Origin of the sequence: Sulfitobacter faviae (assembly GCF_029870955.1) — a bacterium.
GTDB classification, from domain to species: Bacteria; Pseudomonadota; Alphaproteobacteria; order Rhodobacterales; family Rhodobacteraceae; genus Sulfitobacter; species Sulfitobacter faviae.
Map to the genome: position 1 here is coordinate 1,867,128 of NZ_PGFQ01000001.1, position 912,234 is coordinate 2,779,361.

General features: G+C 63.0%; 800 protein-coding genes, 12 tRNA genes, 3 rRNA genes, 1 other RNA gene, 140 pseudogenes and 1 riboswitch (2 of these 957 running past the window's edge). Of the genes and pseudogenes, 571 read left to right on the forward strand and 385 right to left on the reverse strand.

The annotated features are described in order from the left end of the window. From CUR85_RS09660 to CUR85_RS09690, 7 genes are all read right to left on the reverse strand, one after another. Positions 1-721, reverse strand: partial view of a hypothetical protein gene (locus tag CUR85_RS09660; RefSeq protein ID WP_280322615.1) — the 5' portion only. Its footprint begins 74 nt before the window's first position; only the first 721 of its 795 coding nucleotides appear in the window; its start codon is at positions 719-721; its stop codon lies off the left edge, out of view. 12 nt (positions 722-733) lie between these two features. Then, positions 734-1,261, reverse strand: a complete 528-nt coding sequence (rimM, locus tag CUR85_RS09665; protein WP_067262243.1) for a ribosome maturation factor RimM — start codon at positions 1,259-1,261, stop codon at positions 734-736. Between the two features lie 81 nt (positions 1,262-1,342). Beyond that, entirely contained in the window at positions 1,343-2,035 is a 693-nt protein-coding gene (gene bluB / locus CUR85_RS09670) for a 5,6-dimethylbenzimidazole synthase (protein ID WP_280322616.1), read from the reverse strand. Between the two features lie 16 nt (positions 2,036-2,051). Further along, positions 2,052-2,438, reverse strand: coding sequence for a 30S ribosomal protein S16 (gene rpsP, locus CUR85_RS09675; protein WP_067262240.1), 387 nt, complete (start codon positions 2,436-2,438; stop codon positions 2,052-2,054). Between the two features lie 43 nt (positions 2,439-2,481). Then, positions 2,482-2,790, reverse strand: a complete 309-nt coding sequence (locus CUR85_RS09680; RefSeq protein ID WP_067262239.1) for a chorismate mutase — start codon at positions 2,788-2,790, stop codon at positions 2,482-2,484. Next, positions 2,787-4,307: a signal recognition particle protein gene (gene ffh, locus CUR85_RS09685; protein WP_067262238.1), complete on the reverse strand. Its 1,521-nt coding sequence runs from the start codon at positions 4,305-4,307 to the stop codon at positions 2,787-2,789. Before ffh ends, CUR85_RS09680 begins: the two co-directional genes overlap by 4 nt. Before the next feature lie 270 nt (positions 4,308-4,577). Further along, the gene (locus CUR85_RS09690) at positions 4,578-5,162 is read right to left on the reverse strand and encodes an FMN-dependent NADH-azoreductase (protein WP_067262237.1); all 585 of its coding nucleotides are present in this window, start codon (positions 5,160-5,162) and stop codon (positions 4,578-4,580) included. Positions 5,163-5,288: 126 nt separating this feature from the next. Between CUR85_RS09690 and CUR85_RS09695 the strand changes: the two are divergent. Then, a pseudogene (locus CUR85_RS09695) lies at positions 5,289-6,175 on the forward strand (LysR family transcriptional regulator). Then, positions 6,163-7,064: pseudogene (locus tag CUR85_RS09700) on the forward strand (DMT family transporter). The pseudogenes CUR85_RS09695 and CUR85_RS09700 overlap by 13 nt, the downstream one beginning before the upstream one ends. Before the next feature lie 233 nt (positions 7,065-7,297). Here the strand turns inward: CUR85_RS09700 and CUR85_RS09705 are convergent. Beyond that, positions 7,298-7,654, reverse strand: coding sequence for an ArsR/SmtB family transcription factor (locus CUR85_RS09705; protein ID WP_067260654.1), 357 nt, complete (start codon positions 7,652-7,654; stop codon positions 7,298-7,300). A 240-nt stretch (positions 7,655-7,894) separates the two neighbouring features. Here CUR85_RS09705 and CUR85_RS09710 point away from each other — a divergent pair, with 240 nt between their 5' ends. From CUR85_RS09710 to smc, 7 genes are all read left to right on the forward strand, one after another. Continuing rightward, positions 7,895-8,245: an AtpZ/AtpI family protein gene (locus tag CUR85_RS09710; RefSeq protein WP_067260640.1), complete on the forward strand. Its 351-nt coding sequence runs from the start codon at positions 7,895-7,897 to the stop codon at positions 8,243-8,245. A 1-nt stretch (position 8,246) separates the two neighbouring features. Then, on the forward strand, positions 8,247-9,008 hold the full coding sequence (locus CUR85_RS09715) for a F0F1 ATP synthase subunit A (RefSeq protein ID WP_067260637.1): 762 nt from the start codon (positions 8,247-8,249) through the stop codon (positions 9,006-9,008). 64 nt (positions 9,009-9,072) lie between these two features. Next, positions 9,073-9,297, forward strand: a complete 225-nt coding sequence (locus CUR85_RS09720) for a F0F1 ATP synthase subunit C (protein WP_007118046.1) — start codon at positions 9,073-9,075, stop codon at positions 9,295-9,297. 90 nt (positions 9,298-9,387) lie between these two features. Beyond that, positions 9,388-9,945: a F0F1 ATP synthase subunit B' gene (locus CUR85_RS09725; RefSeq protein WP_136720208.1), complete on the forward strand. Its 558-nt coding sequence runs from the start codon at positions 9,388-9,390 to the stop codon at positions 9,943-9,945. Between the two features lie 15 nt (positions 9,946-9,960). Further along, complete coding sequence (locus CUR85_RS09730) at positions 9,961-10,521, forward strand: F0F1 ATP synthase subunit B (RefSeq protein ID WP_067260649.1); 561 nt, start codon at positions 9,961-9,963, stop codon at positions 10,519-10,521. 95 nt (positions 10,522-10,616) lie between these two features. Next, positions 10,617-10,907, forward strand: coding sequence for a hypothetical protein (locus tag CUR85_RS09735; protein ID WP_067260634.1), 291 nt, complete (start codon positions 10,617-10,619; stop codon positions 10,905-10,907). Between the two features lie 228 nt (positions 10,908-11,135). Next, a complete protein-coding gene (smc, locus tag CUR85_RS09740; protein WP_067260631.1) occupies positions 11,136-14,591 on the forward strand; it encodes a chromosome segregation protein SMC in 3,456 nt (1,151 codons plus the stop codon). Positions 14,592-14,727: 136 nt separating this feature from the next. On the opposite strand, the gene CUR85_RS09745 is transcribed toward smc, so the two are convergent. Then, positions 14,728-15,084: a helix-turn-helix domain-containing protein gene (locus CUR85_RS09745; RefSeq protein ID WP_067260629.1), complete on the reverse strand. Its 357-nt coding sequence runs from the start codon at positions 15,082-15,084 to the stop codon at positions 14,728-14,730. 164 nt (positions 15,085-15,248) lie between these two features. On the opposite strand from CUR85_RS09745, the gene CUR85_RS09750 reads away from it, so the two are divergent. Both CUR85_RS09750 and CUR85_RS09755 read left to right on the forward strand, forming a co-directional pair. After that, a complete protein-coding gene (locus CUR85_RS09750; RefSeq protein WP_280322617.1) occupies positions 15,249-15,644 on the forward strand; it encodes a LysR family transcriptional regulator in 396 nt (131 codons plus the stop codon). Further along, positions 15,611-16,156, forward strand: coding sequence for a hypothetical protein (locus CUR85_RS09755; protein WP_280322618.1), 546 nt, complete (start codon positions 15,611-15,613; stop codon positions 16,154-16,156). Before CUR85_RS09750 ends, CUR85_RS09755 begins: the two co-directional genes overlap by 34 nt. A gap of 75 nt (positions 16,157-16,231) precedes the next feature. Here the strand turns inward: CUR85_RS09755 and CUR85_RS09760 are convergent, their stop codons facing one another. Then, entirely contained in the window at positions 16,232-17,830 is a 1,599-nt protein-coding gene (locus CUR85_RS09760) for a phosphoenolpyruvate carboxykinase (RefSeq protein ID WP_067260623.1), read from the reverse strand. A gap of 379 nt (positions 17,831-18,209) precedes the next feature. Here CUR85_RS09760 and CUR85_RS09765 point away from each other — a divergent pair, with 379 nt between their 5' ends. From CUR85_RS09765 to CUR85_RS09795, 7 genes and pseudogenes are all read left to right on the forward strand, one after another. Continuing rightward, positions 18,210-18,911 carry a response regulator transcription factor gene (locus tag CUR85_RS09765; protein WP_067260621.1) on the forward strand — a complete coding sequence of 234 codons (702 nt, stop codon included), beginning with the start codon at positions 18,210-18,212 and terminating at the stop codon, positions 18,909-18,911. 42 nt (positions 18,912-18,953) lie between these two features. Continuing rightward, entirely contained in the window at positions 18,954-20,642 is a 1,689-nt protein-coding gene (locus tag CUR85_RS09770; RefSeq protein ID WP_067260611.1) for a sensor histidine kinase, read from the forward strand. A gap of 21 nt (positions 20,643-20,663) precedes the next feature. After that, on the forward strand, positions 20,664-21,092 hold the full coding sequence (locus CUR85_RS09775; protein ID WP_067260609.1) for an HPr kinase/phosphorylase: 429 nt from the start codon (positions 20,664-20,666) through the stop codon (positions 21,090-21,092). 37 nt (positions 21,093-21,129) lie between these two features. After that, positions 21,130-21,993, forward strand: coding sequence for an RNase adapter RapZ (gene rapZ / locus CUR85_RS09780; protein WP_280322619.1), 864 nt, complete (start codon positions 21,130-21,132; stop codon positions 21,991-21,993). Next, positions 21,990-22,381, forward strand: a pseudogene (locus tag CUR85_RS09785) (PTS sugar transporter subunit IIA). Before rapZ ends, CUR85_RS09785 begins: the two are co-directional and overlap by 4 nt. 16 nt (positions 22,382-22,397) lie before the next feature. Next, positions 22,398-22,667 carry an HPr family phosphocarrier protein gene (locus tag CUR85_RS09790; protein WP_067260603.1) on the forward strand — a complete coding sequence of 90 codons (270 nt, stop codon included), beginning with the start codon at positions 22,398-22,400 and terminating at the stop codon, positions 22,665-22,667. A 34-nt stretch (positions 22,668-22,701) separates the two neighbouring features. Further along, a pseudogene (locus CUR85_RS09795) lies at positions 22,702-23,584 on the forward strand (lysophospholipid acyltransferase family protein). 79 nt (positions 23,585-23,663) lie between these two features. Here the strand turns inward: CUR85_RS09795 and CUR85_RS09800 are convergent. Next, positions 23,664-24,539: a 3-hydroxybutyryl-CoA dehydrogenase gene (locus tag CUR85_RS09800; protein WP_067260598.1), complete on the reverse strand. Its 876-nt coding sequence runs from the start codon at positions 24,537-24,539 to the stop codon at positions 23,664-23,666. A gap of 156 nt (positions 24,540-24,695) precedes the next feature. Here CUR85_RS09800 and CUR85_RS09805 point away from each other — a divergent pair, with 156 nt between their 5' ends. Then, a complete protein-coding gene (locus CUR85_RS09805) occupies positions 24,696-25,529 on the forward strand; it encodes a DUF6473 family protein (protein WP_067260596.1) in 834 nt (277 codons plus the stop codon). 73 nt (positions 25,530-25,602) lie between these two features. Here the strand turns inward: CUR85_RS09805 and CUR85_RS09810 are convergent, their stop codons facing one another. The 7 genes from CUR85_RS09810 to CUR85_RS09840 all read right to left on the reverse strand — a co-directional run bounded on the left by CUR85_RS09810 (position 25,603) and on the right by CUR85_RS09840 (position 30,095). Next, entirely contained in the window at positions 25,603-26,529 is a 927-nt protein-coding gene (locus CUR85_RS09810) for an electron transfer flavoprotein subunit alpha/FixB family protein (protein ID WP_067260593.1), read from the reverse strand. Further along, positions 26,529-27,287: an electron transfer flavoprotein subunit beta/FixA family protein gene (locus CUR85_RS09815; protein ID WP_067260591.1), complete on the reverse strand. Its 759-nt coding sequence runs from the start codon at positions 27,285-27,287 to the stop codon at positions 26,529-26,531. The genes CUR85_RS09810 and CUR85_RS09815 overlap by 1 nt, the downstream gene beginning before the upstream one ends. Positions 27,288-27,448: 161 nt before the next feature. Continuing rightward, a complete protein-coding gene (locus tag CUR85_RS09820) occupies positions 27,449-28,024 on the reverse strand; it encodes a cob(I)yrinic acid a,c-diamide adenosyltransferase (protein WP_067260588.1) in 576 nt (191 codons plus the stop codon). Further along, complete coding sequence (locus tag CUR85_RS09825) at positions 28,024-28,230, reverse strand: twin transmembrane helix small protein (protein ID WP_067260586.1); 207 nt, start codon at positions 28,228-28,230, stop codon at positions 28,024-28,026. The genes CUR85_RS09820 and CUR85_RS09825 overlap by 1 nt, the downstream gene beginning before the upstream one ends. Before the next feature lie 57 nt (positions 28,231-28,287). Beyond that, positions 28,288-29,121, reverse strand: a complete 834-nt coding sequence (locus tag CUR85_RS09830) for an SDR family NAD(P)-dependent oxidoreductase (protein WP_067260583.1) — start codon at positions 29,119-29,121, stop codon at positions 28,288-28,290. Positions 29,122-29,178: 57 nt separating this feature from the next. Continuing rightward, positions 29,179-29,871, reverse strand: a complete 693-nt coding sequence (locus CUR85_RS09835) for an SH3 domain-containing protein (protein ID WP_067260581.1) — start codon at positions 29,869-29,871, stop codon at positions 29,179-29,181. After that, positions 29,868-30,095: a hypothetical protein gene (locus CUR85_RS09840; RefSeq protein WP_136720206.1), complete on the reverse strand. Its 228-nt coding sequence runs from the start codon at positions 30,093-30,095 to the stop codon at positions 29,868-29,870. Before CUR85_RS09840 ends, CUR85_RS09835 begins: the two co-directional genes overlap by 4 nt. Positions 30,096-30,149: 54 nt before the next feature. On the opposite strand from CUR85_RS09840, the gene CUR85_RS09845 reads away from it, so the two are divergent. After that, positions 30,150-32,525: a DNA topoisomerase IV subunit A gene (locus tag CUR85_RS09845; RefSeq protein WP_425520129.1), complete on the forward strand. Its 2,376-nt coding sequence runs from the start codon at positions 30,150-30,152 to the stop codon at positions 32,523-32,525. Between the two features lie 25 nt (positions 32,526-32,550). Here CUR85_RS09845 and CUR85_RS09850 read toward each other — a convergent pair. Further along, a pseudogene (locus CUR85_RS09850) lies at positions 32,551-33,908 on the reverse strand (cytochrome P450). Positions 33,909-34,035: 127 nt separating this feature from the next. Between CUR85_RS09850 and CUR85_RS09855 the strand changes: the two are divergent. Together CUR85_RS09855 and tuf (CUR85_RS09860) are read left to right on the forward strand one after the other, a co-directional pair. Beyond that, positions 34,036-34,614, forward strand: a complete 579-nt coding sequence (locus CUR85_RS09855) for a hypothetical protein (RefSeq protein WP_067260571.1) — start codon at positions 34,036-34,038, stop codon at positions 34,612-34,614. Positions 34,615-34,776: 162 nt separating this feature from the next. Then, entirely contained in the window at positions 34,777-35,952 is a 1,176-nt protein-coding gene (gene tuf / locus CUR85_RS09860; protein WP_067260569.1) for an elongation factor Tu, read from the forward strand. A gap of 155 nt (positions 35,953-36,107) precedes the next feature. Here the strand turns inward: tuf (CUR85_RS09860) and CUR85_RS09865 are convergent, their stop codons facing one another. Continuing rightward, positions 36,108-36,605 (reverse strand): DUF892 family protein, encoded by a 498-nt coding sequence (locus tag CUR85_RS09865; protein WP_067260565.1) that lies wholly within the window; start codon positions 36,603-36,605, stop codon positions 36,108-36,110. A 143-nt stretch (positions 36,606-36,748) separates the two neighbouring features. Between CUR85_RS09865 and CUR85_RS09870 the strand changes: the two genes are divergently transcribed. From CUR85_RS09870 to CUR85_RS09950, 17 genes are all read left to right on the forward strand, one after another. Next, positions 36,749-36,824, forward strand: a tRNA-Trp gene (locus tag CUR85_RS09870). Positions 36,825-37,622: 798 nt separating this feature from the next. After that, a 16S ribosomal RNA gene (locus CUR85_RS09875) occupies positions 37,623-39,084 on the forward strand. A gap of 149 nt (positions 39,085-39,233) precedes the next feature. Next, positions 39,234-39,309: transfer RNA gene (locus tag CUR85_RS09880), tRNA-Ala, on the forward strand. Positions 39,310-39,474: 165 nt separating this feature from the next. After that, positions 39,475-39,551 (forward strand) — tRNA-Ile (locus CUR85_RS09885). Between the two features lie 457 nt (positions 39,552-40,008). Next, a 23S ribosomal RNA gene (locus tag CUR85_RS09890) occupies positions 40,009-42,911 on the forward strand. A gap of 179 nt (positions 42,912-43,090) precedes the next feature. Continuing rightward, positions 43,091-43,205 (forward strand): 5S ribosomal RNA (gene rrf, locus CUR85_RS09895). The 16S, 23S and 5S rRNA genes sit together here with 2 tRNA genes alongside, the layout of an rRNA operon. A gap of 503 nt (positions 43,206-43,708) precedes the next feature. Next, positions 43,709-44,011, forward strand: coding sequence for a hypothetical protein (locus tag CUR85_RS09900; protein ID WP_136720682.1), 303 nt, complete (start codon positions 43,709-43,711; stop codon positions 44,009-44,011). 76 nt (positions 44,012-44,087) lie between these two features. Then, positions 44,088-44,285: a preprotein translocase subunit SecE gene (gene secE / locus CUR85_RS09905; RefSeq protein WP_007118815.1), complete on the forward strand. Its 198-nt coding sequence runs from the start codon at positions 44,088-44,090 to the stop codon at positions 44,283-44,285. 207 nt (positions 44,286-44,492) lie between these two features. After that, positions 44,493-45,026: a transcription termination/antitermination protein NusG gene (nusG, locus tag CUR85_RS09910; protein WP_067264099.1), complete on the forward strand. Its 534-nt coding sequence runs from the start codon at positions 44,493-44,495 to the stop codon at positions 45,024-45,026. Between the two features lie 144 nt (positions 45,027-45,170). Further along, positions 45,171-45,596 carry a 50S ribosomal protein L11 gene (rplK, locus tag CUR85_RS09915; RefSeq protein WP_067267940.1) on the forward strand — a complete coding sequence of 142 codons (426 nt, stop codon included), beginning with the start codon at positions 45,171-45,173 and terminating at the stop codon, positions 45,594-45,596. 1 nt (position 45,597) lies between these two features. After that, entirely contained in the window at positions 45,598-46,296 is a 699-nt protein-coding gene (gene rplA / locus CUR85_RS09920) for a 50S ribosomal protein L1 (RefSeq protein WP_067267941.1), read from the forward strand. A 272-nt stretch (positions 46,297-46,568) separates the two neighbouring features. Continuing rightward, positions 46,569-47,084: a 50S ribosomal protein L10 gene (gene rplJ, locus CUR85_RS09925; RefSeq protein ID WP_067267943.1), complete on the forward strand. Its 516-nt coding sequence runs from the start codon at positions 46,569-46,571 to the stop codon at positions 47,082-47,084. 74 nt (positions 47,085-47,158) lie between these two features. Then, positions 47,159-47,530, forward strand: coding sequence for a 50S ribosomal protein L7/L12 (gene rplL / locus CUR85_RS09930; protein ID WP_067267945.1), 372 nt, complete (start codon positions 47,159-47,161; stop codon positions 47,528-47,530). Between the two features lie 243 nt (positions 47,531-47,773). Continuing rightward, positions 47,774-51,910, forward strand: a complete 4,137-nt coding sequence (gene rpoB / locus CUR85_RS09935) for a DNA-directed RNA polymerase subunit beta (RefSeq protein ID WP_067267947.1) — start codon at positions 47,774-47,776, stop codon at positions 51,908-51,910. Between the two features lie 95 nt (positions 51,911-52,005). Continuing rightward, positions 52,006-56,256: a DNA-directed RNA polymerase subunit beta' gene (gene rpoC / locus CUR85_RS09940; RefSeq protein WP_067267948.1), complete on the forward strand. Its 4,251-nt coding sequence runs from the start codon at positions 52,006-52,008 to the stop codon at positions 56,254-56,256. A 186-nt stretch (positions 56,257-56,442) separates the two neighbouring features. Beyond that, a complete protein-coding gene (locus CUR85_RS09945; protein WP_067267950.1) occupies positions 56,443-56,847 on the forward strand; it encodes a response regulator in 405 nt (134 codons plus the stop codon). Between the two features lie 113 nt (positions 56,848-56,960). Beyond that, entirely contained in the window at positions 56,961-57,848 is an 888-nt protein-coding gene (locus tag CUR85_RS09950) for a DMT family transporter (RefSeq protein WP_067267952.1), read from the forward strand. Here CUR85_RS09950 and CUR85_RS09955 read toward each other — a convergent pair. Beyond that, positions 57,821-58,624, reverse strand: a complete 804-nt coding sequence (locus CUR85_RS09955) for a putative rhamnosyl transferase (RefSeq protein ID WP_067267954.1) — start codon at positions 58,622-58,624, stop codon at positions 57,821-57,823. The genes CUR85_RS09950 and CUR85_RS09955 overlap by 28 nt on opposite strands. Before the next feature lie 401 nt (positions 58,625-59,025). Here CUR85_RS09955 and rpsL point away from each other — a divergent pair, with 401 nt between their 5' ends. The 15 genes and pseudogenes from rpsL to rplP all read left to right on the forward strand — a co-directional run bounded on the left by rpsL (position 59,026) and on the right by rplP (position 71,730). Beyond that, positions 59,026-59,397 (forward strand): 30S ribosomal protein S12, encoded by a 372-nt coding sequence (gene rpsL, locus CUR85_RS09960; RefSeq protein ID WP_007118826.1) that lies wholly within the window; start codon positions 59,026-59,028, stop codon positions 59,395-59,397. 87 nt (positions 59,398-59,484) lie between these two features. Next, positions 59,485-59,954: pseudogene (gene rpsG / locus CUR85_RS09965) on the forward strand (30S ribosomal protein S7). Positions 59,955-60,019: 65 nt separating this feature from the next. Beyond that, positions 60,020-62,146, forward strand: coding sequence for an elongation factor G (gene fusA, locus CUR85_RS09970; protein WP_067267958.1), 2,127 nt, complete (start codon positions 60,020-60,022; stop codon positions 62,144-62,146). Between the two features lie 93 nt (positions 62,147-62,239). Further along, positions 62,240-63,415 carry an elongation factor Tu gene (gene tuf / locus CUR85_RS09975; RefSeq protein WP_067260569.1) on the forward strand — a complete coding sequence of 392 codons (1,176 nt, stop codon included), beginning with the start codon at positions 62,240-62,242 and terminating at the stop codon, positions 63,413-63,415. A 425-nt stretch (positions 63,416-63,840) separates the two neighbouring features. Continuing rightward, a pseudogene (gene rpsJ, locus CUR85_RS09980) lies at positions 63,841-64,160 on the forward strand (30S ribosomal protein S10). An 18-nt stretch (positions 64,161-64,178) separates the two neighbouring features. Beyond that, positions 64,179-65,057, forward strand: a complete 879-nt coding sequence (gene rplC, locus CUR85_RS09985) for a 50S ribosomal protein L3 (RefSeq protein ID WP_082852159.1) — start codon at positions 64,179-64,181, stop codon at positions 65,055-65,057. Then, a complete protein-coding gene (rplD, locus tag CUR85_RS09990; RefSeq protein ID WP_067267960.1) occupies positions 65,054-65,671 on the forward strand; it encodes a 50S ribosomal protein L4 in 618 nt (205 codons plus the stop codon). Before rplC ends, rplD begins: the two co-directional genes overlap by 4 nt. After that, positions 65,668-65,964: a 50S ribosomal protein L23 gene (locus tag CUR85_RS09995; protein WP_067267962.1), complete on the forward strand. Its 297-nt coding sequence runs from the start codon at positions 65,668-65,670 to the stop codon at positions 65,962-65,964. Before rplD ends, CUR85_RS09995 begins: the two co-directional genes overlap by 4 nt. A 397-nt stretch (positions 65,965-66,361) precedes the next feature. Next, a pseudogene (locus tag CUR85_RS10000) lies at positions 66,362-67,392 on the forward strand (fatty acid desaturase). A gap of 242 nt (positions 67,393-67,634) precedes the next feature. Continuing rightward, the gene (locus CUR85_RS10005; RefSeq protein ID WP_067267999.1) at positions 67,635-68,777 is read left to right on the forward strand and encodes a PRC-barrel domain-containing protein; all 1,143 of its coding nucleotides are present in this window, start codon (positions 67,635-67,637) and stop codon (positions 68,775-68,777) included. Between the two features lie 311 nt (positions 68,778-69,088). Further along, positions 69,089-69,931, forward strand: a complete 843-nt coding sequence (rplB, locus tag CUR85_RS10010) for a 50S ribosomal protein L2 (protein WP_067267965.1) — start codon at positions 69,089-69,091, stop codon at positions 69,929-69,931. A 3-nt stretch (positions 69,932-69,934) separates the two neighbouring features. Then, entirely contained in the window at positions 69,935-70,213 is a 279-nt protein-coding gene (gene rpsS / locus CUR85_RS10015) for a 30S ribosomal protein S19 (protein WP_067267967.1), read from the forward strand. 3 nt (positions 70,214-70,216) lie between these two features. Further along, positions 70,217-70,597 (forward strand): 50S ribosomal protein L22, encoded by a 381-nt coding sequence (rplV, locus tag CUR85_RS10020; RefSeq protein WP_067267968.1) that lies wholly within the window; start codon positions 70,217-70,219, stop codon positions 70,595-70,597. Continuing rightward, positions 70,597-71,304: a 30S ribosomal protein S3 gene (gene rpsC / locus CUR85_RS10025; protein ID WP_067267970.1), complete on the forward strand. Its 708-nt coding sequence runs from the start codon at positions 70,597-70,599 to the stop codon at positions 71,302-71,304. The genes rplV and rpsC overlap by 1 nt, the downstream gene beginning before the upstream one ends. 12 nt (positions 71,305-71,316) lie before the next feature. Further along, positions 71,317-71,730: a 50S ribosomal protein L16 gene (gene rplP, locus CUR85_RS10030; protein ID WP_007118841.1), complete on the forward strand. Its 414-nt coding sequence runs from the start codon at positions 71,317-71,319 to the stop codon at positions 71,728-71,730. A 354-nt stretch (positions 71,731-72,084) separates the two neighbouring features. Here rplP and CUR85_RS10035 read toward each other — a convergent pair. Next, positions 72,085-72,704: pseudogene (locus CUR85_RS10035) on the reverse strand (TIGR02466 family protein). 181 nt (positions 72,705-72,885) lie between these two features. Here CUR85_RS10035 and rpmC point away from each other — a divergent pair. From rpmC to CUR85_RS10175, 28 genes and pseudogenes are all read left to right on the forward strand, one after another. Beyond that, the gene (gene rpmC / locus CUR85_RS10040; RefSeq protein WP_067267973.1) at positions 72,886-73,089 is read left to right on the forward strand and encodes a 50S ribosomal protein L29; all 204 of its coding nucleotides are present in this window, start codon (positions 72,886-72,888) and stop codon (positions 73,087-73,089) included. Positions 73,090-73,103: 14 nt separating this feature from the next. After that, a complete protein-coding gene (gene rpsQ / locus CUR85_RS10045) occupies positions 73,104-73,349 on the forward strand; it encodes a 30S ribosomal protein S17 (RefSeq protein ID WP_067267977.1) in 246 nt (81 codons plus the stop codon). Positions 73,350-73,411: 62 nt separating this feature from the next. Continuing rightward, a complete protein-coding gene (gene rplN, locus CUR85_RS10050) occupies positions 73,412-73,780 on the forward strand; it encodes a 50S ribosomal protein L14 (protein WP_005621870.1) in 369 nt (122 codons plus the stop codon). A gap of 2 nt (positions 73,781-73,782) precedes the next feature. Then, entirely contained in the window at positions 73,783-74,094 is a 312-nt protein-coding gene (gene rplX / locus CUR85_RS10055) for a 50S ribosomal protein L24 (RefSeq protein ID WP_067267981.1), read from the forward strand. Further along, positions 74,087-74,650, forward strand: coding sequence for a 50S ribosomal protein L5 (rplE, locus tag CUR85_RS10060; protein WP_067267983.1), 564 nt, complete (start codon positions 74,087-74,089; stop codon positions 74,648-74,650). The genes rplX and rplE overlap by 8 nt, the downstream gene beginning before the upstream one ends. 18 nt (positions 74,651-74,668) lie before the next feature. Next, a complete protein-coding gene (rpsN, locus tag CUR85_RS10065) occupies positions 74,669-74,974 on the forward strand; it encodes a 30S ribosomal protein S14 (RefSeq protein WP_136720403.1) in 306 nt (101 codons plus the stop codon). A gap of 12 nt (positions 74,975-74,986) precedes the next feature. Next, positions 74,987-75,379, forward strand: a complete 393-nt coding sequence (gene rpsH, locus CUR85_RS10070) for a 30S ribosomal protein S8 (protein WP_067267987.1) — start codon at positions 74,987-74,989, stop codon at positions 75,377-75,379. A gap of 10 nt (positions 75,380-75,389) precedes the next feature. Continuing rightward, a complete protein-coding gene (gene rplF / locus CUR85_RS10075) occupies positions 75,390-75,923 on the forward strand; it encodes a 50S ribosomal protein L6 (RefSeq protein WP_067267988.1) in 534 nt (177 codons plus the stop codon). An 11-nt stretch (positions 75,924-75,934) separates the two neighbouring features. Continuing rightward, a complete protein-coding gene (rplR, locus tag CUR85_RS10080; RefSeq protein WP_067267990.1) occupies positions 75,935-76,294 on the forward strand; it encodes a 50S ribosomal protein L18 in 360 nt (119 codons plus the stop codon). 170 nt (positions 76,295-76,464) lie between these two features. Next, positions 76,465-77,046, forward strand: a complete 582-nt coding sequence (gene rpsE / locus CUR85_RS10085) for a 30S ribosomal protein S5 (protein ID WP_067267992.1) — start codon at positions 76,465-76,467, stop codon at positions 77,044-77,046. 2 nt (positions 77,047-77,048) lie between these two features. Continuing rightward, entirely contained in the window at positions 77,049-77,237 is a 189-nt protein-coding gene (gene rpmD / locus CUR85_RS10090) for a 50S ribosomal protein L30 (protein ID WP_067267994.1), read from the forward strand. 625 nt (positions 77,238-77,862) lie between these two features. Continuing rightward, entirely contained in the window at positions 77,863-78,345 is a 483-nt protein-coding gene (gene rplO / locus CUR85_RS10095) for a 50S ribosomal protein L15 (protein ID WP_067263142.1), read from the forward strand. A 119-nt stretch (positions 78,346-78,464) separates the two neighbouring features. After that, a complete protein-coding gene (gene secY, locus CUR85_RS10100) occupies positions 78,465-79,847 on the forward strand; it encodes a preprotein translocase subunit SecY (RefSeq protein WP_067263144.1) in 1,383 nt (460 codons plus the stop codon). Then, a pseudogene (locus CUR85_RS10105) lies at positions 79,844-80,490 on the forward strand (adenylate kinase). The gene secY and the pseudogene CUR85_RS10105 overlap by 4 nt, the downstream one beginning before the upstream one ends. Positions 80,491-80,751: 261 nt before the next feature. Further along, a complete protein-coding gene (gene rpsM / locus CUR85_RS10110; protein ID WP_067263150.1) occupies positions 80,752-81,120 on the forward strand; it encodes a 30S ribosomal protein S13 in 369 nt (122 codons plus the stop codon). A gap of 15 nt (positions 81,121-81,135) precedes the next feature. Beyond that, complete coding sequence (gene rpsK / locus CUR85_RS10115) at positions 81,136-81,525, forward strand: 30S ribosomal protein S11 (protein WP_067263152.1); 390 nt, start codon at positions 81,136-81,138, stop codon at positions 81,523-81,525. A 114-nt stretch (positions 81,526-81,639) separates the two neighbouring features. Further along, a complete protein-coding gene (locus CUR85_RS10120) occupies positions 81,640-82,656 on the forward strand; it encodes a DNA-directed RNA polymerase subunit alpha (protein ID WP_007118862.1) in 1,017 nt (338 codons plus the stop codon). 163 nt (positions 82,657-82,819) lie between these two features. Continuing rightward, a complete protein-coding gene (gene rplQ, locus CUR85_RS10125) occupies positions 82,820-83,236 on the forward strand; it encodes a 50S ribosomal protein L17 (protein ID WP_067263154.1) in 417 nt (138 codons plus the stop codon). Positions 83,237-83,350: 114 nt separating this feature from the next. After that, positions 83,351-84,723, forward strand: a pseudogene (locus tag CUR85_RS10130) (trypsin-like peptidase domain-containing protein). A gap of 1 nt (position 84,724) precedes the next feature. Next, a complete protein-coding gene (locus CUR85_RS10135; RefSeq protein ID WP_067267240.1) occupies positions 84,725-86,032 on the forward strand; it encodes a replication-associated recombination protein A in 1,308 nt (435 codons plus the stop codon). A 31-nt stretch (positions 86,033-86,063) separates the two neighbouring features. After that, positions 86,064-86,417, forward strand: coding sequence for a fluoride efflux transporter FluC (locus tag CUR85_RS10140; protein WP_067267241.1), 354 nt, complete (start codon positions 86,064-86,066; stop codon positions 86,415-86,417). Next, a complete protein-coding gene (locus tag CUR85_RS10145; RefSeq protein ID WP_067267243.1) occupies positions 86,414-87,460 on the forward strand; it encodes an RluA family pseudouridine synthase in 1,047 nt (348 codons plus the stop codon). Before CUR85_RS10140 ends, CUR85_RS10145 begins: the two co-directional genes overlap by 4 nt. Beyond that, on the forward strand, positions 87,457-88,140 hold the full coding sequence (locus CUR85_RS10150; protein WP_067267245.1) for an HAD-IA family hydrolase: 684 nt from the start codon (positions 87,457-87,459) through the stop codon (positions 88,138-88,140). The genes CUR85_RS10145 and CUR85_RS10150 overlap by 4 nt, the downstream gene beginning before the upstream one ends. Then, positions 88,137-88,849: pseudogene (locus tag CUR85_RS10155) on the forward strand (ATP12 family chaperone protein). Before CUR85_RS10150 ends, CUR85_RS10155 begins: the two are co-directional and overlap by 4 nt. Positions 88,850-89,042: 193 nt before the next feature. Beyond that, on the forward strand, positions 89,043-90,059 hold the full coding sequence (locus tag CUR85_RS10160; protein ID WP_067263102.1) for an amino acid ABC transporter substrate-binding protein: 1,017 nt from the start codon (positions 89,043-89,045) through the stop codon (positions 90,057-90,059). A 242-nt stretch (positions 90,060-90,301) separates the two neighbouring features. Further along, the gene (locus CUR85_RS10165) at positions 90,302-91,516 is read left to right on the forward strand and encodes an amino acid ABC transporter permease (protein WP_067263100.1); all 1,215 of its coding nucleotides are present in this window, start codon (positions 90,302-90,304) and stop codon (positions 91,514-91,516) included. A gap of 3 nt (positions 91,517-91,519) precedes the next feature. Beyond that, positions 91,520-92,818 (forward strand): amino acid ABC transporter permease, encoded by a 1,299-nt coding sequence (locus tag CUR85_RS10170; protein WP_067263098.1) that lies wholly within the window; start codon positions 91,520-91,522, stop codon positions 92,816-92,818. 14 nt (positions 92,819-92,832) lie between these two features. Beyond that, positions 92,833-93,600 carry an amino acid ABC transporter ATP-binding protein gene (locus CUR85_RS10175; RefSeq protein WP_067263096.1) on the forward strand — a complete coding sequence of 256 codons (768 nt, stop codon included), beginning with the start codon at positions 92,833-92,835 and terminating at the stop codon, positions 93,598-93,600. Between the two features lie 62 nt (positions 93,601-93,662). Here the strand turns inward: CUR85_RS10175 and CUR85_RS10180 are convergent, their stop codons facing one another. The 10 genes and pseudogenes from CUR85_RS10180 to rpmH all read right to left on the reverse strand — a co-directional run bounded on the left by CUR85_RS10180 (position 93,663) and on the right by rpmH (position 102,070). Further along, positions 93,663-94,157, reverse strand: a complete 495-nt coding sequence (locus CUR85_RS10180; RefSeq protein WP_067263093.1) for a SixA phosphatase family protein — start codon at positions 94,155-94,157, stop codon at positions 93,663-93,665. Between the two features lie 66 nt (positions 94,158-94,223). Continuing rightward, on the reverse strand, positions 94,224-95,087 hold the full coding sequence (argB, locus tag CUR85_RS10185; RefSeq protein ID WP_197470845.1) for an acetylglutamate kinase: 864 nt from the start codon (positions 95,085-95,087) through the stop codon (positions 94,224-94,226). 37 nt (positions 95,088-95,124) lie between these two features. Continuing rightward, positions 95,125-95,775 (reverse strand): ribosome biogenesis GTP-binding protein YihA/YsxC, encoded by a 651-nt coding sequence (gene yihA, locus CUR85_RS10190; RefSeq protein ID WP_067263087.1) that lies wholly within the window; start codon positions 95,773-95,775, stop codon positions 95,125-95,127. Beyond that, positions 95,775-96,512 (reverse strand): MOSC domain-containing protein, encoded by a 738-nt coding sequence (locus CUR85_RS10195; RefSeq protein ID WP_067263085.1) that lies wholly within the window; start codon positions 96,510-96,512, stop codon positions 95,775-95,777. Before CUR85_RS10195 ends, yihA begins: the two co-directional genes overlap by 1 nt. Continuing rightward, a complete protein-coding gene (gene yidC / locus CUR85_RS10200) occupies positions 96,512-98,383 on the reverse strand; it encodes a membrane protein insertase YidC (RefSeq protein WP_067263082.1) in 1,872 nt (623 codons plus the stop codon). The genes CUR85_RS10195 and yidC overlap by 1 nt, the downstream gene beginning before the upstream one ends. 302 nt (positions 98,384-98,685) lie before the next feature. After that, positions 98,686-100,226, reverse strand: a pseudogene (locus CUR85_RS10205) (putative bifunctional diguanylate cyclase/phosphodiesterase). A 107-nt stretch (positions 100,227-100,333) separates the two neighbouring features. Next, positions 100,334-101,202: pseudogene (ttcA, locus tag CUR85_RS10210) on the reverse strand (tRNA 2-thiocytidine(32) synthetase TtcA). Between the two features lie 66 nt (positions 101,203-101,268). Beyond that, positions 101,269-101,490, reverse strand: coding sequence for a membrane protein insertion efficiency factor YidD (gene yidD, locus CUR85_RS10215; protein ID WP_067267460.1), 222 nt, complete (start codon positions 101,488-101,490; stop codon positions 101,269-101,271). Then, positions 101,487-101,909 carry a ribonuclease P protein component gene (gene rnpA / locus CUR85_RS10220; protein WP_067267461.1) on the reverse strand — a complete coding sequence of 141 codons (423 nt, stop codon included), beginning with the start codon at positions 101,907-101,909 and terminating at the stop codon, positions 101,487-101,489. Before rnpA ends, yidD begins: the two co-directional genes overlap by 4 nt. A gap of 26 nt (positions 101,910-101,935) precedes the next feature. After that, a complete protein-coding gene (gene rpmH, locus CUR85_RS10225) occupies positions 101,936-102,070 on the reverse strand; it encodes a 50S ribosomal protein L34 (protein ID WP_007118882.1) in 135 nt (44 codons plus the stop codon). A gap of 316 nt (positions 102,071-102,386) precedes the next feature. Between rpmH and CUR85_RS10230 the strand changes: the two genes are divergently transcribed. From CUR85_RS10230 to CUR85_RS10245, 4 genes are all read left to right on the forward strand, one after another. Further along, a complete protein-coding gene (locus tag CUR85_RS10230) occupies positions 102,387-103,121 on the forward strand; it encodes a TVP38/TMEM64 family protein (RefSeq protein WP_067267463.1) in 735 nt (244 codons plus the stop codon). Further along, positions 103,118-104,539: a dihydrolipoyl dehydrogenase family protein gene (locus CUR85_RS10235; RefSeq protein ID WP_067267465.1), complete on the forward strand. Its 1,422-nt coding sequence runs from the start codon at positions 103,118-103,120 to the stop codon at positions 104,537-104,539. Before CUR85_RS10230 ends, CUR85_RS10235 begins: the two co-directional genes overlap by 4 nt. An 8-nt stretch (positions 104,540-104,547) precedes the next feature. Next, positions 104,548-105,933, forward strand: a complete 1,386-nt coding sequence (locus CUR85_RS10240) for a sensor histidine kinase (protein WP_067267467.1) — start codon at positions 104,548-104,550, stop codon at positions 105,931-105,933. Positions 105,934-106,009: 76 nt separating this feature from the next. Next, a tRNA-Arg gene (locus tag CUR85_RS10245) sits at positions 106,010-106,086 on the forward strand. A gap of 38 nt (positions 106,087-106,124) precedes the next feature. Here the strand turns inward: CUR85_RS10245 and CUR85_RS10250 are convergent. The 8 genes from CUR85_RS10250 to CUR85_RS10285 form a co-directional block, all read right to left on the reverse strand. Continuing rightward, positions 106,125-106,766 (reverse strand): 2-hydroxychromene-2-carboxylate isomerase, encoded by a 642-nt coding sequence (locus CUR85_RS10250; protein WP_067267471.1) that lies wholly within the window; start codon positions 106,764-106,766, stop codon positions 106,125-106,127. Between the two features lie 430 nt (positions 106,767-107,196). After that, positions 107,197-107,322: a hypothetical protein gene (locus CUR85_RS10255; protein WP_280322621.1), complete on the reverse strand. Its 126-nt coding sequence runs from the start codon at positions 107,320-107,322 to the stop codon at positions 107,197-107,199. A gap of 67 nt (positions 107,323-107,389) precedes the next feature. Next, on the reverse strand, positions 107,390-108,118 hold the full coding sequence (locus CUR85_RS10260; RefSeq protein WP_067267472.1) for a hypothetical protein: 729 nt from the start codon (positions 108,116-108,118) through the stop codon (positions 107,390-107,392). Between the two features lie 1,613 nt (positions 108,119-109,731). Continuing rightward, positions 109,732-113,313, reverse strand: a complete 3,582-nt coding sequence (locus CUR85_RS10265) for a hypothetical protein (protein ID WP_280322622.1) — start codon at positions 113,311-113,313, stop codon at positions 109,732-109,734. Further along, positions 113,289-113,915 (reverse strand): hypothetical protein, encoded by a 627-nt coding sequence (locus CUR85_RS10270; protein WP_280322623.1) that lies wholly within the window; start codon positions 113,913-113,915, stop codon positions 113,289-113,291. The genes CUR85_RS10265 and CUR85_RS10270 overlap by 25 nt, the downstream gene beginning before the upstream one ends. 285 nt (positions 113,916-114,200) lie before the next feature. Beyond that, positions 114,201-116,834, reverse strand: coding sequence for a beta strand repeat-containing protein (locus tag CUR85_RS10275; RefSeq protein WP_067263981.1), 2,634 nt, complete (start codon positions 116,832-116,834; stop codon positions 114,201-114,203). A 60-nt stretch (positions 116,835-116,894) separates the two neighbouring features. Continuing rightward, on the reverse strand, positions 116,895-117,407 hold the full coding sequence (locus CUR85_RS10280; RefSeq protein ID WP_067263978.1) for a hypothetical protein: 513 nt from the start codon (positions 117,405-117,407) through the stop codon (positions 116,895-116,897). A gap of 417 nt (positions 117,408-117,824) precedes the next feature. Then, positions 117,825-118,445 carry a response regulator transcription factor gene (locus tag CUR85_RS10285; protein ID WP_067267389.1) on the reverse strand — a complete coding sequence of 207 codons (621 nt, stop codon included), beginning with the start codon at positions 118,443-118,445 and terminating at the stop codon, positions 117,825-117,827. A 248-nt stretch (positions 118,446-118,693) separates the two neighbouring features. On the opposite strand from CUR85_RS10285, the gene CUR85_RS10290 reads away from it, so the two are divergent. The 12 genes and pseudogenes from CUR85_RS10290 to CUR85_RS10350 all read left to right on the forward strand — a co-directional run bounded on the left by CUR85_RS10290 (position 118,694) and on the right by CUR85_RS10350 (position 134,676). Next, positions 118,694-119,176, forward strand: a complete 483-nt coding sequence (locus CUR85_RS10290) for a putative pterin-binding protein (RefSeq protein ID WP_067267391.1) — start codon at positions 118,694-118,696, stop codon at positions 119,174-119,176. A gap of 555 nt (positions 119,177-119,731) precedes the next feature. Further along, positions 119,732-120,688 (forward strand): annotated as a pseudogene (locus tag CUR85_RS10295) (sensor histidine kinase); the annotation flags it as partial. A gap of 83 nt (positions 120,689-120,771) precedes the next feature. After that, the gene (locus tag CUR85_RS20170; RefSeq protein ID WP_343245474.1) at positions 120,772-121,788 is read left to right on the forward strand and encodes an ATP-binding response regulator; all 1,017 of its coding nucleotides are present in this window, start codon (positions 120,772-120,774) and stop codon (positions 121,786-121,788) included. Positions 121,789-122,317: 529 nt separating this feature from the next. After that, positions 122,318-123,115: a hypothetical protein gene (locus CUR85_RS10310; protein WP_280322624.1), complete on the forward strand. Its 798-nt coding sequence runs from the start codon at positions 122,318-122,320 to the stop codon at positions 123,113-123,115. After that, positions 123,112-126,717, forward strand: a complete 3,606-nt coding sequence (locus CUR85_RS20175) for a GEVED domain-containing protein (RefSeq protein ID WP_280322625.1) — start codon at positions 123,112-123,114, stop codon at positions 126,715-126,717. The genes CUR85_RS10310 and CUR85_RS20175 overlap by 4 nt, the downstream gene beginning before the upstream one ends. 346 nt (positions 126,718-127,063) lie before the next feature. After that, entirely contained in the window at positions 127,064-127,426 is a 363-nt protein-coding gene (locus tag CUR85_RS10320) for a hypothetical protein (RefSeq protein WP_280322626.1), read from the forward strand. A 188-nt stretch (positions 127,427-127,614) separates the two neighbouring features. Further along, positions 127,615-128,531 (forward strand): annotated as a pseudogene (locus CUR85_RS10325) (iron-siderophore ABC transporter substrate-binding protein). Between the two features lie 62 nt (positions 128,532-128,593). Further along, positions 128,594-129,531 (forward strand): annotated as a pseudogene (locus tag CUR85_RS10330) (FecCD family ABC transporter permease). A gap of 189 nt (positions 129,532-129,720) precedes the next feature. Beyond that, positions 129,721-130,575, forward strand: coding sequence for a FecCD family ABC transporter permease (locus CUR85_RS10335; RefSeq protein ID WP_425520130.1), 855 nt, complete (start codon positions 129,721-129,723; stop codon positions 130,573-130,575). Continuing rightward, the gene (locus tag CUR85_RS10340; RefSeq protein WP_067265489.1) at positions 130,553-131,377 is read left to right on the forward strand and encodes an ABC transporter ATP-binding protein; all 825 of its coding nucleotides are present in this window, start codon (positions 130,553-130,555) and stop codon (positions 131,375-131,377) included. Before CUR85_RS10335 ends, CUR85_RS10340 begins: the two co-directional genes overlap by 23 nt. Before the next feature lie 98 nt (positions 131,378-131,475). After that, complete coding sequence (locus CUR85_RS10345; protein ID WP_067265492.1) at positions 131,476-133,572, forward strand: TonB-dependent siderophore receptor; 2,097 nt, start codon at positions 131,476-131,478, stop codon at positions 133,570-133,572. Positions 133,573-133,632: 60 nt separating this feature from the next. After that, complete coding sequence (locus CUR85_RS10350; RefSeq protein ID WP_067265494.1) at positions 133,633-134,676, forward strand: siderophore-interacting protein; 1,044 nt, start codon at positions 133,633-133,635, stop codon at positions 134,674-134,676. Between the two features lie 7 nt (positions 134,677-134,683). On the opposite strand, the pseudogene htpX reads toward CUR85_RS10350, so the two are convergent. Both htpX and CUR85_RS10360 read right to left on the reverse strand, forming a co-directional pair. Then, a pseudogene (gene htpX / locus CUR85_RS10355) lies at positions 134,684-135,621 on the reverse strand (zinc metalloprotease HtpX). 96 nt (positions 135,622-135,717) lie between these two features. After that, positions 135,718-136,374 carry a GntR family transcriptional regulator gene (locus CUR85_RS10360; RefSeq protein ID WP_067265499.1) on the reverse strand — a complete coding sequence of 219 codons (657 nt, stop codon included), beginning with the start codon at positions 136,372-136,374 and terminating at the stop codon, positions 135,718-135,720. Between the two features lie 172 nt (positions 136,375-136,546). Here CUR85_RS10360 and CUR85_RS10365 point away from each other — a divergent pair, with 172 nt between their 5' ends. The 4 genes from CUR85_RS10365 to CUR85_RS10380 all read left to right on the forward strand — a co-directional run bounded on the left by CUR85_RS10365 (position 136,547) and on the right by CUR85_RS10380 (position 139,320). Then, entirely contained in the window at positions 136,547-137,356 is an 810-nt protein-coding gene (locus CUR85_RS10365; protein WP_067265501.1) for an ABC transporter substrate-binding protein, read from the forward strand. A gap of 80 nt (positions 137,357-137,436) precedes the next feature. After that, the gene (locus CUR85_RS10370; RefSeq protein WP_280322627.1) at positions 137,437-137,859 is read left to right on the forward strand and encodes an ABC transporter permease subunit; all 423 of its coding nucleotides are present in this window, start codon (positions 137,437-137,439) and stop codon (positions 137,857-137,859) included. After that, complete coding sequence (locus CUR85_RS10375) at positions 137,790-138,107, forward strand: ABC transporter permease subunit (RefSeq protein ID WP_280322628.1); 318 nt, start codon at positions 137,790-137,792, stop codon at positions 138,105-138,107. The genes CUR85_RS10370 and CUR85_RS10375 overlap by 70 nt, the downstream gene beginning before the upstream one ends. Before the next feature lie 73 nt (positions 138,108-138,180). Next, entirely contained in the window at positions 138,181-139,320 is a 1,140-nt protein-coding gene (locus CUR85_RS10380) for an aminotransferase class V-fold PLP-dependent enzyme (RefSeq protein ID WP_067265505.1), read from the forward strand. Positions 139,321-139,345: 25 nt separating this feature from the next. Here the strand turns inward: CUR85_RS10380 and CUR85_RS10385 are convergent, their stop codons facing one another. After that, positions 139,346-140,935, reverse strand: coding sequence for an ATP-binding protein (locus CUR85_RS10385; protein WP_280322629.1), 1,590 nt, complete (start codon positions 140,933-140,935; stop codon positions 139,346-139,348). Positions 140,936-141,183: 248 nt separating this feature from the next. On the opposite strand from CUR85_RS10385, the gene CUR85_RS10390 reads away from it, so the two are divergent. Further along, positions 141,184-142,038: a fumarylacetoacetate hydrolase family protein gene (locus CUR85_RS10390; RefSeq protein ID WP_067265616.1), complete on the forward strand. Its 855-nt coding sequence runs from the start codon at positions 141,184-141,186 to the stop codon at positions 142,036-142,038. A gap of 31 nt (positions 142,039-142,069) precedes the next feature. Here CUR85_RS10390 and CUR85_RS10395 read toward each other — a convergent pair whose 3' ends face one another. Both CUR85_RS10395 and CUR85_RS10400 read right to left on the reverse strand, forming a co-directional pair. After that, the gene (locus CUR85_RS10395) at positions 142,070-144,142 is read right to left on the reverse strand and encodes a sensor histidine kinase (protein ID WP_136720398.1); all 2,073 of its coding nucleotides are present in this window, start codon (positions 144,140-144,142) and stop codon (positions 142,070-142,072) included. A 162-nt stretch (positions 144,143-144,304) separates the two neighbouring features. After that, a complete protein-coding gene (locus CUR85_RS10400) occupies positions 144,305-145,168 on the reverse strand; it encodes an alpha/beta fold hydrolase (protein ID WP_067265513.1) in 864 nt (287 codons plus the stop codon). A 232-nt stretch (positions 145,169-145,400) separates the two neighbouring features. Here CUR85_RS10400 and CUR85_RS10405 point away from each other — a divergent pair, with 232 nt between their 5' ends. Next, entirely contained in the window at positions 145,401-146,006 is a 606-nt protein-coding gene (locus CUR85_RS10405) for a helix-turn-helix domain-containing protein (protein WP_067265514.1), read from the forward strand. A gap of 13 nt (positions 146,007-146,019) precedes the next feature. On the opposite strand, the gene CUR85_RS10410 is transcribed toward CUR85_RS10405, so the two are convergent. After that, positions 146,020-146,244, reverse strand: a complete 225-nt coding sequence (locus CUR85_RS10410) for a hypothetical protein (protein ID WP_136720397.1) — start codon at positions 146,242-146,244, stop codon at positions 146,020-146,022. A gap of 286 nt (positions 146,245-146,530) precedes the next feature. On the opposite strand from CUR85_RS10410, the gene CUR85_RS10415 reads away from it, so the two are divergent. Together CUR85_RS10415 and CUR85_RS10420 are read left to right on the forward strand one after the other, a co-directional pair. Then, a complete protein-coding gene (locus CUR85_RS10415; RefSeq protein ID WP_067265516.1) occupies positions 146,531-149,056 on the forward strand; it encodes a PAS domain-containing sensor histidine kinase in 2,526 nt (841 codons plus the stop codon). 1 nt (position 149,057) lies between these two features. Then, entirely contained in the window at positions 149,058-149,696 is a 639-nt protein-coding gene (locus CUR85_RS10420) for a response regulator transcription factor (protein WP_067265519.1), read from the forward strand. Between the two features lie 104 nt (positions 149,697-149,800). Here the strand turns inward: CUR85_RS10420 and CUR85_RS10425 are convergent, their stop codons facing one another. Then, complete coding sequence (locus CUR85_RS10425; RefSeq protein WP_067265521.1) at positions 149,801-150,922, reverse strand: Do family serine endopeptidase; 1,122 nt, start codon at positions 150,920-150,922, stop codon at positions 149,801-149,803. 162 nt (positions 150,923-151,084) lie between these two features. Here CUR85_RS10425 and CUR85_RS10430 point away from each other — a divergent pair, with 162 nt between their 5' ends. The 6 genes from CUR85_RS10430 to CUR85_RS10455 all read left to right on the forward strand — a co-directional run bounded on the left by CUR85_RS10430 (position 151,085) and on the right by CUR85_RS10455 (position 156,838). After that, positions 151,085-151,756, forward strand: coding sequence for a response regulator (locus tag CUR85_RS10430; RefSeq protein ID WP_067265524.1), 672 nt, complete (start codon positions 151,085-151,087; stop codon positions 151,754-151,756). Beyond that, the gene (locus CUR85_RS10435; RefSeq protein ID WP_067265527.1) at positions 151,753-153,102 is read left to right on the forward strand and encodes a sensor histidine kinase; all 1,350 of its coding nucleotides are present in this window, start codon (positions 151,753-151,755) and stop codon (positions 153,100-153,102) included. Before CUR85_RS10430 ends, CUR85_RS10435 begins: the two co-directional genes overlap by 4 nt. Before the next feature lie 90 nt (positions 153,103-153,192). Continuing rightward, entirely contained in the window at positions 153,193-154,671 is a 1,479-nt protein-coding gene (locus tag CUR85_RS10440; protein WP_067265529.1) for a cytochrome ubiquinol oxidase subunit I, read from the forward strand. Between the two features lies 1 nt (position 154,672). Further along, positions 154,673-155,680, forward strand: coding sequence for a cytochrome d ubiquinol oxidase subunit II (cydB, locus tag CUR85_RS10445; protein ID WP_067265532.1), 1,008 nt, complete (start codon positions 154,673-154,675; stop codon positions 155,678-155,680). Then, positions 155,680-155,790, forward strand: a complete 111-nt coding sequence (locus CUR85_RS10450) for a DUF2474 family protein (protein ID WP_136720396.1) — start codon at positions 155,680-155,682, stop codon at positions 155,788-155,790. The genes cydB and CUR85_RS10450 overlap by 1 nt, the downstream gene beginning before the upstream one ends. Positions 155,791-155,872: 82 nt before the next feature. Beyond that, complete coding sequence (locus tag CUR85_RS10455) at positions 155,873-156,838, forward strand: NADPH:quinone oxidoreductase family protein (protein WP_067265534.1); 966 nt, start codon at positions 155,873-155,875, stop codon at positions 156,836-156,838. On the opposite strand, the gene CUR85_RS10460 is transcribed toward CUR85_RS10455, so the two are convergent. Further along, positions 156,835-157,815: a DMT family transporter gene (locus tag CUR85_RS10460; RefSeq protein WP_067265537.1), complete on the reverse strand. Its 981-nt coding sequence runs from the start codon at positions 157,813-157,815 to the stop codon at positions 156,835-156,837. The genes CUR85_RS10455 and CUR85_RS10460 overlap by 4 nt on opposite strands. Positions 157,816-157,918: 103 nt before the next feature. On the opposite strand from CUR85_RS10460, the gene CUR85_RS10465 reads away from it, so the two are divergent. From CUR85_RS10465 to CUR85_RS10510, 10 genes and pseudogenes are all read left to right on the forward strand, one after another. Beyond that, positions 157,919-158,440, forward strand: coding sequence for an SRPBCC family protein (locus CUR85_RS10465; RefSeq protein ID WP_067265539.1), 522 nt, complete (start codon positions 157,919-157,921; stop codon positions 158,438-158,440). 63 nt (positions 158,441-158,503) lie between these two features. Continuing rightward, positions 158,504-159,433: an ABC transporter ATP-binding protein gene (locus CUR85_RS10470; RefSeq protein ID WP_067265541.1), complete on the forward strand. Its 930-nt coding sequence runs from the start codon at positions 158,504-158,506 to the stop codon at positions 159,431-159,433. Then, positions 159,430-160,191, forward strand: a complete 762-nt coding sequence (locus tag CUR85_RS10475) for an ABC transporter permease (RefSeq protein ID WP_067265544.1) — start codon at positions 159,430-159,432, stop codon at positions 160,189-160,191. Before CUR85_RS10470 ends, CUR85_RS10475 begins: the two co-directional genes overlap by 4 nt. Positions 160,192-160,250: 59 nt before the next feature. Then, a pseudogene (locus CUR85_RS10480) lies at positions 160,251-161,047 on the forward strand (S49 family peptidase). 167 nt (positions 161,048-161,214) lie between these two features. Then, positions 161,215-162,173 (forward strand): annotated as a pseudogene (locus CUR85_RS10485) (calcium/sodium antiporter). A gap of 12 nt (positions 162,174-162,185) precedes the next feature. Then, positions 162,186-162,964, forward strand: a pseudogene (locus CUR85_RS10490) (SDR family oxidoreductase). 285 nt (positions 162,965-163,249) lie between these two features. Beyond that, positions 163,250-165,118, forward strand: a complete 1,869-nt coding sequence (gene uvrC, locus CUR85_RS10495; protein WP_067265551.1) for an excinuclease ABC subunit UvrC — start codon at positions 163,250-163,252, stop codon at positions 165,116-165,118. Positions 165,119-165,203: 85 nt separating this feature from the next. After that, on the forward strand, positions 165,204-165,869 hold the full coding sequence (gene pgsA, locus CUR85_RS10500; RefSeq protein ID WP_067265553.1) for a CDP-diacylglycerol--glycerol-3-phosphate 3-phosphatidyltransferase: 666 nt from the start codon (positions 165,204-165,206) through the stop codon (positions 165,867-165,869). Continuing rightward, entirely contained in the window at positions 165,869-166,114 is a 246-nt protein-coding gene (gene moaD, locus CUR85_RS10505; protein ID WP_067265555.1) for a molybdopterin converting factor subunit 1, read from the forward strand. Before pgsA ends, moaD begins: the two co-directional genes overlap by 1 nt. 3 nt (positions 166,115-166,117) lie before the next feature. After that, the gene (locus tag CUR85_RS10510; protein ID WP_067265558.1) at positions 166,118-166,561 is read left to right on the forward strand and encodes a molybdenum cofactor biosynthesis protein MoaE; all 444 of its coding nucleotides are present in this window, start codon (positions 166,118-166,120) and stop codon (positions 166,559-166,561) included. 9 nt (positions 166,562-166,570) lie between these two features. Here CUR85_RS10510 and CUR85_RS10515 read toward each other — a convergent pair whose 3' ends face one another. The 4 genes and pseudogenes from CUR85_RS10515 to ubiA all read right to left on the reverse strand — a co-directional run bounded on the left by CUR85_RS10515 (position 166,571) and on the right by ubiA (position 170,258). Continuing rightward, on the reverse strand, positions 166,571-166,966 hold the full coding sequence (locus CUR85_RS10515; protein WP_067265561.1) for a VOC family protein: 396 nt from the start codon (positions 166,964-166,966) through the stop codon (positions 166,571-166,573). Between the two features lie 23 nt (positions 166,967-166,989). After that, on the reverse strand, positions 166,990-167,313 hold the full coding sequence (locus CUR85_RS10520; RefSeq protein ID WP_007118939.1) for a hypothetical protein: 324 nt from the start codon (positions 167,311-167,313) through the stop codon (positions 166,990-166,992). Continuing rightward, a pseudogene (locus CUR85_RS10525) lies at positions 167,300-169,224 on the reverse strand (OmpA family protein). The gene CUR85_RS10520 and the pseudogene CUR85_RS10525 overlap by 14 nt, the downstream one beginning before the upstream one ends. 59 nt (positions 169,225-169,283) lie before the next feature. Beyond that, on the reverse strand, positions 169,284-170,258 hold the full coding sequence (gene ubiA, locus CUR85_RS10530; RefSeq protein ID WP_067265566.1) for a 4-hydroxybenzoate octaprenyltransferase: 975 nt from the start codon (positions 170,256-170,258) through the stop codon (positions 169,284-169,286). Between the two features lie 12 nt (positions 170,259-170,270). Here ubiA and CUR85_RS10535 point away from each other — a divergent pair, with 12 nt between their 5' ends. From CUR85_RS10535 to CUR85_RS10545, 3 genes are all read left to right on the forward strand, one after another. Beyond that, positions 170,271-170,990, forward strand: coding sequence for a 16S rRNA (uracil(1498)-N(3))-methyltransferase (locus CUR85_RS10535; protein ID WP_067265568.1), 720 nt, complete (start codon positions 170,271-170,273; stop codon positions 170,988-170,990). A 16-nt stretch (positions 170,991-171,006) separates the two neighbouring features. Continuing rightward, positions 171,007-171,537, forward strand: a complete 531-nt coding sequence (locus tag CUR85_RS10540) for a hypothetical protein (protein ID WP_067265571.1) — start codon at positions 171,007-171,009, stop codon at positions 171,535-171,537. Between the two features lie 96 nt (positions 171,538-171,633). Continuing rightward, positions 171,634-173,004 (forward strand): glutamate--cysteine ligase, encoded by a 1,371-nt coding sequence (locus tag CUR85_RS10545; RefSeq protein ID WP_067265573.1) that lies wholly within the window; start codon positions 171,634-171,636, stop codon positions 173,002-173,004. Positions 173,005-173,038: 34 nt separating this feature from the next. Here the strand turns inward: CUR85_RS10545 and plsY are convergent, their stop codons facing one another. The 4 genes from plsY to CUR85_RS10565 form a co-directional block, all read right to left on the reverse strand. Further along, entirely contained in the window at positions 173,039-173,647 is a 609-nt protein-coding gene (gene plsY / locus CUR85_RS10550) for a glycerol-3-phosphate 1-O-acyltransferase PlsY (RefSeq protein WP_067265575.1), read from the reverse strand. Beyond that, a complete protein-coding gene (gene pyrC, locus CUR85_RS10555; protein WP_067265578.1) occupies positions 173,647-174,927 on the reverse strand; it encodes a dihydroorotase in 1,281 nt (426 codons plus the stop codon). The genes plsY and pyrC overlap by 1 nt, the downstream gene beginning before the upstream one ends. A gap of 252 nt (positions 174,928-175,179) precedes the next feature. Beyond that, positions 175,180-175,713, reverse strand: coding sequence for a hypothetical protein (locus tag CUR85_RS10560; RefSeq protein WP_067265581.1), 534 nt, complete (start codon positions 175,711-175,713; stop codon positions 175,180-175,182). A 56-nt stretch (positions 175,714-175,769) separates the two neighbouring features. Next, positions 175,770-176,717 (reverse strand): aspartate carbamoyltransferase catalytic subunit, encoded by a 948-nt coding sequence (locus tag CUR85_RS10565; protein ID WP_067265620.1) that lies wholly within the window; start codon positions 176,715-176,717, stop codon positions 175,770-175,772. A 108-nt stretch (positions 176,718-176,825) separates the two neighbouring features. On the opposite strand from CUR85_RS10565, the gene CUR85_RS10570 reads away from it, so the two are divergent. The 3 genes and pseudogenes from CUR85_RS10570 (at position 176,826) to moaB (ending at position 178,735) form a co-directional block, all read left to right on the forward strand. After that, positions 176,826-177,590: a uracil-DNA glycosylase gene (locus tag CUR85_RS10570; RefSeq protein WP_067265582.1), complete on the forward strand. Its 765-nt coding sequence runs from the start codon at positions 176,826-176,828 to the stop codon at positions 177,588-177,590. Then, positions 177,583-178,197 carry a LysE family translocator gene (locus tag CUR85_RS10575; protein WP_067265585.1) on the forward strand — a complete coding sequence of 205 codons (615 nt, stop codon included), beginning with the start codon at positions 177,583-177,585 and terminating at the stop codon, positions 178,195-178,197. Before CUR85_RS10570 ends, CUR85_RS10575 begins: the two co-directional genes overlap by 8 nt. Next, positions 178,194-178,735 (forward strand): annotated as a pseudogene (gene moaB, locus CUR85_RS10580) (molybdenum cofactor biosynthesis protein B). Before CUR85_RS10575 ends, moaB begins: the two are co-directional and overlap by 4 nt. A 9-nt stretch (positions 178,736-178,744) precedes the next feature. Here the strand turns inward: moaB and CUR85_RS10585 are convergent. After that, the gene (locus tag CUR85_RS10585) at positions 178,745-179,557 is read right to left on the reverse strand and encodes a protein-disulfide reductase DsbD domain-containing protein (RefSeq protein ID WP_067265592.1); all 813 of its coding nucleotides are present in this window, start codon (positions 179,555-179,557) and stop codon (positions 178,745-178,747) included. A 164-nt stretch (positions 179,558-179,721) separates the two neighbouring features. On the opposite strand from CUR85_RS10585, the gene CUR85_RS10590 reads away from it, so the two are divergent. Continuing rightward, complete coding sequence (locus CUR85_RS10590) at positions 179,722-180,276, forward strand: YqgE/AlgH family protein (protein WP_067265595.1); 555 nt, start codon at positions 179,722-179,724, stop codon at positions 180,274-180,276. Here the strand turns inward: CUR85_RS10590 and CUR85_RS10595 are convergent. Then, positions 180,273-181,214 carry an L-threonylcarbamoyladenylate synthase gene (locus CUR85_RS10595; protein WP_067265597.1) on the reverse strand — a complete coding sequence of 314 codons (942 nt, stop codon included), beginning with the start codon at positions 181,212-181,214 and terminating at the stop codon, positions 180,273-180,275. The genes CUR85_RS10590 and CUR85_RS10595 overlap by 4 nt on opposite strands. Positions 181,215-181,372: 158 nt before the next feature. Between CUR85_RS10595 and CUR85_RS10600 the strand changes: the two are divergent. The 5 genes and pseudogenes from CUR85_RS10600 (at position 181,373) to CUR85_RS10620 (ending at position 185,569) form a co-directional block, all read left to right on the forward strand. Then, positions 181,373-183,098: pseudogene (locus CUR85_RS10600) on the forward strand (acyl-CoA dehydrogenase). After that, positions 183,098-184,174 carry an MBL fold metallo-hydrolase gene (locus tag CUR85_RS10605; RefSeq protein WP_067265603.1) on the forward strand — a complete coding sequence of 359 codons (1,077 nt, stop codon included), beginning with the start codon at positions 183,098-183,100 and terminating at the stop codon, positions 184,172-184,174. Before CUR85_RS10600 ends, CUR85_RS10605 begins: the two are co-directional and overlap by 1 nt. A 3-nt stretch (positions 184,175-184,177) precedes the next feature. Next, positions 184,178-184,642, forward strand: coding sequence for a DUF6173 family protein (locus CUR85_RS10610; RefSeq protein ID WP_280322630.1), 465 nt, complete (start codon positions 184,178-184,180; stop codon positions 184,640-184,642). A gap of 150 nt (positions 184,643-184,792) precedes the next feature. Beyond that, on the forward strand, positions 184,793-184,927 hold the full coding sequence (locus CUR85_RS10615; protein WP_067265607.1) for an aa3-type cytochrome c oxidase subunit IV: 135 nt from the start codon (positions 184,793-184,795) through the stop codon (positions 184,925-184,927). Positions 184,928-184,960: 33 nt separating this feature from the next. Then, the gene (locus tag CUR85_RS10620; protein WP_067265609.1) at positions 184,961-185,569 is read left to right on the forward strand and encodes a hypothetical protein; all 609 of its coding nucleotides are present in this window, start codon (positions 184,961-184,963) and stop codon (positions 185,567-185,569) included. Positions 185,570-185,578: 9 nt separating this feature from the next. On the opposite strand, the gene CUR85_RS10625 is transcribed toward CUR85_RS10620, so the two are convergent. Both CUR85_RS10625 and CUR85_RS10630 read right to left on the reverse strand, forming a co-directional pair. Beyond that, a complete protein-coding gene (locus CUR85_RS10625; RefSeq protein ID WP_067265610.1) occupies positions 185,579-185,905 on the reverse strand; it encodes an AzlD domain-containing protein in 327 nt (108 codons plus the stop codon). Further along, positions 185,902-186,627, reverse strand: coding sequence for an AzlC family ABC transporter permease (locus tag CUR85_RS10630; RefSeq protein WP_067265612.1), 726 nt, complete (start codon positions 186,625-186,627; stop codon positions 185,902-185,904). The genes CUR85_RS10625 and CUR85_RS10630 overlap by 4 nt, the downstream gene beginning before the upstream one ends. A 48-nt stretch (positions 186,628-186,675) precedes the next feature. Here CUR85_RS10630 and CUR85_RS10635 point away from each other — a divergent pair, with 48 nt between their 5' ends. From CUR85_RS10635 to CUR85_RS10645, 3 genes are read left to right on the forward strand one after another with little or no spacing between them, the layout of a single operon-like run. Then, positions 186,676-187,566, forward strand: a complete 891-nt coding sequence (locus CUR85_RS10635) for a formate dehydrogenase accessory sulfurtransferase FdhD (protein ID WP_067265613.1) — start codon at positions 186,676-186,678, stop codon at positions 187,564-187,566. Positions 187,567-187,570: 4 nt separating this feature from the next. Further along, complete coding sequence (gene mobA / locus CUR85_RS10640) at positions 187,571-188,173, forward strand: molybdenum cofactor guanylyltransferase MobA (protein ID WP_067265615.1); 603 nt, start codon at positions 187,571-187,573, stop codon at positions 188,171-188,173. Further along, the gene (locus CUR85_RS10645) at positions 188,170-189,933 is read left to right on the forward strand and encodes a bifunctional molybdopterin-guanine dinucleotide biosynthesis adaptor protein MobB/molybdopterin molybdotransferase MoeA (protein ID WP_136720394.1); all 1,764 of its coding nucleotides are present in this window, start codon (positions 188,170-188,172) and stop codon (positions 189,931-189,933) included. Before mobA ends, CUR85_RS10645 begins: the two co-directional genes overlap by 4 nt. 9 nt (positions 189,934-189,942) lie before the next feature. Here CUR85_RS10645 and CUR85_RS10650 read toward each other — a convergent pair whose 3' ends face one another. After that, positions 189,943-191,010, reverse strand: coding sequence for a hypothetical protein (locus tag CUR85_RS10650; protein WP_082852181.1), 1,068 nt, complete (start codon positions 191,008-191,010; stop codon positions 189,943-189,945). Positions 191,011-191,024: 14 nt separating this feature from the next. Further along, positions 191,025-191,494: pseudogene (greA, locus tag CUR85_RS10655) on the reverse strand (transcription elongation factor GreA). A gap of 365 nt (positions 191,495-191,859) precedes the next feature. Between greA and CUR85_RS10660 the strand changes: the two are divergent. The 3 genes and pseudogenes from CUR85_RS10660 to CUR85_RS10670 all read left to right on the forward strand — a co-directional run bounded on the left by CUR85_RS10660 (position 191,860) and on the right by CUR85_RS10670 (position 196,253). Further along, positions 191,860-193,512, forward strand: coding sequence for an electron transfer flavoprotein-ubiquinone oxidoreductase (locus CUR85_RS10660; RefSeq protein ID WP_067268539.1), 1,653 nt, complete (start codon positions 191,860-191,862; stop codon positions 193,510-193,512). 163 nt (positions 193,513-193,675) lie between these two features. Further along, positions 193,676-195,384: pseudogene (locus CUR85_RS10665) on the forward strand (tetratricopeptide repeat protein). Between the two features lie 50 nt (positions 195,385-195,434). Continuing rightward, a complete protein-coding gene (locus CUR85_RS10670; protein ID WP_169306073.1) occupies positions 195,435-196,253 on the forward strand; it encodes a 4-(cytidine 5'-diphospho)-2-C-methyl-D-erythritol kinase in 819 nt (272 codons plus the stop codon). Here the strand turns inward: CUR85_RS10670 and CUR85_RS10675 are convergent. Next, positions 196,250-197,248 carry a polyprenyl synthetase family protein gene (locus CUR85_RS10675; protein WP_067268550.1) on the reverse strand — a complete coding sequence of 333 codons (999 nt, stop codon included), beginning with the start codon at positions 197,246-197,248 and terminating at the stop codon, positions 196,250-196,252. The two genes, CUR85_RS10670 and CUR85_RS10675, sit on opposite strands and share 4 nt — an antisense overlap. 55 nt (positions 197,249-197,303) lie before the next feature. Here CUR85_RS10675 and CUR85_RS10680 point away from each other — a divergent pair, with 55 nt between their 5' ends. From CUR85_RS10680 to CUR85_RS10690, 3 genes and pseudogenes are all read left to right on the forward strand, one after another. After that, the gene (locus CUR85_RS10680; protein ID WP_040700850.1) at positions 197,304-197,519 is read left to right on the forward strand and encodes a putative signal transducing protein; all 216 of its coding nucleotides are present in this window, start codon (positions 197,304-197,306) and stop codon (positions 197,517-197,519) included. After that, positions 197,516-198,282: pseudogene (locus CUR85_RS10685) on the forward strand (tRNA1(Val) (adenine(37)-N6)-methyltransferase). Before CUR85_RS10680 ends, CUR85_RS10685 begins: the two are co-directional and overlap by 4 nt. A gap of 100 nt (positions 198,283-198,382) precedes the next feature. Then, complete coding sequence (locus CUR85_RS10690) at positions 198,383-198,547, forward strand: YdcH family protein (protein WP_082852182.1); 165 nt, start codon at positions 198,383-198,385, stop codon at positions 198,545-198,547. Between the two features lie 162 nt (positions 198,548-198,709). Here the strand turns inward: CUR85_RS10690 and phbB are convergent. From phbB to CUR85_RS10705, 3 genes and pseudogenes are all read right to left on the reverse strand, one after another. Next, positions 198,710-199,431: pseudogene (gene phbB, locus CUR85_RS10695) on the reverse strand (acetoacetyl-CoA reductase). A 75-nt stretch (positions 199,432-199,506) separates the two neighbouring features. Then, positions 199,507-200,682: an acetyl-CoA C-acetyltransferase gene (locus tag CUR85_RS10700; protein ID WP_067268551.1), complete on the reverse strand. Its 1,176-nt coding sequence runs from the start codon at positions 200,680-200,682 to the stop codon at positions 199,507-199,509. Positions 200,683-200,845: 163 nt separating this feature from the next. Continuing rightward, positions 200,846-201,616: an EAL domain-containing protein gene (locus tag CUR85_RS10705; RefSeq protein ID WP_231886461.1), complete on the reverse strand. Its 771-nt coding sequence runs from the start codon at positions 201,614-201,616 to the stop codon at positions 200,846-200,848. A 175-nt stretch (positions 201,617-201,791) separates the two neighbouring features. Here CUR85_RS10705 and CUR85_RS10710 point away from each other — a divergent pair, with 175 nt between their 5' ends. The 5 genes from CUR85_RS10710 to CUR85_RS10730 all read left to right on the forward strand — a co-directional run bounded on the left by CUR85_RS10710 (position 201,792) and on the right by CUR85_RS10730 (position 206,127). After that, a complete protein-coding gene (locus CUR85_RS10710; protein ID WP_067268548.1) occupies positions 201,792-202,361 on the forward strand; it encodes a DNA-3-methyladenine glycosylase I in 570 nt (189 codons plus the stop codon). A gap of 169 nt (positions 202,362-202,530) precedes the next feature. Next, positions 202,531-203,151, forward strand: a complete 621-nt coding sequence (gene rpsD / locus CUR85_RS10715; RefSeq protein WP_067262232.1) for a 30S ribosomal protein S4 — start codon at positions 202,531-202,533, stop codon at positions 203,149-203,151. 182 nt (positions 203,152-203,333) lie between these two features. Next, positions 203,334-204,416 (forward strand): histidinol-phosphate transaminase, encoded by a 1,083-nt coding sequence (hisC, locus tag CUR85_RS10720; protein WP_067262230.1) that lies wholly within the window; start codon positions 203,334-203,336, stop codon positions 204,414-204,416. Beyond that, positions 204,416-205,336, forward strand: coding sequence for a prephenate/arogenate dehydrogenase family protein (locus tag CUR85_RS10725; RefSeq protein WP_067262228.1), 921 nt, complete (start codon positions 204,416-204,418; stop codon positions 205,334-205,336). Before hisC ends, CUR85_RS10725 begins: the two co-directional genes overlap by 1 nt. Beyond that, complete coding sequence (locus tag CUR85_RS10730) at positions 205,333-206,127, forward strand: extensin-like domain-containing protein (RefSeq protein WP_280322632.1); 795 nt, start codon at positions 205,333-205,335, stop codon at positions 206,125-206,127. The genes CUR85_RS10725 and CUR85_RS10730 overlap by 4 nt, the downstream gene beginning before the upstream one ends. A 7-nt stretch (positions 206,128-206,134) precedes the next feature. Here CUR85_RS10730 and CUR85_RS10735 read toward each other — a convergent pair whose 3' ends face one another. Continuing rightward, entirely contained in the window at positions 206,135-207,142 is a 1,008-nt protein-coding gene (locus tag CUR85_RS10735) for a DUF2125 domain-containing protein (RefSeq protein ID WP_067262226.1), read from the reverse strand. A 66-nt stretch (positions 207,143-207,208) separates the two neighbouring features. On the opposite strand from CUR85_RS10735, the gene CUR85_RS10740 reads away from it, so the two are divergent. The 3 genes from CUR85_RS10740 to CUR85_RS10750 all read left to right on the forward strand — a co-directional run bounded on the left by CUR85_RS10740 (position 207,209) and on the right by CUR85_RS10750 (position 210,947). Further along, positions 207,209-207,739: a gamma-glutamylcyclotransferase gene (locus CUR85_RS10740; RefSeq protein ID WP_067262222.1), complete on the forward strand. Its 531-nt coding sequence runs from the start codon at positions 207,209-207,211 to the stop codon at positions 207,737-207,739. 71 nt (positions 207,740-207,810) lie between these two features. Further along, on the forward strand, positions 207,811-209,010 hold the full coding sequence (locus CUR85_RS10745; RefSeq protein ID WP_067262221.1) for a biopolymer transporter ExbB: 1,200 nt from the start codon (positions 207,811-207,813) through the stop codon (positions 209,008-209,010). Next, complete coding sequence (locus CUR85_RS10750; protein WP_067262220.1) at positions 209,010-210,947, forward strand: peptidoglycan -binding protein; 1,938 nt, start codon at positions 209,010-209,012, stop codon at positions 210,945-210,947. The genes CUR85_RS10745 and CUR85_RS10750 overlap by 1 nt, the downstream gene beginning before the upstream one ends. Positions 210,948-210,962: 15 nt before the next feature. On the opposite strand, the gene CUR85_RS10755 is transcribed toward CUR85_RS10750, so the two are convergent. From CUR85_RS10755 to gloB, 3 genes are all read right to left on the reverse strand, one after another. Then, entirely contained in the window at positions 210,963-211,916 is a 954-nt protein-coding gene (locus CUR85_RS10755; RefSeq protein ID WP_067262219.1) for a M23 family metallopeptidase, read from the reverse strand. Further along, on the reverse strand, positions 211,913-214,234 hold the full coding sequence (gene clpA, locus CUR85_RS10760) for an ATP-dependent Clp protease ATP-binding subunit ClpA (protein WP_067262217.1): 2,322 nt from the start codon (positions 214,232-214,234) through the stop codon (positions 211,913-211,915). Before clpA ends, CUR85_RS10755 begins: the two co-directional genes overlap by 4 nt. Before the next feature lie 175 nt (positions 214,235-214,409). Next, positions 214,410-215,177: a hydroxyacylglutathione hydrolase gene (gene gloB / locus CUR85_RS10765; RefSeq protein WP_067262216.1), complete on the reverse strand. Its 768-nt coding sequence runs from the start codon at positions 215,175-215,177 to the stop codon at positions 214,410-214,412. A gap of 63 nt (positions 215,178-215,240) precedes the next feature. On the opposite strand from gloB, the pseudogene CUR85_RS10770 reads away from it, so the two are divergent. The 7 genes and pseudogenes from CUR85_RS10770 (at position 215,241) to CUR85_RS10800 (ending at position 221,634) form a co-directional block, all read left to right on the forward strand. After that, positions 215,241-215,986, forward strand: a pseudogene (locus tag CUR85_RS10770) (methyltransferase domain-containing protein). Positions 215,987-216,280: 294 nt separating this feature from the next. Beyond that, positions 216,281-216,841, forward strand: a complete 561-nt coding sequence (locus CUR85_RS10775) for a F0F1 ATP synthase subunit delta (RefSeq protein ID WP_067262214.1) — start codon at positions 216,281-216,283, stop codon at positions 216,839-216,841. Beyond that, positions 216,842-218,380, forward strand: a complete 1,539-nt coding sequence (gene atpA / locus CUR85_RS10780) for a F0F1 ATP synthase subunit alpha (protein WP_067262213.1) — start codon at positions 216,842-216,844, stop codon at positions 218,378-218,380. Positions 218,381-218,395: 15 nt separating this feature from the next. After that, on the forward strand, positions 218,396-219,277 hold the full coding sequence (locus tag CUR85_RS10785) for a F0F1 ATP synthase subunit gamma (protein ID WP_136720392.1): 882 nt from the start codon (positions 218,396-218,398) through the stop codon (positions 219,275-219,277). Positions 219,278-219,295: 18 nt separating this feature from the next. After that, the gene (atpD, locus tag CUR85_RS10790; protein ID WP_067262730.1) at positions 219,296-220,720 is read left to right on the forward strand and encodes a F0F1 ATP synthase subunit beta; all 1,425 of its coding nucleotides are present in this window, start codon (positions 219,296-219,298) and stop codon (positions 220,718-220,720) included. Between the two features lie 12 nt (positions 220,721-220,732). Continuing rightward, positions 220,733-221,173 carry a F0F1 ATP synthase subunit epsilon gene (locus tag CUR85_RS10795; protein WP_067262733.1) on the forward strand — a complete coding sequence of 147 codons (441 nt, stop codon included), beginning with the start codon at positions 220,733-220,735 and terminating at the stop codon, positions 221,171-221,173. Between the two features lie 110 nt (positions 221,174-221,283). Beyond that, positions 221,284-221,634, forward strand: coding sequence for an H-type lectin domain-containing protein (locus CUR85_RS10800; RefSeq protein WP_067262736.1), 351 nt, complete (start codon positions 221,284-221,286; stop codon positions 221,632-221,634). A 76-nt stretch (positions 221,635-221,710) separates the two neighbouring features. Here the strand turns inward: CUR85_RS10800 and CUR85_RS10805 are convergent, their stop codons facing one another. Beyond that, positions 221,711-222,730, reverse strand: a complete 1,020-nt coding sequence (locus CUR85_RS10805; RefSeq protein ID WP_067262737.1) for a ribose-phosphate pyrophosphokinase — start codon at positions 222,728-222,730, stop codon at positions 221,711-221,713. A gap of 102 nt (positions 222,731-222,832) precedes the next feature. Here CUR85_RS10805 and CUR85_RS10810 point away from each other — a divergent pair. Continuing rightward, a pseudogene (locus CUR85_RS10810) lies at positions 222,833-223,427 on the forward strand (DsbA family protein). 65 nt (positions 223,428-223,492) lie between these two features. Continuing rightward, positions 223,493-224,221 (forward strand): annotated as a pseudogene (locus tag CUR85_RS10815) (alpha/beta fold hydrolase); the annotation flags it as partial. Positions 224,222-224,225: 4 nt separating this feature from the next. Here the strand turns inward: CUR85_RS10815 and CUR85_RS10820 are convergent. From CUR85_RS10820 to CUR85_RS10845, 6 genes and pseudogenes are all read right to left on the reverse strand, one after another. Beyond that, complete coding sequence (locus tag CUR85_RS10820) at positions 224,226-225,260, reverse strand: threonine aldolase family protein (protein WP_067262744.1); 1,035 nt, start codon at positions 225,258-225,260, stop codon at positions 224,226-224,228. Continuing rightward, positions 225,260-225,730, reverse strand: coding sequence for a YcgN family cysteine cluster protein (locus CUR85_RS10825; RefSeq protein ID WP_067262747.1), 471 nt, complete (start codon positions 225,728-225,730; stop codon positions 225,260-225,262). Before CUR85_RS10825 ends, CUR85_RS10820 begins: the two co-directional genes overlap by 1 nt. After that, on the reverse strand, positions 225,727-226,659 hold the full coding sequence (locus CUR85_RS10830) for a bifunctional riboflavin kinase/FAD synthetase (protein ID WP_136720391.1): 933 nt from the start codon (positions 226,657-226,659) through the stop codon (positions 225,727-225,729). The genes CUR85_RS10825 and CUR85_RS10830 overlap by 4 nt, the downstream gene beginning before the upstream one ends. A 62-nt stretch (positions 226,660-226,721) precedes the next feature. After that, positions 226,722-227,165 (reverse strand): MaoC family dehydratase, encoded by a 444-nt coding sequence (locus CUR85_RS10835; RefSeq protein ID WP_067267345.1) that lies wholly within the window; start codon positions 227,163-227,165, stop codon positions 226,722-226,724. A gap of 89 nt (positions 227,166-227,254) precedes the next feature. After that, positions 227,255-228,124 (reverse strand): annotated as a pseudogene (locus tag CUR85_RS10840) (TIGR01459 family HAD-type hydrolase). 50 nt (positions 228,125-228,174) lie between these two features. Beyond that, positions 228,175-229,095 carry a manganese-dependent inorganic pyrophosphatase gene (locus tag CUR85_RS10845; RefSeq protein ID WP_067267341.1) on the reverse strand — a complete coding sequence of 307 codons (921 nt, stop codon included), beginning with the start codon at positions 229,093-229,095 and terminating at the stop codon, positions 228,175-228,177. A 151-nt stretch (positions 229,096-229,246) separates the two neighbouring features. Between CUR85_RS10845 and CUR85_RS10850 the strand changes: the two genes are divergently transcribed. The 3 genes from CUR85_RS10850 to groL all read left to right on the forward strand — a co-directional run bounded on the left by CUR85_RS10850 (position 229,247) and on the right by groL (position 232,089). Then, on the forward strand, positions 229,247-229,927 hold the full coding sequence (locus CUR85_RS10850; RefSeq protein WP_067267340.1) for a DUF2161 domain-containing phosphodiesterase: 681 nt from the start codon (positions 229,247-229,249) through the stop codon (positions 229,925-229,927). A 166-nt stretch (positions 229,928-230,093) separates the two neighbouring features. Then, a complete protein-coding gene (groES, locus tag CUR85_RS10855) occupies positions 230,094-230,381 on the forward strand; it encodes a co-chaperone GroES (protein ID WP_067267338.1) in 288 nt (95 codons plus the stop codon). A 64-nt stretch (positions 230,382-230,445) separates the two neighbouring features. After that, complete coding sequence (gene groL, locus CUR85_RS10860; protein WP_067267336.1) at positions 230,446-232,089, forward strand: chaperonin GroEL; 1,644 nt, start codon at positions 230,446-230,448, stop codon at positions 232,087-232,089. Positions 232,090-232,190: 101 nt separating this feature from the next. Here groL and CUR85_RS10865 read toward each other — a convergent pair whose 3' ends face one another. Genes CUR85_RS10865 through CUR85_RS10875 form a run of 3 tightly spaced genes read right to left on the reverse strand, consistent with a single transcriptional unit; the run spans position 232,191 to position 234,234 of the window. Beyond that, entirely contained in the window at positions 232,191-232,619 is a 429-nt protein-coding gene (locus tag CUR85_RS10865) for a response regulator (protein WP_067267334.1), read from the reverse strand. Positions 232,620-232,642: 23 nt separating this feature from the next. Further along, positions 232,643-233,404 (reverse strand): sensor histidine kinase, encoded by a 762-nt coding sequence (locus CUR85_RS10870; protein ID WP_280322633.1) that lies wholly within the window; start codon positions 233,402-233,404, stop codon positions 232,643-232,645. 23 nt (positions 233,405-233,427) lie between these two features. Continuing rightward, positions 233,428-234,234, reverse strand: coding sequence for a hypothetical protein (locus CUR85_RS10875; RefSeq protein WP_280322634.1), 807 nt, complete (start codon positions 234,232-234,234; stop codon positions 233,428-233,430). 538 nt (positions 234,235-234,772) lie between these two features. On the opposite strand from CUR85_RS10875, the pseudogene CUR85_RS20185 reads away from it, so the two are divergent. From CUR85_RS20185 to CUR85_RS10895, 4 genes and pseudogenes are all read left to right on the forward strand, one after another. After that, positions 234,773-235,336 (forward strand): annotated as a pseudogene (locus CUR85_RS20185) (extracellular solute-binding protein); the annotation flags it as partial. A 335-nt stretch (positions 235,337-235,671) separates the two neighbouring features. After that, the gene (locus CUR85_RS20190) at positions 235,672-236,157 is read left to right on the forward strand and encodes a type 2 periplasmic-binding domain-containing protein (protein WP_280322899.1); all 486 of its coding nucleotides are present in this window, start codon (positions 235,672-235,674) and stop codon (positions 236,155-236,157) included. Positions 236,158-236,227: 70 nt separating this feature from the next. Beyond that, complete coding sequence (locus CUR85_RS10890) at positions 236,228-236,977, forward strand: sensor histidine kinase (protein ID WP_082852124.1); 750 nt, start codon at positions 236,228-236,230, stop codon at positions 236,975-236,977. Between the two features lie 185 nt (positions 236,978-237,162). Next, a complete protein-coding gene (locus CUR85_RS10895) occupies positions 237,163-238,011 on the forward strand; it encodes a DMT family transporter (RefSeq protein WP_067267353.1) in 849 nt (282 codons plus the stop codon). Here the strand turns inward: CUR85_RS10895 and CUR85_RS10900 are convergent. After that, positions 237,977-238,441 carry an NUDIX domain-containing protein gene (locus tag CUR85_RS10900; RefSeq protein WP_067267329.1) on the reverse strand — a complete coding sequence of 155 codons (465 nt, stop codon included), beginning with the start codon at positions 238,439-238,441 and terminating at the stop codon, positions 237,977-237,979. The two genes, CUR85_RS10895 and CUR85_RS10900, sit on opposite strands and share 35 nt — an antisense overlap. A 66-nt stretch (positions 238,442-238,507) precedes the next feature. Here CUR85_RS10900 and CUR85_RS10905 point away from each other — a divergent pair, with 66 nt between their 5' ends. Together CUR85_RS10905 and CUR85_RS10910 are read left to right on the forward strand one after the other, a co-directional pair. Further along, positions 238,508-239,305: an alpha/beta fold hydrolase gene (locus CUR85_RS10905; RefSeq protein WP_394376110.1), complete on the forward strand. Its 798-nt coding sequence runs from the start codon at positions 238,508-238,510 to the stop codon at positions 239,303-239,305. After that, positions 239,292-240,433: pseudogene (locus tag CUR85_RS10910) on the forward strand (alpha-D-ribose 1-methylphosphonate 5-triphosphate diphosphatase). Before CUR85_RS10905 ends, CUR85_RS10910 begins: the two are co-directional and overlap by 14 nt. A 2-nt stretch (positions 240,434-240,435) precedes the next feature. Here CUR85_RS10910 and CUR85_RS10915 read toward each other — a convergent pair. From CUR85_RS10915 to CUR85_RS10925, 3 genes are all read right to left on the reverse strand, one after another. Then, entirely contained in the window at positions 240,436-241,506 is a 1,071-nt protein-coding gene (locus CUR85_RS10915; protein WP_067267326.1) for a 5-(carboxyamino)imidazole ribonucleotide synthase, read from the reverse strand. Next, the gene (purE, locus tag CUR85_RS10920) at positions 241,499-241,984 is read right to left on the reverse strand and encodes a 5-(carboxyamino)imidazole ribonucleotide mutase (RefSeq protein WP_197470991.1); all 486 of its coding nucleotides are present in this window, start codon (positions 241,982-241,984) and stop codon (positions 241,499-241,501) included. Before purE ends, CUR85_RS10915 begins: the two co-directional genes overlap by 8 nt. A gap of 95 nt (positions 241,985-242,079) precedes the next feature. Then, a complete protein-coding gene (locus CUR85_RS10925) occupies positions 242,080-242,304 on the reverse strand; it encodes a YdcH family protein (protein ID WP_067267347.1) in 225 nt (74 codons plus the stop codon). Positions 242,305-242,466: 162 nt separating this feature from the next. On the opposite strand from CUR85_RS10925, the gene CUR85_RS10930 reads away from it, so the two are divergent. The 3 genes from CUR85_RS10930 to CUR85_RS10940 all read left to right on the forward strand — a co-directional run bounded on the left by CUR85_RS10930 (position 242,467) and on the right by CUR85_RS10940 (position 244,060). After that, entirely contained in the window at positions 242,467-242,880 is a 414-nt protein-coding gene (locus tag CUR85_RS10930; protein WP_067267324.1) for an Hsp20 family protein, read from the forward strand. Between the two features lie 4 nt (positions 242,881-242,884). Further along, on the forward strand, positions 242,885-243,103 hold the full coding sequence (locus tag CUR85_RS10935) for a DUF1150 family protein (RefSeq protein ID WP_007119022.1): 219 nt from the start codon (positions 242,885-242,887) through the stop codon (positions 243,101-243,103). Positions 243,104-243,181: 78 nt separating this feature from the next. Beyond that, on the forward strand, positions 243,182-244,060 hold the full coding sequence (locus CUR85_RS10940) for a PhzF family phenazine biosynthesis protein (protein ID WP_067267322.1): 879 nt from the start codon (positions 243,182-243,184) through the stop codon (positions 244,058-244,060). A gap of 59 nt (positions 244,061-244,119) precedes the next feature. Here CUR85_RS10940 and CUR85_RS10945 read toward each other — a convergent pair whose 3' ends face one another. Together CUR85_RS10945 and trxB are read right to left on the reverse strand one after the other, a co-directional pair. Next, the gene (locus CUR85_RS10945; protein ID WP_067267320.1) at positions 244,120-245,832 is read right to left on the reverse strand and encodes a bifunctional sulfate adenylyltransferase/adenylylsulfate kinase; all 1,713 of its coding nucleotides are present in this window, start codon (positions 245,830-245,832) and stop codon (positions 244,120-244,122) included. Between the two features lie 193 nt (positions 245,833-246,025). Next, a complete protein-coding gene (trxB, locus tag CUR85_RS10950) occupies positions 246,026-247,030 on the reverse strand; it encodes a thioredoxin-disulfide reductase (protein ID WP_067267319.1) in 1,005 nt (334 codons plus the stop codon). A 215-nt stretch (positions 247,031-247,245) separates the two neighbouring features. Here trxB and CUR85_RS10955 point away from each other — a divergent pair, with 215 nt between their 5' ends. After that, entirely contained in the window at positions 247,246-247,746 is a 501-nt protein-coding gene (locus CUR85_RS10955; RefSeq protein WP_067267317.1) for an Lrp/AsnC family transcriptional regulator, read from the forward strand. Between the two features lie 2 nt (positions 247,747-247,748). Here CUR85_RS10955 and CUR85_RS10960 read toward each other — a convergent pair whose 3' ends face one another. The 5 genes and pseudogenes from CUR85_RS10960 to lgt all read right to left on the reverse strand — a co-directional run bounded on the left by CUR85_RS10960 (position 247,749) and on the right by lgt (position 251,838). Continuing rightward, on the reverse strand, positions 247,749-248,462 hold the full coding sequence (locus CUR85_RS10960) for a Hint domain-containing protein (RefSeq protein ID WP_067267315.1): 714 nt from the start codon (positions 248,460-248,462) through the stop codon (positions 247,749-247,751). Positions 248,463-248,733: 271 nt separating this feature from the next. Next, on the reverse strand, positions 248,734-248,877 hold the full coding sequence (locus tag CUR85_RS10965) for a hypothetical protein (protein ID WP_169306083.1): 144 nt from the start codon (positions 248,875-248,877) through the stop codon (positions 248,734-248,736). Positions 248,878-249,148: 271 nt separating this feature from the next. Further along, positions 249,149-249,904, reverse strand: coding sequence for a peptidoglycan editing factor PgeF (gene pgeF, locus CUR85_RS10970; RefSeq protein WP_067267313.1), 756 nt, complete (start codon positions 249,902-249,904; stop codon positions 249,149-249,151). Further along, positions 249,901-250,957: pseudogene (locus CUR85_RS10975) on the reverse strand (class I SAM-dependent methyltransferase). The gene pgeF and the pseudogene CUR85_RS10975 overlap by 4 nt, the downstream one beginning before the upstream one ends. Next, a complete protein-coding gene (gene lgt / locus CUR85_RS10980) occupies positions 250,954-251,838 on the reverse strand; it encodes a prolipoprotein diacylglyceryl transferase (RefSeq protein WP_067267310.1) in 885 nt (294 codons plus the stop codon). The pseudogene CUR85_RS10975 and the gene lgt overlap by 4 nt, the downstream one beginning before the upstream one ends. Positions 251,839-251,931: 93 nt before the next feature. Here lgt and CUR85_RS10985 point away from each other — a divergent pair, with 93 nt between their 5' ends. The 5 genes and pseudogenes from CUR85_RS10985 to CUR85_RS11005 all read left to right on the forward strand — a co-directional run bounded on the left by CUR85_RS10985 (position 251,932) and on the right by CUR85_RS11005 (position 255,099). Continuing rightward, positions 251,932-252,174: an accessory factor UbiK family protein gene (locus CUR85_RS10985; protein WP_067267308.1), complete on the forward strand. Its 243-nt coding sequence runs from the start codon at positions 251,932-251,934 to the stop codon at positions 252,172-252,174. A gap of 301 nt (positions 252,175-252,475) precedes the next feature. Continuing rightward, positions 252,476-252,976: a type III secretion system chaperone family protein gene (locus CUR85_RS10990; RefSeq protein ID WP_067267306.1), complete on the forward strand. Its 501-nt coding sequence runs from the start codon at positions 252,476-252,478 to the stop codon at positions 252,974-252,976. A 30-nt stretch (positions 252,977-253,006) separates the two neighbouring features. Continuing rightward, entirely contained in the window at positions 253,007-253,822 is an 816-nt protein-coding gene (gene proC, locus CUR85_RS10995; RefSeq protein ID WP_067267305.1) for a pyrroline-5-carboxylate reductase, read from the forward strand. Next, positions 253,815-254,153 carry a tRNA-binding protein gene (locus tag CUR85_RS11000; RefSeq protein WP_067267303.1) on the forward strand — a complete coding sequence of 113 codons (339 nt, stop codon included), beginning with the start codon at positions 253,815-253,817 and terminating at the stop codon, positions 254,151-254,153. Before proC ends, CUR85_RS11000 begins: the two co-directional genes overlap by 8 nt. Then, positions 254,150-255,099: pseudogene (locus CUR85_RS11005) on the forward strand (2-hydroxyacid dehydrogenase). The gene CUR85_RS11000 and the pseudogene CUR85_RS11005 overlap by 4 nt, the downstream one beginning before the upstream one ends. Here the strand turns inward: CUR85_RS11005 and CUR85_RS11010 are convergent. After that, positions 255,096-255,677: a thymidine kinase gene (locus tag CUR85_RS11010; RefSeq protein ID WP_067267300.1), complete on the reverse strand. Its 582-nt coding sequence runs from the start codon at positions 255,675-255,677 to the stop codon at positions 255,096-255,098. The pseudogene CUR85_RS11005 and the gene CUR85_RS11010 sit on opposite strands and share 4 nt — an antisense overlap. A gap of 77 nt (positions 255,678-255,754) precedes the next feature. Then, positions 255,755-256,879, reverse strand: coding sequence for a beta-ketoacyl-ACP synthase III (locus CUR85_RS11015; RefSeq protein WP_067267298.1), 1,125 nt, complete (start codon positions 256,877-256,879; stop codon positions 255,755-255,757). 488 nt (positions 256,880-257,367) lie between these two features. On the opposite strand from CUR85_RS11015, the gene CUR85_RS11020 reads away from it, so the two are divergent. From CUR85_RS11020 to CUR85_RS11030, 3 genes are read left to right on the forward strand one after another with little or no spacing between them, the layout of a single operon-like run. Further along, on the forward strand, positions 257,368-258,999 hold the full coding sequence (locus CUR85_RS11020; RefSeq protein ID WP_169306082.1) for a pilus assembly protein TadG-related protein: 1,632 nt from the start codon (positions 257,368-257,370) through the stop codon (positions 258,997-258,999). Beyond that, positions 258,996-259,526 carry a TadE/TadG family type IV pilus assembly protein gene (locus CUR85_RS11025; protein ID WP_067267295.1) on the forward strand — a complete coding sequence of 177 codons (531 nt, stop codon included), beginning with the start codon at positions 258,996-258,998 and terminating at the stop codon, positions 259,524-259,526. The genes CUR85_RS11020 and CUR85_RS11025 overlap by 4 nt, the downstream gene beginning before the upstream one ends. Further along, the gene (locus CUR85_RS11030; RefSeq protein ID WP_067267294.1) at positions 259,523-260,086 is read left to right on the forward strand and encodes a TadE/TadG family type IV pilus assembly protein; all 564 of its coding nucleotides are present in this window, start codon (positions 259,523-259,525) and stop codon (positions 260,084-260,086) included. The genes CUR85_RS11025 and CUR85_RS11030 overlap by 4 nt, the downstream gene beginning before the upstream one ends. Before the next feature lie 55 nt (positions 260,087-260,141). Here the strand turns inward: CUR85_RS11030 and carB are convergent. Both carB and CUR85_RS11040 read right to left on the reverse strand, forming a co-directional pair. Next, positions 260,142-263,500: pseudogene (gene carB / locus CUR85_RS11035) on the reverse strand (carbamoyl-phosphate synthase large subunit). Between the two features lie 156 nt (positions 263,501-263,656). Then, complete coding sequence (locus CUR85_RS11040) at positions 263,657-264,442, reverse strand: alpha/beta fold hydrolase (protein ID WP_067267290.1); 786 nt, start codon at positions 264,440-264,442, stop codon at positions 263,657-263,659. 54 nt (positions 264,443-264,496) lie between these two features. On the opposite strand from CUR85_RS11040, the gene CUR85_RS11045 reads away from it, so the two are divergent. Beyond that, the gene (locus CUR85_RS11045; RefSeq protein ID WP_067267288.1) at positions 264,497-264,871 is read left to right on the forward strand and encodes a hypothetical protein; all 375 of its coding nucleotides are present in this window, start codon (positions 264,497-264,499) and stop codon (positions 264,869-264,871) included. 18 nt (positions 264,872-264,889) lie between these two features. Here the strand turns inward: CUR85_RS11045 and CUR85_RS11050 are convergent, their stop codons facing one another. After that, a complete protein-coding gene (locus CUR85_RS11050) occupies positions 264,890-265,288 on the reverse strand; it encodes a (R)-mandelonitrile lyase (RefSeq protein WP_067267287.1) in 399 nt (132 codons plus the stop codon). A gap of 214 nt (positions 265,289-265,502) precedes the next feature. After that, a pseudogene (gene glyA / locus CUR85_RS11055) lies at positions 265,503-266,779 on the reverse strand (serine hydroxymethyltransferase). Between the two features lie 181 nt (positions 266,780-266,960). On the opposite strand from glyA, the gene CUR85_RS11060 reads away from it, so the two are divergent. Both CUR85_RS11060 and CUR85_RS11065 read left to right on the forward strand, forming a co-directional pair. Continuing rightward, a complete protein-coding gene (locus CUR85_RS11060; RefSeq protein WP_067267283.1) occupies positions 266,961-267,722 on the forward strand; it encodes an NAD kinase in 762 nt (253 codons plus the stop codon). Between the two features lie 123 nt (positions 267,723-267,845). Next, entirely contained in the window at positions 267,846-268,043 is a 198-nt protein-coding gene (locus CUR85_RS11065; protein WP_067267282.1) for a CsbD family protein, read from the forward strand. 64 nt (positions 268,044-268,107) lie between these two features. Here the strand turns inward: CUR85_RS11065 and CUR85_RS11070 are convergent, their stop codons facing one another. The 3 genes and pseudogenes from CUR85_RS11070 to CUR85_RS11080 all read right to left on the reverse strand — a co-directional run bounded on the left by CUR85_RS11070 (position 268,108) and on the right by CUR85_RS11080 (position 272,579). Then, a complete protein-coding gene (locus CUR85_RS11070) occupies positions 268,108-269,349 on the reverse strand; it encodes a saccharopine dehydrogenase family protein (RefSeq protein ID WP_067267280.1) in 1,242 nt (413 codons plus the stop codon). A 20-nt stretch (positions 269,350-269,369) separates the two neighbouring features. Beyond that, on the reverse strand, positions 269,370-270,464 hold the full coding sequence (locus tag CUR85_RS11075; protein ID WP_067267279.1) for a carboxynorspermidine decarboxylase: 1,095 nt from the start codon (positions 270,462-270,464) through the stop codon (positions 269,370-269,372). Positions 270,465-270,688: 224 nt separating this feature from the next. Continuing rightward, a pseudogene (locus tag CUR85_RS11080) lies at positions 270,689-272,579 on the reverse strand (propionyl-CoA synthetase). A 208-nt stretch (positions 272,580-272,787) separates the two neighbouring features. On the opposite strand from CUR85_RS11080, the gene CUR85_RS11085 reads away from it, so the two are divergent. Next, the gene (locus tag CUR85_RS11085; protein ID WP_280322638.1) at positions 272,788-273,531 is read left to right on the forward strand and encodes a MipA/OmpV family protein; all 744 of its coding nucleotides are present in this window, start codon (positions 272,788-272,790) and stop codon (positions 273,529-273,531) included. A 141-nt stretch (positions 273,532-273,672) separates the two neighbouring features. Then, the gene (locus CUR85_RS11090; protein WP_067267274.1) at positions 273,673-273,783 is read left to right on the forward strand and encodes a malic enzyme; all 111 of its coding nucleotides are present in this window, start codon (positions 273,673-273,675) and stop codon (positions 273,781-273,783) included. A 57-nt stretch (positions 273,784-273,840) separates the two neighbouring features. Here the strand turns inward: CUR85_RS11090 and CUR85_RS11095 are convergent. Continuing rightward, positions 273,841-276,113: pseudogene (locus tag CUR85_RS11095) on the reverse strand (NADP-dependent malic enzyme). Positions 276,114-276,333: 220 nt separating this feature from the next. Between CUR85_RS11095 and CUR85_RS11100 the strand changes: the two are divergent. The 5 genes and pseudogenes from CUR85_RS11100 to CUR85_RS11120 all read left to right on the forward strand — a co-directional run bounded on the left by CUR85_RS11100 (position 276,334) and on the right by CUR85_RS11120 (position 281,457). Then, the gene (locus CUR85_RS11100) at positions 276,334-276,726 is read left to right on the forward strand and encodes a cytidine deaminase (RefSeq protein WP_067267269.1); all 393 of its coding nucleotides are present in this window, start codon (positions 276,334-276,336) and stop codon (positions 276,724-276,726) included. Positions 276,727-276,730: 4 nt separating this feature from the next. Beyond that, positions 276,731-278,035 carry a thymidine phosphorylase gene (locus CUR85_RS11105; protein ID WP_067267267.1) on the forward strand — a complete coding sequence of 435 codons (1,305 nt, stop codon included), beginning with the start codon at positions 276,731-276,733 and terminating at the stop codon, positions 278,033-278,035. Further along, positions 278,035-279,224 (forward strand): annotated as a pseudogene (locus CUR85_RS11110) (phosphopentomutase). Before CUR85_RS11105 ends, CUR85_RS11110 begins: the two are co-directional and overlap by 1 nt. A 70-nt stretch (positions 279,225-279,294) precedes the next feature. Further along, positions 279,295-279,936, forward strand: coding sequence for a uracil phosphoribosyltransferase (gene upp / locus CUR85_RS11115; RefSeq protein WP_067263778.1), 642 nt, complete (start codon positions 279,295-279,297; stop codon positions 279,934-279,936). A gap of 87 nt (positions 279,937-280,023) precedes the next feature. Next, on the forward strand, positions 280,024-281,457 hold the full coding sequence (locus CUR85_RS11120; protein WP_136720452.1) for an SPOR domain-containing protein: 1,434 nt from the start codon (positions 280,024-280,026) through the stop codon (positions 281,455-281,457). 69 nt (positions 281,458-281,526) lie between these two features. Here the strand turns inward: CUR85_RS11120 and CUR85_RS11125 are convergent, their stop codons facing one another. The 3 genes and pseudogenes from CUR85_RS11125 to CUR85_RS20550 all read right to left on the reverse strand — a co-directional run. After that, positions 281,527-282,540 (reverse strand): hypothetical protein, encoded by a 1,014-nt coding sequence (locus CUR85_RS11125; RefSeq protein ID WP_067261212.1) that lies wholly within the window; start codon positions 282,538-282,540, stop codon positions 281,527-281,529. A gap of 83 nt (positions 282,541-282,623) precedes the next feature. Beyond that, positions 282,624-283,115, reverse strand: a complete 492-nt coding sequence (locus tag CUR85_RS20545; protein WP_425520159.1) for an AMP-binding enzyme — start codon at positions 283,113-283,115, stop codon at positions 282,624-282,626. Beyond that, positions 283,098-284,437 (reverse strand): annotated as a pseudogene (locus CUR85_RS20550) (AMP-binding protein); the annotation flags it as partial. The gene CUR85_RS20545 and the pseudogene CUR85_RS20550, both read right to left, overlap by 18 nt. On the opposite strand from CUR85_RS20550, the gene CUR85_RS11135 reads away from it, so the two are divergent. Genes CUR85_RS11135 through CUR85_RS11145 form a run of 3 tightly spaced genes read left to right on the forward strand, consistent with a single transcriptional unit; the run spans position 284,343 to position 285,912 of the window. After that, complete coding sequence (locus tag CUR85_RS11135) at positions 284,343-284,753, forward strand: EamA family transporter (RefSeq protein ID WP_280322639.1); 411 nt, start codon at positions 284,343-284,345, stop codon at positions 284,751-284,753. The pseudogene CUR85_RS20550 and the gene CUR85_RS11135 overlap by 95 nt on opposite strands. Beyond that, positions 284,711-285,274: a DMT family transporter gene (locus tag CUR85_RS11140; RefSeq protein ID WP_280322640.1), complete on the forward strand. Its 564-nt coding sequence runs from the start codon at positions 284,711-284,713 to the stop codon at positions 285,272-285,274. The genes CUR85_RS11135 and CUR85_RS11140 overlap by 43 nt, the downstream gene beginning before the upstream one ends. Then, positions 285,271-285,912 (forward strand): sulfotransferase family 2 domain-containing protein, encoded by a 642-nt coding sequence (locus tag CUR85_RS11145; protein ID WP_067261207.1) that lies wholly within the window; start codon positions 285,271-285,273, stop codon positions 285,910-285,912. Before CUR85_RS11140 ends, CUR85_RS11145 begins: the two co-directional genes overlap by 4 nt. 212 nt (positions 285,913-286,124) lie before the next feature. Here CUR85_RS11145 and CUR85_RS11150 read toward each other — a convergent pair. The 7 genes and pseudogenes from CUR85_RS11150 to CUR85_RS11180 all read right to left on the reverse strand — a co-directional run bounded on the left by CUR85_RS11150 (position 286,125) and on the right by CUR85_RS11180 (position 294,017). Next, a pseudogene (locus CUR85_RS11150) lies at positions 286,125-288,325 on the reverse strand (3-hydroxyacyl-CoA dehydrogenase NAD-binding domain-containing protein). Between the two features lie 20 nt (positions 288,326-288,345). After that, on the reverse strand, positions 288,346-289,560 hold the full coding sequence (locus CUR85_RS11155; protein WP_067261203.1) for an acetyl-CoA C-acetyltransferase: 1,215 nt from the start codon (positions 289,558-289,560) through the stop codon (positions 288,346-288,348). 15 nt (positions 289,561-289,575) lie between these two features. Next, positions 289,576-290,212 (reverse strand): annotated as a pseudogene (locus CUR85_RS11160) (glutathione S-transferase family protein). Positions 290,213-290,346: 134 nt separating this feature from the next. Next, a complete protein-coding gene (locus CUR85_RS11165) occupies positions 290,347-291,495 on the reverse strand; it encodes an acyl-CoA dehydrogenase family protein (protein ID WP_067261200.1) in 1,149 nt (382 codons plus the stop codon). 23 nt (positions 291,496-291,518) lie between these two features. Next, the gene (locus CUR85_RS11170) at positions 291,519-291,731 is read right to left on the reverse strand and encodes a hypothetical protein (RefSeq protein ID WP_067261198.1); all 213 of its coding nucleotides are present in this window, start codon (positions 291,729-291,731) and stop codon (positions 291,519-291,521) included. Between the two features lie 50 nt (positions 291,732-291,781). Continuing rightward, positions 291,782-293,563 carry an acyl-CoA dehydrogenase C-terminal domain-containing protein gene (locus tag CUR85_RS11175; RefSeq protein ID WP_067261197.1) on the reverse strand — a complete coding sequence of 594 codons (1,782 nt, stop codon included), beginning with the start codon at positions 293,561-293,563 and terminating at the stop codon, positions 291,782-291,784. A 52-nt stretch (positions 293,564-293,615) separates the two neighbouring features. Further along, entirely contained in the window at positions 293,616-294,017 is a 402-nt protein-coding gene (locus CUR85_RS11180) for a MerR family transcriptional regulator (RefSeq protein WP_067261195.1), read from the reverse strand. 184 nt (positions 294,018-294,201) lie between these two features. Here CUR85_RS11180 and CUR85_RS20555 point away from each other — a divergent pair. The 3 genes and pseudogenes from CUR85_RS20555 to CUR85_RS11190 form a co-directional block, all read left to right on the forward strand. Beyond that, positions 294,202-294,645: pseudogene (locus tag CUR85_RS20555) on the forward strand (autoinducer binding domain-containing protein); the annotation flags it as partial. Between the two features lie 23 nt (positions 294,646-294,668). Next, the gene (locus CUR85_RS11185; RefSeq protein WP_136720450.1) at positions 294,669-294,962 is read left to right on the forward strand and encodes a response regulator transcription factor; all 294 of its coding nucleotides are present in this window, start codon (positions 294,669-294,671) and stop codon (positions 294,960-294,962) included. 147 nt (positions 294,963-295,109) lie between these two features. Further along, the gene (locus tag CUR85_RS11190) at positions 295,110-295,286 is read left to right on the forward strand and encodes a hypothetical protein (protein ID WP_156505595.1); all 177 of its coding nucleotides are present in this window, start codon (positions 295,110-295,112) and stop codon (positions 295,284-295,286) included. A gap of 9 nt (positions 295,287-295,295) precedes the next feature. Here the strand turns inward: CUR85_RS11190 and CUR85_RS11195 are convergent, their stop codons facing one another. After that, on the reverse strand, positions 295,296-295,676 hold the full coding sequence (locus CUR85_RS11195; protein WP_067261191.1) for a MerR family transcriptional regulator: 381 nt from the start codon (positions 295,674-295,676) through the stop codon (positions 295,296-295,298). Between the two features lie 118 nt (positions 295,677-295,794). Here CUR85_RS11195 and CUR85_RS11200 point away from each other — a divergent pair, with 118 nt between their 5' ends. From CUR85_RS11200 to CUR85_RS11210, 3 genes and pseudogenes are all read left to right on the forward strand, one after another. Beyond that, on the forward strand, positions 295,795-296,217 hold the full coding sequence (locus CUR85_RS11200; protein WP_067261213.1) for a PaaI family thioesterase: 423 nt from the start codon (positions 295,795-295,797) through the stop codon (positions 296,215-296,217). Next, positions 296,214-296,726 (forward strand): PaaI family thioesterase, encoded by a 513-nt coding sequence (locus tag CUR85_RS11205; protein ID WP_067261189.1) that lies wholly within the window; start codon positions 296,214-296,216, stop codon positions 296,724-296,726. The genes CUR85_RS11200 and CUR85_RS11205 overlap by 4 nt, the downstream gene beginning before the upstream one ends. A 22-nt stretch (positions 296,727-296,748) precedes the next feature. Continuing rightward, positions 296,749-298,100, forward strand: a pseudogene (locus CUR85_RS11210) (MATE family efflux transporter). Here the strand turns inward: CUR85_RS11210 and arsC are convergent. From arsC to CUR85_RS11225, 3 genes and pseudogenes are all read right to left on the reverse strand, one after another. Next, a complete protein-coding gene (arsC, locus tag CUR85_RS11215; protein WP_067261185.1) occupies positions 298,097-298,438 on the reverse strand; it encodes an arsenate reductase (glutaredoxin) in 342 nt (113 codons plus the stop codon). The pseudogene CUR85_RS11210 and the gene arsC sit on opposite strands and share 4 nt — an antisense overlap. After that, positions 298,435-299,477: pseudogene (locus CUR85_RS11220) on the reverse strand (quinone-dependent dihydroorotate dehydrogenase). The gene arsC and the pseudogene CUR85_RS11220 overlap by 4 nt, the downstream one beginning before the upstream one ends. Next, complete coding sequence (locus CUR85_RS11225; protein WP_067261180.1) at positions 299,474-299,824, reverse strand: DUF952 domain-containing protein; 351 nt, start codon at positions 299,822-299,824, stop codon at positions 299,474-299,476. Before CUR85_RS11225 ends, CUR85_RS11220 begins: the two are co-directional and overlap by 4 nt. A 129-nt stretch (positions 299,825-299,953) precedes the next feature. Between CUR85_RS11225 and CUR85_RS11230 the strand changes: the two genes are divergently transcribed. Together CUR85_RS11230 and CUR85_RS11235 are read left to right on the forward strand one after the other, a co-directional pair. After that, positions 299,954-301,513 (forward strand): bifunctional metallophosphatase/5'-nucleotidase, encoded by a 1,560-nt coding sequence (locus CUR85_RS11230; protein ID WP_067261179.1) that lies wholly within the window; start codon positions 299,954-299,956, stop codon positions 301,511-301,513. A 177-nt stretch (positions 301,514-301,690) separates the two neighbouring features. After that, positions 301,691-302,104: a VOC family protein gene (locus CUR85_RS11235; RefSeq protein WP_067261177.1), complete on the forward strand. Its 414-nt coding sequence runs from the start codon at positions 301,691-301,693 to the stop codon at positions 302,102-302,104. Positions 302,105-302,174: 70 nt separating this feature from the next. On the opposite strand, the gene CUR85_RS11240 is transcribed toward CUR85_RS11235, so the two are convergent. Both CUR85_RS11240 and CUR85_RS11245 read right to left on the reverse strand, forming a co-directional pair. After that, complete coding sequence (locus tag CUR85_RS11240) at positions 302,175-302,507, reverse strand: cupredoxin domain-containing protein (RefSeq protein WP_136720449.1); 333 nt, start codon at positions 302,505-302,507, stop codon at positions 302,175-302,177. A gap of 86 nt (positions 302,508-302,593) precedes the next feature. After that, positions 302,594-303,492: pseudogene (locus CUR85_RS11245) on the reverse strand (LysR substrate-binding domain-containing protein). Between the two features lie 97 nt (positions 303,493-303,589). Between CUR85_RS11245 and CUR85_RS11250 the strand changes: the two are divergent. Beyond that, complete coding sequence (locus CUR85_RS11250; protein ID WP_067263620.1) at positions 303,590-304,813, forward strand: acyl-CoA dehydrogenase; 1,224 nt, start codon at positions 303,590-303,592, stop codon at positions 304,811-304,813. A gap of 125 nt (positions 304,814-304,938) precedes the next feature. Continuing rightward, positions 304,939-307,111, forward strand: a pseudogene (locus CUR85_RS11255) (thiamine pyrophosphate-dependent enzyme). Positions 307,112-307,290: 179 nt separating this feature from the next. Here the strand turns inward: CUR85_RS11255 and CUR85_RS11260 are convergent. The 4 genes from CUR85_RS11260 to CUR85_RS11275 are packed head-to-tail and all read right to left on the reverse strand — an operon-like array spanning position 307,291 to position 311,380. Continuing rightward, positions 307,291-308,523, reverse strand: coding sequence for a mandelate racemase/muconate lactonizing enzyme family protein (locus tag CUR85_RS11260; protein ID WP_067263629.1), 1,233 nt, complete (start codon positions 308,521-308,523; stop codon positions 307,291-307,293). Positions 308,524-308,546: 23 nt separating this feature from the next. Further along, entirely contained in the window at positions 308,547-309,389 is an 843-nt protein-coding gene (locus CUR85_RS11265; RefSeq protein ID WP_067263631.1) for an NAD-dependent epimerase/dehydratase family protein, read from the reverse strand. 12 nt (positions 309,390-309,401) lie between these two features. Next, positions 309,402-310,181: an HpcH/HpaI aldolase family protein gene (locus tag CUR85_RS11270; protein WP_067263632.1), complete on the reverse strand. Its 780-nt coding sequence runs from the start codon at positions 310,179-310,181 to the stop codon at positions 309,402-309,404. Next, positions 310,178-311,380: an NAD(P)/FAD-dependent oxidoreductase gene (locus CUR85_RS11275; protein ID WP_067263635.1), complete on the reverse strand. Its 1,203-nt coding sequence runs from the start codon at positions 311,378-311,380 to the stop codon at positions 310,178-310,180. Before CUR85_RS11275 ends, CUR85_RS11270 begins: the two co-directional genes overlap by 4 nt. 256 nt (positions 311,381-311,636) lie before the next feature. Between CUR85_RS11275 and CUR85_RS11280 the strand changes: the two genes are divergently transcribed. From CUR85_RS11280 to msrB, 4 genes are all read left to right on the forward strand, one after another. Then, positions 311,637-312,137 (forward strand): sigma-70 family RNA polymerase sigma factor, encoded by a 501-nt coding sequence (locus CUR85_RS11280; protein ID WP_067263638.1) that lies wholly within the window; start codon positions 311,637-311,639, stop codon positions 312,135-312,137. Then, positions 312,134-312,826, forward strand: coding sequence for an anti-sigma factor (locus CUR85_RS11285; RefSeq protein WP_067268386.1), 693 nt, complete (start codon positions 312,134-312,136; stop codon positions 312,824-312,826). Before CUR85_RS11280 ends, CUR85_RS11285 begins: the two co-directional genes overlap by 4 nt. A gap of 171 nt (positions 312,827-312,997) precedes the next feature. Next, positions 312,998-313,552 carry a fasciclin domain-containing protein gene (locus tag CUR85_RS11290; RefSeq protein ID WP_067268384.1) on the forward strand — a complete coding sequence of 185 codons (555 nt, stop codon included), beginning with the start codon at positions 312,998-313,000 and terminating at the stop codon, positions 313,550-313,552. Between the two features lie 81 nt (positions 313,553-313,633). Then, a complete protein-coding gene (msrB, locus tag CUR85_RS11295) occupies positions 313,634-314,116 on the forward strand; it encodes a peptide-methionine (R)-S-oxide reductase MsrB (protein ID WP_067268381.1) in 483 nt (160 codons plus the stop codon). Between the two features lie 54 nt (positions 314,117-314,170). Here msrB and hrpB read toward each other — a convergent pair. Further along, a pseudogene (hrpB, locus tag CUR85_RS11300) lies at positions 314,171-316,611 on the reverse strand (ATP-dependent helicase HrpB). Between the two features lie 62 nt (positions 316,612-316,673). On the opposite strand from hrpB, the gene meaB reads away from it, so the two are divergent. Further along, positions 316,674-317,648, forward strand: coding sequence for a methylmalonyl Co-A mutase-associated GTPase MeaB (meaB, locus tag CUR85_RS11305; protein WP_067263520.1), 975 nt, complete (start codon positions 316,674-316,676; stop codon positions 317,646-317,648). Here meaB and CUR85_RS11310 read toward each other — a convergent pair. The 3 genes from CUR85_RS11310 to CUR85_RS11320 form a co-directional block, all read right to left on the reverse strand. After that, on the reverse strand, positions 317,645-318,073 hold the full coding sequence (locus CUR85_RS11310; RefSeq protein WP_067263523.1) for a PACE efflux transporter: 429 nt from the start codon (positions 318,071-318,073) through the stop codon (positions 317,645-317,647). The two genes, meaB and CUR85_RS11310, sit on opposite strands and share 4 nt — an antisense overlap. Before the next feature lie 106 nt (positions 318,074-318,179). Then, positions 318,180-319,124, reverse strand: coding sequence for a tyrosine recombinase XerC (locus CUR85_RS11315; protein WP_197470858.1), 945 nt, complete (start codon positions 319,122-319,124; stop codon positions 318,180-318,182). Next, on the reverse strand, positions 319,121-319,828 hold the full coding sequence (locus CUR85_RS11320) for a DUF484 family protein (RefSeq protein WP_067263525.1): 708 nt from the start codon (positions 319,826-319,828) through the stop codon (positions 319,121-319,123). The genes CUR85_RS11315 and CUR85_RS11320 overlap by 4 nt, the downstream gene beginning before the upstream one ends. Positions 319,829-320,099: 271 nt before the next feature. Between CUR85_RS11320 and CUR85_RS11325 the strand changes: the two genes are divergently transcribed. Continuing rightward, complete coding sequence (locus CUR85_RS11325; protein ID WP_280322642.1) at positions 320,100-320,483, forward strand: carbon-nitrogen hydrolase family protein; 384 nt, start codon at positions 320,100-320,102, stop codon at positions 320,481-320,483. Next, the gene (locus CUR85_RS11330) at positions 320,468-320,995 is read left to right on the forward strand and encodes a carbon-nitrogen hydrolase family protein (protein WP_280322643.1); all 528 of its coding nucleotides are present in this window, start codon (positions 320,468-320,470) and stop codon (positions 320,993-320,995) included. The genes CUR85_RS11325 and CUR85_RS11330 overlap by 16 nt, the downstream gene beginning before the upstream one ends. 84 nt (positions 320,996-321,079) lie before the next feature. On the opposite strand, the gene fsa is transcribed toward CUR85_RS11330, so the two are convergent. Further along, complete coding sequence (fsa, locus tag CUR85_RS11335) at positions 321,080-321,733, reverse strand: fructose-6-phosphate aldolase (protein WP_067263530.1); 654 nt, start codon at positions 321,731-321,733, stop codon at positions 321,080-321,082. 122 nt (positions 321,734-321,855) lie between these two features. Here fsa and CUR85_RS11340 point away from each other — a divergent pair. The 4 genes and pseudogenes from CUR85_RS11340 (at position 321,856) to CUR85_RS11355 (ending at position 327,147) form a co-directional block, all read left to right on the forward strand. Continuing rightward, a pseudogene (locus CUR85_RS11340) lies at positions 321,856-324,042 on the forward strand (primosomal protein N'). A 462-nt stretch (positions 324,043-324,504) separates the two neighbouring features. Next, positions 324,505-325,737 (forward strand): MFS transporter, encoded by a 1,233-nt coding sequence (locus CUR85_RS11345; RefSeq protein ID WP_067263535.1) that lies wholly within the window; start codon positions 324,505-324,507, stop codon positions 325,735-325,737. Between the two features lie 82 nt (positions 325,738-325,819). Then, positions 325,820-326,692, forward strand: coding sequence for a 50S ribosomal protein L11 methyltransferase (locus tag CUR85_RS11350; RefSeq protein ID WP_067263537.1), 873 nt, complete (start codon positions 325,820-325,822; stop codon positions 326,690-326,692). A 110-nt stretch (positions 326,693-326,802) separates the two neighbouring features. Next, on the forward strand, positions 326,803-327,147 hold the full coding sequence (locus CUR85_RS11355; protein WP_067263539.1) for a hypothetical protein: 345 nt from the start codon (positions 326,803-326,805) through the stop codon (positions 327,145-327,147). Positions 327,148-327,236: 89 nt separating this feature from the next. Here CUR85_RS11355 and CUR85_RS11360 read toward each other — a convergent pair whose 3' ends face one another. Further along, entirely contained in the window at positions 327,237-327,455 is a 219-nt protein-coding gene (locus CUR85_RS11360) for a DUF1127 domain-containing protein (protein ID WP_067263540.1), read from the reverse strand. 404 nt (positions 327,456-327,859) lie between these two features. Here CUR85_RS11360 and ruvC point away from each other — a divergent pair. The 17 genes and pseudogenes from ruvC to folD all read left to right on the forward strand — a co-directional run bounded on the left by ruvC (position 327,860) and on the right by folD (position 343,945). Beyond that, a pseudogene (ruvC, locus tag CUR85_RS11365) lies at positions 327,860-328,314 on the forward strand (crossover junction endodeoxyribonuclease RuvC). Next, positions 328,311-328,988, forward strand: coding sequence for a Holliday junction branch migration protein RuvA (gene ruvA, locus CUR85_RS11370; RefSeq protein ID WP_067263546.1), 678 nt, complete (start codon positions 328,311-328,313; stop codon positions 328,986-328,988). Before ruvC ends, ruvA begins: the two are co-directional and overlap by 4 nt. Positions 328,989-329,064: 76 nt before the next feature. Then, positions 329,065-330,084, forward strand: a complete 1,020-nt coding sequence (ruvB, locus tag CUR85_RS11375) for a Holliday junction branch migration DNA helicase RuvB (RefSeq protein WP_067263549.1) — start codon at positions 329,065-329,067, stop codon at positions 330,082-330,084. A 30-nt stretch (positions 330,085-330,114) separates the two neighbouring features. Next, entirely contained in the window at positions 330,115-330,738 is a 624-nt protein-coding gene (locus tag CUR85_RS11380; RefSeq protein ID WP_067263567.1) for a hypothetical protein, read from the forward strand. Next, complete coding sequence (locus tag CUR85_RS11385; RefSeq protein ID WP_067263551.1) at positions 330,735-331,133, forward strand: YbgC/FadM family acyl-CoA thioesterase; 399 nt, start codon at positions 330,735-330,737, stop codon at positions 331,131-331,133. Before CUR85_RS11380 ends, CUR85_RS11385 begins: the two co-directional genes overlap by 4 nt. A gap of 130 nt (positions 331,134-331,263) precedes the next feature. Continuing rightward, a complete protein-coding gene (tolQ, locus tag CUR85_RS11390; RefSeq protein ID WP_067263558.1) occupies positions 331,264-331,959 on the forward strand; it encodes a protein TolQ in 696 nt (231 codons plus the stop codon). Between the two features lie 3 nt (positions 331,960-331,962). Then, a complete protein-coding gene (gene tolR, locus CUR85_RS11395; RefSeq protein ID WP_067263561.1) occupies positions 331,963-332,436 on the forward strand; it encodes a protein TolR in 474 nt (157 codons plus the stop codon). A 3-nt stretch (positions 332,437-332,439) separates the two neighbouring features. Continuing rightward, positions 332,440-333,576 carry an energy transducer TonB gene (locus CUR85_RS11400; RefSeq protein WP_276153362.1) on the forward strand — a complete coding sequence of 379 codons (1,137 nt, stop codon included), beginning with the start codon at positions 332,440-332,442 and terminating at the stop codon, positions 333,574-333,576. A 1-nt stretch (position 333,577) separates the two neighbouring features. Beyond that, positions 333,578-334,921 carry a Tol-Pal system beta propeller repeat protein TolB gene (gene tolB / locus CUR85_RS11405; RefSeq protein ID WP_209273931.1) on the forward strand — a complete coding sequence of 448 codons (1,344 nt, stop codon included), beginning with the start codon at positions 333,578-333,580 and terminating at the stop codon, positions 334,919-334,921. 98 nt (positions 334,922-335,019) lie between these two features. Next, positions 335,020-335,544, forward strand: a complete 525-nt coding sequence (gene pal, locus CUR85_RS11410; protein WP_067262930.1) for a peptidoglycan-associated lipoprotein Pal — start codon at positions 335,020-335,022, stop codon at positions 335,542-335,544. A gap of 73 nt (positions 335,545-335,617) precedes the next feature. Next, positions 335,618-336,478: a tol-pal system protein YbgF gene (ybgF, locus tag CUR85_RS11415; protein WP_067262935.1), complete on the forward strand. Its 861-nt coding sequence runs from the start codon at positions 335,618-335,620 to the stop codon at positions 336,476-336,478. Positions 336,479-336,484: 6 nt separating this feature from the next. Next, the gene (tilS, locus tag CUR85_RS11420; RefSeq protein WP_280322645.1) at positions 336,485-337,840 is read left to right on the forward strand and encodes a tRNA lysidine(34) synthetase TilS; all 1,356 of its coding nucleotides are present in this window, start codon (positions 336,485-336,487) and stop codon (positions 337,838-337,840) included. A gap of 16 nt (positions 337,841-337,856) precedes the next feature. Continuing rightward, positions 337,857-339,772: pseudogene (gene ftsH / locus CUR85_RS11425) on the forward strand (ATP-dependent zinc metalloprotease FtsH). Positions 339,773-340,366: 594 nt separating this feature from the next. After that, positions 340,367-340,570, forward strand: a complete 204-nt coding sequence (locus CUR85_RS11430; RefSeq protein ID WP_280322646.1) for a hypothetical protein — start codon at positions 340,367-340,369, stop codon at positions 340,568-340,570. A 40-nt stretch (positions 340,571-340,610) separates the two neighbouring features. Continuing rightward, complete coding sequence (locus tag CUR85_RS11435; RefSeq protein ID WP_067262903.1) at positions 340,611-341,195, forward strand: MOSC domain-containing protein; 585 nt, start codon at positions 340,611-340,613, stop codon at positions 341,193-341,195. 110 nt (positions 341,196-341,305) lie between these two features. After that, a pseudogene (locus tag CUR85_RS11440) lies at positions 341,306-342,981 on the forward strand (formate--tetrahydrofolate ligase). A 74-nt stretch (positions 342,982-343,055) separates the two neighbouring features. Beyond that, a pseudogene (gene folD, locus CUR85_RS11445) lies at positions 343,056-343,945 on the forward strand (bifunctional methylenetetrahydrofolate dehydrogenase/methenyltetrahydrofolate cyclohydrolase FolD). On the opposite strand, the gene CUR85_RS11450 reads toward folD, so the two are convergent. From CUR85_RS11450 to CUR85_RS11520, 15 genes and pseudogenes are all read right to left on the reverse strand, one after another. Next, the gene (locus CUR85_RS11450) at positions 343,942-344,364 is read right to left on the reverse strand and encodes a PaaI family thioesterase (RefSeq protein WP_067267426.1); all 423 of its coding nucleotides are present in this window, start codon (positions 344,362-344,364) and stop codon (positions 343,942-343,944) included. The pseudogene folD and the gene CUR85_RS11450 sit on opposite strands and share 4 nt — an antisense overlap. Further along, positions 344,364-345,035 carry a ligase-associated DNA damage response endonuclease PdeM gene (gene pdeM / locus CUR85_RS11455; protein WP_067267424.1) on the reverse strand — a complete coding sequence of 224 codons (672 nt, stop codon included), beginning with the start codon at positions 345,033-345,035 and terminating at the stop codon, positions 344,364-344,366. The genes CUR85_RS11450 and pdeM overlap by 1 nt, the downstream gene beginning before the upstream one ends. A gap of 286 nt (positions 345,036-345,321) precedes the next feature. Next, positions 345,322-347,774 (reverse strand): annotated as a pseudogene (locus CUR85_RS11460) (ligase-associated DNA damage response DEXH box helicase). 44 nt (positions 347,775-347,818) lie between these two features. Beyond that, entirely contained in the window at positions 347,819-349,126 is a 1,308-nt protein-coding gene (locus tag CUR85_RS11465) for an ATP-binding protein (protein ID WP_067267421.1), read from the reverse strand. Between the two features lie 122 nt (positions 349,127-349,248). Continuing rightward, positions 349,249-349,743 carry a prepilin peptidase gene (locus tag CUR85_RS11470; RefSeq protein WP_067267419.1) on the reverse strand — a complete coding sequence of 165 codons (495 nt, stop codon included), beginning with the start codon at positions 349,741-349,743 and terminating at the stop codon, positions 349,249-349,251. Between the two features lie 3 nt (positions 349,744-349,746). Then, positions 349,747-350,598 (reverse strand): tetratricopeptide repeat protein, encoded by an 852-nt coding sequence (locus CUR85_RS11475; protein WP_067267417.1) that lies wholly within the window; start codon positions 350,596-350,598, stop codon positions 349,747-349,749. Between the two features lie 27 nt (positions 350,599-350,625). Further along, entirely contained in the window at positions 350,626-351,084 is a 459-nt protein-coding gene (locus tag CUR85_RS11480) for a tetratricopeptide repeat protein (RefSeq protein ID WP_425520132.1), read from the reverse strand. 139 nt (positions 351,085-351,223) lie between these two features. After that, positions 351,224-352,150 (reverse strand): type II secretion system F family protein, encoded by a 927-nt coding sequence (locus tag CUR85_RS11485; RefSeq protein WP_067267430.1) that lies wholly within the window; start codon positions 352,148-352,150, stop codon positions 351,224-351,226. Positions 352,151-352,210: 60 nt separating this feature from the next. Continuing rightward, positions 352,211-353,172 (reverse strand): annotated as a pseudogene (locus tag CUR85_RS11490) (type II secretion system F family protein). Positions 353,173-353,183: 11 nt separating this feature from the next. Further along, positions 353,184-354,650 (reverse strand): annotated as a pseudogene (locus CUR85_RS20560) (TadA family conjugal transfer-associated ATPase). A 24-nt stretch (positions 354,651-354,674) separates the two neighbouring features. Next, positions 354,675-355,918 (reverse strand): annotated as a pseudogene (locus CUR85_RS11500) (CpaE/TadZ family protein). Between the two features lie 287 nt (positions 355,919-356,205). Continuing rightward, complete coding sequence (locus tag CUR85_RS11505; RefSeq protein WP_231886422.1) at positions 356,206-356,880, reverse strand: OmpA family protein; 675 nt, start codon at positions 356,878-356,880, stop codon at positions 356,206-356,208. Positions 356,881-356,884: 4 nt separating this feature from the next. Further along, the gene (locus CUR85_RS11510; protein WP_067267251.1) at positions 356,885-358,312 is read right to left on the reverse strand and encodes a type II and III secretion system protein family protein; all 1,428 of its coding nucleotides are present in this window, start codon (positions 358,310-358,312) and stop codon (positions 356,885-356,887) included. Positions 358,313-358,517: 205 nt separating this feature from the next. Beyond that, on the reverse strand, positions 358,518-359,378 hold the full coding sequence (cpaB, locus tag CUR85_RS11515; protein WP_067267253.1) for a Flp pilus assembly protein CpaB: 861 nt from the start codon (positions 359,376-359,378) through the stop codon (positions 358,518-358,520). 410 nt (positions 359,379-359,788) lie between these two features. Then, entirely contained in the window at positions 359,789-359,983 is a 195-nt protein-coding gene (locus CUR85_RS11520) for a Flp family type IVb pilin (protein ID WP_067267255.1), read from the reverse strand. Positions 359,984-360,343: 360 nt separating this feature from the next. On the opposite strand from CUR85_RS11520, the gene CUR85_RS11525 reads away from it, so the two are divergent. Beyond that, positions 360,344-361,159: a lytic transglycosylase domain-containing protein gene (locus tag CUR85_RS11525; RefSeq protein WP_067267256.1), complete on the forward strand. Its 816-nt coding sequence runs from the start codon at positions 360,344-360,346 to the stop codon at positions 361,157-361,159. Between the two features lie 42 nt (positions 361,160-361,201). Here CUR85_RS11525 and CUR85_RS11530 read toward each other — a convergent pair whose 3' ends face one another. The 6 genes and pseudogenes from CUR85_RS11530 to tldD all read right to left on the reverse strand — a co-directional run bounded on the left by CUR85_RS11530 (position 361,202) and on the right by tldD (position 368,945). Beyond that, on the reverse strand, positions 361,202-361,825 hold the full coding sequence (locus CUR85_RS11530; RefSeq protein WP_067267257.1) for a CoA transferase subunit B: 624 nt from the start codon (positions 361,823-361,825) through the stop codon (positions 361,202-361,204). After that, complete coding sequence (locus CUR85_RS11535) at positions 361,825-362,529, reverse strand: CoA transferase subunit A (protein WP_067267259.1); 705 nt, start codon at positions 362,527-362,529, stop codon at positions 361,825-361,827. The genes CUR85_RS11530 and CUR85_RS11535 overlap by 1 nt, the downstream gene beginning before the upstream one ends. Positions 362,530-362,624: 95 nt before the next feature. Next, positions 362,625-363,212, reverse strand: coding sequence for a L,D-transpeptidase (locus CUR85_RS11540; protein ID WP_067267261.1), 588 nt, complete (start codon positions 363,210-363,212; stop codon positions 362,625-362,627). 150 nt (positions 363,213-363,362) lie between these two features. After that, positions 363,363-366,031: pseudogene (gene topA, locus CUR85_RS11545) on the reverse strand (type I DNA topoisomerase). A gap of 242 nt (positions 366,032-366,273) precedes the next feature. Then, a pseudogene (gene dprA / locus CUR85_RS11550) lies at positions 366,274-367,427 on the reverse strand (DNA-processing protein DprA). 96 nt (positions 367,428-367,523) lie between these two features. Further along, complete coding sequence (gene tldD, locus CUR85_RS11555) at positions 367,524-368,945, reverse strand: metalloprotease TldD (protein ID WP_067267783.1); 1,422 nt, start codon at positions 368,943-368,945, stop codon at positions 367,524-367,526. Positions 368,946-369,123: 178 nt separating this feature from the next. Here tldD and coxB point away from each other — a divergent pair. The 10 genes and pseudogenes from coxB to CUR85_RS11605 all read left to right on the forward strand — a co-directional run bounded on the left by coxB (position 369,124) and on the right by CUR85_RS11605 (position 378,183). Then, positions 369,124-370,040, forward strand: a pseudogene (gene coxB, locus CUR85_RS11560) (cytochrome c oxidase subunit II). Positions 370,041-370,100: 60 nt separating this feature from the next. Further along, positions 370,101-371,036, forward strand: coding sequence for a heme o synthase (gene cyoE, locus CUR85_RS11565; protein WP_067267787.1), 936 nt, complete (start codon positions 370,101-370,103; stop codon positions 371,034-371,036). Continuing rightward, a complete protein-coding gene (locus CUR85_RS11570) occupies positions 371,036-371,194 on the forward strand; it encodes a cytochrome C oxidase assembly protein (protein WP_280322647.1) in 159 nt (52 codons plus the stop codon). Before cyoE ends, CUR85_RS11570 begins: the two co-directional genes overlap by 1 nt. A 7-nt stretch (positions 371,195-371,201) precedes the next feature. Then, complete coding sequence (locus CUR85_RS11575; protein ID WP_067267790.1) at positions 371,202-371,777, forward strand: cytochrome c oxidase assembly protein; 576 nt, start codon at positions 371,202-371,204, stop codon at positions 371,775-371,777. Between the two features lie 35 nt (positions 371,778-371,812). After that, positions 371,813-372,617: pseudogene (locus CUR85_RS11580) on the forward strand (cytochrome c oxidase subunit 3). Positions 372,618-372,712: 95 nt separating this feature from the next. Beyond that, positions 372,713-373,399 carry an SURF1 family protein gene (locus CUR85_RS11585; protein WP_067267794.1) on the forward strand — a complete coding sequence of 229 codons (687 nt, stop codon included), beginning with the start codon at positions 372,713-372,715 and terminating at the stop codon, positions 373,397-373,399. A 4-nt stretch (positions 373,400-373,403) separates the two neighbouring features. Continuing rightward, positions 373,404-374,792, forward strand: a complete 1,389-nt coding sequence (gene thrC, locus CUR85_RS11590; RefSeq protein ID WP_067267796.1) for a threonine synthase — start codon at positions 373,404-373,406, stop codon at positions 374,790-374,792. Further along, complete coding sequence (locus CUR85_RS11595) at positions 374,789-376,051, forward strand: M16 family metallopeptidase (protein ID WP_067267797.1); 1,263 nt, start codon at positions 374,789-374,791, stop codon at positions 376,049-376,051. Before thrC ends, CUR85_RS11595 begins: the two co-directional genes overlap by 4 nt. Further along, positions 376,048-376,632: a GNAT family N-acetyltransferase gene (locus CUR85_RS11600; RefSeq protein WP_067267819.1), complete on the forward strand. Its 585-nt coding sequence runs from the start codon at positions 376,048-376,050 to the stop codon at positions 376,630-376,632. The genes CUR85_RS11595 and CUR85_RS11600 overlap by 4 nt, the downstream gene beginning before the upstream one ends. A 135-nt stretch (positions 376,633-376,767) precedes the next feature. Then, positions 376,768-378,183 carry an FAD-binding oxidoreductase gene (locus tag CUR85_RS11605; protein WP_067267799.1) on the forward strand — a complete coding sequence of 472 codons (1,416 nt, stop codon included), beginning with the start codon at positions 376,768-376,770 and terminating at the stop codon, positions 378,181-378,183. On the opposite strand, the gene CUR85_RS11610 is transcribed toward CUR85_RS11605, so the two are convergent. Next, positions 378,180-378,710 carry an adenine phosphoribosyltransferase gene (locus CUR85_RS11610; RefSeq protein ID WP_067267801.1) on the reverse strand — a complete coding sequence of 177 codons (531 nt, stop codon included), beginning with the start codon at positions 378,708-378,710 and terminating at the stop codon, positions 378,180-378,182. The genes CUR85_RS11605 and CUR85_RS11610 overlap by 4 nt on opposite strands. 167 nt (positions 378,711-378,877) lie before the next feature. Beyond that, positions 378,878-379,750 (reverse strand): S-methyl-5'-thioadenosine phosphorylase, encoded by an 873-nt coding sequence (locus tag CUR85_RS11615; RefSeq protein WP_067267802.1) that lies wholly within the window; start codon positions 379,748-379,750, stop codon positions 378,878-378,880. Between the two features lie 266 nt (positions 379,751-380,016). Here CUR85_RS11615 and CUR85_RS11620 point away from each other — a divergent pair, with 266 nt between their 5' ends. Next, complete coding sequence (locus CUR85_RS11620; protein ID WP_067267804.1) at positions 380,017-381,648, forward strand: SulP family inorganic anion transporter; 1,632 nt, start codon at positions 380,017-380,019, stop codon at positions 381,646-381,648. A 289-nt stretch (positions 381,649-381,937) separates the two neighbouring features. Here CUR85_RS11620 and CUR85_RS11625 read toward each other — a convergent pair whose 3' ends face one another. Beyond that, positions 381,938-382,543, reverse strand: a complete 606-nt coding sequence (locus CUR85_RS11625) for a flavin reductase family protein (protein ID WP_067267806.1) — start codon at positions 382,541-382,543, stop codon at positions 381,938-381,940. 105 nt (positions 382,544-382,648) lie between these two features. Here CUR85_RS11625 and CUR85_RS11630 point away from each other — a divergent pair, with 105 nt between their 5' ends. Then, complete coding sequence (locus CUR85_RS11630; RefSeq protein ID WP_067267820.1) at positions 382,649-383,128, forward strand: GNAT family N-acetyltransferase; 480 nt, start codon at positions 382,649-382,651, stop codon at positions 383,126-383,128. Positions 383,129-383,179: 51 nt separating this feature from the next. Further along, on the forward strand, positions 383,180-383,947 hold the full coding sequence (locus CUR85_RS11635; RefSeq protein WP_067267807.1) for an EcsC family protein: 768 nt from the start codon (positions 383,180-383,182) through the stop codon (positions 383,945-383,947). Here CUR85_RS11635 and modC read toward each other — a convergent pair whose 3' ends face one another. From modC to modA, 3 genes are read right to left on the reverse strand one after another with little or no spacing between them, the layout of a single operon-like run. Then, the gene (modC, locus tag CUR85_RS11640; protein ID WP_394376106.1) at positions 383,948-385,033 is read right to left on the reverse strand and encodes a molybdenum ABC transporter ATP-binding protein; all 1,086 of its coding nucleotides are present in this window, start codon (positions 385,031-385,033) and stop codon (positions 383,948-383,950) included. It abuts the gene before it with no gap. Further along, positions 385,033-385,725 carry a molybdate ABC transporter permease subunit gene (gene modB / locus CUR85_RS11645; protein WP_067267810.1) on the reverse strand — a complete coding sequence of 231 codons (693 nt, stop codon included), beginning with the start codon at positions 385,723-385,725 and terminating at the stop codon, positions 385,033-385,035. The genes modC and modB overlap by 1 nt, the downstream gene beginning before the upstream one ends. Then, positions 385,715-386,452, reverse strand: a complete 738-nt coding sequence (gene modA / locus CUR85_RS11650) for a molybdate ABC transporter substrate-binding protein (protein WP_067267812.1) — start codon at positions 386,450-386,452, stop codon at positions 385,715-385,717. The genes modB and modA overlap by 11 nt, the downstream gene beginning before the upstream one ends. A gap of 110 nt (positions 386,453-386,562) precedes the next feature. Between modA and CUR85_RS11655 the strand changes: the two genes are divergently transcribed. The 5 genes and pseudogenes from CUR85_RS11655 (at position 386,563) to ptsP (ending at position 391,992) form a co-directional block, all read left to right on the forward strand. Then, positions 386,563-387,030, forward strand: coding sequence for an NUDIX hydrolase (locus CUR85_RS11655; RefSeq protein WP_067267814.1), 468 nt, complete (start codon positions 386,563-386,565; stop codon positions 387,028-387,030). 94 nt (positions 387,031-387,124) lie between these two features. Then, complete coding sequence (locus CUR85_RS11660) at positions 387,125-387,592, forward strand: DUF1178 family protein (protein ID WP_067267815.1); 468 nt, start codon at positions 387,125-387,127, stop codon at positions 387,590-387,592. Between the two features lie 26 nt (positions 387,593-387,618). Then, positions 387,619-388,263: an SDR family oxidoreductase gene (locus tag CUR85_RS11665; RefSeq protein WP_067267817.1), complete on the forward strand. Its 645-nt coding sequence runs from the start codon at positions 387,619-387,621 to the stop codon at positions 388,261-388,263. Positions 388,264-388,349: 86 nt separating this feature from the next. Next, entirely contained in the window at positions 388,350-389,588 is a 1,239-nt protein-coding gene (locus CUR85_RS11670) for an aspartate kinase (protein WP_136720516.1), read from the forward strand. A gap of 161 nt (positions 389,589-389,749) precedes the next feature. Further along, positions 389,750-391,992 (forward strand): annotated as a pseudogene (gene ptsP / locus CUR85_RS11675) (phosphoenolpyruvate--protein phosphotransferase). A 9-nt stretch (positions 391,993-392,001) separates the two neighbouring features. Here ptsP and CUR85_RS11680 read toward each other — a convergent pair. Next, positions 392,002-393,024: an NAD-dependent epimerase/dehydratase family protein gene (locus CUR85_RS11680; protein WP_067263816.1), complete on the reverse strand. Its 1,023-nt coding sequence runs from the start codon at positions 393,022-393,024 to the stop codon at positions 392,002-392,004. 197 nt (positions 393,025-393,221) lie between these two features. On the opposite strand from CUR85_RS11680, the gene CUR85_RS11685 reads away from it, so the two are divergent. After that, positions 393,222-394,922 (forward strand): alkaline phosphatase family protein, encoded by a 1,701-nt coding sequence (locus CUR85_RS11685; protein ID WP_280322648.1) that lies wholly within the window; start codon positions 393,222-393,224, stop codon positions 394,920-394,922. On the opposite strand, the gene CUR85_RS11690 is transcribed toward CUR85_RS11685, so the two are convergent. From CUR85_RS11690 to istA, 4 genes are all read right to left on the reverse strand, one after another. After that, positions 394,901-395,299, reverse strand: a complete 399-nt coding sequence (locus CUR85_RS11690; RefSeq protein ID WP_280322649.1) for an amidohydrolase family protein — start codon at positions 395,297-395,299, stop codon at positions 394,901-394,903. The two genes, CUR85_RS11685 and CUR85_RS11690, sit on opposite strands and share 22 nt — an antisense overlap. Next, the gene (locus CUR85_RS11695; RefSeq protein ID WP_280322650.1) at positions 395,197-396,588 is read right to left on the reverse strand and encodes an amidohydrolase; all 1,392 of its coding nucleotides are present in this window, start codon (positions 396,586-396,588) and stop codon (positions 395,197-395,199) included. The genes CUR85_RS11690 and CUR85_RS11695 overlap by 103 nt, the downstream gene beginning before the upstream one ends. 164 nt (positions 396,589-396,752) lie before the next feature. Then, positions 396,753-397,544, reverse strand: a complete 792-nt coding sequence (gene istB, locus CUR85_RS11700) for an IS21-like element helper ATPase IstB (protein WP_067266994.1) — start codon at positions 397,542-397,544, stop codon at positions 396,753-396,755. Then, a complete protein-coding gene (gene istA / locus CUR85_RS11705; RefSeq protein WP_136720741.1) occupies positions 397,534-399,063 on the reverse strand; it encodes an IS21 family transposase in 1,530 nt (509 codons plus the stop codon). Before istA ends, istB begins: the two co-directional genes overlap by 11 nt. Before the next feature lie 113 nt (positions 399,064-399,176). Here istA and CUR85_RS11710 point away from each other — a divergent pair. The 3 genes and pseudogenes from CUR85_RS11710 to CUR85_RS11720 form a co-directional block, all read left to right on the forward strand. Beyond that, a pseudogene (locus tag CUR85_RS11710) lies at positions 399,177-399,554 on the forward strand (IS3 family transposase); the annotation flags it as partial. A gap of 28 nt (positions 399,555-399,582) precedes the next feature. Beyond that, positions 399,583-400,440: pseudogene (locus CUR85_RS11715) on the forward strand (IS3 family transposase); the annotation flags it as partial. After that, positions 400,355-400,936, forward strand: a complete 582-nt coding sequence (locus CUR85_RS11720) for a tyrosine-type recombinase/integrase (RefSeq protein WP_082852151.1) — start codon at positions 400,355-400,357, stop codon at positions 400,934-400,936. The pseudogene CUR85_RS11715 and the gene CUR85_RS11720, both read left to right, overlap by 86 nt. A gap of 150 nt (positions 400,937-401,086) precedes the next feature. Here the strand turns inward: CUR85_RS11720 and CUR85_RS11725 are convergent. After that, a pseudogene (locus CUR85_RS11725) lies at positions 401,087-402,213 on the reverse strand (IS3 family transposase). Positions 402,214-402,401: 188 nt separating this feature from the next. Then, positions 402,402-402,475 (reverse strand) — tRNA-Cys (locus CUR85_RS11730). Between the two features lie 143 nt (positions 402,476-402,618). On the opposite strand from CUR85_RS11730, the gene CUR85_RS11735 reads away from it, so the two are divergent. From CUR85_RS11735 to CUR85_RS11760, 6 genes and pseudogenes are all read left to right on the forward strand, one after another. After that, positions 402,619-403,272 (forward strand): protein-L-isoaspartate O-methyltransferase family protein, encoded by a 654-nt coding sequence (locus CUR85_RS11735; protein ID WP_067267693.1) that lies wholly within the window; start codon positions 402,619-402,621, stop codon positions 403,270-403,272. 121 nt (positions 403,273-403,393) lie between these two features. Continuing rightward, a pseudogene (locus CUR85_RS11740) lies at positions 403,394-404,829 on the forward strand (TolC family outer membrane protein). A gap of 270 nt (positions 404,830-405,099) precedes the next feature. After that, positions 405,100-406,086 carry a hypothetical protein gene (locus CUR85_RS11745; protein WP_280322651.1) on the forward strand — a complete coding sequence of 329 codons (987 nt, stop codon included), beginning with the start codon at positions 405,100-405,102 and terminating at the stop codon, positions 406,084-406,086. A 125-nt stretch (positions 406,087-406,211) separates the two neighbouring features. Then, entirely contained in the window at positions 406,212-406,670 is a 459-nt protein-coding gene (locus tag CUR85_RS11750; protein ID WP_067267698.1) for a (2Fe-2S)-binding protein, read from the forward strand. Between the two features lies 1 nt (position 406,671). Then, entirely contained in the window at positions 406,672-408,912 is a 2,241-nt protein-coding gene (locus tag CUR85_RS11755; protein ID WP_067267699.1) for a xanthine dehydrogenase family protein molybdopterin-binding subunit, read from the forward strand. Then, positions 408,909-409,490: a hypothetical protein gene (locus tag CUR85_RS11760; RefSeq protein ID WP_067267701.1), complete on the forward strand. Its 582-nt coding sequence runs from the start codon at positions 408,909-408,911 to the stop codon at positions 409,488-409,490. The genes CUR85_RS11755 and CUR85_RS11760 overlap by 4 nt, the downstream gene beginning before the upstream one ends. On the opposite strand, the gene CUR85_RS11765 is transcribed toward CUR85_RS11760, so the two are convergent. Together CUR85_RS11765 and CUR85_RS11770 are read right to left on the reverse strand one after the other, a co-directional pair. After that, positions 409,481-410,104: a YihY/virulence factor BrkB family protein gene (locus CUR85_RS11765; RefSeq protein ID WP_280322652.1), complete on the reverse strand. Its 624-nt coding sequence runs from the start codon at positions 410,102-410,104 to the stop codon at positions 409,481-409,483. The two genes, CUR85_RS11760 and CUR85_RS11765, sit on opposite strands and share 10 nt — an antisense overlap. A gap of 11 nt (positions 410,105-410,115) precedes the next feature. Beyond that, on the reverse strand, positions 410,116-410,421 hold the full coding sequence (locus tag CUR85_RS11770) for a hypothetical protein (RefSeq protein ID WP_280322653.1): 306 nt from the start codon (positions 410,419-410,421) through the stop codon (positions 410,116-410,118). A 168-nt stretch (positions 410,422-410,589) separates the two neighbouring features. On the opposite strand from CUR85_RS11770, the gene CUR85_RS11775 reads away from it, so the two are divergent. The 5 genes from CUR85_RS11775 (at position 410,590) to CUR85_RS11795 (ending at position 415,410) form a co-directional block, all read left to right on the forward strand. Next, positions 410,590-410,663, forward strand: a tRNA-Gly gene (locus tag CUR85_RS11775). A gap of 154 nt (positions 410,664-410,817) precedes the next feature. Continuing rightward, positions 410,818-412,629, forward strand: a complete 1,812-nt coding sequence (locus CUR85_RS11780; RefSeq protein ID WP_067267704.1) for an ABC transporter transmembrane domain-containing protein — start codon at positions 410,818-410,820, stop codon at positions 412,627-412,629. A 148-nt stretch (positions 412,630-412,777) separates the two neighbouring features. After that, positions 412,778-414,658, forward strand: a complete 1,881-nt coding sequence (locus tag CUR85_RS11785) for an acyl-CoA synthetase (RefSeq protein WP_067267706.1) — start codon at positions 412,778-412,780, stop codon at positions 414,656-414,658. Between the two features lie 260 nt (positions 414,659-414,918). Then, entirely contained in the window at positions 414,919-415,161 is a 243-nt protein-coding gene (locus CUR85_RS11790; protein WP_067267708.1) for a DUF1127 domain-containing protein, read from the forward strand. Positions 415,162-415,278: 117 nt separating this feature from the next. After that, on the forward strand, positions 415,279-415,410 hold the full coding sequence (locus CUR85_RS11795; RefSeq protein WP_280322655.1) for a hypothetical protein: 132 nt from the start codon (positions 415,279-415,281) through the stop codon (positions 415,408-415,410). 190 nt (positions 415,411-415,600) lie between these two features. On the opposite strand, the gene dtd is transcribed toward CUR85_RS11795, so the two are convergent. The 9 genes from dtd to CUR85_RS11835 all read right to left on the reverse strand — a co-directional run bounded on the left by dtd (position 415,601) and on the right by CUR85_RS11835 (position 423,639). Next, on the reverse strand, positions 415,601-416,047 hold the full coding sequence (gene dtd, locus CUR85_RS11800) for a D-aminoacyl-tRNA deacylase (protein WP_067267711.1): 447 nt from the start codon (positions 416,045-416,047) through the stop codon (positions 415,601-415,603). 1 nt (position 416,048) lies between these two features. Further along, complete coding sequence (locus CUR85_RS11805) at positions 416,049-416,726, reverse strand: nitroreductase (RefSeq protein ID WP_067267713.1); 678 nt, start codon at positions 416,724-416,726, stop codon at positions 416,049-416,051. Further along, positions 416,723-417,835, reverse strand: coding sequence for a TFIIB-type zinc finger domain-containing protein (locus CUR85_RS11810; protein ID WP_067267714.1), 1,113 nt, complete (start codon positions 417,833-417,835; stop codon positions 416,723-416,725). Before CUR85_RS11810 ends, CUR85_RS11805 begins: the two co-directional genes overlap by 4 nt. Before the next feature lie 108 nt (positions 417,836-417,943). Beyond that, positions 417,944-419,065: an SPFH domain-containing protein gene (locus tag CUR85_RS11815; RefSeq protein WP_209219081.1), complete on the reverse strand. Its 1,122-nt coding sequence runs from the start codon at positions 419,063-419,065 to the stop codon at positions 417,944-417,946. Positions 419,066-419,100: 35 nt separating this feature from the next. After that, positions 419,101-419,364 (reverse strand): DUF2927 domain-containing protein, encoded by a 264-nt coding sequence (locus CUR85_RS20215; protein WP_343245433.1) that lies wholly within the window; start codon positions 419,362-419,364, stop codon positions 419,101-419,103. Continuing rightward, on the reverse strand, positions 419,361-420,062 hold the full coding sequence (locus tag CUR85_RS11820) for a DUF2927 domain-containing protein (protein ID WP_343245434.1): 702 nt from the start codon (positions 420,060-420,062) through the stop codon (positions 419,361-419,363). The genes CUR85_RS20215 and CUR85_RS11820 overlap by 4 nt, the downstream gene beginning before the upstream one ends. Positions 420,063-420,084: 22 nt before the next feature. Beyond that, on the reverse strand, positions 420,085-421,281 hold the full coding sequence (locus CUR85_RS11825; protein WP_067264081.1) for a toxic anion resistance protein: 1,197 nt from the start codon (positions 421,279-421,281) through the stop codon (positions 420,085-420,087). Continuing rightward, complete coding sequence (locus CUR85_RS11830) at positions 421,281-422,195, reverse strand: 5-bromo-4-chloroindolyl phosphate hydrolysis family protein (RefSeq protein WP_136720677.1); 915 nt, start codon at positions 422,193-422,195, stop codon at positions 421,281-421,283. The genes CUR85_RS11825 and CUR85_RS11830 overlap by 1 nt, the downstream gene beginning before the upstream one ends. A gap of 346 nt (positions 422,196-422,541) precedes the next feature. Beyond that, positions 422,542-423,639 carry a pseudouridine synthase gene (locus CUR85_RS11835; RefSeq protein WP_425520133.1) on the reverse strand — a complete coding sequence of 366 codons (1,098 nt, stop codon included), beginning with the start codon at positions 423,637-423,639 and terminating at the stop codon, positions 422,542-422,544. Between the two features lie 58 nt (positions 423,640-423,697). On the opposite strand from CUR85_RS11835, the gene CUR85_RS11840 reads away from it, so the two are divergent. After that, a complete protein-coding gene (locus CUR85_RS11840; RefSeq protein ID WP_067267564.1) occupies positions 423,698-424,153 on the forward strand; it encodes a nucleoside deaminase in 456 nt (151 codons plus the stop codon). Positions 424,154-424,323: 170 nt separating this feature from the next. On the opposite strand, the gene rpmG is transcribed toward CUR85_RS11840, so the two are convergent. The 6 genes and pseudogenes from rpmG to gatC all read right to left on the reverse strand — a co-directional run bounded on the left by rpmG (position 424,324) and on the right by gatC (position 428,410). Further along, the gene (gene rpmG / locus CUR85_RS11845; RefSeq protein ID WP_007119221.1) at positions 424,324-424,491 is read right to left on the reverse strand and encodes a 50S ribosomal protein L33; all 168 of its coding nucleotides are present in this window, start codon (positions 424,489-424,491) and stop codon (positions 424,324-424,326) included. A 158-nt stretch (positions 424,492-424,649) separates the two neighbouring features. Continuing rightward, positions 424,650-425,070: RNase P RNA component class A (gene rnpB / locus CUR85_RS11850), an RNA gene on the reverse strand. A 72-nt stretch (positions 425,071-425,142) separates the two neighbouring features. Then, positions 425,143-425,832, reverse strand: coding sequence for an N-acetylmuramoyl-L-alanine amidase (locus CUR85_RS11855; RefSeq protein ID WP_067267566.1), 690 nt, complete (start codon positions 425,830-425,832; stop codon positions 425,143-425,145). Between the two features lie 3 nt (positions 425,833-425,835). Further along, on the reverse strand, positions 425,836-426,600 hold the full coding sequence (locus CUR85_RS11860) for a hypothetical protein (RefSeq protein WP_067267568.1): 765 nt from the start codon (positions 426,598-426,600) through the stop codon (positions 425,836-425,838). Between the two features lie 36 nt (positions 426,601-426,636). Beyond that, positions 426,637-428,123, reverse strand: a pseudogene (gatA, locus tag CUR85_RS11865) (Asp-tRNA(Asn)/Glu-tRNA(Gln) amidotransferase subunit GatA). Continuing rightward, positions 428,123-428,410 carry an Asp-tRNA(Asn)/Glu-tRNA(Gln) amidotransferase subunit GatC gene (gene gatC, locus CUR85_RS11870; RefSeq protein ID WP_067267591.1) on the reverse strand — a complete coding sequence of 96 codons (288 nt, stop codon included), beginning with the start codon at positions 428,408-428,410 and terminating at the stop codon, positions 428,123-428,125. The pseudogene gatA and the gene gatC overlap by 1 nt, the downstream one beginning before the upstream one ends. Before the next feature lie 302 nt (positions 428,411-428,712). Here gatC and CUR85_RS11875 point away from each other — a divergent pair. From CUR85_RS11875 to CUR85_RS11885, 3 genes and pseudogenes are all read left to right on the forward strand, one after another. Then, a pseudogene (locus CUR85_RS11875) lies at positions 428,713-429,404 on the forward strand (metal-dependent hydrolase). Positions 429,405-429,476: 72 nt separating this feature from the next. After that, the gene (locus tag CUR85_RS11880; RefSeq protein ID WP_156505794.1) at positions 429,477-429,635 is read left to right on the forward strand and encodes a hypothetical protein; all 159 of its coding nucleotides are present in this window, start codon (positions 429,477-429,479) and stop codon (positions 429,633-429,635) included. 16 nt (positions 429,636-429,651) lie between these two features. Beyond that, positions 429,652-430,339 (forward strand): annotated as a pseudogene (locus tag CUR85_RS11885) (VIT1/CCC1 transporter family protein). Positions 430,340-430,417: 78 nt separating this feature from the next. On the opposite strand, the gene CUR85_RS11890 reads toward CUR85_RS11885, so the two are convergent. After that, positions 430,418-431,194 (reverse strand): Bax inhibitor-1/YccA family protein, encoded by a 777-nt coding sequence (locus tag CUR85_RS11890; protein WP_067267576.1) that lies wholly within the window; start codon positions 431,192-431,194, stop codon positions 430,418-430,420. A 625-nt stretch (positions 431,195-431,819) separates the two neighbouring features. Between CUR85_RS11890 and CUR85_RS11895 the strand changes: the two genes are divergently transcribed. The 4 genes and pseudogenes from CUR85_RS11895 (at position 431,820) to CUR85_RS11910 (ending at position 434,958) form a co-directional block, all read left to right on the forward strand. Next, positions 431,820-432,194 (forward strand): helix-turn-helix domain-containing protein, encoded by a 375-nt coding sequence (locus tag CUR85_RS11895; protein WP_067267578.1) that lies wholly within the window; start codon positions 431,820-431,822, stop codon positions 432,192-432,194. 80 nt (positions 432,195-432,274) lie between these two features. After that, positions 432,275-433,102 carry a histidinol-phosphatase gene (gene hisN, locus CUR85_RS11900; RefSeq protein ID WP_067267580.1) on the forward strand — a complete coding sequence of 276 codons (828 nt, stop codon included), beginning with the start codon at positions 432,275-432,277 and terminating at the stop codon, positions 433,100-433,102. Between the two features lie 107 nt (positions 433,103-433,209). Then, positions 433,210-434,542 (forward strand): annotated as a pseudogene (locus CUR85_RS11905) (8-oxoguanine deaminase). Continuing rightward, on the forward strand, positions 434,539-434,958 hold the full coding sequence (locus tag CUR85_RS11910) for a CAP domain-containing protein (protein ID WP_067267582.1): 420 nt from the start codon (positions 434,539-434,541) through the stop codon (positions 434,956-434,958). The pseudogene CUR85_RS11905 and the gene CUR85_RS11910 overlap by 4 nt, the downstream one beginning before the upstream one ends. Positions 434,959-434,980: 22 nt before the next feature. On the opposite strand, the pseudogene guaD reads toward CUR85_RS11910, so the two are convergent. Continuing rightward, positions 434,981-436,281 (reverse strand): annotated as a pseudogene (gene guaD, locus CUR85_RS11915) (guanine deaminase). Between the two features lie 122 nt (positions 436,282-436,403). Here guaD and mgtE point away from each other — a divergent pair. From mgtE to CUR85_RS11935, 4 genes and pseudogenes are all read left to right on the forward strand, one after another. Continuing rightward, positions 436,404-437,807 carry a magnesium transporter gene (gene mgtE, locus CUR85_RS11920; RefSeq protein ID WP_067267584.1) on the forward strand — a complete coding sequence of 468 codons (1,404 nt, stop codon included), beginning with the start codon at positions 436,404-436,406 and terminating at the stop codon, positions 437,805-437,807. After that, positions 437,804-438,391 carry a 5-formyltetrahydrofolate cyclo-ligase gene (locus tag CUR85_RS11925; protein WP_067267586.1) on the forward strand — a complete coding sequence of 196 codons (588 nt, stop codon included), beginning with the start codon at positions 437,804-437,806 and terminating at the stop codon, positions 438,389-438,391. Before mgtE ends, CUR85_RS11925 begins: the two co-directional genes overlap by 4 nt. Positions 438,392-438,429: 38 nt before the next feature. Continuing rightward, entirely contained in the window at positions 438,430-439,242 is an 813-nt protein-coding gene (locus CUR85_RS11930; RefSeq protein ID WP_067267593.1) for a TIGR00282 family metallophosphoesterase, read from the forward strand. 94 nt (positions 439,243-439,336) lie between these two features. Beyond that, positions 439,337-441,107, forward strand: a pseudogene (locus tag CUR85_RS11935) (SLC13 family permease). Position 441,108: 1 nt separating this feature from the next. Here CUR85_RS11935 and CUR85_RS11940 read toward each other — a convergent pair. Continuing rightward, entirely contained in the window at positions 441,109-442,143 is a 1,035-nt protein-coding gene (locus CUR85_RS11940; RefSeq protein ID WP_067267590.1) for a hypothetical protein, read from the reverse strand. Positions 442,144-442,462: 319 nt separating this feature from the next. On the opposite strand from CUR85_RS11940, the gene CUR85_RS11945 reads away from it, so the two are divergent. Then, positions 442,463-444,055 (forward strand): hypothetical protein, encoded by a 1,593-nt coding sequence (locus CUR85_RS11945; protein WP_247738177.1) that lies wholly within the window; start codon positions 442,463-442,465, stop codon positions 444,053-444,055. Positions 444,056-444,123: 68 nt separating this feature from the next. Here CUR85_RS11945 and CUR85_RS11950 read toward each other — a convergent pair whose 3' ends face one another. After that, positions 444,124-444,981: a bile acid:sodium symporter family protein gene (locus CUR85_RS11950; RefSeq protein ID WP_067263805.1), complete on the reverse strand. Its 858-nt coding sequence runs from the start codon at positions 444,979-444,981 to the stop codon at positions 444,124-444,126. 74 nt (positions 444,982-445,055) lie between these two features. Next, positions 445,056-446,828, reverse strand: coding sequence for an SLC13 family permease (locus CUR85_RS11955; protein ID WP_067263803.1), 1,773 nt, complete (start codon positions 446,826-446,828; stop codon positions 445,056-445,058). Positions 446,829-446,947: 119 nt separating this feature from the next. Here CUR85_RS11955 and CUR85_RS11960 point away from each other — a divergent pair, with 119 nt between their 5' ends. Next, positions 446,948-447,688, forward strand: a complete 741-nt coding sequence (locus CUR85_RS11960) for a YebC/PmpR family DNA-binding transcriptional regulator (protein WP_067263809.1) — start codon at positions 446,948-446,950, stop codon at positions 447,686-447,688. On the opposite strand, the gene CUR85_RS11965 is transcribed toward CUR85_RS11960, so the two are convergent. Then, a complete protein-coding gene (locus CUR85_RS11965; protein WP_067263800.1) occupies positions 447,685-448,566 on the reverse strand; it encodes a LysR family transcriptional regulator ArgP in 882 nt (293 codons plus the stop codon). The two genes, CUR85_RS11960 and CUR85_RS11965, sit on opposite strands and share 4 nt — an antisense overlap. A 91-nt stretch (positions 448,567-448,657) precedes the next feature. Between CUR85_RS11965 and CUR85_RS11970 the strand changes: the two genes are divergently transcribed. The 6 genes and pseudogenes from CUR85_RS11970 to CUR85_RS11995 all read left to right on the forward strand — a co-directional run bounded on the left by CUR85_RS11970 (position 448,658) and on the right by CUR85_RS11995 (position 454,994). Beyond that, a complete protein-coding gene (locus CUR85_RS11970) occupies positions 448,658-449,257 on the forward strand; it encodes a LysE/ArgO family amino acid transporter (protein ID WP_067263799.1) in 600 nt (199 codons plus the stop codon). Between the two features lie 127 nt (positions 449,258-449,384). Then, positions 449,385-450,240 (forward strand): annotated as a pseudogene (locus CUR85_RS11975) (DMT family transporter). Positions 450,241-450,332: 92 nt separating this feature from the next. Further along, a complete protein-coding gene (betI, locus tag CUR85_RS11980) occupies positions 450,333-450,908 on the forward strand; it encodes a choline-binding transcriptional repressor BetI (protein WP_067263489.1) in 576 nt (191 codons plus the stop codon). A 76-nt stretch (positions 450,909-450,984) separates the two neighbouring features. Continuing rightward, positions 450,985-452,442, forward strand: a complete 1,458-nt coding sequence (gene betB / locus CUR85_RS11985; RefSeq protein ID WP_136720480.1) for a betaine-aldehyde dehydrogenase — start codon at positions 450,985-450,987, stop codon at positions 452,440-452,442. A 157-nt stretch (positions 452,443-452,599) separates the two neighbouring features. Further along, the gene (gene betA, locus CUR85_RS11990; RefSeq protein WP_067261655.1) at positions 452,600-454,258 is read left to right on the forward strand and encodes a choline dehydrogenase; all 1,659 of its coding nucleotides are present in this window, start codon (positions 452,600-452,602) and stop codon (positions 454,256-454,258) included. 109 nt (positions 454,259-454,367) lie between these two features. Beyond that, complete coding sequence (locus tag CUR85_RS11995) at positions 454,368-454,994, forward strand: thermonuclease family protein (RefSeq protein ID WP_443069183.1); 627 nt, start codon at positions 454,368-454,370, stop codon at positions 454,992-454,994. Here CUR85_RS11995 and CUR85_RS12000 read toward each other — a convergent pair whose 3' ends face one another. Together CUR85_RS12000 and CUR85_RS12005 are read right to left on the reverse strand one after the other, a co-directional pair. Beyond that, positions 454,995-456,395, reverse strand: coding sequence for a helix-turn-helix domain-containing protein (locus CUR85_RS12000; RefSeq protein ID WP_067261653.1), 1,401 nt, complete (start codon positions 456,393-456,395; stop codon positions 454,995-454,997). It abuts the gene before it with no gap. A 78-nt stretch (positions 456,396-456,473) separates the two neighbouring features. Beyond that, entirely contained in the window at positions 456,474-457,688 is a 1,215-nt protein-coding gene (locus tag CUR85_RS12005; RefSeq protein WP_067261651.1) for a multidrug effflux MFS transporter, read from the reverse strand. A gap of 169 nt (positions 457,689-457,857) precedes the next feature. Here CUR85_RS12005 and CUR85_RS12010 point away from each other — a divergent pair, with 169 nt between their 5' ends. The 7 genes and pseudogenes from CUR85_RS12010 (at position 457,858) to CUR85_RS12040 (ending at position 463,643) form a co-directional block, all read left to right on the forward strand. Further along, the gene (locus CUR85_RS12010) at positions 457,858-459,390 is read left to right on the forward strand and encodes an acyl-CoA carboxylase subunit beta (protein WP_067261649.1); all 1,533 of its coding nucleotides are present in this window, start codon (positions 457,858-457,860) and stop codon (positions 459,388-459,390) included. A gap of 105 nt (positions 459,391-459,495) precedes the next feature. After that, entirely contained in the window at positions 459,496-459,750 is a 255-nt protein-coding gene (locus tag CUR85_RS12015) for a DUF7218 family protein (protein WP_067261647.1), read from the forward strand. Then, complete coding sequence (locus CUR85_RS12020; RefSeq protein WP_269451578.1) at positions 459,648-460,148, forward strand: DUF6497 family protein; 501 nt, start codon at positions 459,648-459,650, stop codon at positions 460,146-460,148. Before CUR85_RS12015 ends, CUR85_RS12020 begins: the two co-directional genes overlap by 103 nt. 214 nt (positions 460,149-460,362) lie before the next feature. After that, positions 460,363-460,503, forward strand: a complete 141-nt coding sequence (locus CUR85_RS12025; protein ID WP_168613065.1) for a hypothetical protein — start codon at positions 460,363-460,365, stop codon at positions 460,501-460,503. 81 nt (positions 460,504-460,584) lie between these two features. Continuing rightward, complete coding sequence (locus CUR85_RS12030) at positions 460,585-460,932, forward strand: hypothetical protein (RefSeq protein ID WP_067261657.1); 348 nt, start codon at positions 460,585-460,587, stop codon at positions 460,930-460,932. 322 nt (positions 460,933-461,254) lie between these two features. After that, on the forward strand, positions 461,255-461,461 hold the full coding sequence (locus CUR85_RS12035) for a hypothetical protein (RefSeq protein ID WP_067261646.1): 207 nt from the start codon (positions 461,255-461,257) through the stop codon (positions 461,459-461,461). Positions 461,462-461,598: 137 nt separating this feature from the next. Beyond that, positions 461,599-463,643 (forward strand): annotated as a pseudogene (locus tag CUR85_RS12040) (acetyl-CoA carboxylase biotin carboxylase subunit). A 42-nt stretch (positions 463,644-463,685) separates the two neighbouring features. Here CUR85_RS12040 and CUR85_RS12045 read toward each other — a convergent pair. Next, on the reverse strand, positions 463,686-464,141 hold the full coding sequence (locus tag CUR85_RS12045) for a DUF4174 domain-containing protein (RefSeq protein WP_067261639.1): 456 nt from the start codon (positions 464,139-464,141) through the stop codon (positions 463,686-463,688). A 165-nt stretch (positions 464,142-464,306) separates the two neighbouring features. Here CUR85_RS12045 and scpA point away from each other — a divergent pair. The 5 genes and pseudogenes from scpA (at position 464,307) to CUR85_RS12070 (ending at position 469,145) form a co-directional block, all read left to right on the forward strand. Beyond that, positions 464,307-466,447 (forward strand): annotated as a pseudogene (scpA, locus tag CUR85_RS12050) (methylmalonyl-CoA mutase). Beyond that, positions 466,447-466,968: a GNAT family N-acetyltransferase gene (locus tag CUR85_RS12055; RefSeq protein ID WP_067261636.1), complete on the forward strand. Its 522-nt coding sequence runs from the start codon at positions 466,447-466,449 to the stop codon at positions 466,966-466,968. The pseudogene scpA and the gene CUR85_RS12055 overlap by 1 nt, the downstream one beginning before the upstream one ends. A 52-nt stretch (positions 466,969-467,020) precedes the next feature. Further along, a complete protein-coding gene (locus CUR85_RS12060) occupies positions 467,021-467,701 on the forward strand; it encodes a molecular chaperone DjiA (RefSeq protein WP_067261634.1) in 681 nt (226 codons plus the stop codon). Continuing rightward, the gene (locus CUR85_RS12065; protein WP_136720482.1) at positions 467,701-468,702 is read left to right on the forward strand and encodes an endonuclease/exonuclease/phosphatase family protein; all 1,002 of its coding nucleotides are present in this window, start codon (positions 467,701-467,703) and stop codon (positions 468,700-468,702) included. Before CUR85_RS12060 ends, CUR85_RS12065 begins: the two co-directional genes overlap by 1 nt. 77 nt (positions 468,703-468,779) lie before the next feature. Next, positions 468,780-469,145 carry a hypothetical protein gene (locus CUR85_RS12070; RefSeq protein WP_231886373.1) on the forward strand — a complete coding sequence of 122 codons (366 nt, stop codon included), beginning with the start codon at positions 468,780-468,782 and terminating at the stop codon, positions 469,143-469,145. Here CUR85_RS12070 and CUR85_RS12075 read toward each other — a convergent pair. From CUR85_RS12075 to CUR85_RS12090, 4 genes and pseudogenes are all read right to left on the reverse strand, one after another. Next, complete coding sequence (locus CUR85_RS12075) at positions 469,142-470,725, reverse strand: Ppx/GppA family phosphatase (RefSeq protein ID WP_067265464.1); 1,584 nt, start codon at positions 470,723-470,725, stop codon at positions 469,142-469,144. The genes CUR85_RS12070 and CUR85_RS12075 overlap by 4 nt on opposite strands. An 82-nt stretch (positions 470,726-470,807) precedes the next feature. Beyond that, on the reverse strand, positions 470,808-472,982 hold the full coding sequence (locus CUR85_RS12080) for an RNA degradosome polyphosphate kinase (protein WP_067265467.1): 2,175 nt from the start codon (positions 472,980-472,982) through the stop codon (positions 470,808-470,810). 61 nt (positions 472,983-473,043) lie between these two features. Next, complete coding sequence (locus CUR85_RS12085) at positions 473,044-473,724, reverse strand: HdaA/DnaA family protein (RefSeq protein ID WP_067265468.1); 681 nt, start codon at positions 473,722-473,724, stop codon at positions 473,044-473,046. 1 nt (position 473,725) lies between these two features. Beyond that, positions 473,726-474,806: pseudogene (locus tag CUR85_RS12090) on the reverse strand (AI-2E family transporter). Between the two features lie 201 nt (positions 474,807-475,007). Between CUR85_RS12090 and proS the strand changes: the two are divergent. The 4 genes and pseudogenes from proS (at position 475,008) to CUR85_RS12110 (ending at position 478,886) form a co-directional block, all read left to right on the forward strand. Then, positions 475,008-476,347, forward strand: a pseudogene (gene proS, locus CUR85_RS12095) (proline--tRNA ligase). Positions 476,348-476,355: 8 nt separating this feature from the next. Next, entirely contained in the window at positions 476,356-476,862 is a 507-nt protein-coding gene (locus tag CUR85_RS12100; RefSeq protein WP_067265480.1) for a DUF2937 family protein, read from the forward strand. 54 nt (positions 476,863-476,916) lie between these two features. Beyond that, positions 476,917-478,211: pseudogene (locus tag CUR85_RS12105) on the forward strand (lipoprotein-releasing ABC transporter permease subunit). Beyond that, positions 478,204-478,886 (forward strand): annotated as a pseudogene (locus tag CUR85_RS12110) (ABC transporter ATP-binding protein). The pseudogenes CUR85_RS12105 and CUR85_RS12110 overlap by 8 nt, the downstream one beginning before the upstream one ends. Before the next feature lie 18 nt (positions 478,887-478,904). On the opposite strand, the gene CUR85_RS12115 reads toward CUR85_RS12110, so the two are convergent. The 6 genes and pseudogenes from CUR85_RS12115 to CUR85_RS12140 form a co-directional block, all read right to left on the reverse strand. Further along, on the reverse strand, positions 478,905-479,564 hold the full coding sequence (locus tag CUR85_RS12115) for a hypothetical protein (RefSeq protein WP_343245435.1): 660 nt from the start codon (positions 479,562-479,564) through the stop codon (positions 478,905-478,907). 278 nt (positions 479,565-479,842) lie between these two features. Next, positions 479,843-480,601: an HNH endonuclease signature motif containing protein gene (locus CUR85_RS12120; RefSeq protein WP_136720484.1), complete on the reverse strand. Its 759-nt coding sequence runs from the start codon at positions 480,599-480,601 to the stop codon at positions 479,843-479,845. Next, positions 480,598-482,553, reverse strand: a complete 1,956-nt coding sequence (gene parE, locus CUR85_RS12125) for a DNA topoisomerase IV subunit B (RefSeq protein WP_067263654.1) — start codon at positions 482,551-482,553, stop codon at positions 480,598-480,600. Before parE ends, CUR85_RS12120 begins: the two co-directional genes overlap by 4 nt. A 96-nt stretch (positions 482,554-482,649) precedes the next feature. Continuing rightward, positions 482,650-483,027, reverse strand: coding sequence for a type II toxin-antitoxin system death-on-curing family toxin (locus CUR85_RS12130; RefSeq protein WP_067263651.1), 378 nt, complete (start codon positions 483,025-483,027; stop codon positions 482,650-482,652). Continuing rightward, the gene (locus tag CUR85_RS12135) at positions 483,024-483,272 is read right to left on the reverse strand and encodes a hypothetical protein (RefSeq protein WP_067263649.1); all 249 of its coding nucleotides are present in this window, start codon (positions 483,270-483,272) and stop codon (positions 483,024-483,026) included. The genes CUR85_RS12130 and CUR85_RS12135 overlap by 4 nt, the downstream gene beginning before the upstream one ends. A gap of 47 nt (positions 483,273-483,319) precedes the next feature. Then, positions 483,320-484,206 (reverse strand): annotated as a pseudogene (locus tag CUR85_RS12140) (alpha/beta fold hydrolase). 149 nt (positions 484,207-484,355) lie between these two features. On the opposite strand from CUR85_RS12140, the gene CUR85_RS12145 reads away from it, so the two are divergent. Then, complete coding sequence (locus CUR85_RS12145) at positions 484,356-485,711, forward strand: MATE family efflux transporter (protein WP_136720485.1); 1,356 nt, start codon at positions 484,356-484,358, stop codon at positions 485,709-485,711. Positions 485,712-485,714: 3 nt separating this feature from the next. On the opposite strand, the gene CUR85_RS12150 is transcribed toward CUR85_RS12145, so the two are convergent. Continuing rightward, positions 485,715-486,116 (reverse strand): hypothetical protein, encoded by a 402-nt coding sequence (locus CUR85_RS12150; RefSeq protein WP_067262135.1) that lies wholly within the window; start codon positions 486,114-486,116, stop codon positions 485,715-485,717. 11 nt (positions 486,117-486,127) lie between these two features. Then, a pseudogene (locus CUR85_RS12155) lies at positions 486,128-487,497 on the reverse strand (pyridoxal phosphate-dependent aminotransferase). On the opposite strand from CUR85_RS12155, the gene CUR85_RS12160 reads away from it, so the two are divergent. From CUR85_RS12160 to CUR85_RS12170, 3 genes are all read left to right on the forward strand, one after another. Beyond that, positions 487,415-487,816 carry a helix-turn-helix domain-containing protein gene (locus CUR85_RS12160; protein ID WP_067262132.1) on the forward strand — a complete coding sequence of 134 codons (402 nt, stop codon included), beginning with the start codon at positions 487,415-487,417 and terminating at the stop codon, positions 487,814-487,816. The pseudogene CUR85_RS12155 and the gene CUR85_RS12160 overlap by 83 nt on opposite strands. After that, positions 487,809-488,075 carry a succinate dehydrogenase assembly factor 2 gene (locus CUR85_RS12165; protein WP_067262130.1) on the forward strand — a complete coding sequence of 89 codons (267 nt, stop codon included), beginning with the start codon at positions 487,809-487,811 and terminating at the stop codon, positions 488,073-488,075. Before CUR85_RS12160 ends, CUR85_RS12165 begins: the two co-directional genes overlap by 8 nt. A gap of 84 nt (positions 488,076-488,159) precedes the next feature. Then, complete coding sequence (locus CUR85_RS12170) at positions 488,160-488,660, forward strand: MarR family winged helix-turn-helix transcriptional regulator (protein WP_067262129.1); 501 nt, start codon at positions 488,160-488,162, stop codon at positions 488,658-488,660. On the opposite strand, the gene CUR85_RS12175 is transcribed toward CUR85_RS12170, so the two are convergent. Then, a complete protein-coding gene (locus CUR85_RS12175; RefSeq protein WP_067262127.1) occupies positions 488,654-489,397 on the reverse strand; it encodes a DUF1194 domain-containing protein in 744 nt (247 codons plus the stop codon). The genes CUR85_RS12170 and CUR85_RS12175 overlap by 7 nt on opposite strands. A gap of 105 nt (positions 489,398-489,502) precedes the next feature. Beyond that, positions 489,503-489,937 carry a VOC family protein gene (locus CUR85_RS12180; protein WP_067262125.1) on the reverse strand — a complete coding sequence of 145 codons (435 nt, stop codon included), beginning with the start codon at positions 489,935-489,937 and terminating at the stop codon, positions 489,503-489,505. Between the two features lie 233 nt (positions 489,938-490,170). Between CUR85_RS12180 and CUR85_RS12185 the strand changes: the two genes are divergently transcribed. The 4 genes from CUR85_RS12185 to CUR85_RS12200 all read left to right on the forward strand — a co-directional run bounded on the left by CUR85_RS12185 (position 490,171) and on the right by CUR85_RS12200 (position 493,087). Beyond that, positions 490,171-491,004: a thymidylate synthase gene (locus CUR85_RS12185; protein WP_067262123.1), complete on the forward strand. Its 834-nt coding sequence runs from the start codon at positions 490,171-490,173 to the stop codon at positions 491,002-491,004. Beyond that, positions 491,004-491,483 (forward strand): dihydrofolate reductase, encoded by a 480-nt coding sequence (locus CUR85_RS12190; RefSeq protein ID WP_067262121.1) that lies wholly within the window; start codon positions 491,004-491,006, stop codon positions 491,481-491,483. Before CUR85_RS12185 ends, CUR85_RS12190 begins: the two co-directional genes overlap by 1 nt. Before the next feature lie 43 nt (positions 491,484-491,526). Next, entirely contained in the window at positions 491,527-492,726 is a 1,200-nt protein-coding gene (locus CUR85_RS12195) for a cytochrome P450 (RefSeq protein ID WP_067262119.1), read from the forward strand. Positions 492,727-492,793: 67 nt separating this feature from the next. Beyond that, positions 492,794-493,087 (forward strand): hypothetical protein, encoded by a 294-nt coding sequence (locus CUR85_RS12200; RefSeq protein WP_067262113.1) that lies wholly within the window; start codon positions 492,794-492,796, stop codon positions 493,085-493,087. 54 nt (positions 493,088-493,141) lie between these two features. Here CUR85_RS12200 and CUR85_RS12205 read toward each other — a convergent pair. Then, a pseudogene (locus CUR85_RS12205) lies at positions 493,142-493,347 on the reverse strand (cold-shock protein). Positions 493,348-493,515: 168 nt separating this feature from the next. On the opposite strand from CUR85_RS12205, the gene CUR85_RS12210 reads away from it, so the two are divergent. Next, complete coding sequence (locus CUR85_RS12210; protein WP_067262108.1) at positions 493,516-493,836, forward strand: ArsC/Spx/MgsR family protein; 321 nt, start codon at positions 493,516-493,518, stop codon at positions 493,834-493,836. Here CUR85_RS12210 and CUR85_RS12215 read toward each other — a convergent pair. From CUR85_RS12215 to thrS, 6 genes are all read right to left on the reverse strand, one after another. Further along, entirely contained in the window at positions 493,833-494,366 is a 534-nt protein-coding gene (locus CUR85_RS12215; RefSeq protein ID WP_067262107.1) for a DoxX family protein, read from the reverse strand. The genes CUR85_RS12210 and CUR85_RS12215 overlap by 4 nt on opposite strands. After that, on the reverse strand, positions 494,363-494,587 hold the full coding sequence (locus CUR85_RS12220) for a hypothetical protein (protein WP_280322660.1): 225 nt from the start codon (positions 494,585-494,587) through the stop codon (positions 494,363-494,365). Before CUR85_RS12220 ends, CUR85_RS12215 begins: the two co-directional genes overlap by 4 nt. Positions 494,588-494,682: 95 nt before the next feature. Then, entirely contained in the window at positions 494,683-495,120 is a 438-nt protein-coding gene (locus CUR85_RS12225; RefSeq protein WP_280322661.1) for an HvfC/BufC N-terminal domain-containing protein, read from the reverse strand. After that, complete coding sequence (bufB, locus tag CUR85_RS12230) at positions 495,117-495,881, reverse strand: MNIO family bufferin maturase (protein WP_425520134.1); 765 nt, start codon at positions 495,879-495,881, stop codon at positions 495,117-495,119. Before bufB ends, CUR85_RS12225 begins: the two co-directional genes overlap by 4 nt. Before the next feature lie 138 nt (positions 495,882-496,019). Beyond that, a complete protein-coding gene (locus CUR85_RS12235) occupies positions 496,020-496,322 on the reverse strand; it encodes a BufA1 family periplasmic bufferin-type metallophore (RefSeq protein WP_067260973.1) in 303 nt (100 codons plus the stop codon). A gap of 225 nt (positions 496,323-496,547) precedes the next feature. Then, positions 496,548-498,494 carry a threonine--tRNA ligase gene (thrS, locus tag CUR85_RS12240; protein WP_067260975.1) on the reverse strand — a complete coding sequence of 649 codons (1,947 nt, stop codon included), beginning with the start codon at positions 498,492-498,494 and terminating at the stop codon, positions 496,548-496,550. A 172-nt stretch (positions 498,495-498,666) separates the two neighbouring features. Between thrS and CUR85_RS12245 the strand changes: the two genes are divergently transcribed. The 3 genes and pseudogenes from CUR85_RS12245 (at position 498,667) to CUR85_RS12255 (ending at position 501,608) form a co-directional block, all read left to right on the forward strand. Beyond that, positions 498,667-499,953, forward strand: a complete 1,287-nt coding sequence (locus tag CUR85_RS12245) for an MFS transporter (protein ID WP_067260977.1) — start codon at positions 498,667-498,669, stop codon at positions 499,951-499,953. A gap of 51 nt (positions 499,954-500,004) precedes the next feature. Then, on the forward strand, positions 500,005-500,757 hold the full coding sequence (locus tag CUR85_RS12250) for an alpha/beta hydrolase (RefSeq protein ID WP_067260978.1): 753 nt from the start codon (positions 500,005-500,007) through the stop codon (positions 500,755-500,757). A gap of 141 nt (positions 500,758-500,898) precedes the next feature. Continuing rightward, positions 500,899-501,608 (forward strand): annotated as a pseudogene (locus CUR85_RS12255) (alpha/beta fold hydrolase). Between the two features lie 9 nt (positions 501,609-501,617). Here the strand turns inward: CUR85_RS12255 and phaZ are convergent. Further along, a pseudogene (phaZ, locus tag CUR85_RS12260) lies at positions 501,618-502,948 on the reverse strand (polyhydroxyalkanoate depolymerase). Positions 502,949-502,998: 50 nt separating this feature from the next. Between phaZ and CUR85_RS12265 the strand changes: the two are divergent. The 3 genes from CUR85_RS12265 (at position 502,999) to phaR (ending at position 506,090) form a co-directional block, all read left to right on the forward strand. Beyond that, positions 502,999-504,804, forward strand: a complete 1,806-nt coding sequence (locus CUR85_RS12265; RefSeq protein WP_067260983.1) for a PHA/PHB synthase family protein — start codon at positions 502,999-503,001, stop codon at positions 504,802-504,804. 150 nt (positions 504,805-504,954) lie between these two features. After that, complete coding sequence (locus tag CUR85_RS12270; RefSeq protein WP_067260985.1) at positions 504,955-505,398, forward strand: phasin family protein; 444 nt, start codon at positions 504,955-504,957, stop codon at positions 505,396-505,398. 143 nt (positions 505,399-505,541) lie between these two features. Further along, a complete protein-coding gene (phaR, locus tag CUR85_RS12275) occupies positions 505,542-506,090 on the forward strand; it encodes a polyhydroxyalkanoate synthesis repressor PhaR (protein ID WP_067261013.1) in 549 nt (182 codons plus the stop codon). A gap of 31 nt (positions 506,091-506,121) precedes the next feature. Here the strand turns inward: phaR and CUR85_RS12280 are convergent, their stop codons facing one another. The 15 genes and pseudogenes from CUR85_RS12280 to secG form a co-directional block, all read right to left on the reverse strand. After that, the gene (locus CUR85_RS12280) at positions 506,122-507,300 is read right to left on the reverse strand and encodes a DegT/DnrJ/EryC1/StrS family aminotransferase (protein ID WP_067260987.1); all 1,179 of its coding nucleotides are present in this window, start codon (positions 507,298-507,300) and stop codon (positions 506,122-506,124) included. A gap of 204 nt (positions 507,301-507,504) precedes the next feature. Then, positions 507,505-508,808: pseudogene (locus CUR85_RS12285) on the reverse strand (NAD(P)/FAD-dependent oxidoreductase). A 14-nt stretch (positions 508,809-508,822) separates the two neighbouring features. After that, entirely contained in the window at positions 508,823-510,184 is a 1,362-nt protein-coding gene (locus tag CUR85_RS12290) for a glutamine synthetase family protein (RefSeq protein WP_067260991.1), read from the reverse strand. Beyond that, the gene (locus tag CUR85_RS12295) at positions 510,184-510,873 is read right to left on the reverse strand and encodes a type 1 glutamine amidotransferase (RefSeq protein ID WP_067260993.1); all 690 of its coding nucleotides are present in this window, start codon (positions 510,871-510,873) and stop codon (positions 510,184-510,186) included. The genes CUR85_RS12290 and CUR85_RS12295 overlap by 1 nt, the downstream gene beginning before the upstream one ends. A 10-nt stretch (positions 510,874-510,883) precedes the next feature. After that, positions 510,884-512,217: pseudogene (locus tag CUR85_RS12300) on the reverse strand (glutamine synthetase family protein). A 104-nt stretch (positions 512,218-512,321) separates the two neighbouring features. After that, positions 512,322-513,128, reverse strand: coding sequence for an ABC transporter permease (locus tag CUR85_RS12305; RefSeq protein WP_067260997.1), 807 nt, complete (start codon positions 513,126-513,128; stop codon positions 512,322-512,324). Further along, positions 513,125-514,009, reverse strand: coding sequence for an ABC transporter permease (locus CUR85_RS12310; RefSeq protein WP_067260999.1), 885 nt, complete (start codon positions 514,007-514,009; stop codon positions 513,125-513,127). Before CUR85_RS12310 ends, CUR85_RS12305 begins: the two co-directional genes overlap by 4 nt. Positions 514,010-514,088: 79 nt before the next feature. Beyond that, positions 514,089-514,825 (reverse strand): annotated as a pseudogene (locus CUR85_RS12315) (transporter substrate-binding domain-containing protein). Positions 514,826-514,850: 25 nt separating this feature from the next. Next, positions 514,851-515,627, reverse strand: coding sequence for an ABC transporter ATP-binding protein (locus tag CUR85_RS12320; protein WP_067261003.1), 777 nt, complete (start codon positions 515,625-515,627; stop codon positions 514,851-514,853). 111 nt (positions 515,628-515,738) lie between these two features. Beyond that, positions 515,739-516,179, reverse strand: coding sequence for a tellurite resistance TerB family protein (locus CUR85_RS12325; protein WP_067261004.1), 441 nt, complete (start codon positions 516,177-516,179; stop codon positions 515,739-515,741). Positions 516,180-516,215: 36 nt separating this feature from the next. Continuing rightward, complete coding sequence (locus tag CUR85_RS12330; protein ID WP_067261006.1) at positions 516,216-516,653, reverse strand: tellurite resistance TerB family protein; 438 nt, start codon at positions 516,651-516,653, stop codon at positions 516,216-516,218. Between the two features lie 84 nt (positions 516,654-516,737). After that, positions 516,738-517,031, reverse strand: coding sequence for a DUF1330 domain-containing protein (locus tag CUR85_RS12335; protein WP_067261008.1), 294 nt, complete (start codon positions 517,029-517,031; stop codon positions 516,738-516,740). A gap of 3 nt (positions 517,032-517,034) precedes the next feature. Then, positions 517,035-517,824 (reverse strand): annotated as a pseudogene (locus CUR85_RS12340) (23S rRNA (adenine(2030)-N(6))-methyltransferase RlmJ). Positions 517,825-518,137: 313 nt separating this feature from the next. Beyond that, positions 518,138-519,781: a CTP synthase gene (gene pyrG, locus CUR85_RS12345; RefSeq protein ID WP_067262354.1), complete on the reverse strand. Its 1,644-nt coding sequence runs from the start codon at positions 519,779-519,781 to the stop codon at positions 518,138-518,140. A 179-nt stretch (positions 519,782-519,960) separates the two neighbouring features. Continuing rightward, on the reverse strand, positions 519,961-520,326 hold the full coding sequence (gene secG, locus CUR85_RS12350) for a preprotein translocase subunit SecG (RefSeq protein ID WP_067262351.1): 366 nt from the start codon (positions 520,324-520,326) through the stop codon (positions 519,961-519,963). 341 nt (positions 520,327-520,667) lie between these two features. Between secG and nthA the strand changes: the two genes are divergently transcribed. The 5 genes from nthA to CUR85_RS12375 all read left to right on the forward strand — a co-directional run bounded on the left by nthA (position 520,668) and on the right by CUR85_RS12375 (position 523,887). Then, positions 520,668-521,285 (forward strand): nitrile hydratase subunit alpha, encoded by a 618-nt coding sequence (gene nthA, locus CUR85_RS12355; RefSeq protein WP_082851983.1) that lies wholly within the window; start codon positions 520,668-520,670, stop codon positions 521,283-521,285. Beyond that, positions 521,282-521,956: a nitrile hydratase subunit beta gene (nthB, locus tag CUR85_RS12360; protein ID WP_067262336.1), complete on the forward strand. Its 675-nt coding sequence runs from the start codon at positions 521,282-521,284 to the stop codon at positions 521,954-521,956. The genes nthA and nthB overlap by 4 nt, the downstream gene beginning before the upstream one ends. Next, positions 521,953-522,279: a nitrile hydratase accessory protein gene (locus CUR85_RS12365; RefSeq protein WP_067262335.1), complete on the forward strand. Its 327-nt coding sequence runs from the start codon at positions 521,953-521,955 to the stop codon at positions 522,277-522,279. The genes nthB and CUR85_RS12365 overlap by 4 nt, the downstream gene beginning before the upstream one ends. 80 nt (positions 522,280-522,359) lie before the next feature. After that, on the forward strand, positions 522,360-523,655 hold the full coding sequence (locus CUR85_RS12370; protein WP_067262332.1) for an adenylosuccinate synthase: 1,296 nt from the start codon (positions 522,360-522,362) through the stop codon (positions 523,653-523,655). Positions 523,656-523,659: 4 nt separating this feature from the next. Beyond that, positions 523,660-523,887, forward strand: a complete 228-nt coding sequence (locus CUR85_RS12375) for a DUF2842 domain-containing protein (RefSeq protein ID WP_067262328.1) — start codon at positions 523,660-523,662, stop codon at positions 523,885-523,887. A 58-nt stretch (positions 523,888-523,945) separates the two neighbouring features. On the opposite strand, the gene CUR85_RS12380 is transcribed toward CUR85_RS12375, so the two are convergent. Next, a complete protein-coding gene (locus tag CUR85_RS12380; RefSeq protein WP_280322900.1) occupies positions 523,946-525,592 on the reverse strand; it encodes a hypothetical protein in 1,647 nt (548 codons plus the stop codon). A gap of 80 nt (positions 525,593-525,672) precedes the next feature. Here CUR85_RS12380 and CUR85_RS20225 point away from each other — a divergent pair, with 80 nt between their 5' ends. Beyond that, entirely contained in the window at positions 525,673-526,149 is a 477-nt protein-coding gene (locus CUR85_RS20225) for a hypothetical protein (RefSeq protein ID WP_343245438.1), read from the forward strand. Next, a complete protein-coding gene (locus CUR85_RS12390) occupies positions 526,146-526,841 on the forward strand; it encodes a thiamine pyrophosphokinase (protein ID WP_231886281.1) in 696 nt (231 codons plus the stop codon). The genes CUR85_RS20225 and CUR85_RS12390 overlap by 4 nt, the downstream gene beginning before the upstream one ends. Here CUR85_RS12390 and CUR85_RS12395 read toward each other — a convergent pair. Further along, positions 526,777-527,703, reverse strand: a complete 927-nt coding sequence (locus CUR85_RS12395) for a DMT family transporter (RefSeq protein WP_067261627.1) — start codon at positions 527,701-527,703, stop codon at positions 526,777-526,779. The genes CUR85_RS12390 and CUR85_RS12395 overlap by 65 nt on opposite strands. Positions 527,704-527,752: 49 nt before the next feature. Between CUR85_RS12395 and CUR85_RS12400 the strand changes: the two genes are divergently transcribed. Continuing rightward, entirely contained in the window at positions 527,753-527,911 is a 159-nt protein-coding gene (locus tag CUR85_RS12400) for a hypothetical protein (protein ID WP_276154259.1), read from the forward strand. A 54-nt stretch (positions 527,912-527,965) separates the two neighbouring features. Here CUR85_RS12400 and CUR85_RS12410 read toward each other — a convergent pair. Then, a pseudogene (locus tag CUR85_RS12410) lies at positions 527,966-529,359 on the reverse strand (diguanylate cyclase). Between the two features lie 98 nt (positions 529,360-529,457). Between CUR85_RS12410 and CUR85_RS12415 the strand changes: the two are divergent. Continuing rightward, positions 529,458-529,741: pseudogene (locus tag CUR85_RS12415) on the forward strand (DUF3572 domain-containing protein). Continuing rightward, positions 529,732-530,427, forward strand: a complete 696-nt coding sequence (locus tag CUR85_RS12420) for an HAD family hydrolase (RefSeq protein ID WP_067261622.1) — start codon at positions 529,732-529,734, stop codon at positions 530,425-530,427. Before CUR85_RS12415 ends, CUR85_RS12420 begins: the two are co-directional and overlap by 10 nt. Before the next feature lie 7 nt (positions 530,428-530,434). Here CUR85_RS12420 and CUR85_RS12425 read toward each other — a convergent pair whose 3' ends face one another. The 3 genes from CUR85_RS12425 to CUR85_RS12435 are packed head-to-tail and all read right to left on the reverse strand — an operon-like array spanning position 530,435 to position 531,792. After that, positions 530,435-530,956: a DUF421 domain-containing protein gene (locus CUR85_RS12425; RefSeq protein ID WP_067261620.1), complete on the reverse strand. Its 522-nt coding sequence runs from the start codon at positions 530,954-530,956 to the stop codon at positions 530,435-530,437. Next, positions 530,956-531,603 carry a DUF998 domain-containing protein gene (locus CUR85_RS12430; protein ID WP_067261619.1) on the reverse strand — a complete coding sequence of 216 codons (648 nt, stop codon included), beginning with the start codon at positions 531,601-531,603 and terminating at the stop codon, positions 530,956-530,958. The genes CUR85_RS12425 and CUR85_RS12430 overlap by 1 nt, the downstream gene beginning before the upstream one ends. Positions 531,604-531,645: 42 nt before the next feature. Further along, positions 531,646-531,792, reverse strand: coding sequence for a hypothetical protein (locus CUR85_RS12435; RefSeq protein WP_156505607.1), 147 nt, complete (start codon positions 531,790-531,792; stop codon positions 531,646-531,648). A 192-nt stretch (positions 531,793-531,984) separates the two neighbouring features. On the opposite strand from CUR85_RS12435, the gene CUR85_RS12440 reads away from it, so the two are divergent. From CUR85_RS12440 to CUR85_RS12455, 4 genes and pseudogenes are all read left to right on the forward strand, one after another. Then, a complete protein-coding gene (locus CUR85_RS12440) occupies positions 531,985-532,569 on the forward strand; it encodes a heme NO-binding domain-containing protein (RefSeq protein WP_067261617.1) in 585 nt (194 codons plus the stop codon). Then, a pseudogene (locus tag CUR85_RS20565) lies at positions 532,566-533,541 on the forward strand (diguanylate cyclase domain-containing protein); the annotation flags it as partial. The gene CUR85_RS12440 and the pseudogene CUR85_RS20565, both read left to right, overlap by 4 nt. Before the next feature lie 292 nt (positions 533,542-533,833). Continuing rightward, positions 533,834-534,724, forward strand: a pseudogene (locus tag CUR85_RS12450) (glycosyltransferase family 2 protein); the annotation flags it as partial. Next, positions 534,721-535,653 carry a glycosyltransferase family 2 protein gene (locus CUR85_RS12455; protein ID WP_067261614.1) on the forward strand — a complete coding sequence of 311 codons (933 nt, stop codon included), beginning with the start codon at positions 534,721-534,723 and terminating at the stop codon, positions 535,651-535,653. The pseudogene CUR85_RS12450 and the gene CUR85_RS12455, both read left to right, overlap by 4 nt. 3 nt (positions 535,654-535,656) lie before the next feature. Here the strand turns inward: CUR85_RS12455 and CUR85_RS12460 are convergent, their stop codons facing one another. Then, positions 535,657-536,403 (reverse strand): WecB/TagA/CpsF family glycosyltransferase, encoded by a 747-nt coding sequence (locus CUR85_RS12460; protein ID WP_136720197.1) that lies wholly within the window; start codon positions 536,401-536,403, stop codon positions 535,657-535,659. Positions 536,404-536,553: 150 nt separating this feature from the next. Between CUR85_RS12460 and CUR85_RS12465 the strand changes: the two genes are divergently transcribed. The 18 genes and pseudogenes from CUR85_RS12465 (at position 536,554) to CUR85_RS12510 (ending at position 555,291) form a co-directional block, all read left to right on the forward strand. Beyond that, a complete protein-coding gene (locus CUR85_RS12465) occupies positions 536,554-538,023 on the forward strand; it encodes a hypothetical protein (protein ID WP_280322668.1) in 1,470 nt (489 codons plus the stop codon). 192 nt (positions 538,024-538,215) lie between these two features. Next, positions 538,216-540,699: a type I polyketide synthase gene (locus CUR85_RS20240; protein WP_343245441.1), complete on the forward strand. Its 2,484-nt coding sequence runs from the start codon at positions 538,216-538,218 to the stop codon at positions 540,697-540,699. Beyond that, complete coding sequence (locus CUR85_RS20245) at positions 540,699-541,742, forward strand: KR prefix domain-containing protein (protein WP_343245442.1); 1,044 nt, start codon at positions 540,699-540,701, stop codon at positions 541,740-541,742. The genes CUR85_RS20240 and CUR85_RS20245 overlap by 1 nt, the downstream gene beginning before the upstream one ends. Before the next feature lie 23 nt (positions 541,743-541,765). Continuing rightward, positions 541,766-542,626, forward strand: coding sequence for an SDR family NAD(P)-dependent oxidoreductase (locus CUR85_RS20250; protein WP_343245443.1), 861 nt, complete (start codon positions 541,766-541,768; stop codon positions 542,624-542,626). After that, on the forward strand, positions 542,587-543,249 hold the full coding sequence (locus CUR85_RS20255) for a polyketide synthase dehydratase domain-containing protein (RefSeq protein ID WP_343245444.1): 663 nt from the start codon (positions 542,587-542,589) through the stop codon (positions 543,247-543,249). The genes CUR85_RS20250 and CUR85_RS20255 overlap by 40 nt, the downstream gene beginning before the upstream one ends. Then, entirely contained in the window at positions 543,246-544,646 is a 1,401-nt protein-coding gene (locus CUR85_RS20260) for an alpha/beta fold hydrolase (protein ID WP_343245445.1), read from the forward strand. The genes CUR85_RS20255 and CUR85_RS20260 overlap by 4 nt, the downstream gene beginning before the upstream one ends. Further along, positions 544,646-545,653 (forward strand): glycosyltransferase family 2 protein, encoded by a 1,008-nt coding sequence (locus CUR85_RS12475; RefSeq protein ID WP_067261057.1) that lies wholly within the window; start codon positions 544,646-544,648, stop codon positions 545,651-545,653. Before CUR85_RS20260 ends, CUR85_RS12475 begins: the two co-directional genes overlap by 1 nt. Then, entirely contained in the window at positions 545,653-546,036 is a 384-nt protein-coding gene (locus CUR85_RS20265; protein WP_343245446.1) for a formyl transferase, read from the forward strand. Before CUR85_RS12475 ends, CUR85_RS20265 begins: the two co-directional genes overlap by 1 nt. Next, a complete protein-coding gene (locus CUR85_RS20270; protein WP_343245477.1) occupies positions 545,955-547,313 on the forward strand; it encodes a formyltransferase family protein in 1,359 nt (452 codons plus the stop codon). Before CUR85_RS20265 ends, CUR85_RS20270 begins: the two co-directional genes overlap by 82 nt. Continuing rightward, positions 547,262-547,393, forward strand: coding sequence for an AMP-binding protein (locus CUR85_RS20275; protein ID WP_343245447.1), 132 nt, complete (start codon positions 547,262-547,264; stop codon positions 547,391-547,393). The genes CUR85_RS20270 and CUR85_RS20275 overlap by 52 nt, the downstream gene beginning before the upstream one ends. Before the next feature lie 4 nt (positions 547,394-547,397). Further along, positions 547,398-548,402, forward strand: coding sequence for an LLM class flavin-dependent oxidoreductase (locus tag CUR85_RS20280; protein ID WP_343245448.1), 1,005 nt, complete (start codon positions 547,398-547,400; stop codon positions 548,400-548,402). Positions 548,403-548,440: 38 nt separating this feature from the next. Continuing rightward, a pseudogene (locus tag CUR85_RS20285) lies at positions 548,441-548,761 on the forward strand (LLM class flavin-dependent oxidoreductase); the annotation flags it as partial. A gap of 317 nt (positions 548,762-549,078) precedes the next feature. Beyond that, positions 549,079-550,911, forward strand: coding sequence for an AMP-binding protein (locus CUR85_RS20290; protein WP_343245449.1), 1,833 nt, complete (start codon positions 549,079-549,081; stop codon positions 550,909-550,911). A 4-nt stretch (positions 550,912-550,915) separates the two neighbouring features. Beyond that, the gene (locus CUR85_RS12490; RefSeq protein ID WP_280322669.1) at positions 550,916-551,692 is read left to right on the forward strand and encodes a hypothetical protein; all 777 of its coding nucleotides are present in this window, start codon (positions 550,916-550,918) and stop codon (positions 551,690-551,692) included. Continuing rightward, the gene (locus CUR85_RS12495; RefSeq protein ID WP_280322670.1) at positions 551,683-551,859 is read left to right on the forward strand and encodes a hypothetical protein; all 177 of its coding nucleotides are present in this window, start codon (positions 551,683-551,685) and stop codon (positions 551,857-551,859) included. The genes CUR85_RS12490 and CUR85_RS12495 overlap by 10 nt, the downstream gene beginning before the upstream one ends. After that, positions 551,856-552,722, forward strand: a complete 867-nt coding sequence (locus CUR85_RS12500) for a hypothetical protein (RefSeq protein ID WP_280322671.1) — start codon at positions 551,856-551,858, stop codon at positions 552,720-552,722. Before CUR85_RS12495 ends, CUR85_RS12500 begins: the two co-directional genes overlap by 4 nt. Beyond that, entirely contained in the window at positions 552,689-554,446 is a 1,758-nt protein-coding gene (locus CUR85_RS12505; RefSeq protein ID WP_280322672.1) for a hypothetical protein, read from the forward strand. The genes CUR85_RS12500 and CUR85_RS12505 overlap by 34 nt, the downstream gene beginning before the upstream one ends. Beyond that, on the forward strand, positions 554,443-555,291 hold the full coding sequence (locus CUR85_RS12510) for a glycosyltransferase family 2 protein (RefSeq protein WP_067262866.1): 849 nt from the start codon (positions 554,443-554,445) through the stop codon (positions 555,289-555,291). Before CUR85_RS12505 ends, CUR85_RS12510 begins: the two co-directional genes overlap by 4 nt. On the opposite strand, the pseudogene CUR85_RS12515 reads toward CUR85_RS12510, so the two are convergent. After that, positions 555,288-556,492, reverse strand: a pseudogene (locus CUR85_RS12515) (glycosyltransferase). The gene CUR85_RS12510 and the pseudogene CUR85_RS12515 sit on opposite strands and share 4 nt — an antisense overlap. A 159-nt stretch (positions 556,493-556,651) precedes the next feature. Here CUR85_RS12515 and CUR85_RS12520 point away from each other — a divergent pair. After that, positions 556,652-557,962, forward strand: a complete 1,311-nt coding sequence (locus tag CUR85_RS12520) for an oligosaccharide flippase family protein (protein WP_136720189.1) — start codon at positions 556,652-556,654, stop codon at positions 557,960-557,962. 5 nt (positions 557,963-557,967) lie between these two features. Here the strand turns inward: CUR85_RS12520 and CUR85_RS12525 are convergent, their stop codons facing one another. The 8 genes from CUR85_RS12525 to CUR85_RS12560 form a co-directional block, all read right to left on the reverse strand. Beyond that, on the reverse strand, positions 557,968-559,269 hold the full coding sequence (locus CUR85_RS12525) for a GumC family protein (RefSeq protein WP_067266217.1): 1,302 nt from the start codon (positions 559,267-559,269) through the stop codon (positions 557,968-557,970). A 113-nt stretch (positions 559,270-559,382) separates the two neighbouring features. After that, positions 559,383-560,294, reverse strand: coding sequence for a CpsD/CapB family tyrosine-protein kinase (locus tag CUR85_RS12530; RefSeq protein ID WP_136720187.1), 912 nt, complete (start codon positions 560,292-560,294; stop codon positions 559,383-559,385). A gap of 71 nt (positions 560,295-560,365) precedes the next feature. After that, complete coding sequence (locus CUR85_RS12535; RefSeq protein WP_067266231.1) at positions 560,366-561,082, reverse strand: sugar transferase; 717 nt, start codon at positions 561,080-561,082, stop codon at positions 560,366-560,368. Between the two features lie 615 nt (positions 561,083-561,697). Continuing rightward, positions 561,698-561,772, reverse strand: a tRNA-Glu gene (locus tag CUR85_RS12540). A 116-nt stretch (positions 561,773-561,888) separates the two neighbouring features. Further along, positions 561,889-563,628, reverse strand: coding sequence for a single-stranded-DNA-specific exonuclease RecJ (gene recJ / locus CUR85_RS12545; RefSeq protein WP_067266213.1), 1,740 nt, complete (start codon positions 563,626-563,628; stop codon positions 561,889-561,891). Between the two features lie 52 nt (positions 563,629-563,680). Then, a complete protein-coding gene (gene glpX / locus CUR85_RS12550; RefSeq protein ID WP_067266210.1) occupies positions 563,681-564,643 on the reverse strand; it encodes a class II fructose-bisphosphatase in 963 nt (320 codons plus the stop codon). 324 nt (positions 564,644-564,967) lie between these two features. Next, complete coding sequence (locus CUR85_RS12555; protein WP_067266207.1) at positions 564,968-566,254, reverse strand: homoserine dehydrogenase; 1,287 nt, start codon at positions 566,252-566,254, stop codon at positions 564,968-564,970. 116 nt (positions 566,255-566,370) lie between these two features. After that, positions 566,371-566,772, reverse strand: a complete 402-nt coding sequence (locus tag CUR85_RS12560; RefSeq protein ID WP_280322674.1) for a hypothetical protein — start codon at positions 566,770-566,772, stop codon at positions 566,371-566,373. Positions 566,773-566,813: 41 nt separating this feature from the next. Here CUR85_RS12560 and CUR85_RS12565 point away from each other — a divergent pair, with 41 nt between their 5' ends. Next, positions 566,814-567,398 (forward strand): TetR/AcrR family transcriptional regulator, encoded by a 585-nt coding sequence (locus CUR85_RS12565; RefSeq protein ID WP_067266202.1) that lies wholly within the window; start codon positions 566,814-566,816, stop codon positions 567,396-567,398. Positions 567,399-567,417: 19 nt separating this feature from the next. Here the strand turns inward: CUR85_RS12565 and CUR85_RS12570 are convergent, their stop codons facing one another. Continuing rightward, positions 567,418-568,329: a pirin family protein gene (locus tag CUR85_RS12570; protein WP_067266199.1), complete on the reverse strand. Its 912-nt coding sequence runs from the start codon at positions 568,327-568,329 to the stop codon at positions 567,418-567,420. A gap of 94 nt (positions 568,330-568,423) precedes the next feature. Continuing rightward, positions 568,424-569,797 carry an L-serine ammonia-lyase gene (locus tag CUR85_RS12575; protein WP_067266230.1) on the reverse strand — a complete coding sequence of 458 codons (1,374 nt, stop codon included), beginning with the start codon at positions 569,795-569,797 and terminating at the stop codon, positions 568,424-568,426. A 253-nt stretch (positions 569,798-570,050) separates the two neighbouring features. On the opposite strand from CUR85_RS12575, the gene rpiA reads away from it, so the two are divergent. The 6 genes and pseudogenes from rpiA to CUR85_RS12605 all read left to right on the forward strand — a co-directional run bounded on the left by rpiA (position 570,051) and on the right by CUR85_RS12605 (position 576,502). Continuing rightward, entirely contained in the window at positions 570,051-570,839 is a 789-nt protein-coding gene (gene rpiA / locus CUR85_RS12580; protein ID WP_067266197.1) for a ribose-5-phosphate isomerase RpiA, read from the forward strand. A gap of 90 nt (positions 570,840-570,929) precedes the next feature. Continuing rightward, complete coding sequence (gene gorA, locus CUR85_RS12585; RefSeq protein WP_067266195.1) at positions 570,930-572,309, forward strand: glutathione-disulfide reductase; 1,380 nt, start codon at positions 570,930-570,932, stop codon at positions 572,307-572,309. Between the two features lie 68 nt (positions 572,310-572,377). Further along, positions 572,378-573,578, forward strand: a pseudogene (gene hflK, locus CUR85_RS12590) (FtsH protease activity modulator HflK). Continuing rightward, the gene (gene hflC / locus CUR85_RS12595; protein ID WP_067266193.1) at positions 573,578-574,642 is read left to right on the forward strand and encodes a protease modulator HflC; all 1,065 of its coding nucleotides are present in this window, start codon (positions 573,578-573,580) and stop codon (positions 574,640-574,642) included. The pseudogene hflK and the gene hflC overlap by 1 nt, the downstream one beginning before the upstream one ends. Beyond that, positions 574,639-574,833: a DUF2065 domain-containing protein gene (locus tag CUR85_RS12600; RefSeq protein ID WP_067266191.1), complete on the forward strand. Its 195-nt coding sequence runs from the start codon at positions 574,639-574,641 to the stop codon at positions 574,831-574,833. The genes hflC and CUR85_RS12600 overlap by 4 nt, the downstream gene beginning before the upstream one ends. A gap of 235 nt (positions 574,834-575,068) precedes the next feature. Next, positions 575,069-576,502, forward strand: coding sequence for a Do family serine endopeptidase (locus CUR85_RS12605; RefSeq protein WP_394376118.1), 1,434 nt, complete (start codon positions 575,069-575,071; stop codon positions 576,500-576,502). Positions 576,503-576,556: 54 nt separating this feature from the next. Here the strand turns inward: CUR85_RS12605 and CUR85_RS12610 are convergent, their stop codons facing one another. After that, positions 576,557-577,126 (reverse strand): peptidoglycan-binding domain-containing protein, encoded by a 570-nt coding sequence (locus CUR85_RS12610; protein ID WP_280322675.1) that lies wholly within the window; start codon positions 577,124-577,126, stop codon positions 576,557-576,559. 145 nt (positions 577,127-577,271) lie between these two features. Between CUR85_RS12610 and CUR85_RS12615 the strand changes: the two genes are divergently transcribed. Then, complete coding sequence (locus CUR85_RS12615) at positions 577,272-577,595, forward strand: 2Fe-2S iron-sulfur cluster-binding protein (RefSeq protein ID WP_067266186.1); 324 nt, start codon at positions 577,272-577,274, stop codon at positions 577,593-577,595. After that, positions 577,595-578,290, forward strand: coding sequence for an FG-GAP repeat domain-containing protein (locus CUR85_RS12620; RefSeq protein WP_067266183.1), 696 nt, complete (start codon positions 577,595-577,597; stop codon positions 578,288-578,290). Before CUR85_RS12615 ends, CUR85_RS12620 begins: the two co-directional genes overlap by 1 nt. 34 nt (positions 578,291-578,324) lie before the next feature. Here the strand turns inward: CUR85_RS12620 and purD are convergent, their stop codons facing one another. Next, entirely contained in the window at positions 578,325-579,590 is a 1,266-nt protein-coding gene (gene purD / locus CUR85_RS12625; protein WP_067266180.1) for a phosphoribosylamine--glycine ligase, read from the reverse strand. Positions 579,591-579,660: 70 nt separating this feature from the next. Between purD and xseA the strand changes: the two are divergent. Beyond that, positions 579,661-581,221: pseudogene (gene xseA / locus CUR85_RS12630) on the forward strand (exodeoxyribonuclease VII large subunit). Positions 581,222-581,227: 6 nt separating this feature from the next. Here the strand turns inward: xseA and CUR85_RS12635 are convergent. Beyond that, positions 581,228-581,617: a hypothetical protein gene (locus CUR85_RS12635; RefSeq protein ID WP_067266225.1), complete on the reverse strand. Its 390-nt coding sequence runs from the start codon at positions 581,615-581,617 to the stop codon at positions 581,228-581,230. Between the two features lie 76 nt (positions 581,618-581,693). Next, positions 581,694-582,659, reverse strand: coding sequence for an alkane 1-monooxygenase (locus tag CUR85_RS12640; protein WP_343245450.1), 966 nt, complete (start codon positions 582,657-582,659; stop codon positions 581,694-581,696). A gap of 159 nt (positions 582,660-582,818) precedes the next feature. Here CUR85_RS12640 and CUR85_RS12645 point away from each other — a divergent pair, with 159 nt between their 5' ends. Next, positions 582,819-584,531 carry an NAD(P)H-dependent oxidoreductase subunit E gene (locus CUR85_RS12645; RefSeq protein ID WP_067266172.1) on the forward strand — a complete coding sequence of 571 codons (1,713 nt, stop codon included), beginning with the start codon at positions 582,819-582,821 and terminating at the stop codon, positions 584,529-584,531. A 94-nt stretch (positions 584,532-584,625) separates the two neighbouring features. Continuing rightward, positions 584,626-585,980, forward strand: a pseudogene (gene ftsY / locus CUR85_RS12650) (signal recognition particle-docking protein FtsY). A 33-nt stretch (positions 585,981-586,013) separates the two neighbouring features. Here ftsY and CUR85_RS12655 read toward each other — a convergent pair. Next, a complete protein-coding gene (locus CUR85_RS12655; RefSeq protein WP_067266169.1) occupies positions 586,014-586,499 on the reverse strand; it encodes an MgtC/SapB family protein in 486 nt (161 codons plus the stop codon). A gap of 63 nt (positions 586,500-586,562) precedes the next feature. Here CUR85_RS12655 and CUR85_RS12660 point away from each other — a divergent pair, with 63 nt between their 5' ends. The 7 genes from CUR85_RS12660 to CUR85_RS12690 all read left to right on the forward strand — a co-directional run bounded on the left by CUR85_RS12660 (position 586,563) and on the right by CUR85_RS12690 (position 592,637). Then, on the forward strand, positions 586,563-587,465 hold the full coding sequence (locus CUR85_RS12660) for a DMT family transporter (protein WP_067266166.1): 903 nt from the start codon (positions 586,563-586,565) through the stop codon (positions 587,463-587,465). Between the two features lie 10 nt (positions 587,466-587,475). Continuing rightward, entirely contained in the window at positions 587,476-588,081 is a 606-nt protein-coding gene (locus tag CUR85_RS12665) for an inner membrane-spanning protein YciB (RefSeq protein WP_136720184.1), read from the forward strand. A gap of 62 nt (positions 588,082-588,143) precedes the next feature. Beyond that, positions 588,144-588,220, forward strand: a riboswitch (SAM riboswitch). Between the two features lie 63 nt (positions 588,221-588,283). Next, positions 588,284-589,474, forward strand: coding sequence for an O-succinylhomoserine sulfhydrylase (metZ, locus tag CUR85_RS12670; protein ID WP_067262840.1), 1,191 nt, complete (start codon positions 588,284-588,286; stop codon positions 589,472-589,474). Positions 589,475-589,551: 77 nt separating this feature from the next. After that, on the forward strand, positions 589,552-590,643 hold the full coding sequence (gene folE2, locus CUR85_RS12675; protein WP_067262842.1) for a GTP cyclohydrolase FolE2: 1,092 nt from the start codon (positions 589,552-589,554) through the stop codon (positions 590,641-590,643). An 87-nt stretch (positions 590,644-590,730) separates the two neighbouring features. After that, positions 590,731-590,862 (forward strand): hypothetical protein, encoded by a 132-nt coding sequence (locus CUR85_RS12680; RefSeq protein WP_269451586.1) that lies wholly within the window; start codon positions 590,731-590,733, stop codon positions 590,860-590,862. Then, positions 590,859-591,107 (forward strand): hypothetical protein, encoded by a 249-nt coding sequence (locus CUR85_RS12685; protein ID WP_067262845.1) that lies wholly within the window; start codon positions 590,859-590,861, stop codon positions 591,105-591,107. Before CUR85_RS12680 ends, CUR85_RS12685 begins: the two co-directional genes overlap by 4 nt. A gap of 81 nt (positions 591,108-591,188) precedes the next feature. Beyond that, complete coding sequence (locus tag CUR85_RS12690; protein WP_067262848.1) at positions 591,189-592,637, forward strand: TrkH family potassium uptake protein; 1,449 nt, start codon at positions 591,189-591,191, stop codon at positions 592,635-592,637. A 65-nt stretch (positions 592,638-592,702) separates the two neighbouring features. Here CUR85_RS12690 and CUR85_RS12695 read toward each other — a convergent pair whose 3' ends face one another. Further along, positions 592,703-594,553: a serine protease gene (locus CUR85_RS12695; protein ID WP_136720182.1), complete on the reverse strand. Its 1,851-nt coding sequence runs from the start codon at positions 594,551-594,553 to the stop codon at positions 592,703-592,705. Positions 594,554-594,708: 155 nt separating this feature from the next. Between CUR85_RS12695 and CUR85_RS12700 the strand changes: the two genes are divergently transcribed. The 10 genes and pseudogenes from CUR85_RS12700 to glmM all read left to right on the forward strand — a co-directional run bounded on the left by CUR85_RS12700 (position 594,709) and on the right by glmM (position 606,010). Further along, entirely contained in the window at positions 594,709-595,656 is a 948-nt protein-coding gene (locus tag CUR85_RS12700; protein ID WP_067262615.1) for a glycine--tRNA ligase subunit alpha, read from the forward strand. Beyond that, positions 595,653-596,168 (forward strand): DUF6446 family protein, encoded by a 516-nt coding sequence (locus CUR85_RS12705; protein ID WP_067262612.1) that lies wholly within the window; start codon positions 595,653-595,655, stop codon positions 596,166-596,168. The genes CUR85_RS12700 and CUR85_RS12705 overlap by 4 nt, the downstream gene beginning before the upstream one ends. 81 nt (positions 596,169-596,249) lie before the next feature. Next, the gene (locus CUR85_RS12710) at positions 596,250-596,699 is read left to right on the forward strand and encodes a DUF1206 domain-containing protein (RefSeq protein WP_280322676.1); all 450 of its coding nucleotides are present in this window, start codon (positions 596,250-596,252) and stop codon (positions 596,697-596,699) included. A gap of 101 nt (positions 596,700-596,800) precedes the next feature. After that, on the forward strand, positions 596,801-597,064 hold the full coding sequence (locus CUR85_RS12715) for a DUF1206 domain-containing protein (RefSeq protein WP_280322677.1): 264 nt from the start codon (positions 596,801-596,803) through the stop codon (positions 597,062-597,064). A 92-nt stretch (positions 597,065-597,156) separates the two neighbouring features. After that, positions 597,157-599,243, forward strand: a pseudogene (gene glyS / locus CUR85_RS12720) (glycine--tRNA ligase subunit beta). A gap of 74 nt (positions 599,244-599,317) precedes the next feature. Beyond that, a pseudogene (locus CUR85_RS12725) lies at positions 599,318-601,852 on the forward strand (putative PEP-binding protein). A gap of 129 nt (positions 601,853-601,981) precedes the next feature. Next, positions 601,982-602,623: a cell wall hydrolase gene (locus tag CUR85_RS12730; RefSeq protein WP_067262593.1), complete on the forward strand. Its 642-nt coding sequence runs from the start codon at positions 601,982-601,984 to the stop codon at positions 602,621-602,623. 106 nt (positions 602,624-602,729) lie between these two features. Next, positions 602,730-603,654: pseudogene (locus tag CUR85_RS12735) on the forward strand (dihydroneopterin aldolase). Continuing rightward, positions 603,654-604,667 (forward strand): dihydropteroate synthase, encoded by a 1,014-nt coding sequence (folP, locus tag CUR85_RS12740; RefSeq protein ID WP_136720179.1) that lies wholly within the window; start codon positions 603,654-603,656, stop codon positions 604,665-604,667. The pseudogene CUR85_RS12735 and the gene folP overlap by 1 nt, the downstream one beginning before the upstream one ends. Beyond that, positions 604,664-606,010, forward strand: coding sequence for a phosphoglucosamine mutase (gene glmM, locus CUR85_RS12745; protein WP_067262694.1), 1,347 nt, complete (start codon positions 604,664-604,666; stop codon positions 606,008-606,010). The genes folP and glmM overlap by 4 nt, the downstream gene beginning before the upstream one ends. A 6-nt stretch (positions 606,011-606,016) precedes the next feature. On the opposite strand, the pseudogene CUR85_RS12750 reads toward glmM, so the two are convergent. Both CUR85_RS12750 and ilvC read right to left on the reverse strand, forming a co-directional pair. After that, positions 606,017-606,934: pseudogene (locus CUR85_RS12750) on the reverse strand (DMT family transporter). A 76-nt stretch (positions 606,935-607,010) separates the two neighbouring features. Beyond that, positions 607,011-608,033, reverse strand: coding sequence for a ketol-acid reductoisomerase (gene ilvC, locus CUR85_RS12755; RefSeq protein WP_067262689.1), 1,023 nt, complete (start codon positions 608,031-608,033; stop codon positions 607,011-607,013). A 134-nt stretch (positions 608,034-608,167) separates the two neighbouring features. Here ilvC and CUR85_RS12760 point away from each other — a divergent pair, with 134 nt between their 5' ends. From CUR85_RS12760 to CUR85_RS12770, 3 genes and pseudogenes are all read left to right on the forward strand, one after another. Next, on the forward strand, positions 608,168-608,623 hold the full coding sequence (locus tag CUR85_RS12760; RefSeq protein WP_067262686.1) for an Lrp/AsnC family transcriptional regulator: 456 nt from the start codon (positions 608,168-608,170) through the stop codon (positions 608,621-608,623). Next, entirely contained in the window at positions 608,620-609,075 is a 456-nt protein-coding gene (locus CUR85_RS12765; protein ID WP_067262685.1) for an Lrp/AsnC family transcriptional regulator, read from the forward strand. Before CUR85_RS12760 ends, CUR85_RS12765 begins: the two co-directional genes overlap by 4 nt. A gap of 62 nt (positions 609,076-609,137) precedes the next feature. Next, positions 609,138-610,260 (forward strand): annotated as a pseudogene (locus CUR85_RS12770) (aminotransferase class V-fold PLP-dependent enzyme). An 18-nt stretch (positions 610,261-610,278) separates the two neighbouring features. On the opposite strand, the gene CUR85_RS12775 reads toward CUR85_RS12770, so the two are convergent. Both CUR85_RS12775 and CUR85_RS12780 read right to left on the reverse strand, forming a co-directional pair. Then, positions 610,279-611,478: a UbiH/UbiF family hydroxylase gene (locus CUR85_RS12775; RefSeq protein ID WP_067262672.1), complete on the reverse strand. Its 1,200-nt coding sequence runs from the start codon at positions 611,476-611,478 to the stop codon at positions 610,279-610,281. Then, positions 611,478-612,125, reverse strand: a complete 648-nt coding sequence (locus CUR85_RS12780) for a pyrimidine 5'-nucleotidase (protein ID WP_067262695.1) — start codon at positions 612,123-612,125, stop codon at positions 611,478-611,480. The genes CUR85_RS12775 and CUR85_RS12780 overlap by 1 nt, the downstream gene beginning before the upstream one ends. 101 nt (positions 612,126-612,226) lie before the next feature. On the opposite strand from CUR85_RS12780, the gene CUR85_RS12785 reads away from it, so the two are divergent. Continuing rightward, positions 612,227-612,880, forward strand: a complete 654-nt coding sequence (locus tag CUR85_RS12785) for a GntR family transcriptional regulator (protein ID WP_067262669.1) — start codon at positions 612,227-612,229, stop codon at positions 612,878-612,880. On the opposite strand, the gene CUR85_RS12790 is transcribed toward CUR85_RS12785, so the two are convergent. Both CUR85_RS12790 and carA read right to left on the reverse strand, forming a co-directional pair. Beyond that, positions 612,831-614,774 (reverse strand): glycosyltransferase, encoded by a 1,944-nt coding sequence (locus tag CUR85_RS12790; protein WP_067262666.1) that lies wholly within the window; start codon positions 614,772-614,774, stop codon positions 612,831-612,833. The genes CUR85_RS12785 and CUR85_RS12790 overlap by 50 nt on opposite strands. Before the next feature lie 93 nt (positions 614,775-614,867). Continuing rightward, positions 614,868-616,028 (reverse strand): glutamine-hydrolyzing carbamoyl-phosphate synthase small subunit, encoded by a 1,161-nt coding sequence (gene carA / locus CUR85_RS12795; protein WP_067262663.1) that lies wholly within the window; start codon positions 616,026-616,028, stop codon positions 614,868-614,870. A gap of 194 nt (positions 616,029-616,222) precedes the next feature. Between carA and CUR85_RS12800 the strand changes: the two genes are divergently transcribed. Beyond that, positions 616,223-616,681 (forward strand): GatB/YqeY domain-containing protein, encoded by a 459-nt coding sequence (locus tag CUR85_RS12800; RefSeq protein WP_067262660.1) that lies wholly within the window; start codon positions 616,223-616,225, stop codon positions 616,679-616,681. 68 nt (positions 616,682-616,749) lie between these two features. Here the strand turns inward: CUR85_RS12800 and CUR85_RS12805 are convergent, their stop codons facing one another. From CUR85_RS12805 to CUR85_RS12825, 5 genes and pseudogenes are all read right to left on the reverse strand, one after another. After that, positions 616,750-617,232 (reverse strand): DUF2244 domain-containing protein, encoded by a 483-nt coding sequence (locus CUR85_RS12805; protein ID WP_067262658.1) that lies wholly within the window; start codon positions 617,230-617,232, stop codon positions 616,750-616,752. Between the two features lie 79 nt (positions 617,233-617,311). Then, positions 617,312-617,686 carry a VOC family protein gene (locus CUR85_RS12810; RefSeq protein ID WP_067262656.1) on the reverse strand — a complete coding sequence of 125 codons (375 nt, stop codon included), beginning with the start codon at positions 617,684-617,686 and terminating at the stop codon, positions 617,312-617,314. Positions 617,687-617,735: 49 nt separating this feature from the next. After that, on the reverse strand, positions 617,736-621,176 hold the full coding sequence (locus tag CUR85_RS12815) for a pyruvate carboxylase (RefSeq protein WP_067262654.1): 3,441 nt from the start codon (positions 621,174-621,176) through the stop codon (positions 617,736-617,738). Between the two features lie 101 nt (positions 621,177-621,277). Beyond that, positions 621,278-622,425 (reverse strand): annotated as a pseudogene (locus CUR85_RS12820) (alpha-hydroxy acid oxidase). 92 nt (positions 622,426-622,517) lie between these two features. Continuing rightward, on the reverse strand, positions 622,518-623,291 hold the full coding sequence (locus CUR85_RS12825) for a hypothetical protein (protein ID WP_280322679.1): 774 nt from the start codon (positions 623,289-623,291) through the stop codon (positions 622,518-622,520). A gap of 194 nt (positions 623,292-623,485) precedes the next feature. Between CUR85_RS12825 and CUR85_RS12830 the strand changes: the two genes are divergently transcribed. Continuing rightward, a complete protein-coding gene (locus tag CUR85_RS12830; protein ID WP_067262645.1) occupies positions 623,486-625,903 on the forward strand; it encodes an ATP-dependent helicase in 2,418 nt (805 codons plus the stop codon). 238 nt (positions 625,904-626,141) lie between these two features. Here the strand turns inward: CUR85_RS12830 and CUR85_RS12835 are convergent, their stop codons facing one another. Next, a complete protein-coding gene (locus tag CUR85_RS12835) occupies positions 626,142-626,345 on the reverse strand; it encodes a DUF1127 domain-containing protein (RefSeq protein WP_271693367.1) in 204 nt (67 codons plus the stop codon). Between the two features lie 629 nt (positions 626,346-626,974). Between CUR85_RS12835 and CUR85_RS12845 the strand changes: the two are divergent. Further along, positions 626,975-628,038, forward strand: a pseudogene (locus CUR85_RS12845) (Mrp/NBP35 family ATP-binding protein). An 18-nt stretch (positions 628,039-628,056) separates the two neighbouring features. Here the strand turns inward: CUR85_RS12845 and CUR85_RS12850 are convergent. Continuing rightward, a complete protein-coding gene (locus CUR85_RS12850) occupies positions 628,057-628,674 on the reverse strand; it encodes a hypothetical protein (protein ID WP_280322681.1) in 618 nt (205 codons plus the stop codon). 925 nt (positions 628,675-629,599) lie between these two features. On the opposite strand from CUR85_RS12850, the gene mraZ reads away from it, so the two are divergent. From mraZ to mraY, 7 genes and pseudogenes are all read left to right on the forward strand, one after another. After that, positions 629,600-630,091 (forward strand): division/cell wall cluster transcriptional repressor MraZ, encoded by a 492-nt coding sequence (mraZ, locus tag CUR85_RS12855; RefSeq protein WP_082851962.1) that lies wholly within the window; start codon positions 629,600-629,602, stop codon positions 630,089-630,091. A 4-nt stretch (positions 630,092-630,095) separates the two neighbouring features. Continuing rightward, positions 630,096-631,078 (forward strand): annotated as a pseudogene (rsmH, locus tag CUR85_RS12860) (16S rRNA (cytosine(1402)-N(4))-methyltransferase RsmH). 3 nt (positions 631,079-631,081) lie between these two features. Then, positions 631,082-631,456 carry a cell division protein FtsL gene (ftsL, locus tag CUR85_RS12865; protein WP_067261787.1) on the forward strand — a complete coding sequence of 125 codons (375 nt, stop codon included), beginning with the start codon at positions 631,082-631,084 and terminating at the stop codon, positions 631,454-631,456. Continuing rightward, positions 631,453-633,239: pseudogene (locus CUR85_RS12870) on the forward strand (peptidoglycan D,D-transpeptidase FtsI family protein). The gene ftsL and the pseudogene CUR85_RS12870 overlap by 4 nt, the downstream one beginning before the upstream one ends. Before the next feature lie 12 nt (positions 633,240-633,251). After that, on the forward strand, positions 633,252-634,733 hold the full coding sequence (locus CUR85_RS12875) for a UDP-N-acetylmuramoyl-L-alanyl-D-glutamate--2,6-diaminopimelate ligase (protein WP_067261772.1): 1,482 nt from the start codon (positions 633,252-633,254) through the stop codon (positions 634,731-634,733). Further along, positions 634,730-636,163, forward strand: a complete 1,434-nt coding sequence (locus tag CUR85_RS12880; protein ID WP_067261774.1) for a UDP-N-acetylmuramoyl-tripeptide--D-alanyl-D-alanine ligase — start codon at positions 634,730-634,732, stop codon at positions 636,161-636,163. The genes CUR85_RS12875 and CUR85_RS12880 overlap by 4 nt, the downstream gene beginning before the upstream one ends. A gap of 39 nt (positions 636,164-636,202) precedes the next feature. Next, complete coding sequence (mraY, locus tag CUR85_RS12885) at positions 636,203-637,285, forward strand: phospho-N-acetylmuramoyl-pentapeptide-transferase (protein WP_067261776.1); 1,083 nt, start codon at positions 636,203-636,205, stop codon at positions 637,283-637,285. Between the two features lie 4 nt (positions 637,286-637,289). On the opposite strand, the gene CUR85_RS12890 is transcribed toward mraY, so the two are convergent. Continuing rightward, on the reverse strand, positions 637,290-638,216 hold the full coding sequence (locus tag CUR85_RS12890; RefSeq protein WP_067261778.1) for a glutaminase: 927 nt from the start codon (positions 638,214-638,216) through the stop codon (positions 637,290-637,292). Positions 638,217-638,289: 73 nt separating this feature from the next. Between CUR85_RS12890 and murD the strand changes: the two genes are divergently transcribed. Then, entirely contained in the window at positions 638,290-639,690 is a 1,401-nt protein-coding gene (gene murD, locus CUR85_RS12895) for a UDP-N-acetylmuramoyl-L-alanine--D-glutamate ligase (protein ID WP_067261779.1), read from the forward strand. An 8-nt stretch (positions 639,691-639,698) separates the two neighbouring features. Here murD and CUR85_RS12900 read toward each other — a convergent pair whose 3' ends face one another. Further along, the gene (locus tag CUR85_RS12900) at positions 639,699-640,874 is read right to left on the reverse strand and encodes a BaiN/RdsA family NAD(P)/FAD-dependent oxidoreductase (RefSeq protein ID WP_067261781.1); all 1,176 of its coding nucleotides are present in this window, start codon (positions 640,872-640,874) and stop codon (positions 639,699-639,701) included. Between the two features lie 111 nt (positions 640,875-640,985). Between CUR85_RS12900 and CUR85_RS12905 the strand changes: the two genes are divergently transcribed. The 16 genes and pseudogenes from CUR85_RS12905 to CUR85_RS12980 all read left to right on the forward strand — a co-directional run bounded on the left by CUR85_RS12905 (position 640,986) and on the right by CUR85_RS12980 (position 657,899). Continuing rightward, positions 640,986-641,513, forward strand: coding sequence for a peroxiredoxin-like family protein (locus CUR85_RS12905; protein WP_067261783.1), 528 nt, complete (start codon positions 640,986-640,988; stop codon positions 641,511-641,513). Between the two features lie 173 nt (positions 641,514-641,686). Continuing rightward, the gene (ftsW, locus tag CUR85_RS12910) at positions 641,687-642,853 is read left to right on the forward strand and encodes a putative lipid II flippase FtsW (protein WP_067261784.1); all 1,167 of its coding nucleotides are present in this window, start codon (positions 641,687-641,689) and stop codon (positions 642,851-642,853) included. Further along, entirely contained in the window at positions 642,853-643,977 is a 1,125-nt protein-coding gene (locus tag CUR85_RS12915; RefSeq protein ID WP_067261786.1) for a UDP-N-acetylglucosamine--N-acetylmuramyl-(pentapeptide) pyrophosphoryl-undecaprenol N-acetylglucosamine transferase, read from the forward strand. The genes ftsW and CUR85_RS12915 overlap by 1 nt, the downstream gene beginning before the upstream one ends. Then, the gene (gene murC / locus CUR85_RS12920; RefSeq protein ID WP_136720177.1) at positions 643,974-645,392 is read left to right on the forward strand and encodes a UDP-N-acetylmuramate--L-alanine ligase; all 1,419 of its coding nucleotides are present in this window, start codon (positions 643,974-643,976) and stop codon (positions 645,390-645,392) included. The genes CUR85_RS12915 and murC overlap by 4 nt, the downstream gene beginning before the upstream one ends. An 82-nt stretch (positions 645,393-645,474) precedes the next feature. Then, positions 645,475-645,639, forward strand: coding sequence for a DUF2484 family protein (locus tag CUR85_RS12925; protein ID WP_343245451.1), 165 nt, complete (start codon positions 645,475-645,477; stop codon positions 645,637-645,639). Further along, positions 645,636-645,902: a DUF2484 family protein gene (locus CUR85_RS12930; protein ID WP_067263246.1), complete on the forward strand. Its 267-nt coding sequence runs from the start codon at positions 645,636-645,638 to the stop codon at positions 645,900-645,902. The genes CUR85_RS12925 and CUR85_RS12930 overlap by 4 nt, the downstream gene beginning before the upstream one ends. Next, complete coding sequence (locus CUR85_RS12935; RefSeq protein WP_067263249.1) at positions 645,899-646,198, forward strand: hypothetical protein; 300 nt, start codon at positions 645,899-645,901, stop codon at positions 646,196-646,198. Before CUR85_RS12930 ends, CUR85_RS12935 begins: the two co-directional genes overlap by 4 nt. Positions 646,199-646,237: 39 nt before the next feature. Then, positions 646,238-647,185 carry a UDP-N-acetylmuramate dehydrogenase gene (murB, locus tag CUR85_RS12940; RefSeq protein WP_067263251.1) on the forward strand — a complete coding sequence of 316 codons (948 nt, stop codon included), beginning with the start codon at positions 646,238-646,240 and terminating at the stop codon, positions 647,183-647,185. 85 nt (positions 647,186-647,270) lie between these two features. Further along, a complete protein-coding gene (locus tag CUR85_RS12945; RefSeq protein WP_082852017.1) occupies positions 647,271-648,194 on the forward strand; it encodes a D-alanine--D-alanine ligase in 924 nt (307 codons plus the stop codon). After that, complete coding sequence (locus CUR85_RS12950) at positions 648,182-649,063, forward strand: cell division protein FtsQ/DivIB (RefSeq protein ID WP_067263255.1); 882 nt, start codon at positions 648,182-648,184, stop codon at positions 649,061-649,063. The genes CUR85_RS12945 and CUR85_RS12950 overlap by 13 nt, the downstream gene beginning before the upstream one ends. Positions 649,064-649,093: 30 nt before the next feature. Beyond that, complete coding sequence (gene ftsA, locus CUR85_RS12955) at positions 649,094-650,428, forward strand: cell division protein FtsA (protein WP_067263257.1); 1,335 nt, start codon at positions 649,094-649,096, stop codon at positions 650,426-650,428. Between the two features lie 173 nt (positions 650,429-650,601). Continuing rightward, complete coding sequence (gene ftsZ / locus CUR85_RS12960; protein ID WP_067263259.1) at positions 650,602-652,212, forward strand: cell division protein FtsZ; 1,611 nt, start codon at positions 650,602-650,604, stop codon at positions 652,210-652,212. Positions 652,213-652,419: 207 nt separating this feature from the next. Next, positions 652,420-653,343 carry a UDP-3-O-acyl-N-acetylglucosamine deacetylase gene (lpxC, locus tag CUR85_RS12965; protein ID WP_067263262.1) on the forward strand — a complete coding sequence of 308 codons (924 nt, stop codon included), beginning with the start codon at positions 652,420-652,422 and terminating at the stop codon, positions 653,341-653,343. Between the two features lie 240 nt (positions 653,344-653,583). Next, positions 653,584-654,450, forward strand: a complete 867-nt coding sequence (locus CUR85_RS12970; protein WP_067263264.1) for an outer membrane protein assembly factor BamD — start codon at positions 653,584-653,586, stop codon at positions 654,448-654,450. 31 nt (positions 654,451-654,481) lie between these two features. Beyond that, positions 654,482-656,151, forward strand: a pseudogene (gene recN / locus CUR85_RS12975) (DNA repair protein RecN). Positions 656,152-656,213: 62 nt separating this feature from the next. After that, a complete protein-coding gene (locus tag CUR85_RS12980; protein ID WP_067263270.1) occupies positions 656,214-657,899 on the forward strand; it encodes a chloride channel protein in 1,686 nt (561 codons plus the stop codon). Positions 657,900-657,906: 7 nt separating this feature from the next. On the opposite strand, the gene CUR85_RS12985 is transcribed toward CUR85_RS12980, so the two are convergent. The 5 genes and pseudogenes from CUR85_RS12985 to CUR85_RS13005 form a co-directional block, all read right to left on the reverse strand. Then, a complete protein-coding gene (locus CUR85_RS12985; protein ID WP_067263273.1) occupies positions 657,907-658,251 on the reverse strand; it encodes a DUF427 domain-containing protein in 345 nt (114 codons plus the stop codon). Between the two features lie 29 nt (positions 658,252-658,280). Beyond that, positions 658,281-660,068 (reverse strand): annotated as a pseudogene (locus tag CUR85_RS12990) (aminopeptidase P family protein). Positions 660,069-660,110: 42 nt separating this feature from the next. Beyond that, complete coding sequence (cobT, locus tag CUR85_RS12995; protein ID WP_067263278.1) at positions 660,111-661,988, reverse strand: cobaltochelatase subunit CobT; 1,878 nt, start codon at positions 661,986-661,988, stop codon at positions 660,111-660,113. A 105-nt stretch (positions 661,989-662,093) separates the two neighbouring features. Further along, positions 662,094-663,080: a cobaltochelatase subunit CobS gene (cobS, locus tag CUR85_RS13000; protein ID WP_067263280.1), complete on the reverse strand. Its 987-nt coding sequence runs from the start codon at positions 663,078-663,080 to the stop codon at positions 662,094-662,096. Between the two features lie 131 nt (positions 663,081-663,211). Continuing rightward, positions 663,212-663,838 carry a J domain-containing protein gene (locus CUR85_RS13005; RefSeq protein ID WP_067263283.1) on the reverse strand — a complete coding sequence of 209 codons (627 nt, stop codon included), beginning with the start codon at positions 663,836-663,838 and terminating at the stop codon, positions 663,212-663,214. Positions 663,839-663,914: 76 nt separating this feature from the next. Here CUR85_RS13005 and CUR85_RS13010 point away from each other — a divergent pair, with 76 nt between their 5' ends. Further along, entirely contained in the window at positions 663,915-664,172 is a 258-nt protein-coding gene (locus CUR85_RS13010; RefSeq protein ID WP_067263286.1) for a BolA family protein, read from the forward strand. On the opposite strand, the gene CUR85_RS13015 is transcribed toward CUR85_RS13010, so the two are convergent. From CUR85_RS13015 to CUR85_RS13030, 4 genes and pseudogenes are all read right to left on the reverse strand, one after another. Next, positions 664,142-664,669, reverse strand: coding sequence for a DUF4177 domain-containing protein (locus CUR85_RS13015; protein ID WP_280322683.1), 528 nt, complete (start codon positions 664,667-664,669; stop codon positions 664,142-664,144). The two genes, CUR85_RS13010 and CUR85_RS13015, sit on opposite strands and share 31 nt — an antisense overlap. Positions 664,670-664,714: 45 nt before the next feature. Further along, a complete protein-coding gene (locus CUR85_RS13020; protein WP_280322684.1) occupies positions 664,715-665,164 on the reverse strand; it encodes a thioesterase family protein in 450 nt (149 codons plus the stop codon). A 32-nt stretch (positions 665,165-665,196) separates the two neighbouring features. Continuing rightward, positions 665,197-666,710 (reverse strand): annotated as a pseudogene (gene gatB, locus CUR85_RS13025) (Asp-tRNA(Asn)/Glu-tRNA(Gln) amidotransferase subunit GatB). A 71-nt stretch (positions 666,711-666,781) separates the two neighbouring features. After that, a complete protein-coding gene (locus tag CUR85_RS13030) occupies positions 666,782-668,056 on the reverse strand; it encodes a hypothetical protein (protein ID WP_231886320.1) in 1,275 nt (424 codons plus the stop codon). A gap of 239 nt (positions 668,057-668,295) precedes the next feature. Here CUR85_RS13030 and CUR85_RS13035 point away from each other — a divergent pair, with 239 nt between their 5' ends. Beyond that, positions 668,296-669,048 (forward strand): transglycosylase SLT domain-containing protein, encoded by a 753-nt coding sequence (locus CUR85_RS13035; protein WP_276155684.1) that lies wholly within the window; start codon positions 668,296-668,298, stop codon positions 669,046-669,048. 1 nt (position 669,049) lies between these two features. Here the strand turns inward: CUR85_RS13035 and CUR85_RS13040 are convergent, their stop codons facing one another. Continuing rightward, positions 669,050-669,511, reverse strand: a complete 462-nt coding sequence (locus CUR85_RS13040) for a hypothetical protein (protein WP_082852016.1) — start codon at positions 669,509-669,511, stop codon at positions 669,050-669,052. Then, positions 669,504-672,062 carry an aminopeptidase N gene (gene pepN, locus CUR85_RS13045; RefSeq protein WP_067263298.1) on the reverse strand — a complete coding sequence of 853 codons (2,559 nt, stop codon included), beginning with the start codon at positions 672,060-672,062 and terminating at the stop codon, positions 669,504-669,506. Before pepN ends, CUR85_RS13040 begins: the two co-directional genes overlap by 8 nt. A 103-nt stretch (positions 672,063-672,165) precedes the next feature. Between pepN and CUR85_RS13050 the strand changes: the two genes are divergently transcribed. From CUR85_RS13050 to CUR85_RS13060, 3 genes are read left to right on the forward strand one after another with little or no spacing between them, the layout of a single operon-like run. Continuing rightward, positions 672,166-672,483: a hypothetical protein gene (locus tag CUR85_RS13050; RefSeq protein WP_280322685.1), complete on the forward strand. Its 318-nt coding sequence runs from the start codon at positions 672,166-672,168 to the stop codon at positions 672,481-672,483. Then, the gene (locus CUR85_RS13055) at positions 672,480-674,642 is read left to right on the forward strand and encodes a malate synthase G (protein ID WP_067263303.1); all 2,163 of its coding nucleotides are present in this window, start codon (positions 672,480-672,482) and stop codon (positions 674,640-674,642) included. The genes CUR85_RS13050 and CUR85_RS13055 overlap by 4 nt, the downstream gene beginning before the upstream one ends. A gap of 58 nt (positions 674,643-674,700) precedes the next feature. After that, positions 674,701-675,483, forward strand: a complete 783-nt coding sequence (locus CUR85_RS13060) for a gamma-glutamyl-gamma-aminobutyrate hydrolase family protein (RefSeq protein WP_067263306.1) — start codon at positions 674,701-674,703, stop codon at positions 675,481-675,483. 147 nt (positions 675,484-675,630) lie between these two features. On the opposite strand, the gene CUR85_RS13065 is transcribed toward CUR85_RS13060, so the two are convergent. Then, complete coding sequence (locus CUR85_RS13065) at positions 675,631-676,218, reverse strand: REP-associated tyrosine transposase (protein WP_067263309.1); 588 nt, start codon at positions 676,216-676,218, stop codon at positions 675,631-675,633. Between the two features lie 44 nt (positions 676,219-676,262). After that, a complete protein-coding gene (locus CUR85_RS13070) occupies positions 676,263-677,015 on the reverse strand; it encodes an SDR family NAD(P)-dependent oxidoreductase (RefSeq protein WP_067263311.1) in 753 nt (250 codons plus the stop codon). Positions 677,016-677,240: 225 nt separating this feature from the next. Between CUR85_RS13070 and CUR85_RS13075 the strand changes: the two genes are divergently transcribed. The 4 genes and pseudogenes from CUR85_RS13075 (at position 677,241) to CUR85_RS13090 (ending at position 682,703) form a co-directional block, all read left to right on the forward strand. Then, a complete protein-coding gene (locus tag CUR85_RS13075) occupies positions 677,241-677,957 on the forward strand; it encodes a hypothetical protein (protein ID WP_067263313.1) in 717 nt (238 codons plus the stop codon). 244 nt (positions 677,958-678,201) lie between these two features. Then, the gene (locus tag CUR85_RS13080) at positions 678,202-679,776 is read left to right on the forward strand and encodes a Re/Si-specific NAD(P)(+) transhydrogenase subunit alpha (RefSeq protein WP_067263316.1); all 1,575 of its coding nucleotides are present in this window, start codon (positions 678,202-678,204) and stop codon (positions 679,774-679,776) included. 13 nt (positions 679,777-679,789) lie between these two features. Further along, positions 679,790-681,222, forward strand: a pseudogene (locus CUR85_RS13085) (NAD(P)(+) transhydrogenase (Re/Si-specific) subunit beta). A gap of 212 nt (positions 681,223-681,434) precedes the next feature. Beyond that, positions 681,435-682,703 (forward strand): DUF3422 family protein, encoded by a 1,269-nt coding sequence (locus tag CUR85_RS13090; protein WP_067263320.1) that lies wholly within the window; start codon positions 681,435-681,437, stop codon positions 682,701-682,703. On the opposite strand, the gene CUR85_RS13095 is transcribed toward CUR85_RS13090, so the two are convergent. The 4 genes and pseudogenes from CUR85_RS13095 to CUR85_RS13110 form a co-directional block, all read right to left on the reverse strand. After that, positions 682,639-683,712: a YeeE/YedE family protein gene (locus tag CUR85_RS13095; protein ID WP_067263323.1), complete on the reverse strand. Its 1,074-nt coding sequence runs from the start codon at positions 683,710-683,712 to the stop codon at positions 682,639-682,641. The genes CUR85_RS13090 and CUR85_RS13095 overlap by 65 nt on opposite strands. A 207-nt stretch (positions 683,713-683,919) precedes the next feature. Further along, positions 683,920-684,918, reverse strand: coding sequence for an ABC transporter permease (locus tag CUR85_RS13100; RefSeq protein ID WP_067263326.1), 999 nt, complete (start codon positions 684,916-684,918; stop codon positions 683,920-683,922). Then, positions 684,911-685,947, reverse strand: a pseudogene (locus tag CUR85_RS13105) (ABC transporter permease). Before CUR85_RS13105 ends, CUR85_RS13100 begins: the two are co-directional and overlap by 8 nt. 120 nt (positions 685,948-686,067) lie before the next feature. Further along, positions 686,068-687,789: a peptide ABC transporter substrate-binding protein gene (locus CUR85_RS13110; RefSeq protein ID WP_067263331.1), complete on the reverse strand. Its 1,722-nt coding sequence runs from the start codon at positions 687,787-687,789 to the stop codon at positions 686,068-686,070. A gap of 313 nt (positions 687,790-688,102) precedes the next feature. Here CUR85_RS13110 and CUR85_RS13115 point away from each other — a divergent pair, with 313 nt between their 5' ends. The 5 genes from CUR85_RS13115 (at position 688,103) to CUR85_RS13135 (ending at position 694,972) form a co-directional block, all read left to right on the forward strand. Further along, on the forward strand, positions 688,103-689,935 hold the full coding sequence (locus CUR85_RS13115) for an ABC transporter ATP-binding protein (protein ID WP_067263334.1): 1,833 nt from the start codon (positions 688,103-688,105) through the stop codon (positions 689,933-689,935). 10 nt (positions 689,936-689,945) lie between these two features. Beyond that, positions 689,946-691,109 carry an acetylornithine deacetylase gene (argE, locus tag CUR85_RS13120; RefSeq protein WP_067263336.1) on the forward strand — a complete coding sequence of 388 codons (1,164 nt, stop codon included), beginning with the start codon at positions 689,946-689,948 and terminating at the stop codon, positions 691,107-691,109. Positions 691,110-691,204: 95 nt separating this feature from the next. After that, a complete protein-coding gene (locus CUR85_RS13125) occupies positions 691,205-692,551 on the forward strand; it encodes an NAD(P)/FAD-dependent oxidoreductase (protein WP_067263338.1) in 1,347 nt (448 codons plus the stop codon). A 22-nt stretch (positions 692,552-692,573) separates the two neighbouring features. Continuing rightward, positions 692,574-693,740: a M20 aminoacylase family protein gene (locus CUR85_RS13130; RefSeq protein WP_067263341.1), complete on the forward strand. Its 1,167-nt coding sequence runs from the start codon at positions 692,574-692,576 to the stop codon at positions 693,738-693,740. A 68-nt stretch (positions 693,741-693,808) separates the two neighbouring features. Further along, complete coding sequence (locus CUR85_RS13135) at positions 693,809-694,972, forward strand: M20 aminoacylase family protein (protein WP_067263343.1); 1,164 nt, start codon at positions 693,809-693,811, stop codon at positions 694,970-694,972. A 61-nt stretch (positions 694,973-695,033) separates the two neighbouring features. On the opposite strand, the gene CUR85_RS13140 is transcribed toward CUR85_RS13135, so the two are convergent. The 3 genes and pseudogenes from CUR85_RS13140 to moaA form a co-directional block, all read right to left on the reverse strand. Continuing rightward, positions 695,034-696,077 carry a glycosyltransferase family 4 protein gene (locus tag CUR85_RS13140; protein WP_067263346.1) on the reverse strand — a complete coding sequence of 348 codons (1,044 nt, stop codon included), beginning with the start codon at positions 696,075-696,077 and terminating at the stop codon, positions 695,034-695,036. 30 nt (positions 696,078-696,107) lie between these two features. Beyond that, a complete protein-coding gene (locus CUR85_RS13145) occupies positions 696,108-697,355 on the reverse strand; it encodes a 3-deoxy-D-manno-octulosonic acid transferase (protein ID WP_343245452.1) in 1,248 nt (415 codons plus the stop codon). A gap of 10 nt (positions 697,356-697,365) precedes the next feature. After that, a pseudogene (gene moaA / locus CUR85_RS13150) lies at positions 697,366-698,371 on the reverse strand (GTP 3',8-cyclase MoaA). Positions 698,372-698,456: 85 nt separating this feature from the next. On the opposite strand from moaA, the gene CUR85_RS13155 reads away from it, so the two are divergent. After that, positions 698,457-698,972 (forward strand): hypothetical protein, encoded by a 516-nt coding sequence (locus tag CUR85_RS13155; protein WP_067263354.1) that lies wholly within the window; start codon positions 698,457-698,459, stop codon positions 698,970-698,972. 3 nt (positions 698,973-698,975) lie between these two features. On the opposite strand, the gene CUR85_RS13160 is transcribed toward CUR85_RS13155, so the two are convergent. The 3 genes and pseudogenes from CUR85_RS13160 to glmU all read right to left on the reverse strand — a co-directional run bounded on the left by CUR85_RS13160 (position 698,976) and on the right by glmU (position 702,845). Beyond that, a complete protein-coding gene (locus CUR85_RS13160) occupies positions 698,976-699,674 on the reverse strand; it encodes a DNA alkylation repair protein (RefSeq protein WP_067263356.1) in 699 nt (232 codons plus the stop codon). After that, positions 699,671-701,490, reverse strand: a pseudogene (gene glmS, locus CUR85_RS13165) (glutamine--fructose-6-phosphate transaminase (isomerizing)). Before glmS ends, CUR85_RS13160 begins: the two are co-directional and overlap by 4 nt. 2 nt (positions 701,491-701,492) lie before the next feature. Continuing rightward, positions 701,493-702,845 carry a bifunctional UDP-N-acetylglucosamine diphosphorylase/glucosamine-1-phosphate N-acetyltransferase GlmU gene (glmU, locus tag CUR85_RS13170; protein WP_067263360.1) on the reverse strand — a complete coding sequence of 451 codons (1,353 nt, stop codon included), beginning with the start codon at positions 702,843-702,845 and terminating at the stop codon, positions 701,493-701,495. Positions 702,846-702,983: 138 nt separating this feature from the next. Here glmU and CUR85_RS13175 point away from each other — a divergent pair, with 138 nt between their 5' ends. Beyond that, on the forward strand, positions 702,984-703,658 hold the full coding sequence (locus tag CUR85_RS13175; RefSeq protein ID WP_067263363.1) for an HAD-IIIA family hydrolase: 675 nt from the start codon (positions 702,984-702,986) through the stop codon (positions 703,656-703,658). Then, positions 703,658-704,851, forward strand: coding sequence for a DegT/DnrJ/EryC1/StrS family aminotransferase (locus CUR85_RS13180; protein WP_067263366.1), 1,194 nt, complete (start codon positions 703,658-703,660; stop codon positions 704,849-704,851). Before CUR85_RS13175 ends, CUR85_RS13180 begins: the two co-directional genes overlap by 1 nt. Before the next feature lie 2 nt (positions 704,852-704,853). Here CUR85_RS13180 and CUR85_RS13185 read toward each other — a convergent pair whose 3' ends face one another. Beyond that, positions 704,854-705,330, reverse strand: a complete 477-nt coding sequence (locus CUR85_RS13185; RefSeq protein ID WP_067263367.1) for a pyridoxamine 5'-phosphate oxidase family protein — start codon at positions 705,328-705,330, stop codon at positions 704,854-704,856. Positions 705,331-705,473: 143 nt separating this feature from the next. On the opposite strand from CUR85_RS13185, the gene CUR85_RS13190 reads away from it, so the two are divergent. The 34 genes and pseudogenes from CUR85_RS13190 (at position 705,474) to CUR85_RS13355 (ending at position 737,668) form a co-directional block, all read left to right on the forward strand. Further along, entirely contained in the window at positions 705,474-706,634 is a 1,161-nt protein-coding gene (locus CUR85_RS13190; RefSeq protein ID WP_067263370.1) for an isovaleryl-CoA dehydrogenase, read from the forward strand. Then, the gene (locus CUR85_RS13195) at positions 706,634-707,119 is read left to right on the forward strand and encodes a lysozyme inhibitor LprI family protein (protein WP_067263387.1); all 486 of its coding nucleotides are present in this window, start codon (positions 706,634-706,636) and stop codon (positions 707,117-707,119) included. Before CUR85_RS13190 ends, CUR85_RS13195 begins: the two co-directional genes overlap by 1 nt. A 42-nt stretch (positions 707,120-707,161) precedes the next feature. After that, positions 707,162-707,563, forward strand: coding sequence for a DUF1622 domain-containing protein (locus CUR85_RS13200; RefSeq protein WP_067263390.1), 402 nt, complete (start codon positions 707,162-707,164; stop codon positions 707,561-707,563). Then, positions 707,556-708,272, forward strand: a complete 717-nt coding sequence (locus tag CUR85_RS13205; RefSeq protein WP_067263392.1) for a flavodoxin family protein — start codon at positions 707,556-707,558, stop codon at positions 708,270-708,272. The genes CUR85_RS13200 and CUR85_RS13205 overlap by 8 nt, the downstream gene beginning before the upstream one ends. 1 nt (position 708,273) lies before the next feature. After that, positions 708,274-709,779, forward strand: a complete 1,506-nt coding sequence (locus CUR85_RS13210) for an AMP-binding protein (RefSeq protein ID WP_067263395.1) — start codon at positions 708,274-708,276, stop codon at positions 709,777-709,779. Then, entirely contained in the window at positions 709,776-711,380 is a 1,605-nt protein-coding gene (locus CUR85_RS13215) for a carboxyl transferase domain-containing protein (protein ID WP_067263397.1), read from the forward strand. The genes CUR85_RS13210 and CUR85_RS13215 overlap by 4 nt, the downstream gene beginning before the upstream one ends. A 79-nt stretch (positions 711,381-711,459) precedes the next feature. Next, positions 711,460-713,399: pseudogene (locus tag CUR85_RS13220) on the forward strand (acetyl/propionyl/methylcrotonyl-CoA carboxylase subunit alpha). Then, complete coding sequence (locus tag CUR85_RS13225) at positions 713,396-714,064, forward strand: glutathione S-transferase family protein (protein WP_067263402.1); 669 nt, start codon at positions 713,396-713,398, stop codon at positions 714,062-714,064. The pseudogene CUR85_RS13220 and the gene CUR85_RS13225 overlap by 4 nt, the downstream one beginning before the upstream one ends. A gap of 31 nt (positions 714,065-714,095) precedes the next feature. Further along, positions 714,096-714,950 carry a hydroxymethylglutaryl-CoA lyase gene (locus tag CUR85_RS13230; RefSeq protein ID WP_067263404.1) on the forward strand — a complete coding sequence of 285 codons (855 nt, stop codon included), beginning with the start codon at positions 714,096-714,098 and terminating at the stop codon, positions 714,948-714,950. Position 714,951: 1 nt separating this feature from the next. After that, entirely contained in the window at positions 714,952-715,734 is a 783-nt protein-coding gene (locus CUR85_RS13235) for a crotonase/enoyl-CoA hydratase family protein (protein ID WP_067263407.1), read from the forward strand. A gap of 162 nt (positions 715,735-715,896) precedes the next feature. Further along, on the forward strand, positions 715,897-716,262 hold the full coding sequence (locus CUR85_RS13240) for an NADH-quinone oxidoreductase subunit A (RefSeq protein ID WP_067263411.1): 366 nt from the start codon (positions 715,897-715,899) through the stop codon (positions 716,260-716,262). Beyond that, positions 716,253-716,867, forward strand: a complete 615-nt coding sequence (locus CUR85_RS13245; protein ID WP_231886322.1) for a NuoB/complex I 20 kDa subunit family protein — start codon at positions 716,253-716,255, stop codon at positions 716,865-716,867. The genes CUR85_RS13240 and CUR85_RS13245 overlap by 10 nt, the downstream gene beginning before the upstream one ends. A 101-nt stretch (positions 716,868-716,968) precedes the next feature. Beyond that, positions 716,969-717,598 (forward strand): NADH-quinone oxidoreductase subunit C, encoded by a 630-nt coding sequence (locus tag CUR85_RS13250; RefSeq protein ID WP_136720172.1) that lies wholly within the window; start codon positions 716,969-716,971, stop codon positions 717,596-717,598. Further along, positions 717,598-717,771, forward strand: a complete 174-nt coding sequence (locus tag CUR85_RS13255) for a hypothetical protein (RefSeq protein ID WP_169306047.1) — start codon at positions 717,598-717,600, stop codon at positions 717,769-717,771. The genes CUR85_RS13250 and CUR85_RS13255 overlap by 1 nt, the downstream gene beginning before the upstream one ends. Next, on the forward strand, positions 717,771-719,015 hold the full coding sequence (locus CUR85_RS13260) for an NADH-quinone oxidoreductase subunit D (RefSeq protein WP_067263416.1): 1,245 nt from the start codon (positions 717,771-717,773) through the stop codon (positions 719,013-719,015). The genes CUR85_RS13255 and CUR85_RS13260 overlap by 1 nt, the downstream gene beginning before the upstream one ends. Positions 719,016-719,094: 79 nt before the next feature. Then, positions 719,095-720,246 carry an NADH-quinone oxidoreductase subunit E gene (locus tag CUR85_RS13265; protein WP_067263419.1) on the forward strand — a complete coding sequence of 384 codons (1,152 nt, stop codon included), beginning with the start codon at positions 719,095-719,097 and terminating at the stop codon, positions 720,244-720,246. Positions 720,247-720,338: 92 nt separating this feature from the next. Beyond that, on the forward strand, positions 720,339-721,211 hold the full coding sequence (locus CUR85_RS13270; protein ID WP_067263422.1) for an NADH-quinone oxidoreductase subunit E: 873 nt from the start codon (positions 720,339-720,341) through the stop codon (positions 721,209-721,211). Between the two features lie 18 nt (positions 721,212-721,229). Further along, positions 721,230-721,463, forward strand: a complete 234-nt coding sequence (locus CUR85_RS13275) for a DUF5337 domain-containing protein (protein WP_067263425.1) — start codon at positions 721,230-721,232, stop codon at positions 721,461-721,463. Between the two features lie 5 nt (positions 721,464-721,468). Then, positions 721,469-722,763, forward strand: a pseudogene (gene nuoF, locus CUR85_RS13280) (NADH-quinone oxidoreductase subunit NuoF). 138 nt (positions 722,764-722,901) lie between these two features. After that, on the forward strand, positions 722,902-723,228 hold the full coding sequence (locus CUR85_RS13285; protein ID WP_067263430.1) for a hypothetical protein: 327 nt from the start codon (positions 722,902-722,904) through the stop codon (positions 723,226-723,228). 120 nt (positions 723,229-723,348) lie between these two features. Next, on the forward strand, positions 723,349-723,759 hold the full coding sequence (locus CUR85_RS13290) for a DUF5333 domain-containing protein (RefSeq protein WP_067263433.1): 411 nt from the start codon (positions 723,349-723,351) through the stop codon (positions 723,757-723,759). A 4-nt stretch (positions 723,760-723,763) separates the two neighbouring features. Continuing rightward, positions 723,764-725,779 carry an NADH-quinone oxidoreductase subunit NuoG gene (gene nuoG, locus CUR85_RS13295; protein WP_067263436.1) on the forward strand — a complete coding sequence of 672 codons (2,016 nt, stop codon included), beginning with the start codon at positions 723,764-723,766 and terminating at the stop codon, positions 725,777-725,779. A gap of 5 nt (positions 725,780-725,784) precedes the next feature. Continuing rightward, positions 725,785-726,159, forward strand: coding sequence for a hypothetical protein (locus CUR85_RS13300; protein WP_067263450.1), 375 nt, complete (start codon positions 725,785-725,787; stop codon positions 726,157-726,159). A 6-nt stretch (positions 726,160-726,165) separates the two neighbouring features. Further along, a complete protein-coding gene (gene nuoH / locus CUR85_RS13305) occupies positions 726,166-727,206 on the forward strand; it encodes an NADH-quinone oxidoreductase subunit NuoH (RefSeq protein WP_067263452.1) in 1,041 nt (346 codons plus the stop codon). Position 727,207: 1 nt separating this feature from the next. Next, on the forward strand, positions 727,208-727,702 hold the full coding sequence (gene nuoI, locus CUR85_RS13310; RefSeq protein WP_067263454.1) for an NADH-quinone oxidoreductase subunit NuoI: 495 nt from the start codon (positions 727,208-727,210) through the stop codon (positions 727,700-727,702). Next, the gene (locus CUR85_RS13315; RefSeq protein ID WP_093926559.1) at positions 727,699-728,115 is read left to right on the forward strand and encodes a carboxymuconolactone decarboxylase family protein; all 417 of its coding nucleotides are present in this window, start codon (positions 727,699-727,701) and stop codon (positions 728,113-728,115) included. Before nuoI ends, CUR85_RS13315 begins: the two co-directional genes overlap by 4 nt. Then, positions 728,112-728,714 (forward strand): NADH-quinone oxidoreductase subunit J, encoded by a 603-nt coding sequence (locus tag CUR85_RS13320; protein WP_067268146.1) that lies wholly within the window; start codon positions 728,112-728,114, stop codon positions 728,712-728,714. The genes CUR85_RS13315 and CUR85_RS13320 overlap by 4 nt, the downstream gene beginning before the upstream one ends. 260 nt (positions 728,715-728,974) lie before the next feature. Continuing rightward, positions 728,975-729,280: an NADH-quinone oxidoreductase subunit NuoK gene (gene nuoK, locus CUR85_RS13325; RefSeq protein ID WP_007119508.1), complete on the forward strand. Its 306-nt coding sequence runs from the start codon at positions 728,975-728,977 to the stop codon at positions 729,278-729,280. A 4-nt stretch (positions 729,281-729,284) separates the two neighbouring features. Further along, positions 729,285-731,417, forward strand: a complete 2,133-nt coding sequence (gene nuoL, locus CUR85_RS13330) for an NADH-quinone oxidoreductase subunit L (protein WP_067268148.1) — start codon at positions 729,285-729,287, stop codon at positions 731,415-731,417. Beyond that, a complete protein-coding gene (locus CUR85_RS13335) occupies positions 731,417-732,979 on the forward strand; it encodes an NADH-quinone oxidoreductase subunit M (RefSeq protein ID WP_067268150.1) in 1,563 nt (520 codons plus the stop codon). Before nuoL ends, CUR85_RS13335 begins: the two co-directional genes overlap by 1 nt. 14 nt (positions 732,980-732,993) lie before the next feature. Beyond that, positions 732,994-734,439, forward strand: a complete 1,446-nt coding sequence (gene nuoN / locus CUR85_RS13340) for an NADH-quinone oxidoreductase subunit NuoN (protein ID WP_067268151.1) — start codon at positions 732,994-732,996, stop codon at positions 734,437-734,439. A 32-nt stretch (positions 734,440-734,471) separates the two neighbouring features. Continuing rightward, positions 734,472-735,202, forward strand: a pseudogene (locus CUR85_RS13345) (biotin--[acetyl-CoA-carboxylase] ligase). Positions 735,203-735,223: 21 nt separating this feature from the next. Further along, positions 735,224-735,999 (forward strand): annotated as a pseudogene (locus CUR85_RS13350) (type III pantothenate kinase). Position 736,000: 1 nt separating this feature from the next. After that, a complete protein-coding gene (locus CUR85_RS13355; protein WP_067268157.1) occupies positions 736,001-737,668 on the forward strand; it encodes a ribonuclease J in 1,668 nt (555 codons plus the stop codon). Here the strand turns inward: CUR85_RS13355 and CUR85_RS13360 are convergent. From CUR85_RS13360 to CUR85_RS13375, 5 genes are all read right to left on the reverse strand, one after another. Beyond that, positions 737,652-738,314: a hypothetical protein gene (locus CUR85_RS13360; RefSeq protein WP_067268158.1), complete on the reverse strand. Its 663-nt coding sequence runs from the start codon at positions 738,312-738,314 to the stop codon at positions 737,652-737,654. The two genes, CUR85_RS13355 and CUR85_RS13360, sit on opposite strands and share 17 nt — an antisense overlap. Before the next feature lie 100 nt (positions 738,315-738,414). Beyond that, complete coding sequence (locus CUR85_RS13365) at positions 738,415-739,923, reverse strand: DEAD/DEAH box helicase (protein WP_067268160.1); 1,509 nt, start codon at positions 739,921-739,923, stop codon at positions 738,415-738,417. Positions 739,924-740,071: 148 nt separating this feature from the next. Further along, a complete protein-coding gene (locus CUR85_RS20295; RefSeq protein WP_343245453.1) occupies positions 740,072-740,485 on the reverse strand; it encodes a hypothetical protein in 414 nt (137 codons plus the stop codon). 5 nt (positions 740,486-740,490) lie between these two features. Further along, positions 740,491-741,006, reverse strand: coding sequence for a glycosyltransferase family 2 protein (locus CUR85_RS20300; protein WP_343245454.1), 516 nt, complete (start codon positions 741,004-741,006; stop codon positions 740,491-740,493). Positions 741,007-741,083: 77 nt separating this feature from the next. Beyond that, on the reverse strand, positions 741,084-742,703 hold the full coding sequence (locus CUR85_RS13375) for a peptide chain release factor 3 (protein WP_067268179.1): 1,620 nt from the start codon (positions 742,701-742,703) through the stop codon (positions 741,084-741,086). A 103-nt stretch (positions 742,704-742,806) separates the two neighbouring features. On the opposite strand from CUR85_RS13375, the gene CUR85_RS13380 reads away from it, so the two are divergent. Continuing rightward, a complete protein-coding gene (locus tag CUR85_RS13380) occupies positions 742,807-743,190 on the forward strand; it encodes a nuclear transport factor 2 family protein (protein ID WP_067268163.1) in 384 nt (127 codons plus the stop codon). On the opposite strand, the pseudogene CUR85_RS13385 reads toward CUR85_RS13380, so the two are convergent. Then, a pseudogene (locus CUR85_RS13385) lies at positions 743,187-744,199 on the reverse strand (Hint domain-containing protein). The gene CUR85_RS13380 and the pseudogene CUR85_RS13385 overlap by 4 nt on opposite strands. Before the next feature lie 136 nt (positions 744,200-744,335). Between CUR85_RS13385 and CUR85_RS13390 the strand changes: the two are divergent. The 5 genes and pseudogenes from CUR85_RS13390 to CUR85_RS13410 all read left to right on the forward strand — a co-directional run bounded on the left by CUR85_RS13390 (position 744,336) and on the right by CUR85_RS13410 (position 748,442). Next, positions 744,336-745,114, forward strand: a pseudogene (locus CUR85_RS13390) (SDR family oxidoreductase). 143 nt (positions 745,115-745,257) lie between these two features. Further along, positions 745,258-746,616, forward strand: a complete 1,359-nt coding sequence (locus CUR85_RS13395) for an SLC5/6 family protein (protein ID WP_067268169.1) — start codon at positions 745,258-745,260, stop codon at positions 746,614-746,616. Positions 746,617-746,658: 42 nt separating this feature from the next. Then, complete coding sequence (locus CUR85_RS13400; RefSeq protein ID WP_067268171.1) at positions 746,659-747,747, forward strand: ABC transporter ATP-binding protein; 1,089 nt, start codon at positions 746,659-746,661, stop codon at positions 747,745-747,747. Beyond that, the gene (locus CUR85_RS13405) at positions 747,744-748,094 is read left to right on the forward strand and encodes a Lin0512 family protein (protein ID WP_067268173.1); all 351 of its coding nucleotides are present in this window, start codon (positions 747,744-747,746) and stop codon (positions 748,092-748,094) included. Before CUR85_RS13400 ends, CUR85_RS13405 begins: the two co-directional genes overlap by 4 nt. Further along, positions 748,087-748,442, forward strand: a pseudogene (locus CUR85_RS13410) (Lin0512 family protein). The gene CUR85_RS13405 and the pseudogene CUR85_RS13410 overlap by 8 nt, the downstream one beginning before the upstream one ends. Before the next feature lie 18 nt (positions 748,443-748,460). On the opposite strand, the gene CUR85_RS13415 reads toward CUR85_RS13410, so the two are convergent. Next, on the reverse strand, positions 748,461-749,123 hold the full coding sequence (locus CUR85_RS13415; RefSeq protein WP_067268181.1) for a helix-turn-helix transcriptional regulator: 663 nt from the start codon (positions 749,121-749,123) through the stop codon (positions 748,461-748,463). Between the two features lie 183 nt (positions 749,124-749,306). Between CUR85_RS13415 and CUR85_RS13420 the strand changes: the two genes are divergently transcribed. From CUR85_RS13420 to CUR85_RS13435, 4 genes are read left to right on the forward strand one after another with little or no spacing between them, the layout of a single operon-like run. After that, the gene (locus CUR85_RS13420; RefSeq protein WP_067268177.1) at positions 749,307-749,573 is read left to right on the forward strand and encodes a twin-arginine translocase TatA/TatE family subunit; all 267 of its coding nucleotides are present in this window, start codon (positions 749,307-749,309) and stop codon (positions 749,571-749,573) included. A 4-nt stretch (positions 749,574-749,577) separates the two neighbouring features. Beyond that, positions 749,578-750,144, forward strand: coding sequence for a Sec-independent protein translocase protein TatB (gene tatB / locus CUR85_RS13425; RefSeq protein ID WP_067267934.1), 567 nt, complete (start codon positions 749,578-749,580; stop codon positions 750,142-750,144). Positions 750,145-750,149: 5 nt separating this feature from the next. Beyond that, positions 750,150-751,007 carry a twin-arginine translocase subunit TatC gene (gene tatC / locus CUR85_RS13430; RefSeq protein ID WP_067267932.1) on the forward strand — a complete coding sequence of 286 codons (858 nt, stop codon included), beginning with the start codon at positions 750,150-750,152 and terminating at the stop codon, positions 751,005-751,007. After that, a complete protein-coding gene (locus tag CUR85_RS13435) occupies positions 751,004-751,852 on the forward strand; it encodes an ATP-binding protein (RefSeq protein ID WP_136720166.1) in 849 nt (282 codons plus the stop codon). Before tatC ends, CUR85_RS13435 begins: the two co-directional genes overlap by 4 nt. A 57-nt stretch (positions 751,853-751,909) precedes the next feature. Here the strand turns inward: CUR85_RS13435 and CUR85_RS13440 are convergent, their stop codons facing one another. The 11 genes from CUR85_RS13440 to cysG form a co-directional block, all read right to left on the reverse strand. Next, complete coding sequence (locus tag CUR85_RS13440; RefSeq protein WP_067267931.1) at positions 751,910-753,151, reverse strand: M23 family metallopeptidase; 1,242 nt, start codon at positions 753,149-753,151, stop codon at positions 751,910-751,912. Between the two features lie 61 nt (positions 753,152-753,212). Then, on the reverse strand, positions 753,213-753,869 hold the full coding sequence (locus CUR85_RS13445) for a protein-L-isoaspartate(D-aspartate) O-methyltransferase (protein ID WP_067267929.1): 657 nt from the start codon (positions 753,867-753,869) through the stop codon (positions 753,213-753,215). Continuing rightward, entirely contained in the window at positions 753,866-754,651 is a 786-nt protein-coding gene (surE, locus tag CUR85_RS13450; protein WP_067267927.1) for a 5'/3'-nucleotidase SurE, read from the reverse strand. The genes CUR85_RS13445 and surE overlap by 4 nt, the downstream gene beginning before the upstream one ends. Before the next feature lie 72 nt (positions 754,652-754,723). Next, on the reverse strand, positions 754,724-755,377 hold the full coding sequence (locus tag CUR85_RS13455) for an SDR family NAD(P)-dependent oxidoreductase (protein WP_067267938.1): 654 nt from the start codon (positions 755,375-755,377) through the stop codon (positions 754,724-754,726). Positions 755,378-755,441: 64 nt separating this feature from the next. Next, positions 755,442-755,702 (reverse strand): pilus assembly protein PilZ, encoded by a 261-nt coding sequence (locus CUR85_RS13460; RefSeq protein ID WP_067267925.1) that lies wholly within the window; start codon positions 755,700-755,702, stop codon positions 755,442-755,444. 190 nt (positions 755,703-755,892) lie between these two features. Further along, positions 755,893-756,741: a ferredoxin--NADP reductase gene (locus tag CUR85_RS13465; RefSeq protein ID WP_067267937.1), complete on the reverse strand. Its 849-nt coding sequence runs from the start codon at positions 756,739-756,741 to the stop codon at positions 755,893-755,895. Positions 756,742-756,809: 68 nt separating this feature from the next. After that, entirely contained in the window at positions 756,810-757,241 is a 432-nt protein-coding gene (locus CUR85_RS13470) for a DUF934 domain-containing protein (RefSeq protein WP_067267924.1), read from the reverse strand. Beyond that, the gene (locus CUR85_RS13475) at positions 757,238-758,029 is read right to left on the reverse strand and encodes a phosphoadenylyl-sulfate reductase (protein ID WP_067267922.1); all 792 of its coding nucleotides are present in this window, start codon (positions 758,027-758,029) and stop codon (positions 757,238-757,240) included. The genes CUR85_RS13470 and CUR85_RS13475 overlap by 4 nt, the downstream gene beginning before the upstream one ends. Next, positions 758,019-759,695, reverse strand: coding sequence for a nitrite/sulfite reductase (locus tag CUR85_RS13480; RefSeq protein ID WP_067267920.1), 1,677 nt, complete (start codon positions 759,693-759,695; stop codon positions 758,019-758,021). Before CUR85_RS13480 ends, CUR85_RS13475 begins: the two co-directional genes overlap by 11 nt. After that, positions 759,695-759,991, reverse strand: coding sequence for a DUF2849 domain-containing protein (locus CUR85_RS13485; protein WP_136720162.1), 297 nt, complete (start codon positions 759,989-759,991; stop codon positions 759,695-759,697). Before CUR85_RS13485 ends, CUR85_RS13480 begins: the two co-directional genes overlap by 1 nt. 1 nt (position 759,992) lies before the next feature. After that, the gene (gene cysG, locus CUR85_RS13490) at positions 759,993-761,387 is read right to left on the reverse strand and encodes a siroheme synthase CysG (RefSeq protein ID WP_067265009.1); all 1,395 of its coding nucleotides are present in this window, start codon (positions 761,385-761,387) and stop codon (positions 759,993-759,995) included. Positions 761,388-761,531: 144 nt separating this feature from the next. Between cysG and CUR85_RS13495 the strand changes: the two genes are divergently transcribed. Next, positions 761,532-761,993 carry an Lrp/AsnC family transcriptional regulator gene (locus CUR85_RS13495; RefSeq protein WP_067265010.1) on the forward strand — a complete coding sequence of 154 codons (462 nt, stop codon included), beginning with the start codon at positions 761,532-761,534 and terminating at the stop codon, positions 761,991-761,993. 38 nt (positions 761,994-762,031) lie between these two features. Here the strand turns inward: CUR85_RS13495 and tpiA are convergent, their stop codons facing one another. The 8 genes and pseudogenes from tpiA to CUR85_RS20305 all read right to left on the reverse strand — a co-directional run bounded on the left by tpiA (position 762,032) and on the right by CUR85_RS20305 (position 769,797). Beyond that, entirely contained in the window at positions 762,032-762,781 is a 750-nt protein-coding gene (gene tpiA, locus CUR85_RS13500) for a triose-phosphate isomerase (RefSeq protein WP_067265012.1), read from the reverse strand. An 83-nt stretch (positions 762,782-762,864) separates the two neighbouring features. After that, positions 762,865-763,227 carry a HesB/IscA family protein gene (locus CUR85_RS13505; protein ID WP_067265014.1) on the reverse strand — a complete coding sequence of 121 codons (363 nt, stop codon included), beginning with the start codon at positions 763,225-763,227 and terminating at the stop codon, positions 762,865-762,867. A 53-nt stretch (positions 763,228-763,280) separates the two neighbouring features. Beyond that, complete coding sequence (locus tag CUR85_RS13510; protein WP_067265016.1) at positions 763,281-763,994, reverse strand: DUF3307 domain-containing protein; 714 nt, start codon at positions 763,992-763,994, stop codon at positions 763,281-763,283. A 113-nt stretch (positions 763,995-764,107) separates the two neighbouring features. After that, complete coding sequence (locus tag CUR85_RS13515; RefSeq protein ID WP_280322690.1) at positions 764,108-764,359, reverse strand: KEOPS complex subunit Pcc1; 252 nt, start codon at positions 764,357-764,359, stop codon at positions 764,108-764,110. Between the two features lie 481 nt (positions 764,360-764,840). Next, the gene (locus tag CUR85_RS13520; RefSeq protein WP_197470913.1) at positions 764,841-766,052 is read right to left on the reverse strand and encodes a glycerophosphodiester phosphodiesterase family protein; all 1,212 of its coding nucleotides are present in this window, start codon (positions 766,050-766,052) and stop codon (positions 764,841-764,843) included. 186 nt (positions 766,053-766,238) lie between these two features. Next, positions 766,239-766,600 (reverse strand): annotated as a pseudogene (locus CUR85_RS13525) (SUF system Fe-S cluster assembly protein). Positions 766,601-766,693: 93 nt separating this feature from the next. Continuing rightward, on the reverse strand, positions 766,694-768,076 hold the full coding sequence (rimK, locus tag CUR85_RS13530) for a 30S ribosomal protein S6--L-glutamate ligase (protein WP_067265023.1): 1,383 nt from the start codon (positions 768,074-768,076) through the stop codon (positions 766,694-766,696). A gap of 68 nt (positions 768,077-768,144) precedes the next feature. Then, positions 768,145-769,797: a mechanosensitive ion channel family protein gene (locus CUR85_RS20305; protein WP_169306046.1), complete on the reverse strand. Its 1,653-nt coding sequence runs from the start codon at positions 769,795-769,797 to the stop codon at positions 768,145-768,147. Positions 769,798-770,131: 334 nt separating this feature from the next. Between CUR85_RS20305 and tgt the strand changes: the two are divergent. The 9 genes and pseudogenes from tgt to CUR85_RS13580 all read left to right on the forward strand — a co-directional run bounded on the left by tgt (position 770,132) and on the right by CUR85_RS13580 (position 777,422). Then, a pseudogene (tgt, locus tag CUR85_RS13540) lies at positions 770,132-771,258 on the forward strand (tRNA guanosine(34) transglycosylase Tgt). Between the two features lie 105 nt (positions 771,259-771,363). Beyond that, positions 771,364-772,457, forward strand: a pseudogene (locus tag CUR85_RS13545) (alkene reductase). A gap of 232 nt (positions 772,458-772,689) precedes the next feature. Further along, positions 772,690-775,101: an endopeptidase La gene (gene lon / locus CUR85_RS13550; protein WP_067265032.1), complete on the forward strand. Its 2,412-nt coding sequence runs from the start codon at positions 772,690-772,692 to the stop codon at positions 775,099-775,101. A gap of 152 nt (positions 775,102-775,253) precedes the next feature. Then, positions 775,254-775,328: transfer RNA gene (locus CUR85_RS13555), tRNA-Val, on the forward strand. Positions 775,329-775,460: 132 nt separating this feature from the next. Next, positions 775,461-776,042, forward strand: a complete 582-nt coding sequence (locus tag CUR85_RS13560) for a histidine phosphatase family protein (protein ID WP_067265035.1) — start codon at positions 775,461-775,463, stop codon at positions 776,040-776,042. Beyond that, entirely contained in the window at positions 776,039-776,608 is a 570-nt protein-coding gene (locus CUR85_RS13565) for a histidine phosphatase family protein (RefSeq protein ID WP_067265038.1), read from the forward strand. The genes CUR85_RS13560 and CUR85_RS13565 overlap by 4 nt, the downstream gene beginning before the upstream one ends. Before the next feature lie 41 nt (positions 776,609-776,649). Beyond that, positions 776,650-776,725: transfer RNA gene (locus tag CUR85_RS13570), tRNA-Val, on the forward strand. Between the two features lie 392 nt (positions 776,726-777,117). Continuing rightward, a tRNA-Asp gene (locus tag CUR85_RS13575) sits at positions 777,118-777,194 on the forward strand. A gap of 151 nt (positions 777,195-777,345) precedes the next feature. After that, positions 777,346-777,422: transfer RNA gene (locus tag CUR85_RS13580), tRNA-Asp, on the forward strand. A gap of 126 nt (positions 777,423-777,548) precedes the next feature. Here the strand turns inward: CUR85_RS13580 and CUR85_RS13585 are convergent. Beyond that, a complete protein-coding gene (locus CUR85_RS13585) occupies positions 777,549-778,919 on the reverse strand; it encodes a M20/M25/M40 family metallo-hydrolase (protein WP_067265040.1) in 1,371 nt (456 codons plus the stop codon). 203 nt (positions 778,920-779,122) lie between these two features. Continuing rightward, positions 779,123-780,142, reverse strand: a pseudogene (locus CUR85_RS20310) (sensor histidine kinase); the annotation flags it as partial. A gap of 156 nt (positions 780,143-780,298) precedes the next feature. On the opposite strand from CUR85_RS20310, the gene hemA reads away from it, so the two are divergent. The 3 genes from hemA to ispG all read left to right on the forward strand — a co-directional run bounded on the left by hemA (position 780,299) and on the right by ispG (position 784,156). Next, positions 780,299-781,522 (forward strand): 5-aminolevulinate synthase, encoded by a 1,224-nt coding sequence (gene hemA, locus CUR85_RS13595; protein WP_067265045.1) that lies wholly within the window; start codon positions 780,299-780,301, stop codon positions 781,520-781,522. Positions 781,523-781,642: 120 nt separating this feature from the next. Then, positions 781,643-782,944: a helix-turn-helix domain-containing protein gene (locus CUR85_RS13600; protein ID WP_067265048.1), complete on the forward strand. Its 1,302-nt coding sequence runs from the start codon at positions 781,643-781,645 to the stop codon at positions 782,942-782,944. Between the two features lie 87 nt (positions 782,945-783,031). Next, positions 783,032-784,156, forward strand: a complete 1,125-nt coding sequence (gene ispG / locus CUR85_RS13605) for a flavodoxin-dependent (E)-4-hydroxy-3-methylbut-2-enyl-diphosphate synthase (RefSeq protein WP_067265051.1) — start codon at positions 783,032-783,034, stop codon at positions 784,154-784,156. A 157-nt stretch (positions 784,157-784,313) separates the two neighbouring features. Here ispG and CUR85_RS13610 read toward each other — a convergent pair whose 3' ends face one another. Both CUR85_RS13610 and CUR85_RS13615 read right to left on the reverse strand, forming a co-directional pair. Then, positions 784,314-784,778, reverse strand: a complete 465-nt coding sequence (locus tag CUR85_RS13610) for a disulfide bond formation protein DsbA (RefSeq protein WP_280322693.1) — start codon at positions 784,776-784,778, stop codon at positions 784,314-784,316. 2 nt (positions 784,779-784,780) lie between these two features. Continuing rightward, positions 784,781-785,530: a DsbA family protein gene (locus CUR85_RS13615; protein ID WP_067268652.1), complete on the reverse strand. Its 750-nt coding sequence runs from the start codon at positions 785,528-785,530 to the stop codon at positions 784,781-784,783. Positions 785,531-785,626: 96 nt separating this feature from the next. Here CUR85_RS13615 and CUR85_RS13620 point away from each other — a divergent pair. From CUR85_RS13620 to CUR85_RS13640, 5 genes and pseudogenes are all read left to right on the forward strand, one after another. Next, positions 785,627-786,768, forward strand: a pseudogene (locus CUR85_RS13620) (pyridoxal phosphate-dependent aminotransferase). Positions 786,769-786,827: 59 nt separating this feature from the next. Next, positions 786,828-788,047 (forward strand): annotated as a pseudogene (locus CUR85_RS13625) (N-acetylmuramoyl-L-alanine amidase). Between the two features lie 128 nt (positions 788,048-788,175). After that, a complete protein-coding gene (locus tag CUR85_RS13630; RefSeq protein ID WP_067268680.1) occupies positions 788,176-790,731 on the forward strand; it encodes a penicillin-binding protein 1A in 2,556 nt (851 codons plus the stop codon). A 125-nt stretch (positions 790,732-790,856) separates the two neighbouring features. Beyond that, positions 790,857-791,981, forward strand: a complete 1,125-nt coding sequence (gene prfB / locus CUR85_RS13635; protein WP_067268656.1) for a peptide chain release factor 2 — start codon at positions 790,857-790,859, stop codon at positions 791,979-791,981. A 48-nt stretch (positions 791,982-792,029) separates the two neighbouring features. Continuing rightward, a pseudogene (locus CUR85_RS13640) lies at positions 792,030-793,438 on the forward strand (amidase). 6 nt (positions 793,439-793,444) lie between these two features. Here CUR85_RS13640 and CUR85_RS13645 read toward each other — a convergent pair. Further along, positions 793,445-794,203: a helix-turn-helix domain-containing protein gene (locus tag CUR85_RS13645; protein ID WP_067268658.1), complete on the reverse strand. Its 759-nt coding sequence runs from the start codon at positions 794,201-794,203 to the stop codon at positions 793,445-793,447. A 390-nt stretch (positions 794,204-794,593) separates the two neighbouring features. Here CUR85_RS13645 and CUR85_RS13650 point away from each other — a divergent pair, with 390 nt between their 5' ends. Then, positions 794,594-794,818, forward strand: coding sequence for a hypothetical protein (locus CUR85_RS13650; protein WP_280322694.1), 225 nt, complete (start codon positions 794,594-794,596; stop codon positions 794,816-794,818). 12 nt (positions 794,819-794,830) lie between these two features. Here CUR85_RS13650 and ilvN read toward each other — a convergent pair. From ilvN to CUR85_RS13680, 6 genes and pseudogenes are all read right to left on the reverse strand, one after another. Beyond that, positions 794,831-795,390, reverse strand: a pseudogene (gene ilvN, locus CUR85_RS13655) (acetolactate synthase small subunit). Between the two features lie 71 nt (positions 795,391-795,461). Further along, positions 795,462-797,216 carry an acetolactate synthase 3 large subunit gene (locus tag CUR85_RS13660; RefSeq protein ID WP_067268663.1) on the reverse strand — a complete coding sequence of 585 codons (1,755 nt, stop codon included), beginning with the start codon at positions 797,214-797,216 and terminating at the stop codon, positions 795,462-795,464. A 389-nt stretch (positions 797,217-797,605) separates the two neighbouring features. Further along, on the reverse strand, positions 797,606-798,424 hold the full coding sequence (locus tag CUR85_RS13665; protein WP_067268665.1) for an arginyltransferase: 819 nt from the start codon (positions 798,422-798,424) through the stop codon (positions 797,606-797,608). A gap of 71 nt (positions 798,425-798,495) precedes the next feature. Next, complete coding sequence (locus CUR85_RS13670) at positions 798,496-798,933, reverse strand: RDD family protein (RefSeq protein ID WP_067268666.1); 438 nt, start codon at positions 798,931-798,933, stop codon at positions 798,496-798,498. A gap of 59 nt (positions 798,934-798,992) precedes the next feature. After that, positions 798,993-799,400, reverse strand: coding sequence for a DUF2852 domain-containing protein (locus CUR85_RS13675; RefSeq protein WP_067268668.1), 408 nt, complete (start codon positions 799,398-799,400; stop codon positions 798,993-798,995). 133 nt (positions 799,401-799,533) lie between these two features. Continuing rightward, positions 799,534-800,007, reverse strand: coding sequence for a YbaK/EbsC family protein (locus CUR85_RS13680; protein ID WP_067268669.1), 474 nt, complete (start codon positions 800,005-800,007; stop codon positions 799,534-799,536). A 106-nt stretch (positions 800,008-800,113) separates the two neighbouring features. Here CUR85_RS13680 and CUR85_RS13685 point away from each other — a divergent pair, with 106 nt between their 5' ends. The 4 genes from CUR85_RS13685 to CUR85_RS13700 all read left to right on the forward strand — a co-directional run bounded on the left by CUR85_RS13685 (position 800,114) and on the right by CUR85_RS13700 (position 805,003). Next, positions 800,114-802,903 (forward strand): [protein-PII] uridylyltransferase family protein, encoded by a 2,790-nt coding sequence (locus CUR85_RS13685; protein WP_280322886.1) that lies wholly within the window; start codon positions 800,114-800,116, stop codon positions 802,901-802,903. Further along, a complete protein-coding gene (locus CUR85_RS13690; RefSeq protein ID WP_067268671.1) occupies positions 802,900-803,163 on the forward strand; it encodes a hypothetical protein in 264 nt (87 codons plus the stop codon). The genes CUR85_RS13685 and CUR85_RS13690 overlap by 4 nt, the downstream gene beginning before the upstream one ends. Before the next feature lie 62 nt (positions 803,164-803,225). Further along, entirely contained in the window at positions 803,226-804,452 is a 1,227-nt protein-coding gene (locus CUR85_RS13695; RefSeq protein ID WP_067268673.1) for an RSP_2647 family RNA methyltransferase, read from the forward strand. Continuing rightward, positions 804,452-805,003 (forward strand): RSP_2648 family PIN domain-containing protein, encoded by a 552-nt coding sequence (locus CUR85_RS13700; protein WP_067268675.1) that lies wholly within the window; start codon positions 804,452-804,454, stop codon positions 805,001-805,003. Before CUR85_RS13695 ends, CUR85_RS13700 begins: the two co-directional genes overlap by 1 nt. A gap of 1 nt (position 805,004) precedes the next feature. Here CUR85_RS13700 and CUR85_RS13705 read toward each other — a convergent pair whose 3' ends face one another. From CUR85_RS13705 to CUR85_RS13730, 6 genes are all read right to left on the reverse strand, one after another. Next, positions 805,005-805,688: a M48 family metalloprotease gene (locus tag CUR85_RS13705; protein ID WP_067268677.1), complete on the reverse strand. Its 684-nt coding sequence runs from the start codon at positions 805,686-805,688 to the stop codon at positions 805,005-805,007. Positions 805,689-805,760: 72 nt separating this feature from the next. Then, positions 805,761-806,192 carry an OsmC family protein gene (locus CUR85_RS13710; RefSeq protein ID WP_067268678.1) on the reverse strand — a complete coding sequence of 144 codons (432 nt, stop codon included), beginning with the start codon at positions 806,190-806,192 and terminating at the stop codon, positions 805,761-805,763. Between the two features lie 71 nt (positions 806,193-806,263). Further along, on the reverse strand, positions 806,264-807,451 hold the full coding sequence (locus CUR85_RS13715; RefSeq protein WP_136720155.1) for a vWA domain-containing protein: 1,188 nt from the start codon (positions 807,449-807,451) through the stop codon (positions 806,264-806,266). Beyond that, on the reverse strand, positions 807,451-807,621 hold the full coding sequence (locus CUR85_RS13720; RefSeq protein WP_067262001.1) for an apolipoprotein acyltransferase: 171 nt from the start codon (positions 807,619-807,621) through the stop codon (positions 807,451-807,453). Before CUR85_RS13720 ends, CUR85_RS13715 begins: the two co-directional genes overlap by 1 nt. A 27-nt stretch (positions 807,622-807,648) precedes the next feature. Next, the gene (locus tag CUR85_RS13725; protein ID WP_067262019.1) at positions 807,649-809,019 is read right to left on the reverse strand and encodes a DUF2927 domain-containing protein; all 1,371 of its coding nucleotides are present in this window, start codon (positions 809,017-809,019) and stop codon (positions 807,649-807,651) included. 223 nt (positions 809,020-809,242) lie between these two features. Beyond that, complete coding sequence (locus tag CUR85_RS13730) at positions 809,243-810,082, reverse strand: AAA family ATPase (protein ID WP_067262003.1); 840 nt, start codon at positions 810,080-810,082, stop codon at positions 809,243-809,245. 169 nt (positions 810,083-810,251) lie between these two features. Here CUR85_RS13730 and dksA point away from each other — a divergent pair, with 169 nt between their 5' ends. Next, positions 810,252-810,674 (forward strand): RNA polymerase-binding protein DksA, encoded by a 423-nt coding sequence (gene dksA / locus CUR85_RS13735; protein WP_067262021.1) that lies wholly within the window; start codon positions 810,252-810,254, stop codon positions 810,672-810,674. A 59-nt stretch (positions 810,675-810,733) separates the two neighbouring features. Next, entirely contained in the window at positions 810,734-811,900 is a 1,167-nt protein-coding gene (locus tag CUR85_RS13740) for an FAD-dependent monooxygenase (RefSeq protein ID WP_067262005.1), read from the forward strand. 33 nt (positions 811,901-811,933) lie between these two features. On the opposite strand, the gene CUR85_RS13745 is transcribed toward CUR85_RS13740, so the two are convergent. The 4 genes from CUR85_RS13745 to CUR85_RS13760 form a co-directional block, all read right to left on the reverse strand. Continuing rightward, positions 811,934-812,983: an ornithine cyclodeaminase gene (locus CUR85_RS13745; RefSeq protein WP_067262008.1), complete on the reverse strand. Its 1,050-nt coding sequence runs from the start codon at positions 812,981-812,983 to the stop codon at positions 811,934-811,936. 14 nt (positions 812,984-812,997) lie between these two features. Continuing rightward, entirely contained in the window at positions 812,998-813,921 is a 924-nt protein-coding gene (rocF, locus tag CUR85_RS13750; RefSeq protein ID WP_067262009.1) for an arginase, read from the reverse strand. A gap of 132 nt (positions 813,922-814,053) precedes the next feature. Beyond that, complete coding sequence (locus CUR85_RS13755) at positions 814,054-814,521, reverse strand: disulfide bond formation protein B (protein ID WP_067262011.1); 468 nt, start codon at positions 814,519-814,521, stop codon at positions 814,054-814,056. Continuing rightward, a complete protein-coding gene (locus CUR85_RS13760) occupies positions 814,518-815,096 on the reverse strand; it encodes a YqaA family protein (protein WP_067262013.1) in 579 nt (192 codons plus the stop codon). Before CUR85_RS13760 ends, CUR85_RS13755 begins: the two co-directional genes overlap by 4 nt. Before the next feature lie 126 nt (positions 815,097-815,222). On the opposite strand from CUR85_RS13760, the gene CUR85_RS13765 reads away from it, so the two are divergent. Beyond that, positions 815,223-815,306: transfer RNA gene (locus CUR85_RS13765), tRNA-Leu, on the forward strand. Positions 815,307-815,420: 114 nt separating this feature from the next. Here the strand turns inward: CUR85_RS13765 and CUR85_RS13770 are convergent. The 17 genes and pseudogenes from CUR85_RS13770 to CUR85_RS13850 form a co-directional block, all read right to left on the reverse strand. Next, positions 815,421-816,464, reverse strand: coding sequence for a tyrosine-type recombinase/integrase (locus tag CUR85_RS13770; RefSeq protein WP_280322695.1), 1,044 nt, complete (start codon positions 816,462-816,464; stop codon positions 815,421-815,423). Continuing rightward, a complete protein-coding gene (locus tag CUR85_RS13775) occupies positions 816,461-816,643 on the reverse strand; it encodes a helix-turn-helix transcriptional regulator (protein WP_280322696.1) in 183 nt (60 codons plus the stop codon). Before CUR85_RS13775 ends, CUR85_RS13770 begins: the two co-directional genes overlap by 4 nt. Before the next feature lie 28 nt (positions 816,644-816,671). After that, positions 816,672-816,914, reverse strand: a complete 243-nt coding sequence (locus tag CUR85_RS13780) for a hypothetical protein (protein ID WP_280322697.1) — start codon at positions 816,912-816,914, stop codon at positions 816,672-816,674. Further along, positions 816,911-817,258: an NUMOD1 domain-containing DNA-binding protein gene (locus tag CUR85_RS13785; protein WP_280322698.1), complete on the reverse strand. Its 348-nt coding sequence runs from the start codon at positions 817,256-817,258 to the stop codon at positions 816,911-816,913. The genes CUR85_RS13780 and CUR85_RS13785 overlap by 4 nt, the downstream gene beginning before the upstream one ends. Further along, on the reverse strand, positions 817,248-817,601 hold the full coding sequence (locus CUR85_RS13790) for a helix-turn-helix domain-containing protein (RefSeq protein ID WP_280322699.1): 354 nt from the start codon (positions 817,599-817,601) through the stop codon (positions 817,248-817,250). Before CUR85_RS13790 ends, CUR85_RS13785 begins: the two co-directional genes overlap by 11 nt. Then, positions 817,598-817,855, reverse strand: coding sequence for a hypothetical protein (locus tag CUR85_RS13795; protein ID WP_280322700.1), 258 nt, complete (start codon positions 817,853-817,855; stop codon positions 817,598-817,600). Before CUR85_RS13795 ends, CUR85_RS13790 begins: the two co-directional genes overlap by 4 nt. Further along, on the reverse strand, positions 817,852-818,133 hold the full coding sequence (locus CUR85_RS13800) for a hypothetical protein (protein ID WP_280322701.1): 282 nt from the start codon (positions 818,131-818,133) through the stop codon (positions 817,852-817,854). The genes CUR85_RS13795 and CUR85_RS13800 overlap by 4 nt, the downstream gene beginning before the upstream one ends. 189 nt (positions 818,134-818,322) lie before the next feature. Further along, positions 818,323-818,520, reverse strand: a complete 198-nt coding sequence (locus CUR85_RS13805; protein WP_280322901.1) for a hypothetical protein — start codon at positions 818,518-818,520, stop codon at positions 818,323-818,325. Next, positions 818,513-818,680 (reverse strand): hypothetical protein, encoded by a 168-nt coding sequence (locus CUR85_RS13810; RefSeq protein ID WP_280322902.1) that lies wholly within the window; start codon positions 818,678-818,680, stop codon positions 818,513-818,515. The genes CUR85_RS13805 and CUR85_RS13810 overlap by 8 nt, the downstream gene beginning before the upstream one ends. Positions 818,681-818,855: 175 nt before the next feature. Then, a pseudogene (locus tag CUR85_RS20315) lies at positions 818,856-819,326 on the reverse strand (HNH endonuclease); the annotation flags it as partial. Next, a complete protein-coding gene (locus tag CUR85_RS13820; RefSeq protein ID WP_280322702.1) occupies positions 819,326-819,565 on the reverse strand; it encodes a hypothetical protein in 240 nt (79 codons plus the stop codon). The gene CUR85_RS13820 and the pseudogene CUR85_RS20315, both read right to left, overlap by 1 nt. After that, positions 819,513-820,649, reverse strand: coding sequence for an AAA family ATPase (locus tag CUR85_RS13825; protein ID WP_280322704.1), 1,137 nt, complete (start codon positions 820,647-820,649; stop codon positions 819,513-819,515). The genes CUR85_RS13820 and CUR85_RS13825 overlap by 53 nt, the downstream gene beginning before the upstream one ends. Positions 820,650-820,676: 27 nt before the next feature. Next, positions 820,677-821,891, reverse strand: coding sequence for a PD-(D/E)XK nuclease-like domain-containing protein (locus CUR85_RS13830; RefSeq protein WP_280322705.1), 1,215 nt, complete (start codon positions 821,889-821,891; stop codon positions 820,677-820,679). After that, positions 821,888-823,024 (reverse strand): coiled-coil domain-containing protein, encoded by a 1,137-nt coding sequence (locus CUR85_RS13835; RefSeq protein WP_280322706.1) that lies wholly within the window; start codon positions 823,022-823,024, stop codon positions 821,888-821,890. Before CUR85_RS13835 ends, CUR85_RS13830 begins: the two co-directional genes overlap by 4 nt. After that, complete coding sequence (locus CUR85_RS13840) at positions 823,021-823,230, reverse strand: hypothetical protein (RefSeq protein ID WP_280322707.1); 210 nt, start codon at positions 823,228-823,230, stop codon at positions 823,021-823,023. Before CUR85_RS13840 ends, CUR85_RS13835 begins: the two co-directional genes overlap by 4 nt. Next, a complete protein-coding gene (locus CUR85_RS13845) occupies positions 823,227-823,406 on the reverse strand; it encodes a hypothetical protein (protein WP_280322708.1) in 180 nt (59 codons plus the stop codon). The genes CUR85_RS13840 and CUR85_RS13845 overlap by 4 nt, the downstream gene beginning before the upstream one ends. Continuing rightward, complete coding sequence (locus tag CUR85_RS13850; RefSeq protein ID WP_280322709.1) at positions 823,403-823,711, reverse strand: hypothetical protein; 309 nt, start codon at positions 823,709-823,711, stop codon at positions 823,403-823,405. Before CUR85_RS13850 ends, CUR85_RS13845 begins: the two co-directional genes overlap by 4 nt. Before the next feature lie 195 nt (positions 823,712-823,906). Here CUR85_RS13850 and CUR85_RS13855 point away from each other — a divergent pair, with 195 nt between their 5' ends. Then, positions 823,907-824,320 (forward strand): DUF2513 domain-containing protein, encoded by a 414-nt coding sequence (locus tag CUR85_RS13855; RefSeq protein WP_280322710.1) that lies wholly within the window; start codon positions 823,907-823,909, stop codon positions 824,318-824,320. Further along, on the forward strand, positions 824,317-824,859 hold the full coding sequence (locus CUR85_RS13860; RefSeq protein ID WP_280322713.1) for a hypothetical protein: 543 nt from the start codon (positions 824,317-824,319) through the stop codon (positions 824,857-824,859). Before CUR85_RS13855 ends, CUR85_RS13860 begins: the two co-directional genes overlap by 4 nt. Positions 824,860-825,591: 732 nt before the next feature. On the opposite strand, the gene CUR85_RS13865 is transcribed toward CUR85_RS13860, so the two are convergent. Next, on the reverse strand, positions 825,592-826,227 hold the full coding sequence (locus tag CUR85_RS13865; protein ID WP_280322714.1) for an XRE family transcriptional regulator: 636 nt from the start codon (positions 826,225-826,227) through the stop codon (positions 825,592-825,594). A gap of 86 nt (positions 826,228-826,313) precedes the next feature. On the opposite strand from CUR85_RS13865, the gene CUR85_RS13870 reads away from it, so the two are divergent. The 29 genes from CUR85_RS13870 to CUR85_RS14010 all read left to right on the forward strand — a co-directional run bounded on the left by CUR85_RS13870 (position 826,314) and on the right by CUR85_RS14010 (position 842,783). Continuing rightward, positions 826,314-826,529: a hypothetical protein gene (locus tag CUR85_RS13870; RefSeq protein ID WP_280322715.1), complete on the forward strand. Its 216-nt coding sequence runs from the start codon at positions 826,314-826,316 to the stop codon at positions 826,527-826,529. 93 nt (positions 826,530-826,622) lie between these two features. Further along, positions 826,623-827,054 (forward strand): hypothetical protein, encoded by a 432-nt coding sequence (locus tag CUR85_RS13875; RefSeq protein ID WP_280322716.1) that lies wholly within the window; start codon positions 826,623-826,625, stop codon positions 827,052-827,054. Next, positions 827,051-827,263 (forward strand): hypothetical protein, encoded by a 213-nt coding sequence (locus tag CUR85_RS13880; RefSeq protein WP_280322718.1) that lies wholly within the window; start codon positions 827,051-827,053, stop codon positions 827,261-827,263. The genes CUR85_RS13875 and CUR85_RS13880 overlap by 4 nt, the downstream gene beginning before the upstream one ends. Then, complete coding sequence (locus CUR85_RS13885) at positions 827,260-827,457, forward strand: hypothetical protein (RefSeq protein ID WP_280322719.1); 198 nt, start codon at positions 827,260-827,262, stop codon at positions 827,455-827,457. The genes CUR85_RS13880 and CUR85_RS13885 overlap by 4 nt, the downstream gene beginning before the upstream one ends. Before the next feature lie 59 nt (positions 827,458-827,516). Then, complete coding sequence (locus CUR85_RS13890; protein ID WP_280322720.1) at positions 827,517-827,966, forward strand: hypothetical protein; 450 nt, start codon at positions 827,517-827,519, stop codon at positions 827,964-827,966. After that, positions 827,959-828,258, forward strand: a complete 300-nt coding sequence (locus tag CUR85_RS13895) for a DUF2312 domain-containing protein (RefSeq protein ID WP_280322721.1) — start codon at positions 827,959-827,961, stop codon at positions 828,256-828,258. The genes CUR85_RS13890 and CUR85_RS13895 overlap by 8 nt, the downstream gene beginning before the upstream one ends. Next, positions 828,258-828,386 (forward strand): hypothetical protein, encoded by a 129-nt coding sequence (locus CUR85_RS13900; RefSeq protein ID WP_280322722.1) that lies wholly within the window; start codon positions 828,258-828,260, stop codon positions 828,384-828,386. The genes CUR85_RS13895 and CUR85_RS13900 overlap by 1 nt, the downstream gene beginning before the upstream one ends. Before the next feature lie 111 nt (positions 828,387-828,497). Further along, on the forward strand, positions 828,498-828,893 hold the full coding sequence (locus tag CUR85_RS13905) for a DUF1064 domain-containing protein (protein WP_280322723.1): 396 nt from the start codon (positions 828,498-828,500) through the stop codon (positions 828,891-828,893). Continuing rightward, positions 828,890-829,549, forward strand: coding sequence for a hypothetical protein (locus CUR85_RS13910; protein ID WP_280322724.1), 660 nt, complete (start codon positions 828,890-828,892; stop codon positions 829,547-829,549). Before CUR85_RS13905 ends, CUR85_RS13910 begins: the two co-directional genes overlap by 4 nt. Further along, positions 829,549-830,373 (forward strand): DUF1376 domain-containing protein, encoded by an 825-nt coding sequence (locus CUR85_RS13915; protein WP_280322725.1) that lies wholly within the window; start codon positions 829,549-829,551, stop codon positions 830,371-830,373. The genes CUR85_RS13910 and CUR85_RS13915 overlap by 1 nt, the downstream gene beginning before the upstream one ends. Then, positions 830,339-830,740: a hypothetical protein gene (locus CUR85_RS13920; protein ID WP_280322726.1), complete on the forward strand. Its 402-nt coding sequence runs from the start codon at positions 830,339-830,341 to the stop codon at positions 830,738-830,740. The genes CUR85_RS13915 and CUR85_RS13920 overlap by 35 nt, the downstream gene beginning before the upstream one ends. Beyond that, positions 830,737-831,045 (forward strand): helix-turn-helix domain-containing protein, encoded by a 309-nt coding sequence (locus CUR85_RS13925; RefSeq protein WP_280322727.1) that lies wholly within the window; start codon positions 830,737-830,739, stop codon positions 831,043-831,045. The genes CUR85_RS13920 and CUR85_RS13925 overlap by 4 nt, the downstream gene beginning before the upstream one ends. Before the next feature lie 343 nt (positions 831,046-831,388). Continuing rightward, a complete protein-coding gene (locus tag CUR85_RS13930) occupies positions 831,389-831,916 on the forward strand; it encodes a hypothetical protein (RefSeq protein WP_280322728.1) in 528 nt (175 codons plus the stop codon). 142 nt (positions 831,917-832,058) lie between these two features. Continuing rightward, the gene (locus CUR85_RS13935; RefSeq protein ID WP_280322730.1) at positions 832,059-832,544 is read left to right on the forward strand and encodes a terminase small subunit; all 486 of its coding nucleotides are present in this window, start codon (positions 832,059-832,061) and stop codon (positions 832,542-832,544) included. Positions 832,545-832,584: 40 nt separating this feature from the next. Continuing rightward, positions 832,585-833,958 (forward strand): phage terminase large subunit, encoded by a 1,374-nt coding sequence (terL, locus tag CUR85_RS13940; RefSeq protein ID WP_280322732.1) that lies wholly within the window; start codon positions 832,585-832,587, stop codon positions 833,956-833,958. Continuing rightward, positions 833,958-835,247, forward strand: a complete 1,290-nt coding sequence (locus CUR85_RS13945) for an anti-CBASS protein Acb1 family protein (RefSeq protein ID WP_280322733.1) — start codon at positions 833,958-833,960, stop codon at positions 835,245-835,247. Before terL ends, CUR85_RS13945 begins: the two co-directional genes overlap by 1 nt. Next, on the forward strand, positions 835,240-836,340 hold the full coding sequence (locus CUR85_RS13950) for a hypothetical protein (protein ID WP_280322734.1): 1,101 nt from the start codon (positions 835,240-835,242) through the stop codon (positions 836,338-836,340). The genes CUR85_RS13945 and CUR85_RS13950 overlap by 8 nt, the downstream gene beginning before the upstream one ends. Before the next feature lie 3 nt (positions 836,341-836,343). Next, complete coding sequence (locus tag CUR85_RS13955) at positions 836,344-836,799, forward strand: hypothetical protein (protein ID WP_280322735.1); 456 nt, start codon at positions 836,344-836,346, stop codon at positions 836,797-836,799. 12 nt (positions 836,800-836,811) lie between these two features. Then, the gene (locus tag CUR85_RS13960) at positions 836,812-837,852 is read left to right on the forward strand and encodes a major capsid protein (protein WP_280322736.1); all 1,041 of its coding nucleotides are present in this window, start codon (positions 836,812-836,814) and stop codon (positions 837,850-837,852) included. Continuing rightward, positions 837,852-838,190 (forward strand): hypothetical protein, encoded by a 339-nt coding sequence (locus CUR85_RS13965; protein ID WP_280322737.1) that lies wholly within the window; start codon positions 837,852-837,854, stop codon positions 838,188-838,190. The genes CUR85_RS13960 and CUR85_RS13965 overlap by 1 nt, the downstream gene beginning before the upstream one ends. Before the next feature lie 2 nt (positions 838,191-838,192). Then, positions 838,193-838,582: a hypothetical protein gene (locus CUR85_RS13970; RefSeq protein ID WP_280322738.1), complete on the forward strand. Its 390-nt coding sequence runs from the start codon at positions 838,193-838,195 to the stop codon at positions 838,580-838,582. Next, on the forward strand, positions 838,579-838,980 hold the full coding sequence (locus CUR85_RS13975) for a hypothetical protein (protein WP_280322739.1): 402 nt from the start codon (positions 838,579-838,581) through the stop codon (positions 838,978-838,980). The genes CUR85_RS13970 and CUR85_RS13975 overlap by 4 nt, the downstream gene beginning before the upstream one ends. Before the next feature lie 244 nt (positions 838,981-839,224). Further along, a complete protein-coding gene (locus CUR85_RS13980) occupies positions 839,225-840,247 on the forward strand; it encodes a phage minor head protein (RefSeq protein ID WP_280322740.1) in 1,023 nt (340 codons plus the stop codon). Between the two features lie 2 nt (positions 840,248-840,249). Next, positions 840,250-840,657: a hypothetical protein gene (locus CUR85_RS13985; RefSeq protein WP_280322741.1), complete on the forward strand. Its 408-nt coding sequence runs from the start codon at positions 840,250-840,252 to the stop codon at positions 840,655-840,657. After that, a complete protein-coding gene (locus CUR85_RS13990; RefSeq protein ID WP_280322742.1) occupies positions 840,654-841,046 on the forward strand; it encodes a phage tail terminator-like protein in 393 nt (130 codons plus the stop codon). Before CUR85_RS13985 ends, CUR85_RS13990 begins: the two co-directional genes overlap by 4 nt. 12 nt (positions 841,047-841,058) lie before the next feature. Further along, positions 841,059-841,316, forward strand: coding sequence for a hypothetical protein (locus CUR85_RS13995; RefSeq protein WP_280322743.1), 258 nt, complete (start codon positions 841,059-841,061; stop codon positions 841,314-841,316). Positions 841,317-841,388: 72 nt separating this feature from the next. Further along, positions 841,389-841,853, forward strand: a complete 465-nt coding sequence (locus tag CUR85_RS14000; protein WP_280322744.1) for a hypothetical protein — start codon at positions 841,389-841,391, stop codon at positions 841,851-841,853. 79 nt (positions 841,854-841,932) lie between these two features. Next, positions 841,933-842,379, forward strand: coding sequence for a hypothetical protein (locus CUR85_RS14005; protein ID WP_280322745.1), 447 nt, complete (start codon positions 841,933-841,935; stop codon positions 842,377-842,379). Between the two features lie 197 nt (positions 842,380-842,576). Beyond that, positions 842,577-842,783 (forward strand): hypothetical protein, encoded by a 207-nt coding sequence (locus CUR85_RS14010; RefSeq protein WP_280322746.1) that lies wholly within the window; start codon positions 842,577-842,579, stop codon positions 842,781-842,783. A gap of 95 nt (positions 842,784-842,878) precedes the next feature. On the opposite strand, the gene CUR85_RS14015 is transcribed toward CUR85_RS14010, so the two are convergent. The 3 genes from CUR85_RS14015 to CUR85_RS14025 form a co-directional block, all read right to left on the reverse strand. Beyond that, entirely contained in the window at positions 842,879-843,169 is a 291-nt protein-coding gene (locus CUR85_RS14015) for a hypothetical protein (protein WP_280322747.1), read from the reverse strand. A gap of 76 nt (positions 843,170-843,245) precedes the next feature. Next, a complete protein-coding gene (locus tag CUR85_RS14020; protein WP_280322748.1) occupies positions 843,246-843,881 on the reverse strand; it encodes a DUF4145 domain-containing protein in 636 nt (211 codons plus the stop codon). 197 nt (positions 843,882-844,078) lie between these two features. Continuing rightward, a complete protein-coding gene (locus tag CUR85_RS14025) occupies positions 844,079-844,399 on the reverse strand; it encodes a P-loop NTPase family protein (RefSeq protein ID WP_280322749.1) in 321 nt (106 codons plus the stop codon). Between the two features lie 149 nt (positions 844,400-844,548). On the opposite strand from CUR85_RS14025, the gene CUR85_RS14030 reads away from it, so the two are divergent. From CUR85_RS14030 to CUR85_RS14045, 4 genes are all read left to right on the forward strand, one after another. Continuing rightward, complete coding sequence (locus tag CUR85_RS14030) at positions 844,549-844,848, forward strand: hypothetical protein (protein ID WP_280322750.1); 300 nt, start codon at positions 844,549-844,551, stop codon at positions 844,846-844,848. 449 nt (positions 844,849-845,297) lie between these two features. Then, entirely contained in the window at positions 845,298-845,660 is a 363-nt protein-coding gene (locus tag CUR85_RS14035; RefSeq protein WP_280322751.1) for a hypothetical protein, read from the forward strand. Continuing rightward, positions 845,660-846,484, forward strand: coding sequence for a Rha family transcriptional regulator (locus CUR85_RS14040; RefSeq protein ID WP_280322752.1), 825 nt, complete (start codon positions 845,660-845,662; stop codon positions 846,482-846,484). Before CUR85_RS14035 ends, CUR85_RS14040 begins: the two co-directional genes overlap by 1 nt. Further along, entirely contained in the window at positions 846,481-846,753 is a 273-nt protein-coding gene (locus CUR85_RS14045) for a hypothetical protein (protein ID WP_280322753.1), read from the forward strand. Before CUR85_RS14040 ends, CUR85_RS14045 begins: the two co-directional genes overlap by 4 nt. Before the next feature lie 45 nt (positions 846,754-846,798). Here CUR85_RS14045 and CUR85_RS14050 read toward each other — a convergent pair whose 3' ends face one another. Beyond that, the gene (locus tag CUR85_RS14050; RefSeq protein ID WP_280322754.1) at positions 846,799-846,996 is read right to left on the reverse strand and encodes a hypothetical protein; all 198 of its coding nucleotides are present in this window, start codon (positions 846,994-846,996) and stop codon (positions 846,799-846,801) included. A 149-nt stretch (positions 846,997-847,145) separates the two neighbouring features. Here CUR85_RS14050 and CUR85_RS14055 point away from each other — a divergent pair, with 149 nt between their 5' ends. The 11 genes from CUR85_RS14055 to CUR85_RS14105 all read left to right on the forward strand — a co-directional run bounded on the left by CUR85_RS14055 (position 847,146) and on the right by CUR85_RS14105 (position 858,345). Further along, on the forward strand, positions 847,146-852,878 hold the full coding sequence (locus tag CUR85_RS14055) for a hypothetical protein (protein ID WP_280322755.1): 5,733 nt from the start codon (positions 847,146-847,148) through the stop codon (positions 852,876-852,878). Between the two features lie 243 nt (positions 852,879-853,121). Next, positions 853,122-853,781 (forward strand): hypothetical protein, encoded by a 660-nt coding sequence (locus CUR85_RS14060; RefSeq protein WP_280322756.1) that lies wholly within the window; start codon positions 853,122-853,124, stop codon positions 853,779-853,781. Position 853,782: 1 nt separating this feature from the next. Further along, positions 853,783-855,108, forward strand: coding sequence for a pyocin knob domain-containing protein (locus CUR85_RS14065; protein WP_280322757.1), 1,326 nt, complete (start codon positions 853,783-853,785; stop codon positions 855,106-855,108). Between the two features lie 10 nt (positions 855,109-855,118). Next, positions 855,119-855,472, forward strand: coding sequence for a hypothetical protein (locus CUR85_RS14070; protein WP_280322759.1), 354 nt, complete (start codon positions 855,119-855,121; stop codon positions 855,470-855,472). After that, a complete protein-coding gene (locus CUR85_RS14075) occupies positions 855,469-855,876 on the forward strand; it encodes a DUF4376 domain-containing protein (protein ID WP_280322760.1) in 408 nt (135 codons plus the stop codon). Before CUR85_RS14070 ends, CUR85_RS14075 begins: the two co-directional genes overlap by 4 nt. A gap of 275 nt (positions 855,877-856,151) precedes the next feature. Beyond that, positions 856,152-856,421, forward strand: a complete 270-nt coding sequence (locus CUR85_RS14080) for a hypothetical protein (protein ID WP_280322761.1) — start codon at positions 856,152-856,154, stop codon at positions 856,419-856,421. Then, complete coding sequence (locus tag CUR85_RS14085) at positions 856,418-856,852, forward strand: hypothetical protein (RefSeq protein ID WP_280322762.1); 435 nt, start codon at positions 856,418-856,420, stop codon at positions 856,850-856,852. Before CUR85_RS14080 ends, CUR85_RS14085 begins: the two co-directional genes overlap by 4 nt. 65 nt (positions 856,853-856,917) lie before the next feature. Then, complete coding sequence (locus CUR85_RS14090; RefSeq protein WP_280322763.1) at positions 856,918-857,649, forward strand: glycoside hydrolase family protein; 732 nt, start codon at positions 856,918-856,920, stop codon at positions 857,647-857,649. After that, the gene (locus tag CUR85_RS14095) at positions 857,610-857,780 is read left to right on the forward strand and encodes a glycoside hydrolase family protein (RefSeq protein WP_280322764.1); all 171 of its coding nucleotides are present in this window, start codon (positions 857,610-857,612) and stop codon (positions 857,778-857,780) included. The genes CUR85_RS14090 and CUR85_RS14095 overlap by 40 nt, the downstream gene beginning before the upstream one ends. Continuing rightward, on the forward strand, positions 857,777-858,061 hold the full coding sequence (locus CUR85_RS14100; RefSeq protein WP_280322765.1) for a DUF5658 family protein: 285 nt from the start codon (positions 857,777-857,779) through the stop codon (positions 858,059-858,061). The genes CUR85_RS14095 and CUR85_RS14100 overlap by 4 nt, the downstream gene beginning before the upstream one ends. Beyond that, the gene (locus tag CUR85_RS14105; protein WP_280322766.1) at positions 858,058-858,345 is read left to right on the forward strand and encodes a hypothetical protein; all 288 of its coding nucleotides are present in this window, start codon (positions 858,058-858,060) and stop codon (positions 858,343-858,345) included. The genes CUR85_RS14100 and CUR85_RS14105 overlap by 4 nt, the downstream gene beginning before the upstream one ends. 551 nt (positions 858,346-858,896) lie before the next feature. On the opposite strand, the gene CUR85_RS14110 is transcribed toward CUR85_RS14105, so the two are convergent. Then, positions 858,897-860,201: a hypothetical protein gene (locus CUR85_RS14110; RefSeq protein WP_280322767.1), complete on the reverse strand. Its 1,305-nt coding sequence runs from the start codon at positions 860,199-860,201 to the stop codon at positions 858,897-858,899. A gap of 386 nt (positions 860,202-860,587) precedes the next feature. Next, positions 860,588-861,589 (reverse strand): glycoside hydrolase family 113, encoded by a 1,002-nt coding sequence (locus CUR85_RS14115; RefSeq protein WP_082852172.1) that lies wholly within the window; start codon positions 861,587-861,589, stop codon positions 860,588-860,590. A gap of 213 nt (positions 861,590-861,802) precedes the next feature. Here CUR85_RS14115 and CUR85_RS14120 point away from each other — a divergent pair, with 213 nt between their 5' ends. Further along, positions 861,803-862,348 carry a YaeQ family protein gene (locus CUR85_RS14120; RefSeq protein WP_067268339.1) on the forward strand — a complete coding sequence of 182 codons (546 nt, stop codon included), beginning with the start codon at positions 861,803-861,805 and terminating at the stop codon, positions 862,346-862,348. A gap of 60 nt (positions 862,349-862,408) precedes the next feature. Here CUR85_RS14120 and CUR85_RS14125 read toward each other — a convergent pair whose 3' ends face one another. Beyond that, positions 862,409-862,975, reverse strand: coding sequence for a carboxymuconolactone decarboxylase family protein (locus CUR85_RS14125; protein WP_067268341.1), 567 nt, complete (start codon positions 862,973-862,975; stop codon positions 862,409-862,411). A 99-nt stretch (positions 862,976-863,074) separates the two neighbouring features. Here CUR85_RS14125 and CUR85_RS14130 point away from each other — a divergent pair, with 99 nt between their 5' ends. After that, positions 863,075-863,647 carry a TetR/AcrR family transcriptional regulator gene (locus CUR85_RS14130; protein ID WP_067268343.1) on the forward strand — a complete coding sequence of 191 codons (573 nt, stop codon included), beginning with the start codon at positions 863,075-863,077 and terminating at the stop codon, positions 863,645-863,647. Between the two features lie 12 nt (positions 863,648-863,659). Here the strand turns inward: CUR85_RS14130 and CUR85_RS14135 are convergent, their stop codons facing one another. Continuing rightward, the gene (locus CUR85_RS14135) at positions 863,660-864,274 is read right to left on the reverse strand and encodes a hypothetical protein (RefSeq protein ID WP_067268345.1); all 615 of its coding nucleotides are present in this window, start codon (positions 864,272-864,274) and stop codon (positions 863,660-863,662) included. Positions 864,275-864,396: 122 nt separating this feature from the next. On the opposite strand from CUR85_RS14135, the gene CUR85_RS14140 reads away from it, so the two are divergent. The 3 genes and pseudogenes from CUR85_RS14140 to arsH all read left to right on the forward strand — a co-directional run bounded on the left by CUR85_RS14140 (position 864,397) and on the right by arsH (position 866,560). Next, positions 864,397-864,726 (forward strand): ArsR/SmtB family transcription factor, encoded by a 330-nt coding sequence (locus CUR85_RS14140; protein ID WP_067268347.1) that lies wholly within the window; start codon positions 864,397-864,399, stop codon positions 864,724-864,726. A 27-nt stretch (positions 864,727-864,753) separates the two neighbouring features. After that, positions 864,754-865,832 (forward strand): annotated as a pseudogene (gene arsB, locus CUR85_RS14145) (ACR3 family arsenite efflux transporter). Between the two features lie 17 nt (positions 865,833-865,849). Further along, positions 865,850-866,560, forward strand: coding sequence for an arsenical resistance protein ArsH (arsH, locus tag CUR85_RS14150; RefSeq protein WP_067268351.1), 711 nt, complete (start codon positions 865,850-865,852; stop codon positions 866,558-866,560). Between the two features lie 62 nt (positions 866,561-866,622). On the opposite strand, the pseudogene CUR85_RS14155 reads toward arsH, so the two are convergent. The 11 genes and pseudogenes from CUR85_RS14155 to CUR85_RS14205 form a co-directional block, all read right to left on the reverse strand. Further along, positions 866,623-868,061: pseudogene (locus CUR85_RS14155) on the reverse strand (aldehyde dehydrogenase family protein). Between the two features lie 176 nt (positions 868,062-868,237). Further along, positions 868,238-868,504, reverse strand: coding sequence for an ATP-binding protein (locus tag CUR85_RS14160; protein ID WP_280322770.1), 267 nt, complete (start codon positions 868,502-868,504; stop codon positions 868,238-868,240). Next, positions 868,501-869,373 carry a histidine kinase dimerization/phosphoacceptor domain -containing protein gene (locus CUR85_RS14165; RefSeq protein ID WP_280322771.1) on the reverse strand — a complete coding sequence of 291 codons (873 nt, stop codon included), beginning with the start codon at positions 869,371-869,373 and terminating at the stop codon, positions 868,501-868,503. The genes CUR85_RS14160 and CUR85_RS14165 overlap by 4 nt, the downstream gene beginning before the upstream one ends. Continuing rightward, positions 869,373-870,383, reverse strand: coding sequence for a SpoIIE family protein phosphatase (locus CUR85_RS14170; protein ID WP_067268355.1), 1,011 nt, complete (start codon positions 870,381-870,383; stop codon positions 869,373-869,375). The genes CUR85_RS14165 and CUR85_RS14170 overlap by 1 nt, the downstream gene beginning before the upstream one ends. 13 nt (positions 870,384-870,396) lie before the next feature. Beyond that, positions 870,397-870,819 carry an ATP-binding protein gene (locus CUR85_RS14175; protein ID WP_280322773.1) on the reverse strand — a complete coding sequence of 141 codons (423 nt, stop codon included), beginning with the start codon at positions 870,817-870,819 and terminating at the stop codon, positions 870,397-870,399. Beyond that, positions 870,791-871,144 carry an STAS domain-containing protein gene (locus tag CUR85_RS14180; RefSeq protein WP_280322774.1) on the reverse strand — a complete coding sequence of 118 codons (354 nt, stop codon included), beginning with the start codon at positions 871,142-871,144 and terminating at the stop codon, positions 870,791-870,793. The genes CUR85_RS14175 and CUR85_RS14180 overlap by 29 nt, the downstream gene beginning before the upstream one ends. A 1-nt stretch (position 871,145) precedes the next feature. Further along, positions 871,146-872,021: an STAS domain-containing protein gene (locus CUR85_RS14185; protein WP_067268359.1), complete on the reverse strand. Its 876-nt coding sequence runs from the start codon at positions 872,019-872,021 to the stop codon at positions 871,146-871,148. Positions 872,022-872,258: 237 nt separating this feature from the next. Beyond that, on the reverse strand, positions 872,259-873,305 hold the full coding sequence (locus tag CUR85_RS14190; protein ID WP_136720299.1) for a quaternary amine ABC transporter ATP-binding protein: 1,047 nt from the start codon (positions 873,303-873,305) through the stop codon (positions 872,259-872,261). 8 nt (positions 873,306-873,313) lie between these two features. Beyond that, complete coding sequence (locus tag CUR85_RS14195) at positions 873,314-874,339, reverse strand: ABC transporter permease (protein WP_067268363.1); 1,026 nt, start codon at positions 874,337-874,339, stop codon at positions 873,314-873,316. Positions 874,340-874,594: 255 nt separating this feature from the next. Beyond that, positions 874,595-875,563: an ABC transporter substrate-binding protein gene (locus CUR85_RS14200; RefSeq protein WP_067268365.1), complete on the reverse strand. Its 969-nt coding sequence runs from the start codon at positions 875,561-875,563 to the stop codon at positions 874,595-874,597. 298 nt (positions 875,564-875,861) lie between these two features. Next, the gene (locus tag CUR85_RS14205; protein WP_169306066.1) at positions 875,862-876,134 is read right to left on the reverse strand and encodes a DUF1127 domain-containing protein; all 273 of its coding nucleotides are present in this window, start codon (positions 876,132-876,134) and stop codon (positions 875,862-875,864) included. Positions 876,135-877,491: 1,357 nt separating this feature from the next. Between CUR85_RS14205 and CUR85_RS20320 the strand changes: the two genes are divergently transcribed. Genes CUR85_RS20320 through CUR85_RS20330 form a run of 3 tightly spaced genes read left to right on the forward strand, consistent with a single transcriptional unit; the run spans position 877,492 to position 880,423 of the window. Further along, a complete protein-coding gene (locus CUR85_RS20320; RefSeq protein ID WP_485129815.1) occupies positions 877,492-879,003 on the forward strand; it encodes an Ig-like domain-containing protein in 1,512 nt (503 codons plus the stop codon). Then, complete coding sequence (locus CUR85_RS20325; RefSeq protein WP_485129816.1) at positions 878,949-879,812, forward strand: calcium-binding protein; 864 nt, start codon at positions 878,949-878,951, stop codon at positions 879,810-879,812. The genes CUR85_RS20320 and CUR85_RS20325 overlap by 55 nt, the downstream gene beginning before the upstream one ends. After that, complete coding sequence (locus tag CUR85_RS20330; RefSeq protein ID WP_343245456.1) at positions 879,809-880,423, forward strand: Hint domain-containing protein; 615 nt, start codon at positions 879,809-879,811, stop codon at positions 880,421-880,423. The genes CUR85_RS20325 and CUR85_RS20330 overlap by 4 nt, the downstream gene beginning before the upstream one ends. A 70-nt stretch (positions 880,424-880,493) precedes the next feature. Here the strand turns inward: CUR85_RS20330 and CUR85_RS14215 are convergent. Continuing rightward, positions 880,494-881,095: pseudogene (locus CUR85_RS14215) on the reverse strand (nucleotidyltransferase family protein). 142 nt (positions 881,096-881,237) lie between these two features. Between CUR85_RS14215 and CUR85_RS14220 the strand changes: the two are divergent. Beyond that, positions 881,238-882,548: a DUF2254 domain-containing protein gene (locus tag CUR85_RS14220; protein WP_067266980.1), complete on the forward strand. Its 1,311-nt coding sequence runs from the start codon at positions 881,238-881,240 to the stop codon at positions 882,546-882,548. Positions 882,549-882,554: 6 nt separating this feature from the next. Here the strand turns inward: CUR85_RS14220 and CUR85_RS14225 are convergent, their stop codons facing one another. Continuing rightward, entirely contained in the window at positions 882,555-883,862 is a 1,308-nt protein-coding gene (locus CUR85_RS14225; RefSeq protein ID WP_067266982.1) for an HlyC/CorC family transporter, read from the reverse strand. Positions 883,863-883,950: 88 nt separating this feature from the next. Between CUR85_RS14225 and CUR85_RS14230 the strand changes: the two genes are divergently transcribed. Next, positions 883,951-884,781, forward strand: a complete 831-nt coding sequence (locus tag CUR85_RS14230; RefSeq protein ID WP_067266984.1) for a metallophosphoesterase family protein — start codon at positions 883,951-883,953, stop codon at positions 884,779-884,781. On the opposite strand, the gene CUR85_RS14235 is transcribed toward CUR85_RS14230, so the two are convergent. From CUR85_RS14235 to CUR85_RS14250, 4 genes are read right to left on the reverse strand one after another with little or no spacing between them, the layout of a single operon-like run. Continuing rightward, a complete protein-coding gene (locus CUR85_RS14235) occupies positions 884,718-885,701 on the reverse strand; it encodes a site-specific tyrosine recombinase XerD (RefSeq protein WP_136720301.1) in 984 nt (327 codons plus the stop codon). The genes CUR85_RS14230 and CUR85_RS14235 overlap by 64 nt on opposite strands. Then, entirely contained in the window at positions 885,698-885,919 is a 222-nt protein-coding gene (locus tag CUR85_RS14240) for a hypothetical protein (RefSeq protein WP_280322777.1), read from the reverse strand. Before CUR85_RS14240 ends, CUR85_RS14235 begins: the two co-directional genes overlap by 4 nt. Next, positions 885,877-887,343: a hypothetical protein gene (locus CUR85_RS14245; RefSeq protein WP_280322778.1), complete on the reverse strand. Its 1,467-nt coding sequence runs from the start codon at positions 887,341-887,343 to the stop codon at positions 885,877-885,879. The genes CUR85_RS14240 and CUR85_RS14245 overlap by 43 nt, the downstream gene beginning before the upstream one ends. A gap of 5 nt (positions 887,344-887,348) precedes the next feature. Continuing rightward, positions 887,349-887,498, reverse strand: a complete 150-nt coding sequence (locus CUR85_RS14250) for a hypothetical protein (protein ID WP_007120408.1) — start codon at positions 887,496-887,498, stop codon at positions 887,349-887,351. An 80-nt stretch (positions 887,499-887,578) separates the two neighbouring features. Between CUR85_RS14250 and CUR85_RS14255 the strand changes: the two genes are divergently transcribed. Continuing rightward, positions 887,579-888,175 (forward strand): shikimate kinase, encoded by a 597-nt coding sequence (locus CUR85_RS14255; RefSeq protein WP_067266987.1) that lies wholly within the window; start codon positions 887,579-887,581, stop codon positions 888,173-888,175. Beyond that, on the forward strand, positions 888,168-889,274 hold the full coding sequence (aroB, locus tag CUR85_RS14260; protein ID WP_136720302.1) for a 3-dehydroquinate synthase: 1,107 nt from the start codon (positions 888,168-888,170) through the stop codon (positions 889,272-889,274). The genes CUR85_RS14255 and aroB overlap by 8 nt, the downstream gene beginning before the upstream one ends. Before the next feature lie 346 nt (positions 889,275-889,620). Here the strand turns inward: aroB and CUR85_RS14265 are convergent, their stop codons facing one another. Then, a complete protein-coding gene (locus tag CUR85_RS14265) occupies positions 889,621-890,142 on the reverse strand; it encodes a single-stranded DNA-binding protein (RefSeq protein WP_067261546.1) in 522 nt (173 codons plus the stop codon). Positions 890,143-890,420: 278 nt separating this feature from the next. On the opposite strand from CUR85_RS14265, the pseudogene CUR85_RS14270 reads away from it, so the two are divergent. Together CUR85_RS14270 and CUR85_RS14275 are read left to right on the forward strand one after the other, a co-directional pair. After that, positions 890,421-890,965: pseudogene (locus CUR85_RS14270) on the forward strand (lytic transglycosylase domain-containing protein). Positions 890,966-891,145: 180 nt separating this feature from the next. Further along, positions 891,146-891,673 carry a hypothetical protein gene (locus CUR85_RS14275; RefSeq protein ID WP_067261547.1) on the forward strand — a complete coding sequence of 176 codons (528 nt, stop codon included), beginning with the start codon at positions 891,146-891,148 and terminating at the stop codon, positions 891,671-891,673. Between the two features lie 106 nt (positions 891,674-891,779). Here CUR85_RS14275 and CUR85_RS14280 read toward each other — a convergent pair. The 6 genes and pseudogenes from CUR85_RS14280 to miaA all read right to left on the reverse strand — a co-directional run bounded on the left by CUR85_RS14280 (position 891,780) and on the right by miaA (position 898,573). Next, positions 891,780-893,869, reverse strand: a pseudogene (locus CUR85_RS14280) (dipeptide ABC transporter ATP-binding protein). A 62-nt stretch (positions 893,870-893,931) separates the two neighbouring features. Next, entirely contained in the window at positions 893,932-895,398 is a 1,467-nt protein-coding gene (locus CUR85_RS14285) for an ABC transporter permease (protein WP_067261550.1), read from the reverse strand. 12 nt (positions 895,399-895,410) lie between these two features. Further along, entirely contained in the window at positions 895,411-896,499 is a 1,089-nt protein-coding gene (locus tag CUR85_RS14290; RefSeq protein WP_067261552.1) for an ABC transporter permease, read from the reverse strand. 233 nt (positions 896,500-896,732) lie between these two features. Next, entirely contained in the window at positions 896,733-897,053 is a 321-nt protein-coding gene (locus CUR85_RS14295) for a helix-turn-helix domain-containing protein (RefSeq protein ID WP_280322780.1), read from the reverse strand. 50 nt (positions 897,054-897,103) lie between these two features. Next, a complete protein-coding gene (locus tag CUR85_RS14300; RefSeq protein ID WP_280322781.1) occupies positions 897,104-897,583 on the reverse strand; it encodes an AraC family ligand binding domain-containing protein in 480 nt (159 codons plus the stop codon). A gap of 100 nt (positions 897,584-897,683) precedes the next feature. Next, a pseudogene (gene miaA, locus CUR85_RS14305) lies at positions 897,684-898,573 on the reverse strand (tRNA (adenosine(37)-N6)-dimethylallyltransferase MiaA). 132 nt (positions 898,574-898,705) lie between these two features. Between miaA and pyrH the strand changes: the two are divergent. The 13 genes and pseudogenes from pyrH (at position 898,706) to lpxB (ending at position 910,952) form a co-directional block, all read left to right on the forward strand. Continuing rightward, positions 898,706-899,431 (forward strand): UMP kinase, encoded by a 726-nt coding sequence (pyrH, locus tag CUR85_RS14310; RefSeq protein WP_067261559.1) that lies wholly within the window; start codon positions 898,706-898,708, stop codon positions 899,429-899,431. Between the two features lie 174 nt (positions 899,432-899,605). Further along, a complete protein-coding gene (gene frr, locus CUR85_RS14315; protein WP_067261561.1) occupies positions 899,606-900,172 on the forward strand; it encodes a ribosome recycling factor in 567 nt (188 codons plus the stop codon). A 48-nt stretch (positions 900,173-900,220) separates the two neighbouring features. Next, on the forward strand, positions 900,221-900,958 hold the full coding sequence (uppS, locus tag CUR85_RS14320; protein ID WP_067261562.1) for a polyprenyl diphosphate synthase: 738 nt from the start codon (positions 900,221-900,223) through the stop codon (positions 900,956-900,958). 11 nt (positions 900,959-900,969) lie between these two features. Continuing rightward, positions 900,970-901,761, forward strand: a complete 792-nt coding sequence (locus tag CUR85_RS14325; protein WP_067261564.1) for a phosphatidate cytidylyltransferase — start codon at positions 900,970-900,972, stop codon at positions 901,759-901,761. A 6-nt stretch (positions 901,762-901,767) separates the two neighbouring features. Next, a pseudogene (gene dxr, locus CUR85_RS14330) lies at positions 901,768-902,942 on the forward strand (1-deoxy-D-xylulose-5-phosphate reductoisomerase). A 13-nt stretch (positions 902,943-902,955) separates the two neighbouring features. Next, positions 902,956-904,299, forward strand: a complete 1,344-nt coding sequence (gene rseP, locus CUR85_RS14335; protein ID WP_394376093.1) for an RIP metalloprotease RseP — start codon at positions 902,956-902,958, stop codon at positions 904,297-904,299. A 135-nt stretch (positions 904,300-904,434) separates the two neighbouring features. Further along, positions 904,435-904,560, forward strand: a complete 126-nt coding sequence (locus CUR85_RS14340; protein WP_269451576.1) for a hypothetical protein — start codon at positions 904,435-904,437, stop codon at positions 904,558-904,560. A gap of 206 nt (positions 904,561-904,766) precedes the next feature. After that, complete coding sequence (gene bamA, locus CUR85_RS14345; RefSeq protein WP_425520138.1) at positions 904,767-907,088, forward strand: outer membrane protein assembly factor BamA; 2,322 nt, start codon at positions 904,767-904,769, stop codon at positions 907,086-907,088. Between the two features lie 4 nt (positions 907,089-907,092). Continuing rightward, positions 907,093-907,677, forward strand: a complete 585-nt coding sequence (locus CUR85_RS14350) for an OmpH/Skp family outer membrane protein (RefSeq protein ID WP_136720305.1) — start codon at positions 907,093-907,095, stop codon at positions 907,675-907,677. 81 nt (positions 907,678-907,758) lie between these two features. After that, entirely contained in the window at positions 907,759-908,229 is a 471-nt protein-coding gene (fabZ, locus tag CUR85_RS14355) for a 3-hydroxyacyl-ACP dehydratase FabZ (RefSeq protein ID WP_067264885.1), read from the forward strand. Next, positions 908,226-909,008 carry an acyl-ACP--UDP-N-acetylglucosamine O-acyltransferase gene (gene lpxA, locus CUR85_RS14360; RefSeq protein WP_136720306.1) on the forward strand — a complete coding sequence of 261 codons (783 nt, stop codon included), beginning with the start codon at positions 908,226-908,228 and terminating at the stop codon, positions 909,006-909,008. Before fabZ ends, lpxA begins: the two co-directional genes overlap by 4 nt. Further along, the gene (locus CUR85_RS14365; RefSeq protein WP_067266045.1) at positions 909,005-909,805 is read left to right on the forward strand and encodes an LpxI family protein; all 801 of its coding nucleotides are present in this window, start codon (positions 909,005-909,007) and stop codon (positions 909,803-909,805) included. The genes lpxA and CUR85_RS14365 overlap by 4 nt, the downstream gene beginning before the upstream one ends. Beyond that, a pseudogene (gene lpxB / locus CUR85_RS14370) lies at positions 909,802-910,952 on the forward strand (lipid-A-disaccharide synthase). The gene CUR85_RS14365 and the pseudogene lpxB overlap by 4 nt, the downstream one beginning before the upstream one ends. A 6-nt stretch (positions 910,953-910,958) precedes the next feature. Here lpxB and mnmA read toward each other — a convergent pair. Next, complete coding sequence (gene mnmA / locus CUR85_RS14375) at positions 910,959-912,101, reverse strand: tRNA 2-thiouridine(34) synthase MnmA (protein ID WP_067266051.1); 1,143 nt, start codon at positions 912,099-912,101, stop codon at positions 910,959-910,961. A gap of 120 nt (positions 912,102-912,221) precedes the next feature. On the opposite strand from mnmA, the pseudogene sciP reads away from it, so the two are divergent. After that, a pseudogene (sciP, locus tag CUR85_RS14380) lies at positions 912,222-912,234 on the forward strand (CtrA inhibitor SciP); it runs 265 nt beyond the window's last position.

Sequence of the window (912,234 nt, forward strand, 5' to 3'; positions counted from 1 at the left end):
GGTTGGCGTCAAGCAGAGCCTGCAAAAGTTCCGCAGGCAAGCGCTGGTTCTCGGGCGGGGGCACGGTTATCTGCGCCAAGACCTCAGGCGGCAATGCGCAGAGGTCCAAAAGCGGCGTCGCGGGGCCGAGCGGCAGGTCGCGGCAGGCCTCCAGCCGCGCGTGATGCACCGGGCAGGGCAGGCGGCGGGCAATCGTTTCGGCCACCGCATCCAAATCTGCCGCTGGGGCGTAGCGGGCAGTGAAAGTGGCAAGGTCGAGCGTCATGGAGGAGGCTTTGACATGCTCCCAATAGGCCGAAGCGATCCAATCCGCCGGATCGCGGGTCGAGAGGTAGACCATGATCTCCGCCCGGGGGAAACGGCGGCGCAGGCTGCGGGTAAAGGTCTCCAGCAGGTCGGGCGCAGCGCTGTAGTCGGCCAGATCGCCTCGTCCGGGCATGTGACCGGCCAGTTCCTCGGCCGAGAGGACCAGCGTGCGGCGCGGCATCCGGGGCAGGGCATCGAGAAGGGCGTCGAAGCGGTATTCGGCCTTGAGCAGCGTGAGCGGGTCGCGCCATGTGGAATAGCCGCGCGCGGCATGCAGCAGGTCTTTCATCTGCCAGCGCAGGCGCAGGGCAACATGGGGTTTCAGCAGGGCGCGGTTGGCGCGCAGGATGGCTTGAACGGAACTGGTCCCGGTCTTGTGAAAGCCGGGATGCAGGATGATCCGGCGGGGCATCATCCGGCTCCGGTCTCAGCCATCCTTGCCCTCAGGCAGCACGCCCAAAGGCGGGTCGGCGATGATCCGGCCCGAGGCAAGGTCGACCGTCGGCACGGCGGCTTTGGTGAAGGGCAGGAAGGTGGTGGCCGAAGTGCCTGCAAGTTGCAGTTCCAACAGATCGTCCGCCCCGTGGTTCTGCACCGTTTTCACGCGCCCCAGCAGCACGCCGCCGGTGTCATAGACCTCAAGCCCGATGAGATCGGCGTGGTAGAATTCGTCATCCGGCAGGCCCGGCAATTGATCCCGCGCGGCAAAGAGCGAGACACCGCGCAGCTCGTCGGCCTCTTCCTTAGTGGTGATTTCGGCGATGCGCGCGGCAAAGCCGTTTTTGACCGGGTGCAGCAGGGCGAGGGTGAACTGGCGGCTGCCGTCCTCGGTGCTCAGCGGGCGGTAGTTTTCGATGTCTTCGGGCGCGGCGCAGTAGCTTTTCACGCGCACTTCGCCGCGCACGCCATAGGCGCCCGCGATGGCGCCGACGCAGATCAGGTCTTGGTCACTCATTGCAACAACTCCGAATTCACGCAGATCGTCCCGGTCCATTCACCGGCCCCGGCTTTGCATTCATCCTGCATTAACTGCCGATCATAGCGGATGCCAAGGACAAAGCCGAGCACGAGCACGGACAGAAGGAACAGTAGCTTTCTCATTAGCGGGTCTCGACCTTGAGGCGGGGGCGCGGGTCTCCCAACCCTTGGTTTCCAGTTCCGGCGTCAGGCTGTTTTCCTCGGGCCAGCCCATGCAGAGATAGGCCACCAGTGACCAGTCCTCTGGCACCGCAAGGTCACGGTTCAGCCGCGCGGGGTCGAGCACCGAGACCCAGCCCAGCCCGAGACCATGGGCGCGGGCGGTGAGCCATAGGTGGGTGATCGCCCCCACCACCGAATAGCGCCGCATTTCAGGCATGGTGCCCGCGCCGAGGCCGCTGCCCTTTTCGGTGCTCTCATCACAGTAGATCGCCAATTGCTCGGGCGCATCGCTCATCCCCGAGAGTTTGAGCCCGGCATAGAGCGCGGCCTTCTCACCCTCGTATCCGGCGAGGGCGCGGGCATTGGCGGATTGGAAATTCTCAAGCGCGGCTTGGCGCGCGGTGTCGGAGGCAACGCGGATGATCCGCCAGGGTTCCGACAGGCCCACAGAGGGGGCGAGGTTGAAACTGTCGAGGCAGCTTTGCACCAGCGCCTCGTCCAGCGGGTCTGTGCGAAAGCGGCGCACGTCGCGCCGCCATCGCATCAGGTCGTGCAGCCCGGCACGGAAGTCATCAGAGAATGTATCCATGCCGGGCGCTCGAAGCTTATTCTGCGGAAGCTTCTTCGGCAGGGGCGTTGGCAGCTTCGGCAGCGGCAGCGGCCTTGTCGGCTTTCTCCTGCGCGCGCTCTTGGGCTTTCTTGCCCGGTGCGCCCTTCTTGGGGTTGTTACGCTCGGTCTTTTCGCGGATGCCAGCGGCTTCCAGCATGCGAACGACGCGCTCGGTCGGCTGGGCGCCTTTGGCGATCCATTCCTGAACCTTTTCAACGTCCATCTTCACGCGGTCTTCGCTGTCTTTCGGCAGCAGCGGGTTGTAGGTGCCCAGCTTCTCGATGAAGCGGCCATCGCGCGGCATGCGGCTGTCGGCGGCCACGATGCGGTAGAAGGGGCGCTTTTTGGAACCGCCGCGGGCGAGACGAATTTTCATTGCCATGGTGTTTAATCCTTTAGGTTGGTTGGGGGGACGGGAGGCCGCCCTATTCTTGGTGGGTTTTGTGGTGCCGAATGACTTCGGCGATGATGAAGTTCAAGAACTTCTTGGCAAAGACGGGGTCGAGGTCCGCCGCTTCCGCCAAATCTTCGAGCCGCTCGATCTGGGCTGCCTCGCGGGCCGGATCGGAGGGGGGAAGGTCGTGCGTGGCCTTGAGTTTCCCCACGGCCTGCGTGTGTTTGAACCGCTCGCCCAGCGTATAGACGAGGATCGCGTCGAGCCTGTCGATCGAGGCGCGGTGCTCTTTCAGCAGCTCGGCGGCGCGGGCGGCGGTATCTGTGAGGGGCTCGGTCATTTCTTCTTCCCGAAACCGCTGAGGCCCCCGGGCAGGCCCATGCCGCCGCCGAGGCCACCGCCCATGCCGCCCAGACCGCCGGGCAGCTTGCCGCCCATTTGTTTGGCCGCCGCTTCCAGCGCCTTGGGGTCCATCTGGGAGGGGTCCATGCCGCCGGGCATGCCGCCCTTGCCCATCATGCCCTTCATGGCCTGCTTGAGCATGCCGCCTTTGCCCATCTTGCCCATCTTCTTCATCATGTCGGACATCTGGCGGTGCATCTTCATCAGCTTGTTGAGGTCGGAGACCTCCATGCCGGCACCCTTGGCGATACGCTTCTTGCGGCTGGCCTGCAGCAGGGCAGGGTTGGCGCGCTCTTTCTTGGTCATGGACTGGATGAGGGCGATCTGCTGCTTGAGGATCTTGTCATCGAAACCGGCGTCTTCGACCTGTTTCGCCATTTTCCCCATGCCGGGCATCATGCCCATCATGCCCTGCATGCCGCCCATCTTGATCATCTGTTCAAGCTGCATCTTCAGGTCGTTCATGTTGAACTGACCCTTGGCCATGCGCTTCATCATCTTCTCGGCCTGTTCGGCCTCGATGGTTTCCTGCGCCTTCTCGACCAGCGCCACGATGTCGCCCATGCCGAGGATACGGCCCGCGATACGCTCGGGCTCGAAGGTCTCAAGCGCGTCCATCTTTTCGCCCAGACCGACGAACTTGATCGGCTTGCCGGTCACGGCGCGCATCGAGAGCGCAGCACCGCCACGGCCATCGCCGTCCATCCGGGTCAGGACAACGCCGGAGATGCCGATACGCGCGTCAAAATTCTCAGCCGTATGCACGGCGTCTTGGCCGGTCAGGCCGTCGACAACCAGCAATGTTTCACGTGGATTGGCCACGTCGCGCACGGCTTCGACTTGGCTCATCAACTCTTCGTCGATGGACAGGCGGCCCGCGGTGTCCAGCATATAGACGTCATAGCCGCCCAAACCCGCCTGCGTTTTGGCGCGTTTGGCGATCTGTACCGGGCTTTCGCCCTTGACGATCGGCAGCGTGTCGACGCCGATCTGCGTGCCGAGGATTGCCAACTGCTCCATCGCGGCGGGGCGGTTCACGTCGAGCGAGGCCATCAACACGCGCTTGCCATCGCGGTCTTTCATGCGCTTGGCGAGTTTCGCGGTGGTGGTGGTCTTACCGCCGCCCTGTAGGCCGACCATCAGGATCGGTGCGGGCGGGCTGTCGATCTTCAGCGAACCGGGTTCGCCTTCGCCTTTCAGCACGTCGATCAGCGCGTCATGGACAATCTTGACGACCTGCTGGCCCGGTGTCACCGATTTGGTCACCGCTTGGCCCGTGGCCTTTTCCTGCACCGTCTTGACGAATTCACGCGCCACGGGCAACGAAACGTCCGCTTCCAACAGGGCGACGCGCACTTCGCGCAGGGCGGTCTTGACGTCCTCGTCGCTGAGCGCGCCTTGTTTGGTCAGGCGGTCAAAGACACCAGAGAGCCGTTCGCTTAGATTTTCAAACATGGGCACAGGGCCTTTCGGGTCGGTTGCACTTGCCCCTATTTAAGGACGCGCGCGAAAATGCACAAACGCCCCAGTGGGCGCAACGCGCTGACTGGGGGCGATCCCGACGACAGGCCGGGACCGGAAGGCAATGCTTCCGGAGATCGGTTGGCGTTTACGCGCTGCGGGGGTGCGAGTCAAGCCGCGTGGGGTGGCTGGCGAAAGGCCGCCATACAAAAGCCGCGCCCCCGGTGTGGGGACGCGGCTGATTTGGAGGAGAGGGCGGGGCGCTTAGGCCGCGTCGCGCAGCGCGTCGATCTGCGCATGGGCGCGGGCGATGGTGCCTTCGGCATCCACGGCCAGTTGGTCCGCCGCGACAAAGGTCACATCGGTGATGCCCAGAAAGCCCAACACAAAGCGGAGGTAGCCGCTGGCGAAATCGGCGGCGGAATCGATGCCCGTCCCGCCCGAGGCGAAGGCCACGATGACGCGTTTGTCCTCCAGCAGCCCTTGGGGGCCGTCTTCGGTGTAGCGGAAGGTCACCCCGACGCGGGCGATCAGGTCAATCCACGCTTTCAGCGAGGCGGGAATGGTGAAGTTGTAGATGGGCGCGCTGATCACGATCGTATCGGCGGCCTGCACTTCGGCAACCAGCGCGTCGGAGAGGGCGAGGGCTTCTTGATCCAGCTCGGTGCGCTCTTCGGCGGGTTTCACCCGGGCGCTGGCCCATGTCGAATCGATCAGCGGCAGGGGTTCGCTGGCGATGTCACGGGTGACGACGTCGCTGTCGCCCAGGGTTGCGATGATCCGGTCCGTCAGTTGGCGGGTGACGGAGTTTTCGCGGTTCACCGAGGTTTCGATGCGCAATGTGGCCATGGTGTTGATCCTTGTTCCAAGGGTAAATCTGATGGCATGGAATTAGCCATTGTGCTCGCGAACGCAACTGCCAGAATGAGCGTGACCATGTTCGTAAATGCACAAGTCGGGAAGGCGAGGTGAACAATGGACAATTGGGATGAGATCAGAACCGCCTATCAGGTCGCCCAGCTTGGCACCGTCAGCGGCGCGGCAGAGGTGCTGGGCGTGCATCATGCCACCGTGATCCGCCATATCGACGCGCTGGAGGGGCGGCTTGGCGTGAAGCTGTTTCAGCGCCATGCACGCGGCTACACGGCGACTGAGGCGGGGGAGGACCTGCTGCGGGTGGCGCGGGCGACGGACGATCAATTCAGCCAATTGGCCGGGCGGATCAAGGGGCGCGGCAGCGATGTTTCGGGGGAGTTGGTGATCACCTCGCTTGATTTCCTCGCCCCGCAGCTTGCGCCTTTGCTGACCGAGTTCCAGCGCCAGAACCCCGAACTGGTGGTGCGCTATCTGATCGGAGACCGCTTGTTCCGGCTGGAATATGGGGAGGCGCATGTCGCCATCCGTGCCGGGGCCGCGCCGGATCAGCCCGACAATGTGGTGCAGCCCTATGCGCAGCTGGCGGTGGGGGCCTATGCCAGCCGGGACTATGTGGCGCAGTACGGCATCCCGCAGGGGCCGGAGGATTACCACAAGCACCGTTTCATCGCCGCCGACAACCGAGACAGCCGCGCGCCCTATCACAAGTGGCTTTGGGCCACGGTGCCGGAGGAAAGCGTGACATGGCGCAGCACCAGCGGTGCGGCGCTGGAGGCGGCGCTGCGGGCCGGGGCAGGGATCGGCGGCTTGCCCGCTGCCATGGGGCGCAATGATCCGCAATTGGTTGAGATCCACGCCCCCGCCCCGATTGGGGCAGTGCGCTGTGGCTGGTCACCCATGTCGATCTGCACCGCACCAGCAAGGTGCAGGCGGTGCTGCGGTTCCTCAAGGAACATGCCGAGGATGCGGTCGCATGTCCCGAATAAGCGCCGCGGCGCAGGGGCATCTGGCGATGCTTTGCTTCTCGGCTCTGGTGGCCGGGTCATTCTCGCTCGGGGCGCAGGTGGCGAATGAGATCACGCCGACGGCGCTGAACGCCGTGCGTTTCGCCTTGGCGACGGTTTTGGTCGGGGCTTTGGCATGGGGGCGGGGCGATATCAGTCGGGCGGGCTTTGCAGCACCTTGGCGCTATTTCGTGCTGGCGGGGCTGTTCACGCTTTACTTCGTCTTGATGTTCGAAGGGTTGAAGACCGCGCCCCCGGTGGCTGCGGCGGCGGTCTTTACCCTCGTGCCGGTGATGGCGGCGGGGTTCGCCTGGCTGCTGATGCGGCAGGTCATGACGCCGCGCATGGCGCTGGCGCTGGCCATCGGCGGGGCCGGGGCGCTTTGGGTGATCTTTCGCGGCGACCTCGCGGCGCTTTTGGCCTTCGACATCGGGCGGGGGGAGGCGATTTATTTCGTCGGCTGCATCAGCCACGCGCTCTATACCCCATGGTAAGGCGGCTGAACCGCGGAGAAAACGCGGTGATGTTCACCTTTGGCACCCTGTTGGCGGGCGCGGTGCTCTTGGGGCTTTACGGCTGGGAAGACCTCCGCGCGACCGATTGGAGCGCCCTGCGTCCCTTGGTCTGGATCACCATCCTCTATGTCGCGGTCTTCGCCACGGCGGCCACCGTGGTTCTGCTGCAATTCGCGGCGCTGCGGCTGCCTTCGGCCAAGGTCATGGCCTATACCTATCTTACGCCCAGCTGGGTGATCCTGTGGGAGTTGGGCTTTGGCAATGCCCTGCCGGGGGCGCTGGTATGGGGTGGGGTGCTGCTGACGATCCTCGCGCTTTCGCTGCTGCTGCGCGCGGATGGCGAAGAAAAGTCATAAAAATTCAAAAAGTTGCGGAATCGGCGGAACCTAAGCGCGACGCCTGGCGTTGGGGCGTGAATTAACAGTGAAGGACACCACCATGCGTAGTATTATTTACCTGATCGGGTTGATCGTCGTGGTTTTGGCTATCTTGCGTTTCGCATTCGGCGTCATCTGACCGTCGATTGATCCTCCCCTTGTCTTATTTACCTCGTGGCAAGGGGGGATCACTCTATCTATATGAGTTTCACCTACTCTGACCCTGAGCGCATCTCGCCTTCGCTGTCCTCAGGCAGTTCGATTTCCAAGAAACGCTCGAAGGCATCAAGGTTCACCGGCTCGAATTGCCCGAACCCCTGCATCCAGACCGACGCATCGCGCAGCGCATCCGGCTCCAGTTTGCACCATTTCACCCGCCCCCGCTTTTCCTGACTGATCAGCCCCGCCGCTGTCAGCACGCCTAAATGCTTCGAGATCGCGGCAAGCGACATCTCGAAGGGTTCGGCGACATCGGTCACGGCCATATCATCCTCCAACAGCATGGCGAGGATGGCGCGACGTGTGGGGTCGGCGAGAGCGGCGAACACCTGATCGAGGTCTTGGGTCATACGTCTGAATAGCGCGGGGCGCGCGTAGGCGAAAGCGGCCATTGCGGCTAACTTAACCGCTGAGTTGAATAACCCTTCGGCGCGATTTCCTTGGGATTTGCCGGGGCCATTTCAAGTGTGGGTCGCCCCCGCTACCCGTAAGACTTTGTAAACGAATGGAAATCCGCGGCAGCCAAGGTTGTTGACTCTAACCCGCCCTGACAGTAGCACCGCAGCAGATATTCCTAAGGGGATTTTGGTGTGACCAGCCCGGACCAACGGCAGCAGATGGAGCAGCTTGAGGCCAGACTGGCAGCTGCGAAAGAACGCGGCGCACCCAAGCCCCGGGCGGATGAACATTATTCGCAGGCCAATATGGCATGGCGGATGGTGATCGAACTTGTGGCCGGTCTTGGGATCGGTTTCGGCATCGGATACGGGCTGGATGTGCTCTTTGGCACGCTGCCCATCTTCATGGTGCTCTTTGTAATGCTGGGCCTTGCGGCGGGGGTGAAGACAATGCTCCGCACCGCAGAGGAAATCCAGGGTAAACAACAGGCCGAACCGGCCGAACAGGATACGCCCCATTCGGGCAAGGACGAGGGAGCCTGAGATGGCAACAGAGACACACGGCGCTGAAACAGGCGGTCTGGAATTCCACCCGATGGACCAGTTCATCGTATCGCCGCTCTTTGGCGACGATGCTTCCGTTGCTTGGTACACCATAACCAACGCGACCTTCTGGATGGCGCTGGCGGTTCTGGCCACTTTCGCGATGCTCGTTCTGGGCAGCGCGCGCCGCTCGGTCGTTCCGGGCCGCATGCAATCGGTCGCTGAGCTGGCTTACGGCTTCATCCACAAGATGGTCGAAGACATCTGCGGCAAAGAGGGGCTAAAGTTCTTCCCCTATATCATGACCCTGTTCATGTTCATCGTCATGGCCAACTTCCTCGGCCTGATCCCGACAGCCTTCACCCCCACCGCGCATTTCTCGGTGACCGTGGTGCTGGCGCTGGCGGTGTTCATCACGGTGACCGTGGTGGGCTTCGTCAAGAACGGCGCGGCGTTCCTGAGCCTCTTCTGGGTGTCCTCGGCGCCTCTGGCCCTGCGCCCCGTGCTGGCGATCATCGAGCTGATCAGCTACTTCGTGCGCCCGGTCAGCCACTCCATTCGTCTGGCGGGTAACGTCATGGCGGGCCACGCGGTGATCAAGGTTTTCGCCGGTTTCGCCGCCATCGCTGTCATCTCGCCCGTTTCGGTCGTCGCGATCACCGCGATGTACGGTCTCGAAGTGCTGGTGGCCTTTATTCAGGCCTATGTCTTCACCATCCTGACATGCGTGTACCTCAAGGACGCGCTGCACCCCGCACACTAACAACCCCGACAACGGCGGGGTTTCCCGTCAAAGTTTTAACTTCCAATCGTAAGGAGATACCCCAATGGAAGGTCAACTCGCACATATCGGCGCAGGCATCGCAGGTCTCGGCACAGGCATCGCAGCTCTGGGTGTCGGCAACGTTGCCGCCAACTTCCTGTCCGGCGCACTGCGCAACCCCTCGGCAGCCGCAAGCCAGACAGCGACCCTGTTCATCGGCATCGCTTTCGCAGAAGCTCTGGGGATCTTCTCGTTCCTCGTCGCTCTGCTGCTGATGTTCGCTGTCTAAGCTCTCGGAACTGTAATCCTTACGAGCGGGCAGGCGCGCAACGCCGTGTCTGCCCGGCTGTAACGGCAAAGTTTCCAAGGAGAAGCCACGATGGCAACTGTAACAACCAGCGACGGGCTGGCCGACGCGACCGGCATTGCGACCCATGCTGCCGAAACGCCGGGCATGCCGCAGCTGAACTTCGATCACTGGGGCAACCAGATTTTCTGGCTGATCCTCGCGCTGATCGCCACCTACCTGATCCTGTCGCGCGTGGCTCTGCCTCGTATCGGTGCGGTTTTGGCTGAACGCCAAGGGACCATCACCAATGACATCGCGGCTGCCGAAGACCTTAAGGTCAAGGCGCAGGAAGCCGAAGCCGCCTATGACAAGGCCCTGATCGACGCCCGTGCCGAGGCACAGCAGATCGTGGCTCAGGCAAAAGCGGACATGCAGGCTGATCTGGATGCCGAAATGGCCAAGGCCGATGCCGAGATTGCCGCGCAAGTGGCGGAATCGGAAAAAGCCATCGCCGAAATTCGCGCGGGCGCCATGGACAACGTACAAGCCGTTGCCAAGGACACCGCCGAGGCCCTCGTCGCCGCTCTGGGTGGCACGGCCGATACCGCGACTGTCAGCGCTGCCGTCGACGCGCGGATGAAAGGATAAGCCATGACCAAATCCATGCGCCTGACACTTTCGACCCTACTCGCCGGTCTCGTCGCTTCGCCGGCGCTTGCCGCCACGGGGCCTTTCTTTTCGCTGCGCAACACCGATTTCATCGTGTTGCTGGCCTTCCTGCTGTTCCTTGGGATCCTGATTTACTTCAAGGTGCCAACGCTTTTGATCGGCATGCTCGACAAACGCGCCGACGGCATCAAGACCGAGCTGGAAGAAGCCCGCGCCCTGCGTGAAGAAGCGCAAACCCTGCTGGCCTCTTATGAGCGCAAGCAGAAAGAGGTGCAGGACCAAGCGGACCGGATCGTGTCTTCCGCCAAGGAAGATGCACGTCTCGCCGCCGAACAGGCGCGGGCGGATATGGCCAAGTCGCTTGAGCGTCGCATGGCCGCCGCGAAAGACCAGATCAGCTCGGCCGAGGCCGCCGCTGTGAAGGAAGTCCGCGACCAAGCCGTGACCATCGCCGTGGCCGCCGCGCGCGACGTGATCGCCAAGCAGATGACCGCCGCACAGGGCAACAAGCTGATCGACGATGGCATCGCCCAAGTCGAAGCCAAGCTGCACTAGGCCAGCGCCTTATAGATTTTTGAAAGCCCCGGCCCCGCTGGGGCTTTTTCTTTTGCGTTAGGCTTTTGTTAACTCTGCCGGGGCAGGGTTGAACCATGCGGTTGCTCGTTATCATTGCAATGTTGATTGGCCTCGCGGCCTGTACGGCGCCCAGTCGGGAGTTCCGGGGGCTGCCGGCGCAGCGGATCACCGTGGAGGGGTCGGTGTTCGAAGTCCGCGTACGGGGCGAGCGGGCAGAGGCGGTGCGTGTAAACACCCAATACGCGCCGCGCTTTGGTCCCATCCGCGCGCGGGCCGGGCACGCGATGGCGCAGGCTAGTGGCTGTGAGGTGAAAGAGGTTCTAGGCGATCAGGCGCTGGCGCTTGGGGTGCTGGACTGTGACTAGCCCGGACTCTGTATTGCGGCATCGTTTGAGGCGAGGGGCGCGAAATGGGCGAAGCGTGCCATCGACCCGCTCCAACTAAGTGCCCCGTAGGGCAAACGCGCCGATTAAGACAATATCTTGTGGATAACCGCCGACCGCCCCCTCTCCCTTGGGGCTTTTGATTGACTCGGACCCATGCCAAACGGCAAGTTCGCCGCTCAGGCGAGAATCAATCACGGCAGGGCTAACTTGCGCTTTTCCAAACTCAGATTAACCGGCTTCAAAAGCTTTGTGGACCCGACCGACCTTGTCATTTCCGACGGGTTGACCGGGGTCGTGGGGCCGAACGGCTGTGGCAAATCCAACCTGCTCGAAGCGCTGCGATGGGTCATGGGCGAAAACCGCCCGACCGCCATGCGCGGCGGCGGCATGGAAGATGTGATCTTCGCCGGTGCCTCCTCCCGGCCCGCACGCAACTTCGCCGAAGTGGCGCTGCACCTCGACAACAGTGACCGGTTGGCGCCTGCGGGATTTAATGAGCAAGACGCGCTTGAAATCGTCCGCCGGATCACCCGCGACGTGGGCAGCGCCTATAAGGTAAACGGCAAGGATGTACGCGCCCGCGACGTGCAGATGCTTTTCGCCGATGCCTCGACCGGGGCGCATAGCCCCGCCTTGGTCCGGCAGGGGCAGATTGCCGAGTTGATCAACGCCAAGCCAAAAAGCCGTCGTCGCATTTTGGAAGAGGCCGCTGGCATCTCGGGCCTGTATCAGCGCCGTCATGAGGCCGAGTTGAAACTTAACGGGGCGGAGCAAAACCTCGCCCGCGTAGACGATGTGGTCGAACAACTGGCCGCGCAATTGGCCACGCTGGCCCGGCAAGCCCGGCAGGCGGCGCGGTATCGTGAGATTGGCGAAGCACTGCGCCATGCCGAAGGCTTGTTGCTGTATCGCCGCTGGCGCGAAGCCGATGAGGCGCGTGCGAAAGCCGAGGGGGAATTGCGTGCTCGCGTCGCCGCCACGGCAGAGGCCGAAGCGCAAGTGCGCCGCGTGGCCGAAGGGCGGGCAGAGGCCGAAGCCGCCTTGCCGCCCCTGCGCGAGGAAGAGGCGATTGCGACTGCGATTCTGCAACGTCTCACCACGCAGCGCGACACCCTGACCGCGGAAGAGGCGCGGGCGGCGTCGCTGATCGAAACCCTGACAGGCCGCATTGCTCAGCTGACCCGTGATATCGAACGCGAAGGCGGGCTGAATCGCGACGCGGAAGAAACGATCGCGCGCCTCGAAGAGGAAGCGGAAGGCCTCGCCAAGGCGGACAAGGGGCACGACAGCGCGCTTGAGGAGGCGGAGCAGGCCGCGCGCGAGGCAGCCGAAGTCTTGCAAACCCGCGAGGCCGACCTTTCGCAGCAGACCGAAGACGTGGCCCGTTTGGCCGCGCGCCACAGTTCGGCGGAACGCTTGCTTCAAGACAGCCGCAAGACGTTAGAGAAGTCGGAGGCCGAGGCCCGCAAGGCCTGCGATGCGGTGGCCCAAAGCCAAGCGACCCTCGACAAGGCCGGGCTAGATTTCGCGGCGGCTGAGAAGGCCGAAGCCGCAGCCGTCACCGCCTCGGCGGCGGCGGATGCCGCCCTTTTGGCTGCCGAAGAGACCCGCGCCGACACGCAATCGCGCGAGGCCGAGGCCCGCGCGGAGCGCTCTGAGGCGGAGGGCGAGGCCAAGGCCCTGCGCGCCGAGGTTGGCGCGCTGGCTAAATTGGTGGAGCGTGACAGCGCCGAAGGCGGGCAGATCCTCGACCGGTTGCAGGTGGAACAGGGTTTTGAGAAAGCGCTCGGCGCGGCCTTGGCCGATGACCTGCGTGCACCTGAGGTAGAGGCCGATCGCCCCTCAGGCTGGGCGCTTTTGCCGAACTACCCGGCGCGCCAGCCACTGCCCGCCGGGGTGACCCCGCTCACGCAGCATGTCACCGTGCCGCGGGTGTTAGAGCGCCGAATGGCCCAAGTCGGGCTCGTTGATGCCGACGCGGGCGGAGAGTTGCAGGCGCAGTTGCAGCCAGGGCAGCGCTTGGTGTCGAAGGAGGGGGACCTCTGGCGGTGGGACGGTTTCCGCGCCATGGCCGAAGATGCGCCCTCGGCAGCCGCGCTGCGCTTGCAGCAGTTGAACCGGTTGGAAGTCCTGAAACAGACGCTGGAACAGGCCAGCACCCGTGCCGATGCCGCGCGGGCGGCGCATGAGACCCTCCAGCAGCAACTGGCCGAACAGGCCGAGGCCGACAAACGGGCCCGCGAGGCGCGGCGCGATGCCGACAGGCAGGTGGCCGAAGCGGGCCGCGCGTTAAGTCGGGCAGAGGCAGATCGCAACCTTGCCCAGAGCCGGTTGGAATCCCTCGGCCTTGCCGTGAAACGCCATGAGGAAGCCGCGATCACCGCGCGGGCCGAGGTGATGGACGCCGAGCGCACGCTGGCGGGCTTGGATGACCTTTCCGCCGCCCGTGCGACGGTCGAGGATGTCCGCATGACGGTCGAGGCGTCGCGGATCACCATGATGTCGCGCCGCTCGGCCCATGACGAATTGCGCCGCGAAGGCGAGGCGCGCAGACGGCGGCTGCAAGAGGTCGCGAAAGAGGTCAGCGGCTGGCGGAAGCGCTTGGAAACGGCGGGCAAGCGCAGCGCTGAATTGGTCGAGCGCAAGACCGCGTCGGAGGCCGAATTGGCCGAGGCAAGCGCTGTCCCGGCGGAGATCGCGGCGAAGCGGGAAGACCTGTCAGGCGCGATCACCTCTGCCGAGGCCCGCCGCGCCCATGCCACGGAAACGCTGGCCGCCGCGGAAGCCGCCTTGAAAGCCGCGACGGACACCGAGCGTGACGCGGAGCGGCAGGCATCGGACGCGCGGGAGGCCCGTGCCCGGGCCGAGGCCCGCAGCGATGCCGCCCGTGAAACGGTGACCCATGCGGCGGAACGCATTCAGGATGAACGACAGAGCACGCCCGAGGCGCTGCGCGATGCGCTCGATGTCGAGACGGATCAGATTCCGCCGGTGGAAACGCTTGAAGAGGACGTGAACCGGTACAAGCGGCAGCGGGATTCCTTGGGCGCGGTGAACCTGCGCGCTGAGGATGATGCGAAAGAGATACGCGAAGAGCACGAAGCCCTGCTGACCGAGAAGGCCGATCTGGAAGAGGCGATCAAGACCCTGCGCAGCGGCATTGCGGGCCTCAACCGCGAGGGGCGGGAACGGCTGCTGACCGCCTTTGATCAGGTGAACGCGAATTTCTCGATGCTGTTCACCCATCTCTTCGGCGGCGGTGAAGCGAACCTTGTAATGGTCGAAAGCGACGATCCCTTGGAAGCCGGGTTGGAGATCATGTGCCAGCCGCCGGGCAAGAAGCTCAGCACCCTCAGCCTGCTGTCGGGTGGGGAGCAGACGTTGACCGCGATGGCGCTGATCTTTGCCGTCTTCCTCGCCAATCCGGCGCCGATCTGTGTGCTGGATGAGGTCGACGCGCCGCTTGATGACGCAAATGTGACCAGGTTCTGTGATCTGCTGGATGAGATGTGCCGTCAGACCGACACGCGCTTTCTGATCATCACGCACCATGCGGTGACCATGGCCCGGATGGACCGGCTCTTTGGCGTCACCATGGCGGAGCAGGGGGTGAGCCAATTGGTCTCTGTTGATTTGAAAAAGGCGGAAACGCTGGTCGCGTGAAGGTGGGAGACGCCGGTGGTTTGTGCCGGCCCTTAAAGCGGGTGCGCATCAGTTTGCCGCGGGCTTTCGTGGCCGTTGGTCAGGTGGTGTGAGCCGTATGGCCCGGGCGGAGTTTCGCGTGAACGACGGGCTGTGATCAGCCTTTGCGCGCGACGGTGACGCCGGCAACATCCTCAATAAACGTTAGAATACGGGCCTTTACCGCATCATCCTTGATGGAGCCGATGGCGTTTACGATGTCGAGCGAGGGGTCGTTGCTGGCCTCGGGCTTGTCGTTATCCAGCCCTTCGAAGAAATAGCCGGGGGTGACGTTGAGTATCCGGGCCAGCTCATGCAAGCGGCTGGCGGCGATCCGGTTGGAGCCGATTTCATACTTTTGGATCTGCTGAAACGACAGTTTGAGTTCGCGTGCCACATCGGTCTGGGATTGCCGTCGCAGGGTGCGTGCCTGCTTGAGCCGACGACCGACGTGAACGTCTACGGGGTGGGACATGGTTCAATACCTCTGGTTGAGTACCATATATTCACTACCCGCAATGTATTGAGGATCAATTGCCTAGATCTGGCCTCTTTGCGTTAACCAATTCACCCTAGCTGTATGGATTATGTTGCGTTACCGGGTGATTCATGTACCATCCCTTGCCTATGAACCAGCATATGTCCGATATTGAGCCGGTCGCACCCGTGCCCCAGACCTTGCAAAAGGACCCCGCCCCGGCCCTTTTGTTCGAGATGATGCGCTCTTTCGTGACGCTGGCGCATACTTTGAACCTCAGCCATGCGGTGGCCGAATTGGCCAGCACCCGGCAGACGGTCCGGCGGCATATCCAGCAGTTGGAAGAGGCGATGGGCGCGCCGCTCTTCACGATTGAGAACCGCCGCTATTCCCTGACCAAAGCAGGCGCCGAGGCCCTGCCCGAAGCGCGCGATATTATCGATCGGGGCAAGCTGTGGCTGGATGGCAAGACGCGCCATGCCGACGGTATGCTGCGCCTTTCCCATGAAGAGCCGAACGGCTGGTGTTTTCACCAACAACAGCAGCCCTGTCGCTGATCTGGGACGGTGGCTCTGCCATGCTTCAGGCCGTGTTGCAGGCGTGGAGCCTGAGCCGGGGTGAGTTGGAGAGCGAGGCCTTCCGCGCCATGCGCCCCTATGTGCTGGTCTACCGCGACTCGCCCAACGGCTGGATCTGTACCGAGGTCGGCGAGAAATCCTTTTACACGCAATGGTGGGGCTGGACCAATGCGCGCAGCAGCATCGGGCGGCCGATCAAGCTGTTTCCGGGCGGGCCTGAGTTCGAGAATATGTTGAACTACCCCTTTCGGGAGGTCGAGGCGACCTGTGGCGTTCGCCTAGACGAGGTGGTCACCGAAATCCCGCGGGAGGAGGGGGGCGCGCCGGTGCCTCTGGCCTATAAACGTTTGCTGATGGCCGGGCGCTATCCGGACAAGAGCTTTGCTCTGATCGCGGCGGTCGACCGGTCGACCTCGGTCAATATCGTCGGCGTGGATGACAGTTTCCTGCGCGAGATGCCTTTGGATGCGAAGGTGACTTTCGCAGGCTAAAGGTCACGGAGCGTGAGATGCGAAAAGGGCCGCCCAACAGGGGCGGCCCTTTCTGTTTCATCCTTGGCGAAAGGCTTAGCTGATCGCCGCGGCTTTCACATCGTCGTCGATATGGGGCAGGTACTGCTCGAAGTTGTCCGAGAACATCTTGACCAGTTTTGCCGCCTGACGGTCGTAGGCCTCCGGGTCGTCCCAGGTCCGGCGCGGGTCAAGCAGGATGTCGGCGACGCCGTTCACCTCGACAGGGACATCGAAGCCGAAATTCGGGTCTTTGCGGAACTCCGCATCCGCCAGACGCCCTTCGAGGGCGGCACTCAGCAGCGCGCGGGTCGCCTTGATCGGCATCCGCGAGCCGGTGCCGTATGCGCCGCCAGTCCAGCCGGTGTTCACGAGCCAGCAGGTGGCCCCGTGCTGGGCGATCTTTTCGCGCAGCAGGTTGCCGTAAACCTCGGGCCGGCGCGGCATGAAGGGGGCGCCGAAACAGGTGGAGAATGTGGGCTCCGGCTCGGTCACGCCACGCTCGGTCCCCGCCACCTTGGAGGTAAAGCCGGATAGGAAGTGATACATCGCCTGCGCCGGGCTCAGCCGCGCGATCGGGGGCAGCACGCCGAAGGCATCGCAGGTCAGCATGATGATGTTTTTCGGATGGCCGCCGACGGCCTTCTCACTGGCGTTCGAGATGTAGTGCAGCGGGTAGGCGGCACGCATGTTGGCGGTAAGCGAGTCGTCGTCGAAGTCGAGCTCGAAAGTATCGGGATCGAAGACCATATTCTCGATCACCGTGCCGAATTTGGAGGTCGTCGCGTAGATCTCCGGCTCGGCCTCGGGGTTTAGGTTGATGGTCTTGGCATAGCAGCCGCCTTCGAAGTTGAAGGTGCCGTTGTCGGACCAGCCATGCTCGTCATCGCCGATCAGCGTGCGCTCGGGATCGGCGGAGAGGGTGGTCTTGCCGGTGCCCGAGAGGCCAAAGAAAACCGCGGTATCGACCGGGTTGCCGTTGGCGTGGTTGGCCGAGCAGTGCATCGGCATGATGCCTTTTTCCGGCAGCAGGTAGTTCAGCAGGGTGAAAACGGATTTCTTGTTCTCGCCCGCGTATTCGGTGCCGCCGATGAGGATCATCTTGCGGTCGAAGTTCATCGCGATCACGGTCTCGCTGCGGCAGTCATGCTTGGCCGGGTCGGCCTGAAAGCTGGGGCAGTTAATGACGGTGAAATCGGCGGTGAAGTCCTTCAACGCTTCGGCATCGGGGCGGCGCAGCATGGTGCGGATGAAAAGCCCGTGCCATGCCAGTTCGGTCACCATGCGCACGTTGATCGCATGTTTGGGGTCCGCCCCGCCGACGAGGTCTTGGACGAAGTAGTCCTTGCCCTGCATATGTGCGAGCATGTCTTCGTAAAGCGCGTCAAAGCCCTCGGGCGACATCTCGGCGTTGTTTTCCCACCAGATGCTGTCGGCCACACTGTCGGTCTTGACCACATGTTTGTCCTTGGGCGAGCGGCCCGTGAACTTGCTGGTGGTGACGAGGAAGGCCCCGCCTTTGCCAAGGCTGCCTTCGCCCCGTTTCAATGCCGCCTCGACCAGCGCAGGCTCGGTCAGGTTGTAATAGACATCGCCAAGCCCGCTGATCTTTTGATCCTCAAGGCTGAACTGCGGGTTTACCCGTCCAAATGTCATATGATGTCTCCTGTGGTAGCGCGTGAGCAGCGCAGAACGTGTCCGAGCGGGCGCAATTGCCCTGGGCGTCGGGGGCCTTGAGTGCCTCTTAACACGGGCGTTTTCTGGTTGAACAGGCAGCTTTGTCACAGTTAGCGCCATCATCTAAAACTTTGTTCCCGAGCCCATAGATCCCGGCCCGATGCGGCGCGCGGGGCACCGGCTTCCTCTTGGACCGGGCCGGTCAAAGTGCGGCAATTTAGCCATTCCTAACCAAATTATGACGGAATTGGTGCATCTCAGAGGCACGATTCGCACTTAAGGATTGATTCGATCTGTAATATTGGAGATCACTGACTCCAAAAATAAGAACGAATTGAGCAGCATAAGGAAGCAGGCAATGTCAAAGATCGCATTGGTAGACGATGACAGGAACATCCTGACATCCGTTTCGATGACTCTTGAAGCTGAAGGTTTCGAAGTGGAAACCTATAATGATGGCCAAGCGGCGCTGGACGCCTTCAACAAGAAACTGCCCGATATGGCGGTGCTGGACATCAAGATGCCCCGTATGGACGGCATGGATCTGCTCCAACGTCTGCGCCAGAAAACCGCGATGCCGGTGATCTTCCTGACCTCCAAGGACGATGAGATCGACGAGGTGCTGGGCCTGCGCATGGGGGCCGACGATTACGTCAAAAAACCCTTCAGCCAACGCCTGTTGGTCGAACGTATCCGCGCGCTTCTGCGCCGCCAAGACGCGGTTGAGACCAATGAGGTCGGGGATACCGAAGAGACCAAGGTGATGGAACGCGGCGATCTGCGGATGGACCCGCTGCGCCACGCGGTAAGCTGGAAGGGCAAGGATGTGTCGCTGACCGTGACCGAATTCCTGCTGCTGCAAGCCCTCGCGCAGCGCCCCGGTTTCGTGAAATCGCGCGACCAGCTGATGGATGTGGCCTATGATGATCAGGTCTATGTGGATGACCGCACCATCGACAGCCATATCAAGCGCCTGCGCAAAAAGATGCGCAGCGCGGATGATGAATTTTCGGCGATCGAGACGCTTTACGGCATCGGCTATAGATATAACGAAGAGTAAACCCGTCGGTTAACGCGGGTCGAAAGGAAGCTTGTGCGGGACATGGCTGCTGGCAGGGACGGTGATGTTGTATTGGGGGACGATTGGGTCACCCCCGACAGTGCCGCGCCGGATGAAATTCGGGTCAAGCGCGAACGGCGGGGGCTGTTCTCGCTCCGGTCCTCGCCGCTGACGCGCAAGATCATTACCTTCAACTTGATCGCGCTCAGCGTTCTGGTGGCGGGGATCCTCTACCTCAATTCCTCGCGCGACAGTCTGGCGCTGCAACGCGCCGCGGCGCTGGTCTCTGAGACCGAGCTGATCGCCGATGTGATCGAAGCGCAACTGCCCGCAGGCGCGCCGGTGAACCTGACCACCGGCGATGGCGTCGATGTGGCTGCCACGCTCGACGGGCTGGACCTGCGCGGCGGCATCGAAGTCTTTGTCTATGATACGGCGGAAACCTTGGTCGCCCGCACCGCAGGCAGCGTCACCGTGGCCGAGGCCCTCGCCGCCTCCGAGGCGGGTGAGCGGACCTTGCTGAACGACGGGTTGAATTGGCTTTGGGACCGGGTTTCGGCCCCCTTCAGCACCGATGAGGTTACCGCCACCCCGCCGCTCGAAGAGCAATTGCGCGGCATGGTCGGCACCAGCGTGACCAGCGGTACCCGACTGGAAGGCACGCTTGCCATCGAAGGCGGCACGCTTTTCAGCGTGGTGACCCCCATCATGCAGGGCGACACCCCCGTTGGCGTGGTCGCCGTGGCCAGTGCGGCGGGAGAGATCGACCGCCTTGTGCGCAGCGAACGCGAGCGCGTCTTGCAGATTTTCGTCATCGCGACCCTCGTCTCCATCGGCCTCAGCCTCGTTCTGGCCTCGACCATCGCCAATCCGCTGGCCGACCTTTCTGCCGCTGCCGAACTGGGCCGCGACAAGGACGCGCGCAAGATGAACCCCGGCCGCATCCGCATCCCCGATCTGACCGCGCGGCCCGATGAGATTGGCCGCCTGTCAGGCGCGCTGCGCGGCATGGTCTCGGCACTGTACAACCGGATTGACGGCAACGAACAATTCGCCGCCGATGTGGCCCATGAGATCAAGAACCCACTCGCTTCGCTCCGGTCTGCCGTGGGCACGCTGCGCATGGTCAAGCGTGACGACCAGCGCGAGAAACTGCTGGATGTGATCGAACATGACGTGCGCCGCCTCGACCGTTTGGTGAGCGACATTTCCAATGCCTCGCGGCTCGATTCCGAACTGGTCAAGGAAGAGGAAGAGCCCTTCGACCTGCTGCAAATGCTGGGCAATCTGGGCCAGTACCTCGGCGAAGATGCGAAATCCAAAGGCATCGATTTCATCACTGACCTCCCCGCTGCGCCGATCACCGTGCATGGGCTGGAAGCCCGTTTGGCGCAGGTCTTCGTGAACCTGATCACCAACGCAATTTCCTTTTGCGAAGACGGCGACGCGATCCGGGTCTGGGCCCGCAAACGTGCCAATCGCGTGTTGATCGTGGTCGAAGACACCGGCCCCGGCATCCCCGAACAGGCGCTCGGCAAAATCTTCAAACGCTTTTACTCGCAACGCCCGGAAGAGCATTTCGGCAACAACTCCGGCCTCGGCCTCGCGATCTCGAAACAGATCGTCGAAGCCCATGGCGGCGTGATTTGGGCCGAGAACATCCGCCCGACCGAGGCCGACATCACCTCCGAACCGCTCGGCGCGCGTTTTGTCGTGGGGCTGCCCACCTAAATCCCGGGCGCGGGGCCTGATATGACCGTCGAGCGCGAAAACCTCCACGCCAGCTGCGTGGCGATCAATGGGCGCGGGGTGCTGATCCTTGGCCCGTCCGGCGCGGGCAAATCGGCCCTCGCCCTGCAACTGATCGCCCTCGGTGCCAAGCTGGTGGCCGATGATCGCACCGATATCATGCGCGATGGGGATCAGGTGATCGCCAGCGTCCCCGAGCCGATCCGCGGCCTGATCGAGGCGCGCTATGTCGGCATTCTGCGGGCCGAGGATCACGGCCCCGTGCCGCTGGCCCTCGTCGTCGATCTGGCCCGTACCGAAGACCGGCGCCTTCCCGAAGGGCACAGCCATATGCTACGGGGTGTCACGTTGCCCTGTTTTCACAAATGCGATAGCGCTCATTTTGCGGCAGCAATTCATCTGTATATGTCAGGTGTGGAAGAACCGAATTGATCAGTCAGACCTCATCAACAGACCCCGCCCGCGGCGGTTGGTCCTTGTCACCGGCCCTTCGGGCGCCGGGCGGTCCTCTGCGCTCAACGTGCTGGAGGATGCGGGGTTTGAGGCGATCGACAATCTGCCGCTGCGGCTGCTGCCCGCGCTGCTTGACCGCCCCGGCGATGCGCAATCGGTGGCCTTGGGGATCGACGCCCGCAACCGGGACTTTTCCACCGAAGGCGTGCTGGAGCTGATGGGCCGCCTGACGGCTGAACCGGGGTGGCGCGCGGAACTGCTCTATCTCGATTGCGCGCCTGATGTGCTGCTGCAACGCTTTTCCGAGACCCGCCGCCGCCACCCGCTGGCCCCGGCTGACCGCCCCGTCGACGGGATCGCACGCGAGCAGGAATTGCTCCACCCGATCCGCGCCCGTGCCGACGTGCTGATCGACACGACAACGCTGAACGTCCACGAGTTGCGCGCCGAGGTCGAACAATGGTTCGCCCCCGGCGGGCAGCGCCAACTGACGGTATCGGTACAAAGCTTTTCCTACAAACGGGGCCTTCCGCGCGGCGTTGATGTGGTGCACGACTGCCGCTTTCTGAACAATCCCTATTGGGTGCCCGAATTGCGCCGCGGCGACGGGCGCGACCCTTCCGTCGCGGCCCATGTGGCGGGGGACAAACGCTACGCCGATTTCGCCGACAAGGTGCTCGATCTCAGCCTCCTGCTGCTGCCCGCCTACCGCGAAGAGGGCAAATCCCATATCTCCATCGCCTTCGGCTGCACGGGCGGGCAACACCGCTCTGTCGCCATGGCCGAAGATCACGCTTTGCGCCTTGCAGAGCAGGGCTGGCAGGTGTCAATTAGGCATCGAGAGCTGGACCGTCAGCATCGTGAAGGAAGCAAGCCGTGATCGGGATCGTCATCGTCGCACATGGGGGCTGGCGCAAGAATATCTTGCCGCCATCGAACATGTCGTGGGATCCCAATTCGGCGTGCGCGCCATCGCGATCGAAGCCGATCACGACCGCGCCGACAAAGAACGCGAGATTTGCGGCGCCGCCGATGCGGTGGACCAAGGCGCCGGTGTGGTGGTTGTCACCGATCTTTTCGGCGGCTCCCCCTCGAACCTCAGCCTCTTGGCCTGCCGCCCGGAAAACCGCCGGATCATCTACGGCGCGAACCTCCCCATGCTGATCAAACTCGCCAAATCGCGGCATATGGATGTGCCCGATGCCGTGCGTGCCGCGCTCGAAGCTGGTAAGAAGTATATCGACAGCCAGAATGTCAGCGCAGGTTAGAAGGCCCCAAGACGTCATGCCCGAATTTTCTTTAAAGATCGTTAACGAAAAAGGCCTGCACGCGCGCGCCTCCGCCAAATTGGTCGAGGTGGTCGAGGCGTTTGATGCCCGCGCCGAAGTCAGCAAGGATGGCATGTCGGCCTCGGGCGACAGTATCATGGGGCTCTTGATGCTCGGTGCGTCGCGCGGCACCACCATCGATGTCCAAACCTCCGGCCCCGATGCCGAGGCCTTGGCCGAAGCTTTGACCGCCCTCGTGGCGGATAAGTTCGGCGAAGGGTTTTAGGCCCGCCAAGCGGGAAAAAGGATCCGCCGACCCCATGGAAGACGTGCAAAACATCGCGGCCGAGCCGGCCCAGACAGGCGACGGCACGGTGACCTTCACCAAATACGACCGCCGCAGCCTGTCCTATGCCTCGACCTTCGATGACCCATGGAAGGCGCGGGTGATCTCCGCGATGGAGCTTTTCACCGGCAAGCTCAAAATTCTGCGTCTGATCCGTAAGTTCGAACAACGCGGCACCCCCTCAGGCCAAGCCTTTTGGCGCGCGGCGCTCGACACGATGGGCATCGACCTCACCACTCCGCAAACGCAGTTGGACCGCATCCCAAAAGAGGGGCCAGTCGTGGTCGTGGCAAACCACCCCACGGCATGGTCGACGGCATGATCTTCGCCGACCTCATCGGCCGCGTGCGCCCCGATTACCGTATCCTCACCCGGTCGCTGCTCACCTCCATCGACGAGGTGGCGGGCAGCTACATGATCCCGGTGCCCTTCCCACATGACCCGGATGCGCAGCGCAAAGGCGTGGAAATGCGCGCCAAGGCCATGGCCCACCTCAAAGAAGGCGGCGTCGTGGCGCTCTTCCCCTCAGGCGTCGTCGCGGCCTCGGAAAGCTGGTGGGCCCGGCAGTCGAAGCGGAATGGAACGTCTTCACCGCCAAGATGATCCGCCGCTCCGGTGCGCAGGTGGTGCCGATGCGATTCCCGGGCCAGAACAGCCGCGCCTATCAGATCGCCAACAGGCTCAGCCCGATGCTGCGCCAAGGGCTTTTGCTGCATGAAATCGCCCACGCCTGCGACAAACCCCAAGGGCCCATCGTTGGCCACCCGCTCGCCCGCGAAGAGATCGACCGCTGGGCCGACGACCCGCGCGGCTTCATGGCTTGGCTGCGCGCCCATACTCTGGCGCTCACCAACTAAACTTCATCCTTTTAAAAATACCCTCGGGGGAATCGCGCCTCTGGCGCGATGGGGGCAGAGCCCCCAACACCCTCGCAACTCAGCGCGTCGGAACCGGTTTTTCGCCGCGGTAGTCATAGAACCCCCGCTGCGTCTTGCGCCCCAACCACCCGGCTTCGACATATTTGGTCAGCAGCGGGCAGGGGCGATATTTCGTATCCGCCAACCCGTCATGCAGAACGTTCATAATGGCAAGGCAGGTGTCGAGACCGATAAAGTCCGCAAGCTCCAATGGCCCCATCGGATGGTTCGCCCCCAGCTTCATCGAACTGTCGATCGACTCGACGTTGCCGACCCCTTCGTAGAGGGTATAGACTGCCTCGTTGATCATCGGCATCAGGATGCGGTTCACGATGAAGGCGGGGAAATCCTCGGCCGAGGCGGCGGTCTTGCCCAAACGGTCCACGACAGCTTTGCACGCGTCATAAGTCTCGCTGTCCGTGGCGATGCCGCGGATCAATTCGACCAATTGCATCACCGGCACGGGGTTCATGAAGTGAAAGCCCATGAATTTCTCGGGCCGGTCGGTGCGGCTCGCGAGACGGGTGATCGAGATCGACGAGGTGTTCGAGGTCAGGATCGTCGTCGGTTTCAAATGGGGGATCAGGTCTTCGAAGATCGCCTGTTTCACTGTTTCGCGCTCGGTCGCGGCTTCGATCACCAGATCGCTTTGGCCCAGATCGCCTAGCGTCTGCGTCGTGGTGATCCGCGCCATGGCGGCGTCCCGGTCGGCGGCGGTGATCTTCTCGCGGCTGACTTGGCGGTCCATATTGCCGGTCACGGTTTTCATTGCTTTGGCCAGCGCATCGGCGCTGACATCGTTCAGCAGCACGTCGTAGCCTGCCAGCGCCATGACATGGGCGATCCCATTGCCCATTTGCCCCGCTCCCACGATACCGATTGTCTGGATGTCCATGGCCTGTCCTTTGCTTGAGTTCGGCGCACAATAGGGCGCGTGGCGGGGGTGCCGCAAGGGCAGCTGTTTACGAAATCTCACGACAAATTCGCCCGTTAACAGAATCGCAGCCCCTGCTGTGCAATCTGGCTTTGGGTGAACAAAAAGGTGGGTTCGATGACCTATGATGCAGTGGGGCCAGCGCCTCTGGACTATTTGCCATGCCGCTACGGCACGTCAAAGCTGATGTTTCGCGGCCCGCGCCGCAGGTTGGAGGCGCCCTATATCGCCTTTCTCGGCGGGACGGAGACCTATGGCAAATTCATTGAAGAGCCGTTTCCCGCGCGGGTCGAGGCCGAGATCGGCAAGACCTGCGTGAACTTCGGCTTTCCCAACGCGGGGATCGACGCTTTTGCCCATGACCCTTTCGTCGCGCAGGCCGCCTCGCAGGCAGATGTGACGGTTGTGCAGGTCATGGGCGCGCAGAATATGACCAACCGTTTCTATTCCGTGCACCGGCGTCGGAACGACCGTTTTGTCGGGGCCTCCGCGCTGTTGCAGACGATCTACCGCGAGGTCGATTTCTCGCAGTTCCACTTCAACCGGCACATGCTGACGCACCTCATGCAGGTCTCGCCCGAACGGTTCGAAGCGGTGCGCGCGGAGCTTCAGCAGGCGTGGATGGCGCGCATGCGTTTGATGTTGGGACAGATACAGGGGCGCACGCTCCTGCTTTGGCTGGCCGACCGCCCGCCGGTCGCCACAGCAGCGCAGCCGGTGGGAGAGTTGGGCCATGATCCGCTATTCGTGACACGCGAAATGTTGGACGCGGTGGCCCAGCACGCCACGGCCAAGATCGAGGTCGTCTCTCCCAAAGACCCCTCAGGGGGGCCGACCGCTGGCATGGTGGTCAGTGAATTCGAGGCGCCGGCCGCGTCGGAAATGCTGGGCCCGATGGCCCATGCCTCTGCCGCCGCCGCTTTGACCGATGCGCTGCAAAGCATGTCCTGACGCTCCCGGTAGGGACATGCACGAAAAAGGCCCGCCGAGAACGGCGGGCCTTTGGTGTCTCATATGAGAAGCCTTACAGCTTTTCGATTAGTTCCGGCACCGCGTCGAAGAGGTCTGCCACGAGACCATAGTCTGCGACTTGGAAGATCGGCGATTCTTCGTCTTTGTTGATCGCGACGATGATCTTGGAGTCTTTCATCCCGGCAAGGTGCTGAATCGCACCCGAGATGCCAACCGCGACATAGAGGTCGGGGGCGACCACTTTGCCGGTCTGGCCAACCTGCCAGTCGTTCGGCGCATAGCCCGAATCGACCGCCGCGCGGGAGGCGCCAACGGCGGCGCCCAGTTTGTCGGCCAGTTTCTCGATCAGGGCAAAGTCCTCTTCGGAGCCGACACCGCGACCACCGGAAACCACCACGCCCGCGCTTGTCAGCTCGGGGCGGTCCGATTCGGCGACCTTGTCTTCGACCCATGTGGACAGGCCGGGATTCTCGGCTGCCGAAATGGTCTCGACCGAGGCGGACCCGCCGTCACCGGCAGCATCGAAGGTCGATGTGCGGAAGGTGATGACTTTCTTGGCGTCGTTGGACTTCACGGTCTGCACCGCGTTGCCCGCGTAGATCGGGCGCTCAAAGGTGTCGGCATCGACAACGCCGGAAGCATCCGAGATCACCATGACGTCAAGCAGCGCCGCGACGCGGGGCATGATGTTCTTGGCATCCGTGGTGGCGGGCGCGACGATGTGGTCGTAGTCACCGGCGAGGCTGACGATCAGCGCCGCGGTGGCTTCGGCCAGACGGTGGCCCAGCATCTCGTCCTCGGCGACCAGCACCTTGGAAACGCCATCGATCTTGGCCGCCGCTTCGCCTGCCGCCGCGGCAGAGCTGCCCGCCGCCAGAATGGTCACGTCGCCCAGTTGCTTGGCCGCGGTCACCGCCTTGGCGGTTGCGTCCATCGACAGTTCGCCGTCGGAAATCTCTGCAATCAGAAGAACAGCCATTACACAGCCCCCGCTTCTTTGAGTTTCGCCACAAGCTCGTCGACCGAGCCGACCTTGATGCCAGCGGCGCGTTCCGCGGGCTCTTCGGTCTTCACGACTTCCAAGCGGTTGGAGACGTCGACGCCATAGTCCTCGGCGGTCTTTTCATCCAGCGGCTTTTTCTTGGCCTTCATGATGTTGGGCAGCGAGGCATAGCGCGGCTCGTTGAGGCGCAGGTCCACGGTGACCACGGTCGGCATGGTGACTTCGATGGTCTGCAGGCCGCCATCGACTTCGCGGGTGACTTTCGCCTTGTCGCCTTCGATGGCGATGTCGGAAGCAAAGGTCGCTTGCGACCAGCCCATCAGCGCCGAGAGCATCTGCCCGGTGGCGTTCATGTCGTTGTCGATCGCCTGCTTGCCGCAGAGCACGAGGCTCGGCTGCTCTTCATCGACCACGGCTTTGAGGATCTTGGCCACGGCCAGCGGTTCGATGTCCTTGTGCACATCGTCCGAGGCCACCACGAGGATCGCGCGGTCGGCACCCATGGCGAGGGCGGTGCGCAGCGTTTCCTGCGCTTGCTTCACACCGATGGAGACGGCGACGACCTCTTCAGCCTGACCGGCTTCTTTCAGACGAATCGCCTGTTCGACGGCGATTTCGTCGAAGGGGTTCATCGACATTTTCACATTGGCAAGATCAACACCCGATCCGTCCGCTTTGACACGAACTTTCACGTTATAGTCGATCACGCGTTTGACAGGCACCAGTACCTTCATGAGCGGTCTCTCTCCTCAGTTTGCGACGCGGGCTGGTGGCCCGGTCTCCCTAATTCTCCAGACGGGTGTAACGAAGCGGATCGGATCAAAACAGGCCAAAATCGGCAGGTTGGCAGTTTTGAACGCGGCGTTTTCCCGGTTTTTCGTCTGTTAGCGCTATTTTACGCTCGGTTCGCCCCCGGCACCCAAAGCACGTCTTCCTTGCCCGCGTTATTGGCCATCCGCGCGGCGACGAAGAACCAATCGCTGAGCCGGTTCAGATAGGTCACGCAGGCGGGGTTCACCGCCGTTTGCTCAGCCAGCAACACCGCCAGCCGTTCGGCGCGGCGCGCCACGGTGCGGCAGACATGCAGATGCGCGGCCAGCGCGCGCCCGCCGGGCAGGATGAAGCTGCGCAGCGGTTCCAACTCGGAATTCATCACGTCGATCTCACGCTCCAGCCGGTCGACCTGTTCTTGGGTGACCCGCAGGGGCGGGTATTCCGCATCCTTATCGGCTTCCATATCGGGGCGGCAAAGGTCGGCACCCAGATCGAAAAGATCGTTTTGAATGCGCGCCAGCGCTTCATCCGTGGCGCCCTTAGCTTCGAGCCGGGCCACCCCGACGAAGCAGTTCAACTCATCCGAGGTGCCATAGGCTTCGACCCGCGCGTCATGTTTGGCGACACGGTCGCCATTGCCAAGGGCTGTGGTGCCCTTGTCCCCGGTGCGGGTGTAAATCTTGTTCAGTACAACCATCAGATCGTGCCCCCTCGGAAATAGACATAGGCAAGGATCAGCAGCACGGCGATGAACTGCGCGATGATCCGCCACCGCATCAGCTTATTGGCGTTGCGTTTGTTGAATTTGCCCCCGGTGGCAAAGCCGCCCAGCCCCATCAGGAGCACAACGGCGACCGCCACGACAGAGATCAGGACGATCACGAAAAACGGATCATTTGGCATGGGCTGTCCTTTCGTTGGCCTGAGATGTAGCGGCACCGGGCAGCCGCGCAACCAAAATCAGCGGCTGGTGACCCAGTCCAGCGCGCGCGTCGGCAGGATACGCCGTAAAACACCGCCGATATGCGTTGGGGTTGTGACGAAATAGCGCGGGCGGGGTCGGGGGGATTCGACGGCGTGGACCAGCTTCTCGACCACTGCTGCAGGCGGGAGTTCGAAGCGGTCCTTCTTGCCGCTGTCGTCATAAAGCCGGGGGCGCATGGTGCTTTCATACTCCGCCGCGCGGGGGCTGCTTTGCCAGTCAATCCAGCGCTCGAAACGCGGAATGGCCTTGATCCGCAGTTTCGAGGTGACGGGGCCGGGTTCGATCAGGATCACCGCGACCCCGGTGCCGCGCATCTCAAGCCGCAGGGTGTCGGTCAGCCCCTCAAGGGCGAATTTCGTGGAATTATACGCCCCGCGCCACGGCATCGCCACCATGCCAAGAACCGAGGAACATTGCACGATCCGCCCGTGGCCCTGCTTGCGCATCACCGGGATCACCGCGCGGGTCAGGCTGTGCCAGCCAAAGAAATTCGCCTCGAATATCTCGCGCAGGGCATCGGTGGGCAGGTCTTCGACCAATCCGGGCGTGGCGTGGGCACCGTTGTTGAACAGCGCGTCGAGCGTACCGCCGGTTTGGTCCAGCACATGGGCAAGCGCCGCTTGGATGCTGGCCTCATCGGTGTAATCGAGGCGGGGCGCATCGAATCCTTCGGCTTGCAACCGGTCGCAATCCGCTTGTTGGCGGCAGGCCGCGAAAACGCGCCAGCCACGGGCGCGCATGCCGTGGGCGGCGGCATAGCCGATGCCGCTGGAACAGCCGGTGATGAGGATGGAGCGGGTCGCAGACATGCAAAGGGCCCTTCGTGTGAAAGGCCCTTCATCGCGCGATGCTATGGGATTGGCAAGTTAGCCGTTGTTGAGCAGGAAGTCGGCCATCCAGCCGGATTCGCTGCCATCGACGCTGCGGAAACGCACCCAGCCTGCGCCGTTGTCTTCGATCACTTCGACAGCGTCGCCTTTGCCGAGCTTGCCGACCACGCCGAAGTTGGTGCCCGGACCGCCGCGGACATTGACGCGGGTGCCGTTGACTTCGCGGATGTCGGCCTGCGTCGTGCTGACAAAGGTCGCGCCACTGTCAGCGCCGTCAATCAGGCTCGGGATGACAGTCGGCGCATTGGCACTTGTCGTCGTGTAAGCGGCCTTTTCCACCTTGGGCGCAGGGGCGCTGACGGCCTTGGCTTTGACCACTTTCGCCCCGGCGCGGTCCGCAGGGGTTGCCACGGCCTTTTGCACCATCCCGTCATTGGCCTGCGGCAGGTCGCTCAGCGTCGTGAGGTTCAGCGCCACGCGGGTTGCCGTGGCATCACGCGCAGGGGTCCCTTCGGCGAAGGGGGTGATCGGGCTTTCCGCCTTGCGGGCCGCGTTCGCGGCGGTGGCGGTAACAAGGTTGGAAGAGGGGTTGGCGCTGGCGATCAGGGCCGCCTCAGCCGCTTCGGCACTGGCCGTTTGCGAGCCTGCGGGCACGAAGTCGGCCCCGCCGCTCATCTCGTAGAATGCCCAGCCCATGAAACCAAATGTCAAAAAGATGAACCGTTTCATTTTTGCTGTTCCTCGTCCCGTGTCAAACCGTGTTGCTGTTGAGAGACCAACGCGAAACCTCGCGAATGGTTCATTTCCGATTGGCAAGAATTCGCATAGCCGGAAAGTATTGCTTTTTTCTCACTTGAAACCGTGCCAGCGGCCATTTTGCCGAGTCGTTCGCGGGTAATCTGTCGCTTGCCCGCTTTGGCGTGCTTGGCTAAAAGACCCGTCATGTCAGACACAAGCACACCCCAGAACTCGACCCGAATGACCTGTCCGAGCCGCTGCGCCGCGCCTTGGGGGATCGTTACCTGACCTATGCGCTGAGCACGATCATGCACCGGGCGCTGCCCGATGCGCGCGACGGGCTGAAGCCGGTGCACCGCCGCATCCTCTACGCCATGCGCGAGCTGCGGCTGTCGTCCACCGGGGGCTTCCGCAAATCGGCCAAGATCTCGGGCGACGTGATGGGTAACTATCACCCGCATGGCGATGCCGCGATTTACGACGCGATGGCGCGTCTGGCGCAGGATTTCAACGTGCGCTACCCGCTGGTCGACGGGCAGGGCAACTTCGGCAACATCGACGGCGACAACCCGGCGGCCTCGCGCTACACCGAGGCGCGGATGACCGCCGTGGCCGAGGCCATGCTGGAGGGGTTGAACGAGAACGCCGTCGACTTCCGCGAAAACTACGATGGCACGCTGACCGAGCCGGTGGTGCTGCCCGCGCAGTTCCCGAACCTTCTGGCCAATGGCTCCTCGGGCATCGCCGTGGGCATGGCCACGAACATTCCGCCGCATAACATCGCCGAGCTTTGCGACGCCTGTATCCACTTGATCAAGACGCCGGATGCGCGTGACGACACGCTCTTAAATTATGTCCCCGGCCCGGATTTCCCCACCGGTGGCATCATCGTCGAGCCGCCCGAGAACATCGCCAACGCCTATCGCACGGGCCGCGGCTCCTTCCGGCTGCGCTGCCGTTGGGAGGTCGAGGATCTGGGCCGCGGGGCCTGGCAGATTGTTGTCACCGAGATTCCCTATCAGGTCCAGAAGTCCAAGCTGATCGAGAAGATCGCCGAGCTGATCCAGACCAAGAAGATCCCGATTCTCGCCGACATCCGCGACGAATCCGCCGAAGACATCCGCATGATCATCGAGCCGCGGTCCAAGAACGTCGATCCGAACGTGCTCATGGGCATGCTGTTCCGCAACTCGGACCTTGAGGTGCGATTCTCGCTCAACATGAACGTGCTGATCGACGGGCAGACGCCCAAGGTCTGCTCGCTCAAGGAAGTGCTGCGCGCTTTCCTCGACCACCGTCGTGAGGTGCTGCAACGCCGCTCGCGGCACCGGATGGACAAGATCGACCACCGGCTTGAGGTGTTGCAGGGCCTGATCACGGCGTTTCTGAACCTCGACCGGGTGATCGAGATCATCCGCTACGACGAGGACCCCAAGGCCGCGTTGATGTACGAGGACTGGAGCCGTGCGCATCAAGACACGCTGACCCGCGCCATGGACGAGGCCGCCTATGTCTCGCCGCTGGCCGGGGTTGATGTGTCGAAACTGGCGGTCATCGCTGATGCCGAGGCGCAGGCCACCGGCGTGCTGGCCGAGAGTGGTGACACCCGCGCGATCCCGCACAGCTACGCAGGCCGCGAGAACGGGCTGTCGGACGTGCAGGCCGAGGCGATTCTCAACATGCGCCTGCGGTCCTTGCGGCGTCTGGAGGAAGACGCGCTGGTGGCCGAGCGTGATGCGCTGATGACCGAGCGTGCGGGCCTCGAAGACCTGCTGGAAAGCGAGGACCTGCAATGGTCCACCATTGCCGACCAGCTGCGCACGACGAAAAAGCAGTTCGGCAAGGACTGGGTGATCGACGGTGTCAAACGCGGCCAGCGTCTGACCGAGTTCGACACCGCCGGAGAGGTCGAGGACGTGCCGATCGAGGCGATGATCGACCGCGAGCCGATCACCGTGGTCTGCAGCCAGATGGGCTGGATCCGCGCCATGACCGGCCATATCGACCTGAACCGCGAGTTGAAGTTCAAGGACGGCGACGGCCCGCGCTTCATCTTTCATGCCGAGACGACGGACCGGCTGCTAGTCTTCGGCTCGAACGGACGCTTCTACACTGTCTCCGCCGCCAACCTGCCCGGCGGGCGCGGCATGGGCGAGCCGCTGCGCCTGATGGTCGACCTGCCTAATGAGGTGCAGATCGTCTCGCTCTTTATCCACCAGCCGGGGCGCAAGCTTTTGGTGGCCTCCACGGCGGGCGACGGGTTCGTCGTGCCCGAGGATGACGTTGTGGCCCAGACCCGCAGCGGCAAGCAGGTGCTGAACGTGCGCGGCGAGGGGGTCACGGCGCTGGTCTGTCACCCCGTCACCGGCGATAGCGTCGCCACTGTGGGCGAGAACCGCAAGGTGCTGGTCTTCGGCCTTGATGAACTGCCTGAGATGGGCCGGGGCAAGGGCGTGCGGCTGCAGAAGTTCAAGGACGGCGGCCTGTCGGATGCCATCACCTTCACCCGCGAGGCGGGTCTCACTTGGCAGGACCCGGCGGGCCGCACGCGGACCGAGGCTGATCTGGCCGAATGGACCGGCAAGCGCGCAAGTTCGGGCCGCATGGCGCCCCGCGGCTTCCCGCGCGACAATAAATTCACGTGAAACACCCGCGCCCCTCGGGGCGCGGTCAGTCCAGCGGCTCGGCGGTCATCCAAACGCCGCCCTCCGGGCGCAGGGTCAGGATCATCACCGGCTTGGGCTCGCGGCCCGGCACCGGCGTGAACTTGAACCGCCCCAGCAGCGTGGCGAGGATGATCACCGCCTCCTGAAGCGCAAAGCTCGCCCCGATGCAGATGCGCGGCCCGTCTCCGAAGGGCAGATAGGCATAGCGGTCGATGGCCTTGCGGTCGGCGAAACGCTCAGGCCGGAAGGCGTCGGGGTCCTCCCATAGCAATTCGTTGCGGCCAAGCGCGTAGATCGGGATCATCACCGTGTCCCCGGGCCGGATCTCGCGGTCGCAGAGCCTGTCGTGTTTCTGCGCCGTGCGCGAGATGATCCCGGCGGCGGGGTAGAGGCGCAGCGCCTCGTCGACGATCATCCGCACCAGCGGCAGCTTATCCACGTCCTCGCCGGTGCAGACTCGGCCCTGAAGCACGGCCCGCACCTCGTCCCGGGCACGTTCCTGCATCTCGGGGTCGAAACCCATCAGGTACATCGACCACGCCAGCGTCAGCGCCGTAGTCTCATGGCCCGCGACGATGAAGGTCAGAAGGTTGTCGCGCAACTCGCCGGTGTTCATCTGGCGCTTGGTCTTGGGGTCCTCGCCCTCGAGCAGCAGGTCCAGCAGGTCGGGCGTGCCGTCATGGCCGCGCGCCACCCGCGCCTCGATCGCCTGATCGGCCATCGCCTTCATCTGCTTCAGTGCTTGGCCGGACATCATCCGCCCCGGGCGCGGCAGCCAGTCGGGCAGGCCGAGGATGTCGAAAAGGCTGATCTTGCCGGCCTCGGCGATGTAGTCATCGATGGCGCCATGCACCTTGTCGCGGTCGAAGGTGCCGTCGCCAGAAAAGGTCACGTCGCCGATCACGTCGAAGGTCGTGGTCACCATCTCGTCCAGCATGTTGACCGCGCGCGGCCCGGCGGCGGCGATGCGCTCGGCCGAGCGGGCGGCGGCGGCGCTCATGACGGGGGCGAGGTTGCGCACGTTGCGCTGCGAGAAGACGGGGGCGGCGCGCGGCGTTGCCAGCGCCAATGCGCGCCCTCTGCGATGAAGAGCGACTCACCTATGGCCGGGCGGAGCAGGTTCTTGGTGACGTCGGACTTGGGGTAATCCTCCAACCGGTCGAGGAGGACCTGCCGGATCGCGCCGGGGTCCATCACCATATGCCAGCGCTTGCCGGTCTTGCCCGAAACCATGGGCTGCGTCGTGGCGATCTTGGGAATGATGCTGAGCACGTTGCGCCGCGCCATCTGCAGGCTGCCGAGCATGCTGACAGGCTCGGTAACGAGCGGCACGCGGACGGGCAGGGGGCGGGCTTGGGTCATCTTGCTGTCCTCACTCTCAGTCCAAGATAGACCGGCCCGGGGGCAGCGCAACTGCGGCAAATGATTGCGCCCCTTTGGCCCATCGGCTACCCCTTTTCGAAACCTTAACACCCCTGAGGGATTGCCCATGCTGAGAGTTCTTGCCCTGTTGACCTTCGTCGCGACGCTGGCCGCCTGCAACGGGGCATCCGACCTCGACAAGGCGCCGACCCCGCTGGGGGATTTTAACCTGCACCACAATATCGTGGTGGCGCCCAAAGCCCAGAAGGGGCCGCTGAGCCGCGAGGTCAGCAAGGAAGAACTGGCCGAGGCCGTGCGCGCCGCCACCGCCGAACGCTTTGATCGCTACGAGGGCGAGCGCCTCTACCACTTCGGCATCAGCGTCGAGGGCTATGTGCTGGCGCAGCCGGGCATCCCGTTGGTCTTTGCGCCGAAATCAATCTTGATCCTTAACCTCACGGTTTGGGACGACGCCAAGAACAAGAAGCTGAACCCCGAGCCGCATCAGATCACCGTCTTCGAATCCCTCGATCAAGGGCCGGTGGTGGGCTCGGGCTATACCAAATCCGCCGAGGAGCAGCTGAAGAACCTCAGCCAGAACGCCGCGAAGGCGATCGAGACCTATCTGGTCAAGCAAAACCGCGAAGAGGGGTGGTTCAACGGTGGCACAGCCCTGTCCCCCGCCGGGGAACCAGAGGATAAATAGCCCATAGCCGAGGCGCGCCCGACCGATGCGGCAGGCCCACGGTGGGCTTTAAGTGGCGCCAAGACGCAAGTCTCGCTTGATTTTACCGCTCGAACCCAATACATCGCCCGCCAGATAGGGTTCGGGTCCCCGTTGGGGCCCCTCAATTAAAAGGGCGCCACCATGGCAAAGGCAAAGTTTGAACGCACCAAACCGCACGTCAACATCGGCACGATCGGCCACGTTGACCACGGTAAAACCACGCTGACCGCGGCGATCACCAAGTACTTCGGTGACTTCCAAGCGTATGACCAGATCGACGGCGCGCCCGAAGAGAAGGCCCGCGGCATCACCATCTCGACCGCGCACGTTGAGTATGAGACCGAGAACCGTCACTACGCCCACGTCGACTGCCCCGGCCACGCTGACTATGTGAAAAACATGATCACCGGTGCGGCGCAGATGGACGGCGCGATCCTGGTTGTGAACGCGGCCGACGGCCCGATGCCCCAGACCCGCGAGCACATCCTGCTCGGCCGTCAGGTTGGCATCCCCGCCATGGTCGTCTTCATGAACAAAGTTGACCAGGTCGACGACGAAGAGCTGCTCGAGCTCGTCGAGATGGAAATCCGCGAACTGCTGTCCTCCTACGACTACCCCGGCGACGACATTCCCGTTGTTGCAGGTTCCGCTCTGGCGGCGATGGAAGGCAACAAGCCCGAGATCGGTGAAGAGTCGATCAAGAAGCTGATGGCCGAAGTTGACGCCTACATCCCGACACCTGAGCGTGCCGTGGACCAGCCCTTCCTGATGCCCGTCGAAGACGTCTTCTCGATCTCTGGCCGTGGTACCGTTGTGACCGGCCGTGTCGAGCGTGGCGTGATCAACGTTGGCGACGAAATCGAGATCGTCGGCATCCGCGACACCAAGAAAACCACCTGCACCGGCGTGGAAATGTTCCGCAAGCTGCTGGACCGTGGTGAAGCGGGCGACAACATCGGCGCCCTGCTGCGCGGCGTTGAGCGTGACGGCGTTGAGCGCGGTCAGGTTCTCTGCAAGCCCGGCTCCGTGACACCGCACACCAAGTTCGAAGCCGAAGCCTATATCCTCACCAAAGAGGAAGGTGGCCGTCACACGCCGTTCTTCGCGAACTACCGTCCGCAGTTCTACTTCCGTACAACTGACGTGACCGGCACCGTTCAGCTGGCAGAAGGCACCGAGATGGTCATGCCCGGCGACAACGTGTCCTTCGGCGTTGAGCTGATCGCACCGATCGCCATGGAAAACGGCCTGCGCTTCGCGATCCGCGAAGGTGGCCGGACTGTTGGCGCGGGCGTCGTTTCCAAAATCACTGAGTGATCTTTGGATCAGGCCTTCGGGGCCTGACGTCTGAAAGAATCGAAAGGCCGCAGCGTTTGCTGCGGCCTTTTGCGTTGGCGGGGTGTGCGACCCCGCTGAAACAAAAAAGCCGGCCCTCGTAAGAGCCGGCTCCACTCGCTCTAATTCAACTGCAATCAAGCGGCGTCAGCGTTCACGCCACCTTTGGTCGCGATCTCAGTCATGCGGCGGTCGCCATCATAGGTGTGATCAAGCTGCTCCTGAAGTTGTGCACCATCTTCGTTTTCGCCCAGACGGTTGGCGAAGGCGACAACGCAGCCGTAGCCCGCCAGAGCATAGTGCACCATCCGCTGATACTGCGTGATGATCATGGCATCGCGGGCATCGCTGTCGCCAAAATCTTCCTCCAGCACATGTTTATGCGCCTCTTTCACAAGGCCTTCCATCCCGTGGCAGTGCTCGCCTTCTGGGTCGAGGTCATGTTTCGCGCAGATGGACTTCAGCACATCCATGCCCTTGGCGATTCCATTACTGCCGTCGATCAGCGCTTCGCTAAGTTCCTTGTCCTCCGCCGCGCGGCCCAGAGCGTTGGTCGCTTCGAGCGATTGCTTGCAGGCAGAATAGAGGTCTTGCAGTTGGTCGGTGTAAACGTCTTTGAGATTGTTCATAGTCATCGGTCGTCCTCCAATTTCGGGCTTTGTTCGACGGGAAAACGTAAGCTGAGCGCTCAATGTTCCCCAAAGAAGAGAATATCGGCGGAAAGGGCAGATCTGCTCTTGATCCGCCGCCCGTTTGCGACTACCCAAGCCACCGGCATAGGGGTTTAGCTCAGTTGGTAGAGCATCGGTCTCCAAAACCGAGGGTCGTGGGTTCGAGTCCCTCAGCCCCTGCCACATTTCCTTAAATTTTGGGACGAGGCCGCGCGGCGTATCGTTCTTTTCGAAGTCCTGCATCCGCGAGAGGCAGGGCGGTGCCTTTGAGGCTATGTCGGTCTGCGGCAATCTATTCTTTGTGGGTTTGCTCACGTCTGGGCCGTCAGCGCGCGAGTGTTCAGCGAGTCGCGCTGACGCAAGGCGATTCACCCAGTTTCCACCTCTATGGCGCTGAACTCGGGATGATTCATCGGGTCAAAGAGGGTTCTGCGCAGCCGTATGCTACTAACGCGGCGAAACTCAGGGCTCGCCACTATAGAAATAGCATGCCATTTCAGCATCTTGCCGAAAAGTTCCCCGAAATCTCATCTTTTCTCAACTTTCTGCTTGCGGCTTCGCCTCACTAACCTTAGAACCCCCTCTACCGGCGGCGCTGAGACGCACCGCTGGGGCGCCAGACGGGGCGGACGGCAGCGGAGACGCGAATGTTCGGATCACGAGGCGGATGAGAATTCGAGGTATTAGAGGCGGGGCGCGCCGATGAGTTAGGGCGCATCTCAGTTTCTTTTGTCTCAACGCTGTTTGAAAATTTGATATCTGAAGAGATATGTGGGCGGTTTGGTTCATTCGATGGATCAACGTCTGTATATCGCGCTCTTAGGGTTTCGGCCCGATGATAGAGTGTCAGCTTCACTGTTTGGACGGCTTTCGCTACTTTGTAGCTGAAGCACAACAAACAGAGAGTGGTCTGCATCTTTCAGTAATGGATGCAGGTCGATGTGCAGAGGTTCGACGTCAAGGATACGCAGTAATGCGTTTCAACTTGAGAGTTTGATCCTGGCTCAGAACGAACGCTGGCGGCAGGCCTAACACATGCAAGTCGAGCGAGACCTTCGGGTCTAGCGGCGGACGGGTTAGTAACGCGTGGGAACGTGCCCTTCTCTGCGGAATAGCCACTGGAAACGGTGAGTAATACCGCATACGCCCTTCGGGGGAAAGATTTATCGGAGAAGGATCGGCCCGCGTTAGATTAGATAGTTGGTGGGGTAATGGCCTACCAAGTCTACGATCTATAGCTGGTTTTAGAGGATGATCAGCAACACTGGGACTGAGACACGGCCCAGACTCCTACGGGAGGCAGCAGTGGGGAATCTTAGACAATGGGCGCAAGCCTGATCTAGCCATGCCGCGTGTGTGATGAAGGTCTTAGGATCGTAAAGCACTTTCGCCAGGGATGATAATGACAGTACCTGGTAAAGAAACCCCGGCTAACTCCGTGCCAGCAGCCGCGGTAATACGGAGGGGGTTAGCGTTGTTCGGAATTACTGGGCGTAAAGCGCGCGTAGGCGGATTGGAAAGTTGGGGGTGAAATCCCGGGGCTCAACCCCGGAACTGCCTCCAAAACTATCAGTCTAGAGTTCGAGAGAGGTGAGTGGAATTCCAAGTGTAGAGGTGAAATTCGTAGATATTTGGAGGAACACCAGTGGCGAAGGCGGCTCACTGGCTCGATACTGACGCTGAGGTGCGAAAGTGTGGGGAGCAAACAGGATTAGATACCCTGGTAGTCCACACCGTAAACGATGAATGCCAGTCGTCGGGCAGTATACTGTTCGGTGACACACCTAACGGATTAAGCATTCCGCCTGGGGAGTACGGTCGCAAGATTAAAACTCAAAGGAATTGACGGGGGCCCGCACAAGCGGTGGAGCATGTGGTTTAATTCGAAGCAACGCGCAGAACCTTACCAACCCTTGACATCCTGTGCCACTCCGAGAGATCGGACGTTCCCTTCGGGGACGCAGTGACAGGTGCTGCATGGCTGTCGTCAGCTCGTGTCGTGAGATGTTCGGTTAAGTCCGGCAACGAGCGCAACCCACATCCTTAGTTGCCAGCAGTTCGGCTGGGCACTCTAAGGAAACTGCCCGTGATAAGCGGGAGGAAGGTGTGGATGACGTCAAGTCCTCATGGCCCTTACGGGTTGGGCTACACACGTGCTACAATGGCAGTGACAATGGGTTAATCCCCAAAAGCTGTCTCAGTTCGGATTGGGGTCTGCAACTCGACCCCATGAAGTCGGAATCGCTAGTAATCGTGGAACAGCATGCCACGGTGAATACGTTCCCGGGCCTTGTACACACCGCCCGTCACACCATGGGAGTTGGTTCTACCCGACGGCCGTGCGCTAACCTTTTGGGGGCAGCGGACCACGGTAGGATCAGCGACTGGGGTGAAGTCGTAACAAGGTAGCCGTAGGGGAACCTGCGGCTGGATCACCTCCTTTCTAAGGATGTTCCTAGCCAGTTGAGCCTCGCTCAACTCGTGGAACACTTAGCAGATCGGCAAACAAAGCCGGTCAATATATAGAACCGAGCCGTCCTCATATCTCTTCAGAAATAGGTCCTGCGCTGAACGCGTGGGTCTCAATAGTTTGGGGCCTTAGCTCAGCTGGGAGAGCGCCTGATTTGCATTCAGGAGGTCAGGAGTTCGATCCTCCTAGGCTCCACCAAGCCTTTTGCAAAGCAAAAGGCGTCGCCCTGGTTGCCCGTCCAACGGACGTGCGAGAAGGGCAGCAATCAGCCCATCGAGACCAGCTTAACCACGCTGGCCCTCCCGGGACATTCCTTCGGAATGCCCTGACGGGCGACGCCGATTTGCCTTCGGCAAATCAGCTGGGTCGGTAGCTCAGGTGGTTAGAGCGCACGCCTGATAAGCGTGAGGTCGGAGGTTCAAGTCCTCCTCGACCCACCACCCCTTCTAGGGTGGTATATAGAACATACCTTCAAGCACATGCTCATGTGTTTGAACGTCTGTTCCCGGATGAAGCAAGCTTCATTCAATCCAGACGGTAGCGTGACATCCTTCGGATGCACGTGATTGACATCGTAAAGAGAGATACTAACAACATGTTTGATCGCCCCGCGTGAGGGGATGATCTCAGTTGCTGCCCTTCGGGGCCGGTGTTTGACGGACTGTTTCCTCGGTCCTTCAGGCATATCGCGGCTGAAACGAATATGTTGTCCAAGTCAAGTACACTAACCAGAGCGGTGACGCTGCCTCCTGCACGGACGGCAGCTATCTGCATCGCTCATTGTCCAGACGACAGTCTGGGCGGGTAAAGTATGCTTTTGATGCAGAATAAGAGGGTCAGTTTCTTACCAGCTTCTGATCTTCGCGCGAGGCGCTAAGTCTTGCTTTTTCTGGATCAAATCAAGCGCGAAAAGGGCGTTTGGTGAATGCCTTGGCAGTAAGAGGCGATGAAAGACGTGATACTCTGCGATAAGCCATGGGGAGCTGAGAATAAGCTTTGATCCATGGATTTCTGAATGGGGCAACCCACCTGATTATACTCTGTTATTGCTTCGCAATGTCCGCTCCGTGCCGACCTTTGGTCGGTACATTTTGATCTTCGATCAAAACACTGGGTGGTCGCCAGCGAAGTGATTATCAGGGTGTAAGACCAGGTATTTTTAGGCTGAATATATAGGCTTAAAAAGGCAAACCCGGGGAACTGAAACATCTAAGTACCCGGAGGAAAGGAAATCAATTGATACTCCCCTAGTAGCGGCGAGCGAACGGGGACCAGCCGAGCCATGAGTGTGATTAGAATGCGTTGGAATGCGCAACCAAAGTGGGTGACAGTCCCGTATAAGAAGCATGATTGGACGTATTAAGTAGGGCGGGACACGTGAAATCCTGTCTGAAGATCGGAGGACCACCTTCGAAGGCTAAGTACTCCTTACTGACCGATAGTGAACCAGTACCGTGAGGGAAAGGTGAAAAGCACCCCGACGAGGGGAGTGAAACAGTACCTGAAACCGAACGCCTACAATCAGTTGGAGCATCCTTGCGATGTGACAGCGTACCTTTTGTATAATGGGTCATCGACTTGGTCTCACGAGCAAGCTTAAGCCGTTAGGTGTAGGCGCAGCGAAAGCGAGTCTTAATAGGGCGTCGAGTTCGTGGGATCAGACCCGAAACCGAGTGATCTAGGCATGGCCAGGTTGAAGATAAGGTAACACTTATTGGAGGACCGAACCCACATCTGTTGAAAAAGATCGGGATGAGCTGTGCCTAGGGGTGAAAGGCCAATCAAACTCGGAGATAGCTGGTTCTCTGCGAAATCTATTTAGGTAGAGCGTCATCCGAATACCCTCGGGGTAGAGCACTGGATGGGTAATGGGGCCCCACAGGCTTACTGATCCTAACCAAACTCCGAATACCGAGGAGTACTGGATGGCAGACACACGGCGAATGCTAACGTCCGTCGTGGAGAGGGAAACAACCCTGACCTCCGGCTAAGGCCCCTAATTCATGGCTAAGTGGGAAAGCAGGTGAGACGACCAAAACAACCAGGAGGTTGGCTTAGAAGCAGCCATCCTTTAAAGATAGCGTAACAGCTCACTGGTCTAAATAAGTTGTCTTGCGGCGAAGATGTAACGGGGCTCAAGCCATGAGCCGAAGCCGAGGATGCATTTATTGCATGGTAGCAGAGCGTAGTGTGACATAGTTCCATGTGTCCTTATCGTCCCTCGGGACGTATTGGACACAAGGAGCTTTCTGTGAAGCCGGCGCGTGAGCGATCCGGTGGAGAGATCACTAGTGAGAATGATGACATGAGTAGCGACAAAGAGTGTGAGAGACACTCTCGCCGAAAGTCCAAGGGTTCCTGCTTAAAGCTAATCTGAGCAGGGTAAGCCGACCCCTAAGGCGAGGCCGAAAGGCGTAGTCGATGGGAACCAGGTTAATATTCCTGGGCCAGATGGAAGTGACGGATCGCAGAGGTAGTTCATCCTTATCGGATTGGATGGGCTGCTGAGCGGTCCCTGGAAATAGCTCCATCATCAGATCGTACCCTAAACCGACACAGGTGGACAGGTAGAGAATACCAAGGCGCTTGAGAGAACTATGTTGAAGGAACTCGGCAAAATACCTCCGTAAGTTCGCGAGAAGGAGGCCCGGTTCCTAGGCAACTAGGGGCTGGGGGCACAAACCAGGGGGTGGCGACTGTTTATTAAAAACACAGGGCTCTGCGAAGTCGCAAGACGACGTATAGGGTCTGACGCCTGCCCGGTGCCTGAAGGTTAAAAGGAGGAGTGAGAGCTCTGAATTGAAGCCCAGGTAAACGGCGGCCGTAACTATAACGGTCCTAAGGTAGCGAAATTCCTTGTCGGGTAAGTTCCGACCTGCACGAATGGCGTAACGACTTCCCCGCTGTCTCCAACATAGACTCAGCGAAATTGAATTACCGGTCAAGATGCCGGTTACCCGCGGTTAGACGGAAAGACCCCGTGCACCTTTACTACAGCTTCACACTGGCATTAGGCCGAACATGTGCAGGATAGGTGGTGGGCTTTGAAACCGAGACGCCAGTCTCGGTGGAGCCTCCCTTGAGATACCACCCTTGTTCTGCTTGATGTCTAACCGCGGACCGTTATCCGGTTCCGGGACCCTGTGTGGCGGGTAGTTTGACTGGGGCGGTCGCCTCCTAAATCGTAACGGAGGCGCGCGAAGGTTGGCTCAGAGCGGTCGGAAATCGCTCGTTGAGTGCAATGGCAGAAGCCAGCCTGACTGCGAGACTGACAAGTCGAGCAGAGTCGAAAGACGGCCATAGTGATCCGGTGGTCCCAAGTGGGAGGGCCATCGCTCAACGGATAAAAGGTACGCCGGGGATAACAGGCTGATACTGCCCAAGAGTCCATATCGACGGCAGTGTTTGGCACCTCGATGTCGGCTCATCTCATCCTGGGGCTGGAGCAGGTCCCAAGGGTACGGCTGTTCGCCGTTTAAAGAGGTACGTGAGCTGGGTTTAGAACGTCGTGAGACAGTTCGGTCCCTATCTTCCGTGGGTGTAGGATACTTGAGAGGAGTTGCCCCTAGTACGAGAGGACCGGGGTGAACGATCCACTGGTGGACCAGTTGTTATGCCAATAGCAGTGCTGGGTAGCTATGATCGGACAGGATAACCGCTGAAGGCATCTAAGCGGGAAGCCCCCCTCAAAACAAGGTATCCCTGAGAGCCGTGGTAGACCACCACGTCGATAGGCCAGAGATGTAAGCGTAGTAATACGTTCAGTTGACTGGTACTAATTGCTCGATAGGCTTGATTTGATCCAGTAGAAGCAAGACTGCTTAAACTGATCAAAAGCATACACATACAATCAGTCGTACATGACTTGGACAAACACGCTTTGCGCTCCAATGGAGACGGAGCGGGAACGGGCATCCTTCGGATACCCTGCCTCCCGCCGCCGCTCTGCTGCGCAGAGCGCTGCTAGGAATTTATTCGGTTTGGTGATCATAGCGCGAGCAAAACACCTGGTCCCATCCCGAACCCAGCCGTTAAGTGCCGTAGCGCCGATGGTACTGCGTCTTAAGACGTGGGAGAGTAGGTCATCGCCAAACCTAATAAGTTCCTAGACTACAGTATCTCTCGACGATGATCAGATCAACAAAACCGCCGCAGCTCAACGCTGCGGCGGTTTTGCGTTTGAGGGGGGGAGGGAGTGATGCCCAATAACGGTCTATTTTCCGCCCTTCACTTGGCGCAATAGTTCGGTAACTCTTTCGCAACTGCGTAGAGAGACTGATATGACGCCCCCATTGAAAAGGCTGCCCCTTCTTCAGCCGAGTTGGACCCCGCTGCGATGTCTGCGATTCGGAATGTCATGGCTGATGCGGAGGGTGCTCCGGAGCCACGCGCCGGTTCGGGCGCGGCAGAGCCCCCGGTGTCTCCTCGGCGGCCGGGGCGCGTGGCTTTTCCGGACTTGCCGGAGCCGGAAGCCGTAGAAGTTGATATCAGGAAACCATCGCGCCGTCAGCGTGCTGCGAAACGTCCTCCGGCCCGGGCGGTGATCCTCTGCCTCCTGGCGTTGGCGGTGGTTCTACGCCCTTGGTTGGTGTTCGGCGTGCTATTTATCACCGTGTTTATCGTGTTGGGGGTCTTCCTTGCTCTTGGCTATGATGGGTTTTGGCAGCGGGCGATGGCGCTTGGGCGCTGGTATGCCGCGCGGCGGCCCGAGCGTGCGGCGACGCTTCATGCGCGGTTGGATGCTTTCGCGATAAAATGGGACGCTGTGCTTGACCGATTCCCCGAAGGCACGGTTGATGGGTTGTACCTTCCCGACTTTGGCGAGATGGCAGAGGCTGAAGCGCGGCACGACGCGGCGCTTGACCGCCGGTTCGATCGTCTGCGCGACCCGGAAGCCTGAGGCGCGCGCGAAGATGTCTTGAAACTAGGGGGCGGACCCGTTACATCCGCCCAATCGGGCAACAGGGAAAGATGTCATGGCCACCACCAATCCGCTTCAGTTCATCCAGCAGGTTCGCACCGAAGTTGCAAAGGTTGTTTGGCCGACAAAGCGCGAAGTGATGCTGACCACGGTGATGGTCTTTATCCTTGCGGCGCTGACGGCGGTTTTCTTTGCAATTGTCGATATCCTGATCCGCGGCGGCTTGCAGCAGATCCTTGGGATGTTCGGCTGAGCACCGCCCGCATGGGTGATTTTATCTTTACACCCTTGAAACCTGCGTCTGCGCGGGCTATTGCGCAGACCTGACCTGAAAAGGGCGTGCGGCGATTCGAGTTGCGCGCCGATTTTTTGTTCAGATGTTGCGGGGCTTAGCCCCCGTGTTGATTGACGAATTTCATGCCGGGGCAGCCCGCATGGCAAGACAGGGACCAGAGTTCAGATGGCAAAACGGTGGTATTCGGTCAGTGTCCTGTCGAACTTCGAAAAGAAGATCGCCGAGCAGATTCGCGCGTCCGTGGCCGAGCAGGAACTTGAAGACCAGATCGACGAAGTGCTGGTGCCCACCGAAGAGGTGATCGAGGTCCGGCGCGGCAAGAAGGTGACAACCGAGCGTCGCTTCATGCCCGGCTATGTGCTGGTGCATATGGAAATGTCCGACGCGGGCTACCACCTGATCAACTCGATCAACCGCGTCACCGGGTTCCTTGGCCCGCAGGGCCGCCCGATGCCGATGCGCGATGCCGAGGTTCAGGCGATCCTGGGTCGCGTGCAGGAAGGCGAAGAAGCGCCGCGCACGCTGATCCACTTCGAGGTCGGTGAGAAAGTCAAAGTCGCCGATGGTCCGTTTGAGGATTTCGACGGCATGATCGAAGAGGTCGACGACGAGAACCAGCGTCTCAAGGTTTCGGTCTCGATCTTTGGCCGGGAGACCCCGGTCGAATTGGAATTCACTCAGGTCAACAAACAGGTCTGAGTGTGCGGCGGGGTTTGCCTCGCCATCCCGGCACCTGAGGGCGCCGGTCATTGTGGGAGGGACAGGCGCCGCGGCGCCTAGGCCCGGACCACGCAACGAAGAACCCGCGGGGCGCGCCCCAAGGGTGTTGAAAGGAGAAGGCCAATGGCCAAGAAACTCGTCGGTACGATGAAGTTGCAAGTTAAAGCGGGTCAAGCAAACCCGTCCCCGCCCGTGGGTCCCGCCCTCGGTCAGCGCGGCATCAACATCATGGAATTCTGCAAGGCGTTCAACGCCAAGACCGCAGACATGGAGCCGGGCGCACCGTGCCCCACCGTGATCAGCTACTATCAGGACAAGTCCTTCACCATGGACATCAAGACGCCCCCGGCGTCCTACTACCTGAAGAAAGCTGCCAAGGTGAACTCCGGCGCGAAAACGCCGAGCCGCGAGACTGTCGGCACCGTGACCACCAAGCAGCTGCGCGAGATCGCAGAAGCAAAAGCCGCCGACCTGTCCGCGAACGACGTGGAAGCGGCGATGAAAATCATCCTGGGCTCCGCGAAGTCCATGGGCATCGAGGTGAAGTAAGATGGCTAAAATTGGAAAACGCACCCGCGCCGCCCGTGAAGCTTTTGCTGGCAAAGAAGAGATCACCGTTGAAGAAGCGGTAAGCCTCATCAAATCGAACGCCAGCGCGAAGTTCGACGAGACCATCGAGATCGCGATGAACCTCGGTGTTGACCCGCGTCACGCGGACCAGATGGTCCGTGGTGTTGTCGGCCTGCCCAACGGCACCGGCAAAACCATGCGCGTTGCCGTCTTCGCCCGTGGCGCGAAAGCTGAAGAAGCCGAAAAGGCGGGCGCAGATATCGTTGGCGCAGAAGACCTGATGGAAACCGTGCAGTCCGGCAAGATCGACTTTGATCGTTGCATCGCGACACCTGACATGATGCCGATCGTTGGCCGTCTGGGTAAAGTGCTCGGCCCGCGCAACCTGATGCCGAACCCCAAGGTTGGCACCGTGACCATGGACGTCGCCGACGCCGTGAAAGCGGCCAAGGGTGGTGAAGTGCAGTTCAAAGCCGAAAAGGGCGGTGTCGTCCACGCAGGCGTTGGCAAACTGTCCTTCGACGAAGCCAAGCTGGTTGAGAACATCCGTGCCTTCGTCGGCGCCGTGTCCAAAGCCAAGCCGGCGGGTGCCAAAGGCACCTACATGAAAAAGATCAACCTGAGCTCCACAATGGGCCCGGGCGTGTCGGTCGCTGTCGAGAACGCGACTGCCGAGTGATCCCGTGGGGTGGGGGCCAGCCTCCCACCTTACGACCCGAGATTTGGCGGCTTCGGTCGCCAGATACGCAAGGACCAGAAGATCGGTCCGCGCGTCTGTCCGAGACGGAGGGTTTGGGCTTTGGCCTGAATAATTCCTTCCTGAGATGGGAAACCGGAAATTCCTGCCTTCGGGCGGTTTTGGCCGGGACCCTGACATTGGACCCGAATGGGGTGCAGAAGACCGCATCCTGAACTGAGCCGGGGGGCAACCCCCAAATTTGGAGTGAAACTGTGGATAGAGCACAAAAAGAACAGTTGGTCGACGAACTCGGCCAAATCTTTGAAAGCTCTGGCGTCGTTGTGGTTAGCCACTACGTCGGTTTGACAGTTGCCGAAATGCAGGACCTTCGGGCGCGCGCACGCGCAGCCGGCGGGGCCGTGCGTGTTGCCAAAAACAGGCTCGCCAAGATCGCCCTTGAGGGCAAGCCATGCGAAAGCATTGCTGACCTTCTGACGGGTATGACCGTTCTGACCTACTCTGAGGATCCTGTGGCCGCGGCCAAGGTTGCTCAGGAGTTCGCCAAGGAAAACAGCAAGCTTGTTATCCTCGGCGGCGCAATGGGTGAGAACGCGTTGGACGCCGCCGGTGTCGAAGCCGTGTCGAAAATGCCGTCGCGCGAGGAGCTTATCTCCTCCATCGCGGGCATGCTCGGCGCACCTGCTTCGAACATCGCCGGGGCCATTGGCGCACCTGCAAGCAACATCGCATCCATCTTGTCCACCATCGAGGACAAGGCGGCTGCGTAAGGCAAATCGTCAAACTGGCGCACGGGTTGAACACGCGCGTTGGAACACACATATCGTAACGGAAAGAGCTAAACATGGCTGATCTGAAAAAACTGGCAGAAGACATCGTTGGTCTGACCCTGCTTGAAGCACAAGAACTGAAAACCATCCTGAAAGACGAGTACGGCATCGAGCCCGCCGCTGGCGGCGCAGTGATGATGGCCGGCCCTGCTGAAGGCGGCGCTGCCGAAGAAGAAAAGACCGAATTCGACGTCGTTCTGAAGAACGCCGGCGCATCCAAGATCAACGTGATCAAGGAAGTCCGCGGCATCACAGGTCTCGGCCTGAAAGAAGCCAAAGACCTGGTCGAAGCCGGTGGCAAGATCAAAGAAGGCGTCGACAAAGCCGAAGCCGAAGACATCAAAGGCAAGCTGGAAGCAGCTGGCGCCGAAGTCGAGCTGGCCTAAGCCAGAGGTGCGTGTCCTCACGCACCACGCATGAACAAGGGCTGGACGGGAATTTTCCTGTCCAGCCTGACCTGTTTTGACGAATGTTCCCTGCGGGAGCATTTCTCTGGAGAGGTCCAAGGTCGGAAGGGGTGCAGTGGGACGCATTCCAAGAATTGACCCGGATTTTCCGCTCTTATGGGCGCGCACCACGGCCCCGGTGGTTGATGCGCTCGGCGAGAGACACGAAAGGTGACACGACACATGGCACAATCCTTCCTTGGCCAGAAACGTCTGCGTAAATATTACGGCAAGATCCGCGAAGTGCTGGAGATGCCGAACCTCATCGAGGTTCAGAAATCCTCCTATGATTTGTTCCTGAATTCCGGCGACGCCGAGACCCCCACCGATGGTGAGGGGATCACGGGCGTTTTCCAGTCGGTCTTCCCGATCAAGGACTTTAACGAGACTTCGGTACTCGAATACGTCAAGTACGAGCTGGAAAAGCCCAAGTACGACGTTGAGGAATGCCAGCAGCGCGACATGACCTATAGCGCGCCGCTGAAAGTGACCCTGCGCCTCATCGTGTTCGATGTGGACGAGGACACTGGTGCGAAGTCCGTCAAGGACATCAAAGAGCAGGACGTCTTCATGGGCGACATGCCCCTGATGACCCCGAACGGCACCTTTGTCGTCAACGGCACCGAGCGTGTGATCGTCTCCCAGATGCACCGCTCCCCGGGCGTGTTCTTCGACCACGACAAGGGCAAGACCCACTCCTCGGGCAAGCTGCTCTTCGCCTGCCGCATTATCCCCTACCGCGGCTCCTGGCTGGACTTCGAGTTCGACGCCAAGGACATCGTCTATGCCCGCATCGACCGTCGCCGCAAGCTGCCGGTAACGACCCTGCTCTATGCCCTGGGGCTGGACCAAGAAGGCATCATGAATGCCTATTACGACACGATCACCTTCAAGCTGGAGAAGAACAAGGGTTGGGTTGCGCCCTTCTTCCCCGACCGCGTGCGCGGCACCCGTCCGACCTACGATCTGATCGACGCCAACACCGGCGAGATCCTCTTCGAGGCCGGCAAGAAGGTCACCCCCCGTGCCGTCAAGAAGCTGCTCGACGAAGGCAAGGTCAAGGAACTGCTGCTGCCGTTCGACCACATCGTCGGCAAGTTCGTCGCGCGTGACATCATCAACGAGGAAACCGGTGCGATCTACGTCGAGGCCGGTGACGAGCTGACGCTGGAATACGACAAAGACGGCACGCTGATCGGCGGCACCGCGAAGGAGCTGATCGACGCGGGCATCACCGAGATTCCGCTGCTGGACATCGACAACGTCAACGTCGGCCCCTACATGCGCAACACCATGGCGATGGACAAGAACATGAACCGCGACACCGCGCTCATGGACATCTACCGCGTCATGCGCCCGGGCGAGCCGCCCACCGTCGAGGCCGCCTCCGCGCTCTTCGACACGCTGTTCTTCGATAGCGAGCGTTACGACCTCTCGGCCGTGGGCCGCGTGAAGATGAACATGCGTCTGGCGCTCGACAAGCCCGACACGCAGCGCACGCTGGACCGTGACGACATCGTCGCCTGCATCAAGGCGCTGGTGGACCTGCGCGACGGCCGTGGCGACATCGATGACATCGACCACCTCGGCAACCGCCGTGTGCGTTCGGTCGGCGAGCTGATGGAAAACCAGTACCGCGTCGGCCTGCTGCGCATGGAGCGCGCGATCAAAGAGCGGATGTCCTCGGTCGAGATCGACACCGTGATGCCGCAGGACCTGATCAACGCCAAGCCCGCCGCGGCTGCGGTGCGTGAATTCTTCGGCTCCTCGCAGCTGTCGCAGTTCATGGACCAAACCAACCCGCTGTCGGAAGTGACGCACAAGCGTCGTCTTTCGGCGCTTGGGCCGGGCGGTCTGACCCGCGAGCGTGCCGGCTTCGAGGTGCGCGACGTGCACCCGACCCACTATGGCCGGATGTGCCCGATTGAAACGCCGGAAGGTCCGAACATCGGCCTGATCAACTCGCTGGCCACCTTTGCCCGCGTGAACAAATACGGCTTCATCGAAACGCCTTACCGCGTCGTGAAGGACAGCAAGGTCACCGACGAGGTGCACTACATGTCCGCGACCGAGGAAATGCGCCACACCGTTGCGCAGGCGAACGCCAACCTCGACGACGACATGAAGTTCGTGAACGAGATGGTCTCGACCCGTCAGTCCGGCGACTACACGCTGGCACCGACCGAGAACGTGGACCTGATCGACGTCAGCCCGAAGCAGTTGGTCTCGGTCGCCGCCTCGCTGATCCCGTTCCTCGAGAACGACGACGCCAACCGCGCTCTCATGGGCTCGAACATGCAACGTCAGGCCGTACCGCTTCTGCAAGCCGAAGCGCCGCTCGTCGGCACCGGCATCGAAGAAGTCGTGGCACGCGATTCCGGGGCGGCCTACACGGCACGTCGCGCGGGTATCATCGACCAGGTCGATGCGTCGCGTATCGTGATCCGGGCCACCGAGGATCTGGAACTGGGCGACGCGGGTGTGGACATCTACCGCATGCGCAAGTTCCAGCGCTCGAACCAGAACACCTGCATCAACCAGCGTCCGCTGGTGAAAGTGGGCGAGAAGGTCACGAAGGGTCAGGTCATCGCCGATGGTCCGTCGACCGACATGGGGGAACTGGCGCTCGGCAAGAACGTCGTCGTCGCCTTCATGCCGTGGAATGGCTACAACTACGAAGACTCCATCCTGATCTCCGAGCGGATCTCCCGTGACGACGTCTTCACCTCGATCCACATCGAGGAATTCGAAGTCGCCGCGCGTGACACGAAGCTCGGGCCGGAAGAGATCACCCGCGACATCCCCAATGTCGGCGAGGAAGCCCTGCGCAACCTCGACGAAGCAGGCATCGTCTACATCGGTGCGGACGTGGAGCCGGGCGACATCCTCGTCGGCAAGATCACCCCGAAGGGCGAAAGCCCGATGACGCCGGAAGAGAAGCTTCTGCGCGCCATCTTCGGTGAGAAAGCTTCGGACGTGCGCGACACCTCGCTGCGGGTGAAGCCGGGCGACTTCGGCACCGTTGTCGAAGTCCGCGTCTTCAACCGTCACGGCGTCGAGAAAGACGAACGTGCGCTGCAGATCGAGCGTGAGGAAGTCGAACGTCTGGCCCGTGACCGGGACGACGAGCTGGCGATCCTCGACCGCAACATCTACGCGCGTCTCAAGGACATGATCCTCGGCAAGGTTGCCGTGAAAGGCCCGAAAGGCGTGAAGGCGAACAGCCAGATCACCGAGGAACTGCTGGAAACCCTGACCCGCGGTCAGTGGTGGCAGCTGGCCCTCGAGGACGAGGATGACGCGAAGATCGTCGAAGCCCTGAACGAGCAGTACGAGATCCAGAAACGGACCTTGGATGCACGTTTCGAGGACAAGGTCGAGAAGGTCCGCCGTGGCGACGACCTGCCGCCGGGCGTGATGAAGATGGTCAAGGTCTTCGTGGCGGTGAAGCGCAAGCTGCAGCCTGGCGACAAGATGGCCGGTCGTCACGGGAACAAGGGTGTAATTTCGAAAGTGGTGCCGATGGAGGACATGCCGTTCCTCGCCGATGGTACCCCGGTCGACTTCTGCCTCAACCCGCTCGGCGTGCCATCGCGTATGAACGTCGGTCAGATCCTCGAGACGCATATGGGTTGGGCCGCACGCGGTCTGGGCCTGAACGTCGATGAGGCGCTGCAGGAATACCGCCGCTCGGGCGACCTGACGCCGGTGCGTGAAGCGATGCAGCTGGCCTATGGCGAGGATGTCTACGAAGAGGGCATCACCGGCATGGACGAGGACACGCTTCTGGAAGCGGCCGACAACGTACGCCGCGGCGTGCCGATCGCCACACCGGTCTTCGACGGCGCCAAGGAAGCGGATGTGAACGACAGCCTCAAGCGGGCCGGGTTCGACACCTCCGGTCAGTCGGTGCTCTTCGATGGTCGGACAGGCGAGCAGTTCGCGCGCCCCGTGACCGTTGGCGTCAAGTACCTGCTGAAGCTGCACCACCTGGTGGATGACAAGATCCACGCGCGTTCGACCGGGCCGTACTCCCTCGTCACACAGCAGCCGCTGGGTGGTAAGGCGCAGTTTGGTGGCCAGCGCTTCGGGGAGATGGAGGTCTGGGCTCTGGAAGCCTATGGCGCCGCCTACACCCTGCAGGAAATGCTGACCGTCAAGTCGGACGACGTCGCGGGCCGGACCAAGGTCTATGAAAGCATCGTCAAGGGCGAGGATAACTTCGAAGCGGGCATTCCGGAGAGCTTTAACGTTCTCGTCAAGGAAGTGCGCGGCCTCGGCCTGAATATGGAACTCCTGGATGCGGAGGAGGATGAGTGAGGCGGTAAACGGAATTTTTCAAAAATTCCGCCCCGTTTTCTTTGAAAGAAAACGGGGCCGTCCCCTCCTAACGCACCCCTTTCAAGGATTTGAAAATGAACCAGGAACTGACAAACAACCCGTTCAACCCGCTGACGCCGCAAAAAGCGTTTGACGAGATCAAGGTCTCTTTGGCCTCGCCCGAGCGGATCCTGAGCTGGTCCTTCGGTGAGATCAAGAAGCCGGAAACCATCAACTACCGTACGTTCAAGCCCGAGCGTGACGGCCTGTTCTGCGCGCGTATCTTTGGCCCGATCAAAGACTACGAATGCCTCTGCGGCAAATATAAGCGCATGAAGTATCGCGGCGTCGTCTGCGAGAAATGCGGTGTGGAAGTCACGCTGCAAAAGGTCCGCCGTGAGCGTATGGGCCACATCGAACTGGCCTCGCCGGTGGCGCACATCTGGTTCCTCAAGTCGCTGCCCTCGCGCATCGGCCTGATGCTGGACATGACTCTGCGCGATCTGGAGCGCGTGCTCTACTTCGAAAACTACGTCGTGATCGAGCCGGGCCTCACCGATCTTCAATACGGTCAGATGATGACCGAAGAAGAATACATGGACGCGCAAGACGCCTATGGCATGGACGCTTTCACCGCCAACATCGGCGCCGAAGCGATCCGCGAAATGCTGGCGGCGATCGACCTTGAAGCCGAAGCCGAGAACCTGCGCGCCGATCTGAAAGAGGCGACAGGCGAGCTGAAGCCCAAGAAGATTATTAAGCGTCTGAAAGTGGTCGAGAGCTTTCTTGAATCCGGCAACCGTCCGGAGTGGATGGTCATGACCGTGATCCCGGTGATCCCGCCCGAGCTGCGCCCGCTGGTGCCGCTGGACGGTGGCCGCTTCGCGACGTCGGACCTCAATGACCTGTACCGCCGCGTGATCAACCGGAACAACCGTTTGAAGCGCCTGATCGAGCTGCGTGCGCCCGACATCATCGTGCGCAACGAAAAGCGGATGCTGCAGGAATCGGTCGACGCACTCTTCGACAACGGCCGCCGTGGCCGCGTCATCACCGGTGCCAACAAGCGCCCGCTGAAGTCGCTGTCGGACATGCTGAAAGGCAAGCAGGGCCGCTTCCGTCAGAACCTTTTGGGTAAGCGCGTCGACTTCTCAGGTCGTTCGGTCATTGTGACCGGCCCGGAGTTGAAGCTGCACCAATGTGGTCTGCCCAAGAAGATGGCGCTCGAATTGTTCAAGCCGTTCATCTACTCGCGGCTCGAGGCCAAAGGTCTGTCCTCCACCGTGAAGCAGGCCAAGAAGCTGGTCGAGAAGGAGCGCCCCGAGGTTTGGGACATTCTTGATGAGGTGATCCGTGAACACCCCGTCATGCTCAACCGCGCGCCGACGCTGCACCGTCTTGGCATTCAGGCGTTTGAACCCGTCCTGATCGAAGGCAAGGCGATCCAGCTGCACCCGCTGGTCTGCTCGGCCTTCAACGCCGACTTCGACGGCGACCAGATGGCTGTTCACGTTCCGCTTTCGCTGGAAGCCCAGCTGGAAGCGCGTGTTCTGATGATGTCCACGAACAACGTTCTGTCGCCTGCAAACGGCGCGCCGATCATCGTACCGTCGCAGGATATGATCTTGGGTCTCTACTACACGACCCTTGAGCGTGAAGGGATGGTTGGCGAAGGCATGGTCTTCGGCTCCGTCGACGAGGTGCAGCACGCCCTCGACGCCGGTGCGGTTCACCTGCACTCGAAGATCAAGGCGCGGATCAAACAGATCGACGCTGAAGGCAACGAAGTGATGATGCGCTTTGACACGACCCCCGGTCGTATCCGTCTTGGTGCGCTTCTGCCGCTGAACGCCAAAGCACCCTTCGATCTGGTCAACCGTCTGCTGCGCAAGAAAGAAGTGCAGCAGGTCATCGACACCGTCTACCGTTACTGCGGTCAGAAAGAGTCGGTCATCTTCTGTGACCAGATCATGACCATGGGTTTCCGCGAAGCTTTCAAAGCGGGCATCTCCTTCGGCAAAGACGACATGCTGATCCCCGACACCAAATGGCCGCTGGTTGAAGAAACCCGCGAGCAGGTGAAGGACTTTGAACAGCAGTATATGGACGGCCTGATCACTCAGGGCGAAAAGTACAACAAAGTCGTCGATGCATGGTCGAAGTGTAACGACAAGGTGACCGAGGCGATGATGGGCTCCATCTCCGCCGTGACCCACCATGAGAACGGTTCCGAGAAAGAGCCGAACTCGGTCTACATGATGGCCCACTCCGGTGCCCGTGGCTCGGTCACGCAGATGAAACAGCTGGGCGGGATGCGCGGCCTGATGGCGAAGCCGAATGGCGACATCATCGAGACGCCGATCATCTCGAACTTTAAAGAAGGTCTGACCGTTCTCGAGTACTTCAACTCGACCCACGGTGCGCGGAAAGGTCTGTCGGATACCGCTCTGAAAACAGCGAACTCCGGTTACCTGACACGCCGACTGGTGGACGTGGCGCAGGACTGCATCGTGCGCGAGCATGACTGCGGCACCGAAACCGCAATCACCGCCGAAGCGGCTGTCAACGATGGTGAGGTTGTCTCCTCGCTGGCCGAGCGTCTGCTGGGCCGTGTTGCGGCGGATGACATTCTGGTGCCCGGCACCGAGGATGTTCTGGTGCCTGCAGGCACGCTGATCGACGAGCGCATGTCGGATGCCATCGACGAGGCCGGCGTGCAGTCCGCACGGATCCGCAGCCCGCTGACCTGTGATGCCGAAGAGGGCGTCTGCGCCATGTGCTATGGCCGTGACCTCGCGCGCGGCACGCTGGTCAACCAAGGTGAGGCCGTCGGCATCATCGCGGCCCAGTCGATTGGTGAACCCGGTACACAGCTGACGATGCGGACCTTCCACATTGGCGGTGTTGCGCAGGGTGGTCAGCAGTCCTTCCTTGAGGCCAGCCAGTCGGGCAAGGTCGCTTTCGAGAACGCGCAGACGCTTGAAAACAGCGCCGGTGAAGTCCTCGTCATGGGCCGGAACATGAAGCTGTTGATCGTCGATGAGAATGGCGAGGAGCGGGCCAGCCACAAGATCGGCTACGGCACCAAGCTGCACGTCAAAGAAGGCGACGACGTAGCGCGCGGTGACAAGCTGTTCGAATGGGACCCTTACACCCTGCCGATCATTGCCGAGAAACCCGGTACGACCAAATACGTCGACCTGGTGTCGGGCATCGCGGTCAAGGAAGACACCGACGAAGCCACCGGCATGACCCAGAAGATCGTGATCGACTGGCGCGCGGCCCCCAAGGGCAACGAGCTCAAGCCCGAGATCATCTTGGTGGGTGAAGATGGCGAACCGGTCCGCAACGATGCGGGCAACCCGGTGACCTATCCGATGTCGGTGGACGCTGTTCTCTCTGTCGAAGACCAGACGCAGGTTCAGGCCGGTGACATCATCGCGCGTATTCCGCGTGAAGGTGCCAAGACCAAGGACATTACCGGTGGTCTGCCGCGTGTGGCCGAACTCTTTGAGGCGCGTCGCCCCAAGGATCACGCCATCATCGCGGAAATCAACGGCTACGTCCGCTTCGGCAAGGACTACAAGAACAAGCGTCGCATCGCGATCGAAAGCGCGGATGATCCGGACGTGAAGGTTGAATACATGGTGCCCAAGGGGAAACACATCCCCGTGGCCGAAGGCGACTTCGTGCAGAAGGGCGACTACATCATGGATGGCAACCCCGCGCCGCACGACATCCTCGCGATCATGGGTGTCGAGGCCTTGGCCGAGTATATGATTGACGAGGTGCAGGACGTTTACCGCCTGCAGGGTGTGAAGATTAACGACAAACACATCGAAGTCATCGTCCGTCAGATGCTGCAGAAGTGGGAAATCCAAGAAAGCGGCGACACCACGCTGCTGAAGGGTGAACACGTCGACAAGCAGGAGTTCGATCAGGCCAACGAGAAGGCGCTCAAGAAGGGGGGCCGCCCCGCCAAGGGCGAACCGATCCTCTTGGGCATCACCAAGGCGTCGCTGCAAACCCGCAGCTTCATCTCGGCGGCCTCGTTCCAAGAAACCACGCGCGTGCTGACCGAAGCCTCGGTTCAGGGCAAGCGGGACAAGCTGGTCGGTCTGAAAGAGAACGTCATCGTGGGCCGTCTGATCCCCGCCGGGACCGGTGGCGCGACGCAGGCGATGCGCAAAGTGGCGACAGACCGCGACAATGTCGTGATCGAAGCCCGCCGCGAAGAGGCCGAAGCCGCCGCCCGTCTGGCCGCCCCGGAAGCTTCTGTGGAGGACGACATCGTCGGTGGCGATGTGTTCAACACGCCGGTCGGTGACGACGAGAGCCGCGATTGATCGCAGCACCTTATTGAAAAACAAAAGCCCCCGCAGTGACGCTGCGGGGGCTTTTTTATAGGGTGGGCAAATGCCGCGGCCAGACACCGCCCCGGGGGGGGGGGGCTGATTTCTGAGGCCAAAGCCTTATATCCGCCACATAGTCCGAATAGGTTTGCAAAAGCTTAACCGTCGTAAGGTGCTTTGATGACGTCCCGCATTCTACATATCGACGACGACCCGATCGTTCTGGAACTGGTCAAGATGATCTTTTCCGACGACAGGTCGCTGAGCTTTGTCTCCTGTCTGAACGCCCGCGATGCGCTGGCGGTGGTCGATGATCTCAAGCCCGACCTGATCATCAGCGATATCTCCATGCCGGATATGGGCGGGTTGGAGCTGGCCCATCGGTTTGGCGAGAATCCGGCCATTGCCGGGACGCCGATCATCTTTCTCAGCGGGCGCACCCGCGATCTTGAGGTCTATGACGCCTTCCGCGATCTGGCGGCCACGGTGATGCAAAAGCCGGTCGAGCCGGGGTTGCTGCGCAGCACGGTGCGCAATCTTCTGGCCAGCCAGCAGCAGCCGGTGGCGCAGGCTTCGAACCAGTAGAGCGCGCCAGTCTGGGCGGCGCGGGCCGCCGTTCTTGACAGCCCCCGTAGCCGCTGCCAGTCATTCGGGGGCGGCAGTGATATAAGCCGCACCATTTTTCCCGGAGCGCTTTCATGTCCCCCAATACCATCGGCGCGCTGCTGATGATCGCCTCGATGGCCTGTTTCACGTTTAACGACACGCTGCTCAAAATGACCGACGGGGCGCTGCCCCTGTTTCAGCTGTTGTTCCTGCGCGGGGTGACGACTTCGGTGCTGATCTTGGCCCTTAGTCGGCAGCTTGGCCGGATCGACTTTCGGCTTCAAGCGCGGGACTGGAAGGTCATCGGCCTGCGCTCGGTGGCCGAGATCGCGGCGGCGTATTTCTTTCTCACCGCGTTGTTCAACATGCCCTTGGCGAATGTGACCGCCATCCTTCAAGTCGTGCCGCTTTCGGTGACGCTCGCGGCAGCGCTGGTGTTCCGGCAGGCCGTAGGCTGGCGGCGTTTGGTCGCCATTGGCATTGGTTTCTGCGGCGTGCTGCTGATCGTCAAGCCGGGGGCAGAAGGGTTCAATATCTGGTCGATCTACGTTCTGATCGCCGTGCTCTGCGTAACGGTCCGTGACCTGTCGACCCGCGCCTTGTCACCGGCAGTGCCCTCAATGACCGTGACCTTGGTGACCGCCCTGTCGGTGATGACGGCAGCGGGTTTGGCGTCGCTGAGCGCGCCTTGGGCCCCGGTGACGCCCTCGGTCGCGGCGCTGATCGGCGGCTCAGGGGTCTTTGTGCTAGGCGGCTATTTCTTCTCGATCCAAGTGATGCGGGTGGGCGATATCGGCTTCATCGCGCCGTTTCGCTACACAGGCCTGCTTTGGGCGCTCTTGCTGGGCTGGGTCGTCTTCGGCGACTGGCCGGGGGCCTTGACCCTCATCGGCGCGGGGATCGTGGTGGCCACGGGGGTCTTCACCCTCTACCGTGAGCGGAAGTTGAAGGTTCAGCCCGAGAAGACGCGCCGCACCTGAGCTTGATCGATAGCGAAACGCTCCTGAAACAGCGCTTCGCCTTCGGCATCCAGCGGGGCCACTTCCACATGCCGCGCCAACCCCTGCCGCGAATCGTTCGAGCCGTTGTGGCTGCGCACGAACATCGCCGCGTCGGGCAGGCTGACGCAGGGCATGAAGCGCGGCAGTTTCTCATGGGCGAAGTTCATAATGGTGAGCGGGCTGCCGCCCTTCACATACATCGCAAGTGCCGCGACGTTGAGCGGGCGGTACACTTCGGCGGCGTGGATGCCCTGCGGGCCGAATTCCGCGATGTAGCCCTTGGGCCAGTCAAAGGCGACGGAGCGCTGGCCTTTCAGCAGACCCGCGCTTTGCGCGACCGTCTGGCGCAGCCGGGCGACGAAGTCGACCGAGACGGCATCATCGTCGTCGTAGCGGAATTGCAGGCAGGGCTCGGCCGGGTTGATCCGCGCGGCGTTCAGCACCTCCTTCATCACCTCCCGATGATTGCGCGGCGGCTCGCGATGAATAACCGCCTGCGGCAGATCGGCCAGCAGCGATTCGAGGCGTCGGGCGTGGCACTCGGGGAACTGGTCGCCGATGACGAAGACGATCGAGAAGTCCGGGTCGGTTTGGGCCTTGAGGCAGGGCAGGGCGACGGTTTCGAGCAGGCGGAAACGTTCTTCGAGCCGGGCCGCGTCATAGAGATAGGCGATCCGTTCCTCGGTGGTCTCGTGGCCGACTTGAAAGCCGCCCAAGGCCGGGTAGGAAAAGCGGCAAAGGCCGATCGCTTGCATGGAGGTTTCCTTCTGTCCTTCGCCGGACTATGGCGAGCGGGGCAGGGGCGTGGCAAGGGTGGAATGTGCCACCCGGGCCCGGAACCAGGCCGCAGGCGCCGGGCCATCACCCGGCAAACCTCCGCGACCCCGCCGGGGCCCACCTGTTGACAGGCCCCGCGCAACGCTCTATACGCCCGCTATCTCGGAGGTGGAGGCCGCTCTGCCAGTCCGAATTCATAACTGAAGTGGTCACGATCCGGCCTACTACTGGCCCGATCCTCTGTTAACCCACCGCGTCGTTTTCCTCGGTACGGGAACGTTGCGGTCATTTTGCTTTGTGGACGCATGAAGTAACCGAAATTAGCCGCATGGGGGATCCCCCGTGTACACAATCTGAGCGATACGGGGATATAACCGGAATGCCAACGATCCAACAGCTGATCCGCAAGCCGCGGCAGCCGAAAGTCAAACGTTCGAAATCCATGCACCTGCAGGAGTGCCCGCAAAAGCGCGGCGTCTGCACACGCGTGTACACCACCACACCGAAAAAGCCGAACTCGGCGATGCGTAAGGTTGCCAAGGTGCGCCTGACCAACGGGTTCGAAGTGATCTCCTACATCCCGGGTGAGAGCCACAACCTTCAGGAACACTCCGTGGTTCTGATCCGCGGCGGTCGTGTAAAAGACCTTCCGGGTGTGCGTTACCACATCCTGCGCGGTGTTCTTGATACGCAGGGCGTGAAAGACCGTAAGCAGCGTCGTTCGAAGTACGGCGCGAAGCGTCCGAAGTAATCTCGCACCGGTGGGGCCCGCCCCCGCCGATCCACCCGATGTTCGGTGGGGCCGCGCCCCGCCACCCGCCAAGAGGAAGACACTGACATGTCACGCCGCCACGCCGCTGAAAAACGCGAAGTCCTGCCAGACGCCAAATACGGCGATCTGGTTCTCACCAAATTCATGAACAACCTGATGATCGACGGCAAGAAATCTGTCGCCGAGCGCATCGTTTACAACGCGATGACCCGCGTCGAAGACAAGATCAAGCGCGCGCCGATCGAAGTGTTCCACGAAGCGCTGGAAAACATCCAGCCCTCCGTCGAAGTCCGCTCGCGCCGTGTGGGTGGTGCCACCTATCAGGTGCCGGTCGAAGTGCGCCCGAGCGTCGTCAGGCGCTGGCGATCCGCTGGTTGATCAAAGCCGCCCGTGCGCGTAACGAAAACACCATGGAAGAACGCCTTGCCGGCGAGCTGCTGGACGCTGTGCAGTCCCGTGGTACCGCTGTTAAAAAGCGCGAAGATACGCACAAGATGGCCGACGCGAACAAAGCGTTCAGCCACTACCGCTGGTAATCTCAACGTCGCGCCCGGTTTCGGGCGCGATCCGTTCGTACTGATATTTTCGAGGAAGCAGCCCTATGGCACGCGACTATCCGCTCCAACGCTACCGCAACTTCGGCATCATGGCTCACATCGATGCCGGTAAAACCACTTGTTCCGAACGCATCCTGTTCTACACCGGCAAAAGCCACAACATTGGTGAGGTGCATGACGGCGCCGCAACCATGGACTGGATGGAGCAGGAACAAGAGCGCGGGATCACCATTACCTCCGCCGCGACCACCACTTTCTGGCAGCGTCAGGAAGAGCCCACAGCCGATGCGACATCCGACACCAAGTTCCGGATGAACATCATTGACACCCCCGGCCACGTTGACTTCACCATCGAAGTTGAGCGTTCGCTGGCCGTTCTCGACGGCGCGGTTGCCGTTCTCGACGCCAACGCCGGTGTTGAGCCGCAGACCGAAACCGTGTGGCGTCAGGCTGACCGCTACAAGGTGCCGCGTATCGTCTTCGTCAACAAGATGGACAAGATCGGCGCGGACTTCTTTAACTGCGTGCACATGATCAAGGACCGCACCGGCGCCACGCCTGCTCCGATCCAGATCCCGATCGGCGCAGAGAACGAACTGGAAGGCATCGTCGACCTTGTGACCATGAAAGAATGGGTCTGGGCCGGTGAAGACCTCGGTGCCGCCTGGGAACAGCGCGAGATCCGTGACAGCCTGAAAGAGACCGCCGACGAATGGCGTGCCAAGCTCATCGAGACCGCGGTCGAGATGGACGACGAGGCGATGGAAAACTACCTGATGGACGGCGCCGAGCCTGACGTCGACACCCTGCGCGACCTGATCCGCAAGGGTACTTTGGCCATCAAATTCATCCCCGTTCTCTGTGGCTCCGCCTTTAAGAACAAAGGTGTTCAGCCGCTCTTGAACGCTGTGATCGACTATCTGCCCAGCCCGCTGGACGTTGTCGACTACATGGGCTTCAAGCCGGGCGACGAGACCGAGACCCGCAACATCCCGCGCCGCGCGGATGACGACATGGCGTTCTCGGGCCTTGCGTTCAAAATCATGAACGACCCCTTCGTCGGCTCGCTGACCTTCACCCGCATCTACTCGGGTGTTCTGCGCAAGGGCGACACGCTTCTGAACTCGACCAAGGGCAAGAAAGAGCGCGTCGGTCGTATGATGATGATGCACTCCAACAACCGCGAGGAAATCGAAGAGGCCTTCGCGGGCGACATCATCGCGCTGGCGGGTCTCAAGGACACCACCACCGGTGACACGCTCTGCGCGCAGAACGATCCGGTCGTCCTCGAAACCATGACCTTCCCCGATCCGGTGATCGAGATCGCGGTCGAGCCGAAGACCAAGGCTGACCAGGAAAAGATGTCCGCTGGTCTGGCCCGTCTGGCCGCCGAGGACCCCTCCTTCCGCGTCGAGACCGATCTGGAATCCGGTCAGACCATCATGAAGGGCATGGGCGAACTTCACCTCGACATCCTCGTCGACCGTCTGAAGCGCGAATTCAAGGTTGAGGCGAACATCGGTGCGCCGCAGGTTGCTTATCGTGAGACGATCTCGAAAGAGGCCGAAATCACCTACACCCACAAGAAACAGTCGGGTGGTTCGGGTCAGTTCGGTGAGGTCAAGATGATCCTGACGCCGACCGAGCCGGGCGAAGGTTACTCCTTCGAGAGCCGCATCGTCGGTGGTGCCATTCCCAAGGAATACATCCCGGGCGTGGAAAAGGGTATCAAGTCGGTTCTGGACTCCGGTCCGCTGGCGGGCTTCCCGGTCATTGACTTCAAGGTCGCCCTGATCGACGGTAAGTTCCACGATGTGGACTCCAGCGTTCTGGCCTTCGAGATCGCCGCCCGTATGGCGATGCGCGAAGGTATGAAGAAAGCCGGTGCGAAGCTTCTGGAACCGATCATGAAGGTCGAAGTTGTGACCCCGGAAGAATACACCGGTGGCATCATCGGTGACCTGACATCCCGTCGTGGTCAGGTGCAGGGTCAAGATACGCGCGGCAACGCCATCGCGATCGACGCCTTCGTGCCGCTGGCCAACATGTTCGGCTACATCAACACCCTGCGTTCGATGTCGTCGGGTCGTGCGAACTTCACCATGCAGTTCGACCACTACGAACCCGTGCCGCAGAACATCTCGGACGAGATTCAGGCCAAGTTCGCTTAAGGAAATCGGCGCGTGGGAAACCGCGCGCCGACCCAAATCGTTAGGTGTGTGCTGCGCATACACCATTGAGAAAGACCAAAAGGAGCCAACACCATGGCAAAGGCAAAGTTTGAACGCACCAAACCGCACGTCAACATCGGCACGATCGGCCACGTTGACCACGGTAAAACCACGCTGACCGCGGCGATCACCAAGTATTTCGGTGACTTCCAAGCGTATGACCAGATCGACGGCGCGCCCGAAGAGAAGGCCCGCGGCATCACCATCTCGACCGCGCACGTCGAGTATGAGACCGAGAACCGCCACTACGCCCACGTCGACTGCCCCGGCCACGCTGACTATGTGAAAAACATGATCACCGGTGCGGCGCAGATGGACGGCGCAATCCTGGTTGTGAACGCGGCCGACGGCCCGATGCCCCAGACCCGCGAGCACATCCTGCTCGGCCGTCAGGTTGGCATCCCCGCCATGGTCGTCTTCATGAACAAAGTTGACCAGGTCGACGACGAAGAGCTGCTCGAGCTCGTCGAGATGGAAATCCGCGAACTGCTGTCTTCCTACGACTACCCCGGCGACGACATCCCCGTTGTTGCAGGTTCCGCTCTGGCGGCGATGGAAGGCAACAAGCCCGAGATCGGTGAAGAGTCGATCAAGAAGCTGATGGCCGAAGTTGACGCCTACATCCCGACACCTGAGCGTGCCGTGGACCAGCCCTTCCTGATGCCTGTCGAAGACGTCTTCTCGATCTCCGGCCGTGGTACCGTTGTGACCGGCCGTGTCGAGCGTGGCGTGATCAACGTTGGCGACGAAATCGAAATCGTCGGCATCCGCGACACCAAGAAAACCACCTGCACCGGCGTGGAAATGTTCCGCAAGCTGCTGGACCGTGGTGAAGCGGGCGACAACATCGGCGCCCTGCTGCGCGGCGTTGAGCGTGACGGCGTTGAGCGTGGTCAGGTTCTCTGCAAGCCCGGCTCCGTGACACCGCACACCAAGTTCGAAGCCGAAGCCTACATCCTCACCAAAGAGGAAGGTGGCCGTCACACGCCGTTCTTCGCGAACTACCGTCCGCAGTTCTACTTCCGTACAACTGACGTGACCGGCACCGTTCAGCTGGCAGAAGGCACCGAGATGGTCATGCCCGGCGACAACGTGTCCTTCGGCGTTGAGCTGATCGCACCGATCGCCATGGAAAACGGCCTGCGCTTCGCGATCCGCGAAGGTGGCCGCACTGTTGGCGCGGGCGTCGTTTCCAAAATCACTGAGTGATTTTGAAACGGACCCGGTGGACGGCAGTCGCTCCGCAGGAGCGATGAGAGCCCACCCCCTGGCCTGACCGGGGACCACGGTTCAGATATTCGAAAGGCCGCAGCTTTTGTTGCGGCCTTTTGCTTTGGCGGGAGAGGGGCCTTCGGCGTGCGCGTGATACGGGGGAGACGGCGCGTTTTCCGGGTGTGATTGAACGCGGACGGGGTGCGCGGTCACGCCGGGGCGGCGTGACTTTGCGCACTGGTTCTAAAAACACGGGGGTTTTTAGAACCCTCTTGCCACTTGCTTTGATTCCCCTATAGGACGCGCATCGAACCGGGGTGCGTTAGACGCGCCCCGTTTGATTTATTACCAAGGCGCGAAGAGGGGGCCGGATGAGCCTGCTTCCTCCAATCCGTTAGAATCCCAAAACAAGGGATATGCATATGGCCGTTCAAAGCCAGAACATCCGCATTCGCCTGAAGGCGTTTGACTACCGGGTGCTCGATGCCTCCACTCAAGAAATCGTCAGCACCGCCAAGCGCACAGGCGCTTCGGTTCGCGGTCCCATTCCGCTGCCGAACAAGATCGAGAAATTCACCGTTCTTCGTGGCCCCCACGTCGATAAGAAATCCCGTGACCAGTTTGAAATCCGCACGCACAAGCGTCTGCTGGATATCATCGATCCGACCCCCAGACCGTGGACGCGCTGATGAAGCTCGACCTCGCCGCTGGCGTGGACGTCGAGATCAAGCTGCAATCGTAAAGCCGGGAGGGTAATCATATGTTGCGCTCAGGCGTTATTGCAAAAAAAGTCGGCATGACCCGGCTGTTCATGGAAGACGGCAAGCAGATCCCTGTGACCGTTCTTCAGTTGGACAAGCTTCAGGTTGTCGCACAGCGCACCGCGGACCGTGACGGCTATACCGCCGTTCAGCTCGGTGCCGGTTCGGCGAAAGCCAAACGTACAAGCCAAGCCATGCGTGGTCACTTCGCCGCGGCGAAAGTGGAACCCAAGCGCAAGCTGGCCGAGTTCCGCGTCGACGCAGACGCGATGATCAACGTCGGTGAGGAGATCACCGCTGACCATTACTTCGCCGGTCAGTATGTCGACGTTGCGGGCACATCCATCGGTAAAGGTTTTGCCGGTGCGATGAAGCGTCACAACTTCGGCGGTCTGCGCGCCTCGCACGGTGTGTCGATCTCCCACCGTTCGCACGGCTCCACAGGCCAGTGTCAGGATCCCGGCAAGGTTTTCAAAGGTAAGAAAATGGCCGGTCACATGGGTGCTGCCCGTGTCACCACGCAGAACCTCGAGGTCGTCAAGACCGACAGCGCGCGTGGCCTGATCATGGTCAAAGGCGCCGTTCCCGGCTCCAAAGGTGGTTGGGTCACCGTCAAGGATGCGGTCAAAAAGCCGTTCCCCGAAGACGCGATCCTGCCCGCCGCTCTGAAATCCGCCGCTGACGAAGCCGCGAAAGCCGCCGAAGAGGCCGCCGCCGCAGCCGCCGCAGAGGCAGAAGCCGAAGCCAAGCGTTTGGCCGAAGAGCAAGCCGCACAGGAAGCTGAAGCGCTGAAAGCCGCAGAAGCCGAAATCGCAGCTGAAGGTTCGGATGCCGACAATTCCGATGCCGACGCTGACAAGAAAGAAGGTGACGCATGAAACTCGATGTCATCAAACTCGACGGTGGCAAAGCCGGGTCCGTAGACCTGGACGAAGCCCTGTTCGGCCTGGAGCCGCGTGCCGACATCCTGCACCGCGTCGTGCGCTGGCAGCGTAACAACGCGCAGCAGGGGACGCATAAGGTCAAGACCCGGTCCGAGACCAGCTACTCGACCAAGAAGATCTATCGCCAGAAGGGCACCGGCGGCGCACGCCACGGTGACCGCAACGCGCCGATCTTCCGCAAGGGTGGTATCTACAAGGGTCCGACCCCGCGCAGCCACGGCCACGAGCTGACCAAGAAGTTCCGCAAGCTGGGCCTGCGCCACGCGCTGTCCGCCAAAGCAAAAGCCGGTTCGCTGGTCATTATCGACGAAGCAACTTCCGAGGGCAAAACCGCCGCTCTGGCCAAGCAGGTCTCGAACCTGGGCTGGAAGCGCGCGCTGGTCATCGATGGCGCTTCGGTCAACGAGAACTTCGCACAGGCCGCGCGCAACATCGATGGGTTGGACATCCTGCCGTCGATGGGCGCAAACGTCTATGACATCCTCAAGCGTGACACTCTGGTGATCACCAAAGCGGGGATCGAAGCATTGGAGGCACGCCTGAAATGAGCGCCAAGCATCAACACTACGACGTGATCCGCAAGCCGGTCATCACCGAGAAGGCAACCATGGCGTCCGAACAGAACGCCGTCGTCTTCGAAGTCGCGATCGACAGCAACAAGCCGATGATCAAAGAGGCCGTCGAGGCGCTCTTCAACGTCAAGGTGAAGGCCGTGAACACGACCATCACCAAAGGCAAGGTCAAGCGTTTTCGGGGCCAGATGGGCCGCCGCAAAGACGTGAAGAAGGCCTATGTGACGCTCGAAGAGGGCAACACAATCGACGTGTCCACCGGGCTCTGATTGCCGGTTAGACATTTGGGAAAGGCCTCCGCATTGCGGGGGCCTTTTTCGTTTCGGGGATGCGCCGGGGCCCGGGACAAGCCGCAGGCGCCGGGCCATCGCCTGCCCGCCCGGAGGGGTAGGCGATTTGGTGAGGCTGGACGTGACCTCGCAAAAGCACATCTCGGTTGAACCATAAAGTGGCACCAAGGTCCGTCAGATCGCCGACCCGCGGGCAGGCGCTGGCCCTCGGAGCATGAATGCCACCCCGGCCATGGACTAGCCACAGGCTCAACCCTCCCCCAAAGCAGGCTGTTTCCAGCCTAAATGCCGCGACGTAACGGCAAAGGGTGACGCGGGCGTTGCTTGCGGCGCGCTTTCCTCTACAAGACCTCGGATAACCACAAAAAGCAGGTCCATGTCCCACGAAAAATCTACCTCCGGCGTGTCTGCGGACGTGTCGAACGCGCGCGACTGGGTGCGCGTGCTGGCCCGTTACCGCGAGCCGAGCACTTGGCGCAGCAGTTTTGAACTGGCGATCACGCTCGGCCCCTTCATCCTTCTTTGGTCGCTGGCTTGGTGGGCGCTCTCAGTCAGCGGCTGGTTGGCCCTCGCGATCTCGCTGGTGAACGCGGGCTTCTTGCTGCGGCTCTTCGCGATCCAACACGACTGCGGCCATGCGGCCTTTTTCAGCAGCCGCCGCACCAGCGATTGGGTGGGCCGCGTGCTCGGGGTGCTGACGCTGACGCCCTATGACGTTTGGCGTCGCACCCATTCGATTCACCACTCTTCAGCTGGGAACCTTGGCCGTCGTGGCATTGGCGATATCCACACGCTCACGGTCGCGGAGTATCGCGCGCTTGGGCTATTCGGGCGACTGCATTACCGCTTGTATCGGAACCCGATCGTGCTCTTTGGCCTTGGGCCGACCTATCTGTTCTTCGTGCAGAACCGCGTGCCCCTGGGGCTGATGGCGCAGACCCGTTATTGGCTGAGCGCGATGGGCACCAATCTGACGATCCTCACAGCACTTGCTGTGATCTTCTACTTCGGGGGATCATGCCCATTCTGCTGATCTTCGTGCCCAGCACCCTTCTGGCGGCCACGGCGGGCATGTGGCTGTTCTATGTGCAGCACCAGTTCGAGACGACCCATTGGGAAGAGAACGACGCTTGGGACCTGCATGATGCGGCCTTTCACGGCTCCTCGCATTACATCCTGCCGCGTCCCCTGCAGTGGCTCAGCGCCAATATCGGCATTCACCATGTGCACCACCTCTACAGCCGCATTCCCTTCTATCGCCTGCCGGAAGTGCTGCGCGATCATGTCGCCTTGGCGGAGGGGAACCGGATGACCATCCGCGAGAGCCTTGCCAACGCGCGGCTGCATCTATGGGATGAGAAAAGCAAGCGCCTGTTGTCTTTCGCGCAGGCGCGCCGGGTCGCCTGAAGCCGCAGTATTTTTCTATGATCTGGGCCCCCGCTTTGGCGGGGGTCTTTGAATTTGGAGGGCTGTCATTACCTTGGCGCGATCCTCTCGGCTATGCGTTCAATCATGCGGCGACCCCGAAAAAGTTCCGAAAAAAAGCCATCAATTTTCTTGGAACAGAGCAGAAAGCTGCCGGTTGTCTCACCGTGGAAGACGGGGTGCTGCGCGCCTCACTTATCGTAAACGAACACGGGAGAGACCTAATGATCTATACCAAAACACTCATGGCTGGCGTATCCGCCGTTGCCCTTTTCGCGGCCGCTCCGGTTCTGGCGCAGGATGCGACAGAGAACGTCGAAGAGACCATCGAGCGCAACGCCGAAGTTGAAGCCGAGATGGAAGCCGAGGTCGAAGGTGGCACAGCCGCGACCGCGAATGTTGCTGGCGGCCAAGTGGTTGTCGAGCAGGAAGACGCCGAAGTTGACGTGACCGTTCCCGAGCCCGATGTGAACGTGTCGCAGGACGCTCCCGTAGTGACTGTTGAGCAGGGCCAGCCCGAAGTGAACGTCGCCGTTCCCGAGCCGACCGTTCGCGTGCAGCAGCAAGCGCCGATCATCACAGTTGAGCAAGCACAGCCGCAGGTTACTGTGCGTATCCCCGAGCCGGTCGTGACCGTGCAGGTCCCGAAGCCGCAGGTTGACGTGGACACCGGCGAGCCGATCGTTGATCTGGAGCAGCCCGAACCCGTTGTGAAGTTCGTGCGCCCCGAGCCGAAAGTGACCATTGAGGAAGCCGAGCCGCGCGTGACCGTTGAGCAGGCCGAAGCCGATGTGAACGTTGCCGAATCCGAGGAAGCCCGCGTCGACGTTGAGCAGCAAGAAGCCAACGTGAACGTGCAGCAGGGCGAAGACGCGAATGTTGTCGTCGAAGAAGCCGAAGCACCGCAGGTCAACGTTGAAGGTGCCGAAGGTGCCGAGATCGACGTCGAGCAAGAGCAAGCGCGCGTGCTGATGGAAGACTTCAACGCGGATGAGCAGGGCAATATGGCCGAAGAAGACCGTGCCCGCTATCAGGAGAACGTGCAGCGTCTGCCGATCTTTAACCTGACCGCCGAAGAACTGACTGGCCGCAGCGTTGCCACCGAGACTGGTGAAGATGTTGGCGAAATCGACTTCATCGGCGTCCGTGGCGACACCGTTGTTGCGATCATCGGCGTTGGTGGTTTCCTTGGTATGGGCGAAAACGAAGTCGCCATTCCGGTTGAGAAGCTGATCATGCGTGAAGACGAAGTCATCGTCCCCGGCGTGACCGAGGAGCGTCTGGAAAGCATGCCGGAATTCAACGAAGCCGAAGTTGAAATCCTCGACCCCGGCATGCGTCTGGCCGAGAGCGTTGGCCTTGACTAATTCCCACCTTGGGTAACTGCTAAACCAATAGAAGAAGGCGCTTCGGCGCCTTCTTTTCTTTTGTGCGGGCAGGGGAGAGGATTTTCGCCATGCCTACTGGACGGGCTGTTGCGAACCTGTTAGGTCGCCACATCGGCTCAGACCCCGGATTCGTCCGGGGTTTGGCTATTTGAACGATCCCGGTGGTTGGGATGCCTGCCTCGCAAGAGATTTAAACCCATCCACCACTCCCACAGGGGACCTTCGGGGCCCTATAACCAACGCGCTTTCACCTTGGTGCGAGCGTGCCTAGCAAACGGAAGACAGAGAACATGGCACTCAAGTCGTACAAACCGACGACGCCAGGCCAGCGTGGACTGGTACTGATCGACCGTTCGGAGCTGTGGAAAGGCCGCCCGGTCAAAGCCCTTACTCAGGGTCTGACCAAATCCGGTGGCCGGAACAACACCGGACGAATCACAATGCGTCGTACAGGTGGTGGTGCAAAGCGCCTCTACCGTATCGTTGATTTCAAGCGTAACAAGCTGGACATGTCCGCTGTTGTCGCGCGGATCGAATATGACCCCAACCGTACAGCCTTCATCGCACTGATCCAGTACGAAGACGGTGAGCAGGCCTACATCCTGGCCCCGCAGCGTTTGGCCATCGGCGACAAGATCATCGCCGGCGCCAAAGTGGACATCAAGCCCGGCAACGCGATGCCCTTCTCGGGCATGCCGATCGGTACGATCGTCCACAACATCGAGATGAAGCCCGGCAAAGGTGGTCAGATCGCCCGTGCCGCCGGCACCTACGCCCAGTTCGTGGGTCGTGACGGTGGCTACGCTCAGATCCGTCTGAGCTCCGGCGAGCTGCGTCTCGTGCGTCAGGAATGCATGGCCACCGTCGGTGCCGTCAGCAACCCCGACAACTCCAACCAGAACTACGGTAAAGCGGGCCGCATGCGCCACAAGGGCATCCGCCCCTCTGTGCGTGGTGTGGTGATGAACCCGATCGACCACCCGCACGGCGGTGGTGAAGGCCGGACCTCTGGTGGTCGTCACCCGGTTACTCCTTGGGGTAAGCCGACGAAGGGTGCCAAGACCCGCAACAAGAACAAAGCGTCCAGCAAGCTTATCATCCGCTCGCGTCACGCCAAGAAGAAGGGGCGTTAATCAATGGCTCGTTCAGTATGGAAAGGTCCTTTTGTTGACTCTTATGTCCTCAAAAAGGCAGAGGCTTCCCGTGAGGGCGGTCGTAACGAAGTGATCAAGATCTGGTCGCGCCGCAGCACGATCCTGCCCCAGTTCGTGGGTCTGACGTTCGGCGTCTACAACGGTCACAAGCACATTCCTGTCAACGTCAGCGAAGAAATGATCGGTCAGAAGTTCGGTGAATACTCCCCGACTCGTACCTACTACGGTCATGCCGCCGACAAAAAAGCGAAGCGGAAATAAGCCATGAGCAAGGATAAGAATCCCCGCCGCGTGGCAGACAACGAAGCAATGGCAAAGCTGCGCATGCTTCGTACGAGCCCGCAGAAACTGAACCTGGTTGCTGCCCTCATCCGTGGCAAGTCCGTGGACAAGGCGCTGACCGACCTGACCTTCTCCAAGAAGCGGGTCGCGCAGGACGTGAAGAAATGCCTTCAGTCCGCCATCGCCAACGCGGAAAACAACCACAACCTGGACGTCGATGAGCTGATCGTGGCCGAGGCCTATGTCGGCAAGAACCTGACCATGAAGCGCGGTCGCCCGCGGGCCCGTGGCCGGTTCGGCAAGATCATCAAGCCGTTTGCCGAGATCACGATCAAAGTGCGTCAAGTTGAGGAGCAAGCCTGATGGGTAACAAAGTCAATCCGATCGGTATGCGCCTTCAGGTGAACCGCACCTGGGACAGCCGCTGGTACGCCGACACCAAGGATTACGGTGATCTTCTGCTCGAAGACCTCGCAATCCGCGACTTCATCAAGAAAGAGTGCCACCAGGCCGGTGTTGCCCGTGTGATCATCGAACGTCCGCACAAGAAGTGCCGCGTCACGATCCACACAGCACGCCCCGGTGTCATCATCGGCAAGAAAGGCGCGGACATCGAGACGCTGCGCCAGAAGATTGCCAAGATGACCAACTCGGAACTGCACCTCAACATCGTTGAGGTCCGCAAGCCCGAGCTGGACGCACATCTGGTTGGTGAGAGCATTGCACAGCAGCTGGAGCGCCGGGTGTCTTTCCGCCGCGCCATGAAACGTGCCGTGCAGAACGCCATGCGCATGGGCGCACTGGGCATCCGCGTGAACCTCGCGGGTCGTCTGGGTGGTGCCGAGATCGCGCGTACCGAATGGTACCGCGAAGGTCGCGTGCCGCTGCACACATTGCGTGCCGACATCGATTACGCGCATGTCGAGGCTTCCACCGCCTACGGCATCATCGGGATCAAGACATGGATCTTCAAAGGCGAGATCATGGAACACGACCCCGCCGCGCGTGACCGCAAGGCACAGGAACTCCAAGACGGCCCAGCACCTCGCGGTGCCGGCGGTCGTCGCTAAGGGGAATGAGAAATGCTTCAACCAAAGCGTACTAAATTCCGCAAGCAGTTCAAAGGCTCGATCAAGGGTCTGGCGAAGGGCGGGTCCGACCTGAACTTCGGCACCTACGGCCTGAAGGCACTGCAGCCGGAGCGGGTTACAGCCCGTCAAATCGAAGCGGCACGCCGCGCCATGACGCGTCACATGAAGCGTCAGGGCCGTGTCTGGATCCGCATCTTCCCGGATGTTCCGGTAACCTCCAAGCCCGTCGAAGTTCGTATGGGTAAAGGTAAAGGTTCCGTTGACTTCTGGGCCGCCAAGGTCAAGCCGGGCCGCATCATGTTCGAGATCGACGGTGTCGGCGAAGACGTGGCGCGCGAAGCCCTGCGTCTGGCAGCCATGAAGCTGCCGATCAAGACCCGGGTCGTGGTCCGCGAGGACTGGTAAGCCCGAAGCCCCGCAAGGGGCGGCAGAAAGAAAAGGCCCCCGTCGAGCGATCGGCGGGGGTTTTGCTTTGGCGGGGCAGGGGAATGACGCGCAAGCGCCGGCTCGCGCAAATCTCGCCGGTCCGTGCCATCCGGCCCGGATTCAAGCCGCAGGCGCCGGGCCATCGCCTGCCCGCCCGTCACGCCAGAGGCGTGCCGTCATATGGTGGGCGCACCTTCGGTGCGACCGGGTAGGCGATTTGGTGAGGCTGGGTGCGATTTCGAGAACGCACATCTTGGCTGCGCAATAAAGTGGCACGAGGCACCGTTGGATCGCCGACCCGCGGGCAGGCGATGGCCCTCAGTCTTTTACATTTTACGCCCAATTGTAGTTAAAACTCACCGAAACCCGATCTTCCTCGATCATGTTCATCGGCACCTCGTGGCGCAGCCAGCTTTCCCAGAGCAGCACGTCGCCCGCTTCGGGGCCACATAGATGAAAGGCCGCAGTTCCTCGCGCGCGTCCTTCATCCGGCCCGGCGCAGCCATCATCATCGGCAGGCGCGGGTCTTCGAAACGGATCGCGCTGGCGCCCTCGGGCATGGTCACATAGGTCGTGCCTGAAATCACCGAATGCGGGTGGATATGCGAGGTGTGGATGCCGCCCTCGGGCAGGATGTTCAGCCACAGCGAGTCGAGCACCAGCTTGCGGTCACCCAGATCGAATTCGAGGTCCTTGGCAAAGGCCGCGACATGTTTGTCGAGCGACTTGACCAAACCCTTAAAGATCGGAAAGCGGTAGGGCAGGTCATCCAGCGAGGCATAAGAGGTGTAGCCCGCATAGCCGTTCTCCTCGCACCAGTCCTGACCGGCCTCATCATCCTCGGCAATCGAGAAGCAAGAGGCGGCCAGTTCATCGGTGTCGATGGGCTTGCCGTGGTCCGACAGGGCGGCGTGATAGAGGCGGGTGGCGAAAAGCGATTTGATGTTTGACATGGAACCTCCTTACGCCGAACATACCCCTATCGCCAGCCTATTTGCGCCAAAAGCGCAGATGCGGGCCAACGGGGGTTGCCATGTGCGACCTCAACGCGTATTGGCACCTTTCATCATGAACTCCACCAGAATCATGGTCACCCTGACAGGGGCCTACTGGTGATGTTGAAAGGAAGAGGCCGTGAAAGCCAGCGAACTGCATGACAAGACGCCGGACCAGCTCCGCGACGAGCTTGTGAACCTGAAAAAAGAATCCTTCAACTTGCGTTTTCAGCAGGCCACCGGCCAGCTGGAGAACTCCGCACGTCTGAAGACTGTTAAGCGTGACGTGGCCCGTGTCCACACCGTGCTGAACCAGAAAGCCGCTGCTGCGGCAGTCGAATAATAGGAGCCTGAAACATGCCCAAGCGTATCCTTACAGGCACCGTGACATCGGACGCCAACGCACAAACAGTTTCCGTTTCCGTAGAGCGCCGCTTTACGCATCCGGTTCTGAAAAAGACCATCCGTAAGTCCAAGAAGTACCGGGCTCACGATGAGAACAACACGTTCAAGGTGGGCGACACTGTGCGCATCATCGAATGTGCCCCCAAGTCGAAAACCAAACGTTGGGAAGTTCTGACTTCGGACAAAGCCGAGGCCTGAGCCCCTTAAACGAAACCCTGGGATGAGGGCCGCATCGCCCCCAGAAGGTCGGGAGAAACCAAATGATCCAGATGCAGACCAACCTGGATGTTGCTGACAACAGCGGCGCGCGCCGTGTTCAGTGCATCAAGGTCCTGGGTGGTTCCAAGCGTAAATACGCGTCCGTCGGCGATATCATCGTCGTGTCGGTCAAGGAAGCCATCCCGCGTGGTCGTGTGAAAAAGGGCGACGTCCGCAAGGCCGTCGTCGTTCGCACCGCCAAAGAAGTTCGTCGTGAAGATGGCACCGCTATCCGCTTCGACCGCAACGCCGCTGTTATCCTGAATAACAACAACGAACCCGTCGGCACCCGTATCTTCGGGCCGGTCGTTCGTGAGCTGCGCGCGAAGAACTTCATGAAAATCATCTCGCTCGCTCCGGAGGTGCTGTAATCATGGCTGCTAAACTTCGCAAAGGTGACAAGGTCATCGTCCTGTCCGGCAAGGACAAAGGCAAGACGGGCACCATCTCGTCCGTTGACCCCAAGTCGAACAAGGCCATCGTTGACGGCGTGAAAATCGCCATCCGCGCCACGCGCCAGACACAGACATCTCAAGGCGGCCGCATCCCCAAGGCGATGCCGATCGACCTGAGCAACCTCGCACTGGTGGATGCCAATGGCAAAGCCACCCGCGTGGGTTTCAAAATCGAAGGCGACAAGAAAGTGCGCTTTGCCAAGACCACGGGGGACGTGATCGATGCTTGATACCGCAACCTACACACCCCGCCTTCAGGCCGAATACCGCGAGAGGATCCGCGCCGCCCTGAAAGAGGAATTCGGCTACAAGAACGACATGATGATCCCCAAGCTGGACAAGATCGTTCTGAACATCGGCTGCGGAGCCGAAGCCGTGCGCGACAGCAAAAAAGCCAAGTCGGCTCAGGAAGACCTGACCGCGATTGCGGGCCAGAAGGCTCTGACAACCGTGGCCAAGAAATCCATCGCTGGTTTCCGCGTGCGTGAGGACATGCCTTTGGGTGCGAAAGTCACCCTGCGTGGCGACCGTATGTACGAATTCCTTGATCGTCTGATCACGATCGCAATGCCCCGTATCCGCGACTTCCGCGGCATCTCGGGCAAAAGCTTCGACGGCCGTGGCAACTACGCCATGGGCTTGAAAGAGCATATCGTGTTCCCCGAAATCGACTTCGACAAAGTTGACGAGACTTGGGGTATGGACATCGTGATCGCCACCACGGCGAAAACCGACGCTGAAGCCAAGGCGCTGTTGAAAGCATTCAACATGCCCTTCAATTCATAAGCGCGGGAAGGATTAGAAATGGCTAAGAAATCCATGATTGAGCGCGAGAAGAAGCGCGAAGCACTGGTTAAGAAGTACGCTGACAAGCGCGCGGCTCTGAAAGAGATCGTGAGCGACGAAAGCAAACCGATGGAAGAGCGTTTCCGCGCTTCCCTGAAACTGGCGAAACTGCCGCGCAACAGCTCTGCTGTGCGTCTGCACAACCGTTGCCAGCTGACGGGCCGCCCGCACGCCTACTATCGTAAACTGAAAATTTCGCGGATCGCGCTGCGGGACCTTGGCTCTTCCGGCCAGATTCCCGGCATGGTCAAGTCGAGCTGGTAAGGAGCGCATCAGATGAACGATCCTATCGCAGATATGCTGACACGCATCCGTAACTCTTCGCTGCGCGGCAAATCCACCGTCATGACACCGGCCTCCAAGCTGCGTGCATGGGTTCTGGACGTGCTGGCCGACGAAGGCTACATCCGCGGCTATGAAAAAGTCACGGGCGCCGATGGCCACCCCGCCATTGAGATCAGCCTCAAGTACTACGAAGGCGAACCTGTTATTCGCGAGCTGAAGCGGGTTTCCAAGCCCGGTCGCCGCGTCTACATGGCCGTCAATGACATCCCCGTCGTCCGTCAGGGCCTCGGCGTGTCGATTGTCTCCACCTCCAAAGGTGTGATGTCGGACGCATCTGCACGGTCTGCCAATGTTGGCGGCGAAGTGCTCTGCACCGTATTCTAAGGAGAAGACAATGTCTCGTATCGGTAAGAAACCAGTCGCTATGCCTTCGGGTGTCTCGGCAGAGGTGAGCGGTCAGACCATCGAAGTGAAGGGCCCCAAGGGCACCCGCAGCTTCCGTGCCACTGATGACGTGAGCCTCGCGGTCGAAGACAACGCAATCACTGTGACGCCGCGCGGCAAGTCCAAGCGCGCCCGTCAGCAGTGGGGCATGTCCCGCACCATGATCGAAAACCTGGTGACCGGCGTCACCACGGGCTTCAAGAAAGAGCTTGAAATCCAGGGTGTTGGTTATCGTGCGGCCATGAATGGCAACACGCTGAAACTGAACCTCGGCCTCAGCCACGATGTCGACTACGTTGCGCCCGAGGGCGTGACCGTGACGGCACCCAAGCAGACCGAAATCGTTGTGGAAGGCATCGACGAACAGCTCGTTGGTCAGGTTGCCGCGAACATCCGCGCATGGCGCAAGCCCGAGCCCTATAAGGGCAAAGGCATCCGCTATAAGGGCGAGTTCATCTTCCGCAAAGAAGGCAAGAAGAAGTAAGGAACGGATTGATGGCAAATACCAAACGACAGCTGTTCCTGAAGCGCCGCATGCGCGTTCGGAACAAACTCCGCAAAGTCAACGCCGGGCGTCTCCGCCTATCGGTACACCGTTCGTCCAAGAACATCTCGGCCCAGCTGATCGACGATGTGAACGGCGTGACACTGGCCTCCGCCTCCTCCATGGAGAAGGATCTGGGCGTGGTTGGCAAAAACAACATCGAAGCAGCGACCAAAGTCGGTGCCGCGATTGCCGAACGTGCCAAGAAAGCCGGCGTCGAAGAAGCATACTTCGACCGTGGCGGCTTCCTCTTCCACGGCAAGGTGAAGGCTCTGGCCGAAGCCGCGCGTGAAGGCGGTTTGAAGATCTGATTGTGCGGTGCGTGGGCAACCACGCACCCGCTTTCATACGAAGGCTATGCCCCCGTGCATAGCTCTCCTGCGAAGAGGGCCGGGAAGGCCCTCTCGATGATCCGGGGGCCATGGGCTCACCAGGATTGATCCTAAGGGCCGGTGAGGCCACAGAAAAAGGAAGATGCCAGATGGCAAGAGATGACAACCGTGGGGGCAACCGCCGCAACCAACGCGACGAGACCCCGGAATTCGCTGACCGTCTGGTCGCGATCAACCGCGTGTCCAAGACCGTTAAGGGTGGTAAGCGTTTCGGCTTTGCCGCACTCGTGGTCGTGGGCGATCAGAAAGGCCGCGTCGGCTTTGGCAAGGGTAAAGCGAAAGAAGTGCCCGAGGCCATCCGCAAGGCGACCGAGCAAGCCAAGCGTCAGATGATCCGCGTTCAACTACGCGAAGGCCGCACCCTGCACCATGACATGCATGGTCGTCACGGCGCAGGCCGCGTCATCATGCGCACAGCACCTGAAGGTACCGGTATCATCGCCGGTGGTCCGATGCGTGCCGTGTTCGAGATGTTGGGCGTGAAAGACGTTGTGTCCAAATCGGTCGGTTCGCAGAACCCCTACAACATGATCCGCGCCACTTTGGACGGTCTGAAGAAAGAGCAATCGCCCCGTTCCGTCGCGCAGCGTCGCGGCAAGAAAGTGGCTGACATTCTGCCCAAGCGTGAAGACAACGTAGAGTCCTCCGCTCAAGTGGCTGAGGAGGCATAAGCATGGCCAAGACACTCGTAATCAAGCAGGTCGGTTCGCCGATCCGCCGCCCCGCCAAACAGCGCGCAACGCTGGTCGGCCTCGGCCTCAACAAAATGGGTCGCACCCGTGAGCTGGAAGATACACCTTCCGTGCGCGGCATGATCAACAAGGTCTCGCATATGGTCGAGATCGTTGAAGAGAAAGGCTGAACCTAGGGTTCAGCGGTAGGGCGGGGGACCGTCCTACGAAGACGCCTCGCAGGGAACTGCGGGGCGTTTTGCGTTGTGGGATTTGCGGGTTTGGCAGGCGAATGCTGAGGCGCGCTTGGCACGCGTTCGGTCCGCTTACTGGGGGATTCGAGAGGTCGGTTCCTTCGCCCACTAGTTTTCAACACTTGTTAATATTTCGTTAACATTTACCGTTGAATGGCCTCACGCATTTTTTCGGGGCGTAAACGGATAGGATTAACGATGAAACCCTTTGCTATACTCGCCGTTATATTTGTGGCGGCTGGTGGGCCGTCCTTCGCGTCGGTTCAGATGCAAACCAGCCAACTAAGTACCCCCGACGGCCCCGCCCATGGGGGCGGATGTAGAAAATCCTCACCGCCGGGGCGATGTTGCCATGCCGGATCAAAGCCATATCATTGCCACTAGCCGGTGGGATTAGGTCGACAGGGGTGGGGCGCTGGAGGTAGTCGCCATGCCCCCTTGTCACGCCCCCCGCCATCCCCTATACGCCCCCGGTGGCCCGTGTTGGGTCGCAATGGAATCGCAACGCCGCGTTTGGCCACTCCCGTCGCTGGGGGCCAATTCCGGCATAAGGAGAAGCGACATGAAACTGCACGAACTTTCCGACAACGAAGGCGCAGCCAAGAAGCGTATGCGCGTTGGACGTGGTCCCGGCTCTGGCAAGGGTAAAATGGGTGGCCGTGGTATCAAGGGTCAGAAGTCCCGCTCGGGTGTGAGCATCAATGGCTACGAAGGCGGCCAGATGCCCATCTACCAGCGTCTGCCCAAGCGCGGCTTCAACAAGCCGAACCGCAAATCCTTCGCTGTCGTTAACCTGGGCCTGATCCAGAAATTCATCGATGCGAAGAAACTCGACGCGGGCAACACCATCGACGCCGCAGCACTGGTTGCCTCCGGTCTGGTCCGTCGTGAGCTGGACGGTATCCGCGTTCTGGCCAAGGGTGACATCACCTCCAAGATCGACCTGAACGTTGCTGGCGCTTCCAAGTCCGCCATCGAGGCGGTCGAGAAGGCAGGCGGCAAGGTGACCGTGACCGCTCCCAAGGCGGCCGAGGCATCCGAGTAAAGCGGCCTTAAGGCTTGTGAGCGGCGCGCCAGCCGCTTACATAACCTCAAGTTTTCCCGAACGCCGCCCGCCGGAAAACGGTCCGGGCGGCGTTTTCGCAACAAGAGAAGAGACCCCTCATGGTATCTGCCGTCGAAAACATGGCCGCGAACACGAGCTGGTCCGCATTGGGCAAGGCAACAGACCTGCGCAACCGGATTCTGTACACGCTCGGGCTGCTTATCGTTTACCGCCTTGGCACCTTCATTCCGGTTCCCGGCATCGACGGTGGCGCGCTGCGTGACTTTATGGAGAGCGCAGGCCAAGGCATCGGCGGCATGGTGTCGATGTTCACCGGCGGCGCGCTTGGCCGGATGGGTATCTTCGCTCTGGGCATCATGCCCTATATCTCCGCCTCGATCATCGTTCAGCTGCTGACCTCCATGGTGCCTGCGCTGGAACAGCTCAAGAAAGAGGGTGAGCAGGGGCGCAAGAAGATCAACCAGTACACCCGCTACGGCACCGTGGCGCTGGCGACGCTGCAGTCCTACGGCCTTGCGGTCAGCCTTCAGGCCGGTGACATCGTGGCCGATGGCCAGATGGGTTTCGGCTTTATCGCGGCCTGTATGATTACCCTCGTGGGCGGCACCATGTTCCTGATGTGGCTGGGTGAGCAGATCACCGCGCGCGGCATCGGCAACGGCATTTCGCTGATTATCTTCGTCGGCATCATCGCCGAGGTTCCCGCCGCCATTGCGCAGTTCTTCGCTTCGGGCCGTTCGGGCGCCATCAGCCCCGCCGTCATCGTGGGCGTCTTGGTCATGGTGATCGCGACGATCATGTTCGTGGTCTTCATGGAGCGCGCCCTGCGCAAGATCCACATTCAATACCCGCGCCGTCAGGTCGGGATGAAGATGTATGACGGCGGCACCAGCCACCTGCCGGTAAAGGTGAACCCGGCGGGCGTGATCCCGGCGATCTTCGCCTCCTCGCTGCTGTTGCTGCCGGTCACCGTCAGCACCTTCTCCGGCAATTCCACCAGCCCGGTGATGTCTTGGCTCTTGGCGACCTTCGGCCCCGGTCAGCCGCTCTACCTGCTGTTCTTCGTGGGCATGATCGTCTTCTTCGCCTATTTCTATACCTTCAACGTCAGCTTCAAACCCGATGACGTGGCCGACAACCTGAAGAACCAGAACGGCTTTGTCCCCGGCATCCGCCCCGGCAAGCGTACCGCCGAGTATCTGGAGTATGTGGTCAACCGCATCCTCGTCCTCGGCTCGGCCTATCTGGCGGCGGTCTGTGTTCTGCCCGAGATCCTTCGCGGCCAGTTCGCCATTCCCTTCTACTTCGGCGGCACCTCGGTGCTGATCGTCGTCTCGGTCACCATGGACACGATCCAACAGGTTCAGAGCCATCTGCTGGCGCATCAGTATGAAGGTCTGCTTGAGAAGTCTCAGCTGCGCGGCAAGGGCGCGGGCAAAGGCAAAGGTACACGCAAGAAACGGAGCCCCGTACGTCGATGAATATTATCCTACTCGGGCCTCCGGGCGCAGGCAAAGGCACCCAAGCACGTCATCTGGTTGAAACCCGCAACATGGTTCAGCTGTCCACTGGCGACATGCTGCGTGAAGCCAAGGACAGCGGGACAGAGATGGGCAAGATCGTGGCCGACGTGATGGACCGCGGCGCGCTTGTCACCGATGAGATCGTCATTGGCCTGATCCGCGAAAAGCTCACCGACAAGGCCGAGCATGGCGGCTTTATCTTCGACGGCTTTCCCCGCACGCTGGCGCAGGCCGATGCGCTGGCCGATCTGATGGCGCAAGAGGGGCAGACCCTCGACGCTGTGATCGAGATGAAGGTCGACGATGAGGCGCTGGTCGCGCGCATCACCGCCCGTTCCACCTGCGCAAGCTGTGGCGAGGTTTATAACGACCTGACCAAACCGATCCCGAAGATGGGAAGTGCACCAACTGCGGCGGGACCGAGTTCAAGCGCCGCGCGGACGACAATGAGGAAAGCCTCAAAACCCGTCTGATGGCCTATTACAAACAGACCTCTCCGCTGATCGGCTACTACTATGCCAAAGACATGCTCAGCGGCGTGAACGGTCTGGGCCAGATCGAAGAAGTGCGCGGCGCGATCGCGCAGGTTCTCGACCAGTGATTTCCCGGCGGCGCGGGGCAGGGGGCGCTGTCCTTTGCCTTCGCGCGGCCGAGCAGCGTAGAGTTTTGTGCGGGCCTTGACGCCCTGCGCAAAACCTCATAGTCACCCCTATCTCGTAAGAGAATCAAATTGCGGCAAGGGTTCCGCCCAACCCCGCAAGATCACCTGATCAGCCTTAGCCCGATGGTCTTACCGCCTCGGGCTTGTGTTGTGAAAAAAGGGTCTGGAATCACGGACCCGCAACGAAAAGGAATAGCTAACGTGGCACGTATTGCCGGCGTAAACATCCCGACTGCAAAGCGGGTTCCCATCGCCCTCACCTATATCACCGGTATTGGCAGCTCCTCCGCCAAGGCCATCTGCGAAGCTGTCGGCATCGACGAGACCCGCCGGGTCAACGAACTGTCTGACGCCGAAGTTCTGGCCGTGCGTGAGCACATCGACGCCAATTACACCGTCGAAGGCGACCTGCGTCGTGACACGCAGATGAACATCAAGCGCCTGATGGACCTCGGCTGCTACCGTGGCCTGCGCCACCGTCGCAACCTGCCGGTTCGCGGCCAGCGCACCCATACCAACGCACGCACACGCAAAGGCCCCGCGAAGGCCATTGCTGGCAAGAAAAAATAAGGGAGGGTCCGATCAATGGCACGCGATAAGACACGCACCAAGCGTAAGGTCTCCAAGAACATCGCCGCAGGCGTGGCGCATGTGAACTCGAGCTTCAACAACACCAAGATCCTGATCTCGGACGTGCAGGGCAACGCGATCTCCTGGTCGTCTGCTGGCACCATGGGCTTCAAAGGGTCGCGCAAGTCGACACCCTACGCCGCCCAGATGGCCGCCGAAGATGCCGGCCGCAAGGCACAGGATCACGGCGTCAAGACGCTGGAAGTCGAAGTGCAGGGCCCCGGTTCGGGCCGCGAGAGCGCCCTGCGCGCCCTGGCTGCCGCCGGCTTCAACATCACCTCAATCCGTGATGTGACCCCGATGGCCCACAACGGCTGCCGCCCGCCGAAGCGCCGCCGCGTTTAAGCCGGGATTGTTTTACATGGGGTCGCGCCTTGCGTGCGGCCCCATACCGCTTTTCAGAAACCTCGAGCGTTTGTGTCATTTGGACATGAGGCACAAACAAGGATGGAGGGACGCATGATCCACAAGAATTGGGCTGAATTGATCAAGCCGCAACAGCTTGACGTCAAGCCGGGCAACGACCCCGCACGTCAGGCGACCGTCATGGCCGAACCGCTGGAGCGGGGCTTCGGTCTGACCCTCGGCAACGCGCTGCGCCGCGTGCTGATGTCCTCGCTGCAGGGCGCGGCGATCACCTCCGTGCAGATCGACAACGTGCTGCACGAGTTTTCCTCCGTCGCCGGTGTGCGCGAAGACGTGACCGACATCATCCTGAACCTCAAGGGCGTCAGCCTGCGCATGGAAGTCGAAGGCCCCAAGCGCCTGTCGATCTCCGCCAAGGGTCCGGGCGTCGTCACCGCCGGTGACATCTCCGAATCCGCCGGTATCGAGATTCTGAACCGCGAGCATGTGATCTGCCACCTCGACGATGGTGCGGATGTCTACATGGAGCTGACCGTCAACACCGGCAAGGGCTATGTCTCTGCCGACAAGAACAAGCCGGAAGATGCGCCCATCGGTCTCATTCCGATCGACGCGATCTATTCGCCGGTCAAGAAGGTCTCCTACGACGTGCAGCCGACCCGCGAGGGCCAGGTGCTGGACTATGACAAGCTGACCATGAAGGTCGAGACCGACGGCTCCATCACGCCGGACGACGCCGTGGCCTTCGCCGCGCGCATCCTGCAGGACCAGCTTGGCATCTTCGTCAACTTCGACGAGCCGGAAAGCGCATCGCGTCAGGACGACGACGACGGTCTGGAGTTCAACCCGCTGCTGCTGAAGAAGGTCGACGAGCTCGAACTCTCGGTCCGTTCGGCAAACTGCCTGAAGAACGACAACATCGTCTACATCGGCGACCTGATCCAGAAGACCGAAGCCGAGATGCTGCGCACCCCGAACTTCGGCCGCAAGTCGCTGAACGAGATCAAGGAAGTGCTGTCGGGCATGGGCCTGCACCTCGGTATGGACGTCGAAGACTGGCCGCCAGAGAACATCGAAGACCTCGCCAAGAAGTTCGAGGATTCGTTCTAAGATACGGTGCCCGGAAACTTTCAAAGTTTCCGGGGCCGATTTCTTTCAAAGAAATCGGGTGCCGTTACGACCGGGCGCATGCCCCAAGGAGAGCTCGTGACACGCATCGCGGGCCAGACAAAGCAAAACCGCCCGTAGAGGGCATCACGATTGGAGTAAGACAATGCGTCACGCACGTGGATACCGCCGCCTGAACCGTACACATGAACACCGCAAGGCGCTGTTCTCGAACATGGCAGGCTCGCTCATCGAGCATGAGCAGATCAAGACCACCTTGCCGAAAGCCAAGGAACTGAAGCCGATCATCGAAAAGATGATCACCCTCGCCAAGCGCGGCGACCTGCACGCCCGCCGTCAGGCCGCGTCGAAGCTGAAAGAAGATCAGTATGTCGCCAAGCTGTTCGACGTGCTGGGCCCGCGCTACAAGGACCGTCAGGGCGGCTACGTCCGCGTCCTGAAGGCCGGCTTCCGCTATGGTGACATGGCGCCGATGGCGATCATCGAATTCGTCGACCGCGACCGCGACGCCAAGGGTGCCGCCGACAAGGCGCGTCTGGCCGAGGAAGAAGCGGCGGAATAAGATCCCCGCCATCGTTATTCGGAAAGCCCCGCCCTTGGCGGGGCTTTTCTTTTGCCGGGGAGGGTCGCGGAAAACGCAGTTGCACCGGCTCCAGTCCCTGCGCATATCTGGGGCATGAGAACCCTTGCCCTGATCCTCATGCTACTGGCCACGCCCCTGATGGCGCAGCAGGTGCCGAGCTCCGCAGCACAGATGCAACTGAGCTTCGTGCCGCTGGTCAAACAGGCCGCCCCAGCGGTGGTCAACATCTATGCCCGCACCATCACCGAGGCCCGGCGCACGCCGTTGCAGGCCGATCCCTTCTTCGAACGTTTCTTTCGCGATCCCTTTTCCGAGCGACCCCGGGTGCAGAATTCGCTCGGCTCCGGCGTGATCCTCTCGGCTGACGGGATTGTCGTGTCGAATTACCACGTCGTCGGGACCGCCACCGACATCCGCGTCGTGCTGAACGACCGGCGCGAGTACAGCGCCCGCGTGCTTCTGGGCGATGCCGAGAGCGATCTGGCGATCCTCAAGCTCGCCGGGGCCGAGGATCTGCCCTTCCTCGAACTGCGCGACAGCGACGCGGTGGAAGTGGGGGAGCTGACGCTGGCCATCGGCAACCCCTTCGGTGTGGGGCAGACCGTGTCGAGCGGGATCGTCTCGGGGCTGGCGCGCTCCGGCGCCGCGGGCGGGGCGGGCAGGGCTATTTCATCCAGACCGACGCGCCGATCAATCCCGGCAATTCCGGCGGGGCGCTGATCGATATGGGCGGACGGCTCATCGGGGTGAATACCTCGATCCTCACGCGCTCGGGCGGCAGCAACGGCATCGGTTTTGCCATTCCCGCCGATCTGGTCGCCGCCTTCGTCGCACAGGCTCGCGCCGGGGAGACCGCTTTCCAACGCCCCTGGGCGGGGCTTTCGGGCCAGCCGGTCGATGCCGACATGGCGGGGCCCTTGGGGCTGGACCGTCCGGGCGGCATCATCGTTTCCGGGCTGCATCCCGCCAGCCCCTTCAACGGCGCGGGGCTGGAGGTTGGCGACGTGATCGTCAGCGTCGACGACCAGCCGGTGAACACACCCGCCGAGATGATCTACCGCATGTCGGTGGCAGGTCTGGGCCATTCCGCGCGCGTGGGCGTCATGCGCGAGGGGCGGTTGCAGGAGGTGACCGTGGCCCTGATCGCCGCGCCCGACGTGCCGGACCGGGCCGAGGTCACCTTGGGCGCGCGCAGCCTGCTGCCGGGGCTCAAAGCGGCACAGATCAATCCGGCGGTCATTGACGAGATGAATTTGCCCTTGGAAAGCGCGGGCGTGGTGGTGCTCGACGCCGGGCGCTTCGGCCCGCGCGTGGGGCTCAGCGATGGCGACGTGATCCTCTCGGTCAACGGCGTGGCGGTGGAGGATACCGCCGCCCTCGTGGCCCTGCTCTCGGGGCAGGTGCGCCGCATCCAGATGGTGATACAACGCGGTGACCGGCGCATGGCGCTGCGGTTCAGGGGGTAGCGTGGCGGATCTGTTCGGAGAGACGGAAGAGGCGGAAGAGGGCGGTCACCGCCCCTTGGCCGACCGGCTGCGGCCGAAATCGCTGGCCGAGGTGATCGGGCAGGAAAAAGTGCTCGGCCCCGATGCGCCGCTTTCGGTGATGCTGGCCGCCGGGGCGCTGTCCTCGCTGATCTTCTGGGGGCCGCCGGGCGTCGGCAAAACCACGATCGCGCGGCTTCTGGCGGATGAAACCGATCTGCATTTCGTGCAGATCAGCGCGATTTTCTCGGGCGTGCCGGAACTGCGCAAGGTTTTTGACGCGGCCAAGATGCGCCGCCGTCAGGGGCAGGGGACGCTCCTCTTCGTTGACGAGATCCACCGTTTCAACAAGGCGCAGCAAGACGGTTTCCTGCCACATATGGAGGATGGCACCATCCTTCTGGTCGGCGCCACCACGGAAAACCCGAGTTTCGAGCTCAACGCCGCCGTGCTGAGCCGCGCGCAGGTGCTGGTGCTCGAACGCCTGCCGCATGACGACTTGGAGCGTCTGGCGCAGCGGGCCGAACGCGAGCTGGGCAAGCCCCTGCCGCTTCAACCCGAGGCGCGCGAGGCGCTCTTGGAGATGGCCGATGGCGACGGGCGGGCGCTGCTCAATCTGATCGAGCAGGTGACCGCGTGGAAGGACGATGCCCCGCTCGACAAGGCGGGCCTGTCGAAGCGCCTCATGCGCCGCGCGGCGCAATACGACAAGTCGGGGGATTCGCATTACAACCTCATCTCGGCCCTGCATAAATCGATGCGCGGCTCGGACCCGGACGCGGCGCTCTACTGGTTGGGGCGGATGCTGGAGGGCGGCGAGGACCCGCGCTACCTGATGCGGCGCATCACCCGGATGGCGGTGGAGGACGTGGGCCTTGCCGATCCGCAGGCGCAGGCCTTCTGCCTGCAGGCATGGGAGACCTACGAACGCCTCGGCAGCCCCGAGGGGGAGCTCGCCATCGCGCAGGCGCTGACCTACATCTGCCTCGCGCCGAAATCCAACGCCGTCTACAAGGCCTACAAGGGCGCCCGGCGTCTGGCGCGCAGCACCGGGTCGGAGCCGCCGCCGAAACATATCCTGAACGCGCCCACCAAGCTGATGAAGGAACAGGGCTACGGCTCGGGCTATGCCTATGACCATGACGCCGAAGATGGGTTCTCAGGCCAGAACTATTTCCCCGACACGATGGAGCGGCCCAGCCTCTACGAGCCGGTGGAGCGCGGTTTCGAGCGGGAGTTGAAAAAACGGCAGGATTACTTCGCTGGGCTGCGTGCCAAGCGGAAAACTTGACTCCGGGCCGCGCAGGCGCGATGGGGTGTCGATGATGAAAACACTGATCATGGTGGCGCTCGGCGGCGCTCTGGGGGCCTGTCTGCGCTACCTTGTCGGTCTGGCCGTGGGCTTTCCGCTCGGCACGCTTGCGGTGAATGTCGCGGGCTCGCTCGCCATCGGGGTGGTCTGGGTCACGCTCGCCGAAAAGGCGCTGCTGCTGCCCTTCCTGATGACCGGGCTTCTGGGTGGCTTCACGACCTTCTCGGCGTTTTCGCTCGACACGTTGCGCCTGCTCGAGGCAGGCCGCGCCGCTGTCGCATTTTCATATGTGGGGGCCTCGGTGATCTTGTCGCTGGCCGCCTGTTTGCTGGGCCTCTGGTTGGCCCGAGAGGTATTGGCATGAGCCGCGTACAGACATTGACCGTCGCCGAGGGTGATGGCGACCAGCGGCTCGACCGCTGGTTCAAGCGGATGTTTCCGCAGATCAATCAGGGCCTCATCGAGAAGATGTGCCGCAAGGGCGAGATCCGTGTCGATGGGGGCCGGGTCAAGGCCAACACGCGGCTCGAGGCGGGCCAGCAGGTGCGCGTGCCGCCGCTGCCCGATGCCGCGCCGCCCCCGCCGCCCAAGCGGACACGCATCACCGAGGCGGATGCCAAGATGATCCGCAACTGCGTGATCTACCGCGACGACCACGTCATCGCGCTGAACAAGCCCGCCGGTCTGGCGGTGCAGGGCGGCTCCGGTCAGGCCGACCGCCATGTCGATGCGCTGTCCGAGGCGCTGATCTTCGATGCCGAGGAAAAGCCGCGGCTGGTGCACCGGCTCGACCGCGATACCTCGGGCGTCTTGCTCTTGGCGCGCACCCGCGCGGCGGCCAAGGCGCTGACGGCGGCGATGCGGCACCGCGAAACCCGCAAGATTTATTGGGCCATCGTCGCGGGCGTGCCGACACCGTACTTGGGCGAGATCAAATACGGTCTGGTGAAGGCCGGCGGCCATGGCCGCAAGGGCGAGGGCGAGAAGATGATCGCCGTGCACCCGCGCGACATGGACGACACGCCGGGCGCGAAACGCGCGCATACGCTTTATGCCACGCTGTTCCGCGTCGGCTCGCGCGCGTCCTGGGTGGCGATGGAGCCGGTCACGGGCCGCACCCACCAGCTGCGGGCGCATATGGCTGAGATCGGGCATCCGATCGTCGGCGACGGCAAATACGGCGGCTCGGGGCAGGAGAACCTCGGCGATGGCTGGGGCGCGCAATTGGGCGGGATCATCTCGAAGAAGCTCCACCTGCACGCGCGGATGATGCGTTTCGAGCATCCGCACACGCGCAAGGTGGTCACCATCACCGCTGAACTGCCCGACCATATGGCGCATAGCTGGGACACCTTCGGTTGGACCGAAGATCTCGCCGAAGAAGACCCTTTCGAGTCGCTGCAATGAGCAAACCGCTTCGTTTGGTGATCTTTGACGTCGACGGCACGCTGGTCGACAGCCAAGGCGATATCGTCGCGGCGATGACGGCGGCCTTTGCGGCTGTGGAGGCGCCCGCGCCAACGCGGGCCGAGATCCTGTCAATCGTCGGCCTATCGCTGGATGTGGCGATGACGGTGCTGGCCCCCACGCGCCCGGCGGGGGATCACCTTGCGATGGTTGAAGCCTATAAGGCTGCCTATATGACACTGCGGGCTGAGGCAGGCGTGGCGCAATCCTCGCCGCTTTACCCCGGCGCGGTTGAGACGTTGCGGCGTCTTCACGCAGAGCCGGAGGTGCTGTTGGGCGTCGCCACGGGCAAGTCGAAACGCGGGCTGGACAAGCTGATCGCCGGTCACGGGCTGGAGGGGCTTTTCATCACGCAGCAGGTGGCGGATTTTCATCCCTCCAAGCCGCATCCGTCGATGATCCATCAGGCGATGGCCGATGCCGGGGTAGGGCCTGAGGCCACGGTGATGATCGGCGATACCTCTTTCGACATGGACATGGCCGCCGCTGCCGGGGTGACCGGGATCGGCGTCAAATGGGGCTATCACGGCCCGGAACGGCTGGCCGCCGCCGCGCATCTGGTCGAGGATTTCGCGGCGCTGCCCGCCCTGCTGGAACAAATCTGGAGCATTCCCGCATGAGTGACTGGAAAGCCAAACGCTTTTGGAAAGACGCCGCCGTGGTCGCGGTCGACGACGGTTTCACCGTCGAATTGGACGGCCGCCGGGTGAAAACCCCGGCCAAGCGCCCGCTGACCCTGCCGACCCGTGCCATGGCCGAGGCCGTGGCCGCCGAATGGCAGGCGCAGGAGAAACAGATCGACCCGCGCACCATGCCGGTGACCAAGACCGCCAATGCCGCGATCGACAAGGTCGCGGTGCAAAAGGCCGAGGTCGTCGAGATGCTCGCGGCCTATGGCGACAGCGATCTTCTGTGCTACCGCGCCGACAGCCCGAAGGTCTGGTCGCCCGGCAAGCGGCTGAGTGGGATCCGATGCTGGACTGGGCCGCGCAAACCCTTGGCGTGCGGTTGGAGACGCGGGAGGGCATCATGCATGAGCCGCAAGCGCCCGAAGCCCTGGCCGAGTTGCACCGGCGGACGGCGGCGCTCGATCCCTTTGAACTGGCGGCTTTTCATGACCTTGTGAGCCTCACCGGCTCGCTGATCCTTGGCTTTGCCGCGCTCGAACAGGCCTTTGACCCCGTGGAGATTTGGGCCCTGTCGCGGCTCGATGAGACATGGCAGGCGGAGCAGTGGGGCCGCGATGACGTGGCCGAGCAAGAGGCCGAAATCAAGCGGCAGGCGTTTTTACATGCATGTGCAATAATAGTGCTTTGCAAAGCTGCTTAACTTGATAAAAGCTTTGCGACTCGATGTGAAAACCCGCCCTGATTTTGCCCATCGCGCCCTTGACCTTCAAACCTGAATCCGCCCACACTGCTTTTCATTGAGCAGGGGAAACCCTGCACAAGATCGCTTTCGGCGTCATCTGGCGTCGGATTAACCGCCAGTGAACGTGGCGGACTATCAGGAAGAGGTAAAAATGAAAAAAACCGTAATTTTTGGCGCGCTGACCGTTGCTGGCCTTGCGGCCGGCGCTGCTGGTGCCGCCACGCTTGATGACGTCAAAGCCCGTGGCAAGCTGAACTGTGGCGTGACCACCGGCCTTGCTGGCTTTGCCGCGCCGAACGCCAACGGCGAATGGGAAGGTTTCGACGTGGCCGTGTGCCGTGCCGTTGCCGCCGCCGTTCTGGGCGACAAGAACGCCGTGGAATTCGTGCCGACAACCGGCAAGACCCGCTTCACCGCGCTGGCTTCGGGCGAGATCGATTTCCTCGCACGTAACACCACATGGACCTTCAGCCGCGACACCGACCTGAAGTTCGACTTCGTCGGCGTGAACTACTACGATGGTCAGGGCTTCATGGTACCGAAAGCGCTTGGCGTTTCCTCGGCCAAGGATCTCGACGGCGCGACCGTCTGCATCCAGACCGGCACCACAACCGAGCTGAACCTCGCGGACTTCTTCCGCAAGAACAACATCAGCTACGAGCCGGTGCCCGTTGAAACCAACGCCGAAGGCCAGCAGCAGTACCTTGCCGGTGCCTGCGACACCTACACCACCGACGCCTCCGGCCTTGCCGCGACACGCGCGACCTTCGAAAACCCCGATGAGCACGTGCTGCTGCCCGAGATCATCTCGAAAGAGCCGCTGGGCCCGCTGGTCCGTCACGGCGACAACGACTGGGGCGACATCACCCGCTGGGTGCTGAACGCGCTGATCGCTGCCGAAGAACTGGGCATCACCTCGGCCAACATCGAAGAGATGACCGGCAACACCAACAACCCCGAAGTCGCCCGCCTCTTGGGCACCGAAGGCACGCTGGGTGAGATGATCGGCCTCGACGCCGACTGGGCCAAGCGCGCCATCATGGCCGAAGGCAACTACGGTGAGATCTTTGCCAAGAACATCGGCGAAGAGACCCCGATCGGTCTGGCACGCGGGCTGAACGCCCAGTGGACAGACGGTGGCCTGCTCTACGCACCGCCCTTCCGCTAAATAGCGAAGCGAGGGGCGCGGGAATTCCTGCGCCCCTTGCGCCTCTGGCCGGTGGGGCTGCCTGCCTCTGGCCAACAAAAGCTCCCTACTGACAAGAAGAACGGTCAAAAAACGACTGACGAAACCCCAACGAGACAATAAAAACCCACGATCGAGATAAATCGATCTACGACCAAAAATGATTCGGCCAAGGTGCGCCAAATGCACCGATAAAAAACAAGCCGGAACACAGGGATACATACATGACGACATTCTCCGACCCTCCCAAGGCGTCGTTCCGGCCATCTATGCTGTTGAGCGACACCCGCTATCGGTCGATCACCTTTCAGGTGATCGCGCTGGCGCTGCTGGTCACGGCGATCTGGTATCTGGGATCGAACCTTGCCGCGAACCTCCGCGCCGCCGGTTTGAACATCTCTTTCCAGTTCCTTGGCAATCCGGCGGGCTATGACATCAACCAGACGCTGATCCCCTATACCAGCCAATCGTCGAACCTTCAGGCGGCTTGGGTCGGGATCATCAACACGCTGCTGGTGTCCTTCCTTGCCTGTGTCACGGCCACGATCTTTGGCGTCATCGCCGGGGTTCTGCGCCTGTCGAACAACTGGCTCGTACGCAAGCTGATGGCCGGCTACGTCGAGATTTTCCGCAATATCCCGGTGCTGATCTGGATCCTGATCATCTACACCATCATGACCGCCGCCATGCCCGCGCCTTCGGCCTTCCGCGGTGACGATCCGGCCTCGACCATGATGCTGGGCTCTTTCGCCTTCACCAACCGGGGCGTCTATATTCCCGGGCCGGTCTGGGGGCCGGGGTCGATGATCGTGGTGGCGACCTTTGTCGCCTCGGTGATCGGCGTCTTTGCCTACCGCCGCTATGCGACCAAGCTGCTTTATGACACCGGTCGCCTGCTGCCGATGCTCTGGCCTTCGGTCGCGATCCTGTTGCTGCCGACGATCATCATGTTCTTCATCATGGGCATGCCGATCGGGCTCGACTACCCCGCGCTGAAGGGCTTCAACTTCCGCGGCGGCATCCAGATCGGCGCGCCGCTGATCGCGCTGTGGTTCGCCCTGTCGATCTACACGGGTGCCTTCATCGCCGAGAACGTCCGCGCCGGCATTCAAGCGGTTAGCAAGGGCCAGTCCGAAGCCGCTGCCGCCTTGGGTCTGCGGTCGGGCCGGATCATGAACCTTGTGGTGCTGCCGCAGGCGCTGCGTGTCATCATCCCGCCGCTCATCTCGAACTACCTCAACATCACCAAGAACTCCTCGCTGGCGATCCTCGTGGGCTATGCCGACATCACCGCGACGCTGGGCGGGATCACCCTGAACCAGACCGGGCGGGCGATTGAATGCGTCGTTCTTCTGATGCTCTTCTACCTCGTCATCTCGCTGGGCATCTCCATGGTGATGAACGTCTACAACAACGCAACGAAGCTGAAGGAGCGTTAAGCCATGTCAGACACACATGCTGAATCCATCGCCTTCGTGCGTGAAACCTCGCTGCCGCCGGCGGCCCCGCCGGATAAGGTCGGCGGCCCGTTGAAATGGGTGAAGGACAACCTTTTCCCCACATGGGCGAATGCGATCCTGACGATTGTGGCGCTCTATTTCCTCTATCTTCTGGTCTCCGGCTCTCTGCCCTGGCTGTTGAACGGCGTCTGGTCGGCAAGCAGCCTGTCGGAATGCCGCGAGATTTTGGACGGCGCGACCGGGGCCTGTTTCTCGGTGCTGAGTGAGCGTTGGCATCAACTGCTCTTTGGCTTCAAATATCCCAGCGACCAATACTGGCGTCCCACCCTCGCGTTGGTGCTGCTGTTCCTTGCCGCGGCCCCCGTGCTCTTCATCGACCTGCCGCGCAAGCTGCTGCTTTTCACCGGCGTTTACCCGTTCCTTGCCTTCTGGCTGATCTGGGGCGGGCCGATCTGGGGGCCGATCTTCGCGCTCTTGGGCATCGTGGCGGGCTATGTCGTCTATAGCCGTCTGGTGCAGAAGAGCTTTGCCATGGCGCTGGCGGGCGGCGTCGTCGCTGCGGTGATCGTCTGGTATATCGGCGGCTTTATTAGCGAGGCGCTGCGTCCCGCATCGCCCCTGCTGCAAGCGATCCCCAGCCGTGACCTTGGTGGCTTCATGCTCAACATGATGCTGGGCATCACCTGCGTGTCGCTATCGCTGCCCATCGGCATCGCGCTGGCGCTTGGCCGTCAGTCCCACCTGCCGATCGTCAAGGGCATCTGCGTGGTCTTCATCGAGTTCGTTCGCGGCGTGCCGCTGATCACGCTCCTCTTCGTGGCGAACGTGATGCTGGCCTATTTCTTCCCGCCGGGCTCGGGGGTGGACCTCTTCATCCGCGTGGTGATCATGATCACCATGTTCTCCTCGGCTTATATCGCCGAGGTGATCCGGGGTGGCCTCGCCGCGCTGCCGAAGGGCCAGTACGAGGCCGCCGACAGCCTTGGCCTCGACTATCCGCAGGCGATGCGGCTGATCATCCTGCCGCAGGCGCTGAAAATCTCGATCCCGGGCATCGTGAACATCGCGGTGGGCCTGTTCAAGGACACCACGCTGGTCTCGGTGATCTCGCTGTTTGACATCATCGGCATGATCCGCGGTCCGATCCTCGCCTCGACCGACTGGAACGGTGTTTACTGGGAGCTTTTTCTCTTTGCTTCTGTGCTGTTCTTCATCGTCTGCTACGGCATTTCTCAATACTCGCAGTGGCTGGAACGCCGTCTTGCGACTGACCATCGTTAAGGGAGGGTTCTCGCATGGCTGAGACCGCACAAATGAAAGTATCCGACGAAGTCGCGATCCGCATCGACAACATGAACAAGTGGTACGGGGCATTCCACGTGCTGCGCGACATCAATCTGACCGTGCACCGGGGCGAGCGGATCGTGATCTGCGGGCCTTCGGGTTCGGGCAAGTCGACGCTGATCCGCTGCATCAACGCACTGGAAGAGCATCAGAAGGGCACCATCGAGGTCGATGGCACGCTTCTGTCCTCGGACCTCAAGAACATCGACAAGATCCGCTCCGAGGTCGGCATGTGCTTCCAGCACTTCAACCTCTTCCCGCATCTGACGATCCTTGAGAACTGCACGCTGGCGCCGATCTGGGTCCGCAAGACACCCAAGAAGGAAGCCGAGGAAACGGCGATGCATTTCCTTGAAAAGGTGAAGATCCCCGATCAGGCCAATAAGTATCCCGGCCAGCTTTCGGGCGGTCAGCAGCAGCGTGTGGCGATTGCCCGTTCGCTCTGCATGCGCCCGCGGGTCATGCTGTTCGATGAGCCGACATCGGCGCTCGACCCCGAGATGATCAAAGAGGTGCTCGACACGATGATCGAGCTTGCCGAAGAGGGCATGACCATGCTTTGCGTGACCCACGAGATGGGATTTGCCCGTCAGGTGGCGAACCGCGTGATCTTCATGGACGAAGGCCAGATTGTTGAGCAGAACGAGCCGGAGGCTTTCTTCAACAACCCGCAAAGCCCGCGCACGCAGCTGTTCCTGAGCCAGATTCTCGGGCACTGAACCGGGCAAATCGGACCAAGGTAAAACCTACGCCCCGGCCATTCGGTCGGGGCGCTTGCGTTTTAAACCAGTTGTTTGGGGACGGTGAAGGCGTGCAGCAGGCCGCTGCCGGGGGCCACCTCGGCCCAGCTTTCAACCGCGAAATCCAACACCGTCGTCGCGCCCGAGGGGTAGCGATCAAAGGCTTCCTGTTCGGGCGGCTGCTGCAACAGCCCTGCGGCGGCAGCAGCGATGCCGGGGTTATGCGCCACCAGAAGCAGGGTGTTGCCCGTGCCGCGCTGGCGCAGGCTGGTGATGATCTGATCAGGCTCGGCGAGGTAGAGTTCGCGCAGGTACTCCACCCGACAACCCTCAGGCAGCGCCAAGCGGGCGCAGGTTTCGCGGGTGCGGGCCGCCGTTGAGCAGAGCACCGCATCAGGCAGCAGCGCCTCTGCGCGCAGCCAATTGCCGAGGGCTTGGGCCGCCCCGCGCCCGCGGGCGTTCAAGGGGCGGTCGTGGTCGCTGGTCCCATGGGACCAGTCCGATTTCGCGTGTCGCATCAGGATCAGGCGGCGCATGTCGTTCCTTTCACTGCTCGACCCATCATAGGCGCGAAGCAGGGGCAGGGGGCAAGCGCTTTGGGCCTAACCCTTGCGAATGATGCTGCCCGCGCCGTGTTCGGTGAAAAGCTCCAACAGGCAGGCATTGGGCGCGCGCCCGTCGAGGATGACCGCCGCCCGCACACCGCCTTCGAGCGCGTCCAGCGCGGTTTGCACTTTGGGAATCATCCCGCCCGCAATGGTGCCATCGGCGATCATCTCGTTGATCTGGCTCGCCGTCAGGTCTGTCACAACCTCGCCGTTGCCGTCCTTGACGCCCGCCACATCCGTCAGCAGCAGCAAGCGGTCGGCCTCCAATGCGCCCGCGATGGCGCCAGCGGCGGTGTCGCCGTTGATGTTATAGGTCTCCCCCCCGCGGCCCATGCCGAGCGGCGCGATGACGGGAATGATGCCCTTGTCGGCAAAGTCCCGCAGGATACGCGGGTTGACCTGTGTCGGATTGCCCACGAGGCCCAGAGCGGGGTCTTCGGGGTCGCAAACGATCAACCCGCTGTCTTTGCCCGAAACACCAACCGCGCGGCCGCCTTGCTCCGAGATCGCCTGCACGATCCGCGCGTTGACGAGGCCCGAGAGCACCATCTCGACCACTTCCATGGTCGCGGCATCGGTCACCCGTTTGCCGTTCACGAATTCGGATTTGATGTTCAACCGCGCCAGCATGTCGTTGATCATCGGGCCGCCGCCATGGACGATCACCGGGTTCACCCCCACCTGCCGCATCAGCGCGACATCGCGGGCAAATTCGTCCATCGCGTCGTCGCTGCCCATCGCATGGCCGCCCAATTTGATGACCACGGTGGCATCGGCGTAGCGTTGCAAAAAGGGCAGAGCTTGGCTGAGGGTTTGGGCGGTGGCGATCCAGTCGCGGTTCATGTCTTGCGTTCTCATCTGTTGACCCATGGGAAGCCGATAGCGGTGGGAGGTGCTATACCAGCGTGGCGATGATGGCACGCAGCGTAGGGATGCCCCAGCCCTTTTCCGAAGATGTCACGACAATCTCCGGGTAGGCAGCGGGGTGTTTGCTCAGCGCGTCTTTCACCTGTGACAGGATCTTTGCGCGTTCGGCTTCCTTGACCTTATCCGCCTTGGTCAGCACGACCTGAAAGGTGACGGCGGAACTGTCGAGCAGGGACATGATCTCATCATCGACCTTCTTCACGCCATGGCGCGCGTCGATCAGCACGAAGGCGCGGCGCAGGGTCTGGCGGCCCGAGAGGTATTGTTTCAGCAGGCGCTGCCACTTCTCGACCACTGGCAGCGGCGCATTGGCATAGCCATAGCCCGGCAGGTCGACGAGGTAGTGCTCTTCCCCGGCGGTGAAAAAGTTGATCTCTTGCGTCCGGCCCGGCGTGTTCGAGGCCCGCGCCAGCGCTTTCATCCCGGTCAGGGCGTTGATCAGCGTCGATTTCCCGACGTTGGAGCGCCCGGCAAAGCAGACCTCCATCCGGTCGGGGGGCGGCAGCCCATCCATCGCCACCACGCCTTTGACGAATGTCGTCTCACCGGCGAAAAGCATCCGGCCCTTCTCGGCGCTCGGGGCGTCCGGCTCTTCGGCGATGGTGTAGTTCACTTGCATCAGATCAGCTCCAGTTCGTCGCCCACGGCGATCTCTCCGCCCTTGGTGACGGTCAGGGTAACACCGAAATCCCGGTGACCCAATTGGTCGAGTGCGGCGAGCGTGTCCACGTCGCGCGCGCCGGTGTCGGTGTTTACGGTGGTGGCAAGGCAGCGGGTGATGCGTTTGGACACATGCAGCCGTGCTTCGCCGATTTTCAAGTCGCGCCCCAGCCAGTCGAACTCGGCCCAAGGGGCGGCGCCGTCAAACCAGATGTTGCCGCGCCAGCGGGCGGTTTGCAGCGGGGCAGCTGCCAGTTCTTCGACGGCGCGATGGGAGGTGAGGCTGTTGAGCGACAGCGTCGGCTCCGCGCTGTCGGTATAGCCGCGGCCATCAAGGCGGAGGATATCCACCGGGGCAGCGCGGCCTTCGGCCACCAGCGGGCGCACCCAGTCGAGGAAGGCAGCCTGTTCGCGATCCGGCTGAAAGGTGATTTCGCCGCGCGCCGGATGGCGCAGGGTGAGCATCTCAGTGGTCTCATCCAGCTTGGCTTTGATCGCCTGCAACTGTGGCGAAGAGGCCCCCCGGGTGAAATTCAAACACCGCGCCCAATCTCCCGGCGCGGCTTTGGAGGCGTCATGGGCCACGGCCCAGAGCCGGTCGTAGGGCATGGATTGCCCGGCGCGCAGGGTCACTCGCTCAACCGTCTCGCGGCCATGGGCCTTGAGCGGATGCCGGTTGAGCGCGGTGACCTGCATCACTTTTTCGACTTGCCCGATTTGGGCTTGGCATCCGCATTGGCGGCAGCGCTCTTGGGCGTGCGTTTGAAGCCGCCTTTGATGTTGCCCCAGAGGTCAGGTTTGTACCCCTGGCTGCGCATGATCAGATATTGCTGGGTGAAGGTGATCGTGTTGTTGGCGATCCAGTACACCACCAAGCCGCTCGCGAAACCGCCCAGCATGAACATGAAAACCCATGGCATCCATGCAAAGATCATCTGCTGTGTCGGGTCGGTGGGCGCCGGGTTCAGCTTTTGCTGCAGGAACATGGAGATACCCAAGAGCAGCGGCAGGATGCCGATGAAGATCAGCGCCAGCATCGAACCCGGCTCGGGCGCGGCATAGGGCAAGAGGCCCCAGAGGTTCATGATCGACGTCGGATCGGGCGCGCTGAGGTCTTGGAACGGGCCAAAGAAGGGCGCGTGGCGCAGTTCGATCGTGACGAAAATCACCTTGTAGAGCGAGAAGAAGATCGGGATTTGCAGCAGGATCGGCAGGCAGCCCGCAGCAGGGTTCACCTTGTTCTTCTTATAGAGCTCCATCATGCCCTGTTGCATCTTCTGACGGTCGTCGCCCGCTTCTTTCTTCAGCTTTTCCATCTCGGGCTGAAGCTCTTTCATCCGTGCCATGGAGACGTAGGATTTGTACGCCAGCGGGAAGAGGACCGCCTTGATCAGCAGCGTCAGGCCGATGATGGCAACACCCATGTTGCCGATAAGCTTGTTCAGCTCATGCAGCAGCCAGAAGATCGGCTTGGTCAGGAAGAAGAACCAGCCCCAGTCGATGCTGTCGATGAATTTGGCAACACCGGAGGATTGGTAATCCTGAAGGGTTTCCCATTCCTTGGCACCGGCGAAAAACTTGCTGGAGGTGCTCACGCTTTCGCCTGCCGCGACCGAGCGGGTCGGCTGGCGGGTGAAGGCGCGGTAGGTGTCCGCGCGCGGATCATAGGTGAGCGCCTGTTCAAAGGTTTCGCCCGCGTCGGGGATCAGCACCGCCTGCCAATAGTGATCGGTAAAGCCGACCCAGCCCTCGGTGACGCCTTCGGTGACCACGGCGGGGCGGCCCCAGGTGCTGTTCACATCGGCTTCGGCGATATCGTCCCAATCGACTTCGGCAAGTTCACCATTGGCCATGGCCACGGCGCCTTCATGCAGGATGAAGAAGCTTTTCAGGTCTTCGGGCAGCCCGTGCTGCGCGATCATGCCGAAGGGGGCGAGGTTCACCGCGCCTTCGCCGTTGTTGGTCACGCTCTGGGTGATGTCGAACATATATTGGTCATCGACCGAGATGGTGCGGGTAAAGACCTGCCCGGCGCCATTGTCCCAAGTGAGGGTCACGGGGCTGTCGACGCCTAGCGTTTCGCCCTCGCTCAGGGTCCAAAGCGTGTCGACACCCGGCACGGCATCGGGGGCGAGGCCCGAACCGGCGGCCCAACCGTGCAGCGCATAGTAAGCATCGCTCGACCCTTCGGGGGAGAGCAGGGTCACGATTTCGGCATCCGCGTCGAGCGTGGTTTGGTAATCGTTCAGTTTCAGATCGTCGATCCGACCGCCCATGAGCGAGATGGAGCCGCTGACCTTGTCTGTCGCGATTGCCACGCGGGGCGCTGCTGCCAGTGCCGCGCGGCGGCCTTCGGGGGCGGCGCCTTCGCCATCTTCCGTGCCGGGCGCGGCAGCGGTATCGGCGGTGGAGGCGGGAACCGAAGTGCCCTCGACAGTTTGGCTGATCTCGGTACCGGCTTCCAATGCTGGGTCGGCTTCAGGGGGCGGGAACAGAAGGAACCACACGAGGATGACGGCAAAGCTGAGCGCCGTGGCAAGGATGAGATTCTTGTTCTGTTCGTCCATGGGGACCGCCACCTGATGTCTTTGAATATCACGGGGGTTCAACAGAGTGCGGGGCCAAAGGTCAAGTGGAATCGGGCGGGATGAAGGGGGATGCAGGGTGGTTTTGGTCCATCTGGCATGGGTTTTGCGGAGTTTCGCCGGGGGCGGTTGCGGGGGTGCGGTGGCCCCAGCATTGAACGGGGCAGGGGGCAGAGGGCGTGGCCGTACTTCGGGGCGCGGGGTGTTCTCCTCTGCCTGAGACCCTTCGGCCGTCGCGACCACCGTCGCTTAATGCTCCGGGCCGGTGCTAGGCACAGAGCCCGCTAGGTGGCACGCCCATTCATGATGCGCGGCACGTCTTGCAGTTTCGCGTTGTGGCGGGCGATCCAATCGAGTGTTTGCTCAAACGGCATGGGGCGGGCGATGCCGAATCCCTGCACATGGTCACACCCGAGTTGGGCGAGCAAGACATGCTCCCCACCGTTTCCACCCCTTCGGCAAGGGTCTCAATGCCCAGTCGTTCGGCCATGGTGAGAATGGCGCTGATCATGCGCTGCTGGTCGGGGTCGCGGTCGGCCTTCATGACGAAAGAGCGGTCGATCTTGATCCGGCTGACGGAGAAGCGGCGGATGGATGCGATGGAGGCATGGCCCGTGCCGAAGTCGTCAAGATCGATGCGGCAACCGAGCTTGCGCAGGGCATTGATATTGCGGGTGATCACATCGTCGGCGGTTGAGGCGACGACGGTTTCCAGCACTTCGATGGCGAGCCGGTCGGGGGACAGGTCGAACCGGTCCAGCTCCCAAGTGATTTTGTCGATGAGCCGGGGGTTGGCAAGTTCGCCCCCGGCGAAGTTCACCCCGATCTGCGGTACTACGGTGCCGGAGCCATCCCAGGCTTTGAGGGCGGCGAAGGCGTGGTACATCATGACTTCGGCCAAACGCTCCAACAGGCCGGCCTCCTCGACGGCGGGCAGGAAATCCGAAGGGGGGATCATGCCCTGTACCGGGTGGTTCCAGCGCGCCAAGGCTTCAAAGCCGGTGATCTGGCCTGTGTCGGTTGAGATTTGCGGCTGAAACCATGGTTGTATTTGGCCGCTGTCTAAGGCCTGCGCGACCTCTTCGCGCAGTTCGGCGCGGCTTTCGCTTTCCCGGCGCATCTGGTCGGAAAAGGCGCGAATGGAGGAGGGGCCGCGCCGCTGCGCGCTGCGCAGGGCGGTGGCGGCGGCGGCAAGCCATGCGGCGGCATCCCTGCCCGGGGTGCGGGTGTTAAGGCAAAAGCCGACGGAGGCCGTGAGGTAGATCGTAACCCCATCGACGAAAAACGGTTCTTCCAAGGCGGATTGTAGCCGCCCGGCCAGTTGAATGCAGAGTTCAAGGTCAAGCTGCCGTACCGGGGCCGTGCAGACGGCGAACCGCGCCTCTCCCATCTTGCCGATGAGATCATCGTCGCGCAGGGCGCCCTGCAATCGTTCGCCGCTTTGCCGCAGAACCGTGTCGGCGGCGGTCTGACCGTGGCGTTCGATGATTTGGTCAAGCCCTTCGAGCGCAATGAAACATGTGGCCGACAAACGCCCCCGAGATTGGGCGGTTTGAAAAACTTGTTCTGTCAGCTCCTCAAAAGCGCTGCGCTGTAGGATGCCGCCGAGCGCGTCTCGGGGTGCCTGAGAATTCCCGCCAAAGCGCTGCCCCGCAAGAAAAAGAAGCGGCAGCGCGGCGGAGGCGGCGATCAGGGCCATTTCGCCGCCGATCCAAAAGGCCAGCAACGTCAGCGCGGGGAGGAAGGCCAAAGCAGCCTGACCGCTGAGCAAAGCGGCGAACGACTGGTGCAGCTGCGTGAGCCCGGAAAGCCGGTGAATTGCCATCGCGATATCCCTTCCCAATACGCGCAATGCCTGCGCTGACGGGGGAGGGATATCGCCTTTAGGGTGTGCTGTGGGTTAACAGAACCCGCTTTTTTGCGGATTATTATCTAAAATTGTTCTTGCTCCGTACCCTCAACGTTCCGCATGAGCCCGGCGAAGTCAAAAAGCTTGGGATCCAGCAGGTGCGAGGGGCGGGCGTTCATCAGCGCGCGGAACATGACTTGCCGACGACCGGGGCTATTGGCCTCCCACCCGTCGAGAATCGCCTTCACCTGTTGGCGCTGAAGCCCGTCCTGCGAGCCGCAAAGATCGCAGGGAATGATCGGGTAGTTCATCGCCGTGGCGAAGCGTTCGCAATCGCTTTCCGCGACATGGGCGAGGGGCGGTAGACGAAAAGATCGCCTTCTTCGTTAACCAATTTGGGCGGCATGGTCGCCAGTCGTCCGCCGTGGAAAAGGTTCATGAAAAAGGTTTCGAGGATGTCATCCCGGTGATGCCCCAGCACCACGGCAGAGCAGCCCTCCTCCCGCGCGATCCGGTAGAGATTGCCCCGGCGCAGGCGGGAGCAGAGCGCGCAGAAGGTGCGCCCGGCGGGGACCTTGTCCATCACGATTGAATAGGTGTCTTGATATTCGATGCGATGCGGGACGCCCATCTTTTCAAGGAATTCCGGCAGCACGGTCGCCGGGAAATTTGGCTGCCCCTGATCGAGGTTGCAGGCCAAAAGCTCGACCGGCAGCAGGCCGCGCCATTGCAGCTCATGCAGAACCGCCAGCAGAGTATAGCTGTCTTTGCCGCCCGATAGGCAGACCAGCCATTTCGGCTTGGGTGCGCCTTGGGCGGTCGGCTCCACCATGCCGTATTGATCGATCGCCTCGCGGGTCATGCGGACGATGCGTTTGCGCAGTTTCTTGAACTCGGTGCTTTGCGGTGCGCCGGCAAAGAGGGGGTGAATCTCGTCGGTTTCGTCCAGCATCGTCGGTCTCTCACTATCAGCTTGGCTTCACCTAGGGCATTTTGCCCCTTTGCCGCAAGCGCGGCGCTAATCGGGAACGTTGTCGATCCCGCTTTGCCCCCAAGGGTGGCAGCGCGCGATCCGGCGGGCGGCCAGCCATCCGCCCCGCAGCCCGCCGTGTTTTTGCAAGGCTTCCAACGCATAGGCGCTGCAGGTGGGCTGATAGCGGCAGTTATGCCCGACCCATGGGCTGAAGATCAGCCGATAGCCGCGCACGGGCAGGGCAAGAAGCGCGGCCAAGGGAGTCATTTTCGGACCCCGTGCAGAATATCCAGCGCGCGGGCCAGATCGGCGAGCAATTGATCAAAGGGCAGGGTGGCTGTCGCCTCGCGCCGCCCGACAAAGACATAGTCCATGCCCGCGCGCCCCGCCTGCGGCAGGGTGAGCCGCGCGATCTCGCGCAGGCGGCGCTTGGCGCGGTTGCGGGCCACGGCATTGCCGACCTTCTTGGAACAGGTGAATCCCACGCGAATGGGCGCCGCGCTGGGCTCATCCTCCCGGCGGGGGCGCATTTGCAGAATGAAGCCGGGGGTGGCCACGCGTTTGGCGCGGCTGGCACGTTGGAAATCCGCCCGTTTGGTCAGGGTCTCCAGACGCAGAGAAACCGCCGGGGCAGGGTTCCCCTTCGTGGCGCAAGTGCCATTCAAGGGTGCCTCCGGCGGTGTCATATTCTGGTTCCGAAGATCGAGGGCGCTTATGCGCTCAGCGATTTCCGGCCCTGTGCGCGGCGTGCGTTGATGATCTTACGGCCGGCTTTGGTGGCCATGCGCGCGCGGAAACCATGGCGCCGCTTGCGCACGAGGTTCGAGGGTTGAAAGGTGCGTTTCATCGCTCCGTCTCCATCTAAAGCTGGCTGGGCACGGAATCACTTGAAGGTTCCACCGCGGCCAGCGTCAATTCAAGCCCGTCCTCTAATGCGGCGGGGCGCGCAAGTCAAACCCCCTGACAGGGAAAAACCGCGCTTTGCAACAAAATGCCGGTTTGCGGGGCCGGAATTGTTTCAGTTCACCCCGTAACTTTGCAAAATCGCCCTTTCCCGCACAAGTCCCATCAAGCGCGCGTGAGGAGCCTGTTCCCGCGCCCCGCTTCACGCCATCATTGAGGAAAGCGAAATTGGTCTGATGCAGGCCCAAGGAAGTGTGAAAATGAGCCGCAATGACCAAAGTAAACCCGCGCTGATGCGCTATCTGCCCCTTGCGCTGATCGCGGTCGTCGCTGCCATCGGGGCCTTTACCCTGCGCGATTACCTGAGTTTCGACGCGCTGCGTGACAATCGCGAGGCGCTGATCGCCTTTCGCGACAGCAACTACCTGCTGACCGCGCTGGTCTTTGTCGCCGCCTATGTGGTGATCGTGGCTTTCTCCCTGCCGGGGGCCACGGTGGCCACTTTGACGGGCGGCTTCCTCTTCGGGCTGTTTCCGGGCGTGCTTTATAACGTCAGTGCTGCGACCTTGGGCGCGGTGGTGATCTTTCTGGCCGCGCAATGGGGCCTTGGCGCACGGTTGAAAGACCGGATGGACGCCTCCGAAGGTATGGTGCGCAAGATCAAGGCGGGGATCGACGACAACCAATGGTCGATGCTCTTCTTTATCCGGCTGGTGCCGGTGGTGCCCTTCTTTGTCGCGAATCTGCTGCCGGCCTTCCTTGGCGTGCCGCTGTTTCGCTTCGTGATCTCGACGTTTTTCGGGATCATGCCGGGGGCCTTGGTCTTTACCTCGGTGGGCGCAGGGCTAGGTGCGGTTTTCGCCCGGGGTGAGTCGCCCGACCTTGGGATTATTTTCGAGCCGCATATTCTATTGCCCATTCTGGGCCTTTGCGTGCTGTCGCTGCTGCCCGTGGCGATCAAGACATTTACCGGTAAGAAGGATCTGCTGAAATGACCAACCGTATCAAGACCGACGTTCTGATCATCGGCGCAGGCTCTGGCGGGTTGTCGGTGGCGGCGGGGGCCGTGCAGATGGGCGCGGATGTGACCCTTCTGGAAGGGCATAAGATGGGCGGCGATTGCCTGAACTATGGCTGCGTGCCCTCCAAGGCGCTGATCAAGACCGGCAAGACCGCCTATACCCAGCAACACAGCGCGCAATACGGGGTGGAGGCTGCCGCCGGGGCGGTGGATTACGCCGCTGCCAAGGATCACGTGGCGGATGTCATCTCGCAAATCGCGCCGGTCGACTCGGTTGAGCGGTTCGAGGGCTTGGGCGTGCGGGTGATCCGCGAATACGGACGTTTCATTTCCGATAAAGAGGTGCAGGCGGGCGATACCATCATCACCGCGCGGCGCATCGTCGTGGCCACCGGCTCCTCTCCGCTGGTGCCGCCGATTCCGGGGCTGGCGGATGTGCCCTATGAGACGAATGAGACCCTCTTTGATCTGCGCGAGAAGCCCGAGCATCTGATCATCATCGGTGGCGGCCCCATCGGCATCGAGATGGCGCAGGCGCATGTGCGGATGGGCTGCAAGGTCACCGTGATCGAAGGCAGCCGCGCGCTTGGCAAGGATGACCCCGAATTGTCCGAGGTGGTGTTGCAGACCATGCGGGACGAAGGCGTGGTTTTCGAGGAAGGCAGCGATGCGGCCAAGGTCAGCGGTGCGGCGGGGGCGATCACGGTCGAGACCAAGGATGGCCGCGTGATCAAGGGCTCGCATCTGCTGATGGCCGTGGGGCGCAAGAGCAACATCGACCGGCTCGATCTGGATAAGGCCGGGGTGGAGACCACCAAGGCAGGCATCAAGGTCGACGACAGCCTGCGCAGCAGCAACCGCCGGGTCTATGCCATCGGCGATGTGGCAGGCGGGCTGCAATTTACCCATGTGGCGGGCTATCATGCCGGGGTGGTGATCCGCTCAATCCTTTTTGGCTTGCCGAGCAAGACGAAGCTGCACCATATCCCATGGGTCACCTATGCCGCGCCGGAACTGGCGCAGGTGGGGCTGACCGAAGCGCAGGCGCACGAAGAGCATGGCGACAAGCTGGAGGTCGTGCGGTTCCACTATAACCACAACGACCGCGCGATTGCCGAGCGTCAGACCAAAGGGTTCATCAAAGTCATGGTGGTCAAGGGCCGCCCGGTGGGGGCCAGCATCGTCGGCCATCAGGCGGGCGAATTGATCACCCTGTGGTCGCTTGCGCTGGTCAATAAGATGAAGATGAGCCAGATTGCTGCTATGGTTGCCCCTTACCCCACGATCTCGGAGATTAACAAACGCGCGGCGGGGGCCTATTTCAGCCCGCGCCTGTTCGAAAGCGCTCTGGTCAAAACGGTGGTGCGCGCCGTGCAGCGCCTCTTGCCCTGAGATCGCCCATGATCCACTCGCTTTCTGGCCGCCTGCTGATCCTCACCACCATCTTTGTGATGCTGGCCGAAGTGCTGATCTTTGTCCCCTCCATCGCGCGGTTCCGCGAGGAATATATGCTGACGCGGTTGGAGCGGGCGCAGATCGCCTCGCTGGCGCTTTTGGCCGACGATATGCTCGACCCGGAGTTGGAAGAGGAACTGCTGCGCAACGCCGAGGTGTTCAACGTGGTGCTGCGCCGGGATGAGGCGCGGCAATTGGTGCTGGCCTCCCCCATGCCGCGCATGGTGTCGCAGACCTATGATTTGCGCGATGCCTCGGCGACGGTCTTGATCCGCGATGCGATGTTGCGGCTGTTCCGCCCGGGGAATGAGGTGGTCCGCGTGATCGGCGCGCCGGTGCGCGAAGCGGGGCTGCTGATTGAGGTCACGATGGAGACAGCGCCCATGCGTGTCGCCATGCTCGATTACGGGATTCGCATCCTCATCCTTTCAGCGGTGATCTCGGTCATCACGGCGGTGCTTTTGTTCTTTGCCATGCGGGCCTTGCTGCTGAAACCGATCAAACGGGTGGCGGGGCATATGCAGCGCTATGCCGCGGCGCCCGAAGATGCGCGGCGGATCATTGAGCCTTCTGCCAGCGTGACCGAGTTGCGCGAGGCCGAAGAGGCGCTTCAGAAGCTGCAAACCGACCTTACGCAGGCGCTCAAACAGAAAGAGCGTTTGGCCCAATTGGGCAGCGCCGTCAGCAAGATCAGCCACGATCTGCGCAACATCCTCACCTCTGCCCAGCTGTTCACCGACCGGATCGAAATGTCCGAAGACCCGACCGTCAAGCGCATGGCGCCCAAGCTTGTGGGGTCGATCACCCGGGCGGTGCACCTATGCGAATCGACGCTGGCCTTCGGCAAGGCCGAAGAGCCGGGGCCGACGCTGACGCTCATGCCGCTCGAAGAACTGGTGGAAGAGGTCATAGACGGCGAACGCCTTGCCGATCCCGAAAGCATCGTGCGCTTTGCCGCGGATATTCCCGCGAATCTCACCGTGCGTGCGGACCCTGAGCAAATGTACCGCGTGCTGGCCAATCTCATGCGCAACGCCCGGCAGGCGATCACCGCCACCGGCAAACCGGGCGAGGTCTATCTGCGGGCCGAGGATATGGGCGAGGCATGGTGCATCACTGTCAGCGATACCGGCCCCGGCCTGCCACCCAAGGCGCGGGAGCATCTCTTCACCGCCTTTCAGGGCGGGGCGCGCAAGGGTGGCTCCGGTTTGGGGCTGGTAATCGCCTCTGAACTGGTGCGCGGCCACGGCGGCAGCCTTGCACTGCGCAACAGCGGGCCGGAAGGCACGGTTTTTGACATAACACTGCCCAAGGGGGACGGCGCCCTGTAGATTTTTGAAGAAAATTGCATTTCCTTGAAACGAGGGCTTGCAACTCCCCGGGGCTAAGACTAAACCCCCGCTCAGTGGACCGATAGCTCAGCTGGATAGAGTACCTGACTACGAATCAGGGGGTCGGGGGTTCGAATCCTCCTCGGTCCGCCACTACCCAAAATTGAAGAACCTAGCCCTTTCGGGGCGTCTTATCCGTCTCGCGGCGGGTTGTAGAAGCCCGTGTCGCGGTAGGGCTGGTCAAAGGCGTGATCCATCAGTTCCAGATGGTCTTGGCCGTAATACATGTCACCATTCAGAAAATAGCTAGGCGAGCCAAAGATGCCGCGGGCGATCGCCTCTTCGGTGTTTTGCGTGTGGATTGCCTGGACATCCTCCTCCATCGCCCGTGCGATCAGCCCGTCGCAATCGGGATCGACCGCTTCTGTCGCGCGGCGCAGATGCGCGGGATTCGCGAGATCGATATCATCGCGCCAATGGGCCTGAAGAATCGCAAAGGAAAGCGCGTCGACATCCCGCCCCGCCTGAGCGGCGGCGATCAGGTAGCCGTTTGCAAGGTTCAGCGGGTTGTCGTGGTGGGTCGGGCGGTGGTTGAGAATCTCCAGCCCGCGATACTGCGCCCAACGCTCAATCTCTCGGCCGAAGAAATAGTCTATGTAATGGGGCGTGAAACCGCGGAAATGGCTGACACGGCCTGAGGCGATCACGGGGGTGAGGTCAAAGGGACGATGCATCAGCCGCGCACCGCGGGCCGCGCAAATCTCCAAGAGCTTACGATGCCCCAGATAGGCATAGGCGGAATGGGCGGAATAGAAATATTCAATGGTGTCCAAGGTCGGCTCCCTCCGGTTTTGCCAGCATCATGGCGGAAACCGACGGGGAGACAAGAACGGGGGCCGAAAGCCGAGTGCGGAATCGCGGGTGTGGTCGCAACAGGATGCTTCTAGCCGCGATGACGCTTCAATACCGGCGGTTATGCAATCTGTTCGCCCGGGGCCGGGGCGCGATTGCGCGGACCTTCCGAGGCTGGGGGCGTTGCTTGGCCATGAATGCCACTGCCGCCACCGCGGCCATGATCAGGATCAAGAGTTCGTAAGTCCACATGAGCCATTCCTCCTAGGGCATGTTCATAAGGTTAACCTTAGCGATGCCCGATGGGTTCCGTCTTGGCCGGGATGGTGGCGGCCTTTGGCCGGGGCCGCAAGTCAAAAAGGCCACCGCATTTCTGCGACGGCCTTCTTCCGGCAGTGCCCGCTCCGGGCGTCAGCCCATTTGCCGCACCACGGCCATGGTGGCGATGGCGGGTAGGGTCAGTAGCGCGCCGATGGGCCTGAAATCTTCTTGGAAATGCCGCGCGAAATGCAGCACTGCGGCTAAAAAGGCGGCCAAAGCGGCGAAAATACGCGCGCTTTGGCCTGGAGGGAGACGGAGAGAGAGAAGAGAGTGGAGCGCGCGGTCAGGAGGTGCCGCGTGCCGTGTTTTCAAAGATGCTTTTCATATGGCTGTCGAACTCGTTCCAAGTGATGACAGCCCGGTTGCCCGCATGGCCGTGATAATAGGACCGGCCCGTCGAAGTGGGCAGCCCGGCCCAGATGCGGGCGAGGTTTTCCATGAAACGATGGCGGCTGATCTTGCCCTTCATGAAGGGGGTAAACCCCGCATCTTCGAGCAATAGATCGGCCAGCAGGTCTTGGACCTGCGGAGTGAACCGGTCACTCTTGCTTAGCCCCGCTTCGGCGACGAGCGTTTTCAAAGTGTTGGGGATGAACTGGTAGCGCCCGATGGCATGGGGCTGGCCGGGGGTGGCCTTGATCCAGCGATAGATTTCGCCGATGGTCATGCTTGTGGGGCGCTTGGGCGGCTTGACCCGCGCCCCATGTTGCACCGCGTCATAGCCTTTCGCGCCCGCCTCTGCCGAGGCGATGACATGACGCACCGCCGCCGATGGGCCACCGCGCGGGGGCAGGGTCAGTTTGCGGGGGGCCTGAGCATGTTTGACAGGCGTCTGGATCATGGCCCGGTTAAGGTGGATCCGCGCATCCGAGGCGGAGGGCGACAGGGCGAAGTTCAGGCCGGTGACGGCGATCTTGCGGCTGTCGAAACGGGCGAAATCATTTGCATTTGCCGCGCCGGAGAGGGTGGCGGCGATCAGGCAAAAGGCAGTGCTGGCAGCGAGCTTTTTCATCGGAGTTTCCCATCGGGCTGGAGGTTTGCATTGTCCCTGATCATGCGCCTTCAAAATCGATATTTCATTAATGCGGACAGCTAGTTAGCGTCTCGAAAGGATAGTCGGCCCGGCGCTTGGAGTAGGCCGGGTCGACTTTGGAGCGACGCCGCGCTCTGAAAGAGAAATGAGCCACGTTCCAGATGCGCTTGGAACGTGGCTCTCCCTCGGGGCTGAGTCTCCCGGTCAGCTTCCGAGGAACTGGTCGAACTGGGTCCAGAGTGAGTTGTCCAACAGCAGGTTGAACCGGAAATAGAACCCTTCGTCATAGAGGTTGCTTTGCCCTGCCACCCGGCCACGGGCCTTGTTGTAGCCGAGCGCCAGCAGGACACCTTCGCGCGGGGTGAAGCCAAATTCGGCGCCGATCCCGTTGGAAGAATTGCCCTCGCTGTCCCACAGATGCGTGGCGTTGAGGCCGAGTTGGAAACGGTCGTCGCCGAATTCGTAGTTCAGACCGCCTTGGATCAACTGCGTGGTGGTATTGGCCCGCGCGCCGGCATTGGTGCCGATCTTCTGATGCTGGCCGGCATATTTGCCGTTGATCCGCAGGTCGGCGTCGATCTCGTAATTCGCGTCGATCGACCACAGATGCGTTTCCGTGCTGGCGTGTTTCTCTTCCAGCCGGTGCTCGTACCACGCCAGCACATCCAGGCGGGCGTTGTCCTTAGGGCGATAGGCGGCCCCGATGCGGGTGCGCATGCGGCGGGAGTTCTCGCCCTCGCGGCGGTCAAGCGCGGCACGGCTGCGGGCCAGAACGGTCAGCTCAGGGGTGACATTGCCCGCGATGCCGAAGCTGGCATAATGGGTCTTGCCGCTCTCTTCCCAAGTGGTTTCCAGCTCGGCATCGCCGACCCAGTCACCATCCGCCGATTCCCAGCTTGTGCCGATGGCAAAGGAGGTGAGCTCCCCGTCATTGGTCTCAAGGTTGCGCGAATGCTCAAGGTCGGCGCGCAGATTGGTGCTCTCGTTGATGTCCCAATCGACCGACAGGCCCTGAACCATGGTGGTGTCGCTGGTGCCGCTGGCCTTGGTCATCTCGGTCCGGCCGGTGACCCATTCGTTCATCGTATAGGTGAAGCCATAGGCCGCGCGGGTGACCAGAGCGTCGCTGCCGAACTGAAGCTCGATCTCGTTATAGACGCGCCAGCCGTTCTTGGGCTCGTCGTAAAGGCCGAGGGTCAGTTCGGTGGGGGCGTCACCGCTGAGCGGGGCGCGCAGCTTGGCCTCGATCACGGTGCCGGGGCGGGCCGCTGGGGTCCAATGCGCGCCGAGGATCAGGGCGGTGTCGCTCTCGCTGCCGCTGGCGGTGCGGTCCCGGCTGTACTCAAGGCCGATCTCGCCGCGCAGGGTCTTGCTCAGATGCCGGGAATAGATCGCATCCACGGTCAGCCGCGTGCTGTCGTTGATCCGGTCGCGGGTGTATTCCGCGCCGAAGGCGATGTCGCTGCGCCGGTCGATCTCTTCGCCATAGCTCAGACGAACCTGCGTGGTGCCGGGGCGTGCCAGCCCACCCTGAGCGTAGAAATCGCGGCCCGTGTGGATCGCCTCGAAAGCGAAGTGGCGGGTTTCAGTCTTCAGCTCATAGGACAGGCGCGCAGCGTTGTCCTTGTCGCCCATGGCGTTCTCCGACCGGGCCACCTCGGCCTCCCACAGCCCGCCTTGGCGGTCTTCGTGCTGGAGGTAGGCAGAGTGCATCCGCTGGCGGGCCGCGTTGCCCAAGGGGCGTCGGCATGGACCGCACGGGCGCCGACAGAGGTCCGCTCGGACAGGGCATAGTTCACCTCGCCTCCGTAGAGCCAATAGGCCTCGGCGCCCTCGGCCTCGACCTCATAGGTCACGCGGATCGACACGGGGTTGCCGTCAAGGTCGAACTGGCGCACCGGGCTGTCGAAAGTGATGGTGTTGCGGAAGAAGTCGAGCAGATAGTCGGTGCCGCGCAGCAGGGGCGTGGCCGACAGGATATCGCCGCCCTCTTCGTCCCGCACGAGGATCTCCACCCGTTCGGAGCCTTGCACATAGCCGCTCAGGTCAAGGTCATAGGGGCCAGAGACACCGCGCCCGCGGATTTCCTGAATCTGCTGCTCCTGCGCCGTCCGGGCGGCGAAGACGGTGACCGAGACGCGGTCGTTCTCCCAATGGCCCTTGGCGCCGGTGGCGACACGTTGCAGGCCGCCCAGTTTCAGCGCGCTCGCCTCGGGCGCGATGGCAATATCGCCGTAGAGCACATAGGAACGGCCTTTCTCCACTTTCACGAAGAGGTTGGACGAAGATTGCGCATCGGCCCCGCGTTCGGAATTGTCGCCGTAGACGGGGTAATATTCCTCACCCCGGATGTCGCGGAACAGGCTGTCTTCGGTGTCCCGGTCCGAGCTGTAGCGCAGGGTCAGCAGGGCATCGCCACGGATCACCCCTTTGAGGTAAAGCTCACCCCGGATCCCGGTGGTGGTGTCCTCGAAGGCGCTGATACGGTCTTCTTCGATAACATTGCCCGCATCTCCGCTCAGCGAAACCGCGCCTTCGATCACACCGATCAGCACACGTTCGTTCAGGTCGGGGGTGAAGGTCACCCGCGCCTCGGCCTCGCCAAAGGAGGAGCGCACGGTGATCAGATCGGGGCCGGAGGCCTGCGGCGGGATCAGGTTGAAGGTCGCCTCGCCATTGTCGAGATAGGCCTGCACGCCGGGCGCGCTGCTGCGGATGTCGGTCACATCCCAAAGCGACCGGCGAGCGGCGAGGGTCACGGTGCCCGATGCGGGCACCGGGCGGCCCCCGGCGTCAAGCACGCGTACCACGACCGGCACCACCGAGGCGGGATTGGCCGAAGCGGTTTCCGGCATCAGGATCTCGATCCGGGCAGGTTTGCCGGGGGCGGTCAGGCGCAGCTCTTTGCGGACGCGTTCGATGCCGAATCCGTCACGGCCCACCAGTGTCAGCACATTCTCGCCCGAGGCCAGTTTCACGGCCACATATTCCAGCGCCTGCACATTGTTTTTCGCCAGATTGGTGCGTTCGCCCACCCGGTCGCCGCCCAGCTCGCGCCCGTTCACCAAAAGCGACAGCGTGAGATCGGCCTTGCCCTTGATCCGGATGTTCTGCGTGGCGCGGGTGACAGACGTGTCTTCGGCAAAGTCGACAAAGCCCGGCGCGCTATCGAGGTTCTGGATCATGCTGTCGAGCGATTGACGCTGGGCCGAGGCACGGGCCGCTTGCGCGACAGAGGAAGGTTCTTGTCCGGCCTCTTCGCTTTGTGCCGCGATCATGCCGGGGGTCAGCTGGGTGGTGGTGGCGATGCCAGCCTCACCGCGCACGGAGCGGGTGCTGCTGCGCTGGCCGTCGATCGGCAGATCGGCTGAATTCATGCCGGGGGTCTGACGTTTGCCGGCGAAATGGTCGCGGCGTTTGCCGACTTCCTCAAGCGCTTCGGGGGTGCATTGGGCCACGGCAAAGTTCTCGGTCCGCAACTCGCCCTTCTTCAGCGGCACGATGCGCGAGCCACCCCGGCGCAGATCGTTGGTGCGGGTCACCTGCACCGCGGTTCCGGCGGGAAGGGTTTCGGGCTGCACGAGGAAGGCATGTGTCACCGGGCGCATGCCGTTGAGCGAATAGGCGCCATTGATATCGGTCACCACAAAGAGCCCTTCCTGGGTCACGATGCGCACACCGGGAATGCCGGGTTCATCCTCAACGCGGTCGCGCAGACCGTTGCCGTTGCAATCCATGAAGACGGCGCCCAGCACGGTGCCTTGGCGCGCAAAGACACCGCCCGAATTGTCGAGCCGGACCATAGCGCGCGCGGTCTGCGATTGTTGCAGCGTCCCGGTGCCCGCTTGGCGGCCCGACAGGATGGCGGTGTTCTCGTTGCGGCCTTCGCGGGCGGCGGCAGAGAATTGCATCACATAGGACAGCTCATGGCTCGACAGCGGCTCAAGCATGCCCACGTCAAAGCGCAGATCGCCATTGCCGATCTCTTGCGGGTCGTCCAGCGGCTCTCCGTTGAGAGTCACCGTGCCGGGCACGAAGTTCACACCATAGGCGGGCCGGTCGAGGATTTCGCCGCCGATCAGCGCTTGGTGCATGTTGTTGGTGAAGCTCAGCGTGTAGGTGACGAATTCACCGTGACCCACGCGGTCGAGGTCGGCGGCTTTGTCCAGCGCCAGCGGCGTGCCATAATTCGGATCAACCGGGATGTCGGAGACGAACAATGCGCCGCCGGCGTGACTGAACGCGCGGCCCCAACCGGCATCCATCACCCTGCGGCCCATACCGGCATAGTCCAGACGCGCGGAGGGGAAGATCCATGCGGGCGCGTCCATCACGGCATAGCGGTAGTCGCCTTCGGGCATTTCGGAGAAGGTGAAAAAGCCGCGCTGGTCGGTCTGGGTGCGGGCCATTTCGTTGCCCGAACGGGCATCGACAAGCGCCACCGCCACGCCGTCAATCGGGGCGTTGGTGACGGAGTTGAACAGAAAGTTGCCGGGGTTGATCATCAGATCGTCCTCAAGCACCGCGCTGTCGCAAGACGCCGTCGCGATGAAGCTATCGCCAAAGTCGGTGGCCATGACCTGATCCCCGGCAACGGCGGGCGACATCTGCGCCATCGGCAGGGCGGGGGTGAGGAAGACACCGGTGTTGGCCCCGGTCTCGGTCGCGATGATGGTTTCCACATCGCCGGTCAGCATGCTTCGGATGGTCACCGCCGTGCTGTCGACTTCGGTGCTGATGTTGCAGGCGCCCGAGGTGAGGCGCAGGCGGGTGTCGCTGCCCGGCGTGCCATAGGGCTGGTCCGCGCCGGTCTCAGGGTGTTCAAAGACCAAGGTGCCGACCGTCTCTGTATCGCGGTCATAGACCACGGTGTTAGAGGCCAAGAGCAGGGTGCTTTCTTGGTTGTTGTAAAAGGCCGAGGCGGTGTTCTGCACCTCTACCTTGCCCAAGTCGGCAGGCACGCGCACCGAGAAGCTGGGATCGGTCGCATGGCCGACGGCGTAGTCGCCCTCATGAAAGAAGGCCACCGCATCCACGTCATGGGAAAGCCCGGCTGGGGCGACGCTGACGTAGTGGTGGTCGGGCGCGCCGCGCATGTGAACCAGCGCGGTCATGGTGCCCGAATCCTGCACCGCGTGGAACACGGTGTTCAGCGGGATCGCATCGCGCAGCAAGACACCGGTCCGGGGGTGCCATCGATCACGATCGGCTGGCCTTCGACCTCGGGGTAGCCGAAGGCGTCCCGCTCGGAATCGTTGCGCAGCCGCAGGGTGTAGGTGATGAGCGCGCCCTCGTCATTCTCGGCGACGACCTGCTCTTTGGAGACTTCGAGCCCGCCTTCCTCGACCCGCGAGACACCCATAGCGTCTTCGGTCAGGTTTTGGCCATCCTCGGTCACGGCAGATGCGGTCAGCATGCTGGTGAATTGGGTGCTGACGGGGGTCTCGGCGGAGATGCGGAACTCATAGATCAGTTGCAGCCGCTCGCCCGCGGCGAGCATGAAGGGCGCGGACATGTCGAAAGCGCGGTCTTCGGTATCGATCAGGCCGTTGCCGTTCAGGTCAGGGAAAAGCGATTGGCGCGACATCATTCTGGCGCTGCCTTGCTCGCTGATACTGACCGATGTGGAAAGCGGCACGTTGCCGCTGTTGATGACGTCGAAATGGTAGCGGCCAAAGGCACCACGGGTCAGCAGAAGGTCGGAGTAGCCGGTCACTTCCAGCCCGGGAACCGCGGCGACTTCGGCCCGTACCGGGTTCGAGAAGACGCGTTCCATGATGCCAAGGGAGGTGTTGAAATAGCTGACTTCTGCCACGTTGCGGATGAAAGACCCAGCGGGGCCGGGGCGGCGGTGGCGGTCTGGGGGAAAGGCTCAGGCCCAGTGCGGAGGCGCTGATCAGGGCCAGAGCCGGGCGGGCTTTAGACATAAGGAAACTGCGCATCAGCTTGCTCCTGTTGCGATCCCTGGGAAGGGCGTGAAAAATGGGGGAGACGGAAACGGGGGGAGGAGGGGGCGCCCCCGGGAGAGCATCGCTCAGCCCGGGGGCGCCCGAGAGGTCGCTTAGTCGTCGACCCGCACGGTGAACTCTACCCGGGCGAAGCCGCCGGGAAGGATGCTGCCATGCGTGCTCGATACGTTGGTCGAGGTGACGGTGGCCGTGCTGGTGCCCGGGAACAGGCTTTCAGGGCAGGCGCCGCCACAGTCCGTGATCGCGGTATAGGCCGGGGCCGCGTCCGTGATGATCACATTGTCCGCCGCAGAGGCACCTGTGTTCTCGGCTTCGACCATGTAGCGGATGCACTGGCCGGGCTCGACATCAAGGCGCGTCTTGGTGAAGGTGCCCACGGTGCCATCGCAGCTCGCGTCGATGTACTGATACTTGCTCAGTGTGACATCGCCCGAGATGATGACCACGCGGTCTTCGACGGCGTTGTTGGTCTGGTCGATATCGGTCCCGACACCGTTCAACGTGTTGTTGATGGTGATGGTGCCGACTTCGGACACACCTTGGGTGGCTGTCGACGGCGTCTGCACACGGTAGATCAGCGAGATGCTGTCGCCCGGGGCAAGTCCGTTCACACCCGGCGAGACGCCGTCGGTCAGGTCATTGAAGTTGTCGATCACCGGTTCGGACGGATCGATCACACCGTTGCCGTTCTGATCCCAGAAGATCGCGCCGGAGAAGTTGGTCAGGCCCGATTGCGTGATCGACGCTTCGGTGATGGCCACGTTCCCTTCGTTCGAGATGGTGTGGAGGATGTCCACGATACCACCCGGCGAAGCCTGCGCGCTTTGGTCTTCGATGATCTTCACGTCATAGATTTCATTGACCGTGACTTGGTTGACGATCCGGTCACCTTGACCCGAGACGGAAGAGACGACCGCGACGTCGACCAGCGTGTCACCCGGCAGAGCGCCATCGGCGGGCGTGATCACGGCGCGGATGGCCTGCGATGCGCCTGCGGGGATGGTGCCGGTGTTCGACACGATCGATCCGTCGGGCAGTTGGAACTCAACCGTCCAGCCTGCGGGCAGGGCCTGATCCAGCGACAGGTTGAAGCTGTCCGAGGTGGGGCCGTTGTTTTCGACCAGCATCTCGAAGACAACCGGTGCGCCCGGGTCTGTCGACTGGGTGACCCATGGGTTGCCACCGTTCGTCGGTGCCGCGCCATCGCCTTCGGAACCGACGACGGCGTTCTCAAGATCGACCGAAGCCGCAAGAACCGCGCCGGTGAATTCGGCAGTCGACACATCGCTGACGCCGGAGTTGTCCGAGGTCGTTGTGATGACGGCGGTGTAGTTGGTGGTGGCGGTTGGTGCGACATCGGTTGGCAATGTGGTGATCAAGGTCACCTTGGCGCTGTCACCGATACCCAAGGGACCGACAGAGCCGACCACCGGTGTGATACCGTCGGCGCCCACAAAGCGGAAGGTGGTGCCAGCCGGGAAGTCGCCATTGGCCACGTCGAGGGTCAGGCTGTCCGGGCTGTTGGAGAGGTTGGTCAGCACGAATTCCTGACGGATTGTGCCGCCCTGATAGACATCGCCGGATTCCGTGACGACATCGTTGTTGGCCGCGTCATCGTCGGTGGCCGAGGCAATCGCCGGGTTGGCCGTGCCGTTGGAGTTGATCGCCGTATCAGCAACCGCCACCGCATATTGGTTGTCCACGGTGACAGAGGCGGTGTTCGATGGCGGGAAGGCCACGCCGTCAACGTCCTGGGTCGCCACGTTGGTAATGATGCCCGCATTGGCGGTATCCGCGATCACGGCACGGAAGGTCACCTCACCCGAGCGGCCAGAACCGACAGAGGAGATCAGGAAGTTGACGTTCTGCGCGTCGTCATAGTCCCACGCGATGGTTTCGCCAGAGCCGTTTGTCGCGTCGACGACGGTGGAGCCGTTGTCATCGTCCAGCGGTGTGGCAGAGTCAGACCAGCGGGCCGAGCCGGGCACATAGGTCAGGCGGCCATCGAGCACGTCCTGCACAGAGTAGCTGTTGGCCGCGGCCAGACCGGTGCTGGAGTAGGTCAGCGTGATCGTTACCGTATCGCCCGCGTCGATGATATTGGGGTTGCCGCCCGAAGCCGGGTCCGCCGTCATCGATTTGACCAACTCGACAATCGCGTCGTTGGAGATTGTCAGCGTGTCCGTATTGGTGCTCAGCACGGTGCCGTCGAGGGTCGAGGCCGCCGTGACGGTGATCGTGTCGGAACCGGTCGCCGTGGAGGCGACGGAGGCTTCGATCACGATGCCGAACTGCTCACCGGGGGCGAGGGTCGGGGTCTCGGTCAGCGGGGTGGCGCTATCGGCCACGCCGTCCATGTTGGCGTCGGGGTAGAAAACCAGCTGCGAGGTGTCGAGCGTGCCGGTGTCGGTTTCCACTGCCGTCAGCGCAAAGGCATCCGGGCCGTTACCATCGTTGGTGATGATGTGCGGCAGGAACGCCTTACCGCCGGGGGCGATGGTTTCGGTGTTGTCAGAGGTCAGGGTGACGCCGGCAACTTGCTGAACGACTGTCTCAACGGTGTTGGAGGTTACCGTGATCGTGTCGCCCGCGGCATTGGTATAGGTCGCCACGGCTTGGTTGCCGATGACAGAGCCCGCTTCGGGCGCCGCGAAAGCGACAGTGCCGATCACGGCGGTCAGAGCAACGGCGCTTACGGAGCGCAGGAAGGTTGTTTGGTGTTTCACGTTAATATTCCCTAGTTCTATAGTAGTTGGAGAGAGAGTGGAGAGAGAGAGGCGCCGGGATTAGTTCAGGCGCACGCGGTAGCTGTTGAAGGCGGAATCGCCTGCTTCGAGCGGTTCGGAGAGGGTCCAGCGCACGGCGGCGACAGCCTCTTCAGGGAGCGGCTCTTCGGTCATGTTGCCATCGGCATCGACGACCTTGCGGATGGCGGGAACGGTGGACCATTCCAGCCCTTCCTGTTCGGGGTCCATCTCGGCCTGGACTTCAAAGACCGCGGCGACAGAGGTCACTTCGGCGCCCAATGTGATAGAGACGCCCTCGGGGACCGGTGCGGCGATGACGAGCCCTTCCATGGCGCCGTCGGTCATGTTCTGGTGGCGCAGCTCATAAGAAATGACTTCGCCCGGGCGGACCGTCTCACGCTCAACGAGGACTTCTTCGCCCTCGGCATTGGTTTCCACCACGCGGAAGGAGAATTCGCTCGTGAGCGCGTCGGCGGCAGCCGCGAAACCCGCGAGCGACAAAGCCGTACTCGTGATGAGTGTCTTGGACAATTGGGAGATATGGATACGCATCTAGTAGTTCCCTTGTTGGCCGGTGAAGAGCCGGCGATTGCAATGAACGGACACGCTCATTGCGTTGTCCTGTTCTCATCTTCGGGGAACCGGATACCGATATCATCTGAGCGAACGGTTAACTCGCTGAGCCTGTGGTCAGGCGCTTAACCGAAAGGATAGGTGGCCCTATCAGGTCGCGCCGCGGCCTATCATTTGGCGCGGAAATGGGGCCGGGCGCGGGCTCCGCAGATGGTTAATTTTGCTGGGAAAATGGGGCTTCCGAATCTTTGATTCGATGCGGGCCGTCATAGGCCGAACGCAAAAACGCCCGCGCGGGGCGGGCGATTATGGTTTACGCTCAGAGGGGAGACGGGGGGCGCTACAGGGTGCGCGCTGGGCCGATGCCGGGGGTGGTTCAGGGGTGTGAAACGGGCCTCAAACGAAGCCCGCATCGCGCGCAATGATCGCCGCATCGGTACGATTCTTTGCGTCCAGTTTTCGGCAAAGTGTTTTGACATGCAGTTTGATCGTCACTTCCTGCAGATCGAGGTCGCGGGCGATCTCTTTGTTAGACTGCGCGTTCATCAATCCGCGCAGCACTTGGCGCTCCCGCTCGGACAGGGATTTCTCGAAATCCGTCTCTTCGGGATTGTCCTTGCCCGACATGAAGGTGACCGGGGCATAGGTCTCTCCCGCCGCCATGAAACGCACCGCGTTGACCAGTGACTTGGCGGGCAGCGTCTTGGGCAGAAAGCCGATCGCCCCCATTTCGAGCGCCTGTTCGGCAATGAGCCGAGTGGCGGTGCCGGAAATCAGCCCGACCGGGCGACCCTCATTGATATCAAGAACGGTTTGCAGACCCTGCAAGCCCTTCATGCCGGGCATTGTATAATCCAGCAGCACCAGGTCGTAGGGCGGCTCTGATTTGATCTTGTCCAGCGCTCCGGCCAGATCGCTCGCCGCTTCGGTGACGGTGGCCCCATCCGCATCAAGAAACATGGCGATGGTCTCTCGGACCATGTCGTGATCATCGGCAATTAAAATACGCAAAGACATAATAGATCTCCTGAAGCCAAAATGGCCGGCGTTCTTTAATTGGTAGAGTGTGCCCGTTTCAAAAGAAAGATGAAAGCCCAAGGGGGGGGGGCAAAGGCATGCGCCGCTATCCTTTGGTATGGCAATGCGGGCCGCGCGGGGACAGGCGCACCTATCCTTTGGTATAGGGGGGATGCGCTTCTGCGCCTTCGCGCCTGTCATTCGGGCAGGGTATGGTCAGGTCACAACGCCAGATAAGGAAATTTGACATGACCTTTCAGTACCTCAGCAAGACCATCACCGCGGCCGCCCTCTCTCTGGGTCTTGCGTCGGCGGTTGCCGCCCAAGACGAAGAGGCCGTGCTCGAAGTGACGCTGGCCGAGGAAACCCATAGCTTCACCCTCTCAGATCTCAAATCCATGCCTGTCTCTAGCTTTGAGACGACGACGATCTGGACCGATGGCACGCAGGCATTCGAAGGTGTGTCGCTGAAGGACCTGTTTGAGACGCTGAACGTCGAAGAGGGCACCATCACCGCGACGGCGATCAATGATTATGCGGTGGAAATCCCGATGTCCGACGCGGTCGAAGACGGGCCGATCATCGCCTACCATACCAATGGAGAGGAGATGTCGCGCCGGGACAAGGGGCCGCTTTGGGTGGTCTACCCCTATGACAGCGACATCGCCTATCAGACGGAACTGGTCTACAGCCGGTCGATCTGGCAGCTTGACCGAATTCGTGTCGAGTAACTGGTAATGGCGCAGAGGGCTTGGATGAACGACGCAGGAAAATTCGGGCCCGCGCGCGCAAGAAGCCGACAGGTCTTGATGCTTATCCTCGTGCTGGGGATGAGCATCGCCGCCTATCTGGCCTATAACGTCTGGGACCGGATTCAGGCGCTCGACAGTGCGCAGCAAGACCACGCTGAATGGGTCTTTACGCAGATCGAGATCGAATTTCTCAAGACCGACCGCGCCTTGGCGCAGGCGAAATCCGCCACGCCCGAGGCGCTGGACGAGTTCCGCAAAAGGTTCGACATCTTTTATAGCCGCGTTCTGTTGGCCGAACGGGTGCGCAACAACGCAAAGGCCAAACCGAAAATCCGTGAGTTGCGGGCTCTGCTGGATGGGTTCCTGCCCGCGATCGACGGCTCTGATGCCGACCTGATCGCGGCATTGGACGATATCGACGCCATGTTGCGCAGCATCGAAGACGTGCCCCGCGAGATTGCCCTCGCCTCCATCGCCATTGCCAGCGAGATGTCCCAAAACGAACGCCATGAGATCGTGCGGCTGATCGAGGTGATGGCGGCGATCGTCTTGATCGTCACCCTTGCCTTGGTCGGGGCGGTCTATCGCCTCTCGCGGCAAGCCAGCCGGTTGAACCGCACTTCGCAACTGGTCGAGGAAAACCACCTGCGTCTTGCGACCACCCTTCAGGCATCGCTCGACGCCATCGTCGTCATCAATGAGCGGGGGGAGATCGAAGATTTCAACGGCTCCGCCGAAGAGATCTTCGGCATCACCCATGAGGCGGCGGTGGGCAGGGACTATATCAGCCTGCTGATCCCCCCGGCCGACCGCATGGTGCACCGCGAAAGGCTTGAAAGGTTCCGTCGCACCGGCGAGACCGAGGTCGCCGACAAGGGCCGCCGCGAGTTTGAGATGATCGACCACGCCGGGCGCATTTTCCCGGTCGAGATGTCCGTGTCGCAATCGCCGATGGGGCATGGGTCGCTCTTTATCGCCTATATTCGGGACATCACCGAAAAGCGCCTTCGCGAGGCCGAGATCATCGCCGCGCGGGATGAAGCGCTTGACGCCTATCAGGAAAAATCGCGTTTCTTCGCCATGATGAGCCATGAGATGCGTACGCCGCTCAATGGTGTGATCTCGGCCCTGCAACTGCTGCAAGATGACCGGCTTGATGATGAGCAAAAGCGCTATCTCGATGCGGCGATGACCTCGGGTGAGATTTTGTTGGGCCATATCAATGACGTGCTGGCCATTGAGCGCAGTGAGGCGGGAACTTATGAACAGGTGCGTCAGACCTGTGACATGACCGTGCTGATGGCGGGAATCATCAACACGATGGACCCTCTGGCCGAGGCCGGGGGCACCCGGCTGCATCTTGATCTGACCCAGTTAGACGACAAGGCCATCGTTACGGACCCGCGGGCGATCCAGCAGATTTTGGTGAACCTTTTAAGCAACGCGATCAAGTTCAGCCCCGGCGGCGATGTGACCCTGCGCGGGTGGTTCGCGAAATCCGCGGGCAAGGGGGAAGCGTTCCACCTGCAGGTCGAAGATGACGGCTCCGGCATTCCGGCGGGGATATTGACCGTATTTTCGAAGATTTTGTCTCGCTCGACAGCCGCTATGAGCGCCGCACCGGGGGCACCGGTCTGGGGCTTGGGATCGTGCGCCGTCTGGTCAAACGTCTGGGGGGTGAGATCACCTGCGAGTCGACGGTGGGGGAGGGGACATGTTTCACCCTGCGCCTGCCCGTAGAGCTTGCTGATCTGGCCGAGATCGACTGCGATGCGGCCCCCGACCCGCAAAAGCGCGCCGAACCCGCGGCGGCCCAGCGGCTCAACCTTCTGCTGGTGGACGACAATGAAATCAACCGCGAGCTGATCAAGGCGATGCTTGAGAAGATTGGCCATGACGTCACCCTCGCCACCGGCGGGCGCGAGGCGATCGAACTGGCCGAAGACGCGCCCTTCGATGCGATCCTGATGGACATCTCCATGCCTGAGGTGAACGGCATTCAGGCGACCAAGGCGATTCTCTCCGGCGAGGGCCCCAACCGCGAAACGCCGATCATCGCCGTGACCGCCCATGCCATGCCGAAAGAACGGGCGGAGTTCAGCGCCGTCGGAATGTCGGGGTTCATGCAAAAGCCGCTGGATATGAAGGTGCTGCGCGCCAAGCTGCGCGAGCTTTCGGGGCGCGCGGTGATACCGGAGCAGGCTCTGCCCGAGCGTTTGGCCAGCGCGCAGTCATCGGTACAGGCGAAATCCGCGAAACGGCCCCTGTTGAACGAACAACAAATCGCAGATTTGCTCGACCTGCTGGGTGCGGAGAAACTGCGCGAGCGGGTGGAAAAGCTCGACCAACAAGTCGCGACCGATCTGCCCGACCTGATGGCAGCCGATGCTCTGCCTGACCTACAGGCCCGCGCCCATGCCATGGCCGGGATGTGCGGCATGCTCGGCGCCGACCGGCTGCACGGCCTGCTCAAAGAGATCGAGACCGCCTGCAAGACCGACAAGGACGAAGAGGCGCGCGCGCTGGCTGAGGCTTTGCCCGCCACCTGCGACGCGACGCTGGCGGCGATGAAGGCGCAGCTTGACCTCTGACAAGTCTGCTTGGGCGGGGCGGCGGAAACCTATCCTTAAGACTAGTCCGATTATACCCCCGCCCAGATGCAACGATGCGAGGCGCGACCTATAGTTAGTTATGCCCGTCGATAGACGGGTCTGCACGAAGGCGTCATTGACCAGACCAATGACCGCGTCCCAAGCTGGCAACCGGTTCATTTCGACCGTTTCGCCTGAAAATATGCTTCGCGACGCGGGCCTTCTCGGGAGCTGCTGCCCGTTCCCCTACCCCAGGGAGCGGCTCCCTGATAGCTTTGCAGCGATGCGCCCCACCGGTTTTCCCCGTCCTCCCCTCGGGGGGAAGACCGGGGGCGCATTTGGCGATCTGGCGAGAGCTGTTTCACCTATCCGTAAGTATATCGCGCTATCCGCAGCGGCATCTGCATTGACCGGACGCACCTTCGCATTGGCACCGACAATTCGCGATAAATGTCCGGTAGATTTTTGCTCGTATTCTCGCTGGGTGCCTCGTTGCGCGGGTTCTCCGGTTCGGACCGAAAGGTGAATTGTGAAACGTCTCTCTAGCCGAAAAGCGCTGCGCGGTGTCTCCTTCGCCGTTTGCGCCGCCCTTGCCGTCTCCTCCTCTCCCGCGGATGCCGGGGATTTCTCGATCGATTGGTCCACTTTCGATTGGCCCGCAGGCTTTGCCGGGCCTTTGCTGCGGACCCTGTCGGACCAATATGGTTTCGAGATCGACACGACGGTCGAGATCACCGGCAATCTGCGCCCCTATAGCACCGATGCGCAAGGCAATCCGATCTTCACCCCCGACGATGTCAATGTTCTGGGCGGCGGTGTCGATTCGCTTGTCATCGTGGGCGATGCCGGGCCGAATGCGGGGCGGCGCGGCGATGACCGGATCACCGCCAGCGTGTCGGCCAGTTCCGGCGGCGTCGCGTTTCAGGTCGACAACCTTACCGTCGACATCCTCGACATCGACCCCACCGACAATCACAGCACCGGGGACCGCTGCGATTTTGTGACCGCCTTTGGCGATAACGGCAACCCAAGTATCACCACATTGGGGCCGGCGCCCACCGTCGTGGTCGGCCCCGGGCCGGGGTCCGGCGACACCGGTTTGCTGAACGGGAACGAGGCGCAATGTCTGTTCATCGACGGCAGCGCCTTTCTCTCTCCCGGCTCGGGCGATGATACCAACGGGTCGATCCGGCTGAGCTATCCCGATGCGACCTCACGGATTGAGATTTGGTACGACGAAAGCATCGGCGAGGTCCGCAGCTACTACAACCCGGTGACCCTGCCCTATGATGCGGGGGCGCGGGGATCGGTATCTTCGCCGATGTGAACTTTACCACCGAACAGACCATCAGTCTTGCGCGGTTTACCAGCCCGCTCTCCGCGCTTCAGGGCACGACGGTCACCTTTATCTATGAGGTGACCAACACAGGGGAGCTGCCCTTCAACCCGAACCAAGACGTGGTGATCGAAGACAGCCTTGTCGGCACGGTCACTTGCCCGGCCATCACCGCACCTGTGGCCCCGGGCGGCAAGGTGACCTGTACTGCGGAATATACCGTGACGGCGGCGGATGCCCTGTCGGGCGCGGTCGATAGCACCGCCACGGCGGGTATCGGCGCGATCGGCACGCCTTTCGTGTCGCGCCTGCAGTCCAATCCGCAAAACGCCAGCATCGTCGCCAATGTCCTGTCCACCGACACCGGCCCGCAAACCTGTACCCCGCGGTCGGTTTTCGCTCAGCCGCGCACGCAGCTGGCCGGGCCGGGCAGCGCGGCGGCGCTGACGACCTCGGACATCTTCGTCTTTGATAATGTCACCACCGACATCAATGGCAACGATCTGGATGTCGTGTTCCAAGCGACCCAGATCAGCAACGCCACTGCGGTCAATATCGACGGCTCGCTCGAAGCGCGGATGACGCCCGCTGACAACGGTTTCGTCACCTACCGTCTGCGCCTTGTCGAAGACGGCAGCGCCACCCCCTCCAACCCCCAAGGGCGGGCGGTCGAGCAAAGCCGTATCAACGGCGTGATCGTTCAGCAGACGGATGTGGACAGCCGCGGGGCCTCAGACGACAGTTCGGATGTGGTCGGCCCGCTGCTCGCGCCCGATGGCATTTCCTATTTCCACACCGCCCCGCTCGCCGGTTTTCCCGCCGGGGGGCAGGCGATCACGATGGACCCCGCCAAGGTGGGTGACCCGACCAATTGGACGGAAGAGCCGAACGAGACTGGCTTCGACAACTATGCCACCTATGAATATGGCACCTTCACCGAGGGGGAGTTCATCCACGGCTATACCGGCAGTTCGCTGAACAACGCGCGGCGCGGCTCGTCGATCCGGCTTTGCGCGGTGGCGAATACCTCGGCCAGCGTGGTGGCGGGCGACGATGACTATACCGCGACGCCGCTCAACAGCCTGCTTGGCGGCACGGCGGGAGAGGTCATGTCCAACGACACGATCAACGGGCTGCCTGCCGCCTTCCCCACCGCGACGCTTGCGGTGCTGACCGAAGCCGTACCCCAGAACAGCGGTGATCCGGTCCCCGTGCTGGAAACCCAAGGCGCCGATGCGGGCCGGGTGATCGTCCCGCCGGGGGTGCCCTCTGGCACCTATCTGATCGACTATGAGCTTTGCGACAGCATTGATCCCACGCAATGCGACAGGGCGCAGGTCACGGTCGCGGTCTTTGACGGGCTCGGGGTCGACTTTGGTGATGCGCCGATCTCTTACCTGACCGCCTCGCATGGGGTCAGCGATACGCCGCAGGTCTATCTTGGCGATGTGCCGCCCGATATCGAACTGGTGGCCCAGTCCGATGCCTCGGCCACGGCGGACGACCTGTTGGACAGCGATGACGAAGACGCGGTGGTCTTTCCGGTGATGACCCAAGGGATGATCAGCACGCTCAACATTCCGGTCAAAGGGGCGGGCTACCTTCAGGCGTGGATCGACTTTAACGGCGACGGGGTCTTCGAAGGGTCTTTTGGTGAGAACATCGCCCGCGACCTGCGCGACGATGGCACAGGCTTTGACGATGTGGCGGGCGACGGCGTGATCCAGATCGACGTGACCGTGCCCAGCGATGCCACCACCTCCACCACCTTCGCACGGTTCCGCTATTCATCTGAGGCCGGGCTGCCGGTGGCGAGCTTTGCCGTCGATGGCGAGATCGAGGATTACTCCCTCATCATCGCGGCTGCCGATCTGGTGGACCGGGGCGATGCGCCTGCCAGCTATGGTGAGCCGCGCCATATCATCGTGCCGGACATCTACCTTGGCGGTGGCCTCCCCGATTCCGAGACCGAGAGCATGTTCAGCGCTAATGCAGATGGCGACGACCTCGACGGGATCGACGACGAGGATTCCGTGGCCGAGTTCCCGGTGCTTGAGGCGGGCACCATCGTGCCGCTGACCATTCAGACCCATGAGACCCTCAGCGCGCAACTGGCCCTCGGCCTGCCGGTGACCGAAGGCATTACCAATCTTCAGCTTTGGATCGACTTTAACCAGAACAATGTCTTCGATCCGACCGAACAGGTGGCCATTAACTTTCGCGACGGCGGCTTGGGCGATACCGATGGCGCGTTCAACAACCAGATCAGCCTGAACATTCCCGTGCCGGTCGATGTGGGCAATGGCACCACCTATGCCCGCATCCGCTGGTCGACCTCCAGCGCGCTGACCCAAGACCCCTTCAGCGGTCTGAACTTCGATGGGGAGGTTGAGGATTACCTCGTGACCCTCGTCAATCTGTTGCCGCAGGGCCGGATCGGCGGAACGCTTTATGAGGACGCCGACAGTTCCGGCAGCCGCGACGGGGCCGAAGTCACGCTGCCCGCAGGCATCACCGTGACGCTTTTCGACGATGCTGGCACGCCCGGCGACCGGGCCGATGATACGCAGGTGGCGGTGACCGAAACCGATGCGGCGGGGGCCTATTCCTTCAGCAACCTCGACCCGGCGCGCGCCTATCTGGTCGAAGTGGATGAGGCCGACCCCGAAATACCGGCGGGCCTCACCCTGACCACCGGAAACCCGATCGCGAGCCTTGCCGTCGATGCGGGCAGCGGCAGCCCGGTGAGTTCTGATTTCGGTTTTGAAACCCTGCCGACTGAGGCCGATTTGGCCCTGACCCAAGCCATCCTACGCGCGGCGGACGCCAGCCCCGCGACAGAGGCCACGGTGGGAGAGGCGCTCGACCTCGTGCTGACCGTGACCAACACTAGCCCCGGCAGCCCCTCGGATGTGCGGGTGCTCGATCTCATCCCCGATGGCTTCGCCTATGTCTCGGACGATGCGGCGGCGCAGGGCGATAGCTATGATGCTTCGACCGGTCTGTGGCTGCTTGGCGACGTGCCCTCGGGCAGCAGCCACAGCCTGACCATCCGCGTCACATTGCAGGGCGAAGGTGCCACGGAAAATCAGGCAGAGATCATCGGCGCGTCGCTTCCTGACCCCGACAGCGACCCCGGCACCGGCGCGCTGGTGGATGACCTCGGCGATGGGCTGGCCGATGATGACGAGGCGTCAGCCCGCGTGGCCCGACGCTCCAACGGTCCGGTGCTTTCTGGCGTGGTGTTTTTTGACATCGGCGCGGGGAGCGACGCCTATGACGGGGCCCAGCAGACGGGCGAGGCGGGCACGGACCGCGCCCTGGTCGAGATTTTGGACGCGGGCGGCGCTTTGCTGGTCACGCCCGATCTGGCGGCGGACGGCACATGGCGCGCGGCCTTGCCCGAGGGGTATAGCGGCGCGGTCACCGTGGTGGCCCAGCCCGGCGCGGGTCTGCTCAATGTATCCGAGGGCGGCGCGGCCTTGCCCGGTGTGGTCAACGGCGATCCCCATGACGGGCGCTTCACCTTCACCCCGCGGCGGGCACCGCCTACGCCGGGCTCGACTTCGGCCTCATCGAAGCGGCGCGGCTGAACCAATCGCAGGACAAGACGATCCGTGCCGGGCAGGTCTTGGCGCTGCGGCATGAATATATCGCCTCGGCCCCGGGAAACGTGAGCTTCAGCGTCACCGCCGAAGCCTCGGCCCCGAAGGGGCCTTCTCGACCGCGCTTTACGAGGATACGGATTGCGACGGCACGCCGGACCAAGCGATCACCGGGGCGCTGCCCACCAATGCGGGCGGGCTGATCTGTGTCCTTGCACGGGTCACCGCCTCGGGCGCGGCAACGCAGGGATCGACCTATCGTTTCGATCTGGTCGCCGACACCAGCTATGGCTCCAGCGGCCTCGCCCAGCGAAACGTCAACACCGACCGGCTGGTGGTTGAGGCGGCGCAGGGCACGTTGAAACTGACCAAAACCGTCCGCAACGTGACGCGCGGCACGCCCGAGGGGGTCAGCAACGGCGCCGCTGCCGGGGATGTGTTGGAATACCGCATCTATGTCGAAACCGTGGGCACCGTGCCCGCGCGCGACATCGTCGTCTACGACAAGACGCCGCCCTACACGGCTCTGGCCGCGGCGGTGCCCAGCCCGGTTACCCTGGCCGATGGGGTGACCTGCACCTTGGACGCGCCATTGGCGAATGCGCCGGGCTACGACGGGGCGCTGCGTTGGTCCTGTACGGGGGCGCTGCAACCCGGCGCGCAGGGCTTCGTCTCCTTCGAGGTCAGCATCCAATAGCCACAGTCCGGGGCCGTTTTACAGGTGGCCCCGGCACCGCCCGCCCACGTGATCCGATGAACTGCCCTGTTGCATCCCCGCCCGCTGGGGCATAACAGGCAATAGTTTACTAAAAGAATCGGATTAAGGGGGCCGCGGTGCTCAGAACGTTGTCATTCATTTGCTTGGCTTTTGGCGCGACCGCCGCCATGGCGCAGGACTTTCCCGTTACCGTCGAACACGCCTTTGGCGAAACCACCATCGAAGAGCGGCCCGAGCGGGTCGCCTCGGTCGGTTGGGCCAATCACGAAGTGCCCTTGGCGCTTGGCATTGTGCCGGTCGGCTTCGCCCGCGCCTCATGGGGGATGACGATGGCGACGGGCTGCTGCCTTGGGTGATCGAACGGCTGGACGCGCTCGACGCCGAAGTGCCAACGCTCTTTGACGAGGGCGACGGTATCGATTTTGAGGCCGTGGCCAGCACCCAGCCCGATGTGATCCTCGCCGCTTATTCTGGCCTGTCGCAGTCGGACTATGAAACCCTCAGCCGCATTGCCCCGGTCGTCGCCTACCCCGAAGCGGCATGGACCACGACATGGCGCGAGATGATCCGCCAGAACGCGGCGGGCCTTGGCATGGCCGAAGAGGGCGAGGCGATGGTCGCCGAGATCGAAGAGCGGATCGCGACCGCCCGCGCGGCGCATCCCGAACTGGCGGGCAAGACCGGTATGTTCGTGACCCACCTTGACCCGCGTGACCTCAGCACCATCGGTTTCTACGCCGCCGCCGACCAGCGGGTGCAATTCCTGACAGACCTCGGCATGGCGACGCCGCAGGCGGTGCGCGAGGCCAGCGAGGCCGGGAAATATTCAGGCCGGGTGAGCGCCGAGCGGATCGACCTGTTTGACGATGTAGACGTTGTGGTGACCTATGGCGATCAGGCGCGGTTGGACGAACTGGCCAAAAACCCGCTGATCGCGCGTTTCCCGGCAGTCGCCCGCGGCTCGGTCGTGCTTTTGGCGAATGACCCGATGGGAACCGCCGCGAACCCGACGCCCTTGTCGATCGACTATGTGCTCGACGACTACCTCGCGCGGCTGAGCGCCGCCGCCACGCGCGGCGAATAATGCAGGTGCAGCGCCCCCAACGGCTGGCGGGCCTCGCGCTTTTGCTGGGCCTGCTGCTGCTGATGACCGGCCTGTCGCTGACCGTGGGCGCGCGCGCGGTGCCGTGGGGCGAGATCTGGGCGGGCATGACCGGCCGGATCGAGACCATCGGCGCGGCGGCGGTCGCGGTGCGGATGCCGCGCACGGCGCTGGCGATCTTGGCGGGCGCGGCGCTTGGTCTTGCAGGCGCGGTGATGCAGGGCATCAGCCGCAACCCTTTGGCCGATCCGGGCATTCTGGGCGTCAACGCGGGGCAGCGCTTTTTGTCGTGGTGGGCATCGCTTGGTTCGACATCAGCGGCGCGCAGAGCTTTCTGTGGCTCGGCATCGCCGGGGCCGGGGTCACGGCGGTTTTCGTCTATCTGATCGGCTCTGCCGGGCAGGGCGGGGCGACGCCGCTCAAGCTGACCCTTGCGGGCACCGCGACCTCCGTCGCGGTGTCGGCCTTCATCATCGCGGTGGTGCTGCCACGCAATGACATCGCGGGCTCCGTGCAATCTTGGCAGGTCGGTGGCATCGGCGGCGCGAGTTTCGAGACGCTTTTGCCCGCCTTGCCCTTCGCGCTGGTGGGGCTGGCGCTGAGCCTCGCCTCGGCCCGGGTGCTTAACGCATTGGCCTTGGGCGAAGAACTAGCCACCGGCCTTGGCCAGAGCGTCGCCTTGGGCCGGGTCATGGCGGCGGCGGGGGCGGTGGTCCTTTGCGGCACGGCGACGGCGCTTTGCGGGCCGATCGGCTTTGTCGGACTGGTGGTGCCGCATCTGTGTCGGATGATCGCGGGTGTCGATTACCGGCTGGTGCTGCCGCTCTCGGCCTTGGCGGGGGCCTCCATGCTGGGGCTGTCGGATGTGCTGGGCCGCGTCATCGCCCGCCCGAATGAGTTGGACGTGGGCATCGTCACGGCCTTTGTCGGCGCGCCCTTCTTTATCTGGACGGTGCGCAATCACAGGATGCGCGGGCTATGAGCGATGTGACCATCACCGCACCCCGCCGTTTCCGCCCTGCCGCGACGCGGCGTGTTCAGGTGCTGGTCGCACTGGCCGCGCTCGTTTCTGCGCTTATGCTTCTGACACTGAGCTGCGGGCGTGGTTGCCTGCCGCCGGGCGATGTCTGGGCTGCGCTGAGGGGGCGCCGGGGCCAATGCCTCATTCGTGGTGGCCGATTTGCGCCTGCCGCGCGCGGTCATGGGGCTCTTGGCCGGGGCCAGCTTTGGCTTGGGCGGGGTGGCGTTTCAGATCATGCTGCGCAACCCGCTGGCCAGCCCCGATATCATCGGCATCAGCGCCAGCGCAGGTGCGGCGGCGGTCTTTGCCATCGTCATTCTGGCCCTCGACGGTTGGCTGGTGTCGCTCGTCGCGGTTGTGGCAGGGCTTGGGGTCGCGGCGATGATCTGGGCGCTGTCCTCGCGGCGCGGTGCCGCAGGGGCGCGGTTAATTCTGATCGGCATCGGCGTCTCTGCCATGCTCGACAGTGTGACGGCCTATGTGCTGCTCGAAGCGCCTGCATGGGACCGGGCCGAGGCGATGCGCTGGCTGACCGGCAGCCTCAACGGCATGCAACTCGTCCAAGCGCTGCCCGTGGCCGGGGCACTGTTGGTCTTCGGCGGGCTCTTGGCCGTTACCGCCCGCGACTTGGAGGTGCTGCGCCTTGGCGATGACACCGCCGAAGCGCTTGGCGTGCGTGCTGACGCCACGCGGCTGCGGGTGACACTGGCCGCCGTTGGCCTTGTGGCCATCGCCACGGCAGCGACCGGGCCGATTGCCTTTGTCGCCTTTCTCTCTGGCCCCATCGCGGCGCGGCTTTTGCCGGGCACGACCGGGTTGCTGTTGGGGGCCGGGCTGGTTGGCGCTTTGCTGGTCATCGCGGGCGATTTCGTGGGGCAGTTCCTGCTGCCCGCCCGCTTGCCCGTGGGGTCGTCACCGGCGCGGTCGGCGCGCCCTTCCTTTTGTATCTCATCGTTCGCGCCAATAGAAATGGGGGCACCCTATGACCCACGACCACCGTCTTGAAACGCGCGATCTGGGCGCGGGCTATGAAAAGCGCGTGATTTTGGAGGGGGTGACGCTCACCGTCCCGGCGGGGAAGATCACGGCCATCGTGGGCGGGAACGCCTCGGGCAAGTCAACGCTTTTGCGAACGCTGGCGCGGATTTTGCAGCCCAAGTCCGGTGCGGTTCTGCTGGATGGCGAAGCGGTGCACCAAATGAAATCGCGCAAGCTGGCGCAGGTCATGGGGCTGCTGCCGCAATCGCCCATCGCGCCTGAGGGGATCGCCGTGGCCGATCTGGTCGGGCGCGGGCGGCATCCGCATCAGGGGCTGTTCTCGCGCTGGTCGGCAGAGGATGACCGCGCCGTGGCCCGCGCGCTGGCCGCGACGGGGACCGAGGAACTGGCCGAGCGCGATCTCGACACCCTGTCGGGCGGTCAACGCCAGCGGGTCTGGATCGCCATGGCCCTGGCGCAAGAGACCGATCTGCTGCTGCTGGACGAGCCGACGACTTTTCTGGACGTGGCGCATCAGGTCGAGGTGCTGGACCTGCTGGTCGATCTCAACATGGCGCAGGGCACGACGATTGTCATGGTGCTGCATGATCTGAACCTCGCCGCGCGCTATGCCGATCACCTGATCGCCGTGGGCGATGGCGGCATCCGCGCCGAGGGGCCGCCCGCCGAGGTCCTGACCGAGGAACTGGTGAAAACCGTCTTTGGCCTGTCGTGCCGTATCGTCAACGATCCGGTCTCGCAGACCCCCTGCATGGTGCCGATTGGGCGTCACAAGATCGGGCCGCCACGCAAGAATGCCGCGGCCTAAAAATAACTGACTAATTTAGTCAGATTGACTCTGGTCTCCTCCGTATCATAGGGGTAAGGGAATCCCGACTGATTCACTAGGTTATTACGGAGACCGCCATGTCCTCTTCCAAACTCATCCCTTTGCAACTGGGGCGCGGCTCTCTCAAGACGGCGCTTTTGTGCTGTACGGCGCTGGTGCCGGGCACGCTTTACGCACAAGAGGCCTACCAGTTGGATGACGTGATCCTCGAAGCCGAGGCGCAGACTTCGGGCGCGGCGGATGCCGAAACGGTTGTCGCCAGCGAGATCAGCAGCGGCGGCAAACTGTCGGGTGAGATCATCGACATCCCGGCCAGCGTCTCGGTCATCACCAGCCGCGAGATCGAAGCCCGCGGTGCGGATAGCGTGGAGCAGGTGTTGAACTACACCGCCGGTGCGAACACCGACAGCTATGGCGCGGATGACCGGTTCGACTATTTCATCCTGCGCGGGTTCGAAGCCTATACCTACCGCGATGGGCTGACCCTGGGTGCGAACTTTGGCGCCGTCCGCGAAGAGCCTTTCGCCTATGAGCGCGTCGAAGTGATCCGCGGCGCGTCGTCGTCGACCTTCGGCCTCTCCGATCCCGGCGGCTCGGTCAACTATGTCAGCAAACGCCCCCGTGACGAACGTTTTGGCAGTGTCTACACCTCGGTCGACTCCTATGGCAGCTTGGAAACCGGTGTGGATTTCGGCGACAAGCTGGATGAGGAAGGCACGCTCAGCTACCGTTTCACCGGCCTGCTGCGCAATGGCGAGCTTGAGTATCCCTATTCCGAGAACGATGAGGTTTTCGCGATGGGTGGCCTGACATGGCGCCCCTCCGATGCGTCGGAACTGACCGTGATCGTCGACCACCTTGACCGCGACTCCGTGCCCGGCAGCGGCGGTTTCCCGGCGGGCGGCGATTTTGACCGCAGCGATGTGTTCTACGGCGAGCCTGACTATAACTACCGCGGCACCGAGCGGACGACCGTCTCTGTTCTGGGCGCGCATGACTTTGGCAACGGGCTGAGCTTTGGCGGCACCCTGCGCTACAGCGACAGCGCCGATGACTTCGGCTATGCCTATGTCAGCGACTATACGCCGGATGACGACACCGTGGATCGCGCGTTCTTTGGCAGCGATGGCACCAGCGAGAGCATGATCTCCGACCTGCATCTGACCTATGAAGGATTCTTTGGCGGGGCGGCCAGCACCACCACGGCGGGCGTCGAATTCTCGTGGTCCGACGAATCCGACCAGCGCTTCTACGGCGCGGCGCCTTCGGTTGACCGTGATGATCCGACCTATACGGGCCGTCCGACCAGCGTGCCGATGTATGCCGATCTCGATACCGAGACGGAAGGCAAAGCGATCTACGCTCAGCAAGAGCTGAACTGGAACGAGCGTTTCATCGCCTCCTTCGGGCTACGTCACGACTGGATCGACGTGACAGAGACCAACAACCTTGCCGGCACGGTGCAGACCAACGACATCAGCGAGACGACAGGCCGCCTGGGTCTGACCTATAAGATCAAACCCAACCTCTCGGTCTTTGGGAACTACGCACAGTCGGTCGTGCCCGCAGGCTTTGGCGTCGAGCCGGAAGAGGGCGAGCAGTTCGAGCTGGGCACCAAATGGCAGCCTATGGGGACCAACGCGCTGTTGACGGCCTCGGTCTATGACCTGTCGAAAAGCAACATCACCCGCACCAATCCCGCGACCAACCTGCCGGAAACCATCGGTGAGATCGGCGTGCGCGGCATTGATCTGGAAGCCAAGGCCGAGATGGGCGCCTATACCCTCACCGCCGCCTACAGCTATCTGGATGCCGAGATCAAAGAGAACGGCACCGCGGGCAATGTCGGCAACCGCCCCGGTCTGGTGCCTGAAAACGTCGCTTCGATCTGGGCCAGCCGGACTTGGGAAAACCTTGGCCGTGGTGATCTGACAGTCGGTTTGGGCGCGCGGTTTAACAGCGGCTACTACTATAGCGACAGCAACACCACGGGTGAGACCGGCAGCTTTGTCGTGGTCGACGCCGCGGTCAGCTATGATCTGTCCGAGCAGACTACCCTGTCGGCCAATGTCACCAACCTGTTCGACGAAAAGCACACCTCCTTCGGCGGTTTCTACGCTGACTTCTACAGCCCCGGCCGTGAAGTCACCGTGAAGCTGGCCCATAGCTGGTGAGCCTAGAGCGCGGCACTCCCCTCGTGTGCCGCGCTTTCTTTTGACCGGGAGGAGCCACGGATGACCATCGCCAAAGCCAAGACCACCATCCCCATGGATGCCCCGCAGGAGATGCTCTCGCAAATCCTGTCGCATCTTGTCGATGATCACGGCATGGCGTTTCGCGCCAAGGGGCCGACGGGTCATGTGTTTGAGCAAGACGGCTACCGGGTGGAATTCGATCTTTGCCCGCGTGGGCTGGAGGTCAGCCTGCAAGCTCCCGGCGAAAACGCCATGCAATTCTCGAAAGAGGGCATGGTCCATCATGTGGCGGAGTTTGACCCCGCGCTGGCCGATCGCATCCGCTGGCAGGGAGTGGCGCAAGAGGCCGGAGAGACGCCGCAGAACTTCCGCTTGTTGGAGGTGCTGAACAGCGAAATCCTCTTCGAAGGGATGCAGCGCGTCACCCTGCATTACCCGGATATTGCCGAGCTTGCCCCGCAGGGCATCCATCTGCGCCTGATCCTGCCGCGCGATGCCAGCCGCACGCCGGTCTGGCCGGTGATGGGCGCCAATGGCGCGCCGGTTTGGCCCAAGGGTGCGGATGAGTTGCACGCCCGCTATGTCACGCTCAAGAACATACGCCTTGAGCGCGAAGAGGTCGATATCGACGTGGTCCGCCACGGCTCGGGCCTGATCTCGCAATGGGCGCAGAACGCCCATGCCGGGCAACGGATCGGTGCGATGGGGCCGGTGGGCATCAGCGCCTTGCCGAAAGCCTCTTCCTATTTCCTCGCCGCCGATGGCACGGGGCTGCCCGCCGTAGCGCAGCTTTTGGCGCGGCTGCCGGAAGATGCGGTGGGCGATGTGGTGGCGGCCCTGCCGCGCGGCGTGTCGTATCGCGACTACCTGCCCAAGACCAAGCTGCGCGTCCATGCCCTGCCGCCCGCCACCTTCGAGGCCGAAGTGCTTGGCCATGCGCAGGCGCTGACGGATGACGGTTTAGGCTATGCCTTTTTCGCCGGGGAGTTCCAGAACGCGCAGCAATTGCGCGGGCATTTCAAAACCCAGCTCGGCATGGATAAAACCCGCCAGATTTGCACCGCCTACTGGCGGCGGGGCTAAGCGCGCCCTAGCGCCACGGCCCCGCGTCGCGGCGTCTGCCGGTTTTCGGGATGCGGCTGCTGCTGATGGTCGCGCTGCTGGTGGGGCGCGGGCTTTCGGCGCGCCCTCGCGCGGCGTTGGGTGTCATCGCACGCAGAGCTGCGATGCGGTTCTCCGTCGCCGGGTGGGTGGCGAAAAGACTGTCATGTTTATGTGCGTGTAGCGGGTTGATGATGAACATATGCGCCGTGGCCGGGTTGCGCTCTGCCGCGTGATTGTCGATCCGCGCAGCCCCCATGGCGATCTTTTCAAGCGCGGAGGCGAGCCAGAGCGGATGGCCGCAGATCTCGGCCCCCGCCTTATCGGCGGCATATTCCCGCGTCCGACTGATCGCCATCTGCACCAGCGCGGCGGCCATGGGGGCGAGGAACATCATCATCAACGTCCCGATCATCCCCATCCGCTCACGCGCGCCGCCGAAGAACAGCGCGAAATTCGCCAGCATCGAAATCGCACCGGCGAAAGTGGCCGTCACGGTCATGATGGCCGTGTCATGGTTGCGGATATGGGCCAGCTCATGTGCGATGACGCCCGCCAGTTCCTCGCGGCTGAGGCTTTGCATCAGCCCTTTGGTCACCGCCACGGCAGCATTGGCCGGATTGCGCCCGGTGGCGAAGGCGTTGGGCTGGGGCGTGTCGATCAGATAGACCTTGGGCTCAGGCAGACCCGCATTCCGCGCAAGCTCTGCCGTCATGGCGTAGAGCCCGCGCGGTCTCCCGGCGAGACGGGCTGCGCATTGTGCATCTTGAGCACCATGCGGTCGGAGTTCCACCAGGTGAAGGCGTTCATCCCCGCCGCCACCACCAGCGCGATCAGCGCACCGCCCGATCCGCCGATCAGATAGCCGACCCCCATGAAAAGCGCGGTCATCGCCGCCATCAGCATCGCTGTCTTTACATAGCCCATCTTGGTCTCTCGCGGTTGTCCTTTGCAAAGAGATATGGGGCAGGTTCGGCGCGGTGCAAGGCAGGCCGAGCGGGCAGGGTCGGTCGCTTCGTCGGTTTACGCCTGCTCTCTGGCTTTCAGCCGCAGGAAGCTGTCCTCTCCGGCCAGAACGTAGCGCAGCAGCAAAAGCTCGACCTTGGCCGCGTCGCGGGCAGTAAAGGCGCGCAACATGTCGCGCTGCAATTCCACAAGGGTTTCATGCGCGACCGCGTCGCGCAGCGTGGCCATGCGAACGGCCTGAATTTGGGCCATGTAGCGCAGGATCGTGTCCCGCAACTCGATGTTGGGCACCGCCATGATCCAAGTGCGGCGGATGTCTTCGGACGCGGCATAGAGGCTTTCGATATCGCCGGTTTCCAACGTGCGCTCGGATTGTTCCACCGCGCGGGTCAGGGTGGCGATGTCCTCATCGGTCAGCTGGTTGGTGGCCAGCGCTGCGGCGCGCGGCTCCAGCAGGCGGCGCAACTCGAAAATCTCGCAAATCTGGCGCATCGACAGGTTGGGCAGGGTGAAGCCCCGCGTCGTGCTGTCGAGGTAGCCTTCATGCGACAGGCGCATTAGCGCATCGCGCACCGGCATCCGCGAGACGTTGAACTCTTCGGCGACGGCGGTGTCGACAAAGCGGTCGCCATGGCTGATCTCGCCCCGCTGAATGCGCCCGAGGAAGATGTCGTAAATCTGATCTTTCATGTGGCGCTTGGCTGAGCGGGGCATTCCGACCTCTCTGAAAAGTATGCGATTGCAGGCCGAGCATGCGCAAGAAATACGCTTATGGCTAGGTATAAGTTTGCATACTTGTAAAATTCAATTGAATTCGTATACGAAAGCTGGCAGCCAATAGGGGGAAGCTTGCCGCGCTGCGCGGGGTGTTCACAGGGAGTAAAACATGAATCTGAAAAATAATCTGATCGTTGGCCTCACCGTCGCGGCGCTGACGACAATGTCGGGCGTCTCTGCCATGGCGCAGGATGTGCTGAAAATCGGCTCTTACCCGGCGAACCCGCCGTGGGAGTTCAAGAACGAAGCGGGCACCTTCGAGGGGTTCGAGGTCGACATCATCAATGAGGTCGCCGCCCGGCTCGGCAAGACGACCGAAATCAGCGGCTACGACTTCCGCGCGCTTTTCGTGGCCACCGCCTCTGGCCGGGTGGATGCGGTGATTTCCTCGCTCACCATCACCGATGAACGGCTTGAAGCGCAGTCTTTCACGCAGCCCTATTTCTCGGGCGCATTGGGGGTCGGCACCAAGACCGACGCCGGGATTGCCGATCTCGACGGGCTGGAGGGCAAACGCATCGGTTCCATCGCCACATCCTTCCCAGAGAACTGGTTGAAAGAGCGGGAGGGTGAGCTCGGCTATAAATCCTATTCCAGCTATGACACCACCGCCAATATGCTGACCGATCTGCGCAGTGGCCGGATCGATGCGGCGGTGAACGATATCGTCAGCCTGCGCTACGCCTTTGCCCAGCCGACGATGCAGGGCTTGCAGGTCTCGGTCGAGATTCCGACGGGCGATAAATTCGCGATTATGATGCCCAAGGGCTCTGAGCATCTGGAGGCGGTCAACGATGCGATCTCTTCAATGAAAGAGGACGGCACCATGGCGGCGCTCTATGAGAAATGGCTCGGCGTGGCCCCTGCCGAAGGCAGCCTTGCGGTGACCCCGCTGCCGGTGCCCACCTCGGCTGACTGATACCTTTGGGCCGTGGGCGGGGCGCCGCTCCGCCCACGGCCCAAAGCTCGCCCCCTGCGATCAAACTGACGGACTGCGCAATGGAAATCATCGACATCTTCTTCAATCTCGACGTGATGCGCCGCGCTTTCCCGATCTTGATGCGCGGGCTGCTCAACACCATCCTGCTGGGCGCTTCGGCGATTTTCTTTGGCGGTATCCTTGGCGTGCTGGTCTGTCTGGTGCGGCTTTACGCGGCCAAGCCGTTCCGGCTGCTGGCGGTTCTGTATACGGATATCTTCCGCGCCATTCCGGTGCTGGTGGTGCTGATCCTTGTCTACTACGCGCTGCCCTTCGCGGGCATCGTGTTTTCCTCATTCGTGGGGGCAACCATTGCGCTGGCGCTGGTGCTGGCGGCCTATACGGCAGAGGTCGTACGCGCGGGATCGAAGCCGTGCCGCGCGGCCAGTTCGAGGCCTGCGATGCGCTTGGCCTGTCTTTCTTTACCACCATGCGCAAGGTGATCCTGCCGCAGGCGTTTCGGATGATGATCCCGCCGCTGGCCTCCTATGCGGTGGCGATCATGAAAGACACCTCGCTCGCCTCGGTCGTGGCGATGGATGATCTGCTGAAACAGGCCACCGACGCGCAGGCGCTTTTCGCCAATCCGACGCCGCTGCTGCTGGCCGCGCTGATCTACATCGCGATCCTTTGGCCGATGGTCCGTTTCACCGGCTGGCTAGAGCAGCATTACAAGCGCGGCTACCGCTGAGCCGAAGCGGCCCCGTCCCCCACAAAACTACCGCCCCGCGCGCCTGCGCGGCCAACACCCTACGGAGATTACAATGTCCACAGAAACAGGAACGGGCGACGCCTATCTCCTTTATCACTCCATCGGCCAATACCCCGGCAAACATGCGGATATGCTGGCCGGGCTCACCGATTTCACCGATGCATGGGCCGCGCCCAATGGCGATCAATGGGCCGATGTCTTGCCCAAGCGCCAGCAGTTCATTGACCTCTGGGCCGAGTTGATCGGCGCGCCGAAGGGCACCGTCACCACGACAGAGAGCGTCACCACCGGGCTGATGGCCGTCATCGGTGCGCTGCCCGAAGGGACCCTGCGCGGCAAGAAGGTCTTGGTGGCTGAGGATGGTTTCCCCTCTCTGCACTTCCTGCTCACCGGCCTGTCGAAGCGTTTTGGTTTCACGTTGAACACTGTGCCGATCCGGCAAGGGGGGCATTGGGTCGAGGCCGAAGACATCATCGCCCATTGGGATGAGGAGGTGGCGCTGGCCCTGCTCACTTGGGTCAGCTCGACGACCTCGCACCGGTTGGACATCCCGCAATTGGTGGCGCATGGCCGCAAGATGGGGTCGCTCATCGGGGTGGATATGACGCAGGCCGTGGGGCTGCTGCCCTATGACGTGACCGCGCCGCGCGTCGATTTCGCCCTGTCGACCAGCCTCAAATGGATGTGCGGCACGCCGGGGGCGGGGATCGTCTATATGGATGCCGATCTGATCCCGCAGTGCCAGCCCGAGATGCGCGGCTGGTTCTCGCAAGGCAATCCGTTCTCATGGGATCTCGACGCTTTCGAATTCGCGCCCGACATTCGGCGGCTCGACAGTGGCACGCCCTCGACCGTTCCTGCGGTGGCCAGTCTGCCGGCGATGAAATGGCGCATGGGGCAGAACACCGAAGCCTTGGCGGCGCATAACCGCAAGCTGACCACGCAGCTACAGGCGGGGCTTGAGGGGATGGGCCTCACCCTTGCCAGCCCGGCGGACCCGGATCAGCGGGGCGGCAGTCTCATGGTGGTTCTGCCCGATCACATCGACGCGGCGGATGTGGTGGCGCAGTTGGCGGCGCTGGAGATTTACGTCGACAACCGCAGCCAGACCCTGCGCATGTCGCCGGGGGTGCTGACCACCGCCACCGGGATCGACCGCACGCTGCACGCGCTTCGGGCTTTTCTGACCTGACCCCCGCCGGGGCCGCGATGCGCCGTCAGGAGGCGGCCATCGCATCCGGCCGCCCTTCGAGCGGCGGGAAGTCTACGAAGAAGGTCGTGCCTTCGCCCTCGGCGGTTTCAAAGCGGATTTCCCCAAGGTGTTGGTCGACAATGGCTTTGACGATGCTCATCCCCAGCCCATGCCCCTCTTTGACCCGGTAGCTGGAGCCGCGGGAAAACCGTTCGAAAAGAACCGGTTGCAGTTCCAAAGGCAGGCCGCTGCCGTGGTCTTTGACCCAGAAACCGGTGCCATCTTCCGAAAGACCAAGCTGAACCGTGCCGCCTTCGTCCGAGGCTTTGATCGCGTTCGACAGCAGGTTCGACAACAGCCGCGTGAGCCGCCCTTCGTGCAGCCGCAACAGCGGTGCGGGGGCCTCGGACGGGGTCATTTCCAAGCCAACGCCGCGCTCTTTCGCGTAGGAGACCAAGGTCTCCGAGGCTTGGGCCAAGAGCGGTGCCAAGGGGCGTTCGGAAAACCCCGATTGATCCGGTCTGCGCAGGGTTTCGACATCCAGAATATCCCCCACCATCTGATCGATCGCCCGCGCGTTGCGCATCGCAAGCTGCAACAGTTTGCGCTTTTGCGGCGGCAGATCGTCCGGGTTCAACTCAAGCAGGCGCAGCGCCCCGGTCAGCGCGGTCAGCGGGGTTTTCATCTCGTGGCTGACGGTGGCGATAAGCTGGTCCTTGGCGCGCTCAAACTCGCGCTGCTCACTGACATCGCGCACCACGCCGAGATAGCCCAGATGCTCACCGCGGTCGGTCTCGACCTTGGCGGTGGCGACTTGCCCCTCGAAAGTAGAGCCATCGGCGCGGCGGCAGGCGACGGTAAAGCCGCTTTCCTTGCTGGCCGTGCCTGCATTCGAAAGCTCTTCGCCCATACGTTCGTAGCTGCCGAGGGTCTCGTAAAGAACCGCCGTCTGTCGCCCCAGAAGCGCGTCGGGGCTGTAGCCGAACAGTGTTTCGACCGCCGGGTTCACCATGGCCACGCGGCGGTTGGGATCGGCCATGATGATTGCCTCGGGCACGGCATCGACCATCGCCTTGAGCAGCCCGCGCTGTTCGCGCAGCGCGCGGCGCTCGGATTGCCGCGAGAGCTTGCTGCTCAGCCAGCGGGCGAGGAACTGGACGAATTGGGTCTGCGCCTTGCTGAACGGGGCGGGGCGCGGGGCGGTGCCGGAAAAGTTCAACGTCCCAAAGAGCGCATCGCCGATTTTCAGCGGTGCCCCAATGTAGCTTTCCAGCCCAAAGTTCTCATAGCAGGGATGGGCCGAAATCTCTTGCTGGCCCGCGTGGTGAAAAGACGTCACATCATCGTTGCCAAGCGTATGCAGGCAATAGGTGCCATTGATGTCGAAGGTGCTGCCGGGGGCGGGTGCCCAATCGGGCCCATGAACATAGACGCATTCATAGACCGGGTGATCCACGCGGGAGACGATGCCAAGTTCGAGGTCGAGCGCCTCTGTGCCCAGTTGCAAAAGCTTGGCGATCTTGTCTTCGACAGAGAGGTCAGGTTCGACAGCAAGCATATAGAGTTGCCGCAGCGGATCGTCGAAATCCGCCAAAGCGTTGTAAAAGTCGTTCATATTTGCCTCTGTCGTGGTCTTTGCATCTGTCTTGGCGCGTGGGCAGATGTACACCCAAGGTATCCCCGCGGGCACCGCTGCCAATGCCGCAACGACTAAATTGGGGCAAGAACAAGACTTTTTACCCCGGTAAGCAGACGGATGCCGATTGGCAGGGGGCGAGTGCGCCACTTTGCAAAGCGGTGGTCATCGTAAATCCAGCAGCTATGGTACGGCCAACGAGGGTTGCGAAGAGGGGAGATTTGACCATGCGATTGATGCGATACGGGGCGCGGGACGGCGCGAAAACGCCGGTGGTGCTGGATGCGGGAGGGCAGCCGCGAGACGTCAGCGCCCTTGTGCCAGACTTCACGCCCGAGACGATCCCGACGCTGCGCGATGTGTTTAAGGGCGTCGATCTGGAAGGGCTGCCGCTGGCCCAGACCCAAGGCCAGCGCATCGCCGCACCGGTCAGCCAGCCGCGCAACATCTGGGGCGTCGGGTTGAACTATTCCGACCATGCGGCGGAGTCGGGCATGGAGGTGCCGCGCGAGCCGATCCTGTTTAACAAGGCCAGCCGAACCTATTGCGGGCCGAACGATCCGCTTCTCTATTCCAAGGAGATGAGCAAGCTTGATTGGGAGGTCGAGTTGGGTGTGGTGATCGGGCGCACCACCTTGAACGTCAGCCGCGATCGGGCGCTGGATCATGTGCTGGGCTATTGCGTCGTCAACGACGTGTCCGAGCGCGCGTGGCAGGCCGAGCGGGGCGGGCAATGGGTCAAGGGCAAGAGCTTTCCCAACTTTTGCCCGACAGGGCCGGTGCTCGTGACGGGGGATGAGCTGGGCGATCCGGGCAAGCTGTCGCTTTGGACTGAGATCAATGGCGAGCGGCTGCAAGACGGCTCTACCGAAAAGATGATTTTCAATGTGGCGACGATTATCTCCTACATGTCGGAATTCATCCAGTTGGAGCCGGGCGACCTGATCTGCACGGGCACCCCGCCGGGCGTGGGCATGGGGCTGAAACCGCAGCGCTATCTCAGCCCCGGCGACCGGGTTCGGCTGGGCGTGCAAGGGCTGGGCGAGCAGGAGCAAGTGGTGGAGCACCTTCCCGCGCGGTGAGCCGCGATATCGAAGAGCCGAGGCGCGGCGTTCAAGCCACCTCGGCCTCCCGCGCTTCGGCGGCGGCGAGGGCAATGGCAGGGCGCAGGGGCAGGGTCAGCAAAAAGCTGCTGCCCTTGCCCATGATGCTGGTCGCAACAAGGCTGCCGCCATGGGCGGTGGCGATGTCGCGCGAAATCGCAAGGCCCAGCCCGGTGCCGCCAAAGCGCCGGGTGGCGGTGGAATCGACCTGATGGAAGGGTTCGAAAACGCGCTCAAGCTCATCTTCGGGGATGCCGATGCCGGAATCCGTCACGCGGAATTCCACCACCTCTCCCCGGATGCGGCAGGTCAGCGAAATGGTCCCTTCGTCGGAGAATTTCGTCGCATTGCTCAGCAGGTTGATCAACACCTGCTGAATGCGTTTGCCATCCGCCAGCATCACGCCGCTGGCCGATTTCACCTTTAACTTCAGCCCTTTGTCCTCGACCATCGGGCGCAGCTGATCTGCGGTCGGGGTGACGATATCGTCAATCTGCACCGGCTCCATCGCAATGGACAGGCTGCCCGCGTCGATCTTGGCAAAGTCAAGCACCTCGTTGATCAGGGTCAGCAGGTGATTGCCCGACCGCTCGACCGTTTGCATGATGTCACCCAGTTTGGACATGGTCGCCGACAGCTTGGGGGAGAGCGTTTCGCGGGTCTGGGGATCAGCCTCGATGGCGGCGCATAGATCACGCGCTGCCGGGGTCCGGTCGAAATGCCGCGCAAGACGGACATGGCCCAGAATGACGGTCAGCGGCGTGCGTAGCTCATGGCTCAGCACGCCCATGAAGTCTGTCTTGGCCTTGTTCGCGTCCTCGGCGGTCAAAAGCGCCTTTTTCAGATCGGTCACGTCGATCCGCAGACCCACGACGCTGCCGTCCTTCATCCGCCGGTCCGACGTGCGGATGATGCGACCATCGGGCATGCGCTGCTCGGTCTCGAAGGCGCCGTTCTCCCGCTTTTCCAGCCAGATGCGGATCCATTCCTCTTCCTTGCCGATGGCATCGGGGACCATGCCGCGGCGAATGCTGTCCCGCACGATTTTTTCATAGGTCGAGCCGGGCTTCACCACGTCGCTATAGCCATGAATCTCGCGGTATTTTTCGTTGCAAAGCACCAAGGTGCCCTTGGCGTCATACATGACAAAACCGTGGTCCAAAGCTTCGACGCCGGTGCGCAGGCGTTCTTCGGCAAGTTTGCGGTTGTCGGTCAGCCGCATGATATACCACGCGAAAATCGTAACGCCGAGCGCGCCTTGCAGACGCAAGAGCCAGTTCAGCCAGAAGTCCGGGCGGTGCTCTGGCCAGCCGCCTTTGACCGTGGCGGCCAGTTGCCAAGTGCCGAAGGCAAAGTTGAAGTCGAGCTTGATCGGGTCGACCAAGGTCAGTTCGGGGTCGCCGATGATGGTCTGTTCGACCTCTCCCTCTGGCGTCAACTCGCGGATGGCCAGATCGTATTTCTCGGTCAGTTCGGGGATTTGCAACCGGGTGACGAGGGCGTCGTAATCGACCACCATCGAGAGGATGCCCCAAGGCGTGTCCGGTGCGGCATTGGTGCCGGTTGAATCAAAGATCGGATGTCGCAGGATCAGCCCGCGCCCGCCCTGCACCAGATCGACCGGGCCGGTCACCAGACCCTCGCCGCTTTGCAAAGCCTGTTCGACTTTCGGCAATTGCGCGGCGTTCTGGCGGTAGTCCAGCCCCAGCACGCCGCGATTGGCCTCATAGGGGTGGACGATGGTGACAACGAGGTCGGGGGCCACGGCGAGGTTGATGACATCCGGGTTCTCGGCCATGAACTCTGCCGCGCGGGCGCTGAATTCGGATTGGGTGATCGTCGGGTTCTCGCTGATGACGGTGGCCAATTCGCGCAGTTTCAGGATCTGCTCGAAGATATCCGCGCGGATCCGTTCGCGGACTTCGATCAGCTCCAAGGTGGTGTCGAGTTCCAGATCCTGCATGTAGGTCTGGTAGGACAGAGTCTCGATCCGGTGGCCAAAGCCAAGGACAACGGCGCAGAGCGCGACCAGCACGACAATCCGTTTCGCACGCTGAGACAGCGCATTTCTGATCTTTTCCATGCCGGCTTTGCCCAAAATGGTCCCTATCCTCCACGCTCCGGCCTTCTGAGGGCCGGATACGCCCCGGGGGCATTAGACCGCACAGTTCTTTGTTGACGCAAGGAAAATACCCGGACGCATGCAAATGCCGGGGCGGTAGCGTCAATTTTGCATAAATCGCGCCTATGAGGGCGCGGATTGTCCCAATAGTTCAACCAGAACGCGACGCAGCAGGGCGATATCTTGGGGGTTGGACATGCTGGGGGCATGGCCGCAGCCGGGGAATTCGGTCATGTCGGGCCGGGGGCCGCTTTGCGTCATGCGCTGTGCGGCCTTGGGTTGCAACAGGTCCGACTGCGCGCCGCGCAGCAGATGGGTGGGCGTGCGGGTCCGTGACCAACGGTCCCATGTCGACAACTCATGCGCCGAGGCGGTGAATTGCACAGTGATGCGCGGATCATAATGCAGGGTCAGCCGCCCATCTCCACGGCGCCGCAGTGACGACCGCGCCATGCGCTGCCAATAGGCATCTGCCGCCGGGCCGAAGGGGGCATAGGTCTGCCGCAGCCAGGCTTCTCCTTCGGCGAAACTGTCGAAGGCGGGCAGGCTGCCCACATAGGAAAGGATCCGCTGCACCGCGGCCTCGGGCAGTTCGGGGCTGATGTCGTTCACCACCAGGGCGCTGACGCGCTGCGCCTCGGGGCTAGAGGCGACATGCATCCCGATCATGCCGCCCAGAGAGGTGCCGAACCACGCGGCGCGGTCGATCTGGAAGTGATCCAAAAGCCCCGTCGCGATCTGCGCGTAATGTTCGACCGAATATTCCACCTCAGGGTCTCGCGCCCAGCTCGACCTTCCGCGCCCGATCATATCGGGACAGAGCACATGGAAATCCCGCGACAGGGCGGCGGCGGCCTCATCGAAATCGCGCCCGGTGCGGGCCAGACCGTGCAGCATTAGCAATGCGGGCTTCTGGCGATCACCCCATTCGGCGACATGCACCTCATGGCCCATTACGGGGACAAAGTGGAACTGGGGGGCGGTCATTGGCGCGTGCCTTTCCGGGTCAGCATGGGCATAGCGCGGGTGATGCCACCCGCGCCCTTGCCCCTGCTAGCCGGACCCGCGCGACCGCGCCCCGCGCGATCATGGCGCGTCCGCCATGCGCTTGCGTGTTAGCATCGCGTCCTCCCTGCACGGGCCAGCGCCGTGTTGCGCCGCCTCCTCCCGTCGACTAGCTTGCGGTTTCAGCATCGGAAATAGAGTTAGACGGAGCAAGATGGTGGAAATACGTACCGACGATTGCTTTGCGCAGGGGCGCTTTGAAGAGCTTGCCTTTGTTCATGCGCCCGTCGGGCTTGTGGTGACCGAGAACCGCTGCATCCGTGATTGCAACAACGCCTTCGCGGCGATGTTCGGCTATGCGCGCGGCGATCTGCGCGACCAGCTTTTCGCCATTCTCTACCCCTCGGATGAAGAGTTCGTAAACATCCGCGACCGCGGCGTGGACCAGCTGCGCAAGACCAATACCTATTGGGACGAGCGCATCATGGCACGGCGCGACGGCAGCCTGTTCTGGTGCCGGGTGCGCGGCCATTCCTTCACCCCCGAGCGCCCGCTCGACCGTGCGGTCTGGAGCTTTGCGGACCTTTCTGCCGAACGGCCCTACCTGCCGCTGACCCGGCGCGAGCGCGAGATCCTGAGCCATCTGGCAGAGGGGCTGACCAGCAAGCAAATCGCGCTCAACCTCGATATTTCGCACCGGACGGTAGAGGTCTATCGCGCCAAATTGCTCAAGAAATTCGGGGTCAGCAATACGTCGGGACTGTTTCATTCGTTGGGCGGGATCGACAGTGACCATGTGGTGTCCAACAGTACGAAGTGAGCGGTCTCGGCGCTTAGCCCGCGTCATTTCGTTCATCACCCTGTTCGGCGCTCGGTGGGGGCGGGGCCGCGGCAGGCTGCTCTTCACCGTCGGATTTGCCTGCTTTCTCAGCGGCTTCGGCCATCGCGTCGGCCTGAGCGTAGAGGCTGCGAATCTCCATCAGATCGGCCTGCGTGGGCGTCTTGCTTTCTGCCTTTTCGTCAGAGGGCTTCGAGGGTGGGGTTTCACTATCTGTCACTGCAAAATCCGCGTTTTGACCATAAATCACACGGCCAATTCCGTGGGGTGAGCACAAGCTACCGGCCTGAAATTGCGCCGCCAATTGGGCAAAGCCCCAGCCGGGTCAGGGTTATCCCTTATAGCTGGGAACAAGCTGCTGAAATTGGGGAAGATATTTTCACGAATTTATGGCGCGCCGTCGTATACCCGTTCTACGAGGCGGTTTAATCGGCCCTTGTCAGGGTTTCCCCCAATAGACAGGGGGGCGGAAAAAGCCGACCTTTTGAGGGAAAGTAGAGGTGCGCATGAGCTTGGTCGCGGCGTTTACATTGATTGCGCTGTGCGGGATCGTCTTGTCCGGCGTGATGATCGCCAAGCAGATCGGTGATGCGATCAACCGCTTCGCCGTGGGGGGCGCGGTTGCGGTCTTGGCGCTTTATATCGTCGTGGTCTTGGCATCGGCCCCGCGCGGCGGCGCCTATGGCGACCCGATCGAACTGGTCTTTGCGGTGGCGGCGCTTGCGGTGCTGGTGGCGCAGGTCTGGCGCGTGATGCGCAACCGGCGCAAGCTGCAAAACACCGCCAATACCGATGAGACACGGCGCAGATTGCCCGACTTCCTCGACCATTTGCCGGTGCAAGCGGCCTTTCTCACGCCTGATATGACCTATGCTTTTGTCAATGACGCCTATTGCGCGTCCTTCGGCAGGCCAGCGGATGAGATCGTGGGCAAACACCTGTCGCAGATCGTACCACCGGACCTGCTGGAGGAGATTTCGGACAACCTGGAAAAGGCCTTGGCCGGGCGGCAGGTCACATGGCATTTCGATTTTTCGCGCCCCGTGCTGGACCGCACCCAAGGGGCGGCGGTCTATCAGCCGCTGTCCGACCGGGGGCAGGTGGTGGGCGTTTTGGTCATGATCATGGACCGCTCCGCCGTGCAGGACGCGGTGCATGAGGCAGAGGTCAGCGCGGCGAAACATGCGCTTGCGGCAGAGGTGGCGGGGATCGGCTATCTGGAGTGGGATCAGCAGGGCGCGCTGGTCGATGCCTCGCCCGAGGTGGAAGCGCTTTTGGGCCGCGACGCGCAAAACCTGCGCGAGATGTGGCAGCAGGGGCAGAGTTTCGTGGAGCCGCGCAGCCGCGCCACGATCCGTAACAACTTGCATATGGTTCATATGGCAGGCAGCCGCCCGCGCGATGTGGTGGAGAACGTCAAGTTTCTTGCCGCCAGCGGACGCCAGATCGAAGCGCGGGCCTGCATTCGCCGTTTGGACCGGGGCCGTCATGTGCATCTGCTGGCCGCGATCCAAGATGTGACGGATCAGCAAAACGTGCTGACCGAACTGGTGGAAAGCGAAACCCGCTTTCGCGACTTCACCGAAAGCGCGACCGATTGGGTCTGGGAAATGGACGCCGAAGGGCGTTTCACCTTTCTGTCGGGCGGGGGCCGTCAGACCGACAGCGAAACCCCGATTTTCGATCTGGGCAAAACCCTTTCCGACGCCAATGTGGCAAAGGACCAAGGCGATTACGACCTGCTAAAACAGCGCTTCGCCGCGCGAGAAGCCTTTCGCGATCTGCGGTTGATCCTGCCCTCGGGCGAGGGGCGGGCGCGGCAGATCGACATGTCGGGCAAACCTTTCTTCGATGCCCAAGCAGAACTGGCAGGCTATCGCGGCACCTGTTTCGACATGACCGAAATCGCCACCGCCGAGACCGAGCGCAAGAGCGCGCTGGAGGCTCTGGCGCTGGCTTTCGAGAATATCTCGACCATGGTGGCGCTCTTCGACAGCAGCGACCGTCTGGTCTATTGCAACGAGGAATATCGCGCGACCTATGCCGGGATGGAGGGCGATATCATCGGCAAACACTTTGATGAATTGCTCGCCCATTTTACCCAGACCGGCAAAATGGCAACGACCACCGAAGGCAAGACCCGCTGGAGCGCGCAGCGGCGCGACCGGCGCAACGCCCCGGCCAAGTTCTTTCGCGCGCGGACATCGACGGGCCGTTGGCTGGAGGTGACGGATTACCCCGTGGCCGCGGGCGGGCTTTTGACCATCGCCTCCGACATCACCGAAAAGGTCGAGCGCGAAGAGCGGCTGCACCGGCATGAAACGGCGCTGCAACTGCTCAACCGGCGCGAAACTCTGGGCCAGATGACCGCCGCCATCGCCCATGAGTTGAACCAGCCTTTAGCCGCTATTCACAATTTTGCCGCAGGCTGCGTGCTGCGTGCCAAGAACGACCAGCTTGAGAGAGAGGATATGATCGCCGTGCTCAACAATATGCAAAGCCAATCTGAACGGGCCAGCGCCATCCTGCGCTCCATGTCGAACTATCTGCATAACGACGATGCCGACCGCGATGCGGTCCGCTTTGACGATATCCTCCGCTCGGTGCAGCTGCTGATCCAGCCAGAGAGCTCGGCCACCGGGGTCGCCGTGACCATCGACGATCAATGTGGCGAAGTCGCCCTGCATTGCGCGCGGATCGAGATCGAGCAGCTGTTGATCAACCTGATCAAGAACGGCATCGACGCCTGTCGGGAGGCGGAGCGTGCGGATGCCGAAGTGTCGGTCACCGCGCGCTGCGAAGCCGGTGAAATCGTGATCGACGTGGCCGACGCGGGGCGCGGCTTTGCCCCGGACATGCCCGCGCAGACCGCGTTCAGCGCCTTCCGCTCGACCAAGGACAAGGGGCTTGGCGTGGGGCTGGCGATTTGCGAAACGATCGTTCTGTCCCATGGCGGAACGATCGCCGTGACGAAATCCGATGCCGAGGGCGCCTGCCTGACCGTGCGTCTGCCGTTGGAGGTGCAAAAGTAGAATGTCGCAAGAAGGGATCGTTTACGTCGTCGATGATGACGCCGCGGTGCGGGAGTCTCTGGTGTGGTTGCTGGGCTCCGTCGGGCTGCGCGCCATTCCCTTTGCATCGGCGGCAGCGTTCCTTGACAGCTATGAGGACAGCGGTTGCTGCTGCCTTGTAAGCGATGTGCGGATGCCGGGGATGAGCGGACTGGAGTTGCAAAAGGCGCTGAACGCGCGGGGGATCAAACTGCCGCTGATCCTGATGACGGCCTTCGGCGATGTCTCTACCGCCGTGACGGCGATGAAGGCGGGGGCGGTGGATTTCATCGAAAAACCCTTCAACAACCAAAACATGCTCGACCTGATCAACGCCGCCCTTCAGTCCGATGCGGCCCGGCGCAAGAGCAAGGCGGCAGAGGTCGAAAACGCGCAGCTTCTGGCCCGGCTCACCCCGCAGGAGCATCGGGTGTTCGAACGTGTGGCGGCAGGGCTGTCGAACCGTGAAATCGGCAGCGAGATGGACATCTCTATCAAGACGGTCGAGGTGCATCGCGCGCGGGTGATGCGCAAGCTTGAGGCGAATTCCGTGGCGGAACTGGTGCGGTTCCATATGCACAATGCGCCATCAGGCGAAGGTGATGGCGGCGAGGGGACATAAAAAGCCCCGGCAGTGCAGGACCACCGGGGCAGGCTGCCCAGCCCTCGGCGAGGGCGAAGGGTTGGGGCTTCCCGGCGGCATGAGGGGCGCCGGGAAGGCGTGGATCACGCCGGCTTGGGTTCCAGCGCGCCCACGGTCACGTCGAGGGTCTGTTCGGACCCTTTGCGCAGCACGACGACCTCTGCCGCGCTCTCGGGCGTGGTGGTGGCCACCGCACGGGTCAGGTCGCGCAGATCGTCCACCTCTGTGTCGCCGAAGGACAGGATGATGTCGCCCTTCTTAAGGCCCGCTTTGGCGGCGGGGCTGTCTTCGGTGATCGCTTCGATCACCGCGCCGCGCGGCTCGTCATAGCCCAGCACATTGGCGACCTCGGGGGTCATGGGCCGGATTTGCACGCCCAGCCAGCCCCGCTCGACCGAACCGTCATCGGCCAGATCGGCGACGATGGTCTGCACCAGATCCGAGGGCACCGAGAAGCCGATTCCAACAGAGCCGCCACCGGGGCTCAGGATCGCGGTGTTCACGCCCACGACCTCGCCGTCGTTGTTGAACAGCGGCCCGCCGGAGTTGCCGCGGTTGATCGCCGCGTCGGTTTGGATAAAGTCATCGAAGGGGCCTGCCTGAATATCGCGCGACAAGGCCGAGACGATGCCCGAGGTGACGGTGCCGCCAAGGCCGAAGGGGTTGCCCACGGCCACGACCTCATCCCCCACGCGCAGGGTTTTCGATGTGCCGAAGTCGACCTTGGGCAGGTCCACATCCGCAGAGACTTTCAGCAGCGCGATGTCGGTCATCGCATCGCTGCCCACCACTTCCGCGTCGAACTTACGGCCATCGGCGAGTTTCACGGTCACTGTCTCGGCGCCGGCGACGACGTGGTGGTTGGTCACGATCTGGCCGTCCTCGGAGATGATGAAGCCCGAGCCCAGACCCTGACGCGGGGCGGGGGCGGCGCCATCCTGACCGGGCAGCATGTGCTCGAACCGGCGGCGCAGTTCCTCGGGCATGCCGGGGGGCAGCTGTTGCTGGGCCACGGCCTGTTGCTGCTTGCCCGTCACCTCGATGAAGACGACGGCCGGGGAGACGGCCTCGACAAGGTCGGCATAGCCGCCCGGCGGGACCGCAAGCGCGGCCGAGGGGGCCAGTGCCAGCATCGGCGTGGCGGCCATCGCGGCGCTCAGCGCAAGGGCGGCGGCGCGGGGGGCTTTGGAAAGGGTCTTGGTCATTGCATGCTCCTTGCTGTGCATTCGGTCGTTCCGGGAGCCTATCTGGACCTGCGGTTTTACAGTGCCTTGCCGCGCCCTATACAAATTTGTGAGATTGCCGACTGCGGGCTGCACGGGCCGCGAATTTGGCATAATTCATCGGCAATCCTACATGAGGACACGATGAAACTGCTTGTTGTCGAAGACGATACCACCACCAGCACCTATATCGCGCGCGGTCTGCGCGAGGAGGGGCATGCGGTGGATGTGGTGGCCGATGGCCGCGACGGGTTGGTGCAGGCCACCACCGGGCAATATGACGTGCTGATCCTTGACCGGATGCTGCCCGAACTGGACGGGCTGACGCTGCTGAAAACCCTGCGCGGGGCGGGCAATACCACGCCCGTGCTGCTGCTTACGGCCATGGGCGCGGTGGAGGACCGGATCGACGGGCTCAATGCCGGGGCGGATGACTATCTGGTCAAACCCTTCGCCTTCGGAGAGCTCTCGGCGCGGGTCAACGCGCTGGCCCGCCGTCCGCAGGCGCTAGAGCAGGAGACCACCCTGCGCGCGGGCGACCTGACCATGGACCTCATCAGCCGCCGGGTGACGCGGGCAGGGCAAGAGATCGACCTGCTGCCGCGCGAGTTTGCCCTCTTGGAGCATCTCTTGCGCCGCAAGGGCAGGGTGCAGACCCGCACCATGCTCTTGGAGGCGGTCTGGGACATTTCCTTCGACCCGATGACCAATGTGGTGGAGACCCATATCAGCCGGTTGCGGGCCAAGGTCGACCGGCCCTTTGACAGCGAACTCATTCAGACCGTGCGCGGCGCTGGCTATAGGATCGACGCGTGAGGGCGCGGCTGGCGGGGCTCTGGCGGTCGATGCCGCTGCGTCTGGCGCTTTTGCTGGTGCTTTTGTTCACCATCGTCAGCCTGCTCAGCCTCGCGGCCAGCTATGCCGTGACCCAGCGGTCCTTCGAGCAAGCGATCCGCGCCGATCTGGCGCAGGACATGGCAGGCTTTCGCGCCGCCCCCGGCGCCGCTGCCCTCGCGCGGCTGGTCGAGGCGGAATCGCGTGAGACCGACCCGAACCGGCTGATCCTCAGCTACATTGGTCCCAACGGGCGCATTTACGGCAACGGGGCCATCGCGCGGGATAACGAGGGCTATCACATCGTCTCGATCGGCGCGGCGCGGGCGGAGTATCGGGGTGTTTACCTGACCCTGACCGACACGCTCTATGGCGGGCTTTTGACCATCGCGCGCAGCCGGGCCGAGATCACGGCCCTGCGCGAGGTTTTCGTCAATATCCTGCTGGTGAGCCTGCTGCCCACGGTGCTGATCGCGCTGTCGGGCGGGCTGATCCTTGCCCGCCGCTCCAAACGCCATGTGGAGGTGATCCGCGCCACGCTAGACCGGCTGACAACGGGGGATCTGGCCGCAAGGGTCGCGCCGGGGCCGCGCTGGTCGGATGACCTGCTGCGCATCGGTGAGGCGGTGAACCAGATGGCTCGGGCGCAGGAAACGTCCGTCGCGGCGCTGCGGCAGGTGTCACTTGATATCGCGCATGATCTGAAGACCCCGATTCAGCGTGTCTCTGTCCATCTTGATGATCTGGACCGGGCCGAGGCTGCGGGCGCGGACCCCGCCGAACCGCTGGCCCGTGCCCGGGCCGAGTTGGAGGGCATCGCCGCGATCTTTCAATCGCTTTTGCAATTGGCGCAGGTGGAGCAGGGCGAGGCCCGCGCGCATTTCGCCTCCGTCGACCTTACCGCGCTATGCCGCACCATGGTCGAACTTTACGAGCCTGCAGCAGGGGAGCAGGGCAAACACCTGCTTTGCGATCTGCCCGAAACGCCTGTTCATGTCACCGGTGACCGCGCGCTTTTGGGGCAATTGCTGGCCAATCTGATTGAGAACGCCCTGCGCCATTCCGGGGATGCCGAGGCGGTAGAGGTCGCGCTGAAGCAGGCGGCGGGGCAGGTCACGCTCACGGTGGCGGACGGCGGTCCCGGCATTCCGGCTGAGAACCGCGACAAAGTGTTGCAGCGGCTTTACCGGCTGGATCGCAGCCGGGGCACGCCGGGTCATGGGCTGGGTCTGGCGCTGGTCGATGGGGTGGCGAAACTCCATGGGGCAAGGCTGGAGCTTGCCGACAACGCGCCGGGGCTGCGCGTCGTGGTGACGTTCGACAGCTAGAGCGCGGGCCAAGCACTGCGGCAATTTAGCCTGTGCCGCTCCCGCCGCCCGGTCCTATATAGGTCAGGAAACAATACGCGGGGGCTTCATATGCTCGACGGTTACACCGCCGAAATCCTAGCGCGGGTGCAGTTTGCATTCACGGTTTCGTTCCACATCATCTTCCCGGCTTTCTCGATCGGGTTGGCGAGCTTTCTGGCCGTGCTCAACGCGCTCTGGCTGTGGAAACGCGAAGAGACCTATCTGAAGCTCTTCAACTACTGGAAGAAAATCTTCGCGGTGGCCTTTGGCATGGGGGTCGTCTCGGGCATCGTCATGTCCTACCAGATCGGCACCAACTGGTCGGTCTTCTCTGACAAGGCGGGGCCGGTGGTCGGGCCGCTGATGGCCTATGAGGTGCTCTCGGCCTTTTTCCTTGAGGCGGGCTTTCTGGGCATCATGCTTTTTGGCCGCAAACGGGTGGGTGACGGGCTGCATATGTTCGCCACAGCGCTGGTCGCGCTTGGCACGCTGGCCTCGGCCACATGGATCCTGTCGGTGAACTCTTGGATGCAGACACCTGCGGGCTTTGCCATCAATGACGTAGGCCAATTCGTGCCCGAGGATTGGTGGGCGATCGTTTTCAACCCCTCCTTCCCCTACCGTTTGGTGCATATGGTGTTGGCGGCCTATCTCACCACGGCGCTGGTCGTCGGCGGCGTCGGGGGGCTGCACCTGCTGCGCGACCGTGCGGATGCGGCAGCGCGGCGGATGTTCTCCATGGCGATGTGGATGCTCTTGCTAGTCACACCGCTCCAAATCCTTGCAGGCGATATGCACGGGCTGAACACGCTGGAGCATCAGCCCGCCAAGGTCATGGCGATGGAGGGGCATTACGACAGCCACCCCGAAGGCGCGCCGCTGATCCTCTTTGGCATCCCGAACCCCGAGGAAAAGCGCATCGACCACGCGGTGGAGATCCCCAAACTGTCGTCGCTGATCCTCAAGCATGATCTGAACGCGCCGCTCGACGGGCTGGACACGATCCCGGACGCGGATGAGCCGCCGGTGGCCATCGTTTTCTGGTCCTTCCGCATCATGATCGCGCTTGGCTTTGCGATGCTGGGGCTGGGGCTTTGGGCGGCCTTCGCGCGGCTGCGCGGGTGGCTTTACGATGCGCCGATGTTGCACCGTCTGGCGCTGCTGATGGGCCCCACCGGCTTTGTGGCGGTGCTGGCGGGCTGGATCACGACCGAGGTCGGGCGGCAGCCCTTCACCGTCTACGGGCTGTTGCGGACCTCGGAAAGCCTTGCCCCGATTGAGGCACCCGCGGTCGCGACCTCCCTGATCGCTTTCATTGTGGTCTATTTCTTCGTCTTCGGCGCGGGCACTTGGTACATTCTGGCGATGATGCGCAAACCGGTCGTCGGCCATGTGTTGGAGGATGAGCGCGACGATGTTCAGGGCGAGCAGCCGCAAGACGGCAATGCGCAGAACGACCCGGCGCGCGGCGAGGGGCCGATCCTTGCTGTCGGCGAAGAGGCGGCGGTCAGAGACAAGACCGCGCATAACAAGGGCGAGGAGAGCTGAGATGTTGGGACTTGAACTTTCGTTCATCTGGGCCGGGATCATCGCCGCAGCGGTCTTGATCTACGTCATCCTCGATGGCTTCGATCTGGGCGTTGGGCTGCTCTTTCCGATGACCAAGGATGAGGGCGAGCGCAATGTGATGATGAACTCCGTCGCCCCCATCTGGGACGGCAATGAGACATGGCTGGTGCTGGGCGGCGGCGGGCTTTTCGCCGTCTTCCCGCTGGCCTATGCGGTGGTGATGCCTGCGCTTTACATGCCGATCATCTTGATGCTGCTGGGGCTGATCTTTCGCGGCGTGGCGTTTGAGTACCGCTGGCGCACGAAACGCTGGAAACCGCTTTGGGACATGGCATTCTTTGGCGGCTCGCTGGTGGCCTCCTTCTGTCAGGGCATCGCCTTGGGCGCGCTGGTGCAGGGGATTGAGATCGAAGGCCGCGCTTATGCGGGCGGCTGGTGGGACTGGCTCACGCCCTTCTCGATCCTGACCGGTGTGGCGGTGACCACGGGCTATGCGCTCTTGGGCGCCACATGGCTCAACATGAAGCTTGAGGGCCGCATCCAAGCGCATATGCGTCGCCTTGCATGGCCGCTGGCGGTGGCGACACTGGTCTTCATGGGGCTGGTCAGCCTTTGGACGCCCTTCACCGATGCGGTCTATTTCGAACGCTGGTTCGCATGGCCCACCGCGCTCTTCAGCGGCATCGTGCCGCTCTTGGTGGCGCTGGCGGCTTTCGGCATGCTGCGCGGGTTGCAACGCCGCGGCGACAAACAACCCTTCTTTTGCGCGCTGGCGCTCTTCGTGCTGGGCTTCATCGGCATCGGGATCAGTTTCTACCCGCATATGGTGCCGCCCAGCCTGACCATTGCAGAGGCTGCCGCCCCGGATGAGAGCCTGATGTTCGCGCTGGTCGGCACCTTGGTGCTGCTGCCGCTGATCCTGAGCTACACCGCCTATGCCTATTGGGTGTTCCGCGGCAAGATCGACCCCGAGGAGGGCTATCACTGATGCGCCATTGGCTGAAACGCGCGGGCTGGTTCGTAGCGCTTTGGCTGGCCAGCGTCGCCCTGCTGGCGGTGGTGGCCTATGGCATCCGGCTGGTGATCATGCCCGGCTGACGCAGCGGCGCGGGCCACGGGCCTTGCCAAGCGCGCTGGCTTCTGGCCTCTTCGGGCCAAAGCAGCACGAAAGGACAGCCCGATGCGCGCCATGCAAGTCACCGCCTATGACGAACCTCTTACCCTGCAAGAGCTTGAGATGCCCATCCCGGGGCAGGGCGAGGTGCTGGTTCAGGTCGAGACCTGCGGGCTGAACTTTGGCGACCTGCTGATCATCAAGGGCACCTATCAGGAAAAACCGCCGCTGCCCTTCACGCTGGGGATGGAGATGGCGGGCACGATCACCGCTCTGGGCGCGGGGGTGGATCACCTGAAGGTCGGCCAGCGCGTGGCGGCCTATACCGGCTTTGACGGTCTGGCCGAATATGCCGCCATTCCCGCCGCCGTCTGCGTGCCGATTCCCGAAGAGATGACGGCAGTGGATGCGGCGGCCTTTCTGATCGCCTATGGCACCAGCCATGTTGCGCTGGACTACAAGGCGCGGTTGCAGCCGGGTGAGCGGCTGCTGGTCTTGGGCGCCTCGGGCGGCATCGGGCTGACGGCGGTGGAACTGGGCAAGCTGATGGGGGCCGAGGTGATCGCCGTGGCGCGCGGCGAAGATAAGCTTGCCGTTTGCAAAGAGGCGGGCGCCGATCACCTGATCAATTCCGAGACCGACGACATCCGCGCCATCGTCAAGGAATTGGGCGGGGCGGATGTGGTCTATGACCCGGTGGGCGGTGATCAGTTCAAAGCCGCCATGCGCGCCTGCAACCCCGAAGCGCGGCTGATCCCCTTGGGCTTTGCCAGCGGTGAGGTGCCTCAGATTCCGGCCAATATCCTGCTGGTCAAGAACCTCACCGTCTTGGGCTTTTACTGGGGCGGCTATGCCAAGATCAAACCTTCGGTCCTAACCGACAGTTTCGCCGAGCTGATCAAATGGTATGTCGCGGGCAAGCTGAAACCCCATGTCAGCAACGTCATGCCGCTGGAACAGGCGAATGAGGCGCTGGCCCTGCTGCGCGACCGCAAGGCAACGGGCAAAGTGGTGGTCAAGGTGGCGGCTTAAGCCCGCCGCCCGCCCTGCAAACGGGTCACGCGCAGCGCCTTCTGGCGCTCGCGTAGGTAGACGAACAGACCCGAGGCGAGGATCAGCGCGATCCCGACCCAGACCTCCCAGACCGGGAGGTCGCCGAAGATCACGAAACCCCAGAACACCGCCAGCGGCAGGCCGATATATTCGAACGGGGCGACGGTGGCGGCATCCCCCAGCCGGTAGGCTTGGCTGAGGCAATAGCCGATCAGCGCGATGTTCAACCCGATCCCGAGGAAGGTGAGGTAATCCTCACGGGCAGGCCAAATCCACGCGCGCAGCAGGAACTGGAGCGAGGCACTGCTGCCCTCATCCACGAACCGCCCATCGCCCGCGATCAGGAAAAACCCCAGTGACACGGCGACAAAGGCGGCTTGGATATAGACCATAAGCGCCGAGGCTTTGGAGTTCACGCCCAGCTTGCGGGTCATCAATTGGTTCAACGCATAGGTCAGCGCCGCCAGCATCGGCAGAAGCAACACCCAGCGAGAGACTTCGAGCGTTGCGGTGCTGGCCCAAGGGCGCATCATGATCACCATGCCGATGAACCCCACGATCACCGCGCCAAGCCGCAGCGGGCCGACCTTTTCGCCCAACAGTGGGATCGACAGCACCGTGATGAACAGGGGTGCGGCAAAGAACAGCGCCGTCGCCTCGGCCAACGGCAGAACCGATAGCGCCAGAAAGAAGGACATGTTCGAGATCACGATGAGCAGCCCGCGCAGCAGATGCAGCCCCGGCTGCCGCGTTTTAAGCAGGTGAAACCCGCCTTCGAGTTTGACCAGCACCAGCCCCAGCAGAATCCCGATGGCCGAGCGGGTAAAGACGATCTGATGCAGCGGATAGCCGCCCGACAGACGTTTGATCAGCATGTCATTGACCGAAATCGCGGCGACGCCGAGAAGGATCAGCCCGATCGCCAGTCCGGCGCGGTTATGGGAGTTACTTGTCATGGCAAAGACCTATCAGCCCGGCCCGTAAGGTCCAGCGCTTTGACATTGGTTTGCGCAGAATTACCCGCTAGACTGCTGCGATACGCCAAAGGGAGAGCCAGCCATGCAGATGTCCGACACCCGCCAGATCGCCGCCACCCCCGCCGAGGTTTACGCGGCATTGCTGGACCCGGAGATGCTGCAAACCTGCGTGCCCGGCGCGCAAGACGTCTCAGGCTCGGTCGAAGAGGGCTATGACGCGACGGTGGTGCAAAAGGTCGGCCCGGTGAAGGCGACGTTCAAGGGCCATGTGACGCTCTCCGATCTGGTGCCGAACGAAGCGCTGACCATCACCGGCGAGGGCAAGGGCGGTGCCGCCGGTTTTGCCAAAGGCGGGGCCGAGGTGCGGCTGGCCGAAAAGGACGGCGGGACCGAGCTGAGTTATGATGTCGAGGCCAAGGTCGGCGGCAAGCTGGCGCAGCTTGGCAGCCGGATCATCGACGGTTTCGCCAAGAAAATGGCGGATCAGTTCTTCGACAACCTGCAATCCTCGCTCGAAGGTCCGGCAGAGCAGGGCGCAGAGGCGCCGGCCACCGAAGAAGACGCGCCTGCCAAAAAGGGCTGGTTCGGCCGCGCCAAGACCTGAAGGCATCTGTTCAGCCGGTGCAAAGCCGGTTAGGTTGCGCGCCTTACCAAAGCGGAGACGACCATGCCGACAATCGTGGATATTCAAAACCTGCGTAAATCCTACGCGGGCGGTTTCGAGGCGCTCAAAGGGGTCAATCTACAGATCGAAAAGGGCGAGATTCTCGCGCTTCTGGGCTCGAACGGGGCGGGGAAGACGACGCTCATTTCGACCATCTGCGGCATCACCACTGCGACCAGCGGCAGGGTGACCGTCGGCGGCCATGACATTCGGGATGATTTCCGCGCGGCCCGTTCCATGATCGGGCTGGTCCCGCAGGAGATTAATCTCGAACCCTTTGAGAAGGTCATCAACACCGTGCGCTTCTCGCGCGGGCTGTTTGGCCGTCCGGCGGATGAGGCGGTGTTGGAGAAAATCCTGCGCCAACTCTCGCTCTGGGACAAGAAAGACAGCCAGATCCGCGAGCTTTCGGGCGGGATGAAACGCCGCGTGCTGATCGCCAAGGCGCTGGCGCATGACCCCAAGGTGCTGTTTCTGGATGAGCCGACCGCGGGCGTCGACGTAGAACTGCGCAAGGACATGTGGGAGATCGTGGCGGGGCTGAAAGCCTCGGGCGTGACGATCATCCTGACCACCCATTATATCGAAGAGGCCGAGGCCATCGCCGACCGGATCGGCGTCATCGCCAAGGGCGAATTGCTGCTGGTCGAAGAGAAACACGCGCTGATGGCGCGCATGGGCAAGAAGCAACTCGAAGTCCAGCTGACCGAGCCGATCACCGAAGTGCCGCTGGCGCTGCAATCGCCGGACGTGGAATTGTCCGCCGATGGGCAATCGCTGATCTACACCTATGACACCAATGCCGAGCGGACCGGGATCACCAAACTGCTCTCCAAAGTCGCGGAAAGCGGTCTGGTGCTGCAAGACGTGGCGACACGGCAAAGCAGCTTGGAAGATATTTTTGTCGATCTGCTCAAGGAGGATGCGGCATGAACTGGACCGCGATCAAAGCCATCTACGCTTTTGAAATGGCGCGTTTCTTTCGCACCATCACGCAAAGCATCATCTCGCCGGTGCTGTCGACCTCGCTTTACTTCGTGGTCTTTGGCGCCGCCATCGGCAGCCGCATTGATGAGGTCGAGGGCGTGAGCTACGGCGCCTTCATCGTGCCGGGGCTGATCATGCTCAGCGTCATCACGCAGTCGATCTCCAACGCCTCTTTCGGGATCTATTTCCCGAAGTTCATCGGCACGGTTTACGAGCTGCTCTCGGCCCCGATCAATTTCTTCGAGATCGTCATCGGCTATGTCGGCGCGGCGGCGACCAAGGCGCTCTTTATCGGCACGATTATCCTGATCACGGCCTTCTTCTTTGTCGACATCACGATCCAGCACCCCATCGCCATGGTGGCCTTCCTGATCCTGACCTGCATCAGCTTCGCGCTGATGGGCTTTATCATCGGCATCTGGGCGGGCAATTTCGAGCAGTTGCAACTGGTGCCTCTGTTGATCGTCACGCCGCTGGTCTTCCTTGGCGGGTCTTTCTACTCGATCTCGATGTTGCCGCCGGTCTGGCAAGTGATCTCGCATTTCAATCCGGTGGTCTATCTGATCTCGGGCTTTCGCTGGGCGTTTTTCGGCGCGGCGGATGTGCCGATCATCACCAGCCTTGCCGCCATCGCGCTGTTTACCGCGCTTTGCCTCGGCGTGATCTGGTGGATTTTCCGCACCGGCTGGCGTCTGCGGGCCTGAGCCTACGAAACTTGGGCGTCCGCCTTGTTTGCGCGGGGTGGGCGTTCTACATGGAGGGCATGAGAATTCGGCTGCCCTTCCTGAAATCCCCGCCCAGCGTTTCCGTAATCCGGCTTTCCGGCATGATCGGCGCGCAGGGCCGCGCGGTGTTGAACGATGCCACCATGGGTCCGGTTATCGAAAAGGCTTTTGCCAAGGGCAAGCCTGCCGCTGTCGCCTTGGAGATCAACTCCCCGGTGGCAGCCCGGTGCAATCGTCGTTGATCGGCGCGCGCATCCGGCGGCTATCCGAAGAAAAGAACATTCCCGTCATCGCCTTCGTCGAAGATGTGGCCGCCTCGGGCGGCTATTGGCTGGCGGCAGCGGCAGATGAGATCTACGCGGACCCAAGCTCGGTCGTCGGCTCCATCGGGGTGATCTCGGCCTCCTTCGGGGTGCATGAGTTCATCCGCGAGCATGGGGTCGAGCGGCGCGTTTATACGGCAGGGCAGAGCAAATCGATGCTCGACCCGTTCCGCCCCGAAAACCCCGAAGATGTCGCGCGGCTGAAGGTGCTGCTCGAAGACATCCATGAGAACTTCATCGACCATGTGAAGACCCGCCGCGCAGGCAAGCTGCCTGAGGGGCAAGACCTGTTTACCGGGGAAATCTGGCTGGCGAAACGCGCCGCCCAACTGGGGTTGATTGACGGGATCGGTCATCTGAAACCGCTGCTGAAAGACCGCTTTGGCGACAAGGTCAGGCTGCGCCGCTATGGCGTGAAACGCGGGCTGTTGTCGCGTTTTGGCGTGCAGATGATGCAGGACGCGGTTCAGGGCATAGAGGAACGCGCGGCCTTCGCGCGGTTTGGACTCTAGCCCATGGTTTTCAAGATCGTCCTGCTGTTTCTGGTGGCCATGGGCCTGATGGCTTGGTTTGGAAAAATGCATTGGCTGGGGGGCAAACGCCTGACCCGGTCTAAATGCCGTGACTGCGGACGTTACCGCATTGGCAAAGGCGATTGTGCCTGTAAGGGAGGGCGTTGATGCTGATGCCGTGGCTACTTTCGGGGCTTGGCCTCGTGATCCTGCTGTTTGCGGGGATGCGCTGGTGAAAGGGGCGGTGAACCTGTCGCTGCGCCTTGGCGTGCCTGCGTTGATCGTCAGCCTGACCATCGTGGCCTTTGGCACTTCGGCGCCGGAGTTGTTGATCTCGGTCAAGGCGATCTTGGACGGGGTGCCGGGGCTGGCGCTTGGCAATGTGGTGGGGTCGAATACGGCCAATATCCTGATGGTGCTGGGCATTCCGGCACTATTGGCGACGATGCACACCTCGGAATGCAGCACCCGCAAGACCTATAACCAGATGATCGCGGCCTCGCTGTTGTTTATCGCGCTGGCCTTCCGCGGCATCTTTGACTGGATCGCAGGGCTGATCCTGCTCGCCGGTCTGGCCTATATGCTTTACGACGCTTTTCGCGATGCCAAGGATCACCGCCACGCCTGCCGCAGCGGCGCGGCAGAGGATGAGGAAGAGCCCGAAGGCGCGGACCCCGATATGGCGGGCTGGCAGATCGCGATGTTCCTGATCCTCGGGCTGATCGGCCTGCCCTTGGGGGCGAGCCTTTTGGTGGATAACGCGACGATCATCGCCCAGACCTATGGGGTCAGTGATACGGTGATCGGCCTGACGCTGGTGGCCGTGGGCACGTCGCTGCCTGAGCTTGCGACCACGGTGATGGCGGCGCTGCGCCGTCAGGCGGATGTGGCGCTTGGCAATGTGATCGGCTCCAACATGTTCAACCTGCTGGCGATCATCGGCATTGCGAGCCTTGTCGGTCCGATCTCGGTCGACGAAGCCTTCTTGCGGATCGACCTTTGGGTGATGTTGGGCGCGTCGCTCTTGCTGATCCCCTTCGTCTATCTGGGGCGCGATATCACCCGGCTATGGGGCGTGGTGCTCAGCGCGCTTTACGGGCTTTATTTGTTTATCATCCTGATCTGAGGAGGGCGGCAGATGCGGCGGGCATTGGTGACCGGAGCCGGGCAACGTCTGGGCCGTGCCATGGCGCTCTATCTTGGGCAGCGGGGCTTTGACGTGGCGGTGCATTATGCCACTTCGCAAAGCGGAGCCGAGGCGACCGCCGCCGAGATCACCGCCATGGGCCGCCGCGCCGTGGCTCTGCAAGCCGACCTTCTCGACGACACCGCAGCAGAGGCGCTTTTGCCTCGCGCGGCCAAAGCGCTCGGCGGGCCGATCACCTGCCTTGTGAACAACGCCTCGATTTTCGAGCGGGACGATATCGCCAGCGCCACGCGCGAAAGCTGGGACCGCCATATGGGCAGCAACCTGCGCGCGCCTTTCGTTTTGACGCAGGCGATGGCGGGGCAGGGGCTGACCCCGATACCGACGCCGAGGGAGAGCCGCGTGCCAGCGGTTTGATCGTCAATATGCTGGACCAGCGGGTGCGCAACCTGACGCCGGAATTCACCACCTATACGATCGCCAAGATGGGCCTTTGGGCGATGACGCGCACCAGTGCGCAGGCGCTGGCCCCCGCGATCCGCGTGAATGGCATCGGGCCCGGCCCGACCCTGCAAGGCCCGCATCAAGACCCCGATGACTTTGCCGCGCAGCGCCGCGGCACGGTTCTGGGACGCGGCGCGAATCCTGCGGATATCACGGCGGCACTGGGGTATTTCATCGATTCGCCGGGGGTCACGGGGCAGCTTATCTGCACCGATGGCGGAGAGCATTTGCAATGGGAAACAAGCCCTAAATGCCCCCGAAACTGACGCGCATGCGGGAAGTTTTGCACGTCCTTAACCTATGTAACCAAAGTGTTACCGAAACCCTTTTGTTTTCAGAGGCTTGTTTCATGGTAAACAAAAGAATGAACAAAATCAGGATATTATGGGTGCGCCTAAAAAATAGGCAAATCAGCGAACCATGTTAAAAACAAAGAGAAATCCAAGATGCCCAGAAGTTATCGGCAGAGTTATCCACATGTTTGGTGGACATGTTAAAGCTTGCCCCCATTGCCGTCCTATTGCAGCGAAGCACGAGAATCAGCGCCTGAGATGACCACGCCCAACGACAGCCCTCCGCCGCAAGGCCGCAAGGTGATTCAAGCCTATCTGAAGTCGCTCGATTCCTCGCCGGGCGTCTATCGGATGCTCGATTCGGAAAGCCGCGTGCTCTATGTCGGCAAGGCGCGGAACCTGCGGGCGCGGGTGTCATCCTACGCGCGGCCCACGGGGCATTCGGCGCGTATCTCGCGAATGATCGCCAATACCGCCTCGATGATGTTTCTGACGACCAAGACCGAGACCGAGGCGCTGCTGCTCGAACAGAACCTGATCAAGCAGCTCAAGCCCAAGTTCAACGTGCTGCTGCGCGATGACAAGAGCTTTCCCAATATCCTTGTCACCGCCGATCACGACTACCCGCAGATCAAGAAACACCGCGGCGCGAAAAAGGAGAAGGGCAGCTATTATGGGCCCTTTGCCAGCGCGGGCGCGGTGAACCGGACGCTGAACCAACTGCAACGGGTCTTCCTGTTGCGGGACTGTTCCAATGCGATGTTCGACAGCCGCACGCGGCCCTGTTTGCAGCATCAGATCAAACGCTGCTCCGCGCCCTGCGTCGGCAAAATCTCGGCCGAGGATTATCGCGAGACCGTGCGCGATGCCGAGCGGTTTCTAAGTGGCAAATCGACGGATATTCAGGGCCGTTTGGCGCGGGACATGGAAGAGGCGTCAGAGGCGATGGAGTTCGAACGCGCCGCCGCCCTGCGCGACCGGATCAAGGCGCTGACGCAGGTTCAGACCGCTCAAGGCATCAACCCGCAGGGGGTGAACGAGGCCGACATTATCGCTCTGCATATGGAAAGCGGGCAGGCCTGCGTGCAGGTCTTCTTCATCCGCGCCAACCAGAACTGGGGCAACCATGACTACTACCCTCGGATCGGGAGCGAGATCGACGCCGCCGAGGTGCTGGAGGCCTTCATCGGCCAGTTCTACGACACCCGCGAGCCGCCCCGGCAGTTGATCCTCAGCAATGAGATCGAGAACCCCGATCTGATGGCCGAGGCGCTGAGCGGCAAGTTGGGCCGTAAGGTCGAACTGCTGGTGCCGAAACGGGGTGAGAAGGCCGAATTGGTCGACGGGGCCCTGCGCAATGCGCGCGAAAGCCTTGCCCGCAAGATGGCCGAGACGGCGACCCAGACCAAACTCTTGCAAGGGCTGGCGGATGCCTTTGACCTGCCCAAGCCGCCCGAGCGGATCGAGGTTTACGACAACTCGCATATCCAAGGCACCAATGCCGTCGGCGCGATGATCGTGGCGGGGCCGGAAGGCATGATGAAAAACCAGTACCGTAAGTTCAACATTCGCGGTGATGACCTGACGCCCGGCGATGACTTCGGCATGATGAAAGAGGTGCTGCACCGCCGGTTCAAACGGCTCATCAAAGAGGACCCGGACCGCAGCCGCGGCCTTTGGCCTGATCTGCTGCTGATCGACGGCGGCGCGGGGCAGGTGAGCGCCGTGGCCTCTATCATGGCGCAGCATGGGGTCGAGGATATCCCCATGGTGGGCGTGGCCAAGGGCATCGACCGCGACGCGGGGAAGGAAGAGTTCCACCGCGTCGGCAAGCGCCCCATGGCCCTGCGCCACAACGATCCAGTGCTTTATTTCGTGCAACGCTTGCGGGATGAGGCGCACCGTTTCGCTATCGGCACCCACCGTGCCAAACGGGCCAAAGGGGTCAGCGCCACACCGCTCGACGATGTGCCGGGCGTCGGCGCTGCGCGCAAGCGTGCGCTGCTGGCGCATTTCGGTTCGGCCAAGGCGGTAAGCCGCGCGAACCTCAGCGATCTCAAGGCGGTCGAGGGCGTGTCGGATGCACTGGCCGAGACGATCTACGGCTATTTCCATGAAAAAGGCTAGGGCGGGCGGCCCCGTGGTGGCGACGGCCCGCAGGCGGGGCGGTTTCGTCCTTTCAGCCACGAACGGCGCAAGATAGGATAACGTCATGAAATGGAATTTGCCCAATATCCTGACCCTGCTCAGGCTGGTCGCGGCCCCCGGTGTGGCGGTCATGTTTCTCTATTTTACGCGCCCCTATGCCGATTGGTTCGCCCTGCTGCTCTTTGTCGGGGCGGCAGTGACGGATTGGTTCGATGGCTACCTTGCCCGCGCTTGGGCGCAGGAAACCAAACTCGGCGCCATGCTTGACCCGATTGCCGACAAGGCGATGGTCGTGATCGCGCTCATGGTAATCGTCGCCTTCTCAAGCTGGTCGCCGTGGTTGGTGTTGCCCGCCACGTTGATCCTGTTTCGCGAGGTCTTTGTCTCGGGCCTGCGGGAGTATCTGGGCGATGTCGCCGGCACGTTGAAGGTGACTCAACTGGCCAAATGGAAGACGACATTGCAAATGATCGCTATCGCCGTGCTCTTCTCGCAAGGCGTGTTCGAGCATTACCTGGGGATGAGCGTTTTCGGGATGGACCAGCAGATGATCGAAGCGATCCTTGATGGCGAGGTCGAAGATCATCTGGGGCTGGGCTGGAAACTCGCCGGGATGGAATGGGCCGGGCTGCTGGGGTTGGCGCTCTTGTGGGTCGCCGCCGTGCTGACCGCCATCACCGGCTTTGACTATCTGCGCAAGGCGCTGCCGCATCTGAAGGAGCCACGCTAATGGATGTTTTGTATTTCGCATGGGTCCGCGAACGCATCGGCCTGCCCCGTGAGCGGGTCGAGAGCCAAGCCGCCACGGTGGCCGAATTGGTCGAAGAATTGCGGGGCCGAGAGGAGCGCTACGAAGTGGCCTTTTCCGACCTTTCCACGCTGCGGGTTGCCGTGGATCAGGAACTGACCGATTTCGACGCCCCGCTGCAAGGCGCGCGCGAGGTGGCCTTCTTCCCCCCAATGACCGGGGGCTGAGCGATGCGCGTTTTGGTGCAGGAAGCGCCCTTTGATTTGGGTGAGGAGGCCGCGCGCTTTGCCAAGGGCGAGGGGAGCAGCGGCGCGATCGTGACCTTTACAGGCGTGGTGCGCGACAATGACGCGGGCACGCTGAGCGCGATGGAAATTGAGCATTACCCGGGGATGACCGAAAAGGCCTTGCGCGAGATTGCGCAGCAAGCAATGGCGCGGTTCGATCTGCAGGAGGCGCTGGTGATCCATCGCTACGGGCGTTTGGTGCCGGGGGAGCAGATCATGATGGTCGCCACAGCCGCGCGACACCGCCGGCATGCCTTTGAAGCAGCGGAGTTCTTGATGGATTACCTCAAATCCCGCGCGCCCTTTTGGAAGCGCGAGATCACGGCAGAGGGTGACGCATGGGTCGCCGCAAAGGACGAAGACGAGGCCGCGCTGGAACGCTGGTGAGCTTCGGCGTCAGGCGAAGCGGCCACCTTTTTCGATGACTTCGATCTGATAGCCATCGGGGTCTGCCACGAAAAAGAACTTCGCCACGGTCTCTCCGGCGGGGCGGAAATCAACGATCTCGCGCGGGGTGGCACCGGCCTTGATCGCGGTCTCGCGCGCTGCGTCAAGGTCGTCGACCACAAAGGCCAGATGGCCATAGCCGTCGCCCAGATCGTAAGGGGTCTCGCGGTCCTTGTTGACGGTCAATTCCAGCTCGAAGGCGCCCGTGGCGTCGCGCAGGTAGATCAGAGTGAAACTGTCGAAATCCAGACGGTCCGCGATTTTCAGCCCGAACACGTCTTCGTAGAATTTCACCGATGCCGCCTCATCAAAGACGCGGATCATGGAATGGGCGAGATTGGCCATGGCAGGGCTCCGAAGGTCTGGGGTTAGGCTTTCTGACGTTCGATATAGGCGCGCATTTCCTCGGCCTCATGGCGGGCGTCGCGCAGCCCGTCCATCGCGGCGCGCAGCTCGGCCTCGGTCTGGGCCAGTTGGTTGGTCAACTCGGCCTCGCGCTGTTGCAGATAGGTGATCGCCTGATCGCGGGTTTCCTCGGCTTCGTGCAGCTCTTGGCTCATCCGGTCCAGCTGGGCCACATCATCGGCGGCCACGCGGGTAAAGCGATTCAGCAGCCAATTGGCGAACCATCCCATGCAGAAGGCCACGAAAAGAATGATGGCTGTTGCCAGGACAAACTCAGTTCTGCTCATCACCGCTGCCTTCTTCGGTTTCGTCGGATTCCCCGATCTCTTCTGCCGTGGTATCGCCCGTTTCTTCAGCAGATTCCAGCGCTGTTTCGTCCTCGGGGTCTCGGCCTCGGGCTGGATCAGGCGGAATTCGATGCGGCGGTTGGCTTCGCGGCCCTCTTCGGTCTTGTTGTCTGCGATGGGGTTTTCCTCGCCATAGCCTTTGGCCACGAAGGAGGAGGTCAGCACCCGGCGGGCGCGCAATTCGTTCAGCACCGATTCCGCGCGGCTTTGCGACAGCGACAGGTTCATCGATTCGCGGCCCTGACTGTCGGTGTAGCCCTGAATCTCCAGCCGGATGTCGCCGCAGTTTTTCAGCACCTCGGCGATATCGTCCATCGTCCCAAGCGCGGAGGCGTCAATCGTGGCGCTGCCCGGCTCAAAGGTGATCTTGCCGATCTTCAGGATTTCGCGAATTTCGGCTTCGCATTCTTGGGGTGTCGGCAGGCCCGCGATCGGGTCGAGCTTTTCTTGATAGGTGATGTCGATGCTGTAATCCGCCCCTTCGCCCAGCTTATCGGCCAAGAGCGAGGCGACGGTGGTGTTGGCGTCCTTGTTGCCGGTGTTGCCCATCACCTCAAGCCGGTCAGGGGTGACTTTGACAGAGCCGTTGGCGAGAGAGGCCATGGCCTCCAGCCCGGTCAGGACGCGGGTGGCCCAATCCCCCGGCAGGGCCTCGTCCAGCCGCGCGGCGGTATAGACGTTGTCCGAGCCGAAATGCGATTTCGCGTAGCTGTCGGCCAGATCGCGCAGCCCCTCGTTTGAGAGCCGCCCGCGCAGTTGCACCTGCCCCTCGGGCGAGAGGGTCGCGGTGAACTCGGGCGGGCCTGCATCTGGGTCTTCGACCTCGGGCAGTTTCGCGGTTAGGGCAAAGACATCGGGAAGCGCGTTTTCCAATTCGCCCACCACGCGGTCGAATGTGGTGGACTCGGTGCCCGGTGCGGCCAGCAGGGTGATGTCCGCATCGGCGAAAGTGATGCTGCCTTGGCCCAAACGGCGCAGCGCGTCGATGGTCAGCGCCACGGCGCGGCCCCAGTTCGGGCTGGGCACGCCCAAACCGATGGTGCAATCGGCGCTCTCAGGCGCGCCGGCGGTGATGCCCGCTTTCAAGATACGGTCGGCGGCGGCTTCGGTATCGGCAGAGCAGGCATCGAAACGCGCGCCCTCAGCGTCGATCTCAAACCGCAAGGTAAAGGGGGTGATCACTGGGCGCGGGGCCGCGATGTCCAGCCGCAGCCGCAAGCTGGGCGGGGCGGCGCGTTGCAGCTTGCGTTCCATCTGCGCCTTGGCGGCGGCGCTGTCGGCGATGGCGGTGATGGTCACGCGCCCCGCATCAACCGAGGCTTTGGCCCGGGGCAGGTCGGCCATCGCCTGCACGGCAAAGCTCAGCGCGTCTTCCCAGCCTTCGGGCGCAGGATAATCCGCAGATTCCAGAAGATCGGTGACCGAGGCGTCGCCCGCCATGTCGCCAAAGGCGTCAATCACCGCCTCGCGGTCGGTGCTGGTGGGTATCAGGCCAATGATCGAGATGCCCGCGTCATTGCGCAGCACCTCGGCAGAGAAACGCGGCGGGGCGATGCCGGACTGGGCCTCGACTTCCATCTCGTCGATGACGCGGGCGGCGTCGACCACGGTGCCTGCGGTCGACAGGGCGCGAAAGCGCACGGCCTCGGTCGGCGCGATCCCGGCGAGGGTGACCTGCAAGCCATCGGCCTGCACTTCGGCCCATGTCATGCCCTGCGCGTCCAGCGCGTCACGGACGCCGATTTCCGAGGTGTCTTCGATCAGTTGCACCGAAAAGCTCGCCGCGACCAGAGAGACCACCGCTGCGGCTGCAAAGGTCAGGGCGATCGTGAAAATGGCGGAGAGGCGCATGGGCGGACTTCTGATTGTTAAGCTTGCGACTTGATACGCGCGTCCTGCCGGGGGTGCAATCAGGCCAGCAAGCTTGCCGCGAAAAACAACAGCGGGATCATGCCGGTATCGCGGTTGGCCCGGAAGAGCTGCAAAAGCTTGGCGTTGTCCTTGGTATCCAACCCGCGCAGCTGCCACGCCATATGCCATCCCATCGCCCAAGGCCCGCCAAGGGCCAGCGCCAGCGCCAGCACCGAGGCTTGGGGCAGCCCGGCATAGATCACGGCAATCCCCATCAGCCCCACCGTGGCCATCAGGAAGCGCCGCAGCCATTTGCCGGAATTCTCACCGAAGAGCCGGGCGGTGGATTTCACACCGATCAGCGCGTCATCCTCGGCATCTTGATGGGCATAGATCGTGTCATAGAACAGCGTCCAAGCGATGCCCGCGAGGTAGAGCACCACGGCAGGCGCATGCAGCGTGCCCGCATGGGCCGTCCAAGCCAGCATGGCGCCCCAGTTAAAGGCGAGGCCCAGAAAGACCTGCGGCCACCAAGTGAAGCGTTTGGCAAAGGGGTAGACCGCCACCGGCAAAAGCGCCAGCACGCCCATGGCGATGGCCGCTTGGTTGAAGGACAGCAGGATCAGCAGCGCCAGCAGCATCTGCCCCACCATCCATGCCAGCGCCTGTTTCACCGATACCGCGCCCGAGGGGATGGGCCGCAGCCGGGTGCGGGCGACCTTGCCGTCGATATGCCGGTCGGTGATGTCGTTCCACGTGCAACCCGCGCCGCGCATCAGGAACGCGCCGATGCCGCAGCCAGCGAAGATCCACAGATCCGCCCACCGCGGCGACTGGTCGAAGAGGATCGCAAGGCTCAGCCCCCACCAGCAGGGCAGCAGCAGCAGCCATGTGCCAATGGGCCGATCCGCGCGGCTCAGCCGCAGGTAGGGGCGCAGCCCCGCCGGGGCGTGACGGTCGACCCAATTGTCGGCCACCGCATCAGCAACAGGCGCATCGGGCGTAGCATCTGGCGAAGGCGGCTGGTTGTGCATATATCTGGCCCTATGAACGCGAAAATCAGATTGTATGTAGATCAGCCCTTGGGGCAGGGGCAAACGGTTCCTTTGGCGCGCGAGCAGGCGCATTACCTCTTTGGGGTGATGCGGCTCACGGCCGGGGCCGGGGTGCTTTTGTTCAACGGGCGCGATGGCGAATGGCTGGCCGAGGTCGCCGAGGCGGGCAAGCGCGGCGGGGTGCTGACCTGTGTTGAGCAGACCCGGCCTCTGCAAATGCCGCCGGACCTGTGGCTGCTCTTTGCCCCGATCAAAAAGACCCGCACCGATTTCATTGTCGAAAAAGCGGCTGAGATGGGGGCCGCGCGCATCGTGCCGGTCATGACCGAATTTACCAACGCAGGCCGTGTGCAGCAGCCGCGCCTTCAGGCCCATGCGGTTGAGGCGGCAGAGCAATGCGGCGGCACCTATGTGCCGGAAGTGGCCGAGGCCGAGAAGCTGGGGCGGCTGCTGGATCAGTGGGACAGCAGCCGTCAGATCATGTTCTGCGATGAGGCTCTGGCCGGGGAGAGCGGCGCCCTGCCGCCGGATGCGCAGGGGCCATGGGCCATCCTGATCGGCCCCGAAGGCGGCTTTTCCGAGGGCGAGCGCAAACGGCTGCACGGTTTCGATCACGCCCATGCGGTCACGCTCGGCCCGCGCATCCTGCGGGCCGATACGGCGGCCGTGGCGGCGATGACCATGTGGCAGCAGGCTTTGGGAGATTGGTGATGCAAAGGGTGGCCCGATGAGTTTCCTGCGCCAAGGCGCCCGCGACCAGCTTTGGCGCTGGCGCGAGGCGATCGTCGGCGGCGGGCTGATGGGCCTTGGCCTTTGGCTGGTCGCGGGCCCCGGTTTCTTGCTGGCGGTTCCAGGCTATGCGGCGCTGGCGGGCGGTGCCGCGCTGATCTGGCTTGGCGTGCAACGCGCGCGTTTTCGCGGGCAGGGCGATGGCGCGGGCGCGGTGCAGGTCGTCGAAGGGCAGATCACTTATTTCGGCCCGCTGACCGGCGGCACGGTCGCTCTGCGCGAGTTGCAGCGGCTCAGTCTCGACCGGCAGATGTTTCCGGCCCATTGGCGGCTTGAGCCGCGCGACGATGAGACGCCCCTGTTGATCCCGGTGAACGCCGCAGGATCCGAGGCGCTGTTTGATGCTTTCGCCGCCCTGCCGGGGCTGCGTACCGAGAGGATGCTCTTTGAGCTACGCAAGACCCGCCATGACGCCGTTGTGATCTGGGAGCGCGCGCCGCTGCGGCCGGCGCATGTCTTGCTGCATTGACAGCCCCGGCAAATCCGCCCATCCCTGCTAGACGCGACGCCACGTCGACAACTTAGAAGACACCCAAGACGATCCTTCAAAACGGAGCCCTCGCATATGTCCATTCCTCAATCCGGCGGCGGCCCGATCGAACATCACGACCAGATGGCGCAGTATCTAGCGGACGGCTGCAAGCCGCGCGAGCAGTGGCGCATCGGCACCGAGCATGAGAAGTTCGGCTATTGCAAGGACACGCTCAAACCGCTCCCCTATGAGGGGGAACGCTCGATCCGGGTGATGCTGGAAGGGCTGCGCGACCGCCACAATTGGTCCCCTGTCGAAGAGGGTGGCGAGCTGATCGGGCTTGAGAAAGACGGGGCCAACATCAGCCTTGAGCCGGGCGGCCAGTTGGAACTCTCGGGCGCCCCGGTCGAGACCATTCACGAGACCTGCGACGAGGTGAACACCCACCTGCGCGAGGTGAAAGACGTGGCCGATGAGATCGGCGTCGGTTTCATCGGTCTGGGCGCCGCGCCCGAATGGTCGCATGAGCAGATGGACCTGATGCCCAAGGGCCGTTACAAGCTGATGGACGGCTATATGCAAAAGGTCGGCACCATGGGCACCACCATGATGCGCCGCACCTGTACCGTTCAGGTCAACCTCGACTTCGCGACTGAGGCCGACATGGTGCAGAAGATGCGCGTCGCCGTGGCGATGCAGCCCATCGCCAATGCGCTTTTCGCCAATTCGCCCTTCCTCGACGGCAAGCCCAACGGCGTGAAATCCACCCGCGGTCTGGTCTGGCGCCATCTCGATGACGCGCGCACGGGCATGATCCCCTTCGTTTTCGATGAGGGCTTCGGCTTTGAGGCTTGGGTGCAATACGCGCTCGATGTGCCGATGTATTTCGTCTACCGCGACGGCAAGTATATCGACGCGCTTGGCCAGTCCTTCCGCGACTTTTTGAAAGGCGAGTTGCCCGCGCTGCCCGGCGAGAAGCCGACGCTGAGCGATTGGGCCGATCACCTCACCACGCTCTTCCCCGAGGCACGGGTCAAGAAGTTCATCGAGATGCGCGGCGCTGATGGCGGCCCGTGGCGGCGGCTCTGCGCGTTGCCGGCCTTCTGGGTCGGGCTGATGTATGACCAAAGCGCGCTGGATGGCGCGTGGGATTTGGTCAAAGGCTGGGATGCCGAGACACGGGAAGAATTGCGCATCGCCGCCTCCACCCACGGCCTTCAGGCCGAGGTGGGCGGGCTCAAGATGCATGATCTGGCGCGGGAGGCCGTGGCCCTGTCAGAGGCGGGGCTGAGAGCCCGCGCCCGTCCCGGTGCCGGTGGGCTGGTGCCGGATGAGACGCATTTCCTCAACGCCCTGCGCGACAGCATCGAGACGGGCCGCGTGCCCGCCGACGATCTGTTGGCGGATTACCACGGGCCTTGGAACGGCGATCTGAGCCGTATCTACGCGGAATATTCCTACTGAACGGGAAAGGGGCTGATGCCGCCCTCGGGCGGTGTCAGCCTTTCTGTCCGATGCGCGATTCCGTGCCTGCGCGGATCCGGCGGATATTGTCGCGGTGCCGCCAAAAGATCAGCAAAGTCAGGGCGATGCCCAAAAGCAGCATTTCCCCGTAGCCAAGGAAGACCAGCAGGAAGGTCGAGCTTGCCGCCGCCGCCAGTGCGGACAGCGACGAAATGCGCGAGAGTGCCGCCGTCGCCAGCCAGACCGCACAGCAGGCCAGCCCGACGGGCCAAGCGAGCGCCAGCATGAGGCCCAGAAAGGTCGCCACACCCTTGCCGCCGCGAAAGCCCAGCCAGACCGGGTAGCAATGGCCGATCATCGCGCCAAGCGCCGCCGCCTGCGCCGCATCCTCGCCCGCGAAGGCGCGGGCCAGCAGCACCGCCACGGCCCCCTTGGCCCCGTCCAGCAACAGCGTCAGCGCCGCCGCCTTCTTGTTGCCGGTGCGCAGAACATTGGTCGCGCCGATGTTGCCCGATCCGATATCGCGCAGGTTGCCCAACCCCATCAACCGCGCCAGCAACATGCCAAAGGCGATGGAGCCGATGACATAGCCTGCCACCGCCCAGAAAAGGATCAATTCAACGGAAGTCTCGATAGGGGGCATCAATTCGCCTCGTAAACGCAGGAACCTGCTACATAAGTTGCCACGACCTTACCCTGCATCCGCATCCCGTCAAAGGGCGTGTTGCGGGATTTCGACCGCAGGGTCGCGCGGTCCAGAGCGAAGGGCGCATCGGGGTTGAACAGCACCATATCCGCAGGCGCCCCCACGGCAATCCGCCCGCCGGGCAGGCCGAGGCGTTTGGCCGGGTTCAGCGACAGCGCGCGCCAGAGCGTGGGCAGGTCCATCATCTCGGCATGGACCAAACGCATCGCGGCGGGCAGCAGCGTCTCCAGCCCCACCGCGCCGCTGGCGGCCTCCTCGAAGGGCAGGCGTTTGCTTTCTTCGTCCTGCGGGGTGTGCATGGAACAGATGATGTCGATCAGGCCACTGGCCACGGCTTCTACCACGGCAAGGCGGTCTTCCTCATCGCGCAGTGGCGGCTTCACTTTGAAGAAGGTGCGGTAGTCGGCCACGTCGAGCGCGTTCAGCGTCAGGTGGTGAATGCCGACACCAGCGGTGATGTCGAGCCCGTTGCGCTTGGCGCGTTCCAGCGCGGGCAGGGCGCGGGCGGTGGTGATCTGATCCGCGTGGTAGCGCGCGCCGGTCATCTCAATGAGGGCGATGTCGCGGTCCAGCCCCATCCGCTCGGCCATGGGTGAGACGGCAGGCAAGCCGCGCAGTGAGGCGAATTTGCCAGAGGTGACGGTCGCCCCCTTGCTCAGCCCCGGATCCTGCGGGTGGGCGATGACCAGCGCGCCGAGGCTGCGGGCATAAGTGAGCGCGCGGGAGAAGACCTTGGTATCCGTCACCACGCGGTCACAATCGGTGAAGGCAGCGGCCCCGGCGTCCATCAGGAAGCCAATCTCGGTCATTTCGCGCCCTTCGCGGCCTTTGGTGAGCGCGGCCATCGGGACCACATTCACCGGGGCGGCTTCATTGGCGCGGCGGGTGACAAATTCCAGCGTCTCGGGGCTGTCGATGGCCGGATCGGTGTCGGGGCGCGTGACCATGGTGGTCACCCCGCCCGCCGCTGCCGCCAGCCCGGCAGAGCGGTAGCTTTCCTTGTGCCGCTCGCCCGGTTCGCAAACTTTGACGCCGATGTCGATGATACCGGGGGCGAGGATATGGCCACCGCAATCGACCAGTTCCGCGCCCTCGGGCGTTGTTGCCCCATCGTCCAAAACTTCGGCAATCACCCCGTTGCGGACCAGAACCGTAGCAGGCTCAAGCGTGCCAGCCTGAGGGTCGAGAAGGCGCAGATTGGTGAAGAACTGGGTCATGGGCGGGCCTTTGGTGCGATAGCGGATGCGCCGCTGTCATGCCCCAAATCGCCCCCCAAACCAAGCGGTCTTTTGGGCGCAAGCGTGGCGCACGCGCCGCTAGCCGCCAATCCAAATCATCAGCCCGACCACGCCAAAGGCCACCAGAAGGGCGACCATCGCAATACGGCCAGACATCTTGGGATCGTGTTCAGGTTCTTGCATGGGCCAGATGTAGCCCGCTGGCCCCGAGGGTGCCAGCGGTTTTCGCGCTTAGGCTAGCAGCCACCAAATGATCAGCAGGATCAGCACTGCCACGGCGACAATCACCATGGTCTTGCCGCCGCCCCCCTTGGCGGGCTCGGACGGGGCGACGCGGGGGATGCCGGTGTAGGGCTGCGCGGCCTCGGCCTCCATCGCCTGCACGGGCGTATCGGGGCCGCCTTCGGTATAGGTGCCGATATGGGTCAGCGCCGGGATCGGGGCCAGTTGCAGCGACTGCCCGGCGAAGACGCGGGAGTAGACGATCATCACCCAACCGTCGAGCGCGGCAAGCTTGCTGCGGTCCGTCTCGATCTGCTCGGGGTTTACGCCATTGCCGTCGCGCAGATAGCCTGCAAGCCCCAGTTGATCGAGGTCGGCCACCCGGAAGACCTCTGTATAGGCCGCGTCGATTCGCTCAACCCCGAGGGCTGCGGCCTGTGCTGTTTCATCATCGCGCATCGCCCGCGCCTCGGCATCCGAGAGCGAAAGGGCATAGACGCGGACCTTGCCGGCTTCTTGGGGGGCGACTTCTGTATGGGGCATGACGGCTTCCTTTGACTGTTCTCAGGAAAACGCCGCGCGGCCCGTCGGGGTTCCGGTCAGGCCGCGCCGGGTTGGGCGGCGATGTGGTTGCGCGCCAGCAGGTCCATCGCGGCCATGCGCACGGCGACGCCCATCTCGACCTGATCTTGAATGACGGAACGGTTGATGTCGTCGGCCAAGGTGCCGTCAATCTCCACCCCGCGGTTCATCGGGCCGGGGTGCATGACGATGGCGTCGGGGCTGGCATGGGCGAGCTTTTCGGCATCCAGCCCGTAACGGTGGTAATACTCACGCTCCGACGGGATAAAGCCGCCGTCCATCCGCTCTTTCTGAAGCCGCAGCATCATCACCACGTCGACGCCTTCGAGCCCCTTTTTCATGTCGTCGAAGACCTCGACGCCGAACTGGTCGATCTGGCTGGGCATCAGGGTCGGTGGGCCGACAAGGCGGATGCGGTTCTCCATCTTGCCCAAAAGCAGGATGTTTGACCGTGCCACGCGGCTGTGGGCGATGTCACCGCAGATCGCGATGCTGAGCCGGTGCAGCCGCCCCTTGGCGCGGCGGATCGTCAGCGCGTCCAAGAGCGCCTGCGTGGGATGCTCGTGCCGCCCGTCGCCCGCGTTCAGCACGGCGCAGTTCACCTTTTGGGCCAGCAGGTCCACCGCGCCGGATTGCGGGTGGCGCACGACCAGAAGATCGGGGTGCATGGCATTCAGCGTCATCGCAGTGTCGATCAGCGTCTCGCCCTTTTTGATCGAGCTGGCCTGCATCGCCATATTCATCACATCCGCGCCAAGGCGTTTGCCCGCGATCTCGAAACTCGCCTGCGTGCGGGTGGAGTTCTCAAAGAACATGTTGATCTGGGTCAGCCCGCGCAGCGCGTCGGAATGTTTGTTCGGCTGGCGGTTCCGGTCGGCATAGGTGTCGGCCAAATCCAGAAGGGTGGTAATGTCGGATTGCGAGAGCTGCTCGATGCCAAGCAGGTGGCGATGGGCGAATGACATGGTGGCGATCCCTTCTGCTGTTGCCGCCTTATAGGCGCGGGGGCTTGGCGCGTAAAGCGCAGCGATAGGGCATTTCGCCCCCCGTCCTCAGGGCGTAAGCTGCGGGTCATGGAATCATTCGATTATCATCAGGCGGCAGAGATGCTGGCGTGGCAGGTCGAGCTTGGCGCGACCGAGGCGATCTGCGATGCGCCGGTCAACCGCTATGAGGTGCCCGCAAGCGCGCCCAAGGCCAGCGCCAAGGCGACCAAGGGGCCGCAGCCCCTGCAAGCGGCAGAGACGCCCGACCCCGTGGCACTGGCCCGCCGCGCCGCGCAGTCCGCGCAGACATTGGAAGAGCTGCGCGCCGCGATCCAAGGGTTCGAGCATTGCGAGCTGCACAAGGGCGCGCGCAATCTGGTCTTTGCCGATGGGGTGCCTGGCGCGCCGTTGATGATCTTGGGCGAATCCCCCGACCGGGACGAAGACCGCGCGGGCAAGCCTTTCGCGGGGCGTGCGGGGCAGATGCTCGATCGGATGCTGGCGGCGATCGACATGGGGCGCGACCGCAATGTCTATCTGTCGAACATCCTGCCGTGGCGCACGCCGCAGGGGCGCGACCCGAAGCCAGATGAGATCGCGATGATGCGCCCCTTTGTACAGCGTCATATCGAATTGGCCAAGCCCAAGGTGCTGGTGCTCTTTGGCAATTGGTCTTGCCAGTCGCTTTTGGAAAAACGCAGCATCATGCGCCTGCGCGGCAATTGGACCAAGGCCGCCGATCTTTCTTGCATGCCGATGGTGCATCCCGGCTACCTGCTGCGCAATCCCGAGGCCAAGCGCGAGGCTTGGGCCGATCTGCTCAGCGTTCAGGCCAAGCTGCGCGATGGTTGATGCGCTGACCCTTCTGGCCTTCGTGCCCGCCGCCTTGGCGCTGAACCTCACGCCGGGGGCGGATATGATGTTCTGCCTCGGGCAGGGGCTGCGCTCGGGCCCGCGGGCTGCATTGGCGGCGAGCGCGGGGATTTCGGCGGGCGTGCTGGTGCATGTGGCCTTGGCCGGGTTGGGGCTTGGCGCGGTCGTCGCGGCGCTGCCTTGGGCGCTGGACATGATCCGCTGGCTCGGCGTGGCCTATCTGCTCTGGCTTGCGGTGCAAACGCTGCGGCAGGCCGGAAAGCCGCGCGATACGACGCCCGGCATGGGCGGCTGGCGCGCTTTCAACACTGGTTTTGCCGTCAATCTGACAAACCCCAAGGTGATCCTTTTCGTGCTGGCCTTCCTGCCGCAATTCGTGGTGCCCGAGGCCGGGCCGGTCTTGGCGCAGTTCCTGACCTTCGGTGCGGTGCTGGCTCTGGGCGGTTTCGTCATCAACGGCGCGGTGGGGGTCTTTGCTGCCGGGATCGGGCGGCGTTTGGCGGGTGGCGGGCGGCTGCTGGGCTGGATCAGCAGCGGTATTTTCGTGGCTTTGGCCGCGCGTTTGGCAATGATGGAGCGGACATGAACAGGATCGACGACAGCCGGGAGTTCATCCCCGTAAGAATTGCTGTGCTGACAGTCTCGGACAGCCGCAGCTTGGCCGAGGACCGTTCGGGCGATGTGCTGGTCGCGCGGATCGAAGCGGCGGGCCATGTGCTGGCCGCGCGCGAGATCGTGACCGACGACCGTCCCGCCATCGCAGCGCTTCTGCGCGACTGGTGCGCGGACCCCGAGGTCGACGTGGTGATCAGCACCGGCGGCACCGGCCTCACCGGGCGCGACGTGACGGTCGAGGCGCACCGCGATGTCTATGAAAAAGAGATCGACGCTTTCGGCACGGTCTTCACCCTGATCTCGATGGAGAAAATCGGCACCAGCGCAGTGCAAAGCCGCGCGACGGGCGGCGTAGCGCAGGGGACGTATCTGTTCGCGCTGCCGGGCAGTCCGGGTGCCTGTAAGGACGCGTGGGACGGCATCCTGCTGAAACAGTTGGACTACCGCCACATGCCCTGCAACTTCGTTGAGATCATGCCCGGCTGGACGAGCATCAGCGCCGCAAGTAGCGCGCGGGTTTAGCTTGACGTGCAGCCCGTCACCTCGACCGCGTGGTTCTTGCCGATCACCGTGATCCGAATGGCGGAACGGTCGAGCGCCAGCGCGGTGCCATTCTCGGCGATCATCTCACCGCTGGCGACAAGCGTATTGCCCGACCGCTGGCTCACGGTCTCGCTCATCCACATGTTGGGATTGCCGGGTTCGATCACCACGGTCTCCTTACCCCCGGCAGAGGGCAGGGCCAGCCGGGTTTCGATCTCCAGCCCCCGCGCGGTGGGGCGCAGACTACAATGGGCGCTTTTCAGACCAGCTTCGGCCCCGGAATAGGGCCGCGCGGCAAAGGCGGCGGCGATGGCCGGGGTGGGCTTGCTGTCGCGGGTGTCGAGCAGGGCGCGCAGGTGGATGGTCTGTGGCAGGCAGATGTCGCTGCACACGCCAAGGTCGATGCTGGTGTCCAATGTGACTGGCGCACCGGGGCGGTGCGGGGTGATGGTCAGCGGCAGGATCACCTCGCGGGCATAGCCGATGGAGTTCACCCCGCCTTGGTCAAAGACCTTGGGCGCGGGCCATGTGATCTGCACATCGCGCAGGTTGTCCGAGCCGGACCAATCGAACTCCGGCGGAATGCCCGCGTCACCGGGGCTGCGCCAATAGGTCTTCCAACCCGGTGCCATGCGCAGCCGGATCGCCGCCACCCGCCGCCCGTCAGACTGTTGCCAACCAGTGAGCAGATCACCCTGCAAGGGCGTGCCGACAGCATCCTGCGCCGCGGCGGGCAGGGCGAGGGCGAGACAGGAGAGAAGGGCGGAAAAGAAGCGCGATATGGTCATGCGGACTTGATGCGGTATCCTTTCGCGCCTGCCAAGTCACATTTGCATCATCCATGTTTCGCCGATGCGGCGGGCGGTGGGGCGCCTCTCTTGTTTTGTGGGGCGCAAGCGGCCATGTTCAAAGAAAGGTTACCTTCAGGAGGTGGGCGTTGACGGGGCAGACGATGGAACTGACGGGCAAACTGCTGGTCGCGATGCCGGGCATGGGCGATCCGCGTTTCGCGCATTCGGTGATCTATCTTTCCGCGCATTCCGAACAGGGGGCGATGGGGTTGATCGTCAACAAACCTGCCCCGGAACTGCGCCTGTCGGATGTGCTGGATCAACTGGTCGAAGACACGCCGCCGCAGGCCAAATCGCTGGCCGTGCATTTCGGCGGACCGGTCGAGACGGGGCGCGGCTTCGTGTTGCATTCCGACGAATACCGCTCGGCCATCGAGACGCTGCGCGTGGGCGATGGCATCGCCCTGACCACCACCCGCGACATCCTCGAAGACATCGCCACCGGCAAGGGCCCGGCGCAGGCGCAGTTGATGCTGGGCTATGCAGGCTGGGGGCCGGGGCAGTTGGAGGGCGAGATCGCCCAGAACGGATGGCTAACCTGCGAAGCCTCGCCCGAGGTGATCTTCGACCTGCCGGATCCCGAGAAATGGGGCGCGGCGCTTAAGACGCTGGGGATCGACCCCTTGGGGCTGTCGGCCTCAGCCGGGCACGCCTAACGCGGTGCGGCGGCGCGGGCCAATCGGTCGTTGATCGCACGGCCCAGCCCGTGATTGGGGATCGGCGCCACGGCGATGGTCTGACCGGTGGCGTCCAACTGGTGCAGGTGGTCGAACAGTTTCGCCGCCGCCTCGGTCAGATCGCCGGAGGGGGAGAGGTTGAGGTCGCAGATCATCTCGCCAAACCCGAGCAGCACTTCACCCGGCCCCGCCGTTCGCGCATTCAGCCGCACCGCCGCACCGGGCGCGTAATGCGAGGCGAGCTGCCCCGGCGCGATGATCTCGGCCCCATCCACGACCTCCAGCGTCTGGCCAAGCGCGGCCTCGATCGCCTCGCTCGGCAGGCCGCCTGCGCGCAGCAGGGCAGGGCGGGGGCCGGTCAGGCCGATGATCGTGCTTTCCAACCCAACGGGGCAGGCACCGTCGTCCAGCACCGCCGCGATCTTACCGTCGAGGCCCGCCCGCACATGATCCGCCGTGGTCGCGCTGATTTTGCCCGAGGGGTTGGCCGAGGGCGCGGCGACGGGCCCACCGAGTTCCTGCAAGACCTGCCGCATGGCGGGGTGGGCGGGCACCCGCACCGCAAGGCTCGGCAGCCCCGCCGTGACCAGCGACGACAGCCCGCTGTCGGGCTTCAGCGGCAGGACCAGCGTGAGCGCGCCGGGCCAGAAGGCCTGCGCCAGCCGGTCGGCCTCCTCGGTCCAGTCGACATAGCGTTTGGCGGTGTCGATATCCGGCAGATGCACGATCAGCGGGTTGAAACTGGGTCGCCCCTTGGCGGCATAGATGCCCGCGACAGCCTCGCCATTGCGGGCGTCCGCGCCAAGGCCGTAAACCGTCTCCGTCGGCAGGGCGACCAGCGCGCCGTCTTGCAGCAGGCGTGCCGCGCGGGCGATGCCTTGGGGCGTGGCGGTCAGGGTCTCGGTCGGCTGGGTCATCGGGTGTTTCGGCCTGTCGGATCATGCAGCATCCCGTGACGCCGCGTTTGGGTTGCGGGGGGCGGCCGGGCATTTCATGCTGGCGGCAACATAAACCAGCCTTTATCAGGGCCATGTCAGGCTTGCCAGAACAAGCGCGCCTTTCAGGAGGATATGATATGCCGTACCGCGCCGCCGTGGATGACTACCGTTTTCTGATCGAGGACGTGTTGGATTTCGCAACGCTTCGCAGCACCGACCGTTTCGCTGAGGCCAGTGAAGACGTCACCGGCGCGATCCTGTCAGAGGCCGGACGGCTTTGCGATGACGTGCTGGCGCCGCTGCAACGGGGTGGGGATTTGCACCCTGCAAAGCTGGAAAACGGCGTCGTGCGCACCTCTCCCGGCTTTGCCGAAGGTTTCGCCGCGATTGCGGAAGGCGGCTGGATCGGCATGTCGGCGGACCCGGAGTTTGGCGGCATGGGCCTGCCGATGACCCTGACCAGCGCGGTCAACGAGATGATGAGCGGCGCTTGCCTGTCGCTGCAACTCGCCCCCTGATGAGCCAAGGCCAGATCGAAGCGTTGGAGCACCACGCGAGCGACGCGATCAAGGAATTGTACCTGCCCAAGCTGATCTCGGGCGAATGGACCGGCACGATGAACCTGACCGAGCCGCAGGCGGGTTCGGACGTGGGCGCGCTCAGCAGCCGGGCCGAAGACAATGGCGACGGGACTTATGCGGTCTCTGGCCAAAAGATCTACATTTCTTGGGGTGACAATGATTTCGCGGGCAATGTCTGCCATCTGGTTCTTGCGCGCCTGCCGGGGGCTCCGGCGGGGACCAAGGGGATCAGCCTTTTCCTCGTACCGAAGTTCATCCCCGATGAGAATGGCGCGCCGGGCCAGCGCAATGGTGTGAATGTGGTCAGCCTTGAGCATAAGATGGGCCTGCACGGATCGCCCACCGCGGTGATGCAATACGACAAGGCCACCGGCTGGCTGGTGGGCCGCGAGGGCGGCGGCATGGCGGCGATGTTCACCATGATGAACAACGCGCGCCTTGGTGTCGGCGAACAGGGCATCGGGGCTGCCGAAGGGGCCTATCAACTGGCGCTGGACTACGCGCTGGAGCGCAAGCAGGGCCGTTCCCCCGTCGAAGGCGGCACCGGCACCATCGTGGACCACGCCGATGTGCGCCGGATGCTTTTGAGCATGAAGGCCGATATCTTTGCCTCCCGCGCGATTGCGCTGAGCTGTGCCTATGCCAGCGATATGGCGCGCGCCGGGCAGGGGGATGAATGGGCCGCGCGGGCCGCGTTCCTCACCCCGATCACCAAGGCATTCGGCACCGATGTGGGCATCAGCGTCGCCGAGATGGGCGTGCAGGTGCATGGCGGCATGGGCTTTATCGAAGAAACCGGCGCGGCGCAGTTCAGCCGCGATGTGCGCGTGACCGCGATCTACGAGGGTACAAACGGCATTCAGGCGATGGACCTTGTGGGCCGCAAGATGATGGACGCCGGCGAGGCGGCGAACCGGCTCTTGGATGAGATCGAAGCCCATGCCGAATCCGCCCGCGGCCCTTTCCCGCGCATGGCCGATGCGGTCTGGCAGGCCAGCGAGACCCTGCGCGAGACGACCGAGTGGATGACCGCGCAGAAGGACATGAACGCGCGGTTCGCCGGTGCCGTCCCTATCTGCGCGCCTTCGCCCGCGTGATGGGCGGGCATCTGCATCTGCAAGCCGCCATGGCCGAGAAGGCCGCCGGCGCGGGCGATGCGCGGGCCAAGCTGGGGCGGTTCTATATCCAACGTCTCTTGCCTGAGCATCAGGGCCTGTTGGCCCATGCACAGGCCGGGGTAGAAGACCTCTATGCGCTTGATGTCGAAGACCTGAGAAGCTGATGACAGAGCAGGCCACCCTCTCCACCGCTTCGCCAAAAACCCCCAAGGGGCTGCGCTATCCTTGGGAGGTGCCGCCCGCCGAAGGGGAGGCGATTGAGGTGGCGCCGGGGGTGCTTTGGTTTCGCCTGCCACTGCCGATGAAGCTGGATCACGTCAACGTCTATGCCTTGGACGAGGGCGATAGCTGGACGGTGATCGACACGGGCTTCGCCTCGCGCCGGGCCAAGGAGATTTGGCGTGGGCTGATGGCGGGGCCGCTTGGCGGCAAGCCGATCTCGCGCGTGGTCGTCACCCATCACCACCCCGATCACATCGGCCTTGCCGGGTGGTTGCAGACCGAGTTCGGGGCGGAACTGGTCACCACGCGCACCGCGTGGTTGACCGCGCGGATGCTGACGCTCGATGTCCAAGAGGTGCCGGTCGCCGAAGCCCTTGCGTTCTACCGCAAAGCGGGGATGGCCGCGGCGCACTATGACAAACGCGCCAATGAGCGGCCCTTCAATTTCGCCGATGTGGTGGCCCCGCTGCCGCTGGGGTTCACCCGCATCCGGCAGGGCGATGTGATCCGCATGGGTGGCCGCGATTGGGAAGTGCATATCGGCAATGGCCACGCCCCCGAACACGCGACCTTTTGGAGCCGCGGCGACAATCTGGTGATCGCGGGGGATCAGATTCTGCCCTCCATCAGCCCCAACATCGGCGTCTACCCGACCGAGCCGATGGCCGACCCCATCGGCGAATGGCTGGAGGCTTGCGAGCGTTTCGTGCCCTTGGCGCGGGAGGATCATCTGGTGCTTGGCGGCCACAAGCTGCCCTTCACCGGCCTGCCGACGCGGCTGAAGCAGTTGATCGAAAACCACCACAGCGCCCTGCGCAGGCTTCTGGCCTATATCGACACGCCGAAATCAGCCTCGGAATGTTTCGCGCCGCTGTTCAAACGCAATATCGGTGAGGCGGAATATGGCCTCGCGCTGGTTGAAGCCGTCGCCCATCTGAGCCACCTTTACCAAGCCGGAGAGGCCACGCGCAGCTTGCGCGCGGCGGATGGCGCATGGGTGTATCAGCGTAAGGGGTGAGCGATGGGCGATGAGGTGAGAACGGCAGCCGAGGCCTATGAGGCTGCGGCATTACCGCGCATGCATGAGGTGCATACAGGCGCGGACCAGCCCAAGTCGGGCGATCGACCCCTGCCCAAATCGGTGACCGACAAGCCGGTGAAACAGAAATCCCCCGCGCAATGGGCCTATGAGCGAGTCGTGCTTTACCTCAAGAATTTCGAGGAAAAGCTCGACAATGATCATGAGGCGGCGATTGGCTTTGCCGGAGGCGATGCCGGGGTGCTGCGGATCGAAGGCATGGGGCATTTCGACCCCGATATCATCACCTTTTACGGCGTCGATCCGGCAGGGGCGCGGGCGCAGTTGGTGCAGCATGTGGGGCAGCTAAACGTGATGCTGCGGGCCTTGCCGAAAAAGGTGCCGGAGGCCGCGCCACAACGGATCGGCTTTCGTCTGGTCGCCGATCTGGAAGACGGCGAAGTCTGAGAGACTCTATAGCGTGCGGGGAAGTGTGGGATTCCCCTATAGCGCGTAATGCGGCGCAAAGCTAGTATGGTTTTCTGCGCATCATCCCCCCGTGACAGGGTGATGCGAATAGGTTAATCAGCGCCAACAAATTGTCTTAGGGAGACGAAAATGGCTGAACATGAACACGGCAGCATGAATTACGAAGAGCAGCAAAAGACCTTTGACGGGTTCATGTCCTTCGTGACACGCGGCACCGTCGTCATCCTCGTGATTCTTGTTCTGCTGGCGATCTTTGCCGGTTGATCACGTCCTACCCCTAGGCGCGAGGGTAACGGTTTGAGAACTCTCTTAGCGTCGATTGCACTTGTTGGCGTTCTGGCTGGCTGCTCGGTGGATCAAAGCCCCGATAGCCCGCCCGACGTTGTGGCGCGTGCAGCCTACCGCGCGCCCGAGCCGCCCTCCCTCACATTGATGACCATGGTGAACAACCGCACCGGCAGCGGCGGCCATAGCGCGCTGATGGTGAACGGCTCGGAACGGGTGATCTTTGACCCCGCGGGGTCGTTTCGGGATGCGCGGATGGCCGAGCGGGGCGATGTGCTCTACGGGGTGACGCCTGCGTGGTTGCAGGCCTATAAATCCGCCCACGCCCGCAGCACCTTTCATGTGGTCAGTCAGGAAATCCCGGTCAGCCCCGAGGTGGCCGAACGCGCGCTTGAACTGGTGACCGCCAATGGCGCGGTGCCCGGTGCCTTTTGCGCCAATGCCACCAGCGGCATTCTCAGCCAGTTGCCGGGGTTTCAAAGCGTGGGGTCGACCTACTATCCCGTCAAGCTGCAAGAGCGGTTCGAGGCCCTGCCGGGTGTCACCACGACGAAATATTACGAAGACGATGAGGGCGATGTGATCGACGCCCTGCGCGCGGCGCAACTGGCCCGACAGTAGCGCCCGCGCTTACCCCACCAGATAGAGCATCCCATAAAGCGCCGCGGCCCCTGACAGGATCGCGGCGAGGACGTTCTTGGTCACCAGCCCCACGCCCAATGTCACCGCCGCCGCGGTGACGCGCGGCAGGTCGAACTGCCCCCCGGTGGCCGAAGGCCAGATCACCTGAGGTGCCACCAACGCGGGCAGAATCGCCACGGCAGTATAGCGCAGATGCCGCAAGAGCCATGCGGGCATCTGTTTGTTGCCAACCAAGCCGGTAAAGACAAAGCGCAGGAAAAAGCTGCCCAGCCCGAGGCCGATGATCACGACCCAAAGTGCGGTTCTATCGATCATCGTGCCGTGCTCCCCGGTTTGCGCCGTTCCATCCATGCCTCGACCTGCGCGCCGGTGATCATGCCCGCGAGCCCCGCGATGATCAGCCCAAGCGCATAGGGCACCTCGACAGCGAAAAGGCTCACGACGACCGCGACCACCGCCGCCGCCACATGGGCCAGTGTGCGGAACATCGGCGCGATCATGGCCAGAAAGGTGATCGGAATGGCGAAGTCCAGCGCCCAGCTATCCGGCACGCTGGCTCCCACCATCGCGCCGATCAGCGTGAAGATATACCAAAGCGGCACAACCGGTGTCACGGTCCCAAAGAAATAGGCCATGCGCTGCGGCACCGTCATCTCAGGGTCGCGCTCATATTGCGTCATCGCGGCGACATAGGATTGATCGACCGTCATATAGGCCGCCAACGCCCGCTGCCACAGCGGCGCGCCGCCAATCCACGGGGTGAGAGAGGCCGAATACATCGCCATGCGCAAGTTCACCGCCAGCGCCGAGGCCAGCACGATGGCCGTGGGCACGTCTTCTCGCAGCAGTTGCAGCGCCGTGAACTGCGCGGCCCCGGCGATCACCACGATCGAAAAGGTCAGCGTTTCGAACACGTTCAACCCGGCCTCGGTCGCCAATAGGCCAAAGAGGGAGGCGAAGGGGATGATCACCAGCACGAAGGGCAGTGCGTCGACGATCCCTTTGCGATAGGCGGATTTGGTGGTGGTGATGGCCATGGCGAACTCTTAAATATAATGTCAAAGGCTTAGACCTAACCGCAGGGGATACAATTGGCCCGAGACAATGAACTTAGCAATTATCTGATCGCCCCGGATCCGACTGCTGTTCGGCTGACCCGCAGCGTCTCTGGCGTGGATCACACCGGGGCCGAGGTGGCGATCAATGTGGTCGAAGAGCGCCCCCTGACGATATTCCTCAACCGGCAAGAGATCGTGACCGCCATGACCATCGGCGATTACCCGGCCTATCTGGCGCTTGGGTTTCTGCGCAATCAGGGGATGCTGCGCCCGGATGAAGAGATCACCGGCGTCGATTATGACGAAGAGCTTGAGACTGTCGTCGTCCGTACCAAACGGGCCACCGATTACGAAGACAAGATGCAGCGCAAGACCCGCACCAGCGGCTGCGCCGTGGGCACGGTCTTTGGCGATATGATGGAGGGGCTGGCGGAGGTGAGCCTGCCCGAGACGCCGGTGCGCACATCGGACCTCTACGCGCTGGCGGCCAAGATCAACCGCACGCCGAGCCTCTATCTGGAGGCCGGGGCGATCCACGGCACGGTGCTTTGCCAAGGCGATCGGCCCTTGGTCTATATGGAGGATGTGGGCCGTCACAACGCGGTCGACAAGATCGCGGGTTGGATGCTTTCCGAAGGGGTCGGGGCCGAGGATAAGGTGCTTTATACCACCGGGCGGCTGACCTCTGAGATGGTGATCAAGACGGCGATGATGGGCATTCCGGTGCTGGCGTCCCGTTCGGGCTTCACCGCTTGGGGGGTGGAGATCGCGCAGCAGGTGAACCTGACTCTGATCGGGCGGATGCGCGGGCAGCGCTTTACCTGTCTGGCCGGGGAGGGGCGGCTCATCCGCGATGCGGATCCGGCCAGCGTGGCCGAAGAGCCGCGCAAAAGCGCGCGCAAGGGCGCGAAGGATTGACCACATGAAACAACCACTTGGCGTCATTCTGGCGGGCGGGCAAGCGACCCGTATGGGCGGCGGCGACAAGGGCCTGCTGCCGCTGGGGCAGGGCACGCTCCTGTCATCGGTGATCGACCGGCTGGAGCCGCAGGTCGCGGGGCTGGCGCTCAACGCCAATGGCGATGCGGCGCGGTTTGCCGACCTCGGTCTGCCGGTGCTGGCCGATAGTATCGAGGGCTTCGCCGGGCCGCTGGCGGGGGTGCTTGCTGGGCTGGACTGGGCCGCCGAACAGGGGGCCGAGAGCATCGTGACCGCTGCCGCCGATACGCCTTTCTTCCCCTGCGATCTGGTGCCGCGTCTGCTGCTGGCTGCCGATGGCATGGCCCATCCGCTGGCCCTCGCCGCCACGCCGGACGCGAAACGCGGCACGGCGCGGCATCCGACCTTTGGCCTCTGGCCCGTGGCGCTGCGCGACGATCTGCGCAGCGCTTTGGCGGGCGGGCTGCGCAAGGTGGTGCTCTGGACGGAACGCCACAACGGGCGCGAGGCACTCTTCCCCGATGAGGCGGCCTTCTTCAACGTGAACACGCCCGAAGATCTGGCGAAAGCAGAGGCGATGGTATGAGGGTTTACGGCGTCGTCGGTTGGAAAAACGCAGGCAAGACCGGGCTGATGGAGCGGCTGGTGGCCGAGATCACGGGCCGCGGCTTCACCGTCTCAACCGTCAAGCACGCGCATCACACTTTCGACGTGGATCACCCCGGCAAAGACAGCCACCGCCACCGCATCGCGGGCGCGCGGGAGGTGCTCTTGGCCTCGGGCGCGCGTTTCGCCCTGATGCATGAGCTGCGCGGGGCCGATGAACCGCCGCTGGAGGCGCATCTGGCACGGCTCTCGCCCGTCGATCTGGTGCTGATCGAAGGCTACAAACGCGACGGCCATCCGAAGGTCGAAGCGCATCGGGCCGAGACCGGAAACCCGTTGATCGCGCCGGATGACCCGACAGTGCGGGCACTGGCCAGCGATGTGCCGCTTGAGGTGGATCGGCCCGTTTTCGATCTGAACGACACCGCCGCCATTGCCGATTTCATCCTGCGCGACGTGGGGCTGATCGCCGCCCCGGCGGCCGCCGCCACGCCCGCGCCGCCGCCCCTGCGCAACGACTGTTTCGCCCTGCCGCCCGGCGTGCATTGGACCCCCGTGAATGAGGCGCTGGACCTGCTGCGCGCGCGGCTTCACGTGGTGACAGAGGCCGAGCCATGGCCCGCCGCCGATGCCGGGGGGCGCATCTTGGCCGAAGATGTGACCGCCATCCGCGCCAACCCGCCGCTGCCCAATACGGCGGTCGATGGCTATGGCTTTGCCGGAGGACGGGGCGAAGGGCTGCAGGAAATGCCGCTGGTGCCGGGCCGCGCGGCGGCGGGCGACCGCCCCGGTGCGGTGCCTGCGGGGCAAGCGATCCGCGTGCTGACCGGCGCGGCGCTGCCCGAAGGCGTCGATACCGTCATCTTGCAAGAGGATGTGACCGCTGAGGGCGGCGTGCTGCGCTTTCACGGGCCGGTCAAACAGGGGGCCAACACCCGCAAGGCCGGGGAGGATGTGCAGGCGGGCGATGTGATCCTCGCTGCGGGCACGCGCATCGGCCCGGCGGAACTGGCGCTTCTGGCTGCCGCCGGTGTGGCGGAGGTGTCTTTGCGCAAAAGGCTCAAGGTTGGTGTGATCTCAACCGGGGACGAATTGGTCGAGATGGGCGCGGCGGCCCGCGCCGGTCAGATTTACGACGCCAACCGCCCAATGCTGCTGCAACTCGCCACCGATTTTGGCCATGAGGCGGTCGATCTGGGCCGCGTGGCCGACGACCGCGCCGCGCTGCGCGCGCGGCTTGATGCGGCGGCAGGGCAGGTCGATGTGATCCTCACCAGTGGCGGCGCATCGGCGGGGGACGAAGACCACGTCTCGGCTCTGTTGAGCGAAGCGGGGGCGATGCAGCTTTGGCGGATCGCGGTGAAGCCGGGGCGGCCCTTGGCGCTTGGGATGTGGCAGGGGGTGCCGGTCTTCGGCCTACCGGGCAATCCGGTGGCGGCGATGGTCTGTTCGCTGATCTTCGCCCGGCCCGCCATGGCGCTGTTGGCCGGGTGCGGCTGGCAAGAGCCGCAGGGTTTCGACGTGCCTGCCGCCTTCGAGAAGCGCAAAAAGGCCGGGCGGCGGGAATACCTGCGCGCGCGGATGCGCGATGGCCGGGCCGAGGTCTTTGCCTCCGAAGGGTCGGGGCGCATCAGCGGGCTCAGCTGGGCCGAAGGGCTGGTCGAATTGGACGAGGCCGCCCGCGACATCACGCCGGGCGATACCGTCCGTTTCATCCCCTACGGCAGTTTTACCGGCTAGACCCGCGCGTCAATCGAAGGTGCCCGCGCAGCGGCCCAACAGCATGAAGGCGCGGGCGGTGCGGGTGTCGGCCAGCATCGAGATTTCCTCATCCGTGGCCTGTTTCTCGAACTCCGCAAAGGTCCGGTCAAAGCGGCGCAGGAAGTGATGCGCGGCGTCGCGGAAGATCGGGTCTTGCCGCATCCGCGCATTGGCCAGCGCCAGCGAGGAGCGATCCCGAATGCCGCCCAAAGGCGCGATGGTCCGGCCCCGCGCGCCGCTGGCGAATTGCCGCCAGACTTCGGGACGCGCGCGGTCGGGGCGCAGGTCGTCCATATAGATGCCGTCTTGGCTCAGCAGGGTCAGCACATCCTGCGCGGCCTGTACAAGCTGCGCGGCGGACCGGTCTTTCAACGCGCGGCGCAGGGCGTCGAAACCGGCCTGATCCTCCGCCGTTTCGGGGAAGTTGAGGGCGCGGGTGAAATCCTCGGCAGAGAGCGGCTGTGCGCTGTCGCCCGCCTGCGTGCCAAGGGCCAGCGTCGGCTGGTCTTCGGCGGCGGGCGGTGTGGGCGCGGGGGCCGGATCGACGGGGCGCGACGGCGCATCGCGGCCCTGAAGCCCGGCCAGCGCGATTTCGGTCTTGCGGGCACTGGCGGCGAGTTCATCAAGCTTGCGGGCGATGCTGCCCTCGCCCGCCGGTTTGTTGCCCTGCTGTTGCGAGATATAGGAGTGCCGGATCGCGTCGATCGCGGCTTGCAGACGTTGGCTTTCCTCACGCATGACCCGCCCGGCGCGGGCGGCGGTGGCCCCGACCCAGATCATCGCGACGGGCATGACCACCACCAGCAGGATCAACAGCCCGCGCAGCCCGCTGTCGGGCGTGCCCTCGGGCACCTCGGCGGCGATGAAGGTGAAATAGATCGCCGTGCCAAGCAGCCAGAGCGCCGAAAGGGCGCCTGCGATGATCTCGATCTCGGTGATGCTATTGGCCTTGGGCCGGTCGTAGATGCCCATCGGCGTGGGCCGTGCCGCGCCGGTCCCGCCGCGCGGGGCGCGGGGGGCTTGCTCTGCGGATGCGGAAGCGTCGGGCTCTGCCATGTCAGCCTTCCCGTTCAAGCGTAGACGATCTTGAGAACCTCATAGGATTTCTGCCCGCCGGGGTGCGCACCTCGACGGAATCACCCTCTTCCTTGCCGATCAGCGCGCGCGCGATGGGGGATTTGATGTTCAAAAGACCCTTTTCGATATTGGCCTCATATTCGCCAACGATCTGATAGGTTTTCTCTTCGTCCGTGTCCTCATCGACCAGCGTGACCGTGGCGCCGAATTTGATCGAGCCCGACAGTTTCTTGGGGTCGATCACATCGGCGAGGGAGATCACGCCCTCAAGCTCTTTGATGCGGCCTTCGATGAAAGACTGCTTTTCCTTGGCCGAGTGATATTCGGCGTTTTCCGACAGGTCACCATGTTCGCGCGCCTCGGCGATGGCCTTGATGATGGCAGGGCGTTCAACCGTTTTAAGCTGCTTGAGTTCGACTTCGAGCGCGGTGTGACCGTCGCGGGTCATCGGGATTTTTTCCATGGCGGTGTGCCTACATAATGAGGGCCGCACCCGGGTTTTCGCCGGGGGGCGGCCAATTGCGTGTTAACTTGGCAGATACCTGACCCAAACTGCCCGCCAATTGCAAGGGGCTAACGGCGCTGAGATCGGCGGTTGACTGCCGTCAATCCGGTCCCGTTTTCGCCGTGCGGGCCGCGGCGCTTGGGTGGTGAAACCGGGCGCGGCAGCACTATCTCAAGGGGGAAGAGCTGGCGATCCGCAAGGTCGCGCGTCATGTTATGTCGTGGAGCCCACGTTTTGCGCAATAAACGCAGGGTCGCGATTGCATTGCGCGCGGCGGTGGTTTAGCCAAATCCAAACCGAATTTGCCGTGAGGGAGCACCAAAATGGCCGAGATTGAACGCGAAGCGATGGAATATGACGTTGTGATCGTCGGCGCCGGGCCTGCTGGCCTGTCGGCTGCGATCCGGCTCAAGCAGTTGGACGCCGATTGCAATGTTGTGGTGCTTGAAAAGGGCTCGGAAGTGGGCGCGCATATCCTGTCGGGCGCGGTGCTTGACCCCTGCGGGCTGGACGCGCTGATCCCCGATTGGAAGGAAAAAGGCGCGCCGCTGAACGTGCCGGTGAAGGAAGACAACTTTTACCTGCTGGGCGAGGCGGGCAAGCTGCGTGTTCCGGAATTCCCCATGCCGCCGCTGATGAAGAACCACGGCAACTACATCGTCTCACTGGGCAATGTCTGCCGCTGGATGGCCGAACAGGCCGAGGAACTGGGCGTCGAGATTTTCCCCGGCATGGCCTGCTCCGAACTCGTCTTTGGCGAGAACGGCGAAGTCAAAGGCGTTGTCGCCGGTGAGATGGGCAAAAATGCCGACGGCACCCCCGGCCCGAGCTATGAGCCGGGGATGGAACTGCACGGCAAATATGTCTTCCTCTCCGAAGGCGTGCGCGGCAGCCTGAGCAAACAGGTCATCGCCAAATACGGGCTGGATGAGGGCAAAGAGCCGCAGAAGTACGGTCTTGGCATGAAAGAGATTTGGGAGATCGACCCCGCCAAGCACCGCGAGGGCACCGTCACCCACACAATGGGCTGGCCGCTCAACAGCAATGCGGGCGGCGGGTCCTTCATCTACCACCTTGAGAACAATCAGGTTTACGTCGGCTTCGTCGTCCACCTCGGCTACAAGAACCCGCATGTTTTCCCTTACATGGAATTTCAGCGCTTCAAGCATCACCCGATGGTGGCCGAACTGCTCAAGGGCGGCAAACGCGTCGCCTACGGCGCGCGGGCGATCACCGAGGGCGGCTATCAGTCGATGCCCAAGATGGTGGCCCCCGGTGTGGCGCTGCTGGGCTGTTCGGTGGGCATGGTCAACGTGCCGCGCATTAAGGGCAACCACAACGCCATGCTCTCGGGCAAGGCGGCGGCAGAGGCGGCCTATGCGGCGATCCAAGCAGGCCGTGGCGGTGATGAGTTGACCGATTACGAGACCGATGTGCGCGAAGGGCCGATTGGGACCGACCTCAAGAAGGTTCGGAACCTCAAGCCGCTCTGGTCGAAATACGGGCTCACAGCCTCGCTGGCGATTGGGGGCTTCGATATGTGGACCAACACGCTCGGCTTCTCGCTCTTGGGCACGCTGAGCCACGGCAAATCGGATGCCGAGGCGACCGAGCCTGCGGATAAGCACAAGAAGATCGACTACCCCAAACCCGATGGCAAACTCAGCTTTGACCGTCTGACCAACGTGGCCTTCTCCTTTACCAATCACGAGGAGAGCCAGCCTGCGCATCTCAAGCTGAAAGACCCGAGTATTCCGGTCGAGGTGAACCTGCCGAAATACGCGGGCCCCTCGGCCCGCTATTGCCCGGCGGGGGTTTACGAGTTCGTCGAGGATGACAAAACCGGCGAGACGCGGTTCCAGATCAACTTCCAGAACTGCGTGCATTGCAAGACCTGCGACATCAAGGACCCGACACAGAACATCGTCTGGACCACCCCGCAGGGCGGCGACGGGCCGAACTACCCGAATATGTGAGCCATCGCCAAAGGCGCAATTAAAGGACCGGCACGCGCAGGCGTGTCGGTCTTTTTCGTCTTTTCGGCGAAAACCTGTCGGCCATGGGCGACATCACCGCCCCGCCATTGCGCCCCGGCACGAAGATGATAGCCTGCAAGCAAAGCGATATGAGGCGGTTTGCATGTTTCGGAATGTCCTAGGTTTCACCAGCGTTGCGGCGCTTTGCATCGGCCTGTCGGCGCCGCTGATGGCGCAATCGGTCGCAGGCCCCTATCTGGCGGGGCGTCATGCCGCCGTGAACAGCGACTACCCGAGGCCGCGCGGTATTATACCGAGGCGCTGGCGCGGGACCCGAAGAACATCGAACTGATGGAAAGCGCGGTGCTGTCCTATCTTTCGCTCGGGCGGGTGGACAAGGCGCTGCCGCTGGCACGCAATATGATCACCCTCGGCACCAAGAGCCAGGTGGCCGAGATGACCCTTGTGGCCGCGTTGGCGAAAGAGGGCGATTACAAGGCCCTGCTTGAACGCGATACCTCGGCCATCGGCCCTTGGGTCGGCGGGCTGGTGCAGGCATGGGCGCATATGGGGGCGGGCGATGTCACCGCCGCGATAAAGGCTTTCGACAGCCTGAGCGAAGAGGCCGGGATGCAGGGCTTCGTGATGTATCACAAGGCCCTCGCGCTGGCGAGCGTCGGCGACTTCGAAGGGGCGGAGGCGATCTTTGCCAGTGGTGAGGCAGGGGCCGCAGGCCAGACCCGGCGCGGCGTGATGGCCCATGCCGAGATCCTTGGCCAATTGGGGCGCAGCGAGGATGCGCTGGCCGTGCTCTCGGACGGTTTTGGCGCGGATAGCGACCCCGAAATCGCGCGGCTGATCGAAGGTTTGCAGCAGGAAACGCCCGCGCCTTTCAGCCATATGCCCGACGCCCAAGCGGGCATGGCCGAGGTGTTTTTCACCTTCGCCGCCGTTCTGCGCAATGAGGCGGCGGGGGACTATTACGTTCTGCTCTATTCGCGCATCGCGCGTTATCTGCGACCGGACCATGTCGATGCGCTTTTGCTGACGGCAAGCCTGTTGGAGAACCTTGGCGAGCATGATCTGGCGATTGCCGAATATAAATCCCTGCCTGCCGACAGCCCGGCCTATCACGCCGCCGAACTGGGCCGCGCCGATGCGCTGCGCCGCTCGGGCAAGACCGCGCAGGCGATCGAAGTGCTGGAACAACTCGCGCGCAGCCATGGTGATCTGGCCGTGGTGCATTCCACGCTAGGCGATATGCTGCGGGCTGAAGAGGACTATGAGGCGGCCATCGCCTCCTACGATCAAGCGCTCGCGCTGACGCCCGAAACCGCCCGTGCCCGCTGGGTGCTGTTCTACGCCCGCGCCATCGCCAAGGAACGCAGCGGCGATTGGGAAGGCTCCGAAGCGGATTTCCGCTCGGCGCTTGAGTTGAACCCCGAGCAGCCGCAGGTGCTGAACTACCTCGGCTATTCGCTGGTCGAACAGCAGCGCAACTTGGACGAGGCGCTGGAGATGATCGAACGCGCTGTCGCGGCCAGCCCCGACAGCGGCTATATTGTCGATTCGCTGGGCTGGGTCTTCTACCGGCTGGACCGCTACGAAGAAGCGGTTGAGCAGATGGAACGCGCGGTCGAGCTGGAGCCGGTCGATCCGGTGGTGAACGATCACCTCGGGGATGTTTACTGGGCCGTGGGCCGCAAACGCGAGGCCGAGTTCCAGTGGCGTCGGGCGCTCTCTTTCGTTGACCTGACGGATGCGGATTCAGAGGCCGACCCCGAGCGGATGCGCCGCAAGCTGGAAGTCGGGCTCGATGCCGTACTGGCCGAAGAGGGCGCGGCCCCGCTTAAGGTTGCTGCGGACGAATGAGCTTTTCAAACGATGGGGCGCCCGCCGACCCCGGCGCTGCGGCGTCGCGGATGGCTTGGGCCAAGGTGAACCTGACCCTGCATTGCACCGGCCAGCGGGCAGACGGCTATCACCTGCTGGATTCGCTGGTGGTGCGGGCTGGCGTGGGCGATCGGCTGGATGTGGCTGCCGCGGATGATTTGACCCTGACGGTCAGCGGCCCGCGGGCCGAAGGGGTGCCGACCGATGCGCGCAACCTCGTCCTGCGCGCGGCAGAGATGCTGGACGCAGGCGCGGGCCGTGGCGCCGCACTGCATCTTGAGAAACACCTGCCCGCAGCGGCGGGGATCGGGGGCGGCTCTGCCGATGCGGCGGCGGCCTTGAACTTGCTTGCGGCGCATTGGGGCGTTCCGCTGCCCACAGAGACCGCGCAGCTCGGGGCGGATGTGCCGGTCTGTCTGACACGCGGCCCCCAGCGGATGCAGGGGGTGGGAGAGATCCTCACGCCGCTTTCCGCGCTGCCGCCTTGCCATATGGTGCTGGTGAACCCCGGCGTCGATGTGCTGACGCCCGCTGTCTTCTCGGCGCTCAGCGACAAGAACCAGCCGCCGATGCCCGAGGTGATCCCGAGCTTCGCGGGCTTTTCCGACTTCATCGATTTTCTGAGCGCACAGCGCAACGACCTTGCCGCGCCCGCCATCGCGCGGGAGCCGGTCATCGGGGGCTGTCTGGAGGCGTTGAGCGATGCGGCGCTGGCGCGGATGTCCGGCTCGGGCGCGACCTGTTTCGGCCTCTACGCCACGGTGGCGCAGGCCGAGGCCGCCGCCCATCGCATCGCCAGCGCGGCGCCGCGATGGTGGGTCGCCGCCGCGCCGATCTTGGCCGCTTAGCTGATCCGGGCGACGACGTAGTCGGCCAGATCGATCAACATGTCTTTCAACTCATGGTCGGGCAGGGGGGCAAGCGCCGCTTTGGCCTTCTCCGCCCAGTCACAGGCATCGCGCTGCGTCGCGGTGAGCGTGTCGTGTTTGGCCAAAAGCATCAGCGCATGGTCGAGGTCGCCCTCTTCCTGTTTGCCCTTCTCGATGGTGCGGGTCCAAAAGGCGCGCTCCTCCTCGTCGGCCTTGGCCACGGCTTTGATCACCGGCAGGGTCAGTTTGCGCTCGCGGAAATCGTCACCGACGTTCTTGCCCGTGGCCCCTGTGTCGCCCTGATAATCCAGCAGATCGTCGACGATCTGGAAGGCGATGCCAAGCGCGTCACCATAGTCATAGAGCGCCGTGACCTGATCCTCCGGCGCATCGGCGATCACGCCGCCCACCTCAGTCGCGGCTGAGAAGAGCGCCGCCGTCTTGCCGCGCACGACTTGCAGATAGACCTGTTCATCCGTGGCCAGATTCTGCGCCGCGGTCAGTTGCAGCACCTCGCCCTCCGCGATGGTCGCGGCGGCGTTCGACAGGATGCGCATCACCGGCATCGAGCCCGGCTCGGTCATCAACTGAAAGCTGCGGGCAAAGAGGTAGTCCCCCACCAGCACTGACGACTGGTTGTCCCACAGAAGGTTCGCCGTAGGCCGCCCGCGCCGTTGGGCGCTTTCGTCCACCACATCGTCGTGCAGCAGGGTCGCGGTGTGAATGAACTCAACCGTGGCGGCCAGATGGACGTGATAGGGGCCACCGTAGCCGCACATCCGGGCCGCGGCTAGCGTCAGCATCGGGCGCAGGCGCTTGCCTCCCGCTTCGACCAGATGGGCGGTGACCTCGGGGATACGGGGCGCGTGTTTCGACGCCATCCGCTCGCGGATCAGGGCGCTGACCGCCGCCATATCATCGCTTAGATAGGCCGCCATGCGGTCGTGCGGTTTGCCCGTTGCATCACTTTTCATCATCATTTCCCGCGTCCCGCTCGACATGCCGGTGATCCGGCTCTACATCTTTGATATGAAGGAACTTTTGCGCAGCACCGACATGACCATCATCGCCTTTGCCACCGCCCTTCTCAGGGGGGAGGATATAGACTGCTTTGAAATGGACGTAAACATGAGCGTGCTCGAAGGGGGCATTGGGATTTTCCCGCGCCGCCTGATGGTGCATCCTGATGATCATGACGCCGCCCTGCGGGTGATGCGCGACAATGAGATTCCGCTGGGGCTGTGACCCGTTTCACCGAAGACGACCTGACCTGCGACGCTTTTCTGGGCGGCAAGCTGCACCTCTGGCAGCCGCGCCGGGGGCGGGGCTATCGTGCCGGGGTGGACCCGGTTTTGCTGGCCGCGAGCATCGAGGCCAAGGCAGGGCAGAGCGTGCTGGAGCTTGGCTGCGGGGCCGGTGCGGCGGTGCTTTGTCTGGGGGCGCGGGTGCCGGGGCTGACGCTGACGGGTTGTGAGCTGCAACCCGCCTATGCCGAACTGGCGCGGCGCAATGGCGGCGCGGCGCTGGAGGTGGTGGAGGCCGATCTGACCGAGATGCCCCTGCATCTGCGCCAGCGACAATTTGACCACGTTCTTGCCAATCCGCCCTACTTCGACCGGGCCGCTTCGGTCCAGTCCCGAGATCCGGGGCGCGAGACGGCCTTGGGCGAGGCGACACCGCTGCGACAATGGGTCCGCACCGCCGCGCGGCGGATAAAGCCCAAGGGGCAGGCGCATTTTATCCATCGCGCCGAACGGCTGCCCGAGATTCTGGCGGCGCTGCCGCATGAGATGGGATCGGTCGAGGTGCTGCCGCTTGCGTCACGCGCGGGAAGGATGCCGGAGTTGATTCTCTTGCGTGCGCGCAAGAACGGACGCGGTGCTTTTCGGCTCTATCACAGCTTTGTCATGCACCGTGGCGCGCGGCATGAGGGGACGGCGATAGCTATGTGCCGGAAATCGAAGCGGTCCTGCGCCGGGGGGCGCCGCTGGTCTATCCTACTTCTTAAGCGTTTCTTTACCAACTTCACCCCTATGCTGCGGTGCCGCGTGACTTGTGGGTCGCGCTGTGGTCCACTGAAATTCCACACACCAATCATGGAGGATTGTATGGCTTTGAACGCACATCTGGACACCCTGAAGCGCAAGCATCAGGCGATGAGTGAGGCGGTGGAAACCGCGCAACGCGCCCCCGGTATGGACGATTTGAAAGTGGCTTCCATGAAAAAGGAAAAACTGCGTTTGAAAGAGGAGATTAGCCGCCTGTCGAGCTGACCCTTACCGCGCAATGCGGCGTTTTTGATCGCTGTCGTTCCGCTTTGGCGGGGCGGCAGACTGGATGGCCAGTAAGTGCCGCATTCGGCTTTCATTTGTCGCATTAAAAAAGGCCAGTCTTGGGAAAAGACTGGCCCAATAAATTTCTAGAACATCCGCCCGTTAGACGACGAATTGCGCCCCATTGGCCGAGATCGTCGAGCCATTGATGAAACCGGCGTCGTCGGAGACGAGAAAGGCCACCGCACGGGCGATTTCTTCGGGCTCTCCCAAACGTCCGGCGGGGATCTGCGCGATGATGCTTTCACGGACCTTTTCGGGCACGGCCATGACCATATCGGTCGCGATATAGCCGGGGCAGATGGCATTGGCGGTGATGCCCGCGCGCGCGCCCTCTTGGGCCAATGACTTCACGATGCCCAGATCACCCGCCTTGGTCGCGGCATAGTTCACCTGCGCGAACTGCCCCTTTTGCCCGTTGATCGAAGAGATCACGACAACGCGGCCGAACTTGCGTTCGCGCATGCCGGGCCAGACCGGGTGGATCGTGTTGAAGACGCCGGTCAGATTGGTGGCGATGACTTCATTCCACTGGTCGGGGGTCATCTTGTGAAAGGGCGCGTCGCGGGTGATGCCCGCATTGGCGACCACCACCTCGATGGGGCCAAGCTCGGCTTCGACCTGTTCGATCCCCGCTTTGGAGGCGTCGTAATCTGCCACGTTCCATTTATAGGTCTTGATGCCGGTCTCTTCGGTGAATTTCGCGGCGGCTTCGTCATTGCCGGCATAGGTGGCGGCGACGGTATAGCCTTTGTTCTTCAGCGTGGTCGAAATGGCCGCGCCAATCCCGCGACTTCCCCGGTGACCAAAGCGATGCGTGACATGTAATCCCTCCCTCAAGGTAATGTTCTTGCAAATGCATGTTTCGGCGCGCAAGAAAGTTGCGCGCCGATTTAGTCTTAGGGGCGCTCTAGGCACATGGCAACACCCATACCGCCGCCGATACACAGCGTCGCCAAACCTTTCTTGGCGTCACGGCGCTGCATTTCGAACAGCAGGGTGTTGAGCACCCGCGCGCCCGAGGCACCAATCGGGTGGCCAATGGCGATGGCACCGCCGTTGACGTTCACGATTTCCGGATCCCAGCCCATCTCCTTGTTCACGGCGCAGGCCTGCGCGGCGAAGGCTTCGTTGGCTTCCACCAGATCGAGGTCTTCGGGCGACCAACCGGCTTTCTCCAGCGCTTTGCGCGAGGCATAGACGGGGCCAACGCCCATGATCGACGGGTCGAGACCGGCGGCGGCATAGGAGGCGATCCGCGCGAGCGGCTGAATGCCGCGCTTTTCGGCCTCATCCGCGCTCATCAGCAGTGCACCCGCCGCACCGTCGTTGATGCCCGAGGCATTGGCCGCGGTGACGGAGCCGTCCTTGGTGAAGGCCGGGCGCAGCTTCTGCATCGCTTCGATATTGGCGCCGTGGCGGATGTATTCGTCCTGATCGACAACCGTCTCGCCCTTGCGGGTCTTGATGGTGAAGGGAACGATCTCATCGGCGAATTTGCCAGCCTTCTGCGCGGCTTCGGCCTTGTTCTGCGAGGCGACGGCGAATTCGTCTTGCTGGTCGCGGCTGATCTGCCATTTCTCGGCCACGTTCTCGGCGGTTTGGCCCATGTGGTAGCCGTTGAACGCATCCCACAGGCCGTCGCGGATCATCGTGTCGATGAACTGCAGATCGCCCATTTTCTGGCCCGCGCGGAGGTTCTGCGCATGGGGGCTGAGGGTCATGTTCTCTTGCCCGCCAGCGGCCACGATATTCGCGTCACCCAGTTGGATATGCTGGGCCGCCAACGCCACGGCGCGCAGGCCCGAGCCGCAGACCTGGTTGATGCCCCAAGCCGCGCTCTCTTTCGGCAGCCCTGCGTTGATATGCGCCTGACGCGCCGGGTTCTGACCTTGGGCGGCGGTCAGCACCTGCCCCAGAATGGTCTCGGAGACTTCGGACGGGTCCACCCCGGCGCGGGCCACCAGCTCTTTCAGAACGGCGGCACCAAGGTCATGGGCGGGCGTATTGGCGAACGCTCCGCCGAAACTGCCCACGGCGGTCCGGGCGGCGGATGCGATGACGACATTGGTCATGATGTGACTTTCCTCTACCTTGTTGGGCGGGGGCACACCGACACGCGCCATCGTCGGGCGTGGGCGCTCCCGTCCCTCTGAGGTAGTGATAGCGGATGCGCTGCAATGCGGCAACTGAGCAGGCAGCCCGCCGCCGCAGCCCCGGCGGCCTGTCCGCGCTGGCTTAGCCGGTGGCGCGCACCCGGTCGAAATTCAGCCACGGGGGCCGGGTGGTTGGCGCGGCGAAGTGGTAGCCTTGCAGGCAGTCGACGCCCATCTCGGTCAGCACCGCCGCATCGGCGGCGTTCTCGACGCATTCGGCCACGGTTAACATGTCGAAATGCGTGGCGATGGACATCAGCGCGGCGGTCAGGGCACGGTTGTCGGGGTTGGTGGCGATGCCGCGGATGAACTGCCCATCAAGCTTCAGGACATCAAAGTAGAAATCCTTGAAATAGCGGATCGCCGTTTGCCCCGCCCCGAAATCATCCATGGCAAAGCAGATGCCGTGGGGCTGCAATTGGTTCATGAAGCTTGTCACCAGTTCCGGCACCATCATGGCCGAGCTTTCCGTGATCTCAAGGATCAGCCGTTCGCCCAAGGTGGCATCGCGGGCCAGCCAGTGGCGCAAGACGCGAGTCCATTCCTGATACCCGATGGAGCGGGCGGACATATTGATCGACAGCCGCAGGCCGGGATGGTGGTGCAGCGCGTTCAGCCCAAGACGCAGGGCCAGAACATCCACCTGCCGCCCGGTATCCGTGTCCTCGATCGCGGGCATGAAATCCTTGGCCGGAATCACGCGGCCCGTGGGATCAAGCAGGCGGATCAGCCCCTCGTGAAAGGCAACATTTGTCGGATTGCTGGCCAGCATGACGGGCTGGAACGCCAGCAGCGTTTGGCGATGGGCCACGGCCTCGCGCACCATTTCAAGCGTTGCGGCATCGCGCTGCATCACCGCATGATTCAGCGGGCTGTCCCCACCGGGGGAACGTCGGCGAAAGGGCGTTGGAATCGACGGGGCACGGCGGTACTCTCTTGCTGTCCTGCGATTGGTATGGGCGCAAAGGTGATAATACGGTCTTAATCAGCGGCGATTTCCGCGGTGGATCGCGCAGAGGGGGCCGAAGATGCAGCGCTGTGACTGGGCCGGGGATGACCCGATTTACCAAGCTTACCATGACACCGAATGGGGCGTGCCCGAATACGACAGCCGCGCGCTTTGGGAGAAGCTGATCCTTGACGGGTTTCAGGCGGGGCTGAGCTGGATCACGATCCTTAAAAAACGCGATAATTTCCGTGCGGCCTTTGCCGGGTTCGATCCACACCAGATTGCTGAATGGGGCGAGGCGGATGTGCTGCGCCTGCTGGGTGATCCGGGCATCATCCGCCACCGGGGCAAGATCGAGGCCGCCATCACCAACGCCCGCGCATGGCAGGAGTTGGAGGTGCGCGAGGGGTTCGACGCCTTCATGTGGCGCTATGTTGATGGCAAACCGCTGCAAAACCGCTTTGCCACACAGGCCGAGGTGCCGCCGAAGACCGCCTTGTCCGAGCAGGTGAGCAAAGACCTGAAGAAAGCCGGTTTCAAATTCTGCGGGCCGACGATCACCTATGCCTGGATGGAGGCCTGCGGGCTGGTGAACGATCATATCCTGACCTGTCACCGCCACGCGCCCTGTGCTGCGATGGCACGGTAGGGGCGGGGCGGATCAAATTCGCCGAAAATCCCCCGTTGACTCCCCGCCATGGCCCCGTATAAGCGCCCCTTCATTGGTGTTGGTGGACCCGCAAGGGGAAGCCTGTCGGGCTTCGGCCAAAGGACAACGCCCTTTACCGCCCCTCGGGGCCTTATAAAGGAGATCAGCCGTGACAAAACGCACAGCTGCCAAGCACAAACTAGACCGCCGTATGGGCGAAAACATCTGGGGTCGTCCGAAGTCCCCGGTGAACCGTCGTGAATACGGCCCCGGCCAGCACGGCCAGCGCCGCAAGGGCAAAATGTCGGACTTCGGCATTCAGCTGCGTGCCAAGCAGAAGCTCAAAGGCTACTACGGCGACCTGACCGAGAAGCAGTTCCGTCGCATCTTCGGCGAAGCCGAGCGCGTCAAGGGCGACACCGGTGAAAACCTGATCGGCCTGCTGGAGCGCCGTCTGGACGCCGTTGTTTACCGCGCCAAATTCGTGCCGACCGTTTTCGCCGCACGCCAGTTCGTGAACCACGGCCACGTCAAAGTGAACGGCCGCAAGGTCAACATCCCCTCCTACCGCGTGAAAGAGGGTGACGTGATCGAAGTGCGTGACCGTTCCAAGCAGCTGACCTCGGTTCTCGAAGCCGTGCAACTGCCCGAGCGTGACGTGCCGGACTACCTTGAGTGCGACCACTCAAAAATGACCGCGACTTTCGTGCGCACACCGAGCCTCGGCGACGTGCCGTATCCGGTTGTGATGGAGCCGAACCTCGTCGTGGAATTCTACGCGAAGAACTAAGCTTCTTCGCCTGTCGAATGCCAAAGGCCGCGTGGTGCAAACCGCGCGGCCTTTTCTTTTTGCGCAGAGGGGCGGGCAGCAGGGCAACAGCCTGTCCGCTGGCGCCGCGGATGCAGAATGATTCTGGCATCACCGCGACACCCCCGATAGAAGGGCGGCAGTAGCGTGAGGATGAGAGCGAGATGACACAGATCGCACCGCAACCGGGCATTATGGAGATCGACCTTTATCAAGGGGGTGCGGCGCATGTCGCGGGCCTTGAGAATGTGGTCAAGCTCAGCTCGAACGAGAACCCGCTAGGGCCCAGCCCCGCCGCCGTCGAAGCCTATCGCCGCGCGGCCTATGACCTGCATCGCTACCCATCCTCCGACCATAGCGCCCTGCGCGCCGCCATTGCCGAGGTTCTGGACCTCGATGCCGAGCGGATCATCTGCGGCGCGGGCTCGGATGAGATCATCGCCTTCCTCTGCCAAGCCTATGCCGGCCCGGGCACCGAGGTGGTGCACACCGAGCACGGCTTTGCCATGTACCGCATCTCGGCCCTCGCCGCGGGCGCGACGCCCGTCGAGGTGCCCGAGCGTGAGCGGGTGACCGATGTCGATGCCATCCTCGCCGCCTGCACCGAGGCGACGCGGCTGGTGTTCATCGCCAACCCCAACAACCCCACCGGCACGATGATCGGTCTGGCCGAGCTTGAACGTCTGGCCGAGGCGCTGCCGCCGCAGGCGCTTCTGGTGCTCGACGGGGCCTATGCCGAATATGTCGAGGGCTATGACGGTGGTGCCGCACTTGTCGACCGGCGCGACAATGTGGTGATGACGCGCACTTTCTCCAAGCTCTATGGGCTGGGCGGGCTGCGCATTGGCTGGGGTTATGGGCCGGGCCATGTGATCGACGTGCTGAACCGGGTACGCGGCCCGTTCAACCTGTCGCAGGCCGCGCTCAACGCCGCCGAGGCGGCGATGCGTGACCGCGCCTATACCGACCATTGCCGCGCCGAGAACGCCCGCTGGCGCACCTGGCTGGCCGATGCGCTGGCCGAGATCGGCGTGCCCTCGGACGTCTCGCTCGCCAATTTCGTGCTGGCCCGCTTCGCCAATCAGGCGGAGGCCGAGGCCTGCGACGACTACCTCAAGACCCAAGGGCTGATCGTGCGCCGGGTGGCGGGCTACAACCTGCCCAACTGTCTGCGCATCACCGTGGGCGATGAGAGCGCCTGCCGCCGCGTCGTCCATGCCGTGCGGCAGTTCAAAGGGGGTAACTGATGGCGCAGGTCTATGACAGGGTCGCCCTGATCGGGTTGGGGCTGATCGCCTCCTCGCTGTTCTGGGCGATGAAGCGCGGCGGTCTGGCGGGCGAAGTCACTGGCTATGCCCGCAGCGACGAGACCCGCGCCACGGCGCGTGAAATCGGGCTTTGCGACCGGGTCTGCGACAGTGCTGCTGAGGCCGTCGCGGGCGCCGATCTGGTGGTGCTCTGCGTGCCGGTGGGCGTCATGGGCGCCGTGGCCGCCGAGATCGCACCGCATTTGGCGCCGGGTGCCACGGTGACGGATGTGGGTTCGGTCAAGGCCGACGTGATCGCGCAGGTCGGGCCGTATCTGCCCGACGGTGTGCACTTCATCCCCGGCCACCCGCTGGCGGGGACCGAGCATTCCGGCCCGCGCAGCGGCTTTGCCGAGCTCTTCGACAACCGCTGGTGCCTGCTGGTCCCCGTGGAAGGCACCGACAAGGACGCCATCGCGCGGCTCCGCGCGCTCTGGGAAGGGGCGGGCGCCAATGTTGAGGAGATGGACGCCGAGCATCACGATCTGGTGCTGGCCGTCACCTCCCACGCGCCGCACCTCATCGCCTATACGATGGTGGGCGTGGCCGACGATCTGCGCCGGGTGACCGACAGCGAGGTGATCAAGTATTCCGCCGCCGGTTTCCGCGACTTCACCCGGATCGCGGCAAGTGACCCGACAATGTGGCGCGATGTCTTTCTGACCAACAAGGACGCGACGCTGGAAATCCTTGGCCGTTTCACCGAAGAGCTTTTCGCCCTGCAACGCGCCATTCGGACCGGCGACGGCGATCATCTGCACGCCTATTTCACCCGCACCCGCGCGATCCGGCGCGGCATTATCGAGGCGGGGCAGGATACCGACGCGCCCGATTTTGGCCGGGGCGCGCCCAAGTCGTGACGGGCTGGGCTGTCCTGCCGCTGATCATGCTGGGGCAAATTGCCCTGGCTGCGGGGCCGGACAGTTCTGAGCGGCCCGTGGCGCGTCAGCAGGGGGATAGCTTGCGGGTGAGCGTCGCCCCCGGCGGCGCGATCGCCCCGCCCGAACGTGATCCCGTCGCCCGTGCCGCCGCCGAGGGCGGGCAGGGGATGAAAGCATCGCTCCGTCCCACCCTGCGCAGCGCCAAGGTCGAACAGGCCGCCCGTGCTCGCCAGCGGATGTTGGCCAAGGGCGCGGTCTGCGGTGATCTGGCAATTCAGGGCAAGCGGGTAGGCCGGGTGGCGGGCCGGATCAACGGTTGCGGGATTGAGGATGCGGTCAAAGTCCGCTCGGTCTCGGGCATCCGGCTTAGCACCGCGGCGGTGATGGATTGCACCACGGCAAAGGCGCTGAACACATGGGTGCGCCAATCGGCGGTGCCTGCTTTGGCGGGGCAGGGCGGCGGGCTGAAGGAGCTCAAGGTCGCCGCGCATTACGCCTGTCGGACGCGGAACAACCGCAAGGGCGGTAAGATTTCCGAACATGGCAAGGGCCGCGCGATCGACATTTCCGGGTTTGAACTGGCGGACGGCAGCACGATCAGCCTGCTGAAGGGCTGGCGCGCGCGGCGCAGCAGCGCGGCTTTGCGCCGGATGCATCGGGGTGCCTGCGGGCCGTTTGGCACGGTGCTGGGGCCAGAGGCGGACCGCTTTCACCAAGACCACTTTCACTTCGACACGGCGCGCTATCGCAGTGGTAGCTACTGCCGCTAAGCGGCCGTTAGGGCTGGATCAACCGCGGCGCGGGGCCAAGCGGGATCCCCGCCAGCATCATCTGACCATCCGTAAAGATCAGGTCGAGGTCCAATCCGCCCGGCGTGCCGCCCCGCGCTTCCAACAGCCGCAGCATGGTGTCGACCTGCCCGCGCATCGACGGTGGCAGAAAGCCCGCACGTTCGCCCGCGTCCAGCAGTTTGGTCCAATTGGTGACCCGCAGGCTCAGCACCCCATCGGGAATGCCCGCGGGGTCAAAGGTGAGCGCCCCCTCGGCGCCCAAAGCCACCTCGCCCCAAGCGGCATCCACATTCTCAACCGTCAGCGCGTCGATCTGCGGCAGGGTGCCTGCCATCGCGCTGTGCCGGTCCAGCGGGCGGGCAAAGGTTACGGCCATCCGCGCCGAGAGGATCGGCTGCCCACCGGGCTGGCCCGCGCCATCGCCCAAAACCTTGCGTAGCAAGGGGCCGGGGGTGATGCCGCCGGGCAGCAGCGCGATGGCATAATCCCGCGCCGCACTGCCCGATTGCGCGATCCGCATCCGCGGCTCTTCGGCCTCCAGCAGCAGCCCGTCGGGGCCGTCGACCTCAAGATGCGTGCTGCGAAGCGCCATCGCCTCCAGCTGAAGCGAGGTGCCGGGATGCAGTTCCAGATCGGCGCGCAGGTCGCGCATCTTTAGCGTTAGGGGTAGGGCGCCTGCGGGCAGGTCTGCAACTGCAACGGGCGCGCGGGCGGAGAGATCTCCGGGCCACCAGACCGGGGCGGAGAGATCAAGCTGCGGGGCTTCGAATGCCAGACCGCGGGCCGGGTCTGCCACGGCAAACCCGCTCAGCCGGTTTTGCAAGGACAGGGGAAAGCCCGCTTTGTCGATCTCTTTGAGCGTCACCTCCCAACCCGCCGCGCGGCGGGTGTCGAGCAGGCGGGTCAGGGTGCTTTGCATCTGCGTCGTGGCGGCAGCCCACCACGCACCCCAAAGTGCGGCGAGCACAATCAGCAGCCAAACCAATTTCCGCATTTCGATAGCCCTTCAAATCGTGCTTCAGATGCGGTTTACCGAAGGCCAGCAGAAAGGACCAGCAGGATGACAATGTGGGTATTTGGCTATGGCAGCCTCTTGTGGAACCCCGGTTTTGAGGTAGCGGAAAGCGTGATCGCGACGCTGCCGGGCTATGCCCGATCGTTCTGCATGCGCTCGATCCATCACCGGGGCACGGTCGAACAGCCGGGGCTGGTGCTGGCGCTTGACGAATCCGTCCGCTCGGCCTGCGAAGGGATGGCGATGCGGGTCGCCGCGGGGCAGGAGGCGCAGACGCTGGAGTACCTGCGCGAGCGTGAGCTGATCTCTTCGGCCTATGTCGAGAAAAACCTCACCGTGCATCTGACCGATGGCCGCGACGTGGAGGCGGTGACCTATGTGATCGACGCGGCGCATGAGCAATATTGCGGCGGGCTGCCCTTGGAAGAACAGGCGCAGATCATTGCCCGCGCCGTAGGCGGACGCGGACCAAATACCGAGTATTTGATCAACACCGCCGTGCATCTGTCCGAAGTGGGCTTGCATGACCCCGCGTTGGAGTGGTTGCATGATCGGGTGAAGGCGTTGACCTCATAAAAACTTGGCAACTCTTTGCCGTTTCAGTGTAAGCTGCGGCAAGAGCAGAACAAAGGGTCAGGAAAGGCCGCATGGCACAGCCAGACCGCAAAGCAAAACCGCAGTTTTCACAACCGGTGCGTCAGATTTCTCTGATGCTGATCGCGCTCGGCCTCACAGGGGCCGGGGTCTTTCTGGCGCTGCCACGGGTGCTGCCGATCTTTGCCGCGAACCCATGGCTGAATGGGGTCATCATCTTTGTCTTCATCGTCGGTGTGCTCGCCTGTTTCTATCAAGTGATGCAGCTTATCGGCTCGGTCCGCTGGATCGAGGATTTCGCCGCTGGCAATGCCGAACCCGACGCCAAGCCGCCGCAATTGCTTGCACCTTTGGCGTCGCTTTTGCGCCAACGCGGCGCGCGGATGCAGGTCAGCACGACCTCCACCCGGTCGATCCTCGATTCCGTCGCCTCGCGCATTGACGAAGTGCGCGAGATCACGCGCTATATTGTCAACATGTTGATTTTCCTCGGCCTTCTGGGGACGTTCTACGGGCTGGCCACGACCGTTCCGGCGGTGGTCGACACGATCCGCTCCCTCGCCCCCGGTGAGGGGGAGGCGGGCGTCGATGTCTTTGGCCGCTTGATGACCGGTCTTGAGGCGCAGTTGGGCGGCATGGGCGTGGCCTTCGGCTCCTCGCTTCTAGGGCTTGCGGGCTCTCTCGTCGTGGGGCTGTTGGAGCTTTTCGCGGGCCACGGGCAGAACCGTTTCTATCAAGAGCTGGAAGATTGGCTGAGTTCCATCACGCGGGTCGGGCTGACCTCGGGCGACGATGTGAGCGACCAGAACATCATGGCCAGCGTGATGGACCAGATGGTCGAACAGATGGCCGAGATGCAGCAGATGTTCACCCAATCCGACGTCAGCCGCGCCATGGTCGACGACAAGCTGGGCAAGCTGGCCGATGCCGTGGACCGGATGACCACGCGGATGGAACATGACACCACCACCACCAGCGCGCTGGAGCGGGTGGCCGATGGGCAAGACCGGTTGATCGCCACGCTCGAAGGTCAGGTCGCGGGCGAAGGGATCGACGCGGAAAGCCGGATGCGCCTACGCTCCATCGACGTGCAGATGCTGCGTATTTTGGAAGAGATTTCTGCCGGGCGGCAGGAAACCATGGCCGAATTGCGCAAGGATATCTCCTTGCTGGCCAAGGCGCTCTCCGGGCAACGCGCCCCTGAGGCCCGCCGCATGCGGGCCAGCGATATCCCCGGTGGCGGGGACCAGTAATGGCACTTTCCCGGCGGACAGGCGCACGGTTTCAGGGCTCCATCTGGCCGGGGTTCGTCGATGCGATGACCGGGCTCTTGCTAGTTTTGATGTTCGTGCTGACCATCTTCATGGTGGTGCAATTCGTCCTGACAGAGCGGATCAGCGGGCAGGAAAGCGAGCTTAACGAACTGGCCGGAGAGGTTGCGGCCCTTGCCCAAGCGCTTGGCGTCGAAGAGCGCACCACCGCGCGGCTGGAGGCGCGGCTTGGCGCGCTGAATGCCTCACTGAACGACGCGCGTGATGAGGTGTCGCGGCAAGAGGCGGTGATCGCCGGGCTGACCTCCGAACGCGACGCGCAAGCGGCTGCCTTGCAAGCGGCGGAGGCTGAGATCACCGGGTTTGAGGCGCGGGTGGCCGCGCTTTTGGCCTCGCAGGCGGAAGATCAGGCGCGGATCGGTGACTTGGAAGACCGCGAAGCCGCGCTGTTGGATGAGCAAGAGGCGCTGAACCTCGCGCTCAGCGCCGCGCGGGAGGAGATCGACGCGCAGGCGGAAACCGCCCGGCTCGCCGCCGCGAAACGCGAGGCGTTGGATGCGCTGGTGGCCGATCTGCGGGCGCAGAACGCCGAAGCCGAGGCCGAAGTCGCCGCCCTCAATGCCGAGGTGGCGGAGGCCGAAGAGGCGCTCAGCGCCGAGGAAGCCGCCCGTCTGGCCGAAGCCGCAGCGGCGCAGGCCCTGCGCGACCGGCTGGAGGATGCGGATGCGGAATTGACGGCCATGACCCTCTCGCTTGAGGCGCAGCGCAAGAAGGCCGAAGAGACGCTGACCCTTTTGGCCGCTGCCCGCGCGGCGCGCAGCGATCTCGACAGTGAGCTTGCCGCAGTACTGCTGCGGATGGAACGACTGGAGGAGAGCGGCGCGGGTCTGGAGGCCGAACGCGCCGCGCTGGCCGAAGAGTTGGAAGCCGCGGAAGGCACCGAAGAGGACCTGCGTGCGCGGCTGGCGCAGGCCGAGGCGACTGAGCAGGCCCTGAACGCCCGTCTGGCCGAGGCGCTGGCCCGTGTGCAGAGCCTTGAGGAAGAGGGCGAAGCGCTGAGCGGCACGCAGTCGGATCTGCGCGAACGTTTGGCGCAGGCGCTGGCGGCAAAACTCGCGGCGGAGACTTTGGCCGAGGATAAGACCACCGCCGCCGAACGCCGCGCCGCCCTTTTGGCCCAGGCCGAAGAAACGCTGGCCGAGGAGAAAGCCGTGAGCGCGGCGGCGCAGCGGCAGACCGAATTGCTGAACCAGCAAGTCGCGGAACTGCGCGCGCAATTGGGGAACCTACAGGCGCTGCTCGATGACGCGGTGGCGCGGGATGCGGCGAAATCGGTGGAATTGCAATCGCTTGGCTCCGAGTTGAACACCGCGCTGGCGCGGGTCGCGGCGGAGGAACGCCGCCGCGCCGAGTTGGAGGCGGCAGAGCGCAAGCGGCTTGAGGAAGAGAGCAAGAACCTCGCCCAGTACCGCTCGGAATTCTTTGGGCGGTTGCGTGATCTGCTGGGCAATCAGGAGGGAGTGCGGATCGAAGGCGACCGTTTCGTCTTCTCCTCCGAGGTGCTTTTCGCGCCGGGCAGCGCGGTGCTGAGCCAAGACGGGGAGGGTGAGATTGCCAAGGTGGCGGGCATCCTGCGCAGCGTGGTAGACGACATCCCGCCCGAGATCGATTGGGTGATCCGCGTCGATGGTCATACCGACAATGTGCCGCTTTCCGGCTTTGGAGAGTTTGCGGACAACTGGGAACTCAGCCAAGCGCGGGCGCTGTCGGTGGTCAAATATATGGTCAATTTCCTCGGCATCGCGCCGGATCGTTTGGCTGCCAATGGCTTTGGCCAGTATCAGCCCGTGGCCGAGGGCAATACCGAAGCCGCGCGGGCGCAGAACAGGCGGATCGAGTTGAAGTTTACTGAGAAGTAGGCAGGCAGCCCCGGCCTATCGCAGGGTCAGAACGCCAGTCTTTTCGTCAATCACACGGCCCTCGCGCAGCAGGGTGACTCTGCCCGTATAGCGCCCGGCTGGCCATGGCGCAGAAGCCGCGCGTTTGCCAATGGCGCGAAAGGCTTGTGCCTGCGGCTTCTCCATCAGCACATCCCTTTCGATGACCGTGCCTTTTGGCCCCGCGAGGCTGAGGCGCAGCACGTCATCCTTTCGCGTGCCATAGCTGTAGCCGTAGATGACCAAGGCAGACGCATCCTTTGGCAGGCTGTCGCGATTGGCTTCGCCCGCCTTGATCTCATCATAGCTGGGCACGCGGTCGGCAAAACCAAGGGCGATCAGCCCGCCGGGGCGGTAGGGCGGGGTGTCTTGCCAAAGGGTTTTGCGCGGTTCGATGTCACAACTATGGCCTTCGGGGGCAAATGGATCGACGGGCTTGCCGTGATGGCGCAGCGACAGGTGCAGATGCGGAAAGGCAGCTTTGCCGGACTGGCCAACGAGGCCGAGAGGCTCGCCAACCGCCACCTCCTGCCCTTCCTGCACGCGGAGCGAGCCGCGGCGGAGGTGGCAGTATTGCGTCTCCCAGCCGTCGCCGAGATCAATCACCACGCCGTTGCCGCATTCGCGCCCTTGGACCTCCGAAAGCGGCGCGCCATCTGGCATCCCGTCCCGCAGCCCTTTGACCACCCCCGCCGCTGCGGCGCGCACGGTCACGCCCGCGGCCATCGCCGCGCGGTCGGGCAGGGCGAAATCCGTGCCCTTGTGGCCGTCATAGGTCAGGCCGGAACAGCGGTAGTCCTCTGCGCCGCCGCTCGGGTCTCGGTCCATATATTGTTGGATGTGGCAGTCCTGCCCAAGGGTGCAATCCAGCGGGAAGGCCAATTGCAAATCCTCCGCCAGCGCAGGGCTGGCGGAGGAGAGGATCAGGGCCAGTACGGCCCGATAGATCATTCCGCGGTGAGCAGCGGGGGGCGGTCACCGGAAAGACGCTTGCTTTCGCTGCCCAAGACCTTGAGCGTCAACTCATCATCCTTGACGCCGACCTTGACGACACCGCCCTTGGCCAGCTTCCCAAAGAGCAGCTCCTCGGCCAGCGGCTTCTTGATGTGCTCTTGGATCACGCGGCCCAAGGGACGCGCGCCCATCTTGTCGTCGTAGCCCTTGTCGGCGAGCCATTCGGCGGCCTTCTTCGACAGTTCGATGGTCACGTTGCGGTCCATCAGCTGCGCTTCGAGTTGCAGCACGAACTTCTCGACCACCCGCAGGATCACCGATTTCGGCAGCGGTGCGAAGGAGATCACGGCGTCCAGACGGTTGCGGAACTCCGGCGTGAAGGTCCGCTCGATGGCGGCGGTATCCTCGCCCTCGCGGCGGTCGCGGCCAAAGCCCACTGCCGCTTTGGCCTGTTCGGAGGCACCCGCATTGGAGGTCATGATCAGCACCACATTGCGGAAATCCACCGTGCGGCCATTGTGGTCGGTCAGCTTGCCGTGGTCCATCACCTGCAACAGGATGTTGTAGACGTCCGGGTGCGCCTTTTCCATCTCGTCGAGCAGCAGCACGCAATGCGGATGCTGGTCCACGCCATCGGTGAGCATGCCGCCTTGGTCAAAACCGACATAGCCCGGAGGCGCGCCGATCAGACGGCTGACCGCGTGTTTCTCCATATATTCCGACATGTCGAAACGCAGCAGTTCCACGCCAAGGGTGTCGGCCAATTGCTTGGCGACCTCGGTTTTACCCACGCCAGTGGGGCCAGCGAAGAGGTAGTTGCCGATGGGCTTGTCCGGCTCACGCAGACCTGCGCGGGACAGTTTGATCGCCGAAGACAGCGCCACGATGGCGTCGTCCTGACCAAACACCACCCGCTTGAGAGAGCTTTCCAGATCTTTCAGCACCACCACATCGTCTTTGGAGACATTCTTCGGCGGGATGCGGGCGATCTTGGCCACCACGGCCTCGACCTCCTTGGTGCCGATGGTCTTGCGGCGCTTGGAGGCGGCGACGAGGTGCTGGGCGGCACCGGCTTCGTCGATCACGTCGATCGCGCTATCGGGCAGCTTGCGGTCGTTAATGTAGCGATGCGCCAGTTCGACGGAAGTCTTGATCGCGTCGGAGGTGTATTTGACGCTGTGATGCTCCTCGAAATAGGGCTTGAGCCCCTTGAGGATTTTGGTGGCGTCTTCGACCGAAGGCTCGCTCACGTCGATCTTTTGGAACCGGCGGCTCAGCGCGCGGTCCTTCTCGAAGTGCTGGCGGAACTCCTTATAGGTGGTGGAGCCCATGGTGCGCAACTTGCCGCCCTGAAGCGCGGGCTTCAGCAGGTTGGAGGCATCCATCGCGCCGCCCGAAGTAGCACCGGCACCAATTACGGTGTGAATTTCGTCGATGAACAACACGGCGTCCTTGTGATCCTCAAGCTCGGTCACCACGGCCTTGAGCCGCTCTTCGAAGTCACCGCGGTAGCGGGTGCCCGCCAAGAGCGCGCCCATGTCGAGCGAGTAGATCGTGGTATTGGCCAGCACCTCAGGCGTTTCACCGGCGACGATCTTGCGCGCCAGCCCTTCGGCAATGGCGGTCTTGCCGACACCCGGATCACCCACCAGAAGCGGGTTGTTCTTGCGACGGCGGCAAAGCACTTGAATGCAGCGCTCAACCTCGCCCTCCCGGCCGATCAGCGGGTCTATGTCGCCCTCGCGGGATTTGGCGTTGAGGTCCACGCAGTATTTCGCCAGCGCGGATTCCTTCTTGTCGCCGTCGGTGACGCCTTGGGCCTCTTCCTCGGTCTCGGGCGCGCCTGTGACGGGGCGGGATTCCCCATATGCCGGGTCTTTGGCGACACCATGGGCGATGAAGTTCACCGCGTCATAGCGGGTCATGTCCTGCTCTTGCAGGAAATAGGCGGCGTTGCTCTCACGCTCGGCAAAGATGGCGACCAGCACGTTGGCGCCCGTCACCTCGGTTCGGCCCGAGGATTGCACATGGATTGCGGCGCGCTGGATCACGCGCTGGAAAGCCGCCGTTGGCACCGCTTCGGAACCGTCGATGTCGGTGATCAGATTGCTGAGATCATCGTCGACGAATTCCACCAGCGTATCGCGCAGGTCAGAGACATCGACGGAACAGGCTTTCATGACCTGCACGGCATCGGGTTCATCGAGCAAGGCCAGCAACAGATGTTCAAGCGTTGCGAATTCGTGGCGGCGGGCATTGGCCAGCGCGAGGGCCGCGTGGATTGCCTGCTCAAGTGTAGTCGAGAATGAAGGCACGGGCGTGCTCCTTTTCGATCGGGGTCGGTGAGGTGCTGAGATGTCTCAGGCCCCGGTCCGACCATGGCCTCATAGTATTAGAGTTTGGTTGATCATCGCCCATCTTCAAGAAGATTCTGGTCCGAATCGGTCACATTTGCCGTGAGCGAGGACTTTGAGCCATGATTGCAGGCGCTCAGAACTGGTCTTTTCGCCTGCGGATTTCGGTGAACACTTCCGTGTCGGTGGCGTCTGGCATCCCCAAGGTCGCGCGGATGGCCGGGTCGGCGGGGCGCAGGAAGGGATTGGTTTCTAGTTCCAGTGAAAGCGACGAGGGGACGGTCGGCTGCCCCTTGGCGCGGGCGCTGTCGATGTCCTTGGCCCTTGATATAAGGGCGGGATTGTCCGGATCAACGGTCAGGGCGAATTTTGCGTTGGCGGCGGTATATTCGTGGCCCGAGCAGATCGTCGTGTCACGGGGCAGGGCGGCCAGCTTTTGCAGGCTTTCCCACATCTGCGCGGGCGTGCCTTCAAAGAGGCGGCCGCAGCCGAGCGCCATGAGGCTGTCTGCGGTAAAGGCCGCCTTGGCTTGGGGCACGTGAAAGGCGATATGGCCCACGGTGTGGCCCGACACATCGAGCACTTGGGCCGCAAGCGCGCCCAGCTCAACGCTGTCACCCTCGGCCACCGCGCGGTCGAGCGGGGGCAGGCGGTGGGCATCATCCTTGGCGCCGATCACCTCGGCGGGGAAGCGGGTGAGCAGTTCGGCCAGACCTTGAACGTGGTCGGGGTGGTGGTGGGTCAACCAGACTTGGCTCAGCGTCCAGCCGCGGCGGTCAAGCTCTGCCATGATCGGCGCGGCCTCGGGCACGTCGATCAGCGCCACCGCGCCGCTGTCATGGTCCCGCAGCAGAAAGGCGTAGTTGTCCGACAGACAGGGAATCGTGACCAGATCAAAGGCCATGGCGTCTTACCTCGCTGTGTTGTTATGGTCCGTTAAGAGTGACACTCACCAAGGCGGGCTGCAATGCATCTTGATGTACAGGATCTGCGCAATTTCTATTATCGCAGCGCGTTGGGACGTGCGGCGCAGAAATCCCTGCGCGGGCGGTTGTTGGAGCTTTGGCCCGAAGCGAAGGGCCAGACCGTTGTCGGCTTTGGCTTTGCCGCGCCCCTGCTGCGCCCCTATCTGGCGGATGCGCGGCGGGTGATGGTCCTGATGCCCGGCCCGCAGGGGTGATGCCTTGGCCGGCGGGGATGCCCAACACCTCGGTCCTGACGGAAGAGACGCTTTGGCCGGTCGAGACGGGGGCGGTGGATAAGCTGGTGCTGATGCACGGGCTCGAAACCTCTGAGCGGCCCAGTGAACTGCTGGACGAATGCTGGCGCGTGCTGGGGCCGGGGGGCAAGGCACTGTTCATCGTGCCAAGCCGCGCGGGCATGTGGGCACGGCGGGACCGCACGCCTTTCGGCTATGGGCGGCCCTATTCGCCGGGGCAGTTAGAGACGCAGTTGCGCAAGCATCAGTTCCTGCCGGAACGGCACCTCGGCGCGCTTTACCAGTTCCCGTCGCAGCAGCGAATCTGGATGAAGTCGGCGCCTTTGTTCGAGAAAATCGGACGTCAGATGCCGACGATGATGGGCGGCGGCGCGATCTTGGTGGAGGCCACGAAACTGGTTTACCCGCCGCGAGGTCGTCCGCAACGCAGCACCGCAAGGCGCGCCATCGGGGTGTTGGAGGGGATGGCAGAGCCGCAGGCCAAACCCGTCTAAACGCCTCAGCGCCTTGTAGACTTAGCGCATGCAGCGAGCGAGGGGGCTGGATTCGTGGGCCTGCTCCAGCGGTGGTCGGGGTGGCATTTTTCTGCGGCAAAGAGCCGCGATAGGCCGCAGCCCTTGCAATATTGCAGCACGCCGCGACATTACCTGCCTATACTGTGTTGCCGGGCGTGAACCTGTCTGCTACATCGCCCCTGATTTAGACGTCTTGGGTAACTTCAAGCCGCGCCAACTGCTGGTGACGCGACATCTTCGCATATCCGGCGCTTATTGAACGAGAGGATGGACGTGTCCGAACCTGCTTCCATTTCCACCGGTATCGCGGAACGTTATGCGACAGCCGTGTACGATCTGGCCCGCGAGGCCAATCAGGTCGATGCCATCGAGGGCGATCTTACCGCGCTTGAAGCGGCATTGAACGACAGCGACGATTTTCGCCGCCTGACCACTTCGCCGCTCTATACCCGCGAGGAGCAGGAACAGGCGATCAAGGTGCTGGCCGAAAAGATGGGCCTGACCAAGACCATGGCGAACACGCTGCAACTGATGGCGCAAAAGCGCCGCCTGTTCGCGCTGCCCGCGCTGGTCAAAGCGCTGCGCGAGACCATTGCCGAAGCCAAAGGCGAAATCACTGCCGAGGTCACAACGGCCAAGGCACTGACGAAGACACAGTCGGACAAGCTGGCGAAATCGCTGACCGCTTCCACCGGCAAAAAAGTATCACTTCATGCGACCGTTGATGAAAGCCTCATCGGCGGTCTTGTCGTCAAAGTGGGCTCGAAGATGATCGACACCTCGATCCGCTCCAAGCTCAATTCCCTCCAGAATGTAATGAAAGAGGTCGGATAAATGGGTATCCAAGCAGCAGAGATTTCTGCGATCCTGAAGGACCAGATCAAGGATTTCGGTCAGGAAACCGAAGTGGCCGAAGTGGGTCGCGTTCTCTCCGTCGGTGACGGTATCGCCCGCGTCTATGGTCTGGACAACGTTCAGGCCGGTGAAATGGTCGAATTCCCCGGCGGCATTCAGGGCATGGCCCTGAACCTCGAAGCCGACAACGTGGGTGTCGTTATCTTCGGCTCCGACCGCGACATTACCGAAGGCGACACCGTCAAGCGCACCAACTCCATCGTGGACGTGCCAATCGGTGACGAACTGCTGGGCCGCGTTGTTGACGGTCTGGGCAACCCCATCGACGGCAAAGGCCCCATCGGCGCCACCAAGCGCGGCATCGCCGACGTGAAGGCACCGGGCATCATCCCGCGTAAATCCGTGCACGAGCCGATGGCCACTGGCCTCAAGTCCGTTGACGCCATGATCCCGATCGGCCGTGGCCAGCGTGAGCTGATCATTGGCGACCGTCAGACCGGCAAGACCGCCGTCGCGCTCGACGCGATGCTGAACCAGCAGCAGGTCAACGAAGCCGCTGGCGACGACGAGAGCAAGAAGATGTACTGCGTCTACGTCGCGATCGGTCAGAAACGCTCGACCGTGGCGCAGCTGGTGAAAAAGCTCGAAGAGACGGGCGCGATCGACTACTCCATCGTCGTGGCCGCCACCGCTTCCGAGCCCGCGCCGATGCAGTTCCTCGCGCCCTATGCCGCCACCGCGATGGCCGAGCATTTCCGCGACAACGGCCGCCACGCGCTGATCATCTACGATGACCTCTCCAAGCAGGCCGTGTCCTACCGTCAGATGTCCCTGCTGCTGCGCCGCCCGCCGGGCCGCGAAGCTTACCCGGGCGACGTTTTCTACCTCCACTCCCGCCTGCTTGAGCGTTCCGCGAAGCTGGGTGACGAAGCTGGCAACGGCTCTCTGACCGCGCTGCCGATCATTGAGACCCAGGGTGGCGACGTGTCCGCCTTTATTCCGACCAACGTGATCTCGATCACCGACGGTCAGATCTTCCTTGAGACCGAACTGTTCTACCAAGGCATCCGTCCCGCCGTGAACACCGGTCTGTCGGTTTCGCGTGTTGGCTCCTCGGCCCAGACCAAGGCGATGTCCTCGGTCGCCGGTCCGGTGAAGCTGTCGCTGGCCCAGTACCGCGAAATGGCGGCCTTCGCGCAGTTCGGCTCCGACCTCGACGCCGCGACCCAGCAGCTGCTGAACCGTGGTGCGCGTCTGACCGAACTGATGAAGCAGCCGCAGTACGCGCCGCTGACCAACTCGGAAATCGTCTGCGTGATCTACGCCGGTACCCACGGCTATCTCGACAAGGTGGACATCTCGGACGTTGGCCGCTTCGAAGCGGGTCTGCTGGCGCATCTGCGCAGCAAGCATGACGACCTTCTCAAGGACATCACCAACAACGACCGCAAGGTCAAAGGCGAGTTGGAAGAGAAGATCAAAGCCGCCATCGACGGTTTCGCCGCCGACTTCGCTTAAACGGGAGATAAGGCAATGCCAAATCTCAAGGACCTGAAGAACAGGATCTCGTCGGTCAAATCGACCCGCAAGATCACCAAGGCCATGCAAATGGTTGCCGCGGCGAAACTTCGCCGCGCGCAGGAGGCTGCCGAGGCTTCGCGTCCCTATTCTGAGCGGTTCAATGCCGTGATGGCAGGGCTCGCGGCCAGCGTCGGCGGTTCCGACAGCGCGCCCAAGCTGCTCAGCGGCACGGGTGAAGACAAGGTGCATCTGCTGGTGGTCATGACCGCCGAACGCGGGCTGTGCGGCGGCTTCAACAGCAACATCGCGAAGAAGGCCAAGGCCCATGCGCGCGATCTGCTGGCCCAGGGCAAAGAGGTGAAAATCCTCACCGTTGGTAAGAAGGGCCGCGACGCGCTGCGCCGCGATCTGGGCGATCATCTGGTGGGCCATGTTGACCTCAGCGAAGTCAAAAAGATCGGCTACGGCGACGCGCAGAACATCGCGCAGGACGTGCTGAACCGCTTTGACGCGGGCGAATTTGACGTGGCGACGATCTTCTACGCGAAGTTCGTCAACGTGGTCATGCAGACGCCGACGGCGCAGCAGATCATCCCCGCCAAATTCGACGGCGAAGAAGGCGACGACAGCGCAGCGTCCACATTGTTCGACTATGAACCCAGCGAAGAGGCGGTCTTGGCCGACCTTCTGCCGCGCGGGGTCGCCACGGCGATCTTCTCGGCTCTGCTGGAGAACGGTGCATCCGAACAGGGTGCCCGGATGTCGGCGATGGACAACGCCACACGCAACGCGGGCGAGATGATCGACAAGCTGACCATTGAGTACAACCGCTCGCGTCAGGCTGTCATCACCAACGAGCTGATCGAAATCATTTCCGGCGCGGAAGCGCTGTAAGCAAATCGGAGACACGACATGGCAAAAGCTGTCGGTAAAATTACACAGGTCATCGGCGCTGTCGTTGACGTTCAATTCGAGGGTGAACTGCCCGAGATTCTCAACGCGCTCCACACCGAGAACCAAGGCAAGACGCTGGTTCTCGAAGTGGCGCAGCACCTTGGCGAAAACACCGTGCGTGCCATTGCGATGGACGCCACCGAGGGTTTGGTCCGCGGTCAGGACGTGACCGACACCGGCGACCAGATCCGCGTGCCTGTCGGCAACGCGACCCTGGGCCGCATCATGAACGTCACCGGCGAAGCCGTGGACGAGCAGGGCCCGGTCAACGCGGACAACTCCCGCGCCATTCACGGCGAAGCGCCCGAGTTCGCGGCCCAGTCGACCGAGACCGAGATCCTCGTCACCGGCATCAAGGTTATCGACCTGCTGGCCCCCTACACCAAGGGTGGTAAGATTGGCCTCTTCGGCGGTGCCGGCGTGGGCAAGACTGTTCTCATCATGGAACTGATCAACAACATCGCCAAAGTGCACTCGGGTCTCTCCGTGTTCGCGGGCGTGGGTGAGCGGACCCGTGAGGGCAACGACCTCTACCACGAGATGATCGAATCCGGCGTTATCGTTCCCGACAACCTTGTGGATTCGAAAATTGCGCTGGTCTACGGCCAGATGAACGAGCCTCCGGGCGCGCGTATGCGGATCGCCCTGACCGGCCTGACACTGGCCGAGCAGTTCCGCGACGAATCCGGTTCCGACGTTCTGTTCTTCGTCGACAACATCTTCCGCTTCACGCAGGCCGGTTCCGAAGTGTCCGCCCTTCTGGGCCGCATTCCTTCTGCTGTGGGCTACCAGCCGACACTGGCGACCGACATGGGCGTCATGCAGGAGCGTATTGCGTCGACCAAGAATGGCTCGATCACCTCGGTTCAGGCCGTCTACGTTCCCGCGGACGACCTTACCGACCCCGCGCCGGCGACCTCCTTTGCCCACCTCGACGCGACAACGGTTCTTGACCGTTCGATCTCGGAAAAGGGCATCTACCCGGCGGTTGACCCGCTCGGCTCCACCTCGCGTCTGCTTGACCCGCTGATCATCGGCGACGAGCACTACAAAGTGGCGACAGACGTGCAGCAGGTGCTTCAGCGCTACAAATCGCTTCAGGACATCATCGCCATTCTCGGCATGGACGAGTTGAGCGAAGAGGACAAGCTGACCGTGGCCCGCGCCCGTAAGATCGAGCGTTTCCTCAGCCAGCCCTTCGACGTGGCGAAAGTCTTCACCGGTTCCGACGGCGTTCAGGTGCCGCTGGAAGAAACCATCGCGTCCTTCAAGGCCGTGGTTGCCGGTGAGTATGACCACCTGCCCGAAGGTGCCTTCTACATGGTTGGCGGCATCGACGAAGTGAAGGCGAAAGCCGAGAAAATGGCGGCAGACGCCGCTTAAGGAGCGCTGACAATGGCAGACACAATGCAATTCGACCTCGTTTCGCCGGAACGGCGGCTGGCATCGATGCAGGTGACGGCCGTGCAGATTCCGGGCACCGAGGGCGACATGACGGCCATGGCCGATCATGCGCCCACCATCACCACCCTGCGTCCGGGCCTTCTGCGCGTGGAAGGGCCGGAGGGCACGACCGAATATGTCGTGACCGGCGGCTTCGCCGAAATCGGCGGGCAGGGCGGCGTGTCTGTGCTGGCGGAACGTGCCGTGGCGCGTGCCGACATGACGCAGGAGCAGATGGACAGCATGGTGGCAGAGGCGCATGCCGTCTACACCCGCGCCAAGGACAACTGGGAGAATGAGCCCGGCCCCGTGGATGACGCCGCCAAGCTGCTCTCCGATATGGTTGCCGTGGGTGATCACATCGGGTTGTCGAGCAAGCAGCCCAACCTGTAATGCGTTGAAAATTCGTGAAAAGCCCCGCTTCGGCGGGGCTTTTTGCTTTTCTGCCTCTCGCTGCTGCGGCATCATTGTGCAGTGATCGAAAAAGCGGGTAGGCTAGGGATATGAAACGACTGCGCAGCCATACCATCGGCGTGGACAATGGCGATGTCATGCTGTTTTCCGAGTTCGAAGACGGCGGTTCGATGTGGACGGGTCATGGCCAGCGTGAGCGCCGCCGCCGGATCAATTTTTCCGAACCCTTCCGAGAGCCGCCGCATGTTCAGGTCACGATGTCGCTTTGGGACATCGACGCCAGCACCGTCACCCGCGCCGACATCTGCGCCGAGGCGGTGACCGAGGCGGGCTTTGACATGGTGTTCCGCACATGGGGCGACACCCGCGTCGCACGGGCGCGGCTGGCTTGGACGGCGATTGGATCACTGGGGGAGGAGGATGACTGGGTCATCGGCTAGGCCCGTCGCTTCGGCGGGAGGGGCCCAAAAGGCGCGGGCGGCCCGTTTGGGCCAACCCTAGATCACAGCACGCGGCTTAGCTCGCGGCATACATCCCGTCATAGATCGGGCCCAGCGTTTCCGCCTCGAACAGCGAGGAGACGGAGGTGCCGTTCCAGATGTTCAGGATCGCTTGGGCGAACATCGGCGCGGTGGGCACGATGCGGATGTTCGGCGCTTTCTTAACCGCGGGGGTCGGCGCGATGCTGTCGGTGATGACCAGCGATTTCATGACCGAATTGGCCACACGTTCGACCGCCGGGCCGGACATGACGCCGTGGGTGATGTAGGAGTGCACCTCCTTGGCGCCGTTCTCCAACAGCACTTCGGCGGCTTTGCAGAGCGTGCCCGCGGTGTCGCAGATGTCGTCCACGATCAGGCAGGTCTTGCCCTTCACATCGCCGATCACGGTCATCTCGGCCACTTCGCCCGCTTTCTCGCGGCGTTTGTCGACGATCGACAGGGGGGAGTTGATCCGCTTGGCCAGTTCACGCGCGCGGGCCACACCGCCGACGTCGGGGCTGACGACCATCAGCTCATCCATACGGTCTTTGAAAGCGTCCTTGATATCCAGCGCAAAGATCGGGGAGGCGTAGAGGTTGTCGACCGGAATGTCGAAGAAGCCTTGGATCTGCGCGGCGTGCAGGTCCATGGTCAGGATCCGCTCGATCCCGCTGCCGGTCAGCATGTTGGCGACCATTTTGGCGGTGATCGGCGTGCGCGCCTTGGTGCGGCGGTCCTGACGGGCGTAGCCGAAATAGGGCAGCACCGCAGTGACCCGCGCGGCAGAGGATCGGCGCAGCGCATCGGCCATGATCATCAGTTCCATCAGGTTGTCGTTCGCGGGGTTCGACGTGGGCTGGATAATGAACATATCCTCGCCGCGCACGTTCTCATAAACCTCGACGAAAATCTCGCCGTCGTTGAACCGCTCGACCCGTGCATCGACAAGGCCGACATTGACGCCGCGGTGCAGCGACATGCGCCGCGCGATGGCCTTGGCAAGCGGCATATTGGCATTGCCTGAGATCAGTTTAGGTTCTGAAGTGCGTGGCATAGGGGCTCCGGGGCAGCGGTAGGTTGCAGATTCGTGACGTTGACACCGCTTAGCATGCGCTTACGGTCGGGCAAAGCTGCACCGCCCCCGAAGGAGAGCCAAATGGCCCGGATCGACTATTTTTTCGCAACGCTGTCACCCTATTGCTACCTCGCCGGGAATCGGCTTGAGGCGATTGCCGAAAAGCACGGGGCCGAAATCGTTTACAAACCTTTCGACATCGTGGCCGCTTTCCCGCGCACTGGCGGACTGCCCCCGGCAGAGCGTCACCCCAGCCGGAATGAATACCGCGCCCAAGACCTGCCGCGGCAGGCACGCAAGCTGGGCCTGCCCTTCAACCTCAAGCCCGCGCATTGGCCGACGAATGGCGCGCCCGCGGCCTATGCGGTGATCGCGGCGCAGAACGCGGGCGGGGGCGATTTGGGCAAGCTGACCCATGCCATCACCCGCGCCGTCTGGGCCGAGGAAAAGGACATCGGCCATGACGATGTGGTCCGCGCCTGTCTGAGTGAGGCGGGGTTCGATCCCGCGCTGGCCGACAGCGGGCTGTTGCAGGGGCAGAAACCTATGCCGCGAACCTTGAAGAGGCCGTCGCGCAGGGTGTCTTTGGCGCGCCGTTCTATATCGTCGGAGATCAGAAGTTCTGGGGCAGGACCGTTTGGAAGACCTCGACCTGCACCTCGGGGGCAAGCTGTGACCCCAGAGATTAACGCGCGCCGTTTTGGTCACGGCCCGCGCCCGGCCTTGGCGATCCATTGCTCGCTGGCGCATTCCGGCGCGTGGCGGGGCATCGGGGCGGCGCTGTCGGATGAGATGACCCTGCGCGCCTTCGACCTGCCGATGCACGGGCGGTCGGGCGATTGGGACGGGCAGGGCAATATCCACGACGTGGCGACCGAGATGGCGCTGAGCCTGCTCGAAGCGCCGATGGACCTGATCGGCCATTCCTTTGGCGCGACGGTGGCGATGCGGTTGGCGATCGAGCATCCCGAACTGGTGCGCAGCATCACACTGATCGAGCCGGTCTATTTCGCCGCCGCCAAACAGGATGATCCCGAGGCGATGGCCGAATACAACGAACAGAACGCGGCCTTTGAGGCGGCTTTAGCCGGCGGCGACGCGGAAACCGCCGCGCGGCTGTTCAACCGCGTTTGGGGCGATGGCACGAAATGGGATCAAATCCCTGAGCCGACCCGCGCCTATATGGTCGACCGCATCGGCTTCATCCCCGCCTCTTCGCCCTTTTTGGGCGAGGATAGCGCGGGGTTGCTGGCGCCGGGTATGTTCGACCGTGCGTCGATGCCCGCGCTTTTGGTCGAAGGCAGCGCCTCTCCCAAGGCGGCCCATGCGATCAACGCGTCGCTGATGCGCCGCTTGCCGGACGTGCGGCGTGTTTCGGTCGAGGGGGCAGGGCATATGGTGCCCATCACCCATGCTGCCGAGGTCGCCGAGGCGATCCGTGATTTCCTGAAGGACGTGCCGCTGGCGTGAACGTTTAGAAGTGGCTCAGGAACTGGTCGATCTGCTCACGGCTGATCGACCAGTCGCAGACCATGCGCGCCGCGACCATCTCCTCTTCGTCGCCGTCGAGCGTGCCGTCCCACAGATAATAGCGCGCGCCCGTTTCATGCAGCTTGCGGTGGATGGCGCGGGGGAAACGGGCGAAGATCATGTTCGCCGCAGGCTCATGCAGGAATTCCGCTCCCGCCGCGCGCAGCCCTTGGGCAAGATGGGCCGCATTGGCATTGGCCGCTTTGGCTGTTTCCAACCATGTGCCATCTGCAAGGTAGCCCGCCATCTGGGCCGAGAGATACCGATGTTTGGAGAAGAGATGCGCCCCGCGTTTGCGGCGCAATTCGAACTCCCACGCCTTTTTTGGGTCGAAGAAGACCACGGCTTCGACACCCATGCAGCCGTTCTTGGTGCCGCCAAAGCTCACCACATCGACGCCCGATTTCCACGTCATCTCAGCCGGGGTGCAGCCCAAGGCCACCAGCGCATTGGCAAAACGCGCGCCGTCCATATGGACGGGCAGGTCGTACTCCTTGGCCACCGCGGTCAGCGCGCGCAGCTCTTCAAGGCTGTGCACCCCGCCGCGTTCCGTGACTTGCGTGATCGACACCGGACCGCGTTGCGGCGTGTGCACGTCGCCCGCCACCCGCGCGACGATGGCGCGGCGCAGGGCCTCGGGGGTCATCTTGTCCTCGGTCTCCACCAGCGTCAGCTTGGCTGCACCTGCGTAGAACTCGGGCGCGTTGCACTCATCCTCTTCGATATGCGCGACCTTGGAACAGAAGATCGTCTGCCACGGCTGGGTGTAGCAGGCCAGCGCCAGCGCATTGGCCGCGGTGCCGGTGGCAACGAGGTAGACCTCCGCCTCTGGCGCCTCGAACTGCTGCCTGATTTGGTCGCGAACCTCATCCATGATCGGGTCTTTGCCGTAGGGCATCGCGAAATCGGTATTGGCGGCAATCACGCGCTCCATCACCTTGGGGTGGACGGGACCGGCGTTGTCAGAGGCGAAAAACATCAGGTGGGCTCCTCGATAATATGGTCTTCCCATTCTTCGAACGGGGTATCAAATTCGGACACGGTATCAAATTGCACGCTGACCCCGGCGTCATGCACGCTGTCCGGCGTGCCGGTCTTGAGTGGGTGCCACTCGGGCAGGGGCTTGCCCTCCCAGAGCAGGCGGTAAGCGCAGGTCTGGGGCATCCAATAGGCGTGGGTATCAAGGTTGTCGGGGCGCAGCACGATGCAGTCGGGCACGAATTCATGCCGGTTCTCGTAATGGACGCAGCGGCAGCTGCTGTCGTCAAGCAGGCGGCAGGCGACGCGGGTCAGGGCCACTTCGCCGCTGTCTTCGTCTTCGAGCTTGTTGAGGCAGCATTTGCCGCAACCGTCGCAGAGCGCTTCCCATTCGGTCTGGGACATCTCCGTCAGGGGTTTCTTCTCCCAGAACTTCGGGGTCAGGCCCTTGCGGGGGATCGGATCGCTCATAACGCCGCCAGAATGGTCCGGGCGCGGTTGCAGTCCTGCCCCATCTGGGCGATCAGCGCATCGAGGCTGTCAAACTTCTCTTCGCCCCGCAGATGTTCGACCAGCCCGACCGAAAGTGGCGCGCCATAAAGGTCGCCTTTGAAGTCAAAGACATAGGTCTCGATATTGGCTTTGTTCTCACCGAACATCGGGCGGGTGCCGATGCTGGCCGCCCCGTGATAGCTGCCCTTATGCGGCCCCTCCAGCACGTCAGCCAGCACGGCATAGACGCCGAAGGCGGGCGGGTGCAGACCGTCGATGGACATATTCGCGGTGGGAAAGCCCAACTCGCGGCCACGCTGCTCACCCGAGATCACCGGCCCGTCGATGCGGTGCCAATGGCCCAGCATGGCGGCGGCCTCACGCGGCGCGCCGCGGGTCAGTGCTTCGCGGATGGCGGTCGACGACACGGTCAGCTCATCGCGGGCCATCAGCGGGGCGATGGTGACGCCAAAGCCATATTGCACGCCGAAGCGAACCAGATCCTCAGCGGTACCTTCGCGGCCCTTGCCAAAGCAGAAGTCAGCGCCGACGACCACATGGGCCAGCCCCAGCCCTTCGTGCAGCACGTCGCGGGCAAAGGCCTCGGGCGAGAGGCCCGCCAGCGTGCTGTTGAAGGCCAGTTCATAGAGCCGTTTGACGCCGATCTTTTCCAGCCGATGCGCGCGGGCCTCGCGGCCCATCAGGCGAAAGGGCGGGGCGTCGGGGGCGAAATATTCGCGGGGATGCGGCTCAAAGGTGACGACGCCGAGCGGCGCGTCGGGGGCCGCCTGCTGCGCCAGTTCGATCACCGACCGGTGGCCAAGGTGCACGCCATCGAAATTGCCGATCGCGGCGGTGGCACCGCGATCTGGCAGGTCGACGAATTGATAATCTCGGATGATCCGCATGCGCCTTGCCTAGCCGTGCTGCGGGGCAAGAGCAAGATGCACGGGCGGCGAAAACCGCCCGCTCAGTCGAGCTTGGCCGAGGGCGCGAGCACCGTGGCCTCTCCGGCCAGCACGGGTTTGCCGTCGACCGTACAGCGGCAGTCCATTTTCACGCGGCGTTTGGCGATGTCCATGTCGGTCACGGTGACTTCGGCCAGCACCATATCGCCGGGGCGCACGGGGCCGAGGAATTTGAGCGATTGCCCAAGGTAGATCGTGCCATGACCGGGCAGCTGTTCCCCGATCACCGCCGAGATCAGCCCGGCAGTCAGCATCCCATGTGCGATGCGCCCCTCGAATATCGTCTCGCGGGCATAGTCGTCATCCAGATGCACCGGGTTGCGGTCGGTCGAGACCTGCGCGAAAAGTTCGATATCCATATCGGTCACGACTTTGCGCAGATGGCGCGACATGCCGATTTCGATATCTTCGATGCAGATCGTCCCGCGTGGCATATTGTCCAACATGACGGCTCCTTGGTAACAAAGTGACGCTATGCTGCGCCGAGTTGCAACTTTATTACTTCGCAGTTGCAGAAAATCAAGCTCTTTCTGGGTTAGCGCAGGAAGCCGATGGCATAGGTCGGGGCCGATGCCTCGCGGTCGAGATAGGCGCGGAGTTTGGCTTCGTCGGGCTGCTCGGTCGTGGCGGTTTCCGCGGCGGCCAGCCCCCGGTGATGAAGAGCGAATCGATGCCTTCGTCCATCGCGCCTTTGACATCCGTCAGGATGCCGTCGCCGATGGCGAGGATGCGGTTGTCGGGGATGTCGACCTCAAGCGCGGCAAGACGGCGGCGGGCGAGGTCGTAGATCGGGGCGTGGGGCTTGCCGAAATAGAGGCTTTCGCCCCCATTTCCGTATAGAGCGCAGCCAGCGCCCCGGCGCACCATTCGCGTACCTCGCCCCGGTCGACCACGATATCGGGGTTGGCGCAGAGCAGCTTCAGCCCGCGGGCGATGGCCTGCTCAAACTCGGGGCGCATGACTTCCGGGTCGGCCATGGCATCGACGGGGCCGGTGCAGACGATGCCCTCGGCCTGCGCCAGCGGGACGGTCTCGATCTCAACCGGGGCTTTCAGGATGGTCAGCGGCTCGAAAAACTTGCGCTCTCCGGGATGGCCGATGAACCAGACCTTTTCGCCCACGGCCCCCCGGAACATCGCTGACCGCGCGGAATCGCCGGAGGTGGCGATGCTGTCCCATGCGTCTTGCGGCACGCCGAATTGCTGCAACTGTTTCTCCACGCCTCCGCGGGGCGGGGGGAGTTGGTGACCAAGACGACCTTGCCGCCGGTCTTGCGATAGGCCTGCAAGGCCGCCACCGCCGCGGGCAGCGCTTTGCGCCCGTCATGCACGCAGCCCCAAAGATCGACGAAAAGCGCGTCATATTGATCGGATACGTCGGGCAGAGCAGAGATAATGCGGGTCATGGGGCGGCCTTTCAAAAAGTGAGGGCGGGCACTTGGCCCGCCCGATTGGCTTACATCTTGAGGTTCGGGATGATCTGCTTTTTACGGCTCATCACACCGGGCAGCACGACCGTGTCGCCGGAGACCTCAGCGCCAAAGCTCTGCTCGGCGATGTGTTTGACCATGTCGTTGGGCACCAAGAGCGTCGCCTCTTCTTTCAGAATGTCGACAATGAACAAAAGCACCTGCGCGGCACCGTCGGCTTCGGCCACCTTGGGCATCTCGGCCATCAGCGCGTCCTTACGCTCGAGCAGCGGCGCGGGGGAGGTGGTTTCCAACACGCTCACGCGCAGGTTGGTGCCATCAAGGTCGAAGCCCTTGCTGTCCATGCGGAGCAGTTCCGCTTCGCTGAAGGAGGACACATCGGATTTCGCGGCGAACATTTCGGCCGCGTAGTCCGTGATATCGACGCCGAGATCCTGCGCGATGTCATGGGCGATGGCGCGGTCTTCTTGGGTGGTGGTGGGGCTGCGGAACTCAAGCGTGTCCGACAGGATGCAGGACAGGGCCGCGGCCTTCACACCGCGGGGGGCCTGCGCCCAGTCCTTGCCGATCATCTTGTACATGATCGTCGCGGTGCAGGCGAGGGGCTGGATGTTGATCTCGATCGGGCCGCGCGTCTCAAGCCCCGCCACCAGACGGTGGTGGTCGATGATGCCGGTGATATCGGCGTCATTGATGTTGTCGGGCAGTTCGGCGGGGTTGTTGGTGTCGACGATGACAACCTTGGTGTCGGCCTCAAGCTCGGTCAGGATCTCGGGCTTTTCGAGGTCCCATTTGTCGAGCATGAACAGCGCTTCGGTATTCGGCTCGCCCAGCAGGACGGGTTTGGCGGGGATGCCTTTGATCTCATTGAGATACCACGCCCAAACGATCGGGCTGCCGGTGCTGTCGGTGTCGGGGGATTTATGGCCAAAAACAAGCGTTGTCATGGGGCGGTCCTGTCTGTTCGGGTGGATTTGCGCGCCTTATAGCAGGTTGAATAGGCTTGTCACCTGCGCGCGCTGCAATGCGGCATTGCGCGGCACCTTCAGGCGCCGCCGCCCTTTGCATAGCGCCGCGCGATGGGGCAAGTTGCGCGCCATGAACAATCCGCGCGAAACTGATCTTTACCCGCCGATCAAAGCCTTCCTTGAGGATCAGGGCTATGTGGTGAAGGCCGAGGTCGGCGCGGCGGATGTGGTGGCCGTGCGCGGGGCAGAGCCGCCGGTGGTGGTCGAGTTGAAGCTCGGCTTTTCGCTGACGCTGTTCCACCAATGTCTGGCGCGGCTGAAAGTGGCGGATGATGTTTACCTTGCTGTGGCGCGCCAACCGGGCAAGCGCTTTGCCAAGGCGGTGAAGGACAACGTCACGCTGGCCCGGCGGCTGGGGCTGGGGCTGATCACCGTGCGGCTGTCGGATGGGCTGGTCGAGGTGCATTGCGATCCCGGCCCCTATGCGCCGCGCAAGAATGCCAAACGGGCAGCGCTGCTCTTGCGCGAGTTTGCCCGGCGACAGGGCGATCCGAACGACGGTGGCCAGACCCGCGCGGGGCTGGTGACGGCCTACCGTCAGGATGCGCTGAAGCTCGCGGTCTACCTGTTCGAAGCGGGCGCAAGAAAAGGCGCGGATGTGGCCCGCGCGACCGGCGTCTCGGCGGCGACCCGCATGATGCGGGACGATCACTATGGTTGGTTTGAAAAGGTCGACAAAGGCATATACGGGCTGACCCCAAAGGGGGCCGAGGCTGTCGCGACTGCGGGGCGTATTTTAGGGGCCGAATAATGGTTCCAATGCGCTCAAAATTTTTCAACGCCGTTGTTGACAGGCCGCGGGCCGCTCCTTAGCTATGCATCGTTATCACTCACATGGGTCGAGTGCTAACGGCTGCACCCCTCGCCCGGAGGGGGTGGCTTGGAAGAGTAACTTTGAGCCTTAAGGAGCTGCAAAGATGGCATTGAAACCGCTTCATGACCGTGTGCTGGTCAAGCGCACAGAAAGCGAAGAGAAAACCGCCGGCGGGCTGATCATCCCCGATTCCGCCAAGGAAAAGCCTTCCGAAGGTGAAGTCGTGGCTGTCGGCACCGGCGCCCGCAAAGACAACGGCGAGCTGATCGAAATGGCCGTCGCACCCGGCGACAAAATCCTGTTCGGCAAGTGGTCCGGCACAGAGGTCACCGTCGACGGCGAAGAAATGCTGATGATGAAAGAAAGCGACATCATGGGGATCATCGCGTAAGCCACCCGGCTTGCCGACCCTTTGAAGACGCTCACATCAATCCAAGATTTTAGGAGAAGACAACATGGCTGCTAAGGACGTCAAATTTGACACCGATGCCCGCAACCGGATGCTCAAGGGTGTGAACATCCTTGCCGATGCGGTGAAAGTCACACTCGGCCCCAAAGGCCGGAACGTGGTTCTGGACAAATCCTTCGGCGCGCCGCGCATCACCAAAGACGGTGTATCCGTGGCGAAGGAAATCGAACTGGAAGACAAGTTCGAGAACATGGGCGCGCAGATGGTCAAGGAAGTCGCTTCCCGGACCAACGACGAAGCCGGTGACGGCACCACCACCGCGACCGTTCTGGCCCAAGCCATCGTGCGCGAAGGCATGAAATCGGTTGCCGCTGGCATGAACCCGATGGACCTCAAGCGCGGCATCGATCTGGCGACTGCCAAGGTCGTCGACGCGATCAAAGCCGCCGCACGCGACGTGTCCGACAGCGACGAAGTCGCGCAGGTTGGCACCATCTCCGCCAACGGTGAGCGTGAAATCGGCCGCCAGATCGCGGACGCGATGCAGAAAGTCGGCAACGAAGGCGTGATCACCGTCGAAGAGAACAAAGGTCTGGAAACCGAGACCGATGTCGTCGAAGGCATGCAGTTCGACCGTGGCTACCTGAGCCCCTATTTCGTCACCAACTCCGACAAGATGACTGTCGAACTGGAAGACGCGATCATCCTGCTGCACGAGAAGAAACTGTCGAGCCTTCAGCCGATGGTGCCGCTACTCGAGCAGGTCATCCAGTCCCAGAAGCCGCTGCTGATCATCGCCGAAGACGTCGAGGGCGAAGCCCTGGCGACCCTCGTCGTGAACAAGCTGCGTGGTGGTCTGAAAATTGCTGCTGTGAAGGCACCGGGCTTCGGTGACCGTCGCAAAGCGATGCTGCAAGACCTCGCGATCCTGACCGGTGGTCAAGTGATCTCCGAAGACCTCGGCATGAAGCTCGAGTCCGTGACCATGGACATGCTGGGTTCGGCCAAGAAAGTGTCGATCACCAAAGACGAGACCACCGTCGTTGACGGCGCTGGCGAGAAGGCCGAGATCGAAGCCCGCGTGGCTCAGATCCGTAACCAGATCGAAGAGACCACCTCCGACTACGACCGTGAGAAGCTGCAAGAACGCGTTGCCAAACTGGCAGGCGGTGTTGCCGTGATCCGCGTTGGCGGCATGACCGAAGTCGAAGTGAAAGAGCGCAAGGACCGCGTCGATGACGCCCTGAACGCGACACGTGCCGCTGTTCAAGAAGGCATCGTCGTTGGCGGTGGTGTGGCTCTGGTTCAAGGCGCCAAGAAGCTGGAAGGCCTCACTGGCGACAACAACGACCAGAACGTCGGTATCTCCATCGTCCGCAAGGCGCTGGAAGCACCGCTGCGTCAGATCGCTGAGAACGCTGGTGTGGACGGTTCGGTTGTGGCCGGCAAAATCCGCGAAAGCGACGACCTGAAGTTCGGCTTCAACGCACAGACCGAAGAATATGGCGACATGTTCTCCTTCGGCGTCATCGACCCGGCGAAAGTGGTGCGCACCGCACTGCAAGATGCAGCTTCGATCGCAGGTCTGCTGATCACCACCGAAGCGATGGTTGCCGACAAGCCCGCCAAAGAGGGCGCAGCCCCCGCAGGCGGCATGCCCGACATGGGCGGCATGGGCGGCATGATGTAAGCCAGCCCTTTCGGCTAAGGTTCCGGAGGCGCGCCAGCAATGGGGCGCCTCTTTTCGTTTCGGGGGAGGCTTTCACTGGCGTTTATCCGGTTCTCATCGGCCTAACTGGGCAGCTCCACAATCCGCGCATAGGTGTTCAGCATGTCGAGTGCATTGGCAAAGGTCTCTGACGGGTTCTCCTTCACGATATAGCCCGCGACATTCTTGCTATAGGCCGATTGCACATCCGTGGGCATGTCGGAGGTCGTGAAGACGAAAACCACCATACGCTCCAAGGCGGGATCGGCCCGGACGACCTCCAAGAACTCAAGCCCGCCCATGCGCGGCATATTGAGGTCGAGCGTGATGATATAGGGCGGCAATCGCCCGTGCCGCTTCACCTCCTCCGCCAGAAACTCAAGCGCCTGCTGGCCGTCATGGCAAACCGCCGTCTCATTGACGATTTTCAATTTGCGCATCGCCCGTTGCATGGCCATCACGCTGACTTTGTCGTCATCGACGATAAGAAATTTCGCGGGCGTCGTTTTCATCCGATATTCCTTTCCGACTGCTGTCACGCTGCGGCCGCCACGGGCAGGGATTGATGCGCTTGTGGTGCCAGCGGAAGCTCAACCACAAAGGTCGCGCCGCGCCCTTTGTCAGGGTCGGAAAATAGCGTGACCTTGCCTTTTTGGTGGGCCGCAAGCTTGCTTACGATGGCGAGGCCCAAGCCGCTCCCCTCAACCTCATCGCGTGGTTTAAGGGTTTGAAAGAGTTCAAATATCTTTTGCTGATGCCGAAGCTCTATACCCGGCCCATCATCGCGGACGGTCAAGACAAGGTGGTCCTGTCGCCGTTGTGCACTGATATGGATCGTCCCATGATCCCGGTCATGGTGTTTGATCGCATTCGAGATGAGATTGCTCAAAATCTGCTGCAAGGGTGTCAGCTGCGCGTCGACGACCTGCTCCGCCCCGGTAAAGGTGATTTTGAAACGGCCTTCGGTATCGATGTAGCGAGCGAACTCCGTCACCAAGCGACCAAGATGGACAGGCTCCGGCGCAGGCTGGTCCTGCCCTGCGCGAGCGTAGTCCAAAAGATCGGACAAAAGACGGTTTAGCCGGTCGATCCGTTGTTGAGACATCAGCAAATAGCTTCGGCTTTCGGCGCTCAGCGCGTTGTCTTCATCCTCCAGCACCCAAAGGCTCAATTCATGCACCGCCCGGAGGGGCGACCGCAGGTCGTGCGCAGCGATATAGGCGAATTTCTCCAGTTCAATATTCGAGCGCCGCAGCTCCTCCGCCGTGGTGCGGAAGACGGTCAATGCGCGCGCCATCTCTCCAAGCTCGTCCCGCCCTCTCACGGTAATCGGATGGTTGAGGTTCCCCGAGCGATCGCGGTCACTGCCTGGGTCAAGCGTCTGATGCGCCGGTTAAACTGCCGTTCGATAACCAAGCCGTTGGTCAGGGCAATCACGAGGAAAGCAGCGGCGATGGTGAGGCCCACCGTCCAAATGACCCGGTTGATGGTATCCCGTAAAGCCGCCGTCGCAGCATCCACTCGCTCTAGGGTATTCTGGGTCAGATCGGAGGAAATATCGGAGATCTCCACGATCATGGGCAAGTGTTCCGCGCGCAGCGTCTCAAAGTTGTTGTGAAACTGCAGGCGGGCCGTTGTATGGGCGAAAAAACCGGTTTCGGGGCCAAGCAGTTCGTCACGCAGGGCATCAATTTGGCGGGCTAGTGACTGCCTGCTGGCCGTATCGTGGATGCGTGGTAATCGAGTGATGGCATCCTGAAGATGTTCTTCGACAAGCAGTTTCGCACGCTCGAATTGAAAGGGCTGGTTCTCTAACCCCTGCGACACGACGACGTTGATGAGCGTATCGAGACTGAGCCGAATGTCATTCAGATTGACCGCACTTAACAGCAGGTCTGGAAAGCGGGACGTAGGATTTTGGATCTGGCCGGAACTCGGAGGCCTAAGGGCTTCGGTCTGCCTTGAAAGCCGATAGGCCAGGTCATCAATGATGATGTGACTTTGCTCTTGAATTTGCTCGACAAAATCGAGAGTCGAGGCGATCTTCGCCTCCGCATGCCGCATCTCCTGAAGGCTGACAACCGTCGCATTCGTCGCGCGCCGCGCCATCTCCAGACGCTGTTCCAACCGGGCTGCCAAGGGGGCGCGATCTCCGACCTCGACACGTCATCTAAGAGCTTGGAAATCTTGCTTATCTTTGTCCCGATTTCCCGGCTGAGAGCGGAGGATGAGGCAGCGTTACCTTGCTGATTTAACTGTTCAATTAAAAGAAATACGCCATTCAATGACCGCTCGATCTGTTGGGACACGGCCAACATCGGCAGCGCTGCTTGGCTTAGGTGAGCATGGCTGGCCAAGACAGCGCGCATTTGCCCCGTAGCAATCCAACCCGCGAGACCGATGATAGCGGCAACGAGAAGAAATGCCCCCCGGAGTCGGGTGCTGATGCGGCTGCCGAAAAGTTGCAGCAGTCGCCAAGGGAGATGCATCGTTTTCATGTCATCTGAATAGCGGGGACCGATTAACGCAATGTTAATCGCCTTGCCCTTAAACCAGCAGCTAGAGGGGACGATGTCCCGGCAGCGGATCGGAGGATTGAACCGTGTCATGCGGGCGCAGGTTAACAAGGCGAAAGTTTTCTATCGGTTTGGGAGCCGGAGTCAGCATGCTGATCGCCGCACCGGCATTTGGGGAGGCAATCGATATAAAGGTGGCCGCGCAGGTCCGCGATTTGGGAGGTAGCGCCAAGACGCTTTCGGTTCTGTTGCCAGAAGGGTCGCGGGCCAATCTGGAGCCGGTCACAAAGGTCTTTACAGAACGGACCGGGGTCGAGGTCGACTTGCAAGAAGTACATGTCGATCAGATCAACGCGGAACTGATGCTCAATAGTGTGCTCGGGGAGGCGCGATATGACGTGGCTTTGCCCGCGACTTTTGGTGTTGCAGACCTCGTGGCCGCGGGTGCGGTCCATGCCTTGGATGGCTTCGCCGCACGCTATGAACCGCCGGGGTTTCGCGATCCTATGCTGTACCAAGAAGGAGATAGGTTCGACGGTAAAACCTATGGTTTTCAAACAGATGGCGACGCCTATTTGATGTTCTACCATCGCGATATGCTTCGCGATCCAGAGGAACAAGCGCGTTACGCCGATCGTTTCGGCTATCCACTTGTTCAGCCAGAAACTTGGGAGGAATTGGACCGGCAAATCCGGTTTTTTCATGCACCAGAGGCCGGTCGATATGGTGGGCTGTTGTTCCGCACGCCGGGGTACCTCGCATGGGAATGGTGGGTGCGGTTTCACGCCAAGGGCTATTGGCCTCTGTCCCCCGATATGACGCCGCAAATTGCAGATGACCCGGGTGTCGCGGCGCTAGAAGAGTTGATTGCGATCACGGACTGCCTTGCCCCGAAACTTCGAGCCTGGGGCTGTTTGGAAATTGGGCGCGATACGCGAAGGGCGATGTCTATTGTAACATCGGCTGGGGCGGAACGCAGAAATACCTTAACTCTCGTCGATCATCGATGCGCGGACGGATGGTTTATGGGCCAACCCCCGGAGGGCAGGTGGGGGAGGAACTGCTCGAAATCCCCTATTTCAATTGGGGATGGAGCTTTGTCATCAGCGCGGCATCGACCCGGAAAGAACTCGCCTACCTATTCGCCCTCTTCGCGGTCACGCCGGCAATGTCGACACTCGCCGTTCGACAGCCGGATGGGTTTTTCGACCCTTTTCGTCATGAGCACTACAGTGACCCGGGAGTGGAGGCGGCCTATTCAAAATCCTTTCTTGAGGTGCATCGCGCGGCGCTTAAGCGGGCGATTCCGGATTTTTATCTGAAAGGACAGTCTGAGTATTTCCAAACATTGGGGAGGGGATTGGATAAGGCGCTTCAGGGCGAGGTTTCGCCGAAAATGGCTCTGACCCGCGTGGCACAGCAATGGCAGCTGATCACCAGCCGGGTTGGTCGCGAAAGGCAAATACAAAGGTGGGCGCGTCTGCGTGCGAAATATCCGGCCGAGGCGCATCGACTCCTGAGGGAGATCGCTTAATGGAGCCGCTAGTTTTAGTTCGCGCGCCCGGGGTAGTTCGCTCTTACGCTGATCGCTGGGAGGTCGCGATATGACGCAGCGGCTGTTAAAGCTACCTGCAGGCCATGAGCTACCCTCGCGCGAACCGCCGCAGCCTCCCGGGGCGGATGCAGAGGAATTTATCCATTTGGTGAGCCACGATCTGCGCGGCTCCATTCGCGCGTTGTTGGAACTGCCTGAATGGATCGCCGAGGATATTGAGGACGCGGGGCTGGAGGTAAGCCCTGCGGTCCATAGTTCCATCGCCTTGATGAAGCGGCATACGCGGCGGTTGGATCGGATGCTGGTTGACCTGCTTCAATACTCGCGCGCCGGAAGGGGCCGCAATGTGTCTGAGGTTGAGCTTCGGCAGGCCTTTGATGCCGCGGTAGAGGAAGTCGGGCTGCCAAGGGGTTTTGAGATTAACCACTACTTTGGGTGCGATTTTGTCCGCATTGACGAACAGGACTTGCACGGTCTCTTCGCCGCATTGATTGGAAACGCGATCAAGCATCATGATCGGTGTTCCGGGCGGGTCGAGGTGGTTGTAAAAACCGAAGGGGCGGCCATGATAGTTACCGTTTCCGATGATGGGCCGGGAATACCGCCGCGTTATCATGAGCGTGTCTTCCAGCCGATGACAACATTGCGATCGCGCGATGAGGTTGAAGGGTCGGGCTTGGGGCTGGCCTTGGTTCGCAAAATCGCGGCGGCCTATGGGGGCCATGCCTGTTTGGTATCCACCTGTAATGAGCGTGGTACGACTGTATCCGTGCGTTTGGAGGGCGTGGCTATGACATAGCATAGGTAAAACCCCGGGGAGCCATGGAACCCCTCTGCCGCCACTATCGAATTGCAGCGCGCGTACCGCCTTATCTCATCACATCATTCAATATGAAGGAGAAGATCATCACGTCCCAGTTAGAACCTTATGCAAAAGGCATTCCGCGCTTGGCGCGGCTCGAGAGTGAGGCTAAGCGAGAGGTCATGCAGCTTTTCCTTCTTTCCGCCCTCACCATGTGCGCTTTTGCGGCGAACTCAATTTTGACCCGAATGGCGGTGGACGGCGGGCATATCGATCCGGCGGGCTTTGCCCTTGTGCGGGTCGGTGCGGGGGCATTGGTTTTGGGCATCTTGGTTGCGCTGCGGGGTGGACGGCTGCCGCTTTTGCGGCGCAACAGGATCGGCGGGGCCGTGAGTCTCGCTGTCTATATGATCGGGTTCAGTCTGGCGTATCTGACGTTGGACGCGGGGCTCGGGGCGCTCATCCTTTTTGGCGTGGTGCAGATTACCATGTTCACCTACGCCGCTTTGACCGGCGCGGCGCCCACCACGCGGCAGATCACAGGGGCTGGGGCGGCTTTTGCGGGCTTGGTTTTGGTCCTCTGGCCGGATGGGCAGGGTTCCACGGAGCCAATCGGCGCCGGACTGATGGTTCTGGCGGGGATCGGCTGGGCCGCCTATACGATCATCGGTCGCACATCGGGCGATCCGCTGGCGGCGACTTCGGCAAACTTTTTGCTGTGTTTGCCGTTCATGCTCATCCTGCCTGCTTTTATGGGATCGCATTTCAGCCTGGCGGGGCTTTTGTTGGGCGCGCTTTGCGGCGGGGTGACCTCGGGCCTTGGCTATGCCCTGTGGTATGCGGTGCTGACGCGGATCGACGGGGGCACGGCGGCGGTGGCACAGCTGAGCGTGCCGATCATCGCGATCCTCGCCGGGGCGCTGCTCTTGGGTGAGCCGCTCAGCTTGACGCTTATCCTCGCGACGGCCTTGGTGCTGGGCGGGATCGCTTGGGCGCTCAGCGCAAAATCGGCTCCAAAGGATCGTAGGTGATCGCCGCCTCCTCGGGGCCAAAAGCGACTGTGCCGAGGCTATCGGGCTTGTGGGGGACTTGTGCCAGTTCCGCTTGGGTGACCCATCGATGCCGCGTGACGATGGCCTCCCGGTCTTGCCAATCGGGGGCGATTTGGGCGGATCCGAGGATGTGGCATCTGAAATAGATATCCACCTGATGAAAATCGCCGCCGGGGTCGTGGAACTCATTGACCAGACAGGGCGCACCGACCGAGATCGTGAGGCCCGTTTCCTCAAACACCTCGCGGCGCAGGTTGTCGGGGAGGGAGGCGCCGGCCTCCACCCCACCGCCGGGGGCGCACATTAGGCCCAGCCGATCATCGGCATAGGCGTTGACCAGCAGCAGCCGCCCTTCGTGCAGCAGCACGGCGCGGGCGGCCAATCGAGGGCGGGGTCGGGGCATCGGCATACTTTCGTCAGGTAACGCGCCAAGACCATTTCACAGTCGGGGCAATCAGTCTATCTGGAGGGCATGATGAGATTTTTCACCCTGCTGATTGCCGCGATCTGCTTGGCGATCCCCCTGCCTGCCGCGGCCGAAAACGCGGCGGGGCGCTGTGTTGTTTTGCTGCATGGGCTGGCTAGGACCGAAATGTCTTTTGCCGTGATGGAAGCCGCCTTGGCCGCCGAAGGCTACCGCGTGGTGCGCCCGGGCTACCCTTCGACTGAGGCCAATATCGCGGAATTGGCGAAACAGACCCTGCCGCGCGCGATTGAGACCTGCGGCACCGCGCGGATCGATTTCGTGACCCATTCCATGGGCGGTATCTTGGTGCGCAAATGGGTGGCCGAGGCCGGGGCCGACCGGGTCGGGCGCGTGGTGATGTTAGGGCCGCCCAATCACGGCAGCGAAGTGGTGGACGAACTGGTCGAGAACCCTGCGTTCGAATGGTTGAACGGCCCCGCGGGGGCCGAGATCGGCACCGATGATGCGGCCTTGCCGAACCAATTGCCGCCGGTCCCTTTCGAGTTGGGCGTGATTGCCGGCTCACAGTCGCTAAACCCCTATTTTTCGAGCCTTTTGCCGGGGCCGGATGACGGAAAGGTCTCGGTCGCCTCGACCCGTGTGGCGGGGATGAAAGACCATATCGTCCTGCCGGTGACCCATACCTTCATGATGAACAACCCGCGCGTCATCGCCCAGACCATGGCCTTTCTGAAAACCGGCAGTTTTGACCGGTCGATGACCTTTATCGATGGCGTCCTGAATGCGATCGGCTGCCCGGAAGCGGGCTGCCTGCCGGGGGTGGGAGGGGACGATGCCAAACCTTGATCTCGTCAATGCGGATGTGCTTCACCCGAGGGGCTGAGCCGTGCGCCGTTGTCTTTTTCCGATGGGGTGATTGCCGATGCCCCGGCCGGGCGGCCTGTCGATCTGACCGGCTTTCAAGTCTTGCCAGGGATCGTCGATCTGCATGGCGACGCGTTCGAGCGGCATCTGGCACCGCGTCGCGGGGCGATGAAACAATTGTCCGAAGGGCTGGTCGCAGCGGAGGCAGAGCTCGCGGCCAATGGCATGACCACCGCGGTTTTGGCGCAATTCGTCAGCTGGGAAGGCGGTCTGCGGGGGCTGGCGTTCGCAGATCAGGTCTTTAGTGGCATCCGCGACACCGCGCCGGAATTGGTCACCGACATCCGCCCGCAGCTTCGGTTCGAGACTCATATGCTCGACCTCTACGACAGCCTGCCGCAGCGCATGGCGGATTGGGGCGTGGGCTATGTGGTGTTCAACGATCACCTGCCGCATGATCGTTTGGCGGCGGGCAAGACCCCGAAACGGCTGGTCGGGCAGGCGCTGAAGGCCGGGCGCAGCCCGGAGAGCCATTTGGCACAGATGCAGGAGATGCACGCACGGCGCGATGAGGTGCCCGCGGCGCTGGACGGGCTTTGCGCGGAACTGGCGCAGCGTGGCGTTAAGATGGGCAGCCATGATGACCAGACCGCCGAGGGCCGCGCCCTTTGGCGGGCGCGGGGCGTGACGCTGGCGGAATTCCCCGAAACGCAGGAGGCCGCCGAGGCCGCGCATGGAGCGGGGGATGCGGTCATCATGGGCGCGCCCAATGTGGTGCGCGGCGGGTCGCATAACGGCAACCTTTCGGCGCTGGACCTGATCACCATGGGGCTCTGTCACGCGCTGGCGTCGGATTACCATTACCCCTCGCCGCGCCGCGCCGCCTTGATGCTGGCGCAGAGCGGATTGCTGGACCTTGCGGGCGCTTGGGCGCTGGTCTCAGCCGGGCCGGCGCAGGTCTTGGGGCTTTCGGATCGCGGCACGCTGGCGCCGGGCAAACGCGCCGATATCGTCGTCTTGGACAAGGCCACGGGCCGCGTCGCCGCCACTTTCGCGGCGGGGCGGGTGAGCTTTATGTCCGGCGCGGTGGCGGATCGGTTCTTCGGCTGACCTCAGCCGCGGGTGATCTGGTTTACATGACCCATCTTGCGGCCCGGTTTGACCTCGGCCTTGCCGTAAAGATGCAACGCGGTGTCGCGGGCGCGGGCCAGTTCGGGCACGCGGTCCATGTCATCGCCGATGAGGTTGGTCATCACCACATCCGCATAGCGCTGCCCATCGCCCAAGGGCCATCCGGCCACGGCGCGGATATGCTGCTCGAACTGGTCGATGGTGCAGCCGTTCTGGGTCCAATGGCCAGAGTTATGCACCCGCGGGGCGATCTCATTCACGATCAGCCCCTGCGGCGTGACGAAAAGCTCGACCCCCATGACGCCGACGTAATCCAGCGCATTCAGCACGCGACCGGCAAGCAGCACCGCGTCGGTGCGCTGTGCGTTGCTAATCTTGGCGGGCACGGTGGTGGTATGCAGGATGCCGTCACGGTGGACATTCTCACCAGGGTCGAAACAGGCGACCTCTCCCGTGGCGCTGCGCGCGGCGATGACTGAGATCTCGGCGCTGAAGTTCACGAAACCTTCGAGCACGGAAGGCGCGCCGTTCATCTCGGCCCAGGCGGCGTCGAGGTCGGCATCGTCTTTCAGCCGCGCTTGCCCCTTGCCGTCATAGCCGAAACGGCGGGTCTTGAGGATCGCGGGCGTGCCGATTTGGGCCACGGCGGTCTTGAGGCTGGCGGCGTCGGTCACATCGGCGAAAGGGGCCACGCGCAGGCCAAGATCGCCGAGGAAGGTTTTCTCGGTCAGCCGGTCTTGGGAAATGCGCAGCGCCTCGCGGCCCGGGCGCAGCGGGGTGATCGCCTCGACCACGTCGAGCGCTTCGGTGGGGATGTTCTCAAACTCGAAGGTGACGATGTCACAGGCGCGGGCGAAAGCCTCCAGCGCTTTGTGGTCGTCATAGGGGGCGGTGGTCACCGCATGGGCCACATCGGCGGCGGGCGGGTTGGCGCCCGGCTCGAAGATATGGGTGCGAAAGCCAAGCCGTGCAGCGGCGACAGAAAGCATGCGGCCCAATTGGCCGCCGCCCAGAATGCCGATGGTGGCGCCGGTTTGCAGGGGGTCAGTCATGCGGCACCTCGGGGATCGAAGCGCTGAGCGCATCGCGCCAATCGTCCAGCCGCTTGGCCAATTCCGGGTCTTGCAGCGCAAGGATGCCCGCAGCCATCAGGGCGGCATTGGCCGCGCCTGCGGCACCGATGGCCATGGTCGCGACCGGGAAACCGCGCGGCATTTGCAGAATGGAATAGAGCGAATCCACACCCGACAGCGCCTTGGTCTGCACCGGCACGCCGATCACCGGCACCCGGGTTTTGGAGGCCGTCATGCCCGGCAAATGCGCCGCCCCGCCTGCGCCCGCGATGATGACTTGCAAACCTCGGTCCACCGCCGTCTTGCCATAGTCCCAGAGCCGGTCCGGGGTGCGATGGGCCGAAACGATGCGCGCCTCGAAGGGGATGTTAAGCTCGTCCAGCAGGGTTGCTGCTTCGCGCATGGTGGCCCAGTCGGACTGGGACCCCATGATGATGCCAACCGGGGGCGTGGTCATTGCTGCGGGCCTTCTCTTGGTGGATCAGAGCGCGCACTATACCCATCACGGCCCATCTGGCAACGCCGATTGCCGCGGGTCATGGGGATAATGGGTCAGGCGATGATATCGGGCGTCAGCCGGTCTTCGATCTGGGCGATCAAATCCTTGAGGCGCAGTTTGCGTTTCTTGAGCCGTTGCAGGGTCAGTTGATCCCCGGTGCCGCGTTCGACCAGCGCATGGATGGCGTCATCCAAATCGCGATGTTCCCGTCGAAAGACCTCAAGCTCGACACGCAGCACTTCGTCCGTTTTCATCGACAGATCGGTAGGGGCATTCATGGGCAGGTGATTCCGTTGGGCATCTGAACCTTGAATATAAGCGGTTGAGATCATTTGGCATAGCCCTTGCGCCCTTGCCCAAGCCCCCCATATTCAATGCAACGGGCTGCCGGTTGCGGGGCCTGTGAAACACTGTCGCTTGACCTGATAAGGACGTGTCGCATGACGAAATTAACGCTTGCCTCTTACCCGCATATGCTCGGGTTTGAACAATTGGAACGGGTGCTCGAACGCAGCGCCAAGGCCGGAAACGAAGGTTATCCGCCGTTCAACATCGAACAAACCTCGGACTACAGCTATCGCATCACGCTGGCGGTGGCGGGTTTTTCGGAACAGGATCTGTCGATAACCGTTGAGGATAGACAGCTCGTGATCCGTGGGCGTCAGTCCGACGATGGCGAAGACCGGGTGTTTCTGCACCGTGGAATCGCCGCGCGTCAATTCCAACGCTCGTTCGTACTGGCCGATGGGGTCGATGTGGGCGAAGCGGTTATGGAGAATGGTCTGCTGCATGTCGACCTGACCCGCGCCAAGCCTGAAACGGTGGTTCAAACCATCAAGATCAAGAAGGGGTAACATCATGCAAGACGCAATCACCCACGGAAACGACCGTATGGTCTATGTCAAAACAATCGCTGTCGCCGATCTGCCGCGCGAGGTGCGCGATCAAGCCGAGGGGCTTGAGCTTCTCTATGCCGTTCATGATGCCGAAGGGCAGCAGCTGGCGCTGGTCGGCGATCAGAAACTCGCCTTCTCATTGGCGCGAGAGCATGACTACCGGCCAGTGATGGTGCATTGACGCCGCCCGGCACGACGATACGCTAAGCCCGATGCAAGGCCGCAGTCCGCTGCGGCCTTTTTTATTGGGAGCGGTCTTATGGATTTCGATTTCGACTGGGTAGACGCCTTTACCGACCAAGTCTTCGGCGGCAATGGCTGCGCCGTGGTGCATGGCGGGGCAGGGCTGCCGGATGAGCTATGCATGGCCTATGTGCGCGAAACATCCCTCGTGGAATGCACCTTTACCGGCCCGTCGGAGGTCGCGGATTTCAGGGTGAAATACTACCTCGCCAGTCGTGAGATACCCTTCGCGGGCCATCCCACCATCGCCACCGTCGCAGCGCTGCGCCATCGCGGGTTGATCGGCGAAGGGCCGCTGCGGTTGGAGACTGGCGCAGGGATCGTCGAGGTCGAGGTGCGCGGCTCCCAAATCGCCATGACCCAGATCGCGCCGGTCTTCGGGGAAGAAGTGCCTGCCGATCTCGTCGCCAAGGTGGGCGGGGTGGCCCCCGAGGATATCATCGCCCCGCCGCAGGTAGTTTCTACCGGGCTGCCGTTCTGTATCACCGTTTTGCGCAGTCGCGCTGCTTTGGAAAGGCTGAAGCTTAACCCCGAGGCGCTCGCGGCCTATAACGCCCATCTGGGGCAGGGCAGCGATATGATGGAGCCCTTCTGGGTCACCCTCGAAGGCGCGGCCGCTGCGGGCAATACCTATGCGCGGCTGCTGCTGGCCCCGCCCAGCCCCGCCGAAGACCCTTTCACCGGTTCGGCGACGGGTGCCATGGCGGCCTATCTCTGGGCGCGTGGATTGTTCGAGAGCCCGAATTTCGTGGCCGAACAAGGTCACCTCATGGGCCGCCCCGGACGGGCGGAGGTCGAAGTACTCGGCCCGCGCAATGCGATCACCGGTGTCCGCGTGGCGGGGCAGGGGCGTGTGGTGATGTCGGGCCAAGTCTTCATGCCCGAGGTGGCCTGACCCCAAACGCAAAACGCAGCCCCGAGGGGCTGCGTTGTTCTTGGCAGAGACTGATCGGCTTACCCCGCGATCAGCCCCATGTTTTCGAGCTTCAGCAACACCTGATGCGCGCAGTTGTCGACCTCGACATTCTCGGTCTCCAGCACCAGTTCGGCGTTCTGCGGCACATCGTAGGGGTCGGAAATACCGGTGAACTCCTTGATCTTGCCCTCCCGCGCCAGCTTGTAGAGCCCTTTGCGGTCACGGCGTTCGCATTCCTCGATGGAGGTTGCGACATGCACCTCGACGAAGGCACCGAAGTTTTCCACATCCTCGCGCACCGCACGGCGGGTGGCGGCATAGGGCGCAATCGGTGCGCAGATGGCGATGCCGCCGTTCTTGGTGATCTCAGAGGCGACATAGCCGATGCGGCGGATGTTCAGGTCGCGGTGCTCTTTCGAGAAGCCCAACTCAGAACTGAGGTTTTTCCGCACGATGTCACCATCGAGCAGCGTCACCGGGCGGCCGCCCATCTCCATCAGCTTGACCATCAGTGCGTTGGCGATGGTGGATTTGCCCGAACCGGAGAAGCCGGTGAAAAAGACGGTGAACCCCTGCTTCGAGCGCGGCGGGGAGGTGCGGCGCAACTCCTTGACGACCTCGGGGAAGGAGAACCACTCAGGGATCTCCAGCCCTTCGCGCAGGCGGCGGCGCAGCTCGGTGCCCGAGATGTTCAGGATGGTGACGCTGTCTTTGTCCTCGATCTCATCCATGGCCTCATATTGCGCGCGTTCCTGCACCCAGACCATATGTTTGAAATCGACCATCTCGATGCCCATCTCCTCCTGATGCGCGCGGAACAATTCCTGCGCGTCATAGGGGCCATAGAAATCCTCCCCGGCGGAGTTCTTGCCGGGGCCAGCGTGGTCGCGGCCAACGATGAAATGGGTGCAGCCGTGGTTCTTGCGAATGAGCCCGTGCCAGACGGCCTCGCGCGGGCCAGCCATGCGCATGGCGAGGTTCAAGAGCGACATGGAGGTGGTAGCGGCAGGGTACTTGTCGAGCACCGCCTCATAGCAGCGCACGCGGGTGAAGTGATCCACGTCGCCGGGTTTGGTCATGCCGACAACGGGGTGGATCAGCAGGTTGGCCTGCGCCTCGCGGGCGGCGCGGAAGGTCAGCTCCTGATGCGCGCGGTGCAGCGGGTTGCGGGTCTGGAAGGCGACGACACGGCGCCAGCCCAGCTTGCGGAAATAGGCGCGCAGCTCGTTCGGCGTGTCGCGGCGGCCGCGGAAATCGTAGTGCACCGGCTGCTGGATGCCGGTCACCGGCCCGCCAAGGTAGATCTTGCCGGCCTGATTGTGCAGGTAGTTCACCGCCGGATGGGCGTCGTCATCGGCGCCGAAGACCTTCTCGGCTTCGCGTGCCTTGTTCGGGGTCCAGCGGTCGGTCACCGTCATGGTGGCGAGGATCACGCCTTCTTGGTCGCGCAGGGCGATGTCCTGGCCCAGTTCGAGCTTCTCGGCGAATTCCTCGCTTACGTCGAGGTTGATCGGCATCGGCCAAAGCGTGCCATCGGCCAGCCGCATGTTCTCGACCACGCTGTCGTAGTCCTCTTCGCCCAAGAACCCTTTCAGCGGGTTGAAGCCGCCGTTCATCAAGAGTTCCAGATCGCAGATCTGGCGCGGGGTGAGGTCGAGGCTCACCAGATTGCCCGCCTCCACCTTCAGCTTTTGCGACGACTCGTAAGAGACGTAGAGTTCGGGGATCGGCGTGAGGTTGCTGGGCATCATGACTATCACTTTTCTTCAGGGAACAGGCGGCTTCGGTCCCGGCTGCCATAGCTGCAAAAGATGTGAAAAGTCTATAGAACTAAGGGGTGTCACCCCGTTAAAGGCCGAAATCCCATGATCCGAGGGTAGCCTGCAATTCGGGTGCTGAGGGGCGGCGGAAACCAGAATTATCTCCGCCGCGCCTTCGTCTGACTTAAACGTCTTCCTTCACCTCGGCCCCGTAGCCCAGCGGGAGGGAGGTATCTTTGCCCTCGTCATCGCCCACTTCGGCAAGGAAGCGCTCGGCCTCAAGTGCGGCCATGCAACCCATGCCGGCGCTGGTGACCGCTTGGCGGTACTTGTGGTCGGTCAGGTCACCGGCGGCAAAGACACCGGGGATCGAGGTCTCGGTGCTGTCGGGCTTGGTCACGACATAGCCGCCCATGTGGGTTTCCAGCGTATCTTTGACCAACTCGTTGGCAGGCGCATGGCCGATGGCGACAAAGACGCCCTTGGCGGGAATGTCGGTGATCTCGCCGGTTTCGGTGTGTTTGACCTTCACGCCTTCGACGCCGAGCGGGTTGTCGGTGCCGTAGACCTCATGCAACTCATGGAACCACAGCGGCTCGATCTTGGGGTTTTTCATCAGCCGGTCGATCAGGATCTTCTCGGCGCGCAGCTCATCGCGGCGGTGGATCAGCGTGACCTTGGAGGCGAAGTTGGTGAGGAACAGCGCCTCTTCCACGGCGGTGTTGCCGCCGCCAATGACCACGATCTCCTGACCGCGGTAGAAGAACCCATCGCAGGTAGCGCAGGCCGAGACGCCGAAGCCCTTGAACTTCTCTTCGCTCTCCAGCCCCAGCCATTTCGCGCGGGCGCCGGTGGCGAGGATCACGGAATCTGCGACGTAAGTCGTGCCGCTGTCGCCCTTGGCATGGAACGGACGGCTGGACAGATCAAGATCGGTAATGATGTCGCCGATGATTTCAGTCCCCATGGCCTTGGCATGGTCCTGCATACGGATCATCAGGTCGGGGCCCTGAACCTCGCTGTCGCCGGGCCAGTTCTCAACCTCGGTGGTGGTGGTCAGCTGGCCGCCCGGCTCGATCCCCTGCACGAGGATCGGCTCCAGCATGGCGCGGCTTGCGTAGACCCCGGCGGTATAGCCCGCAGGGCCGGAGCCGATGATCAGTACCTTGGTTTTACGTGTCTCGGCCATCTGGCGCCCCCGGGCTGTCATTGATATTGCCCGCCTCATATAGCGATAGCCGCGAAGCCGTTAAACCCCTGCCGTCACCGCCCCGTCATTACGCTTGCGTGAACAGACGGGCGGCTGGCCTCAAGGGCCGTGATAAAGAATATTGCGCTTGTGTGAAACTTTATTGCGCGCACCACGCAGGCTGCTATAAGAATCGAAAATTCACTGAGGATGTTATGGCGGGTACACGACTTGATCCGATAGACCGGATGATCTTGGCCGAGTTGCAATCTGATGGCCGGATGACGAATGTCGAACTGGCCAAACGCGTCGGGATCTCTGCACCGCCCTGTTTGCGCCGCGTGCGCACCTTGGAAGAGCAGGGCTATATCAAAGGCTATCATGCGGATGTCGATGCGCGTGAACTGGGTTTTGAGGTGCAGGTCTTCGCAATGGTCGGGCTGGCCAGTCAGGCCGAGGCTGATCTGAGCGCGTTTGAAGAGAAATGCCGTGGTTGGCCGCTGGTGCGCGAGTGCCATATGCTCAACGGGGAAGTCGATTTCATCCTGAAATGCGTGGCACCGGATTTGTCGAGCTTTCAAAGCTTCCTGACCGGGCAATTGCTGACCACGCCCAATGTGGAAAGCGTGAAGACCAGCCTCGTGATCCGCGGGGCCAAGGATGAGCCCGGCGTGCCCTTCGACGTGTTGGAAGCGCGGCTGTCGACCGCGCCTTGAGTTCAGCTGTCGGCGCGGTCTTCTGCCGCTTCAGGCGCGCGGGGATGGGCGAGGGGGCCGAAATCCCGCCCATGCGCGATCTGCGGAAACATGGATAGAAAGCGATCCCGCAGGTCGGGTGCCACCTCGCGCAGCGCTTGAACGCCGGGATGAAAGGTCTCCATCTCTAGCCCGCCTGCCTTGATCACCGCATGGCGCGACAGGCAGATGTGAAACAGGCGCACCGGGGTTGGCGGGGTGACCTCGATCACATTAACCCCATCCACGAATTCGCGCAGCGGGGTGAGCAGGCGGCTGCCCTCCGCCGCGGCCCGCAGGTGGGGCGGCGTCTGGAGCACCCGCGCGGCGGGGCCGAGAGTGAGGAACGAAATGGGGCGCCCCTCGCCGAAACTGTCGGGCATGATGCGGATGAGGGGCAGCCGCCCACTGTCCGCTGGGATGAAACGGCTCGACCCGATCCAGATCAACTGCGCCGGACCTCCGGCACTCGTGTGGATCATGTCGCCGGGCTGGAGATCTTCGATGGCAATGTCGCCCTGCACCGTTTGGATCGGCGTCCCGTGAGCGAAGGCCGCGAAAGCGGCTTCGAAAAGCGGCGCGGCGGGGGCGGTGTCTTGGCCGATATAGAGCGACCCATCGGCGCGGAGCGCGGCGACTTCATAGCTGCGCATCGGCGCGGGCGGCGGGCCTTCGGCTTTGGTGGCGGTGTCAGTCATGCAAAACCCCTTGTCGGCCCGGCTCAGCGGTGCCGTGGGCGGCATGCACCGGCGCGGGCTGACGGATACTGCGCCATGTTCTGCGGGATTTGTCAAAATATCCGGCCTGAGTGCTGCGCTTTGCGCGCCAATCTAGGCGGAATGCGGGGGCTGTTTCCGGGCCGGGTGCGTGATCGCCATATTCGCATGAAAACGCCCCTCGCAACGAATCAACGTCACGAGGGGCGGTCTGCTATACCGGGCGCGTGGCACCGGTACCGGGGGAAACTTTTCAGGCGGTCTTGCGCACCGGGGCGTTGCCGGAGCGTTTGGCGATGAAAGCGGCGCGGCGCGCACCGCGGGCCCATGGCATGACGGTGTCGGTCTTGGCCGCTGTCTCGACAACGGATTTGATGAAGCGCGGGTTCTTTTTCATGGCTCTGTTCCTCTTCGGGTCACGCGGGCATCGTTGCATCCACTATCGCAGTGCAATCGGGCCGGTTTTTGACCGAGGGCGAGAAACTTGTGGGAATTTGGCGGCTTCAAAGGGCAGTTTTGGGCGCCTTTGCCATACTTCGAAAAGTGTTAAGTTTCGGTGGTTTGCAGGGGGCGCTGGAAACAATGGCGCCGCAAGGGGCTGATTATGCCAAATTTCGCGACAGCAATGCGGCGCGAAACGGGCAGGCCTTGCCGCAATCTCGCCCCGTTCAGAGGGTGATCGCCGAGAGCAAGCGGCCATAGTCCGCTTCCTTGGCGTGGGTCGTGCGCCGGTAGGAATAGAATCGCGAGGCATCGGCGTAGGTGCAATGCCGCGTCCATTCCGCATGGCCCACGCCTGCCGCGCGCAGCCGGTTGAGACCAAAGCCGGGCAGGTCGAAATGCAGGCGGTCGCCTTCGCCTTGGGCAAAGTAGCGGGCAAACTCGGGGTCGGCATTCATGAAGTTGTCCAGAAACTCCGGCCCGACCTCATAGGCGCGCTGGCTGATGGAGGGGCCGATCACCGCGGTGATCTTTTCGCGGGTGGCGCCGAGATCGACCATCGCGTCGACCGTCGCCTCGAGTATCCCGTCAAGCGCGCCGCGCCAGCCTGCATGGGCCGCGCCCACCACACCGGCTTGTGCATCGGCGAAGAGCACAGGCTGACAGTCAGCGGTCAGGATCGACAGGGCGATGCCGGGGGTTTTGGTGACCAAGGCATCGGCGCGGGGCTTGTCGTCCTGCGGCTCCGTCACTGTGACGACAGTGGCGGAATGCACCTGATGTACGCCGACAAGATGGTCGGCAGGCAGGCCCATCGCCTCGGCGGCGCGGGCGCGGTTGATGCGCACGATCTCGGACTGGTCCGAGCTGCCGCTGCCGCAGTTCAGCCCGGAAAACACCCCCGATGACGCGCCGCCACGGCGGGTGAAAAACCCGTGCCGCAAAGGCGCAAGCGCATCGGATGTCAGAATTTCGAGCGTCATACTTCTGTCCCCGGGGGCGGCGTCTGACCTTTTTGGTAGAGCCCCATCACTTTGAACAGGTTTCCCATTTCCGCCGGGTGCGTCAACCGTCGATGTGCGGCAATATGGTTGCTGAGCGCGTCGCCGGTCAGCGCCTCGGCCAGTTTCTGCGCGCGGGGGTGATGCCCAACCGCTCCAGAAAAACGCCTTGGGTGACCACGCGGCTATGGGGCAGGGGCAGGCGCGGGCCAGCGCCTCAAAATCGACATGGGCGGTCAGGTCGGCCTGCCCGGGATTGGCGAGGGGATCGGCGGGGCTGTGGTTCTCCAGCGCTTGCAGCGTGTCGCCCAAGGCGCGCCAATCGCCATAGTCGATAATCAGCCCCGCCCCGCCATGGGCGGCGATGCGTTTGCCGATCTCTTGCATGATCTCCGCCGCCGGGGCGCAAAGCTCAACAAGGTCGCCGTCCTTCGTATCTTCCAGCCGATGGGCAAGGGCGGGCTGTGGGGTCACGGGGCCGAGGCCAAAGGTCAGCGCCCCCTCTGCCGCGCCCACCCGGCGCTCGGCCCAGCCTGCGCCTTGGCGGATGAACTGCCGGATTGGCAGGGCATCGAAAAACTCATTGGCGACGAGGAACAGCGGCGCATCTGGCAGGTCAGCGGCACTTTCGGCCCAAGTGACCTCGGCCCCTCGCAACGTCTCGCGCTGCACCTCGCGTAAAGAAAGAGAGGCTTCGACCAGCGTGACCTGTGCCGCCGCCTGAAACCCCGGCACCCGCGCCGTGGCGCGCAGAATATCGGCCATCAATGTCCCCCGGCCCGGCCCAAGCTCGGCCAGTGTGAAGGGGGAGGGCGCGCCCTGATCCAGCCAGCTTTGCGCCAGCGAGAGGCCGATCAACTCGCCAAACATCTGGCTGATCTCGGGGGCGGTGATGAAATCCCCCTCCGGGCCGAAAGGCGCGCGGGTGGTGTAGTACCCCCAGTCGGGATGCAGCAGGCAGGACTGCATATAAGCGTCCAGCCGCATCGGCCCTTCCAGCGCGATCCGTGTGAGCAGATGGTCCTTCAGGCTCATGCCTGCCGCCGCGCTCGGATGATGAGGAAGACGCCCACGGCAATCATCGGCAGCGATAGGATTTGCCCCATGGTCAGCCCCCAGCCGCCGATATGCCACGCCAGCCCCAGCGGGTTGCCGGGGGTGACGAATTGCGCGTCGGGTTGGCGCAGGAATTCCACCGCGAACCGCGCCGCGCCATAGCCTGCAAGGAAAGTGCCGCCGATCAGCCCCGGCATTTTAAGCGCGCCGCGTTTCCACGCCATCCAGATCAACACGCCGCCCAAGAGCAGCCCCTCCAGCAGCGCCTCATAAAGCTGCGAGGGGTGGCGCGCGCAGATGCCCGCCACATCGGGGCAGAACTGCGCCGCCTCACCGGGGAAGGCCACGCCCCAAGGCAGATCGGTCGGGCGGCCCCAAAGCTCGGCATTGATGAAATTCGCCAGCCGCCCCAGAAACAGCCCCGGCGCCAGCCCCAGACAGACCATATCCCCGGTCGAAATCACCGGGATCCGGTGCCGCCATGTGTAGAAAAGCCCCGCCAGAATGACCCCAAGCGCCCCGCCATGGAAGGACATGCCGCCCTCCCAAAGCTGCAAGATCGCCGCGGGGTTCGACAGGTAATAGGCCGGTTGGTAAAACAGCACATAGCCCATGCGTCCGCCAAGGATCACGCCCAGAATGACCCAAAAGAGCAGGTCCTCGACCTGACCGGGCTTCATGACTGGCGTGTCGTTCTTCCACAGATGGGGGCGTTTGACCGCCGCAGTGGCAATGCGCCAGCCCAGCAGGATGCCCACGATATAGGCCAGCGCATACCAGCGCAGCGCGAAGGTGGAACCAAACAGGGTCACCGAAAAGATTTCCGGCGCGATATCGGGGAAGGGGAGCATGGCTATCATGCTGCTGATTGAGCAAGGCCGCGCGGGAAGTCAACCTTGCGAGCAAGGGCGTCGCGCCCCATATAGAGGCTAACAAACCTCCGGAGGCCAGACATGCAGACCCGCAATAAGTTTTTCGACGATGTTTCACAGATGATGACAAACGCGATGGGCGTCGCCCAAGGCGCCAAGGACGAGGCCGAGACCGCCTTCAAGGGCATGCTCGACCGTTGGCTCGCCGATCGTGATTTCGTCACCCGTGAGGAGTTCGACGCGGTGCGCGCCATGGCGCAGAAGGCCCGCGAAGAGAACGAAGCGCTGAAAGCGCGGCTCGACAAGCTCGAAGCCAAGGACTGAACCCGATAGAATTCGATCAGCCGCCCCGGTCTGGGGTGGCGATCCCCCGCGTGGAAAGGGGCCGCTTGCGGCCCCTCGCGCCCTCTCCCTCCAATTTATAGACGTTTCCCGCGATTTACCCACAAGTTATTGCGGTTATCCCCTATCAATTGTGGTTATCCCCAAGAAAAAACTTGCCAGACTGTTCCGCTGCAAGCACCATATCTTGTATAGGTGATGTGAACCTACACGCCTATTTGTGCAGGCTTCCATGCATGGTGGGCCAAGTCCCGCCCCGTGGAACAGATTGAGAGGTGGCGAAATGGCCCTGTCCGAGCATTACCTTGAAGAAGAAATCCACCCCATTGATATCGTTGAAAATCTCGCGGCCCATCACGATTGGGAATTCGACCGCGTGGCAGATGACCAGATCGCCATGGCGGTCGAGGGGCAGTGGCGGACCTATTCCATCACGCTGGCATGGTCAGCTTATGACGAAACGCTGCGCCTGATCTGCACCTTCGAGATGGAGCCTCCGGCTGAAAAACTGCCGAAGCTTTACGAATTGTTAAACCTCGTCAACGATCAATGCTGGGCGGGGGCCTTCAGCTTCTGGGCCGATCAGCAGTTGATGGTCTACCGCTACGGGCTGGTTTTGGCTGGCGGACAGGTCGCGGGGCCAGAGCAGATCGACACGATGATCGGTGCCGCCGTCATGAGCGCGGAACGCTACTATCCCGCGCTGCAATTGCTCGTCTGGGGCGATCAATCCCCCAAGGCCGCGATGGACGTCGCCATTGCAGAGGCTTACGGCCGGGCGTAACAAAGTCCCCGAACAACTTCGGGGGATAGGATGAAAGACGGGAGAGTGGCACGCGACGGTCTGGTTTTGCTGGGCTGTGGCAAAATGGGATCGGCCATGTTAGAAGGCTGGCTGGCGCAGGGGCTGCCGGCAAGCGCGGTTTGGGTCGTGGACCCGAAACCCTCCGATTGGCTGCAAGGCACCGGCGTAAACCTGAACGCCGACCTGCCTGCCGCGCCAGCGGTGGTGCTGGTGGCGGTCAAACCGCAGATGATGGCGGACGCGCTGCCGACGCTTCAGGCGATGGGCAATGGTGAGACGCTGTTCGTCAGCGTCGCGGCGGGCACGACCATCGGCTATTTCGAAAGCGTCCTCGGCGGCGACACGCCCATTGTGCGGGCCATGCCTAACACGCCTGCTGCCATCTCCAAAGGGATCACCGCCATCGTCGGCAATGCCAAGGCGGGCAGCCGGTCTTTGGATGAAGCCGAAACGCTGCTGAGCGCGGTGGGCGCGGTCGTCCGCCTGACCGAAGAGGCGCAGATCGACGCGGTTACTGGGGTCAGCGGCTCGGGCCCGGCCTATGTCTTTCACATGATCGAATGCATGGCCGCCGCCGGTGTGGCCCAAGGCCTGCCCGAGGAATTGGCGATGCAATTGGCCAAGGCGACGGTCGCCGGGGCAGGGGCGCTGGCGATGCAGGCTGAAGAGGATCCGGCGCAGTTGCGCGTCAACGTCACCAGCCCCAATGGCACGACCCAAGCGGCGCTTGAGGTTTTGATGGACAAGGCCGAAGGCTTCCCGCCCCTTCTCAAGCGCGCGGTCGCCGCCGCGGCGGACAGATCGCGGGAGCTGGCCAATGGCTGAGATCACTTTCGACGATTTCCTCAAGGTCGATATTCGCGTCGGCACCGTGACCCGGGCCGAAGCCTTTCCGGAAGCACGCAAACCGGCGATCAAACTCTGGGTAGATTTTGGCGAGGAGATCGGCGAGCGTAAGACCTCGGCCCAGATCACCGCGCATTATACGCCGGAGACGCTGGTGGGGCGGCAGGTCGTGGCCGTGGTTAATTTCCCCGTCCGTCAGATCGGGCCTTTCATGTCCGAGGTGCTGGTGCTCGGCCTGCCCGACAAGGACGGAGAGATCGTGCTTTTGTCGCCCGATCAAAAAGTGCCCGAAGGAGGGCGGATGCATTGAAAAAGATATTGATTGCCAGACCTTTACCCAAAGATGTCACCGAGGCGTTGAAGGGCTGCGAAGTGACGGTGCGCGAGGAAACCGCGCCGCTTTCGGGCGAAGAAATGCGCGCGGCGCTGCGCGACTATGACGGGGTGATGCCGACCCTGGGGGACGCCTTCTCGGCCGAGGTTTTCGCCGATGTGCCCGAGCCGCGCTGCAAGATCCTCGCCAATTTCGGCGTCGGTTATAACCACATCGACGCGGCAGCGGCGCGCGCGGCGGGGTGGAGGTGACCAACACCCCCGGCGCCGTCACCGATGCCACGGCGGATGTCGCCATGACGCTCATGCTGATGTCCGCCCGCCGCGCTGCCGAAGGGGAGCGGCTGGTCCGCTCCGGCGCATGGGCCGGTTGGCACCCGACGCAGATGTTGGGGCTGCATTTGACCGGCAAACGGGTCGGCATCGTTGGCATGGGCCGGATCGGGCAGGCCATCGCGCGGCGCTGCCACTATGGGTTTGAAATGCAGGTCAGCTATTTCAACCGCAGTGAGAAAGACCTCGATTTTCCCGCCACCCGTGTCGAAAGCCTGACCGCGCTGGCTGAAGCCGTGGATGTGCTTGTCATCGCTGTGCCCGGCGGCGGCGAGACGCGGCATTTGATCGATGAAACCGTACTCCGCGCGATGCAGCCCCATGCCCATCTGATTAACATCGCCCGCGGCGATGTGGTGCAGGAGGCCGCCTTGATCGAAGCCCTGCAAGCGGGGCGCATCGGCGGTGCGGGGCTGGATGTCTATGAGTTCGAGCCCAAGGTGCCGCAGGCGCTGCGTGATCTCGACAATGTTGTGCTGTTGCCGCATCTCGGCACCGCGGCGCATGAGGTCCGTGTCGATATGGGGCTGATGGCCGTGGCCAATCTACAAGCCTTCATCGACGGAGAGGCCCCGCCAAACCGGGTTTAACCGTCGCCCACGGCGGCGCGCCAGTGTTTGCGGCAGAGCGAGACATAGGTCTCGTTCCCGCCGATCTGCACCTGCGCGCCGTCCCGCATCGCTTGCCCTTCGGCGTCGCGGCGCACGACCATCGTGGCCTTCTTGCCGCAATGGCAAATGGTGCGCACTTCGCGCATCTCATCGGCGAGCGCCAGCAGGGTGGCGGAGCCGGGGAAAAGCTCACCCCGGAAATCGACGCGAAGGCCAAAACACATGATCGGCACGCCCAGATCATCCACCGCACGGGCCAGTTGCCAGACCTGCTCAACCTCTAGAAACTGCGCCTCATCGACAAAGATACAGGCGCAGGGGCCTTGCTCCAACCGGGCTTCGATCTTGGCCAAAAGGTCTTCGCCCGGGGCGAAAGTATCGGCCTCTTGCCCGATGCCGATGCGGGAGGCGATGCGCCCTTCGCCCGCGCGGTTGTCGAACTGCGCGGTGAGCAAAAAGGGCACCATGCCGCGTTCCACATAGTTATGCGCCGCTTGAAGCAGCACTGTGGATTTACCGGCGTTCATGGTGGAGTAATTGAAGTAAAGCTTTGCCATGGGCAGGGTGTTACGCCGCCCATGACAGCGGATCAAGATGCAAACCCCGTCCTCATCTTAGGGCCGGGTACGGCGCGTCAGCCGCGCTTTTTGACGATGACGGAGCCGACGGAATAACCCGCCCCGAAGGAGCAGATCAGCCCGGTGTCGCCGTCTTCCAGATCGTCGGAGTTCTTGGCGAAAGCGATGATCGACCCGGCGGAGGAGGTGTTGGCGTAGTCTTGCAGAATGTTGGGCTGTTCGCCCGGCTCAGGCTCGCGCCCCAGCACTTTGCGCCCGATGAAATCGTTCATCGACTTATTCGCCTGATGCAGCCAGATGCGCTTGAGATCGGCGGATTCCAACCCGTTGTCGGACATATGCCCACCGATATGGTCGGCCACCATGGGTAACACTTCCTTAAACACTTTGCGCCCATTCTGCATGAACTGCATATCGCGCCGGTCGCTCAGCCCATCGGGGCGGGAGCGGCGGAGGAAGCCGTTGTTGTTGCGGATGTTGTTGGAATATTCGGTCGCGCAGCGGGTCGAGATGACGTCGAAACAGGGGCCGTCGACATCTTCGGCCCGTTCCAGCAGCGTGGCGGTGGCCACGTCACCAAAGATGAAGTGGCAATCGCGATCACGCCATTCGAGGTGGGCGGAGCAAATCTCGGGGTTCACCACGAGGGCGGAGCGGATGGAGCCGGAGCGGATCATATCCGCCGCCGCCTGAATGCCGAAAGTGGCCGAAGAACAGGCGACGTTCATGTCGAAGGCGAAGCCCTTCACGCCGAGAAGTTCCTGAATCTCGATGGCCACGGCGGGATAGGCACGCTCTAAGTTCGAAGCGGCGCAGATCACCGCGTCCACATCCTCGGCACTCTTTCCAGCGGCGGCGAGCGCCTTTTGCGCGGCATCAATGGCCATTTCGGCCATGAGGGAAGGTTCCTCATCCGCGCGCTGGCGCAGCAGGGGGTGCATCACATTGGGGTCCAGCACGCCGGATTTATCCATGACATAGCGCTGTTCGATGCCGCTGGCTTTGACGATGAACTCTTCCGAGGAATGCGCCTTGGCCTCTAGGGTGCCCGCTTCAATCGCCTCGGCATTTTCGGCGTTGTAGAGGTCGGCATAGGCGTTGAAGGCTTCGACCAGTTCGGCGTTGGTGATGGTTTGCTGCGGCGTGAAAACGCCCGTACCGGTGATGGCGGCTTGATACATCGGTGTGATCCCTTTCTCTCCAACGGCATGGCTGGTCTGATAAAGCTGAGCAGCCCCGGGCGAATTGCAAGGGCCGTTGTCATGTCGGTGCACTTTGCTGCAGGGGGCAGCAAGGTGCAGGTTCCATACTTTAGCGAAACCGCACAGGACTTGCCACGGCTTTGACGGGGCAGACGTGTGAATGCCGCTACAGTTGCGAATTTTGATCGCCCCGGCCCCCGCGCGCTGGCTTGACTATGCAACCGTAACCGCGCAGTGATCGAGCATTAGCAATCATTAATTGAACGAGAACAGTCAGGGTTTTTTGGAGGCAGCGGCCCCTCCGGCGCGTGATTTACAGGTCCACCACCCGCGGATGCCGCAGCCTAAAGCACAGAATTTGCTTACGGATTCAACCTCCGAAAAAGAGAGGTGTCATGAGGCGCAGTATTATCAGTCGAATGCTTTGCAAGCGGGCAAAGCGTTTTCGCAAGGACGAGGGCGGCGGCATGCTGGTCCTCATGTTGGTCGTGTTTTTCGGGATCACGATCTTTGGCGGGCTGGCCGTGGACCTGGCGAACCACGAGCGGACGCGGACCACCTTTCAGACCCATCTCGACAATGCCGTGCTCGCCGCGGCGAGCCTGTCGCAAGACCTCGACCCTGAAGAGGTCGTGCGCAGCTACCTGACCTCCGCGGGGCTCGATCCTTCCGAGGTGGTGATCGACTCGAGCGAAGAAAAGATCGGCGGCATTCTGGTGGGGCGCACCGTCGAAGCCTCGCTTCCCGCCGGGCTGAACACTTATTTCTTCCGGTTTTTCGACATCGATTCACTCGGGATGACGATCAGCTCTGAGGCGACCGAACGGGTCGAGGATATCGAGATTTCTCTGGTGTTGGATGTGTCGGGGTCGATGGGGGAGAGGACCAGCGACCGCAGCGGGATCAAGCTGACCCTGCTGAAGAATGCGGCCATCGACTTTGTCGATACGATCCTAAGCGATACCGAAGAGGGACGCGTATCGATTTCGATCATTCCCTATTCGACCAAGGTAAATGCGGGAGAAGCTCTGCTGGGCCAATATTCGACAACCACCGAACATAGCTATTCCCACTGCGTGGATTTCGATGGGAATGACTATGGTTCCTTGGCGATCGACCCCCAACAACAGATGCAACGGACAGGGCACTTCCAGTTCCAGAGCATGTCGAGTTCCAATCAGGAAAGGGGCCAATGGGTTTGCCGTAAAGACGCAGGCTTTGAAATTACTCCTTTGTCAGACTCGGTCGCGGCGCTGAGATCGCAAATCCTCGCCTTGACCGCCGAAGGGTCGACGTCGATCGACGTTGGTGCGAAGTGGGGGCTGGCCTTGCTCGACCCATCCGCACAGGGGCCGGTGAGCGGCTTGATCGACGTCGGTCTGGTCCCGCAGGAGTTTCAAGGCCGTCCGCACCCACACGGGGCTGATAACAGCATGAAGGTTCTGGTGCTGATGACGGATGGTGAGAACTTTCCGGAATACCGTCTTGAGCCTGAGTATGCTTCCGGCGAGTCGGATGTGATCCGCACCGACTACGGGTCGGTGGTGTTCTATACAGTGGATTCTGCTGAACGCTCCAACGAATACGACGGGGATAATTCCTATCCTGAGGACTACTTTTATGCGACCCACCCTTGGGGCTCTGATCGTAGGTGGGATGATTACACGCTGCTCAACCACCCCAGTCTACGGGACTATAGGGATCAAGGGCAGGAAGAACGGCTCGACTGGCCCGAGGTTTGGGCCGAGATGTCCCCTTATTACTACGGCTATAACCTCTATGGCCGGCGGCGGACGACGAGCTGGTGGGGCGGATCGCAGACTTGGAGTTCGCGCGCGAATAGTTTTTGGAACAACATGCACGACACCATCAGCGCGAACGAGAAAGACCGCCGCCTGCGCCAAATCTGCGGCGTCGCGAACACCGCTGGCGTCGTCGTCTATTCCATCGGCATGGATGTCGACAGCACCAACTCCCTCAGCCTTTTGAAAGACTGCGCCTCTTCCGAGGCCCATTACTTCGACGTTCAGGGTCTGGAGATCCAAACCGCCTTCGACATGATCGCGGCGTCCATCTCTATGTTGAGGCTGACCAAATGATCCGCTTCGTCAAAGACCGCTTTCGCCGGTCCGAGGCGGGCGGGGTCACCATCGAGTTCGTCATCCTTTTGCCGCTCGTCTTTTACTTCTTCTTCCTCGCGCTTGAGACGGGCCTGTGGAGCGCGCGTGAGATCATGTTGCGGCGGGCCACGAATTTGGCCGTGCGGGACGTGCGGTTGGCCACCGGTTCCGTGCCAGGCTATGACGCGATGAAGGCGCTGATTTGTGAGCGGTCGGTTTTCGATGCGGGCTGCATCGAGAATATCCGGATCGAAATGCGGGCCATGCCGATTGCCGACTGGGCTGATCTGAGCGGGGCTGCCCCCTGTGTCGACCGGGATGAGGATTTCGACCCCGCAAATGGCTTTCTACCCGGCCAGCAGAACAATCTGATGATGATGCGGGTCTGCCGCCTGTTCGATCCGCTTTTGCCGGGGACAGGCTTGGGCCGGAAATTGCCCGAAGGGTCGGATGGCACATATGGCGTGCGGGTCACCACCGCTTTCGTGACGGAGCCGCGCGGATGAGGGGGATCGTATTCAAAGGTTTCGTCCGGTCGGAAGAGGGCAGCCAGACGATTGCCTTTCTGGTTCTGCTGCCGTTGTTGGTCTGGTCGATCATGGCGATGCTGACCTTTACCGATGCCTTTCGGGTGCGCGGGATGGCGACCGATGCCACCGCCGTCATCGCCGACAGCCTGTCGCGGCAGACGACGCCGATCAACGCCGCTGATCTCTTGGGCCTGCAGTCGGTCGCGGAGCAGCTCACCGGTTACGAAGTCTCTCTTCGCGTCACGCAGGTGCGGTGCATTCTGAATTGCGACAGTCTGACCCGCCGGATTTTGGCGGTGGATTTCTCGCAAGGCATCGGACTGGACAGCCTGCTCGATCTCGACTTTATCGCGGGGCTTTCGCGCGAGCGGGTGCCGCTGATGGCCAATGGTGACCGTCTGGTGTTGGTGGAGACTTCTTTCATGCACGAGCCGATTGCGCAGATCGGCTTGGAGGGCACGGAGGTCAACGTCTCGCATGCCACGCGGATGCGTTTCGCGCCTCAGCTTTGCTGGATCCGCTGCATCATCAGCTAGGCGGGCGCCGATGCCCAAATGCGAAAGGGGCCGCCCGATGGGCAGCCCCTTTTTCTTATCCCTGAAGCGCTTTCACGCCGATCGCATCCTCGGCCTGCGCCTTGATTGCCAATGCGGCGGCATGGGCACCTGCGGCGGTGGTGAAATAGGGGATCTTGTCGTAAAGCGCGATGGAGCGGATCGACTTGCTGTCTTCGACCGCCTGTGCGCCTTCGGTGGTGTTCATCACCAGATGCACCTCGCCGTTCTTCATCATATCGGTGATGTCCGGGCGCCCCTCATAGACCTTGTTCACCACATCGCAGGCATGGCCATTGGCGGTGAGCCATTCCGCCGTGCCACGGGTGCCGATGAGGGTAAAGCCTTGGTCTAGCAGGATCTTCGCCGCATCCAGCATGTTCTGGCCCTTATCCGCATCCTTAACCGACAGGAAAGCGCAGCCCTTGCGCGGCAGCGGGTTGCCCGCGCCCATCTGCGCCTTGAGGAAGGCGCGGGGGAAGTCGCGGTCCCAGCCCATGACCTCACCGGTGGAGCGCATTTCTGGCCCCAGCAGCGTGTCGACGCCGGGGAAACGGGCGAAAGGCAGCACGGCCTCTTTGACCGAGAACCACGGCATATTGGGGTCGGCCAGCGTCATCGGGTCGCCCAAGGGCAGCGTGTCTTCATAGGCCGCCTGATCGGGGTAGGCGGGGCGCTGCGGGAAGTTGCTCAGCGGCTCACCGGCCATAATCCGCGCGGCGATGGAGGCGATGGCGCTATCGGTCGCCTTGGCCACGAAGGGCACGGTGCGCGAGGCACGGGGGTTCACCTCGATGAGGTAAATCTCGCCGTCCTTCACCGCGAACTGGATGTTCATCAGGCCCACAACGTTGAGCGCCTTGGCCAGCGCGCGGGTCTGCTCTTCGACCTCTTCGATCACTTCGCGCGGCAGCGAATAGGGCGGCAGCGAACAAGCGCTGTCGCCGGAGTGCACGCCCGCCTCTTCGATGTGCTGCATGATGCCCGCCACGTGGACATCCTTGCCGTCGCAAAGCGCGTCGACGTCAAGCTCCACCGCGCCGCTGAGGTAGCTGTCGAGCAGCACCGGGCTGTCGCCCGAGACGACGACGGCGGTGGTGATGTAGCGCTCAAGGCTGGCCTGGTCGCGCACGATTTCCATCGCGCGGCCACCCAGAACATAGGAGGGGCGGATCACCAGCGGGAAGCCGATTTCCTTGGCGATCTCCATCGCCTCCGCATCGGAATGGGCGATGCCATTGCGCGGCTGTTTCAGGCCGAGGTTCAGCACAAGCTGCTGGAAACGCTCACGGTCTTCGGCCAGATCGATCATGTCGGGCGTGGTGCCGAGGATCGGAATGCCCGCTTCTTGCAAACCATTGGCAAGCTTCAGGGGGTCTGGCCGCCGAACTGCACGATGACGCCGTGCAGCGTGCCGTTCTCCTGCTCGACGCGCAGGATCTCCATGACATGCTCAAAGGTCAGCGGCTCGAAATAGAGGCGGTCCGAGGTGTCATAGTCGGTCGAAACCGTCTCGGGGTTGCAGTTGACCATGATGGTCTCATAGCCCGCATCCGTCAGCGCGTAGCAGGCGTGGCAGCAGCAATAGTCGAACTCGATGCCCTGACCGATCCGGTTCGGGCCACCGCCGAGGATCACTACCTTCTTACGGTCCGAGGGCCGCGCCTCGCATTCCGCCTCGCCCATCAGCGGGGTCTCATAGGTGGAGTACATGTAAGGCGTCTGCGCCTCGAACTCAGCGGCGCAGGTGTCGATGCGTTTGAACACGGCCTTGACGCCAAGCGCCAGCCGCGCGTCGCGGACCTGTGCCTCGCGGCTGTCGGTCAGCATGGCGAGGCGGGCATCAGTGAAGCCCATCATCTTCAACTCGCGGAAGGTATCGGCATCGCTTGGCAAGCCGTTTGCGCGAACGCCTTCCTCGGCCTCGATAATCTCACGGATGCGGGCAAGGAACCACGGGTCGAACATCGTATGCGCGTGCAGATCGTCGTCCGACATGCCGTGGCGCATCGCTTGCGCGATGGTGCGCATCCGGTCGGGGGTAGGCGCCGACACGGCTTTGATAAGCGCCGCCATATTCTCGGGCGCGTCGCCGGGCAGGTCGCTGTTGAGACCGGCGATTTCGACTTCGTCAAAGCCTGTAAGGCCCGATTCCATTGACGCCAGCGCCTTTTGCAGGCTCTCGTGGATGGTGCGGCCAATGGCCATGGTCTCACCCACCGATTTCATCGCGGTGGTCAGGTTGGGCTCGGCCCCGGGGAATTTCTCAAAGGCGAATTTGGGGATCTTGGTGACCACATAGTCGATGGTCGGCTCGAAGGAGGCGGGGGTGACGCCGGTGATGTCGTTGTCGAGCTCGTCCAGCGTGAAGCCCACGGCGAGCTTCGCGGCGATCTTGGCGATGGGGAAACCCGTGGCCTTGGACGCCAGCGCCGAAGAGCGGGACACGCGCGGGTTCATCTCAATCACCACCATGCGGCCATCGGCGGGGTTCACCGCCCATTGCACGTTGGAGCCACCGGTCTCCACCCCAATCTCGCGCAGCACCGCAATGGAGTGGTTGCGCATGATCTGGTATTCTTTGTCCGTCAGCGTCAACGCGGGGGCCACGGTGATGCTGTCGCCGGTGTGCACGCCCATCGGGTCGATGTTCTCGATGGAGCAGACGATGATGGCGTTGTCGGCGGTGTCGCGCACCACCTCCATCTCGTATTCCTTCCAGCCGAGCAGCGACTCATCGACGAGGATCTGGCCCATCGGCGAGGCATCCATGCCCGAGCGGCAGTAGAACTCGTAATCCTCGCGGTTGTAGGCCACGCCGCCGCCGGTGCCGCCCATGGTGAAGGCGGGGCGGATGATGGCGGGCAGACCGACGTATTCCAGCGCTTCGAGCGCGAGGTTCACGCCCGCGGCGAGGTCTTTCTTGCCGTCTTCGCGCGTCGGGGCGGTGACGATGGTGGCCTTGGGGTTTTCGATGCCCAGACGGTCCATCGCTTCGCGGAAGAGTTTGCGGTCCTCGGCCATCTCGATGGCCTCGCGCTTGGCTCCGATCATCTCGACGCCGAATTTCTCAAGCACGCCCATCTCTTCGAGCGCGAGCGAGGTGTTGAGGCCCGTCTGGCCGCCCATGGTGGGCAGCAGCGCATCGGGGCGCTCTTTCTCGATGATTTTGGCGACGATTTCGGGCGTGATGGGCTCGATATAGGTGGCGTCGGCGAGCCCGGGATCGGTCATGATCGTGGCCGGGTTGGAGTTGACGAGGATGACGCGGTAGCCTTCCTCCTTCAGCGCTTTACAGGCTTGGGCGCCGGAATAGTCGAACTCGCAGGCTTGTCCGATGACAATCGGCCCCGCACCAATGATCATGATCGACTGGATGTCGGTACGTTTCGGCATGGCGGCCCCCTAATTTTGCAAATTGTCCTGCCTTATAGGGATGGCGGCACGGGCTGCAAGGGGGGAATGGCTTTGACGGCCCCATAAATAAGGGCGGGGGCGCCTGTTCAACCCTTGCGGGCGCTGTGCTGGGGCGATCTGACAGGGCCAAAGCGGTCAGCCCGCGTGCGAGGCCCCTTCGGCGTTTAGAAAGATGCGCAGCGTGGCTTCGAACTCGCGCGGTTTCTCTGCGTGCAGCCAATGCCCCGCGCCGGGAATCTTGGCAAAGCGCGCTTGTGGGAACAGCGCCTTGATCGGCTCACGGTGTTCGGGCTGCACATAGTCCGAGGCACCGCCCGACAGAAACAGGGTCGGCCCCGGGAACTGGCCGGTCACATCCTCGGGCCAGCCGACGATCTTGGGCATCTCCGCCTCAAGCGCGTCGAGGTTCAGCCGCCAGCGCTTGCCGGGCAGGTCGAGCGATTGGGTGAAAAAGCTCTGCAACGCGCGCTCCACCCCCGCCTCGGCCAGCTGCGCCTCGGCGTCCGAGCGGCGCTCGACACGGCTGAGGTCCACGCCGCGCATGGCGTCGATGAACATCTGTTGCGTGTGGCCGTAAGCGACAGGCGCGATGTCGGCGACGATCACGCGGCGCAGCAGCTCGGGCCGGGTCAGCGCCAGCATCATCACCGCCTTGCCGCCCATCGAGTGGCCGCAGATGTCCACCGGGCCGCCCAGATGCGTGATCACCTCGGCCAGATCCTGCGCCATTTCGGGGTAGCTGTGGGTGTCGTGATGCGGGCTGCCGCCGTGGTTGCGCATGTCGACGGTGACGACATGACGCGCGTCCGCGAGGCGTTTGGCGATCACGCCCCAGTTGCGGCCAGAGCCATAGAGGCCATGGACGATCAGCAGGGTCGGGCGGTCGGCGGCGGCTTCGCCATATTCGGAGTAATTCAACATGCGGGCAAATTTAAGGGCATTGCAGCCCGGGGACCAGAGCGATTAGATGCGCCCATGATTGACCGCCAAGATTTCGACACCCGCGCCGAGGCGCTGCGCCCTTTGTTCGAGGACCGTTTGCGCATCAAGGCCCGCGATCTGCGTGAGGCGTTTCACCGCGCCGGGCCGGAACTGCCGCGCGGCATTCGCGGCGATGGGATGTTGCTCAGCAAGACCGAGCATCTGGTCGCCAACCCCCATATCGCCCGTCAGTTGGAGGATGCCCCGGTTTGGGCCGCCTTCAACCGGGTTACGGCGCATTTGAAAGAGATCGACCCAAAGGCCCGGCGGCGCGGCATCATCCTTGACCGGCTGGCCGGCGTGGCCTTCAATATTCTGGTGGTTTTCGCAGGCTTTGTGATCTGGCTTTGGTGGCGCGGCTACGTGTAAGCCGCCGCGCCGATGGGCTCAGGCCGGGTCGTAATCCGCGTCCAATACCTTTTCCATCCATTCGACCGCCTCACCGACCTGTGCCTCTTGCAGGGCGATATGGGTCATGGCGCTGTCGGGCGCGGCCCCGTGCCAGTGTTTCTCACCGGGGCCGAACCAGACGACATCGCCCTTGTTCAGCGTCTGCACCGGGCTGCCTTCGGTCTGGGCGCGGCCTGTGCCTTCGGTGACGATCAGGGTCTGGCCCAGAGGGTGGACATGCCACGCCGTGCGCGCGCCGGGCTGAAAGGTCACCGTCACGCCGCGGAGGCGGGCAGGCGCCGGGGCCGAGATCAGCGGGGTCATCTCGACCTCTCCGGTGAAGTAATCGTCAGGGCCGGGTTCAGAGGGGCGGCTGCCCTTGGGGTGAATGATCATGCGGTTCTCCTTTGCGAGAGAATGTGGCGCGGGGAGGGGGATCGGCAAGGGGGCTGTCTGGCGATGATCGCCCGGAATCAAGGCGCTTTGCTTGGCCGCACATCATGGTTGAGAAATAAAGCGGTAGGAACGCAGTTTGCGATGCCCACCCGCGGTCGGGCGCCGCCCGGCCGGGGGTAAAGTGGCCCCCGCATCGCTGCGAGGGCCAAATCGCTTACAGGTTCGGATACATCGGGAAACGCTGGCACAGCGCTTCGACCTCGGCTTTCACCTTGGCCTCGACCTCGGCATTGCCATCGGCACCATTGGCCGCCAGCCCATCGACCACTTCGATGATCCAATCGGCGATCTGGCGGAACTCGGCCTCACCAAAGCCGCGTGTCGTGCCCGCAGGGGAGCCGAGACGGATGCCGCTCGTCACCATTGGCTTTTCCGGGTCAAACGGCACGCCGTTCTTGTTGCAGGTGATATGCGCCCGGCCCAGAGCCTTCTCCGTGTCGTTGCCCTTCACGCCTTTCGGGCGCAGGTCGACCAGCACAACATGGGTGTCGGTGCCGTGGGTCACGGTGTCGAGGCCGCCTTTGATCAACTGATCCGACAGCGCCTGCGCATTGGCGATGACCTGTTTGGCATAGGCTTTGAACTCAGGCTGCTGCGCTTCGCCAAAGGCCACGGCCTTGGCCGCGATCACATGCATCAAGGGGCCGCCCTGAATGCCGGGGAAGATGGCGGAGTTGATCTTTTTCGAGATCGCCTCGTCATTGGTCAGGATCATGCCGCCGCGCGGGCCGCGCAGGGTCTTGTGGGTCGTGGTCGTCGCCACATGCGCATGGGGGAAGGGGGAGGGATGCTCACCCGCCGCGACAAGACCCGCGAAATGCGCCATGTCGACGAGCAGATAGGCGCCCACGCTGTCTGCAATCTCGCGCATCTTGGCAAAGTCGATCTGACGCGGGATGGCGGAGCCACCGGCGATGATCATCTTGGGCTGATGCTCTTTCGCCAATTCGGCGACTTGGACGTAGTCCAGCAGATTGTCCTGTTTGCGCACACCGTATTGCACGGCGTTGAACCATTTGCCCGACTGGTTCGGCTTGGCCCGTGGGTCAGGTGCCCCCCGGCATCAAGGCTCATCCCCAGAATGGTGTCGCCCGGTTGCAGCAGCGCGGTGAAGACACCTTGGTTTGCTTGGCTGCCGGAGTTCGGCTGCACATTGGCGAACTGGCAATCGAAAAGCGCACAGGCGCGATCGATGGCGAGGTTCTCGGCCACGTCGACATGCTCACAGCCGCCATAGTAGCGGCGCCCCGGATAGCCTTCGGCGTATTTGTTGGTCATGATGCTGCCCTGCGCCTCAAGCACCGCAGCCGAAACAATGTTCTCGCTGGCGATCAATTCGATCTCGCCGCGCTGGCGGCCCAGTTCGGCATCGATCGCAGCGGCGAGGGCGGGATCGGAATCAGCGAGAGATTTGGTGAAGAAATCGGACATCAGGGGATCCTCATTGGAGCTGGTTTCGCGTGTTGCCTATCGGAAACCCGGCCTGAGGTGAAGGCTGTAAACCGACAGGTTGCAAGATATGTGCGTCAACACTGGTGGCGCACGGAATAATGTGATTGTTTTGGCCCCAAACGCCGATGATCGGAAACTTCGCCGGAATGAGCCTGCTGACATGTCCTTAAAGATCGCTTTTGTGGCCAGCCGGGCCAGCGTGGCACAGACGGCGCGGGCCGCTTTGATCGGGCGTTATGGCGATGTGCCATTGCGTCAAGCCGAGGTGATCGTGGCGCTTGGGGGCGACGGGTTCATGCTGCACACGCTGCACAGCACCCAAGACATGGACGCGCCGGTCTATGGGATGAACCGGGGCACCATCGGCTTTTTGATGAACGCCTACCGAGAGGGCGACCTGCAAGCGCGGCTGGCGGCGGCGGAAGAGGCGGTGATTAACCCTTTGGTCATGCGCGCCACCCATATCGACGGGACGATTTCGACCGCGCTGGCGATCAACGAGGTTTCCCTGCTGCGCGCGGGGCCGCAGGCGGCCAAGCTGCGCATCACGATAGACGGGCGTCAGCGCATGGAGGAACTGGTCTGCGACGGGGCACTGGTGGCGACCCCTGCGGGCTCCACCGCCTATAACTACTCCGCCCATGGACCGATCCTGCCCATCGGTTCGGATGTCTTGGCCCTGACCCCGATTGCCGCCTTCCGCCCGCGCCGCTGGCGTGGGGCCTTGTTGCCGAAACGGGCCACGGTGCGTTTCGATGTGCAAGAACCGCAAAAACGCCCCGTGATGGCCGATGCCGACGGCCAGTCGCACCGCGATGTGACGACGGTCGAAGTCTCGTCAGACCCCAGCGTCAGCCACCGGATCCTCTTCGATCCCGGCCATGGGCTGGAAGAGCGGTTGATCTCGGAGCAGTTCAACTGACCGGAGAGGGCGGCGTCTTTCCGCCGCACCTCGCGCCTACCGGAACCCTGACTTCGCGCCAGCGTTGAGCCTGCAAGAGCGGGAACCTCCCGCGTCTTAACAGCCGAAGAAAGGAGACCTAAGATGAATTGGGACCGTATCGAAGGCAATTGGAACCAGATGACCGGCGCGGTGAAATCGCAATGGGGCGATCTGACCGATGACGAAATCGCCGAAGCCCGTGGCAATCGCGAGCAGTTGGTGGGTAAGATTCAAGAACGCTATGGCATCGCCAAAGACGAGGCCGAGCGTCAAGTCGATGACTTCGCCGCGAAATACTGAGTTTCGTCGGCAGAATTAAAAAAGGCGACCCCCTGAGGGTCGCCTTTTGCGTTTCAAGAGAGGTTCAAGCCTCATGCCAAGCGCGGTCACCCTTGTCGTCTTTGATGCGGGTGGGCAGGCCGATGTCGTCGAGCAAACCAAAGAGGGGCTTGGGGTCCAACTCTTCGACATTGACCATGGTGGCGGTGTCATAGGTGCCATCGGCGATCAGCATCGCAAAGGCCACCGGCGGCACGCCCGCGGTGTAGGAAATGCCTTGGCTGCCCACTTCGTTATAGGCGTCCTTGTGATCGGCGACGTTATAGACAAAGACCTCGACCTCTTCGCCGTCCTTCACGCCTTTCACCAGATCGCCAATGCAGGTCTTGCCGGTGTAGTTGGGCGCAAGGCTCGACGGGTCGGGCAGCACGGCTTTCACCACTTTCAGCGGGACGACCTCCAGCCCCTCGGCGGTGGTCACGGGCTGCTCGGACAGCAGGCCGAGGTTTTGCAAGACGGTGAAGACGTTGATGTAGTGGTCGCCAAAACCCATCCAGAAGCGCACGTCAGCCTGCGGGTAGTTCGCCGACAGCGAATGCACCTCGTCATGGCCCGACAGATAGGCCTTCTGCTTGCCGACCACGGGCAGGTCCCATTCGCGGCCCACTTCGAACATCTTGTTCTCCTGCCACGCGCCTTCCTGCCAGCTGTAAACGGTGCCGGTGAACTCGCGGAAGTTGATCTCAGGGTCGAAGTTGGTCGAGAAATACTTGCCGTGGTTGCCCGCGTTGATGTCGACGATGTCGATGGATTTGACCTCGTCCATGAACTCATCCACTGCGAAACGGGCGAAGGCGTTGACCATGCCCGGATCGAAACCGGCGCCGAGGATCGCGGTCACCCCCGCTTCGGCGCAGGCCTCGCGGCGCTTCCACTCGTAGTTGCCATACCACGGCGGGGTCTCGCAGATCTTGGTCGGGTCCTCGTGGATCGCCGTGTCGATATAGGCAGCACCGGTGTCGATGCAGGCTTGAAGCACGGTCATGTTCACGAACGGCGAGCCCACGTTGATGACGATTTGGCAGCCGGTCTCTTTGATCAGGGCGGCCACGGCATCGGTGTCCATCCCGTCGACGGCATGCGCCTTGAAGACGCCATCCTGCTTCATCGCGTTTTTCTCATGCACGCTTGCGATGATCGCCTCGCATTTGGAGACCGTGCGGCTGGCGATATGCAAGTCACCCAAACGGTCATTATTCTGCGCGCATTTATGCGCCACAACCTGTGCGACGCCGCCCGCGCCGATGATAAGAACATTGCGTTTCATAGTGTTGACCTCTTTCCTTGTCACGACAGGGCGGCGGCGAAATCGTCATAATCGAAATCGCGCACCATTCGGGTGGTTCCGTCCAACTCGCGCACCGCGATGCCGGGCATCTTCACGCCGTTGAACCAGTTTTTCTTGACCATCGTGTAACCGGCAGCGTCCTGAAACGAGAGCCGGTCGCCGGCCTTCAGCGGCGCATCGAAGCGGAACTCGCCAAAGATATCGCCTGCAAGGCAGGATTTGCCGCAGATCATCCATTCGTGGTCGCCCGTGTCGGGGGCGATCTTGGCCGGTTCGCGGTAGATCAGCAGGTCGAGCATATGCGCCTCAATGGAGCTGTCGACGATGGCAAGGTTCTTACCGTTGTACATCGTGTCGAGCACGGTGACCTCAAGTGTCGCGGCCCCGGTGATCGCGGCCTCGCCGGGTTCCAGATAGACCTGCACACCAAAGCGGTCGGCAAAGGCTTTGAGCCGTAGCGCCAGTTCGTCGAGCGGGTAGCTCTCGCCGGTGAAATGGATGCCGCCGCCGAGGCTGATCCACTCCATCTTGTGCAGCACTGCGCCAAAGCGCTCATCTATCAGGGTCAGCATCTCGTCGAACCGCGCGAAGTCGTCGTTCTCGCAATTGTTGTGGAACATCAGCCCGCTGATCCGGTCGGCGACCGCGTCGATCGCTGCCGGATCATGCTCGCCCAGACGGCTGAAGGGGCGGGCGGGGTCGGCAAGGTCGAAGTCCGAGGTGGAAACGCCGGGGTTCACCCGCAGCCCGCGGATATGGCCCTGCGATTGCGCATCGAACTTGTCGAGCTGGCCGATGGAGTTGAAGATGATCTTGTCGGCATGGCCCAGCACCTCGTCGATCTCATGCTCGGCATAGGCCACCGAATAGGCGTGGGTCTCACCGGGGAATTTCTCGGCCCCCAGTCGCACCTCATAGAGCGACGAGGAGGTCGAGCCGTCCATATACTCGGACATGAAATCAAAGACCGACCATGTGGCGAAGCACTTCAGCGCCAGCAGGCAGCGCGCACCGGAAAGCGCGCGGAGGCGGGCGATCTTTTCCATATTGTCGCGGAGATTGGCCTTGTCGATCAGGTAATAGGGTGTCTGCACGTCGAAAACCTTTCTGCGCGGCCGGAGGGTAAGCTCCGGGAGGGAAAAGACCCACTGAATGTGCTGTCGTGGTTGGCCCCGCCGGGGGCATTTCCGGGGGCGCTTCGCATATTTTGCGCAAGCAACGCAATTGTAAAAAACGCGCGGGCTGGGCTGCGCGCGCGTTTCTGTGGGGGTAACTGTAGCGCCGGGCGGGCAAAGGTCCACCGCCATGTGATTTTTGGTTAGCCCTGCGGGTAGCCGATGCCCCTCAGCGCCGTGCGGATTTCGTCCAAGATCGCCGGGTCGTCGATGGTTGCGGGGTCTTGAAATCCTCCCCATCGGCGATCTTCACCATCGTCGCGCGCAGGATCTTGCCCGAGCGGGTCTTGGGCAGGCGGTCGACCACCACGGCCTGTTTGAAGGCGGCTACGGGGCCGATCTGCTCGCGCATCCGGGTGACGCATTCGGCGACGATTTCCTCATGCGGGCGGTCGACACCCTTGGTCAGGCAGAGAAACCCGACCGGCATCTGTCCTTTAAGCTCATCGCTGACCCCCACAACGGCGCATTCCGCCACATCGGGGTGCCCGGCTAAGACCTCTTCCATCGCGCCGGTCGAGAGGCGGTGGCCCGCGACGTTGATCACGTCATCGGTGCGCGCCATGATCCAGACATAGCCGTCCTCGTCGATCCGGCCTGCATCGCCGGTCTCATAATAGCCGGGGAAGGTGCTGAGGTAGGATTTGCGAAAGCGGTCTTCGGCGTTCCAGAGCCCCGGCAGGGTGCCGGGGGGCAGGGGCAGCTTGATGGCGATGGCGCCCAACTCTCCGGCGGGCAGGGGGCGCCGCGCTCATCCAAAATCTGCACGTCATAACCCGGCATCGGCACGGTTGGGGAGCCGACCTTGACCGGCAGCGCCTCAAGCCCTGCTGGATTCCCGACGATGGTATAGCCGGTCTCGGTCTGCCACCAGTGATCGTAGACCGGCTTGCCCAGTTTCTCCTGCGCCCATTCGACGGTATCGGGATCGGCCCGCTCCCCAGCGAGATAGAGCGCACGCAGGCTCGACAGGTCGTATCTCTTGATCTCCTCGCCCTCGGGGTCTTCGCGTTTCACGGCGCGGATGGCGGTGGGGGCGGTAAAGAAGCTCGCCACGCCATGTTCCTCAATCACCCGCCAGAAGGTGCCCGCATCGGGCGTGCCCACGGGCTTGCCTTCGAATACGACGGTGGTGTTCCCGGCGATCAGCGGCGCGTAGCAGATATAGCTGTGCCCCACGACCCAGCCCACGTCCGAGGCGGCCCAAAAGACCTCTCCCGGTTCGACGTTATAGACGTTTTTCATGGTCCAGTTCAGCGCCACCAGATGCCCCGCCGTGGGCCGCACCACGCCCTTGGGTGCGCCGGTGGTGCCGGATGTGTAGAGGATATAGGCCGGGTGGTTCCCCTCCACAGGCACGCAGGGCGCCGGGCGCACGCCGTCTTGGGCGGCGTACCAATCGATGTCCCGCTCGGGGTTCAACTCACAGGGTTTCTGGCCGCGTTGCAGGATGATGCAGGTGTCGGGCTTGTGGCTGGCCTGTTCGATGGCTCCGTCAAGCAGCGGTTTGTAATCCACCACCCGCGATGGCTCCACCCCGCAGGAGGCGGCGATGATCGCCTTGGGTTTGCAATCGTCGATCCGCACCGCCAATTCGCTAGAGGCGAAGCCGCCGAAGACCACGGAATGAATCGCGCCGATGCGCGCGCAGGCCAGCATCGCCTCAACCGCTTCGGGGACCATGGGCATATAGATCACCACGCGGTCGCCCTTTTCCACGCCTTGAGCCACCAGCGCCCCGGCGAGCGAGGCGACATGGGCCTGCAACTCCCCATAGGTCAGGGTGGATTTGCTGCCGGTGATCGGGCTGTCATGGATAATCGCCACGCGTTTGCCGTTGCCTTGGTCGACATGGCGGTCGACGGCATTGTAGCAGGTGTTCACACTGGCATCCGCGAACCATTCGTAGATATGGTCGCCCCGGTCAAACAGCGCGCGCGTCGGCGCGATATCCCAGTCGATCGCCTCGGCTTGCTCTAGCCAATAGGCTTCCGGGTCGGCCTTCCAGCGGTCGTAGGTGTCGCGATATCCCATGGTGTTCCTCCTCCTGTTGCGCTGTGCGGCAAACCCGCGGGCCGGGTATAGGTGCAGTGTCGCGCAATTATTTCCAGTCACTCTGGCCGCTTAGAAAGATTTCAGCAAGCGGAACGCTATTGTTCCTGTCAGTCGCGCCGCGTCATGCTAGATTGGGCGGAAATTCACTGTTTTTCCGGAGCCTGCCATTATGCGTCTCGCCCTTTCTTTGCCTCTTGCATCCTGCCTTGCCATCGTTGCCGCGCTGCCTGCGGCGGCGCAGGACCGTAGCATCAACTTCGCCCTGCGCGGCGGTGTCGGGGCGGCGCCGGATTATCCGGGCGCCAGCAGCTATCGCGCGACGCCGGATTTGGCCTTCACCTTCGGTTCGCTGGAATGGGGCGGGCGCAAGATCGGCACCAACATTGGCGATACGCCCAAGACCGGTTTCGGCTTCACCGGCGCGTTCCGCTATCTGGGTGAGCGTGACAGTTCCGATCACGCGGAGCTTGCGGGGCTTGAGGATATCGACGCGGCGGTCGAACTGGGCTTTGGCGTGGTCTACCGCGAGGTGAACTGGCAGGTCTTCGGCAAGGTCCGCCGTGGCTTTGGCGGCCATGAAGGCGTGACCGGCGACATCGGTGCCGATGTGATCTTCCGCCCCGATGAGCGTTGGACCATCACCGCAGGCCCGCGTTTCAGCCTTGGCAACGACACCTATGCTGACACCTATTACGGCGTCGACACCGCCACCACGAACTTCGCCGCCTATGAGGCCGGTGGCGGTCTGCTGGGCGCGGGGGTCGAGGTCGAGGCGACCTACCGTTTGGATGACGCATGGGCGCTGGAAGGGGCCGTGGCCTATCAACGTCTGCTGAATGACGCCGCCGACAGCCCGATCACACAGGCCGGGTCAGAGGATCAATGGACCATGCGCATCGGCGTCAGCCGCGCCTTCACCTGGCGGTTCTAAGCGGCTTCGCGCCGCCTTTCGGGGTGGCGCGATATTTACGACATCTTGGTCGAAAACGGATCAGCGCCGAAACACGACTTTGCCATGATGCCCATAGGCGCGGCATGATGCCAGCGCCGCTTGCATGCAAAGGGCCCGACCATGGGTGACAAAATCGGCAATAAGAAGAAGCAAGCCAAGGCCGCGGCAAAACCCGCCGCCAAGGCCCCGTCCTCCGTCGCGGACATCAAGCCCGCCACGCCCCGCAAATAACCCTAAATTCGACCATGTAACGCCGTCCCCGAAAGGGGGCGGCGTTTTGCGCAGGCATTAGCCGTAATGCGCGACCGGCGTGCCCGCGATGGCGCCCACGTTCAGCAGCCCGCGCGCGGTGATCGAGGGCGACACGATATGCGCCCGGTTGCCCATCCCCATCAGGATCGGCCCGACTTCAAGCCCATCGCCCTTCATTTTCAGGATGTTGCGCACGCCCGAGGCAGCATCGGCATGGGCGAAGACCAGCACATTGGCGGCCCCTTCCATCCGGTTGCAGGGCAGCAGCCGCGCGCGCAGTTCGGCATCAAGCGCGGTGTCGATGTTCATCTCACCTTCGTAGACGAAATCATGGTTGCCCGCGTCGAGGATCTCCAGCGCCGCGCGCAGACGTTTGCCCGATCCTTCGCCCTGATTGCCGAACTGGCTTTGTGAGCAGAGCGCCACTTTCGGCTCGATGCCAAAACGGCGGACGTGGCGGGCGGCCCCGATGGCGATCTCGGCGATCTGTTCGGGGGTGGGGTGCAGGTTCACTTGGGTATCCGCGATGAAGAGCGGACCGTCTTCGAGGATCATCATCGACAGCGCGCCATGCGGGCGGAAACCGTCGCGGCCCAGCACTTGGTTGACGTAATTGAGGTGCCAGCCAAACTCGCCAAAGGTGCCGCAGATCAGGCTGTCGGCCTCACCACGATGCACCATGACCGCGCCAATGGCGGTGGTGTTGGTGCGCATGATTGCCCGCGCGATGTCGGGGCTGACGCCGCGGCGGCACATCAGGCTGTGGTAGGTCTCCCAATAATCGCGGTAGCGGGGGTCGTTCTCGGGGTTCACCAGATCGACGTTTTGGCCCAGTTGCAGGTTCAGACCCGCCTTTTCGATGCGCCGTTCGATCACCTCGGGGCGGCCAATCAGAATGGGCCGTTCCACCGTTTCTTCGATGATCGCTTGCGCGGCGCGCAGCACGCGTTCGTCCTCGCCCTCGGCAAAGACCAGACGGCGGGGGAGGAGCGGGCGGATTCGAAGACCGGGCGCATGATCAGCGCGGATTTGAACACCGACCCGTCGAGTTTGCGTTTATAGGCGTCGAGGTCTTCGATAGGCCGCGCGGCCACGCCCGTCTCCATCGCGGCCTTGGCCACGGCGGAGGAGACGACGCCGATGAGGCGCGGATCGAAGGGTTTCGGGATCAGATATTCAGCACCAAAAGTCAGCTGTTCGCCCTGATAGGCCGCTGCCGCCTCCGCGCTTGTCGTGGCGCGGGCGAGGGCGGCGATGCCGTCGATACAGGCGATCTTCATCTCGTCGTTGATCGTGGTCGCACCCACGTCCAGCGCACCCCGGAAGATGAAGGGGAAGCAGAGCACGTTGTTGACCTGATTGGGAAAATCGCTGCGCCCTGTGGCGATGATCGCATCCGGTGCCACGGCGCGGGCCACATCGGGCAGGATTTCCGGCGTGGGGTTCGCCAGCGCAAAGATGATCGGGCGTTTGGCCATCTTCGCCACCATCTCGGGCGAGAGCACGCCGGGGCCGGAGAGGCCAAGGAAGAGGTCGGCCCCGTCGATCACATCATCCAGCGTGCGCAGGTCGGACTTCTGCGCATATTCGGCCTTGCTGGGGTTCATATCCTCGGTCCGGCCTTCATAGACCAGCCCGTTGATGTCGCAGAGCCAAACGTTCTCACGCTTTACGCCGAGTTTCAGCAGCATGTTGAGGCAGGCGATGCCCGCAGCCCCGCCGCCGGTGGAGACGATCTTGATGTCCTCGAAGCGCTTGCCCGCCACATGCAGCGCGTTCTTGGCGGCAGCGCCGACGACGATGGCGGTGCCGTGCTGGTCATCATGGAAAACGGGGATGTTCATCCGCTCGCGGCAGATCTTCTCGACCACGAAACAGTCGGGGGCCCTGATGTCTTCGAGGTTGATCGCGCCAAAGCTCGGCTCCATCGCGCAGACGATCTCGGCCAGTTTCTCGGGGTCGGATTGATCAAGCTCGATGTCAAAGCAGTCGATATTGGCGAATTTCTTGAAGAGCACGGCCTTGCCCTCCATCACCGGTTTCGAGGCCAGCGCGCCGATATTGCCCAGCCCCAGCACTGCCGTGCCATTGCTGACCACGGCCACCAGATTGCCGCGCGAGGTATAGCGCGCGGCGGTGTCGGGGTCGTTCTTGATTTCGATACAGGCCTCGGCCACGCCCGGTGAATAGGCCCGCGCCAGATCGCGGCCATTGGCCAGCGGTTTGGTCGCGCGGATCTCCAGTTTCCCGGGCCGGGGGTGTTCGTGGTAATCCAATGCAGCTTGGCGCAGGTTGGGGGTGTCGGACATCGTTTATGCTTCTCCCGAATAATGGTTTAGCGTTAAACTAATTTTCGCGCGCAAGCAAAGCGGCTTTTGGCGGGGGCGGTCTAGGTGCCGGATGGCTTTGCCCCAGCGTCGCCCTTGCAGGTCATTTTGCGCGGGCTTTAAGAGGCGATTGAGGGGACATGTGGTTTTGCATCGCACAGGGCGGGGTAATTTTCTATAGTCCGAGAAAAGGGAGAGCCTAATGACTGATTTGCGCGACGCGGCTGTGTTGGTGCGGGAAAACGCCCATGCGCCCTATTCGAATTTCAAGGTCGGCGCGGCGATCCGCACCGCCTCGGGCGCGGTGTTCAGTGGCTGCAATGTCGAAAACGTCGCCTACCCGCAGGGCACCTGCGCCGAGGCGGGTGCGATTGCTGCCATGGTCGCAGCAGGCGAGCGTGAGATCGCCGAGGTCTATGTCGTGGCGGGCAGCGATATGCCCGTGACGCCCTGCGGCGGCTGCCGCCAGAAACTGGCGGAATTTTCGGGCGGGGATGTATCCGTGACCATGGCCACCGTGGCGGGCAAGGAACAGCAGACCACCATGGGCGACTTGCTGCCGGGGGCCTTTGGCGCCGCCCACATGCAGGGTTAACCGCATGAGCGCGCGGGACATTCTGGCGCGGCTGCGCCATGGTGAGGCATTGGATGCAGAGGCGCTGACCTGGATAGCCGGGGCGCTGGCCGATGGCCGTGTCAGTGACGCGCAGGCCGGGGCCTTTGCCATGGGCATTTGCCTTAATGGCTTGGACCAGCCGGGCCGCGTGGCGCTGACCCTTGCGATGCGCGATTCGGGGCAGGTGTTGGACTGGGACTTGGAGGGCCCCGTGCTCGACAAACATTCGACCGGCGGGGTGGGCGATTGCGTCTCATTGATCCTCGCCCCCGCGCTGGCCGCCTGCGGGGCCTATGTGCCGATGATCTCGGGCCGGGGGCTGGGGCATACGGGCGGCACGCTCGACAAGCTTGAGGCGATCCCCGGCGTCAGCACGCAGTTGGAAGAGGCGCGGTTTCGCGCGGTGGTGCGGGAGGTGGGTTGCGCCATCGTCAGCGCCAGTGGCGACATCGCCCCGGCGGATCGGCGGCTTTATGCGGTGCGGGATGTGACCTCGACCGTGGATTCGCTCGACCTGATCACCGCGTCGATCCTGTCGAAAAAGCTCGCCGCCGGGCTGGATGGGCTGGTGCTTGACGTGAAGGTCGGCTCGGGCGCGTTTATGAAGGAGCTCGCGCAGGCGCGTGCCTTGGCCGAAGCGCTGAGCGGCACCGCCACGGCGGCGGGCTGCCCGACGACGGCGGTGATCAGTGACATGAACCAGCCGCTGGTGCCGAGCCTTGGCAACGCGCTGGAGGTGGCCGAGGTGATGCGGGTGCTGACCGGGGCGGTGACGGGGCCGATCCTTGATGTGACGGCTGAATTGGGTGGCGGGCTTCTTGCCAATGGCGGTCTGGCCGCGACGGCTGAGGCGGGGGCCGAAGCCCTGCGCACGGCGGTCCGCGATGGCCGCGCGTTGGAGCGTTTCACCCGGATGCTCAGCGCCATGGGCGCACCTGCCGATTTCGCCGAAAACTGGGAGCGTATTCTGCCCAAAGCCCCCGTGATCCGCGCGGTCCCCGCGCCGCGCGGCGGCTACGTAAGCGCGATCGACGGCGCGGCACTCGGCATGGCGGTGGTCAATCTCGGCGGGGGCCGGGTGGTCGAGGCAGACCAGATCGACCCGGCGGTGGGCCTGTCGCAGGTGCGGCGCTTGGGCGAAGAGGTCCGCGCCGGCGCGCCTTTGGCCACGATCCACGCGGCGGGAGAGGCGGCTGCGGATGCGGCAGAGGCGGCGGTTCTGGCGGCGATCACGCTAGGGGACAGGGCGGTTGAAGCGCCGGATTTGATCTTGGAAAGGATCGGCTGATGGGACGTGCATTCTTGGTCGTGATCGATTCCGTGGGCATCGGCGGGGCGCCGGACGCGGGGGCGTTCTTTAACGGCGACCTGCCCGATACCGGGGCCAATACGCTGGGCCATATCGCGCAGGCCTGTGCCGCGGGAGAGGCCGAAGAGGGGCGCAGCGGGCCGCTGGCGCTGCCCAAACTCGACCGGTTGGGTCTGGGTGTCGCGCTGAAGCTCGCCAGCGGGATGGAGGCGCCGGGGCTGGGTGCTGCGCCCGAAGGCCGCTGGGGCGCTGCGACGGAGGTTTCGCAGGGCAAAGACACCCCCTCGGGCCATTGGGAATTGGCCGGGTTGCCGGTGCCTTGGGCATGGCATTACTTCCCGGATGAGACCCCCGCCTTTCCCGCAGACCTGACCGCAGAGGTCGCGCGGCTGGCGGGCACCGATGGCATCTTGGGCAACTGCCACGCTTCTGGCACGGCGATCATCGAACGGCTGGGGGCGGAGCATTGCGAAAGCGGCTGGCCGATCTGCTATACTTCTGCCGACAGCGTGTTCCAGATCGCCGCCCATGAAGAGACCTTTGGCCTCGACCGCCTTTTGAAGCTTTGCCAAGACATCGCGCCCCGCCTGCATGAGATGAAGGTGGGGCGTGTCATCGCGCGGCCCTTCACCGGGGAAGTGGGCGCCTTTGAGCGCACCGCGAACCGGCGCGACTATGCCATCACGCCGCCCAAACCGGTGCTGACCAACTGGGTGCAGAACGCCGGGGGCGGGTCTATGCGGTGGGCAAGATCGGCGATATTTTCACCATGCAGGGCATCGACGAGCTGCGCAAAGGGCCGGATGCCAAGCTGATGGATCATCTGCATGATCTGGTGGGTGAAGCCGAAGAGGGCAGCCTGACCTTCGCCAATTTCGTGGAGTTCGACAGTCTTTACGGCCACCGCCGCGATGTGTCGGGCTATGCCCGGGCGCTGGAGTGGTTCGACGCCGAGATCGGCAAGGTGATCGCGGCGCTGGGGGAGGGCGACATGCTGGTGGTGACGGCGGACCATGGCAATGATCCGACATGGGCGGGCAGCGATCACACCCGCGAAAGGGTGCCGGTGCTGGTCGCCGGGACCGGGGCGGGGGCGTTGGGGCAGATCGGCTTTACCGATGTCGCAGCTCTCGTCGCCGGGCATCTGGGGGTAGAGGTGCCGCAGTAGCCGCGCAGCCTTTGCTTGCGAGCGGGGCGCTTGTGCGGCTAGAAGCAGGGCAAATAAAGGAGCCTGCCGCATGACCGATACCCCCAATCACCTGACGATCGTCGACCATCCGCTGGTGCAGCACAAGCTGACCATCATGCGCGACAAAGCCACCTCGACCGCCGTCTTCCGGCAGTTGCTGCGCGAGATTAGCCAGCTTTTGGCCTATGAGGTGACGCGCGGCCTGCCGATGACGACCAAACGGGTCGAGACCCCGATGCAAGAGATGGACGCGCCAACGCTCGACGGCAAGAAGCTGGCGCTGATCTCGATCCTGCGGGCGGGCAACGGGCTGATGGATGGGGTGCTCGAATTGATCCCCTCGGCGCGGGTCGGCTTTGTCGGTCTCTACCGTGACGAAGAGACCCTTCAGCCGGTGCAGTATTACTTCAAAGTGCCTGAGGCGATGGAAGATCGCCTCGTCATTGCCGTAGACCCGATGCTGGCCACCGGCAACTCTTCGGTCGCGGCGATCAACCTGCTGAAAGAGGCAGGCGCCACCAATATCATTTTCCTCTGCCTGCTGGCCTCGCCCGAGGGGGTCGCTACGATGAAAGCCGCGCATCCGGACGTGCGCATCGTCACGGCCTCGCTGGACGAGTCCCTCAACGAGAAGGGCTATATCATCCCCGGTTTGGGCGACGCGGGTGACCGGATGTTCGGCACCAAGTGATCGGGTAAGTTTCGCTAATCGGCGCGCGGTGCTTTACTCAGGCCGCGCGCTGATGCATCGTTCTACCAGATAGTGTGGGGGCATTAGATGACACTTACCAGAAGTATTGCCATGGCGATGATCGTCGCAGCCTTGGGCGTCGGCGGATCGCAGACCCAAGCGCAGGACAGCCGGAGCCAACCGGCAGAGTTTCCGCCGTCCTCTTACAAGGGCAAGCAATATGTCGACAGCGCGGGATGTGTGTTCATCCGCGCGGGCATCGACGGCAATGTGTCATGGGTGCCCCGCATGAGCCGCGCGCGCGAGCAAATCTGCGGGTTCCAGCCCACGAATGGCGTGAAAGTGGCAGAGGCCAAGGTTGAGGCGGCGCAGACCAAGGTCGACCCCGCCCCGGCCAAAAGGCCCCCGGCTCGTGTCGCCGAAGCGCCCGCGCCCAAGGCGAAGCCGAAAGCCCCCGTGGCCCGGCCCGCGCCGCAAAAAGTGGTGCGCCGTGTCGCGCCAGCCCCGGCGCGGAGCGCTGCCCCCAAAGTCGTGCGCGAAACCGCGCCGCGCCCCATGCCCGTGGTGCCCAGCAAACCCGTCGCGCTGGCCGCTCCGGCACCGGCTGGCTTTGTCACCGCGTGTCCCGCCGCTTCGCCCCTCTCGCAGCGCTATATGCGGCGCGGGGATGGCTATAGCGTGCGCTGTGGTCCGCAGGCGGAACCGATTGTGACAGGGCGTCTTGCCCCTTCGAGCCCGCAGCGCGGCACCGCACCGCAGCCCTACCGCAGCGCGGGCGTGATGCCCGGCGTTGCCGCCGCACCCGCGCGGATCGTGGCCCCTGCCGCCGTCGCCGCCCCGGTGGTCAGCGCCAAGCCCGCCCGCGCCGTGGGCACGCAGACGCGGATCGTGCCGAAACATGTGGCGATCAATCGGGTGAACACGACCAATGTAAAAGTCCCGAAAGGATACCGGAAGGTTTGGGAGGACGACCGTCTGAACCCGCACCGGGCCGAGCAGACCTTGGAAGGCCGCGCCGACATGCTGTTGGTCTGGACCCAGACCCTGCCGCGCCGTTTGGTCAACAAGGCCACCGGCGAAGACGTGACCGCCAAAGTGCCGCTGATCTATCCCTATCTTGATATCGAAACACAGCGCCGCAAGCTGGGGCGGGTCAAGATCGTCGAGCGGGATGGCCAAGTGGTGAAACGGGTGCTGCGCTACCGCAACGCCGCGCCGATCCATCGGGATGCCCGCCCGATCAAGACGGCCCCCGTCTACTCCAGCCGCTCGGCCCCGGCGGCCCAGCCCAACACCAAAGCGGGCTATGTGCAGGTCGGTGTCTTTGGCAGCCCCGCCAATGCGCAGCGCGCGGCGCGGCAGATCGCGGCCTTGGGCCTGCCCGCCCGCATCGGCAAACAGACCCGTGGCGGCAAGACCTACCACAGCGTTCAGGCGGGCCCCATCGCGGGCGGCTCCGCCCAAGCGGCGCTTGGCCAATTGCGCCGGGCAGGATATCGGGACGCCTATCTGCGGCGCTAAGCGTTATGCAATGAAGGAAAAAGGCCAGCCGCGGTTTCCCCCGGCTGGCCTTTTTCTTGCGCCAATCCGTCAGCCGCCGCAGATGCTTTGCAATCTCAGCCAATCGGCATCCGACATCAGCGGCGCGGTCAGCTTGCCGTTCATCGGGTCACCTTCGATCAGGGGCAGGGTGCTTTCGCCGGTAATGTCACGCGCAAAGGCATAGGGCTTGCTGCGCAGCTCGGCTTGGGCAAATCGCGCCAGTTGAGCCTCGACCGGCGGTGTCGCGGCGGGGCGCATCAGCAGTTGCTCGGCATAGGCATCCAGCGCCTCGGAAGAGATATCGCCGGTGGTCAGCAGGCGGAAATTCTCGCGCAGGCCCACGGCCTCCAAAAGGGCGCGCAGCGGGTCATGCTCCCGGCGCGCCACATCCTCGGTCAGCACATAGCCCGCGGCGACATCGGGCTCTTCGTAATCCTCCAGCACCGCGCGGTCGAGCACGATGAGACGGCCCGGCAGATGCAGGCTGGCGCGGGTCATATCGGGCAGGATCGCCACGCGCCCGACCTCCAGCCGTTTGGTGAGCCGCGCCAGCGCGGCGCTGCCACCGGGGCTTTCGCAGGCGGGGCCAGAGACACGTTCAAGCCGCTTGAGCAGCGCCGTGCCCAAAGAGACACGTTTAACCTCTGGCACCACTTTGATCGCATGATCGCGCAGCGCGCCGGGCATCCAAAAGACCGCCAGCGCCGCCACCACCGCGACGGAGGCCAACATGCCGACCGACCGCAAACGCCCCGGCTTGGGACGGCTGCGGTTGATCGCGCGGCGCAGCTTTTCGATGGCCTCGATCATCTCGGTTTCATTGTCGGGCAGTTCCAGCGTTTCACCCGGATCGCCGTCTGGATGATAGAGCGCGGGGGTTTGGCCGGGGTTGGCCCTGTCGACGGCGGCCAGCGACCAATGGGTCAGCGCCTGATCCTTGAGATCGCTGATCACCAGCGTCGCGTCACCGATAGAGACGATCACCTCGCGCCGCTGCGCATCGGGCGTGGCGCGCCAAAGGCCCGTCGCTTCGAGCCGGGCGTATTTTGTCAAGGCGGTCATGGGGTTCTGCTGCGGGCCTGTCAGTTTTCGCCACTCTACCACGCGCTGCGGGATCAGCAATGGCAGGTGACATAATGCCCGCCTTAGAGGGCCGCCGCCTGTTTGCGCAATTCGAACTTCTGGATCTTCCCGGTGGAGGTTTTGGGCAGTTCGCCAAAGACCACCCGCTTGGGCGTTTTGAACCCGGCAAGGCGCGCGCGGGCGAAGGCGATCAGCGCCTCTTCGCTGGCCTCCGCCCCCGGTTTCAGCTCGACAAAGGCGCAGGGCACCTCGCCCCATTTCTCATCCGGTTGCGCCACCACGGCGGCGAGGTTGACCGCGCCGTGGCCCATCAACACACCCTCGACCTCGACGCTCGAAATATTCTCTCCGCCCGAGATGATGATGTCCTTGGCCCGGTCGGCGATCTGGATGTAGCCGTCGGGATGCTGCACCGCGATGTCGCCGGAGTGGAAGTAGCCGCCCGCAAAGGCTTCGGCCGTGGCCTCGGGGTTCTTGAGGTAGCCTTTCATCACCGCATTGCCGCGGATCATGATCTCGCCCTGCGCCGCGCCGTCACGTGGGGTTTGGGCCATCTCGGCGTCCATCACGGTGATCTCTTCCATCATCGGCATGGCGACACCTTGGCGCGCTTTGATCCCGGCGCGCTCAGGCTCTGGCAGCCCGTCCCATGCGCCTTGCCAGAGACATTCGGTGACATGGCCAAAGGTTTCGGTCAGCCCATAGACCTGCGTGACGTTGAACCCCAGCTTTTCGATCTTCGACAGGGTCGCGGGGCCGGGGGCGCGCCCGCGGTGAAAACCTCGACCCGGTGATCGAAGGCGCGGCGGTCTTCTGCGTCCGCGTTGACCAGCATGTTCAGCACGATGGGCGCGCCGCCGAAATGGGTGACGCCATGCTCGGCGATGGCCTCGTAGATCGCCGCCGCGGTGATGTCGCGGCAGCAGACCAGCGTGCCGCCCAGAAGCGGCATCATCCATGTGTGGTTCCAGCCGTTGCAGTGAAACAGCGGCACGATCTGCATGAAGACCGGGCGCAGCACCATCTGCCATGAGATCACCGTGCCCATGGTCATCAGATAGGCGCCGCGGTGGTGGTAGACCACGCCCTTGGGCCGCCCGGTGGTGCCGGAGGTGTAGTTGAGCGCAAGGCTCTCCCATTCGTCGTCGGGCATGATCCAGCGAAAGTTCGGATTCGCCTCCGCAAGCAACTCTTCGTATTGCGGGTGCCGCCCGCTGGCGGGGAAACCGGCGGGGGCATCGGGCACTTCGATAATGGCGGGGCAGGTGCCCTCCATCCGCGCGCAGGCGTCTTCGGCCAGCGGCAGGAATTCGGTATCGACCAAGAGCACCTTGGCACCGCCGTGGTCGAGGATATAGGCCACCGTGTCGGGATCGAGGCGAATGTTGATGGTGTTGAGCACGGCCCCGCAGGCGGGCACGCCGAAATGCGCCTCGGCCTGCGCGGGCAGGTTGGGGATGAGGGTGGCGACCACATCGCCGGGGGTCACGCCGATTTCGGCCAACAGGGCGGCGAGGCGGGTGCAGCGTTCGTGGTACTGGGCATAGGTGACGCGATGGTCGCCGTGGATCACCGCCGTCTGGTTCGGGAAAACCTCTGCGGCGCGGGCCAAATGCGACAGGGGCGTGAGCGGCACGAAATTCGCCGCGCATTTCTCAAGCCCGCTTTCATCCGTCATCCACCCCATGCGACCCCTCCCAAGGCATTGGTTGCGATTTGGGGTTGAGTATTGCTGCCCGGACGTGACTTTGAAAAGAGGGCAGGAGGGAAAAGGAGGGCAGATGCAGGACACAGCGGTAAAATCGAGGCTGGCGGCGCTTTGCGCGGTGAGCGGTATGGCGGCTTTGGGGCTGACGGACAATTTCGTCCCCTTCATCACCGAGCGCGGGTCGCTCTGGCAGTTTCACTTCCTGCGCGGGCTTATGGCGGTGGCCATTCTGATGGTGCTCGCGGCCTTGGGCTTCGGCATTCTGCGCCCGCGGCGGTTCTGGGCCGTGGCCGGGCGCGGCTTGTTTCAGGCCGGGGCGATGTTGATCTATTTCGGCTGTCTGGCTTTTCTGCCCATCGGGGTGGTGGTGGCGGGGCTGTTCACCTCGCCGCTTTTCGTGCTGATGATCTCGGCCCTGTTTCAGGGCAAACGCGTCGGCCCGTGGCGGTGGGGGCCGTGGCCGTGGGCTTTGCCGGGGCCTTGATGGTGATCCGCCCGGACCCGAGCGATCTTGACCCCGTGGCCTTCCTCCCGCTGCTGGCCGGGGCGCTCTATGCCATCGGCGCCGTGGCGACGCGGGCGTGGTGCGAGGGGGAGAGCACGATGGTGATGACCGCGGGCTTCTTCGGTATGTTGGCAGTCATGGGCGGCATCGGGGTTTTAGTCCTGCCGGGGGCGGAGGTGGCGGGGGCCGAAGGTTTCGTCAGCCGCACATGGGGGCCGCTCGATGGCGCGATGTGGTTCTGGATCGCGGTGCAGGCGGTGGGCTCGCTCATCGGCATCGGCTTTTTGGTGCGCGGCTACCAATTGGGAGAGGCCGGGCATGTGGCGATTTTCGAATATTCGCTGCTGATCTTCGCCAGTTTCTGGGCCTATATCCTTTGGGGCCAAGAGGTGCCGCCCCTGGCATTCTCGGGCATGGCGCTGATCGCACTGGCCGGGGCGGTGATCGCCCTGCGCAGCGATGAGCCTTCGACCCTGCGCGCGCCGGAGGCGGTGGAGTGATCATCAGTCGCGGTCGGCGTTACGTTTTCGTGCATATCCCCAAGACTGGGGGCACCTCATTGGCGCTGGCGCTTGAGGATCGCGCGATGAAAGACGACGTGATGCTGGGCGACACGCCGAAAGCGCGCAAGCGGCGGCGGTGGGTGCAGGGCGTGCAGGCGGCGGGGCGGCTATGGAAGCATTCGACGCTGGCGGACATCGACGGGCTGGTGACAGCGGAGGAGCTCTCGGGGCTGTTCTGCTTCACGCTGGTGCGCAACCCGTGGGACCGGGTGGCGAGCTACTATCGCTGGCTGCGGGGGCAGGGGTTCGATCATCCGGCGGTGGCGCTGGCGAAGTCGGAGGATTTCGCGGGGTTCCTGCGGCATCCGCAGACGCGAGAAAGCCTGCGCGCATGGCCCGCGCGGCGGTACATGCAGGATGCGGCAGGGCGGGAGCGTTGCGATCTCTATATCCGGTTGGAGCATTTCGCCGAGGATGCGGCGCCGCTGTTCGACCATCTTGGGTTCGAGCTGTCGCTGCCGCGGGTGAATGCTTCGGAGGGAGTGGCGGCGTACACGCCAGAATTGCGGGATATCGTGGCGGATATCTGCGCCGAGGACATCGCGCTCTTCGGCTACGTTTACCAAGAGCACTAGGGCCAGCGCCTGCCCGTGGGTCGGCGACCCGACCGGCGTCGCTGCCACTTTATAGTTCAACCGTGACGCGCCATCGAGAGGGCAGGCCCAGCCTCACCAAATCGCCTACCCGGGGACGGGCAGGCGATGGCCCGGCGCCTGCGGCTTGATTCCGGGCCGGGTGGCAGCAGGAGCGACAAATAAAAAGGGGCGCCGAAGCGCCCCTCTCCCCCTTACGCCGCCTTGGCGTCCGGGTTGAACCGTCCGTAGAAACTCTGGTTCTTCTGCGCCATTTCGCGCAGCAGGTCCGGGCAGGCAAAGCGCTCACCGTATTTCTCGGTCAGCTGGTCACAACGCTCCGCCGCATAGGGCGCGCCAATCATGTCGAGCCAGCTCAGCGGACCGCCGGACCAAGGCGCAAAGCCCCAGCCGAGGATCGCGCCGACGTCGCCCTCGCGGATGTCCATCAAGACACCTTCCTCCAGCGCGCGCACCGCCTCCAATGTCTGCGAGAACAGCAGACGGTGCTGCACCTCGATCAACTCGGGCTGCTCTTCGGCCACGGGGTACTTGTCGCCCATGCCCCGCCACAGGCCCTCGCGCTTGCCCTTGGCGTCATAGCTGTAGAAACCGGCGTTGGCCTTGCGGCCCAGACGGCCCTCTTCCTCCATCCAGAACACCAGCGGGTCGATGTCGTCGTTCGGGTATTCATCGCCCATTGCCGCCTTGGTCGCACGAGCGATCTTGGCGCCCAGATCGATCGAGGTCTCGTCCATCAGCTGCAGCGGGCCCAAGGGCATGCCGACCAGCTTCGCGGCGTTTTCGATCAGCGCGGGCTCGACACCCTCCTGCACCATGCGCACACCCTCGTTGATGTAGGGAATGATGCAGCGGTTGGCGTAGAAGAAACGCGCGTCATTGACCACGATCGGGGTCTTGCGGATCTGGCGCACGTAGTCGAGCGCCTTGGCCACGGCCCGGTCACCGGTCTCTTGGCCCTTGATGATCTCCACCAGCAGCATTTTCTCGACGGGCGAGAAGAAGTGGATGCCGATGAACTGCTCATCGCGGCTCGACGCCTTGGCCAGATCGGTGATCGGCAGGGTCGAGGTGTTGGAGGCAAAGATGCAATCCTCGGGATCACGGCCTCGACCTTCTGGGTCATCTCGGCCTTCACCTTCGGGTCCTCGAAGACCGCCTCGATGATCAGATCGCAGCCCTTCAACGCCTCCAGATCGGTGGTGGCGGTGATCAGATCGAGCGCCTTGGCCTTCTTCTCGGGCGTGGCTTTCTTGCGGGCGATGCCCTTGTCGAAATAGCCCTCGGTATAGGCCTTGCCACGGTCGGCGGCCTCCTGCGTCTGGTCGATCAGCACCACTTCGATCCCGGCCTGCGCCGAGACCAGCGTGATGCCGGCACCCATCATGCCCGCGCCCAGAACCCCCAGCTTCTTCACGCGCTGGTCCGGCACGCCTTCGGGGCGCACGGCGCCTTTCTCCAGCGCTTCCTTGTTGAGGAAGAGCGAGCGGATCATGTTGCCCGACGACGGGTTCATCAGCACGTTTGTGAACCAGCGCGCCTCGACCTTGAGCGCCGTGTCGAAAGGCACCAGCGCGCCTTCGTAGACCGCCGACAACAGCGCCTTGGCCGCCGGATAGACGCCCTGGGTCTTGCCGTTGACCATTGCATTGGCGCCGACGAAGGTCATGAAGCCCGCCGGGTGGTAGGGCGCGCCGCCGGGCATCTTGTAGCCCTTGGCATCCCACGGCTTGACCAGATCGGCATCCTTGGCGTTCAGCACCCAGTCGCGGGCTGCGGCCATCGGGTCTTCGCTGACCTCGTCGATGATCCCGGCCTTCTGCGCGGCGGCGGGGGCGACCATCTTGCCTTCCAGAAGGAAGGGCGAGGCCGCCATGGCACCGAGCTTGCGCACCATCCGCGTGGTGCCGCCCGCACCCGGGAAGATGCCCACGAGGATCTCTGGCAGGCCGATGCGCGCCTTGGGGTTGTCGGCGGCAAAGGTCCGGTGCGTGGCCAGCGGCAGTTCCAGACCGATGCCGGCGGCTGTGCCGGGGATCACGCAGGCCACGGGCTTGCCGCCCTTGTTGGTCTTGGGGTCCATACCCGCGCGCTCGATCTTGCGCAGCAGGGCGTGCATCTGCATCGTGCCCTCGAAGAGACCCTTGGCCGGATCGTCGCCCGCGTCTTCCTTCATCTTCGCCAGCAGGTTCAGGTCCATGCCCCCGGCGAAGGAACCCTCCTTACCGGAGGTGATGACGATGCCCTTGACGGCGTCATCGGCCAGCGCCTCGTCGATATGCTTTTCCAGATCGCGCAGGCCGTCGAAGGACATGACGTTCATGCTCTTGCCCGGCACGTCCCAAGTGATGGTGGCGATGCCCTCGGCATCCTTGTTCATTGTGAAATCGGTCATTCTCTTGCTCCCTTCGCGGCTCACACGCGCTCGATGATGGTGGCGGCACCCATGCCGGACGCGATGCAGAGCGTGGCCAGCCCCACTTCCTTGTCGGCGCGCTCCATCTCATCGAGCAGGATGCCGATGATCATGGCGCCGGTGGCGCCCAGGGGGTGCCCCATGGCGATGCCGCCGCCGTTCACGTTGACCTTGCTGTCGTCCACGTCGAAGGCCTGCATGAAGCGCAGCACCACGGCGGCGAAGGCCTCGTTGACCTCGAACAGATCAATGTCGCCGATGGTCATGCCGTTGTCCTTGAGGATCTTCTCGGTCACCGGCACCGGGCCGGTCAGCATGATGGTGGGATCGGTGCCGATCTTGGCGGTGGCGCGGATGCGGGCGCGGGGCTTCAGCCCGTGCTGCTCGCCAAACTCCTTGTTGCCGATCAACACCGCGGCGGCGCCGTCGACGATGCCAGACGAGTTGCCCGCGTGGTGGATGTGGTTGATCCGTTCCAGATGCGGGTATTTCATCAGCGCGACCTTGTCGAAGCCGGGCATGACCTCGCCCATCTGCTGGAAGGCGGGGTTCAGGCCGCCAAGGCTCTGCATATCGGTCTGCGGGCGCATGTATTCGTCGCGGTCGAGGATCGCGAGACCGTTCTGGTCGCGCACGGTGATGACGGATTTGTCGAAGCGGCCCTCTTCCCAGGCCCGCGCGGCGCGCTGCTGGGACTGCATGGCCAGCTGGTCGGCCTCGTCGCGCGAGAAGCCGAACTCGGTGGCGATGATATCCGCCGAGATGCCCTGCGGCACGAAGTATTTCTCCATCGCCAGCGTCGGGTCCACGGCGATGGCCGCCCCGTCGCTGCCCATGGCCACGCGGCCCATCATCTCGACACCGCCGGCGATATAGCCGTTGCCCGCGCCGCCTTTGACTTGGTTCGCAGCGAGGTTCACCGCTTCCATGCCCGAGGCGCAGAAGCGGTTGATGGCCAAACCCGGAATGCGCTCATCAAGGTCCGAGGCCAGCACCGCCGAGCGCGCCAGGCAGCCGCCCTGTTCCATCACCTGGGTGACGTTGCCCCAGATCACGTCCTCGACGGCGTGGCCCTCGAGGTTGTTGCGCTCTTTCAGGGCATTGAGCGTCTGCGCCGAGAGCCGCAGAGAGGTCACCTCGTGCAGGGCGCCGTCCTTGCGGCCCTTGCCGCGCGGGGTGCGCAGGGCGTCGTAGATGTATACGTCTTGGGTCATGTCATGTCCTCCGGGTCAGGCGCGGTCAGCAGGGCTGCCGGGCATCAAATCATAGGGGCTTTCCAGCCCGGTGTTTCGCTCAGACGCGTAAGCCACGCGTCGATATGGGGCCAGTCGCTGCGGTCGAAACCGAAAGGCTCGGGTAATAAAGATACCCGCAGCAGCTGAGGTCCGCGTTGGTGATGTCGTCGCCCACGATCCAGTCGCGGCCGTCGAGATGGTCGTTCAGCACGCTATAGGCGGCCTTGAGCCGGCCCTGGTTGAAGGCGATGACCTCGGCGGGGCGTTTGTCTTCGGGCAGGAAGTTCATCAGAAAACGGGTCATCCCGGCAACGGAGCTGAGCTTGTGGTTATCCCATAGCACCCACCGCAGGATTTCGCGCCGTTCCGTCGCGTCGCGCCCGCCGAATTTGCCCGTCTTTTCCGCGACGTAATCCTGAATCACGCCCGATTGGGTAAGCCGTAGATCGCCGTCGATCATCACCGGCGCCTCGCCCATGTTGTTGATCTGCGCGCGGTAGTCGGGCTGGCGTGTCTGGCCACCGAAGAAGTCCACCTTCACCGGCTCCCAGTCGAGCCCCGACAATTCGAGCGCCAGCGCCGCCTTGTAGGCGTTGCCCGATTCGCCAAAGCAATAAAGCTGTATGGTCACCTGTCATTCCTCCTCTTCTATCGGCACCCGCTGAAATGTCGGAAGGTATTTGTGAAAGGATGAAGGGGGCAGGGGGCGCCTTATCTTCATCCTTTTTCAAATACCTCTGCGCCGGTGTTTCGACCCGCGCGCGATCAGAGGTTGCGCGCGATCAGTTCCTTCATGATCTCATTGGTGCCGCCGTAGATGCGCTGCACCCGCGCGTCGGCCCACATTTCGCCCACGGCATATTCCTGCATGAAGCCGTAGCCGCCGTGCATCTGCAAGCAGACATCCAGCACCTCGCCTTGGGTGTCGGTAAGCCAGTATTTCTGCATCGCCGCCTTGTCGACGCTGAGTTCCCCGCGCAGGTGTTCACTGATGCATTCGTCGAGGAAGGCACGGGCCACCGCGGTCTTTGTCTTGACCTCGGCGAGTTGGAACCGCGTGTTCTGGAACTGGGTCAGCGGGCCACCGAAGGCTTCGCGTTCCTTGCAGTATTGAATCGTGCGCGCCACGGCGCCTTCCATGGCGCCCACCGCGCCGCAGCCGATGATCAGGCGTTCCTGCGGTAGCTGCTGCATCATCTGGTAGAAGCCCTGGCCTTCGTCCTGGCCGAGGATGTTCTCGGGCGGGATCTCGACATTGTCGAAGAAGAGCTCGGAGGTGTCGGCGGCATGCAGGCCAATCTTGTCGAGGTTGCGGCCGCGTTGGAAGCCTTCGGCCTTGTCGGTTTCCACGACCACAAGCGACACGCCCTTGGAACCTTCCTTGGGGTCGGTCTTGGCCGCCACGATGATCAGGTTGGCGTGCTGGCCGTTGGTGATGAAGGTCTTTTGGCCCGAGAGTTTGTAGGCGTTGCCCTCGCGGATCGCCTTAGTTTTGATGCGCTGCACGTCCGAGCCGGTCGAGGGTTCGGTCATCGCCAGTGCGCCGACCAGCTCGCCCGAGACCATCTTGGGCAGCCAGCGTTTTTTCTGGTCCTCGGTGCCATAGGCGAGGATGTAATGCGCCACGATGCCGGAATGGATGCCGTGGCCCCAGGAGGCGAGGTTGGCGCGGGAGCCTTCGATCAGGATCGCCGCCTCATGGCCGAAATCGCCACCAGCGCCGCCGTACTCTTCGGGCACCGAGGGGCAGAGCAGGCCCAGTTCCCCGGCTTGCGCCCATGTGTCGCGGTCCATCTGGCCCTGTTTGCGCCATTTCTCGAAATGCGGCGCCCATTCGGTGTTGATGAACTGCGCCGTCATGTCGGCGATCATCTGGTGTTCTTCGGTCATCCAACTGGATGTTTTGGTCTGCATCTTCTGGCCCCCTCCCCAAGGGTTCAGCGTTTGCGGGCGTCCAGTTCGGCGTTGAACAGGCGCAGCCGCGCGATCAGGTTTTCCTCGTTCATGACCGAGTTGAAATTCTCGAACAGGAACGACAGCGCTTCCCCCTCATCAAGACCTGCGTCGGTGCTGAACTTCTTTAGCCTGCGGTAGCCTTCCTCGGTCATGGCGACAGGGAAGCGGCGGGTCAGGCGGAAGCGTTTGGGCATGGTCTCTCCGGGTGTTGGGTAGGGTGGGGGGCTTGCCCCCACCCCCCGTTTTAGAAGTTTGCGGCCTCAAGCGCCATGACCGTATCCGCGCCCGATTGGATGCGGGTCAGGTGCAGGGCCGTGGCGGGCAGTTGGCGCGCCATATAGTAGCGGCCGGTGGCCAGCTTGGTCTCGTAGAAGGTGGCGTCGCCGCTGCCGTTCTTCAATGCTTCTTTCGCCGCCAGACCCATCTTGGCCCACATCAGGCCGAGGCAGACATGACCGAACATATGCATGAAGTCATTGGACCCGGCGAGCGCGTGGTTGGGGTTCTTCATGCCGTTCTGCATGAAGTACATGCCCGCCGATTGCAGGTCCTTGCTGGCCGCCTTCAGGGGTTCAAGGAAGGCCGCGTCGAATTCGGCGTCTTGGCCTGCGTTGTCCTTGATGAAGCCCTTCACGAGGTCGAAGAAAGCCATGACGTGCTTGCCGCCGTCCTGCGCCAGTTTGCGGCCCACGAGGTCAAGCGCCTGCACGCCATTGGCGCCTTCGTAGATCTGTGCGATGCGGGCGTCACGGGTGAATTGGGACATGCCCCATTCCTCGATATAGCCGTGGCCGCCGTAGACCTGCTGCGCCTTCACGGTCATGTCGTAGCCTTGGTCGGTCAGGAAGCCCTTGATGACCGGGGTGAGCAGCGACACGAGGCCGTCGGCGTCCTTATCCTCGGCGCGGTGCGCCGCGTCGATCATCGTGGCCCCCCAGAGGATGAAGGCACGGGCGGCTTCGACAAAGCTTTTCTGATCCATCAGCGAACGGCGGATGTCGGGATGCACGATCAGCGGATCGGCGGGCTTTTCGGGGGCGACGGCACCGGTGACGGCACGACCCTGCAGGCGGTCCTTGGCGTATTCCAGCGCGTTTTGATAGGCCACCTCGGCCTGAGCCAGACCCTGCATGCCGACGCCAACGCGGGCTTCGTTCATCATGGTGAACATGGCGCGCATGCCCTTGTGTTCGGTCCCCAGCAGATAGCCGGTGGCACCGTCGTAGTTCATCACGCAGGTCGAGTTGCCGTGGATGCCCATTTTCTCTTCGATGGAACCGACGGAGACGCCGTTGCGCTCCCCCAAAGACCCATCTTCGTTGACCATGAACTTGGGCACGATGAAGAGCGACACGCCCTTGATGCCCTCGGGCCCGCCTTCGATCTTGGCCAGCACGAGGTGGATGATGTTGTCGGCCATGTCATGCTCACCGGAGGAGATGAAGATCTTCTGGCCGGAGATTTTATAGCTGCCGTCTTCCTGCGGGGCCGCCTTGGTGCGCATCAGACCCAGATCGGTGCCGCAATGCGGCTCGGTCAGGTTCATGGTGCCGGTCCATTCGCAGGAGACCATCTTGGGCAGGTAGGTGTCCTTTTGCGCGTCGGTGCCATGGGCGAGGATTGCGGAGGCCGCGCCATGGGTCAGCCCTTGGTACATGGTGAAAGCCTGGTTCGCGGCGGAGAACATCTCGCCCACGGCGGTGCCGAGGACGTAGGGCATGTTCTGCCCGCCGTATTGTTCAGGCATGTCGAGGCCGGGCCAGCCGCCTTCTTTCACCTTTTCAAAGGCTTCCTTAAACCCTTTGGGCGTGTAGACGACGCCGTTTTCCAAACGGCAGCCTTCCTTGTCGCCCACGACGTTCAGCGGGGCGAGCACTTCGGAGGTGAGCTTGCCCGCCTCTTCGAGGATGGCGGAGGTGAAATCTGGCTCCAGCTCATCATAGCCGGGGGTCTTGCTTTCGGTCACCTTCAGCACGTCGTGCAGAACGAATTGCAGGTCTTTGGTGGGGGCTGTGTAACTGGGCATCTTTGCTCTCCGGGTCGTCTTTTTATGGATGTGAGGGGCGGCGTCGCCGGGGTTATTCGGCGGCGCGGCGGGGTTGGTTCATGGAGGCGATCATCTTTTCCCCCCATTTCAACTGGTCCTTGAGGTCTTCGATGGCCTCGTTCAGCTCTTCGCGGCGCGACTCGAGGTCGGCCAGACGGGCGCGGGCAATCTCATAGGCCGCGGCGATCTGCGTCTGCTGCTGGTCGCCCATATGATAAAGGTCGAGCAACTGGCGGATTTCTTCGAGGCTGAAGCCAAAGCGCTTGCCGCGCAGGATCAGCTTGAGCCGGGCGCGATCGCTTTTGGTGAACAGGCGTTTCTGGCCCTCGCGCAATGGGAAGAGCAGCTCTTTCGCTTCGTAGAACCGCAGGGTGCGGGGGGTCACTTCGAAAGCGTCGCACATCTGGCGAATGGTCAGCGTGTCGGCGGTCATCTCATCACTCTCCAATCGTCGTTTCGAGACTTCAGTTGGGGCTGACCCTGCTGATACAATGGGAGCTGACGTTGACGTAAGTGATACGTTGCGTCACTTTATAAGCGTGGAAATTTCCTTTAGGTTTGAAAGAGGATCGGGCGCGTGCCGCCGCCATGGCGCTGGGCAGCAAAACGGGTAGGAGATGGCAAACTTCGATCAAAATGGGCCGAAGACGCTAGACGGGCTGGTCCACTGCGCGCAGAACGCCACGAGTGCGGCGGGCATTCTGGCCTGCGGACTTGGCTATTTTCAACGGTTTGAGATCGATCTGGTCAGCTATCACGGGGACAGCCCCGGCGCGCCCGCGATCCTTTATCGGTTCGACGGCGAGGGCGCGGTAGGGGCGCAGTGGCATTCGCAGTTTTTGGATGTGGAAAAGCTGCGCGAAAGCCCGGTGGAGGCGCTGGCCCGGCAGCAGGTGATGCCGATCTACTGGTCGGATGTGGCCCGCACGGCGCGGCTTACCTCTGCGGAAGGCCTCTATATGAAAGGATTGATGCGGCGCTATCCGAATGATGGCATTTCGCTCAGGGTACATGGTCCGGGCGGGGATTCCGCCGTGGTGGGGCTGGGCTTTGCCGCGAAACAGGCGCGTTTGCCCCGGGGGCGTTGTACAAACTTCTCAGTGCCGCCCAGATCGCGCATCTGCGCTATTGCGCCTTGGCCGAAAGCCAATCGCCGCGTGATTTCGGCCTGTCCCCGCGCGAGGTTGAGGTGTTGGAATGGATCGCCACCGGCAAGAGCAACGGGGTCATTGCCGAGATACTTGGGATTTCGCCTCATACAGTCGATACGATTGTGCGGCGGATTTTCTCCAAGCTTGAGGTGAATGACCGCACGACCGCCGCCATTCGCGGGCTCGGCGCCGGGCTGCTGCGCCGCCCGAAAGAGGGCGCGCCCTAGGGCAAGGTTGACCTTGCGTCGCTGTCGCGTGACTGCGTGACATGACCCCACGTCGTGGGGGCTGTAGGAGCGGGCGCTCGACCTAGAGAGGCACGGTGCATGTCAGAAAAACAAGAGCAGACAGGTAGCGGGGCTAAAAACGGTTCCGTGGCAGAAACGCGCGCGCGCGTGGTTGCAGAGCTGAAAGGCGCGTCCGAGACCATCGAAAACGGCGCATTCGATCTGGCCGGAGACGCGAGCGCGGATGTGGTGTCCGATCTGATCCGCATCACGGCGGATTTGCAGATGCTCATCGGGCAGTTGGCGCAGCGCAACAGCCGCTGAGCCTGCCGCTCAGCCCTTGTCCGAGGCGATGGCCGCGGCAGTGTCGTCGCGCAGCTTTTGCAATTCCGCCATGGCTTCGTCCAACTGGCGGCGCTGCTCGGCCAGTTCTTCCAATTGACCATCGGCCATGGTGACCCAAGTGCGCATCTGCGCCTCGGTCCCCTCTTTTTCGTAGATCAACAGCCACTGGCGGATGTCCTCCAACGCGAAGCCAAACTTGCGGCCGCGCAGGATCAGCTTCATCCGCGCCCGTTCGCGTGGGCCATAGAAACGCGAGCGCCCCTCACGGTGCGGTTGCAGCAATTCGATATACTCGTAATAGCGCAACGTGCGTGGCGTCACGTCAAATGCCGCGCACATCTCTTTGAATGTCAGGCGTTCATCGTCCAAAGCATCTTCTCCCTTCCGGCAAACTATGGTCACGCGCGGGGATGCGCAACAGGCGGTCTTGCCCTTTGGCTATCTCGCCCTGATAAAGGACAAAACCAGAGGCAGAGGGTTGGGTTGCATGTCCGACAAATTAAAGCTGGCGCGACAGTTCATTCAGGCGCTGCCCCATTCCATGGCACTGGGGATGGAGTTGCAGGAGTTGGGCGATGGCTCTGCCGTGATCACCATGCCCTATGATGACAAGCTGATCGGCGACCCGCAGACCGGGGTGATCAGCGGCGGGGCGGTCTCGGCGCTGATGGACACTTGCTGCGGAGCTGCGGTGATGAGCCACCCGAGCAACCCGGCGGCCACCGCTACGATGGATCTTAGGATCGAATATCTGCGCGCGGCCACACCGGGGCAGACGATCATCACCCGCGCGACCTGCTATCACGTCACCCGTTCGGTCGCCTTCGTGCGGGCCACGACAACAGATGAGGACGCCGACAACCTTGTCGCCACGGCAACCGGCACTTTCACCGTGGAGGGGCACACATGACCACACGTCGCAAGCCGGAGCCGGTTCAGGTCATCAAACAACGCCGCGACGGGGTGCTGCGCGCCATGGTCGAAGGCGTGCCCTATATTCGCTTTCTGGGCATCGAGTTCGAGCGCCGTGGTGATGAGCTGACCGGCATCATGCCCTTTTCCGAGCAGCTGATCGGCAACCCGATCCTGCCCGCTCTGCATGGCGGGGCCACGGCGGCCTTTCTTGAGGCGACCGCGATCATCACCCTCAGTTGGGGGCTGATCTGGGAGGACATGGAAAGCGGCGCGCTCGATCTGGACAATCTGGATGCCGACCACTTGGCGCGGCTGCCCAAGACGATCGATTTCACCGTGGATTACCTGCGGTCGGGCCTGCCGCGCGATGCCTATGCGCGGGCGCGGATCAACCGGTCGGGGCGGCGCTATGCCAGCGTCCATGTCGAGGCATGGCAGGACAACCGCAGCCGTATTTTCGCGCAGGCCACAGGCCATTTCCTGATGCCGCAACGGCGTGGCTGAGTCGCAATCAGAGACGGAGCCGCTGACCGAGGCAGAGGTGCGCGCGGTTGAGCGTGGCACGCTGGCGGCGCGTGATGTGGTGACCCATCGCCGCGTGCTCAAGATCGCGGTTCCCATTGTCATTTCCAACGCCACAGTGCCGATCCTCGGCGCGGTCGATACCGGCGTGGTGGGGCAGATGGGCGCCGCCGCCCCCATCGGCGCGGTGGGGCTGGGGCGATCATCCTCTCGGCGCTCTATTGGGTTTTCGGCTTTCTGCGGATGGGCACCGTGGGCCTCACCGCGCAGGCGGCGGGCAATGGCGAAAAGGGCGAGGTCGCCGCATTGCTGACGCGCGGGCTTTTGATCGGCGCGGGGGCGGGGCTGGCCTTGATGGCGCTGCAATGGCCGCTTTTCTGGGCCTCGTTCCAAATCGCTCCCGGATCGCCCGAGGTTGAGGGGCTGGCGCGACAATATATGGCGATCCGCATCTGGTCTGCGCCCGCTGCCATCTCGATCTATGCGATCACCGGCTGGCTTATCGCGCAGGAGCGCAGCCGCGCCGTGCTGGTGTTGCAGGTCTGGATGAACGGGCTGAACATTCTGTTGGATCTGTGGTTTGTGCTGGGCCTCGGTTGGGGTGTCGAAGGCGTCGCCATCGCCACCTTTCTCGCGGAGTGGAGCGGGGCGGCCTTGGGCCTGTGGTTCTGCCGCGCGGCTTTCGCAGGGGTGGCGTGGCGCGATTGGGCGCAGGTCTTTGACGGGCCGCGCTGGACGCGCATGATGCAGGTGAACACCGATATCCTGATCCGCTCGCTTCTGTTGCAGGCGATCTTTGTCTCCTTCCTCTTCATGGGGTCGGGCTTGGGCGATGTGACCTTGGCGGCCAATCAGGTGCTGCTGCAATTCATGATGATCACCTCCTACGGGCTGGACGGTTTCGCCTTCGCCGCCGAGGCGATCATTGGCCGGGCTTACGGCGCGGGGCAGCGTGATGTGCTGCGGCGCGGGGCGGTGCTGACCTCCGCCTGGGCGTTCTTGGTCAGCCTGCTGTTGGCGGTGGTCTTTGCCGCCAGCGGCGGCGCGATCATCGATCTGATGGCCAAGGCCCCGCAGGTGCAAGACCTCGCCCGGGTCTATCTGCCCTATATGGTCGCGGCGCCGCTGCTGGGCTGTGCGGCCTATATGTTCGACGGTATCTTCATCGGCGCCACGCGGTCGCGCGACATGCGCAATATGATGCTCGTGTCGTTTCTGATCTATGCCGTGACCGCGCTGGCACTGGTGCCGAGCCTGGGCAATCACGGGCTTTGGATGTCGCTTCTGGTGTCCTTCGTGGTGCGCGGCATCACCTTGGCGCTGCGCTACCCGGCGTTGGAGCGCGCGGCGGGCTAGAGCAGCGCCTGCACCGCCTCGGGCGGGCGGCCGATTACGGCGCGGCCAGTGCTAAAAGCGATGGGGCGTTCGATCAGGATCGGATGGGCGGCCATGGCGTCGATCAGGGCCTCTTCGGGGCTGTTCTTGGTCAAGCCCAACTCTTTGAACAGCCTTTCGCCCGTCCGCATCATCTTGATCGCAGGCAGGCCAAGGGCGTCGCGGGCGGCGATGATCCCATCCCGGGTCGGCGCGTCTTCGAGGTAGCGGCGCAGGGTTACTTCCACCCCCGCCGCTTCGACCAGCGCCAGCGTCTGCCGCGATTTCGAACAGCGCGGGTTATGCCATAGGGTGATCATAGCCAATCCTCGCGTTTGCTGCCCACGGCCTCAGCCACGTTGGCAAAACCGTCGCGGGCCAAGAGTGCATCCAGCCCGGTGGTGATCTCTCGCACCAGCCCGAGGCCGCCGAAGACCAGCGCGGTGTAAAGTTGCAGGGCAGAGGCCCCGCGCAGATCTTGGCATAGGCGGTCTGCGCGTCCGACACCCCGCCGACGCCGATCAGCGGAATATCCGTCAGCCCCGCCAGCCGCGCCAAGACGCGGGTCGAGCGGTCGAACAGCGGCGCACCCGACAGACCGCCCGCCTCAGCTGCATGGGCGCTGGCAAGGCCGGTGCGGTCAAGCGTGGTATTGGTCGCGATGATGGCAGCAACGCCCGAATTTTGGGCAACCTCGGCCACATCCTCAATCTCGGCTTCGCTGAGATCGGGGGCGATTTTTAGGAAAACCGGCGTGGCGCCGCGCACGTCCATCACCCCTTCGAGCAGGGCCGAGAGCGCCGCCTTGCCCTGAAGGTCGCGCAGCTTCTCGGTATTGGGGGAGGAGACATTGACCGTCGCGAAATCGACGTGATTGCGCGCGGCGGTCATCACGCGGGCAAAGTCGGCGGCGCGGTCTTGGCTGGTCTTGTTCGCACCAAGGTTCAGTCCCACCGGCACCCCCGCACCCCGGCGCGAAAGCCGGGCGCAGATCGCTTCCATCCCCTCGTTGTTAAAGCCGAAACGGTTGATCGCGGCGCGATCCTCGGTCAGGCGAAACAGGCGCGGGCGCGGATTGCCGGGCTGGGGCAGGGGCGTGGCGGCCCCCACTTCGACAAAGCCAAACCCGGCGCGGGAGAGGGGGGCGATTGCGGTGGCGTTCTTGTCAAACCCCGCCGCCAGCCCAACAGGGTTCGGGAGGTCCAGCCCCGCAAGCGTGGTGTGCAGCCGCGCCGAAGTCTGCGGCCCCGGCGCAGGCGCAAGCCCCGCCCGCAGCGCGCGGATCGCCAGACCGTGCGCCGCTTCGGGATCGACCCGGTGCAGCGCCCGCAAGCCCAGCCTTTCCAAGAGCGGCGTCATTTGCTGGCCTCGCCCAATCCTGCGGGGAATTCATGCACGCCATCCACCAGCGGCAGAGGCTGCGCCCAGACCACGTCTTCGAGTTTGAGCGGGCGGTAGAGATGGGGGAAAAGCGCGCCGCCGCGCGAGGGCTCCCATTTCAGCGCATCGCCCAGAGCGTCGGCTTCTAGCGCGAGCAGGAAGAGACCGTCCTCCCCCTTGAAATGTTTGGCTGCGGTTTCCGCCGCCTGTTCGGCGGTGGAGAAATGCACAAAGCCATCGGTGACATCGATCGGCGCCCCGTCCGAGACCCCGTTCTTGCGCAGCGCAGCCCATTCGTCTGCGCGGAATATCTTGAAAATCAGCATGGCTTCTGATGCCCGCCGGGCGGGGCGGGGTCAAGACCCGCGGGTGACCATAGGGCAGGTCATATGACCTTTGACACGGGCCAAACCCCGCGCCACGATACCGGCATAACAAGCAACAGGGGAACTATCATGAAACGATTCCTGACCGCGACCGCTGCGCTGGCTTTGACCAGCGGCATGGCGGCGGCAGAGTATAATCTGACCATTCTGCATACCAATGATTTCCATGACCGGTTCGAGCCGATCAGCAAATATGACGGCCCCTGCAGCGCCGAGGATAATGCTGAGGGCAAATGCTTTGGCGGCGTCGCGCGCATGGTCACCGCAATCGAAGCCGCACGCGAACGCGCGGGCGAGAACCACCTGCTGCTGGATGCGGGCGACTGGTTCCAAGGCTCGCTTTTCTACACGCGTTACAAGGGTGACATGGCGGCCGAGTTCATGTCGAAGCTCGACTATGACGTGATGGCCGTGGGCAACCACGAGTTTGACGACGGCCCCGAGGGGTTGGCCGATTTCGTGGCACAGGTCGATTTCCCCGTGCTCTCGGCCAATATCGACGTGAGCGGCGTCGAGGGGCTGGAGGGCGAGATCGGCAAATCCACCGTGGTTGAGGTTGGTGGGGAGCGGATCGGCATCGTTTCTGTCCTTGCCGAAGACACGCCCGAAACCTCTTCGCCCGGGGCGGAGGTGATCTTCTCCCCCGCAGCGGATGCGGCACAGGCCGAGATCGACGCGCTGACCGAGGACGGGGTTAACAAGATCATCCTGCTCACCCACATCGGGCTGGCGGGCGACAAGCGGCTGGCCGAGGAGTTGACCGGGGTTGACCTGATCGTCGGCGGCCATTCCCACACGCTTCTGAGCAACAGCGAAGAGCGGGCCGAGGGCGCTTACCCGACCATGGTCAACGACGTGCCGATCGTGCAGGCCTATGCCTACAGCAAATATCTGGGCGAGCTGAACGTCACCTTCGACGACGAAGGCGAGGTGACCTCGATCTCCGGCGATCCGATCCTGCTGGATGCCTCTGTCGAAGAGGATCAGGCGACGGTCGATCTGGTGGCCGAACGCGCCGCCCCGCTGGAGGAGCTGCGCCAGAAGGTCGTGGCCGAGACGTCGGAAACCATCGAAGGCAGCCGTGACATCTGCCGCGCGCAGGAATGTGCGATGGGCAACCTTGTCTCCGACGCGATGCTGGACCGGGTGAAGGATCAGGGCATCGACGTGGCGATCTCCAACGCGGGCGGCTTGCGTGCCTCCATCGACGCGGGTGAGGTGACCATGGGCGAGGTGCTGACCGTGCTGCCGTTCCAGAACACGCTCTCGACCTTCCAGATTAGCGGCGCGACCCTGATCGAAGCCTTGGAAAACGGGGTAAGCCAGTTGGAAGACGGCGCGGGCCGTTTCCCGCAGGTGGCGGGCATGTCTTATACCTTTGATCCCAAGGCCGAGCCCGGCAGCCGCATCAGCGATGTGATGGTGGGGGGCGAACCGATTGATCCCGAAAAGACCTATGGCGCCGTGTCCAACAACTATGTCCGCAATGGCGGCGACGGCTACGCGATGTTCAAGGACGCCGAGAATGCCTATGACTTCGGCCCCGATCTGGCGGATGTGACGGCGGAGTATCTGGCGAAGAACGGCAGCTACAAACCCTACACCGATGGCCGCATCAAGATGAAGTAAGGGTCTCAGGCCTTAGCGAGGGGGCGCGTCCAGCGGGGCGCGCCCTTTTTGTTTGTGAATAGCCGGGCAGGGCCCTTGATTCCGGGCGGATGCCCAAGCTGCGCGTCCCCCGCAAGCCAGCCCCTTGCACCTCTCCCGCCAAGGGATACACATGCGGTAACCAAACAGGAGACCGCTATGCTCACCCCCTTCCACCTTGCCTATAACGTCCGCGACCTTGACGAGACCCGCGCCTTCTACGGCGATGTGCTGGGCTGCACCGAAGGCCGGTCGACCGAAACTTGGGTCGATTATTCCTTCTTCGGCCACCAGATCTCCATGCATCTGGGCGAGCCTTTCAAGACAGAGGCCACCGGCAAGGTCGGTGAGCATATGGTGCCGATGCCGCATCTGGGCGTCGTCCTGCGGATGGAGGATTGGAAGGCGCTGGCGGAGCGGCTGAAGGGCGCAGAGGTCGACTTCGTGATCGAACCCTCGCTGCGTTTCGAAGGGGAACCGGGCGAGCAAGCGACCATGTTCTTCCGCGACCCGTCGGGCAATCCGATCGAAGTCAAGGGGTTCGCCGATTTGGACCGCGTTTTTGCCCAATAAGGCCAAGCGCTGAAACGACAAAGCCCCGCTGTCGCAAGCGGGGCTTTGAAGGGCTGAAACTGGTGCGGGCTCAGTCGAAGCTGATCGCCCCTTCGAAAGCAGGCTCTTCCAAGGTTTGCCCGCTGAAACGCGTCGGGGTCTGTGCGGTGATGTCGAGCGTGTAGCTGCCGTTCACGGGGATCGGCCCGCTGGTCCATGCCTCGTCCTCGCCGGTGATCGTATGGCTGCCGGTGGCGTTGTTGGTAAAGACCACCTGATCGCCCGGCTGCACATGGGACAGCGATGGGAAATAGGCGCCGTCGACGATCAGCACGTTGCGGCTTTCGGCCATGGCGCCAGCGGCGCAGAAGCTCAGGGCAAGGGCCAGAGCGCCGGTGCTTTTGCGGTATGAACTTAGCATCATCTGCTCCTTTGGAACGCCCGATGCGGGCGGGTTAGCCGGTTTCATACAAGGTAAATGCGGCATAACTTGGGCCAGCTTTGCGCGGCTCATCCTGCCGTCGCAGGCTCCGCCTGCTGGGCCAGCCAGCCACGGAATGACGCAAGCGCCGCCGTCTCATCCCGGTCGTCAGGCCAGACGAGGTAGTAGTTCCCGATGCTCTGCGTGGTGGGTGAAGCGGCCAGCACCAATTGCCCGTCGCGCAGGTAGGGGCGGGCGAAGAAGGTCGGCAGCAGCGCCACCCCTAGTCCGTGTATCGCCGCCTGCGCCATGGTCGAGAATTGGTCGAACATCATGCCGCCCGGCGGCTCATCCGTTACTCCGAGCGAGGACAGCCAGCGCGCCCATCCGCGCGGGCGGGTCTCTAGGTGAAGCAGCGGCAGATGGCGCACGTCGCGTGCATCCTCCAAGGGTGCGGGCAGCAGGTCGGGTGCGCAGACCGCCACCACCGTTTCCGGCAAAAGCGGCAGGTAGCGCACGCCGGGCCAATCTTCATGACCAAAATGAATGGCGGCGTCGAATCGGCTGCCCGCAAAGGCGAAGGGCCGCAGCCGGGTCGATAGGTTCACCGTCACTTCCGGGTGGTCCCGCGCGAAATCGCGCAGGCGCGGGGCCAGCCAATGCATCCCGAAGGCAGGCAGGATCGCCAGATTCAACGTGCCCCCGTAGGGTTCGTCCGGGCCGAGACCGAGGCCTGCGCCAGTCGGTTCAGGATGTCGCGCACCTGCGTTACATAATCCAATCCCGCCTGCGTCGGGGTTAGACGGCGGCCCTGACGGATCATCAGCGTCACGCCCAGCTGTTCCTCCAGCGTCTTGATCTGACGGCTCACCGCGCTCTGCGTGAGGTTCAATTCCTGCGCCGCCGCCGTGGCGGTGCCGAGCCGCACGACCGCCTCGAAAGACAGCAGGGCCGAGATCGAAGGCAGGAAGCGGCGTGGCGCGATCATATGACTTTTTCTCATGAACTCAGGACAAAGCAGCGATAGAGTTCGCGCCGCCGATTTGCAATACTGCCGCAAATCACATCACCCGAAAGGATGCATCATGACCGCTGACGCCCCCAAGCTGCGCGCCAAGGACAAACCCGATCTTGGAACCTTCGATTGGCAGGATCCCTTCCGCCTCGACAGCCAGCTCACCGAAGACGAGCGCATGATCCGCGATTCCGCCCGCGCCTATGCGCAGGAAAAGCTGCAACCGCGCGTGATCGAAGCCTTTGCTGAGGAAAAGACCGACCCCGAGATCTTCCGCGAGATGGGCGAGATGGGCCTTCTCGGCGTCACCATCCCCGAGGAATACGGCGGTCTCGGCGGCAGCTATGTCTCCTACGGTCTCGTCGCCCGTGAGGTCGAGCGCGTGGACAGCGGCTACCGCTCGATGATGTCGGTGCAGGCGAGCCTCGTCATGTATCCAATCTACGCCTATGGCTCCGAAGAGCAGCGCCAGAAATACCTGCCCAAGCTCTGCTCGGGCGAATGGATCGGCTGCTTTGGCCTGACCGAGCCCGATGCGGGCTCCGACCCTGCGGGCATGAAGACCCGCGCCGTGAAGACCGACACGGGCTACAAGCTGACCGGTTCCAAGATGTGGATCTCGAACTCCCCCATCGCCGATGTCTTTGTGGTTTGGGCCAAGTCCGAGGCGCATGACGGCAAGATCCGCGGCTTTGTGCTGGAAAAAGGCATGAAGGGTCTGAGCGCGCCGAAGGTTGGCAACAAGCTTTCCTTGCGCGCCTCGATCACCGGTGAGATCGTCATGGACGGTGTTGAAGTCGGCGAAGACGCGCTGCTGCCAAATGTGCAGGGTCTGAAAGGCCCCTTCGGCTGCCTCAACCGCGCCCGCTACGGCATTTCTTGGGGCGCGATGGGTGCTGCCGAGTTCTGCTGGCACGCGGCGCTGCAATACGGGCTGGACCGCAAGCAGTTCAACAAGCCGCTGGCGCAAACCCAACTGTTCCAGAAGAAGCTGGCGGATATGATGACCGAGATTTCGCTCGGCCTTCAGGGCTCGCTGCAAGTGGGCCGCCTGATGGATGCCGCCAATGCCGCGCCCGAGATGATCTCGATCGTCAAGCGCAACAACTGCGGCAAGGCGCTCGACGTGGCACGCATGTCGCGCGACATGCACGGCGGCAACGGCATCTCGGGCGAATTCCAGGTGATCCGTCACATGATGAACCTCGAGACGGTGAACACCTACGAGGGCACTCATGACGTGCACGCGCTGATCCTGGGCCGTGCGCAGACCGGCCTGCAGGCGTTCTTCTAAACACTGGCTTCGGGGGCACTCCCCCGGCCACCGAGAATACTTATGGCCAGAAAGAGGGGCGGCGCCTTTCTTTCTGGCCGACATGCTTTCGCCGAGGGCGATTAATTTCTATTTGAAGAGGCCCCATGGACCGCGTTGCCATCGTTCATGAGAACTTCCTCCGTCGCGTTGCGGCGGGGGATTTTCCCGTTTCCACCTGCCCACAAAAGGCGCTTGATCGCGACCAGCTAGAGCAACTCTACCGTGCTCAGGTGCTGAGCCGGGCGCTCGACCTGCAAAGCCGCGTCATGCAGAAGGAGGGGCAGGGGTTCTACACTATCGGCTCATCGGGGCACGAGGGGATGGCAGCGGTGGCGGCGGCGCTGCGCGTCGATGACATCGCTTTCCTGCATTACCGCGATGCGGCCTTCCAGATCGCCCGGGGCGATCAGGCGGGCGGGCAGGACATGATGTGCGACATGCTGCTCAGCTTTGCCTGTTCTGCGAGGACCCGATCAGCGGCGGGCGGCACAAGGTCTTGGGCTCGCGCCCGCTGATGATCCCGCCGCAGACCTCGACCATCGCAAGCCATCTGCCCAAGGCGGTGGGGGCGGCGCATTCCATCGGCATGGCGCGGCGGCACCGGCCCGAGCATGCGATCCTGCCGCGCGACGGCATCGCCATGTGCAGTTTCGGCGACGCCTCGGCCAACCACTCCACCGCGCAGGGGCGATAAATGCCGCTTGCTGGACCGCCGTGCAGGGCGTGCCGCTGCCGCTGCTGTTTGTCTGTGAGGACAACGGCATCGGCATTTCGACCAAGACACCGACGGGCTGGATTAAGGCGTCGATGTCGGGCAGGCCGGGGCTGAAGTATTTCGAGGGCGACGGGCTCGATCTGCACGCGGCCTATGCGGCGGCGAAGGAGGCGGCGGATTACGTGCGCGTGCATCGCAAGCCGGCTTTCCTGCACCTGCGCACCGTGCGGCTCTATGGCCATGCCGGGGCGGATGTGGCGACCTCCTATCTGCCCCGGGCCGAGGTGGAAGCGGATGAGGCCAACGATCCGCTGCTGCATTCCGCGCGGCTGCTGGTTGAGGCTGGAGCGTCTGCCGAGGAGGCGCTGGCGATCTACCGCAATACGCAAGAGGTGGTCGCGAAGGCGGCTGACGAAGTGGTGAAACGCCCCCGGCTGAAGACGGCGTCGGACGTCATGGCCAGCCTCGTGCCGCCCAAGCGCGACTGCGCGCCCAGCAACGGGCCGAGCGCCGAGGCGCGGGCTGAGACCTTTGGCAGCGATATGGGGCAGATGGACAACCTCCAGCCGATGTCGCGGCTGATCAACTGGGCGCTGCACGACCTGATGCTTTCGCACCCCGAGACCATGCTGATGGGCGAGGACGTGGGCCGCAAGGGCGGGGTCTATGGCGTCACGCAGAAGCTGCAGAACCGTTTCGGGCCGGGGCGGGTGATCGACACGCTGCTGGACGAGCAGAGCATCCTCGGCCTCGCCATCGGCATGGCGCACAATGGCTTTTTGCCGATGCCGGAGATCCAGTTCCTCGCCTATCTGCACAACGCCGAGGACCAGCTGCGCGGCGAGGCGGCGACCCTGCCGTTCTTCTCCAACGGTCAATGGAGCAACCCGATGGTGCTGCGCATTGCGGGGCTCGGCTATCAGAAAGGGTTCGGCGGGCATTTCCACAACGACAATTCGCTGGCCGTGCTGCGCGACATTCCCGGCATTATCATCGCCTGCCCCTCGGCAGGGGACGACGCGGCGATGATGCTGCGCGAAGCCCATCGTCTGGCGCGCGAGGAGCAGCGGGTGGTGGTCTTTGTCGAGCCCATCGCGCTTTACCCGATGCGCGACCTGATGGAGGCCGGGGATGGCGGCTGGATGCGTAGCTACCCGGCCCCGGATCGGCGGATCGCTCTGGGCGAGGTCGGGGTCACGGGCGCGGGCAGCGATCTGGCGATCGTGAGCTACGGCAACGGGCATTACCTGAGCCAGCAGGCGGCGCGCGATTTGGCCGAGGCAGGTGTTGATGCGCGGGTGATCGACCTGCGCTGGCTGGCGCCTTTGCCGGAGGATGCGTTGATCGAGGCCATCGGGGATCGTCCGGTGCTGATCGTGGACGAGTGTCGTCGGACGGGCGGGCAGGCCGAGGCGCTGATGGCGCTGATGGCGGAGCACGGTGTGGCAAGGTTCGCGCGGCTGACGGCGGAGGACAGTTTCATCGCCACGGGGCCGGCCTATGCGGCGACGTTGCCCTCGCGGGAGGGGATTGTCGCTGCGGCGCGGGACTTGCTGGGGTAGTCGAGGGCTAGCGCCTGCCCGCGGGTTGGCGACGCCTCGGGTTGTTCATGCCACTTTATGGCACAGGTTCGATGTGGGGTCGCAGAGGGACGTGTAGGTGGCAAAATCGCCTACCCGGGGGGCGGGCAGGCGATGGCCCGGCGCCTGCGGCTTGTTCCGGGCCGGGCAGGCGATGGCCCTTAGTGGCTATCCGCCGGTGCGCCGCCTTGGAAATTATTCCCATTCACATAATCGCAAGGCTCTTCACGCATCTCCAGATGCAGGCCATCGCCTGTATAGGGATGCGCGCGGGCGAATTCCTCATCGACTTCGATCCCCAGACCGGGCGCTGTGGGGGCGGTGATAAAGCCGTCCTCCACCCGGATCGACCCTTTGATCAATTGGTCATGGAATGGCGTCTCGATACATTCGCACATCAGGATGTTCGGGATCGCGGTAGCGAGCTGCACATTCGCGGCCCATTCCACCGGCCCGGCATAGAGATGCGGCGCCACTTGCGCGTTATAGACCTCGGCCATGGTGGCGATCTTCTTGGCCTCCGCGATGCCGCCCACGCGGCCAAGGGCCGGTTGCAGGATCTCCGCCGCGCCCGCCCGCAACAAAGGCGCGAATTCGGCCTTGGTGGTCAGCCGCTCGCCCGTGGCCACAGGGACGCGCACGCCGCGTGCGACCTTGGCCATCTGCTCGGGCGCGTCTGGCGGGATCGGTTCTTCGTACCACAGCGGGCTATAGGGTTCGATCGCTTGGCCCAGCCGGATCGCGCCCGCGGTGGTGAACTGCCCGTGGGTGCCAAACAGCAGGTCGGCACGGTCGCCCACCGCCTCTCGGATGGCCTTGCAGAACGCCGCTGAAGTGCTGATGTCCGACATCGCAGGCATATGCCCGCCGCGCAGCGTATAGGGGCCGGCGGGGTCGAATTTCACCGCCGTATAGCCGCGCGCCACGCAATCCGCCGCCGATTCCGCCGCCATCTCGGGCGAGGTCCAGAAATCCGCCATGCTGTGATGCGGCAACGGGTAGAGGTAGGTATAGCCGCGCACCCGATCATTGGTGCGCCCGCCGATCAGCGCATGCACCGGGCGGTCGCGGTCCTTGCCCAGAATGTCCCAACAGGCGATCTCCAACCCCGAAAACGCGCCCATGACCGTCAGATCTGGCCGCTGAGTGAATCCTGCGGAATAGGCGCGGCGGAACATCAGCTCGATATTCTCGGGGTTTTCGCCCTGCATATGGCGGGCAAAAACATCTTCGATCACCGCGCGCATGGCGTCGGGCCCGACGCTGGCGGCATAGCATTCGCCCCAACCGGTGATGCCGGTGTCGGTGGTCACCTTGACCAATATCCAATAGCGCCCGCCCCAGCCGGGGGCGGGCGGGGCCGTCACGATGATATCGAGGTCTTGCAGTTTCATGACGGTCCCTTTCGTTTGGCCGCTTAGGTCTCTTTCTTGTCGTCGACGATGGTCATCTGCGCGATGCCGCTTTCGCCCAGATCGACCTTGGCGAAGGGGCCGCCGTGGCACATCTGGCCGGGGTCGCTGATGTCGGCGGGGCCTTCTTCGGCGAGCACTTTTTCGGCGAATTGCTCGGCGTTGTCCTTCGGGCGGTAGCCGAGGAAGGAGGCTTTCGAGTTGTCCACCGGCGCGCGGTCGTTGTTCGACACGCCGTAGATCACCGAGAAACCGACCGAGGGCGTGTCCACCGCGCGGGTCACCAGTTGGATCAGGTCGTCATAGCTGAGCCACGAGCCGAGCGCGCGGGAGTTGTTGACCTGTGCCGCGCTCAGGATGCGCAGATGCACGGATTCGAGCTGGCGCTTGTCCCAGTACATGGAGCCGAGGTCTTCGGTGAAGCATTTGGCGAGGCCGTAGAAAGTATCGGGCTTGTGGGCCGCGTCGATGCCGATGAAATCGGCCTTTTTGTGCATTCCCACCGCATGGATCGAAGAGGCATAGACCACCCGGCGCACCCCGGCTTGATAGGCCGATTCCCAGACATTGTAAGAGCCGACGAAGTTCGGGCCCAAGAGTTCCATGAAGGGTTTTTCGTCCACGATGGCCCCGAAATGCACCACCATGTCAGCGCCCTCCATCAGGGCCGCGACTTGGTCGTATTCCGCTAGATCGGCCTTCTGATAACGCTCACCGTCGTAAAGCTTGCCGATGTCCTCGGCGATGTCGGAGCTGACCAGTTCTTCGCACATCGCGGCCAGTGGTTCGCGCAGGTAGGAGCCGAGGCGCCCGGCGGCGCCTGTCAGGACCAGTTTCTTAAATTTCATAACATCTTCCTTTCACGTCTCAGAAATCTTGTCGCGCACCTGCGCGCGCAGCGCATCGGCCCCTTGGGCCAAAAGGCCCACATCCGTGCCGCAGGCGACAAAGGTGAAGCCTTCGTTCAGCAGTTGGGCGGCGAAATCGGGATCGGTGACCAGCGTGCCGACGGGAATGCCCTTGTCCATTAAGAGTTTGGCAGCGGGGCGGATCACCTCCCAGACCTCGGGGTGCAGGGTCTGGCCCAGATGGCCCATATCGGCGGCGATATCAGCGGGGCCAAAGAAGATACCGTCGATCCCCTCGACCTCGGCAAAGGCGGCGGCGTTTTCGACGGCGGCGCGGGTTTCAAGCTGGATCAGGATGGCGGTTTGGTTCTCGACCTGGGCGTTGTAATCCGCGACCCGACCAAATTGGTTGGCGCGGTTCAGCCCGGCCACGCCCCGAATGCCGCGGGGCGGATAGCGGCAGGCGGCCACGGCGGCGCGGGCTTCATCGGGTGTCTGCACCATGGGGAATAGCAGCCCCGGCGCGCCGAGGTCCATCAGCCGTTTGACCTTGACCGCATCGTTCCAGTCGGGCCGCACCATCGCCGTGGTCTCACTGCCCGAGAACGCCTGCAACTGCCCCAGCACCGAGGCCATGTCGCTGGGCGCATGTTCCATATCCAGCATCACCCAGTCATAGCCCGCATGGGCCACCACCTCGGCGGCATAGCCGTTGGAGAGGGAGACCCAGAGGCCAAGCTGCTTTTGCCCGGCACGGATGGCCGTGAGGAAGCTGTTCTCGCGCAATTTCATATCACGGCCCTTTCCACGAATTTCTCGGAACGCACGATCCGCGCGTAGTCCAGTGGCGTGAGGTCGAGCGTGCGGTAGGCGCCATGGGTGATCAACTCTGCCGTGCCGCGCCCGATGGCGGGGGCCTGTTGCAACCCGTGGCCGGAAAAGCCGTTCATAAAGACGAAATTCGCGACCTTGTCGTGCCGCCCCAGAATCGCGTTCTGGTCGACGGTGTTATAGGCGTAATGCCCGACCCATTCGTTGATCACCTTGACCCGCTCAAAGGCCGGAACGCGGGTGGCGATGGTGGGCCAGACCTTCTCTTCCCAGATCGAATGGTCAAAGGTGAAATCGTCATAGGCGGCGTCATAGTCATCCTCTGGCGGGCAACCGGCCATGTAATATTTGCCTTCTTGGCGCATATGCACGCCGCTGGGGTCGATGGTCAGCGGCAGGTCCATTTCCAGCGGCTCGGCGGCATCGAAGATGAAGGTGTAGCGTTTGCGCGGCACCACGGGCAGGCTGATCCCGGCCATCTGCGCCGTCGCTGCCGCGCGGGGGCCGGAGGCATTGACCACCGTCCCGCAGGAGACCGTCGCGCCGGACTTCAGCGTCACCGCATCCACGGCACTGCCCGCAGGGTTCAGCACCATGCCCGTCACCTCGTCATGCACAAAGGTCACGCCGCGGCGCTTGGCCATGCGTTTGAACCAGTCGAACATGGTGCCGCCGTCGAAGTAGCCCTCATCCACCGTGTTGTGATTGCCCGCGATCACATCGTCGAGCATGTAGAAGGGATAGCGCGCGGCGATCTCATCCTTGGTCATATGCTGGGTATGCGCGCCCATGGAGGTCTGGATGCCCTGCGCCTCGCGCAGGGTCTGGGCAAACTCGGGCGTGTCGGCAAGATAGAGGTACCCGAAGCTTTGCAACGCCAGTTCCGGCACCTCGGGATCGTCATGCATGAAGTGGCGGAAGTTTTTGATGAACTCGGCCCCGAACTGAGAAATCTGGATGTTCACGGGGGCGCTGAACTGCTGGCGGATGCAGGAATTCGTATGGCTGGTCGAGGCGAATTCATAGGTCGGATCACGCTCGACCACCAGCACCTCGCCGTCGAATCCCGGCGTGTTGGTCAGCCACCAAGCCAAAGCCGAGCCATAGATGGCCCCGCCCACGATCACCACGTCATAGGACGTCTCAAGCGCGTTTTGCATGCACAGTCTCCCTTTGCGCATTCCCCTCTGAATCGTGGGTAGCCTAAGCATCCAGAGCCTGCAATCTTTGTGAAGCGCGGCGTGAATTTTCGTTTTGCGGCGATGGGTTGCGCCTGTGTTCATGAATGAGGCAGGGTTGACTTTTACTGCGGCTGTCGCACCATGAGCGTTATGCCGGAACACAGATGACCGCCCGAAGGAGTGGCCCTTGGACAGCGACCGCGAAGAGATTGAGCGTCTGATTGCGCAGGTCGCAATGGGAGACCGTGCCGCTTTTGAGGCGCTCTATGATCGGGTGTCGGCGAAACTATTCGGGGTCTGCCTGCGTGTGTTGGATACACGCGCCGCAGCAGAGGATGCCATGCAGGACAGTTTCGTCAAAATCTGGAATAATTCCGACCGCTATCAGGCCAATGGCCTGTCGCCGATGACGTGGCTGATCACCATTGCGCGCAACACAGCGATCGACCGGCTGCGCGCCACCCGCAAGGGCCATCAGAACATCGACACGCCGGGGCTGGAACTGGCCGCGCCGGGGCCGAACCCCGAGCAATCCGCCGTGGCCGCCTCTGAGGCCAAGCGGCTGACCAATTGTCTGGATGATCTTGAAGCGGATCGCGGTGCTGCGGTGCGCGGGGCGTACCTTGATGGCGACAGCTATGCCGAGCTTGCGCAGCGTTTCAACGTGCCGCTCAACACCATGCGCACATGGCTGCGCCGTGGTCTGATGGCCCTGCGGGAGTGTATGAGCGTATGAGCGACACCCCCATCACCCCGCCCGAAGACGACGATCTGCTGGCCGCCGAAATGGCCTTGGGCCTGTTGGAAGGCGAAGACCGTGCCGCCGCCCGCGCCCGGCTGATGCAAGACCGTGATTTTGCCCGTCGCGTGGCCGATTGGCAGGAGCGTTTCGTGGCGATGACCGACGATATCGCCCCCGTCGCCCCGCCCGCGAAGCTGCGCCGCGCGCTGATGGCGCGGCTCTTCCCCGCGCGGCAGGTGCCGCTGTTGCAGCGGCTCTGGCTGTGGCAGGGGGTGTCGGTGGCAGCACTGGCCACCGTGGCCTTCCTTGCCCTGCCGATGCTGCGCGAGGCGCCGATGCAGCCCCCGGCAGAGGTCTATGCCACCCGCATGGCCGCCGAGGACAGCGCGCTGGAATTGCTGGCCGTCATGGACATGTCGCGTGGCGATATCGCGCTGCGCCGTGTCTCGGGCGACGCGCCCGCAGGCCGCGTGCTGGAGCTTTGGGCAATCCTGCCGGACCGCGCGCCGATCTCTCTGGGCGTGCTGCCTGAGGGGGAGGTTAACCGCGTGGCCTTGCCCGCTAATCTGGTGCCCGAGGCGGCGCAGATCACGCTGGCCATTACCGATGAGCCGCCCGGCGGCGCACCCGGCGGTGTCCCCACCGGGGAGGTCATGGCCGCTGGTGCTGTGGCGGAGCTCTAAACCCCGAAACGCCCTGCTTTGACCGAGCAGGGCGTTTCATTTTTCATTTCCCTTACAACGCGTTATGATTTTGTTGCGAATTTTCTGAACCATTCTGAAACTCCTCTCACGTCTGCCCCGTGGGTCCAGTATCGCCGCCCACAACGGGAGGCATTCAAGGGAGGAAACCCAATGAAGACGCTCAAGACATTCGCCGCCGCCACCGCCACTGCCGCTCTGCTGGCCACCGGTGCCATCGCCGCTAATCCCGAAGTGGGCGGCGCGCCCATGTTCGAGAATAAGAACATCGTCGAAAACGCCGTGAACTCCGCCGATCACACCACGCTGGTCGCCGCCGTGAAGGCTGCCGGTCTGGTCGATACGCTGGCCTCCGAAGGGCCGTTCACCGTTTTCGCCCCGGTCAACTCCGCCTTTGACGCGCTGCCTGCGGGCACTGTCGAGACCCTGCTCAAGCCCGAGAACAAGGACATGCTGACCAAAGTGCTGACCGCCCATGTGGTGGCCGGTAAATGGTCCGCCGCCGACATCGCCGCCAAGGCACGCGCCTCCAGTGATGGGTTCTATCACTTTAACGCCGTCTCTGGCGATGCACTGTCGGCGCAGGTGAAGGGCCGCAACGTCTATATCATCGACGAAAGCGGCAACGCCTCACGCGTGACTATCGCAGATGTGAACCAGTCCAACGGGGTGATCCATGTTGTAAACAGCGTGCTGGTGCCCAAATAAGAGGCAACCCACACCCCTGTTGCTGGGCCAGTACCCCATGCTGGCCCGGCGCCATCCCACCCGAACGCGAGGAGTAACACCATGAACAGACGTCATTTTCTGACATCGACCTTTCTGGGCGCCACCGCCATCGGGTTGGGCGCGCGCGGCACCTTGGCGGCCTATGTCGAGGGCGACTTCGAGGTTACCCGCAGCGAAGCCGAGTGGCGCGCGATGCTGAGCGACTTGGAATATGCGGTCATGCGCGAAGGCGATACGGAGCGCGCCTTTACCAGCCCGCTGAACGATGAGAAACGCCCCGGCACCTTCATCTGCAAGGGCTGTGATCAACCGCTTTACGATGCGGCGACCAAGTTCAAAAGCGGCACTGGCTGGCCGAGCTTTTATCAGCCGCTCGACAATGCGGTTGAGACCATGGCCGACAACAGTTTCTTCATGCGCCGGACCGAGGTGCATTGCGACCGTTGTGGCAGCCATCTGGGCCATATCTTTGATGACGGGCCAGAGCCCACGGGCAAGCGGCATTGCATCAACGGCGTCTCGCTGAAGTTCGTCGCGGCTTAACGGATAGGTCTCACCCAAACGGTTCGCGCGCCGCTTTCGGCGCGCGTTGTCTTGTCAGGTGCCGCGCGGTTTGGCGCGCAGGGTCGGGTCCGCCACCGTGGGGTCTTCGGGCCACGGGTGACGCGGATACCGCCCGCGCATGTCTTTTCGCACATCCGCATAGGAGCTTGCCCAGAAGCCGGGGATGTCCATCGTGACCTGCACCGGGCGCTGCGCAGGCGACAGCAGGGTGACCTGCAATGGCTGGCCGCCCACCGTCGGGTGCCGCGTCACGCCGAACATCTCTTGCAAACGCAGCGCGATGCCGGGGGTTTCACCGCTGTAGTCGATGGCCACGCGCCGCCCGAGCGGGGTTTCGAAATGGGCAGGGGCCGAGCGGTCCAACTCTTGCTGTTGCTCCCAACTCAGCCGGGCTTTGAGCGCCGGGGTGATGTCGAACCCTTTCCAATCCGCGCTGCTGCGCACGCCCGTGAGATGCGGCAGCAGCCAGTCTTCCAGCGTCTCCATCAGATGCGCTTCGGTGAAATCGGGGAAGGGCGCGGGCATCAGCCGGGCGCGGGCCAGAAACAGCGCTGCCGTCTTGCCGGGGTTCAGCCCCAATTGCCGCACCCCGTCCAGCATCGCAACCGCCACTGCATCGGCGGGCGCATCGGGCCATGTCCGGTCCTCCAGAACCAGCGCGCCGAAGACCTCTTGCTTGCGGGTCAGCACACGCCCCTCGCGGCGCGACCATAGGCAGACATCCTGCCAGCGGATTTGATCGGCAAAAGTGGCCCGCAACTCGGCGTCCGAGATCAGCGCCGCCTGCCGGATGCGCGCCTCGCGCGGGTCGCCGTCGAGGTCCGTGGCCACCAAGAGCCGCGCGCCCGCCATCGGGTCGGCCTCTGGCAGCACGGCGCCCTTGCCGCCCGAGAGCACATAGCGCGGTGCCTCGCCCTTGCGGCGCAGCCCGACGCGGTCGGGGTAGGCGAGGGCCGCTAGCACGCCCAAGGAGCCCGGCCCGTCGCCCTTCGCGCCGCGTGCAAGGCGTTTCGCCTCGGCCTTGATGCGCGCTAGCGTGGGCGCATGGGGCGGCGTGGCAGTGCGTTTGCCGGCCAGCGCGTCCATCCGCAGCGCAAGGTCGACCGGCGCGCCGCGCATCGGATCGCGCTCGGCCAGAAGGGCCGCGAGCATCGGCGCGGAGGGACCGCCGCGCGCCACCATATGCGCCAGCCGCGGGTGCAGGGGGAGTTTCGCCAAGGCGCGGCCATGTTCGGTGATGCGCCCGCTGCCGTCGAGCGCGCCTAGCATCTGGAGCACCGCTTGCGCCTCGGCCAGACGGCCCGCGTGGGGCGGGGTGACGAAGCTCAGATCGTTCGCCTGCGCCCCCCAGAGCGCCAGTTCCAGCGCGAAACCGGTCAGGTCGCCAGCCTCGATCTCGGCCGGGGGAAAGCCGCCAGCGCGCCTTCCTCGCCCCGGGTCCAGAGCTTGTAGGCGACCCCGGTATCGAGCCGCCCGGCCCGGCCCGCGCGCTGCGTCGCCTCGGCGCGGGTCACCCGCTCGGTCACCAGCCGGGACATGCCCGAGGCCGGATCAAAGAGCGCGCGCCGCGCGCGGCCCGCGTCGACGACGATGCGGATGCCCTCGATGGTAAGGGAGGTTTCGGCGATGGAGGTCGCCAGCACCACCTTGCGGCCGGAGGGGGCGGGGGCGATTGCGGCCTGTTGCGCCTTGAAGTCGAGCGCGCCGAAGAGCGGAGCGAGGGTGCAATCCTGAGGAAGGGCGGGGCGCAGAAGCGCCTCGACCCGGCGAATCTCTCCCTCGCCGGGCAGGAAGACCAGCGCGGAGCCGGGCGCCTCCGACAGCGCCTTTAGCGTGAGGTCGGCCACGGCCTTCTCCAGCCGTTGCTTGCCCATCGGCTTGTCGAGCCAGCGCGGCTCGACCTCGAAACTGCGCCCTTCGGAGGTCACGATGGGCGCCGCCATCAGGGCGGCCACCGGGGCGGCGTCGAGCGTGGCGGACATGGCCACCAGCATCAGGTCGTCGCGCAGCGCGCCCGCAACTTCGAGCGCCAGCGCGAGGCCGAGATCGGCGTTGAGCGAGCGTTCGTGAAATTCGTCGAAGATCACCGCGCCGACGCCGGGTAGGTCTGGGTTGTCCTGCAACATGCGGGTCAGGATGCCTTCGGTAACCACCTCGATGCGCGTGGATTTCGACACCGCCGAGGCGCCGCGCACGCGAAAACCGACGGTCTGCCCGGTCTCCTCGCCAAGGCTTTCTGCCATGCGCGCGGCGGCGGCGCGGGCGGCGAGGCGGCGCGGCTCCAGCATCAGGATGCGGCCTTGGGTCAGCCCCGCATCTAGCATCGCCAGCGGCACCCGCGTCGTCTTGCCCGCGCCGGGAGGCGCTTGCAGCACGAAGCGGCCCGTGTCGCGCAGGGCGGTGATCACATCCGGCAGGACGGCGTCGATGGGCAGGGCGAAATCAGCATTGGACATGGCGCGGTTATCGGGCATCGCGCGCGGCGCGCCAAGGGTGGGGATGGACAATTCCACGCCGCCCCCGCAAAAGTTGCCCCATGGATATCGAGACATTGGCCGCAGGCATCATAGCAGGAGAGCGCCGCGCGTTGGCGCGGGCGATCACCTTGGTGGAATCGGGCCGCGCCGATCACCGTGCGGCGGCGGCGGAGCTGCTGGCGAAGCTGCCCACCGACCGGCAGGCGCTGCGCGTCGGGCTGTCGGGCACGCCCGGTGTGGGCAAATCCACCTTCATCGAAAGCTTCGGCATGATGCTGACGGGGCAGGGCAAACGCGTGGCGGTGCTGGCGGTGGACCCCAGTTCGGCGCGCACCGGCGGCTCGATCTTGGGTGACAAGACGCGGATGGACCGGCTGAGCCGTGATCCCAATGCCTTCATCCGGCCTTCGCCCAGCCAGACCCACCTGGGCGGCGTCGCGCGCCGCTCGCGCGAGGCGGTGCGGCTCTGCGAGGCGGCGGGCTTTGACGTGGTGCTGATCGAGACCGTGGGCGTCGGCCAGTCGGAAACCGTGGTGGCCGAGATGTCGGATGCCTTCGTGCTGCTTCTGGCCCCCGCTGGCGGGGACGAGTTGCAGGGCGTGAAACGCGGCATCATGGAGATTGCCGACCTCATCGTCATCAACAAGGCCGACGGCGATCTGAAATCCACCGCCGCCCGCACCCGGGCCGACTATGCCGGTGCCCTGCGCCTTCTGCGCAAGCGCCCGCAGGACCCCGAGGGTTTTCCGCGCGCCACCGCCGTCTCTGCGCTGGAGGAAAACGGGCTGGAGGAGACTTGGGCCGCCTTGCAGGAACTGACCGATTGGCGCCGGAAGAACGGGTTCTGGGACCGTACCCGCGCCGCACAGGCGCGCTATTGGTTCGAGCAAGACGTGAAGCAGCGGCTTTTGGCGCAGCTTGAGACCCCGCAGGCCAAGGACGATCTGACGCGGCTCAGCGATGCCGTGGCCGATGGGGCGCGTGATCCTGCGGAAGCGGCGGCGGAATTCGTCCGCCGCCTCAGGGCAGATTAAGACGCGTTTGCGGGTTCCGAGACGGGGAAGAGCACGTCGTAGATCCAGTTAAAGACGAAGGCGTAGATCAGGTAAAACACCGCCAAGGACACGTCGATCAAGAAGGCTTCGCGCAGAGAAATCTCTAGATACCACGCGATGAAGGGCAAGAGCACAAAGAGCAGCCCGATCTCGAAACTCACGGCATGAAGCACGCGGATCGGCACCGTCTTTTTCACCGTGCCGCGCAACCGACGCAGGGCGTGGTCGAAGCCGAGGTTGTAGACATAGTTCCACCCCGTCGCGATGCTGGCGCTGACCACAGCGACGACGCCGATATGGCCGATGGGCTTGTCAAAGAGCCAAGCACTGGCGGGGGTGACGATCAGCAGGGCGATGATCTCAAAACTGAGGGCGTGGCGGATGCGGTCTGCGGTGCTGCGCATGGGGTGGTCCCGGTATTGGTCGGGTCGTCCCGAGTGGCTGCCCAAATGGGGGAGGTCGTCCTCGCTTGGGGCCAATATGGCGATTGACGCGCGGGGTGCAAGGGGCTCAGCGGCCCGCCTTGGGATGGGCGTTGTTATAGGCCTCCATCAGCCGCGCGGTATCGACGGCGGTATAGGCCTGCGTGGTCGAGAGCGAGGCATGGCCCAGAAGCTCTTGGATGGCGCGCAGATCGCCGCCCGCGTCCAGCAGATGGGTGGCAAAGCTGTGGCGCATGGCGTGGGGCGTGGCGCTGGCGGGCAGGCCGAGTTGCATCCGCGCATCGGCCATCACCTGCGCCACGGCGCGCGCGCCCAAGCCACCGCCGCGGATGGCGCGAAACAGCGGGGCCTGCGCCTCACGCGGGTGCGGGCAGAGGGCGAGGTAGTCTTCGACCGCGGCGCGGGCGGCGGGCAAGACCGGCACGACACGTTCCTTCCCGCCTTTGCCAAGGATGCGCAGGCTGGCAGGCAGGGGCGCATCGCCGCCTTTCAGCGCCAGCGCCTCGGAAATCCGCAGCCCGCAGCCCCAGAGCAGGGTCAGCACCGCCACGTCCCGCGCCGCGGCCCATGGGGCGCGGGCTTGGGTCTCGACACAGTCGATCAGCGCACGCGCGGCGTCTTCGGCCAGCGGGCGGGGCAGTTTCTTGGTGAACTTGGGCGACCGGGCGAGCAGAACGGCAGTGGGCTCGAACCCCTCCCGCTCGGCCAGCCAGCGGTAAAAGGCTTTCACCGCCGAGAGTTTTCGCGCGACCGACCGTGACCCCGCCCCGCCGCTGCGGGTGCTGGCCATCCATGCGCGCATATCGCTGATGGTGATTTTCGCCAGCGCCCCCAGACCTTGGGTCTCGCCCTTATGCAGCGTCATGAAAGTGAGGAATTCGGTCACATCGCCCCGGTAGGCGATGATCGTATTTTCGGCCGCATCCTTCAGCGCGCTTTGGTGTTCTAACCACGTCTGAAGCGCGTCCCGCGCGGCGGGACTGATCAGCAGCGGATTTGCCTTCTCGCTCAAGACAGCCAGCGGCGCATGGAGCGCTCCAGCACGCCGGTAAAGAAGGTGAGCAGATCGGTGCCCTGTTGCGGGCCGAACATATGCGGGTCTTCGGCGCCCATGACCAACAGGCCGGGCAGCCGTCCGGGGCCGAAATCAAGCTTGAGACAAGCCTCGGACCGGATCCACCCCGCCTTGCTGCCATAGAGCGCTTCGGATCCGTCTTGCAGCGCGCGCAGGGTCACCTGCCGCACCATGCCGCCGCGCCCTTGGCTGAGGTAGTCGTCGATGAACCCCGGTTCGGCCACGCTCAGCACATCGCCCAAGCGCTGCACCGCCGGGTCATTGTCGTTCTGAGTGGATTCCAACACCAGCCGCACCGCATCGACGCGCAGGATATCGGCCACTTCGCCGCCGAGATCGCGCAGGAAGGTCTCGAACTCCACCGGGTCGAGCATGCGCAGGATGGCGCGGTGGATCTGATTGGTCCCGGCAAGGTTTTCATAGGCCGCCGCGATGACGCTGCGGTGTGTGTCCTCCAGCCGGTCGAGACGGGTTTCCAGCCGCTCCATCGCGATGCCGCGCAGATCGACGATATTGCCGCCCATGGCCTTTTCATTCGCCGCAATCAGCGCCTGCATCACGTCGCTGTCGTCAAGAATGACGTCGGGCGCTGAGATGATCGCCTCCCGCAGGGCGTCGTCGATTTTGGGGCTGCTGCTCATGGGCGTCTCTTTTTGATTTGCGGTGTCATAGCATGCTGGGGCGTCAAGATCTGCCCCCAATTGGTCACGGGTCCTGCCGCCTGCGGTCTTTGTTGCCGCCTTGCGTCAGGCCGGGATGTAGAACGAAGCCCGGCGGAACAAAAGCGGCGCAGACGTGTTGGCCCCGGTCGACGCGCGGATTTCAGCCGTAGGGCCGCGCGTGCCTGATCGAAGCCTGCCGCATATCCCCGGATGCGGTGGAACAGGTCCTTGCCGGGAGAGGAAATCTTACATGGAACATGTCTCTGTCGATCTTTGGGCCGCCAACCTTCAGGTCGCGCCGGACTCACTGCAAAGCTGGCTCGCCAGTGTCGAGACGCGCCTGCAACAGGCCGCCGCGCGCGAGGCACAGCTTTTGGTAATGCCCGAGTTCTGCTGCGCGCAGTGGCTGAGTTTCGCCCCCGCCGACTTGCCTGCGGAAGAGCAGCTTGGCTGGCTCGCGCAGACCGCCACGCTGGCGCTTGACCCAATGCGGTGCATGGTTGAGCAAATTGGCGTGGCCCTGCTGCCCGGCACCTTTCCCGTGGCCTTCCCTTCGGTCGATGCGCCCGAAGGTTACCTTAATCAAGCGTGGTTCCTGACCCCGATGGCGGGCTGCAAGTGCAGAACAAACTGAGCCTGACCCCGCTTGAGGCGAATGGCGCCAGCGGCGTGACCATCGCGGGCACGGGGATCAATCTGTTCGAGTGGAACGGTTTGCGCTGTGTCATCGCGATCTGTCTCGATGCGGAATATACCGCGCTCTGGTCCAAACTGGGGGAGTTGAACCTCGATCTGGTGATCATTCCCGCCAAGACCGACATGATCACCGGCTATAACCGCGTGTTCAGTTGCGCACGGGCGCGGGCGATCGAATTGCAGACCGCCGTTTGCTGTGTCGGCGCAGTGGGCGCGCCGCTGACCCGTGGCAGCAGGATACCGGCGTGGGCGGGGCGAGCGTCTATTTGCCCTGCGACGTTTCGGTGGCTTTGGACGGAATGCATGCGGCCCTGCCGCCTCAGACAGCGGCGCAGGGCATGGATTTGGTCTTGCAAGCTCCGCCAATTCCCGTGGGACAGTGCCGCCGCATCCGCGCGGGTGCTGCAGAGGCCGAGGTGCGCCCGGGCCTGTGGTCGGGCGATCACCTGACGGTCGAAGGGAACGCGGCCTAAGGCAAAGAAAAACCCCCTCCGCCACGGGCGGAAGGGGTTTGATGTTCGCAGGTAGGCTGGATCAGAGGATGTTCTGACCGGTCTTTTTCCAATCGGCCATGAACTGCTCCAGCCCCTTGTCGGTCAGCGGATGCGCGGCCAGTTTTTTGATCACCTCGGGCGGCGCTGTCATCACGTCTGCACCGATGCGTGCGGCGTCCAGAATGTGGTTCACGCTGCGGATGGAGGCGGCGAGGATCTGCGTCTCGAAACCGTAGTTGTCATAGATGGTGCGGATGTCTTGGATCAGGTCCATGCCATCGAGGTTAATGTCGTCAAGGCGCCCGATGAAGGGCGAGATGAAAGTCGCGCCCGCCTTGGCCGCGATCAACGCTTGGTTCGCCGAGAAGCAGAGTGTCACGTTGATCATGTGACCTTCGCCCGACAGAACCTTACAGGCTTTCAGCCCGTCCCATGTCAGCGGCAGTTTGATGGTGATGTTGTCGGCGATCTCGGCCAGTTTGCGGCCTTCGGCGATCATCGCGTCGGCTTCCAGCGCCACGACTTCGGCGGAAACAGGGCCATCGACGAGGTCACAAATCTCTTTGGTGACTTCAAGGATATTGCGGCCCGATTTCAGGATGAGGGAGGGGTTGGTGGTCACGCCGTCGACCATGCCAAGGTCATTGAGTTCGGCAATGGCGTCGATCTCGGCTGTATCTACGAAGAATTTCATGGGCTTTCCTTCCGGGTTGGAATGTGATCGCTATCGGGTCAATTCGTTGCCTTGGCTTTACCGCATGATCTGCGATGCTTAAAGCCTCAATTCCCCCAAGCGACACGGAGCATGCGGCAGGTATGGCTGAATTCTACCACCATGGTGAGTTGTTGTCGGTGATGACCACCCAGCCTTTGGGCCGCGCTTTGGATTATCGCGCGCCCGAGGGCGGTTGTTATGCAGGGGCCTTTGTCGAGGTGCCGTTGGGGCCGCGCAAGGTGATGGGTGTGGTCTGGGGGCCGGGGGCCGGGGACTGCGACATCAACAAGGTGCGCCATGTGATCCGGGTGCTCGACGCGCCGCCGATGCGCGAGGAGATGCGCGAGTTTCTGCTGCGCGCGGCGGCATATACGCTCACCCCGCTGCCTGCGATGCTGCGGCTCGCCACCCGAGCGCCGGGCCTGGGCGATCCGCCTTCGATGCGCAAAATCTACCGCGCCGGGGACGGTGTACCGTCGCGGATGACCGATGCGCGGCAAAGGGTCATGGCGGTGCTGGAGGAATATGGCGATCTGGCCTTCACGCTGAAGGAGTTGTCGGAGATGGCCGGGGTGACGTCCTCGGTGGTGAAGGGCCTCGTCGACCAAGGCGCCGTGCGCGAGGAGGAAAGCCCCCGCGACCTGCCGTTCCGGCGGCTTGATCCATCCTTGCCCGGCAAGGCACTGACCGAGGATCAGGCCAAGGCCGCCGCGGTTTTGCGCGAGGGGATCAAATCTGAGACCTACGGCACGACGCTTTTGCGCGGGTTACCGGTTCGGGCAAGACGGAGGTCTATCTCGAAGCCGTGGCGGCGGCGGTGCAGGCGGGGCGGCAGGCGCTGGTGCTCTTGCCTGAGATCGCGCTGACCGAGCAGTTCCTCGAACGGGTCGAAGAGCGTTTCGGCGCCAATCCCGCCGAGTGGCATTCCGGCGTGACGATGACCGAGCGCCGCCGGATCTGGCGCATGGTGGGCGAGGGCAACGCGCAGCTGGTGATCGGCGCGCGTTCGGCGCTGTTCCTGCCGTTCCAGAACCTCGGGCTGATCGTCGTGGATGAGGAACACGACACGTCCTACAAGCAGGAGGACGGGGTGCTCTACAACGCGCGGGACATGGCGGTGCTGCGCGCCTCGATCTGCGGCGCACAGGTGGTGCTGGCGAGCGCCACGCCGAGCCTCGAAACATGGGCCAATGCCGAGGCCGGGAAATACCGGCGGCTGGAACTGACCTCCCGTTTCGGCCCGGCCGTGATGCCACAGATGGGCGCGATCGACATGCGGCAGGCGGGATTGCCCGGGGACAAGTGGATTTCGGGCGAGATGAAACGTGAGGTCGACGCGCGGCTGGCGCGCGGCGAACAGGCGATGCTCTTCATCAACCGCCGCGGCTATGCGCCGGTGACGCTCTGCCGTGCCTGCGGCGAGCAGATCGGCTGCGACCAATGCGATGCGCGGATGGTCGAACACCGCTTTCTCAAGCGCCTCGTCTGCCACCAATGCGGCGAGAGCAAGCCAATGCCCGAGGCCTGCCCCTCCTGTAAGGTCGAGGGCAAGCTCGCGCCCGTGGGCCGGGGGTGGAGCGGCTGGGCGAAGAAGCGGCGGCACTCTGGCCCGAGGCGCGGATCGCGACGCTGAGCTCGGACATGTACGGCTCGGCGCGGGCGCTGAAAGCCGAGATCGCGGGCATCGCCGAGGGGGCGGCGGATATCATCATCGGCACGCAGCTGGTGGCAAAGGGGCATAACTTCCCGAAGCTGACGTTGGTGGGGGTGATCGACGCCGATCTCGGCCTCACCGGGTCGGACCTGCGCGCGGCGGAGCGGACGTTCCAACTGATGCGGCAGGTGGCGGGGCGTGCGGGCCGGGCCGAGGCGCCGGGCGCGGCCCTGTTGCAGACCTATCAGCCCGAGCACCCGGTGATCCGGGCGATCTTGGCGGGTGAGGAGGAGGCCTTCTGGGCCGCCGAGGCCGGAGAGCGGCGGCAAGCCGGGGTGCCGCCCTATGGGCGCATGGCGGGGATCATCCTCAGCGGCAGCGACGCGGCGGCGGTCTTTGATCTGGGCAACCATCTTGCGCGGCATGACGGGCCTTTGCGTGCCGTGGGGGCGCAGGTTTTCGGCCCTGCGCCCGCGCCGATCGCCCGGGTGCGGGGCGGCATCGGGTGCGGCTGTTGGTGAAGGCGGACAAGGGCGTGGCGTTGCAGGAGGCGCTGGGCCGCTGGGTCGGCGGGCTGCGGCTCAAGGGGGACTTACGGCTGGCGGTGGATATCGATCCGCAGAGTTTTTATTGAGGCTTTAGCTATTGCAGGACGAGGGCCAGCGTCTGCCCGCGGGTTGGCGATGCAAAGCTAGGCTCGTGCCACTTTATGGCTCAGCCGTGATGTGCCTTCGCGAGGTCGCACCAGCCTTACCAAATCGCCTACCCGGGGGGCGGGCAGGCGATGGCCCGGCGCCTGCGGCTTGTCCCGGGCCGGGTGCAATTCTGGTGCGGTATGCGCTCTATATCCCGCATCTCCATCGCCTCGCGCGCAACAGCCCGGAAGCAAGGCCGAAGGCCGCCGGGCAGCGCCAGATCGTCCAATGTCTGGCGCTTTTGCGATCGGAGTGGCTTGCGCATGTTTCATATGAGTTGCTACCATAAAGTGCCCACCTGAAAGGTCATTTGCGCCAGCCCCCGGTCTGTCGCTGCCCGGCTCCGGGGCCGTATGTCCTTTTCTCTCGCCATCCCCGGGCCTTGGGCGTAATGAAATCCCATGACCCGTTTCATCACCCTCGAAGAGGCCAAGCGCCTGCCGTTCTGGCGCCGCCCCGTGGCCCTGCTGTTCCTCATGGCGTTGGCCATGCCGATTGCTTTCAACACATGGTCGGCGCTGCTGAATAACTTCGTCATCGAGGTCGCCGATTTCGACGGCTCCGACATCGGGCTGCTGCATACGGTGCGCGAGATCCCGGGCTTCTTCGCCATCGGTGTCATCGCCATCCTGCTCTTCGTGCGCGAACAGGTTCTGGGGCTGGTCTCGCTTGCGCTTCTGGGCGCGGCCACGGCGGTCACGGCCTATTTCCCCTCCATGGGCGGTATCCTGACGATTACCATGTTCAGCTCCATCGGGTTTCACTACTACGAAACGGTGAACCAGTCGCTGCAACTGCAATGGCTGAAGATCGAGGACGCCCCTCGGATGATCGGCTGGCTCATGGCCGCGGGCTCGCTGGCCACGCTGGTGGCCTATCTCGCGATCATGGCGTTGTGGGAGACGCTGAGCCTTAGCTACGACATCGTCTATATGATCGGCGGCGGCGTCACCGTCGCCATCGCACTCACCGCCATGCTGGCCTATCCGCAGTTCGAGGCGCCCACGGTGCAGAACAAGAAAATGGTGCTGCGCCGCCGCTACTGGCTCTATTACGCGCTGCAATTCATGTCCGGCGCGCGGCGGCAGATCTTCGTGGTCTTCGCGGGCTTCATGATGGTCGAACGCTTCGGCTTTGAGGTGCATGAGATCACCATGCTCTACCTCATCAACCTTGTCGCCAATATGCTCTTTGCACCGCTGATGGGCCGCGCGGTGGGCCATTTCGGCGAACGCCGGACCTTGGCGGTGGAATACATCGGGCTGATCTTGGTCTTTCTGGCCTATGGCGGGGTCTACTACCTCGGCTGGGGCGTGGTGATCGCGGCAGCGCTTTACGTGCTCGACCACATGTTCTTCGCCCTCGCACTGGCGCTAAAAACCTACTTCCAGAAGATCGCGGACCCCGCGGATATCGCGCCCACGGCGGCGGTGGCTTTCACCATCAACCATATCGCCGCGGTCTTCCTGCCGGTGCTCTTGGGGCTCTTGTGGTTGGCCTCTCCGGCGGCGGTGTTCTTCCTTGCGGCTGGCATGGCGGCGGTGTCTTTGATGCTGTCGCTGCTGATCCCGCGCCACCCCGCGCCGGGGCATGAGACGATCTTTCAACCTGTCGTGCCGCAGGCCGCCGAATAAGGTGCGAAACCCGGCATGGCTTGACCCGGCGCGCGCGCGGCCCTAGGCGAAACGCAACCGCACCGCAGCAAAGGACCGCGCCATGCCCACTTTCACCGCCCTGACCACCCTCGAAGGCCGCGACCCCGCCTATGCTCTGGGCGAGGCGATGGAGCGGCTCACCCCCGAACCCACCGGCGTGGGCGTTTTCGAGGTCGAGGACGGCTCGGGCCTGTGGGAAGTCGGCGGCTACTTCGAAGAAGCGCCCGATACCGCAGCACTTGCCGTGCTGGCCAAGGCGATGGGCGCCAAGGAATTCACCGTCTCCGAACTGCCCGAGACCGACTGGGTCGCCCATGTCCGGCGCGAGCTGGCACCGGTGGAGGCAGGCCGCTTTTTCGTCTACGGCAGCCATGACGCGGACAAGGTGCCCGAAGACTGCGAGCCGCTGCTGATCGAGGCCGCCATGGCCTTCGGCACCGGCCACCACGGCACCACCTTGGGCTGCCTCAGAGCGCTCGACCGGCTGGCAAACGAGGGGTTCCACGGCAAGAACGTCGCCGACATCGGCTGCGGCACCGCGGTGCTGGCGATGGCCGCTGCGCGCATCTGGCCTGAGCCGGTCCTGGCGAGCGACATCGACGAGGTCGCGGTCGAGGTGGCGCAGGCTAATGTCGATGCCAACGGCCTTACGGGCCGCGTGACCTGCGTCGAGGCGGCGGGCTTCGACCACCCCGCGCTGGCCGAGGCCGCCCCCTTCGATCTGGTCTTCGCCAACATCCTCAAAGGTCCGTTGGTGGCACTGGCCCCCGACATGGCGGCGGCGCTGCAACCCGGTGGCTATGCGATTCTCTCCGGCCTGCTAAACGAACAGGCGGAAGAGGTGATCGAGGTTTATGCACGATCCGGCATCAATCTGACCCACCGCGAGAGCATTGGTGACTGGACGACACTAACGCTTCAAACGAAAGTATAATTCACGCCTCATTTTCGTTGCATTCGACCCTTTTGCCGCTTTGTTGCCACATTTGGACTTTATTCAAATTGGCAGCAAACGGTGGGGGCCGGATTGCTACGGAGGCTGTGATGGCTGAAGGACACGCTCAATTCGCGAAACGGATCGAACTTCTGGGGCGCAAGCATCGGAAGCTGGAACGAGGATATGTCACCCGCGTCGGACGCGATGGGTTGATCTCTGTCTTGCCGAAACGCGCCCGCCGGGGTTTCCCGGTGACAGGTCTTTTCCTGATCGTTCTGGTGTTTTTCGGCTTCAAAGCCTTCACCCTCGCCGCGATTGGCCCGGTGACCTATAACGAGCGTCTCTCGCGCCTCGCCAATGGGTCGAACCTTGAGCAGATCGGCGCCAAGATGATGGCCATCGACCCGGTGACCCAGACATTGGCGGAGCTGACCGGCCCGATCATGCGGTAACGTGGCGCCGCCCCTCGCGTAAAGAAAAAGCCGTAGCGGAGGCTCTCCGCTACGGCTTTTCTAATGGGGCTGGTGCTTATCCCGTAGGGTCAACGCACGAAGTGGTTCAGCGCCACAAGGTCAATGTCGCCCCGGATCAAGCCGATGTCTTGCAACTCGAGATCGGTCAGGTCCGACAGCGCCTTGCGGGTGGCGCGGCTGTCTTGCCAAGCCTCAACCGCAGCGAAGAAGGCGCCGAAAAAGCCAAGGATGCGCGTGACGGCCGAGGGGGAGCCGTAAGCGGTGCGGGTGGTGTCGAAAGCTGCCATGGGGCCGTCCTTTGTTTGATCTCAGGTTGCGCCGGCAGGGGGCGGGCTGGCCTTCCTTACCGAACGGAATTTTCGGCAAGTATGCCCGAAATTCGCCCCGCGCAATCCCTCAAAAACGACAGTGAGGCTTGCGTTTTTTGCATGGGTCGATAAAAGGGTTAACCCACTATCATTACGGGAAAAATTCACTGCCCAGCATGTCGGTTTTGAACCATGGAGAGGCGCAATTCGACACCGCGGTTCAAAAGCGACAGAGCGCCTGTCGCAAAGCGCCCGCCACGCATCAGGGCTTTGCGATGTTCGCCTTTCGTGCTAGTGCACCAAAAAAGCAACAATTTTATCGAGGGGCAGAGATGATACGGGTGATCGGCATAGATCCGGGGCTGCGCAATCTGGGCTGGGGCGTGATCGACGTCTCGGGCAGCCGAATCGCCCATGTGGCCAATGGCATCTGTCACTCCGAAGGCGACGACCTTGGCGCGCGGCTCTTGTCCTTGCATGGGCAGCTTACACGCGTGCTGACGGCATGGCGGCCCCAAGCGGCAGCGGTTGAGCAGACCTTCGTGAACAAGGACGGGGCCGGGACGCTGAAACTGGGGCAGGCGCGGGGCATCGCCATGCTGGTGCCCGCGCAGTTTGGTTTGACGGTGGGCGAATATGCCCCAACAAGGTCAAGAAAACCGTGGTCGGCGTCGGCCATGCGGATAAGGGACAGGTGGCGCATATGGTCAAGATGCAGATGCCGGGGATCGAGATTGCCGGGCCGGATGCCGCCGACGCGCTGGCCATCGCGATCTGCCACGCGCATCACGGCGGCGCCAGCACCTTGGCCCAAGCGGTGGCGAGGGCAAGCGCATGATCGGCAAGCTTTCGGGCCGCATCGACTACCGCGCGGCAGATCACGTGCTGATCGACGTGCGCGGGGTGGGTTACCTCGTCTATGTCTCCGACCGGACCATGGCAGCACTCCCGGGCGTGGGCGAGGCGGTGGCGCTTTATACCGACCTTGTGGTGCGCGAGGACCTGATGCAGCTTTTCGGCTTCCAGACGCTGGTGGAGAAGGAATGGCACCGGCTGCTCACCTCGGTGCAGGGGGTGGGGGCCAAAGCCTCGCTCGCGATCCTCGGCACGCTGGGGCCGGATGGCGTGAGCCGCGCCATCGCGCTTGGTGACTGGAACGCGGTGAAGGCCGCCAAGGGCATCGGCCCGAAGATCGCGCAGCGCGTGGTGCTGGACCTCAAGGACAAGGCGCCCGGCGTCATGGCGATGACCGGCACGGTGGCCGACGCCATGGGCGAGACTGAGGCCGCCGCCGACGAGGCGGTGATCGAGGCCGCCGCCCCGCGCCCCGCACCGAAACCTGCCGCCCCCAATGCCTCTGCCCAGTCCGAGGCGCTCTCGGCGCTTGGCAACCTCGGCTATGCGCCGGGCGATGCGGCGGGCGCCGTGGCGCAGGCGGCGGGCGAGACGCCCGAGGCCGATACCAAGGCGCTCATTCGCGCGGCGCTCAAGCTGCTGGCGCCGAAGGGGTGAGCGCGAATGCGCCCGGCGGCATGTGCGTGAACCTTCCGCTGGAAGAACCACGCACCCTACGGCATAACGAGGCCCTATGACCGACATCGACCCCACCGTGCGGCCCGACCCGCTGCCCGAAGACACCGACCGCGCGCTGCGGCCGCAAATGCTTGGCGAATTCGTTGGGCAGGCAGAGGCGCGGGCGAACCTGTCGGTCTTCATCCAGTCGGCCCGCCAGCGCGGCGAGGCGATGGATCACACGCTGTTTCACGGGCCGCCGGGCTTGGGCAAGACGACACTGGCGCAGATCATGGCGCGCGAGCTTGGCGTGGGCTTTCGCATGACCTCCGGCCCGGTGCTGGCCAAGGCCGGTGACCTTGCCGCGATCCTCACCAATCTCGAGGCGCGCGACGTGCTGTTTATTGACGAGATCCACCGGCTGAACGCCTCGGTCGAAGAGGTGCTCTACCCGGCGATGGAGGATTTCGAGCTTGATCTGGTGATCGGCGAAGGCCCCGCCGCGCGCACCGTGCGGATCGAGTTGCAGCCCTTCACGCTGGTCGGGGCCACTACGCGCATGGGGCTTCTGACCACGCCGCTGCGCGACCGGTTCGGCATCCCGACGCGGCTACAGTTCTACACCGAGGACGAGCTTTACATCATCGTCGACCGCAACGCGCGCAAGCTGGGTGCCCCGGCGGACGAAGGCGGCGCGCGCGAGATCGCCAAACGCGCCCGCGGCACGCCGCGCATCGCCGGGCGCCTGTTGCGCCGGGTGGTGGATTTCGCCGTGGTCGAGGGCGATGGTCGCGTGACGCGCGAGTTGGCGGATATGGCGCTGACGCGGCTCGGGGTCGATCACCTCGGCCTCGACGGGGCCGACCGACGCTACCTGAGGCTGATGGCTGAGAATTATCAGGGCGGCCCGGTGGGGATCGAGACGCTTTCGGCTGCGCTTTCGGAAAGCCGCGATGCGCTGGAGGAGGTCATCGAGCCGTTCCTGTTGCAGCAGGGGCTGATCCAGCGTACCCCGCGCGGCAGGATGTTGGCCGCCAAGGCGTGGAGCCATCTCGGGCTTGCCGCGCCCAGAGGGCAGAGCGACCTTTTCGGCTGACGTTTCGGAGCGAAGGTAGACCAGATGACGATGACCGCAGAGCAGATCGAGACCCTTTTCACCCGCCGCGACGGGCAGTTCGCCTTTGCCCGCTGGGGCCGCCCCATCGCCCCCGTGGCCTTTGGGATCGAGGAAGAGGCGCTGCCGGTGGTGAAAGGCGCGCTCGAAGCGGTGGCCAAGCTTGCCGGTCACGACATGGCCGAAACCGACCCGGAGTTGGGCAGCAACCTGATGATGTTCTTCTTCGCCGATTGGGCTGAACTGCTCGACGTGCCGGGGATGGAGGGGCTGGTGCCGGACCTCGCCGCACAGGTCGAGCGGTTGCAGGCGGCGGGAGCGAACCAATACCGCTTTTTTCGCTTTGAGGAGAACGGCGCGATCAAGGCGGCTTTCGTCTTCCTGCGCATGGACGAGAGCCTGCAAGATATGTCCGCGCAGGTGCTGGCGCTGAGCCAAGCGGTGCAGGTCATCCTCTTGTGGTCCGAAGATGCCTTTCAAGAGCAATCCCCACTGGCGATGGCCGATGACGCGCTGGTGCTGCGCCCCGAGGTCGCGGATGTGATCCGCGCCGCCTATGACCCGGTGATGCCGCCCGCCGCCAATGATGCGAGCCATGCGCTGCGCCTTGCCGCGCGGGTGCAGGTGGCATCATGAGCCATAGTTTTCCGGTCCGCATCTTCTATGAAGACACCGATATGGCGGGCGTCGTCTATTACGCCAACTACCTGCGCTATATCGAGCGGGCGCGGTCGGATATCGTCGAACAGATCGGCCTTGATCAACGTGCCATGCGCGAGGAGGGGCTGGTCTTTGTCGTGACGCGGGTAGAGGCGGATTACCTCGGCGCCGCGCGCTTTGGCGACCGGCTGGAGGTGCAGACGACCCATCAGGCCGAAGGGCCCGTGCGTTGGGTGTTCGACCAAGACGTGCTACGCGATGGCAAGGTCATCTTTCGCGCCAAAGTTACCGCCGTTTGCATGACGACGGGCGGAAAACCCACGCGGCTGCCAGCGAAACTCCGCCTGTCGGACGGCGATCCGGCGCGGTGATACCATAATTCTGGCAATCTAGGTTGCAGTCCGTTAGCTTTGCTCCAAATTGAGGCCGGAAAATAGGGCCCAGAGATAGAACCCAGAGGCAGAATGCCCCGAAGGGGCGGCAGTAAAAGAGCATAGTTAAATGGAAGCAGAGACGCTGGCATTGGCACAGGGGATCGATTTCTCCCTGTGGGGTCTGTTCGCGAAGGCGACGGTCACGGTCAAACTTGTAATGATCATGCTGATCGGGGCCTCTTTCTGGTCGTGGTCGATCATCATTCAGAAAACCATCCAATACCGCAAAGCCCGTGCAGAGGCAGCGCAGTTCGATCGGGCCTTCTGGTCGGGTGAACCGCTCGACGGTCTTTTTGACACCATTGGCGCCGATCCCGATGGGCCGTCGGAAAAGATCTTCGCCGCCGGCATGTCGGAATGGCGCCGCTCGCACCGCGAGGACGGTGCGCTGATCCCCGGTGCCACGGCGCGCATCGACCGGTCTATGGACGTGGCCATCGCCAAGGAGGCAGAGCGTCTGCAAAAGGGGCTGCCGGTGCTGGCGACCGTGGGCTCTACTGCGCCCTTCGTTGGCCTCTTCGGCACCGTCTTCGGCATCATGAACTCTTTCATCGAGATCGCGGCCCAGCAGAACACCAACCTCGCCGTCGTGGCCCCGGGCATCGCCGAGGCACTTCTGGCGACCGGCATCGGCCTTCTGGCCGCGATCCCGGCGGTGGTTTTCTACAACAAGCTGAGCGCCGACAGTGATGGGATCCTCGGCACCTACGAGGCCTTCTCGGACGAATTCGCCACCATCCTCAGCCGCCAGTTGGACAGCTAAGCCATGGGTGCGGGTGTCATGAAAAAGCAAGGCGGCAAGGGGCGGCGGCGGGGCCGCGCCCAGCCGATGGCTGAGATCAACGTCACGCCCTTCGTGGACGTGATGCTGGTGCTGCTGATCATCTTCATGGTCGCGGCCCCGCTTTTGACCGTCGGCGTGCCGGTGGAACTGCCCAAGACCGCCGCCACGGCCCTGCCGGCTGAGCAGGAAGAGCCGCTGACCGTCACCGTCACCGCCCAAGGGGCGGTGCAGATCCAGACCACCGACACGCCGCGCGACCAGCTGGTGACCAAGCTGCGCGCCATCGCGTCCGAGCGGGCCAGCGACCGGGTGTTCCTGCGCGCCGACGGCAAAGTGCCCTATGCGCAGGTCATGGAGGTCATGGGCGCGCTCAACGCGGGCGGATTTTCCAACATCGGTCTGGTGACCGACATCGGCGGCCCGGCGATGGACGGCAGCGACACGTCGGGTGGCTGAGCGGTGCATACCGGGCATTACATATCAGGTGCCGGGCATCTGGGTCTTATCGGCTGGCTTTTGTTCGGGAACATCTTCACCTCCGAGCCGGACCCGGTCGAGATGACCGAGGTTTCGGTGATCTCGGCGGCGGAATATGACGCGCTGGTCGCGGCCCAGCAGCCGCCTGCCTCGACCACCGAGGTGGCCCAGCCCGCATTGCCCGCGCCGAGTGAGGAGGCGCCCGAGGTCACCGCCGAGCCGGATGCCGCGATCGAACAGCCCGAGCCGGTGCAGACCGAGACCCCGCCCGAGGACAGGCCGCCCGAGGTGACGGAGCTGGAACTGCCGCCACAGACCGAAGTGGACGACAGCGCGCCCGAACTGAACGAACCCATCGGCGACACAGCCGTGCTGGTGCCCGAGATCGCCCCCGAGGCCCGCCCCCGCGAGGCCCCGCGCGTGGCGCCCGAGCCCGTGGCCCCGCCCGAGCCCGAAGCGCGCCCCGACCTTGACGAACAGCCCGCCGTGACGCCCGAACCCGAGGCCGAGCCGGAAGTTGTCGTCGAAGAAGAGCCGCAAGAGGCGCAGACGCCCGAGGACACTACGACCGAGATCGTGACCGAGGCCGATCAGGCCCCGGCGGCCTCGGCCCGCCCGCCCGGTCGCCGTCCGGCCCCGCCGCCGCCCGTCGAGGTGGCCGAGGCACCGGAGGAACCCGAAGAGACGCCGACGCCGGAGCCCGCCGAGGCACCTGCGCAGGACACCACCGAAGACGCAATCGCCGATGCGCTGAGCGAAGTCCTCGGCCAGCCGGAGGCCGAGGCCCCGGTGCCGAGCGGCCCGCCGCTGTCCTCGGGCGAGCGCGAGAGCCTGCGCGTTGCGGTCTCGGCCTGCTGGAACATCGGCGCGCTGTCGACCGAAGCGGCGCGGACCACGGTGATCGTGGGGCTGCAGATGAATCAGGACGGCACGCCGGTGATCGGGTCGATCCGGATGCTCAGCGCCTCCGGCGGTGGCGATGCCGCAGCAAGGCAGGCCTTCGAGGCGGCCAAACGTGCAATCATCCGCTGCGGCAGCCGCGGCTACGACCTGCCACAGGAAAAATACAGCCAGTGGCAAGACATCGAGATGACATTCGATCCAATGAGGAGCCGATAACATGCTGACGAGACTTCTGGGACTTCTGGCACTGGGGGCCGCGACCGTCTTCGCGGCGGCCCCGGACACCGCGCGCGCCGAGCCGTTGCGCATCGTGATTGACGACCCGACCATCGAGCCGCTGCCCTTCGCCGTCCCCAGCTTTCAGCCCGAAAGCGGCGAGGCCGGGCAGCTGGCCGTCGACATCGCGCGCGTCGTCTCGGACGATCTGACGGGCACCGGCCTCTTCCGCGAAATTCCGGCCAGCGCCTATATTTCCACCGTGAGCGACTTCAACGCGCCGGTCGAATATGCCGATTGGAAGGCGATCAACGCGCAGGCGCTGATCACCGGGGCGGTTAATGTCACCGGCAATAGCGTGAATGTGAAGTTCCGCGTCTATGACGTCTTCTCGGGTGAGGAACTGCTGGATGCCAGCGGGCAGGGCGGTCTGCAATTCAGCGGCACCGTCGACGGCTGGCGCCGCATGGCGCATAAGGTGGCCGATGCGGTTTACAGCCGGATCACCGGCGAGGGCGGCTATTTCGACAGCCGCGTGGTTTTCGTCTCTGAGACCGGGCCGAAGGACAACCGCCAGAAACGTCTGGCCGTGATGGATTATGACGGGGCGAACCTGAAATACCTTACCGAATCCGGCTCCATCGTGCTGGCGCCGCGTTTCTCGCCCAGCGGGGACCGTGTGCTCTACACCAGCTATGAAAGCGGTTTCCCGCGCATCTATGTCTTGGATATCGGCACCGTCCAACGCCGCGCGCTGCAAAGCGCCGAAGGCTCCATGGCCTTCGCGCCGCGGTTCTCGCCCAGCGGTCAGACGGTCGTCTATTCGCTGAGCCAAGGCGGCAACACGGATATCTATTCGATGGACATCAACAGCGGCCAGTCGGTGCGCCTGACGAACACGCCTGCGATTGAGACGGCGCCGAGCTTCTCGCCCGATGGCAGCCGGATTGTCTTTGAGAGTGACCGTTCCGGCAGCCCGCAGCTTTACGTCATGCCCGCCACCGGCGGAGAGGCGACGCGGATTTCCTTTGGTGAGGGGCGTTACGGCACGCCGGTCTGGTCGCCGCGCGGGGATTTGGTGGCCTTCACGAAGCAGAACAAGGGCCGCTTCCACATCGGTGTCATGCGGCTGGATGGCTCGGAAGAGCGTCTGCTGACCGCCTCCTTCCTCGATGAGGGTCCGACTTGGGCCCCCAATGGGCGGGTGATCATGTTCGCGCGCGAAACCCAAGGGGCGGGCGGGTCCTCCTCGCTCTATTCCGTCGATATTTCGGGGCGCAACCTCAAGCCTGTGCGCACGCCCGAAGGCGGCTCTGACCCCTCGTGGTCACCGCTGCAAGACTAAGGTTTCCCCATGCCACCCACGGGTGCGGGCAATTCCAATGATCCCGCGCCTGTGTTAATACCAGCAACGATAACGCCACCACATAGAAGGCAGACCCCATGAAACGCATTCTGACCAGCACGCTTTTGATTTCCGCATTGGCCGTGTCGGCCTGTACCAACCCTGACCGCTTTGGTGCCGATGGCATGGGCGGGGCAAATGCAGGGGCCGGGGTCAACGCCGGCGTGGTGCCGGGCAGCGCGAATGACCCGACCTCCACCGCCTATTTCCAGCAGGCCGTGGGCGACCGGGTGCTGTTCTTGGTCGACCAATCCACCCTGACCGACGAAGGCCGCGCCACGCTTGACGGGCAGGTCGCATGGCTTCAGGCCAATTCCGACTACCAAGCCGTGATCGAAGGCCATGCCGATGAGCAGGGCACCCGCGAATACAACATCGCCCTTGGCGGTCGCCGCGCCAACGCGGTGCGCGAATATATGATCTCGCGCGGGATCGCGGCCTCGCGGCTCAAGACCATCAGCTACGGCAAGGAGCGCCCGATCGAGATCTGCTCGGCCGAGGCGTGCTATGCCAAGAACCGCCGCGCGGTGACCGTGCTGGCTGGCGGCGCGCTGACCAGCTAATCGCGGCAACTGCCCAAGCAATGACCATTCCAAGGAGGCCGATGTGCTGAAGCGATATATCTTCGTGGCCGTGATGGGGCTGATGACCGCCCCTGCCGCGCTTATGGCGCAGGACAACGATCAAACGCTGGCGGATATTCGCCAGCAGTTGACCGTGCTCAACGTCGAGGTGCAAAAGCTGCGCCGCGAACTGTCGACCACCGGCGGCGCCTCGGTCGAGACCGGTGGCAATTCGGTGTTGGAGCGGGTCAGCACCATGGAGAGCGAGTTGCAGCGCCTCACCTCCAAGACCGAGGAGATGGAGAACCGCATCAACCGGATCGTCGCCGATGGCACCAACCGGATCGGCGATCTGGAATACCGTCTGGTCGAGCTTGAAGGCGGCGATCTGGGCGCTTTGGGTGAGACTTCGACCCTCGGCGGAGGGGAGGCGCCCGCCGTGGCGGCCCCCGCCGCCGAAGCGGGCCGTGAGGTGGTCGAAGTGACCCCCGGCAACGGCAATGCGGGCGCTTCCGGCGGCATCATCACCCCGATCAACGAAGCAGAGCTGGCGGTTAGCGAGAAGGCCGATTTCGAGCGGGCGCAGGAGGCGCTCGCATCGGGTGACTTTCGCAGCGCCGCCGATCTCTTTGCGTCCTTCAATACGACCTACCCCGGCGGTCCGCTAGCCGCCGAGGCCGAGATGCGCCGGGGCGAAGCCCTGACTGGTCTGGGCGACAACCGCGAAGCGGCGCGCGCCTATCTGGCGGCCTTCAGCACCGATCCCGAAGGGCCGGTGGCGCCGCGGTCGCTCTTCGAGCTGGGCCGCGCCCTTGGCGTGTTGGAGCAGACCCAAGAGGCCTGCGTGACCCTCTCGGAAGTCGCCGTGCGCTTCCCGAACGCCCCGCAGGTCAGCCAAGCCGAGGCGCAGCGCCAGACGCTGGGTTGTTCCTGACCGCAGATGACTGCTCCCGCCGCGACGGCTGATGCAGCGCTGACCGAGGGGTTGCTTTCGGGCTTGGGCGGCGCGCTGCCGCCCCGCCTTGGCGTCGCCGTCTCGGGCGGGGGCGATTCCATGGCCTTGCTGTCACTTCTGCATGGGATGGCGGTGGCAGCCGGTAGCCATCTTGAGACCGTGACCGTCGACCATGGGCTGCGCCTGGAAGCGGCGGAAGAGGCCGCCATGGTTGCGCGCCATGCTGCCCGACTGGGGCTGGCCCATGAAACCCTGCACTGGCGCGATTGGGACGGGCAGGGGAATCTTCAAAACGCCGCGCGGGAGGCGCGCTATCGCCTGATGGCCGATTGGGCCGCGCGGCGCGGGCTCCCCGTCGTGGCCCTTGGCCATACGGCGGACGATCAGGCCGAGACGGTGCTGATGCGCTTGGCGCGCCGGTCGGGGGTCGATGGGCTTGCGGCGATGGCGCCGCGCAGCGAAAGGTTCGGTGTCACATGGCTGCGCCCGCTGCTTTTCGCCCGGCGCGCGCCCCTGCGCGATCATCTGCGGCGGGCGGGGCTGCACTGGGTCGAAGACCCCAGCAACGATGACCCGCGCTATGCCCGGATCAGAACCCGTCAAAGCCTCGATGCCCTCGCGCCGCTTGGCATCGATGTAGAGACTTTGGCCGAGGTCGCGCGCAACATGGCCACCGCACGGGCGGCGTTGGACGCCCAAACCGACCGCGCCGCGGGCGATATCCTGCGTATCGAAGCGGGCGCGCAGGTGATGCAGGCCGATGCCTTTTTCGCCGAGCCGGAAGAGATCCGCCGCCGCCTGATGCTCCGCGCGCTCGGGCAGATCAACGGCGGCGCTTACCCCCCGCGCCGTGGCCCCGTGGCCGCCCTCATCGCGGGGCTGGCGGAAGGGCAGGCGGCCACGCTGGCGGGGTGTCAGGCGCTGCTCCGGCGCGGTGAAATCTGGGTCTTTCGTGAGTATAACGCGGTGCGCGATCTGCGCGTGCCTGCGGATCAGCTTTGGGACGGACGCTGGCGTGCGATCCCCCCGAAGGGCAGCCCCCCGAGGCCGAATTGCGCGCGCTTGGCCCCGAGGGGCTGGCACAATGCCCCGATTGGCGCAGCCTTGGGCGACCCCGTGCCGCCTTGCTGTCGACCCCGGCCATCTGGCAGGGCCCGCGGCTGCTTGCCGCGCCCCTTGCCGGGCTGGACGAGAAATGGCATGTCCGGCGCGAAAGCGGCGCGGAATGGAACAAAACCGCGCCATTATCGCATTGAACATGAGCGCATCATGTCTATCTTAGTATGGTGGTTGCCCGAACGGGCGCCCCTTGGGTTGCGGGACTTGCCCGCGGCCATGTGAATTTAGGAGAATTCCCTTGGGAAATGTTCGTAACCTCGCCTTCTGGGTTGTCCTGATGTTGCTTGTGCTGGCGCTGTTCAACCTGTTCAGCGGGTCCAGCGGGTCGCTGCAAAACAACGAAGTCAGCTATTCCGAATTCGTCACCTCCGTACAGGATGGGGATGTCCGAAATGTGACATTGGATGGTGAGCAAGTGCGATTCCGCCAAGCGGATGGTGCCGACTACCTGACGATCAAACCCGGCGATGCCGAGCTGACCCAGCTTCTGATCGACAACGACATCCCCGTCAAAGCGCGCCCCCAGCAACAGTCCGGTTTCCAGACCTTCCTGATGTCGCTTTTGCCCATCGCGCTGCTGATCGGCGTGTGGATTTACTTCATGAACCGTATGCAGGGCGGCGGTAAGGGCGGGGCCATGGGCTTTGGCAAATCCAAGGCCAAGATGCTGACCGAAAAGCATGGTCGCGTGACCTTTGACGATGTGGCCGGCATCGACGAGGCCAAGGAAGAGCTGGAAGAGATCGTCGAATTCCTGCGCAACCCACAGAAATTCTCGCGCCTCGGCGGCAAGATCCCGAAAGGCGCGCTGCTGGTAGGCCCTCCGGGCACCGGTAAGACGCTGCTGGCCCGTGCGATTGCGGGTGAGGCGGGCGTGCCCTTCTTCACCATTTCGGGCTCCGACTTCGTCGAGATGTTCGTGGGTGTCGGTGCAAGCCGCGTGCGCGACATGTTCGAGCAGGCCAAAAAGAACGCGCCCTGTATCGTCTTCATCGACGAGATCGACGCCGTCGGTCGCCACCGTGGCGCAGGCTATGGCGGTGGCAACGATGAGCGTGAGCAGACCCTGAACCAGCTTCTGGTTGAGATGGACGGTTTCGAGAGCAACGAGGGTGTCATCATCCTCGCCGCGACCAACCGGCGCGACGTGCTCGACCCCGCACTGCTGCGTCCGGGCCGTTTCGACCGTCAGGTCACCGTGCCCAACCCCGACATCAAGGGCCGCGAGAAGATCCTTTCGGTCCATGCCCGCAAGACCCCGCTGGGGCCGGACGTCGACCTGCGCATCATCGCGCGTGGCACGCCGGGCTTTTCGGGCGCGGATCTGGCGAACCTCGTGAACGAGGCCGCGCTGATGGCCGCCCGTGTCGGGCGCCGTTTCGTCACCATGGTCGACTTCGAACAGGCCAAGGACAAGGTGATGATGGGCCCCGAACGCCGCTCGATGGTGATGACCGCCGAGCAGAAAGAGATGACTGCCTATCACGAAGCCGGTCACGCGCTGGTGGGCATGACGCTGCCCAAGTGCGACCCGGTCTACAAGGCCACGATCATCCCGCGCGGCGGCGCGCTCGGCATGGTGATGAGCCTGCCTGAGATCGACCGGCTGAACATGTTCAAGGACGAATGCCACCAGCGTCTGGCCATGGCCATGGCGGGCAAGGCGGCGGAAATCCACAAATACGGGCCGGACTCGGTCTCCAACGGCCCGGCGGGCGACATCCAACAAGCCTCTGCGCTGGCGCGTGCGATGGTGCTGCAATGGGGCATGTCGGATAAGGTCGGCAACATCGACTATTCCGAAGCCGCGCAGGGCTATCAGGGCAACACTGCGGGCTTCTCCGTCTCGGCCAACACTAAGGAGTTGGTCGAGAAAGAGGTGCAGCAGTTCATCCAAGACGGCTATGACCGCGCGATGAAGATCATCACCGAGAAAGAGGTGGAGTTCGAGCGTCTGGCCCAAGGTCTGCTGGAATATGAGACCCTGACCGGCGATGAGATCAAACGCGTCATGGACGGCCTGCCGCCGGCAGAGGACTCTGACGACGACAACTCCGACACCGGCAGCGCGCCGAGCGTCACCGCGATCCCCAAGGCGAAGGGCAAGAAAACCCCGCCGAAGGATGGGGGATGGAACCTGAACCTTCGGTCTGATCCGACCTACGACATTTGAAAGACCCCGCTTCGGCGGGGTCTTTTCGTTTTCGGCACTCCCTCCGGTCGGGGCGGGAATTCCACTATCGCTTCACAGTCGCCATCGCGTTAGACAAGGACGGAATTCTGGAACAAGCCGGGTCTTATGCGACGCATCCTTTCTGCCCTCGCCCTTCTCCTCGCCTTCACCGCCGGACCGGTCTGGGCCGAGCCGCAGACCTATGCTGTCGCTTTAGGTGGGCGGCAGCTTGGGACCTTGCAGTTCAACGGGCAAAGCCGGAACGCGGCCTTCCTCTTGTCGCTGGACAACGCGCCCTTCGGCATCAAGAACGGCAGCTTCAAGGCGGTCACCCAGTCGAATGGCGCCGCGGTCAGCTATCTCGGGTCCAACCGGGGGAGCGAGACGCGCGATATCGCGATTGACCGGGCGGCGGGGCAGGTCACCTCGGTGGCGATCACCCCGGCTTCGGAAATGACGAAAATGTCGGAGGCCGGAGCGGTGCCTGCCGGTGTCCTTTTCCCGCCCGAGCTTTTCGCCGCCCTGGCCACCGGCAAAAGCTGCCCCCGCCGCTGTCGCTCTACGATGGGCGCCGCGTGGTGCAGATCGCGACGCAGAGCAGCCGAGAGGAGGGGGCTTCGGTGTTCTGCGATATGTCCTACCGTGTCGTCATGGGGCCGGGCTATGTCTCGCCCTTTTATCTCAAATCCTTCGGGATGGCGCTTGTCTATACGGAGGGCACCCTTGCCAAAGCCTCACTAAGCGGGGGCGGTTTCAAGGTGCATCTGATCCGGAATTAGGCATAGGATGCCATAGCAAACCACGCCAAAGGACTCCCCCATGCCCGAACTGCGCAAGACAGACCATACCGCCCGGATCACTTGGCTGGGCATGGTCCCTCAGGACCGCGAAAACATTCGCTCGGTCGGGGTTGAGCAGGCCTTTGCGACCTATGCGGGCATCGAAGGGGATTTTCACGCAGGGCTGACCCGTCCAGCCTGCGTGCGCGTGCGCAACCTGCATGCCAAGGGGACGGAGATACGCAACACGCGTCAACTCTCCGTCCTCTCCGCCGAAGAGATGGCCGAGATCGCCGCCGCCATCGACCTGCCCACGCTCGACCCGACCCTGCTGGGCGCTTCGATCATCCTTGAAGGGATCCCAGATTTCACCCTCGTCCCGCCGGGGTCGCGGCTACAAAACGAGCATGGTACCACCTTGGTCGTGGATATCGAAAACGGCCCCTGCAACCTGCCTGCCCGTGAGATCGAGGTGGAGGCCCCGGGCCATGGCAAAACCTTCAAAGCCGCCGCCCAAGGCAAACGCGGCGTGACCGCATGGGTCGAGCGGGAGGGGCCGTTGAGCCTGGGCGACACGCTGCGGCTTTTCGTGCCGAACCAGCCGGTCTGGCCACATCTCGGCTAACCCCGCGCCGTTTCGCGAACTTTGAGTGTCGGAAACACGGCCCCCCGTCGGGGCTTGTCGCGCTATGGCTAAAGAATAAAGATCGCCACCAACGGCAACAGGGGATTCTCATGGCTTTTAAAACCGACATTCAAATCGCCCGCGAAGCGGCGAAACGCCCTATTCAGGAGATCGGCGCGAAGCTGGGCATCTCAAGCGACGACCTGCTGCCCTATGGCCATGACAAGGCGAAGGTGAGCCAATCCTTCATCGATTCCGTGCAGGAGCGCGCGAACGGCAAGCTGATCCTCGTCACCGCGATCAACCCAACCCCGGCGGGGGAGGGCAAGACCACCACCACCGTGGGCCTCGGCGACGGGCTGAACCGGATCGGCAAAAAGGCGGCGGTCTGCATCCGCGAAGCCTCGCTCGGGCCGAACTTCGGGATGAAGGGGGCGCTGCGGGCGGCGGCTATGCCCAAGTGGTGCCGATGGAAGAGATGAACCTGCATTTCACCGGCGATTTCCACGCCATCACCAGCGCCCACAACCTGCTGGCGGCGATGATCGACAATCACATCTACTGGGGCAACGAGTTGGAGATCGACACCCGCCGCGTCACATGGCGCCGGGTGGTCGACATGAACGACCGCGCCCTGCGCCAGATCACCGCCTCCTTGGGCGGTGTGCCCAACGGTTTCCCGCGCGAGACGGGCTTTGACATCACTGTAGCCTCCGAGGTGATGGCGATCCTCTGTCTGGCCAAGAACCTTACCGATCTGCAAGAGCGCCTTGGCGCAATGATCGTCGCTTACCGCCGCGACCGCAGCCCGGTCTATGCCCGCGACATCAAGGCGGATGGGGCGATGACAGTGCTCTTGAAGGACGCGATGCAGCCGAACCTCGTGCAGACGTTGGAGAACAACCCCGCCTTCGTCCACGGCGGGCCTTTCGCCAATATCGCCCACGGTTGCAACTCGGTCATCGCTACGACAACGGCGTTGAAACTGGCAGATTATGTGGTGACAGAGGCAGGCTTTGGCGCCGATCTCGGGGCCGAGAAATTCATGAACATCAAATGCCGCAAGGCGGGGCTGGCGCCTTCGGTGGTGGTCGTCGTCGCCACGGTGCGCGCGATGAAGATGAACGGCGGCGTCGCGAAAGCCGACCTGGGGACCGAGAATGTCGAGGCCGTGCAACAGGGTTGTGCTAACCTTGGCCGCCACATCGAAAACGTGAAATCCTTTGGCGTGCCCGTGGTGGTGGCGATCAACCATTTCGTCACCGATACCGACGCCGAAGTGGCGGCTGTGAAGGACTATGTCGCGGCCCAAGGGGCTGAGGCAATCCTCTCGCGCCACTGGGAGTTGGGCTCGGAAGGCTCCGCCGATCTGGCCACCCGCGTGGCCGAGATCGCCGATGGCGATCACGCGAATTTCGCCCCGCTCTATGCCGACGAGATGCCGCTGTTCGAAAAGATCGAGACCATCGCCAAACGCGTCTACCGCGCCGATGAGGTGCTGGCCGACCAAAAGGTGCGCAACCAGTTGAAAGATTGGGAGGCGCAGGGCTACGGTACTCTGCCGGTCTGCATGGCCAAGACCCAGTATAGTTTCTCAACCGATCCCGACCTGCGCGGCGCGCCCACCGGTTTCAGCGTCCCCATCCGCGAGGTGCGCCTTTCGGCAGGGGCGGGTTTCGTCGTCGTCATCTGCGGTGAGATCATGACCATGCCGGGCCTGCCGCGGGTGCCTTCTGCCGAGGCAATCAAGCTCAACGCCGATGGCGATGTGGAGGGATTGTTCTAAGGCGGGTTGCAATGGCCCGCCGTCGCGGTGATGTAGAGCGTGTTCAACCTGCAGCGAGCGAAAGTGAGACGGATATGGCAGCGACAATCATCGATGGCAAAGCCTTTGCAGCAACGGTGCGTGAGAAAGTCGCGGGCCATGTCGACCGGCTGAAGACGGATCACGGCGTCACCCCCGGCCTCGCCGTGGTGCTGGTCGGCGAAGACCCGGCAAGCCAAGTCTACGTCCGCTCCAAGGGCAAGATGACCCGCGAGGTCGGCATGAAATCGGTCGAACACAAGCTGCCCGCGACCGTCGATCAGGGCGAGTTGCTCAAGCTGATCGACGCATTGAACAACGACCCCGAGATCCACGGCATCCTCGTGCAACTGCCGCTGCCGGATCATCTGGACGAAACCCGCGTGGTCAACGCCGTCTCGCCCGCCAAGGACGTGGACGGTTTTCACATCTCCAACGTCGGCCTGCTGGGCACGGGGCAGAAAAGCATGGTGCCCTGCACCCCGCTGGGCTGCCTGATGATGCTGCGGGACCACCATGGCGATCTGACCGGGATGAACGCGGTGGTCATTGGCCGTTCCAGCATCGTCGGCAAACCGATGGCGCAGCTGCTCTTGGGCGATAACTGCACCGTGACCATCGCGCATAGCCGCACCCGCGATCTGCCCGAAGTGGTGCGCCGTGCCGATATCGTGGTCGCTGCCGTTGGCCGCCCCGAGATGGTGCCCGGCGATTGGATCAAAGAGGGTGCCACGGTGATCGACGTGGGCATCAACCGGATCGAGACCGGCGAGAAAACCAAACTGGTCGGCGACGTGGATTTCGACAGCGCCAGCGAGCGTGCAGGGGCCATCACCCCGTGCCCGGCGGGGTCGGGCCGATGACCATCGCCTGCCTGCTGGCCAATACGGTCACCGCCTGCTGCCGCGCCAATGGGTTGGCAGAACCCGAAGGGCTGACCGCCTAAGCGCCTGGCACAGGCACGATGGTGCCTTGCAGGATGGCGATGAGCTTGGCCGCGCCATCCGTTTCCGCATGCACCTCTGCCGTGACCACACAAAGCCGCCGGCCCGGTTTGACCACCCGGCCCGTGGCAATCAGCCTGTCTCCCCGTGCGGGGGCCAAAAGGTTGATCTTGATCTCCGAGGTCACGACATCGACCTCCGGCGGCAACATGCTTAAAGCTGCGTAGCCCGCCGCGGAATCGCCAATGGAAAAGGTCAGCCCCGCATGGCCAAAACCCTGCTGCTGCATCGCGCCGGGCAGGACCGGCGCCGCAACCTTGACCAGACCCGACTGCACATCGATGATCTCGGCCGCCAAGGTCTGCATCATGGTCTGCTTGGCAAAACTTTCCCGCACCCGGCGTTCAATCTGATCATCCATCATCGCTTCTTTCCGGGCATGGGGATCGCCACAGGCTGCGGCCCCGTCAGCACCGCGCAGGCCTCCGGCCCCATTAAATCACAAAGCACCCGCGACTGGCTGCGCAGCCCGCCGGTATAGGTGCCATATGCAGGCAGGATCAGCCGCTTGCTGTCAAACAAAAACGCCGGACGCGAGATGCTGCGGCCCCGCGCGCGGATCGATGCCTTGGGGTGATAATGCCCTGACACCTCGCCGCAGGCCCCCTTCGCCGCGATATGCCGAAAAGTCAGCGGGCCGAGCGCCAACTCACCCAAATGGGTACCACCCAGCCCAACCGGACCCGGATCATGATTGCCTTCGATCCAATCCCACCGCCGCCCGGCCTGCAGACCAAGAATCCAAAGCCGCTCTTCCTCTGGCAGCGCCTGTGCCGCGCCGAGGTCATCGAAACTATCGCCAAGGCAGATCACATGCCGCGCCTGCGTGAAAGACAGGTCGGCCGCTAACCGGTTCAACGTATCGCGCGTCTCATAAGGCGGCAGCGCCGACCCGCCGCGCCGCGCGATCCGTTCCGACTTGCCCAAGTGAAGGTCGCTCACGCAGAGCAAATCCCTTTCGCGCCACCAAAGCGCGCCAGAGCCAAGCGCGGTCAGCGCGGCTCCAGCGAATGAAAACTCAAGTCCGTTCATCCTTTGTTCATCTGAGATCGCCGCTGATTTGGCAAGGGCCAAACGCGAAGGTAGCGCATGCAGAATAGGGCAGCGCAGAGGTATTTAAGAAAGGATGAATTGCAGAAAGCGCGCCCCGCGATCGGGTGGTCACCGGACCGGAGACGCGCCTTCATCCTTTGCGGTCATCGGCTCCTCAGCCTGTACCGCGAGAGGAAGATGCGCCACCTTGGTTAAAGAACCCTTAATCATCTTCATCCTTTTTCAAATACCTTGCAGAACCTCTCTGCCCGCGAAACGCCAATGTTCAACGACCGTCCCGCCAGAGTGGCTGATCCGACGGCGGCGGGGTGAGTTGCGCGAGGCCAGACGCCTCCATCAAACGTTCCGCCTCTTCCGCCAACAGGCGATCCTGCCCCGCGCCTTCGACCGGCACGCGGCCCATTTCGAGAAACAGCGGCGCGGCTAGGGGGCTTACGCGGGAGAGCTTGCGATGGGTGATCCGCCCGGCGATCCGCCCGAGCATTTCTTCGATTCTGCCGAAATCCACCAATCCGCTCAGGGCTTCTTCGCGGGTGATGTCGAGCATCAGGTGGTCCGGTTCATAGCGTTGCAGCGTGTCGTAGAGGATATCGCTGGAAAAGGTCGTTTGCCGTCCGGATTTGCGCGCCTGCGGGCTGTTGCGCTCGATCAGTCCGGCGATGGTGGCGGCGGCGCGAAACGTGCGTTTCATCACGGCATTGCCAGCGAGCCAACTGTCGAGCCCTTCGTGCAGCACCGTCGGATCAAGCAGCGGTGCCGGATCATCGACGGGGGAGAGCCCCCAGATCAGCGTGGCATAGTCCGTCGCGACGAAGCCCAAGGGGCGTAGACCAAGGTCTTCCATGCGTTTGGTGAGCAGAAGGCCGAGCGTTTGTTGGCCGTTACGTCCGGCGAAGCCGTAGAACACCGTCTGTTCGGCAAAGTCATGGGGGAAGCTTTCCACCAGCAGCGTGCCGGGCTGCGGCAGTTGGCTGACCTCGCGTTGCAGGCTGAGCCATTCGGCGGTGTGGAGCGGCAGTTCGGGCCAGCTGTCTTGGGTGAACATTTGTTGCACACGGGCCGAGAGTTGGGTGGAGGTGGCGAATTTCGTACCGCCGAAAGTGGCCACTTTCGGCTTTTTCGCGGCATTTCGGCTGACCTCCACCACGGTTTCGCGCAGCCCTTCGTAGCGCACGATTTGCCCGCCGATCAGGAAGGTATCGCCTTTGGTTAGCGTGGCGGCAAAGCCTTCTTCGATTTCGCCCAGGGGTTTGCCGCCGCGGTTGCGTTTCATGCGGACCTTGAGCTTGTCGGTGTCCTGAATGGTGCCGATGTTCATGCGGATGCGTTGCGCGGCGCGGGGGTCACGCAGTTGCCATTGCCCGTCGGGGCGTTGCAGCAGCCTTTGCCAGCGGTCATAGGCGCGCAGCGCGTAGCCCCCGTGGCGCAGAAATCCAAGCAGGCGTCGAAGGCGGCGCGCGACAGGTTGGCATAGGCCCCGGCGGTGCGGATTTGGGCAAAGAGGTCCTCGGCGTCGAAAGGCCCGGCGCAGGCGGTGATGAGGATGTGTTGGCAGAGCACGTCGCGCGGGCCGTCCCCCCGTGGGTCGCCGTCGAGCGCGCCTTCGAGCACCGCCTCTAGTGCCGCCACGCATTCCACCACTTCGAAGCGGTTGGCGGGGACCAGAAGCGCCTTCGACGGCGCGTTGTAGCGGTGGTTGGCGCGGCCGATGCGCTGGACCAGACGTTTCACGTTCTTCGGCGCGCCGATCTGGATGATGAGGTCCACGTCGCCCCAGTCGATCCCGAGGTCGAGCGTGCCGGTGCAGACGATGGCGCGCAAATCGCCGCGTACCATCGCCGCCTCGACCTTTTCGCGCTGCGCGCGGTCGAGGCTGCCGTGGTGGATGGCGATGGGCAGGGCGTCCTCGTTGGCGAGCCAGAGCTTGTGGAAGAAGATCTCGGCCTGCGCGCGGGTGTTGTGGAAAATCAGCGTCGTCTTGTGTTGGCGCACCTGCTCCAGCACCGCGGGGATCGCATAGGCGGCGCCGCCGCCGGCCCAGGGCGGGGCCTCCTCGGTGCGCAGCATCTGGATGTCGGGGGCGGGGCCGGGATCGGCCAAGAGCACTTCGCAGGGGTCGGGGTGGCAAGCCATCAGGTGGGCGATGGCCGCGGGGTCTTCGACGGTGGCCGAGAGGCCCACGCGTTTCAGGTCAGGGCAGAGGGCTTGCAGCCGGGTCAGCGCCAGCATCAGCTGGTCGCCGCGTTTGCTTTCGGCCAGCGCGTGGATCTCGTCGATCACCACGCGTTTGAGGCCGCGAAAGGTGCGCGCGGCGTCCTCATAGGAGGTCAGCAGGGCGAGGCTTTCGGGCGTGGTCAGCAGGATATGCGGCGGGTCGGCGCGTTGGCGGCGGCGGCGCGACTGCGAGGTGTCGCCCGTGCGGTCCTCGATGCGGATCGGCAGGCGCATCTCCTCGACCGGGCGGGTGAGGTTGCGTTTGATGTCCGCGGCCAGCGCCTTAAGCGGCGAGATGTAGAGCGTGTGCATCCCCTCGTGATCATGCTCGGCCAGATCGACGAGGGTTGGCAGGAAACCGGCCAGCGTTTTACCGCCGCCTGTGGGGGCGATGAGCAGCAGGGCGTGGGCCTCGGCACGGTCCAGCATCTCTTGCTGGTGCGGGTGCAAAGACCAGCCGTTCTGGGCGAACCAATCGGCGAATTTGGGGGGTAGGGCGCGCATGCACCCAATGTAGTATCGGCAGGGCGCGGTGCCAGCGGCAGCGGCTATTTAACGATCACCTCATCGCGAACGAACATATTGGCCCATGCCCGGTCCACCAGATCGGGGTTCATCTGATAGGGGATGCCTTCGAAATCGCAGATCGCGATCATCTGGTCGATCAGGAAATTCGGCTGATAATTCGCATAGACATTGTCGATGGTGGGGTATTTCACCTTGAGCAGATGAACCAGCGTCGCCTCGTCCAGCGGCATGCCGCGTTTGCGGGCGACCATGGCAAAGATCTTGAGGAAGTTCTCTTGGTCCGGCCCGTCGATCTTGATCTTGAAAAAGATACGCCGCAGGGCGGCTTGGTCGAAAATCTCATTCGGGTGGAAGTTGGTAGAGAAGATCACCAGCGTATCAAAAGGCACCTCGAATTTCTCGCCCGATTGCAGGGCGAGGATGTCTTTGCTTTCCTCCAGCGGCACGATCCAGCGGTTGATGATGCTTTGCGGCGGCTCTTTCTGGCGGCCAAGGTCGTCGACGATGAAGATGCCGCCCGTGGCCTTGAGCTGCAGCGGCGCCTGATAGGTCCGCGCCGTGGGGTTGTAAACGAGATCGAGCATATCGAGCGACAGCTCGCCGCCGGTGATGACGGTGGGGCGTTCGCAGCAGACATAGCGGGCGTCATAGCGCGTGATCCGGCGCAGGGAGGTGGGGTCTTGCACCTCGGCCTCGGCGGCGGAATGGACGATCGGGTCATAGACGGTAATGACTTGGCCTGCGTATTCGATGGCGCGGGGGACATAGACCCGATCGCCAAGCGCGTCGCGTATGCCGTTGGAAATGCTGGATTTACCGTTTCCCGGCGGGCCGTACATCAGGATCGACCGCCCGGCAGAGACGGCGGGGCCGAGGTGATCCAGCAGGCTGTCGGGCAGCACCAAATGGCCCATGGCCCCGGTTAACTGGTCACGGGTGATTTGCAGATTGCGCACGGATTGGCGTTTGACCTGCTCGCGGTAAACCTCAAGCGGGACGGGCATGGCGCCGAAATATTCCGACTGCGCCAGCGCATCCAATGCGCGCGCCTTGCCTGCATCGGTCAACTGGTAGCCCATCTCATTGCCGCTGGTGGCGCTGAGCGTGCCGGTGGCTTCGATCAGGCGCTGGCTGCGGGCTTGATCCACCATCTCCTGCGTGACCGGGATCGGCAGGCAGAGCGCTTGGGCCAGTTCGCTGACCATCTCGACGTTCTTGCGAAAGATGGTTTTCAAAAGGATATCGCGCATCATCACGATGGGCAGTTTCATATCCTCCAACCGCTTGGGGGGCGGCGGGGCAAGCACGGTGCTGGTCGGGGCGTTCATCAACGGCTTCCTTGGAAAGTCATGCGGCGGTGCGGCTTGTCGGTCAGACTGGAGGGTAAATCTTGAATATGGCGTGAATGTGGACGCATTTGCGCGCTGAAAAAGAGTTTGCAGCGGGGCGGTCAGCCCCCGAAGAGCGCCCCCAAGATCAGATAAAGCCCCAGCGTGGTGCCAAGGGCGAGGCCCATGGGGAATTTCTTGGTTTCCTGCCAGCTCTGCCAATCGGGGGCGAGGCGGCGCAGGGGGGTGTATTTCACCCCGCGGTGCGTGGCGGCGGCGGCGAGAAGGGTGGCCATAAATAGCATCATTAAGAGGCGTAGATCGCCCCATGCGATATAGGGCGCGGCGGCGGCGGCGAATTTTGCGTCACCGGCCCCCATGACCCCGGCGGCGTTCAGGACGATGCCGACCACCAGCACCACGACAAGGCTCAGCAGGCGCCAGAGATAGGTGTCAAAGGGCAGCAGAAACAGCCCCAGCAACACAAAGATCGCGGTCAGCACCAAGACCGCCTGATTGGTAATGCGCATCTGCTTCATGTCGGTGAAGGCGACATAGAAGCAGATCGGCAGGACGAAGGGCAGAAACCACAGGGCCGCCGTGGCAGAGATCGCCATGGATCAGCCGTTTTCCAATGCGCGCAGAGAGCGGACGGCGGCTTCGAAATGCTGGGGGTGCGTGTCGATCGCTTCGCGCAGCAGACCCTTGCCGGTTTCCACATCGCCGCGTTTGATCGCCGAGAGGGCCATCGTGTGCAAAAGCTGGGCGCGCTCAGATTGCTCCATCGGCATGACGGGCAGGGTGTAGTCGCGCTGCGCGGCGCGGGCCATGATCAGGTTGTTCTTGGCGGTGAAAAGCGTGTTGTCCTGACGGATCGCCTCGCCGAACAGTCGCTCGGCCTCAGCATAATCGCCGCGGGTCAGCTTTGAGTAGCCCCAGTTGTTCATCACGGCGGCGGGGGTGGTGGTCAGGCCGACGGCGATTTCGTAAAAGCTGTCGGCGCGGTCCCACTGTTCCTTGCTGTCGGCGACCATGGCCTCGAGCCGGTAGCGGGCAAAGGTCTCATGAGTGGGGGGGATGCCGTTGAGCACCGTCTCGGCCCGCGCCCAGTTGCCCGAGCGGATCAGCGCATCGGCCAGTTGCACGCGGTCTTCGGGGGTGGCGCCCTCCATCTTGGTGACCTTGTCCCATTCGGTCACGGCCTCGGTCGTGCGTTTGGCGCGGACCAGTGACGCGGCAAGCCCGCGCTGGTGGTCGATGCGGTCGGGGCTTTCCTTGACCGAACGCGCGAAATAGCTCACCGCCTCATTCGGGTCGGCCACTGTCAGCATCACGTCGGAGAGGTTGGTCTCATCCACCACGTTGACGTCCTTGAAAGCCCGTTCAACGGTGGCGTTCGCGTCTTTTTCACCGCAGCCAGCAAGGGCGGTGACGCCTGCCATGCAGACGGCCAGAATGATTGGATGGCGCATTTTGCGTCCTCTTACTGCTCTGCCGGGTTATGGTGTCGGACGGATCAGGTAATCCCCGCTGCCGCGCCGCACCAATTTGTAATTATCCTCATTGACTTCTGTTATAACAGATTTCTCCGTTTTTGCGAGTGCCAAGCGCAGATTGTCCCGAATTGCGTCACTTTCGCCATTGTCGAGCGCATAGGCTTTGCGGAAAATCTGCTCGGCTTCGGCGGTCTGGCCGCTTTCCATCAGCACGACGCCAAGGTTGTTCCAGACTTCCGGCTCGGCGGCGTCTTTCTCAACGGCGCGGCGCAGCAGGGTTTCGGCTTGTCCCAAACGCCCGAGCCCGAGGTTGGCGCTGCCGAGGGCCGAGAGGATTTCCCCGGTCAGCCCATGCTCCAGCGCGGCGCGGTTGAAGGATTTGATGGCCAATTCATATTGCCCCGCCGCGATGAGCCTATGGCCCACTTCGATCCCATCAACCGCCTCGGCCCGTTGGTTCACGCCGGGGGCATAGAGGTTTTCGGGTGTCTGATCCCGCGCAACGCGGAAAAGCCGCCTGTCGAACAGGCGGCCAGAGCAAGGCCCAAGATCGGCCCGGTGAAAACGGCGCGGAGAAGGCTGCGCCGAATTTTGCCCGTCATTAATTCCCTACCTGACCCAGTTGCGAGATGCCATGTGCCGAGGGGCCGATCAGAATGATCAGCAGCGGCGGCACGGTGAGGCCCATAGTGGCAAGGGTCATCTTGGTTGGCAACTTGTTTGCCGCTTCCTCGGCCCGCATCACACGTTTGTCGCGCATCTCGGCGGCATAGACGCGCAGGGCGTCGGCGATGGAGGTGCCGAAGGCCGCCGATTGGATCAGCACGGTCACGAAAGAGGAGACATCCTGCACGCCGCAACGCTCGCCCATGTCGTTGAGCACCGATACCTTGTCCTTACCGGCTTTCATCTCATAGGCGACCATCTCGAACTCTTCGGAGAGGGCGCGGTAGGAGGCGCGCAGCTCGCGGGCCACGCGGACGATGCATTGGTCCAGCGATTGCCCGGCTTCGACGCAGACCAGCATCATATCCAGCGCGTCGGGGAAGCCCCGGGTGATCTCTTCTTTGCGGGAATCGACCCGGCGGCGGACCCAGTATTTCGGCAGGTAGTAACCAATGGCGCCGGGGCCGATGGCCCACATCATGGTCTGCTGCGTGGTCAGCCCTTCGCCGCCGCCCAAGACATTGGTATAGACCAGACCGCCGACCAGCCCGAGCATCCCAAGGGCGAATTGCGCAAAGTAATAAAGCCGCACCGCATCGCGCGATCGATAGCCCGCTTGGCGCAGCATCAACTGTTTGGCGCTGAGTTCGGCCACGTCCTCGGGCTCAAGAAACTTGGCGAATTTCTGCAACTGCGCGTTTTGATCCGATTGGCGCAGCTTTTCGCGCGAACTGTCGCCCGTCGGGGCAGAACTGGTGCGTTTGAGCTTGGTCAGCGGGTCTTCGGGCTGGCGCAGCATCAAGACCAGCGTGATCGCCACCAAGGCGACGCCCAAAGTGCCGATGATGATGATCAGCCCCATCGGCCCAAGGCTTGGTTGATCTGATCGTTAAGCTGATTGAAAAATTCCATCACCGGCCTCTCAGACTTTGATATTGGTAAGGATGCGCATCACGAAAAGGTTCAGCACAAGGAAAATCCCCACAAGGAAACAGGCGGGAATGAAATAGGGGTGATCGCGCACCTCGTCATAGTAATGCGGATCGCCGAGGTTGATCACCACCAGCGCGGCCAGCGGGAAGCCCGACAGGAACTTACCCGACCATTTCGCCTCGGCCGTGATCGCTTTGACACGGCGGAACAGGCGGAAACGGGCGCGGATCACCTTGGCCAGACCGGCGAGGATCTCGGCCAAGTTGCCGCCCGATTGCTGCTGAATGGTCACGGCGACGGCGAGAAAGCGCAAATCCTGCATGTCGAGCCGTTCGGCCATATCTTTCAGCGCCTCGCCCAGATCGCGGCCATAGGCGGCCTCATCGGCGATCACGCCGAATTCCGAGGCGAGCGGGTCTTGGATTTCCTTCGACACGATGGAGATCGCGTTGGAGAAAGGGTGCCCCACCCGCAGGCTGCGCACCATCAGCTCCACCGCATCGGGAAGCTGTTCTTCGATCATCGCCATGCGTTTGCTGGCCTTATGCGACACCCAGAAGAACACCGCGCCCACGCCCATGCCGATGGAGATAAGCGCGCGCACCGACACGGATGTATCGGTGCCGATGGTCAGCCCAGAAATGCCAAAGCGGCCAACCCGGCCATGATCATCAACAACTGCTGCGGCGTGAAGGCAATCGCGGCCTTCTGCGCACGTTCTGACAGCAGAGAGTAGAGCGGGATCGACTTGGCGTTCATATGCTGCTGCATTTCCTTGCGCAGCTTATCGAGCACCTCTTCGCGGCGGGCGCCTTTCTCCAGCATCTCAAGGCGGCGGTTCACGCGGCTGTTGAGGCTGATGGATTTGCCGAATGCGACAAGGTACAGCCCCTCGACCAGCACCAGAACGCCGATGAAGATCAGGCCATAGATGATTGGTTCGGCACTCATTGCATCAATCCTTACTGGGCCGCCACGGGTTCGTAGATCGAGGCGGGCAGGTCATAGCCCCACATGCGGAACCGCTCAGAGAAGTGGCTGCGCACGCCGGTGGCGGTGAAATGGCCGATGATCTTGTTCTCAGGCGTCAGGCCGACGCGCTGGAAGCGGAAGATCTCTTGCATCGAGATGACCTCGCCCTCCATGCCCGTGATCTCGGTGATCGAGGTCATTCGGCGCGAGCCGTCTTGCAAGCGGCTGGCCTGCACGATCAGGTTCACAGCCGAGGAAATCTGGCTGCGCATCGCTTTCAGCGGCATTTCGATCCCGGCCATGGCAATCATGTTTTCCAGACGGCTGATGCCATCGCGGGCCGAGTTGGCGTGAATCGTGGTCATGGAACCGTCGTGGCCGGTGTTCATCGCCTGCAACATGTCGATGACCTCTTCGCCGCGTGTCTCGCCGACGATGATGCGGTCGGGGCGCATCCGAAGGGCGTTTTTCAGACAGTCGCGGGGGAGACTTCGCCCTTGCCTTCGACGTTGGGCGGGCGGCTTTCCATCCGGCCCACATGGGTCTGTTGCAGTTGCAATTCGGCGGTGTCTTCGATGGTCAGAATGCGTTCGGCATTGTCGATGAAAGACGACAGCGCGTTGAGCGTGGTGGTCTTACCCGAGCCCGTACCGCCCGACACGATGATGTTGAGACGCGTGGCCACGGCGGCCTGCAAATAGGCGGCCATCTCTTCCGAGAAGGCGCCGAAGTTCACCAGATCGTCGATGCCCAGCTTGTCTTTCTTGAACTTACGAATGGACACGAGCGAGCCATCGACGGCCACCGGGGCACCATGGCGTTGAAACGCGAGCCGTCTTTGAGACGCGCGTCAACGTAAGGGTTGCTTTCGTCCACCCGACGCCCCACCGCCGAGACGATCTTGTCGATGATCCGCAGCAGGTGTTTTTCGTCTTTGAAGGTGATGTCGGTCAATTGCAGCTTGCCGTCGCGTTCGACGAAAATCTGCTGCGGGCCGTTCACCAGAATATCATTGACGCTGTCGTCTTTCAGCAGCGTCTCTAGGGGGCCAAGACCGGTGACCTCGTCATAAAGCTCGGAGTTCAGCGTCATGCGGTCTTCGCGGTTGAGCACGATGCTCTTTTCCGAAAGGATCTCAACGGCGATATCGTTGATTTCCTGCCGCAAATCAGCTTCCGAGGCATGTTCCAGCGCGGCGAGGTTGAGGTTGTCCAAAAGCGCGCGGTGCAATTCGAGTTTGATCTCACTCATCCGCTGCTTGCGCTTGACCTCACGGTCCTCGGGGAGACGGCGGCGGGCTTGACCGCGCGGCGCATTGAAACCGGTTTGGCCGCCGGCGCGGGCGCAGGCGCCGCGGGGGCGGGCTGGGCGGCTTTGGCTGGCTTGGCCTCACGCGCCGGCGCGGGGGCGGCGGCTTTCGGGCTGGCAGAGGCTGGTTTCTTGTATTTCGAGAACATCGGTACGCTCTTTCGCTAGGGGGCTCAGGCGGCTTTGGCCTGCTCGCCCTTGAGATCGTGGATGGAGCTTGCCAGTTTGGCGATTTCGCGGCGCAGCGGGCTTTTCGGCGCGGAATTGGCCAGCGGCAGCCCGTGGTCATTGGCCTGCGTCACCGCCTTGCCGCCATCGGGCATCTGCACGTCGATCGAAATGCTCAACGATTCGGCCATGCGCTTGACCCGGCTCTTGGCGCTGAGATCGGTGAATTTCGGCGCGCGGTTCATCACATAGCGCAGCTTTTCAAAGGGCAGTTCCTCGGATTGCAGTGCCCGTTTGAAGCGCAGCGCGTTCTGGGCCGAGCGCATGTCGAGTTCCAGCATGGCAAAGTAGACATGCGCGCTGGTCAGCACCGTTTCGGACCATTGTACCAGCGTCGAGGGCATGTCGACGATGACATAGTCGAACTGGTTGCGGGCCATGTTGAGGATGCGGTCGATATCTTCGTTGGTCACGATGTCGAGCGGCAGCATCTCTGCCGGGGCGGTCAGCACATGCAGCTTGTCCTCAAAGGTTTGCAGCGCTTGGCCAAAGATCTCTTCGTCCATGGATTCCGTGTCGGACATCATCTCATAGACCGCCTCGCGACGTTGCAGATCAAGGAAAGTCGCGACCGAGCCATATTGCAGGTCGAAATCCAGCAGGCAGACCGAGGGCGGGTTTTTCTTGTCGGCATTCGCCAGTTCCCAAGCGAGGTTCACGGCAAGGGTCGTGGCCCCGGTGCCGCCAGCCAAACCATGCACCACGATCAGTGCGCCATCCTTTTGCGCACCGGCCTTCAACTGCGGCGTGCTGCTGTCGGCTGCGGGGGCAGGGGGGCGTTCTCTCCGGCGCGGACGCGGGCGATGGCCTGGGCCAATTCGCCTTCGGGCAGCGGATAGGGGACGAATTCATCGGCCCCCTGCCGCAGCAGCGAATGCAACGCGGCGGGGGTCATGTCTTCGGCGATCAGGATCACCCGGATGTTGCGCGCCTTGGCCTGCGTGATGATTTCACTCATCAAAACGAGGTTGTCCTCGTCGGTCTCATCCATGGCGAGGGCGACGAATTCCATCGCCTCGGCTTCGGGTTGGCTGAAGAATGCCAGCGCCTCGGCGAATCCCAGATCGCCCCAGCTTTCGCCCAAAGTGGCTTCCATATCTTCGATCAAGAGGTCGAAGTTCTGTACATCACGGCTGATTGTGCAGGCAACGATCGGCGCTGCTTCGGGTTGTGGCATAGTGCTGCTCATGACCTTTTGTCCTTTACATCAACGGTTTGGCCGGAGGGCGGCGATATTCTGTCGCTGCGAACGCTCTGACCTCTGCCTCATGCGCGGCTCTTGAGCCGGGCACATTTATCCTTCTGCGTCGAATATCACCCCCAACTGGGGCGAGATTGGGGCCAAAAAGCCTCTATTGTTGGGTATCTTGAAACGATACGTCCATTCGCGCCCGATTGGACATGGCTTTTCAGAGACGAAAACCCCGCGACCCAAAGGCGCGGGGGATATTATCCATGCGAAAGAAGGGCTTACCTTTACTCCCCGCCGCCACCTGCTTCGGTGGCACCGGAGCTTAGCTGAGAGGGGGGCACGGCGCTGGCTACATATTCGCGGTAGATGATCTGCGCATATTTGCCGTCCAGCAGCATCGGGTGGCCCTGGACGAAGCCGCTGACCTCGGTCACCGTGCGCCGGTTGCGGCGCTCGCGGCCCTGGGTCACGATCAGCGGCTGCGTTTCGCCAAAGGAAACAACGGCTTCCAAACGGCTGGGGCTGATTCCCAAGGTCGAGAGATAGCGCACCACGGCCTGCGCCCGGCGCAGCCCCAAGGCGCGGTTATAGGCCTGCGAGCCGACCAGATCGGTGTGACCATAGACGCGGAAGCGAATCTCGGGGAATTGGCGAATCCAGCTGGCCTGCTGGCGCAGGATGGCTTTCGCATTCGCGTCCAGTCGGGCCGAGTTGAAGGCGAAGGTGACGGTCGAGCGGACTTCGTTAGAGAAACGGTTCGCCAGATCAAAGGTCACACGCTTTTCGCCGGTCATGACTTGGCGGTTGTGCAGCGTAGCATTGCCGAATTGGCCGGTGTCCACGATCGACCCCGCCTCGCGGTAGAACTGCGTATAGACCGGATCGTTGCTGGGCGCGCAGGCGGCGAGCCCGGCAAGGGCCGCGGTGCCAGCGATCAACGTGATATGTCTGCGTGTCATCGGATCAATCCAGTACATAACCGTAGGAACCGCGGAAGTCCTGCTTGGCCACTTCGCCCGCAGCACCGCGGCTCGGGGTGCGGGTGCCATCCGCCGTGCGCCCGTGCAGGAACAGGTCTTTTTCAGAGGGCGGTTTGATGCGGTCCGTGGGCAGGGCCAGCGCTTCGCCTCGGGTCGGGGTGACCAGATGGGCGGTGACGATGATGACCAATTCGGTCTGGCTGCGCTGGTAATCCGCCGAACGGAACAGTGCGCCCAACACCGGCACATCGCCGATCCACGGCAGTTGCCGCGTGCTGTCGGTGAAATCGTCGGTCAAAAGGCCCGCGATGGCAAAGCTTTCACCGTCACGCATCTCGACCGTGGTCGAGGTCTCGCGGCGGGTGAAGGCGGAAATCTCGATGCCGTTGCCCAATGAAATGCTGTTGCTTGCGTCGATGGCCGAAACGGCGGCGTTCATCTCAAGGTTGATGATATCCTTGTCCACGACGCGCGGAATAAAGGCGAGTTCTACGCCGAAGGGTTTGAACTCCACCGACACCGTATCACTGGTTTGGGCGACTGGGATCGGGTACTCGCCCCCGGCGAGGAACTTGGCCTCTTGCCCTGAAAGCGCCACGAGGTTCGGCTCTGCCAAGAACCGGACCACGCCCTTTTCTTCCAATGCTTCCAACAGGATGCCCACTTGGGTAGAGCCTGCGTTGAAGCCGAAAAGCACCGCGCCTGCGTTCTGGTTCGCCGATGGGATCGACCCGCCAAGCGAGGTCGCGACCCCGCCTGACGTATTGGTGCTGCCAGTGCCCGCGCTGAAATCGGAGCCGCCGTTGATTGCCAGCGAAGAGCCGAGCGATTTCGACACGTTGCGCTGCATCTCGGCAAAACGGACCTTCATCATGACCTGCTGGATGCCGCCCACGCTCATCAGGTTGCTGACCCGTTCGGGAGCATAGCGTTCGGCCAGATCGAGCGCGCGTTGCAGCCGTTGTGTGGAAGAGACAATGCCCGACAGCACGATACCGTCATTAGCGGTGCGCACTTCGATCTTCTCACCCGGCAGGATTTGACGCAGCCGTTCTTTGAATTCAGAGACATCCGCCGCGACGCGGACATCGACATTGGTGATCAACTGCCCTGCCGCGTCGAGCAGCGTGAGCGTGGTCAGCCCCGGCGATTTGCCCAACACATAGATCGTGCGGTCAGACAGGGAGGAGATATCCGCGATGCCGGGGTTGGCGATGCTGAGTTCCGCGAAGGGAATGTCGCTTTCCACCACCACGGCGCGGTTCATCGGGACGTCGAGGCTGGAATTGGTGCCGCGTTTGACAACGCGCAGCGTGTCGGCGCCAGCTGAACTGGGCAGGGTCAATGCCATCGGCATTGCGCCCAGTGTCAGCCCCAGAAGGGCCGCTTTAAGAAATCTATCGATTTTCATGTGACCTGCCTTTTTGATCACGCCTCGGGATGGGTCTTTTTGCCCTCGTTTGGCAACACTCTGCGGCAATTCCAAATTTATTGCAAGAATCAAGCTCTTCGCGGGCGCTGTGCATGTGGGCTATGCGCAACATAGCTGCAAAAATGAAAGACGCCGCAGGGGGGGTGCGGCGCCTTCATTAACTTAGCAAGAGGTTGTTTTCAGGTCAGTTTGTGCAGGGGATCGGCAGTTCGACCACCTCAGCCCCGCGGCGGGTGCGGATCGTGCAAACCTTCTCTTTGGTTACTTCGGCGATGGTCTCTTGCGCCTCGATTCCCAGAAGCGAACGTTGGTCGACTTCGATGGCCTCGGCCACGGTGTCGTCATTCGTGCCGACGAGAGCGAGGGAGAGTTTGCCGGTAGATTGTGCCTGGGCAAGGGCGGCCACCTGTTGCGGCTTTACGGCCACCGTCACTGTCTTGGCGATCGAGGCTTCTTCCATCACCAGCGCATCGGCGCTCTGGTCGATGGCGATCAGTTGCACGCCAGATTCGATCAGCTTGGTCACATCGCCGTTGCTGGATTGGTTGCCCACGTTCACGCGGCCCGTCCAATAGACGTCAACCCGGTCCCCGGGGCGCAGGAAGCCCGAAACGCCGCTAGAGACGTCGACTTTGATGGTGAAGGCACGCGTGCCGCGGGCCAAACGGGAGGTGAGACCGGAATCTTCGCCCGGCTCGGTCACCTTGACGGCCATGATCGCTTCATCTTTCTCGATGTTGCGCAGCACGATGCGTTGTTCTTTGGTGTTCTCCGGGAAAAGGGCGATTTCTTCGACGAAACTGCCCTCGGGAATGGCATTCTCAGGCCATTTCACCGCACGAACGTCCTCGCGGGTGAGGGGCTGCCCGTATTTCAAGGGCTTGTCGGCCACCCAAACGGTTTTCGTTGGCACGACCTGCGCCAGCGCGGCTTGGGCTTGCGCGTTGGCGGCTTGATACTGTGAAATCCGGTCTTTCGCCAGATAAACGGCGCCGCCGGCAAGTGCGACACCTACCAAAAGAACCAATCCGAATACGGCTCGCATGATGTTACCTCTTTGCTATGGAAGCGAATCTCGGCTCGCTTTGATCACCCCAGAAAGTTAGCTGCCGATTATGGCGAGAATTGGTCTGTGTGGGGGCGACGGGAAGGACTTTGGCCTAGTGCATCGCGGCATTAGATGGCTCAAGTTGTGAGCTTTACCCGGATATATTCAACAAGTACGTCTAGGCTGTCGGAGAACAGGCTCAGCGCTAGGATCGCTAGGCCGGCCAGCCCGGCGGTCAGGACAAGCCAATCTACAGTGATGGCACCAGATTGACTGCGTAAAAAATAGTGAAGGGCGCGGCGCATAAGGTTTTTTTCCTAAGAAGCTTCGTGCCTAGTTTGAAGACAAAAGGGGCCGCTCCCGGCTGGAGGTGCGGCCCTAATGATTAGATTTCGCTCAACTAGCGATTAGTTGCTGCGGTCAGCTGTTGTTTCGAAGTTAGTGATGTCTGTGGCGATATTGTCCGACATTGTTTCGACGTTGTCACCGATTGTGTTGAACGCAACAATGGCCAGGCCAACGATCGCAGCGGTCAGAACGACCCAGTCAACTGTCACGGCACCGTCTTCGTCTTTGCGGAAGTTTTTGATAAAGTTCATCATGTCATGTCCCTCCAAGGATCACTGAGTAAAAGGTCTTAACCTCGCCGTCCGGTTTGCCTCGCTCTCTCATTTGAAGCTGTCCGACTTGGTATGACCCTATATAGCCGTCAGATTGGGGCGCGAATTTGGCAGCAAACGTGCCTTTTCCAGACTGTCCGCGTTTTTCTTGCGGAAACATGTTAACTCTCTGTTTATAGTCGTTTTAATTCTCGTATCGGGTCTTCCGCCTGCGCTTTCCCACCGTCGAACACCGCAATTGCGGCGAAATTGCCATGATCCCCCGCCTCAAACGCTGGCCCGATTCCACGATTCGTGTGATATTGCCGCGCAAAGGCGCGTTAGACGCAAGGTAGAGCAGGCATGTATCGCATATTGGCATTCTCGCTGGTCACGGCTCTTATGGCCCCTGCCGCCATGGCAGAAGGGCCGAAACCGTTCCCTGAGTTCTCGGCCAAACGGGTCGGCCCGCCCAAGAAGGGGGCCAAACGCATCACGGTGCAAATCGATCCGGCGGCCCGCGCCGCGGCAGCGGCGGAGGTGGACGCAGGCCCCGCGGTCGCCGCGACCCCGAGCGGCGCGATTGCGCCTTTGAATGCCGGGCAGTTCGATTGGTTCTGGGATAAAATCTCTCCAGCGGCTGAGCGGAGCGGGGCAGGGCGGTTGGCGCCCGCGATGGCGGCGCTTTCCGGCGGTCAAGTCCCCGCGCCGCGTTTGCAGCATCTGCAGGATATCGCGCGCAGCAATGGGGTGGATATCCTGCGCGCTACGGTTGGTACGAATGTCTCTCCGGCGCTGGTGCTGGCGGTGATCAGCGTGGAATCCGCAGGCCGCGCCGATGCGGTCAGCCGGGCGGGGGCGGCTGGCCTGATGCAACTGATGCCCGATACCGCCGCCCGTTTTGGTGTGCGCGACAGTATGGTCGCGGCCGAGAATATCTCGGGCGGGGTCAAATACCTCGACTGGCTGATGGGGGAGTTCGACCGCGATCCGATTCTCGTGCTTGCGGGTTATAACGCGGGGGAGGGGTCGGTGCGCAAACATGCGGGCGTGCCGCCTTTTGCCGAGACGCGCGACTATGTGCCCAAGGTGCTGGCGGCGTTTCAAGTGGCGCAGGGGCTTTGCCTAACACCGCCGGAACTGATCAGCGATGGCTGCGTTTTTGCCGCGATGAACTGAGCGCGACGGGCATGCCCCCGGATGCCGCCGAGGGCTGTTTTCTCAAACGATGGTCGCTTGGGTCGCGGCGCGCAGCTCGTCCTCGGTCACGCCATCGGCGCATTCGACGATCTTCAAGCCACCTTCGACCACATCGAGCACACCGAGGTTGGTGATGATCCGGTCGACCACACCCTTGCCGGTCAGCGGCAGGGTGCATTCTTTCAGCACCTTCGAGTCACCGGCCTTGTTCTGGTGGTCCATCACCACGATGACCTTGCGGACACCGGCCACGAGGTCCATCGCGCCGCCCATGCCCTTGACGAGCTTGCCGGGGATCATCCAGTTCGCCAGATCGCCGTTCTCGGCCACTTCCATGGCGCCGAGGATCGCCGCTGCGATCTTGCCGCCGCGGATCATGCCAAAGGACATGGCGCTGTCGAAATAGGCGGTGCGGCTCAACTCGGTAATGGTCTGCTTGCCAGCGTTGATCAGGTCGGGGTCTTCCTCGCCCTCGTAAGGGAAGGGGCCCATGCCCAGCATGCCGTTCTCGGACTGAAGGGTGATGTCCTTATCGCCGACGTAATTCGCCACCAGCGTCGGGATACCGATGCCGAGGTTCACATACATGCCGTCTTCGAGTTCCTCTGCGGCCCGCGCCGCCATCTGATCTCTATCCCAAGGCATTATGCGTCCTCCCGCTTGCGTGTCGTGACCTTCTCGATGCGTTTCTCATGCTCGCCTTGAATGATGCGATGCACGTAGATGCCCGGCAGGTGGATGTGGTCGGGGTCGAGGCTGCCGCGGGGGACGATCTCTTCGACCTCGACGATGCAGACCTTGCCGCACATGGCCGCGGGCGGGTTGAAGTTGCGCGCGGTCTTGCGGAAGACGAGGTTGCCGGTGTCATCGGCCTTCCACGCTTTCACGATCGACAGATCGGCAAAGATGCCCTCTTCGAGGATGTAATCCTCGCCGTGGAACTGTTTCACTTCCTTGCCCTCGGCGATCTGGGTGCCGACGCCGGTCTTGGTGTAGAAACCCGGGATGCCCGCACCACCCGCGCGCATGCGCTCGGCCAATGTGCCCTGAGGGTTGAATTCGAGCTCAAGTTCGCCCGAGAGATACTGGCGCATGAACTCGGCATTCTCCCCCACATAGGAGGAGATCATCTTCTTCACCTGCCGCGATTGCAGCAGAATGCCGATGCCGAAGTCATCGACGCCCGCATTGTTCGACGCAAAGGTGAGGTCTTTGGCCCCGTTTTCCTTGATCGCCTGCAACAGCAATTCCGGAATGCCGCAAAGGCCAAAGCCCCCGGCGGCGATCAGCATGCCATCCGACAGAACGCCTTCCAGCGCCTCGGCGGCGGATCCATAGATTTTGTTCACGGGCGACCTCCCTACAGTTTCGCTGCGCCATATGTGACCCTGCGTCGGGGCAGTGTCAATTACGTGGTGCTACGCAGGAAAGGCCGCCCGGAAGGTCAGATGATGCGCACCTGCGTGCCCACGGGGCAGAGGCCGAAAAGCTCTTCGATCTTCTCGTTATAAAGCCCGATGCAACCGTCCGAGGACCGCCGCCCGATCTTGCGCGTGTCATGGGTGCCGTGAATGATATAGGCGGGCCAGCTGAGGTACATCGCATGGGTGCCGAGCGGGTTGTCGGGGCCCGGCGGCATGTATTTGTAATGCGGAAAGCGCTCCATCATCGAGGCGGTGGGCGTCCAGTCGGGGCCTTCCTTCTTGCGCACGATCTCGGTGTAGCCGCGCTTGGTCAGCTCTTCGGTGGCGGGCACGGAGGTAGGGTAGACCTTATAGGTCTGACCGTCCGCGCTCCAGTAATGCAGGGCGCGGCTGGTGGTGTCGGCTACGATCGCGCCTTTGCCAAGGCTGTCGAAATGGTCCTGCCAACGCTGGGTGGCAAAGCTCGACGTGTTGCGCGACACCGGAGGTTCGGCGGAATATTCGCGGGGCGCTTGGCCGGGTTCCTGCGCGCGCAGGATCTGCGGCGTCATCAGCGCCGCGCCGCTTGCGGCGATCAGCCCGCGCCGGGTGAATTTCATGCCTGACATTGATCTGCCTTTCATAGTGGTCTTGCCGCCGCCCCTGATCCGAAAATCGAAGGGGAATGGCAAATCACATATTCATGATGCCGGATATAAAGGCAGGCCGCAGGCGGAACCACGCCGACCCCCGGCGCGGTTGCTGTGCCTAGGCGCGGCTTACGCGCTGTCGGCTTTTTTCGCGGTTGTTTTCTTGGCCGCGGGTTTCTTGGCCGCCGTCTTTGCCGGGGCCTTTTTGGTGGACGTCTTTTTCGCCGCGGGCTTCTTGGCTGCCGTCTTCTTGGCCGGTGCCTTCTTCGTCGCCGCTTTGCGTTTGGCGGGGGATTTGGCGAGCTTCTCTTCGATCAACTCCACCGCGCGCTCCATGGTCAGGTCTGCCGGTTCGATCTCCTTCGGGATCGTGGCGTTGACCTTTTCCCATTTCACATAAGGCCCGTATTTGCCCTCCATGACGTTGACCGCGCCGCCCATATCCGGGTGCTCGCCCATCTCGCGGATCGGTTTCGCGGCCTTGCCCCGGCCACCGCGGCTGGCGACTTTCTCGGCCAACAACTGCACGGCGCGGTTCATGCCGACGGTCCAAACCTCATCGATGCCTTCGAGATTGGCATTGGTGCCGCCCCGGTGCGAGGTGCTTTCGGCGTGTTTGATGTAAGGCCCATAGCGCCCGATGTTGGCCCAGACCATGACGCCATCCTCGGGGTGGGGGCCGATCTCACGCGGGAGCGACAGGAGCATCACGCCCTGTTCCAGCGTCAGATCCTCGGGCACCCAATCCTTGGGGATCGACTGGCGCGGGGGCTTCTTGTTTTCTTCCGTCACCGGGCCGCGTTGAACGTAGGGCCCGAAGCGGCCCTTGAAGACGCGGATTTCGTCGCCCTGATCCTCACCTAGAAGCTTGCCGTCGGGCGGAATGGCCGAGGCTTCGGCCTCCGGGTCTGGCGGGCCGAAGGGGCGGGTGTAGCGGCATTCGGGGTAGTTCGAGCAGCCGATGAAGGCGCCGCCCGAGCGCGCGGTGCGCATCGACAGGCGGCCAATCTCGCAATTGGGGCAAAGCCTCGGGTCGCTGCCGTCTTCGGTGGGCGGGAAGAGATGCGGCTCCAGCACCTCGTTAATCTTTTCCAGCACTTCGGTAATGCGCAGCTCGGATGTCTCGGCGATGGCGGCCGAGAAATCGCGCCAGAAGCGGCGCAGCACTTCTTTATAGGCAGCATCCCCGGCGCTGACCTTATCGAGTTGGTCTTCCAGATCGGCGGTGAAGTCATAGCCGATGTAGCGGCGGAAGTAGTTTTCAAGAAAGGCGGTCACCAGACGGCCCTTATCCTCGGGATCAGGCGGTTGCCATCCTTGCGAACATATTCGCGGTCCTGAATCGTGGTGACGATGCTGGCATAGGTCGAGGGGCGGCCGATGCCGAGCTCTTCCATCTTCTTGACCAGCGTCGCCTCGGTGTAGCGCGGCGGGGGCTGGGTGAAATGCTGCTCGGGCGTGACGCTGCGCTTGTCCATCGCATCGCCCTGATGGATCTGCGGCAGGCGCTTGTCGTCCTCATCAACCACATCGTCGCGGCCTTCCTCGTAGACCCGCAGGAAACCGTCGAAGAGCACGACCTGACCGTTGGCGCGCAGGCCGACCTGCGCATCGTCGCTGCCGATCTCGACGGTGGTGCGTTCCAGCCGGGCGCTTTCCATCTGGCAGGCGAGGGTGCGTTTCCAGATCAGATCATAGAGTTTCGCCTGATCGGCGTCGAGCTTCAGCGCTTTGGCGTCCTTGGTCATATCCGTCGGGCGGATACATTCGTGGGCTTCCTGCGCGTTCTTCGCCTTGTTCTTGTAGATGCGCGGCTCTTTCGGCACGTAATCCGCGCCAAAACGGTCCTTGATCGCGTCGCGCGCCATGGAGACGGCCTCGGGCGCCATGTCGATGCCGTCGGTCCGCATGTAAGTGATGTGGCCGGCCTCGTAGAGACGCTGCGCGGTCGACATGGTCTGGCGCGCGCCCATCGAAAACTTGCGGCTGGCCTCCTGTTGCAGGGTCGAGGTCATGAAGGGGGCCGAGGGGTTGCGGCTGGCCGGTTTCGCCTCGACATTCATCACCTTCAGCGCGCGGGAGGTGATCGCCTGCACCGCCATCTCGGCCTGTGTGGCGTCAGCCAGATCGAAACGTTCGAGCTTGTTTCCGGCCAGCGAGACGAGGCGGGCCTCGAATTCCTGACCGCGCGGGGTGGCGAGCAGCGCCTTTACCGACCAGTATTCCCGGGCGCGAAACGCCTCGATCTCCATCTCGCGCTCGACGATGAGGCGCAGGGTGACCGATTGCACGCGGCCCGCGGATTTCGCGCCGGGCAGTTTGCGCCAAAGCACGGGGGAGAGGTTGAACCCCACCAGATAGTCCAGTGCGCGGCGGGCGAGATAGGCCTCGACCAGCGGCATGTCGACCTGACGCGGGTTCTGCATCGCCTCGGTCACCGCCTTTTGGGTGATCTGGTTGAAGACCACGCGGCTCACCGGCGTGTCCTTCTTGATCGATTTGCGCTTGGTCAGCGCCTCTTGCAGGTGCCAGCTGATCGCCTCGCCCTCGCGGTCGGGGTCAGTCGCGAGGATCAATGCGTTGTCTTGGGCCAGCGCGTCGGCGATGGCTTTGACGTGTTTCTTGCTGTCGCTGGCGACCTCCCATTTCATGTCGAAATCGGCGTCAGTGTCGACCGAGCCGTCTTTTGGCGGCAGGTCACGGACATGGCCGTAAGAGGCGAGAACGGTGTAATCGTCGCCCAGATATTTGTTGATCGTTTTGGCCTTGGCTGGGGATTCGACGACGACGACGGGCATAAATACAGGCACCTTAGATCAAAAACGGGGGCGGCTTTGCGCTGTCTCATGTGGGATTGCAGGGGTGTTTGTCAATGCAGCTGCTGCGTATCGCGGATTTGCGGCGCAGCGGTTTCGCAGGCCGGATGGGCCATTTCGGCGGCATCGACCCTCGGCATTCGAGGCTTGCTTGGCCCGACCAACTGCCCCCGGTTGGTCCCCGGTTTCGCGGCGCTTTAACCGGGCCGCGCTCCTTCGCGGCGTCAGGCAGAGCGGCTGAGCAGCCCGCCGGGTTGGCGCTGAATTTCCCCCTCCATCTCAAGATCGAGGAGCGCGGGGGCGACATCGCTACTCGGCACTTGCAGGTCGCGGATCAATTGATCCTCCGCAACCGGCGCATGGCCGAGACGAGAGAGGATCTGCGCATGGAGCTTCGCGACAGGGCTTTGGTTTCGCGGCGGCGATTCCGGGCGCGGGGCCGCGGGGGGCTTTCTGCGGGGTGGCGGGGTGTGAGCTCCCCCTCCGGCAAAACCTCCAACACATCCGCGGCAGAGCGCACCAGCACCGCGCCGTCGCGGATTAGCATGTTGCAGCCTGCCGCGCGGGCGTCCATCGGATGGCCGGGGACCGCAAGCACGTCGCGGCCCTGATCCAGCGCATCGCGGGCGGTGATTAAACTGCCCGAGCGGGCCGCCGCCTCAACCACCACCGTTGCACGGCTCAGGCCCGAGATGATGCGATTGCGGCGAGGGAAGTGCCGCGCCATCGGTTGCAGCCCCATCGGTTGCTCTGACAAACGCAGCCCCTGCGCGGCAATTTGACCGGCCAGCGCAGTGTTCTCATTAGGGTATATAATGTCGACCCCGCCCGCCTGCACGGCGATGGTGCCGCGGGGCAATGCAGCCTCATGCGCCGCCGCGTCGATGCCCCGAGCAAGGCCGGAGACCACGACTAACCCAGCTTCCCCCAGTTCGGCGGCGAGGTTGCGGGCCATGCGCAGCCCAAGCGAAGAGGCGTTTCGCGCGCCCACGAGGGAGATCATCGGACGGCCCAGCAATGCCGGGTCGCCGATCAGCCATAGGAAGGGCGGCGCATCGGGAAGGTCGCTGAGCAGGCGCGGGTAGGGTGCCTCCCCCTCAACCAGTAGCCGGGCCCCGGCGCGGCGGGCGGCGTTGAGTTCCGCCTGAACCACCCCTTCGGGGCAGATGCGGTAGTCTGATATCCCGGCGGCACGCGCGACTTCCGGCAGCGCCTTCAGCGCCTCTTGGGCAGAGCCATGTTCATCCAGCAGGCGGCGATAGGTCGAAATACCCACGCGGCGAGAGCGCAACAGACGAAGCCGGGCAAACTGTTCATCTTCCTGGGTGGGTGGGAGTGGGGGGTGAGTGGAAGAAGGATGTAGGTCCTTGTCAGTCATCCCGAAACTCCGTCCGTTGCAGAATCAGGTATAGGATTTAGTGCTTAACAACCTATGAACATTTCCCCGCGTATTTGATTCAACCCCAGCGTGCTGTCAGGTCGCAGCCCCGCCGACGGTCAGCCCGCCGATCATCAAAGTGGGCTGGCCCACACCCACCGGCACCCATTGCCCCTGTTTGCCACAGTTGCCCATGCCGGGGTCGAGCGTCGGGTCATTGCCGATGGCGCGGATCTTTTGCAAGGCCGTGGCCCCATCGCCGATCAACGTGGCGCCTTTGACCGGCGCGCCGATCTTGCCGTTCTGCACACGGTAGGCCTCGGTGCAGGAGAAGACGAATTTACCATTGGTGATATCCACCTGCCCGCCGCCGAAGCCCACGGCATAGATCCCGTCCTTGAGATCAGCCACGATATCGCCCGGGGCCGCCTCGCCGCCCAGCATATAGGTGTTGGTCATGCGCGGCATCGGGATATGCGCATAGGACTGCCGCCGCCCGTTCCCGGTCGAGGCGCCGCTCATGAGCCGCCCGTTCTGACGGTCCTGCATATAGCCGACCAGCACGCCATCTTCGATCAGCACATTGCGCGCCGAGGGGGTGCCCTCGTCATCGACTGAGATTGAGCCGCGCCGGTCGGGGATCGTGCCGTCATCCAGCACGGTCACGCCCTTGGCGGCGATCTGTTGGCCCATCAGCCCGGCGAAGGCGCTGGAGCCCTTGCGGTTGAAATCGCCCTCAAGCCCGTGGCCGATAGCTTCGTGCAGCAGAATGCCGGGCCAGCCGGGGCCAAGCACCACGTCCATCACGCCCGCGGGCGCAGGGACGGCTTCAAGGTTCACACAGGCGATGCGCAGGGCTTCGCGGACCTTGGCCTGCCAATCTTCGGGGGCCAGCATACCGTCGAGGCCGATCCGCCCGCCGCCGCCGACCCCGCCGCTTTCGCGGCGGCCTTCCTGCTCGACAATGACCGAGACATTGACCCGCGTCATCGGGCGCACGTCGCGCACCGAATGTCCTTCGGGGCGGAGAATCTCGACTTCTTGAATGCTGGCGGCGATCGTGGCGCTCACCTGTACCACGCGGGAATCGAGGCTGCGGGCATAGGCGTCGATCTCGCGCAGGGTATCGACCTTGACCGGGAAGGCGTGGCCCGCGATCGGGTCTTCGTCCGTATAGAGACGCGTGTTGCTGGCCTGAGGCGCATCCGCCCAAGTGCCGCCGCCATCGCCCACCGCCAGCCGCGCCGTTTCCGCCGCGCGGCGCAGGGCGGCCTCGCTCAGCTCGGTCGAATGGGCGTAGCCTGCCACCTCACCGCGCACGGCGCGCAGGCCAAAGCCCTCGGCGGCGTCATAGCTTGCGGTTTTGAGGCGTCCGTCGTCGAAAACCAGCGCCTCTGAACGGCGGCGTTCGAGGAACAATTCCCCGTCATCGGCACCGGCCACGGCCTCGCGCAGCACGCTCAGAGCGGTTTCTCGGTCCAGATCGGCCTCGAAGGGGGTGAAATGCGCGCGGCTCATCGGGGTATCCTTGCTTGCTGTCACAAAACTGTCTCGCGCGGCTCTATGACGCAAGCATGTGACTTTATCTTGTAGGCAGAATATGATTGTAAGCACCCAGGATTACAACGGCACCGGATCGCAGCCGCGGTTTGGGGTGCTTATCGGCTTCTTAATGGTCACAAGATCAGGACGACATATGAAACATCTACTCCCCCTTTCCGGTCTTTTGACCAGCCTTGCCGCCCTGCCTGCATTGGCACAGGACAGCCTGCGCATTGACGGGCTTGATGTCATCGGCAGACCTGTTGACGGCGAGACAGGCTTTCAACCCGCCGTTACCGAATTGGCGCGGGATATCCACGATCTCGATTACCTGATTCTCGTGATCATCACGGCGATCACCGTCTTCGTGACGGGTCTGATCGTCTGGGTCATGATCCGCTACAACAAAAAGCGGAACCCGAACCCCTCGTCCTTCACCCACCACACCCCGATCGAGATCGCTTGGACCATCGGGCCGATTCTCATTCTTGTGCTGATCGGTGCCTATTCGCTGCCGATCCTGTTCCGCCAGCAGGAAATCCCCGAGGCGGACATCACGATCAAGGCCATCGGCAACCAGTGGTACTGGACCTATGAATATGTCGACGAAGAGATCGCCTTTGACAGCTACATGATCGGCGCCCCGGCGACGCTGGGCGACGGCGATGAGGACGTGACCCCTTCGTGCTGGATGACGCGATGGTCGCCAAGCTCGAAGACGAAGGCTACAGCCGCGACGACTTCCTGCTGGCCACCGACACATCCGTCGTGATCCCCGTGGGCAAGACCATCGTCGTGCAGGTGACCGCCAGCGACGTGATCCACTCTTGGACAATCCCCGCCTTCGGCGTGAAACAGGATGGCGTGCCGGGCCGTCTGGCCGAACTGTGGTTCACCGCCGAGCAAGAGGGCGTCTACTTTGGCCAATGTTCCGAGCTTTGCGGTCAGGCCCACGCCTATATGCCGATCACCGTCAAAGTGGTTTCGGAAGAGGCCTATGCGGAATGGCTTGGCAACGCCAAGGCGGAATATGCTGGCATCGAACAGCCGCTGACCGTCGCCTCTAAGTAAGCCAGTTCCACGGGGCAGGGCGCAGGCCCGTGCCCCGTGTTTACCCTTGGAAGGTTCGGGATGACTGACATCACCAATACGCCAACAAGTGAATACGACGCGCAGCTGGGGGATTACTTCGCCCTGCTGAAGCCGCGCGTCATGTCGCTGGTCGTCTTCACGGCCTTCGTGGGGCTGTTGGCCGCGCCGGTTTCGGTCAATCCCGTCATCGGCTTTTGCGCGATCTTGTTCATCGCCATCGGCGGCGGTGCCTCGGGCGCGCTGAATATGTGGTGGGACGCCGATATCGACGCGGTGATGCGCCGCACGCGCGGGCGCCCGATCCCCTCGGGCCGGGTCCAGCCCGGTGAGGCGCTGACGCTTGGCGTTGCGCTCTCGGGTCTGTCGGTGATGATGCTGGCACTGGCGACCAACCTGCTGGCGGGCGGGATGCTGCTCTTCACCATCCTTTTCTATGCCGTTTTCTATACCATGTGGCTCAAGCGTCTGACGCCGCAGAACATCGTCATCGGCGGCGCCGCGGGGGCCTTCCCACCGGTGATCGGCTGGGTCGCCGCCACGGGCAGCTTCTCGGTCGAGGCATGGCTGATGTTCGCGCTGATCTTCATGTGGACACCGCCGCATTTCTGGGCGCTGGCGCTCTTCATGCGCTCGGACTACGACGACGCCAAGGTGCCGATGCTGACCGTGACCCATGGCCGCCCGGCCACGCGGCTGCATATCTTCGTCTACACCGTCCTTCTGGCTGCTCTGGCCATTGGTACGGCCTTCACGGCCATCGGCGGCATCTTCTATTTCGCCGTGGCGCTGGTGCTGAACGCGGCCTTCCTCTTGGGCGCCTACCGCATCTGGAAGCGGGATGAGGTCATGGCCGAGGGTGACGACTATGCCGAAGAGCGCAAGTTCTTCCGCCTGTCGCTGGCCTATCTCTTCTTGCACTTCGGCGCGATCTTGGGCGAAGCGGCCCTGCGCACCTTTGGCTTGGGAGGCTGGTAATGGGCATCCGACCCGAGCATGAGCTGCACGACCGCCGCCGTGGCCGCAACATCGGCGTGGGCCTGATGCTGGGCGCCTTCGTGGTGCTGATCATGGCGCTGACCTACGTCAAGATCACCCAGACCGATTTCGAACTCCCCCGGAGCAACGCGAGGTGACACAGTAATGGCGCTTTCCGGTCCTCAGAAAACAGTGATGCAAACCGTCGGCGTGGTGGTGCTCATGGGCGGGCTCGCCTGGGCGTCGGTGCCGTTTTACGACTGGTTCTGCCGCGTCACCGGCTTTGGCGGCACGCCGGGGCAGGTCTCTGCCGCCAGCGCCGATGTGCTGGATCAGACGGTCAAGGTGCGGTTCGACGGCTCCCTCAATGACGGCATGCCGTGGGAGTTCAAACCCGTGGTGCGCGAAATGGAAGTCCGCATCGGCGAGACCGGGTTGGCCTTCTACGAGGCTTACAACCCGACCGACAAACCGGTGGCAGGGCAGGCGAGCTATAACGTCACCCCCTATACCGCCGGGGCCTTCTTCGAGAAGATCGACTGCTTTTGCTTTACCGAACAGGTGCTGGCCCCGGGCGAGCGTGTGCAGATGCCGGTGAGCTTCTTCGTCGACCCGGAAATGGTCGAAGACCGTGATGGGAAGTTTGTACATACCATCACTCTGTCCTATACATTCTACGAAATTGACCTGCCCGAGGGCTATGCCGCCCTTGATCAGGTCAGCGCCACAACAACCAATTAACGACCTGATTGAACAAAGGTGAGGGACCCGCAACCATGGCCCATGCAAAAAACCACGACTACCATATTCTCCCCCCTCGACCTGGCCGCTGCTGGGGTCGGTAGGCGGATTTGTCATGCTGGCGGGTGCCGTCATGTGGATGCACGGGATGACGCCCTTCGTCTTCTTGGGCGGTCTGGTCGCCACCCTCTACGTCATGTTCGGCTGGTGGGCCGAAGTCGTCTCGGAAAGCGAAGTGGGCGATCACACCGGCGTGGTGCGGATCGGCCTGCGCTATGGCTTCATCCTCTTCATCATGTCTGAAGTGATGTTCTTCGTCGCGTGGTTCTGGTCCTTCTTCAAACAGGCCCTCTACCCGATGTATGAATATGTCGGCACGGAATACGTCCAGCCCGAGATTCACGCGGTTGACGCTTTCCACCTGCCGCTGATCAACACGCTGGTCCTGCTGCTGTCGGGCTGTGCCGTGACATGGGCGCACCACGCGCTGGCGCATGAGAACAACCGCAAAGACCTGATCTCGGGCCTGACCATCGCGGTGATCCTCGGCGTGCTCTTCACCGCGCTGCAAGCCTACGAATACTACGAGCTGCTGGTCCATGACGATTGGACATTCGGCGGCGACATGTATTTCTCCAGCTTCTTCATGGCGACCGGCTTCCACGGTTTCCACGTGATCATCGGCACGATCTTCCTCTTCGTCTGCCTGCTGCGCGCCATGCGCGGCCACTTCACCCCGAACGCCATGTCGGCTTCGAGGCGGCAGCGTGGTACTGGCACTTCGTTGACGTGGTCTGGCTGTTCCTCTTCTTCGCCGTCTACATGTGGGGCCAGCCCTGACCATAGGGCGGGGTTGCATCCGCGCCCCACACCCGTAAAACCCAAACGCGCGAAGCCCTCTTCGCGCGTTTGTCGTTTCAGCCAGAGAGATTCGAATGCGGCGCAGCCTGTTCTTCATCATCGTCGGCCTTGGCGGGGCAGCCATCCTCGTCGCACTCGGGGTCTGGCAGGTGCAGCGGCTGGCGTGGAAAGAGGCGATCATCGCCGACATCAACAACCGCATCGCCGCCGCGCCCGTCGCCTTGCCCGCCGATCCTGACCCGGAGGCCGACGCCTATCTGCCCGTCACCGTCAGCGGAGAGATCGGGGCGCAGGCGCTGCATGTGCTGGTCAGCCAAAAGCAGAAAGGGGCGGGCTACCGCGTCATCGCGCCTATGGCGCTGGAAAGCGGGCGGCGCGTGCTCATCGACCTCGGCTTTACCGCCACATCGAACAAAGACGCTATCGCCCCCGCAGGCACCGCCACCCTGACCGGCAACCTGCAATGGCCTCAGGAAGTCGACAGTTTCACGCCCGAGGCCGACATGGATCGCAACATCTGGTTCGCCCGCGATGTTGAACTCATGGCCGAAACCCTCGACACCGAACCGCTTTTGATTGTCATGCGCGAAGGCACCGGGCCGGACCCAAAGATCACCCCGCTGCCCGTCGATACCGCCCGCATCCCCAACGATCACTTGCAATATGCGATCACCTGGTTTTCCCTCGCCGCCATCTGGCTGGCGATGACCGTCCTTTTCCTGCGCCGCCGCCGCGCCCCTGCAACGCCGAAAGTCGACTGACCCTATGCGCTATATCTCTACCCGTGGCTCCGCCCCTGTTCTGTCCTTCGAAGAGGCGATGCTGACCGGCCTTGCCCGTGACGGCGGCCTCTACGTCCCCGAAACGATCCCGACGCTGAGCGCGGAACAGATCGCGGCCATGCAGGGCCAAAGCTACGAAGAGGTGGCCTTCACCGTCATGCGCCCCTTCATCGGTGACACTTTCACCGACGACGAATTCCGCGCCATCATCGCCCGCGCTTACGCAGGCTTCGGCCACTCCGCCCGCGCGCCGATGGTGCAACTCGCCCCGAACCACTTCCTGCTGGAACTCTTCCACGGGCCGACACTGGCGTTCAAAGACTTCGCCATGCAGCTCATCGGCCAGATGTTCCAAGCCGCCTTGGGCCGCAAGGGCGAGCGGGTGACCATCGTGGGCGCCACCTCGGGTGACACCGGCTCCGCCGCGATCGAAGCCTTCAAGGGGCTCGACAATGTCGATGTCTTCATCCTTTACCCCCATGGCCGGGTGTCTGACGTGCAGCGCCGCCAGATGACCACGCCTGCGGAATCCAACGTGCACGCGCTGGCCATCGACGGTGATTTCGACGATTGCCAAGCGCGCCTTAAGGACATGTTCAACGATTTCGACTTCCGCGATTCCGTGCGGCTGGCGGGCGTGAACTCGATCAACTGGGGCCGGGTGCTGGCGCAGGTGGTCTATTACTTCACCGCCGCCACCAGCCTTGGCGCGCCCCTGCGTGAGGTCAGCTTCACCGTGCCCACCGGCAATTTCGGCGACATCTTCGCGGGCTATATCGCCAAGCGCATGGGCCTGCCCATCGCCGATCTGGTCGTCGCCACCAACCAGAACGACATCCTGCACCGCTGCCTCTCGGGCCAAGGCTATCATAAGGGGAGCGTGACCCCCTCGATCAGCCCCTCGATGGACATTCAGGTCTCCTCGAATTTCGAACGCGCCCTCTTTGACGCCTATGACCGCGACGCCGGTGCCGTGGCGCAGTTGATGGACGAGTTGGGGCAGGGCGGTTTCGACGTCTCTCAAGGGGCGATGCAAGCGCTGCAAGACATCTACCGCTCGGGCCGCGTCTCCGAAGAGGAAACCACCGCCACCATCGCCGACCGCCGCCGCACCACCGGCGAGCTGCTTTGCCCGCATTCCGCTGTCGGTGTGAAAGTCGCGGATGATCTGCGCGATCCGGCAACGCCGATGGTCACGCTCGCCACCGCCCATCCGGCAAAATTCCCCGACGCGGTCGAAGCCGCCACTGGCATCCGCCCGGGCCTGCCGCCCCGCATGGCGGACCTTTTCGACCGGGAAGAACGTTTCACCCGGCTGTCCAACGACCTCGACGCGCTCAAGGCGCATATCAAAGGAAACCTCTCCGCGTGAGCCTACAACAGACCACATTGCCCAACGGCTTTCGCATCGTCACCGAACATATGGAGGGGCTTGCCTCCTCCGCCATCGGCGTCTGGGTCAACGCAGGCGCGCGCCACGAGACGCCGCAGCAAAACGGCATCGCGCATTTCCTCGAACATATGGCGTTCAAAGGCACCGCGACCCGCTCCTCGTTGCAAATCGCCGAGGCGATTGAGGATGTGGGCGGCTATATCAACGCCTATACCTCGCGCGAAGTCACCGCCTATTATGCCCGCGTGCTGGAAAACGATGTGGCGCTCGGCCTCGACGTGATTGCCGACATTCTGCGCAACCCGGTGCTAGACCCTTCGGAGGTTGAAGTCGAACGCGGCGTGATCCTGCAAGAGATCGGCCAAGCGCTCGACACGCCCGACGATGTGATTTTCGACTGGCTGCAAGAGCAGGCCTACCCGGATCAGCCCATCGGTCGCACGATCCTTGGGCCAAGCGAGCGGGTCTCGGCCTTCTCGCGTGACGACTTGCAACGGTTCATCGCCGATCACTACGGGCCCGAGCAGATGATCCTTTCGGCGGCCGGTGCGGTGGACCATGACAGAATCGTCAAACTCGCCGAAAGCCTCTTTGGCGACATGCCCGCCAAGACGCTCTACCAGATCGACAGCGCCCGTTTCGGCGGCGGCGAATATCGACAGGTCAAACAGTTGGAACAGGCCCATTTCGCGCTTGGCTTTGAGAGCCCCGGGTACCGCTCCGACGACATCTACATCGCCCAGATCTATGCCTCGGCCTTGGGCGGCGGCATGTCCTCGCGCCTGTTCCAAGAGATTCGTGAGAATCGCGGCCTTTGCTATACGATCTTCGCCCAAGCCGGCGCCTATGCCGACACGGGCATGACCACGATCTACGCCGGCACCAGCGCCGAACAACTGCCCGAACTGGCCAATATCACCATCGACGAGATGAAACGCGCGGCCGCCGACATGTCGCCTGCCGAAGTCGCCCGCGCCCGTGCGCAGATGAAGGCCGGGCTGCTCATGGGGCTCGAAAGCCCCTCCAACCGTGCCGAACGACTTGCCCGTCTGATCCAGATCTGGGACCGCGTGCCGCCGCTGGAAGAAACAGTCGCGCAGATAGACGCGGTGACCACCGGCGACGTGCGCGATTTCGCCGAACGCATGGCCACACAAGCCCCTGCGGCTCTCGCGCTCTACGGTCCGGTCGATGCCGCCCCGACGCTGGACGACCTTCACAACCGACGCGCCGCCTGATGCTGGGGCGACGCAAACTGCGGATAGAGACGGAACGGCTGACCCTGCGCCCGCCGATCCACGCCGACTTCCGCGCCTGGGCGGCCCTGCGCCGCGCCAGCAACGACTACCTGCGCCCGTGGGAGCCGACATGGGCCGAGGATCACTTGACCCGCAAGGCTTTCACCAACCGTGTCTACTGGGCGCAGCGCTCGGTCTCCTCAGGCAACGCCATGCCGCTCTTCCTGATCCGGCGCAGCGATCAAAACCTCGTCGGTGCGATCACCCTCGACAACATCCGCCGCGGGCCGGCCCAATCCGGCACCTTGGGCTATTGGACGGGCGAACCCTTCGCCCGCCAAGGCTACATGCGCGAGGCGATCGAAGCGACGGTGCATCAGGCCTTCACCCGGCTCGACCTGTCGCGCATTGAGGCCGCCTGCCTGCCGGAAAACCAAGCCTCCCGCGGCCTGCTCGAAAAGGCGGGCTTCAAATACGAAGGCGTTGCGCAGAGCTATCTGCAAATCGATGGCCGCTGGCGGACCCATGTGCTCTACGCCTCCCTGCGCAAGGACCGGCGGGGCCGCACGGACGTAGGCTAAGCCCCAACGCGAAACGCTTCGCTGACAACATAAGCATCGCCGGGGCATGATCGCCCCGCCTCATGCCCCGCATTCTCCCAGCCGTTCCGACGCTTTGCCCTTGCATCCGCGCGCCACGCGCAGGATCAAAGGCCCATGACATTGAACCCCGCCGACACCGCCTTCACCGACACCCTGCGCGCGCAACTGCCAGACGATGTGCTGCGCGACCCAGAGCAGCGCTACCTCGAAGAACCCCGCGGCCGCTACGCGGGCCAGGGGGGCGTTTTGGCCCTGCCGCGCAGCACCGAAGAGGTCGCCACCCTGATCCGCGCCGCCCATGCCGCCCGCGTGCCAGTCGTGCCCTATGGCGGCGGCACCGGCCTTGTTGGCGGCCAGATCAGCAGCGATGGCCTGGCGCCTCTCATCCTCTCCCTCGAACGCATGAATCGCATCCGAGCCGTCCTGCCCGAAGAGAACTTATTGGTTGCCGAAGCAGGCACGATCCTCGCCGATGTCCAAACCGCCGCCGAAGAGGTAAACCGCCTCTTCCCCCTATCCCTCGCCGCCGAAGGAACCGCGCGCATCGGCGGCACGCTTTCGACAAACGCAGGCGGCACCGGCGTGCTGCGCTACGGCAACGCCCGCGACCTCTGTCTCGGCCTCGAAGCCGTCCTGCCTGATGGCCAAATCTGGCATGGCCTGACCCGCCTGCGCAAAAACAACACCGGCTACGATCTGCGCAACCTGCTGATCGGCGCCGAAGGCACCCTCGGCGTGATCACCGCCGCGGCCCTCAAGCTCTACGCCCGCCCCGCCCGCAGTGGCACCGCACTCATGGTGGTCGAGAGCCCCGCCGCCGCATTGGCGCTCCTCTCCCTCGCGCGCGACCACTTGGGCGAAATGATCAGCGCTTTCGAATTGATGCACCGAAGAGGTTTCGATTTCCTTAACGAAACCCTGCCCAACATCCGCCAACCCTTCGCCGAAACCCCGCAATGGTGCGTCCTGATCGACATCGGCACCCCCGGAGAGATCGATACCGACGCCGCCCTAGAGGCCCTCTTCGCTGCAGCCCTCGACGCCGGCCTCGTCTCCGACGGACTTATCGCCCAGAACGCCCAACAGGCCCAAGACTTCTGGGCCATCCGCGAAACCATCCCCGAGGCCAACCGCCTGATCGGCTCGGTTTCCAGCCACGACATTTCGGTGCCCCTCGGCGCGATCCCCGAATTCATCACCCGCGCCACCGATGCGCTCTTGGCGCTTGGCGACTTCCGCATCAACTGTTTCGGCCATGTCGGAGACGGCAACCTGCACTACAACGTCTTCCCCGCAAAGGGCAAAAGCCGCGCCGATTACGAAGACAAGCGCGACGCCGTGAAACGTCTGGTGCACGACCTCGTCCACGACCTCGGCGGGTCGTTCAGCGCGGAACATGGCGTGGGCCGCATCAAGGTAGACGACCTCGAACGCTACGGCGACCCCGCCAAACTCACCGCCATGCGCGCCATCAAAACGGCGCTCGACCCCCAAGGCATCATGAACCCCGGCGCCGTCCTAAGGGCTTAAAGCCCGTCGAAAGCGCAGAGCGCATGGACCTCTTTGCCAAGCGCTTCCAACCGCTTGCGCCCGCCCAACTCGGGCAGATCAATGATAAAGGCGCAAGAAACGATTTCGCCGCCCAAACGCTCAATCAGCTTGATCCCAGCCTCCGCCGTGCCGCCGGTGGCCAAAAGATCATCCACAACCAGAACCTTCTCGCCCGGTTTGATCGCATCGTCATGCAGCTCGACAATGGCCTCGCCATATTCAAGCTGATAGTCCTGACTGATCACCGTGCCGGGGAGCTTGCCCTTCTTGCGGATCGGCACGAAACCCACGCTCAACTGATGCGCAATCGCCCCGCCAAGAATAAAGCCACGCGCCTCCAGCCCCACGACCTTATCAATCGCAATCCCCGCATAGGGGTGCAGCATCTGGTCGATCGCCATGCGAAACCCGCGCGGATCGGCAAAAAGCGTTGTCACGTCACGAAACATGATCCCCTCATGGGGAAAATCTACGATCGTGCGAATATAGTCCTGAACCTGTTTCATGCCGCCCTTCCGCGTGTTTGACCGGACCCGTCTTAGCGCAACGCGCCGCCCGGGCGAACCCCCCATCTGCGCCCGCCGCACAACATCCAAGAAGGGGCGCCAACCCCCTCCCTTCATCCTTTCTTAAATACCTTCCGCCCTCCGCCAAGCAGAGCCGCCGCCTGCGGTCAAAGCATCCGCCCCGCCACCGCATCCAGCTTGGCCAGCAGTTCCGGATCGCGCGCATCCGGCTGGGTCAGGATCGCAAATTCCAGCGCCCGGTCACAGCCGTGCGGGCAGGGCGCGCGCGCGGCCCCCAGAAGCGCGGGCAGGCGCGAGACCATGGCGCGGCCCTTGTCGGCGTTGCCCATCAGCGTGGCGATGATCTGCGTCACATCCACCTCGCCGTGGTCCGGGTGCCAGCTGTCGTAATCGGTGATCATTGCGACACTGGCATAGCAAAGCTCCGCCTCGCGGGCGAGTTTCGCCTCGGGCATATTGGTCATGCCGATCACATCCGCCCCCCAGCTGTCGCGGTACATCTTGGATTCCGCAAGCGTTGAGAACTGGGGCCCCTCCATCGCCAGATAGGTGCCGCCCCGGTGCACGTTGATGCCCGCGTCTCGTGCTGCGGTCTCGCAGGCGTCCCCCAAGCGCGGACAGGTGGGATGGGCGACCGAGACATGGGCCACGCAGCCGGGGCCGAAGAAGCTCTTCTCGCGCGCCATGGTGCGGTCGATGAATTGGTCGACGATCACGAAGTCGCCCGGGGCCATCTCCTCGCGGAACGACCCGCAGGCCGAGACGCTGATCACATCCGTGCAGCCCAGCCGTTTCAGCGCGTCGATATTCGCGCGGTAGGGGACGGAGGTTGGCGTATGCACATGCCCGCGGCCATGGCGTGGCAGAAAGACCATGGCGACCCCATCCAGCGTGCCGGTCAGCACTTGATCCGAGGGTGCGCCCCATGGGGTCTCCACGGTGACCCAATCGGCATCCTGAAGCCCGTCGATGTCGTAAATGCCGGAGCCGCCGATCACGGCGATTTTCGTATCTGTCATGAGGGGTAAGCCTGTGCCTTGGATGGTTGCGGGTAAGGGTCAAAGAACCTCATAGAATGCCACGGGGATCAAGTGTTTTTGCCGAGAAGCAAGACACGACTGCGTCAGGGGAGGGGGTGAAAGTGTTTCTGCAATGCAGCAACTTCCGTGGCCCAATCGCCAAGATGCTTTTCTTTGCGGCGAAATTCCTCTAGGTGCAGCCAAAAGCGCCCCGCATCCGCGGTCAGGGCGCTCTATCCGTTTTCCGAAAGTCAAAGGACGCCCCCATGCGCGCCACGCTGCACAATTTCGCCAAGAACCTCGATGTGACCGATCTGCGTTGGATGCCGGATGACGGTTTCTCCATCGGGCGGCTGCGGATCGAACTGCTGTCGGGGCTGACCGTGGCGCTGGCGCTGGTGCCCGAGGCGGTGGCCTTCGCCTTCGTCGCCGGTGTGCACCCGCTGGTCGGGCTCTATGCCGCCTTTCTCGTGGGTCTCATCACCGCGCTGATCGGTGGGCGGCCCGGGATGATCTCGGGCGCGACCGGGGCGCTCGCCGTGGTCATGGTGGCGCTGGTGGCGCAGCACGGGGTCGAATACCTCTTTGCCACCGTCGTGTTGATGGGGCTGTTGCAGATTTTCGCGGGCGTCATGCAATGGGGCAAGTTCATCCGGCTGGTGCCGCATCCGGTGATGCTGGGCTTTGTCAACGGCCTCGCCATCGTGATTTTCCTCGCCCAGATGAGCCAGTTCAAAGTGCCGGGCACCATGGTCGACACCGGTCATGGCGTGGGCGGTGGTGAATGGCTTTCGGGCCAGCCGCTCTACCTCATGCTGGTGCTGGTGGCTGCGACCATGGCGATCATTTGGATCACCCCGCGCATCACCAAGGTGATCCCCGCGCCGCTTGCGGGCATCGGCGTGATTGCCGCCGTGGTGATCGGTTTCGGCCTCGACGTGCCGCGGGTGGGTGACTTGGCGTCGATCCAAGGTGGCTTGCCGAGCTTGCATATCCCCATGGTGCCGCTGACTTGGGAAACCTTTGAGATCATCCTGCCTTACGCCGTCATCCTCGCTGCCATCGGTCTGATTGAAAGCCTGCTGACCCTGAACCTCGTCGGTGACCTGACGGGCAAGCGCGGCGGCGCGAGCCAAGAATGTATCGCCCAAGGTGTGGCCAATACGGTCACCGGTTTCTTCGGCGGCATGGGCGGCTGTGCGATGATCGGGCAAAGCATGATCAACGTGAAATCCGGCGGTCGCACCCGTGTCGCCGGGATCGCGGCGGCGGTGTTCTTGTTGCTCTTCATCCTCGTCGGCTCCTCGGTGATCGAGCTTATTCCGCTGGCCGCTCTGGTGGGCGTGATGTTCATGGTGGTGATCGGCACCTTCGCGTGGAACTCCCTGACCATCCTGCGCAAAGTGCCGCTGATGGACGCTTTCGTCATCATTCTGGTGACCGTGGTGACCGTGATGGAAGACCTCGCCGTGGCGGTGGTCGTCGGCGTGATCGTCTCGGCGCTGGCCTATGCATGGAACAACGCCCGGCGCATCCACGCGACCACGCGGGAATCGGTGACCGAGAAGGGGGCCAAGGTATATGAGATCCACGGGCCGCTGTTCTTCGGCTCTTCCGATGGCTTTGCCGAGCTTTTCGACGTGGAGAACGACCCCGAGGTGGTGATCGTCGATTTCGCCGACAGCCGGGTGGTGGACCAATCCGCGCTTCAGGCGATCGAAGCGATGGCCGCGAAATACGAGGCCGCGGGCAAGCGCTTGCAACTGCGCCACCTCAGCCGGGATTGTCACCGTCTGCTGAACAAGGCGGGGCATTTGATGGTCGATAGCGATGACGACCCCGATTACGAATTGGCGGTTGATTACGATGTGCGCACCGGGGTTCTGGGCGGACACTGAATGGAAAACCCGGCGCCGAGAGGTGCCGGGTTTTTTGTAGCCTTCTTAGTCAGCAACTTTTCGGTCAAGTTTGCCAGCCGGCCCGGGACAAGCCGCAGGCGCCGGGCCATCGCCTGCCCGCCCGTCACGCCAAAGGCGTGCCGTATTATTCTGAGCGCACCTCCGGTGCGACCGGGTAGGCGATTTGGTGAGGCTAGGTGTGACACTGAGAAGGCACATCACGGCTGAGCCATAAAGTGGCACGACCCTAGCGTTGCATCGCCGACCCGCGGGCAGGCGATGGCCCTCATCAATCATCCGGCCGCTTCAATTCGAACACATCCCGCACCACTGTGTAATCGCGGTACCCCAAACGCGACAGCGGCTGGAAACGGGTCACGTCGAACCGCCCGTCGACCACGCAATCGTCGCGCATATGCACGCCCACGACCTCACCGAAAACCGCGAAATTCGCCTCGCCCGGCAGTTGCACGATCTGGGTCAGCTTGCACTCGAGGCTCGCGGGCGCATTGGCCACCCGCGCACAGGCGATCTGTTCGCACTCGGCCTTGTCGATCCCGGCGCGGGCGAATTCATCCTCGCCATGAGGCAGCATGGCAGAACTCACGTTCATCACGTCGCGCGCCGCATATTCCACCACGTTCACGCAGAACACCCCGGTCTCCCGGATGTTGGCCACGGAATCCTTGGTGCCGTCCACGTCTTCCTTGGCGCTGGTCGAGGCGAACATCACCTGCGGCGGCACATAGGCGACGGCGTTGAAAAAGGAATAGGGCGCGAGGTTGTCGCGGCCCGCACCATCACGGGTGGAGATCCAGCCGATCGGGCGGGGGCTGATGATGGCGTTGAACGGGTTATGCGGCAGACCATGGCCGTCTTCGGGACGATAGAACATGTACACTCCTTGATGGTTTGCACCCATGGCTAGCCTCATGCTACGTCCAGCGCCACCCGCAATTGCTCCCGAAAGCCTCCGGCCTTGCATCAGACGCCCTACAAGATGACCCCGGAGGTGCCCGGCGACCATTGGGAGGTCGAAGCGCTCTATGACACCTGTTTCGCGCCGGGGCGCGAGGCGCTGTCGTCTTACCGTCTGCGCGATGGCGTGCCGCCGGTGGCGGGGCTGAACCATGTGGCGCGCGATAGCGGTGGGATTCTGGCCGGGGCGATCCGCTATTGGCCCGTGCGCATCGGCGCGGCGAAAGCGCTTTTGCTGGGGCCGGTGGCGGTGCACCCCACAAGGCAGGGCGAAGGGCTGGGCGCGGGGCTGATCGAGACCTCGCTTGCGCAGGCGCCCCCCCTGGGCTGGGAGCGGGTGATGCTGGTGGGCGACGCGCCCTATTACAACCGCTTCGGCTTTGCCCTGTTGCAGGGTGTCGAGATGCCGCCGCCCACGAACCCCGCGCGCATCTTGGGCCGCGCCTTGACCGAGGGGGCTTGGGCCGGGGTGACAGGCAAGGTTCGCCGCTGGCACGATTGATTTTACCCCGCTCGCGACCCACATTGAGCCTAAGCTCAAAGAGGGACGCCCATGCAGATCGAAAGCAACCTGCCCAGCACCATTGATGTCGATGCCCGGCTGGATGAGATCGCCCGCCGGTATAAACAGGCGGGTGGCGTGGGCATCCATGTGCTCAACCTCATCGGCGGCAGCGCGGATGGGTTGATCGACCGTTTGCCGGGGGCGGTGCGCCGCAACCTCGAAGGGGCGACGATGAAGGCGCTTAGCCATGCCATGCAGGCCGCCCATTCCAGCCGCAGCTATGTGAAAGACCAACAGAGCTGGCTGAACCAAGCCGTCTCGACCGCGATGGGCGCCGCAGGCGGGGCCGGGGGGCTGCCGACCGCATTGGCTGAACTGCCGGTGACCACCACGCTGCTGTTGCGGGTCATCCAAGGGGTGGCGGCGGAACATGGGTTCGATCCCTCGGCGGAGAATGTGCAGTTCGACTGCGTGCATGTCTTTACCGCCGCCGGGCCGCTGGCGGATGACGATAGCGCCGATCTGGGGTTTCTTACCGTGCGCATGGCGCTCACGGGCCGCGCGATGAATGCGGTGATCGCCCGGGTGGCGCCGCGTCTGGCGCTGGTGCTGGGGCAAAAGCTTGCGGCGCAGGCGGTGCCGGTGCTGGGTGCAGTGGCTGGGGCTGCGACGAACTATGCCTATACCAGCTATTATCAGGACATGGCCCATGTGCATTTCGGCCTGCGCAAACTGGCGATTGAGGCGGATATCCCGCAAGAGGAACTGGTCGCCCGCCTACGCAAGAAAATGGGCAGGACGCCGCCCAAACTATGATCAGCGCCCGATGCTGCCCGGGGCTACGGTGGTGGCCTTGAGGATGGCATAGCAGCTCATGCCCGCGCGCAGATCAAGGTCGCGGACCGCCCGCGCTGTCACCCGCGCCAAAAGGCGGTCTCCGCCTGCGTCGAGCGCGATGGCCGCACCGGGGCCGTCGCCGGGATGCACGGCCTCGACCCGCACGGGCAGGATGTTGACCGAAGACAGCCCCTCGGGCCGCGCGCGCGACAGGATCACATCCTGCGCCAAGACCCGCAGCCGCACCCGCGCGCCCACCGGCGCTTGCACGCCGGGAAGCTCCAACTGCCCCGCCCGCACGGCGAGGGTCGAAAGCCCGTCTTCGGCATGGGCAATGACATCGGCCTCCAACACTGCGCCCGCCTCGCGCACGCCCAGCAGCGGCACGGCGGCGGGGTCGGCCATCACGTCAAACAGGGCGCCCTGCGCCTTCAACCGCCCGTTTTGCAGCAGCACCAAGCGATCGGCGAGGCGGGCGATCTCGTCCACCGCGTGGCTGACGTAGAGGATTGGCAGGCCCAACCCCCCGTCGCGCAGCCGTTCGAGATAGGGCAGGATCTCTTGCTTGCGCGGACCGTCAAGGCTGGCCAGCGGTTCGTCCATCAGCAGCATGCGCGGATGGCACAGCAGGGCGCGACCAAGGGCGACGCGCTGTTTTTCTCCGCCTGAAAGCGTTGCCGGGGCACGGCCGAGCAGGGGCTCAAGCCCCAGAAGTGCCACGACATCGGCAAAACCCGCACCTTGGCTGCCGCGGGGCGCATAGCGCGCGCCGAAGGTCAGGTTGCCGCGTACGTCCAAATGAGGAAAAAGCCGCGCGTCTTGAAAGACATAGCCCAGCCTGCGGCGATGCGGCGGCACCCAGATGCCGCGCTGCGTATCCAAAAGCACCTCACCGTCCAGCACCACGCGCCCGGCACTGGGGCGCAGCAATCCGGCAAGCGCATTGATCACCGTCGTCTTGCCCGCGCCGGAGCGGCCAAAGAGCGCGGTGATTCCGCCTTGGGTGGTGAAAGAAAGGTCCAGATCAAAGCCGTCGAACCCATGGCGCAGCGTGACCTCTAGCATCAGCGCGCCCCCGAAATGCGTTTGGCGACCCGCCGCGCCAAGGCTTCGGAGAGCAGCACGGCGGCCAGCGCCACCAGCCCGGCCAGCGCGGCCATCGCCAGCGCACGGTTCTCACCGCCGGGCACCTGCAAGGCTGTCCAGATCGCGCTTGGCAGGGTTTGGGTCTGGCCGGGGATATTGGCGACAAAGGTGATCGTGGCGCCGAATTCACCCATCGCCTTGGCAAAGCCCATCACCGCCCCGGCGAGGATGCCGGGAAAGATCAGCGGCAGGGTGACGCGGCAAAATACGCTCAGGCGCGGCGCGCCCAAGGTGGCGGCGGCGTCTTCGATCCGGGGGTCGACCGCTTCGATCGCCAGCCGCATGGCGCGAACCATGAGCGGGAAGCCCATGATCAGCGCGGCCAGCACCGCGCCCGTCCAATGAAAGGCAAGACCAATGCCGAGGCTCTCTAACAGGCGGCCCAAAGGGGCGTTGCGGCCAAAGCTGAGCAGCAGCAGATAGCCCGTCACCACCGGCGGCAGCACCAGCGGCAGATGGACCAGCGCGCTCACCACACCTTTGCCGCGAAACTCCTTCCGGGCGAGGATCCACGCCACCCAAAGCGCCAGCGGCAGGGAGCAGAGCATCGCCACGCTGGCCACCCGCAGCGACAGCAACAGCGCGCTCCAAGCGGCGGCATCAAGATCCATGATCGGCCCGAAGGAACCCGTGGTCCACAAGGATCGCCTGTGCCGCCTCGGTGGTCAGGAAATCGACCAGCGTCTTGCCCTCGGGCGTCAATGCGGCGGCGGGATAGGTGATCGGGGCATGGGCCTCGGCGGGCACCTCATAGACGGTCTGCACCGCCGGCTCGGCCTGCGCGTCGCTGGCATAGACCACGCCAAGCGGCGCATCGCCTCGCGCGACCAAGGCCAATGCGGCGCGGACATTGTCGGTCTCGGCCAAGCGGCTTTGCAGCCGCTGCCAAAGCCCCGCATGGGTGAGCCATGCACGGGCATAGCTGCCTGCGGGAACGGCATCGCGTTGCCCCATGGCAAGCCGCCCCTCGGGGCCAAGCCGGGCGGGCATCTCGGCGGGATCGGCCAGCGGCGCGCTGTCGGCGAGGGCAATTAAAACGAGCCGGTTGCGGGCGATGATCTGCGCAGTCTCTGCCCCCTCCACGCCTTTGTCCGCGAGCCATGTCATCCAGTCGCTATTGGCCAGCAAGACCACATCGGCGGGCGCTCCGGAGGCGACTTGCCGTGCCATCGTGCCCGACCCGCCGTAAGACAGCACCACCGGCGCGGGGAAATCCGCCGTGACCTCCTCCAACGCGCCGCGCAGGCTGGCGGCGGCAAAGACCGTCACGGGCGCCTCGGCCCGAAGGGGCAGGGCAAGGCTGCAAAGCACGGTCAGAAGAGCGGAAAATCTTATCATTTTGGTAGTATCTTTGATGCGATGAAAGGGGGCAAGGGGATATGGCCAGACGGGGATCGCCGCGCTAGGGTCAAGGGGAAACAACCTGCCAAGGGGCGCGGCTGCAACGGATGGTGAAACAGGCTCCGATATCCTTGAACGGCGGACAGAAGGATGAGCTGCGCATTCAATTCGCGGCGCTTTGCTGGCGTCGTAAACGGGGCAAGTTGCAGATCCTGCTGATCACTTCGCGCGGGAGCAAACGTTGGATCATTCCCAAGGGCTGGCCGATGGAGGGCAAGACCCCCGCCGCCTCGGCCTTGGTCGAGGCTTGGGAGGAAGGCGGCGTTGTGGGGCAGGCGCGGGGGCAATGTCTGGGCGTTTATAGCTATGCCAAAACCGGCGCGGATGGGACCTTGCCCTGTCTGGCGATGCTCTACCCGGTGAAGGTCAAGGCGCTGGCCAAACACTTCCCCGAGAAGGGACAGCGCAAGCGGATGTGGTGTTCGCGCCGCAAGGCCGCCCGGCTGGTGGAGGCCCCCGATCTGGCGCGGCTGATCCGAGATTTCGATCCGCGCAGCGGTGGTTTGGCAGGCTGACCGCGCGGCGTTTCGATGCGCGCCGCGCCCGCGCTTGTCTTGACCTCTTTCGCGCTGCAGCCCATTTAAAGCAGAGAGTTTGAGGACCGGGCGAATGATCCGTTATGCACTGAAATGCGAAGCCGGGCATGGTTTCGAAAGTTGGTTCCAATCCGCGGCAGCCTTTGACAGCCTCGCCCGTGCGGGCCATCTGAGCTGCGCGGTCTGCGGGTCGACGGAGGTGAGCAAATCGCTGATGGCCCCGCGGGTCACCTCGGGCGGCAGCGCTCCGGCTGCGCCGGAAGCGGCAGAAGAACCGCAACCCGCCGAGACACCGGCTCCGGCCCTGTCCAATCCGGCAAGTGATGTGGAAAAGGCGCTGAGCGCCCTGCGCAAAAAGGTCGAATCCACCTCCGATTACGTCGGCAAGAATTTCGTGCGCGAGGCGCGGGACATGCACGCAGGGCGCAGCCCCGAGCGCCCGATCTATGGCGAGGCGCGCTTGGATCAGGCGCGGGCCTTGGTGGCGGAGGGTGTGCCCCTGATGCCGCTCCCGTTCAAACCCAAACGCCAACTTTCCTAAAGGCCCGTTTTCATAAAGGATCGCCCATGACCATCGTTATCACCGGCGCCAGCCGCGGCATCGGCGCGGCGCTGGCCCGCCAGTATAAAGACGCGGGCGAAGAGGTGATCGGCACCGCACGCGGCGCAGGCGCGCAGGCCGTGCTGGACGTGACCGACCCGGCAAGCCACGCGTCCTTCGCCGCAAGCCTGCAAGACCGTCCGCTGGACCTGCTGATCTGCAATGCGGGTGTGTATCTCGACAAGGGCGATGGCTTGGATACCGGCTTTGGCCCCGACCTCTGGGCGCAGAGCTTTGCGACCAATGTGACCGGGGTTTTCCTCACCGTGCAATCCCTGCTGCCCAACCTGCGGGCGGCGCAGGGGGCGAAAATCGCGATCATTGCCTCGCAGATGGGGTCGCAGACGCGGGCGCCGGGGGGCAGCTATATCTACCGCGCCTCCAAAGCGGCGGCGATCAATCTGGGGCGCAATCTGGCGGTGGATCTAAAGCCCGAGGGCATCTCGGTGGGCATTTACCACCCCGGCTGGGTGCGCACCGATATGGGTGGCGATCAGGGCGAGATCAGCGTTGAGGACTCCGCACAGGGGCTCGCCGGGCGGATCGCCGCTCTGGACCTCGCCCAAACGGGTTGTTTCGAAACATGGGATGGCCGCGCGCATCCGTTCTAGGCGGCGCTACATAACGTCATGTTAAATAGGCTTGCCCTTGCCGTGCCGTGGGCTTAGACCGCGCTGGACTGTTGCGCGGGGACAATATGCCTGTTCTGGTTATGAAATTTGGTGGGACTTCGGTTGCCACTTTGGACCGTATCCGCCGCGCGGCAAAGCGCGTCGGCGTCGAGGTGGCCAAGGGCTATGACGTGATCGTCATCGTATCCGCCATGTCGGGCGAGACGAACAAGCTGGTGGGCTTCGTCAATGAGACCTCGCCGCTCTATGATGCGCGCGAATATGACGCCATCGTGTCGAGCGGGGAGAATGTCACCGCTGGCCTGATGGCGCTGACTTTGCAGGAAATGGACGTGCCCGCACGCTCGTGGCAGGGCTGGCAGGTGCCGGTGCGCACCACCGATGCCCATTCCGCCGCGCGGATCGAAGAGATCCCCACCGACAACATCAACGCCAAGTTCGGCGAAGGCATGAAGGTGGCCGTGGTCGCAGGTTTTCAGGGCATCAGCCCGCAGGGCCGGATCACCACGCTGGGCCGGGGCGGGTCTGATACAACCGCCGTCGCCTTTGCCGCCGCCTTTGGCGCGGAGCGCTGCGATATCTATACCGACGTCGATGGTGTCTACACCACCGACCCGCGGGTCGAATCCAAGGCCCGCAAACTTGACAAGATTTCCTTTGAAGAGATGCTGGAACTGGCCTCTCTCGGGGCGAAGGTTTTGCAGACCCGTTCGGTCGAACTGGCGATGCGCTACAAGGTTAAACTGCGGGTGCTGAGCAGTTTCGAAGAACAATCTGACGACGCCGGGACGCTCGTCTGCGATGAGGAGGAAATCATGGAAAGCAATGTGGTGGCCGGGGTCGCGTTTTCCCGTGATGAGGCAAAGATGACCTTGGTGTCCGTGGCGGACCGCCCCGGCATCGCCGCGACGATCTTTACCGCGCTCAGCGAGGGCGGCGTGAACGTCGATATGATCGTTCAGAACATTTCCGAAGAGGGGCGCACCGATATGACGTGGTCCTGCCCCGTCGATCAGGTGATCCGCGCTGAAAAGGCGATGGAAAAGGCCCATGAAGAGGGGATCATCAACTATCAGGAGTTGATCGCCGACAAGGCCGTGGCCAAGGTTTCCGTGGTGGGGATCGGCATGCGCAGCCATACCGGCGTGGCCGCCAAGATGTTCAAGGTGCTCTCGGACGAGGGGATCAACATCAAGGTGATCACCACTTCTGAGATCAAGATCAGCGTGTTGATCGACCGCAAGTATATGGAATTGGCCGTGCAAGCCCTGCACGACGCTTTCGAGCTTGATAAAGCGGCCTAAACACCTGCGATGACACGGGTTTTACGCAAGGTGACCCCTTGCGTAAATCTGCAGCATCCCGCCGATATGCTGGCTGAGGATGTAGGGTATGGCGCGAATAGCATTTCTATCCTTGCGCGAGTGCGCTAAACCCTGCTCCAGAGGGACAGGGACCGGATCATATGGCCGAACGGGTTGAGACAGAAAGCCGCAAGCTGCTGGGGCGGCTGCGTGATGCGATGGCCAGCGATGTGGCGGGCCAAGCGCGGCTGGACAAGATCACCCAGTTGATCGCCAATTCCATGGGCTGCGAAGTCTGCTCGATCTATCTGTTCCGCGACGAAGACACGCTTGAGCTTTGTGCCACCGAAGGGCTGAACGAAGCGGCGGTGCACGAAACGCGCATGAAACTGGGCGAAGGTCTGGTCGGTCGGGTCGCCAAGAGGCGCACGGTCATTAACACGCCCGATGCGCCCCAAGCCGCCGGTTTCCGCTTCATGCCCGAGACGGGGGAGGAGATTTATTCCTCCTTCCTTGGGGTGCCGGTGCAACGTCTGGGTGAGACGCTGGGTGTTCTGGTGGTGCAGTCGAAAGTCGCGCGGGAGTTCTCCGCCGATGAGGTCTATGCGCTTGAGGTTGTCGCGATGGTGCTGGCCGAAATGGCCGAGCTTGGCGCCTTTGTCGGCGAGGGGGCTGCGATGTCGGCCCGGCATAGCCAGCCGGTGCTGCTGCGCGGCACCGTGGGGCAGGAAGGCGTGGCCGAGGGGCACGTCTGGCTGCATGAGCCGCGGGTGGTGGTCTCCAACCCCATTGCCGATGACCCTGAACGCGAGACGGAGCGGCTGACCGAAGCGGTTGAGCAATTGCGGCTCAGCGTTGACCAATTGTTAAGCCTTACCGCCGACAAAGAGCAGCAGAAGGTGCTCGAAGCCTACCGCATGTTCGCCAATTCCAAAGGCTGGATGCGGCGCATGGTGGAGGATATTCAAAGCGGGCTGAGTGCTGAGGCCGCGGTCGAGAAAGAGCAATCTATGGCCCGCGCCCGTCTGGGGCAGGTCAATGATGCCTACCTGCGCGAGCGGTTGTCGGATCTGGATGATCTGTCGAACCGCTTGCTGCGCAATTTGACGGGGCAGGGCAGCGATACCGGGGCCGAGATGCCGGTCGATCCGATCCTCGTGGCGCGCAACATCGGCCCGGCGGAACTGCTGGATTACGGGCGGTCGCTGCGCGGCATCGTGCTGGAGGGCGGCTCGGTCGGCTCGCACGCCGCTGTTGTCGCGCGAGCACTGGCGATTCCGCTGATCGTCCATGCCAGCCGCGTGACCAATGACGCGCTGAACGGTGATCACATCATGGTCGATGGTGAGCAGGGCGTGGTGCATCTGCGCCCGGACGATACCGTGGCCACGGCCTTTCGCGACAAGATCGCGATGCAGGCGGCGGCGCAGGAACGCTATGCCTCGATCCGCGACAAACCGGCTGAGACGAAATGCGGGCGGATCATCAGCCTACAGATGAACGCAGGTCTGATGGCCGATCTGCCCTCGCTCGAAGGGTCGGGGGCCGAAGGGGTCGGGCTCTTCCGCACCGAATTGCAGTTTCTGGTGCGCAACCAGATGCCCCGCCGGACCGAGCTTGCCGCGCTTTATGCCCGCGTGCTCGATGCCGCCCATGGCCGCCGCGTGGTCTTTCGTACGCTCGACATCGGGTCGGACAAGGTGCTGCCCTATATGAAGCCCCATGATGAGCCGAACCCGGCCCTCGGCTGGCGCGCGATCCGGGTGGGGCTGGATAAGCCCGGTGTCATGCGGATGCAGTTGCAGGCCCTGATCCGCGCCGCCGCGGGCCGCCCGCTGGCGGTGATGTTCCCCTTTATCGCCCAGTTCGAGGAGTTCCGCGCCGCACGGGCCGAGGTCGACAAGGCGATGGAGCGAGAGCGTATTCTGGGCCATGTCCTGCCTGAAAAGCTGGAGGTCGGCGCTATGCTAGAGACCCCCAGCCTCGCCTTTGCCCCAAAGAAATTCTTTGAGGAGGTCGAGTTCCTGTCGATCGGGGCAATGATCTCAAGCAGTTCTTTTTCGCCGCCGACCGTGAGAACGAGCGTGTGCGGCGGCGCTATGACACGCTGAACGTCTCTTTCCTGACCTTCCTTGAGGGCATCGTAGAACGCTGCGCCGAAACAGATACTGCGCTGTCTTTTTGCGGGGAGGATGCGGGCCGCCCGGTCGAGGCGCTGTGTTTCGCGGCCATCGGGCTCAAGACCCTGTCGATGCGCCCGGCCTCCATCGGGCCGGTCAAAAGCCTGCTGCGGCGTTGCAATCTCGACGACGTGCGCGCGGTCATCCATGCCGCACGAGAGCAGGGCGAGATGTCGGTCAGGGGCGCGGTGATGGACTACGTCCGCCAGCAGCACCAGCATTGAGCGCTGCGGCTATCTGCCGTGATAGTCCCGAAACCAAGCGACGAAACGCGCGATGCCTTCGTGAATGCCGGTCTGTGGGCGGTAGCCGGTGAGCCTATGTAGCAGGGCCGCATCGGCCCATGTGGCGGGGGCGTCACCCATCTGCATCCCCATGTAATTACGGACCGCCCGCTTGCCGAGCGCGGCTTCGATCGCCTCGACGAAATCCAGCAGGCGCACCTTTTCGGAATTGCCGATATTCACCACACGGTAGGGGGCCGCGGGGGAGAGCGAATCCCAGTCCGGCGGCGGTGGCGCCGTGCCCGGTTGCGGCGGGACGCAATCCATCAGCAGCCGGATGGCGCGCACCAGATCGTCGACGCAGGTGAAATCGCGGTACATCTCGCCGTGGTTGTAGATGTCGATCGGGCGGCCATCGAGGATCGCGTCGACGAATTTACTCAAGGCAAGGTCGGGCCGACCCCAAGGCCCGTAGACGGTGAAAAACCGAAACATCGTCGTCGGCAGACCCCAGAGATGCGCATAGGCATGGGCCATCCCCTCATTCGCCTTTTTCGTGGCGGCGTAGATCGACAGGGGCCGGTCGGTGGCCCCGGCCTCGGCGAAAGGCATATCGGTATTGGCCCCGTAGATTGACGAGGAGGAGGCCATGAGCAGGTGTTTCACCTCCAACCGCCGCGCGGCTTCCATCACGTTGAAGGTGCCGGTGATATTCGCCTCCAGAAAGGCGCGGGGGTGGTCGATGCTATGACGCACGCCCGCCTGTGCGGCAAGGTGCACGATCATGTCGGGGGCAAAGTCATCGACCAGCGCGTCGAAGGTCTCGCGGTCTTCCAGCAGGGCTTCTTTGGTGGTGAAATGCTCATGCTGAAGCAGCATCGCGTGGCGGCGTTGTTTCAGGGCGACATCGTAGTAATCGGTCATCCCATCATAGCCCTGCACCCGCGCGCCTTCGGCCAGCAACAGCCGGGCAAGGTGAAAACCGATGAAACCGCCCGTGCCGGTGACAAGTATCCTTTGCGTGCTGTCCATTCTGGCATCCTCGCTTTGCGCGGCTTGAGTTGCCTTTCCCATCGTCCTGGTAAAGGTTGGGCCGTGAATGCTAAAAATTTGGTTAAACTTGGCTAAGAAACTGCAAAGCATTGGCAGGCGAGCCAAAATCAAGTCGCGGCACGACGAAATGCTTCGCGGGCAGGGCGCGCGAAGGACCATCACAGGGAAAGCGGCCCATGCCCAAGAACGTTCTTTTCATCATGTGCGACCAGCTTCGCTGGGATTACCTCTCCTGCACCGGCCATCCGCATCTGCACACGCCGCATATCGATGCGTTGGCCGCGCGCGGGGTGCTTTTTGACCGCGCCTATGTGCAATCGCCGATTTGCGGCCCCTCGCGCATGTCGTTCTATACGGGCCGCTATGTCAGCTCGCATGGGTCAACTTGGAATGGCATCCCCCTGAAGGTGGGGGAGATGACGCTGGGCGACCATCTGCGCCCCTTGGGTGTGCGCACGGCGCTTTGCGGCAAGACCCATATGGCCGCCGATATCGAAGGGCTGCGCCGCCTTGGCCTGTCGCCCGACAGCGAGATTGGCGTGCTGATTTCGGAATGCGGGTTCGAACCCTATGAGCGTGACGACGGCCTGCACCCCGACGGCGGGCCCTACGCCCGCAACTCCGCCTATGACGCGCATATGAAGGACCGCGGGTGGCAGGATGAGAACCCCTGGCATTCCGTCGCCAACAGCGCCGAGGACGCAGAGGGCAATATCCTGAGCGGCTGGTTTCTGGACCACGCCGACAAACCGGCCCGCGCGGCGGGTGAAGATAGTGAGACACCCTATATCACGGGCCGCGCCATGGATTTCATCCGCGAGGCCGGCGATCAGCCGTGGTGCCTGCACCTGAGCTATATCAAACCGCATTGGCCCTATATCGTCCCCGCGCCCTACCATGATCTCTATGGGCCTGAGCGCCATCTGGACCCGGTGCGCAGCGCGGCGGAAAAGCGCGACCCGCATCCCGTCTATGGCGCATTCATGCAGGAGCGCGTCTCTCAAGCCTTTGCCGATGATGCCACCCGAAGCCGGGTTCTGACCGCCTATATGGGGCTGATCAAACAGCTCGACGACCAGATCGGCCGGCTGATGGCGTTCCTGACCGAAGAGGGGGTCGCGGATGACACGATGATTGTCTTCACCTCGGATCACGGCGATTACCTTGGCGACCACTGGATGGGGGAGAAAGAGCTTTTTCACGACCCCTCCGCGCGCATCCCGATGATCGTCGTCGACCCTAGCCCCGAGGCCGATGCGACCCGCGGCGCAAAATCCTCGGCACTGGTCGAGGCGATCGACGTGGTGCCCACCATCCTTGATTATTTCGGCGGCGCCGCCGTGCCGCATATCATCGAAGGCCGATCCCTCTTGCCGCTGCTACATGGCAAGGCCGAAGGGCTGCGCGATTTCGTGGTCTCGGAATACGACTACGCGCAGCGCGACGTGCGCAAACGCTTGGGGGTCGAGGTGAAGGACGCCAAGCTGACGATGCTCTTCGACGGGCGGTGGAAATACGTCTTTGCCGAAGGGTTCGGCCCGATGCTGTTCGATCTTGAAAGCGATCCCGATGAGTTGGTCGATCTGGGGGCCGACCCCGCCCACGCGCCTGAGCGCGCGCGGCTGGAGCAACTGCTGTTTCGCTGGACGCGCCGTACCGCTCAGCGCACCACCATCACCGACGCCAAGATTGCAGCCAGCGATGCCACGATGGGCGAGGCGACGGCGGGTATTCTAATCGGCTACCGGAATGAGGATGAGTTGCGCGAGGTTTTGGCGGCGGCGGGGAAAGGTGGTGGGGGTGAGGCCGGCCGCGCCCGCGCCGCCATGCCTGAACTTAAGCTGCTCTTAAAACGTCAGCCTGCAGCGCCCCGCTGAAACGTGATCTGACCGTCCATGACCACCGCAATCGCATTCACATCGGTGACCGCCTCGGCAGGGCATTGGGTCAGATCATGGCTCAGAACCGCGATGTCAGCGTCCATGCCCTCTGCCAGCCGCCCCCGCCTGTCCTCGGCGAACTCCGCCCAAGCGTTGTCGCGGGTATAGCTGGCGAGGGTGTCTTGCAGGCTTTGCGCTTGATCTGGCCACGTCTCTCCAAGGTCCAGCGGCGCGATGGCGGCTTTGACCGTGGCCATCACATCCACCGGGATCACGGGCCAGTCGGTCGAAAAAATGACCTTGGCCCCTGTCTCCCGAATGGTTTGCCATGCATAGGCGCCTTCGATCTGCTGGGGATGGATGTAGTTGCCCACCCCAGAAGGCGGAAAGATATGGCCGCGGGGGCGTGCCCGGGCTGGAGGGAGGCCACGATGCCCAAGGCGGCAAGCCGGGGAATGTCGTCGGGGTGGATCACTTCGATATGCTCGATCCGGTGGCGGCTGTCCCGTTTGCCATTTGCCTTTTGGGCAGCCTCGAAAGCGTCGATGGTGCGGCGCACGGCGGCATCGCCGATGGCATGGACAGCGATCTGAAACCCTAGCCGATCCGCTTCGACACAGGCCGCGACGAAATGCTCTTGGGTGAAAACCTCATCGCCGCAATTGCCGTCTTTGCCCATTTTGCCCGGATAGGGCTGAAGCATCAGCGCGGTGCCGCTTTCGATCACCCCGTCGATGAACATTTTGACGTGGCTACAGCGGACCTTATCGCCTTGAAAATCGGCGCGCAGGGCAGGGGCTTCGCGGGCCAGCCGCGCAACGGGGTCCGTGCCTTTGAGGTGAAAGGGGACAAGACAGCGACAGAGCAGGCGGCCCTCGGCCTCCAACTCGGACAGGAGTTCGAGTTGATAGCGGTTGCCGTCCATCAGATGCAGACCGGTGATGCCCTGCGCCGCGCAATGGGCCAGCCCGCGTGCGATGACATCCTTGTCCATCTCACGTTCTGCCGGTGTGGCGGGCGGCTCGGGGTCGCGCCCGGCGGTGAGACCCAGCATATCGCGGCCGCCATATCGGGTGAGCGACAGGATCGGACTATAGGCGCCGGGCTCAAGCAATTCGCCGCTGGCAAGCCCGTCATCCCCCATCACGATCTCGGAGCCTGCATCGACCGTGCCGCCTTGCAACAGCCCCGCCGCCTCTAATGCCGCGGTATTGGCCCAGACGGTGTGATGGTCCGGGGCGAACATCGCCAGCGGGCGGTCGGGCAGGATGGCGTCGAGATCATGGCGGGTGAGGGTCTTGCCGGTGCCCAGAATGCCGTAATCCGCCATGACGCAGAACAGCATCTTATCCTCGGGGTTGGCCTCGGCATAGGGCAGGATGGCTTGGCGCATGTCCTCCAGCCCGGTGATGCCGTAGAGGCTGAGATATTCCAGTTCGACCGATCCGCCAAAAAGATGCACATGGCTGTCGATGAACCCGGGCAGCACCGTGCCGCCCTGCGCGTCGATCACCTTGGTCGTTGGGCCGATCAGCACCATGATCTGAGCGTCTGATCCGACCGCCGCAATCTTGTTGCCGGTGATGGCCAGAGCGCTGGCATGAGGCTGGTCCGGATCGAAGGTGACCAACGCGCCGTTATGGATGACGATATCTGCCGACATGGGCTTGAAGTCCTTATTGCGATGCGCGCCCCGACCAAGGCCGGGGCGCAATGTGTGTATCGAGCCGGGTTGGCGTTACTTCTGAAGGTCGGTGTTGATTGTCACTGAGAACTGACCCGGTATTTTCACCGAGATTTGACCCACCCTCAGTTATGCGTCGTGGTCTATGATGCGGTCAATGTTTTGGCCTCCTTTGCAGTTTTCTTTGCTGCCTCAGAACTGACCTTGAAGCGGTAGCTGTCGTTTCCGGTTTCGAGGATGTGGCAGCGGTGGGTAAGCCGATCCAAGAGAGCGGTGGTCATCTTTGCATCCCCGAAGACCTGCGCCCATTCTGAGAAGCTAAGGTTGGTGGTGATGATCACACTGGTGCGCTCATAGAGCTTACTGAGCAGATGGAAGAGCAGCGCCCCGCCAGATGAACTGAACGGCAGGTAGCCGAGTTCGTCCAAAATGACCAAGTCGACCTTCGTCAGCGTCTCAGCCAGTTTCCCTGCCTTTCCAAGCGCCTTCTCCTGTTCCAACGCATTGACCAATTCTACGGTCGAGAAGAAGCGGACCTTGCGCCTGTGGTGCTCAATCGCTTGGACGCCAATTGCAGTGGCCGTGTGGCTCTTGCCCGTTCCGGGACCGCCGATCAAAACGACATTTTCGGCCGCTTCGATAAACTCGCATCGATGTAGCTGCCGCACTGTCGCTTCGTTGACCTCACTCGATGCAAAGTCGAAGCCCGTCAGATCCTTGTATGCGGGGAAGCGGGCGACTTTCGTGTGGTAGGCGATAGACCGTACCTCGCGTTCGGCGATCTCAGCCTTGAGCAGCTGTGACAGCATTGGTGTGGCAGCTTCGAACGCTGGCGCGCCCTGGGCGACCAAGTCTTCAATCGCATTTGCCATGCCGTACAGCTTGAGACTGCGTAGCATGATCACGATAGAAGCTCCTGCTGGGTCATGACGCATGGCGCTTCTCCTTAGTCTGTCGCAACCCGTCATAGCGATCGACGTTGGCCTCTGGCGTTGACTGCAATGCCAGTGCGTCCGGCGGATCGACCTCGGGGTGATCTGTCGGTCTGCGGTCGATCAATCGATGCAACAGGTTCAGGATGTGCGTCTTGGTGGGGACGCCCGCTTCAAGTGCCAGCTCCACTGCGCACAAAACGTCATCTTCGTTGTGCTGAAGGACCAGAGACAGAATGTCGACCATCTCTCGGTCACCGCCTTCTTTACGCAGCATGTGATCCTGAAGTTGCCGGAAGGCATCCGGCATCTCCGTGAACGGCGCACCATTGCGTAAGGCACCTGGTTTGCGTTGGATGACAGCGAGATAGTGACGCCACTCATAGATGACCTTGCCGGGCTTGCGATGAGATCGCTCGATGATCCGCGCATGCTCGCAAACCGTTTGCCCTTCAGCGACCACGACCAGCCGTTCGGGATAAACATGCAAACTGACACGTCGGTTCGCGAAGCTGGCGGGAACGCTGTAGCGATTGCGTTCGAACGTGATCAGGCATGTGGGTGACACACGCTTACTGTGTTCGATAAAGCCATCGAATGCCGGCGGCAGTGCCATCAGCGTGGGCTTCTCGGCCTCCCACACGTCAGCGATGGACCCCGGCAAAGCCTTGTGCGGTGTCTCTGCCCAAAGGGCGATACAGCGATCTTCAAGCCATTGGTTCAGCTCGTCCAGATCGGCAAAGACCGGCATGACTTGCCACATGCGGTTGCGCGCATCCTGCACGTTCTTCTCAACCTGGCCTTTCTCCCAACCTGCGGCTGGATTGCAGAACTCGGGCTCAAACACGTAGTGGCTGGCCATAGCCTTGAAGCGTGCATTGACGTCCCGCTGCTTGCCTCTGCCCACACGATCAACGGCGGTCTTCATATTGTCATAGATCCCGCGACCAGGCACGCCGCCGAAGACGCGGAATGCATGCCAGTGGGCGTCAAACAGCATCTCGTGCGTTTGCAGCGGGTAGGCCCGCACCAAGAAAGCGCGGCTGTGTGACAGTTTGATATGCGCGACCTGAAGTTTGGCGCGCTCACCGCCAATGTTGGCCCAGTCCTCGCTCCAATCGAATTGGAAGGCTTCGCCGGGCGCGAACACCAAAGGCACGTAGGTGCCGCGCCCCGTCGTCTGTTCCGCTCGATGCCGATCTTCACGCCATGCCCGGGCGAAAGCTGCTACGCGTTCATAGGAGCCATCATATCCCAGCTTCACCAGATCAGCATGCATTTGCTTCACTGTCCGCCGCTCTTTGCGTGACTTCCGCGTCTGGATTAAAAGCCAGGCTGACAGCCGATCCGAATAGGGATCCAGCTTGCTTGGACGCTTGGGCGTCTTGAACTGCGGTTCCACCGCACCTTCACGCAGATACTTCTTTATCGTGTTCCGAGACAAACCCGTCCGCCGGGCAATCTCCCTGATTGGCATCTTGTCACGCAATGCCCAGCGTCGAATGACACTCAAAAATCCCATGTCGATCACTCCAAATCCCCCCAACCAAAACCGTCGGGGAAGTGTGTTCACATGGGTCAATTCTCAGTGACAATTTATGGGGCTACCGGGTCAGTTCTCAGTGACAATCAACAGCGGTGAGCAACCGGATGAAGCGCGACCTGGCAATCCGGGCATTGAAAATGGCTGTTGCGCTGCGGCAGCCGCCCAAGGGCTGCATCCATCACACCGATCGTGGGTCGCAATATTGTTCGCACGACTACCAGAAGCTTCTGCGCCACCATGGGTTCATGGTATCGATGAGCGGCAAGGGCAATTGTTATGACAACTCTGCCGTCGAGACCTTCTTCAAGACGATCAAGGCAGAGCTGATCTGGCGGAGACCATGGCATACGCGAAGAGAAGCAGAGCTGGCCATCTTCCAATACATCAACGGCTTCTACAATCCGCGAAGGCGGCACTCAGCACTGGGTTGGAAAAGCCCGGTCGCTTTCGAAAGGAAAGTGGCCTAAACGAGCACGTGGGGCGGCACAAAAACGCGACAGGTCCAGTCACGCCTTCTGCGCCAAGCGGATGTGTGACGTGCTGGGTGTCAGCTCACGCGGCCTGCGCGCCTATCGCAACCGCCCTGCCAGCCAAAGACAGAGGACTGACATGGTCGTGCTGGCCCACATCAAGGAGCAATCCCGTCTAAGCTTGGGCAGCTATGGACGACCGAGGATGACGGAAGAATTGAAAGAGCTGGGCTTGAATGTCGGCCATCGTCGGGTTGGCAGATTGATGCGTGAGAATGGCATACGGGTCGAGAGATCGAAGAGATACAAGGTGACAACGGATAGTAATCACGCCTTCAACATTGCGCCCAACCTGCTGAACCGTGACTTCCAGGCGGAGGGACCCAATCAGAAGTGGGCAGGTGACATCAGCTATGTGTGGACCCGTGAAGGGTGGTTGTATCTCGCGGTTATCCTCGATCTGCATTCACGCCGGGTGATCGGTTGGGCGGTGAGCAACCGGATGAAGCGCGACCTGGCAATCCGGGCATTGAAAATGGCTGTTGCGCTGCGGCAGCCGCCCAAGGGCTGCATCCATCACACCGACCGTGGGTCGCAATATTGTTCGCACGACTACCAGAAGCTTCTGCGCCACCATGGGTTCATGGTATCGATGAGCGGCAAGGGCAATTGTTATGACAACTCTGCCGTCGAGACCTTCTTCAAGACGATCAAGGCAGAGCTGATCTGGCGGAGACCATGGCATACGCGAAGAGAAGCAGAGCTGGCCATCTTCCAATACATCAACGGCTTCTACAATCCGCGAAGGCGGCACTCAGCACTGGGTTGGAAAAGCCCGGTCGCTTTCGAAAGGAAAGTCGCGTCAGGTCCACTTAAGCCGTAAACACGTTCAGGAAACACCGAAGGGGCGCCGGCTATTCTTTAGGCGGCAGAAAACGGATAATCCCGTCAGTCTTCCTGTTACCGAAGCCTTGGGGCGCCTAATTGATGCACTCCCCCAAGATCAAGAGCTCCTGGTCACCTCGCTGACAGGAGAACCGTTAAAGGCCTTGCGTGCTTCCCAGATTATTCGGGATATCAAGATCAGGCATAACGAAAAGGTTGAGCAAGGTTTGCTGCCGGTCCGCATTCGCGATGAACTACGGCCCTACGATATGCGGGGAACTGCCGCTACGGCGCTATTGCGAGCGGGGTGTTCTTTAAATGAGATTGCAGTCACCATGGGATGGGGCCTCCGTCATGCTTCCAACGTGATCGAACGCTATGCCGCGTTGGTTCCCGAAGTCACAGACGAGGTCCACAAGAAACTGCTCAAGGCTAAGCGCAAAGATGCGAAGGCTAAGCGCAAGCATGAGAAAAAAGCTGAAAAGCCGAAATGATGTCTTCGTTGCGAAGGTAAACGTATGCCTTGGCCCCGCGAGGGGTTGTACATACGAACTGAAAAAAAACGGTGGAAAATGAGCCGCGTAGAGCAATCTGCGCGGTTTCGTTTGTGTGAGCTGCCCCAAACGAGTGGTCCAATTTGATTGTTAGTGCATTTCAGGCCGCCGGTCGACGGCCGAGATGCTCTCCGGCGCCGGTGGCCTGTAGCCCAGGGCGCTGTGAGGTCGGACTGTATTGTAGTGACGGCGCCATCGCTCGATGAGGATCTGAGCTTCGCGGAGTGAGTAGAAGACCTCTCCGTCGAGCAGCTCGTTGCGGAACCGGGCGTCGAAGCTCTCGCAGTAACCGTTCTCCCAAGGGGAGCCGGGCTCGATGTAAGCTGTCTTCGCCCCCACTGCCTCGATCCACTCCCGCACCTTGAGCGCAACAAACTCGGGGCCATTGTCAGACCGAATGAACTCGGGCGGCCCGCGCAGGATGAACAGGTCGGTCAGAGCATCGACCACGTCGGTTGAATTGAGCTTCCTGTCGACGCGGATGATCAGCGCCTCCTTCGTGAACTCATCGATGATATTAAGGATGCGTTAGGCGCGGCCGTCATGCGTGCGGTCCTGGACGAAGTCGTAGGACCAGACGTGGTTGGGCCGCTCCGGCCGTAGACGGACGCAGGACCCGTCGTTGAGCCAGAGACGGCTGCGCTTCTTCTGCTTGTGCGGGACCTTCAGCCCCTCGCGTCGCCATATGCGCTCGACCCGCTTGCGGTTCACCTGCCAGCCAGCCTGGTTCAGCAGCGCCGTGATGGGGCGATATCCGTAGCGGCCATACTGGCGAGCCAGCTCGATGATATCTGCCGTCGGCTGCGCTTCGTCCGACCGCCCCTGCGGCACCTTCCGCTGGGTGGAGCGATGCTGTCCGAGCGTGCGGCAGGCGCGGCGCTCGGATACGCCAAGCGTCTGCCGCACGTGGTCGATGCACTTTTGTCGGCGCGAGGGGCTTAGAAGTTTCCCTGTGCCGCCTCGCTCAGGATCATTTTGTCGAGGGTCAGGTCGGAGACAGCGCGCCGAAGCCGCTGGTTTTCCGCCTCGAGCTCCTTTAGCCGCTTCAGCTGATCACGGCTCATGCCACCATACTGCCTGCGCCACCGATAGTAGCTCTGCTGTGTGATACCGACCTGGCGCACCGCATCACCGATCGAAAGGCCTTGGCCTTGCAGCACCTCAACCTGGCGCAGGTTCAAGACGATGTCTTCGAACTTTTCTCGCTTTCCAGCCATTCTCTGGTCCTCTCCATGACGGGATCATTCTATCCCAGTTGGCGGACCACTTCAGTGGGGGCACTCCATGTGAAATAGGGGTGATCGTTGGAGGTCTTGGCCAGTGTCTTTGTAAACTGAACTGTAAACCAACAGAATTCCAAGGTCTCGATCGGCGAGCAGAATGAAGAATTGCCATAAAAATAAGGTGGAGGCGAGTACCGGAATCGAACCGGTGTACACGGATTTGCAATCCGCTGCGTAACCACTCCGCCAACTCGCCGACCGGTGGTTGGCGCACTGCTAACGGATCACGAAGGGGGCCGCAAGTCCCATATGCGCGCGAAAATGCGGTCAGGGCGTTGCCGCTGGCCCGGCAATGTGGCACATCACTCTTCAGACACCCTGAACGAATGAGTTTAGCTGATGAGTGATTTCGCCGCCCGCCGCGTAACCATGGTAGATACGCAGGTTCGTCCTTCGGATGTGACCAAGTTTCCAATCATCGACGCGATGCTGACCGTGCAGCGCGAAGACTTCGTGCCGGCGGCACAGCGCGAGGCTGCCTATCTGGGTGAAAACCTCGATCTGGGGCAGGATCGGGTGCTGCTCGACCCGCGGACATTGGCCAAAATGCTCGACCACCTCGACATCACCAATGAGGAACTCGTGCTCGATATCGGCTGCGCCATGGGCTATTCCAGCGCCGTGATCGCCCATATGGCCGAGGCCGTCGTCGCCGTTGAGGAAGACGAAGCCATGGCCGCCGAGGCGCAAGAGGCGCTGGCGCAGGCGGGCGCGGACAATGTGATCGTCCATGTCGCCCCGCTGACCGAAGGCGCGCCGCAGCATGGGCCCTATGATGTGGTCATCGTCCAAGGTGCGGTGGGTGAACTGCCCGAAGCGCTGGTGGAGCAGGTGAAAGAGGGCGGGCGGATTGCTTGCCTCTTTATGGATCGGGGTCTGGGCGAGGTACGCCTGGGCTATAAACGCGGCGGTCAGGTGTCTTGGCGGCCCGAATTCAACGCCGGTGCGCCGGTGCTGCGTGGCTTTGAACGTCAGGCAGAATTTCAGCTGTAAGCGACAGGGTGGCGCGCCGGTCATACCGCGCGCCACTTCGCTTTCAGGGGAGGGGCACCCGCCCCGATCGGCCTACGGGCCGGTCCAAAGGTCTACAAAAGCCATTCAGGGGCATTGAGCCATGAGCGCGAACAGTTTCACGAAATCCCTCAAACGTTTTGCCATCGCCGTACCGGTGAGCCTTGTCCTCGCCAGCGGCGCTGCCCTGCCGCGTGTGGCTGCCGCCGAGACATTGGCCGATGCGCTGGTGGGGGCCTATGAGCATTCCGGTCTGCTGGAGCAAAACCGTGCGCTTTTGCGGGCCGCCGATGAGGATGTGGCCGCGGCGAAATCGGCGCTGAAACCCGTGTTGCGGTGGGCCGCCGGGCTGACGCAAAGCTTTGGCACCACGCGCAGTTCCTCTCTTCTGCCAGCGCAGTCGACGGAAAGCCTGAAGGCGTCGATCAGCCTGATTGGCGAGCTTCTGCTCTATGATTTCGGCGCGAGCGCCTATCGGGTGGAGGCGGCGAAAGAGGCCGTGCTGGCCACCCGCCAGACTTTGGTCAACCTAGAGCAGCAGGTGCTGCTGCGCGCGGTTGCGGCCTATATGGGCGTGATCGAAGCCTCGGAAACGGTTGAGCTGCGCAACAACAACCTGCGGCTGCTGACCCAAGAGCTGCGCGCCGCGCGGGATCGTTTCGACGTGGGCGAAGTTACCCGCACCGATGTGGCCTTGGCCGAAGCGCAGCTTGCCAATGCCCGCAGCGGGCTGGCGGGCGCCGAAGGCGTGCTGCTGCGCGCGGTCGAGGAGTATCGCAATGCCGTGGGCCATGCCCGGGCAACCTTAGCCAACCGCCGAGCCTGCCGAATGTCGGCGGCAACCTCGCCTCGGCCAAGGCTTTGGCTGTGCGCACTCACCCGTCGATCATCGCCGCACAGCATCAGGTGGCGGCAGCCGATCTCAGCGTCGAAGCCAATGAGGCGGCCATGGGCCCGCGGATCACGCTGAACGGGCAATATGGTCTGAACGAGACTTTCGACAGCGAAGCCTATACCCGCAGCGGCAGCGTTGGGGTGGAGGTCGGTCAGACCATCTATCAGGGCGGGGCGCTTTCCTCGGCCGTGCGCAGCGCGATGGCGCAGCGGGACGCGCAGCGCGCGAACCTGCATGTGGTGCGCCAAGATGTTGAGCAGGAGGTGGGCAACGCCTATGCCGCGCTGGCCTCGGCACGGGCGCAGTTGGAGGCTTCCGACCGCCAGATCCGCGCGGCGCGTATTGCCTTCCGCGGCGTCCGCGAGGAAGCGACCCTCGGCGCGCGTACCACATTGGACGTGCTGGACGCCGAACAATCCTTGCTGGATGCGGAATCGACCCGCGTTTCGGCCCGTGCCAATCTCTATGTGGCGGCCTATTCCGTGCTGGCTGCCACGGGCCGTCTCACCGCGCAGGACCTGAAGCTGCCGGTGCAGATCTATGACGCGGGGGCCTATTACAACCTTGTTAAGGACGCCCCTGCTAAATACTCGAAAGAGGGCCAAGCGCTGGATCGGGTGCTGCGCGCGCTGCAAAAAGACTGACGTTTTGCACGGTCGTTTGGCATTTTGCACCGCCCCATTGTGAGAATCCTCCCACGCGGTTAAGCTATCCGCGAGGCAAGAGTGGTAGAGAAATATGTCCGAACCCGTCACAAACGCGGAGGTGGAAGACGTCCTGTCGTCGATTCGCCGATTGGTGTCCGAAGACAAGCGTCCCCTGCAAACGTCCAACCCTACGCCGGTTTCCAAGCCGGAGGCTGCCGATTCTGCAGATGACACCGGTGCCGCGTTCAAAAGCATGCGGGGGCCGCATTGGACGAGCCGACATCGGACAGCGTCACGTCCGAGGATTTCACTCCGCACCTGTCGCTGCGCACAGCCTCGGGCGGCACGGCGCGTCCCGCTTCTGACGAGGGCGTCGGTGAGGCATCCAAAGCCGCGCCGCAGCCGCTGAGCTTGACCCAAGCCATGCAGACCGAAGCGGAAGATAGTGCCGATGAGGCAGAGCGTCCATTCGTCTCGGCCCGTCACCCCGCGACCCCGCCTGCCGAGAAGGCTCCCGCGGCCTCGAGCGACCGGTTGGTGCTGACCCCTGCGCTCAGGGTTGCCACGTCGGATGGCGAGGATCGCCCAAAGGCCGCTGCCGTTGATCCGGCCAAGGTCTCGCCCTTGGACTATGATATGCTGCATGACGATCCGAGCGATCTGCATGCCGAAGACTATCGCACACCCGCGCCGGAGACCGCGGATGAGGCCCGGGCTCGCGCCGTCTCTGACGCAGTGGCCAAGGCGACCGGGGCCAGCCGCAGCGACAAGCTGGCGGCGCTCGAGACGGCCATCGGCAAAATCTCTGACGACTGGGATCCGGACGCGCCCGGCGATAATGACTATTCCGGCACCGAACCTCCGGCGATGGAGTGGAAAGACGATGCGGAGCTTGACGCGCCTGAGGCCCCGATTGCCGATACGGCGACGGTAGAGGCTGAGACGCCCGCCCCAAGCCGCCCGCAGCCCACGACACCGCAGCTCGAAGAGCAGGTGCGCCGTTTTGCGGACAGTGGCCCGCGTGTGGCCGATCCTGCCGCCACCGCGCCGGAATTCGACTATGCCGCCCCCGCGCAGGAGGCGGGCAGCGCGGGTGAGGATCAGTTCCTCGACGAGGAAGCACTGCGCGACATGGTGACCGAGATCGTCCGCGCCGAGCTTCAGGGGGCTTTGGGCGAGCGGATCACCCGCAATGTGCGCAAATTGGTCCGCCGCGAAATTCACCGCGCGCTGACGGCCCAAGACCTCGAGTAAGCGAAGCGGCGGCACCCGCCGCCATGACCGCCCCGCCAGGGTGACGCTGCGCGACCCGCCGCGCGTGGTCTTGCGCGATAGGCGCTACCGGCTACATTGGGGGCACCAGCGCGGAAGGATCACCGATGGAATTGACGGTTAACGGCACGGTCCACGAGGTGGACGTGGATGACGACATGCCGCTGCTCTGGGTTTTGCGCGACGAGCTGGGGATCACCGGGCCAAAATACGGCTGCGGCATTGCGCAATGCGGTGCCTGCACGGTGCATGTCGATGGGCTGGCCGTGCGGTCTTGCCAATTGCGGGCGGCGGATGTGAACGGCGATGTCACCACCATCGAAGGCTTGGGCACGCCCGAAGCGCTGCATGTGGTGCAGGCGGCATGGGTGGAGCATCAGGTCGCGCAATGCGGTTACTGCCAATCGGGGCAGATCATGCAGGCGGCCTCTTTTCTGGAGCTGAACCCCGAGCCGACCGACGATCAGATCGACGCCGCGATGAGCGGGAACCTCTGCCGCTGCGGCACCTATCCGCGCATCCGTGCCGCCGTTCACAGCGCCGCCGCGCGGCTGCGGGGGGCCTGACATGTCGCGCCTGCGCACCATCACCCGCCGCAGTTTCATCGTTGGCTCCGCCGCCATTGCCGGGGGCGTGGCCTTTGGCACCTATCTGTACAAACGTGACCTGAAGAACCCGCTGCTCGAAGGCTTGCCACCCGGTGCGGCGGCGATCACGCCCTACGTCAAGATTGATGCAAGCGGCGTCACGCTGATCACCCCGCGCGCCGATGTGGGGCAGGGGGCCTATTCGATCCAAGCCCATATGATTGCCGAGGAGTTGGATGTCGACCTCGACAGGGTGCAGATCACGCCCGGGCCGCCTTCGCCGGTCTATTACAACGGCGTGGTCGGGGTTGAGGCGATGCCGATTGCCGCGACCTCGGAAACGCTGCTGGCGCGGACCGGGCGCGGCGCCTCGGATGTGGCGGGAAAGCTGCTCGGCCTGCAATTGACCGGCGGCAGTTCGACCGTGCCGGATATGTACGACAGGCTGCGCATGGCCGGGGCCGTGGCCCGCGAAACCCTGTTGGCCGCCGCCGTGGCGCAGACGGGGCTGGAACGGAGCCAACTCAAGACCGAGGCGGGCGTGGTGGTGCTGCCCGACGGCATGCGGCTGGCCTATCAAGACCTCGCCGCCGCCGCGGCGGAGATCGACCCGGTGACCGAGGTCACGCTGCGCGACCCCGGCGCGTGGCGGCACCTTGGCAAGCCGCAGATGCGCACCGATATCATGGCCAAATCCACTGGCACCCAGACCTATGGCATCGACATGGTGATGGAGGGGATGCTTCACGCCACGACCCGCACCAACCCGGCGCAGGGCGGGGCGATCATGGGCTTTGACGCGGGCCGCGCCGAAAAGATGCGCGGCGTGAAGGCGGTCTTGCCCATCACCGGCGGCGTCGCCGTGGTGGCCGACAACACCTGGCGGGCCTTTCAGGCCGCGCAGGCGGTGAAATGTGACTGGGGCCCGTCGCCCTATATCGGCGACACGGCGGATCAATTCAAAGCCGTGGCGGCCTCCTTCACCGATGACCGGCAGGACAGCCGGTTTCGCGATGACGGCGATGTCAGCGCCGCACTGGCCGATGGGGAGGTGTTGGAGGCCGCGTACCGCATCCCCTATCTGGCCCATGCCCCGCTGGAGCCGATGAGCGTGGTGGTGAAGCTGGAGAAGGCCCGCGTCGATATCTGGACCGGCACGCAGATCCCGCGTTTCATGCAGGCCAATGTGGCCGCGCTCACCGGGATCGACGCTGAGAATGTGCATATCCATGTGCTGATGTCGGGCGGCAGTTTCGGGCGGCGGCTTGAGGATGACTATACCCTGCGCGCCGTCGAAGTGGCGATGCAACTGCCCGGCACACCGATCAAAATGGTTTGGTCGCGGGAGGAGGATTTCACCCATGACTTCCCCCGCCCACTGGCCATGGCGCGGGCGCGGGGCAAAGTCTCGGAGGGGCAGATCGCGGCCTATGAATTGGCCATCGCAGCACCTTCGACGGCGGAATCGCAGATGGCGCGGCTGAACCAGCCGGTCTTCGGCCCCGACATCGCCATCGTCGCAGGCGCATGGGATCAGCCCTTTGCGATCCCCGATTACCGCGTGACCGGCCACCGTGTGCCCGCGATGGTGCCGGTAAGCTCGTGGCGGTCGGTCGGGGCGTCGGGCAACGGTTTCCTGCACGAAAGCTTCATGGATGAGATGTGCCATGCCGCGGGCGTCGATCCTTTGGAGGAACGGCTCCGGCTGTGCACCCATGCGCCCTCGCGCGGGGTGTTGGAGGCTGTGGGCGAGATGTCGGACTGGGGCGCAGACCTTGGCCCGGGGCGGGGCCGGGGGCTGGCGTTCTGCCTGTCCTTCGGCGTGCCGGTGGCCGAGGTGGTCGAGGTCAGCCAGACCGACGCGGGTCTCAAGATCGACCGCGTTTTCGTTGTCGCCGAAGTGGGCCGCGTGATGGATCCGGTCAACTTCGAGGCGCAACTCGCCGGCGCGGTGATCTGGGGCTTGGGCCATGCGATGAACTGCGAACTAACCTATCGCGATGGGGTGCCGCAGCAGGACAACTATCACCTCTATGAAGGGTTGCGGCTGTATCAGACGCCCAAGATCGAGGTGCGCGGGTTGGAGAATGGCGGCAAGCTGCGCGGCATTGGTGAGCCGGGCGTGCCGCCCGCGGCGCCTGCGCTGGCCAATGCAATCTTCGCCGCCACGGGCCAGCGGATCCGTGAACTCCCCCTGTCTAAATCCGTGGATTTCGCATGAGATATCTATTGACCTGCGCCGCACTCATGCTGGCCGCCCCCGCCTTTGCGCAGGAGGCGCCCGATCGCGCCGAGGGGCTGGCCGCTTGGGATCGGATTTTCACCGTCACCGCGCATCCGCGTTGCACCAATTGCCATGTAGGCGAAGAGGGGCAGCCGATGTGGCAGGGCTTGGGCTATGGGCCGGAGGCGGTGCACGGCATGAATGTGCGCGCGGGCGAGAGCCGGATCGGGGCCGAGAGCATCCCTTGTGACGCCTGCCATGTCACCTCTGCCGCTGCGAACACGGTGCCCCATGCCCCACCGCATATCGACGATGCTTGGCGGCTGCCGCCGGTAGAATTGGCGTGGTTCGGCAAGTCCTCAGCCGAGGTCTGCATCCAGTTGCGCGATCCTGAGACCAACGACGGGCATGACATCGCCTCATTGGTCGATCACCTGCAAAACTCCGCCTTTGTAAACTGGGGTTTCGCCCCCGGCGCGGGGAGGTCGGTGCCCGAGGGGACGCTCGATGCGTTGGTGCATGACGTGAGGGTCTGGGGCGCTGCGGGCACGCCCTGTGCGGGGGATCAGGGCTGATCGCTCATCGCGCGGGCCAATCTGCGGATGCGCAGGGCGCGGTTCAACTCTCCGCCAAAGATCAGCACCAGCGCGGCGAGATACATGAAGTAAAGCGCCGCGATGATCCCTGCCATGCCCGCGTAATAGCTGGCATAGGTGCCAAAGCTGCGCAGGTAGGATGAAAACAGCACCGCCAGCACGGTCCAAGCAGCGGCGGTGGCGACAACTCCGGGCCAGATGTTGTTAAACCGCGTCCGCCGTGCGGGCAGGATCACATGGGCCGCGAAGAGGGCGACCAGCAGGATCGTGGCCGAGGCGGGAAAGCGGACCAGCCCCACGGTGACCGAACGCGGATCGAAACCCGGCATCAACATATGCAGCCAAGACCCGGCCCGAGGGGCGAGCACCAGCAGATAGCCCACGATCACGAGGATCAGGCTTGCCAGCAGCACCATGGCGACCTGCACGGCGTAGATGGTGAAGACCGACCGCGTCTCGCGCAGCCCATAGGCGCGGTTCAACCCCACGCGCACCCCATCGACTCCGCCCACGGCGAACCAGACGGTCAGCAGGATACCCACGCTGAGCAGATCGCCGCGCGGCACGGTCATGACCTTTTCCACCTCCGACACGATCGGTTCGATCAGGGCAGGGGGACAATGGCGATCAGGAAATGGATCAGGTCATCGGCCATCGACCGGTCGCCGACAAAGGCAGTGAGCGAACTGGTGAAGATCAGGAAGGGGAAGATCGCCAGCAGCGCGCGAAAGGCCACGTTTCCGGCCATGCCAAAAGCATCATCGCTCCACAGCCGCAGCACCGCCTCGTGCAGGACGGCCCGCACGACCCGCAACCCGGTGCCGTGAAACAGATCCTCGGGGTCCTCGCTGAGAACTCCGTGGGTCATGACGACCTCGCGCTTTTGGTCTTGGGCCGGTCTGGCGTCCATTCCAATGCCTCGTTTTCATCCCGTGAGGCTAAGCTAGTGCCCCTTGGCCCGCGCTGCCACCTTGATGACCGGCCACAGGCGAGAGCAGGCTCATGTGATTGATCTTGCCAAAGGGGCATCGCTCCACTTGACGCTCAGGGAGCGATAAAATAGGAGAGGAGCCGTAGCGCGGGCGTTGTGTAATGGTAAGACCTCAGCCTTCCAAGCTGATGATACGGGTTCGATTCCCGTCGCCCGCTCCACTCTTTCCCCGAAACTTTCGTGACCGCCGCCGCGCGGGATAGATGCGACCGCCGCTGTCTGTCGGGGGCGGCAGATTGTCCTTATCGGGGCGGTCTTGCTTGACCCCGCCCAGCCCCCGCGCCATGACCGATGTGGAAAGACAAAGGAAAGCCCATGGCACGCACCCCAGCCCCCGCACCAAGCGCCAAAGACGAACGCGAAAAGTCGCGGCGGATCGGGGCTTTGGCGGCGCTGATGCCTTTCATGGCGCCCTATCGCTGGTTGATGGCCGCCGCCGGGGCGGCGCTGGTGCTGACCGCGATGATCTCGCTCACTTTGCCCTTGGCGGTGCGGCGGGTGATCGACAATTTCGGCACGGGAGAGAGCGAATTGCTCGACCTCTATTTCATCGCCGCACTGTTGATCGCGGGGCTGCTCGCCCTTGGCACCGGGCTGCGCTATGCGCTGGTGACACGGCTGGGCGAACGGGTGGTGGCCGATATCCGGCGCGCGGTGTTTGACCGTGTGGTGGGCATGAGCCCGGCCTTTTATGAGCGTATCATGACTGGCGAAGTGCTCAGCCGGATCACCACCGACACCACGCTGATCCTCTCGGTGATCGGATCGTCGGTCTCGATCGCGCTGCGCAACCTGCTGATCTTCGTGGGCGGTCTGGGGCTGATGCTGCTGACCTCGGCCAAATTGACCGGGCTGGTGCTGCTGATTGTGCCCGCCGTGGTGATCCCCATCCTGACGCTGGGCCGCCGCCTGCGGATGCTCAGCCGCGAGAACCAAGATTGGATCGCGGCAAGTTCGGGCAATGCTTCTGAGACGTTGGGCGCGGTGCAAACGGTGCAGGCCTTTACCCATGAGGCCGCAAGCCGGGGCCAATTCGCGCAGATGACCGAAGCCTCTTTCGATGCTGCGCAGCGCCGGATCAAGACCCGCGCCGTGATGACGATGATCGTGATCTTTCTGGTCTTCGCGGGCGTGGTGGGCGTGCTGTGGATCGGCGCGCGAGACGTGCGGGCGGATGTGATGAGCGCGGGCGCGCTGGTGCAATTCGTGATCTATGCGGTCATGGTCGCGGGCGCGGTCGCCGCCCTGTCAGAGATCTGGGGCGAGTTGCAGCGCGCTGCGGGCGCCACGGAGCGGCTAATCGACCTGTTGCAAAGTCAGGATACGGTGCAAGACCCGGCGCCCGCAAGCCAGGGCAGCCTGCCGCAGCCTGTCGCGGGGCGGATCGCCTTTGAGAACGTGCAGTTCACCTATCCCGCCCGCCCCGATGTGGCGGCGCTGGATGGCGTCGACCTTGAGATCAACCCCGGTGAGACGGTGGCCTTTGTCGGCCCCTCGGGCGCGGGGAAGACGACGATCATCCAGATGATCCTGCGCTTTTATGACCCGCAGTCGGGGCGGATCACCTTAGATGGGGTCGACCTGCGCGATGTGGCGCGGGACCACTTCCGCCGTTCGGTCGCGCTGGTGCCGCAAGATCCGGTGATCTTTGCTGCCACGGCGGCTGAGAACATCCGGTTCGGACGCCCCGATGCCAGTGACGCAGAGGTCGAGGAAGCCGCCCGCGCCGCCGCCGCGCATGACTTCATCACCGCGCTGCCCGATGGCTATGACAGCTATCTGGGCGAGCGCGGCGTGATGCTGTCGGGCGGGCAGAAACAACGCATCGCCATCGCCCGCGCCATCCTGCGCGACGCGCCGGTGCTGCTGTTGGACGAGGCGACCTCGGCGCTGGATTCCGAGAGTGAGGGGCTGGTGCAGGCCGCCGTCGACCGGCTCAGCGCGGATCGCACGACGCTGATCGTGGCGCACCGTCTGGCCACCGTGAAAAAGGCCGACCGCATCGTGGTGATGGAGGCCGGGCGCATCGCGGCCATCGGCACCCATGACGAATTGGTCGCCAGTGACGGGCTTTATGCGCGTCTGGCGCGGCTTCAGTTCACCGATGGGGCCGCCGCCGCGGCCTGAGCCGCCCTTGAACAGTGCAACCCCGGCGTTACGTCACCCTAGTGTGACGTTGCGTTTGTTGCCGCCGATTGCTTGCGAAACGGCGCGTTTCGCCGCAATCTGGCGCGAGGAGAATAAGCCGGAACACCGGCACAGGGGAGGAGACACCATGACATTCGCCGGGATCGAAGACCGCAATGCCATCGCGGCGGAAATGCCGTGGGAAGACCGCGACGTGGCCAAGACGCTTTACGGAATGCTAAGCAATACGGCCGCGAAATTCCCCAACCACAATGCCGTCAGCTATCAGATTTTCTCGGGCCCCAAGGACAAGGCCGAAACGCTGTCTTGGAAAGAGTTGCATGGCCGCGTGACGCAGGCGGCGAACCTCTTCCGCAGCCTTGGCGTAGGTGAGAAGGACGTGGTGGCCTATGTGCTGCCCAACTGTAACGAGACGACGATCACCCTGCTGGGCGGTGCCGTGGCCGGGATCGTGAACCCGATCAACCCGCTGCTGGACGCCGAACAGATCGGTGCCATCCTGCGCGAAGTGGGCGCCTCCGTGGTCGTCACCCTGCGGCCTTTCCCGAAGACGGACGTGGCCCAGAAGACCGCCGAAGCGGTGCGGCTTGCGCCCAAGGTGCACACGGTGCTCGAGGTTGATCTGGTGCGCTATCTCACCCCGCCGAAAAGCTGGATCGTCCCGCTGGTGCGGCCCAAGGGGATGGTGAACAACCAAGCCAAATACCTCAACTTCAACGCCGAGATCGCCAAGCAGAACACCTCGCTCAACTTTGAGGATGTGCAAGAGGATCGCGTTGCCTGCTATTTCCACACCGGCGGCACGACCGGGATGCCAAAGGTGGCGCAGCACAAGTATTCGGGCCTCATTTACAACGGCTGGCTGGGGCATCGGCTGCTGTTCAGCGAGCAAGACAATATCATGTGTCCGCTGCCGCTGTTCCACGTCTTTGCCTGCCATGTGATCCTGATGGCCGCCGTGTCGTCGGGCGCGCATGTGGTCTTCCCCACGCCGCAGGGCTATCGCGGGGATGGTGTCTTTGACAACTTCTGGAAGTTGGTGGAGCGGTGGAAGATCACCTTTATCATTACTGTGCCTACGGCGATCTCGGCCAAGATGCAGCGCCCGATTGATGCGGATGTCAGCACGGTGAAAACCGCCTTCTCCGGCTCCGCCCCGCTGCCGCTGGAGCTTTTCCGCCGGTTTGAGAAGGCCACGGGCGTCACGCTGGTCGAAGGCTACGGCCTGACCGAGGCGACCTGCCTTGTCTCTTGCAACCCGACGGACGGGATCAAGAAGGTCGGCTCCATCGGTATCGCCTTCCCCTATTCGGACGTGCGGATCATCAAGGGCACCGTGGATGGTCCGATCGACGCGGAGACGGATGAGATTGGCGAGATCTGCGTCTCGAACCCCGGCGTCTTCTCGGGCCATACCTATGTCGAGGAAGACAAGAACAAAGACCTCTTCTACCACGGCAAATACCTGCGCACCGGCGATCTGGGCCGGATCGACAGCGATGGCTATATCTGGATCACGGGCCGCGCCAAAGACCTGATCATTCGCGGCGGCCACAACATTGACCCCGCCGAGATCGAAGAGGCGCTGCTGGGCCATGAGGCCGTCGCCTTTGCGGGTGCCATCGGCCAGCCCGACCCCCACGCGGGCGAGGTGCCCTGCGCCTTTGTCGAACTCGTTGAGGGTGCCAATGTCACCGAAGAGGAACTGTTGGCCTATGCGCGTGAGCATGTCGCGGAACGCGCAGCCCAGCCCAAGCACCTCAAGATCATGGACGAGCTGCCCAAGACGGCTGTCGGCAAGATCTTCAAACCCGATCTGCGCAAGGACGCGATCACGCGGGTCTATAACGGCAGCCTTGAAAAGGCGGGCTGTGCCGCGCGGGTGACCGAGGTGGTGGACGACAAGAAACGCGGGTTGGTGGCGCAGGTCACGATGAACGACGCGACCCACGATGAGGTCTCAAAGGTGCTCAGCGTCTACACGCGCCCTTGGGAACCGGCGAGCTAAACGACTCACACAAGAAAGGGCGGCACGCCGCCGCCCGTCCCCAAATCCCCTGATTGCAGCCCCGCTGCGTTGCGCCGATGCACATTTCCTGTGTATCGGCGCAAAAATTTTAGGCTGTTTACCTGTAGTTAGCCCCCGGCCTTTCGTTTCGGGCATAGCGCCTATGCAAATTCTGCGGGTTCAAAATAGGGTCAGAGCGTACTACTTCTGCATTGCAGCATTGATAATGCACTTGCAGCATTCTGAAAGGAGTTGCGCTTATGACGATGGCAATCTCACGTGGCACTACCCTGAGCTCCGCGCTCGATGGGCTTCATCACAGCGTTGACGGCATGCGCCGTCGCGTGGCCCAGATCAAAGCCCGGCGCGCAGCTTACAACCGAACTTTCACAGAACTCAACGTACTGAGCGATCGCGAACTGTCCGATATCGGCATCGCACGGTGCGAGATCCGGCGTGTGGCGTCGGAAGAACTTTCAAAGGAACAGACCTATGAAGTATGACAATATCCTATCCGCCCCCACGGTTTCTCCCTGCGTGATGCGTCCGCTCCGGTCCTCGGCGCGCTTGGCACCGCGGCGGGCAAGGTCGGCAGCCTGCTGGCGCGTGGCGTCACTCAGATGCAGATCTCGCGCATGCAGGCCGTCCTCAACAGCATGAGCGACGCACAGCTTGAGCGTGCGGGCATCGACCGCAACCAAATTCCCCAGCACGCCCAAGCGCTGGTGACCGAAGAATACGACGGTCTTTAAGCCACTGCGCTTTTGACCCTCAGCCATCAATGTCGCGCCTTACGCGCTGCATTGTCAGGTGCCGGACCCCGCTCCTTCCCGGGTTGATCTGACACCGCATATTAACGGTCCTCCTCCTCCCGGACCCGTTATACCGGCCGGCAAGCTTACCTCCTCCCAAGCTTGCCGGCCCATGTTTTCCACCGACTTATCAGGGCGCCGCCGTATCGAGCCAGAGGGTCACCGGCCCATCGTTGACCAGCGCCACGGCCATATCCGCGCCGAACCGTCCGGTCTGCACGGGGATGTCGAGCCCGGCGAGGCTGCGGGCGAAATGGGAATAGAGCGCTTCGGCCATCTCGGGCTTCGCCGCGCCGGAAAAGCCGGGGCGGTTGCCGCGCGCGGTATCGGCGGCGAGGGTGAATTGGCTCACCACCAAAGCGCTGCCGCCGGTTTGGGCAAGGCTCAGGTTCATCTTGCCACCCTCATCCTTAAACAGCCGCAGTTTTGAGATTTTCAGGGCCAGTTTCTCGGCGGTTTCTTCGGTGTCCTCGGGCATGGCGCAGACGAGGATCAGCAGGCCGGGGCCGATCTCTCCGATAACCTCACCCTCGACCGTGACCGAAGCCTCGGTCACCCGTTGCAGCAATGCGCGCATGTCAGTCTTTCCAATCAATGATGTCAGAAGGGGCGGCCCGCTCGGTGCGAAAGGCGTTCGCGGGGTGCGTCTCATCGGCATAGCCGAAGGAGATTGCGCAGAGCACCAGCCGATCTTCGGGCAACGCGAGAACTTCGCGCACCAAGGGCGCATAGGCGGCAATGGCGGCTTGCGGGATGCTGGCCACGCCAAGCGCCGTCGCGGCGAGGGTGAAGGCGGTGACGAAGCCGCCGCAGTCCATCGCGCCATAGGGGCCAAGCTCGGCCGGGGCGGTCACGATGGCCACATGCGGCGCGTCGAAAAGCGCGTAGTTGCGCAGCATCTGCGCCTGACGCGCGGCGCGATCGGATTTGGCAATGCCCACCGCATCGTAAAGCTGGAAGCCACAGGTCCGGCGGCGTTCGGCATAGGCCCCGGAGTAGCCCGTGGGCCATGGCAGGTCCGGCGCGACCGGGGTGTCGGCGCTGGCGGCTTCAAGGAGGGCTGCGCGAAAGGCATCGGTGCCTGCGCCGCGCGTGATGGTCACCTGCCATGGCTGCGCATTGCACCACGAGGGCACATGGCGCGCGGCGCTGACGATCTGGGTGATGCTGTCTTTGGGGACGGGATCGGGCCGAAAGGCGCGGCAGGAATAGCGCGCCTGCAAGAGGTCGGTGAACTGGTCGTAGCTCTGGGTCATTGCTGGGCCATGAAATAGCCGACGATGGCGGCGGCGATCAGCCCCAGCACCACGGCAAAGGTGATTTTGACGGCGGAATAGGGGCGTTCGCCCTGCACTTTGCCGGAATGGCCGTTGACGACGAAACGATAGGTCTTGCCACGGTATTTATAGGCGGCAAGCCAGACCGGCAGCAGGATATGTTTGAAGGTCACATCGCTGACTTGGGTGTTGATGTCATGCACCCGCTGGCGGTCGCCGCCAATGTCAAACTTCACGTCCCGCTCGATCACCCGGTCCATATGGGCGCGGGCCTGAACAAAGCCTTCCTCCAGCGTGATGCCATATGCTTCGGCCCGGAAACCGGCGAGGTATTCGGGCGCATAGGGCTCCAGCGCGGAGAGGTCCCAAGGGTGCAGCGCGTCGGTGTGTTTCTTGGGCAGCGACCGGGAGGCCAGCACCAGCACATCGTCAAAGAACCGAGCCACCCGCCCCGACGCGGCCCGCCAGCGGATTTTCGGCACCTGCTGCTTCACCCGCTTGCCATCGCGCATGACGGTGCGGGTGACGTAATAGACGGTTCCACGCTCCCCGCGATAGCTGGAGGCGGTCTGTGCGTCATAGGTCCAGAAGGGCACATAGATGCCCTGCATCCGGCGGCCCTTGCGGGCATATTGTTGCAGCCCGTTGGGGGCGAACCAAAGGCTGCCAAGCCAGTCTTTCATCGCGTCGCGGGCGCGCTCTTCGGGCAGGGCGAAGGGCAGCACGGCGCGCGGTTTGATATGGCGGTTGGTGCCGGTGTCGATCACCACGGGCGTCGCGCAGAAAGGGCATTCGGCGGCGTGTTTGCCGGGCTCGAATTCCACCTGCGCTGCGCAGTTGGGGCAGGTGGTGACGCGGGTCTCTTCCATCTCGGCGGCGGGCAGGGCGGCCTGCAATCCGGCGCGAAAATCCTGTTCGGCGATGGCATGGGCGTGGCGCCCGCTGCCGTCGATTGGCTCCACATTGCCGCAGTGATCGCAGATCAGCAGCGCCTGCGCCGGGTCAAAGCGCATGTCCGAGCCGCAGGTGTCACAGGGGAAACGGTGCTCTTCAAGCGGGGCGGCGGGGGGCAGATCGGTGGCGGACATAAGGGGTGCTTTGCAAGGTCAATCGCGGCGGGGCGGATGGGGGTGGCCCGTGGACCTGAGGGGCCACGGGCGGGACGCGCGAAGGTCCTTTGCCCACGCGCCTGCGGATCAGGCCGGGGGCGGCGGCGGTGGCGGGGGCATCACGGTGAAAAGCTGCGCCAGTTCGGCCACATCCTCGGCCCGCTGCCAGCCATCTTGGCCCGGCGTCCAGACCAGAGAATCGCGGGTAAGGCTGCCCTCACTCGCCTTGCGGCCCATGGCCGCCTTGGAAAACGGGCCAGAGGTCGCGCCGTCCTTGGCGATGTGCCAGACCTTCTCGACCGGCGGCGGGGGCGGCGGCACCGGTGCGGCGGCGGTGGGGGCAGGGCGCGCGCCCCAGGGGCCTGCCTGCGCGGTGGCGGCTTGGGCCATGCTCATCCCCAACCCCGCGCCGAGGCCCGTTTGCATCGCGGCCCCGCCCGCACCTTCGCGGCCAAGCGCCTCAGCCGCTTGGAACTGCATGTATTCGTTGAGGTTGCCGACCACGCCCATCGAAGTGCGCTTGTCCATCACCGCCTCGACCGCGGGCGGGAGGGAGATGTTTTCGATGTAAAGCTCGGGCATCGCCAGCCCGTATTCCGCAATCTGGGCGGCGATATCCTTGCCCACCAACTGCCCCAACTCGCGCGTGTTGGCGGCCATGTCGAGCACCGGAATGCCGGAGGAGGCGAGTGTGCGCGAGAAAGCCTGAACGATGATGTTGCGGATCTGGAACGAGATTTCGTCCATGGTGAACTCACCATCGGTGCCGACAATCTCGGTCAGGAACTTCGCGGGGTCGCTCACCCGCACGGAATAGGTGCCATAGGCGCGCAGGCGCACGGGGCCAAACTCAGGGTCGCGGGCGATGATCGGGTTCTTGGTGCCCCATTTCAGGTCGTTGAAGCGGGTCGTATTGACGAAATAGATCTCAGACTTGAACGGGCTGCGAAAGCCGTGATCCCAGTGTTGCAGGGTCGTCATGATCGGCATGTTGTTGGTTTCAAGCATATAGAGACCGGGGGTGAAGACATCCGCCAACTGCCCCTCATGCACAAAAACCGCCGCTTGCCCCTCACGCACTGTCAGCTTGGCGCCGTATTTGATCTCATGGCCCTCACGCTCGAACCGCCAAACCATCGTATCGCGGGTGTCGTCGGTCCAATGGATGACGTCGATGAACTGGCCAGAGAGGAAATCGAAAATGCCCATGGGGATGGTCCTTATTCTTTCGTCGTAATGCTGCGTTACACCGGCCCGTCCGTCAACTCGCGCGCGATGATCCGGGTGATCGGGTTGACCTGCTCTGCCGTCATGCCGGGGCGCAGGCGCCGGTCGTAGAGCATCTTGAGCAGAAGTTCGTCATGTTTGGTGAGCAGGGCGAATTCGTCGTCGTCATTGAAGATCGACGGTCGCGCGGCGGGGCTGTCATTGGCAAGGCCCAAGCCCTGCGCCAATTCCTCGTGAATGCACGACAGCCGCAGCAATTCGGGGTTTTCCGAGCGGATCACGGCAACGGCGGCGGTATAGACATTGGGGTTGTCCCCGCGGCATAGGCGGCCACGGCGCAATAGGTGTCGCGGCGCATGTTGCGCATGGCCCGGAGCGAGGATTTGCTGACGCCCGCGACCTTTTCCGCCGCTTGGGCCAGCGCATCGACCCGGTCATCTTCCGAGGCCACGACCACCATGAAATTCGGCCTGTCGCCGATCGAGATCGAATGCCCGGTCACCCGCGCCAAACGGCGGGCGAAGGCGTTGATCTTGGCGGTGTCGGATCGGCGCTGCGAGGGCGGTACGCTGTCGCCGAAGATAATCTGCATCCGGACCGGCGCATCCCAACGGCGCAGCGGGCTGGCACCGCCTTGGCCTGAGAAATTGCCGTCATATTCGTTATACAGCGCGATCTGCTCAAAGTTGCGCGCCAGCATTTCGCTGGTAAAGGGTGTGTCCTCTCCGCCTCCGTCTTGGCGCAGCAGATCTTGGCCCAACTGCGCCTTTTCGACCTGATGCAAATAGCTGCGCAGCATGGCGCTTTTCTGCGAGGTCGGTTTCGCCACCGCCGCCGGGGAAGGGGTGGCGGCGGCAGGGCGGGCCTGCGGTTTGGCGACCTTTTGCAAGACGGGCGCAGGTTCGGCGCAGGCCAAGAGCAGCGTGCTCAGCGCCAGCGCCCCTGCGGCGCGCAGATTTCTGCGCAGACGTCCTTGCATGGCCTGTTCCCTCACGTCAGTCTTAGCTTGGCACCGCGTTGCCGGTGGTATCGCCCAACCCCGTTTCGCGGGCCTTGGCGGCGGCGAGCGTATCGCGCAGGCGGCCTTCCATCTCCTGCAACTCCTTCTCGGCATTGGCGCGTTTCGCCTTGCCCTCATCCGCGATTTGCAGGGATTCTTCGATGGTGCCGATCAGGTCTTCATTGGCCTGTTTCACCGCCTCGATGTCGAAGACGCCGCGCTCCATCTCCTGACGGATCACCTTGTTGCTGTCGCGCAGGTTCTTGGCGTTGGAGGTCAGCAGTTCATTGGTCAGATCATTGGCCTCGCGTACCGCATTTGCCGCCTCGCCGCTGCGCTGGATGGTGACAGCCTGCGCCAGCTGCGTCTCCCACAGGGGCACGGTGTTGACCAAGGTCGAGTTGATCTTGGTCACAAGGCTTTTGTCATTCTCCTGCACCAGACGGATCGAGGGCAGTGACTGCATGGTGACCTGCCGCGTCAGTTTCAGGTCATGCACCCGACGCTCAAGATCATCACGGGCGGCACGCAGATCCCGCAGCTCCTGCGCGCGCATCACCTGATCGTCCTCGCTCGCCTTATCCAGCGCGGTCTGTTTGGCGGGGATAGTCTTGTGATCCAGCTCTTCGATCTTGGCCTCACCGGCAGAGATATAAAGCGCCAGTTCGTCATAGAATTGCAGCGTCTTTTCATAAAGCAGGTCGAGCGATTTGATGTCTTTCAACAGCGTATGCTCATGCGCCAGCAGGTTGTCGGTGATCCGGTCGATCTGGCCCTGCACCTCTTCGAAACGGGCGGTGAACTTGGCAAAGGGCGTGGCACGGCCCAGCAGTTTCTCCCACCAGCTTTGCTTGCGCCGCACGTCCAATTCCGAGACCGAGAAGCCGCGGATCGCGCTGACCATGGTGCGCAGGCTGTCGCCCGCGGGGCCGACATCTTTGTTACGCACATCGGCCAGCATGGATTGGCTGATCTCTTGCAACTCGGCCTGTGCGGCAGAGCCGAAGCTGACGATGGACTGGGTATCGGTCACGTCGATCTCGGCCATGCGCTTTTGGATTTCCGCGCTCTGTTCGGGATCGGCTTTGTTCAGCGGCACGATGGCATTGGCATCCGCCGGTTCGGGCAAGACGGTTGCGTTCACTTCTTCCACCAACCCTTGCGATTGGGCAGCTTTGTCACGGAGGGCATCGGTCATCACTGTTCTTCCTTAGTATTTGCAGGGGTGGGTTGTTCCAGTCGGACCCCCTCACGAGAGAGGCGCGCCCGCAGCACATCGATTTCCACGTTCAGATCGCTGCGGTCATCCAGCAGCGATTTGGCCGTGCGCGCGGCGAAGTTCTGATCCAGATCGTCCAGCAAGGCGAGGTAGTCATCGCGTGCTTGGGTGTCTTGGTTGCGGGCATAGAGGTCGGCGAATTTCACCGTCGCATCATGCGCCCCGCGCAGATAGACGACAAGGTATTTGCGGGCGGCGGTCAGGTCGCGGGGGTCTTCCTCGACGGTGCGGATCAAATGGCGGGCGGTTTCTTGAAACTCCGCCAGCCGCGCTTCGGCGCGGCGGTCGCCCGCGCGCAGGATCGCTTGGCTCATGCCCGAGAGCAGTTTTTCGGCCTCATCCACCACCCGGGCGACGCGGTCTTGCTGGAAGGTGTCGATGCCCTCCATGCCCTTGTTCTGTAGCGGGTCGATGCCGAATGCGGCGAAGTGCAGCGCAGTGGCGGCGATGCCATAGAGCAGGGCCGCGGCGAGACTGGGATCGTTGCTATAAGCGGCGAGGGCCGCGCCCGCACCGGCCAAGAGGGCAGCCAGAATCTTGCGCGGCAGGACGGGGCGGCGGGCGACTTTGCGCTCGTGGTATTCCGCCTCGGCCAGCAAGCCATCGCGCAACAACCAGACGCCAGAGGCCAACAGGAACGCGCCGCCAAGGCCGAGGACCAGCGTGCCCGCGCCCCCGATGAGCGAAGTCGCCGCCAAGAGCACCGGCGGCAGGAACATCAGGTTCACCCGACCGCCCGCCGGATCGACGCGCAGGCGCGCGGTCTTGCGCGGGGCGCTGCCGGGGGTGGCGTCGGGGTCGGGGCTATATTTGCCGCCAAAGCGCTGCGCCATAGGTCAAAGCCCCCAAGAAAACCGCTGGTGAGCCCAAGCAGCAGCACCAGCAACGCGCCAAAGGCGATTTTCTGAAAGGTTGTTGGCGCCATCATGTTTCCCCTTTTGCTGCCCCAGATCGGGCGCAACGCCGTGCCGGCACTGTCAGCCGCACGCCCCACGAGCGAGGCTGCGCCGAGGATGATAACCACGAGCGCGGCCAAGGCCACCAAAAACATCACTATTCGCGCCATATTGCCCTTTTCTGACAGCGGTTTCGCGCTGATCTTGCCTGCCGTTCTCTATTCAACGCACGCAAGTCGGCCGCGTTCCGGAAACGCGTAGGGGCAGCTTGGGGCAGAGCCGGTCAGCGGCGGGGTTTTGGCCCCCGGCCTGTGGGCTTCGGCCCCGTTTTGCCATTCGGTCGCCCCGTCGGGCGCGCCCCCGGTTTGCCGCTTGCCTTGCCGCCTGCTTTGCCAGCCGTCTTGCCCATCGCGGCCTTGCCACGCGGTGCGTTCTTTGCCTTGCCGCCGCCACGGCGGGGCGGCGGTTCGTCGTCTTCGCCCCGTTGCACGGGCAGGCCCGGCTGGCCCGCGCCGCCGAAACCGCCGGGCTTGCGGCGCGGCGGGCGGCGCAGACCGGTGGGTTTCTTGGTGGCGGTGCCGCTGGGGTCTTCCAACTCGAGCCCCAGTTGATCGCGCACGACCTTGCGGCGCAGCTCTTCCACTTCGCCGATCTTCAATTCACCCAGTTGGAACGGGCCGTAGGAGATGCGGATCAGCCGGTTCACGGTCAGGCCCACGGCCTCCATCGCGCGGCGAATCTCGCGGTTGCGGCCTTCGCGCAGGCCGACGGTCAGCCAAGCGTTGGCCCCTTGTTGGCGGTCGAGCGTCACGTCCATCGGCTGAAAGTTTTCGCCCTCCACGGTGATGCCCTTACGCAGCGGCTCCAGCATCTCATCGGTGGGGCGGCCATTCACCCGCGCCCGGTAGCGGCGCAGCCATCCGGTGCTGGGCAGTTCCAGCTTGCGCTTCACCCCGCCGTCATTGGTCAGCAGCAACAGCCCTTCGGAGTTGAGGTCGAGCCGGCCCACGGTCATCACGCGGGGCATATCCTCGGGCAGGGCGTCAAAAATCGTCTCGCGGCCCTTTTCATCGCGGGCGGTGGTCACCAGTCCGGCAGGCTTGTGATACAGCCACATGCGCGGCGGTTCGGGCGCGCCGACGGGGGTGTTGTCAACGGTGATCTTATCCTCGGGCGTCACGTTCAGCGCGGGCGAGGTGATCTGCTCCCCGTTCACGCGCACGCGGCCCGCTTCGATCATGCGCTCGGCCTCGCGGCGCGAGGCGATGCCCGCGCGCGACAGCACCTTGGCGATGCGGTCGCCGGTGGGGGTGCCTGCACTTGCATCGGTGTCGGGGTTTTGCGGGCCGGAGCCAGAGGGGGCGTTTTTGCGTTCATACACTGCGCTTACCCTGTTTCACGGGCTTGCGAAAGGGTGGCGTTTGCGGCCATGTGACGGGATGGAGTTTCGCTCGTATATGGGACAGGCCTTGGCCGAGGCCCGCGCCGCCGCTGCGCGCGGCGAAGTGCCAGTGGGGGCAGTCGTTGTCTCTCCGAAAGGGCAGATCGTTTCCGCCGCAGGCAATGAGACCCGCGCCCGCAATGACCCAACCGCCCATGCCGAGATGTTGGCCCTGCGCGCCGCCTGCGCCGCCGTCGGCTCGGAACGGCTGATCGGTCACGCGCTTTACGTCACGCTGGAACCCTGCGCCATGTGCGCCGGTGCTATCGCCGCCGCCCGGGTGGAGCGGCTCTACTACGGCGCGGCGGACCCCAAATCAGGCGGCGTGGCGCAGGGCGCGCGGGTGTTCTCGCATCCCCAATGTCACCATGTGCCCGAGGTCTTCGACGGAATCGCGGCGGGAGAGGCGGAAGAGATGCTCGTGAGGTTTTTCCGCGAGAAGAGAGACCGCTAGCCGGGCAGCGCCGGACCGGGGATGGCATTCAGGCGTCTCAACGATTATCCGGACGCCCCGCGTCCGGATCGCGCCCGACCCGCCCCCAGGGCGGGCGCGATCCAGCCCTGCACAATGCAAAAGGCCACGCGAAACCGCATGGCCTTTTGAAACTCAAAAGTCAGGCGATCTTACTTGATCTTGCCTTCTTTGTATTCGACGTGCTTGCGCGCAACGGGGTCGTACTTTTTGATGACCATCTTTTCGGTCATGGTGCGTGCGTTTTTCTTGGTCACGTAGAAATGGCCTGTGCCCGCGGACGAGTTCAGGCGGATCTTGATCGTGGTTGGCTTCGCCATGTGTCTTCTCCTGCTGCAGCGCCGCGCAGGCCTGCGTGAATTCTGAATTTCGGGTTCTAGTCAGACCCGCGCCCGAGTCAACCGCTATTTGCCCGCCCGGTGCCGAAAGACGCCGGTTTCGTCGAAAAACCTGCCTTTCAGCCTCGAAAGAGCAGAAATATGCGCGGAAGGCCTATAAGCCGGATTTTGTACCTGTCCGAAAACAGGCGATGACCATTCCTCTGACCGCACCGTTGCCGATGCGGCTATAGCTGCCAACCCGGACCTGCTGGGGCAGAAGAGCCCCGCCTTTGACCCGAAGATCATCGGCACGCGGTCCCTATTTGGCATTGCTCCCGGTGGGGCTTGCCATGCCGGGACTGTTGCCAGCCCCGCGGTGGGCTCTTACCCCACCGTTTCACCCTTACCCTTCGGCCGATCCGGCAAGGCCGGACCGAAGGGCGGTTTCATTTCTGTGGCGCTTTCCGTCGGGTTGCCCCGCCCGGGCGTTACCCGGCACCGTTTCTTCTTGGAGTCCGGACTTTCCTCTACGTCGCTTTTGCCCCGCAAAAGCGACGCCGCGGATGTCACACATGCGTGTGACGAGAGCGGACGTCGGTCATGCGACGCGAGTCGACGCAGCGGCCATCCAGCCTTCCGCGCAGCCCCGCCCTAGACGCCGGCGCGCGGCGCGTCAATGGGGGCGGGAAGGGCGGCAAGGTCTGCGGGGGTGAGAGGGCCGCGCCCCCATGGCCTGAAACGCAACCGCACGGTGTCTAGCAGCGTGTCATCGTCGCAGGGCGCAGTGAAGCCTGCGGCCTGCGCAGCGGCGCGAAAGGTTGCGGTGGTTACGCTGTCAGGAAGGGGGCCATCGCCCGCAGGCAGCGCCAGCCCGCGCCCTGCGAGCCGGGCCCAGTCGAATCGGGGGCCGGGGTCGATCTTGCGGCCCGGTGCCATGCAGGAATGGCCGATCACCCCTTCGGGCGGAATGCTGTGGCGTGCCATGATGCCGGGCAGGAGGGTCTCCAGCGCCTGCATCTGCGGCTCGGAAAACGGGTGGTCGCCACGGTTGTCCAACTCGATCCCGATGGAGCGTGAGTTGATGTCCTCCAACCCCGCCCATTCGCCCGCGCCTGCATGCCACGCGCGTTGCTCTTCCTCGACCATCTGAATGACCTCTCCGCGGCCTGAAATCAGGTAATGGGCCGAGACTTCGGCGGAGGGGTCGCACAGCCGTTCCAACGCCGCTTGGGCGCTGGTCATGGCGGTGTAGTGCAAGACGATCAGCCGGGGGCGCAGCCCGCCGCGCCGCGGGCTGCAATTGGGCGAGGGATGCGCCGTCACATCAGGCGCGGCAGGCATCTTTCAGCCCTGTGCAGCCCGGCGGAAGGGTGTGGGATCCCAGTCGCAGGCGAAGCCATCGCCATCGGGGTCCATGCCAAGGCGGTCTTTCTCGGGGCCGCCGGCCTCAAGAAAGGCGATCTGTGCTTGGTCGGCGTGGCCGTATTGCGCACAGGCGCGTTCGAACTTGCGGGCCTTGTTGAAACCGATGCGGCTATAAATCTGCTGGCCGACCGACTGATTGGTTTGCAGGGCGTAGGCAACGATATTCGGGCCGACATTGCGGCGCTCGGGCAGGGCCTCGGGTTGGACGACCTGATATTGCGCGCGGTTCGCGGCCACGCGGGCGGCGTCGTCTTGAATGCTGCGCTGGCCCGACACGGCGTCGAAGTTGTTCTCGTTCGAGATGCCCACGGCGTTGACCGCGGCGGGGGGCGGGTTCGACGGGCTGGCGTTCACCGGGGCCACGCCCGAGTTGGTGGCCGCGTCATTGCCCAGACCGTTGCTGGCCCCACCCGGACGGGTGGCGGCGAGAACACGGGCGGTTTCCGCCGCCGTCGCTTCGGGAGAGCCGTCATCCAAAGGCTGGGCGGTCACCTCCGAGGCGGCGGGCATGTAGCTGCCGTCGCCCGCCAGCGCGGCATCGCGCGCGCGCTGCTCGGCCTCGAAACTGCCGTCGCCAAAGCCGACACCGCGCCCGGTGTTGATGTTCCCGGAATCGGGGATCGCCGGTTGGCAGGCTGCCAAAAGACCGCCTGCCGTCATCGCTAGAAGTGTCCGTGTGATCATCTGACCCGCTCTCGCTCTTGTTCACCGCTCTGCGGCTTACCACCATTTCTCGGGCTTGGCCACAAAACCGGCGGCCTTCTCCAGCGCATAGGCGGAGGACAGCAGGTCGGCCTCTTCCCACGGACGCCCGATCAGTTGCAGACCCAGCGGCAGACCCGTGCTGCTTTGCCCCGTGGGCAGTGCCACGCCGGGCAGGCCGGCGAGGTTCACCGTCACGGTGAAGACATCGTTGAGATACATCGCCACCGGATCGGCGTCCTTCATCTCGCCCAGACCAAAGGCGGCGGAGGGGTTGCCGGGGTCAGGATGCTGTCGATGCCTTGGGCGAAGACGTCTTCGAAGTCCTTCTTGATCAGCGTGCGGACCTTGCGGGCGCGGTTGTAATAGGCGTCGTAGAAACCGGCGGAGAGCACATAGGTGCCGACCATCACCCGGCGCTGAACCTCGTGGCCGAAGCCCTCGGCGCGGGTCTTTTCGTACATCTCAGTGATGCCGTCGCCGTGGTCGAGCTTGGCGCGGTGGCCAAAGCGCACACCGTCATAGCGCGCGAGGTTCGAGGAGGCCTCGGCGGGCGCGATGACGTAATAGGCGGGCAGGGCGTATTTGGTGTGCGGCAGCGAGATGTCGACGATCTCGGCGCCCGCGTCTTTCATCATGGCGATGCCGTCGGCCCACAGCTTTTCAATCTCCTCGGGCATGCCATCCATGCGATATTCGCGCGGAATGCCGATCTTCTTGCCACGGATGTCGCCGGTGAGCGCCGCCTCAAAGTTCGGCACGGCCAGATCGGCGCTGGTGCTGTCCTTGGCGTCATGGCCGCACATGGCTTCCAACATGATGGCCGCGTCGCGCACTGTCTTGGTCATCGGCCCAGCTTGGTCGAGCGAGGAAGCGAAGGCCACGATGCCCCAGCGGGAGCAGCGGCCATAGGTTGGCTTGATCCCCACGGTGCCGGTGAAGGCGGCGGGCTGGCGGATCGAGCCGCCGGTGTCGGTGCCGGTGGCGGCAAGGCAGAGGTCTGCGGCCACGGCGGCAGCAGAGCCGCCCGAGGAGCCGCCGGGCGTCAGTTCCGCCGTGTCACCTTCGCGCCGCCACGGGTTCACCGCGTTGCCGTAGACGGAGGTTTCGTTGGACGAGCCCATGGCGAATTCGTCCATGTTGAGCTTGCCCAGCATCACAGCACCACTGTCGCGCAGTTTCTGGCTGACGGTGCTTTCATATTCGGGCAGGAAGCCTTCGAGGATGCGGCTGCCCGCTTGGCTCGGTACGCCCTTGGTGCAGAAAAGGTCCTTGATGCCGATGGGCAGGCCGCACATCGCGGGGGCGTCGCCCTGTTTGATGCGCGCGTCGGCCTCGGCGGCCTGTTCCATCGCGATCTCGGGCGTGCGGTGCACGAAGGCATTGAGCGCGCCTGCGCCGTCGATGGCTTGGATGCAGGCCTCGGTCAGGTCTTTCGAGGTGGTCTCGCCCTTGCGCAGGGCGTCGCGGGCCTCGGCCAGGCTCAGTTTGTTCAGATCGGTCATTATTCCACCACCTTCGGCACGGCAAAGAACCCTTCACGGGCATCGGGGGCATTGGCCAGCACGCGGTCCTGCTGGTCGCCATCGGTGACCACGTCTTCGCGCCGTTTCAGGCGCTGCGGGGTCACGGAGGTCATCGGCTCGACGCCCTCGACATCCACCTCGGACAGCTGTTCGATAAAGCCGAGGATGGTGTTGAACTCTTCCGCCAGCGCCGGCAGCGCGTCGGGTTCAACCTTGATCCGGGCCAGTTTCGCCACGCGTGCGGCGGTGTTTTCGTCGATCGACATGAACATCTCCATCTCTTTGAGGCTCCTCTACCGTTTGGGGGCGGGCCTCGCAAGGGTTTGAGAGGTTCGGAACGGAGCCGGGCGGCGCCAGACCGGGGATGGTGCTTGCGCCGAGGCAGTTGGGCAATTCATGGCTACGGCGGTATTCGGTGATGTCGGGATGGCGTCCGGGTAGCAGAAGCGCCAGCCCGGCGGGCATGCGCCCTTGATTCCGGGCTAGGGTGGCATGTTCGGGGTTACTTGATTCCGCGCAGCATAGGGTCAAATCTGATGTTAGACCCACCGCAATCAGGAGGACCCCCATGAACATCATCTGGCTCGGCCACGGCTCATTCCGCATCGAAATCGAAGACCAAGTGCTGCTGATCGACCCTTGGCTCAAAGACAACCCCATGCTGGACGAGGCGCACCATGCCGATGCAATCAAGGGCGCTACGCAGATCCTCGTGACCCATGGCCATTTCGACCACACGGCAGATATCGCCGACATCGCCAGCCGCACCAATGCCCCGGTCGCGGGATGGTCGAGCTGATGGGCTGGCTGGAAAGCAAAGGCGTGCAGCAGACCACGGGCTTTAACAAAGGCGGTACGATCCGCGCAGGCGCGGTGGCGATCACCATGGTCCCGGCCTCGCATTCCTCATCGGTGGAAGGCGAAAACGGGCCGATCTACACCGGGATGGAGACCGGCTTCATGATCTCGGGTGAGGGGCATACGATCTATCACTCCGGCGATACGGCGATCATGGCGGATATGGATTGGATGGGCGACTATCACAAACCCGATATCGGCATTCTCTCGGCGGGCGGGCATTTCACGATGGACATGGCGCAGGCCGCCTATGCCGCCAAACGCTATTTCGATTTCAAGACAGTCATCCCCTGCCACTACCGCACCTTCGACGCGTTGGAGCAATCGGCGCAGACGCTGATTGACGGGCTTCCGGGCGTCGATGTGGTGGAGCCGCAGGTGATGCAGCCGATCACCGTCTGATCCTCCTCCGCCCCGACGCCTTGCGCGGCGGGGCGGAACGGGGATACCTGAAGGAACTGCCGGGGGAATGCCATGTTTGCCAAATCGACTGCCGTGATCTTGCTGCTGACACTGGGGGCCTGCGCACCGTTGAGCCGGGCGGAGCCCACAGGCAGTGTCGGCTTTACCGGGGTGGGCGGCGACAGGCCGGTCATCTTCCCGGCGCATCTGTTGGTGTATCAGCCGCAGTAGACGCAAGGCGGGTCAGATGCCCAAAGAAGGCCACTTCATCAACCGCAGCAATTGGCTGCGCGCCGCCGTTCTGGGGCCAATGATGGTATCGTCTCCTCGGCCAGCCTGCTGGTCGGGGTGAGCGCGGCGGGCATGACGCAGGGCAATGTCCTGCTGACAGGGCTTGCGGGGCTCACCGCCGGGGCGCTGTCGATGGCGGCGGGGGAATATGTCTCGGTCTCGGCGCAGGCGGATGTGGAGAAGGCCGATCTGGAGCGTGAGCGCGTCGCCCTGATCGAAGATCCTGACTATGAACTCAGCGAACTGGCCGAAGGGCTGGAGAACCGGGGCGTGCAAAGCGACCTCGCCCTAGAGGTCGCCACCCAGATGACCGACCATGACGCCCTCGGCGCCCATGCGCGCGAAGAGTTGGGCATGTTCGGTCTCGCCGGTCAGGCCGATCCATTACAGGCTGCGGGCGCTTCGGCATTGGCCTTTGCCTTGGGGGCGGGCTGCCGCTGTTTGCGGCGGTTCTGGCGCCTGCGGGGCTGCGCGGCGTGACCATTGCCTTGGTGGCGCTGCTGGCGCTGATACTGCTCGGCGCGGGCGGCGCGCAACTGGGCGGTGCGCCAAAGCGGCCCGCCATCGGGCGCGTCGTGGTTTGGGGAGGTCTGGCAATGGCCGTCACGGCCGGGGTCGGGCATCTGTTCGGCGCGATTGGATGAGCGGCTTGGACCAAGACGGTGCCAAAGAAAAAGGCCGGCCCTTTCGGAGCCGGCCTTTCGCATTAGATGGCAGGGCGATTACTCGCGGTTGCCGAAGAGCGACAGCAACATCATGAACATGTTGATGAAGTCCAGATAGAGGCTCAGCGCGCCCATGATCGCGGCCTTGCCCAGCCACTCAGTGTCGCCGTGATGGGCGTGGGCCAGATACTCGGTCTTGATCTTCTGGGTGTCATAGGCGGTCAGACCCGCGAAGATCAGAACACCGATCGCCGAGATCGCGAACATCAGCGCCGAGGAGGCGAGGAAGATGTTGACGATCGACGCGACGACCAGACCAATCACACCCATGATCAGGAAGCTGCCCCAGCCGGAGATGTCCTTCTTGGTGGTGTAGCCCCAGAGCGACAGACCCGCGAAGGCGATGGAGGTGATCAGGAAGACTTGCGCGATGGAATAGCCGGTGAAGACCAGAAAGATCGAGCTGATCGAGATGCCCATAACGGCGGCGAAGGCGTAGAACACAACCTGCGCCGTGGCGGCGGACATGCGGTTGATCATGGCGCCAAAGCCGAAAACAAAGGCCAGGGGTGCGAACATCACGACCCATTTCAGCGGCGAGGCATAGAGCGCATAACCCAATTGCGTCAGGTATTTATCCTGGCTGAGCTGCGCCACAGCGGCGGAGGGGTCGGTGGTGACCGACAGGCCCGAGATGGCCCAGGCCGCGGCGAAGGTGATGAGCATGCCGATCGACATGGTGCCATACACCTTGTTCATATGAGCGCGCAGACCCTCGTCGATCGCGGAGACGCGCGACCCGGCAGCAGAGCGAATTGAATTGACGTCAGCCATTTAGTGACTCCCATTGGCAAAGTTGCGTGTCGAAACCAGGCCGACACGTTCTTGGGTCTGAATATCGGGCCTGAGGGGGCGAATTTCAAGTGTCTTGCGGGCTGCTAACACGGCAATAATCGCGGGTTTTACGGGTGGGGATGTTCGGGGCGAGCGCGGGGCGTCGGCTTACCCTGCGCGCGCCTTGGACGGGGCTGCCGCGACCGGTCGATCGGCGGAAAAGCACCGATGCGTTTCAAGCGACACGCGCGCGGGCAGCAGCCGTTCTCACCGCCCCAAACACGGAAACATGGCATTTGACGCATTCCGACGGGAACCGATTGATATCCTTCGCGTTCATCCAGTGGTTGCCGAGCGGGAAACCGACAGGCCCAAGGAAACTTGGGGATTTCACGCCCGCCGGTCGCAGAGAGAGAGGGGCAGTGCACCGCCTGAGGTTGCAGTCGATACAGGGCAGATTTTTACCATCCCGTGAAATTTCTTGGCCGAATTCAACGCAACCGCTATGATAGGAGGCAGAACTTTCGCGCAACCCCTGCGGTATCGTGCGAGGCGACGGCACACTTCGTCCTTGTTTGGAACTGAGATTGGCACGGTCGCATGTGCCCTATAAGGATTAGAGAATATGGTGCATGTGGTAGATGTACATGTAGGCAAACGTATCCGGCAGCGCCGCTGGCTGACGGGGATGACCCAGCAGAAACTGGCGGAACTGGTTGGGATCAAATTCCAGCAGATACAGAAATACGAAACCGGCGCGAACCGCGTCAGCGCCTCCCGGCTGTGGGATATCGCCGATGCGCTTGGGGTGCCTGTGTCATTCTTTTTCGAAGGGTTGAAGGATGAGGACGTCGCCGAAGGTGCGCCGATGGACGGGCTGCCTGCCGATTTGATGGCCGACAAGGAGGCGATGGAACTGGTGCGCTCTTACTACGCCATCCCCGAGAACCAGCGCCGCCGGTTGTTTGAACTCGCCCGCGTCTTGAGCGACGTGGCCTGAGCCTGCCCGCCCGCGTCTGGACGCGGCTCTAACGCACTGACAGGCTTGCGCAAAGGGGCGCAAACTGTCAGGTCTTCGCCATGATGAACACCAGTGACTTCGATCCCGATATCCGCCGCGTTGCCCATCTGATGGCGGATGCGGCGCGGCAGGTGATCCTGCCCTATTTCCGCAGGCTCGATTTGCAGGCCGACAACAAGCTCGGCACCGGTTTCGATCCGGTGACAGAGGCCGACCGCGCCGCCGAACGTGCGATGCGCGATATTCTGGCGGCCGAGCGGCCCGCGGATGGTATTCTGGGCGAGGAATATGGCGCGCAGCCCGGCACATCGGGGCTGACTTGGGTGCTCGACCCCATTGACGGGACGCGCGGCTTTCTCAGCGGCACACCGACTTGGGGCGTGCTGATCGCGGTTTCCGATGCCTCGGGGCCGTTCTATGGCATCATTGACCAGCCCTATATCGGGGAGCGGTTCGAGGGGGCGCCGGATGGCGCGCTGATGACCGGGCCGCATGGAAGCCGCCCCTTGCAGACCCGTGCGGCGCGAGATCTGCGGCAGGCCATCGTCTTCACCACATTTCCCGAGGTCGGCAGCAGTGAGGAGGCCAGCGCCTTTCGCGCCGTCGCCTCGCAGGCGTTGCTGACCCGCTATGGCATGGATTGCTACGCCTATGCGCTGGTCGCGGCGGGGCAGGTCGATCTGGTGATCGAAGCGGGGCTGAACGCCTATGACATCCAAGCGCCCATCGCGGTGATCCAAGCCGCAGGCGGGATCGTCACCGATTGGCAGGGCAACCCGGTGCATGAAGGGGGCAGGGCGCTGGCCGCGGCCAACCGCGACATCCACGCCCAAGCGCTTGCGATCCTTTCCGCCTATTGTTTCAATTGTCGGGAAAGCCCGGATTGACCGGCCCCGGCGGGATGCGATAAATCCCGCAGAAGGTCGGTTCTCTCGCCCGTTTTCCACCGATCACACACGCTTTGCATGAGACGGGCATAGCGAAAGTGTGACCTATGGCAGAGACCCTCATCCGCGGCGCGGATTACCTTCTCACGATGGACGACACCCGGCAGGAGCTTGCAGGCGCGGACCTGTTGCTGCGCGACGGCGTGATTGCCCAGATCGGGCAGGGTCTTCGGACAGAGGGTGAGATTGTCGAGGCGAAGGGCTGCGTCGTAACGCCGGGCCTCGTCAACACCCACCACCATCTTTACCAAAGCATGACCCGTGCCGTGCCGGGGGCGCAGGATGCGCTGCTTTTTGGCTGGCTGCAACGGCTCTACCCGATCTGGGCGCGCATGGGGCCGGAGCATATGTTCGTCTCGGCCCAGATCGGGCTGGCGGAACTGGCGCTCTCGGGCTGTAGCCTAAGTTCGGACCATCTTTATCTCTACCCCAACGGCGTGCGGCTGGAGGATACGATCCACGCCGCCGCCGAACTTGGGCTGCGTTTTCACCCCACCCGCGGCTCGATGAGCATTGGCGAAAGCGAAGGCGGCCTGCCGCCCGATGCACTCGTGGAGCGTGAGGCGGCCATTTTGGAAGACTGCATCCGCGTGGTCGACGCCTTTCACGACCCTACCGAAGGGGCGATGTGCCGGGTCGGATTGGCACCCTGTTCGCCCTTTTCGGTCAGCCGCGAATTGATGCGCGACACGGCGCTGCTGGCGCGCGACAAGGGCGTGATGCTGCACACCCATCTGGCCGAGAATGCCGAGGATGTCGCCTATTCGCAGGAGAAATTCGGCTGCCGCCCGGGGGAATATGCCGAAAACCTCGGCTGGCTCGGCGACGACGTTTGGCACGCCCATTGCGTGCAGTTGGATGGGGCCGAGATCGACCTTTTCGCCCAGACCCGCACGGGGTTGCGCATTGTCCTTGCTCGAACTGCCGCCTCGGCTCGGGCATCGCGCCGGTGCGGGCGATGCTGGACGCAGGCGTGCCGCTGGGGCTGGGCGTCGATGGCTCCGCCAGCAACGACAGCGGCAATCTGGCTGCCGAGGCGCGGCAGGCGATGCTGTTGCAGCGGGTGGCGCGGGGGCGGATGCGATGAGCCCGCGCGCGGCGCTCGAACTGGCCACGCGGGGCGGGGCGGATGTGCTGGGGCGGCCCGACTGCGGGCGGCTGATTCCCGGCAAACGGGCCGATGTGGCGATTTGGGATGTCTCGGGCGTGCACAGCGCGGGCAGTTGGGACCCGGCTGCGCTGCTTCTTGCCGGTCCTACGGCGGTGCGCGACCTTTTCGTTGAAGGCCGACAGGTGGTGCGCGATGGTCGGATCACCACCATCGACTTGGCCGCTCAGGTGGCGCGGCAGAATGATTTGGCGAAAGGCTTGGCTGAATGAAGCCGGTTTTACTCTCGATACTGATGCTGGCGGGGATGCCCGCCTTGGCCGACCCGATGGGATTGGACAGGGTGAACGCCCTGCGCGATGTGAAGGGGTTGCAGCCCCTGAGCTATGACAGCCGTTTGGAACAGGCGGCAAAGGACCACGCCCGCGACATGGCCACGCATGACTATTTCAGCCACCAAGGCCGCGATGGCACCGATGTCGGCCGCCGCGCGGCGGTGGCAGGCTATGAATGGTGTTTCGTGGCCGAGAATATCGCCAAGGGGCAGCAATCGCTTGATGAGGTCATGACCGGCTGGACCAACTCGCCGGGGCATTACCGCAATATGGTCGACGCCCGGGCCGAGGAGATGGGGCTGGTGCGTGCTGATGACGCGGTCTGGGTCATGGTGCTGGGCGCGCCCTGCTGATCCCAGCCATAGGCGGGGGGCGTTACGCCCTGCCGCCCCGCTGCGCGCCCGCCACCCAAACATCCGCAATCGCGCGGTCATCGCCCATCATGATCGTGGCGAAAAGGCTTTCCCAAATGTCCTTGGCCGCGGCATGGCGCTGCGCGATGGCGGGGGTGGAGTCGAGCGACAGCACGGTGATGTCGGCCTCCATCCCTTCGGCCAGTGAACCCACATGATCTTGCAAATGCAGGCTGCGGGCCGAGCCTGCGGTGGCCAGCCAAATGAGCTGTGCCGCATGCAGCGGCGTGCCGCGCAGCTGGCCGACCTCATAGGCCGCAGCCATGGTGCGCAGCATCGAAAAGGACGAGCCGCCGCCGGTATCCGTCGCCAGCGCCAGCGGGATGCCCCGCGCAGCAAGGCCGGTCATGTCGAACAGCCCCGACCCGATGAAGGTGTTTGAGGTCGGGCAATGCACCAGCGCACCGCCGACCTCCGCCAGCCGGTCGATCTCACGCGGTTCCAGATGGATCGCATGGCCGTAGAGGCCGCGTTCGCCCAGCAGGCCATGGGCCTCATAGGTATCAAGGTAATCGCGCGCCTCTGGGAACAGGTCGCGGACCCATTCGATCTCATCCGTCTGCTCGCTGAGGTGCGTCTGCATCAGGCAGGTCGGATGCTCTGCCCAAAGCGCGCCGAGGGTGGAAAGCTGCTCGGGCGTGGAGGTGGGCGAGAAACGTGGCGTGATCGCATAGGTCGCGCGGCCCTTGCCATGCCAGCGCTCAATCAGCGCTTTGCTGTCGTCATAGGCCGATTGCACCGTGTCGCGCAGCCCCTCGGGCGCGTTGCGGTCCATGCAGGTCTTGCCCGCGACGATCCGCTGGCCTCGCTCCGCTGCCGCCTGAAACAGCGCGTCGGCGCTATGGGGTGGATGGTGCAATAAGACGCGACCGTGGTGGTGCCATGGGACAGCGTCAGGTCCAGATAGCGCGCGGCAATCTCGCCCGCGTAAGCGGGATCCGACAGGCGCATTTCTTCGGGGAAAGTATAGGTGTTCAGCCAGTCGATCAGCCGCTTGCCCCATGAGGCGATGATTGCGGTTTGTGGGTAGTGCACATGGGCATCGACAAAGCCCGGGCAGATCAGCGCATCGGCGTAGCGTGTCACCTCGGCCTGCGGATGTGCGGCGCGCAGCGCGTCCCCCTTGCCGACGGCGGCGATCAGGCCATTTTCGATCAGCACACCGCCTTGGGTGTCGATCTTCACGGCATCCTCCCAAGCGCTTTGCATCGGGTTGCCGGAATAGGTGAGCGTCGCGCCCAAAAGGAGTCGTTGATTTGTCATGCCAGTGGTTTAGGTGAGGGCGGGACGGGGAACAATACCGAAGCGTCGCTGGTGCCGTTGTACCGGCTTGGGCGCTCGCATATCATCGTTCCCAACAAAGGCGCAGAGACGGAGAGCAGCGGATGTCAGAGCAGATCGAAGAGCTGGATCCGGCGGCCTCCCCTGAAGAGCGTGCCGAGGCCTATGTGCTCGACCGGAAAGCCGTGGCCGCGATCCTTGAGACGGTAGAGGCCAACGATCAGGCGCATCTGACCCAACTGATGGAGCCGCTGCACGCGGCGGATATCGCCGACCTTCTTGAGCAGATCGACGAGGACGACCGCGCCGCCTTGATCCGGCTTTACGGGCAGGAGTTCGACGGGGAAATCCTGTCGGAACTCGACGAGTCGGTCCGCGAGGAAGTCATCAGCATCCTGACGCCGCAGGTTCTGACCCAAGCGGTGCGCGAGTTGGACAGCGACGATGTGGTCGACCTGATCGAAGATCTGGAAGACGCGCAGCAGGAAACCATCCTCGACGCGCTGGAAGAGACCGACCGCGTCGCGGTGGAACAGGCGCTGAACTGGCCCGAATATTCCGCCGGTCGTCTGATGCAGCGCGAGGTTGTCATGGCGCCAGAGCATTGGACGGTGGGTCAAGCCATCGACCATCTGCGCGCCACTAAGGAAGAAGACCTGCCGGATCAGTTTTATCACATCGTCATGGTCGACCCGCGCCTGCATCCGGTGGGCAATGTGACCTTGGGCAAGCTCATGCGCTCGCGCCGAGAAACACGGCTGGCGGATATTCTGGAAGAGACCTTTCAGATTATCCCTGCCATGCGCGATGAGGGCGATGTGGCCTATGCCTTCAACCAGTACCACCTGATTTCGGCCCCTGTCGTCGACGAGGAGGGGCGACTCATCGGGGTCATCACCATTGACGACGCCATGGCCGTGCTCGACGAAGAACACGAAGAAGACATCCTGCGACTGGCGGGTGTGGGCGAGGGGTCGCTTTCTGACCGGGTGACGGAGACGACAAAGCAGCGGCTGCCGTGGCTTGCGGTGAACCTTGTGACGGCGATTGCGGCTTCGGTGGTGATCTCGCAATTCGAGGCGGCGATTGCGCAGATCGTGGCGCTGGCCGTGTTGATGCCGATCGTGGCCTCAATGGGCGGCAACGCGGGCACGCAGAGCTTGACGGTGGCGGTGCGCGCCATCGCGACCAAAGACCTCACCGGCTCCAACGTATGGCGGGTGATCCGGCGCGAGGTCTTGGTGGGGTTGGTCAACGGGCTGATATTTGCGGTGATCATGGGCATTGTCGGCGTGCTCTGGTTCGGCTCGCCGGGGCTGGGCTATGTCATCGCCACGGCGATGGTGATCAACCTCGTGGTGGCGGGGCTTGCGGGCACCGGCATCCCGATCTTGCTGGAGCGGTTCGGGGTGGACCCGGCGCTCGCCTCGGGCGCGTTTGTGACGACGGTGACGGATGTGGTGGGCTTTTTCGCCTTCCTCGGCCTTGCCGCCTTGGTGCTGTTGTGAGCGATTGCGCCGCCCGGAAGGCCGAGGCGCGCAAAGCGGCCTTTGCCCGCCGTAAGCCTTTGTTCGAACAGGCGAATGCGGCGCAGGCGGGCTATCTTTCCGAGGTTTTGGCGGGCTACCGCGGCGTGCCGCTGTCGGGTTTCATGCCGATCCGAACGGAGATTGATCCGCGCCCCGCCATGGCCGAGGCTTGCGCCCATGGTCCTGTCGGCGTGCCAGTGATCGAAAAGCCGAACCACCCTCTGTCCTTTGCCCGTTGGACCCCCGAGACAGCGATGGTGCCGGGCACCTTTGGCGCGATGATCCCCGCTGAGCCCGATTTTTTCGAGCCTGAGATCGTGATCGTGCCGCTTTTGGCCTTCAACCGCGCGGGCGGGCGGCTGGGCTATGGCGGCGGCTTTTATGACCGTACGCTGGCGATGCTGCGTGCGCGGCGGGCCACGCTGGCCATTGGCTTTGCTTTCGCGGGGCAAGAGTGGGACGACATCCCGCTGGAAGACACCGACGCGCCGCTCGATCTAATCGTGACCGAGGCCGGGGTGATCGAGGTGACGCCGGGCCAGCCTCCGTCCCGAGCGGAATAAGGGTTGCCGCCAAGCCGCGCGCGTCCTAGTCCATGGGCATGAAGATTTTGTTTCTTGGCGATGTGATGGGCCGGGCCGGACGGCGGGCGATCACCGAAAATCTGGCGCGGCTGCGGCGCGACTGGAAGCTCGATTTCATTGTGGTTAACGGCGAGAATGCGACCGGCGGCATGGGGCTTTCGGGCGCACATGCCAAGACGCTGCTCGATGCTGGGGCCGATTGTCTGACCCTTGGCGATCACGCTTTCGACCAGAAAGACATGCTCAGCTTTATCGAGCAGGAGCCGCGGGTGATCCGCCCGCTGAACTTCTCCAAATCCGCGCCGGGCAAGGGGGCTAAACTCTTCACGGCGCAGAACGGCAAGAAGGTTCTGGTGACCCAAGCGCTTGGGCAGGTCTTTATGAAACGGCCCTTCGATGACCCTTTCTCGGCGCTGGAGCCGGTGTTGAAAACCCATCCTTTGGGCGGCATGGCGCAGGCGATCATTGTCGATATGCACTGCGAAGCCACGAGTGAGAAGATGGCCATGGGCCATTGGTGCGACGGGCGGGCGAGCCTTGTGGTCGGCACCCATACCCATGTGCCGACGGCGGATGCGATGATCCTGCCGGGCGGGACGGGCTACTTGAGCGATGCCGGCATGTGCGGCGATTATCATTCGGTGATCGGCATGGATAAGGCCGAGCCGCTGCGCCGTTTCATCACCGGCATGCCGCGCGAACGTTTCACCCCCGCCAATGGCGAGGCGACCCTGTCGGGCGTCTATATCGAGACTGACGACCGCACGGGCCGCGCCACGCGGATCGTCCCGGTGCGTGAGGGCGGTGCCCTTCAGGCCAGCGCCCCTTAAGACCGGCAAGGCGCGGCCCGCGCGTCGCGCTTGCACCGAGGGCGGCAATCGGCGTAACTGGACAACGGCCTTTTGCCCGAATGACAGGTTCTTGATGGAATTTTTCAGCTTCTCTCCGATGGAGACGGCGGTGCTGACCCTCGTGGTCGTCGGCATGATGTTCGTGCTTTTCCTGCGCGAAGCCTTTCCGACCGAAGTGGTCGCCATCGCCGGGGCGGCCTTGCTGCTGGCGCTTGGCGTGCTGCCCTATGACGACGCGCTTGAGGTGCTTTCAAACCCCGCGCCTTGGACCATCGCGGCGATGTTCATCATCATGGGGGCCTTGGTCCGCACCGGCGCGCTGGATGTCTTGACGCGACTGGCCGAACGTTCGGCCAAGACGCATCCCAAAACGGCGGTGGCGGGGGTGATCTTGTCGGTCATGGCGGCCAGTGCGATCATGAACAACACCCCCGTGGTGGTGGTGATGATCCCGGTGGTGGTGCAGTTGACCCGCACGTTGAACACCAAAGCCTCCAAGCTGTTGATACCGCTCAGCTATGCCGCGATCATGGGCGGCTCTCTGACGCTGATCGGCACCTCGACCAACCTGTTGGTCGACGGTGTGGCGCGGTCGCAGGGCATGGCCCCTTTCGGCATTTTCGAGATCCTGCCCGTGGGCCTTGTGGTCTGCGCTTGGGGCTTGCTCTACATGCTACTTTTCGCCGACCGGCTGCTGCCCGCGCGCGACAGCATGGCGAATATGCTCTCTGACCGCTCCAAGATGAAATTCTTTACCGAGGCAGTGATCCCGCCTGAAAGCAACCTGATTGGCCGCGAAGTGTTGGACGTGCAGCTTTTCAAACGCGAGGGCGTGCGGCTGATCGACGTGGTGCGGGGCGACGATTCATTGCGCCGCAACCTCAAAGGAGTCGCGCTTCAGGTGGGCGACCGTGTCGTGCTGCGCACCCAGATGACCGAGCTTCTCAGTCTGCAAAACAACAAGGAGTTGCGCCGGGTCGACCAGCTGTCGGCGGTGGAGACCACGACCGTCGAAGTGCTGATCACCCCGGTTGCCGGATGGTGGGGCGCAGCTTGGGCTCCATGCGGCTGCGGCGGCGCTATGGAGTCTATCCGCTGGCGGTGCATCGGCGGAACCAGAACATCGGCCAGCAGCTTGATCAGTTGATCGTCAAGGTTGGCGATACGCTGCTGCTGGAAGGGGCTGCCGAGGATATCCAGCGGCTGGCGAGCGAGATGAACCTTGTCGATGTGACCCAACCCTCGGCCCGGGCGTTCCGCCGGGGGCATGCGCCGATTGCCATTGCCGCTCTCGTGGGGATCGTGGCGCTGGCGGCCTTCAACGTGGCGCCGATCCTCCTGCTGGCGGTGATCGCCGTGGCCGTGGTGCTGGTGACGGGCTGTATCGACGCGGAGGAAGCTTTCTCTTTCGTCGAGGGGCGTCTGCTGGCGCTGATCTTTGCCATGTTGGCCGTTGGCGCGGCCTTGCAGAACTCCGGCGCGATCACGCTGATCGTCGACAATATCGCGCCGGGGCTGGCGCAATTGCCGCCGTTTTTCATCATCTTGGCGGTGTTCCTGCTGACCACGACGCTGACCGAGATCGTCAGCAACAATGCCGTGGCGGTGATTATGACGCCGATTGCCATCAGCCTCAGCACCGCGCTTGGCATGGACCCGCGCCCGCTGGTGGTGGCGGTGATGATCGCGGCCTCCTGCGCCTTTGCCACGCCCATCGGCTATCAGACCAACACGCTGGTTTACGGGCCGGGGGCTATCGCTTCACCGATTTCATGCGCATCGGAATCCCGCTGAACCTGAGCATGTCGGTGCTGGTCAGCGCGGTGATCCCGCTCATTTGGTAGCTTAGGCGCTGCGCGGCACGTCGGACTGGGCGACGATTGCGTCAAAGCCCGCTTGCGCCTCAAGGAAGTTGCGGGTCAGCGGGGCGGTGAGTTCGGATTGGTCCGAGAAATAGGCCCCGACCCGACAGATATGCGCCGCGAATTCAGGATGCACCCCGGCGTCGTCATAGCGCCGGATGCGGTCTTTGCTGAGCCAGCCACGTTTCTTGGCCTCTTTGCTGATCAGTTTGAGCCGCTGCACCGCGTGGAAGGTCAGGTAGACCGAGAGGTAATCGAGGTAGTCGGGCAGGGCGATGCCGCAGGTCGGATCGAAGGCGTCGATCACCACATCCACCATATCCGGCGGGGCGATGGGCCATGCCTCATCCCCGATCAGCCAAGCGATGTCTTCGGCCCCGTGGCGCAGCCCGGCATATTCAAAGTCGAACCAGCGCAGCTTGTCATCCCGGCCAATCGCGGCATTGCCTGAGCGGCAGTCCCATTTGACGAATTGCCGCGCCGGGGCGTTGATGCGCTCATAGGCGGCAGTGCGGTCGAACTGGTCCGAGATGCCGCCGCCGAGGTCTTTTAGAAAATCCACCGCATCGACAAAGTTCAGCACCCAGTCGCGGTTGTTGCCCAGATGCGGCATGATCGCGTTCAACTCGGTCTGGCGCGCGGCGCCGTGGATGCGGAAGATGGCTGAGACGGCCTCGGCTGCGAGGTCAAGCTGTTCGGCGCGTTCCACCCGCGCGACCTCAACGTTGAGGCGGCGTTTGCCGACATCGGATTGGAACATGATCTCGCCGACCACGCCCAGACATTCGGGCAGGTCGCTGCAGTAGCGACCAAGCTCGGTCAGCACATGCGCTTCGAGATGGGTGCGGCGGAAGTTCGGGCGCAGCGTGGCGATCACCGTGCGGTCGGTCAGATGCAGCCGAAAGCTCGACCGGTTTTCGCCGCCCGGCGCCGATACCCGCGCCACATCTTGCCCGAAATGCTTGCGCGCCGCCGCGACGATCTGGGCCTGAGCGCTTTGTTCCTTGGGTCGTGCCATGAGGCCTCCGCTGGTGTTTTCGCCTGTCTAGGTCGGCTGGCTGACGAGGGTACGGCGGGTTTTGGGCAAAACAAAGGCAATTTCCACCTATCCCGGCGGGAGTGATTCGCACCCCATCAGCGCATTTGATCTATACGAAAGAACAATGCCCTCTCGGGGTATCGCACTGTTTCGATTTGGCGCGCTTTGTCAGCCCAATTTACCCAAAAAATGGAAAGAATTTGGCGGAAATAGGCGCCGCTGCTAGGTTCACAGGTCAGTGGGGGACGCGGCGCTGCAAAACGGCCGCGGCTGCAAATGCATATGAGGGATTGGCGTCATGGGTTACAGATTCTCGAAGGGTTGGAACAGCAAGGACAATAGCTGGTCCACCGGCGGCGAAGCGGGCAGCGGTTGCGGTGCCAGCGGAACGAAGTCCTATCACAACGGCGGGGTAGAGGGCTCCTCCTTCGCGAAGTGGTATGACGCGCACCTGGCCGGGAAGTTCGAAGGGAATGATGACGGCAAAGGCTCCGGTTCGGGTGGGACCAAGGGGTCTGGCTCTGGCGGTACGAAGGGAGGCTCCGGCTCTGGCGGCACGAAGGGTTCCGGTTCGGGCGGCACGAAGGGCTTCGGCTCGGGTGGCACGAAGGGCTCCGGCTCGGGTGGCACGAAGGGCTCCGGCTCTGGCGGTACGAAGGGCTCCGGCTCCGGTGGCACAAAAGGTTCCGGTTCGGGCGGCACGAAGGGCTCCGGTTCGGGTGGCACGAAGGGTTCCGGCTCTGGCGGTACGAAGGGTTCCGGTTCGGGTGGCACGAAGGGTTCCGGTTCCGGCGGCACGAAGGGCTCCGGCTCGGGTGGGACCAAGGGCTCCGGTTCCGGCGGCACGAAAGGCTCCGGTTCTGGAGGCACGAAAGGTTCCGGCTCCGGCGGTACCAAGGGTTCCGGTTCTGGCGGCACGAAGGGCTCCGGCTCTGGTGGTACGAAGGGCTCCGGCTCCGGCGGCACGAAGGGCTCCGGCTCTGGTGGTACGAAGGGCTCCGGCTCCGGCGGCACGAAGGGCTCCGGCTCTGGTGGTACGAAGGGCTCCGGCTCCGGCGGCACGAAGGGCTCCGGCTCAGGTGGAACGAAGGGTTCCGGCTCTGGCGGTACGAAGGGTTCCGGTTCTGGTGGCACCAAGGGCTCTGGTTCTGGCGGTACCAAGGGCTCCGGCTCTGGCGGCACCAAAGGTTCCGGCTCTGGCGGCACAAAAGGCTCCGGCTCTTGCGGCACTAAGGGGTCTGGCTCGGGTGGTACGCAAGGGGGGCATACCGGTGGCGACGATAAGTCCGTTCTTAATTTCCTGATGGGAGAGAGTGGGGAGATCACAATCGCCGTCACGGAAACGCCGGAGGGGCAGTTGCACTTCAACCTTTCGCCCACTGATCCCGAAGCGGAATCCCACGCTGACATCAACGGGCTTTTCTTCAATGTGACTGATGGCAGCGCAATCGAAGAACTGAACTTCTTCCCTGATGTGAACGCCGAAGGCTATCACCTGACGGATGTGAAGGCCGTGGATGACGGTGTCGACGGTTTCGTGGGTGGTCCTCAAGCGGGGGGCAGCTTCGATGTGGGTCTGCAGTTCGGCACGACCGCTGACAGTTCCGATGATGAGGTCACAAGCACGAACTTCACCCTATGGACCTATCCCGGCTCGCTGTCTTTCGAAGATATCGATCTGAGCGGCATGCGGGTTGTGGTGGACTCGGATGAGAGCGGCGGCGAGGTGCTTGAGGTGTCCGGTATGGTCGACCCTGACATGGAGGACCCCGAGGCCGATACCTCCGACCCCGCGAGCGCCCTCATGGACGCGCTGACCCTCACCTCCGTGCCGGAGGAAGAAGACGAAGGGGGCGACACCTGCGAGGATGACGCCTTCGACATGGCCTAAGGGGCCGTCAATATAAAAACTAAAGGCGCGTCCCTCGGGGCGCGCCTTTTGCTTGGCGGGCGTCGCCCTCAGCGCCCGCGCATCCAAAGGACGAAGGGCAGGGCCACCAGATACATCGTGATGCCATAGACCGCCGAGGGCAGAGCATAGGCGCTGAACCCCGACGCTTGGCCTGAGATCAACCCGGCGAGGGTGATGCCGAGCGTCGCGTTCTGGATGCCCACTTCGATCGAGATCGTCTTGCGCGTCTGCCACGCCAGACCAGCCGCTGCGGCAATGCCCAGCCCCAGCAACATCAGCGCCGCGTTCATGCTGATGAGCGCGGGACCAAGCCGGGCGAGATTCTCGGTGAAAACGCTCCAATTCCCGGCCAATGCGGCGAGGACAATCAGCACAAAGAGCAGCGCGGCGAGGGCGGAGAGGCCCGGCTCGATCCGCGCGGCAAAGCCGGGGGCGAGGTGGCGCAGGGCAAGCCCAAGCGCCACGGGCAGGGTGGTGATCACGAACATCGCCACCGCCAGCGCCGCGACCGAAACATCCGGCGCGGCATCGCCCATGAAGTGCCGCACGGCGATGGCGGTGAAGACCGGCACGGTCAGGATGCTCAGAAGCGAGACCACTGCCGTCAAAGTCACCGAAAGCGCCACATCGCCCCGCGCGAATTTGCTGATCATATTCGAGGTCACGCCGCCCGGGCAGAATGAGAGGATCATCAGCCCGACGGCCAGTTCTCCGCGCAGGCCGAAGGCCATGGCCACCGCCCATGCGGCAGCGGGCACCAACACCACTTGGCAAAGCGCGCCCAAGGCAAAGGCGCGCGGGTATTTCGCCACGCGGGTGAAGTCTGGGACCGTGAGGCCCACCCCCAGCGACAGCATGATGATCGCCAATGACAGCGGCAGTACGACGTTGATCAGAATGTCCATTTGTCCCCCCAAAGCTGATCTTCAGCCTAGGGGCGGCAAATATGCTCTGGCAAGTCCGACGCGCGGGGCGGCGATTAAAGCGGCCAGAAGAACAGGATCGCGGGGATCGACACGGCGACGACGATGATCTCCAGCGGCAGCCCCATGCGCCAATAGTCGCCAAAGGAATAGCCGCCGGGGCCGAGGATCAGCGTGTTGTTCTTATGCCCGATCGGCGTCAGGAAAGCCGAAGAGGCCGCCACCGCCACCGCCATCAAAAACGGGTCAGGGGAGACGCCGAGCGACTGCGCCATCTGGATGCCCACGGGGGCCGCGACGATGGTCGTCGCCGTGTTGTTGAGCACATCCGACAGCGACATGGTCACCACCATCAGCACCGTGAGGACCACCCAAGCGGGCAGCCCCTCGGTCAGCCCCACCAGCGCGCCCGCGATCAATTCGGTCCCGCCCGAAGTCTCTAGCGCCGCGCCGAGCGGAATCATGGAGCCTAACAGAACGATGACCGGCCATTCGATATGGGTGTAGAGTTCCGACAGCGGCACGATCTTGGCCAGCACATAGCCGACCACCACGATGCCAAGCGCGATGGGCAGGTAAATCAGCCCGAAGGAGGCCGCCGCCACGGCCCCCGCGAACATCGCGATGGCAAGCCAAGTCTTGCTGTCTTGCGTCACCGCAAGACCCCGGTCGGCCAGCGGCAGCACGCCCAGCCAGTCGGTGACATGGGCCACCGTGTCGCGCGGGACCAGCAGCAACAGGATGTCCCCCGGTTTCAGCTCAGTCGTGCGCAGTTGCGAGGTGATCTTGCGGCCCTGTCGCGACAGGCCCAGCAGCACCGTGCGCTGCCGCCACGACAGGCCCACCGCCTGCGCCGTGCGCCCGTTGAGCCGCGAGCCATCGGTCACCACGACCTCGACAATCTCGACCCCGTCACCATCGGCCAGCAGCAGGTCTTCGCGATCCCGGTCAGCCAGCGCGAGGTTGAGCGTGCTGCGAAATTCGTCCAGCGCGTCGGGCGTGGCTTCGAGCACGATCGCATCTCCGGCTTGCAGCACCACGTTGCGCGCCGTGCCATAGCGCCGCTTGCCGTCGCGCATCAGCCCCAAGATCGCCACATCGGCGCGATGCGCCTCTTCTTGCAACTCGGCCAGCCGTTTGCCGATCTGTTTGTTGCCCTCGGGCACGGTCAGCTCGGCGATATATTGAGCGATGTCCTCGGCCTCGATCATGGCGTCTTCGCGGGCGGGGATCAGCCGCCAGCCGATCAGCGCGACAAAGATCAGCCCCGCAATGGCGGCCAACCCGCCGACGGGGGCGAAGTCGAACATCTTGAAAGGCGCGCCCAAGGATTCCTGCCGGATGGAGGCGATGATGATATTGGGCGGCGTGCCGATCAGCGTGGCCATGCCGCCAAGGATGGTGGCGAAACTGAGTGGCATCAGGCTCAGCCCCGGCGCGCGGCCTGCCTTGCGTGCGGTCTGGATGTCGACCGGCATCAGCAGGGCCAAGGCGGCGACGTTGTTCATAAAGGCCGACAGCACCCCGCCCACGGCGCCCATCATGGTGATATGCGCGCCCAAGCTGCGCGAACTGTCGACCAATGTGCGGGTGATCAGCATCACCGCGCCCGAACGGACCAACCCAGCCGAAACCACCAAGACCAGCGCCACGATCAGGGTGGCCGGATGGCCGAAACCGTCAAAGGCGTTTTCCGTGGGCACCACCCCCAGCACCACGCCGAGCATCAGCGCCCCGAAGGCCACGATGTCATAGCGAAACCGCCCCCAGAGCAGCAGAGCAAAGACCGCGCCGAAGAGGGTGAAAAGGATGATCTGATCAGTGGTCATATATCCGGTCTAACGTGGTTGCCCCATCGGCGGAAAGGTAAGCACAGGCCGGGTGGCTTGTTCCAGCGGTGATGCTGGCATATAGAGTGGCGCAAACGCATTGCCAGAACGAGGTATTCATGGCCGGTCACTCCAAATGGGCAAACATCCAGCATCGCAAGGGCCGTCAGGACAAGCTGCGCGCCAAGGTGTTTTCCAAACTCTCCAAGGAAATCACCATCGCGGCCAAGATGGGCGACCCCGACCCGGACAAGAACCCGCGTCTTCGTCTGGCGGTGAAAGAGGCCAAGGGCCAGTCCATGCCCAAGGACAACATCGAACGCGCCATCAAGAAGGCCGTGGGCGGTGAGGGCGAAGATTACGAAGAAATCCGCTATGAGGGCTATGGCCCCAATGGCGTGGCCGTGATCGTCGAGGCGATGACCGACAACCGCAACCGCACCGCTTCGACCGTGCGCTCGACCTTCACCAAGAACGGCGGCAATCTGGGCGAGACCGGTTCGGTCGGCTTCATGTTTGAGCGCAAGGGCGAGGTGATCTACCCGGCTTCCGTGGGCGACGCCGACACCGTGATGATGGCCGCGATCGAAGCGGGCGCTGAAGACGTGGAAAGCTCCGAGGACGGTCACGTGGTCTATTGCGCCGACACCGATCTCAACGATGTGTCGACCGCGCTTGAGGCCGAATTGGGCGAGTCGGAATCGACCAAGCTGATCTGGCGTCCGACCACCACCACCGAGATGGATCTCGAGAACATGGAAAAGCTGATGAAGCTGATCGATGCGCTTGAGGAGGATGACGACGTGCAGCGCGTCACCACCAATTTCGAGGCCTCCGACGAGGTTATGTCGCAGCTTTAACGCGGCATTTGCACCAGCGCCTCGCGCGCCGCGGCCCTTATGGCGGCGGTGAGCGGGGCCAGCGCGGGCGCCATGATCCGCGCCACCTGCCAGTAAAGCGGCACGTCCAGCGGCAGCGCCTCGTCCAGTGACACGAGCCGCCCCGCCGCCATATCCTCGGCCACCAGCGGTGTGGGGTTCATCCCCCAGCCCAGCCCTTGCCGCGCTGCTGCGACAAAGCCGTGGCTTGAGGGCAGATGGTGGCTTGGCGGGGTCAGCCGTTGCCCGGTCTTTCGCATCAACCATCGCCCTTGCAGTTGATCCTTATGATCGAAGGTGAGCATCGGCGCGCGGGCCAGTGCCTCGGTCGTGACGCCTTCGGCAAACCACGTCTCGCGATAAGCGGGGCTGGCAGTGGCATGGTAGCGCAGCGCCCCCAAGGGCAGCACGTCGCAGCCCGGTGCCGCGCGGGCTTGCCCCGTCACCGCCGCGCTGACCTCCCCCCGACGCAGCCAATCGGCAGAGGTGTCTTGGTCGTCGATCATCAGATCGAAAAGCATGTCGGGCACCTGCGCCAGCGCCGGGATCAGCCATGTGGCCAAGACATCCGCAGGCACCGCAAGGCGCAGCCGGGGCGGGGCAGTGGCATCGCCCGCGCCAAGCGCCTGCGCTTCGAGCAGGGCCACATCTTCCGCATGTTTGGCAAGACGCTGGCCCATGGGCGTGCCGGTGCAGGGCTGGCCGCGCAGAACGAGGGTGGCCCCCACACGATCCTCCAGCGCCTTCACCCGTTGCGAGATTGCCGAGGGGGTCACCCCCAGCACCGCCGCCGCGGCATCAAAACTGCCGAGCCGCAGGATATGGGCCAATGCGGTTAGCTGCGCGCTGTCGAGCTGCATAAGATTTGCTAATCCTGATGTAGACTATTAAATTTGAGTAATCTGAACCTCCGGGTTAGGCAAAGGCAACCCATGTTATAGGACGCCTTTAATGTTCACCTCACTCCTTCCCGGCTTCGCCCTCAGCCTCACCCTCATCATGGCCATCGGGGCGCAGAATGCCTTTGTCTTGCGCCAAGGGCTGCGCCGCGAACATGTGCTGCCGGTGGTGCTGGTCTGCGCTGCCTCGGATGCGGTGTTGATCATGTCGGGGGTCGCGGGTTTTGGCGCGCTGGCCGAGGCGGCCCCGTGGTTCGGACCGCTGATGCGCTATGGCGGCGCGGCCTTCCTGCTGTGGTACGGCTGGCGCAACGCGGTTTCCGCATGGCAGGGCGGGGAGGCGCTGGAGGTCGAGGGGCAATCCACCCGCAGCCTGCGCAAGGCGATCCTGACGCTGCTGGCGCTGACGTGGCTGAACCCGCATGTCTACCTCGACACCTTGGTGCTGCTCGGCTCAATCTCGGCGCAATATCCGGACCGGCTCAGCTTTGGCATCGGGGCGGTGCTGGCAAGCTTCGTCTTCTTCTTCTCACTGGGCTATGGCGCGCGGCTGCTGGCGCCGCTCTTTGCCAGACCGCGCAGTTGGCAGGTCTTGGACGCCATCATCGCCGTGACCATGTGGGCGATTGCCATCAAATTGCTTGCGATGTGAATAAAAATGCCGCGTCCATCTTGCCCTTGGCAGCGCTTTGGGAAAGGGTCGCGGCATGACACACTCTCCCGCCACCACCCCCGACATCCCCGCTCCGCCCAACCGCCCGCTTGTCGGGGTCTTTTGGATGTTGGTGACGGGGGCCTGTTTCATAGGCGTGACCGCGCTGGTGAAATACATGGGGCCGCGGCTGCCTTCGGCAGAGGCCGCTTTCCTGCGCTACGCCATGGGGTTGGTCTTTGTCCTGCCGGTCCTGCGGTCGCTGCTGGCCACACCGGTGAGCCGGCGGCAATGGGGCTGTTCGGCATGCGGGGCCTGTGCCACGCAGGCGGGGTGATCCTGTGGTTCTACGCCATGACCCGCCTGCCCATCGCCGAGGTGACCGCGATGAACTACCTCGCGCCGATCTATGTCACCGTGGGTGCTGCGATCTTTCTGGGAGAGAAGCTGGCCGCGCGGCGCATCGTGGCGGTCTGTCTGGGGCTGGCGGGGCGGCGATCATCCTGCGGCCCGGTTTTCGCGAAGTCTCTACCGGGCATTTGGCGATGTTGCTGGCGGCGGTGGTCTTTGCCGGATCCTACCTCTTGGCCAAGGTGCTGGCGGATGAGGCGCGCCCGGTGATGATCGTGACGATGCTGTCGATCTTTGTGACCATCGGGCTGGCGCCCTTTGCCTTCGCCGTCTGGATCACGCCGACACCGCAGGAACTGTTGATCCTTGCCGGGGTCGCCTTTTTCGCGACGGCGGGTCATTTCACCATGACGCTGGCCTTTGCCGCCGCCCCGGTGACGGTGACGCAGCCGGTCACTTTCCTGCAATTGGTCTGGGCAACGATCCTCGGCGTGGTGGTCTTTGCCGAGCCGGTGGACCTCTGGGTCGTGCTGGGCGGGGCGGTGATCTTGGGCTCGGTCACCTTTATCACATGGCGTGAAGCGATGCTGAAACGGCAGGTTACGCCCCCCTCGCATGCGACGAAATTCTGACCTTTCGCCCAGCCGGGCGGTACTTGATTGACGAGTCAATAAAGATTCCCCTATCCTGAGGCGGTCAACACTGCCCCAAGGATCCGAATCCAATGCCCAAAGTCGGAATGGAACCCATTCGTCGCTCTGCGCTGGTCAAAGCCACCATCGCCGAGATTGGCGAGGCCCAGTCGCTGGATGTGACGGTGAGCCAGATCGCCAAGCGGGCAGGCATGTCGAGCGCGCTGGCGCATCATTACTTCGGCGGTAAGAACCAGATCTTTCTGGCGGCGATGCGGCACATCTTGTCGGAATATGCCGCCGGGGTCCGCGAACGTTTGGCCACGGCCCGCACGCCGCATGACCGCGCGGCGGCGATCATCGTGGCAAGTTTCGACGACACCGGCTTTCACCCCGGCACGATCAGCGCGTGGATGACACTCTACGCCCATGCCCGCACCAACCCCGAAACCCGGCGGCTGCTGACGGCCTATCAAAGCCGGTTGCGGTCCAACCTCACCCATGCGCTGCGCCCGATCAGCCCCCAGCCCGAAGGCGATGCCGACACTCTGGCGGCCCTGATCGATGGGCTTTACCTGCGCGCGGCGCTGTCGGATGGCGTCAGCGCGGCAGAGGCCATGACCCGCGCGCTCTATACGCTCGACCTGCTGCTCAAAGCTGGCCGTTGAACACCGCGGAGACGGGCGGCACCGCCGCGCTCCGCCTCTCTGAACACTCCTCGCCTCAGGCAAGAAAGTCCCTTTGATGTCCTATGATCCCCAACCCACCGCCAGCCACTTTATCGACGGCGCCTATGTCGAAGACACCAATGGCACGCCGATCCCGGTGATCTATCCCGCCACGGGCGAAAAGATCGCGACGGTCTATGCCGCCACGCCTCAGATCGTGGAGCAGGCCATCGCCTCGGCCCGCCGCGCGCAGGCCGCATGGGGCGCGATGAGCGGCACCGAGCGGGGCCGTATCCTGCGCCGCGCCGCCGACATGATCCGCGACCGCAACCACGACCTTTCGGTGCTGGAAACCCAAGACACCGGCAAACCCTATCAGGAGACCTCCGTCGCCGATGCCACCAGCGGCGCGGACGCGCTGGAGTATTTCGGCGGCCTCGCCGGCAGCCTGACCGGCGAGCATATCCAGCTTGGCGAAGACTGGGTCTACACCCGGCGCGAGCCCTTGGGCGTCTGTGTCGGCATCGGCGCGTGGAACTACCCCACGCAGATCGCCTGCTGGAAGGCCGCTCCCGCGCTGGCCTGCGGCAATGCGATGATCTTCAAACCGTCCGAGACCACGCCGCTCTGCGCGCTGAAAGTGGCCGAAATCTTGATTGGAGCCGGGCTGCCGGCGGGGCTCTTCAACGTGGTGCAGGGCATGGGCGAGGTCGGCCAGTCGCTGGTCACCGATGCCCGCGTCGACAAGGTCTCGCTCACCGGCTCGGTGCCCACGGGGCGCAAGGTCTATGCCGCCGCTGCCGAAGGCATCAAGCATGTGACGATGGAGCTTGGCGGCAAGTCGCCCCTGATCGTCTTCGAGGATGCGGATATCGACAATGCCGTCGGCGGCGCGATCCTCGGCAACTTCTACAGCTCCGGCCAGATCTGCTCGAACGGCACGCGGGTCTTCGTGCACCGCGACATCAAGGAGGCGTTCCTCGCACGGCTGTCCGAGCGGCTGGACAAGGCCGTGATCGGTGACCCGATGGACCCCGACACCAGCTTTGGCCCGATGGTCAGCGAGCGGCAGATGCAAATCGCGCTGGACTACATTGAGAAGGGCAAGGCCGAGGGCGCGCGGCTGGTCTATGGCGGGAGCCGCATCGAGCGCGAGGGGTTCTACATGCAGCCCACCGTCTTCGCCGATGTGAAAGACGACATGATCATCGCCCGCGAGGAGATCTTCGGCCCGGTCATGGCGGTGCTGGATTTCGAGGATGAAGCGGAGGTCATGGCGCGCGCCAACGCCACCGAGTTCGGCCTCGCCGCCGGTGTCTTCACCCGCGACCTTGCCCGCGCGCACCGCGTGGCGGCGGGGTTCGAGGCCGGGACCTGCTACATCAACAGCTACAACGACGCCCCGGTCGAAGCGCCCTTCGGCGGCATGAAGAACTCGGGCGTGGGCCGCGAGAACGCCAAGGCCGCGATCGAGCACTACAGCCAAGTGAAGTCGGTCTACGTGCGCATGGGCGATGTCGAGGCGCCCTTCTAAGGGGTGAATTTGCTGAGAGGTGCTTGAGGGATCAGCCTGATCCTCAAGTCACCTCGTCAATTCTGGGGAGCGATTCCCCACCGCCTCAAGGACAAGCCGCGCCTACGCGCGGTGCTGCGCATCCTTGACCCGGCGGGGAATCACGGAAGGAAGAGCTATGGAAGCTGAATTTGTCATCGTCGGCGCGGGCTCTGCGGGCTGCGCCATGGCCTACCGCTTGGCCGAGGCGGGTCGCAAGGTCATCGTCATCGAACATGGTGGCACCGACGCCGGGCCTTTCATCCAGATGCCCGCGGCGCTCAGCTATCCGATGAACATGCCGCGCTACGACTGGGGCTATAAATCCGAGCCCGAGCCGCATCTCAACAACCGCGAGCTGGTCTGCCCGCGCGGCAAGGTGATCGGCGGCTCGTCCTCGATCAACGGCATGGTCTACGTGCGCGGCCATGCCAAGGATTTCGACCATTGGGAGGAGTCCGGCGCGCGCGGCTGGTCCTACGCGGATGTACTGCCCTACTACAAACGCATGGAGACATGGCACGAGAACGGCCATGGCGGCGATGCGGCATGGCGCGGCAAGGACGGCCCGCTGCACGTCAGCCGCGGCCCGCGCGAGAACCCTCTTTTCGACGCCTTCGTGCAAGCCGGGGCGCAGGCGGGCTACCCGGTGACCCATGACTACAACGGCGAGCAGCAAGAGGGTTTCGGCCCGATGGAGCAGACCGTCTGGAACGGGCGGCGCTGGTCGGCGGCCAATGCCTATCTGCGTCCGGCGCAGAAGACCGGCAATGTCACCCTGATCCGTGCGCTGGCGCAGCGCGTGGTGATCGAAGAGGGGCGTGCCGTGGGTGTCGAGGTCAAGCGTGGCCGCGCGACGGAGGTGATCCGTGCCAGCCGCGAAGTGGTGCTGGCGGCGTCCTCGATCAACTCGCCGAAACTGCTGATGCTCTCGGGGGTCGGCCCTGCCGCGCATCTCGCCGACCATGGCATCGAGGTACTGGCCGACCGCCCCGGCGTGGGTCAGAACCTGCAGGACCATCTGGAGCTCTACATCCAGATGGCCTCGCGCCAGCCGATCACGCTCTACAAGCACTGGAACCTTTTGTCGAAGGCCGTCATCGGCGCGCAATGGCTGTTTACCAAGACCGGCATGGGCGCCTCGAACCAGTTCGAATCCGCGGCCTTCATCCGCTCGAAGCCCGGCGTAGAATACCCTGATATTCAATACCATTTCCTGCCCATTGCCGTGCGCTACGACGGGCAGGCGGCGGCCGAGGGGCATGGCTTTCAGGCGCACACGGGGCCGATGCGCTCCAAGTCGCGGGGCGAGATCACCCTGCGCTCCGCCGACCCGGCCGAGGCGCCGCGCATCCGTTTCAACTACATGTCCCATTCCGACGATTGGGAGGAGTTCCGCACCTGTATCCGCCTCACGCGGGAAATCTTCGCGCAGGATGCCTTCAAGCCCTTCGTCAAACACGAGATCCAGCCCGGAGAAGCGCTGCAATCGGACGCGGAGCTTGACGCTTTCATCGCCGAACACGCCGAAAGCGCCTATCACCCCTGCGGCACCTGCCGCATGGGGGCGGCGGACGATCCGGGCGCCGTGGTCGACCCGCAAGCGCGGGTGATCGGGGTCGAGGGGCTACGCGTGGCCGACAGTTCGATCTTCCCGCGGATCACCAATGGCAACCTCAATGCGCCCTCGATCATGGTCGGTGAAAAGGTCTCGGACCTGCTTCTGGGCCGCGATCCGCTGCCGCGCGCGAATGACGAACCATGGGTGCATCCGAACTGGCAGGTGGCGCAGCGTTGATCGTTAACCTGCCTTAACATCCTGTCTTGAAGGCCGCAGGGCAGGGCGTCATACCTGCCTCATGTTAAGGATTTGTTCACTTTTCGCCCTCAGTTTGACGCTGAGTATCGTGACTGGACCCGCAGGGGCGCAGACGGTCTCGGGCGTGGTCCGCGTGATCGACGGGGATACTTTCGATCTCGGCGGTACGCGCATCCGCTTGCATGGTATCGATGCGCTCGAATCCAGCCAGACCTGCGAGACAGAGGGCGGGCAGGCTTGGGCCTGCGGAGATTGGACAACGAGGGAGGTGCGCGACAGATACCAAGGGGCCAACGCGCGTTGTGAGGCACTGGACCGCGACCGCTATGATCGCATCGTCGCCCGCTGCCATGTGGGCGACGTTGACGTGGGGCAGGCGCTGGTGCGTGACGGGCTGGCCTTTGCCTATCGCAAATATTCGATGGACTATGATCTGGATGAGAAAGCCGCCTTTGTCGCAGGCCGTGGGATTCACGGGTTCAAGACGGTTTCCCCCGCCCGCTACCGCGTGACCCGCCGCAGCGGGTCCGAGCCTGCCCGGCCCGAGGGGAGCTGCCAGATCAAAGGCAATATCAGCGCCAAGGGGGTCAAGATTTACCATATGCCGGGGCAGGAATTTTACAGCCGCACCCGCATCAGCGCCCGCAAAGGCGAGCGTTGGTTCTGCTCCGAAGCCGAGGCCCGCGGCGCGGGTTGGCGGCGTGCGCGGCGCTGATCACTCCACCCGGTAGGGCAGGGTGTCGCGTAGATGCGGGTCGACCACCAACTGCCGCTCTAGCGGCGGAACGGAGCGTTGATGGCAATCCCGGCGCTCGCAAATCCGGCAGGAAATGCCAATTGGTTCAAAGGCATCGCTGCGGGTGACGTCCATCCCGTCGGCGTAGACCAGCGCGGGCGCATGGCGCACCTCGCAGCCGAGTGAGATCGCATAGCGCCGCACCGGCGCGCCAAACCGCCCCGCCGGTTTCGAGATGTCCCGCGCCAAACTGATATAGCGCACCCCATCCGGCGTCTCGGCCAATTGCCGAAGGAACCGCCCCGGCGTTTCAAAGGCGCGGTGGACGTTCCAAAGCGGGCAGGCGCCGCCGAAACGCGCGAATTGCAGCCGGGTCGCGGAATGGCGTTTGGTGATCGTGCCCGCCTGATCAACCCGGACGAAGAAAAAGGGCACTCCCTTCGCACCGGGCCGCTGCATCGTCGACAGCCGATGCGCCACCTGCTCGATCGAGGCACCGAAATGCCCGGCCAGCACCTCCAGATCATGGCGGCAATCCTGCGCCTTTTGCAAGAACCGCCCATAGGGCAACAGAGCCGCCCCGGCGAAGTAATTGGCCAGCCCAATCTTTGCGATATCCCGCGCCGCGGTGCTGTGGAAACGGGCGAGGTCCAGCGTCGCCTCCAGCAGCGCGTCTTGCTGGGTCAGCGCCACCTGCAGCAACATCTGAAAGGTCTGTGTCTCAGGCGCCGCACGGGCCGATAGATGCAGTACCTTGCGGGCGGGATCATAGGCGCGCAGCCGGTCGTCATCCTCAAAAACCACGCGCACCCCGGCACTCTCAAGCGCACGCGCCGCGGTCGCCCGCGTGTCACTGCCGCTGCCTTCGCGGGTCGCGAAATGCTCTGCCGCACGGTCGACGGCGTCGATGTAATTGTCGCAATAGTGAAAGAAATCCCGCACCTCTTCCCAAGGGGAGGGCATCGCGCGGGCGTCTTCACGCCCCAGGGCTTCGTCCAGCGAGGCCAGCCGTTCATGCACCTGTCGGTAGCTTTGATGCAGCGCGAGAAAGGCATGTGCCAGCCCCGGCGCGTTGGAGGCGGTGAGGCGCAGATCGGCCACCGGGGGTGCCTTTCCGGCGAAAATCGGATCGGCCAGCGCCTCGCGCAGATCGCTGACCAACCGCTCCCCATCGCCGCTGGAAAGCTCGGTCACATCCAACCTGAACTCCGACGCCAGAGCGAGCACGACATTGGTACTGACGGGCCGGTTGTTATTCTCCATCTGGTTGAGATAGGGCAAGGAGACGCCCAGCCGGGCGGCGAAGTCTTTCTGCGTCAGCCCCGCGCGGGTCCGGGTCTCACGCAGTTTCACACCGGCATAGAGTTTCTGGATCGCCATCCGCGCACCTTTGCAACTTTGCAGTTAGGTGCAGCCTAGCTTTGCAAAGCCGGGGCCACAAGCGCGGGGAGCGTGGGCCTAGAGGCCCAAAGCTTTCTCCCGCCGGATCACCACCCAGATGGAGGCGACCGAGGCGATGGCCGTCAGCAACATGAGCCACAACAGCGGATAGGCTCCGGTTTCAGGGGTGAGCAGGGCGCCCGCCAGCGCGCTCAAGGCCGCGCCGCCGACAATCATGATTGCCCCGCCCAGCCCGGAGGCCGTGCCCGCCAAATGCGGGCGCACCGACAGCATCCCGGCGGTGGCATTGGGGATGCAAAGCCCGTTGCCCAGCCCCACCAGCGTCATCAGCCCGAAAAAGCTGAGCGGAGAGCCGTAGCCCGCAAGAAAGATCAGCAGCGACACCGTGCCGCCCACGGCGTTGGAAATGCAGCCCCAAAGCACCAGCGTATTGACGCCGAAACGGGTCGCCGTCCGCGCGGTGACGAAGTTGCCGATGAAATAGCCAATTGCGGGCGCGCCGAAATAGAGGCCCAGCACCGCAGGCTCCATCCCGAAGACCACGGTGCCCACGAAGGGCGCGCCGCCGAGATAGGCAAAGAAGGCGCCCGAGCAAAAACCCGTGGCCAGCGCATAGCCCCAAAACCGCGGCGAGCGGAGCAACTCGGGGTATTCGCCGAACTGCTGCCGCAGCGATTTGCCGCTGGCCCGGGCGGTTTCGCCCAAATCCGCCCAAGCCACCCAAAAGACCAACCCGCCGAGGATCAGCATCGCCCAGAAGGAAGCCTGCCAGCCGAAACCCTGCTCCAGCAAACCGCCCAAGGCCGGGCTGATCATCGGCACCAGCGCCATGCCCATGGTGACATAGCCGATCATGGAGGCGGATTCGTCTTGAGTATAAAGGTCGCGGATCACCGCACGGCTCAGCACCATGCCCGTGGCGATCACAGCCTGCGCCATGCGAAACACCAGAAACACGGCGATGTTCGGCGCCAGCAGGCAGCCCACCGTGGCCACGAAGAAGATGCCCAAGCCCCAAAGCATCACCCGCCGCCGCCCGAGGTTGTCCGAAATCGGCCCGATGAAAATCTGCAGTATCCCACTGAAAAACAGGTAGAGCGGCACCGAAAGCTGGATCACCGCATAATCCGTGCCGAAATGCTCTGCCATCTTCGGCAGGCTGGGCAGAAAGATGTTCATGACCATGGCCGAAAGCCCGGCCAGCAGGATCAGCGTTGAGATATGGGGTGGGGTCGTCCGGTCTAAATACCGGACCCGGGGGATATCGCTCATGCAAATGCAAGTAGTCGGGGGCATGGGAAATGTCCATGTTAACTAGATTGTTTTGCAACTTTTCATTTTGCTTCGCAGTGTCTGTATTGATTTTGCAAATTTGCAAAATTGCGCTTTGGTCAGTTGCGCTCATCCGGTAGACTGGTCGAAATCACAATAGGGGTGCGTCATGAAAGACATTCTCGAACAACTGGAGCGGCGTCGCGAAGATGCGCGTTTGGGCGGCGGTCAGGCACGGATCGATGCGCAGCACAGCCGTGGCAAGCTCACCGCGCGGGAGCGCGTCGATCTGCTGCTCGACGAAGGCTCCTTCGAGGAATTCGACATGTTCGTCACCCACCGCTGCACCGATTTCGGCATGCAGGATCAAAAGCCCGCGGGCGATGGTGTGGTCACCGGCTGGGGCACGATTAACGGCCGCCTCGTCTATGTCTTTAGCCAGGATTTCACCGTCTTCGGCGGCTCGCTCTCGGAAACCCATGCTCAGAAAATCTGCAAGATCATGGATATGGCAGTGCAAAATGGCGCGCCGGTGATCGGCATCAACGATTCCGGCGGCGCGCGCATCCAAGAAGGCGTGGCAAGCCTTGCAGGCTATGCCGAGGTCTTCCAGCGCAACATCGAAGCTTCCGGCGTGATCCCCCAGATCAGCGTCATCATGGGCCCCTGCGCGGGCGGGGCGGTCTATTCGCCCGCGATGACCGACTTCATCTTCATGGTCAAAGACAGCTCCTATATGTTCGTCACCGGTCCGGACGTGGTGAAAACCGTCACCAACGAAGTCGTCACCGCCGAAGAGCTGGGCGGCGCCACGACCCACACGCGCAAATCCTCCGTCGCCGACGCGGCCTTCGAAAATGACGTGGAGGCATTGGCCGAGGTGCGCCGCCTCGTCGATCTGCTGCCCGCCAACAACCGCGAGAAACCGCCGGTCCGCCCCTTCTTCGACGATCCCAACCGGATCGAACCCTCGCTCGACACACTGGTGCCGTCGAACGCCAACACCCCCTATGACATGAAGGAATTGATCCTCAAACTGGCGGATGAGGGCGACTTTTACGAAATCCAAGAGGAATTCGCCAAGAACATCATCACCGGCTTCATCCGCCTTGAGGGGCGTACCGTCGGCGTGGTGGCCAACCAACCGATGGTGCTGGCCGGATGCCTCGACATCGACAGCTCGCGCAAAGCGGCGCGTTTCGTGCGTTTCTGCGACGCCTTCGAGATCCCGATCCTCACCCTGGTAGACGTGCCCGGCTTCCTGCCCGGCACCGGTCAGGAATTCGGCGGTGTCATCAAACACGGCGCGAAACTGCTCTTCGCCTATGGCGAGGCGACCGTGCCAATGGTCACCGTCATCACGCGCAAAGCCTACGGCGGCGCCTACGATGTGATGGCCTCGAAACACCTGCGCTCGGATTTCAACTACGCTTGGCCCACCGCCGAAGTTGCCGTGATGGGCGCCAAAGGCGCGACCGAGATCATTCACCGCAAGGATCTGAACGACCCCGAAAAGATCGCTAAACACACCAAGGATTACGAGGATCGTTTCGCCAATCCCTTCGTCGCCGCCGAACGTGGCTTCATCGACGAGGTGATCCAGCCGCGCTCTACCCGCAAACGGGTCGCCCGCGCCTTCGCCTCTCTGCGCAACAAAAAAGTGCAGACCCCGTGGAAGAAACACGACAACATCCCGCTCTGAGCGCCATCATGCAGCTTCATCCTTTCTCAAATACCGATCCCACGAGGGCCGCGCGCGGAACCCTCGGCGGGCTGGGTGGTTTTCCTTACAAAGGAGGACCGGATCATGCCGAATTCATCCATCAAGGACGAAGAGACCTACAAGTCCCTGCGCGAGGATGGGGCGAGCAAGGAGAAAGCCGCCCGCATTGCCAATGCGCAGGCCAACGACAGCCAGCACCCCGGCAAGAAGGGGGGCAAACAGCCGCCCTACGAGGATTGGACCAAAGACGCTCTCTACGACCGGGCGCAAGAGCTCGGGATCGAAGGGCGCTCGGACATGGACAAGGAAACGCTGATCGACGCGCTGCGCAACCACTAGGCGCTCTTCTGCGTCGGGTCTGGCTGCCAGCCCTGCTGGCGGTCGGGCTTGCAGGCCCCGCGCGGGCCATTGATGTCCCCTCTGGGCAAACCGTTGATCTGCAAGAGGTCTTGGTCGAGGAGCTCGGCGGTGAGACTTGGCTTCGCTTCCGTTTTATCGCGCCGCAGATTGCCAAAGGGCCGGGGGCCATCGCCTATGACCGCGCCGCGCCGGATATGGAACATCTCTGCGCGGTCGTCGCACTTCCTTACATGACTGAACATGCGCTAGCGGGGCAGGTGATCGTCGTCTCCCTCGCTGACCGTCCGGTGGAATTCGGCGCGGCCGACCCCGAAGCGACCCAGTATTTCGAAGCTTTCCGGGCGCAGGATGACACCTGCATTTGGGAGGGTTTGTGATGCACAGGCAATATCTTGCAAGAATCCGCCGATCCTCGGATTGGAATGATGCTTTGGAGTCACAACGCGACCGATTGCACTTGCAACCGTATCCATTGCCATGTGAATCGCATATGATGCGGTCAAGGAATACCCACGTATCCCTTACCTCAGAACCCGGGCTTGGCCGGCGTGTTGTCGTGTCAGGTTCATTTAACGTTAATAGGAGATTTACATGTCCAAGAGCATCAAGTTGCTGGCAGCCATCGGTTTCGTTGCAGCGGTTTCGGCCTGCGCGCAGCAAGAAGAAGAGTATGTCGTGGTCGAGCCCGAGCCCATCTCGGTTGAGCCCGTCTACACCGGCAAGTACAAGTAATGCCGTTGCAGGGCAGGCGTTTGCGCCTGCCCTGATCCCAGCCACCCCTGCAACCGGGAGGGGTGTCTGATGCCCGCCTATATGCTAAAACACCGCGGGTTCCCCGGGCGTCTGCCCGGCACCGATTTTCAATTCACCATTCGCCGCCCGAACCCCAAAGGGGTCACGCCCATCACCCGGCGTGAGCGTCGCCCCGACCGCCGCGCCCCGGATCGCCGCGCCGATACCGCTTTTGTCAAAGCCCTTTGGGAAGCCTTTGGCGAACATCCGTTCGAGCGTGGCAATCTGGATGCGGGCCGCCTGTCTTGGCTCTTTGGCCGTGAGGTTCTGCCCGCGACCGATCCTTTCGACCCTGCCGATTACGAAGCGCTGCTGGTGCTCGACGTGGCCGCCGCCCGCGCCGCCTTTCCCGAAGCTTTTGAGGATTGATCGGCATGATGTCGCCGCGCCTTTCCGCCGTTCAGCACCGCTTTGCCGAAGCCCGGCCAAGCCGCGCGGTGTGCTTGGCGCAAAGGCGGGCTTGCGGCAGGCTTTATGCGTCTGGCGGCGCGTCCGTTATCCCGCGTGCCGCCGAGCCTGAAGACCATACCTCTTCCTCTATCGGGCAGCCGATCCGCGCCTGCGCTCTGCTGTCCGACTTTTCCACAGGGTGGTTTTCAGGTCACAGCGCAGCAGGCCGAAAATCTGGCCGGGAACTTGTGCAGCGCCACGGCGTTTGTCGGATAGTAGACAGCAGTGAAGGAGCAGGCACATGTCCATTCGTAACATCATCCTCGCGCTTGGCGCGACAGCCGGTCTGGCCGCATGCGGCGACAACATCGGCGAACAAGGTTTGGGCGGCGCAGCCGTCGGCGCAGGTGCGGCAGCCGTCACAGGCGGGTCGCTGGCGCAGGGCGCAGCCATCGGCGCTGCAGCCAACGTCGGTTACTGTCAGCTCAACCCCGGCAAATGTAACTGATCCAGCTACAATAGCCGCTTTGCCCGCCATCCGCGCGGGCAGGGCGGCCTCCCTTTCATCTTTACCCCTACAGGCACCCGCGCAGCCCCGGCTGACGCGGCTTTTTGCGTTGCCTGCATTCGTCAAAGGAACCGCTGATGTTTGACAAGATCCTCATTGCCAACCGAGGCGAAATCGCCTGCCGTGTGATCAAGACCGCCAAGAAAATGGGCCTGACCACCGTGGCGATATATTCCGATGCAGACGCGCAGGCGCTGCATGTGGAAATGGCGGATGAGGCCATTCACATCGGCCCGCCCCGGCGAACCAGTCCTATATCGTCATCGACAAGGTGATGGAGGCGATCAAGCAATCGGGCGCGCAAGCGGTGCATCCGGGCTATGGTTTCTTGAGTGAAAACAGCAAGTTCGCCGAGGCGCTCGAGGCTGCGGGCGTGGCCTTCGTCGGCCCGCCCAAAGGGGCCATCGAGAAGATGGGCGACAAGATCACCTCCAAGAAGATCGCCAAGGAGGCCGGGGTCTCGACCGTGCCGGGTTACATGGGCCTCATCGAGGACGCCGAGGAGGCGGTGAAGATCTCCAATGACATCGGCTACCCGGTGATGCTCAAGGCCTCCGCTGGCGGCGGCGGCAAGGGCATGCGGATCGCTTGGAACGATGAGGAAGCGCGCGAGGGTTTCCAATCGTCCAAGAACGAGGCCGCGAACTCTTTTGGAGATGACCGGATCTTCATTGAGAAATTCGTGACCCAGCCGCGCCACATCGAGATTCAGGTGCTCTGCGATGCCCACGGCAACGGCGTCTATCTGGGCGAGCGTGAATGCTCGATCCAGCGCCGCAACCAGAAGGTGGTCGAAGAGGCCCCGAGCCCCTTCCTTGACGAAGCCACCCGTAAAGCGATGGGCGAACAGGCCGTCGCTCTGGCGCAGGCCGTGGGCTACACCAGCGCGGGCACCGTGGAATTCATCGTCGACGGCGACAAGAATTTCTACTTCCTTGAGATGAACACCCGCCTTCAGGTGGAACACCCGGTGACGGAGTTGATTACCGGCGTCGATCTGGTGGAGCAGATGATCCGCGTGGCCAACGGCGAAAAGCTGTCGATCACCCAAGACGACGTGACTCTGACCGGCTGGGCCATCGAAAACCGGCTTTACGCCGAAGACCCCTACCGCGGCTTCCTGCCGTCCATCGGCCGTCTGACCCGCTATCGCCCGCCGCAGGAGGTGGCCGCGGGGCCGCTTCTGGAGCAGGGCACATGGCAGGGTGACGCGCCCGCGGGCGACATGGCCGTGCGCAACGACACCGGCGTCTACGAGGGCGGCGAGATCTCGATGTATTACGACCCGATGATCGCCAAGCTCTGCACATGGGCGCCGACGCGCGCCGAGGCGATCGAGAAGATGCGCGTGGCGCTCGACAGTTTCGAGGTCGAGGGCATCGGGCACAACCTGCCGTTCCTTTCCGCCGTGATGGATCACCCCAAGTTCGTCTCGGGCGAGATGACCACCGCCTTCATCGCCGAGGAATATCCCGATGGGTTCGAAGGGGTGTCCCTGCCGGAGAGCGAGCTCCGCCGCATCGCCGCCGCCTGTGCCGCCATGCACCGCGTTGGCGAAATCCGCCGCGCCCGCGTTTCGGGCCGGATGGACAACCACGAGCGCAAAGTCGGCAGCGACTGGAACGTGAAGCTTCAGGGTGAGAACTTTGATGTGGTCACCAAGGCCGATCCCGAAGGGGCGACGGTGGCTTTCTCTGACGGCAGCGAAATGCGTGTGAGCGGCGATTGGACCCCGGGGGACCAACTGGCCGAGATGACCGTCGATGGCGCGCCTTTGGTGCTGAAGGTCGGCAAAATCTCAGGCGGCTTCCGGATCCGCACCCGCGGTGCGGATCTGAAGGTCCATGTCCGCACGCCGCGTCAGGCGGAACTGGCGGCCCTGATGCCCGAGAAACTGCCGCCCGATACCTCCAAGATGTTGCTCTGCCCGATGCCGGGTCTGGTGGTGAAACTCGACGTCGAAGTTGGCGACGAGGTTCAGGAGGGTCAAGCGCTCTGCACCATCGAGGCGATGAAGATGGAAAACATCCTGCGCGCCGAGAAGAAGGGCGTCGTCAGCAAGGTCAACGCAGGTGCGGGCGACAGCCTTGCGGTGGACGATGTGATCATGGAGTTCGAATAGGGTGCGACGCGCGGGCGATCAGGGCGGGCAGGGCGCGGGGCATCAGCGGTTGACGCCGCGCTCCTTCGCCTCTCTGATTTCTCGCTGCCTCAGCGGCATCTTGTCGATGCTACGAGTGATCTCGCGCACGTCCCAAGGGAAGGGTTTGCGCAGCTCGATCTGGCCTTCCTTGTCGACCAGCACCAGCATGAAACCACGCGGGCGCATCCGCATCCGCAGCGGGCTCTGCGCGGCGGGGTCGGTATCGGTCAGCACGACGACATCGCGCAGGCGCAACTCATCCTCGCGCTCGCGGAGGTATTCCATCTGCGCGACGAAGGCGGGGTCATTCTCGGAATTGGCAAAGACCAGTACGGGCCGTTTGGTCCATTGGAAGGTGCTGAGATCGGCCATATCGGCAGGCAGGAACAACGGATCCTCCACCGGGGCATCGGCCCCTTGGGCCATGGCCGCCGTGGTCATCAATCCTGCAAAAACTAGTGAGATCAAACGTTTCATCAAGGCTCCTGTCCCCTCAAATATAGGGGGCCTGTGCCAGTTTGCGAAGGGCAAAGCGCCGCAGGGGGTATTTATCCCCCTAGGGGCGCGGCCTTTGACAATTCAGCCGCCACAGTTGCGCAGGCCGATGCCTGCCGCCGGGCGCTAAGGGAGAAGGACAAGCATATGACATCCGACCAAAAGGACGCGAAGGCGCGTTGGCAGGAACTGGCTACCGGCGAATTGCGTGGGCGCAGCCTTGACGATCTGACGTGGAAGACGCTGGAGGGGATCGACGTCCAGCCGCTCTACACCGCCGAGGATGTGGACGGGCTTGAGCATCTCGGCAGCATCCCCGGCGAGGCGCCCTTTACACGCGGCGTGAAGGCGACGATGTATGCGGGCCGCCCTTGGACGATCCGGCAATATGCGGGTTTCTCTACGGCGGAGGAATCCAACGCCTTCTACCGCCGCGCGCTTGCTGCCGGGCAGCAGGGTGTTTCGGTGGCCTTCGATCTGGCGACGCACCGCGGCTATGACAGTGACCATCCCCGCGTGGAGGGCGATGTCGGCAAGGCGGGCGTGGCCATCGACTCGGTCGAGGACATGAAGATCCTCTTCGATGGCATCCCGCTTGATCAGGTGTCGGTCTCCATGACGATGAACGGCGCGGTGATACCGATCCTCGCCAATTTCATCGTCGCGGGCGAAGAGCAGGGCCATGACCGGGCCAAGCTCTCGGGGACGATCCAGAACGACATCCTCAAGGAATTCATGGTGCGCAACACCTATGTCTACCCGCCGGAGCCGTCGATGCGGATCATCGGGGACATCATCGAATATACTTCGGACCACATGCCCAAGTTCAACTCGATCTCGATCTCGGGCTATCACATGCAGGAGGCGGGGGCGAACCTCGTGCAGGAACTGGCCTTCACCATCGCCGACGGGCGCGAATATGTGCGCACGGCGATTGCGGCAGGGATGGACGTCGACCGCTTCGCGCCGCGTCTGTCGTTCTTCTTCGCCATCGGCATGAACTTCTTCATGGAGGCCGCCAAGCTGCGCGCCGCGCGGCTGCTCTGGTCGCGGGTGATGGAGGAGTTCGAGCCTAAGAACCCCAAGTCCTCAATGCTGCGCACCCATTGCCAGACCTCCGGCGTCAGCTTGGCCGAGCAGGACCCTTACAACAACGTGGTCCGCACGGCCTACGAGGCGCTTTCGGCGGTCTTGGGCGGCACCCAGTCGCTGCACACCAATTCGCTGGATGAGGCCATCGGCCTGCCCACCGACCATTCGGCGCGCATCGCCCGGAACACCCAGCTGATTTTGCAAGAAGAGACCGGAATCACCAATGTCGTCGATCCGCTGGCGGGCAGCTACTACGTCGAGAAGCTGACCGCCGATCTGGCCGAAGCGGCGTGGAAGCTGATCGAGGAGGTCGAGGAGATGGGCGGCATGACCAAGGCCGTGGCCTCGGGCATGCCTAAGCTCAGGATCGAGGAAGCCGCGGCTCAGCGTCAGGCGGGCATCGACCGCGGCACCGAGGTGATCGTGGGCGTCAACAAGTACCGCCGCGACAAGGAAGAGCCGATCGACATTCTCGACGTCGACAACGTCAAGGTGCGCGCAGGACAGGTGGCGCGTCTGGAGCGCATCCGCGCCGAGCGCGACGAAGAGGCCGGCACCGCCGCCTTGGCGGAACTGACACGGCGGGCGGCCGAGGGCGGCAACCTGCTCGACGCCGCGGTCGAGGCCGCGCGCGCACGCGCCACAGTGGGGAAATCAGCATGGCGATGGAAAAGGAATTCGGAAGGCACCGGGCCGAGGTCAAGACGCTCTCAGGCGTTTACGGCGCGGCCTACGAGGGCGACGCGGGCTTTGCCGACATCCAGAAGTCGGTGGATGAGTTCGCCGAGGCCGAGGGCCGCCGCCCGCGCATGCTGGTGGTCAAGATGGGTCAGGACGGCCACGACCGCGGTGCCAAGGTGATCGCCACCGCCTTTGCCGACATCGGCTTTGACGTGGACGTGGGCCCGCTGTTCCAGACGCCCGCGGAGGCAGCGCAGGATGCGGTGGACAACGACGTGCATGTCATCGGCATCTCGAGCCAAGCGGCGGGGCACAAGACGCTGGCGCCGCAGCTCATTCAGGCGCTGAAGGATGCGGGCGCAGAGGATATCCTCGTGATCTGCGGCGGGGTGATCCCGCAGCAGGACTACAAGTTCCTGCAAGACGCGGGCGTGAAGGCGATCTTTGGGCCCGGCACCAATATCCCAACCGCCGCGCAGGACATCCTGAAGCTGATCCGCGAGACGCGGAAGTGATGCAAGACGACGGAAGCGCCGCCCTGAGGGGCGGCGTGATCCGCCGCGCCGGGGCGCAGGATGCCGCCGCCGTGGCGGCGCTCTGGAACGGTATGATCCGCGACAGCCTGTCGACCTTCACCACCGAGGAAAAGACGCCAGAGGAGATCGCAGCGCTGATCGCCGCCCGGGCCAATGCCTTTTGGGTGGCCGAAGGGGAGGGCGCGGTGCTGGGCTTTGTCACCTATGGCAGCTTTCGCGGCGGGCCGGGCTATGCCGCGACGGTGGAGCATAGCATCGTTCTGTCCGAGGCGGCGCAGGGGCAGGGGCTGGGCCGCGACCTGATGACACAGGCCATAGAGGCGGCAGCGGCGCAGGGCCGTCACACCATGGTCGCCGCGATCAGCAGCGCTAATCCCGGCGCTGTGACGTTCCATGAAAAACTGGGCTTTGCGCAGGTCGGGCGGATGCCCGAGGTGGGGCGCAAACATGGGCGATGGCTCGATCTGATCTTGATGCAGAAAACGCTGACTGCATCCTGACTTCCCCGATGCCAGCGGTTAAGCTGGGGGCCGAATACCAAAGGGTCAGCCCATGTCGATCTGGACGCGCATCTCCGAAGCTCTGTCAGCCCTCACCGCGGGCGAAGGGCTGTCGGCTGTCTTTGACCGGCTACGCAGCCCGCCCGAGCGCTCGGTCGCCTTTACCATCGCGGTGATCGCGCTTGGCGCCAAAATGGCCAAGGCCGATGGGCTGGTGACCCGCGATGAGGTGACTGCCTTTCGCGAAGTGTTCCAGATTGCCGAGGCGGATCAGGAAGGGGCGGCGCGGGTCTTTAACCTCGCCCGCCAAGACGTGACCGGTTTCGAGGATTACGCCCGCCGCATCGCGCGGATGTTCAGTGACCAGCCCCAGACCCTGCATGACCTGATGGAGGGGCTGTTTCACATCGCGATGGCCGATGGCATCTACCACCCCAACGAAAACGCCTTTCTTGAGGATGTGGCCGCGATTTTCGGCATGGATGAAGAGGCTTTCGCCTCGCTCAAAGCGCGTTTCGTGCCCGATAGCTCGCCCCTGCCGCGCACGGTTCTGGGCATCGGCCCCAATGCGACGTTGGAAGAGGCCCGCCGCGCGTGGCGGCGGCTGGTGCGCGAGAACCATCCCGACGCGCTGGTGGCGCGGGGCTTGCCGCAAGAGGCGATCAAGATGGCCGAGAAGCGCATGATCGACATCAACCGCGCATGGGAAACGCTCTCGGGCAAACACGCTTGATGCGCATCGCGACCTACAATGTTGAGTGGTTCGCGAGCCTTTTTGACAATGACAACCGGCTTTACGACGATGACGCTTGGGCCGGGCGGCATGGGGTGACCCGTGCGCAGCAGACGGCGGCTTTGGGCCAAGTGTTCAACGCGCTGGGTGCCGATGCGGTCATGGTGATCGAAGCGCCGAACCACGGGCGGCGGCAATCCACCGTGGCGGCGCTTGAGCATTTTGCCGCGCGGTTTTCCCTGCGCACGCGGGCCGCCGTCATGGGGTTTTCCAACGATACCGAGCAAGAGATTGCGCTGCTCTATGATCCCGACAAGCTCAGCGCCCGCCATGTGCCGCAGGGTGCCGCCGATGCCCCGCGCTTTGACCAGACGCTGCGGATCGACCTTGACGTGGATGCGACGGAAGACGCGGTGGTCTTTTCCAAACCGCCCTTGGAGTTGGAGGTCACCACGAAGGCCGGTTTCGCCTTTCAGATGATCGGCGCGCATCTCAAATCCAAAGCGCCCCATGGGGCTAAGTCCGAGGCCGATGTGCTGCGCATCGCCATCGCCAACCGACGCAAACAATTGGCACAGGCGATCTGGCTCAGGCGGCGGATCGACATGCATTTGGCGGCGGAACGGCCCGTGATGGTCTTGGGCGATCTGAACGACGGGCCGGGGCTGGATGAATTCGAAAGCCTGTTTGGCCGGTCCTCGGTCGAGATCGTGCTGGGGCAGGGGGCGGCGGCGCTGTTCGACCCTCATGCCAAACAGGCGCTCAGCCGCCGTTTGGGGGCCGCGCCGACCAGCGCGCGTTTCTGGATCGCGCCGGAGGAACGCTATCTTCAGGCGCTGCTTGACTACATCATGGTCAGCCCGCAGATCGCCGCCCCTGCGGCCCGCTGGCGGATCTGGCACCCGATGGATGATCCGGCCTGCTGGCAAAATCTCGCCCTGCGTGACGCGCTGCTGGCCGCCTCGGATCACTTCCCCGTCACGCTGGATGTCGATCTTTAGGCGGGGGGCTGCCAGCGGCGTGGCGTAAGACTGGACATGCGCGCGGCGCCGCCTACCTCAATCCCATGACACGCTTTATGCCCCTTATCGCCCTTTGTACGGTGCTGCCCCTCGCAGCCCATGCGCAGGAAGAATCCGAAGAACGCGGCCTCGGCTTGATGGAGCGCGGCGCGCAGATGTTCATGGACGGGATCATGGATGAGATGGGCCCGGTCATGGAGAGGTTTGAAGGGGTTACCGAGGCCATGCGCCCCGCGCTGCGTGACTTCGCGCGGGAGATGGGGCCGAAGCTTACGGAGCTCTTGGACGAGGTCGAGGATTGGAGCGCCTATCAAGCGCCCGAGATGCAGCCCAACGGCGATATCATCATCCGCCGCAAGCCCGATCACCCGATGGTCCCGCCAGAGACTCCAACCGAACCCGCGCCGCAGATCGAGCTTTAACGCGCGGCGCGTTTGCCGGTCCGAACATGCACCTCTGCCTCAAGCGATTTGGCGAGTGAGTTCAGCCGCGCCTCTGCGACCTCGCCGAAAAGCGGCACCATGTCGGGGGTGAGCCAGAGTTCCAATTGCTTCTTCTTGGGGAACCAGCGCAATTCGCCGCGCTGTTCGCCCTTGTCCATCCAGAGCATCGCGCCAAAGCGCATGGCCTTGCCAAGGATTTCGGCCTCCAACCGGGTCTTCTCATCGACCATTTCATAGAGGTCTTCGAAACGGGTGTTCTCACGCTTGTTGGAATAGCGGTGCAGCAGGGCCAGCCCGAGGTAGATGCGTTCGGCGTGTTTCAGCCCGCCGAGATTGGCGCGGGTGGCATTGTCGAAACAGGTCTCGGCCCGGTAGTCGGGATGCGCGCGCCAACTGACATCATGCAACAGGCAGGCCGCTTTGACCAAACGCCTGCGGGCGTGGGGGGCAGAGCGGTAGAGCGGCAGGATGAAGTTATAGAGCACCTTGCCGAAACCGGGCATCCGCGCGTCCTTCGCCTCGGCGAAATAGCAGGCTTCGATCAGCGGATCCCGGTCGCGCAGGCGCTGCGGCATCTGCTCATAAAGCATGCCTTCGCGGATACCGTAGCTGGAGATGGCGATGTCCTTGGGCCGAAAAGTCTTGACCAGACGGCTGAGCACCTCGGCGGCGTAGGGCACCAGCGACATCCGGCTGGAGGAGACGCCGCAGGCATTGCGCAATTCCTCAAGGTCGGAAGTTTGGATGAATTTCACTGTTTCGCGAACCGAGGTCACGGTCATGCGGTATTCATGCAGCACATGCAGCGGATAGCCCCGGCGGTACATGTCGATCCGCGCGATTGCCCGCCATGAGCCGCCCACGAGGAACAGCCGGTCGCGCTGGCTGCCCATTTTTTCCTGAAGCCCGGTGATGACCTCTTTGATATGCGCGTGCCGCCCTTTGGCGCCGCCCTTGAGGTCGCGCAGCTTGAGCGGGCCAAGCTGGGAGGTGACCCGCCGCCCGACGCGCCCGCCCGAGATTTCGGCAAGCTCCATCGAAGAGCCGCCGATGTCGCAGACAAGGCCGTAAGCGCCGGGCCAGCCCAAAAGCACCCCTTGCGCCGAGAGCCGCGCCTCTTCCTCGCCGTCGATCACCCAGATGCGCAACCCGGTTTCGCGCAGCACATCGGCGCAGAAGGCGCGGCCGTCGCTGGCATCGCGCACCGCCGCCGTGGCGACGACGGTAAGCTCCGACAGGCCCATGCCATCGGCCAATTTGCTGAACCGTCGCAGTGCCGAGAGGGCGCGGGCGCGCCCTTCGGGGGACAGATGCCCGGTCTCGGCCATGCCCGCGCCCAAGGCGCACATGATCTTTTCGTTGTAGAAATAGGCCGGAGAGCGCGCTGCACCGTCAAAGACCACCAGCCGGACGGAGTTCGACCCCACATCCACCACGCCCACGCGGGCCAGCGCCCGCGCGCCCGGATCCTGAAACAAGGGTTTTCCGAAAAGGCCCAGTTCCGCCACACCCGTCTCAGGGACGGGGGCGGCTCGGGAAGGGTCGGTCTGGTCTGCCATCAATGCTCCTGCGGGCCATCCGTTTCACTGGATAATTGGCGCAGGGGGGCGGTGAGGTCAATTGCCAAAGGGCGCTTGCCGGTCAATCCTCGGTATGGGTCAGCTTGGGCACATCCGAGGCCCCGGCGCTGCCCCGGCCCGAGAGCGAGGGGTTTTCCATGAAAAAGCGGTGGCAGTTGAAGGCGAAAGTGCCTTCGGGGATCGCCGGGCGGGTGAATTTACCATCCGGCCCCATGACCCAGCTTTGCGCCACGTCAGCCAGATTGGCCGCCATGATCTGGCTGGTGATCTGCGCCTTGACGGTGGGGTTTTCGATCTCGACCAACGTCTCAACCCGGCGGTTGAGGTTGCGGCCCATCCAGTCGGCCGAAGACATGAAGACCCGTGCCTTTTTATGCGGCAGCCCGTGCCCGTTGCCGAAACAGACGATGCGGCTGTGCTCCAAAAAGCGCCCGATGATGGATTTGACGCGGATGTTGTCCGACAGCCCCTTCACCCCGGGGCGCAGCCCGCAGATGCCGCGAATGACGAGGCTGATTTCCACCCCGGCTTGGCTCGCGTCATACAGCGCGTCGATCACCTCGGCGTCGATCAACGCGTTCATCTTGGCCCAGATCACAGCGGGGCGTCCGGCGCGGGCATGTTCGGCCTCGGCGCGGATCATCTCAAGCAAGCGCGGCTTCAGCGTTGTGGGGGAGATGGCGAGATTTTCCAACTGCTCTGGCGGGGCGTAGCCCGACAGGAAATTGAAAACTTTCGTCGCATCGCGCCCAAGGCTCGAATCGCAGGTGAAGAGCGACAGGTCCGTATAAATCCGCGCGGTGATCGGGTGGTAATTGCCGGTGCCGTAGTGGGTATAGGTCACCAATTGGTCACCCTCGCGGCGCACCACGGTCGAGATCTTGGCGTGGGTCTTGAGGTCGAGAAAACCGTAGACCACATGCGCGCCCGCCCGCTCCAGCCGGCGCGATTGGCGGATGTTGGCAGCCTCATCAAAGCGGGCCTTCAGCTCGACCAGCGCGGTGACCGATTTGCCATCCTCCGCCGCTTCGCAAAGCGCGCTAACGATGGGGCTGTCGCGCGAGGTGCGGTAGAGCGTCTGCTTGATCGCCACCACATCCGGGTCGCGGGCCGCTTGGGCAAGGAAACGCACCACCATGTCGAAGGTCTCGTAAGGGTGGTGCAGCAGCATGTCTTTCTGCCGGATCGCCGCGAACATATCGCCGTCATGGTCGCTGACCCGCTCAGGCACGCGGGGGGTAAACTGCGGCCAGAGCAGGTCAGGCCGGGCATCGGTCACCAGTTTTGACAGGTCAGCGATGCCCAACATGCCGTCGATCTCGATCACGTCTTGGGGGCGCACGCAAAGTTCGCGCATGACGACGGATTTCAGCTTTTCCGGCGCGCCTGCGGAATGGGTCAGGCGCACGACCTCGCCCCGGCGGCGGCGTTTCAGCGCGACTTCGAATTCCCGCACGAGGTCTTCGGCCTCATCCTCCACCTCAAGATCGCTGTCGCGCAGCACGCGAAATTCAAAATGCGCCTTGAGTTTGTAGCCCGGAAAGAGGTTGGGGATATTGATGATCAGCAGATCTTCAAGCGGCAGATAGCGCAGGCAGCCATCGGGGGCGGGCAGGGGCACGAAACGGTCGATCTGCGCCGGGATCGGCAGCAGCGCCTGTAGCGGGCGTTTGTCGCGGGTCCGCTCCAGTTGCAGCGCCAGCGCGTAGCCGGTGTTGGGAATGAAGGGGAAGGGGTGCGCGGGGTCGATCGCCAACGGCGAGAGCACGGCGAAGACTTGGTTGAGGAAGACCCCTTCGAGATGTTTGTAATCGGCCTCGGTCAGGTCGGCGGTGCGCTCCAGCATGATGTTCTGCGCGTCCATCTCGGCCATGAGGTCGACCAGCACGCGTTGCTGGGACATCATCAGATTGCGCGCGTCTTCGTTGATCAACACCAGTTGCTCGCCGGGGCTCAGCCCATCGGCGGCGGCGGTGGTGTTGCCCGCCTGCGCAAGCTCGCGCAGGCCCGCCACGCGCACGGTATAGAATTCGTCCAGATTGGTTGCGGAGATCGACAGGAAGCGCAGCCGCTCTAACAGCGGCACGCGCGGGTTCTCGGCCTCTTCCAGCACCCGCCAGTTGAAGTCGAGCCAGCTCAGCTCACGGTTAAAGAACCGGCCCGGCCCGGCGGTGTCGAGATCGGGCAGATCGGTGGCGGGCGGAAAGGGCGCTTGCAGGAAATCGGCTTGGGTCATGCGGGCCTCATGACATTGGAATGTAACGGGTTTGCGAAGGCTTGCGTTAATTATTCCAGTATCACGCGCGAGGCGGGGCGATGTCCAGCACCTGCGCGGCCAGTGCGCGGGTCAGGGGGCGCTTCTGCGCAAGGCTGGCGGCATCCAGCCGGTCGACCAGCGCGATGGCGGCGGCGAAAGAGCGGTCCATCCGCGTCATGAGGTAGTTGATCAGCTCCGGCTTGGGCGTCAATTGCCGGTCGGCCAGCAGTTTGACCAGCAGGGCCGAGAGCAGCGCATCGTCGGGCGCCTCCATCTCGACCATCGTGGCGCCGCGCATCCGGCTGACCAGATCGGGCAGCGTGAGGCCCCAATGCGCCACCGGCCCGGTGCCGGTGAGCAGCAGCGCCTGACCTTCGGCCAGCACGAGGTTGTGCAGATGGAACAGCGCCGTTTGCGCCGCCGCGTCCCCGGCGATCAGATGCACATCCTCCACCGCCACGGGGCCACGGGCAAGGGCGGGAATATCGGCCTCCAGCAGGTTCGCCGCACTGATGATCCGCGCGCCGGAAAGGTCCGCCCAAACATGCGTCAGATGCGTCTTGCCCGAGCCTTGCGGCCCGGTCAGCGCCAGCTTGCCGCCTGCCCAACCGCGCCATCCGTCGATCATCGCCATGGCCATGGCGTTGGAGGGGGCGACAAAGAAAGCGTCGCGGCCCAGAGCCGTTCGGCTGGGCAGGTTCAACCCGAGTTGGTGGGCCATGTTAGCGGATGTCCTCGTCGACGGTCGTTTCAGGCTCGCGGCCTTTGTAGAGCACGCTTTCGCGGTAGCGCGCCGTGGCGAAACGCGCGATCACCCCGATGGCGGCGGCCACGGGCACCGCGACCAGCAGACCCACGAAGCCGAAGAGCGTGCCGAAGACCGACAGCGCCAGCAGCAGCCAGACCGGGTGCAGGCCGACCGAATTGCCGACGAGCTTTGGTGTCAGCAAATTGCCCTCGACCACTTGGCCCAGCACGAAGATCCCCGCGACGAGACCGATGGAGAGCCAATCCCCCAGAATTGGAACAGCGCCAGACCGATCGCCAGCGCCCCGCCGATCAACGCGCCGAGGTAGGGGATGAAGGTGACCAGCCCCGCGACAAAGCCGACGACGAGGCCGAATTGCAGCCCCACCAGCATCAGCGCCACGGCGTAATAGGTGCCAAGGATCAGGCAGACCGTGCCCATGCCGCGCACGAAAGAGGCCAACGTCGCGTCAATCTCGCGCGCCAATTGGCGAATCGTAGGGGCATGGTCGCGCGGCAGCAGCCGGTCGATGGCGGCGACCATACGGTCCCAATCGAGCAGCAGGTAAACCGCGACCACGGGGACGATGACGAACAAGAGCAATACGTTGATCAGCGAGGCAAAGGAGGCCAGCGCGGTTTGCAGCAATTGCCCCCGCGTTCCTGAATGGTGGTGCCCAGCGTCGTCAGCGAGGTGCGCAGGGTCGAATCGTCATCCAAGAGAGAGGGGAAACGGTCGGTGATGAAATCGGTGAAATTACGGGTCAGCTTGGGCGCGGTCTCGATCAAGTTCACGGTCTGATTGACCAGCGTCGGGATCACCAAAAGCGCCATCAGCACGAAGACCAAAAGCGCCACCACGGTGATGACGGCGGTGGCCATCGTACGGCTGAGCCCCAAACGCTCCAACCGGTCGGCCACGGGGTCGAGGAAATAGGCAATCGCCCCGCCCAGCAGGAAGGGCAGCATCACATCGCCGATGAACCACAGCGCCACCATGAACACCGCTGCCGCGATGCCCCAGTACTTCAATTGGTCTCTGATTGGCAGGGCCATGGCGATCTCCGGCAGGGAATGCCATCACATCGCCCATGTGGCGTTTCGTTTCAAGCCTTGGCTGCGGGTGACGCGCGCGTCAGGGGCGCGGAACGGGCAAGTGGTGGAACTGGCCCAGCGGGCCGCCAGACCTCAGCGATGTGATTGTCTCGCCCTTTGACATGCACTAGTCAGGGGGCAATGCGTCAATGAGGAAACACCATGCGTCTGTCCCAATATTTTCTACCCGTGCTGAAGGAAAACCCTGCCGAGGCGCAGATCGTCAGCCACCGGTTGATGCTGCGGGCGGGGATGATCAAGCAATCCAGCGCGGGGATCTATTCTTGGCTGCCGCTGGGCTACAAGGTGCTGCGCAAGGTCGAAGAGATCGTGCACCAAGAGCAGCAGCGCGTGGGCCATATCCCGATGCTGATGCCGACGCTGCAATCGGCGGACCTGTGGAAGGAATCGGGCCGCTATGACGCCTATGGCCCCGAGATGCTGCGCATCCGCGACCGGCAGGACCGCGACATGCTTTATGGCCCCACCAACGAGGAGATGATCACCGACATCTTCCGCAGCCATGTCGGCTCTTACAAAGACCTGCCGCTGACGCTCTACCACATCCAGTGGAAGTTCCGTGACGAGATCCGCCCGCGTTTCGGCGTGATGCGGGGGCGTGAGTTCCTGATGAAGGACGGCTACAACTTCGACCTCACCAAAGAAGACGCGTTGCACGCCTATAACCGCCATCTGGTCAGCTACCTGCGCACCTATGAGCGGATGGGCCTTCAAGCGATCCCGATGCGCGCCGACTCTGGCCCCATCGGCGGCGATGACACGCATGAGTTCCTCGTGCTGGCCGAAACGGGCGAGTCGGAGGTTTTCTATGACAGCGAGATCACCGATCTGACCTTTGGTGACCGCGAGATCGACCCAAATGATCACGACGCCTGCCGCGCGGTGCTCGAAGAGTTCACCTCGCGCTACGCCCGCACGGATGAGACCCACGACCCGGAGGTATTTGCCAAGGTACCGGAAGAGCGCCAGCGCAGCGCCCGCGGCATCGAAGTGGGGCAAATCTTCTATTTCGGCACCAAATATTCCGACGCGATGAACGCCAAGGTGCAAGGCCCCGACGGCAAACAGGTGCCGGTGCATATGGGCAGCCACGGCATCGGCGTCAGCCGCCTGCTGGGCGCGATCATCGAAGCCAGCCATGATGACAAGGGCATCATCTGGCCCGAGGGGTGACGCCTTTCCACGCGGGGATCGTGAACCTTAAACAGGGCGATGCGGAGGCCGACGCCGCCTGTGACGCACTTTACAACAGCCTCAAGGCGCTGGGCCTCGATCCGCTTTATGACGACCGCAAAGGCGGGGCGGGGATGAAGTTCGCCACGATGGACCTCATCGGTCTGCCATGGCGCATCACCGTCGGCCCGCGCGGGCTGAAGAACGGCGTGGTCGAACTTACCAGCCGCCGCACGGGCGAGAGCGAGGAACTGCCGCCCGAACAGGCGGTTGAGAAGATCGCCAAGATCTACGCCGGTATCGTCTGAGGGCCGCGATGATCCTGCGGACGCTGACATTGGCCGGTGGGATCGTAAGCGCAGGCATTGCCGCACAAGGCCCGGGGTTCACCCGGGCCTATGTGTTTCAACTGGAGGCGGCGGAGCAGCGCCTCGCCAAAGTCGTGGCGGATTTCGATGCCGCCGCGCAGGCCGCAGGGCTGAACCGGGAAGGCGCCGTGGCGCGGCTGCGTGGATCGGCGCTGCTGGAACGCCGGGGCTTGGACATGCGCCGCAACATCGAACGGCAAGGGTGGCTTGAGGCCGCATTGCCACGGCTCCAGTCAGCGGGCCCGTTCCTGCGCTGCTATCTGCTATGGCGCAGCCCGGATGCCGAAGCTTTGCGCGCCGCCCTGCGCGGCTTTGCCCCCACCGCCCCGCGCAGCCGGGTCGAATGGCTCTTCGCCGGTTTGGGGTTCACCGCGGGGGCCAGTCTCACCGGCCTGCTGCTGTGGCTGCCCACATGGCCCGCGCGCTTCCGCCGCCGCCGGGCATTGCGTTCTTGACCCTGCTGGGGCAAAGCCTCAGGTTGCGCGCACCTCAGACCGGAGCCTTCCCGCATGGCCAGCAAACCCACACGCACCGCCCCATTCGCGGCCTTTGAATGGATGATCGCTTGGCGCTACCTGCGCGCCCGCCGCGCCGAAGGGGGCGTCAGCGTCATGACGTGGATCAGCCTCATCGGCATCACGCTGGCGGTCTTCGCGCTGATCGCCACGCTCTCGGTGCGCTCAGGGTTTCGCGCCGAGTTCGTCGACACGATCCTCGGGGCCAATGCCCATGTCACCGTCTACACGATGGGGGAGGTGCTGCCCAACGGCCAGATCGACCGCACCATCGACGATTACGAGGCCATGGCCGAGCGGGTGGCAACCGTCGAAGGCGTGACCCGTGTCGCCCCGCTGGTGCGGCAACAGGTCATGGCCAACCGCCGCCAGTCGAACGCAGGCGTCGAGGTCTTCGGCATCGCTTCGGATGATTTGATGACCATCCCCGGCATCCAGCCTTCGGAGCGTTCTTTCGGTGACATCACGCGTTTTGAAGAGGGCATGGCCATCGGCAGCGGCGTGGCGCAGTCCTTGGGCGTGCAGGTCGGCGATAGCGTCAAGCTGATCTCGCCCAATGGGGTCAAGACGGCCTTTGGCACCAGCCCGCGGGTCAATGCCTATGAGGTGGTCTATATCTTCTCTGCCGGGCGCTACGACATTGATAAAACTCGGGTTTACCTGCCGATCACCGAGGCGCAGAGCTTTTTCAACCGCGAGGGCGTGGCCGATGAGCTGGAGGTCATGGTCGAGGACCCGGAAGGGGTGGATGCCATGGCGCCCGCGCTGATGCAGGCGGCGGGTGAGCGCGCGCAGGTCTGGACGTGGCGCGACGCCTCAAGCTCCTTCCTCTCGGCGCTCGATATCGAGGACCGGGTGATGTTCGTGATCCTCAGCGTTCTGGTGCTGATCGCGGCGATGAACATCGTCTCGGGGCTGATCATGCTGGTCAAGAACAAGGGCCGCGACATCGGCATTCTGCGCACCATGGGGCTGAGCGAGGGCTCGGTGCTGCGGGTCTTCTTCATCTGCGGGGCCTTCACAGGCATCATCGGCACCATTGCGGGCGTGGTGCTGGGGTGCTGTTTGCCACTTACGTCGACCAGATCTTCGGCTTCGTGAACTACCTCAGCGGTGGCAATGCCTGGGACGCTTCGATCCGCGGCATTTATTTCTTGCCCGCGAAACTGCAATTGGGCGATGTACTCTCAGCCGTGGCGCTGTCGCTTGGCCTGTCCTTTGTCGTCACGATCTTTCCCGCCCGCCGCGCGGCGCGGATGAACCCGGTGGAGGCCCTGCGCTATGAATGATCCCGTCCTGCGCCTGAGCGCCATTTCCAAGGCCTACAACCCCGGTGCGCCGAATGAGGTGCAGGTGCTGCGCGGCATCGACCTTGCCGTCGCCCCCGGCGAGGTGGTGGCGCTGGTCGCACCCTCCGGGGCCGGCAAGTCGACGCTGCTGCATATCGCGGGGCTTCTGGACACCGCCGACAGCGGCACGGTGGAGATCGCGGGCGATGACCTTACCGGCCAGAGCGACCGCCGCCGCACAGCCGTGCGCCGCGCCGACGTGGGCTTCATCTACCAGTTCCACCACCTGCTGCCCGAGTTCACAGCGCTGGAAAACATCGTGCTGCCGCAGCTTGCCAATGGCGTGGCGCGCAAGACGGCCGAGGCGCGGGGCGGGAGCTTCTGACGCAGGTGGGCATCGCCGAGCGCGCCGACCACCGCCCCGCCGCCATGTCGGGCGGCGAGCAGCAGCGGGTGGCCTTCTGTCGCGCGCTGGCCAATGAGCCGCGCCTGCTGCTGGCAGACGAGCCCACGGGCAACCTCGACCCCTCGACCTCGGATCAGGTCTTTGCCGCGCTGATGGCGCTGGTGCGCGGCACCGGGCTTTCGGCGGTGATCGCCACGCATAATCTCGAACTGGCGGCCCGGATGGACCGTCAAATTCGGCTCGACGCGGGGCAGTTGGTGCCGGTCTGACTCAGCCGCAGATGTTTTCTAACTCGACCCCGTCCCAGGGCAGGCCCACGTCATAGGAGCGGCTTTGGGGCAGGGGGCCACGGGCATGACCTCCGACAGCATAGCGTGCAGCCGCTTGGTGCGCGGCGCCTGCGGATCAAGCGCGCGGCAGCAGACGAATTCCTCCACGACCGAGCCTTGTTGCTCATAGCCGAAATCGAGGAACCGCGGCTTGGTATCCACGTCGAAGAGGTAGGGGTCCGGGCTGGTGAACTGCTCGGAGGCCGCACGCAGGGGCGTGTAGCCGGTGAGGTCGCGGTTCTGCCATTGCCAGACATGGGTGATCTCATGCGCCAGCAGCATGGCGGCGATCAGCCCGATGCGGTCGGGGTGATCGGGCAGGTAGTCCTCAAGGTACCAATCCTTGTCGAACAGCACATGGTTGAAGAGCGCCACGGCGGCGGGTTTCGAGGTGACGGTCTCGCCCACCTGCGGCGGCAGGATACGCTCGCGGCAGGTGGTGCGCGGGCGGGGTTTGCGGCGGAAGGTGACAGCGCGGGTGGGGGCGCCGTCATGCAGGCGCACGCGGTCGTAATCGACCGAGGCGCCGTGAATGGTGGCGAGATAGGCGCGTTCGTTGTCCGTCAGCGGTCGACCGCAGGCGGCGAGGAGGAGGCAGAGGAGAAGCGCGCGGATCATGGGATGAGTTAGGCGCGGGGGAGGCTGCGGATCAAGGGGGAAGTTTGGACAACCGCGAAACATTAGGGCCGCGCCCGACCTCGGGCCGAAGGGCTACTTGGAAAAGGTCCAGTGGACCTTTTCAGCCCGGAGGGCGGCGCAAGCCGCGGGGTGCACGCATGTGCGCCCTCCCCGTGGGGGAGGGTGAAGACCGTCTCGCAAACTCTCTGGGGAGAGTTTGAGGTCTGAACGGGCGGAGCCCCGGACAGGCGCGGCCCGGGACGGGGTCCCGGGCGGGGCTAGAGCGCCCTAGGCATATACCAAGCTCGTGGAGACCGCATTGCGTAGTTTGGACGGAAAACACGCCCGTCTGGACCTATGGCTAATGCTGTATGGCAATTTCGCATTCGGACGTTCTTGAAGGTTCCGCCACCCATGCGGTTTTGTGCTTCAGATAGCGAAACTAGGTTTCCTCCTAAATTCAGCTCTCCGTCGATTTCCACCTCATCCCCTCGGAAGTCGATTGTTAAGAATACGTTCCCTTTTGCGCGGCGGAACTTAACCCAATTTGTCTTAAACTCGATGTCCCAGAACTGCCCGATGCTAGCGGCCATAACGTTTTGCTTTATTTCGACCTCAGGCCAAAATTCTTCATCAGGAATAAAGACGTTCAGTCTGAACTCTCCGTCTATCTGTCGATATCCGATAATCGAGTTTCCCCCGTAGTCTATTGCTGTGACGCAATCTTCTACGATCATTGAGCCTAACCTAAGAACTCTCTGTTCTCGATTCCCGCCGAGGTACCCACTTATCTTTCCGTTGCGAATATTGATTGGATTGGCTTTGGCTGAGTAGGACTTAGCTTTGGGAAGTTTTCCATACTCCGAGTGATGACTCGGGCAAAGGGCAACCATATGTTCTGGTTTGAAGTGCTTTTCTTCACGCCATTCAATAATATGATGGTATTCAATAATTGGACAGCCGCAGACGGCGCACCCAAATCCAGCTTCTTGACGAAGTTGGCGTGCGATCGCGGCAGGTGGCGTTCTACCCCTCAAACATCCAACTCCTCCACAAACTGCGCGTTCTGCTGAATATAAGCGAACCGCATCTCCGGCTTCTTCCCCATCAGCCGCTCGACCAGATCCCCGGTCTCGCCCGGCACGTCTTCGTCCACGGTCACGCGGATGAGCTTACGGGTCTCGGGGTCCATCGTGGTCTCTTTGAGGTCCTTCGCGTCCATCTCGCCCAGACCCTTGAAGCGGCTGACGTCGATCTTGCCCCTGCCGCCGAGGCCCTTCTCCAGCCACAGGTTCTTCTCGGCTTCGTCTAGGCAATAGACCCGCTTGGCGCCTTGGGTGAGGCGGAAGAGTGGCGGGCAGGCGAGGTAGAGGTGCCCTGCGTCAATCAGCGGGCGCATCTGGGTGAAGAAGAAGGTCATCAGAAGCGAGGCGATATGCGCGCCGTCGACGTCGGCGTCGGTCATGATGATGATCTTGTCGTAGCGCAGATCGTCGAGGTTGAACTTCGTGCCCATGCCAACGCCGAGCGCCTCGCAGAGGTCGTTGATCTCGGCATTGGTCGACAGCTTGCTCGAGGCCGCGCCCAGTACGTTGAGGATCTTGCCCTTAAGCGGCAGCAGCGCCTGTTTCTCGCGGTTGCGCGCGCCCTTGCCGGAGCCGCCGGCGCTGTCGCCCTCGACGATGAAAAGCTCCGTGCCCTCGCGCGATTTGCTGGTGCAATCGGTCAGCTTGCCGGGCAGCCGCAGCTTCTTGGTGGCGGATTTGCGGGCGGTCTCTTTCTCTTGCTTGCGGCGCATCCGCTCCTCGGCGCGCAGCACGAGGAAGTCGAGGATCGCGCCCGCGGATTTCGTGTCCGCCGCCAGCCAGTTGTCGAAATGGTCGCGCACGGCGTTTTCGACCAATCGCTGCGCCTCGGTGGTGGCGAGACGGTCCTTGGTCTGGCCCACGAATTCCGGCTCGCGGATGAAGCAGGAGACCAGCGCGCAGCCCCCGGTGATCAGGTCGTCGCGGGTGATGTCCTTGGCCTTGCGGTTGTTGGCCAACTCGCCATAGGCCCGGATGCCTTTCAGGATTGCGGCCCAGAAGCCGCTTTCGTGTGTGCCGCCCTCGGGCGTGGGGACGGTGTTACAGTAAGACTGGATGAAACCGTCGCGCGCCGGCGTCCAGTTGATCGCCCATTCGACCTTGCCCGGCACGCCGAAGCGTTCCTGAAAATCGACCGTCCCGGCAAAGGGGTTCTCGGCGTAGGTCGTGGCCTTGCCCAGCGTCTCGCGCAGGTAGTCGGCGAGGCCACCGGGGAAGTGGAAGGTCGCCTCCATCGGGGTGTCGCCGTCCTCGATCTCGGACTTCCAGCGGATCTCGACGCCAGAGAAGAGATAGGCCTTGGAGCGGACCATCTTGAGCAGACGCGCGGGCTTGAAGCGATGCGCGCCGAAAATCTGTTCGTCGGCGTGGAAAGTGACGGTGGTGCCGCGCCGGTTGGGCGCCGCGCCGATCTTCTCCACCGGGCCCTGCGGGATGCCGCGCGAGAACCGCTGCTCGAAAAGCTCGCGGTTGCGCGCGACCTGAACCACCATGGAATCCGACAGCGCGTTCACGACCGAGGCGCCCACGCCGTGCAGACCGCCCGAGGTCTGATAAGCCTTGCCCGAGAACTTACCGCCCGCGTGCAACGTGCAGAGGATCACCTCAAGTGCGGATTTGTCTGGGAACTTCGGGTGCGGGTCGATCGGAATGCCGCGGCCGTTGTCGCGGATGGTGACCGAATAATCGGCGTTCAGCTCCACCTCGATGCGGTTGGCATGGCCCGCGACCGCCTCGTCCATCGAGTTGTCGAGCACTTCGGCTACCATGTGGTGCAGCGCGCGTTCATCGGTGCCGCCGATATACATGCCGGGGCGTTTGCGGACGGGCTCCAGCCCCTCCAGCACTTCGATGGAGGAGGCATCGTATTCGGTGGGTTCCTGGCCGGAAAGAAGGTCGGTCATGCGGGCCTGCTCTTTGTTTGTGGGTGGGGGCCATTTTGACAGCCCCGCGCGCCGGGGGCAATCGCGGGTTTGTCTTGGGCTGCTGTTTTGCCCCGGTCAGCCAGCTTTGGCGCGCAGCCAGTCGGCAAGGGTCTCTTCGTCGATGCGGCCTTGGGCCACTTCGCGGATCAGATCGCCTGCCTCGATGGTTTCGTGGTCGATCCGGATGCCATTGAGGTGAAGACAGACGATCATGGTCTTATAGGCGGTGCGTTTGTTCGCATCATTGAAGACATGACCGGTGGCCACGGCGACGCAATAGGCGGCGGCAAGATCGAAGGTATCCGAAATCATCCCGTAAACCAGCCTGTTGTCCACGCGGCCCAGTGCCCCATCGAGCGATTTATCCAGCGCCCGACCCGCGAGTTCACCGGGGTTCAAGACGGCATCGTGAATCGTTTCGACAAGCTCGGCGTTCAGCAAAACATGGGTCATTTGTCTTTGAGGTAGTCGAGCACGGGCTGGGTTTGCTCACGGGTGGCGGCAATGCTCTCCATCACCTCATCCAGCGTGGCCACGCGCGGCTCTTCTTGCAACGTCGCCTCGGCGGGCACGAAATAGCCCACGCAGCGCGAGTTCTTCATCACCGCCACGGGCTTGCCGCCCGAGCGTTCCAATACCTTATGCGGCTCGCGCATTTCGGTCATGGTGGCGATGTGGTTGGTGTGAATGCGGGTCATGGCGCGGCTCCTGAATGCATATCCTAATATACATTATTTCGCCCATTTTACAAGGGCCGCTGCCCACACCAGTCGAGCACCGCCACCGCCACCTCCGACGGCTTTTGGTGGTGCAGCCAATGATCCGCCCCTTCGATCTCGACCCGCGTGAGGTCTGGCGCGAAAGCCTCCAACCCGGCGGTGGCTTCGGGCAGCAGGGCGGTGTCTTCCGTTCCCCAAATCAGCAGGTGCGGGCAGGGGACGCGCAAACGGTCGACCGGAAATTCTGGCAGGTCGCGCAGGGGCTTGCCCGGCGCGGCGACTTGCAGGGGGGAGGCGCGATACCAGTTGATCATCGCCCTGAGTCGCCCAGGCCGCCCCCATTCCGCGCGGTAGTCCTCAAGCCGCGCGGGCGTCAGCCAGCTGAGGTCCATATTGGCGGAAAAAAGGTCGAGCAGCCCCGCGAAATCGTCCCTTGCCAGCCGCACCGCGCTGCCTTCGGCGCGCAGGGCGTTGATATATTGCGAAGCGCGCGACTGCGCGCCGCCTGCGGCCATGGCGCGCTGAAACGGCACCGGATGCACGCCGTTGAGCACGATCAGCCGGGCCACCAGCTCAGGCCGGAACATCGCCAAAGCGTAGCCCACGGAGGCCCCCAGTCATGTGCCAAGACGGTCACGGGCCTGTCGCCGATCAAAGCGGCCATATCGGCCATGAGATGCGCCATCGCATAGGGTTCGATCCCCTCGGGCGCGCTGCTTTGGCCATAACCGCGCTGGTCGGGGGCGATGCAATGGAAGTCTTGGCACAGCAGCGGTGCCAGATCACGCCACGCGCCGCCGTATTCGGGAAAACCGTGGAGCATCAACAACGGCGGCAGGCTCTCATCGCCCCAGTGACGAATGAAAATCTCCTGACCGTTCAATCGGCGGGTTTCGGTCCGTGTCGGTTCCATCGCGAGCCCTCCTGCCATCAGCTTTGCTGTTAAGGGCCGCGGACGCAAGGATTTCATGGCAAAACAGTGGCATCGACACCCCGCAAACCCATGGCAGAGCGTAAAAACCGCACTTCCCCTTTGCAGCGACCCGGCGTAAGGCTCGTTCCATGACCAAGACAATGACCAACCGCAATCACGTCCGGGCGATCCTGACACTCGGCCTGCCGCTGATCGGCGGGCATCTGGCACAGATGGCCATCGGCGTGACCGATACCGTCATGCTCGGCTGGTATTCGGTCGAAGCGCTGGCGGCGGTGGTCTTGGGCAGCACCTATTTCTTCGTGCTCTTCATCTTTGGGTCGGGCTTTGCCATGGCGGTGATGCCCTTGGTGGCCGCCTATGACGCCGAAGATGACGAGATTGGCCTGCGCCGCGCCACGCGCATGGGGCTGTGGCTCTCGGTGGGGTTCGCCATGATCGCGCTGCCCGCGATGATCTGGTCGCCCGCGGTGCTCGACCTTTTGGGGCAGGGGCCGAACCTTGCAGACCGGGCGGGCGATTACCTCAAAGTGGCGGGCTGGGGCATTCTTCCTGCGCTTTTGGTGATGGTGTTGAAATCCTACCTCGCCGCCTTGGAGCGCACGCAGGTGGTGCTGTGGATCACCCTGCTGGCCGCCGGGGTCAATGCGCTGGCGAATTACGCGCTGATCTTCGGCAACTGGGGCGCGCCGGAGCTTGGTGTGATGGGGGCGGCTGTGGCCTCGGTCACGACGCAATGCGTCTCGCTGATCGGGGTGGTGATCTATGTGCTGATTGCCCTGCCGCAGCACAGCCTGTTCGTGCGCCTCTGGCGGGTGGACGGGCAGATGTTGCTGCGGGTGTTCACGCTGGGCCTGCCGATTGGCCTGACCACGCTGAGCGAAGTCGGCCTTTTCGCGGCCTCCTCGCTGATGATGGGCTGGCTAGGGACGATCCCGCTGGCCGCACATGGCATCGCGATCCAACTCGCCTCGCTGACCTTCATGGTGCATCTGGGGCTGAGCAATGTCGCCACGATCCGCGCGGGCAATGCCTATGGCCGCCGCGACGTGCCGCATATGAAGCGCGGGGCGGTGATCGTGACCGTGCTGTCGCTGGTCTTTGCGCTGCTCACCATGGTCGGCTTTGTCGGCTGGCCCGAGCCGCTGATCTCGGTCTTCATGCAAGAGGATGAGCCCGCGCGGGCTGAAATCCTCGCCATCGGCACCGGGCTTCTGGTAATGGCGGCGCTGTTCCAACTGGTCGATGGGGCGCAGGTGGTGGCCCTTGGGCTGTTGCGCGGGGTGCAGGATACCAAAGTGCCGATGGTCATGGCCGCGGTCAGCTATTGGATCGTCGGCATGCCTTGTTCCTACCTGCTGGGCTTTGTGCTGGGCTTCGGGGCCATGGGCATCTGGGCCGGGCTGGTGGCGGGGCTGGCGGTGGCCGGGCTGCTGCTGAATGCGCGTTTCTGGGGCGTGATCGTCAAGCGGCTGGCGGTCTGAGCCTCAGCCCCGGTCCATCCGATCTGCCTTTTTGCGCACCAGCGTGCTGCGCAGGTCGTGCATCGCCAGCAGCAACTCATCCGTCACCGCCTCAAGCTCGGCGTCCGTGGCGCGGGACTGCGCCCATTGGGTGGTGAGGTTCAGATGCTCCACGGCGCGGCGGATGTCGTCGATCTCGCGCGCCGCAAGGGTCGCGCGGCGGGCCTTGGTCCAGCGGGCAATCTCGGCCTGATCGGCTTCGGTCAAACGGTGCTGCCCGTGGGGCTTCACCTCTCCGTTGCGGATGTTGACGACGGCGATCTGCTCCATCTCGATCCGGCGCTGGCGGTTCGCGGCATCCAGCCGAAACACCGCCGCACCATTCTCGCGGACCCTGAAGTAATAGTCGGGAAGATCGCCCGCCATGGTGTTGTCCCTTACGTCAGCCCGGCGCAGAAGCTCTGGATGCGGCTGCACGCCTCTTTCAGCGCCTCATCCGAGGTAGCGTAGCTGACCCGGAAATTCGGCGAAAGCCCGAAGGCCGCGCCAAAGACGACCGCAACGCCGGTTTCCTCAAGCAAAGCGGTGGCGAAAGCCTCGTCATCCGTGATCTTGGTGCCCGCCGCCGAGGTCTTGCCGATCAGCCCGGCGATGGAAGGGTAGACGTAAAACGCCCCCTCGGGCGTGGGGCAGGTGATGCCGGGGATGGCCGAGAGCATCTCAACCACCAGATTGCGGCGGCGCACGAAGGTCTCATTGTTTTCGGCGATGTAATCCTGCGTGCCGTCGAGCGCCTCCACCGCGGCCCATTGGCTGATGGTGCAGGGGTTCGAGGTGCTTTGGGACTGGATCTTGCGCATCGCGCCAATGAGCTTTTCGGGGCCGGCGGCATAGCCGATGCGCCAGCCGGTCATGGCATAGGCTTTCGACACCCCGTTGACCGTCAGCGTGCGGTCGTAGAGCGCGGGTTCCACCTGCGCGGGCGTGCAGAACTCGAAACCGTCATAGGCGAGGTGCTCATACATGTCGTCGGTCATCACCCAAACATGCGGGTGGCGCATCAGCACGTCGGTCAGCGCCTTCAGCTCGTCGCGGCTGTAGCCCGCCCCGGTGGGGTTCGAGGGGAGTTGAAGATGAACCACTTGGTCTGGGGTGTGATCGCCTCTTCCAGCGCCTCGGGGGTGAGCTTGAAATCATTCTCCAACGTCGCGGGGGCGATGACCGGCGTGCCGCCCGCCAAAAGCACCATGTCGGGGTAGCTGACCCAATAGGGCGCGGGGATCACGACCTCTTCGCCGGGGTTCATCGTGGCCATCAGCGCATTGTAGAGGATCTGCTTACCCCCGGTGCCGACGCTGACCTGCGCGGGCGTGTAATCCAGCCCATTGTCGCGTTTGAACTTGGCGCAGATCGCCTGTTTCAACTCGGGGATGCCGTCGACGGGGGTGTATTTCGTCTTGCCCGCATTGATCGCGGCCACGGCTGCGTCCTTGATGTTCTGCGGCGTGTCGAAATCCGGCTCGCCCGCGCCAAGCGCGATGATGTCGCGCCCTGCGGCCTTGAGTTCTGCCGCTTTGGTGGTGACGGCGATGGTGGGCGACGGTTTGACCCGATCAAGGGTCGCGGACAGCAGTTCCATTTCAGCCTCGGGTTGCTTATGAATATCTCCACGTTCATAGGGGGCGTCCCCGCACCCGGCAAGGGTGTCTGGCAGGAGAGGAAGCATGACCGACGAGATTGACTGGTACGGCCCCGAGGCCGCCACCTTTGGCGACCGGGTCGCGGCGGCCCGCGAACAGACCGGCATGACACAGGCGATGCTGGCCAAACGGCTGGGCGTGCGCCTGTCCACCCTGCGCGGTTGGGAAGACGACCTGTCAGAGCCGCGCGCCAACCGGCTGTCGATGCTGGCGGGGCTGCTCAATGTCTCGATGATGTGGCTGATCACGGGCGAGGGGGAGGGCGTCGATGCCCCCGAAGCGGGCGAGACCGCGCGCCGTGTCGACCTCGAAGAGGTGCTGGCCGATATGCGCGCCCTGCGCAGCGACCTGCTGAAAAAGGCCGAGACTGTCGGCAAATTGGAAAAGCGCATTCGGCGCCTCATGATGGAGCCCGCAGATGGCTGAAGCCCCCGAACACCGGATCAAACGCCTGCAAATGCGCTCTATGCGCCGGGGCATCAAGGAGATGGACCTGATCCTCTCGGCCTATGCCGAGGCGCGGTTGCCCCAGATGGATGACGCGGGCCTCACGCTCTACGACCAGATGCTGAACGAGAATGACCACGACCTCTATCTTTGGGTCAGCGGACAGGCCGAGGCACCCGCCAAATATGCGGCTTTGATCGCGGATATCCGTGGGCAATTGGCCGAGGCGCGAGGCTAATTCAGAAAACCCGAAAGGGTTTAACGAATTATTCTGATTTTTTAGCGAGTTTCCGGCTCAAACAAAGTGAACCGGAGATTTCGCATGAGCATTCAAGACCCCGCCACGCAGCCGATGGCCATAAAGGGTTTCATGGCAGGCTATCTTGAGTCCCTGTCCTTGGTCGAGCGGCTGCACCGCTTGCTGCTGGACGTGATCAAGGACGAATTCGAACGCGTCGGCGTGTTGGAGATCAACGCCGTGCAGGCGCTGCTTTTGTTCAACATCGGCGATAATGAGGTCACCGCGGGGGAGCTTAAAAGCCGCGGCTACTATCAGGGCAGCAACGTCAGCTACAATCTCAAGAAACTGGTCGAAATGGGCTATATGCACCACCAGCGCTGCGAGATTGACCGCCGTTCCGTGCGCGTGCGCCTGACCGAAAAGGGGCGCTATATCCGCGATGTGGTAGCCGATCTATTCTCGCGCCATGCGGATGGGATGGAAAGCAAGGGTGTCTTGGGGGATGCGGGGATCGAGGATATTACCCGCTCGCTCAAACGGATGGAGCGGTATTGGACGGATCAGATCCGCTATATCTACTGATCCCGGGCAGGGGGAAGGTGGGCATAGGCCCGCCCGTCCAATTCGCGCAGGAGCTTTCGCGTCATGGCGCGGGCGTAGTCTTCGAACCCCTCTGCCGTCTCAACGAATGCTCCGGGGCCGAGGATGACCTCGGCCCGGTAGTATGACGCCAGCGCGCCGACCTCGGCCTGTCCGCCATCGTCAAGGCCCGCGTCTTTCGCGCCGATCACCAAGCCGTTGATGGTCAGCTCCTGCGGCCCAAGGGGCGGGTTTTGCAGGCTGTTGCGTATATCCCGGGGCCGCGGTCCGAAGTTCGAGAGGCCATCGCCTGAAACATCCAGCGTGTGTTTCCGGCAGTCCGACCGTGCTGCCAACTGCTGCGCGCCGAATTGCATCGCATCGCCCAAGGCCGTACCGGGAGAGGCCGCGCGCCGCTCGGTGCTGCGCAAAAGGGTGATGGCATTGTCAAGCGCGGCGGCATCGCGCAATGGCGTCCAAGGCAGGACCACCCGCTGATCGCCGGACCCGCTCCACTCATAGACCATCAGATCGACGTGATGCCCGGGCCGCGCCAGCAGGGCATCCCGCAGCCGCGGATCGTCCAACGCCTCGGCCAAACCGCCCAACTGCAACCGATACTCCCGCGCATCGATAGACCCAGAAACGTCCAGCCCCAAGGCCAGTGCCTGCCGACAGGCGGCCTCGGCCCATTGCGAGCCTGATAGGGTGAGAGAAAGGGCAAGGGCGGCGCGGATCATCTCTCTGCCTTCGGCAGGGCATCAGAAAAGCGCGGCTCAAGCGCGGGAGGCATAAAAGCCCCCGCGCTACACTCATCAGCGCCGGGGCGGCGCGGGCGGCACCCCTTACCAATGGCCGGTGTTTTCCATGCTAGCCCATGGCTCCTGCGCGGGCAGGGCGTCACCCTCTTGCAGCAGTTCGACGGAAATATTGTCGGGCGAGCGGACAAAGGCCATGCGTCCATCGCGCGGCGGGCGGTTGATGGTCACACCGTTGTCTTGCAGGTGCTGGCAGGTCTCATAAATATTCTCGACCGTATAGGCGAGGTGGCCGAAATGGCGGCTGTCGCTGGGCAGTGCGTCGTCGCCGTCCCAATTGTAGGTCAGTTCGACATCGGCATGACCGTCGTCCATGCCCGGGGGGCAGAGGAAAACCAGCGTGAAACGGCCCCCTTCGTTGTCGATCCGGCGCCGCTCGACCAGCCCCAGAAGCTTGTAAAATGCGATGGAGGCGTCGAGATCTTTCACGCGCACCATGGTGTGCAGGTATTTGATGGGCATCGGTTTTCCTTTGGTTGGCTGGCCCGAACGGGGCGGCGCCCCTTCCAAGCTTGAATGTCGTTCAAAGCGGGCGGGGCAAATTAACCCTTCGCGCTTCGCGGTGGAGTTTAGGTGCGAAACCGGCGGTGTCAAAGTGGGCGCGCGATGTCAGTTGATTGCGCAATGATTGGCTGTAGGCTAAAGGCCCGGAAGGCAACGCAAAGGCAAATGCCAAGATTAACGAGGGTCGCCGCATGAAACAGTACCATGATGCGCTGCGCGAAGTGCTGGAGCAGGGGGTGACCTCGACCGACCGCACGGGAACGGGGACGATCTCTCATTTCGGAATGCAACAGCGTTACCGGATGGCCGATGGCTTTCCGCTGGTCACCACGAAAAAGCTGCATCTGAAATCCATCGTGCATGAGCTTTTGTGGTTCCTCGCCGGGGATACGAACATTGCCTATCTCAAGGAAAACGGTGTTCGCATCTGGGACGAATGGGCCGATGAGAACGGCGATCTCGGCCCGGTTTACGGCCACCAGTGGCGGCGTTTTCCGATGGTGGGGGAACCGATGCCCCAGCCCGATGGCACAGTGCTGCATCAGGCCGGGCAGGTCGACCAGATCGCCAAACTGGTCGAGGCGATCCGCAAGACCCCCGACAGCCGCCGCCTGATCGTTTCGGCGTGGAATCCGGGCGAGGTGGACCAGATGGCGCTGCCGCCCTGCCATACGCTTTGGCAGGTGCGCATCGCCGGTGGCAAGCTGCATTTGCAGCTTTACCAGCGCTCGGCGGATATGTTCCTTGGCGTGCCGTTCAACATCGCCTCCTATGCGCTGCTCTTGGAAATGCTGGCCCATGTGACCGGCTACATCCCCGGTGATTTCGTCCATTCCATGGGCGACGCGCATATCTATTCCAACCATCTGGAGCAGGTGAAAACCCAGCTTGCGCGCACGCCCAAGCCGCTGCCAAAACTGCGGATCAACCGCGAGGTCAGTTCGATCTTTGATTTCCGCTATGAGGATTTCACCTTTGAGGGCTATGATCCCGACCCCGCGATCAAAGCACCGGTGGCCGTCTGATGCTGAGCCTGATTGTCGCCCGCGCCCGCAACGGTGCCATTGGCAAGGACGGGGATATCCCTTGGTCGCTGCCCGAAGACTTGAAGTTTTTTCAGCGTGAAACCACCGGCGGGGCCATCATCATGGGGCGCCGAACGTGGGAGAGCCTGCCCTTCAAGCCACTGAAAAACCGGCTGAATTGCGTCGTCTCCAGCAGCGAGGTCGAGGGCGTAAATGTGGCGCGCGACCCGGAAGCCGCTTTAGGCTATTGCGCGGCAGAGGGCTATCGCCGGGTCTACGGCATCGGCGGCGAAGGCATCTACCGTGCGCTTTTGCCCCTCGCGGACCGGCTTTTGGTGACCGAAGTGGATGTGGAAATCGACGGCGCCGATGCGTTTTTTCCCGAATTCGACCCAGACGAATGGATCGAATTGGGCAACCTTTGCCTGCGCACATCCGGTCCGCGTGCCATCGCGCGGGAGTGGCTGCGCCGCTACTGACCGGCCATTGACATAGGCCGCGCGGCCGGCATCACTGCGGGCCATGTTTGATCTATCCGCACCACCCGAAGGGTTTGTCGAGAACCCGTTCCCCCACTACGACCGCCTGCTGCGCGAGGCCCCGGTGCTGCGCCAGCCTGATGGCTCGGTCCTGATCTGCCGCCATGCGGACCTGAACGCGATATACCGCGACACCACGCTTTATATCTCGGACAAGAAACTGGCCTTTGCGCCGAAATTCGGCCCCGGCAGCCCCTTGTTCGAACATCATACCACCAGCCTCGTTTTTAATGACCCGCCCCTGCATACCCGCGTGCGGCGGATCATGACCTCGGCCCTTACGCCCAAGGCGCTCGCGCGGATGGAGCCGGGGTTGATCGATACGGTCGACCGGCTGGTTGAGGGGTTGGGCCCCACGCCGGACCTGATCGAGGACTATGCCAGTTGCATCCCGGTGCAGATCATCGGCAACCTGCTGGACGTGCCGATGGAAGAGCGCGGCCCGCTTCGCGATTGGTCGCTGGCGATCCTCGGCGCGCTGGAGCCGACCTTGAGCGAGGCGGAGCTTGAGGCAGGCCATGCGGCGGTGCGCGAGTTCAAAGCCTATCTGCAGGACCTCATCGCGCGGCGCCGGGCCGCGCCGGGGGACCCTGAAACCGATGTGCTGACCCGGTTGATCGCGGGGGATGACGGGGGGCAGCTGACCGAGATCGAGTTGATCCAGAACTGTATTTTCATCCTGAACGCGGGCCATGAGACGACGACCAATCTGATCGGCAGCGCCCTTGCGCTGCTGCATGACCATCCCGACCAAAAGGCCCGGCTGCTGGCCGAGCCTGCCCTGATCGAGCCTTGTATCGAAGAGGTGCTGCGCTTCCGCTCGCCCAACCAATTCGGCAACCGGGAGACCGCGGCCCCGGTCACCATCGGCGGGGTCGAGATCGCCGCGGGCAGCAACCTGCACCTCTGTATCGGGGCTGCGAATCGCGACCCGGAAGTCTTTGATCAGCCGACAAAATTCGATATCGGGCGCAAGCCCAATCGGCATCTGGCCTTTGCCGGTGGCCCGCATGTCTGCGTTGGGCTGACCTTGGCTCGGATGGAGGGGAAGATCGCGCTTCAACGCTTTCTGAACCGCTACCCGGATTATGAAATCAGCACGACCCGCCAAGGCGGCAGGCGCATCCGCTTTCACGGCTATGCGACGCTTCCGGCGCGGCTGACTAAAACGGGCTTAACATAAAAGGCTGGACTAAAGGAAAGCGTCCCGGCAATCTTCGATAATATTATACATAATTACGAGGGTTATCATGCGTGTAACGACAGCTATTGCAGTGGCGGCAGGGCTGCTTTCAGCCGGGCTGGCCGGTCAGGTCTCGGCAGAGCCCAAGGTCTATGCCTATCCCAGTGCCGCAAATTATTGCCCGGCAGGGCTGCAACCGGTGACCCTTGGCGGGGCGATCTGTTGTGGCACGCCGAACCAGACCATGACCTATGCTGAGGCCAAGGCGCACCCCGTGCAGCGCCGTCACCGCGTGGTCACACCGCGCCGTTCAGCCCGCGTGCCTTGCCCGGTTGGGACCAAGGGCTGTTCGTATAACTGATCTTTCAAGCAACGCCCGGCGCGGGACGCCGGGTGTTTTCTTGCAATATCGTGGCTAGAGCAGCGCGAGGTCGGTGGCCATCTGCCGTCCGTCGCGGCCTTCGGTCAATTCATAGCTGACCTTTTGATCGTCCGCCAAGCCGGTCAGGCCAGACCGTTCGACCGCCGAAATATGAACAAATACATCGTTACCGCCGCTTTCGGGGCGATGAACCCGTAGCCTTTGGTGGTGTTAAACCATTTCACGGTGCCAGTTGGCATAATCTCCGCGCCTCCTTTGTCTTTGCGTCTCTGCGTTCAGCAGAATGGCGAAAGCGATTGAATTGCGACCCGCCATAATAGAAAGATCGCGCGGACTGGAAAAAAATCAAGCGAACAGCTGCGAGATCCGCAAATGGGCGCGGGATCGCGGGGCTGAGGGAGACGGATGTGCTAATTTATGGGCTGAAAAATTGCGACAGCTGTCGCAAGGCGAAAAAGGCGCTGCCAGAGGCGCAATTGGTCGATGTGCGGGAGGAGGGCGTCCCCACAGCGGTCTTGGAAAAGGCCCACGCGCAGTTTGGTGCGGCCTTGCTCAACACCCGCTCAACCACCTGGCGCGGGCTGGATGACGCGGCCCGGAAGGAGGAGCCGCTGGCCCTGATCCAAGCCTATCCGGCCCTGATGAAGCGGCCCCTGATTGCGGTGGGTGATCGGCTATTTCTAGGGTGGAGCAAAGAGATAGAAGCCGACGTTCAAGCGATGCTTTAACCGCGGCCTGCTATCAGCCGGTCCAGTGACAGGGGGCCGGCCCCTTTGATGACCAGCACCAAAAGCAAGAAGACCCAGAGCGCCCGCTGGTCGAGGATATGGGCGTCGGGGAAACGGTCGAACCACGCGCCGAGGGCGCTGCCGTGGCCGTAGAGATCGGTCAGCGATTGCACCACGACAAAGCCCACCATCGCCAGCGCGGCCAGTCGAGTCAGCAGGCCGATGACGATGAGCAGGGGCAGGATGAACTCCGCCACTGTTCCGGCGACGACGACAAGCCAATGAAACAGCCCAAGCGCGTCGGTGTCATAGCCGACCGCCTCAAAAACGCGGGGGAAGATCTGGGCGTAGGCCCCGGTGGAGGGGGTAAAGAGGCCCAAAGGGCCGGGGCCGAGTTTGGTTAGACCGGCGTTCAGGAAGTAGACCAGCAAGACCGCGGCAAAGAGGAAACGCGCGAGGGTCGGAAGCAGCCAGTCGGCCCGCGCTAGTCGGTCGGCGGTGGTGCGGTAAAGGGGCAGAAATCGGGTCATTTGCTTTCCTCCACGGAAATCGCGCTGAAGACGCCGTGGCTCAGGGCAAAGCCTAGGGCGGCGGCGAGGTCGAACTCAGGTGCGGCACCGACTGTGGCATCAAGGGCCGCCCCGAAGGTTCGCCCCTCGGAGAGGTGACCGAACCATTGCGCCGCGCCGGGCGGCGCTAGATGCGGGGCGGGATCATAGGCGGGGCGGGTGATCACCACGTCCTGCGCCACGTTGCGCGGCTTGGGCGCGTTATCGGTGAAATTATAGCGCCAGATGTCGAAAAGCGGCCAATCTGACCGCAGAACGCGGGTCGCGGGGGCGAGAGTCAGCTTCGCCCCATCAGCGCATCGGGAGGGAGCGCCTCGAAGGTCTGCGGCTCCAGCGGTGCCGCGTCGGCGGCGTGGTAGGAGGACCGCAGCGCGAGGTCGAGCCTTGCGGCATCGGCGAGATAGCCGATTTTTGCCAGCGGTGCGAAACCTGCGATGAACCCCGGGAAATCCGCGCCATAATGCATCATCATTGGCGATTTTGGTGGATGCGCCCGGACATAGAGCGGCGCGAGGTCGGCAAAATTGCGGGCACCGATCAGCTTGCGCACCAGCGGAAAGGCCACTTCGAGGGCCGCGATCAGGGAATGGGTGACATTGTTGCGATAGACGCCATAGCGCGCGCCCGCCGGTTGCCCCTTGCCATCGCGCAGCCCCTCGGGCGCGGGGCGTGCGGGATCGAGCAGCGCCGCGCGAAAACTGTGCTGGTCGGTCACGCCAGAACCTCGGCAGCGCGATTGGCTTCGGCCCGGAGGACGGGCCAGTCGGGCACGTCATTGTCCCACTCGACCAGTACCGGCTTTGGCCCGGTTTGGGCCAGCGTGTAGCTGAGCAAGTCCCAGACCGGATCGACGACCTCTTTGCCATGGCTGTCGATCAACAGCGGCGCGCCGTGATCGTCGGTGTCGTCGTCATGGCCGCCCACATGGATCTCCCCTACATGGTCTGTCGGGAAGGCGTCGATGTAGCCCTGCGGCGATAGCCCGAGGTTGGTGGCTGAAACGAAGACATTGTTGACATCCAGCAAGAGCCCGCAGGAGGTTCGCGCGATGACCTCGGCTAAAAAGTCAGTTTCGGACAAGTCGGATTCTTCGAATGCGAGGTAGCTGGAGGGGTTTTCGAGCAGCATTTGCCGCCCCAATACGTCTTGCACTTGATTGATATGCGCGGCGACGCGGGTCAGCGTTTCCTCGGTATAGGGCAGGGGGAGGAGGTCGTTGAGATATTCCATCCCATGGGTCGACCAAGCCAGATGTTCGGAGAAGGACGCGGGCTGGGTTCGGTCACAGAGGGTCTTGAGCCGCGCGAGGTGGTCTGTGTCGAGGGGGCCTTCGCCGCCGATCGACAGGCCGACGCCATGAACCGACAGTGCGAAACGTTCCTGCAAGGCGCGCAGCTGCGCATGGGGGCGGCCACCGTCGCCCATGTAGTTTTCGGCATGCACTTCGATCCAGCGGACCGGGCCGGGATCGGCCATCAAGCCATCGAAATGTCGGGATTTATATCCGACCCCGGGGCATTGGGCAGCGTGGTGAGAGGGGGGTATCGTCGCGCATATCGGCCTCCGGCATGGGGCGGGGCAGGGTCCGGGCGGGTGCCGCCCGGACCGCTTTGATTAAGCGGGCAGGTCGCGGTCAAGCGGCTCAAGAGAGCCGGTCCGCTCGGTCCCATCGGCCATGGCGGGGAGGTCGATCTCGGCGCAGGTGCCTTCGTCGACGAGGGTCCATGCGTTGCCTTGGTAATCGGTCACGGAGGTGCCGGCGCAGGTCGTGCCGGGGCCCGCGGCGCAGTCATTCTCACCGGCCAGCGACACGCCGTAGCATTTCTCTTGCGAAGCGGCGGAGGCGGTGGTGGCGTGGCTGCCGAGTGCGGCGGCGACGGCCCCTGCGATGGCGGCGGTCTTGAGTGTGTTGGACATTGTCATTTTCCTTCCTGGTGGTGTTGACAGGCTTACTAGAGCAGCCCGTTCGCTCACAAGCCAGTCACGAGCGAGTGTGTCACAGTCCCGTCAGAATTCACGCGGAAAAACGGCGAAAGTTGTAACGATCCCGCGCAGGAAGGGAGGGATTGTTACAAAAACACTCCGGCAGGTAGGGGGCATATTGCCCGCAAACCCGCCGGAGCGCATGTTTGTTACAGCGCGTTAGCGCAGGTCAGGCGGGGTCGCGTCCTGTGCCAGTTCGGCGGTGAGTGCGTCGAGCGGCTGTACGGATGTCTGCTTTTGCCCCAGACGCCGGACTGAGACCGTGCGCTCTTCGACTTCGCGCGCGCCCACGGCGAGGATCACCGGCACCTTGCCCAGCGAATGCTCGCGGACCTTGTAGTTGATCTTCTCGTTGCGCATGTCCGCCTCGGCCCGGACGCCCGCAGCCTTCAGCGTTTCCACGACCTCGGCCACATAGTCATCGGCCTCGGAGGTGATGGAGGCCACAACGACCTGCCGCGGCGCGATCCAGAAGGGCAGCTTGCCCGCGTGTTCCTCGATCAGGATACCGATGAACCGCTCGAAGCTGCCCAGGGTGGCGCGGTGCAGCATCACGGGGCGGTGCTTGTTCCCGTCCTGCCCGATGAAGCTCGCCTCCAGCCGCTCGGGCAGGTTCGCGTCGACCTGCAGAGTGCCGCATTGCCAGTTGCGCCCGATGGCGTCGGTCAGGGTGAACTCAAGCTTCGGCCCGTAGAAGGCGCCTTCGCCCTCAAGCACCTCGAAGTCATAGCCCGCGGCCTTGCAGGCATCGCCGAGCGCCTGTTCCATGTGGTCCCAGGTCTCATCCGAGCCGATCCGCTTTTCGGGGCGGGTGGAGAGTTTGATGGTCCAGTTCTCGAAGCCGAGATCGGCATAGACCTTGGACAGGAAGGCGATGAACTTCGCGGTTTCCGAGGTGATCTGATCCTCGGCGCAGAAGATATGGCCGTCGTCTTGGGTAAAACCGCGCACCCGCATGATGCCGTGCAGCGCGCCCGAAGGCTCGTAGCGCGCGCAGGAGCCGAACTCGGCCATGCGTAGCGGCAGGTCGCGGTAGGATTTCAGACCCTGATTGAACACCTGCACATGGCAGGGGCAGTTCATCGGCTTGAGCGCATTCACCGCCTTTTCGCGGGCATGGTCCTCGTCAACTTCGACGATGAACATGTTTTCTTGGTACTTGTCCCAGTGGCCGGACTTTTCCCAAAGCTTGCGGTCCACGACCTGCGGGGTGTTCACCTCGACATAGCCGTCGCGGTCCTGCATGCGGCGCATGTAGTCCTGCAAGGTGGTGTAGATGCGCCAGCCGTTAGGGTGCCAGAAGACCTGACCGGGCGCCTCTTCCTGCATGTGGAACAGACCCATTTCCTTGCCCAGCTTGCGGTGGTCGCGCTTGGCGGCCTCCTCCAGCATGTTGAGATGGGCGCGCAGCTTTTCCTTGCCGGTGAAGGCCACGCCGTAGATGCGCTGCAACATGGCGCGACTGCTGTCGCCGCGCCAATAAGCACCGGCGATGGACATCAGCTTGAAGGCATCGCCCGGCACTTGGCCAGTGTGTTGCAGGTGCGGACCACGGCAGAGGTCCTGCCAATCGCCGTGCCAATACATCCGCAAAGGCTCGTCGCCGGGGATCGCCTCGATCAGCTCGACCTTGTAGGGCTCGTTCAGGTCTTCGTAATGTTTGATCGCGCGGGCGCGGTCCCAGACCTCGGTGCGGACGGGGTCGCGCTTGTTGATGATCTCCTTCATCTTTTTCTCGATGAGGCCGAGATCCTCGGGGGTGAAGGGCTCTGCGCGGTCAAAGTCGTAATACCAGCCATCCTTGATGACGGGGCCAATGGTGACCTTGGTGTCGGGCCAGAGCTCCTGCACGGCGCGGGCCATGATGTGCGCAAGGTCGTGGCGCACCAGCTCGTTGGCCTGTTCTTCGTCGGCCATGGTGTGGATGGCGATGCTGGCGTCGGCTTCGATCGGCCATGCCAGATCGTAATGCGCGCCGTTCACAGTGGCGCTGATGGCCTTTTTGCCGAGCGATTTAGAGATATCGGCAGCCACTTCACCAGCGGTGATCCCGGCGTCGTACTGCCGGCTGTTGCCATCGGGAAGGGTGAGGGAGATTTGGGCCATCTTGGGCGCTCCTCGTCGGTTTGGCGCCTACGAGACGCCCGGTTGCGGGTTATGTGTTGGGCCTATGTGGCGGGGCGGGGGCAGCTTGTCAATGCAAGCGGGGTCACTTCGGGAAAGTTGCGGCAGGGCGATGGCGCGCTATGTCAGGCGGGCAACAATGAGGATCGGTCAGATGCAAGACGACACGGCGCAGCGCGCATTCGAGACGATTTCGGGGGCGGACGACCCGGCCCCGGGGTTGGACGACAAGGCGCAAAGGGCCGAGGCGCGCAACGGGCTGCGCCACATCGTGTCGCTGTCGATGACCAAAGTGGCCGATGGTCTGATCGATCCGAAACTGGTCTTGGCTTGGCTGTTGAGCGCCCTTGGCGCGCCTGCGGTTTTCGCGGGCGCCTTGGTGCCGATCCGCGAGGCCGGGTCGCTTTTGCCGCAGATTGCGTTGGCGGGCGTGGTGGAGCGCATGGCGCGGCGCAAATGGGCTTGGGTCTGGGGCTCGGTCGGGCAGGGCGTGGCGGCGGGGCTGATCGCCCTTGCTGCGCTCAGCCTTGAGGGGGCCACGGCGGGCTATGCGGTCTGCGCCGCGCTGGCGCTGCTCGCCGTTTGCCGCGCGGCCTGTTCGGTGTCGTTCAAGGAAATTCTGGGCAAGACAGTGGGCAAGACCCGGCGCGGATCGGTGACCGGCTTGGCGGGGTCTGTCTCCTCGGTCGGGGTGGTGATCTTTGCGGGGCTTTTGATGTCGGGCCTTTTTCAAAGTCGGGGTGTCGTCGTGGCAGCCATCGCGCTGGCGGCGGCCCTATGGATCGGCGCGGCGCTGTTGTTCTCGACGATCATGGAAACGCCGAGCGAGACCGAAGAGGCCGATGGCGTGGATTTCAAGCTGCTGCGCGGCAACCGGGAACTGTGGCTTTTCATTCTGGTGCGCGGGCTCTTGGTCTCTACCGCGCTGGCGCCGCCCTATCTGGTGGTGCTTGCTGGCTCATCAGAGAGCGGGCAGTTGGGCCAATTGGGGGCCTTGGTGCTGGCCTCGGCGCTGGCGTCTTTGGTCAGCTCCTACGTCTGGGGGCGGCTGTCGGATATGTCGAGCCGCCGGGTGCTGATGCTGACCGGCATCGTTGGCGCAGTGGCGATGGCGCTGGCGGTGGGGCTGTGGTTCCTTGATCTGGCGCAGGCGGTCTGGGCGATGCCTGCGGTGCTCTTCATCCTGATGATCGCCTATCACGGCGTGCGGCAGGGGCGGTCGACCTATCTGGTCGACATGGCCCCGAAAGACCAGCGCGCCGCCTATGCTGCCGTGAGCAATACAGTGATCGGGCTGCTCTTGCTGCTGGCGGGCGTGCTGGGCGGCGGGGCCGCGCTGATCGGGGCGCAGGCAACGCTGATGCTTTTTGCCGTCATGGCGCTGGCCGCCGCCGTGTTGGCCCATTGGCTGCCGGAGGTTGAGCATCTGTCCGAGGACTGACTTGCCCTCATCCGCCGCGATGCTCATGATTGGACCAAAGACGGAGGCAGCATGGCAGACAGCAAATTCATCGACACGCCGCAGGGTCGGCGTATCGCCTATCACAAGACCGAAGGGGCGGGGCCCTGCGTGGTGTTTCTGGGCGGGCTGAAGTCCGACATGATGGGGACCAAGGCGGTCTATCTCGAAGACTGGGCGCGGGCCGGGGGGCGCGCCTTTCTGCGATTCGACTATTCGGGCCATGGGGAATCGTCGGGCCTATTTACCGAAGGGTGCATTGGCGATTGGCACGAAGACACGCTGGCCGCAGTCGCGGCGCTGACCGAGGGGCCGCTGATCGTTGTCGGCTCCTCCATGGGCGGCTGGCAGGCGCTGCTCTTGGCGCGGCATCTGCCCGAGCGGGTCGCCGGGCTGGTCGGCATCGCCGCGGCCCCCGATTTCACCGAAGATGGCTATTGGGCGAATTTCACCGAGGCGCAGAAACAGACCTTGGAAGAGGTCGGGCAGGTCGAATTGCCGTCGGACTATATGGAGCCCTATATCATCACCCGCCGGATGATCGAGGACGGGCGCAAGCGGTTGGTGCTGCGCGATCCGCTGAACCTGCCGTTCCCGGTGCGGCTGTTGCAGGGCACGGCGGACACCGCCGTCAGCACGGCCACGGCGGTGCGGCTGTTGGAGCATGCGCAAAGCCCTGACATGCAACTGACGCTGGTCAAGGATGCCGATCACCGTTTCTCAGACGCGCGCTGTCTGGCAATGATCGTGGAGGCGATCAACGCGGTCTCCGGCGACGCGGGGTGACCAAGGGCGCGGGCATGGAACCGCCGATAGGGCCGCGCCCCGCTGTCCCCCGAAACCACCCATGCTAAGAGACCGCCAAACCCAAGGGGGACGGCATGAAACCACGTCATTTCAACCGCATACCGCACCGGAGCCTGCCCAATGGCTGAGCCGATCGTTCTGCTGCCCGGCATGATGTGCGACGCGCGTGTCTTCACGCCGCAGATTCAAGCGCTCTCCCCGCGCGGGACCGTGGTGCTGGCCCCGATCACCCAAGGCGAACGGATCGAGGAGATCGCCTCGGGCCTGTTGGATCAACTGCCGCCGCGTTTCGCGCTGGTGGGGCAGGGCATGGGCGGTGTGGTGGCGCTGGAATTGCTGCGCCGCGCGCCCGACCGGATCAGCCGCATCGCCCTGCTGGCGACCCATGTGCTGGCCGAACTGCCCGCCATTGCCGCGGACCGTGAACCGCAGATCATCATGGCGCAATCGGGCAAGCTGGGGGAGGCGATGCAAGCGCGGATGGCCAATGGTTTCCTCGCCCCCGGCAAGGGGCGGGGGAGGTGCTGACCCGCGCGATGGAGATGGCTGAGACGCTGGGCGGCGATGTCTTCGTGCGCCAATCCCGCGCTTTGCAACGGCGGCGCGATCAGCAGGCGGTGCTGCGCAAGTGCAAGGTGCCCGCGCTGGTGCTGTGTGGGGAGCATGACGCGCTCTGCCCGGTCAAACGCCATGCCTTCATGGCCGAGATGATCCCCTATGCCAAGCTGACGGTGCTCGAAGACGCGGGCCATCTGCCCAGCCTTGAGCAGCCAGAGGCGACCACAGCCGCGCTGCGCGACTGGCTGCATCAACCTCTGGTGCTGCAATAGGGCGGTGGCTTAGGCCGCTGCCGGTTTATCGCTCTTCTTGGCCTCGGTTTTCTGAGACGCGGGCTTTTGCGGCCCGGGCGTTTGGGGCGCAGGGTTCTGCGGCTCAGGCGTGCCGTTGTTCGCGTCGATAAAGTCAAGCACCAAGGGCCGGATGTTATTGCGCCAGCTTTTGCCCGCAAAGATCCCGTAATGGCCCGCGCCCTGCTCAAGATGGCTGGCCTTTTTGGCATCGGGCAGACCGGTCAGCAGATCAAGAGCGGCGATGCACTGGCCGGGGGCCGAAATATCGTCCTTGCTGCCCTCGACCGTTTTGACGGCGACGGTGGTGATCTTGCCGATGTCGACCTGACGGCCCGCCACCGTAAAGACATTCCGCGCGATCTCGCGCTCTTTGAAAATGCGTTGCACGGTCGAGAGGTAGAACTCCGCCGGCATGTCCATCACGGCGAGGTATTCGTCGTAGAACTTGTTGTGCTTGTCATGCTCATGCGCCGTCTTTTGCGCCACGCGGGTGATCTGATTGGCAAAGGCATCGCGGTGAGTGTCATTGTTCATCGAGATGAAGGAGGTAAGCTGCAACAGCCCCGGATAGACCTTGCGCCCCACGCCCGCGTATTTGAAGCCGACCTGCTGGATCATCATCTGCTCAAGCTGGCCCATGGTCACGCTATGGCCGAAATCGGTTACATCCGTCGGCGCGGCATCGGGGTCGATCGGCCCGCCGATCAGCGTCAGCGTGCGCGGCTGAGCTTCGGGCGCTTCCTCGGCCAGATAGGCGGTGGCGGCCAGCGTCAGCGGCGCAGGCTGACAGACCGCGATCACATGGGTGTCCGGCCCGAGGTGATGCATGAAATCAACGAGGTAGAGCGTATAATCCTCGATGTCGAACTTGCCCGCGCTAACTGGAATGTCACGCGCATTGTGCCAGTCCGTCACATAGACGTCGCAATCAGGCAGCAGGGAGATCACAGTGGAACGGAGCAGCGTGGCGTAATGACCCGACATCGGCGCGACCAAAAGAACCTTGCGGCCCGTCTCTTCGCGGCCTTGGACCGAGAATTTCAGCAAATCGCCAAAGGGCCGCTCCATCACCGGCTCGATGCTGACCAGACAGTCCTGCCCCTTGGGGCCGACCACCGGGGGATGTCCCAATCGGGTTTCACGACCATGCGGGCAAAGGTCCGTTCCGTCACCTCACCCCAAGCGGCGAGCCATTCCATCGCAGGGTTTGGAAACAGAGAGAAAGCCGGGTAGGATGCCATAGCAAGCGCAGAAGCGCCGAGCCATTGATTGGTGTTCCGGATGGACTCCATCATGTCGTAGGTGGCCATATAGCGCATGTGGGGGCTCCTTTATGCTGCACCTGCGAAGATAGGAGGTAAGGGTTAAGATGACAACAGAATCCGAGAATCCCGAGATTGCCGAGCCTCCAGCCCTGTCTCGTATGGCGCAAAACTTGAAAAAGGTTGAAGAATTAAGCAAGCGTTTGACCCGGGTGATGGCGCAGCGCGAGGGCCATCAGCCCGCGCTCGATGGTCCGAACCAACAGCTTTTCGCCAAGGCGGCACAGTCTTACTGGGCCGAGGCGATGACCAATCCGGCCCGTTTGATGGAGCATCAGATGGGCTATTGGACCAAATCGGTCGCCCATTTCGTTGAGGCGCAGCAGGCGCTGGCCAAGGGCGGTCTGGCCCCGGTGGAAGAGGACGCGCCGACCGACAAGCGTTTCGCCAACCCGCTGTGGCAGACGCATCCCTATTTCAACTTCATCAAACAGCAGTATCTGATCAACGCTGAAGCGCTGCGCCAAGCGGTCGAAGATGCCCAAGACATGGACCCGGCTGAGAAAAAGCGGCTGGTCTATTTCAGTCAGCAGATCATCGCGATGATGTCGCCGACCAACTTCCTCGCCACCAATCCCGATGTGCTGGAACGCGCGGTGGAGACCGAGGGCGAGAGCCTCGTGAAGGGTCTAGAAAACCTGATCGCAGATCTGGAGGCCAACAATGGCGAGCTGGTCGTGAAACTGGCGGATGACAGCGCCTTTGAGCTGGGCCGCAACATCGCCACCACGCCGGGCAAGGTGGTGTTTCGCAACCGCATGTTCGAGTTGATCCAATACACCCCCAGCACCGAAGAAGTCCATAAAACCCCGCTGTTGATCTTCCCGCCGTGGATCAACAAGTTCTACATTCTCGACCTCAAGGCGCAGAACAGCCTCGTCAAATGGCTGGTCGATCAGGGCCACACGCTGTTCATCGTCTCATGGGTGAACCCCGATGCCAGCTATGCCCAAATCGGCATGGAGGATTACGTCGAAGAGGGCTACCTCGCCGCGATTGAAGAGGTGAAGGCGATCACTCAGGAGAAACGCCTTAACGTGGTGGGCTATTGCATTGCGGGCACCACGCTGGCGCTGACCCTGTCGCTGCTGAAAAAACGTGGCGATAGCTCGATCAAATCCGCCACCTTCTTCACCGCGCTCACCGATTTCTCGGATCAGGGGGAGTTTCAGCCCTTCCTCACCAATGACTTCATCGACGGGATCGAGGCCGAGACGGCGGATAAGGGCATTCTGCCCTCGGTCGTCATGGCGCGCACCTTCTCATTCCTGCGGTCCAACGATCTGGTCTATGGCCCCGCCGTGCGCAGCTACATGATGGGCGAGACGCCCCCGGCCTTTGACCTGCTCTATTGGAACGGCGACGGGGCCAATCTGCCGGGGCAGATGGCGATGCAATACCTGCGCGGCCTGTGCCAGCGAAACGAATTGGCCGAGGGCGGTTTCAAACTGCTCGGGGAACGGCTGACGCTGGATGATATCGAGGTGCCGCTTTGCGCCGTGGCCTGTGAGACGGATCACATCGCGCCGTGGAAAGACTGCTACCGCGGGGTGCAGCAGATGGGGTCGAAGGACAAGACCTTCATCATGGCGCAATCGGGCCATATCGCGGGCATCGTCAATCCGCCCAATCGGAAGAAATACGGCCACTATGTGAACGGCGATCTCACGCAGGACTACGCCGCATGGCGCGAGGCCGCCGCCTTTCACGAAGGGTCTTGGTGGCCGCGGTGGGGCAAGTGGCTGGGCAAACGGGCAGGGGCAATGATTCCCGCACGGTTTCCCGGTGACGATGGGCGCGAGATTCTCGCCGATGCCCCGGGCAGCTATGTAACCCGCAAGGCAAGCGACTGATTACCTTAGGTAATCCAAACACCCTTCGGCTCATGCTGCAATGCAGAAAAAACCTTGAAATGCTGCGCTGCGGCATCTATGTTGTGGTCAGACGCGAAACGGACGGGTCTCCCCGCTCCCTTGCCACAGTAGCATTAAAAGGATTGAGACATGACCAAGACACCTGACATGACCGCGATGTTCAAAGACGTTCTGGGCGCTTTCCCGGTGGATAACGCCGCCATGCAAGACGCATTCAAAAACACCGCCACCCTGAACGAGAAACTCTCCGGCGTTGCCTTCGACGCGGCTGAAAAATCCGCCGACATCTCCACCGCTTGGACCAAAGAGACACTGGCCCGCCTGACCGAGATGACCAAGGTCAAAGCCGAGCCCACAGACTATGCCAAAGCGATGACCGATTTCGCCTCCGCCTCCGCCGAATCCGCGGCCGAGCATATGGCCGCCTTCGCCGAGATCGCGAAAAAGGTTCAGATGGACACCGTCGAGCTGATGATGTCGGCTGGTAAAGACCTGCAAAGCGACGCCAAAGCCGCCACCACCGAAGGCGTCGCCACCGCACAGGCTGCCGCCAAAAAAGCGACTGTGAAGTAAATCTGACGCTGGGCTTTCCAGCGCCAAGTAATGCTTAAAGAAAGGGCAGGTCCAGACGGGCCTGCCCTTTTGTCATGCGCTCTTTCTATTTGCCGATCGCTGTCCTAAGCTGCGATGCAGCACCATTGGTCGGGAGTAACATCATGGCGGACAAACCGAAGCCCTTGCTGATAAAACGCTACGCCAGCCGCAGGCTCTACAACACCGAAACAAGCGATTACGTCACACTGGAAGATATCGCCGGTTTCATTCGCGACGGGCGCGAGGTTCAGATCGTCGATCTGAAATCCGGCGATGACCTGACACGGCAATATCTGTTGCAAATCATCGCCGAACACGAAAGCCGGGGCGAGGCCGTCTTGCCGGTCGATGTGCTGACCGATCTGGTGCGCAGCTATATGTCGGGCAATGTCTCGGTGGTGCCGCAGTTCCTGCAAGCCTCCTTCGACATGCTGCGTGATGGCCAATCCAAGGCGATCGAAAACATGAGCGCGATGAACCCGATGGCCAAGATGCCCGGCATGGAAGCGATGCAGGCGCAGCAAGAAGCCTTCATGAAGGCGATGACCGGCGGCTGGGCCAAATCCACCACGCCAGAGCCGCCCAAACAGCAGGCCGAACACGGCGACGATCTGGATGCGATCAAAAAGCAGTTGGCAGAATTGCAGGACAAACTGTCAAAGCTGAATTAACCCCAGAAGACGCGGGCGCCGCGCGCCCGCCTCAGGCCGCCTGCGCCTCGGCCACATCCCTCAGCGCGCCCAAAATCACATCCGCCACGGCGTCGATCTCTTCCAGCGTCAATTGCACCGGCAGCCGCACGTCACAGGCCCGCATCAGCATGGCGCGGGTGCGCGGCAGCTCGGGCCGGTCTTCGATGAACTGCCAGTTCCAAAAGGCGCGGGCGTTGTCGGTGCTCTGGCCAAAGACTTGCACCTTCACCCCCGCCGCCTCCGCCGCTGTCGCGAAAGCGCGGATGCTGGCGTCAGAGAGGCCCACCAGATTGAACTGGATCGAATCCGGCGCGCGGGTCTCACCGGGCAGGGGGCGCGGCACCTCGATCAAGGGGGAGGCCGCCAGCCGTGCCGCCATGTGATCGTGATTGCGCAGCCCATCGGCCACCCGGCGCGGCAAATGCGGCAATTGCGGCCGGATGATCGCAGCCGAAAGGTTGGACATGCGCAGATTGTACAGCGGCAGCCGGTTCTGCCACTTGGCAAAACTGTCTTGCAGGGCCGCGTGTTTCTTCCAATTATGCTCATAAGCGCCCGACATGATGATCGCCCGCGCCACCAGATCGGCGTCATCGGTGATCAGAATGCCGCCTTCGCCCGCGTTGATCATCTTGTAGGACTGGAAGGAAAAACAGCCGATTTTGCCAATCGTCCCGATTTTCCGCCCCCGCCAAAGCGTGCCCAGCGAATGGGCAGCGTCTTCGATCACCCGCACGCCAGCAGCCTCGCAAAGCCCCATGATCGCATCCATATCCGAAGTATGCCCCCGCATATGGCTGATGATCACCGCCCGAACGTCCGGCAGTTTGGCGGCGAAATCCTCCAAATCCACACGGTAATTCTCACCCACTTCACAAAGCACCGGCTTGCAGCCTGCGTGGATCACTGCAGAAGGCACGGCAGCAAAGGTGAAACCCGGGATCAACACCGGCGCCCCATCCGGCAAGTCCAAAGCAAGCAAGGACAGAAACAGCGCGGCCGAGCAGGAGGACACGGCCAGCGCATATTCACTGCCCATCATCTGCGCAAATTCGACCTCCAACAGGGAAGCTGGCGCGTCCTTGGCCGCAGTATAGCGAAAAAGATCGCCACTTTGCAAAAGCTCCGCAATGGCGGCCTCCGCTTCGGCAGGGATCGGTTCGGCACGGTGCATGTCGGGCAAAGCCATATTTCAAAATCCTGAATAATGATTTCCAGAATAGTAAAATAAACGCCCGCGCAAACCAAGGGGGGATGCCTCCACAACAGGCCACCCCCTCTTCCCCTTCATCCTTTCCTAAATACCCTCGGGGGAATCGCGCCTAAGGCGCGATGGGGGCAGAGCCCCCGCTCTCCACCACCAGCCAAACCCGCAACACCGCTCAGACCAAAATCACAGCCCCAACCGATCCCGCGTCGCATACCAAAGCATCGCAAGCACCAAAAGCGGGCTACGCAGAGAGGCCCCGCCGGGGAAGGCCTGTGTCGGGATCGCGGCCATCGTGTCGAAACCCGCGGCATCGCCTTCGATCGCCTTGGCCATCAGATAGCCCGCATGGGTCGCCGTCCCAACCCCGTGACCGGAATAGCCCGAGGCTGAGAGGATGTTCGGCGCGAGCCGGGCCACATAGGGCAGGCGCTTCATCGTGATGCCAAGAGTGCCGCCCCAAGCATAGTCGATCTTAACGTCCTTCAACTGCGGAAAGACCTGCGACATCGGTTTGCGCACTTTGGCGGCGATGTCCTGCGGGAAGCGATAGCCATAGCTCTCGCCGCCGCCAAACAGCAGCCGCCCGTCGTGCGACAGTCGGAAATAGTTCACCACAAAGCGGCTGTCGGCCACGGCCACGTCGCGGGCAGCACGTCTTTCACGCGCGCGCCCAAGGGTTCGGTCGCGGCAATGAAATTGTTGATCGGCATGACCTTGGCAGCCACGTCGCCGTTGAGCTTGCCCAGATAGCCGTTGCAGGCCAGCACCACATGATCGGCGCTGACGCTGCCTGTGGCGGTTTGCACCAGCGCCTTGCTGCCTTCGACGATGTTCTCGGCGGGGCTTGTCTCATGAATGCGCACGCCTGCGGCGGCGGCGGCGCGGGCAAGGCCAAGGGCGTAGTTCAGCGGATGCAGATGCGCGGCGCCCATATCGAGCACGCCGCCCTTGTAGTCGGGCGAGGGGCAGACCGATTGCAGCGCGGCGTGATCCAACACTTCGATCTCATCATAGCCATAGCGCTTTTGCAGATGCTCTGCATAATCGTGCAGATGCCGCACGTCAGATGTGGTGGAGCCGGTCCAAGCCACGCCGGGCTTCAGATGGCAGTCGATCTCATGTTTCGCGATGAGGGATTTGACCAGTTCCTTCGCTTCTTCGCCCATCTGCCACAGCTTGGCGGCATGTTCTTCGCCCAGCATCTTTTCGAGCCCATCTTGCTCAATCCGTTGGCCCGAGCCTAACTGTCCGCCATTGCGGCCCGAGGCGCCAAAACCCACGCGCTGCGCGTCCAAAAGCACCACGTCATAGCCCGCCTCGGCCAGATGCAGCGCAGCGGAAAGCCCGGTGTAGCCGCCGCCAATGACACAGACATCGGCCTTTGTATCGCCCTGAAGCGGCGGGTAGGCCGCGTGTTTCGTGGCGGTGGCGGCGTACCAGCTGGTAGGGTACTGGCCGGGCGTGTCATTGGCGTAGAGCAGGTTCATCGGGCCTCCGGGCGTTAGACGTTCATCAGCAGATGTTCACGTTCCCAAGGCGAGATGACCTGTAGGAACTCCTCATATTCCGCCCGTTTCACGATGGAATAGACGCGGGCGAAATCCGGACCCAAAGCCTCATGCAGCTCTGTCGCCTCCTCGAAAAGGTCGAGCGCTTGGCCCAGAACCTGCGGGATATCCCCTTCGCCGACATAGGCATCGCCCTTGAATTCGGGCAGCGGGTCTTTCTGCTGGATCAGCCCCAGATAGCCGCAGGCGAGGCTGGCGGCGATGCCGAGGTAGGGGTTGCAGTCCATCCCCGCGAGACGGTTTTCCACCCGGCGCGACTTGGGCCCCGAGAGCGGCACGCGAATGCCCGTGGTGCGGTTGTCGCGGCCCCATTCAAGGTTGATCGGCGCGGCGTGATCCTTGACGTAGCGGCGGTAGGAATTGACATAGGGCGCGATCACGGCGAGCGCGCTTGGCATGTGGTTTTGCAAACCGGCGATGAAATGGCGGAAGGGGGCGGTCTCTTCCCCTTCGGCATCGACAAAGATGTTCTCGCCGGTTTTCACGTCCAGCACCGAATGGTGGATATGCATGGCGCTGCCCGGCTCATCTGCGATGGGTTTGGCCATGAAGGTGGCGTAGCATTCATGCCGCATCGCGGCTTCGCGGATCAGCCGTTTGAAATAGAACACCTCATCGGCCAACCGCACCGGATCCCCATGTTGCAGGTTGATCTCAAGCTGGCCTGCGCCGCCCTCTTGGGTGATGCCGTCGATCTCGAACCCCTGCGCTTCGGCAAAGTCGTAGATGTCGTCGATCACGGGGCCGAATTCATCCACGGCGGTCATCGAATAGGCCTGCCGCGCCGCCGCCGGGCGGCCCGAGCGGCCCATCATCGGCAGGATTTCCTTGGCCGGGTCGATGTTGCGGGCCACGAGGAAAAACTCCATCTCGGGGGCGACGACCGGCTCCCACCCTTTGTCGCGGTAAAGCTGCACCACGCGTTTGAGCACATTGCGCGGGGAATAGGCCACCGGCTTGTCGTTGCGGTCATAGGCGTCGTGGATGACCTGAAGCGTCCAATCGCCGGTCCAAGGTGCGGCGGTGGCCGTGTCCATATCCGGGCGCAGGATCATGTCTTTTTCGATAAAGCCGTCATCGCCCGCCGCTTCGCCCCATTCGCCGGTGATGGTCTGGTAGAAGATGCTGTCGGGCAGGTGGAAATACTCTTGCCGCGCGAATTTCGACGCCGGGACGGCCTTACCCCGGGCGATGCCGGGCAGGTCGGGGATGATACATTCCACTTCGTCCAGACGCCGGCCCTCAAGATAGGCGCGCGCCGCTTCGGGTAGTGCTTCTGTCCAATCCTCGGCCATCAGGCCCTCTCTTTCCTGTTGTCTTTAAAGAATGCGGCCATTTGGTCCGCGATTTTTTGGTTGTCGATGGGGCCGCCCAAGGCGGCTGTCGCCTGTTCCAGCAGGTGCTCGGGCACCACGCCCTTGCCACGGGTTTTGATCAAGCCGTCGATGAAGTCATGGCCGAATTCGGGATGCGGCTGCACCGTCCAGATGCGGTCGTCATAGGCCAGCGCCGCATAGGCGCAAAAATCCGAGGAGGCGACGACACGCGCGCCTTCGGGCAGTTCCACGATCTGATCTTGATGCCATGCGTTCAACGCCAGTTTGTCACCATCCATGTCGTATTCTGTGCGGCCAATGGACCAGCCGTTGGTAAACTTCTCGACCTTGCCGCCAAGCGCTTGGGCGATGATCTGATGCCCAAAGCAGACACCGACCATTGGGCGGCCATCAGCGTAGGTCTGGCGGATGAACTCCTCCAGCGGCGGGATCCAATCGTGATCCTCATAGGCGCCGTGTTTCGATCCGGTGATCAGCCAGCCGTCGGCCTGCGTCACGCTATCGGGCAGGATGCCATCGACAACCGACCAGATTTGAAAGTCAAACCCGTGGCCATCCAGCAGTTTGGTGAACATCTCCCCATAGTCGCCGAGCTGTTCGCGAAAGTCGTCGGGGGAGTGGCCGGTTTGCAGAATGCCGATTTTCATGTGTCACCTGTTACACAGTGTCGAGGTAGATCTCGACCTGTTCCTCTGGGGTCAATTCCTGCATGTAATGCAATTCTTGGCGTTTGGTCAGCACGAAGTTGCGGATCATCTCGGGCGCGAAGATGCGCGCCACATGGGGCAGCTTTCAAACAGGTCGATGGCGGTTTTCCAATCGCTCGGCATGCGCGGCAATTCGGCGGCATAGGCGTTGCCGGTGATCGGGGCGGGCGGCTCAAGCGCGTCTTCGATCCCGTTGAGCGCTGCACCCAACACGGCGGCGAGCATCAGATAGGGGTTCACATCCCCGCCCGAGACGCGGTGTTCGATGCGCCGCGCCTTGTGGCTGCCCGAGGGAATGCGGATCGCGGCGGTACGGTTCTCATAGGCCCAGCAAACCCCGGTGGGCGCATGGGATTCCGGCACCATCCGGTCAAAGCTATTGGCATGCGGGCAGAAGACCAGCGCCGAGCCCTGCATCGCGTTCATGCAGCCCGCCACGGCGTGGCGCAGCGTGTCGGTCCCCTTCGGCCCGCCATCGTCAAAGATGTTGTCGCCCTTCTCATCCAATACCGAGAAATGGGTGTGCAGGCCGGAGCCGGAGTAATCCTCATAAGGTTTCGCCATAAAGCTTGCGGCAAAGCCGTGCCGCCGTGCCAAACCCTTGACCAGCATCTTGAACAGCCATGCGTCATCGGCGGCGCGCAGCGCATCGTCACAATGCATGAGGTTGATCTCGAACTGGCCCAGACCCGCCTCGGAAATGGCGGTGTCGGCGGGGATGTCCATCTCTTCGCAGGCGTCATAAAGATCGGTGAAGAACAGATCGAACTGGTCAAGCGCGCGGATCGACATGGTCTCGGCCGCCTTGCGCCGCTTGCCCGACCGGGGCGAGACGGGCACCTGAAGGTTGCGGCCCGAATCGTCGATCAGGAAGAATTCCAGCTCAACGGCGCAGACCGGCGTCAGCCCGCGCGCCTTGTAGCGGTCCAGCACCGCGCGCAGCGCATGGCGCGGATCGCCGGGGTAGGGGCGGCCATCTTCGCGGAACATCCAGATGGGCAGCAGGGCCGAGGGCGCGTCGAGCCATGGCATCGGCATGAAGCCCCGCTCGGTCGGTTTCAGCACGCCATCCGCATCGCCCGTTTCGAACACCAGAGGGCTGTCGTCGATATCCTCGCCCCAGATGTCGAGGTTCAGCACCGAGACGGGAAAGCGGGTGCCCTCGGTCGTGACCTTATCGGCAAAGCGCGAGGGAATACGCTTGCCCCGCGCTTGGCCATTGAGGTCGGCGGCGGCCACACGAATGGTGCGGACCTGAGGATTTTTGCGAAGCCAGTTGTTCATACATCACCTGAAAGGGCGGTGGGCATGTCACAAAGCGGTTCGCCCGGGGGGGGGCAAAAGCGGTTGGCGCCCACGCGCCGCGTAATTTGATCAAATAATGGATACTACCGGATCAAATTAGGACGCAAGCGAATTTTACGGCGTTGCGCTTGGGGCAGGTGGCGGTTGAGGCGGGAATTGATCAAACCAAAGACGCCGATGATGCAGAGCGTCAGAAGGATGAAATAACCGGCAAGAATGGGATAGGGGACGAAGGGGTTGAAGGTCTTATCCGCGAAATAGCTGGCGTAATAGAGCGCGTCACCGCGCTGCTGCCATGCCGGGAAACCGCTGAAAAACACCAGTGTCGTGGCGTGAAACAGGAAAATCGCCTCATTCGTATAGGCGGGCCAAGCGAGCCGCAGCGAGGTGGGCCAGATCACCCGGCGAAAGCGTGACCAACCCGACAGACCATAGGCATCCGCGGCCTCCACATCGCCCTTGGGGATGGATTGCAGCGCGCCGTAAAAAATTTCGCCCGAATATGCGGCAGTGTTGAGAAAGAGCACGATCAACGCGCCCAGCCATGCCGCCGTGAAGGGGGCGAAGAAGGCGTATTCCGATTTCAGCGACAGAAACAGGAAGTAGCCAAAGAAGAACTGGATGAAGAGCGGCGAGCCGCGGAAGATAAAGATGAACCACTCCGCCGGTTTGCGGAACCACGGGTTCGCGCTGGCCTTGCCGACGCCAAGCGCCGTGGCAAAGAAAAACCCGGTCAGCAGGGCGACGACGCCGAAATAGACGTTCCAGATCATGCCCGAGCCAATCAGCGTGAACTGCTCGCAAAGCGTGAAACCGTCGCGCGGCAGCAGCCGCTCGCCATAGCCAAGAGACCGCAGGCCGTAGTCCTGAATCGTTTGCAGACAGCTCATGCGCCGGCCCTCCGCTGGGCTTCGCCGCCGGTGGTGGCCTGACCGTGGGTCAGCCGTTTCATCAGCCGGTCCAGCACGACTTCGGAGACGCGGGTAAAGAGAAGATAGAAGACCAGAAGCGCGAGGAAGTACCACATGCGCCAGTCGGGGTGCGGGTAATCGGTGAAGCGCGGCGTCTTGGTGCCGCCCAGTTCACGCGCCCAATAGACGATATCCTCGACACCCAGCAAAAACAGCAGCGGCGTGGCCTTGATCAGCACCATCCACAGGTTGCTGAGGCCCGGTAGGGCATAGACCCACATCTGCGGCACCAGCACCCGCCAGAAGGTCTGGCGGTGGGTCATGCCATAGGCTTCGGCGGTTTCAAGCTGCGCCTTCGGCACAGCCCGCATGGCGCCGAAAAGCACGTTGGCAGCAAAGGCGCCGAAAACGATGGCAAAGGTAAAGACCGCAAGGCCGAAGCCATAGGTCTCATGCACCCATTGGGCGGCATTGCCCAAGGGCATCTTGGCCTCTTGGCAGACGACGAAGTCGCTGCCTTGGCGGATCGGCATGTCCCAATCGGGGCAAAGCACCTTGTGGCGCAGATACTCGATGCCCTGATCGAGCGCGATCACGAAAAACAGGAAGAAGGCGATATCCGGCACACCGCGCACCAGCGCGATATAGCCCTTGCCGACCCAGCTGAGCGGGGCGAAACGCGCGCGTGCCATCATGGCCCCGCCAAAGCCGAAGGCCAGCGCCACGGGGGCGGTGACCGCCAAAAGCAGCAGGACCTTCAGGAAGGACAGGTAGAAGGACATATGGACGCCGGTGGTCAGGTAACAGGCGGTCCAGAGCCAGTCATTCAGGGTCGACGGATCGGTGCAGAAAGAGAACATGGGCCCCGTGGGCTGATCTGCGCGCGGGGCCCGCGCAGGCATGGTCAGGCGCGCCGCGACGGGCGCGCCTGAGATGGAATCACTCGTAGGTGGTGGTGTCTTCGCCGAACCACTTCTTGAGCATTTCGTTCAGCGAGCCGTCTTCCTTCATCTCGGTGATGACGGCGTCGAAGGTGTCGCGCAGCTCGGTGTCGGACTGGCGCAGGCCCATGCCGATGCCACCGCCGAGCGGCACATCGTCGCCCACGAACATCAGCTCACCGCCAGATTCCTCGACGATCGGCACGAGGTAGTCTTTGTCGGCGAAGACCGCGTCGGCCTCACCGTTGCGCACGGCGGCGACGGTCTCTTCCGGGGTTGCGAATTCGATCAGCGTGGCGCCGCTTTCGGCGACATAGCCCGCTTGGATGGTCGCGGTCTGACCGGCGACAACGCCGCCTTCGAGGTCCGCGTCCTCAGAAGCCGCGACATAGGCCGAGGCGGTGGGCGGATAGTAGTTCTGCGTGAAGGCGATGACTTCTTTACGCTCGTCGGTGATGCTCATGCCCGCCATGATTGTGTCGTAGTTGCCCGACACGAGGTTGGGGATGATGCTGTCCCAGTCGTTCTTGACCCATTCGCAGGTCAGCTCGGCGCGCTTGCACAGCTCGTCACCCAGCTCACGCTCGAACCCGTCGACTTCGCCGGCGTCGTTGATGAAGTTGTAGGGGGGTAGGCGCCCTCGGTGCCCATGCGGATGGTTTTGCCATGGGCTTCGGCCATCGCGAAGCCAGCGGTCATGCTGAGCGCGACGCTTGCCAGTAGGATCTTTTTCATTTGGTAACTCCCTTTGGTTCTCGTTTTACGCAGGCTGGGTTGCCGAAAGGAACCCACGCAGACGTTCCGATTTGGGCGCGCCGAAGACCTCTTCGGGCGTCCCTTGTTCTTCGATCAGACCTTGGTGCAAAAAGACGACATGATCGCTGACATCGGCGGCCAGTTTCATATCATGGGTCACGATCACCATCGTGCGCCCCTCTGCGGCCAGATCCTTGATAACCTTGACGACTTCCTGCTCCAACTCGGGGTCGAGCGCGCTGGTGGGCTCATCAAAGAGCAGCGCCTCGGGCTCCATGCAGAGGGCGCGGGCGATGGCGGCGCGCTGTTGCTGCCCGCCGGAGAGCTGGGCGGGGTAGACATCGCATTTGTCGCCGATGCCGACCTTTTCCAGATAGCCACGCGCGGCGCGCTCCACCTCCGCCCGGTCGCGGCCCAGCACGGTCAGCGGCGCTTCCATCACGTTTTGCAGGATCGACATATGCGCCCAGAGATTGAACTGCTGGAACACCATCGACAGGTTGGTGCGGATGCGCAGTACCTGTTTGGCGTCCGCCGGGCAGCGCTGGTGGCCGTCGCCCTTCCACCGCACCGGTTCGCCCTTAAAGATCACCTCGCCCTGTTGGCTGTCTTCCAACAGGTTGCAGCAGCGCAGCAGCGTCGATTTGCCCGAGCCGGACGACCCGATGAGCGAGATCACATGGCCACGCGGGGCGGTCAGATCGACCCCTTTGAGAACCTCCAGCGTGCCATAGGCCTTGTGGAGGTTCTTGATCTGGATAACCGGGGTGTCTGTGGTCACGGAAACTGTCGCCAATCTGTCATTTCAGTGCGCTATAAAGCGACGAATCGACGGAAATTGCAACGCAGAGTTTGCCCCGCGTTGCATCACAGTCCCGGTCCTGACGCTAAGTCAGTTTTCTTTCGCAACACGCTGGCGGGCCATGGCGCTGTCGGTATCAGTGACGCCCAGTAGGTTCGACACCAGCCGCAGCAGCGCGTCTTCTTCGTCGGAGCGGCTGCCGTCGGCCAGAACCACCTGCCAAAGCGCCTCGATGACCTCCAGACGGTGTTCATAAGGCACCGCATCCTTGATCGCACGGGTAAAGCGCACGGTGTCGGGGGCTTGGGCCTCCAGCGCTTCGGCCTCTTTACGCAGGGCGGTGGCGTCGGCCTCGTTCAGGCCGTAACGCTGGGCGGCGATCCGGTCGATCAAGCGCCGCTCGCTCATCGCGTAGTCATTGTCAGACCGGGCGATGCGCACCAAAAGCGCGGTCAGCGCGAGGCGGGCGTCATTATCGGCCAATGGATCGGGTTCGGGCTGGGTCAGCCGTTTGAGAAAGTCACCAAACATATATGCGTCATCATCCTGCTGCGGGAAAAGGGAATGTCATAGCGTGTTCAAAGCGTTGGCGCGGGCTGCGGCCATATCCTCATCCGACAGGCCAAGGGCGGTTTCGATGGCGACAAGCTGAATTTCCTCGTCTTCGTTGCGCGCCCCGTCCGATAAGGCCACCTGCCACATCGCCTCGCCCAACGCCTTGCGGTCGGCATAGTCGACCTCTTCGCGCAGGATGCGGGTGAACTCCGGCGTGCCGGGGGCGTCGCGCTCCAGCGCTTCGCAAGTGGCACGCAGTTTCGCCGCCTCGATGGGTTTGAGGCCAAAGGTCTGCGCCAGAATGCGGTCGATCTGGCCAATCTCAGAAGCGCGGTAGTTGCGATCGGCAAAGGCCACACGCACCAAAAGCGCGCCCAGTGCCAGTTGGGCATTGGGCTGCGGCAAAGGTTTCGGCTGTGCCTTGCGGCGGGGGAACAGTCGGTTCAGCATGGGGCTCACTTATCGCAGGAAACAGGGTCGCCATAGAGGAAACTGCGCATCGGGGGCGCAGGTTCCTGCAAAGGCCACATGGGCTTAGCCGTCATAGCCCTCGACGATCACCAAAGACCCGTCCGCCACGTTCAGGCGAATGTCTTTCGCCCGTTGGTAGCCGGGGCTTTCGTAACAGGCGACCGCATCGGCGTAGCTGTCGAATTCCAAAACTACGGTGCGGGCGCGCATTTGCCCTTCGCGGATCTGCTGGGTGCCGCCGCGGACAAGAAAGCGCGCGCCGTAATCCGCAAAGGGTTTGGCATTGGCAGCACGGTATTTGTCGTAAATCGCAGTGTCGTGGATATCCATGGTGGCGATCCAATAGCCCTTTGGCATTTGTTATCTCTCCTGTTGGGTCAAGGTGGCGAAACGGGCGGTGAGGTTCTGTGCCTCATTGTCGAGCCCGTAGGGGGGATTGATCACGAACATGCCCGAGCCGACCATACCATGCCCGGGCCGCGCGGGCGGAAAGCGCACTTCATGGCGCAGCGCATCGGGGTGGTTGGCGGTAAGCTTGTCGAGCATCGGCTCATGCGCGCGGTTTGTCAGAATTGGATACCACAGGGCGATGATGCCCACGTTCCAAGCGCGGTTGAGTTTGGCGATCTGCCGCGGAATGGTCTCGTAATCGGTTTTGATCTCGTAAGAGGGGTCGATCAGCAGCATCCCCGGCGCGGTGTTGGCGGGGTCAGGGCAAAGGCCATCTCGAACCCGTCGCTGAGGTGGCATTTCGCGGGTAGGGCGACATCGCCAAATCAAGGGCGCTATGTTCTTGCGGGTGCAACTCGGCCAGATGGATGCGGTCATCGGGGCGCAACAGTTTCGCGGCCAGCAGGGGAGAGCCGGGGTAGGCGCGCGGGCCGTGGGCCTCGCGCAGCGCTTCCAGAACCTGCCTGTAAGGGTGATCAGGGGCGAACCAATCGCGCACCTTGTCGATGCCCTGCCGCGCTTCGCCGGTCTTTTCCGCCGCCGCATCCGACAGGTCATAAAGCGCCCGGCCTGCATGGGTTTCCAGATAGGTGAGCGGTTTGTCCTTGCGGGTAAGATAGGACAGCATCCACGCCAAAAGCGCGTGTTTCTGCACGTCTGCAAGGTTTCCGGCGTGGTAGATGTGTTGATAGCTCAGCATGGCCTAGCTGTAGCGGATGGGATGGCGGGTGCAACGCGAAAGAGGGGGGAGGGCCAGCGCCTGTCCGCGGGTGGGCGAACCAAACCGCGATCCATGCCACTTTATGGTGCTACCGTGATGTGTTCTCGCAGAAGTACGCGCCCGTCGCGAAATCGCCTACCCGACGCACCGCAGGTGCGCCGAATGAATGATGGCACGCCTACGGCGTGGCGGGCGGGCAGGCGAGGGCCCGGCGCCTGCGGCTTGATTCCGGGCCTTTTAGTGGTTGCCGGCAGAAAAAAGGCCCGGCGCAGAACGCACGGGCCTCAAGAGCTTATACCAACCGCGAAACATCCTTGGCGGCGCGCACGAAATCCTTGAACAGGGGGTGCGGGTCGAAGGGCTTGGACTTCAGCTCAGGGTGGAACTGAACGCCGATGAACCACGGGTGATCCGACCATTCGACGATCTCAGGCAGCTTGCCGTCGGGCGACATGCCCGAAAACTTCAGCCCGGCCTTCTCAAGCTGGTCCTTATAGGCGATGTCGACCTCGTAGCGGTGACGGTGACGCTCGTCGATGGTGGTGGTGCCATAGGCTTCGGCCACGCGCGACCCTTCAACCAGCGTTGCGTCATAGGCGCCCAAACGCATGGTGCCGCCCTTGTCGTCATCGACCTTGCGCGCCACCTTGTGGTTGCCCTGAACCCATTCCTTGAGGTGGTAAACCACCGGCTCAAAACGCTTTTTCCCGGCTTCATGGTCGAATTCTTCCGACCCTGCCGTCTTCAGACCCGCCACGTTGCGCGCCGCCTCGATCACGGCCATCTGCATGCCAAGACAGATGCCCAGATAGGGCACCTTATGCTCGCGGGCATATTGCGCGGCCTTGATCTTGCCCTCGGTCCCGCGCTCACCAAAGCCGCCGGGGACGAGGATCGCGTGGAACCCTTCGAGATGCGGACCGGGGTCTTCGCTGTCGAAAATCTCGGCGTCGACCCATTCGACCTTGACCTTCACCCGGTTCGCCATGCCGCCATGGGTCAGCGCCTCGGCGATGGATTTATAGGCGTCTTCAAGCTGGGTGTATTTGCCGACGATGGCGACTTTGACTTCGCCCTCGGGGTTGTAAATGCGGTCGGCCACATCTTCCCAACGCGACAGGTTCGGCTTGGGCGCGGGGGTGATCTGGAAGGCATCCAGAACCGCCTGATCCAGCCCTTCGCGGTGATAGGCGAGCGGAGCTTCGTAGATTGATTTCAAATCCTGCGCGGCGATCACCGAATCCGGGCGCACGTTGCAGAAAAGCGCCAGCTTCTCACGCTCCTTGGCGGGGATCGGACCTTCGGAGCGGCAAACCAGAATGTCGGGCGCGATGCCGATGGAGCGGAGTTCTTTGACCGAGTGCTGCGTCGGCTTGGTCTTCAATTCGCCGCTGGCCTTGACGTAGGGCAGCAGCGTGAGGTGCATGAAGATACACTGGCCGCGCGGCTTGTCTTGGCTGAACTGGCGGATCGCCTCAAAGAAGGGAAGCCCCTCGATATCGCCCACGGTGCCGCCGATTTCGCAAAGCATAAAGTCGACCTCATCATCGCCAATGTCGATGAAGTCTTTGATTTCGTTGGTAACGTGAGGGATCACCTGAATGGTCTTGCCCAGATAATCGCCGCGGCGCTCTTTCTCTAGCACGGTGGAGTAAACCCGGCCCGAGCTGATGCTGTCGGTCTTGCGCGCGGCGACGCCGGTGAAACGCTCGTAATGCCCAAGGTCGAGGTCGGTTTCTGCGCCATCATCTGTGACGAAGACCTCGCCATGCTCGAAAGGCGACATCGTGCCAGGATCGACGTTCAGATAGGGGTCCAGCTTGCGCAGACGCACTGAAAAACCGCGTGCCTGAAGCAAGGCACCCAAAGCCGCTGAGGCCAGACCCTTGCCCAGCGACGAGACCACACCGCCTGTGATGAAGATATAGCGTGCCATGTGATCGGAGACCCCCGTGAATTCAAAGTTTGTTGCAGGCAAAAACCAGCCAAACGCGCTGCGGAAAACCGCAACACCACGGGATTTAAGCCTTACAGGATTCGTGCGTTTGAGGCAAGGCCCGCCGCAACATACAGTTGCGGAACCGGGCCGTGCCTCAAGGTTTTGTGTTCGTTAGGTTAATCGGCGGCAGGGACCAGCGGTGTGTTGCCATCCGCGGAAGGCGGCAGCAGATCGTCGCCCGCGGGCAGGGCCGGGCTGCCATCTTGGCTCTGGGCGGGCGGTGTCGCGCTCAGCCGGTCGATGACCGACGAGCCTGCGGATTTTTCCGCTGCGATGATGGTCAGCGTGATCGACGTGGCGATGAAACCGGCCGCAAGCGCCCATGTCACCTTGCCCAATGCCGTGGCCGCCGCGCGGCCCGAAACGGCACCGCCGCCACCACCGCCCATGCCAAGGCCGCCGCCCTCGGACCGTTGCAGAAGTACCACGGCGATCAGGCCAAGAGCCAGAATCAGGTGAATGATCAGAACGACATTTTCCATGGGTACGACAGCTTTCGGTTTTGGTTGGCGGGTATCTATTCGTCTTTGCCCATGGGGGCAAGGGTGGATTGCCGCCGGGTGATGATCGGATCGGGAGGGGGCGGCCTAAGGGATCAAAGGCACGAGCAAAGACCGCCGCATGGGGGCGACGGTCTTTTGAAGCAGTACTCAACCACAATATGTAAGAGGGCTATCCTGGAATTAAGGTGGTGCAGACTCGCTTCGTACATTCACTATAGCATGAAATGCGGGCAAATTCGCCCATATTCTTTGCAGAGAAATGAAGGGATTGCCCGTGATCGGCGATGGACAGCCGAGTGCCGCTGGGGCAGTCTGCCGCTATGCCACATGATCATTCAGACCACGACCACCCCCATGCCCTGCTGCCGCCCGAGCCTGCGCTCAGGGTCAAAGCGTTGGAGACACTGCTGACGGCCAAGGGGCTTATCGACCCCGCCGCCTTGGATGAGATCATCGACACCTATGAAAACCGCATCGGCCCGCGCAACGGGGCCGAGGTTGTCGCCCGCGCCTGGAGCGATCCTGATTTCCGCACGGCGCTGCTTGAAGATGCGACCGCAGTGGTGGCCGAGATGGGGTTCTTCGGGCGGCAGGGCGAGCATATGGTCGCGGTCGAGAATACGGATGAGGTGCATAATATCGTCGTTTGCACCCTGTGCTCTTGCTACCCTTGGCCGCTTTTGGGCATCCCGCCGGGCTGGTATAAATCCGATGCCTACCGCGCCCGCGTGGTACGCGAGCCGCGCAAAGTGCTGGCTGAATTCGGCGTCGACCTGCCCGAAGAGACCGCCGTGCGCGTTTGGGATTCGACGGCTGAGGTGCGTTATCTGGTGATCCCGCAACGCCCTGCGGGGAGCGACGGCATGGATGTCGCCGCGCTGGCCGATCTTGTCACCCGTGACAGTATGATCGGCACCGGATTGGCCAAAGCGCCATGACCCGCGTGCATGACATGGGCGGGCGTTTCGGTGATGGCGCGGTGACGCCTGAGGGCGAAGACGTGGTCTTTCACGCCGATTGGCACCGCCGCGCGCTGGCGCTGACCTTGGCCACGGGGACGTTGGGCAAATGGAACATCGACGTGTCGCGCCATGCCCGCGAATGTCTGACCCCGACCGATTACATGCGGTTCAGCTATTACGAGAAATGGATCGCCGGGGTGGCCGATATGCTGGTCGCGCGCGGGGTGGTCAGCCGCGAGGAACTCTCGGGCAAAGCCGCGCCCACGCCCAGCCCGCTGGCGGAAAAGGCGTTGAAAGCGCCGCAGGTGGCCGGGGTGCTGGCCCGTGGTGGTCCGGCGGATCGCCCCTCGGACGTCACGCCGCTCTTTGCGCCGGGCGACAGGGTCGTCACCCGCAAGCAGCCGGAAAACAGCATCGTTCCGGGCGGGCACACCCGGCTGCCCGCCTATGCCGCGGGCGCTTCGGGGCGGGTGCTGCGGTTGCATGGCACCCATGTTCTGCCTGATAGCAACGCCCATGATCTGGGCGAAGCGCCGGAGCCGCTTTACGCGGTGGCCTTCCCGGCCTCTGAGCTTTGGGCGCATCCCGAACATCCCCGCGATGAGGTCGTGCTCGACCTCTGGCAAAGCTATCTGGAGGCCCCATGAGCGCCCCGGAACCCGTGTTCGAGGCGCCATGGCACGCGCAGCTTTTCGCGCTGACGGTGCATCTGAACGAAAGCGGCCTTTTCGACTGGCCCTTCTGGGCCGACCGCTTTGGCGCGACTTTGGCGCGCCACGGACTGACGCGCGCCTTGAACGGCGGGGAGGACTATTTCAACGCTTGGCTCGAAACCCTCGAAACCCTGCTGATCGACGCGGGCCATGCCCGTCCCGGTAATCTGCGCGCCCTGCGCGATGGGTGGGAGGCCGCCTATCTCAGCACCCCGCATGGCGAGCCGGTGCATCTGAAGGCAGGGCCAAGCGTCTAAATCCGCTCCCCCGTTTTTTCGAGTTTCACACGCCTGCCACTGTCGCTATACGGGCGCGGGACATCGCAAAGGAATATATCATGGCCAATGTCGTCGTTGTCGGCGCCCAATGGGGTGACGAGGGAAAAGGCAAGATCGTTGACTGGCTCAGCGAACGCGCCGATGTGATCGCACGCTTCCAAGGCGGGCATAACGCGGGCCACACGCTGGTCATCGACGGCAAGGTCTACAAGCTGCATGCGCTGCCTTCGGGCGTGGTGCGCGGCGGCAAGCTGTCTGTCATCGGCAATGGGGTGGTGCTGGACCCCTGGCACCTGCTGAAAGAGATCGAGACGATCGAAGGGCAGGGGGTTGAGATCAACCCCGAGAACCTGATGATCGCGGAAAACACGCCGCTGATCCTGCCCTTCCACGGTGAGCTTGACCGCGCCCGCGAAGAGGCGGCGAGCAAGGGCACCAAGATCGGCACCACCGGGCGTGGCATCGGGCCGTGCTATGAGGACAAGGTTGGCCGCCGCGCCATCCGCGTGGCCGATCTGGCCGACGCCGCGACATTGGAGGCCCGCGTCGACCGCGCGCTGCAGCACCACGATCCGCTGCGCAAGGGGCTGGGCGTCGAGGCCATCGACCGCGACGCGCTGATCGCGCAACTGCAAGAAATCGCACCGAAAATCCTGCGTTTCGCCGCCCCCGTTTGGAAGGTGCTGGCCGAAAAGCGCAAAGCGGGCAAACGCATCCTTTTTGAGGGCGCACAGGGCGCGCTTTTGGACATCGACTTTGGCACCTATCCTTTCGTCACCTCCTCGAACGTGATCGCGGGGCAAGCGGCGACCGGCGTGGGCCTTGGCCCCACCGCCATCGACTATGTGTTGGGCATCGTGAAGGCTTACACCACCCGCGTCGGCGAAGGCCCTTTCCCGACCGAGCTTGAAGATGCGGATGGTCAACGTCTGGGCGAGCGCGGCCATGAGTTTGGCACCACCACCGGGCGCAAGCGCCGTTGTGGTTGGTTCGACGCGGCGCTGCTGCGTCAGACCTGCGCGACCTCCGGTATCACTGGCATCTGCCTGACCAAGCTCGACGTGCTTGATGGCTTCGAGACGCTGAAGGTCTGCGTGGGCTACGAGTTGGACGGCGAACGGCTGGACTATCTGCCCACCGCCGCCGAGCAGCAAGCCCGTTGTACGCCCATCTACGAAGAGCTGCCGGGTTGGTCCGAATCGACCGAAGGCGCGCGCAGCTGGGCCGATCTGCCTGCCAATGCGATCAAATATGTGCGCCGGGTCGAAGAGCTGATCCAATGCCCCGTGGCGCTCGTCTCGACCTCGCCGGAGCGGGAGGACACCATTCTGGTGACCGACCCTTTCGCGGACTGATCTGATGGCGCTGAGCTACAAGGCGCGCCGCCGTTGGGCGCTGGTGATCCTGCTGATCGGGCTGCCGAGCTATATCGCCGTGGCGGTCTGGACGGTGGCCCAGTTCGACCGCCCGCCGGTGCTGCTTGAGCTTGGCATTTATGTCGCCCTTGGCATCGTCTGGGCGCTGCCGTTCAAATTTGTCTTTCGGGGCATCGGACAGGCCGACCCCGATGCGGAAGATGATCGTTAGAACGCAATAAAAAAGCGCCCCGCGGGGCGCTTTTTCTTATCCAGCGGTGGGCCGTGGTTTAACCCACGGCGCGATGATCGGGGCGGTAGCCAATCTCATCCGAGACGGTGAAACGCCCGCCTTTGATCTTTTCGATCTTACCTGCGCGCAGCAGTTGACCGAAGGAGCGCAGCCCGTCTTCGCGGGTGAAATCCGGCAGGCCGATCGAGCGGACCTTGCCCATCAACTGCGGGCGAGAGAATTGGTCACGCCCCTCGACGAAAGACATGTAAGATGCCGCTGCCTCAAGCAGTTCGGGCAGTTTGGTGGCGCCCATGTCGGCGGCGAAATCGGCAAAGCTTTCGGCGTCGGGGTTGGTTTTGACCGGCTCGACCACGGCGGCCACTCGGCGCGGACGCACGGGGCCCGCGCTGCGCAGCTTGTCGACATCAATGCGCTGTTCGGCCACCAGTTTCAGCGGCGCGGAGCGGGCATCGGCCTTAGGCCGCTCGGTCCGGGCCGGGCGGGTGACGGGGCGGCGCGGGCGGACCACATCGGCCAAGTCTTCGCGGTAGGCGTCATCCGAGGTCGCGGTGGTGGCGCGGCCCCCCATTGCTTCGTCGGCTTTCTTGGCGGCCACGGCGGCGCGCAGATGGGCAAAGGCATCGCGGCGCGTGGTGCTTTCGGCTTCGTCCATCTTGCTGTCGGTTTCCGCCATCAAGCGCGACATGTCGGGGCCGGTCTCATCGTCGATTGTGGGCAGGCTGTGACGGGCCGCTTGCGCAGGCGCGGGCTGCTCTTCGACTGGCTCCGCTGCGGCTTCGACCTCTTCGGGCTCTTCCTGAGCGGGCGCCGCTTCCGACTCGGCCATTTCAACCGCAGGCGTCTCTTCAGCCTCTTGCGGGTCGGCGCCACCGAGTTCGGCTTCCAAAGCGGCCAATTCCCGGGCCAGCTCGTCTTCATCCTCGGGCGACAGGGAAGAGCTGCGCTTTTCCTCTGTCTTCGCGGCAGGCGCCTCTTGCGGTGCCGGGTCCGAGACCTCTTCGAGATCGCCCCGCGCCACGGCGGCTTCGAGATGCGCGCGCTTGACCTTGATCACACGCCCTTTGCGCGGCAGGTCGGCAGCGTCGATTTCCGGTGCAGCTTCGGCTTGGGCTTCGGCCTCAGGCTGTTCATCGGCCTCGGCGTCGAACAGGCTCTCGTCCGTCTCGGCGCTTTCGGCCTCATCCTCCTCTTCGGCCTCAAGCCGGTTGAGGATATCGGCGAGATCGTCGTCCTTATCCTCCGCAGCCTCCTGCGCCAGTTCGGTCGCTTCATCGGCCTCCAGCGCGTCTTCGATGTCACGGCGGGCGGCGGCGATGGCGGCTTGGCTCTCTTCCGGCGCTGCTTGCGTTTCGGCGGTGGCGCGGGCCACGGGTGCGGCTTCTTCCTCGTCATAGCCAGCCACTTCGTCTTCGTCCTGCTGGGCGACGACGGCGCGGATGCGCTGCAGCTTCGCGGCGATGCTGTCGGCAGGGGCGGCGCTTGCGGCGGGCAGCTCTTCGACGCTGGATTCCTGCGCTTCGTCCTCGAAATGAGTCTGCGGCTGCGGGCTGGCGGCAAAGAAGGCTTCGGCTTCGCTGGTGTCTTCTGCTTCGGCAGCCAGTGCAGGCGCGGCCTCTTCGGTAGGCGCGGGCTCTTCAGCGGTCTCTGCGATCTGGGGTTCCGGCGTGGTGGGCGCTTCCACTGCGGCGGTGTCGGCGATCTCGGCCTTGAGGGGGCGGGCGCCTCTTCCTCTACCGGCGCAGGCTGCGCTGCGACGGGGGCTTGCTGCGCTGCGGCCTCGGTTTGAGCCGGCGCGGCGGCGGGGGCCGCCGCTGGGGGCGCTTGGGCCGGGGCTTCGGCGCTCTGGTTCTCCAGCGCACTCAGGACGATCTTGCCTTCCTGCTCACGGGCTTGCACCCGGCGGGAAACTTCGCGCTGCGCGATCCGGGCGAGCATCTCGGCATCGGGTTGCGGTGGTTCGGCACCGAAGTAGCGGTCATCCGAGGCCAGATCGCGGAAATACTCGGCAATGGCCTTCATCGTGCCGAAGGAATCGTCGAAGCCTTCCAGCGTGCACGAAAAAGTGCCATAGGAGACCGTCAAGATTTTGTTGCTGTTCATCATCGGATGCTCGTCCTCTGCGGTGTTGCAGGTATCGTTTACCACGATGTCCAAGACCAAAGCGGCTCGAATCTGTGCCATTCAACGTATGATTTCAAGGCAAGATTAAGGCAGATTTCCATAAGGGGCATTAATTGACCACTTCAGAGCATATCGTAAGGGAGGAGGGGCCAGTCACGCTGCTGGGTGGCGGAGAGGTCTTTGCGGGGGACATTGAAGCGGCGCTGGCGCTGGCCCCGACCTGCGTGGCGGCGGATAGCGGTGCTGCGGTGGGCGTGGCGGCGGGGGTGGAACTGGCCGCGGTCATCGGCGATCTTGATTCCGCCCCGGCAGAGGCCTTGGCCCAAATCCCCGCCGCGCGGCGCCACCGCATCGCCGAGCAAGAGAGCACCGATTTCGACAAGGCGCTGACCCGGATCGACGCGCCGCTGGTGCTCGGGGTCGGCTTTACCGGGGCGCGGTTGGATCATCAGTTCGCGGCTTTCAACACGCTCGCCACCCATCCGCATCGCTCCTGCATCCTGTTGGGCGCGCATGAGATCGTGCTGCTGGCCCCACCGCGGATCACGCTGCCGACGGCGGCGGGGGATGTCGTCTCACTCATGCCTCTGGCCCCGGTGACGGGGCGCAGCCAAGGGTTGGAATGGCCAATCGACGGGCTGGATTTCGCGCCCGGTGGCCGGATCGGCACGTCGAACCGCGCCTTGGGGCCGGTCACGCTTGAGATCGATGGCCCGGATATGCTGCTGATTCTGCCGCGTCGTCTTATGGCGCCATTGGCGGCGCAACTGCTGCGGCCAGAGCACGCGCCGTGGCCCGCTCGCGCATGACGATGTAGAGCCCCGCGCCCACGGTGATCAGAATGCCGAGGCCCGCCAGTGGGTTGGGCAGGTCGGAAAAGATCAGCAGCCCAAGCAGCGTGGCAAAGGGAATTTCCAGATATTGCATCGGCGCCAAAGTGGCCGAGGGGGCAAAACGCAGGGACCAGGTCATCAAAAGATGCGCTACCGTGCCCAGCACCCCGATGCCGAGCAGAAGGGTCCAGTCGAGCGCATCGGGTTGGATGAGCCGAAGCGGCGCGATCTGCGTCATGGTGCCAAGCGCGAGGGGCGGCAAGATCATCAGCACCGCCATGACCCCGCTGACGGCTTGCAGGCTGATCGGATCGGTCTCTTTCGCGATCTGGCGCGTCACCAGCATGAAGAAAGAAAAGACGACCGCCACGACGACGGGCAGCAGCGCGGGCCAGCCGACATTGGCAAAGCTCGGCTGTACGATCAAAAGCGTGCCGAGAAAACCCACGATGCTCGCGCCCAAACGTCTGGGGCCGACCTCTTCGTTCAGGACGAACTTGCCGAGCAGCAGCATGAAAAAAGGCATGACAAATGCGATGGCGACCGCATCGGCGAGGGGCAGGTATCTCAGCGCGGTGAACATCGCTGCGATGCCCGCCATGTGCAAAAGGGTGCGTAGAAAGGTCAGCCGTAACACCCGGCCCCGCATGTGCCAAATTCGCCCGGAGTACCAGACGATGGGGATCAGGATCAGCGCCTGAATGGCAAAGCGGAGCAGCACCACCTGCCCCAGGGGGACCGAAGCGCCCAGTAATTTGGCCACCGCATCGCCCACGGGGGCGACGATGCAGAAGCCCATCATGAGGGCTATTCCGATGAGGGGCCGATCCTGTTGCATTGCGTTACGCTAAGGAAACCTTGTTGCAAATGCAATCTTTGGTTGAAGTTTGATTGCTGTTGTCTCGCGCTTTTTCTCAGAGGCAGAGGCAGAGGCAGAGGCAGAGGCAGAGGCAGAGGCAGAGGCAGAGGCAGAGGCAGAGGCAGAGGCAGAGGCAGAGGCAGAGGCAGAGGCAGAGGCAGAGGTCCGATCAGCACCCCGCTCTTGAAGACAGTCAACGTGGCCCGCCGTCCAGCGGCAACGCGCCCCGCCTATCCGAACCTCAGGCCGCAGGGCGGCTCAGGTTCACCCGGTTCCGGCCATGGGTTTTCGCCGTGTAAAGCGCCCGATCCGCCCGCGCCATCAAGGCTTCAGCCGAAAGCGGGTGGCCTTCCTCTTCCATAGGGCCGACGGAAAGGCCGATGCTGATGGTCACATGGACCGGCTGGGGCGTGCCGGGAACGACAAAGCCGCGGTTGCCGATATCGGCACAGATGGCCGCCGCTGTTCTCTCTGCATCCGCAAGGCCGGTGCCGGGCATGACGATCAGAAATTCCTCCCCCCGATCCGGGCCACAAGGTCCATGCCACGCAGGTTGTTGCGCAGCCGTTCCGCCGTTTGCACCAGAACAGAATCCCCCGCGGCGTGGCCGTAACGGTCATTGATGCCTTTGAAGTGGTCCAGATCGGCGACCATCACCGAAAAGGGGCGGGCGGTCGCAACGGCATGTTCCGCGATATGGTCCAGATGGGGCAGGGCATAGCGGCGGTTGTGCAGCCCTGTCAGCGGGTCGAAAACGGCGGCCTTCAGCCCCGTGCGCACCGTGTCGCGCAGTTGGTCCGTCATTCGCTTGCGGCGCAAGATCGCATGCAGGCGCAGCGCCATTTCCGCCGGGTTGAAACCTTCGGTCATCAAATCATCCGCCCCTAGGTCAAGGGCGGTGGCGGCAAGCGCCGCATCCGGGGCCAGTTGCACCACCAGCAGCCCGGTGTGGCGGGTCTGGGCGTTGGCCCGCAGGGTCGAGATCAGACGCAAGGCTGCCGTGGCGGGCACGGGGTCTTTTGGCAGAACCAAAACGAAAGCGTCGGGCGGTCCATTGGCGGCGGCGGCGCGAATGGCCTCCTCCGGATTGGCGAGGGTGAGGTGCGCGCGCAACTGAGGGCGGAGTTGTTTCGCCCAATTCACGCTCACCGCGCTGTCGGAATGGATGATCACACAGTGGCTGCGGGCGGTGAATTCCGCCGCAGGCTCCGCCAGCCCGAGCGCGCGGGTCGTATCCTCACGCATTTCCCATTCGTCCGCCGCGTTGCGGGCGCGGATGAGGCTGCGGGTCCGGCCCAACAGCAGCGTGCAATCGAGCGGTTTCAGCAGCACATCGCTTACCCCCGCTTCGAGCGCGGTAAACCGGTCGACGGCCTGATCACTATTACCGATGGCCAAGACCGGTAGCTGCGCGGTATCTGGAGAGGCTTTGAGCGCGCGACAGAGGTCCGCCGCGCCACCACCCGGCAATGTCAGCGCGCAGATCACCAGATCTGGCGGGTTTTCCCGCAGGCAGGCCAAAGCCTCTTCCATGTCTTCGGCCTGAACGACGTGATAGTATGCCGCACAAAGCTTGACCTTGAGGGCGATGCGATTGGTCGCGATCGCATCTGCAATAAGGATGGTCCCTTGCACGACAACTCCTTCACCGTACAAATCAGTTTGATGCGAGAGTCTTTGCCCCTAATGGTTAACAAAGGGTTTCCAACCTTCAGCAAAAAGACGGTTTTCCAATGTCCTATACCCAAGACACCGCTGAGACTTTGGCGCTTCAGGCGCTGGGCTGGCTGGCGGCGAATGATGATCTGTTGCCGGTGTTTCTGGGCAGCACCGGTGCCTCCGAAGCGGACCTCAAAACACAGGCCAGCGACCCTATTTTTCTGGGCGCTGTGCTGGACTTCCTGATGATGGACGACGCGTGGGTGATCGGGCTTTGCGACCATCTGGCGATCCCCTATGAGCGGATCATGCAAGCCCGCGCGGCGCTGCCCGGGGGGAGCAGGTGCATTGGACTTAAGAAATGTTAAAGCGCTGCTGTTCGACAAGGATGGCACGCTTTTCGACTTCGCCGCGACTTGGGAGCCTTGGGCCGAAGCCTTCTTGCTGCGGGTCTGTGAGGGGGATCGCGGGCTGGCCGCACGGGTGGGCGCGGGCATTGGCTTTGACCTCGCCACGCGCCGTTTCGCCCCGGACAGTATCGCCATCGCCGGCACGCCGCAGCAGGTGGTCGATGCCTTGGCCCCGCATTTTCCTGACCGCCTGCCAGCGGATCTGTTGGACATCATCAACGCCGAAGCCAGCGCCGCGCCACAGCGGGAGGCGGTGCCGCTAAGACCGTTTCTGCAAGGGCTTCGCGACCGGGGTCTGCGCCTTGGCGTGGCGACGAACGATGCCGAACACCCCGCGCGGGCCCATCTGCTGGCGGCGGGGGTGGTCGATATGTTCGACTTTATCGCAGGATTTGACAGCGGCCATGGAGGCAAGCCGTCGCCGGGGCAGTTGCACGCCTTTGCCGCCCATGTGAACCTTCCCGCGGCCTCTGTCGCGATGATTGGGGACAGTGTTCACGATATGGAAGCCGCGCGGGTGGCGGGGATGCTGCGGGTCGCGGTGCTGACCGGCCCCGCCACGGCGGAAGACCTCGCCCCATACGCCGATCTGGTCTTGCCGGATATCGGCCATTTGGCGCAGCGCTTGGCCTGAGGGCGCTTTATTTTTCGACCATGCGCGCGCCTTCGAGCAGCCCCTCTTCAAGGGTATCGCCATGCAGGACCGAGATATCGCCCGTGGTCTCCAACACCACGGCGCGCACGTCCGAGAAGCGCAGGGCATTGGCCTCTCGCAACTTGGCGATCAGATCGGCGCGCGCGACGCGGGTCTCGCTGAGGGCGGCATCGAAAATCTCACCCTCCCGCATCAGGATCACGGGTTCGTTCTGTACGGCCTGCTCGAAGCTGTCGGAAGCCTGCCGTATCTTCGCGATGACGAATTGCGCGCCGAGCAGGGCGGAGATGGCCAAGGTCGGCTGGGCAAACTCCGGCCAAGTGGTGGCCTGACAGGCGCCCGCGAGCAGCGAGCCGGTGGCGACCGTGGCGACAAAGTCAAAAGCGGTCATCTTTGAAAAGGTGCGCAGCCCGATGACCCGGACCACGATGATCACCCAAGTCAGCGCAATGGCCGAAAGCAGCAGCGCCCGGGCGAGGATATCCAGTGGGAGGTGATCAAAGAACATCAGCCATGCCCCCCATTCAATGCCCGGCCCCGTTGGATAAAGAACCGCCCCAGAAGCACCACCATCGCCATGGCAATCAGGCCCAGATAGCGCTCATAGACGCCATCAATGCCGGTGGGCAGAAAAAAGAATGGCGGGGCCGAAACCAGCCAGAGAAGCGAGATCACCTTGAGCGACTTGGCAAGAAAGCTTGATATATCGGCGAAGCCTCTCGACAGCAGCCAAGGCACGGTGAGCATGATCAGGCCGAGCGCGTAGACCAGATAGATATGGATCACCACACCGTCGGAATCGCGGTCTCCGTATTCGTTGCGCGCGCCCACCAGAAAGACGATGAGCCCCAGCAGGGCGAGCCCGATGGTGGCGATGCTCCACCAGCGGTCGCCGAAATGCACATGGGCGCAAAGCAGGGCGCAGGCGATGAGCGCGGCGGAGAAGGCATAAATGCCGATGTCGACGATGAACTCATACCGTCCCGCGCCCAGATCGCTGATCGTGTCGGCGATCCAATCGTGATCCGGCACCACGAAATCCGCGATCAGGATCGATACGGCGAATATCACACAGCCAAGAATGGCCACCCAGCCCAGACAGACCATAAACCCCGGCGCGCTGTGCTGCCGGGGTGCTGTGACGTCATTGTTCATGTTGCGTAACCCTTCTTGGCCGCCTTGGTCGGACCCAAAGCATCAGTCCGAAAGCCGCGAGCGTTCTTCGGCGTTGGGGCTGCCGGCGGGAGCTTCGTCCAATGTGGCCTCGGGGCGGTGCAGGTCTTCTTGAGGTTTCTTGGGCGGTGTCTTGTTCTCGTCCTTGGGGTGTTTGGGATCATCGCTCATGAAAAGTCTCCTCAGGCTGGGGAGAGACGGGGCATCGCCTCTTCTTCCTTTACCGAACGCGCAGCATATGGCGGCGGTTCCGCGGGCGGCGCGGGCCGGGACCAAGGCAATTTCCCGACAACTGTATTCATCAGGTCAATCTTAACCACTGCCCCCGCAATCTGGGGTTGGGAAAATGGGAATGAGGCAATCATGCACGGGCTTATCAACCGCAGCATCCAAAACTACTTCTGCGCGAACTACGGGCAGAGGCTCTGGGCCGATGTGGCCGCGCGGGCCGGGTTGGATTTCACCGAATTCGAGGCGATGCTGACCTATCCGGATCACGTCACCCCGGCGGTGCTCGAAGCGGTCTGTGCTGTGCTGGACCGGCCCCGGGCCGAGGTGATGGAGGATGTCGGCACCTTCCTCGTGGCGCAGCCGGGCTATGAAGCCGTGCGGCGCTTGCTGCGGTTCGGCGGGGTCAGCTTCAGCGATTTCCTGCAATCGCTCGACGATCTGCCGGACCGGACCCGCCTTGCCCTGTCGGAACTGCATCTGCCCCCGGTCGAACTGCGCGAAGACCCTGATGGCCAATATTCCCTGATCTGTGAGGCGCCGCTCGTCGGCTACGGCTATCTGATGATGGGCGTTCTGCGGGCCATGGCCGACGATTATGGCGCGCTGGTGCTGCTGGAACATTGCGGGCGATCCGAAGGCGTCGAGGCATTGAAGATCATTCTGGTCGAGGCCGAATTCTCGGAAGGGCGTCGGTTTGAGCTTGGGGCGCGGGCATGAGTGGCGTAGGTCACGATCCGGCGGTTCTGGACAAGCTTTGCCCGATGCATCTGCTGCTCTCGGCCAGCGGCAGGATCCGCCACGCTGGGCCCACGATCCAGAAGTTGCGCCCGCAGGCGCCGCTGGCAGGGCGGCGGTTTCTGGATACGGTCACCGTCAAACGGCCCCGTGGCATAGCGGGAATGGAAGACCTGCGCCGGGCCGCCGGGGTCAAATTGCACCTCGCTTTTCGTGACGCCCCCCGGACCGAGTTGAAGGGCCTGCTGGTGCCGTTGGGGATCGGCGTTTGATCGTGAACCTCTCTTTCGGGATTTCGATTTTCGACGGGGTGCAGGACTATGCGCTGACCAATGCGGATTTCGCCGCCACCGATCTGGCGATCGAGATGTTGTACCTGATGGAGGCGAAATCAGCAGCGATGGAAGCCTCGCGCCGTTTGAACCTGCGTCTGCAAGAGGCGCGGATCGCGGCGGAGGAACAGGCCTTTACCGATACGCTGACGGGGCTGAAAAACCGGCGCGCGCTCAACGCGGTGCTGGAGCGGTTGATCTCTGCCGGTGAGGGGTTTGCCGTGATGCATGTCGATCTCGACTACTTCAAAGCGGTGAACGACCGTTTGGGCCATGCGGCGGGCGATCATGTGCTGCAAGTCGTCGCCCGGATCATGCAGCAAGAGACGCGCAGCTCTGACATGGTGGTGCGTTTGGGCGGGATGAGTTCACCGTGGTTCTGCCCGATGTGCGCAGCGAGGGCATCCTGCGCGGGATCGGCCAGCGGATCATCGACCGGCTCGAAGAGCCCATTCATTTCAATGGGGAGGTCTGCAAAGTCTCCGCCAGCATCGGCACGGTCTGGGTTCAGCGGGGGGACCGGCGATCGCGCGACGTGGTTTTGGCCAATGCCGATGCCGCGCTCTATGCCTCGAAACATGCAGGCCGGGCGCGGCATACTTTCTTTGACCCGGCTCTGCGCGCGGGGGCGGGATGGTCGCCGCGCCTGCAGAAAAGGGCGGCGGCTAATCGCTCGGTGGCAGTCCGGGGCAGGGCGGAAGGGCACGGGGGCAGTGGACCGCGCAGATCGGCTGGCGTATCACAAGGGCATGAAATCGCCCCTGCATCTGCTTCGCCGCCTGCGCCAACGCCTGCACAACGCCCGCCGCCGCGCGCGCTTTGCTGCCTCCTTGCAGCATTTGCATGGGCCGAGCAAACTTGACGTTGCCCCGGGCGAGGTGGTGCTGATCGCCTTGGTGCGCGACGGCAGCTATTACCTCGACGCTTTCTTTCGCCATTACCGCGCGATGGGGGTGCAGCATTTCGTCTTTATCGACAACGGCTCACGCGATGACACCATCGCCCGGATCAAGGCCCAAAAGGGCACGGTGATTGACCGCTGCACCCTGCCCTTGGCCGAATACGAAGACCTGATCCGCCAATACCCGGCACAGACCTATGGCAAGGACCGCTGGTGTCTCTATGTCGATATGGACGAGATTTTCGATTTTGAAGGGCGCAGCCAGATCGGCATCAAGGGGCTGACCGCCTATCTCGACCGGCAGGGCTATACCGCTTTGGCAGCACAGATGCTTGAGATGTTTCCCAAAACCAGCCTCGCGGCGGCGGCGGGGATGCCCTACAAACAGGCGCTGCAATCCTTCCTTTATTACGACATCAGCGCGGTGCGCAAAATCGATTACCACAGCCCGGAGATTCCGTTCTCCGCCTTGCTGGCCGACAACGAACTTTCCAATGAGGCGGTGAAATTCGCCTTCGGCGGCGTGCGTGGCAAGGTCTTTGGTGAGAACTGCTGCCTGACGAAACATCCGCTGATCTTCAATGGGTCCGAGGTCACGCCCGCGCCGCATCCGCATCTCTCTTCGGGGTTGCGGGTGGCGGATATGACGGCGGTGATCAAACACTACAAATTCGCCAATGACGCCGCCGCGCGGGATGCCGAGACGCTGGGCGCGGGCAACCTGTCTCATGGCGAAGACGCGCGGCGCATGGCGGTGATCGGGCAGAACCCTGATGTCTCGCTCTTCTCACTGGATGCGCGGCGCTGGAACCGGGTCGAACTTCTCTATCGTGCGGGCTTTCTGGTGCCGTCGGAGGCCTATAGCGCCCATGTCGCCGCTTGGCGTGAAGAGCATGCCGCATGAGCATCGGTGCCGTCGTCATCGGCCGGAATGAGGGCGCGCGGTTGGAGCGGTCCTTGCAAGGACTGGCGGGGCAGGTGGCGCAGATCGTCTATGTCGATAGCGGCTCGACCGATGGCTCCGTCGCCATGGCGCGGGGGCTGGGGGCCAAGGTAGTCGAGCTGGACATGCAGCAGCCCTTCACCGCCGCGCGGGCGCGCAATGCGGGCATGGCGGCATTGGGTGAGGGGATCACGCTGGTGCAGTTCCTCGACGGGGATTGCATCCTGCGAGACGGTTGGCTGGCGGTGGCGGAGGCCCATCTGAGCGCTCATCCGCAGGTCGCCGTGGTCTGCGGCAGACGGCGTGAGGAAAACCCCGAAGCCTCTGTCTACAACAGGCTGATCGACCGCGAGTGGGATACGCCCGTGGGCGAGGCGCTTGCCTGTGGCGGTGACGCGCTGATGCGCTTGGACGCGCTGCGCGCTGTGGGCGGCTACCGGGCCGAGATGATCGCCGGGGAAGAGCCGGAGCTTTGCCAAAGGCTGCGCCGCGCGGGCTGGCAGATATGGCGGCTCGACGCCGAGATGACATGGCATGACGCGCAGATCACTAAGGTCGGTCAGTGGTGGCGGCGCAGCCTGCGGGCGGGCCATGCCTTTGCCGAAGGGGCCGCGCTGCATGGCCGCGGGCCGGACCGGCATTGGGTGGCCGAAACGCGCCGCGCGCTGCTCTGGGGGGCGCTTCTGCCCGCCGTGATCCTGCTCTTGGCGCTGATGCTCCCTTGGGCTGGGCTTGGGCTGGCTCTGCTCTATCCGCTGCAACTGTTGCGGTTGATGCGGCGGGGCGGGGCGGCTTGGGGCTTCTTCACCCTGCTGGGCAAATTCCCCGAAGCCTTGGGCGTGCTCAAATACCACATGCGCCGCGACGGGCGGATCATCGAATACCGCTGAGGGCTAGCGCGCCCGCCATGCCGCAAGCGTCAATCGCGGCAGGATCGCGAAACAACGGGCATAGCGCGGCACCAACCGCTGCGGGCTTTGCATAGCCCGCCAGAGCCACTCCAAAGCCAGCATCCGCATCCATTTCGGCGCGCGGCGCTGCCGCCCGGCGAGGAAGTCCAACCCCGCCCCGATCGAGGCGAAACCCACCCCCGGCGCGATGTCGCGCCCGCGCGCGGCAAGGATCTCTTGCTTGGGCGCGCCAAGGGCCAGAAAACACAGACGCGCGCCGCTTTGGGCGATCTCCCGCAGGGCGGTATCCGCCTCGGCGCTTTCGGGGTTAAAGCCCATGGGCGGGGCGGCGATATGGCAAATCTCCAGCCCCCGCAGGCGGGTCCGCAGGGCCGCTGCGGCCCCTTGCAGCGCGTCTTCGTCGCTGCCGAAAAAGGCGACAGGCAGCGACTGCGCGGCGGCCAATTCGCAAAGCGGCAGGATCAGATCGGAGCCGGGCATCAGCTCGACCGGCTGGTTGGCGAGTTGCGAGAGCCAGACCACGGGGCGGCCATCGGCCACGATGAAATCCTGCGCGCGATAGGCGGCGGCGAAGCCCGCATCGCGGGGCAATTTAGTCAGATGGTCGAGGTTGAGCGTGGCAAGGGCGAATCCCTGACCCGTGGCAAAGCGCGCGCGCAGCGCCTGAAACAATGCGCCCCGCGTCGCCACATTGACCTCCACGGCGGCAGGGCCGGTGCCATACTTCATGCCGCGCCTTCCGCCGTCACGCCGGGGATGGCAGGCGAGGGAACATAAGCTTTGCCCGCTATACCATTGATATCCTGTGCCATCTACCAATCACGTCCGCGCCAGAGTGAACCTGCGGCAAAACTAGCGGGATGACAGGGCTGGGGCCAGATGGTATTTTCGCCCGGCCCCATCCTGCCGCGCCCCGAGGCGGCTTTCGCGAAGGACGTCATGCCAAATCCCGTCGCCTACCTGATGTTGCTGATCTGGCCCTTCGTCTGTCTGGCCCTGTTTCGCAACCTGCCGCTTCAGCGGGCGCTGATCTGGTCGATCCTTGGCGGCTATCTGTTCCTGCCCCCGCTGGCGGAGTTCAACCTGCCGCTGGTGCCGGGTCTCGACAAAGTGTCGATCCCGAACCTGAGCGTCTTGCTGATCATCTGGCTGGGCACGCAGGAGAAATTGCACATCTGGCCCGCCTCCCGTCTGGCCGGGCTTTTGGTGCTGGGGCTGGTTTTTTCGGCGGTGCCCACGGTGCTGACCAATGGCGATCCGATTTTGTTTCAGTCGATCCGCGGCTTTGAGCCGATCCTTTTCCCCGTCGACACGCTGCCGGGGCTTTCGATCCGGGACATCGGCTCGGTGCTGATTGGGCAGGTGCTGATGCTGGTGCCCTTCCTGCTGGCGCGGCAGTTCCTTGCGGATGAAAAGGGGCTGCGGGAATTGCTCTTGGCCTTCATGGTTGGCGGGGTGATCTACTCCGTGCCTTCGCTGTTCGAGATACGTTTCTCACCGCAGCTCAACACATGGATCTACGGGTTCTTCCAGCATTCCTTTGAACAGATGATGCGCAATGGGGGCTTCCGCCCCATCGTGTTCCTGCCCCATGCGCTGTGGCTGGCGCTGTTTATGTGTATCGCGCTGCTGTCGGCGGTGGCGCTGGCGCGGCAGACCCCGGTGATCGACCGCTGGAAGATGCTCTTGCTGGCGGGCTATCTCGCCGTGGTTCTGCTGCTGTGCAAAAGCCTTGCCTCGCTGGCCTATGCGCTGCTTTTGGTGCCGATGGTGCTGCTGACCCCGGCGCGGTGGCAGATCCGTCTGGCGGTGGTCTTTGCCATCGTGGCGGTGATCTATCCGATGCTGCGCAATGCCGGTCTGGTGCCGCTCGATGCGATCCTTGCACAGGCCGAGGCGATCAGCGCGGACCGGGCGCAATCTCTTGGCTACCGCTTCATGAACGAAGAGCAACTGCTGGCGCGGGCCGCCGAGAAACCGTGGTTCGGCTGGGGCGGATGGGGGCGCAACCTGATCCGCGATGCGACGAACGGCAACATCCTGTCGATCCCCGATGGCCGCTGGATCATCGTTTTCGGCACTTTCGGCTGGCTGGGCTATTTATGCGAGATGGGCCTTCTGGCGCTGCCGATCATCCTTGTGGGGCTGCACCTCTACCGGAGGGGCGATGCGGGCCTATCCCCATGGCTCGCGCCGCTGCTTTTGATCCTTGGCATTACCATGATGGACATGTTGCTCAATGCCACGCTGACGCCGCTTACTTGGCTCACGGCTGGGGCGATCCTTGGCCATGCGGAAGGGTTGGCGGCGGCGCGCAAGGGCGGAACAGGATCGACGCTCCAGCGTTGAACGCAAAGCGGACGGTTTTCTAAACCGCGTCCCATTCACGGCGCTGTGAAGCGATTTGGGCCGAAAGTGACCCTAGGGCACGTTATCGGCTCATTTTCGCCAGATTTGCCTGTTGTATGCTTCACCCGAAGCTTAAATTGAACCTCAAGGGTGCCGCACTCTGGCCAAGCGGGCGGTGGGACATGTGTCGCAATGAATAGCACGGACAACACTCTTTCGCGTGGTGACATCGCGATCGTCGGCATGTCGGTGACGGTGCCCGGCGCCGAAGGGATTGATGCCTATTGGGCGAACCTGCGCGATGGGGTGAGCGCGCTCAAGCGCCGCGAAGCGGCAGAGCTGCGCGCCGCCGGAGAGAGCGCCGAGCGGATGGCCCGGCCAAACTATGTGCCCGTCACCGCCGATATGCCCGGCTTTGACATGTTCGATGCGGAGTTCTTTGGCTTTTCGCCAAAAGACGCCGCCATCCTCGACCCGCAGCACCGCAAGTTTCTTGAGATAGCTTGGGAGGCAATGGAGCAAGCGGGGCATATGCCCGAAAGCCTCTCCGGCCCGGTGGGCGTCTATGCTGGCTGCGGCATGGGAAGCTATTTCTATTTCAACATCTGCTCGAATCCAGACCTCGTCGAGGACGTGGGCATGTTCCTGCTGCGCCATACCGGCAACGACAAGGATTTCCTCTCGACCCGGGTGAGCCATGTGCTTGACCTCAAAGGCCCGTCGATCAACCTGCAAACCGCCTGTTCGACCTCGCTGGTGGCGATCCACTACGCGGCTCAAGCGCTGCGCGCGGGTGAGATCGACATGGCGTTGGCTGGCGGGGTGACGATCGAACTGCCGCAGGGGCGCGGCTATGAATTCAAGGAAAACGAGATCCTTTCGCCCGACGGCGAATGCCATGCTTTCGACCACCGCGCGCAGGGCACCGTCTTTGGCTCCGGCGCAGGCGCCGTGGCGCTCAGACGGTTGGAGGATGCTGTCGCGGATGGTGACCACATCTGGGCGGTCATCAAAGGCTCGGCGGTCAACAACGACGGCGCGGCCAAGGCGGGCTATCTGGCACCTTCCGTGGACGGGCAGACAGCGGCCATCGCCCGCGCGCTCGATGATGCGGGCGTGGCGGCGCAGAGCATCGGCATGGTCGAATGCCACGGCACCGGCACCTATCTGGGTGACCCGATCGAGGTGGCCGCGCTGACCCAAGCCTACCGCGCCGAGACGCAGGCCGAAGATTTCTGCCGCATCGGATCGGTCAAGACCAATATCGGCCATCTTGACACCGCGGCAGGCGTGGCGGGGTTGGCCAAGGCGGCGCTGTCGCTGCACCACCAGCAGATCCCGCCCTCGCTGGGTTATGAGGCGCCGAACCCGGCGATCCCTTTTGAGGGCTCGCCCTTCCGCGTCAATGACCGGCTTTACGACTGGCCCGCGCAAAGCACCCCGCGCCGCGCCGCGGTCAATGCGCTTGGCGTGGGCGGCACCAATGCGCATATGATCTTGGAAGAGGCACCGGCCCGCGCGGCCTCGGAAGCCTGCGATTTCCCTTTCCATGTGCTCTGCCTCTCGGGGCGCAGCAAAGCGGCATTGAACGCCAACAGCGCCGCGCTCGCAGCACATCTGCGCTCCCATCCCGAACAGCCCTTGGCCGATGTGGCTTTCACCCTGAAAGAGGGCCGCCGCGGTTTTGACAAACGCCGCGTCTTGGTCGCCGAAAACCATGCGGAAGCCGCGGCCCTGCTGGAGGCGGGCGACAGCCGCCGTGTCTTTACCCATGACCACCTCGGCCCCGATCCCGAAGTCGTTTTCATGTTCCCCGGCGGCGGCGCGCAATATGCCGATATGGCCCGCGATCTTTACGAGACTGAGCCGGTCTTTGCCGAATGGATGGACCGGGGGCTGGCCCATCTGGCCCCGCAGCTCGACTACGACATTCGCGCGATCTGGCTGCCAGAGCCTGAGGGCCGCGCGGCAGCCGAGGCAAAGCTGAAACGCCCCTCGGTGCAATTGCCGCTAATCATGATCGTTGAATATGCGTTGGCGCAGCTTTGGCTGTCTTGGGGCGTGAAACCCGCCGCAATGGTGGGGCATTCCATGGGCGAGAATGTCGCCGCCTGTCTTGCCGGGGTGATGCGTTTTGAAGACTGTATCGACCTCGTTCTGCTGCGCGGGCGGTTGTTTGACGAGGTGCCATCGGGCGGGATGATTAGTATCGCCGCGGCGCTAGAGCGGATCACGCCGCTTCTGGGCGAGGCCCTTGATATCGCCAGCGTGAACGGCCCGGAACTGATCGCGGTTTCCGGCCCCGAAGACGCGCTAAAGGCGCTGCAAGAGCGGCTCGACGCCGCCGGTCTTGACCATCAGCGCATCGCCATCGACATCGCCGCGCATTCGCGGATGTTGGACCCGATCCTCGACCGATACCGGGCCTTTCTCGCCACGCTTGACTTGCGCGCGCCGCAGATGCCTTTCTTGTCGAACCGCAGTGGTGAGGTGATCACGGCGCAGATGGCGACGGACCCCGATTATTGGGTCGAACAGCTCCGCCACACGGTGAATTTCGCCGATTGCATCAATACTCTGAGCAGTGATGCACCGCGGGTTTTCCTTGAGGTCGGGCCGGGCAAGGCGCTTTCCGCCTTGGCGCAGATGCACGCTAATGTGGCCCCGGGCAGGTGATGTCTTCGCTGCGCCACCCCGAGCAAGAGATCGCGGATGATGCCTATTTCCTCGGGGTGATCGGGCGGCTCTGGGCCTGCGGGGTCGAGGCCGATTGGGCGCAGATTTGGGGCGAGGCACGGCGCAACCGCGTGGTGCTGCCGACCTATCAATTCCAACGCGCGCGCTATTTCATCGAGCCGGGTGAGGCGGCGGCGCGCCCTGCCGAGCAACCGCTGCAACGGCTGGATGATATCGGCGACTGGGGCGCGCTGCCGCATTGGCAACCGCGCTATGCCGAACGGGATTTGGACCTCTCCGGTCCACTGAACTGGCTCGTCTTTTCCGATACGGCGGGGCTGGGGGCCGAGGCCGCGGCACGGTTGCGGGCCGCAGGGCATCGGGTGGTGGAGGTCACGGCGGGGGATGCCTTTGACCGCGTCAGCGCCGATCATTTCACGCTCGCCGCCGAACAGGGGCGGTCGGGCTATGACCAGTTGATCGCAGCGCTTGAGGCCGATGGGCGGAGGCCCGACCGGATCGCGCATTTCTGGCTGACCGATGATCAGGCCGCCCCGCGCCCCGGCTCCAGCCGGTTTGACCGCAATGTCGAACAGGGGTTTTGGAGCCTGACGTGGCTCGCGCAGTCCTTGGCCGAGGCCGAGAACCCCGCGCCGCTGCACCTCAGCGTCTTCACCACCGGTGCCGCGCAGGTCGCGGAGGAGGGGCTGGCCTATCCTGAAAAAGCGCTCATTTCCGGCCCCGTCGGGGTCATGACGCGCGAAGTGCCGGGGCTGACGGCGGCTCAGATCGACTTGCCCGACGCCGCCCCCGTGGCGCCTTCCGGGTGGTTCGCGAAACCGGTGGCGCCCGCGCCGGTGATTGACCCCGCGGACCTGATCGAAGAGCTTTTGGCGACCCCCGCCAACCTCCAAATTGCCCATCGTGCTGGCCGCCGCTATGAGCTGGGCTTCCGCGCCGCCGCGCTGCCCGAGGCTGATCTGCCGGGCTGGAAGTCACAGGGAAGCTACCTCATCACCGGCGGTTTCGGGGCATCGGCCTGACCCTCGCGGCGGATATTCTTGAGATGCCCGGCACCCGCGTGATCCTGCTGAGCCGCGCGGCCCTCCCGATGCGCCATGAATGGGACAGCTACCTTGCCAGCCACGGCCCGGCGGATGCCACGGCGCGGCGTCTGCGGGCTATCCTGCGGCTTGAGGCCAAGGCGGCGCAATCGGGCGGGGCGGTCGAAGTGGCCCGCGCTGATGTCGCCAACCTTGCGCAGATGCGCCGGGTGATCGACGGCCTGACCGCGCGCCACGGCGGGCTGACGGGGGTGATCCATGCCGCGGGGGTGCTGGACGACGCGCCTCTTTTGGCCAAAACGGATGCGAATATCGACGCGGTGCTTGCGCCCAAGGTGCAGGGGCTGCGGGTCTTGGATCAATTGCTGCCCGATGGCGCACTCGACCTCATGGTGCTCTTCTCCTCGACCTCCACCGCGACCCGCGCGGCGGGGCAGGTGGATTATGTGGCGGCCAATGCCTGGCTCAACGCCTTTGCGCAATCGCGGCGCGCGGCGCAGACCCGCGTGGTGGCGGTGAACTGGGGCGTTTGGGCCGATGTCGGCATGGCGGCAGAAAGCCTTGGCGGCGGCGGTGCCGTGGCGCTGCCCGCCCGCCCGATCAAGGCGGCGCTGCTGGAAACCGCCGGGTCGGGTGAGAGCGGCGCGCCCGAATTCACGACCGAGGTTACAGCCTCGCATTGGCTGCTTGACCAACACCGCACCTTGGATGGCCGCGCGATCATGCCCGGCACGGGCTATATTGAGCTTTTGGCCGAAGCGGCGGCGGCCCAAGGGCTAGACGGCTTCACCCTGCAAGACCTCTATTTCCTGCGCCCCTGCCGTTGGCCGATGGGGCGCGGCGTCGGATCAAGATCACCCTGACGCCTGAGGGCGCGGGCTTTGCCGCCGAGTTGCGCAGCGCCTGTGTGGTCAACGGCAAGCCCGCGTGGCAGTTGCATGTCCAAGCGCGGCTGTCTCCGGCGGGCGACAGTGCCGAACCGCTTGACCTCGCGGCCATCGCCGCCCGTTGTAGGGATGTGGCCGAGGCCGCCCCCGGGCGCCATCTGCCCGCTGTTCAAGAGGCACATTTGAAGTTCGGCCCGCGCTGGCATGTGTTGCAATGCACCGCCCTCGGGCAGGGTGAGGGCATCGCCACATTGCACCTGCCCGAGGCAGCACAGGGTGATCTGACCGATGGCTACCTGATGCACCCCGGTCTGATGGATATCGCCACCGGCTGGGCCATGGCGCTGATCCCCGGCTATGCCGCGCGCCACCTTTGGGTGCCGCTGTCCTATGGGGAAATCACGCTCCACGCCCCGCTGCCTGCCGAGGTCCGCTCGCATGTCCGTCTGGTCGAGGGCACGGGGGCCGAGGGTTTGGCCCGTTTCGACGTGACGATCACCGATCCGCAGGGCACGGTTCTGGTCGAGGTTCGTGATTTCGCGATGAAGCGGCTCGAAGCGGCCTTTGCCGAGGTGCCCCGCCCGACGCCCGCGAAGTGACCTTTGAAGATGCTGACAGCAGCGAGAGCCTCAGCCCCGCCGAAGAGCGTCTGGCCCGTCTGGTGCGCCAAGGCATCCGCGCGCAGGAGGGGCCAGAGGCGCTGCGCCGCGCGCTGGCGCTGGAGGCGCCGCAGGTCATGGTCTCTTCGCTGCCCTTGCAAGGGCTGATCGCGCAGGCCGATGCGCCGCTGACCGATGCCGCCGCCCAAGGGCAGAGCTTTGAGCGGCCCGATCTCGACGGCTCCTTCGTTGCCCCGCGCAATGGGATCGAAGAGCGGTTGGCCGAGATCTGGTCGAACCTTTTGGGCGTCAGCCCCGTGGGGGTCGAGGACAGTTTCTTTGACCTCGGCGGCCATTCCCTGATCGCGGTGCGCCTCTTCGCGGCGGTCAAGCGTGAGTTCAAGGTGGAGTTCCCGATCTCCGTCCTTTTCGAAGCGCCGACCATCGCCAAATGCGCAGCGCTGATCTCGACGGAGCGGGGGGATCTGGCGCAGGCGGAGGTGGTCGAGACAGAGGCGGCGACCTCGCAACAGCGCTTTGACTACCTCGTGCCGCTCAACCAGTCCTCGCGAGACGCGACACCGCTGTTCGTGGTCGCAGGGATGTTCGGCAATGTTCTGAACCTGCGCCACCTTGCCCTGCCGTTTAGCAATGAGCGCCCGGTCTATGGGGTGCAGGCCCGTGGGCTGATCGGGGACGCGGCCCCTCATGAAGAGGTGCAGACCGCCGCGGCGGATTACATCGCCGAAATCCGCGCGTTGCAACCCCAAGGGCCTTATTTGCTGGCCGGATACTCCGGCGGTGGGATCACGGCCTATGAGATGGCGCAGCAGTTGAAGGCGGCGGGGCAGGAGGTGGCCGTTCTTGCGATGCTCGACACGCCGTTGCCCGTGCGCCCGTTGCTCAGCAAGATCGACAAGGTGCATATCAAGCTGGCCGAACTGCGCCGCAAAGGCCCGGCCTATCTGCTGGAATGGGCGCGCAACCGCTGGGCGTGGGAGCGTGAGCGGCGCCGGGCGCCGCAAGAGACGAGCGGCGAGGGCGAGGGGGTTTCCTTCAACAGTTTGCGCATTCAGGCGGCGTTCCTCCGCGCGGTGGGACGGTATGAAACCCCGCAGTGGGACGGACCAATGACCCTCTTCCGCCCGCCGCTGGATCGGCATTGGGCGGTCTCTGACGGGCAGTATGTCACAGCGGAGAAGGAATATGTCTATGAGGACAACCAGTGGCGGCAATATGCGCCGCGCTTGCAGGTGATCGAAGTGCCGGGCGATCACGTCAGCATGGTGCTGGCCCCGAATGTGACCGTGCTGGCCCAAGAGCTTGCCGAGGTGATTGCGGCAGCCCTGCCCGAAGGCGCAGGCTACGACCACACCCAAGCCACGGCGGCGGAATGATGCAACAACCGCCCCGCCTTCTGGTCGTCATCCTCAATTACCGCACCGCAGAGATGACCCTGCGCGCGGCTGAGGCCGCTTTGGCCGATATGCCCGATGCGGGTGCCGAATTGGTGATCGTCGACAATGACAGCGGCGATGGCTCTGCCGCGCTTCTGGCGCAGGAGATTGCCGCGCGGGGCTGGGGCGCGGGCAACCGGGTACGGCTGATCGCATCGCCCCGCAACGGCGGCTTTGGCGCGGGCAACAACTTGGCCATGCGGGCGGGGATGTCCGACGGGTCCGCGCCGGATTTCGTGCATGTGGTGAACTCGGATGCTTTCCTCGATCGCGGCTGTATCGGGGCGCTCTTGGACCACCTGCAAAACCACCCCCGCGCCGGATTGGCTGGCAGCCATGTCCGCGGGGAGGATGATCTGCCCCATGCGACTGCCTTTCGTTTCCCCTCTGCCGCCGGAGAGTTGGAGGCCGCTGCGCGCTTTGGCCCGCTGACGCGGCTGCTCTCTGCCTCGGTCGTGGCGCCGCCCCTGCCTGAAAAGGCGGCGCAGGTTGATTGGGTGGCCGGAGCCAGTGTCATGATGCGGTGGGAGATGTTGGCCGAGATCGGCCTCTTCGACGAAGCCTATTTCCTCTATTATGAGGAAACCGACCTTTGCCTGCGGGCCGCGCGGGCGGGTTGGGACTGCTGGTATGTGCCGCAGGCGCGCTGCGTGCATGTCGGCTCGGTCTCCACCGGGATGAAGGAATGGCGGCGCATGCCGCGCTATTGGTTCGACAGCCGCCACCGCTATTTCGCCAAGAACCATGGCCGCGCCTATGCTGCACTGGCCACCTTCGCCCGGCTTGCCGGGGGCGGGTTGCACCATCTGCGCTGCCTGCTCACCGGGCGCCGCCCCGAAGACGCGCCGGGTTTCTATCGCGACCTTGCGGCCCATGCGCTCACCGCGCGGCGCGCGGCCCCCGCCGTTCAAGACCCAAGCCGTAGCCCCGCCACGGAGGACCGTTGATGACCGTCAGCTTCAAGACAGACCCGTTCACCGCCCTCTTGATGGGCGACGAATCCCTCACCATCGCCTGCGGCGACATGCTGCTGGCGGGCGGGCACCGGATCGCTGCCGTGCTCACCCGCGACGACGCGGTGCGCGCTTGGGCTGAGGGGCAGGGGCTGGCGCTTTGCCGCGATGCCGAGGAACTCTTGCCGATGGGGCTGGCCGCCGACTGGCTGTTGAGCATCGCCAACCTGCGGCTGATCCCCGATGCGGTTCTGGCGCTGCCCAAACGCGGGCGGTCAACTTTCACGATGGTCCGCTGCCGCGCTATGCCGGGCTCAACACACCCGCTTGGGCGATCATCAATGGCGAGGCGCGGCATGGGGTCAGTTGGCATCTGATCGAGACCGGCGTCGATACCGGCGACCTGCTGGCGCAGCGCGATGTTGATATCGCAGCCGATGAGACGGCCTTCAGCCTCAATTCCAAATGCTACGCCGCCGGGATGGAAAGCTTTGGCGAGGTTCTGGCTCAGTTGGAAAGCGGCAGCCTGCAAGCCACCGCCCAAGACCTGAGCCAGCGCAGCTATTTCGCGAAGGACAAACGGCCCGAGAACGGCGGGCTGATCGATTTTACCAAAACGGCGGAGGAGATCGGCGCGCTGGTTCGTGGCCTTGATTTCGGAAGCTATTGGAACCCGCTGACCACGGCGAAAATTCTGGGCACGGGTGGCGCGGTGCTCTCCGTGTCCCGCGTGGAACGCGCGGCGGGGCAGGGCGGCACGCCCGGCGAGGTTGTCGAGGTTGACGAGGCGCGGCTGATCGTGGCGGCGCAGGACGGGCATATCGCCCTTCATGACCTGCGCGATATGGCGGGCGAGAGTGCTGCGCCCGCGCAGTTCTTCGCCGCCGGGGATATATTGCCTCAAACGGCTGGCACGGCTCCGGCACCGGCTGGGGAGGCATATTGGCGGCGTGCTTTGACCGGGTTCGACGCGCTGCCGGTCCCATTGGCCTCGACTGCCGAAACGGCATCGACATGGAACGTTCGCGAACTCGCTCTGCCGCAGGGAAGCGACCCACTGCACCAAGTCGCCGCCGCCGCCCTCGTCGCGCTGCGCAGCGCCGGGGCCACCGAGGGCGGCATCGCGATGCTGCGTGAAGGCGCGCCGGCGCCGCTCATCGCCGATTGGCTGCCGATCACCATCACGGCAGAGGCGGAGACACCGGTGGCGGCGTTGCTGGCCCAGCTGGACCCCCAACTCACCCGCGCGAAGGATGCCGCGGGTTTCGCCCGCGACCTGCCGCTGCGCGATCCGGCAATTGACATGGCTGCCGCCCCGGATTTCGCGATCTCCTTTAGCGATGAACCGCTTGTGGGGGCAGCGCTGACCCTCTGCCTCACCCAACGGGGGCGCGGCTCCATGCCGACGCTGCGCGGCTGTCCGACGCCGCGGTCGACCTCCTCGCCGCGCGCTTTGAGGCGGCCTTTGCCAAGATCACCGACGCCTCGGACTGCAGCACCGTCTGGGCGCTTCCAGATACCGAGGCGCGGATCTTGGCCCGCGTCAACGCGACGACGCGCGCCTATGACCCCCACACCATCCACGCCGCTTTCGAGGCGCAGGTGGAGCGCACCCCCGACGCGCCCGCGCTGGTCTTTGAAGGTGAGACGCTGAGCTACGCCGCATTGAACGCCCGCGCCAACCAATTGGCGCATCTGCTGCGCGATAGGGGGGGGGGCCGGGGATGCCGGTAGCGCTTTGCGTCGCACGGGGGGGGACCTGCTGGTCGGCACGCTTGGCATCCTGAAAGCCGGAGCCGCCTATGTGCCGCTCGATCCAGCCTATCCGGCAGACCGTCTGGCGCATTACCTCGCGGACAGCGGCGCATCTATCGTGGTCACGCAATCGGCCCTCACCGCCAGCCTGCCGCCGCATGACCCGCGGGTGGTTGAGATCGACCGTGACCCGCGCCTTGCCACAGCACCGACGGCGAACCCCGCCGCCAGCGCCGGGCCGGATGACCTTGCCTATCTGATCTACACCTCCGGCTCGACCGGGACGCCCAAGGGCGTCATGGTCAGCCACGGCAATGTGGCGAATTTCTTTGCCGGGATGGACGACCGGATCGACCATGAGGCGGGGGCGGTCTGGCTTGCCGTGACAAGCCTCAGCTTCGACATTTCGGTCTTGGAGCTGTTTTGGACCCTCGCGCGGGGGTTCAAACTGGTGCTGGCGGGCGATGACAGCCGGGCGCTCATGTCGAACGGCCCAATTGCCACGAGCGACCGCAGGATCGACTTTAACCTGTTCTATTGGGGCAATGACGATGGCGTCGGCCCCAAGAAATACGAACTGCTGCTTGAAGGGGCGAAATTCGCCGATGCCCACGGGTTCAACGCGGTCTGGACGCCCGAGCGGCACTTCCATGCCTTCGGCGGCCCTTACCCCAACCCCTCCGTCACCGGCGCGGCTGTGGCGGCGGTGACGCAGAACCTCGACGTGCGGGCAGGGTCCTGCGTGGCGCCGCTGCACCATCCCGCACGGATTGCCGAGGAATGGGCGGTGATCGACAATCTGACCAATGGGCGCGTCGGCCTCGCCATCGCCAGCGGCTGGCAGCCCGACGATTTCGTGCTGCGCCCGGAGAACACGCCGCCCGAAAACAAGCCCGCGATGTATGACGCCATCGACCAACTGCGCAGGCTCTGGGCCGGGGAGCCGGTAGAATTCCCCGCGCCGATGGCACGCCCCATGCGGTGGTGACCCAGCCGCGCCCCGTCTCTGACAAACTGCCGATCTGGGTGACCACGGCGGGCAATCCGCAGACTTGGAAGGAAGCGGGGGAGATTGGGGCCAATGTGCTGACCCACCTGCTGGGGCAGTCTGTGGAAGAGGTCGCCGAGAAGATCAGGATTTACCATGACGCCCTGCGCGCGGCGGGCCATGATCCGGCGGACCATCGGGTTACCGTCATGCTGCACAGCTATCTCGCCCAGACCCGCGCCGAGGCCGAAGAGACGGCGCGCGGCCCGATGAAGGACTACCTGCGCTCGGCGGCGGGGTTGATCAAACAATACGCATGGGCCTTCCCGGCCTTCAAAAAACCGGCGGGCACGACGAATCCGTTTGAGATCGACCTCGATGGCCTCTCGTCCGAGGAAATGGACGCGATCCTTGAGTTCGCCTTTCAACGCTATTTCAACGACAGCGGCATGTTCGGCACCGTGGCCGATGGTCTGGCGCGGGCCGAGCAACTCAAGCGGATCGGCGTGGATGAGATTGCCTGTCTGATCGACTATGGCATTCCGACCGACAAGGTGATGGCGGGGCTTGCGCCCTTGGCCGAGGTGTTGCACCGCGCCAATGCGGGCGGGCAACCGGCGGCAGATGACCACTCCATCGCCGCGCAGATCATTCGCCACGGGGTGACCCACCTGCAATGCACGCCTTCAATGGCGCAGATGATGGTGATGAACGACGAGGCGCGCGGCGCTTTGGCGCGGATCAAATCGCTGATGATCGGGGGGAGGCGCTGCCCGGCACCCTGCTACGCGCCCTGCGCACGGCGACCTCGGCAAAGATCCAGAACATGTATGGCCCGACCGAGACGACGATCTGGTCCACGACCCATATGCTCGACGGTGCCGAGGCCACCACCGCGCCCATCGGCAGGCCAATCGCCAATACGCAAGTTCATATCCTCGACCCCGCGCGGCAGCCGCTGCCCATCGGTGCGCCGGGGGAGCTTTGGATCGGGGGCGATGGTGTCACGCAGGGCTATTGGCAACGGGCCGAGATGACGACGGCGCGTTTCATCGACGATTCTTTCACCGGTGGGGGTCACCTTTACGGCACGGGCGATCTGGTGCGGATGGACGCCGAGGGCGTGCTGCATTTCGAGGGCCGCGCCGATGCGCAGGTCAAGATACGCGGCCACCGGATTGAGCTAGGCGAGGTTGAGGCGCGTCTTGCCGAATTGCCGGAGGTGCGCCAAGCCGTGGCGGTGCTTCGCGAGGATGCCGGGCAGGGTGGCGCGCAGTTGATCGGCTATGTGGTCGCGGAAAAGACGGTGGATAGCGACGCCGCGCGGCGGCAATTGGCGGCGCATCTGCCCGATATCATGGTGCCGCAGGCCATCGTCACACTCTCTGCCATGCCACTGACGCCGAACAAGAAAATCGACCGCAAGGCGCTGCCCGCCCCGACCCGGCAAAGCGCGCCCACAAATGCCGCGCCGCAGGCCGAGACGCCCGCGGTCGGCAGCCAAGCGGCGATCGCGCAGGTCTGGAGCGCGCTTTTGGGGGTAGGGGACATTCGCGGCGAGGATAATTTCTTTGCCCTCGGCGGCCACTCGCTGCTGGCGGTACAGGCGCATCGCGACATCAAGGCGGCTTTGGGCGTCAGCGCCCTGTCGATCACCGATATCTTCCGTTTCCCGACCCTGGCCGGACTGGCGGCACATATCGACGGGCTGGGGGGCAAGACCGCCGCACCGGCCAAGACGCCTTCTGCCGCCGAGACGCCGGCACGGTCCGAGACCATGTCGAAACGTCGCCTCATGCGGGCCGCGCGTGGCCGCGGGCGGGGTGAGGTGACGGCGGAGGGCGAGATCAGGGCGGCTGTTCAGGCTCTTTTCGACCTGCCGGTCGCCGTCGCCGTGACCCGCCCCGGCAGAGCCTATCCGCCCTTGCTGGCGGGCGAAGCCACCCCCATCGCGCGCGCAGGGCCCAGACGGGTCGCCGAATTCACCGCCGGACGCCACGCGGCGCGGGAGGCAATGCAGGCGCTTGGCCATCCGCCCGCGCCGGTGCTGGCCAGCGCCGACCGCGCGCCGATTTGGCCACCCGGCCTGACCGGGTCCATCAGCCACTGTGACGACTGGTGCATCGCGGTTCTGGCGCGCAGGGCAGAGGTGGAGACCCTCGGCGTCGATATCGAAGACGACAGCCCGCTGCCCGCAGACCTGCTCACCGAAATCTGTCTTCCGGCGGAAATCACCCGCCTCGGCGGTGCGGACCTAGCGGCTGCGAAACGCATCTTTTGCGCCAAGGAGGCGGCCTATAAGGCGCAGTACCCAGCGACCAAGGCGCTTTTTGGCTTTGATCGGCTCGAGGTCACCCTATCTGGCGATAATACCACCTTCGACGCGCGATTTACCCAAGACACAGAAGGCTTTAGCCGCGGCAATAAGCTGCCGGGGCGGATCGCGTCGGTGGCGGGCCACCTTGTCAGCGGGGTGGCGATTGGGCAGATTGATCGCAAAGGAGCTTGATCTCATGGTCGCACTCTCACGCCGTCTCTTTCTGGGGGGCGCCGCGCTTGCCAGCCTCGGCGGCGGGTCTTGGGTCTTTCGCCGGGCGCAGTTGCAGGACCGGGCGGAGGAACTCTATGCCACGCCGCTGAGCGCGCCTTCGGGGCCGATGCAGGTCTATCATCTGGGGCATTCGCTGGTGGGCCGCGACATGCCCGCGATGCTGGCGCAGTTGGCGGGGGCGGGGCATAGCTATCACAGCCAGACCGGCTGGGGCAGTTCGCTGCGCGACCATTGGGAGCCGGATGTGCCTGTGAACGGGTTCGAGCGCTCCAACGATCACGCGCAGCACCGGCCCGCCCGGGCGGCCATCGGCTCGGGCGATTACGGCGCGGTGGTGCTGACCGAGATGGTCGAGATCGCCGATGCCATCCGCTATCACGACAGCCCTGACTACCTTGCCCATTGGGCGCGGCTGGCCCATGCCGCCCGGCCCGATATCCGCGTTTACCTCTATGAGACATGGCACCATACAGATGACGGCCACGGCTGGCTGAAGCGCATCGACCGGGACTTGAATAAATACTGGCGGCGGCAGGTGATCTACCCCGCTTTGCTGGAAGCGGAGGTGCCCATTCATCTGATCCCCGCCGGGCAGGTCATGGCGGCCTTTGTCCGGGCGGTCGATGCCGCCGGTGGGGTGGGCGGTATCATCAGCCTGCATGACCTCTTTTCGCGCGATGAGAATGGCCGCCCCGATACGATCCACTTTAACGATCAGGGGCTTACCTCGTGGCACTGACCCATTACGCGACCCTCTATCACCGCGACCCGGCAGGGTTGCCCCACGAACTGCTGCGCGCCGACGGCACCCCGGCGCAGGCCCCAAGCGCGGAGGCCGCGCGGCTGATGCAGCGGGTGGTCTGGGACGTGGTCCGCGCCCATCCCGACAGCGGGGTCGCGGCATGAGCGGTCTGGGCGGGCTGTTCTCGGTCCTGATGGTGGGCCACAGTCTTTTCGGGGCCGACGGGCCGGATATGCTGCAAGAGGCGCTGCGCGCCGGGGTGGGCCAAGGCGAGGTGCGCGCGCAGATCATCAACGGCGCGCCCCTGCGCTACAATTGGGATGAATCGGATCGGGCCGAGGGCGTGGATGCCCGTGCGCTGCTGCCCGAAGGGGACGTCACCCATCTCATCCTGACCGAGGCGATTCCGCTGGCCAATCACACCCGCTGGTCGGACACCGAAGTCTATGCGCAGGCCTTCTTTGGCCTCGCGGCGGCGGCCAATCCGGAAGTGAAAGTCTATCTGCAAGAGACATGGCATTCGCTGAAAAGCGGCAGCGGGGAGCCGGTGGCCTATGACGATCACGCCCATATCCCGTGGCGCGAAAGGTTGGAGAGCGATCTGCCCGTGTGGGAGGAGATCGCATCGGCCATGCGCGCGGGGCGCAGTTCCGAGAACGCGACGATTGAGGTGATTCCAGCCGGGCAAGCGATGGCCCGTCTCTATGATGAAATCGCCGCCGAGAACCTTCCCGGGCTGACCGGGATCGACGCGCTTTTCGCGGATGACATCCATCTGAACGACCTCGGCCACTACTTCGTCGCCATGGTGCAATATGCCACGCTGACGGGCAAAGACCCGCTGGGGCTGCCGACGGATTTCAATGATCGCTGGGGCAAGGCTTTCGACACGCCCCAGCCTGATCTTGCCCGCGCCTTGCAGCGGGTGGCCTGGGAGGCGGTGCAGGACTATCAGGGCGGTGCCGTGATGCCGGCGCCCCCGCGACGCGGCCCGTGGCCAAGGACAACGCCCAGACCGCGCCGATAGCCCCGACCGGCCCGCCCGCGCCCAGCCCGGCCAGCGATGCGCCCGGGGCGGCGAAACCTCTCGATCCGCCCGCCTCATTCGAGATTACCGCCCCTGAGGAGGCCGTTGCGGGCACCCGCGATATGGGCATCGGCCTCGCCGCCATTGCGGATTGGAGCGTGCAAGCGCCTTTCCTCGACCTGATGAAAACCGCCCGCCCGTGGCTTGGCCATGTGGCCGGGCGTTTTGGCGGGATGGAATATGCGCAGCTGGTCGAAGGCGGCTATCTCAATGCCGAGGGCTGGCCGGTGAAGATGCCGCGCGAACTTGGCAGCATCGGCACGTTGATCCTCACCGACCTGCCGCCGCAGGCGGCGACGCTTAAAGGCCGCTATCTGCTCCGCTTCAAAGGGCAGGGCGTGATCGAGGTCACGGGCCGGGCCGAGAATGTGCGCTATGGTAAGAACGAGGTGCGGTTCGACTATGCGCCGGGGCCGGGCAGTGTCGACATTCGCATTCAGCGCATGCACCGCAACAACCCGCCGCGTGAGATCACCGTGGTTCGCGAAGACCGCGTTGCCGATTACGACGCCGGGGCGCGTTTCAACCCTGATTGGACGCGGCATCTGACCGGGATGAAGGTGCTGCGCTTCATGGATTGGATGGCCACCAACGACAGCCCCATCGCCACTTGGGAAGACCGTCCGCGCCCCGAGGACGTGACCTATGCCCTGCGCGGCGTCCCGGTGGAGGTGATGGTCGCATTGGTCAATGAACTGGGGATCGACCCGTGGTTCAACATGCCGCATCTGGCGGATGATGGCTATGTGACCGCCTTTGCGACCTATGTCGAAGAGGCGTTGGAGGGCGAACGCAAAGCCTATGTGGAGTTCTCGAACGAGGTGTGGAACTGGCAATTCGCCCAGACCCAATGGGCCGATGAGATGGCGCAGGCCCGCTGGGATGAGGCCGAGAAGGGGATGCAGTTCTACGGCCTGCGGGCCGCCGAAGTGGCACGCATCTGGACGGATGTCTTCGGCGGAGAGGCCAAGGCGCGGTTGCGCAATGTGATCGCGAGCCAAACCGGGTGGCTGGGGCTTGAGCGCGAAGCCTTGGAAGCGCCGCTTTACGTGGCCGAGCAGGCGGGCAACAGCGCCCCCGCCACGGCCTTCGATGCCTATGCGATCACCGGGTATTTCGGCGGCGTGCTGGGGTTGGAGGAGAATGCCGAATTGGTCAGCGGCTGGCTGTCGGACAGCCTTGCCAAGGCCCGCGCCGAGGGGGAGGCGCAGGGGCTCAGCGGCGGCGCTTTGGCCGAGTATATCGCGGCCCACCGCTTTGATGCGGCAACAGCCCATGCGGCGCAGGACCTGCGCAACGGGGGCACCAGCGGCTTGGAGACTGACACGCTGGCCGATCTCGTCGGCCGCGTTTGGCCCCATCACGCTGCCGTGGCCCGGGCGCATGACCTCGATCTGGTGATGTACGAAGGCGGCAGCCATGTGGTCGGCCTCGGCGCGCAGGTGAATGACGAAGGGCTGACCGCGTTCTTCCACCATCTGAACTACGCCCCCGAGATGGGCGCGCTCTATACCGATCTGATGGCGGGCTGGTTGGCCGTGGGCGGGCAGATTTTCACCCATTACTCCGATGTCTATGCGCCGACGAAATGGGGCTCTTGGGGGGCGCTGCGCTATCTGGCGGATGACAATCCGCGTTGGCACGCTTTGGCCGCATGGAAATGAACAACGGCGCGTTCCAAGGGGTGAGTGTGTTGATCCCCGCCCATGATGAGGCCGACTGGCTGCCCGCCTGCCTTGACGCGCTCTGCGCCTCCGCGCCGCTGGCGGGGCCGGTTGAGGTGATCGTCGTGGCCAATGGCTGCTCGGACAACACCGCCGAACGCGCCCGCGCGGCGATCCCGTCGTTCGAGGCGCGGGGCTGGGTGTTGCGGGTGCTGGAACTGGCGCAAGGTGGCAAGCTTGGCGCGTGGAACGCGGGCGAGGCGGCGGCGCGGGGGGCGGTGCTGGTCTATCTCGACGCCGATGTGCTGGTGTCACCGCCCCTGCTGAGCCAGTTGCAAGAGGCGCTGGCGGGGGACGCACCGCGCTATGGCAGCGGGGTGCCGCGGGTGACGACCTCGGGCGATTGGGTGACGCGCCATTACACACGGTTCTGGCGGACGACCGGTTTCATGACCCATGGCGTGCCGGGCTTTGGCGTCTTTGCGATGAACCGCGCCGGGCGGGCGCGGTGGGGGGCGTGGCCCGATATCATCTCGGATGATACTTTCGCGCGGCTGAACTTTCGCCCCGAGGAGCGTATCGCCGTGCCGGCCCGCTATGACTGGCCGATGATCGAAGGTTTCGCGCCGTTGGTGCGGGTGCGCCGGCGGCAAGATGCAGGCGTCGTCGAGGTGGCGCGGCTGTTCCCCGAATTGATGCACAATGACGATCCCCATGACCGACTGCGCCCCTTTTGGCGGCGGGCGCTGGCCGACCCCTTGGGCGCGCTGGTCTTTGTGGCCGTGCGGCTCACGATCCATGCGCCGGTTCTGCGCAGTACGAACCGTTGGGTGCGGGGGCGCTAGCGGGTGGCCTCTTGCATGTGCTGGGCGAGTTTCGCCGCCTCGCGGGCGACATCGTGGCGTGCGAAGACCCGCCTGCGGGCTTTTGTGCCCATTTCCTCTAACGCGGGGAGGGGGCGTCGTGCAGGGCGGCCATCGCCTCGGCCAAGGCCGCCACATCGCCTGCGGGCACCAGCCATCCGGTCTCGCCCGGCTGCACCAATTCCGGCGTGCCTGCGATATAGGTGGCGATCACCGGGCGGGCGGCGGCCATCGCCTCCATCACCACCATGGGCAGGCCTTCGGCGAAACTGGGCATCACAAGTGCATGGGCGGCGCCGAGTTCTGCTGTCACGCGGGCTTCATCGACCCAGCCGGTGAGGGTGATGCGCCCTTGCAGGCCTAGGCGGGCGACGTCGGCCTCGATCACGCCGCGCAGGGGGCCGTCGCCGATCAGGGTCAGATGCAGATCGGGGTGGCTCTCGCGCAGCCGGGCCATGGCGTCGATCAGGGCAAGCTGGCCTTTCTGCTCTACAAACCGTCCGATGGAGACGAGGCGGCGCGGGCCATCGGGCAGGGGGGCGGGGGCCGGGAATTTGGCGGGCTCGATGCCGCAATGCACGACCTTGATGCGCGGCCAATCCGCCGGGTCGGCCCAACGGCACAGCTGGCTGCGCCCGAACTGGCTGATCGCCACGGCAAAGGCCGCGTGGTGGATTTTCGCGCCGAGCGAGAGGGCACGCGGGCTGTCAAATTCCTCGGGCCCGTGGGTGGTGAAACTATAACGCGGCCCGCCCAGCCTGTGGCAAAGCATCGCGACCATCGCGGCGTTGGTGCCGAAATGGGCGTGCAGATGTTGGGTGTCACTGCCCTCCAGCCGGGTGCGCAGATAACAGGCCTCGGCCAGATAGATCAGATGGCGGGCCAGCCCCGTCTCGGCCCGGCGGGCGGCCTGCCAGACGTCGCGCAGCGCTTGGCCGAACCGCCGCGGCGCGCGCAGCATCAGGCGCAGACTGGCACGGGCGAGGGCGCTGCCACCGGCGGCCAGCACATAATGGGTCGCTGCCGCCTCGGCCTTGTCCTGCGGATCGACCAAGGGCACATCGGGGCCGCGCATGGCGAAACGGTCCACCTCATGGCCCGCCGCCTCTAGCGCCGCGATCTCGCGCCGGATGAAGGAATGCGAGGGCTGCGGATAGGTGTTGAGGATATAGGCGATCTTCACGGGCGGTGCGGCCTTAGCTTGGGGCTGATAAACCTTGTTACCCGCCCGCTTGCCACTGGCACAAGGGCGGGCGAGGCTTTAGGCTCTCGCAGAGAACTGGCAGAGGCGCAGCAACGGGTGTTTTCCAAGCTTTCCCAAGCGGTAACGGGCAATCGCCTGATGGCACGGGCACTGCGCTCGACCTCTTGGATCATTTTGGGTTATGGCGGGTCGCAGGCGATCCGGCTGGCGTCGAACCTGATCCTGACGCGGCTGCTCTTTCCCGAAGCCTTTGGCCTGATGGCGCTGATACAGGTGGTGATCGTCGGGCTGACGCTGTTCTCGGACGTGGGCATCGCCCCCTCCATCGCGCAGAGCAAGCGTGGCGATGATCCGGACTTCCTGAACACCGCTTGGACAATCCAAGCGATCCGGGGGGCGTGTCTGTGGCTGGCCGCCTCTGCATTGGCATGGCCGGTGGCGGCGTTTTACGACGAGCCGCTCCTGCTGACCTACCTGCCCATCGCGGCGTTGAGCCTTGTGGTGGCCGGTTTCAATCCGACACGGATCGAAACGGCGCATCGGCATCTGCAAATGGGGCGGCTGACGCTGCTGGACCTGACATCGCAGGTGATTGGCATCGCGGTGATGATCTTGGGCGCGGCGCTCTATCAATCGGTGGCGGCGTTGGTGATCGGCGGCGTGGTGGGGGCCGTGGCGAAACTGGCGTTGACCCATGCCTTTCTGCCGGGGCCGAGCAACCGCTTTCGCTGGGAGCGTCCGGCGGTGCGCGAATTGGTGCATTTCGGCAAATGGATCTTCCTGTCGACCATGTTCTGGTTCTTTGCCAGTCAGGGGGACAAGGCGATCTTGGGCAAGTTCCTCTCGCTCGAAGGGTTGGGCATCTACAACATCGGTTATTTTCTGGCGAGCTTTCCGCTGCTGCTGGGGCAGAATGTCACCGGGCGGGCGATGATCCCGATCTACCGAGAGGCGGGGGGCGGCGATCATCCCAAGCTCAAGCGGATGCGCTATGGGCTGAGCGGCGGGCTGCTGGCGCTCTTGGTGGTCATGGCACTGGCGGGGCCGTGGTTGGTCTCGGTCCTCTATGACCCGCGCTATCTGCAAAGCGGCGCGATCTTGGTGATGCTGGCGCTGGCGCTGATGCCGCAGGTGATCGGGATGACCTATGATCAAGCGGCTTTGGCCGCGGGGGATTCGCGGCGGTTCTTCATCTCTTCGGCCTCAAGGGCCAGCCTGCAAGTGGGGCTGCTGCTGGCGGGGGTGATCGCTGCCGGTTTGCCGGGGGCGCTGATCGGGTTGGGGGCCGCGATGGTGCTGTCGCATCTGGTGCTGATCTGGCTCGCAAGGGCGCATGGCGTCTGGGACGCGCGGCATGATCTGACCTTCGCCCTCTTGGGGCTGGCGCTCGGCGCGCTGGCGCTTTGGCTACATTGGGACCGGGTTCTGGGGTTGAGCGCCACGGTCTAGGCGGTTCAGCCCTTTTGCTTGCGGGCCATTCGCGCGGCGCGGCCCTCTTTCCCGGCCTTCAGGCGCTCCTGCCAAACCTTCCCCAAGGTCCGGCGCTTTTCGCGCGGGCTAAGGTCGGGGATCGAGACGACAGGGATCAACCCCGTCTCGCGCGTCATCTGGCGGGCTGAGCGGATCACCGGGCGGCGCAGTTCCAGCAGAAAGGCCACGATCAGCGCCAGCGCCAAGCTGGCCATCCCGCCCACCGCCGCGCGTTTCTTGCGGCTGAGCGATACGGGGTAATCGGGCAGTTCGGCCTGCTCCAAGGTGATCAGCTTCTCGCCCCGCTGGTCGGATTCGAGAGAGAACCCCACCTCCGCCTCGTTCCGGCGGGCGGTGATCACCTCCAACTGGTCTTGCAACTGGGTCAGGCGGCGTTCGAACCGGGCCAGCTCCCGCTCAACCTCGGGCGAGGTTTGCAGGCTGGCGGTCAGGGTTTCGCGCTGTTCTTGCAGAAGGTCGCGCTGCGTGGTCAGGCTTTCGAGCGTGGCATCCAACTCGGCCTGTTCGCGGGCGATGGTGGCGGCGCGGGCATCGGGGTTGACCCGATCGCGCGCCAGCCGCGTGGCGATGATTTCACGGTCAAGTTCAAGAATGGCGTCATTGAGGCTGCTGATCTCGCCGCGGCGAAACTCAAGACTGCCTTCGAGCGACAGGTCGTTTTCGGCCCGGTAATCGGCCAGTTCGGCCTCAAGTTCCGAGATGTCGCGGATCAAGTTCTGCTCTTGGCGCTGGAAAAACTCCAAGGTTTCTTGGGTCTGGCTCTGGCGTCGGGCGGCGGACATCTGGCGCGTGCGGTCGGCGAATTCGCGGGCCACGGCCTGCGCATCGGCGGGGTTGTCCATCTCGGCGGTGAAGGTCATGACCGAGATGGTGCCGTCATCCGCATAGCCTTCGCGCGGGGCGGCGACGCCGGTGATGGTGACCGAACGGCGCAGCAGATCGACTTTCTCGGACATGCGCAGCGCGGTCAGATCGTCATAAAGATCAAAGCGTTGAATGATATCGACCAAGGTGCCGCGCGCCATCAACTGCTGTTCGATCAATTGCAAACGCCGCGCCGAAGACCCTTCGACCGTAGAGGGGGCCAGATCATTGGCGATCTTTGGCTGCTCGATCTGGATGACTTCGGAGGATTGGTAGACATGCGGGGTCGCAAGCGCCCAGTAGACCGAGGCGATACAGCCCAGAAGCGTGATCAAAATGATCACGCCCGCGCGGCGGCGGATCATGTCGATGAAGTCATCGAATGTATAGATCGGTCCCATGTGCCTCTTTCCAACCTGCCCAAAGCCCCGACCGTTGCCCGGCGGAGTTTCCCTGCCTAGATCAGATGACTTGGGCGATAATAGGGCGCAAGCAAGGAGGGCGACAGGGGGTGTCAGGCATATTTCGGCAGGCTAGAAGCCCGCGCCCGGTTCAGCACGATGCCCAAGAGCGGCACCTGACCTTCGAGCATCCGTTCGCACTCGCGCAGGTGACGCGCCATGGTCTGGCTGCCGTCGGAAATCAGCAAGACCCCGTCCAATTGCGGCAAAAAGGCCGAGAGATCGTCATGCTCCAGCATCGGCGGCATGTCGTAGAGGACGATTTCAGGCTGGAGGGAGGCCCGCAGGCGCAGCAGGGTTTCCGCCGTGGCACTGTCTTGCAGGATTTCGGCGGCGTTCACCTCGGCCCGGTCGTTCAGGCCGAGGGCGAGCGTATCGCTTACCCGCAGCATCCCCTTGCCGAGGTCGGCGCGGCCACTGAGCAGAGCGCTCATCGCGCCGGGGGCCCGCATGTCAAAGGCGTGGGCCAGACCGGGGCTGCGCATGTTCATGTCCATCAACACGGTGCGCGATCCCGGCACCCGCGACAGGCTCAACGCCAGATTGGTCGCGGAAAAGCTGTTGCCGCAGCCCGAGGTGGGGGCGGTGACGGCGATATTGACCCAGCGATGCTCTAACGTGGTTTGACGCAGGCGCGTGCGCAGCAGGTCAAAGGCCCGCGCCGCGGCGCTGTTGCGGTGATCATCGACCAACGGCATGTCGCCGCCGGGGCCGGGGGTGGCGATGGGCAGGTCTTGCCAGCGCGGCGCACGGTCGTCACCGAAGTAGCGGGAAACGGCAGGGGCGGCGGGCAGGCTGTCTTCAAAGGTCAGGTCGCCTTCGGAGAAATCGCCGTCGAACTCATCCTCATGGTCGATCACGGTGCGGCGCGGGCGGATGCTGTGCCGCATCCCCGGGCCGCCGAACTGCGCTGTCACATCGCTGTTGTCCGCGCCGAGGGCATCGGATGCGTAGAGGTCTCTCATCGTCTTCCCTTTCGATTTCTTGAACATGAGGCGCTGGATTTCTCATTATTGCCGGGCGCGGCGAGCATCGCTCAGCACCCGGTTCGGCGCAAGACGACGCCGACGGTTTTCAGCAGAATGGTCAGGTCCATCGGCAGCGACAGATTGCGGCGATAGGCGGCGTCGACCTCATTGCGATAGGTGAACCGGCTGTTGTTGCGCGCCGAGACCTGCCACAGCCCGGTGATACCGGGGCGCAGCGCGAAATAGGCTTTTGCATCGCCATACATCTCAAGCTGGTCGGGCATCATGGGGCGCGGGCCGATCAGGCTCATGTCACCCTTGAACACGTTCCACAGCTGCGGCAGCTCATCCAGCGAGGTGGCGCGCAGAAAAGCGCCGACCCGCGTGATGCGGGGATCGTCCTTCAGCTTTTGCATCTCGTCCCATTCCGCTCGCATCGCCGGGTTCGCGGCAAGGTAGCTCTCCAGCACCGCGTCGGCATCGCGCACCATGGTGCGCAGCTTCAGGATGGAGAAGCCTTTGCCGCCCCGCCCAAGGCGCTTTTGCGTATAGAAGGGCTGACCGCTTTCGATCCACAGCGCCAGCGCGCAAAGCGCGATGATCGGCAGGGCGATGGGCAGGGACGCGAGGATCAGCAGCCGGTCGAGAAGCGGTTTCGCGTAGCGGCCATAAAGGCCGGTCGGACGCAGACGAAGGGCCGCCAGCGCGCGCGGCGCGGGCAGCACCGCAGTCCCCGCCACGGCAGGCTGCGCGCGGCCCAGCACCGGACCGGCGATCACTTCCATCGAGCCATAGGCATGGCTGTGCGCGTCAAAGTACTTCATTCCAAACCCCCAGGGTTCAATCGCATTCATTCGGACCGTTTCGGCCCACGGCACCTTCGCACCGCTCCGTCTCAACGACCTATCCGGCCTATACGTTCAGGTAGGATATGTATCATTTGTTACCACCTTTTCGCCTTATTCGATCCTTTTTCTCAGAAACAGACTGTTTCGCGGGGCGGCAGGCAGGTGGATATTTAGGAGTGAGTTGAGGGCGTCATGGGGGCGCCATGGGGTACAGGTGTGTGGCGTTCGATGGCGGAGGGGAGGGCGTGCGCAGGCGTAGGTTGGGTATCAAGTTGTTAATAAATAACAGTCTTTTGGGGTTCTGGGGTTCCGGGTGATCATCTGCCTTAGGTGTCGGCCGCCAAGCCTGTACGCCTTCGGATAGCGAGCGTGCCGAGGCGCAAGTCACCACCCGTCGCGCAATTCTCACAATAATGTCAGGGCGATAAATGGGCGACAGTTGGGCGCAGGGGGCAGGTGGGTAAACGCCAAAAACCGCGGATCGGCTGCGCGATTCCGAGGGGATTCTTTAGTGCCTCTGGAGGCTTGTCTTGTAATTCTGGATGAGAAAAGTGGCAGCCCGTAGGGGAATCGAACCCCTCTTTCCAGGTTGAAAACCTGGCGTCCTAACCGATAGACGAACGGGCCACTCTTTGTCAGGTCAGTGCAGCGTTTGGTGTGTGCTGCTCTGTCTGTGAGCGGACGTTTAAGTAATACTGCGGGGGGCTGCAAGCGGAAAAATGAAGTTTCTTCAGAAAAAATTTTCAGGCCCGCGCGGCGTCCTCCAAACGCAGTTGAACGGTGCGCCGACCGCGGAAATTGTTAATGTCGAGACGGCCTGCGAGGTGGAAACGCGCGCCGCCGTGGTTTTCCAGCGCGGGGCCGAGGGGGCCGTCGTAGGCGCCAAAGGAAATCGCCTCTAGATTCGCGCCGAGGCCGTCGCCAAAGCTCACTTTCAGGTGGTTCTCGCCTACGCGTTTGGCAAAGCGGATTTGCATGTCCGCAAAGGCATAGCGCGGGGCAGGGGCGCCGGCGCCGAAGGGGCCGGCTTGGTCGACCATCTCGGCCAGTTCCACGGTGGCCGCGCCGGGCATCATCATGCCGCAGAGGTTGAGGTCGGCAGGTCCTGCCAAATGCGCGCCCTGTTTGGTGAGCAATTCGCCCAAGCGCGCCATTGCCGCGTCGATCTTGTCTTCCGCCACCGTCAGGCCGGCTGCCATCTTGTGCCCGCCGCCCTTGATCAGCAGCCCTTCGGCGGCAAGGCGTTGGATTGGCGCGCCGAGGTCGATACCGCTGATCGAGCGGCCCGAGCCCTTGCCGATGCCGTCTTCGACGCCGATAACGATAGAGGGGCGGTTGGCGGCTTCTTTTAGGCGTGAGGCGACGATGCCCACCACGCCGGGATGCCAGCCGGGGCCAGCGGCCCATGCCAGCGGCCCGTCAAAGCCGCGTTCTTCGGCCTGTGCCATGGCACTGGCGCGCACAGCGGCCTCAACCTCGCGGCGGTCGGTATTGAGTTGGTCAAGCCGTTCGGCGAGGGCCGCGGCCTCATGCGGGTCTGCGGTGGCCAAGAGCCGCGCGCCAAGGTCGGCCTGCCCGATGCGCCCGCCCGCGTTGATGCGCGGGCCGAGTAGAAATCCGAGGTGATAGGCCGTGGGGGCCGTGTCCATCCGCGCCACATCCGACAGGGCGGCAAGACCGGGCCGCGCGCGCCGAGCCATGACCTTGAGCCCCTGACGCACGAAAGCGCGGTTCACGCCTGTGAGCGGGGCCACATCGGCGACAGTGGCCAGCGCCACCAGATCGAGCATCGCCATCAGGTCTGGCCCCTTGCGCCCCGCTTCGCGCAGTTGGCGCCCCACTTCGACGAGCATCAAGAACACGACCGCAGCGGCGCAGAGATGCGCCAGCGTGCCGTCTTCGTCCTGTCTGTTGGGGTTCACCACGGCCAGCGCATCGGGCAGCGTTTCGCCGCCAAGGTGGTGGTCCAACACGATGACATCCGCGCCCTTGGCGGCGGCGATGGGGCCATGGGACAGCGTGCCGCAGTCGACGCAGACGATCAGATCATGCTCAGCGGCGAGGGCCGACATCGCCTCGTCATTGGGGCCATAGCCCTCGTCGATACGGTCGGGGATATAGAGCGTCGCGCGGTGGCCCATGTCGCGTAGCCAGACCAGCAGCAGCGCGGCGGAAGAGCCGCCGTCCACGTCATAATCCGCGAAAATCGCGATGCGCTCGCGGTTTTGCAGGGCCGAGAGAAACCGCGTCGCTGCCGCCTCCATATCGCGCAGGGATCGGGGATCGGGCAGCAGGTCGCGCAGGGCGGGGGCCAGAAAGCCCGCCGCTTGGGTATCGATCACGCCGCGGCGCGCCAGCACTTGGCACACCGGATCGGGCAGGCCCGCGCGCTGCACCAGCAGTTCCGCCGCGCGGGTCAGTTCCACGTCAGGACCGATCCAGCGCCGCCCGGTCAAAGATGTTTCGACACCGAGAAAGCTCATGCGGACCTCATTTGGCCGTTATGGAAGGGGGTGGGGAGGGCCAGTCTGGCCCTCACTCCGCTGGGGTGCGGTAGTTGATGCGACGGACCGAGCCGGTGCGCGAGCGCATGATCAGCGTCTCGGTGGTCAGCCAGCCCGGCTCGCGTTTCACGCCCGGCAGGATGTTGCCGCCGGTGACGCCTGTCGCGGCAAAGATCACGTCTTGGGTGACCATCTCGTCGCGCGAATAGACGCGGTCGAACTCGGTGATCCCGGCCTTGGCGGCGCGGCCCTTTTCGTCTTCGTTGCGAAACAGCAGGCGGCCATACATTTGCCCGCCCATGCATTTCAGCGCCGCGGCGGCCAGCACGCCTTCGGGCGCGCCGCCTTGGCCCATATACATGTCGATGCCGGTTTCAGGGTCGGCGCAATGCATCACGCCAGCCACGTCACCGTCGGTGATCAGACGGATAGCGGCACCGGTGGCGCGGACCTCGGCGATCATGTCGGCGTGGCGCGGGCGTTCGAGGATGCAAACGGTGATGTCGGACGCCGCGCAGCCCTTGGCGCGGGCCAGCGCTTCGACGCGCTCACCGGGGCTCATGTCGAGGGTGACGACATCGGTCTCAAAACCCGGGCCGATGGCGAGCTTGTCCATATAGGTGTCCGGCGCGTGCAGCATGGACCCGCGCGGGCCCATGGCGATCACGGTCAGCGCGTTGGGCATGTCCTTGGCGGTCAGCGTGGTGCCTTCCAGCGGGTCGAGCGCGATGTCCACGCCGGGGCCTTTGCCGGTGCCGACCTCTTCGCCGATATAGAGCATCGGGGCCTCGTCCCGCTCACCTTCGCCGATGACCACGACGCCCGCGATGTCGAGCATGTTGAGCTGTTCGCGCATGGCGTTCACGGCGGCTTGGTCGGCGGCTTTCTCGTCACCCTTGCCGATCAGCTTGGCCGAGGCCAGCGCGGCGGCTTCGGAAACGCGGGCGAGGCCCAGAGAGAGCATGCGGTCTTGAAATTCGGCGGAAGCGGTCATGGAGTATCCTTGGGTGCAATGTGTTTCCTGTCCTGTACCCTCGCGCGGGCCTCGGGGCAAGTTTTGGGTTGTGGAAGGGGCTGCCCCTTCGGCCGAAACTGCCTCCCCGGCCCGGAAACAAGCCGTAGGCGCCGGGCCATCGCCTGCCCGCCTCGTCACGCCGAAGGCGTGCCGGTCTATCTAGGCGCACCTTTGGTGCGACAGGGTAGGCGATTTGCTGGGGCTGGGTGGGCCCCGGCGGACGCACATTAGGGTTGAGCCATAAAGTGGCACGAAGCACCGCTCATCGCCCGCCCACCCACGGGCAGGCGATGGCCCTCAGCCTCAGACCTCTTCGATCCGGAGCGCTACCGGCTCACCGGCCAGCACGCCCGTCTTGTCCATATTCGCCAGCGCTTCCAGCAGTGCATCGCGGCTGGTCTTATGGGTCACGATCAGCACGGGGGCCGAGACATCCGCATGTTCATACTGGCGCATCCGGTAGATGCTCACACCCGCTTCGCCCAGCACCGTGGCGATTTTCGCCAGCGCGCCGGGTTTGTCGACCAGCGCCATGCGCAGGTAGTAGGGGGCAGGGCGCTGACTGCTGGCGGGGGTGGTTTGTTCAAGCGTCTCGGCAGGCTGGCCAAAGACCGGCCCGCGCAACCCGCGCGCGATGTCGCAGACATCGGCCATCACCGCGCTCGCCGTCGGCCCTTCGCCCGCACCGGCACCGCGCAGCACGATCTGACCCACGGCATCGCCTTCGATCACCACCATATTGGTGCCGCCATCAAGCTGCCCCAAAGGCGATGTTTGCGGCACGAGGCAGGGCATCATCCGCTGCTCCAGCCCGCGGCCGGTTTTCTGGGTCACGCCCAGCAGTTTGATCTTGTAGCCCATGTCGGCGGCGGCGCGGATGTCTTCGATGGCGACCCGCTCGATCCCCTCAAGCTGGATGCCATCAAAGTCGATCTTGGTGCCGAAGGCGATGGAGGACAGGATCGCCAGCTTATGCGCCGCGTCGATGCCGCCCACATCCAGTTGCGGATCGGCTTCGAGATAGCCCAACCCATCGGCTTCGGCAAAGATCTCTTGATAGGTCTTGCCCGAGTCCTCCATCCGCGTCAGGATGTAATTGCACGAGCCGTTCATCACCCCCATGATCCGGGTGATCTCATTCCCGGCAAGCCCTTCCATCAGCGTCTTGATGACCGGGATGCCGCCTGCCACAGCGGCCTCATAGCGCAGGGCCACGCCCGCGCCTTCGGCCTGTTCGGCCAAGGCTTGGCCATGGATCGCCAGCATTGCCTTGTTCGCGGTGACCACATGTTTGCCCGCCGCCAGCGCGGCCTCGGTCGCGGCCTTGGCAGGCCCATCCGCGCCGCCCATGAGTTCCACGAACACATCCACGTCATCGCGTGTCGCCAGTTTGACGGGGTCATCCTCCCAATCATAGGAAGAGAGTGACAGTCCGCGGTCCTTGTTCCGGGTGCGGGCCGAAACCGCCGAGACCGTCATCGCGCAGCCGGTACGGGCCTCTAACAGGGCGGCCTGCTGGCGCAGAATGCGCAGCACACCCACGCCCACGGTTCCCAATCCGGCAATCCCGAGGCGAAGCGGCTTAGACATGGCGGTGGTCCTTCTGGTCTGATCCGAAAGGCCCGGCAGGCAGGGCCGGGCATAGCCGCGATGTAGCGGGTTCGGCGCCTGCGTGCAACGCGCATACGCATCACGGGGATGCCCGTTTATTCAGCGCTTTCGCTGTCCTCGGCGGCTTGGCGGGCGCGCCGGAGTTCGGCAGCACGCGCCCTGAGCCGTGCCACCCGTGCAGCACTGGCGGATTGGGCGCTTGTGCGGCTGACGCGCGCCGCGCGGGCTTCGAGATTGGCCGCACGCCCTGTGAGCGCCGCTTCGGTCCGCAGCGGGTCGATCCGCCCGGCGGTGGCTTTGGCCAAAAGCGGGTCGATCGGGACCAGATCAGGGTAGGGCGCGGCCTCCAACGCGGGCGTGATGGTGCGGTCGAGTTCGGGAAACTGCGTGCAGCCCGCCAGCAGCGAGACGCCCAGAAACAGGGCGATGGTTGAAAGGGGCGGGGCGGGCGCGCTTGGGTCATGCCTCGTTCTGCCCCAGCCGTGATCTTCGCGCAAGCGGGGTTTGCTTTTGAACGCTTGTTCATTAAATTGCCGCCATGGCAAGAACCACAGGCTCCCACTCCGATATCACCGGCCCGCGTGTCCGCGCCGCCGCGCTGCGGCTTTTCGCCCGGGGCGGCTATGCCGCCGTGTCCATGCGTGCCATCGCCGCCGAAGTCGGCGTGCAGGCCGGGGCGCTTTATAACTACACCCCCGACAAGCAGAGCCTGTTGTTCGACCTGATGCAGGCGCATATGACCGATCTGCTGGCCGAAACGCCCCATGATCCGAGCCGCCCCGCCAAGCAGCAGTTGCAGGATTTCGTGGCCTTCCACATCCGTTTTCACGCGGACCGGCCCGATGAGGTTTTCATCGCCTATATGGAGTTGCGCAATCTGACGGAGGAGAATTTCGCCGTGATCGAGCGCCTGCGCCGCGACTACGAAGATCGCCTTGAAGCGATCCTGCGCGCCGGGGTGGCCAGTGGCGATTTCGCCGTCGCCGATACCAAGATCGTGACACTGGCGATCATCGCCATGCTGACGGGGGTGAACACTTGGTACCGCGCGGGCGGACGGCTGTCGCTGGACGAGGTCGTGGCACAATATTGGGACATGGTGCGCAAGGCCGTGACCGCCTGAGCGGCCACGGCCTTTTGGGTCAATGGGCGGGGCGGATGAAGGTCCCGTTGTTCAGATCCCGCATCGCCTGCTGTATCTCGGCGCGGGTGTTCATCACGATCGGCCCGTGCCACGCCACCGGCTCTTCAATCGGCGCGCCCGAAATCAGCAGAAAACGCACCCCTTCCTCCCCGGCCTGCACCGTGACCTCATCGCCGGTGCCAAAGCGGATGAGCGTGCGGTCCCCGGACATGTCGCGGATGTTGACCTCTTCGCCGGCGACCTCTTTCTCCAGCAGCACGCCCGAAGGGGCAGAGGCATCGGCAAAAGCGCCCGCACCTTGAAAGACATAGGCAAAAGCCCGGCGGTAGGTGTCGATCCGAAAGGTCTTTTTCACGCCTGCAGGCACGAAGATATCCAGATACTGCGGATCGGCGGCGATGCCGTCGACGGGGCCGCGTTTGCCCCAGAACTCGCCGGTGATGATCTTGACCCTCGTGCCGTCGTCATCGGTCACCACCGGGATCTCGGCGGATTTCATATCCTGATAGCGCGGCGCGGTCATCTTCTGGGCCGAGGGCAGGTTGCCCCAAAGCTGGAAGCCGTGCATCTGCCCCTTGTCGTTCCCGCGCGGCATTTCTTGGTGCAGGATGCCCGATCCGGCGGTCATCCACTGCACGTCGCCCGCGTTCAGATCACCGGTATTGCCGAGCGAATCCGCATGGGCCACGGTCCCTTCGAGCACATAGGTGATCGTCTCGATCCCGCGGTGCGGGTGCCAAGGGAAGCCTTTCTCAAAGTCGCGCGGATGCTCGTTGCGGAAGTCGTCGAACAGCAGAAAGGGGTCAAGCTCCGACGGGTCGTGGAAGCCGAAAGCGCGGTGTAGTTTCACCCCGGCGCCTTCCATCGTGGGCGTGGCGCGGCGGGTTTCCAATGTGGGTCTGAGGGACATGATGCTCTCCTTTGCAGTTGCTCGGAAGATAGGGGGCGGCGGTCACCTCAACAATTGGCCCCGGCGAACGGGGCCTGTGCAAATTTGCGCAGCTTCAGCAATTTGGCACGTTCACCGCCAACCCTCCGAGGGAGGTTTCCTTGTATTTCTCGCTCATGTCCGCGCCGGTCTGGCGCATGGTCTCAATACAGGCATCAAGCGGCACAAGATGCGTGCCGTCGCCGCGCAGCGCCAGAGAGGCCGCCGAGACCGCTTTGATCGCGCCCAAGCCGTTGCGCTCGATACAAGGCACCTGCACCAGCCCTTTCACCGGGTCGCAGGTCATGCCGAGGTGATGCTCCAGCGCGATCTCGGCGGCGTTTTCGATCTGCTGCGGGGTGCCGCCCATCACGGCGCAGAGCCCGGCGGCGGACATGGCGGCGGCGCTGCCGACTTCGGCCTGACAGCCTGCTTCGGCGCCTGAGATCGAGGCGTTGTATTTCACCAGCCCGCCAATCGCGGCGGCGGTGAGCAGGAAGTCTTCGATATGCGCCTCTGACGCGCCGGGGACATGGTCGAGGTAATAGCGCAAGGTCGCCGGCATCACACCTGCGGCCCCGTTGGTCGGCGCGGTCACGACCTGCCCGCCTGCGGCGTTCTCCTCGTTGACGGCCATGGCGTAGACGCTCATCCAATCGTTGATCGTATGCGGGGCGGATTGGTTCTGTCCGCGCTCGGCCATCAGCGCGTCGTAGATGCCCTTGGCGCGGCGTTTCACCTGCAACCCGCCGGGCAGGGTGCCTTCGGAGGTCAGCCCCCGGTCTATGCAGTCGCGCATGACCTGCCACAGCCGTTTCGACCCGGCGCGCAGGTTCTCGGCCCCGCCGCGCGCCTCTTCATTGGCGCGTTTCATGCCTGCGATGGTTTTGCCAGATTTGGCCGACATCTCAAGCATTTCTGCGGCGGACTTGAAGGGGAAGGGCACCGGCGCGCCCTCGTCGGTGTCCTTGCCTGCCGCGAGTTCCTTTTCGGTCATCACGAAGCCGCCGCCGATGGAATAATAGGTCTCGCGTAAGGTTACGTCGCCTTGGGCATCGGTGGCCATCAGCATCATGCCGTTGGCATGGCCCGCAAGCTTGGTGTCGTAGTCAAAGATCATGTCGCGCTCAGGGTCGAAGCGCAGTTCGGGCAGACCGTCGACGCTGATGCGGCGGGTTTGTTTGATCTCTTCCAGCACCTTTTCGGCGGCATCTGCGTCATAGTCCTCGGGCGTGAACCCGGCGAGGCCGAGGATCGTGGCGCGGTCGGTCGCATGGCCGACGCCGGTAAAGGCGAGGCTGCCGTGCAGCGAGGCGCGCAGCCCGGCGAATTGGAAGGGTGATGCGCGCATCTGGTCAAGGAAACGCCCCGCCGCCACCATCGGCCCCATGGTATGCGAAGACGAGGGGCCGATGCCCACTTTGAACATGTCGAAGACCGAAAGAAACATCAGGTGGCGGACCCTTTTATGGTTGCGGGTGGCGGGCGCGGTGGGACGGGTATCGCCCAGACCTTTGGCGCATTGCAAGCGACCTAGGCCCGATCCAACCATTTCCCGCCGCCCCGTGGCGCGCCGAAAGCGACAGGCCGTGCGCTCTGCCCGTCCTGTCGGCGTGCGGCACCGCCAAAAACCGCCGACTTGCCCCTCGCACCCTATGCCAATTCGCCCTATAACGCGGCAAACGCCTGCAAGGGAGTACCCGATGTCCGGAGACCTATCACCGATCGACAAGGCCAAATTCGTGGCCGCGAAACGGGCGTGCGAATTCGTGGAAGACGGGATGCGCGTGGGGCTTGGCACCGGATCGACGGCGGCGTGGCTGGTGCGCTGTCTGGGCGAGATGGTGCGCGACGATGGGCTGCGGATCAAAGGCGTGCCGACCTCCTCGCGCACCGCGCAACTGGCGCGGGATGTGGGGATCGAGGTGATCTCTCTCGATGAGGCGAAATGGCTCGACCTGACGATTGACGGGGCGGATGAATTCGACGGTGACCTGAACCTCATCAAGGGCGGCGGCGGGGCCTTGCTGCAAGAAAAGATCGTGGCGACGGCCAGTGACCAGATGGTCGTGATCGCCGATATCGGCAAAGAGGTGCATCATCTGGGGGCATTCCCCCTGCCGATCGAGGTGATTCCCTTTGGCTGGCAGACCACGCAGGCGCTGGTCGAAGAGACGCTGATCTCGATGGATGTGCTGGGCCAAAGCTCGACCCTGCGGATGAATGGCGAGGTGCCTTTTATCACCGACGAGGGGAACTATATCCTAGACCTGCGGCTGGGGCGCATCGGCAACGCACGGCAATTGGCGCTGGTGCTGAACCAGATGCCCGGTGTGGTGGAAAACGGCCTGTTCATAGATATCTGTGACGCGGTTGTGATCGGTTACGGGGATGGCAGGGTCGAGGTGCGCGACATAAATGAAGGCACCGTGGCGACCGACCGTTTGGAATTCGTCGAGACCGACAACCTGTTTTCCGACCTGAGCGATTAACGCCCACAAAGCGAGACACGCGCGACCCCGCGCAACACCGAAATATGCGCGATCCCGCGCAAGACCCAAAACGACTAAGAGAGGCGCCAAATGGCCAAGAATGAATTCGATTACGACCTGTTTGTCATCGGTGGCGGCTCGGGCGGTGTGCGCGCGGCGCGTGTCGCGGCGGGCGAACATGACGCCAAGGTCGGTCTGGCCGAGGAAGACCGCTATGGCGGGACCTGCGTGATCCGGGGCTGCGTGCCCAAAAAGCTGATGGTCTTCGCCTCGGGCTATGCCGATGTGGTGGATGAGGCGAAATGCTTTGGCTGGGATCTCAAGGCCGGGCCGTTTGACTGGCATGACTTCAAAGGCCGTCTGAATACTGAGTTGGACCGCCTCGAAGGCGTCTATCGCAAGCTTCTGAAGAACTCCGGCGTTGACACATTCGACGCCCGCGCGCGGATCAAGGACCCCCATACCGTGGCCCTGTCCGACGGCACCGAGAAGACCGCGAAACACATCCTCATCGCCAGCGGTGGTCGCCCCGTGCGCCCCGAGATCGAGAATGCGGAACTGGGGCTGGTCTCTGACGATCTGTTCCATCTGGAGAAGCTGCCCAAGTCGATCCTGATCATCGGCGGCGGCTATATCGCCTGTGAATTCGCCTGTATCCTCAACGGTTTGGGTGTCGAGGTGACGCAATACTACCGCGGCGCGCAGATTCTGCGCGGCTTTGACGACGAAGCCCGCGGCATGGTGGCCGAGATGATGCAGGAAAAGGGGATCGACCTGCATTTGGGCACCAACATTCTGGAGATGACGCCCAGCCACGAAGACGGCAGCGGCCCGATGAAGGTCAAGCCGACCAACGGCACCGAAAAGATGTTCGACCAAGTGCTCTTTGCCACGGGCCGTCGCCCGAACAGCGATGACATGGGGCTGGAAGACCTGGGCGTGAAACTGGGCCGCAGCGGTGAGATTGAGGTGGATGAATACAGCCAGACCGCGGTGCCTTCCGTCTATGCCATCGGCGACGTGACCAACCGCATCAACCTCACGCCCGTGGCGATCCGCGAGGGCATGGCCTTTGTCGAGACCGTCTTTGGCGGCAATCCGACGCCGGTAGATCATGATCTGGTGCCTTCGGCGATCTTCACCCAGCCCGAGATGGGCACCGTGGGGCTGAGCGAGGAGGCCGCGCGGGAGGCGGGGCCGATTGAGGTCTATGCGACCTCCTTCAAACCGATGCAGGGCGCTTTTGCGGGCAAGGCCGACCGGGTGCTGATGAAGCTCATCGTCTGCGCCGAGACGCGGGTGGTGCTGGGCTGTCATATCGTCGCACCCAACGCGGGCGAATTGATCCAGATGGTCGGCATCGCGGTCAAGATGGGCGCCACGAAAGAGCAGTTCGACGCCACATGCGCGGTGCACCCGACCATGTCCGAAGAACTGGTGACGATGCGTAATCCGACCCGCACGGCTTGAATATCACGCGAAAGCGTACAATTTTTGGAACGATAGGCCGCATGGGCGGCCCAGAGGGGAACATATCAATGGCAGGAAATTCGCAAGGCCCCTGGGGGGCGGCGGAGGCGGCAACCGGGGCAACGGCGGAGACCGGGGCAACGACGGGCCGCAGGGGCCACGCGGGCAGGGCGGTGACCGCCCCCAGATGCCCGAGATCGACGATCTGGTGCGCAAGGGGCAAGAGCAGCTGCGCGTCTTGATGGGGGGCGTGGCGACGACCGGGGCAATGGCACCGGCGGCGGCGGTCGCGGCTCTGGCGGGCCGGGCGTGACACGTTCGACCCTTGGCATCGCGCTTTTGGCCGGTGTGGCGCTTTGGGGCTTCGCCAGCTTCTACACCGTGCGGCCCGAACAGCAGTCGATCGAACTGTTCTTGGGTGAATTTTCCGGCATCGGCACCGAGGGTCTGAACTTTGCCCCATGGCCGCTGGTCACGGCCGAGGTGTTTGACGTCACCACCAACCGCACCGAAGAGTTGGGCGTGCGGCGCGGCGGCGGCGGCAACGAAGGCTTGATGCTGACCACGGACGAGAACATCGTCGACATCGACTTCCAAGTGGTCTGGAACATCAAGAACGCGCGCGACTTCAAATTTTCGCTGCGCGATCCCGAAGCCTCGGTTCGGGCGATCTCGGAATCCGCCATGCGCGAAGTCATCGCGCAATCCGAACTGGCGCCGATCCTCAACCGGGATCGTGGCGCGGTGGCGGATCGGGTGAAGGAGCTGATCCAAAACACCCTCGACAACCGCAATACCGGCATCAACGTGCTGCGTGTCAACGTGAACAAGGTTGACCCGCCCAGCCAGACTGTGCAGGTCACCGACGCCAATGGCAACACGACGACCCAGTCGGTCGTCGATGCCTTCCGCGACGTGCAAGCCGCCGAGCAGGAGCGTGACCGGGTCGAGCGCCAGGCCGACGCCTATGCCAACCGCCGCACCGCCGAGGCACGCGGTGAATCCGCGCAGCTTCTGGAAGCCGCCGAAGGTTACCGCGCCCGCGTCGTGAACGACGCGGTGGGTGAGGCCAGCCGCTTTGAAGCCGTCTTGGAAGAATACCGCAACGCGCCGGATGTGACGCGCAAACGTCTGTATCTTGAGACCATGGAAAAGGTGCTGGGCGACGTGGATAAGGTCATCCTCGAAAACGGCAGCGGCCAAGGTGGGCAGGGCGTCGTTCCCTATCTGCCACTCAATGAATTGCGGCGCGGCGGAGGGTCGAACTGATGCGGAAAACAAGTCTTATCATCCCCATCGTGGTGATCGCCATCGTGGGCATCCTGTCGGCTGTCTTTGTGGTGGACGAGCGCGAGAAGGCGCTGGTGCTGCGTTTCGGCCAGATCAAACAGGTCCGCAACGAGCCGGGCATCGGGTTCAAAGTCCCGCTTTTGGATGAGGTCGTGCGCTACGAAGACCGCATCTTGTCGCTGGAAACCCCGGTGATCGAAGTCACCCCCGCCGATGACCGGCGCCTTGAGATCGACGCCTTCGTGCTCTACCGCATCGACGATATGGTGCAGTACCGGCAAGCTTTGGGTGCGGGCGGTGAACGTCAGGCCGAAAGCGAGATGGGCGGCATCATGGAAAGCCAAATCCGTGCCGTGCTCGGCTCGCAGGGCGTGACATCCAACACCATCCTGTCGCCCGAACGGGCCGACCTGATGGAGCAGATCCGTGTCCGCGCCGATGCCCGCGCGCAGGCGCTTGGCCTCAAGGTGGTGGATGTGCGTCTGCGTCAGACAAACCTGCCCGAGCAGAACTTCGACGCGACCCTGCAACGGATGATCGCCGAGCGTGAGCGTGAAGCGACCGACGAACGCGCCCGTGGCCGCGAAGCCGCGCAGCGTGTCATCGCCCTTGCTGATCGTACCTACGAAGAGATCCTCTCGGAGGCCCGTCGTGACGCGCGGATCATCGAAGGCGAGGCGGACGCTCAGCGGAACAACATCTTCGCGCAGGCCTATGGCAAGGATCAGGAATTCTTTGAATTCTACCGCTCGCTCAGCGCCTATGAGCAGGCTTTGCAGGGGCAGAACTCCACCATGGTGATGTCGCCGGATAGTGAGTTCTTTAACTATCTGCGGTCGGACCGCAGCGCCACGACCTCGGTCGATGCGATTGCACCGCCGCAGAGCCCTGCCGCCGATGCGCCCGCGGCTGAGCCAGCGCCGGAGGCAGATAACGCTGCGGCAGAGGATACGCAGGAGGAGGCTGCCCCCGCGGCCCCCGCCACGCCAGCCCCCGCCGCACCGGAGGCTGAGACAGATCTGCCAGCGGCGCTGGAAGAATGACGCTGGTTCTACTGGCTCTAGGGTCGGTTCTGATTTTCGAGGGGCTGGTGTACGCACTGGCCCCTTCGTTTTTGGAACAGATGCTCGAAATGCTCCGCCGCATCCCTGAGGCCGCGCTGCGCCAGCTTGGCGCGCTGGCGGTGGTGGCCGGGTTGATCTTGGTTTGGCTCGCCTTTCAACTGGGGTTGTGACGCCGCGCGGGCGGGGTGAATCGGCGTCCGTTTTGGCCACGACCTCGCAGGCCGGGGTCGCAAATCGTCACACTCCCACCCGTTGAAATGCCCGTGATCGGCCCCATCTTTGCTGTTGCAGCGCGTCCTTTCGGAATGCACTCTGCCCACGTTGGCAACAACAGGAACAATCAGGAGACGATGAATGCAGGCCAAGGCGGTTTCCCTGTCCACAACAGCACAACACACCCACTGGATGCGAGCGATGGCAATGGGGGTGATGGCGCTGACCCTCCTGATCCTGCAAGCCAGCATGGCGCTGGCCAAACCCGAAAGCCTCGCCCCGCTGGCCGAGAAAATTAGCCCTTCGGTGGTCAATATCACCACCTCTACCACGGTTGAGGGCCGCACCGGGCCGCAGGGCATCGTGCCCGAAGGCTCGCCCTTCGAAGACTTCTTTCGCGAGTTTCAGGACCGCAACAATGGTGAGGGCAACCGGCCCCGCCGTTCCTCGGCCCTTGGCTCGGGTTTCGTGATTTCCGAAGATGGCTATGTGGTGACCAACAATCACGTCATCGAAAGCGCGGATGAGATCACCATCGAATTCTTCTCGGGCGAGGAATTGGTCGCCGAGGTCATCGGCACCGACCCCAAGACTGACATCGCGCTTTTGAAGGTCGAAGCGGACGCGCCGCTGCCCTTCGTCTCTTTCGGTGACAGCAACGCCGCGCGGGTGGGGGACTGGGTGATTGCCATGGGCAACCCGCTCGGGCAGGGCTTTTCGGTCTCGGCTGGCATCGTGTCAGCGCGCAACCGGGCGCTGTCGGGCACCTATGACGATTACATTCAGACCGACGCCGCGATCAACCGCGGCAACTCCGGCGGGCCGCTGTTCAACATGGATGGCGAGGTGATCGGCGTGAACACCGCGATCCTGTCGCCCAACGGCGGCTCCATCGGCATCGGTTTTTCGATGGCGTCGAATGTCGTCACCCGCGTGATTGACCAATTGCAGGAATATGGCGAGACCCGCCGCGGCTGGCTGGGCGTGCGCATTCAGGACGTGACCGATGACGTGGCCGATGCCATGGACCTCAAGAAAGCCGTCGGCGCCCTGATCACCGATGTGCCGGAGGGGCCTGCGCGTGAGGCGGGGCTCAAAACCGGCGACGTGATCAAATCCTTCGACGGTGTCGAAGTGGTCGATACCCGTGGTCTTGTCCGTCAGGTGGGCAACAGCCCCGTGGGTGCGACGGTGCGCGTGACCGTGCTGCGTGACGGCAAGACCCAGACCATCAAGGTCGTACTTGGCCGCCGCGAAGAGGCCGATGGCGCGGTTCCCGACGGTATGGATGACAACGCCGATGAGGGGGCCGAGGTCGAGCCGCAGTCGACCATGCTGATGGGCCTGACCCTGATGCCGCTGACAGACGAGCTGCGCGCGGAACTCGGGGCCGATGACGATATGACCGGCCTTGCCGTAACGGATGTGGATCAAACATCGGAGGCCTTCGAGAAGGGCCTGCGCATGGGCGATATCATCACCGAAGCGGGGCAGGAGCAGGTGTCGACCATTGCCGATCTCGAAGCCCGGATCGCCGCGGCGAAAGAGGCGGGCCGCCGCTCTCTGCTGCTGCTGGTGCGCCGGGGCGGCGACCCGCGCTTTGTGGCGCTGTCATTGGCGGAGTGATCTGCCGTAACGGTTTGGAAGGGGCGCCTGCGGGCGCCCTTTTGCGTTACAGGGTCAGCCGTTTTGTCGAGGCACCGCCACAAGTCCAAGCGCCCGTGCCGTGCTCAGCGACAGAACCTCGCTGTTCGGCCCCTGCCGAGCCTGATAGCGTCGAACCGCCGCCCGTGTCGCTTTGTCCATCTCGCCAGTGATTGGCCCCGCGTAAAACCCCCGCGCCTCGAGTGCCCGTTGCAGGCTGCTGTTGAACTCGGGCGTCAGCACGTCGGGGCAGGGGGTTTCGAACCAGTTGTCGACCCGTGCGCGCACGATCTCTTGCCGGGTTTCTGTCTTATAGACGGGCGGTTTGGCGATGCTGCCATCGGGGTTCATCTTGGCCGGGGTCACTTCGACCTGTTCGGTCACCGTCTCAATCACCGCAGGGCTGACCGTGCGGCCCCAGCAGCTTCCCTCCGGCGCGCCTGCGGGGCCGTTGCGGGTGGCCTCTAGCACCCCCGGCTCGGGGCGGGGCGTGGCCGGTGCCGCCGTCTCGCAACCCGTCAAGGCCGCGACGGCCAGCAGCAAAGCGGCGCAGCGCCGCGCGGTTCTGGGGGGAGGGGCTGTGTCATGCCGGTCTCTCGGGCTCAACTGTTGTTCGGGGGCAGACTAGCGGGATGCGTGGGCCTTGCCCACCGCAATGTCGGGCCCGCCGTGACCTTGCGAAAAGGGGGCTGGAACCGGCTGCCATAGCCCGTTAAACAAGGCCGAACTTTTAGGACGAAAGGGCATCATCATGGCCAAAATCACCTATGTCGAACACTCCGGCACCGAACATGTGGTCGAGGTGGCCAATGGTCTCACCGTCATGGAAGGCGCGCGGGACAATAACATTCCCGGCATCGAAGCCGACTGTGGCGGGGCCTGCGCTTGCTCCACCTGCCATGTCTATGTCGATCCGGCTTGGGCCGAGAAGCTGCCGCCGATGGACGACATGGAAGAAGACATGCTCGACTTCGCCTTCGAGCCCGATCCCGCGCGTTCGCGTCTGACCTGCCAGATCAAGGTCACCGATGCGCTGGACGGTCTGCGCGTGCAGATGCCGGAAAAGCAAATCTGATGCGGGGGATCGGCGCGGCACTGCTGGCGCTGATCGCAACAGATGCGGCGGCGGAGACCATCACCGCCGCGCATTACATCGCGCCCACCGGGCGCTACGCCCATGGCATTCTTGGCGACGCGCTGGAATGGGGCGGCTTGCAGGTCTCTCTGGCAAATGGCGGTGCGCGGCGCTTCCATCTGCCGCGCGACCATGTTTTCGAAGATATCGCCCCCCGGCTGGTGGATGTGACCGGCGATGGCGCGCCCGAGGTTCTGGTGATCGAGACGGACGTGAGCCGCGGCGCGGCGCTGGCGATTTACGGTCCCGAGGGCAAGATCACCGAGACCCCGCATATCGGCCAAAGCAACCGGTGGCTCGCCCCCATAGGTGCCGCCGACCTAGATGGCGATGGCGCTGTCGAGATCGCCTATGTCGACCGGCCCCATCTGGCGCGGGTGCTGCGGGTCTGGCGCTTTGCCGATGGGCGGCTCAGCGAAATTGCACAGATGACGGGGCTGACCAATCACCGCATCGGAGAGCGGCATATCTCAGGCGGTTTGCGCGATTGCGGTGCAGGGCCGGAGATGGTGCTGGCGGATGCCGATTGGGAACGTGTAGTGGGGGTGCGCCTGACAGGCGGGCAGCTTGCACGGCGCGATATCGGCCCCTTTGCGGGGGCCGAGAGCTTTGCCAAGGCGCTGGCCTGTGAATGAGGGGCGGCTGCGGCTCTGGTAGAGCCGCCATCCGTCAGCTCAGCGCGCGCCAGCCGATGTCGCGGCGGCAGAACCCTTCGGGCCATTCGATCCCATCGACCATCGCATAGGCACGCTCTTGCGCCTCGGCCAGCGTGGCCCCGCGTGCGGTGACATTCAGCACCCGCCCACCATTGGCCAAGATCGCCCCGTCCTGCGCCTTGGTGCCCGCGTGGAACACCATATTGGCGCTATCCTCGGGCAGGGCGGAGAGGCCCTTGATCTCGCTGCCCTTTTCATAGTCACCGGGGTAGCCTTTGGCGGCCATCACCACGGTCAGCGCGTGATCTTCGGCCCAGGTCACCTGCATATCGGCCAGCGCGCCCTTTGCGCAGGCCTGCATCAGATCAAAAGCCTGCGCGCCGAGGCGCATCATCAGCACCTGGCACTCCGGGTCGCCGAAACGGACATTGTATTCCACCAGCCGCGGCTGGCCGTCCTTGATCATCAAGCCGGCATAGAGCACGCCCTGATAGGGCATTCCGCGCTTGGCCATCTCGGCCATGCAGGGGCGGATGATCTCATTCAGCGCGCGTTCGGCGATCTCGTCGCTCAGCACCGGGGCGGGGGAATAGGCGCCCATGCCGCCGGTGTTGGGGCCGCTGTCGCCTTCGCCGACCCGCTTGTGGTCTTGGGCCGTGCCGATGGGCAGCACCGTCTCCCCGTCGCAGAGCACGAAGAAAGACGCCTCTTCGCCTTCCATGAACTCTTCGATCACGACCTCGGCACCCGCCTCGCCAAAGGCACCGTCAAACATCTCATCCACGGCGGCCAACGCTTCGGCGTCACTCATGGCGATGATGACACCCTTGCCTGCCGCCAGACCGTCGGCCTTGATCACGATGGGCGCACCTTGCTTTTCGACATAGGCGCGGGCGCTGGCGGCGTCGGTGAAATGGCCATAGCCCGCCGTGGGGGCCGCGCAGGCGTCGCAGATTTCCTTGGTGAAGGCTTTGGAAGCCTCCAGCGCCGCCGCTGCTTTGGAGGGGCCAAAGACATCGAAACCCGCCGCGCGCAGATCGTCGCCCACACCCGCGGCGAGGGGCGCTTCGGGGCCGATGACGACGAAATCGATGTTATTGCCCTCGCAGAAGGCCACAACCGCCGCGCCATCCATGATGTCGAGCTTGGCGCATTGCGCGATGGCGGCGATGCCCGCGTTCCCCGGTGCCACGATCAGCTTGTCGCATTTGGGGTTCTGCATAACCGCCCAAGCAAGTGAATGTTCGCGGCCACCGCTGCCGAGGATCAGGATATTCATGCCGCGCACTCCCTTGGACTTCGTTGCTCCGCGTTCTAAGCTGGGGGGCCCACAGACACAAGGTGCACAGATGGATCTGTTCGACGACCCCGCCCCCGGTGACAACAGCCCCGAATTCACGGTGACCGAGCTTTCGGGCGCGATTAAACGGGTGATCGAGGGGGAGTTCGGCCATGTGCGGATTCGCGGTGAAGTGGGCCGCGTCAGCCGCCCGCGTTCGGGCCATGTCTATCTCGACCTCAAGGATGACCGCTCGGTCATCTCGGGCGTGATCTGGAAAGGCGTGACCGCACGGCTTGAGACCCAGCCCGAAGAGGGGATGGAGGTCATCGCCACCGGGCGCATCACCACCTTTGGCGGGCAGTCGAAATACCAAATCGTCATCGAGGACATCAAACCGGCGGGCATGGGCGCGCTGATGGCGCTGTTGGAGAAACGCAAGGCGGCGCTGGCGGCAGAGGGGCTGTTCGCCCCCGAACGCAAACGCCCGCTGCCCTATCTGCCCGAGATTATCGGCGTTGTGACATCGCCCTCGGGGCCGTGATCCGTGACATTCTGCACCGGCTGCGGGATCGTTTCCCGCGCAAGGTGCTGGTCTGGCCGGTCGCCGTTCAGGGCGCGAAATGCGCGCCCGAGGTGGTGCGCGCCATCCAAGGGTTCAACCGGCTCACCCCCGGTGGCGCGTTGCCCCGGCCCGAGTTGATCATCGTGGCCCGTGGCGGTGGCTCGGTCGAAGACCTTTGGGGCTTCAACGAGGAAAGCGTCGCCCGCGCGGCGGCAGCCTCGGACATTCCGCTGATCTCTGCCGTGGGGCATGAGACGGACACGACGCTGATCGACTTCGTCTCGGACAAACGCGCGCCCACGCCGACGGCGGCGGCGGAATTGGCGGTGCCGGTGCGGCATGAGCTGGCGGCATGGCTGGAGGGGCAGGGCGCGAGGATGCGTCAGGCGCTGAGCCAAGGGCTGACCCGTCGCAGCCAGCGGATGCGGGATCTGGCGCGGGCCTTGCCCCGGGCCGACACGCTGCTGGAGGGGCCGCGCCAGCGCCTTGATCGCGGGGGGAGAAACTGGCCCCCGCGCTGATCGCAGGCGTCCAAGGCCGCCGCGTCAAGCTGGCCGATATGTCAGGCGCTCTGCGCCCCGGCACCCTGCGCCGCCAGTTGGAGGCGGATCGTCAGCGTCTGGCGCAGCTCTCGGCACGGCTCGACCCGGCGTGGCAACGCAATTTGGCCGGGCAACGCGAACGGCTGGCCGCGCGGATTGACCGGTTCCACCCCGAGGTGCTGCACCGCCAAATCCTCCGCCGCCGCGAGCGGTTGGTCGATCGCACACAAACCTTCCGCCCCGAGGTTCTGCGCCGCGACCTGTCGCGCCAAGACCAACGGTTGAAAGAGGTGCTGGCCCGGCTGGCGCGCGCAGGCCGCGCCGATCAGGACCGCCGCCGCCGCCAGATCGACGCGATGGGCCGCACGCTCGGCACGCTCGGCTACCGCGAAACGCTGGCCCGTGGTTTCGCCGTGGTGCGGGGCGACGGTGATGTGGTGACCAGTGCGGAGGCTGCCAAGAAGGCGGCGCATCTGGAGATCGAATTCGCCGACGGTCGCTTGCCGGTCAAAGGCGAGGGCTGAACTGGCCTAGACCCCGACCTCCGGCCCAAGGCACAGCAGCGGCTCGGTCATTTCCCTCGCCTCATAAAGCGCGGTCTCGGTCGGGTCATTCTCGAACCGTGCGACCAGCCCGGTCGGGTTTTCGCTAAAGCTCCAGCATTGCGGGGCGGGGTCGTCTTCGTAGACAAAGCAGATCAGCCCATCGGCCTCATACCAGCGCCCCTCTTTGCAATGGCCATCGAGGAAGGACCACTGCACGCGCCGGTTCTCGCGATAGATTTCCGCCCCATAGGGCGCGCCGGACTGGCCGAAATAGAGCGTCTTGCCTTCCGTATAGGCTTCGAACTCCGCCGCCGACATCTCGGCCAAGGCAGGCAGTGGAAGGAAGGCGCAGATCAGGGCGAAGGCATGTCTCATGCCACCAGCCTGCCAGAAGCCCGCGCCCCGCGCCAGTGGGGTCAGCGCCGATGCCACCGCGCCACGCGCCGGTCCATCATCCGCCGCCAAAGCGGGGAACGAGGGCAATCACCGCCATCACGGGCAGGGAATAGGGCAGTTTCGGCATATCATGGGTCACTTCCAGCGCCGGGAAGGCGCGGGCGGGGCGCATGTGGTGGTCCGAATGGCGCGGGGCGTTCAGCATCATCGCGGCGGAGTACCATTTGGGCGCGTTCCAACTGTGCTGCGGGCGCATCGGCTCGAACCGGCCATCGGGGCGCTGCTCTCGTCGCAGCCCATAGTGCTGCACATAGTCCGACAGCAGCAGTTGCATCTGCGCATAGGCCGCCAGCCCGATATAGGCGAGCAGCCCGTCGACCCCGCCTAGCAGCAGCGCCGTGAGCAGCGCCAGCGCCGCGCCAGTGAGGTAGAGCACGTAAGGGTGCAACCCTTTCGCCCCCGTCTTGCGCGCCCGCTGCGCGCTGTCGGCCTGCCACCCCGCGCGAAACTCCCCCCAGCTTGCGCTCAGCAGAAACCGCCAGAACCCCATGCCCTTGGGCGCGGAGTTGGGGTCAGCCGGGGTGGCGGCGGCGGGATGATGCACCCGCAGATGGGCCGAGACGTGGTGCCCGTGCAGCAGCGAGATATAGATCGCCGTGCCAATCCGCCGGGGCAGGCGGCGGCGGGCGTGGATCAACTCATGGGCGTTGGAATTGCTGATCTGGCCCAGAAACAGGCCAAGGGCGGCAAAGATCAGGGCGCGGTCCAGCCCCTCAAGATGCGGGGCTGCGCCAATCGCCCAGACCCCGAGCGGCAGCAGCAGGAAATGCGCGGCGGCCAAGGTCAGCGTCAGGGCGCGGCCCGAGCTGTCGGAAAGGCGCAGCGCGCGGCCCAACCGGTCCATAAAGGCCACATGCACCGTGATCGACAACAGCGCCAGCACGGGCCAGACCCCGCCCCAGAGGGCGGCCGCGGCGATCAGCACCGCCGGTGTCAGACTTGCGATCACATACCACAGCATGCGTTTTCCCCTGCGACCCCACGCCAATCGGCTCGGCCCCGTATTCTGCCCGCCGCAGGGGCCGTGCACAACGCAAACACCCGCGCGATTGTCGCTTTTTGATCGCGCCTAGGGCTTTGGATTTGTTACCAAGGCGGAAAGCAAGGCGGGGGGAGAGACATGGCGCTGGACGATCACGGCAAGGCTGCGGCGGGGGAGCCGCGAAAGGGCGTTTGGAAATCCGGCAAGGGCAAGGGGCGGCATCACCCCAAGGGGCGGCAGTTGGAGGATACGGCGTGGGAGGAGGTCCGCGCGCTGTTGGGCAACCGCCCGCGCGCCCGCGATCTGCTGATCGAGTTTCTGCATCTGATCCAAGACCGCTTTGGCCACCTGTCGGCCGCGCATCTGCGCGCCTTGGCCGAAGAGATGCGCCTGTCGATGGCCGAGGTCTATGAGGTCGCCAGTTTTTACGCCCATTTCGACGTGGTGAAAGAGGGCGAGACCCCGCCGCCCGCGCTGACCATCCGCGTCTGCGATTCGCTGTCTTGCGAGCTGGCCGGGGCGCAGGCGTTAAAAACCGCGTTGGAGGAGGGGTTGGACCCGACCGAAGTGCGCGTGTTGCGCGCGCCCTGCATGGGGCGCTGCGACACGGCGCCGGTGCTGGAACTGGGGCATAACCATATCGACCACGCGACGCCCGAGAAAGTTCTTGCGGCCATTGGCGCCGGAGATACCCATGCCCACCTGCCTGGCTATGAAACTTACGAAACCTACGCGGCATCAGGGGGTTACAACGCGCTGTTGAACCTGCGTCAGGGGGGCGATTGGGAAGCGGTGCAGGAGCAATTGTTGCAGGCTGGGCTGCGCGGCCTTGGTGGGGCTGGTTTCCCCTCGGGCAAGAAATGGGGCTTCGTGCGCGGCAATCCCGGCCCGCGCTATCTGGCGGTGAATGGCGATGAGGGCGAGCCGGGCACCTTCAAGGACCGCTGGTATCTCGAACGCAGGCCGCATCTCTTCCTCGAAGGGATGCTGATCGCCGCTTGGGCGGTGGAGGCGGAGAAAGTCTTTCTCTACATGCGCGACGAATACCCGGCGGTGCTGGAGATCCTGCGCCGTGAGATTGGCGCTCTGGAAGGTGCGGGCCTCATTACGCCCGGCTATGTCGATCTGCGCCGCGGGGCGGGCGCCTATATCTGCGGCGAGGAAAGCGCCATGATCGAAAGCATCGAAGGCAAGCGCGGATTGCCGCGCCACCGCCCGCCCTATGTGGCGCAGGTCGGTGTCTTTGGCCGCCCGACTTTGGTGCATAACGTGGAGACTCTGCATTGGATCGCCCGCATTTGCCGCGAGGGGCCGCAGGTGTTGAATGGGGTCGAAAAGAATGGCCGCAAGGGGCTGCGGAGCTATTCCGTTTCGGGCCGTGTGGCGCGCCCGGGGATGTATCTGCTGCCCGCAGGCTCGACCATCACCGATATCATCGCCTCGGCGGGGGGCATGGCAGAGGGCCATCTGTTCAAAGCCTATCAACCGGGTGGGCCGTCCTCGGGGCTGTTGCCCGCGTCGATGGCGGATCTGCCGTTGGACTTTGACACGTTGCAGCCACATGGGTCTTTCATCGGCTCGGCGGCGGTGGTCGTCCTGTCGGAACACGACAGCGCGCGGGCCGCCGCCCTCAACATGCTGCGGTTTTTCGAGGATGAAAGCTGTGGCCAATGCACGCCCTGCCGGGTCGGCTGTGAAAAGGCGGTGAAGCTGATGCAGGAGGACCGCTGGGACCAAGACCTGCTGGAGGCGTTGTCGACCGCCATGGTCGATGCCTCGATCTGCGGGCTGGGGCAGGCGGCGCCGAACCCGATCCGGCTGGTGATGCAGCATTTCCCCGATGAAATCTGACCTCGCCCCTCCCGGCGGGCTTGATCTGCCCGGGCGCCCTTCCATCTGCGCGGGCAAGCCTATAGATCAAGACGAAACTGCATGGGAGACGCCGATGGCCTTCTTCACGAAGCTCAAGGACCGCTTGTTCAAATCCTCGTCTAAACTCGACGAGGGGTTGGAGGCAATCGTCAGCGATGGCGGAGAGGCGGAGGCCGAAGCGGCCCCCGTGGATGCGGTGATGGACCAGCCCGGCGCGGCCTCTGACGTGATGCCCGACGGGCAGGAGGACAGCGGCCCGATGTTGGCGGCAGAGCGGGAGGCGGCGGAAGAGCCGACCCCCGCGCCTGAACCCGCCCCGGAACCCGAGACGCTCCCAGAACCCGAGCCGCAGCCTGCGCCTGAACCGCAGCCCGAACCGTCTGAGCCCCAGCCGGACCCCAGACCCGCGCAGGACCCCCCGCCGCTGACCCCGAGCCTGCACCGACCCCGGAGGAAGTTCCCGCGGCGACCGACCTGCGCCAAGCGATGACCCCCGTCGCCCCGGCGCTGGACGAAACCCCAGCCGAGGCCGCCGCCGCCAAACCGGGTCTTCTGGGCCGTCTCATGGGGCGCGGCGCCGCGCAGCCCGTGGTGCGCCGGACGCTGGATGACGAGATGCTCGAACAGCTCGAAGAGCTGCTGATCAGCGCCGACATGGGCGTCGACACGGCGCTGCGGGTCACCGCGAATATGGCCGAGGGGCGCTTTGGCAAAAAACTCTCGGTGGCTGAGATCAAAAAACTGCTCGCCAGCGAAGTCAGCCGGATCATGGAGCCTGTGGCTCGGCCCTTGCCGCTCTATGCCAAGACCCCGCAAGTGGTGCTGGTGGTCGGTGTGAACGGCTCGGGCAAGACGACGACCATCGGCAAATTGGCCTCGCAATTCCGTGCGGCGGGCAAGAAGGTCGTGATCGCCGCAGGGGATACCTTCCGCGCCGCCGCGGTAGAGCAATTGCAGGTCTGGGGCGAACGCGCCAACGTGCCCGTGCTGACCGCGCCCGAGGGCAGCGACCCGGCGAGTCTTGCCTTTGACGCCATGGGCCGCGCGCAGGAAGAGGGGGCCGATCTGTTGCTGATCGACACGGCGGGCCGCTTGCAAAACCGGGGCGACCTGATGGAGGAATTGGCCAAGATCGTCCGCGTCATCCGCAAGAAGGATGAGACCGCGCCGCATAACACCCTATTGGTGCTGGATGCGACGACGGGGCAGAATGCGGTCAATCAGGTGAAGGTCTTTCAGGAGATCTCCGATGTCAGCGGTCTGGTGATGACCAAGCTTGACGGCACCGCCAAGGGTGGCGTGCTGGTGGCGCTGGCGGATCGCTTTGGCCTGCCCATTCATGCCGTGGGCGTGGGCGAGCAGATTGACGATCTGTCGCCCTTTGACCCGGATGAATTCGCCGCCGCCTTGGTGGGCACGGATGGCTGAGAGTACACTGGCCGCCGAAAGTGGCGGCCCTGTTCAGTCATGGGTGCCAAGCTTTCGTTCGATCCAGCGCAGAACGGTCAAAACCAGCACCACGACCCCTGCGGTCAAACAGGCCAGCAGGATTTGTCCCGCGCCGCAGGACAGGCCGATGGCCCCGGCCAGCCACATCGACGCGCCGGTGGTGATGTTGCGCACCTCTCCGTTCGAGGTGAAAATGATCCCCGCCGCGAGGAAGGCGACGCCTGCGGTCACCGCCTCGATGAGGCGCAATGGATCGAAGCGCATCTGGTCGCCATCGCCGAACTCCAGACTGCCAAGCTCTTGCCCGATGATGATGAAGAGACAGGCGGCGATGGCCACCATGATATGGGTCCGCAGCCCCGCAGGCTTGTCGCGCCGTTCGCGCTCATACCCGACGACCCCCGCCAGAAAGGCGGCCATCAGCAGCCGCGCCGCGGCGACGGTGACCGGCACTTTGGAAAAACTGTGGGTAAGATCGGCGATCAGGCTTTCAAACATGGAAATTCCGTTGGTGATAAAGGCTTTGAAGTATAAACCTCTCGCCGCGGTGGTGGTTCCGCGATGACCGATTGGATCCTGTCGATCGAAGGCACCCCCGCGGGCCACACCGCGGCCCTGTGGCTGGCGCTTTCCGCAGCCTTCCTGCACGCGGTTTTCGGCGCGCTGCAAAAGGGGCGGCATGATCCGTGGCTCACGCGCGGGGCGATCGATGTCTCTTATGGCGTGATGGCGGCCCCCTTTGCGCTTTTCGTCGTGCCTTGGCCCGAGCCGCATATGTGGGTGATCTTCCTCGGCGCTTTCGTGATCCATGTGATCTACAAGCTGTTGCAGGCATGGGCCTATACCAAGGGCGCCTATACGGTGGTCTACCCGGTGGTGCGCGGCACGGGGCCGCTCTTTGCCGTGGTCGGCGCCTATCTGATCTTTGGTGAGCGGTTCAACGCGGTGCAATGGCTTGGCGTGGCAGTGCTGCTAAGCGGTATCTTCGGCCTTGCTCTTTATAACCTGCGCAATCTGGTCGCCGCGCGCGATACGCTGCACGCAGCGCTCGGGCTGGCGGTGCTGACGGGCTTGTTCGTGGCGCTTTACACCACATATGACGCATACGGCATCCGCGCCACGGCGGATCCTTTCACCTTCCTTGCATGGTTTTTCATGATCGACGGGTTGGTGATGCCGGTGATCGCATGGCGGCGCTGGCACGCGATGGAGAACCCACCCGAGGTGGCGCCGCTGATGCTGCGCGGCTTTATCGGCGGGATCATCGCTTTTGCGAGTTTCGGGTCGGTCATGCTGGCCACGCGGCTCGACAAGGTGGGCGAGGCGGCGGTGCTGCGCGAGACCTCGACCGTCTTTGCCGCGCTGATCGGGGTGCTGGTGCTGAAAGAAACCGTCGGCCCGCGCCGCATCGCGCTGATGGCGCTGATCGCAGCCGGGGCGGTGATTGTTGAAATAGGCGGCTAAAGGAACAGGCATGTCAGAACCAAGAGAGATCAACCCAATGTTGCGGGCAGGCTTGGAATACGGGCCGGTCTTGGCCTTCCTTGTGGCCTATCTGTGGCTCAAGGATAACACCTACACCTTCGGCGGGACGGAGTATGACGGCTTTATCGTCGTCACCGCGATGTTCGTGCCGCTGCTGGTGCTCTCGACCGGCGCGCTTTGGGCGCTGACGGGCAAGCTGAGCCGGATGCAGGTCGCCACCGTGGTGCTGGTGGTGATTTTCGGCGGGCTCTCGGTCTGGCTGAACGATGACCGCTTCTTCAAAATGAAGCCGACGCTGATCTATGTGCTTTTCGGCGGCCTTCTGGCCGTCGGCCTGCTGCGCGGGCAATCCTACCTGAAATACGTCATGGAAGAGATGATGCCCCTGCGCGATGAGGGCTGGATGCTGCTGACCAAACGGCTGATGTATTTCTTCTTTGGTCTGGCGCTGGCGAATGAGGTGATCTGGCGGTTCTTCTCGACCGACACATGGGTCTACTTCAAAACTTTCGGCCTGACAGCGGCGATTTTCGTTTTCTTCATGGCGCAGGGCAAGCTGTTCGAAGCCTACGGCGAAAAGAAAGACCATGGCTGATCCGCTCAAATTTAACGAAGGCCCCGCGCGAAACTGTTGACCTGTAGCGTCGCGCGGCGTAATCCACCCCGCGTGGCGATTTGTTACCGGATTGTGGGCCACGTTAAACATGCCGCTAAAAGGTCAGGATGAAAGACCCTTTCGCTTGGCCGCGTCTGGGGTTTTTTTATGCCCGCGAGGTCGGGCCGGAAGGATGAGATAGATGAGCAACGACCGTCACGCGCGCACCCAAGCGATCCACGCAGGCACCCGCCGCAGCCAATATGGCGAGGTGAGCGAAGCGATCTACCTGACCCAAGGTTTCGTCTATGACAGCGCCGAACAAGCCGAGGCGCGTTTCGAAGAGATCGGCCCGGATGAGTTCATCTATGCCCGCTATGGCAACCCCACGGTGGCCATGTTCGAGGACCGCATCGCCACGCTAGAAGGGGCCGAGGATGCCTTTGCCACCGCCAGCGGCATGGCGGCGGTCTCGGGCGCGCTGATTTCGATGCTGAAGGCGGGCGATCATGTCGTCTCGGCCCGGGCGCTATTCGGGTCTTGTATCTATGTGCTGGAAGAGATCCTTGGCCGCTACGGGGTGGAGGTCACTTTCGTCGACGGCAGCGACCTCTCCGCTTGGGAGGCCGCGATCCGCGAGGACACCCGCGCGGTGTTTTTTGAATCCGTGGCCAACCCCACGCTTGAGGTGATCGACATTGAGGCCGTGGCCAAGCTCGCCCATGCCAAGGGCGCGCTGGTTGTGGTCGACAATGTCTTTGCCACGCCGGTCTTTTCGCGCGCGATCTCGCAGGGCGCGGATGTGGTGGTCTATTCCGCGACCAAACATATCGATGGGCAGGGCCGTGCGCTTGGCGGTGTGGTGCTGGGCAGCCGCGAGTTCATCCGCGGCACGCTTGAGCCTTACATGAAACACACCGGCGGCTCGATGAGCCCCTTCACGGCTTGGATCATGCTCAAAGGGTTGGAGACCATTGACCTGCGGGTGCGGGCGCAGGCGGCCAGCGCACAGGAATTGGCCGAGGCGCTGGAAGGTCACGCGGCCTTGGCGCGGGTGCTTTACCCGGGCCTTGCGGGCCATGCGCAGAACGCACTGGCGATGCGCCAGATGGGGGCAGGGGGCACGGTGCTGTCCATTGACCTCAAGGGCGGCAAGGCGGCGGCTTTCGCATTCCTGAATGCGTTGCAGGTGGGCGTGATCTCAAACAACCTTGGCGACGCCAAGACCATCGTCACCCATCCGGCCACCACCACCCACCAGCGTCTGCCGCAGGACACCAAAGATCTTTTGGGCATCACGCCGGGGCTGGTGCGGATCAGCGTGGGGCTGGAATATAGCGGCGATCTCAAGGCCGATCTGCTGCAAGCCTTGGATGCGGCGGCGCAAGCCTGACCTGATGTGTCGCGGGCGCGGTGGCATTTTGGCCCCGCGCATCATACATTGAGAGCGACAGACCGGAGGGCCGCGCAATGAACATCGTGACTGAGATGTCCGAGACACCGGACCGGGAGGCGGCGCAATCCGCGCTCGCCACGCTGCGCGCTTGGGCCGAAACGGCCACCCCGGCCGAGATTGCGGCGCTGGACCCGGCGATGGCGCGGATGCTGGCCCCCACCGAATATCCCGCCCTTAGCCGCGCCTATCCCGAAGATTTCACAGCGGGCGACAACTACCGCGCCAGCCTGCCGGATCTGCAAAACGGCCCCTCCAGCCTGATCCGCGGCGCGCAGCAGTTGATCCAGCATGTCGGCATCTCAAACTTTCGCCTGCCGATCCGCTATCGCAGCCGCGAGGGCGGGGATCTGCGGCTTGAGACCTCGGTCACCGGTACGGTCTCGCTCGATGCGGAGAAGAAGGGCATCAACATGTCCCGCATCATGCGCAGCTTCTACCGCCATGCCGAGGCGACCTTTAGCTTTGAGGTGATCGAAGCGGCGCTGGACGACTACAAGGCCGATCTTGAGAGCTTGGATGCCCGGATTCAGATGCGCTTTTCCTTCCCGATGAAGATCGGCAGCCTGCGCTCGGGCCTCACCGGCTATCAGTATTACGACATCGCGCTGGAGTTGGTGGAACAGAACGGCGAGCGCAAGAAGATCGTGCATCTCGACTATGTCTATTCCAGCACCTGCCCCTGTTCGCTGGAACTGAGCGAACACGCGCGTCAGACCCGCGGGCAATTGGCGACGCCGCATTCGCAGCGCTCCGTCGCGCGGGTATCGGTCGAGACGCGGGACGAGGGCGATTGCCTGTGGTTCGAAGACCTGATCGAGATTTGCCGCCGCGCCGTGCCGACCGAGACGCAGGTCATGGTCAAACGCGAAGACGAACAGGCGTTCGCCGAGCTTAACGCCGCCAATCCGATCTTTGTCGAGGATGCCGCGCGGCTGTTTTGCGAACAGCTTTTGGCCGATGGCCGGGTGGGCGATTTCCGCATCGTCGCCAGCCATCAAGAAAGCCTGCACAGCCACGATGCGATCAGCGTGCTGACCCAAGGCGAGACTTTTGCCGCGCAGAGCATCGACCCCAAGCTTTTCAACACCCTCTTTCACGTCGGCTGACCCCGCACGGCGCGGCAATCGCGCATTGGTTGTTCGCAGCCCGCGCCGCGCCCCTTTGCGGGGCATTTCGCCTGTCTTAGCGCGGAAATGGCGAATATCGCCCTGTCAGCCCTGCAAGTCCCGACCAGCGGCTATGCGAAAACGTCGGTTCTGCTGCGGCGCAGCATTGCCTATTTAGCGGTCATCGAAATACTGGAAATTGCAAAGGCAATCAGATGACCTACCAGAGCACTGCTCACCCCGCCCACTCCGTCTCTCCCCTCGAAGGGCTGCGGCGCGCCGGCGCCGGTCTGCGCCGCTTTTTCGCGGGGATCGGCCATGGCATCATGATGGGCTCCACCGCCCAACGCCGTTTTGAGCAGGTCCAAGGCCTGCAAGCGAAAAGCGACGAAGAACTGGCCGCCATGGGCATCAAACGTGACGACATCGTTCACCACGTTTTCAAAGACCTCTACTACATCTAAGACGACACGGACCGGGGCCAAATCGCGCCCCGGTCCCGTCTCGGCTTGACAGCGACGAGCGGCCAAGCCAACGCTGCGCGCATGTTGGATATACGACCTGTCGGATATGTCGTGGGCCTTTTGGTGGCCGTGCTCGGCCTTGCCATGATCATCCCGATCTTGGTCGATCTGGCCGAAGGCCGGGGCCAATGGTGGGTCTTTGTCGAAAGCGCGCTGATCACGACGCTGGGCGGCGGTATGATCGCCCTCGCCAGCGCCAATGGAGTCCGCGAAGGGCTCACCATTCAACAGACATTCATGCTGACCACTGGCGTCTGGCTGATGCTGCCGCTCTTCGGGGCTTTGCCCTTCGTGCTGGGCGCGACCGAGGCCAGCGTGACCGACGCGATGTTCGAGGCGATGTCGGGGCTGACGACCACCGGGGCCACGGTGCTGACCGGGTTGGAAGACCTGCCCAAAGGTCTGCTGATCTGGCGTGGGATCCTGCAATGGCTGGGTGGCATTGGTATCGTCGTTGTCGCCATGGTCTTCCTGCCTGAGCTGCGGGTCGGTGGTATGCAGATCTTCAAATCCGAATCCTTCGACACTTTCGGGAAAATCCTGCCCCGCGCGGGGCAGATCGCGACGCAGATTTCGGTGATCTACCTCTGGCTCACGCTGGCCTGCATGCTGAGCTATCTGGCCCTTGGGATGTCTACCTTCGACGCGACGGTGCATGCGCTGACAACGGTCTCGACGGGTGGTTTTTCTAACTACGACGCCTCCTTCAGCACCTTTTCCGGCCCCGCCGAATATGTCGCCGTGATTTTCATGATCCTCGCCGCGCTGCCCTTCGTGCGCTATGTGCAGCTGATCAACGGCAACCCCGTGGCCCTGCACCGCGACCCGCAGGTGCGCGGCTTTTTCATGACGATGACCTTTCTGGTGGTGATCGTCTTTTTCGTTCTGCGCAGCGGCACGACCTATGAATCCGAGCGGGTTTTGCGCGAAGCGCTGTTCAACATCACCTCGATCATCTCGGGCACCGGTTATGCCTCGGCGGACTATATGCAATGGGGCAGCTTTGCCGTGGCGCTGTTCTTTTTCATCGGTCTGATCGGCGGCTGCGCGGGCTCGACCACCTGTTCGATCAAAATCTTCCGCTATCAACTGCTCTTTGCGTCGATCCGCGCGCAGCTACGGCGGATCCGTTCGCCCCACGGTGTGTTTACCCCGCGCTACGACGGCCGCCCGGTGGGGGCGGACGTGCTAAGCTCGGTGATGTCCTTCTTCATGTTCTTCGTCGTATCGCTTGGCCTGATCTCGGTCGCGCTGAGCCTGACGGGGTTGGATTTCGTCACCTCCGTCTCGGGGGCGGCGGCGGCGCTGGCGAACATCGGCCCGGGATTGGGAGAGATCATCGGCCCGGCGGGGAACTTCAGCAGCCTTAATGACACGGCGAAGTGGATATTGATCATCGCCATGTGGATCGGGCGGCTGGAACTGATGGCGGTCTACGTCATGTTCACCGCCAAGTTCTGGCGCGCTTGAAGCGCGAAAGGGCGGCGCCGATGGCACCGCCCTTTGTCTTTGTCGCTAGGGGCTGAGCCCCCGCGTTATTCCCAGCAGCTGACCAAGACGGTCATGCCCTGCGCGCGCAGCGTCAGGTCGCGCGGCGCGATCGGGCCTGTGGCCCCCTGCGCCTGTTTGCTGCCCAGCCCGGCATCCTGCGCTGCCTTGAGGATCACATCACCATCAAGGGCAAAGCTCACGTCTTCGGGCAGTTTGCGGTCCGCTTCCGTCTGGGGAAGCAACATGCCCACGACGTGGCCATTCTCATCAAAGACCGGACCCCCGGCATCGCCAGGCTGGGCCTTGACCGAGAGGCGCTTGAGGGTCTCATCTCCGTTCAGGCCCTTGAGGTCCGACAGCGCGCCAAAGGTCAGTGTCGCGGCACTCAGCACGCCCTCGTAGGAGTAGCCCGCGACGGAGATTTCCGATTGCAGGCGCGGGGCCGCGTTGCTGAATTCGGCCACGGCCAGCGGGGCGAGGCGGCTTTCGGGTTTGAGCAGGGCTAGGCCGCGCGCCTCATCGGTGGCGACCACCGTGGCATCGGTATCGGCGTCCAGTGTCACCCGCCCGCAAGAGCCCACGACTTCGCTGGTGGTGACGACCGCGCCATTGCCATCGATGAAAAAGCCGCTGCGGGCGATCTTGGGCTGGCGGATTTGCAGGCCGGCGACCAGATCAATCGCCTGCGCGTCGCTGTTGCCTGCGGCAGCATCGAGCACGCCGGGCAGACGCGTGAGGCTTTTCGACATCTCGGCCACCACGCGGCGGCGGCGGTCTTCGTCCCCGGCGGGCCAGATCAGCGTGAAGCCCTTGATCTGACCGTTCTCCAACGAGACCTGCGTCTGGCTGATGATGCTGCCGTTTTCGCCGATCAGCTCAAAGGAATTGCGCTTGCGCTCGCGCGGGCCATCCAAGGGGACGATCTCAAGCGTTTGCATGATGTCATAAAGGCCATAGAGCGTATCTTGATTGCCCGGCTGGCTGATCAACAAGACCCGCGCGCCGATGTTGCCGCTGCTGTCGTAATGGGCAAAGGGCGGCTCGTAGCGGGCGAAGTCGACTTCGGCGGTGGGCATCATGATCTCGATCCCGGCCTTCTCGTCGCGCACCAGTTGCAAGCCCAGCCCGTCGAGCACGGCGTTATACTGCGCCATTAGCGCGGCGCGCTGGCGGGTGGTCAGCACACCGGTCTGCTCATAGCTGTTGGCGCCTTGCCAGGCGCGCATGGAGGCACGGGTGCCGCGGCCAAAGGCACCGTCAATCGCGGCGTCGTAAAAGCCCGCCCATTGCAGGGCGATTTGCAGGTCTTTGCGCTCCTGCGCCGAAAGGGCGCGTTCCGAGCGGCGCGCCTCTGCTGGGGTCTCATCCGGTTCGGGCGGGGTGGGGGCCGGGGCGGTCTCGGCCTCTGCGGCTTCGGTTTCACCCTCCGTCGCTGCGGGATCAAGCGGGGTTGTCGTGACATCGGGGGTGGTGCTGCCCGCGGCGGCTTCCTCTGGCGCAACGCCATCCACGCCCACGGGTGCGTCGATCACGCCGGTTTCCAGAACGTTGTCACCCACGGGCCAGAACTGCTGCTGGAACCGGCTGGATTGCTGGATGAAGCTGTCGCGCGGCACCAGACCGTCGCGCACATAGCTGCGCAGCACCAGTTCCGCATCCTCGCGCCGGTAGGGGCCTACGGCGATGCCGTACCAGCCGCCGCCCAAGGCAAAGCCATTCACGTCATCCAACAGGGTCTCATAGGCGCGCGCCCGATCCGTGGCCTCGGCCAAGGACGGCTGCGCCTCGATCTGAACCCAAACGACATCCTCTGCCGATTGCGCCCGCGCAAGGCCCGCCCAGGTCAGGCTCAGGGCCAAGAAGATCGCCACGGGGGCACGTAGAATTCGCTTCATCGTCACTCAACTCTCGCAAAACCAAATCCGAGCCAGATTACGCCGGAAAGCGGCGCGAATGCCATGCCAAAGGGGGCGAAATTCTGATAAAGCTGTGATTGACCCCCATGGTTTGCAGACGTAGGAAAGGCGCGCATCATTAAGGGGCAATCACCATGTCTGACGCAGCGCAGAAACCACGCTCTTTCCAAGAGATCATCCTTGCTTTGCAGAGCTATTGGGCGCGGCAGGGCTGCGCGGTGCTGCAACCCTACGACATGGAAGTGGGCGCGGGCACCTTTCACCCGGCCACCACGCTGCGCAGCCTTGGCACGCAGCCTTGGGCCGCGGCCTATGTTCAGCCCTCGCGCCGCCCCACCGATGGGCGCTATGGTGAGAACCCGAACCGTTTGCAGCACTACTACCAGTATCAGGTGCTGATCAAACCCAGCCCGCCGAACCTGCAGGAGCTGTACCTCGGCTCGCTTCAGGCCATCGGCATCGACATGGCGCTGCATGACATCCGCTTTGTCGAGGACGATTGGGAAAGCCCGACGCTCGGCGCTTGGGGTCTGGGTTGGGAAGTCTGGTGCGACGGCATGGAAGTGTCGCAGTTCACCTATTTCCAGCAGGTCGGCGGGCATGACTGCCACCCCGTCTCGGGTGAGCTGACCTACGGGCTGGAGCGTCTGGCGATGTATGTGCTGGGTGTCGATCACGTCATGGACATGCCCTTCAACAGCCCCGACGCGCCGATCCCGCTGACCTACGGCGATGTGTTCAAACAGACCGAAGAGGAATTCGCGCGCTGGAACTTCGATACGGCCAATACCGAGGTGCTGCTCGATCAGTTCAATGAGGCTGAGGCGCATTGCAAATACATCCTCGAACAGCCCGCCGAGGACCCCAAGACCGGCAAGCGCATCGTCATGGCGCATCCGGCCTATGACCAATGCATCAAGGCGAGCCATATCTTTAACCTGCTGGATGCCCGCGGCGTGATCTCGGTCACCGAGCGGCAGGCCTATATCGGGCGGGTGCGGGCGCTGGCCAAGCAATGCGCGGATGCCTTCGTGCAGACCCGTGCGGGCGGCTGGACGCCCGAGGCGGACAGCGCGGCATGAGCGGGAAGATTGTTGGCATCGTGATCCTCGTCTCCGCAGTGATCGCCGGTGCGGCGCTCTATTACCTTCAGATCTACGGCTTTTACCATGATGTGCCCGAGGCCAAGGTTGAACTCGTCTCTCTGACGACGGAGGAGCCGGAGGAGATCGCGGCGGAGAACCTACAGGCCATCGACGCCGACAGTTCCCCGATCCGGTTTCGCGCCTGTTTCGAGCATGACATCAGCCTCGCCATGGCGACCGAGACCTATGAGATCACCGAGCATACCGATCCGCGCAACGCGCCGGGCTGGTTCGATTGTTTCGACGCCCCCGCCATCGCGGCTGAGATCGAGGCGGGCAGCGCGCTGACCTTCCTCGGCGGCAAAAACGTGCACTACGGCGTCGATCGGATCGTGGCGCTGACCGACGACGGGCGCGGCTATATCTGGCATGAGCTGAACGACTGTGGTGAGAAGTCCTATGACGGCACCGTGGTGGGTGAGGCCTGCCCGGAACGCCCCGCCGACTGATCTTATCGCCGCGCGCGGCCCCTTTCGGCGGAACCTTTTGCCGCTGCCGAACGCTTGTCCCCACATAGAACGGGGGCGAAAATGTCAGAGAAAACACATGAGGGGCTGAAATGGGTGATGCGCGCAGGCTATGGCGCGCGCGGGGTGATCTATACGATCATCGGCGCGCTGGCGCTTTTGGCCGCCCTGAAACGCACCCAAGCCTCGGGTACGAAAGACGCCCTCGCGGCGCTGCGGGATGAGCCCTATGGCATCCCCGCGCTCTTTGCCATCGGCATCGGGCTGCTGGCCTATCTGGTCTGGCGGGTCGCCGCGGGCGTGAAGGATGTCGAAGACCACGGCACTGACGCCAAGGGGCTGATCGCGCGGCTGGGGCAGATCACGACCGGGCTGATCCACGGCGGTATCGGCGTCTCGGTTCTCGCTCTGGCGATGAGCGGCAAGAACTCCGGCGGCAGTTCTGCGCAGGACTGGACGCAAAAGCTGATGGCCATGCCCGCCGGGCGCTATATCGTGGCCGCGGGGCGCTGATCCTGCTGGGCGCGGGGATTTACTACGCCTACAAAGGGCTGAGCGGGAAGTATAAGGGCCATCTGGCGCGCACCCATTTCACCGAAAGCATCGACCCCATCGTGAAGATTGGCCTTGTCATCTATGGCGGCATTCTCGCGCTCGTCGCCTTTTCGCTGGGCTATGCGGCGCTCACGGCTAACCCCGAACAGGCGGGCGGTCTGGGCGAGGCGTTGCAAGACCTGCGCGGCATGGCCTTTGGGCGCTTCCTTCTGGGCGGTGCCGGGCTGGGGCTCATCGGTTTCGCGGTCTATAACTTCGTCGAAGCGGGCTACCGCGTGGTGCCAAAATTCTCCGACCCGGATATCCGCACCTTGTTGGATTAAACGCGGGGCGGGGGGCTAGACCCTCCGCCTAGCACTCGTTATCCAAGCCCCCGATGAGACGCCGCCGTCGCGGCAAGAATTGGGGGCCGCCCGTGCCAGATCTGCTGATTGAACTTTTTTCCGAAGAAATTCCCGCGCGGATGCAGAAACGCGCGGGCGAAGACCTGCAAAAGCTGGTGACCAACGGTTTGGTCGAGGCCGGTCTGACCTATGGCTCCGCTGCCGTCTTCACCACGCCGCGCCGCCTGACGCTCGCGCTTGGCGACATGCTCGCCGCCAGCCCGCGACAGGTTGAGGAACGCAAGGGCCCCAAGGCTGACGCGCCCGAGAAAGCCGTCGAAGGTTTCCTCCGCGGCGCGGGTCTGACCCGCGACCAGCTTGAGGAGCGCGACACGCCCAAGGGCAAGGTGCTCTTCGCCAAGATCGAGAAGCCGGGCCGCCCCGCCGCCGAGATCGTGGCCGAGGTGCTGGAGCAGACCATCCGCAATTTCCCCTGGCCAAAGTCCATGCGGTGGGGCAGTGGTAGCCTGAAATGGGTCCGCCCGCTGCATTCCATCCTCTGCGTGATCAGCGATGAGGCCGGGGCCGAGGTGGTGCCGCTGACCATCGACGGGATCACCGCCGGGAACACCACGCGCGGGCACCGTTTCCTCGCCCCCGACGAGATCGAAGTCGCGGGTTTCGAGGATTATCAGGACAAGCTCAGCCGCGCCTTTGTCGTGCTCGACCCCGCGACGCGGGCCGATACGATTTGGCATGATGCCACCAACATGGCCTTCGCCGCCGGGCTGGAAGTGGTTGAGGACGCAGGGCTTCTGGCCGAGGTCGCGGCCTGGTGGAATACCCCGTCGTGCTGATGGGCCGCATCGGCGAGGATTTCCTCGGCCTGCCGCCGGAGGTGCTGCAAACCTCGATGAAAGAGCATCAGAAGTTCTTCTCGGTCCGCAACCCGAAGTCGGGGCAGATCGAGCGGTTCGTCACCGTCGCCAACCGCACCACCGCCGACGAGGGCGCCACGATCCTTGCGGGCAACGAAAAGGTGCTGGGCGCGCGGCTGTCGGATGCCAAGTTCTTCTGGGACAACGACTTGCGCAGCGTCACCACCGGCGCGGGCATGGAGACTTGGGTCAAGGCGCTGGAAAACGTGACCTTCCATAACAAGCTCGGCACCCAGGCCGAGTTGATCGACCGCATGGCGACCCTCTCGCGCGAATTGGCGCCGCTGGTCGGTGCTGACGCCGATGAGGCCGAAAAGGCTGCCCGCGTCGCTAAGGCCGACCTCAGCTCCGAGATGGTCTATGAATTCCCCGAGTTGCAGGGCCTGATGGGCAGCTACTACGCGCGCAGGGCGGGGATGTCGGATGCCGTCGCAGACGCCGCCAAAGACCACTACGCGCCGCTGGGACCGTCCGACGACGTGCCGACCGCGCCAGTGTCGATTGCCGTGGCTTTGGCCGAGAAGATCGACAAGTTGACCGGGTTCTGGGCCATCGACGAGAAGCCGACCGGTAGCAAGGACCCCTTCGCGCTGCGTCGTGCGGCCTTGGGTGTGATCCGGATTTTGGTGGAGAATGATGTGTCGCTGTCACTGAACGACGTACTGGGCCAAAGCGCCGAGATCGTCGGCGACCGTGACGCGGGCCGGGCTGACACTGCCGACATTCTGGGCTTCATCCACGACCGCCTCAAAGTCTACCTGCGCGACCAAGGCATCCGTCACGACGTCATCGACGCCTGCATCGCCATGGACGGCAGCGACGACCTCACCCTGCTGGTCAAACGCGCCCGTGCCCTGTCGGAAACGCTCAAAACCGACGATGGCGAAAACCTGATCCAAGGCTTCAAACGCGCCAACAACATCCTCAGCCAAGCCGAAGAGGCCGATGGCGTGGAATACTCCTTTGGCGCCGATCCGAAGTTTGCCGAGACGGAGGCCGAAAAAGACCTCTTCGCCGCACTCGACAAGGCAGAGGCCAAGATCACCCCGGCAATGGCGGCGCAGGATTTCTCGACCGCGATGGCGGCCATGGCCGAATTGCGCGGGCCGATCGATGCCTTCTTCGAGGCGGTGCAGGTCAACGCCGAGAACCCCACGGTGCGGCGCAACCGGCTTAATCTGCTGAGCCGCATCCGCACGATCTGTAGCGCCGTGGCGGACTTGACCAAACTGGACGGTTGACCCCAGAGGGGGCGAGATCCCTTGCCCCTTCTGCCTCAACCCCTATGCTGCACCGGAACGATTAAGGTGCCGCAGTGCAGAACGACCCCCATACCACGCTGGTGACCCCCACCGCGCCGATTGCCAATACCACCCACGGCGGGCGGGCCAAATGTTTGCAACGTCTCGTGCGGCTCGACCTGCCGGTGCCGCGCACCATCGCGCTGTCCTTTGACGCGGTGCAGCAGATCGCGCGGGGCAGATGCCCGACGTGCAGGCGGTGGTCGATCAGTTCCCGAAGGGTGCGCTGCTTTGCGTGCGGCCCTCCAGCCAAGACCCCGATTGGGGCGGGCCGGGGCGGTGCTGAACATCGGGATCAATGACGCGCTCTTTGAAAGCTACGCCGGCACCATTGGCGAAGGGCCAGCGGCGGCGCTTTATTCGCGTTTCGTGCAGTCCTACGCGGTCAATGTGGCCCGTCTCGACCCGGATATGTTCGACGATGTGAACGGCGATGGCCGCGCGGCGCTGATGGAATCCCTGCGCGCCTATGAGGCCGAGACCGAAGAGCGTTTCCCCCAAGACCCGGCGACGCAATTGGCGGCGGTGCTGCGCTCCATGGCGCGGGCGTGGAACGGCACCTCGGCGCGGCTGCTGCGGCAGGCCAAGGGCGCGCCTGCGGATGCGGGGCTGGGGCTGGTGGTGCAGGAAATGGCCTTTGGCGTGGGGCAGGGGCAATGCGGCTCGGGCGTGTTGCAACTGGTCGATAGCGACACCGGCCTGCCGCAGATCACCGGGCGCTATCTGAGCCAGAGCCAAGGGCGCGATGCGCTCGAAGGCGATGCGGCGGCGATGTATCTCACCCGTGATCCGCGCGGGCAATCGCTCGAAGAATTGGTGCCCGAAGCTTTTGCGGAGTTGAAGGATCACGCGGCGCTGATGCGCAAGAGGCTGCGGGCCGAGATGCAGGTCGAGTTTGTGATCGATCAGGGCAAGCTGCATATCTTGGACGGTGTGAAGGTCGCGCGTTCTTCTCGGGCTGCCGTGCGCATCGCCGTGGCGCTGGCCGATGAGGGGATCATCAGCCGCGAGGAAGCGCTGATGCGGGTACAGCCGCGCACGCTGTCGGAACTGCTGCACCGCCAAGTCGACCCAAGCGCCAAGCGTGACGTGATCGGGCGCGGCATCGCCGCCAGCCCCGGGCGGCCACGGGGCGGATCGTCTTTTCCGCCAGCGACGCGCAGGCAAGTGCTGCACGCGGGGAGCCTTGCATCCTCGTCCGGCGTGAGACCTCGCCCGAGGATATTCGCGGCATGCATGCCGCCGCCGCCGTGCTGACCGAACGCGGCGGCATCACCAGCCATGCGGCGGTGATCGGGCGCGGCATGGGGCTGCCTTGCGTGGTCGGCGCTTCGAACATGCGCTTTGTGGTGACCCAACGGCAGATCATCGCCCCCGACGGGCGGGTCTTTGTCGAAGGCGACCAAGTTACCGTCGATGGCTCCACCGGGCAGGTGCTGGCGGGGGCGGCCAAGATGCAGGAGGCCGCGCTCGACGATACCTTCAACCGGCTGATGGGCTGGGCCGAGGACGTGGCTGATATTGGCATTCGCGCCAATGCCGACACGCCGACCGATGCCCAGACCGCGCGCAACTTCAACGCCCATGGCATCGGCCTGTGCCGGACCGAGCATATGTTCTTCGAGCCGGGCCGCCTCACCGTGATGCGCGAGATGATCTTTGCCGAAAGCGGCGAGGACCGCCGCGCCGTGCTCGAACGTCTGCTGCCCATGCAGCGCGAGGATTTCACCCAGCTTTTCCGCATCATGCAGGGCCAGCCGGTCTGCATCCGCTTGTTCGACCCGCCGCTGCATGAGTTCTTGCCCTCCGACAAAGCCGGGCAGCGCGAATTGGCCGAGGCGCTTGGCCTGCAAATGTCCGACGTGACGCGCCGCGTGGCGGCGATGACGGAGTATAACCCGATGCTGGGCCTGCGCGGCGTGCGGCTCGGGGTCACGGTGCCCGAGATCTACGAAATGCAGGCCCGTGCGATCTTTGAAGCGACCATTGAGGCCAGCCGCGATGGCGAGCCGGTGGTGCCCGAGATCATGATCCCGCTGGTCAGCGCTCGCCGCGAGGTGGAACTGGTTAAGGCCAGCGTCGATGCCGTGGCCGCCGCCGTGCGCAGCGAGCGTGACGCGAGCTTTACCTACCGCCTTGGCGTCATGGTGGAGACCCCGCGCGCCTGTCTGCGCGCCGATGATATCGCGCCGCATTGCGCCTTCCTCAGCTTCGGGACCAACGACCTGACGCAGATGACCTACGGACTCTCGCGCGATGATGCGGGCCGCTTCATGTCGAACTACGTCCAGCAGGGGGTCTATCCAGAGGATCCCTTCCATGTGCTTGACACCGATGGGGTCGGCGAATTGCTGCAACTCGGGGCGGAAAGAGGGCGCAAGGCGCAGCCCGGAATCACCCTTTCCATCTGTGGGGAGCATGGCGGCAACCCCGAATCCATCGCCTTTTGCCGCGAATCGGGGTTCGATTATGTTTCCTGCTCGCCATTTCGCGTGCCAGTTGCACGTCTGGCCGCCGCCCAACTCGCCATTGCCCACAAGATCGGGTAGGGGCGGCGGGCTCCAGCCCAATTTATACCATAATTCGGCGAGTTTCTGCACATAACGTCTGGTTGGGTTTACCGCCGGGAACCTTTTGGCTATCCGCCCCGCAGCCCTAACAATGATGCGAGGCGCATAATGCGTTTTATCCGGTCGATCTCTTTTGCTCTTTCCATGGCGCTGTGCAGCAGCCCGCTGGCGGTTCAGGCCAGCTCTGAAAGTGCGAGCGATCTTGCGCAGATTGAAATTCAAGGTCTGAAGTCCGCCGGTGCGGCGCGGCTTCAGGAGATGGTCGCACAGCCCGTGTCGGCCAGCGAGACAGATGTGAAATTCTCCACGGCTTGGATCGACAGCCAGCCCAAGGCCGAAGGCAACGCTGAGTTGCAGTGCCTTGCCGAAGCGCTCTATTTCGAGGCACGTGGCGAGACGGTCAAAGGCCAGTTCGCCGTGGCCGAAGTGATCATGAACCGCGTGAAATCCGCCCGTTTCCCCGGCACGCTTTGCGGCGTGATCAACCAAGGGACCGGGCGCAAGTATCAGTGCCAGTTCACCTACACCTGCGACGGCCACAAAGAGGTCATCAATGAGCCGCGCGCTTTTGCCCGTGTCTCGAAAGTCGCGCGTGCGATCATCGACGGCAGCGCGCCGAAGCTGACCAATGGCGCGACCCACTATCACACCACTGCCGTGAACCCCAATTGGGCGCGGGTCTATACCAAGACCGCGCGGATCGGGCAGCACCTCTTCTATCGCCACACATGGAAGACCGCCTCGAACTGAGGGGCGGGATGTGCCTTCGGGTGCTGGCCTGCCGCCGGTGGGCCTGCTAAATGTGCATCGAAGCGCCCCCGGTGGGGCCATTACCCTGATCCGATAGGCGCTGCCGATGTCCGACGACGAAATTCGACTTGCCTTTGCCCACCCTTCCGAGCGGGCAGAGACGATGGCCGGCCCCGAGCCGCGTGATCGTATCTCACTGCGCGATCACATCGTCGAGGTTGAGATCGGTGCCTTTCAGGCCGAGCGGGACGTGACCCAGCGGGTCTGCTTTAACGTGGTGGTCGAGGTGGCCCCCTGACGGGTGTGGTGGACGACGATGTCGACCGTATCCTGTCTTACGACCGCGTGACCGAAGCCATCGCCGCCGAGCTTGCCGCCGAACGGCTCAACCTTTTGGAAACGCTGGCCGAACGGGTCGCCGACCGTATCCTGATCGAGCCGCAAGCGATGCGGGTCTTCGTGCGGATCGAAAAGCTCGACCGGGGCCCCGGTGCCCTTGGGGTCGAGATCGTCCGCGCGCGGGAGGAGGCGGCAGCGCAGGACGCGGACCAAAAGACCCCGCAGCCGCGCGTGGTTTACCTTTCCAATGCGGCGATTGCCTCGACGCGTTTGCCGGGATGGCTGGATCAATTTGAAGCGGCGGCGGAGCCGGTGATCCTTTGCGTCGGACCTTCCGACATCCCGCGCCACAGGCCGAAGATGAAAAGGCGCAGCGCCACATCGACCTCTTGGCAATCGAACAGAACGCTTGGATGCTTTTGGCCCGTGATCCGCGCTGCGCGGTGGTCGGCAGCCGGACGGAGTTGGACTGGGCCATGAAGAACGGCCAGATCAGCATCTGGGCGCCTGCGCGGATCGTGCTCGACGCAGTGGACGGCCCCGCCGCCCCGCCAAGCGCAGCACCCGCTTTGGCCGCTTGGTTCGCCGAGAGTTCATCGGCCTGCGAATTGGTGCTGATTGGCGCGGAGCGGCCCGAGGGCGCGAAACTGCCGCTACGCCTACTTGACGTCGACCGCGCGGAGATCCTGTGATGACCGACTACCACCGCCCCTTGGTTCAAATCGGCCCCGCGCGGCCCGAAGCTGCGCTGACCCTCGCGGGCGGTTGGGGCTGGTTCACCCATGTTGAAGTCCTGTCGCGCGGGCAGACGCCGCGCGTGATCCCGGCAGATGCGCTCCCCTCCGCCGCGCGAGATGCATTGACCGCGCCGCGCCCGGCCATTGCGGGGTTGAGTTTCGACCGCCCCCGCGTGATGGGCATCCTCAATGCCACGCCTGACAGTTTCTCAGACGGGGGCCGCCATGCCGACCCGAAGGTCGCGGTTGCGGCGGGGGCGGCGATGCGGGCGGCGGGGGTCGATATGCTCGACATTGGCGGGGAATCCACACGCCCCGGAGCGGAGACCGTGCCGGAGGACGAAGAAATCGCGCGTGTTCGGCCGGTGATCGAAGGGCTGCGGGCGGCCGGGGAGGGGGCGATCAGCATCGACACCCGCAAGGCTGCCGTGGCCGAAGCCGCCGTGGCGGCGGGGGCGGATCTGGTCAATGACGTGGCAGGGCTGACCTTCGACCCGGCGCTTGCGCCCTTCTGCGCGGCGCGGGGGCTGCCGGTCTGTGTGATGCATGCCCAAGGCGACCCGGCCACGATGCAACGCGACCCGCGCTATGATGACGTGCTGCTCGACGTCTATGACTATCTGGCCGAACGCATCGCGGCGCTTGAGGCACAGGGCATCCCGCGCGCAAATATCATCGCCGATCCGGGCATCGGCTTTGGCAAGACGCTGGAGCACAACCTTGCGCTGCTCGCGCGGCTGAGCCTGTTCCACAGCCTCGGGGTGCCGATCTTGCTCGGCGCGTCGCGCAAACGTTTCATCGGCACGATCGGCGGCGGCGCGGCGGGGGAAGATCGCGCGCCCGGCTCCATCGCGGTGGCCCTGGCGGCGCTGAACCACGGGGTCCAAGTCTTGCGTGTCCACGATGTGGCGCAAACCATTCAATCCATTTTACTTTATCGTTCGGCACTGGCAGGTAAAGAGATATGACAAAGCTCTTTGGTACAGACGGCGTGCGCGGCACCGCCAATATTTACCCCATGACCGCCGACATGGCGCTGCGCATCGGTGCCGCCGTCGGGCGCTATTTCCGGCGTGAGAAACGCGGCGTGCACCGTGTGGTCATCGGCAAAGACACGCGCCTGTCAGGCTATATGTTCGAGAACGCGCTGACCGCGGGCCTCACCAGCACCGGCATGAACGTGTTGTTGCTGGGGCCGGTGCCGACACCGGCGGTGGGGCTTTTGACGCGCTCCATGCGGGCCGATCTGGGGGTAATGATCTCGGCCAGTCACAACCCGGCCAGCGACAATGGCATCAAGTTCTTCGGCCCGGATGGGTTCAAACTCTCCGATCAGGTCGAGCAGGAAATCGAAGCGCTGGTCGCCGAAGGGGTCGAGCCATCGGCGCCGGATCAGATTGGCCGGGCCAAGCGCATCGACGACAGCCGCTTTCGCTATATCGAACGGGTCAAATCCTCTTTCCCGCGGCAGATGCGTCTTGATGGGTTGAAGGTGGTGATCGACTGCGCCCATGGCGCGGCCTATCACGTGGCGCCGATGGCGCTGTGGGAATTGGGCGCGAATGTGATCCCCGTGGGCGTGGACCCGAACGGGTTCAACATCAACGATGGCTGCGGTTCCACCCAGCCGCAATCGGCGGCGGAGGCCGTGGTGGCCAATGGTGCCGATGTGGGCATCTGCCTTGATGGCGACGCCGACCGGGTGATCCTGATCGATCAGAATGGCCGCATCGGCGACGGCGATCAGTTCATGGCGCTGATGGCCGCGCGTTGGGCCGAAGAGGAGCGTCTTGCGGGCAAGGCGCTCGTCGCCACGGTGATGAGCAATCTGGGGCTGGAGCGTTTCCTGAACGACCGCGGCGTGCGGCTGGAGCGGACCGGCGTCGGCGACCGCTATGTGGTGGAGCGGATGCGCGAAGGGGGCTTCAACCTCGGGGGGGAGCAGTCGGGCCATATCGTGATGACCGACTACGCGACCACGGGCGACGGGTTGATGGCTGGGATGCAGTTTCTGGCCGAGATGGTCCGCTCGGGCAAGCCTGCCTCAGAACTGCTCTACCAATTCGACCCGGTGCCGCAGCTGCTGAAAAACGTGCGCTTCTCTGCCGGGCAGACCCCGCTGGAAGACGCGCAGGTCAAAGCCGCCATCGCGCAGGCCGAAGCCGATCTGGCGCAGGGCGGGCGGCTGTTGATCCGAAAATCGGGCACGGAACCCTTGGTGCGCGTCATGGCCGAACATGAGGACGCGGCACTGATGGAGCGTGCCGTCGACAGCGTGGTCGAGGCGGTGAATACGGCGGTGGGCAGCTAAGCTGTTCTACCCGCGCTGGAACAACCGTTTCAGCGCGCCGTATTGGCTGAGCCCGACCCCCGCAAGGATCAGCGCCATCGCGTAAAGCAGCGACATCGGCAGCGGCTCTGACAGGACCAGCGCGCCCAGCAGGACCGACCAGACCGGCACTTGGTAGTTCACCAGTGACATGAAGACCGGCCCCGCGGTGCGCACCACATAGACCCGCAAAAACGCCGCGCCCGCGGTGGGGATGAGGCCGAGAAAGGCCAGCACGGCCAGTATCTTGGGCGCGGGCAGGGGCGGCGGCCCTCGCTGAGGAAGGCTGCGGGCAACATGACCACGGCACCGATCAGCATCAGCACCGTCCCCAGCCCAATTGGATCCACAGAAGGCAGCCGCCGCATGAGGATCGAGCTGACCGCATAGCAAGAGGCCGCGGCGACGCAGGCCATCCGCCCCGCCGTTTCCATCGCAGCGCCGGTGCTTTCAAACGCCTGCCCGCCGATCAACACGACGACGCCGATAAAACCGATGACAAAGCCGCCGACCTTGCGCGGGGTCATGCGCTCCCCCGGCAACAGGAAATGGGCCATGGGTAGGACGATCAGTGCCACGGAAGCCATGGTCACCCCGGCAAAGCCCGAGGTCACATATTGCTGCCCCATGCGAGCAGCGAAAAGGGCAGGGCCGAGCTGATGATGCCGATGGTCACCAGCACGAGGATGTCGGAGGCAGAGGGGCGTGCGGTGAAAAGCGCGAACCCCCGCAGGGCCCAGAGCGCCAGCATCACCACCGCCGCCAACCCGATCCGTGAGGCGGCGAGCCAGAAAGGCGTGATCCCGGTGAGCGCCACTTCGGTAAAGAGGAAGGTGCCCCCCAGACAAACCCCAAAAGGGCGATCAGCAGCCAGCTTGTCAGCGTGATTTGGGGCGTGGTGTTCATCGGGGCTCCGGCGTAAAGGCAAAGACCCCGGCGCGAGGCCAGGGTCGATGTCGTCTTATCTTTGGGGAGATTTGGCTCAGTTCTTGGCCTTGTCCACCATCTTGCCTGCGGAAATCCACGGCATCATCTCGCGCAGCTTTTCGCCGACCTGTTCGATGCGGTGCTCGTCATTGATGCGACGGGTCGCTTTGAACGAAGGCTGGCCCACGGCGTTTTCCTGCATGAAGTCACGCACGAATTTGCCGTTCTGGATGTCAGTCAGCACATCTTTCATGCGCTTCTTGGTCTCGTCGTAAGGCAGGATGCGAGGCCCGGAGACATATTCGCCGTATTCCGCGGTGTTCGAGATCGAGTAGTTCATGTTGGCGATGCCGCCTTCGTAGATCAGGTCGACGATCAGCTTCACCTCGTGCAGACATTCGAAATAGGCCATCTCGGGGGCGTAGCCCGCCTCGACCAGTGTCTCAAAGCCCATGCGGATCAGTTCGACCAGACCACCGCAGAGCACGGCCTGCTCGCCGAAGAGGTCGGTTTCGCATTCCTCGCGGAAGTTGGTCTCGATGATGCCGGAGCGGCCACCGCCGATGGCGGAGCAATAGGAGAGGCCGATTTCCAGCGCTTTGCCTGAGGCGTCTTTGTCCACAGCCACAAGGCAGGGCACGCCGCCGCCTTTGGTGTATTCGCCGCGCACGGTGTGGCCGGGGCCTTTGGGGGCCATCATGATCACGTCGACGCCTTCTTTCGGCTCGATCAGGCCGAAGTGGACGTTCAGACCGTGGGCGAAGGCGATGGCGGCACCCTCGCGGATGTTGTCATGCACGTATTTCTTGTAAGTTTCGGCCTGAAGTTCATCGGGCATGGTGAACATGATCAGGTCGGCCCAAGCGGCGGCTTCGGCGATGCCCATGACCTTGAGGCCTTCGCCCTCGGCCTTGGCGGCGGAAGCGGAGCCTCCGCGCAGAGCGACGACAAGGTTTTTGGCACCCGAGTCGCGCAGGTTCAGCGCATGGGCGTGGCCTTGGGAGCCGTAGCCGAGGATCGCCACCTTCTTGTCCTTGATGAGGTTCACGTCGCAGTCGCGGTCGTAGTAAACGCGCATGATCTTGTCCTTTGGTTTGTCTCGTTCTGGGTCTCACCATAGCGAAGTTGTGCTTAGTGGCCATTGTCATCGCAGAGGTATTTGTGAAAGGATGAAGATAGTTATTCGTGGTATCGCTCTAAAACGGAAAAATCATGCTTGATGATCTGGATCGCCGTATTCTGCGCTATTGGCAGGCGGAGCCGAGTCTCAGCCCCGGGGAATTGGCGGAGCGCTGCAATATCACCTCCGGCAAAGCGGCGCGGCGGATTGCGCGGCTGCAAGATCAGGTGATCGTGCAGGGCAGCGGGGTGGTGATCGATTGGGCGGCGCTTGGCTATGCTTTGGAAGTGTCCTTGCGGGTGACCTTGGATAAGACGCAGGCCAATGCTTTTGATGTCTTCATGGCCGAGGCGCGGCAGGTGCCTGAGGTGATCGAGTTGCAGACCTTTTTGGGGCGGGTTGATCTGCGGCTGTCGATCATTGCGCGGGACATGGGGCATTATCAGCAGATTTACCGCAGTCGCATCCTGACCCTGCCGCATATCGCTGAGATCGAGGCGCTGATGCATGTGGCGCGGATCAAGACGCAGGAGGGGCTGCCGCTGTGATCGAGCTTGATGACATTGACCGCGCTTTGCTGCGGGCGCTGGCGCGGGACGCCAATCAAAGTGCCAGTGCCTTGGGGCGCCGCTTGGGTCTGTCGCAGCCTGCGACATGGCGGCGGATCAAACGGCTGGAGGAGGGCGGCGCGATTGCCGGGCGGCGGTTGCGCTTGAATGCCGAGGCTTTGGGCTTTGGCGTTACGGTGTTTCTGGGGATCAAGCTGGCCACGCGCGGGCGGGTCAGTTTGGAGGATTTCGAGCGGGCGGTTTCGGCCATTCCCGAGGTGCAGACGGTGGAGCATGTTTTGGGGTTGTTCGACTATCGTCTGCGGGTCGTGGCGCGGGATTTGCCGGACTTCGAGCGTGTGCTCAGGCGGCGGATCATGACCTTGCCCGGCGCGGGGGAGGTGGAGGCCAATGTGCTGTTGAGCGAAGAGCGCCTGCCGGGGCCGCTTTAGCCGCATTTGCCTTTTGCCGTGGCGGGCCATATGCCTTTGCTTCGAATGATGGAGGAAGAACAATGGCATTGCTCGACACGGTAGACCCTTCGGGGCTTGATGAATTCAGCGTGGTCTTTACCGACCGGTCGCTCAACCACATGTCGGCGGAGTTTCAGCAGGTCATGCGCGACCTCTCGACCTGGCTGGGTGAGGTGTATAACGCCGATGCCGTGGCGCTGGTGCCCGGTGGCGGCACCTATGCGATGGAGGCCGTGGCGCGGCAGTTCGCACGGGGCAGGATGTGCTGGTGGTGCGCAACGGCTGGTTCTCTTACCGCTGGAGCCAGATCATCGAAAGTGCCGATCTGACCAATAGCGCCGAGGTGATGAAGGCACGGATGCAGGGCAACGCCAGCCCCGCGCCCTTTGCGCCCGCCCCGATTGACGAGGTCACCGCCGCGATCCGCGCGCAGAAGCCGCAGGTGGTGTTCGCGCCGCATGTGGAGACAAGCTCGGGCATGATCCTGCCGGATGACTATATCAAGGAAATGGCCAGGGCGGCCCATGAGGTGGGCGCGCTGATGGTGCTTGATTGCATCGCCTCGGGCTGTGTCTGGGTGGATATGAAGGCGCTTGGGGTCGATGTGCTGATCTCGGCCCGCAGAAGGGGTGGAGTGCCTCGCCCTCGGCCGGTTTGGTGATGATGTCGGCGCGGGCCGAGGCGCGGCTGACTGAGACCACTTCGGACAGTTTTGCTATCGATCTGCGCAAATGGCGCGACATCATGAAGGCCTATGAGGCGGGCGGCCATGCCTATCACGCGACCATGCCGACGGACGCGCTGCGCGTGTTCCGCGATACGGTGAAAGAGACGCGGGACTATGGGTTCGACCGGCTGAAAGAGGCGCAGTGGCGTTTGGGCGAGGCGGTGCGTCAGGCCTTGGCCGACCGCGGTGTAACCTCAGTCGCCGCAGAGGGGTTCGCCGCGCCGGGGGTGGTCGTGTGCTATACTGCTGATCCCGATGTGCAAAACGGCAAAGCTTTCGCCGCCCATGGCATGCAGATCGCCGCCGGTGTGCCGTTGCAGGTGGGGGAGCCCGATGATTTCCGCACCTTCCGTCTGGGGCTGTTCGGGCTGGACAAGCTCTATGATGTCGACGCGACCGTGGCGCGGCTGACGGCGGTGTTGGACGAGGTTCTGTAAGACCTTCTGCGCCGCGGTTCAGCGGCGCAGGCCCAGCCCCATTTGCATCAGCATCTTGCGCACCGGGGGCAGGGCGTAGAGCGCGTTGAGCCCCGCCGCGCGCGCGTCCCGGGCAAGCGGGCTGCTGGCTTGGCTGGCGCGGTTCAACAGGTCGATGCCTCGGACCCTGAGCGCGATATCGGGGTGGCGGGCCTTGTGATAGGCCTCAAGCATCTCGGCATCGCCGAGGCGTTCTGGCGCGGCGCGGGCGAGTTCCAGCAGGGTCGCCATATCGGTCAGCGACATGTTCAACCCCTGCGCGCCAATGGGGGGCAGCACATGGGCGGCTTCCGCCACGAGAGCCAGCCGTTCGGCAGAAAGCCGTTTGGCCTCTTGGCTGATGATCGGCCAGAGGGCGCGGGGGCTGGCGAGGGTGAGCGGGCCGAAGAGATTGGCCGACCGCGCGGTCGCCTCGGCCTCGAAAGCAGCGGGGTCAAGCGTGGCGCGGGCTTGGGTTGCGGGCCCATCGTCCATCCAGACCACGGCGGAACAGGGCATGCCGTCGCGATCTGGCAGGGGCACGAGGGTGAAGGGCCCGCCCGAACGGTGTACCTCGGTCGAGACATTCTCATGCGGGATCGGGTGGGTCACGCAGAAGGCTAGCGCCTTTTGCCCGTAGCGGCGGGTGGTGACCTCGATCCCCGCAGCCTCGCGCATCGGGCTGTTGCGCCCGTCGGCGGCGATCACGAGCCGGGTTCTGATCCGGCTGCCATCGCTCAGCCCGACACGCGCTTCGCTTTGGCGGGTGAAAAGCGTGGTGGTGCCGGTGCCGGGGCGGAAATCGACCTGGGGCAACTCGTTCAGCCGGGTCAGGATTTCGCGCCGCAGCAGCCAATTGGGAAAGTTCCAGCCGAAGGGTGCGTCAGAGATATCGGCGGCGTCGAACTCGCGGGTCACCCGCGGCGTCGGGTCTTCGCCGCCCGCATCGACGATCCGCATGATTTGCAGGGCGGCGGCATGGGGGGCAAGACGGTCCCAAAGACCGGCGTCCTCCAGCAGGCGCCGCGCCGGTTGCAGCAGCGCGGTGGAGCGCATGTCGGCCCCCTTGGCGGCGCCATCGGTGACCGGCGGGGTGGGGTCGACGCAGATCACATCGAAGCCGGCCGCGCCAAAGGCCGCCGCCGCGGTCAGCCCGGCGATGCCGCCGCCGGAAATCAGGATATCGCAATCGAAGGTCATCAGCCCGCCACCCGTGTTAAAAATTCGCAAAGGTCTTGCGTATGGTAGTGGATGTGATCGCCTTCGCCACGTTCCGGGGCCACATGCACCGTGCGCATCCCCAGAGCGTGGGGCGCGGCGAGGTTGCGCGGATCATCCTCAAACATGGCGGCAGAGGCGGTCTGGAACCCGTCGATGCCAAAGACCTTGTCATAAGCGGCGGCTTCGGGCTTGGGCAGAAAATCGGCGTGTTCGACACCATAGACCGCGTCGAAAAGCCCCGAAAGGCCGCAGGCCTCAAGCACCCGTTCGGCGTAGGGCGCACAGCCGTTGGTGTAGACGATCCGTCGCCCCGGCAGCACGCGAATGGCCTGAGCGAGCAGCGGGTCGGGGGTGAGCCGATCCATCGGAATGTCATGCACCTCAGTCAGGTAGGGGCCGGGGTCGACACCGTGTTCGCGCATCAAGCCGGCCAGCGTGGTGCCATAGGTCTGCCAATAATGCTGGCGCAGGTGGTTGGCTTCGGCCCGGTCGACCTTGATCGCGCGCATCACCCAATCGACCATACGCGCTTCGATCAGGTCGAAAAGCCGCGCCTCGGGCGGATAGAGCGTCTGGTCAAGGTCGAAGACCCAGGTGGTGACATGAGAAAAAGCATCGCGCGGCATGGCGCAGAGGTAGGCCGAGACGCGCAGCCGCGCAAGCCCTGCCGGGTTGCGCAAATGGTCGCGGTGAGTAAGGTGGCGCAACTTTCAAGGACTGATAGCTGATGCCCGACCCCAAAACCGGCCCGACCGACGCCTATTCGATGATTCTGGAGGCCATCGACATTGGCACCTATCGCCCCGGTGACCGCTTGGTGGAGAGCGAATTGGCCGAGCGTTTTGGCGTCTCACGAACGCCGATCCGTGAGGCATTACAACGGCTTGAGACGCAGTCTCTGCTCATGCGCGATGGGCGTAGCCTGATCGTGGCCTCGCTGGATCACAACCAGATGGCCGAGCTTTACGTCGTCCGGGGCGAGCTGGAGGGGTTGGCCGCGCGTCTGGCCGCGCGCCATGCCACCGCCGAGGAGGTGCGCGTGCTGCGCGAGATGGTGGATGCCGACAACGCGCTGGCGGGCAATCCCAACGCGCTGGCACGGGCCAACAAACGGTTTCACAAGCAGATCCATCTGGCGTCGCACAACCGCTATTTGGTCCAGCAGCTTGACCTCGTGCATCGCTCCATGGCCCTGATGGCGACCTCATCCCTCGCGGTTGAGGGGCGCGGGGAGATTGCGCAGGCCGAACATAACCGCATCGTGCAGATGATCGAAGCCCGCGATGAGGATGGCGCGGATGAGGCGCTGCGCACGCATATCTCCGTCGCCTTCATGACCCGGTTGAAGCAGGAAGCTGCCCGGCGCGAGGATGATTTTTGAGCCTGTTGCGGGGTTTTACATAGCGCGGCAGAGTGTGGCCATGGGCGGTTTTGTCCCAGAAATGTGGGCTGCGATAGAGCTCAAACAGCGCTTTGGCGGCGGCCAAGGCGCCTAATGCGAAGTAGAGCGGGCAGGTGATGACCCAAGGCAGCAGATGCCGTTGACCCCGGTTTGAGACCGCGATGGTGGCGGCGCAGAAGTTCAGCATTTCCGACAGAATGAACAGCGCGAAGATCGCCGTCAGGACGGGTGGCGCAAGCCAGTCCGTGACCGGGTGATACAGCCCGAAAAAACTCAGCCACAGAGACCAGATAAGGGGCGCGAGGGCGAATTGCGAGACCGTGGCGAGAAATATCGCCTGCACGCCGATGAACCGCAGGGGGCCGAGGTCTTTCAGCAGGGCGCGTGGGCTTTGCATATGGACCGCCCAAGTGATGAGATATCCCTTCAGCCAACGGGATCGTTGCCGCACCCAAGGCCAAGGGCGGCAATTCGCCTCTTCATAAGTGGTGGTGCGCATCAGTTCGGTCACATAGCCGCGCCGCGCCAGCCGGAGACCCAGATCGGCATCCTCGGTCACGTTGTGGGCGTCCCAAGCGCCGAGCCGTTCAAGGATGTCGCGCCGGAAAAACAGCGTGGTGCCGCCCAGCGGGACGACCAGCCCCAGCCGGGCCACGCCCGGTAGGATCACCCGCCACCATGTCGCATATTCGATCGAAAAACAGCGGGCCATCCAATTGCCGCGGCTGTTGTAGAAATCCAGAACCCCCTGCAAACAAGCTGTATTTTCGGGGGCGTTGTGAAAGCGGGTGACGATCTGTTCGATCTGGTCCGGCTCCGGCGCATCCTCGGCATCCCAAACGCCGATGATGCTGCCGCGGCAGAAATCGAGTGCGTAGTTCAGGGCGCGGGGTTTGGTCTTGAGCGCCCCGGCATCGGGCACTTCGATCACGCTGATCCATGGCGGCAAGGAAGTGCGTGCGATGGTCTCACGGGTGAGCTTATCGCTCGCTTCGAGGACCAGAACCACCTCCAGCAGCGATTTGGGGTAGGTGAGCCGCGAAAGCCGCGCGATCAGCGCCTGCGCGATCTCTTCCTCATGCAGCAAGGGCACGATGACCGAGACACGGGGCAGGCGAAATCCCTTAATCTCTGCGGCATTCGGCGGCGACCGAGGGGGCTTGGGCCAGGTGAGAGAGGCCCAAAGGGCCGCAGCCTTGAGCCCGCTGGTCAGCAGCAGCGTCAGCGCGCCGCAGAGGAGAGCGAGGGTAAGAACGGCGGAGGGGAAGAACATCAGTAGCGCAAAGAGCGACAGCAAAACAGCTCGCAGCGCAAACCGTCGCTGCCAGCTGCGCACCCCCCAGTTCCGACAGCTTTCGGCATCCGCGACGCGGGTAACGGCATGTTCCGCGAGTTCCGCCGCATAGAGCCTGCCGATCTGGGTTCGCACCTCCCGGGGGTCGGCGACGACCAACACCAAAGTTTTCCCCCGCTCCCCCAAAGCCTTGCAAAGGTGAGGAAACTCCGCGGGGCGACCGCTGGCCACGAAAAGCCGGTCCCCCAATTCCAGCCATGGCACGGCCTCGAATTGCAGGCATAAATGCGCGGGTATCCGAGCCGCAAGCCGTTGATCGCAGGGGCTGCGGGTCAAGTCGACAGGTTGGGCGCCATACTGCCGGGCAAGGGCTTTGACGATGTCATCGGGGGCGACCAAGCCTTCGGTGGCCAGAACTTCGCCCAAGGGGGCGTCGATGCGGCGCTGTAGGTCCAGCCCGTGCAGCAGATCGCGCGGGCCGATGACCCCTGCGGCGATCAAATGTTGGCCCAACCGCATCCGGCGGGCGGGCGCGGTGGCCATCCGCGGCGCTGAGAGTTTCAGGCGAAGGTTGCTCATTCCGTGCCCCGTCGAGGTTCCGGAATGAGACTGGCAGGCGACCGTTAATCGAGAGTTAAAAGTCGCCTGTGCAATCAGTGCATGTAGAAAATTTTACGCGCTGCGCTCGGCCATCGCTTCGCTGAAGCGTTCGAACAGGTAGTAGCTGTCTTGCGGGCCGGGGCTGGCTTCGGGGTGGTGCTGGACGGACCAGATCGGGCGGCCATCGACGCGGATGCCGCAGTTCGACCCGTCAAAGAGCGAGACATGCGTCTCGCGCACGCCCTCGGGCAGGGACTGCCCGTCGACGGCGAAACCGTGGTTCATCGAGGTGATCTCGACCTTGCCGGTGTCGTAATCCTTGACCGGGTGGTTGGCGCCGTGGTGGCCGTGGCTCATCTTAACGGTGGTTGCGCCAAGCGCCAGCGCAAGCATCTGGTGGCCAAGGCAAATGCCAAAGACCGGCAGATCGGTTTTGTCCAGAACCTCGCGGATCATCGGCACGGCATAGGCGCCCGTCGCCGCCGGATCGCCCGGACCGTTGGAGAGGAAGACGCCATCGGGCTCATGGGCCATGATGTCCTCATAGGTCGCGGTGGCGGGCAGAACGGTGACATCGCAGCCCGCAGAGGCGAGGCAGCGCAGGATGTTGCGTTTCGCGCCATAGTCTACGGCGACGACCTTGTGCTTGGCTTCGGTCTGGGGCGCGTAGCCGTCGGGCCATGCCCACCGCATCTCATTCCAGCGATAGGTCTGGGCGCAGGTCACGTCCTTGGCCAGATCCATCCCTTCGAGCCCGGCAAAATCGCGCGCGGCGGCGACCAGCGCTTCGATGTCGAAGTTGCCATCCGGGTCATGGGCGAGGGCGGCGTGCGGCGCACCTTGCTGGCGGATTGCGCGGGTCAAGCGGCGGGTGTCGACACCGCCGATGGCGATGCGCCCGCGCGACGCCAGCCAATCCGACAGCGGCTGAATGTTGCGCCAGCTGCTGGGCGTGGTGGGCATCCATTTGACGACCATGCCCGCAGCGACCGGATCGCCGGTCTCATCATCTTCGGGGTTGGTGCCGACATTGCCGATATGCGGGAAGGTGAAGGTCACGATCTGGCCCGCATAGGACGGGTCGGTCATGATCTCTTGGTAGCCGGTCATCGCGGTGTTGAAACACAACTCCGCCACGGTCTGGCCGGTCGCGCCAAACCCCATGCCGTAGAAAATCGATCCATCCGCAAGGGCAAGGCAGGCGGTTGGGCGTGGGCGAGCGGGCGCGGACATGGGGCAGTCTCCGGGCAGAAAGGGGCGGGTAAACGGGTGGCAACCTAATCCCGCGCGGGCGCGGGGTCAATAGGCGGAGAGAAATGAGATATCGTTTCAGAACAGGGGTTTACCTATGGTCGCCCCCCATTGCTCCGCAGCGAGAGAGCCGCTAAGCTGCGACCCTTGGATTTAGCGAAACACAGGAAACCACCATGTCATTGCGGATGCGCATCTCGGATGCTTTGAAACAGGCCATGAAAGACAAGGCGGCGGACCGGCTTTCGACGCTGCGGCTGATCAATGCCGCGATCAAGGACAAGGACATCGCCGCCCGGGCCAACGGCAAGGATGAGGGCGTGTCGGATGCCGAGGTGCTGGGCATCCTCAGCAAAATGGCCAAACAGCGTCAGGAATCGGCGCGCGCCTATGAAGAGGGCGGACGGCTGGACCTTGCGGAGCGCGAGCGCGAAGAGGTCGAGGTGATCGAAGAATTCCTGCCAAGGCAGCTCAGCGTCACCGAAACCGCCGCCGCCGTGGATAAGGCCGTGGCCGATGTGGGCGCGACTTCGATCCGCGATATGGGCAAGGTCATGGGGCTGTTGAAAGAGCGGTATACCGGCCAGATGGATTTTGGCGCGGTGGGCCCGGTTATCAAAGACCGCCTGAGCTGAGCCGCGGTTGAGTTAAAAACCAGAGGGCTGGGCCGCAAGGTCTGGCCCTTTTCGGTGTCTGGCCCTGTTCAGTTCCGCAGATGCCGTGCCAGATCGTCGTAGAGCGCGATGCGCTCTTCTTCGCTGAGGAAGGCACCGATCTCAACCTCGCGGCCTTCGCCGCGTAGGGTGACGTAATGCGGCACGGGGCCGTCATCGTCGTATTTCTTCACTTGGGTCCAATAGCGGTTACAGTCCCAATCCTTGACCTCGCCCTTGGCGGTGGTGTGCACCAGCCGCGCCGTGGTGTCGTCGAGGGTCAGCACCTCTTCGATCTGGCGGGCGCGGTGATTGTGTTGCAAGGCCCAATAGACCGCCCCCAAGGCCAGAAGCACGAAGGGCAGCAGCCCCCAGAGCAGGGCGGTGCCGAGCATGGCGAAAAGCGGAATCATAGCCAGCGTAAATGTGGCCAGCATAAAGGCCGCAAAACCGCGCGCAGGCAGGGATTGATGCGGCCAAAGGCGCATCTGCTGCGGATTGGCGCGGGGCGGGGTGGTCCATTCGTAGGGCATGGGATCGCTCAGGCTCAGTCAAAAGCCAAGATAGCGGTGGGCCGGGCAATGGCAATGCGGCGCGGAGCCGCGGGAGGGGTCAATCGCCCAGCAAATCCCAGCGGTTTCCGAAAGGATCGCCAAAAACGGCCACTTTGCCATAGGGCTCATGACGCGGTTCTTCTTCGAAGGTCACGCCCGCAGCGGTCAGGCGGTCAAACTCCGCCGCGAAATCCTCGACCTTCAAGAACAGCCAAACACGGCCCGCGCCCTGATTGCCGATGGCGGCGCGCTGCGCCTCTCCGTCCGCGCGGGCCAGAACGAACCCCGTCTCAGCGCCCGGCGGGGTGACCCGGACCCAGCGTTTGCGGCCTTGCTCGACGTCCTCAGTCAGTTCGAACCCCATGACGCCGCAGTAAAAGGCGATGCCGGCGTCATAGTCGGGGACGATCAGGGTTATCGCAGAGAGGTGCATCGGCTCGCTCCTTGTGGGGGCGCGGCAAGGGGCCGCGCCCGGAGGTGATTTACTCTAACTCGACGAGCAGGTCTTTCGCATCGATCTGGCCACCGGCCTGCACATGCACGGCCTTTACCACCGCGTCGCGCTCCGCGTGAAGGCCGGTCTCCATCTTCATCGCTTCGATGGTCAGGATCAGGTCGCCCGCTTTGACCTGCTGGCCCGCCTTCACCCCAACGGAGGCCACGACCCCCGGCATCGGCGCGCCGATGTGGTCGGGATTGCCCGCCTCGGCCTTGGGGCGCTGCACGGTGGCATCCTTGACCAACCGGTTCGCCACGCGGATCACCCGCGGCTGGCCGTTGAGTTCAAAGAAGACCTTCACCTCGCCATCCTCACCGGCCTCAGATTCGGCCTGAAGGCGGATTTCCAAGGTTTTGCCGGGGTCGATCTCGGCTGAGATCTCCGCCCCCGGCTCCATGCCGTAGAAGAAGGTATGCGTGGGCAGGGTGCGCACCGGGCCATAGACGCGGTGGCGGCCCATGTAGTCGAGGAACACCTTGGGATACATCAGATAGCCGCAGAGGTCTTCGTCGTCGATCTGCATGCCGTCCAACTGCTCGGAAAGCTCTTTGCGCACGGCCTCTAGATCGACGGGCGCCAGATGTTTGCCGGGGCGTTCGGTGTTCGGCGTCTCGCCTTTCAGCACCTTCTTGACGATGCCCGCCGGGAAGCCATTCGGCGGCTGGCCGAGGTTGCCGCGCATCATGTCGATCACGCTGTCGGGGAAGGAGACATCGACATTCGGGTCTTCGACCTGCGCCCGGGTCAGCCCTTGGGAGACCATCATCAACGCCATGTCGCCCACCACTTTGGACGAAGGCGTGACCTTCACGATATCGCCGAACATTTGGTTCACGTCCGCATAGGTGCGCGCCACCTCGGGCCAGCGGTCTTCCAGCCCCATAGAGGCGGCCTGCGCCTTGAGGTTCGTGAACTGCCCGCCGGGCATTTCGTGCAGGTAAACCTCGGAGGAGGGCGCCTGCATGCCGGTCTCAAAGGCCGCGTAATGGCCACGCACTTCTTCCCAGTAATCAGAGATTTCGCGCACGGCTTTCATGTCAATCCCGGTGTCGCGGTCGGTATGTTGCAGGGCCGAAACCACGGTGCCGAGCGTCGCCTGAGACGTGTTGCCCGAAAGCGCATCCATCGCGCAGTCGACCGCATCGACGCCCGCCTCAGAGGCGGCGAGGATGGTGGCCGTGGCACTGCCCGCCGTGTCATGGGTGTGGAAATGGATCGGCAGGCCAACCTCGGATTTCAACGCTTTGACCAGCGCGCGGGCCTGAGCGGGTTTCAACAGGCCTGCCATGTCTTTCAGCCCCAGCACATGCGCGCCGGCGGCTTTCAGATCCTTGCCCATGTTGACGTAATACTGAAGGTCGTATTTCGCCCGGTCCGGGTCAAAGATGTCGCCCGTGTAGCAGATCGTGCCCTCGCAAATCTTGCCGGATTCTACGACCGCATCCATCGCCACGCGCATGTTCTCAACCCAGTTGAGACTGTCGAACACGCGGAACACATCGACGCCGGTATTGGCCGCCGTGGCCACGAATTTCTGCACCACGTTGTCGGGGTAATTGGTATAGCCCACCCCGTTGGAGGCGCGCAGCAGCATTTGGGTCATCACATTGGGCAGGGCCGCGCGCAGGTCGCGCAGGCGTTGCCACGGGCATTCCTGCAAGAAGCGATAGGCCACATCGAAGGTCGCCCCGCCCCAGCATTCGACCGAGAAGAGCTGCGGCAGATTGGCGGCATAGGCGGGGGCCACCTTGATCATATCGAGGCTGCGCATCCGCGTGGCCAAGAGCGACTGATGCGCATCGCGCATGGTGGTGTCGGTGATGAGCAGTTGACGCTGTTGGCCCATCCACTCGGCCACCGCCTCGGGGCCCTTTTGTTCTAATAGGTTACGCGTGCCCATCTGCGGCTCGCCGCGCAGCACGGGCGGCTTGGGGTCGCGGACATGGGCGGCGGGCAGGGCATGGCCCTTGGTCTCTGGATGGCCGTTGACGGTGATGTCGGCGATATAGGTCAGCACCTTGGTCGCGCGGTCGCGGCGTTGCTCGAACTGAAACAGCTCGGGCGTCTCGTCGATGAATTTGGTGGTGTATTCGTTGCTCAGAAACGTTGGATGTTTTAGCAGGTTCTCGACGAAGGCGATGTTGGTGCTGACCCCGCGCACCCGGAATTCGCGCAGGGCGCGGTCCATCCGGGCGATGGCCATCTCGGGCGTCGGCGCCTTGGCGGTGACCTTGGTCAGCAGGCTGTCGTAATAGCGCGTGATGACCCCGCCCGCATAGGCCGTGCCGCCATCGAGCCGGATGCCCATGCCGGTGGCCGAGCGGTAGGCGGTGATACGGCCATAGTCGGGGATGAAATTGTTCTGCGGGTCTTCGGTGGTGACGCGGGTTTGTAGGGCGTGACCGGTGAGGGTGATGTCCTCCTGCCGTGCCTTGCCCGTCGCCTCAGCCAGCGGTTTGCCCTCGGCAATGAGGATCTGGGCGCGAACGATGTCGATGCCGGTGACTTCTTCGGTGACGGTATGTTCGACCTGTACGCGGGGGTTCACCTCGATGAAGTAGAAATTGCCGGTTTCCATATCCATCAGGAATTCGACGGTGCCCGCGCACTCATAGTTCACATGGGCGCAGATTTTGCGGCCCAATTCGCAGATCTCGGCGCGTTGGTCCTCGCTCAGATAGGGGGCGGGGGCGCGTTCGACGACCTTTTGGTTGCGGCGCTGGACCGAGCAGTCGCGTTCGTAAAGGTGGTAAATGTCGCCCTGTTTGTCGCCGAGGATCTGCACTTCGACATGGCGGGCGCGCAGGATCATCTTCTCCAGATAGCCCTCGCCATTGCCAAAAGCGGCTTCGGCCTCGCGGCGCCCTTCGCGCACTTTCTCTTCCAGTTCCTTTTCGGACATGATCGGCCGCATCCCGCGCCCGCCGCCGCCCCAAGAGGCTTTGAGCATCAGCGGATAGCCGACCTCGGCCGCCTCGGCGCGGATCGCATCCATGTCTTCGCCCAGCACTTCGGTGGCGGGGATGACCGGCACGCCCGCCGCCATCGCGACGCGGCGGGCAGAGGCTTTGTCCCCCAAGGCGCGCATCGTTTCGGCCCGCGGGCCGATGAAGGTGATGCCGTTCTTCTCGCAGGCATCGACGAATTCCGGGTTTTCCGACAGCAGGCCATAGCCCGGGTGGATGGCATCGGCGCCCGCCGCCTTGGCCACGCGGATCATCTCGTCAATGCTGAGATAGGCGGCGACGGGGCCGAGACCTTCACCGATGCGATAGGCCTCATCCGCTTTGAAACGGTGCAGGCCCAGCTTGTCCTCTTCGGCGTAGACCGCGACCGTTTTCTTGCCCATCTCATTGGCGGCGCGCATGATGCGGATCGCGATCTCACCACGGTTCGCGATCAGGATCTTTTTAAAATCGGTCACTGGCTGGTCTCCCCTGCTGGTTTTAAAGGCAGCTTAGGGATGCTGCGGTGCAGCGCAAGAGGGCTGTGGCCGTCTTTGTCACATTTCTGCAAGCTTTCCGATCAGAGCGGCGACAGATCAAAGGGGGGAGGGAGGTCGCGCAGGTTCCGCGCGCCCAGCTGTCCCATATTGGCGGTCAGGTCGCGGGCAAGCACATCGATCAGGTGATCGACCCCGCGCGGCCCAAGGGCGGCGAGGGCAAAGTGGAAGGCCCGGCCCAGCATGACGAAATCCGCGCCGAGCGCGAAGGCGCGCAGGATATCAAGGCCCGATTCCACGCCGCTGTCAAAGATCACCGGCAGTTTCGTGGCGGCACGAATGGCGGGCAGCGCCTCGGCGCTGGCGGGGGCCGCGTCGAACTGGCGGCCAGCGTGGTTCGAGACCCAGATCGCATCGGCCCCGGCCTTTTCCATCTCTGTGGCGTCTTCGGGGCGCAGCACGCCTTTGATCACCAGCGGCCCTTCCCAGTGATCGCGCAGCCAATGCAAATAGTCCCAATCGGGCGCGGTGCGCAGCAGATAGCCCACATGCGCGGTCGGCGGCAGGTTCGCGGTGGCCGTGCCTTCGGTGTATTTGTCGAGCATTTTCATATGTGGCAGACCCCGACGGGCCATGCCCATTGCCCAAGCCGGGCGCATCGCGACCTGCGCCATCAGTCTTGGGGTCAATTTGGGCGGGCTGGTCAGGCCAGAACGGGTCTGCCGCTCACGGCGCGAGGCGACCGGCACGTCGACGGTCAGGACCAAAGTCGTGAAACCCGCAGCCTTGGCCCGCGCCAGCATATCGGTCCGAATTTCCGGGTCGCGCGGGGGTAGAGCTGGAACCAACCATGCGCGCCCAGATGGGGCGCTACATCTTCCGGGCAGGTCGCGGCCACGGTGGACAGGCCAAAAGGAATGCAGGCGCGATCCGCCGCGCGGGCAAGATGGGCTTCGGCATCGGGCCAGATCAGGCCGGACATGCCCAAGGGGGACATGCCGAAGGGCAGGGGGAGTTTTCGCCCCATCAGATCGACGCTGAGGTCAGGTGTGAATTCGCCGTGCAACACCGAGGGCATCAGCCCAACGCGGTCTAGGGCCGCGCGGTTGCGGTGTTTGGTGGCCTCCGTCCCGGTGGCGGAATCAAGGTATTCCCAAACGAATTTAGGCAGGCGCGACTGCGCGCGGCTGCGAAGGTCCGAAAGGGCGGGGTAGGTTGCATGTAGGTCCATGGCGGCATTTGCGCCAAAGGGTTACGGATTGTCCAGATGGTGCGGCTGCGTCGGGGGTGAGGGTGCTTCCGTCCGGGTAGGGCGCCGAGGCGCTACTGCCGAAAAACGGACCGGGCAAGGGGGGCGGCCTCGCTTACCTTGCGGCCCGGCGGTGTGGGTAGGTTGTCCGCCATATCCACAAGCGCCGCGATGGCTGCTTCGATTTCGTCGCCTTCGCTGGCGGCGGTGCCTTCCATGTCGATCAGGTGAACGGTAGGATTGGCCTCGGCGTCCAGCCGTTCCTGCGCGATCGAGCGTAGCTCTTGCATGGTGCTGTCGATGGCGCGGCAGAGCCCGGCCAGCATCCCCGCCGATCCGGTAAGCTTCGCCGGATCGATCAGCCCCTTTTCGGCGGCATCCAGCACCGTCGAGATTTGTTCAAGTTTGAACGAGGATGTCGCCGCGAAATAGCGGACATCTTCAAAAGCGAGGGTATCGCGGTTGTCCCGCTGCACCCGCTCCACAACGATGGCGCTGCCCACCACCCGGTCAAGACCGCGGTAGGATTGCACATGATGCAATGTGGTGTCCCAAATCAGCGGCCCGCGCGGCATATGCAGCATCTCGCGATAGCGGATTTGCCCCGCGTTCGAGACGCAGCGCGCATAGCGTTCATTGACGGCCTCAGCCTCTTCATGGGGCATGAAACTGTGTAGGGGGCGGTTTATCACCTCACTCATCACCATGCCGCTATGCACCTCATGGGCGGTGTTAAGAGCCAAAAGCTCGAAATGCCCGCTGTCAGCGTTCAATTCCGCAATGAACATCGGCAGTTTGAACCGGTCAATCTCTCGGCGCAGTACCGAAGTATCATCGTTTCTGAACATGAGCGGTTCCTCTCGTTTATCGTTGTGTCAGCACATTGCCGCCAAAGCATTATCAACGGGTAAAGATTTCCCCCGCATTTTAAATTCACCCAGTTTTGTCCGTAGTGGCGCCAAATCGGGACTTGAATATCTTTCGAAGGAACATTTGAGGAACGTCTCTTTATCTCGTACCCCGGACGCGCTAGATTGCGGGCATGAGTGATTTTGACGAAATGGACGCCTTTGAGGGCGCCTCCCTGTCCGCCCGCGCCATGGCCGCGCGTCCGCAGCCTTATCTGGAGGGGTTGAATCCCGCCCAACGGGCCGCGGTCGAGACGTTGGATGGCCCCGTGCTGATGCTTGCCGGGGCGGGCACAGGCAAAACGCGGGCGTTGACGGCGCGAATCGTGCATCTGCTCAACACCGGGCGCGCGCGCCCGCATGAGGTTCTGGCGGTCACCTTCACCAACAAGGCCGCGCGGGAGATGAAAACCCGCGTAGGCCAGATGCTGGGCCAGCAGGTTGAGGGGATGCCATGGCTCGGCACCTTTCACGCGATTTGCGTCAAGCTGCTGCGGCGGCATGCGGAATTGGTGGGGCTGAAAAGCAATTTCACGATTCTCGATACGGATGACCAGCTGCGCCTGCTCAAACAATTGGTCGCCGCCGAAGGGATCGACGACAAGCGCTGGCCCGCGCGGATGCTGGCGGGGATCATCGACGGCTGGAAAAACCGCGCGTTGACCCCGGACAAGATCCCGAGTGCGGATGCCGGGGCATACAACCACCGCGGGCCGGAAATTTACGCGCAATATCAACGCCGTCTGATCGAATTGAATGCGACCGATTTCGGCGATCTGCTGCTCCATATGGTGACGATTTTCCAGGCGCACCCGGATGTGTTGGCGCAGTATCAGCGTTGGTTCAAATACATCCTCGTTGACGAATATCAGGATACCAACGTGGCCCAATACCTGTGGCTGCGGCTCTTGGCACAGGGGCACAAGAACATCTGCTGCGTGGGTGACGATGATCAGTCGATCTATGGCTGGCGCGGGGCTGAAGTGGGCAACATCCTGCGGTTTGAAACGGATTTCCCCGGCGCTCATGTGGTCAAGCTTGAGCAGAATTACCGCTCGACCCCGCATATCCTCGCCGCCGCCTCGGGCGTGATCGCGGGAAATGAGGGGCGCTTGGGCAAGACTCTCTGGACCGAAGAGACCGAGGGCGAAAAGGTCCGCCTCATCGGCCATTGGGATGGCGAGGAAGAGGCCCGTTGGATCGGGGATGAGATCGAATCCGCGCAGCGCGGCACAAGAGGGCTCGACCCCTTCTCGCTTGACGATATGGCGATTCTCGTCCGGGCGAGCCACCAGATGCGCGCTTTTGAAGACCGGTTTCTGACCATTGGCCTGCCTTATAAGGTGATTGGCGGCCCGCGATTCTATGAGCGTTTGGAAATCCGCGACGCCATGGCCTATTTCCGCGTGGTCACCAGCCCCGATGATGATCTCGCCTTCGAGCGGATTGTGAACACGCCCAAGCGGGGTTTGGGCGAGAAGGCGCAGCAGAAAATCCAACGCACGGCGCGGGATCATGGGGTGAACCTTGTCGAAGGTGCGCGAATTCTTCTCGCCCATGGCGGGATCAGCGGCAAAGGGGCGGCGCAACTGCGGCTTTTGATCGACGGGATCGACCGTTGGTCGTCGATGTTGCAAGGTCCGCGGATCGAGATCAGCGAAGACGACTCGGTGCTGGATGATGGCGTCGCGCCGCTGCGGGTGGATTACGGCCCACCGGACGTGTCCCATGTCGAACTGGCCGAGATGATTCTCGACGAAAGCGGCTATACCGGGATGTGGCAGAATGACAAAACGCCCGAAGCGCCGGGGCGGCTGGAAAACCTCAAGGAACTGGTCAAAGCCTTGGAAGGCTTCGAGAACCTTCAAGGCTTCCTCGAACATGTCAGCCTGATCATGGATAATGAGCAGGAGGGCGATGGCGAGAAGGTCTCGATCATGACGCTGCACGCGGCTAAGGGTTTGGAATTCCCCATGGTTTTCCTGCCAGGCTGGGAAGATGGGCTGTTCCCCTCGCAGCGTTCGATGGATGAAAGCGGGATGAAGGGGCTCGAAGAAGAGCGGCGGCTGGCCTATGTCGGCATCACCCGGGCGGAGCAGATTTGTACCATCTCTTTCGCCGCCAATCGCCGGGTCTTTGGCCAATGGCAGAATGCGATGCCGTCGCGTTTCATTGATGAGCTGCCCGAAGAACACGTGGATGTGCTGACCCCGCCGGGGCTTTACGGCGGCGGTTTTGGCGCGGCCATGCCGCAATCGGACCTACATGACCGTGCCGCAAGCGCGAATGTCTATAACTCACCGGGTTGGAAACGCCTGCAATCACGCAGCGGGGCGCGGGGCACCAGCCAGCCGCGCGAAAGCCGCAATGTCACGATCGACATGCAGGCGGTCGCCGCTTTTAAGATGGGTGAGCGCGTTTTTCACGATAAATTCGGCTATGGTGAAGTGATCGGCATCGAAGGTGACAAGATGGAAGTCGCCTTTGAGAAGGCCGGGACCAAAAAGGTCGTCTCGCGCTTCTTGACCGGCGGGAAAGACGTGCCCTTCTAAAAGCGTATCCTGGGGCGGGCTGCCAAAGGCCTGCCTGAACAAGACCTTACAAACAAAAACGACGACACCTTGGGAGGAAGGTGCCGCCGTTTCTATGTCGGCCCGAAGCGTCGAGGGAGGGTCGGCTTCGGGTCTCCTTGCGGGGTCCGCCTCATTCAGGGAGGAGGAAAGTGACGCGCACCCCGGCTTTCAGACGACAGAACAGGGAGGGGTTCTGACGTCCGATCTCTATCTCTGCTTAGCCGCGGGAAGATTCCCATGCGACGCGGCGCAGTTCGGAACGGCTCAGACCAAGATCGGCCAGTTCGCGGTTGCTCAACGCGCTCAGACCGTCGAAAGTTTCACGGTACAGACGGTGCTGTTTGTAGCGGGTTGCCAGTGCTTCGAATGCGCCGCCGATACGGGCGAAGACGGAAGTTGTGTTTGCGGTGGTTGTGTTCATGTAAGCCATTTCGGCGCCTCTTTTTTCATCTGTGGATCATCTCGTTGCCTGCTATTTACGCCCTTTCTGCATTTGCACAACGGGCATAAAGTCAATGCCGCTATGCAGAAAGCGCATAGGTTCTGAGTGGCGCAAGTTGTTGATAAAAAACGGTTTTGCCCGCGCGGCAAAAGGGCGCAGGGTCATAAAACTGTCATATATGGGGAGGGGGGAAAGGTATGGGGAGGGGGGAAAGGGGGCGACGACATCTGGGAGGAGGTAGATGTCGCCGCCAATAACAGACACATCCGGGAGGAGGATGGACGCGTCTGGTCTTTCCAAACTTGCCTGCATCCGGGAGGAGGAATGGATGCATCCAAGTCTTGGTAAAATCAGACACATTCGGGAGGAGGAAGAATGTGTCTGGTCTTTCCGAAAGCGAGGCGCTTGGCCCTGCCTATGAACCTAAGTTAGCGCTAATTGCTGCGCGTGCACAATATTTCTTTTTGCAATGCTGCTATGCGGCAAAAACATGGTACCCCTGCGTAATCCTTGGGCATTGCGCCTCTTCCCTATGCAAAAAGGGCCGTCCCCTTGCGCTTGGCGCAGAACCTGCCATTTCAGAAGCCGTAATAGAGGAGAATTTGCGCATGTCTGTGACCAAAGCAGAAGTCGAAGCGGCGCTGGCGCGGGTGCAACTGCCCGACGGCAAGAGCCTGCTGTCCCATGATCTGGTCCGCGCGCTGGTGGTCGAAGGCGATAAGGTGCGATTCGTCATCGAAGCGCCCAATGCCGATGTGGCGCGGCAGATGGCACCGTTGCGCGACGCGGCAGAGCAGGTGGTTCGCGATCTGCCGGGGTGGGTGATGTGTCGGTCGCGCTGACCGCGCATGGCCCCGCACCGAAAGCGCCCAGTCTCAAGGTCGGCGGGCATCCCAAACCGCAAGGCGGGCCGATGAAACCCAGCGGCGTGAAGCGCATCCTCGCCATCGGCTCGGGTAAGGGCGGTGTGGGCAAATCCACCGTCAGTTCCAACCTCGCCGTGGCGCTTGCGCGGGCCGGGCGCAAGGTGGGGCTTCTGGATGCCGATATCTATGGGCCCAGCCAGCCGCGCATGATGGGGGTCAACAAGCGCCCCGCGAGCCCCGATGGTAAGACGATCATTCCCTTGCAGGCCCATGGCGTGACCATGATGTCGATCGGCTTTATGTTGGAAGAGGGTAAGGCCGTGGTCTGGCGTGGGCCGATGCTGATGGGCGCGCTGCAGCAGATGCTCGGGCAGGTGGAATGGGGTGAGCTGGACGTGCTGCTCGTCGATCTGCCACCCGGCACCGGCGATGTGCAACTGACGCTCTGCACCAAGTCCGAGCTTTCGGGCGCCATCGTGGTCAGCACCCCGCAGGACGTGGCCTTGATCGACGCGCGCAAGGCGCTCGACATGTTCGCCACGTTGAAAACCCCGGTGCTAGGATTGATCGAGAATATGTCGACATTCGTCTGCCCCGATTGTGGCTCTCAGCATGAGATCTTCGGCCAAGGCGGTGTGGCGGCGGAGGCCGAGAAGGTGGGCGTGCCGCTTTTGGGCAGCCTGCCGATTGATCTCGATACCCGTTTGGCCGGGGACAGCGGCACACCGGTCGCCGCGGGCGAGGGGCCGATGGCCGATGCCTATGCCCGGCTCGCAAAGGGCTTGGTCGAGGGTGGCATGGCCTGATGAGGGTGGCGCGGGCGGTTAGCCCAGCTCGCGCCCTTCGATCAGGTGGCCGTAAAGTGTGGTCAGCATCGAGACGAAAACCAGCCCCTCTATAAGATAGAGCAGGGAATCCAGCATCAGCCGCAGGCCCGGGTCGGCGGGCAGCAACATGCTGGCGATCACGCCGAGTAGCGTGTTCACCACCGCCAGCAATACGGCCAGCGCCCAAAGTGTGCCGGCCAAAGGCTCGGTCGCGCGCCAGCTGTCGCGGACCGACATGACGTGGCCCAGAGCGGCGGCGGGCAGCACGAGGCTGAGCCGCAGCGCCAGCCAAAGGAAGGCCACCCCCGCCACCAGTCCGATCAACAGCAGTGCCGCCGGGCTCGACCCGGTCAGCCCGCCCAGAAGTAGCATGGCAAGGCCGATGGGAATGGCCGCGAGAAACTGCACGAAGCCCAGAACGATGGCCCGCCAGACATAGGCCCAGAACAGCCCCATGCCCGGGCGCAGGGCGCTCCTGTCGTGATCAAGCAAGACATAGCGGTGCCAGAGGATGGCCATCAGCGCATAGCCAAGAATGCCCGCCAGCCCGCAGGCGATCAGGATCAGAAGTTGGCCCGCAGGCGGCGGGGCGGCGTTCTCGATCACCTGATCCATGGCCCCAAGCGCATCCCCGCCAGCAGGCCCGCGGCGGCGGCGGCCCCATCACCCAGAGCACCGCAGGCAGGATCACCCGCAGCGTGGTCGAGGGCGCGTGAAACAGCATGTTCAGCGCGTGGGTGAATAGAGCCGTGGCCTTGATCATGATGCACTCCCTCCGTTTCGCGCCATTACATGCCGTGCGTGGGCCGAAAGGACAAGATACCGCTGTCAGGAGGGGCGGTGCGGTTGGGAAAGCATGGGTCGCTGGGAGGTCATGGGAAAAGTCGCGGGAATGCATGGGAAGTCTGGGAAATCATGGGCGCCCCTTGCGCCATTGGGGGTGTTACCCGATTCGCAGCCACGGGAACTGGCGTGCAATTCGAACGCCCTGGACGCATTCTGCAGAACAGGCAACGAACACGTCCTGTGGATAACTATGTGAGCAAATTTTAGTGGGAAACTGTGGGATATTGTGCAGGTCCTAATTCGTTAACAAGATATAGTGTTTCAGACTTAAACGATCCCAAATTAAGCCATGCTGCGCGCGAAAAGTTATACCAGATGTTGTTCTCACAGCCTGTGCAAAACAAAATATTGGGCGGAAATCCAAAAAATATCTAGACGCCCATCAATTCCCATGGCATCCCTAATGCATCGGATGAGAACGGGACACGGGGCAGCAAACGACCCCAAAATAAATCAAAACCTAGCAGGTTTCATACAGGCACCTCGCTTTCATCAGACCAAAGAGATCCGGCGCGCGAGCGAGCAGACATCCCCCCAGGTGGCGCGCGCAGTCGGACTTCCCCCGCCAAGCTGCGGGACGTGGGCGGCGGGTTGATCAGTGGCAGCAGATCAACCCGCCGTTTCCATTTCCGGGGCAGGGGATTGAGGCGGATAACGAGTTTAAGCGCAAAGGCGCAAGAGGCAGGGACAACAAGTGAGCCGCAGGTTCAGAGGCGAAAGCCACCACAAGGTCGATACGAAGGGGCGGGTGTCTATCCCAGCCTCTTTTCGGCGTGTGTTGGAGGCTGGCGACCCGAACTGGAAGAACGGCGACAATCCCGAACTGGTCATCGTCTATGGCGATCACCGCCGCAACTACCTTGAGTGCTACACCATGGAGGCCATCGAAGAGGTTGACGCCAAGATCGACCGCATGCCGCGGGGCTCCATGCAGCGCAAGGCGCTTCAGCGTCTGTTCCACGGCCAGTCTTTCCCCACGACGGTAGATGAGACGGGCCGTTTGGTGCTGCCCGCCAAGCTGCGCAACAAGATCGAACTCAACGGCGAGGCGTTCTTTATCGCCGCCGGTGACACCTTCCAGATCTGGAAGCCCGAAACCTATGAGACCGAGGAAGAGGCGTGGCAGCAGGAACTGCCCGACGATGTCGATCCGCTCTCGTTCCTTGATGGTGATATGGAGATCTGAGGGAATGGTTGCTGCCTCTGACCCTTCCGCCCCTCACACCCCCGTTCTGCTGCGCCCGATCCTATCTGCCGTGGCGCCCGTAGAGGGGGTTTGGTTGGATGGCACCTTTGGCGCGGGCGGCTACACCCGCGGCTTGCTTGAGGCCGGAGCCGCGCGTGTGGTGGCTGTCGACCGCGATCCGCTGGCCTTTGAGATGGCGGCGGCATGGGCCGGGGACTATGGCGATCGGATCACCATGCAACAGGGCGTCTTCTCGCGCATGGATGAATATGCCCAAGACCTCGATGGCGTGGTGCTGGACCTCGGCGTTTCCTCCATGCAGCTCGATCAGGCGGAGCGTGGCTTTTCCTTCATGAAAGATGGCCCGCTCGACATGCGGATGAGCCAAGATGGCCCCTCGGCTGCCGATTTGGTCAACGAGGCCGAGGAAGAGGTAATCGCCAATATCCTCTTTCAATATGGCGAAGAACGCGCCTCGCGCCGGATCGCCAAGGCGATTGTCCGCGCCCGCGAAGACGCGCCGATCACCACCACGTTGGAATTGGCAAAGCTGGTCGAAGGCTGCCTGCCGCGCGCTAAGCCCGGCCAGAGCCATCCGGCAACCCGCAGTTTCCAAGCGCTGCGGATTGCGGTGAACAATGAATATGGCGAGCTCTTTCAGGGGCTTATGGCCGCCGAGCGGGCGTTGAAGCCGGGCGGGAAGCTGGCGGTGGTGACCTTTCATTCAGTCGAGGACCGCATGGTCAAACGCTTCCTCACCGCGCGTGCCGGGGCCGGGGCAATGCCAACCGTTTCGCCCCCGCGCTTGAGCAGGCACCGCCGCAGTTCACGCTGAAATCCCGCAAGGCGATTGGCCCTGACGCGCAGGAATTGGAAGAGAACCCGCGCAGCCGGTCGGCCAAGCTGCGGGTCGCCACGCGCACCGATGCGCCCAGTGGTGAGATTGACGCGAAAACCATCGGCATGCCGATGGTCAGGGGGATCTGAGTGATGCGCACGGTGATGTATATCCTCACCACCATTGCCGTGGTTGGATTGGCCTTCTGGGCTTACCGCGAGAATTACGCGACCCAGCAGGCGCTGAGCGATGCCGACAGGCTGCATGCCAATATCCGCGCGGCCCATGCCCGTTTGGCCGTGCTGCGTGCCGAATGGGCCTTTCAAAACCGCCCGGCCCGGCTGCGCGATCTGGCGGATCTGAATTTTGACCGTCTGGGCCTGTTGCCGCTGCATCCCGGCCAGTTCGGCCAGGTCGATCAAGTCGCCTATCCGCCCCAGCCCTTGCTGCCGATCACCGATCCTGTGGATGTCTCGACCATGAATTACGAGGCGCTGAACGGTCTTTCCGAGGAGAAGGTTGAATGATCCGCACCCCGCTGCGCCCGCTGGCCCGCATCCTCGAGGCCCGCGAGAAGGGGGAAAACCCCGATGCGATCGAACGTGAGAACAAGCGCATCCGCCATGAGCAGATGCGTGACAAGGCGCGGATGCGCGCCGAAGGGCGGCTTCTGGTGCTGGGTGTCTGTTTCCTTTGTGCCTTCACCGTGATCGGCGGACGCATGGGGCTGCTGGCGATGTCGGAACCGTCTGAGCCGCGCGGCCATGCGCCGGGGGCCGTGATCTCGGCCTCGCGTGCGGATATCACGGACCGGAACGGCAACCTTCTGGCCACCAATTTCGAGACCCACGCGCTCTATGCGCAGCCGCGCCACATGATCGACCCGGAGATGGCCGCGAAAAAGCTGGTCAAAATCTTTCCCGACCTGAAAGAAGAGCGCCTGATCAAAGATTTCACGGGCAAGCGCAAGTTCCTGTGGATCAAGAAGAAAATCAGCCCCGAACAGATGCAGGCCGTGCATGATATCGGCGATCCGGGGCTATTGTTCGCGCCGCGCGACATGCGTCTTTACCCCAACGGCTCGCTTGCAGCCCATGTGCTGGGTGGGGCGAGCTATGGCAAGGAAGGCGTCCATGCCGCGGAGGTGATCGGCGTGGCGGGGGCCGAGAAGTATTTCGACGACTATCTGCGCGACCCGGCCAATGGCAACAAACCCCTAGAGCTGTCGCTCGACCTCACCGTGCAGGCCGCGGCGGAGCGGGTGCTTTATGGCGGCATGAAGCTGATGAACGCCAAGGGCGCGACCAGCATTCTGATGGATGTGCACACGGGCGAGGTGATCTCGGTCGCCTCGCTGCCGGACTTCGACCCCAACAACCGGCCCCGGCCTTTGACCCAAGGCGATGCCTCCGACAGCCCGCTGTTCAACCGCGCGGTGCAGGGGGTCTATGAACTGGGCTCGACCTTCAAGATTTTCGCAGCGGCACAGGCGGTGGAACTGGGGCTGTTTAACGCCGACACGATCATCGACACCTCCGGCCCGATGAAGGTTGGCGGCTTCCGCATCGGTGAATTCCGCAACAAGAACTACGGCAAGCTGAGCGTCGCCGACATCATCGTGCATTCCTCGAACCGGGGCACGGGCCGGATGGCGCTGGAAATCGGCATCGAACGGCAGCAGGAGTTCCTCAAAAGCCTCGGTTTCTTTGAGCCGACCCCCTTTGAGATCGTCGAAGCCTCGGGCGGCAAGCCGCTCTTGCCGAGCCGTTGGACCGAATTGTCGAGCGTGACGATCTCCTACGGCCACGGGCTGTCGAGCACGCCGATGCACCTTGCCGCGGGCTATGCCGCCATCGCCAATGGCGGGCGCGCGGTAAAACCCACGTTGCTGAAGCAATCCGCCCCCAACTCGGCCCCCGCGTCATGTCCGAAGAGACCGCCGCGCAGGCGCGGATGATGCTGCGCAAGGTGGTGACCGATGGCACGGCCAGCTTCGCCGAGGTGCCGGGCTATCAGATCGCGGGCAAGACAGGCACCGCCGACAAGCCCAAGCCCACGGGCGGCTATTACGACGACAAGGTGATCAACACTTTCGCCAGCATCTTCCCGATCAACGATCCGAAATATGTGCTGATCGTCACGCTGGACGAACCGGTTGAGACTTCGGGCCCGAAACCGCGCCGCACGGCGGGGTGGACCGCCGTGCCCGTAGCCGCCGAGATGGTGCGCCGCATCGCGCCTTTGCTGGGGCTGCGCCCCGCTGTTGAACCGGTGAACGACGCTGTGCTAACGCTGACCAGCAGCAACTGAAAAGACATCTCTATGACCGACCGGGCCGTACCCCTTTCCTCTCTCGGGCTGACCGCGCGGGCGGGGGCCAACCCTATGATCACCGGCATCGCGGTCGACAGCCGTGAGGTGCGCGAAGGCACGCTTTTCGCGGCTCTGCCCGGCAGCCGTGTGCATGGGGCAGAATTCATTCAATACGCCCTGCGCATGGGTGCGGCGGCGGTGCTGACCGATGCGGCGGGCGCCAAACTCGCCGCCGAGGAATTGGCGGGCTCGGATGCCGCGCTGGTGGTCTCCGACCTCCCGCGGGAGGCGCTGGCGCGCACGGCCGCGCTTTGGTTCGGCGGCCAGCCCGCCACGATGATCGCGGTCACCGGCACCAATGGGAAAACCTCGGTCTCGACCTTCGTGCGCCAGATTTGGGTTGAGATGGGATTGCCTGCCGTAAACCTCGGCACCACCGGGGTAGAGGGCGCATGGGCCGCCCCCTTGGCCCATACCACGCCCGAGCCGATCACCCTGCACCGCACACTGGCCGAGGCGGCGGCGAATGGCATCACCCATGCCGCGATGGAAGCGTCGAGCCACGGGCTCGACCAGCGGCGGCTGGATGGGGTGACGCTCAAGGCGGCGGGCTTTACCAACTTTACCCAAGACCATCTGGACTATCACGAGACATTCGAGGCCTATTTCGCCGCCAAAGCCGCGCTTTTCGCCCGTGTCCTGCCCGAAGACGGCACGGCGGTGGTCAATATCGACGATGAAAAAGGCGTCGACATCGCGGCCATCGCCCGCGCGCGGGGCTGTCAGGTGATCACCGTAGGCCGCGACGGGGGCGATCTGCACCTGCAAGGCCAGCGGTTCGATGCCACGGGTCAAGACCTGCGATTTAGCTGGCGCGGCAAGACCTATCAAAAGCGGCTCAATCTGATCGGCGGTTTTCAGGGCGATAACGTTTTGCTGGCCGCAGGGCTCGTCATCGCCTGCGGTGCCGACCCGCAAGAGGTCTTCGACACGCTGCCGCATCTCACCACCGTGCGGGGCCGGATGCAGCTTGCCGCCACCCGCGACAATGGCGCGGCGGTTTTTGTCGATTACGCCCATACGCCCGATGCGGTGGCCACGGCGCTCGCCGCCATGCGCCCGCATGTCATGGGCAGGCTTGTCGCCATCGTCGGCGCGGGCGGCGATAGGGACCGGGCCAAACGGCCCTTGATGGGGCAGGCGGCGGCGCAACATGCGGATATGGTCATCGTCACCGACGACAACCCGCGCAGCGAAGACCCGGCGAGCATCCGTGCCGCCGTGCTGGGCGGCGCACCCGAGGCTTGGGAAGTCGGCGACCGGGCCGAAGCCATCCTGCGCGGTGTGGACGCGCTGGAGCCGGGCGACGCGCTGCTCATCGCGGGCAAGGGGCATGAGACCGGGCAGACCGTGGGCGACGACGTGCTGCCTTTCGACGATGTGGAACAGGCCAGCGTGGCCGTGGCGGCACTGGACGGGAGATTGGCATGAGCCTTTGGACAGGGAGCGAAGCGGCAGAGGCCACGGGCGGGCAGGCGCAGGGCGATTGGGTTTGCAACGGGGTGTCGATCGACACACGGACCTTGCAGCCCGGCGATCTCTTCGTCGCACTCAAGGCCGCGCGGGACGGGCATGAATTCGTGGCCCAAGCGCTCGACAAAGGGGCCGCTGCCGCGCTCGTGACCCATGCCCCCGAAGGCGTGGCCGCGGATGCGCCGCTGCTGATCGTTGAGGATGTGCAGCAGGCGCTCGAAGCGCTTGGCCGGGCAGGGCGCGCCCGCCTCGGCCCGCAGGCCAAGGTGGCGGCGGTGACCGGCAGCGTCGGCAAGACCTCGACCAAGGAGATGCTGCTGGCGATCTTTGGCGATCAAGGCCGGGCCCATGCCAGCGTCGACAGCTATAACAACCATTGGGGCGTGCCGCTGACTTTGGCGCGGATGCCGCGCGATACCGATTACGCGGTGATCGAGATCGGCATGAACCACCCCGGAGAGATTGCCCCCCTTGCCCAACAGGCGCGGCCTGATGCGGCGATGGTGACGAATGTCGCCGCCGTCCACCTCGAAGCCTTCAAGGATGTCGCCGCCATTGCGGTGGAAAAAGCCAGCATCTTCGACGGGATGGAGCCGGGCGGCGTGGCGGTGATCAACGCGGACCACGCGCATAGCGAAATCGTCTTGGCCAAAGCGCTGGAGCGCGGCCTGCGCGAGACGACCTTTGGTCAGGCAGGCCATCACTACAAGCTGGGCGAGGTCAAGGTTCAGGGCGATGCCACCGTGGCCCAGGCCGAGGTCGAAGGCGCGCCGCTGATCTTCAAGATCGCCACGCCGGGGCGGCATTTCGCGATGAACGCGCTTGGCGCGCTGGCAGTGGCCGAGGCGCTTGGCGCGGATCGGGCGCTGGCCGTGCAATCGCTGGGCCGCTGGTTGCCCTATGCCGGGCGCGGGGTGCGTGAGCGCATCCAGCTCGACCCCATAGACACCTATCTGGCGCTGGAATTGATCGACGACAGCTATAACGCCAACCCAACCTCCATGGCCGCGGCGCTTGAGGTGTTGGCCGCCTCGGAAGTCACCCATGACATCGGGCGCGTCAGCAAGGGGCGGCGGATTGCCTTTGTCGGCGATATGAAAGAACTCGGCCCCGAGGCTGTGGCGCTGCATGCCGGTCTCGCCGATCTGGATGCTACCCGCGCGCTCGACGTGGTGCATTGCGTCGGCCCGTTGATGAAAGCCTTTTACGACAATCTGCCCGAACATCAGCGCGGCGATTGGACGGAAACCGCCGAAGAGATGTTGCAAGGACTCCGCGCAAGGCTTGATTCCGGCGATGTCGTGCTGATCAAAGGGTCGCTTTCGATGAAGCTGGGCGGTATTGTTGACGCCATCCGCAAAATGGGCCATCCGGTCCCGACCGCCTGATCGGCGATTCACCCCACATGATGAGTTAGGACGCGATATATGCTCTATTGGTTGACGCTGCTGTCGGATGGCGGCGATTTTTTTAACCTGTTTCGCTATATCACCTTCCGCGCGGGCGGGGCGTTTCTGACGGCATTGGTGTTCGGCTTTATCTTCGGCAAACCGCTGATCGAAGTGCTGCGCAAGCGGCAGGGCAAGGGCCAGCCGATCCGCGATGACGGCCCAGAGGGGCATTTCGCCAAGGCGGGCACGCCCACCATGGGCGGGCTGCTGATCGTGGGGGCTTTGCTGACCTCGACCCTGCTTTGGGCGCGGCTCGACAATCCTTTCGTCTGGCTGGTGCTTTTCGTCACCATGAGTTTCGCCGCCATCGGCTATGCCGACGACCACGCCAAGGTCAGCAAGCAAAACACCGATGGCGTGCCGGGCAAGCTGCGGCTTTTGCTAGGCTTTCTGATCGCGGGCATCGCGGGCTATTGGGCCGCGCAATACCATCCGGCAGAGTTGCAGTACCAAATGGCGCTGCCGGTGTTCAAAGACACGCTGATCAACCTCGGGGTGCTCTTCGTGCCCTTCGCCATCATCGTGATCGTCGGCTCGGCCAATGCGGTAAACCTGACCGACGGGCTTGATGGTCTGGCCATCATGCCGGTGATGATCGCCGCCGGAGCGCTTGGCGTCATCGCCTATGCCGTGGGCCGCGTCGACTTCACCGATTATCTTGACGTGCATTATGTTCCGGGCACGGGCGAAATCCTGATCTTTACCGCCGGTCTCTTCGGTGGCGGCCTCGGGTTCCTGTGGTACAACGCGCCGCCCGCCGCCGTCTTCATGGGCGACACCGGCTCGCTGGCGCTTGGCGGGGCCTTGGGCGCCATCGCCGTGGCCACCAAGCACGAATTGGTGCTGGCGGTCGTCGGCGGGCTCTTCGTGGTCGAGGCGCTCTCGGTCATCGTGCAGGTGCTCTACTTCAAGCGCACCGGCAAGCGGGTCTTCCTGATGGCACCGATCCACCACCACTACGAGAAAAAGGGCTGGGCCGAGCCGCAGATCGTGATCCGTTTCTGGATCATCTCACTGATCCTCGCCCTGCTGGGTCTGGCGACGCTGAAGGTGCGCTAAGCCCTTAAAAGATCGACCAATCCATGTGACGCGCCAGAAGGGCCAGTGCTTCGGTGCCCTTTTGGCTGTTGCCATAGCGGTTGAGCCCCGGCGACCAGACCGCGATGCTGGCCCGCCCCGGCACGATGGCGAGGATGCCGCCGCCCACACCGGACTTGCCCGGCAGGCCCACGCGATAGGCGAAATCGCCCGATCCGTCGTAATGCCCGCAGGTCAGCATCAGCGCGTTGAGCCGTCGGATGCGGCTGGGGGCCACCAAGCGCGGAACGTCCGGCGCTTCGATCAAGAAACGGCCCGCCATGGCCAGTTGCTCCACCGTCATCTCCATCGCGCAATGGTGGAAATAGGTGCCAAGCGTCCGTTCCGGCGCGTTGATGAGGTTCCCGTAGCTCGCCAGAAAATGCGCCAGCGCAAAGTTGCGGTGGCCAAAATCGGTCTCTGAGGCGGCGACCGTGTCATTGATGTGGATGTCATCCGTCCCCGCCGCTTCGCGCACGAAACGCAGGATCTCGGCCAGCGCCTCGCGCGGCTCGCGGTTGCCCAAGACTTCGTCCGTGGTGACGATCGCACCTGCGTTGATGAAGGGATTGCGCGGCCGGCCCTGTTCCTGCTCCAACTGCACGATGGAGTTAAAAGCCCGGCCCGAAGGCTCCCGCCCCACGCGGTGCCACAGTTGGTCGCCCGAGCGGCCAAGGGCGATGGCCAGCGTAAAGACCTTGGTGATGGACTGGACCGAAAAGGGCACCTGCGTGTCGCCCGCCACATGGCATTTGCCATCCGCCGTCACCACGGCGATGCCGAATTGCGCCGGGTCCACCTTGGCCAGTTGCGGAATATAGGCCGCCACATCGCCCCAGTGGTCATCCTCGCGCATCATGGCATTGAGGCGCGGCAACACATCGTCAAGGTCAGGTTTGGCGGGGCTGGACATCTTCGGCGGCCTCTGGCTTGTGATGGGCGCATCATGCCCCATTCTGGGGTCAACGGGTAGCAGGGGATTGCAGATGATTCCAGTACAGGGCTTGGAAGGCGCACGCGTGGCGGTGCTGGGATTGGGCCGCTCGGGCCTGAGTGCAGCGCGCGCGTTGCAAGCGGGCGGGGCCAAGGTCAGCTGCTGGGACGACAATCCCGCCGCACGGGCGCGGGCCGAGCGGGAAGGCTTCGCCTGTGTCGATCTCAATGCCCCCGGCGCTTTGGACAAGATCGCCCGGCTGATCGTCAGCCCCGGCATCCCGCATCTCTACCCCGCGCCGAACCCGGTGGTGGCATCGGCGCTTGCCGCAGGGGTGCCGGTGGACAATGACATCGGCCTCTTTTTCCAAAGCTTCGCCACGCTGGCATGGGATCACTACGACGTGGCCCCGCGGGTGGTGGCGGTGACCGGCTCGAACGGGAAATCGACGACTTCGGCGCTTATTCACCACATCCTTGAGCATGTCGGGCGGCCTTGCCAACTGGCGGGCAACATCGGGCGCGGGGTGCTGGACCTCGATCCCGCCGTGGATGGGGAGGTCGTGGTGCTGGAGCTTAGCAGCTACCAGACCGAACTGGCGCGCGCGCTGACGCCGGATGTGGCGGTTTTCACCAATCTCAGCCCCGACCATCTGGACCGCCATGCGGGGATGGGGGGCTACTATGCCGCGAAGCGTCGCCTCTTTGCCGAAGGTGGCCCGGACCGCGCGGTGATCGGCGTGGATGAGGCCGAGGGCCGCTTCCTTGCCGGGCAACTCAGCGAGGGGCCGAGCGACGACCGTGTGATCCGCATTAGCGCCGAGACCAAGCTTTCCGGTCCCGGCTGGCATGTCTTTGCCCGCAAGGGGTTCTTGAGCGAATATCGTCGCGGCAAACAGGTCGGCGCGATCGACCTGCGCGGCATCCAAGGGTTGCCGGGCGCGCATAACCACCAGAACGCCTGCGCCGCCTATGCCGCCTGCCGCGCGCTTGGCCTTGCCCCGCGGGTGATCGAGGCGGCGTTTCACAGCTTCGGTGGCCTGCCGCATCGCAGCCAGACCGTGGCCGAGGCGCATGGCGTCCGCTACGTCAATGACAGCAAGGCCACCAATGTCGACAGCGCGGCCAAGGCACTGGCGGCGTTCAAGAACATCCGCTGGATCTGCGGCGGGCTTGAGAAAGAAGGCGGTCTAAAAGGGCTGGCAGAGGCGCAAGGATCGGTCCGCAAAGCCTATGTGATCGGGCGCGAAGCCGCGCATTTCGCCATGCAACTCACCGCAGAGACCGAAGTCTGCGGCACGATGGAACAGGCCGTGGCGCGGGCGGCGGCAGAGGCCGAAGAGGGCGATGTCGTCCTGCTGGCCCCGGCGGCGGCGAGTTTCGATCAATACGACAGTTTTGAGCGCCGCGGTGAGGATTTCGTGGCGCAGGTGCAGAAGGTGCTGGCGGAGTAGGGCGGTGCCTAGCCCGCAATCGCCCGTGCCGCCGCCATGCCCGAAGACCACGCCCACTGAAAGTTATACCCGCCGAGCCAGCCGGTCACATCCACGGCCTCGCCGATGAAATAGAGCCCCGGCACCTCTTTCGCCGCCATGGTCTTGGAGGATAGCCCGTCGGTATCAACCCCGCCCAGTGTGACCTCTGCCGTGCGATATCCTTCGGTGCCGCCGGGGTGAAGCTGCCAGTTCTCGATGCCTGTGATGAATGCGGAAAGCCGCGCGTCCGACCAATCCGCCAGATTCCCCGACAGGTCGAACGTCTGCCCCAGATGTTCCACCAGCCGCGCGGGGAGGTGTTGCGCGAGAACGGTGGTGAAGTTCCGCCGCCCCGCGCGTTGCCGCTGGTCGCGGAGCGCGTCCAAGAGGGTGCCTTCGGGGGCGAGGTTCACGGTGATCGGCTCGCCTTCGCGCCAGTAGGAGGACGCCTGCAAGACGGCGGGGCCAGAGAGACCGCGATGGGTAAAGAGCAGCGCCTCGTCAAACGCGGCCTCTCCGGCGGTAATACGCGCCGGGGTGGCGACACCGGCCAGCGGCGCAAAGCGGCCTTCGGCAAAGGTAAAGGGCACCAGCCCGGCCCGCGTATCGGTGACGCTCAGCCCAAATTGGCGCGCGATGTCATAGGCGACCCCGGTCGCGCCCATCTTGGGGATCGACTTGCCCCCGGTGGCGATCACGAGGTTTCGGGCCGTGACTTTCACCGACTTATCAGGCGCTTGCAGGTCGAAGCTGAACTGCCCATCGACCTTCGCGAAATTGTTGGCGCTGCTCTTCAGTTGCAGATCGACCCCGGCCTGCTGCATCAACCCGCGCAGCATGGCGATGATCTCTTTCGCGCTGGTGTCGCAGAAAAGCTGGCCGAGGGTTTTCTCATGCCAAGCGATGCCGTGACGGTCGACCAGTTCGATGAAATCCCACTGTGTGTAGCGGGCCAAAGCGGATTTGGCGAAATGCGGGTTCTGGCTCAGAAAGGCCTGCGGTTCGCAGTACATATTGGTGAAATTGCAGCGCCCGCCGCCCGAGATGCGGATCTTCTCGCCCGGGGCTTTGGCATGGTCCACCACCAGCACCCGCCCGCCCGCATGGGCAGCGCACATCATGCCTGCGGCACCGGCTCCGATAATGGCTGTATCGACTTGCATGGGCGCGCTCTGCCTCAATGCGCGGCCCCGGTCAAGAAGACGTGAGACCGGTTGCCGCTTTGCCAAGGCGCCATAGCTGGGGTGCAACGCAACTGACGAAAGGAGCAGAGAATGACCAAACTGACCGCAGAACAAGATTTTCCGAAGATGGACGTGGCCAAGCTCGGCGGCGGCACGCTGACCTTGGGCCAGCCACAAGAGGGGCGCGATTGGCAGTTGGTGGTGGTCTACCGCGGCCTGCACTGCCCGATTTGCAAAAAGTATCTCGCGCAATTGGAAAAGCTGCAAAGCCAGTTCCATGAGATTGGCGTCGATGTGATTGCTGTCTCTGGTGATCCCGAGGAGAAGGCCAAGGCCATGGCCGAGGAAGACAGCCTGACCCTGCCTATCGGCTATGATCTGAGCCTCGACCAGATGGCGGAACTGGGGCTCTACATCTCTGACCCGCGCAGCCCGCAGGAGACCGACCGGCCCTTCGCCGAACCTGCGACCTTTGTCATCAACGATGAGGGCAAATTGCAGATCATCGACATTTCCAACGCGCCATTCGCGCGGCCCGAGTTGGAAGGTCTGCTGAACGGCCTCAAATTCGTCCGCGACAAGGGCTACCCGGTGCGCGGCACCCATAAGGCCGCCTGATTGCGCGCGACCTGAAAGGGCGACCTGATCGCCCGGCGGCGGGGCTTGGCAATGCCCCGCTGACCCCGCCCGCCTTAGCGGGGTGAAATGCACTAGCTTCATATGACAATTCGGGCTATTCTGCCCGGATGAGACCCGCAAAGGGGCCGTTGAGGCAGTTAAGGCAGATACCCATGACAGAGATGGTCTATGGCGCGGTCCCGGTGCGAGATGGTGAACCGATCCTTCCAAAATGGTGGCGCACGGTCGACCGTTGGGCTTTGTCCTGCGTGTTGATCCTCTTTGCCGTTGGCATGCTTTTGGGGCTGGCAGCATCCCCGCCCTTGGCCGCAAAAAACGGCTTTGATGCTTTCCACTATGTGCAGCGGCAGGCGTTCTTCGGCGGATTGGCGCTGATCGCGATGTTGCTGACCTCGATGATGTCCCCGGTGCTGGTGCGGCGTCTGGCGGTGCTGGGCTTCGTGGTCGCCTTCGTGGCACTGGCGCTGTTGCCTTTCTTCGGCACCGATTTTGGCAAGGGGGCGACGCGCTGGTATTCGCTGGGTTTCGCCTCGTTCCAGCCCTCCGAATTCCTGAAACCCGGTTTCATGGTCGCTGCCGCATGGATGATGGCCGCCGCGACCGAGATCAACGGCCCTCCGGGCAAATCGTGGTCCTTCGCGCTTTGTATCTCTATCGTGTTGATGCTGGCGATGCAGCCCGACTTTGGGCAGGCTTGCCTTGTGCTGTTCGGCTGGGGGGTGATGTATTTCGTGGCCGGCGCGCCGATGGTGCTGCTGGTCGGTATGGCGGGGCTCGTCGTTCTGGCGGGCACCTTCGCCTATTCCAATTCCGAACACTTCGCCCGGCGGATCGACGGCTTTCTCAGCGTCGATGTCGATCCCACCACCCAGCTTGGCTATGCCACAAACGCCATCCGCGAGGGCGGGCTTTTCGGCGTAGGCGTGGGCGAAGGCGAGGTGAAATGGTCGCTGCCCGATGCGCATACCGACTTCATCATCGCCGTCGCCGCCGAGGAATATGGCCTGATCATGGTCGTCTGCATTATCGCCCTATATACTGTCGTGGTCGTCCGGTCGCTGCTGCGTCTGGTGCGCGAGCGTGACCCCTTCATCCGGCTGGCCGGAACCGGGCTGGCCTGCACATTCGGAGTACAGGCAATGATCAACATGGGTGTGGCAGTGCGGCTTTTGCCCGCCAAGGGCATGACCCTACCTTTCGTGAGCTACGGCGGCTCTTCAGTGATCGCCAGCGGCATCGCCGTGGGCATGCTGTTGGCCTTTACCCGGACCCGCCCGCAGGGTGAGATCAGCGATATTCTGGGTCGGGGCCGCCGCTGATGGCCGCCCCACTGTTGATCATCGCCGCCGGGGGAACCGGTGGGCATATGTTTCCCGCGCAGGCCTTGGCCGAGGTGATGTTGAAGCGCGGCTGGCGTGTGAAGCTCAGCACCGATGCGCGCGGCGCGCGCTATACCGGCGGCTTTCCCGAAGCGGTCGAGATTACCCAGATCAGCAGCGCCACCTTTGCCCGGGGCGGCGTGGTGGCCAAAGCCTTGGTGCCCTTCCGCATTGCCGCCGGTGTGGTCCGCTCTAGCCTCAACATGCTGCGCGACCGGCCATCGGTCGTGGTAGGCTTTGGCGGCTATCCGTCGATCCCCGCGCTCGGCGCCGCTTGGGCGCTGCGCATGCCCCGGATGATCCACGAGCAGAACGGCATTCTGGGCCGCGTGAATGAGATTTTTGCCAAACGGGTTCACGCCGTGGCCTGCGGCATCTGGCCCACGAAACTGCCCGAGGGCGTGCAGGGCTGGCATGTGGGCAATCCCGTTCGCGCCGCCGTGCTGGACCGCGCCGGTGCCGCCTATATCCCGCCGGGTGACTACCCGATGGAGGTTTTGGTCATGGGCGGCAGCCAAGGCGCGCGCATCCTCTCGGACGTGGTGCCCCCGGCGCTTGCGGCCCTGCCGATGAACATGATCCGCAACATCCGCGTCAGCCATCAGGCCCGCGACGAAGACGGCCAGCGGGTGGCGGACTACTACGCCGAATCCGGCATCAGCGCCGATGTGCGCCCCTTCTTTGACGATGTGCCCCGCCGCATGTCCGAGGCGCAGCTGGTGATCAGCCGCTCCGGTGCCTCCAGCGTGGCCGACCTGTCGGTGATCGGGCGTCCGTCGATCCTGATCCCCTTTGCCGCCGCGGCGGGGGATCACCAAAGCGCCAATGCCCGCGGCTTGGTCGAGGCCGGGGCTGCGATCATGGTGCCCGAACGCAAGGCCAATCCAGATATCATGACCGACCAGATCCTCGCCGTGCTTGAGATGCCCGAAGGGGCAATGCAGATGGCGCGCGCCGCGCTTTCGGTCGGCAAACCCGATGCGGCCGAGACATTGGCCGATATGGTTGAGCAGCTCGCTGCCCAAGGCACGCTCACCCCCGCAGAAGAGGAACACCCGCAATGAACGCCGCCGCCACCAAACTGCCGACCGATGTCGGCCCGATCCATTTCGTCGGCATCGGCGGCATCGGCATGTCCGGCATCGCCGAAGTGCTTTTGAACCACGGCTACAAGGTGCAGGGGTCGGACCTCAAAACCACCAAGATCACCGTGCGGCTGGCCGAATTGGGCGGGCGCATCTTCGAGGGGCAGGCGGCTGAGAATATCGAAGGCGCGGCGGTGGTCGTGATCTCTTCGGCGATCAAGCCGGGCAATGCCGAGTTGGACGAGGCGCGCCGCCGTGGCCTGCCGGTCGTCCGCCGGGCCGAGATGCTGGCCGAGCTGATGCGGCTCAAGTCCAACATCGCCGTAGCGGGGACCCATGGCAAGACGACGACCACCACGCTGGTCGCAGAACTGCTGGTCGCAGGCGGTATCGACCCCACGGTCGTCAACGGCGGCATCATCCACGCCTATGGCTCCAACGCGCGGATGGGGCAGGGCGACTGGATGGTGGTCGAGGCGGATGAGAGCGACGGCAGTTTCAACCGCTTGCCCGCCACCATCGCCATCGTCACCAATATCGACCCCGAGCATATGGAGCATTGGGGCGACTTCGACACGCTGCGGCAGGGGTTTTTGAACTTCGTCTCGAACATTCCCTTCTACGGGCTGGCGGTCTGTTGCACCGATCACCCGGAAGTGCAGTCGCTTGTGGGCAAGCTCACCGACCGGCGCGTCATGACCTATGGGTTCAACGCGCAGGCCGATGTGCGCGCCGTGGGGCTGCATTACAAAGACGGCGTGGCGCATTTCGACGTGCATCTTCAGTCCGAAGACAGGGTGATCAAAAACTGCGCCCTGCCGATGCCCGGCGATCACAACGTATCAAACGCGCTGGCGGCGGTGACCGTGGCGCGGCACCTTGGGATGAAGCTTGAGCAAATCCGCGACGCTTTAGGCAGTTTTGGCGGGGTGAACCGCCGCTTTACCCGCGTGGGCGAGGTGGACGGCGTGACCATTATTGATGACTACGGCCACCACCCGGTTGAGATCGCCGCCGTGCTGAAAGCCGCGCGGCAGGCCAGCGCGGGCCGCGTGATCGCCGTGCACCAGCCGCACCGCTATTCCCGCCTGTCGCATCACTTTGACGAGTTCTGCGCCTGTTTTAACGATGCCGATGTGGTGGGCATCGCCGATGTCTATGCCGCGGGCGAAGAGCCCATTCCCGGTGCCGACCGAGATGGGCTGGTCGCGGGGTTGATCCAGCACGGCCATCGCCATGCCTATGCGGTCGAAGATGCCGAGGCGCTGACGCAACTGGTCCTGCGCGAGGCGCGCCCCGGCGATATGGTGGTCTGCCTTGGGGCGGGTACGATCAGCGGATGGGCCAATGACCTGCCCGAGGCGCTGCGCGCGGCCAAGGGGGCGGCTGCGTGACCCTCGTCTGGCTGTCGATCCTCTGGGTCTTCGCCGCCGTGACCGTGGCCATGCTGCCGCTGCGCTCTCAATACCTGCCGGGGTGGTTCTGCTGATTGCCGCGCCCTTGCTGATCATCGCCATCGGTGTGACCCAGTCATGGGCCTATGCGCTTTTGGCGCTGCTGGCGTTCCTGTCGATGTTCCGCAATCCGCTGCGCTATCTCTGGGCGCGGCTGCGGGGCCAAAAGCCGGAGCTGCCGAAATGAGCCTCTCTCTCATCCTTGCCTGTTTCTGGTTCGTGATCGCCAATATCCTTGCCATGACGCCGAGCAAGGATTCCCACTGGCGCAGCGCCTATCTGCTGATCGCCGTGGGCATACCGATTGTGGGTTTCGTCACCGCTCAGCACGGGCCGTGGCTGGGCCTATTGGTGCTGGCGGGGGGCTGTTCGGTGCTGCGCTGGCCCGTGGTCTATTTCGTGCGCTGGCTGCGCCGCGGGGCAGGCCGGGTCAAAGGCCCGGCGGAATGACCCTGACGCCGACCCTCGTGGCGCTGCTCTCGGTCTTTGCGGTCTGGATGATCGCCTGTATCTGGACCGGTTTTCGCGCCCGCGTGCTGTGGTTCTTTCTTGTACTGGCGGCAGGCTTTGCGCTCAATGCCACATGGATGGTTTTCGGGCTGGATGCGCGGGTGTTCGAGCCGCATGCGCTTTTGGCGCAGCTTTCCGTCCTATTCTATGCGGTGGGCGGTTTCGGGCTGGGCTGGCTTGCGGGGCGGGTGGCCAAACGCTGGCGCGAAAGCCGCGTCGATCCGCCGTCTTCTTGATGGTTTGCCCTGCCGTGCAAATGCGCTAAGTGCGGCGCCATGATTAAGCTGAATATCCCCGACCTGCGCGGCAGGCTGACCCCAAATCGCGCCCTGAGCGACCTGACATGGCTCCGCGTCGGCGGCCCTGCGGATTACCTGTTCCAACCCGCCGATGTGGAGGACCTGTGCCTTTTCATGCGGCGTTTGCCGCAAGGGGTGACGGTTTTCCCCATGGGCGTGGGCAGCAATCTCATCGTGCGCGACGGCGGGCTGCGGGCGGTGGTGATCCGGCTGGGCCGGGGTTTCAACGGGATTGAGATCGACGGCGATCAGGTGACGGCGGGGGCCGCAGCGCTCGACGCCCATGTGGCACGCAAGGCGGCGGATGCGGGGCTGGACCTGACCTTTCTGCGCACCATTCCCGGCAGCATCGGCGGCGCGTTGCGTATGAATGCGGGCTGTTACGGCAGCTACACGGCGGATCACTTCGTCTCGGCTCAGGCTGTGACCCGCGCGGGCGAGGTGGTGACCCTGACGGCAGATGACCTCAACTTCCGCTACCGGCAGAGCGATCTCTCGCCCGGCGCGGTGCTGATCGGGGCGACCTTTGCGCCGCCCAAAGGCGTGCCGGAGGAGCTTCACACCCGGATGGAGCAGCAGCTTGCCAAACGGGATGAGAGCCAGCCCACGAAAGACCGCAGCGCCGGCTCCACTTTCCGCAACCCAGCGGGCTTCTCTTCGACCGGGAAGGCGGATGATGTGCATGATTTGAAGGCGTGGAAGGTGATCGATGACGCCGGGATGCGCGGGGCCACCGTAGGCGGCGCGCAGATGAGCCCGAAACACTCAAATTTCCTGATCAACACCGGCGGCGCCACGGCCCATGATCTTGAGACATTGGGCGAAGAGGTGCGAAAAAAGGTTTACGCTTCAAGCGGTATAAGGCTAGAATGGGAAATTAAGCGCGTCGGTGAGAAATTGGGCGATCCGGCGCCGCAAAGCTAAGCCGCGGCGCAGCAGCTAAGCCACGGCAGAAGCAAAGAAAACAACGATAGGGGCCGCAAACGGTCCGAGGCGAAGAGGCACTTTGGTGGGTAAGTCGAGCGGACAGACCCCGACAGTGGCGGTATTGATGGGTGGCCCCTCGGCCGAGCATGAGGTGTCCCTGTCCAGTGGGCGTGCATGCGCCGCTGCCTTGCGGGAACATGGCGGATATAACGTGATCGAGGTCGAAGCCGACCGCGATCTTCCAGCCGTTCTGGCCGATCTTAACCCCTATGCCGTTCTGAATTGCCTGCATGGCCGTTGGGGCGAAGATGGCTGTGTGCAGGGGTTGCTGGAGTGGCTCAAGCTGCCCTACACCCATTCCGGCGTGCTGGCCTCGGCGCTTGCGATGGACAAGCAGCGCTCCAAGGATGTGTTCCGCCACGCGGGGCTGCCCGTGCTGGAAAGCGTGATCGCGCCCAAGGCCGATGTGATGGCCGCCCATGTCATGGCGCCGCCCTATGTGGTCAAACCCAATAACGAAGGCTCTTCGGTTGGGGTCTACCTCGTGGCCGAGGAAAACAACGGCCCGCCGCAACTGTCCGAAGACATGCCCGCCGAGGTGATGGTCGAGACTTTCGCGCCGGGGCGTGAGTTGACCACCACCGTGATGGGCGACCGGGCACTGGCGGTGACGGATATCATCACCACCGGCTGGTATGACTATGACGCAAAATACAAGCCCGGCGGCTCGCGCCATGTGGTGCCCGCCGATCTGCCGCAAGAGATCACCGATCTGTGTTTCGACTATGCCCGCCGCGCCCATGCGGCGCTTGGCTGCAAGGGCATCAGCCGCACCGATTTTCGCTGGGACGAGGCGCGCGGCCCAGAGGGGCTGATCCTGTTGGAGACCAACACCCAGCCCGGCATGACTGCCACTTCGCTCTCGCCCGAGCAGGCCGCGGCCTGCGGCATTTCATTCCCTGAGCTTTGCGCCTGGATGGTGGAGGACGCTACATGCGATCGCTGATCCGCCGCCGCCCGGAAACGGTCAAGGCCGATCCCGCCCCGTCGCGGTGGTCATGGCGCATGCAGCGGTTGATGCTGACGCCGGGGTTCCGTTTTGCCCTGCGCGTGGGGCTGCCCTTCACGCTGAGCCTGCTGGCGGGCACGATCTATATGGCGGACGAAGAGCGGCGCGGCACCGTGGTGCAGGCCATCGCCGACGTGCGCGCCAGCATCGAAGAGCGGCCCGAGTTCATGGTCAAACTCATGGCCATCGACGGGGCGAGCGACATGCTCTCGACCGAAATCCGCACCGCGCTGCCGCTGGAATTTCCGCTGTCCTCCTTCGATCTCGACCTGCCGCAAATCCGTGAGAAGATCACCGACATCGACGGGGTAAAACAGGCCAATGTGCGCATCCGCCCCGGCGGCGTGCTGCAAATCGACGTGACCCCGCGCGTGCCTGTGGCCGTCTGGCGCAGTGAAACGGGGCTGGCGCTGGTGGACAATACCGGTGCCCATGTGGCACGGATCGAGGCGCGGCGCGATCATGCCGACCTGCCGCTGATCGCGGGGGCAGGGGCCGACAAAGCGGTGCCGGAGGCGCTCAAGCTGATCGGGGCCGCGAATGTCTTGGGCGACCGGCTGCGCGGTTTGGTCCGCGTCGGCCAGCGCCGCTGGGACGTGGTGCTGGACCGCGATCAAACGATCATGTTGCCCGAAGAAAACGCGCTGCAAGCGCTGGAACGGGTGATCGCGCTGGAAGGCGCCCAAGAGGTTCTTACGCGGGATGTGGCGCGTGTGGACATGCGGTTGGCGGCAAGACCGACCCTTAGAATGAACGAAGATGCCACCCGCGAATGGTGGCACATCAGGCAGCTTTCCGGCCAGTAAGATGGCCATTGGAATCGGGACAGTAACGAAATGATGGACCTATACGACAGTCAGCGTTCGATGCGGCACATGCGCAAATTGGCGATCCAACGCGGGGTGGTCGCCATTTTGGATGTGGGCAGCTCCAAGATCGCCTGTCTGGTGCTGCGCTTTGACGGTGCCGGGCTTGATAGCGACAGTGGCGACATCGGGTCCTTGGCCGGGCAGTCTGGGTTCCGGGTCATCGGGGCGGCGACCACCCGCTCACGCGGGGTCCGTTTTGGTGAGATTTGCGCCATGGGCGAGACCGAGCGCGCGATCCGCACCGCGCTTCAGGCCGCACAGAAAATGGCTGGCATCCGCGTCGATCACGTCATCGCTTGTTTCTCGGGCGGGGAGCCGCGCAGCTATGGGCTCGACGCCTCGGTCGAGTTGGAGGGGCAATCGGTCTCGGAGCAGGACGTGGCGCGTGTGCTGGCGGGCTGCGACGTGCCGGAATATGGCGAGGGCCGCGAGGTGCTGCACGCCCAGCCGGTGAACTTCGCGCTGGATCACCGCAGCGGTCTGGCCGACCCGCGCGGCCAGCTGGGCAACAGCCTCTCGGTGGACATGCATATGCTGACCGTCGACGCCGATACGGTGCAGCATCTGGCCCATTGCATCAAACGCTGTGATCTGGAACTGGCCGGGATCGCCTCATCCTCCTACGCTTCGGGCATTTCGGCGCTGGTCGAGGATGAGCAAGAGCTAGGTGCCGCCTGTATCGACTTTGGCGGTGGCACCACGGGCCTGTCGATCTTTATCAAGAAACATATGATCTATGCCGATACGGTGCGGATGGGCGGGGATCACGTCACCTCCGACATCTCCATGGGTCTGCAAGTGCCGATGGCCAATGCCGAGCGGATCAAGACCTTCTACGGCGGGGTGCATGCCACCGGCATGGACGACCGCGACATGATCGAGATCGGCGGCGAGACCGGCGATTACGAACACGACCGCCGCACCGCCAGCCGGGCGGAGCTGATCGGCATCATGCGCCCGCGTGTCGAAGAGATCCTCGAAGAGGTCCGCGTTCGGCTGGATGCCGCCGGTTTCGACCACTTGCCAAGCCAACAGATTGTGCTTACCGGGGCGGGCAGTCAGATACCGGGCCTTGACGGGCTGGCCAGCAAGATCCTTGGCCAGCAGGTTCGTCTGGGGCGCCCACTGCGCGTGCATGGGCTGCCGCAGGCCGCGACCGGGCCGGGCTTCGCCTCTGCCGTGGGGCTTGCGCTTTTCGCGGCGCATCCGCAGGACGAATGGTGGGATTTCGACATCCCTGCCGATCGCTACCCGTCCCGCTCGCTCAAACGCGCGGTGAAATGGTTTAGAGACAACTGGTGACCCCAATATCGGGTGAGAAGCCCGAGATAAGGCGGAAACTGGCAAGTTTCTGCCCATATTTAGCGTCAAAACGATGTTTTTTAGGTGACGATGCGGCCCTAGCCCGGTAGGGTCGGGTAAATTTGGTCGAAAAACTCCCGCAGAACGCGGTTAACTGGACAGGCGGACAGCACATGACACTCAACCTTTCAATGCCAGGACATGATGATCTGAAACCCCGTATCACCGTCTTCGGTGTTGGCGGGGCAGGCGGCAACGCGGTCAATAACATGATCGAAAAGCAACTTGACGGTGTTGATTTCGTCGTGGCCAACACCGACGCACAGGCGTTGCAGCAGGCTCAGGCCGAGAACCGCGTGCAACTGGGCATCAAAGTCACCGAAGGTCTGGGTGCGGGCGCGCGTGCCTCTGTGGGTGCTGCCGCTGCCGAAGAGAGCATCGAACAGATCGTCGACCACCTTGCCGGCGCGCATATGTGCTTCATCACCGCCGGCATGGGCGGCGGCACCGGCACCGGGGCGGCTCCGATCATCGCGCAGGCCGCGCGTGAACTGGGCGTGCTGACCGTCGGCGTCGTGACCAAGCCCTTCCAATTCGAAGGCGCCAAGCGCATGCGTCAGGCCGAAGACGGCGTCGAGACGCTGCAAAAGGTCGTCGACACGCTGATCATCATTCCGAACCAGAACCTCTTCCGTCTGGCGAACGAAAAGACCACCTTCACCGAAGCCTTCTCGCTTGCCGATGACGTGCTGTACCAAGGTGTGAAGGGCGTGACCGACCTGATGGTCCGTCCGGGTCTCATCAACCTCGACTTCGCCGATGTCCGCGCCGTGATGGACGAGATGGGCAAGGCGATGATGGGAACGGGCGAGGCCGAGGGCGAAGATCGCGCCATCCAAGCCGCCGAGAAAGCCATCGCCAACCCGCTGCTGGACGAAATCAGCCTGCGCGGTGCCAAGGGCGTGCTCATCAACATCACCGGCGGTCAGGACCTTACCCTGTTCGAACTCGACGAAGCGGCCAACCGCATTCGCGAGGAAGTGGACCCCGAAGCGAACATCATCGTCGGCTCCACGCTGGACGAAAGCCTTGGTGGCCTGATGCGCGTCAGCGTTGTCGCAACCGGCATCGACGCCACTGATGTGAACACCGAAATCCCGGTCCCGCGCCGCTCCATGAGCCAGCCTTTGCGTCAGAACGTATCGGTTGACGATGTGGCGCAGGTGTCCGCCGCACAGGCGCCGGTCGCTGCCTCCGTGGCCGCCGAAGCGCCGCAGGAAGTCGAACAGGCCGCCCTGTTCCAAGACCTCCAGCCGACACAGCGCGAGCAGGACCAGTATGAGGACGAGAACGTTGTCGAAGACGACGACGGTCTGCCCGCACCGGCGTACCAGCCTGAGGTCGCCGCATTCGAGCCGCGTCAGGAAGAGAACATCGAAGCCGAGCCCGAAGCCTTCGTCGCACCGCGTGCGCCGACCCCCGGCACACCGTCCCCCGAAGCGCTGGCCCGCCTGCGCGCCGCCGCACAGAAGGCCGCGCCCGAGCAGCACCGTCAGGCCCAGCAGCAGCAGGGTGAGCAGGGCGACAAGGGCCGTTTCGGCATCAACTCCCTGATCAATCGGATGACCGGCCACGCCGAAGGCGAAGCGCAAGCCCGCCCCGCGCGCCAGCAGCCGCCGGTGCAAACCCGCGCCTCTGCCGCCGCGCCGCAGCCGCAGGAAAACAACGATCCCGATCAAGAACGCATCGAAATCCCCGCGTTCCTGCGCCGTCAGGCCAACTGAACTGATCACGATGAATGACGAAAGGGCTGCCTTAGGGCGGCCCTTTTTTGTTTTAGAACAACGCCTTGCTCCCGGGTAAGCGTAGCCGTGCTCAAATGTTGCAGTGATGTTTCAGACCGTTGCAAAGATTGAGTTGAGCAAAACGAACCTGCCCCTTAATCCAGAGTTCAACACACAAGAAGATGTTCGAAGCTTGAGGATGACCCGGTGCAGACAACGATCAAATCAGCGGTAAGTTTTACTGGCACAGGCCTGCACTCCGGTCTGCCTGCGACGGTGACACTGCGCCCGGCGTCGGCCCATCACGGCATCTGGTTCTCGCGCAGCGATGTGGCGGTCGGTGACCGTCTGATCCCCGCCCGCTGGGACGCGGTGAACCGCTCGCCGCTCTGCACCAAGCTGGAAAACCCCACCGGCCTTTCGATCTCGACCGTCGAGCATCTGATGGCCGCCGTGGCGGGCTGTGGCATCCATAACCTTTTGATTGAGATCGACGGCCCCGAAGTGCCGATCCTTGATGGCTCCTCGCTGCCTTTCGTGCGCGGGATCATGCAGCGCGGTCTGCGCCAGCTTGCAGCCCCCGTGATGGCCTTCGAAGTGCTGAAAACCGTTACCGTGCAGGATGGCGACGCGGTTGCGACGATCTCGCCCGCGGATACGCTGCGCATCGACTTTGAGATCGACTTTGCCGATGCCGCCATCGGCCAGCAGCGCAAGTCGCTGGTGATGAACAACGGCTCCTTCGCGCGTGAACTCTGCGACAGCCGCACCTTCTGCCGTCAGGCGGATGTCGAGGCGATGCAGGCCAATGGTCTGGCGCTTGGTGGCGAAGCGGGTGAGAACGCGGTGGTTTTCGATGGCGATGCCGTCGTCAGCCCCGGCGGCCTGCGCCACGCGGATGAGCCTGTGCGCCACAAGATGCTCGATGCGCTCGGCGATCTGGCGCTGGCCGGGGCGCCGCTTTTGGGCCATTACGAAGGCAAACGCGCGGGCCATTCGCTGACCAACACGCTGCTGCGCGCGCTCTTTGCCACGCCGGATGCCGTGCGTCTGGTGGCCTGCGATGCAGCGCAAACGGCGCGGCTGCCCGGCTCCGGCCTGATCTGGAACGAAATCCCACAGGTTGCCTGATCCCGGGGTGGGGAGCAGCACCGCAAAGCGCAGGGCGCTTAGGCGGCGAAGTGCCATTGAACGCCCTGCCAATGCCTTGTATTCACTAAGCCGAAGTGACAAGCCTGACCCAGCGATGCGCCGCCGCGCAGCCGCCTGCGGACGGGGGCGGAATGGGCGTTTTGCAACGCAGTTTATTGTGCTAGTCACATGCGCAAGAGGGTCAAAGACCATGGGTTGGACGATGCAAGGGGTGCGGGCATGACGGTAGCGGGATCGCGCAAGCGGACGATCAGTGCGGTGCTTCTGGTCGCGACATTGGCAGCCTGCGGCGGTGGTGACGGACGCTCTGATGGGAACTTCTTCAACCCGCAGGAAATCCCGCTTGAAACCTATTCGGCTGAGCAGATTTTCGAGCGCGGCGAATATGAGCTGACCAACAACAACCCCGGCGAAGCGGCATTTTATTTCGCCGAGATCGAGCGTCTCTATCCCTATTCCGAATGGGCCAAACGCGCCCTGATCATGCAGGCTTTCGCCTATCACAAGGATCAGGACTATCCCAACAGCCGCTCCGCCGCGCAGCGCTTCATTGATTTCTACCCCGCCGATGACGATGCCGCCTATGCGCAGTACCTCTTGGCGCTGAGCTATTACGACCAGATCGACGAAGTGGGCCGCGACCAAGGGCTGACCTTCCAAGCGTTGCAATCTCTGCGCGCCGTGATCGAAGGCTACCCGGACAGCGAATATGCCCGCTCCGCGATCCTGAAATTCGACCTCGCCTTCGACCATCTGGCGGGCAAGGAGATGGAGATTGGCCGCTACTACCTGCGCCGCGATCACTATACCGCCGCGATCAATCGCTTCCGCGTCGTGGTCGAGGATTTCCAGACCACCACCCACACCGCCGAAGCGCTGCACCGTCTGGTCGAAGCTTATCTGTCGCTCGGCCTGAACCATGAGGCGCAGACGGCGGGGGCCATCCTTGGCCACAACTACCGGGGCTCCGAATGGTATGAGGACAGCTACAAACTGCTGACCGGGCGCGGCCTTGAGCCTGCCTTTTACAAAGACAATTGGCTGGGTGCAGCCTATCGCCAGACCATCAAGGGCGAGTGGCTTTAAGGGGGTGGGATCGCCCACCCGACGGTTCTAGATGCTGCGCGGACTTGATATTTCAGACATGCTGATCATCGACCGGCTGGAGCTTGGCTTCCAGCCGGGGCTGAACGTGCTGACCGGTGAGACCGGCGCGGGCAAGTCGATCCTTTTGGATTCGCTCGGCTTCGTTCTGGGCTGGCGCGGGCGTGCCGATCTGGTGCGCCAAGGGGCCGAACAGGGTGAGGTGACCGCGTGGTTCGATCTTCCGCCCGGCCACCCGGCCCATGCGGTGCTGGAAGAGGCGGGCCTGCCTGCCGGAGATGAATTGATCCTGCGCCGCATCAACACCTCCGACGGGCGCAAGACCGCTTGGGTCAATGACCGCCGCTGTTCGGGTGAGGTGCTGCGCCGCCTGTCCGAGACATTGGTGGAACTGCACGGCCAGCATGATGACCGCGGCCTGCTCAACCCGCGGGGCCATCGTGCCATTTTGGACGATTACGCCGGGAATGCCCGGGCGATTGCCAAGCTGCGCGAGGCGTGGAATGCCCTCGGCGCCGCCCGCAAAGCCGCCGCCGCTGCCGCTGCCGAACGCGAGGCCATCGCCGCCGAGGAAGAGTTCCTGCGTCACGCCGTGGCCGAGTTGGACAAGCTCGACCCCGAAGCGGGGGAGGAGGCCGCCCTCGACACCCGCCGCCGCCAGATGCAGGGGGCCGAGAAAATCCGCCGCGATGTGGTCAACGCCTATGAGTTGTTGGGCCAAGGCGGCGCAGAGACCGCCATGGGCGACGCGCTGCGCTGGCTCGACGGGGTGGCCGACAAGGCCGAAGGCGCGCTGGAGGGCCCGCTCGCCGCGCTCAACCGCGCCATGGTGGAATTGGACGAGGCGATGTCCGGTGTGGCCGATGCGATCGACGGCATGTCGTTCGACCCCTATGAGTTGGAAGCCTGCGAAGAGCGGCTTTTTGCGATCCGCGGCCTTGCGCGCAAACATGACGTGCAGCCCGATGAACTTGCCGGTTTCGCCGACACGCTGCGCGCCAAGCTCGACGCGCTCGATGCGGGCGAAGCGGCGCAGGAGGGGCTGGAGAAAGCCGTCCGCGAAGCGCAGGCGCTTTACGACGAACAGGCCACTGCGCTGACCGAGAAGCGGCGCAAGGCCGCGGCCAAGCTCGACAAATCCGTGGCGGCAGAGCTTGCCCCGCTCAAGATGGAACGCGCAGTGTTCCAGACGCAATTGACCGAGGAACCCGCAGGCCCCGAGGGGCGCGATGCGGTCTCTTTCACCGTCGCCACAAACCCGGGCGCGCCTGCCGGACCCTTGGGCAAAATCGCCTCGGGCGGGGAGTTGAGCCGGTTCCTCTTGGCGCTGAAGGTTTGCCTGACCCAGACCCAATCCGGCCTCACCCTGATCTTTGACGAGATCGACCGTGGGGTAGGGGGCGCCACCGCCGATGCCGTGGGCCGCCGCCTGAAGGCATTGGCCGCCGAGGGCAGGTCTTGGTCGTCACCCATTCGCCGCAGGTCGCAGCCCTTGGCGCGCATCACTGGCGTGTGGCGAAATCGGTGACCAAGGGCATGACCACCTCGACCGTCACCCCCCTTGCCGCCGAAGAGCGCGTTGATGAGGTCGCCCGAATGCTCGCGGGCGATACGATCACCGATGCGGCCCGCGCGGCGGCGGAGGCATTGCTCAACGGGCAACAGGGCGCGACGACTTCTTAAATGGCGGTTTTACCCAAGGTCAGCTTGCCCTAGACAGAAAGGGTTCAACTGGTCTTAGTCCCATGCCTTCGCAAGATAACGCTTTCTTTTCCCAACAACTTCAGCAGGCGCTTGGCGGCTGCAAACAGGGCTGGACGGTGCTGCGCACCCGCGGCCCGGGGAAGGTCACATTCTGGTTTATCGCGCTGCTGGTGGGCATCGCCGCGGGCTTTGCCGCCCTGTTCTTTCGCAAGGGTATCAACTGGTTGCAGGCCACGCTTTACGGCACGGACGATGTGCAATTCCTGCACAGCTTCCTTGCCGGGCTGCCGTGGTATTGGGTGGTGCTGATCCCGACCTTGGGCGGGTTGCTTGTGGGGTTGATCCTGCACCGTTTCACCCGCGACGGGCGCGCGCGCAGCGTGGGCGATGTGATCCTCGGCGCTGCCATGCACGACGGACGGGTTGAGACGCGCGCCGGGGTGGCCTCGGCGCTGGCCTCGCTCATCACCCTGTCCACGGGCGGCTCATCGGGCCGCGAAGGGCCGGTGGTGCATCTCGCCGCCGTGATCTCAACCAAGGTCAGCCGCTTTATCAAGGCCGATGGGATCACCGGGCGGGATCTGTTGGGCTGCGCCGTGGCGGCGGCGGTCTCGGCCAGCTTCAACGCGCCCATCGCTGGCGCGCTCTTTGCCCTCGAAGTTGTGCTGCGCCATTTCGCCGTCCATGCCTTTGCCCCCATCGTCATCGCCTCCGCCGCAGGCACGGTCATCAACCGGCTGGAGTTCGGCGGGCTCACGGAATTCGTCTTGCCGGGCCTTGGCGACGTGCAATTCTACGTCGAACTGCCCGCCTTCCTGCTTTTGGGGCTGACCTGCGGTCTGGTCTCGGTCGTGCTGATGCGCGCGATCTTCTGGGCCGAAGATTTCGGCAACTACTTGCAAGCCCGCACCGGCCTTGCCCGCTGGCTGCGCCCGGCGGTGGCGGGGGCGATCCTTGGGGTCATCGCGCTCTGGTTTCCCCATATCATCGGCGTGGGCTATGAGACGACCTCGCGCGCGCTGGTCGGCGAACTGGTGCTGCATGAGGCGATCATCTTTGCCGTGCTCAAGGTCGCCGCCGTGGCGATCACGCTCGGCGGGCGCATGGGCGGTGGGGTGTTCTCGCCCTCGCTGATGCTGGGCGCTCTGACCGGGCTTGGCTTCGGGATCATCGCCACCGGTGTCTTCCCCGAAATTTCGGGCTCTTCCTCGCTCTATGCTTTGGCGGGGATGGGGGCGGTGGCCGCCGCCGTGCTGGGCGCGCCGATTTCAACCACTCTCATCGTGTTTGAGATGACGGGCGACTGGCAGACCGGTCTGGCCGTGATGGTCGCCGTCAGCATGTCGACCGCGCTGGCCTCCCGGCTGGTCGACCGGTCCTTCTTCCTCACCCAGATGGAGAGGCGCGGCATCCATCTGGCCGCAGGTCCGCAGGCCTATCTGCTCTCAATGTTCATGGTGGGCCGCATCATGCGCCGCCCCGATGACGAAGACGCGGCTTCGGAAGACGCCTGTTGGGACTTGATCGACAAGGGCACCTATATCGACGGCAGCGCCACGCTAGAGGCCGCTTTGCCGCTGTTCGACCAGACCCATTCCAACTTTATCCCGGTGGTCACCCTCAGCGCGGATGCGCCGCCCGAACTGCTGGGCGCGCTGTTCCACGTCGATGCGCTGAAAGCCTATAACCGCGCCCTCGCCGCCACGGCGGCAGAGGAGCATTCCTGAGCCGCGCTCAGATCCGTTCGATGGCGATCTCTTCCATCGGGTTGAAAGCCAAATAGCCTTTGATCGCGGCCACATCGGCTTTCGGGTCTTCGTAAGACCACACGGCGTCCTGCAAGGTGCGGCTCTTGGTCACCACCGAGAAATAGGTCGCATCGCCCTTATGCGGGCAATGGCTGGTCTTATCCGTGCCATCAAGGAAAGCCATGGCGATGTCGCCACGCGGGAAATAGATCACCGGCGGATGGTCCCCCTCGTGCAGTTCCAGCGCGCCCGTGGACTCGCCCAATACGGCCCCGCCAGCGCGAACAACCCATGTGCCCTCAGCCGGAGTAATCTTGATATGGTCGGCCATGCCGTACCCCCTTTACTTAAATCGGACGCTCACAGGGGCGCCGTTGCCGCATCCAACCACAGTTTTGTAACAGGTGATACCCGCGGCCCGATCTTTTCCGCCACGTCGCGGTGATAGGCGTTCAACCAGTCCCGCGCCTCAGGGCTGAGCGCCGCCACATCAATCAAACGCCGATCGATCGGCACCAGCGTCAGCGTGCGCCAATCGAGCATTTCGCGATGCGCGTCGCCGCCGGGCAGGGCGGGGGCTTCTTGCACCACCAATAGGTTTTCGATCCGAATGCCAAAAGCCCCCTCGCGGTAATAACCCGGCTCATTGCTGAGGATCATACCCGGTTCCAGCGGCACATGGCTCATCTGGCTCAACCGCTGCGGCCCCTCATGGACCGACAGATAGGCGCCCACCCCATGGCCCAAACCGTGATCGAAATCCTGCCCCGCCATCCAAAGCGGCAAACGGCCCAGCATCTCGATATCCCGCCCTGCAAGTCCGCGTGGCCAGCGCAGGCGGCTCATGGCAATCATCCCCGAAAGCACCCGCGTGAAAGCCGCGCGCGCCTCCGGATCGGGGCTGCCGATGGCAATGGTGCGGGTGATATCGGTGGTGCCGTCCAGATACTGCCCCCGCTGTCGAGCACCAAGAGATGCCCCTCCTGCAAGACGGTATCGGTCTCTTCATTCACCCGGTAATGGATGATCGCCCCATTCGCCCCGGTGCCCGAGATCGTCTCGAAACTGATGTCGCGCAGCGCGGGGTCGCGGCGGCGCAGGCCTTCCAACTGCTGCACGACCTCCGTCTCAGTGACTGTGCCGGGCGCCTGCGCATCCAGCCAAGCGAGCAGCTCGACCATCGCGGCACCATCGCGCAAATGCGCCTCAGCCGCCCCGGCAATCTCGGCGTCATTCTTGCAGGCCTTGGGCAAGGCGCAGGGGTCTTCACCAGCCTGCGCCCGATCCCCCAGCAAATCCGCGAACAACAGCGGGGCCGACTGCCGATCAAGCCGCACCGGCCCCTCAAGCGCGCGCAGGTAATCTGGCAGCCCCTCAGGATCCCGCTGCACCACCTCTGGCCCCAGATGGTCCTCCACATCCACGAGCTTCTCAGCCGCCATGAACAGATCGACCCGCGCATCGTCATGCAACACGGCAAAACCATGCGCCACCGGGTTGCGCGGAATGTCCTGCCCGCGAATGTTCAGCAACCAGTTGTGGCTGTCGGGCAGGGTGATCAATGCCGCCTTCTGCCCCGCCGCGCGCAAATCAGCGGCCAGACGCCGGCGCTTGGCCTCATGGCTTTCCCCGGCAAAACGCTCAGGATGCGCCGCCACCCTGCCCATCGGCGCATCAGGCTGGTCTTCCCAAATACGGTCGACCATATTCGAGACGCGCCGCATCTCGATGCCAGACCCCGCCAAGGCCTCAAACAAAAGATCCATCTGCGCGGGCGTATGCAGCATCGGATCGAAACCAACCACGCCGCCCTCGGGCAATTGATCCTTCAACCAATCGGCCAAAGACACCTCGGGCCAAGGCACCGGGTAAAGACATCCGCCACCTGCGCTTTGACCTGCGTCCGATAGCGCCCGTCGATGAAAACACCCGCCACATCGCGCAGCGCCGCACAGAACCCGGCAGAGCCGGTGAACCCCGTCAACCAAGCCAGCCGATCATCCCGCGGGGCGACATACTCACCCTGATGCGCATCGGCGCGCGGCACGAGAAACCCGTCCAAGCCCGCCGCCTGCAATTCCGCACGCAGCGCCGCCAAACGCGGGGACCCTGTTCCGGACGCGCGGTGACCTCGAAACTCTGGAACACGCGGCCCCTCCTTCATCCTTTCTCAAATACCGATCCGACGGTTCAGCCCACGCGGCGCATGCCCATGACACGCGCCCGTTTCCGCGGATCGCTGTCAAAGAGCGCTGCGAGCTGCTCGGTCATCGCCCCGGCAAGCTGATCCACATCCGTGATCGTGACGGCGCGGTCGTAATAACGCGTCACGTCATGGCCGATGCCAATGGCCAAAAGCTCGACCGCGCGGCGTTTCTCGACCATGGCGATCACGTCGCGGAGGTGTTTTTCCAGATAGTTGGCCGGGTTCACTGACAGGGTGCTGTCATCCACCGGCGCGCCGTCGGAAATCACCATGAGGATCTTGCGCGCCTCATGCCGGGCCAGCATCCGCCGGTGGGCCCATTCCAGCGCCTCACCGTCGATATTCTCTTTCAGCAGACCCTCTTTCATCATCAGACCCAAGTGGTCCCGCGTCCGGCGCCATGGGGCGTCGGCGCTTTTGTAGATGATGTGGCGCAGATCGTTCAGCCGTCCGGGCTGCGCGGGGCGGCCATCGTTGAGCCACGCCTCGCGCGCCTGTCCGCCCTTCCACGCGCGGGTGGTAAAGCCAAGGATCTCGACCTTCACGTTGCAGCGCTCCAGCGTGCGGGCCAGCACATCGGCGCAGATCGCGGCGATGGAGATCGGGCGGCCCCGCATGGAGCCGGAGTTGTCCAAGAGCAGCGTCACAACAGTGTCGCGGAACTCGGTGTCCTTTTCGATCTTGAAGCTGAGCGGCGTCGTGGGGTTGGCCACCACCCGCGCCAGACGGCCCGCGTCCAACGTGCCCTCTTCAAGGTCGAATTCCCACGAGCGGTTTTGCTGCGCCTGCAAGCGGCGCTGCAACTTATTCGCCAGACGGCCCACAGCGCCTTTCAGCGGCTCGAGCTGCTGGTCCAGATAGGCGCGCAGGCGTTCCAATTCGATTGGCTCGGCCAGTTCCTCGGCCCCGATCACCTCGTCATGCTCGCCCTGATAGACACGGTATTCCGGGTCGGCGTCCGAGACGGGCGGCGGGGGCGGCGGGTCCATCGGCGCGTCGCCCTCGGGCATCTCCGCCTCGTCGCCCAGCTCCTGATCGGCCTCGTCATCCATCGAGACCTGCGCCTGACTTTCGTCTTGCTGCTGCTCTTGGCTGTTCTCGGGGGTGCCTTCGGCCTCTTCCTCGTCCTGATCGTCTTGGCCGGTGCTGTCGGGATCCTGTTCTTCTTCGGTGCCCTCTTCGGCCTGATCCTCTTGATCCTCGTCTTGGCTGTCGGGATCGTCGCCCAACTGATCGCCATAGCCGAGGTCCGAGATCATCTTGCGGGCCAGCCGCGCGAAATCCGCCTGATCGGCAAGGCTGCCGTCGATCCCTTCGAGCGTGCCGCCCGCCTGATCTTCGATAAAGCCGCGCCAGAGTTCCATCGCGTTCTCGGCCCCTGCGGGCAGGGGGCGACCGGTGGCCAGATGGCGCACCATATAACCCGCCGCGACCGAGAGCGGCACGTCGCTGGCCTGTTTGGCCTGATCGTAGCCGCGGCGCAGGGCCTCGTGCTTGATCTTGACGTCGATGTTGCCGGCGGTGCCGGGCATGTCGCGCGCGCCCATGGCCTCACAACGCGCTGTCTCCATCGCCTCGTAAAGCTCGCGCGCCATGTCGCCTTGGGGCGCATAGCGGGCGTGGGTCGCGGCATCGTGGTAGCGGCGGTTCAGCGCCAGCGCATCGGCGGTGCCGCGCGCCAGCAGCACCTCTTCGCGGGTCATCCGGCGGCTCACCTGCGGCAGGCGCATCGCGTCGCCGGAAAGCCCCGAGGGGTCGACCGAGTAGCTGACCGTCAGTTCGGCGTCATCGGCCATGACCTTGGTCGCCTCGGCCAGCGCCTTTTTGAACGCGTCAGCGGGGTTGTCGCTTTGTTTACTCATGCCGGTCCCCTTGTCTGTCAGGCAGGCGCGCGTCTGGGAAGGGCAGGGCGCCTTTGCGTGCCGAAACGCGTCCTGCAGGGCGGCGAGCGAACCCGCCGGGGCGGCTTAGCCCAAGCTCAGGCTGGCCGCGCTTTCGGGCAGTTCCTCGTCGAACAAACGCTGGTAGAACTCGGCCACGGTCTGACGCTCAAGCTCATCGCATTTGTTGAGGAAGGACAGCCGGAAGGCATAGCCCACATTGCGGAAGATCTCGGCGTTCTGCGCCCATGCGATCACGGTGCGCGGGCTCATCACGGTCGAAAGTTCACCATTCATGAAGGCAGTGCGGGTGAGGTCGGCCACGGTGACCATCTGCTTGAGGGTTTTGCGGCCCTTCTCGGTGTTGTAATGCGGGTTTTTCGCCAGCACGATCGCGGTCTCGGCGTCGATGCTGAGGTAGTTCAGCGTGGCGACAAGGCTCCAACGGTCCATCTGCGCTTGGTTGATCTGCTGGGTGCCGTGGTAAAGCCCGGTGGTGTCGCCCAGGCCCACGGTGTTGGCCGTGGCGAAGAGGCGGAAATAGGGGTGCGGGGTGATGATCTCGTTCTGATCCATCAGCGTCAGCTTGCCGTCATGCTCCAGCACGCGCTGGATCACGAACATCACATCGGCGCGGCCTGCGTCATATTCGTCAAAGACAATCGCGGTCGGGTTGCGCAGGGCCCAAGGCAGGATGCCCTCGTGGAATTCGGTGACCTGTTTGCCGTCGCGCAGCTTGATCGCGTCTTTGCCGATGAGGTCGATCCGGCTGATGTGGCTGTCGAGGTTGACGCGCACGGTGGGCCAGTTCAGCAGAGCGGCGACCTGTTCGATATGGGTCGATTTGCCCGTGCCGTGGTAGCCTTGGATCATGACGCGGCGGTTGTGGCTAAAGCCTGCGAGGATCGCCAGCGTGGTGTCGGGGTCGAACTTATAGGTGCTGTCGATGTCCGGCACGCGGCTGGTGCGCTGCGGGAAACCCTTGACGACCATATCGGTGTCGATGCCAAAGACATCGCGCACCGAGACCTCTTCGGTGGGTTTCATGTCATGTTCCAGTGCACCGTCGGCCATCGCTCGTCATCCTTTTCCTTAGGCGCGCGGTCGGGGCCGCGCGCGTATCTGGTGCAACATATCGTGCATATCCGCAAGGGGAAGGGGGCAACTGGCATTATCCGCAACCGGCCGCTGGTCCGGTCGCGGGATCAGTCCTTGAAGTTGCGGCTGCCCTTGATCTGGTCCCATGCCCAGACGACCAGTTGCAACTGCTCTTCCTGACTGCGGTCACCGCCGTTCATATCCGGGTGCAGCACTTTGATCAGCGCTTTGTAGGCTTTGCGAACCTCGGGCTTTGTCCAAGTGTCCTTGGCCTCGAGAATCTCGATCGCGCGGCGTTCGGTGGGCGGCAGGCGGCGGCCCGCTTGCTGGCCCTTGCCGGGGTTCTGGGTCGCGTTCTTGCCCAAGACCTGATGGGGGTCTTCGATGCCAAGACGGGCCCATGCGCGCTGCTCGGGGTCGCCCAGTGGTTTGGTGCTGCGCTCCCAGACCTTGTCCTTGGACATCTGCGCGTTCATCTCGGCCTCGGTGGTGCCGTCAAAGAAGCTCCACTTCGCGTTATATTCGCGCACGTGTTTCTGGCAGAACCAGAAGTAGTCATCCAGCACATCGGGCGCTTTGGGGGCGCGGAACTTGCCCGGCTCGTCGCAGCCTTCGTGGTCGCAAATCCGGGTCGAGGTTTCCGACGCACCGGACATGCCGCGGCGGCCGCGGGGGTTTTTCTTTTTGGAGGACGACACGGACATGTCGAATCCGAAGGGATCAGGTTTTGGCATGTGGATAGACCTTTCCGACTCAGGCCGGTCACCATATACCCTGCGTCGCAGGATTGAAGGGGCCGGGGGTAAAAACATGTCCACAACACAAGAGATTTCGGATCGGCTGGAAGCCGCTTTTGCGCCGCGTGAACTGGAAGTGGTGGATGACAGCGAAAGCCATCGCGGTCATGCTGGATTTCAGGAGGGGGGCGAAAGCCACTTTAACGTGCGCATCCGGTCAGAGCGTTTCAAGGGCCAGAACCGGCTGGCGCGGCACCGGGCGGTGCACAGCGCTTTGGGGCCGGACCTGATGGGGCGCATTCACGCGCTGGCGCTTGATCTGGACGAATAAGCGCCGCGTTTAGGGCTTTGTCTTATCGTCGTCTTCGTCGCTGCCCTGCGGCGAAGCTTCATCCGCTGAGGGCCGGACAGAAACGCAGGCGGCGTCGCCGCTTTGGCGGGTTCCTCTTTCGCGGGCACGTCATCCTCGGGCGTGATGGAGGCGGGCGCATCGGCCTGAAGCGCGGTGTCTTCGCCTTCGATCGTGGCGGCCAAGGCAGGCGTTGCGGCAGCAGTGGCGGGCGGCAGCAGATCGCCATCCTCCTGCTGGCCTGCAGCAGTCGCCAAGCGGCGGAACACCAGCACGTTGCGCCATTCCGTGGTGGTCGAGGTCAGGCCCGAACGCTCTTGCGAAGGCAAGGTCTCGGCCCGCTGGTATTCCCAGCCCTCGGCGGCTTGTTCGTTCAGGCATTCTTCCAAGGTTTTGGCGAAACGCGCTTCGGGGGCCTTCAGACCTTTGGCTTTCTGCCCTTTGCTGGGGGCGGGAAGGATCTTGTATTCGTAGCGCATAGGGGCCTCGGCTGGGTTGGCGACATAAGCCGCGTCAGGTGAGTTTCAGGCGGATTTGCGGCGGATGCCGATGCTGCGACCGGCCTGCGCCGGTTTGGGCAGTTTGGCATGGCTGCGGCGCATCGCGTCAAGACGGGTCAGGATGTGGTCCGGCATGGGGGCCACACGCGGGCCGGACTGGTCCACATGCAGCGTCAGCCCCTCGGCGGTGGCGGCAAGCCAGCCGTCGACGTGCCACAGTTCCTGAAAGCTGTGAAACCGCTTCTCGTCATGGTCGAGCAATTGGAAGGTGGTATAGACGCGGTCACCCTCATGCAGTTCGCGCAGGTAGCAGACGTGAAATTCAGCCACATAGGTGGTGCAACCCGTGCGTTGATACTCCGGCCCCAGACCGATTTCGCCATAGGCTTGGTCAACGCCCTGATCGAACAGGACGTTGTAATAGGCCATGTTCAAATGGCCGTTGAAATCGATCCATTCGGGGAGAACTGTCATCTCGCCCGAACGGAAGGGGGCCGGGGCGTCGCTCATTGCTGGGCGAGCTTGCGCGACACGATTTCGTTGACGGCCTTGGGTTGGCCTTGCCGCCCGTGGCCTTCATCACCTGACCGACGAACCAGCCCGCCAGCTTCGGGTTCTGCTGGGCCTTTTCGACCTGCGCGGGGTTGGCGGCGATGATCTCGTCCACTGCCGTCTCAATGGCGCCCGTGTCGGTCACCTGCTTGAGGCCCTCAGTCTCCACGACCTCTTCCGGCTCGCGCCCGGTTGTATAGGCGATTTCAAAGACTTCCTTGGCGATCTTGCCGGAAATCGCATCCGAGGCGATCAGATCGACAATGCTGCCCAATTGCGCCGGGGTGACGGGGCTTTCGGTGATGCCCTTGTCGTCTTTCTTGAGGCGACCGAAAAGCTCGTTGATGACCCAGTTCGCAGCCATCTTGCCATCGCGGCCCTGCGCCACGGCCTCAAAATAGCCCGCGCTGTCGAGATCTGCGGTCAGCACGGAGGCGTCGTAGTCCGACAGGCCGAAGTCATTGATGAAACGGGATTTCTTTTCGTCCGGCAGTTCGGGCAGATTGGCTTTGATGTCGTCCACCCATGCCTGTTCGATTTCCAGCGGCAGCAGGTCGGGGTCCGGGAAATAGCGGTAGTCATGCGCCTCTTCCTTGGAACGCATGGAGCGTGTTTCCTGCTTGTCGGGGTCGAAGAGGCGGGTTTCTTGCACAACCTCGCCACCGGCTTCGACAATCGCGATCTGGCGTTTGGCTTCGACTTCGATGGCCTGCTGGATAAAGCGCATGGAGTTCATGTTCTTGATCTCGCAGCGGGTGCCAAGATGCGAGAAGTCCTGCGTTTCCTGATACTTCTCATATTGACCCACACGGCAAACCGAGACGTTGACGTCCGCGCGCATGGCGCCCGACTGCATGTCGCCGTTGCAGGTGCCAAGGTAGCGCATGATCTGGCGCAGCTTGGCGAGATAGGCGGCGGCTTCCTCCGGCCCGCGAATGTCGGGGCGGGAGACGATCTCCATCAGGCAGACGCCGGTCCGGTTCAGGTCGACGAAGGACATGTTCGGGTCCATGTCGTGGATCGACTTGCCCGCGTCCTGCTCCATGTGGATGCGCTCGATCCGCACCAGCCGCGCGGTGCCGTCGCCCAGTTCCACCAGCACTTCGCCTTCGCCGACGATGGGCTCGTAAAGCTGGCTGATCTGGTAGCCCTGCGGCAGGTCGGGATAGAAGTAGTTCTTGCGGTCGAAAGCGGATTTGAGATTGATCTCGGCCTTGAGGCCCAGACCGGTGCGCACCGCCTGTTCGACGCAATATTCGTTGATCACCGGCAGCATGCCGGGCATCGCCGCATCGACGAAGGCCACGTTGCTGTTGGGCTCGGCGCCGAATTTGGTCGAGGCGCCCGAGAAGAGCTTGGCGTTCGACGCGACCTGCGCGTGCACCTCCATCCCGATGACCAGTTCCCAGTCATGTTTGGCACCGGCAATCACGCGCGGTTTCGGGGTGTCGTAACTCAGATCAAGCATCGCGGCCGCCTTCGGTCAATTGGAACTTGGCCGGTCATACTGGAGCGCACCACGCGCTTCAAGAGGCAGGCTTAGCCCGGCACGGCAATCTGGCGGCGGCCTTCGGTGAAAATGACCCGTTTGCCCGCTTCGATCTCACGTTGGAAGAGGCCGGTGATGATGCGCATGGCCTCGTCCCGGCCCGAGGCGGCGAAACGCCGGGCCGAGCGGACGCGCAGGTTGTTGTCAAAGCCGCGCGCAGCATGGGCCCAGAGCATCGGGTGCAGTTCCGTCATATGGTCGCGCACGATCCACCGCGCGCAGTCGGCAATCTCGGCCCGGACGGCCCCGGCGGCATCCTCTGTCTCCGCCGCCTGACCGATGGCGCTGGCGCAATAGGCGGCCAGCAGGTTGGCGGTATGCGGATCGGGGCGGCGGGCGAGGATGTCGTGCAGCCCTTCGATGAAAAACGGCACATCAAGGTTGGCACAGGCCTGCGCATCGCAGCTGATCGCGTCGAATTGCACCCAAGTATAGCCGCCCGCGCCCCATGTCTCTTGGGTCCGCGCGGCGGTGCGGCGGGCCTCGAGTTCCAACTGGTCATATGAGCCATGCCACCGCGGCAGAAGGTGGTTGCCCATGGCCCGCATGGGGCGCGGGTTTGCGGGGTTCAGGTCGATGAGCCGCGCGTAGCGGTCCGCCACGGCGCGGGCGTCACCGCCGGTTCCCCCAAGCAGGGCACAGTGCGTCGCCGCGAGCAGGGGCGAGGCGGCTGTGTCCTTGTCGAATGGCGCGAGAATTTGCTCGGCGCGTTCAAAATGCGCGGCGAAGGCCGCATGGTTGCGGGCGGGCACGTCGCTGTCCCAGCCCGTGCCGCGCCAGGCCCAGCCGATGTCCATATGCGCCTGCGCCACGATGGCGGCGATCATCGCGCTATCGGCGTGATCGGCCAGTACATGTTCCAGCGCTTCGATCCCTGCCATCAGGGGCGCGTCACTGGCCGGTTTACCGTCGTAAAGCGCGTGTTCCGCGGCGAGAATCACATCCGCCCGCGCGCCAAAGGCCATCAGCTCGGCCACCGGCATGGCGCCCGGTGTCATCTCGCGGTTCTCGTCGGCCTCCTGCAAGAGCTCTGCCATCTCCTCCCAACGTTCTTGGCGCACCAGCCATTGCGCGCGGTACTGGTGACGGTCGCGCTGCATTTCTTCGGCGGTGGGGTCGGGGCAGGAAATGCGCAGCAGCGCGTCGCGCGGCGCGCGGCGGCGCAGAAGCGGCATTTCCAGCGGCTCGAACTCGGGCGCTTGGGGCGCGGGCTTGGCAAAGAACCCTTGCAAAGCGGACGGGATCATATGCGAGAGTTTCTTCATCTGGGGCCGTCCTGCCTGCTGTTTGTCGATGATTTAGGTTTGACCGGGCAATGGGGCGGAACCGTGTCCGGCGTGCGGAGCTTTCGGGAAAATTCTGCAGCGCAGTCGGGCAGTCGGGGGCGATCCTTCGCGACAATCCGGCGGCGCGGCGCGCGCTGTTTCCCGATCAGAGGAAATCTGCCGATCCCGCGCCCCCGCCGCGCTTGCCAAGCGCGTTTCGGGGCGGTCTTATGCGCGCCATGAAACCTGCCATGATCGCCCTATTGCTCTGCGCTAGCCCCACCATGATTTGGGCCGAATTGCCCAAACAGCCCGCCCCGGTGGTAGAGGTGGATAACGTGGTGCAGACCGCCGCCACATCTTTGTCCTTCCCCGATGAGGTCGAGGCCGAGGACGAACCGCCCGCACTTGAGACCGCGCCCTTCACCACAACGCTGCGCCCGCCCGCGCGTCCGGGCAACCTGCCGCGCACGCGCTGGCAGCATATGCGGGGGCATTCGCTTTGGACCCGCGCGGCGATCTCGGCGCTGAAATCCCACGGCAAGCCCTTGGTGGATATGGTGCCCGCCGATGTGGCGGAGTGGTGCCCGGCCTATCCGACGGCATCCGACAGTCAACGCCGCGCCTTTTGGGTCGGCTTCATGTCGGCGCTGGCCAAACATGAGAGCACCTATCGGTCTTGGGCCGTGGGCGGGGGTGGCCGCTGGTACGGGTTGTTGCAAATTCTGCCGGGCACCGCGCGGGGCTATAAATGCAATGTCGGCAGCGGTGACGCGCTCAAGAACGGCGCCGCGAACCTGAGTTGTGCCGTGCGGATCATGGCGACGACCGTGCCGCGCGACGGGGTGATCGCCGGAAACGGGCGGCGCGGCGTCGGGGCCGATTGGGGGCCGATGCGCAGCGCGTCCAAACGGGCGGATATGTCCCGCTGGCTGCGGCGGCAGTCCTATTGCAAACCGTTGAACGCGACCCGGCCCCGCAGCCGCCCGTAGACTACTGGATCAGCGTGAAGTGATGCCGTTCCGTCGTGATGCCGCGCGCCTGAAACGCGGCTTCCAATGCGCGGTGCGGTGGGGTGGCCTCGAAAGGCAGTTTGATCCTGCGCCCGGTGCGGAGAATGACCGTGGCGCGCACGGACATATCAAGACGCGTATCGAGCCGAACCCGGTCGACCTGCGCCAGCGCGATTTTTGCATCTCGTTTGCCGGTGAACCACGACAGGCTGTGCTGGTCGAGCGTCAGGCCGCTCGCTGGATTGCTGAAGACCTCCCATAGCGCGGGCAGGGTAAAAAGCCCCAGCAGCCCGATGATCCAGCCCGAGGCGTCGAGCCAGAGCCACGCCGCCGCGAGGGCCAGCCAGATCACGGGCAACAGCAACAGGGCCGATCGGCTGCGGGCATGGCGGCGGTAAGTATAGGCCGCCATGCCCTCTGTCTGAATAGGCGTGTCAGGCACCGCGAATGCGGCTGAGCATCTCGGAGGTGTCCCGGCTAAGATCGGGGCTGGCGAGGATGCGGTCGAGTTGGGTCTCGATCATCTTTTGTCGCGCCATGTCATAGCGCCGCCATGTCTGGAAGGCCGAGCACATCCGCGCCGTGGTCTGCGGGTTCACCGGGTCGAGCTTGATCAGCCAATCGGCCAGCAGGGCGTAGCCCTTGCCGCTCTCGTGGTGGAACCCGGCGTGATGCATGGCAAGACTGCCAAAGACCGCGCGGAAACGGTTGGGGTTCTTCCAGTTAAAATCGGCATGCTGGGTAAGCCTGCGCGCCACTTCGGCCGCCTCTTCCGGCGCGGCTTGGCTGACTTGCAGCCCGAACCATTTGTCCATCACCAGACGGTCATCCCGCCACTGCGCCTCAAAGGCGGCCAGCGCCTTGTCGCCTTGGCCCGCACGCAGCAGGGCGGCGAGGGCGCTGAGCTGTTGGGTCATATTGTCGGCATCGTCGAACTGCGCCTGCGCGCGGGCCGGTCCCTCAACGCGGGTCAGCAGGGCAAGTGCCGCATTGGTCAAGGCGCGTTTGCCCGATTGCGCTGCATTGGGCTGATAGGGGGCGTCGATCCTGTGGCGGTCATAGAGATCACCCAGCAGTGCGGCAAAACGCTCGGCCATGGCATCGCGGGTGGCCTCCACCGCCTGATGGATCGCCGCCGGATCCGGCGTTTTGCCTGCGTCATGAAGGGTGCTGGCCAGATCAGCGTGGCTGGGCAGCCCCAGCATCAACGCGCGGTAGGCAGGCTCAAGCGTCTCATCCTCTAACACCGCCCGCTGAGCTGCGAGCCATGCGTCATCCGGCGCGCTGTTTTCGGTGATCGCGGCCAGCAAGGATTGCCGCGCCAAGGTGCGCCCGGCCTCCCACCGGTTGAAGGGATCGCTGTCATGGGCGAGCAGCAGCAGGCGCTCTTCTTTCGAGAGGTCTTGATCCAGCACCACCGGGGCGGAGAAACCGCGCAGCACCGAGGCCACGGGGCGCGCATCCAACCCGTCGAAGGTAAAGCTCTGTTCGGCCTCGGTCATCTCCAACACGCGAGAGGGAGCCACTTCGGCCCCATCCGCGCCGATCAACCCCACGGTGATGGGCAGAACCTGCGGTTTCGGCTCAAGCGTGGCGGTGCTGGGCGGGGTGTGCTGGGTGAAGGTCAGCGTGAAGATGCCTTTGCCCGCATCCCAAGCCTCCACCACCGAGAGGCGCGGCGTGCCCGCCTGCGAATACCAGCGTTTGAACTGGGTCAGATCCCGGCCCGTGGTGTCTTCAAACACCTTCAGCCAATCTTCGATCGTCGCCGCATCGCCGTCGTGACGCTCAAAATAGAGGTCGAGCGCCTTGGCATAGGCGTCATCGCCCACCAAAGTCTTGAGCATGCCGATCACCTCGGCGCCCTTTTCATAGACGGTGGCGGTGTAGAAGTTGTTGATCTCTTGAAAGCTTTCGGGCCGTACCGGGTGGGCCAGCGGGCCTTGATCCTCGGCGAACTGACGTGCGCGCAGGTCGATCACGTCGCCGATGCGTTTCACCGCCGGAGAGCGCATGTCTGAGGTGAACTGCGCGTCGCGGTAGACGGTCAGCCCTTCCTTGAGACAAAGTTGGAACCAATCGCGACAGGTGATGCGGTTGCCGGTCCAATTGTGGAAATACTCATGGGCGATAATCGCTTCGATCCGCTCGAAATTATCATCCGTCGAGGTTTCGGGCGAAGCGAGAACGGCGGCGGAGTTGAAGATGTTCAGCCCCTTGTTCTCCATCGCGCCCATGTTGAAGTCATCCACCGCAACGATGTTGAAGATGTCGAGATCGTATTCACGACCGTAAACCTCTTCGTCCCACTTCATCGAGGCTTTGAGCGCCTCCATCCCAAAGGCGCATTTGCCTTCGTCGCCGGGACGCACATAGAGGTTCAGATCGACCTCGCGGCCCGACATGGTGGTGAAACGGTCGGAATGGGCGACCAGATCGCCCGCCACCAGCGCGAAAAGATAGGCAGGCTTGGGCCATGGATCATGCCATTCGGCATGGTTCTGCCCCTGCGTCACTGGATTGCCGTTGGACAGCAAAACGGGATGCGGGCCGTTGATAGTCACGGTGAAGACGCTCATCACATCGGGACGGTCGGGGTAATAGGTGATCTTGCGAAAGCCTTCGGCCTCGCATTGGGTGCAATACATGCCGCCCGACATATAAAGCCCTTCGAGGGCGGTGTTGTCCTTTGGGTCGATCTCAACCTCGGCCTCCCAGATGAAGGGGCCGTCGGGCACATCGCAGGTCAGCCCGCGTTCCGTCACCTTCGGGGTGACCGGCTTGCCGTCGATCTGCGCAGAGACAAGCTTGAGTTGTTCACCATGCAAGAAAAATTCAGCCTCCTGCGCCGCCGGGTTGGGGCGAAAGGCGATGCGGCTTTCGACCCGCGTCTTATGGGGATCGAGGTCAAAGGTCAGGGCCACCTCATCCACCAGAAAGCCGAAGGGCTGGTAGTCACTGAGATAGATCGTTTGGGGGGTGGCGTCGCGCATTGGGCCTCCAGTCGCGGGAACGTAATTGGTCTAGGAAATGTTATGTCTCCAGAAGGCGGCCTGCAAGCCGAGCTGCCCCAACTTCGAGCAATGAGGTGTATCCATGTCCGCCCCCGACACCGATACCGAAACGCAGAAGAAACGTCATCGTCCCGCTTTGATCGGTATCAAAACCGCAATCATCGCAGGGGCACTCTTGATGATTGCCGGCATCGTCTACGCGGTGTTGCAGGCCACCGACCCCTCGCCGGAAGGTGAGGCCCAGCCCGTGGATGGCCCGGCGGACGCCGAGCCTGTGATCGCCACCCGGAGCCAGTGGCCGACTAGCGCCGCTATCGCCTGCCTGCCCGCGCTTGCGCCGCTTTGCCTTTCTGCTAGACCTTTCACAAAGGTATCCAGCGCGGGAGAGGGCGGAGAATGACGGGTAGAATTGACAAGAACGGTTTGCAGGTAGAGCCCGCACTGGTCGACTTCATCGAAGGATCGGCGCTGCCGCGCACCGGTGTAGACGCGGATGTCTTTTGGGCGGGGCTGTCGGACCTTGTGCATGACCTCGGGCCGAAGAACCGTGCGCTTCTTGAAAAACGGGCCGAAATTCAGGCCAAGATTGACGACTGGCACCGCGCGCGCGCAGGCCAGCCCCATGACGCGGAAAGCTACACCGCCTTTCTGCGCGAGATTGGCTATCTTCTGCCCGAAGGGCCGGCGTTCCAGATTGAGACGCAAAACGTAGACCCCGAAATCGCGCAGGTGCCCGGGCCGCAGCTTGTAGTCCCGATCACCAACGCACGCTTCGCGCTCAACGCCGCCAATGCGCGCTGGGGCAGCCTTTACGACGCATTCTATGGCACCGATGCGCTGGGCGATCTGCCGGTGGGCAAGGGCTATGACGCGGAGCGCGGCGCACGGGTGGTGACACGGGCAAAAGCCTTTTTGGACGAGGCCGTGCCGCTTTCGGCGGGCAGCCATGCGGATTTGGCCGGGTATCGCGTTGTGGATGGGCACCTTGAAGCTGTGATGGCGCAGGATGCCGCGCCCTGCGGCTTGGCCGATCCGGCGCAGTTCGCGGGCTACCAAGGCGCGGCGGAGGCGCCCGATGCGGTGCTTCTGCGCAACAACGGGCTGCATATCGAGATCAAGATCGACCCCGAGCATGCCATTGGCAAGGACGACCCCGCCAGCGTTGCGGATGTGATCATCGAATCCGCCCTCTCGACCATCATGGATTGCGAAGACAGCGTCGCGGCGGTGGATGCCGAAGACAAGGTGCTGGCCTATGGCAACTGGCTGGGGCTGATGAAAGGGGACCTTGCCGAGACCTTTGAAAAAGGCGGCCAGACCGTCACCCGCCGCATGGCCGAGGACCGTCGCTATACCGCGCCCGATGGGGAGGGGGAGGTCACGCTGAAGGGCCGTTCGCTGATGCTGGTGCGCAATGTTGGCCATCTGATGACCAACCCCGCCGTGCTCGACCGCGAGGGGCGCGAGATTGGCGAAGGGCTGATGGACGCCATGGTGACCACGCTGATTGCCATTCATGACCTCAAACGCGCGGGCGGCAACTCGGTCACCGGCAGCGTCTATGTGGTGAAGCCCAAGATGCACGGGCCCGAGGAAGTGGCCTTTGCCGATGAGATTTTCACCCATGTGGAAAAGACACTCGGCCTGCCACAATATACCGTGAAGCTCGGCATCATGGACGAAGAGCGCCGCACCAGCGCCAACCTCATGGAATGTATCCGCGCCGCGAAACACCGCGTGGCCTTTATCAATACCGGTTTCCTCGACCGCACGGGGGACGAAATCCATACCAGTATGGAAGCCGGTCCGATGGTGCCCAAGGGCGAGATGAAGAACAGCGCTTGGATCGCTGCCTATGAGGATCGCAACGTCGATATCGGTCTCGCCTGCGGCTTGCAGGGCCGGGCGCAGATCGGCAAGGGCATGTGGGCCATGCCCGACCGTATGGCCGAGATGCTGGAGGCCAAGATCGGCCATCCCCAATCCGGGGCCAATTGCGCCTGGGTGCCATCGCCCACCGCGGCCACCCTGCACGCCACACATTACCACAAGGTTAACGTCTTGGCGCGGCAGGAGGAGATCAAAGAGGGCGGCGCACGCGCCACGCTTGACGCGCTGCTGACCATCCCGGTGATGGAAGGCCGCAACCTCAGCAGCGAGGAAATCACCCGCGAGATCGAGAATAACGCGCAGGGCATTCTGGGCTATGTCGTCCGCTGGATCGATCAGGGCGTCGGCTGTTCCAAAGTGCCGGACATCAACGATGTGGGCCTGATGGAAGACCGCGCGACCTGCCGCATCTCGGCCCAAGCGCTGGCGAATTGGCTGCATCACGGCGTCATTAGCCGCGAGGAAGTCGAGGCCGCGCTTAAAAAGATGGCAGCCGTGGTGGACCGTCAAAACGCCGAGGATCCCAGCTATGGCCCCATGGCCCCGGGCTTTGACGGGGTGGCCTTTCAGGCGGCCTGCGATCTGGTGCTGAAGGGGCGCGAACAGCCCTCGGGCTATACCGAACCAGTGCTGCACGCGCGCCGGTTGGAGCTGAAGGCGCAGAGCTGAGGTTGAGACCGCGGCGCGAAGCGCCTATGTTCGGGCCATGGTGAATAAGAGGTAACTCATGGCCCGACCTGTCGTTGGTATCATTGGCAATTCCTACCTGCTGAACGATCAATACCCCGTCCACGCAGGCGGGCAGATGAACACCGAAGCGATTGCCGAGGTTTCGGGCTGTCTACCGCTTATCGTGCCGAGCGATCCGCGCTTTGTCTCGGTCGAGGAATTGCTGGAGGTCTGCGACGGTTTCCTGCTGACCGGCGGGCGCCCCAATGTGCATCCCGAAGAATATGGTGAGCCTGAGACGGAGGCCCATGGTGCCTTCGACCGCGCGCGCGACGCGGTGGCGCTGGCGCTTGTGCGGGCCTGTGTGGCGCGGGGCCAACCCTTCCTCGGCCTTTGCCGCGGGTTTCAGGAAGTGAACGTCGCCATGGGTGGGTCGCTCTATCCTGAGATTCGCGATCTGCCGGGGCGGATGAACCACCGCATGCCCCCCGATGGCACCATTGAAGAGAAATTCGAACTGCGCCATGACGTGAGCTTTACCGAAGGCGGCGTGTTCCACCGTGTGATGGGCGCGTCCAAAGTGCTGACCAACACGCTACACGGGCAGGGGATCAAGGAACCCGGCCCGCGCGTGGTGATCGACGGCTACGCGGATGATGGCACGCCCGAGGCGATCTATATCAAAGACGCGCCGGGCTTTACCCTCGCGGTGCAGTGGCATCCCGAGTGGAACGCAGCCAATGACCCCGTTTCGCGCCCGCTGTTCGAACATTTCGGCGCAGCCGTGCGGGCTTGGGCGGCGGATGGGTCGGCCATGCCGGTGATGACCGCCGCACAGTAGGGCGGGGCGCAGGGCGCGCGCGTTGCACTCTCTATGACCGCGCGCCGCGCTTCTCGGGGCGCGGCAGCCTGCATCGCGATGAAGTCGTTCTGTCAATCCCCCGCGACCCCGATCGCGCCGTCAACTGATGCATAGCCTCGACGCCTTTCAACTGTGCAGCCCGCTCAATGGCGTAACAGGTGAGGCCGCGTGGTTCAGCGGCGTCACATCATCATCCAAGACCGCGTCCTCCTCTAGCGGCCCCGCCTCCGCGCCCTGAAGCGCTGCCTGACCTGAGCACGCGCGGCGATAGGAACTGTAAGGCCAAGCCTCAGGACGGTCACAATAGCCTGCATGCACGGGGCTGAGGTGCACCAAGCTGCAATGCCGTTCGAAATCCGCGGGGTCGCGGATCCGATGTTCCCAAAATCGACGCTGCCAAATCCCTTTCTCGCCCCGTTTGATCTGCCGCAGACTGCGATGTGGGGCCGGAGGGAGATGGCGGGAAAACCGCCCCTTCCACATGCCGATCCGATTGCCGTAATCGGTATCGTCGGGCGGCAGGGTCCAGACCGTATGGAGCACATCCGGCAAGATGGCGATGGCATCGATCCGGAAGGGTTTGCGGGCCAAAGTCTCACGCATCGCTTGGCGCAGGGCCGTGATATGCCGCAGCAGCGCATCATCATCGCGCCGCGCAAGCCGCAGGGTAAAGAAATAGCTGTTCGGGCCATGGGATGAAGGGCTGTCTCTCATGGCCCTGAGCTTGGCGCAGCTTGGTTAAAGCAAGCTTAACGCCGCTACATTTGCCCGCCGGCGATCTCGATCGACTGGCCGTTGATGCTTTCGGAGCCTTCGCCAACCAGCCAGGCCGCCGCGGCGGCCACTTCCGAGGGCGCAATCAGGCGTTTGTGGCGGTTGGCGTTGACCATGACATCGCGGGCCTTTTCCTCGGACAGCCCGGCGCGTTTGGAGATCGCCTGCGTGTTGCGCGCGATGATCTCGGTATCGACGTAACCGGGACAGAGCGCGTTGAAGGTAAAGGGCTGGCCCATGTAATCTTCGCTGAGCGAGCGGATCAGCCCGATCATCCCGTGTTTCGAGGCCGAGTAGCAGGCCGCCCCCGGCAGGCCGCGCAGCCCGGCCATGGAGGACACGGCGATGACCCGGCCCCAATCGGTCTGGCGCATGGATTTCAGGCTCTCCCGGATGGTGAGAAAGGCTCCGTCGAGATTGGTCGCCATCATGTCGCGCCAAAAATCGAGGTCGGTTTTATGCAGTGACCGGCCTTCGGCCACGCCCGCATTGGCCACGCAGATTTGCACCGGGCCATTGGCCTCGACCGCGCGGGCGATGGTCTCGGTGACCTGCGCCTCGTCACGCACGTCCATTGCCATGCCGCTGATGCCATTGCCTGACACGGCGTCGAGCACCACCTGCCGCCGTCCGGTGATGGTGACCTTTGCGCCCTTGCCGGCCAAATCCTGCGCGATGGCCAGCCCGATGCCAGTGCCGCCGCCGGTGATGAATGCGTGTTTGTCTTTCAGTGTCATAATGCCTCCCCTTTGCGGGCAGGGTGGCGCGGCGGGGGCGGCAGTACAATAGGTAGCTTTTGATGACGGGGCGTTATTTTCGGGGTGGCTGGCGGGGCAGCGTTGCGGTGCGGCCACAGTTGGTCCAGCCCCCTGCCACCGCCCTTGTAGCCGGTCACATATTCCCTCACAGGTTGCAGCGGGCAACCTGATCACAGGGCCCTGTTTTTGCATTGGAGCAGTATCATGAATTTTCCGCAAATTTCCTCTCTGGCGCTGGCCGCCTCTTTCGCATTGGGCGCGACAACGGCGGGTGCCGTAGAAGTCACCGGCGGTTCGGTCGGGCTGTCTTATTCCGCATTCGCGGAGGATACCGATTTTAGCCATTGGGGCCTTGAAGGTGCGATGGAACTGGGGTTCAGCCGCGATTTCAGCTTGCAGATCGATGCTGCCTACCACGATTTCGACTTCACCGATATCGACAGCACGCTGTTGGGCCTGCACGGTATCTATCACCTGAACGACGCGACTTCCTTGGGGGCATTCTACACCTTTGAAGACGTTGAGGGCGCCGAAGCTGACATCTTCGGGATCGAGGTTGGCTACGAAGTTCAGGAATGGGAGTTCGAGGGTTATATCGCCAATGTCGACACCGATCTGGGCGACGGCACCCTCGGCGGGATCAAAGCCCGTTATGAGATGCAGGAGGGCTTTGGCTTGACGGGCTCTTATGATGTTGCCGACGATGACACCGGCGATCTGTCGCGTTTCGCAATTCGTCTTGATCGTGACGTATCGGTCAACACCAACCTGTTCCTCGAGGTCGGCTCGGCCAAGGCCGAGGCGGGCGGGGTCGATATTTCCGAGCCCTTCGTCGGTCTGGGCGGTGAAATCAACTTCGGCGCGGATCGGGGCACCACCTTTGACCAGCGCGGTCTGGCGCGTCTGATCCCCGGTCTTTGATCGCGACTTAACCGTCGTTTGACACTTCGGCATGGCCCTCGGGCCATGCTATTGGCGCAGGGTGGAACGGCTGTTCTATCTCTGCGCCGAAAACAGCAAACTGTTCTTCCGATGTCGCGGTGCAGCAATTTTGCACCGTTTCACCCCGCGGTTTGCTTGTACTATTGCTGCGCGCGCGCTATCGCTCTGACTAACAAAGTTGCGCCAGAGCGGCGCGACGGGCCAGCAAAGGGGGACTCTTGGTTTGAAGATCGGGACACCAAAAGAAATATTTGAGGGCGAGAACCGGGTCGCGATGACCCCGGAAAGCGCGCTGCAACTGCAAAAGCTCGGGCATAGCTGCGTCATCGAGACGGGCGCCGGGGCGGCTGCGGGCTTTGACGATGCCGCCTATGAAGCCGCGGATGTCGAGGTGGTGCAATCCGCCGCCGCGCTTTACGAGGCCGCCGATGTGGTTGCCAAGGTGCGCCCGCCCTCTGAGGATGAGGTCAAGCACCTGCGCGCAGGCCAGACGCTGATCTCCATGTTCAACCCCGCCGGCAACACCGAGCTGATGGAGGCCGCCGCCGAGAAGGGCGCGACCGTCATGGCGATGGACATGGTACCGCGCATCAGCCGTGCGCAGAAGATGGACGCGCTTTCGTCGATGGCGAACATCGCGGGCTACCGCGCGGTGATCGAGGCGGGCAATAACTTCGGACGTTTCTTCACCGGTCAGATCACCGCGGCGGGCAAGGTGCCCCCGGCCAAGGTGCTGGTCGTCGGCGCGGGCGTCGCGGGCCTTGCCGCCATCGGCACCTCGACCTCGCTCGGCGCGATCACGCTGGCCTTCGACGTGCGCCCCGAAGTGGCCGAACAGGTCGAATCGATGGGCGCGGAATTCGTCTATCTCGACTTCGAGGAAGAACAGCAGGACGGCTCCGCCTCCGGCGGCTATGCCTCTGTTTCCTCTCCCGAATTCCGCGAAGCGCAGCTTGCCAAGTTCCGCGAGCTGGCCCCCGATGTGGACATCGTCATCACCACGGCGCTGATCCCCAACCGCGAAGCGCCGGAGCTTTGGACCGAGGATATGGTGCAGGCGATGAAGCCCGGTTCCGTGATCGTGGACCTCGCCGCCGAGAAGGGCGGCAACTGCAAGCTCACCAAGATGGACGAGAAGATCGTCACCGACAACGGCGTGACCATCATCGGCTACACCGACTTCCCGAGCCGCATGGCGACGCAGGCCTCGACGCTTTACGCCACCAACATCCGTCACCTGATGGCGGACCTCACGCCCGAGAAGGACGGTGTCATCAACCACGACATGGAAGATGACGTGATCCGCGGCGCCACCATCACCCACGAGAAGGAAGTGACCTTCCCGCCGCCACCGCCCAAGGTCGCGGCCATCGCGGCGGCGCCGAAGAAGGAGAAGGTAAAGGAAAAGACGCCTGAGGAAAAACGCGCCGAGGAACTGGCGGCCTTCAAGCAGCAGACCAAGAACCAGGTCACGCTGCTGGCCGTCGGTGCGGCGCTGCTGCTGGGTGTGGGGCTTGTCGCTCCGGCCAGCTTCATGCAGCACTTCATCGTCTTCGTTCTGGCGGTCTTTGTCGGTTTCCAAGTGATCTGGGGCGTGGCGCACAGCCTGCACACGCCGCTGATGGCGGTGACCAACGCGATCTCCTCGATCATCATTCTGGGCGCGCTGATGCAGATCGGCTCGGGCTCCTGGCTGGTGATCCTTCTTGCTGCCCTGTCGGTCTTCATGTGTGGGATCAACATTTTCGGCGGCTTCCTCGTGACACGGCGCATGCTCGCCATGTTCCAGAAATCCTGAAGGAGCGAGCATCATGGAATACGGATTCACGACAGCGGCCTATGTGGTCGCAGCGGTTCTCTTCATCCTGTCGCTCGGCGGTCTGTCGGGGCAGGAAAGCGCGAAACGCGCGGTGTGGTACGGTATCGCCGGCATGGCGCTGGCGGTCATCGCCACGCTGATCGGGCCGGGGGCGGGGCTGTGGCTCCTCTCGCTGATCCTGATCGCCGCGGGCGGGGCCATCGGCTACCAGCTGGCCACCCGCGTGCAGATGACGCAGATGCCCGAACTGGTCGCGGCGATGCACAGCCTCGTGGGCCTCGCCGCCGTCTTCGTGGGCTACAACGCCCATATCGAACTGGGCCACGTGCTGGTGATGGACGATGTCGCGCGCAAGGCGACCGAGGGTTTCGCGGCGCTTCTGGCCAAGAAGGACAGCGTTGAGATCGCGATCCTGCGGGTCGAGCTCTTCCTCGGCGTCTTCATCGGTGCGGTGACCTTCACCGGTTCCGTCATCGCCTATGGCAAGCTGGCGGGGCGTGTCAGCTCTGCCGCGACGAAACTGCCGGGCGGTCACCTGCTCAATGCCGGTGCCGCGCTGATCTCGCTTCTCTGCCTGATCTGGTACTTCAACACCGGGGCTTCCTGCCGCTGTTCATCATGACGCTGGCGGCGCTCTTTATCGGCTATCACCTGATCATGGGCATCGGCGGCGCGGACATGCCGGTGGTTGTCTCCATGCTGAACAGCTACTCCGGCTGGGCCGCGGCGGCGATCGGCTTCTCGCTCGGCAACGATCTGTTGATCGTGGTCGGCGCGCTGGTCGGCTCCTCGGGTGCGATCCTCAGCTACATCATGTGCAAGGCGATGAACCGTTCGTTCATCTCGGTCATCCTCGGCGGTTTCGGCGGCAGCTCTGGCCCCGCGATGGAAGTCGAGGGCGAGCAGGTGGCGATCGAGGCCGACGGTGTGGCGCAGGCGCTCAACGAGGCCGATAGCGTCATCATCATCCCTGGCTACGGCATGGCGGTGGCACAGGCCCAAGGTGCTGTCAGCGATCTGGTCAAGAAGCTGCGCGCCAAGGGCAAGAACGTGCGTTTCGCCATCCACCCGGTGGCGGGCCGTCTGCCCGGACACATGAACGTGCTTCTGGCCGAGGCCAAGGTGCCCTATGACATCGTGATGGAGATGGAGGAAATCAACGATGACTTCCCCGAGACCGACGTCGCCATTGTCATCGGCTCCAACGACATCGTGAACCCCGCGGCACAGGACGACCCGAACAGCCCCATCGCCGGGATGCCGGTGCTGGAATGCTGGAAGGCCAAGACCGTCATCGTCTCCAAGCGCGGGCAGGGCACGGGCTATTCCGGCATCGAGAACCCGCTGTTCTTCAAGGAGAACACGCGCATGTTCTACGGTGACGCGAAGGCCAGCCTCGACAAGTTGCTGCCGCTGATCGACTAACGTTTTCTTTCAAAGAAAACGGCGGGGAATTTTTGAAAAATTCCCCGCCCACCCCATGAGCGCCCCGCCGGAAACGGTGGGGCGTTTTCCGTTTTGGCCTGCGGTATACTTCGGTATGCATCAAGTGATTGAAATGGCTTCACTTTTCTCTGTTCATCGGCGGCAATGACGCTATTCTCGGCGGGATACACTCCCCAACAGCGGACCCCGTCATGGCCCCGATCAAAGACCACCCCCAGCGGCTTGCCCTTACCGGCGAAATGCACGCGCGCCCGTTTCCGCAGCTCGCCGCGCCCTCGCGGGTGGCCTTTCTGGCGGTGAAACTATCGGCGGATGCCACGCCACAGGCCGAGTTGAACGCGCTGTTGGCTCATTACGGCGCCCCACGCGCCGATGCGGCGGCCACGCATTATTACGGAGAGATGGGCCGCTTCACCCTGAAATGGGAGCAGCATACCGAGTTCGTCACCTATACGGTCATCGCCCCCTCAGGCCGGAGCCTACCTTTCGCCGCCACGGATTTCGACGCTTTTCCAGAGGATTGGCTGGCCGAGGTGCAGGGGGAGCGGATCACCTCGGCCCTGCTTACGGTGCTGCCGAAGCCGGAAGCCGACGATGAGATCGCGGCGCATTTGCAGGACTGGTTCGTGCCCGAAAGCCTCGCCGTTGCGGAGGTGCTGGATGGGGCGGCGGTGGTGGCCAGCGACTTTCGGATCGACCCCGCAGGCCATCTGCGCCTCGCGCTTTTCACCGATGCAACGACAGGCCAGCGGCGGATCGGGCGGATCGTGCAGCGGCTCTGCGAGATCGAGACCTATAAGGCGATGTCGATGCTGGGGTTCATGCAGGCGCGCGACATGGCCGGGGCGTTGAACGATCTGGACGGACAGCTATCGACGCTCATGGGGGCGATGCGCAGCGGGGCGGGCACGGCGGCTGAGGAAACGCTGCACGCGCTCTTGGATGTCTCGGTCGCGCTGGAGGCGCTGACGGCGGAAACCGCCTATCGTTTCGCCGCCACAGGGGCCTATGAGGCCATCGTCTATGAACGTATCTCCGCCCTGCGTGAAGCGCGTTTTCTGGGGCGGCAGGGCTTTGGCGAGTTCATGATGCGCCGCTATGCGCCCGCGATGCGCACGGTCAAATCGACCGAGACACGCCTGCAAACCCTCGCCGCGCGGGCACTGCGGGCCGCGGATCTTTTGCGAACGCGGGTGGATGTGGAACGCTCGGCCCAGAACCAAGCGATCCTTGCCAGTATGGACCGCCGCGCCGATCTGCAACTGCGGCTGCAACACACCGTAGAGGGGCTGTCTGTTGTGGCGATCAGCTATTACGCGGTGTCGCTGGCGGGCTATCTGCTCTACCCGCTTGCCGCGCCACTGGGGGTCAGCAAGGGGCTGCTGACCGCCGCTGTCACTCTGCCGGTTGTGTTTGGTGTGTGGTGGACGCTGCGCCGTCTGCGGCGGAAGATCGGTTGAGCAGCACCTGCATGGCCAAGCCGCCCAAAGCGATCATCACGATGGCCTCGATGGCTGCGACCGAAAGGGTCGGCACGCCGGAGAGCCCCGCGCCCAAGGTGCAGCCCCCGGCCAACACGCCGCCCACGCCCATCATGGCGGCCCCGGTCAGGTAGCGCCCGGTCTGGCGGGGGGCGTCAAAGCTCTGCCACTGAAACTCTCGCGCGAAAAGGCTGGCGATCAGCGCACCGACAAAGACGCCGCCCAATAGCCCGGTGCCAAAGCCTGCGGGGATCGAACTGCTGGCGATGGTCCAGAACAGCGTATCGGCGGAGGGGGAGGTGAAGCTGAGGCTCTCCATCGCGATCGGGTCGAATTCATCGAGCAGGATGAACCCGGTGCCCACCCATGCGGCGGGGACCAAGAGACCGATCAGCGCCGCCATCACCAGTTGCCCCGGACGGTTACCCGAGCGCAGCGCATAGGCCAGCGCCGCCACGGCGATCACACCAGCCCAGAGCAGCGTACCGCCGGGCAGGGCGGCAAGGCTCACGTTCTCTCCCATATTCACGGTGACAGAGCCGAGCGCCACGCGCAGCGGTGCCAAGACGCCTTTCAGCGTCGCATGGGCCACCACGGCAAAGACCAGCACCACCAGCGCCGCCCGCAGGTTGCCGCCGCCTGTCAGCACCGTGAGGCGCGAGATGCAGCCGCGTGTCAGCACCATGCCCGCGCCAAAGAGCAGCCCGCCCACAGCAATCGCCAAAAGCGGCACGTCGCTGGCCATGAAACGATGCGCGTCAAAACTGATCCATCCGGCGGCCACGGCGGCCTGCGTGCCGATCACGGCCAGCGCCAGTGCGGTCAGCCAGATTCCAAGCGCTTGGCGTCGGTCTTCGCCCACGAGGCTGCGGCGAAAGCAAAACCGCGTGCGCTGCGCCAGCACGCCGAACGCCAGCCCGATGAGGGCCGCCAGCAGAACGGACGCCTCTTTTGCTGTCGTCTCTTCAAAGCCGAAAGACTCAAACATCGCGAAAACCCTCGAAAACGGAATTATTTCCCATTTGGAGCGGGCGCGGGTCACAATCAAGTGAAAGCGCACAGGGCCGCCCCCCAGAGGGGTGAATTAAATTCCGTCTTGTTGGGAAAAGGGGCGACGCTGTTCACCCTGCGTCAAGGGGCGTGAAACAATCGGCCCCTGCCACAGGGGGCAGGGGCCGGTCGGTTCTTATTTTGCTCAGCGTCCGCGAATGCGCGGGTCGAGCGCGTCGCGCAGACCGTCGCCGAGGTAGTTCACCGCCAGCACCGTCAGCGAGATGGCGATGCCCGGCAGCATCACCCGCTCGGGGAACTCCTGCATCCGGTCCACGGCATCGGCCAGTTGCTTGCCCCATGTGGGGAAGTCAGACGGGAAGCCGACGCCAAGGAAGCTCAGCGCGCTTTCGGTGATGATCGCCGTGGCGAGGCCAAGGGTCGCCGAGACCATGATAGGCGAGATCACGTTGGGCAGCAGGTGGCGGCGGATGATCTTGCCCGGCGTGGTGCCGATGGAGCGCGCGGCGAGGATGAACTCACGCTCTTTCAGCGCGAGGATGTCGCCGCGCACAATCCGCGCGGTTTGCATCCATGAGGTCAGGCTGATGACCGAGACGATGAGGATGAACATGCCGCCCTCGGGGCCGAACTGCGCTCGCAGCGGTTGGCCAAAGAGCGTCACGGCGAGCAGGACCAGAGGCAGGATCGGCAGGCTGAGGATCAGGTCGGTGAACCGCATCAGCCAGAAGTCCATCCGTTTGAAAAAGCCCGAGAGCACGCCGACGGCGGTGCCGATGATCAGCGCCAGTGCCATTGCCATCCAGCCCACGGCCATCGACACGCGCCCGCCAAAGAGCATCTGCGCAAGGATGTCGCGGCCCAACTGGTCGGTGCCGAAGGGATGGGCCCAGCCCGCCTTGGCATCGCCATCCCACAGCAGGGTATAGATCGGCCGCCAGTTCTTGTTTCGGATGTCCAGTTTCTTGGCGTCGATGTCCCACAGATAGGGGCCAAAGATCACGGCCAGCGTGATGAAGATCAGGAAACCACCGCCGAAAAGCGCGCCCTTGTGTTTGCGGAACTGGTCCCAAACATCGCGCCATTGGCTGCGCGGCGGCTTTTGCGGGCCCTTGTCTTGCAGGGCCTTCATGAACTCGAGGTCGGCTTCGACCGGGCTTGCGGGAATGGGTTGCTCAGTCATAACGGATCCTTGGGTCAAGCAGGCCGTAGAGGATATCTGCGATCAGGTTGAACAGCACGATCAGCACCGCGAAGATGAAGGTCAGGGTCATCACCATCGGCAGGTCGTTGGCGCGCAGCGCGGTCAGCAGCAGTTGGCCGATGCCGTTCACCTTGAAGACGTTCTCGGTGATGATGGCACCACCAAAGATCGCGGGCATGCCAAGCGCGATGACGGTGACCACCGGGATCATCGAGTTGCGCAGCACATGCACCATGACCACGACGCTTTCCTTCAGACCCTTGGCGCGGGCGGTGCGCACGTAGTCTTGGTTGAGGTTGTCAAGCATGGCACCGCGCATGTAGCGGCTGATCTGCGCCGTGGTTTGCAGCGCCAGCACCATCACCGGCATGATCATCTGGAAGAACTGCACCTTGAAGCTCTCCCAATCGTTTACGACATGGGTCGTGTCATAGATCGACGGCAGCCAGCCCAGAGAGACCGAGAAGATCACGATGAGCAGCGGACCGGTGAAGAAGGGCGGGATCGAAAAGCCGATCATGGTGATGAACGTCCCGGCCTGATCGAAGACCGAATAATGCCGGTAGGCCGAGTAGATGCCGATCGGGATGGCGATGACGATGCCCACGATATAGGCCAGCCCCACGACCCAGAGGGTCTGCGGCATGCGCTGGATCACGATGTCCATCACCGGGGAGCGGGTCTGCCAGGAGATCACGCGCAGCTTGCCTTCGGAAAGCGCCGTATCGGGCAGCCAGCTGAACAGGGCGGAGTGGTTGGTCAGATAGTCGATGAAAACCTGCGGCTCGATCCAAAAGACCTGCACGAGCCATTTCCAATATTGGATATAGATCGGCTGGCCGAGGCCGAGCGCTTCGCGCATCTTTTCTTTCACCTCGGGCGGGACCGTCAGCGGCACTTGGGCCATCGGGTCGCCGGGGCGAGTTGCAGCAGCAGGAAAATCACCAGGCTGATAAACAAAAGCGTCGGGATCGACAAAAGAAGTCGTCGGATGGTGAAGGTCAACATGGGCGTCGCCTTTGTAGGTCAGTCTGTGAGGGGGTGGGGGTGAGACGGGGGCGCGCGGATGACGCACACCCCCGAAGGTCGTTGAAGGGAGGCGCGGGCCTGCCGCGCCTCCGTCCTAGATCACTCTTCCATGCGGTACCAATCGGCGGCATTCCACAGCTCGGAGTCCCATGTGTTCAGCACAACGCCACCAAGGGTGTTGGAGGCAGCCGAGACGCGGCCACGGTCCACCAGCGGCAGGATCGAGTAGCTGTCTTTGGTCAGCATGTCGTTCAGCTTTTTGGCCAGTTCGCCACGCTTTTCCATCTCGCCGGTGCGGCCCAGTTCGGCCACCATCGCGTCATACTCTTCGTTGCAGAAGCGGTTGATGTTTTCGCCCTGCCACTGTGTCTCGGGGCTGGGGAACTTGGCGCAGGTCCGCTGGGCAAGGTAGCTTTGCGGGTCGGTGCCGTCGAAGTTGTTGGCGTACATTTCAACGTCGGCATAGAAACGCTGGAACGTGTCGGTCGAACCGGGGTCGCCGCCGAAGAAGACCGAAGCGTCGATGTTGCGCAGCTCGGTTTCAACACCGATCTGGCTCCACCAATCTTTGATCAGCGCTTGGAAGTCCTGACGCACGGCGTTGGTCGAGGTCTGGTAGAGCAGGGACAGTTTCTCGCCGTCCTTCTCACGCACACCGTCGCCATCGCTGTCGACCCAGCCTGCTTCGTCCAACAGCGCTTTGGCGCCTTCGATGTCTTGGGTCAGACAGTCGGTGTTGTCCGAGGCGTAGAGTTCGGGCGCAGGCACCATGTTGCAGGTGGCGCGGCCCGCTTGGCCGTAGCCGACCTCGACCAGCAATTCGCGGTCGATCGCCATGGAAAGCGCGCGGCGCACTTTCTCATCGCCCAGGATCGGGTGCGGGTGTTTGGCCGTGGCGCGCTCACCCTCCGGCAGATCGGGGGAGGGGTCGGTCATGTTCAGTTCCAGACGCTCAACCAGCGTGCCGAAAGCCGACATCGGCTTGCCCTTGCCGCCTTCGGCCATCTTGGCGATGACATCGGGGGCCAGTTGCAGGTTCCAGGCGTAGTCGAACTCACCAGTTTCCATCACGGCACGGCCCGCCGCTGTCGCGTCACCGCCGCCTTTGAAGGTCAGCGTGGCGAAGGCAGGCTTGCTGGGGTCGCGGTAATTTTCGTTCGCGGCCATGGTGATCACGTCGTTCGGGCGGAACTCGGTGACGGTGAAGGGGCCGGTGCCGATGGGGTTGAAGTTGGCCTCGGTGCACTCGGGCGCTTTGGCGCCGGTGCAATCAGCGAACTGTGCCGCCTGAATGATCGGGGATTGGCCGCCCATGAAGGGGCCGTAAGGGTTCGGCATCGGCTCGGAGAAGGTAACTTTGACTGTCTGGTCATCGACCACGTCAACCGAGGAGACACCTTCGAACTTGGCCAGCTGTGCGCAGCCGCCTTCGGGGTTCATGCAGTAATCGGCGGTGAACTTGACGTCATTGGCGGTGACGGGGGTGCCGTCGGACCACATCAGCCCGTCTTTCAGCTTCCATGTGATGGTCTTGAGGTCTTCGCTCACGCCGCCGTTTTCAAGCGTCGGAATTTCGTTCGCCAGATAGGGGACCAGCGCGCCGTTCTGGTCGTAGCGGCCAAGTGGTTCGAGAACCAGCGAGGACGCTTCGACGTCCTTCGTGCCGCTCGACAAATAGGGGTTCAGGATCGAAGGCGCCTGCCAATAGATGATCTTGACTTCGCCGTCGCGGCCCCGCTCGCCCTCATGGGCTTCGGCAAAGGCCATAGGGGCAAGCGCCGTCGATGCGACAGCCCCCATCAATAGGGTCTTCAATTTCATATCTTACTCCATGTTGGACACGTGGGCGTGCCGCTTATTGTCGACGGGATGTTCCCCGCCTTGTTGTTGTCGCCCCGGAAAGAACATGAGCTTCGCCAGCTAAACATAACAAAACAAGCAATATTCAACCTGTGATCGAAGCGCTCTTTCCAAACCGCATGGGCTATATCGAAACAGGTTTGCCGGAAATTGCAAGGGCGGACGTGGCGCAATTATGACAAAGCTCGAAGTCTGCGCGTCAGGTTTGACAGTCTCGTGACATTCGCCGTAGCGTCGGGCAAAATCTGCGCCAATAAAAACAACAGGGAAACAGATGCTGGATCACACCAATGGGGCGCCAATCGCCCAAATTCAGGGCCTGCGCGTCGAATTTCAAACCAAAGATGGCCCCGTGGTCGGTGTTGAGGATGTCAGTTTCGACATCAATCCCGGTGAGACGGTTTGCGTGGTCGGAGAATCAGGATCAGGCAAATCGGTGTCCTCCCTGTCGCTGATGCGACTGGTTGAGTATGGCGGCGGTGAAATTGCAGGCGGTCGCCTGCTTTTTGAGCGCGGTGAAGAAGGCCAAGTCGATCTCGCGGCCAGCGGCGGCAATCTGATGCGCAAGATTCGCGGCAATGAGATCGGCATGATCTTCCAAGAGCCGATGACCGCGCTGAACCCCGTGTTCACCATCGGCAAGCAGATGACCGAAGGTCTGCGCCTGCATCTGAACATGACCCGCAAAGAGGCCGAGGCCCGCGCGCTGGAGCTGATGAAACAGGTCCGCATCCCTGAGCCGGAGCGGCGTCTCAAGCAGTACCCCCACGAACTTTCAGGCGGCATGCGGCAGCGCGTGGTGATCGCCATGGCGCTGGCCTGCGAGCCGCGCCTCTTGATCGCCGATGAGCCCACCACCGCGCTCGACGTGACCATCCAGGCCGAGATCCTCGCGCTGATGGACCGGCTGAAGCGCGAGACCGGCACCGCGGTGATGTTCATCACCCACGACATGGCCGTGGTGGCGCAGATGGCCGACCGCGTGGTCGTGATGTTCCGCGGCAAGAAGGTCGAGGAAGGCACCGTCGAGGAGATCTTCGAGAACCCGCAGCACCCCTATACCAAGGCGCTTCTGGCCGCCGTGCCGAAACTCGGCGAAATGACGGGCAAGCCATACCCCGAGCCGATGAAACTCTTGGGCACACCCGACAAGGAGATCGTGCCGATCAAGGGCCGCGAAGAGACGCTACTGTCGGTCAAGAACCTGACCACCCGCTTCCCGGTACAGGGCGGTTTCCTGCGCCGCACCGTGGCCAATGTGCATGCGGTCGAGGACCTGTCGTTCTCGCTCAACAAGGGCCAGACGCTCAGCCTCGTCGGCGAATCGGGCTGCGGCAAATCCACCGCCGGACGCTCGATCCTGCGGCTGGTGGAGCCGATGTCGGGGGAGGTGAAGCTCGACGGCGTCGACATCATGTCGCTGGACCAATCTGCGCTGCGCACCGCGCGGCTCGACATGCAGATGATCTTTCAGGACCCCTTTGCCTCGCTCAACCCACAGATGCAGTTGGCCGATCAGGTGGCCGAACCGATCCACAATTTCGGCACCCTCAAGGGCGGGGAGATCAACAAGCGGATCGAGATGCTGTTTGACCGCGTAGAACTGCCGCGCAGCTTCATGCGCCGCTTCCCGCATGAGCTGTCGGGCGGCCAGCGACAGCGCGTTGCCATCGCCCGCGCGCTTGCGCTGAACCCCAAACTCATCATCGCGGACGAAGCTGTCTCGGCGCTGGACGTGTCTGTGCAGGCGCAGGTGCTGAACCTGATGATGGAGCTTCAGGCCGAGATGGAACTGTCGTTCTTGTTCATCAGCCACGACATGGCCGTGGTCGAACGCGTCAGCCACTACGTCGGCGTCATGTATCTGGGCCGCATCGTCGAGATGGGTTCGCGCCAGCGGGTCTTCGAGAACCCGCAGCACCCCTATACGCAGGCGCTGATGAAGGCCGTGCCGATCGCCGATCCGCGCCGCCGCAAGTCCGAGAAGGACCTGAACTTCAAGCCGATCCCCTCGCCAATCCATCCGGTCAGTTACCGGCCCGAGCCTTCGGTCTACCGCGAGGTGGAGCCTGGGCACCATGTGCTGACCACCGACAGCGGCTATTGAAAGAAGACCCATGACCGAACGCCTGACCCCGCTCGAGTTGATGACCAAGCTCATCAGCTTTCCCACCGTGTCGCGCGACACCAATATCCCGCTGATCGACTGGGTGGCCGACTACCTCGCCTCGCACGGGATCGAGAGCCACCGCTACATCGATCCCGAGCAGCCAAAACACGCGCTTTTTGCCCATGCGGGCCCGTGGGAGGAGGGGGCCGTGGTCCTTTCCGGTCACACGGATGTGGTGCCGGTCGACGGTCAGGCTTGGGACACCGATCCATTTACCGTGACCGAGAAGGACGGCCGCTACTACGGCCGCGGCACCTGCGACATGAAGGGCTTCGACGCGTTGGCGATCTGGGCGCTGGTCGAGGCGCATTATGCAGAAGTCAATCGCCCGCTGCAGATCGCGCTCAGCTTCGACGAGGAGATCGGCTGCACCGGCGCGCCGCCGATGATCCAGGCGATGCAGGGCGTGGTGCCCAAGGGCTCGGCGGTGATCGTGGGCGAGCCCTCGACCATGCAGGCGGTGACCGGCCACAAGGGGGGTATCGGATTCAACACCCATCTGGTGGGCTTCGAGGTGCATTCCTCGCTGCTGCACACTGGGGTCAATGCGATCATGGCGGGCGCGAAGCTCATCGAATGGGCCAATGACGTGAACAGCGACAACATGGCCGCCAAGCCGACCGAGACGGCGGCGATGTTCGACCCGCCTTTCACCACCGCCCATGTCGGCGTGATCGAGGGCGGCACGGCCCACAATATCACCGCCAAGGACTGCAAGTTCGCGATGGATTTTCGCGTCGTCCCCGGCGAGGACAAGGACAAATGGGGCACCGCCTACCTCAAGAAGGTGCGCGAGGTCGAAAAGCAGATGCAGGACGTGGTGCCCGAGACCTATATCGAGACCTCGACACGCTTCGACGTGCCCGCGCTCCAGCCCGAGAAGGACGGCGAGGCCGAGCAGATCGTGCGCCAGATCACCGGCGACAACGCCAGCCACAAAGTCAGCTACGGCACCGAGGCCGGGCAGTTCCAAGAGGCGGGCTATTCCGCCGTGATCTGCGGGCCCGGCGACATCGCACAGGCGCATCAGCCCAACGAGTTCATCAAGGTCGCGCAATTCGAGGCCGGTCACGACTTCATGCGCCGTCTGCTGATCCGCTTGCAGGGCTGAGCCATCCCTGACAGACCTGTGGCTGGCCCCGCGCGGGGCCAGTCCTTTCCACGGCCGCCCGGTGCAGCCGCGCGGCGTCAGCCACCGGGGTCCGCATGTCCGCCTTTCCTATCACCCTTGCCACCCCCGCCAGCTACCCGCGCACCCCGCCGCGCGAGAGCGAGGTCGTCGTCATCGGCGGCGGGGTGATCGGCGTCTGCACCGCCTTGTTTCTGGCCCGCGCAGGCAAACAGGTGACGCTCTTGGAAAAGGGCCGCATCGCCGCGGAGCAATCCAGCCGCAACTGGGGCTGGATCCGCCAACAGGGGCGCGACCCGGACGAATTGCCGATCATGGTCGAGGCCGCGCGGCTTTGGCGTGAGCTGGCGCCTGAACTCGACCGCGACATCGGCTTGCATCAGACCGGCGGCACCTATCTGGCGGGGACCGAAGCCAAGATGCAGGGCTATGCCGACTGGCTGCCCCATGCCAAGACCCATGGCGTCGACAGCCGGTTGATGGACGCGGGCGAAGTTGCCAAGGCTTTCCCGGGGCTGGCCGGAACCTATGCCGGGGCGCTCACCACCCCCTCGGACATGCGCGCAGAGCCTTGGGTCGCTGTGCCTGCTCTGGCGGCGCTGGCGGCGCGCGAGGGTGTGAAGATCATCGAGAATTGCGCGGTGCGCCGCCTCGACCTCGCCGCCGGTCGCGTGGCGGGCGTGGTGAGCGAGGCGGGCGCGATCCGCTGTTCCTCGGTCGTGCTGGCGGGCGGGGCGTGGTCGGCGCTGTTCCTGCGCGCCCATGGCGTCAGCCTGCCGCAGCTTTCGGTGCGCGAGAGCGTGCTGGCCACCAATGTGCTGCCCGAGGTTCACGCCGGGGCCGCCGCCGAGGCGGGGCTAGCCTTCCGCCGCCGCGCCGGTGGCGGCTATACGCTCGCCCCCGGCGGGCGGCCCGATCTCTATGTCGGCCCCGATGCCTTCCGCGCCCTGCGGCACTACCTGCCGCAACTGCGCCAAAACCCCTTGGGTCAGCGTCTGCGCGCCGCAGCCCCGCGCGGCTTTCCCGATGCCTGGCGCACGCCGCGCAACTGGGCGGCTGACGCGCACAGCCCCTTTGAGGCGATGCGCATCCTCGACCCCATGCCGGACCACCGCGCCCTGCGCCGGGCGCGCAAACGTTTTGCCGCGCTTTATCCCGATCTGCCGCCCATCACCGCCCGCGCCTTATGGGCCGGGATGATCGACACCATGCCCGATATCGTGCCGGTGGTGGACACCTGCGCGCAGATCCCCGGCCTCGTCATCGGCACTGGCATGTCGGGCCACGGCTTCGGCATCGGGCCGGCCATGGGGCGGGTGCTCTCGGCTCTGGTCATGGGCGACGCGCCGGGCCATGATCTGGGCAGATTCCGCGCCGACCGGTTCAGCGATGGCAGTGCCATTCGCCTCGGCCCGACGCTCTGAGATTATTGGAAAAGGACATTCCATGCCGATCAAGAACCGCTTCGCCGAGACCCACGCCGAGATCACCGCCTGGCGACGTCATCTGCACCAGCACCCGGAGCTGATGTTCGACCTGCCCGAGACCTCGCGCTTCGTCGAGGAGAAGCTGCGCAGCTTCGGCATCACCGACATCACCACCGGTATCGCCCAGACCGGCGTGGTCGCGGTGATCGAAGGGCAGAGCAACAGCTCGGGCCGCACCATCGGCCTGCGGGCGGACATGGACGCGCTGCCGATCACCGAGGCGACGGGGCTGCCGCACGCCTCGAAACACCCCGGCAAGATGCATGCCTGCGGCCATGACGGCCATACGGCGATGCTGCTGGGGGCGGCGCAATACCTCGCCGAGACGCGCAATTTCGACGGGCGCGTGGTGCTGATCTTCCAACCCGCCGAGGAGGGCGGCGGTGGCGGCAATGTCATGGTGCAGGAGGGGCTGATGGACCGCTGGGGCATCGATGAGGTCTACGGCATGCACAACATGCCCGGCCACCCCACGGGGCAATTCGCGATCCGCGAAGGCGCGCTGCTGGCCGCGGCCGACGAGTTTGCCATCACGCTGACGGGCCAAGGCGGCCATGCCGCGGCCCCGCATGAGGCGGTGGACACGAACCTCGCCGCCGCCCATGTGATGATCGCGCTGCAATCCATCGCCAGCCGCAACACCGATCCGCTGAAACAGGTCGTCGTCTCGGTCTGCACCCTGCGCAGCGACACCGACAGCCACAACGTCCTGCCGCATCAGGTGCTTCTGCGCGGGACGGTGCGCACGCTGGATCCGGAGGTTCAGGATTTGGCCGAGCGTCGGCTGCACGACCTCACACGCCTGACGGCGGAGGCACATCAATGCCGGGCCGAGATCGACTACCAGCGCGGTTACCCGGTCACCCGCAACCATGCCGATCAAACCCGCTTTGCCGCCGAGGCCGCCGATAAGGTCACCCCCGGCACCGATCGCGACACCCCGCCGATCATGGCCGGAGAGGATTTTTCCTATATGCTCAATGCGCGACCGGGTGCCTATATTATGATCGGCAACGGGGAAGGGGCGACGGTCCATCACCCGGAATATGACTTTGACGACGCCGCGATCCCGGCGGGCTGCTCATGGTTCGCGCAGGTGGTTGAGGACCGGCTGGCAAGGGCGTAAGCATGTCGCAGATAAATGCGACTGCATGAAAATCAGCGCCCAACCCAACTCCGGAGGATACTTCCTAAATGCCCGTTAAGAACCGATTTGCCGAGCTGCATGACGACATTACCGCATGGCGCCGCGACCTGCATGAGAACCCCGAGATCCTGTTCGAGACCCATCGCACCTCGGCCACCGTGGCCGAGAAGCTCCGCAGCTTCGGCTGCGACGAGGTGGTCGAGGGCATCGGCCGCACCGGTGTCGTCGGCGTGATCAAGGGTAAGGAGACCGGCTCGGGCAAGGTCATCGGGTTGCGCGCCGACATGGACGCGCTGCCGATCCACGAACAGACCGGGCTGGACTATGCCTCCAAGACCGATGGCGCGATGCATGCCTGCGGCCATGACGGCCACACCGCCATGCTGCTCGGTGCAGCGCAATACCTCGCCGAGACCCGCAACTTCGACGGCACCGTTGTGGTGATCTTCCAGCCCGCCGAAGAGGGCGGCGGCGGCGGTCGCGAGATGTGCGAAGACGGCATGATGGAGCGTTGGGGCATCCAAGAAGTCTACGGCATGCACAACTGGCCGGGCATGCCCACGGGCTCCTTCGGCATCCGCGCAGGCTCGTTCTTCGCCGCCACCGACCAGTTCGACATCACCTTCGAAGGCCGCGGCGGCCATGCTGCCAAGCCGCATGAGACCGTCGATACCACCGTCATGTCGGCGCAGGCCGTGCTGGCGCTGCAGACCATCACCGCGCGCAACGCCGACCCGGTGGAGCAGATCGTGGTCTCCGTCACTTCTTTCGAGACCTCCTCGAAAGCCTTCAACGTGATCCCGCAGAAGGTGCAGATCAAAGGCACCGTGCGCACCATGTCCGCCGAGATGCGGGAACTGGCCGAAAAGCGCATCAACGAGATCTGCAACGGCATCGCAGGCACCTTCGGCGGCAGCGCCGATGTGACCTACCATCGCGGCTATCCGGTCATGGTGAACCACGAGGAGCAGACCGAGTTTGCTGCCGACGTGGCGCGCTCGATTTCCGGCCAATGCGAGGAAGCGCCGCTGGTGATGGGGGGCGAAGACTTTGCCTTCATGCTGGAGGAGCGCCCGGGCGCCTATATCCTCGTCGGCAACGGCGACACGGCGGCGGTGCACCACCCGGAGTATAACTTCAACGACGAAGCCATTCCGGCGGGTTGTAGCTGGTGGGCAGGCATCGTCGAACAGCGGATGCCCGCGGCCTGATCTTACCATCGGTAATGCCTAGAGCGCGCCTCCCTTGGGGGGGCGCGTTTTGCTTTGGGGGCTAGCCGCGCTCCCAAAGCGCGTTGTAGACGGCTTCGATCCCATCAGCCTCGGCCCGGGCGCTGAAACGCTGTTCAGCCCAGTGGCGCGCGGCCTCGGAGAGGGCGGCTTGATCCTCGCGCTCTAGCAAGGAGAGCGCGGCTTGGGCCGCAGCCTCTGCCGCACCCAATGGCACGACCTTGCCCACGCGGCCCCCGTTCGAGAAAGCGCCGTAATAGCCCGCATCGCTGCCCACGAAAGGCACGCCTGAGGCCAGCGCTTCGAGCGGGACCATGCCATAGCCCTCGTAGCGCGGCAGTTGCACCACCAGCGACAGGGCGCGCATCAGTTTCGGCAGGTCGGCAGCGGGGTATTCGCCGATGAAAAGCAGCCGGTTGGCAAGGCCCGCGGCCTCGACCTGCGCCTTGAGCTTGTTCGAAAACGCCTCATGTTTGCCGCCCGCCCGGCCAATCACCAGCGCCACCGCGCCGGGGCGTTGGGGCAGCAGGCGCAGCATGGCCTCGACGAAAAGGTCGGTGCCTTTCTCAGGCCGGATGCGCCCCACGGTGGCGATGCCATAGGTACCGCCAAAGCCCAACTGCTCCCAAGCGTTCGCCCGGTTGGTGGCGGGGGAAAAGACATCGGTGTCCACCCCATGCGGCACCACGGCGCGGACATGGGGCACAAACTCCGCCGCGCGTTCGGTCGTAGCGATTACCGCGTCCATCTGCCGGATCAACCAACGCGGATAGGCCGAATGCAGCCGCTGCGCGGCAGAGGTAAAGACGATCCGGATATTTGCGCCACGCACATCGCGCAGCCAAAGCGCGCTGCGCATTTCCGTGTTGCGGCGCACATGCCAAATGGCGAAGGGGCGGTCTTGGGGGGGATGCTTGCGGGTGATCCGCCCCGCCGCGACGCGGGTCAGCGGCACCGGACAGCCGGGCAGGGGCTGGCCCACCAGCGTCAAGTCATGCCGGTCGACCTGTTGCCGGATCACATTGGCCGCCGTGGCCGAGACCCCGGTGAAATTACGGTTGTAGTTGGTGACGAAAAGCTCAGGCATCGCTGTCCCCTCGCAGGTGCAGGGCCGTGATCAGCCGCTCGGCAATACTGTCGAGCTTGTCGGTCTGCCCTGCGGCATAGGCCTTGGCCGCCGCCACCCCGGAGGCGCGAGCGATGTCGTTGCGCAGCAGATCCCCCACACGGTCCGCCAAGTCCTGCGTGCCGGCGACGAGCCGCGCTGCACCTGCGGCTTCCATCTCGGCATAGGTCTCGGCAAAATTGGCGACATGGGTGCCCGAGAGCACCATCGCCCCGGCCTGCGCGACCTCATAGGGATTGTGCCCCCGATCGGGTGCAGCGACCCGCCCAGAAAGACGATGTCGGATAGCGCGTACCATGTGCCCAACTCACCCAGAGTGTCGGCCAGATAGACCTGTTCGCGCGGCATGTCGCCCCGTGTTCGACGCCCATGCGTCAGACCGTAGCTGGCGATGAGACCGGCGACCTCGTCACCGCGCTCGGGGTGGCGGGGGACAAGGATCAAGCACAGCTCGGGGATGCGCTCCAGCAGTTGGCGATGCGCCTCTAACACCGCTTTCTCCTCGCCCGGGTGGGTTGATGAGGCGATCCAGACAGGGCGGCCCTCCAAGGCCTCCCGCGCCTCGGCGATGGTCTCCTCATCCTGTGGCAGGGGGCCCGCCATGGACTTGAGGTTGATCCCCGGCGTGACCCGGTTAGCCGGGGCGTTGATCGTGGTCATGGCCCGGGCCATCGCGTCATTCTGCGTCAGGATCAGGTCGAACACGCCAAAGAGGAACCCCGCCAGCGCGGGCCGTTTCTGCCAGCTTTCGATTGAGCGTTGCGAGAGGCGGGCGTTGATCAGCGCCATCGCCGTGCCCCGCGCATGGGTCCGCCGCAGCATCTGCGGCCAAAGCTCGCTTTCCACGAAGAGCGCCGCATCGGGGCGCCAATGGTCAAGGAAACGTTTCAGCGGGCCGGGAGCGTCGAGCGGGGCGAACTGATGCCGTGTGCGCGGGGGCAGGCGGCTGCCCACCAAACGGGCCGAGGTGGCGGTGCCGGAGGTGATGAGGAAATGCGCCTGCGGCAGGGCGTGCCCCATCCGGTCGATCAGCGCCAGAACCGACAGGCTCTCCCCAACGGAGGCTGCGTGAAACCAGATCAACTGCCCCTCGGGGCGGGGATGGCTGGCATGGCCCAGCTTTTCGCGCGCGCGTTCCGGTGTGACCTCGGCGCGGCGCAGTTTGGCCATGGAGCGCCGCCCGGCCACGGGCAAGATCACACGGCTCGCCGCGACCCATGCCCGGTAGAGAAACGGCACAGCCAAAGGTTCAGCCGCCCGTGTGGCTCATGTGGCGGGGCATCTGCCCGTCGACACGCTGCCGCGAATAGTCGAAATCATGCCCTTGGGCTTGCGGTCGATGGCCGCGCGAATGGCCTCTTGCAACGGCAGGTCCGTGTCCGGGTGGTCGCGCAGAGGCTTGCGCAGGTCGGCCACGTCTTCTTGGCCCAGACACATGAAAATCTCGCCGGTGCAGGTGACCCGCACGCGATTACAGCTTTCGCAGAAGTTATGGCTCAGCGGGGTGATGAAGCCGATCTTCTGCCCGGTCTCTTCCAGCCGCACATAGCGCGCGGGGCCCCCGTGCGCTCGGCCAGATCGGTGACGGTGTAATGCTCGGCGTATCGCGCGCGCACGTCGCGCAGCGACCAGTATTGGCCGAAGCGATCCTCGTTGCCCAGATCGCCCATCGGCATGACCTCGATCCACGTAAGATCTATGCCCCGCGCGGCGCACCATTCGGTGATATGCAGCAATTCCGGCTCGTTGAAGCCCTTGAGCGCCACGGCGTTGATCTTGATCTTCAACCCCGCCCGCTGCGCCGCGTCGATCCCGCGCAGCACCTGCGGCAGGCGGCCCCAGCGGGTGATATCCGCAAATTTCTGCTCGTCCAGCGTATCGAGGGAGACATTCACCCGGCGCACCCCAGCGGCATAGAGATCGTCGGCGAAACGCTCCAACTGGCTGCCGTTGGTGGTCAGCGTCAGCTCCTTCAGCTTGCCGCTGTCGAGATGCCGTTTCATGCCGTCGAAGAAGGTCATGATGCCGCGCCGGACCAGCGGCTCGCCCCCGGTGATGCGCAGCTTCTCGACGCCGAGGTCGATGAAATTGCTGCACAGGCGGTCCAATTCCTCCAGCGTCAGCAATTCCTTCTTGGGCAGGAAGGTCATGTTCTCCGACATGCAGTAGACGCAGCGAAAATCGCAGCGGTCGGTGACGGAGACGCGCAGATAGGTGATCGCGCGCATGAAAGGGTCAATGAGGGGTGCTGTCATGCCTCATAGGTAATGCCCCGCCCAACCCGGGGCAAGCGCCATTTGGGCGATTGATAAGGGGGCAGGGCGCGGATAGGCTGCGCGGATGACACGTATAATCTTACCGCTTTTCATCGCCGTCGCCACCGCCGGTTGCAGCAACCTGCCGGAACGCCTCGGCATGGATGCCAGCCAGTCTGAGCCTGCACCCGCATCCGCATCGGTCGATGCCACGGCTGAGGTTGCAACTCCGAGCGCAGCGCCGCCCGCCGCCTCTCCCATCGCCACCGCAGGCAGCAGCGCCGAGGCGCTGGATACCACCACGGCGGCAGAGCGCGAAGCGGCCACCCGCGCGCCCGCCAGCGCCGGTGCCGCTTTGGGGTCGACCGTGGTCAGCTTGGGCAGCGCGACGGAGCCGGGGCTGTGGTTGAAAACACCTCTGGTCGACGCCGAACAGCCGGGGCGGGTGACCAACCCCGCGACGGGCAAATCCGCCGCGGTGACGCTGATCCCGCTGGAGGGGCCCGCAACCGCAGGCAGCCGCATGTCGCTGCCCGCCTTGCGTTTGATCGGCGCGTCGCTGACCGACCTCACAACGGTCGAGGTCTCGACCGAAGGCTAAGGATCAGCCTGCGCCCTCTGCTTTTTTCAGCAGGCGCAGGGCTTCTTTCACCGCAAAAGGTTTCATCGCCTCCCCATGGGCGGCGATGAAGGCGCGGGTGCGGCCAGCGTCGTGCTTTGACAGGTCGCGCAGCCACCAGCCGATGGATTTTTGAATGAACCAGCGGTGATCCGGCACCATCGTCGCGGCCCAGCCGAGGATACGGTCGCGGGCGGTCAGTTCCTCAGGCTTAGGATTGTTCTGTTTGGTCCATGGCAGGGTAGAGACGAGCGCCGCGCGCCGCGTCCAAAGGTGATCCGAGGCGACCCAATCTTCCACCTCGTCCAAGCGGGTGGGGTCGGCCACCAGACGTTTCTGCGCCGCCATGCTGGCATGATCGGCAATCGCCCAACTGTCGAAATCCGCGGTCCAGCTTGCGATCAACGCCCAACCGGCCTGATCATCGGGGCGCAGCCGCGCTTGGGTCAGCAATTTGGCTGCTGCCACACGCGCCTCGAAAATGTCGGACTGCCACAGCCCATCGGCGAGGGCGACACGGCCTTCGACATCCAGCGCCGCCCGCCACGTTTGCGCAAGCGCCGCGATCTGTGGGTTGGTCAGGCCGAGATAGCGCCGATCGGCCTTGTGATAGGCGCGCATCTCTTCCGCGCGGGCCGGGTTGGCCTGCGCTTCGAGCTCTTCCAATGCGGTTTCGGGGGTCATTCCACCGTCACCGATTTCGCCAAATTGCGCGGCTGGTCCACATCCGTGCCCTTCGCCACGGCGGTGTGATAGGCCAGCAATTGCGCCGGAACCGCATAGAGGATCGGCGCCAGCGCATCCGGCACCGGGGGCATCTCGATGCTGAACCAGACGCCGTCATTGGCCTCGGCTTGACCTTTGGCATCGGAGATCAAGATCACCTTGCCCTTGCGCGCCATGACCTCTTGCATGTTGCTGACGGTCTTGTCGAATAGCGCGTCGCGCGGGGCCATGACGACCACCGGCACATGCTCATCTACCAGCGCGATGGGGCCGTGTTTCAGCTCACCCGATGCATAAGCTTCGGCGTGGATGTAGCTGATTTCCTTGAGTTTCAACGCGCCTTCAAGGGCGAGGGGGTACATCTGGCCCCGGCCAAGGAACAGCACGTCGCGGGCATGGGAAAGCTTGAGCGCGGCCTCTTGCATCGCGTCGTTTTGTTCAAGCGCGGTGCTGATAGTCGCGGGCAGCCCGCGCAGGGCTGAGATGTGATCGGCGAAGGTGTCTGCGCTGATCACCTCGCGGTCCCGCGCGGCTTTGAGCACCAGCGCGAAGAGGACGACCAACTGGCAGGTGAAGGCTTTGGTCGAGGCCACGCCGACTTCGACCCCGGCGTAAATCGGCAGCGCCAGATCGCTTTCGCGGGCGATGGAGCTTTCCGGCACGTTGACGACCGAAAGGATGCGCGCGGCCTTGCCCTCGCAATAGCGCAGGGCGGCCAGCGTGTCGGCGGTCTCACCCGATTGGCTGACGAAGACCGCCAGAGTCCGGGGCGGGATCGGCGGTTCACGGTAGCGGAATTCCGAGGCGACATCGATCTCGACCGGCAGGCGGGCGATCTGCTCAAACCAGTATTTCGCGGTGAAACAGGCGTAGGAGGCCGTGCCGCAGGCGACCATGAGGATCCGGTCAAACTGCGTGAAATCAATGTCCTGCGCGCTGATGTTGATCTCACCCTCGGGGTGAGGTAGTGGCCGATGGCCGCGCCGATCACGCCGGGTTGCTCGGCGATTTCCTTGGCCATGAAGTGTTTGTGCCCCGCCTTGTCGATTCGGGTATTGTCGATTTGCACGGATTTGATCGCGCGGTTGGCAAGCGCCCCGTTGCGGTCGGTGATCTCCACCGAGGTCCGGGTGATGACGGCGCAATCCCCTTCTTCGAGGTAGGCAATCTGGTGGGTCAGCGGGGCAAGCGCGATGGCGTCGCTGCCCACATACATCTCACCCTCGCCATAGCCGATGGCCAAGGGCGAGCCTTTGCGCGCCGCGATCATCAGGTCGTCGTGCCCGTCAAAGAGAAAAGCCAGCGCAAAAGCGCCTTCGAGGCGGGCAAGCGTCTGTTTGGCGGCCTCTACCGGGCCTGCGCCCTGCGCCATGTGATGCTGGGTCAGGAGGGCGACGGTCTCGGTATCGGTCTCGGACACGAATTGCGCGCCATGTTCGGCCAGTTCGGCCCGCAACTCGCGGAAGTTTTCGATGATCCCGTTATGCACCACGGCCACTGGTCCCGCCTGATGCGGGTGGGCATTGGTGACGCTCGGCGCGCCATGGGTGGCCCAGCGGGTGTGGCCGATGCCTGACTTCCCCGCCAGCGGCTCATGCACCAGCGCGTCCGAGAGATTTACCAGCTTGCCCAAGGCGCGACGCCGCTCAAGCTTGCCTTCGTTCAGGGTCGCGATTCCCGCGCTGTCATAGCCGCGATATTCCAGCCGTTTCAGCGCTTCGACCAAGATCGGCGCGACTTCATGGGTGCCGAGCACCCCGACAATTCCACACATAATTAGCTGCCTCTCTGCAATTTTGCCTTCTTGGCCTTTAAAATTTCGAACATTTTTCGCGCCATCCCGGGTTTCTCAACTTGCGGGGCGCGCGAGAGGGCCAGCGCCTCGGGTTCTACGTCCGAGGTGATGACCGAGCCCGAGCCGGTCATCGCACCCTCGCCAATGGTCACCGGGGCCACGAGCATGGTGTTCGACCCGATGAAGGCGCCCGCGCCGATGGTGGTGTGATGTTTCATCACCCCGTCATAATTGCAGGTGATCGTGCCCGCGCCGATGTTGCTGCGCGCGCCGACGGTGGCGTCGCCGATGTAGCTCAGGTGGTTGACCTTGGCCCCTTCGGCGATCTGCGCATTCTTCACCTCGACGAAATTGCCGATGCGCACGTCTTCGGCCAGTTCCGCGCCGGGGCGCAGCCGGGCGTAGGGGCCAACCACCCCGCCGCGTGAGACATGGCACCCTTCGAGATGCGAGAAGGCGCGGATGGTGCTGCCGGATTCCACGGTGACATTCGGGCCGAAGACGACATTCGGCTCCACCACCGTATCGCGCCCGATGAAAGTGTCGCGCGACAGGAAGACGGTTTCGGGGGCGACCAAGGTCACGCCGTCTTCCATCAACAGATCGCGGGCGCGGGATTGGAACGCGGCCTCGGCCCTCGCCAGATCGGCGCGGGAGTTGACGCCCATGGTCTCGGCCTCGTCGCAGGTAACGACCGTGGCGCTGCGGCCCTCGGCGCGGGCGATGCCGATGATATCGGTGAGGTAGTATTCTTCCGAGGCGTTGTCGTTGCCGACCTTGTCGATCAGATCGAAGAGCAGTTTGGATTTGCAGGCCACCACGCCGGAGTTGCACAGAGTAATAGCGCGTTCTTCGGGGGTTGCGTCTTTGAATTCGACGATCCGCTCCAAGGCGTCGCCCTGCATCACCAAACGGCCATAGCGGGCGGGATCGGCGGCCTCGAACCCCAGAACCACCACATCATGTGTCGCCAGCGCTTCCTGCATCTTCTCAAGCGTCTCGGGCTGGACGAAGGGCGTGTCACCGTAAAGCACCAGCGCCATGCCCTCGAACCCATCCAATGCCGGGCGGGCCTGTGCCACAGCATGGGCCGTGCCCAATTGCTCGGTCTGTTCGACGACCTGCGCGTCTTCGTCAAAAAGCGTGGCGGCGGCGCGGACTTGATCAGCGCCGTGCCCGGCCACCACGACCGTATGGCGCGGGCCGAGCATGGCGCCCGCGGCCATGGCGTGTTCCAGCATCGGGGCGGAGGCCACGCGGTGCAGCACCTTTGGCAGGTCCGAGTTCATCCGTGTCCCCTTGCCCGCGGCGAGGATGATCAATGCAGTTTCCATGTAAATCTCTTTGTCCTTCAGCTTGCATTCTCTTTACGCGCTTCGCACAAAGGCGCAAGGTTGCGGCCCATCAAACTAGGTTGCGGACTGCAACACGATGCCATTTTGCAAGGCGGGGTTCCGCCCAAGGAGTATCCAGTGAAGACAGTGGTTTTCGATCTCGACGGCACCTTGGCCGATACCTCGGGCGATTTGATCGCCGCTGCCAATGCCTGTTTCCGTGACATGGGCGAGGGCGATGTGCTGGTCCATGCCGAGGATGCGGGCACCGCGCTGCGCGGCGGGCGGGCGATGCTGACCTTGGGGATGCAAAAGCTGGGCCGTGCCGATGATGCGGCGATGATCGACCACTATTACCCGATGCTGCTCGAAGCCTATGGGCGGGACATCGATACCCATACCATCATGTACCCCGGCGCGATGGAGGCTGTGGCCGCGCTCAAAGCCGCGGGCTACCGCGTGGCGATCTGCACCAACAAACCCGAGGCTTTGGCGGAGTTGCTGCTGACCCGTCTTGGCGTGCGGGACGCATTCGGTGCGATGCTGGGGGCCGATACGCTGGCCGTGCGCAAACCTGACCCCGAACACCTGTTCGAAACCGCCCGCCGTGCCGGGGGCGATCCGGCGCAATGCGTGTTGATTGGCGACAGCGACACCGACCGCAAAACCGCCAAAGCCGCAGGGGTTCCTTGCGTGCTGGTGACCTTCGGCCCCTCGGGCGAAGACATGGCCGCGCTGGAGCCCGAAGCGCTGTTGGACGATTTCGCCGACCTGCCGGAGGTCATCGAACGTTTAATCGGCAAAGCCGCCTGATGGCCGAGCGGTTTACCGGTAGTTTCACGCAGCAAGAGCCGATCCCCGAAGATGCGATCGAGGCGGCGGTGGCGGTGATGCGCCACGGCCGGTTGCACCGCTATAACACAGCCCCGGGGGAGGTGGCCGAGGTTGCCCTGCTGGAGCAGGAATTCGCCGCGATGACGGGGGCGAAATACTGCCTCGCCGTGGCCTCGGGCGGCTATGCCATGGCCACGGCCCTGCGCGCAGTGGGGGTGAAACCGGGCGACCGGGTGCTGACCAATGCCTTCACACTCGCCCCGGTGCCGGGGGCGATTGCCTCGCTCGGCGCGGTTCCGGTTTTTGTCGACGTGACTGAACGCTTGGTGATCGACCTCGACGATCTCGCCGCCAAGGCGGATCAGGCCGATGTGCTGCTGCTCAGCCATATGCGCGGCCATCTGGTGGACATGGACGCTCTGATGGCGCTTTGCGATGCGCGCGGCATCACGGTGATCGAAGATTGCGCCCATACGATGGGGGCGGCGTGGAACGGCAAGCCCTCGGGCACGCAGGGGAAACTGGGGTGTTATTCCTGCCAGACCTATAAACATGTGAACGCGGGCGAGGGCGGGTTGCTGATAACCGATGATGCCGAGGTTGCGGCGCGGGCGATCATGCTGTCAGGGTCTTACATGCTCTATGACCGCCACACCGCCGCGCCGGGGCCGGAGGCTTTTGAGACGATCCGCTATGAAACGCCTAATATTTCGGGCCGGATGGACAACCTGCGCGCTGCGGTCCTGCGCCCGCAGTTGCGGCGGCTGCCGGAACAGGTGGTCCGCTGGAATGAGCGTTATCGGGTGATTGAGGCGGGGTTGCGCGACACGCCGGGGCTCACGGTCATCGACCGGCTCGAGGCGGAGGGCATCGTCGGGTCGTCAATCCAATTCCTGTTGAAAGGTTGGTCGGCAGAGGATGTCGAGGCGGTGCTGGCGCGCTGCGCTGCGCGCGGGGTGGAGTTGAAATGGTTCGGCAGGGCCGAGCCTATGGGTTTCACCAGCCGTTACGACACATGGCGCTATGCGCGGGCTGAAAAAATGCCCGCCAGCGATGCGGTGCTGGCGGGGTTGATCGACATGCGCGTGCCGCTGACCTTTTCGCTGGAGGATTGCGCCTTGATCGCGCGGATCATCCGGGCCGAGGTCAGCGCCGTTTTTCAGGGGGGCTAGGCTTAGAAACGGATGGTGCCGTGTTTGCCCATGTCGGGATTTTGGCCGGTCATCTGCGCCTTGCCGATCTCATAGAGGAACTTGAACCCACCATCGGTCGCCCAAACCTCGGCTTCGGTGAGGTCAAAGCGGATCAGCTGCACATCCGGGTCTTGCTTGCCGTCCTCGAACCATGCGCCCGCGATGGCGTTCCAAATCTTGTCCAACTCAGTCGGGTTGGTCACGGCGGAAACATGGCCGTCGATCCGCGCCCAGAGGGATTCGTCCTTGCTGGCGATCAGGTATTCAGCGGCGGCGCGTCCTTCGGCGGATTGCGCCAGATCGGTGCCTTTGGCGGTGATGAACCACAGCACGGCGGCGCGGTCGTCTTCGTCGATGTAATGGGTCATCGGGATCGCGCGGGCGGTCTTGGTCATCAGCATCCCGGCGCGGGTGTCGTCCAGACGGTCCCAGAACTCTTTCTTCAGATCATCGCTCATTTGCATCTCGCTTTGTTGTAGTGTTCGCTTGGTCGCAGGGCCAACCCGCCGCGGCGCGGGGCGGTTCCACATCGCGCCGCTTGACGCAAAGCGGGCGGGGCGGTAGGTAATGAACAAGCGTTCAATAAATCGGGGGAGAAGCCGTGTTCAACGCAAGTATGCAGTTTGATCTGGGAGAAGACGTCGCGGCCATGCGGGAGATGGTGCACCGCTGGGCGCAGGAGCGCATCAAGCCGATGGCCGCCGAGATCGACAGCAAGAACGAATTCCCCGCCGAGCTTTGGCAGGAAATGGGCGAGTTGGGCCTGCTGGGCATGACCGTCGAGGAAGAGTTCGGCGGCTCGGGGCTGGGCTATGTCGCCCATACCGTCGCGGTGGAAGAGATTGCCCGGGCCTCGGCTTCGGTCTCGCTCTCCTACGGGGCGCATTCCAACCTCTGCGTGAACCAGATCAAGTTGAACGGCACCCCGGAGCAAAAGGCGCAGTTCCTGCCCAAGCTCTGCTCGGGCGAGCATGTCGGTGCGTTGGCCATGTCCGAAGTGGGCGCGGGCAGTGACGTGGTCAGCATGAAGCTGCATGCCGAGAAGCGGAACGACCACTTCCGTCTGAACGGCAACAAGTATTGGATCACCAACGGCCCCGACGCCGAGACGCTGGTGGTCTATGCCAAGACCGACCCCGAGGCCGGCTCCAAAGGCATCACCGCCTTCCTGATCGAGAAGTCGATGAAGGGGTTCTCGACCTCCAAGCATTTCGACAAGCTCGGCATGCGCGGCTCCAACACCGCCGAGTTGATCTTCGAGGACTGCGAAGTGCCCTTCGAGAACATCCTCGGCGAAGAGGGCAAGGGCGTGCGCGTGCTGATGTCGGGCCTCGATTACGAGCGCGTCGTGCTGGCGGGCATCGGCCTCGGCATCATGGCCGCCTGTCTGGACGAGATCATGCCCTACATGGCCGAGCGCAAGCAGTTCGGCCAGCGCATCGGGGATTTCCAACTGATGCAGGGCAAGATGGCGGATATGTACACCGCGATGAACTCGGCGCGGGCCTATGTCTACAGCGTGGCGCAGGCCTGTGACCGCGGCGACGTGACCCGTCAGGACGCGGCGGCCTGCTGCCTCTATGCCTCTGAGCAAGCCATGGTGCAGGCGCATCAGGCGGTGCAGGCGATGGGCGGCGCGGGCTACCTTTCCGATAACCCGGTGGGCCGCATCTTCCGCGATGCCAAGCTGATGGAGATCGGTGCGGGCACCTCCGAGATCCGCCGTATGTTGGTGGGCCGTGAGATGATGGGGGCGATGTGATGCGCGCCCTCCTGCTGGGCTGCGCGTTTTTGGCGGGGCCGGTATCCGCGCAGGACATCACCTATTCCGATGCCGCCACGGCGGACTGTCTGGCCGGGGCCGAGGAGTTCACCGACCAGCGCGCCTGCATTGGCCTGTCGGCCAACCTCTGCATGGAGGGGCCGGGCGGCTATTCGACCGTCGGCATGGGCGGGTGTCGCGATGCTGAGTTGACCTTTTGGGATGGCCTGCTGAACGAGAATTACCGCGCCCGCATGGTGCAGGCGAAATCCGCCGATGAGGAGAATGCCCTCTACCAACCGCAACTGCCTTCGCAGGCCGAGGCGCTGCGTGACATGCAGCGCGCGTGGATTACCTTCCGCGATGCCGCCTGCGATTATGAACGCAGCCAATGGGGCGGTGGCACAGGCGGCGGACCTGCAACCTTGGCCTGCCTGATGCAGATGACGGGGGAACAGGCGCTGCGTTTGGGGGCGGCCTATTAACCGCGTCTCGCTGTGTCGGCCAAACAGGACGGAGGGATCAGGATGGAAAACCTGATAGAACTGGAGACAGAAGGCGGTGTGATGCACCATTTTCTGCCTTGGCTGATCGAGGGTTTCGAGATCCTCGCCGCGGTCATCGACATTGCCGCCATCATTCTGCTGCTGATCGGGGCGGCACGTTTCCTGACCGGGGTGACGATCGCCGAGATCGCCCAGAAGGGGCCAGAGCGCGTCCGCCGCACCAACCGCGAGCGGATCGAACTGGGGCGCTACATCCTTGCCGGGCTGGAGCTTTTCATCGTCTCGGACGTGATCCACACCGCCATCAGCCTGCGGTTTGCGGACCTGCTCTTCCTTCTGATGCTGGTCATCATCCGCTCCATCACCTCCTACTTCCTTGACCGGGAACTGGAGCAACTGAAGAAGGAACTTGGCCGTGACTGATTATTCCGATCTCAATGCGCTCTACGTCAACTGCTCGCTCAAGAAGACCCCGGGCGACAGCCACACCCAGCTCTTGATGAACGCCAGCGCGGGCATCATGGAGGCGCAGGGCGTGGGTGTCGAACATCTCTACTTGCTGGATTACCAAGTGCCACCCGGCGTCTATCCTGACATGACCGAACACGGCTGGGACCGCGACGACTGGCCCGCGATCTGGCAAAAGGTGCTGGCCGCCGACATTCTGATCATCGGTACGCCTTTGTGGCTGGGCGAGGAAAGCAGCACCTGCCGCGTGCTGATCGAGCGGCTCTATGCGATGTCGGGCGAGCTCAACGACAAGGGCCAGTCGGTCTTCTACGGCAAGGTCGGCGGTACCGTGGTGACGGGCAACGAGGACGGTATCAAACATGTCGCCATGACCACCGGTTTCGCGATGAACCATCTTGGCTACACGATCCCGCCGCAGGCCGATTGTGGCTGGATTGGCGAGGCCGGGCCGGGGCCGTCTTACGGCGATGAGGTGGACGGCAAGCGCGCGGGTTTCGATAACGAGTTCACGCAGCGCAACACCACGATCATGACATGGAACGCCTTGCATCTGGCACGGATGCTGAAACACGCGGGCGGCTACCCGCGTGAGGGCAACGACCGCAACGCCTGGGACGCGGGCGCGCGGTTCGATTTCGAAAATCCGGAGTACCGAAGCTGATATGAAGAACGAAGGCGACTGGCCCATCTGGCAGGGCAACATGGCGGCGCAATGCCTCGCCCAGCCCGATGATGCACTGGCGATCATCGATCTGACCGCTACAGAACGGCGCGACGTGAGCTACGGCGCGCTGCACGAGATGGTCGACGGTCTGACCCGCGCGCTGAAAACGCAGGTCGCGCCCGGTGACCGCGTCGGCGTGCTGCTCAGCCAGTCGCCTTGGTGTGCGGCGGCGCATCTGGCGATCTGGAAGATCGGCGCGATCTCGGTGCCGCTGTTCAAACTGTTCAAACGGGACGCGCTGGCCAGCCGCGTGGGCGACGCAGGCTGCGAGATCGTGCTGACCGATGCGGAAGGCGCGGAACTGCTCGGCGATTTGGCCACCCCGTGGATCGCGGCGGAGGCGGGCGTGGCGGGCGAGGCGGTGGACTTCGCCGAGGTCGGCCCCGAAGACCCCGCCGTGCTAATCTACACCTCCGGGACCACCGGCACGCCGAAAGGCGCGTTGCACGGGCACCGGGTGCTCTCGGGCCATCTGCCGGGCGTGTCGGTCAGTCATGACCATCTGGGGCAGGCGGGCGATTGCCTCTGGACCCCGGCGGATTGGGCGTGGATCGGCGGGCTTTTCGACGTGGCGATGCCCGCGCTGGCGCTTGGCGTGCCGGTGGTGGCCACCCGGATGCCCAAGTTCACCGTCGAGGGCTGCGCCGAGGTGATCGCGAAAGGCGAGGTGCGCAATGTGTTCTTCCCACCGACTGCGCTGCGGATGCTTAAGGCCGCTGATGTATCCTTGCCCGGCCTGCGCTCGGTCGCCAGCGGCGGCGAGCCTTTGGGAGCGGAGATGCTGGCATGGGGTCGGGAAGCGTTTGGGCTCGAGATCAACGAGTTCTACGGCCAGACCGAATGTAACATGGTGGCTTCCAGCTGCGGCGTGGATTTCCCCGCCCAGCCCGGCTGCATCGGCAAGCCGGTGCCCGGCTTCGAGATCGCCGTGCTCGATGCGGACGGAGAGCCCACCGATGCGGAAGGCGACGTGGCGGTGCGCAAAGGCGCGCCGTCGTTGATGCTGCGCTACTGGAACCGGCCCGAGGAGACGGCGGCCAAGTTCCACGGCGACTGGCTGCTCACTGGCGACCGCGGCATCTGGGAGGGCGACTACCTGCGCTTCGTGGGACGCGAGGATGACGTGATCACCTCCGCCGGCTACCGCATCGGCCCGGCAGAGATCGAGGATTGCCTGCTTACGCATTCTGCCGTGGCGACCTGCGGCGTGGTTGGCAAGCCCGACGCGCTCCGCACCGAGATCGTGAAGGCCTATGTGGTGCTGAAACCGGATGCGGAGGTCGAAGCAAAGGAACTGCAGGACTGGGTGAAGGAAAGGCTCGCCAGCTATTCCTACCCGCGCGAGATCGCTTTCGTGCAGGACCTGCCCATGACCGTCACCGGCAAGGTGATCCGCAAGGAATTGAAGCGTCTGGCGGCGCGAGAGAATGAGGACGTAACATGAAACTGACATCCCAAGCCCTGCCATCCTCGGATGCCTACAAGGCCAACGAGATGGCGCATCTGAAAGCCCTGAGCGAGGTTCGAGAGGCCGCCGAAGCTGCCGCTTTGGGCGGTGGCGAGAAGTCCCGCGCGCGGCATGAAAGCCGTGGCAAGATGCTGCCGCGTGAGCGGGTGGCGAACCTTCTCGACCCCGGCAGCCCGTTTCTGGAGATCGGAGCGACGGCGGCGCATGGGCTTTATGACGGTGCCGCGCCCTGTGCAGGCGTTATCGCGGGCATTGGCCGGGTGCAGGGCCACGAGGTCATGGTGGTCTGCAACGACGCCACCGTGAAGGGCGGCACCTATTACCCGATGACGGTGAAAAAACACCTCCGCGCGCAGGAGATCGCCGAGGCGAACCATCTGCCCTGCATCTATCTGGTGGACTCGGGCGGCGCGAACCTGCCCAACCAGGACGAGGTTTTCCCCGACCGCGACCATTTCGGCGCGATCTTCTACAATCAGGCGCGGATGAGCGCCAAGGGCATCGCTCAGATCGCCGTGGTCATGGGCTCCTGCACCGCCGGCGGCGCTTACGTGCCCGCGATGTCGGACGTGACGATCATCGTGAAGGAACAGGGCACGATCTTCCTCGCCGGCCCGCCGCTGGTGAAGGCCGCGACGGGCGAGGTGGTCAGCGCCGAAGACCTCGGCGGCGGTGACGTGCACACGCGTCTTTCGGGCGTGGCGGATTACCTGGCCGAGGACGACGCCCATGCGCTGGCACTGGCGCGCCGCGCTGTGGGGCAGCTTAACAAGAGCAAGCCCAAGACGGTGGACTGGGCCAGCCCCGAAGAGCCAGCCTATGACCCCGCCGAAATGCTGGGCGTCGTGCCCGCCGACCTGCGCACGCCCTATGACATCCGCGAGGTGATCATGCGGCTGGTCGACGGCAGCCGCTTTGACGAGTTCAAGTCCCGCTTTGGCGAAACGCTGGTCTGCGGCTTTGCCCATGTGAAGGGCTGCCCCATCGGCATCATCGCCAACAACGGGGTGCTGTTTTCCGAAGCCGCCCAGAAGGGCGCGCATTTTGTGGAGCTTTGCAGCCAGCGCAACATCCCGCTGGTCTTCTTGCAGAACATCACCGGCTTCATGGTCGGCCGCAGATACGAGAACGAGGGCATCGCGCGCCACGGCGCCAAGATGGTGACGGCGGTGGCCACCACCAATGTGCCCAAGATCACCATGCTGGTGGGCGGCTCGTTTGGGGCGGGCAACTACGGCATGTCGGGGCGCGCCTATAGGCCGCGGTTCCTCTGGACATGGCCCAACAGCCGCATTTCCGTCATGGGCGGCGCGCAGGCGGCGGGCGTTCTGGCCACCGTCAAGCGCGACGCGATGGAACGCGCGGGCGAGACATGGACCGAGGAGGAAGAGACCGCCTTCAAACAGCCGACGATTGATATGTTCGAGGAACAAAGCCACCCGCTTTATGCCTCGGCACGGCTGTGGGACGACGGGATCATCGATCCGCGCAAAAGCCGCGACGTGCTCTACCTGAGCCTCTCGGCCAGCCTGAACGCGCCGATCGAGCCGACGAAATTTGGATTGTTCCGGATGTGATCGCCGCGCGGCTCCGGGGGGACCCCCCCCCGGAACGCGCGCCATATTTGGAGCCAGAAAGAGATGAAAAGGGTAGGGCATGTTTGACACGATCCTGATTGCGAACCGGGGTGAGATCGCCTGCCGGGTGATGGAAACGGCGCAGGCCATGGGGGTGCGCTGCGTGGCGGTGTATTCGGACGCGGATGCGGGCGCGAAACATGTCGCCATGGCAGATGCCGCGGTGCATATCGGCGGCTCGGCACCGGCGGAGAGTTATCTGAAGGGCGATGTGATCATCCAAGCGGCGCGCGATACCGGCGCGCAGGCGATCCATCCGGGCTACGGGTTTCTCAGCGAGAACCCCGATTTCGTGGAGGCGGTCGAGGCCGCGGGGCTGACCTTCATCGGGCCCTCGGCCCAGGCGATCCGGGCCATGGGGCTCAAGGACGCCGCCAAGGCGTTGATGGTCGAGGCGGGCGTGCCAGTCGTGCCGGGCTATCACGGGGCGGATCAGGACGATGCGCTGCTGGCGCGCGAGGCCGAGAAGATCGGCTATCCGGTGCTGATCAAGGCGGTCGCCGGGGGCGGCGGCAAGGGGATGCGTCTGGTCGAGGAGGCCGGGGGCTTTCAGGCGGCACTGGAGTCTGCGCGCTCCGAGGCCAAGACCGCCTTCGGCAACCCGGGCGTTCTGGTCGAGAAATTCGTCACCAAGCCGCGCCACATCGAGGTGCAGGTTTTTGGCGACGGCACCCATGCGGTGCATCTGTTCGAACGCGACTGCTCGCTCCAGCGCCGCCACCAGAAGGTGATCGAGGAGGCGCCCGCGCCGGGCATGACGGAAGAGATGCGCGACGCCATGGGCCAAGCGGCGGTGCGCGCGGCCGAGGCCATTGGCTATGCCGGGGCGGGGACGGTGGAATTCATCGTCGACGGCTCGGGCGGGCTTTCGACCGACGGGTTCTTCTTTATGGAGATGAACACGCGTCTTCAGGTGGAGCATCCGGTGACCGAACTGGTGACCGGGGTCGATCTGGTGGAATGGCAATTGCGGGTCGCGGCGGGCGAAGCGCTGCCGAAGCGGCAGGATGAACTCACGATAGACGGCCATGCCTTTGAGGCGCGGCTCTATGCCGAGGACGTGCCGAAGGGTTTCCTGCCCGCCACCGGGACGCTCACGCATCTGTCCTTCACCCCCAGACCCGCGCCGACAGCGGCGTGCGGGCGGGCGACACGATCAGCCCCTTCTACGATCCGATGATCGCCAAGGTCATCGTGCATGGGTCGACGCGCGACGTGGCGCTGTCGCGGATGCGCGCGGCGCTGAAGGGATGTGAAGTCGGCGGCACGGTCACCAACCTCGCCTTCCTCGGCGCGCTGGCCGAGCACGAGGGGTTCGCCAAGGGCGAGGTGGATACCGGCCTGATCGCGCGCGACATCGAGGCGCTGACCGCGCAGCCCGAGGTGCCGGGGCGGCATGTCGCGCTGGCCGGGATGGCAGCACTTGGGCTGGACCAGCCGCAGGCGGAGGCCGGGTTCAACCTTTGGCGGCCCCTGCGGCATCAGGTGATGCTAGGCCGCGAGGGCGAGGAGCATCTGCTTAAAGTGCGGGTGCTCTCAGAAGACGTGCAGCTTTGGACCGTGGGCGATCACGAGGTGCGCGCCGAGCGCATCGCGGGGCGCTGGAAGATCGACGGCCATATAGCGCCTGCGGTCTCGGTCGCCGGCGACGTGGTCACGGTGTTTGATGCCTATGGCATCGCCTTTGACGTGATCGACCCGCTGGCCCGCGCCGCCGCCGCCCATGGTGACGGCAATATCGTCGAAGCGCCGATGCCGGGGCTCGTCCGCGCGATCGACGCCGAGGTCGGCCAGAGCGTTGCCAAGGGCGACCGTCTGGCGGTGCTGGAGGCGATGAAGATGGAACATTCGCTGCTCGCCGCGCGCGACGGCGTGGTGGCCGAGGTGTTGGCAGAGGCCGGCGATCAGGTCGAGGCCGGCGCGGCGCTGGTGCGTCTGGAAGCCGAGGAGGGCGCATGATCACGCTGCACCACTGCCCGCAGACCCGCTCGATGCGCACGCTCTGGCTGCTGCATGAGCTGGACGACGTGGAGTTTCAGGTCAAGATGCATGCCTTCGACCGCAGCCTACGCGACCCGGAATACCTCGTGCTCTCGCCCGCGGGCCGGGTCCCGGCGCTGGAGATCGACGGCGAGCGCATGTTTGAGACCGGGGCGATCACCCAGTACCTCTGCGAGCGCTACAGCCCCGACCGCATGGGCCGCTCGGTCGGCAGCCCGGACCGCATGGCTTGGCTGGTCTGGGTGCATTTCGCCGAGACCATCAGCCAGCACACGGCGGCACTCACCCAGCAGCACATCGCCCTGCGCGAGGATCACATGCGCAGCCCCATCGTGATGAAGCTCGAGGCGGCGCGGATCGGCAAGTGCTACGACGCGCTGGAGGCACGGCTCTCGACGCCGCTGGAGAACCGCGACTACCTGCTGACCTCCGGCTTTTCGGCTGCCGACATCTCGGTCGGGCAGGCGGTCTACATGGCGCGGCATTTCGTGAAATTGGATGACCACCCCTCGGTCGCGGCGTGGTATGAACGGATCACGGAGCGCGAGAGCTTCGCGCAGGCGCTGCCCGAGGGGGCGAAGCTCTACGAGAAGGATTTCTACGCGCCATGGCCGATTGAATGACCATGGCCCACACAGGGAAGGAAAACGGCCAATGAGCCTTGGACCATGTGAGATTTTCGAGGTCGGCCCACGGGACGGTCTGCAGAACGAGAAACGCGAGATCCCCGTTGCCGAGAAGGTCGCGCTGGTGGACAAGCTGAGCCAAGCGGGCTTTGCCCGCATCGAATGCGCCAGTTTCGTCAGCCCCAAGTGGGTGCCGCAGATGGCCGGTTCGGGCGAGGTGCTGGAGCAGATCTCCCGCGCGGAGGGCGTGCGCTATGCGGCGCTGACACCGAACATGCGCGGCTATGAAGATGCGCTGGCCGCGAAGGCCGACGAGATCGCCATTTTCGCCTCTGCCTCCGAAGGGTTCAGCCAGAAGAACATCAACGCCAGCATCGACGAGGCTTTCGAGCGTTTCGCCCCCATCCTTGAGCAGGCCCGGCACGTGGACATTCCCGTGCGCGGTTATGTCTCTTGCGTGGTGGAATGCCCCTATGACGGCAAGGTCGATCCCGGCGACGTAGCCCGCGTGGCCGACAAGCTCTTTGCGATGGGCTGCTACGAGATTTCCTTGGGCGACACCATCGGCGCGGGCACGCCCGACAGCATCGCGCGGATGCTGCTTTCGGTGCGCGACGTGGTGCCGGCGGGGCGGCTCGCGGGGCATTACCATGACACCCACGGGCGGGCGATGGCCAATATCGACGCCTCATTGTCGATGGGCCTGCGGGTCTTCGACGCAGCGGTCGGTGGCTTGGGCGGCTGCCCCTATGCGCCGGGGGCGGCGGGCAATGTCGCCACCGAGGCGGTGAACGAACATCTGACGGCGCTTGGCTACGACACCGGCGTCGATCAGGCGGTGGTGCTGGAGGCCGCCGAAATGGCACGGGCAATGCGAGGCTGACATGTACGAGACTTTGACGATCGAAACCGACGCGCGCGGGGTGGCGACGCTCACCCTCAACCGGCCGGAGAAACACAACGCCATGTCGGCGCAGATGCTGGCCGACCTGACCGCGGCGGCGGGCGAGCTGGCCGAGGATGACGCGGTGCGTGTCGTGGTGCTGACCGGGGCGGGCAAATCCTTCTGCGCCGGCGGCGATCTGGGCTGGATGCGCGACCAGCGCGACATGGATGCCGAGACACGCTCGGCGGAGGCGGGTAAGCTGGCGACGATGCTGGGCGCGCTCAACGCGCTGCCGAAGCCGGTGATTGGCAAGCTACAGGGCAATGCCTTCGGCGGCGGCGTCGGCATGGCCTCGGTCTGTGACGTGGCCGTGGGGGTCGATACGTTGAAGATGGGCTTCACCGAGACCCGTCTGGGCATCATCCCGGCCACCATCGGGCCCTATGTGCTGGCGCGGATGGGGGAGGGGCGCGCGCGGCGGGTCTTTATGTCCGCGCGTCTGTTCGATGCGGCGGAGGCTGTCGATCTGGGGCTGTTGGCCCGCGCCGTTCCGGCGGATGAGTTGGACGCGGCCGTCGAGGCCGAGGTCGTGCCTTACCTCTCCTGCGCGCCGGGGGCGGTGGCAGCGGCCAAGAAGCTGGCGCAAGACTTGGGTGGAATCGCCACGCCCGAGGCGGTGGAAATGTCCATTGATGCCCTCGCGGCGCGTTGGGAAACCGATGAGGCCGCCGAGGGAATCGGTGCCTTCTTTGACAAGCGCAAAGCCGCTTGGGTGGTCTAGCTCAAGGCTTTGGCGAAATGGCTCTATTGCGGGCCCGTGGGCGGCATTAACCGGGCTTGGCCCGTTGACCCTACCCACGGGCAGAGTTAAACCCGTTCCAAGTTTGTCTGCGCGGGCTTTTGGCCTTTGCCTCATGCCGCGCACCGCGAAAGGAGCATCCCCTTGGACGACATGCTGCGGGAATACCTGCCCATCCTCGTTTTTCTGGCCGTGGCGATTGGCCTTGGCCTTGTGCTGATCCTCGCCGCTGTGGTCGTGGCCGTGCGCAATCCTGACCCGGAGAAGGTCTCGGCCTATGAATGCGGGTTCAACGCATTCGACGATGCGCGGATGAAGTTTGACGTGCGTTTCTATCTGGTTTCGATCCTCTTCATCATCTTCGACCTCGAAATCGCCTTCCTCTTCCCATGGGCCGTGGCCTTCAAAGAGGTGAGCATGGTGGGCTTCTGGTCGATGATGGTGTTCTTGGGCGTGCTGACGGCGGGCTTCGCCTATGAATGGAAGAAGGGAGCGCTGGAATGGCAGTAAAAGATGACGCACTCGTCACCCCGGTGATGGGCGATGGGCACCAAAGCCCACGGGTGAAATCCGGTGCCTCCGCCCCAGCGGCCTACGGCCAATATGGCGCGGGGCCGGACCCTGAGTTCGCCACCCAGAGCCTGAATGCCGAGTTGCAGGACAAGGGGTTCCTGCTGACTTCGACCGAAGACATCATCAACTGGGCGCGGACGGGCAGCTTGCACTGGATGACCTTCGGTCTGGCCTGCTGCGCGGTCGAGATGATGCACAGTTCCATGCCGCGCTATGATCTTGAGCGTTTCGGGACCGCGCCGCGTGCCTCTCCGCGCCAGTCGGACCTGATGATCGTCGCGGGCACGCTGACCAACAAGATGGCCCCGGCGCTGCGCAAGGTCTATGACCAGATGCCAGAGCCGCGCTATGTGATCTCGATGGGGTCCTGCGCCAATGGCGGCGGTTACTATCACTACAGCTATTCGGTCGTGCGCGGCTGTGACCGCATCGTGCCGGTGGACGTCTATGTGCCCGGCTGCCCGCCGACGGCGGAAGCACTGCTTTATGGTATCCTCCAGTTGCAGCGTAAGATCCGCCGCACCGGGACGATCGTGCGCTAAGGCAACCGCCTGCGCCGCCAGCGGGGCAGGCAGAAGGACAAAGCGCCAAAGGCGCGGGACAGTGAGATGGCGTTGATCGGCGCGTGGAAGGAAGATTTGCGATGAGCGAACAACTGCAGGAACTTGGGGCCTATATCGAAGCCAAACGCCCCGATTGCGTGCTCGGATGGGATGTCACCAAGGGTGAGTTGAACATGGATGTGGCACTCGCCAATGTCGCCGGGCTTGTCGAGTTCCTCAAAGGTGATCCGACCTGCCGCTTCTCGACTTTGGTGGACATCACGGCTGTGGATTATCCGGGCAGGGCCAAGCGTTTCGACGTGGTTTACCACTTCCTGTCGATGTACCAGAACCAGCGCATCCGCCTGCGCGCCGCCGCGCGGGAGAAGGACATGGTGCCCTCGATCACCGGCGTGCACCCCAGTGCCGATTGGTTCGAGCGTGAAGTCTTTGACATGTTCGGCATCCTCTTTTCCGGTCACCCGGATCTGCGCCGCATCCTCACGGACTATGGTTTCCGCGGGCACCCGCTGCGCAAGGATTTTCCGACCACGGGCTATACCGAGGTGCGCTATGACGAAGGCGCCAAACGTGTGGTCTATGAGCCTGTGAGCCTCGTTCAGGAATACCGCCAGTTCGACTTCATGTCGCCATGGGAAGGGGCCGATTACATCCTGCCCGGCGATGACAAGTCGGCACCCGACGGTCATGTGAGCAAGGACGCGAAGTAATGGGCGGGCTTTGGTGGCTGATCCTCTCGGCGCTGACCGCCATTCCGATGGTCAAACTGCTGCCGTTCTTCGGCATCAACAAATACTGGGCGGTGGCCTGTCTGATCCCGCTGGGCACGATCGCCCTGCTGTGGTGGATGGGCATGAAGCTGCAAGAACTGGAGAAACGGTAATGGACGGCGACATTCGCACAAAAGCCTTTGACGACGGGTCGACCGACTTTGAGTCCGGCGAGCAGAAGATTCGCAACTTCAACATCAACTTCGGCCCGCAACACCCTGCCGCACACGGGGTTTTGCGCTTGGTGCTTGAGCTTGACGGTGAGGTGGTAGAGCGTTGCGACCCCCATATCGGCCTGCTGCACCGTGGCACCGAAAAGCTGATGGAAAGCCGCACCTATCTGCAAAACCTGCCGTATTTCGACCGGCTGGATTACGTGGCCCCGATGAACCAAGAACACGCTTGGTGTCTGGCCATCGAAAAGCTGACCGACACGGTGGTGCCGCGCCGTGCTTCGCTGATCCGGGTGCTGTTCTCGGAAATCGGGCGCATTCTGAACCACCTTCTCAACATCACCACGCAGGCGCTGGATGTGGGCGCGCTGACGCCGCCGCTCTGGGGCTTTGAAGAGCGTGAGAGCCTGATGATCTTTTACGAGCGGGCCTGCGGCGCGCGTCTGCACGCGGCGTACTTCCGCCCCGGCGGCGTCCACCAAGACCTGCCGCCGGCGCTGCTGGACGATATCGAAGCTTGGTGCGAACAGTTCCTCAAGAAGTTCATGGTCGACATCGACGAGCTGCTGACCGAGAACCGCATCTTCAAGCAGCGCAACGTCGACATCGGCATCGTGACCGAGGAGGACATCCTCAACTACGGCTTCAGCGGTGTGATGGTGCGCGGGTCGGGCTTTGCTTGGGACCTGCGTCGCGCGCAGCCCTATGAATGCTACGACGAATTCGACTTCCAGATCCCCGTGGGCAAGAACGGCGACTGCTTTGACCGCTACCTCTGCCGGATGGAAGAGATGCGCCAGTCGACCTACATCATCCAGCAAGCGATCGAGAAGCTGCGCGCCCCCGAAGGGCAGGGCGATGTGCTGGCCCGGGGTAAGATCACCCCGCCGTCGCGCACCGCGATGAAGACCGACATGGAAAGCCTGATCCACCACTTCAAGCTCTATACCGAAGGGTTCCACGTTCCCAAGGGCGAGGTTTACTGCGCCGTCGAAGCGCCCAAGGGCGAGTTTGGCGTCTACCTTGTGGCCGATGGCTCCAACAAACCCTATCGCTCCAAAATCCGCGCGCCGGGCTTCTTGCACTTGCAGGCGATGGACCATGTGGCCAGCGGCCACCAGCTTGCCGATGTGGCCGCGATCATCGGCACCATGGACGTCGTCTTTGGAGAGATCGACCGGTGATGCCGCTGGCGTCACCTCGTTTTGAAGAAATTTACGCCGGGGGCATCATTGGCCTCCGCCTGACCATAGGTTCGAACTAATGCTCCGCCGTCTACACCCTGACCAGCCCGACAGTTTTGCCTTCACGCCCGCCAACCAAGAATGGGCCGAAGCGCAGATCACCAAATACCCCGAAGGCCGTCAGGCCAGCGCGATCATCCCACTGTTGTGGCGCGCGCAGGAGCAAGAGGGCTGGTTGACCCGCCCGGCGATCGAACATGTCTCGGAGATGCTGGGCATGGCCTATATCCGGGGCCTAGAAGTGGCGACATTCTACTTCATGTTCCAGCTGCAACCCGTTGGTTCCGTGGCACATATCCAAGTTTGCGGCACCACCTCCTGCATGATCTGCGGGGCCGAGGATCTGGTCGCCGTCTGCAAAGAGCGTATCGCCGCCAAGCCGCATGAGTTGTCGGCGGATGGGCGTTTTTCCTGGGAAGAGGTCGAATGCCTCGGCGCCTGTTCCAACGCCCCCATGGCGCAGATCGGCAAGGACTATTACGAAGACCTGACCACCGCGCGGCTGAACGAAATTCTTGATGAGTTGAGCGAGGGGCGCGTGCCCGTGCCTGGGCCTCAGAACGGGCGCTATGCCTCTGAGCCTCTGGGCGGGTTGACCAGCCTCACGGATCACGAAAGCGGGCGCACGCAGTATAACGCCAGCGCGCAAGCGGCGGTCGATATCGGCGATACGGTCAAGCGCATCGACGGCACCGAGGTGCCGCTGCTGACCCCATGGCAGCGCAAGCCCGACGCGCCGCAGCCTGAAACCGTGGAAGAGGTCGAAGCCGAAGAGCCGCGTCCCGCCGAGGGCGAAAGCGCCGACAAGACCGGCATCACGGAGCAGGAGGCCGAGGCCGCCTCGAAAAGCAAGCCGCGTTCCAAGCGCGACCCCGCGGGTGAAACCGTCGATGCCGCCGAGGCCGAGACCGACACCCCCGCGACGCCCGGCCAAAAGCCCGCGCAGTTGGACGGCCCGCGTGAGGGCGAGGCGGATGATCTGAAAAAGATCAAAGGCGTCGGTCCGAAGCTGGAGCAGATGCTTAACGGCATGGGCTTTTACCACTTTGATCAGATCGCCCAATGGGGCCCTGAGGAGGTCGCTTGGGTCGACCAGAACCTCGAAGGGTTCAAAGGCCGCGTCAGCCGCGACAATTGGGTAGAGCAGGCCGCGCGCCTCGCAGAAGAATAAGACGGAGATTAACAACGGGCCAAGGACGGCACCCACACCACCCCGCAGAGCCATAAGCCGCATCGCCCGCATCAAGGGAGAGAAGGACAGTCATGACGGATATTTCGGAACGAGAAGCCTGCACCAAGCGCTGCTGGTGGCTGGGTGCCGGTGTCGGTTTGCTGGTGGCATTCCTGTTGCTCGCTTTCGGCATCTGGGGTCTGTTGATGTCCATTATGGCCGGTGTGCTGGTGGCGGTGATTGTGGGCTATCTGGCGATGACCCTGCTGTGCAAAGACGCGCCAGCCGCCGCACCGCAAGACAACACCCGCAGCGCGGCAGCAGCATCGGTTGCAGCGGCACCGACAGCATCGGACAGCGTCTCGCCAGCGGTGGACACGGTCCCTGCCGGTGACGCAGGCATCGGGGCTGCGCGAAAGGCCAGCGCGCCGGTTGAGCCTGTGGCAGAGACACCGCCGAATGCGCCCGTGGCCGATACGGCTGCCGTTGAGGCCGCGCCGGATGATGTTGCCGTGGCCGAAGTGGCGGGCGAGGAAGAGCCCGTCGGAACCTCCGAGGAAACAACGCCGACGCCGCCCTTGGCTGACACAGCCGCCGTCGAAGCCACCCCGGAACAGGTTGTCGAAGCCGAAGAAGCGCCCGCGGTGGTGACCACCCCGGAAGAGACCGTCGAAACCACGCCCAAAGGGGCGACAGGCGGCGCATCGACCGATGGCAAACCCGCGCTGCTGGACGCACCGCGTGCGGGCGGGGCGGATGACCTCAAGCGGATCGGCGGCATCGGGCCGAAGCTGGAACAGACGCTGAATGAATTGGGCATCTTCCATTTCGACCAGATTGCGGCACTTGAGGGAGAAGAGATCGACTGGGTCGATTCCCGTCTGCGTTTCAAGGGCCGTATCCGGCGCGACGATTGGATCGGTCAGGCCAAGGCACTTGCCAGTGGCGGCAAGGCCGAGGGCTGATCGGGGTAAGAGAGAGACATGAGCGAAGCCGAAGACAGAGCGCTTGCCCGCAAGGGCCGCACCGCAGGGCTGGTCATTGCCGTGACCATGTGCTTGTGGCTGGCCATGCAATGGGCCGGCCCGGCGCTTGGCCTGCCGGGGCGTTATGCGCTGCTCTTCGACTTTGCTGCACTGGCCGCGCTTTTCTGGGCGATGGTCGTGATATATCAAATGTGGCAGGCCCGCCGGGCCAGCCGTGAGAACCAAAGGTAGGCATCATGCTTCAGGACAAAGACCGCATTTTTACCAACATCTACGGCATGCATGACCGCACCCTGAAAGGCGCGCAGGCGCGCGGCCATTGGGATGGCACCGCCGGGATCATTCAAAAGGGCCGCGACTGGATCGTCGACCAGATGAAAGCTTCTGGCCTGCGGGGCCGGGGCGGGGCGGGCTTCCCCACGGGGCTCAAGTGGTCCTTCATGCCGAAGGAAAGCGATGGCCGCCCGGCATACCTTGTGGTCAACGCCGACGAATCCGAGCCGGGCACCTGCAAGGACCGCGAGATCATGCGCCACGATCCGCATACGCTGATCGAAGGTTGCCTGATCGCCTCTTTCGCGATGAACGCACATACTTGCTACATCTACCTGCGCGGCGAGTATATCCGCGAGCGCGAAGCCCTGCAGGCCGCGATTGATGAAGCCTATGAGGCTGGTCTGGTGGGCAAGAACGCCTCTGGCTCGGGCTGGGACTTCGACATCTACCTGCACCACGGTGCCGGCGCCTATATCTGCGGCGAGGAAACCGCGCTGCTGGAAAGCCTCGAAGGCAAGAAGGGCATGCCACGGATGAAGCCGCCGTTCCCGGCGGGCGCGGGCCTTTACGGTTGCCCGACCACGGTGAATAACGTCGAATCCATCGCCGTGGTGCCGACGATTCTGCGCCGTGGCCCTGAGTGGTTCGCGGGCTTTGGCCGCGCCAATAACGCGGGCACCAAGCTCTTTGCGATCTCGGGTCACGTCAACAACCCCTGCGTCGTCGAAGAGGCGATGTCGATCTCCTTTGAAGAGCTGATCGAGACCCATTGCGGCGGCATTCGCGGCGGCTGGGACAACCTCAAGGCGGTGATCCCCGGCGGGTCGTCGGTGCCGCTGATCCCGGCAAGGACATGCGCGACGCGATCATGGATTTCGATTACCTGCGCGAGCAGCGTTCGGGCCTCGGCACCGCGGCGGTGATCGTGATGGACAACTCCACCGACGTGATCAAGGCGATCTGGCGGCTGTCGAAGTTCTACAAACACGAAAGCTGCGGCCAGTGCACGCCCTGCCGCGAAGGCACCGGTTGGATGATGCGGGTGATGGACCGTCTGGTCTCGGGCGATGCCGAGCCGGAAGAGATCGACATGCTGCTCGACGTGACCAAACAGGTCGAAGGCCACACGATCTGCGCGCTCGGCGATGCGGCGGCTTGGCCGATCCAAGGTCTGATCCGCCACTTCCGTGATGAGATCGAAGATCGGATCAAACACAAGCGCACGGGCCGCGTCAGCGCGGTCGCGGCAGAGTGAAACCCTGCGCGGCGGCGGGCCTCACCGGCTTGACGCGTGACGCAGGAGCGGCGATAGCGGGCGCGCGTCAGGCGCGTCTGTCCACAACAGGCGCGGGGCGATCGGCAAGGCCGGGCCATGGCGCAGCGGAGTAGGTCTATGAAATATGCTTTGACGGTTCTGACGCTCAGCGCCCTGCTGGCGGGCTGCGCCAACGATGGCGAGCGGATTGCCTTTGACGGGCAGTATTTCAACACCAAACTGCGCAAGGTCGACGGCCAGCGGGATGTCTTTCAGGTAACGGTCAAGGACGCCGGCAAATCCATCGACGGCGCCCGCGCGGCGGCGCGCTATGAAGCGGTGAAATACTGTGTCGGCCACTACGGCAACTCGAAGATCGACTGGACCTTTGGCCCCGATGCCCCGGCGAGCGCGCTGCGGTTCGATGGCGGGGCGCTGACCTTTCAGGGGCGCTGCCCCCAGTGATCGCATCGGCGACATATCGCGGGCCTGCGGACCTTGGGGGCGGTGATATTGAATATCACGGCCTGCAATCTCCATCTGTCAGACGGGCCCTTCCGGCCCGCTGCATGAAGGAGAATTGATATGCGCACCCTGATGATCGCCGTGATGGGCCTGAGCCTGACCGCCGCCACCGTGACACCGGTCGCCGCAAAACCGCCGCTGCGCGAGGTGGCCGCCATCGACGATGCGCTCTTGGACATGGGCGTCGCCGACATCATCCGCAAAAACTGCCCCGACATCAGCGCGCGGATGCTGCGCGCGGTCAAGATGGCTTGGGACTTGAAAGGCAAGGCGACCGATTTGGGCTACTCCGACGCCGAGATCGACGCCTATATTGATAGTGACGCTGAAAAAGCGCGCATGAGAGCGCGGGGCGCCGCGTTTTTCAAGGCGAAGGGGGTCGATACTTCGGACCCGCAAAGCTATTGTGCGCTCGGACGCGAAGAGATTCAAAAATCGAGCCGGATCGGTTCGTTACTGAAGGCAAAGTGAGCTTATGAGCGATATCCGCAAGATCATCATCGACGGTAAGGAAGTCGAAGTCGAAGGGGCGATGACGCTCATACAGGCCTGCGAGCAGGTCGGCATCGAAGTGCCGCGCTTCTGTTATCACGAGCGTCTGTCGATCGCGGGCAACTGCCGCATGTGTCTTGTGGAAGTCGTCGGCGGGCCGCCCAAGCCCGCCGCCTCCTGCGCCATGCAGGTGCGCGACCTGCGCCCCGGTCCCGAGGGCCAGCCGCCGGTCGTGAAAACCAACTCGCCCATGGTCAAGAAGGCCCGCGAAGGCGTGATGGAATTCCTGCTCATCAACCACCCGCTGGATTGCCCGATCTGCGACCAGGGCGGTGAGTGCGACTTGCAAGATCAGGCGATGGCCTACGGCGTCGACTTCTCGCGCTACCGCGAGCCCAAGCGCGCGACCGAGGATCTCGATCTCGGCCCGCTGGTCGAGACGCATATGACCCGCTGCATTTCCTGCACCCGCTGCGTGCGCTTCACCACCGAAGTCGCGGGCCAGCACGTCATGGGCCAGACCGGCCGCGGCGAGGATGCCGAGATCACGACCTATCTCGGCGCGCTGATCGACAGCAACCTGTCGGGCAATATCATCGACCTTTGCCCGGTGGGCGCGCTGGTCTCCAAGCCTTACGCCTTCACCGCGCGTCCGTGGGAGCTCAGCAAGACTGAGAGCATCGACGTGATGGATGCGCTCGGCTCCAACATCCGCGTCGACACCAAGGGCCGCGAAGTCATGCGCTTCCTGCCGCGCAACCATGACGGCGTGAACGAGGAATGGATTTCCGACAAGACCCGTTTCGTCTGGGACGGTCTGCGCCGCCAGCGTCTCGACACACCTTACATCCGCGAGAACGGCAAGCTGCGCAAAGCCAGCTGGCCCGAGGCGCTGAATGCCGCCGCCGCCGCGATGAAGGGCAAGAAGCTTGCCGGTCTCATTGGCGATCTGGCGTCCGTCGAGGCCGCCTTTGCCCTGAAACAGCTGATCGAAGGGCAGGGCGGTGTCGTCGAATGCCGCACCGATGGCGCGAAACTGCCCGCGGGCAACCGTTTCGGCTATGTCGGCAACGCCCGGATCGAGGATCTGGATGATGCCAAGATGATCCAGCTCATCGGCACCAACCCCGCCGTCGAGGCGCCGGTGCTGAATGCGCGTATTCGCAAGGCATGGAGCAATGGCGCCGAGATCGGCCTGATCGGCGAAGCGGCTGATCTGACCTATCCGCATCACCATCTGGGCAACGACCGCGCCACGCTCGACAAGCTGATGGGCAGCGACTTCGACGAAGTGCTGGAGCAACCTTCGGTGATTGTCGTCGGCCAAGGCGCCCTGCGCGAAGCCGATGGCTCGGCGGTTCTGGCGAAAGCGATGGAACTGGCCGAGAAGACCAAGAGCAAGCTGATGGTTTTGCACGCCGCCGCATCGCGCGTCGGCGCGATGGACATCGGTGCCGTGGCCGAAAACGGTATGGACGACGTGAACGCGGCGGAGGTGATCTACAACCTCGGCGCCGATGAGATCGAGATCGGCGAAGGCCCCTTCGTGATCTACCAAGGCAGCCACGGCGACCGCGGCGCGCACCGTGCCGACATCATCCTGCCGGGTGCTGCCTATACCGAGGAGCCGGGGCTTTTCGTCAACACCGAAGGCCGTCCGCAGCTGGCGCTGCGCGCAGGCTTTGCCCCGGGGCAGGCGAAAGAGAACTGGGCGATTCTCCGGGCGCTTTCGGCTGAGATGGGCGCGCAACTGGGCTATGATTCCATCGTCGAGCTGCGCCGCAAGCTGACCGAGGCCGTGCCGCATATGGCGAATGTCGATGAGGTGCCGGAAAACGAATGGAACGCGCTGCCGGCGGGCAAGCTGGGCAATGCGTCTTTCGCGCCTGCGGTGCGTGACTTCTATCTCTCCAACCCGATCGCGCGGGCCAGCCAGTTGATGGCGGAACTGTCGGCACTGGCCGCCGCGCGCCGGGCCGAACCGATGGCGGCGGAGTGAGAACAATGGCGCTGGCCCCCTTGATGCTACTGGCCGCCTGCGAACCGCAGGTGCCGGTGGCCGAGGATTTTATCCCCGATTACAAGGGGGTCGAAACCCAGCTTTTGGACGGTGATTTGGTGCAATTCAACGTGGCGATGACCAAGGCGCTTTCGGCGCAGGACGTGTCGGACTACGCCGAATGCGCCGCCGCGCAATACACGCTGATCCGGGGCTACGGATTTGCGCGTCATGTGCGGACAAATGTGAGCGAAGAGGGTGGCATATGGCGGGCAGATGCTGTTTACACAATCTCGCCGAGCCTGCCCAAAGGCTTGAAGACAATTGATGCCGAAGTGACCGCGTTTCAATGCGCGGAACGCGGCATTCCGACGGTGTGAGGACTTATGGCTGATTTCTTTTACACGACCGGGCTTGGCATTGCCCTGCTGACGGTTGGGCAGGTGTTGCTGCTGGTGGTGCCGTTGCTGCTGGCGCTGGCCTTCCTCATGTATGCCGACCGCAAGATCTGGGCCGCCGTGATGATGCGCCGCGGCCCCAATGTCGTGGGCGTCTTCGGCCTGCTGCAAAGTTTTGCCGACTTCCTCAAATATATTGTTAAGGAAGTGGTGGTTCCGGCGGGCGCAGACAAGGGGGTTTTCTTCCTCGCGCCGATGATTTCCTTTGTCATGGCAATGATCGCTTGGGCGGTGATCCCGTTTAACGACGGTTGGATCCTGTCGGACATCAACGTGGCGATCCTCTATGTCTTCGCCGTCTCCTCGCTCGAGGTTTACGGCGTGATCATGGGCGGTTGGGCGTCGAACTCGAAATACCCGTTCCTGGGCTCCCTGCGCTCCGCCGCGCAGATGATCTCTTATGAAGTGTCGATCGGTCTGATCATCATCGGCGTGATCCTCTCGACCGGTTCGATGAACTTTTCCTCCATCGTGGCGGCGCAGGATGGCGACTGGGGTCTGCTGAACTGGTACTTCCTGCCGCATTTCCCGATGTTGATCCTGTTCTTCATCTCGGCGCTGGCGGAGACCAACCGCCCGCCCTTCGACCTGCCGGAAGCGGAATCGGAACTCGTCGCGGGGTATCAGGTGGAATATTCCTCGACACCCTTCCTGCTCTTCATGATTGGCGAGCTGGTGGCCGTGGTGCTGATGTGCGCGCTGGTGTCGCTGATGTTCTTCGGTGGCTGGCTGTCGCCGGTGCCCTTCCTGCCCGATGGCTTCTTCTGGATGTTCATCAAGATGCTGATGGTCTTCTTCATGTTCGCCATGGTGAAGGCTATCACGCCGCGCTACCGCTATGACCAGCTGATGCGGCTGGGGTGGAAAGTCTTCCTTCCCTTCTCGCTCTTCTGGGTGGTCTTCGTGGCATTCGCTGCAAAATTCGATTGGTTCTGGGGCATCTACGCCCGCTGGACCGTAGGGGGCTGATATGGCTGCGACTGATTACACCCGCGCCGCGAAATATTTCCTGCTGGCAGATTACGCCAAGGCGTTCATGCTGGGGATGCGCTATTTCTTTGCGCCAAAAACCACGCTGAACTACCCGCATGAGAAGGGGCCGCTGTCGCCCCGCTTCCGTGGGGAGCATGCGCTGCGCCGTTATCCCAACGGGGAGGAACGCTGCATTGCCTGCAAGCTGTGCGAAGCGATCTGCCCCGCGCAGGCGATCACCATCGACGCCGAAGCCCGCGAAGACGGCAGCCGCCGCACCACGCGCTATGACATCGACATGACCAAATGCATCTACTGTGGTTTCTGCCAAGAAGCCTGCCCGGTGGATGCCATTGTCGAAGGCCCGAACTTCGAATTCTCGACCGAGACCCGCGAAGAACTTTACTACGACAAGGCCAAGCTTTTGGACAACGGCGAACGCTGGGAAGCTGAGATTGCCCGCAACCTCGAAATGGACGCGCCCTACAGATGAGCGACCCCAAGAACCCTTTTGATGCGATGATGAAGCAAGCGCAGGAGATGGCGAAAGCCTTTCCAGCGATGGATGCTTTTTCGCCTAAAGGGTTCGAGGCGATGATGGGCACCATGCCGAAGGAAATGATGGATTTCTGGTTCGGCGACACGGTCAACAAGGGCGGGCTGGACGCGCGGACGCGGCTGCTTTTGACCCTTGCTGGGCTGACCATGCAGGGCGCGCAGAATGACATGGCCCTTCGCCAAACCGTGCGCCACGCGCGCGAGGCGGGGGCCACGAAACAACATATCGTCGAGACGATCAGCCAGATGTCGGTCTTTGCCGGGCTTCCCGCGATGACCCGGGCCTTGGAACTGGCTCAATCGGTCCTCGACGAAGAAAAAGATACCAAGAAGGAAGACGGCGCATGACGGTCTTTTCATTTTACCTCTTCGCGATCAGCGTTATCACCGGCGGGCTGTTTACGGTGATCAGCCGCAACCCGGTGCATTCGGTGCTTTGGCTGATCCTGTCCTTCCTTTCGGCGGCGGGGCTCTTTGTTCTGCTCGGCGCGGAGTTCGTGGCGATGCTGCTGGTCATCGTCTATGTGGGCGCGGTGGCGGTGCTCTTCCTCTTCGTCGTCATGATGCTTGACGTGGACTTCGCCGAACTCAAGGCCGAGATGGCGCGCTACATGCCGCTGGCGCTGCTGATCGGGCTGGTGATTCTGATGCAATTCGTCATGGCCTTTGGCGCATGGGAGCAGAGCGCGGCGGCAGAGAGCCTGCGGGCCAATGCGATTGATCCCGCGCGGTTCAACACCGAAGCCCTCGGCCTGCTGCTCTATGATCGTTACTTCCTGCTGTTCCAACTGGCGGGTCTGATCCTGCTGGTGGCGATGATCGGGGCGATCGTGCTGACACTGCGTCATCGTAAGGATGTGAAGCGCCAAGATGTGGTGGCCCAGATGATGCGGGACCCGGCCAAGGCGATGGAGCTGCGCGACGTGAAGTCGGGGCAGGGCCTTTAACTAACGGAATTTTTTGAAAATTCCGGGGCCGTGCTCTTTGAAAGAGAACGGCTGAACCAAGAGAGAGAAGGGACGTCGAAATGTCGAGAACAACAATCGTGGTACTGGTCGTGGTGTTGATCGTCGTGTTTTTCGGCGGCTACAGCTTTATCGGCTAAAGCTTCGGCAATCCCGGTGGCAGCCGGGGCAAAGTGATACTAAAAGCCCCCTCAGATGGGGCGCGACCAAAGCCCATCAAGGGCGGGAACGTAAGGGACGACATGATCGGACTTGAGCATTACCTGACAGTGGCGGCGACGCTGTTTGTCATCGGCATCTTCGGGCTATTCCTGAACCGCAAGAACGTGATCATTCTGCTGATGAGCATCGAATTGATGCTGCTCGCGGTGAACATCAACCTCGTTGCCTTTTCCAGCTTCCTTGGTGATCTGACGGGGCAGGTCTTCACGCTTTTCGTGCTTACCGTCGCTGCCGCCGAGGCCGCCATCGGCCTCGCCATTTTGGTCTGTTTCTTCCGCAACCGTGGCTCGATCGCGGTGGAAGATGTCAACGTGATGAAGGGCTGAGGCAATGGAAACCACGATCCTATTCGCCCCGCTGGTGGGTGCCATCCTCTGCGGTTTCGGCTGGAAGATCATCGGTGAGAAGGCTGCCCAGTGGATCGCCACCGGGCTGCTGTTCCTTGCCGCCTTCCTGTCTTGGGTGGTCTTCCTGACGCTGGACGGCCCAGCCGAGCAAATTCAGATCCTGCGCTTTATTGAAAGTGGCACGCTGAGCACAGATTGGGCGATCCGGCTCGACCGTCTGACCGCGATCATGCTGATCGTTATCACCACGGTGTCCAGCCTCGTACACCTCTATTCCTTCGGCTACATGGCCCATGACGAAAACTTCCGCGATAACGAAAGCTATCGCCCTCGGTTCTTCGCCTATCTGTCTTTCTTCACCTTCGCGATGTTGATGCTGGTGACCGCCGACAACCTCGTGCAGATGTTCTTTGGCTGGGAAGGCGTGGGCGTGGCCTCCTACCTGCTGATCGGCTTCTACTTCCGCAAGCCGTCGGCCAATGCCGCGGCGATGAAAGCCTTTGTGGTCAACCGGGTGGGGGACTTTGCCTTCCTGCTGGGTATCTTTGGCCTTTACATGCTGACGGACTCGATCCGCTTTGACGATATCTTTGCCGCCGCACCCGATCTGGCCGAACAGTCTGTCACCTTCCTGTGGAACGACTGGAACGCGGCGAACCTGATCGCCTTCCTGCTGTTCCTCGGCGCGATGGGTAAATCGGCGCAGCTTTTCCTGCACACATGGCTGCCTGACGCGATGGAAGGCCCGACGCCTGTGTCGGCGCTGATCCACGCCGCGACCATGGTGACAGCGGGTGTTTTCCTTGTCTGCCGCATGTCGCCTGTGATGGAATTCGCGCCCGAGGCGATGGCCTTTGTCACCGTGATCGGCGCCACTACTGCCTTTGTTGCCGCGACCATCGGCCTTGTGCAGACCGATATCAAACGCGTCATTGCTTATTCGACCATGTCGCAGCTTGGCTATATGTTCGTGGCCGCGGGCGTGGGCATGTATTCGGCGGCGATGTTCCACCTCTTCACGCACGCCTTCTTCAAGGCGATGCTCTTCTTGGGCGCGGGCTCGGTCATCCATGCGATGCACCATGAGCAGGACATGACCAACTACGGCGGTCTGCGCAAAAAGATCCCCTATACCTTCTGGGCGATGATGATCGGCACGCTGGCGATCACCGGCGTCGGCATTCCGCTCACGCATATCGGTTTCGCGGGCTTCCTGTCGAAGGACGCGATTATCGAGAGCGCTTGGGGCGGTGGGTCGATGTATGGCTTCTGGCTTCTTGTAATCGCTGCGGCGATGACGAGCTTCTACAGCTGGCGCCTGATCTTCCTGACCTTCTTTGGCAAGCCGCGCGGCAACAAGCACACGCATGAGCATGCGCATGAAAGCCCGATGGTCATGCTGATCCCGCTTGGCGTTCTGGCGCTCGGCTCGGTCTTTGCCGGGATGATCTGGTACGGCAGCTTCTTTGGTCACGCGGATCAGGTCGGCAAGTTCTACGGCATCCCGATGGCCGAGATGGCAGGGCACGGCGACGATCATGTCGAAGGGGCCGAGGATGACCACGGCGCAACTGGCCCGGTCGATGGCGACCATGGCGCCGATGCGCTGGTCGAAGGCCACCAAGACGCAGGCACCCATCACGAAGCCTTCGGCGGTGCGCCGGGCGAGGGGGCGCTTTACTTCGCACCCGACAACCATGTGCTGGAAGACGCCCACGCCGCGCCGAAATGGGTCAAGGTCTCGCCCTTCATCGCGATGCTGGCCGGTCTGGTCATGGCCCTGTGGTTCTATATCTGGAGCCCGACCGTCCCGGGACGGCTGGCGGCAAACCAACGCCCGCTTTACCTGTTCCTGAAAAACAAATGGTACTTTGATGAGGTTTACGACGTGATTTTCGTGCGTCCTGCCAAAACGATCGGCCGGTTCCTGTGGAAACGCGGCGATGGCACTGTGATCGACGGCACGCTCAATGGCGTCGCCATGGGGATCATCCCCTTCTTCACCCGCCTCGCGGGTAAGGCTCAGACGGGCTATATCTTCACCTATGCCTTCGCCATGGTGATCGGCATCGCCGTTCTGGTGACATGGATGACGATGAGCGGAGGAGCGAACTGATGGACACGCATCTGCTTTCAATCATCACATTCATTCCGGCATTCGCAGCGTTGATCCTTGCGATCTTCCTGCGGGGCGATGATGCTGCCGCCGGGCGCAATGCGAAATGGTTGGCCTTCATCACCACGACGGTCACCTTCCTGATCTCGCTTTTCGTGTTGTTCGAGTTCGACCCGTCGAACACCGATTTCCAATTCGTGGATGAGGCCGACTGGCTCTTGGGCCTGAAATACCGCCTCGGCGTCGACGGCATCTCGATCCTTTTCGTGATGCTCACGACCTTCATGATGCCGCTGGTCATCGCGGCAAGCTGGAACGTCGAGCATCGCGTCAAGGAGTATATGATCGCCTTCCTGCTTTTGGAGACCCTGATGCTGGGCGTCTTCATGGCGCTGGATCTGGTGCTCTTCTACCTCTTCTTCGAAGCGGGCCTGATCCCGATGTTCCTGATCATCGGCATCTGGGGCGGGAAAGAGCGTATCTACGCGAGCTTCAAATTTTTCCTCTATACCTTCCTCGGCTCGGTGTTGATGCTGGTCGCGATGGTGGCGATGTTCACCGAAGCGGGCACAACCTGCATCGGCGGCTGCGAGATCAGCCTGCTCACGCATAACTTCGGCTCCGAGAGCTTTGAGGTTCTGGGCATCCAGATCGTCGGCGGCATGCAGACGCTGATGTTCCTCGCCTTCTTCGCCAGCTTCGCGGTGAAAATGCCGATGTGGCCTGTGCACACTTGGCTGCCCGATGCCCACGTTCAGGCGCCGACCGCAGGCTCCGTGGTGCTGGCGGCGATCCTGCTCAAGATGGGCGGCTACGGCTTCCTGCGCTTCTCTTTGCCGATGTTCCCAGTGGGGGCCGAGGTGATGACGCCGCTGATCCTGTGGATGTCGGCCATCGCCATCGTCTACACCTCGCTGGTGGCGCTGGTGCAGCAGGACATGAAAAAGCTGATCGCCTATTCCTCGGTCGCGCATATGGGTTTTGTGACCATGGGCATCTTTGCGGCCAATCAGCAGGGTGTCGATGGGGCGATCTTCCAGATGATCAGCCACGGTTTCATCTCTGGCGCGCTCTTCCTCAGCGTTGGCGTGATCTATGACCGGATGCACACCCGTGAGATCGACGCCTATGGCGGTCTGGTGAACCGGATGCCCGCCTATGCGCTGGTCTTCATGTTCTTCACCATGGCCAATGTGGGCCTTCCGGGCACATCGGGCTTCGTGGGTGAATTCCTGACGCTGATGGCGACTTTCCAAGTGAACACTTGGGTGGCAGCTGTGGCGACGACCGGGGTGATCTTCTCCGCGGCCTACGCGCTGTGGCTCTACCGCCGCGTGGTGATGGGTGACCTGATCAAGGAAAGCCTCAAGGCGATCACTGACATGACCCCGCGTGAGAAATGGATCATTGCCCCGCTGGTGGCGATGACCCTGATCCTCGGCGTCTACCCGGCGCTGGTGCTGGACATGATCGGGCCCTCCGTGGCGGCCCTGATTGAAAATTACGACATGGCGCTGGAGGCGGCTGATACCGCCGTGCAGACCGCCGATGCCTCGCATTAAGAAGGACTTGGCGCATGATATCCGCTGATCTGAACATCATTCTGCCTGAGATCGTCCTTGCGGGCTTTGCCCTGCTCGGCCTTCTCGGCGCGGTCTATACGTCGAAAGACAAGGCCGCCGGGGTGCTCGTCTGGGTGACCGCGGTGGTGATGGTGCTGCTGGCCGGTTGGGTGGCCATGTCTGGCGACGGCACCACCAATATCGCCTTCCACGGCATGTTCATCGACGACACTTTCGCCCGTTTCGCCAAGGTGACGATCCTGCTTTCGGCCGCTGCCGTCTTGGTCATGTCGGAAAACTACATGAAACTGCGCGGCTTGCTGCGGTTCGAGTATCCGATGCTTGTGGCCTTGGCCGTCGTCGGCATGATGATGATGGTCTCCGCAGGCGACCTGATGGCGCTCTACATGGGCCTCGAGCTGCAATCGCTGGCGCTTTACGTCGTGGCCTCCCTGCGCCGCGACTCGGTTAAATCCACTGAAGCGGGTTTGAAGTATTTCGTGCTCGGCGCACTCAGCTCGGGCCTGCTGCTCTATGGTGCATCGCTGGTCTATGGCTACGCCGGGACCACGCTGTTCGCGGGCATCATCACCACGGCGCAGACGGGCGGCACATCGCTTGGCTTGCTCTTTGGTCTGGTCTTCTTGATCTCCGGTCTGGCCTTCAAAGTCTCCGCCGTGCCCTTCCACATGTGGACACCGGACGTCTATGAGGGCGCGCCCACGCCGATCGCGGCTTTCTTTGCCACGGCGCCCAAGGTTGCGGCGATGGGTCTCTTCGCCCGGGTGATGCATGACGCCTTTGGCCAGATCGTCAGTGACTGGACCCAGATCGTCGCGCTGCTGTCGGTTCTGTCGATGTTCTTTGGCTCGGTCGCCGCGATCGGTCAGACCAATATCAAACGTCTGATGGCCTTCTCCTCCATCGCGCATATTGGCTATGCGTTGATGGGTCTGGCCGCGGGCACCGCCTTTGGCGTGCAGGCGATGCTGGTCTATATGGCGATCTATGTGACCATGAACCTCGGCACCTTCGCCTTTATCCTATTGATGCAGAAAGACGGCGCGCCGGTGACCGATATTACCCTGCTCAATATGTATGCCAAGACCAACCCGGGCCGGGCGCTGGCGATGCTGGTGTTGCTGTTCAGCCTGGCGGGCGTGCCGCCGATGCTGGGCTTCTTCGGCAAGTTCTATGTGCTGCGCGCGGCCTATGACGCCAATATGACATGGCTGGCCATCGCGGGCGTGATCGCCAGTGTGATCGGTGCCTATTACTACCTGCGGATCGTCTTTTACATGTACTTCGGCGAAGAGCGTTCGGACACGCTCGACCACCAAAACGGCGGCGTGCTGACCGTGGTGCTGATGGCCTCTGCCGTCATCATGATCGTCGGTATTGCCAATATGTTCGGCGTCGAAGGCTTGGCCGCATCGGCTGCGGCATCGCTGGTGAACTGAGCGGTGCGGCACGAGATCGGCCAGAGACGCGCATGACCCCTTGGCCGGAAGGCTATGGCCGGCGCGTCTATGACACGCTCGATTCCACCCTCTCAGAGGCGGCGCGGTTACAGCAAGAGCTGACCGCGCCGACTTGGATCTTGGCACTGGAGCAGACGGCGGCGCGCGGGCGTCGGGGCCGGAGCTGGGCCACACCCCGCGGCAATTTCGCGGCCACCCTGATGATGCCGCGCAAAGAGCCGCCGGGCGTCGCCGCGCTGCGCTCTTTCGTGGCCTCGCTCGCGCTCTATCGCGCATTCGTCGCAGTGACGGGGCGGGAGGACGCTTTTGCGCTCAAGTGGCCGAATGACGTTCTGCTGCGCGGCGGCAAGGTCGCCGGCATCTTGCTGGAGAGCGTGGGTGAACATCTGGCCATCGGCATCGGCGTGAACCTTGCGCATGGACCGGCGGCGGGCAGCCTTGAGCCCCGCGCGTTGCCTGCGGTGACCCTGCGCGAGGCGGGGGGAACGTGCGCGCGGAAGAGTTCCTTGACGTGCTTGCGCGGGAATACGCCGGTCTGGAAGAGCAGTTCACGACCTATGGGTTCAGCACGATCCGCAGCGCATGGCTCGCCCATGCCGCGCGGCTCGGAGAGGTCATTACCGCGCGCACCATGCGCGACGAGATGACCGGCGTTTTCGAAGATGTAGACAGCGCAGGCAATCTGATCCTGCGCACCCGCGACGGCCCGGTGCCCATCACCGCGGCGGACGTGTTTTTCTAGAATCGGGGGAGGGGAGGCAGCATGCTTCTGGCAATCGACTGCGGCAATACCAACACCGTGTTCTCTATCTGGGACGGGGATGCGTTCATCGCCACATGGCGCACGTCGACCGAATGGAAACGCACTGCCGACCAGTACTACGTTTGGCTCAATACATTGATGCGGCTCCAGAATATCGACGCCGACATCACAGATATGATCATCAGCTCGACGGTGCCGCGGGTGGTGTTCAACCTGCGCGTTCTGGGGGATCGTTACTTTAACACGCGACCTTTCGTTGTTGGAAAGCCGGGCTGCGCACTGCCCATCGACGTGCGTGTGGACGAGGGGACGCAGGTCGGACCGGACCGGTTGGTGAACACCGTGGCAGGCTATGACCTCTATGGCGGCGACCTGATCGTGGTGGATTTCGGCACGGCCACGACCTTTGACGTGGTGGCCGATGACGGGGCATATATCGGGGGGTGATCGCGCCGGGGGTGAACCTCAGCCTAGAGGCGCTGCACAACGCCGCCGCCGCTTTGCCGCATGTCGATATCTCGAAACCGCCGTCGGTGATTGGCACCAATACGGTGGCCTGCATGCAGTCCGGTGTCTTTTGGGGTTATGTCGGACTGGTTCGTGAGATATGTGAGCGGATAAGGGCGGAACGTGCAAGACCCATGCGCGTTATCGCCACGGGGGGTCTGGCACCGCTGTTTCAGCAGGCAGTCGACCTGTTCGATGATTATCAAGATGAACTCACGATGCACGGGCTGACCGTGATCCACGATTACAATAAGGACAAAGCTGAATAATATGAGCAGCGAACGATTTATCTATCTGCCCCTCGGTGGGGCGGGTGAAATTGGCATGAACGCCTATGTCTATGGCTACGGTAAGCCCGGGAAAGAGCGGCTGATCGTCGTCGACATCGGTGTCGCCTTTCCGGATATGGACAGCACGCCGGGCGTGGACCTGATCCTGCCCGACATCACTTGGCTGAAAGAACGCCGCGATCAGATCGAGGCGATCTTTATCACCCACGCCCACGAAGATCACATCGGTGCCATTGCGCATTCCTATGAGGTGCTGAAGGCGCCGATCTATGCGCGCGCCTTTACCGCCAATATCGCCCGCCGGAAGATGTCCGAACACGGCCATCCCGAGGATGCGGTCACCACCGTCAGCGCATGGCCCGAGCAGATCACCGCAGGCCCGTTCAAAGTGGGCTTCCTGCCGATCTCGCATTCGATCCCCGAATCCTCCGCCATGGTCATCGACACGCCCGAGGGGCGCACGATCCACTCCGGCGACTTCAAGATCGACCGCACGCCGGGTGTCGGCGAAGCCTTTGACGACGCGCTTTGGGCCGAGGTCTGCAAGGATGGCGTGAAGGCGTTGATCTGCGACAGCACGAATGTCTTCTCTGCCCATCCCGGTCGCTCCGAAGCCACCGTGGGCCCGGAGATCGAAAAGCTCGTGAGCAGCGCCGAGGGGATGGTCGTCGCCACCACCTTCGCCTCCAACGTGGCGCGGGTCAAAACGCTGGCCGAAGCCGGTGCGCGGGCAGGGCGGTCTATCGTGCTCTTGGGCCGGGCGATGAACCGCATGGTCGAAGCCTCGATCCAGACCGGTGTGATGAAAGACTTCCCGCCCGTCATCTCGCCCGAGAATGCCCGCGCCATCCCGCGCGAGAACCTGATGTTGCTGGTCACAGGCAGCCAAGGGGAACGCCGCGCGGCCTCGGCGCAACTGGCCCGGGGCAAGTATCAGGGGATCGAATTGAAAGAGGGCGATCTCTTCCTCTTTTCGTCGAAAACCATTCCGGGCAATGAGCGTGGCGTGATCGGCATCATCAACCAGTTCTCGGAAAAGGGCGTGGATGTCGTTGATGACTCCTCGGGCCTCTACCACGTTTCGGGCCATGCCAACCGCCCCGATCTTGAAACGCTGCATGCCATCGTGAAGCCTCAGGTCCTGATCCCCATGCATGGGGAGCATCGCCACCTGCGCGAACACGTCAAGATCGCCGATGCCAAGGGCATCACCGGCGTTCTGGCTGTGAACGGCATGATGGTGGATCTGTCGGGCAACCAGCCCAAGGTGGTCGAACATGTCGACACGGGCCGCATGTATCTAGACGGTTCGGTTCAGGTCGGCGCGCTGGATGGTGTGATCCGCGACCGTATCCGCATGGCGCTGAACGGCCATGCCACGGTGACGCTGATCCTCGATACCGATGACGAGCCTTTGGGTGAGCCTTGGGTCGATCTGATGGGCCTGCCGGAAACGGGCCGCTCCAACGCGCCGCTCGTCGATGTGCTGGAACAAGACCTCAGCCAATGGCTGAACCGTCAGAAAGCCGCAACCCTGCGGGATGACGACAAGCTGAATGACGGTTTGAAAAAGGTCGCGCGGCAGTCGTCCTATGACGAAATCGGCAAGAAGCCCGAAGTCACCGTGGTGGTCAGCCGTCTGAGCTGACCTCCGCCTCACCGCTGCACATATAGACCGCGCCGCCCACCGCTACCACGCTTACCCCCGTGGCCGCAAGGGCGGCGGGGGTCGACAGGGCAGTGGCTAGCGTGCTGCCTGTCGTCGCCAAATTGGCGCTGAGGGCAGAGGCCCCTCCCGTCAAAATGAACGCCCCCGATTTATGCGCCACGGCGCGGAGGTTGTCCGGCTGGCTGAGCCTGTCAACGGCGGAGCGCGCGATGTTCTTGCTGATCTCGACAGTCTCTTCCTTGGTGGTGTTCACCCGCTCGCAGAAAGTCTTCTTGCAATAGCCGCGATAGTTCCGCGCGCCGGGGATCAAGAAGTGCCCGTCTTCGGGCGTGGCGGTCAGGCAGTAGCCGTCGATCTGATCCAGCGGCACAGTGGTGGCGAGGTAGTCGAACAGCACCCCGCTGTCGCAGGCGGGCGGCGTGCCCCAAAGCTTGCTCCACTTCCGCGCAGGCCAATTCATCAGACGCTCGCGGGTGCCGACTTCTTCGGCGAAATTGGCGAAATTCTCGGCCTCCACCACAACTTCGGCGCCATTGACCTCGGCCCGGCAGCGTTCGGCGCTGGCGGGGGCGGCGGTAAGGGCGGTCAGGGCAAGGGCGAGGGCGAAGAGGGCGGGGCGCAGCATGATGGTCCTATCCGAGGGGTTTCCTCTCACATAGCACAGACGAAAAAGCCGCCAATCCCGGCGGGGATCGGCGGCGAATTCATGCCCGCGGTGGCGGGGTTCAGATGCGTTCGCGGAAGCTTAGACCGATGAAGTCTGGCGTGTGATCGCCCAGACCGACGACACGGTTGTCATTGCCGCCCCGTTTGTCGCCCCGGCCACGTCCGCCGCGCGACTTCTTCTCGTCCTTGTTGCCGCGGCCCGACTTGCGCTCGTCCTGCGTGGCCTCTGCCTTTTCGGGCTGCGCTTTATCGTCGGTTTTGGCGTCGACCTTGGTCTCAGCCTTCTCGGCCTGCGGTTGCTTGCCCTCGGCGGGGGCCTCGACGGGCTTGTCGGCCTTGCGGCTGCGCGAGCGGGTCCGTTTGGGCTTGTCATCGGACTTGGCCGGTGCGTCGGAGGTCTCCTCGGCGGGTTTGGCTTTGCCAAGCGGGTTTTCGATGCGCGGGATTTCCTTTTGCACCAGACGCTCGACATCCTCGAAGTTCTTCTCGTCGCGCGGCTGGCAGATCATGATCGCCTTGCCATCGCGGCCCGCGCGGCCGGTGCGGCCAATGCGGTGAACGTAGTCTTCGGCATGGCTCGGCACGTCGAAGTTGAAGACATGGCTCACGCTTGGCACATCAAGGCCACGCGCTGCAACGTCGGAAGCCACGAGGAAGCGCAACTCGCCACCCCGGAACCCTTCGAGCGTTTTGGTCCGCTGGCTCTGGTCCAGATCGCCGTGGATCGGGGCTGCGTCATAGCCGTATTTCTTTAACGACTTAGCGACGATATCCACGTCCATCTTGCGGTTGCAGAAGATGATCGCGTTGGTGCATTTCTCGCCTTCGGCGTCGATCAGCAGGCGCAGCAGCTTGCGCTTCTCGCTCGCCTCGCGGTCCTTGCGCGAGCCTTTGAACATGACGACGCCCTGTTCGATATTCTCGCTCGTGGTCGCCTGACGCGCCACTTCGATCCGCTCAGGGTTGCTGAGAAAGGTGTTGGTGATCCGCTCGATCTCGGGCGCCATGGTGGCCGAAAAGAACAGCGTTTGCCGGGTGAAGGGCGTGAGGCCGAAGATCCGCTCAATGTCCGGGATAAAGCCCATGTCGAGCATCCGGTCGGCTTCGTCCACGACCATGACCTTGACGTCCGACAGGATCAGCTTGCCGCGCTCGAAATGATCCAGAAGGCGGCCCGGTGTGGCGATCAGTACGTCGACGCCCTTGTCGATCAGCTTGTCCTGCTCTTTGAAGGAGACGCCGCCAATGAGCAGCGCTTTGGTCAGTTTCAGATGCTTGGAATAGGTGTCGAAGTTCTCGGCCACCTGTGCGGCCAACTCCCGCGTGGGGCAGAGCACGAGGCTCCGCGGCATCCGCGCGCGCGCCCGGCCACGGGCGAGAAGTGACAGCATCGGCAGCGTGAAGCTGGCTGTTTTGCCGGTGCCGGTCTGGGCGATGCCCAAGACGTCACGACCTTCAAGAGCGGGGGGAATGGCGCCCGCCTGAATAGGTGTGGGCGATTCGTAGCCAGCCTCATCAATAGCTTTGAGGACCTTGGCATTCAGGTTCAGATCGGTAAATTTTGTCATGTGCGTCCGAGTTGAGCGGACACTGACTTGGCCCGCGGCAGCAATACAAGCCGGCCCGAATGGCCCAAGGGCGGCATTTGCCGCGGCATGTTGCGAAAGCGCATAGCAAGTTGCGGCCCAGCCGTCAAACACTTGCCCTCTCAAGCGCTTAACTTGGGAAATGGCGCGACACCTTTGCATCAAGGTCGAGATCGGCGAGACGCAGCAGACCGTGGTCCTTCAACGTTTCGCGCAGCTCAGGCGTGTCGGCGCAGACCTCATCAAAAAAGGCGCGCAATCCCGGCTCACCCCCTTCGGATTCGATCATGGAGAAGAGTTCATGCATCGACAATCCGCCGCGATCGCGGGGGCGGTTCGGAGCCAGATCGGCGCGGTAGGAGCCTTTTTCCAGCCGGTAGCGATAGGCGGCGAGCCACTCCGGCCAGCTTTTCGCGTGAAGATGCGCGAGATCAATGCCGGGCTGCTGCTCTGGCCCGTCGATCATCGTATCGTTCTGAAAAGCGTTGTGGATCTGGAGCCGCACCTCCGCCATGCCGGTGCGAACGAAAACTTTCCCGGCCAAATGGCTCAGAAAACCGCCTTTGACGTAGTCACCATAGGTCGGGTAAAGCGCCGAGACGATCTGGGCGCGCTCGGGGCCGTTCGGAATGAAGGCTTTGAAGGCCGTGCCATCCCGGCCAAAGCCTCCATCGGGCGGATGCGGGTGATTTTTTGTGCCGGGGGCAGGGTGGCAAGCACCTCGTCCACGGGCCGGTCAGAGACGAGGAACTCGTCCACATCCATATGGATCAGCCAATCCACATCATCTGCCCGGTTATAGGCGCGGGTCGCGTTCTGGCTTTGACGGACTTGATGCTTTTGCGGACGTTTGCCGCAAAGCCTTTGCCAATAGGCGTCATCGCAGGTGGTGACACGGATTTTCGGATGGGCCTTCAGGCTTTCGAAAGCCTCTGGGTTTTCGGCATCGAGGTATAAGTAGAGGCGATGCGCGCCCGCCTCCAAATGGTAGCCGGCAAAGCGTCGTATCTCCTCTGCGGGGGCCAGGATCGTGGCAACCAGCCCCCATTTCGTCGTCGTCGTCATCGCGTCTCCCCAGTTGGGGTTAGAATGCCATGATCGGCCCCGAAATCAAGGTTTTCTGCCCCCGGGGGCGGGCCGTTTTACACCATCATTTCCTTGGTCGCGGTCAGCTTCACATCCGGGTAATCGCGCTCTACGCGGTCGATGTCCCATTGCAGGCGGGTCAGGTAAACGATGTCGCCATCATGGTCATGCGCGATGTGCTGTTTGTTACTATCGATAAACTTATCAACGGCTTGCTTCGTACCGTTCACCCAACGGGCCGAGGTGAACTGAGACGGCTCAAACCGAACCGGCAGGCCATATTCCAACTCGATCCGGCTGGCGAGCACTTCGAATTGCAACTGGCCGACGACGCCCACGACAAACCCCGAACCGATCGAGGGTTTGAACACTTTTGCAGCACCTTCTTCGGCGAATTGCATCAGCGCTTTTTCAAGGTGTTTTGCCTTCAGCGGATCGCCCGCGCGGACCGATTGCAGCAATTCGGGCGCGAAGGAGGGGATGCCGCTCACGCGGAGCGCTTCGCCTTGGGTCAGCGTGTCACCGATGCGCAGCTGCCCGTGGTTGGGGATGCCGATAATGTCACCGGCCCAAGCCTCTTCGGCCAGCTCGCGGTCGGAGGCGAGGAACATGACCGGGTTGGACACCGTCATCGGCTTTTTCGTGCGCACATGGGTCATTTTCATGCCACGCTCGAAATGCCCCGAGGCGAGGCGGACAAAGGCCACACGGTCGCGGTGCTTGGGGTCCATATTGGCCTGCACCTTGAAGACAAAGCCCGCGACCTTTTTCTCTTCGGGCAGGATCTGGCGCGGGGTGGCAGCTTGGATCTGCGGCTCTGGCCCGTATTTGGCGATGCCTTCCATCAATTCACGCACCCCGAAGGAGTTGATGGCCGAGCCGAACCAGATCGGTGTCAGCGTGCCTTCGTGCATCGCCTTGAGGTCCAGCGGCGGCAGCAATTCGCGCGCCATTTCAAGGTCTTCGCGCAGTTTCTCAAGCAGGGCGGCGGGGACGTGTTCGGCCAGCTTTGGGTCGTCCAGCCCTTCGATCTTGATGCTGTCGGCGACGCGGTTCCGGTCGGCGCGGTCCATCAGTTCCAGCCGGTCGCGCAGCATGTCATAACAGCCCACGAAATCGCGGCCCACGCCGATGGGCCAGCTTGCGGGCGTCACGTCAATGGCGAGGTTTTCCTGAATCTCGTCAATGATTTCAAAGGTATCGCGGCTTTCCCGGTCCATCTTGTTACAGAAGGTGAGGATCGGCAGGTCGCGCATCCGGCAGACCTCAAAAAGCTTTTGCGTCTGGCTTTCCACGCCTTTCGCGCCGTCGATCACCATCACGGCGGCGTCCACTGCCGTCAACGTGCGGTAGGTGTCTTCGGAAAAGTCCGAGTGGCCGGGCGTGTCGACGAGGTTGAACCGGTAGTTGGTGTCACCGCTATGGAAGTCAAAGGACATGGCCGAGGCCGAGACGGAAATGCCCCGGTCCTTTTCCATCGCCATGAAGTCCGAGCGGGTGCGCCGCGCCTCGCCCTTGGCGCGTACCTGTCCGGCCATCTGAATGGCCCCGCCGAACAGCAGGAACTTTTCAGTCAGCGTGGTTTTGCCCGCGTCAGGGTGGCTGATGATCGCAAAGGTGCGACGGCGCGCGATCTCGGGCGGCAGGGCGGGGCGGTTTTGCGGCGTGTCCAACATCCGACCCATATAGGCCGCGCCGCGACCGGGCGCAATCTGGCCATTGCTGCGAATCGCTGGGTGGCGTAGGATGAGAACATAAGGGGTACATGGAGGGGATGCGATGGAACTGAAAGAGATTGCCCGCGAATTGGTCGCGGGCTGCCGCGCGGGAAATGCTGCGGTGCGTGCGAACCTTGATCGGCTCTATGCCGACAATGCCGTCTCGGTCGAGGCGGCCGATATGGGCGGACAGGGGCGAGAGACCCATGGGGTCAAGGCGATCCACGGCAAGCACGACTGGTGGGAAAACGCGATGGAGGAACATAGTACCGAAGTGATCGGCCCGTTCTACTTTGGCGACAGCCAGTTCAGCGCGATATTCAAGGTCGATGCCACCGACAAGCAAAGCGGTGAGCGGTTCCAGATGGAAGAGATCGGCGTTTACCACGTCAAAGACGGCAAGATCGTCCGGGAGGAGTTCCACTACGCCGTCGAGGCGCCTTAACGGGTTGAGGCTTTGCGCAGCAGCGCCGCCGCGTCGGGGCGGTCTAGCAAAGCCTCTGCCAGATCAAGCCCGGCATGGGGCAGATCGGAATGGCCGGGGATCACCTCGCCCAAGGCTTCGGACATTTCCGGCGGCAGGACCGATCGGGTGCGGCTGTCGACCAACATGGATTCGGCGGCGATCCCCTCGGCATAGATGATCTGATGCCCGTCAAAGAGCAGTTGGAAGTAGTCGACGAATCCGCCGTCCTGCACCGTCACACTGTGGCCATTGACCAGATGCCGCGCTTTGACCAGCAGTTCGGACCGACCCGCGCCCATCTCGTCACTGCGTTGATAGATGAAAAGCCGGTGATCGGGGCTGACGATCAGGTCGTGCTCGTTGTTGAGCGTGCCTGCGCGGATGCGGATCGGGGCAAACTCGCCCACCGCGCGCAGGGCACTTTGCCCGATCCAGCGCAGGGTTTGCACCCCGTCATCGCGGGTCAGGATACGGTCCCCCACGCGCAGGTCTTCGATGGGCCGTAGCTCTCCGGTGCTGAGCGAGATATGGGTGCCGCGCGTGAAAGAAACGCAGGCGAGCTGGCCGAACTTTTGCCGCGCGGTCTGGGTGTCGATGCCCACGATCCGGTAGCCCGTCTGCGGTGTCAGCGGGCCAAGCGGCAAAAGGTAAACCTCTGCCGCGTGACCGTGTTGATCGACCTCCACCAGCAGCAGCGCCTCTTGGGTCTGCCCGTCGGGTGACATCAGCGTCAGCAGGCTGTCGAGATGCAGATCGCCCCGGGGCGGCCCACGCCGGTATCCTCGGCAAGGCGGAATTGATCGCCGGGCAGGGTTAACAGGGACAGGCGCTGCGGCTCTGCCGCGCGGTCCAACTCATAGACATCATCCAGCACCAATTCGGCGGCAAAGGACAGCGCATCGCCCATATTGGCCCCATCGCTCGCGCGGAATTGCCCGGCGCGGTAGACGGCGAGGTTCTGTGCGGGGGCGGTGCGGCTGCGGGACATGACGGGCCTTTGGTTCTGGGGCTTTCGCCAGTGAGATAGGCTAGAATTGTGGCCCGGATGGGTCAAGGCTCGGGTGATTTGCTGGCATTGGCGGCGCGGCGTGGTAGGCATATGCAAATGCATAGGAGGAATCAAAATGGATTTGGGAATCAAAGGGAAGAAGGCGCTGGTCTGTGCCTCGTCCAAGGGGCTCGGCCTTGGCTGCGCCGAGGCGCTGGCGGCGGCAGGGGTGAACCTTGTGATGAACGCCCGCGGCGCAGAGGCGCTTGAGGCTTCGGCCGAGCGCATCCGTCAGGAACACGGCGTCGAGGTCACCACCGTCGCGGCGGATGTGGCCACGGAAGAGGGGCAGGCGCTGGTCATCAAGGCGGCAGAGGGCTGTGACATTCTGGTCAATAACGCGGGCGGCCCCCCTCCCGGCATGTGGCAGGATTGGGACCGCGAGGATTTCATCAAGGCGCTCGACGCCAATATGCTGGCCCCATCGCGCTGATCAAAGCGCTGGTGCCCGGAATGATGGAGCGCCGCTGGGGCCGGGTCGTCAACATCACCAGCCAGTCGGTGCGCGCGCCGATCCCCGTTTTGGGGCTGAGCAACTCCGCCCGCACCGGGCTTACCGGCTATGTCGCGGGCACCGCGCGGCAGGTGGCGGGCAAGGGGGTCACGATTAACAACCTTCTGCCGGGCATCCATGCGACCGACCGGGCAGATTCGCTCGACGCCAATGTGGTCAAGCAAAAGGGCATCACGCTGGACGAGGCCCGCGCCGAGCGGCAGGCGGGCATCCCCGCGGGGCGCTATGGCACGCGTGAGGAGTTCGGCGCGACCTGTGCCTTCCTTTGTTCGCAGCACGCGGGCTTCATCGTGGGGCAGAACCTGCTGCTGGATGGCGGCGGCACCAATCTGACCATGTAAATCCTCCATGGCCGGGGCGTGTGTCCCGGCCATGACCCGTCGCGGCGGATCACATTCCTGACAGCAGCGGTTTCAGTGCTGGCTCGGATTGCAGGCGGCGGCTAACCCTTGTGGATCAGCTTCTCGCAAAAGGTCCGCCGCCCATGCAAACCACTGTTCTTGTCCTTCTTTTCGCTGCCGTGATCCTTGCCAGCCTGTTGGTGGCACCGCGCCGCGCGACGGTCGAAGGCTTCTTTGGCGGAGCCAATGCGGCAGGCCGCGCGCCGGGGCTTTGGGTGCTGGTGCTAAGCCAAGTCACCACATGGATTTTCGCCCGCAGCCTGATGAACGCGGCGATCTTGGGCTATTTCTACGGCATCGCGGGCACGCTGGCCTATGCGGCCTATTACGGGTCTTTCCTGACGGGTGGCTTCATCGTCGGCCACCTGCGGCGCGGCGGCGCGCGGTCCGTGCAGGACTGGCTGGCGGGGCATTTCGGGAGCGCGGGGACGGCGGCCTATAACCTCGTGATCGGGCTGCGGCTGCTGTCTGAGGTTTTTGCCAATCTCTTGGTCGTCGCGCTGATTTTCGAAGCCGTCTGGCCCGGGTCGGGCACGCTTGCTGTGCTGATCGTCGCCGCCCTTGGCTTTGGCTATTCGGCGTGGGGCGGGCTGTCCGCCGCGCTGCGTACGGATGTGGTGCAGATGCTGGTCTTTCTCGTCGTCTTCGGTCTCGCGCTTGGGGCGCTGCTGCTCAGCCCGGGGTTCGAGCTTGGCGCGGTGCTGAGCGCGCGGGGAGTCTCTGGCCCCTACAACGGCTGGGTGCTCTTGGTCGTGGCGCTGTTGCAGGTCTTTTCCTACCCGGCGCATGACCCGGTGATGATGGACCGCGGCTTTCTGGCGGATGAGGCGACCACCTGGGCGTCCTTCCTCCATGCCTTCTGGATTTCGACGCTTTGTATCATCGGCTTTGGCTTTTTCGGCATCCAAGCCAGCCTGACCGGCGCGGCCTATGAGGGTGAATTGATCGGCACATGGGGGCAAATGTTCCCGGGCTGGATCTTCGTGGCACTGATGCTGTCGCTGTTGGTCTCGGCCCTCTCGACGCTCGACTCGGCGCTCGCCTCCGCCGCGCGGCTGATGGTTGAGGAATGGCGCATCGCACCGCGCAGCCTCAGGGGCGGGCGGCTGGTGATGGCGGGGTTCATGGCGCTTGGTGCGCTGCTGACGCTTTGGGGCAACGCCACGCTCTTTGATGCCGTGGCGGTGAGCGGTACCGCCTCGATGTTCCTCACCCCCGTGCTGCTGGTGGGGCTGGTGGCGGGGCGCGCGATCCCGGTCTGGAGCTACCTTGCCGCCTTTGCCGCCGCGATGCTGGGGGCTGCGGCCTATTTCGCGCGGGGTTGGGGATGGGTCGCGGCACTTCTCCCTGAGGGGCATAAATACGAGCAATTGTTGGTGATCTGCATCTTCGTGCTGCTGGCCGGGTTCGCGGCGGTGCTTGCGGGGGCGCGGCGGGGCTGATAGCTGGGTTTCCGAGCGATTTGATCGGATACCGCAGCCTCCATGAGTGACCCCACCCCCCGTCTGGAAATCCGCAACCTGCGCCGCGCCTATGGCGGGCGGCAGGTGGTCGATGATGTATCCCTGCAGATTTTGCCGGGGCAGGTGACCTGCCTGCTTGGCCCCTCGGGCTGCGGCAAATCCACCACGTTGCGCATGATCGCAGGTGTGGAGATGCAAGACAGCGGCACGATCCATGTCGACGGCAAACTGATCTGCGACACCATGTTCCGCGTCCCGCCCGAGCGGCGCGAGATCGGGCTGATGTTCCAAGATTTCGCCCTGTTCCCACATCTGAGCGTGGCCGACAACGTGGGCTTTGGCCTCAAGAAAGGCACGCGTGAGGAGAAACGCGCGCGGATCGAAGAACTGCTCGAACGGGTGGACCTGCTGCGCTATATCGACGGCTACCCGCACCAGCTTTCGGGCGGGGAGCAGCAGCGCGTGGCGCTGGCCCGCGCGCTGGCCCCGCAGCCGCGCATCATGCTGATGGATGAGCCCTTTTCCGGCCTCGACAACCGCCTGCGCGATGGCATCCGTGACGAGACGCTGAGCATCCTCAAGGAAGAGGACACCGCCGTTTTGCTGGTCACCCATGAGCCGGACGAGGCGATGCGCATGGCTGATGAGATCGCGCTGATGCGCGACGGCAAGATCGTGCAGCAAGGCGCGCCCTACAACGTCTATACGCGGCCCGTCGACCGCGCCTCCGTCGCCTTTTTCAGCGATGCCAATGTGCTTGAGGCCACGGTGACCGGGGCGCTGGCCGATACGGTCTTTGGCCAATTCCTCGCCCCCGGTGTGGCCGATGGCACGCCGGTGAATATCGTCTTTCGCCCGCAACACCTGCGCATTGACTTTGACCGGGCGGGCAAAGGCCCGCGCCCCACGGCGACCGATGGCACACCGGCCCGGGCGGTGGTGGAACGCGCGCGCTTCATGGGCAACGAAAGCCTCGTGGAATTCGTACTGGAGGAGGACGGATCGCGGCTCAAGGCCACGGTGCCCAATGTCTTTCTGCCGCAACCCGGTGCCGTCATGTGGCTGACCGTGCGCCGCGACCGTTGCTTTGTCTTTCCGGTGACCTCATGAAGCCGCTGTTGGTGGAATTCGGCATGGGCTCCTCCCTGCGCCGCGGTGACTATACGCAGGCCGCGAAACGCGCGGTGCAGGATGCGTTGTGGCACAATTCGATCAATCTGGCCGAGCTTTTCGGTTTTAATAAGTCGGCCATGCGCATCACCCTCGACGTGGGCGTGCAGCGCCCCGATCTGGTGGATGCCGAAGCGCTGCGCGCGGTCTTTCCCTATGGCGAGGTGACGGTGAAGCTGCATCACGGGGGCCTCGATGTGCCGCGTCCCGAAGGGGAAGGGAACCCAACGGTCATGGCCAATGTGGCGCTTTCCGTCGGCTTCGAGATGGAGCGTGCCAATGGCTGAGCAGCGGATCATCATCGAAATGGGCATGGGCAACGATCTGCACGGGATGGACTATACCAAAGCCGCCGCCCGCGCGATCGAGGATGCCCTGCGCCACTCCTCCCTACCGCTGTTCGGCGCGCTGGAGGTGACGCCGGATCAGATGCGCGTGCAGGTCACCGTGGCGGTGCAAGAGCCTGATAAGGTGGATGTCGACGCGCTGGTGGCCAAGCTGCCCGCGGTCGCGCCGAGGTGCACGCGGTAAAGGGCGGGCTGAATGTAGCCACGGGACAGGATACCATCGTGATCGCGCAGGCCAGTGTCGAGGCGTTTTTGCCCCCGCAAACCGGCTGGCAATTGAAGGGCTGAGGCGGCGTTGATCTGGGGTTAGGGGCGATGATCCGCGAGCGTTCTGCCCGGCTCGTCCACGAACAACTCCGGTAGCGGCTCAGCGCTCTCGATCTGATCAAGCGGCAGGGTCACGAAATCCGCCGCCCCCTCGCTCCAGGCCGTCAGCAGCCAGAACCGGCCCCAATTACGCACCTCAAGCGGGCGCACCACCTGCGGCGCTTCGCCGATCACCGCAATCCGCAGCTTTTGACGGGCCTGCATCGCCGCGCGCAGCACCGGCAGATGGGTGAAAACCCGCGTGGCTTTGCCCTGCGACCTCAGCGCCTGCGCCCATGCGGCACCCTCGGCAATGGTCTCGGTCGGAAGCACCGCGTCGAACTTGGCGGCCAATGTTTCTGCTGCGGCTTGCAGGGCAGGGTCGCCCACCTCTGCTGCCACGGCGAGGCCGAGGTTCAGCGCCTCCAACTCCGCCGCCGTCAGGGTCAGCGGGGGCAGGGTGATCGCAGGGATGATCCGATAGCCTTCGCCCCGCGTCCCAGCGATGGACAGGCCCGCCGCGCTGAGCTTGCCCATATCGCGGTAGATCGTGCGGGGGGAAACGCCGAACTGCCGGGCCAGATCCTCGGCCCGGTGCAGCCGCCCATCCCGCAGCCTGTCAATCAGCCGGACAAGCCGATCTTCGGTTTTCGCTGATACCATCATGCCTCCTGATACTCCTGACAAAAACATGTCACAACTCGAATTGCACGCGCGAAAATCGGCAGTCCTTCGCCCGCAGCACCGCGCATCCGCCGCATTGCCCCTTCATGGTCCCGGCGCCGCCCGCTATCACGGTGCAGACTGGCGCGACGAGAATGCGCCAAACATGATGGGAGAACAGACATGTTGAACAATATCGGACTGCCGGGCCTGCTGCTGATCGCGGTTGTCGTGCTGGTGCTTTTTGGCCGTGGCAAGATTTCCTCGCTCATGGGCGAAGTCGGCAAGGGCATCACCAGCTTCAAAAAGGGCATCAGCGAAGGCGAAGAAGAGAACAAGCGCGACGAGATCAAACATGTCGAAGACGTGCACCATGCTGACCTGCCGGAACATGCCGATCAGGGCACCCATCCCAAGACCGACCTGAAGGCCGACAAGGACCGGGTGTAACCCGATGTTCGATCTGGGTTGGACGGAACTTTTAGTCATCGGCGTGGTGGCCCTGATCGTGGTCGGCCCCAAGGACTTGCCCGTGCTGTTTCGGCGCGTCGGGCAATTCGTGGGCAAGGCCAAAGGCATGGCGCGTGAATTCAGCCAAGCGATGAACGATGCCGCCGATGAAAGCGGCATGCGCGAGATGTCATCGTCGCTGAACAAATCGCTCAAAACGGCCAGCAACCCGCTGGGCAGCGCCATGGATGAGGTCAAGGACGCGACCCGGTCGCTGACCAACTTCGACCCCGAAAGCGAGACCGGCAAAATGGCGGCGCAAAAGGCCGAGGATGTGAAGAAAATCCAAGCCAGCACCGCGCGGGCCGCCGCCGAACGCAAGCAACGCGAAGCGGCGGAAGCCATGGCCGAGGCCGAAGCGGCAGAGGCGAAGCTTTCGGACGCCGCCCCGGCCAAGGACGCCCCGGCGCGGCCCGTAATCGAAAAAGACGCAGGTCAGGCCCAAGCGGCATCGGACGATGCCGCCGCCAAGACCTCAACGGCACCCAAAGCTGCCGCCAAGAAAGAGTGAGTTGAATGAGCGCCACCGACGATTATGACGAGATCGACGACAGTTCCGCCCCGTTGATCGAGCATCTGGCCGAGCTGCGCACGCGGCTCATCCATTCGGTCATCGCCTTCATCATCGGGATGGTGATCTGTTTTACCGTCTGGAACCCGATCTTCAACTTCCTGACCGAACCGCTCTGCTCGGCCATGGCGGAACGGGGGCAAGAGGATTGCGGGCTGATCCTGATCAAGCTGCAAGAGGGTTTCTTCGTCGCGATCTCGATCTCTCTCTTGGGCGGTCTGGTGCTGGGCTTCCCCTTCATCAGCTACCAGCTGTGGCGCTTTGTGGCGCCGGGGCTTTACAAGAACGAGAAGGGGGCCTTTCTGCCCTTCCTGATCTCTTCGCCAGTGATGTTCTTCCTTGGCGCGGCTTTCGCCTTCTACGTCGTCACGCCGCTGGCCTTCGACTTCTTCCTTGGCTTCCAGCAGGCCGGTACGTTGGTCGGTGGGCCGGATGGTGAGAACGGCATCGCCGCCATCGCCTTCCAAGGCTCGGCGCAGGAGTATCTGTCGCTCACGATCAAATTCATCGTGGCCTTTGGCCTGTGTTTCCAGCTCCCGGTTCTGCTGACGCTGATGGGCAAGGCGGGGCTGGTCAGTTCCGAAGGGCTGGCCAATGTGCGCAAATATGCGGTGGTGGCGATCCTCGTGCTGGCCGCGCTGGTCACGCCGCCGGATGTGATCACGCAGGTGATCCTTTTCGTGGTGGTTTACGGCCTTTACGAAATCTCGATCTTCCTCGTGCGCCGGGTCGAGACAAAGCGCAACGAAAAGCTGCGCGAAGAGGGCTACTTTGACGACGAAGACGAGGAAGACCTGCTGTGATCAATGATCCGATGGACCGTATCGCGGCGGCGCTGGAGCGTATGTCTCCCGCGCCGCTCGCCGCCCCGGACTTTGATGCGGCAACTGCCTTCGTCTGGCACACCGACCCCGACCGTCTGGTGCCGGTCCCTCAGGTCGCGCGGATCGACCTGCCGCTTCTGGTGGGCGTGGATCGGGCGCGGGATACGCTCTTGTCTAACACCCGCCAATTCGCGGCGGGGTTGCCTGCGAACAACGCGCTGCTCTGGGGTGCGCGGGGTATGGGGAAATCCAGCCTTGTCAAAGCGATACACGCGGATGTTCAAGCATCACATGAAGCATTGCGCATCGTTGAATTACAGCGCGAAGACCTGCCGTCGGTCGGGCGGCTTCTATCCCTCCTGCGCGGCGCCTCGCAGCGGTTCATCCTGTTTTGCGACGACCTCAGCTTTGGCCATGACGACGCGCATTACAAATCGCTGAAGGCCGTGTTGGATGGGGGCATCGAAGGGCGGCCCGAGAATGTCGTGCTCTATGCCACATCGAACCGCCGCCACCTGATGCCGCGCGACATGATCGAGAACGAGCGCGGCAGCGCGATCAATCCTTCCGAAGCGGTCGAGGAAAAGGTTTCTCTCTCTGACCGGTTCGGGCTCTGGCTGGGGTTCCACCCCTGCGATCAGGACCAATATCTGGCGATGATCCGCGGCTATTGCGATGCCTTCGGCGTAGAGATCGACGACGACACATTGCGCGCGGAGGCTGTCGAATGGCAGGCCACACGCGGCGCCCGCTCGGGCCGGGTGGCTTGGCAGTATTTCGTGGATTTGGCGGGCAGGAAAGGCGTTCCCGTTTCGGGCGGTTGAGTGCCGGACGGTATTGGCGAAAGGGCCCGCATATTCTGCGGGTCCTTTGTCGTTTGGTTACTGAATATAGGGCGTCGGATCGACGCTCTCAAAGCCTTTGCGCACCTCGAAATGCACATGCGATTCCGATCCGCCGCGCAGTTTGGCGATCTGCTGGCCACGGCTTACGCTATCGCCCTTGGCGACATTCACGCCGTCGACATTCGCATAGACCGTGAGCAGGTTGTTGGCATGGCGCACCACGACAATCGGGATGCCCTCAGCGCTTTTGGTGATCGCGGCGACGGTGCCCGCCTCGGCGGCTTTCACCGGCCCGCCGGGGCTGCCCTTGATGTTGATGCCCTCGTTCTTGCCCTTGGAATAGGCGCGGATGATGGAGCCTTGGACCGGCGGTGTCATCTTGGTCGCCTTTGCCGGGGCGGTGGGCTTGCCCACATCGGCCACAGGCTCTTTCGGCTCGACCCTGGGCGGCAGGGGCTGTGCGGTCTCATCCTGCGGCAGCGGTTTGGCGGCAGAGGGCGGCGTCGGTGTGGGGGTGCCTGCGCCGGGCGCGCTGGTGACCGGCTGCACGGGGCGCGAGGCGGCGGCGCTCGACGTGGTATTGGTCGCCTGACGCGGGGGCGCCTGTTTCTCAACCGGGATCAGCAGGAATTGGCCCTCGCGGATCGCGAAATCGGGGCCGAGGCCGTTCCACTCGGCCAATGCCTTGACCGGCACGTTGTAAAGGCGCGCCACGGTATAGGCGGTCTCGCCACGCTCGACCCGGTGGCGCACAGGCTCTTTCGCCTGCGGTGCCGCGGGCTGCGGCGCAGGCGTGCTGGTGGTGCCTGCGGGCGGCAGGCTTTGGGTCTGCACGCTGGGGGTCGCCGGGGCGCGGTCGATGGCGCTGCCGGCAAGGGTGGTGATGTCCACGGCGCCATTGGTGCCCGGCGCAGGCTCAGAGACGCGGCGGGGCAGGGCGATGATCTCACCCTGGCGGAGGGGGACGCCCTGATCGATCCCGTTGTAGCGGGCCAATTCGCCGCTGTCGGCGCCCACACGTGCGGCCACGTCTTTCAGCGTATCGCCCCGGCGGGCGACGACGACTTGGTAATTGGGATAAGAGATTACGCCCCGTGCGTCGGGCTTGGGCCGGTCTGCCAAAGGCCCGCGCGCGGCTTCGGCGGTGGAGAACCCATCGCCAAAGGTGCTGCGCATGTCGTAATCCAAGGGCTGATTTTCGCAACCTGCCAGCAGTATCGCACTGGTCCCGGCCATTAGGGTCAGCCGCATGGGGCGGCGCAAGCGTGTTTGGCGCATCTGCAAGTCCTCATCTTCGCCCCCAGACGGTATGGGGCGTTGTCCGTGTCTCTGTAACCTATTAGCCGTCCTTGCCCAAGCCTTCCAGCAGGGGGACAAAGCGCACGGCACGCAATTCGTCGTATTCCAGCCCATCAGCGGTCTTTCGCACGCGGATGAGGTGTTGGACCGTGTCGGATTGGCCGACGGGCAGTACCATGATGCCGCCTTCCTTTAGCTGCGCGAGCAGGGGGCCGGGCGGGTCTTCGGCGGCGGCGGTCACGATGATCCGGTCAAAGGGGGCCTGTTCGGCAAGGCCAAAGCTGCCATCGGCGGTGATCGCGGTGATATTGGTCAAATCCATCGCCTCGAAGACACCGCGCGCCTCTTGCACCAGACGGCGGTGCCGGTCGATCGTATAGACCCGCCGGGCAAGCTTGCTGAGGATCGCGGCCTGATAGCCCGAGCCGGTCCCGATTTCGAGCACCTTATCGCGCGACGACACCTGCAAGGCTTGGCTCATGAGCCCCACGACAGAGGGTTGGCTGATGGTCTGGCCGCAGGCGATGGGCAGGGGCATGTCCTCATAGGCGCGGCTGGCAAAGAGGCCGCGGATGAAGGGGCCGCGGTCGATCGCTTCCATCGCTGTCAGCACGCGCGCATCGGTCACGCCCTTGGAGCGCAGCGCGTAGAGGAACTGCATTTTGCGTTCCGCTTCAGAGATGGGGGGCTCATTCATCCGTTGATGCCCGCCAGCGTTTCGAGGGCCGCGTGATCCGTCAGGTCGCAGCGCATCGGGGTGACCGAGACATAGCCATCAAGGTTGACGCAGGCATCGCTGCCCGGTGCCGTTTGCACACGCTGATCGCCGCCCTTGATCCACAAAAAGCGGCGGCCCGAGGGCGACAGATGTGCTTCGGTCGAAAACCCGGTGCCGGGGCGGCGGCCCTGTGGGGCCAGCCGGATGCCGCGCACATCAGCGCCCGCCACTGGCGGGAAGTTCACGTTGTAGAAAAGCCCATAGGCCGCGTCTTCTTTGGGGCTGTGATCTAAAATGCGGCGGCAGGTCTCGGCGCCGTGCTGGGCGGCGGCCTCAAAAGGATCGGCCAGATCGCGGTTGGCGGGGCCGTAGTATTGCGACAGGGCGATGGCCGGAAGCCCTTGCAACGCCGCTTCGATCGCGCCGCCAAGCGTGCCGGAATAGAGCGCGTTTTCAGCCGCGTTATTGCCCCGGTTCACGCCGGAGAGCACCAGATCGGGGGGTGCGGCGGTCATCGTGTCATGGATCGCGGCAAGGACGCAATCGGCGGGGGAGCCTTCGGTGGCGAAGACGCGTTCGTCCAATTGCGTGATCATCATCGGCTTGGTGTAGCTGATGCAATGGCCGACGCCGGATTGCTCAAACGCCGGTGCCACGGTCCAGACCTCGCCCGTAGGCCCGGCCAGTTCCTCGGCAATGGCGCGCAGCACGGCCAGACCGGGCGCGTTGATGCCGTCATCGTTTGTAATCAAAATACGCATGAATGGCCCCTTTTTGCCTTGATAGGCGAGGGGCGGACCGGCGGCAAGCGCAGCGCGCCGGTGCCGCGCGGTTCAGGAGGCGGAGTTTTCCGACAGTTGCGCCAATACCGCAGCGGCCTGCGTGGCGGTGTCGCTCAGCGCCGCGCGGTCTTCGCCGGGGAAGAAGCGCGCGCGGGTGGCGGTGGGCATCGGCTCGGGCGTGAGGATATGGACCCGGGGGCCGATCTGCGCGGTCTCGACCTGCCAAGAGGTCGCCAGCGCGATCTGCGCAGCCTTGGTGGCCCCGTAGCTGCCGAAGAATTTCGTCCCCGCACGCGGATCGTCAAAGAAGACCGCTGTGCCATTCGCCCCCAAGAGCGGTGAGACGAAGGTGATCAGACGCGCGGTGGCGGTGACGTTTCCGGCGATGGATTTCTCCATATCCTTGGCGTCGATGTGATCGGTCGGCGTCAGCGGGGCCGCGTGGACGGCGCAGTGCAGCCAAAGGTCGAGCCCGCCCCAACGGTCATGGATGCCCCGGCACAGCACGGCCATGGCATCGGCGTTGGTGATGTCCATCGGCGCCAAGGTGGCGCTGCCGCCCTTGGCTTGGATACGGTCGTCCAACTCTTCGAGCGCGCCGGTCGTGCGACCGACCGCGATGATGTGATGGGTTGGGGCCAAGGCTTCTGCCAATGCGGCCCCAAGGCCGCGCGATGCGCCGGTGATCAATGCTGTCTTGCTCATGCGCGGGATGTGCACTGCCCCGCGCGGCAGGTCAAGAGGCGCGCGCGGCGCCTCCCTCAAGGTTTCAGCCCTGCGGCAGGCGCAGCACTTGATTGCCGCGGCGGCTGGAGAGCACCAACGTCCCTTGCCCGATGGCGGAGACGACGCCGCCGGCGACCTGATCGCCCACTTCGACGCGGGAGATTTTGCCGCCACCTTCGCGGATCAGCGCGCCGGGCGTGCTGTCGCTGCCGAAGATGCCGATTAGCGCCGTGCTGGACAAGTCGGCCTTCTGAGTTGCCAGATCGGAGACTTTCTTTGGGGTCGGGGTCCCATTGCTCGCCATTGATATGCCTTTCGCCTGTGGTTGCGTTTCGCGCGGCAGTCCCCCGCGCTCGCAAGGCGTCAGCTAAGCCCTGCCGCAGTGCAGCGGAAGGGGGCGTTTTCGGGATGCGCAGGGTTCTGCCAAAGCGTCGGCAAAGCTGCGCCGACACCTTGGTTGTAACGCTGCGACCTTTCGTAAGGCTTAATTCGGCTTAGCCGACGAAAGCCTTTTCGACGACGAAATGCTGAGGGTCGGAATTGGCACCCTCGGTGAGGCCAAAGCCTTCGAGAATCTCCATAATATCCTTGTTGAACCCAAGGCTGCCGCAGACCATGGCGCGGTCATGGGCGGCATTGATCTGGGGCACGCCCAGATCTTCGAACACCGTGCCATCCTGCAAAAGATTGGTGATCCGGCCCATCTTGGGGCTCTCTTCGCGGGTGGTGGTCGGGTAATAGCGAATCTTGGCAAGGTTTTCCGGGCCGATGAGTTCCTGCATCAGCTCGTCAGCCTTCAGCCCTTCGATCAACTGGCGGCCATACTCAAGCTCTGCCACGTCGCGGCAGGTGTGGGTGACGATGACCTCGTCGAATTTCTCATAGGTCTCAGGCTCGCGCAGCAGGCTTGCGAAGGGGGCAAAGCCGGTGCCGGTGGCGAACATCCACAGCCGGTCGCCGGGCAGCAGCGCGTCATGGACCAGCGTGCCCACGGGTTTGGGCCGCAGGATGATCTGATCGCCGGGCTGGATGTGCTGCAGCTTGGAGGTCAGCGGGCCGTCTTGCACTTTGATCGAGTAGAACTCCAACTCATCGTCCCAGGCGGGCGAGGCGATGGAATAGGCGCGCAAGAGCGGTTTTTGCTTGCCGGTTTCGGGATGCGGGTCGCCCATCAGGCCAATCATCACGAACTCGCCCGAGCGGAACCGCAGCGAAGCGGGCCGGGTCACCCGGAACGAGAAAAGCTGATCGGTCCAGTGCGTAACCGAGGTCACGGTCTGGGCGTCGGGCAATGTCGGGACGGGCTTGGCGGCGGTTTGGTTCACTGTGCTCTGCTCGGTCATCATGGTTTCCGCAAATCGGGTTGCGGCCTCTACTTATGGCAAGGAAGGGGGGAGGGCAATGAAGCGGCCTATTTGGCCGCGGTCGCCGGTCCGGATGCGGCACCGCGCAGGCGGGACTGATAGTCATGGGCCTGCCAATCGGCGCGGGCCAGCCATTGGTCCTCAGGCTGGCGGGCGGCCAGATCATCGTCGATCTCGACCTCATCGAAACCGGCGCGGCGGGCCATGGCATATTGATCGGCCAGCACATGCCCGTGGGCGCGCAGGCGGCCCTTGTAGCCGCGCAGGCGCAGGACGCGGGCGATGGTAAAGCCGCGCCCATCCGCGAAAGAGGGGAAATCGACACGGATCATCTCAAGCGCCGGGGTCAGCGTGAGGGCATGGGCATCGGCGTCAGAGGCCAGATCGACGGCGCGGCAATCGTTCGCGGCGCTATCCTCGCAATAGCCTTGGGTCCAGTCGTCGGCGGTGAAGCCTGTGTCGGTGACGAGTACGCTCATGATTTGTCTCCTGTTCGGACCACTTTGCCGTTCACAAAATGGATGCCGCATTCTTCTTTGTTCTGATCGCGCCAGCGCCCGGCGCGCGGGTCTTCGCCCGGGGCCACGGGCGAGGTGCAGGGCGCGCAGCCGATCGATGGGTAGCCCTTGGCCACCAGCGGATGCCGGGGCAGGCGGTTTTCGGTGATGTAGTCGGCCACATCGGAATTGGCCCAATAGGCCAGCGGGTTCACTTTGATCCGGGGTGCTGCACCGTCTTCGGGGATCTCGGTCTCGAAAAACTCCAAGGCCGCGCGGCTGCCCGATTGAAAGCGTTTGCGCCCGGTGATCCAGCCGTCATAGCCCGCAAGTGCGCTCTGGAGGGGCCGGGTCTTGCGCAGGGCGCAGCAGGCGTCGGTGTCATATTGGTGCAGCGTGCCATCGGGGTCCTGTGCTGCGATCTCTGCGCTGCGCAGGGTGGTGACATTGCGCAGGCCGAGGCGCTCGCTCAGCTCCTGCTGGTAGACGAGGGTTTCGGCAAAGAGCATCTCGGTGTCGATAAAGAGCACCGGGATGTCCCGCGAGACCATGGAGGCGAGGTGCAACAGCGCCACCGATTCCGCGCCGAAGCTGGAGACGAGGGTAAGGTTCTCAATCTCCGCATCGGCGCGGCGGATCACATCCGTCGCCCCGTGGTGGCGCAACTCGGCGTTGAGCCGTGTCACCTTTTCCTCGACCGCGCGCAGCCCCTCGGGAGGCGGCGCATCGGTATTTGAGAAAGGATGAAGTTCAGGGGTGTCAAGCGGCATTGGCCCGATCCTTCTCTGCCGCGTCGGGGTAGAGCACGGCTTTGAATGGCGCGAGGCCGAGGCGGCGGTAGGCTTGCAGGAAGGTCTCGCCGGGATCGTTGCGCAGGTCGAGATAGCCCAGAACGAGGCGTTCGATGGCGGGGATGATCTCCTCGGCCGAGAAGCCGGGGCCGGTGCGGGTGCCGAGGCTTGCGTCCTCGGTGCCGTCACCGCCGAGCGTGATCTGGTAGTTCTCCACGCCTGCGCGGTCGAGGCCGAGGATGCCGATATGGCCCACGTGGTGGTGGCCGCAGGCGTTGATGCAGCCGGAGATTTTGATCTTGAGCGGGCCCACGTCATGTTCGAGCTTCAGCTCGTCGAAACGGGTGGCGATTTCCTGCGCGATGGGGATGGAACGCGCGGTGGCCAGCGCGCAGTAATCCATGCCGGGGCAGGCGATGATGTCGGAGATCAGCCCGATGTTGGCGGTGGCGAGTTTCGCCTCTTTCAGCGCGGCGTGCAGTTCGGGCAGGTCGCTGCGGTGCACATGGGGCAGGATCACGTTCTGCTCATGACTGATGCGCAGCTCGTCATGGCCGAAGCGGCGGGCGAGGTCGGCCATCACGCGCATTTGGTCTGCGGTCGCGTCGCCGGGCGTGGCGCCATGGGCCTTGAGGCTGATCGAGACGATGGCGTAGCCGGGCGCGCGGTGCGCGGCGAGGTTGGTATCGGCCCAGGCGCGGAAGACCGGATCGTTGGCATAGGCGGACTCGTAGGCCCCGAGGGAGGCTGTTTTGAACGCGGGTGCTGCGAAATCGGCTTCGATACGCGACAGCATTTGCTGGTCGATGCCGGTGAACTGGTCGCGGATCAGCGCATATTGCGCGTCGACCCGGGCGCGGATGTCTTCGATGCCGTTCTCGTGGACGGTGATCTTGATGCGCGCCTTGTACTTATTGTCGCGGCGGCCGAGCACGTTGTAGACGCTGACGATGGCTTCGAGCGTGGGCAGCAGGTCTTCATATTTCACGAAATCATAGAGCACCTTGCCGATCATCGGGGTGCGGCCAAGGCCGCCACCGACGATGACCTCGAAACCCTGCTCGCCATCGCGTTCGACGATGCGCAGGCCGATGTCATGGGCCTTGATCACCGCACGGTCGGCGGCGGCGCCGGTGACGGCGACCTTGAACTTGCGCGGCAGGAACTGGAACTCGGGGTGGTCGGTGGACCATTGGCGGATCAACTCGGCCACCGGGCGGGGGTCGGCGACCTCATCGGCGGCGGCCCCGGCGAAATGGTCCGCCGTCACGTTGCGGATGGTGTTGCCGGAGGTTTGGATCGCATGCAGCTTCACCTCGGCCAGCGCGTCGAGCATATCGGGCACATCGCGCAATTCGGGCCAGTTGTACTGAATGTTCTGGCGCGTGGTGAAATGGCCGTAGCCCTTGTCCCACCGCTCGGCGATATAGGCGAGTTGGTCCATCTGGGCGCTGTTCAGCGTGCCATAGGGGATCGCCACCCGCAGCATATAGGCGTGCAGTTGCAGGTAGAGGCCGTTCATCAGGCGCAGGGGTTTGAACTCATCCTCGGTGAGCGAGCCGTCGATGCGGCGCTCGACTTGGGCGCGGAACTGGGCGTTGCGCTCGGCGAGGAATTTGTCGTCGAATTCGGTGTAGCTGTACATCAGACGGTCTCCTGTTTGCCGTGGGCGTAGTTCGAGGGGCCGGTGGCGCGGAACTCTTCGCGGAAATGGGTGGGGCGGGGGCCGCCCGCTTCGGGGGCCACATCGGCGAGGTAGACGCCGACGACCAAATCCTGTTGGCTCAGCGCGTCGATCAGGCGCAGGTCGGCGTCGGCCTCATCGGTGAGGACTTCGGCCTCACTGAGCTTGCGGGTCCAGCCGGTGGCGGTTTGATAGACGACATCGCCTTCGAGCAGCGCATTGGCGGTGATGACCTTGGGGGTGAAGGGTTTGGGCATGTCAGGCCAGCTCCTCTAGCGGGGTTTCGGTGGCAACTTGGACGGCGGCGCGCGGGGCGAGGCCGTAGAAGGTGAGCGCGGGGCCGGTCATTTCGGCATCGGCCAGATCGCGCGGCAGATCGTTCAGCGTGGTCGACAGCACCCGCTGATCGGCGCGCGAGGCGTTTTCGATCACGGTGACGGGTGTGGCGCGGTCGGCGCCGTGCATCAGCAGGCGGCCTTGGACGAAACGGGCGGATTTCTTGCCCATATAGATCGCGGCGACTTCATTCGGGCGCGCGAGGGCGGCCCAGTCGTGATCGGCGAAACCTTTCATGTCGTGCCCGGTGAGGAAGCGGACCGAGGCATTGCGGCCCCGTTTGGTCAGGCTCTGCCCGATGCCCGCCACGGCGGCGGAGGCGGCGGTGATGCCGGGCACGATGTGCCAGCCGATGCCATGGGCGTCGACCGCGTCGATCTCTTCGTCGAGCCGGCCAAAGACCGTGGCATCGCCGGATTTCAACCGCACCACCTGTGCGCCGCTTTGCGCGTGTTCGACCAGCAGGGCGTTGATGTGCTCTTGGGCCGTGGAGGGGCCGAAACCTTCTTTGCCGACGTCGATCATCAGCGCCTCGCGGCGGGCGAGTTCGAGGATCTCGGGGCTGATCAGCCGGTCGTAGATCACCACATCGGCCTCATCCAGCGCGCGGCGGGCCTTGAGCGTCAGCAGTTCCGGGTCGCCCGGGCCACCGCCGACAAATGCCACATGGCCTGCGCGGGCTTTGCGGGTGAGGTGGGTGTGCAGCAGGGTTTTCAGCGCCGGGCGCACAGTATCCTTGCCCTCAGCCATGGCGCGGGGGCCGGTGGCGAAATAATACTCCCGCCAGAAATCACGGCGCGCGCGGCCCATGGGCAGGGCATCGGCCAGCTTGCGAAAGCCTTTGCCGATGCGCGCCAGCGGGCCGAGGGTGACGGGCAGACGCTCTTCCAGATCGGCCTTGATGGCACGGGCCAGCACCGGGGCGGCGCCTTCGGTGCCGATGGCCACGGTCACCGGATCGCGGTCGACGATGGCGGGGGTGATGAATTCGCTGTCGTGCAGGTTGTCGACGATGTTGACCAGTACGCCAGCCGCATGGGCCAGCGCGGCATTCTCGGCATCCAGCGCGTCATCCTCATCCGCTGCATAGAACAACCGCGCGCCGGGCAGATCGGTGGCGGTGAGGGGGCGGCGGTGCAGGGTGAGCTTGCCTGCCGCTTGCCAATCTACGATCTCTGCCGCCGGGTCGGGGGCGAAGACATGCAGCGCCGCTTTGGTTTTCATCAGCAGACGCAGCTTGGCCAGAGCGGCTTCGCCGCCGCCGGAGAGGAGGATCTTTTGCCCGCGGGTGGCGAGGAAGATGGGAAAGTGATCCATGATGCGCCCTGTATTCTGTTTGACGTGACCTCTTATATAGGAAATATTCCCGATAATTGGCTATATGCTGGCGCAGATAAGAACATGCGTTCGCTTTGGCCGCAGGTTGAGTATGAACGTCCTGCCGGGACGAGAGAGAAGAGAATGACTGTCCGAATTGATGAGACCGACCGGAAGATTTTGGCGCAGCTGCAACGGGATGCGAGCCAATCGCTAGACGATATTGCCCGTGAAGTAGGGTCTTCAAAGACGCCGGTGTGGAATCGGATACGCAAGCTGCGCGAAGCCGGGGTCATCGGTCAGCAGACCGTGGTGCTGGATTCCGAAGCGCTCGGGTTCGAGGCCTGTTTCTTTGTCCTGATCCGCACGTCAGAGCATGAGGCGGCCTGGCAGGCGGCGTTTTTGCAGGCGTTGAAAGACCGGCCCGAGGTGCAAGAGGCGCACCGTCTGGCGGGGGATATCGACTATATCCTGAAGGTGCGGGTCAAGAACGCGCGGGCCTATGATGTCTTTTATCAGGCGCTGATTTCAGAGGTGAAAGTGCATAACGTCACAGCGCTTTTGTCGATGGAAGAGATCAAATCGACGACGATGCTGCCGCTGTAAGAGGAGGGCGGCGGGAGCCTCCGCCGCCCCGCATTGGCTTAGGACTGGGCGAGGGCCGTCACGATAGGCGCGAAATCCTCGGCCTTGAGGCTGGCCCCGCCGACCAACGCGCCATCGACGTTTTCGACGGCGAAGATTTCGACCGCATTCGCGGCTTTTACCGAACCGCCGTAGAGCAGGGGAAGCGCATTGCCGATCTCCGCGCCGAAACGGTCGATCAGGCGGGCGCGAATGAAGTCATGCACCTCTTTGATCTGCGCAATGCTGGGGACTTTGCCGGTGCCGATGGCCCAAATCGGCTCATAAGCGATAACGGTGTTCCCGGCCTCCACAGCATTGGGGAGGGAGCCGTCGAGCTGCGCGCCGATAATGTCGAGGGTCTGGCCCGCGTCCCGCTCAGCCTCGCTTTCGCCGATGCAGATGATGGCGGTGAGACCGGCACCCCATGCGGCAACAGCCTTGGCTTGCACATCGGCATCGGTCTCGCGGTGGGCATCGCGGCGCTCGGAATGGCCGAGGATCACATGGCTCGCCCCGCTGTCGGCAACCATCGCGGCAGAGATATCGCCGGTGTAGGCGCCCGCTTCTTCGGCATGGCAATCCTGTGCACCGATCTGGATCGGGCTGCCATGGGTGGCGTCGGTGGCGCGAAAGAGGAGGGTGCTGGGCGGGCAGATCACGACCTGCGGCGGGTTTTCGGGCAGGCCGGTGGCAAGGTTGTGAAGCTCTGTCAGCGCGGCGGCGGTGCCGTTCATTTTCCAGTTGCCGGCGGCGATTTTGGGGCGCATCGGTTCCGTCCTGATCTGTTACTGTTGCCAGATCAGTTCGCAGGCCCGTGGCCTTTCGTCAAGGCCGGGGCAGATCGGCGCGCTCACTTCGCGCCGAGGCTTTCGTCGAATTTAATGGATTCGCCGCAGCCGCAGGCTTCGGTCACATTGGGATTGCGGAATTTGAAACCGGACTCGAGCAGTGTTGTTTCATAGTCGATTTCCGTGCCGAAGAGGAACATCTGCGCCATGGGCGCGATCATCACCCGCGCGCCGTCTTGTTCGACCACCTCATCATTGGGGTCGGTCGCTTCGACGTATTCCATGGTGTATTCCATCCCCGCACAGCCGCCTTTCTTGACGCCAATGCGCAGCCCGGCGTGGCCCGCCGATTGCATCAGCTTCGCAATCTGGCCAGCGGCTTTGGGGGTCATGGTAACGGCTTGCTTGCCGGGAATGCCAAACATCACAAATCTCCTATGCCGCCAAGATAGGGGTGCGGCGCGGCGATCTCAAGCCGTCAGAAGGAATTCATTGCGGCCTTGGTGGCGAAGGCGGCGATGAGCGCCCAGCCGAATGAGGCCAGCGTCCCGATAATCACGTATTCGCTTATCTTTTGGTTCTTTTTCACGGTGTCAAAGCGCAGAACCGACTTTGCCGCGATGAGAAAACCGATACCCGCAGGCTCGCCGATCATGACCATTAGAAAGATCAACGCGCGTTCCAGCAGGCCGATCATCCGGCCCGCATTCTCCAGCCCATCCGGTTGGGCTTGAGCTTTGTGTGGCAGCATCAGGCCGCCCACCGCCGGACCGCCCGCAAGGGTCGCGGTGATCAGCCCGGCAAGGAACAGCGCAGGCGGGATGAGCGTACCGCTGTGGTCGGCCCAGATGCCGCTGGCAAAGGCATCGGGCGCATAGAGGACAAGGGCCACGATGCTGATGAGGTGGGCAAGTTGATCGGTAAGGTAGGGCCAAAGCCGGTCGCGCTGGTGCTCCGGCACGGCGTAGGTCTTGAGCGCATCAATCGCGGTATGGGCAAGCGCGAGGAGGGCGGCAGGGATCAAACTGCCGCCGAGGGCCAATGCGGTCAGGGCAAAGACGATAGCGCCGTGGAGCAGCAGCACCTGCGGCTTGCGCTTGGCGGCGACCATCGCATTGGTTTGAAAAACGAAATCGGCCAGAAGGTGAGCGATTAGGCAAGCGAGAGCGGTGGCGATGGCCTGTTCGGTCATGGAAATTCCGGTAGTTGGTGATGGCGTCCATTTGAAAAGCCATGGCGAGCCGGGACAAGTGTTTTCTTACAGTGCCTAACAGTCTAATTTGGCTGTAACTCGGTAAAACAGGCTTAAAAAGCTGTTTTGCGCGCCTCGAGAACCTCGCAGACCTCCCGCAACTCATCGATCCCCGCCGCCTCCACATGGCCCTGCACGCTCTGCTGCGTCAGGTCAAACTGCCGCGCAAGCTCTGCTTGGACGGGCGGGTCGGGGGCCAGCATGTAATAGGCGACATCGGCTTGGCGCTTGGTCCAGCCGCCCGCGATCCGGTCGGCGAGGGGCAGGGCCGTGCGCAGGGCGAGGGGGGCGTCGGGCGCGTGCATGCGTCGCGCGCGGGCATGTTGTCGAGCGCGTGGCCGGAGCTGACCAGTGCCGCTCCGTCCGCGCGGGATAGGTCGTTACCTGCGAAATGCGCGGGGCCGATACCGATGCCAAAGCGGGTGTCAGCGGTCTTGCCGCAGCGGCGCACGGTGGCGCGTAGGACGAGGGCTGCGCGGAAGGTGAAAGTGGGCGCCACGGCCATCTGCCAGCCATCTCCACGAAAACGGGTCATCCGGGCGGGCTGGCCTTGCCAAGCAGTCAGCGCCTCGGAGGCATCATCAAGGCGCGCGAAGATGGCATCCAACTCCGCCCGGCTCATCGCGGAGGATTTCACGATATCGCCGGTAAAAATTGCCCAAGTTTCCATGGCTTGCCCCTTGTTTCCCGCAATGTCGCAGGAAGGCGAAATCCATGCAAGCCCGGCCACGGGAAAGGGCCGCCCGAGAGGGGCGGCCCTACTGGCGATCTAACGGCTAGGACCGATCAGAGGCCCATGCAGTTCGCATAATAGGTTACGGTCGCAGGCCAGTCTGAGAAGACACCGGCCACGCCGACATCTTGAGCTAGCACATCCAGCGCCACCAGATAGTCGCTGTCGTCTTTCACGATGTCATTGACCGACTGGAAGTACCAACCGCCACCGGAGGCGAGCGGGCCGGAACGCTCCAGCGTCCATGCAATCAGGGTCAGCCCCGCTTCTTTCGCGGCCATGGCGTATTCGGATGCGGCAATGGCGCCGTCCTTGTTGGTCAGCATCATGTTGAGCGAGGGGGCGAGGTAGTTCACGCCCTTGGCTTTCAGATCAGCGAAATCTTCGGCCCAAGTCTCGGGTTTTTGCTCATCAAAACCGTCGGACCATTGCACCAGATAGACAGCCTGCTTGCCGAATTCGGGTGTGTTATCAACCCAGTAAAGCACGTCTTCGAGGTTGAAGGACTGCGGCCAAACGTCGGAGGCGGGGATGCCTGCGGCGACATATTCATCCACCAGCTTCTGCGCGTAGTCTTCCTGAGAAAAACCCTCATGCGGCATCTCGACGGAGGGGGATTTCAGCTCTGGCGTGAACTTGGCGCCCAGAGATTTGAACAGTTCAATCGATTCCGCATGGGTCATCAGATCGGCCTTATCGCTGTAAAGCTCGGTGCGCCAATTCGCGACGCCGCCCTGATAGTCTTCGGCGGTGGTGGCGGTCTTGTCGGCGCTGTCCATCTTGGGCGTCAGGGTGCGGAACTCGGCCAAGGTGATGTCGGAGGTGCGGCATTCGGCGCTGGCGGGCGTGTCACCTGACGCGGCGGTGAAGCCGGTGGTGCATTTCTCGGCCAGATCGGAGACGAGGATGTTCGTCGTTGTGTGCAGGTCGTTCTGCGCGTGGCGGCAGACCAGCTCATGATCGGCGGTAAAGGTCACGTCGCATTCCAAGATGCCCGCGCCCATACGCGCGGCGGCGACGTTGGATTGCACGGTATGCTCAGGAAACATCAGCGGCGCGCCACGGTGGCCGATGGAGAAATCGGTCTTGGTGGCGTCTTGCCCCATGCAGGAGGCCAGCTTGTCCTTCAATGCGCCCTCGGGCAGCTTGTCCACCAGATAGGCCGGGCGGGGGCCGTATTCGACCGGGGTCGCGGCAGCATCGGCCTGGGCCAGCGCCATGCCGGGCGCGAGGGCCAGAGCGGCGAGAGAAACAAGTGTTCGCATAATGTTATCCGTTCGTGAATGAAGTTCTGGGGCTTCTATGGGTGCCCGATGTAACGGTTTCACGACCGGATCATGTCAGTCAAATGAACAATGCTTGGCCGTCCCGCTCGGCGGGATGCGGCCAAAAGAAAACGCCGCCGATGTCCAGCATCGACGGCGTCTGTTCTTCGCTTGTAAAGCTGTCGCTTACATGAAGCCCAGTTCAAGGCGGGCTTCGTCCGACATCATATCCATGCCCAAGGCGGCTCCCAAACCAGTGCCACATTGACTTGCTTGACCCCGGCAATCGGCTCAACCGCATCGGCAACCCAGCCGGGCATCTCACCGGCCACGGGGCAGCCGGGCGCGGTCAGCGACATCTTGATGTCGACTTCATTCTCGTCGTTGATGTCGATGGTGTAGATCAGCCCCAGTTCATAGATATTCACCGGGATCTCAGGGTCATAGACCGTGCGACAAGCCTCAACGACATGCTCGTAAAGCGGGTGATCGGTGGAGGAGGGCGCAATCAGCGGTGTCCCTTCGAGCGGTTGGGTCTGTTCGGTCATCTCTTGCCTCGCATCATTCTCGACGTTTTATATAGGGATTGCGGGCAGGGGCGTAAAGTGGCCCCGAGCCGGGCGGGGCCGCTGCCGCCCCCGTTATCCGCCTTTGCGACGCCGCGCGGGCTGTGGCTTCACCCGGGCTTCGATCTCATCATAGACCTTGCCGACGATGTCTTTCTTGGTGGCATTCTCGATCCCCTCGAACCCGGGGGAGGAGTTGACCTCAAGCACCTTTGGCCCGCTTTCAGATCGCAGCAGATCGACCCCGGCGATGCCGAGGCCAAAGGCACGGGCGGCGCGCACGGCGGTATCGCGTTCCTCTTTCGAGATGCGCACGACCTTGGCCGAGCCGCCCCGGTGCAGGTTTGAACGGAAGTCCCCCTCGGCGCCCGTGCGTTTCATGGAGGCTACGACCTTGCCCGCCACCACGAGGCAGCGGATGTCTTCACCGGCGGCCTCCTTGACGAAGTCCTGCACGAGGAAGTTGGCGCGCAGGCCACGAAAGGCGTCGATCACACTTTCGGCGGCCTTCTTAGTTTCCGCCAGCACGACACCCTTGCCTTGGGTCGACTCCAGCAGCTTCACGATCAGCGGCGCGGTGCCCACCAGCGCCATCAGGTTGGAGGTGTCTTTCGGTGATGCGGCAAAGGCCGTGGTCGGCATGCCGATCTTTTTAGCGGCCAAGACCTGATGCGCGTGCAGCTTGTCGCGGCTCGCGGTGATCCCGGCAGAGCCGTTGACGCAATAGGTGCCGATCGTCTCGAACTGGCGGATCACGGCGGTGCCATAGGGGGTGATCGACGCGCCGATGCGCGGGATCACCGCGTCGTAGCGCGGCAGGCGCTTGCCGTCGTAATGCACCTCGGGGGCGAGTTGGTTGATCGCCATATAGCAACGCGTGGTGTCGATCACCTCAACCACATGGCCGCGCGCTTCGCCCACCTCGACCAGCCGGCGGGTGGAATAGTTGTCTTCCCGGCTCAGTACAGCGATGCGCAGGGCACGCTGCGGCGCTTTGTGGCGCAGGCTGGCGGTGTGGTAGACGTCGTAATTCAGGTCAGGTTGCAAACGCCGTTCAGTGGCCGAGATGTTGATATGTTCGGTCAGCGCCTGACGGCCCAGCAGCATGCGGCTGGTCATGGTGCCCCGGTTGGTCAGGGTGACGTCGATGGGCCAGCTTTGGCCGCCGACCTCAAGCGTGGTGGCAATGACGAAACGTTGCTCGGATTCGCCGTTGGAAGAGGTCACCTCGCGCCGGTCGATGATCGGGGCGGAACAAGTGATCGAGATATCTTCACGCCCGGCGATGGGATGCACGTTGAACCGCACCTTGGGCTTGGAGGCGGGGCCGAAGACTTCGATGTCATGGGCATGCAGCGCCGAGGTGCGCGCGCCGGTGTCGACTTTTGCTTTGATCGCGGGCAGGCCAAGATCGGGCAGGGCAACCCATTCTTCCCAACCGAATGTGAGTTTTTCCATTGCCTGCTCCTTGGGTCATTGGTCTGCCTGCCTAACCTGCGGCAGGGGCTGCATCAAGCGGCGCGATGTCAGGGGGTGCCCATATCCGCAGGGGCGGGGGGCAACATGCGGACGTCGTCTTCTTTCTCCATCCGCGCGGCGGCGGCAAGAAGTTCCTCACGCACGCGGCATTCGATATCCCAAAAGGTGGCGGCATTGTCGGTGGGCAACTCGAAGCGCACCTTGATGCCAAAGGCATCTTGGTCGAGCACATGCACCTTGGCCTTGTCCATCGGTTTGACATCATCGGGGTCTTCGCGGGCCAAGAGGTCAAAAAACACACGGCGCAGGGCTGCCACATCAGCGTTTTGCGACAGGGTCAGAATGATGGGGCGCACCATGGCGTGATCCTCGATCGACCAGTTTTCAAAGGCGTCGGAGACGAAATAGCTGACCGGCACGATCAGCCGGGTGCCGTTCCAGTTGAGCAATTGAACGTAAGTAAAGTGAATTTGCTCAACGGTGCAGAAATGCCCTTCGAAGATCAGCTGATCCCCGATCCGTGCAGAACGGTTCAGCGCGATCTGGATGGAGGCGAGGATATTGCCCAGAACCTCACGCGCGGCGAAACCCAAGACGATGGTCACCGCACCGGCAGAAGCCAGCAGCGACAGACCCAGCGTATTGTCCGCATTGCTGGAGACGAGGATCACCCCTGAGGCCACCAGCACGGCGATCACGATCACCCCTTTACGCGCCGCCGCGATTGTCGTGGCGATAGAGCGCATATGGGCGTTCATCGGATCGGCAAGCTCATAGGCGTTGTTGGGGCTGATCCGGTCAAAGATCTCGTCAAAGGTAAAGACAATGGCGAGGGCGGCGGCGGTAACATAGGCGATCAGCAAAATCGGGCTCAGCACCGCGTCGATAAAGCCCGAGACAACCAAGACCCTGCTGGTGGCCGTGCCAATGATTGCCGCGCAAAGCACGATGGCGGCGGGCCAGCGGAAAGAGCGCAACACAAAGCGCATCCAGCGGCGTTTGGCGGCCTGCCCGAGGCGGCGCATGATGCTAAAGGCGAACCAACCGGCTGTCAGGGCGACGACGACCAGCAGGGGCAGGAACAGCACCTCCCACAGGTACATGCCCCAAAAGGCGCGGATGCGCAGCCAGTCGGGCAGCATCGTCTCAAGGTCTGTCGGGCCATACTGCGCGTGCAGATGCGGAATATTGTCGATGCTCTGGCGCGAGAAGACCCAGACCGGTTCGGCATCCTCACCGGGTTTGATCCGGTTGAGCCGCAGCGGCACGTCATGGCCGCCCAGTTCCAGACGGTCGATCAAGAGCGAGCGGCGCACGCGCCCGGTGTCATTGTCCTCGGCCGAGCCTGAGAGCCAGCCGTCGGGCCGGTCTGCCAACCTGCGCCATGGCACGACGACCTTGCGCTCCATCAGGACGGAAAGTTGGAAGGCACGCTCGGCCCCGGTAACCGCCTGATCCCCTTGCGGCAGGTCCGACAGGTCAAGGATATGGGCCGCGTCCGAATAGTGCCCATTGTCGGTGAGGTAGATGAAGCTTTCCAACGCCGCCATCGGTGTGCCGCGGTCCAGCGTCTCAGGCGGGGGCGGCAGGCCGGGGTTCAGCTCGGTCGTTTGAAACCATTTCCCCTGCGCCTGCCCGGTGGCGGCTCCCGTCAGCAGCGCAATCGCCAGCAGGAAGGCCCCCAGAAAACGAGGAAACACGGTCGCGAAAGCGCGTGAGAGTAAGGCAAGCCGCTGCATGGATAGCGCAATGTAGCGGGGGTTCGGGCAATTCAAGGCTACGCGGCGCTTTGAACCGCTATTTGCGGGCTTTTGGGCTGCGTTGAGGTTGCGCGTAGCGAGCCGCGCATAGTTGGATTGCTGGCTTCAAAGCGGTCGCAGGAATGCCTTGGGGGTGATCAAGCGGCGACGACCAAGCCCTAAGCCCGTTATCCTTTGAACGATATCATTCTCGTGCAATCTCGGCTATTTCAGCTTTATTGCATGTTTCCCGCCACTGGTTTATCGCGCCAGTCGCAGGCAGAGAGGGCAGCGTATGACCAGCACCGGATTCACCAAACACGCGCAGGACGGCAAGGCACGCAGCGGCGTGATCCAAACCCGCGCGGCGAGATCCGCACGCCCGCTTTTATGCCCGTGGGCACAGCGGCGACGGTCAAGGCGATGATGCCCGAAAGCGTGGCCTCCACCGGCGCGGACATTCTGCTGGGCAATACCTACCACCTGATGCTGCGCCCCACGGCAGAGCGTGTGGCCGCCTTGGGCGGGCTGCATAAGTTCATGAACTGGGACAAGCCGATCCTGACCGACAGTGGCGGTTTTCAGGTGATGAGCCTTGCAGGCCTGCGCAAGCTGACCGAACGCGGCGTGACTTTCAAAAGCCACATTGACGGCTCCAAACATGAGATCACGCCGGAGCGCTCGATGGAGATTCAGGAGCTTCTGGGCTCGGACATCGTCATGTGTTTCGACGAATGCCCGGCGCTGCCCGCCGACCGGGACCGCATCGCCGAAAGCATGCGCTTGTCGATGCGTTGGGCCAAGCGTAGCCGGGAGGCATTTGGCGACCGCCCCGGCCACATGCTGTTCGGCATCCAGCAAGGCGGGTTGGAGGAAGACTTCCGCCAAGAAAGCGCCGAGGCGCTGCGCGAGATCGGCTTTGACGGCTATGCCGTCGGCGGTCTGGCCGTGGGGGAGGGGCAGCAGGCGATGTTCTCCACCTTGGACTTCTCGACCGACATGCTGCCCGAGGACAAGCCGCGCTACCTGATGGGCGTGGGCAAGCCCGACGATATCGTCGGTGCCGTGGCGCGGGGCATCGACATGATGGACTGTGTGCTGCCCTCACGCTCTGGCCGCACGGGGCAGGTCTTTACCCGGATGGGCGTGCTCAACATCAAGAACGCGCGGCATCAGGATGATCCGCGCCCGCTGGATGAGAATTGCAGCTGCCCAGCCTGCCGCAACTATTCGCGCGCCTATCTGCATCATGTCTTCCGCAGCCAAGAGATCATCTCGTCCATGCTGCTGACGTGGCACAACCTGCAATACTACCAAGACATTATGGCCGGCATGCGCACGGCCATCGCGGCGGGGCGGTTCACCCAGTGGCAGGCCGATTTCCACGCAGGCCGCGAACAGGGCGACATCGACCCGCTCTGAGGGGCGAGCGCTTCGGCCTCACGGGAATTTGTGCGGATGATCCTTGCTGCAAGGTGGCAGGGTCTTAGGTGCCTTGCAGATTCTATTGCAAGGAAAGGCCCGAATATGACCGAGAAGCTTTTTACCCCTTTCACCGCCGGTGAGATCGCGGCCGAGAACCGTTTGGTGATGGCCCCCTGACGCGCAACCGCGCGGATAATAAGACCGGCGAAGTCTCGGACATGCATGTCGACTATTATCGCCAGCGGGCTGGCGCGGGCATCATCATCACCGAGGCCACGCAGATCAGCCCCGAGGGCAAGGGCTATTTCCAGACCCCCGGCATTCATAGCGAGGGCCAAGTCGCCGCATGGCGCAAGGTGACCGACGCGGTGCATGCCGAAGGCGGGCGGATCGTCATCCAACTGTGGCATGTGGGCCGGATCAGCCACACCTCCCTACAGCCTGATGGCGGCAAGCCTGTCGCGCCTTCTGCTATCGGCGCTGGCGTGAAAACCTTCACCGCCAACGGGTTCGAGGATACTTCCGAGCCGCGTGCGCTCGAAATCGAAGAGATGCCGCGTCTGGTCGCCGACTATGCTCACGCCGCCGAGATGGCCAAGAAAGCAGGCTTCGACGGGGTCGAGGTTCACGGGGCCAATGGCTATCTGCTGGACCAATTCCTGAAAACCGGTAGCAACAAACGCGACGATGCCTATGGCGGCAGCGTGGAAAACCGCGCGCGGCTGCTGTTCGAGGTGCTGGATGCGGTGACGGAAGTCTGGGGCGGCGAACGTGTGGGGCTGCGCCTCTCGCCCTTTTCGCCCGCCAACGGGATCGAAGACGCCAATCCGCAAGAGACCTTTGAGTATGTCGTGAAGGGGCTGAACCGGTACAACCTGTCCTATCTGCACCTTGTCGAAGGCGCGACAGGCGGCTCGCGCGAGTTGGACGAAGGCGAAAGCATCGCCGCGTTGCGGGCGCTCTTTGACGGGCCTTACATGGCCAACAACGGCTATGACCGCGAGATGGCGATCAAGGCTGTGGCCGAGGATAAGGCCGATCTGATCGCCGTGGGCCGCCCCTTCATCGCCAACCCCGATCTGCCGCGCCGCTGGCAGATGAACGGGTCGCTGAACGAGGGCGATACCGATACCTACTATGGCGGTGGGCGTGAAGGCTTTACCGATTACCCGACGCTGGAACAGGCCGAAGCCTGACCGATCAGGGGCGCCCGTGCGGCGCCCCTGTCTTACGACGCGTGCAATTGGGGCGAATTCACCCCATCGCGCGCTTGCCTCCACCCCGCCGAAGCGCGATGATGGCGGCCGAATAGCCCGCAAGGGATTGAAACAGGCGGACGGGATGCACACATGTCCTGTCCAGAAGAGGGGATGTCAGAGGCCGCCTATGACAGGGGCCCGGATGTCTTGCTAAGATAAGGAATTGAGCATGTTAGAGCCACTGAACGCATCCTACCCGGTGCTTCCGCTGCGCGACATCGTCGTGTTTCCCCACATGATCGTGCCGCTTTTCGTTGGCCGCGAGAAATCCGTCCGCGCCCTTGAAGAGGTGATGGCGGACGATAAACAAATCCTGCTGTCGAGCCAGATCGACCCCGCCGAGGATGATCCCGACACATCCGGCATCTACAAGGCCGGTGTGCTGGCCAATGTGCTGCAACTGCTGAAACTGCCCGACGGTACCGTGAAAGTGCTGGTCGAAGGGCAGGCGCGGGTGCGCATCACCGAATACCTCGAGAACGACAACTTCTTTGAGGCCCGCGCCGAGTATCTGACCGAGATGCCGGGTGACGCGGCTACCACGCAAGCGCTGCTGCGCACCGTGGCCGATGAGTTCGAGCGCTACGCCAAGGTCAAGAAGAACGTCCCCGAGGAAGCGCTTGCCGCCGTTGGCGAAAGCGCCGAGCCCGCGCGTCTGGCCGATCTCGTGGCCGGTCACCTCGGTATCGAGGTCGAGCAGAAGCAGGACTTGCTGGAAACGCTGAGCATCTCCGAGCGGCTTGAGAAGGTTTACGGCCTGATGCAGGGCGAGATGTCCGTGCTGCAGGTCGAGAAGAAGATCAAGACCCGCGTGAAGTCCCAGATGGAGCGGACGCAGCGCGAATACTATTTGAACGAACAGATGAAGGCGATCCAGCAGGAGTTGGGCGACGGCGAAGACGGCAAGAACGAGGTTGCCGAGCTCGAAGCCAAGATCGCCGAAACCAAGTTGAGCAAGGAAGCCCGCGAAAAGGCCGAGGCCGAGCTGAAGAAGCTCAAGAACATGTCGCCCATGTCGGCCGAAGCCACCGTGGTGCGCAACTACCTCGACTGGATGCTGTCGATCCCGTGGGGCGTGAAATCCCGCGTGAAGAAAGACTTGGGCCGCGCGCAAAAGGTGCTGGATGACGATCACTATGGCCTCGAAAAGGTCAAGGAACGCATCGTCGAGTATCTCGCCGTGCAGCAACGCTCGACCAAGATGAAAGGCCCGATCATGTGCCTCGTCGGCCCTCCGGGCGTCGGCAAGACCTCACTTGGCAAATCGGTCGCCAAGGCTACGGGGCGCGAGTTCATCCGCATCTCGCTCGGCGGCGTGCGCGACGAATCCGAGATCCGCGGCCACCGTCGGACCTACATCGGCTCCATGCCCGGCAAGATCATCCAGGCGCTGAAGAAGGCCAAGACCACGAACCCGCTTATCCTGCTCGATGAAATCGACAAGATGGGTCAGGACTTCCGCGGCGACCCGGCTTCGGCCATGCTCGAAGTGCTCGACCCGGAACAGAACGGCACCTTCGTGGACCACTATCTCGAAGTGGAATACGACCTGTCGAACGTGATGTTCCTGACCACCTCGAACAGCTACAACATGCCCGGGCCGCTTCTGGACCGGATGGAGATCATTCCGCTCTCGGGCTACACCGAGGACGAAAAGCGCGAGATCGCCAAGCAGCATCTGGTGCAGAAGCAGATCAAGAACCACGGACTGAAGAAGAACGAGTTCGAGATCGAGGATTCGGCCCTCACCGGCATGATCCGCTACTACACCCGCGAGGCCGGCGTGCGGAATCTTGAGCGTGAGATCGCTAAGGTGGCGCGTAAGTCGCTGACCAAGATCGTCAAGAAGGAGGCTGAGAGCGTCACTGTCACTGGCGACAACCTCGAAGAGTTCCTCGGCGTGCGCAAACACCGCTTCGGCTTGGCCGAGGAGAAGGACCAGATCGGCGTTGTGACCGGGCTGGCCTATACCTCCGTCGGCGGTGAGCTTCTGAGCATCGAAGCGCTGCGCCTGCCGGGCAAGGGCCGGATGAAGACCACCGGCAAGCTCGGCGACGTGATGAAGGAAAGCATCGACGCGGCGAGTTCCTACGTCCGGTCGATCTCTCCGCAGATCGGGATCAAACCGCCGAAGTTCGACACGTTGGACATCCACGTGCACGTGCCGGACGGCGCTACGCCAAAGGACGGCCCCTCGGCCGGTCTGGCGATGGTGACCTCGATCGTCTCGGTGCTGACGCAGATCCCGGTGCGGCGTGACATCGCCATGACCGGCGAGGTCAGCTTGCGCGGTAACGCCATGCCGATCGGCGGATTGAAGGAGAAACTTCTCGCGGCCCTGCGCGGCGGCATCACCACGGTGCTGATCCCCAAGGAGAACGAGAAGGACCTGCCGGACATCCCCGACAACGTCAAAGAGGGGCTGACCATCATCCCGGTGGGCCATGTCTCGGAAGTCTTGGAGCATGCGCTGGTGAGCAAGCCGAAGGCGATCGATTGGGACGAAGCCGCCCAAGAGGCCGCCGAAGCCGCCGCGATGAAGGCCCGTGCCGCAGGCGTGGACGCCACGACCACGCATTAAGGCGAGCAGCCTGTCAAAATGTCATGAACGCGCGCCTTCCGGGGCGCGCGTTTTTCGTATCCACTGTGGGGCAGGGCCCGCCGCATCTCGCGACAGTTTTTGCGCCGAACCCTCTTGCAAGCCGCGCCGCAATTGGCTACTTCGCCCCGCAAGGGTGATTAGCTCAGTGGTAGAGCGCTTCGTTCACATCGAAGATGTCAGGAGTTCAAATCTCTTATCACCCACCATTTTCCCCTAATTCGCGTTAGATGAGTTGGCTGCCTCGAGCCTGCGCTCATGTCCCATGGCTTGCCTTCTCTGCGTCGGAGTGATCCTTATCCCCATCGGCCCATACCACGGGCACCACGGGCGGAGAGAACATGTCGGCACATCCTAAAATCTGGTTCCTACGCCACGGGCAGACCGAGTGGAATCGCGCGTTTCGTCTGCAAGGGCATCTCGATTCACCGCTGACCGATCAGGGCATCGCCGAGGCCGAGCGGCAAGCGCAGATCATGCCCTCGATCCTTGCACAAAAGCCGGATATCCTCGTCTCTCCGCTTGGCCGGGCGCAACAGACGGCGCGGACTGCGTTGAATGGGGCCGCTTTCCAGACGGATGCGCGATTGATGGAGATACACGCGGGCGATTGGCAGGGGGCAACCCGGGATGAGATATTCGCCGCGTACCCCGACCTCGCGGCCCGCGACCCGGCCCCCTTGGAGATCTACGCCGCCGCGCCGGGCGGGGAGGGGCTGGCGGCCTTTCGCGCGCGGATTCGGGCGGTGCTCGACAGTTTGATCGCGCCCACGGTGCTGGTCGCCCACAGGCTCTGGGGGCAGGTGCTTCGGGCAGAGGTCTGCGGCGTCGCTCCGGCAGAGGCCGGTCGGCTCAGCAACCGGCAAGGCTGCGTCTATCTGTTGGAGAACGGAAGCGAGCGCATCTTGGAAGCCCCCGCATGAGTCGTTACCCGACGCTCTATATCCTGCGCCATGGGGAGACGGAGTGGAACCTCGCCAATCGGCTCCAAGGGCATTTCGATTCCCCGCTGACCGAGCGGGGGCGGGAACAGGCCGCGGCGCAGAATGCGATTCTGAAACGCTGCGATCTGGCGGGGTTCTCGGCGCTCAGCAGCCCGCAGGGGCGAGCGGTGGTCACAGCCGAAATCGCGCTGGCGGGGACGGGGCTAAAGGCTGCGCCTGATCCCCGTTTGGGGGAGATCGGCATCGGCGCTTGGGCCGGAATGTCGCGCGAGACGTTGCTGCGCCAAACCCCCGCCGCGCGTGATTCCTACGATCTTTACGAACACGCCCCCGAGGGCGAGGGATTCGCGGCGCTGCACAAGCGCTGCCAGCGCTTTCTGGACGGCCTGACCGGCCCCCATGTGCTGATCACCCACGGCATCACATCGCGCATGTTGCGCCTTATTTTACTGGGTCGCACGCCCGCCGCGCTGCGGGAGATGCAAGGCGGGCAGGGGGTGGTTTTCCGTCTTAAGAACGGCCAGCAAGAAAGGCTGACATTATAGGCTTGAAGCCCGCCCCCACCTTGGGCTATCAGGTCCAAGTCGGGTCGTTAGCTCAGTTGGTAGAGCGCTTCGTTTACACCGAAGATGTCGGGAGTTCGAGCCTCTCACGACCCACCATCCCTCCAACCTATTTATTTGGATCAACCGGCTGCCCCAGTGGTGAGCCCGACCGACGCCCGTCCGCTGCGCGGTCAGTCTGGGTCGGGAGTTCGAGGCTGTCGCGACCGTCCCGTTTAGAGATTGATATTGGGCCATCTCCCGGATTTCCCACGCAGCGTCACAGTATTCCAGACTGCGGCCTTCGTCAGTCCCGACCATGGGGCGGCCAAGTAGAAGCGGCCCGATCCCTCCGGGAAAACCACCCGATTTTCGGCCTCAAACCCAGCCCATCAAGCGCCCCCAGAACAACTTACAAAAATCTCACATTTTCGCGCAAACCGCGCTTGACGGCGGCGCGCCCTCACCATAGAACACGCAAACGCTCCGGGGCGACCTGGAGAGTGCAGCGGGCGGTTGTAGCTCAGTTGGTTAGAGTACCGGCCTGTCACGCCGGGGGTCGCGGGTTCGAGCCCCGTCAACCGCGCCACCGCTGCCTGAAAAGGGGACCTCTCTGAGGTCCCTTTTTTCATTTCCAATCCCCTTAAAATGCCGCGCAAAAACTTCTTTTGAGAAAGCGCATTTTCTCGCGCGAATGCGCTTGACGCCCCGCGCCCCGTGGCCTATTCCGCCCACATCGCGCGGTTGTAGCTCAGTTGGTTAGAGTACCGGCCTGTCACGCCGGGGGTCGCGGGTTCGAGCCCCGTCAACCGCGCCACTTTCCCCCTCTATTTCGTAACGTGCAGGCGCTAAGCCCTAGTTCGCGCAGGCTTATTCAGCCCTGCCTCTTGAGGCTCAACCAATGGAATAGGTGGCGACCGGGCAGGCCCGATCGCCAATCTGCTCAGGTCAGCGCATCAATGATGCGCGCCCAGGAGCGGATGCCTTTGTGAAAACTCTCCATGTCGTATTTCTCGTTCGGGGAGTGGATTTGATCGTCATCCTTGCCGAAACCGATCAGCATCGGCTCGGTCCCGAGAATCTTCTGAAAATGCCCGGCAATCGGAATCGAGCCACCACAGCCGATATAGGCCGCAGGCACCTGCCATTCGTCGCTCAGCGCTTGGCGGGCGGGTTCGAACATCGCATGGCCAATGTCCACCCCCGAGGCTTGGCTGGCGCCGTGGCCTGAGAATTCGACCGTGCAGTCTTCGGGCAGCATCTCAGCCACCATCTTGCGGAAGTTCTCACGGATGGCGAGCGGGTCCTGCGTGCCGACGAGGCGGAAGCTGATCTTGGCATGCGCCTCGGAGGGCAGCACCGTTTTAAAGCCATCGCCGGTATAGCCGCCCCAGATGCCGTTGACCTCACAAGTCGGGCGCGACCAGATCATCTCAAGCGGGGTGCGGTCCTGCTCGCCCGCCGGTTTGCTGAGACCCACGTCGCCGAGGAAGGCGCTATGGTCAAAGGCGAGGCCCTGCCACTGCGCTTCCAGATCCTCGGGCAGGTCCGGCACGCCGTCATAGAAGTCGGGGATGGTGATGCGGCCTTCGTCGTCATGCAGCGCGGCGATCACCTTGCTTAGCGCGCGGATCGGGTTCATCGAAATGCCGCCATACATGCCCGAATGCAGGTCTTTCGACGGCGCAGTGACGGTCAGCTCTTCGCCCAAAAGCCCACGCAGCATGGTGACGATGGCGGGGGTCTTGCTTTCGAACAGCCCGGTGTCGCAGATCATCGCCACATCGGCTTTCAATTCCTCCGCGTTCTCCTCCATAAATGGGACGAGGGAGGGGGAGCCGGATTCCTCTTCGCCTTCGAGGAAGAAGGTGATGCGGCAGGGCCAATCGCCTTTCACCTCTTTCCACGCGCGCAGGGCTTCGATGATGGTCATCAACTGGCCCTTGTCGTCGGCGGCCCCGCGGCCCCGGATCACGCGGCCCTTCTCCGTCTCCTCAACCGCCGGATCGAAGGGATCGCGGTCCCAAAGGTTCAGCGGGTCGACCGGCTGCACGTCATAGTGGCCATAGAACAGCAGATGCGGCTTGCCTTCGCCCACATGGCCCACGACCATCGGATGCCCCGGTGTGGCGCGTTTTTCGGCGTCGACGCCCATGGATGTAAGGTCGGCCACCAGCCAATCGGCGGCGCGGTCGCAATCGGCCTTATAGGCCGGATCGGTCGAGATTGACGGGATGCGCAGCAGGTCCAACAGACGGTCGGTGGCGGCGGGCAGATCGTTGTCGATCCGGGCGAGAACATCGTCGAGGGACATGGGTATAATTCCTTGCGCTTGTGAATTTGGCGCGAAGGTATCAGGCGGGGAGGGCGTGTCCAGTGGCCGCAGGTCCAGCGTTCAGAAGGTAAGCGAGAGGCGGCTGCCCTCGGGGTAAGCTGGCTGTCGACCTGCGCATTCAACTGCGACGCCGCCGCCGCCATCAAGGTCTGCCCAATGCTGTCGGCCCGCCCTTTGCCCTCGTTCGCGGCCCCGATGCCATCGTCTTTGCACTCAAGGTGGAAATGCCCGTCCCGCAGGCTGAGGTCGATTTCGATATGGCCGGGCGTGCCATCCGGGAAGGCGTGTTTGATGGAATTGGCGGCAAACTCGCTAATGATCAGCCCCAAGGACGAAGCCGTGCTGGATCGTAGGGTCACAGGGTCCGACCGGTAGCTGATTTTGACATGCCCCGGTGCGGTTTCCTGCAAAAGCTCCAGGACCCTGTCGAGGTATTTGCCCGCATCGACCTCATCGCGCCCCTGTCCGGTTTGCAGCTCCCCATGCAGGGTTGCCATGGCGTTGACCCGGCGCTGAATGCCGTTCAGCACATTGACCGTGGTCGTGTCCTCCAATTGCCGGGTGTGCAGCCGAACCATGGCCGACAGTGTCTGGAGCGAATTTTTGACCCGGTGGTCGGCCTCGCTCATCAGAACGGCTTGGCTGCGCAGGGAAAGGCGCAGGTCGAGCTGTTTCATCACCTGACGGGATAAGACAGAGATCGCCTTACGTTGCAGCGCGGTCAGCCTGCGGGGTTTGGTGTCGAGGATGCACAGCGTGCCAAGCGGCAGCCCGTTGGACGCAATCAGCAGGGCACCTGCATAAAACCGCAGCCCGTCGCCTGCGGTGCAGAGCGGGTTGTCGGCCATGCGCGGGTCTTTCAGCGTGTCGGGAATTTCGACAAAGAGCTCTTCCAGAATCGCATGAGAGCAGAGCGAGGTTTCGAGCGGCGTCTCTCGCGCACCCAGACCCACTTCGGCCTTGAACCACTGGCGGTCCTTGTCGATCAGGTTGATCACTGAAATCGGCGCGTCACAGATCTCAGCCGCAAGCTCGACGATCTCGTCGAACTCCTCCTCGCGCGGGGTGTCGAGAATCTCGTAATTATACAGCGTCCGCAGGCGCTGGTCCTGCTGGGGATGTGGATTGGCGCGCAAAACAAACTGCCCTTTCTGGGTTGGTCCTTTGGAAACATGAAAGCGGCTGGCAATACAAGCGAACAATCTTAAATCGAGCGTAGAACGCGCAGCGCCTGCGACAGTTCGCCCCGCAAAGGGGCCGGGATAAGAGATTGAAGCTTCGGCTTTGGATCTGTAATCATTCTAAAAGCTGAATATGGAGGGGCCTCCTCCTGTTCGCGCCAAAAGATGGAGACGCGCATGGACTATAACGAGAAGCTCGACGCGGCGATTGCGCGCCTGCATGACGAAGGACGCTACCGGACCTTCATCGACATCGAGCGTCGCAATGGTCAGTTCCCCCATGCCGTCTGGACCAAACCCGACGGGTCGCAGCAGGATATCACCGTTTGGTGCGGCAACGACTATCTGGGCATGGGGCAGAACCCCGTGGTGATCGAAGCCATGGAAGAAGCGCTGCGCGCCACTGGCGCAGGCTCTGGCGGGACGCGCAACATCTCGGGCACGACGGTCTATCACAAGCAGCTAGAGGCCGAACTGGCCGATTTGCATGGCAAGGAAGCGGCGCTGCTGTTCACCTCGGCCTATATCGCCAATGATGCCACGCTCTCGACCCTGCCCAAGCTGTTTCCGGGGCTGATCATCTATTCCGACGCGCTGAACCATGCCTCCATGATCGAAGGCGTGCGCCGCAATGGCGGGGCCAAGCGTATTTTCCGCCACAACGATGTCGCCCATCTGCGCGAATTGATGGAAGCGGATGACCCTGCCGCGCCCAAGCTGATCGCCTTTGAATCGATCTATTCGATGGACGGCGATTTCGGCCCCATCGAAGAGATCTGCGATCTGGCGGATGAATTCGGCGCGCTCACCTATATCGACGAGGTGCACGCGGTTGGCATGTACGGCCCGCGCGGGGCAGGGGTCGCCGAGCGTGACCGGCTGATGCACCGGCTCGACATCATCAACGGCACGCTGGCCAAAGCCTACGGCGTGATGGGCGGCTATATCGCCGCCTCGGCCAAGATGTGCGACGCGATCCGCTCCTATGCGCCGGGGTTCATCTTTACCACCTCGCTGCCGCCTGCCGTGGCTGCCGGGGCTGCGGCCTCGGTCGCCTATCTCAAACGCGCGCCCGAGCTGCGAGAGAAACACCAGCAGCAGGCCAAGGCGTTGAAGCTGCGGCTGAAGGGGCTGGGCCTGCCGATCATCGATCATGGCAGCCACATCGTGCCCGTCATGGTGGGCAACCCGGTGCACACCAAGCTTCTGTCGGACATGCTGCTCGAAGATCACGGCATCTATGTTCAGCCCATCAACTTCCCCACCGTGCCGCGCGGCACGGAGCGGTTGCGCTTCACGCCTTCGCCAGTCCATGGGCCCAAAGAGATGGACGCGCTTGTCCGGGGGATGGACGTGCTTTGGTCGCATTGTGCGCTGAATCGTGCCGAAGCTGCGGGCTAACGCAGCGCTATTCGTGTTTTCCGTTGTCTTGTGGTAGCCTTTTGTCAAGAAAAGGCTACATCCGAATCGTTGGGGCGTGTTTGGATCAAAGCTACAGGCTAACAGGGACAGGGCATATTGATGATCGGGCGATGGGCCTCCAGAACCGCTGAGGACGAAACAGTCGAACCCAAAGGGTTCGATGCATTCGAATTGCGGTTGGGGGATGTCATGCGCGGCGAACGGGCCACGCTTGGTAAATCCCTGCTCGACGTGCAGCGCGAATTGCGCATCAAAGCCTCCTATATCGCCGCTATCGAAAACTGTGATCCCGGCGCATTTGACACCCCCGGCTTCATCGCGGGCTATGTGCGCTCCTACGCGCGCTACCTCAATATGGACCCCGATCAGGCCTTTGCCGCCTTCTGCAAGGAATCCGGTTTCGCCGTGGCCCATGGCATGTCCGCCGAAGCCTCCGTCGTCAAAAAGCCGAGCTTTGAGGAACGCCGCAAGTCCCCGAAGGAAGACGATCTTTTCGCCCGGCCCAACACGCCCTTCGTGCCCACGGGAGACGGGTTGCTCAGCCGGATTGAGCCGGGGGCGGTTGGCTCTTCGCTGGTGCTGATCGCGTTGATCTCGGCCATTGGTTTTGGCGGCTGGACCGTGCTGAAAGAGGTGCAGCGCGTGCAGGTGGCCCCGGTGGATCAGACCCCGATCGTGCTTTCCGATCTCGATCCGCTGGATGGGGCGCTGGCCAGCGCGCCTGACGCAGAAGACGATTCCGCCGCGCCGAAAAGCGTGGAAAGCCCCCGGGCCGAGGCGCTGGACCGGCTTTATCGCCCACAAGCGCTTGACGTGCCGGTGCTGGTGGCGCGTGACGCGCCGATTGCTTCCATCGACCCGCGCTCTGTCAGCAATTTCCCGACGCCGGACCGCCCCGATACCGCCGCGCAAGGCACCGTGGTCGCCGAGGCGGCGGAGGGTGATGACAGCATCACCAGCGCCATCGACGAGGCGGTGATGCTCGCCAATGCCGATACGGACTTGCCCAAACCACAGGTTGTGGAGCCTTTGGGAGAGAAAGTGCGCATGGTCGCCGCTTACCCCTCATGGGTGCGGGTGCGGGCGGCTGACGGTACAGTGATTTTCGAAGGCGTGATGAACAAGGGCGACACATGGGATGTCCCCGTTACCGAAGAGCCGCCCTCCCTTCGGACGGGCGAATCCGGTGCGCTTTATTTCGCCATGGCGGATGGCTGTTTCGGCCCCGTGGGGCCGCGTGGGGCGGTGACCTCCAACGTGCCGCTCCACGCGCAGGCGCTGGCCGAGCTTTATGAGCCGGTCGATCCGACGGCGGAGCAATCGCTCAGCCGGATGTTTGCCGATCTCGAAGACTCGCTCGACCCCTCCGCTCTGGCGGCGATGCCCTGTCAGGGCAGCTAAACCCGCGGGCCGCCGCTTCCCATTGCACATGAGGCCCCGGCTGAATAGGTAGGGGCCATAGCCCCTGATCCCGCGAAAGGTGTCTTCATGTCGCTTCATTCCATTCGCCCTTGGCGCGATATTCCGCGTCGCAAGTCCCGGCAGATCATGGTGGGCAATGTGCCGGTGGGCGGTGATGCGCCGATCACCGTGCAGACCATGACGAATACGCTGACCACCGATGTCGCCGCCACCATCGCACAGGTCCAAGCCGCCGCCGACGCGGGCGCCGATATCGTGCGCGTCTCGGTCCCGGATGAGGACTCCTCCAAAGCCCTGCGTGAGATCGTTCCCGAAGTATCGGTGCCCATCGTTGCGGACATCCACTTTCACTACAAGCGCGGGATTGAAGCCGCCGAGGCCGGTGCCGCTTGTCTGCGCATCAACCCGGGCAACATCGGCGATGAAAAGCGGGTGCGCGAGGTCATCAAAGCCGCCCGGGACCACAATTGCTCAATCCGCATCGGCGTGAACGCGGGCTCGCTGGAGCGGCATTTGCTGGAGAAATACGGCGAGCCATGCCCCGATGCGATGGTCGAAAGCGGGCTGGATCACATCAAAATCCTGCAAGACAACGATTTCCACGAGTTCAAGATTTCCTGCAAAGCCTCGGACGTCTTCATGGCCGCGGCGGCCTACCAACAGCTCGCCGATGCCACCGACGCGCCCATCCACCTTGGCATCACCGAGGCGGGCGGGCTGATGTCGGGCACGATCAAATCGGCCATCGGTCTGGGCAACCTTTTGTGGAGCGGTATCGGTGATACGATCCGCGTTTCCCTCTCCGCCGATCCGGTGGAAGAGGTGAAGGTCGGTTATGAGATTCTCAAATCCCTCGGGCTGCGGCACCGTGGGGTGAACATCATCTCCTGCCCCTCCTGCGCACGGCAGGGGTTCGACGTGATCAAAACCGTTGAGACCTTGGAGAAACGGCTGGAGCATATCAAGACGCCGATGAGCCTGTCGATCATCGGCTGCGTGGTGAACGGCCCCGGCGAGGCGCTGATGACCGATGTGGGCTTTACCGGTGGCGGGGCCGGGTCTGGCATGGTCTATCTGGCGGGCAAACAAAGCCATAAGCTCGGCAATGAAGGTATGATTGATCATATTGTCGAGCAGGTTGAGGAACGCGCGGCGCAGATTGAGGCTGAGGCGGTGAAGGCGGCTGAGTAGGTTGGGGGCTGGTCCGCTTGGGCTGCGTTGGTTGAGAGGCTGCGCAGAGGTATTTTTAAAAGGATGAAGATGAGGGGGAAGCGCGTGAGCCGGGAGGTTGGCGCGCTTTGTCTTTTGGAGGAAGTTTTTATTAATCAGTGGGTTGGGGGGGGCGTCTTCACCTTGTTTGGGGTGAGATGTTTTTCGAGGACGATGGGGGCATGTGGCCGTTGAGGATCATTTCGGGCAGCACGTAGAAGGGGGCGTCGGTGAGCCCTAGGGCGGCGGCCCAGCGGGCGGGCTGGGGGTGGCTGAGATCGTGTTGGATGAAGGTGATGTCGTAACGCTTTGTGATTGCGGTCAATTCTTTGGCGGCGGCAGCGCAGGTCTCGCAGTCTACTGCGGTGGAAAGCGCGATGGGGTGGCCTGCCAGAAGGTCAGGAGCGAGCTGTTCGAGCAGAGACAGGTCGTTTTGGATATGCCGTTGCATCTGCGTTGGGCCGGCCAGCGCTTTGGCGATGACATCGCCATTGGCGACGATCGCGGCGCGGAGTTCGGTTTCAAACGCATCACGCGCGGTCGGTTCATCGGCCCCGGCGGGCTGGGCCAGCGCGAGCGCGGCCAAGACTGCCGGGGCGCGCATTTTTAGCCGCGCTTTTCTTCCACCAGTGCCATCATTTGATCATAGGGCAGGTAGCCGCGCAGCATTTCGTCTTGCATGACGAAGGTGGGGGTGCCGGTGATTTGCAGCTTTTGGGCCAGCGCGCGGGTTTGGGCGATCTCTTGCGTGACCGCGTCGCTGTCCATCTCGGCCTCGATCGCTGCGACATCCAGATCGAAGCTTTCGCCCAAGCGGCGCAGGGCGGGGAGGGTGACCGCTCCGTTGAAGGCCATCAGCGCATCGTTCAGTTGTTTGTAAGCGTCATCGCCCGCGACCTGTTTGGTCGCCACGGCAAAGCGCGAGGCCAGCAGCGATTGCTCGCCAAGGATCGGGAACTCTTTGACGATCAGTTTGATGTTGCCGTCCGTTTCCAGCAGTTTGGCCACTTCGCCATGGGCGCGTTTGCAGTAGCCGCAGCGGTAGTCGAGGAATTCGACCAGCGTGATGTCCCCCTCCGGGTTGCCGCCGACCCAAGAGTAGCCATCGTCGAAAATCTCATCGGCATTGGCCGAGACCAGATCGAAATCCGCCTGCATCTGCGCTTGGGCCTGACGGTTTTGCATCTGCTCCACCGCTTGCAGGATGACTTCGGGGTTTTCCATCAGATAGGCGCGGACCTCGGCCCGGAACTGCGCGCGTTCGGCGTCCGTAAGCTCGGTCAGGTCCATCGCCCCGGCGGGAGCGGCAAGGGTGACTGCGCTGGCAAGGGCGGGGGCGAGGAGGCGGGCGAACATGGGCGGTCCTTTCGGTAAAGCTGCGAAATAGGGGCCAAGGGTTGACGCCCGGCATCAGGCGCGGTGAAAGCACATGCCGACAGTAGGAGCAAGCCCATGCGCAATTCAACCAGGTCCGCCGTTGATCCCTTTATCGTGATGGACGTGATGCAGGCCGCCAGCGCCGCCGAGGAGGCGGGCCGTCACATCATTCATATGGAAGTTGGCCAGCCCGGCACAGGCGCGCCGAAGGGGGCGGCTCAGGCGCTGACCAAGGCGATGAGTGAGGGGGCTTTGGGCTATACCGTGGCGCTTGGCCTGCCTGCTTTGCGCGCGCGGATCGCGCAGATGTATGGCGAATGGTATAACGTCGATCTCGATCCGGCGCGGGTGGTGATTACCCCCGGATCCTCGGGCGGGTTTTTGCTGGCTTTTACTGCGCTCTTCGATTCCGGGGATCGGGTGGGCATCGGGGCGCCGGGCTATCCCAGCTACCGTCAGATCCTGCGCGCCTTGGGGATGCAGCCCGTCGATCTGCCCGCCGCGCCGGAGAACAGATATCAGCCAGTCGCGGCGGATTTCGCAGGGCAAGACCTGCGCGGTTTGCTCGTGGCCTCCCCTGCCAATCCTTCGGGCACGATGCTCGACCGACCCGCCTTGACGGCGCTGACGGAGGCTTGTGCGGCCAATGACATGTCCTTCATTTCGGATGAGATTTATCACGGCATCGAATATGACAAGAAGGCCGTAACCGCGCTGGAGGTCACCGATGACTGCTATGTGATCAACTCCTTCTCGAAGTATTTCTCGATGACCGGCTGGCGCGTGGGTTGGATGGTGGTGCCCGAGGATCAGGTGCGCGTGGTCGAGCGGATCGCGCAGAACATGTTCATCTGCGCGCCCCATGCCAGCCAGATCGCCGCGCTGGCGGCGATGGACTGTGACGACGAATTGCAGGCCAATCTCGCGGCCTACCGCCGCAATCGCGACCTGATGATCACCGGTTTGCAAGAGGCGGGGTTTACCGACATCGCGCCGCCCGATGGGGCGTTTTACGTCTATGCCGATGTTTCGCGCTTTACCGATGACAGCCGCGCCTTTGCGGCGGAAATTCTGGAGAAGGCTGGCGTCGCCGTGACCCCCGGGCTCGATTTCGACCCGGCGCGGGGCATAAGACGCTGCGCTTTTCCTATGCGCGCAGCACGGCGGATATGGAGGAGGGCATCGCCCGGCTCAAAGCCTTCATGGCGGCGCGCTGAGCGCTGGTTTGGCCGCGCGGCAGGTGATAGAAGGGCGAAAACGGGCAGGGTGATCGATCATGCGGGCAATCTTTAGGGGACTGGCAGTCTTGTTGGCCTGTGCGGGGCCGGTCACCGTCGCGGCGCAGGAGTTGACGGCGCTGGCACGGGTCGATCCGGTTGAGAGCGCGGTGAGTGATCGCTGGTTCGGCAAGACCGATTTGACCGTGGCGCTGAGCCAGGGCGTGCCTTTCCGGGTTTTTCTGCTGGATGATCCCGCCCGCCTGATCGTCGATTTCCGCGAGGCGGATTGGTCGAATGTCGCCCGGGGGATCTGTTGGTAAAACCGGGCCGTATCTCGGCTCTCCGGTTTGGTGCGTTTCAACCCGGTTGGTCGCGTCTGGTGGCGGATCTGGCCGAGCCGATGGTTCCAGCTGAGATTGGCATGCCTGTGGATGCAAGCAGCGCCAAGGCGCGGCTTGAGATTACCTTGGAGACGGTTGAACCTGCGACCTTTGCCAAGGCCGCAGGCGCGCCGGTGGACCCTGATTGGACCACCGCGCTCACCGCGCCGCCGAAACCTGAGGCGGCAGACAAGGACAGTTTCACCGTCGTTCTGGACCCCGGCCACGGCGGCATTGACCCCGGTGCGCAGCGCGAGGGGTTGGACGAGAAAGACCTGATGCTCAACTTCGCCCGCGACCTGCGCGATGCGCTGCGGCGCAAGGGCGTGGATGTCTTGCTGACCCGGGATGAGGATATTTTCGTCGCCTTAGAGCACCGGGTCGCCATCGCCCATCAGGCCGAAGCGGATCTTTTCATCTCGCTCCATGCCGACAGCCTGTCGCAGGGCGGGGCCAGCGGGGCGACGGTCTATACCCTTTCCGACGATGCCAGCGATGTGGCGACCGAACATCTCGCGGCGCGGCATGACCGGTCTGACATCATCGCGGGGGCGGATTTGACCGGCTCGGATGATCAGGTGGCGGGCATCCTGCTGGATCTTGCCCGGCAAGAGACCGAGCCGCGCTCGGATGCGCTGGCCGAGATTCTGGTCGATGGCATGGGCGCAGCGGGCGGGCCGTTGAACAGCCGGCCCCTGCGGCGGGCGGGTTTCTCGGTCTTGAAGTCCGCCGATATTCCTTCAGTTTTGGTCGAAGTGGGGTTCCTGAGTTCCAAGCGCGATCTGACCAATCTGCGTGATCCGGTGTGGCGGGCATCGATGGTGAGCGCGATGGCGGATGCGATCGTGACGTGGCGTGATCAGGATGCGGCGCTCAAGTCATTGATCAGAAAGTAAAATAAAAAGATGTGGCTGCTTTCGCGATGGGCGAAGATTCGCCCCCGCTGGCGGCCATGTGTTTTGACCCGCGCCAGCGCATCCTGTATAGGCTCGGAACTGTCCTTAGCCAATGGTGGTCCGCGCGCGTGTTTCGATTTGTTCTGTCCTTTTTCGGGGGGATCTTTACCACCCTGACCCTGAGCGTCGGCATGGTGGCGTTGACCATCGGGGCGGTGTTCTGGATGTATGGCCGGGATTTGCCCAGCCACGAGTCGCTGGCGCAATACACGCCGCCAACGATCAGCCGGATTTACTCGGGCCAAGGCCGTTTGATCGACGAATTCGCCAAGGAACGCCGCCTTTTCGCCCCGGCCAATACCATTCCGGATCTGGTGAAACAGGCCTTCATCTCGGCAGAGGACAAGAACTTCTACACCCATGAGGGCTATGACCTGCGCGGCATCGGTGCGGCGGCGGTGGATGCGGTCAAATCGCGCGGGCGCGACGTGCGCGGGGCCTCGACGATCACCCAGCAGGTGATGAAGAACTTCCTGTTGTCGGGCGACCGCCGGGCCGAGCGTAAGATCAAGGAGATCATCCTTGCCTCGCGCCTTGAGGAGACCTTGAGCAAAGAGAAAATCCTCGAGCTCTATCTGAACGAGATTTTCCTCGGCCAGAACTCCTATGGCGTGGCTGCGGCGAGCCAGACGTATTTCAACAAGACGCTGAGCGAGCTGGCCCCGCATGAGGCGGCCTTCCTCGCCTCGCTGCCCAAGGCGCCCTCGGATTACCACCCGGTGCGTCGCAAGGACCGGCTGCTGGCGCGGCGGAACTTCGTGCTGCGGGAGATGAAAGAGAACGGCTATATCTCGGAAGCGGTCTATGAAACCGAAGTGGCGCAGCCGCTGCGCTCGGTCCAGAACGGCGATTTCGAAAGCTTCAAGGCCGAACTGCCGCCGCGGGATTACTTCACCGACGAAATTCGCCGCCAGTTGAGCGAAGATTTCGGCGAGGGGGAGTTCTTTACCGGTGGTCTGACCGTGCGCGCGACCATCGACAACGAGATGCAGCCTATCGCCGCCAACGCCCTGCGCCGTCAGCTGGAGCAATATGACCGCGGGCGGGGCATCTGGCGCGGGACGCGTTTTGAGATCCCCGCCGATCAACTGGACAGTGAAGAGGAATGGCGCGCCGCGCTGGCGGACTTGCGGGTGCCGCGTGACATCGATCTGGAGAACCAGTGGTATCCGGCGGTGGTGCTTGAAGTCGGCAGCAATGACGCCCGCATCGGGATCGAAGGCGTCGAGGATGACGAAGACGGCCACTGGATCCCGGCCAAAGACGTGCAATGGGCGCGCAAGCGGCTGGACGACGGATCCCTCGGGCGCAAGGCTCAGGTGGCGGGCGACCTGCTTGAGGTGGGTGAGGTCGTCTTGGTCCGTCGCATGACATCGGACAGCGACGGCTCTTTCATCCGCTGGACATTGCGGCAGGTGCCGGAAGTGCAGGGCGGTTTCGTCGCGATGGACGTGCACACGGGCCGCGTGATCGCGATGCAGGGCGGCTTTTCCTATCAGGCGAGCGTGTTCAACCGGGCCACACAGGCCAAGCGCCAGCCGGGGTCGAGCTTCAAGCCCTTTGTCTATGCCTCCGCGCTCGACAGCGGCTATAGCCCCGCGACCATCGTGGTCGACGCCCCGATTGAGATCAACACGCCGCAGGGCGTTTGGCGCCCGCAGAACGCGTCCCATAAGTTTTACGGGCCGACGCCTTTGCGCACCGGGATCGAACAGTCGCGCAACCTGATGACCATCCGTCTGGCTCAGGAAGTCGGCATGGATGTGGTCGGCAGCTATGCGGAGCGTTTCGGGGTTTACGACGACCTTGCGCCCTTGCTGTCAAACGCGCTCGGCAGTCAGGAAACCACGCTGTATCAAATGGTTTCGGCCTATGCGATGTTCGCCAATGGCGGTGAGCGGGTGCAGCCCACTTTGGTCGACCGGGTGCAAGACCGTTATGGCCGCACCGTCTACAAACATGATGAGCGCAAATGCTACGACTGTGAGCAGATCAACCTCGCCCCCGGCGAGGCGCCGCGGATCATTTCCAACCGCGAGCGGGTGATGGACCCGGTGACCGCCTATCAGCTGACCTCCATGATGCGGGGCGTGGTTGAGCGTGGCACGGCGCGCAATGCGGTGAACCTGCCGGTGCCGATCGCGGGCAAGACAGGCACCACCAACGATGAGAAAGACGCGTGGTTCGTGGGCTTTTCCTCCAACGTGGTGGCGGGCTGCTACATCGGTTTCGACACCCCGCGCCCGATGGGCCGGGGCGCGGGGGGCGGGCGGCTCTGCGCGCCCGTGTTCCAACGCTTCATGAGCCAAGCGATCAAGAAATACGGCGGCGGTGACTTCGCAGTCCCCGACCAGTGCCGCTTTATCAAGATCGACCGTTTCACCGGCGCGCGGCTGAGCGACAGCGCCACCGGCGCCAATGTCGTGTCGGAATGTTTCCGCGATGGCGAAGAGCCGCTCTTTGGCATCTCTTTCGATGGCGGCTTTGCGATGGGGGCGGACCTGCCGCTCGTCGAAGAACTGGGCGGCTCCTCTTCGCGTGAGGTCACCACATCGACCGGCAAGAAAGCCACCGTCGGCCCCAAGGCGAGCTTTGGCACGCTGAGCTCCGGCGGTCTTTACTAATCAGGCCGAATGGGGCGGGGCAAAGCTGCGCTTTGCCGCCCCCACTTGCCGCCGCTGGCGGGCTGGTCTATCTCTCGTGCGGCTCCGGTTTTCGGGGCCGCATTACTTATCAAAGGCAGGCACACATGCGCGCAGAGGCACAGAATACCGCGGACCAGATCAGCAAATCGCTGGAATTGCTGGCCCAGCGACTGGATGTGGAGACCGCGCCCTACCGGCTGGAAGAATTCAACGCCCGCGTCGAAGACCCGAACCTTTGGGACAACCCCGATGCGGCGCAAAAGCTGATGCGCGAGCGTCAGTCGCTGGTCGATGCCATCGACACCTATGAGGGCATCAAACAGGAGTTGGCCGACAATCTCGAACTGATCGAACTGGGCGAGATGGAAGAGGACGAAGAGGTCATCTCTGACGCCGAAGCCGCGTTAAAGGCGCTGGCCGAAAAGGCCGCGCAGAAAGAACTCGAAGCGCTGCTGAACGGTGAGGCCGACAGCAACGACACCTTCCTTGAGATCAATGCAGGCGCAGGCGGCACGGAAAGCTGCGATTGGGCCAGCATGCTGGCGCGGATGTATGTCCGCTGGGCCGAGAAGAAGGGCTATAAGGTCGATCTTCAGGCCGAAAGCCCCGGTGACGAGGCTGGCATCAAATCCGCGACCTATAAGATTGAAGGCCATAACGCCTATGGCTGGCTGAAGTCCGAAAGCGGCGTGCACCGTCTGGTGCGCATTTCGCCCTTCGACTCGGCAGCCAAGCGGCACACCTCCTTCACCTCCGTGAAGGTCTACCCGGTGGTCGACGACAATATCGAGATCGAGGTGAACCCCTCCGATATTCGCATCGATACCTACCGGTCCTCCGGCGCGGGCGGTCAGCACGTCAACACCACCGACTCGGCGGTGCGGATCACCCACCACCCCACGGGCATTGTCGTGACCTCTTCGGAGAAGTCGCAGCACCAGAACCGCGACATCGCCATGAAAGCGCTGAAATCGCGGCTCTATCAGATGGAGTTGGACAAGCGCTCGGCGCTGGTGAACGAGGCGCATGAGAACGCAGGTGACGCGGGCTGGGGCAACCAGATCCGCTCCTACGTTCTGCAGCCCTATCAGATGGTCAAAGACCTGCGCACCAATTACGAGACCTCGGACACCAAAGGCGTGCTCGACGGCGATCTCGACGGGCTGATGGGGGCGACGCTGGCGCTGGCGGTCTCGGGCAAAAGCCGGGCCGAGGCGCAGGGCGACTGAGCCCATGACGTCCCCTTCATGGAATGACAGTGATCAATAGGGGGCATGATGGAATTGCTAAATTGGGACGCCTCAGAACTGTCTGAGGCACTGGCCGCGCGAAAGATCTCCGCGGTCGAGTTGATGCAGGCGACATTGGCCCGGATCGAGGCGGTGAACGGCAGGGTGAATGCCGTCGTCTCCCTCCGCGACAGCGACGCTTTGCTGGCCGAGGCTGAGGCCGCCGACGCGGCCCCGCGCAAGGGCTGGCTGCACGGCATTCCCATGGCGATCAAGGATTTGGCGGATGCAGAGGGGCTGCCCACCTCGCAGGGCTCGCCGCTGTTCGGCGCGGCCCCGGCCACGCGGGATCACCCGGCGGTCGCGCGGCTTCGCGCCGCCGGTGCGATTGTGTTCGGCAAGACCAACACCCCGGAATTCGGCCTTGGCAGCCATACGTTCAACCCGGTGCATGGGGCGACCTGCAACCCCTATGACCTTGGCCGCTCGGCTGGCGGCTCCTCTGGCGGCGCGGCGGCGGCGCTGGCGGCGCGGATGGTGGCCGTGGCCGATGGCTCCGACATGATGGGCTCCCTGCGCAATCCGGCGGGGTGGAACAACGTCTACGGCATGCGGCCCAGCTGGGGCACGGTGCCTTCGGGCAATGACGGCGATCTGTTTCTGCACCAGCTTTCGACCTTAGGCCCGATGGCGCGCAGCCCGCGCGACCTTGCCGCCCTGCTGGACGTGATGACGGGCTATGATCCGCGCGAACCGCTGACCCGCACCACCCCCGATGCAGCACCGCAGATCGACGCGGCGCTGGCCCCCCAGCGGATCGGCTGGCTGGGCGACTGGGGCGGTGCCTTTCCCTGTGCGCCGGGGATCATCGACCATAGCGAAGCGGCGCTGAAGCGCTTGGCCGACCTTGGCCATACGGTCACGCCCTTGGCGGCACCCTTTGATGCGGAGGCCATGTGGGAAAGCTGGATCACCCTGCGGTCCTTTGCCGTGGCGGCGTCTCTCGGGGCGATCTATGACGACCCCGCTCGGCGCGAGGGCTGAAACCTGCCGCGCAGTGGGAGGTCGCGCGGGGGCAGGGGTTCTCGGCCACCGATATCCAACGCGCCAGTAGCATCCGCTCCGATTGGTTCCGGGCGGCGGATGCTCTTTTTGAGGACGTCGATGTGCTGGTGCTGCCCTCGGCGCAGGTCTGGCCCTTTGCGGTCGAACAGGTGCACCCGACTGAGATCGACGGCCAGCCGTTGGACACCTATCACCGTTGGATGCAGGTGGTAGTCCCGGCCAGCCTGATCGGCCTGCCGGTGGTCAACATCCCCGCGGGTTTTGATGCGCGCGGTCTGCCCTTGGGGCTGCAACTGATCGGCAGGCGCGGCAGGGACGCGCGTCTGTTGCAATTGGCCCAAGGTTGGCATGAGGCGACGGGCTATCCGCAGGCGCAGCCGCCCCAGCTTTAGCGGGGCTCAGTTAAACGGCGCGTCGGGCTGAAGCAGGCGGCGGTGGTAGGGCATCAGCGCGTCGATGTCGGTGAACCCCGCCTGCCGCGCGGCGGGCAGCACGGTTTTGGGGTCTCTGCCGATATACTCATAGGTCAGCCGGGTCACCCGCGTGCCCGCGGCGCTTTCGGGGGCGGTGCGGGTGACGTACCCAACCCAAAAGTTGTTCTCGAACGAGGCGACGCGGTTGAGGTAGTTGAACGATCCCGTCAGCGTCCGGCGCCGGGACACGACGATGGAAACGCCATTCTCTTGCCGTGAGACGATGCCGCGATATTCCCGCGCCATCGGGTTGGTCGGCAGCTCTTGTGCGCGCAGCGATGGCGCGCTCTCATAGCCGCGCAGGAAGGTGTTGCTGCCATGGCGCGTGATAAAAACCACGCCGGTCACGAACCTGTCCTGATCCAGAAAAGACCGCCGCGCGAAACGGTAAAAACCGCTTGGGAAATCCGCCTCGGGCACGTTCTGAACCCCGGTGCCCAAAAAGTCGCGCAGGAAGCTGTTGTTGATCGGATCTTGGTTCAGGGAAATCTCGGTCACGGGCTCCAGCAGCACCCGCGCGTCGATCTCGAAAAAGCGGCAGATCCGGGCCAGCACATCGGGCCGGGGGAAGCTTTCGCCCGAGAGGTAGCGGTTGAACTGCGTGCGATTGATGCCAAGCTGCCGGGCAAGGTCAGAGATCGAGGGGTAATCCGCTGCCAACTGGCGCAGATTGGCGCCGAACATGCTACGAAGTTCAGAGGGGGAGCGGTTGGGAGCGGACATGCAGCCTCGTTCTGATTTACGTCGCGGCCTTAGAATAAAAGCCGTTATGGCCAGATGGTTAATAGACTGACGCGAAGGCGCGTCAAAGCTGACGCTGATTTGTAGCTGACCCTACTGGAACCGACACAAAATGCAAGCGGACGTTGCATTTTAACCTATGTTGCACCCCTTTCGATTGTCGCAGAATGGAGAACAAACATCGAAAGCGGGGTGTACTATGATTGGTGTAGTTCTGTGGAGCGATAATAGCGCCGGAAAAGCAGTTTTCTGGTGCGAAGATCAAGGCGATCTTGCCTATTACGAAGAGCCGGCGATCCGTGTCGGGCAGGGGCGGGGTTTGACACGGGTGATATGGTGCAGTTCGACGTCTCAGTGCATCGCAAGCTGCGTATCGCAGACAACCCCCGGCTGGTTCAGGAGAAAGCGGCTTCGCATCTGCCCGAGGCGCTGCGTCACGATAGCCCTTTGGCGGCAGAGTCGGAGACAGAGGGAAAGCGCCAGCAAGGCGCCCAGATCATTCCCTTTACCGCCAAGCCCGGACCGCGCCAATTCCGCGCGGCCCAACTGAAAGCCTAAACGCCCCGCGTGTCAGACACCACGGGCGAGGGCGGCCACGCCCGTGCGGGCGACATCAGCCAGCCCCAGCGGGCGCATCAACTCGGCGAAAGCGTCAATTTTGTCCGGCGCGCCAGTGATCTCGAACACAAAGCTTTCGAGCGTGCTGTCGACCACATTGGCGCGGAAGATATCCGCCAGCCGCAATGCTTCGACCCGATGCTCGCCCTTGCCGACGACTTTGAAAATCGCCAGTTCCCGTTCCACGCTCGGCCCTTCGACGGTGAGGTCATGCACCTCATGCACCGGCACGATGCGACCAACCTGCGCCTTGATCTGCTCGATCACCTGCGGCGTGCCGCTGGTGACGATGGTGATGCGCGACAGATGCCCGGTGTGGTCCACCTCGGCCACAGTCAGACTGTCGATGTTATACCCCGGCCCGAGAACAGGCCAATCACCCGCGCCAGCGCGCCGGGCTCGTTCTCGACCAGCACGGCCAGCGTGTGTTTTTCAACCACATCCGAGAAGTTGGGCCGTAGGTTATAGGCGGAATGCGAGGTCGCACCTTTTTTGATTTTTAGGGCAGCCATGTCTTCGTCCTTCTTCATCTTCGCCGGAAATTTGAAAAATTTCCGGGACGTTTTCTTTTAAAGAAAACGGGTTACACCAACACCGAGCCTTTTGCGTCGATCACACCTTGGGTCTCATGATCACCCGGCAACAGCATTTCGTTATGCGCCTTGCCGCTTGGGATCATCGGGAAGCAGTTCTCATGCTTCTCGACCAGACAGTCAAAGATCACCGGCCCGTCGTGGTTGATCATCTCCATGATCGCATCATCAAGGTCATCCGGGTCCGAGCAGATGATCCCCTTGGCGCCAAAGGCTTCGGCCAGTTTGACGAAATCGGGCAGGGCTTCGGACCAGCTTTGCGAATAGCGCTCACCATGCAGCAGTTCCTGCCACTGGCGCACCATGCCGAGGCGTTCGTTGTTGAGGATGAACTGTTTCACCGGCAGGCCAAATTGCATCGCCGTGCCCATCTCTTGCATGTTCATCAGCCACGATGCTTCGCCCGCCACATTGATCACCAGCGCCTCGGGGTGGGCCATCTGCACGCCGATGGAGGCGGGGAAACCATAGCCCATGGTGCCAAGGCCGCCCGAGGTCATCCAGCGGTTCGGCTCCTCAAAGCCGAGGTATTGCGCGGCCCACATCTGGTGCTGGCCCACTTCGGTGGTGATATAGCGGTCGTGATCCTTGGTCAGCGCTTCAAGCCGTGCCAGCGCGTGCTGGGGTTTGATCACCTTGCCGGATTGGTTGAACTTGAGGCAGTCGATGCTGCGCCATTCTTCGATCTGCTGCCACCATTTCGCCACCGCCTCGCTATTGGTTTTGCGGCCGCGCGATTTCCAGACCTTCAGCAGGTCTTCGAGCACATGGGCCACATCGCCGACGATGGGGATGTCGATGCGGATCACCTTGTTGATCGACGAAGGGTCGATGTCGATATGCGCCTTGGTGGATTTTGGGCTGAAACTGTCGATCACGCCGGTGATCCGGTCATCGAACCGAGCGCCGATGTTGATCATCAGATCACAGTCATGCATTGCCATATTGGCCTCATAAAGCCCGTGCATCCCGAGCATCCCAAGCCATTTGTCACCCGACGCCGGGTAGGCGCCGAGGCCCATCAGGGTGGAGGTGATGGGAAAGCCGGTGGCATCAACCAATTCGCGCAGCAACTGGCTCGCCGCCGGGCCGGAGTTGATGACCCCGCCGCCGGTGTAGAAAATCGGACGCTTCGCCGTCTCCATCGCCGCGACCAGTTCGGTGATCTCGGCCATGTCGCCCTTGACCTGAGGCTGATAGCGCGAGGTCGAGGGTTTGGGGGACTCGTAGTGGCCGGTGGCGAATTGCACGTCCTTGGGGATGTCGATCAGCACCGGGCCAGGGCGGCCATGGGTGGCGACATGGAAGGCTTCGTGCAGGGTGGCGCCAAGGGTGTCGGTCTCTTTCACCAGCCAGTTGTGCTTGGTGCAGGGGCGGGTGATGCCCACGGTGTCGGCCTCTTGAAAGGCGTCCGAGCCGATCATGAAGGTCGGCACCTGACCGGTCAGCACCACCAGCGGAATGGAGTCGAGCAGCGCATCCGTAAGGCCCGTGACCGCATTCGTGGCCCCGGGGCCGGAGGTGACCAGCACAACACCCGGCTTCCCGGTGGAACGGGCATAGCCTTCGGCGGCGTGGACCGCCCCTTGCTCATGGCGCACCAGAACGTGCTTGATCGAATTCTGCTGAAAGACCTCGTCATAGATCGGTAGCACCGCGCCACCGGGATATCCAAAGACGGTGTCCACACCCTGGTCAATCAGGGCTTGGACGATCATTTTCGCTCCGGTCATCTGGCGTTTCATCTTGGGTGCTCCGTAAGGCAGGTTATTGCGATTGGCATAAAAAAACCCCCGGTCTGACGGGGGCGCATGGGAAGGATTATGGTCTACCGTTACCGGCCCATGCGCGTGTGTCTTACAATAATGACTAGGTCGGTCATCTTAAGGGTCCTCTAAGCGTGGCGTGAGATTAGGAGGGGGAAAGAGGGGCGTCAACAGCGAAATGGCGAAAATCTTGTGCGTCGGGCGGGATTATTTGTAGGTTTATTTCGCATCCCGCCTCATATACGTTATTTTTGGAAAGATTTAACCGGCGCGGCGTACTTTCCTGCATTTCCGGCGCGGTATCGCACACAAGAAAACGGGCAGCCCAAGGGGCCGCCCGGTAATAATGCCAAAATCAATAGGTTTCCTCAGCGCGGGCTGACATCCGGCAGGGTGATATTGGCCACCTGTTCGGCGATGGGATCGTTGCTGAGCGGATGCCGGTCGGGCACGAAACCCTCAGGATCGCGCATCTTTTGCCACTGCCCGCCTATATAGACCTCTAGCCCCGAGAATTTGGCCTTATATCCCATCTTCTGGCTGCCGGGCACCCAATAGCCAAGATAGACATAAGGCAGCCCCGCCGCGCGGGCGATTTCGATATGGTCGAGGATGATGTAATTGCCCAGCCCGTTGCGGGGCCGGTCGGGGGTGTAGAAGGAATAGACCATGCTCACCCCGTCGCTCAGCACATCGGTCAGGCAGACGCCGACGAGTGCATTGTCGGCCTCGGGGTCGGTATACTCGATCACCCGGCTGCGGATCGGGGTTTCCTCGATCATGGCAGCGAATTCGAACACGTCCATATCCGCCATGCCCCCATCCGCGTGGCGGCTGTCGAGGTAGCTGCGGAAGAGATCATATTGCTCTTCCGTGGCCCAAGGCGATGTCGCGCGGCGCTCAAGGCCTGCGTTGCGCTTCAGGATGCGGCGCTGGCTTTTGCTGGGGCGAAAGGCGGCCACGTCGATCCGCGCGGAAAGACAAGCGGCGCAATCGGCGCAGGAGGGGCGGTACAGAACATTCTGTGAGCGGCGGAAGCCTTGGCTCGACAGGCTGTCATTCAGGCGAGCGGCATTATCGCCCTGAAGGGCGGTGAACAGCTTGCGCTCCATCCGGCCCTCTAGATAGGGGCAGGGTTGCGGCGCTGTGACATAGAATTGCGGTGTCAAAGGCAGTGTATGTCGCATGGGCTTCCAGCATTTATCGGGGGATGCTATCAACCACCCCCGCTCCGCCAAGGGCAAATTTGCCTGCGTCCCTAGCGGCTGAGCCGCCGGTTCACCGGCACGGTGCCAAGCGCCATGTCCGTAAGGCTTTGACGGCGGGCCGTGGTGCAGATGAGAACGGCCGAGACGACCTGAATGATGGTGACCGTCATCGACAGCGAATAGCCGATGGTATGCAAAAGCGCGGTCATGAAATCAAAGGGCCGGTCGCGATGGTCGCGCAGCTCCATCGCCATCAGGCGCATCCCCCAAGTGGCCGAGCCGCTGGTCAGCGTGGCCACCCGGTAGGCAAAGCCCACCACCAGCGTCAGGAAGGGGAAAAAGAACAGCCCCGTAAAGGCCGTGAACGGCAAGATCAGCACGCAAAAGAGCAGGACAAGGGTCACATCGATGACCCAAGCCAGCAGCCGTTTGCCAGCGATGCCGTCATAGAATTGCGGGTGTAGGTCAGGGTCTGGGGTCTGGGTCATGTCTTGTCCTGCGAAAGGCCCCCCGGCGCGCGGGCCGGGAGGCGGGGGTCAGGGTGCGATCAGGCGTTTGTGGCCGTCTCGTCCCGCTTGGCGCGTTCGTCCATGAATTGGTCGAACTCGGCCTTGTCCTTGGCCTCACGCAGACGCTCAAGGAAGGCTTCGAAGTTGTCCTGCTCTTCCTCCAAACGGCGCAGCGTGTCGGCCTTATAGGCGTCAAAGGCGCGGTTGCCGGTGCTGCGCGACATCATCGCGCGGCTGGATTTGCGGTTGCAGGATTTCGAAGAGAACATGCGTTTGCTCCAAGTCATATAGGCAAGAAGGGCGAGGCCGAGGGGCCAAAAGAAGATGAAGCCGAGCACCATGGCGGCGATCCATGCACCTTTGCCGCGTGCGTCCATCCAGGCTTCTGTCCGGGCCAGCCAGCTGGGGCGGGGGGAGTAGGTCGGGTCGGTGGTCACTGTCGTCATTGTTGAGCCTTTCGGTCGTGACGGGCCTGTCGCCGGCCCGGGCGTTTCGGATAATGTGAATGTCTTTCACATTGAATAGATCGGAACGCCGAACCCGTTTCGCAAGGGGCTATGTGAATGTTTTTTACATTATTTAGGAAGCGACAGTGAAATCAGCGACTTGCGCGCCCGAAAGCTGCGCCATTTTCTGTGGTTCAAGACTGAAAACGTGATGCGGTGTGCCCGCAGCGGCCCAGACCAGCGGGAATTGCAGCAGATTGCGGTCAAACCAAGCGCGCGGCGGTGTGATATGCCCCAAAGGCGCAACGCCGCCGATGGCAAAGCCGGTCTGCGCCCGGATCAGCGCGGCATCGGCCTTGCCCAAAGGCTCTCCCGCCAGCGCCGCGGCCTGTTCGAGATCGACCTGCTGCGCGCCCGCGGTGATGAAGAGCAGCGCCGCCCCGCTGTTTTCACCGCGCAGAACGATTGATTTCGCGATCTGGTCAACCGCGCAATCAAGCGCCGTGGCCGCATCCACAGCCGTCCGTGCCAAAGCCGTCTCGCGGATTTCCGGTGTCACCCCTGCGGCCTCCAGCGTGGCGCGGACCCGTTTCAAACTTTTGCTCATCTTCTTTCCTTTGCTAGACGGCAAAGTCGTAGCAAGCCCGCGTCCTGCCGCAACCCCCATTGACGCCGCTTGGATCAGCCCGCAAAGCTGGCGCCATGACAGACCCATCTCTCGCCGCCCGGATCACCCGTTCCCCCGTGTCTATCACCGCGAACGCGCGCAGGATGCGGCGGCGCTGCTGCCCGATCTCGCGCCGGAGTTGCGCGAAATGATCTCGGCTGCGGCCTCGACCGCGCCCTATCTGATGGCGCTTTTGGAGAAAGAGGCGGGCTGGCTGAGCGCGGCGGTGGCCAATCCCGAAGCCGCTCTGGCCGAGAATTGCGCGGCAGCGGCCGAACTGGCCCCCGACCGGCTTGCCGATGGGCTGCGGCAGGGCAAGCGGCGTATGGCGTTGCTGACCGCGTTGGCCGATCTGGGCGGGGCATGGTCGCTGGAGGAGGTGACAGGTGCGCTGACGGATTACGCCGATGCCGCCTGCGGCGCGGCCCTGCGCGCGGGGCTGGCGGCACAGATCAAACGCGGCAAGCTGCCGGGCATGACGATGGACGATCTTTCCGATTGCGCCGGCATGGTCGTCTTTGCCATGGGCAAGATGGGCGCGGGGGAGCTGAACTATTCCTCCGACATCGACCTGATCTGCCTTTTCGACGAAAGCCGTTTTGCGCCGGATGATTTCCACACCGCCCGCAGCGCCTTCGTCAAAGCCACGCGTGCCATGTCTGCCACGCTGAGCGAGAATACTGCCCAAGGCTATGTCTTCCGCACCGACCTACGCCTGCGCCCCGACCCGGCGGTCACCCCCGTCTGCATCGCGATGGAGGCGGCGGAACGCTACTACGAAAGCCTTGGCCGTACGTGGGAGCGCGCGGCCTATATCAAGGCCCGCCCGGCAGTGGGCGACATCGCGGCAGGCGAGGCGTTTTTGCAAGCGCTGCGCCCTTTCGTCTGGCGCCGCCATCTGGATTTCGCCGCGATCCAAGACGCCCACGACATGCGGCTGGCGATCCGTGAGCACAAGGGCTTGGGCGGCCCAATCACCCTGCCGGGCCATGACATGAAACTGGGCCGGGGCGGCATCCGCGAGATCGAGTTTTTCACCCAGACCCGGCAGCTCATCGCCGGGGGCCGGGATGCGGACCTGCGGCCCCGCGGGACGCTGGCAGGTTTGCAGGTGCTGGCCGACAAAGGTTGGGTGCCCGAGGAGGTGGCCGAGACGCTTGGCAACCACTACCGCGCGCATCGCACGGTCGAGCACCGGTTGCAGATGGTGCAAGACGCCCAGACCCACACGCTGCCCCGCAATGACGCAGACTTTGATCGGCTGGCGGCCATGATGGATATGGATGTCAAAGACTTACAGGCCGATCTTCATGAACGTCTGCAAGCCGTACACGACCTGATCGAAAGCTTTTTCGCCGCCACGAGGGAAGAGCCCGAAGCCGCCCGCCCGGCGCATCAATTCGACACGTCGGTGCTGGACCGTTGGCCCAGTTATCCCGCGCTGCGCTCGGAACGGGGGGCGGATATTTTCGGGCGGTTGAAGCCACTGCTGCTCGACCGTCTGGCGCAATCCGCCAAGCCGGACGAGGGGCTCTTGGCCTTTGACGGATTTCTCGCCGGGTTGCCCGCCGGGGTGCAGCTCTTCTCGCTTTTGCGGGCCAATCCGCAACTGGGCGATCTCTTGGTGGATATCGTTGCCACATCGCCCGCGCTGGCCACGCATCTGTCGCGCAACTCCGGCGTTTTCGACGCGGTGATCGGCGGGGATTTCTTTTCGGACTGGCCGGGGCAGACCAAGCTGACCGAGATGCTGGCGCAGCATCTGGCGGGGGAGGCGGATTATGAATTGCGCCTTGACGGCACCCGCCGTTGGGCGCGCGAATGGCATTTTCGGATCGGCGTGCATCTGCTGCGCGGGCTGATCGACGCGGCCACCGCCGGGCGGCAATATGCCGAGCTTGCCCAAGCCGTCTTGCAGGCGCTTTGGCCCGTGGTCGTCGATCAATTCGCCACCCGCCATGGCCCGCCGCCGGGGCGCGGGGCGGTGATCCTTGGCATGGGCTCGCTCGGGGCCGGGCGGCTCACGCCGACTTCGGACCTCGATATGCTGGTGATCTATGACGCCGATGGGGTGGAGAGTTCCGATGGCCCCAAACCCCTCGCCACGCGCAGCTATTATGCGCGGCTGACCCAAGCGATGATCACCGCGATGACCGCGCCGATGGCCCAAGGCAAGCTTTACGACATCGACATGCGCCTGCGCCCTTCGGGCAATCAGGGGCCGGTGGCGATCAGCCTTGCCAGTTTCGAGAGCTATCAGAAAGAGCAAGCATGGGTGTGGGAGCATCTGGCCCTTACCCGTGCCCGGGTAATCGCGGGGGCAGAGGATCTGGGCCGCGATGTTGACGCGCTGTGCAAAGACATCCTCAGCCGTGCCGCCCCGCGTGACAAGGTGCTGGGAGAGGTGGCTGATATGCGCCGCCGCATCGCCGCCGCCCGCAGCCCCGCAGGCGCGCTCGACGCCAAGACCGGCGCGGGACGATTGCAGGATATTGAACTTTTCGCGCAGGCGGGGGCGCTCATCGGCGGCACTGGCGCGCGTGAGATCGACGCAGGCCTTGCCGCCGCCCGCGACGAAGGGATGATCGACACCGAAGGGGAGGCGACCCTCTCCGCCGCCTATACCGACGCTTGGACCCTGAACTGCGCCGCGCGGCTGCTCTCGGCCAATCCGATTGAGGTGGGGGCGATGGGGCAGGCGGGGGCGAGTTTCCTCTGCCGGGTGCTGGAATGTGACGACCTTTCTGCCCTGGAAAGCAAGATGCAGACCGACTACGACAGCGCCGCGCAGATCATCAACGCGGCGCTGCCAGTGCCGGGGCGGGAGGGCGCATGAGCGATCCCGATGACCCCAAGGGCCTGATCCGCGAATCCTACCGCATGGAGGGGATCGGGCCCGCCGAATGCCGCAGCATCTTCCTCGATTGGGCCCTGAGCTTGCCCGAAGGGCAGGACAGCGCCGCCGCCATCACCCGATTGCTGGAACGGCACCGCGCCGCCGCCGATCACCCGATGACCCAAGTGCTGCGCGAGGGGCAGACGACGCTGACCACCCCGCGCCGTCGGGGCGGCTGGCGGGGCAGGGCGCGCAACTGACCGCCGATCGGGGCTCGCGAAACCTCTTTCCCCAGCCGCGCGAACGCAGTACGAGGGGCGCTATGACAACGCCCCAAACCCCCTCCGCCCCGCAGCCTGCCACACGTCCCGTGGTGCGCCTATTGCCCAAGGCCAACGCCCGCGCCATCCGCCACGGCTTTCCTTGGGTCTACGCCAATGAACTGGTCACCGACCGCCGCACGCGCGGGCTCGCCCCCGGCACGCTGGCGCTGTTGGAGGATGCCGAGCGCAAGCCCATGGGGCTGGTCGCGGTCAATTCGAATTCCAAGATCATTGCCCGGATGATCGACCAAGACGCTGAGGCGCAGATCGATCAGGCGTGGTTCGAAGCCCGCCTAAATCGCGCCCTTCAACTGCGCAGCCAGCTTTACGATCAGCCCTATTACCGCCTGATCCATGCCGAGGCCGATGGCCTGCCGGGTGTCATCATCGACCGTTTTGGCGATACCTGCGTGATCCAACCCAATGCTGCTTGGGCCGACGCGCTGATTGAGCCGCTCGTCGCCGCGCTGCAATCCGTGACGGGCGTGCACAACGTGCTGAAAAACGCCTCTGGCCGGACCCGCAAGCTCGAAGGGCTCGACGATGCCTCTTCCACGCTGGCGGGCGAAGTGCCCGAGGGGCCGCTGCCGGTGCCGATGAATGGCGCGACCTATATGGCCGACCTCACCGGCGGGCAGAAAACCGGCCTGTTCTACGACCAACGCCCGAACCACGCCTTTGCCGCTAACCTCGCGCGGAATGGCGCACGGGTGCTCGATGTCTTCTCCCACGTCGGCGGCTTCTCCCTCGCAGCACTTGCGGGCGGCGCATCCTCGGCGCTGGCGGTGGACGGCTCCGCCCCCGCGCTGGAACTGGCCGAGGCCGGGGCCACGGCGATGGGCATGCAAGACCGTTTCGCCACCCGCCAAGGCGATGCTTTCGATGTGCTCACCGCCCTGCGGGACGAGGGCGAGACTTTCGACGTGGTGATCTGCGACCCGCCCGCCTTTGCCCCCTCGCGCCAAGCGGTCGACGCAGGGCTGCGTGCCTATGAGCGTGTCGCGCGGCTCTCGGCGCAGCTGGTGGCAGAGAATGGCATTCTGGGGCTCTGCTCCTGCTCACATGCCGCTGATCTGAACCAATTCCGCACCGCCTCCGTCCGCGGCATCGGTCGGGCCGGACGCCGCGCCATGCTGCTGCACACCGGTTTCGCCGGGGCGGACCACCCGCAACTGCCGCAGCTTGCGGAAAGCGGCTACCTCAAATCGCTGTTCTTCCGCCTGTGATGGAAACGCGCCCCCGCGTGCTGATCGACACTTGCGTGCTTTACCCCACGGTGATGCGCGAAATGGTGCTCGGCGTGGCCGCAGGGGGCGCGTTCGAGCCGATTTGGTCGGCGCGTATCTTAGAGGAATGGGCCCGCGCGGCAGTCAAACTTGGCCCCGCGGGCGAAGCGCAGGCGCGGGCCGAGATCGCGCTGTTGCGTGGCAATTGGCCGGGGGCCGAGCGCGAGGCTTCCCCCGGTCTGCAAGCGCGGCTCTGGCTGCCGGATGCCAATGACATCCATGTGCTGGCCGTCGCCGTGGCCAGCAGCGCCGATATGATCCTGACGCTGAACGCTAAGGACTTCCCGCGCCAAATCCTCGCCGAAGAGGGGCTGAGCCGGGCCGATCCCGACAGCTACCTGCATGGCATCTGGCAGGCGACGCCGGAGATGGTCGCCCCCGTGGCAGCAGCCGTCCTGCAAGAGGCGCGGCGGCTTTCGGGGGAGCCATGGGAGATGCGGGCGCTGCTGAAAAAGGCGCGGCTGCCTCGGCTGGCAAAGGCTTTGGGTTAGGTCAGCCGTCCCACCGCAACTGCATTTGCCGCAGCTTGTCGATCCGCTCTTCCGTTTTTGGATGGCTCAACAACCACGCGGGCGGACGGTTGCCGCCGGATTGGCTGAGCGCGTCGAGCTTTTCAAACAGGGAGATTTGCGGGCCAATGCCGATCCCGGCCTTGGTGAGCAGGGCGGCGGCATAGGCGTCGGCCTCATATTCGTCATTGCGCGACAGCCTAGCGGCAAGCAGGCTGGTTAGCCCGCTGGCGATCCAGACGCCGATGCCGGGAATGAGCCGCCCCAGCACCATCGCAAGGGCCGTGCGCAGGGCGTTCTGGCCCGAGAAATCAATCATCCGGCGGCGCGAATGGCCAAGGGCGACATGGCCCAATTCATGCGCGATAACGCTTGCCAATTCTTCAGCCGTTACGGCACCTTGGCGGAATTTGTTGTAGAAACCGCGGGTAATGAAAATCCGCCCATCGGGGGCGGCCAGCCCGTTGACGGGTTCGATCTCATAAAGATGCACTTTGATGCGCGGCAGGTCGAGCGCGCGGGCCATGCGGTTGCTGATCTCGTTCAACTTCGGATCGACCAGCGGCGTCGATTTTGCATCCAACTCCCGCGCCGTGCGCCAAGCCGAGAAACGGTACATCGCCAGCGCATAGAGGACGGCGAGAAGGATGGGGATAACGCGGATCATGCGCCCAATATGGGGAGCGGGGGGACCGGGGGCAAGCGGCCATGGCCTGCGCCCCGGTGGTATTCTTGGCGATCAGACGAGTTTCGCGTCCACCGTGATCTCTGCCGTCAGCAGCTTAGAGATCGGGCAGTTCTCCTTGGCGGTTTTCGCGGCCTTGTCGAAGTCCTCTTGGCTCGCGCCGGGAATGCTGGCCTCAACCGTCAGATGCACCTTGGGCACATGAAAGCCGCCGTCTTTCTCTTCCAGATGAACCTCGGCTTTGGTCTCGATACTGTCGGGCGTCAGGTCGCTTTGCCCAAGGATCATCGACAGGGCCATGGAAAAGCAGGAGGCATGGGCCGCACCGATCAACTCTTCGGGGTTGGTGCCTTGCTTGCCCTCGAAACGGGTGTTGAAACCATAGGGCTGGTCGGACAGCACGCCGCTTTCGGTCGAGACATGGCCATTGCCCTCTTTGAGCGAGCCTTCCCATTTCGCGCTGCCGGATTTGATGATCGGGGACATTCTATTTCCTTCCACATTGCTTGCCTTCGCCCCCTGAGGTGGCGCGGCGCGGCAGGCTGTCAAGGAAGGGGTTAGCGCGTCATGGTCTTGATGCCCCGGCTCAACCCTTCGAGCGTCATGGGCACCATGGCCTCGGGGCCGAAAATCTCTTGGATCATCGCGATGGATTGGGTGTAGCCCCACTGCCGTTCGGGGACGGGATTGATCCACAGGTGGTTTGGCCATTGGTCGCGTGCGCGTGCCAGCCAAGTCGCCCCGGCCTCGGCGTTCCAATGTTCATTCGCGCCGCCCGGATAGGCGATCTCATAGGGTGACATGCTGGCGTCGCCCACGAAAATGCATTTGTAGTCAGACCCATAGCTGCGCAGCACCTCATGGGTGGGGATCTGCGCATCCCAACGGCGGCGGTTGTCGCGCCACACGCCTTCGTAGAGGCAGTTGTGGAAGTAGAAATGTTCGAGATGTTTGAATTCGCCCTTTGCGGCGCTGAAGAGTTCCTCGACCACTTTCACATGCGGATCCATCGAACCGCCGATGTCGAGAAACAGCAGCACTTTCACCGCGTTGCGCCGCTCGGGCCGGGTTTTAACGTCGAGATAGCCATGTTCCGCCGTGGCGCGGATCGTGCCGTTGAGGTCAAACTCCTCTGCCGCGCCATCGCGCGCCCAACGGCGCAGGCGTTTCAGTGCCAGTTTGATATTGCGGGTGCCGATCTCGACATTGTCGTCTAGGTTGCGGAATTCGCGCTTGTCCCAGACCTTGACCGCGCGTTGGTGGCGGCTTTCCTTCTGGCCGATCCGCACGCCCTCGGGATTGTAGCCATAGGCGCCGAAGGGCGAGGTGCCCGCCGTGCCGACCCATTTGGAGCCGCCCTGATGCCGGCCCTTCTGCTCTTCCAGCCGCTTTTTCAGCGTCTCCATCAGCTTGTCGAAGCCGCCCATGGCTTCGATCTCGGCCTTTTCTTCTTCGCTCAGGTGCTTTTCGGCCATCTTGCGCAACCAGTCTTCGGGCAGGTCCACGGCGTCGAGCACATCGTCGAGGCTGATCTTCTCCAACCCTTTGAAGGCGGCGGCGAAAGCGCGGTCGAACTTGTCGATGTTGCGCTCATCTTTGACCATCGACACGCGGGCGAGGTAGTAAAACGCCTCAACGTCATAGGTCGCAAGCCCCGCTTTCATACCTTCGAGAAAGGCCAGAAACTCCCGCAGGGAGACCGGAACATTGTGGCGGCGCAGCTGATCGAAGAAGGGCAGAAACATCAGACGCTCAATGCGCGGTCCAGCAGAACCGTGGCGATCATGCCGACGATGAGAAAGGCCATGCCATAGCCCGCGGCATATTGCGCGATGTCCTTGCGGTTCCCGCCGCGTTTGCGTGCGGTCAGCCCGCCGATAATCGCGCCGATCAATGCCAATCCGAGTGCTATCATAACCTATTGCCCGTTTGTTTCGCGGGCCTATCCATTGCGCGGGTTCAGGCTTGCGATCTCGCGCAGCTTGGCCCGCACGGCCCAGTCAGGGCCAAAGCCGTATCGCGCCCAGCCGATGCTGTCCAGCCTGACGCGGCGCGCCTCAATGCCGCGGCCTTCGATCTCCAGCGCTTCGGCTTTGAGCAGCATGAGCGTGGCCAGAAGGGCGGCGTTTTCGCTGGCTTCGGCCACGGGCAGATGCGGCGCGATCAAGGCCAGCGCGCCTGCGCCGTCGCCGATGGTCACCGCATAGCCTGCCCGCTGGGTGGCGACATAGGCGCGGTGCAGCGTGGTGCCGGGGGTGCGGGCATAGAGGGCGTCAGCCGTTTGGTAATGCGCCTGTGCGGCGGCGGGTTCGGTCATCTGGATGACCCGGCCCATGGCGTAATGCGAAAAGGCGTGGCGGTTGTCCTGCCAGCCCTGCGTCTCGGCAATGCGCAGCGCGTCACGGGCGGCCTTCAGCCGGGCGTTGCGGCCCACGTCGCGGCCAAGGGCCGTTTGGATCGCGCGGCTCCAGACCTGCGGCGTGGCGCGGGCGGGGCGGGGGGCGACGGTGCCGCCTGCGGGGTTCACCCGGGCCAGAATGCCCGGCAGACGGGCGGCGACCTCTTCGCGGTTCATGCCCGAGCGCAGCGCGGGATCATAATAGATGCGCAGCACCAGCATGTCGAAACCGGTCAGCACCGTATGTACATTGTCGTCGTTAAAGACCGAATCCGGCAGGCGGTAGAGATCGTTCAGCGGCCCAAGCGCTTGGGCCAGTTCCTCATGCAGACAGTCGCGGCTTTCTTGCGGACTCACGTCATTGGGCAGAAAAATCGCCAGCTTGCGCCGTTCGGTCAGGCGGGTCCAATCGGTGGCGGGCGAGCGCCGCGTGCGGCGGTATTCCTCAAGCGTGCTGACGTTTGGCACCACGAAACAGGCCGCCTGCGGCAAGAGCCGCCGGATTTGGGCGCGCTGCACCGCTTGAATGGTGATGCTGGCCTCTCCGCCCGTGACCTCACGCAGTTCGATCCCGGCCTCGCGGCGCAGACGGGCCAGCAGACGCGCAAGGTCCGGCCCCAACGTGGCGGGCGGCTGGCCCAGCACGTGCAGGGTGATCGGCCCCTCGAAACGGGTCAGAACGGGCAGGGCGCGGCCACTTTCCATCCGGAAGGACAGGTCGAGGAAATCCTCCGCCAGCGCGGCATTCGACACATGCGGCTGAGCGGGGCGGGCTTGGGTGAACTGTTTCATCGGGGGCAGGGTGCTGTCGGCGATGACCGCGCGGGTTGCCACCTCGGAATGCGAGGCGGGCACGCAGGCGTTCAGCAGCAGCATCAGCGGCAGGATCAGCCGCGCCTTCACGCTGCGTCTCATGCGCCGGGGCATCATACGCGGGGGCCTCTCTGCTTCCCTGCGTGGGCTGCTCTATCCCAATATGCGCGTGGCGCGGTTGCTGAGTGTCCTTGCATCTGCCTGCCCCATCGGTCGTTTGAACCCGGGTCTTTGCGCCCGTGATTGACCTCAGCCTAGGCAGGCGAAAAATCAAAAGCGAGGAAAATACCCGCTTTTGACGTAAAGTCGCATTTGTGTTGCCGCCCTACCGCTGGCGACGCGCCATAAAGGCCAGCCGCTCAAACAGATGCACGTCCTGCTCGTTCTTCAGCAGCGCGCCATGCAGCTTGGGCAGGGCGTTGGGACCGTCCTTGGCCAGATCTTCGGCGTCCATATCCTCGGCCAGCAGCAGTTTCAGCCAGTCCAACACCTCGGAGGTTGAGGGCTTCTTCTTCAGCCCCTGCTGTTCGCGGATCTCGTAGAACTGCGTCAGCGCGGTGGTCAGAAGCTGTTGCTTGATGCCCGGATGGTGCACTTCGACGATCTGTTTCAGCGTCTCCATGTCGGGAAATTGGATGTAGTGAAAGAAACAGCGGCGCAGGAAGGCGTCGGGCAGTTCCTTTTCGTTGTTCGAGGTGATGATGACGATGGGGCGCTGGCCCGCGCGGATCGTCTCGCCCGTCTCGTAGACGAAGAATTCCATCTTATCGAGTTCCTGCAACAGATCGTTGGGAAACTCGATGTCGGCCTTGTCGATCTCGTCGATCAAGAGCACGACCTTCTCATCCGCCTCGAAAGCCTGCCAGAGCTTGCCCTTGCGGATGTAGTTCTTCACGTCATGCACACGCTCATCGCCCAACTGGCTGTCGCGCAGGCGGTTCACGGCGTCATATTCGTAAAGTCCCTGTTGCGCCCGGGTGGTCGATTTGATGTTCCATTCGATCATCCGCAGGCCCAACGCGTCGCTCACCTGCCGCGCAAGCTCGGTCTTGCCGGTGCCCGGCTCGCCCTTCACCAGCAAAGGCCGCTCCAGCGTCACCGCCGCATTGACGGCAATTTTCAGGTCCTCGGTGGCGACGTAGTCTTTGGTGCCTTGGAATTTCATCTTGTTTTCAACCTCGTGTGACGGGCGCTTGATCCTTGGCCTTTAACCAAAAATCAAAGGGATTGTGTAGTGACAATTGTTACCCGCTCAGATAGACGCTGCGGCAGGGGACGATGTCGGGAGACAGGCCTTTTTAATGTCTGAATTGAAAAACGCCGGGGAAAAACAAATGAAGCAGGAAATCTTCCTGCCGGACGACTATCGTCCGGCCGAGGACGAGCCATTCATGAATGACCGTCAGCTTGAGTACTTTCGGCGCAAGCTGATCAACTGGAAAGCGGAACTGTTGGCAGGCAGCCGCGACACCATCGAAACACTGCAAGACGGCACCCGGAACATCCCGGATGTGACCGACCGCGCCTCGGAAGAGACTGACCGCGCCTTGGAACTGCGCACCCGGGATCGGGCGCGTAAACTGGTCGGCAAGATCGACGCGGCGCTGCGGCGGATCGACGAGGGAGAGTTCGGTTACTGCATGGTCACCGGCGATCCGATCTCGCTCAAACGGCTGGATGCACGGCCCATCGCCACCATGACCCTTGAGGCGCAAGAGCGTCACGAGCGGCGCGAGAAAGTCCACCGCGACGACTGACATCACCTGAAACACCACACGCCGGGGCAAATGCTTCGGCGTTTGTGGTTGGGGCGCGAATGAAACCTTCCAATGCGATTGTCGTGGGCGGCGGGATCGGCGGGCTGGCGCTGGCCACAGCGCTGGCGCGGCGTGGCGTGGCCGTGACCCTGTTGGAACAGGCCGCGCGCTTTTCCGAGATCGGTGCCGGGCTTCAGATCAGCCCCAATGGCCTCGCCGTCCTACGCGGGCTGGGGCTTGAGCGCGGGCTGGCGGCGCGCGGTGCGGTGCGCGGGCAGGCGGTACGGCTTTGCGACTATGCCAAGGGCGGCCAAGTGGCGCGGCTGGATCTGACCCGCCTGCCGCAGGACCAGCGTTATTACTTTCTCCACCGTGCCGATCTGATCGACCTTCTGCGCGAGGCCGCACAGCGGGCCAATGTCAGTTTCGAGACCGATGCGCAGGTCGCCTCCATCCATCCCGGCGCGCTGCCGCAGGTGCAGATGGCCCGCGGCGGGCGGCGGCGGGCAGAGCTGGTAGTGGCTGCCGATGGCATCCATTCGGTCGGGCGGGTGCAGTTGAACGGGGCGGATCAGGCCCGTTTTTCGGGGCAGGTCGCATGGCGGGCGCTTATTCCCAACGTGGTCGATCATCCGCCCGAGGCGCGGGTCACCATGGGGCCGGGGAAACATCTTGTCAGCTACCCGGTGCGCGAGGGGCGCATGGTCAACCTCGTGGCCGTGGAAGAGCGTGAAGATTGGGCCGCCGAAGGCTGGCACCATCGCGACGATCCCGCCAACCTGCGCCGCGCCTTTGCCGGTTTCGGGGCACAGGCCGCGCAGATGTTGGAGGCGGTGGAGGAGGTCACCCTCTGGGGGCTGCACCACCACCCCGTTGCCGCCAATTGGCAGGCCGATGGCGTCGCGCTTTTGGGCGACGCGGCCCATCCGACACTGCCCTTTCTGGCGCAGGGCGCCAATATGGCGTTGGAGGATGCATGGGTTTTGGCAGATTGCCTAAGCCGCCATCCGCGCGACGCGGCGCTCACCGCCTATCAGGCCGCGCGTATCGACCGAGCACGGCGCATCGTGAAAACTTCCGAAGGCAATGCCACCCGCTATCACCTGCGCTCAGGTCCGATCCGCTTTGCCGCCCATACCGGCCTGCGCATCGCCTCAACGCTGGCCCCCGGCGCGATGCTGCGGGCCTTCGATTGGCTCTACGCCCATGACGTGACGAAAGGGTAGAGGCCGCCGTTTAACGACGGCGGCCCCGAACACTCAGCCCGCGCGTTGCAGCATGCCAAACAGGTCGCGCGGATCATCCGGATCGGCCAGCAGGTCGAGCGGTTGGAACAGCCCGGTCTCAGCAATTTGGTCGCGGACATAGCGCAGGGCCGAGAAATCCTCGATCGCGAAGCCCACGGAATCAAACAGCGTGATCTGTTGCGCATCGCGGCGGCCCTCTGCCTGACCGGTCAGCACCTGCCAAATCTCGGTCACCGGATGGTCAGGCTCAAGCTGCTGGATTTCGCCCTCGATGCGGGTCTGCTCGGGGTATTCCACGAAGATCCCCGAGCGGTGCAGGATCGCGGGCGCGAGTTCCGTTTTGCCCGGACAGTCGCCGCCGATCGCGTTGATATGCACGCCGGAGCCGACCATATTGTCGGTCAGGATCGTGGCATATTGCTTGTCCGCGGTGCAGGTGGTGATGATCTGCGCGCCCATGATCGCGTCTTCGGCGGTGTCGCATTCCACGACCTTCAGCCCCGAGCCCGCCAGATTGCGCGCGCATTTCGCGGTCGCCGCGCGGTCGATGTCGTAAAGCCGCACCTCGTCCACGCCGCAGATCGCCTTCATGGCAAGGCTCTGGAACTCGGACTGCGCGCCGTTGCCGATCATCGCCATGACACGGCTGCCCTTGGGCGCCAGCAGCCGCGCCACCACCGCCGAGGTCGCCGCCGTGCGCAGCGCGGTAAGGATCGTCATCTCGGTCAGCAGCACCGGGTAGCCGTTGGCCACATTGGCCAAAAGGCCGAATGCAGTGACGGTCTGAAAGCCGGTCTTGGTGTTGTCGGGATGGCCGTTGACGTATTTGAAGCCGTAGACGTCGCCGTCGGAGGTCGGCATCAACTCGATCACGCCCTTCTCGGAGTGGCTCGCCACGCGCGGGGTCTTGTCGAAAAGCTCCCAACGTTTGAAATCGGCTTCGATGTAGTCGGCCAGCCCGCGCAGCATCTCTTCGACGCCAACATGGTGGATCAGCTTCATCATCTGGTCGACGGAAACGAAGGGCACCAGCGCCTTGTCGGAGGGTTTGAGGTTGGTCATCTTGGGGTCTCCAATCAATATGCGCGTGTGGGGCGGTCAAAGACGCGGCGGCCAAAGGCCGAGGCGGTGAGGTCGACCATCAGCTGCGCGGTGCGGCCGCGTTCATCGAGGAAGGGGTTCAGCTCCACCAGATCGAGCGAGGTCATCAGCCCGCTGTCCGAGAGCATCTCCATCACCAGATGGCCCTCGCGCACGGTGGCACCGCCCGGCACGGTGGTGCCCACGGCGGGCGCGACGGAAGGGTCGAGGAAATCGACGTCGAGCGAGACATGCAGCATGCCGCCCGCGGCCTCGACCTTGTCGAGGAAACGCTGCAGCGGCTTGGCGATGCCGCTCTCGTCGATCTCGCGCATGTCGACGTAGGTGACGGTGGTTTCCTGCAGCGCGGCGCGTTCGGCGGCATCGACGGAGCGCAGCCCGATCATGGCGATATTGTCATGGGGCAGGGGGCTGTCGATCTTCGGAAAGCCGTCAAACCCCTCGCGCCCAGTGACATAGCCCAAAGGCGTGCCGTGCAGATTGCCGCTGTCGCTGGTCTGGGGCGTGTGGAAATCCGTATGCGCATCGAGCCAGAGCACGAAGAGCGGGCGGCCTGCCTTTTCGGCGTGGCGCATCGCGCCCAGCACGGTGCCAAGGGCCAGCGCATGGTCGCCGCCCATGAAAATCGGCAGCCCGTCGTCCATCGCCGCATCGGCGGCGGCGGCGAGGCTCTCGGTCCAGGCGATGGTCTCTTCTAGCGCGTGCAGCTTCTCATGCTCTTTGGCGTGAAAGGGGGCAGGGGCCACATTGCCGCGGTCGGTCACGCTATGGCCGAGGTCACGTAGCGCGCGCTCCAGCCCCGCGGTGCGATAGGCGTCCGGCCCCATCAGGCAGCCGCGACGGCGTTTGCCGCTGTCCAGCGGAACGCCCAGCAAAATACAGTTCTGTTGGTTCGACATGGGGGACTCCTGAGATGTTTGATCTCAGATAATCCGCGCATCTGTCGAACGACAAGCCGTCAAACTGTCCGTTTCGGGGGTGTTTTTGACAAAATGTAAGGTTGCCTGTCCGGTTTGTCGGGTTCTCGTGTTTCAGGTCGCCTTCCGCGCGGCGGCGACCCAAAGGCCGACCAGGATGAAAGAGAAAATCGCGTTCCACCCGGCCATCGACAGGCCCAGAAACTGCCAGACGATCTCATCGCACATGACCAAGCCACTCGGGCCTTCGGTCGACAGCAGCGACCCGCCATCGAGGCTGCCCAAATCCATGCCGCCGCCGGTGCAGGAGCTTGGCCCCGGCCACCAGCCCCATTCCACACCGGCATGAAAGACGCCGATCAGCGCGGTCACCGCCGCCGCCAAGGCGCCGAGCCAGGCCATCACGCGCGGCCCGCCGAGCAGCACGATTGCCCCGATCAGCACCGCCGCCGCATGGGGCCAGCGCTGCCAAAGGCACATCTGACAGGGCGCGTAGCCGCCCAGATGTTGAAACCCGAAAGCTCCCAGCAACAGCGCGGCCGAACCGAGCGTCGCCAGCGAAGTCAATGTCTTACCCGTCATAGAACCTTCACCACCATGAAGCCGCCGATCAGCAGGGCGACGGCCAATGTGAACATCAAACCCAAGCGTCGTTCAATGAAGTCTCGGATCGGTGCGCCAAAGCGCCACAGCAGCCCCGCCACGACAAAGAACCGCAGCCCGCGGGCGAGGATCGAGGTCATGATAAAGGTACCAAGCGGCATACCCGTCCAGCCCGACATGATCGTGATGACCTTGTAAGGGAAGGGGGTGACTCCGGCGACCAGCACCGCCCAAAAGCCCATGTCATTGAACCGGGTCGAGAATTCCGCCATCGCATCGGACTTGCCCAGACTTGCAAGGATCGGCTGGCCAAGGTTCTCAAAGGCCAGCGCGCCGATGGCATAGCCCAAAAGCCCGCCCAAGACCGACGCGAGCAGCGCCACCCCGGCGATCAGCCAAGCGCGATTTGGCCGCGCGATGATCATCGGGATCATCAGGATGTCAGGAGGGATTGGAAAGAAGGAGCTTTCGACAAATGCGACAACGGCAAGCGCCCAGAGGGCATGGCGATGTTGGGCCAGGCCCAGGGTCCAGTCATAAAGGCGGCGGATCATTATCGGGGGCTCCGGCTGTTTTGAATGCCTCACCATGTCGCGCGTCCAAGGTCAAGCAACTGTGCGCGCGGCATGGGTGAAAATCCACTTGCTCCTGCCGCTTTTGCAGGCTACATCGCCCTACGTGCCCAAGTGGCGGAATGGTAGACGCAGGGGATTCAAAATCCCCCGCCGCAAGGCGTGCCGGTTCGAGTCCGGCCTTGGGTACCACCTTGTTTTCGCAAGGTTTTCCGCGAAAATCGAATCCCCATTAGAAAACCGATTTTCGCGCTGGTCACACACCTTGGTCACACTTTCTTGTTCCGGTCACGTTCCGTTCTTCGGTCACTTTCGAAGGTCTTGGGCGTCAATCGAGAGCTTCAATCGGTTCGCCCGCTTGCGGTAGTAGGCTACCATCTCGGCGCTCTGGTTTGTAACAGCCTGTATCTGCGCATCGCTGGCACCCGCCTCTGCGAGTTCGATGATCGCGAGCTTTCGTAGGCCATGCAGCGTAAAGGGCTTGGCCTTCGGTCCCAATGTATCACGCCATGCACGGAACGCCTTTTCGACGGCGTTGTAGCCGACTGGTTGGCGCAGGTTCTTGGCAATCACATGATCCCCACGGGGTGCTAGATTGGCGATGAAGTCGCGCAACCGTATAGGGCATCCTGTTTCAAAGAGCTCGCGGCTCTTTTCATCGAGGACGAACATGGTTCTGCCAGTGAATTGGTCGCGCTTCATGCCGATGGCGGCGTTCGGACGTTGGCCAGTTCCGAGAATGAGTTGGGCGGCAATCTGCACGTTCTCCGGTGCGGTATCGAGCTTGCCAATCATCCATGTAGGCCACGGCTCATATTCGCGAGCAGGTTTGTATGATCCGAGGTTTTTTGCTGGATTCGGGCCAAGCGGCCAATCAAGTTCGGTGGAAGCATAGTTCCACAGGATAGAGATGGTCTGGGCATACTTGCTGGCCTTGCGGGGCGTATCGGACATTTTTGCTAAAGCGGCCTTAAGCACCGGGCGCGTGATCCGCGCCATGGGCTTGTCGCCGTTCTTCTCAGCGATCCGATCCATGTCGCGGCGGTAGCTGGCTTTGGTGGATGCTGCGAGGTTCTGCTGAACGGTATGATCCGAACGCCATGCCTCGATGCACTCGCGCCAAGTCTGTTTGGCGGGCTGTTTCTGTGCTTCGCTGCGGCCTGACCGTAACTCCCAATAGAGAGCATCGAGGCGCTTGGCGTCGCCCTTCCAATCAATGAGGTAGAGCTTTTCGCGCCGCTTCCCGCACTCGGTCTTCGTGATTCGGTAGTAGGGCTCCCAAGCTTTCTTGTACGCACGCCAACGCCACACAAGTCGCGGCTTGGTGATGCGGGGCTTCGGGGCTTTCATAGCTCAAAATCCTCGTCGGGAAGGGCGGCGCTGTTGTTCAGTATGGCCTCGATGTCCTTCACGCGCCAGCGTTCGCGCCCGCCCAACTGGCATGGCGGGGGCAAGGCATCAGCTGCCACCAGCCGCCGAAACTCTGCCAAGGGCATATCCAGCATCTTTGCCGCAGTCGCTTCGCGCACAGCTAGGGGTAGGACTGGTGAGTTCATGTCAAGACCCCTCGCTGGTGTTCGCCGTATAGTACTCGATGCACTCTTCCCATTGGGGGGAGGCGATGGGGCGCTCGCCGCAGCATACACAGACGCCGCTTTTCTCCACGGTCGGCTTTTTTTCGCGCTGCGCCAGCCGCTCGCTGACAAGATGCTCCCGCATGATGCGCGCAGTCTCCCCGTCCATCTTGAGGCGCGACAGGATCACCTCAAGCGCGCGCACGGTGGTCACTTCAACCATCATACTTTTCTTCCCTTCCCTTTCTGCTCCATCGCCCAGCGATAGACACGCTGTTTCAAGCGTTCCCTCGCGACGGCTTTACCGCGGTGCATCACCGTCCGCACATAGCGCGGATCGACGCCCAGATCGCGGGCGCAGTCTGCCATGCTTGGCCATGAGCATCCGCTAATGGTGATCCGCACCTTTGGGCGGCCTCCCTTGGGGCAGATCGGCCCGTGCTGGCGCAGGCCGACCGTGTCCATACGATTGCGCCGCAGGGCGGCATAGATCGTCTGCTTAGCTACGCCGATTTTCTTGGCGGCCTCCGGCACGCTTTCATAAATCTTGCCTCTGATTTCAACTCGCATAGCGCTCCCCTTCCATGGCTGCTTCGCAGAGGTTCGCAACGGCGGTGCGGACCTCCGGCTTTACGGCGCGAAGGGCGCGGATCAGCTTCGCTTCTTCGGTGGAAAGCTCTGCTTCGCTGGTCGCAACCTCTTGATCGGGGAAGAAAGCTGTTACCGGCAGGTCGAGCGCCTGCGAGACTTCATAGAGCCGCGATGCAGCTACCCGGTTTGTGCCGAGCTCGTACTTCTGAACCTGCTGAAACGACAGACCCAGCTTGCGGCCAAGGTCCGTTTGGCTCATGCCGCGCAGTTTGCGCGCGTTTCTAAGGGTCTTGCCAACTTGGGCGTCTACGGGGTGTGTCATGCTGCTGCGTCCTCGATGGTGTTGATTTTTGTGGTGTAGCGAACGGCGACAAAGGGCCAATCTTCGCCCCTGATTTTGGCGCGGTCGCGCAACTTGCGGGCCTGCTCGCGGGTGCCTGCCCAAGCGGAGTCGGTGCCGGCGGTCAGCCTTTCGCCGCTCAGGTGCAGGTATTTGCCGGACGGGTGGCGCAGGCGTATCAGTGCCGGGGGTAGGTGGTAGTCCATCTTCGGCAGGCGGGCGGTGATGGTGGTCATGTGCTTGCCTCCGGCTTTGTTTCCCGGACGGGTGGACCCCAAGTGAACGCGTCAATCAGTTGCCCAGGACCAATGCCGGGAACATAGACGCGGAACTCATCTTCGCCCTCGCCATAGTTTTCATCGACGCAGACGATCTCCCAGTCGACAGACGCCCAGTCCTCATCCGGCGGCTCCTTTCTCGGCTTCACTAGCTTTGCCCAGTAGTAGCCTGTCTCCCGCGGTTCGAGATTGGCTGCGCTTACAGCTTGTTCCGCAGCTGCTTTCAGATTGCTCATACCAGCCCCTTTCTTCCAAGATGGTCTGAGGCGCAGTGAGCGTGATGACACCTCCGCGCACTCGGTCCCCATCAACCTCGCACTGAGAAAACGGAATCCACGTGTCGTCACTGTCCTCATCGGCGCGGACGCAGGCGGCGCGTTCGGTCGCGTGCTGAAAGGTCACTTCAATGTTATGCAGGTTCGATTTCACGGCATTTCCTCCAGCGACTGCGTTGCGATCAACTGGCATGACGCCAGCGATGAATTGATCTTGATCGCCGCCATGCCGCCGCGCAGGGCTTCCAAGCGGTCGGCCAGTCGCTGCATCAGATCGTCGTTGCAGCCGAGTTCGCGGGCCATGCGGAGTAGATCTTCGTCGGTGGAATGATTGTTCTGGTCAGGCATTGATGGCGTCCTTCTGTGGTGCCACGGCTTGCGCGGTCGCCATGATGCTGAACGCAGCAGTGCCGGCGCATGGGTCGATCTGGGCGCGTGCGTTGTTTTCCGGCGCCTCTTTCAGCGCCAGATCGATCACGGTTCTGGGTGTGAAGTGGGTGCTGGTCATGCCGAACCCCTTCATTGCCCCGCTTCGACGCTTTCCGCGCCGCATGGTCCAACTGCGCCAAGGCCAGAACGGTTGGGCGAACCTCTGGCTCATACTGGTCATAGGGCTTGTACCAGCGGCCACCGCTCAAGCGGGGTAAGAGTGCGCGAGGGATCGGCTTCCAGTTCGACGGGTCGGTGTTCGTTTTGTCCCCATCTATGCATTTGAGGACGTGGTCCTCCGGCACCGGCCCATGCTTCTTTTCCCAAAGGTGGCGATGTTTCAGGACATAGCGCCGCTCAAAGCCCGTATGCGGGTTGGGCTCGTCCACACTAATCTCAACGTAGCCTTCCTTGCTTAAACGCTCATGTCCGAGGTGCTTCGTGTTGTGCGGCAGGTTTCCCTTCTTGAACTGATGCTTTGCGCTGTTCGCATTGAAGGGCATCTTCTCACCCTTGTTGTATGGCGCCTCACCCTTCACGAAATTCCCGGTTCGACCTGTCATCCAGCCCTTGCGCTTGCAGAGCGAATTAAAGTTGGACAGCGACACGTCCTTACGGGCGAAACAGGCACAGAACTCGGCGTGAGCCTCGGGGCGCGGTCTCTTGCTGTTCGCTTTTATCCACGCCAGTTCGGCTGGGCTGTATGGGATGATGTGTCCCTTCATTATCTCGGCCCTCCAATTTGCGGCAAGTGGTTCAAGACCTTCTCGCCGTGCTCGGCGAAGAGCTTTGCGGCCTTCAGCTGCAAGTCGGCGTTGCTGGTGATCTTGTCAGCGACGGAGACCATCGCGCTGGCCCGCTGGACCTCCTTCGCGATATCTTTTTCATCCATGCCTTCATCCGACAGACGTTCAAGCTGCGCGAACAGGTGGTCGTTGAGGTCGGTGAGTTTGTTCTTGGTCACGCCGCATCCTCCTGAGCTTGCGCATCAGCAGCCGCGCGGGCCTCGGCTTCAGCCGCCGCCATCTCTTCGGGGTAGGCTTGGCACTGGCGAACGGGTCTTCGTCGTCAACGTCCTGCACGGCGTCAGCATCAATAGCCAACTGCTGCAGTTCGTCCATGATGGTGGCAACAATTGCCCGCTGCGGTTTGTCGAGGCTCTGCCAGTGCGCGGTGAACTTCTCTTTCCCGGTCCTCGCAACAGTGCGCGCCTGGTCGAGCAGTTCCTTCTGCGCCTGCGCGTCACCTTGGCCTTTCGCCCAAGTTGCCATTGCGCGGCCTGTCTCGACACCCATCGGGCGACGCGGGTCGAGCAGGGCTTTGAATTGGTCCGCGACTTTGATCTGGTGGACCGGGTGGCCCGGTGCGGACGGGTCTAGGATCACCATCGTGGTCATCTCAAACATCAGGTCACCGTCGCTCGCTGGATCCCATGGCACATCCTCCCGCCGGGTTTTCGTTGAGCGGGCGTTCTTTGCGTTGGAGCCGAAGCCCGTCTGCATCACAGGCTTTGCGCGGGTGCAGATGATGATGTTGGTCTTTGCGCGCACAATGCGGTCGATCAGACGGCGATACCGCGGCTTAACCTCGGCCCATGCCAGCTGCGACCGCTGGTTCTTCTTGCTATCGTCACCGCCGGTCAGCCGGTCGAGAACTTGCGCTTGTAAATCGAGGACACCACCAACGCCTTCCCAAGCATGGCTGAAGGAGTCCAGAATAACGACCGGCAGTCCAGCCGCTTCTGCGCTATCGATGACTGCAATCCAGCGCTCGGGGCCGAAGCCAATCATATTGCCGTCATCATCCACGGCTTTCATGTCGTAGTGCATCATCTCAGGGAAGGCCGACTTGTAGTGCAGAGCCCGGCGGTTCTCGGTGTCGACATAGCCGATAGGTCCGCCGTTCTTACCGGTCACGATCTCAGAGATGCCGCGCGCCATTGAGAGGGCGGTGTAGGTTTTGCCAGTGCCGGAGCCGCCAGATAGGCCGATTGCCAGCGTTAGTGGATCGTTAATCTCGGAAACGGGGGTAAAACGGATAACGCTCATTATACGTCCTTTCAGGGAAATTCGGGGTTACTCAGCCGCGTAGCCTTCCGGCGCCTGCCAGCGGCCCGCAGCGTCGAGAACATCACGTCCGTAGTGGCGTTTGTGGTCGGCCTCTGCGCTCTCACGCTCCAGCCACTTGGCGTGATAGAATTCCGGCAGTTCGATGCTGACCACGCCATCAGGGTATCCGGGCCAGTGGTCGGTGCGGGTGCAATGACCCCAAATCTCGCGAGCCCGGGCGGTCTTCTTCGACGCCATCATCAGGCTTTCATTTCCCACCTGAACGACACAGACCTCGTAGGGCGCGGTCTTCTCTTGGAAGATGAACCTGAACAGCCGATCCTCGCCCGTCGCAGCCTTCCAGCAGTCGAGGTAATGCCGGGCCTGCACGTCATAGCCGTAGTTCATCACCGCCCGGACGCAGGCATCTGGCGAAGCATCGACGCAGGTTTTGAAGTCATAGAGGGGCTGCGAAGGGTCGGTCGGCGCATTGTCCACCATCGCGCGGCAAGGAACACCGCCGATCTCGGCCAGCACCACAGCTTCGGAGTTCGCGGGGTCCAGCGTGATCCCATTGTCAGCCATACGCTGCGCGGCGATCGCTGACATCTCCCCGATCTGTTCGACATCTTCGGCTTTCAGCGGCGTGATGCCGGCAGCTCGAGCTTCCGCGATCCATTCCTTCGCGGCCTTTGTGCTGGCTGCACCGTTGGAGGCGAGCAGATCAGACGGGATCGCCTTGTACTCGCCACCACGGCCCAGGACCGCCCGGTGAGCGGCGCGACCAATGTCGAAGGTCTTCTTGTCAATCGGTTCCCAGTTCGGGTTCAGCTTCGGATGCTGTACCCATGCATGTAGCGGTGACTGGTTCAGCAAGACGCGGGCGAGGGTGCTTGATAGGCTAGGGCGGTCTGACGGATCAGCGTGGTATTGTTCGTCTGACAGGTCGCGGTAGACGCCTGGGGCGAGAGGGCGGCTTGCCAATACATGGCGGCCATCCGGGCAATCCACCGACATTCCCGCGACCAGAACGGTCTTCACGGCCTTTCGGTCGGAGGTGGTGACCGGAAACACAACTTGCCCGGTGCTCAGCTTCACCTCAAGGATATGGCAGCCGCTGATGCCTGTCGCAGCGATTGGAGCCGCGTCTACAGCGATAGCGCTATGGATCTGGGCCATCGCTTCGGAAGGTGCGATGCCAGGTGCGCGTTCGGCGAGGCGGGTGAGGGCATGCTGGGTCATAGTGTCACCCGCGTGTGGGGCACCTTGCCATCGATCAGAGCATCAGCCAGCGCAAACCAGTTGCCAGCATCGAGCGTTTTAAGCCCCTCGGCGATCTCATTACGGATGCGAACCCGGTGCGCCCGATCCGCTTCCCGTTTGGCGCGGGCTGCATCAGCTCGGCGCTGCTCTTCGGCAATCCGGTCACGTTCACGCTGGGCGGCAGCTTCTTCGCGCTGCTTTGCTTCTGCCATTTCACGAGCATGCCGTTCTGCGGCCTCTTTCTCACGGCAAGCGGCATCCTCCTCTGCCTGTTTGCGGGCGAGTTCAGCGGCTTCGGCCTTGTCGCGTTCGGCTTGCTCACGGCGCTCGGCTTCGGCCTTCTCAGCTTCGATCCGGTGGGCTTCGGCCTCTTCTGCCGCGACCCGGTCAGCTTCAGCTTTCTCAGCGGCCATGCGTTCCTGTTCGGCTTTGGCCTGCGCCTGACGTTCCGCCTCCGCTTTCGCCGCGGCTTCCTGAGCATCCTTCCTGGCGCGCTCCTCTGCCTCGGCGCGTAGGCGGGCCAACTCGGCTGCCTGATCCTCACGAACCTTCGCTGCCTCATGCCATTGCGTCAGATCAGTAAGCGCATGTTCTTTCTTGGTGTCGGCGATCTCTTGGTATTCGGCCCAGCTATCATCGATGGCGATTGCCTTGATGCGGTCGATCTCGGCAGTGATGGTTTCCGTGTCGAGCATTTGGACGGGCGCAGGTGTGAGCGATTGCAGGGCTGCCTTAAGTCGCCCGACGCGTTCTTCTTCAGCAGCCTCCCAGTCATCCAGCGGCTTGCGAACCTCGGTTTTCAGAGCATCCAGCCGCTCACGGATCTTCCGCCGCTCTGCATCGACCACAGCAATCTGCTTCCGCGCATCGTCGGTCAGGCTTTTACCCGCGGCGTCGAGCGTCGTTTTGCTGCGGGCGACTGTATGTGCGAGAGAGGCGATTGCTTTGCGCCCTTTGGCGGTCGACAGGTCAGGCGCGTGGCTGCGAGCCTCAGCCTCAATGAGGCTGATCACGTCATCAACCTGGTCAGGCTTAGCGAACATTGCAGTGAGGTCTGTGCCAGCTGGCAGCGCGAGCGCCGTACCGGTTTCAATTTGGGTTTGATCGTTCATTCGAAAGCTCCTTCGATGAAATGGTTCGCGTTGAAATGGGCGGCATTTGCGATGCCTTTGGCGGCGAAGTGACCGCCCAGCAGTCCAGCCAGCGACAGGGCGAGTCCTGCAATGAACATGTGGACGGGAAGGGCGCGGGGTTCAGGTGACCGCCGACGCTGTTGACGCTGCACTTCGGCGGATGGGTGGGACTGGGTAATCATCATCCGGACTCCAGATCGAACTGAATACGGCGGCGCGTTTCTGCGTCCTTGCGGGCCTCACGGTCAGCCCAGAGGTCGTCCAGCACGTCGCGGAAGTTATCCACGGGTTCCGGCTCGGGTTTGCGGCGGGCGAGGACGTGGTCGAACCACTCGGCGCCGAGGAGGGAGGTGATCTTCATGCGCCCCACTCCGGATCGATGCCACGCTGCTCGCAGATCATCGCGTGCTCGTAGATCATGCGATCGGTCACGTCGGTCGCGGACCCGTCCGGGGCAATCTCCCAGCAGATCAAGTCGTGATGCGGCCACCACTTGTGGCTCTCAATGAAGTCGTCGTAGCCAGCATCGAAGTCGTACTGCGTGTCGCTGGCTGGGGTGCATGTGCCATCAGCCGCGCACACATCGGTGCGGTAGCTGACAGCCGCCACGCTGCCGACATGCGCGGCGTTGCGGGCGAGGGTCTCGAAGGTGCTGCGGGTCTGCATTGTCATCTCCATTACCGGGTTGGTATGGAGAAAGGTGTAATGTAGGATTTAACCTACGTCAACATGAAATGTAGGAAAGAACCTATACTGACAATTCACACCATGCTACAACACACCCACCAGCCCGACAGCGGGCAGAGGAAAACCCGCCAGTAGGTCGGGGTTATCGGACTGGGTATGATCAGGAATCGTTGCATGCAGCCTGAGCGCCGCCTTAGCCTTGTCGATATACATGCGATGGGAGGTGTTATGCGGCGTGATGAGGAATTACTGCGAAAGTTGATGCTTGAGATCGAGGCGGATCCTGAGCCAGTGGTCATCTATGATAACACGCGGGATATGGATGACGAAGACCGCAGGGTATATTATCACCTTCGATTACTGGCCGACGCTCGCTTCCTTGAGGAATCCGGCAAGTTTGGCGGCGCATTCCGCATAACGAATGACGGCCATGATTTCATCGGTATGATGAAGGATGATGGACTGTGGTCGAGCATGAAGAGCAAGGCCGGGGCCGCTTTACCTCGCTACGGCCTTCGGCTTCTATTCGAAGTCGGCAATGGACTGCTTCGGCAGAAGCTGCGGGATATGGGGATTCCGCTAGAGTGACATTCTGGAAAGAGAGAGCCCGCCACTGGGGCGGGGTGGGGGTGTTGATGCGTCACGATGATTTAGATCATATCCATATCTCAAGTCGCCCATTCTGCACGCCAGCAGACTTTGGGCGGAGGGATAAGGTAGAGCCAGCCGATGCTGCTATGGGGATCACTCTTGAGATGATCTATCACATCGAAGATACTGTAAGGCGATATGGCGAAGGTTTAACAGAAACGCCTCATGCGAATTGCGAGACGCCATTTGAGATTGCTACGCAGATCGTTCGCGTTGTGGCTGTAGCACTCCGAGAGGATGGGTTATCCATGGGAGAAGTTAAGGTGGATAAGGAAGTTTGTGATGCCGTCGCCGCTATTGTGACGGCCTACACGGATGTCCTCAACGAGAATTATGAGAACGATAGGTATGAGGAGCCCGAGGTATTAGACGGCCTTGCTGCACTTCTTCGCGTAGTTGACTGTCTGCCTCCCCACCTTGTTGAAGGCATACCGAAAGAGCTGTTGCCGTATGCGATGCGGCCTCAGCAGCCGTAACTGCAAGCCACGCGTCCTCTATCGACCAGACCTGAGTATCATCAGCTGCCAGAGAGGGGCCTTGGGAAAATAGGTGATCAAACGCCGCTCGACGGCTTGGCTGATTCTGAAAATCGGCAAGGGCTTGCAAAACGTCGGATTGATCATCTTCGTTAATCACCGACTTCCCTGACCTTCCGCCTGCCAGCAATTGCCCCATGAGATTGCTTAGGTTTTCGGCTGGTGCTGACGCGAGCCCCTGCATGGCGACGCCATAAGTATGGTTCCATGCATCGTATTCTGAAAGCAGTAGGCAGTCTGGATGCTTCGAGCTTATACCCCAAAGTCCGTGCGCGAACTTATTTCTAAGTTCCCGAACGGGTTTGATCGCGCTGCTAGCCCCCTTTAGTAATGGTAGAGACTCATCGTTTGCTTGCGTATCAAGAAGTCGATGTATGATCTTCACACGTTGATGATGGTTTCTAATGGCGTTAAGGACAATTCTAACGTTTGGCCCTTCAGCGCCTAGCAGAAAGATTGCAATTTGCTCGAATTGAGCATCAACGTCTGCCATATATGCGATAGTCAAGCTTACCGCTGTGGCAATTTCGGGGACTTGCCTTAAGTTGCTTGCATCGTATGAACCCTCGGGCCTTGCGCCGAGCGCAGCAAGCGTAGGTGGAGTGGGGATTTTAACTTTGGGATAGGTCAATTTCATTCCCTTCATTTTGCTCTGACTCGACCATTCTCACATCACACCCGCCTCGCCATATCCGCCGGCAGATGCATCCGCACCCGCGCGGCCCACCTCAGTCTTACGTCATGCTGGTTATCGGCGCCGGGGTTCAGCGAGATCAGATTGAACAGTCCCGGCTCTGATCCTGCGCGGACCTGCTTGACCCATCCCATGCCGTTCATGTCTTCGCAAACGCAGCGGTGGCCTATTGCATCTGAAGGAACTCCGTCAGCGGCCTCACGCGTGTAGAACAGAAGGTCGCCAGCGGAGTAGACGGGTTCCATACTGTCACCCACGATCTCGACTGCGACGATGCCATGCGGCGATAGCTGCGGTGGGCATTCGACCTGTGGGCCGCCACCCTTCTCGTAGGCATCGAACACCGGAACCATTGCGCCAGCGCCGACAGCGCCAGCTATGGCGACGGTGGGGCGTTCTTGAGGGCTATCCCCGACGATCTCTTGAATCGATACATCAAGAACCTCGGCGATCTTCACTAAGTTTGCTAGCGTCGGGTTCTTGGTCTTCCGCGTGACGATGTCTCGAACCCCGGTTGCGCTCATTCCAGCAGCCAAGGCCACCGCACGATTATTCGTGCCGCGTTCTTCGATTAATGCGCTGATGCGATCCGCTACCACTTGCCCAAAATCCATGTAGTTCTTTTCCTACATGCGGGCAATCGGCGCAAATGGGATAAATCCTCTTTACAGTGTGGGATATAACCTACATATTGAGCCTCATGATGATGAGCAGCTTCAAGACAGAGATTGAGGATTACCTTGAGCGGACAGGCACGAAGCCTTCGAAGTTCGGTCGGGATTTCGTCAATGATCCGGGGTTCGTCTACCGGCTTCGCAAGGGCGGAGAGTGCCGCCCTAGTACGATTGAAAAAATCCGCAAGGAAATGCGGGCGATATTGAAAGATGATGCTTCTGCATCTTCGGACGCCGCCTAATGTGGTGCGTCCGCCTGCCTCTCTCTCAAAAACATCTCTCATGCCGCGACCTTGCGACGGTGCGCGCTGTCTTCAAAGGAAACGAGGTTGCCAATGTATGATCTTCGCAAGCTGGTGAATGCCCAAATGGCGGCGCTGATCGACGGCACGTTCGGCTGTCTCGACGCCGCGGCGGAGACGATCAACGCCCGCACTCACGGCCACGTCAGCAAAGGTACGCTGTCGAAGCGGCTGTCTGGGCAGCTGGGCTGGCCGGTTGAGGATGTCGCAGCCCTAGAAGACGCAGCAGGCCGCTACCCGGTCAGCCGGATGCTGGCGCGCCGCATGAACGCTGATGGGCCCACAGCCTCGGCCTGCCTCTATGCGGCTTCGGGCGTTGCATCGAAAGAAGCGGGCGAGGCGATATCCGCCGCGCTGTCTGCCGCTCAATCAGCCAGCGGCGATCTTACCGAGGCGATCCGAGAAGCGAATGAGGCCGAAGCAGCAATGCGCCGGTTGCGTGAAGCGCTTGAGGCGGCGCAATGACCCCGCAACAGGTCGCCGCAGCGGAAAATGTCGCCGTGCGCCGTGCATGGGGCGAGACGATCGACAGCGGCGTCAGGACCAAGAACGTGGCTTTGCGCATCCGCGAATACATCGGCTCCGGCCTGACGTCTGATGAAGTGGCGCGCCGGATCGGCTGCACCCGTCAGTCAGTGAATGCCGCGCTTCGGAAGATCGGGGGCAAGCTGTGACCACCGCGAGGCGTGAAGGCGACAACGTGATCGTCACGATCCCCGTCGAAGAGGTGCACGAGCTGCGCGTCGCGTTGCAGCCGTGCCCGTGCAGGTCGACCAAATCACACGCCACGACCCGCATTCGGGAGCGGTTCGTACGCGGCTTGGGGATGGCGGTCGAAGGGAAGAAGAAAGAGCGGACTACTCGATAGCGCCCAGCAGGCGCTAACGCATTCATGGCGGCGCAGGCCGCGAAACTCAGGAGAGAACGATGCCATTTACCGACATTGCACCACCACCCGCGCCGCCGCCCGCCGGAACCGGGATTAGCTTCGGCCTGAGCGTTAGCAAGGCGAAGATCCGCAAAGTACGCATCACGCTGCGGGGGGATATCCAGGCGAAATACTTCGGTGGCCCTGTCGAGGGCAAGCGCTTTGCGGCGCAGGCTGGCCGCGGCTCTGACGAAGGTAAGCTGCGCCTTGTCATGACCGATGACGGCGATCTTGAAGCGCGCGCAGGTATCAAAGGCTCGGCGTACATCACCATGGCCGGATGGGACTTGCTGCCCAAAGACAAGCGCCCCGCCGCGTCCTGCGAGGTTATCGAGGCATCGGCGGTTGGTCTGGTGATCCTGAAGCTTCCGCCGTTCTGCAAGCCGTCCGGTGTGGGCGGCAAGATCGCAGAGGAATTTGCGCTGAAGAAGGTGGGAAAGAATGCTTGATCAGACCACACAACTAGAAGGCGTTGTAGCGCAAGAAAATGAGAGCGAGGGTGACGCAACCTATCGCGTCACCGCGAACGAGCTTCGCCAATTTGTCGAGCGCATTGAACGGTTGGATGCGGAGAAAAAGGATCTTTCAGATCAGCAGAAAGAGGTGATGGCTGAGGCCAAGAGCCGTGGCTACATGGTCATGGCTATCCGCAAAATTGTGGCCGAGCGCAAGCGCAGTAAAGACGACATCGCAGAAGAAGAGGCTGTTTTGCAGATGTACCGCGAAGCGTTGGGCATGTGATGGCGCGCGTTGGTTTTGAAGCGGCGCTGGCCGCCCTGAAAAGCGGTGATCGCATCATGGTCACCCTCGCTGATCCGACCAAAGTATCAGACCGCACCCGCTATAACCTTCTGGGGGGGGCGCTCTAACAGCGACCACGTTCGCGCGGCTGAGCAATCATATCGAGCCGGTGCGCGATGGGCTGTTCCCAGACGAAGCACCATCGCAGACCTATCGGCTGGCGGGGTTGTCGTAGGGCTATGACCGACCGCATCACCGCAGCCGAGTTCCGAAAGAAGCGTTCCGCCAATGGTGGAGCGCGCAAAGGCCGTGTGCGCGGTACGAAGGCGATGGTGGTGGATGGGATCAAGTTTCACAGCCGGAAAGAGGCGCGGCGCTACGGCGTTCTCCGCCAGCTTGAGCGTGCGGGCATCATCGAGAACCTGCGTCTGCAAGTGCCGTATGAACTGAAAGGCAAAGACGGGCCGATCCTGACGCCGACCGGGCGCAAGATGATCTACAAGGCCGATTTTGTCTATTTCGACAAGCGCATCAACGCGGAAACCGTCGAGGACAGCAAGGGCTGGGCGACAGACGTGTTCAAGATCAAGAAGGCGATCTTGGCCGCGCAGGGCGTGGAGGTGGTGGAGACATGAGTGCAGCCCCATCAGCGCGCGGCCTGTTTCGCGCAACCGGAAACACGTCCACCCACATCGTCAGGACGTTGGAAGGCTTCGAGCGCATCGCAGAGGCGCCCCGTGAGGCTGCGGACTTCTACCCGACGCCACCTGAACCTACGAGAGCCTTACTCAAGGCCGAGGGCGACCGCCTGCGTCATTTCCCGGCGATCTGGGAGAGTGCCGCTGGAGACGGTGCCATGGCGCGTGAAATAGAGGCTTTCGGGCTGCCGGTGATCAAGACTGATCTGATCGATCGGGGGTGCGGCGCCGACCTCGGTGACTATTTCGCCCTGACTGAGCGACGGGCGGATGCCATGATCACCAACCCACCATACTGCGAGATTAACGCCCGAGACGGAAAAGGCCGCTGGCTTACCCACGCGCTTGATCTCAGGTGCACCTATGTCGCGCTGTTCCTCAATTGGGACTGGCCGGCCGCGGCGGGGCTCGCCTCGATCTTGGCAAAGCACCCCATCAGCCGCGCCTACGTCTGCCGCTGGAAGGTGGACTTCACCGGCAAAGGATCACCGCCACAGCGCAACGGTTGGTTTATCTGGGATGCCGAATGGGAGGGCGAGACGGCGCTCCGCTTTCTTGATCGCACGGACGGGCGGCAGGGGGAGTTCTTCTGATGAGTGAAGGCGTCCCATATATCCGCTTCTACGGCGACGATTGGCTCTCGGGAACGCAGGAGCTCTCACTGGAGGAGCGCGGCGCTCTGGTGACCATCGTTGCGCTGACATCCGCAACGGGCGCGGCACCAGTTGCCGACTACAAGCGCCTATCACGTCGCTTCGGCTGCACCCCGGCAAAGGCGAAGAAGGTGGTCCAGTCCTTGATCGAGATGGGGAAGATTTGGCTCGATGGAGATGCTCTGATTAACCGCCGTGCACAAAAAGAAACCGAAATTTCGCAAAAAAATTCCAAAAAACAATCGGAAAACGCTCACGCCCGATGGTCAAAATCTGAGGGAAAATCCAATGAAAACAATGGGGGGTATGATGCCGCCGCATTGCCGCCGGAATGCCAACCAGAACCAAAACCAGAACCATATAAGATTGATGATGATAGCGCGGGCGCGAGTCTGAGCTTTCGAGAGAGGGTGCTGGTCGCAGCCGGTCACGATGCATCCGGGCTGACCGCAGGGGGCAAGGTGATCGGCAGCCGGGCCGAGTGGGTCGAGTTCGAGAACGCTCGGTCCGATCTCCATCTCAGCGAGGAAGACACGATCGCAGTCGTCAGGGAGACGGCCAACCAGAAGCGCGACGGACCGCCCGGCAGCCTGAAATACTTCATCCCATCGATGCGGAAGTTTGCCGGGGCGCGAGATGCGCCGCCAGTATCCGCAATTAGCCCAGACCCAGCCAGACCGAGAGGAACCCAGCATGAACGATCTACCAGCAAATCCAAGCGCCGTATGGATGCCTTCATCGCCGGAGCTCGCGGCACGGGCTGACCACCGCGAGTGGATCGGGGGCCGGGTCGTGACGCTTCTGAGCCACTACTGGCGGGACGATGACGACGATGCCCTGACGGCCGCGATCGCGGCTGACTGGGCCGATGTCCTCGAAGGCTTGCCGCAGGAGGCGATCCGCAAGGCATGCATCCAGTACCAGCGTGAAGAGCCGCGCCGGAAACCGACGCCGGGGGCAATCTACGCGCTGGCGCGAGAGGCAATGCCGCGGCCAGCATTGGTGCGGGAGCCGCAGCCGGAGCCAGAGCGCCGGGCGCCTACCGCCGAAGAGCGGGCTCGGGTTGCCGAATACGTCAAGCGGGCAGGCTACGCGACACGGCGCGCCAACCCCGAGGGAGACATCGCATGATCGAACCCATCACAGGTGGAGCAATGCAGGCGGCATACCTCGCAGCGGCACCGGCCTTTGCCCGGGCTTTCATTCGTCGTAGTCCGGAAGCGCTAGCAGCGGAATTTGCCCACAGCCGCCACATCGATCTGCGCGATTTCTTCGGGCCAACTAGAGCGCATAGCGTCTCGCATCCCCGGCAGGAATGCATGGCGATGTTGGCCGAGCGCGGGTTCAGCCTGCCGCGCATCGGACGCGTGTTCAACCGCGACCACACCACGGTGCACCACGGCATCGAAGCGGTGAAGCGGAGGGCGTTGGGGTGACGCTGGATGAACTTCGGACGATCGCGCAGAACAAGGGCTGCTACCTGACCATGCCACGCAAGACACTGCCGAAAGGAACGCGTGTCCGACTGGCCGGTCGCAGTGGGCCATTCGGCAGAATATGCACCGTCAAACAGGGCGAGTGCGGATACCAGGTTGTCGCTTGCTTCGATGGCGCCGAGGTCACGAGCTGGCTGGATGAGCAAGAGCAGGCGGAGCCAAAGAACACTACCACGGGCACAAAGGGCAGAGCATGAAATACCTAGGCTACGTTGCGGGCGGAGTTTGCCGCGACACGCACGCACCAACGAAGGACAGCGAGGGTAGGGCGGTTCGGCCGCCAATGATCCGCAAGCAGTTCTGGGTGCAGGAAGAGCTACGCCGTCTCGGCATCGACGCATGGTGCGGCAAGCGGGTGGAGTTCAAGCGGCTTGGCAAGGATCGCAGCTGGACCCGCTTCGATGTGCCGGCACTGCCGAACTACATCGTTTTGGATATGGAACCGGATCAGATGCACCTCGCTGCTCAGGTCGATCATCTGATGCCAACGTTCATGGCGGTCGCGAAGTCAGACCTGCACGGCAAGTCGTCGGAGAAGGGAAAGCCCGGGCATGTTGGGTTGCTGGGCTTCATGGGCGGCGTGGATGCCGCGTTTGAGAAGGCAGAGCGTGTCGACGCCAACTCTCGGGCCGAGGTGACTGAATACAAGCGCGGGCAGGAGCTTCGCATCATCTCCGGGCCTTTCGCCGACATGCTGGTGAAGTTCGATCGACTGGTGAAGGCGCCGCATGATCGGTGGCAGTCGCTCGCGGTGGAGCTGCCGAGCGGGATCAAGGCGCAGTTTGATCCGCTGGATGTGCGGAGCGCATAGGTGTTGCTAGGCGGTACAACATTTGGTATGGGTGAGGCATTCGCGTACAGGGATTACCCAGGCGCACTGGTCACGGGGTCGGCGGAAACGTCAGGCAGGCTCCGTGCTACTGCAATTCAAATGACATTCTTACGAGGCGGATATGGCCGAGCGCGAACTGACGCGAAAGCAAGAGGCGTTTGCGCTGGTTTATTTCGAGACTGGCAACGCGGCTGAGGCTTACCGGCGAGCGTATGACGTCGAAGAAAACGCCCGTGATGAATGGATCTATGTCGAAGCCAGCCAGCTTCTTGATCACCCTAAGATAGCCCAAAGGCTTGAAGCACTTTCTGAGCAGGCGTCGCAGCTTTCGATCTACACCCGCCACAAGGCGATGGAGGAGCTTGAAGAGGCTAGGGGCGTGGCAAGAACGCAAGGGCAGGCAGCGGCCATGGTTGGCGCCACATCGGCGAAGATTAAGCTGCTGGGACTGGATAAGCCGAGCCGCTTGGAGGTCACCAGCCCGGACGGCAGCATGACGCCCGCACCTGCCGTGGTTCTCTCCAACTTGTCGGATGAGGAGCTTGCCCAGCTTGAACGCCTTACCGACAAAGCACGAGATTCAGAAGGAGTGGGCGAGGCGGTGTAACCTCGGCTTTGCGCGCTACCACTTCCCGGCGCGTGAGGGGATGCCGCTCATTGAGGGGCCGCATCACCGGGTCATTGGTCAGACGCTCGACCGGATTCACTCTGGCGAGATTAGCCGGCTGATCATTACGCTGCCGCCGGGCTACACCAAGACCGAAATGGCAGTGGTCAACTTCATCGCGCGTGGGTTCATGATCAACCCGGCAGCGCGGTTCATCCATGCCACCTTCTCGGATGATCTGGCGCGCGAGAATAGCGACAAAATCAAAAGCCTGATTGAGCTTCCTGAGTTCGGCGAGCTTGCCGCAGTGGGAATCAAATCAGACACCAGCGCGAAGGATCGCTGGAAAACAGTACAGGGCGGCGGAATGCTGGCCAAGGCCGCTGGTGGCCCAATTACGGGCTTCCGGGCGGGCTATATGGACAAGGATAAGTTCACCGGCGCACTGGTGGTCGATGATCCGCTAAAGCCGGACGATGCATTCAGCCCGACGAAGCGGGCCTCGGTTAACAAACGGGCAACTAACACCTTTCGCAGCCGTTTGGCGCATGATCGCGTGCCTATCGTGGTCATTATGCAGCGCCTGCACAGCGACGACTTTGTGGGCCACCTGCTGACCGGCGGGACCGGCGAAATGTGGGATCACCTCGATCTGCCGGTGATAATCGATCATTCGGCTGAGTACCCGAAAGAATGGACGCATGGGCGCCCGGTGCCTCACGACCTGCCGGATGGGCCGCTATGGGCAGAGAAGCACAGCGCCGAAGAGATTGAGGTCATCAAGGCCGACGCCTACACCTTCGCAAGCCAATACATGCAACGCCCGGTATCGGCGGAGGGTGCGCTCTTCGATATGAGCGGGATTCATTGGTACAAACCCGGTGAGGAGCCGGATATCGACTATTACCGGATGTACGCGGACACAGCCCAGAAGACGGGCGAGCGGAACGACTATTCGGTCATCGAGCTATGGGGCAAAGCCAAGAACGGCCCCGCAGTGCTGATCGATCTGGTGCGGGGCAAGTGGGAAGCGCCCGACCTTGAGAAAAACGCACTGGCCTTCTGGTCAAAGCACAAGGGCAAGATCGTTCGCGGCCTACGGGTCGAGGACAAGGTTTCAGGGACCGGCCTGATCCAATCACTCAAGCGCAAGGGGATCCCCGTCGATGGCATCCAGCGCGACCGGGACAAATACACACGTGGGCTCGACGCAGCTCCATGGGTCGCAACCGGTCAAGTGTGGCTGCCTAAAGATGCACCGTTCATGGAAAGCCTGAGGTATGAAATGCAGACATTCGACGGCCTCGGTACAGGGTTTGATGACCAGATCGACCCGATGATGGACGCGATTGCTGACATGCTGGGCGGCTACGGTTCCTTCGTCGGCTTCGGTATCCCGAAAGGACGCCGCTGATGGCACAACGAACGCTGGCCGGGATGTTCCCCGAGCACTTTGGGGCGTTGTCGAACGTCAAGCGGGTGCACGCTGACGAATACGGCTGGCCTGAACGCCTGACGTTTCCGGATCTTCTGCGTATGTATCGCCGGAATGGTCTGGCGGCAGCCGCGGTCAATGCGTTCAAGTCTAAGACGTGGCAGGACGTTCCGGTTCTGCGGGTCACCGACAAAGACGACGACCTAAGCAGTACCGAGGAGGCGGTCGCAGACCATCTGGCCCGCATTCGGTTTTGGCAGCAATTCGCTGAGGCTGACGCGCGGTCTATTGTGGGTGACTACGGCGGTCTGGTGCTCAGATTTGCTGACGACAAGAAAATGAACGAGCCGCTCGATAAGGCGCTGGGGATCAATAAGCTGTTCGCGGCCATCCCATGCTGGCAGCATCAGCTGCGTCCGAGCGAGTTCGATACCAATACCGAGTCCGAGACCTACGGCGAGCCCACAATGTGGGAGTATGCTGAGAACGCTGTGGGTAGCGATACGACATCGGCAGGCCCGCGCCGCCGGTTCAAGGTTCACCCTGACCGCGTGCTGATCCTGTCGCGGGATGGCACGATCAACGACCGCTCGCAACTTGAGGCCGGCTATAACGCCATGCTGGACGCCGAGAAGATCAGCGGTGCCGGGGCGGAGGGGTTTTTTAAGACGGCCAAGAACGCGCCGGTTATCTCGATGGAGGATGGCAACGGGTTCGAGGAAATGGCGCGTGGAATGGGAATCGACCCTTCCGAGCTTACGGACAAGCTCAACGAGGTCGTGAAGGCCTGGGCATCCGGCTTTGACGCCTCCCTGTTGTTGTCGAAGATGAAAACCGAATTTCCGAACATCACGCTGCCGCAGCCGGAGGAGTTCTGGAACATCTGCGTGATGACATTCGCCGCGTCGATGCGCATCCCGTTCAAGGTGCTGATCGGCATGATCACCGGCGAGCGGGCAAGCACTGAGGACGCCAAGGATTGGGCGCGGACGAATGAGGCCCGCAGGTCTGGCGAGATTGTCCCAGCAATCATGACGCTGATCGAGCGGTTTCAGAAGGCCGGCACGCTGCCTGAGGGCGCATGGCGGGTCGAGTGGACATCGCTACTGGATGACGGCCCTGACGCCATGATGGCGCGGGCGAAGACCATGTCCGAGATCAACACGTCCGAGGCCGGGGAGGTCTTCGACGTGACCGAGATCAGACGTGCTGCGGGACACCCAGCCGGGCTGCCGCTTAATGATGAAGAGGATGATGACGATGAATAAGGCACTGGTTCATGCCCGTAGCAATGCTGTCGGGCCAATCCGGCATGAGGTTCGCAACGGCCATAACGTGATGATCGTCCCATCCTACGTGATCAAAGACGATACCATTCTAAACGGCATTTTTTACGGCAAGGACGAGATCGACAAGTCGTTTGAAGGGCTGAACGGCACCCACGCGCCGCTGGGGCATCCTCAAAAAGACGGCATGTTCCTCAATGCTGCCGACCCGGTGGCCGTAGCCGAAAACGGCGTCTTTGCGTTCAACGAGAATGCCCGCCGGGTAGATGACCGGATCGCGATTGACGTAGTGATCTACAAGGATCGCGCCGCCGAGAACGCAAATGGCCAGCGCCTGCTCGAAGCGATCAACAAAGGCGAGCCGATCCACACATCAACCGGCCTCTACATGAACATCGAAGACGCCCCGGAAGGGCATGCTGCTGAGAAGATCGGTCGCAACTTCGTGTGGGACCATAATGCCCTGCTGCTGGATGAGCCGGGCGCGATCACGCCAGACGAAGGCGTTGGCCTGATGGTCAACAAATCAGGTCTTACCGTCATCAACTCGCGCGTCGATTGGGCCGAGGATGACCTTGCATGGGCTGCTGAGCATCTGCTCGACAGCGCCGAGCGACTGGACAAGGCGAAGGCGCGGGAAGCGCTACTCCCGCGTCTGGTCGAAGCCCTTCGGGGCATCATGTCCGGCGGCTCCGCCGAGGCGAACGAAGATGTCCAAAAGGAGGATCCCATGGACAAAGAAACCAAGGCCGCGCTGGACGCGGTGAACACCAAGATTGACACGCTGGCTGACGCTGTCACCAACGGTCTGAAAACCCTCACCGACGCCCAGGAGGCGCAGGCCAACGCCGCAAAGGAAGCCGAAGAGGCTGAGCGCGAAAGCCTGACGAACACCATCGTCAAAGCAGCGATCCTCGATGAGGAGGACTGCAGGGCGCTGCCGGTCGCCAACCTGCGCAAGCTCGCTGCAAATGCCAAGCCCGGCAAAGCAGCACCGGTGGGCAATGGGGCGGCTGATCCCGATCCTGGCAACGCCGTCAAGTTCCGCGTCCCCGGCGCAGCAAAGGAGGCCTGATCAATGGCACGCTACAACACGATCTATGCGGGTCCGGTGAGCAACCCGACCCCTCACGCTATGGAGGCGATTGCAAGCGTGGCGCTCACGCCCGGCTCGCTGGTGACCTTCGATGCGACCAACGGCTTCGCGCTGGCCACTGCTGCCACCACGGCCAAGGTCTGGCTGGTGCAGGACAACTACCTGACCGGTCGCGGCATCGAAACGCAGTGGGCGGCTGACAGCCGGGCCGTTGCGCTCGATATGGTCGACGGCCAATTGTTCAACGCGCTGGTCGCGACGGGCAACGATCTGACCGAAGGCGACGCGCTCACACCGGGCGCCGGCGGCGTTCTGGTCAAGGCCGCGCTGTCCGACAAGGTGGTCGCGGTCGCCAACGAGACATTCAACAACAACACTGGTTCGGCCCAGTTGGTCTGCGTTCGCGCTGCAACCGGCTACCTGACCGCAGCGGCATAAGGGGATCACCAGATGCGCTATTTCGATCACGAGCTGATCACCAACTCCCGCCCGCACCAAGCGTGGTGGGGTGAGGTGTCCGGCATCCGCAACCACTGGTACGAGGCTGACCCCGTTGCCAATGCACAGACGGTCCTGCCGCCTGACTTCTGGTTCGACTTGGACGAACAAACCGTCCGCATCATGCGTGACGACGGCGGCGAGGAATTCATGTCCGACCTGATGGGGCTGGCTCGGCCGGTCAACATTGGCAAGATGGTCTCTATTGCTCGCACGTCCAGCGACATGAGCGACAAGGTGGTGCGTTCGGTCTCCGGTCAGGTGCCGGTACCGGTCGATAAGGTCGAGTACGGCTTCGACGGCGCGCCAATCACCATCTTTGCGAAAGGCTATGGTCGTTCGTGGCGCGAGGTGATGAAGTTCCAAAGCGAGGGCTATGATGTTCTGGCCGACGACAATGAGGCCGCGCTGGACAAGATCGACCGCGATATGGTCGATTACGCGCTTGACGGTGACGCGACGATCAACATTGAGGGCTTCGGCGCTTACGGCATCCGTACCGCGCCCAACTCCAAGGCGATCAATCTCGGCTCCGGTGCTGGTGGTGCAAACATCGATCTGACCGCGCCAACCACGACACCGGATGAGATCGACGCCTTCTTCATCGGCCCATTCGGCGCGATGCTTGATGCCAACTTCATCTCTGCGCCGGTGAACCTCTACATCTCGCCCGAGATCGCCCGCAACTGGGACCGCGCCTATTCCGGTGCCGCCGGTCTCAAGCCAGGGTCCATCATGGATCACGTCGCCAAGAACCGCCGGATCAACAAGATCGTCGTGACGCACAAGCTCTCGGGCAACGAGTTCTTCGGCTTTGTGCCGAGCTCGCGCTTCATCCGCCCGCTGATCGGCATGGCGGTCAACACCACGCCGCGTGTCCGTCTGAATCCTACCGATGACCATCAGTTCCTCTGCATGGGCGCGATGGGTATCCAGGTGCGCGGCGACGGCAATGGTCGCAGCGGTGTGTTCTACAGCGAGGTCGTGAACTGATGGCTTATCGCATTCGCATCACGAAAGGGGGGCTCTTCGGTAACACCGGGGAGCTTCCCATCGGCCAAGAATTCACGCTCAAGGGCAAGCCACCTGCGGGCTGGGCTGGCCGCTATGAAATGGTCTCGCAAACCGACGACAAAGAGCCGGTCACAGCCGATGCCGGCATGAGTGAAGATCGCAAGACGGCTATCCTTGAGGCTATCGGCGGACTTGACCGGGAAAAGGACTACACCAAGGGCGGCAAGCCGGACGTTGACGCGATCAACGCTCTGATGCCCGAGGGTTCCGAAACCGTCACCGCTGCTGAGCGTGATGAAGTGGTCAAGGACGACTGACCATGGCTGCCACGGTCGAGGGATGGATCGCATATGCGGCACTGCGCGGTGATACCGTGGCGGACAATGAGGCCAGCGCTGCGGCGCTGGTTCGCGGCCAAGACTATATTGACTTCCACTATGGCAACCGGTTCGGGTCCGCAGTGAGGGTTGATGAAGAAACCGTCGATAAGGCGGTCTACGAAGCAGCCAAGCTGGAACTCGCAACACCGGGCTTCTGGTCGAAGACCTACACCCCCGATCAGCAGAAGGTTCTGACCGCCGTTGGCGAAATCAAGTGGACCGTGCGCGGTGACGCCAGCGGGCCGGACGCCGCAACGCCGGTCAGCACGAAGATCGACAGCATGCTGCGGCCCTATATGACCAAGATGACCGGGATGTTTGTGATATGAGCGCTGGAACCGACATTGCCGCCGAAGTGCTGGCGGGGCTGGCAGAGGCGGGCGAGGCGACCGGCAACGGGCCGATGATCTGCACCCTGCGGCGACCGGCGGCAGACGGGCCGACCGATCCTTGGGGCGGTGGCGGAAGCGGGCCGACCTATCACGAGGTGACAGCGGTTCAGACACAAAAGCACATCCGCGATGCAAGTGGCACGCTGGTCGGTCAGACGAAGACGGTGCTGCTTGTGGATGCTACGGGCGTCTCGCCGTTGAAAAGCGATTACGTCGCGGTTAACCTGCGGATAGCAGACGTGATGAGCGACACGCGCTTTCACGAGATTGCGGACGTCGAAACCGTTGCGCCTGCGGGCGTTGCGCTTATGCACAAGGTCACGCTTGCCGATTAACCCGCCCACAGCGCTCGAAATAGCAGCGCTAAGCGCAATCCTGCCCCGTTGGTGGGCTGACTGCCAGAGCAACGCTACTGACGCGATGCTGGCCTATACATACACTCGGCAAGAGTATGACCAGTTTGCGGGCGCAATCCTGTGGGCATTCTACCTCGGTTCCGTATCCGCTCAGGGCTAACCCGTATTTTCTCACAGTTCGATCTTTTCCCGCTTTCGAGCGGTTTTTTGCATGGGGTGCTCCATGGCTCGCAAGACTGCACAACAGAAGCGCATTGAGGCATTGCTCCAGCGACAATCTGTGGCTGTTCGGAAAGCCTTTCTAGAGGCGTTGCAGAAGGCCACAAACGCAGTCGACCGTGATGCCCTTATCCGTCTACTGGAGGCCAACGATGTTGAGCGTGCAGCAGCATTGTTCCGCATGGAGCGCGGTGTAGTGTTCCCGCTTGAGGAAGCGATCCGCAACGCTTTCATAGGCGGCGGGATGGCTGTGGCGGATGATCTGCCAAAAGGGATTTCTGGAGTCTTCGGCTTTGACGGGCGCCATCCCCGCGCGATCGCACTGGCCGAACGGCAAGCTGCAGCTCTCGTGACCTATATTAGCGACGATGCTGTGCTGGGCGCGCGCAAGATCATCGTTGATGGGCTGAATACGAACCGCAGCCTGAACAGCGTTGCCCGCGATCTAGTGGGGCGCAAGGTAGGACGGCAGCGGGTAGGGGGCATATTCGGCCTGACAGAGCCGCAGACCGATCGCATGATTAACCTTCGCTTTTTGCTGAGCGATCCCGATCGTATCGGGGAATACTTCAAAGACGCGGTTATGAGGATACCGCGCTACAAGGAAAGCGACCGCCGCTTTGATGTAATGGTTCGGCGGGCGATCAAGAGCGGCAAAGCGCTGCCCGCTGCTGACGTCGACCGCATCGGGGACGCATACAAGGCCAAGGCCAGCGGCAACCGGGCGAAGATCGTGGCGCGGAATGAGGCTTTCACTGCGCAAGCCGCAGGGCGGGCCGAGAGTTACGCCCAATTGCTGGAAAGCGGCAAGGTCGAGGCCGTAACGAAGAAATGGCAGCACGGGTTCAGCAAAGAGCCGCGCCAAGATCATCTGCGTATGGATGGGGAGACAATCGCCTTTGACGAGGTGTTTGTCATGGACGATGGCACCAGTATGCGCTTCCCCCACGATCCAGCGGGCGGGGCGGAGCATTCTATTGGATGCCGCTGCACTTGTGTTTACCGCGTTAAGCTACCGAGGGACTGAGCATGGCTGGCGAATCTTTCACTACTCAATTGGCCGACTTCGAGCAAATGACGGTCAAGAATATGCGCTATGTCGCGGCGGAATCCATTCAAGACGTTATGGAAGCCGCTCAGACGCCACAGAAAGGCATTGGGCAGGGCGCTACAGGCTTTGTTGAGGGCAAAATACCCGTTGATACCGCGGAACTGATTAACAGCCTCACGAGCGAGGGCGTGAAGGGCGCGGATAGCTACACGGTAGCGATTGCAGGCTATGAGGTGGGCGACGTTATGTCATTCGCATGGACTGCGCCTCATGCTCATGCTGTCGAAGCAGGTACAAGCAAAATGCCCGGGCGCCACTTCGTTGGGGTCAACGCACGGCGCTTCCCCGCCTTTGTCGAAGCCCGCGCTAAAGAGGTGCGCCGATGAACGAAAACGACATCGCCCGCACCTTGGGCCAGCGGCTGCAAACCCTGACAAACGCCCCGGCGATCTACTGGGATAACCAAGACGTGCCAGAGACGCAGGCGCGGCCCTATTTGGTGGTGCAGATGGTTCCCGGCCAATCCCCGGCGCGTATCTCAGGCGGGCGGGTTCACACCGGATTCATGCAGGTAACGGTGGTTTCGGACGTGGGGCAATTCGCCACCTACGCCAATGAGACAGCGGCCAACATCGCGGCGCTATTTCCATATGAGCTGACGCTACCCTGCGGCGCTGGCAAGCTGACAATCACCAACGACACGCAACCTGGCCCCGGTTTCAGAGACGGCAGCGATTGGCGCAAGATCGTCCAGGCTGATTATTTCGCCACCTAAAGGATACCCGACATGACAAAGCGTAAAACCGCCAAGGCGGAACAATCCCCCATGCCAAAAGACAACACGCTGAGCGGCACCCTGCGGCCCGTCAAACGCGGCGACATTACCTCGCCAAACCTGTTCACCAAAGACAACGCGCCCAAGAAAGGCAGTCGCATCAAGTTCAAGGTTCGCGGCAAAACCTACAGCGCAATCGTTGCAGAGACATTCGAGGCCGATGGCGAAACCGCAATCAGCTTCAAGGGCGGCATTACCGCTCAGAAATAGCGGCCTTCCCGGCGGGCCGCTCCCTGATTGGGGTTTTGCCGGGGTTAATCCCAAACATCAAAGGAGCCTATCATGGGTTTGCAATCTTCTGTTGGCATCGCGGTTGGTATTTCCGCGACCCTGCCCACAACTCACGACGCCGAGGTCGCAACCGGCTTTCCGTCGCTCACGTTCACCGCAGCGGGCAAGCTGAACGCAGCCGCGCCAATGACCGGGACAAAGGACGTTGCCACCTTCGACAACCTCACCACGGGCGAGGAGGAGAAGCTGGTCGATATCCTGCGGGCTGGCAACGGCGACATGTCGTTTGGCTATGACGCCGACGACGCGGGCCAAGCGCTGCTGGAAACAGCCGCAGAGGCGACCACAGACGCCGGGTCGAAAGTGGCCTTGGAGTTCACGCTGAACAACGGCGACAAATACTACCGCCTCGCAATCATCACGTCCTACACGCCGGAAGGCTCTGTCGGGAACGTGCTGATGGCGACTGTCGGCACCGAGTTCTACCGCAAGCACGTCAAGGTCGCTGCGGCCTAACTGAATTCTGCGCAGAACCGGGGCGGTGAGTTTGGTTCAGCTTGCCGCCCCACCAATGGACCGAACCACAAGGATATGAATGATGGATTTCGCAAAACTGACAGGCCAACCGGCCGTTATTGATGAAAGCCTTGAGGCGTTTGAGTTCAAACCCGAAGGCTATGAGAACGGCGCGGGCGAGCCGCTGGTGCTGACACTGCACCCGGCAGGCGGCACCCGCTTCAAGAAGGCCGTGCGCAAGATGCACATTAAGGTGACGCGCTCCCAGAAGGAGGAAGCAGAGGCCAACGAGGCGGACCTGACAGAAGACGAACTGGAAGCCGAGATCCGCACCCAAGACAGCCGCACAAGCGAGTTGCTGGCCCGGTGCTGCGATGGCTGGAACATGACGGACGGTAAGGCGGCTATTCCCTTCACCATCGAGAACGCTTCCGAGATGTTCAAGCAGGTTGAACCGCTGCGCTCCGAAGTGGACGGGGCAATGACTGCGCGGGGAAAGTCAACGAAGGCGAAAAAGACCGCCTGATCCTTTGGGCGCGTCAACTGGCATGGCTCCAATGCTCCGACACTGAAAAGGGGCCGGATCGTTGGGACCAGCTAGAGCGCGGGCCGCATATCCTGCCCGATTGGGGCGACTTGATAGACGCGCAACACATCCTATCCCGCGTGGGGCTGTATGCACCGCAGGGTATGGACATTGGCCCGATACAGGCAGGGCCGATCATGGACTACCTCACAGGCACAGGCGGCATATCATCGCCTTACGAACTGGACGTAGCGCTGATGGCCTCAGCCGCCTACGTGGGAGAATACAGGCGTTCCAACGGCAAAAGCACAGACGCGCCGTGGGATTGGCCGAAGACAGAGCGCGACCTTGCTATCTTTGACAAGCAGCAAGAGCGGGCGATGAAGTCGATGATGGGAGAATGAGATGTCAGGAAAAACAAGCCCGGCTGAGGCATTTGCAGAGACTGCTTCTGGGTTTATTGGGGTGAATTATTATTCGCTAGTCGGACAGGATGGGCCTATTCTTCAAGCGCCCGCCTTATATCATCAGCGCGTCGAGCCACTCTGGCGGAAAGTCGTTCAGCGGCTGCTACCATCATCGGGTGCATTTCGGAGAGGAAATCAATCTGATCCTTACTCGCATCCGGCGATACCGTTGCCTTTGTCCGGATCAACCGAAGAATAGAACTCAATGCTTCGTCCTGTGCGTCTTGCGGACCGTATCCGTGTACTTGCGCGAGGGTCACTTCGACATAGAAATCAAGAACGGCTAATCGGGCCTCTAGTCCGAGGTAATACTCACGATCCATGGATATCTCCCAAAAGCCTCACCCTCAGCGGGAATCGGGGAGCGCGTCAAGGTTGGAAGAGGGGGTGCGTTTGGTTCTATTCCGGACCGTCCTTGGCCAACGCAGCCTTAACCCGAGCCGGAAGCTCATACGAGTAGACCAAAAACAGCCGTGTAAAATCCCGGCCGCGTTCGACATCTTCGGGCGATGGTGGTTCGTCGTCGTGGGCGCCTTCGTTTCCGAGGAACTTCACGGTATCAAGGAGCTTGATCAGGGTGTCGGGAACCGCTTCTTCTTTCTGCAAGGCGCGTATCCGGGCGTTCAGCATCCCTTTGCCCTCGGGGTTCAGGTCCTTCAGCGTAAGCTCGATCGACTTCCGGTACATGGTCGCAGCGCTCATATGGCGACCATCTGCGAAATTTGCCTCGGCTTCGTCAAAGACGCCAGCAATCTTGCCCGGAAGGTTGCCGACGACATCTCTGTTGGGTGGTTTTGGCGCGGAATCAATAATCGTGTAGCAGTCAAAGAAGTCCTTAGTCGATTGTTGGTGTGCTACATTCGCACCCTGGCCACCGTCTCGTCGGAAATAAAGTACGATGCCCTTTGAGCATACTGGGCAATAGCCAAATGTGCTGCCGTAGGTGCCATCTTGAGAGTATGCGGCAGTCAACACGACACCCACATTTTTTGTCAAACAGCCCACATGAGGGCAATCAAAAGGAACGGTTCCCATGTTTCGCAATCCTCAAATGGAGGCCCTGAACGCTACCATCAGGACCTGCGACGATTCCGTAAACCTAACACGATTGCTGACTGCTCACTATAACCGCCTGAGCGCTGCGGAGAGGGACCAGTTTGCAGTGGCGTTGATAATGGAGATCAGCGCTCGTGAGGCTTTGGAGAAGGTGAATGCAGTAAGGCAGGCGTGACTTACTTTTTGGGAGGGCGCTTCAGCTGGCGGGGAGTGGGGGATGGCTTCTCGGTGCGCGGCTCAACGGCGGTGGTATGGCCTTTGTTGGGCTTTTGAAGGCGGAGGCCTCGGCCAACAGTTTGCTTCAATTCGACAGGGATTTCTTCGCCGGTATTGCGGTTAAGGATGATGAAGTCAGGAGAGGGGGCGTCTAAGTGTTCACGGACCTGTGCTCTCAAAACTTCGAACCGATGATCGATCGCTTCACGATCTTCAGAGGTCGCTCCGCTATCATGCTGCCTTAAGAGAGCTCCCATTTCATCTAACAGCGCCTGAACCAACTCCGGGTCATACTCCCGAGGGGTGGTGCCGGATAAGCCTTCTCCAGCGTTGCGATGATTTCGGCATTCACCGATTTCTCGCCAGCCGCCGCCTTTATGCGCTCATAGAGCGCATTCGGGATGCGTGTAGTGTATCGAGTGTATCCATCATGTCCGGCCATAAACGCCGTGTCGCGGTAATCGTGAAAAAAGTCAAGATAAAGGGTTGTCACGAAAGTGGTGACAAGTTAAGAACATTTTGTCACGAAAACAGCGACACGGAGAAAAATATGGATAATACGGCCAATAATTCGAGAATGACGGTGCAACTTCCTGCGGGCCTAAAACGCCACCTAAAGGTGCTGGCAGCCGAGAACGACCGCCCCCTCAGCAAGCAGGTGCTTCATTGCTTGAAGGTAGGTTCAGGTTGGGCATGTGAGAAAGCGGAGGAATTGAAGAATGGGGCCTAATCAGAGCAAGGCGGAAGATCGGCGGTTCCAAAACTATGTTACGGAAACAGCGTTTAGCCTTTCCCTTACAAAAGGGATGGTCTCAGAATTGGGGTTAATAGGAAGCCAAGGGCCACGCGGTAACGGCGGACACACAGTAAACGCCCTGTATCGCCGAGGCCTAATCGTACCCAACAGAGAGGACTGGACTGGGTTTGCAAATTGGGAGCTCAGCACCGCTGGGAAAGCAGTTGTTGAACTCCTGATAGTTGCTGGCTTGGTCGATCGCGAACAAAAGCCTCTAGCGGAGGCGGCTTGAGACGCCGAAACGAAAAAGACCGCTCGGGACGGCAATCCCATGTGAGCGGCCTTCAAACCCAACCTACGAAAATTGGAGTTCACCCGTGAATATGTACGTAAACCCACCACAAATCAATCCCCCACAGGGAAACTCAGTTTCCCGCCGCTCAATGCTTGGCGTTGCCGGTGGCGGGCTGGCAGCCTTCATGGCCGGCGCGGTGCCGGTGAAGGCCGCAACCCACGACCCGATCCCCGGCTGGCTTGCCGAATGGAAGAAATGGCGCCAGGTCGAGGTCGAACTGTCCGCTCTGCCGGAAGGCGGAGACTTCGACATGCCGGAACAGATCGCGGCATCCGATCGCTGCGAAGCTCTTTCTGAGCAGATCGCTCACGCCAAGCCGACCACCGCGGCGGGCGTGGCGGCTCAACTGGAATGGCTGGATATCGACTCCTTCGGGCTGGGCGGCATTGGTGATCTGAACATTTTCGCGCTGCGGAATGCTGTTGCGGCGTTGCAGGGAGGGCTGGCGTGATGGGACAGCAAGTAGAGTTCGGAAACGCCGCCGTAGTTCCTGCCATGTTTGGCGAGGCGCTCACCATGAGCAGCCGTGAGATTGCGGATCTGGTGGAGAAGCGCCACGATAAGGTGAAGCAGTCAATTGAACGGCTGGTCGAGCGTGGCGTAATTGTCCGTCCTCAAATTGAGGATGAACAAGATTTTGCGACAACCCCCACTGGGGGACGTCGCAAATATCGGGTTTCAGTCTACCACCTGGAAAAGCGCGACAGCTTCGTAGTGGTCGCGCAGCTTTCACCAGAGTTCACGGCGCGACTGGTGGATCGCTGGCAGCAACTGGAAGAGGAGAAGAGGCGCGGCCCGCAGACAATCGCGGACTGGGCACGGATCGCGATCGCGCAAGAGGAACGCAATCAAGCCTTGCAGATCGAGAACCAGCAGAAAGACGCGACGATCAACGCCATGAAGCCAGCGGTGGACGCCTACGACGCGTACCTCTCCGAAGAAGGCGTCTGCCGCATCATGGATTTCTGCAACAAGCATGGGGTGAAGAAGAACCACCCCGGTTACGTCCTGCGGGACCGGGGATTGATGCACCAGAAGAAAGTGCTGGCGACACAGGTTGGATTGAAATCCGGAATCCTGAAGAACGTACTGGAAAGGAACGGCTTCGAATACATCGACAGCAAGGGTCAATCGGTCGAGGCGCAGCTAGGTATGGTAGTACGGCAGCGTGAGGTGGCTCTGCTCAAGATGATCGTGGATGCTTACGGAATGACCGCGTTTCGCAACCCGGTGGCGTTTGAACGCGCCAAGAGCCTGATCGGGGGTGCGGCATGACTAACGTGGTTCGTTTTCCCGGCACCGCATCAGGCCGTGTTAGTCAGGTTTCTGTCCAAGTCTCGATGTATAGTGAGAAAAATGGCGGCGTTGACCCGGGAGAGAGGGCTCTCTACCCGGTTGAGGTCTTATTCCCAGACGGCACATGGGAGATCGCATCGCACTTCTACACGTTGGCCGACGCAAAGCTGGCCGCGTCATTGGAGGCCGAAAAGCGGGATGCCGTGCTGCTGGAAAAGAGTTTTTGGCCAACGCGTCAAGTTGAGTGACACGCTTTCGCGGCCTAGCCGCCTTGGGCATCCCTTCGGGGGTGTCTATTCCTTCAAAGACGCACAGAAGGCTTCGATACTGTCGGACAGTTCGACAATCTGATCCATGGTGGCGAGATACGCCCTCTCGACGCGCTGGCCTTCCGGTGTTTCGGCGTTTGGCCCGTCTATAATTGCGGCAAAGTCCAACATCATCATTAGCGGGCTAGGCCCGGCCACTTCGGCGTTTTGGTACTCTGCCATACGCTGATTGCAGTCCCCCCAATCCGACGCGCTTGCAGGTGAGTAAGCGCAAACCACTGCCAACGCAGAAACAATTCTCAACATCGTAATTCTCCCAATGAACCGCAGCCACGTTAGGCTGGCGGGTTTTGGCATTCAATGAGGTCCGTATGAGCAGAGTCAACTATGCCAGTCTAGTCCTTGGTTCCGATACGTCTGGTCTCCTCAAGGCCAAGACCGACCTTGCCGCTGTCACGACTGCGGGCGCGAAGACTGAGGCCGGGATCAAGAAATCCATGAAAGGCGTTGAGAACGCGGTGAAGCCTGTACCGCAGGCGGCGCGTGACGCGGCAGCGGGTATGAAAGACCTGCGCATGTCGCTGGACCCGCTCTATGCGTCGAGCAAGAAGTTTGAAGCGGTTCAAAAGCAGGTTGCGGCGGCGGTTAAGAAGGGCGCTACCACTCAGGCCGAAGCCAACCGTATCATGGCGCTGGCAGAGGACCGCTACCTTGGCATGGGAGGGGCGGCTGAGGTTGCGGCAACCCGTATGGGCGGCGGCGCTGGCGGGCTGGCCTATCAAAGCCGTATGGCCGCGATGCAGCTTAGCCAAGTCGCGCAACAGACTGCCGCAACAGGCAGCTTCATTCAGGCTCTTAGTATCCAACTACCTGATTTGGCTTTGGGTTTTGGGGCTTTGGGCATCGGTATCGGTGTTGTTGCCGGGGCTTTGCTCCCTCTTGCCGCGAACTTTGTCACAGGTGGCGAGGGTGCCATGGAGTTGAGCGACGCGCTCGACAACGCCAGCAGCGAACTTGCCGAATACATCGACCTCATGTCGCAGTCAGACGCGCTTGGGGCTGAGCGGTTTGAGCGGACGCGCGGGCAGATCGAACTGACCTCGCAGGCTTATGCCGACCTTATCGCCATTGCCAAAATTGAGGCGTTCAACAGCATTGAAGACCTCAACGTCTCCCTTGTGGAATCTACCCTGAACGCAAGGTGGCTCAAGACAGAAATGTCTGACGTTGGGCGCTTGCTCGAAATCAACACCACGAATGCTTCGAATATCACAGTTTGGAAGGAAAACCGCGAGCAAGTACGGGCATTTATCTCCGAACTTGAAGCACTTAGAGACGCCTCCTCACTTGAAGAGCAATACGCGGCGGCGCTGCAATTGCGGGACGCCTTCAAGCAGACCGTCGATGTAAACGGCGAACTGACCGAAGAGCAACTGGCCTTCTGGAAAACGCTTTCCCAGTCTATCCAGAAAATGGAAATCATGGGCGCGGCGATTAAGGCGCAGGCGTCCGGCATGTCTGAGGTTGAGCAGGCGGCAGCGAAAGCGGCGCAGCAATACGCCAAGTCACGACTTGAGGCTGAGAGGTCCGCATCTGCGGCGAGTGAACTGCTTAGCCAGTTGCAGCAAGAGGCAAAGGTTCGATCCCTCACGCTGCGCTATGGCGCTGACAGTGTGCAGGTTGCTGAGGCGCGTCTGGACGCAGAGCGCCGTTCGTTCGTTGCTCAGGTGCAGTCGCGGGATATTTCCGAAAGCCTCAAGCGCGAACTTATCGCGGCATGGGATGCGGCAAATGGTGCGGCAGGGGCATCCTCCGATCTCTCCGGCAAGCTGTCCCAGGCATCCGCTTTCGCGGCGCAGCTTGTTGCTAATCTCGGCCAAGTGCCGGGTGCTGTCGCGGCAATTGCTGGGCAGGTGGATAGCGCAATCAACAGCCTGCAAACACAGAACAGAAGCCTGACCTATCAGCTAGAGCAGGGCATCACGGCATCGGCGGCGGCTATCAAGGCGCAGCGGGACGAGGCGTTGAAGCTGGCAGCCGAGAACGGCGCGACCATCGACCAGCTTGCCGCTATGGGACAGTCGTTCGATGAGCAGGCAGCTAAGGCCGAAAAGCTGGCGACCGCAAACAAGACAATGACCAAGACGCTATCGGATCAGGCAGCGGCGGCTGCGGCGGCGTCGGCAGGCTCTACAAAGCTGGGCAAATCAACGGGTGGCGCGGGCAAGGCCATGAAGGCCGCAGCGAAAGAGGCCGAGAAACTAGCCAACGAAATCGAGCGCCTAGAATTTGGCGCTGATCCGGTAGCGAAATTCAACCACGAACTGGCCAACCTCAACGAACTTGCGGCTAACGGCCTCTCCGATGGCGCGTTTCAACACGCGGTCTCCGAACTCAACGAAGAGTTCATGGATAGCTACCCGAACATCACCAAGATCGGCGATGCGATCGGGGACTTCGTAGCCTCAGGGATGAAAGACTTCGGCGACCTGTTGGACAGCTTCAAGTCGATGCTGGCCGAAATGATCAGCACCGCGATTTCTAACCCAATCCGGTTGGCTCTTATCGGCGGCGTATCGGGCGGCGGCATGGCAGGCACCGCAGCACAAGCAGCAGGCGCAGCTCCGGGCGGGGGCGGCATCCTTGGCGGCTTGGGCGGCGGCGGTGGCTTAGGCGGCATGGCTGGCACGTTTATCGGCGGGCTTGCCGGGGGCGGTACGGGCCTTATCGGCGGCGCGGCGAACGTCATTTCTAGCTTCGGCATGGGCGGGTTTGGCAGCGCATTCGCAAGCATCGGGCATTCGCTTGCAGGCGCGACTTCCGGCCTTGCGGGGCTTGGCGCGGCCATCGGCGCAATCGCGGTGCCTGTCTTGGCTGTCGCTGCGGTGTTCTCATTCTTCAAGAAGAAGGTGAAAGTGCTGGATAGCGGTATGCGGATCACCGTTGACGGCATGGACGCGCTGATTGAATCCTTCAAGAAAACGGAGACTTCGCGTTTCTGGGGGCTGAGCAAGAAAGTCCGCACCACCTTTGAGGCGCTTGACGCTGAAACGGCTGCGCCTTTTGAGCGGCTTGTTGGCAACATTCAGCAGGGCGTGTTGGATGCGGCGGACTCCCTCAACATCGGGGCAGGGATCTTTGACGACTTCTCGCATCAAATCAAGATCAGCACGAAAGGGCTTTCCGACGAGGAAGTTCAGCAGGCCGTAGCTGATGCCCTACAGGACTTGTCGGACGAGTTTGCGGGCATGGTCCCCGGTCTTGAGGAGTTGCAGCGCGAAGGCGAAGGGGCGTCCGATGCCCTAACGCGCCTCTCCGCTCACCTTAGCGCCGTAAACATGGTCATGGATACGCTGTCGCAAACCATGTTCGAGGCGTCTCTTGCTGGTGCCGACATGGCTTCGGGGCTTATCGAATACTTTGGCGGCTTGGATGCGTTCAACTCAGCGACTACAGCCTATTTCCAAGGCTTCTACACTGAGCAAGAGCGGTTTAACACGGCGGTACGCCAGATTGAGGAGCGGTTCAGCGAACTCAACGTCTCCATGCCACAAACGCGGGCGCAGTTCCGCGAGATGATTGAAGGCTTGGACCTGACCACAGAATACGGGCGGCAAATGTACGCCTCCCTCATGTCTATGTCTGGTGCGCTTAGCGCGGTTTTGCCTGCCATTGAGAATTTCTCAATCGCTGTCGGCGCGATGGTGGGCAGCATCACAACCGAGATTGACGGCCTGATTGGCACTGCGTCCGAGGCTATGCAAGCCAACGAGCAGGCTGCATCTATGTGGTATCGCACAGCGACAACCTTGCGTGAGTTCATTGCGGATATGCGCGGCACGGCGGGGGCGCTGGTGTCAAGCCGGGATGCGCTGGCGTTTTCTGAGGCGCGGTTCCAGACGCTGCTTGCTTCTGCGGTGGCGGGTGACAATGAGGCCGCGACCGACCTGACAGCGGCGGCGCGAACCCTGCTAACCAATACGAAGGCCACGGCGCGGACAGCGGCAGAGCAAGCGCGGGCAGAGGCGCGGGTTCTTGCGGACCTGCAACTGGTGGCGGGCGTGTCTGACGTTGAAGGCGCACGGCATGATGTGGTTTCGGGCTTGCTGGGCCAGCAGGTTGAGTTGCTCAACTCCGTCCGAGACGCGATCAACAGCGGCAATACGCTTGAACCCGAGGACATTGACGGGCTGAACGCGCAGCTCGGCTCACTCCAAAGCGCAATCGCTGCGGCTGAAATGATTAACTTCCAGTTCCTCAAAGAGCGTCTTGAGGTGTCGGTTGATCTAATTGCCGATGCGGATATCCCCGACAGCCTGCGCACCATGCTGAACAACGCATCGGACGGCATCACCGCCAACATTGACTATATCGTGCGGGCTGATGCGTTGACGCCTGACTTGCGCTGGCTGGCTCTTACTGCGGCATCTGAGCATATCAAAACGATTGATTATGTGGTCGGAGACGACATTTCACCAAGCAATCGTTGGATTGCGACGACAGCCGTATCATCGCTAACCAAGACGCTTAACCTGACCATCGGGGAAAAGCTAACCAGCGATCAGATGCGGGTGGCGCTTGCGGGGTCGTCGGAAATGTCGCGGGTGGTAAACGTAACGCTCAACTCTGGTGCATCTCAAGAGGCGATTCGCTTGGCGCTTGGCAACGTCAATCGCTATCAGGTGATCGTGGGCGCGGCGTTGGAATCCAACCTGTCGGACGAAGTGCAACGCCTCGTCATTGCCCAGCAGGGCGATTATGCGGCAATCATCGGTGCTGCAATGTCTGCGGATATGACCGAAGCAGCCCGCCGCATCCTGCTTACGCGCCAAGGTGACTATATCGCCCGTATCGGCGCGGTGCTTGCTACAGATATGCCAACCTCGCACCGCCTGCTTTTGCTCAACGCCAACACAGCGGCAACGCGGGCGGTCACGATCCTCATGGGGTATGCGCAGCACCTAACCCACAGTGAACGCGCGTTGCTGATTAGGGAAAGCGACCGGATCACGCGGACCATCGACGCGGCTACCAATTTCAGCCAGTTCCAAGGCCGCGATTGGACCTTGTTCAACCTTCAGGATTCTGCGGTTTCTAAGACGGTTCGCGGCGCGATAAATCTTGTTGGTTTCGGCATCAATAAAGAGCGGCTTCTAGAGCAATCCACAGAAGTTGTGAACAAGACCGTGCGCGGAGCAATCGACCTTTCGCGCCTCAATGAGACACAAAGCACATTCCTGACAGCCATTACCGGGGCGACCACAGGACGCATCACCTTGGGCGGGACGTTCTCTTTCGACCCGACTACCGGATTTTCAACGTGGTTCTCCACCACGACGCGCTCAAACATCACATCACCCATGGACGCGCTGCGAACTGGCATGGCCTCTCTGCGCGGCAGCTTGGGCGAACTTGCTGAAACCATTCGTGAGGAGATTAGGGAGCGTGAGGCCGAAAGGGAGCGGGAAACCCGTATTGCCGCACTCACGGCGCGGGCTGTCAACAGCACATGGTCTTCTGACGCGGCCTCGCGTTCGGCCAGTGTCGTTAGCCGGATCGAGCAGCTTGAGCGAGATACAGGGGTATCCCTGCGGCAAGGTGACGGTGACGCTATCCTAAGCATCGGGGAAGACGGGCGAATTAGATATAACGCCTCGCATGTCGTTTATGGACGCGGTGACGACATTGACGCATTCCGGGCCGCATTCTGGGCAGACGGAGGCTTGGAAGATCAGATCTTTGCTGCGAACCAAAACCTTAGCAACAATCAGGCTTGGCTTACGGGTTTGCGTCGGCAGGTTGTGGAACTGGGCGGAATTCCGGCCTTTGCTAACGGCGGGTTCCACAGCGGCGGGCTTCGCGTTGTAGGTGAGCGCGGCCCCGAACTGGAAATGACCGGGCCAAGCCGCATCCATAACGCTAACGACACGCGCAAGATTCTGGGCAACGACAATTCGGAGGTCGTGCGCGAGTTGCAGCAGCTACGGGCCGAACTGGCTGATCTTAAGCGGCAGTCTGGAGCGTTTGACGCGGAAAAAACACGCTACGCCCGCAAAACCTACGAGTTGCAAGAGCGTCAAGAACTTAGAGCGGAGGACGTATGATGCCCGATGATGTGGCGAGCATGTTCGTACCTATCAACATGACTGATGCCGTTTTGGTCGCGTCAAACATACCTGAGAATGACGCGCCCACATGGGCGAGTGGTTCTTACAATACAGGCGATCAGGTAGTCTACTTGCACAACGTCTATGAGGCGGTGACTGCGGGGGCATCGACAGTCCCGCCCAATCAAGACCCGGTGATGTGGGTTCGGATCGGCGCGACGAACCGCTGGCGACCGTTTGATGGTTCAATCGGGCAGGATGCGAGCAGGTCAGGGACACACCTATGATCTGGTGGCTTCAACGGTCTGCGATGGGCTGGCGTTTATCGGTCTCAAGGCGGTGTCTCTGCGGGTTCGGGTCGTTACTTCCGGCGGGGCTGTCCACATTGATGAGACACATGATCTTGTGGATGGCAGCAGTATCAGTTCGTGGTTGGATTTTTTCACATACGAAACGGTTTACGAGCCGGAACTAGTATTTACCGGTCTGCCTGTGTTCCCGACAGATACGGTGGAAATCACGTTAGATGGTGGCGGTGGCACAGCCTCCATCGGTGAGATCGTCTTAGGCCGTCAGGTCATGCTCGGGAAAGTGATCGGCGGATCGCGCAGCGGTTTTACAGACTACACCTCCCGTAATGTTGACGACTTCGGAAACATCGAACTTATCACCCGTCCAACAGCCCGAAAGGCCGAATGGCGCTTTGTCTTTGATACCCGTTCTAACCGTCGCATTCAGCGCGAGTTGGAAAAGGCGCGAGGGACAAAGTGCTTCTTCCATCCCGGCGACGACATGACGGATTTTTACCTTTCGGTGTTTGGTGTCGCTAACGAGTTTTTCCCCTCACTGGACGCAGGCGGCAACACCATCGACGTTCTATCCCTGACAGGAGTTTCATAAAATGCCCCGCCCAACATACACCCCGCCCCCAAACCCCGCGCCTTCGCTTGGCGACCCGGATTTTTCCGCCAATGCAAGCGGGTATCTCGGCTGGTTTCCCACGTTCGGTACATATGTCGAGAATATGGCGGATTGGTACGAGACAGGCTTTGCTGAAGAGTTGATTGACGGCACCGCCGCTGCACCGGCGATGGCATTTGCCTCAGACCCCGATACCGGCATTTATCGTGCGGGTGTAAACAAGCTGGGCTTTTCGGTCGAGGGGGTGGCGCGGGCCTACCTTTCGGCCACGGCGCTTGAGGTCAATGTACCGATCACGGGTACTGCGGTGCAATCCAGCCCGACCGACACAACAACCAACAGGCTGATGAAGGTGGGCGCTTTCGGTTTGGGGGGCGATGCTGGCCCAGTTGTGCCAAATGTTGATAATCATTACACCGCCGGTTTCTATTCCGGCTATGGCGGCGCGCATAGTACGCCAGCATCCGGTGATAACCCATTCCCTACGATGAACGGCGCTTTCGGTCTTTTGGTGGGGAACTCTACGGTTTCTGAGGCCGATGATTACGTTTGGCAGATTGCCATTGATGTTTCAGGTGGCAACGGGACTAAATATCGAGCCCGAGGGAATGTTGGCTGGACTTCTTGGGAACGGTTTTTGACTTCCAACGAGTTGCAGACCGACTACGGAGACACCACTGCGGACAGGCTGTTGATGGTAGGAGCTTTTGGCCTTGGCGGAACTACTGGTCTCCCTCCAGACGGTAACAATGCGAACAACGCTGTTCGACCGGGTTTCTACTGCCTGACGAATACAAGCGCCAACAACCCGGCAGGCAACACCTCGGTTCTGAGAGTGGAGCGGAGTTACAACGTAATTGTGCAGGAGGTTGTGAACGTTGGGGGCTCACCCCGAAAATGGAGCAGGAGGTCAACAGACCACGGTGCGAATTGGGGCGCATGGGATGTGCAAACCGCCACTCTGGTTGGCACGGTATCGCAATCCGGCGGCGTTCCCACGGGCGCTGTGATCCAGCGCGGCAGCAACGGAAATGGTGAATTTATGCGCTTCGCTGATGGGACGCAAATTTGCTGGGCAACAGCGGCCCCGTCTGGGGCGGATGCCGTTTGGGTATTCCCGGCAGCTTTCAGTACGACAAGCCATCTATGCTTCACCGGGGCAGGGCGCACGGGTACAGACGCAAGTTTCGTGTCTTTCAGAAACGCAGCGTCTACGGCATCCGTCGAATATAACCACTGGAGCCATGCGGGGGCTAGGCTGGATAACCTTGGCGTATCCCTAGTGGCTCACGGTCGCTGGTACTAAGGAGAATGAAATGAAACTCACATTATTGACGCAAGGTTGCGCAATCGACCAAGAGGAAACAACTGCCAGCGTTTCGGGAGATGTTATAACGGTTGACGGGGTGGAATATGACCTTTCACCCGTGCCAGAGGGAGGGGAGGCCAAGCCAGATGGCGAAAGTCCGTTCAGAGGCAAAATCACCCGTAAGGATGGTGTAATCCACGCCAACATCCTTTGGCGTTTTGACACGACTACCGCCGAACCGGATCAAGGGACGGAATTACCCGTTGTGCAGATCACCAGCGGCGATGTGCCTGACCCAATCGCACGCTTACCAGAGCCAGAGCCGGAAGACCCCCAAGCTGAAGAAGGAGAGCCAGAATGACGTTCTCGCTGAATATCAAGACAGCCGAAGACCTTGCAGCAGAGGCGCAAGCGCTTCTGGCCGCACAGGTAACTGCGGAATGCGACCGCCGTCTCGCCGCTGGCACAGTGGTAACAGTGACAGGATACGGCGACATTCCGGTGCAGGGGCGGCAGAAAGACCAGATCAACCTCATGGCGCTTGAGGCAACGGCCAAAGACCTCATTGCAGCGGGCATTACGGGGCCAATCCTGGACTTCCGTGATGGCGAGAACGTCCACCACAAGCTGACGCCCGCGCAATTTGTGGAAATGTCCCGTAAGGGTAAAGAGGCGGCATCCGCGGTCTATGCAACAAGTTGGGCGCTAAAGGATAGCGGCGATATTCCGGCTGATTTTGCCGACGATGCCCACTGGCCAAGCTAACTAGCCTCAGTCGCAGTAGTACAGGCAATCATACCCAACCAGCTTGAAGATAGTCGCAAAGGCGAGCAGCCACAAAAGCGCAACCGCAACGATGAAAAACCACGGTCGCTGCGCTTTATTGCGTCGTAAGTTACTGAATATGTGTGATTCTGTCTTAGGCATATCACTTCCCCTAAAGCAATGTACCGGACGGTTAATTCTCTTCCTAGTAGAATGGGGGCTGTGACCGCATGTTTCGCCGTGATGAGCGGCGCCTTCAGAAAGATAGGTGATGAATGGCAGGTGAACCGCAACAGTCGGTCCTTTCCGGCTACAAAATCGAGCAGCTGGAAAAATCGGTTGCTGAGCTTCGGGAGGCGAACGCAATTATGGCGGCTGAATGGCGGTCGGATAACCGCGCTTTGCATGAAGAAATTGCACAGATGAAAGAGGCTGAGGCCGCTAAGGAAAGACAACTTCTCATGGTGGGCATCACAACACTGGGCGGCATCGTCGTGACACTCTTCGGCGTGCTCTGGACCTATCGATCGGTGATCTTCAAATGATGCGGCTTTTTGGCTTCCTTGCGGTAGTTTGCGTGACGCTTTCTATCGTCTTAGCGTTCACGGCTTTCCGGTATGAGCGCACAGACCGAACGCAGCCGATCATCGGCTTTGGAAAGGTAGAGACGTTGGCCAGCCCGATTGTTGCCGGTGATGCGCTGCCGGTGCGTATCTGGCGGGAGAAGGCGCGTGACGATTGCCCGGTAGTGTCTGAGCGTACCGCCATCAGTCAAGACGGCGTGGTCTACGATTTGCCAGACGCTGAATGGGCGGGTGGCTCTGCTGATGATCCATATCTCGATTATCGCTACCCCACGCTGCCTTTCATGCCCGCGGGCGAGTACCAGCTGCGCGTTGATCTGACGTACACCTGCCCGGGCGGACTGCTGTTCAAATACACGCAACCGCCAGCGTTCTTCAGGATCGCGGGCTAACCACCTCTTCACATTACCAATCTCATGCCCCGTCTGCGGGGCTTCTAAGCATGGATGGATGAAATATGAATCTCATAGATAATTGGCGACGGATCGCCTTTCGAAGCTATTCGATGTGGAGCCTGTACCTAGGCCTCCTCGCCCTCTTGGGTAGTGAAATCCTCTACGGGTTTTTCGGCATTGAGGCGGACCCCTACCCACTCGGTAGGGCGGCTCTCGCGTTCTTCATTATCGGCATCTTCGGGCGTTTGATCCGGCAGGACGCAGGGAGCGTTGTTTTCCGCCGAGGCCTGTTCCTCACGGCTTTCGCCTACGGCTTGGTGATGCTGTTTCAATCGCTGGGCGGTGCGGTCATCGAGGACCGACAGGCGCCGGAGTATCGCCATGAAGTCCGCATTGAACAGCGCGCCTTAATCATCCCGGCGATGGCGGAGGTGCCCGTGGAGCTGGTCAAGGCCGGGGGTGTCGCGCCCGAAGGCGAGTTCTTGGCGATCGCCGTGCCGTTCATCGGCGAGTGGGAGGGCTTGCGGCTGGTGGCCTACAAGGATGTTGTCGGTGTCTGGACCGTCTGCTTTGGAGAGACGAAGGGCGTCCGGCCTGGCGACCGCTATACCGTGGCGGAATGCGAAGCCATGCTCGCCCGCGAAATACTCAGCTATCGGCAAGGTTTGCACCGCTACTTTACCCCTCGACTCTGTCCGATCGGCTGCCCGTCAAGCGCGATGTGGCTTACGTCAGCCTTGCTTACAATGTCGGCGTGTCGCGAGCCGGAACTGCAACAGCGACCAAACGACTGAATGCAGGGGATGTGCCCGGCGGATGTGAAGCGCTGACCTGGTACAAAAAAGCGGGGGGGCGCGTGTGGCGTGGTCTTGTTCGGCGGCGGTCTGCTGAGAAAGTATTCTGCATGGCCGGGGTGATCGCATGATGTACGAGCTCATAACCATTCTCGCCTTGTTCGTGGTTCAAATTGCAGACGTTTGGACAACCAATCAGATTCTCGCCCGCGGCGGCCGTGAGCTGAACCCGATCATGAAATGGATCATGGATAAGACCGGTGATCAGTGGTCAGTGGTGAAGGTCGCGGCCGCGCTGATCGTAGCCGCATTCCTCTGGGCTAATGGAGATATCTCGGCCGTCTGGATCATCACCGCGATCACGGGGCTCGTTGCCCTGAATAACTATCGAGTGTTGCGAGGCATGAGATGATCGGGGCGGCCCTGATTTTTCGCCTCGCGCCCTACCTAGTCGCCGCCGCTCTGGCTGGTGGCGGCGTTTGGTGGGTGATGGCGCTCAGAGAGGAGAACGCAGCCCTGCGGTCCGATGTTGACCGACTCACAAGGGTGCTGGCCGGATGCACGGCCCGCGCAAGCAACCTCATAGAGGACAATGAAAGCGATGCCAAAGTCGATAACATGCCTGATCTTCGCGCCGTTCCTGATGAGTGGCTGTTCGTGGTTCCAGACACCCCCGGCTCCTCCACCGTCTACTGAGGCGGCATTCTGCGATGTCGAGGAGAAGCGCCGATTTACGCGCGAGGAGATCGATTGGCGCGCGAAGAATGCGCCTTGGAATCTGAGGCGGGATTACAAGACCAACCTGACCTTCGAGCGTGAGTGTGAGGCGGCTGAGTAGCTGCTGCGAAAGGGTGTCCTTGCGCATCGAGTAGGTGCTAATCCTACGCGGTGGATGATCGGCTATTCAAAACAGGCACCACTCATATCGAGGTGACGTGCTGGTCCTGCGGCCACAGCGTCACCCTCAAGCCGGGGACGTGCCCGAGGGTATCACCGACTACGATTTTGAGAAGCGGGCCACCTGCCGCTGCGGGACGGGCTGGCCTTATGTCGTCAAGTTTCCGAGGAAGAAGCCGATGATGATGTAACTGCACTCCAAAGATGCCTGCTGGCAGCGCAATCGAGTACCCGGCTACAGTCGATCAGCGATCAGTATGTGCACCAACCAGCAAAAACCCCACCGAAATCGATTCGGCAGGGTTCTGGATTGATAACAACATCTAGTTGCAGGTTTTACTCAGTTGTGCTCATTTTGTTTCTCCCGGAACATACGTTCTTCTTGCATATAACATAGCTTCAGCTGCAAAAGTTTCAATAAGATTAACCCAGGGCATGAGCACAACCTTGTTTTTTTGGGTTGTGTGGATAACTCCGCGGGTGCCTTCATCTTGACCGTGCGCTAAGCAGTTTCTGATGGCCCTAAGCCGGTCGACTAGAGAGATAGGTCCACTTCTTGTCCAGCCTTCAAGATTGGTGCTGTCGTTTAAAACTGCTTTGACCCTAAAACCACCGTCAAACACCGTTTCCTTGCAGAACACTGCCTTATTCATTTCTAAGACAGACCAGACCTTTTCTGTCCGCACCGTTTCGTCAATGAAGTTTTTAATCCTGTCAGTTTCTCTCGCTTGACCTGAAAAAAGACCCGCAATTTCGGCAGCCGCCGTCTCTGTCGACGATATGAGGTGAGGTCTCCTGAGAACATTAATCAATTCTCTACGCTGCTCACTTTTCATGTGAGCGAGAGACAAAAATTCAAGCAACCTGTAGTGTAGAAGAAATTTCATAGCAGGGTCGCGGGTCTCGAAAGCTCCGAGCCAGAATGAAGAGACGGATGGATCAATGTCACCGGCAACAAGCTCTCTAGGAAAATTTTCGTCGACGTAACGCGGTCGGAAGTTGCCAGTATCTTTTGGTCCGGCCTCGTGGATCAGAACCCGAGGCGTTTCGCGATCATAATATGTCATGTAGAAATTGATTGTCCGTAAATATTCATCAAAGTCACATGGCTCGATCCCCTCACAGTCTACCCAAAAGCATATTGGTTCTCCCATGTTGCTATGATCTGCATCATGAACAAAATAGTGAAACGACATTATGTTCCTGTGCTCGGTATGGCTCGCAGCTGCTTGGGGAAGGGTATACTTGGCGAGAGTTTTCGCTTCATCACTCGCGGGGCCAAAGCGGCACTTTCTCTTAGCGCCTTTCCACCAAATGTCGAAGCTCCTCACCGCCACCTCTTCATGCTTTTTACGCACTTTGTAAGCAGTCCAAAAGATTTCCAAGGCGCTCGTTTTCTTATGGTAGATACCTGAATATTTTTCTGGGAGTTCAATGCGTTCTAGAACCTCTGAAAATGCTTGGGCGTCATCGACCTTTGAAGGAACGGCAAGAACAAGCGTAGGGTCGTTCCAAGGGTGTTTCAGAACGTACAGGGGAAGGGGACCATCACCTTCGCTATCAAGTTCTAGAACCTGCAATTCGAACCCAGCATCCCCATCCAAAGCGGAGCCAAAAATCTCTCGAATTTCATCTTCTGAAGCAAAATCAGACATAGTTTCTTTCGCATTGAGGTTGAAAAATCTTTCTACAAACAACCAGTCGCAATGGAAAACATCAAGGGCACTCTGAACAAGAACTACTTCTATCTACGGTTCCGCGTCAGGCAGACTGAACTAGATTGGGGAGATAAGCGGCGCGTTCAATAGTAAGGTGCCGCATCGTCGTTGTAATAGCTGGTCACACTTTCACCTCTTGTTCTTGCTGTGTCCGTGTGACCATAGTGGGGTTATGTGGCTGAAATAAAAATGATTTGATGTAATTCAAAATCCCCCGCCGCGAGGCGTGCCGGTTCGAGTCCGGCCTTGGGTACCACCTTTTCCAAAAGGTCTTCCGCATTTTCGTATGAACGATCCCGATGCTTCGCGCCTCCTAAGCCCGTTCATCCTTCGCGCCAAAAACCTGCGATCACCTCCTGCGCCACCTTATTCTGCACCGTAAAATCAGTGTCTCCCGCGCCGCCGCCGTCGGGGTCGGTGAACCAACGCCAGATCCAGACGTCTTGAATCCCACGGGCCTCAAGGGCGCGGAGCCAGCGTGCCAGCACCTCGGCCTGAAGCGCCATATCGGCGGGGGCGGCGCGTTCTTCGGCGCTTTCCCATGGGCGGGCGGTCGCGCCTTCGGCGGAGCGGAGGCCGATTTCCGCGATCCAGATGGGTTTTGAGTGTTTGCGCGCCACGGCGGCGACCCGGTCCAATTCTGCGGCGATGGCGCGGTCCCAATCGGTCGGCGCGTCCGGGGCGCCTAGAACGGGGTAGAGGGATACCGCCACGGCATCCAGATCGGGCCAGAATGCGATCTTCTCGGCCTCATCGGCGCCATGGGCGACATAGGTGAGCTTTCCGCTGAAAAGCGCGCGTATCTCGGCGATGGTGTCGCCCCAACGCGGCGCCCCCGATACGCCGCGCAATTCGGTGCCGAGGACGAGCACGTCGGCGCCGTTGCGCTCTGCCGTGAGCGCGATGGCGCGCAGAACCTCTGCGTAGGCGGCGTGCCATGCGTCTGCGCTGTCCGGCTCGGGGGCAATCGCGCCGGCCCAGCTTTCGGGCACCCAGACATGGGGTTTGACGATGGCGGCGAGCCCCGCGGCGTGCAGCTGCGCGATCCCGGCGGCGATCCTGTCATGGGGCAGCGCATCCCCCATGACGATGGCGCTGGAGCTGGGCGAAGGCTGCCATAGGAAGGGGATCACCGTCGCCGCCGTCGCGCCTGTGTCACGCAGCCGCGCGATGCTTTGGGCGGCGGCGGTGCTGCCGAAGGGGGCGTTCGGCGTCTCGATCAGGTTGAACCCGCGTAGGGCGCCACCCGCCTCTCGCGGAAACGCCGCTGTCGCAGTCAAAGCGGTAGAGCCGAGGGCCCAGAGAAGCGTGCGACGGTCGATCATGGGGCTAGGGTAGGATGAGTTCCCCTGCCGCACAACGGCATGCTGGCGAAGATGCTTGGCCTTTTGGGGGCTGCCGCCGGCTGAATAACGCCAATTTCGCGCAAAATTGGCGGGCTTTCATCTGCTGGACCCGCGCAAAGCCCCGTGACAATTCCCTTTCCCCGGTCGGCCCAAGCGCGTAGGCAGCGCCTACCTTGGAAAACGAGACATATCATGGCGCAGAATGCCACCATTTACAAAGTCGAGCTTTCGGTCTCGGACATGGATCGTCATTATTACGAGACCCATAAGCTGACCATCGCCAAACACCCTTCGGAAACCGATGAGCGGCTGATGGTGCGGCTGATGGCCTTTGCCCTTAACGCCCATGAGCATTTGGAAATGACAAAAGGCCTGTCGACCGACGATGAGCCAGACATCTGGCAGAAAAGTCTAAGCGGGGAGTTGGATGTTTGGATCACGCTCGGTCTGCCAAGCGAGAAGGTCTTGCGCCAGTCCTGCAACAAAGCGGCCAAGGTGGTGGTCTATCCCTATGGCGGCCGAACGGCTGAGGTTTGGTGGGACAAGATCAAGAACAGCACAACCCGTTTTGACAATCTCGAAGTGGTCAACCTGCCCGAGGCTGACACGAAAGCGCTGGCCGATCTGGCAAACCGCGCGATGAAGCTTCAGGTGTTGATCCAAGACGGCGGGGTGACGGTGAACCTTGATGAGGCGATGGTGACGCTCACGCTCGACCGTTGGAAGACTGCCCAGTAAAGGACGGCGGGCTTAAAGGCTGTCGAAAAAAGGCGCGCCACTCTGGGCGCGCCTTTTACTTTAAACGTCGAGCTTCTTGTCGCCGCGCTTCCATGCCAGCGGCTGGAAAACCTCATCCACCGGGGTTTCGGCAACGTGGTTGACGTAGTTGGAGATGGTTTTCTGCGCCATGCCGAGGATCACGTCCAGCACCGCGCGGTGACCATAGCCTGCGTCGAAAAACGCCTGCATCTGCGTGTCGGAAACGAAGCCGCGGTTGCGCACCATCTGCACGGTGAAGGTCCGCAGCGCTTCGAGTTTGGGCGTCGGCAGGGCCGTTTCATTGCGCAGCGCGTCACTGATCTCGTCCGAGACCTTCATCATCTTGGCGATGCCGGTGTGGGCGGGCACGCAGTAATGGCACTCGTTCTCGACGTTGATCGACTGCCAAACAACGGTCAGCTCTTCGGCGTCGAACTCGGTCTCGGTGAAGAGCTTGTGCAGCACCTGATAGCCTTCATAGGCCTGCGGGCTTTCGGCCAGCACCTTGTGCAGACCCGGCAGGCGGCCAAAGGCCTTTTGCGATTCTTCCAGCAGCGGCTTGGAGGCTTCGGGCGCGGTGTTTTGGTCGTGGGACGGGAATGTCATGGTTTCTACCTTTGTAAATCGTCGATATCCGTCATTTAGGCTTTCTTGAGCGATCACTCAAGTATATATTTGAGTGATCGTTCAACATATGGTGATCAAATGCCCCGCAAACCGAACCACGACCGAGCCGAGTTGATCGACCGCGCCCGCGATCTGTTCTGGCGTCAGGGCTGGGCGGGCACGTCGCTGAAAGACCTCGAAGCGGTGCTGAAGATGAAGCCCGGCAGTTTCTACGCGGCCTTCGGGTCAAAAGAGGCGCTGTTTGAAATCGCTTTGGACAAATATGCCGAGGATGGGGCCGGGCGCTTGGCCGAATTGGTCGCGGAACATGGTCCGATGGCGGCGCTGAAACGCTATCCCGAATTGGCGATCTGCCGCGAGGAGGCTCCGGCCAAAGCCTGCATGCTGTCCAAAACCTTGCTGGAGCTACAGGCCCATGGCCACCCGCTGGCCAAACGGGCCAGCGCGCATCTTATGGGAATGGAAGAGCAATTCGCGGCGCTTTTCGCGCAGATGCAGCGAGACGGGGAAATCGGCGCCACGCATGATCCAAAGGCGCTAGCCCGGCGTTATCAGAGCGATCTTTTGGGCCTGCGCGTCTCGGCCGAGCGGGAGGGGATCGACGCCCATGCCATCGCCCGCGAAATCGCCGAAGGGCTGGAGCGGCTGTAGCGCCAGCGGGCGCTATTCGATCTGCTCTTCCAGCATCGTGGTGATCTTGCGCCGTTGAAAGACATTGCGGATCTGATGCGCCATGATCCGTTCCGGCACGAAATAGGGTTTGCCGTCTTTCCATTCCGCCCGGAACTCATGGCGCGCGGCGATCAGCCTTGTGGTATGCCCATCCGCGGCAGCGACCGTGAGGTCCATCTGCCGGACCTTGTCAAAAAGCCCCTCGGTCCCGATCCGCGTCTCGGCCCGGCGCAACAGGTCGAGGAAACTGCCGATGTCGATGAAATCGCCGCTTTTGATCGGCCCTTGATTGGTGCGGGTCAGGGGGTTTTCCACATCGTTCAGTGCTACCTCTTCGCGTTCGGTGACCTTGACGTGGTAGGTTTTGTCATCCGTCACCACCCGTGCCATGACCTCCAGCAGGTAAATCGGCTCGGCCCCCATATTGGTCACGAAACAATGGGCATTCTCATCCCGCGCGATGGAGCGGTTGATCAAGATCACCGGCTGTCGCTGCCGCCTGAAGTTGAGCCATAGGATATGCAGATAGGCCAGCCAGACCACTGCCGTAAAAAGGCTCACCGCCACTTGCAACGTGCCGGAGTTCTCTGCGATCCAATCGAGCATCCTATCTCTTCCTTACCAAGCCTGCGGGGGTCGCGAAATTAACGCGCAGGGCGGCGCTTCGTTGCACAGAGATTGGCGGGGCGGGGTTGACCGGGCGAGTTTATATCAATAGTTCTCGATATATGGATAATGACAACGCTCTCCAAGCCTTCGCCGCCTTAGGTCAGCCGACCCGGCTGGATGTCTTTCGCCTGCTAATCAAAGCGGGCGGTAAAGGCATGTCAGCGGGCGAGATCGGCACCGCGCTTGATGTGCGGCAAAATACGATGTCGGCCAACCTCTCGGTGCTGGCCCGCGCGGGGCTGATCCGCAGCAAGCGCGAAGGGCGCAGCATCCGATATTTCGCCGATATGAACGGGCTGCGCGCGCTGCTGGGCTTTCTCTTGGAAGACTGCTGCGGCGGCCAGCCTGAACTGTGCCAACCGCTGCTGGATGAGTTGACCTGCTGCTAACCCCATAGGAACAAACGAAAGACCGTCATGACCGATACCGCTGATCCCGCAACCGCTGGCCTTGGGGCTTTTGAACGCTGGCTCTCGCTCTGGGTGGCGCTGGCCATCGGGGCGGGGCTTTTGCTGGGCAATCTCTTTCCCGACCTCTTTGGCGCGCTGGCGGCGCTCGAAGTCGCCTCGGTCAACCTGCCGGTGGCGGTGCTGATCTGGGCCATGGTCTTTCCAATGATGGTCGGCGTCGATTTCGGCGCGTTGCGGCAGGTGGGGACAAGCCCAAAGGGCTGGTGGTGACGCTGGTGGTCAACTGGCTGATCAAACCCTTCACCATGGCTGCGCTTGGGGTGCTGTTCTTCAATCATGTCTTTGCCGGGCTGATCCCACCCGATGATGCGCAGGCCTATCTGGCGGGGGTGATCCTCTTGGGGGCCGCGCCCTGTACCGCTATGGTCTTTGTTTGGTCCAACCTCACCCGCGGCGATGCCACCTATACGCTGGTGCAGGTAAGCGTGAACGATGTGATCATGGTCTTCGCCTTCGCGCCGATCGTGGCATTCCTCTTGGGCGTGACCGACATCACCGTGCCTTGGGACACGCTGCTGATCTCGGTCGGCCTCTACGTCATGCTGCCGCTACTGGCGGGCTACCTCACCCGCGGGCGGTTGGTGGCCAAGGGCGGTGAGGCGGCGGTCGACGCTTTCAAGGCTCGGGTGCAGCCCTTTGCCATCATGGGGCTTCTGCTGACGGTCGTGCTGCTCTTTGGCTTTCAGGGCGAGGTGATCCTCGACCGTCCGCTTGTGATCGCGCTGATTGCCGTGCCGCTGTTGCTGCAATCCTACGGCATCTTCTTCATCGCCTATGGCGCCGCGCGGGCCTGGGGCATTCCCTTCAACGTGGCCGCCCCCTGCGCCTTGATCGGCACGTCGAACTTCTTTGAACTGGCCGTCGCCGTGGCGATCAGCCTCTTCGGGCTGGGGTCGGGCGCGGCCTTGGCCACCGTCGTGGGTGTCTTGGTCGAAGTGCCGGTCATGCTCTCTCTCGTGGGCTTTGCCAACCGCACGCAGCATTGGTTCCCGCCGCCAAATGAACCACGCCCGATAACCCTTTGACGCTTAAGGAAATTCCCGTGACCGATACGCCGAACATCGAAGAAGATCACTTTAACCCCATCGACGAGAGCCGCCTCCTGTCGCCTCAGCGTGCCACCCACCGCCCACGCATCCTGCTGCTCTACGGCTCGCTTCGCCCGCGGTCCTTCAGCCGCCTGATGACCGAAGAGGCCGCCCGCATCCTCACCCGCCTCGGGGCCGAGACGCGGACTTTCAACCCCACGGGCCTGCCGCTGCCCGACGATGCCGCGCCTGAGCATCCCAAGGTGCAGGAACTGCGCGATCTGGTGTCATGGTCCGAAGGCATGGTCTGGTGTTCGCCCGAACGCCACGGCGCGATGACGGGGATCATGAAAACCCAGATCGACTGGATCCCCCTGTCGCTCGGCGGAGTGCGTCCGACCCAAGGCAAGACCTTGGCCGTGATGCAGGTCAGCGGCGGGTCGCAAAGTTTCAACGCGGTGAACCAACTCCGCATTTTGGGCCGCTGGATGCGGCTGCTGACCATCCCCAACCAATCCTCGACCCCCAAGGCTTTCTTGGAGTTTGACGAGGATGACCGGATGAAACCCTCACCCTTCTATGACCGCGTGGTCGATGTGATGGAGGAGTTGGTGAAATTCACCCTGCTGACCCGCGACAATAAGGATTATCTGCTCGACCGTTATAGCGAGCGGAAGGAAAGCGCCGAGGAACTGTCGAAGCGGGTCAATCAAAAGGCGATCTGACCGCCAAAACGCAAACAGCAGGGCCAATCTTGGCCCTGCCGCATTGCGAGACTGAAGAGCGATCAGTCGTTGGACCAGCCGGACACCGCTTTGACTTCGCAGAAATCCTCGATCCCCCAAACGCCGCCTTCGCGCCCGTTGCCCGAACGTTTCATGCCGCCGAAGGGCGCACCTGCGCCACGGCTTTCGCCGTTCATCTCAACCATGCCGGAACGCAGCTTTGTCGCCAGACGGTTGCGGCGGGTGCCATCGCTGGATTGAACATAGTTGGTCAGGCCATAGACCGTGTCATTGGCCATCTCGACGGCCTGTTCTTCGCTCTCGAACTTCATGATCGACAGCACGGGGCCAAAGATCTCTTCGCGGGCGATGGTCATATCGGGCGTCACATCGGCGAAAACGGTGGGTTTGACATAAAAACCCCGGTTCAGATGCTCGGGCCGACCGGTGCCACCGGCCACCAGCCGCGCGCCTTCGTCAATGCCTTTCTGGATCAGGTCTTGGATCTTGCCCCATTGCGCTTCGTTCACGACCGGGCCGATGTGGCGGCCCTCTTCGCTGGCGGGGCCGACTTCGACCTTATTGGCCACTTCGGCTGCCGTCTCGACCGCTTGGTCATAGACGCTGGCCTCGACCATCATCCGGCTGGGGGCGTTACAGCTTTGGCCGGTGTTGTTCATCATATGCAGCACGCCGCGTTTGACGGCCTTGTCATCGGCATCGGCGAAGACAAGGTTCGCGCCCTTGCCGCCAAGCTCCAGATGGACCTTCTTCAGCGTATCCGCCGCGTTCTTGGAAATCGCGATGCCGGCGCGGGTAGAGCCGGTGAAACTCACCATATCCACATCCTCATGGCCGGTCAGGGCGGTGCCCACGGTCGCGCCGTCGCCGTTCACAAGGTTGAAGACACCGGCGGGGAAGCCTGCCTCATCCATCATCTCGGCAAAGATCACCGCGCTCAGCGGGCTTTCCTCAGACGGTTTCAGCACCATGGTGCAGCCCGCGGCAACAGCCGCGCCGACTTTCAGCATCACTTGGTTCATCGGCCAGTTCCACGGCGTGATCATCGCCACAACGCCAACCGCCTCGTGAATGATCCGGTCGTTCGGCGCGTGATCCCCCAAGGGCTTTACGAATTTGAAATCTTTCGCCGCTTTGATGAAGTTCTTCAGGTGGCTGTAACCTGCCCCCATTGGGAGCTGCGCGCCATCTCGATGGGCGCGCCCATCTCGGTGCTGATCGCTTGGGCCATATCCTCGGTCCGGGATTTATAGACCTCGGCCAGTTTCTCCATCAGCGCGATGCGCTCTTCGGGGGCGGTGGCCATCCACGCGGGCAGGGCGGCCTTGGCCGCGGCCACGGCGGCGTCCACGTCCTTTGGCCCGCCGAGCGAGATCACGGTGCAGGGTTCTTCGGTCGACGGGTTGATGACCTTATGTTCACTGCCCTCAAGCGGGGCGACCCATTTGCCGTCGATATAGAAATCACGTTTTTCGATCATGCTCTGTCTCCGTTATTGGCCAGGCGGGCGATGTTTTTGCCGCCTAGAAGTGTCCGGGAATCGCCGGCTCCCGATATGCCTAGGACAATTTTACGGGGCGGAAAAGTTCAGAGGTGGCTTTTGATCAAAAAGACGGGCGCGGCGGCCCGAAACCCGTGGGCGGGCAGGGCGCGCGCTCAGCCCTGCGCCGGGAAGCTGATTTCGACACAAAGCCCGTCTTGGCCTTCGACCTTCAACGTCGCTTCGTGCTGGAAGGTCAGCGTGCGGATCATGCGCCAGCCCAGCGAATCCGACCTCTCGGGCCGTTTGGCGTCCTCGGGCAGGCCGACGCCATCGTCATAGACCTTAAGCGTAAGCCCTTCGTCATCCTCTTGCGTGACTTCGATGGTGATCACCCCTTTGTCGCGCCCCTTGAAGGCGTGTTTATAGGCGTTGGTGATCAACTCCCCACGATCAGCCCGATGTCGACCGCCAGTTTGTTGTCCATCTTGAGGCTGGGGCAAATTAGCTTGATCGCGATGCTCTGGCGATCCCCGGTAAAGGCGCGTTCGGCGTTTTTCGCGACTTCATCCAGCATATCCGCCAGATCAAGGTCGGTGCTGTCGGTCGAGCGTTGCATCAGCTCATGCGCCTTGGAGAGCGAACCCACGCGGGTCTCCAACTCGCGCAACACTTGGCGGGTCTCATCCTCTTTGGCTTGGGTCTTGCTCATCCGGATCAGCGCCACGATCAGGGCAAGGTTGTTGCCCGTCCGGTGGTGGAGTTCCTGCATCAAGAGATCGCGGTCGGCTATGCCTTCGCTGAGTTCGCGGTTCTGTTCGGTCAATGCCGCGGTCGGGTCTTTGGCGTTATAGGCCTCCAAAGCCGCCATGGCGTCGGCCTTGATCTGTTCGACGGCGGATTGGGGTTCGGGCAGCAGGAATTCCGCATGAATCCGCGTGCCTTCTTGCCCGGTGTCCACATCGAAACGCGCCGCGATCCGCTGCACGCCCCGCAGGCCCAGCCCCATGCCCGTCTCCGACACGATGGCGCGGTTGGGGTCGAGCTTATCTTCTTCGATCCCACGGCCCTGATCAATCACCGTCAGCCCAAGGGCGGGCTTGCCGTTGACGTCGGTCAGCGAAAAGCGCGCGCGGCCCTTCTGCCCGTGCTCAATGGCATTGCGGCCCAGCTCCACGGCGGCGGTGACGGTGCGCGTCCGCTCGAATGAGGTAAAGCGCATGGCTTCGGTCAGGGTCAGGGCGATCTGGCGCAGGGCCGCGATATCGCCGCCTTTTTCAAGGTTCACCGAGGTGAGGTTGGTTGCTTTCATCAGTCCGCGTCCCGTGCAATGCGTATGACCACGATGGAGGCGTCGTCACGCCCGCGAAATGCCCGGTCGAGCAGGTAGCCAGCGATCAAAAGCGGAGACTTCCACAATAGACCCTGTGGAAGATAGCTGTCGCGCAAGGTTTTCAAGCCGTCGCTGTGCAGGATCATCAGATCCCCCGGCTGAAGGTCAAAGCTTTCTTCATAGCCCCGCGTGGCGCGGGCGCCGATCCGCCCGTCGCGCACCGGCAGGCGTTTGACCTCACCGTCGCGGACCCGCAGTGTGGCGATATTGCCCAAAGCGGCATAGCGCAGCACCATCTGCGGCTGCGCGATATGCACAAGCGCTGCCACCGCGCCGCGTTTGCCGATCAATTGCTCGGTCACCTCATGCATCACCGCGCCCGGCTCGCTGTTGAAACTGCGCGTGGCTTTGACGGCGTCAGTCACCTCAAGCGATGCGGCTGCGGCCTCGGGGCCGTGGCCCAGACCATCGCAGAGCAGGATATCGGTGGCTTTGGGCGTCTTGCGCAGCAGGTAATCGTCGCCGCATTCCGTTTCGTTCGGGTGACAGATCCGCAGGCCCACAGCCTCGACCCCATGGGTCGGGCAGGGGGTGCTGTTTTTGACAAAGGTGCAAACGATGGTGGTGCCCACCTCTGGCCCGCTAAAAATGTCGAAATCATTCGACAGGCGGCGGATCGCACCAAGTCCCAGCCCGGCAGAGCCGCCGCTGCTCATACCGTCTTGAAACATGTGATCCATATCGCTGATGCCGGGGCCGCGGTCGGTGAAGATCAGCACGATCCTATCGCCCTTGCCCTCCGGCGGGGCGGTGATCAGGGCGCGGCCTTTTTCGGCGTAGCGCAGGATGTTGGTCGTGGCCTCGGTGGCGACGATGGCCAATTCATCGGTCCGGTGTTTGGGCCAGCCGTGTTCCGCCGCCAGACGGCGGGCGGCGCGGCGCACCACGGCGATGGCGCTTTGGTCCTGCACTTCGACCCATTGTATCATAGGTTCACACTCATCAACACGCTGGTGCCCCGCCAACGGCGGTGCGAATTTCAAACTTCTGGGCCAGCCGCTGCGCGCCGCCCAAGCCCCGGCCAAGCCCGCCGCCCGAGGTATAGCCGTCCGTGAGGGCCAGTGCCACGTCCTCGATCCCCGGTCCCTTGTCCCAACAGACCACGCTCAGCCGCTTGGCCCTTGGATCGACATAGATGGAAAATTCGCCGCCGCCAGCGTGAACGATCGCATTGCGGGCGATTTCACTGACGGCGGTGGCGAAGCGTGTGACATTCAGCGCCGAAGCGCCGTGTTCTTTCATGTAGCGCGCCACGGCTTGGCGGACCGTTACCGCGTCGCCGCTGGTCTTCAACTTGAACTGAGAGAGAAGAACCTGCGCCCCAAGGTCCTTTTCATCAAAGGCGACGTAGCTGGGTGAGGGCATGGGTCAGGCTCAAGGCGGTGCGAGTTTCCGGCAGATACATGCCAAGCTCGACCAGCGTGACGGCGACCGTAGGGCGCATGCCGACGACATAGGTATCCGCGGCCAGCAGTCGCGAGATCCCGGCCAATTGCGCGATCACACGGCCGACGAAAGTGTCCACGATCTCAAGCGCCGAGATATCGAGGATCACCCCGTCGATGCGGTTTTCGGATATCTTGTTCGACAGCCGATCCTGAAGCTCCAAAATCTCCGTGTCCGTGATGTCATCCTGTATCGAAACGAGGAGCGCATGTTCGACCAGATTAATCGACGTGACACCGGCCACCTTATTGGCCCTCGGTCTTCTTGATCACATAGCCGACGGTCATCAGCGCATCCGACAGGGCGGTGCGGATGCTGGACCGGGTAGAGACGGTGCCCACGTCGATGCCAAGCTGTACCATGGTCTGGGCGATCATCGGGCTGATGCCGCTGATGATACATTCGGCCCCCATCAGGCGCACGGCGGCGGCGGCGCGCAGCAGGTGTTGCGCGACCTGCGTATCGACGGTGCCAACCCCGGTGATGTCCATGATGACCACTTCGGCCTGACGCTCCAGAATGGTTTGCAGCAGGTTCTCCATCACCTCTTGGGCGCGGGCGGAATCCAGTGTGCCGATCAGCGGCAGGGTCAAAACGCGGTCCCAAAGTTCGACGACCGGCGTTGAAAGCTCCAACATCTCTTGGCGCTGGCGGTCTATGATCTGCTCGCGCTCGAGAATGAAAATCTCATTCGTGTAGATGGCAAAGGCATCGACCAGACGGGTGACCAGCATCACGTCGCGGATCAGCATCCCATGGTCGCTGTCCAGCATGGTTTCAAGCCGTTTGAACAGCGGCGTCTTCAACGCCAGCACGAAGGTCGCCATCTCTGTCGGGGTCACGCCCCGGTTGACCCGCTCGCGGCTGACATCGGTCAGGACAGCGCGCAGATCGTCCCATTGGGTGTCGTCAAAGTCGAAATCCTCACCGGTGACGCCATCGCGCACACCTTTGGAGAAGGCTTTGAGCAATTCGCTATTCTGCTTCCGGCTTTCCGCATCAGAGAACAGGTCAGAACGTTTCACGCCCTCTTTGACCTGCGTGCCCAGCCACTCTTCGATGATGCCTTTGAAATCGGTGTCGAGAACAGTCAGAATATTGGCCGTAGCAGATTGCGGCATCTTAAACCCCAGTATTAATTTCACCCCCTCATAGGCCAATCGTGGGGTGAGTGTCAATAGGACGCAAGGATTTTGATCGGCGGCAAAGCGCCGTTTTACATAATGAAACGCCGTGTAAGTCGCTGTTTTGTGATGGGTTTTGCGGCGAAAATGCGCGGATCGCTTGCAAATAGGGCAGCATCGGCGCTGTGACCGGATGCTGCCCTTCTTGTTGCCCACGGCGTGGGTGCCGCGACGTTATTCTGCCGCTTTGCCGGGATGGCGCGGCACCAGTGCCCGCACCAGATCGCGCATGTGCAGCACGCCGACCTGTTTGCCCGCCCGCATGACGCGGTAGTTGTTGGTGGTGTCCCCGCCGGAGACCGCGATGATGCTTTCCAGCGTGTCGTCGAAATCAACCTCACCGGCCACATCCGTGGGCGGCACATCGGTCTTTTCCATGACCGAACGCACGCGCAGCACGCGGGCACGGTTAATGTCGCTGACGAAGGCTTCGATATAGGGATCGTTGGGGTTCAGCAGGATATGCTGCGGCTCGCCCTGTTGGACGATGAACCCGTCTTTGAGGATCACCAGATGGTCCGCCAGTTTCAGCGCCTCGTCCAGATCGTGGGTGATGAAGATCACCGTTTTATGCAGTTCTTCCTGCAATTCGATCAGCAGGTCCTGCATGTCGGTGCGGATCAACGGGTCGAGCGCGGAGAAGGCTTCGTCCATCAGCATCACATCGGAGTTCGAGGTCAGCGCCCGGGCGATGCCCACACGTTGCTGCATCCCGCCCGAAAGCTGCGCGGGATACTGCTCTCCTTGGCCTTCCAGCCCGACGCGGTTCAGCCATTTGGTGGCCTCATCCGCGTATTTGCTGCGGCTTTTGCCTTCGATCTCCCAGCTTAGCCCGGTGTTTTCCAGCACCGTGCGGTGGGGCAGCAGGGCGAACTTCTGGAACACCATCGACATGTCGTGCTTGCGCAACTGGCGCAGGCGACGCTCGTTATAGTTGAGGATGTTCTCGCCGTTCACGATGACCTCGCCCGCCGTGGGGTCGATCAGCCGGTTGAGGTGGCGGATCAGCGTCGATTTGCCCGAGCCCGACAGGCCCATGATCACCGTGGTCTTGCCTGCGGGCATGTCCACGTTGATGTCATTGAGGCCCAGCACATGGCCGGTCTCGGCCTGAAGCTCGGCCTTGGACATGCCACCGCGGACTTTCTCCAGCGCCATTTTGGGGTCGTCGCCGAAGATCTTATAGAGGTTGCGGACGGAAATCTTGATGTCGTCTGTCATGTCTGGCCTCACTTCTGCGCCGCGTTGATCCGCGCAAGCGCGGCTTTGGTGACCCGGTCGAGGATGATCGCAAGAAGCACGATCCCCAGACCCGACAGGAGGCCCACGCCCAACTCAAGGCTGCGAATGCCGCGCAGCACCAGCACGCCAAGACCCGGCGCCGAGACCAGCGAGGCGATCACGACCATGGCAAGGCTCATCATGATGGTCTGGTTCACACCGGCCATGATGTTGGGCAGCGCCAGCGGGATCTGCACCTTGTAGAGCTTCTGGCGGTTGGTCATGCCAAAAGCATCGGCGGCCTCGATCACGTCCTTGTCGACAAGACGGATGCCAAGATCCGTCAGGCGCACCACCGGGACGATGGCATAAAGGATGATGGCGATGCCGTAGAGCTTGGGCTCGGTGACCGAAAAGAGGAAGATCAGCGGAATGAGGTAGACGAAGGGCGGCAGGGTCTGGAGCATGTCCAGCACCGGGATCATCGTGCGTTGCACCCTGTCACTGCGCGACATGGCGATGCCGATGGGCACGCCCAAAAGCACGCAGATGAAGGCGCAGACAAAGATGATCGCCAGCGTCTGCATGGTGTGCTCATAAAAGTCGATGAAGGCGAGGAAACCAAAGACCAACGCCACCAGACCCACCAGCTTGAGCGAACGGCCCACGGCATAGGTGATTGCCATCAAGAGCGGGATCATCACGAACCACGGCACCGACTGCATGAGCCACAGCGCATTCTCCAACGCCCAGCTCAGCGGTTGGGTGAGGGGGTCGACAACAACTTTGAGACTGTCCTTAATGGCAAGGAAGCCTTGCTCCAGCCCTTGGGTCAGGTCGCGCGATTGTGGGATGGCTTCGCAGCTGTCGTGCAGCGCATCCAGAGAGGGGAAGGGCATGTCCCAAAGCGTGGTATCGGTATCACCGCCCGCTTGGCCCATGAGGTCGGCCATGGAGCTGAGCCCGCCGCCTTGATCGTCGCCGCACCAGTCCCGCAGACCGAGCGAGTCAAAGAGATTGTCGTAGGTTGCCATCTGTCGCTTTCCCGGCCTGCATCAGACCGTTTGCTTTGGGGAAGGGGGCCGGTGCGCCGCGCAGGCCGCGCGGCGTCGGCTGCCCCATGCAGTGGCGGCAATCCAAACCTATGTCCTTACAAAGGAACTGCGCATCGGGCCAAAGGGGCCAAGGCGCAGTCGGTATGAAAAGACGTAAGTCTAGCCGCCGGTCATCGAAACGAACGGGCGGGAAACCCTGATGAGTTCCCCGCCCGTCGTTTTGGTCAGTCTGTCTTACTGCTCAAGCAGCTTGGACAGGTTGCCACGGGCGTCATCGCTCAGCCATTCGGCCCAGACGTCCTTGTTGTTTTGCAGGAAATACACCGCCGCTTCCTCGTTGGAGGCGTTGTTTTCACCCTGCCATGCCAGCAGCTTGCTCATCTCGTCGGTCTTGAAGGTCACATTGCCGATGAACTCCGCGATCTCGGGGTTCTCGTCGTGGAAATCCTTGGTCATGACGGTCAGCACCGGCGCGGTCGGGAAGGCCGAAGGCTTGGGGTCCGGCGTGTCGGCGTTCTGGTTGGCGTTATGCGCGGCTTCGTCATATTCGCCCAGATCGACGCTGGTCATGTCGTATTTGCCCAGCGGGGTGGTCGGCGCCCAGTAGTAGCCGAACCAAGGCTCTTGGCTCTCGTAGGCCGACGCCATCGAGGTCACCATCGTCTCACCCGAGCCGTGGTTGAAGACTTCGATGCCGTTGCCTTCGAGGTCATAGGCCCGCGCGAGGTTGTCGCTCACCACGCGGCAGCCCCAGCCATCGGGGCAGTTGTTGAACATGCCGCCGACCAGTTCGGGGTTTTCCAAGATGCCTTCGATGGTTTTCAGCTCGGGGTGCTCTTCTGCCAGATAGGTCGGGATCCACCAGCCTTCGACGCCACCGGGATCGAGCACGGAAGTCAGCTCAACAATCTTGCCGTCCGCTTTCAGCTTTTTGTAAGCGTCACCGGCGGAGTTCGGCCACAGTTCGGGCACGATGTCCGGCTCGTTGTTCTCGGACAGGGAAGTCACGGCGGGGGTGGTGTCCGAAGGCACCACGGTCACGTCGCAGGAATAGCCCTGCGTCAGCAGGAATTCGGTGACGGCGGTGACGATCTGCGCCGAAGCCCAGTTCATTTCCGCGATCGAGACTTCGCCGCAGTCCTGTGCGGCGGCGGCCATCGGGGTTGCAACGGCAAAGGCCGTGCCAAGCAAATAGCGTTTCATAGTGATATCTCCTCTATTGTATCCGCAGTGTCGCGCAGCCGCGCACCGCTGATTTTTGCCCCTTTCCATCAAGAAGGAGCCGGTCGCGCGATAGGCGCGGCAGCTTTCGATGGGCGGGTTTGCTGGAGATATGAAAACAAATCATGCACCCCTGTGCAACACGATTGCCGGGCGCAAGACGCAAGAACGGGCACCGCGCCGGGCCTGACGCGATGCCGCTATATGCGGCGTTCCCATGCAGAACGCCATATTTTTAAGGGTCGGCACGGCCCCTCACGCGGGGCACGGGCCAGAGCATTCAGCGGCGGGAAAAACTTTCCATGTCGCGGATGTGCTGGGGAATGTCTTTGCGGTTCAGGCCGATATCCTGAAGCAGACGGTCGTCCATCGCGTTCAAGGTCGACAGCGTGCGGTTACGCTCCCAACGGCGCGCGGTGTCGCGCAGCGCACGGCGCAGCATGGCGACAAGGGCCAGGCCCTCGGCATTGGCGACTTGACCGATGCTGCCGTTAAAGGCGGTTCCGGGCATCCCGGCGATCTGGTTGGTGTTTTTCAGCAGGCGGAAATGCATGGCATGCTCCATATCAAAAAGGTCGAAGTGGGAAGGATCCGCAAGAGACGACGGTCAGTGCCAGAAGGCCGGGCCGGGTCGGTTGTGTGGGTCTCATCCCGAGTGTGATCCGGAAAGTCAGTTGGAACCCCGATGGTCTAAACAGGCGGATCGGCCTGTCCGACCGGGGTTACCGGCGGTTCAGCAGCGTGCCCGGTTTGCGCGGGCGCCTCTTATGAACAGCATACATCAACATGCCGCGCATTTGGTCCACCCGAGCGGGCTTTGCAATAGGGCGAAATAGGGGTGCGACACCCTGCCGCATGTGCGGGGCGCAGAGCCCACTATGGCTGAGGTTTCCGCCCGCCCGGCGCGGTGTCGTTTGCAGCATCTGAAATGTCGTTTTGAGGGTCGGATTTGGCGCATTTTGGCGCGGTCGATCGAACGGAAAGGGGCGGTTGTTTGGGTGGCCTTCGCGGGTGGCTTTCGCATTTTCCCCGCGGTCAATCTCGGCGCGGGGTGAGGGGCGGAGCGCTCACCATGACTCGCCCGTAACGCGCGCGGCTTTCGCCGCCGCGGGCGCTCAATGCCGTGAGGAATCGATTCGGCGGGAATAAGGCGGGTCGCCCGTGGTTTCGTCACCAGTTCCGCAGGTTTGCGGGCGATTGGTTCCAGCCGGTGAACAAGCAATCGAAAAGAATGTCGAAAACAAGGCGGCGCAGATGCGGCTGATTTGCGGCGGCATTGTCGCGCAATGCGAAACAGTCTTGACCGAGGGATTGATGCAACCTCTCCGCGCAGGCGTTAATTTACCTTAATCCTATGGCGATTCGCGTTTCCGACGCGGAGTGCCCCGGAAACAATCGCGCCCAAAAGTCGCGCTAAACCACCTAAATTGCGGCAAAACTTCATTTGGTTCCGGCAATTTTCAAACATTTTTTGCTTTGTCCATTCGTATAGGAGGGCTATTCCTATAGGTGCCCAACTGGGGGGCATAGAAGTCTGTAGGTCACGGGGGCGGCCGCATTAAGCGCATCAGGGATGCGGGAAATGTGGATACGCCGCAAGTTTGCGACCGTAAGCACAACATACCGAAGCGCGCTGCGCCTCGGCTGTGGGCCATGTTCCGGCTCTTCCCCTTCGTTGCGCAGGATGCGTGCCGCTCGATCTGGATTTCTGCCAGCGGGGCGCGTGTGAACGGAGGGAGAGACGAGATGATACACAAGCGACAGGCCCTGCCACTGGCCTTCTGCGGGGCAAGAAATGCCCGGTTCGACCGCTCTGCCGTTCGGCGCTCCATTCCTCAGATTGAAACAGCATCCACTTCCAAGACGGCCGCGTTGCGCGCCGCGTGCAACACCGCTCAGGAGATTTCACAATGATTAGAACACTTGATTTCAATGCGTTCAGCGCAGGCACCATCATTGACGACGAATATGCGGATCTGGGCGTTACGGTTTCGGCCAGCGGCGGCTCCGGCGATGCGATGATCTTTGACAGCAGCAACCCCACGGGCGGCGACAGCGATCTGGCCTCCGACACGCTTGAGGGGCTGTTGATCGTCTCCGAAGACGGCGACCAGAGCGACCCGGACGACAACGCCGGCGGCGGCAGCCTGTTCTTTGACTTTGATGACATGGTGCTAATGAAGGGCGTGACCTTCAAAGACATCGAAGAGACCGGCGGGGAAGGCACCCGTGTCATCTTTTACGATGACAATGGCGATGTGATCCAAAACCACTATGTGCAGCCCACCGGCGATGGCGGTGAGCGTTTTGTGCAGTTCAACATCGATGGCGTGTCGCGTTTCGAAGTGCGTTTCGAAGGCTCAGGCGCGATCGACAATCTGGTTTTCGACGATGGCCAACCGCAGGGCGGCGGCAATGACGCGCCCGTGGCCGAAGACGATGTGCTTGAGATCGACGAAGACACCTCTGGCACCGTCGACGTACTGGGCAATGACAGCGACAGCGATGGCGACACGCTAACCGTCACTATGGCAACCTGCCCGGCGGGCCCGGTCGTCATCAATGACGATGGCACGCTGACCTTCACGCCCGACGCGGATTTCAACGGCGACACCACGATCACCTATACCGTGGATGACGGCAATGGCGGCACCGACACCGGCACCGTGAATGTCACTGTGAACCCGGTGAATGACGCCCCCGTCGCCAATGACGACACCGCCGACACCACCGGCACCGATCCGGTCGTAATCCCGGTTCTGGACAATGACACCGATGTGGACGGCGACACCCTGAGCGTGACAGATGCGTCGAGCGATGATGGCACCGTGACCATCAACGACGATGGCACCATCACCTTTGTCGCCAATGACGATTTCACCGGTGACGCGACGATCACCTATACCGTGGCAGACCCCGACGGGCTGACCGACGAAGGCTCGGTGACCGTCACCGTGGAGGACGGCGGCACACCGCCCCCGCCGCCGCCAACAGACCGCGATGGCTATGTCGATGGCACGGATGGCGACGACCTGATCGACACCGCCTATACCGGCGACCCCGATGGCGACATGATCGACAATGACGACGCGATCCTGCCCGATGCGGAAGGCGACGACGACTATGTTCGCGCGGGCGACGGTGACGACACCATTCTGGCGGGCGACGGCGATGATATCGTCGAGGCTGGCGCAGGCTCCGACGTGGTCGAGGGCGGTGAGGGTGATGACATGATCACCACCGGCAACGATGACCTCGCCCCCGATCTGGGCTACCCGGAAAGCGACAGCGACGATCTGGGCTTTGACCCCGACGCCGACCCGAGAATGACCGCGACTCCGTCGATGGCGGGGCGGGCAATGACACGATCAGCACAGGCGATGACCGCGACACCATCACCGGCGGCACCGGCGATGACGTGATCAACGCAGGCATCGACGACGATATCGTCGACGGCGGTGACGGCGACGACCGGATCGTCGGCGGCGAGGGCAACGACAGCCTGCTCGGCGGCGCTGGCAACGACACGATCTATGCGGGCAACGACCCCGATCTGGGTCTCGACGTGCTCGACATCCCCGACGAAGAGGATGCCTCCAACCCCTTCACCCCCGACCGCAACCCGACCAACGGGATGGACACGGTCGACGGTGGCGCGGGCAATGACGTGATCTATGGCGCCGACGATGCGGATATGCTGCGCGGCGGCTCGGGCGATGACTATATCGACGGCCAGATCGACGATGACGTCATCTCGGGCAACACCGGCGACGACACGCTGCTGGGCGGTCAGGGCGACGACAGCCTCTCGGGCGGTCAGGGCAATGACGAGCTTGACGGCGGCACCGGCGACGACACCCTGCGCGGCAACCGGGACGACGACCTGCTGGTCGGCGGTGAAGGCAATGACCTTCTCGACGGCGGCGGTGAGAATGACACGCTGATGGGCGGCGACGGCGACGACGAACTGCAAGGCGGTCGGGGCGACGATCTGCTCGACGGTGGCGCAGGCGTCGACGTGATGACCGGTGGTGCCGATCAAGACAGCTTCGTCAACGTCAACGCAGGCGATGATGTCGACGGTGGCAGCGCGGGCGTGGATTACGACACGCTCGACCTGCGCGGCTCTGCCCCGAGGGTGGCCGTCTGGAGATCACCTATACCTCCGATGACCGCGAAGACGGTTTCGTTGACTACTTCAACCAAGATGGCAGCGATGCCGGGCGTTTGAACTTCGTCGAGATCGAGAATGTGATCCCCTGTTTCACACCGGGGACCAAGATCGCCACACCGCGCGGTGAGGTGCCGGTCGAGGCGCTTCAGGTCGGTGACCGGGTCATCACCCGCGACAACGGCATCCAGACGATCCGCTGGGTCGGCGCGCGTGAGATGACCGGGGCCGAGTTCGAAATGGCCGCCCATCTCAAGCCGGTGCTGATCCGCAAAGGTGCGCTTGGCAACGATCTGCCTGAGCGTGACATGATGGTCAGCCCCAACCACCGCGTCTTGGTCGCCAACGAGAAGACCGCGCTTTATTTCGAAGAGCGTGAGGTGCTCGTCGCGGCGAAACATCTGACCGGGATGGAAGGCATCGACGTGGTCGAGGTTTCGGGCACCAGCTACATCCATGTGATGTTCGACCGTCACGAGGTGATCCTCTCCGACGGGACATGGACCGAGAGCTTCCAGCCCGGTGACATGTCGCTGGCCGGTATAGGTGAAGAGCAGCGTCAGGAAATCTTTGAACTGTTCCCCGAACTGGCGACAAAGGACGGGATCGAAGGCTACACCGCCGCGCGTCGTTCGCTGAAAAAGCACGAGGCCAGCCTGCTGGTGAAGTGATCCGGCAAGAGCCGAGCGTGACACAGTTTGAAAACGGGGCGGGCGACCGCCCCGTTTTTTCATCTGCGGGCTATTCCTGCTCTGCGCGCCACGCCGCCCAGTCCTCGGGCGTGTCGAGGTCGCGGCGCGCGCGCTGGCCGGGCAGGGGCACAAGCTGCATCCGGTCTGCGGCAGCGCGCACAACCGCGCGGCCCCCGTCATCGCCGCGCAGCTGTTTCAACTGATCGAAAAGCGCGGCGGCAAAGACGATGGGGTGCCCGGGCTTGCCGTCCTCCGTGGTCGCGCGCCAGATCAGGGTTTCGCCCGTCAGGTCCACCGCAGCCGCGAGGCGGGCAAGATCGCGGGCCTCAAGCGCGGGCATATCGGCCAGCAGCACCATGGCGGCGGGCGTGTCCAACGGCAGGGCGGCAAAGGCGCGGCGTAGGCTGGCGCCCATGCCCTCTGCGGCGTCGGGGATGGGGAGCGGCGTGATGTCCAACCCGCTAAGCGCCGTGTAGCGCGGGTGCGGCGCGGGCGGCAGGGCGACGGTGACGGGGCCAATGCCCGCGCCAGCCGTGCCTGACGGCGCAGCAAGGGCTCACCGCCGATATCTTCCATCAATTTGTCACGCCCCCGCATCCGAGTTGAGGCACCGGCGGCGAGGAGGATCACGGGCAAAGGGGCTATCGTCATGCCGCCCAACCTACCGGGCGCGGGGGGCGAGGATAAGGGCTTTCTTGCCCCCGCGCCGCGGCGCGGCGTTCCACGTCGGGCAAGACTGCAAATTCCGCTAAACCGACGTTGGCAGGGCGCTTTTTCGTGCTACCCTTTCCCCATGAATATCAAGGACCTGATCCCGCACACGCTGTTTCGCAAAGCCCGCGAATATTCTCGCAAACTTTGGGTGCGGGTGGTCTTCATGGGGCTGCTGGCCTTTGTCGCCCTCGGGCTGACCCAGCTTTTTGAGCCCTTGGTGCCCAAGGAAGTCGCCACGAGGTTGACCGGCGAAGCGGCGGATCGTCTGTTGCAGATCATCGCGGATGCGATGCTGGCGGTCACCATTTTTTCGATCACGATCATGGTCACGGTCTACCGGGCCTCCTCGGCGCAATTCACGCCACGGGCGCATCGGCTGATCATTCAGGACCGCACCACCCAGAACACGCTGGCTGTCTTTATCGGCGCCTATGTCTATGCGCTGGTGGCGATCATCATGCGCGAGTTGGGCATCTATATCGACGAACGCTCTTTCGTGCTGTTCCTAACCACGGTCTTGGTGCTGGCGATCATCGTGATCTTCCTGATCCGCTGGGTGCTGCATCTGCAAAGCTTCGGCAGCCTGATCGACACCACCCGCCAGATCGAGACGGTGACCACCTCATTGTTCAAGGAACGGCTGAAGACGCCCTGCATGGGCGGCCATCCCCTGACCGGTCCGGTGCCCGATGACGCCCGCCCGATTTTTGCCCCCGAAAGCGGCTATATCCAACATATCTACCCCGAAGCGCTGGACCAGCAGGCGCGGGACCATGGGGTGGCGATCTATCTGCCGCGGCGCATCGGTGATTTCGTCTTTGTTGGGGAGCCTCTGGTGATGGTCACCCGGCGGGGCAGCCCGCAGGACGCGGAACATGATTGGGACAGTCTAGAGCAAAAGGTTTTGGAGACCGTGCAACTGGGCGATCTGCGCACCTTTGACCAAGACCCGCGTTTTGGCTTGCGGGTGCTGGGCGAGGTTGCCTCCAAGGCGCTGTCGCCGGGGATCAACGATGGCGGCACGGCGATTGACGTGATCACTCGTATCGGGCGCGTGCTGTCCTATTATTCGGATGAGGCCAAGCCGGGCGGCAAGGTCGCGCTGCCAAACCTGCATATCCCGCCGATCCCGGCGGATGCGCTGATCGAAGACGGGTTTGGTGCGCTGGCGCGGGATGGCGCCTCGGTCGTCGATGTGCAGATGGTCTTGCAGGAGGTGCTGACAGGGCTGATGCAGCACCCCGATCCCGGCCTATCGGCCGCTGCCCGTGACGCGGCAGAAGATCACCTGCGCCGGGCTTTTGAAGAGGTGCCCTTCGGCCCCGACCGGGCGCGCATCTGGTCCGCCGCCTGCAAGGATGTGCAGGCAGCGGTGGACACCCCGGCCTGAGCCGGATCAGAGGGGGCGGATCTTGAGCAGGGTGATCCGGTTGCCGTCCCGCTCGATCACCTCAAAGCGGAAGTTGTGGAAGGAGAAGACCTGCCCCACGGTGGGGATCATCTGCGCCTCATGGATCACCAGCCCGGCCACGGTATTGGCCTCGTCATCGGGCAGGGACCAATCGGTCGCGCGGTTGAGGTCACGGATCGTCATCGCGCCTTCGACCATCAGATGCCCGTCGTCCGACTGTTTCAGCGGGTGATCCGCATCGGGGTCAAACTCATCCGTGATCTCGCCCACGATCTCTTCGAGGATGTCTTCGAGCGTGATGAGCCCTTGGAGCGAGCCATACTCGTCCACCACCAGCGCAAAATGCGTGCGACGGCGCAGGAACTGGCGCATCTGCTCGTCGAGGGTCGAGGTTTCGGGCACGAAATAGGGTTTCATCACCACATCGGCCACGTTGAACCCGTTGAGCGCTGCGGCATCGCCGTTGGGGCCGCCGATCAGCTTGTACATGGCGCGCAACAGGTCCTTGGCATGGATCACGCCGATGATGTTTTCCGGGTCATCGCGAAAGACCGGCAGGCGGGTGTGGTTCGATTGCAGGCATTTCTCCATGATGTCGGTCGGGTCTGAATCCGCGTCGATCATCTCGATCCCCGAACGGTGCAGCATGACCTCTTCGACCGCGCGTTCGCGCAGGTCGAGCGCGCCCAGAATACGGTCGCGGTCTTCCTTTTCGACCACGCCTTCGGAATGGCCCAATTGCAGCGCCCCGGCGATTTCTTCGCGCACCGCCAGAATGTTGCTGTCGGGGTCGATCTGCACGCCGAACAGCCGCAGCACCCCGCGCACGAAATACCGCACCGCCGTCACCACGGGCGAGAAGATAAGCACCACGATGCTAATCGGGCGCGAGACCAGCGCCGCCGCCGTTTCGGCATTGGTGATGGCATAGGTCTTGGGCAGCACCTCGGCAAAGACGAGCACCAGAAGCGTCATGACCAGCGTTGCCAGCGCCACGCCGCTTTCACCGAAGAGCCGGGTGAAGAGTGCCGTCGCCATGGAGGCGGCAAGGATGTTGACCAAGTTGTTGCCCAAAAGGACCGAGCCGATCAGCCGCTCGTTATCCTCGGTGATCTTGAGGGCGCGGATCGCGCCGCTTGCGCCCTTGTCGGCCTGCGCGCGCAGCTTGCCGCGCGAGGCGGCGGTCAGGGCGGTCTCGGAGCCTGAGAAGAAGCCCGAGAGGACAAGGAGGAACAGGATAATTCCGGTGCTGATCCAGAAAGCGGTGTCAAAAAGGGCGGGGCCCGTTTCCATGAGGTCTAAATCCATCCATTATGTGTTGCGAATGTTATGGGCGCAGGGGCTGCGTCATTCAAGGGTTGCAACGGGGCAGGGTGGTGCGATGCAGGCGAAAATCAGCTGCGCGGAGCTTGGGGTTTTGGACGGGCCGTTGCTGCTTTTTGGCGGGCCCTATTCCAACCTTCAGGCGGTCGAGGCGCTGGCGGCTTTCGCCGCGGCGCGCGGCATCGACGGGGGGCAGATGATCTGCACCGGCGACATTGTTGCTTATTGCGGCGCGCCGCGCGAATGCGTGGCAGCAATCCGGGCGCTTGGCTGTGCCGTGGTGGCGGGCAATTGCGAAGTGCAACTGGCCAGCGGGGCCGAAGATTGCGGCTGCGGCTTCGCGCCGGGCAGCAGTTGCGACATGCTCTCGGGCGCGTGGTACGCCCATGCGGCAGGCCAGTTGGACGCGGATGCGAAAGACTGGATGGGTCGCCTGCCGGATGTGGCGGTGTTCCGCCATCAGGGCCAGCGCTATGGCGTGATCCACGGCGGGGTGCGCGATGTGGCGCGGTTCATCTGGTCCGAGACTGCGGCGGCGGTGTTTGACGAAGAGTGGCAGGCGCTGGAAGACATCGCAGGTCCCGTCGATTACATCATCGCGGGCCACTCCGGTCTGCCCTTCATCCGCGAGACAGCGCGCGGGCGTTGGATCAACGCAGGCGTGATCGGCATGCCGCCCCACGACGGCGGCCAGCAGACGCGGGTGGCGCTGCTTGACGGGGGCGAGGTGGGCTTTCACCGGCTGAGTTACGATGTGGCCGGGGCCGTAGCCGATATGGCCAAGGCAGGCTTGCCGCGCGCCTATGCAGAGGCGCTACAAAGCGGTTACTGGCCTTCGGAAGACGTGTTGCCGCCGGGATTGCGGGTGCCGTCCTTGGCGAGGGGGTGACGCTCCAGCACGAGGTCCGAGAGGCGCTCTTCCAAGACATGGGTGTAGATCTCGGTCGTGGCGACATCGGCGTGGCCCAGCATGGTCTGGATCGCCCGCAGGTCGGCGCCATTGGCCAGCAGATGCGTGGCAAAGGCATGGCGCAGGGTGTGGGGCGTGACTTTCTCGGGCGGCACGCCGCCGGTGACGGCGAATTCCTTGATCAGCAGATAGAACCGATGCCGCGTCAAATGCCCTGTCGCCCCGCGGGAGGGGAAGAGGTGCCGCGCGGGCGGTTTGCCCTTGGCTTGCGCCGCCTCATCCGCCTTGTCGCGCACCACCAGCCATGCCGCCAGCGCGTCGCGCGCGGGCTCTGACAGGGGCACCAGCCGCTCGCGGCCCCCTTTACCTGCGATCAGCAGCAGACGCGGATCGCCCCGCGCGGCGCTGACCGGCAGGCTGACCAATTCACTGACCCGCATGCCGGTGGCATAGAGCAGCTCCATCAGGCAGGTGTTGCGCAGTTGATCGGCCAGCGACCGGCCAGAGTTGCGCGCGGCATCGAGCAGCCGGTCGACCTCTTCCTCGGACAGGATCTTGGGCAGGCGTTTGTCCTGCCCCGGCCCGGCGATTTGCACCGCTGGGTTGTCTTCGCGCAGCCCTTCCTCAAAGGCGAAACGGTAAAGCTGTTTGATCGCCGAGAGCCGCCGTGCGCGGGTGGATTTCGCCAGCCCCTGCGCGTCGCAATAAACAAGGTAATCTTCGACCTCGCCGCGGCTGGCGGTCAGGAAATCATGGTTACGCTGCGCGAGAAAGGAATCGAAATCCTTCAGGTCGCGGCCATAGGCCAACTGCGTGTTGGTGGCAGCACCCTGTTCGGCGGCGGCGGCCTCCAGAAAGCTGGAGATCCAATGGAAGGTCGGGGTCTGGGACATCATCATTGCTGGAGCAATACAATCTGCAAGGCGGCACGTCGGGCGGTGTCTTCCAATCCGAGGGCGCGCAGGGTGGCTAGGGCGTCGCGAAGCGCCGATGTGTCACCACTCGCCCCGTCATGCAAGAGCGACAATAGGCGCAAAATTGCCATGCCCAATTCCTTGTCCCGCGCCAGCGCCATCAGATCGGCGCGGGGGCTGGGGTTGGCGAAAGCGTCATGCACCGCAGCGGCCAATGGCGCATCGGGCGCGGGGCCTTTGGGCGCGTCGCCCAGGGCCACGGCGCGCAGCAATTCGTCCTCGGGGACTTGCCGATCACCCGCGCCGCGGCGGCCTCATACTCAGGCGACAGCAGCGCCACATCCCGCGCCAGACGCGCAGCATGGCCCGCCAGCGGAATGGTCGAAAGCGGTTCGGCAAAGAGCGCGGCAAAGGCCACTTCGAGAGAGGCTTCGCGCATCGCCTCCCAAGCGGGCGGCAGGGTCTTGGCCACCGCCTCGGCGCTGCCGGTGCGCAGGGCCGTTTCAAACCTTTGCAGCGCCGCGACCCGGTCCCAGACCCCGCCAGAGGCGGCGGGCTGACGATCAGTATAAAGCCCCAGCAGCAGGTTATCGGGCAGGGCGCCCGCGCGGGTCAGCCGCTCGGCGGCCTCAAGCTGGGCCTTCCATCCGGCGATGTCGCGCAGATCCGCCACCGCATAGGGGCGAGGCAGGATGTTAGAGGGCAAGGGCTCGCCAATGGTTTCAAACAGGCGGAAGGTCATTGGGTCCATCTGGCGCGGCACGCGCAGCGGTTCGGCCCCTTCGTAGAAATCCGGGTTCAGGAAACGGTCAAAGAGTTCGAGCTGCGCCTCGGGCAGCAGACCAAGCGCTTGGGCCGAGCCAAAGGTCAGGGCCGCGTTTTCCCAATTGCCGGCGCGGGCGTTGCAGAAAATCCGGGTGCCATAGTCGCGGGTCAGATGCGGCGATTTCACCAATCGCTCACAGACGCGATGCTCGGTCCCGGTGAGCAGGGAAAGTTGCATCCACAGGTCGAAATGCGCGGTCGAGGTGGTCACCCCAGCCTGTTCGATCAGCGATAGCGCCGGGTCGAGGGCGCCAAGCTCCATCAGCTTTTCGCCCCGCGCCAGCGCCAAAAGATCGCCGTTGCGCGCCTCGCCCTGCGGGGCCTGTGCCTCGGCCAGAAGCACGGTGTAGAGCAGCGCCTGCGCGGCGGGCAGATGCAGGTCCGGCAAATCGCGGATGCGGTCGATCAGAGCGGTCGTGTCACTGCCAAGCCAGATGTCCCCGCGCAGCCCGGTGACAGAGCCGGGCACCAGCCCGATGCGGCGCGGCGCGCCATCGCCCAAGGGCGTGACCTGCACGGGCGGCGGCAGCGCGCTGTCGGCCACGGGCGGTTCCGGCACCCGGCCCGGGTTGGGCGGGCGTTTGGGCCGGTTTTCGGGCGGCGATTGCGCGCCCAGCCAGTCGATCACCGAAAGCGGCTGATCATTGGCCGCGGGGGGCTGTTCTTGCTGCTGAGCCGCCTGTCGCGATTCGCGGCCCAGATTGCGGTCTTCTTCGGATTCGGCCAGCAGGGCTGTGGCGCTGACCGAGCAGATCAATGCAGCACAAAGGGCCCGTTTGCCTTTGGACAGGGCGTTTGCCACGCCGCTCAATCCGCTGTCAGCGTGACAGGCTGGCGCGTCTCAATCTGTTCGGGCGAAAAATCCACGCCAAAGAATGGCCCGACATAGGCATAGCCCACAAGACCGATGAAGCCGACAATCAATAGAAATATCAAAAGCTTAAAAAGTTTACCCATGATTTATGCCTGCCCGGAATTCTGCTATTTTGCCAAACTATATATGGCCTTTTCGGCAAGATCACGTCATTCAGAGAAAAATGAGCGGAATTAAGCACAGCATCACCGATGGCGAAGAAACGCCGCCCCGCTACCGTCTGAACAAGACGGTGGCGCTGGTTGGCATGATGGGCGCGGGCAAGACGGCGGTGGGGCGTGCGGTCTCGGCCAAACTGGGCGCGCCTTTTCTGGACAGCGATGCGGAGATCGAAGCGGCGGCCAATCTCAGCGTGCCTGAGATTTTCACCCGCGACGGGGAGCCGTTCTTTCGCAAGCGGGAGACCGAGGTGATCGCGCGGCTTTTGGCCGAGGAGCGCTGCATCCTGTCGACTGGCGGTGGTGCTTTTCTGGCCGAGGTGAACCGCGACAATATCGCGGCTTACGGTGTGGCGCTTTGGCTGGATGCGGATTTGGATCTGCTGTGGAACCGGGTGCGCTACAAGGACAGCCGTCCGCTGCTGCGCACAGCTGATCCCAAGGCCACGCTGGCCGCGCTTTATCGCGACCGGGTGCCGCTGTACCGGCTGGCGGACCTTTCAGTGCGCTGCGATCCGCGCCTGTCGATTGACGCCATGGCCAACCGGGTGATCGACAAGCTGCTGACAAGACCGGATGTTTTGGAGAGATTGGATGCGTGAGACGGTTTCCGTCGCCCTGCCGGGGCGGGAGTATGACGTGGTTATCGGGGCGAGCTTGCTGGGGGATGCGGGCGCGCTGATCGCGCCGCTGCTGCGCCGCAAGCGGGTGGCCGTCATCACCGAAAGCCGCGTCGCTGCATTGCATCTGCAATCCCTGCGGGAGGGGTTGGCGGCCGAGGGCATCGCGATGTCTGCACTGAAACTCGCCCCCGGAGAGGGGACCAAGGACTGGGCCAATCTTCAGCGCTGCGTGGACTGGCTGCTTGATGAGCAGGTGGAGCGCGGCGATATCGTCGTGGCCTTTGGCGGTGGGGTGATCGGTGATCTGGTGGGGTTCGCCGCCGCCGTGCTGCGGCGCGGGGTGCGTTTCGTGCAGATCCCCACCTCTCTTTTGGCGCAGGTCGACAGTTCGGTGGGCGGCAAGACCGGGATCAACGCGCGCCAAGGCAAGAACCTGATCGGGGCCTTCCACCAGCCCAGCCTCGTGCTGGCGGATACCGAGGTGTTGGGCACCATGCCCAAGCGGGATTTCCTTGCCGGTTATGGCGAGGTGGTGAAATACGGGCTGCTTGGTGATGCGGCGTTCTTTGATTGGCTGGAGGCGCAAGGCCCGGCCCTTGCGGCAGGCGATATGGCCGCCCGCATCGAAGCGGTGCGCCGGTCGGTTCAGATGAAAGCCGATATTGTGGAGCGGGACGAGACTGAGCAGGGCGACCGTGCGCTGTTGAACCTTGGCCATACTTTCGGCCATGCGCTCGAGGCGGCGACGGGCTATTCCGACCGGCTGCTGCACGGCGAGGGCGTGGCGATTGGCTGTGCGCTGGCCTTTGAGCTTTCCGCCCGGCTGGGGCTTTGCCCGCAAGAAGACCCGAGCCGTCTGCGCGCCCATTTGGTTCAGATGGGCATGAAGACCGACCTGCGCGACATTCCCGGCGATCTGCCCGAGGCCGAAGAACTGCTTCGGCTGATGGGACAGGACAAAAAGGTCGTCGATGGCCGTTTGCGCTTCGTTTTGGCACGCGGCATCGGGCAGGCCTTTGCGGGGGCCGAGGTGGAGAACGAGCGGGTGCTGGCGCTGTTGCGGGATGCGCTCGGCTGAAGCCCCACGGCTACGGCTTCGCGTAAAGGGCCATCGCCTGCAGTTAAAATTCGGGCTAGGTAATTTTCGGATCAGTTGGCCTGAGACGTGTCTCTGCGCGAGGCTGCTGTCTAGCCGAGGGCCATCGCCTGCCCGTGGGTCGGCGATCCAACCTCGCTTCGTGCCACTTTATGCCTCAACCGTGATGTGCGCTCGCAAAGTCGCGGCTAACCTCACCAAATCGCCTACCCGGTGGGGCGGGCAGGCGATGGCCCGGCGCCTTCGGCTTGATTCCGGGCTGGGTGGTAATCTTGAGCCGTCGCTCAAGGCGGGCAGGGCGCTCCAGCGCCCCACCCAATAGTCTAAATCAGAACGGGATCTCGTCGTCCAGATCACGGCTGCCGCCGCCGCCACCGCCGCCCGAAGAGGACGGGCCGCTGTCATAGCCGCCGCCGTAGTCATTGCCGCCACCGCCGTAGCCGCCACCGCCGCCACCACCGTAGCCGCCGCCACCACCGCCGCCGCCGGAGCCGCCGCCGGGACCGTCGAGCATGGTCAGCGTGCCGCCGAAGCCTTGCAGCACGACTTCGGTGCTATAGCGGTCTGCGCCCGATTGGTCCTGCCATTTGCGGGTCTGCAACTGGCCTTCGATATACACTTTGGAGCCCTTCTTGAGGTATTGCTCGGCCACGCGGACGAGCCCTTCTTGAAAGATCGCCACCGAATGCCATTCGGTCTTCTCGCGGCGCTCACCGGTGTTGCGGTCTTTCCATGTCTCCGAGGTGGCAATGCGCAGGTTGCACACTTTGCCGCCGTTCTGGAACGACCGCACCTCGGGGTCGCGCCCGAGGTTGCCGATAAGGATCACTTTGTTCACTGAGCCGGCCATCTTGCCCCTCGTTTATCATTGCTGTGTCATTGCGTCGGGCGCGAATCCGAGCGCGCCCAATTCGGCTGTTTATATCGTGCTTGTTCGCCGGATGACACCGGCTTTCCATCCCGCCGCCCATCGCCACGGCCCGCGAAATGGCCGGGATTTCGGGGCTGGTAGAAGGGGCGCATTTAAGTATACTGTGCGCAATGCAACGGCAGGGGGCAGATATGCGAAAGACGGGACTTTTGGCCGGTCTGGCCGCGGTGAGTTTGACGGCAGCCGGGATCATCGCGATGGGGGCGGCACCAGCGGCTGCCGATATGTTCGCCAGCAAGAACCGCGCGGGGCTCTTTGCCTCGCAGAAAAGCATCCTGGATAATCGGGCATCCAAACAATATTCCGCCTCCGTGCGGCTGCAGCCGCCCAAGGTCGTCACCCCGACGAAATGGGACGTTCCGAAATACAACGGTTCGTATAAAGGAGCCTTTCTCACCCCTGCCCGCGCCGCGGCCACGCGCCACGGTATCCCGGTCGATCTGTTTTTGCGGCTGGTGCAGCAGGAAAGCGGGTGGAACCCCAAGGCGCTCTCGCACAAGGGGGCGATGGGGCTGGCGCAGTTGATGCCGCAGACCGCGCGGGCGCTGCGTGTCGATCCCGCCGATCCGGTGCAAAACCTCGAAGGCGGGGCGCGTTACCTCAAGATGCAATACCGCGCTTTCGGCAGTTGGGAGCTGGCGCTGGCCGCCTATAACGCGGGGCCGGGGGCAGTGAAGAAATACGGGGCATCCCGCCCTACAAGGAAACCCGCAATTACGTTAAAGTGATCACGGGCAGCTAAGTTGTTGATATTTATGAGCTGGGCGCTGCGCTTGGGCGTTTGTCCGCCTATTTGCACCCCCGCAACCCCCTTTGGCATCGGCCCCCTTGGGAACCGTCGGGGCGATAGTGGTGTTCTCTGATCAGAAACTTTGCAGCGGGGCATTCCCGCCGCAGAGAGGAAAGATCAAAGGAGAACGACATGCTGACGAATATGAAAAACATCGCCCTTGCCGCTGGTGTAAGCGTTATCGCGCTGAGCGGCTCTGCCTTCGCTGATGACAAGATCATGGTCTCGAAAATCGACGTCGAATCCTCTGTCGCCGCCGCGGCTGACAGCAATGCCATGGATTTCTATCCTGATCTGGAAGAAGACCTGCGCGCCGAAGTGGCAGAGCGCGTGCCGATGAGCAGCGATGGCTCCGATCCGCAGATCAAGATCGACATCCGCAAAATCTCTCTGAACGGCGCGACAATGCTGCCCGAAAGCAAGGAATTCAACGAGTTGGAAGGCGTTGTTGATATCACAAGCCCCACCGGCGACAACGCGGGCCTGAGCTTCCCGGTCATGATTTCGGCCTATAGCGGCGATGAGATCGCGCCCGAAGGCTATGTCAACGTGCAGCCGTCCGAGACTGAGTTCTACGTGGCGCTCGTCTCGACCTTCGCTGACGTTGTCGCCGAAGGTTTGGCCAATGTGAACACTGCCGGTTCGCCTGTTGATCCCTAAATCCGGGTTTGATTTGGCCGTGTTGGCCGGATCGCCATAACCTCAGGCCGTTCCCCCTTAGATAGCCTGAGGCATGAGGCGTGGTTCTTCGGAACCGCGCCTTTTTTCATTCCGCCGCCGTGCCTGTCTCAATCACCGGCTCCATCTCGGCGAATTGCTGGGCGGTGAGGTGGCATTTGATCTGATGGCCATCGGCCATGGTCACCATCGGCGGCACCTCGCGTTCGCAAAGATCACCCGGCACCTGCGACTTCCACCGGCAGCGCGTCTGGAAGGGGCAGCCCGGAGGCGGGTTCATTGCCGAGGGCACGTCGCCTTCGAGTACGATGTGTTTCTTTTTCACCTTGGTATCGGCAATCGGCACCGCGCTCAGCAGCGCTTCGGTATAGGGGTGATAGGGCGGGGCGAAGACCTGATCGGTGTCGCCCAGTTCGACCACATGGCCCAGATACATCACCATCACCCGGTCCGAGAGATAGCGCACGATCGAAAGGTCGTGGGAGATGAACAAAAGCGTCGTCTTCTGCTCGCGCTGGATTTCCATCAGCAGGTCGGTGACGGCGGCCTGCACGCTCACATCAAGGGCCGAGACCGGCTCATCCGCCACCACGATCCGCGCATCCCCGGCAAAGGCGCGGGCGATGCCGACGCGTTGTTTTTGCCCGCCCGAGAGTTGGCGCGGCATCCGGCCTGCGAATTCGCGGGGGAGTTTCACCAGATCGAGCAGTTCCAGCATACGCTGGCGGCGCTCTTTCTCATTCTTGCCGATGCGGAAAATCTCCAAGGCGCGGATGATCTGCCGCCCCACGGTCATCGAAGGGTTGAGCGTGTCGAAGGGGTTTTGAAACACCATCTGCACATCGGCCACGTTCTTGGTCGTGCGGTCATCAATCGGCACGCCGCCGATGTCCTGCCCGTCGAGGTAGATATGCCCCTCGGTCGCTGTCTCTAGCCCCATCAGCACCTTGGCGAATGTGGACTTGCCGCAGCCCGACTCGCCCACGATGGCGAGGGTTTCGCTTTCATGGGCCTCGAAGCTGAGGGTTTCATTGGCTTTGACCACTTTGGTATTGCCGCCGCCGAACATGGCATTGGCCGCGACTTGGTAGTATTTCTTGAGCTTGTCCATCTTGAGGACGACCTCGCCGACATCGCTCTTTTCCTTGACCTCGGCCAGCTCCAAGGGCGCTTGCCAGTCGATCTCTTGAAACCGAATGCAGCGGGTCTCATGCCGGTCGTTGCCGGGCACGCTCTCCATCGGGATCGGCGCGGCGTCGCAGCGGCCGGGGACGAAATAGTCGCAGCGCGGGCCGAAGTTACAGCCCGGCGGGCGTTCGTGGGGCAGGGGGAAATTGCCCGGGATGGCCTTCAGGGGCCGCGCGTTCTTGTCCGCCCCGGCAGCGGGATTGAGCGGAACAGCGCCTGCGTATAGGGATGCTGCATCTCGTCAAAGACATCCTCGATCGAGCCCTTCTCGACCGCCTCGCCCGAGTACATCACGCAAATACGGTCGCAGGTTTCCAGCACCAGCCCGAGGTTGTGCGAGATGAACAGCATCGAAGTGCCGTATTTCTTGCCCAAATCCTTCACCAGTTCCACCACCGCCGCCTCGACGGTCACGTCGAGCGCGGTTGTTGGCTCGTCGAGGATCAAGAGCGAGGGTTCTGACATCAGCGCCATGGCGATGACGATACGCTGCTGCTGCCCGCCCGAAAGCTGGTGCGGATAGGCCTTCAGGATGCGTTCGGGGTCCGGCAGCTTCACGTCCGTGACCACTTGAAGCGCCCGGGCATAGGCTTCCTTCTCGGACATGCCGGCATGGATCATCGGCACTTCCATCAGCTGTTTGCCGATCCGCATGGCGGGGTTCAGGCTGGCCATCGGTTCTTGGTAGATCATCGCGATCTCGCTGCCGCGAATGTCGCGCAGTTCCTCTGTGCTCATCTCGCTCAGGTTGCGGCCTTTGAATTTGATGGAGCCGCCTACGATCCGGCCATTGCGACCCAGATCCTGCATCACGCCCAGCGCCACGGTAGATTTGCCGCAGCCACTTTCGCCCACCAGCCCCACGGCCTCCCCCGGTTGGACGTTGACGGAGAAATCCATCACGGCGGGAATCTCTCGCAGGCGGGTGAAGAAGGAGATCGACAGGTTGTTGATCTCAAGAATGGGACCGTCGTAATCAGTCTTTGGCATTTGGCTCTCCCAGTCGGGGGATCAAAAGGGGCCGGGAGGGCTGGCCCCCCGGAGGATGTTTCTTAGTCGCGCAGAGATTCTTCGCGCAGGCCATCGGCCAAGAGGTTCAGACCCAGCACGAGGCTCAGCAGCGCCAGCGCAGGCGCAATAGCGGCATGCGGGTAGAGCGACAGCAGGCGGCGGCCCGCGTTGATCGTGCTGCCCCAATCGGGGCTCTCGCTCTCCAGCCCGAGGCCAAAGAAGCCCAGCGTGCCCAGAAGGATCGTGGTATAGCCGATGCGCAGGCAGAAATCGACGATTAGCGGCCCGCGCGCATTGGGCAGGATTTCCCATAGCATGATATACCACGGGCCTTCGCCACGGGTCTGGGCGGCGGCCACATAGTCGCGGGTTTTGATGTCGAGCGCCAAGCCGCGCACGATGCGGAACACCGTGGGCGAGTTCACGAAGACCACCGAGACAAAGACCACCAGCACGCCGGGGTCGATGTCGAAGAGATCGATCATGCCGGGCAGGCCGGGGATACGGTAGCTGTCCGTCGCCACGATTGCCCCGTCGGTGGAGACCAGCGACAGGTAGAGCCAGCCGACTACCCCCAGCACCACGATCAGAAGCGGCGTGCGGAACGAAGGTTGCGTGTAGTAGCGCGCGTTCAACAGCACGGCGAGGAAGATCAGCGGGAAGATGAATAGGAACACCGCCATGTAGTTCGGGATGCCGGTCAGCACGATCTCGGGCGTGACCAGCAGGTAGAAGAGCAGGATCACCGGGAAGGCGAGGATCAGGTTTGCCAGAAAGCTCAGCACCGTATCCAACCGCCCGCCATAGTATCCCGCAGGCAGGCCCAGCGTGATCCCCACCATAAAGGCGAAAAGCGTTGCCATCGGCGCGATCTGCACCACGACCCAAGACCCTTTAATCAGCCGGGAAAAGACATCGCGGGCTAGGTTGTCACCGCCCAAAAGGAACCAAGGGTATTCGCCTTCATCCGGGCTGCGCAGGGGCGTGCCGGGCAGTTTGTTCTTCATCCCCGAAGTCTGGCTGAGGCTATCGTGCGTCACCAACAGGTCGAACAGCCCGCCGAAGATGCCGGTGTAGACCCAGAACATGACGATGGCGAAACCGATCATGCCGACGGTGCTGTCGAAAAGCTTACCGTAAAGGCCGAGCCGCCGCTTGAAGTGGATAGAAAGCGCAAAGGTCAGGATCAGCGCGATCCACACGGGCAGCATCTGCTGCGACATGCCGCCGATGATGCCCGCCTGCGGCCCCATGAAGGCGCCTGCGATGATATAGATCAGCAGCACGAGGATCAGCAGCGCAAAAAGCAGGATCACCGCACGGTTCACCCCGCCCGCCAGCCCGCCTTGCCGGGCGACGGTGCCGTCCGGGTTGATCTGGCGTGCCTCACTGGCGGGAAAGAAGGAAACGACGATCTGCACCGCCACGGCCAAGGCCAGAAGCACCGCGAGCCCGAGGAAGATGATGTTGAGCCCCGCAAGTGAGCCGGTCCATGTCAAAGGTTCCATGTCCAAGCTCCCTTAAGAAATGCGAATGCGCGGGTTGAGGAAGACATAGCCGATGTCCGAGATCAGCTGCGTCACGAGGACGACGATCACAGACACGACCGACACCGCCAGCAGCAGTTCGATGTCGTTATTGGCCGCGGCCTGCACCAGCAGCCAGCCGAAGCCCTTGTAGTTGAACAGGGTCTCGACGATCACCACGCCATTCAAGAGCCACGGGATTTGCAGCATGATCACGGTGAAGGGCGCAATGAGCGCGTTGCGCAGCGCGTGTTTCAGCACGATCTCTGAGAATTTCACGCCCTTGAGCCGCGCGGTGCGGATATATTGCGCGGTCATCACCTCGGTCATCGAGGCCCGCGTCATTCGCGCGATATAGCCCATGCCGTAGAGCGAGATGGTCAGCACCGGGAGGAAGAAGTTCCAGAAGTTCGCATCCTTCATGGCAGAGGTGGCCGAGCCCAGAAACAGTGTCTTGCTGTCGATCCAGCCCCATTCGGCCAGCAGCGGCGATAGGCCAAAGCGCGAGGAGGCGAGCACCGCAATGAAGATCACCCCCGAGACATATTCCGGCGTCGCCGTGGTGGCGATGGAGAAGGTGGAGAGCGAGCGGTCGAGCTTGGAGCCTTCGCGCATCCCCGCCAGCACGCCCACGATCAGCGCCGAGGGGACCATCAGCACCAGCACCCAGAACATCAGCTTGCCGGTAAGTGCCAGACGGGTGAGCACGGTCTCGCCCACAGGTTCTTTGAAGACGGTCGAGAATCCCCAATCGCCTTGCAGGATGCCGCAGCGGGTGGGGCGGTCCTCCACCGGGGTGCCGGGGGCGAAACAGCGGCCAAAGGTTTCCTCGGGCGTCTCGCCTTCGGTGACCCAGCCGGGCAGCACGCCCAGCCATTCGCCGAATTTGTCGACCGTGGGCTGCAGGTAGCCGCGGTCTTCGAGGTAGCTGGCCACGGCTTCGTCCGACATGCGGAAGTTGCCTTGGGTCTTGGCGAGTTTTTCAAGGTTCGGATAGAGATTGGTCAGCCAGAACACGATGAACGTCAGGCAAAGCGCCGTCAGCAACATCACACCCAGCCGGCGCAAAATGAATAGTCCCATGTGGTCCCCTGTAGCAGGGTCGGGCGGTGACTTGGCCCGACGATGCGGCCTTTTGGCCTTTTTAATTCGTGCGGCGCCTTGGGGGCGCCGGTTCTGTGCGTGGCAGGTTTTCTCTGCCTTGTGGCGCCGGGTGCCGAAGACCTTTTGGCGGTCTTTCTGGCAGCCTGCGCTTTTTCATTGCCCCGCCCCTTTGCGGAGCGGTTCAGCCATGAGGCACGGAAATTGGTCGCGCGTCAACATTCGGCTGAGGAGTTTGGTTGAGTTTTTGCGACATGCTGAGGGTCTGAAAGCGACATTTCGGCCCGGCTCTCAGCGCAGTTTGCTGGGGGTAGGCCGCTGTGCTGTTGCATGAAACGGGTGAAATAGGCGGCAGAGCCGAAGCCCAAGGTGGCGGCGATCTCGGCAGCGGTGTGATCGGTCTCGGCCAGCAGGCGACGGGCGGCATGGCAACTGCGTTCGGTCAGAAGGTCAGCGGCGGATTTGCCGGTGGCCGCCTTCACGGCGCGGGTCAGATGGGTTGGGGTCACGCCGAGAGCTGCGGCGTGTTCGGCCATGCTGGTGCCCTTGGGGGCGCCTTGAGTGACCAAGGCGCAGAAGCGCGCGCTCAGCCTGTCGCCTGCCTTGGGCCGGGGGCGGTATGGGCCTCTGCCATGATCTGGCGGCGCAGCCAGACCGACATCAGCGCCACCTGCGCTTTGAGCGCATCTTGGTGCAGGGGGCGGGCCTGTTGGACCTCCCGCTGGGTCTGTTCGATGAGGGTTGCGATCTCCGATTGCGCGGCCCCATCGCGGATGCGCAATTGGCGCGGGGTCTCGGGCAGGCTTTCGTCACTGTCTTTGGGGATCAGCACCGCATGGCCCAGACATTGATAGCCCAGCTCCAGCGCGAAGAGCGACCGCGCCGGTATCCAAAGCGCATTATGCGGGCTGATGCCGCGGCGTTGGCCGTCGAGCAGCAGCCGCCCTTGGCCCCGGGTGATCCAGATCAAAAGATGGTGGTCGCGGTCATGGGCGAGGGTCAGCCGCCAGTCTTGCCCCGCTGAAAGCTGGGCCAAGGACTGGGTCTGAACTTCTGTCTCGGGCACACGGCGCTTTCGTTGAGAAATGGAAACCTTACATGGGCAATCTCCAACGTCAGGCTAGCGGAGGGTTGGGATAACGCAAGAGATTCCGCCCGCTCGGCGGCTATTCTGGCGTCACCCGCTGCCAATCTGCCATCTTACTGCGCATCCAAGTGCGCTGCCGCTTGGCGAAACGGCGGGTGGCGACCACAGCAGCCTCGCGGGCGCGGTGCAGCGGCCAGTCGCCGTCGAGGTGGCGGATCAGTTCCGGCACGCCGATGGCGCGATGGGCGGGCAGGGATGGGTCATAGCGCGGGCGAAGGGCGGCGACCTCTTCCAAGGCGCCTTGCTCGAGCATCAGGTCAAAGCGTCGTGCGATGCGGGCGTTCAGCCAATCCCGTTCGACATCGAAGACGATTGGCAGACAATCCGCCAGCGGCAAAAGCGGCGCGCCGGTGTCGCGCTGCCAGTCCGACAGGCCGCGCCCGGTGGCCTGCCACACTTCCCAAGCGCGCTGCACCCGCGCGCGGTTGCGTTGGTCGAGGCCTGCGGCGGTCTCGGCATCCAGCCCGGCCAACAGGTCTTCGAGTGCCATCTCGTCGCCTTGGGCGCGCACCTCTACCGGGGTGGCCGGAATCTCGGCCAGCCCCTGCGTCAGGGCAGAGAAGTAAAGCCCGGTGCCCCCGGTGATGATCACCCGCTGATCGCCGCCCAGCAGCGGAGCCACTTCGCGCAGCCAATGGCCGGTGGAATAGGGCGCGTCTTCGGCCAGATGACCATAGAGCAGATGCGGCGCGCGGGCCTCTTCCTCGGGCGAGGGGCGGGCGCTGATGATGCGCAGGGGGCGTAGACTTGACTGGCATCGGCGTTGACGATCACACCGCCCTGCGCCTCGGCAATGGCGAGGGCAAGGGCGGATTTGCCACTGGCGGTCGGCCCGGCGATCAACACCGGCCGTTCGGGCGGCAAGCCTTGCAACAGGGCGTCCATCTGGGCCTTGGGAATATCCGGCATTTCTTTGCGTCTTCCTTACGTCCCGCATTGAACCTTGGGCGTATTTGCGACATTTTGGCGCGAAATGAAAACCCTTCACCGCCGCAAGGTTTAAATCTCCCCCCCGGTTGGTGAAATAGTAAGGTGTGCCCGATGTCCCAAGACACCCCCCAAGTCTCCTTTAACCGCGTGATGCTAAAGATTTCCGGGGAGGCGCTGATGGGTGACCTCGGCTATGGTCTGCATCCGCCAACCGTCGAACGCATCGCCCGTGAGGTGCAATCGGTGCACAGCCTCGGCGTTGAGATCTGCATGGTGATCGGCGGCGGCAACATCTTCCGCGGGCTGCAAGGCTCGGCGCAGGGGATGGAGCGGACCACGGCGGACTACATGGGGATGCTCGCCACCGTGATGAACGCGCTGGCGATGCAATCGGCGCTCGAAGGTTTGGGCATCCACACCCGCGTGATCAGCGCGATCACCATGAACGAAGTGGCCGAGCCCTATATTCGCCGCCGCGCCGTGCGCCACCTTGAGAAGAAGCGGGTCTGCATCTTTGCCGCGGGCACCGGCAACCCCTATTTCACCACCGACACCGCCGCGACCCTGCGCGCCAATGAGATGTCCTGCGAGGCGATCTTCAAGGGCACCAAGGTCGACGGTGTTTATGACAAAGACCCGGCCAAGTTCGACGATGCGAAACGCTATGATCTGGTGAGCTATGACGACGTGCTGCAAAAGCGGCTCGGCGTGATGGACGCCTCTGCCATCGCGTTGGCGCGAGACAACAACCTGCCGATCATCGTCTTCTCGCTGGATGAGCCGGGCGGCTTCCAAGGTATCTTGGCGGGGCAGGGCACCTATACCCGCGTCGGATAAATCCGGCCCGCATTCCAAGGCATCGCCCCACGGCGGGGCGATTGACCTGATGCTGCCCGCGTCTCTCACAACAGGGGCGCGGGGCGCGTATGGTGGCGCAACAATGGGCAGTTGTGAAAGCGCCGCGCCACCGTTAGAAAGCCGTAACGCAAGGAAACAACAAGCAGGCTCGCCATGTCAGACGAATTTATGCTCGATACCGATGATCTTGAACGGCGGATGAACGGCGCGATTGCGTCGCTTCGGACCGAGTTCGCATCGCTGCGCACGGGGCGTGGCTCGGCCTCTATGCTGGAGCCGGTGATGGTCGAGGCTTATGGCCAGATGACCCCGGTGAACCAAGTCGGCACCGTCAACGTGCCAGAGCCGCGTATGGTCACGATCAACGTCTGGGACAAGGGGCTCGTCGGCAAGGTTGAGAAGGCCATTCGCGAAAGCGGTCTGGGCATCAATCCGCAGCTCAATGGCACCATCATCATGCTGCCGATCCCCGAACTGAACGAAGAGCGCCGGACTCAGTTGACCAAGGTCGCGGGCCAATATGCCGAACACGCGCGCGTCTCGATCCGCAACATCCGCCGCGACGGGATGGACCAGATCAAGAAAGCCAAGAACGACGGCGCCATGTCCGAGGACGACCAGAAAATCTGGGAAGGCGAAGTGCAGGATCTGACCAACCGTTTCATCACGCTCATCGATGAACAGCTTGAGACGAAACAGGCCGAAATCATGCAAGTCTGACCCCGCCAAGACGCAGGGAAACAGAACTTGAAAGAAAAAGGTCGAGACATGAGCACCGCCGAAATTCAGCCCCAAACGATACCCGGCGGGCCACGCCATGTGGCGATCATCATGGACGGCAATGGCCGTTGGGCCACCCAACGCGGGCGGCCCCGGCTTTTTGGGCATCACGCCGGGGCCAAACGCGTGCGCGAGATCGTCGAATGCTGCCCCGACGTGGGGGTGGAGTATCTGACGATCTTTGCCTTCTCGACCGAGAATTGGAAGCGTACGCAGGTCGAAGTGGCGGGGCTTATGTCCTTGTTCCGGCGCTATATTTCCAAAGAAATGCGCAGCCTCAGCGACTATGGCGCGCGGGTGCGGTTCATTGGGGATCGCGACCGGCTGGATGACAAGCTGATCAAGCTCATGGGAGAGCTTGAGGCCCATACCGCCCATAACACCCGCATCAATCTGACGATCGCGCTCAATTATGGCGGCCGCGATGAGGTGGCTCGCGCCACGCATCGCTTGGCCCAAGATGTCGCCAGCGGCAAGCTCGACCCCGACAGCGTGGACGAAGAGACCCTGCCGCGCTACCTCGATACCCATGTGCTGCCCGACCCCGATTTGGTGATCCGCACCAGCGGCGAGGCGCGGATTTCGAACTTTCTGCTGTGGCAATCGGCCTATGCGGAATATGAGTTCATCGACACGCTGTGGCCGGATTTCACCCGCGAGGAATTCGCCCGGCTCTGCGCCGCCTATGGCGGGCGCGACAGGCGGTTCGGTGCGGTCAAGACCTGAGGAGAGCTGCGATGAAATCACCTGAACAATGGTCCGACCTACGCGCCCGCATGCTGTCGGCCAGCGCGATGATCCTGATCGGTCTTTTGGGCATCTGGCTGGGCGGCACCGTATTTCATCTGCTGGTGGCGCTGATCTGCGGCATGATGGTCTGGGAATTGGTCGGCATGCTGCGCGGGCAGGGGCAAGCGGCGGCTTGGCAATTGGGGCTGGTGACCGCAGCGGCGGTGCTGGCCTCGGTCTATCTGCCGGTGGGCTTTGGCCTGCCGCTTTTGCTGGCTCCGGCGCTGGCGGGCTTCGCACTATTGAGCGCCAATCGCACGCTTTACATGAGTTTTACCGCGCTGATCCTGCTGGCGGGCTTTGGCCTGATCCAGCTGCGCGATGACATGGGCTTTGGCTGGCTAATGTGGCTGGTGCTGGTGGTCGTGGTGACCGATGTGGTGGGCTATTTCGCAGGCCGCGCCATCGGCGGGCCCAAATTCTGGCCCAAGGTCAGCCCCAAGAAAACATGGTCTGGCACCGCCTCGGGCTGGGTCGGGGCGGCTGTTGTCGGGCTGATTTTCTCGTTCAACACGGGCTTTGGCCTGCAACTCGTTGGCATCTCGGTGGCGCTGTCGATGGCCTCTCAGATGGGCGATATGGCAGAGTCGGGCATGAAGCGGAAGATGGGCGTCAAAGACAGCTCGGCGCTGATCCCCGGCCATGGCGGTCTGTTGGACCGTTTTGACGGGATGCTCGGCGCTGCCGTTTTCTTGCTGATCGTCGGGCCGCTGATCGGTTTCCCGCCGGGTGTGAACTGACCCGCTATGCCGCGCAAGATTTCGATACTGGGGGCGACCGGGTCCATCGGTCAGAACACGATTGACCTGATCCGCCGCGCGCCCGACGCCTATGAGGTCGTGGCCCTGACCGGCGCGGGCAATATCGCGCAATTGGCCAAGGATGCCATTGCGCTCAAGGCCGATGTGGCCGTCACCGCCCGCGAAGACCTGCTAGATGATCTGCGCGACGCGCTCAGCGGCAGCGGTGTCGAAGCCGCTGCGGGGGCCGAGGCGATCACCGAGGCCGCATCGCGCCCGGCGGATTGGACCATGTCGGCGATCATCGGGGCGGCGGGGCTGGCACCGGGGCTGGCGGCGCTGTGCCAAGGTGGCACGCTGGCCCTGGCCAACAAGGAATCGCTGGTCTGCGCCGGGGCGCTGATCATGGGAGAGGCCGCGCGCCACGGTGCCACGATCCTGCCCGTCGACAGTGAACATTCCGCCGTATTTCAGGCGCTGGTCGGCGAAGACATGGCCGCGGTTGAGCGTGTCATCATCACCGCCAGCGGCGGCGCGTTTCGCGATTGGCCGCTCGAAGACCTGCCCCATGCGACGCTCGACCAAGCCTCAAGCCATCCTAATTGGGACATGGGGCAGCGCATCACCATCGACTCGGCTTCGATGTTTAACAAGGCGATGGAAGTCATTGAAACGCGTGAGTTTTTCGGCGTCTCGCCCGAGGCGATCGAGGTGCTGGTGCATCCGCAGTCGATGATCCATGCGCTGGTAGGTTTCTGCGACGGTGGCTTGATGGCCCATGTCGGCCCCGCGGATATGCGCCATGCCATCGGCTATGCGCTGCACCACCCGCGCGCGGGCATCTCCCGGTCGAGCGGTTGGACCTGACCAAGATCGGGCGTTTCGATTTCACCGCCCCCGATGACGCCCGCTGGCCTGCGCTACGGCTGGCGCGGGACGTCATGGCGGCGGGCGGTCTGATGGGCGCGGTTTTTAACGCGGCCAAGGAAGTGGCGCTTGATGGTTTCATCGACGGGCGGCTGCGCTTCACGCAGATGGCCGAGATCGTCGAAGAGGTGCTGGAGCGCCGCGCCGAAGAGGCCGCGCAGGGCCGCGACGACATGACACTTGAACTGGTGGCGCAGGCAGACCATCTCGCACGCAAGGCGGCAGAGGCCGCAATTCAGAAAAAGGCAGGGTAGCACGTTGGACATCATGGGATTTTTGCCGGAGTTCGGCGGGCTGATCTGGACGATACTGGCCTTTGTCGTGGCGCTGTCGGTGATCGTGGCGATCCACGAATACGGCCATTACATCGTTGGCCGTTGGACCGGGATCAAGGCGGATGTCTTCAGTCTCGGCTTTGGCCCGGTGCTTTTCTCCCGCGTCGACAAACGCGGCACGCGCTGGCAGTTCGCGCTGCTGCCCTTTGGCGGCTATGTGAAATTCGCAGGCGACTCCAACGCGGCCTCAGGCAAGGATGAGACCGCGATGGAAGCGCTCGCCGACGACCCCGAGGCGCTGCGCCACACGATGCACGGCGCGCCGCTCTATGCCCGCGCGCTGACCGTGGCGGCGGGGCCGGTGTTCAACTTTGCCCTGTCGATTATCATCTTCTTCGCCGTGGCGATGACGGCGGGCACCGCCCGTGATCCGCTGACCGTGGGCGAGCTGCGCGCGCTGCCGAGTGATGCCTATGAGTTGGCTCCGGGCGATATTCTGCGCGCGGTCGAAGGCACCCCGGTGCCCTCGCTCTCTGCCGGGGAAGGCTATGGCGATTTCCTGACCAACCTGCCGCAGGAAGCGGTTCTGAGCTATGACATCACCCGCGATGGCGAAGAGCTGACCGTGCCCGGCCCCTATCTGATGCCTCCGCTGGTCAGCAATGTCGCCCCGCAATCGGCGGCGCAAGAGGCCGGTCTGCGCAGCGGCGATGTGATCACCGCGGTGAATGGGCAAGAGATCGTGGCCTTTGGGGAATTGAAAGAGGTGGTCGAAGCCTCCAAAGGGGCCCCGCAGGAGTTGACCGTCTGGCGCGATGGCGAGAGCTTGCCTTTCACTCTTGTCCCCAAAGCCACGGATGAGCCGCAGCCCGATGGCAGTTTCAAACAGAACCTGCGCATCGGCATCGTCGGCGGCATGGCCTTCGTGCCTGCGACCGATACCCCCGGCGTGGGTGAGGCGCTTGGTACAGGCCTAGACAACACTTGGCGCATCATCACCGGCTCGATCTCGGGCCTGCGTGAGATGATCGTCGGCAATATCAGCACCTGCAACCTCAGCGGCCCGGTGGGCATCGCCCAGACCTCGGGCGCGATGGCGAGCCAAGGGGCGCAGTCCTTCATCTATTTCATCGCGGTGCTGAGCACGGCGGTCGGCCTGCTGAACCTCTTCCCGATCCCGGCTTTGGACGGTGGGCATCTGGTGTTCTACGCCTATGAGGCGGTGACCGGCAAACCGCCCAGCGACGGCGCGCTGCGCTTTTTGATGAGCATTGGCATCGCCTTGGTGCTGACCCTGATGCTCTTTGCGCTCGGCAACGATCTGTTCTGCCCCTAAGCGGCGCAACGATAGCGAAAGACAGTCCTGCCTTGCCCCTCGGGGCAGGGCGCAATGCCTTCAAATGGCCACAATTGAACAAAATCGTGCCGCAATCCTTGGCTATGGTTCCCCGTCATCAAGAAGGAACCGAAGATGCACGTCTTGCAAGGAACATACCGCGGCCTGAGCCTGCTTTTGGACCTGAACTGGGACCGTGCGTTCTTTGGTGCGGCCATTGCCGCGGCGCTTTCCGCCGGGGCTTTTGTCGCCTCTCTCTGACAGCCGCCCCGCACCCCGAACGGGCGCATTTGCACGTTATCGGCTCATGATGTCATTCCGGCCCAAGCTGCCGCATGATATGGACTATTTTTCACGCCGTTGCTTTTGACAAACCCCGTTAACCTGCGTAGTCAGGTTGACAACAATGTCGTAAAAAAACGGGTCGGTGTAATGGGACTGAGGAACGAGGGCAGAATGCCCGTCGAATGGGCGCAGCGCAGCAATGTCGGCAAGACCCTTCGGGGGCATCGCTTTGTGTCATGTTGTCCGTCGCGTGGCTCGTGCCCGGCAGCCAAGCGCAGGCACAGCAATATCAGTTCAACACGGTTGTCATCGACGGCAATGAGCGGATTGGCGATAGCGCCATCCTGCGCCGCGCGGGCATCGGACGTGGGCAGGCGGTGACGGGCGGTCAGTTGAACGACGCCTATCAGAACCTGCAAAACTCGGGTCTGTTCGAATCCGTCTCACTTGAGCCGCAGGGCGGCACGCTGGTGATCACGGTGGTCGAACTGCCGACGCTGAACCGCGTCAGCTTTGAGGGCAACCGCCGCATCAAGGATGAGATGCTGGCCGAACTCATCGGCTCGACCGAACGGCGGGTGTTCAACCCCAGCCAAGCCGAGCAAGACGCCGCCGCCATTGCCGAGGCTTATAGCAACGAGGGGCGCCTGTCGGCCCGCGTGCAGCCGCGCATCATCCGCCGCGACCAGAACCGCGTCGATCTGGTGTTCGAGATTTTCGAAGGCGACAATGTCGAGATCGAGCGTCTGAGCTTTGTCGGCAACCGCGTCTATTCCGACCGTCGCCTGCGCCGCGTTCTGGGCACCAAACAGGCCGGTCTGTTCCGCCGTTTGGTCAAGCGCGACACCTATGTCGAAGGCCGCGTCGAGGCTGACAAACAGTTGCTGCGGGATTTCTACCTGTCGCGCGGCTATGTCGACATGCGCACCGAGGCGGTGAATGCCGAGTTGACCGAAGAGCGTGATGGCGTCTTTGTGGCCTATAACATCACCGAGGGGCAGCAGTTCCGTTTCGGCGAGGTGAAGCTGGAATCCGAAGTGCCCGGCCTGAATGCGGCGGCCTATCGCGACCTGCTCAAGATCCGCCGCGGCGTGATCTATTCCCCGACCTTGATTGAGAATGACATTGCCCGGATCGAGCGCCAAGCGATCCGCGATGGCGTCGATTTTCTGCGCGTCGAGCCGGTGATCGACCGCAATGACCGCGACCTGTCGCTCAACGTGACCTACAAACTCTCCCGTGGGGAGCGCATCTTTGTTGAGCGGATCGACATCGAAGGCAACACCACCACGCTCGACCGTGTGATCCGGCGCGAGTTCGACAGCGTGGAGGGTGACCCCTTCAACCCACGCGAAATCCGCCAAGCAGCAGAACGCATCCGCGCGTTGCAGTATTTCGAGACCGCAGAGGTCAACGCCCGCCAAGGTTCCAGCCCCGAACAGGTCGTGATCGACGTGGATGTGGAAGAGAAGCCCACAGGCTCGCTGAACTTCGGCGGTTCCTTCTCGAACAACGACGGTTTCGGTGTGGCGGTCAGCTTCCAAGAGGAAAACTTCCTCGGGCGCGGGCAGCGGCTAAACCTGTCGATCTCCACCGCCGAGGATGCCACCCGCTATGGCGTGACCTTTGTCGAGCCGCGCTTCCTTGGCCGCGACGTGGCGCTTGGCCTCAAGCTGGACTATGCCGAGACCAATTCCTCCTACACCAGCTATGACACCGAACGTCTGGTGTTCCAGCCCAGCCTGACCTTCCCGGTCAGCGAGAATGGCCGTCTGTCGACGCGCTATACTCTCGAAGGGATCGAGATGCTGGAGCGGGATGACGAAGACAACAGCGCCACCATCGCGAGTGAAATCGCAGAGGGCGCGCTTTTCTCCTCCTCCATCGGGTACACCTATACCTATGACACCCGTCGCAGCGGGCTGGACCCGACGCAGGGCGTTCTGTTCGAGTTCGGGCAGGATTTCGCCGGGCTGGGCGGGGACAACGAATATATCAAGACCACGGCCAAGATCGCGGGCGAAAAGCGCATCTTTAACGAGGAAGTCACCCTGCGTGCCACGCTCGAAGGTGGTGCGCTGTCTTGGAACAGCGGCACCAACCGCGCGGTGGACCGGTTCATCCTTGGCCCATCCATCATGCGCGGCTTTGAGCCCGGCGGCATCGGGCCGCGCGACCAGAGCAACGGGGTGGACGACGCGCTTGGCGGCAACCTATTTGCCGTGGCCCGTTTCGAGGCGGAGTTCCCACTGGGTCTGCCTGAGGAATATGGCATCACCGGCGGCGTCTTCTATGACGTGGGCAACCTGTGGGACCTGAGCGATGTCGACACCAGCGGCGGCACCATCGTCGGCGAAAGCGGTTCGTTCCGCCATGTGATCGGCCTCTCGGTCTTCTGGGACACGCCGCTTGGCCCGCTTCAGTTCAACGTCTCCGACGCGCTGAAGAAAGAGAGCTTTGACAAAGAGCAGAGCTTTGAGGTCACCCTGCGGACCACGTTCTAAGCCCATGCGCCGCGCCTTCATCCCCTTGGTGATGATGCTGGCCGGGGCCGCCCCCGGCCTTGCGCAGCAGGGGCCCTTGGCAGACCCTCAGACAAACACGCCCGCCCCGGCGCGGGGCGGCGTGATCAGCCCGGTGCTGACCATCGATTCCGAACGCCTGTTCCGCGACAGTGCCTTTGGCCAGCGCGTCAGCCGCGAGATCGAAGCCCAGAGCGAGGAACTTGCCGCCGAGAACCGCGAGATTGAAGCGGCGCTTGAGGCGGAGGAACGCGAACTCACCGAAAAGCGCTCTCAGCTGAAACCGGCGCAGTTCCGGCTTTTGGCCGATGCTTTTGACGAAAAGGTGCAGCGCACAAGGGCAGAGCAGGCGGCGAAGAACCGGGCGCTGAGCGAGGCGCTGGACCTTGAGCGCGAGCGGTTTCTGGCCGCTGCGGCCCCGGTGCTTGAGCAGTTGATGCGCAATTCCGACGCAGCGGTCATTCTGGAGCGGCGGCGGGTCTTTGTCTCGTCCTCCGCGATTGAGGTTACGGATGAGGCGATTGCGCTTTTGGACGAGACGATCGGCAGCGGGCTGACGGACGCCGAGTAAGCGGCGCAGCTGCCGGGATGCTTGCCCCCAGCCGCCCGAATTGGTAGCCCTTCAGCAACCTTCTGAGACAAAGGACAGTCCATGACCGAAGAGCTGCTGCGCGCCGATATCCAAATGATCCAGCGCATCCTGCCGCACCGCTATCCCTTTTTGCTGGTCGACAAGGTCGAAGAGATCGCGGGCACCGAGAGTGCTGTCGGCTATAAGAACGTCACCATGAACGAGCCGCATTTTCAGGGCCATTTCCCCGGCACGCCGATCATGCCGGGCGTGACGATTGTGGAGGCAATGGCCCAGACTGCGGGTGTGATGGTGGGCACGGCCCTTGGCATGCAGGACCGCGACATGCTGATCTATTTCATGTCCATCGATAAATGTAAGTTCCGCCGCAAGGTTGGCCCCGGCGATGTGCTGCGGATGGACCTCAAGACCCTGCGCGGCAAGCCGGGTGCGAAGATCTGGAAATTCGGCGGCGTGGCCACTGTTGAGGGTGAAATGGCCGCCGAGGCCGAGTTCATGGCGATGTTGGATCTCCCGCAGGACGCGGCATGAGCAATATCCACCCCAGTGCCGTGATCGAAGAGGGCGCGCAGATCGACCCTTCGGCGCGCGTCGGCCCCTTCTGCGTGGTCGGGCCCGAGGTCGTGCTGAAGGCGGATGTGGAGCTGAAATCCCATGTCGTCGTCACCGGCCGGACCGAGGTCGGCGCGGGCACGGTGATCTTCTCTTTCGCGGTGATCGGTGAGATTCCGCAGGATCTGAAGTTCAAGGGCGAAGCCAGCCGTTTGGTCATCGGGGAGCGGAACCGTATCCGCGAACATGTCACCATGAACTGCGGCACCGAAGGTGGCGGCGGGGTGACCCGCGTGGGCGATGACGGGCTCTTCATGGCCGGCTGCCACATCGCTCATGACGCCGTGGTCGGCAATCGGGTCATCGTGGTGAACAACGCCGCCGTCGCCGGGCATTGCGTGCTTGAAGATGATGTGATCATCGGCGGGCTGTCTGGCATTCATCAATGGGTGCGGATCGGGCAGGGTGCGATCATCGGCGCGGTGACCATGGTGACGAATGACGTGATCCCCTACGGCCTTGTGCAAGCGCCGCGCGGTGATCTCGACGGGCTGAACCTCGTTGGGCTGAAACGCGCGGGCGTGGCGCGCAGCGATATCACGGCGCTTAGGGCCGCGTTCCAGATGCTGGCGCAGGGCGAGGGGACATTCTCCGACCGGGCGCGGCGTTTGGGGGACGAGACCCAAAGCGATTACGTCCGCCAGATCGTCGATTTCGTCATGGCCGACACGGGCCGCCATTTCCTGACGCCGAAATGAGCCTTGCGCTGATCGCCGGGCGCGGCGACCTGCCCGCGCGGGTGGCGGCGGCGCAGGACGTGCCGCCTTTGGTCTGCGCCTATGAGGGCTGCGCGCCCGATGGGCTGAAGGCCGATCTGACCTTCCGGTTGGAAACTTTGGGCAGCTTGCTTGCGCATCTTCTGGGCCTTGGCATCCGTGAGGTGTGCCTCTGCGGAGCGATCGACCGGCCGACGCTCGATCCTGCCAAGCTCGACATGCGCACGGCGCCCTTGGTGCCGCAGTTCAAGGCCGCCCTTGCGGCGGGCGACAATGGCGCGCTTGAGGTGATCAAGACGATTTTCGAAGATCACGGCCTGCGGGTGGTTGGGGCCGATGAACTGGTCCCGGACCTGCTGGCCGACAGCGGTGTACTGTCCCGCGAGCGGCCCGACGATCAGATGCGCCGGGATGCGGCGCGCGGCGCGGCGGTGCTTGATGGGTTGGCAAGCTTGGACATCGGGCAGGCCTGCGTGATCGGGCGCGAACAGGTTTACGGGGTTGAGGCCATTGGGGGCACGGATCACCTGTTGGCGACCCTGCCAGAAGCGGTACAGGGCGCGCGCGCAGTGCTCTGCAAAGGCCCGAAAACTGGCCAAATCCGTGAGATCGACCTGCCGACCATCGGCCCCGACACGCTGCGCGCCGCCCATGCGGCGGGGCTGGCGGGCGTGGTGGTCAACGCCGGTGGTGTGATGCTGCTGGAGCGGGACATTTGCGTGGCGCTGGCCGATGAATTGGGATTGGTGCTTTGGGTCCGAGAGGGGGACGCGGGATGAAGGTGTTCATTCTGGCAGGCGAGCCTTCGGGCGACCGGTTGGGCGGCGCGCTCATGGCCGGGTTGAAAGAACTCTGCCCCGAGGTGACATTCGACGGCATCGGCGGCCCGCAGATGATGGCTGAGGGGCTGGAAAGCCGCTTTGACATGGACGAGCTCAGCGTCATGGGGCTGGCGGAGATCCTGCCCAAATACCGCGCGCTGATGGCCCGGATCAATGAGACGGCACAGGCGGTGATTGAAACCAAGCCAGATGTGCTCATTACCATCGACAGCCCCGATTTCTCACTGCGCGTGGCGCGCAAGGTGAAAGAGAAATCCGACATCAGAACAGTGCATTACGTGGCCCCAACCGTCTGGGCTTGGCGCCCCGGTCGGGCCGAGAAAATGGCCCGTTCCGTCGATCACGTCCTCGCCCTGTTCCCCTTCGAGCCGCCCTATATGGAAGCGGCGGGCATGGCTTGTGATTTCGTCGGCCACCCGGTGGTGGCCGAGCCCGTGGCCGATGACGCCGCCGCCGCGTCGTTCCGTGCCGAACACCTCCTCGCCGATGCGCCCTTGCTGCTTGCCTTGCCCGGTTCGCGCCGGGGGGAGGTCTCGCGGCTGGCCCCGGTGTTCCAGCAGGTCGTCGCGCGATTGGTCGAGGCCGAGCCGTCCTTGCGCGTCGTCGTCCCTGCGGCGGCCCCTGTCGCCGCCTTGGTCAAACAGGTCACGCGCAACTGGGCGGGCAATCCGCTGGTGCTGGACCCGCGCGACCAAAGCGTCGAGGCTTTCACCGCCAGCAAACGCGCCGCCTTCCGCGCAGCGGATGTGGCGCTTGCGGCCTCGGGCACCGTATCGCTGGAGCTCGCCGCGGTGAACACGCCGATGGTCATCGCCTATGACATGAATTGGATCAGCCGCCAGATCATCGGCCGGATGCTGCGGGTGGATACGGTGACGCTGGTCAACCTCGTCTCGGAAACCCGCGTGGTGCCGGAATTCATCGGCGCGAACTGCCGCCCCGGCCCGATTGCCGAAGGTGTCTTGCAAGTGCTGCGCGCGCCCGGCGCCCAGAAGGACGCCATGGCGCTGACGATGGCGCGTTTGGGGCAGGGGGGGAGGCTCCCGGCCTGCGGGCCGCGCGGGCGGTGCTGGCGCGGCTTTAAGGGCTGTCAGCCCCGGTGGATCCAGCCGCCGCCGAAAATCCGGGTGCTTTCAGGATCATAGAAAACACAGGCCTGCCCGGGAGAGACGCCTTCCTCGGCGGTGAGTAGCTCGACCTCGGCCTCCGTTTCGCTGATCGGGCGCAGGATCGCATCGCGCGGCGGACGGGTGGAGCGCACGCGCACGGCGATGTTCCATTCCGCCTGTGAGGTCAGGGGCGCATCGCCCAGCCAGTTGATCTCGCGCACCGGGATTTTGCGGGTGGCGAGCATGGATTTCGGACCGACGACCACCTCTTTCCGCTCAGGGTCGAGCTTCACGACATAAAGCGGATCGGCAAGACCGCCGATGCCGAGGCCCCGGCGCTGGCCGATCGTGTAATGGATCACGCCCTCGTGGCTGCCCAGCACATTGCCCTCGGTGTCGACGATATTGCCCGGATCAGCGGCCTCGGGGCGTAGTTTGCGGATCACCGCAGCGTAGTCGCCGTTCGGGACAAAGCAGATGTCTTGGCTGTCGGGCTTGTCGGCAACCTCCAGCCCGTATTTCGCGGCGAGCTTGCGGGTGTCGTCCTTGCTCGGCAGATGGCCCAGCGGGAAGCGCAGGTAGGAAAGCTGCTCTTCGGTGGTGGAGAAGAGGAAGTAGCTCTGGTCGCGGTTGCCATCGGCGGCGGCATGCAGCTCCGGCCCGTTCTCGCCCATCTTGCGCTGGATATAGTGACCGGTGGCCATGCAGTCGGCTTCCAGATCCTTGGCGGTTTCCAGCAGATCCTTGAACTTTACCCGTTCGTTGCAGCGGATGCAGGGCACCGGCGTGGCGCCGCCGAGGTAGCTGTCGGCAAACTCGTCAATCACGGCGTCCTTGAAGACGTTCTCATAGTCCAAGACGTAATGCGGGAAGCCCATCTCTTCGGCCACGCGGCGAGCATCTTGAATGTCGACCCCCGCGCAGCAGGCGCCTTTCTTGGCCAGCGCCGCGCCGTGATCGTAAAGCTGTAGGGTGACGCCCACAACGTCATAGCCCTCGTCCTTGAGCATGGCCGCGACGACAGAACTGTCCACGCCGCCCGACATCGCCACGACGACGCGCGTATCGGCAGGCGCTTTGGCAAAGCCAAGCGAATTGAGCGGCGGGGTCTGATCAAGGGCCATGGGTCTCTCCGGAGTTTGTGCGCGAATATAGGAAAATCCTACCTAGTCACAAGGGCGGGCTTCACGCCGCGTTAAGGCAGGTGGGGGTTATTGGACGCCAAAACAATGGCGGATGATGCGATGTACCTGAAAA

Coding starts and splice junctions, on each gene's coding strand:
- rimM (WP_067262243.1), bottom strand. CDS start 1,261: ATGAGTGACCAAGACCTGATCTGCGTCGGCGCCATCGCGGGCGCCTAT.
- bluB (WP_280322616.1), bottom strand. CDS start 2,035: ATGGATACATTCTCTGATGACTTCCGTGCCGGGCTGCACGACCTGATG.
- rpsP (WP_067262240.1), bottom strand. CDS start 2,438: ATGGCAATGAAAATTCGTCTCGCCCGCGGCGGTTCCAAAAAGCGCCCC.
- CUR85_RS09680 (WP_067262239.1), bottom strand. CDS start 2,790: ATGACCGAGCCCCTCACAGATACCGCCGCCCGCGCCGCCGAGCTGCTG.
- ffh (WP_067262238.1), bottom strand. CDS start 4,307: ATGTTTGAAAATCTAAGCGAACGGCTCTCTGGTGTCTTTGACCGCCTG.
- CUR85_RS09690 (WP_067262237.1), bottom strand. CDS start 5,162: ATGGCCACATTGCGCATCGAAACCTCGGTGAACCGCGAAAACTCCGTC.
- CUR85_RS09705 (WP_067260654.1), bottom strand. CDS start 7,654: ATGACCCAAGACCTCGATCAGGTGTTCGCCGCTCTCGCCGACCCCACA.
- CUR85_RS09715 (WP_067260637.1), top strand. CDS start 8,247: ATGGCAACAGAGACACACGGCGCTGAAACAGGCGGTCTGGAATTCCAC.
- CUR85_RS09720 (WP_007118046.1), top strand. CDS start 9,073: ATGGAAGGTCAACTCGCACATATCGGCGCAGGCATCGCAGGTCTCGGC.
- CUR85_RS09725 (WP_136720208.1), top strand. CDS start 9,388: ATGGCAACTGTAACAACCAGCGACGGGCTGGCCGACGCGACCGGCATT.
- CUR85_RS09730 (WP_067260649.1), top strand. CDS start 9,961: ATGCGCCTGACACTTTCGACCCTACTCGCCGGTCTCGTCGCTTCGCCG.
- CUR85_RS09735 (WP_067260634.1), top strand. CDS start 10,617: ATGCGGTTGCTCGTTATCATTGCAATGTTGATTGGCCTCGCGGCCTGT.
- CUR85_RS09745 (WP_067260629.1), bottom strand. CDS start 15,084: ATGTCCCACCCCGTAGACGTTCACGTCGGTCGTCGGCTCAAGCAGGCA.
- CUR85_RS09750 (WP_280322617.1), top strand. CDS start 15,249: ATGTCCGATATTGAGCCGGTCGCACCCGTGCCCCAGACCTTGCAAAAG.
- CUR85_RS09760 (WP_067260623.1), bottom strand. CDS start 17,830: ATGACATTTGGACGGGTAAACCCGCAGTTCAGCCTTGAGGATCAAAAG.
- CUR85_RS09765 (WP_067260621.1), top strand. CDS start 18,210: ATGTCAAAGATCGCATTGGTAGACGATGACAGGAACATCCTGACATCC.
- CUR85_RS09770 (WP_067260611.1), top strand. CDS start 18,954: ATGGCTGCTGGCAGGGACGGTGATGTTGTATTGGGGGACGATTGGGTC.
- CUR85_RS09775 (WP_067260609.1), top strand. CDS start 20,664: ATGACCGTCGAGCGCGAAAACCTCCACGCCAGCTGCGTGGCGATCAAT.
- CUR85_RS09790 (WP_067260603.1), top strand. CDS start 22,398: ATGCCCGAATTTTCTTTAAAGATCGTTAACGAAAAAGGCCTGCACGCG.
- CUR85_RS09800 (WP_067260598.1), bottom strand. CDS start 24,539: ATGGACATCCAGACAATCGGTATCGTGGGAGCGGGGCAAATGGGCAAT.
- CUR85_RS09805 (WP_067260596.1), top strand. CDS start 24,696: ATGACCTATGATGCAGTGGGGCCAGCGCCTCTGGACTATTTGCCATGC.
- CUR85_RS09810 (WP_067260593.1), bottom strand. CDS start 26,529: ATGGCTGTTCTTCTGATTGCAGAGATTTCCGACGGCGAACTGTCGATG.
- CUR85_RS09815 (WP_067260591.1), bottom strand. CDS start 27,287: ATGAAGGTACTGGTGCCTGTCAAACGCGTGATCGACTATAACGTGAAA.
- CUR85_RS09820 (WP_067260588.1), bottom strand. CDS start 28,024: ATGGTTGTACTGAACAAGATTTACACCCGCACCGGGGACAAGGGCACC.
- CUR85_RS09825 (WP_067260586.1), bottom strand. CDS start 28,230: ATGCCAAATGATCCGTTTTTCGTGATCGTCCTGATCTCTGTCGTGGCG.
- CUR85_RS09830 (WP_067260583.1), bottom strand. CDS start 29,121: ATGTCTGCGACCCGCTCCATCCTCATCACCGGCTGTTCCAGCGGCATC.
- CUR85_RS09835 (WP_067260581.1), bottom strand. CDS start 29,871: ATGAAACGGTTCATCTTTTTGACATTTGGTTTCATGGGCTGGGCATTC.
- CUR85_RS09855 (WP_067260571.1), top strand. CDS start 34,036: ATGCTGAGAGTTCTTGCCCTGTTGACCTTCGTCGCGACGCTGGCCGCC.
- tuf (WP_067260569.1), top strand. CDS start 34,777: ATGGCAAAGGCAAAGTTTGAACGCACCAAACCGCACGTCAACATCGGC.
- CUR85_RS09865 (WP_067260565.1), bottom strand. CDS start 36,605: ATGACTATGAACAATCTCAAAGACGTTTACACCGACCAACTGCAAGAC.
- secE (WP_007118815.1), top strand. CDS start 44,088: ATGGCCACCACCAATCCGCTTCAGTTCATCCAGCAGGTTCGCACCGAA.
- nusG (WP_067264099.1), top strand. CDS start 44,493: ATGGCAAAACGGTGGTATTCGGTCAGTGTCCTGTCGAACTTCGAAAAG.
- rplK (WP_067267940.1), top strand. CDS start 45,171: ATGGCCAAGAAACTCGTCGGTACGATGAAGTTGCAAGTTAAAGCGGGT.
- rplA (WP_067267941.1), top strand. CDS start 45,598: ATGGCTAAAATTGGAAAACGCACCCGCGCCGCCCGTGAAGCTTTTGCT.
- rplL (WP_067267945.1), top strand. CDS start 47,159: ATGGCTGATCTGAAAAAACTGGCAGAAGACATCGTTGGTCTGACCCTG.
- rpoB (WP_067267947.1), top strand. CDS start 47,774: ATGGCACAATCCTTCCTTGGCCAGAAACGTCTGCGTAAATATTACGGC.
- rpoC (WP_067267948.1), top strand. CDS start 52,006: ATGAACCAGGAACTGACAAACAACCCGTTCAACCCGCTGACGCCGCAA.
- CUR85_RS09945 (WP_067267950.1), top strand. CDS start 56,443: ATGACGTCCCGCATTCTACATATCGACGACGACCCGATCGTTCTGGAA.
- CUR85_RS09950 (WP_067267952.1), top strand. CDS start 56,961: ATGTCCCCCAATACCATCGGCGCGCTGCTGATGATCGCCTCGATGGCC.
- CUR85_RS09955 (WP_067267954.1), bottom strand. CDS start 58,624: ATGCAAGCGATCGGCCTTTGCCGCTTTTCCTACCCGGCCTTGGGCGGC.
- rpsL (WP_007118826.1), top strand. CDS start 59,026: ATGCCAACGATCCAACAGCTGATCCGCAAGCCGCGGCAGCCGAAAGTC.
- fusA (WP_067267958.1), top strand. CDS start 60,020: ATGGCACGCGACTATCCGCTCCAACGCTACCGCAACTTCGGCATCATG.
- tuf (WP_067260569.1), top strand. CDS start 62,240: ATGGCAAAGGCAAAGTTTGAACGCACCAAACCGCACGTCAACATCGGC.
- rplC (WP_082852159.1), top strand. CDS start 64,179: ATGTTGCGCTCAGGCGTTATTGCAAAAAAAGTCGGCATGACCCGGCTG.
- rplD (WP_067267960.1), top strand. CDS start 65,054: ATGAAACTCGATGTCATCAAACTCGACGGTGGCAAAGCCGGGTCCGTA.
- CUR85_RS09995 (WP_067267962.1), top strand. CDS start 65,668: ATGAGCGCCAAGCATCAACACTACGACGTGATCCGCAAGCCGGTCATC.
- CUR85_RS10005 (WP_067267999.1), top strand. CDS start 67,635: ATGATCTATACCAAAACACTCATGGCTGGCGTATCCGCCGTTGCCCTT.
- rplB (WP_067267965.1), top strand. CDS start 69,089: ATGGCACTCAAGTCGTACAAACCGACGACGCCAGGCCAGCGTGGACTG.
- rpsS (WP_067267967.1), top strand. CDS start 69,935: ATGGCTCGTTCAGTATGGAAAGGTCCTTTTGTTGACTCTTATGTCCTC.
- rplV (WP_067267968.1), top strand. CDS start 70,217: ATGAGCAAGGATAAGAATCCCCGCCGCGTGGCAGACAACGAAGCAATG.
- rpsC (WP_067267970.1), top strand. CDS start 70,597: ATGGGTAACAAAGTCAATCCGATCGGTATGCGCCTTCAGGTGAACCGC.
- rplP (WP_007118841.1), top strand. CDS start 71,317: ATGCTTCAACCAAAGCGTACTAAATTCCGCAAGCAGTTCAAAGGCTCG.
- rpsQ (WP_067267977.1), top strand. CDS start 73,104: ATGCCCAAGCGTATCCTTACAGGCACCGTGACATCGGACGCCAACGCA.
- rplN (WP_005621870.1), top strand. CDS start 73,412: ATGATCCAGATGCAGACCAACCTGGATGTTGCTGACAACAGCGGCGCG.
- rplX (WP_067267981.1), top strand. CDS start 73,783: ATGGCTGCTAAACTTCGCAAAGGTGACAAGGTCATCGTCCTGTCCGGC.
- rplE (WP_067267983.1), top strand. CDS start 74,087: ATGCTTGATACCGCAACCTACACACCCCGCCTTCAGGCCGAATACCGC.
- rpsN (WP_136720403.1), top strand. CDS start 74,669: ATGGCTAAGAAATCCATGATTGAGCGCGAGAAGAAGCGCGAAGCACTG.
- rpsH (WP_067267987.1), top strand. CDS start 74,987: ATGAACGATCCTATCGCAGATATGCTGACACGCATCCGTAACTCTTCG.
- rplF (WP_067267988.1), top strand. CDS start 75,390: ATGTCTCGTATCGGTAAGAAACCAGTCGCTATGCCTTCGGGTGTCTCG.
- rplR (WP_067267990.1), top strand. CDS start 75,935: ATGGCAAATACCAAACGACAGCTGTTCCTGAAGCGCCGCATGCGCGTT.
- rpsE (WP_067267992.1), top strand. CDS start 76,465: ATGGCAAGAGATGACAACCGTGGGGGCAACCGCCGCAACCAACGCGAC.
- rpmD (WP_067267994.1), top strand. CDS start 77,049: ATGGCCAAGACACTCGTAATCAAGCAGGTCGGTTCGCCGATCCGCCGC.
- rplO (WP_067263142.1), top strand. CDS start 77,863: ATGAAACTGCACGAACTTTCCGACAACGAAGGCGCAGCCAAGAAGCGT.
- secY (WP_067263144.1), top strand. CDS start 78,465: ATGGTATCTGCCGTCGAAAACATGGCCGCGAACACGAGCTGGTCCGCA.
- rpsK (WP_067263152.1), top strand. CDS start 81,136: ATGGCACGCGATAAGACACGCACCAAGCGTAAGGTCTCCAAGAACATC.
- CUR85_RS10120 (WP_007118862.1), top strand. CDS start 81,640: ATGATCCACAAGAATTGGGCTGAATTGATCAAGCCGCAACAGCTTGAC.
- rplQ (WP_067263154.1), top strand. CDS start 82,820: ATGCGTCACGCACGTGGATACCGCCGCCTGAACCGTACACATGAACAC.
- CUR85_RS10140 (WP_067267241.1), top strand. CDS start 86,064: ATGATGAAAACACTGATCATGGTGGCGCTCGGCGGCGCTCTGGGGGCC.
- CUR85_RS10145 (WP_067267243.1), top strand. CDS start 86,414: ATGAGCCGCGTACAGACATTGACCGTCGCCGAGGGTGATGGCGACCAG.
- CUR85_RS10150 (WP_067267245.1), top strand. CDS start 87,457: ATGAGCAAACCGCTTCGTTTGGTGATCTTTGACGTCGACGGCACGCTG.
- CUR85_RS10160 (WP_067263102.1), top strand. CDS start 89,043: ATGAAAAAAACCGTAATTTTTGGCGCGCTGACCGTTGCTGGCCTTGCG.
- CUR85_RS10165 (WP_067263100.1), top strand. CDS start 90,302: ATGACGACATTCTCCGACCCTCCCAAGGCGTCGTTCCGGCCATCTATG.
- CUR85_RS10170 (WP_067263098.1), top strand. CDS start 91,520: ATGTCAGACACACATGCTGAATCCATCGCCTTCGTGCGTGAAACCTCG.
- CUR85_RS10175 (WP_067263096.1), top strand. CDS start 92,833: ATGGCTGAGACCGCACAAATGAAAGTATCCGACGAAGTCGCGATCCGC.
- CUR85_RS10180 (WP_067263093.1), bottom strand. CDS start 94,157: ATGCGCCGCCTGATCCTGATGCGACACGCGAAATCGGACTGGTCCCAT.
- argB (WP_197470845.1), bottom strand. CDS start 95,087: ATGAGAACGCAAGACATGAACCGCGACTGGATCGCCACCGCCCAAACC.
- yihA (WP_067263087.1), bottom strand. CDS start 95,775: ATGCAAGTGAACTACACCATCGCCGAAGAGCCGGACGCCCCGAGCGCC.
- CUR85_RS10195 (WP_067263085.1), bottom strand. CDS start 96,512: ATGCAGGTCACCGCGCTCAACCGGCATCCGCTCAAGGCCCATGGCCGC.
- yidC (WP_067263082.1), bottom strand. CDS start 98,383: ATGGACGAACAGAACAAGAATCTCATCCTTGCCACGGCGCTCAGCTTT.
- yidD (WP_067267460.1), bottom strand. CDS start 101,490: ATGACTCCCTTGGCCGCGCTTCTTGCCCTGCCCGTGCGCGGCTATCGG.
- rnpA (WP_067267461.1), bottom strand. CDS start 101,909: ATGACACCGCCGGAGGCACCCTTGAATGGCACTTGCGCCACGAAGGGG.
- rpmH (WP_007118882.1), bottom strand. CDS start 102,070: ATGAAACGCACCTTTCAACCCTCGAACCTCGTGCGCAAGCGGCGCCAT.
- CUR85_RS10230 (WP_067267463.1), top strand. CDS start 102,387: ATGAGCCGCAATGACCAAAGTAAACCCGCGCTGATGCGCTATCTGCCC.
- CUR85_RS10235 (WP_067267465.1), top strand. CDS start 103,118: ATGACCAACCGTATCAAGACCGACGTTCTGATCATCGGCGCAGGCTCT.
- CUR85_RS10240 (WP_067267467.1), top strand. CDS start 104,548: ATGATCCACTCGCTTTCTGGCCGCCTGCTGATCCTCACCACCATCTTT.
- CUR85_RS10260 (WP_067267472.1), bottom strand. CDS start 108,118: ATGAAAAAGCTCGCTGCCAGCACTGCCTTTTGCCTGATCGCCGCCACC.
- CUR85_RS10270 (WP_280322623.1), bottom strand. CDS start 113,915: ATGGAACGCGTCTTCTCGAACCCGGTACGGGCCGAAGTCGCCGCGGTT.
- CUR85_RS10280 (WP_067263978.1), bottom strand. CDS start 117,407: ATGCGTATCCATATCTCCCAATTGTCCAAGACACTCATCACGAGTACG.
- CUR85_RS10285 (WP_067267389.1), bottom strand. CDS start 118,445: ATGTCTTTGCGTATTTTAATTGCCGATGATCACGACATGGTCCGAGAG.
- CUR85_RS10290 (WP_067267391.1), top strand. CDS start 118,694: ATGACCTTTCAGTACCTCAGCAAGACCATCACCGCGGCCGCCCTCTCT.
- CUR85_RS10340 (WP_067265489.1), top strand. CDS start 130,553: ATGACCCACGACCACCGTCTTGAAACGCGCGATCTGGGCGCGGGCTAT.
- CUR85_RS10345 (WP_067265492.1), top strand. CDS start 131,476: ATGTCCTCTTCCAAACTCATCCCTTTGCAACTGGGGCGCGGCTCTCTC.
- CUR85_RS10350 (WP_067265494.1), top strand. CDS start 133,633: ATGACCATCGCCAAAGCCAAGACCACCATCCCCATGGATGCCCCGCAG.
- CUR85_RS10360 (WP_067265499.1), bottom strand. CDS start 136,374: ATGCCCCGCTCAGCCAAGCGCCACATGAAAGATCAGATTTACGACATC.
- CUR85_RS10365 (WP_067265501.1), top strand. CDS start 136,547: ATGAATCTGAAAAATAATCTGATCGTTGGCCTCACCGTCGCGGCGCTG.
- CUR85_RS10370 (WP_280322627.1), top strand. CDS start 137,437: ATGGAAATCATCGACATCTTCTTCAATCTCGACGTGATGCGCCGCGCT.
- CUR85_RS10380 (WP_067265505.1), top strand. CDS start 138,181: ATGTCCACAGAAACAGGAACGGGCGACGCCTATCTCCTTTATCACTCC.
- CUR85_RS10385 (WP_280322629.1), bottom strand. CDS start 140,935: ATGAACGACTTTTACAACGCTTTGGCGGATTTCGACGATCCGCTGCGG.
- CUR85_RS10390 (WP_067265616.1), top strand. CDS start 141,184: ATGCGATTGATGCGATACGGGGCGCGGGACGGCGCGAAAACGCCGGTG.
- CUR85_RS10395 (WP_136720398.1), bottom strand. CDS start 144,142: ATGGAAAAGATCAGAAATGCGCTGTCTCAGCGTGCGAAACGGATTGTC.
- CUR85_RS10400 (WP_067265513.1), bottom strand. CDS start 145,168: ATGACCGCCCCCCAGTTCCACTTTGTCCCCGTAATGGGCCATGAGGTG.
- CUR85_RS10405 (WP_067265514.1), top strand. CDS start 145,401: ATGGTGGAAATACGTACCGACGATTGCTTTGCGCAGGGGCGCTTTGAA.
- CUR85_RS10415 (WP_067265516.1), top strand. CDS start 146,531: ATGAGCTTGGTCGCGGCGTTTACATTGATTGCGCTGTGCGGGATCGTC.
- CUR85_RS10420 (WP_067265519.1), top strand. CDS start 149,058: ATGTCGCAAGAAGGGATCGTTTACGTCGTCGATGATGACGCCGCGGTG.
- CUR85_RS10425 (WP_067265521.1), bottom strand. CDS start 150,922: ATGACCAAGACCCTTTCCAAAGCCCCCCGCGCCGCCGCCCTTGCGCTG.
- CUR85_RS10430 (WP_067265524.1), top strand. CDS start 151,085: ATGAAACTGCTTGTTGTCGAAGACGATACCACCACCAGCACCTATATC.
- CUR85_RS10440 (WP_067265529.1), top strand. CDS start 153,193: ATGCTCGACGGTTACACCGCCGAAATCCTAGCGCGGGTGCAGTTTGCA.
- cydB (WP_067265532.1), top strand. CDS start 154,673: ATGTTGGGACTTGAACTTTCGTTCATCTGGGCCGGGATCATCGCCGCA.
- CUR85_RS10450 (WP_136720396.1), top strand. CDS start 155,680: ATGCGCCATTGGCTGAAACGCGCGGGCTGGTTCGTAGCGCTTTGGCTG.
- CUR85_RS10455 (WP_067265534.1), top strand. CDS start 155,873: ATGCGCGCCATGCAAGTCACCGCCTATGACGAACCTCTTACCCTGCAA.
- CUR85_RS10460 (WP_067265537.1), bottom strand. CDS start 157,815: ATGACAAGTAACTCCCATAACCGCGCCGGACTGGCGATCGGGCTGATC.
- CUR85_RS10465 (WP_067265539.1), top strand. CDS start 157,919: ATGCAGATGTCCGACACCCGCCAGATCGCCGCCACCCCCGCCGAGGTT.
- CUR85_RS10470 (WP_067265541.1), top strand. CDS start 158,504: ATGCCGACAATCGTGGATATTCAAAACCTGCGTAAATCCTACGCGGGC.
- CUR85_RS10475 (WP_067265544.1), top strand. CDS start 159,430: ATGAACTGGACCGCGATCAAAGCCATCTACGCTTTTGAAATGGCGCGT.
- uvrC (WP_067265551.1), top strand. CDS start 163,250: ATGACCACGCCCAACGACAGCCCTCCGCCGCAAGGCCGCAAGGTGATT.
- pgsA (WP_067265553.1), top strand. CDS start 165,204: ATGAAATGGAATTTGCCCAATATCCTGACCCTGCTCAGGCTGGTCGCG.
- moaD (WP_067265555.1), top strand. CDS start 165,869: ATGGATGTTTTGTATTTCGCATGGGTCCGCGAACGCATCGGCCTGCCC.
- CUR85_RS10510 (WP_067265558.1), top strand. CDS start 166,118: ATGCGCGTTTTGGTGCAGGAAGCGCCCTTTGATTTGGGTGAGGAGGCC.
- CUR85_RS10515 (WP_067265561.1), bottom strand. CDS start 166,966: ATGGCCAATCTCGCCCATTCCATGATCCGCGTCTTTGATGAGGCGGCA.
- CUR85_RS10520 (WP_007118939.1), bottom strand. CDS start 167,313: ATGAGCAGAACTGAGTTTGTCCTGGCAACAGCCATCATTCTTTTCGTG.
- ubiA (WP_067265566.1), bottom strand. CDS start 170,258: ATGCACAACCAGCCGCCTTCGCCAGATGCTACGCCCGATGCGCCTGTT.
- CUR85_RS10535 (WP_067265568.1), top strand. CDS start 170,271: ATGAACGCGAAAATCAGATTGTATGTAGATCAGCCCTTGGGGCAGGGG.
- CUR85_RS10540 (WP_067265571.1), top strand. CDS start 171,007: ATGAGTTTCCTGCGCCAAGGCGCCCGCGACCAGCTTTGGCGCTGGCGC.
- CUR85_RS10545 (WP_067265573.1), top strand. CDS start 171,634: ATGTCCATTCCTCAATCCGGCGGCGGCCCGATCGAACATCACGACCAG.
- plsY (WP_067265575.1), bottom strand. CDS start 173,647: ATGCCCCCTATCGAGACTTCCGTTGAATTGATCCTTTTCTGGGCGGTG.
- pyrC (WP_067265578.1), bottom strand. CDS start 174,927: ATGACCCAGTTCTTCACCAATCTGCGCCTTCTCGACCCTCAGGCTGGC.
- CUR85_RS10560 (WP_067265581.1), bottom strand. CDS start 175,713: ATGCCCCATACAGAAGTCGCCCCCCAAGAAGCCGGCAAGGTCCGCGTC.
- CUR85_RS10565 (WP_067265620.1), bottom strand. CDS start 176,717: ATGTCATTCGCCCATCGCCACCTGCTTGGCATCGAGCAGCTCTCGCAA.
- CUR85_RS10570 (WP_067265582.1), top strand. CDS start 176,826: ATGGAATCATTCGATTATCATCAGGCGGCAGAGATGCTGGCGTGGCAG.
- CUR85_RS10575 (WP_067265585.1), top strand. CDS start 177,583: ATGGTTGATGCGCTGACCCTTCTGGCCTTCGTGCCCGCCGCCTTGGCG.
- CUR85_RS10585 (WP_067265592.1), bottom strand. CDS start 179,557: ATGACCATATCGCGCTTCTTTTCCGCCCTTCTCTCCTGTCTCGCCCTC.
- CUR85_RS10590 (WP_067265595.1), top strand. CDS start 179,722: ATGGAACTGACGGGCAAACTGCTGGTCGCGATGCCGGGCATGGGCGAT.
- CUR85_RS10595 (WP_067265597.1), bottom strand. CDS start 181,214: ATGACCCAGCCGACCGAGACCCTGACCGCCACGCCCCAAGGCATCGCC.
- CUR85_RS10605 (WP_067265603.1), top strand. CDS start 183,098: ATGACAGAGCAGGCCACCCTCTCCACCGCTTCGCCAAAAACCCCCAAG.
- CUR85_RS10610 (WP_280322630.1), top strand. CDS start 184,178: ATGGGCGATGAGGTGAGAACGGCAGCCGAGGCCTATGAGGCTGCGGCA.
- CUR85_RS10615 (WP_067265607.1), top strand. CDS start 184,793: ATGGCTGAACATGAACACGGCAGCATGAATTACGAAGAGCAGCAAAAG.
- CUR85_RS10625 (WP_067265610.1), bottom strand. CDS start 185,905: ATGATCGATAGAACCGCACTTTGGGTCGTGATCATCGGCCTCGGGCTG.
- CUR85_RS10630 (WP_067265612.1), bottom strand. CDS start 186,627: ATGGCCATCACCACCACCAAATCCGCCTATCGCAAAGGGATCGTCGAC.
- mobA (WP_067265615.1), top strand. CDS start 187,571: ATGAAACAACCACTTGGCGTCATTCTGGCGGGCGGGCAAGCGACCCGT.
- CUR85_RS10645 (WP_136720394.1), top strand. CDS start 188,170: ATGAGGGTTTACGGCGTCGTCGGTTGGAAAAACGCAGGCAAGACCGGG.
- CUR85_RS10650 (WP_082852181.1), bottom strand. CDS start 191,010: ATGGCAGAGCCCGACGCTTCCGCATCCGCAGAGCAAGCCCCCCGCGCC.
- CUR85_RS10660 (WP_067268539.1), top strand. CDS start 191,860: ATGGCCGAGATTGAACGCGAAGCGATGGAATATGACGTTGTGATCGTC.
- CUR85_RS10670 (WP_169306073.1), top strand. CDS start 195,435: ATGGCTTGGGCCAAGGTGAACCTGACCCTGCATTGCACCGGCCAGCGG.
- CUR85_RS10675 (WP_067268550.1), bottom strand. CDS start 197,248: ATGAAAAGTGATGCAACGGGCAAACCGCACGACCGCATGGCGGCCTAT.
- CUR85_RS10680 (WP_040700850.1), top strand. CDS start 197,304: ATGAAGGAACTTTTGCGCAGCACCGACATGACCATCATCGCCTTTGCC.
- CUR85_RS10690 (WP_082852182.1), top strand. CDS start 198,383: ATGGCTTTGAACGCACATCTGGACACCCTGAAGCGCAAGCATCAGGCG.
- CUR85_RS10700 (WP_067268551.1), bottom strand. CDS start 200,682: ATGACCAATGTCGTCATCGCATCCGCCGCCCGGACCGCCGTGGGCAGT.
- CUR85_RS10705 (WP_231886461.1), bottom strand. CDS start 201,616: ATGCAGCGCGATGCCGCAACGCTTGAAATGGTGCGCGAGGCCGTGGCC.
- CUR85_RS10710 (WP_067268548.1), top strand. CDS start 201,792: ATGCAGCGCTGTGACTGGGCCGGGGATGACCCGATTTACCAAGCTTAC.
- hisC (WP_067262230.1), top strand. CDS start 203,334: ATGACACAGATCGCACCGCAACCGGGCATTATGGAGATCGACCTTTAT.
- CUR85_RS10725 (WP_067262228.1), top strand. CDS start 204,416: ATGGCGCAGGTCTATGACAGGGTCGCCCTGATCGGGTTGGGGCTGATC.
- CUR85_RS10735 (WP_067262226.1), bottom strand. CDS start 207,142: ATGCGGAAATTGGTTTGGCTGCTGATTGTGCTCGCCGCACTTTGGGGT.
- CUR85_RS10740 (WP_067262222.1), top strand. CDS start 207,209: ATGACAATGTGGGTATTTGGCTATGGCAGCCTCTTGTGGAACCCCGGT.
- CUR85_RS10745 (WP_067262221.1), top strand. CDS start 207,811: ATGGCACAGCCAGACCGCAAAGCAAAACCGCAGTTTTCACAACCGGTG.
- CUR85_RS10750 (WP_067262220.1), top strand. CDS start 209,010: ATGGCACTTTCCCGGCGGACAGGCGCACGGTTTCAGGGCTCCATCTGG.
- CUR85_RS10755 (WP_067262219.1), bottom strand. CDS start 211,916: ATGATCTATCGGGCCGTACTGGCCCTGATCCTCTCCTCCGCCAGCCCT.
- gloB (WP_067262216.1), bottom strand. CDS start 215,177: ATGGCCTTTGATCTGGTCACGATTCCCTGTCTGTCGGACAACTACGCC.
- atpA (WP_067262213.1), top strand. CDS start 216,842: ATGGGTATCCAAGCAGCAGAGATTTCTGCGATCCTGAAGGACCAGATC.
- CUR85_RS10785 (WP_136720392.1), top strand. CDS start 218,396: ATGCCAAATCTCAAGGACCTGAAGAACAGGATCTCGTCGGTCAAATCG.
- atpD (WP_067262730.1), top strand. CDS start 219,296: ATGGCAAAAGCTGTCGGTAAAATTACACAGGTCATCGGCGCTGTCGTT.
- CUR85_RS10795 (WP_067262733.1), top strand. CDS start 220,733: ATGGCAGACACAATGCAATTCGACCTCGTTTCGCCGGAACGGCGGCTG.
- CUR85_RS10800 (WP_067262736.1), top strand. CDS start 221,284: ATGAAACGACTGCGCAGCCATACCATCGGCGTGGACAATGGCGATGTC.
- CUR85_RS10805 (WP_067262737.1), bottom strand. CDS start 222,730: ATGCCACGCACTTCAGAACCTAAACTGATCTCAGGCAATGCCAATATG.
- CUR85_RS10820 (WP_067262744.1), bottom strand. CDS start 225,260: ATGTTTTTCGCCTCTGACAACGCCGGTCCCGTCCACCCCAAGGTGATG.
- CUR85_RS10825 (WP_067262747.1), bottom strand. CDS start 225,730: ATGAGCGATCCGATCCCCCGCAAGGGCCTGACCCCGAAGTTCTGGGAG.
- CUR85_RS10830 (WP_136720391.1), bottom strand. CDS start 226,659: ATGCGGATCATCCGAGATTATCAATTCGTCGACCTGCCAGATCGCGGT.
- CUR85_RS10835 (WP_067267345.1), bottom strand. CDS start 227,165: ATGTTGGACAATATGCCACGCGGGACGATCTGCATCGAAGATATCGAA.
- CUR85_RS10845 (WP_067267341.1), bottom strand. CDS start 229,095: ATGACAACGCTTGTTTTTGGCCATAAATCCCCCGACACCGACAGCACC.
- CUR85_RS10850 (WP_067267340.1), top strand. CDS start 229,247: ATGAACAATCCGCGCGAAACTGATCTTTACCCGCCGATCAAAGCCTTC.
- groES (WP_067267338.1), top strand. CDS start 230,094: ATGGCATTGAAACCGCTTCATGACCGTGTGCTGGTCAAGCGCACAGAA.
- groL (WP_067267336.1), top strand. CDS start 230,446: ATGGCTGCTAAGGACGTCAAATTTGACACCGATGCCCGCAACCGGATG.
- CUR85_RS10865 (WP_067267334.1), bottom strand. CDS start 232,619: ATGAAAACGACGCCCGCGAAATTTCTTATCGTCGATGACGACAAAGTC.
- CUR85_RS10870 (WP_280322633.1), bottom strand. CDS start 233,404: ATGGCGCGCGCATTGACCGTCTTCCGCACCACGGCGGAGGAGCTGCGG.
- CUR85_RS10890 (WP_082852124.1), top strand. CDS start 236,228: ATGACGCAGCGGCTGTTAAAGCTACCTGCAGGCCATGAGCTACCCTCG.
- CUR85_RS10895 (WP_067267353.1), top strand. CDS start 237,163: ATGCAGCTTTTCCTTCTTTCCGCCCTCACCATGTGCGCTTTTGCGGCG.
- CUR85_RS10900 (WP_067267329.1), bottom strand. CDS start 238,441: ATGCCGATGCCCCGACCCCGCCCTCGATTGGCCGCCCGCGCCGTGCTG.
- CUR85_RS10905 (WP_394376110.1), top strand. CDS start 238,508: ATGAGATTTTTCACCCTGCTGATTGCCGCGATCTGCTTGGCGATCCCC.
- CUR85_RS10915 (WP_067267326.1), bottom strand. CDS start 241,506: ATGACTGACCCCCTGCAAACCGGCGCCACCATCGGCATTCTGGGCGGC.
- purE (WP_197470991.1), bottom strand. CDS start 241,984: ATGACCACGCCCCCGGTTGGCATCATCATGGGGTCCCAGTCCGACTGG.
- CUR85_RS10925 (WP_067267347.1), bottom strand. CDS start 242,304: ATGAATGCCCCTACCGATCTGTCGATGAAAACGGACGAAGTGCTGCGT.
- CUR85_RS10930 (WP_067267324.1), top strand. CDS start 242,467: ATGACGAAATTAACGCTTGCCTCTTACCCGCATATGCTCGGGTTTGAA.
- CUR85_RS10935 (WP_007119022.1), top strand. CDS start 242,885: ATGCAAGACGCAATCACCCACGGAAACGACCGTATGGTCTATGTCAAA.
- CUR85_RS10940 (WP_067267322.1), top strand. CDS start 243,182: ATGGATTTCGATTTCGACTGGGTAGACGCCTTTACCGACCAAGTCTTC.
- CUR85_RS10945 (WP_067267320.1), bottom strand. CDS start 245,832: ATGATGCCCAGCAACCTCACGCCGATCCCCGAACTCTACGTCTCTTAC.
- trxB (WP_067267319.1), bottom strand. CDS start 247,030: ATGGCCGAGACACGTAAAACCAAGGTACTGATCATCGGCTCCGGCCCT.
- CUR85_RS10955 (WP_067267317.1), top strand. CDS start 247,246: ATGGCGGGTACACGACTTGATCCGATAGACCGGATGATCTTGGCCGAG.
- CUR85_RS10960 (WP_067267315.1), bottom strand. CDS start 248,462: ATGACTGACACCGCCACCAAAGCCGAAGGCCCGCCGCCCGCGCCGATG.
- CUR85_RS10965 (WP_169306083.1), bottom strand. CDS start 248,877: ATGAAAAAGAACCCGCGCTTCATCAAATCCGTTGTCGAGACAGCGGCC.
- pgeF (WP_067267313.1), bottom strand. CDS start 249,904: ATGACGCTCGAAATTCTGACATCCGATGCGCTTGCGCCTTTGCGGCAC.
- lgt (WP_067267310.1), bottom strand. CDS start 251,838: ATGATAGCCATGCTCCCCTTCCCCGATATCGCGCCGGAAATCTTTTCG.
- CUR85_RS10985 (WP_067267308.1), top strand. CDS start 251,932: ATGCAGACCCGCAATAAGTTTTTCGACGATGTTTCACAGATGATGACA.
- CUR85_RS10990 (WP_067267306.1), top strand. CDS start 252,476: ATGGCCCTGTCCGAGCATTACCTTGAAGAAGAAATCCACCCCATTGAT.
- proC (WP_067267305.1), top strand. CDS start 253,007: ATGAAAGACGGGAGAGTGGCACGCGACGGTCTGGTTTTGCTGGGCTGT.
- CUR85_RS11000 (WP_067267303.1), top strand. CDS start 253,815: ATGGCTGAGATCACTTTCGACGATTTCCTCAAGGTCGATATTCGCGTC.
- CUR85_RS11010 (WP_067267300.1), bottom strand. CDS start 255,677: ATGGCAAAGCTTTACTTCAATTACTCCACCATGAACGCCGGTAAATCC.
- CUR85_RS11015 (WP_067267298.1), bottom strand. CDS start 256,879: ATGTATCAAGCCGCCATCACCGGTACGGGCGTTTTCACGCCGCAGCAA.
- CUR85_RS11020 (WP_169306082.1), top strand. CDS start 257,368: ATGCTGGTCCTCATGTTGGTCGTGTTTTTCGGGATCACGATCTTTGGC.
- CUR85_RS11025 (WP_067267295.1), top strand. CDS start 258,996: ATGATCCGCTTCGTCAAAGACCGCTTTCGCCGGTCCGAGGCGGGCGGG.
- CUR85_RS11030 (WP_067267294.1), top strand. CDS start 259,523: ATGAGGGGGATCGTATTCAAAGGTTTCGTCCGGTCGGAAGAGGGCAGC.
- CUR85_RS11040 (WP_067267290.1), bottom strand. CDS start 264,442: ATGTTGAATTACTCCGAATATGGCGAAGCCGCCGCCGACCGCCCGACC.
- CUR85_RS11045 (WP_067267288.1), top strand. CDS start 264,497: ATGATTGACCGCCAAGATTTCGACACCCGCGCCGAGGCGCTGCGCCCT.
- CUR85_RS11050 (WP_067267287.1), bottom strand. CDS start 265,288: ATGATCATTCACCCCAAGGGCAGCCGCCCCTCTGAACCCGGCCCTGAC.
- CUR85_RS11060 (WP_067267283.1), top strand. CDS start 266,961: ATGTCCTTAAAGATCGCTTTTGTGGCCAGCCGGGCCAGCGTGGCACAG.
- CUR85_RS11065 (WP_067267282.1), top strand. CDS start 267,846: ATGAATTGGGACCGTATCGAAGGCAATTGGAACCAGATGACCGGCGCG.
- CUR85_RS11070 (WP_067267280.1), bottom strand. CDS start 269,349: ATGAAACGCAATGTTCTTATCATCGGCGCGGGCGGCGTCGCACAGGTT.
- CUR85_RS11090 (WP_067267274.1), top strand. CDS start 273,673: ATGGGTGACAAAATCGGCAATAAGAAGAAGCAAGCCAAGGCCGCGGCA.
- CUR85_RS11100 (WP_067267269.1), top strand. CDS start 276,334: ATGACTGATTTGCGCGACGCGGCTGTGTTGGTGCGGGAAAACGCCCAT.
- CUR85_RS11105 (WP_067267267.1), top strand. CDS start 276,731: ATGAGCGCGCGGGACATTCTGGCGCGGCTGCGCCATGGTGAGGCATTG.
- upp (WP_067263778.1), top strand. CDS start 279,295: ATGACCGATACCCCCAATCACCTGACGATCGTCGACCATCCGCTGGTG.
- CUR85_RS11120 (WP_136720452.1), top strand. CDS start 280,024: ATGACACTTACCAGAAGTATTGCCATGGCGATGATCGTCGCAGCCTTG.
- CUR85_RS11125 (WP_067261212.1), bottom strand. CDS start 282,540: ATGACCGCCTTGACAAAATACGCCCGGCTCGAAGCGACGGGCCTTTGG.
- CUR85_RS20545 (WP_425520159.1), bottom strand. CDS start 283,115: ATGGCCCAAACCCCACGTGACGGCGCGGCGCAGGGCGAGATCATGATC.
- CUR85_RS11135 (WP_280322639.1), top strand. CDS start 284,343: ATGCAGGACACAGCGGTAAAATCGAGGCTGGCGGCGCTTTGCGCGGTG.
- CUR85_RS11155 (WP_067261203.1), bottom strand. CDS start 289,560: ATGACCCAAGACGTATACATCTACGACGCCCTGCGCACCCCGCGCGGC.
- CUR85_RS11165 (WP_067261200.1), bottom strand. CDS start 291,495: ATGCAGACCAAAACATCCAGTTGGATGACCGAAGAACACCAGATGATC.
- CUR85_RS11170 (WP_067261198.1), bottom strand. CDS start 291,731: ATGCCCAAACGCTTCCGCCTGACCCGCCGCTTCCCTGTCGCCATGACC.
- CUR85_RS11175 (WP_067261197.1), bottom strand. CDS start 293,563: ATGCCCAGTTACACAGCCCCCACCAAAGACCTGCAATTCGTTCTGCAC.
- CUR85_RS11180 (WP_067261195.1), bottom strand. CDS start 294,017: ATGACCGCCGACACGCTGACCATTCGCCAGATGTGCGACGCTTTCGAA.
- CUR85_RS11200 (WP_067261213.1), top strand. CDS start 295,795: ATGTCCGACAAATTAAAGCTGGCGCGACAGTTCATTCAGGCGCTGCCC.
- CUR85_RS11205 (WP_067261189.1), top strand. CDS start 296,214: ATGACCACACGTCGCAAGCCGGAGCCGGTTCAGGTCATCAAACAACGC.
- arsC (WP_067261185.1), bottom strand. CDS start 298,438: ATGATCACCCTATGGCATAACCCGCGCTGTTCGAAATCGCGGCAGACG.
- CUR85_RS11225 (WP_067261180.1), bottom strand. CDS start 299,824: ATGCTGATTTTCAAGATATTCCGCGCAGACGAATGGGCTGCGCTGCGC.
- CUR85_RS11230 (WP_067261179.1), top strand. CDS start 299,954: ATGAAACGATTCCTGACCGCGACCGCTGCGCTGGCTTTGACCAGCGGC.
- CUR85_RS11235 (WP_067261177.1), top strand. CDS start 301,691: ATGCTCACCCCCTTCCACCTTGCCTATAACGTCCGCGACCTTGACGAG.
- CUR85_RS11240 (WP_136720449.1), bottom strand. CDS start 302,507: ATGATGCTAAGTTCATACCGCAAAAGCACCGGCGCTCTGGCCCTTGCC.
- CUR85_RS11250 (WP_067263620.1), top strand. CDS start 303,590: ATGACCGCTGACGCCCCCAAGCTGCGCGCCAAGGACAAACCCGATCTT.
- CUR85_RS11260 (WP_067263629.1), bottom strand. CDS start 308,523: ATGAAACTGCAAGACCTCGATATCATCGTGACGGCCCCGCCCGCCCCC.
- CUR85_RS11265 (WP_067263631.1), bottom strand. CDS start 309,389: ATGAAATTTAAGAAACTGGTCCTGACAGGCGCCGCCGGGCGCCTCGGC.
- CUR85_RS11270 (WP_067263632.1), bottom strand. CDS start 310,181: ATGAAATTGCGCGAGAACAGCTTCCTCACGGCCATCCGTGCCGGGCAA.
- CUR85_RS11275 (WP_067263635.1), bottom strand. CDS start 311,380: ATGCAAAACGCGCTTGAGACGTCCTATGACGTGGTGATCGTGGGCGGG.
- CUR85_RS11280 (WP_067263638.1), top strand. CDS start 311,637: ATGGGAGACCGTGCCGCTTTTGAGGCGCTCTATGATCGGGTGTCGGCG.
- CUR85_RS11285 (WP_067268386.1), top strand. CDS start 312,134: ATGAGCGACACCCCCATCACCCCGCCCGAAGACGACGATCTGCTGGCC.
- CUR85_RS11290 (WP_067268384.1), top strand. CDS start 312,998: ATGAAGACGCTCAAGACATTCGCCGCCGCCACCGCCACTGCCGCTCTG.
- msrB (WP_067268381.1), top strand. CDS start 313,634: ATGAACAGACGTCATTTTCTGACATCGACCTTTCTGGGCGCCACCGCC.
- meaB (WP_067263520.1), top strand. CDS start 316,674: ATGGATATCGAGACATTGGCCGCAGGCATCATAGCAGGAGAGCGCCGC.
- CUR85_RS11310 (WP_067263523.1), bottom strand. CDS start 318,073: ATGCGCAGCACCGCAGACCGCATCCGCCACGCCCTCAGTTTTGAGATC.
- CUR85_RS11320 (WP_067263525.1), bottom strand. CDS start 319,828: ATGAGCAGCAGCCCCAAAATCGACGACGCCCTGCGGGAGGCGATCATC.
- CUR85_RS11325 (WP_280322642.1), top strand. CDS start 320,100: ATGGAACATGTCTCTGTCGATCTTTGGGCCGCCAACCTTCAGGTCGCG.
- fsa (WP_067263530.1), bottom strand. CDS start 321,733: ATGAAATTCTTCGTAGATACAGCCGAGATCGACGCCATTGCCGAACTC.
- CUR85_RS11345 (WP_067263535.1), top strand. CDS start 324,505: ATGACCCGTTTCATCACCCTCGAAGAGGCCAAGCGCCTGCCGTTCTGG.
- CUR85_RS11350 (WP_067263537.1), top strand. CDS start 325,820: ATGCCCACTTTCACCGCCCTGACCACCCTCGAAGGCCGCGACCCCGCC.
- CUR85_RS11355 (WP_067263539.1), top strand. CDS start 326,803: ATGGCTGAAGGACACGCTCAATTCGCGAAACGGATCGAACTTCTGGGG.
- CUR85_RS11360 (WP_067263540.1), bottom strand. CDS start 327,455: ATGGCAGCTTTCGACACCACCCGCACCGCTTACGGCTCCCCCTCGGCC.
- ruvA (WP_067263546.1), top strand. CDS start 328,311: ATGATCGGCAAGCTTTCGGGCCGCATCGACTACCGCGCGGCAGATCAC.
- ruvB (WP_067263549.1), top strand. CDS start 329,065: ATGACCGACATCGACCCCACCGTGCGGCCCGACCCGCTGCCCGAAGAC.
- CUR85_RS11380 (WP_067263567.1), top strand. CDS start 330,115: ATGACCGCAGAGCAGATCGAGACCCTTTTCACCCGCCGCGACGGGCAG.
- CUR85_RS11385 (WP_067263551.1), top strand. CDS start 330,735: ATGAGCCATAGTTTTCCGGTCCGCATCTTCTATGAAGACACCGATATG.
- tolQ (WP_067263558.1), top strand. CDS start 331,264: ATGGAAGCAGAGACGCTGGCATTGGCACAGGGGATCGATTTCTCCCTG.
- tolR (WP_067263561.1), top strand. CDS start 331,963: ATGGGTGCGGGTGTCATGAAAAAGCAAGGCGGCAAGGGGCGGCGGCGG.
- tolB (WP_209273931.1), top strand. CDS start 333,578: ATGCTGACGAGACTTCTGGGACTTCTGGCACTGGGGGCCGCGACCGTC.
- pal (WP_067262930.1), top strand. CDS start 335,020: ATGAAACGCATTCTGACCAGCACGCTTTTGATTTCCGCATTGGCCGTG.
- ybgF (WP_067262935.1), top strand. CDS start 335,618: ATGGGGCTGATGACCGCCCCTGCCGCGCTTATGGCGCAGGACAACGAT.
- tilS (WP_280322645.1), top strand. CDS start 336,485: ATGACTGCTCCCGCCGCGACGGCTGATGCAGCGCTGACCGAGGGGTTG.
- CUR85_RS11435 (WP_067262903.1), top strand. CDS start 340,611: ATGCCCGAACTGCGCAAGACAGACCATACCGCCCGGATCACTTGGCTG.
- CUR85_RS11450 (WP_067267426.1), bottom strand. CDS start 344,364: ATGGATGATCAGATTGAACGCCGGGTGCGGGAAAGTTTTGCCAAGCAG.
- pdeM (WP_067267424.1), bottom strand. CDS start 345,035: ATGAACGGACTTGAGTTTTCATTCGCTGGAGCCGCGCTGACCGCGCTT.
- CUR85_RS11465 (WP_067267421.1), bottom strand. CDS start 349,126: ATGAACGCCCCGACCAGCACCGTGCTTGCCCCGCCGCCCCCCAAGCGG.
- CUR85_RS11470 (WP_067267419.1), bottom strand. CDS start 349,743: ATGGCGATCTCTGCCACGGCGGCCCTGTGGTTTCTGCCCTTCGTCCTG.
- CUR85_RS11475 (WP_067267417.1), bottom strand. CDS start 350,598: ATGCGCCATCCAATCATTCTGGCCGTCTGCATGGCAGGCGTCACCGCC.
- CUR85_RS11485 (WP_067267430.1), bottom strand. CDS start 352,150: ATGGGGCTGATCATCATCATCGGCACTTTGGGCGTCGCCTTGGTGGCG.
- CUR85_RS11505 (WP_231886422.1), bottom strand. CDS start 356,880: ATGACACGCAGACATATCACGTTGATCGCTGGCACCGCGGCCCTTGCC.
- CUR85_RS11510 (WP_067267251.1), bottom strand. CDS start 358,312: ATGAAAATCGATAGATTTCTTAAAGCGGCCCTTCTGGGGCTGACACTG.
- cpaB (WP_067267253.1), bottom strand. CDS start 359,378: ATGCGAGCCGTATTCGGATTGGTTCTTTTGGTAGGTGTCGCACTTGCC.
- CUR85_RS11520 (WP_067267255.1), bottom strand. CDS start 359,983: ATGATGAACTTTATCAAAAACTTCCGCAAAGACGAAGACGGTGCCGTG.
- CUR85_RS11525 (WP_067267256.1), top strand. CDS start 360,344: ATGTATCGCATATTGGCATTCTCGCTGGTCACGGCTCTTATGGCCCCT.
- CUR85_RS11530 (WP_067267257.1), bottom strand. CDS start 361,825: ATGCCTTGGGATAGAGATCAGATGGCGGCGCGGGCCGCAGAGGAACTC.
- CUR85_RS11540 (WP_067267261.1), bottom strand. CDS start 363,212: ATGTCAGGCATGAAATTCACCCGGCGCGGGCTGATCGCCGCAAGCGGC.
- tldD (WP_067267783.1), bottom strand. CDS start 368,945: ATGAGCCGCGCGCATTTCACCCCCTTCGAGGCCGATCTGGACCGAGAA.
- cyoE (WP_067267787.1), top strand. CDS start 370,101: ATGACTGACATCACCAATACGCCAACAAGTGAATACGACGCGCAGCTG.
- CUR85_RS11570 (WP_280322647.1), top strand. CDS start 371,036: ATGGGCATCCGACCCGAGCATGAGCTGCACGACCGCCGCCGTGGCCGC.
- CUR85_RS11575 (WP_067267790.1), top strand. CDS start 371,202: ATGGCGCTTTCCGGTCCTCAGAAAACAGTGATGCAAACCGTCGGCGTG.
- CUR85_RS11585 (WP_067267794.1), top strand. CDS start 372,713: ATGCGGCGCAGCCTGTTCTTCATCATCGTCGGCCTTGGCGGGGCAGCC.
- thrC (WP_067267796.1), top strand. CDS start 373,404: ATGCGCTATATCTCTACCCGTGGCTCCGCCCCTGTTCTGTCCTTCGAA.
- CUR85_RS11605 (WP_067267799.1), top strand. CDS start 376,768: ATGACATTGAACCCCGCCGACACCGCCTTCACCGACACCCTGCGCGCG.
- CUR85_RS11610 (WP_067267801.1), bottom strand. CDS start 378,710: ATGAAACAGGTTCAGGACTATATTCGCACGATCGTAGATTTTCCCCAT.
- CUR85_RS11615 (WP_067267802.1), bottom strand. CDS start 379,750: ATGACAGATACGAAAATCGCCGTGATCGGCGGCTCCGGCATTTACGAC.
- CUR85_RS11620 (WP_067267804.1), top strand. CDS start 380,017: ATGCGCGCCACGCTGCACAATTTCGCCAAGAACCTCGATGTGACCGAT.
- CUR85_RS11625 (WP_067267806.1), bottom strand. CDS start 382,543: ATGTTCTATCGTCCCGAAGACGGCCATGGTCTGCCGCATAACCCGTTC.
- CUR85_RS11630 (WP_067267820.1), top strand. CDS start 382,649: ATGACCCCGGAGGTGCCCGGCGACCATTGGGAGGTCGAAGCGCTCTAT.
- CUR85_RS11635 (WP_067267807.1), top strand. CDS start 383,180: ATGCAGATCGAAAGCAACCTGCCCAGCACCATTGATGTCGATGCCCGG.
- modC (WP_394376106.1), bottom strand. CDS start 385,033: ATGCTAGAGGTCACGCTGCGCCATGGGTTCGACGGCTTTGATCTGGAC.
- modB (WP_067267810.1), bottom strand. CDS start 385,725: ATGGATCTTGATGCCGCCGCTTGGAGCGCGCTGTTGCTGTCGCTGCGG.
- modA (WP_067267812.1), bottom strand. CDS start 386,452: ATGATAAGATTTTCCGCTCTTCTGACCGTGCTTTGCAGCCTTGCCCTG.
- CUR85_RS11655 (WP_067267814.1), top strand. CDS start 386,563: ATGGTGAAACAGGCTCCGATATCCTTGAACGGCGGACAGAAGGATGAG.
- CUR85_RS11660 (WP_067267815.1), top strand. CDS start 387,125: ATGATCCGTTATGCACTGAAATGCGAAGCCGGGCATGGTTTCGAAAGT.
- CUR85_RS11665 (WP_067267817.1), top strand. CDS start 387,619: ATGACCATCGTTATCACCGGCGCCAGCCGCGGCATCGGCGCGGCGCTG.
- CUR85_RS11670 (WP_136720516.1), top strand. CDS start 388,350: ATGCCTGTTCTGGTTATGAAATTTGGTGGGACTTCGGTTGCCACTTTG.
- CUR85_RS11680 (WP_067263816.1), bottom strand. CDS start 393,024: ATGGACAGCACGCAAAGGATACTTGTCACCGGCACGGGCGGTTTCATC.
- CUR85_RS11685 (WP_280322648.1), top strand. CDS start 393,222: ATGCCCAAGAACGTTCTTTTCATCATGTGCGACCAGCTTCGCTGGGAT.
- CUR85_RS11695 (WP_280322650.1), bottom strand. CDS start 396,588: ATGTCGGCAGATATCGTCATCCATAACGGCGCGTTGGTCACCTTCGAT.
- istB (WP_067266994.1), bottom strand. CDS start 397,544: ATGCGTCATGACCCAGCAGGAGCTTCTATCGTGATCATGCTACGCAGT.
- istA (WP_136720741.1), bottom strand. CDS start 399,063: ATGGGATTTTTGAGTGTCATTCGACGCTGGGCATTGCGTGACAAGATG.
- CUR85_RS11735 (WP_067267693.1), top strand. CDS start 402,619: ATGAGTGATTTCGCCGCCCGCCGCGTAACCATGGTAGATACGCAGGTT.
- CUR85_RS11750 (WP_067267698.1), top strand. CDS start 406,212: ATGGAATTGACGGTTAACGGCACGGTCCACGAGGTGGACGTGGATGAC.
- CUR85_RS11755 (WP_067267699.1), top strand. CDS start 406,672: ATGTCGCGCCTGCGCACCATCACCCGCCGCAGTTTCATCGTTGGCTCC.
- CUR85_RS11760 (WP_067267701.1), top strand. CDS start 408,909: ATGAGATATCTATTGACCTGCGCCGCACTCATGCTGGCCGCCCCCGCC.
- CUR85_RS11770 (WP_280322653.1), bottom strand. CDS start 410,421: ATGGACGCCAGACCGGCCCAAGACCAAAAGCGCGAGGTCGTCATGACC.
- CUR85_RS11780 (WP_067267704.1), top strand. CDS start 410,818: ATGGCACGCACCCCAGCCCCCGCACCAAGCGCCAAAGACGAACGCGAA.
- CUR85_RS11785 (WP_067267706.1), top strand. CDS start 412,778: ATGACATTCGCCGGGATCGAAGACCGCAATGCCATCGCGGCGGAAATG.
- CUR85_RS11790 (WP_067267708.1), top strand. CDS start 414,919: ATGACGATGGCAATCTCACGTGGCACTACCCTGAGCTCCGCGCTCGAT.
- CUR85_RS11795 (WP_280322655.1), top strand. CDS start 415,279: ATGCAGATCTCGCGCATGCAGGCCGTCCTCAACAGCATGAGCGACGCA.
- dtd (WP_067267711.1), bottom strand. CDS start 416,047: ATGCGCGCATTGCTGCAACGGGTGACCGAGGCTTCGGTCACGGTCGAG.
- CUR85_RS11805 (WP_067267713.1), bottom strand. CDS start 416,726: ATGACCCAGAGCTACGACCAGTTCACCGACCTCTTGCAGGCGCGCTAT.
- CUR85_RS11810 (WP_067267714.1), bottom strand. CDS start 417,835: ATGTCCGCCACCGATCTGCCCCCCGCCGCCCCGCTTGAAGAGCACCGT.
- CUR85_RS11815 (WP_209219081.1), bottom strand. CDS start 419,065: ATGGGCATTTTCGATTTCCTCTCTGGCCAGTTCATCGACGTCATCCAT.
- CUR85_RS11820 (WP_343245434.1), bottom strand. CDS start 420,062: ATGCAAGGACGTCTGCGCAGAAATCTGCGCGCCGCAGGGGCGCTGGCG.
- CUR85_RS11825 (WP_067264081.1), bottom strand. CDS start 421,281: ATGACCGATGCCCTCCGTGACAAAGCTGCCCAATCGCAAGGGTTGGTG.
- CUR85_RS11830 (WP_136720677.1), bottom strand. CDS start 422,195: ATGGCGCAGCGCTTTGGCGGCAAATATAGCCCCGACCCCGACGCCACC.
- CUR85_RS11840 (WP_067267564.1), top strand. CDS start 423,698: ATGGAGTTTCGCTCGTATATGGGACAGGCCTTGGCCGAGGCCCGCGCC.
- rpmG (WP_007119221.1), bottom strand. CDS start 424,491: ATGGCGAAGCCAACCACGATCAAGATCCGCCTGAACTCGTCCGCGGGC.
- CUR85_RS11855 (WP_067267566.1), bottom strand. CDS start 425,832: ATGCCTGCCGCGCCTGATGTGACGGCGCATCCCTCGCCCAATTGCAGC.
- CUR85_RS11860 (WP_067267568.1), bottom strand. CDS start 426,600: ATGATCACACGGACACTTCTAGCGATGACGGCAGGCGGTCTTTTGGCA.
- gatC (WP_067267591.1), bottom strand. CDS start 428,410: ATGTCGATCGACGAAAACACCGCCGCACGCGTGGCGAAACTGGCCCGG.
- CUR85_RS11880 (WP_156505794.1), top strand. CDS start 429,477: ATGTTTGCCAAATCGACTGCCGTGATCTTGCTGCTGACACTGGGGGCC.
- CUR85_RS11890 (WP_067267576.1), bottom strand. CDS start 431,194: ATGGCTGACGTCAATTCAATTCGCTCTGCTGCCGGGTCGCGCGTCTCC.
- CUR85_RS11895 (WP_067267578.1), top strand. CDS start 431,820: ATGGTGCATGTGGTAGATGTACATGTAGGCAAACGTATCCGGCAGCGC.
- hisN (WP_067267580.1), top strand. CDS start 432,275: ATGATGAACACCAGTGACTTCGATCCCGATATCCGCCGCGTTGCCCAT.
- CUR85_RS11910 (WP_067267582.1), top strand. CDS start 434,539: ATGAAGCCGGTTTTACTCTCGATACTGATGCTGGCGGGGATGCCCGCC.
- mgtE (WP_067267584.1), top strand. CDS start 436,404: ATGTCAGAGCAGATCGAAGAGCTGGATCCGGCGGCCTCCCCTGAAGAG.
- CUR85_RS11930 (WP_067267593.1), top strand. CDS start 438,430: ATGAAGATTTTGTTTCTTGGCGATGTGATGGGCCGGGCCGGACGGCGG.
- CUR85_RS11940 (WP_067267590.1), bottom strand. CDS start 442,143: ATGGCACGACCCAAGGAACAAAGCGCTCAGGCCCAGATCGTCGCGGCG.
- CUR85_RS11945 (WP_247738177.1), top strand. CDS start 442,463: ATGGGTTACAGATTCTCGAAGGGTTGGAACAGCAAGGACAATAGCTGG.
- CUR85_RS11950 (WP_067263805.1), bottom strand. CDS start 444,981: ATGGACATTCTGATCAACGTCGTACTGCCGCTGTCATTGGCGATCATC.
- CUR85_RS11955 (WP_067263803.1), bottom strand. CDS start 446,828: ATGACCACTGATCAGATCATCCTTTTCACCCTCTTCGGCGCGGTCTTT.
- CUR85_RS11960 (WP_067263809.1), top strand. CDS start 446,948: ATGGCCGGTCACTCCAAATGGGCAAACATCCAGCATCGCAAGGGCCGT.
- CUR85_RS11965 (WP_067263800.1), bottom strand. CDS start 448,566: ATGCAGCTCGACAGCGCGCAGCTAACCGCATTGGCCCATATCCTGCGG.
- CUR85_RS11970 (WP_067263799.1), top strand. CDS start 448,658: ATGTTCACCTCACTCCTTCCCGGCTTCGCCCTCAGCCTCACCCTCATC.
- betI (WP_067263489.1), top strand. CDS start 450,333: ATGCCCAAAGTCGGAATGGAACCCATTCGTCGCTCTGCGCTGGTCAAA.
- betB (WP_136720480.1), top strand. CDS start 450,985: ATGTCCTATGATCCCCAACCCACCGCCAGCCACTTTATCGACGGCGCC.
- betA (WP_067261655.1), top strand. CDS start 452,600: ATGGAAGCTGAATTTGTCATCGTCGGCGCGGGCTCTGCGGGCTGCGCC.
- CUR85_RS12000 (WP_067261653.1), bottom strand. CDS start 456,395: ATGGCGATCCAGAAACTCTATGCCGGTGTGAAACTGCGTGAGACCCGG.
- CUR85_RS12005 (WP_067261651.1), bottom strand. CDS start 457,688: ATGAGCGATATCCCCCGGGTCCGGTATTTAGACCGGACGACCCCACCC.
- CUR85_RS12010 (WP_067261649.1), top strand. CDS start 457,858: ATGAAAGACATTCTCGAACAACTGGAGCGGCGTCGCGAAGATGCGCGT.
- CUR85_RS12015 (WP_067261647.1), top strand. CDS start 459,496: ATGCCGAATTCATCCATCAAGGACGAAGAGACCTACAAGTCCCTGCGC.
- CUR85_RS12025 (WP_168613065.1), top strand. CDS start 460,363: ATGTCCAAGAGCATCAAGTTGCTGGCAGCCATCGGTTTCGTTGCAGCG.
- CUR85_RS12030 (WP_067261657.1), top strand. CDS start 460,585: ATGCTAAAACACCGCGGGTTCCCCGGGCGTCTGCCCGGCACCGATTTT.
- CUR85_RS12035 (WP_067261646.1), top strand. CDS start 461,255: ATGTCCATTCGTAACATCATCCTCGCGCTTGGCGCGACAGCCGGTCTG.
- CUR85_RS12045 (WP_067261639.1), bottom strand. CDS start 464,141: ATGAAACGTTTGATCTCACTAGTTTTTGCAGGATTGATGACCACGGCG.
- CUR85_RS12055 (WP_067261636.1), top strand. CDS start 466,447: ATGCAAGACGACGGAAGCGCCGCCCTGAGGGGCGGCGTGATCCGCCGC.
- CUR85_RS12060 (WP_067261634.1), top strand. CDS start 467,021: ATGTCGATCTGGACGCGCATCTCCGAAGCTCTGTCAGCCCTCACCGCG.
- CUR85_RS12065 (WP_136720482.1), top strand. CDS start 467,701: ATGCGCATCGCGACCTACAATGTTGAGTGGTTCGCGAGCCTTTTTGAC.
- CUR85_RS12070 (WP_231886373.1), top strand. CDS start 468,780: ATGCCCCTTATCGCCCTTTGTACGGTGCTGCCCCTCGCAGCCCATGCG.
- CUR85_RS12075 (WP_067265464.1), bottom strand. CDS start 470,725: ATGGCAGACCAGACCGACCCTTCCCGAGCCGCCCCCGTCCCTGAGACG.
- CUR85_RS12080 (WP_067265467.1), bottom strand. CDS start 472,982: ATGACCCAAGCCGATTTCCTGCAAGCGCCCTTTCCGCCCGCCACCGAT.
- CUR85_RS12085 (WP_067265468.1), bottom strand. CDS start 473,724: ATGGCCCACCAACTCGGGTTGAACCTGCCCAGCCGAACGGCTCTGGGC.
- CUR85_RS12100 (WP_067265480.1), top strand. CDS start 476,356: ATGATCCTGCGGACGCTGACATTGGCCGGTGGGATCGTAAGCGCAGGC.
- CUR85_RS12115 (WP_343245435.1), bottom strand. CDS start 479,564: ATGATCCGCGCGCTTCTCCTCTGCCTCCTCCTCGCCGCCTGCGGTCGA.
- parE (WP_067263654.1), bottom strand. CDS start 482,553: ATGACCGACCTTCTTTCCGGCCAGGAACCCACCGAATACGATGCCTCC.
- CUR85_RS12130 (WP_067263651.1), bottom strand. CDS start 483,027: ATGACCCATGTTTTGCTGAACGCCGAGCTTGTCGAAACGATTCACGAT.
- CUR85_RS12135 (WP_067263649.1), bottom strand. CDS start 483,272: ATGACCCGCATTCACACCAACCACATCGCCACCATGACCGAAATGCGC.
- CUR85_RS12145 (WP_136720485.1), top strand. CDS start 484,356: ATGACCAAGACAATGACCAACCGCAATCACGTCCGGGCGATCCTGACA.
- CUR85_RS12150 (WP_067262135.1), bottom strand. CDS start 486,116: ATGGCGGGCGATCTTCCCGACTATTACTTCAGGGTCCGCGAGAATGGT.
- CUR85_RS12160 (WP_067262132.1), top strand. CDS start 487,415: ATGACCGACGAGATTGACTGGTACGGCCCCGAGGCCGCCACCTTTGGC.
- CUR85_RS12165 (WP_067262130.1), top strand. CDS start 487,809: ATGGCTGAAGCCCCCGAACACCGGATCAAACGCCTGCAAATGCGCTCT.
- CUR85_RS12170 (WP_067262129.1), top strand. CDS start 488,160: ATGAGCATTCAAGACCCCGCCACGCAGCCGATGGCCATAAAGGGTTTC.
- CUR85_RS12175 (WP_067262127.1), bottom strand. CDS start 489,397: ATGATCCGCGCCGCCCTTGCCCTTTCTCTCACCCTATCAGGCTCGCAA.
- CUR85_RS12180 (WP_067262125.1), bottom strand. CDS start 489,937: ATGCCCATCAAATACCTGCACACCATGGTGCGCGTGAAAGATCTCGAC.
- CUR85_RS12185 (WP_067262123.1), top strand. CDS start 490,171: ATGAAACAGTACCATGATGCGCTGCGCGAAGTGCTGGAGCAGGGGGTG.
- CUR85_RS12190 (WP_067262121.1), top strand. CDS start 491,004: ATGCTGAGCCTGATTGTCGCCCGCGCCCGCAACGGTGCCATTGGCAAG.
- CUR85_RS12195 (WP_067262119.1), top strand. CDS start 491,527: ATGTTTGATCTATCCGCACCACCCGAAGGGTTTGTCGAGAACCCGTTC.
- CUR85_RS12200 (WP_067262113.1), top strand. CDS start 492,794: ATGCGTGTAACGACAGCTATTGCAGTGGCGGCAGGGCTGCTTTCAGCC.
- CUR85_RS12215 (WP_067262107.1), bottom strand. CDS start 494,366: ATGACCCGATTTCTGCCCCTTTACCGCACCACCGCCGACCGACTAGCG.
- bufB (WP_425520134.1), bottom strand. CDS start 495,881: ATGGCCGATCCCGGCCCGGTCCGCTGGATCGAAGTGCATGCCGAAAAC.
- CUR85_RS12235 (WP_067260973.1), bottom strand. CDS start 496,322: ATGTCCAACACACTCAAGACCGCCGCCATCGCAGGGGCCGTCGCCGCC.
- thrS (WP_067260975.1), bottom strand. CDS start 498,494: ATGGCCCAAATCTCCCTCACCCTTCCCGATGGCAACAGCCGGCAGTAC.
- CUR85_RS12245 (WP_067260977.1), top strand. CDS start 498,667: ATGCAAGACGACACGGCGCAGCGCGCATTCGAGACGATTTCGGGGGCG.
- CUR85_RS12250 (WP_067260978.1), top strand. CDS start 500,005: ATGGCAGACAGCAAATTCATCGACACGCCGCAGGGTCGGCGTATCGCC.
- CUR85_RS12265 (WP_067260983.1), top strand. CDS start 502,999: ATGACAACAGAATCCGAGAATCCCGAGATTGCCGAGCCTCCAGCCCTG.
- CUR85_RS12270 (WP_067260985.1), top strand. CDS start 504,955: ATGACCAAGACACCTGACATGACCGCGATGTTCAAAGACGTTCTGGGC.
- phaR (WP_067261013.1), top strand. CDS start 505,542: ATGGCGGACAAACCGAAGCCCTTGCTGATAAAACGCTACGCCAGCCGC.
- CUR85_RS12280 (WP_067260987.1), bottom strand. CDS start 507,300: ATGGCTTTGCCCGACATGCACCGTGCCGAACCGATCCCTGCCGAAGCG.
- CUR85_RS12290 (WP_067260991.1), bottom strand. CDS start 510,184: ATGGCCGAGGATTGGACAGAAGCACTACCCGAAGCGGCGCGCGCCTAT.
- CUR85_RS12295 (WP_067260993.1), bottom strand. CDS start 510,873: ATGAAAATCGGCATTCTGCAAACCGGCCACTCCCCCGACGACTTTCGC.
- CUR85_RS12305 (WP_067260997.1), bottom strand. CDS start 513,128: ATGAGCTGTCTGCAAACGATTCAGGACTACGGCCTGCGGTCTCTTGGC.
- CUR85_RS12310 (WP_067260999.1), bottom strand. CDS start 514,009: ATGTTCTCTTTCTGCACCGATCCGTCGACCCTGAATGACTGGCTCTGG.
- CUR85_RS12325 (WP_067261004.1), bottom strand. CDS start 516,179: ATGTTTGGTGACTTTCTCAAACGGCTGACCCAGCCCGAACCCGATCCA.
- CUR85_RS12330 (WP_067261006.1), bottom strand. CDS start 516,653: ATGCTGAACCGACTGTTCCCCCGCCGCAAGGCACAGCCGAAACCTTTG.
- CUR85_RS12335 (WP_067261008.1), bottom strand. CDS start 517,031: ATGCCAAAGGGCTATTGGATCGCCACCATGGATATCCACGACACTGCG.
- pyrG (WP_067262354.1), bottom strand. CDS start 519,781: ATGGCACGCTATATCTTCATCACAGGCGGTGTGGTCTCGTCGCTGGGC.
- secG (WP_067262351.1), bottom strand. CDS start 520,326: ATGGAAAATGTCGTTCTGATCATTCACCTGATTCTGGCTCTTGGCCTG.
- nthA (WP_082851983.1), top strand. CDS start 520,668: ATGCCACATGATCATTCAGACCACGACCACCCCCATGCCCTGCTGCCG.
- nthB (WP_067262336.1), top strand. CDS start 521,282: ATGACCCGCGTGCATGACATGGGCGGGCGTTTCGGTGATGGCGCGGTG.
- CUR85_RS12365 (WP_067262335.1), top strand. CDS start 521,953: ATGAGCGCCCCGGAACCCGTGTTCGAGGCGCCATGGCACGCGCAGCTT.
- CUR85_RS12370 (WP_067262332.1), top strand. CDS start 522,360: ATGGCCAATGTCGTCGTTGTCGGCGCCCAATGGGGTGACGAGGGAAAA.
- CUR85_RS12375 (WP_067262328.1), top strand. CDS start 523,660: ATGGCGCTGAGCTACAAGGCGCGCCGCCGTTGGGCGCTGGTGATCCTG.
- CUR85_RS12395 (WP_067261627.1), bottom strand. CDS start 527,703: ATGCAACAGGATCGGCCCCTCATCGGAATAGCCCTCATGATGGGCTTC.
- CUR85_RS12425 (WP_067261620.1), bottom strand. CDS start 530,956: ATGTTCTTTGATCACCTCCCACTGGATATCCTCGCCCGGGCGCTGCTG.
- CUR85_RS12430 (WP_067261619.1), bottom strand. CDS start 531,603: ATGAACAATGACGTCACAGCACCCCGGCAGCACAGCGCGCCGGGGTTT.
- CUR85_RS12435 (WP_156505607.1), bottom strand. CDS start 531,792: ATGAGCGATGATCCCAAACACCCCAAGGACGAGAACAAGACACCGCCC.
- CUR85_RS12440 (WP_067261617.1), top strand. CDS start 531,985: ATGCACGGGCTTATCAACCGCAGCATCCAAAACTACTTCTGCGCGAAC.
- CUR85_RS12455 (WP_067261614.1), top strand. CDS start 534,721: ATGAGCATCGGTGCCGTCGTCATCGGCCGGAATGAGGGCGCGCGGTTG.
- CUR85_RS12460 (WP_136720197.1), bottom strand. CDS start 536,403: ATGAAGTATGGCACCGGCCCTGCCGCCGTGGAGGTCAATGTGGCGACG.
- CUR85_RS12465 (WP_280322668.1), top strand. CDS start 536,554: ATGGTATTTTCGCCCGGCCCCATCCTGCCGCGCCCCGAGGCGGCTTTC.
- CUR85_RS20240 (WP_343245441.1), top strand. CDS start 538,216: ATGAATAGCACGGACAACACTCTTTCGCGTGGTGACATCGCGATCGTC.
- CUR85_RS20245 (WP_343245442.1), top strand. CDS start 540,699: ATGTCTTCGCTGCGCCACCCCGAGCAAGAGATCGCGGATGATGCCTAT.
- CUR85_RS20250 (WP_343245443.1), top strand. CDS start 541,766: ATGCCCGGCACCCGCGTGATCCTGCTGAGCCGCGCGGCCCTCCCGATG.
- CUR85_RS12475 (WP_067261057.1), top strand. CDS start 544,646: ATGCAACAACCGCCCCGCCTTCTGGTCGTCATCCTCAATTACCGCACC.
- CUR85_RS20265 (WP_343245446.1), top strand. CDS start 545,653: ATGACCGTCAGCTTCAAGACAGACCCGTTCACCGCCCTCTTGATGGGC.
- CUR85_RS20290 (WP_343245449.1), top strand. CDS start 549,079: ATGCACGCCTTCAATGGCGCAGATGATGGTGATGAACGACGAGGCGCG.
- CUR85_RS12490 (WP_280322669.1), top strand. CDS start 550,916: ATGGTCGCACTCTCACGCCGTCTCTTTCTGGGGGGCGCCGCGCTTGCC.
- CUR85_RS12500 (WP_280322671.1), top strand. CDS start 551,856: ATGAGCGGTCTGGGCGGGCTGTTCTCGGTCCTGATGGTGGGCCACAGT.
- CUR85_RS12510 (WP_067262866.1), top strand. CDS start 554,443: ATGAACAACGGCGCGTTCCAAGGGGTGAGTGTGTTGATCCCCGCCCAT.
- CUR85_RS12520 (WP_136720189.1), top strand. CDS start 556,652: ATGGCACGGGCACTGCGCTCGACCTCTTGGATCATTTTGGGTTATGGC.
- CUR85_RS12525 (WP_067266217.1), bottom strand. CDS start 559,269: ATGGGACCGATCTATACATTCGATGACTTCATCGACATGATCCGCCGC.
- CUR85_RS12530 (WP_136720187.1), bottom strand. CDS start 560,294: ATGAGAGACCTCTACGCATCCGATGCCCTCGGCGCGGACAACAGCGAT.
- CUR85_RS12535 (WP_067266231.1), bottom strand. CDS start 561,082: ATGGAAGTGATCGCCGGTCCGGTGCTGGGCCGCGCGCAGCCTGCCGTG.
- recJ (WP_067266213.1), bottom strand. CDS start 563,628: ATGAGCTTTCTCGGTGTCGAAACATCTTTGACCGGGCGGCGCTGGATC.
- glpX (WP_067266210.1), bottom strand. CDS start 564,643: ATGACCGCTTCCGCCGAATTTCAAGACCGCATGCTCTCTCTGGGCCTC.
- CUR85_RS12555 (WP_067266207.1), bottom strand. CDS start 566,254: ATGTCTAAGCCGCTTCGCCTCGGGATTGCCGGATTGGGAACCGTGGGC.
- CUR85_RS12565 (WP_067266202.1), top strand. CDS start 566,814: ATGGCAAGAACCACAGGCTCCCACTCCGATATCACCGGCCCGCGTGTC.
- CUR85_RS12570 (WP_067266199.1), bottom strand. CDS start 568,329: ATGTCCCTCAGACCCACATTGGAAACCCGCCGCGCCACGCCCACGATG.
- CUR85_RS12575 (WP_067266230.1), bottom strand. CDS start 569,797: ATGTTTCTTTCGGTCTTCGACATGTTCAAAGTGGGCATCGGCCCCTCG.
- rpiA (WP_067266197.1), top strand. CDS start 570,051: ATGTCCGGAGACCTATCACCGATCGACAAGGCCAAATTCGTGGCCGCG.
- gorA (WP_067266195.1), top strand. CDS start 570,930: ATGGCCAAGAATGAATTCGATTACGACCTGTTTGTCATCGGTGGCGGC.
- hflC (WP_067266193.1), top strand. CDS start 573,578: ATGCGGAAAACAAGTCTTATCATCCCCATCGTGGTGATCGCCATCGTG.
- CUR85_RS12600 (WP_067266191.1), top strand. CDS start 574,639: ATGACGCTGGTTCTACTGGCTCTAGGGTCGGTTCTGATTTTCGAGGGG.
- CUR85_RS12605 (WP_394376118.1), top strand. CDS start 575,069: ATGCGAGCGATGGCAATGGGGGTGATGGCGCTGACCCTCCTGATCCTG.
- CUR85_RS12615 (WP_067266186.1), top strand. CDS start 577,272: ATGGCCAAAATCACCTATGTCGAACACTCCGGCACCGAACATGTGGTC.
- CUR85_RS12620 (WP_067266183.1), top strand. CDS start 577,595: ATGCGGGGGATCGGCGCGGCACTGCTGGCGCTGATCGCAACAGATGCG.
- purD (WP_067266180.1), bottom strand. CDS start 579,590: ATGAATATCCTGATCCTCGGCAGCGGTGGCCGCGAACATTCACTTGCT.
- CUR85_RS12635 (WP_067266225.1), bottom strand. CDS start 581,617: ATGAGACATGCCTTCGCCCTGATCTGCGCCTTCCTTCCACTGCCTGCC.
- CUR85_RS12640 (WP_343245450.1), bottom strand. CDS start 582,659: ATGCTGTGGTATGTGATCGCAAGTCTGACACCGGCGGTGCTGATCGCC.
- CUR85_RS12645 (WP_067266172.1), top strand. CDS start 582,819: ATGGCGCTGGACGATCACGGCAAGGCTGCGGCGGGGGAGCCGCGAAAG.
- CUR85_RS12655 (WP_067266169.1), bottom strand. CDS start 586,499: ATGTTTGAAAGCCTGATCGCCGATCTTACCCACAGTTTTTCCAAAGTG.
- CUR85_RS12660 (WP_067266166.1), top strand. CDS start 586,563: ATGACCGATTGGATCCTGTCGATCGAAGGCACCCCCGCGGGCCACACC.
- CUR85_RS12665 (WP_136720184.1), top strand. CDS start 587,476: ATGTCAGAACCAAGAGAGATCAACCCAATGTTGCGGGCAGGCTTGGAA.
- metZ (WP_067262840.1), top strand. CDS start 588,284: ATGAGCAACGACCGTCACGCGCGCACCCAAGCGATCCACGCAGGCACC.
- folE2 (WP_067262842.1), top strand. CDS start 589,552: ATGAACATCGTGACTGAGATGTCCGAGACACCGGACCGGGAGGCGGCG.
- CUR85_RS12680 (WP_269451586.1), top strand. CDS start 590,731: ATGGCGAATATCGCCCTGTCAGCCCTGCAAGTCCCGACCAGCGGCTAT.
- CUR85_RS12685 (WP_067262845.1), top strand. CDS start 590,859: ATGACCTACCAGAGCACTGCTCACCCCGCCCACTCCGTCTCTCCCCTC.
- CUR85_RS12690 (WP_067262848.1), top strand. CDS start 591,189: ATGTTGGATATACGACCTGTCGGATATGTCGTGGGCCTTTTGGTGGCC.
- CUR85_RS12695 (WP_136720182.1), bottom strand. CDS start 594,553: ATGAAGCGAATTCTACGTGCCCCCGTGGCGATCTTCTTGGCCCTGAGC.
- CUR85_RS12700 (WP_067262615.1), top strand. CDS start 594,709: ATGTCTGACGCAGCGCAGAAACCACGCTCTTTCCAAGAGATCATCCTT.
- CUR85_RS12705 (WP_067262612.1), top strand. CDS start 595,653: ATGAGCGGGAAGATTGTTGGCATCGTGATCCTCGTCTCCGCAGTGATC.
- CUR85_RS12710 (WP_280322676.1), top strand. CDS start 596,250: ATGTCAGAGAAAACACATGAGGGGCTGAAATGGGTGATGCGCGCAGGC.
- CUR85_RS12730 (WP_067262593.1), top strand. CDS start 601,982: ATGCGTTTTATCCGGTCGATCTCTTTTGCTCTTTCCATGGCGCTGTGC.
- folP (WP_136720179.1), top strand. CDS start 603,654: ATGACCGACTACCACCGCCCCTTGGTTCAAATCGGCCCCGCGCGGCCC.
- glmM (WP_067262694.1), top strand. CDS start 604,664: ATGACAAAGCTCTTTGGTACAGACGGCGTGCGCGGCACCGCCAATATT.
- ilvC (WP_067262689.1), bottom strand. CDS start 608,033: ATGCGCGTTTACTACGACCGCGACTGCGACGTGAACCTCATCAAGGAC.
- CUR85_RS12760 (WP_067262686.1), top strand. CDS start 608,168: ATGCTTGATGATCTGGATCGCCGTATTCTGCGCTATTGGCAGGCGGAG.
- CUR85_RS12775 (WP_067262672.1), bottom strand. CDS start 611,478: ATGACCTTCGATTGCGATATCCTGATTTCCGGCGGCGGCATCGCCGGG.
- CUR85_RS12780 (WP_067262695.1), bottom strand. CDS start 612,125: ATGCCGCGCGATGCTTTTTCTCATGTCACCACCTGGGTCTTCGACCTT.
- CUR85_RS12785 (WP_067262669.1), top strand. CDS start 612,227: ATGCCCGACCCCAAAACCGGCCCGACCGACGCCTATTCGATGATTCTG.
- CUR85_RS12790 (WP_067262666.1), bottom strand. CDS start 614,774: ATGAGCAACCTTCGCCTGAAACTCTCAGCGCCGCGGATGGCCACCGCG.
- carA (WP_067262663.1), bottom strand. CDS start 616,028: ATGTCCGCGCCCGCTCGCCCACGCCCAACCGCCTGCCTTGCCCTTGCG.
- CUR85_RS12800 (WP_067262660.1), top strand. CDS start 616,223: ATGTCATTGCGGATGCGCATCTCGGATGCTTTGAAACAGGCCATGAAA.
- CUR85_RS12805 (WP_067262658.1), bottom strand. CDS start 617,232: ATGCCCTACGAATGGACCACCCCGCCCCGCGCCAATCCGCAGCAGATG.
- CUR85_RS12810 (WP_067262656.1), bottom strand. CDS start 617,686: ATGCACCTCTCTGCGATAACCCTGATCGTCCCCGACTATGACGCCGGC.
- CUR85_RS12825 (WP_280322679.1), bottom strand. CDS start 623,291: ATGTTCAGAAACGATGATACTTCGGTACTGCGCCGAGAGATTGACCGG.
- CUR85_RS12830 (WP_067262645.1), top strand. CDS start 623,486: ATGAGTGATTTTGACGAAATGGACGCCTTTGAGGGCGCCTCCCTGTCC.
- CUR85_RS12835 (WP_271693367.1), bottom strand. CDS start 626,345: ATGAACACAACCACCGCAAACACAACTTCCGTCTTCGCCCGTATCGGC.
- CUR85_RS12850 (WP_280322681.1), bottom strand. CDS start 628,674: ATGGATCAGGTGATCGAGAACGCCGCCCCGCCGCCTGCGGGCCAACTT.
- ftsL (WP_067261787.1), top strand. CDS start 631,082: ATGCGCACGGTGATGTATATCCTCACCACCATTGCCGTGGTTGGATTG.
- CUR85_RS12875 (WP_067261772.1), top strand. CDS start 633,252: ATGACCGACCGGGCCGTACCCCTTTCCTCTCTCGGGCTGACCGCGCGG.
- CUR85_RS12880 (WP_067261774.1), top strand. CDS start 634,730: ATGAGCCTTTGGACAGGGAGCGAAGCGGCAGAGGCCACGGGCGGGCAG.
- mraY (WP_067261776.1), top strand. CDS start 636,203: ATGCTCTATTGGTTGACGCTGCTGTCGGATGGCGGCGATTTTTTTAAC.
- CUR85_RS12890 (WP_067261778.1), bottom strand. CDS start 638,216: ATGTCCAGCCCCGCCAAACCTGACCTTGACGATGTGTTGCCGCGCCTC.
- murD (WP_067261779.1), top strand. CDS start 638,290: ATGATTCCAGTACAGGGCTTGGAAGGCGCACGCGTGGCGGTGCTGGGA.
- CUR85_RS12900 (WP_067261781.1), bottom strand. CDS start 640,874: ATGCAAGTCGATACAGCCATTATCGGAGCCGGTGCCGCAGGCATGATG.
- CUR85_RS12905 (WP_067261783.1), top strand. CDS start 640,986: ATGACCAAACTGACCGCAGAACAAGATTTTCCGAAGATGGACGTGGCC.
- ftsW (WP_067261784.1), top strand. CDS start 641,687: ATGACAGAGATGGTCTATGGCGCGGTCCCGGTGCGAGATGGTGAACCG.
- CUR85_RS12915 (WP_067261786.1), top strand. CDS start 642,853: ATGGCCGCCCCACTGTTGATCATCGCCGCCGGGGGAACCGGTGGGCAT.
- murC (WP_136720177.1), top strand. CDS start 643,974: ATGAACGCCGCCGCCACCAAACTGCCGACCGATGTCGGCCCGATCCAT.
- CUR85_RS12930 (WP_067263246.1), top strand. CDS start 645,636: ATGAGCCTCTCTCTCATCCTTGCCTGTTTCTGGTTCGTGATCGCCAAT.
- CUR85_RS12935 (WP_067263249.1), top strand. CDS start 645,899: ATGACCCTGACGCCGACCCTCGTGGCGCTGCTCTCGGTCTTTGCGGTC.
- murB (WP_067263251.1), top strand. CDS start 646,238: ATGATTAAGCTGAATATCCCCGACCTGCGCGGCAGGCTGACCCCAAAT.
- CUR85_RS12950 (WP_067263255.1), top strand. CDS start 648,182: ATGCGATCGCTGATCCGCCGCCGCCCGGAAACGGTCAAGGCCGATCCC.
- ftsA (WP_067263257.1), top strand. CDS start 649,094: ATGATGGACCTATACGACAGTCAGCGTTCGATGCGGCACATGCGCAAA.
- ftsZ (WP_067263259.1), top strand. CDS start 650,602: ATGACACTCAACCTTTCAATGCCAGGACATGATGATCTGAAACCCCGT.
- CUR85_RS12970 (WP_067263264.1), top strand. CDS start 653,584: ATGACGGTAGCGGGATCGCGCAAGCGGACGATCAGTGCGGTGCTTCTG.
- CUR85_RS12980 (WP_067263270.1), top strand. CDS start 656,214: ATGCCTTCGCAAGATAACGCTTTCTTTTCCCAACAACTTCAGCAGGCG.
- CUR85_RS12985 (WP_067263273.1), bottom strand. CDS start 658,251: ATGGCCGACCATATCAAGATTACTCCGGCTGAGGGCACATGGGTTGTT.
- cobT (WP_067263278.1), bottom strand. CDS start 661,988: ATGAGTAAACAAAGCGACAACCCCGCTGACGCGTTCAAAAAGGCGCTG.
- cobS (WP_067263280.1), bottom strand. CDS start 663,080: ATGGCCGACGGTGCACTGGAACATGACATGAAACCCACCGAAGAGGTC.
- CUR85_RS13005 (WP_067263283.1), bottom strand. CDS start 663,838: ATGCCAAAACCTGATCCCTTCGGATTCGACATGTCCGTGTCGTCCTCC.
- CUR85_RS13010 (WP_067263286.1), top strand. CDS start 663,915: ATGTCCACAACACAAGAGATTTCGGATCGGCTGGAAGCCGCTTTTGCG.
- CUR85_RS13015 (WP_280322683.1), bottom strand. CDS start 664,669: ATGCGCTACGAATACAAGATCCTTCCCGCCCCCAGCAAAGGGCAGAAA.
- CUR85_RS13020 (WP_280322684.1), bottom strand. CDS start 665,164: ATGACAGTTCTCCCCGAATGGATCGATTTCAACGGCCATTTGAACATG.
- CUR85_RS13030 (WP_231886320.1), bottom strand. CDS start 668,056: ATGAAGAAACTCTCGCATATGATCCCGTCCGCTTTGCAAGGGTTCTTT.
- CUR85_RS13035 (WP_276155684.1), top strand. CDS start 668,296: ATGAAACCTGCCATGATCGCCCTATTGCTCTGCGCTAGCCCCACCATG.
- pepN (WP_067263298.1), bottom strand. CDS start 672,062: ATGCGCGACGCCACCCCCCAAACGATCTATCTCAGTGACTACCAGCCC.
- CUR85_RS13050 (WP_280322685.1), top strand. CDS start 672,166: ATGTCCGCCCCCGACACCGATACCGAAACGCAGAAGAAACGTCATCGT.
- CUR85_RS13055 (WP_067263303.1), top strand. CDS start 672,480: ATGACGGGTAGAATTGACAAGAACGGTTTGCAGGTAGAGCCCGCACTG.
- CUR85_RS13060 (WP_067263306.1), top strand. CDS start 674,701: ATGGCCCGACCTGTCGTTGGTATCATTGGCAATTCCTACCTGCTGAAC.
- CUR85_RS13065 (WP_067263309.1), bottom strand. CDS start 676,218: ATGAGAGACAGCCCTTCATCCCATGGCCCGAACAGCTATTTCTTTACC.
- CUR85_RS13070 (WP_067263311.1), bottom strand. CDS start 677,015: ATGACACTGAAAGACAAACACGCATTCATCACCGGCGGCGGCACTGGC.
- CUR85_RS13075 (WP_067263313.1), top strand. CDS start 677,241: ATGAATTTTCCGCAAATTTCCTCTCTGGCGCTGGCCGCCTCTTTCGCA.
- CUR85_RS13090 (WP_067263320.1), top strand. CDS start 681,435: ATGGCCCCGATCAAAGACCACCCCCAGCGGCTTGCCCTTACCGGCGAA.
- CUR85_RS13095 (WP_067263323.1), bottom strand. CDS start 683,712: ATGTTTGAGTCTTTCGGCTTTGAAGAGACGACAGCAAAAGAGGCGTCC.
- CUR85_RS13100 (WP_067263326.1), bottom strand. CDS start 684,918: ATGACTGAGCAACCCATTCCCGCAAGCCCGGTCGAAGCCGACCTCGAG.
- CUR85_RS13110 (WP_067263331.1), bottom strand. CDS start 687,789: ATGAAATTGAAGACCCTATTGATGGGGGCTGTCGCATCGACGGCGCTT.
- CUR85_RS13115 (WP_067263334.1), top strand. CDS start 688,103: ATGCTGGATCACACCAATGGGGCGCCAATCGCCCAAATTCAGGGCCTG.
- argE (WP_067263336.1), top strand. CDS start 689,946: ATGACCGAACGCCTGACCCCGCTCGAGTTGATGACCAAGCTCATCAGC.
- CUR85_RS13125 (WP_067263338.1), top strand. CDS start 691,205: ATGTCCGCCTTTCCTATCACCCTTGCCACCCCCGCCAGCTACCCGCGC.
- CUR85_RS13130 (WP_067263341.1), top strand. CDS start 692,574: ATGCCGATCAAGAACCGCTTCGCCGAGACCCACGCCGAGATCACCGCC.
- CUR85_RS13135 (WP_067263343.1), top strand. CDS start 693,809: ATGCCCGTTAAGAACCGATTTGCCGAGCTGCATGACGACATTACCGCA.
- CUR85_RS13140 (WP_067263346.1), bottom strand. CDS start 696,077: ATGCCTGAGCTTTTCGTCACCAACTACAACCGTAATTTCACCGGGGTC.
- CUR85_RS13155 (WP_067263354.1), top strand. CDS start 698,457: ATGACACGTATAATCTTACCGCTTTTCATCGCCGTCGCCACCGCCGGT.
- CUR85_RS13160 (WP_067263356.1), bottom strand. CDS start 699,674: ATGACCCCCGAAACCGCATTGGAAGAGCTCGAAGCGCAGGCCAACCCG.
- glmU (WP_067263360.1), bottom strand. CDS start 702,845: ATGGAAACTGCATTGATCATCCTCGCCGCGGGCAAGGGGACACGGATG.
- CUR85_RS13180 (WP_067263366.1), top strand. CDS start 703,658: ATGGCCGAGCGGTTTACCGGTAGTTTCACGCAGCAAGAGCCGATCCCC.
- CUR85_RS13185 (WP_067263367.1), bottom strand. CDS start 705,330: ATGAGCGATGATCTGAAGAAAGAGTTCTGGGACCGTCTGGACGACACC.
- CUR85_RS13195 (WP_067263387.1), top strand. CDS start 706,634: ATGCGCGCCCTCCTGCTGGGCTGCGCGTTTTTGGCGGGGCCGGTATCC.
- CUR85_RS13200 (WP_067263390.1), top strand. CDS start 707,162: ATGGAAAACCTGATAGAACTGGAGACAGAAGGCGGTGTGATGCACCAT.
- CUR85_RS13210 (WP_067263395.1), top strand. CDS start 708,274: ATGAAGAACGAAGGCGACTGGCCCATCTGGCAGGGCAACATGGCGGCG.
- CUR85_RS13215 (WP_067263397.1), top strand. CDS start 709,776: ATGAAACTGACATCCCAAGCCCTGCCATCCTCGGATGCCTACAAGGCC.
- CUR85_RS13225 (WP_067263402.1), top strand. CDS start 713,396: ATGATCACGCTGCACCACTGCCCGCAGACCCGCTCGATGCGCACGCTC.
- CUR85_RS13230 (WP_067263404.1), top strand. CDS start 714,096: ATGAGCCTTGGACCATGTGAGATTTTCGAGGTCGGCCCACGGGACGGT.
- CUR85_RS13235 (WP_067263407.1), top strand. CDS start 714,952: ATGTACGAGACTTTGACGATCGAAACCGACGCGCGCGGGGTGGCGACG.
- CUR85_RS13245 (WP_231886322.1), top strand. CDS start 716,253: ATGGCAGTAAAAGATGACGCACTCGTCACCCCGGTGATGGGCGATGGG.
- CUR85_RS13250 (WP_136720172.1), top strand. CDS start 716,969: ATGAGCGAACAACTGCAGGAACTTGGGGCCTATATCGAAGCCAAACGC.
- CUR85_RS13255 (WP_169306047.1), top strand. CDS start 717,598: ATGGGCGGGCTTTGGTGGCTGATCCTCTCGGCGCTGACCGCCATTCCG.
- CUR85_RS13260 (WP_067263416.1), top strand. CDS start 717,771: ATGGACGGCGACATTCGCACAAAAGCCTTTGACGACGGGTCGACCGAC.
- CUR85_RS13265 (WP_067263419.1), top strand. CDS start 719,095: ATGCTCCGCCGTCTACACCCTGACCAGCCCGACAGTTTTGCCTTCACG.
- CUR85_RS13270 (WP_067263422.1), top strand. CDS start 720,339: ATGACGGATATTTCGGAACGAGAAGCCTGCACCAAGCGCTGCTGGTGG.
- CUR85_RS13275 (WP_067263425.1), top strand. CDS start 721,230: ATGAGCGAAGCCGAAGACAGAGCGCTTGCCCGCAAGGGCCGCACCGCA.
- CUR85_RS13285 (WP_067263430.1), top strand. CDS start 722,902: ATGAAATATGCTTTGACGGTTCTGACGCTCAGCGCCCTGCTGGCGGGC.
- CUR85_RS13290 (WP_067263433.1), top strand. CDS start 723,349: ATGCGCACCCTGATGATCGCCGTGATGGGCCTGAGCCTGACCGCCGCC.
- nuoG (WP_067263436.1), top strand. CDS start 723,764: ATGAGCGATATCCGCAAGATCATCATCGACGGTAAGGAAGTCGAAGTC.
- CUR85_RS13300 (WP_067263450.1), top strand. CDS start 725,785: ATGGCGCTGGCCCCCTTGATGCTACTGGCCGCCTGCGAACCGCAGGTG.
- nuoH (WP_067263452.1), top strand. CDS start 726,166: ATGGCTGATTTCTTTTACACGACCGGGCTTGGCATTGCCCTGCTGACG.
- nuoI (WP_067263454.1), top strand. CDS start 727,208: ATGGCTGCGACTGATTACACCCGCGCCGCGAAATATTTCCTGCTGGCA.
- CUR85_RS13315 (WP_093926559.1), top strand. CDS start 727,699: ATGAGCGACCCCAAGAACCCTTTTGATGCGATGATGAAGCAAGCGCAG.
- CUR85_RS13320 (WP_067268146.1), top strand. CDS start 728,112: ATGACGGTCTTTTCATTTTACCTCTTCGCGATCAGCGTTATCACCGGC.
- nuoK (WP_007119508.1), top strand. CDS start 728,975: ATGATCGGACTTGAGCATTACCTGACAGTGGCGGCGACGCTGTTTGTC.
- nuoL (WP_067268148.1), top strand. CDS start 729,285: ATGGAAACCACGATCCTATTCGCCCCGCTGGTGGGTGCCATCCTCTGC.
- CUR85_RS13335 (WP_067268150.1), top strand. CDS start 731,417: ATGGACACGCATCTGCTTTCAATCATCACATTCATTCCGGCATTCGCA.
- nuoN (WP_067268151.1), top strand. CDS start 732,994: ATGATATCCGCTGATCTGAACATCATTCTGCCTGAGATCGTCCTTGCG.
- CUR85_RS13355 (WP_067268157.1), top strand. CDS start 736,001: ATGAGCAGCGAACGATTTATCTATCTGCCCCTCGGTGGGGCGGGTGAA.
- CUR85_RS13360 (WP_067268158.1), bottom strand. CDS start 738,314: ATGCTGCGCCCCGCCCTCTTCGCCCTCGCCCTTGCCCTGACCGCCCTT.
- CUR85_RS13365 (WP_067268160.1), bottom strand. CDS start 739,923: ATGACAAAATTTACCGATCTGAACCTGAATGCCAAGGTCCTCAAAGCT.
- CUR85_RS20300 (WP_343245454.1), bottom strand. CDS start 741,006: ATGACGACGACGACGAAATGGGGGCTGGTTGCCACGATCCTGGCCCCC.
- CUR85_RS13375 (WP_067268179.1), bottom strand. CDS start 742,703: ATGTTGGACACGCCGCAAAACCGCCCCGCCCTGCCGCCCGAGATCGCG.
- CUR85_RS13380 (WP_067268163.1), top strand. CDS start 742,807: ATGGAACTGAAAGAGATTGCCCGCGAATTGGTCGCGGGCTGCCGCGCG.
- CUR85_RS13395 (WP_067268169.1), top strand. CDS start 745,258: ATGCAAACCACTGTTCTTGTCCTTCTTTTCGCTGCCGTGATCCTTGCC.
- CUR85_RS13400 (WP_067268171.1), top strand. CDS start 746,659: ATGAGTGACCCCACCCCCCGTCTGGAAATCCGCAACCTGCGCCGCGCC.
- CUR85_RS13405 (WP_067268173.1), top strand. CDS start 747,744: ATGAAGCCGCTGTTGGTGGAATTCGGCATGGGCTCCTCCCTGCGCCGC.
- CUR85_RS13415 (WP_067268181.1), bottom strand. CDS start 749,123: ATGGTATCAGCGAAAACCGAAGATCGGCTTGTCCGGCTGATTGACAGG.
- CUR85_RS13420 (WP_067268177.1), top strand. CDS start 749,307: ATGTTGAACAATATCGGACTGCCGGGCCTGCTGCTGATCGCGGTTGTC.
- tatB (WP_067267934.1), top strand. CDS start 749,578: ATGTTCGATCTGGGTTGGACGGAACTTTTAGTCATCGGCGTGGTGGCC.
- tatC (WP_067267932.1), top strand. CDS start 750,150: ATGAGCGCCACCGACGATTATGACGAGATCGACGACAGTTCCGCCCCG.
- CUR85_RS13440 (WP_067267931.1), bottom strand. CDS start 753,151: ATGCGCCAAACACGCTTGCGCCGCCCCATGCGGCTGACCCTAATGGCC.
- CUR85_RS13445 (WP_067267929.1), bottom strand. CDS start 753,869: ATGAATGAGCCCCCCATCTCTGAAGCGGAACGCAAAATGCAGTTCCTC.
- surE (WP_067267927.1), bottom strand. CDS start 754,651: ATGCGTATTTTGATTACAAACGATGACGGCATCAACGCGCCCGGTCTG.
- CUR85_RS13455 (WP_067267938.1), bottom strand. CDS start 755,377: ATGAGCAAGACAGCATTGATCACCGGCGCATCGCGCGGCCTTGGGGCC.
- CUR85_RS13460 (WP_067267925.1), bottom strand. CDS start 755,702: ATGGCGAGCAATGGGACCCCGACCCCAAAGAAAGTCTCCGATCTGGCA.
- CUR85_RS13465 (WP_067267937.1), bottom strand. CDS start 756,741: ATGACCGAGCAGAGCACAGTGAACCAAACCGCCGCCAAGCCCGTCCCG.
- CUR85_RS13470 (WP_067267924.1), bottom strand. CDS start 757,241: ATGAGCGTACTCGTCACCGACACAGGCTTCACCGCCGACGACTGGACC.
- CUR85_RS13475 (WP_067267922.1), bottom strand. CDS start 758,029: ATGCCGCTTGACACCCCTGAACTTCATCCTTTCTCAAATACCGATGCG.
- CUR85_RS13480 (WP_067267920.1), bottom strand. CDS start 759,695: ATGTACAGCTACACCGAATTCGACGACAAATTCCTCGCCGAGCGCAAC.
- CUR85_RS13485 (WP_136720162.1), bottom strand. CDS start 759,991: ATGCCCAAACCCTTCACCCCCAAGGTCATCACCGCCAATGCGCTGCTC.
- cysG (WP_067265009.1), bottom strand. CDS start 761,387: ATGGATCACTTTCCCATCTTCCTCGCCACCCGCGGGCAAAAGATCCTC.
- CUR85_RS13495 (WP_067265010.1), top strand. CDS start 761,532: ATGACTGTCCGAATTGATGAGACCGACCGGAAGATTTTGGCGCAGCTG.
- tpiA (WP_067265012.1), bottom strand. CDS start 762,781: ATGCGCCCCAAAATCGCCGCCGGCAACTGGAAAATGAACGGCACCGCC.
- CUR85_RS13505 (WP_067265014.1), bottom strand. CDS start 763,227: ATGTTTGGCATTCCCGGCAAGCAAGCCGTTACCATGACCCCCAAAGCC.
- CUR85_RS13510 (WP_067265016.1), bottom strand. CDS start 763,994: ATGACCGAACAGGCCATCGCCACCGCTCTCGCTTGCCTAATCGCTCAC.
- CUR85_RS13515 (WP_280322690.1), bottom strand. CDS start 764,359: ATGCACGCGCCCGACGCCCCCCTCGCCCTGCGCACGGCCCTGCCCCTC.
- CUR85_RS13520 (WP_197470913.1), bottom strand. CDS start 766,052: ATGCGAACACTTGTTTCTCTCGCCGCTCTGGCCCTCGCGCCCGGCATG.
- rimK (WP_067265023.1), bottom strand. CDS start 768,076: ATGGAAAAACTCACATTCGGTTGGGAAGAATGGGTTGCCCTGCCCGAT.
- lon (WP_067265032.1), top strand. CDS start 772,690: ATGTTAGAGCCACTGAACGCATCCTACCCGGTGCTTCCGCTGCGCGAC.
- CUR85_RS13560 (WP_067265035.1), top strand. CDS start 775,461: ATGTCGGCACATCCTAAAATCTGGTTCCTACGCCACGGGCAGACCGAG.
- CUR85_RS13565 (WP_067265038.1), top strand. CDS start 776,039: ATGAGTCGTTACCCGACGCTCTATATCCTGCGCCATGGGGAGACGGAG.
- CUR85_RS13585 (WP_067265040.1), bottom strand. CDS start 778,919: ATGTCCCTCGACGATGTTCTCGCCCGGATCGACAACGATCTGCCCGCC.
- hemA (WP_067265045.1), top strand. CDS start 780,299: ATGGACTATAACGAGAAGCTCGACGCGGCGATTGCGCGCCTGCATGAC.
- CUR85_RS13600 (WP_067265048.1), top strand. CDS start 781,643: ATGATCGGGCGATGGGCCTCCAGAACCGCTGAGGACGAAACAGTCGAA.
- ispG (WP_067265051.1), top strand. CDS start 783,032: ATGTCGCTTCATTCCATTCGCCCTTGGCGCGATATTCCGCGTCGCAAG.
- CUR85_RS13610 (WP_280322693.1), bottom strand. CDS start 784,778: ATGCGCGCCCCGGCAGTCTTGGCCGCGCTCGCGCTGGCCCAGCCCGCC.
- CUR85_RS13615 (WP_067268652.1), bottom strand. CDS start 785,530: ATGTTCGCCCGCCTCCTCGCCCCCGCCCTTGCCAGCGCAGTCACCCTT.
- prfB (WP_067268656.1), top strand. CDS start 790,857: ATGCGCGCAGAGGCACAGAATACCGCGGACCAGATCAGCAAATCGCTG.
- CUR85_RS13645 (WP_067268658.1), bottom strand. CDS start 794,203: ATGTTCGGCGCCAATCTGCGCCAGTTGGCAGCGGATTACCCCTCGATC.
- CUR85_RS13650 (WP_280322694.1), top strand. CDS start 794,594: ATGGTGCAGTTCGACGTCTCAGTGCATCGCAAGCTGCGTATCGCAGAC.
- CUR85_RS13660 (WP_067268663.1), bottom strand. CDS start 797,216: ATGAAACGCCAGATGACCGGAGCGAAAATGATCGTCCAAGCCCTGATT.
- CUR85_RS13665 (WP_067268665.1), bottom strand. CDS start 798,424: ATGCGACATACACTGCCTTTGACACCGCAATTCTATGTCACAGCGCCG.
- CUR85_RS13670 (WP_067268666.1), bottom strand. CDS start 798,933: ATGACCCAGACCCCAGACCCTGACCTACACCCGCAATTCTATGACGGC.
- CUR85_RS13675 (WP_067268668.1), bottom strand. CDS start 799,400: ATGACGACAGTGACCACCGACCCGACCTACTCCCCCCGCCCCAGCTGG.
- CUR85_RS13680 (WP_067268669.1), bottom strand. CDS start 800,007: ATGAGCAAAAGTTTGAAACGGGTCCGCGCCACGCTGGAGGCCGCAGGG.
- CUR85_RS13690 (WP_067268671.1), top strand. CDS start 802,900: ATGAGCGATCCCGATGACCCCAAGGGCCTGATCCGCGAATCCTACCGC.
- CUR85_RS13695 (WP_067268673.1), top strand. CDS start 803,226: ATGACAACGCCCCAAACCCCCTCCGCCCCGCAGCCTGCCACACGTCCC.
- CUR85_RS13700 (WP_067268675.1), top strand. CDS start 804,452: ATGGAAACGCGCCCCCGCGTGCTGATCGACACTTGCGTGCTTTACCCC.
- CUR85_RS13705 (WP_067268677.1), bottom strand. CDS start 805,688: ATGATCCGCGTTATCCCCATCCTTCTCGCCGTCCTCTATGCGCTGGCG.
- CUR85_RS13710 (WP_067268678.1), bottom strand. CDS start 806,192: ATGTCCCCGATCATCAAATCCGGCAGCGCGAAATGGGAAGGCTCGCTC.
- CUR85_RS13715 (WP_136720155.1), bottom strand. CDS start 807,451: ATGTTTCTGCCCTTCTTCGATCAGCTGCGCCGCCACAATGTTCCGGTC.
- CUR85_RS13720 (WP_067262001.1), bottom strand. CDS start 807,621: ATGATAGCACTCGGATTGGCATTGATCGGCGCGATTATCGGCGGGCTG.
- CUR85_RS13725 (WP_067262019.1), bottom strand. CDS start 809,019: ATGAGACGCAGCGTGAAGGCGCGGCTGATCCTGCCGCTGATGCTGCTG.
- CUR85_RS13730 (WP_067262003.1), bottom strand. CDS start 810,082: ATGAAATTCCAAGGCACCAAAGACTACGTCGCCACCGAGGACCTGAAA.
- dksA (WP_067262021.1), top strand. CDS start 810,252: ATGAAGCAGGAAATCTTCCTGCCGGACGACTATCGTCCGGCCGAGGAC.
- CUR85_RS13740 (WP_067262005.1), top strand. CDS start 810,734: ATGAAACCTTCCAATGCGATTGTCGTGGGCGGCGGGATCGGCGGGCTG.
- CUR85_RS13745 (WP_067262008.1), bottom strand. CDS start 812,983: ATGACCAACCTCAAACCCTCCGACAAGGCGCTGGTGCCCTTCGTTTCC.
- rocF (WP_067262009.1), bottom strand. CDS start 813,921: ATGTCGAACCAACAGAACTGTATTTTGCTGGGCGTTCCGCTGGACAGC.
- CUR85_RS13755 (WP_067262011.1), bottom strand. CDS start 814,521: ATGACGGGTAAGACATTGACTTCGCTGGCGACGCTCGGTTCGGCCGCG.
- CUR85_RS13760 (WP_067262013.1), bottom strand. CDS start 815,096: ATGATCCGCCGCCTTTATGACTGGACCCTGGGCCTGGCCCAACATCGC.
- CUR85_RS13770 (WP_280322695.1), bottom strand. CDS start 816,464: ATGAAAGCCCCGAAGCCCCGCATCACCAAGCCGCGACTTGTGTGGCGT.
- CUR85_RS13780 (WP_280322697.1), bottom strand. CDS start 816,914: ATGATGGTTGAAGTGACCACCGTGCGCGCGCTTGAGGTGATCCTGTCG.
- CUR85_RS13785 (WP_280322698.1), bottom strand. CDS start 817,258: ATGCGAGTTGAAATCAGAGGCAAGATTTATGAAAGCGTGCCGGAGGCC.
- CUR85_RS13790 (WP_280322699.1), bottom strand. CDS start 817,601: ATGACACACCCCGTAGACGCCCAAGTTGGCAAGACCCTTAGAAACGCG.
- CUR85_RS13795 (WP_280322700.1), bottom strand. CDS start 817,855: ATGACCACCATCACCGCCCGCCTGCCGAAGATGGACTACCACCTACCC.
- CUR85_RS13800 (WP_280322701.1), bottom strand. CDS start 818,133: ATGAGCAATCTGAAAGCAGCTGCGGAACAAGCTGTAAGCGCAGCCAAT.
- CUR85_RS13805 (WP_280322901.1), bottom strand. CDS start 818,520: ATGCCTGACCAGAACAATCATTCCACCGACGAAGATCTACTCCGCATG.
- CUR85_RS13810 (WP_280322902.1), bottom strand. CDS start 818,680: ATGACCAGCACCCACTTCACACCCAGAACCGTGATCGATCTGGCGCTG.
- CUR85_RS13825 (WP_280322704.1), bottom strand. CDS start 820,649: ATGAGCGTTATCCGTTTTACCCCCGTTTCCGAGATTAACGATCCACTA.
- CUR85_RS13830 (WP_280322705.1), bottom strand. CDS start 821,891: ATGACCCAGCATGCCCTCACCCGCCTCGCCGAACGCGCACCTGGCATC.
- CUR85_RS13835 (WP_280322706.1), bottom strand. CDS start 823,024: ATGAACGATCAAACCCAAATTGAAACCGGTACGGCGCTCGCGCTGCCA.
- CUR85_RS13840 (WP_280322707.1), bottom strand. CDS start 823,230: ATGATGATTACCCAGTCCCACCCATCCGCCGAAGTGCAGCGTCAACAG.
- CUR85_RS13845 (WP_280322708.1), bottom strand. CDS start 823,406: ATGAAGATCACCTCCCTCCTCGGCGCCGAGTGGTTCGACCACGTCCTC.
- CUR85_RS13850 (WP_280322709.1), bottom strand. CDS start 823,711: ATGCAGACCCGCAGCACCTTCGAGACCCTCGCCCGCAACGCCGCGCAT.
- CUR85_RS13855 (WP_280322710.1), top strand. CDS start 823,907: ATGCAGCCTGAGCGCCGCCTTAGCCTTGTCGATATACATGCGATGGGA.
- CUR85_RS13865 (WP_280322714.1), bottom strand. CDS start 826,227: ATGGATTTTGGGCAAGTGGTAGCGGATCGCATCAGCGCATTAATCGAA.
- CUR85_RS13870 (WP_280322715.1), top strand. CDS start 826,314: ATGATGATGAGCAGCTTCAAGACAGAGATTGAGGATTACCTTGAGCGG.
- CUR85_RS13875 (WP_280322716.1), top strand. CDS start 826,623: ATGTATGATCTTCGCAAGCTGGTGAATGCCCAAATGGCGGCGCTGATC.
- CUR85_RS13880 (WP_280322718.1), top strand. CDS start 827,051: ATGACCCCGCAACAGGTCGCCGCAGCGGAAAATGTCGCCGTGCGCCGT.
- CUR85_RS13890 (WP_280322720.1), top strand. CDS start 827,517: ATGCCATTTACCGACATTGCACCACCACCCGCGCCGCCGCCCGCCGGA.
- CUR85_RS13895 (WP_280322721.1), top strand. CDS start 827,959: ATGCTTGATCAGACCACACAACTAGAAGGCGTTGTAGCGCAAGAAAAT.
- CUR85_RS13900 (WP_280322722.1), top strand. CDS start 828,258: ATGGCGCGCGTTGGTTTTGAAGCGGCGCTGGCCGCCCTGAAAAGCGGT.
- CUR85_RS13905 (WP_280322723.1), top strand. CDS start 828,498: ATGACCGACCGCATCACCGCAGCCGAGTTCCGAAAGAAGCGTTCCGCC.
- CUR85_RS13910 (WP_280322724.1), top strand. CDS start 828,890: ATGAGTGCAGCCCCATCAGCGCGCGGCCTGTTTCGCGCAACCGGAAAC.
- CUR85_RS13915 (WP_280322725.1), top strand. CDS start 829,549: ATGAGTGAAGGCGTCCCATATATCCGCTTCTACGGCGACGATTGGCTC.
- CUR85_RS13920 (WP_280322726.1), top strand. CDS start 830,339: ATGCCTTCATCGCCGGAGCTCGCGGCACGGGCTGACCACCGCGAGTGG.
- CUR85_RS13925 (WP_280322727.1), top strand. CDS start 830,737: ATGATCGAACCCATCACAGGTGGAGCAATGCAGGCGGCATACCTCGCA.
- CUR85_RS13930 (WP_280322728.1), top strand. CDS start 831,389: ATGATCCGCAAGCAGTTCTGGGTGCAGGAAGAGCTACGCCGTCTCGGC.
- CUR85_RS13935 (WP_280322730.1), top strand. CDS start 832,059: ATGGCCGAGCGCGAACTGACGCGAAAGCAAGAGGCGTTTGCGCTGGTT.
- terL (WP_280322732.1), top strand. CDS start 832,585: ATGCCGCTCATTGAGGGGCCGCATCACCGGGTCATTGGTCAGACGCTC.
- CUR85_RS13945 (WP_280322733.1), top strand. CDS start 833,958: ATGGCACAACGAACGCTGGCCGGGATGTTCCCCGAGCACTTTGGGGCG.
- CUR85_RS13950 (WP_280322734.1), top strand. CDS start 835,240: ATGAATAAGGCACTGGTTCATGCCCGTAGCAATGCTGTCGGGCCAATC.
- CUR85_RS13955 (WP_280322735.1), top strand. CDS start 836,344: ATGGCACGCTACAACACGATCTATGCGGGTCCGGTGAGCAACCCGACC.
- CUR85_RS13960 (WP_280322736.1), top strand. CDS start 836,812: ATGCGCTATTTCGATCACGAGCTGATCACCAACTCCCGCCCGCACCAA.
- CUR85_RS13965 (WP_280322737.1), top strand. CDS start 837,852: ATGGCTTATCGCATTCGCATCACGAAAGGGGGGCTCTTCGGTAACACC.
- CUR85_RS13970 (WP_280322738.1), top strand. CDS start 838,193: ATGGCTGCCACGGTCGAGGGATGGATCGCATATGCGGCACTGCGCGGT.
- CUR85_RS13975 (WP_280322739.1), top strand. CDS start 838,579: ATGAGCGCTGGAACCGACATTGCCGCCGAAGTGCTGGCGGGGCTGGCA.
- CUR85_RS13980 (WP_280322740.1), top strand. CDS start 839,225: ATGGCTCGCAAGACTGCACAACAGAAGCGCATTGAGGCATTGCTCCAG.
- CUR85_RS13985 (WP_280322741.1), top strand. CDS start 840,250: ATGGCTGGCGAATCTTTCACTACTCAATTGGCCGACTTCGAGCAAATG.
- CUR85_RS13990 (WP_280322742.1), top strand. CDS start 840,654: ATGAACGAAAACGACATCGCCCGCACCTTGGGCCAGCGGCTGCAAACC.
- CUR85_RS13995 (WP_280322743.1), top strand. CDS start 841,059: ATGACAAAGCGTAAAACCGCCAAGGCGGAACAATCCCCCATGCCAAAA.
- CUR85_RS14000 (WP_280322744.1), top strand. CDS start 841,389: ATGGGTTTGCAATCTTCTGTTGGCATCGCGGTTGGTATTTCCGCGACC.
- CUR85_RS14005 (WP_280322745.1), top strand. CDS start 841,933: ATGATGGATTTCGCAAAACTGACAGGCCAACCGGCCGTTATTGATGAA.
- CUR85_RS14010 (WP_280322746.1), top strand. CDS start 842,577: ATGGACTACCTCACAGGCACAGGCGGCATATCATCGCCTTACGAACTG.
- CUR85_RS14015 (WP_280322747.1), bottom strand. CDS start 843,169: ATGGATCGTGAGTATTACCTCGGACTAGAGGCCCGATTAGCCGTTCTT.
- CUR85_RS14020 (WP_280322748.1), bottom strand. CDS start 843,881: ATGGGAACCGTTCCTTTTGATTGCCCTCATGTGGGCTGTTTGACAAAA.
- CUR85_RS14030 (WP_280322750.1), top strand. CDS start 844,549: ATGTCCGGCCATAAACGCCGTGTCGCGGTAATCGTGAAAAAAGTCAAG.
- CUR85_RS14035 (WP_280322751.1), top strand. CDS start 845,298: ATGCTTGGCGTTGCCGGTGGCGGGCTGGCAGCCTTCATGGCCGGCGCG.
- CUR85_RS14040 (WP_280322752.1), top strand. CDS start 845,660: ATGGGACAGCAAGTAGAGTTCGGAAACGCCGCCGTAGTTCCTGCCATG.
- CUR85_RS14045 (WP_280322753.1), top strand. CDS start 846,481: ATGACTAACGTGGTTCGTTTTCCCGGCACCGCATCAGGCCGTGTTAGT.
- CUR85_RS14050 (WP_280322754.1), bottom strand. CDS start 846,996: ATGGCAGAGTACCAAAACGCCGAAGTGGCCGGGCCTAGCCCGCTAATG.
- CUR85_RS14055 (WP_280322755.1), top strand. CDS start 847,146: ATGAGCAGAGTCAACTATGCCAGTCTAGTCCTTGGTTCCGATACGTCT.
- CUR85_RS14060 (WP_280322756.1), top strand. CDS start 853,122: ATGGTTCAATCGGGCAGGATGCGAGCAGGTCAGGGACACACCTATGAT.
- CUR85_RS14065 (WP_280322757.1), top strand. CDS start 853,783: ATGCCCCGCCCAACATACACCCCGCCCCCAAACCCCGCGCCTTCGCTT.
- CUR85_RS14070 (WP_280322759.1), top strand. CDS start 855,119: ATGAAACTCACATTATTGACGCAAGGTTGCGCAATCGACCAAGAGGAA.
- CUR85_RS14075 (WP_280322760.1), top strand. CDS start 855,469: ATGACGTTCTCGCTGAATATCAAGACAGCCGAAGACCTTGCAGCAGAG.
- CUR85_RS14080 (WP_280322761.1), top strand. CDS start 856,152: ATGGCAGGTGAACCGCAACAGTCGGTCCTTTCCGGCTACAAAATCGAG.
- CUR85_RS14085 (WP_280322762.1), top strand. CDS start 856,418: ATGATGCGGCTTTTTGGCTTCCTTGCGGTAGTTTGCGTGACGCTTTCT.
- CUR85_RS14090 (WP_280322763.1), top strand. CDS start 856,918: ATGAATCTCATAGATAATTGGCGACGGATCGCCTTTCGAAGCTATTCG.
- CUR85_RS14100 (WP_280322765.1), top strand. CDS start 857,777: ATGATGTACGAGCTCATAACCATTCTCGCCTTGTTCGTGGTTCAAATT.
- CUR85_RS14105 (WP_280322766.1), top strand. CDS start 858,058: ATGATCGGGGCGGCCCTGATTTTTCGCCTCGCGCCCTACCTAGTCGCC.
- CUR85_RS14110 (WP_280322767.1), bottom strand. CDS start 860,201: ATGTCTGATTTTGCTTCAGAAGATGAAATTCGAGAGATTTTTGGCTCC.
- CUR85_RS14115 (WP_082852172.1), bottom strand. CDS start 861,589: ATGATCGACCGTCGCACGCTTCTCTGGGCCCTCGGCTCTACCGCTTTG.
- CUR85_RS14120 (WP_067268339.1), top strand. CDS start 861,803: ATGGCGCAGAATGCCACCATTTACAAAGTCGAGCTTTCGGTCTCGGAC.
- CUR85_RS14125 (WP_067268341.1), bottom strand. CDS start 862,975: ATGACATTCCCGTCCCACGACCAAAACACCGCGCCCGAAGCCTCCAAG.
- CUR85_RS14130 (WP_067268343.1), top strand. CDS start 863,075: ATGCCCCGCAAACCGAACCACGACCGAGCCGAGTTGATCGACCGCGCC.
- CUR85_RS14135 (WP_067268345.1), bottom strand. CDS start 864,274: ATGCTCGATTGGATCGCAGAGAACTCCGGCACGTTGCAAGTGGCGGTG.
- CUR85_RS14140 (WP_067268347.1), top strand. CDS start 864,397: ATGGATAATGACAACGCTCTCCAAGCCTTCGCCGCCTTAGGTCAGCCG.
- CUR85_RS14165 (WP_280322771.1), bottom strand. CDS start 869,373: ATGAAAGCAACCAACCTCACCTCGGTGAACCTTGAAAAAGGCGGCGAT.
- CUR85_RS14170 (WP_067268355.1), bottom strand. CDS start 870,383: ATGATACAATGGGTCGAAGTGCAGGACCAAAGCGCCATCGCCGTGGTG.
- CUR85_RS14175 (WP_280322773.1), bottom strand. CDS start 870,819: ATGCCCTCACCCAGCTACGTCGCCTTTGATGAAAAGGACCTTGGGGCG.
- CUR85_RS14185 (WP_067268359.1), bottom strand. CDS start 872,021: ATGCCGCAATCTGCTACGGCCAATATTCTGACTGTTCTCGACACCGAT.
- CUR85_RS14190 (WP_136720299.1), bottom strand. CDS start 873,305: ATGACAGACGACATCAAGATTTCCGTCCGCAACCTCTATAAGATCTTC.
- CUR85_RS14195 (WP_067268363.1), bottom strand. CDS start 874,339: ATGGCAACCTACGACAATCTCTTTGACTCGCTCGGTCTGCGGGACTGG.
- CUR85_RS14200 (WP_067268365.1), bottom strand. CDS start 875,563: ATGAAACGCTATTTGCTTGGCACGGCCTTTGCCGTTGCAACCCCGATG.
- CUR85_RS14205 (WP_169306066.1), bottom strand. CDS start 876,134: ATGCATTTCCGCCTGCTGAAAAACACCAACCAGATCGCCGGGATGCCC.
- CUR85_RS20320 (WP_485129815.1), top strand. CDS start 877,492: ATGATTAGAACACTTGATTTCAATGCGTTCAGCGCAGGCACCATCATT.
- CUR85_RS14220 (WP_067266980.1), top strand. CDS start 881,238: ATGAATATCAAGGACCTGATCCCGCACACGCTGTTTCGCAAAGCCCGC.
- CUR85_RS14225 (WP_067266982.1), bottom strand. CDS start 883,862: ATGGAAACGGGCCCCGCCCTTTTTGACACCGCTTTCTGGATCAGCACC.
- CUR85_RS14230 (WP_067266984.1), top strand. CDS start 883,951: ATGCAGGCGAAAATCAGCTGCGCGGAGCTTGGGGTTTTGGACGGGCCG.
- CUR85_RS14235 (WP_136720301.1), bottom strand. CDS start 885,701: ATGATGATGTCCCAGACCCCGACCTTCCATTGGATCTCCAGCTTTCTG.
- CUR85_RS14250 (WP_007120408.1), bottom strand. CDS start 887,498: ATGGGTAAACTTTTTAAGCTTTTGATATTTCTATTGATTGTCGGCTTC.
- CUR85_RS14255 (WP_067266987.1), top strand. CDS start 887,579: ATGAGCGGAATTAAGCACAGCATCACCGATGGCGAAGAAACGCCGCCC.
- aroB (WP_136720302.1), top strand. CDS start 888,168: ATGCGTGAGACGGTTTCCGTCGCCCTGCCGGGGCGGGAGTATGACGTG.
- CUR85_RS14265 (WP_067261546.1), bottom strand. CDS start 890,142: ATGGCCGGCTCAGTGAACAAAGTGATCCTTATCGGCAACCTCGGGCGC.
- CUR85_RS14275 (WP_067261547.1), top strand. CDS start 891,146: ATGCTGACGAATATGAAAAACATCGCCCTTGCCGCTGGTGTAAGCGTT.
- CUR85_RS14285 (WP_067261550.1), bottom strand. CDS start 895,398: ATGGAACCTTTGACATGGACCGGCTCACTTGCGGGGCTCAACATCATC.
- CUR85_RS14290 (WP_067261552.1), bottom strand. CDS start 896,499: ATGGGACTATTCATTTTGCGCCGGCTGGGTGTGATGTTGCTGACGGCG.
- CUR85_RS14295 (WP_280322780.1), bottom strand. CDS start 897,053: ATGGCCGAACACGCCGCAGCTCTCGGCGTGACCCCAACCCATCTGACC.
- pyrH (WP_067261559.1), top strand. CDS start 898,706: ATGTCCCAAGACACCCCCCAAGTCTCCTTTAACCGCGTGATGCTAAAG.
- frr (WP_067261561.1), top strand. CDS start 899,606: ATGTCAGACGAATTTATGCTCGATACCGATGATCTTGAACGGCGGATG.
- uppS (WP_067261562.1), top strand. CDS start 900,221: ATGAGCACCGCCGAAATTCAGCCCCAAACGATACCCGGCGGGCCACGC.
- CUR85_RS14325 (WP_067261564.1), top strand. CDS start 900,970: ATGAAATCACCTGAACAATGGTCCGACCTACGCGCCCGCATGCTGTCG.
- rseP (WP_394376093.1), top strand. CDS start 902,956: ATGGGATTTTTGCCGGAGTTCGGCGGGCTGATCTGGACGATACTGGCC.
- CUR85_RS14340 (WP_269451576.1), top strand. CDS start 904,435: ATGCACGTCTTGCAAGGAACATACCGCGGCCTGAGCCTGCTTTTGGAC.
- bamA (WP_425520138.1), top strand. CDS start 904,767: ATGGGCGCAGCGCAGCAATGTCGGCAAGACCCTTCGGGGGCATCGCTT.
- CUR85_RS14350 (WP_136720305.1), top strand. CDS start 907,093: ATGCGCCGCGCCTTCATCCCCTTGGTGATGATGCTGGCCGGGGCCGCC.
- fabZ (WP_067264885.1), top strand. CDS start 907,759: ATGACCGAAGAGCTGCTGCGCGCCGATATCCAAATGATCCAGCGCATC.
- lpxA (WP_136720306.1), top strand. CDS start 908,226: ATGAGCAATATCCACCCCAGTGCCGTGATCGAAGAGGGCGCGCAGATC.
- CUR85_RS14365 (WP_067266045.1), top strand. CDS start 909,005: ATGAGCCTTGCGCTGATCGCCGGGCGCGGCGACCTGCCCGCGCGGGTG.
- mnmA (WP_067266051.1), bottom strand. CDS start 912,101: ATGGCCCTTGATCAGACCCCGCCGCTCAATTCGCTTGGCTTTGCCAAA.